The sequence below is a fragment of the Sorangium sp. So ce327 genome (assembly GCF_051530205.1).
GTDB classification, from domain to species: Bacteria; Myxococcota_A; Polyangia; order Polyangiales; family Polyangiaceae; genus Sorangium; species Sorangium cellulosum_B.
Genome location: NZ_CP150330.1, coordinates 8,830,369 through 9,753,114, shown reverse-complemented (window position 1 = coordinate 9,753,114; position 922,746 = coordinate 8,830,369). Strand labels below are relative to the sequence as shown.

The window sequence follows — 922,746 nt, the reverse complement described above, 5'->3', positions numbered from 1 at the left end:
ATTCGCGCGCCGTCAATCGAGCGACGGCTCGCTCGACGACCAGCGCATCGACCAGCTGACCTGCCGCCGAAATGTGCGTCAGGTACCGCCGCAGCTCCGCGACCTGCTCGCGGCAGGCCCGCAGCCGCGCGCCAACCAGGAACGAGCGCTGGGCGCGATCGTTCTTGGCGTAGGCGACGTGCTGCAGGTCGCCGAGCATGAGCCCGCTCTTCTCCCCTCGGTCGTAGACCGCGAACAGATCCCGGTAAGGCGCCTTCCAGTGCGCGAGGAAGCCCACGAACACGAAGCACACGCCCGACTCGACCGGGGTCGGCGAGAAGCGCTTCAAGAGCTCGAAGGCAGCCAGGCCGATGCGATAGGCGGCATCGTAGTCGCCCAGCATCGCGAGGAGGATGATGCCGCAGTCAGCGAAGTTCTTGCACGAGACCGCGTTGACGCCGCGGCATAGCGCCAGGTCGAACATGATGAGCTCCGCCAGGAAGAACAAGGGCGGATAGGTCTGAAACGCGGGAGGGATCACCTGGGCCAGCAGCTCGAGGACCAGGCGCGACTCTGCGTCCTCTGCCGTCGGAAGAGCCGGCAGGCCCTCGATCGTCACGCGCGCCAGGTGCGCTTGCAGCTTGCCGATACCCTCACCGATGCCCTGGTTGATCTCGTCGGGCGCCTCCGGCAAGCGCACGCCGAACTCGGCCAGCGCCGCGCGCACCTGGGCCACGGCGTCCAGCATTCGCCCGCCGTGCTCGAGGATCCGGGTCTTCAAGACATGAACTCGGCCGCGCGCCAGGCGGTCGGGGGCGACCCTGAACGCCTCCTCGCAGAGCGCTTCGACCTGCGGATCCGCCAGCACGAACGCCGTCTCGGCGCGCGCGAAGATCGCTCGAAAGGCCAGATCCGGCGAACACTCGCTCTCGCAGCTGGCCAGCAGCTCGACGGCGATCTCGGCGTGGGTCCCCGCGATGCTCCACGCGCCGCTCTGGAGCGCCTGGTGACTCGCGGTCAGGTTGAGCTCCACGAGGTCGAGGTGCTCTCCTCGGTCATGGATCACGCGGCGAGCGGCGTTCAGATGATGAAGGACCTCGAAGATTCGACTCGGCGCGCGATCGCCCCGCAGGCGCTCGCGCAGGATCCGTCCGATGCGACCATGAGCTGCCACACGCTCCGCGTCGCTGGCGCGTGAGAGCGCCGCCTGCTGCACGCGCGAGTGTTCGAAGGCGTACGATGCAGGCTCGTGGCTCGGGCCAGGCGCTGACGGATCCTCTCGCGCCTCGACGGAGACCTCGGACAGGAGATGATGGGCCAGCCCCTCCCGAACGAGCTCGAGACAGGCCGCGAGCGGTCTGTCCACGGCCTCCGACAGGGTCTGCAGATCGAAGCGCATGCCGAAGCACGCTGCGGTAGACAGCAGCCTCGCCGCATCGGGACCGAGGTCCTCGAGGCGATCCGCCATCAACGCGCCGACATTGTCGCAAGCGGGGTGCGCCTCCGCGCGCTGCACGTCGGCGGCCCATCGGCCGCGCTCGACCTCCAGGCGCAGGATGCCCTGTCGATGCAAGGAGACGAGCAGCTGACCGATGAAGAACGGGTTACCATCGGTCTTGCGCCTCACGAGCTCCGCGAGCCCACGGGCCTCGGCGACAGGCGCGCGCAGCGAGCGAGCCACGATCTCGGCGACCGCCTCGGCGGACAGCGGCCCGAGCGGCAATGTCAGCACGACCTTCTTCGCCCGGTGCAACGCCCCCTGCAGGCTCAGGAGCGTCGGTACGTCGCTGACGTCACCGCCGCGGAACGCGGCCAGCGCCATCACGTGACTCGAGTCGGGATTCGTCAGAATGGCAGACAGCACCTCGGCGGAGGCGGCGTCGAGCCACTGAGAGTCGTCGAGCACGAAGGCGAGCGGACGCTCCGGCGTGGCGAAGATACGGATGAAGGAGAGGAAGACATGCTGCAACCGGCGCTGCGCCTCGATGGGGTTCAACGCGACGATGGCCGTGGAGGGACCGGTGACGCAGGAGAGCGCCGGCACCAGCTCGGTCAGCATGCTTGCGTTGTGCCCCAGCGCCGCGGTCACGCGCTGCCGCAGCTCCGTCAGCTCGGCTTGGGAGAGCGACAGCAGGTCCCCTGCCAGGCGTCGTAGCACCTGCGCCAATCCAGACAGCGGCACTGCCTGAGATTGCTCCTCGAACGCCGTCGACAGCAGGCGCGCCGGCGCTCCGGCGTGCTGTCGCAAAAACTCCGCGAGCACGGCGGACTTGCCGATGCCCGCGGCTCCTGGCATGAGCACGAGCAGCCTCTTGCCGGCGCACACGTCGTGGAGGGCGCCTCCCAGCGCCGACAGCTCGGCGTCGCGTCCCTGGAGGTCTCGACTGACCATGAATTGACTCGAAACGTCGTTCACCCCCAGGACGACGGCAGGGAGGGTCTGCGTTCGCCGGAAGCTCTCACAGAGCGTGGTCAGGTCGCTCAGCAGCCCGTGATCGCTCTGGTAGCGCTCGTCAGGGTTCTTCGCGAGCAGCTTGGACACGAGCTGTGCGAGGACTGGCGGCATGTCGGGCGACAGCTCCGTGACGAGCGGAGCGCGCTTGGACACGTGCGCATGAGCCCAGCCGATGGCGTCGCTCGCCGCGAACGGCAGCTGGCCCGTCAGCATCTGGAAGAGCGTGACGCCCAGAGAATAGTAGTCTGCTCGGTGATCAGGGCGACGGTTGAGGCGGCCCGTCCGCTCCGGCGCGACGTGGGCGAGCGAGGGCGCGGATTCGAAAGCGGCGCCGCTCGCCGCGTCCCCGGAGACCGCCAGGAGATCAGCAAACTCGACACGTCGAGTCTCGAGATTGACCAGGAAGCTGCCATGGCTCACGTCTTCATGAAGCAGCCCCTGCTCGTGCAAGCGATGCAGCAAGCGAGACATGCCGAGCGCGAGCTCCAGGCACGTTCCGACCTCCAGACCCTTCGCGGGAATCTCGAGCGGCGCGCCTCCGAAGTCCTCCATGATGAGCGAGAGCTCGCCGTCCACCTCGCGCACGCCGCCGTCGATCGCGAGCGCGCCGATTCGACGCCACATCTGCAGCTCGAGCTCCAGGACCCGGCGCGGCTGGGCGACTTCGTCCCGGAGCGAGTGCAAAAGGACGCTCGCGCCGGACGTCGCGCGGCGCGCGCGCCGCCAGATGCTGCGCGGCAGTACGGCCACGGTCTCCGTGATCTGATAGGCGTCCTCACCGTGGTGCGCTTGACTGTTTCGGTTCATTGATCTGCGTCCCGCTCGCTTTCGTCGACCGACGCTGGTTCTGCCGTGTGCTCGAGAGCGGCGCTCCCCCTGATGGCTGAAGGACACAGTGCTTCGTGACCCCCCTGCCGGGAGCCGCTCCCCCGCTGCGCCCCCGTCGCTTCCCCGCTCTCCTCCTGGCGCCTCCCGAGGGAGAAGGGTCGGCGGCGCGCTCCGGCCTGACGACGAGAACTCGACGAACCAACGCAGGGAGAAGGAAATCCAAAGCCTTCCGAAACGTCAAGCGCCAACTGCGGGACCTTGCCCCGGCCGGCCGCCCGTTCGTCGCTGCGATCTGGCGCACTCTCGTGAGAAAAAGCGACGCTATATCAACGACTTGACCCATGCATCGAAGGACGCCGCCGTCACGCCGCAGCCTGCGGGAGCTCGTGCCTGCCGTGCGCTCGGGCGCGGCGCACCCTGCGCGCTGCTCGCCGCCCGCCGCACCCTCTACCCCGCGCGAGCTCGGCAGCCTCGGCGACGGGCTCAACGCCAGGAGATACGTGCCACGGTGATCGTGAAAGGGGGCCCTCGGGAGCCCCACGAGCTCGCTTTAGAAGTCCCGATAGTCGACCTTCATCTGATCGTAGGGAGCGATCATGCTCTCGATGACATCGCCGTTCGGCGAGAAGATGCGCTCGTGCCACTCGGTCGGCTCCCAGATGAAGGTGCCGAGCCCGCGCTTGTCCGGAATATTGAACATCAGGTCGTTGGCCGCGCGCTTCTCCCACGAGTACTCCGCCACCACGAACTTCAGGTCGGGATAGCGCTTCACGAGATCATCGAAGTTCGCCTTCCACCCCGAGGGCGGCCCCTGGTACTCGGTGTAACAGGACTGGCCGAGCACATCGAACTCGACGCCCTGCCCGAGCACCCCGTCGACCCACCAGCGCGTCGCCGCGTTGTCGTCGCAGCGGTCGAGGTGCAGCATGACGGTGATGGTGTCGTCGGCGTCCTTGACGCCCTGGATCCCGGCCTTCAGGAGCGAGCCCAGCCCCTGGAACGCCTGCCCGGTGACGAAGCCGTCAGGCCACAGCAGCCCCTGCGGGATCTCGTTGCCGATCTGGACCATGTCCGGGCGCGCGCCGGCGGCGCTCAGCTGCTCGATCGCGTCCCGCGTGAACTCGCGCATGGCGCTCGCCAGCGCGTCGCCCTCGAGATCGGTCCAGGCGACGGGCTTGTGTTGATCGTCGGGGTCGGCCCATACGTCGCTGTAGTGAAAGTCGAGCAGGAACCCCATGTTCGCTCGCTTCACGCGCCGCGCCATCTCGATCGTGTGCTCGAGATCGCAGAAGCCCTCGCGCGAGTAGGGGTCGTCGTCGACGGCCGCGTCGGCGTACACCGCGGTGGGGTCGTTGAACAGGCGCAGGCGGATCCAGTTGAACCCGTGCGCCTTCAAGATCTCGAGGATGTCCTTCTGGACGAGCTCACCCGTCCGCGGATCGATGTCGCGGAACACCTTGCCTCCGGCCTCGCGCTCCTGCACCCAGGAGATGTCCGCGCCGAGGATGAAGCCCTGGGGCGCGCCCGGCGTCCCGTCGCCTCCGCTCCCGCCCGTGCCCGCGCCGCCGGCGCTCGCGGAGGTTCCACCCGCGCCGCCGGTGCTCGCGGAGCTTCCACCGGCGCCGGCTCCGCTGCCGCTCGTGCTGCCGCTCGCGCCGCCCGCTCCGCTCCCCGTGGACGCCTCGGCGCCCGTCGATGCGGCCTGACCGGCGCCGCCCCCGCCGGCCGCCCCGGCCCCCGAGCTCTCACCGCACGCGGCGAGCGCCGGAAGCAGCGTCACCACACCCATCCATCCCAGCGCCTGTCGCAGCATCCCTGACCCCGGCGAGGATCCTACCATCGGCCATTCGCGCGATCACGGCGCACGAAGAGGGCGCGTCCACGATCGCGGCGCCGCCGGTAGAAAGATCCGCTGTCGATAGGCGCCAGGGCGCAGAAATGACGAGAGCCCGCCGCGCAGCACGTGCGCGGCGGGCCCTCGGACTGCTCACAGACGATGGTTTACTGCTGCTCCGGCCCCTTGCCCATCCAGTAGCTCTCGGGCGGGCCCAGGAGGCTTTCCTTCACGCCACCGGCGTCCACCACGATCTTCTGGACGATCACGCCCGGATGGACCATCCACACCTTCAGCGTGTGGTCACCCGCCGCGGCGATCGTGTGCTTGGTGCGCATGATGTTGGCGTTGTCCGAGGTGTGCCGCTCCCAGATCTTGTTGCCGTTGCCGTTGAGCTCGACGGCGTGGCTCGTGTTGACCCTCTGGACCTGGCCGTCGTCGAACGACACGGCGTACTGCAGGCCTTCTTTCCAGTTCTGGAAGTTGTTCCTGGGCGACACGTAGACATACACGTTCACCGGGCCGCTGCTCGTCAGGTGCATGTCGTACTCGAGGCGAGGCGACGCGCCGCCGGGCTCCTGGGCCTCGGCCGTCACAGGGAACGGCGTCACGCCCGACCCGGTGCGCCCGATGTCCGGGAGCAGCTTCCACTCGACGTCATCCGTGTTGACCGCGCGGCTGAAGTGATCGGCTTCCATCGAGACATAGCCGTTCGCCTCGATGAAGCGGTTCGGCTTCCACGCGACCTGCCGCGGGTCCTCGACGCGGGCCGTGACCACCACCGAGCTCCCGTCCGAGCCCGTGACCGTGATCGGGACATCGACCGGGAACGTCTGGTTCGTGGGGATCATGACCCAGTCGACCCTCACCGTCGCGCGCACCTCCTTGTCGACGACACCGTGGCTCGGATAGACGTTCAGCCACGGCGGGCACGGCGTGTTCGCGGCCCAGCCGGTGGGGCACTCGACCGGGAGAGCGACGTCGATCGCGTACTCGAGGGGCTCGCTGCCGCGGTTGAACACCTCGATGTACTGCTCGGGCTGCGTCTGATACCGGCTGAACGCGGGCAGCACGGGGGTCACCGTGGTCCCGTCGCCCGCGCCTTCGCCCGTCCAGAAGTTGCTCGATCCGTCGATCGCCACGCCGAGCTCCGCCGCCGCGGGGACATCGATCGAGACGAGCTCAGGCCAGATGAACTCCTGGATGTTGTTGTACTGGTGCTCCGGCTGCTGCCAGGACGGGTTCCCCGGCGCGCCGTAGCCGATGTGGGGCTGCGTCTGGAAGCCTTGCCACTTCCCGTCGGCGAGATCGTGATTGTAGTAGTAGGAGAGCGCCAGATCGTCCTGGAGCCGCGCCTCGGCGACGGCCGCCATGTCGTTCGTGGCCGCGCGCCCCTGCGCCGCGTAGAGCTTGTTCTTGAACCCAGCCAGGCGCAGCGCGTACAGGTTCGCCGTCGCCTTCACCTGGTAGAGCACGAGCTGGAAGTAGGCGTCGTGCGCCTCCTCCGGCAGGAGCTTCTCCACGAACTCCGCCTGCGAGGCCAGCGCCTCCCACTCCTCCGTGACGCTCTCGAGCTCGCGGTAGTTGGTGAGGCTGAACGGGCTCGCGCCGTCGTCGTACGTGATCGCGGCCGTGTCGGGATCCGGGACGTCGGTCGTGGGCGCGCTGACCATGAGGTCGTAATCGACGGTGATCTTCCGGTTGGTCAGCTCCGGCTTGCGATCCGACTGCAGCAGCGCGTAGCTGTGCAGGATGTCGGCGATGATGTCCGCGTGCTCGGAGCCGAACTGCTGCTCGGTCCACCGCCGCTCCCAGTCGCCGATGCGCTCGACCGGCCAGCGGTCCGGGTTCCACGCGTAGTCGAGGAAGAACTGGAGCGGGAGCTCCTCGTTCTTGAAGTCTCCGACGTTGACGACCCAGAGCCGATCCACGCCGTAGTTGTAGGCGAGGTGGAGCTGCTCCCAGACGTTGGGCAGGAGGATCGTGTCGACCCACTTGTAGTTACGGCCGCCGCCGACGTAGTCGAAGTGGTAGTAGAGGCCGAAGCCGCCGGCCCGCTCCTTGCCGAGCTCCGGCAGGCGCTTCATGTTGGACCAGTTGTCGTCGCAATAGACCACCGTGACGTCGTCCGGCACGTCGATGCCGGCGTCCCAGTAGCCCTGGATCTCCTTGTACAGCGTCCAGACCTGGGGGATGGTCGTCACGTCCTTCCCCGTCACGTCGGCGAGGATCTTCCGCTGGGACTCGACGATGTTCTTCATGAGCGGGATGCCGTCCGCCGGGGGCAGGCTGACGTCGCCGGGGCCGCGCATGCCGAGCGTGACGACGCCCTCGATCTTCTCGTCGACCATCCGCTGGATGCCCTTGGTCCAGTGCTTCTTCAGCGCCTCGGAGTTCACCGAGAAGCGCCACTCGCCGGTGCCGCCGTACGGATCGTTCCCTGGCTTGGTGATGGTGCCTGCCGCATCCCTCTGCGCCGCGACCACGTGGCGATTCCACTCCTCGATACCCTGCATCATCGGGGCTTCGTGCGAGGTCCCCATCACGACGCCGTACCGCGTGGCCGTCGCGTGGTTCTCCGGGTCGTCCTCGCCGAACGCGCGGCCCCAGACGGCCGGCCAGATGTAGTTCGCCTTCATGCGGAGCGCGACCTCGAAGATCTTCTCCCAGTAAAGGTGGTTGAGGCCTCCGGGGAAGCCCTCCGCCTTGCCCGGCCCGAACATCTTGGCCGCCCAGTTGCCCGTCGCGGGGTTCTCGTCGTTGATGAAGAACCCGCGGTACTTCACCTTCGGCTCGCCCTGGGTGTGCTGCCCGGGGAGCACGAAGAGCGCCTGCTTCTTCTGGGCCGGGACGTCGTCCCACCAGTACAGGGGCGACACGCCGATCTGCGAGGAGAGGTCGTACGCGCCGAAGATGGTGCCGCGCTGGTCGCTGCCGGCGATGACGAGCGCTCGGTCCACGCCCTCCACCGGCTGCTCGACGATCTGCGTGACGAACGTCTCCCACTTCCCCGTCAGGCCGGAGACGTCGAGCCGCTCGTCCGCCACCAGCTGATCGATGATCGGGCTATTGCCCACCGTCCCGACCAGGACCACTTCCTTCGCCGACGCCGGGATCTCGTTGTTGACGGCCGCGGCAGTGCCGGTCACCCGCTGGATGTCCGCCGCGAGGTCGTCCACGACGCGGTTCACGCCCGCATAATCGCCCTCGCTGACGACCAGCGGAGCGACCTTGCCGCCCACGGCGAGGGGGAAGCGACCCGCTCCACCTTCGGTCGAAACGTACTTCTCCAGGGAGCCCGTCACCGGGTCGACCGGCGACACGGGCGTCTCGCCGGGCGGGCCCTCGGGCCCCGGCTCGCCGGGCGCGCCGGGCGTGCCGGGCGCGCCCGGCTCTCCCGGATCGCCCTTCGCTCCATCCGACCCGCAGGCGGTCAACGAAGCGAGCGACATGGGGAGCAGCAAGCAGAGTAGCGAGGATCCGATTCGACCCTTCCTGATGACCATGCGTGCGTAACTCATAACGGTGTTTCCCTCGTTGATGCGGCTGACCGGCGTCGTCGACGCGCCCGCGCTGGACACGGGCCGTGACCTCCGGCGCTAAGGCCGGGCGCTCCTATGCAATCGTCCAAATCCCTGCGGCGAGCCGCGCGATCGTGATCGCGATCCCGGTGATCACGAGGCCCTTGACGCCCGGACACGGTCCGGCGCGGAAGGCCCCTCGCTGCACGCCGCGTCGCCTGCAGTCGGGCTGGGTTCCGTGGTCGATAGTTGTTGACAGATGAAGCTCGGAGGCAGAGTTCGCCTGCTCTGCACGAGTTGGCTGGGTGTCACCCAGGTTGCACCTCGCTGGTGTGGCCCGGGGGAATTCCCGCAGCACGCCGATCTGATCACGCAATCGCCTCGATTTTTCGGGTCGGCATCCGTTTTCGTGATCGTGGCGCACGGGGGACGCCGCCATGCGTCGAGGTGGCTGTGACCTGGTGCGCGCATTTCCTGGCTTACGGCAGCGGTGATGAGTGACGGTGTTTATGAAGCTCCGCTCGTCGATGGGGAAGAAGCCGTTGTTCTGGTAAACGATGTTTCCCTGAGCATCTGCGACCGTCGAGAGCGACGCCGTAACGACATTCAAAACGCCAAGATGCCGCGTCCGTCACGCTGCCTCGAAGTGGACAAGGATAAGTAAGACTCATTACAAATTAAACCAAGGGAGGGGCACAGGCAAGCTGGCCCGTTCCGCCGCGATACTGCTTCGAGAACAGCGCCATTGCAAGAGGAGGCTTTGGGGCTCCAACAGGGCTTCGAGGCACGGAGCTGCGTCATTATGTGCCGGGTGGTGGCTCTGATGGCCCGTTTGTGCCATCGTGGGTCAGAGGCAAGCGCTGAAGGCGGCGCGTCAATTTCATGGCGCTTCGGGCGACGTCGTCCCGCCGCTGTCCGCGTGCGGGTGAGAGCTGGAGCCGCGGAGCGCAGCGGCGCCGCCGCGATGCGAGGACGGTGTGGCGCGCCGCTTGCCTTGCGCCATGCCTGGCACAACCTCCACAGGCTCGTTGGGAAAGGGCAATACCATGAGAGCACATCGCGTCATTCAAGGAGCGCTCCTGCTGGCAGCGGCGCAGCTTCCATTCGTCAGCGCTTGCGCTCGCGTCGTCGAGGGCTCGGACGGCGCCGAGGCCGAGGCGGAGCCGGACAGGGGCGACGACGCGGATCCCGGGCCGGACTCGTCCGACACCACGTCGGGCGGCGGCGTGGATGCGCCTGATCCGGCTCTCGATCTGTTCGCTTGCGACTTCGAGCCGAGCTGTCAGCCGGTCACGATGCACGCCTATCCGATCCCGCCAGAGGCGCTCCCGTGCGCGGCCAAGCTGGTGACCGGAGGCGGCAAGGGCGTCCTCCGCTCGATGCTCGCGCCTGGCCCGTACGTCGACGAGACCGAATCGCTGATCTTCGTGCTGGGCGACGGCACCGCGCTGGTGCAGACGCGCGAGAGGCACTGCGGGCGCGAAGGGATGGAGTGCGGGCCGACGGTGGTGTGGGAGGGGCCGTCGCCGCATCAGATCTGCGACCTCGTCGTCTCTCCGGACCTCGAAGCGGCGTGCGAGGAGGACACCGAGGGGTGCGGCTGGTGGCCGTGGGCTGACGTGGCGAACTGCCGGGCCATCGAGGAGCACTCCTGCGAGGACGTCGCCGCCCTGCTCGCGGCCGGGTGAGCGCGGCGGGGCGCGCCGACTGCGGGCTGCCGCGCTCGCCGGCAGTGACCGGTAGATCGTGCTTCAGAACGGCCAGATCGTCTGTTCCAGCTCGGGCAGCGAGGAGACGCGGGACTCCCAGCCTTCGAGCCTGAGCTGGAACCTGAGGTTGCTGTACCGGTGCAGCAGCGCGAGGGCCATCAGCGTGCGGCTCAGCGCCGGGCCCAGGTCGGCAGGCGGGTATCCGCAGGCGCCCAGAAAGGCGCGCTGGAGGTCCGCGCTGCCGGCCGACAGGAAGAGGCACGGGCCCAGGAGATCGTACTCGGGGGCTCCGAGGCACGCGTCCGCGAAGTCGATCATGCCGGTGACGCTCCACCTCCCGCCCGCTCGGGTCACGAGGAGGTTCTCCGGCGTGTATTCGCCGGTCAGCAGGACCGGGACCACGGACGTCGGCAGGAGAGCGCGGGCAGACTCGAGGTAAGCCGGGATCTGCGAGACAAGGCGCTCGGGCAAGCCCATTCGCCGGTGCCGGCCCTCGCATCCGGCGATCTGGCGCTCCAGGAACGCATCCCAGCCGAGATCGATGCTCTCCAGTCCAGCGGTGGGCAGCGCGTGGGCGGCCCTCATGATCTCGCCGACGCGGGCGAGCGCCTCGGCGCGCTCCGCGCCGCTCATCGCGGGCCAGGCCTCTTCGAGCGTGCGCCCCGGGAGGCGCGAGATCACGAGATAGGGCCAGCCTTCGAGCTCCGCTTGCCAGAGGAGCTCCGGCGTGGCCACGGGGACGTTCCCGTGGAAGCGCCCCAGCGAGAGGCGCTCGGCCTCGAACTGGTGCCGGAGGAAGGGCGGGAACAGCTTGATGATCTGGCCTGCGTCGTTCGAGACGACCACGTTGGTCCCGTGCGCGAAGGCGGAGAGCCCGCCCGACGAGAGCGCGTGGCGCTCGCACACCGCGCGGATCGCCGGGAGAAAGGCCGGGAGGTCGGCGCGGATCCGGTCGAAGCCGCCGGGGCCGTCGAACGATGGGAACAGGGATCGATCGCCGGGGGGCGCGCTGGGGTCGGGCGGCATCGAGGCGGAGGGTACCGCAACCCGCGCGCGCCAGCGTGGCCATCGCGGAATCGGGCCGCGCGTCGCGTTCTCCTGCCTCCGAACGTTTACGTGGTCGTGGTCGTGGTCGTGGTCGTCGACGATAGGCCGTGAACGACCACGACGACGACCACGTAAACGTTCACGTAAACGTAAACGTTCAGGTTGGTGACCGATGGTGGGTGGAGGAGGGCGGGCGGCCCGCTGACCAATGCCACCCGAGAAGGGAACCGGCGCCGGACGTCGCGCGTAACCCACGCGGAGGCGCGCTGCGCCGCCAAGCCGTGCGCGCCACAGGCGCGGCGCGTTGCATTTCACCGCGAGAAAGGCGTTCTTATGAATCGTCATGCGATGGTTTTCGCTGCGGGTTTCGTCGCGTCCGTGAGCCTTCTCGGCGCCCTGAGCGGGTGCTCGAGCGCGAGCGGCGATCTCGACGACCTCGACCTGGAGCCTGCGGCCTACGCCATGACCAGCGACGTGGCGCTGTGTGATGACAGCTCGGGATCCGCGTGCGTTCCGCGCGACGAGGCCCCAGCTCCCACCGACCTCGGCGGGGTAGTGGCGGAGCCGACCGGGATTTCGCCGGACGACTCCGCACCGTCGGCCGTTCCGCCCGGCGCCGCGTGCCCACCGGCCCCCAACCTCGGTACGTGGGGCGGCACGCCGCTGGCGACCGCGATGGGCAACATCACGGTGCAGCAATGCACGTATACCCCTGGCTCGTACGTGTGCTCGAATTTCGCGAACGGCTTCTGGTGGCAAGCGCAGCAGAACGGGCTCAATGCAGCGATCTTCAGCTTCGGCTGCACGAACGTCGGACACGCGATCAACGCGATCCAGAGCGACTGCACGGGCTGCGCCTCCGACATGCAGCGCTATTGCCTCGTCGAGCCGCAGACCGGCGCGGCCGTCGCGTGCTGGGTGCAGCGGGGCGGCGCGCCGGCCGTGCCGTCGTTCGTCTACGACACGCTCCAGGCTTGCTACCCCTGGTACCGGGCGTGCATCACCGCGGGGAACTCCCGCAATCCTCCGGGCGTGCTCTACGCGACCTCGAACGACTACCGCTACAGCCGCTATTCGCCGCTCGCGAAGCCGGAGTGAGGGCGCGGCCGGGATCGCAAGCGGGCAGGCTCAGCACGTGGGCCGCGTTCGCGGCGCTGGCCGCTCGGCCGAGGTCAAGTATGCTCCCGGGCCGCCCGTGAGACCCTGGCCGCCGTCATGCCGCTGATCGTCGTCGAGGACCTGCGCAAGGCGTACCGGGTGGCCGAGCGCCGGCCAGGCGCCCTGGGCGCGCTCGCCGGGCTCGTGCGCCCGCGCTACCGCGCCGTCGACGCGCTCGCGGGCGTCTCGTTCTCGCTCGAGCGGGGCGAGCTCGTCGGATACATCGGGCCGAACGGCGCCGGCAAGTCGACGACGGTCAAGATCCTGGCGGGCATCCTCGTGCCGGACTCGGGCCGATGCGAGGTGGCCGGCCGCGTCCCGTGGCGCGAGCGCATCGCGCACGTGGGGCGCCTCGGCGTCGTGTTCGGCCAGCGCACCCAGCTCCTGTGGGATCTGCCGGTGATCGACTCGTTCGAGCTGCTCCGGGACATCTACCGCGTCGGCGCGGCCGAGCACGCCCGCGCGCGCGACGAGCTCGTCGCGATGCTCGATCTCGGGCCGCTGCTCGACACGCCGGTGCGGCAGCTCAGCCTCGGCCAGCGCATGCGGTGCGATCTCGCGGCCGCGCTGCTCCACGCGCCCGACCTGCTCTTCCTCGACGAGCCGACGATTGGCCTCGACGCCGTCTCGAAGCTCGCGGTGCGGCGCTTCGTGCAGCGGCTCAACCGCGAGCGCGGCGTCACGGTGATCCTGACGACGCACGACATGGATGACATCGAGGCCCTCTGCTCGCGGGTCATCCTCATCGCCGGGGGTCGGGTGCTCTCGGACGGCTCGCTCGAGGCGCTGCGCGCGCAGGTCACCGCGGAGCGCTGGCTCATCGTGGACCTGGCGGACCCCGCGGCGGAGATCGCCGAGCCGGGCGCCGAGGTGATCCGCCGCGAGGGCGCCCGCGTGACGCTGCGCTTCGACCCTGCCGCGATCTCGACGGCGGAGCTGGTCGGGCGCGTCACGGCCCGCACCCCGGTGCGCGACCTCCTGGTCCAGAACCCGCCCATCGACGAGATCGTGGCGCGGCTCTACGGCGAGGGCGGCGAGGCGGGGGCGCCGCCGTGAGCGCGCCGTTCGAGCGCTTTGCGGCCAACTTCGCCGCCTGTGCCGCCGTGTTTCGGGCGCGCAGCCGCGCGCTCCTGCAGTACCGGGCCGCCGCCGCGGCCGGGTTCGGCACGCAGCTGTTCTGGGGGTTCATCAAGGTCATGGTGCTCGAGGCGTTCTACGGGAACGCCGTCTCGGGCGCGCCGCCGCCGATGGCGCTCGGACAGGCGATCACGTACACGTGGCTCGGACAGGCGTTCTTCCAGCTGCTGCCGTTCTCGACCAACCCCGACCCCGAGGTGCGTGAGCTGATCCGCACCGGCGCGGTGGGCTACGAGCTGGCGCGCCCGCTCGATCTTCACGCGCTCTGGCTCGCCCGCGCGCTCGCCGCGCGCGTGGCGCCGACGCTGCTGCGCGCGGTCCCCATGTTCGCGGTCGCGGTGCCGCTCCTCGGGATGGGGCTGCCGCCGTCGCTGGCCGCCGCGGGCGCGTGGGCGGCGGCGATGGTCGGCGCGACGGCGCTCGTGGGCGCGTTCGCGACGGCGGTGACGTCGACGATGCTGTGGACGACGTCCGGCGACGGCATCGCGCGGATCGTGCCGTCGCTCGTCCTCGTCGCCTCCGGCATGATCGTGCCGCTGCCGCTGTTTCCGGCGTGGATGCTGCCGTGGTTCGACGCGCTGCCGTTCCGGGGCATGGTCGACGCGCCGTTCCGGCTCTACCTCGGGCACCTGCCCGCGGGGGCGCTCCCCGGCGTGTTGTTGCACCAGGCGCTGTGGACCGCCGCGTTCGTGGCGCTCGGCAGGGCGATGGTCGCGCGCGGCCTGCGCCGGCTCGTGGTGCAGGGCGGTTGAGGGGCGAGGCGAGGGCGAGGCGAGGGCGAGGAACAGACGAGATGTCGCTCGATGCAACGAGGCTTTACCTCCGGCTCGCCGCCGCGTCGCTGCGGGCGCAGATGCAGTATCGCGCGTCGTTCGTGATGTGGTCTGTCGGGCAGTTCATCACGGTGGGCATCGAGCTGCTCGGGGCGTGGGCGCTGTTCGACCGGTTCGGCGCGGTCCGAGGGTGGCGCTTCGCGGAGGTGGCGCTGCTGTTTGGACTCGTCAACGTCTCGTTCGCGCTCGCCGAGTCGTTCGGCCGCGGGTTCGACACCTTCTCCGGGATGGTGAGGTCGGGCGATTTCGATCGGCTCCTCCTGCGCCCGCGCTCCACGGCGTTCCAGGTCGCCACCGGGGAGTTCCAGTTCCTGCGCGCAGGGCGGCTCGCCGTCGGCCTCGTGATGCTCCTGTGGGCCGGTAGCGCGCTGAGCGTGGGGTGGACAGCGGCCAGGCTGGCGCTGCTCGCCGGCGCGATCGTCGGCGGGGCCTGCGTGTTCTACGGGCTCCTCGTGCTCCAGGCCACGCTGTGCTTCTGGACGGTCGAGTCGCTGGAGATCATGAACGCGTTGACCTATGGCGGCACGGAGGCGGCGCAGTACCCGCTGACCCTGTACCGCGACTGGTTCCGGCGCTTCTTCACGTTCGTCGTGCCGCTCGCGTTCGTGAGCTACATCCCCGCGGGCGCGCTGCTCGATCGCCCCACGGTCCCCGCGCTGCCCGAGGCCGCGCGCTGGGCGTCGCCGCTCGTGGGGGTGGCGTTCCTGCTCGTGTCGCTGCGCATCTGGCGGTTCGGGGAGCGGCGGTACCAGTCCACCGGGTCCTGAAGCAGCGGGCGGGAGGCCAGCGCAAAGGGCAAAGGCCGCCGCGCTGTCAGCAGGCGCTGTCAGGTGTCATCGATCGCTGACAGCTGTCGATGGTCGCTGACAGCCGGAGGCGGTGCGCGGCGGCGCGCTCCCCAGGAATGCGGGCGCGGCGGGCTCGGCACGCTGGCTGCAAAGCGTTGACGCGTTGACGTGTTGACGCGTTGACGCGTTGACGCGTTGAAACGCCAGAGCGCCAAAGCGCCCCGGCGTCCAGACGGCAGCGAAGAACGGGCTTCGCGCGCTGGATATCAACGGAAACCGGCGAGGCGGCACGCGCCGCCGCGTCGACAAGGAGGATGTTCCATGCTCTCTCTCAACAAGACCTTCGGTCACCTCGGAATGGCTCTCTGCAACTCCACCCTCGCGCTCTCGCTCCTCGGCGCCGCCGCGCTGATGCCGGGCTGCGTCGCCGGCACGGACGAGCCGGGCGACGGCGCGGACGCGCTGGGCGACGGCCTGGACGACAGCTCGGGCGAGGCCGAGGACGTCGGTGAGGCCGAGTCGGCGCTGGGGGTGAACGACGTGGGCGTCATCCCGGCAAGCGCGTGCCCCTCCAATTTCGATCAGATCTCGATCTTCATGGACGACGAGGACACGAGCAACGGCAACGATCACGCCGGCTGGATCGGCGCGACGCAGAGCGGCAGCAACACCAGGTTCGTCTTCTGCCGCGTGCCGGGGAGCTTCTTCAAGCCGCTCGACAGCGGGGAGCCGTACGCCGTGCTCAGGCTCGGCAGCGCCTGCCCCGCCGGCTCCGAGGCGTTCTCGCGCACCTTCGACAACGAGGACACGTCGAACAGCAACTCGTCCACGGGGAACATCTTTCCCAACACCTCCACGCAGAGCCCCTCGAAGACCACGCTCGGGTTCTGCCTGTTCCGCGGCAGCGCCGGCGCGATGATCGGCTTCCCGAACCTCGGCTTCAGCTACGGGATCCTGGCGCGTGCACACCTCTCCGACAGCCAGCTGGACGGCTGGATCATGACGGACGACGAGGACACCTCGAACGCGAACGGCATGTCGTTCTCGTGGATGCCGTTCGACTGGGCCAAGACCAGCGACGCCCTCGACATCGTGAGCAACGAGGCCGACTCCAAGACAAGGCTGCGCACGGCCCGCGTGAAGTGAGATCCGCGCCGCGCGGGGAGGGCCGCGCGCGATAGCTTTCGCCGGGCGATCCACGTACTGTCCGGTGCATGAAGCCAGCCAGGGACGAGCCCGAGCCCTGCACGCTCACGAGCGTGGATCGCGATCGCTCGCTCCGCATGCCCTCCCTCCGTGTCCGCGTCACCTCGCCGCAAGGTCACGTGACGGAGACGCCCCTCGATATCAGCCCTGTCATCGTCGGGACCGGCCAGGACTGCACCTTGGTCGTCCCCGACGCCCGGGTCTCGCGCAGGCACTGCGAGCTGCGCCTCACGCCCGAGGGGGTCTCCCTCCGCGATCTGGGCAGCAAGAACGGCACGCTGCTCGGCCAGACGGCCATCCTGGAGGCGCGCCTCGCCCCCCGGGTGGCCGTGCTCATCGGCGACTCGGAGCTCGTCGTCCACCCGGCCGGCGAGCCCAGGCTCGTGCCGTTGTCGCCGACTGGCATGTTCGGCGGCGCCATCGGCCGGAGCTTCGCCATGCGCGCGCTCTTCGCCAAGCTGGAGCGCGCCGCCGCCACCGATCAGACCCTCCTCCTGCTCGGCGAGTCCGGGACCGGCAAGGAGGTGCTGGCCAGGGCCATCCATGAGCACAGCCCGCGCAGGAGCGGGCCCTTCGTCGTCTTCGATTGCGGCGCGACGACGGCCAACCTGGTGGAGTCCGAGCTGTTCGGCCACACCCGCGGCGCCTTCACCGGCGCCCAGGCCGCGCACGCCGGCCTGCTCGAGGAGGCGAGCGGCGGCACGCTGTTCATCGACGAGATCGGCGAGCTGCCGCTCGAGCTCCAGCCCAAGCTGCTGCGGGCGCTGGAGGCGCGCCAGGTCCGGCGGCTCGGCGCCAGCGATTTCCGGCCGTTCGACGCGCGCGTCGTCGCCGCCACGCACAGGAACCTGCGCGCCCGGGCGGCGGAGGGGCAGTTCCGCGAGGACCTCTATTACCGGCTCGCCGTGGTCGAGGTCCAGGTCCCGGCGCTGCGCGAGCGCAAGGACGACCTGCCCGCCCTGGTGGAGCGCTTCCTCGCCGCGCACAACCCGCCTCGCTCCCTCGCCGATCTGCCGCCGAACGCCCTGTCGCTGCTCGCCGCCCACGACTGGCCGGGCAACGTGCGGGAGCTGCGCAACGTGGTGGCGCGCCTGCTCCTGTTCCCGGAGACGGTCGACGAGCTGCTCCGGCCTCTCAAGGAGGGCGCCGCGGCGGCGCCCCCGCCTGTCCCCGCGCCCGGGCCCGCGGCCGCGGCGGCGCGCCTGGACCCGCTGCTCGAGATGCCGCTGCTCGAGGCCCGCGAGATGGTGATGGAGCAGTTCGAGCGGAGCTACCTGACCGCCTGGCTGGGCCGCCACAAGGGCAACATCTCGCGCGCGGCCGGCGCCATGGGCGTGTCGAGGCAGCTCGTGCACAAGCTCCTCGACAAGCACGGAATACGGCCGAAAGGGGAGCCCTGATGCCGGCCTCGCGGGCCGCCGCCCGCCGCGCGCCGTGGCTCGCGGCGGGCGTGGCGCTGCTGCTCGCGCTGCCGCCCGGCATGGCGGCCGCCCAGGGCCCGGCGGGGCTCAACGCCACGTTGAACGAGGCGGATGTCGCGCACCTCAGGGCGGAGAGGCTCTTCGAGGAGGAGCGCCTGGCCGAGGCCGTCGGTCTTGCCGAGCGCGACGTCGCCCTGCACGAGAAGGTCGTCGCCTTCTACAAGGGCCGGCTGCCGAAGCAGCACACCCCGGCCACGCCGTCGCCCGAGCTGTTCCTCGGCGCGGCGCTCGATCAGCTCGGGTGGGTCCTGATCGAGCTGGGCCAGCACCGGCGCGCCGAGGAGGTCTTCGCGCGCGCCCACGCCATCTACCGGCGCATCCTCGTCGCCGGCGACGAGGAGCTCGCGGGCCTCTCGATCGCCGGGCGCGCGCGCCTGGCGGCCCTCCGCGGCGACAGCGCCGCCGCCGAGGGGCTGCGGCGCGAGATCGTCGGGTTCGACGCGCTGCTGGGCAGCCCGTTCCCCTGCCTCGCCTACAGCGAGGTCGGCCGCCTGTTCGCGATGAAGGCAGACCACGACGTGGCCGAGGCCATGCTCAGGCTCGCCGCGGAGAGCTATGGGAGCGAGCCCACGGTGCAGGCCGAGCTGCTCCGCAACCTGGCCGATCTGGCCCTGGAGAGGGGCGAGCCCGAGGTCGCCGAGCCGCTGCTCGTCAAGGCGCTCGAGGCGGCCAGCGCCAGCGCGCGCGCCGCTGGCACGCCGAGCCCGCGCCTCGCCCGCGTCCTCGACAGCCTGGGCCGCCTCCACCTGGCGATCGGCAGGCCCGACCGCGCCGTGCAGGCGTTCACGCGGGCGCTTGCGCTCCAGGAGGAGGCGCTCGGCCCCGGGCACCTGGCGGCCGCCGAGTCGCTCGACGGCCTCGCGCTCGGACACATGCAGCGCGGCGAGCCGGCGCGGGCCGCGCCGCTGCTCGATCGCGCGCTCGCCATCCGCGAAGAGGTGCTCGGGCCGGGGCACCCGGCCACCGCCGCGCTGCGCCTGCACCTCGGCGACCTGCGGCGCGCGACCGGCGACGACGGCGCCGCCGCCGCGCTCTACCAGCGGGCACAGGCCGATCTCGAGGAGGCGTCGGGGCCGGATCACCCCGCCGTGGCCGAGGCGCTGCTGCGGCGCGCCGCCCTGGCCCGCGGCGGCGGTCGGCCCGATCCGGGGCTCTCGGAGGCGCTCTCGCAGCGGGCCCTCGCGATCGTCGAGAAGGTCTTCGGCCCCCTGCACCCCAGGGTGGCCGACGCGCTCGACGCGCTCGCCGAGGGCCACCTGCGCGCAGGGAGCACCCCGAGCGCGGCGCAGGCCCTCGCGCGGAGCACGGAGATCCGCGACCGCCGCGCGGCGGCGCTGCTCGCGGACAGCTCCGAGGAGCAGAAGCTCGCCGCCGTGGAGGCGCTGCGCGGGCAGACCGACCTCGTCCTGGCGCTGCCCGCGGCGGCCTCGCCGCAGGGCGGCGCGGCGGTGGACCTGGCGCTCACCACGATCCTGCGGCGCAAAGGTCGCGCCCTCGACGCGCTGGCGGCGGGCCGCGCCGCCCTGCGCGATCGGCGGAGGCCGGAGGACGCGCGGCTGCTCCGCGAGCTCGTGGCGATCCAGGGCGCGATCGTCGACGCCATCGTGCGCGGCCCGGGCGCCGTGCCGGCCGCGGAGCACGACGCCGCGCTCGCCGAGCTGGAGCGCCAGAAGGCCCGGCTCGAGGCGGAGCTGGGCAAGCGCGGCGCGACCCTCCTGCGCGACGACCGGCTGGTGACGCTCGCCGAGGTGAAGGCGGCGATCCCGGAGGACGCGGCGCTCGTCGAGATGATCGTGCGCCGCCCCGTGGGCGAGGCCGCGGAGGCCCCGCGCCTCGCGGCGTACGTGCTGCGCCGGCGCGGCGCCGCTCGCTTCGTGGACCTCGGCGAGGCGCGCGCCGCCGCTGGCCTGGTGGACGAGCTGCGGCAGGCGCTGGCGAGCCCGCGCCGCGATCCGGCGCCGGCCGCCCGGGCCCTCGACGAGCGCGTGCTGCGGCCGCTCCGGCCGCTCCTTGGCGACGCGCGCCGGATCCTGATCAGCCCGGACGGCGAGCTCAACCTGGTCCCGTTCGGCGCCTTGCTCGACGAGGGCGGGCGCGCGCTGATCGAGCGCTTCACCTTCACCTACCTGTCGAGCGGGCGCGATCTCGTGCGCTTCCTCCACGATGAGACGCCGCCCGAGCCCGGGCCGGCCGCCGTGCTGATCGGCGCGCCGGACTTCGGCGATCCCGACCGGCAGCGCTCACGCTACCGCCCGGGGGCAGGCCCCGATTCGGTCGAGCTCGGCGACATCCGCTTCCGCCCGCTGCCCGGCACGGCCGAGGAGATCGCGGCGATCGGCGCGGTGATCCCGGGAGCGAAGGCGCTCACCGGCGCCGCGGCGACCGAGGAAGCCGTGCAGGCCGTGGCGCACCCGCGCATCCTCCACATCGCCACGCACGGCTTCTTCCTGCCGCCCGTCGTCGCGTCGGCCGGGCGGGCCCTCGAGAGCCCGCTGCTGCGCGGCGGCCTGGCGCTGGCGACGGCCAACCAGCCCGTCACGGGGCGAGAGGACGGGATCTTGACCGCGCACGAGCTCGCCGGCCTGGATCTCTATGGGACGCGGCTCGTGGTGCTCTCGGCCTGCGAGACCGGGGTCGGCGCGGCCCGCAGCGGCGATGGAGTGTACGGCCTCCGGCGCGCGGTGCTGATGGCGGGAGCGCAGACCCTGGTGATGAGCCTGTGGAAGATCAGCGATCAGGAGACGCGCGATCTGATGGTGCAGTACCACCGCCGGCTCCAAGGCGGCGGCGGGCGCAGCGAGGCGCTGCGCGAGGCCGCGCTCGCGGTGCGCGCCGCGCCCGGCAACCAGCACCCCTTCTACTGGGCCGGCTTCATCAGCGCCGGAGACTGGTCGAGCCTCGATGGCAAGGACGTCCCGCAGCGGCCGGCGCCGCCTCCGCCAGTCGCGCCCGGCCCGCGCGGCTGCGGCTGCGCCGTCGGCCCGGGATCGGGCGGAAGCGCCGCAGCCCTGGCGCTCGCGGCGCTCCTGCTGGGGTGCGTTCGCCGGCGCAGCCGGCCCGAGGACAGGCGCGCTTGAGCTCTTGCACATGAGGACAGAAAAGAAGGAAAACGGTGCGATGCGCAGCAACGTGAGTCGCTCAATTGTAATTTTGCTCACTGTCCTCCTCGCCGCGTGCGGGTCCACCCCGCCGCCCGACGCGCCGAAGTCGCCTGAGGGGGCTGCGGTGCCCGATGTCTCGGCCGCGCCCGACGGGGCGGCGGCGCCCGATGGCTCGGCGCCTGATCGCTCGGCCGCGCCTGCGGCGGGCGGCGTCGCCGAGGAGTGCGTGTGGCCGGCGGGCACCCCCGCCGAGCCGCCGCCGGCTTGCCCGCCCGGCTGCTTCTGGAGCGAGAAGGACAAGGCGTGCAAGCCGGATCGCGGGGTTATCGTGCCCCAGCGCCCGCCGCGCTGACCCGCTGCCCTCTCAGCCCGAGGCGGCAGGCGCCGGACGCTGCTCCAGCCACGCCCGCGCCTCTTCCATCAGCTTCAGCGTGAGCTCGCGCAGCGTCACGTCCGCGGCCTGCGCCTCGGCGAGCGCCCGCGCCACCTCCTCGGGCGGCGCGGCGCCGCGCCGGGCCAGGTGCAGCGCCTCCCAGAGATCGGCGCAGAGCACGCGGTCGCGCTCGCGGTGCTGCTCGGCCACGCGGCGCGCGGCCCGCGCGTCCGCCAGCGCCTCGGCGCTGCGGCCCATGCCGGCGAGCAGCTCGGCGCGCCGGAGCAAGGTCAGCGAGAGCATCGCGTCGCCGCGCTTCTCCTGCAGCCCGACCGCCTCGTCGGCGCAGCGCAGCGCCGCGCCCGCGTCGCCGCAGCGCCGCAGCGCCTCCGCCCTCAGTGACAGCGCCACGCCGCGCAGCGCCGGATCGCCGGCCTCGGTCGCCAGCGCCGCGGAGCGCCCCGCCACCTCCGCCGCCTCGGCCGCGCGGCCGGCGCGCAGCAGGAAGGCCGCCAGGTTCTGCAGGAGCAGCCGGCGCTGCGCCCGCATGCCGTAGCGCTCGGCCCGCGCCGCGAGCCCGTAGAGCCGCTCGATGGCCGCCGCGAGCCGCCCCAGCTCGGCCTCGACCACCGCGAGATCGCCGTCGATCTCGATCTGCCGCCACACCGAGGCGCTGGCCGCCGAGAGCTCGAGCGCGCGCTTCAGATCGGCGTCCGCCAGCTCGAGGTCGCAGCGATCCGCCTCGTAGTCGAGCTCGAACCGCAGCACGCGCGCCGGCAGCTCCAGGCCGGGGCCGCAGCGCACCGCCAGCTCGACCGCCTCCCCGGCGAGCGCCATGGCGCGAGGCCCGCGCGTCACCCCGGCGAGGGCCATCCGCGCCTCGCAGCGCAGCCGCTCGTCGCCGAGCGCGTCGGCGTCGGCCAGGAGCGAGCCGTCGCCGGCGCCCGCCTCGTGCAGCCCGCGGGCCACCTCCAGCCGGTAGATGCGCCGCCGCAGGCCCGCGGCGCTCGCCGGAGCGAGGGCGCTCGCGCTCGCCCCCGGCCGCTCCAGCCGCTGCCTCGCGTCCTCGAAGGCGCGCCCTCGCAAGAGGACGCGCACGATGTCGAGCTCGATCGCGGCGCGCTCGCCGGGATCGCCGGCCAGCGCCGCCAGCCGATCGCCGAGCCCGGCGGCTTCCTCGAAGAGCCCGGCCGCGAAGGCCGCATCCATGGCCCGCCGCAGCCAGGCCCGCGCCGGCTCGACGGCGCCGAGCTTCTCGTAGCCGGCGGCCAGGAACGCCGCGTCCGCGGCGGCGCCCGGCCCCGCGGCGATGGCGTCGAGCAGCGCCCGGTGCAGGCGCGGGAACCAGGGGCGCTTGCGCGCCACGCCGAGCACCGCCTGCCGCACCATCTCCTGCCCGAAGCCGATCTCCGGCGGCTCCCCCGACACGGTGAGCATTCCCGCCTCGACCCAGGCGTGCACGGCGCTCTCGAGCAGCTCGTCGCTGGCCACCACGCGGTAGAGGACCTCGAAGCCGAGGCCGCCGCCGTACAGGGCGATCGCGGCCAGGGCGCGCAGCCCCGCGCGCTCGGCGTCGCTGCCCGGCTCGAAGTAGCTCGCGAGGCGGTCCTCGACCAGCTCCGCGACGCCGGGCACCTGCTCGTGGAGCGCCCGCCCGGAGGCCGCCTGCAGCACGCCGTCCTGCCACGTGATGGCGCCCGTCTCGCGCCAGGCCAGGAGCGCGTGCACCGCGAAGAAGGGCACGCCGCCGGAGCCCCGCGCCACCGTCTGCGCGAGCTCCGGGGAGAGCGGCGCGATGGCGTGCGCCAGCCGCTCGGAGTCGGCCTCGTCCAGCCGCTCCAGCGCGAGGTGCTTGATCCCGGGCCGTATCCTGGAGCGCACGGCCCCGAGCAAGGCCCGCAGCTTCGGGGACGGGCTCGGCTCGTTGCGGGCCGCCGTGAGCACGAGCAGCGGCGCGGGATCGCCGCCCGCGGCCTGCTCGGCGAGCAGCGAGAGCAGGCGCAGCGTCGTCGGGTCGGCCCACTGGAGGTCGTCGAGCGCGAGCAGCAGCGGCTCGGCGGCGGCCCGGAGCAGCGCCGCCTCGACCCCCTCGAGCGCGCTGTCCGCGTCGCCGGCGCTGGGCAGCGCGGCCGGCGCGAGCGCGCGATCCACGGCGTCGGAGAGCTGGGCGAGGGCCGCGCGGCCGCCGGGCGGCAGCGTGTCGATGGCGCGGCGCAGCGGCCGCAGCGGGCTCCGCCGCTCGGGCGAGCAGCTCCCGCGCAGCACGCGCTCGGCCGGCAGCCCGGCCGCCTCGATCCCGGCCTGGAGCACGCGCGTGCGGCCGATACCGAGCGGGCCGGTGATCACCACGAAGCGCGCCCCGCCGGCGATCCGATCCGCGGCGCCCGCCAGCGCCGCCAGCGCCGCTTGCCGGGCGATGAGCGGCGGGTGCACCTTGATCTCGGGGGTCTCGGCGCGGGAGACGGTGCGCGCCGGAGGGGCGTTTGCCCGGGAGACCGTCGGCGCTGCGCCTGTGGCGGAGCCGGAGGTTGCGTCGAGCGAGCGATCGGCGAGCGGCGGCGCGGCCAGCGCGCTCGCCATCTCGGGAAGCGCCGCCGCAGGCTCCCCCGAGGGCTGACCGCGCGGCGCGGGCGGCGCCGCCAGCGCTGGGCCGCCGCCGCCCCGCAGCGTGCGGGCGGCGCGCTCGGCGGCCTGCCCCTCGTGCGGCGCGAACGGCGCCAGCGCGGCGGCGAGCGCGGCCACGTCGGCGGGGCGCTCCGCCGGGTCCTGCCGGAGGCAATGCAGCACGGCGGCCTCCAGCGCCGGCGGGGTGCCGGGGCGGGCCGCGGCGAGCGGCGCCGGACCGCGCTGGATGGCCGCGCAGACGTCGAGCAGCGACTCCCCGGGGAAGGGCGGCGCCCCGCTGAGCAGCCGGTAGAGCACGGCGCCCAGCGCCCAGATGTCCGAGCGGGCGTCGGCGGCGCGCGCCGAGCGCATCTGCTCGGGGGCCATGTAGAGGGCGGTGCCTAGCACCGCGAACGTGCTCGTGAGCTGCTCCCCGGCGTCCGCGAGCGTGTGCTTCGCGATCCCGAAATCGATCACCTTCACGAGCTGCGAGCCGTCGGCCCGCCGCGCCAGGAACAGGTTCCCGGGCTTCAGGTCGCGGTGCACGATCCCGCGCGCGTGCGCCTCCGCCAGCCCCTCGCAGGCCTGCAGCACGTACCCCACGGCGACCTCGATCGGAGGCGGCCCCTGCGCCCGCAGCAGCGCGCCGAGATCGCAGCCCTCGAGCAGCTCGAAGACCAGGAATGGATCCCCGGTGTCGAGGAAGCCGAGATCGAAGATGCGGGCGACATGCTCGCCGCGCAGCGCCGCCGCCGCCCGTCCTTCGCGCAGGAAGCGCTCCCGCGCCGCGGCGTCGACCACCGCGTCCCGGCGCAGCAGCTTGAGCGCGACCTGGTTGCCGAGGTGCAGGTGGCGGGCGGCCACCACCACGCCCATCCCGCCCTGGCCGAGCAGGCGCTCGACGCGGTATCTGCCGGCGACGACGTCTCCGAGGCTCACCGGGGCGCTCATGGGCTTCGCGGCGCCCGAGTATAGCGGTGTTCGCTGCGCCGCGGACGCGATATACGCGCCAGACCCTCTCAACCGAAGGATCCCCGCGTGTCGGTCAAGGACCACCTCTCCATCTCGCCCGAGGTCAGGAAAGCGCTCGCTCGCGGCCGGCCGGTGGTCGCGCTGGAGTCGACCATCATCACGCACGGCATGCCGTATCCGCAGAACCTCGAGATGGTGCAGCGCGTGGAGGCGGTAGTCCGCCGGAACGGCGCCGTGCCGGCGACGATCGCCATCATGGACGGCAAGCTCAGCGTGGGGGTGAAGGGGGAAGAGCTCGAGCGGCTGGCCAGGGGGGGCGGCAAGGCGGCCAAGGCCTCGCGGCGCGACGTGGCGGCGCTCCTGGTCCTTGGCGGGCTGGCCGGGACGACCGTGGCGACCACGATGATGGCGGCGGCCTGGGCCGGTATCCAGGTGTTCGCCACGGGAGGCATCGGCGGCGTGCATCGCGGGGCGGAGACGACCTTCGACATCTCCGCCGACCTCGAGGAGCTGAGTCGGACGCAGGTGGCGGTGGTCTGCGCGGGGGCCAAATCGATCCTCGATATCCCCAAGACGCTGGAGACGCTGGAGACCCATGGCGTGCCGGTCCTCGGCTACAAGACCGAGGATTTCCCGGCCTTCTGGGCGCGGCAGAGCGGGCAGAAGGTGGACCACAGGATCGACAGCGCCAAGGAAGCGGCCAGGGTCATCGCTCTGCAGTTCGAGCTCGGCATGGGCGGGGTCCTGGTCGCCAACCCGATCCCCGAGAGCCATGCGATGGACGCCACGGCGATCGAGGCGCGGATCGAGGAGGCGATCCGGTGCGCCGAGGCAGAGGGGGTGAGCCGGAAGGACCTGACGCCGTTCCTCTTGAAGCGCATCTTCGAGCTCACCGAGGGCAAGAGCCTCATCGCGAACATCGCGCTGGTCGAGAACAACGCGGCGGTGGCGGCGGAGATCGCTGTGGCGATGAGCGAGCTCGGGGCCAAGCGCAAGTCGAAGCCGAGGTCGAAGGCCAAGGCATGAGCGCGGCCGGCCGCGTGCTCGTGGTGGGCGACGTGATGACGGACGTGATCGTCCGCCCCGAGGGGCCGCTGGTGCGCGGCTCGGACCGGCGCGCCAAGATCGAGAGCCGCCCCGGAGGCTCGGGGGCCAACCAGGCGGTGTGGCTCGGCTCGATGGGAGCGAAGGTGTCGTTCGTCGCCCGGGTCGGAGCCAGGGACAAGCAGCATTTTGAAGCCTATTTCAAGGGCTTCCATGTCGACCCGATCCTCGCGGCCGACCCGCAGTGTCCGTCGGGCGTGCTGGTCATCCTCGTCGACACCGACGGGGAGCGGAGCTTCCTTACCGACCGTGGGGCGAACCTCGCGCTCGAGCCTTCGGACATGCCGGCGGGGCTCCTGGACGAGACGCGGCTGGTGCTCCTCTCGGGTTACTCGCTCTTTGCCGAAGGGCCTCGGGGGGCCGTGCTGCGGCTCGCCGAAGAGGCGCGGCGCCGCGGCGTCCCGATCGCCCTCGACGCCGCGTCCGTGGGCTTTCTGCGGGAGGTGGGGGTCGGGAGCTTCCTTGAGTGGACACGAGGGATGTCGACGCTGCTCGCCAACGCCGACGAGGCAGAGGCGCTCTCGGGCACGGGTGACCTCACAGCGCAGATGATCGCGCTGGGCGCCTATTTCGAGCGGGTGATCATCAAGCGTGGCGCGCGGGGCGCGGCGGTGGGCGGACGGCAGGGCGTGCGCCTCGACGAGCCGGCGCCTCGGGTCGAGGTGGTGGACACGACCGGGGCCGGCGATGCGTTCGCGGCCGGGTTCATCACCGCGGAGCTCCAGGGCGCGCGCGAGGCGGAGTGCCTGCGGCGCGGGATCGAGGCGGGATCGAGGGCGGTGAAGCAGCTGGGTGGGCAGCCGGAGTAGACGGCGTGCCGGGCGGCGATCAGCTCGCCCGCGCCTCCGCTGCGGCCGCGGCCTCGTGCGCCGCGGCGAGCTCTGCGTCCTTCGCCGCGATCCGCTCGAACGCCGGGCGGCTGCACACCCGCGCGACGTAGTCCTTCACCTCCGGCAGCTCGGGCACCAGCTTGAACTTCACCATCCAGTCCAGCGCCTTGCCCCAGAGGACGTCGGCCGCCGAGAATCGATCGCCGAGCAGGTACGGCCCCTTCCGGAGCGCCTCTGCCACCACGCCGAACATCGTATCGAAATCTCCGTACGGCGACATCGACGGCGGCGCCGGATCGCGCTTCATCGCCCGATCGACGACGGCCGGCTCGAAGCTCGACCCGTAGTACGCGATCCACCGGAGGTACGGCCCGCGCAGCGGATCCCTGATGGCCGGGGCCAGGCCGGCCTCCGGGAAGAGATCGGCGAGGTGGATGACGATCGCGACCTGCTCGGTGACGAGCGCGCCGTCGTGCAGGATCGCGGGCACCTTCGCGAGCGGGTTCACGGCGAGGTAAGGGGCCTTGCGCTGCTCCCCGGCCTTCATGTTCAGCACGCGGAGCTCGTGGGGCGCGCCCAGCTCCTCGAGCAGGATGCGCGTGGTCGTCGAGCGCGAGTTCGGTGAATGGAACAAGACGAGGTTGCCCCTCGGGGTCGTGGTCGAATCAGCCATGTTGCTGCCTCCGGGGCGGACGTTACTGCCCGGGCCAGGCCCGGTATTGTAAAAGAGCGCCAAGCGCGATCATGAGCCAGAGCATCACCCCCGAGGACCCCACCCGCGGCATCCTGAACCCGGCCGCCGGCCTCCAGCGCTTCGAGCTGCACCGGCACGCGCCCGCGCCGGACCTGGCCAGGCTCGTCGACTGGCACTGGATCGTCCGCTGGTCGCTCACCGCGCCGTTCGAGCAGGAGCTCTTGCCGCACCCCTGCGTCAACCTGGCCATCGAGGCGCCGGGCTCGGCGGTGCACGGCATCGGGACCCGGCGCGAGGTCGTCCGGCTCGAGGGCACGGGGCGCGTCGTCGCGACGAAGTTCAAGCCGGGGGGCTTCTTCCCGTTCGCGCCCCTCCCCATGCGCCGGCTGGTCGACAGCGTCGTCCCCCTCGCCGAGATCTTCGGCGGCGCGGCCGGGCCGCTCGAGCGCGCCGCGCTCGACCAGCCGGACGACGCCGTCGCGATCCGCGCGGTGGAGGAGCTCCTGCGCGCGCGCAAGGGCCCGGAGGACGCCGGGCTCGACGAGGCGATGGCGCTCGCCGTCCGCGCGCAGAAAGACCGCGACATCCACCGCGCCGAGGATCTCGCCCGGATCGCGGGCGTCTCGGTGCGCACGCTGCACCGCGCGTTCGAGCGGTACATCGGCGTCGGGCCCAAGTGGATCATCCGGCGGTCACGCGTGCAGGAGGCCGCGGAGCGCGTGGCCACGGGCGCGTCCGTCGCGTGGGCGGCGCTCGCGCAAGAGCTCGGGTATCATGATCAAGCGCACCTGATCCGGGAATTCAAGGCCCAGGTCGGCTTCACACCGGCCGTCTATGCAGAGCGGTGCGCGGCAGCGAGGTCGAAAGGCGGCCCGCCCGGCGTGAAGGGGTGAGCTCCGGGTTTACGGCCATTCACAGCGCGAGAAGGCGCCATGATGCGCGAGGTCTTGGTTCAATTTTCGCGGACTGGAAGAACCCAAAGCGGCTTGCGCCCAAGTTCCTGTGTCGATAGCATCCGCGCGCCATCGTCGGCGACGTCAGCTTTAGAGGTAATCGAATATGCGTCGATTTCAGAATCGCGTTTTCGTGGTCGCGTCGTTCTCTCTGGGGCTGTTCGCGGCCATGCCGGTGTACGCGGCGTCGGTGCAGGCGGTGAGCCGGACGACGTGGGGAGCGAACGGCGTCCCGAGCTACGTCAACATGAACATCTACGTGCCCGACAAGCTGGCCGAGAATCCGCCCATCGTGGTGGGCTGCCACTCGTGCAGCACGCCGGTGAGCTCGTTCTTCAACAGCATCTCGGGTGTCAAAGCGGGCGCCGACAAGAACGGCTTCATCATCATCCTTCCGGAGGCCACCGGCCGGAACTGCTGGGACGTGGGTACGACGAAATCGCTGACCCACGACGGCGGCGGCGACACGCAGGCCGTCGCTCAGATGGTGAAGTACACGCTCGAGAAGTACAAAGGCGACCCGAAGCGCGTCTACGTGATGGGCGGCTCGTCCGGAGCGATGATGACGCAGGCCATGCTGGCGGTGTACCCGGACATCTTCCGGGCCGGCGCGGCGAGGGCGGGGGTGGCAGCCGGGTGCTGGGCGGACGGCTTCGACGGGGGCCAGCAATGGAGCAACAACTGCGCGGGGGGCAGGACGAGCAAATCGGCGCAGCAATGGGGAGACCAGGTCCGCGGGATGTTTCCTGGGTACACGGGGCATCGCCCGCGCCTCCAGATCTTCCACGGCACGGCGGACGCGACGATCAACTACAAGAACCAGGCCGAGGCGATCAAGGAATGGACGAACGTCCTCGAGCTGAGCGAGACCCCGACCTCGACCGACATGATCACGTCGGGCGGGACCACCTATGATCGCCAGTTCTGGAAGAACGAGTGTGGCCAGACGGTGTTCGAGGCCTGGTCAGGGAGAAACGGCGCGCACTCCATGCCGTACGAGGCCGACGCCATCCTCGCGTTCTTCGGTCTCGACAAGGCCGGTGGCGCCGATCCTGAGACCGACTGTTCCGAGGCTGCCGGAAGCGGCGGCACGGGTGGCTCGGGCGACGGCTCCGGGGGTGATCAGAACGTCGGCGGCGCGGGGCCTGCCGCGGGGAGCGGCGGCGCCTCGGGGGACGGCGGAAGCGCGGGCGAGGGCGTGACCGTCGGCTCTGGCGGGCAGCCCGCTGGCGGCGGCGAGGTCACCACGACGGGCGGCAGCGACCCGAGCGGCACGAGCGGCGCGAGCGGCACGAGCGGCACGAGCGGCACGAGCGGCGCTGCGGACAGCGCCACCACCGGCGCGGGCTCAGATTCTGAAGATGAATCGGGTGAAACGGGCGGGTGCGCCGTCATCGCCGGCGATGCCAAGCCGAAGGGCTCGTACGCAGCGGTCGTCGCCATGGGCCTTGCGCTGTTGACGCTCCGTCGCCGGCAGCGAAACGCCCGGAGCTGACACGTGTGTTGTCGGTGAGCTGAAGCAACCCCTCGGTTTTTTCGAGAGGATTCACAGGGAGTCGGGGAGACGGGGAGCGAAATCCCATCACTCTCCCCGTCTCCCCGCCTCCCTGTTCAATTTTTCTTCTCCCTAAAAACGCCAACAAGGGGTCTCCGCGCTAGAAGGGCACCTCCGGAATGGGCGCGCGGTCGTGCCCCGGCGCGGTCGTCGGCGGGTTCGGCGGCCTCCTGGAAGGAGCGGGGACACCCGTGTGCGGTGTCCTGGGCGTGGCGCTCGACGGTGGCCGTGCTGCCGTGGCGGACGTCGAGGGCGCCGGTGGCGCCGCGGTCTCGCCGGCGGCGTCCGCAGCAGAGCCCGTCGCCTCTGCAAGGGGCGCCGCGGGCGTCACGCTCTCCAGCGGCTCCGAGGAGCGCTCGACCTCTGCCGACGCGCTGGCGGCGACCTCCTCCGACGCCGGCGCGCCGGCCGAGGCGACCTTCGCGCCCGCCTCGCCCCCGGCGCTCGATCCGCCCCGACGCAGCACGATGGTGACGCTGGCGCCGACGAGCATCGCCATCGCGATGCCGATCGCCAGCCTCGCGCGCTGAGGCCTCTGAAGTCGGGCCTCCTGCGCCGTCGATCCGGCGCCGGTCAGGGTGCCAGGCCTCGCCGAGCGGGGCGCGGCCGGCTCGTCGAGCTTGGCGACGTCGAGCGCTATCGTCCCGCTGAGCCTCGGCCGAGCCGTGCTCGGCACGCCGGAGCACGGGGATTGCAGATCCGGAATCGATGGCGACGCCATGCCCGCGACACGGCGGAGCTCGCCCATCATCTCTCCGACCGACTGAAAGCGCTCCGCCCGCTCGCGGGCCAGCGCCCGCGCGAAGAAGGCATCGATCTCCGGCGGCAGGTCGGGCGCGATCAGGGACGCGCTGGGCACCTGACCGACCAGGATGTTGGCGATCACCGCGCCGAGCTGGGCCCCCTGAAAGGGCAGCTCGCCGGTGACGCCATAGAAGAGGATGACCCCGAGCGACCAGAGATCGCTGCGCTGATCGATGTCCTTTTCGCCCCGGACCTGCTCCGGGCTCATGTAGTGGGGCGAGCCGAGCAGCTCCCCGGTGCGGGTCACCTCTTCCGTCAGCGCTGCGCCGGTGTCCTTGACGATGCCGAAGTCGAGGATCTTGACGACCTCGTCCTGCTCTCCCTCCACGCGCACGAGGAACAGGTTGGCAGGCTTGAGATCGCGATGGACGAGTCCGGCGTCATGCGCTCGACGGATGGCCTTGCCGGCCTGCACGAGGATCAGGGTGGCGTCCACGAGAGAGAGCCGGCCGACGCGCAAGAGGCGCGTGCCCAGGTCCTCGCCCTGAAGCAGCTCCATCACGAGGTACGGAGTGTCGTCGTCGACGCCAAAGTCCTGGACGTAGACGACGTGTGGGCTCTGGAGGCTCGCCGCGATCCTCGCTTCACGCTCGAAGCGAGCGAGGAACGTCGATGACGCAGCATAGGTCGGGTCCATGAACTTGACCGCGACGAGAGAGCCCAAGTTGACGTGTCGTGCCACCCACACCGAGCCCATCCCGCCGTGCGAGAGAGGTCGTTCGAGACGATACTTCCCACCTACGACGGAATCCGGAGCGAACTGCATGGTGATGGCTTCCTCCTGATAGCCGAGGGAGGCGAGGGGAGCGTACAGGATAGGAAAGGCGGCGGCCACGACGAGGCGGGAGATGTCAGATGGATTATCCTTCTGTGCGCCACGTTCCGGGCGCCTCGGGCTCGACACGGCCACGAGATGGCTCCCCGGATCGCCGTGGCATGTCCGGGTCCGACGCGGGCGTCGAGAGCGCCGCCGGTGCGTGACGTTCCTGACAACGGCGGTGTTCGGCGAGGGGGATGCGCTCGGGACGACGGTGAGCGCGGACGCTGCGCGCGCAACGTCGGCGCGCGTTCGTGAGCGGAGCGCCGGGGGCCTTGCTTGCGCAGCGCAGCACGCGGGCCTCCGCGGCGGTCCGCCGGAGCCGGCGCCGGCGCCGGCGCCGCGAGAGAAGACAACGACACCCCGACCTCCGAACCCCCGCGCGGCAGCACGAGACCGCCCGCGAGAGCTATTGCGATCCCCTTGCCTCCGTCTAGAATCCACACTGCAATGAACAAATTATTTCGCAATTCAACTATCATCGCAGCTGGTCTCTCCCTCGCTCTCGGCGCGCTGGCCTGTGGAGAAGACGACAGCCCGGCAGACCAGACTGGAACGGGCGGCGGGGCGACCAGCGGGTCGGGCGGCGGGGCGACCACGGCGGGGTCGGGCGGCGGGGCGACCAGCGGGTCGGGCGGCGGGGCGACCAGCGGGTCGGGCGGCGCGTCGACGTCGGCGTCGGCTTCGAGCGGCGGGGTGACGACGGCGTCCGGCGGCGATCCCAATCCCGATCCCGCGAACGCGCGGACCTTCGACCACCGCCACGCGAGCCTGGACGGTATCCCGGCGAGCTGCGCCGAGGCGCTCAAGTCGGGGGACTTCGTCTTCCACTACGCCCACCGCTCGCACGGCTTCCAGATCATCGCCGGCGCCGAGAGCATCGAGGCGAAGACCCCTACCTACGCCTTCGAGACGGAGTATTGCGACGTCCCGCAGCAGGAAGGCGCCTTCCTGATGTGGGACGGGATGATCGCCACCGACCTCATCCCGGGCGCGCAGTACTGGGCGACCGAGGCCGGGATCAACGACGTGCGCACCATCCTCGGAGGGCACCCGGAGATCCGGTACTCGATGTGGGCGTGGTCCTCGGAGATCTCCGAGCAGACCGAGGAGGACGTGCAGCGGTACCTCGACGTGCTCGACGCGCTCGGGCAGGAGTTCCCGGAGGTGACCTTCATCTACATGACGGGGCCCGGTGACGAGGAGCACAACGGCGTGAACCGCGTGGAGCGCAACCAGCAGATCCGCGATTTCTGCCGGGAGCATGGGAAGATCCTCTATGACTTCGAGGACCTCGACGTCCACGCGGACGGCGAGCGGCACACCATCATGGTGGGCGACGACGAGATCCCGATGCAGCACCCGCGTTACGACGTGGAGACGTCCGGCAACACGGAATACGAGTACACCCACACGACCCAGGGCGCCTGCGAGAACAAGGCCATGGCCTTCTGGCGCATGATGGCCGAGCTTGAGGGGTGCGCGCAGTAGCCCCCGAGGTCGGCGGGCGCGCGGGCCGGCGCTCGGCCGCGGCGACGCCGCGAGCCGCTGTCTTTCCTGTCGGTTAAGTCCCGGTTTCCGGCGGAGGACTCCGCCGGATCGCGTCGCTCACGTCGTGCGGGCCGCCTTGCGCCCATGCTACTCGGCTGTCGCACGGGCATGCTCCCCCGCGCGCCTCGCGCGCAGGGGCGCCGCCTGGCAGCCGATCGGAGGCGGGCCATGGAAAGCGCGATACCGCTCGGGAAGAAGCAGATCATCGACGGCCAGCTGCGGGTCTACTACTACGGTTACTGGATCAAGGCCTACGAGGCGCCGGCCGACACGCTGCTCGCGAAGGAGCGCCTCATCGAGGCGCTGACGCGGCGCCTGTTCAACCACGTCGAGCACGGCATCAACGTCCCAGGGAAACGGCTGGACGAGGCGCGGCTCGCCTTCGAGTCGGAGACCGATCCGCAGCGGAAGCGCGTCAAGGGCGCGATGCTCGCGGGCGCGATCTTCAATCGAGCGACGGATATCTTCACCAAGCTCGTCGAGATCCAGGAGCTCGGGGTCACGATCGAGCCCGACAATGCCCTGATGCGCGAGTGCGGTGAGCACCTCCTCGAGGCGCTGACGTTCGGGAAGATGGTGCTCCACCGCAGCGGCGAGGAGGGGCTCGACGAGCTCTGGGGCGAGCCCTTCAGGCGTTCTCGTTCCCGATCGAGGCGTTCTACAACAGCCGGTATGTCAAGATCGCCCAGAGCATGAGGGCGATCGACGGCATTCGCGACGCGACGATCGCCACCTTCGCGGGCTCGCCGATGTTCGCCGGGCTGGACCGCCTGGCCCGCGAGCTCGCGCACGCCGCCAAGATCAAGTGCGAGACGCTGCGCACCGACGACGACATCTTCGAGGTCTGGACGTCGTTCGTCGTGTCGGCGGAGAAGCTCGCCGCCTTCCAGCCGCTGCTCGGCGCGGACGCCTCGCCCCATGAGCGGGAGCAGGCCGCCCGGGGCGTCGAGCCGATCGAACTCTGAAGGTCAACACGGTCAAGAAGTGAACGCACTCGCTCTATCGCCAGGGGCTGTACTGGTACCACTGCATCCCCACGATGCGGGAGGAGTGGCTTCGCCGCCTGGTAGATGCCTTTGACCGCATCGTCCGCGAGCATGCGTTCTTCAGCCATTTCTTCGAGGTCAAATGAGGGGATGTCTCAGCCAGGGATCTGCTGCTCACGAACGCGATGTTCTACTGGGCGCCGAACAGCATCGCCAGCGCGGCGAACCTCTATTACGAGACCGCCCGCAACGAGGCCATCCCGCCGTATCTCTTCGAGAGGATCGCGGCGCCGACCGCCGTGGCCGATTTCCCGGCGGAGATCTACCGCTCGCCGCGCGCCTGGGTCGAGAGCAGGGCCAACCTGGTGCGGTGGACGGAGATGCCGCATGGCGGGCACTTCGAGGCGCCAGAGCTCCTCCTCAAGGACGTGCGCGCCTTCTTCCGGTCGCAGCGCGCCGGCTCGGGCGCCTGATCCGCGACCCCGGGCCCGCCGGCGGCCGGCGGTGAGCGGCGTCGCTCGCTCGCGCGGGTTTTGCTCGCTGAGCCCGCCCGGGCTCCAGCCGAGCGGCGACATCCGCGCCATCGCGTGTACAATCGGATTATGAAACGTGATCTTCGTTCTGCGTTGCTTGCCGTGTTGCCGGCGCTGACGGGCGCATCGTGCGGGGCGCTGCTCGGCCTCGATGACTTCACCGACGCTCAAGCGCCGGGCGGCGGGGGTAGCGGAGGGATTGACGCCTCCTCTGATGGAGCCGGGACTGCCACGTCGGGCGGCGCAGATGGATCGGGGGGCGCAACGTCGGGCGGAGGCTCAGGCGGCGCTCCTGGCGGTGTGTGCGCTCCGAACAGCGACACGCGGTGCTCGGGGAACACGCCGCAGCGGTGCGACGACCGCGGAGCGTGGCAAGACGAGGCGCCGTGCCCCGCCAGGGCGCCGGTGTGCCGCGGAGGGACCTGCGTGGCACCTCCGAGCTGCGCCGACCTGGCACCGACGTGCGGGCCGATGAGAAACGAGAGCTGCTGCGCGACGACGGCGGTATCGGGCGGGAGCTTCAACCGGAGCAATGTCAGCGAGCATCCGGCCAAGGTGAGCGACTTCCTGCTGGACCGGTTCGAGGTGACCGTGGGGCGATTCCGCGCGTTCGTCGATGCGTACCCGAGGAGCTTTCCCGAGCCGGGAGCCGGGAAACACCCGAAGATCGAGGGGAGCGGGTGGGATTCGAGGTGGAACGGGTATCTGGCTTCGAGCGCGGCGTTGCTCAAGGACGAGGTAAACTGCGACTCGATGTTCCGGACGTGGACGGATACGGCGGGCGACAACGAGAGTCTGCCAATGAACTGCCTGAGCTGGTATGCTGCGTTCGCGTTCTGCGCCTGGGATGGGGGCCGCTTGCCAACGGAGGCGGAGTGGAACTACGCAGCGGCGGGCGGAGACGAGCAGCGGCCGTACCCGTGGTCGACGTCGCCCACGGATGAGACGATCGACCAGAGTTTTGCGGGGTATGGCTGCACCTTCACGGATACTCCAGAGAAGTGTACGTTCACGGACATCTTGCCTGTCGGATCACGGAAGGCAGGAGATGGAAGATGGGGGCAGGCCAACCTGGCCGGGAACGTGCGAGAATGGGCCCTGGATATGAAGTCGGACTATTCCGAAGATTGCACGGACTGCGCTAACTTGGAGGGGGGAGCCGAGCGGGTATTGCGGGGCGGCTCCTTCTCGGATGACGCGCAATACCTGCTTTCATCCACCCGCGTGAGCCACGACGCGACGACGCGCCGCCCCTACATCGGGGTCCGCTGCGCGAAAAACCCGTAGTTGCGAGGCGAGTCCACCGAGCGGATCCGTTCTGCTGCGAGCTGGAACGGCGGCCGCGGGCTGCGCCGTCGGCCATCAGCAGCAACGCCTCGCCCCGCCGTACGATGCGTCTCCGTCTTGTCCGGACGCAGGGCCGCCTCCACCGCCGTGCGCTGGTCTTCCTCGGCTGGAAATTCTTTGGCGGAGTATTGCGACGTCCCCGCCGAGCGGGGCGTCTTCCGGGGGTGGGACGAGATGATCCACAACAACTACGTGCTGGGCGAGCAGTACTGGGGGAGCGAGGAGGGGCTCGCGGCGCTGCGCACCATCCTGAGCGAGCACCCGGAGATCCGGTGGTCGATGTGGTTGTGGTCCTCCGAGATCGTCGAGCAGACCGAGGAGGACGTGAAGCGTTACCTGGACACGCTGTACGCGCTCGGCCAGGAGCTCCCGAACGTCACGTTCATCTACATGACGGGGCCCGGTGACGAGGAGTACAACGGCGTGAACCGCGCGGAGCGCAACCAGCAGATCCGCGATTTCTGCCGGGATCATGGGAAGATCCTCTATGACTTCGAGGACCTCGACGTCCACGCGGACGGCGAGCGGCACACCATCACGGTGGGCGACGACGAGATCCCGATGCAGCACCCGCGTTACGACGTGGAGACGTCCGGCAACGCGGAATACGAGCACACCCACACGACCCAGGGCGCCTGCGAGAACAAGGCCATGGCCTTCTGGCGCATGATGGCCGAGCTCGAGGGGTGCGCGCAGTAGCCCCCGAGGTCGGCGGGCGCGCGGGCCGGCGCTCGGCCGCGGCGACGCCTCGAGCCGCTGTCTTTCCTGTCGGTTAAGTCCCGGTTTCCGGCGGAAAACTCCGCCGGATCGCGTCGCTCACGTCTTGCGGGCCGCCTTGCGCCCATGCTACTCGGCTTTCGCACGGGCATGCTCCCCCGCGCGCCTCGCGCGCAGGGGCGCCGCCTGGCAGCCGATCGGAGGCGGGCCATGGAAAGCGCGATACCGCTCGGGAAGAAGCAGATCATCGACGGCCAGCTGCGGGTCTACTACTACGGTTACTGGATCAAGGCCTACGAGGCGCCGGCCGACACGCTGCTCGCGAAGAAGCGCCTCATCGAGGCGCTGACGCGGCGCCTGTTCAACCACGTCGAGCACGGCATCAACGTCCCAGGGAAACGGCTGGACGAGGCGCGGCTCGCCTTCGAGTCGGAGACCGATCCGCAGCGGAAGCGCGTCAAGGGCGCCATGCTCGCGGGCGCGATCTTCAATCGAGCGACGGATATCTTCACCAAGCTCGTCGAGATCCAGGAGCTCGGGGTCACGATCGAGCCCGACAACGCCCTGATGCGCGAGTGCGGAGAGCACCTCCTCGAGGCGCTGACGCTCGGGAAGATGGTGCTCCACCGCAGCGGCGAGGAGGGGCTCGACGAGCTCTGGGGCGAGCCCTTCAAGGCGTTCTCGTTCCCGATCGAGGCGTTCTACAACAGCCGGTATGTCAAGATCGCCCAGAGCATGAGGGCGATCGACGGCATTCGCGACGCGATGATCGCCACCTTCGCGGGCTCGCCGATGTTCGCCGGGCTGGACCGCCTGGCCCGCGAGTTCGCGCACGCGGCCAAGATCAAGTGCGAGACGCTGCGCACCGACGACGACATCTTCGAGGTCTGGACGTCGTTCGTCGTGTCGGCGGAGAAGCTCGCCGGCTTCCAGCCGCTGCTCGGCGCGGACGCCTCGCCTCACGAGCGGGAGCAGGCGGCCCGGGGCGTCGAGCTGATCGTCCGTGGCAAGAACGTGATCTCGTACATCACGCGCGCGCGCGTGCCGATGCCCAAGACCACGGGCGAGCTCCTCGAGCGGTACGAGCGCTATCGCGCCACCTACGGCGCCGCGCCCGCGTCCGGGCCCGCGCGCAGCGTCGCCTGAGCGCCCGGGCCGGCCGGAGCGGTGTTGTAGGCGGGCGCCCGACATTTCGCCTGTCTGCTGTCACGGAATGTTTCCGTTGACGCTGGGGCGCGCGTCTCTGTATCACCAGGTGATGAAATACGCTTTGAGCCTTTCGGGAGCGCTCTTTATCGGCCTCTCGTCGCTCCCCGCGAGCGCGCTGGTCACGCAGCCGAACGGCAGCGTCATGCCGCAGGACTCGATGAACAACGAGGTCCAGCTCTACACCCTGTTCGCCAACCGGGAGGAGGCGCTCGATTACCAGGCCGATGGGAACACCGAGCCGTCCACGTTCTCGCCGCTCTGCGGCTTCACGGCGGAGCTGGTGCTCCGGCAGACAGGCTCTCGCCTCGGGGTCGGCTGGTACAACGTCGACCCCGCTGCCACGGCGCCGCCGGCGATCGACGACATCCACGAGATCGTCCCCGCCGGCTCCTCGGTCGGCACCGTCATCACCGCCACGGATATCCGGAGCAATCCAGCCTATGCGGGCGGGCAGATCGGCTTCGCCCTCATCGGCGCGCAGACCCACTACTCCGAGCAGCGCTGGAATCAGGTGTGCACGGGCTGCTCCACGCCCGGGCCCTGGGTCACCGCCGTCATCTATGCCTCGACGGTGACGCCGAACGCGTTTTACGTCGCGTTCGAGGATGGCGATGTCGGCCCGAAGCCTGGCGACTTCAACAACGATGGCGACTACAACGATTATGTCTACTTCTTCAGCGGCCTCACCTGCACCGGCGGCGGCGAGCCGTGCGACACCGGGCTGCCCGGCGTGTGCGCGCCAGGGGTGACCCAGTGCGCGGCGGATGGGCTCACCTGCCAGGGGCTCGTGCCGTCGTCGCAGGAGACCTGCGACGGGCTCGACAACGATTGCAACGGCACCGCCGACGAAGGCGACCTCTGCCCGCCGGAGCACGTGTGCGACCGGGGCGTGTGCGTGCAGGCGTGCGGCAGGGGCGAGTTCGTGTGCTCCTCGGACAAGGCATGTAATGCCGCGGGGTTCTGTGTCGAGCCGGCCTGCGCCGAGGTCGCCTGCGACGCGGGCCAGGTGTGCGTCGGCGGGCGGTGCCGCGCGCCTTGTGATGGAGTGGAGTGCCCCTCGCCGACGGTGTGCCGGGTCGGGGTGTGCGTCGACCCGTGCAGCACCGTGACGTGCGAGGAGGGCACGGTCTGCGACGGCGGCGTGTGCAAGCCGGAGTGCCCGTGCACGCCGTGCCCGAGCGGGCTCGCGTGCGAGGAGGCGAGCGGGCTTTGCAGAGAGTCGGCCTGCGTTGGCGTCGAGTGCCCGTCTGGCCAGCGCTGCGACGCGGGCACGTGCGTGGACGCGTGCGCTGGGGCGGTGTGCCCGAGCGGGCAGACCTGCGCCGGCGGCGCCTGCGTGGAGGACACGAGCACGACGGCGGCCAGCGGGACCGGCGGCTCGACGGGCGCGGGCCTGGACTCCGGCGCGGGCGGCGGCCTCACCGATCCGGTCGGCAGCGGCGCCACGGCTGGCAGCAGCAACGGTGTCGGCGGCGGCTCGGGCGGCGGCGGCTCGGGCGGGGCCGCCGCGGGCGGCTCCGGCGCGGACAGCGGGTGCGGCTGCACCGTGGCCGGCGCGCACGGCTCGCTCGGAGCGCCGCTCGCGGCGATCGCGCTGGCGCTGGCCGGCGCGCTCCGCCGGCGGCGGCGCGGGGGCGCCCCCGCGGAGGGCCAGGCGCCTCGGGGATAGGCGGGGCCATGACAGCGCCGTGGCCGCTCCTCTCCGGCGAGCGGTCATGGCATAGTCCGTTCATGAGACGTGAACTCCTTGGCTCCGTGCTGTGCGGACTGCTCCTCGCCGCCTGCGGCGATGATGAAAATGTGTCCCCGATCGGAGCGGGCGGCATGGGCGGCGCGGGCGGCAGCACGAGCAGCAGCGCTGGCGGCGGTGCGACCGGCGGAGGCGGAAGCGGAGGCGCTGCGCCGGTCGCCTGCGGAGGGAGCGCGGGAGCGACCTGCGGCGAGACGGAGCACTGCGCGACGCCCGACACGACGTGCTCGGCAGAGGCGCAGGGCGAATGCACGTCGAGGCCGAGGGTCGGGGAATGTCCGGACGAATGTCAGGGGGTCTGCGGGTGCGATCAGCGCACCTATTGCAATGAGTGCATGGCACACGCGGCCGGGGTGAACGCGTCGAGGGATACGGTTTGCGCAAGCGCAGATTACGTGATCGCCGATCACGACCGTGTCTACGTGCACCACGCCGACCTGCGAGAAGATCGATGTCTGGCGATCTCGATCGCGGCGTTCGCCGACAGCGATCCGCGCTATGCCGGGGTCGAGCTGGAGGACTTCTGGGGCGTGCTGGACGTGGCGCTCACCGATCAGATGGGCGATTGCACCGGGCCGGGCATGCCGCCCGCCGACGAGCGCACGTATGCCGTGACCGGGGCCACCGGGACGATGTCGTGGGAGGCTGAGCCGAACACAGGCATCCCGTGCATCATCGACATGGATATCACCGTCACGCTCGACGGGGAGCCGGGGACCCTGCGCTTCCAGGAGACCGGCGTGGTCGTCGATAACACGTGCCTGTAGCCAGCTGCTTGCCGGCGACCGGATCCGGTCGCGAGGCTGCGCGAGCTGCCTGCCCGTGATCGGGTCCGGTTTCGCGAGGCTGCTCTTTCTCTCGCTGCTTCACCATGCCCCCGGTCGCGCGTGAGCCCGGGGCTTCGTGGTGCGCTCCTCCTCCGCAGCGAGGCGCCTCGCGAGCGCTTCCTGCGCGCCCCGGAGCGCTCTCGTGCGCCGCTTGTACGCCGTGCTGAGGGGCATCGCTCTCGCCTCGGCGATGTCTCTCATGGGGATCTCGTGGAGGTCGCGCTGGACCAGCACCGAACGCAGCTCGAACGGCAGCTCCCGGAGGAGTGATCTCATCAGGCGCCGCCGCTCCGCTGCGAGCAGGAGCTCGATGGCAGTCGCGCTCCCGCCGCCCTCGCTCAGCTCCATGGGATCCATGATGACCTCGTTCCGCCGAGGAGCCTTCGCGTGGTAACGCGCAGCCAGGTTCACCGCGAGGCCATTCAGCCACCGCGCGATCGGGCCGCGCGAGGGGTCATAGCTGCCGAAGCTCATGACCGCCGCCAGGAAGACGTCCTGGCTCAGGTCGTGCCGATCGCGCTCGGGCACACGGAGCCGCGCGAGCCACCGGCGAACGCGCCGAATCGTCTCTGCTTGAAAGAGGCATTGGAACGCATGAGCCCGAGACGGGCTCGCGGCAGGCTTCACCTCGTTCTTCCGAGGTCCCGGCTGCGCCGTCGTCCGCTGCGCGGCGCGAGGCGCGCCGGATGCGCTCGAACGAGCCGTCCTGTCGTGTCGCGCCGGAGGAGCGGACTCCTCGGAGAAGACGTGTGTTCTGATGGAATGCGTCATCGCCCCTCGCGAGGGCGGCGCCAGAAGCTCCATGACTCGCCTCCAGGTGAAACGTGAATGCTCCGCGCGAACGCTCGTCGGCGCGAGGACACGATCGCTCCTCTGCCGGCGTCGCTCGGCGCGCGACGCCCTTTCAGGAGGCGCTCAATCCCCTGCGACGAAGGCCGCGAACCACGGTGGTCCAGCGCCGCCTCCGTGACGAAGGCGCACGTCGTGTGCGCAGCGATGCCTATGGCGCGGTCATCACCTGAGCCCGGCCAGCTGCGCCTCGCGTTCACCCGCCAGGCGACCGCGCGGGAATCGCCGCCCGTGCTCCTCCAGCAGGCGTCGCGCCTCGACGAGCGACACGGCATCACCGGCCGCCATGGCCGTCCGTGCGCGGGCGATCAGCTCCTGCTCGCGGGAGCTGGTCCTCGGGCGCTGCGCCGCTGGCCAGCCTGTCGGCATGGCGGGGACGGCAGGGGCCGTCACCGCCCCATCCAGCGCCGGAGGGGCCATCACCGCCGCGCCCAGCGCGCCGCTCGCGCGCGCCGGCTCGGCGGGGTTACGCGCGGTCTTTTCGGTCGCCGGCCCGGTCGTCCTCCTGGAGAGCAGGGGGGCCATGCAGGGGCGGAGAAGCGCGACGGGCTCCACCGGGCCCACGGCAAGCACACCGAGCGCCGCCGCGCAGGCGACGGCGAAGCCTCGCGCCATCCAGCGCGCGGGACGACCTCGCCGAAAGGAACACCGCTCCAGGAGCCAGGGCGGGAACAGCGCGGCGCGCAGCCGGCGAGCGCCGCGGCGTCGTTGCCTCGCTTCCCAGCGGGCCGCCGCCTCTTCGAACTCCTCCCAGGCCCGGCGCAGGCGACTTCGTGCCGTTTCCAGCGGGATCTCCTGCTCTCGGGCGACGTCGGCGATCGGCCGCTCCAGGAGCTCGCACGCGATGAACACCTCGCGGCGCCGCTCGCCGATCTCCTCGATGAACTGCCGCACCAGCTCCGCCTCCTGGCGAGCGATGGCGTGATCCTCGGGGCTCTCTCGCTCGTCGCAGAGCGCCGCCTCGTCGAGGCCCGTGAGCGCCTCCTCGCGCCTGCGCGACGCTCGCCGGTGATCGCGGGCCGTGTTCAGGACGACGCTGTCGCACCACGCGCCCGGGTTCGTGGCCGATCGGGCCTGCTCCCGCCGCTCCCAGAGCCGCACCATCGCGTCTTGCGCGACGTCGTCGCGGTCCCTCTCGGGCACGCCAACGTAGCTGATGAGCGATCTCACGCGCGCGGGTACAGGGCAGGTCGGCGTTGGTCGGTCCACGGTCCAGCAGACGATCCGAGCCTGGCTCGACGGTCAAAAAATCGAAGAAATCGACCGAGTCCTCGCAAGAGGCGCTGCGAGTGGCTCTACGGTGGGCGGGCCCGAAGCGAGGACCAGCGGCTCGGTGAGATTTCCGCCTCCGCCGCCACACCTCCGCCGGCTGCGGATCTCAGCGGGTGTCCAGCAGCCGTCGTGGGTGCGGTGCTCGTTCCGTCCCCGAGGCCCTCCGAACGGAGCCACGCATTGCATCATCATTGCTGAAATTCTCGTGCATCCCGTGGTTGAGGACGATTTCTGACCATCGTGAGCTCACTGGATCACGAGGCGGATATACGAGGCGGCTCGGCGGTCACGGGACCCTGCGCGTTGACATGGGCTTGCATGCAGGAGTATCCAGCGTGGCGTGCGCCATGCGCTCCTCTCCGTCCTGCCGTGCGTCTTTCTCGGCGTCGTCGTGGCGCTGGAGGGCGTGGCGAGCGCGCAGGATCCCCATGGGCTTGCGGGGTCGCATGAGAGGTCGACCGCGGAGGATCTGCTGCGCCGTGCTCGGCAGGCGCGCGATGCCAGGCGATGGGCCGAGGCCGAGGCGGCGTACGAGGCGGCGCTGAAGGCGGCCGACGCGGCGTGGACGACCGACGCGGAGCGCGCCGAGATCGCCGCGGAGCTCGGCCTGTGCGAGCTCGCGCTGGGCAGCTATCGAGACGCGGCAGACCACCTGGCGCAGAGCTTGAGACACCGCGGCGCGCTCCGCAGCCCGCTGGCGGAGCGCGCGGAAGAAGGATTGTTGAAGGCCGAGAGCCGGGTGGTGACGCTCTACCTGGGTGTGAGTCCACCGGACGCCGAGGTCTTCCTGGACGGCAAAGCGCTGGGTCGCCGGGCGCCGACGTACGAGCTGTTCCTGGAGCCGGGGCAGCACACCGTGCGGGCGCGGCTGGATGGCCACAGCGAGGCGGTGGGCGCGTTCGACGGGCAGGCGGGCAAGGCCAGCTCGCTGACCCTGAGGCTGCCTCGCGCGCCGGAGCGCGCCGCGGCGGTGGCGGCCGGTGCCGGCCCGGCGCGGCCGGCAGCGCCGCCGCCACCTCCGGCGGCGCGGCAGGCGCTTCCCCTGACGGAGCTGCGGATCGGGGGCGCGGTGCTGGCGACGGCCGCGCTGGCGGCCGGCACGGTGTTCCTGCTGCGGGCCCATGTGATTGATGACGATGCCGCCGAGCGCGAGGTGGTGCTCCGCCGGCAAGGCTGGACGCCGACGACATGCTGGTGGCCGAACGCGCCCTCGGCGTGCGTGGAGATCCGCGACGACGTTGCGGAGCGGGATCTGTTCGCCACGCTCGGCAACGTGGCGCTGGCGACTGGGGCGGTGTTCGGGATCGCGACGGCGGGCTCCTTCCTTGCAGAGAAGTGGATCCTCGACGAGACGCCGGTCCGCGGGCGCGTCCAGGTGGTGCCGAGCACGACGGGAACGCAGGCCGGGTTCGTCCTTCAGGGCATGTGGTGAGCTGCGGAGGGGCGATGGGGATGCGCGGGGGGCGAGGTCGAGGATGGCTGCGTTCGATCGCGATGATCGCGCTCGGCGGCGCGAGCGCCGCGGGGGGCGCCGGGTGTTATTATGCCGAGGACTGCGCGAGGACGTTCACGTGCCATCCGCTCCCCGGCGAGACGCCGCCCGTCTTGCCGGCGTCGCCGTGTGACGGCGATCCCGCGACGAGCCCGGCGAAGGACGGGTGCGGGGTGTTCGTCGCGCGGCGCGGGGACGACGCGAGCGACGGGACGAGGGAAGCGCCCGTCAGGACGCTGCGGCGCGCGGTGGAGAAGGCGTCGGAGCCCGGGGGGACGCGGCGGGTGTACGCGTGCGCGGAGGACTTCGAGGAGGCGATCACGCTGCCGTCGGGCGTCGCGATCTGGGGCGGCCGGGACTGCTCCGCGGCGGCGTGGTCCTGGGGCGGCAAGGACCGCTTGACCGAGATCGCGCCAGGGCCGGAGCGGGTGCCGCTCATCGTGGAGGCGCGCGAGGCGAGCACGACGTCGGCGGTGTTCGGCGTGCGGCTCGTGGCGGCGGACGCGACGCGGCCGAGCGGGTCGGCCATCGGGATGATCGTGCGGGAGGGCGCCGCGGTGGACGTGGTGTCGAGCGAGATCCTGGCGGGGAACGGCGCGGATGGGGCGGAGGGGGACGATGGCGCTCCCCCGGACGCACCGTGGCGGGCGCCGGACGGGGCGCCTGGCCATCCGGGCGCGCCCGGGTGCCTGGCGGACTGGACCGAGGGCGCTCCGCCGGCGAGGACCGTGTGCGAGGACGGGACGAGTTCGATCGGCGGCGCGGGCGGCGACGGCGACGTCGCCGCGGGCGGCGACGGTGAGCCAGGCGCACCGGCACCATGGGCTGGCGCGATGCACAACGGTAAGGGGGGAAAGGGCGGGCCAATGGGCTGTACACCCGGCGAGTGGGGCGACAATGGCGGGCCCGGCGCGAACGGGATCGGAGCCGGGAAGGGAGTGGAGGAGCCGCTCAAGTACGGAACCATCAGCGCGCGCGGCTGGCAGGGTTTCTCGGGACAAGACGGCCAGAACGGGAGGATCGGCCAGGGAGGTGGCGGCGGGGGCGGCGTCGGAACGAACGGACAGTGCCGCCCTGTGGATCCGCAAGGCGGACCGTCCGGTGGCTCGGGCGGGGGTGGAGGCTGCGGGGGGCGCGGTGGCCAAGGCGGCGGTTATGGAGGTGGTAGCTTCGGGATCATCGCCTTGCATGCTCACGTCATGGTGGACAAGACCGACATCATCACCGGCGATGGGGGTCGCGGCGGCAACGGAGGGAGGGGGCAAGACGGTGGCCGGGGCGGGGTAGAGGGCCCCCGTGGAGGTATCGTGTCCTCGGCCTACTATGCATGCGAGGGGGGGCCGGGTGGCACCGGAGGCAAAGGCGGCCATGGCGGCGGGGGGCTCGGAGGCGTTTCCGTCACCATCGCGCTCGTGGACAGCAGCGTTCACCTCACGGCGAGCGCCAACTGGACTTGGGGAGCCCCTGGTGCCGGGGGAGTTGGAGGCGATCCGAACGACGACAACGCCAAAGGGGAAAACGGCCAGACGGCCGTCCTCTGGAAGTTCCCCGAGCTGATTGTGCCGCCCCAATGAGGTCGTTTTCACGGGAATGATCAGGGAGAGAGGATCATGAAGATCACAGCCGCTGCATGGATCGTGCTGCTGTCCTCTCCAGCCGCCCTGGGGTGCGGGACGGAGCCGTTCACCCCACCGTGCGCGGAGCGGGGCGCCTGCGATCCGGAGCCTGCGGCCGCGCCCTCGGAGGAGGAGTGTATCGAGGGGCTCGCCGCGCTGCGCGTGCAGGCCGGGTGCGGGGTGTTCGCGAGCCGGTCGTTTGGAGACGACAGTAATCCCGGTACGATGGAGAAACCGGTGAAGACGCTCGCCCTTGCGGTCGCGCTCGCCCCGCGTGCTCGGGGGCGGGTGTTCGCATGCACCGACTCTTACGCTGAGGGCCTCACGTTGCACTCCGGCATCGATCTGTGGGGCGGGTTCGCTTGCTGGTCGAGATGGAGACACTACACGGAAGGGCCGGCCAACCAGCCGGCGATCCTCTATTCAGGAGACGAGGGGGGGGCCCCGATCACCGTGGTGGCAGCGCAGGACGACGGCGAGGGGGTCACCGACGGCGTATCGACGATCGTGGACATGCAAGTGGACCACCAGCGCAGATTGCAGCCGGATCGCTCCTCCATCGCGATGAGGCTTGAGCCGGGCGCGGTCGTGGAGGTGCTTCGGAGCGTCATCAAGGCGGACAGGGGCGGGGGAGGAAAGCACGGCGAGGATGCGGTCTACGTCGATCCGCAGCCAGCATACGGGGAGATCGGAGCGATCGGCAGGGACGCTTGCTCGGCAGCGACTGTGGCCGGTGCGCCCGCCGTGACGACCGTGTGCGGCGACATGGTGTCGACGGGCGGCAAAGGGGGCGACGGGACCCCGGACCGCGGTGGTGATGCCGAGGATGGCAAGCCGCTGACGGCCTCGAACTCTAGCGACGTAGGCCTGGGCGGCGCGGGCGCAAAGAACGGCGCCCGGTGTGAGGACGGCCGCCGTGGGGCAGACGGCGCGCCGGGCGAGCCCGGCGCAGCCGGCCACGGTGGACGCCTCACCGAGGCCGGATGGGAAGGCGTGCCCGGCCGCCAGGGCGGCACGGGAGTGCCTGGCCAGGGGGGCGGAGGGGGCGGCGGCGCGCCGGGGGGCCGGAGCGCCTGCGGCAACGCGGCGCTGGGCGGCGCCTCGGGAGGCTCGGGCGGCGGCGGCGGTTGCGGCGGCAAGGGCGGCTACGGCGGCGCTGCGGGCGGCGCGAGCATCGCGATCCTCGCCCACGCGGGCAGCAAGCTGACCCTGCGGGAAACGCGCGTCATCACGGGTCCGGGCGGCGGCGGAGGTCGAGGGGGCCGAGGCCAGTTCGGCGGGCAGGGCGTGCAAGGAGGCCCGCCGGGGCTGGATCCGCCCATGGGCGGCGAACACGCCTGCCGAGGAGGCTACGGCGGCTGGGGCGGCATGGGCGGCTACGGCGGCGGGGGCTCCGGCGGGCCCTCGATTGGCATCGCGTATGCCGATGACGAGCAGCTCACCCTGGATCGCGTCACGTTCGAGATCGGCCCGGAGGGTTTGGGCGGCATCGCGGATGTGCTCGACGAGACGCGCGACAAGGCGAACCGAGGCAGCGACGGCTTCGCCGCCGAGATGATGCGCTTCTCGCGGTAGGTTCGGCGCGGGAGCGCCGCGACCGGTTCCCCTGACCGGTCGGGAACAGGGTAGGACGATCGCCTCGCCCCAGGACCAGCCGCTGTGTTGACGGCCGCTCCCATGTCGCCGTCTGCGCCGGGAACTTCCATCGCGCCTCGTCTGCTCTCGTCACGTGCAGCGCCGCCGGCGAGCAGGCCTTATGCGTTGTCGTTGCTTGGTCCTTCCAGCGGCCCCTCGGGCGCGTCCCACCCGCCGGGAGGCTCTTCAATTCCCAGTGCGGTGAGGAACTCGCGGGCGGCCTTGGAGATGTCGGCGGGGATCTCGGGCCCCGGTTCCCAGGCCGAGAGCAGCCCGCGAAGTCTCCGAGCGGGCGCGGAGAATTTCTGTTGATCGAGCGCCGTTCCGAAGGCGGACAGCAGCTGGTCCGTATGCTCGACCAGATGCTCTCGCGATGGCCACGACGTCGCCTTGGCCCACAGCGAGGGCGAGGCGAGCAGCTCAGCGACGTTCACTGCGCCCGCGAGTGCCTGGGCCAGCTGGGCCGCCTTCTTCGACGCGTCGCCGTAACCCCGCGGCGCGCCCACGGCTTCCGCTTCGGGCGGCGGCGCCGCGTCGTCTGTGTCGCGATCCATCGCCCGGACCTGGTAGCCGTCGTCGTTCTCCCAGCCGCCGGCGGGCACCCTTATGCCGAGCGAGAGACAGAAACGCCGGGCCGCCTCGTACACTGCCTGCGGGACCTCCTCGCCCTCTCTCCAGGTAAGGACCGCCTCCCGGAGCTCTCGCGCTCGCTCGCGGGGCTCATCGAGCGGGAAATACGCGATGTAGTCGTCGGCCGCCAGGAGGACTTCCGCGCGCGTCGGTCGTCTCACGAGGGTCGACAGCCTGCGGGCCGAGGTCATCTCACGCAACAGGTCGAAGGCGTTGTTGAGGGCCTCGCCCTCCTTGTCGTCAGGGTCCGATCTTCGACGGATGGTGCGCGGCTCTCGCGGTTGGGTAGGCTTCACGGTATCGTCTCTCCTGCTCACGGATACGGCACACAGACGGGGCCGAAGTAGACGTTCCTGAGCGCCGAGATGGCGCCGGCACCGACGGCGACGACCTCGGGCGGCGAGGTCCCGGTCTTGACGCAAACAGAGGAGCACCACGCTCGTATCACGATGTTCTGCAGGAGCTCGTTCACGAAGTCCGGGCACGTGGGGCACTTCGCCTTCCCGCAGTCGTTGATGATGCAACGATGACTCACGGCAGGTATGTAGCCCTGCCGGCATCGTGGCAGAGATTCGCAGCCGTAGTCTCCCTCGCATTCGTACTTTGGTATCACCCTGTATGCGAGCATCGACGGGTCGGTGCCCGAGAGCCACACCCGCGAAAGGGGGACGGCGACGATTTGCTCGCACTGCCATTGGCGAAGACGGCGCGCCGGCGCCGACGGTCAGGGCGGACGCCTCACCGAGGCCGGGTGGGAAGGCGTGCCCGCCCGCCGCGTCACGGCGGAGGCTTTCGGCCGCCCGCCGATGGTGCAGGGGCCTCGGTCGCGGCAGCCACGCCGGCCGCGGCGGACACGCCGGCGACGATGCCGCCCCAGTGGCTGCCCTTCCACAGGACCTTGCCGCATCGATCGCACCGCCAGAACTCGTCGTGGCGATCCGCCACCACCGCCGGCACCGCATCCCTGACGCTGTCCTTCGGGGCGGCCGCGAGCGCGCCGCCGCACGCCATGCAGCGGGGGTCCCGCACGGGCAGCCCGAGCTCCCGCAGCACGAAGCCGGCCTGCTCCGTCGGCCGCAGCCCGCGCGGCACGTAGAGCCCGCGCACGGCCGCGGTGCGCAGGGAGCGCCGCTCGAACACGCCGGCGTCGGAGCTCAGCAGCACCCGGCCGGTCTGCTGCGCGAGGCGCACGAGATCGCCGTCGTCGATGCCATGCTCGAACATGGCGTCGTAGCCCGCGCCGCGCAGCCAGCGCGACAGGCCGCCCAGCATCGCGTCGCACAGGAAGCTCGGCACCGCCGCGCCGCCCTGCGCCGGGGCCGCGCTGTCCTGCGCCGCCGCGCTGTCCTGCGCCGGGGCCGCGCTGTCCTGCACCGAGGCCGCGCCGCCCTGCGCTGGATCGGCTCCGCCGCCCGCCTCACCCACGAGCATGCCCCATCACCTCAGGATGGCGGAAGGCCAGCGGGCGGCAAGGGCCCCGCCGGCGAAATCCCCACGCGCCCGCCGCGCGCTGCTACCGTCGGCGTAGGGTCAACCGATCGTGGAGGAGTCGATGTCGATGAAGCGTGCATGGTGCTCCTGCGTGGCGGCCGCCCTCGCCGTGCTGGCGAGCGCGCAGCAGGCGTCGGCCTACTGCCGCTCGAACACCTGCAAGAGGTCGGAGCTCTGCCTGCAGGACGACCAGCCGGTCGGCGAATGCAAGCCGCTCCGCTGGGCGGGCGATTGCATCGGCTTCAGCATCCAGGAGGACGCGTCCAGCGAGATCTCCTACCAGGAGATCTCCGACGTGCTCGAGGCCGCGTTCGACACGTGGATGCAGGCGCCCTGCGACGGGGGAACGCCGGGGCTCCGCGTCCAGAACCTCGGGCCCGTCGCCTGCGGAGAGGTGGAGCTCAACGCCAGAGACGGCAAGACAAGGATCGTCGATGGCCTCGTGCCGGGCAACGCCAACGTGGTCGTCTTCCGCGATCTGGAGTGGCTCGCGAGCTCGGGGCACAACAGCGAGATGCTCGCGCTCACGACGGTGCAGTTCGACAGGAAGACCGGTAATCTCTGGGGGGCCGACATGGAGATCAACACCGATCTCTACGATTTCACCGTCGGGGACGACTCCGCCGCGCCGAGGGAAGATCTGCTCGCCATCGTCACGCACGAGGCAGGGCATTTCCTGGGCCTCGACCACAGCATGGCCGGCCCCGAGGCGACCATGCACTCGAGGTACGACAGGGCGGATCCGATGAACTTCCGGACGCTGCACGACGACGACATCGCGGGCATCTGCCAGATCTACCCCCCTCGGGATCTCTCCACGTCGACCTGCAACCCCATCCCTCCGCACGGGTTCTCGCCCGAGTGCGCCGACGACCAGATGGTCCGCTGCAGCGCGGCGCCGCCCGCCGCCGGCGGTCCGGGGTGGAGCGCCCCGCTGGCCGCCGTCGCGATCGGCGCGGCGGCCTGGCTCCGCGCCGTCGGGCGCTCCCGCGCCGGCGAGCGCGGCTGGCCGAACCTCGGTCGGGATCGTCCCACGAGCGGGAAGGCGAGGCCGTAGGCCAGCTATCCGTCACGGTCGCTGGATGTGTCGTCGCGACAGGCCACCGTGCCGCGTCACGTTCACGTCTACTCGCTGGGGAGGAAGCGGTCAAAAAATCCTTCCTCGGCGAGGTGCTCTATCGCATTCTCCATGTTGGTGCGGGTCACCTCGTCGAGGACAATCATCCCGGGCTCGGCGATGAACGGGCGCCCTGCTTCTTTTTGCGACTCCAGATCCTGCGCTAAACGGACGGTGTCGTAAAAGAACACAGGGATCCTCCCGCCGCTCGGTAGCAACACGGATGCCGTGCTCAGATACCCCTTGGCGTGAGCCTCGAATTGTTCTTGCTCTCCGAAGTCGCCCAGGTCCAACCTGACAACAAGCGGTCCCCTCTCGTCTGTCATCACGCCCCTTCCTTCTTCACGTTGATCTGGTCGAGTAGCTCCTGAAGTTTATCCACGGGCATCGGTTTCGCCGGGACGATCTCGACGTGAGTCTGGCGCTTGCCACGCTGGATAATTCCAGCTCGGAGGGAGATGCTCGGCCTGGTACGCGCCCCCGGATCTCTCGACCTCCGCCCCCGCTCCAGCACGACATCGAGCGGGCGATCTGATAAGTTCGACGAATGAACCTGCGTCGCGCGATCCCCTACCTCTGTCCGTTGGCCCTGCTCGCCGCGTGCACGGATGAACGGCGCTTTGACGCGGGCACCGGCGGAGGCGCCGGGACCTCCGAGAGCAACGGGAGCACGAGCGGAGCGACCGGGACCAGCGCGGGCAGCGGCGTCACGGGCGGCGGTGGCGGTAGTGGCAGCACTGGCGGCGACGGCAGCGGCGGCAGCGGCGACGAGCCGTCCCGGGAGCCCGAGGAGGTCCCGGTGCTGGAGGACATCACGTTCTACGACGGCTACGCCGAGACCGTCGACGAGCCGATCCCGGACGGCGTGATCCGCCACAACAACTCGCTGGTTGCGACCAGGTTGACCGACGAGCTGCTCGCCAAGATCCAGACCACCCTGAAGGTCCGCGTGGTCGTGGGAGCGCTGTGCGACAACTACGACCGACTCGGCTCGGTCAACCTGGCGCTGGTCCCCAAGGGCGCTCAGACCTACGTCCCCGGCGAGGTCGACCGGATCGAGATCGCACGGTTCGTCACGCCGTTCATGGACATGAACAAGCAGCCGAAGACGGTCCCGTACGAATGGGAGGCCAGCAACCTCGTGCCGATCTTGAAGGACCCCGACCTCCTGGCCAAACACGATTTCTGGTTCGAACTGGGCATCTTCGGCGTGCCTTATGCCGCGAACGACGAGGTCCCCGGGTGCGCTGGTCGCAACGACACGCAGCTCGGATCGCTGCTGCTCTACACCGACAGCACGCGGGAGGCCCAGGACTTCAGCGTCCTGCTGCCTCTGGCGATCAGCGAAGAATTCAACAACTACGCCACGGGCGCGAGCGACAAGGTCGGCACGACCCGCAAGACCGTCAGCTTCGAGTTGCCGGCGGATACACAGAATGCACAGCTCGTGTTGATCACGTCGAATCACGGCGCCAACCAGGGCGGCGAGGAGTACATTCGCCGCGACCATTACGTGTACGTCGACGGCGAGCTGGCCTTGCAGTACAAGCCCGGGCGCACGTCGTGCGAGCCGTTTCGCAAGTACAACACCCAGGGCAACGGCATCTACGGGGCGTCCCCGCGGTCGGACAAAGAGTGGCAGTCGTTCAGCAACTGGTGCCCTGGCGACGTGATCGACACCCGGATCGTCCCGTGGGGCGCCGCGAGCGCCGGCACGCACGAGTTCGTGATCGACGTCCCCGACGCGACCTTCGCCGGCGGGGAGGGCAATATCCCGTTCTCGCTCTACGTGCAGGCGCGTTAGGAGCTCCAAACGCCAGCACCCGACGCGGGAACAGCCCGGGCCGTCACCGCGCTCCCGGCGCCTGAGCGCGGCGGCGACCGTGCCGCCGCGCGCGCAGGAGCGCGCCGCCGGCCGCGGCGAGGAAGCTCAGGAGCGCCCCGGCGCGCCCCCCGCCCGACGCCCCGCAGGAGCAGCCGCCGCCGGCGCTCGGCTCGGCTGCGCCCGCGCCGGCCTCGCCCCCGCCGGCGGTCGCCTCGCTCCCGCCCGCGCCCGCGGCGCCGCCCGGGCCGGCGCCGGCCTCGCACGAGGCCCCGGCGCCGACGAAGCGCGCTGTCGCCCGCCAGAGCCCGGGGCAGGTCCGGCCGGTCGAGCTGTCGCCCCCGCAGGCCTCCGGCGGGCCGCAGAGCCGGTCGAGCGTCATGAGCGGCGAGAACGTCCTGCCCCCGTCCGTGGAAATGCCGGCGGAGAAGCCGTCCACGGGCTCGTCGGCGCAGGCGAAGAGGCCCCGCGCCGTCCAGGTGAGGCAGCGGACGCCGAGCTGCCCAACCTGGGTGAACTCCAGGGTATCCGTCGGCGCGACCCACAGGCCGTCCAGATCGCTGCCGGCCGCGATCTCGGTCCCGTCGGGCGAGAGGGCGAGGCCGAGGAGGCTCGCCGCCTGGAACACCTCGCGCCACGTGACGCCCCCGTCCCGCGAGACCAGCAGGGCGTCCGCGCCGTCGCCGTCGCGGCGCACGTACACCACGTCAGGGTCTTTCGGGTCCACGGCGCCGAGGTACGGCAGGTTGCGATCGTCGCTGCCAGGGACGTCGAACTCCTCCCAGGTCGCGCCCCGGTCGTCCGAGCGCCGCACGATCCCCTCGAACGTGGGGCCATTGCGCCGCCCGCTCACGTAGATGTGCCGCGGATCGCTGGGCGCGCTGTCCAGGGTCACGCCGAGGAACGTGCTCGGGAAATCGACCCCGGCCTGCCTCCAGGTCCGTCCGTCGTCCTTCGATTCCCAGACCTGCGTCAAGATCGCGTCGCTGGCCATGACGCTGGAGCCGAGCAGGAGGACGCTCGCGGGATCCGCGCGATCGATCGACAGATCGACGATGTTGCGCCCGGCGAGCGCGCCCTCGGCGATGCGCCAGTCGCAGCCGCGGTCGTGCGTCGCGCTGAGCCCGTCGAAGAGCCCGGCGAGGATCGAGCCGTCGGCGGTGACGACGAGCATCGGGTCCTCGAAGCCGCTGTAGCCGATGGCCGCTTCACAGATCCATGACCAGCGCTCGCCGCCGTCGTGGGTGGTGAGGACGCCGTAGGTCGCGCGGACGACGATGTGCTGGGGATCGGCGGGATCGACGAGGATCTGGCCGGCGGTGGGGTATCGGCCGTTGGCGCGCGCGGGCGTGGCGGCGGAGAGGGCGAGGCCCGCGGCGGCGGCCGCGAGCCCGAGGGCGATACGGTTCATCGAAGCGAGGTGCGCTACTGCCGCCGGAACTGCTGGTTCGTCCCGTTGTTGCACGTGTACTGGGCGAGCCTGGCGCCGTCGGCGGTGCTGGCCCCGTAGACGTCCACGCACTTTCCGCTGTTGACCGAGCGCAGCGAGACGACGCCGTTGCCGCGATCGATGAGGTCCCACTTCTGGCTATTCCTGCTGCTGTTGCAGTCCGCCTGCGTGATGTTCGCCCCGTTGTTCCGGCTGGACCCTTGCACGTCGGCGCACTTTCCGCTGTTCACGTTCTTCACGGTCGCCGTGGTGCCGCTGATGATCTCGACTTGCCACTGCTGATCGCTCGCCCCGGTGCACGGCCGCTGGACGACGGTGGCGCCGCTGTTCAGGCTCGCCCCGTTGACGCTCATGCATTTGCCGGAATGGAGGGCCGCCAGGCTCTGGCCGGTGGTGCCGCCGGTGCCGCCGCCGGGGTCGGTCGTGCCGCCGCCGGGGTCGGTCGTGCCGCCCCCCAGGCCGGAGATCTGGACCTGCGCGCCCGTGGCCGACACGGAGAGGACCTTCAGCGTCGCGTTCGTCCCGAAGAGCTGATGAGAAGCGCCGACGAGGAGCGGCGCGTCCCTGAAGTTCCCGCCGGGGACCATGTCGAGCAGGTGCGCCCGGCCGCTCTCCCGCGACTGCGTGAAGAACGCATGGACGAGCACGCCCTTCGTGGAGAGGTTGCGCGAGTCGACGACGTTCGTCGCCGCCGGCTGGCGGAACTCGATCTGGTACATGATGTCGTTCGGGCCCTTGACGCGGAGGAGCTGGGTCCCGGAGCTCGCCTCGGTCAACGGGGCGAGCGTATACGTCCCGTCGGCGGTGACCGTCTGGGCCTGCGACGACGGGATCCACCCGAGGTTCACCTTGTAGTTGGCGTTATAGTGCTGCTTCATGCCGTCGCCCATCGGGTCGAAGATATCGCCGTACTCGTCGAAGGTGCAGTCGTTGCTCATCGTCACCGTCGCCCCGCCGTTGCGGCAGGTCCGCGAGGAGGCGTGCCACAGGCCGAAGTTGTGGCCGAGCTCGTGCACGACGACCTCGGGCCAGAGGCCGGCCATCCAGGTGGCGTTGCCGGGCTGCGCGCCCATGCCGGCGTACCCGCAATCCATGTTCCCCAGGACCATGTAGTGCTGGTACGCGCTCAGGTTGAAGCCGGCGTTCTTCGCCGCGGTCCTGGCCTCGTTCTGCCATCGGTCGTAGTCGTCGCACTTGCCGAAGGTGATGTTGAACGGGCCGGCGACGTCGTACTCGAGCTGCATCTTGCCGAACGACGAGCCCGCCAGGTGGGTCGCCGCTCCGGCCATCATGTTGCGCACGTCCTGCTCCGTGCCCATCGTCTGGCCGCCGTTGAACTGCACGCGCAGCACCAGGACGCGCTTGGTCCCCGTCGTGACGAGCGCGTTCGTCAGCTCGCCGATGCCCTCCGCCGGCCGCATCGTGTCGACAACGATCATGCCGTCGTCGGTCACGGTGCCGAACACGTCCACCGGGGAGCCGCTCGCCGTGCGCCAGTCGGTCGACGGCTCGGCGCCCGGCCCCGTCTCCGTCATCGAGCCCAGGTCGAGGCGCACGAACACCCCATCTTCTCGCTCCAGCATGTACCGCGCCTCGCCATTGGCGACGGCGACGGTCAGCGTCCCCGAGGCGGTCGGGGTCGGCCCCGCTTCGTCACCGGCGTCGAGGCTCAGACAGCCGGGCGCGAACGCGCACGCTGCGGTGAGGGCAGCCGCGGTGAGGTGTGACTTGAAGCGCTTCATTGGATCTTCCTTTCCTGGCTCGGTCCGATGCGCCCATCTCCCCCGATGTCGGAGAGCGCCGCACCACCCCCCTCAGGAGCCAGGGCGCGGCGAGACGGAGCGCTGTCAAGGAGAGGCCGCAAGCGCCGCCAGCCTCTCCGCTGCTGATGTAACTTGACGGCCAATTCGCTCGCGGATCCGGGCGATGATCGCTCGCGATCGCCGCGCCGTGCCGCCGTCCACGCACCCTCGCGAGTGTCTTTGCCTTCAGAGCAAATCCGCGGCCACAGTCGTGCTATCGGCTTGACACGGGCAGCGCGCCTCTCTGAGTGAAACAATCACGTGAGGACGGCCCGTGATCCAATCCGATATGATGTTTGCGCGACTGGCGTGGATCGCGAGGGATCCTGAATGGACATGAAAACACCACCCCAGTGAGACCACGTGAGTTGGTGGATGAGCTCTTGTGCTCGGCGGATCGAGCGAGCTCGGCCTGCATTCTGCGCGATTTGCTGCGAGGGTGGCGATCCGTGGTCGCGGGTGAGCGCGCGAGTTCTCCGGTGAGGACGCAGGCGGCGATGTGGGTAGATTGGCGCGCTGGGCGCGCCTTATCGGCCGTCGCTTCGTCCGGCGCTCCGTGGGGCGCGGCCTGGCCGCACGCGCGGAGCGCGGAGGGAGAGCGAGGGGACTCGCGGCAGGGCCGCTCAGCGGGGCGGGGACGGGGCCGCTCCGCCCAGCTGGACGGCGGCCCCGCGGCGGATCGCGCCCTCGCGGCGCACGGCCGCGTAGACCCCGGCGACCGCCGGGAACACGACGCCGGGGGCGACGGTCGCGCTCGCGACCGCGTTGTGCCGGGCGAGCGCGCGCAGGAGGCCAGGATCGCGCGGGAGGTCGCCCTGGGTCAGCGTGGGGACGACGCAGCGGGGGCAGGGATCGATGACCTCGAGGCGGACCTCCTGGGCGATCTCCAGCGAGCGGCCTATCCAGCCGTTCTCGACGAAGCGGCGCTCGCCGGCGGCCGTCGCGACGACGAGGTTCGGGCGGAACCTCGGGACCTCGATGCGCCCCGAGGGGTGGAGATCGCGCAGGTGGTCGAGCGTCGCCGTGGTCAGCACGTGCATGGCGGCCACATCGAAGAACGTGCCGGCCGGCGCGGCGAGCGCCATCGGCTCCTCGACGATCGTGGCCTGCGCCGCGGAGCCGTCCGCGGGCGACCGATCCGCCTCGCGCGTCGCCGCGTCGGGCGGCCGGCTCACGAGCGCCACGTCGCGGCCGAGGGCGCGCGAGAGCGCCCGATCCACGTCCGGCTGCGCGCTGCTGATCACGACGCCGTCCGGCAGCGTGATCCACACGGGCGGCAAGGGCGCCGAGGGGCGCGGCGGCGCCGCGAAGGCCGCGCGGCACGCGAGCAGCGCGCCCCACTTGCCGGGGTGCTTGGCGCTCGCGACGTGCCCCGTCTCCCGGTCCAGGACGGCGTAGGCCCGGTCGCCGATCGCGCCGCGGTCCGTGATCTCCGCCTCGTCGATCTCCTCGCCTTGCATCGATTTGACCGGATAGCGCCATATCGACACGACCGTTCCGGTGGGCTGTTCGTCCGGGGGCATGGCGTCTCTTTACCCGTTACCCGTTGCTCGATCTCCGGGCGAGCTCGGCGCCAGGAGAGATCGGCAAACACGCGCATCGGGCTTCACGCGGGGACGATCAGCTCGGCGAGCGGGAGCAATGCGTAATCGGCGGCCGCGGTAAACCGCATCTCCCCGTCGATCAGGTAGAGGTCGGTCGCTCCGGGTCGATCGTCCAGGATTCCGAGGTCGTACGTGACGACGTCGCCGTCGACGCGCAGCGTGCGGATCCCTCCGATCTCCTTCTGGTGCGCTGCGGCCGTGAGCCAGTCGTGACCGAGCTCCGCCTTGCACTTCCTGTGACCGGTGTGACCGGCGACCTGCCGCAGGCCGCGCGGGAGCGAACGCGGCTCGAAGCGCCGCGGCCGCGCCGGATCGAGCTCCCATGCCGGATCGCCCCCTGCGCGATCGACGTGCGCAGGTCGATGATAGAGGAGGCCGCCACCTTCGTTGCCCGCGGCGCCTGCCATGTGGAGAGGCTCGAGCGAAAGTGGCGTGCGCGCGCCGCTCTGCCATTCGGCGCGCCGCGCGTCGACCGCGGCGCGCAACTGTCGCTCGAGGGCCGCCGCCAGCCGATGCGGGTCGCGCTCGTCCGGCATGCCCAGTATCGCGAGCTCGCGCGTGGTCACGCCCGCGTGGGTCAGCAACACAGCGCGGCCGTCGGGCAGCACGCCCGAGAGCGCGAGATGAAAGCGCCCACAGAGCAGCAGCTCGATGACGAGCTCGCGCTGGGACTCGCTGAACGACGCGTAATCGCGCGCCGCGAGCCCCGGGGTCGCCACATCGGGGAACTGCGCTGCGAACTCGTCGCGTTGGCGCCGGGCGGCGGCCTCGGCGCCTTCACGCCGCCTGGTCTCCTTGATCGAGCGCCCGAGCGCGCGCGCCGCGGCGAACCGCACGTCGTCGAGGCCGGCGAGCTCCATGACCCGCGCCGCGTCATGGTTGCCGAACAGGAGCCGCACCTGCGCCGGATCGTGGCTGGCCAGCCAGCGCAGCGTGCGGAGCCCCTCCACGCCCGCGCCCACCGGATCATCGAGGTCATAGTCGAAGTGATCGCCGATCGACACGAGCACGACGTCGTCGACCAGCCGGCCGTCCGCGCCGAGCAACGCGTGCGACGCGAGCACGGCCATCACCTTGGCCATCGGCGCCTGCGGGTCGCCCATCACGAAGATGCGCCGGGGCGTCACCATTTGCTGAGGCGCGGCCATGGCGCATCTTTTAGCATGTCTTCAAGTTCGGGCAAACGCTCGTCGATTGTCACGCTGTACGGCCGCCTTCCGGCGCTGGTCTTGGGCATCCGGCGCTCAGCCGCCTCGGCCATGGCCCGAGTGGGGCGTCTTATGGCCCGCCGCAAACGTTACGCAGCCGCTCTGCAGACCGCGTGGTTCGCGGCGACGAAATCTATGACCTGAAGCGGGTCGGGAAAACAACTGCCGCACGGGAAGACGTTCCTGGCTTCGTTAGTCCACAAACCCATGGCGCGCCAGCGCCTGCTGGTCATCAGCGGATATGAGTGAACTCAAGACGATATTCTCGTCGAAGCCGTAGAGCACCCACCTCCCGTTCACCGCAGCGCGCCAAGCACCTTTCATTCCCTCTGCTCCGAGCCAGGTAAGTGCACGATCGCCATAGCTGGCCCTGTGCTCAACTAGAACCTGTCCCGGATCAACCGTGCGCTGGCGCCCCTTGTGTGGGAGCCGCTCGAAGATGCACTCCGCGTTCTGAAAATCTCCATGGATCAATGCATTGATGTATTGCTTCGCCTGCCAGTTTGCAGCCTCATGGGGCCAGCTTCCGAGGTTTTTTGCAGCCTCATGGGGCCACCCCAAACGCAGGAGGATGGGGCCACCCGCGCGGGGGCGTGACCCGGTTTTTTGCAGGGTCATGGGGCCAGCTTCCGAGGTTTTTTGCAGCCTCATGGGGCCAGCTCGGGACGCCGCGGTCGGGATCTGAGACGGGCTCCTTCCGAGGACGGCGCGGGTCGCCGTCGGAAGGAGACCGATGCCCTACCGAGAGCTGATCATGGTTGACATCAAGGAAATGCTCCGCCGTCGTGCGGCGGGGCAGAGCGCGCGTCACGTGGCGCGCGAGACGGGCGTCGATCGCAAGACGGTCGGCAGGTACTTCGAGGCCGCAGCGATGTTGCCACTGTCGCGCGATCGCGAGCCGACGGACGAGGAGATCCACGCGATCGCCCAGCGTGTGCAGGCGCGCCCGGTGCCCGACGCAAGCGAGGAGTGGAAAGAGATCGGCGCGTATCGCGCACGCATCGAGGCCTGGCTCGCCCAACCTCGGCCGTTGAAGCTGACGAAGATCCACCTGCTGCTCAAGCGCGACCACGGCGTCAGCGCGAGCTACGACACACTCCGGCGCTTTGCCATGGAGGAGCTCGCGTGGCGCAAGAAGACGCCGACGGTTCGCGTCGCGGACACCGAGCCTGGCGAGGTCGCGCAGATCGACTTCGGCCTGATGGGTAGGCTGTTCGACCCAGCGACGCAGCGAGCTCGCAATCTGTGGGCGCTCGTGGTGACGCTCGCATACAGCCGCTACCAGTTCGTGTGGCCGTCGTTCGAGCAGACCACTGCGGCGGTATGCGCGGGCCTGGATGCGGCGTGGTGGTTCTTCGGCGCGATGACGCGCGTGATCCTCCCGGACAACATGAAGGCCATCGTGCTGCGCGCCGACGAGCTCGCCCCCGTGCTCGTGCCGGCGTTCCTCGACTACACGCAGACACGCGGGCTGTTCGTGGATCCTGCGCGCGTCAGGTCGCCCAAGGACAAGGCGCGTGTCGAGAACCAGGTCGCGTACGTGCGCGAGAGCTGGTTCGACGGCGAGTCGTTCTCGAGCCTCGACGAGGCGCGCGCGTCCGCTGAGCGGTGGTGCCGTGACGTCGCTGGAGCGCGAGTCCACGGCACGACACGCGAGGTGCCGCGCGAGGTGTTCGAGTCACGCGAGAAGGGCACCATGAAGCCGGCGCCGGCAGCGCCGTTCGACGTGCCGCACTGGACTGACGCGAAGGTGCACCCCGACCATCACGTGCAAGTCCTGCGGTCGCTCTACAGCGTGCCCACGCGCTACGTTGGAAGCACGGTGCGCGTCCGCGCCGACCGCGCGTCGGTCAGGATCTACGCGGGCACGGAGCTCGTGAAGGTGCACGTGCGCGTCGCGCCGGGCAAGCGCTCCACCGATGCGAGCGACTACCCCGTGGGCAAGGACGTCGCCGCGGTGCGCGACGTGGCTTCGCTCATCACGAGCGCGAAGAAGTGCGGCGTGCACGTCGGCATCTACGCCGAGCGGCTGCTCGATGTGCCGCTCCCCTGGACGCGCATGCGGCTGGTCTATGCGCTGCTGCGGCTGTGCAACAAGTTCGGCAGCGGGCGCGTCGAGGCGATCTGCCAGAGCGCGCTCGCGTTCGATGTCGTCGACGTACAGCGCGTGACGCGCATGCTCGAGACGGCGAAGACGCCCGCGTCGCCGCTCGCGGATGAGCGCAAGGTCGTTGCGCTCCCCACGCCGCGGTTCGCGCGCAGCACGGAGCACTTCGCGACACGCACGCTGGCGGCTGCCGCGACGAAGGAGGAGGCGTGATGAGCTTCAGCGAAGTCGACCCCGCGCTCGTCACGGCGCTCAAGCGCCTGCGCCTCGGCCGCATCGCTGCGACGCTGCGTGAGCGGCTGCTGCTGGCCGAGAAGCAGTCGATGGGGCACGAGGAGATGTTGCTCATGCTGCTCACCGACGAGATCGGGCGCCGCGAGGCGAGCGCGACGGAGAGCCGCGTACGCGACGCCGGGCTCGATCCCGGCATGCGCCTGGAGCTCTGGGACAAGGCCGCGAAGGTCAGCTTCGACAAGCGTCTGCTCGGTGGGTTCACGAGCCTGCGCTTCCTCGAAGAGCACAAGCACATCGTCATCCTCGGCTCGGTCGGCGTGGGCAAGACCTTCCTCGCGAACGCACTCGGACACCTCGCGTGCCAGCACGGCTACAGCGTGCGCTTCCTGCGCGCCGACGCGATGCTGCGCAGACTGCGCCAGAGCAGGCTCGACAACTCACGCGACGCCGAGATGGTCGCGCTCACGACTGTCGACCTGCTCATCCTCGACGACTTCGCGCTCGAGGTGATGAGCAAGGAAGAGAGCCGCGACGTCTACCAGCTCTTCCTCGAACGCACGGGCCACGCGTCGATGATCGTCACGAGCAATCGCGACACGGCCGAGTGGCTCGCGATGTTCGACGACGTGCTGCTCGCGCAGAGCGCCGTCGATCGGTTCAAGAACGCGGCGTTCGACTTCATCATCGAGGGCGAGTCGTACAGGCCACGGCTCAAGCCGAAGCTCGACGAGAGCAACACGGCCGCGCCGGTGCCCGCGCGCAGCAAGCCGCCCACCCATCCACGCAACAAGCGGCGATGACCGCTGCGGCCCCGGTGAGGACGTCGATCCCGGGGCCGCGCCGCTGCCCCCCCTCGCTCCACGCGGCGCGCCTCGCCCACCGTCGTCAACGTGGCCGCGAGGGGCGCCGGGGGCGGGGTAAACGTTCCTGCTCCTGAGCGTCGCGGCCCCTACGCCGGACCTGCCAGAGGGCCCGGGTGGCCCCATCACCCTGCAAAAAAGAGGGACGTCGCCGGTCGCTTCGCGCCCGGCTCCGGGGACCTCGACACGCTTCGCGGTCTCGGGCATGGTCGAGGCCGATCACGTCGTCTCCCCCTGGCCCCATGACCCTGCAAAGGGGTGGCCCCATGACCCTGCGACGTGGCAGCTTCGCCATTCTCTGTTCGCTCATGGCTTGTGGCCTATCGTTTCACGCTCCGAGGTCTGTTTCATCAGTTGCTGTATACAATAACGAGTTCGATTTCGCTTCGCGATTCAGCTTTTTGATGTCTCGGAGGACGAAGGCGGAACGCAGACACCTGTGCCCGTTTCAGCTGTCCCATCGTCGAGATTCTGCTGTTGGCACGTCTGAGCCGCCGCACGCCCTTCCTCAACGAGGCGCTGGAACTCACCGTCCGCAGTGAGCCCCTCGAAGCGCTCGTCGAACGGCACGGCTTCGGCCCAACTCGGCGCAACAGCGAGGGCTTGCCTAAGATCGGCAATAGCCTCAGCGCGCTGGCCCAGCAGAGCGTGCACCGCGGCGCGGTTATACCATGGGCTCGCGAAATGGTGTGCCAATATCGAGTGCTCTGGAGGCGCCTGCGCGCTGCATCCGATGGCCGCGCTATAAGCGTTGATCGCGTCGTCGTGACGACTGAGGTAGATCAGCACAGTGCCCAGGATTTCCCATGATCGCGGTTCATCCGGGGCGGCGGCAACGAGGCGGTTAGCCGACGCCAGTGCTTCGTCGAGTCGACCCACATCGCGGAGCGCTACGGTGTGCTTGCAGAGAAGATCCACCAGCGTCCAGTCTGCCCTCAGATATCGGTGATCGAGGGCGCGGACGCAGTGATCCACCGTCAGCGTGTCCCTGACATCGAGGAGCGTGAGCGCGCGGTCGAAAGCCTCGACTATTTCACCCGCTGGATCGAGAAGGACGGTGGGAGTCTCCTCGAGCGTCGAGGCTTCGAGCAGAACTGTCCCGAGAAGGAACCACAAGGTGGGCGAGCGTGGCTCGATCGCGACCGAGCGTCGCAGCGCCTCGACGGTGCCCGCGTAATCACCCGCGTCCCTGGCAAGCGCGGCGCGCTGGAAGAGAAGCGCTGCTTGCTGGCCCGAGCCTGGAGCGAGCAAGCCCTCGAGCACTTCCGCTGCTTCAACCCGCCAATAGTGGCGATAGAGCGTGGTGAAATTCTCGGTGATCACGAACGGTGCCTCTTCCCCAGCGAGCCCTCCACCCGGTGAGAGCGCAGTACAAAGGTCTTCTACGAGAGAGCGGACCTCCACGGCCTTGTCCTCGTCATGCTTCAGGCGGGTCAGCGTGGTGAGCGCGTTGGCGTACGCCATCCAGGGACCACCTCCCCATCGCCGCGCGAGCTGGCGAAGCGGGCGGAGGCTCTCGATCTCCGTTGTGGTGGACTCGAGAAGTGCGTTCACCGTCCGGTCGAGATCGGCGAGCCTCCTCTCTTTCAGCGCCGATCGCGAGAGGCGCGCCAGTATCAATGGATCGATTATCCAGACGTGCTCGCCGGTGTCGGTTTCGATAGACTCGATGTTGTGGAAGTCCACCACCGCGCGGTATCCAGCTGGAAGCGTCAGGACCTTTCCCAGCCAGGGGCGCACGCGGAATATCTCTGAAACTGTCGTCGTGACGATGTCCTCTTCCGGTCCGGCGGGATCGCGCAACGCACCGATGGTCCAGCCGGAATCCTGGGGATCGCTCGGAACCATTCGACGTAGACAGACGCGGAGTGACCTCAGACTACTCTTCTCCATCCTTACCAGGGCACGGAGCGGCGCGCTTGACCGCTTGGCACCGACACGCTTCACGACCGCCTCTTGCTCGTAGAGAATTCGCAGGGCTTGGTCCGCCCCAGGAACGGCATCGCGTAGTGGGCTGCCCTTGAAATCTGGCTCGTGCACGACAACCTCGCCACCCACGTGGCGAAGCGTGAAGGAAATGTCCCCGAGTTCTACGGTTGCTCCATCGTTCAGTGCATTACCTCCCTCGTGGTACCGGGCCACGACATCGAGAAGCATCTCAGCTTGCAATTCGAGATCGGCGCCACAGCGGACAACCACCTGGGAAGCGCCGATCCTACGGCGGAACTCTCTGGATGCGTATTCTTGCTGGCTCATCTTTGGCTTTCCTCAGCTGTGCGCGCCGAAGTGTAGAAAACGAATTTAGCTTTGGCGCGCACAACGAACCTCGCGCGGGGTCGTCCCACGAGCGCGAGGGCTGGGGCCTAGGCCAGTTAATGGTATACCCTTCTCAATACATCAACTAAACCTTCGAGCAGTGCGGCGGCGTCGATTGCATTGACATTGCTTACGTGTCGCGATCGAATTCGCTTGGCCTCGTCCACCAATTCCATGATGCGGCGGAGTACATGCTTCCGCTCCTCCACGTCGCGGAGCATGTCATCCAGAGTTTTCTTCCACGTATCCAGACGCTCAGCGTCTGAACGACGGCGCGTCCTTGCGCTATCCGCGAGCACAATATTGCCGCTGGCCTCGTCAACCTCGGCATTCTGGTCCCACTCCGCAATCTCGTTGGTCAGAAGACCAATCGCGGCTTGCATCCGGTGCGCGCGTGCCAAGCGGATGGCAACATCCTCCTTGTAGTCTTCGGCGAACTTCTCGATAGCGGCAACACACCGAGCCAAGACTTCTGCGTCCAGATTTGCCTTGTCGCTCTGATCCATCAGGTCCTCGCGAATCCGCCAAGCAGAAGATCGCAATACAATACTTCTGCTTCATTCGTCATTCGATCCCCGCGAAGTGCGATGTAATGATACGCTAGATCGCGCGCAACCTGCCGCGGTGCTGCCTTCACGTCCTCGATCCGTGCGCCATCACGGAGTATATGAATACTCCGCTCAACGGAGCCTTGAAAATGGGTCAAATCCATGATTGTTGAACTGCCTCTTTGCCCTGATATTCCTATTTGATTCTTGCGAACGCGGGCTCGCCCTTCTCGCCGTAGTGCGTTCGTGTGTGCCACATTTCCTTGCCATTGTTGCTCGTATGGCCATCGCACGGGCGCGCGCCGGAGGACGCCTCGCGATGGCCATTCTCGTTCGTTGCCGCCGGAGCCGGCGCGGTGCTCCCTCGCCGGCGCCGAGGGGACGCCCGTGATGTCGGTCAGTGTCAGCTGCCGTCCGCCCCCAGGTCGCCTGGCGACGCGCGCCATTACGTCACGCTCGACGGGTTTCTTGTTCCGTCGCGCCGCCGCGCGCAGGCGACGGTTCGGCGCCGCGAGCTCGAACCCACGGATCGCGCCGCCTCGATCGCTAGGCCGCCCTGGAGCGATCCACGCGGAGCTCGATCCAGGGAGAGGTCTGCTCGGCCAGGGTGCGGTAGGTGAGCGCCGCGGCGCCGACGAAGAAGAGCGCGAGCGCGGCCGGGCCGATGTCGATGCTCCCGCCCGACTCGACGGGGCCGAGCATGCTCGCGTGGAACGCGCGGAACAGGCCGAGGTGAAGCGCCGCGAGCGCCCCGCCGAGCGCGAGCGCCCAGGAGCGGTGGAACCGCGCGCGCTGGGCGTGGTGGGCGACGACCGTCTCCGAAGCGACGCAGAGGCTGCCGTGCGCGGGCGCCCGGAGCACCCAGGCCCGCGCGGCGTCGCGGTACCCCTTGCCGGCGGCGCTCGCGTCGATCTCGCGGCGCACCGAGCCCGCGATGTAGATCGTGTCGCCGGGGCGAACCTCGGACACGTAGGCGGGCGCGCCGCCTCGTCTCGTCGGGACGAAGGTGGTGTCGAGGCTCAGCCTGCCGCTCGCCGGCTCGACCCGCACGGTGGCGCCCGAGGCGAGCCGGAGCGAGAACGCGCGCGCCCGCGTCTGCCACGCGCTCGGCGCGGCGCCGGCCTGGCCGCCGCACGGGATCTCGACCGCGATCACCGCGTCTCCCGGCGCGGCGTCCTCCGCGCTCACCTCGCCGCGCAGGAGCGCAAACCCCTCGCGTATCGCGCCGGGGGACGCCGAAGGGCTCCGCGCATACGCGGCGATCTGCGAGCGCCGACGGTGGTGGTGGCAGCGCCCGATCGCGATGGCGACCGCGACACCCAGCACCACCCCGGCGACCCCGTAGACGATGAAAAGGCTCGCGACAAAACCCATCGTGCCAGCGTAGACGTGCGCCGTCGGGGCGTCGAGACAGGGTGTTGGTCTCGGGAGCCCCGCGAGCGCAAGGCGCGCATCTCGCACCATCGCCGCGCTGTGACCCCGCGCCCCGCGCCCCGCGCCCCGCGTCGACACTGACAGCGGCGCACAGCGGCGCAGGCATCAATCCGAGCGCCGCCGCACGTCAGGGAGCGCACTGCCACGGGTGAGGCGCGGCGGGCACAGCCGCGCGGCGCATTGCGGTCTGGACGGGCGGATTGCCGCGGCGGGAGGCGATTTCGATATGGAGCAAGCGCCGCTCCAGGGCGGGCGCGAGGCCGCGTCCTGCGTGTCGGGCGCGGGTAGCGCCGCGCGTCAGAAATGGGCGATAGAACTTCAACGCGACGCCGGAAGCGTGTTAAGGAGACGCCGTGTCCGACCAGCTCAGCTCGGATCTCGCCTCGCTGCGGATCCAGCGGGACGTCGATCCCGATCGGCGGAGCCCGCTCCGCACCGCCCTCGTCGCCGCGGTCGTGCTCGCGGCGGTCGCCGGCGCCGCCGCGTTCGCCCTTCCCAGGGCGCAGAGCGCGCTCTTCAAGACCGAGGTCACCACCACGGAGGTCGCGCTGGTCTCGCCGGCGCAGGCGTCGATCTCCGTGACGTCGACCGGGTACGTGGTCCCGCAGGTCGTGTCCAAGGTCGGGGCCAAGTTCCCCGGCCGCATCGCGCGGGTGCACGTCAAGGAAGGCGACGTGGTGAAGCAGGGCGACCTGCTCGTGGAGCTCGACGACGCCGACCAGAAGAGCCTCGTGGCCGCGGCCCAGGCCAAGGTCGCGGCGGCGCGGGCGCGCGCCTCGGCCTCCCGGGCGAGCATCGGCGAGGTCGAGCAGCAGCTCTCGCGGGAGCGGCTGCTCGTCGAGCGCCAGGTGACCGGCCGCGCCTCGATGGATGACCTCACCGCGCGCATGCACTCGCTCACCCAGTCGGCGGCGGCGGCCGACGCCGAGGTCAAGGCCGCTGCGGCCGACGTCGAGAGCCTCCGGGTCACGCTGGCCGACCGGAAGATCGTCGCGCCGATCAGCGGCACGATCATGTCGAAGCCGCCGGAGGTGGGCGAGGTCGTCGGCCTCGAGCTGCCGCACCTCGTCGAGATCGCCGACTTCACGTCGCTCGTCGTCGAGACCGATGTCCCGGAGACGCGCCTCTACCTCGTCGAGCCCGGCAAGCCGTGCGAGGTGGTCCTCGACGCGTACCCCTCGAAGCGGCACCGCTGCACGACGCTCGAGATCGGCAAGCGGGTGAACCGCGCCAAGGCGACCATCCCGGTGAAGGTGAAGTTCGTCGGAGAGCCGAAGGAGGCGCTGCCGGAGATGAGCGCGCGGGTGAGCTTCCTCGCCGAGGCGCTGTCCGAGGAGGCGATGAAGGAGCCGCCGAAGCGGGTCGTCCCGGAGGCCGCGGTGGTCGAGCGGGGCGGCGCCAAGGTGGTGTTCGTGGTCAACGAGGGCCAGGTGAAGATGGTGCCCATCAAGGTGGGCGGCCCCGCGCCCGGCGGGCTGGAGCTGCTCGACGGCCCGGCCCCGGGGGCGCGCCTCGTGGCGAGGCCGTCCGCCGAGCTCGCGGACGGTCAGAAGATCAAAGAGAAGGAAAAGGGGAGCGAATGACCGAGGGGTATCGCGACGGGAAGCCGAAGCCCATTGTCGAGCTGCAGGGGGTCGGCAAGAGCTATTTCCGCGACAAGGAGCCGATCGTGGTGCTCGACAACATCACGCTCGACGTCCCGGAGGGGTCGTACGAGGCGCTGATGGGGCCCTCGGGCTCGGGCAAATCGACGCTGCTGAACCTGATCGCCGGGCTCGATCGCCCGACGCGCGGCACGGCGCGCGTGGCGGGGCAGGACCTCACGCGGATGAGCGACGGCGAGCTGGCGCGCTTCCGCTCCAGGACGATGGGCTTCATCTTCCAGGCCTACAACCTGATGCCGGTGCTCACCGCGGTCGAGAACGTCGAGCTGCCGCTCCTGCTCACGAACCTGTCGTCGTCCGAGCGGCGGAAGCGCGCGCAGACGGCCCTGCGCGTCGTCGGGCTCGAGGAGCGGATGGGCCACTATCCCCGGCAGCTCTCCGGCGGCCAGGAGCAGCGGGTCGCGATCGCGCGGGCGATCGTGAACGACCCGACGATCATCGTGGCGGACGAGCCGACCGGCGATCTCGATCGCAAGAGCGCCGACGAGATCCTGGCCCTCCTGGAGAAGCTCAACAAGGAGTTCAAGAAGACCATCCTGATGGTCACGCACGATCCGCAGGCCGCCGAGCGCGCGACGGTGACGCGCCGGCTCGACAAGGGGAACCTGTCATGAACCTCGTCTCCGTCGCCGCCAGGAACGTCCTTCGCAACAAGTTCAGGACGCTGCTGACCGTGATCGGCGCGGTGGTGGCGGTGCTCGCGTTCGTGCTCCTCCGGACGGTGCTCTCGGCGTGGAACGTCGCCGCCGACCACGCCGCGAAGGACCGGATCGCGACGCGGCACAAGATCTCGTTCATCCTCCCCTTGCCGAAGCGCTACATGGACACGGTCCGCGAGGTCCCCGGCGTGACGGAGGGGTCCTTCATGAGCTGGTTCGGCGCCAAGGACCCGCGCGACGCCAACAATTTCTTCGCCTCGATGGCCGTCGAGTCGAAGACCTTCTTCAAGGTCTACGACGAGATGGTCGTCTCGCCCGAGGACATGGAGCGGTGGCAGGGCGACAGGAAGGGCGCCATCCTCGGCGACGTCCTCGCGGGCCGGCTGAAGGTGAAGCCGGGCGACACGGTGACGCTGGAGGGGACGATCTACCCCGGAAACTGGCAGTTCAACGTCTCGGGGATCTACACGGCGACGCGCAAGTCGATCGACAGGTCGCAGTTCATCTTTCACTACGACTACCTGAACGAGTCGCTCCCCGAGCGGCAGCGCGACCAGATCGGCTGGATGACGGCCCGGATCGACGATCCGTCGCGGAGCGCGGACATCAGCGCGGCGATCGACAAGATCTTCGACGAGAAGGACGTCCAGACGGCGACGATGAGCGAGCGGGCGATGAACCTGTCGTTCATGGCGATGATGTCGGCCGTGCTGACGGCGCTCAACGTCGTGTCCATCATCATCCTTCTCATCATGATGATGATCCTCGGCAACACGATCGCCATGGGCGTCCGGGAGCGGACGCGGGAGTACGGCGTGCTGCGCGCGCTCGGGTTCGAGCCGAAGCACGTGAGGATCTTCATCATCGGGGAGGCGGCGACCATCGGGCTCCTGGCCGGGTTCCTCGGGCTCGTGGTCTCGTATCCGATCGTCGAGCTCGGGCTGGGCCGGTGGCTGGAGGAGGAAATGGGCGCCTGGTTCCCTTATTTCCGGATCGAGCCTTCGACGATGGTCATGGCGGTGCTGCTCTCGATGGGGCTGTCGCTCGTCGCGTCGCTCATCCCGGCGTACAACGCCTCGAAACTCTCGGTCACCGACGCGCTCCGGCGCGTGGCGTGAGCGACCCACGAAGCCTGTCTTCGACACCCTGAAAGCGGGAGAGAGCGCTCATGATCCCCGTCGCTTACAACGTTCGAAATCTGGTGGTGCGCAAGACGACGACCCTCGCGACGGCGTCCGGTCTCGGCCTCGTGGTGTTCGTGTTCGCGTCGGTGCTGATGCTCGCGAACAGCGTGGAGCGCACCCTCGGGCGCACCGCGCGGGACGACGTCGCGATCGTGATGCGGAAGGGCTCCGACGCCGAGATGGTGAGCAGCATCGAGGAGCAGCAGATCGGCGTGATCCTCGCGAGCGCCGAGGTCGCGAAGCGGCAGGACGGCAAGCCGGACGGGGTGGGGGAGGTGATCGCGGTCATCCTCCTCGAGAAGCTCGGCACGGACGGCATCTCCAACGTGCAGGTGCGCGGGGTGCCCGAGGACGTGCTCGCGTTCCGCTCGCAGGTGAAGATCATCGAGGGCCGGCCGGCGCAGCCGGGCACGGACGAGGTGATCGTGGGCAAGGCGATCAGCGGCCGCTTCAAGGGCCTGTCGATCGGCGAGTCGTTCGAGCTCCGAAAGAACCGGCCGGTGAAGGTCGTGGGGGTGTTCGAGGACGGCGGCTCCTCGTCGGAGTCCGAGGTCTGGGCCGACCTGCACACGACGCGCTCGGCGTTCGGCCGCGAGGGGGGCGTCTCCGCGGTGCGGGCGCGGCTCGCCTCGGCCAGCAAGTTCGACGCGTTCGAGGCGTCGATCGAGCAGAACCGGAACCTCGGGCTCGAGGTGATGCGCGAGAGCGTCTATTACGAGAAGCAGTCCGAGGGGACGAGCATGTTCATCAAGGTGATGGGCGTGCTCATCGCGGTGTTCTTCTCGATCGGCGCGATGATCGGCGCGATGATCACGATGCACTCGTCGATCGCCAACCGGCAGCGCGAGATAGGCACGCTGCGGGCGCTCGGCTTCTCGCGGTTCAGCATCCTCGTGTCGTTCCTCATCGAGTCGGTCCTCCTCGCGCTGGCGGGCGGGGCGCTCGGCGTGCTCGCCGCGCTCGGGATGCGGTTCGTGCGCTTCTCGACCGTCAATTTCGCGAGCTGGTCGGAGGTCGTGTTCACGTTCGAGCCGACGCCCGGGATCCTGCTGACGTCGGTGGCGATCGCGGCGGTGATGGGCCTGCTCGGCGGGTTTTTCCCGGCGCTCCGCGCTGCGCGGATCAGCCCGATCCAGGCGATGCGGGGGTGACCCGGGGCGCGGGGGGCTGCGCCTGAGGCATCCCCCGCAGACTCTTCGGAAAGTTCACAGGGAGGCGGGGAGACGGGGAGGTAATCTTCAAATACTCCCTGTCTCCCCGCCTCCCTGTTCAATTTCCCCAGCTGAAAAGGGCTGCGAAAGGTGCTCCGGCGCGCGCGGCGCTCCCTTGGCCAGGGACGTGCTCTCTCCTCGGCGGGGGGAACAGCATGCCCACGATCACCAAGGCGATTTACGTGAACTTCGCGGCGGGGAGGAACGTGGAGCGGTTGAATCGGCTCTCCTCCCTGGTCCAGCGGACAGAGCTGAACTCCCTGGTGATCGATATCCGGTCGGAGGGTGGCCCGCTCCTCTTCGAGCGGGACGAGGTGACAAGGGTCCAGCTGGGCGCCCTGCGTGAGGCCGGAATCTACCTCATCGCCCGGCTCGTCGCGTTCAAGGGCGGCCCGCGGGGCTGGTACGACCCGGCCTCGCAGCCGCGATGGCACGAGATCGCGGAGATCTCGCTCCGGGCGTACGACGCCGGCTTCGACGAGGTGAACTACGATTATGTGCGTTATGGCGCCGCGCGCGAGCCGCGGTCGCGGACGCCGATCGAGGAGAGGGCGCCGACGATCCGCGCTTTCTTCGAGTTCCTCCGCGCGGAGGTCGGCGATGCCGCGTCTCGCCCGATCTCCGCGGATGTCTTCGGGTTCACGCTGCTCGGGCCGCAGGACGGGATAGGCCAGCGGCTGGAGGACGCCGTGGAGCTCTTCGACTACGTGATGCCGATGCCGTACCCGTCGCACTGGGGCCCTGGCAGCTTCGGGTTCGCGAACCCTGCCCATCACCCCTACGAGACCCTGTACGCCTCGCTCTCGGCCGGCTGGCGCAGGGTGGCAGCGCTTCCCGGGCGCATCGGGCTGCTGCGCAGCTGGATCCAGGCGTTCGATCTGGACAGCTCGCGCCCCATGCAGCGGTACGAGTACACGCCGTGGCACATCCGGGAGCAGATCCGCGCGAACGACGACGCCGGCTGCGCGGGCTACGCGGCGTGGAACCCCCGCAGCCACTACGACGAGAGCGCGTTCGCCGGCGCGCCGCGGGACACGGCGTGAGAGCTCGGCCGCGACCGCGCGGGGCCCGTCGGATGCGGCGCTCCACCTCACCGTTGTCGATCTCGAACCGACCGTCAATGAAGCAGCGGTGGAAGACCTTTTCTTGGTTGAGCGCATACTCCACAAGAGCGCCACCGACAATCGTGCTCTCGAGCTGCTTTTCAAACGTGCTATATCGCTCCTCGATCTCGCGCGTAGTCGCAGCGCCGATGGGCGAATCACGCACCTTTGTCTTCGATGGCCGAGCGAGCGGAGCCGTGCCGCCTCCGCCGGTGCTCGTGCCTCAGCATGACGACCCTCGTTTCGGGCAGCGCCAGCGGGGCCTCGGGGACCAAATGTGAACGTTCACAAATCTGATGTCAATTCGAAACGGCCGCCGGCGACCGCCCCCCGTCCCCAGGGCAGACAGGTCTCCTCCCGGAGCGCCGCGCAAAGAGGGGCGGGCATCGGACCGCGGTCACACTGGCGCTGCAGCACCGCCGCCACCGGCGCGCGGCGGCGCGACCTCGGGCTGGCGATGCGGGCACCACGCGCCGCGTCGCGCGCCAGCCGCCGATGCGCTGATCGGCTTCGAGCTCGTCGACCGGGCTGGCGATGATCGCGGCACGGCGCCCGCACCTCTTGCCACGGCGCTGCGGAGGAGCCCGCCACCCTCGTGATCCCTCGGGACCCAAATGTTTACGGACCTGTCGATTGGAATTGACGGCGGTCATGTGAACGTTCACATTCGCGTCGAGGGGTGTCCCTGTTGCTGCGCATTGCTCGGGTCGCCAGGCCTACCGAGGCCTTCGTCGTCTGATCGATTCTTGCACCAGCTCTGCTCGCTCGGTCGTCGCGGAAGCGATCGCTGAACGGTGGGGATGAACATCGGGCCGCGGGGGCTCCACCAGAGAACACGGCATACCGCGCTCGTTCGGCGGCTATCGTGAAAAATCGAGTGCTGTCACCGGCGACGACCGTTTGGCGCGGCGTGGTCTCGCTTTGAATTTCCTGCATACGATGCATTCGAGATCTGAAAGGAGCATCATGAGCAAGAGGATCCTGCAGGTACGGCGCTCGCTCTCGGGGGCCACCGCGTTGGCCGTATCTCTTCTGTTTGGCGTCCTCACTCCAGGGATGGCGTCCGCCGCGGACTCCGTCGAGAAGCTGCAGGAGTTCGAGCTGGACGAGGTGAGCGTCACCGACGCGTACTACCAGAACATCTCTTCGAAAGAGCTCGCGTACATCATGAGCCTCGACCCCAACCGACTTCTGGCGGGCTTCAAGGCGGTGTCGCAAGGAAAGGACCCTGGGAGCTCGTCGGGCCTCAATCTCTACGGCGGGTGGGAGGGTGGCTGGAGCCTCTTGCGCGGGCACACCATAGGACACTACATGTCCGCCATGGCGCGAGCGTACAAACAGCTCAAGAGCTCCGACGCGGAGCAGAGCGCCGCCATCGCGCAGAAGCTCGACTACACGATCGGTCAATTGAAGTCATTTCAAAACGCGAGTCCCAGAGGATACCTGTTCGCGTCGCCGGAGACGCATTTCGACGTCGTCGAGGGGAAGGCCAGCGGCTCCAGCTGGGCTCCGTGGTACACGATGCACAAGATCATCGCAGGCCTCATCGACGTCTACGAGTTCGAAGGAAATGCGACGGCCCTCGAAATCGCGAGCAAGCTGGGGGACTGGGCCTACAACCGCAGCTCGACCTGGAACGCGGACCTTCGAAGGAAGGTCCTGGGCGTCGAGTACGGCGGCATGAACGACTGCCTGTACGATCTGTACAGGCTGACGAACAACCCCAATCACCTCGCGGCAGCCCACATCTTCGACGAGGACTCGCTCTTCACGCCGATTTCTCAAGGCAACAACATCCTGCCAGGCAAGCATGCCAACACGCAAATCCCCAAGTTCATCGGCGCCCTGAACCGCTATCGAACGCTGGGCGAAAAGGAGAACTTTTACTACACCGCGGCAGAGCAGTTCTGGTCCATCGTGTTGAGGGATCATACCTATGTCACTGGTGGGAATAGCCAGCTCGAGCATTTTCACGAGCCCAGGCAGTTGGACGCGCAAAGAGACAATGTGAACAACGAGACGTGTAACGCGTACAACATGCTGAAGCTCTCGAGAGGGCTCTTCAAGGCCACGGGGGACGTCAAGTATGCCGACTACTACGAGCAGACCCATATCAACGAGATCATGTCTGCCGTCAATCCGACGAACGGAATGACGGCGTACTTCAAGCCGATGGGAACAGGGTTCTTCAAGGTGTTCGGCAAGCCGCAGGACACTTTCTGGTGCTGCAACGGAACCGGCATGGAGAACTATACCAAGCTCAATGACAGCTTGTACTTCCATGACGATACGGATCTGTACGTCAACATGTTCCTCGGCTCGACGTTGACCTGGTCCGCGCGGGGGCTGTCGTTGAAACAGACCTCCAATTTTCCTCTCTCCGACAAGGCGGTTTTCGAGATCACCGCTGCCCCGGCCGATGCGGTCACGATCAGATTCAGAAAGCCCTCCTGGGTCGCTCGTTGTCAGCCCGTGACGATCACGGTCAACGGTCAGGCATGCGACGCAACGGAGGCGGACGGCTATCTCACGGTAGGTCGCACCTGGAAGCCCGGAGACAAGGTGGAGCTCACGCTGCCGATGGAGGTGAAGGTCTCGAGGCTCCCCGATAACCCCAATGCGGTGGCGTTCGTCTACGGACCGGTCGTCTTGAGCGCCGGTCTCGGGACGGAGAGGATGCTGTCGGAGCCCCAGTGGGCATCCGAGAAGGCTACCATTCCCGCTGGTGTCGTCATCAAAGACACCATCGGCATCAACAACGGCATCACGATCAACGAGTGGATCGCCGACATCGAGAACAACTTGGTTCAAACCCCGGGTAAGGTGGAATTCACGCTCCGGAACACGGACTCCAACAACACGTTGACGTTCACTCCGCACTACCAGCGATACGCGGATAGGTACGGCATCTACTTCCGTCTCACCGGGACGGCGGGTGGAAACATCCCAGACGCCGGCGAATGCTCGCCCCCTCCTGGGACTGGCACGCTGTGCGATAGCGTCTCGCCTTCGGAGAGCGACGGCTCGACTGGCAGCGGCTCGGCCGGCAGCGGCTCGGCCGGCAGCGGCTCGGCCGGCAGCGGCTCGGCCGGCAGCGGCTCGGCCGGCAGCGGCTCGACTGGCGGCGGCTCGGCCGGCGGCGCGTCCGAGGGCGGCTCCGGTGGCTCGGGGGGCGCGGATCATGGCACCACGGACCAGGGCAGCTCGGGTTGTTCCTGCAGTCTCGGCCGTGATTCGTCGGAACGCTGGCAACTCGCCGCGCTGTTCGGTCTGGGCCTGGTCGCGTGGCGCCGGGGGAGACGTCGTGAGGCGCCGCAGGGGTCGCGGATCGTTGGTGCGCGATAAGCCTCCACATCTGCCAGCGCCCGAGTGATCTTCGCGTTGAAACCTCTCTCCGGATCCCTCGCAGGACTCCCGGTGGGTCGAACTAGACCCCGTAGACTTGCTCCACGATCGACGCGATCAGCTCCACGGAGAGCGTCACGCCGCGCTGCTGGCGCCACGCGACATGCCCGTCCGGCCGGATCAGGAGCGCGCCGTCCTGCTCGATCTGCGAGAGCGCGTGCACCGCGGCCTGGTGACAGGCAGGAATGTCGGCCGCGCCGAGCCTGAACAGCCGGACGCCGTGGCGCGCCTCGACAGCCTCCAGCGCCTCGATGTCCGCGGGCAGCGCCTCGACGGCCGCGCCGAGCAGCAGGATCGAAGCGCCGTAGTCGATCATGGAGCGGCTGCCGCGCTGTCTCCTGTTGCCATCCAGCCAGAAATGCGGGAATCGCGCGCCCGGCCGCGTCGACGGGAGGTACGACGATACCCGATCGTCGACCTCCGGCGGCCTCGTGCCGTCGCCGAGGAGCGCGCCCTCTTCGTACGTGTAGCCGAGGTCGAGCCCTATCCTGTCGAAATGCGACCTTTGCTGCGCGATGGCCGCGAGGACGCGCTCTCGCACCGAGGGATCGCGATGGTACCGCGAGAGGATGCTCTCGCCGTAGTGCTGGACCTGCCGCTCGGTCCAGGCGCGGAGCGGGGCAGGCAGCGCGCGCATCGTGGAGCTCGCCAGCTTCTCGTTGACCCATTGAGCCTCCTCGACCTCGATCCCGAAGGCCTCTGCGACCTCGCTCATCCTCTCGAAGTTGAGCCGGCTCTCGTCGCAGTTCGTCTCGATGACCGGGCGGCGCTCGGCCTCGTAGCTGTCGAGCAGGCCGGGCGCGGCCCGCCGCTCGATCACCATGGCGAGCTTCCAGGCCAGGTTGTGCGCGTCGCCGATGCCGGAGTTCATGCCGAGCCCGCCCGTGGGCGGGAAGCGATGGGCAGCGTCGCCGACAAGGAAGACGCGCCCGCTGCGGAAGCGCTCCGCCACCTGCGCTGTCATGCGCCAGTGGCTCATCGAGGTGATCTCGATATCGACGTCGTCCCGCCCGAGCGCCGCCTTGATCTTCCTCTGCATCACCTCGGGCGTGTACTCCTCGATCTTCTCGTGCGGCGTCGCCACCGGGAGGTGAAAGACCCAGCGCTTCTCGACGTGGTGGGCGATGAACACGCTGCCCGGCGCCTTCGGGGAGAAGATGAAGTAGAGCTTGCCCCGGGTGCGGACCACGCGGCGCAGATCCGCCTGAAAATAGGCGTTGACGACGTCGAGCAGCTTGTCCGGGCCCTTCATCTCGATCCCGAGGGCCTTGCGGCTCCGGCTCCCGGCGCCGTCGGAGCAGATGACGTACTGGCTCCGGACCGAGAAGGTCTCGCCCGTCGTCCGGTCCGTGATCCGGCTCGTGACGCCCTCCGCGTCCTGCTCGAAGGACTCCCACTGATGGTGATGGAGCGCCTGGATCCGCGGCGACGCCGAGACGCGCTCGCGGAGGAGCTTCTCCAGCTCGACCTGCGAGAGGTTGAGGTAAGGCATGGGCGCCTCGAGGTGCTCTCGGTACTTGCGCCCGACGCCGTTGGCGCGCAGATCGATGCTGCCGAACTCCTCGCCGATCGTGCCGCAGAACAGGATCTTGGCTGCGTCCTCCTCCGGCGATGCCTCCGCGGACAGCTCGCCATGACCGAGCCCCAGCTCGTGGAGGATCTCGATCGAGCGCGCCGAGAGCTCGTGGGCCTTGGGGTGATTCTCCAGGCCCGGCCGGCGCTCGATGAGCACACAGTCGACGCCGCGCCTGGCGAGGCACAGCGCGCTCACCATCCCCGAGGGGCCAGCGCCGATGATGAGGACAGGAGCAGAGACGGCGCGATGGCTCATGTGGCAGCCCCTCTCTTGTGACACAGGGAGACGCCGGCGAAGAGCAGGGCTGCGGAGGTGCCCAGGTGCAGCATGTTCGGCGGGAGGAAGCCGAGCAGGACCCGGCCACCGGCGTCGAACTCGGCGCCGGCGGCGCTCGTGAAGACGGCCGCCAGGATGAATCCGCCCATATGGAGGGCGCCCAGGAAGGCGCCTGTCCGGACACGCTCCACGGTGCGCGGCGTTGCCGTCCAGAAGAGGTAGATGGAAGCGAGCGCGCCGAGGGCGCCGGCGCTGATCTGCCAGAGCAGGTGGAACCTCGCGTGTCCGGGCCAGTCAGGGTTCCGGAGGTGATGCGGATCGAGGATGTCGATCAGCCCGGTCAACAGGCCGTAAGCGACGGCCGACAGGATGCAGAGGGCCTTGCCCACGGCCCACGCCGTGGAGGATGGCGCGCGTTCGGAGCTCATGGCAGAGGGATAAAGCACGGGAATCACGTGCACAATGGCCATGAGTGGCCATGGGGTGGCCGGAAATGGTCACGCGTTGCTGCCGCCCGCGCCACTCCCGGTGCTCGCCGATGTTCCGCTTGTTTGAGCTGTGCTCGCGGTGCTGCTGGTGGTGGTGGTGGCGCCCGTGGCGGCCTCATCGTCCGGAGCCGACGTGGACGAGGTGCAGGACCAGAGCAGGCAGCTGAGCAACCCAATCGAAATCAAATTCTTGCGCATCGGTGCGATCCCTCGGACACGGACCATACCCGAGGTGCGCCGGTCAGGGCGTTCCAGCACCGTTTGTTTGGCAAGGTTGCTTGCAAAGTGGTTCGGTGTAGGTGTTCTTTCTCCTTCCGCACGCGGGTGAACCCGGACGGGATCCAGCTTTCTCGTGAATGTCCTGTCGAGCTGGCGCAACATAGCGAGCCGGATGGAGGATGCATGTGCGCGAAGGATGAGTCGCGAGGGCGGTGGCGATCGGTCCGCGGGGCGCGAGGGCTGACAAGGACAGCTGTCCTGCTGGCCATCACCGTGCCCGCGCTGGCCTGCGACGTCGGTGAGCAGGAGGGCTCCAGCAGCGGAGCGGGATCATCTCCGGCTACCAGCGAGGCGAGCGCAGGGGGAGTGGGCGGAGACGGCGGAGCCTGGGGCACGGGCGGCGGCGGAGCCGGGGGCACGGGCGGCACCGGAGGCACGGGCGGCGGCGGAGCCGGGGGTACGGGCGGCACCGGTGGAGTCGGGGGCACGGGCGGCGCCGGCGGTGCGGGCGGAACGGACGGTGTCGGGGGAACAGGCGGCACTGCCGGCACCGGAGGCGCTGGCGGAACGGACGGTGTCGGGGGCACCGGAGGCGCTGGCGGAACAGGCGGTGTCGGGGGCACCGGAGGCGCTGGCGGAACAGGCGGTGTCGGGGGAACAGGCGGCGCCGGCGGCACCGGAGGCGCTGACGGAACAGGAGGCCATGTCTGGAGCAAGCGCTTCGGCGGCGCCCACGCGCAGGTCGCCACGGACGTCGCCATCGATCCGGACGGCGGCATGATCGTCACCGGCCACTTCGCGGGAGCCATGGATCGCAACGGCTGGCGCTCGATGTACAGCGCCGGCGGCGATGATGCCTTCGTGATGAAGCTCGTGCGCGACAGCGAAGATCCCGACTGGGCGTACATCCCCCTCTGGTCCCGGCGGCTCGGCGGCCCCGGCGGACAGCGGGCGCGCGCCGTCACCGTGGACGCCGCCCGGAACGTCGTCGTGGTCGGCGTGTTCCAGGGAACCGTGGATGTCGGCGGCGCCCCGCTCACGAGCGCCGGCGGCGACGATATCTTCGTCGTCAAGCTCGACGCCGGCGGACAGCACGTCTGGAGCCGGCGCTTCGGCGACGCCGCAGATCAGCGCGGCGAGGCGGTCGCGGCGGACAGCGAAGGAAATATCCTCATTACGGGCCGGTTCCAGGGGACTGTGGACCTCGGCAGCGGCCCCCTCGTGAGCGCCGGAGGCGACGACGCGTTCGTCGCCAAGCTCGATCCTGACGGCGATGCCGTCTGGAGCCAGCGGTTCGGCGACGCCGCGGACCAGCGCGGCGAGGCGATCGCGGTGGACAGCGCGGATGACGTCATCGTGGCCGGCGATCTCCAGGGACAGGCGGACCTCGGGGGCGGCCCGCTCGTGAGCGCGGGCGGCGATGACGTGTTCGTGGCCAGGTTCGACGCCCATGGCGAGCACCTCTGGAGCAAGCGCTTTGGCGATGCCCAGGACCAGCATGTCGGGGACCTCGACGCGCGCGAGACGGGCGAGGTGCTGTTGACAGGCGACCTGGAGGGACAGGCGGATTTCGGCGGGGGGCCGCTGGTGAGCGCGGGAGGCCGCGACGTCTTCGTGGCCTGGCTGAGCGTGACCGGGGACCACCTCCACAGCGCGCGCTTCGGAGACGAGGCCGATCAGCGCGGCAAGGCCATCGCTGCTGCGGAGGGGGACGTGACCCTGCTCGCGGGCGAGTTCCAGGGCCAGATCGATCTCGGCGCGGGGCCGCTCGCGAGCGCCGGCGGCGACGACCTCTTCTACGCCGCGCTCGACGGGAGCGGCGCGCCTCTCTGGAACCGCCGCGCTGGCGACGCCCAGGACCAGCGCGCAGCGGGGCTCGCCTGGAAGGTCACCGGACAAGGTCCGCGGGGGATGCTCGCGGGCCGCTACGACGGCCAGTTCCAGCCAGGCGATCTCATCGAGTGCCGCGACTACAACTTCCCCGGCTGCGCCCCCGGCTGGGATGACGGCTTCGTGGTGGAGTTCGCGCCATCGACCGGCGGCGATGCGCGGCAGTGCCACCTCGGCGAAGGGAGGCAGGACGACGGCGTACAGCACTCCATCCTGGAGGTGGCAGCCGACGGCGACGGCAACGCGGTCTTCCTGGGCGCGCTCGGCGGCGCCGTGGATCTCGGCGGCGGAGAGCTCGCGCCGGGGGGGCCCGCGATCTTCCTGGGAAAGCTCTCTCCGGCCGGCGAGCATCTGTGGAGCAGGGCCTTCGACGTGGGCCCGCCGGTCTCGCCAAACCCGATCCGGCGCATGGTCGTGGACAGCGCTGGCAACATCGTCGTCCTCGTGGGCGCCGAGGGAACGCTCGACATCGACCTCGGCGGCGGGCCGGTCGGCCGCGGCATCCCGACGGTCGCCATGGCGAAATACGACCCGTCCGGCGCCCACCTCTGGAGCAAGCGCTTGAGCACCGGCGGCGTCAGGTCGCTCGATGCGCTGGCGGTCGACGGCGCGGGGAACATCTTCCTGTCCGGCAGCTCCGACTCGGGCATCGATTTCGGCGGCGGCCGCGTCCCTCCTACGAACACGGTCGGCTACTATGCGTTCCTCGTGAAGCTCTCTCCGAGCGGCGAGCACCTCTGGAGCAGAGGCTTCGTGGGGACGGACTACATGCGTCCGTGGAGCGCGGCCGCTGACGGGGCCGGCAACGTGATCGTGGTGGGCGCGCTGCGGGGGACCGCCGATTTCGGCGGTGGGCCGCTGTCGAAGGCCACGCGGCGCTCGGACGACGTCTTGATCGTGAAGTACGACGCGCTCGGCAATCACCTGTGGAGCAAGAACTTCGGCGACGACGCGTGGCAGTCCGGCCGGGCCGTCGCGGTGGACGCGGACGACAACCTCTTCGTGATGGGCAAGTTCGGGTCGACCCTGGATCTCGGCGGCGGGCCGCTGTCGAGCTTGCCAGGGGCCAACGAGTCCTTCCTGGCGAAGCTCGATCCGCTCGGCAACCACCTCTGGAGTCAAGGTCTCGGGCTGCACGTGTGGGTATCGAGCATCGCGAGCGACGGGGCGAATTTGCTGCTCGGCGGCAGCTTCTATGGGTCGGGCGACTTCGCCGGGAGCCCCTTCTCCACCGGGAGCGAGAGCGACTACGATGCCTTCACGGCCACGTTGAGCGGCGCGGGCGACCTGCTGTCGGTCGCTCAGCTCCCTGGTCCCGACGTCCAGCGGGGCTTGTCGGTCGCCGCGGACGGCGCGGGTCACGTGTTCGTCGCTGGCAGCACGGTGGGGGAGGTCGACCTCGGCGGGGGAGCGCTCGCCGCGGACGGCACGGAAGACGCTTTCCTCGTGAAGCTGGCGCCGTAGGTCGAACGCACCATTGGCTGCTTCACTCCTCACGTGCACGATGACGAAGCGATGGATGCCCTGCGGGCGGCAATGACGTGCATCCAGCGCGAGACCTCCGGAACTCCCTGTCTCCCCGCCTCACTGTTCAATTTCTCGCAAAATGCCAGTAACGTGAGGGATTCGTCAGCTGGCGACCTCATCTCCTGGCCTTCTCCCGCGCTGCAGGTGCCTTCGCGGCTCCACCGCTCTTCGCCTTCTCCCGAGCTGCAGGTGCCTTCGCGGCTGCGCCGCTCTTCGTCTTCGCCCGCGCCGCAGGTACCTTTGTAGCTCCACCGCTCTTCGCCTTCACCCGCGCCGCAGGCGCCTTTGCGGAGCCACCTCCCTTCGCCCGCGCCACAGGCGCCTTCGCGGATCCCGCCTTCCCGAAGCGCACCTCGAAGGTCGCGGCGTCCTCCTCCATGAATCGGAGGAGCGCCTCTCCTTCCTCGGCGAGCTGCTCGCGCGCCGCCTTTCCAAGCGCCTCGAACGGCTCGAGCTCGAGCGCGGCCGTGGCCTTCTTCCGCTCGATCGTCCATGTGCCGGCCACGAAGCCGTCCACGAGGAACGTCGGCAGGATGCGCAGGTTGGCGGACAGGACGATCCGCGGGCGATGCTCGTCCGCGATGACCCGCGTGCGGTCGTCGTGCGCGAGCAGGAGGTTGTCGTAATCGGGTAGAAACCGGGCCGGCGCGGCGGTGTCCGCGGGCGGCCGCGGCGCGTCGGGCAGGTCGAAGAGCTCCCGGCCCCGCTCGTCGCGGAACGCGCAGAGCTGCTCTCGCAAGGCGTGGAGCACCTCCTTGACGCGGGTCAGGCCGGACCACGTCTGCACGTCGGCCGCTGTCGCCGGGCCGAACGACGCGAGGTAACGGAGCACGAGCGCCTGCGGCGCGCCGCCGTCGCGGAGCGGCTTGCCGAGCCAGGACGCCGCCGGGGCGAAGTCCGCTGTTCCCGGGTATCCCCACGGGGTCTCGCCGGGCACCTGGACGACGGGCAGATGCATGCGAACCGCGAGGGCCATGGCCCGCACGTCGCCGTCGGCGTAGAGCTCGGCCAGGTGATCGCGCAGCTCGTCCATGGTCCGCGGCTCCGCGTCGAAGTACGCGCGCGCCTCGGCGACCAGCCGAGCGACGTCGAGGGTGTCCGCGCGCTCGCGGAGGACCGACCGCATCCCGGCGTGGAGCACCGGCGCGATGACCGGGTGCAGATCCAGGTAGTCCCTTGCGCTCACGAGGTGCAGCGTGCCGCGCAGGAACGGCGCCCGGACGACCTCGCGGCGCACGACGAGCTGGACGAGCTGCTCGCGCCGGAACGCCGCGAGCCGGGACCAGAGCCCGATGAACGGCGGCCGCGCCAGCTGGGCCTGGAGCGCGATCAGCCGCTCGATCCCGTGGACGGCCGAGGTCTGCTCCCGCGCGAGCAGCATCTGCCGCGCGAGCGTGGCCCGGTTGAGGTCTCTTCGTGTCAGCGTCGGGGCGGGCATGCAGCCCGCGAGCTTACTCGAAACGAGGCTCATCCTCCATGGATGGGCCGCCTGCTGCTCCTCGCCAGAGCCGCAGGCGGCGAGCCTCACGTCTGGATTCAGGCGGCGAGGACGAACGAGAGCAGCGCCGCCTCGTCGCCATTGGATCAGAATCGATAGAGCACGTTGTCCTTGTCGCCAGAGACATAGATCGTCCCTGACGGGCCCACTGCGACGCCGCTCAACGCATAGGTCGGCACCGTCCCTGTGACCGCCTCGAGACCCACCTTGAGGTGCTTTTTCACGACCCAGGTGTCCCCCGTCGACGGGTCGACGCGCAGCAGGCGGCGCTTCCCGACCTCCACGACGAGCAGGGTGCCGTCCAGATCGACGGCCATCCCTTCCGGCTGATCCAGGCTGTCGGCCACCACGAGCGGCGGAGAGAGCGTCACGCCCCCTGCCGCCACCTGGAGGATCTGGCCCGTCGCCCAGTCGGCGGCCCAGAGGTCGCCTCCCGACACCGCGAGGCCCGAGGGCACGGTCATCGGCGCGAGCGTCACGAGGCTGCCGCCGCCCGTCCGGCGGACGACGCGCGCCGCGCCCGGCCCCGCGCCGAGCTCGGCCACCACGATATCGCCCTGGAACCGGACCGCGTTGAGCGGCGAGACGAAGTTGCTGTACGTCTCGAGGACCGTCGCCGTCGCCGGGTCGTAGATCTGGACCACGCTGCTGAACCACGCGGTCAAGATCAAATTCGACCCGTCCGCCGACACCGTGGCAGGCCCATGAAAATCCGATTGGCCGAGGAACGCCCGCTCGACGCCCAGCGGAGCGCCCGTGTCCCCGTCGAACGTCCGCAGCGACGACAGATCGGCCACATAGACCGATTCGCCGCATCCTTCGGTCGTCACGGCCACACCGCCGGGCATGATCATGCCGCCCGGCATGATCGTGTGTGTCTGGCCGTTCGGCTTGATCCGGACGATGAAGCCGTCGCTGGCGCTCGACACGTAGAGATTGCCCTGCGGGTCGAAGGCAAGGTTGTCGAGCCCCGGCGTGAGCTCCGCGATGACCTCCTTCTCGCCCGTCTCGATGTCGATCCGCACCACCTCGCCGTTCTGATCGGCCACATGGAGCCGGCCGAGCGCGTCGAATTTTGCTGCCGCAGGGATGAAAAAGCCGTCCGCGACCGTCTGGAGATCGCACTCCACCTCCGGGTCGACCGCGCCGGTGCAGGAGTCCACATCGATGCTGATCACCCTGCCTTGCGTCCAGATCGGCCCGTACAACCTGCCGTCGGGCCCCCAGTCCATGCCGTTCAGGAAGCCGAGGTTGCTCGCGATGTGGCGCGGCGGAGCCGACAGCTCCGGATCGACCTCGTAGAGCCCGTCACCGAAGAAGTCGAGCGCCACGAAGAGCCGCCCCGTATCGGAGAACGTGATGGGGTTGACCCCCGGCGCGACGAACTGCTCGGTGATCTCGCCCGACGGCGCGTGCCTCACGACATTGCCAGGGATGAGCGAGGTCCAGTAGAGCGAGCCATCCGGGCCGAACGTGAGGTCGTCCGGGCCATCGATCCCGTCCGACGCGTCGAGCCGATCCACGATGGCTCCGCTCTTGCGGTTCACGATGGCGATCTCATTGCCAAGGAAGCTCGCGACGTACAACCGACCATCCGGCCCCACATTGATCCCGTTGGTGCCGTGCAGCGGTGACCCCTCGGCGAGGACCGGCCGCTTCGCATGCGCCGGCGACGAGGCTCCCAGAAGCACCGTGCCAGCGAGCACGAACGCAAAAAGCCTGTGCATAAGCTCTCCCCTTCAGCGCCGCACCTGGACCGGCACACCCAAGGATCACGATGACGTCAGGCGCGAAACCAGCGCGACGGCGCGAACCTCCGGCGGACTTTGTAGTCACGCGGGGTTGTTCTTACGCTAACATAGGCAGGAGCCTTACCCAAGCGTAAAATTCGTGCAATGGATGCGGGCGCGCCGGCATCGTTGACATCGCCGGCATCGCCGGCATCGTCGGCATCGTCGGCATCGTCGGCATCGTCCGTTCCTGGGTGGCCATCCCGCGCGGCGCGCGCCGCGTGACACCCGAGCCGGCGTGGTGGTATGCGTCGGAGTCGATGGCTGCCAGCATCTGCCTGCCGGCGTACAACGAAGTCCGCACCATCGAGGCGACCCTCACCGAGCTGTCGCGGCTCGGCCCCGAGGTGGACGAGATCCTCGTCTGTCTCAACGGGTGCACGGACGGCACCGAGCGTGTCGTCGAGGCGTTCCGGGGGCGGGAGCCGCGGCTCGCCGTCATCGAGAGCGAGCTCGGAAAGAACAACGCATGGAACGCCCTCGTGGCCCGGGCGCGCAACCGTCGCCTCGTGTTCACGGACGCGGACGTGCGCCCCGCCGAGGGATCCATCTCGGCCCTGCTGCGCGCCCTGGAGCGCTCTCCGCACGCCGCCGTCGCCGCGGCCTTCGAGCAGCCGCGCGGGACGCCGCCGCCGCCGCTCGGCACCGTCCTCCGCCTGCTGACGACCAGCCTCGGTCAGGACTACATCTCCGGTCGCCTCTATGCCATCGATCGCGATCGGCTGGGCGCGGTGATGGCCGATCGTGGGCTCCTGGCTGCCGGGGCGCTCCCTCGGCTGCCCGTCGACCTCGTGACCGAGGACTCGTGGCTCACGGCGCTCGTCGCCGGCGACGCGCTGGTCGTGGTCCCCGAGGCGCCCATCCACTTCGAGGTGGACAGCATGGCCGACGTGGTCCGCGCGCTGGCGCGCAATGCCGCCGCGAGAGAGCAGCTCCGCTCGAGCTACCCGGAGCTCTACCGGCGCGACGGCGCCCGCCTGCTCTCGGCGCAGTCGGCGCCAAGGATCCTCCTGGACCGGCTGAGATCGGCGCCGGGGCCTTTCGCGGTCACGCGCGGGCTCGGAGGGATGGCCCTCAGGGCTGCGATCCACCGCGTGCTCGGAGAGCGGATCCGGGCGCAGCGCGATCGCATCCTGGCGGACGTCAGCGCCGGCCGCGGCGGGCGCGTCATGGCCACCTCCGGCCGCCTCCCGTCGAAGGGCGGCTGAGCGCCCGTCCCGGCAGGGCGACTCTGCTCATCGCCGGCGGACAGATCCCCTCAATCCGTTGGCATTCAAGCGGAAAATTGAACAGGGAGACGGGGAGATTGATGGGATTTCAATCCCCTTCTCTTCTCCCCGCCTCCCCGCCTCCCTGTGAACTTTTCCCCCGGAAAATTCGAGGGGACGCGCCAGCACCGCCGGGCGTCAGACGCGCGGGCGGAACCAGTCGATCGTCCGATCGAGGCCCGAGTCGAGATCCACCAGAGGACGCCAGCCGAGCAGCTCGGTGGCCCGGGAGATGTCGGGCCTGCGCCGATGGGGATCGTCGATGAGGGCATCGGTCATCGTCAGCTTCGCGCGCCCGCCGGTCTTGCGGATGATGAGCTCGGCGAGGTCCTGCATCCTCGTCTCGGCCGGATTCCCGAGGTTGACCGGTCCGGTCAGGTCCTTGGCGTTCATCACGCGAACCAGCCCCTCGATGAGGTCGCTGACGAAGCAGAACGAGCGCGTGCGGTGGCCTCCGCCGTACAGCTCCAGCGCCTCGCCGCGCAGCGCCTTCACAACGAAGTTGGCGATGACCCGGCCGTCGTTCCGGTCCATGTTCGGGCCGTAGGTATTGAAAATGCGCACGATGACGGTATCGACGTTGCGGGTCTGGCGGTACTCCCAGAAGTACGTCTCCGCGACCCGCTTGCTCTCGTCGTAACAGGCCCGAGGCCCGATGGGGTTGACGTTCCCCCAGTAGTCCTCGTGCTGAGGGTGGACGAGCGCGTCGCCGTAGACCTCGGAGGTGGAGGCCTGCAGGACCCGGGCCCCCAGCTCCTGCGCCAGGCGGAGGACGTTGATCGCGCCGAACACGTTCGTGTTGAGCGTGTGCACCGGATCAGCCCGGTACTTCACGGGCGACGCCGCGCAGGCCATGTTGTAGATCTGGTCGACCTCGAAGCGGAGCGGCTCGCTCACGTCGCAGCGGTGCAGCTCGAACCGCGGGTTCTTCAGCAGCGGCCCGAGGTTCTCGTCACGCCCCGTCACCATGCTGTCGACGCAGATCACGTGGTGCCCGTCGGCCAGGAGCCGCGCGCAGAGGTGCGACCCGAGGAAACCAGCCCCACCCGTGACCAGGATTCGCTTGCTCGCACTCATCGGAAAAATACCTCCTTGACGCGCTGTTCGGTAAAGCTCTGGGCCGTGGCGCCGTGATTGGTCGAAATCTCCTTACCATAGGAAATAGATATTACAAAGACCGGATGACATCTGGAGGCGAGTTCTTTATCATGCAGCGCGTGCACCGCTCACCTCGTTACCTGGGCTCGCTCGTCCGCGCAAAGCTCGCCCGCGAAGCGCGTCCAATCTGGGTGGATGTGTGTGTTACCAATCGATGTCATCTGAGCTGCGAGTACTGCTACGGCGACTACCACCACCGGCACGACGACATCGGACAGCTCAAGGTCGAGCAGCTGTTCGCGATCGTGGACGAGGCGGCGGCGCTGGGGACGGCGGTCCTGACGCTCACGGGCGGCGAGCCGATGCTGCACAAATCCATCGGCCGCATCGTCGAGCGGGCGGTGAGCCGAGGGATCTCGGTGGGAATGGTCACCAGCGGATTCCGGGTCAAGGAGCGTGTGGACGAGCTCGCCAGCCTGAGCTCGATCGTCGTGAGCGTCGACGGTCCGGAGCCGATTAACGATCTGAACCGCGGTCAGGGGACCTTCGCCGTGGCCATGACGGCGCTCGAGGCGTGCCAGGCGCGCGGCATTCCGCGCATCGTGAAGGCGGTGCTGAACCGCCGGAACAAGGACCAGGTGCCCTGGCTCCTCGAGCTGGCGGGCCGCTTCGGCGCGCGGCTCGAGGTCGTCATGACCTACGCCCCGCAGTCCGATCGGCAGCTGCGCATGCACGGCGACAACTCCCTCGACGCGGGCGAGCGGCAGGCCCTGGCGGACGCGCTGCTCGATCACAAGCGCCGGGGGGCGCCGATGGTCTTCCGCGAGCGCGTCTGGGAGAACATGGCGCGCTGGTGGAAACACCACGAGGGGGATCGCGTCACCCGGGAGGAGCGGCGGGAGCATTTCGAGTACCTGCCGTGCAGCGCGGGCCGGTACTACGCCTTCATCGACGGCGACGGCCGCATGTACCCGTGCAACCAGCGGCTCGCGGACTTCCCCGCCAAGAGCGTGCTCGAGGTCGGCGTCCGGGCCGCGTGGGAGCACCTGCGCGATCACGGCTGCTTCGCCTGCGCGGCGCCGTGGCTCAACCAGCAGCACCTCGTGAGCAGCGAGCAGCTCCTCGCGCGCAGCCTGGGGCGCGAGCTGCTGGCGCGGGTCGCGCGTGCCTGAGCGGACGCTCGCCATCGTCGTGCTCGGCGGCTCGCGCGGGATCGGGCGGGCCATCGTCGCGCGCGCGCTCGCGGAGGGGCACCGGGTGTTCGCCGGCGCGCGGGACGAGCGCGCGCTCCTCGCGTTGCAGCAGGGCGCCGCGCCCGAAAACGCTGGCCGGCTCGGCACGGGCACGGTGGACGTCGGCGACGACGCCTCCCAGCGCGCCTTCTTCGGCGCGGCGCGTGCGTTCCTCGGCGGGCTCGACGTCGTCGTCAACAACGCCGCCCGGGAGGGCTACGGGCGCCTCGACGAGATGGCGCTCGAGGACGTCGAGGCGATCGTCCGCACCAACCTGCTCGGCGTCATCCTCGGATGCCGGCACGCGGCGCAGGCGATGGGGGACGGCGGCGGCCACATCATCAACGTCGGCTCCGAGGTCTCGTTCCGCGCCGTGCCCATGAAGAGCGTCTACTGCGCCACGAAGTTCGCCGTCCGTGGCCTCAGCGACGCGCTCGATCTCGAGCTCGCGCCCCGGGGGATCCGGGTCTCCCAGGTGCACCCCGGCTGGGTGGACACGGGCCTGCACGAGGACGAGCGGCGGCGCCGGGGCTCGGTGTCCCGGCCGCACGACGGCGGCGTCCCGGTGGAGCGGGTCGCCGAGAGCGTGGCCGCGCTCTGGCGCGCGCCGCGGGCGCAGGGCGGCGCTCCGCTGCGGCTCCGCCTCCGCAGCGTGGTGGGAGAGCTCTTTCCGGCGTGGGCGCGGTGGCGGACGCGCCGGGCGTTCGGGGAGCAGCTGAGAGAGGGCTGAGGCGAGACGGCAGGGCGGGGGAACCGCCGCGACGCCGGACCGGAGACCACCAGGAGGTTTTCTTGACCTGTGCAACGACGTCCTTCCCTCAAGGTGCAACAGCGCCGCCTCCTCCGCTGGATCTGGGCGCCCCCGTCGTCGTCGAGGGCCTCGACGCGGTCGGGGAGGTGCTGCGGCAGGCGCGCGAGCGGGCGCAGGCCGTCGCGATCGCCTCGCGGGACCTCGAGTGGCTCGCGGCGCGCCTCGGCCTGTCCGAGCGGACCGCGGAGGGGCTCCCGGTGGTCCGGTTCGGCTCGGGCGAGCGGGGTGGCCTCGACGCCGCGGCCACCCGGGCCGTCGAGACGCTCGTGGCCCTGTCGGTGCTGCTCGGGGGCGCGCCGCTGTGGCTGACGATCGCGCTCCTGATCCACCTCGAGTCCCCGGGCGGGCCGTTCCACATCGCCCCGCGCGCGGGGCTGCGCGGGAAGCCGTTCCGGTTCTTCAAGTACCGGACGATGCGGACGCAGCGCCGGGACGGCGAGGACAGGGGCGACGCCGCGCGGCTCTCGGTCATCCGCGGCGAGATCCCCGGCTTCGTGCGCGACGACGGGGTCGTCATCCCCAAGGACCCGAGGGATCCGCGCGTCACGCGGCTGGGCGGCGTCCTGCGCTGGCTGTGCCTCGACGAGATCCCCCAGCTCCTCCACGTCCTCACGGGCGACATGGCCCTGGTGGGGCCGAGGCCCTACCCGATGGCGGAGTTCGACGCGCTCAAGCCGTGGCACCGCCTCCGGACCGAAGGCCGGCCCGGGATCACCGGCCTGTGGCAGGTCGTGGCGCGCAACCAGGTGACCTTCGACCAGAGCGTCATCCTCGACATCTACTACCTGACCAACGCCAGCTTCTGGGGCGACCTGAAGATCATGGCGGTCACGCCGCTGCGCATGCTCTTCGGCGTGGGGAGCTACTGACGCCGTGCGCCGGGTGATCGACGACCCCGTGAAAGGACCGCTCCCCGGCCGCTCAGGAGGCCCCGAGGTGGTCCCTGACGCGAAAGAGGACGAGCACCTCGCCGGCCACCAGGCCGAGCGTGACGACGAGCTTCACCGCGGCGGCGCCGGCGGCGCCGTGCGCGGGCACCGCCCACAGGTCGCCGGCCGCGATGAGGAGCACGGTGGCCGTCCAGAGGGCCGCGTACGGGCGCTGCTGGCCCGCGGCGAAGAGCATCGGGCCGATGGCGAGCTCCGGCACCATCCACACGAGCGCCGTGGTCAGGAGCTGCAGCGGCAGCACGGCGCTCGCGTAGTCGGGGCCGAACACGAGCCGGACGAGCGGCCCGCCCATCCACCACACGACGGCGCTCATGAGCGCGCCCGCGGCCATGAGCCCGACGAAGGTGAGCGTGGCGAGGCGCCTGCGGGCGCTCGCGGAGCGGCTGGCGACGAAGGCGGGGAAGACGGCCGCGCGCACGACGCCCGGCAGCATCATGGCGCCGCCGATCATGCGCTGGACCGCGCTCATGTCGCCGACCGCGTGGGGGGTGCTCATCCAGCCCAGCATCAGGAGATCGAGCTGGAAGTAGAGGGGGCTGGCGACCATCACCACCGCGAGCGGCCCGGCCTCACGGAGGAAGCCCTGCGGCAGCGCCGCGCCCTGGCTGGACCACTGCCGGCGCTCGAGGAGCTGGGCGGCGAGGGCCAGGGCCAGCGCGAGGGCGACCAGGTGGCCCGCGACGAGGCCCCACGCCAGGCCGAGCGCGCCGAGCCCCGAGAGCAGCGCGCCCGTCCCCAGCCCGAAGGACGTGACCGCCATGGTGACCGCCACCAGCACCTCGCGCTCCATCCGCTGGTGCCCGCGGAACACCTGGTTGAGCATCTCGACGAACGAGGCCATCAGCCAGGCGGCCGTCAGCAGCCACACGAGCGTCCGGCGTGGCGAGGCCGCGCCCGCGAGGAGGCCGACCACGAGGCCGGCGGCGCCGGCGGCCAGGGTCACGGCGAGCTTGAGGCGCACGAGCGGGCCGATGGGAGCGCCGGGATCGCGGGCCACCTCGCGCGCGATGAACAGGTGCAGGCCGAGGTCCGCGAGCTCGCCGAGCAGGAAGCCCACGGCGAAGGCGTAGCTGTAGTCGCCGAAGCCCGCGGGCCCCAGGAGCCGCGCGGCGACGACGGCGAGGAGCATGCGGACGCCGCGCGAGACGAGATCGCTCGCGGTCTTCAGCGCCATGCTGCCCGAGACGCTTCGCCTCGCCGGCGGCGGGGCGTCCTCGCGGAGCGCCGACGACGTCATGGATGGAGGAGATCCTTCACCGGAGGTCGCCGCGCGCGCATGCCGCTCCCCTATCGCCCCGATCGCGGTGCGGTTCAACTTCCCGTCGGCGATCACGTGGAGCGGCGGGGCGCCGCGCCGCGCGTGAAGGATCCAAGTCAGGAGAGGACCACGTGAAGACCAGCACGGATGGCAACGTTTCGTTGGTGCAGCTCAGGCGAAAGGAGTCGCTGGTCTCGGCGGACATCGAGCCGCCGGAGATCCTGCTCGAGCGGGCCCTCGCCCTGGCGGTGCCGGCCGCGCGCCCGGCCGCCTCGCCGCGGCCCCACGGCCGGACCCGGGAGCTCACGCGCCGGGGCGTGCTGTGGCTCGGGCAGACGTGCAACCTGCGCTGCCACTTCTGCTACTTCCTCGATCGGATCGAGGACAAGGAGCACCCCGAGCACCCGTTCATGTCGCTGGAGAAGGCGCAGGAGATCTGCCGGACCCTCGTCGAGTTCTACGGGAACAACGCGATCGACATCCAGGGCGGCGAGCCGACCATCTGGCGCGACATCCATGCGCTGATCCGGTACTGCGCCGGGATCGGCCTCGCGCCGACGCTCATCACGAACGCGCTGGTGCTCGACAAGCGCGACAAGGCGCAGCAGTTCAAGGACTCCGGCGTCGCCGACTTCCTTGTCAGCGTCCAGGGGCTCGGGAAGGCGCACGACGTGGCCGTGGGCGTGAGCGGCGCGCACGTGCGCCAGATGCGCGCGCTGAACCACCTCATCGCGCTCGACGTGCCGTTCCGCGTGAACTGCGTGATGTCGAAGCTCGCGGTGCCGCAGCTCCCGGCGATCGCGAGGCTCTCGGTGGAGCTGGGGGCGCGCGCCGTCAATTTCCTCGCCTTCAACCCGTTCGCGGATCAGCGCAAGGAGGGCGCCCGCACCGCGGAGAACGTGCCTCGCTATGGCGACCTGCGGGGCCCGCTCGACGAGGCCCTGGACGTGCTCGCGCAGGCCGGCGTGGAGGCGAACGTCCGGTACCTGCCCCACTGCATCGTCCCCGAGCGCCACTGGCCGTCGGTGTACAACTACCAGCAGCTCTCGTACGACCCGCACGAGTGGGATTTCGCGAGCTGGACCTGGACCAACAAGGGCCCGCAGCGGATGCGGGCCGGCGCGGTGTCGCCGCCCGTCCCGCTCGGCGCGCGGCCGCGCCTCGGCCGGCTCCGGCAGCCGCTCCTCCGCCTGGCGGACGCGATCGACCTCCGGGGCCGGATGCTCCGCGCCGACACGGACCCGCGGCTCGGCCCTGTGATGAGGAAGCTGGAAGGGCTGTCCTACCGGCTCCTCCGCCGCCGCGGGGATCGCGACGCGGCCTACCGCCACGACGCGCTGAACCGCGTCGAGCACAACGGCTACCAGAAGGGCGCGGGGTGCCAGCGCTGCGCGCTCCGCGACATCTGCGACGGGTTCCACGGCGACTACGTCGCGATGTTCGGCACCGACGAGGCGCGGCCCGTCCTCGATCGCGCCCCGGTCAGCGATCCCCGCGCGTTCATCAGCGCGCAGGACAAGGTGGAGCCGGCGAGGGGAGAGGCATGATCGTGGCTCCGCCCTCGAGCGCGCCCCGGGTCGACGTCCTCGGCGTCCCCGTCACGCGGCTCTCCTTCGAGCAGCTGCTGCGCCGCCTGGACGAGGCCCTGCAGGCGGAGCGCGAAAGGCCCGACTACTACACCTACGTCAACGCGTACTGCGCCACGCTGGCGGCGCGCGAGTCGCCGTACCGCGCCTCCGTGTCCCGGGCCGACGTCGTGTACGCCGACGGCATCGGGGTGGTCTGGGCGGCGCGCCTGCTGGGCGGGCCGTGCCCGGAGCGCATCAACGTGGGCCCGGTCGAGCTGGGCCGGATCGTGGACCTCTGCGCCGAGCGCGGGGCCTCGGTCTTCCTGCTCGGCGGCGCGCCCGGGATCGCCGACGAGGTCGCGCGCCGCCTGGTCGCGGAGCGCCCGGGGCTCCGGATCGCCGGCGTTCACCACGGGTACTTCGCCCCCGAGGAGGAGGCGGCGGTGGTCCGGCAGATCAACGGGTCGGGCGCCGCGTTGCTCATCGTCGGCCTCGGCCCGCCCAAGCAGGAGCTCTGGGTGAGCCAGCACCTCGCGGCGCTCCAGGTGCGCGCCACCTGGTGTATGGGGGGGCTGCTGGATCAGGTGGCGGGCGCCGTCGCGTACCCGCCCGAGTGGGTGCGCCGGAGCCACGTCCAGTGGCTCTACCGCCTGGCGGTCGAGCCGCGGCGGCTCTGGCGGCGGTACCTGCTCGGCATCCCGGAGTTCATCGGCCGCGTCGTCCACCAGCGCCTTCGTCCGGAGAGACAAGCATGAGCGACCAGCGACCCTTCATCCCCATGGTCTCGCCGCAGGTGGACGAGCCGGACGCGATCGCGGCGCAGATCGCGGACGTCCTGCGCTCGGGGCGGCTCAGCAACGGCGGCCCGCTCACCGAGGGCTTCGAGCGGGCGATCGCGGCGTTCCTCGGCGTCGAGGAGGCCGTGGCCGTCTCGAACGGCGCCGTCGCGATCAGCCTCGCCATCGAGGCCGCGGCGGTGCGGCGGGGCAGGGCGATCCTCCCCGCCTTCACCTTCATCGCGACGCTCAACGCCGCGGTGCACGCGGGCTTCGAGCCGGTCTTCTGCGACATCGACCCGGAGACCTGGACGCTGGATCCGGGGCACCTGCGCCGCCTGCTCGCGGAGCGCGGCGCGACGCTGGTCCTGCCGGTCAACGTGTTCGGCGTCCCGCCCGATCTGGCCGCCATCGCGCGCGAGGCCCGCGGCGCGGGCGCGGCCGTGATCTACGACAACGCGCACGGCATGGGCACCGAGGCGGCGAGCCGCGAGGCCGAGGCGCTCCTCACCGCGACGACCTACTCGCTGCACGCCACCAAGGTCCTCGTGGCCGCGGAGGGCGGCGTGGTCGTCTCCCCGGACCGGGAGGTGAGCGCGGCGATGCGCCGGCTGCGCAACCACGGGCTCGCGCAGCCGCTCTCGGCGTCGGTCCCGGGGATGAACGCCAAGCTCGACGAGCTGCGCGCCGCCCTGGCGCTCTCGTCGCTCCGCCGGCTCCCGGAGGCGCTGGCCCGCAGGCGGACGTACCTCGACCGGCTGCGCGCGGCCCTGTCCCGGCACCCGCAGGTGTACCGCACCCAGCGCATCCCGCCGGGCGTGAACCCCAACGGGCAGAACCTCGGGGTCGGGCTGATCGACGCCCCGATCGACGACGTCATCGCGGCCTTCGCGCGGCGCGGCGTCGAGGCGCGCCGGTACTTCTACCCGCCCCTGCACGCGCTGGACTGCTTGCCCGCGGGCCTCGCCCTCCCGAACACGGACCGGCTCTGCGCGGGCCAGGTCTGCCTGCCCCTGCACGGCCGGATGAGCGAGGAGACGCTCGAGCGCGTCGAGGCCGCCATCCACGGCGTCGCGGAGGAGCTGGAGGCGCGGCGGCTGTCCGCGCGCTCCTCGAGGCCCGCGCTCCTGGGCGCCACGTAGGGGCGGCTCCAGGGATCCGACGCATGCGCATGGAAGGAGCGTGGGACCGCCTGAGCACCGCGGCCGGCGTGATCGGGCTCGTGGCCTTCGCCGTCGCCGCGTTCACCCCGGTCGCGGCGCCGCTCGATCGCTGGATGGCGTCGGCGCCCGACGCAGGGCAGGCCGACGCGGTGGTCGCCCTCGGCGCGGACGTCGATCCGGACGGGCGGCTCCCGGAGGATTCCCTCCGGCGCGCCGTCGAGGCCGTCGCGCTGCACCGTGAGGGGCGAGCGCCGCTCGTGCTGATGCTCGGCAGCCGCAACGGGCCGGCCAGCGAGGCCGAGTCGCGCGCTCGCCTCGCGCAGGGCCTCGGCGTCCCCGCGTCGGCCCTGCTCACGGAGCCGCGCGGGCTGACGACCGCGGTGGAAGCCGAGCGCAGCGCGGAGCTCCTGCTGCCCAGGGGCGCAAGGAGGATCCTGCTCGTCACCGGCGCGCACCGCATCGCCCGCGCGCGCCGGCTCTTCGAGCGCGCGGGCTTCGAGGTCCTCGCCGCGCCCGTCCAGGAGGGGTCGCCGGCGTCGAGCTTGCCGGGGGAGCGCCTCTCGGCGATCGGCCGGCTGCTCCAGGAGCTCGCGGCGCGCGCTCTCTCGCGGCTCCGCGGGGAGGTGTAGCGGTGCCGGACGCGCTCTACATCCTGGGCGTCGTCGCCGCCACGTCCTGCGTCGTCTACGCGGCGGGGCGCCGCCGGGGGATGCGCGCCGGGCTCCTCCCGCCCGCGCTCCGGCGCGCGATCCGCTACGTGGGCGTGTGCCTCCTGTTCTGGGGCGGCAACGTCGCCGTCGGGGCGGCGGTGGCCCTGCTCGTGCGCGGCCTCGGGCTCGGGTTCATCTGGCTCTACGTCAACACCGACGTCTCCGTCCTTGTCCTCTCCGCGCTCCAGGCCCTGGCCTTCGAGTCGTGGCGCATCGAGCACGAGCGGGAGCGCGCGGCCAGCGCCTCGCGCGCCGACGATCCCCCCGGATCCCCTGCCGCGCCGGGGCCGGCACATGAGTCCCCGCATCGGGTAAAAGGAGCGAAGCGATGAGCACTGCAGCCGTTGAGGAGCGTCCGGTCTCGAGCCGGTGGAGCGACAGGGCGCTGCGCCAGACGGCCGGTTACTACGGGCTCTTCATCTGCCTGGGCCTCATCACGGCGATCACCGGGCCGACCCTGCCCGACCTGGCGCGGCAGACGGGCTCCAGCGTCGGGGACATGGGCTCGCTGTTCCTCGGCGGGGGGGTTGGTTACACGCTCGGTACGCTCTGGGGAGGCAAGCTGTTCGATCGCGTGCACGGGCACAACCTGCTCGGAGGAGCGCACCTGATCGCCGCGGCGTGCCTCGCTGTCATCCCGGCCGTGCCGTGGTTATGGCTGCTCGTGATCGTGGCGTTCTGCCGGGGTCTCGCGGAGGGGCTCGTCAACACGGGCGCGAACGCGCTGCTCCTCTGGACGCACGGGGAGAAGGTCAGCCCTTACATGAACGGGCTTCACTTCTGCTTCGGGCTGGGCGCGTTCCTGTCGCCGCTCCTGGTCGCGCGCGTCCCGGGCGCCTGGGGCGGTTATCACGCGGCGTACTGGGCGGTGGCCGCCTTCTCGGCGCTCGTCGCCCTGGGCATGCTCTCGATGCGACACTGTCCCGAGCCCAAGGAAAAGGCCGGGAAGGACGCCGCGGCGAAGGGCGCGGATCGCGCGCTGCCCCTCCTTCCGGTGCTCGTCGCGGTGCTGTACCTGTTCGCCTACGTCGGCGGGGAGATCTCGTTCGGGAGCTGGATTTACACCTATGCCCTCACGCTGGGCGTCGTCTCGGCGACCGGGGCCGCGTACCTCACCTCGGGGTTCTGGCTCTCGTTCACGATCGGGAGGCTTCTCTCGATCCCGGTGGCGATCCGCTTCACGCCGCGCCAGGTCATCCCTGTGGGGCTGGGCGGCTGTCTCGTGCTGTCCGCGATGATGCTGGTCCTGCCGCCCACGAGCGCGCTCCTGTGGGGTGTCGCGCTCGGGCTCGGGCTCTTCATGGCGCCGCTCTGGCCCAGCGGCTTCACGCTCGCGGGGCAGATCGTGCCCATGACGGCGTTCGTGACCGGGCTCGTGCTGGTCGGCGACAGCCTCGGCGGCATGGTCCTCCCGGCCCTCACAGGCAAGCTGATCGAGGGGGTGGGCCTGGAGCGGCTGGCCTACTCGCTGCCGATGCTCGTGTTCGGCAGCCTCGTTGTCTGTGCCCTTTCTTATCTCGTGCTGCTCGCCCTCGACAACAAGCGAGGAGGGGAGGCGGCGAGCGCCGCGCGCGACGGCGCTTTGCCGTGAGGCGGGGATGGATGTGCGGCTGTGGGGCACACCTGACAAAGAGAAATTGAACAGGGAGACGGGGAGGCGGGGAGATTCAAGGGATTTTAACTCCCCGTCTCCCCGCCTCCCTGTGAATTTCTCCGAAAAAATTCGAGAGGATGCTTGAGGGCGCGCCTCTCCTCATGTCGCCGTCACGGCACCTACGGTGGGCTCAGGGTGTCCGATACCCCTGCGCCGGGTCGCGCAGGGCGCCGCAGATGCCTCCGAGCGCGTCGCCGACCTCCGGGGACCAGCCCAGGCCGCGCAGCCTCGTCGCGTCGAGGGCGGCGTCCATGGCCAGGAAGCCGGCGAGGGGGCCGTGCGCTGCGACGGCTTCCGCGAGGCTCCACGAGCCCACGGGGACCCCGGCGGCGTCGCCTATCGCCGCGAAGAGCGCCGCCATGGGCTCGGGTGACGCCTCGGCGGCATGGAACACGCCCCTTGCGTCCGACTCCAGCAGCATCGCGTAGGCCACCGCCAGATCCCGCACGTGGACGGTGGACCAGCGGTTCTCGCCATCGTCGATGGTACGCGCCACCCCGGCGGCGCGCGCGCCGTGCACCAGGCCCGCCACCGGACCTCCGCCGTCGCCATAGACGATCGGCGGCCGCACGACCAGGCCGCGGACGGCCTTCGCGCCGAGCACGCGCGACTCGGCCGCGACGAGCCACTCGAGCGCTCCGCCGGGGTTGACGCTCTCCTCCTCCGGCACCGGCACCCGCGAGGAGCGCGCGCGCGGCGCCCCGGTCGTCGTGATGAAGACGCCGCCGCTCATGGCCGACAGCATCGCCGTGACCGCCGCCTCGTCGGTCGCCGGGCGATCCTCTCCTGTCGTCGCCGCGGTGTGCACAACCCCGTCGCCGGCCGCCGCCGCGCGGGCGAGCACGTCGATCTGCGATAAACTGCCCCAGATCGGCTCCGCGCCGGCGGCCCGCACCTTCGCTGCCGACGCGTCGCTGCGCGCGAGCCCGCGCACCCGGTGGCCGCGCGCCACCAGGGCGCGGGCGACCGCAGATCCGATGAAGCCGCTCGCGCCGGTGATGAAAACGTCCATGGTTGCCTCCTCGTGACTCGGTGGCTGAACCATGGCGACGGACCGGGGGATCCTCCATGTGATAGCGTCCAGCGCTCTTTTGTGATCGTCCAATGCCCGATGTCCTGACAGCGCTTCTCCGCCACGTGCGCATCGAGACCAGCCTCTTCGGCCGCGTCGAGCTCGGCGCGCCGTGGGGGGCCCGTATCGGCCCCCGAGAGGTCGTCCTGCTCCACCACCTCCTCGAAGGCGAGATGTGGCTGGAGCTCGGCGGCCGAGAGATCCGCGCCGGCCAGGGCGATCTGCTGCTGTTGCCCCACGGCGTCCCCCACTGCCTGAGGCACCGGCCGGGGGCGGCCGTCGTCGACGAGGAGCGCTGGCTCTCGCCGCCTCGGCCGGGCGCGCAGACGGTGCGGCGCCGGCTGGGCGGCGAGGGCGCAAGGACGGTGGTGCTCTGCGCTGCCATGCACGTCGCGGGCGCCGGGCGGTCGCTGCTGCTCCGCGCGCTGCCCTCCGTTGTGCTCCTCGACGGCGGGGCCGGTGAGCCGGTGCCCGGTCTCGGCCGGCTCCTGGATGGCATTCGCGACGAGGTGAGCGGCCGGCGGCCGGGCGCGCCGGTCATGGCCGCGCGCTTCGCGGAGCTGCTCCTCCTGCAGGCCATCCGCGCGGAGCTCGAGCGCCCCGCGCCTCCTGGCTCCTTCCGCGCGGCGCTCGCCGACGAGCGCGTCGCCCGCGCCCTCGACGCGCTCTACAAGGCCCCGGCCCGCGCGTGGACCGTGGCCTCGCTCGCGCGGGAGGCCGGCATGAGCCGCTCGGGCTTCGCCCTGGCCTTTCGCGAGCACGTGGGAGAGGGCCCCCTCCGCCACCTGACGCGCTGGCGCATGGAGCTCGCGAAGGAGACGCTGCGAGAGCGTCCCGGGCTCGCCCTCGCCGAGGTGGCGTCGTCCGTGGGCTACCACGACGAGGCGGCCTTCAACGTCGCATTTCGCCGGGAGGTCGGGGTCCCGCCGGGGGCGTACCGATCTGGAGGCGGAGAGCCAAGATACTGAGCTTCAGCGAGCGCTTCCTCTCTCGTTCTTCGCTACGGCGAGGTGGATGGCTTCAGCGCGACTGGCTCAGCATCGCGCAACATGGGGACCGTGATGGATGCATCAAAACCATCGATATGGATATGGACCTGCCTCGTCCAGGGCTGTTTCCCTTCCGCCGTCGCCGTGAGCGTGTACGTCCCTACGGCTATTGGCAGCGACTTGTTCCACGCATCCCGTCCTAGCAGCTCTCCGCCACGTGTGATCTTTAGCCCCGGCAACGCTGCTACCGGATTCGGTATGACGACCCTGAGCGTCGCTTTGGCCTTTGGCTCCGCTACCTCTGCGCTGGCCGCAGCAGAGGACACTGCGTCCTTGTTCTGGGACGCATCCACCTTCGGCGCGTCCGGCTTCGCAGGATAGGTGGTTTCAGGTATGTCGCCCCGCTCAGTAGGTGCGGCACTGGGCACGGGCTTGTCAGAGGAGTGTGCCGCACGTGCCTGCGCCTCCGTTGGAGGCCGCGACGACGGCTTGGTGGTCGCAGATGACGGCGCTGTCGTCGCAGATGACGGCGGTGTCGTCGCAGTTGGCGGTGAGGCAGCGAGCGGCGCGCTCTGGTCCGCCGCGGCGATTGCCGGCGCGCTGAACACTTCAGCGGTGAGCGTCGTCGTAGCCGGCGGGCCGGATGCTCCGGACGAGCTCGTCGGAGCGGGATCGCGGAGCACGGCGATACCAAGCCATATAAGGCCACCGGTCAGCAACGCACCGAGCGCGCGCGGCAGCGCCTTCGATGCCCTGGATCGAGCGGCGTGCGTGGTACCGGGCGGGAGCAAGGCGCTTCTGTCCTGACGACGCTGGCGTGCCGCTTGGTGCAGCGTTGGGAGTGGCACCGTGCTGTTCTGCTCCGGCGTGCTCCGCGCGCCGTTGACCAGCGTTGGGAGCGGCACCGTGCCGTTCTGCTCCTGCGCACTTTGCGCCGCGTTGACCAGCGTGGGGAGCGGCACCGTGCCGTTCTGCTCCTGCGCGCTTTGCGCGGCGTTGACCAACGTTGGAAGCGGCCGCTTGCTGCTCTGCTCCGGCGGACGCTGGACGGCGTCTTCCACAGGGACGGTATCGTCGAGCGCATGCGAGGACGGCGATGAGCGCGGAGCCTCGTACACGCCAGGCGACGATGCCGGCCGCTTCGATGTCCTCACGCCGAGCACCGTCGCCAGCGCGGCGACCGCGGTGCTCGCTCGGTCAAAGCGGTGCTCGGCACGCGGCGCCGTGGCTTTTTGAAACCACGCATCGAATGCAGGCGGCAGCGCAGCGCCGCGCCGGCGCTGGGCGCGGTGGCTGGGCGATTCGACCACACCCCCGAGGACCGTCGACAGAAATGGAAAGATAGCCTCGTGAAGGTTTGCCTCCTCGGCCCAGTACGGCTCTCCGGTGAGGAGCGCGTAGGCGATGTGGCCCAGCGCGTAGAGATCGGCGCGGGGGTCGATCTCGCGGTCACCCCGGATCTGCTCGGGCGACATGTACAGCGGCGTGCCGAGCGCCTGGGTGGTCCGAGCCTTCTGGCTTTGCTCCACCACCTTGGCAATGCCAAAATCAAGGATCTTCACGCACGGTGAATCGTCGTCACGGCGGGTGACGAACATGTTCTCGGGCTTGAGATCGCGATGGATGATGCCCGCGGCGTGCGTCTTGTCGAGCGCGCGCGCCACCTGCTGCAGGTAAATCACGACCTCACCCGGCGGCAGCGCCTTCTGCTTCCGAACAAGCGCTCCGAGCTCCTCGCCTCGAAGCAGGTCCATCACCAGGAAAGGCGTCCCGGTGGCCTCGTCGATCCCCGCATCGGAGATGCGGACGATGTGCTCGCTCTCGATGTCACCCGTGACCTGCGCCTCGAGCTCGAAACGGCTCCGGAGATCAGGATGCTCGACCAGGTCCGGAAGCATGACCTTGAGAGCGCGGCGGCTCCGAGTCTTCTCGTCCGTGACCTCGTAGACTGCGCCCATGTTCCCGGCCTTGATGCGGCGGATGACGCGGTAGCGCCGGTGAAACAAGGCGCCCGGATGGAGGTCGACAAGGCTAGGGGGGTCCACGCGCTTCCTCTACCGGGCGTAGAGCGAACTGTAGGTGTCGCTACGTGTCAACCCCTTCCGAACTGAGCATCGTGCAGGGAGTACCCCGAGGTGTTCGGACCTCTCGTCACCAGGCCAGCCGGCGGCCACGGAGCTCGCCGCCGAGGGACGCGAGCGCGACCCGAGCCCCGAGGTTCTCGCCCTCGCTGCGCGCATCGCACCGTCCCGGGCGGAGACGGAGGCGTGCGCGTGGATCCAGACGCGCTTGCCCGCGTAGCTCGCCGGACGATCCCGCTGCGCCATTGTTCCGAATTTCGGTTCAATGATGTGCGGAAAATGCAGATTCTCTTCGCTGTGCTGCGCGCCTACACTGGCGCATATGGGCCGGCTGCTTGGCCCGCGCCGCGCCCTGCGGTAAACAACCTATTTTACTGGAGGAGAGCTTATGCGTGAGGAGACGAGACGGGCAGCATTGCGTGCAGCAGCGAGGGTCGCGCTGGGAGCGCTGGCCTGTGGCGCTTTGGCGGGCTGCAGCGGACGTTACGTCTCTGGCGGGCAGTCGTCTCCGCTGGATCCCGACGAGGAGATCCCGGCGGAGGAGCCGGACGGCCCGGCTTCGGCCGGAGTCGGCGCGACGAGCGGAGTCGGCGCGACGACCGGCGGCGGTGGGGAACCTTCGACGGGGAGTGGGGTCATTCCGACGCCCGATGAGGGCGGCGCGGGCGGCGCGGGCGGCGCGGGCGGCGCGCCGCCCATGCCGACCGGGCTCGCGTGCGCCGAGCAGGTGAGCCTCGACGACACGGAGGCTCGCCCCCGCGCGGAGCTCGACTGCTGCGTCGACTACGGCGTGCAGCGCCTGCCCGCCCCCGGGACGGGGATCTCCGAGGAGCAGCGGGCGGCCCTCGCCGGAGACGCCTCCTTCGTGAACTGCTGCACGGCGCTGATCGTGGGCGTGGACGCCGACGCGATCTCCTACAGAGAGGCCGAGCCCGTCCGGCACGCCTGCTGTTTCGGCGACGTCGTCGCTCCCGAGGGGGAGCTCTATACGCGGACGTTCTGCACGCCCTGGGGCCCGCCGGTCCCGCCGGCGCTCGACGCCTATGATGCCCGGTCGGAGGTCGCATGAACGCCGCGACGCTCGATCTCCGCGGCGAGGCGCGCGCGCGTGCCTTCGACGTGAGCGGGTATCCCGCGGCGCTGTTCCCGTCGGCGATCGGCACCTGGCACGCGCGGATGGTGAACGAGCACGGGTCGTCGGCCGTGTTCGAGGCGCTCGCAGGCCAGCTCGCCGAGGCGGGCTTCCCGCCGGAGCTCGCCGAGGCGTGCCGGGGCTTCGCCGACGAGGAGCGCCGTCACGGGATCCTCTGCGGCGCCGTGGTGGAGGCCCTCGGCGGGACGGCGACCGCGAGCGTCCCGGAACGCCCGGAGTTCCCCCTGCACCGCGACGCGCCCCCCCGCGCGGCCGCGCTCCGCAACGTGATCCACATCTGCTGCATGAGCGAGACGGTGGCCGTGGCCCTCATCGGCGCGGAGCGGCTGGAGATGCCGCCCGGGCCGCTGCTCGACCTGCTGACGCGCATCTACGCCGACGAGGTCGGGCACGCCCGCTTCGGCTGGCGCCTCCTCGAGCAGGTCGCGCCGGAGCTCTCCTCGGCGGAGCGGCAAGCGGTCGAGCGCTACCTGCCCGTCGCGTTCCGGCACCTCGTGGAGCACGAGCACGCGCACTTGCCGGCCCACGACGCCCCGCCGGACGGGGAGCAGCTCGGGCTGTGCAGCGGCCTGAAAGCCCGGGTGTTGCTCGATGAGACCATCGAGGAGGTCATCCGCCCCGGGCTTCGCCGCTTCTTCGATTGCTGAGCGCAGCCGCAAGCGCATCCGGGGCCAGGCCCATCCCCGGAGAGCGACGTGCGCCTACGCGGGCCGCCAGTCGTCCGCGTGGAGCTGAGGGAGGCGGGTGCCCGCGATCCCCGCGGATCACCCGCGCTTCGGCCGCTTGCCCTGGGGCGCGGGCGCCGCCGGCTCCGGGACCGCGACGGGCGCCAGCGTCTGCCGCGCCAGCTCTCGCGCGTAGGCGAGGCGGTCGGCCGGCGAGCCGAGCGCGCTCAGCCCCTCGTAAAGCCCCGCGAAGAACGTCGGGAAGAAGACCGCCGAGAGCGCCGCCACCACCCGGCGCGCCGCCGCCCGCTCCTCGAGCCCGGGCACCGCCGCCCGGACGAGATCGCGCAGGCGCTCCATCACCGGCGCGAAGAGCTTCGGGAAAGGACCGCTGTAGTCGTCCGCGTGAAACGCGTCGTGCAGGAGCGCCCTGCCCACGTTCGGGTACCGCATCCCGCCCTCGAGGTAGTAGCCGAGCAGCCCGCTCAGCGCCTCCAGGGGATCGCCCGGCATCCGGGTGAGGAAGTCCTCGGTGTCCGACAGCATGTTCCCGATCGACCCCTCGAGCGCCGCCGCGACGAGCGCCTCCTTCGACCGGAAATAGTAGTTCACCGCGGCGATGTTGACGCCGGCCGCCGCCGCGAGCTTCCGCACCGTCAGCTGCCCGATGCCGTGCTTCTCGATCTGATCGATCGCAGCGACCACGAGCCGCTGCCGTGGATCGAGATCGTCCGCAGGGGCGAGGGGGTCACGGTCGTTCATACGATTGTTTGAAACATACCTTGACGATGCGTCCGGCAGGCGTCAATTGTTAAAACATATGTTTGAATCACTTGTTTTGCAAGGCGCTGGAGGTGCACCGATGCTCGATCGGCGGAGGTTTCTCACCCACACGGCGGTCGCGGGGGGCGCGGCGGCGCTCGGGTTCGCGGCGGGCCGCCGCGGGGTCGATCAGGAGGTCGCGTCCGCCCGGTTCCACGGCGACGACACGCTCGGGCGGGGCCAGGCGGCGCCCGTCTGGCACCGGTTCAAGTTCACCGGCCAGCCCGTCATGGATGCGCAGATCGTGTTCTGGCTCGGCCTCGCGTCGATGGGGCTGACCGACGTCGGCGAGGTGCTCGACACCGCGACCCGCATCCTCCCTGGCGACGAGCGCTCGTGGTTCGAGCAGTGGCTGGCCACCGCGAAGCGGGTGCGGGGCTACGGCGAGGAGGCGGAGGCCCGCGGCCACGCGCGCAGCGCCGCGTCGCACTTCCTGCGGGCGGGCGCGTACTACCGGGCCGGGCTGATGCGCTACGCGGATCGCTCCGACCCGCGCCTTGTCGAGGCGACGATCGCGGGGCTCGACCTGCATGACCGGGCGCTCCGCATGCGGGGCTACGACTCCCGGCAGGTCGAACTCCCCTACGAGAACGGCGTGCTCCACGGCCGCGTCCACTACGCGCCCGGGGTGGCGCGCGCGCCCACGATCGTGCTGCAGCAGGGCCTCCACGCGTGGCCCGAGGACACCATGTGGGTCGTCGACGGCGCGCTCGAGCGGGGCTACCACGTCCTCTCGTTCCACGGCCCGGGCCAGGGCGCCTCGCTGCGCCTCCACGGGCACCCCTTCCGGCCCGACTGGGAGGTCCCCGTGGGGCGCGTGCTCGACTTCGCCGAGCGCGACGAGCGGCTCGACGCCGGCAAGTTCGTCCTGATGGGCCTCTCGTTCGGCGGCTACCTCGCGCCGCGGGCGGCCTCGCGCGAGCGCCGCCTGCGCGCCCTCGTCGCCAACCCCGGCGTCGTCAGCTGGCGCGACGCGATGCTGCGCCACTTCGCGTCGATGCCCGGCCTGCTCGAGCTGCACGCGCGCGGCCCCGCGGCCTTCGACCGCGCCATCGACGCCGCCTCGGTTGTGCTGCCCGACGCGCGCTGGTACTTCGATGACGTGACCTGGAAGCACGGCGTCTCGACGCCGCACGAGGTGATCGACGAGCTCCGCAAGTACGACAACGCCGACGGCGTCGCGGGCATCCGCTGCGAGACGCTGATCATGGAGGGCAGCGCCGAGGACGCGTCTCCAGGCGAGTCGGAGCGCCTCTACGGCGCGCTCACGTGCCCGAAGCACATGATGGTGTTCGACGCGGGCACGGCGTCGCAGGTCCACTGCCAGGGCGGCAACCAGCTCCTCGCCCAGGCGCGGCTGTTCGACTGGCTCGACGAGCGGGTGGCGCGATGAGGCCCGCCGATCGCGCCGCCGCGCGCTCCACGGGCGAGCGCCCCGGCGGGGGCCCCTCCCGCCGGAGCGCGCGCCCCCCGCGGCTCCTCGCCCTGGCGCCGCTGCTCGCGGTCCTCGCGCCGGGCGCGGCATGGGCCCAGCTCCCCGATCTCGTGGATCTGAGCGCGCAGTACATGCCGGGCGCGGCGATCGAGGACCCGCGCCCCGTGCGGGCGCAGGTCTCGTCGTACGAGGTCAACGCCAACGTGCCGATCCCCCTCGGGGAGAAGACGTTCCTGATCCCGGGGGCGACGTACCACGTCGAGGCGATCTCGTACGTCGGCGCCCCGCCCGGCTTCGACGAGCTCCGGGCCTTCCACGCCGTCGACGTCCCGGTGCTGTTCGTCCAGCTGCTCCCCGACGACTGGTCGCTCTCGCTGCGCGTCGCGCCGGGGCTCGCGGGCGACTTCGAGGCCCTCGACGCCGGGCTCGTCCGCGTCAGCGCGCTCGGGCTCGTGACCCGCACGCTCTCGGAGAAGCTCGTCCTCGGCGGCGGCGCGCTCGCGTCGTACAGCTTCGGCTCGTTCCTCCCGCTGCCGGCGGCGTACGTCGACTGGACGCCGAGCCCCCTCTTCCGCGTCGAGGCCTTCCTGCCGGGCTTCGCGGCCGTGAAGCTCCTGTTCTCGGATCGCGTCGAGGTCGGCCTGCGCGCGGACCTGGCGGGGAACGCCTACGCCGTGCGCGACCCGCGCGTCACCGGGGCGTGGCCGTGCGCGGCCCAGCCGGCCGACGACCCGGCGACCGAGCAGGACGAGCGGGCGGCGCGGCCCGAGGAGTGCCTCGATCATGTCGCCTACTCGGTCGCGACCGCGGGCGTGACCCTCGGCGTGCGCGCCTTCTCGTCGGTGTGGGTGACCGCCCAGGCGGGACACAGCCTGTTCCGTCGCTACGAGCCGATGAACGACGAGGACGAGGGTGTCCCCGGAGGCGGGCAGAGCATCCCGAACGTGCTCTTCTTCCGCGCCGGCGTGACATGGCGCATCCCGAAGAGCTGAAGCGCGACTCACCGCCTGGCGCGCCGCGCGAGCGTATAGCCGCACACCGACGGGCGGGTCCCCGCCGGACCGTTGAAGACGGCTCGACGCCGGTGCATCCTCCGCCTTATGCGCCCGGGAGAGGTCATCGACAGCCGCTTCCAGCTCGAGCGCGTCGCGGCCTCCGGTGGGATGGGGACGGTCTACCGCGCCGTCGACCGGGCCACGGGGGCGCAGGTCGCGCTCAAGCTCCTCGGCCAGCCCGACCGGAGCGCCGCGCACCGCTTCGAGCACGAGGCGCGGATCCTCGCCGAGCTCGATCACCCGCGGATCGTCCGGCACGTGGCCCACGGCATCACCCCCGACGGGGTGCCCTACCTGGCCATGGAATGGCTCGAAGGGGAGAGCCTGGCGCAGCGCCTCGCCCGGCAGAAGCTCGATCTCGAGGAGAGCCTCGCCCTGCTCCGCGCGGCCGCCGAGGCGCTCGGGGCGGCGCACGCGCGGGGCATCGTCCACCGCGACGTCAAGCCGAGCAACCTGCTGCTCGTCGGCGGCGAGGTCGTCGGCCTCAAGGTGCTCGATTTCGGCATCGCCCGGATGAAGCGCACCATCGGCGCGCTCACGCAGACCGGCTCGGTGATGGGGACCCCGGGCTACATGGCCCCGGAGCAGGCCACCGGCGAGCGCGACCGCCTCGACGCGCGGGCCGACATCTTCTCGCTCGGCGCCGTGCTCTTCGAGTGCCTCACGGGCAGGCCCGCGTTCCAGGGCCAGCACGTGATGGCCCTCCTCGCGAAGCTCCTCATGGAAGACCCGCCGCGCGTGCGGAACCTCCGGCCCGAGGTGCCGCAGGAGCTCGACGAGTTCGTCGCCCGCATGCTCGCGAAGGACCCGGAGCAGCGGCCGCGCGACGGCTCGGCCGTCATCGACGCGCTCGACGCCCTCGAGCGCGATCCGACGAGCGGCCTGGCCGCGCCCCCCGTCCTGTACGAGGCGATCACGGCGTGCGAGCTCCGGCTGCTCTCGCTGGTGGCCGCGCGGGAGCCGCGCTTCTCGCCCTGCGACAGCGCGGCCAGCACGCTCGTCGCCGCGGCGCCGAGCGACCTCACGAGGAAGCTCTACACGAGCGCGCAGCCGTTCGGGGCCCGCGTGGACGCGCTCGCCGACGGGACGATCGTGCTCTCGATCGCCGGCGTGGGCGACGCCGCCCTGCAGGCCGCGCGCGCGGCGCGGTGCGCCCTGAAGCTCGTCGAGGTCGTGCCGGAGGCCTCCGTCGTGCTCACGACCGGCCGCGCCGAGCACACCGGCAGCCTCCCGGTCGGCCCGGTCATGGACCGCGCGGCCGCGCTCCTCGCGCTCGCGGAGCGCGACGCGCGCCCGGAGCGGAGGCCCGCGCCCGTGTGGATCGACGACGTCACGCGGGCGCTGCTCGACGCGCGGTTCGAGATCGAGCCGGCGCGGCCCGGCACGTTCTTCCTGCTGCATGAGCGCGAGGTCGGCCGGTCGGCGCGGACGCTCCTCGGCAAGCCGAGCCCCTACGTCGGCCGCGACAGGGAGCTCCGCAACCTGCGCGAGCTCCTCGAAGACAGCTTCGGCGGGCCCGAGCCCCGCGCCATCCTGATCACCGGGCCGCCCGGGATCGGCAAATCCCGCCTGCGGTACGAGCTCATCGAGATCCTGCGGGAGCGGCACCCCGAGCTCACCGTCGCGGTCGGCCGAGGCGACTCGCTGAGCGCGGGCTCGCCGTTCTCGCTCCTCGGCTCCGCGCTCCGGGGCGCGGCCGGGATCACCGGCGGCGAGCCCGCCCCGGCGCAGCGGGAGCGGCTCCTCTCGCTGGTCGCCCGCGCCAAGGCGCTGACGCCGGGCGAGAGGACGCGGATCGCCGCGTTCCTCGGCGAGATCGTCGGCACGCCGTTCCCGGGCGAGGCGGATCCGAGGTTCCTCGAGGCGCGGCAGAGCCCGGCCCTGATGGCCGACCAGATCCCGCTCGCTTACCTCGACTTCATGGAGGCGGCGTGCGCGGCGGGGCCGTACCTGCTCGTGCTCGAGGACATCCAGTGGGGCGACGCGGCGTCGCTCAAGCTCATCGCGCGGGCCCTCCGGGAGCTCCACGACCGGCCCTTCGCGGTGCTCTACCTGGCGCGGGTCGAGGTGCGGAAGGTCTTCCCCGTCCTCTGGGAGGGCAGCGAGGTCCACGAGATCACGCTCGGCGCGCTGCCGCGCCGCGCGGCCGAGGAGCTCGTGCGGCAGATGCTCGGCGACGGGCTCCCGCCCTCCGAGGTCGCGCGCCTCGTCGAGCGCGCGAGCGGCAACGCCTTCTACCTGGAGGAGCTCATCCGGGCGGTCGCGGAGGGGCGCGCGGACAGGCTGCCGGAGACGATCCTGGGCATGGTCGAGGCGCGGCTCGAGGCCATCCCCGCGGAGGCGCGGCGGCTGCTGCGGGCGGCGAGCGTCTTCGGCGAGGCGTTCTGGAAGACCGGGGCGCTCGCCCTGCTCGGCGACGCCGGCGGGTCGACGCTCGCGGTGGACTGGCTGCCGTGGATGCTCCAGCGCGAGCTGCTCGAGCGCCGCGAGCAGAGCCGCTTCTCGGACGAGGAGGAGTACGCGTTCCGGCACGCGCTCATCCGCGACGGCTGCTACGCGATGCTGCCGGACCACGATCGCGCGCTCGGGCACCGGCTCGCCGCCGAGTGGCTGCTGCAGGCGGGAGAGCACGACGCCAAGGTGCTGGCCGAGCACTTCGAGCGGGGCGGCGAGCCGCGGCTCGCGGTGGAGTTCTACCTGCACGCGGCGGAGCAGGCGCTCGCCGGGAGCGACCCGGCCGCCGCGCGGGCGCTCGCGGACCGGGGGCTCGCCCTGGGCGCGGAGAGGGACGTCGAGGCGGTGCTCCGCGGGATCCGGGAGGGGGCGTCCAGCGCGCTGGGCGAGGCGGACGAGCGCCCCGCGCGCTCGTCGCGGCCGTGAGCGCTCGGGGAGGCCGCTGCCGAGGCCGCGGGAGGAAATGCGCACGTCGTCACGTCGGCGGCTCAGCCAAACGCTCCACGAGATTGCGGGCCAGGACGAGCTGCCCGGCTTCTCTTTACTGGGAGCACACGGTCGCGTTGTTGCCGGTGCTGCCGGCGCTGAGGATGCATCCGGACTCTCGCCTCTGGCCAGTCGCCTGGAAGCCCGGGGCGCAGGTGCCAAACTGGCCGCATTGAACATAGCTGCCGCTCGACGGCAGCGATGTGCAGAGCTTCGCGTTGTTACCGGAGCTGCCGGCGCTGAGGATGCATCCGGACTCGGTCCGGTAGCCGGACGTGTAAAACCCCGCGGCGCATGTGCTCGACGTGCTGCACTGAGTGTAGGTGCCTGTGGACGGCAGCGATCTGCATAGTTTCGCGTTGTTGCCGGAGCTGCCGGCGCTGAGGATGCATCCGGACTCGCGTCGGTAGCCGGACGTGTAAAAGCCCGCGGCGCACGTGCTCAACGTGCTGCACTGAGTGAAGGTGCCTGTCGACGGCAGGGCGTTGCACACGGTCGCGTTGGTTCCGCTTCCACTGCAGCTGGACTGGCGCTGGTAGCCAGTGACGTAGTTCCCTGCTGGGCAGGTGCCGAGACCACACGCCACGAGCTCCTGCTGGCCCTCTGCCACGAGCTCTTCGCTCTCGATCTCGCTGCCCTCGGCGTCGACGTCGACGCCGGCCTCACAGCCTCCGACCGCGAGTGACAGGAGACCAACCGACAGACCGCGAAGCACCTTGCGTTGAAAGATATTCATTTTGCCTCGAAATTCGATTATCAGCTATACGACCCAGGACACGAATGGATGGCGGTGCCGAGGCGAAATCTCCGCTGGCGCGGGCGCGACATCGGGGATTTTACCACGGGTGAGCTGCTGGTAGCCGCGCCGCGGCTGGGCGTCCACCGAGTTCGGCGCATTCGTCACTCCGATCGGGGTGCCACTGCGATCCATACAGGCGGAAGGCATCACGCCCGGAGCGCTGTCCCACGGCGCGGCCGGTTTGACCGTCGTCGTGACGGGCGGCGCCGGCGGGGAGCGCCGCCACAGCAGAGCTGCCGCCGCTCGCGGCGATCTGCCACACAGGGTGCGTTCTGCCGGCGGCGCGAGGCCTGGCGCCGCGCCGCGGTCTGTGATTTCACTCGATCACGATGAGAGTGCAGGCAGGTGATGTCCGGCTGTTCTTCGATGTGGAAGGGGCGAAGCTCGTCCCCGAGGGGCCCGCGATGCGGGAGCGACCTACCGTGATCCTGCTGCACGGCGGGCCGGGAGGCGATCATACCGAGTTCGTGCCGTTCGGCTCGGCGCTCGCCGAGGTGGCGCAGGTCGTCTATCTGGATCACCGCGGCTGCGGGCGCAGCGATCGCAGCGGGCCCGAGCGGTGGAACCTCGAGACGTGGGCGGACGACGTGCGGGCGTTCTGCGACGCGCTCGAGATCGAGCGGCCCGTCGTGCTCGGAAACTCGTTCGGAGGCATGGTGGCGCAGGCGTACGCGGCGCGATACCCCGATCACCCCGGGAAGCTGATCCTGACGAGCACGACCGCGAAGCTCCGCCTCGATCGCATGCTGGCCGTCTTCGAGCGGCTCGGGGGCGCGCAGGCGGCCGACATCGCGCGCCGGTTCTTCGCGGATCCGATGCCCAATTTCGACGACTACATCCGTGTCTGCCTCCCGCTCTACCGCCAGTCGCCGCCGGAGGAAGACGCGCTCCGCCGCGCGGTCCTCCACCTCGACGTGGGCGGCTATTTCGTGGCGGGTGAGATGCAGACGTACGACCTGCGCGGGGACCTCGCGCGCGTCCGGTGCCCCACCCTGATGCTTTCCGGCGATCTCGACCCGTTCGCGACGACCGCGGATGCGCGCGATCTCGTCGCCGCCTTGCCCCGGGAGCTCGTCCAGGCGCGGAGCTTCCCCCGCGCCGGGCACGCGGTGCTCGACGACGCGCGCGACGAGGCGCTCGCAACGATCCGGGAGTTCCTTGGCGCGCCCTGAGCGAGGGACGCCCGGGAGCCGAGCGCGCGAATCCTACCCGCACGGGACGGAGCCGCCTGCGCGCCCTGCAAGGGCACAAAAAAAAGCGCCCATTCGACGGCGGGGGGGGAAGCCGTCACGGGCGCTCTGGGTTACGTCCTTAGCAGGATGCGGGCCAGGGTGATCCTTCGGGCTTTCCCGGGGTTTTCCCTGAGGCAAACGCCCGACGCCTTTCATTCGTGAGATCGGGGCTTGCAGAGTTGGCAGCTCGGTCGCCCTGAAGGCAGGCGTTGACGGGCGCCGCCTCGCCCGGCGATGTGGCGAGGAAGGCCCGCGCCTCTGCGCTCGTCACCTTGAACAAGGTGTCACCGAGGGTGATGTACCAGTTCCCGTCGAACCAGCGCCCGTGTCCGAGGTCGCTGCTGATCTCCTCCGGGGCGGCGCCAGGCCGCCCGATGTAACGCTTCTTGTTGTCCGCCTGGCGTCCGGTCCAGCGCGCCGTCCTTCTGCCCTTGATCCCAGATTCCGTGCGTCACCGCGTTCGCCCACATCAGCGCTGGTCGGGGCCAATCCGGCTCGTGGAGACCGTCGGGCGTGGAGGGGGTGGAGCACTGGCCAGGCGGCAGCGATTTCGATAACCAGTTATCGAGCAGAGGCCGCTCCGCCGCACGGGCCAGCCGGACGACCTCGCGCCCGTCGCGAGGGAAATTGACACCCGTCGTGTGAGCGTTCACAGTGGGCCCGCGCTCGTCCTTTCGATCCGAAGACTGCACGGCCCGTCATGCGCACCCGTCAGCGATCCTTGTAGCCGGGATTGGCGGCCAGAACGACTCAGGACATGACGATGAGAAAACACAGCGCTTGCATCACGGCGATGATCCTGATCGGGTCCCTGCCCATGTCCTGCGGAGTGGACGATCGGGTAGCGCCCGTGGAATATCCCCTGACCATCGAGGCGAAGGGGGACGGGACGACTGATCCTCCGCCTGGAACCTACCTGCACAGGGCCGGCGCAGTGGTGACCGTGACCGCCAGACCCGCGCCGAGCGCCGACTTCACGGGATGGAGCGGGGCCGCGAGCGAGGCGGACGACGTCGTGGAGGTCACGGTGGACGGGAACAAGACGCTGACCGCCGCCTTCGAGACAGCGAGCTGGCCGGGCGAGCCCCAGTCCACCTACCTCAACCCGATCCTGCCCGGCGATCACCCGGACATGAACATCTACATCGAGGGGGACGATTTCTACATCACCGGCTCCAGCTTCAACATCTCACCCAACGTCGAGATCCTGCGCTCGCGGGACCTCATCCGCTGGGAGCGCGTGTCGCGCGTCGTCGATCCGGCGTGGTCCGGCCTGGAGGCCTCGACCTCGGCGGGGGGCGGGACGTGGGGCGGCTTCATCGTCAAGGTCGCTTCCGGATACAGGGTCTACTTCGCCGTCAACTTCAATCAGTACTTCGCGGAGGCCGAGAGCCTGGCAGGGCCCTGGGGAGAGCCCGTTCACGTGGAGCCCGTGGGCCCCTACACGCCGCCCGGAGAGGACCCGGAGCTCGTCTCGTTCGACCGCGGGACCGGCTATGACGACTCGGTGTTCGTCGACGACGACGGGACCACGTACCTGGTCGTGAAGGCGGGGCAGTGCAAATGGAATGGAGCGACGGGCGGCGAGGAGAACAACTTCGGCGTCAACCTGCTCCAGAAGATCGATCCCGAGACCGGGCAGCTCAGCGGCGAGTCGATCGATCTCAGCTTCGTCAACTGGGACGTGGAGAACGGGGGGTGCGGTGATCCCGCGGCCAACCCCGACAGCGCTGTCGAGGAAAACTGGGCCGAGGGGCCCACCATGACGAAGCGAAACGGCTTCTACTACTACTTCGACTCGACCCACACGGGGTGCGGCGGCGAGCAGTACGGGTGGCGCTCGGCCACGCTGAGCAGCAACCCCGAGGACTGGACGCCGCTGGGCAGCGTCCTCAAGGGAGAGGCCCCGTTCAGCGGCGCGCAGCACAGCACCGCGCCGTTCCAGATCTCCGACGGCACGTGGTGGGTCTTCTCCCACTCGTACGAGTGCGACAACAACCGGCGTGGCCTGGGCCGGCAGGGGTTGCTCAGCCAGGTGACCTGGATCGACGACGCGAGCGGCGCCGGGGTCCCGGTCGTGAACGGTCGCCTGGGCGAGCCGGCGCCGGCGCCGGCGCTGCCGCCGAGCGACATCCCGTTCCTGCTGCCCGTCAACGACGAGTTCACCGGGGACAAGCTCTCACCGGCCTGGACTTTCTACGGCAACATGCCGTCCGATCGCTATGCGGTCACCGACCGCGCCGGGTGGCTCCGGCTCAAGCCGGCGGAGGACGAGACGCGGTGGGTGATACAGAAGGACGCGCTGCACGCCAAGGCGATGGTCGTGAGGATGGACTTCGCCCCCGAAGCGGAGGGCGACGCGGCTGGCGTCCGCCTGGGGAACGCCGTCCCGGAGCCGGATCTCACGACGTTCCCGACGTGGATGCACCCGATCAGCCAGGAGGTGTCGGTGGCGCGCGTCCGGGCGGACGCAGAAGACCGGATCCGCTTCTCGTTCCGGTCGGTCGTCCCCGTCCTCAACGCCGATGAGAGCGCCTATGAAGCGGTGGACGCGACCGAGATCCGCTTCGATGCCCCGGCGCCGGCCGAGCGAACCCTCTGGCTGAAGCTGGTGCACGGCACGGACCACGAGGCCACCGGCTGGTTCAGCACGGACCGCCTGACCTGGACCCAGGTGGGCGAGCCGATCGACATCAGCGCGCTCGAGGACTACGATACGGTCAACAACGGCTGGGTCGGCAGCCAGGCCGGCGTCTTTGCCAGCAACGCGAGCGCTGACTTCGACCTGTTCACGTACCGCGACGGCTTCACCGCGATCGCGGCCGCGGAGCCGGACCAGGAGTCCGGCACCGAGGTTGTGTCGAGCCAGTCGGCAGGGCCGGTGCTGGGCGGCCTGGAGGACGGCGACTGGGCCATGTACGGCAGCGTCGATCTGGGCAGCGGCGGCGTGGCGTCGGTCGAGATCGAGCTGCAGGCCTCCAGCGCGAAGGGCGGCGCCGTCGAGGTATGGCTCGACCCGCTGGCGGGCGGCCGCCGCGTCGCGACCTGCGATGTCCCCGCCACCGGCGGCTGGGAGACCTGGACGACCGTGACATGCAAGGTGAGCGCCGTCGGCTCCCACGAGGTCTACCTGAGGGCAAAGGGCGGCTCTGGTGAGCTGCTGCGCCTCGCGTCGCTCCGCTTCGTGCCTGGGAAGAACGGATGAGCTCAGCGTAATGTAGACAAGCAAGCGGGCCAGTCGGCGGCGCCGTAGGGCCCTACCCGCGGCGCCGCCGGGCGCCACGTCCCTGGGCCTGCTGCGATGCGGCGCCCGCTCTCCGACAAATTGCACGATCTCCGTCACGTTTTCGCCGGGACCTCGTCGCGCTCGCGTACCGCATGCTCGGCGACATGGGGCGCGCCGAGGATACGGTGCAGGAGGCGTTCCTTCGCTGGGGGAGCCACGAGGTCGAGGCGAGCTCCCCGAAGGCGTATACGCAGGAAGGCCACTTTGAAGGTGATCAAGCGGCCAAGCCGAAGTCTTACCGCCTTGAGATACGACAGCAGCTGCGCAACGTGGATCGGGGCAATGCCCTCGGTGGCCTTGAGCTCGACGACGAGCTGACCATCCACCACGAGATCCAAACGAGCCTGGCCCACCAGATTCCCCTTGTAGTCCACGCCGAGGCGGAGAGTGGTGAAGGAGTCGGCGAAGTGGCGCTCAGGCCGGCCACTGGATCACGAGCCACAGGACCTCTCTGTCCTTGGGCTCGGACCCATCGTCATGGGTCGGCTTCACTCTGCGAAAGCAGAAGCGGCTGGCGGCGCGGTGAGCGTCGGCGCCGGCGTCACGCAGCGGGAACCGCACGGGCGCGCGCCCCCGCGTGCCTCCTCCCGGGTCTGTTTGTAAAGAATCTTTAAAAACGGAGCTCTGGGCCGCGCCGCCACGCCCCTCCCGCCCACCGAAGAGCCCGTCACCCGTCGGGAATGACAGCGGCGCCCTCGTTCTTGGGCCTCTTCGTGCCCCGCGCATCCCCGATCGCCAGCCCGCGTTGGTGGCCCGCGCGGTCCTGCTCCTCGTGATCCGGCCGGCTCGTCCGAGGCTCCAGGCGATGGCCGCGCTGCCCATCGCCTTTCGCCCGATCATCGCGTCAGAAGACGTAGACGCTCTTGGGAACGAACGGCAGCGGGCTCAGGCCGCTCTCCCCGTAGACGGGGTACGGGTAGCCGACGCAGTTCTCGTTCTGAAAGATCGCGGCGCCAGCGCCGTTGGTGTTGTAGGCAGAATGTGCCCTTCCCTCCCAGCCGTGCTCCGGAAGGTTGACGCACGTGCCCACCTGCGGGTTCAGCGCCCGGACGTTGAAGATTTCCCCGCCGTACCCCTCCTCCTCGAACAGGCAGAGGACGTTGTCGAACGGGCAGGGGATGGGGTCCTCCTGCGCCGAGGCCACCTCGGGGAGCAGCAGGCCTGCCCCCGCGAGGAGGCCGACGCCCACCAGGGCACGCAGGCCCAGGGAGCGGGACGGAGTGAAACGACGGAGCTTCTGAACGTGCTGGAGCAAGTGCATGTGGTCTCCTCCTCCTGCCCACCCATGGGCAGGTACTGCGGAGGGACGTAGCACCGGAGGCTATTCACGCATCCCCGTCTTCGACTGTTGTTAGCATGATTTAGCATAAGACCCACGCGGGCTCGCCTGTGCCTGGAATCTTTTATCCATCCCGGATGGCGGCTTCATCGACATGGAAGTTCTTGTGGCGCCTGCCTCGAGCTCGTTGCATGGGCGGCACGCGAGGCACACGTTCTCGTCGATCGAGGCCGCAGGGCGCGGAGAGTTCCGACTGCTCCGTCGCAAGCAGCGTGACATGTCACGGTCGCACCGTGACGAGCAAGCGTGACATGTCACGGCCGTCTGCGTGACGCGCGCGGCCCGCGGTGGCCTTCGCCGCTCGCGAAGGTCAGGGCTCCCGCGCCGTCGACGAGCGCCATTCTGCTGGAATCGCCACGTCCCCGCGGGGGACAGGGACTCGCTCCGGCGCGGAGACGGCGGCGGACAGCAGCGCGCTTCCTCCTGGTATGCGCGTTGCTCTACGGGGCTCCCGGACGGTGCGGGGCACCAGCGTCGCGCCGCCTCAGCCGGGATAACGGCGGGAGCGAACGCCTTTCCTTTCGCCGGTCCTGCGCGAGCTCGACGAGCTCATGGCCGCGCCGTGAGAAACCAACCTGAACAAGAGAGATCGGAGAGACCCATGAACACCACGGTTCGAACGTTGCTGCGCGGCGCGGTGGCCGCCTCCATGGCGCTCGGCGCGATGCTGTCGGCCAGCCCTGCCAGGGCGGCTTTGAGCTGCTTCGTCGGCTTCGACGATTTCGATGCGCTGAACGGCATGTGGGCCGACGCGAGGGCGACGTTCACGTATGAGACGGGGTACGCGGACGGCTACCTCGTTCCCTGCGAGGAAGCGGAGGGCTCGTGCTGGACGTATCGCCAGTATTGCGAGGGCATGCAGCAGGGCGCCAATTACATCAACGTGGAGGACGGATCGGGGTACGGTCACTACCACCTGTCCTTCACCAACCCGGGCTTCACGGGGTGTGGCTTCGTCGACCCCGGCGACGGCCAAGGGCCGGGGACCGCCAAGCTGATCGGCGGTGCTTGCGGAATACCGAACTGGCCGGCGGAGCCGCGCAAGCTCCAGTCCCACGTCGCGGACCAGTGGATCAAGGTCTGGAACGGGACCAACGAGAGATTTCCGCAGCCGTTCAGGATGTCGACCATCACCGTGGGGGACATGCCCATTCAGCTCTGGTACCGCAGGATCAGCGACGGGCAGTGGTTCGTCTATGAATCCCTGGCGGCAAACACGATCCACACGCTGTTCATGGATTACTCGAGCGCGGTGTTCTTCAAGGCTGCCAGCGAAGATGCCGTCGGTCCTTACACGATCTGGAACTTCGAGGTCAACGCCCCCTCTTGAGGCCAGCCGGGCCTCACGACCCCGGACGCTCGCGACGGTCCGCGGCGACACCCAGCAGCATTTTTCAGCCGCGCAGTCGATCTGCCAGGGCAACGACGGCGTGAACGACATCGCCGAGAAGGACGATGGCTTCGGTCAATGACCGCCTGATCCCCCGCCATCGTGGCGGCGCTGCTGCCGCTTCATCTGCGGGGCCTCGTCGCAGCCGCCGCCGCCAGCCGCACGCAGGGTCTCCACGATGACCTTCCGCAGACAGGCGGCCGCCGGGTCCTTGTGCGTCCGCTCATGCCACGCGAGCGAGATCTCGTGCCCGAGGTCCTTCACGGGCAGCTCGACGATCCGGACGGGGAGGTGCGACCCGAGTGCCACGGCGACGCGGCGAGGCATGAACGCCACCAGGTCGCTGGCCGCTGCCGCCATCGTCGCGGCCGCGAAACGACGCTCACCACGCGGAGCCGCGCGAGCGGCATCTCCCGCGCGAGCGCCGCCGCGACGGGCGGCACGTCCGCGATCTGCGAGTTGTCGGCGCAGGCGAGCGTGAGCTCCCGGGTCGACGAGCGCGGGTCGAACACCCGCCGGTGCTCGATCATCGACCGCAGCTGGCCCATCGCCGCCGCGAGCTCCGGCAGCAGCTCGTCCGCCGCCGGCGTCGGCGCCATGCCGCGGCCATCGCGGACGAGCAGCGGATCGCCGAGCAGCTCGCGGGCCCTGGCGAGCGCGTTCGAGACCGCCGACTGCGTGACGCCCAGCCGGCGCGCGGCGCGCGTCGCGCTGCGCTCCTCGAGCGTGACCGCGAGGACGTGGAGCAGGTTGAGGTCGATGGTCGATAGATTCACCACGGTGATGTTCTGTATCACGAACCATCACTGGAGATGGCACATGGCCTCTGTCTAGATACGGCCATGTCCACCCGCGAGAGGCGCCCGACCCGCGCTGGTTCCGCCCTGCTCTGGCTCGCCGCCGCCGGCCTCGCCGCCGCGGGCTGCGACGACTTCCACGAGTGCGATCCGCCCGATGCAGAGCGCCAGGCCGAGCTGCCCGCGGCGCTGTCGGAGACCGGCCTCTACGCTGACATCGCCGCGCGCGCGGTAGCGAGCGGCGTGGTGGCCTACGAGCCCGGGTTCGAGCTCTGGAGCGACGGCGCCGAGAAGCAGCGGTTCATCCGGCTGCCGCCCGGCGCGCAGATCGACACCGGCGATCAGGATGCATGGCAGTTCCCCGACGGGCCCCGCCTGTGGAAGGAGTTCCGGAGGGATGGGGCGCTCGTCGAGACCCGCCTGCTCGCCAAGGTGGGCCCCGCCCCGGAGGACTGGGCCTCGGTCGCCTACGTCTGGAACGCCGACGGGACCGACGCGCTCGCGACGCCCGGCGGCGCCGCGGACGCGCGCGGGACGCCGCACGACGTGCCCGCGGCGGCCGAGTGCATGGGCTGCCACGGCGGGACCAGGAGCCGCGTGCTCGGCTTCTCCGCGATCCAGCTCGCCACGAGCCGGGGCGAGGTCGACCTCGACGAGGTCATCGCCCGCGGGATGCTGTCGGATCCTCCGGGCCGGCCGATCCAGCTGCCCGGAGACGCCGTGACGCGCGATGCCCTCGGCTGGCTGCACGCGAACTGCAGCCACTGCCACAACCGGAGCCGCCCGAAGAGCGACGGCGCGCGCTGCTATGACCCGGAGCGCAGGTTCGATTTCACGCTCCGGGTCGGCGAGCTCGCGTCCGTCGAGTCGACGGCCACCTACCGCACCGCCGTCGGCCCGGTGATCGACCGGGGCGATCCCGACGGCAGCGATGTGGTGGAGCGCGCCCGGAGGCGCGATCCGGACTGGCCTTCGATGCCGCCCCTCGGGACCGAGATCGTGGACGAGGCCGGGCTGGACGTGCTCCGCACCTGGATCCGCAACCTCTAGAGCGGCGGGGGAGACCGGCGCTCTGCTCTGCTCACGGCGGGAGACCGGCGCTCTGCTCTGCGCGTAGCAGAGGTGGGCGGAAACCGCTGAGTGGCTCACGGACCGCGGGTCCTACCCGCATGGGGCGGAGCCGCCTGCGCCCCCTGCAAGGGCACAAAAAAAAAGCGCCCATTCGACGGCGGGGGGGGAAGCCGTCACGGGCGCTCTGGTCTACGTACTTAGCAGGATGCGGGCCAGGGTCATCCTTCAGGTTCTCCCTGGGTTTCCCCTGAGGCAAACGTCCGATGCCTTTCATTCGTGAGATCGGGGCTTGCAGAGTTGGCAGCTCGGTCGCCCTGAAGGCAGGTCAGGGGTCACCCCTCCGCGTCGTCGTCGCCGCCGCCGGCCTCGTCGGTCGCCGTGCGCCGCCCGAGCCAGCGGCGGAGCTGCGTCCGGTGCACGCCGAGCTCGCGGGCCGTGCGCGCCACGTTCCCCCCTTCGCGGCGCAGCACCGCCTCGATGACCTCGTCGGCGGGCAGCGACGCCGCCCGCCGCGTCTGCCGCTCGCCGGGCGGGGGCAGCGACGATGGCTGGCTCCTCCCCGCGGATTGCTCGGTCGCGCTCGCCTGTGGCGCGACGAAGGCTTGCCCCGCCGAGGGCGACAGGTGCCGCGCCTGGACCACGGGGCTCTCCTCGAGCTGCGCCGCATGCGCCGCTGCGCGGATCTCCGCCATCATCTCCCGCACGTTGCCGGGCCACGCCCGCACGAGGCACGCCTCGATGAGCGACGCGTGGGCCACCAGCGGCGCGCTCTCCTGGCCGCGCTCGACAGCAGCGACGGCGCTCCGCAGCGCCGCGTCCACGAGCCACGGCACCTCCTCGGGCCGCTCGTGGAGCCGCGGAATGCGGACCGCCGGCTGCGCGATGCGGAAGTAGAGATCCTCGCGGACCTTCCCTGCGGCCACCTGCGCGCGCAGGTCCTTGTGGCTCGCCGACACGAGCGCGAAGTCCACCTGCACGGGCCGCGCGGCCCCGAGCGGGATCACCTCCTTCGCCTCGAGCGCGCGGAGGAGCTTCGCCTGCACCCCGAGCTCGAGCTCGGCCACCTCGTCGAGGAAGAGGACCCCGGCGTGGGCGGCTTGCACGTACCCGTCGGCGTCGGCCACGGCGCCCGAATAGGCCCCCTTGCGCGCGCCGAAGAGCAGCCGCTCGGCGAGCCCGCTGGGGATGGCGGCGCAGTTCACGGCGACGAACGGCCCCCCGCGCCGCGGGCCGAGGGCGTGGAAGGCCCGCGCCGCGTGCTCCTTGCCGGTCCCGCTCTCGCCGGTGATGTGGAGCGTCGCTCCCAGGTGCGCCGCGCGATCGATCGCGTACCACGCACGGGCGAGGGTCGCCCCGAGGATCGTGGCCCCGGCCGTGGAGATCCCCGCCCGGAACGGCGCCACGTCGGCCCGGATCACGAACACCGATGAGCCCGTGCGCAGGATGCGCAGCTCACCGCCCGCGCGCGCGCCGGTCAACGGAACGCCGTCGAGCGACGTTCCGTTTCGGCTATTGAGGTCCTCGACCTCCCACTGGCCCTGGGTCCAGCGCACGCGCGCGTGTTTGCGCGACATCCGCAGGTCGTCCAGGGGGACGCCCCCGACCTCGCCGCGCCCGAGAGCGAGCTCGCCGTCCTCGAGCGGGAGGACATCGCAGCGAGGGCTGTCCACGGAGAAGACGAGCACCAGCCCCGGTGTAGGCTTCGTGGAACTCAAGGGGTCCGAGGCCGCTCCGAGCGCGTCATCCAGGGTCGTCGTGAAAGTCGTGGGCGCCACGTCGCCGACGAGTGTAACGTGGACCCGCAGCGGGAGCGACGCCGTTGCCTGTGCGCTCGCCGTCGACCCGCAGGCCCGCCGCGCTGCGAAGGCGAAGATCCACAGGCCCACGCCGCCGGGCGCGATCGAGCCGAGCGCCGTCAGTTCGGCAAGGGGAGCCAGAGCTGGCCGTCGTCGCCGTTTCCCCAGCAAGAGACGGTGCCGTCGGCCTTCACCCCGCAGTTATGGTTCCTGCCCACGCGGAGCTCCACGAAGGTCCCCGCGGGGTCGACCGCCTTGCCGCGGAAATCCGACCCCCAGCAGTGGATCGTGCCGTCCGTCTTCAACCCGCAGCTGTGGCCAGAGCCCGCGCCGACCTGGGTGTACGTCCCCTCGGGAGCGGTGGCCTGGCCGAAGTTGTTGTATCCCCAGCAGTGGAGGGTGCCATCGGTCCTCACCCCGCAGCTGTGCTTCAAGCCCGCGCTGACCTGCTGGTAAAGACCAGGAGGAGTGTCGGTCTGATGCTCATCGTTGTATCCCCAGCAGTGCACGATGCCGTTCTTTCTCACCGCACAGCTGTGACTTTCGCCCGCGCTGACGCTGAGGAAGTCGCCGGCCTGATCCTCGGCCCTGCCGTTGAGATTCCGGCCCCAGCAGTCCACATTGCCGAGCGTCGTCACCCCGCAGGTGTGGTAGGAGCCCGCATCGATCTGAACGAAGGGGACAGCGGGCTCGTCGGTCTGACCGTACGTGTTGTCCCCCCTGCAGTCCGCCGTGCCGTTCGCCTTCAGCCAGCAGGTGTGTTGGAAGCCCGCGCTCACCTGGGTGAAGGTGCCAGCGGGCGCCACGCCCCAGGAAGAAGTCGTGTTTCCCCAGCACTCCTCCGTGCCGTCCGCCCTGATGCCGCAGCTGTGATCGTCGCCCACGTCGACGTGGGAGAACGCCATCGTCGGCGGCGCGGTCCGCCCTGACCCCGGATATCCCCAGCAGCCCACACGGCCGGTCGCCGTCACGCCGCAGGTGTGGTCTTTCATCGCGTTGATCTGGATGAAGTCGACGTAGGGCGGCGAGGCCTGATGCTCGGTGTCCCTCCCCCAGCAGTAAACCTTGCCAGCCGTCAACAGGCCGCAGCTGAAGTCGCGGCCCAGGGTGACCTGGGTGAAGGTGCCGGCCGGATCCGTGGCCTCGCCGTAGGTGTTGCTCCCCCAGCAGTGGACGGCGCCGTTCGTCCGCACCCCACAGCTGTGGTGATCGCCCACGCTGACCTGGGTGTAAATGTTCGGGGAGTCCGTGCTCTGTCCCTGGGCGTTGAGACCCCAGCAGTGGACGCTGCCGTTCGTCCTCACCCCGCAGGTGTGGAAATCGCCCGCGGCGACCTGGGTGAAGGTACCCGACGGATCCGTCGCCTTGTCGTAGTCGTCGTTCCCCCAGCAGTGGACGGTGCCGTCCGTCCTGATCCCGCAGTTGTGGTCGTGGCCCGAGGCGACGTGGGTGTAGCTGCCCGGCGGATCCGCGCTCTGTCCATGGCTGTTGTCTCCCCAGCAGTTGACCGCGCCGGTCGCCGTCACCCCGCAGGAATGACGGGTGCCCGCGCTCAGCTGCCGGTAGGCGCCGGCCTGCGCCGTGGACTGGCCGTACGCGTTGTCCCCCCAGCAGGTCATCGTGCCGTTCGCCCGGAGCGCGCATGTGTGCAAGGTGCCCGCCGCGACCGTGACGTGCCCGAAGACGTCTCCGATCGGCGGATCCGCCTCGTCGGTGCCCCAGCAGTCGACCGTGCCGTCCAGCCTCAGCCCGCAGGTGAGCCCGCGTTGCGTGCTGATCTGGGAGAAGAAGCCCGGAGGATCGATCGCCCCGCCATGCGCGTTGTCTCCCCAGCAGTCGACGGTGCCGCCCGGCTTCAGCCCGCAGCTGTGATAGACGCCCACGCTGACCTGGACGAAGGTGTCCGGCGGGGCGTCGAGCTGACCTTCATTGCTGCGCCCCCAGCAGTAGACCGTCCCGTCGGTCCTCAGCGCGCAGCTATGAAACGAGCCCGCGCTGACCTGGGTGTACGCGCCCGTCTGGTCCGTGCCCTGACCATAGGTGTTGTTGCCCCAGCACCTGATCGTGCCGTTCCACCGCACCGCGCAGTTGTGAGAGTCGCCTGCGCTGACCTGCGTGTACTGCGACGGCATATCCAAGCCCTGGCCGTGGTTGTTGCGCCCCCAGCAGTCGATCGTGCCGTTCGTCCGCAGCGCGCAGGTGTGATCCCGGCCAGCGCTGACCTGGACGAAGGTGTAATTAGGATTCGGGGGCTCCAAGGGGTCCTCCGGGGGATCGGGATCCACGGGGGCAATGGCCTGACCATGGGTGTTGCGGCCCCAGCAGTGGACGCTGCCGTCTATGCCGACCGCGCAGCTATGGGCCTCGCCCGCGCTGACCTGGACGTATTGGCCCGCGGGATCGTCGGCCTGGTGCTCGTCGTTGAGGCCCCAGCAATGGATCGTGCTGTCCGGCCTCAGCGCGCAGGCGTGGCCGCGGCCGGCGCTCACGATCGACTCGTCGAATGCGCCGCGGAGCGGCGTGTCGTCGTCGCGGAGGGCTTGCGGGACCGCGGCGAGCTCGTCGCCGACGTCGGCGCCGGGCGCGCCCGGCATCTCGCCGGCGCACCCGAGCACGGCGAGCGCCGAGGCGCCCAGCGCGAGCGAGAAGCCGAGCCTCCGGCCCCGCCTCGCGCGCGAGCTCACGGCAGCCGGTTTTCTGGACGTAGGGTGCAACATGGTTCCTCGAGGATGATGGTTAAGGTCAGGAGAGAAGAGCGGCAGGAGCCCTCGCCGACCCTTGTCGTGGGGGAGGCAGGAGGTCGCCCTCGGCGCAGGCTCGTGCGAAAGGCCTCATGGCAATCGGTGTGCCCGGAACGATCGCCGGGCGCGCCCCCGGGCCCCGAGCGGCGCGGCAGGCGGCGTGCGCTGCTCGAAGGGCAGGGCTCACGGCGCGGCGGTCCCTGCCCGAGAGCGAGCCGGCGGCGCGGGACGAATGGCACGTGGCACGTGGCACGTGCCACGTGGGCGCGCGTGCCACGAGCTAGCGGAGCTGGCGGCTCACGACAGGACACATGGCTCTTGGCGATGAGATCGGGGCAGTCCACGGTCGCGGAGCCCTGCGGATCGGACAGCGCGCAGGGATCGCCGTCCAGAACGAGGAAGAGATCGTGCGCGCCGAGCAGCCTCGGCTCCAGCGTGGTGTGGACACTGCACCACAGCCGAGTGAACTCGTTGGACCTGTTGATTCTTGCAGGCGGATCGGTGGATCGTACGTTTGGACGTTATGTCGACTGCCGGTCGTTGGCGGGAAATTCTTGATGCTCGTCGCGAACCAGGGCTCGAGCGACATCGTCGTGTTCCACGTGGACGAGGCGACCGGCGCCCTCCGGCCCACGGGCCGCGTCACCGAGGTCCCCGAGCCCACCTGCGTCGGGATCGCGGCCTCGCCGGGCCCGTGACCGCGCGCCGCGCAGCGCGCCTCGGGCTCGTCGCTGCGGCGCTCGCCGCGTCGGCGCTCGTCGCTGCGTCGCGCCCCGCGCGCGCGTCGTCCGGCGAGCAGACCGCGTCGCTGAGCTGGGTGCGGCTCGCCGGCGCCGAGGCGTGCGTCGGGGCGCGCGCGCTCGCGCAGGCGGTGGAGGCGCGCCTCGGGCGCGCGGCGCTCGTCTCGGCCGCCCGCGCCGAGCTCACCGTCGAAGGGCGCATCGAGCCGGGGGGCGCGGGCGGGTGGCGCGCGGTGATCGCGGTCGCCGACGCGGGCGGCGCGGTGCTCGGGACGCGCGAGATCGCGACGGCGTCGCCGCGCTGCAGCGCCATCGACGACGAGCTCGCCCTGGCCATCGCGCTCATGATCGACCCCAGCGCGAAGCTGTCCCCCGGCGCGCCGCCCCCGCTGGCAGCGCCGGCGCCGTCGCCCGCGCCCTCGCCGCCGGCGCCGCAGGTCATCGTGCAGCGCGTCCTGGTCCCGGTCCCGCCGCCGGCACCTCCGCCGCCGGCGCCGTGGCGCGTCGAGGTCGGCGCCGGCCCGCTCTTCGGGCTCGGCCTCCTGCCCTCGCCCGGCATCGCCGCCGCGCTCCGCGCGCGCCTCACGCCCCCGCGGTCGTGGTCGTTCGAGGTCGGGGGGGCGATCTGGCTCCCGAACGAGGCGACAACCGGCGCCTCCTCGACGCGCTTCTCCTGGGGCGAGGGGTTCGTGTCCGCGTGCCCGGTCTCGCTCGGGGGCGAGACGCGGCTCTCCGCGTGCGCGGGCGTCCGCCTCGGCGCGCTCCAGGTCGGCGGCCTCGGGTTCCGCGTCGACCGCGCCGACGAGCGCCTGACAGCGGGCGGCGCGCTCGACGTCCGCCTCACCCGGCAGCTCGCCGGCCCGCTCACCGTGGGGGGAGGGCTCGGGCTGATCGTCCCGATCGTGCGTGACACCTTCTACTACATCGACGCGCAGGGCCGGGACCGCGAGGTGTTCCGGATGGCGCCGCTCGCCGGGGCGGCGGACGTCCTTCTCGGCGTCGATTTCCCGTGATGTTCCCGTGACTTCCGCTGATTTTGCTGATTCGAAGCCCGGCGTCGCTTTTCTTTCAGAAAACCGCGCGCTCGCGACCATCCAGGTCAGGGCCCGGCTTCCTTGCGCCCCGGCCTCTCGCGATGACCCTCGAGGAGATTTTCGAAGAGAACGCAGCGTACGTGTGGCGCGTGCTGCGGAGGCTCGGCGTCGGCGAGGCCGACGTCGAGGACGTCTGTCAGGAAGTCTTCCTCACGGTGCATCGGAAGCTCGACACCTTCGACGGCAGCTCGGCGCTGCGCACGTGGCTCTACGGCATCTGCCTGCGGCTCGCGTCGGAGTACCGGCGCCGGCCGCACCGGCGGCGCGAGGAGGTGGCCGCGGCCGTTCCCGAGCCGGTCATGGCGGCGCCGCAGGACGAGACGCTCGATCGCCGCCGCGCGCTCGACCGGCTCGACGCGGCGCTCGATCAGCTCGACGACGACAAGCGCGCGGTGTTCGTCCTGCACGAGATCGAGCAGGTGCCCATGGCGGAGATCGCGAAGGCGGCGGGGTGCCCGCTGCAGACGGCGTACTCGCGGCTGCGCGCGGCGCGGGCGCAGATCGAGGCGGCGATGCGCCGGTACGAGCTCGGCGCGCCGCGGGTCGGGGCCGCGCGGATCACCGAGGGGAGCAACGTATGAGCGGCGATCCTCGCAAGCAGATCGGCTCGGAGGGCGGCTCGGACGTGCTCCGCCTGGCCCTCGAAGCGGCCCGGCGCGACGCGCCGGACAAGGCGCAGCTCGCGCGCCTCGCGGCGCGGCTGCCGCTCCACCCTCCGGGCGGACCGGGCGGCGGCAAGGACCCCGGCGGCCCCGCGGACGGCGGTGGACCGGCGACCGGCGGCGGCGCGGGCGCCCCGGCGACCGGCGGCGGCGCGAGCGCCCCGACAACACACGCTCCGGCGGGGATCGCCGCGAAGGGGGCTGTCGCACCGCCGTCGGTGCTCTCCGGCCTGGCGGTCGGCGCGGCGCTCGGCGTCGTCCTCGTCGGGGCGGTGTGGCTCATGCCGTCGCGCTCGCAGCCGCCGCCCGGCGCGGCGGTGGTCGCGGCCGCAGCCACGGCGGACGCCCCCGCGGCGGCGTCCGCCGCGGGGGCGCCGGAGGTGCCCGCGGAGGCGCCCCCCGCTGCGGAACCGCCGCGCGGGCGTGCTCCGGAGCCGCCGAGCGCGCGCGCGTCCGCTGTGACGACCGGCGCGCCGCTGCCCGCGCGCGCGTCCGCCGTGACGACCGGCGCGCCGGCGGCGGACGGCTCGGCGCAGGCGGCGCTGCCCGACGCGGAGACGGAGCTCGGCCTGCTGCAGCGCGCGCAGGACGCGCTCGCGGCGCGCCCTGCGGAGGCGCTCGCGCTCGCCGACGCCCACCTCGCGCGCTTTCCGGGCGGCGCGCTCGCCCAGGAGCGCGAGGTGATCGCGGTCGGCGCCCTGAAGGCGCTCGGCCGCGGCGGCGAGGCGCTCGCGCGTGCGGACCGCTTCGTCGCGGCGCACCCGAGCTCCGCCTACCGCCGCAGGCTCGAGATCCTCGTTCCGGAGCTGAGAGGCGCGCAGCGATGACAGCAGGCCGCGGGCTGCCGTCGCCCCGGCGAGGCCAGGGCGCTGAGCGGTGGATCTCTCGAGGTCCCCGGCTCACGGCGTTGCCACACCGAACGCCGGTTGTAACGACTGCTCTGCTCGCGGCAAAGGCGGCTTCCTCCACCGCACGGGGATCCAGGGGGACCGCCTTGTTCAGGCCCACCGTCGTACCCGAACGAAGATCGATCAGGAGATCATAAAAACAGACGAACGGCGTCATTCATGGAGTGACAACGGGCCGCGCTGACAGGCCCGGGGAGATACGAATGCGACGCCTCGTGAATACATCCATTTCATTGTTCTTTGGGCTGATGATGCTCCAGACCTTCGGCGCCGGATGCACCGCCCTGGTGGAGGTCGGCGACGACAGCGACGACGGCGGCGGTCACGAGGACGGGCCCGATGATGACGCTCATGGAATCGGCAGCGGCTCGTCGGTCGGGAATGGCGGCAACTCCAGCACCGGGGGCGGCTCGTCGGTCGGGAATGGCGGCAACTCCAGCACCGGGGGCGGCTCGTCGGTCGGCGCCGGCGATTCCGCCTCGACCGGGAGCGGCTCCGGGCCCGCGACGGCCGGCGCGATCGCGCTCCTCAGGAGTGAGTTCCCCGAACCGTCGAACGAGTCCGGGAGCAGCTCCTCCGGCGGCGGGCCGGGGCCGGGCACTTCTCCGAACGATCTCTTCATCATCTTCGGCGTCCCGGTGAGCTCCTGCGCGGATCCAACCTCGTTCAACGGCTGCGACAACTGGGCGCTGGGCATCGCCATTCCCCCTGCGCTGCAGGTGCCCGGCATCCTTGATCTGAGCGCGCCGGAGGTGTTGTACTCGAACTACACTGTGAGCCGCAGTGACAGGGGCGACGACGGCTGCTGGTGGGGCGAAGGCTCCTTGAGGTCCGGCACGATGGAGATCGTGAGCATCGACGCCGCGGAGGTCGTGGTCCGGCTGAGCGGCACCGATACCCACGACATCGACGCCAACGGCGAATACACCGCAGCTCGATGCCCCTGACGTCCCTGGCTCCGTGACGGAGAAGAATCCTCTCGTCGAGGGTCTGGCGATCCCCGAGCGAACGAGACGTCCGCTTATTTCGATCTACATCACGAGCCGATCGACGTTCCTGTGCGGTGATTCAGCCGTGCGCGGCGCGCAGCTGCGCGCGGACAGCCGACGGCGTCGCCCCGGTCTCGCGCCGAAACGCGCGCTGAAACGCCTGCACCGTGGCGAACCCGACCGCGTGGGCGATCTGCTGGTTCGACAGCGTCGTCTCGCGGAGCAGGCGGCGCGCGTGCTCGGTGCGCAGCGTCGCCCGGTACGCCATGGGCGGCGCGCCCGTGGCCTCGAGGAACCGCCGGGCGAGCGTGGCGCGCGAGACGCCCACCGTTCGCGCCAGGGTGTCGACGTCCCACGCGCGCGCCGGGTCGTGCACGAGCTCGGCGATCGCGCGGGCGACGACGACGTCCTGCGTGGCGCCGAGCGCGGCGAGCTTCGCGGGCTCGCGGTCGGCGAGCAGCCGCACGAGCTCGATGAGGATGAGCTCGAGCCAGCGACGGCGAGCCAGCCCCGCCCCCGGGCGCGTCTCGTGCAGCTCGCTCCGCAGGCGCGCCAGCGCGTCGGCAAACGAGGGCCGCGCCTCGATGGCCCGCGCGCCGGCGTGGATCACCGTCGGCAGGACCTGTAGCAGGGGGGCAAGCGCGTCGTGCTCGAACCGGAACACGCCGCACAGCGCGCGCGCCGTGGCGGCGCCGCGGCCGAGCACGCGCTCGCCGTCCTCCTCTCGCGAGACCTCGAGCCACCGGTCGAGGAGCACGGGCTTCGCCCTCGCGTCGCCGTGGTCGACGCGGTGCCCCACGCTCGGTCGCACCAGCGCCACGTCGCCCTGATAGAGCGAGACCGTCTCTCGCCCGGCGCGCAGCACGCAGCTCCCCTCGGTCACGTGGTGGAGCACCAGGATCGGACGCGCCGGAAGCTCGAGCGCCCAGGCCCCTCGCGCAGCGGTCCGGCAGACGAGCTCGGACGAGAGTTTCGCCAGGAAAAATCGGCTCGATAGCGGGTCATCCTGGTACATGGCGTGAGCCTAGCGATGATCCAGAGCGCTCGCAACGTGAGCGTCTGGGGCCATTCGTTGCGCGCGCCGGCCATCGCGGGCGCGTCCGCCGAGGGCTACATCCAGCCCATGAACGACGCCACCATCGCTCCCTCCGCCCCGTCCCTCCCGTCGCGCCGCCTCGGCGGCGCGGGCATCGCCACGCTGCTCACCGGCCTCACGCTGTGCTTCATCGGCGCGCGTTTCCTGGTCGTCCCCGGCACCGCGGCCGCGGCCTTCGGCGTGCCGCTCGCTGGCATCGCCGCGTACGCTGTCGCCAAGGGAGCGCGCGACCTCTCCGTCGGCGCCTTGCTCATCGCCTTCACGCTCCTTGGCGAGCGGCGCGCCGCGGCGCTCGCGCTGCTCCTCGGCTCGGTGATCCCCGTCGTCGACGGAGCCATCGTGCTCGCGTGGCGCGGCGCTCACCCGGGCTACCTCGCGATGCACTGGGGCACCGCCGTGTTCTGCATCGCGCTCGGCGTGCTGCAGCTCCGCCGCCGTGCGTGACCCTTCCAAGTGCTTGAAGGAGTCCCATCGGAGCGATGGTTGATCACAGGGAGTGAGCGCCGAAACGCGGAAGTCGTACAACGCAGCACACGTCTGCATGATCCTCGGAGTGGTCTCCGGGCTGTTCCAGGGCCTGTTTGTAAAGAATCTTTAAAAATGGAGATCTGGGCCGCGCCGAACGTTGAACATCGTTTTTGTTCAGCTACATCATCGCTCGCCTGAGGTCGCTCCTAGCACCGCCTGACGTCCCCAGGGCGCGGCCTTACGCGCCGGGCGGCGAGGGCTGCCTCCCCGGCGGTTTCCCCGCCGGGGCGTGGCGCACGAGGCCCACGCCGCACCGCCGGGCGGCTCGAATGGCTCCGCGACCCCAGCTGAAGAGTGGATGAAACGCGCCGCTTTCCTGCTCGTGGCCGCTCGCCACGGCCGGGCGCTGCGCTTGCAACGGAGAAAGCTCGATGGAACGCTCGAAGATGGGGCTGCTGCTCGCGTGCGGCGTCGGAATGGCGCTGTTCGCCGGGGGGTGCTCGCAGGCAGAGGACGAGATTCCGGAGCCCCTCGATGAAGCTTCGCAATCGCTCGCCCTGGCGGATCGGCTCGCTGCGTGCGCGCAGGATCCGCGCGTGGTCGCCGGGCTCGTCTCGCAGGACATCTGCGCGGGCGCGGGTGTCTTCTTCCACGAGACGTTCGAGGGCAACGGCCGCACCTGCGGCACCTGCCACCCCGTGGCCAACAACACGACGCTCGACGTGCCGTTCATCCAGGCCCTCGACCAAACCAACCCCGATGACCCGCTCTTCGTGTTCCGGCAGGTGCCGGAGCTCGCCGAGCTCGAGACCTCGGATCTGCTGGACGACGCGGCCATCCTCGAGAACGTGGACGGCTTCGCCGATCCGACGCACCGGTTCGTCTCGCGCGGGGTGAACCACGTCCTCTCGCTCAGCACCAGCATCCGGGCGGATTCGGGGGACGGCACCACCAATCCCCCCACGGAGCGGACCGGCTGGGGCGGGGACGGCTCGAGCGACGGCACGCTGCGCGGCTTCCTCGAGGACGCGATCACCCAGCACTTTCCCAAGCGCCTCGCCCGCGAGCCGGGCGTCGATTTCCGGTTGCCGACACCGGAAGAAGAGGACGTGACCCTGGCCTTCCAGCTCAGCCTGGGCCGGCTGAACGAGCTCGATCTGGCGAGCGTTCGCCTGTTCGACGCGGAGGCGGAGGATGGCCGGCAAGCGTTCATGGACCCGAACCGCGGCCGCTGCAACTTGTGCCACCACAACGCCGGCGCGAACTTCCAGGACACTGGCAACAACCGCAACTTCGACACCGGCACGCGCACCAAGGGGTCGCCGCTCAACGGGGGCAGCTTCGGGGGCGAGTTCCTCGCGGACGGCGGCTTCGGCGGGCGAGACCTGCCGGCGCCCAACTTCGATGCCACGGGTATCGGCTTCCCCAACTCGTTCGGCAACGGCACCTTCAACCCGCCACCCCTCATCGAGGCCGCGGACACGCCGCCCTTCTTCCACAACAACCTGCAGATCAACGACAAGGCGGCTCCGGGCCTCACCGACGCCGTCACGTTCTACGCCTCGACGCCCTTCCTCTTCTCTCCCGCCGCCCAGGAGCTCGAGCAGCGCTTCGGGACGCCGCTCAACCTGGTGCCGCTCGACGCGCTCGCCATCGCTCGCTTCCTGCGCGCGCTGAACGCCGTCTTCAACGCCGACATCGCGAAGCAACGGCTGGACGCCGCGCGGGTGCTCGTCGACCAGTTCGCGAACACGCGCGCCGACGTGCAGCAGAAGCTGATGGAGCTCGCCCGCGTGGAGATCGACGACGCCATCGAGGTGATGGCCCCGATGACGCTGTATCCCGCTGCGGCGCAGCAGCTCGACCTCGCGCGCGCCGAGATCGCCCAGGGCCTCGCGGCGAGCTCGGCGGTCGAGCGCCGCAACCGCATCGTGAACGCCACCGCGCGCGTGACGACCGCCCGGGCCCAGTTCGGTCAGAACATCACCTTCGTGCTCGGCCAGGGCAACCTGATGTACTGAGCGCGGCCGTGGCGCCGCGCCCCCGCGCCGCCACGCCCCTCCCGCCCACCGAAGAGCCCGCCACCCGTCGGGAATGACCCGGGCGTGACGTGATCCCACCCACCCTCCAGTGCGCCGGGATCAACCGGCACGGAGACGGGTATGCGGAGACCTACGTCGAAGGGCCCCTCAGTCGATCGCGAACGTCGACAGGCGGGCGGCTCCACGGAAGACGAGGTAGACGTCGTGTCGCCCGTAAGCGCCGTCGAGCTCGGCGGCCGCGGTGGCATAGGCGTACACGTCGCCCGTGCTCGGCACGACGGCGGTCCCAACCACCTTGCCGCGGACCGGATCGTCGAGCCGGATCTCGACGAGCGCGTCGCCCGCCTCGGCGCGGGCGAACCCGCCGCTGAAGTGGCTGGCACCGCTGCCCAGCTCCACATCGGAGAAGCGGAGCCAGTCGCCCGCGGTGGCGCCCACGGCATCGCCCCACTCCTTGCTCTCGTCGACCAGCTCGATGCCGGCGTAGTCGTCGAAGTCGAGCGCTCGCGTCTCGCGGGCAAGGTCGCGCGCCGGGATGCGCTCGCCGCGCACGCGCACGACCGCGCTCCGGCGGATGTCGGCCGAGGAGGAGCCGACCATCAGCTCGACGCCAGCCGCCTCGAGGACCCAGCGGCTCCGGGTCACGTCCCAGTGGGCGAGGTCGGAGGCGGCGAAAGCGAGCTCGACCGTCCGCTTCTCGCCCGGCGCGAGACGGATCCGCCGAAACGCCCGCAGCTGCTTGGCGGGCTGCGGATCGCGCGACGATGGCTGGCGGCTGTAGAGCTGAACGACCTCGTCGCCGGCCCGCAGGCTCGTGTTCGTGACGTCGACGCGCACCGAGATCGGGTCGCCGGCCTGGACCGACCGGGCGCTCAGCTGGAGGTTGTCGTACCCAAAGGTCGAATACGACAGCCCGTACCCGAACGGATAGAGCGGATCACCGTCGAAGTAGAGATAGGTCCGCCGGGCCTTGATGATGTCGTAATCGAGGACGTCCGGCAGGTCGTCCGCCGAGCGGTACCAGGTCTGGGTCAGTCGCCCGGCAGGGTTGTGGTCGCCGAAGAGGACGTCGGAGATGGCATGGCCGGTCTCCTGGCCCGCATGGGTGGTCCACAGGATGGCGGGGACGTGGAGCTTCTCCCACGGGATGGTCATCGGATAGCTGGTCTCCATCACGAGGATGGTGCGCGGATTGGCGGCGAGCACCGCCCGTACCAGGGCGGACTGCCGGTCGGCCAGGGCCATCGACGTGCGGTCGTGATCCTCCCGCCCGTTGATGAACGGCATACTGCCAACGACGACCACGGCGGCGTCGGCGCCTGTCGCCGCGCGCACGGCCTCGTCGACGCCGCTCCGGACCACGTCGACCGCGAAGTGAGCCGCGTTGGCCGCCTCGGTCGCGGTCAGGGCGAGCGCGCCGTCCTCGGCGATCGTCAGGTAGACCTCGGAACCGGCCCAGTCGAATGCCTTCTCGTATCCGGCGTAGCGGATGACGTGCGTGCCGTCGCTCTGCGGCTCGAGGACGAACTGCTGCTGGACGAACCAGCCGTACGGCTGGGCGGCGCGGTTCGCGAAGTTGGGGCCGAAGTTGAAGCGGTCGACCACCTTGCCGTTGGCCGCGCTGCGCAACGTGACGATGCCCTGCCCCCAGTCGAACACGTCGAACTCCTCGGTGGGACCCGCGCTGGCCGCGCCGACGCGCAGGATGTCCCCGTCCTCGTCCGCGCCGGCGGTCACGTAGCGGCCGCTCGCGACGTCGCGCAGCACGATCCGGTCCACGCCCTCGCTGGAGAGGACAGTGGCGCCGCTGAGCCGCTCGCGGATGCCGTCCAGGGGCGTGACCCGGTACGGCAGCGCCCCGGAGTACCAGTCCGTGTAGAGCGTGTCCGAGAGAGGCCCGACGACCGCGATCCGCCGCGTGGCCGACGGGTCCAGCGGCAGGAGGCGACGCCTGTTCGCGAGCAGCACCATGGCCTCGTCGGCGGCCCGGCGGGCCAGCTGGCGGTGCTCCGGGCTGTCGATGACCTCGGGCCCGATGCCGGCGTAGGGACCCCCGTCCGGGTCGAAATCGCCGAGCCGGAGGCGGACGGAAAGGACGTGCTCGACGGAGGCGTCGATGTCCTCCTCGGTGAGAAGCCCTTGCGCGAGCGCCGAGTGGAGAATCTCGATGGTGCGCGCGCTGTTGGCGTCGTCGACGGTGAAGCTGTCCACTCCGGCCAGGAGCGTGGCCGCGAAGGCCTCCTCGCTCGTGGCGAAGTACTTCTGCGAGGCGCTCAGGTTGTTGGGGGCCCAGGCGTCGGACACGTTGTAGAGCGTCTTCTCCGTCCAGCTCCGCACGACCTCGCCGACATCCGGGTTGACGGTGCACGGCCTGCCGTTGACCAGGTTGTAAGATGTCATGACGCCGGTCACGGCGTCGGCGGCGATGGGTATCTTGAAGGCCAGCTCGTCATACTCGTGCTTCACGCGGGGGCGCAGATTCGACGACGTGGTGTCACGATGAATCTCGTTGTTGTTGGCGAGATAGTGCTTGATGACCGGCGCCGTCTTCAGGTAGAGCGGGTCGTCCCCTTCGAGGCCGCGCCCGTATGCGGTGGCGATCGCGCCGGAGAGGAGCGGGTCCTCGGAATAGCCCTCCTCGTTGCGCCCCCAGCGCGGGTCGCGCAGGAGGTTGACCACGGGCGCCCACACCTGCAAACCCCAGACGCGAGGGGCGAGCGCGTGATGGCCGCGAACTTCGGCTCCGACAGCCTCGCCGACCTGCCGGATGAGATCCGTGTTCCAGGTCGTCGCCAGGCCGATCGCCTGCGGGAACACCGTGCCGGTAGCCGTCACGACGGCGCCGCCGTTGTCGCGATCGGTGGACCAGGCCACTCCGTGCAGCCCCTCGGTGCCGGCCTTGAAGTCCGGAATGCCGAGCCGCGGAATGGCAGGCTGAAACTGATGCAGGAGCGAGATCTTCTCGTCGAGCGTGAGCCGGCCGAGGAGGTCGCGGACGCGGATCTCGATCCCCAGACCGGGATCCTGGAACGGCAGCATGTCACTCGCGCTCGAGTCCGAGGGGTGAAACGAAAGCGCGAGGACGAACGGAACGGAAGCAACGATTGAGCGAAATCTCTTCATCGGTCGTCTCCTTTGGGACCGGGCGCCGTGGTTGAGCCCTTCTCTTCCAGCGTGATGACCAGCTCGCCGCCGGTCGCCCTGACCAGCGCTCCCCGCGCGTGCTCCGCGCTCTCCCCGCCTTCAACGGCCGCGACGCGGCGGTTGACGAGGAGAACGTTCCAGGCACCTGGGGCTCCCGCGGCCTCCACCCGCACCACCGGGCCGTCCCGGGACGTGGTGAACGTCGTGACCGCGTCCCCGTCCGCGCCCGGGATCACGGTGGTGACGCGGGCGCCGTCCGCCGGCTCGACCACGCGCAGCGTTACACCATCCGCGTGGTCGTAATCGGGACGGTCCTCCACCGCGCCCTCGGGGATCACCGCCCCCGGCCGGACGAGCAGCGGCACGCTGTCGAACCCGTGGCGCTCGCGCACCCAGCGGCCGCCCTCGACGCGCTCCCCGGTGAGGTAGTGCGTCCAAACGCCGCGCGGCACATAGTAGGAGAGCTCCCCGTCGGCGGAGAAGACAGGCGCCACGAGCAGGTCGTCGCCCAGCATGTACTGCCGCTCGAGATGCGTGCAGGCCGGGTCGTCCGGGAACTCGACGACCATCGCGCGCATCATCGGCAGGCCCTCGCCGTACGCCTGCCGCGCGGCCCCGGCCAGGTAGGGCATCAGCCGCATCTTCAGCCGGCTGAAGCGCCGCAGGACCTCCACGGACTCCTCGTCGAACAGCCATGGCACCCGGTAGGAGCGGCTTCCGTGCAGCCGGCTGTGCGACGAGAGCAGCCCGAACGCGATCCATCGTTTGAACAGCGCCGGGTCGGGGGTGCCCTCGAATCCGCCGATGTCGTGGCTCCAGAAGCCGAATCCCGACATGCCCAGCGACAGGCCGCCCCGCAGGCTCTCCCCCATGCCCTCGAACGTCGACTCGCAGTCGCCGCCCCAGTGCACCGGGAACTGCTGCCCGCCCGCCGTGGCCGAGCGGGCGAACACGATCGCCTCGCCCTCGCCGCGCCGCTTGCGCAAGAGCTCGAACACCGTCTGGTTGTAGAGATAAGCGTAGTAGTTGTGCGCGCGGTCCGGGTCGGACCCGTCGTGGTAGACGACGTCGGTGGGGATGCGCTCGCCGAAGTCGGTCTTGAAGCAGTCCACGCCCATGTCGAGCAGCGCCTCGAGCTTGGCGGCGTACCACGCGCGGGCCTCGGGGTTGGTGAAGTCGACCACGGCCAGGCCCGGCTGCCACAGGTCCCACTGCCACACGTCGCCGCTCGGGCGCCGCAGCAGGTAGCCGCGCGCCCTGCCCTCCTCGAACAGCGGCGAGCGCTGCCCGATGTAGGGGTTGATCCAGACGCAGATGCGCAGGCCGCGCTCCCTGAGCCGGCGCAGCATCCCGGGCGGGTCGGGGAACACGCGCGGATCCCACTCGAAATCGCACCACCGGAACTCGCGCATCCAGAAGCAGTCGAAGTGGAACACGCTGAGCGGCAGGCCCCGCTCGGCCATCCCGTCGATGAACGAGGTGACGGTCGCCTCGTCGTAATCGGTGGTGAACGAGGTGGACAGCCACAGCCCGTACGACCAGCCCGGCACCCTCGCGGGCCGCCCGGTGAGCGCTGTGTACTTGCGCAGGATCTCCCTCGGCGTCGGCCCGTAGATGAGGAAGTAGCGCATCGACTGGCCCTCGACGCTGAACTGCGTCCGCGCCATCGCCTCGGAGGCCACCTCGAACGACACGCGCCCGGGATGGTCGACGAACACGCCGTAGCCCGCGTTGGTGAGGAAGAACGGCGCGTTCTTGTACGCCTGCTCGCTGGACGTGCCGCCGTCGGCGTTCCAGATGTCCACGACCTGGCCGTTCTTGACCAGCGGCCCGAACCGCTCGCCGAGCCCGTACACGAAGTGGTCCACGCCGAGGTCGAGCTGCTCCCGCACGTAGTGGCGGCCGTCGTCGGTGTCGATGATCGCCGTCGCCTTCTGCGCGCTGCCGGTGAGGCGGCGGCCCCGGGCCAGGAAGTCCAGCCTCCACCCCTCGCCGCGCCCGACCCGCACCGACAGCGCGCCGGAGGTCAGCGTGGCCGCCTCCTCGTCCAACGTCACCGCCCCGGTCGGGTCGGTGGCCAGCTCGAACGCCGGGCCGCGGGGCCGCTCGCCCGCGAAGTGCGTGATGGTGACACCGATGACGTCCGGCATCGGGGACGCGCAGGTGACGGTCACCACCGGTCCCTTGAGCAGGTCGCCGCGGTGCCGGATCCGCTGGACGGGCGCGTGCGCGACGAACGACGCCGGCCCGGCGTCGATGTCGAGGACCTCCATCGGGTAGACCGCGTGCACCCCCTTGCGCATCATCCAGTAACCGTCGCTGAACTTCATTCCTTGATCGCTCCTGCTGTGAGTCCGCGCGATAGCGTGCGCTGGAAGATGAGGAAGAAGACGATGGTCGGCAGCAGGCCGAGCAGCGCGGCGGCGCTGGACATGGTGGCGTCCATCAGCCGCTGCCCCTGCAGTACGCCGAGCGCGACCGAGACCGTCTGGTTGTCGTTGGAGATGAGGAAGACGAGGGGGATCAGGAACTCGTTCCAGGTCCAGATGAAGAAGAAGACGAGCATCACTGCCAGCGTGGGCCGCACGACCGGCACGATCACCCGCCACAGGATCTGCCACCGGCTGGCGCCGTCTATCCGCGCCGCGTCCAGCAGCGGCCGGGGGAACGCCGACATCACCGACGACAGCAGGTAGGTGCCGAACGCGCTCTGGACGACGGCGAACACGATGATCACGCTGATCCGGGTGTCGTAGAGCCCGACCTTGTTGGCCAGGTAGTACAGCGGGTAGACCAGCGACTCCTGCGGCAGCGTGTTGGCCATCAGCAGCAGGACCAGCACCCACATCCGTCCCTTGATCCGGCCGATGCCCAGCGCGTAGGCGTTCAGGACCGACAGCAGGACCGCCAGCACGGCCACCGAGCCGCTGATGAGCAGGCTGTTGAACAGGACGTGGCCGAAGCCGACGCGCTCCCAGAAGTCCTTGATCCCCTCGAGATAGAATCCCTCCGGCGGGGCGAGCGGGCCGTTGGCGGTGTACTCCTCCGGCGTCTTCAGCGCGTTGAAGACCACCACGGCGAAGGGGATCAGCATGATCCCGGCCAGCGCGGCCAGCGCCACCAGCACCGCGTAGGCCGACGGACCCCGGCGGCGCCGCCGCGGCCGGTTCCGCGCGGGTGCGCTCACCGGGCTCTCGGTCAGCGTCACGGTCACCGCTCCTCCCCCAGCTCACCGCCCTGCAGCCGCAGGAAGGCGATGGTGAGCGCGATGATGATCAGCGTCAGCACGGTGGCGATCGCGGAGCCGTAGCCGACGTCGGTCTTCTCGAAGAAATTGACGTAGGAGTAGTAGGACGGCACGCTGGTCGCGCCTCCCGGGCCGCCCCTGGTGAGCACGAAGATGTGCGGGAACGCCTTGAGCGCAGCGATCGTCGTCCACAGCAGCACCACGAAGATCTCGGGCCTGATCTGCGGGATGGTGACGTGCCAGAAGCGTTGCGCCCACGAGGCCCCGTCGATCTCGGCCGCCTCGTACAGCGAGGGGTCCACGCGCTGCAGCCCGGACATGAAGATCACGAGGGGGAATCCGATCTGGATCCAGACCATGACCCCCATGACGCTCCACAGCGCGGTGGCGGGATCGCCGAGCCAGTCATGCGCGAGCGAGCCGAGCCCGATCGCGTCCAGCAGGACGTTCACCGCGCCGTTCTCTGGGGCGAGCAGCCAACTCCACACGATGCCCGCGATGACGATTGGCAGGACCTGCGGCAGGTAGATGCAGGCGCGCAGGGCGCTGGCGGTGCGCGGGCCGAAGTGCCGGTCGATCAGGTCGGTCAAGACGGCGGCCAGCACGAGGCCGATCATCGTCGGGAGGATCGCCATCCCGACGATGACCAGCGCGTTGTGCCGGAACGACGCCCAGAACTCGCCGTCCGTCGCCAGCTCCCGGTAGTTGTCCAGCCCTACCCACGTCGGGGTGCCGACGCCGGCCCACTCGGTGAAGCTGGTCCCGATGTTCATCAGGAACGGCGCCCCGATGACCCCGGCGAACAGCAGCAGCCCGGGGATCAGGTAGGGCAGGTAGGCGAGCCGGTCACGCCCCGTCAAGCTGCGTGTCGTCACTTGGGCAGGCCGCTGTCGTAGGATCTCTGGATTCCGCTGAGCACCGACTGCGGCGAATCGCCGTTCATGAGCTTCTGGGTATGCGAGACCCACTGATCGTAGAAGCCCGCGACCGGCCAGTCCGGGTAGTACGCCAGGCCGCTCGACTGGGCGAGGGTGTTGAAGTCGTCGTTGAGCTTCTTGGCCCTGGGCTCGGTGATGGCCGAGCTGTCGGCCGCCACCGGCACCGCGCCCGCGTTGCCGAGGATGTTCTGGATCTTCTTCTTCAACGTGATGTCGATGAAGTCGTAGGCGAGCTGCTTGTTCTTCGATCCTGCCGGTACGACCCACAGATTTCCGCCCGATCCGAGGGTCATCTTGGCGCCGGGCCACACGGAGGTACCCCAGTCGAACTTGGCCTCCTTGGACACGCGGCCGAACCACCAGCTCCCGGAGAACATCATCGGGAACTTGCCGCTCATGAACGCTACCCCGGCATCCTCGGCCTTGGCGCTGACCGAGTTCTTGGCGATGTAGCCCTTCGTCACCCAGTCGGCGAACGTGGTCGCCCCGTACGTCCATGCCGGGTCGGTGAAGTCGGCCTTGCCGGTGTAGCGCTGGAACGCGTTCACCCACGGCGGGTCGGCCTTCTCCAGCGCGAGCTGGTAGACGTACTGCTGCGCCATGTACTCGGCGCCGGCGTTCGCCAGCGGCGTGACGCCCTTGGCGACGAACGCGTCCATCGCCTTGGTGAACTCGTCGAACGTGGTCGGGACCTTGACGTCGTATTTCTTGAACAGGTCCTTGTTGTAGTAGACCTGCGTGTACTCGGCGTAGTTGGGGACCCCGTACCACTTGCCGCCGCCCATGATCCCCTTTTCGTCGTACCTGGCGACGGCCTGCACGTTCGGGCTGATCAGCTTGTCCCAGCCGCGCTTGGTGACCTCGGGCGTGAGGTCCTCGAGCAGGCCCTGCTTGGACAGCAGCCCGGCGGTCGCGTTACCCTTGTTGTACTCCATGACGTCGGGGGCGCTCTTGGAGTTCATGATCATGGGCGCGGTCTTCTGGATCTGCTCGAAGCCCTTCTCCTCGAGCTTGACCTTCACGCCCGGATGAGTGGCCTCGAACTCCTTGATGGCCTCGTTCCAGGCCACGCCCATGGCGCTCTCGGGAGCCTCGTAGTGCCAGATGCGCAGTTCCTTGCCGCCGGACTCGCCGTCGTCGCTGCGACCGCACGCGGCCAGCGTCAGGGTCCCTGCGGCGAGCAGCGCTGCGCCCGTGACTCGTGTGATCATAAATTTCCTCCGAGGTGAGAAACGGGCATCGGCCCTCCTTTTCGAAGCGCTTCGAGTGCCGAGATGATAAACGACATGTGAACGTTCACACAACAAGGAAACCCAACAAAGTGCTGGTCACGCGTTCACCTGGGAGAGTGTGGGCGACGTCGCCGCCAGGCGCACCTGGAGGCAGCGGCCATGAAGCTCGCGTCCATCATGCTCGACAGCGCATAGGGCCCCGCGCCTGGCCGCTTCACTCGGATCCCGATCCTGCTCTTGCCCAGGTATTCGCGGCAGGTTTTTCCGATACGAGGTTCCTGATCAACACCAGCTACCCCAGGAGGTCACTCCGCTGGCTGCGGAGCCCTCCGTGCCAATGTGCCTGAAACACCGACCCTCAATGCGCGTACTGTCGGAGGGCGAGTCCGGAGCGTTTGATGAAAGAAGAGCAGCCCTCTCAGCAGACGAGCCAGGCGCATTGTGCGCTCCGCGCGCGATTCTCCGTGCGATGCGCAGCCACGCCCGGATCCGGCGGCCGCGCGCACTGGCGCGCGGCGGAGGCAGGCGGCCTTCATGAAAGGGGGTTTGCCAGGCGGATCGGTTGTGCCGAAGATGGCATCACGCTGCGCCGTGGGGTGAGGCCCACGTCGCGTCACGACAGCTCTCTCTTGCGTTGGAGCAGGTGGATGAACGTACGACTCGTTGCAGGTCTTTTCGTGCTGGCGCTGTCGGCTGCCGCGGGCTGCGGAGACGATGACGGCCAGGTCGGCGCCGGCGGCAATGGCGGCTCCGGCGGCGCTGGCGGTGGCGGCGGCGTCGACGCCACGAGCACCGGAACTGGCACCGGCGGTGGCGGCGGCGGCGGCGCCGAGCCCACCGGCGGTGGCGGTGCTGGCGGCGCCGAGCCCACCGGCGGTGGCGGTGCTGGCGGCGCCGAGCCCACCGGCGGTGGCGGTGCTGGCGGCGCCGAGCCAACCGGCACCGGTGGCGGCGGAGGCGGCGGTGCCGAGCCAACCGGCACCGGTGGCGGCGGAGGCGGCGGTGCCGAGCCAACCGGCACCGGTGGCGGCGGCGGCGCCGAGCCCACCGGCGGAGGCGGTGCTGGCGGCGCCGAGCCCACCGGCGGAGGCGGTGCTGGCGGCGCCGAGCCCACCGGCGGAGGCGGTGCTGGCGGCGCCGAGCCCACCGGTGGCGGCGGCGGCGGCGCCGAGCCAACCGGCACCGGTGGCGGCGGCGGCGCCGAGCCAACCGGCACCGGTGGCGGCGGCGGCGCCGAGCCAACCGGCACCGGTGGCGGCGGAGGCGGGCCGGCGGGCGCGCTGTACGAGGCCTGCGCGATGGACGATGAGTGCACCGGGGACATCTGCCTCTCCGAGGAGGAACTTGGATACCCGTCCGGGCTCTGCTCGGACCTGTGTGAGCCCGCGGCCGAGCCAACGCCGGGCGGAGAGTGCGACGGCGGGGTCTGTCTTGATATCTTCGATGGCGTGGGCGCGTGCCTGGCGCTCTGCAGCGCGTCGTCGGAGTGCCGCGACGGTTATGCCTGCGAGGACATCGGCGGTGGCATCCGGGCCTGCGTCCCGAGGTGCACCTCGAACGCGCAGTGCCCCTCGCTCGGCGTGTGCGACACCCTGAGCGGCGTCTGCACGCCAGGCGAGACGGACTGCGCGAACCACGAGGACGACGACGGGGACGGGTCCTACGACTGCGCGGACACCGACTGCGCCGCGACCTGCACCCCGATCGCCGAGTCCGCCTGCGCGAGCGCGACACCGATCGTCTCGACGACGATCCACGGCGACACGTCGGGGGGCACGAGCGGGCTGGGAGGGACCTGCTACCTCGGCAACACGGGGCACGGACCGGAGGAGATCCACCTGTTCACGCCGCCCGCCGGGCAGTCGGGCACGCTCGTGGTCGAGCTCGAGTCGCCGACCGAGCATAGCGTCTATGCCCGTAGCTCGTGCGCGGACATGCTCTCCGAGATCGACTGCTCCGACGAGAACTACCCCCACGATGGTTTGCCCGACGAAGAGCGGATCGAGATCCACGTGAGCGACGGCCAGACCGTGCCGATCGTCGTCGACTCCTATGAGCCGCGGGAGGCCGGTCCCTACACCCTGAACGTCAGCTTCACGCCGGTCGTCTGCGGCGACGGGGCCGTCGGCTCGGCCGAGCAATGCGACGACGGCAACACCACGAGCGGCGATGGCTGCTCCGCCACGTGCGCCTACGAGCCCGACGTGCTGTGCGAGAACGCGGTCGAGCTCGTGATCGGCGAGAACACGGGCAACACGGCGACCGGCCCCTCGGTGTTCGAGGGCAGCTGCCTCGGATGGGACGCGCCGGAGACGATCCACAGGTTCACGCCGCCGAGCGACGGCACGCTCACGCTGACGCTGTCCGCCGAGACCGACCTGGGCATCTACCTGCGCGAGAGTTGCGCGGACTTCGGCTCCGAGCTCGCGTGCGTCGACGACGAAGGCCGCGGCCATGACGAGACGCTCGTGATCGATGTCACCGGCGGCGAGCCCCTGTTCGTCATCGTCGACACCTACACGTCGATCAACAGCGGCCCCTACACGCTCACCGTCGCCTTCACCCCCGCTCCCTGAGGTCGACGCTGCCGTCGCGGGCGCTCACCGTGGGACCCGATTGGCAGGAGTTCAGGCTGCCTTTCGACACTTTCCCTCTTGACCACCTGTCGGTTGCCAGCGTCGAGTTGATAGTGACGCTGTATCAGCGTAGCAACGCCGATCCGGGAGGGGGCGTCCCGCGCGCTGGGCGCCCGGCGCGCGGCGCTCTCGTCGCGCTCGTGAGCGCTCAGGGCGACCGCTTCCGCGGCCGCGGGATGCCGTACTCGTCGATGCGGTTGATCAGCGTGCGCAGCGAGACGCCGAGGAGCTTGGCGGCGCGCGTCTGGTTGCCCGCGGACCGCTCGAGGGCCTCGACGACGCGCTGCCGGTCCGCGGCCTTCATCTCGAGCCGGAGCCTCGCCAGGGCGTCGCCGCTCGGAGGCGGCGCGTCGGCCGGCGGCAGCCCGGCGCCGCTGGGCGGCGGCAGCCCGGCGCCGCTGGGCGGCGGCGGCGGCAGCGCGGCGCGGTCCGACGAGGGGGCGTCGCCGCTCGACAGGGGCGTGGCGCGGCTCGACGGGGGCGCGGCGGTGCTCGGCAGGGGTGCGGCGCGGCTCGACAGGGGCGCGGCGCCGCCGGGCGGCAGCGCGGCGCCGCTCGGCGGCAATGGCGGCGGCGGGGGGATGGTGCCGCTCGGCCGCGACGCGGCGCGGCTCGACGGGGGCGTGGCGCCGTTCATCAGGTGCGGCGGCAGATCGGCGGCCAGGACCGATTCCCCCGCGCACAGGACCGCCGCGCGCTCGATCACGTTGCGCAGCTCGCGGACGTTCCCCGGCCAGGCGTACGCCTCGAGGGCGGCGAGCGCCTCCGGCGAGATGCGCGGCGCGCCCCGCTGGTCGAGCTGCCGGCACGCCTCCTCGAGGAACCTGCCGGCGAGCGGGCCGATCTCGGCGATCCGCTCGCGGAGCGGCGGGACGACGAGGGAGATGCCGTTCAGCCGGAAGTAGAGGTCCTGGCGGAAGGCGCCGCGCGCGATCTCCGCCTCGAGATCGCGGTTGGTCGCCGCCACGAAGCGGAGGTCGAGCCGGCGGGGGGTGCGGCCCCCGATGCGGAGCACCTTCCGGTCCTCGAGGACGCGGAGCAGCTTCGCCTGGAAGGCGAGGGGCAGCTCGCCGATCTCGTCGAGGAACAGCGTGCCGCCGTGGGCCGCCTCGAGCAGGCCGGGGCGCGCGTGGCTGGCGCCGGTGAAGGCGCTCTTCTCGTGGCCGAAGAGCTCGCCCTCGAGGAGCGACGGCGGCAGCGCGGCGCAGTTCAGCTCGACGTAAGGCCCGCTCGACCGCGGCGAGCGCGCGTGGAGGGTCCGGGCGAGCACCTCCTTGCCCACCCCCGTCTCGCCCAGGATGAGCACGCTGATGGGGCTCCGCGCGGCGCGGGCGGCCTGCTCGTAGAGCGCCAGCATCGACGGGGCCAGCAGCACGATGTCCGCGGGCGGCTTTCCGCGGTCGGGCTCCTCGGCCGCCCCGCCGGGCGTGCGGCCGACGACGACGGTGGTCGCGCCCAGGTTGAAGCGCTCGCCGACGCCGACCTCGGCGCTCTCCCGCGAGAGGCGCCTCAGGCGGTGGGTGCGCGCCGTCAGCGCGCGGGCCTGCGGCTCGCCGACGAAGGTGCCGTTGGCGCTCCCGAGGTCCTCGACCCGGAGCGGCGGGCCGACGTGGAGGGCCGCGTGCCGGCGCGACACCGAGCGATCGTCGATCCGCACGTCGCACCCCTCGTCGCGCCCGAGGACGACCCGGCCGTGGGGCGGCAGCGGGGCGAAGGTGATCGTGTTGCCGGCCACGATCGCGAGCCGGAGCACCGTCGCGCAGGAACCCCGCACATCGCTGCCGGGAAAGCCTTCGTCCACGAGCACATCCTACGCGGCGCCGCGCGCCGCCGTGCGCTGGTTTGGCGTTGATCTGCACGAAGATTTGCACGAATCATGCAAGACCGTGCAGAGCGTCGGGAGCGCGCGGGCGATCGCGCGGCCGATCGTGCAGGCGGATGCACGATCGGCGCACCGGTCCGCCGGCGCTGTCGCGCGGCGGCGCCGCGAATCGCTGGGTCCGCTGCCCGGCACGCCTCCTGCTGTCCAGGAATTCGGGCGCTCGCGAGCGTCGATGGCGACCTCGGCGACGGCGCGGGAAAGCGCGCCCGAGCGGGCTCTGCGGCGGCGCGACCCGGCCCCCCACGAATCACGGATCAGGAGCGAGCATGTGCACCGAGCATGGATTTTTCAATCGCAGGCGCCTTCTCCAGGGGCTGGGCCGTACGGCGGCGATGGCCGCGTTCGCGCCGGCGGTCCTGTCGGCCAAGGTGGCTGAGGCGCACATCCAGACGACGTACGAGCAGCTCGTCCCGGCGCTGCCCGAGCGCGTCGGCCTGTGCTCGGAGCGCATCGAGGACGTCTTTGCGCGCATCCAGCGCCGGGTGACCGACGGCCTGTTCCCGGGCGCGGTCGCCCTGGTGGCGCGGCGGGGCAAGATCGTCGGGCACCGGGCGTTCGGCTCCCGGGTCCGTGGTGCGGACGAGCCGATGACGCTCGACACGCTGTTCGATCTGCTCTCCATCACCAAGGTCCTCGCGACGTCGACGTCGGCGGTGATCCTCGTGGAGGACGGCGTGCTGCGGCTGAACGATCGGGCGGCCGACTTCATCCCGGAGTTCGCGGCCAACGGCAAGGAGGCCATCACCGTGCGCGACATGCTCCGGTACACGGCCGGCTTGCCGCTGGACAGCCAGTTCCTGGACGATCCGGACGCCGAGCGCGTCTGGCAGCGCATGGCGGAGGCGCCGCTCGAGTACGTCCCTGGCACGCAGGTGCTCTACAGCGATCTCACCTACCGCCTCCTCGGGCGGGTGATCGAGGTCGCCTCGGGCATGGATCTCGACGCCTTCGCGAAGGCGCGCATCTGGGGCCCGCTCGGCATGAGCGACACGACCTTCAACCCGTCGGCGGCGCTCATCTCGCGGACCGCGGCCACGGGCTACTCCGAGCTCCGGGGGAGGGTGCTGCGCGGCGAGGTCCAGGACGAGCAGGATCACGCGCTCGGCGGGATCGCCGGCTGTGACGGCGCCTTCTCGACGGCGCGGGACATCGCGGTGTTCTGCCAGATGATCCTGAACGGCGGCAGGTACGGCGGCGTCCGCGTCCTGAGCCGCCAGGCCGCCGCCGCGATGGTGAGCAACCAGACGCCCGAGGTGAGGGCGTCGGAGACCGACGTTTCGCCGATAACGAACCTCCTGCTGACGCCCAAGGGCTATGGCTGGGAGCTCGCGACCCGCCGATTCTCCAACGGCGGCTCGCGCCTATCGAGCGGCTCTTACGGCAAGGCGGGCGGCACCGGGTGCTTCCTGTGGATCGATCGCCGCCGCGAGCTGATCGGGGTCATCTTGACGAACCACGGCGTGCCGACGCCGTTCGATGAGATCGGCTGGAACCGGATGCTCGACGCGGTCGGGAACGGGGAGTTCTTCGACGGGATCGTCAACGCCGTCCTCGACGACTGAGCCCGGCGCCGGTCGGTACTACGGGGGGCGCCGTCACACGGTGATGACGATCTTCCCGCGCGCTCTGCCCTCGCCGAAGTAACGGAACGCGTCGGGGACCTCGCTGAGCGGAAAACAGCGATCGATGACGGGGCTCAGCTTGCCCGCCTGGAACAGCTCCCCCAGGGCAGCGAGGTCGTGGTTCGCCTTCGCTGGCATGAGGCGCATCTTCTTTTGCTCGCTCCTCGCTATCCAGGGCCCGACGAGCAAGACCTGCAAGATTCGACCGATGGAGCCCCCGAGCATCACGTAGGTCCCCCCTCGGTTCAGCGCGCGCGCGTAGTCGAACATCGAGCGGTGGGCCGCGACGTCGAGGATCAGATCGTAGGTCTTCCCGCCGGCCGTGAAGTCCTCTTGCGTGTAGTCGATGACCTCGGCCGCGCCGGCCCCGCGCATCGTCTCCAGCTTCTCCGTCCGGTCCACGCCGGTGACCTCGGCGCCGAGCGACGCGGCGATCTGGATGGCGAAGGTGCCGACGCCGCCGCCTGCGCCGTTGATCAAGACCTTCTGCGCGGGCCGGAGCCCTCCCTCGTCGCGGAGCCCCTGAAGGGCCATCGCGCCTGCCTGAGGGAGGGCCGCGGCTTGCTCGAACGTCATCCCGGCGGGCTTGGGCGTCAGCGCGCTCTCGCGGGCGCGCGCGTACTCGGCGAAGCCGCCCCAGCCACACTGGCAGAGATCCCCGAACACCTCGTCCCCGGGCCGGAACCGGGTCACGTTCTTGCCCACGGCCTCCACCCGACCCGCGATGTCCGCGCCCGGGACCCTGTGCTTGGGCCTGAGCAGCCCCCAGAAGCGAAACAGCACAGGCGTCCCGGTCACGAGATCCCAGTCCCACGAGTTCACGGAGGCCGCGTGGACCCTCACGAGGACGTCGTCGTCGCCGAGCTCGGGTTTCGGGATCTCCTCGAGCCGCAGGACGTCGGGTGAGCCGTATCGGTCGTAGACAATCGCCTTCATCTCGTCTCCGCGGCGTCCCCGCGGCCCCTCCGGCTCACCCGAGCGCCGCGCGGCGCGGCCTCACTTGCCGCAGCCGACGCGCTCGGAGTGGAGCGCGAGGTCGTCGTACCACATCGTCTTGGCCCCGCCGTGGTACTTCTCGAACCCGAACTTGAAGAGCTTGTAGTCGTACGGGCCCCAGTCCGTGACGTGCATCGCGTTGACCTCGGTGCCGTCCACGAACACGCTCACCGAGCGGCCCGGCCCGTCGTAGTGGAACTCGAGGCAGTACCAGGTGTTCGCGACGAGCTTCACGCCGCCGCTGCACATGTACATTCCGCCGTTCGAGAGCATCTCTTTGTCGTCGCTCTTGCGGTTCAGCTCGAGCTGACACTGGTGCTCGCCGATGCGGATCTGCTCCCCGTTGTTGGGATCCCCGTTGCCTTCTGCGGCCGCGACATACGTGTTGTGGCCCATCTGGATGTCGGTGGCGCTCTTGAGGTAGATCCTGCCCCAGAAGTTGCTCGGCACGGCCACGCCGAGCATCTGGCTGAAGTCCGTGCCCGTGACCTTGACCGAGCGGGTGCCGCTGTGACCGGTGCTGTCCAGCGTCACGAACTCGCCCATCCTCGCGCGCAGGTACTCGGGGAAGAACTGGACCTCGGAAGGCAGCGAGCCGCCCTCGAAGTCGGAGCAGAAGATGCTGCACCCGCCGGGATCCGTGCCGCCGGTCGCCGCCGTGCTGGTCGTTGTGTCGCCGGCTCCGGTGCTCGTGGCGGTCGTGGTGACGTCGCCTGAGCCGCTGCTCGTGGCGCTGCCGCTCGTGGCGCCGCCCGAGCCGTTGCTCGTCGTGGCGCTGCCGCTGCCGCTCGTGGCGCCGCCGCCGCTCGTGGCGCCGCCGCTGGTCGCGCCGGGGCCCGCGGAGGTGCTCCCGGGGCCCGGGCCCGCGGCGTCGTCGCCCGACCCGCCGGCGCCGCCGGCCCCGGAGCTGGATTCGCCGCCGCACGCGGCCACGGACGCGAGCGTGTACATGGCAAAGAAGGCAAAGGAGCGAGCCGAGAAGGACATACTGGGAGATCTCCTCAAGAAACGGGCGCAGAACGGCCCAAGCGATGCGCGCGATTCTATCAGTGAACCCTGCGCGTGTCAGGCAGAACCGGAGGAGTGCGCCGAGGCCAGCTCAGGCCTGCCGGAGCCCCATGGCGCGCGCGACTCCATCCCGGTACGCCAGCCAGGCCGCGTGCGCCGCGGCCACCGCCGACGCGACCGCGTCCGCCATCGGGCCCTCGTCCGGCGCGTGCCCCAGCACCATCTCCCACGCGTCCCGCCGGTGTCCCCCTTCGACCGCCCGGTGCGCCCTCGCCAGGCGCATGCGCTCGGGCGGACACCCGTAGTGCCGCACCATCGGGTGCGCGCGCAGCGCCTCGTCGATCGGCGGCGCCTCGCGCTGTCCGAGCAGCTCCGCGCGCTCGTGCACGCTGCCCTCCACGAAGATCGTCAGCACCGCCGCGCCCACGACCCACGGCGGCGCCGCGCTCACATGGTCGAGCAGCGCCCGGTAGGCGTGGGCCTCGGGCTCGAGCGGGAGCGACTCGTCCTCGATGGCCGCGCGCGGGATGCCCAGGCCGTCGATCATCTCCAGGAAGAGCGCCGGGTGCGACACGCCCAGCGAGAGCTTGCCCGTCTGCTCTTCGAAGAGGTTCTCGGCGAGGGCGCTGCGCACCGCAGCCGGCGGCGACTGGCCGAGCACGCGCGCGAGCAGCACCGGGAAGTCGCGCACGTAGACCCGGTATTCGTGCCGGAAGTGGGCAGCGAGCTGGTCTCGCGTGAGGCCGGGGCCGGTGAGGTGCGCCCAGGCCCAGTGGTTCTTGCGGTCCATGATCGCGAGCAGGCGTTCCTGAAGACGGCGCGTCATGCGGCAGCTCCTCGGCAAGGGGTGAGCCTTGGTTGTACAGCACCGACGGCGTCTGCCCAGCGCCGTCGTCGCAGGGTCGCAGGTCGCGCGGAAGGCGCCGCGGGGCCAGGGGAGGGCGGGGGAGGAGCTGGAGAGCGTGCGGCGCTCGCGGGCCGTCCTTGTCACAGATCGCCCGCTCCGGCCGATGACGCGCCATGAGCTCACGTTCCTGGGGATTGGTCGCCGCGGTTACCCTCGTGGCCTGTGGCTCGCAAGGGCCTGCTCCGCGCGAGAGTCGCCACGCGTCGGCCGCTGCGCCTGGACGCGCGGAGGCGCCCGCGCTGCTCCCCGTGCCTGCGCCTGAGCCTGCTTCGGCGCCTCCTGCCGAGCCTGCCATCGCGCTCGCGTCCGGCGATCCGATCGTCGCCCGCGCCCGCCTCGAGGTCGCCCGCGGCGTCACCTACGATCCAGCGTGGGTCGCGATCGGCTACCCCAACGGCGATCCGGCCCCCGATCGCGGCGTCTGCACCGATGTCGTCGTACGCGCCGTCCGCGCCGCGGGCGTCGATCTCCAGGAGAGGATTCACGAAGACATCCTCGCGCGCCGGGCGGTCTACACGACGGTCGAGCGTCCCGATCGCAACATCGATCATCGCCGCGTCGGGCCGATGCTTACCTACCTGCGCGCCCACGCCACGTCGCTCCCCAGGACGTTCGACAGGGCCGCAGTGAGCACCTGGGAGCCTGGCGATATCGTGGTCTGGGCGCTCAAGCCGTGCCCTTCGTGCACGCCGGATCACGTGGGCATCGTCAGCGATCGCAAGGGGCCGCGCGGCCTCCCGCTCGTCCTCCACAACATCGGGCCGACGCCGAGCGAGGACGATGTGCTCGACGCCTGGACCGTGCTGGGCCACTTCAGGCTCCGTCTGAGCCGCTCAGGGGCAGGCAGCAGAGCAAGAGAGAGTTCACAGGGAGACGGGGAGACGGGGAGGAGAGAGAGATAGACAGAGCAAGGTGGAGAGGCGAGAGGTGGGGATCATCCTTCGAGCCTGCTCGCCGCCCCGCATCGATGCCGTCCGAAGCCGCCGGCGCCGAGCCTGCGGGTTCGAACGACTGATCCCCATCTCTCGCCTCCCCGCCTCCCCGTCTCCCTGTGAATCTCTCCTTCTTCCTCTCCTCCCAACAATTTTTTTCGCCCCCCGTATCCTTCCGGCCGCGCCGTTCGTCGGTGGGCCATGACGACGACACCCCCGACCGAACGACGCCTCTACGTCTCCATGATCACCTCCCTCGACGGCTACATCGAGGGCCCGGGCCGCGAGCTCGACTGGTTCCAGGACGGCAACCCGCAGTTCGAGCGGTACTGCGACGAGATGATCGACTCCGTCGGCCTCGCGGTCTACGGGCGCACCTCCTACGAGCTCATGCTCCAGTACTGGCCCGACGCCGAGGCGCACGCACGCTCGCCGCAGGACCTCGCGTTTGCGCGCAAGATGAACGCCCTGCCCAAGGTCGTGCTGTCCCGGACCCTGACGCACGCCGCGTGGGCCAACACCCGCGTGGCCCACGACCCCGAGGAGATCGCCGCGCTCAAGCGGCAGCCCGGCAAGCCAATCGTCGCGTGGGCCGGCGCCGCGCTCGTGTCGACGCTGATCGAGCACCGCCTCGTCGACGAATTCCGCCTGATCGTTCACCCGGTGGTGCTCGGGGGCGGCACGCCGCTGTTCGCGCGCCGCGACCAGCGCCTCTCGCTGCGGCAGATCCGGACCCAGAACCTGGGCGGCGGGCTGTCGGTCCTGTGCTACGAGCCTGTCTGGTCATGAGCGACGAGCCGCGCGACCTCGGCGAGCTGAGCAATGACGTGAAGGCGTCATGGCAGCGGTTCCTCGACGTGTTCGAGCCGCTCCGGCCCGAGCTGTACCGTTACTGCCGCTACCTGACCCGGAGCCCGTGGGACGCCGAGGACCTGGTGCAGGACACGATGGCCCGCGGCTTCGTCACGCTCGGCACCCTGTTCCACGAGCTGCCCAACCCGCGCGCCTGGCTGTTCCGGGTGGCGTCGAACCTCTGGATCGACCGCGCCCGGCGGCAGCGGCTCGAGCGCGACGCGATCGGCGAGCCCGCGGCAGCGCCCCCGGCGCCAGGGCACGCGCCCGATGAGCGGGCGTCGCGCGAGGCCGCCGGCACCCTGGTCGCGCACCTGTCGCCCCAGGAGCGCGCGGCGGTCGTGCTCAAGGACGTGTTCGATTTCTCGCTCGAAGAGGTCGCCGCGTCGCTCTCGACCTCGGTCGGCGCGGTCAAGGCCGCGCTGCACCGCGGCCGCGGCAAGCTCGTGGCGCCCGAGGCCGACGAGCCCCGGGCGCCCGCGCCGGGCGTGCTCGACGCCTTCTGCGCCGCCTTCAACGCCCGCGACCTGCCGGCCCTGACCTCGCTGCTCCTCGACAGCTCGATCACCGAGATCGTGGGCGTGGTGACCGAGTACGGGCGCGAGCCCCCGGCCGATCCGCGCACCGGGTCGTTCGTCGGCAGCCTCTCGCCGATCACGACCACCGACGCCGGCGGGGTCGATGCCCGTCACCTGGTGGGCTACCTCGGCGGCCCGCCGCGCTGCGAGGTGCGCGAGCACCGCGGGGAGCTCTTGCTGCTCTTCTGGTTCGATCACGACACCGGACCGGCGGTGCGCACCGTCTGGACCGTCGAGACCGACGGCGAGCACATCGCCCGCATCCGCAACTACTTCTTCACCCCCGATGTGATCGCCGAGATCTGCCGCGAGCTCGACGTGCCCTTCCGCACCAACGGCTACCGCTACTGGATCCACGGGTAGCGCCCGGTCGCTCAAGGACGAAGGGCCACGGGGGGTGAGCGGCTGTCCACCAAGAGCACGTGGGGATACCCGGGAACGGCGATCTCGCCGCGGCGGCGTCCTGGCTGGGCAAACCACTTTACAAGGACCTCGGCCCTCCTTAGGCGGGTGAAGCCCGGGTCGGGTCGCCGGGGCCGCCGGGCGTCGCCCTATGAGCCGAGTCACGACATGTCGCCTGGAGGGGCTCACCTGTGACGTGGTTCACGTTCGCTGAGATGTCAGTCCGGGCTGATCTTGACAGGTTGGATGGAATGAGGTGTCCTGTCCCAGGGGCAGGCGTCGTCGAGGGCCGCCTGTCTGACCGGGGGTATCAGGGGGGATCCATGAGTGTCGTTATCAAGCAATCGACCGAGACACGAACCGGCATCTCCGTCGTGAAGACCGCGGGGGCCATCGATACGTTCAACATCCTCGGCCGCCGCATCCATACGATCGAGAGCACCCATCGCGATCAGCGCATCCTCATCCACCGGTGGTTCGGTGAGGTCTTCGATGAGGAGATCAAGGAGATTCTCGGAGGGCACTTCGTGGAAGCCTTCGTCGAGAGCAAGTGCACAAAGATCCTCGCTGACCTGAGCCAGTGGGCCGCGAGCTGGGACGGCGTCAACGATCACCTGCGAGACGACGTGATGCCGCGGCTCTTCGCAGCCGGCCTGCGGCACCTGGCCGTGTTCGTCAAGCGAGACGAGAGCGTGGAGGACGACGCCAATCGATTCGCGCTGGAGCGATTCGCGAACGAGATCGACAACGTGAACGCCTCGTTCTCCTCCGAGCAGGACGCCCTGCAATGGCTGAGGACGCGCGGTTGAGCCGCGCGATGAACGCTGAGCGAGGGGCGCCGGGATGCAGGAGCACCACGACATAGCACGCAGCGAGGCCGCTCCTGGGCACGGGCAGCCGGACCGCTCACCGGCGAGGCTGGGCGAGATATTCGATCAGCTTCGCGACGCCGTCATCGTCTATCGACTCGACGGCTCCGTCGCTGATTACAACGCCCGCCTGCTGGAGATGTTCGAGGTCGGGCACGAGGGCGTGCGCCTCTTCGATGTCGTCGAGGGCAGCGCCGGCGTTGCTCATCCGCTCGATCCGCTGCGCAAGCTCTGGCCCGAGCTGCTGGGCGACGTCCACAAGAGCTTCGAGTGCCGTCCCCGTACGCTCCAGGATGGCAGCCTGCTCCACGTGGAGTGCTACGCTCGCAAGGTGGATCTCGCGTCGGGCCAGGCGATCCTCGTCGATATCCACGACGCGGCGCGGAGGCGGCGAGCCGAGGAGGCTCTGCGGGAGAGCAAGCGACAGCTCGAGCAGCTGGTCCTGAGCCGCACGGCGGCGCTGCAGGAGAAGATCCGGCTGATCGAGGAGCAGCAGGAGGCGCTGTTCGCGCTGTCTACCCCGGTGATCCAGGTCTGGCAGGGCATCCTCGTCCTGCCGCTCGTCGGCACGGTCGACAGCAGGCGCTCGCAGCAGATCATGGAGAGTGTGCTGTCGAGCATCGTCAGGACCTCGGCGCGGGAGTTGATCATCGATATCACCGGCGTGCCCTCGGTGAGCGACGAGGTCTCCCGTTACCTGCTCCAGACCATCGGCGCAGCGAGGCTTCTCGGCGCGACCTGCTCGCTCACCGGGATATCGGCGGAGGTCGCGCGATCGCTCGTCGCTCTCGACGTCGACTGGTCGTCCCTGCGGATCAGCGGGACCCTCCAATCGGGTTTGCAGGCCGCGATCGCGCGGGTCTGAGCGGGATGCTGTGAGGCCCCCTCGCCCGCGTCCGATCGGGCTGCCCCCCCGGACGCAAGGGGAGCACGGCCCATGAGGCCAACGGACGAGGCGAGAAGTACGCGCTGGAGATCTCCCCGACAAAGGGCGCAGAATGGCCCGAGCGATGCGGGCGACCTCCGGACCTGCTTTCGAGCTCACGAGCTACCGGCTCGCGGCGCGCCACGAGGGCCTCGGCCGCATCTTCGCGGGCCTCGCGCTGCTCGCGATCGCGGGGCCTTTCCTTGCCAGCGTGCTCGCCATGATCCTCGCAACCGCGCTGGGCGAGCCGAGCCTCCGCGGGGTCGCGCTCAGCGCCCTCGCCCTGACCGTGCCCGGCGTGGTCGCCGCCCTGGGCCTCTCCCTCGCGAGCGCCCTGGCCATCACCACCGGCATTCGCCGGAAGGGGCCGGTCCGCGTGACCGCCGACGCGGCCGGGCTGCGCTTCGCCTTCGGCGCCGTGGAGCGCTCGATCCCGCGCGCCGACATCCTCTCTGGCATGGTGCTGTCGGATCTGCGCGTCCGCGTCGAGCTCCGCCTGAGCCGCGGGCGGGTGATCGAGGTGCAGATCGCGCGGGAAGAGGAGGGCGCGCGCCTGCTCGCGGCCCTCGGGATGGGCCCGACGGAGCGGCGCGTCGCGGTCTCGCTCGGCAGCGTCCACCGCGAGCTCGCGGCCGGCTGCATCGGTCTGCCGCTCTTCATGATCCTCTGGCTCATCGTGATCGCAGCGATCGCCCTGCCGCTGCCGGCCTCTCGCAGCGCCGGGCCGGTCGTGGCGTGGTTTGCCCTCGCCCTGGGGTCGACGTGGCTCCTCCGTCGCGCCGCGCGCCGCACCCAGGTCGTGGTGGGCACCGACGGTGTGCGCATCGATCGGCCCTTCTCGTCCGTCTGGGTCCCTTATGCCGAGCTCGACTCGGTCGGGAGGCGCGGTGATCGGCTCGTTCTCTCTCGCCGAGGCGGCGGCATCCCTGTCGTGCTCCGGACGGGGGAAGCGCTGACCGAGGCGCTCGCGCAGCGCATCCGCGATGCGCACGAGGGGGCCGCTGCCGGCGCAGCGCCGCGCGGCGCCGAGGCGCTGGAGCGGGGCGGCCGCGACCTCGCGGCCTGGCGCGAGGACCTCCGCAAGCTGCTCGCCGGCGGCGACTACCGCGCCGCCGGTCTGACCCCCGAGGACGCGCTCCTCGCCCTCGATGACGTGAGCGCCCCGCGGGATCGCCGGGTGGGTGCCGCCCTGCTCCTGCGCGTCGCCGGCTACCCCGAGGCGCAGGAGCGCATCCGCGTCGCCGCCGGGGCCACCGCGGACGATGCGCTGCGCGCGGCGCTCGAGCGCGCCGCCGAGGACGAGGTCGACGAGGCGGCGCTCGCGCGGGCCTTGCGGTGAGCCGCACGCCGCTGAGCCACTCTGGGCCACGCGCGACGGGGGCGTCGGGCGGCGCTGTAGAAGGCGAGATTTTCAGGGATACCCGGCAGTAGCGAGATGGCACATGTCCTGCAAGCTGTGTTGAGCGGAGGTGTTCATGTCACGTAACTTTCTTTCGGACGATGCAGCCTTGTTAGCGCCGCTGCCCACGCCGCCGCCTCGGACGGCGGCCCTGGTGCAGCGGGTGTCTCGAGCGGCCGCAGCGGCGGCTGCCGTGTTCGTGGTCGCCTGTGGTCCTCCGGGCGTCGACGAGGGACGGGACCCGGACGATCAAGGCGAGATCATCCCGCCGATGCCGCCGCCACCTCCGGACGAGGAGATCATCCCGCCGATGCCGCCTCCGGACTGCGAGGGCGGCGAGATTGTCCCGCCGATGCCGCCGCCGGACGGGGAAGAGGGGGGGATCATCCCGCCGATGCCGCCGCCGCCGCCGGACGGGGAAGAGGGGGAGATCATCCCGCCGATGCCGCCGCCGCCGCCGCCTCCGGACTGCGAGGGCGGCGAGATCATCCCGCCGATGCCGCCGCCGCCGGACGGGGAAGAGGGGGAGATCATCCCGCCGATGCCGCCGCCGCCGCCGGACGGGGAAGAGGGGGAGATCATCCCGCCGATGCCGCCGCCGCCGGACGGGGAAGAGGGGGAGATCATCCCGCCGATGCCGCCGCCTCCTCCCCCGTGCAAGTGAGGCGTTCGATCGTCGCACCGTTGCGCTCCCCAACATCGTGAGGTCGAAGATGGGCGAACAGGAACGTGAGCTGGAAGTTGCGCCCGAGTGGTGGCGCTGGGCCACGGAGAACCTGCTGCGCGGCGTGCCCGAGGGCCAGATCTCGGAGCAGCTCCAGGCGGCCGGCGTCAGCAGCGCGCAGGCCGGAGAGCTGCTCTCGGCCATCGTCCGTTCGCCCATCTTCGTCGCCGCTCGGCCTTTCGCGAGGTCGGCGCGGCGGCACGAGATGCTGGCGCGGCTCCAGCAGAGAATGGCGTCGGTCGCCTGCGATCCGACGGGGATCCCGCGGCGCTCCGGCGTGTCCGGCGAGGAGCTCCGCGACGTCTATGTCGCCGGCAACATCCCGGTCGTCCTGACCGACGTCGTGACCCGCTGGCCCGCCTTCGGCCGGTGGACCCCGGCGTACCTCTCCGAGCGCTTCGGCGATGTCGTTGTCGACGTCACGACAGGACGCCAGAGCGATCCCGACTACGACATGCACGCGGCGCGGCACACCGAGAGCACGCCGCTGCGCGACTTCGTCGCGCGCATCGCCGGCGCCGCGCGCGAGGAGACGAACGACTTTTACATGGTCGCCAACAACCGCGTCCTCGAGCGGACGAGGCTCGGCGCGCTGCTGGACGACGTGGTGCTCCCGGACGGGTACTGCGCCGCGCAGCGGCTGCTGGGCGCCTCGGCGCTCTGGCTCGGCCCTGCCGGGACCGTCACGCCGCTGCACTACGACACGTCCAACATCCTGTTCGGGCAGGTGTACGGCAGGAAGCGTTACCGCATGATCGCGCCGTTCGAGACGTCGCTGTTCGACGGCGCACGCGCGATGTACGCCGATCGGGACCCGGAGAAGGACCCGATGGCCCCGGCGCTCGTGAAGGACGTCGTGCTCGAGCCGGGCGATGCGCTCTTCATCCCGGTGGGCTGGTGGCACCATGTCCGCGCGCTCGACGCCAGCATCAGCCTGGGGATCAACAGCTTTCCGTTCCACAACAACTTCGACTGGTACCGGCCGAGCAACATCGGTTGACGAATCGAGGGCGGCTGCGTCTCGACCATCAGGAACCTCGTGGTTCAGGGCGGTGATCGGCCCCGATGACCTCCCCGGGGGGCGGGCCGCGGCGTCACATCGAAAGGCGCGCGGCCTCCTGGACCTCCGCGATGCGCGGGTCGTCCGCGCGGCCGACCACGGCGAACCCGTAGCCATTGCGAAACCAGTACTTCGTCGCGAGCCCGCCGTCGCGGCGCGTGCCGGTGAGCTCGCCCGGGCGCGAGCTCGGGCGGATATAGAAGCTCACGCGCTGACCGCCTCGGTCCTCGTACATGAGAAGGACCGCAGGGCCGCTGGACGTGGGGAGCAGTCGGCCGCCGAGGAGGTCGAACCCATACGGCGCCAGATCGGGCAGCGCCACCGGGCGCCCCAGCCGACCGGAGAGCCAGGCCTGAAGGTCGCCCCCGTCCCCCGCCGCCATCTCCACCGGCCGCACGCGATCCGTGGCGAAGGTGCGGTACGCCTCGACCGCGTCGTCCATCGGAGCTGGCGCTCCGGGGAGGCTCACGGAGCGCGCCGTCCAGCCGCCGAGCGCGCCGATCCCGAGCGCGACCGCGAGCGAGGCGCCGAGCATCGCGCGCCGCTGGGAGCGCTGGCGCAGATCGCGCCGGATCGCGAGCGGGTCGAGGCGCGGGTTCGGCGGCAGCAGGGCGGCCCCGGCGAGCAGGGCCCGTAGCTCCCCGGTGTTTCGCCGAAGGTCGTCGACGCGCGCGCGCTCGTCGGGGTGCGAGGCGAGGTACGCCTCGACGTCGCGCGCCCTGTCGCCGTCGAGCCGATCGTCGACGAAGGCCTGAAGCTCGTCCTCGGTCGGGGGCCCAGGGCTCATTTGACCCTCCGGATCCGGGCGGGGGCCGGCTCGGCTTCGGTCAGCGCCCGGTAGGCGTCGCGCGCGCGGGAGAGGCGCGACATCACCGTGCCGATCGGCACGTCGAGGGCCTGCGCCGCCTCCTGGTAGGAGAGCCCCTCGACCGAGACCAGCGAGAGAACCGCGCGATGATCCGCCGAGAGCTTGTCGAACGCGCCGAGCGAGGAGCGCGCGATGACGGCCTCCTCGCCGGGGCGCCCGTCCTCGGCGCGGACGCCGAACGCCTCCAGCAAGCGCCGGACGCGCCCCGCGCGCCTCCGTCCGTCGAGGAACTGGCGGACCATGATCGCGTACAGCCAGGCCTTCAGGCTCCCCTCCGGGCGCTTCGTGTGCCAGCGCGAGAGGGTCTTCTCGAGGCAGCTCTGTACCAGATCGTCGGCGGCGCTCGCGTCGCGCGTCAGCGAGGCCGCGAACCTCCGCATGCCCGGCAAGAGGGCGCGCAGCTCTTCGTCGTTCAGATCGCTCATCGCCGTTCCCGCCCGCTCCTCGGCTCCAATGCCTCCACGGCCGCGAGACGCCGCTCGCGCCACGGTTATTCCGTGGGGGGATCTTCTTTGTAGCCCGCGGAATAACGCGCCCCGGGCCGCGTCACGGCTGCGACCTACCACGCCGCCTCGATGGCGGAGGAGCTCGTGATGTTCGGAGTTGTGCGTTCCCACGGGGGCCTCCGGGGCCTCTTGCGCGCGAAGGCCGGCGAGATCGCCCGTGCCTCGCTGATCTTCGCGATCCTGGCCGCCCTGGCCGCGGCGTTCGCCTTCGTCGCGGGGGTCCTGGACCCCTCGCGGCTGACCCCGGCGAAGCTCGTCGACGCGCTCGAGGGGCGTGACGGCCTGCACCCGGGCTTTCGCCGCGCGCACGCGAAGGGCGTCTGCTTCACCGGGCGCTTCGAGGCGAGCGGCGCGGGCGCGCAGCTCTCCAGGGCGAGCGTGTTCGCGCAGGGCGAGGTCCCCGTGATCGGGCGCTTCTCGACGGGCGGCGGCGCGCCGTACGCGCCCGACGGGCGCGTCGCCCTGCGCAGCATGGCCCTCGGCTTCTCGCTGCCGGGCGGCGAGCAATGGCGCACCGCCATGAACCACATCCCTGTGTTTCCGGTCGCGACGCCCGCGGCGTTCCTCGATTTTCAGCGCGCCACCTCGCCCGTCGCGGCCACGGGGGAGCCGGACGCCGCGCGCGTGGAGGGCTTCCTCTCGGCCCACCCGGAGACGCGCGCCTTCATGGCCCGGCTGCGCGACAGCGATCTGCCGTCGAGCTTCGCGAACGGCACGTACCACAGCGTGAACGCGTTCCGCTTCACCGGCGGCGCCGGCCCGGCGCGCGACGTCCGCTGGTCGATGGTGCCCGAGGCTCCCCTGGAGGCGCTGGACAAGGGGACGCTCGCCTCGAGGCCCCAGAGCTTCCTCTTCGAGGAGGTCATCGCGCGCCTCGCGCGTGGCCCGCTGCGCTGGCGGATGCGGGTGACGCTCGCGGCCCCGGGCGATCCCACGGGCGACGCCACGCGCGAGTGGCCCCAGGATCGCGAGCAGGTCGAGGTCGGCACGCTCGTGGTGGAGCGCGCCGCGACGGAGGCGGCGGGGCCCTGCCGTGACATCACCTTCGATCCGCTGATCCTGCCGGCCGGGATCGAGCCCTCGGACGATCCGCTGCTGAGCGCGCGCTCATCGGCCTACGCGGTCTCGCTCACGCGTCGCGCGGGCGAGGGGCCGGCGCCGAGCGCGCTCTCCCGTGGCCCCGCCGAGGAGGGCGCGCGCCGATGAGCCCTCCGCACCAGTTCCACCCTGCTGCGCGCATCCTGCACTGGATCATGGCCGTCGCGATCGTCGCCATGCTGTTCATCGGGGTGGGCATGGCCTCGACCGTGAGCGGCGCCCGGACCTCGCTGCTGCCGGTGCACCGGTCGCTGGGCGTCGTGCTCCTCGCGCTCACGGCGGTCCGCCTCGGGGTGCGCCTCGCGCGCCGCGCGCCGCCGCTGCCGGCAGACATGCCGGCCTGGCAACGGCGCGCGGCGGGCGCATCGCAGGTCGTGCTCTACGTCTTGATGTTCGCGATTCCGATCGTCGGCTGGGCGATGCTCTCGGCGGGGGGCTATCCGGTGACGCTGCTCGGCGGGGTCAGCCTGCCCTCGATCGCGCCGCAGAGCCCGGCGCTCCACGCGGCGCTGCGCCGCGCTCACACCTACCTCGCCCTGCTGCTCTTCGGCGTCTTCCTCCAGCACCTCGCGGCGGCGCTCTTTCACCTCTTGATCCGAAACGACGACGTCTTCGCGAGCATGGCGCCGCGGTGGAGGCCGCGGCTGAGCCGGCGTGTCCACGCGGGAGATGGGAGGCCCCCGTCGGATGTAGGAGAACGCGGCGCGAAGCTTGGTTAACGCCTATGAGGCACCCGTCTCCCGGTGGAAAGGCTTCCAGCCAAGGACGGGTCGTACCTATCCCCACGTCGGAGATGCCGACTCCGATCTCGCCATCTCGCCATCCGGCCAGCATTGTCGACCCCGGCGTGAGCCGCCAGCCACACTTTCTGCATCCTTACCATGAAAGAATCCTCCAGGTTGAACGTAGCCAGGGCGTCGTGTTCGTCAGGAATGCGGCGCCCTCACGAGGATCAGATTACGCAGAGGGGCCAAGCGAACCGTGTGCTATGCTCGTCGCATCTGTTTGGCTGCGGGAAACATGGCTTAGGGGTGTGTCGACGGCTGCGTTGATGGGTGCCTCTTCGGGGCCGCGCCTGCCTCGCCGGGGCCGCAGGTGATGACGGGAGGCTGCGGCCGCGGCGCATCACCCCGCGCATCTTCTCCGGGGGATCGAGGCGGTTTCGCGCAACCCCAGGGTTGAAGCCTCTGCGGCGTGCTGCGCGCGCCCCTGATCGCTCTCTTCTTCGAGGCATACCCCTTCCGCGGCGACCTCTACGTGGACGGCGGCGTGTCGTGGAATTACCCCATCGACCTCTTCGACGGCACGCGCCGCCGGCCTATCCTGGGCCTGCTCGGCAAGGCGGTCGGCATCAACCCCGGCACGCTCGGCTTCAGCCTGGGGACGAAGGCGCAGATCGACTCCGCAAAGGACGGCTGGCGCCCTCTGCCAGCTCGCATCGACGGCCTGGAGGGCTATGTAAAGGCCCTTACCTCGTTCGTCCTCGATACCTCGACCCTCCTGTCCCTCGACAGCGCGACCATCCAGAGGACCGTCTTCATCGACAACGCGAACATACCCACCACCGATTTCGAGATCACCCCCGCCCAGATGGACGCGCTGATCGAGAACGGCGCCGAGGCCACCCGGCGCTGGTTCGAGGCGCACCCGCTGGCCAGCTGGGCGGCGGCCAGCCGCTGAGACCCCGCGCGCGGGACGCGGTGCGGCGCCCCGGCGCTGGAAATTCCGCGAAATGCGGACGCCCCGACGCGGCGAGCGTCGCCGTGGCGCCGTGCCTGCCGCGCAGTACAGTGCAGGGTGAAGGCAAAGGGGGTGGCCTCGAGGAGGCCCTCGGTGCCGCCCGATGGGTACACGTGCCGCCCAACCCGAAATTCGCTCTTGCGGCCGAGACGACCGGGCAGGCGCGAGCCGGACACGCGCACCTGAGGATCCTGGCAAAAGCCGCGAGTCGGCTCGTGCTCTGCGACGAGCCTTCGGCTCTCCTCGGATCCCTCTTCGAGGAGCTGGCAGACGACCTCGGCGTCGAGCTCTACTTCAATTACATGATCGGCGACGAGCCGAATACCCTCGTCCTCGAGTCGGCCGCGGGCATCTCGCCCGAGGACGAGCGGCGATATCGGACGATCAGGTTCGGCCAGTTCATGTGCGGGACCGTGGCGGCGACCCGGATGCCCCTCATCGCCCTCGATCTCCAGCGCTCGAGCCTGGAATGCGGGTCGGAGCTGAGAAAGGCGGGCGTGCAGGCCTATGCGGGATATCCGCTCATCTCGCACGACCGCCTGCTCGGGACCCTGGCCTTCGCCACCAGCAAGCGCTCGCACCTGAACGCCGACGAGCTCTCGCTCATGCAGACGCTGAGCGTGCAGGTGGCGGCCGTCCTCGAGCGCAATCGCCTCTGCCGGAGCTTGCCTCGATCGACGGCGCGGCGGCCTCGGCCTCGGGCTCTCGCTCGTGCACAGCCTGATCGCGATGCACGGCGGATCCGTCGAGGCCCACAGCGAGGGCCCAGGGCGCGGATCGACCTTCCGCGTCCGGTTGCCGCTCTCCTCCGCGCCAGCTCGTTCCATTGGACGACCGGAGCCCGTCCGGCCAGCGACCGCGTCGCGGGAGGGGTCGCTCCGGGTGCTCGTGGTCGAGGACAACCGCGACACGGCGGACATCCTCAAGCAGTTGCTGGCCCTCCTCGGGCATCAGGCCGAGGTCGCGTACACGGGCCCCGCGGGGCTCGCCATGGGGCGCACGCTCGCGCCCGACGTGGTGCTCTGCGACCTCGGGTTGCCGGGGATGGATGGGTATGCCCTCGCGCGCGCGCTGCGCGCCGATCCCGCCACGGCGCGGGCCTACCTCATCGCTCAGACCGGGTACGGCCACGCGGAAGATCGCCGCCGCTCCCGGGAGGCGAGGTTCGATCTGCACATGACGAAGCCGATCGATCCCATCGAGCTCGAGCGGGTCCTGTGCTCCGTCGGCGCCCGCGCTTAGACAAAACGTCCGCAAGCCAATCGTGACGCCGGTGGAGACTGGCCATCACAACCGAGCTAGCCGTCCATCATCGAGCACCACCCATGGAGATGACGTCGAATACGCCTCGGTCCCGGCGATCGACAGGCTTGGTGCATCCGCGAGCCGATCGAGTCCTTCTCGGAGCTTCATGCCACGATCGGTGAGCCGATAGACCAGCGATAGCATCGGGTAGCCATCAGCCGGCTTCGGTCCCGTCGCCCGCTCCACGACCGCACTCGAATCGTGATCTGCCCATTGCTCCAGCCGGCGTGGTAGGAACAGATCGCCCGTGCAGTCGAGCAGCTCCCACAGCTCGGCGCCCAGTCGCGATTTCTGGCCGCACATGGCCAACGGCGTCTGCCACTCCGTCGACAGAAGAGCCACTATGAGCTCGTCGAATCGACTGAGGCGTATGGCTCCTCTCGTGCTCCTTCTTGGAAAGAAGGAAGAGAGAAGCGCCCACAAGGGAGCGAGCTCTGGAAACCCTTTGACGCCACGCGTGCACCTTTCGACGAAAGGCAATGGATTCGTATCGACGTACCTCTCCCAGAGGCGGACGGCACGATCGTAGCGTTCCCGTGGCCAGGGGCGCGCCTTGTCGAGGCGCTCCAGAAGAACCTCGTCGGGATGATCAGACACCGATGCGGAGCAGTCGAACGGAGGCAGCGGTTCCTCAGGGATCCTTGAGCGGTGTACTGGATCAAGATCGACGATAAAGACATTGTGACGCGCGATCCCCAGGTGACGCAACCAGCTACAGGCCCTCCAGAGGTTGACTCGCTCGTGGAGACTCGATGACACCCACAGGACAACGGGCAGATCCCAGCGGACATCAGATGAATAGAGCCGGTCCCACACATCGGACGAACACCACCATGCCTCACGCGTCCGAGCATGCTCCATGGTGTCCATTCGACTCGGTCCGATAATAAGGCAGTCGGACGCGCGCACCGTATTGCCCGCGCCGAGTCGTGCCAGGCGCTCTGTCGTCGGCGTGTCGAAGGCAACATGCGTTGCGTCCCGCATGGACTTCTGGATCGTCGTGTTCATTCAAACCCACACCGGTAGCACTCGTCGTACGTGTATCGCTTTTTGAGCTGACAATCGCGCCGACAGATTGCGCAAAGAGATTTGCCGCCGTCGATGATGCGCGTGCATGGATGGCCTTTGTCCTCGCAGTCGACGTACATGTCTGTGCATGTCTTGTCGGGCGTGCACCCTGCCATCTGCTCAGTGGCGCCGCTTCCCACATCGTCACCGTTCCCGAACCGGTCCCCGTAGCTGCTGACCCCGGTGGGAATGGTTCTCCGGCCCCTGTGCCTTCCGTCCCCCTAAGATAGCACTCGCCCAGGTCGTAGTTGCACGCCCACACCGTGAGACCGAGAGGAATGAGAACAGGGATCGCCTTCAATTTCAGCCTGTGGCGCATGCTCCTCCTCCAAGTTATTTCCAGATGCGTGTGCGGAGGGGCGGCGTCAACTGTGATTCAGGGCATGGATTGCGTCCCTGCGGTTACGGCTTCTCAAGCTCGCCCCGGTCCGAAGCCGAGCTCGATCTGAGCGCAGCGGGTTGCACATCGTCGCGGCCGAGCTCGGTGCGGACCATCGGAGGTCGAGGCGCACGTCGGCGCGGCCTTGAGCCTGCTCGGCGTTGTCAACATGCTCAGTATCGTTGCAGGGGCAGGTGTTGAGAATCAGGCTGGTTGATGTTCTTTCGCTCCGGTGAGCTGATGGCCTTCGCACCGGTAAGCGGGCCCCGGTGCCGGGCGTGGAACCAGGGAAGAAGCCCAAGGACGAATGACGCCGGCCGCGGCGCTGCCGTGGCACCCAGGTCGAGCGCGCATCGGCCGTGGGGCGAGCGGCACCACGGAGAGCCCGTCCGCAGGAGGGGCTCCTCGCCTCAGTCGTCGCCCGTCAGGCCCTCTCACCGCGTGAGCGGCGGCCAGTGTGCGGGAAGTAGGCAGCTTCGCAGCACGAGCCTCGAGCTAAAACTCCCAGAGGTCCAGAGAGGCGAGCGCGGCGACGGTCGTGGCGGCGGCGAGCGCGAGCGACGCGATGACCGAGAAACAGCTCGCCGCCCAGACGCGCCCCGGGAGAGCTGGGTCCCATTCGCCCCGCGCGTCCGGCCGCGGGGCGGAGGCGAAGTCGCAGTTCGCCAGGCCGTCGCCCGTCTCGGGATCGGCGAGCACGACGCCGTGGAACGATGGCCCCGTACGCACCGTGACTTGCGCGATGCGCCCGCGCGGGGTCTGCACCGTGAGCGTCGTCACCGAGCCGAGGCCCGAGTACAGGCGCAGCGCGATGTCCCAGCCGTTCGTCCAGAGCATGGGCCAGTTCCTGAGCCGCACGCCCGAGTACGCCTGGCTCTTCTGGAGCACGGCGCCGACCTCGCCGCGCGCGAGGAGCCGCAAGCGCTTCCTCGCGCCCGCCAGCGACACGCCCCAGAGCACGACGAGGAACGCAGCCATCGCCGCGGCGCCCTCGAGCGGTCCAGCGAACCACGGGGCGAGCAGGGCCGGCGCGATCAGCATCGTGAAGGGAGGAAACAGGGCGATCCTGAAGAAGGACCATGCCCCGCGGGACAGCTCCGCGAAGACGTACGCGGCAGGCACGGCGCGCGGCCCCGGCCGGAGCGGCGCGACAGGGCGAGCGCGCTGGGCAAGCGCCGATTCCATCGCGCGGAGGGCCTCGCCGAGGCGAGCTGCTTCTCCGGCGTAGTACGCGCGCTGGCCCTGGAGGAGCTCCACGGAGGCCGGCACCCCCGCCGCGGCGGGCGGCGGCGTGTACGTGGCGAGCGGAATCGGGGCGACCCCGCCTTGCACGAGGCGCGCATTGAGGGCCGCGACACGCGCCACGACCTGCACGAGCGCGGCGTAGCTCTCGAGCACCTGCGCCTCGGCCGTTCGCACGAGGGCCGCATCGTCGGATGCACGATACATCGTCCAGCTTGCATATCGAGCGGGAGCGCCCGCCGCAAGAGCGCGGTGGCAGCATCGTCCCCGCCATCGGTGCTCGGCTCGCCGTGTCCGGTGCCGAGCGTGTCGCCGGGATTCCTGCGGTGACCAGCGGCTTGCGCCGATCGGGGCGCACGGCGCCCCTCGTGCCTTTCAGATCGCTGGCTACGTCCTTGAAGAGCTGGGTGACTGTCTCTTCTCGGGTGGCCGCCTCGGTCGGGGCGTCAGCGGCCAGCGGCGCGTCGGCCAGTGGGCCGAGCCCGCCCGCTTCAGGCTGCGGGGAAGCGAACGCGCAGCGAGCTCGGCCCGCGGTCCTGCAGGTTCGAGCCGGCGTAGCTCAATGTCGGTTCGGCGAGCTCCCAGCGCGGCAGCGAGAGCAGGGCGCGCACCGACTCCTCCACTTCCATCCGGATGAGCGGGGCTCCGGGGCAGTAATGAGCGCCGCTCCCGAAGGTCAGGTGCCGGCTCTGCTGCCGGGTGATATCGAAGCGGTCCGGCTCGGAGAACAGCCCGGGATCGCGGTTCGCCGCGGCGATCATCGCGAAGACGAACTGCCCCTCGGCGACCCTGGTGCCCCGGATCTCCGTGTCCCTCGCGCACATACGGCTGAGGGAGAGCACGGACGGCTCGAAGCGCAGGCTCTCCTCGACCGCGCCGCGGACGAGGCCTGGCGCCTCCCGGAGCTTCGCGAGCTCGGCGGGGTGGTTGAGGAGCGCGAGCACGGTGTTCGCGATCTGGTTCACGGAGGTGACGAACCCCGCGGCGACCATCTGGAAGCATTGCATGGCCGCCTCGCCCGCGAGCTCGGTGTCTCCGCCTTCTGCCTCGATGAACCTGCTCGCGACGTCTTCGCCCGGCGCCTTCCGGCGCTCCTCGACGAGCCGCATCATGTAGTCGACCATGTCACAGCAGCTCTGCTTCACCGCCCGCTTCTGCTCGTCCGAGGTGACCCCGCCGCCGGCGAGCTTCAGGAGGTCCGTCGACCATCTCATGAACTGCGGCCGATCGGCCTCGGGTATCACGAACATCTCGGCGAGCGTGTTGAGCGCGACCGCCTCGGAGAACGCCGAGACGACATCCATCTCGCCGTCGCGCCGCGCCTTCTCGGCGGCGCGCTGCACGAGCCCCGCGACCCGCGGGCGCATCCACTCGACGGCCGACGGCGAGAACCCTTTCATGATGAGCTGTCGAAGCTTCGTGTGGCGCGGCGGGTCCTGAAAGAAGGCGAGCCGCGACAAGGAGTCGAACGTCTTTCTCGAGAGCTCGTCCTCGCCGAGCATGCCCAGGCTGCCGAGGATCGCCGTCGCCCGCCGCGCGGTGAAGCTCGGGTCCTTCACGAGCCCCTCGATATCGGCAGGAGCGGTGATGAGGAAGCACTGGAGCGGCTCGAAGAAGTAGACCGGCGCCTCGGTGCGGAGCCGATCGAGCGTCGGGAAGGGATCGGCGAAGAAGCGTTCGCTCGTGAGGTCGAAGCCAGAGGTGACGGCCATGGTCCTTCTTTCCTTGTGGCGCCCGTGGCGCGGCGGAGATCCACGGCCAGGCTAGGGTATCGCCACGCCGCCGTGAAGCGGCCTGCCCGCGGGTCGATCGCCGCGCGGCGGCGGCCGAGGTGGGCGCGCGAGGCTCCGTGTAGGGCGGCCCGGCACCGCCTGACGCGTCAGCCAATGTGCGTGTGGAGGAACTCGACCGTGCGCTGCCACGCGAGCGCGGCGCTCTTCGGCTCGAACCTGGACGAATCGGTCGAGCGCATGAACGCGTGGCCGGCGTCGTAGACGTAGAGATCCATCGCGCCTCCACCGGAGCGCGCCGCCTTCTGGATCGCTTCGGCAACGGAAGGGTTCGCCCAGTCGTCCACCTTGGCGTAGTGCCCGCAGATGGGCGTCTTCACCTCGGCGAACTCCTCCGGTGCGATCCGCGGAAGACCGTAGAACGGGACCGCCGCCTCCAGCGCCGGCCGCACGTGACGTGCCGCAGCGAGGGTGAGCGCGCCACCCAAGCAGAAGCCCGCGACCGCGACCCTCCCGTTGCACCGCGGATGCGAGCGCAGGTAGCTGACCGCGTGGCCGAGCTCACCTACGGCCTTCTGGAAGTCGAAGGCGCCGATCAGCTTCGCCGCCTCCTCGTCGTTCTCGGCGAGCTTGCCGTGATAGAGGTCGGGGGCGAGCGCGAGGAAGCCCGCCTGCGCGAACTGCTGGCAGTGCGCTCGCATCACCTCGTTGAGGCCGTGCCACTCGTGGACCACGACGAGCCCTCCGACCTTGCCCGAGCCAGGCGGCTCGGAGAGGGCGCCCTTCATCTGCCCCGCGTTCCCCAACGAAAACGTCACCATCGTCGTCATTGTCCTGCTCCTTTCGTCACTCACTCTTCTTCACCAGGGCACGGGGCCGCGCGCGTCGAAGAACCCGCCGGTCGGGCCGGCGTCGTCGAGGAGCGCGAGCCTCACGGACGCGCGGGCGCCTTCCTCGACGGTCTGCGTGCCGCGGTGGCCATTCAGGTCGGTCGCGGTGTATCCGGGGTCCGCGGCGTTGACCTTGATGCCCGTCGGGGCGAGCTCCTTCGCATACTGCACGGTCACCATGTTGAGCGCCGCCTTGGAGGCGGGGTAAGCGATGGCGTTGAACGACGCGTACTCCCACGCTGGGTCGCCGTGGTTCGTGAGCCCGCCGAGCCCGCTCGACACCATGACGATGCGCGCCGCGGGCGACGCTCGTCGGAGCAGCGGGAGCATCGCATTCGTCACGGCGATGGCAGCGAAGACGTTGACCTCGAACACGTGGCGCACCTCGTCGAGCCGCGTCGCGCTCGGCGTGGAGCGGCCGAGGAGGATACCCGCGTTGTTCACGAGGACATCCAGCCGCCCGAGGTCGCGCTCGATCGCGCGAGCCGCTTCGGCGACGCTCGCGGTGTCCGTCACGTCGAGCGCGATGAAGCGCGCGTCGATGCCTTCTCGGCGCAGCGCCGCAGCGGCTCGCGCGCCGCGCTCCTCGTCGCGTGCTCCGACGAGCACCGTCATGCTCGCGCGGCCGAGCTGGCGGGCGGTCTCGAGGCCGATCCCCTTGTTCGCGCCCGTGACGAGCGCTGTTCGCTGGACGTTCATGCCCTCCATCTACGACCGAGCGCCCAGAGGAGATTGGGCGATCTTGGCTGACGCGCGTGCTTGGGGAGCAGGGAGCAGCCCGAGAACGCCGTAGCGCCGAGAAGGGCCGCGCTGTATCGTCCTCGGCATGGACCTCTCGGCGGCGCAGCGCGGGCGGAGCCGGATCACATTCTCACGCCCGGCTGCGCTCCCCGGCCTCACCGTCGGGCAGTTCCGGAGCGACGGGCCCCTGTTCACCTGCGTGACGGACCGCTACGCCACCGCGCTCCACTTCAGTGGCCGCTCCGAGTGGTCGCTTCGAGGCGCGCGCTGGTCGAGCGGCCCGGGCACGATCGACGTGAAGGTCCCCGGAGAGGTCTTCGCAGAGCACGCCCGCCAGGGCCAGCGGCGGTTTCAAGTCGTGATCTTCGACGCGCGCATGGTCGACGAGGCGCGCGCGACGCTGGACTCTCCCGCGTCGCCCCCGACGGAGAACGCGCTCTGCGCGCACGACCCGCGCGCTGCACCGCTGGCGGCGTTGCATCGCTCGCTGCTTCGCGGCGACGCGACGCCTCTCGAGCTCGCGGGTGTGTCGTCCGAGGCGCTCGCCGCCCTGTGCGATCTCACCACCATGCGCCGAGATCGGCCCCGTCCGCGCAGCGCATGGGCTCGCGCGGTGACGCGCGCGCGCGAGCTCCTCGATGCGCGGTTCACCGAATCGATCGCGCTCGACGAGCTCGCCGCCCACGCGCGACTCGACAAGTTCCGCCTCTGTCGTGCCTTCCGCGAGGAGGTCGGGCTTCCCCCGCACGCGTACGTGACCTACCGGCGCGTCGGCCTCGCAGGGGCGCTGCTCGCCCGGGGAGTCCCTCAGGCGGAGGTCGCTGCGCGCGTGGGGCTCTACGACCAGAGCCAGCTCCACCGGCATTTCAAGCGCATCGCCGGGGTGACGCCTGGGGCCTACGCCCGAGCCGCCCGCTGACTCTTTCTCCTCGCCTCGCCTACGCCTGCCGGATCAGCCTGTCGATCTCCGGCGGGATGCAGCCGTAGCCTTCGGCGGCGGCGAGCAAGGCGGCGTTGTGAGGCAGCCCGAGCAGGAAGCTCCGCGAATAAGGGGTGCCCTCGAGGCTCTTGAGGCGGCGGAGCAAGGGGGCGATCCCGCGGGCCATGGCGTCGCGGGCGCCGCGGAGATCGCCGATGTCGACGTACGCGCCGTGGAGGGCGAGGTAGATACTTGAATGTCGCCGGCTTAGCTGCAAGCTTGTCAGGTGAACGGCTTGGTGCCTAAGGAGATACTCTGTCTTTCGCGCGCGATGCCCAAGCACTCAGGTGGAAACAACATGCTCCAGCTACTATCTATTCGGACGCTCACATGGGGATCCGATATGTATCTGGAAGAACTGGCAGCATGTCGTGTCGCTCCTTCAGACCGTGGTCAGCCTAAGTTCGGGGGTTCCAACTATTCACGAGCTCGCGGAGCACGGGGAGCGCGCCATGGAGCTCGATGGCTCCATCGGTCGAGATGATCCAGCGTCGATGGCGGCGCGCTCGACCGGACGAGGTCGGCGCGGTCAATCGGAGTCGGATTCGACCCTGTAGCCGCGCAGCACGGCCGGTTCGTTGGAACAGCCATCCGAGTTCTTTCCACCCCCATTAACGAGCAAATAGCCGGCACCTGAAGGGTAAGTGGTGTGCCACGAATCGAGCCAGCCGCCCATAAGCTCAATAGCATTCGCGCCGGCGACAGTCCTGGTCCACAAGCTGGCGCCAATGGTGCACACCGAGCCGTACGTGGCGCCGGTGTGGCTGGCGTATATGACACAGACCTTCGCAAACGGCTCGCCGCCGCAGCTGTACTGCGACGGCGGATGAGGCAGCGACATCTGAACGTACACCTTGTCGACGTCGGCAAGCCCGCCAGGAAACCAATTCAAGACTGGGCAGTGGTAAAGTTGCTGGATAGCTGGCTCTGGCCCCCAGTCATAACCGTTGCACTCGAATCCCGAGTATCGATCAGCCTGGATGGCTGCGGCGCTGTTCGAGATGGCGGCGACGGCCACGAGGGCGACGCTGCTTGCGGCAAAATGATTCACACGCATTGACGCTGACCTTTCTTTTGACTTGAATGAATCAGAGCGATGACTACAGGCACTTGGAGAAGATGACCGACATGGAAGAACCCTTGTCCTCACCACCTCCCAGCCCACCCATGACTTCGACGGCACAGTTGACCGAGTACCACGCCTCGGCGATGCGCTGGTTGTTTCGCATGGCGTTTGCCGCGCTGTCCCAGCGGACGTTCGCAACGCACATCTTCGACTTGCAAGCGAGCGACTCGACCTCAAAACCTACTTTTTCGGACAGCGTGCCCAGCTCCGATTTCAGCGCGACCGTCGCACGTGGCGCCCAATCATGATCCTCGGGAGCCCCTTCGAACGCGCGGAGCTTGGCCTCGAATCGTGCCTCCGCGAGCGCGGTCGCCTCCTCGTCGTCCAGCGCCGAAGCCGTTCGCGCCAGCGACCTCGGCGAAGTGCGCTCAGGCCCCGGGGCCGACGCCGGCGAAGAGGGGGACGCGGCCGCTGTCTTGTGGAGGTCTCCGCCCCGCGGAGGTGACGTGTGTTCTCGGGATCCCGACGAGCCGCGTCTCGGCCCCTGCGCCGCGGTTTTTTGCTCGGCAGACGCAGCTCTGGCTCTGCCGAGGCCGAGCATCAAGGCGGCACCGAGGATTGCAGCGGCGAAGGCCAACAGGCTCGCTTTCAACATAGACATGAACGTGTACTCCTTGAGCAGCGCCAGCAAAATGGATGTCCCCGGGCGCCATCCTGAGCGCGTTCTTTGAGGGACGACCAACGAGGCCCCCCAGAAAACTTGGTCGAAGTCCTCCGAGGGGGCTCGCCTCCGAGTTGCCAGAAACGAAGGAGCCCATGTTCGACCAAGTCACGCTCAAGGGCGAGTTCTTCGCAACGTTGGAGGCCCTGGACCGATCGCGCGGCGGGTGGCGGCGAGCCGGTGCCCGGCGTGCGGGGGCCCGCTGCAGGCGGGCAACTACCACCGCAAGCCTCGGGGCGCGCTCATCGCGTGTTGTTGAGCAGCGCCTCGACCTCGGTGCCGCTGAGGACCGGCGGCAGCTTCTGGGGCACCTTCGGCCAGGGGATCGCGACGGCGACCTCCGGACGCCCGAGCGTGGTGGCGTAGAGGAACTTGATCGCCGCCACGTACTGGTGCTGCGTCGCCTCCGCGATCTTTCGCTGCTCGGCGAGGTAGAGCAAAAACGCGCGCACCTCGTCGAGACCCATCTGCTGCGGCGGCTTGCGGTGGTAGGCTACGAAGGCCCGTGCGCAGCGGAGGTAATTGTCGCATGTCGACGGCTTGTATCGCCGCAGCTTCAGGTCTTCGGCCATTCGATCGCGGAGCTGTCCCATCGCTGCCCTCCTGGTGGACGCGGCGCCCGGGCAGGGGTGTCGCGAACGGCAGGATGGGCAGGGAATGCGGTGGCGGGCGGCCAGACCTGCGCTGCGCCGGGCGTTTTTTTTTTTTTTTTCGCAATGAACACCGGCAAAATCCACGCTGCGGCAGCAATGAGTGCCGTCACAACCGCAGCGAAGACAAGGAGCCGAGCCGCAGCAGGAAATCGCGGCTCGGTATCCGCAATGCTTAAAGGAGCAGGGCCCGCAGCATCTTCTTGAGCCTCACGCCGAGCTCCTGCACCTCGTCCGCATCGCGCTAGCCCTACTTTCGCGGAGCCGACAGGGGTCGGCAGTGTAAACGCGCAGCGCGCACTGAGAATCGTGCACGCCCCATGGATGTGGCGGCCTGCTGTCGCTACATGAACGAAGATGCACATCTTCGAGCGTGAGGTGGACGGTCGCCGCTACCGGATCGCGGCGCAGTCGGTGTGGGACGCGGCAGCGGGCCGCTCGGTCGCGAGGCAGGTTGTGCTCGGGCCGGCGGACCCGCCGCCGACGGTCGACCTCGGGCGAACTCGGACGGTCGGGACGAGAGCGGTGGGAGATGTTGGCGCGCTCGTTTGGGTGGCCGAGCAGCTCGATCTGGTGGGGCTGATCAATCAGGCGTGCGGTGAGTACGGTTCCAAGAACGGACCGTCCGTGGGCGAGATGGCCGTCGCCGTCGCGCTCCAGCGCGCATGCGCGCCGGGCCCGAAGCGTGACCTGGGGGACTTCCTCGACGGTGCGTTGCCGCGGGTTTCGTGCCTGCCCGGGTCAGCGTTTACGGGGCAGGCGTTTCACCGCATCGCGCAGCAGGTCACCGACCAGGAGCTGGAGGCCGCCCAAGTGGCGATCGCCCGGGCGGCGATCGGTCGGTTTGCTCTGTCAGCCGATGTGCTGGCGTTCGACTCGACCAACTTCGACACGCACATCGCGACAACGACCCCCGGCGAGCTGGCGCGTCGCGGCCACGCCAAGAGCAAACGGAGCGACCTGCGGGTGGTAGGACTCGGCCTGCTCGTGAGTGAGACCGGGCACGTGCCGCTCTTGTACCGCGCCTTCAGCGGCAACAGCTCGGATCAAGCGCTGCTCGAGGAGTGCCTGCAAGGGCTGAGCGAGCTGCACAGCGCGCTCGACGCCGGGGAGCGACGAACCAGCCCCGGTCAGCGGACACTCGTACGCGACGGAGGCTTCTGGAGCCCGCAGCTGGAGCTTCATCTGGAAGTCACCGGCTACTACAGCCTCATCTCGTTGCCCCTGGGACACAGCGCGGCCGAATGGGCATTGGAGCAAGCTGCGCAAAAAGGCGCGATGCGGCACCTGACCGGACAGTACGAGGACGTACGCGCTGCCCGCGTGCGGACCCGAGTCGGCGATCTTGACCGCACGCTCGTCGTCATCGAGAGCCTCACGCTGCTCGAGGGACAGAAGCGCGGTATCGAAGTGCGGCTGACCAAGGCCAAGGAGGAACTGGGCCGGCTTGAGACGCTGGTGCAGGCCGGCCGTATTCGACGCGCATCGCTCGAGCAGCGCGTACGTAAGGCGCTCGCGCGCGAGCACTTGGCCAGCTTCGTCGTGGTCGAGCTCGGTGGCGAAGAGCAGGCCCCGACGCTGAGTTGGCGGGTTGACGCGACTCGCCGGCGAGAGCTCGAGGCAACACGCCTGGGCAAGCGTGTGCTCTACACCGACCACCACACCTGGAGCACCGAACGCATCGTCCATGCCTTTCGCGGCCAGTGGAACGTTGAAGAGCTCTTCCGTCGCTCGAAGAAGGGAGGCGTCGTGCCCTGGGGTCCTTCGCATCAGTGGGCTGACGGCTCGCTGCGGCTCCACACCTTCGCGACGGTGCTCGGGCTGATGCTCGTCAGCCTCGCGCGCATCGCCCTCGGTACCGACACCTCCGCCCGCGCCATGATGGACAGCCTCGGCGACATCCGCGCCACGCTGGTCCGGACCGCAACGGGCGCCCAGGGACGGCGCCCCACGATCCCGCTCGCGCCCGAACTGAATGCAGAACAGCGCCGCGCGGCGCGCATCTTCGAGCTCGACCGCTGGCTTCCAGGTCTTTCTTCATCTAGACGACGAGATAGTGCAGCGCCTGGAAAACAAGCGCCTTCCTAAGCGTCGGGGATGCGCCTTGCGAAGGTAGGGCTAGGTCGCGGTCGAGCAGCCGCCGACGGGTCGGTGCCGGCCAGGTCGGCCTGCGCGCCGTCGTCGACTCGGGCGTGCCCATGCGAGACCTGGCCGGGGCCATCGCCGACAGGGTGGGGCCGGGGCCGTCCGTGCCTCACGGGGGCGCCGCGGCGGCCGGGCGACGGAGCTCACGCAGGCTCTGCGCCGGGCGGCGCGCGGGCAGGGCGGCGCCTGGACAGGGGGAGGGGCGAGCCCGTGGTGTGGTAAGCTGGCCTCGATGTCGCGCCGACCCGTGTGGCAACAGCTCTACCAGCGCTTCGATCCGCTGCTGCCGGCGCAGGATCGCGCGTCGCGCGCCGACCGCGAGCGGAGTCCGGCCGGCGACATCGCGACGCTCCTCGGCATGCCGTTCGCCGAGGCGCGCGTGCTCCTCACCGGCACGGTCGGCACCGGCAAATCGACGGAGCTCCTGCGCATTGCGGAGGGCCGGATGGCCGACGACTTCGTCGTCGTGCTCGACCTGCACCGGCACTTCTCCCAGGTCATGGGCGATGAGCAGGCGCTCGAACGGGTGGAGTCCTGGGAGGTCGTCTTCCTCGCCGGCGTCGCCCTGGTGCGCGCCATCACCGACCTCCTGCCGTATCCCATTCCACAGCAGCACCTGGACGACCTGGCGCGGGCCTGGCGCAAGCTCGCCGAGATCACCAGGACGCCGGGCGAAGCGGAGGTCGACATTCCGGGGCTGGCCAAGGCGATGATCGTGCTGGGCTCGCAGGTCGCGGCGCCGCTCGGCGGCGGCGCCGCGGCGGACGCCGGGCTCAAGGTGCTCGACGCGCTCGCCGGCGCCATGCGGTGGAAGCTGCCCATCGGCCGGGGAAAGCGCCCTCCGCCCGACCAGGACGACCACATGCAGACGCTCCTCGTGGCGGTGAACACGATCATCGGACACGTCCAGAACAAGTTCCGCCGGGTCCTGTTCGTCATCGACGGGCTGGACCGGATCCGGGACTTCGAGCGCGCCAACGCCCTCTTCCTCCGGTCGGAGCTCATCGCGCAGCTCGCGTGTCGCGTCGTCGTCTGCGGTCCGTTCGCGCTCCGCTCCCACCCCGCCGCGAGCGCGATCCCGCGCTTCAGCAGGATCCACGTCCTCGTCAACGAGCCCGTGATGCGCAAGGACCGGCCGTCGGAGCACGGCCCAGGGGTGCCCTTCTTCTGCGAGCTCTACCAGCGGCGGACGGCCGATCTCGACGCCCCGGACCTGATCACGGGCGATCTGCTCGAGCGCCTCGCGTACTACTCGGGCGGTCGCGCGCGCGACTTCGTGAAGTCGATACGCATGCTCGCCGAGGTGGGCTGGACGTCGGACGCGGAGCGGGCCACACGGCCTCTCGTGGACAAGGTGCTCAACGAGGCGCGCCTGCTCCTGGAGATGGGGCTCGACGCAGGCCACATTGAGGTCCTCGAGACGATCGCCGACGACCCGCTGCGGCGCCTGCCGGCCGATCCGCGCGCCCGTGATCTCCTGAGTTATGGTCAGCTGCTGCCGTATCCCAACGACTCCGAATGGTATTATCCGCACCCGCTGCTGACGATGCACCTCGTCCGGACGAACCGGGCTGGCTCGACCGGCTGACCGCGATCCTGCGGCTGGCCGACCGGGGGGTCATCGTGCTCATCGACCAGGCCCACCCGGGCCGGCTGGGCGAGCTGGTGCGCGCGCTCCTTCCGCGCAACCCCGGCCTGGAGGTGCACCGGGACGCCCGGCGGCTGGCCACGGCGAAGAAGGGAGCGGTCGTTGTCCTCTGGCCGGACGCGGCCCAGGCGAGGTGGCTGAACATGGAGCGGCCTGTCGTCTCCCACCGCGAGATCCGGCTCGTGCTCTTCTGTGATGCGCGGACGTCGGCGGCGCTCGCGCACGGCGCGGTCGATTTCTTCCACTGGATCTCCCACCGGATCGTGTGCCCCGGAGGTCCCTGGATGCCTGCCGTGAGGACGATCCGCGGCGCGGCGCGGGCGCGGGCGCGCGGGGTGGCGTGGTGGGGCGAGGGCTTCGCGGAGGCGTTCGAGGCGGCCCTGCCAGGAAGGCCCGTATCGAGGATCTCCGCGGCGCTTCCTTATGAGCAGCTCGTCGATGCGGTCCGTCCTGCCGGACGCGCGTGGGTGGGGATCACGGACGCCGACAACCCCTTCCGGTTGCGGCGCGTGGAATGGGCGCTCGCCGAGGCGGGGCGGCGCGGGCGCGTGGCGCTCCTCGGCCCGTCGAGATCGCGCCCGGGGTTCTGGCCGGCCCACGCGAGGCCACGGTCCCCTGACGCGGCGCTCGCGAAGCTGGAGGCGGCCGGCGCGGCGCGCGCGGGGCGGCTCGCCGCGCTGCTCGATCTGGAGCCCGAGGCCCTCGATCTGGCGGCGGCGATGCTGCGCGGGGGCGTCGACGAGGGCGTCCTCGAGGAGACCGCGGCGCAGGCGGAGGACGGAGGTGCTGCCCTCGCCTGCCTCGCCGCGGCGCGTGGGATCGCGGCGGACAGCCGGTCGCCCGCGCTGCGCGCGGGCGTGACCCTCGTGGAGAGGGAGAGCCGGCCTGCGAGCGGCCAGGATTGGAAATCGCTCCATTCCCGGTTCCGTGAGGCTTCGGTCAATCCCGAGGTCTTTCGTGCATTGGTGGAGCGAGCGCTCCTGGTCAACGACGGAGAGGTCGCCGAGCGGTGGGCGAGGCGATGGCTGGAGAGGCGGCCAGAGGACGCCGAAGCCCTCTGTGCCCTCGGTAAGGCGCTGGGAGCGCGTCGCCAGCTCGCGGCGGCGATCGATGTCCTGCGGAGATCGGTGGCGCTCTACGAGCGCCAGCAGGCCCCGGATCCGCTTCGATACGGGGATGCGCTGAAGCAGCTCGGCGTCGCGCTGTACTACGATGGTGCCTACGCCGACGCGGCGAAGCCGATGCGGAGAGCGCTCCGCCTGCTGCGCGAGGCGCACGGCGCGGCGCACCCGTCCAGCGTCCAGGCCCTGGCCATGCTCAACGACATCCTGTTGTCGGACGGGAAATACGCTGAAGCCGAGCGCCTCCTCGAGCAGGCCATCGAACTCCGGAACACCGTGGCCGGCAGGGAACGCGAGGTGTCGCCGTGGCTGCTGCTCCGCCTGGCGCACATCCAGGTGGAGCATGGGCGCTTCGCGGAGGCGGAGGGGCTCCTTCGTGCCGCGCTGGAGTGCGCTCTCGGGCGCAAGGAGGGCGCGCAGATGACTCGGGATCGCCTTCAGCGGTCGCTGCGCTCCGAGTTCGGCCAGGCGCTCCTCGGGCAGGAACGATACGCCGAGGCGGAGTCGTTCTTTCGTCGCGCCGTCGTCGGGTTCGGGGAGCGTGGCGCGGAGATCCCGCTGCGACTTGCGTCGGGCTACGGACAGGCGCTGGCCATGCAAGGCAAGGCGGTACAGGCGGAGAGCGTTCTGCGCCGTGCGCTGGAGGGGGCGGGAGGAGGGAAGGGCCTGCCTTTTTACACGACGATCCTGGCCGAGCTGGGGCGGATCCGCATCGGACAAGGTCGGTATGTCGAGGCCGAGCCGTTGTTCCAGGAGGCACGGACCATCGAAGCGCAGGCTGGACGCACGCAGAGCTCTGCGTACGTCGAGTCGACCCAGGGACTGGCGCGCATCTGGCTGCACCACGACGGGCGGTCCAGGGAGGCGGAGGAGCTGCTTCGCGAGGCGCTCGCCATCGAGGAGCGGTCCATCGGGCGCGATCACCCCGCGCTGGGCGAGCTCCTCTCGGATCTCGCGGAAGCCCTCCTGGACCAGAGGCGCTTTCCCGAGGCCGAGCCGATCCTGAAGCGGGCGCTACGCATCGCCGAGAGCGCCGGAGATCGATCGGGCGTCGGCGCGCTGCTCGTGCGACTGGCGGAGGTCCAGGCATCGATGAAGCGCCGGGACGCCGCCGACACGGCGCGCAGAGCCATCGCCGAGCTGAGCAGGGAGCTCGGCGCGGATCACCCGACCACGGTGGACGCCACATTCAAGCTCCACGCCCTCTTCGAGCGGCCGAGCTGACGCAGAGCGGCCGAGCCTCGACGAGGACCAGCACACGCTGGAGGGCTTGCCGTTCGACGTCTGGCGCGCCGGGGCGGCATTCGTGTTGACCGGGATGGCACGACAGAATCATACGCGAGACACTTCAACCGCCCGTGCCCCACGAAGCTGTCGAAATGATGGCCTCTTTCATCGTCCGCTCCTCCGCACCAGCGACGAGGCCCAAGGACTTCCCTGGTTCCGCGCTCACGGCAGGCCCCCGGGCGGCTTGGCACCACCTCGCACGCAGCCACAGAAAAACCTGGGCGACGAGCCGCTACACATCCGGAGCTCCCGATGGGCTAGGGTAGCGATCCCTGGACGGAGGCGACGCCCCGCGCACCTCCGCCCAGCGCCGCGAAGGAGCCCCCGATGAGCCGTTACGCCGACCATGAACCCGCCTGCGTGGACTCGCCCGCGAACGCGATCGAGCTCGTCATCGACGCGCGCGCCCGCGATCTGGGCGGCTTCTCCGTGCGGCGCGTGCTGCCGTCGGTCCGCCGGCGGCTCGTCGGTCCGTTCGTCTTCTTCGACCACATGGGCCCTGCGCGCTTCGCCGTGGGACAGGGCATCTCGGTGCGCCCGCACCCGCACATCGGGCTCGCGACGCTGACGTACCTGTTCGAGGGGGAGATCCTCCACCGCGACAGCCTCGGCTCCACGCAGCCGATCCGGCCGGGCGACGTCAACTGGATGGTCGCCGGGCGCGGCATCGTCCACTCCGAGCGCGGCGACCTGGAGCACGAGACGCACCTCCACGGCGTCCAGTGCTGGCTCGCGCTGCCGATGGCGCACGAGGAGGACGCGCCCCGCTTCGAGCACCACCCGGCGGCGACGATCCCTGTCGTCACCCGGGACGGCGCCGTGCTGCGCGTGATCGCGGGGGAGGCTTACGGCGCGCGCTCGCCGGTCGGCGTCCTGTCGCCGACGCTCTACGTCCACGCGGAGCTCGACCCGGGCGCGACGCTCCCGCTGCCCGAGGAGCACGCGGCGCGCGCGGCCTACGTGATCGACGGGTCGGTCGGCTGCGAGGGCCAGCGCTTCGGCGAGGGGACGATGCTCGTGTTCCGCGCCGGAGCGCAGCCGGAGCTCCGCGCGCTGTCGCAGAGCCGCGTGATGCTCCTCGGCGGCGCCGCGCTCGAAGGCGACCGCCACATCCTGTGGAACTTCGTCTCGAGCTCGCCGGAGCGCATCGAGCGCGCGAAGCTGGACTGGAAGGCAGGGCTCTTTCCCAAGGTGCCGGGCGACGACATCGAGTTCATCCCGTTCCCCGACGGGTGAGGGGACGCGAGGGCCGGAGCGGCGCTCCCAGGCGCCGCGTTCGAGGGAGCCGGAGCGGCGCTCTCAGGCGCCGCGTTCAAGGGAGATGGACGGGCCATGTTGAACGGAGCTTGTTACTGCGGTGCCGTGCGCTTCGAGGTCGACGACGCGTTCGGCTACGCCTTCTACTGCCATTGCTCGAGGTGCCGGAGGCGCACCGGCGCCGCCTGCGCCGCCATCGGCGGGATCGAGATCGACAGGCTCCGCGTCGCCGCGGGGCGGGAGCACCTGCTCCGGGTCGGCGAGTCCGACGACGGGTACCGCTGCGTCTGTAAACAGTGCTTCTCGCCCGTGTACGACGTCGTCCGCGAGCGGCGGTTCGCGCACGTGCAGCTCGGCACGCTCGACGGCGCGCCGGCGAAGGGGCCCGATCACCACATCTACGTCGGCTCGAAGGCGCCCTGGCATCAGATCACCGACGCCTTCCCCCAGTTCGAGGAGCTGCCGACGTAGCCCGCGGCCCGGCCCGGGCCAGGGATCCCGCCGGCCGCCGCCCCGGAGCTCACGCGACTACATTTGTAGTTGACGGACGGCCGCCCATGAACGACACTTGTCGTCGTGGGAACCGAAGCGCTGACCGATCTGCAGCTCGCGGTGATGAAGGCCCTCTGGACCGTCGGGGAAGGCTCCGTCGGGGACGTCGTCTCGGCGATGGCGGAGGACGGGCGGGAGCTCGCTCCCACGACGGTGGCGACTTTGCTGCAGCGGCTCAGCCAGCAGGGGTGGGTGGAGCGCAAGAGGTCTGGCAGGCAGTTCGTGTACCGCGCGTCGGTCGACCAGAAGGAGGCGGCCAGGGGCGTGCTCCACCGCGTGCTGCGCTCGTTCTTCGGCGGCAGGGCCTCGGCCCTCACCGCGCAGCTCCTGGAGTCGGAGCAGCTCAGCCCTGAAGAGCTCGAGGAGATGCAGCGGCTGATCAAGGAGAAAGGCGCGTGATCCTGGCGCTCCACCTGCTCGCGGGGCCGGGCACGTGGCCCGGCATGGCGGCTCTCTGGCTGGCGCTGCTGCTCACCTGTTCGGTCCATGCCGCGGTGTGGACCGGGGTGGCGGTGCTCCTGGCTCGCCGGAGATCCCTCTCGTCCTCCACGCGGCACCTGCTCTGGAAGATGGCGCTGTTCGGTCCGCTCGCGACACTGCTGCTCGCGGCGGTGATGTCATGGGGCTTCGAGCGCGCGCCCGGGGACACGGCATCTCCTGGAGAGATCGCTGTCCTGTCGCTCGAGGACGCCCCCGCGCCGGCGGTCCTCGATGCCGAGCCGGCGGCCGGCGGCTCGACCAGGGAGAGCGCCGGCGCCGGATCACCGGCGTGGCGTGCGGGGGGAAGCCCGGGGTGGACCCTGCTCGCCGCGTGCACAGCCGGGGCGGCCGCGCTGGGGCTGCTGCGGTTCGCCTCGTCGGCGCTGCTGTTATGGCGTGGCCTCCGCGGGCGCAGGGAGGTGCGGGACGCGCGGCTGCTCCAGCGGCTTGAGCGGCTGCGCGCCCGGATCGGGCTGCGCCCGATCATGCTGACGGAGAGCGCCGGCATCGGCAGTCCGCTCGTCATCGGAGCCTCCGAGATCTGCGTCCCGCTGGCGAGGCTCGCTGCCCTCACCGACGCAGAGGTCGACGCCGTGTTCGCGCACGAGCTGGCGCACATCGAGCGCCGCGACGGGCTGTGGTTTCCGGCCGCTGGCCTCGTGCAGTCGGTCCTGTGGGTGCATCCTCTCATCCACTGGGCGTCGTCCCGCTTTCGCCAGACAGCGGAGCTCGCCTGCGACGATCGCGCCGTCGAGCTCACGGGGGATCCCCTCGGTCTGGCGCGCGCGCTGGTCCAGGTCGCGTCGGGCGCGTCGCTCGCCCCGCGGCGCGCGCTGGTCCCGGCCATGGCGCGCTCGGCGGGCGCGCTCCTTCCGCGCGTCAGGCGCCTTTTGGATGCGGGGAGCCGGGCGCGAGCCACGCCGAGCCCTCGGGGCCGGCGGCGGGCCATCGCCAGCCTCGCCGCGGCCGGCATCGCGGCTGCTGGCCTGAGCGTCCAGGTGGCGCGCGCGCGGCCGCCGCTGCTCGTGGCAGGCGCGGGCAGCGCGCTCCCGCTGGATCGCGGCGCTGCCCTCGACGTGACGGCATCGCCGCCCGACGCAGCCGCCGCGAGCGAGCAGATGGCCGAGCTCGCGCGCCGCGAGCAGGAGATCGAGGCGCGGCTCGAGGAAGCGCTGCTCCTCCCCGACGCGCAGCGCGAGGACACCCAGGCTGCCGTGCGGGTGCTCGAGCTGCGCCAGGAGCTGAGGCACGCGCGCGCCGCGAAGGCCTGGATCGAAGAGCGATTCGTCGACGAATCGACGACGTGGGAGAGGCGCCCGCGGGCGTCCGGCAGCGCGCCTCGATAGCGCGCTCCGCACATCGCACGGACCTGTCCAGAACAGGCCGAGCTATCCCCCTCATTTTGCCGCCGCTTTCAGCGGGGAAATTGAACAGGGAGGCGGGGAGACAGGGAGTATTTGAATATTTCCCTCTCGTCTCCCCGTCTCCCCGTCTCCCTGTGAATTTCCGAAGAAACTGAGGCGATGCCTCAGCAGAACAGGAGCTGACATGTCGATCATGAACAGGACGCCGAGCGCGCGGCGCACGGCTGCGCGCTCGGCGCGTGCGGGGTTGACCGCCGGGGCTCTGTGCGCGGTTGCGACGATCGGGCTGACGGCCGCCGGCTGCGCGCGCGCGGAGGTCGTCACCCTGGAGCGAACGGGACAGCCCATCACCGTTCACAGGCCAGCGCTGTATCCGGAGACGATCGAATACGACGGCAGCCGAGGCAAATTCCTTGTGAGCTCGTTCAGGGAGGGCGCGATCTACGCGGTGGACGGCGATGGCGGCGTCTCCCGTGTCGTCGATGACCCACGCCTCTGCTCGGTGCTCGGCATCGCCGTGGACGCCGAGCGGGGGAGGCTCTGGGCGGTGAGCTCCGATCTCGGCGCGAGCGTCAAGCCATCTGCCGCGGGGCCGAAGAACCTGGCCGCCGTGGGCGTCTACGACCTCTCCACGGGCAAGGCCATCCACTACGTGGATCTCGCGCCGCTGTCCCCAGGCGCTCACCTCGTGAACGGCATCGCCCTGGACTCGGCAGGCAACGCCTACGTGACCGACAGCTTCTCGCCGACCATCTACAAGGTCGATCCGCAGGGGAACGCGGCCGTCTTCCTGCAGGACGAGCAATTCACCGGCGAGGGGATCAACCTCAACGGGGTGGTCGTCCATCCCGACGGCTATTTGCTGGTCGTCAAGAAGAGCGATGGCACCTTGTTCAAGGTGCCCCTCGCGAACCCCTCGCGGTTCTCCAGGGTCGATGTCGCCGAGCGGTTCGTGGGCGGAGACGGGCTGACCCTGGTGGGGAGAAAAGATCTCGTGGTCGTCGCGAACCAGGCCGCCGGCGTCGCGTCGAACGCCGCGTTCTCGCTGTCGAGCGAGGACGGCTGGAGCACCGCGAGGTTGCGCGCGGTAGAGCGGCTCGGCGACGTCTATCCGACGACCGGCGTGCTCCGGGACGGAAAGCTCTATGTCATCCACAGCAAGCTGAACGAGCTCATCCAGTCGTCACCGGAGCAGCGAGAGCGGCTGCGGGTGGAGGCGACGATCCAGCAGATCGGGAGCGCGGCGCTGTAGCCGCGGCGCGCCTCGCGGCCGGCCGGAGGCAGACGGGGGCCTGCGGGGCGCGCCTTGCGGTGGCGTCAGGGCTGGTCTTCGCCCTGGCCCTGGCCTTCGCCGGTGTTGCCGAGATCGGGGCATTTCTGCGCGATGAGGTCACACGCCGCGACGGGGGCCTCGAGCGCGGTCGTCGCGGAATCGCAGCTGAGCGCCCGGACCTTCTCGGCGTTCGCCAGCATGCACGCCTCGTACTCGGCCACCGTCGCGGTGCAGCCGACGCGCGACTCGGCCGGCGGCAGACAGCTCGGCGTGGCCGTCTCGTCCGCTCGCGCCGGCGGCTGCTGGCCCTCGGCCAGGCACTTGTCCCTCACGGCGGTGCACACCTGCCCGACCGTGGACCACAGGAGCCCGACGAACTCGCAGCTATCCTGCCTGGTGAGCACGAGGTTCGGCATGAGCGATTGACACGTCGTGTCTTCGTCCGCGGTCGTCAGGTCCTTGAGCTGCTTGCTGCTCAGCGCGGCGGGGATCGGAGCGGCCGCCACATCCTTGCCGCCCCAGAGGACGAGCGACAGGAAGGCCGAGAGTGCTCCGAGTCGAATCAGTCGATTCATTCGTTCTCTCCCTTGTACGAGCGGCCGGCTCCGGCCGCGGACGGGCTCGGAGCAACCGACGTACCCGCACCCGCGTTGTGCACGACGGGGCCGCGCGGGGCTCCGTCGCCGCCCGCGGCGCGACGATTGAAAACCAAGCGCTCATGGGTCTTCCAGGCTTCCCTCCTTCACGACCGCGCGCTCTGGCGAGATCCCATCCAATCCACCCTGGCCGACTGTCCTTCTGTGTGTGTGCGCGCGCGCTCGCCGGCGCGGGCAGGATGGGTACAGGGCCGCTCGCCCTGCCATGGCGGCGGCGCGCTCACAGGGGACGGCGCTCTGGCGCTCGGACGAAGCGGATCGGACGACGTGAATAGGAGCCATCCGGCGCAAGGACGAAAGGGAGAGAAAATCCTGGCTCTCCTGGCGGCCTTGGCGTCCCGGTGAACCCCCGGCACGCCGCTGCCGCGCCGGCCGCGGCGAGCGCCGCGCCGCGCCGGAGCGAAGGGCGGCCGGGGGCGGGGCCGTCAGAAGAGGTCCCGCTCTCCGCCCGGATACACGAAGGAGCTGCGGGGCGAGTACCACGAGGCGCTCGTCACCACCTGGACCGGGCTCCCGGGCCGCAGCGCGTACACCGGGTGATCCTTCGCGAGGAACTCGACGGCGAGGAGCTCGTACGGGTCGGCCATGTCGGCGATATAGGGGTAGTTGCCGGCGACGAGCCGCCCGTCGACCTTCGTCACGTAGGCGAGGTGGCCGCGCGCGACCACGCCGATCTTGTTGCCTACGAGCGCCCTGGTCCGGATGATGGGCACGCCGTCGACCGAGGTGGTCGCCACGAGCTCTCTGCCGTGCAGCTCGAGCGTCGTCACCCCGGGCGACGCCGGCACGCCGCGCTCGCGCACGTACCGGCGCACCGTCTCGGAGGAGTTGACGTAGTGCGTGAAGAACCGGGCCGGGCTCGCGCCGTCGGGCGTCGTGTGATCCGCGAGATCCAGCCCCAGGTAGGTGAGCGAATAGGCGCCGAAGCCGGAGGTCTGCTCCGGTTTGTCGACCACGTACTGGTTCATGTAAATGGCCTTGTTCTCCGCCGGCCTGATCCCGTCCGGCAAGAGCGCCGCGGCGGCGGCCGGATCCGCTGGGACCCAGCTCGAATAGAGCATACGGCTGTCGATGACCATCTGCGGCGCGGCGAGCTTCGACTCCGACATGGTGCTTTCCTTCTCCCCCCGGGGAGACGAGCAGTATCACAACTCGACGCCCGGTGACGCACGAGCCGCTGGGCCGACCCCATGGCGAGCGCCGGAGCGCCCGGGCAGCTACTGGACGAGCGAGCAGACGTAGAAGCGCTTGTTGTCGCAGTAGTCGCCGCTGCACTCCACCGCCGTGATGAACCGGTTCGTGCCGAAGTGTACGTACCACTCCTCCTCCGACAGCCAGCCCGACCAGGAGCAGCTCGTGAGGCGCCCAACCGCAGGTTTTGTGCACTCGAGCGAGATCTCGTCGCAGTAGCTGTCCGCGCAATCGATGCCCGTCACGATGCCCTTGTTCCCGCGGCCGCCGAAGCAGTAGCGCACGTTGTCGCCGAGCTCGAACGCCTCGCAGCTGCCGCCGCTCGGGCCGTCCGAGCACACAATTTCGCCGAGATCGCTGTCCCCCTCCTCGGAGAAGTAGCTCGTCCAGTACCTGGTGGAGATGTCCAGAGAGCTCCAGGAGGGCAATCCGTTGCAATGCAGCGCGACCTCGTCGCAGTAATCCCCCCAGCACGCGAAGCCGGTGGCGGCCTCGGGGCCGGGACAGTAAGCGGGGGCGTCTTCTTCCGAGACGTAGCCTGTCCAGCCAGCCTGGGCGGGAGAGGCCGCCGCGATCGACGCGAGCGCAACACAGCCTCCGAACAGCAGGGCGATCTTGTTCATGACAGCAAGGCTCCTTTGTCTGTGGTGTCGGCAGGGCGCCGTCGGGCGGGCATCGGCCGGAGCATTCCGGCCAGGCGTGCGTGGGTCGGGGACCTCCACGCGGCCTCGCCGTCTGCGTTCGTGCGCCTGCTGGCGACGTGGAATAGCAACCGATGCGCCACGCGCCGCGAGCGCGCTGGGCGCCGGCGTTCACGGGGGTGCAGGAGGAGGTGCGTGCGGCGCGCGGCGAGCGGCTTGAGCCAGCTTCGCGCAACTCGAGCGTCGTCGGCCCGAGCTGGTTCGGTCGGATGGTGGAGGGGCAAGATTACAGTATAAATGTAAGATGAACAATCGACATCGACCTGTGCCCAAATCGGGACCCCTGCGGTCTTTTAGGTCGAAGGGGCCGGCAAAGGCGGGTCCCTCCGGGGCGCCGCGCTGCACCGAACGGCAGGCGCCCCGCCGTGCATCCAGGAGAGCTCCGTCGGCGGCGCGGCCGCAGCACGGCAGTGATGGCGCGCGCTGCGCGCGGCGTCCTCCTCTCGCGGATGGCTGGTTTGCTCGTTCGCCCTAACTCGTTGTCTTTTTTTCAAGGAGAGATGTCATGAAGCATCGTTCGATTGTCTCTTTTGCGCTCCCGCTCCTGCTCGCCGCGTGCGGCGACGCCCAGGTCGGCTCCGAGTACCCTGGCGAGTCCCTCCTGACGGTCGAGGGCACGATCGTCAATGAGCAAGGCGTCGCGCCGACCGGGCCGGTCGACGCCGTGCTGGTCTGGAACACCCAGGGCGATGTCGAAAGCTTCCCCGTCGAGACGCCGGTGACCGGAGGCTTTCCCGCGAGCTTCACGCTGTCGATCCATGCGCCCCCGCCGGAGAGCGCGCTCAACGATTTCAGCGAGTTCGGTGTCGTGGACACCCGGGTCGGCATCGCCACCGTCGAAGCGGCGCTCGACGAGGCCTCGGCCGGGGAGGGCACATCGCTCGGCGTCGACGAGGACCATGTGATCGTGTACGTCGAGAGCCAGATGGCGGAAGGCAGCTTCTGGTCGAATCTCTTCGGAGGACCGCTCTCTCCCGGATTCCATGTCATGGATGTGTTCAGCCGCGAAGGTGCCGTGGACGCAGAGCTGCAAGCGGCCTTCGACGCCTGCGACGCCGCGGCGACGACGGAGGCGGAGCACAACGCCTGCGCCGGCTTTGACGTGAAGATCAAGATCCGTCCCTCCGCCGGCGGGTCGAGCACGTCGCTCACCGTCCGGATCGCGCCCTCCGAGGATTTGACGTACCCCGACTGGCACTGATCGTGGTACACGCTCGGACGTGGAGGATCGCGAGGCGCTGGTGTCGCTGATCGAGGCGGCCTACCGGCAGCATGGGCACATCGTGCTGCGCCGGGCGAGGCGGCTCCTCGGGAACGAGCAGGAGGCGCGGGAGATCCTCCAGGATGTCTTCGCGTCCCTGCTCGGCGAGCCCGGGCAGCTCGAGGGCAAGGGCCCGATGGTGGGCTGGCTCTATGGCGCCACCACGCACGCGTGCCTGAACCGCATCCGCGATCACAAGAACCGGCTGCGGCTCCTCGACACCCATGTTGCACCCCTGCAGCAAGAGAGCGCGGCGGCGTCCGCCGAGCACGCCCTCCTCACGCGGGAGCTCCTCGCGCAGCTCCCGGGCGACCTCGCGCAGGTCGCCGTCCACTATTACTCCGATGAGATGACCCACGAGGAGATCGCGCGCGTGATGGGCTGTTCCCGTCGGCACGTCGGCAACCTGCTGGAGCGGCTGAAGGCCACGCTCTCCGAGCGGATGAGAGAAGGGAGTTCGAGTCCATGACGCCAGCGCGACCCGAAGGGTGCCTCTCGGAGCTGAAGCTCGACGAGCTCATGGCGGGCCAGCTCGACGCGGCCGCGGCGCAGGAGGCGAGCGCGCACGTGGCTGGCTGTTCGCGGTGCTCGGCGCGGCGCTCCGAGATGGAGGCGGCGCGCGCCTCGTTCGCGGCGTCGGCGCCGCCCCTGCGGCTCGCCCGCGGCGCCTCCATCTCGGAGCGCCGCGCCGTGGAGAAGGTCCGCCCGCCGCGCCGATGGCTGGCGCCCGCGGCGGCGAGCGCGCTCGCGGCGGCGGCGGCGGCGCTCTTCTTCTTCCGCTTCCAGGCCGGGCCAGCGGGACGAGACGCGGAGATCCCTGGAGAGCGCATCAAGGGCGCGGAGCACATCGGCTTCTACGTCAAGCGCGGCGGGAGCGTCCTGCCCGGCGGGGCAGGCGAGAGGCTCCATCCAGGCGACGCGATCCAGTTCACGTACTCCAGCGCCGAGGCGCGATATCTCGTGATCCTGAGCGTCGACGGGGCTTCCCAGGCGAGCGTCTATTACCCGAGCGGTCCTGTCGCGGCGCGGATCGAGCCGGGCCGGGAGGTCCTCCTCCCCCAGAGCACGGTGCTCGACGACACGCTCGGCACCGAGCGGATCTTCGGGCTGTTCTGCTCGGAGGCGATCGCGGTCGAGCCGCTCCGGGCCGCGCTCGCGGCGCACCCCGGCGCGCCGCCCGCCCCGCCGGGCTGCGACGTCGACGCGCTCACGGCGGAGAAGGTCGCGGCGTCGCCGTGATCCGCCGTCGCAGAGCGGCGCTCGCCGCCGCCGCGTGCGGCCTGGCCGCAGCCGCCGCGGCGGCCCCGGCCGAGGCGCGCATCGAGCGCTTCGCGGTGCTCATCGGCAACAACGCCGGAGAGAAGGGCGAGGTCGAGCTCCGGTACGCGGAGGACGACGCGTCGAAGATGTACGACGTGCTCAAGGACCTCGGCGGCTTTCCCCCGGCGAACCTCGTGCTCCTGCGGAGCGAGGGCGCGGACACGGTCCGGCGCACGCTCATCACGATGAACGACCGTGTCCGCGCGGCCATCTCGAGCCCGGACACCGATGTCCTCTACCTCGTCTATTACTCCGGCCACGCCGACGCGAACGCGCTTCACCTCGGGCCGACGCCGCTCTCGCTGACGGAGTTCGAGCAGCTCGTCCGCGGCTCGGCGGCCTCGGCGCGGCTCTTGATCGTCGACTCGTGCCGCTCCGGGGCGCTGACGCGCGTCAAGGGCGGCACGAGCGCGCCCCCCTTCGTCATCAAGCTCGATCAGCGGCTCGCCGGGCAAGGGATGGTGACGCTCACGTCGAGCTCCGGAAACGAGGACGCTCAGGAGTCCGATGAGCTCAAAGGGTCGTTCTTCACCCACGCGCTCGTCTCGGGGCTGCTCGGGACGGCCGACGCGGATCGAGACGGCGCTGTCTCCCTCGAGGAGGCGTACCGCCATGCCTACGAGAGCACCCTGCGCGCGACGAGCCGCACGTGGGCCGGGGCGCAACACCCCACCTTCCGTTACGACCTCCGCGGCCAGGGCAAGCTCGTCCTGACCGAGCTGCCGGTCCATGCGTCGCTCCGGGGCGTGCTCCGGTTTCCGGCCGGCAGGGCCTACCTCGTGATGCGAGACTCCAGCGAGGGCGCGGTGGTGGCCGAGGTGGGGGCGAGCGACGCGACGCGGACCGTCAGCCTGCGCCCCGGCCGTTACTTCGTGCGGGGGCGAGGCCCCGACTTTCTCCTGGAGGGGAGCGTCGACGCCGGGGCCGGGCAGACGATGGATATCGGCGACGAGCGTTTGAGCCGCGTCATGTTCGCCCGGCTCGTGCGCAAGGGCGGCGGCGTCCGCGAGGTCGCGCACGGGCCGGTGGCGGGTTATCAGCTCAGGACGCCCCTTGTCCCGGGGGATTCGCTCTGTCACGGCGGCTTCGTCGGGTACGGGATCGAGCTCCAGCACCTCGGCGTCGCGTCCCGGCTCAGCGCGTGTCGCAGCGCGTTCCAGAACGAGTACGTCACGGCGAGCGATGATGAGCTCGGCCTGGACGTGCGCCTGTCCCGCTCCTGGGATCTGCCCGTGATCAGCCTCGGCGTCGGGCTGGACGTCGGCCTCGCCGTCCTGACGCAGCGGTTCGAGACCGCCGGGCGCGCGCCCGACCGCCATGGCCTGGCAGGGGCGTTCGGCGTCGATGCAGGGGTGAACATCGATCTGCCGGAGGGCTTCTACCTCGGCGTCGAGGCGGCGGCGCAGACGTACGTCTTCAAGCAGCAACGCGCGGGCAGCGACGAGGGGGAGGTCGGCCCCGCGGTGGCCATGCGGCTCCGCGTGGGCATAGGCATGAGCCTTTGACGCGGGCTGCGCTCCTGCAAAATTGCCGCGTCGCGATTGCGCACTTTCGGCGTTGCCCCGGGGTCTTGACGCAGGATCGGAGTGAGCTCAACGTCGTGGGATGGGGAAGCCGTGGCGGATGGGCGTGCTTGCGCTGATGGCGCTCGCGCCGGCTTGTGATGGCCGGATTGTGCGTGACGTCGAAGAACCGCCGGCGGGCCGAGGCGAGGTCGGATCGACGGCAGGGGCTGGCGGTGCCGGCGCCGCGTCATCCGGCTCGGGCGACCCGGCGGTCGTCGCGAGCGCCAGTTCAGGCGGTCAATCCTCCGGAGGTGGGCCAAGCGAGCCGGACGCAGGCGCAGGCGGGGACGGGGGCGCAGGCGGGGACGGGGGCGCAGGCGCGGGTGGGGACGGGGGAGCGGGGGGCGCTGCGCAGGGGTGCGAGCCGGGCCGTTCACTCGGCGGCGTCGTGAATGCCAATCGCCAGGAGGATCTCGAGAAGCTGCGCGGTGTTTCCGTGCTCAATGGCAGGCTCACCATCGGCGGGGAAGTCTCCGATCTGTCCCCGCTCGCGTGCCTGACGACCATCACGGGCCGCCTCGATATCAACGACACATTTCAGCTGTCTACCCTGGACGGTCTCGACGCCCTTTCCACCATCGGGATGCGGCTGGAGGTGATGCGGAACCTATCGCTGCTCAGCCTCAGCGGACTTTCGAGCCTGCGACAGGTCACGGGAACCATCGACATCCGTGAAAACCCGCTCCTCGAGAGCCTCACCGGCGTCGGGGTGAACGTAGGGGAGCTGCGCGTGATCGACAACGATTCGCTCGAGTCCTTGGCAGGCCTCGAAACCATGGAGGAGGGGGAGCTCTGGATCGAGGGCAATGACCGGCTCGCGACGCTGGACGGGCTGGGGAACCTCCGCCGAGGGAGCCTCACCGTCTTCGACAGCGACGCGCTGACCAGCCTCGAGGGCCTCGGAGCCGTCGAGGCGCTCGATGAGCTCGCCATCTCCGAGAGCGACGGGCTCGTCAGCCTGGAAGGTATCGAGCGGCTCACGAGCGTCGAGCACCTCTTTTTGTGGGAGAATCGGCAGCTGAGCTCGCTGCGCGGCCTCGACGGCCTCGTCCAAGCGGGGTTCATCGAGATCGGGTTGAACGAGCGTCTCGTGGACCTGACCGGGCTCGCGGCGCTCGAGACCGTCAACTCTCTCGAGGTCAGCGGCAATCCCTCGATGGTCAGCCTCGACGGCATGCTATCGCTCCGCGGTATCCAGTATCTCGCTGTCAGTTGGAATCCCGAGCTCGTGAGCGCCGGCGCGCTCGCGCATGTTCCCTCGGGCGAGGACCTCATGCCGGGGCTTTACTTCTCGGGCAACCCCAAGCTCACGCGCATCGATCTCGGCGGTGTAACGCACCTGCAGATGTTCTCCGTCTCCGGCTGTGACTCCCTGTCGGATCTGTCCGATCTCGCCGGCGTCACCCAGCTGGCGGCTCTCGGCGTAAGCGATAACGCCGGACTCATGAGCCTCACGGGAGTCGAGCAGCTCTCGGAGCTCGATCAGCTGTCGATCAGCCACAATCCTCGGCTCACGGATCTCCGACCCCTGCGCGGCCTCCGCAACATATATGGGATCGGAATCACCGGTAATCCTGCGCTCACCACCCTCGACGGGCTCGGTTCGCTCAGCGAGGGCAACGGCGTGACCGACAGCGTGACGCTCGAGGACAACGATGCGCTCGTGGACATCGACGCTCTGCGTGGCCTGGTCCACGTGCGCCAGCTCACCATCCAGGACAATGACGCATTGCCTGCGCTGACCGGGCTCGAAGACCTGGCCGAGCTCTCCTGGCTCTTCGTCGAGGGGAACCGGTCGCTCGCGACGCTTCGCGGCCTGGGAGCTCGAACGATCGCTGCTTGGATGCGGATCGCGCACAACGACAGCTTGCCGAGCTGCGAAGTCGAGGCATTCATGGATGGCCTCTACTGGCTGCCCGAGAGCACGATCGAGGAGAACAACGGTACCGGGACCTGCTCGCCCTGAGCCGCGGGGAGGTCAACGCCGCTGTTGACGCTCGACACCGACGCGCACCCATCTCTGTGTCAGGATGTGCCCGCAAGGCGGCGGCATCGACGGTGGCCCCGTGTCGGCGAGCTCGGGTGGTGTCTACTACGACACCGTCGAAGGCACCCACTGCATCCCGCGGGAGGAGGTCAGCGGGCAGGGCGGTGCAGGGGGAGCTGGCGGCGTGGGGCGCAGCGGCGCGCCCGGACGTCGCGCAGCTGACGCCGGCAGACCGCGCCGCGCTGGCCGATGCGTGGCTCCGCGACGCCTTGCTCGAGCACGCATCCGTCGCCTCGTTCTCGCGCTTCGCCCTGGAGATGATGGCCGTCGGCGCCCCCGCCGCGATGCTCGCCGCCGCGCACGAGGCCGCCGGCGACGAGGTGCGCCATGCGGCGCTCTGCTTCGGGCTGGCGAGCGCGTACGCGGGCGCGGCGCTCGAGCCCGCGCCGTTCGAGTTCGGCGGCCTCGTCGAGGTCAGCTCGGATCTCCCCGAGATGGCGGCGCGCGCCGTCCGTGAAGGCTGCGTCGGCGAGACCCTCGCCGCCGTGCTGGCGAGCGAGCAGCTCGCGCACGCGAGCGACGCCGCGGTCCGGGGCGTCCTTGCCACGATCGCCGAGGACGAGGCCAGGCACGCCGAGCTCGCGTGGCGCTTCGTGGCGTGGGCGCTCCAGGCGGGCGGCGATGCGGTGCGCCGGGCGGTCGCGGCGGCGTTCGATGCCGCCCTCGCGGCGCACCTGCCGGCCCCCCCGGCACAGGCCGCTCCAGCCCTGGCCGCGCACGGGCGGCTCGAAGGCGCCGCCCTGGCCTCCACGTGGCGCCGCGCGATCGCGGACGTCATCACGCCGGCCATGCGCACGCTGCTGTCGGCCCAGCGCCGCGGGTGAGAAATCCTGCGAGAAAAGCCGATTGAGAATGAGCCGTCGCCGGAGATTCAGGCGCCACGGGCCGGGAGAGTCGCGCCGCTGGAGACGCTCAGCGTATTCCCGGCGGTCTGTCGAGCGGACGGCCCAGGGTCATTCGGCGGGCACGTGCAGGACGAATGGGTACGACGTGGTAAAGAACACGCCGGTGTACCCGGCGACGTACAGATCGCCGTCGGCGTCCACGGCCGCGGCGAGCGCCGTTTCGCTGCGCGCCGTCCCGATCTCCTTGGTCCATTGCGCTGCGCCGCTCGCGTCGAGCTTGCGCACGTAGACGTCCTCTTCGCCGCTGCTCGTGGATCCCACGAGGTAGACGTCGTTCTTGCCGTCGATGGCCAGGGCAAAGCCGTAGTCGTAGGACGCATTGCCGGCGTGGTGGGTCCATGACGTCGCGCCGTCTGCGTCGAACTTGCGCACGAAGGCCTCCGGGGATCCCTCGCTCGGGCCGCCGACCTCGCCGGCGGTGCTCCCCGCAACATAGAGGTTCCCGCTGCCGTCAACGCGCGCTGCGAAGACGAAATCGTTCTCCGTGGAGCCGAACTGTCGAGTCCATGACGTCGCGCCGCTCGAGTCGAGCTTGCGGACGAAGGCGTCCCGCTGTCCTCGGTCCGCGTCTGCGACGACGCCACCGGAGGTGTATCCGCCGACGTAGGCGTTGCCGCTGCCGTCGACCGCCACGGCGAGGGCTTCGTCCTCGTCCGGCCCACCAAACAGCTGAGTCCACGCTGGCTCGCCGTTCGCGTCGATCTTGGTCACGAACGCCTCACCCGTGCTCTGGTCGCCGCCGTAACTGGTTCCGGCAACATAAGCATTTCCTTGGCCATCGACAGCCAGCGCGTTCGCCGACTCCGAACGCCACGTGGCAAGCTGCCGTGTCCACAGCGTCGCGCCGCTCGCGTCGAGCTTCCGCACGAACGCGTCGCCAAAGCCTCCGTTGGCACCCCCGAGCGCGCCCCCCGTGATTCCAGCCACGTAGACGTTGCCGCTGCCGTCGACCGCCACGCCCTTGGCGGTTTCGTCGCTCGATGTCCCAAACTTCTGAGTCCACACGACGGATCCATGCGCATCGAGCTTGCGGACGAAGACGTTCGATTCACCGCCGTCCGCGAGCGCGCCGTAGGTGTTTCCCGCGACGTAAACGTTGCCGCCGCCGTCGACCGCCACGGCAAAGGCCACGTACAGGCCCTCCGAACCGAATCTGTAATAAGGGTCGGCGCATACGGCATCGGCGGTTGCTGTTCCGGGGGTCGCCACACCGCCCTGTGGCCATGAGCTCGAAGCCGGCGCGCAATCCGTGAGGGGCGTGCACTCGCGCGCGTCTTGCATCGTCGAAAAGGTGCCATCGCCGCAGATCACGCACTGGCGGTCGCTGGTGCCGGTGCCTTCCTTCGCGATGTACTGACCCGGGGGGCATCGCGACCACGCTTTGCAGGTGTTGCTGGGGTCGCCGTCATGATCGAACGAACCATCAGGACAGATCTTGGGTCTGTCGTCCGGCGCGCCACCTGCTCCTCCGTCGCCGGGCGTTCCGCCTTCGCCGGTTGCTCCGCCCGACCCCACTCCGCCTTCGCCGGTTGCTCCGCCTGAGGTCCCTCCGCCTTCGCCGGTTGCTCCGCCCGACGCCCCTCCGCTGCCGCCCGAGTTGCCCGCGGCGGCGGTCGTGTTCCCAGCGTCGCTCCCAAGGCCGCCGCTCGCGCCCGTTCCTCCGCTCGATGGTCCGCCGCCTGTCGCTCCGGCGCCTTCCGCGTGACCCGTGCCTGCGGAAGAAGGCCGGGTGTCCTCTTCGTGGACCGTGCTTCCGCAGCCGAGGAGGACGATTCCGCCGATGAGGAAGCCGCTGACCTGGCGGTGCCCTGGCCGCTGGCGATCGTGGTTTGAATGCATGCTGACCCCACTGCCCCCGCGCAGCGCGAGTGCTGGAGTATCGTACGCCACTCTGCTGAGGAAGTCGGTTGGTTCCTCGAGCTGGCCCGCGCTTTCAGTGGGAATGATAGGTTGTGGCACTGCTGCTCGCGGCGATCTGCGGGTGTCATGGGGCGAGCGCCCCTGCCTTCCGCGATCCAATGCGAGGGTGGGAGGTGGCTACCGCCGCCTGACGCCTTCGCGCGGAGCGCAGCGCTCGGGCTCTCGGGGCAACCCTCCCCCTCGAGTACACCTGCGACGGGAAGGACTTTCCTTTCAGCGGCATGCCACGACCTCCGACGCTCAGCCGGCGGCGTTCGCCGTGCCGCCCGCGGCGCCCTGAGCCGCCCCACGCTTCGCGGTGGGGCGCGGCGCCCTTCATGCCCCACCGCGAGCACCCGAAAGAGCGACCAGACACGCTCTGGTCGTCCGCGCGGGGGCATGCCGGCCCTCCTGGAACAACGGCGCTGGTTCAACAACCAATCCGCGTAGCCACCCGCGGCGGCGCCGCGCTGCTGGACGGCGCGCGCGGATACGGTTAGCTCCAGACCATGAACCTCACCGACGTCCTGCGGGAGCTCGCCGCGCTGAGCAACGAGAAGATGCGCGAGGTCAACGCCCGCGCCGGAGACGCCCACGGCGTGAACCTCACCCAGCTCCGGGCGCTCGCGAAGCAGCTGAAGACGGACCACGACCTGGCAGGCGAGCTGTGGCGCACCGGAGACCCCGACGCCCGCCTCCTGGCGACGCTCGTGTTCAAGCCAAAGGCCCTCTCGGCGGACGAGCTGGACGCGATGGTCCGGGAGATCGACTATCCCAAGCTCCTCGACTGGTTCATCGTCAACGTGGTGAAGGCGTCGCGGCACGTCGAGGAGCTGCGTGTCCGCTGGAAGGACTCCGCGAGCGCGCTGGTCGGGCGCGCCGGCTGGAGCCTGACGACGGATCGCGTGGTGAAGAGCCCAGCCGGCCTCGATCTCTCCGCGCTGCTCGACCAGATCGAGGCGGAGATGAAGGCGGCGCCGGGCCCGAAGCAGTGGTCGATGAACCACTGCCTCGCCGAGATCGGCATCCACAACCCCGGGTTGCGCGCCCGCGCGGTGGCCATCGGCGAGCGGCTCGAGGTGCTCAAGGACTACCCGGCGTCGCCGGGCTGCACGCCGCCGTTCGCGCCGGTCTGGATTGCGGAGATGGTGCGGCGGCAGAAGGCGGCGAAGGCGCGGGGCAAGTGAGGGGGCGCCTCGCCCTGCTCCCGATGGCGTGAAATCCGCGTGCCCGCGCGCTCGCGCTCGGCCCGCCTCGACGGGGGACAGTAGAACAATTCAATTGCAACAGGAGCAGACTGCGCCGGGGGTGAGGATGAACGTGCACTCCCGTGCTGGATGATTCCATGAAGTGCTGTCAGACCATCGCGCGCCGGCATCGGGTGCACCGAATTGGCGCGGACTGATCTTGCGCCTTGCGATGCAGCACACTAGACTCCAGCCAACGAGATGCAGTCACGGGGTAGGTGACTTGAAACGCCGTCTGTGACGGGCTGATCGCGTGCTCATCGTGACTGGTGTGACGCTCGTGCGGGCGTTCGCGGCCGGACTCGACGCCGGAAGGAGCGGACGAGGCAGGCGAATGGGCCAGCTCGACGTCTGAACACGGCATCTCGACATCTACACGAGGGAATCCAAGTTCACCACGCGAGGGACCGAGTGAGTGTTCGCGCTGCAGCGGCCCATGGCGCGATCCGGCCTGGTGTCGAGCGAGCGCGTTGCGGCGTGCCGTCGCAGGCGAGTCGACCTCTCCCGATCGGATTACCCTCCCTTCTCCCTCGAAACGGACAAGCCGTATCCCTCGAAGCGGACGAGCCGCTGGAAGGCATCACACCCACAACAGCAGAAGGACGGAGAACATGCGAACACGGTCATTGGTAACAGCGTTCCTCGCGTGCGTCGCCCTCGCCAATGCGGGCTGCGCGATGGACGCGTCGGACGGAGATGAGTGGGACAGCACCGAGGAGACCGGTGACGCGACGTTGGCCTCGACGGTGTCGGGCTGGACGGGGTGGTCGTCGGGGAGCTGCGGAATCGGTGGATGCACGCCCATCGTCTCGCCCACGTGCGCCAACGGGAGCTTCGCGAGCCGCTGGGAGAGCAATTCCTCTCGCTCCCAGTTCCGGATCTTCTGTACGCCCGGTCCATCGTCCACGACGAACCACGTCTGGACGAACGATTGCCCCAGCGGCAAGGTCGCGACGGGGGTCCAGTGCGTCACGACCAGCGCGGGGGGATTCTGCTCGACGGCGACGCTCCGGTGCAGCACGCCCGGGGGGGAGTGGGGTACCGGCTCCCAGTCCCAGAACCCGACCACGATAGGCACGAATCGATACCAGTGTCCCGACACAGATGTCACGGGGTATGGATACGTGGACCGCATCAACTACACGGGTGGGGTTTGCGGCACGCTGTGGGGGCCGCTCGACTTCCCGTGATGCCACCTGCGGCCGTTCCCGTCGAGCAGGTCCCGGCCGCGCTCACGGCTGACCGGCGCGCCCGCCGGTAGACGCTGCTGGGACGCAGCGCAACCAGCCCTCGACCTCTGGCAACGACGGCGGGCCTCTCCTGGCCGCGCCGAGCCGCCGCTCGACCCGGCTCATCCGGCTCGATACCGGCGCACGTTTCCGCCGCTCGGTGAGCGCCTCGCCGGCTGATAGGATCGCGGGCCTCACCGTGAACGATCGCCGCGAGAGCTTCCAGGCCATTCCCCACGACGACATCCAGCGCGCCGAGGACCGGTCGTGGACCGATCGGCTCCTCGGCTGGCTGGTGCTGCCCGAGCTCCCCGAGGCCGAGCGGGACGAGATCGCGACGACCCTGGCGCGCATCGAGGACCCCCGCGCGGCGGCACGGCTCATGCGCATCGTGGCGGCGCGCGAGCTGCCCGAGGCGGCGCGCGAGGCTGCGGGCGCGATCCTGAGGAGCGCCGGGAATCCGCCGGGCGGGGCCTGGCTCAGGGCCGCCTGGGCGGAAGGCGACATCGTGCTTCGCCGTCACGCGCTGCTCTTCATGGAGCGCGCCGAGGCGGACCTCGTCGAGCCGGTCGCCCGGGATTCGGCGCACCCGCTTCACAAGGAAGCGATAGAGGCCATCGCGCTCGGCTTCTCGGAGCCGCGCTTCCAGGCGCTGAAGATCGCCGCCCTCGGGCACCCCGACGCGGGTATCCGCAAGGTCGCCGCCGACGCGCTGGTATGGGACGAGCCTGTCGCGGCGGAGGCGCCGCTCCTGCGCGCCGCCGCGGATCCCGCGGTCGACGTCGCCGTCGCTGCGCTGGAGACGCTCCACTATTTCCCGAGCCGGCGCTGCCTCGATGCGGTCGCCGCCCTGTGCAGGCATCGTGAGGAGCGGGTGCGCGCCGCAGCGGCCGCCTGCGTTTTCGAGATCCGCGAGGGGAGGTTTCGGTGGGCGCTCGAGCGCGCCGAGCCGGCCGAGCGGCGGTTTCTCCTCGCGTGGATGGAGCCGGTCCGGCATCTCCTTGGCGTTCTGGGAGACGAGGACGCGTCGGAGGCGGACGATCCCGCCGCATGCGGCCGGATCTCCTCGCCCGGCGGCGATCTCGGGTCGGGGGCAGATCTCGAGATGGCCGAGCTCCTCGCGCTCTATGCCGATCTCGACGGCTGCTGGGCGGAGAGGAAGCATCGGTTCGCGGACCGCTTCCGAGCAGCGGGAGTTGCGGCGGATCGCGGCGCAGCGGCGGCGTTCCTGGCGGGGCATCCGGATCCCTGGATCCGCGATCGATCCGCGTCGCTCCTCGCCGCGTGGGACGAGCAGGAGGCCCTCCTCGGGCTCACCCGTGATGCTGCCTTTCACGTCAGGAAGAGCGCGATGTACTGGCTCGGCGAGCTCCCTGCGAACCGGGCCCTCGCGGGGCCCGCCTGGGAGCACCTCGGCGAGCTCGGGACGACTGGCACGCATGCGCTCGAGACCCTGAACACGTACGTGACCCATGCGCTCAAGGAGGAGGCCGTCCCCCGGCTGTTCGCGCTGGCGCGCAGCGACGAGCGCGAGCCGGTCCGGTACGGCGCCGTCGACGCGCTCGCGAAGCTGGGCGCGCACGCCGAGATCGTGGCGCTCCTCCCCTTGCTCGCCGAGCCGCCGCAGATTACCTGGGCGGTTCACGTCGCGCTCCTCTCCGCGTGCGAGCGTCTCGGTCTCCACCCGGGACGGTGCGACGCGCTCCGCGAGGTCGACAACATCGATGTTCAGCTCGCGCTCGCGCCCTGGGCTTCGGGGTCATCCGTCGCCGATTAGCTTCGAAGGAGAGTCCTGGATCGTCGAGCTTCTGGCTGTCCGAGGTGTTGACAAGGAGAGATTCCGCACACCCATGCCCGACGCAGAAACGTTGTTGTGGAAGATCAGCGGCTAGGACAAGCAAACGCGTTCCGCAAAGTCAAGATTCTCGGAGCCGTTCCTGACTCGTGCAGTCCGACGGTACGAGCTCATTGACAGAACGGGCCTTGCGATCAGGCAGGTCTTCCACGCCTGAAACGCCTGGGATTACCGCCCGTTCAGAGCAGTTGGTCCGTCCTCCGGGAACGGTGTACTGGTCGATCCTCCGGTTCAGACATCGACAGGGGCTCCCGGCGGTCTCCCTCCGCCGGCGTGGGCTCGAGGAGGGGCAGCGTGGCAGAGAGATCCCGGAACAACGAAGCAGCGACGGCGCGACGGGGGCTCGCGGCAGCATTGATCGCGTTTGCATCGGCCGCCTGCGGCGCCTCTCCGGCCCCGGAGCGCCCCGCACCGGCACCTTCCAGCGCCGCTCCGGCCACGCCCCCGCCGCCGGCCCCCCCGGCGGCGTGGCGGCAGGAGAGCTCGCTCGGCGTGCAGATCTCGGTCCCGGCCCACTGGGCCGTCAACGAAGATGTGCCTGCACCCGCCCGCTCCGCCTCCCGCCGACGCGCAGCTCATCGTGGAGGACGCCGCCGGCCGGGGCACGATCTACGTCGCGTTCTCGGGCTGCGTGGGGCGCGGCCTCGACAACGGCGAGAGGCGAGCCCAGGTGAGCGCCTCGCTCGTCAAGATGTTCATGGAACCATTGCACACCGGCTACGTCTTCCACGGCGATCTGAACGGGAGGTGATCTGGAATGAGTCGTGACATCAACCACCTGCACCACGTAGGCCATGTGGTGAGCGATATGGAGGAGGGGCTCGAGCTCTACCGGCGCCTGGGCTTTCATCTGTCGCCGCCCGCCTACCCCGCGCTGTCGCCCGTGGAGGGCGAGCCTCCCCGGCCGTTCGGCGCGGCGAACACCCACGCCGACTTCCCGCGCAGCTTTGTCGAGCTGATGACCTGCGTCAGGGACGACGGCTCCGCCCGGATCCCCGCAGGCGCGAGGATCATCCCCCTCCAGGCTCCCCCCGAGCACCTGCCGCGGATCATGCAGGCCATCCGCGCGACGGTCGCCAGGATCGCCGCGTGCCTCGCGCGCTTCCAGGGCCTGCACATCCTCGTGCTCGGCGCGCCCGACGCCGCCGCCCTCGCCGGCCGCCTCAGCGCGGAGGGCGTCCGTCACGGGGGCGTCAACACCGTGCAGCGGCCGGTGGAGACCGCGGAGGGGCTCCGGATGGCGCCGGTCCGCCTGCTCGAGCTCGACAGCGGCGATCTGGAGGAGGCCGGGTCAGGCCCCGTCCCCGAGGGGAGGATCGCGATGGTGGAGGACCTGCAGGCGGAGCTGCTGCAGACGCAGCTGCACATGGATCATCCGAACGGCGCGGTGGACCTCGTCGACGCCGTGCTCTGCGTGGCCGAAGCTGATCTGCCCGAGGTCGAGCGCCGCTACGAGAAGTACACTGGCCGCAGCGCCCGCGCCGACGGACCGACGCGCGTCTTGGATCTCGAAGGCTCCCGGATCACCCTCGTCGCCGACTCCGATCTGGAGGCGATCTTGCCGGGTGAGCGCGCCCCCGCGCTCCCGGCCTTCGTGGCCTACGCGGTCGCGGTGCGGGACGTCGGCGCCGCGCGGAAGCTGCTGGAGGAGAACGGTTTCCCGCTGAGGGAGTCGGCCTCCGGGGACATCTTCGTTCCAGCCAGCGCGGCGCTCGGGACCGCCGTCATCTTCCGGAGCGCGGGCTGAGCACGCCCGGCGAGCGAAGGTTGCCCGTCCGCGATCGCACAGCGCACGCCATCCAGCACCGGCAGGCTCCCCCGTGAGCGCCCGGGCGCCCATGCGGTCGCGACGTGCCAGCGCATCGTCCGAGGACCGAGGACCGAGGGTGAGCTGGTCCCTCACCGGCGGCCAGCCGGGCGCGGCACGTGCTAAAACAAACGTCCGCATGGAGGCGATGAGGATCGAGGGAAGCGAGCGCGATCTCGAGACGTTCGCCGCGGGGATCCTCCAGGGCGCCGCATCCATCGAGACGCCCACCCCGTTCGAGCGCCAGGTGCGCTGGGACCTGCAGGGCAACACGGGCCTCATCAGCGCCTCCACGCTGCGCTCCGGCATCTCCCTCTCCGCCAGCCGGTGCCGGTGGGCGTGGGCGTCGGGGATGGTCATCGACCACGCGCCGACGGGGCTGGAGTTCGTCCTGTCGCGGGGACCCGACATGCGGGTGAGGAGCAGCGAGGGAGACGGCTTTCTCCTCGGGGGCGGGACATTCCGCATCGGCCAGGTGAAGAGGCCGCTGAAGCTCGTGTGCGAATGGGACGAGTCGGCCCTCGGGCAGGATCAGGACAGCCTCTGCCTCACCATCGACGCATGGCGGCTCCGCGAGCTCCTGGGCTCGCAGGTCCTGCCTGCGCCCCTCGAGCGGATCGTGGCCGACACCGGGGGTTACCCGCGCGCGACGCACGCCATGTCGCCGACCCTGTACCGGCTGCTCGACGAGATCCTGGGCTGCGACGCCAGGGGTCTCTCCCGGCAGCTCTACCTGGAGGCCAAGGGGCTCGAGCTGATGGCGGCCATGCTCGATCAGCTGGAGGAGAGCGAGAGCTCCGCGTCTCCGCTCCTCTCGCAGCACGACATCGCGCGGCTCGAGCGGGCGCGGCACGCCCTGCTGGCGCGCATGGTGGACCCGCCGACGCTCCCGGAGCTCGCCCGGCACGCCGGGCTGAACGAGGTGAAGCTCAAGGCGGGGTTCCGCGCGCTCTTCGGCGCGCCGGTCTTCGCGTACCTCCGGAGCCACCGGCTGGAAGAGGCCCATCGCCTGTTGCGCCAGCGGGCGTGCAACGTGACCGAGGTGGCGCAGCGGGTGGGGTACGAGAACCCGAGCAAGTTCGCGGCCGCGTTCCGCAAGCGGTTCGGCGTGCCCCCGTCGACGGTGGGCTGAGCGCCCTGGGGGCGACGCTCGCTGCTGCGGACGGCGAGGGGGCGCGCGGGGAGCATCGCCACGAGGGGTAGGCGCTGCCAGGGGCCCGCTCGAGGCACGGTCCTCCCGCTGGGAGCTGAAAGGCTCCTGCGTGGAGCGGCGGCGTGCGGCGTCCGGAACCACCATCGCATCGGGCGGCGAAGGGGCTCGCCCCGGGAGAACGCGATGAAGGCGATTGTTCAGTACGAATACGGTTCGGCGGACAACCTGCGGCTCGAGGAGATCCCCATGCCCGCGCTCAGGGACGACGGTGTGCTCGTGCGGATCGAGGCCGCGTCGGTGAACGCGGCCGACTGGCACATGATGCGGGCGGATCCGTTCTTCCTTCGGTTTCTCGGCTTCGGGCTCTTCGCGCCGAAGCACCGGGTGCCCGGCGCCGACATCGCCGGTCGGGTGGAGGCGGTGGGGAAGAACGTGACCCGGTTCCGGGTGGGCGACGAGGTGTTCGGGGATCTGTCCGCTCACGGGTGGGGCGGCTTTGCGGAATACGTCTGCACGTCGGAGCAGGCGCTGGCCCCGAAGCCGTCGAACGTGAGCTTCGAGGAAGCTGCGGCCGTCCCCTTGGCGGCGTTGGCTGCGCTCCAGGCGCTCCGCGACTGCGGGCGGGCGCGGGCCGGGCAGCGGGTGCTCGTCAACGGCGCCTCCGGAGGGGTGGGGACGTTCGCTGTCCAGATCGCGAAGGCCCTGAACGCGGAGGTGACAGGGGTGTGCAGCACCAGGAACCTCGATCTGGTGCGGTCGCTGGGCGCCGATCACGTCGTCGACTACACGCGCTCGGACGTCACCCGGAGCGGGCACGAGTACGACCTGATCGTGGACACGGCGGCTTACCGACCCGTCTCGGACTACCGGCGCGTGCTCCGCGATGGCGGCACGTACGTGCTCGTCGGAGGAACCACCGGGGCGTTTCTGCGGGTCGCGCTCCTGGGGCGATGGTCCGGGTCGAAGGCGATGAAGGCGCACGCGTCGCGTCCGAGCGCCGCCGATCTCATCGCCCTGACGAAGCTGATCGAAGCGGGCACGGTCAGGCCGGTGCTCGATCGGCGTTATCCCTTGAGCGGGGTACCGGAGGCGGTCCGCTATCTGGAGAGCCGTCGCGCGCGGGGGAAGGTGGTGGTCACGCCCGCCACCGCCGTCGTCCCGCCGTCGTGACGCGGGGCCTCCCGCGTCACGTCTCCAGAACGCGCTTCAGCCGATCGAGGAGATCGACCGCGGCGGTGGCGTAGGGGCTGATCCACCGGTCCTGGATCCGCTCGATGGGGAGGCTGCGCGCTCATGCCGGCAGAAAGGCCTGCTTCGAGGAGAGGAGCGCGTCCATCAATGCCTCCCGCTCGGCCGGCGGCTGCGCCGCGACCCGCTCCCACGCGTCCCTGCGGAGGCTCGCCTTGGCGAGGCGGAACGCCGCGGCGGGGCGGCCGCACGCCGTGGCGAGGAAGCGGCGCGCGTCCTCGAGCGGCTCGGCGGAGAGCGCGTCGCCGACGCCCATGTCGAAGAGGCTCGCGGGGGAATGGAGCTCCGCGCCGAAGACGAGCCTCCGGAGCGCGCGGGCGGGAGAGGCGGTCCGGGCGATCTCGAAGGCGACGCGCGGGAAGGCGATGCCCACGGCGAGCTCCGGGAGACCGACCTTGTAGTCGCCGGCGCCCAGGGCGAGGAAGTCAGCGCACATCGCGAGCAGGAGGCCGCCCGCGATCGCATGGCCGTGGACGGCGGCCGCGAGCGGCTTCGGAAAACGGAAAGCGGCGCCGAAGGCGGCGTCGAAGTCGTCGAGGAAGCTCCCGAGCCCTTCTCGATCGAGCGACGCGACCTCGCGGAGATCGAGACCCGCAGACAGGCAGTTGCCGGCGCCGCGGACGAGCACGCCGCGCGCGGCGTCGTCCTCCGCGAGCCGCTGGAAGACGTCGGCCAGCTGGCGGAGCATCGCCTGGTTCATGGCATTGACCTTCGGTCGGCTCAGCGTGACCTCGGCGATGCCGTCTCTGGTGAGCACCTCGACGAATTGCATGGCGGGACGATCGCGCAGAGACGAGCGCGGCGCAAGCTCGCGCGCCCTGGCGCCCTGGCGCCAGCGCCGCGGTGATCAGGCTGCGTGTGCGAGATCGCAAGCGACCCCTCCTGCCAACGCGGCGCTCTATCAACAGATGATCCATGCACCGAAGAACCGCTTTCACGCCACAGCCACCCTGAGCGGACCTGTCAGAGGTCCCAGACGAGCGAGACGGGCACGACGCGCTCCGCATCTCCTGCAAAATTTCCGTGCTGTAACCGCACAGTTCCAGCACCCGGTCGTTCTTGACGCGGGATCGCGGTGAGCCCAACGTCGCGGCATGCGGAACCCGTGGTCGGTGGGCGTTTTTGCGGTGATTGCGCTCGCGTCGGCCTGTGGGGCCCGGGACGCGCTCGACATCGAGGGACCGTCGGCGGAGGAAGGCGAGGTCGGATCGACGGCAGGGGCTGGCGGTGCCGGCGCCACGTCATCGAGCTCGGGCGACCCAGCGATCGGCGCGAGTGCCAGTTCAGGCGGTCCATCCTCGGGCGCTGGGCCGGGCGTCGGGGGCGCGGGGGTCGGGGGTGCGGGAGCCGGCGGCGCGGGAGCCGGCGGCGCGGGGGCCGCCGAGCCGGGGTGCGACCCGACCCGCGTGGAGAGCGGCACCTGGAATGTCAATCGCCAGGAGGATCTCGAGAAGCTGCGCGGCGTCACCGTGCTCAATGGCAGGCTCACCATCGGCGGCGAGGTCTCCGACCTGTCCCCGCTCGCGTGTCTGACGACCATCTCGGGCCACCTCGTGATCAGCGACACCTGGCTGTTGTCGAGCCTCGACGGCCTCGACTCCCTCTCCGTCGTCGGGGCGCAGCTGGAGGTGGCGCGGAACGCGTCGCTGCTCCGCCTCGGCAAGCTTCCGAACCTGCAACAGGTCAACGGGCTCATCGAGATCCGTGAGAACCCGATCCTCGAGAGCGTCGCCGGCGTCGGGCTGAACGCCCATGAAGTGCACGTGATCGACAACAACGAACTCGATAGCTTGTCAGGCTTCGAAAGGTTCGAGGAAGGGGTGCTCTTGATCGAGGGCAATGACCACCTCGTGTCGCTCGACGGGCTGCAGGGCCTCCACCGGGGGACGCTCCGGCTGATCGACAACGATGCGCTCGTGTTCTTGCCAGGTATCGAGAATTTCGAGGAGGGGGAGCTCTGGATCGAGGGCAACAACGGGCTGCAGGCGCTGCACGGTGCGGTGAACCTGCGCCGCGGGCGGATCAGCGTGATCGACAACGACTCGCTGATCAGCCTCGACGGCCTCGAGACCGTCGAGGATCTCGAGGAGCTCGCCATCTCCGGGAACGACGGGCTCTACAAGCTGGGCGGCGTCGGGAACCTCACGACCGTCCAGAACCTCGTGCTGGCGGAGAACCCGCAGCTGACCTCGCTGTACGGCCTCGACCAGCTCCGTTATGCGGGATCCATCTCCATCGCGCGGAACGAGCGTCTCCGCGGCCTGGTCGGGCTCGGGGGGCTCGAGACCGTCGACGGCCTCAACATCAGCGGCAATCCGTCGATGACCACCCTCACGGGCTTGTTCTCGCTGCGTGGTGTCGTGTATGCCTATGTCGAATCGAATCCCGAGCTGGTGATCGCCGACGTCTTCGCGCACCTTCGCTCGGACTCGGGCGACGTGCAGTCGCTTTATTTTATTTCCAACCCCAAGCTCACCAGGATCGAGCTCGGCGGCCTGACGCGCCTGCAAGAGCTGTTCATCGTCGGTAGTGGCTCCCTGGCGGACCTGTCCGGCCTCGCCGGCGTGACCGAGCTGTCGGTGCTCTCCCTGGACCAGAACACCGGGCTCGTGAGCCTCACAGGCATGGAGCAGATCTCGGATCTCTCTCTGCTGTCGATCTCGAACCATCCCCGGCTCACGGATCTCCGGGCCCTGAGCGGCCTCCGCAACGTCCGAAACGGGATCGAGATCGTCGGCAACCGCGCGCTCACCAGCCTCGACGGGCTCGGTTCGCTCAGCGCGGGCGACGGCGTGACCGAGACCGTGTCGCTCCAGGGCAACGAATCGCTCGTCGATATCGACGCTCTGGGCGGCCTGGTCCGCGTGGGCCAGCTCGTCGTCCTGGACAACGACGCGCTGCTCGGGCTGGCGGGACTCGAGGGCCTGGCAGAGCTCGGTAGCCTCATCGTCGCGGCGAACCGCTCGCTCGCGACGCTCCGAGGCCTGGGCGCCCGGATGATCGGTTGGATGGAGATCATGGGCAACGAGAGCTTGCCGAGCTGCGAGGTCGACGCGTTCGTGGAGCGCCTCGACTGGCCGCCCGAGGCCGTGCTCGCGGAGAACAACGGTACCGGGACCTGCTCGCCCTGATCCCGCGGGGAGCCTCGCGCAGGGTGGCGTGCGTGCCGAGGGAGCGCAGATCGACGCCGAGAGAGGTCACGGTGCGCGCGACCGCTCCTCCTGCGCGCGCTCGCGCTCGCGCGCGGCGTAGAGCTCGCGGAGCTCGGCGTGCGCCGCGCGGAGCTCGGCCGTGCGGGCCTCCACCTTCTCCTCGAGCTGGGCGAAGAGGCGGGCGTTCGCCAGCGAGACGGCGACCTGCGAGGAGAGCAGGCCGAGGAGCTCGACGCGATCGTGCGTGAAGACAGCGCTGGCGAGCGCGTTCTCGAGGTAGACGATCCCCAGGACGCGCCCCTGGTGGAAGATGGGCGTGGCGAGGAGCGATCGCGGCTGGACGGCCTTGATATAAGGGTCGGAGCCGAAGGACGGATGGCCCGGAGCGTCATCCATGACGACGCTCTCCTCGGTCCGCGCGACATACTGGACCACGCTGGTGGCCAGATCGGAGCGGGAATCCAGAGGAGTCGAGGCGACCCGCTCGATGCGGCCGCCGGCGACGTCGCCGGTGGCCTCGATGGTGAGGCGCCCCTCGTCCTTCAGGATCAAGAAACCGCGGCGCGCGCCGGCGCTCTCGAGCATGATGCGCATCAGCGCCTCGAGCAGCCGGGGCAGGACGAGCTCCCCGGCGAGGGCCTGAGAGGCCTTGAGTACGCTGCGCACGTCGAGGTCTTCCTTGAGGGCGGTCCTTGCGCCGGTAGGGGCGGGCAGCAGCACGAGATCGGGATGGTCGCGCTCGAGGCGGGCCATGGCGCTCGCGGCGCCCCAGCGCGCATACTGGGCGTGGGCCTCGGTCATGTAGGCGCGCGCGCTCGTGGTCCTGCCGAGCGCCAGGTAGCAGCGCGCGCAGAGCTCGTTGCCGAGGGCGCTGTCGTGGAGATAGCCGCCCTCGACAGCGGCGCGGATGCCCTCGTCGTAGAGATCCAGCGCCTCTCGCCTGTCGCCGCTCACGCGCGCGAGCTCGGCCGCGAGCAGGAGGTGGCGGTGCCTCATGTTGTCGGGCGCATGGCTCGCCCAGAAGGCGACCTTCTCGCCGAGGGCACGGGCCTTGTCGAGATACCGCTCCCGGGTCTCCGGATCCGCGCTGTCGGCCGCCTGGACGAGGGCAATGCCGCCGTAGAAGTGGAACGGCGGGTTGCCCTGCCAGCCGGCGATCCCGATGATGGTGGGGTTCGCCTCCATCGCCAGCGCGGCCGCCCCCGCGTGGTCGCCCTGGAACACGCGCAGGAAGAGGCGGTAGAAGATGGTGAAGAAGAGCGAGGCCTGGTTGTTGACCTGCACCGCGCCGTCGACGAGCTCCTGGATCTGGACCCACTCGCCGGCAAGCTCCGTCGGCCCAGGATCCGGGCTCATGAGGTTCTCGCAGATCTGGCCGACGCAGGAGACCATCCAGGTGATGAAATTCCACCTGTCGAACTTCCTGATGGGCAGCAGCGACTGCGATTCGGCCTTGATCTCGGCGAGCGGGCGGCCGAGCAGGAGGGTCGCCGTGTTCGCGTTGGTCATGCAGTAGAAGGTCCAGACGTACTGCCCTGTCTCCAGGCCGGCATGGATGCCGGAGAACAGGACCTCTCGCCCCTTCTCGTAGCTCGTCCGCCAGTGCATGACGAACGCGCCCCACATGCAGGCGAGGATCGGGTCGTTCCGCTTGTCCGGATAGCGCCGGAGGATCTCGCCCGCGGCCTCGCCGAAGGCGTAGCCGAGCGGGATCCGGCCGCTGACGCACAGGATCTGGCCGAAGACGACGTAGGCGAAGACCGAGCTTTGCGAGACGCCGTATTGCACGGTGTCTCGCAGGATCTTCATCACGCAGAAGCCGAAGTTGTTGCTCGCGAGGAAGTAGCAGGACGAGATCATCTCCTCGAGCACGCTGTGCAGGACGGCGACCTCGGGGTCGGCGAGCCGCGGCAGATCGCAGAGCGACTCCATCGATCGGCCGTCGAGGAACCTGAGCGTCGCCTCGACGTCGCCGGCGACCGCCTCGTCCGACGGGAAGGGCGGGAGATCGATCCCGAAGGCGCGCAGGGCCACGAGCCCCTCCTCGAGGGCGGCGTGCAGATCGGCCTTGAGGATGTGGACCCGCACCTTGAGCCCGTGGGCCCGCGTCTTGTCGAGCCGGCTCCTCGCGTGGATCACGGCCCCTTCCAGCGTGGGGAGGGCGTCGTCCGGGCGGCCGGAGAGCCCCTGCATGAGGCCCATCTTCGTTGTGAGCGCGAAGCTGAGCTCGTACTCCGTCGCCCACGGATCGCCCGGGAGCCTGGCGATGCCCTCGGCCAGGTACTTGAGCGCGGCGTCGAACGCCGCGCTCTCCTCGGCCCGCTCGGCCGCGGCGAGGTTCATCCGCGCGAGATCGACGCGGGCCGCGCGGTCCTGGATCAGGTCGCCGGCGAGGTTCAGGTGGTTCACGACGTCGAAGAGAGAGCGCGCGTCGGACCCGAGCTGCTGCCGCAGGAGCACCCCGATGCGGTGGTGGAGCCCCGGCCGCTCCTCGACGGGGATCATCGCGTACGCGGCCTCCTGGATCTTGTCGTGGACGAAGCGATGGCACGCGCCGTCGCCCGCGATGAGCTCTTCCCTGAGCGCCGGCTCGACGCGCCCGTAAAACTCGTCGATGGAGCACTCGCTGACGGTCGAGAGCGTGCCCAGATCGAAGCGGTTGCCGAGGGCCGCGGCGAGCCTGAGCGCGTCCTGCGCGGCGGGGGGCAGGCGGCGGATGTTGCTCCCCATGAGGTCGAGGACGTTGTCCGTGTACTCGAGGGCGCGTATCGCCTCGAGATCCCAGGACCAGCGGCCGGCCTCATCGAAGGACAGCGCGCCGCTGTCGTGGATCGATTTGAGGAAGCGCTTGATGAAGAACGGGTTTCCGCCCGTCTTCTTCAGCACGAGGGCCGCGAGCGGCGCGCAGTCCGAGCGCCCGAGGCTGTCGCAGATGAGCGCCTTGACGTGCGGGAGCTCGAGCGGGGTGAGCACGATGGGCTCGAGCTCGACGCCGCTCTTCCGGAGCTCCTCGACGGCGCGGATGAAGGGGTGCGTGGGGCTCACCTCGTTGTCGCGGTAGGCGCCGCAGAAGAAGAATGCCCCGAGCCCCTCGGCCTCGAGCAGCGCGTGGACGAGGCTCAGGCTCGCGGCGTCGATCCACTGAAGGTCGTCGAGGAAGAGGACGATGGGGCGCCCCTGCCCCGTGAAGACGGAGACGAAGCGCTGGAAGGTGAGGTTGAGGCGGTTCTGCGCCTCGACGGGGCCGAGGGAGGGCACCGGCGGCTGCTCGCCGACGAGGAACTCCAGCGCCGGGAGGACCTCGCAGATGACCTGCGCGTTGCTCCCCAGCCCCTCGATCATCGCCGCTCGCCAGCGCGCGATGCGCGCCTCGCTCTCGGACAGGATCTGCCGGAGCAGCGCGTCGAACGCCTGGAGCACCGGGCCGAGGGGCCGGTCCCGATTGAACTGGTCGTACTTGCCGGTGATGTAATAGCCCTTCTCGCGCGCGAGGGGCTTCAGGATCTCCTGCACCAGGGAGGACTTCCCGATGCCGGAGTAGCCCGAGACGAGGACGATCTTGCGCGTGCCGCCCAGGACCCCGAAGAACGCCTCGGTGAGGCGCTCGATGCTCTCTTCGCGACCATAGAGCTTCTGGTGGATCTGGAGCATGTACGCGGCGTCGCGCTGGCCCAGGTCGAAGCGATGGAGCTGGCCATGGTCGAGGCGCCGCCGACACTCGTGAAGGTCGGCGAGGAGACCGCTCGCGGATTGATAACGGTTCTCCGCGTTCTTGGAGAGCAGCTTCATGACCACATCGCCGAGCGCGGCGGGCACGGCGGCGTTTCGCGCCGCGGGGTGCTCGGGGATGTGGGCGATGTGGGCGTGGATGAGCTCGAGCGGGTCGCTCGCCTGGAAGGGGACGGCCCCGGTGAGCATGCGATAGTAGAGCACGCCGAGCGAGTACAGATCGGTGCGGTGGTCGACGCTGCGGTTCATCCGGCCGGTCTGCTCGGGCGAGATGTAAGGGAGCACGTCGGAGACGACAGCATCGCTGTAGAGCGACTCGCGCTCCCGCGTGACCGCGGCGTCAACCCCGTAGTTCAGGATCCGGGCCTGACCGTCGCCGGAGACGAGGAAGCTCTTCGGCCTGACGGCGCCGTGCACGATCCCGTGTCCGTGGAGCACGCGCACCGCCTCGGCCATGGAGATGGCGAGCTCGAGGCACCTGCTCACGTCGAGACCGCCGCGCGCCGCGAGGTAGCTCTCGAGCTCGTCGCCGGCGGTGTCCTTGAGGACGAGGACGAGCTCCCCGTCGTGCTCCTCGAGGCCGTAGACCTTGACGACGCGCTCGGACTCGATTCGCGCGATGTGCTTGTACTCGTGCTTGACGCGGGCGCGGTCCACGGTGCGCGAGCCGCCCGCGCCGAGCACCTTGAGCACCACGGGGGCGCCGTCGTCCGCGCGGACGGCGCGGTATCGGGCGGAGTCGCCTCTCGGATCGAAACTGCTGACGGAGTGATAGCTGGGTAGAGTGAGCATCACCGAATCGCTCGACAGGGACCCTGAGCGTACTCGAGCGCAGGAGCTGCGCCGCTGAAAGAACGTCCTCTCCTGTCACGACCTCCGCGCCGGCGCGGCGTCTGTCCGGCTCGCCGGGCATGACGGGGCGTCGCGGGCGAGCCGACCCAGGATTGCGCCGCCGTTTCCCGTGGCAAAGCGCGGTCCTTTTGCCAACATCGCACATCGGCCGGCGCCTCGGGGCCGCTCCGGCGCTCGACCCTTCCATATATGTCCGATAGCCCACGTTACCGCGTGCTGGAGGTGCTGCACCGAGGTGCGGATACGATCCTCTATCGCGCGAGACGCGAGGAGGACGGCCTGCCGGTGGTGCTCAAGGCCCTGCGGCGCGACCACGCGAGCCCGCGCGCCCTGGGGCGCCTGCAGCACGAGCTCGAGATCGCCAGGGCGCTCGAGTCGCCGGTCGTCGTCAAGGCTTACGGGATCGAGACGTTCCGCGATCAGGTGACCCTGGTCCTGGAGGACTTCGGTGGTCGCTCGCTCGACCGGGGCCTCGGTGGCCCCATGCCGATCGAGCGCTTCCTGCCCCTGGCCATCGGCTTCGCCGGCGCGCTCGCCGAGCTGCACCGGCGGCACGTCATTCACAAGGACATCAAGCCCCAGAACCTGCTCCACAACCCCGACACCGGGGAGGTGAAGATCACCGATCTCGGCATTGCCTCCCTCTCGCCCCGCGAGGCCGAGGAGCTCGCATACGACGGGCTCATCGAGGGCACGCTCGCGTACATGGCGCCCGAGCAGACGGGCCGCATGAACCGCTGGATCGACGAGCGCACGGACCTTTATTCCCTCGGCGTCACCTTCTACGAGATGCTGACCGGCACCTTGCCTTTCCATGCGAGCGACCCCGTCGCGTGGGTCCACTGCCACATCGCCCAGGCGCCGCGGCCGCCGCACGCGCTCGTGCCGTTGATTCCCCTGCAGCTGTCCGCGATCGTGCTCAAGCTGCTCGCCAAGGCCGCCGAGGCGCGCTACCAGAGCGCGCTCGGCCTGCGGTACGACCTCGACCGGTGCGTCGGCCGGCTGCGCGCGAGCGGCACCATCGAGGCCTTTCCGCTCGGCCAGCGCGACGTCCCCGCTCGGTTCCAGGTCCCGCAGCGGCTCTACGGCCGCGAGCGCGAGCTAGCGGCCTTGCTCGCCGCGTTCGGGCGCGTGGTCGCGAGCGGCCGGCCCGAGCTCGTGCTCGTGTCAGGCTACTCGGGCATCGGAAAATCGTCGCTCGTCGCCGAGCTGCGCAGGCCCATCGTGCGCGAGCGGGGCTTCTTCCTCTCCGGCAAGTTCGATCAGCTGAAGCGCGACATCCCCTTGCACGCCTTCATCCAGGCCTTCCGGGCGCTTTCGCGGGAGATCCTGTGCGCGAGCGAGGAGCAGGCCGAGCGCTGGCGGCAGCGCCTCCGCGAGGCGCTCGGCCAGAACGGCGGGTTGCTCGCCGACCTGCTCCCCGAGCTCGCGCTGCTCCTCGGCCCCCAGCCGCCCGTGCCCGAGCTCCCGCCCGCCGAGGCGCAGAGCCGGCTGCACGCGACGCTCCAGCGGTTCGTCGCGGCGTGCGCCCAGAAGGAGCACCCCGTCGCGCTGTTCCTCGACGATCTCCAGTGGGCCGACGCGGCCAGCCTCCAGCTGCTCGAGCAGCTCGCCACCCGCGCCGACGCCGCGCACCTGCTGCTGATAGGCGCCTACCGCGACAACGAGGTCGGCCCCGCGCACCCGCTCCGGCTCGCGCTGGCCGAGGCGCAGAAGCACGGCGTCCCTGTCGACGACATCGCTCTCGCGCCGCTCTCCCTCGCCCACGTCGGCGCCCTCGTCGCCGAGGCGGTCCACGCCCCGGCCGCGCCGCTCTCCCGGCTCGTCTACGAGAAGACCGGAGGCAACCCGTTCTTCGTGCTCCAGTTCCTCATCACCCTGCACGAAGAGGGGCTCATCACCTTCGACGCCGACGAGGGCGCTTGGCAGTGGGACCTCGCCGCCATCCGCGACAAGGGCTTCACCGACAACATCGTCGAGCTGATGGTGGGCAAGCTGAAGCGGCTCCCCGTTCCCACGCGCGACGCGCTCAAGCTCGCCGCGTGCCTCGGCAGCAGCGCGGATCTCGACGCCCTCGCGATCGTCGCGAGCCGCCCGGCGGAAGAGCTCCGCGAGGCGCTCGAGGACGCCGTGCGGGAAGGGCTGCTCGTCTGCCGGAGAGGGTCCTCCTACCGCTTCCTCCACGACCGGGTTCAGCAGGCCGCTTATTCGCTCATCCCGGCGGGACAGCTCGCCGAGGTGCACCTCCGGATCGGCCAGCTGCTCCTGAGGGCAAGGCGCCCGGAGGAGCGCGAGGACGCGCTCTTCGACATCGTGGACCACCTCAACCGCGGCGCCGTCCTCCTGCGTTCCCAGGCGGAGCGCGACGAGCTCGCCGCCCTCAACCTCCGCGCCGGCAGGAAGGCCAAGGCCGCCGCCGCCTACCAGTTCGCCGCGGCCCTCTTCGCCGCCGGCGTGGCCCTCCTCGCGAAAGACCCCCGCGAGCGCTGGGAGACCCGGCACGATCTGACCTACGACCTGAGCCTCGAGCGCGCGCGCGCCGCGTACGTCACCGGCGGTTTCGAGGAGACCGAGCGGCTCCTCGAGGAGCTCCTGGAGCACGCGAAGGCCAAGATCGAGCGCGCCGCCGTCGTGGAGCTCGCGGTCGCCTTCTACCAGACCCGCGGGCGGAGCGACCACGCCGTGGAGATCGGGCTCTCGTGGCTCCGCACCTGGGACATCGATCTTCCGCCCCATCCCACCGAGGCCCAGGTCACAGAAGAGATCAAGAGCGTCTGGCAGGCCCTGCGCGACCGCGCGATCGAGGATCTGCTCCACCTGCCCCCCATGGAGCACCCGGCGAGCAAGCTCCTGATGGCCGTGCTGCACGGCGTGGCCGGCCCCGCGCTCTTCGTGGACCAGGACCTGCACTGCCTCGCCGTCGTTCGCATGGTGAAGCTCAGTTTGCGCCACGGCAACGCCGAGAGCTCCGCCCATGCGTATGCGGCCTTCGCGCGGATGCTCGGCCCGCGGCTCGGGCGATACCGGGAAGCGTACCTGCTCGGAAAGGTCGGCCACGACCTGGCGGACAGGAGCGGCCTCCTCACCATGAAAGCGCTGGTGTTCACCCTCTTCGGACAGCACGTCGTCTTCTGGACACGCCACTACCGAGAGACAGCTCCGTACACGCGCGCCGGTTTCAGCGCCGCGGTCGAGTCGGGCGACCTGAACATGGCGTGTTTCAACTGTCTCTGGGCCCCGCTGTTCCAGCTGCTCTCCGGCGGGCCGCTGGAGGACGTGCTCCACGAAGTCGAGGAGCGCCTCGCCTTCGTGCGCAGGACGCATTACGCGTTCGCGCACGGACCCCTCCTCAGCGGCCACGCCATGATCCAGACGCTGCGAGGGAGGCCGGTCGGCGACGCGACGGTGGACGGCTCCGATCTGGCCCCGTCGGCCTTCGATGCGCGGCTCGACGAGGGCCAGCTGCGGGGCGCTCGCGGCCTCCATGACAGCATGAAGGCCCAGGCGCTCTTCGTGCTCGGCCCTCCCGGCGAGGCGCTCGCCGCGGCGACGCGCGTGATCGTCGACCACCCCCTCTGGACCGAGCCCTCGGCGCTCATCGCCGAGAACTGCTATTATTACGCGCTGGCGCTCGCGGCCGTCTCGTGCGACGCGCGCGCGCCGCATGAGCAACACGGGGCGCGGCCATCCCCGGCAGAGGGGCTCCCCTCGGGTCTAGTCGACTGCGAAGGGCAGCTCGGCGAGTGGGCCGCGAGCTGCCCCGACAACTTCTTCCACAAGCACGCCCTGATCCGCGCCGAGATCGCCCGGCTCCGCGGGCAGGAATCGGACGCGATACGGCTTTACGAGCAGGCCATCGCGTCGGCGCGGGAGGGCGGCTTCGTCCAGCACGAGGCCATCGCCTGCGAGCTCGCCGCTGGGTTCTACCGCGCGCGCGGCCTGCCCACGCCCGCCGTCGCCTACCTGCGAGACGCCCGCGCCGCCTACTTTCGCTGGGGCGCCCACGCCAAGGTCGAGCAACTCGACCAGCGCTATCCGCACCTCGCCCCGCGCAGGCCGATCGCCCCCACCGTCACCTTCGCCGTCCGGGCCGAGCAGTTCGACGTCCTGTCCGTCGTCAAGGCCTCTCAGAGCATCTCCGGCGAGCTCAAGCTCCCGCGCCTGCTCGAGATGCTCCTGCGCACGCTGATCGAGCACGCAGGTGCCGAGGAAGGCTATGTGCTCCTGATCCGGGAGGATCGCATGTCGGCCGCGGCGGCGATCGCCGCGTCCGGGGGCGCGGCGCGCCTGTTCGACGCGGGCGAGGCGCCGGGGGCGCTGCCGCAATCCATCCTCAACTACGTCCTTCGCAGCCACGATCGCGTGCTGCTCGACGACGCCACGGCCAAGCACACGTTCTCCGAGGACGAGTATTTCACGGAGAAGAGGCCGAGGTCGGTGCTGTGCCTCCCGATCCTGCGGCAGGCCCGGCTGCTCGGCGTGCTCTACCTGGAGAACGGGCTCGTGGCCGGCGCGTTCACCCCAGGGCGGCTCAGCGTGCTCGAGCTGCTCACCTCGCAGTCGGCCATCTCGCTCGAGAACGCCATGCTCTATGCCACGGTCGAGCAGGAGAACGCCGAGCGGCGGCGGGCGGAGCAGGCGCTGAAGGCCAACCAGGCGACGCTGCAGGCCATCGTCGACAACTCCGCCGCGGCCATCTACCTCAAGGATCGCGAGGGCCGGTATCTGCTCGCCAACCGCCAGGCGGCCAACATCCTCGGCCTGCCGAGCGATGAGCTCCTCGGAAAGACCGACGCCGAGCTCTTTCGCAATGCGAGCGTCGAGGTGCTCCAGACCAACGACCGGCGGGTGCTCGACGCGGGCGAGCCGCTGGAATTCGAGGAGGAGACGCTGGTAGAAGACGAGCCGCGCACCTTCCTGTCGGTCAAGTTCCCTCTGGGCGAGGAGATCATGCCCGGCGTCGTTTGCGGCATTTCCACCGACATCACCGAGCGCAAGCGGGCCGAGATCGCCGAGCGCTTCCTCGCCGAGGCGAGCTGCAAGCTGATGGCCCTCGGCTACGGCGCGACCCTCGAGAGCGTGGCGCACCTCGCGGTCCCCGAGCTGGCCGACCGGTGCGTCATCGACGTGGACCTCGCCCAGGGCACCGCTGGATCCACGGTCACCGCGGTCACCGCGGGCGTGCCGGCCGAGCTCGCCGGCGCGGTGATCGAGGCGCTGCGGCCCCTGGCAGCGACCGCGCCGGACCGGCTCGAGGTGGGCGACGTCCGCGTGGTGCCCCTCCTCGAGCGGCTCGGCGTTCACTCCTTCCTCCGCGTCCCGCTCCTCGCGCGCGACCGGCGCTTCGGGGTCATGACCCTGCTGGCGACCGCGCCCCGGCGCCGCTATGGCCGCGCCGACCTGTGGCTTGCCGAGGAGCTGGGCAGCCGCGCCGCGCTCGCCCTCGACAACGCGCGCCTGTTCGCCGAGGCCCAACAGGCGATCGAGCGCCGGGACGAGTTCCTCCTCGTCGCCTCGCACGAGCTCAAGACCCCGCTCACCTCGCTGAAGATGCAGGCCCACCTCCTCGCGCGGCTCTTGCCTCGCTATGGGCGCGGGGAGATCGCCCCGGAGCGCATCGACGCCGCGATCAAGGTCCTCGATCGCCAGATCGCGCGCCTCGCCCACCTGGTCAACGAGCTGCTCGACGTCACGCGCCTGAACGCAGGCCGGCTGACCCTCGCGCGCGCGCTGGTCGACCTGGCGGCCCTGGCGCGCGAGGTCGTCGAGCGCATGCACCAGCAGCTCGACGACGCCCGCTGCCGCACCGAGCTCGAGCTGGACGAGCCCGTCATTGGAAGCTGGGATCCTTCTCGCATCGAGCAGGTCCTCATCAACCTCCTGTCCAACGCGATCAAGTACGGCGCGGGAGGCCCCATTCACGTCGCCGTGCGCCGCGAGGGCGATCGCGCGTTGCTCGTCGTCCGCGATCACGGCATGGGCATCGCCAAGGCCGATCAGGCCCGGATCTTCGAGCGCTTCGAGCGCGCCGTCTCTGTCCGCAACTTCGGCGGCCTCGGCCTCGGCCTCTACATCGTTCGCTTGATCATCGCGGCTCACGGCGGCACCATCCGCGTCGAGAGCGCGCCGAGCGCAGGCGCCACGTTCATCGTCGAGGTCCCTTTGCTCCCGGCCGAGGCCGAATCGGACACGGCGATCGACGACCAAGGCGCCCTGCTCCCACCGGCGTAGAGCGCACGCTTCCCTGCGCGGATGCCACGCATCTCCTGGTGTCCAGCGGAGCACCGGTCAAGTTGCCCATCGCCAGGGATCCCGGTTTTCCCGCCTCGCAAGCGCGGAACGGTTGTACGGTGCCGCTCGTGAAAATGCGCCTCGCTGCCGTCCTGCTCCCGTCCTGCGCCGCGGCTTCGCTCCTGGCCTGCGGTCCATCGGCTCCGCCGGCGGCCGCCCCGCCCGCGCAGGCGCCCCCTTGGGCGATCGGCGTGGCGCCTGCTCCGGTCGTGAGCCCGGCGCCCGCCGAGCCCGGGCCGACCGCGGCCCCCGCTCCGGCGAAGACGTGCAGCGAAGCGCAGGACATCGAGACCTGCGAGACCGAGTGCGCGGCGGGCAAGGCGGCCGCGTGCGAGACGCTGGGCGACCTCCACGCGAAGGCGGAAGACATGGCGACCCCGGGGTTCTCGCTCGGGTCCGCGCTGCGGGCGTTCGGCGAGGCGTGCAAGCTCGGCGCGAAGAGCGCGTGTGACAAGCGCGAGGTACAGCTGAAGGAGCTCCGCGCCGCGTGCCAGAAGAGCGCGAAGAGCTGCGCCGCGCTCGGCCGGGCGCTCTCGAGGCAGGACGGCCACGACAAGGAGGTCGACGAGAGCTTCGACCGCGCCTGCAATGCGGGAGACGTCGCCGCCTGCGAGGACCGCGGCGAGCTGCACATGGACCTCGAGCCGGCGAAGATTCACGCGGCGATCGCCGAGAAGGCGCTGGATCGAGCGTGCGCGAGCGGCTCGGTGAGCGCGTGCTGCTCGCTCGTGAAGGTCTACACGGACACCGACCGCGAGAAGAAGGCCGACGCGGCGAAGGCGCGGGTCGAGGCCGCGAACGACAGGTCGCAGCAGGGCCGGATCGCGTGCGACGTCTTCCGCCTGGGAGGCAAGCCCAAGGTGCGGGTGATCGCGAAGGCGAACGCGGAGAGCGCGAAGGCCTTGAGCAAGCAGGAGATCGCTTTGCTCGAGGAGGTGCTGTCGCGCCGGGTGCCGTATTGCTATGGCGAGCCGCCGAAGACCCCCGCCGAGCTCGACATCGAGCTCAGCCCGGATAGCGCTGCCAAGCTGGCCGGCTACACGGGGGTCGACAGCGAGCAGTGCGTGAGCCGCATCGTGGAGAGGATCCACCTCGCCGGCACGGCGCCGCGCCGCGCCCGCTTCGGGCTCAGCTTCGAAGCGGCGAAGTAACGCTCGTCGCTGGCGACGCGGAGCCCACGTGACGCGTAGGACGCCTGCGCATGCCCTCTAGGGAACGGCGTAGGACGGATCGCCCGCGAGCACCTTGGCGACCAGACCGCGCACCTCGAAGCGCTCGCGGCACAGGTCGAAGGGGAAGTTGAGGACGCCGGCGCGGCAGACCGGGATGCCGATCGCGGCGTCGGCTTCGGGGCCGAGGAGCTCGATCAGGGGGGCCAAGCCCGGTGTGTAAGCGTAGGAAGCGTCGCGGCGCGAGACGGCTCGGAGGAAGAGCAAAGGGGCGCCGGCAGCCCAGAAACGAATGAACCCGTCCTCCGAGGAGGAGGCGAGCACCTTGCCGTGCGGCGAGAACGCGACGGCCGTGACGGCGCCCGTGTGCCCCTCGAGTAGGCTCCTCTGCGCGCCTGTCGCGATGCTCCAGAGGCGCACTGTCTGGTCGGTCGAGCCCGAGGCGAGGGTGGTGCCATCCGGCGAGAACGCGATGGTCGTGACGTCGCCCGTGTGCCCTTTGAGCTTGCGCTCCTCGCGCCCTGTCGCGGTGCTCCAGAGCCGCACGGTCTCGTCCGCGGAGCCCGAGGCGAGCGTCTGGCCGTCCGGTGAGAACGCGACGGCCGCGACCGAGCGGGTGTGCCCTTCGAGCTTGCGGTTCTCGCGCCCTGTCGCGGTGCTCCAGACCCGCACGGCACGATCCTCGGCGCCCGAGGCGAGGGTCCGGCCGTCCGGCGAGAACGCGACGGACCGAACCTCGAGCAGCCCTGGCACACGGGCGCGCTGCTCGGCCGCCATCTCACAGGGGGACAGCTCCGGAGGTTCGGCCGGAGCGGAGACGGACGCAGGCGCAGGCGGCGGCGTGACGACGGCAAAGGCGGCCGGAGCCTGCGACCGGCTCGCGCTGCCATCACCGGAAGCGCAGGCGCAGAGCGCGGCGGCCGCGAGACACGCCAGGACGGGGGGCACCAGCGCGCGAGTCGGGCGAACCACGCTGGCCAGCGTAGACGCCCCGTGGCGCACGCCGTCGAGAAAGCCGCCAGCGCGGGAGCCCCATGCGAGGGCCGAGCACCCCGCTGTCGATGTGGCCACCCTCCGTCGTTGCGATCATCTAGCCGTGCAGCCGACCCCAGCAGTTCCCTGAGCCCGTCCCTCCCGCAATCGGCGCCGCAGCGCCGCCGTGCAGCCCGCCGCGGTTCGCCGCCCCGACGAACGCGCGTGCCACCGCTGTCGCATCTCCTCCTCTCTTCTGCTCCGCCAGTGCTCGACTCCACCCTCCCTCACGCTCACGCGCCGCGCGCGGCCGCCGCCCGCGACGATCGGGCCTCCCGCCCGAGCCACGGCCCCGTCCCCGAGCCCATTTACCCATTTGGGAAACGCTCCTGTTACCTTGGGCAGCGCTCCGCAGCGCACTGCGGGCGCAGGTTCGACGGCAGCGCCGGCACGCCGGCCCCTTGCACCACCGCCAGCCGAGGTCCGGATCCACATGCAGCAGGACACGAAGAGCGCGCGCGTCTCGTTCCGTATCGACAACCTCGAAGCCGCGCTCGAGCAGGGGATCGACAACGAGGCGGCCGCGCTCGACGTGCTCGTGGCCGCGGCGGCCAAGGGGAGCCTGCACCCGGAGCTGTGGGCGAAGCTCCACGAGGCCTCCGCCCGCCACGACCGGTTCTCCGAGCTCGCGTTCGCCTACGAGCGCCTCGTCGGCGAGCGGCGGTTCGGGATGCTCCCGCAGGCCGCCCAGGCCGAGGTCCTCGTGCGCGCCGCCGAGTTCCTCGCCGACTCCTTCGGCGACCCCGGCGGCGCTCGCCCCTACCTCGAGCGGGCGCTCGCCGTGCTGCCCTCGCACCAGGAGGCGTTCTTCCGGCTCGAGCGCGTCCTCCAGGAGGCGAACGAGCCGGCGAAGCTCGCGGACCTCTACGCCCTCGCGGCGGGCCACCGCGCGGACCGCGCCGAGCAGCTGTCGCTGCTCCGCCGCGCGTTCGAGCTCGTCGACGTCAACGCAAACGGCGCGAGCGACGAGGAGCGCGCGATCAAGCTGCTCCAGCAGATCCTCAAGGTCGACCCCGGCGACGCCTCGGCGCGCTGGGAGCTCGAGGCGCGCTACGCGCGCGCCGGGCGGAACCAGGAGATCGCGAGGATGCTCGAGCAGGCGCTCACCGCGGAGGCGCCGCCGCCCGACGCGCTCGAGATCCGCGCGCGGCTCATCGACCTCTACAGCGGCCCGCTCAAGGAGCTCGAGCGGGCGCTGCCCCATGTCGAGGAGGTGCTCGCGCAGAGCCCGGACCACGAGGCCGCCCTCCGCGCCGGTGAGGCCCTGCTCGCGCGCAAGACCGTGCTCGTGCGCGCGGCCGCGGCGCTCGAGGCGGCCCACGCGCGCCGCGGGGACGCGGAGGAGGCGGCGCGGATGATGGCCCTCCAGATCGAGAACCTGCGCGGGCCGCGCCGCGTCGAGGTGCAGAAGCGGCTCGTCGAGCTGCAGTTCCAGCGGCTCGGCGATCTCGCGTCGGCGTTCTCGCTGTCGGAGCAGATCCTCGCAGTCGACCCGTCCGACGAGGCGGTGCGCGAGCGCTTCGTCGCGCTCGCGTCGGCGCTCGACCGCCAGGCCGACGCGGCGCGCGTGCTCGTGCGCGCGTCGGCCGGCGCCAAGGACAAGCCGCTCAAGGCCCGCGTCGCCGCCGAGCTCGGCGAGCTGTACGAGGGCCTCGGGGACGGCAGGAAGGCGCGCGCGTCGTTCCAGCAGGCGCTCGACGGCGAGCCCGACGACGCGGCCGCGCGGCGCGCGGCCCGCGGGCTCGCGAAGCTCTGCGAGCGCGAGCGCGACGCGCGCGGGCTCGCGGGCGCGCTCGAGCGGCTCGCCGGGGCCGAGCCGGAGGCCGAGGCGCGCGAGGCCGCGGCGGAGCGGCTCGCGCGCCTCTACGAGGAGGAGCTCGGCGACGCCGCGGGCGCGATCGCGGCCTACCGCAGGCTCGCGGAGTCGGGCTCCTCGCGCGAGCCGGGCGCGCTCGCGGCGCTCGAGCGGCTGTACGAGGCCACCTCGGCGCACGAGGGCCTCGCGTGGGTCCTCGAGCGGCGCGCCGAGGCGGAGCCGGACCGCCGCGCGGCGCGGGAGCTCGCCTTCCGCGCGGCCGAGCTGCGCACCCGGCTCGCGGATCTGCCCGCCGCCGTCGCCGCCTGGCGCCGCTACCTCGCGGCGTTCGGGGCGTCGCGCGAGGCGCACGCGCGGCTCATCCCGCTGCTCGAGCAGGAGCGGCGCTGGGCCGAGCTCGAGGCGCTCCTCGAGGCCGAGGCCGAGCTCGCGGCCGGGCAGGACCGCGCCTCGGTGCTCGCCCGGATCGGCGCGGTCCGCATGGCGCGGCTCGACGATCCGGCCGGCGCGATCGCCGCGTACCGCGAGGCGCTCGCGCTCGATCCGACCGACCGATCGAGCCGGCTCGCGGTCGAGAAGATGCTGGGCGCGCCCCCGGGCAACGGCGCCGCCGCCGCGGAATCGTCGCGGCAGAGCTCCCACCTGCTGCTGACCGACGATCAGCGGCTCGCGGCCTGCGCGGTGCTGGAGCCGATCGCGCGGGCAGAGAAGGCGGCGCCGCTGCTCGTGCGCGTGCTCGAGACGAAGGCGGAGCTCGGGCCCGTCGTGTGGGCCCCCGGCGCGTCCGCGCCGGCGCCGGCCGACGTGTCGGGCAGGCTCGCGGCGCTCGAGGAGGCGGCCTCCGTGGCCGAGCGCGAGCTCAGGGACCCGAAGAAGGCGCTCGATCTTTCGGCGCGCGGGCTCTCGCTCGCGACCGCGCACGCGCCGGAGCGGCTCGCGCGGTGGGTCGCCGAGGTCGAGCGGCTGACGGAGCACGGCAGCGAGTCCGCGCGCCGCGCGCCGGCGCTCGCGGGGGCGCTCGGGGATCGCGCCGTGGACAGCCCGGCGCTGTCGCACCTCGCGCGGCGCGCGGGCGAGGCGCTGCTCGCGAGCGGCGACGTGACGCAGGCGCTCGCCCTCTACCGCCGCGCGCTCGCCTTCGAGCCCTCGTCGCTCGATCTCATCGCCCGCGTGGACGCGCTCCTGCGCGAGCAGGGCAGCCCCGAGGAGCGGCTCGCGCTCTACCGCGAGGCGCTCGCGCAGCCGTGCGCGCCCGCGCGGCGGCGCGAGCTCCTGCACGCGATCGGCACCATCCAGCGCCGCGACGTCGGCGACCTCGCCGGGGCGGCCGCGACGTACCGCGCGGCCATCGAGGACGACCCGGGCGACGACGCGGCGTACGAGGCGCTGCTCGAGACGTACGCGGCGGGCAACGCGTGGGGCGCGCTCTACGGCGCGCTGGCCGAGCGGCTCCCGGGCGTGGCGCCCGACGCGCGCGTCGCCCACGAGCTGCGCATGGCGGACGCGGCCGCGAGGGGCGGGGAGGTCCCGAGCGCGGTCGCGCACTACCGCGCGATCCTCTCGAGCGGCGCGGCGCTCGACGGCGCCGCCCTCTCCGCGATGGAGGCGCTCGCGCTGTCCGCGGGCGATCCGGCGCTGCTCCGCGAGGTGCTCGAGCGGCGCGTCGCCGCCGCGGGCGATCCCCAGGACGAGGCGCTCGGGCTGGAGCGCCTCGGCGAGCTCGCGGCGTTCGGCATCCGCGTCGCGGGCGCGCCCGACGCGCCCGACGCCGCGCGCGCGGCGGACGCCCCGGCGGCGCAGGCCGCTCCGGGCGATCTCGACGCCGCGGTGACGGCCTGGCAGCGCGCCGCCGGGCTCGCCGAGGGGCCGCTCGCGGATCCGGAGCGCGCGCAGAAGCTCTACGAGCGCGTGCTCTCCGTCGCGCCGAAGCACCGCGACGCCGCCGCCCGCCTCGCGGCGCTCTACCGCGGGCAGGGGGCCTGGGCCCGGCTCGCGGCCGTCTGCGAGGTCCTGATCGAGACGGCGACGTCCGACGACGAGGCGCTCGCCGCGCTCGCGGCGCTCGAGGACGCGGCGATCCGGGCGCGCGCGACGTCGCGCTTCGTCGACGCCGCGCTCGATCTGCGCGATCGCATGAGGGCCGAGGGGGAGGGGAGCGCGGCCGCCGGCAAGGCGGCGGCGCGCGCCCGGGCGATCGAGGCGGCGCTCGCGCGCGTGCTCGCCGCCGATCCCGAGCGGCAGGACGACGCCGCGTCCGTCTACCGGCGCCTGCTCTCGCCCCAGGACGACGGCGACGCCGCGCCGGGCGCGCTCGACGCGGCCGCGCTGGAGGCGTTCCGCGCGTTCCTGGCGCAGAGCCCCGACACGCTCGCGCGCCGCGTGGACCGGCGCTGGCTCTTCACGCTCCTCGTGGAGCGCGGGCACGAGGGAGAGCGCCCGAGGGCGCTCTCCGCGTGGGCCGCGTGGGAAGAGGAGATCGGCAACCGCGCGGCGGCCGCGGCGCTCTACGCCCGCCTGCTCGAGGCGGATCCCGAGAACGACGACGCGCTCGCGGCGCGGGGGCGCCTCCTCGCCGAGGTGGGCGATCACGAGGGCGCGGCGGAGGTGCTCGCGGCGCGCCGCGACCGGAGCCAGGGCAGCGCGCGCGTCGCGCTGGACGTCGAGCTCGCGACGCTCCTCTTCGATCGGCTGGATCGGCCGGCGGACGCGCTCGACGCGGTCGCGCCCGCGATCGAGGCCGGGACGATCGAGCCCGCGGTGATCGAGATCGTGCAGCGCGCGCTCGGGCGCCCCGAGACGCAGGCGCGCGCGGCGCTCCTCCTCGAGCGCGCGTGCGACGCGCTCGACGATCCCGAGGCGCGCGTCGCGCTGCTGGAGGCGCTCCTCGCGAGCTCGCCGGCGGACGCCGCGCCGGGCGCCCTGCTCGACGCGGGCAGCCTCGCGGCCGCGCAGCGCGCCGCCGTCCGCCGCGGCTGGTTCGAGCGCCTGCTCGATCACCACGACCACGACGCGCCGCGCGGCCTCGACGTCGCCCTGCGCGCGGTCTCCGAGCTGCCGGGCGAGCTCGCCCTCTGGGATCGGATCGAGGAGCTCGGCCGCCGGGCGAAGCAGCCCGAGCGCGTCGCGGCCGCGCACGCCGCGGCGCTCGACGCGGGCGCGGGGCTCCCGCCCGACATCGTCGAGGAGATCGGCCGGCGGGCCGTCGAGCACCACGAGGAGTGGTTCGACGCGCCGGAGGCCGCCCTCGCGCTGCTCCGCCGGCTCGTCGAGCTCGTGCCCGGCTCGCTCTGGGGCTTCGAGCGGCTGAAGCTCGCCTACAACGCGGCCGAGCGCTGGGAGGACCTCTTCGCGCTCTACGACGGGATGCTCGATCGCACCTCGGCGGCCGACGAGCGCGTCTTCCTGCTGGAGGACGCCGCGGCCGTCGCGCGCGACCTCGCCGGCGACGGCGAGCGCACGATGCGCTACCTCGAGCAGCTCCTGCCGCTCCAGGGCGACGCGCGCACCCGCGCCGCGCTCGAGCGGCTCTACGAGCGGCACGGCAGGCACCGCCCGCTCATCGATCTCCTGTCGGCCGAGCTGCCGAGGCTCTCCGGCGACGCCGCGGATCGGCTCCGCGAGCGCGTCGCGCTCCTCTGGATCGAGGGCGTCGGCGACGCCGCGTCGGCGCTCCCCGTGGTCGAGCGGCTCCTCGACGCGCCCCCGGCGCCGCGCGCCGCCCGCGCGGCGCCGCGCCCCGTCGACGCCTTCGCGCTGCTCGAGCGGATCCTCGGGGCGCTGCCGGCCGAGCAGGCGCCCGCCGGCGCGCTCGCCGCGCGGCAGCGGTCGGCCGCGCTGCTCGCGGAGCACTACCGCGAGGAGGCGCGGCCCACGGACCTCGTGCGCGTGCTCGAGATCCAGCTCGAGGGCGCCGACGCCGGCGACCGCCCGGCGCTGCTGCGCGAGATCGTGCGGCTCCGCCGCGACGCGCTCGGCGACGAGCCGGGCGCGTTCGCGCGGCTCGCCGAGCTCGTCGAGCTCAGGCCGTCGGAGGCCGGCGATCGCGCGGAGCTCGCCGAGCTCGCCGAGCGCCTCGGCCGGCACGACCGCCTCGCCGAGGTCCTCGCCGCGGCCGAGCCGCGCGCCGGCGACGCGCGGCAGGCGCTCTCGCTCGTGCGCGACGCCGCGCTCCTCCGCCGCGACCGGCTCGGCGACGCCGACGGGGCGATCGCGCTCTTCCGCCGGCTCTTCTCGCTCGCCGAGGCGAGCGGCGACGCGGAGGCCGCGCGGGACGCCGCCCGCGCGCTCGATCGGCTCTTCGCGGAGGCCGACCGCGTCGCCGAGCGGTGCGACGTGCTCGACACGCTCGCCGCGATCGAGACGGACCCGGCGGCGCGGCGCGAGGCCCTCGGCGAGCTCGCGCGGCTCGCCTCCTCGCGGCTCGGCGACGAGGCGCGGGCGATCGCGGCGTACTCGGCGCGCCTCGTCGACGACCGCCAGGATCTCGCGGCGCTCGACGGCCTCGCGGCGCTCCTCGAGGAGGGCGGGCGGTACCGCGAGCTCACGGTCGTGCTGGAGCGCCGCGCGGCCGTGCGCGGCGGCGCGGGCGGCCGGCGCGATCTCGGGCGCGTCGCGCGGCTCTTCGAGCGCGAGCTCGGCGACGCCGACGAGGCCATCGCCACCTGGCGCCGCATCCGCGAGGAGCTCGCGCCCGACCCGGAGAGCGGGGACGCGCTGGCCGCGCTCTACACGCGCGCGGAGCGCTGGGGCGACCTCGTCGCGCTGCTCGAGGTCGAGGCGTCCGCGGCCGGCGCGCTCCCCGGCGGGGCGGGCGCCGCGCGCAGCGTGGAGCTCTTCCTGCGCCTCGGCGACACGCACCGCGATCGCACGCTCGCGTGGGAGCTCGCCGTGAAGGGCTACCGCCGCGCGCACGAGGCCGAGCGGGACGCGCGCCGCGCGGGGCTCGAGGGCTCTGGCGGGGAGGGCGAGTGGGGGGCGGCCGAAGGGGGCGAGCGCGCCGCGCGCTCGCCTGCGCCGCGCGCGGGGCTCGAGGAGCTGCTCGGCCGCATCGACCCGGCGTCGGCCGAGCACCGCGGCGCGCTGGTCGCCGCCGTCGGCGCGTTGCTCGAGATCTGCGCCGACGCGGACGACTGGCGCGGCCAGATCGCGCTGCTCGAGCCGCGGCTCGCCGCGGCCGGGACGGACGCCGAGCGGGTCGCCATCCTGAAGGCCTCCGCGGCGCTGCTCGAGGAGCGGGGCGACGACCGGGAGGGCGCCTTCGAGCTCGCCTTCCGCGCGTTCCTCCTGTCGCCCGGCGCCGAGCCGCCCGAGGGCCTCCTGCGGCTCACGGACCTCGCGGGCCGCTGGCGCACGATCGCCGACGCGCTGCCCGAGCTCGAGCGCCGCGGCGACGTCCCTGCCGCCACGCTCCGCGACCTCACGGCCCGCGTGGGCCGCTGGCACCGCGACGCGCGCGCCGACGAGGACGCCGCCGAGCGCGCGTTCGAGCGCGCGCTCCTCCACGACCCGGGGAACCGCGCCATCCTGCTCGATCTCGCGGAGCTCCTGCGGCGGCGGCGCGGGCCCTCGCTCGTCCCGACGCTGCTCCGGCTCGCCGCGGCGACCGGGCACGACCTCGCCCTCTACCGCGAGGCGGTGGAGGCGGCGCGCGACGCGGGCGACGCGGCGCGGGCCCGCGAGATCGCGGCGGAGCTCCTCGAGATCGCCGTGCAGCGCCTCGCCGACGAGGAGGAGCAGCCCCCTGCGCCCGGCGCGTGGCCGGCCTCGCGCGCCGCCCTCTGGGCGATCGACGCGCTCGTCGGCATGCTCGAGGGCGCGGGTGACAGGCCGCAGATCGTCGCGCTGTGCCGGCGCGGCGCCGCGCTCCCGTTCGCGCCGAGCGAGCGGCGCCGGCTGCTGCGCGTCGCCGCCGAGGCGGCGGAGCCCGGCGAGGCGATCGCCCTCTACGGCGGGCTGTTCGCGGACGATCCGACGGACGAGCCGGTCGGCGAGAGCCTCGCCGCGCTGCTCCGGGCGGCCGGGCGGCGCGAGGAGCTCGTGCGCCTGCGCGAGCTGCAGATCGAGGTCTCTGGCGATCTCGATCGCCGCGTCGCGCTCCGCTACGACGCCGCGGAGCTCCTCGCGGACGCCACGCGCGCGTCCGAGGCGATCGCGCTGCTGCGCCGGAACCTCGCGGAGAGCCCGGGGCACGGCGCGTCGATCGACAGGCTCGCCTCGCTCCTCGAGGCGGGCGGGCTGCACCGGGAGCTCATGCTGCTCCGCGAGGAGCAGGCGGCCGCGCGCGGGTCGGCGGACGCCGGCGCGGCGGCCGCCGAGCTCTGGCTCCAGGCGGCGTCCCTCGCCGAGCACGAGCTCAACGAGCCCGAGCGCGCGATCGCCAGCTACCGCCGCGCCGCGGACATCGGGTCCGTCGAGGCGCTCGACGCCCTCGCCCGGCTGCTCGCGCGTCGCGGCGAGCACGCGGCCGCCGCCGAGGCGCTCGAGCGGCTCTGCGCCGGCGCGGCGCCCGACGAGCTTCACCAGGCGGCGCTCCGCCTCGCGGACGCCTACCTCGAGGCCGGTGAGGCCGATCGCGCCCGCGCCGCCCTCGAGCGAGCGCTGCCCCGCGCCGCGCAGCCCGCGCCGCTCCGCGAGCGGCTCGCGTACCTCTACCGCGCTTCGGGCGCCTGGAGCGCCCTGGCCGCGCTCATCGCGGGCGACGCCGCGCGCGCCGACGAGGCGCCCGCCCGGCTCTCGCTCCTCCGCGAGGCCGCGGACCTCTACCTCACGCGCGGCGGCTCGCCCGCCGCCGCGATCCCGCTGTTCGACGAGGCCATCGCGCTCGCGCCGGACGACCTCTCGCTGCGCCTCGCGCGGAGCCGCGCCCTCTCCGCCGCCGGCAGGACCGACGACGCGACCGCGGCCCTGCGCGGGATCATCGCCGACTTCGGCGCCCGCCGCCCCAAGGAGCGCGCGCTCGTCCACCACGAGCTCGCCCGCGTCGCGCTCGCGACGGGCGATCGCGCCCGCGCGATGGCGGAGTTCGACCTCGCGCTGCGCGTCGACCCCGCGCACCCCGACGCGCTCCACGGCCTCGCCGGCCTCGCCCTCGAGGACGGCCAGCTCGAGCGCGCGCACCGCGCCTACCGCGCGCTGCTGCTCGTCGCGCGCCGGCCCCGCGACGAGGGCGAGGGGCTCGTCGGCGTGCGCCGCAGCACGATGCCGCCGACGCGCTCCAGCGTGGGCCTCCCGTCTTCCACCTCGTTCAGCCGGGCCGAGGTCCTGCTCGCGCTCGGCGAGATCGCGCGCCGGCAGGGGGCGCCCGACCGCGAGGCGGAGTACGTCGAGTCCGCCTTCGAGGCGGCGCGCGAGAGCGACGCCGAGCACGAGAAGCTCCTCGCCGCGCTGCGCGCCCGCGGGCGCCACGACCTGCTCGCGCGCGCCCTCGAGGCGCGGCTCGCCGGCCCTGCCGAGGGGCCCGCCGAGGACGCCGCCGCGTCGCTCGGCGAGCTCGCGTCGCTCTACGAAGGCCCGCTCGATCGCCCGGAGCTCGCGCTCTCGGCCCGCCTGCGGGCCCTCGATCTCACGCCCGGCGCCGGCGCCGCGCACGACGCCGCCCTCGAGCTCGCGCGCCGCTCCGGCCAGACGCAGCGGTACCTCGACCTCGTCGAGCGGCTCGTCGCCCGGGCGGCCTCCGAGCCGTACGAGGTCGCGCTCCTGCTCCGCTTCGGCCGCGCCCTCGAGCTCTCGCCGGCCGACCAGGAGCGCGCCGCGGCCGTCTACCGCCGCGCCGAGGCGAAGATCGCGGCCGGCGCGCCCTCCCACGCCCGCGCGGGCCGCGACGCGGGCGCCGACATCGAGCAGCTGTGGAGCTCGCTCGAGGCCATCTACGCGCGCCTCGGCGATCGCGCCGCGCAGGCGGACGTCCTCCGCAAGCGCATCGACCTCGCCGACGCGCCGGCCGCCCCCGCGGGCGGCGCGGATCGCGCCGCGCCGCGGTACCGCCTGGCCGCGCTGCTCGCGGCGGACGCGGCGGAGGTCGATCCGGCGATCTCGCTCCTCGAAGAGGCGCTCGACCTCCACGCCGATCCGGACCGGGCCGAGGCGATCCTGCGCGACGCGCTCCGCGCCGATCCGAGGAACCCGCGCGCGATCCGCCTCTTCGAGCGCCTCGCACGGCAGAGCGGGCGGCCGCGCGCCCTCGTGGACGCGCTGCTGCTCCTCGCCGAGATCGAGGGCCCCGGGGTCCTCGAGGAGGCCGTCCGCACCGCCCGCGCGCTCGGCGATCGCGGGCTGGCCGAGTCGATCCTGCAACGCATCGTCGGCTCGGGCGCGCGATCTACGTCCGAATCGTCCGAATCGTCCGAAACGTCCGATCCGTCCGGCTCCGCGTGGGCGCTCGTCGCGCTCGCCGAGCTCCGCGAGGAGGCCGGCGATCTCGCGGCCGCCGCGTCGCTCTGCGAGCGCGCCGCGCGCGCCTCGGCGCCCGAGGAGGAGCGCGCGCTGCTCCTGCACGCCGCGGAGCTCGCCGCCGGCCCGCTCGCCGACCTCTCTCGCGCGGCGCGCCTCTACGAGGAGCTCCGCGCCCGCGAGCCCGCCGAGCGCGAGATCTGGACGCCCCTCGCCGGCGTGTACCGGCGGAGCGGCGACGCCGCGCGCCTCGCCGCGCTGCTCGAGGAGACGGCGCCCCTCGTCGACGATCTGTCCGAGCGCTGCGCGCTGCGCCTCGAGCGCGCGCGCCTCCTCGCGCGGGAGTCGCCGGAGGAGGCGGCGGCCCTGCTCCGCGACATCCTCGACGAGGATCCGACCCAGGTGGAGGCCGCCATCCTCCTCGCCACCATGCTCGAGGAGGCCGGCCGCACCGACGAGCTCGGCGAGCTCTTCGCGCTGCAGCTCGACGCCGCCAAGGATCGCGCGGACGTCGCGTCGATCGCGTCGATCTCGATGCGCCTCGGCGCCCTCCTCGAGCAGCGCGGCGACGATCGCGGCGCGCGCGACGTCTACCTCGGGGCCGCGGACTGGGACGGCGCGAACCGCGACGTGCTCCGCGCGCTCGTGCGCCTCAGCCGGAAGCGCGACAGCGCGGACGACCTCATCGACGCGCTCGAGAAGCTCCTGCGCACCGAGCAGGGCGGCGAGGCGGCCCAGCTCGCCCTGGAGCTCTCCGAGCTGCACGGCGCGCGCGGCGACGACGCCGCGGCGGAGGCCGCCCTCAAGGCCGGGTACGCCGTCTACCCCGCGAACGACCGGCTCCGCGAGGAGCTCGCGTCGCGCTACGCGGCCCGCGAGGCCTGGCACGCCCTCGCCGAGCTCCACGTGCTCACGGCGCACGGCGCCGACGGCGACGAGGCGCGCGTCGAGTCGCTCTGCCGCGCCGCCGAGATCCTCCGCGATCGCGCGGGCGACGCCGCGGCGGCCGCCGAGCTCCTCGAGCGCGCCCTCCGCGTCGCGCCCGGGGATCGCGACGTCTTGATCGCGCTCATCGACGCGTGCGGCGCGGTCTCCGACCACGCCCGCGCGGCCCGCGCGCTCACGGCGACGCTCGAGGCGAGCCCGGACGACCCGTGGCTCTACCGCGCGCGGGCCGAGGTCCACGGCGCGCTCGGCCAGGGCGACCGCGCCCTCGCCGATCTCGAGCGCGCCTACGCGCTCGGCGGCGCCGAGTACGGAAGCGAGCTCGTCGCCGAGCTCGAGCGGGCGCTCGCGCGCGCGGACCACGCGGGCGCGCGGTCCGCCGAGGCCGAGGCCGCGGGCGCGCCCAGCGAGGCCGCGGCGGAGGCGGCGGGCGCCGCCTCGCCGCGCGCGCTCCGGCTGCGCCTCGCCGAGATCCTCGCGCGCTCTGGCGACGTCGAGCGCGCGCGCGCCCACCTCGGCGATCTCCTGCACGCCGACTCCAAGGACCGCGCCGCGCTCAAGGCGCTCGCCGGCCTCGAGGAGTCCGCCGCGCGGTGGGACGCCGCGAGCGCCGTCTACCGCAGGCTCATCGCGCTCGAGGAGGGCGACGCCCTCGTCGCCACGGCGCTGCTCCTGGCCGGCGCGTGCGCGCGCGCGGGCCACCTGGGCGACGCCCGCGGCGGGCTCGAGCGCGCGCTCCGCGCCGCGCCGGGCAACACCGAGATCCGCGACCGCCTGCGCGCGCTCTACGCCGAGATCGGCGCGAACCGCGAGCTCGCCGCCATCACGCTCGAGGACGCCGCCGCGGCGTCCGACGTGGCCGGCCGCTTCACGCTCCTCGTCGCCGCCGGCCGCCTGCTGCTCGACGTCGGCGACGCCGCGCAAGCGGCCGCGGCGCTCCGGGAGGCGCGCTCCCTGCGCCCCGAAGATAACGATGTCGCCCTCCTGCTCGTGGACGCGCTGATCGCCGCGGGCGACTCTAGGGAGGCGCGCGCTGTCACCGCCGAGCTCATCGTGGCTGCCAAGGGGCGTCGCTCGCGGCACCTCGGCGCCGTCTACCACCGCGTCGCGCGGATCGAGGACGCCGAGGGCAATCTCCACGAGTCGCTCACGGCGCTCACGAGGGCGCTCGAGAACGATCCTCAGAACGGCGAGATCGCCATGGAGCTCGGCGAAAGCGCGCTCGGGCTGGGGGAGGAGGACATCGCCGCGCGCGCTTACCGCGCGGTCACCCTGATGAAGATTTCCCCCGAGCCCGGCGACGGAGGCACGACGCCCGCCGCGCGGGCGCTCGCCTATTACCATCTCGGGGCGATGGCGCTCGCGGCCGGCGACCGCCGGAAAGCGCGCCTGATGCTCGACAAGTCCGTCTCGGAGGACGGCTCGCTCGAGGCGGCCCGGGCGCTGCTCGACGAGCTGCGCGCCGGCTGAGGGCCTGTCCCGCGCCTCTCCGCGGGTATGCCCAGGTCGCGGCGGCCGCCTCCGCGGCCGCCCCAGGCGGCGCACGCAGGACCGTGGAGCGCGCAAAACCGCGCGATTCCAGGCGTTTTTTGACGCTCTCCGGCCCTCGACGGCGCCGCGCCGCCGCCCTTCCCGGCGGCGGGTTGCCCCTCTGGCGCACCGCTCCGGCGCGGTCTTTCAGGGGTCCGCGCGATGCCCCGTCTCAGAAATCGCTATTTCTCCCCGCAGTTTTGTCTTTTTTTGTCCTGTGTCGTGTGTAAGGTTCACTGAGGCTGTGCGCGGCGAGGTGTCGCGCGCGAGCTCATGTCCGAGGAGAGTGCCATGGCAAGTAAGAAGACGGCCGGGGGCGGCGCGAAGAAGACGTTGAGCAAGAGCGGCCTGATCCAGGCCATCACCGAAGCTGCCGGTGATGAGCTGAGCCGCAAGCAGGTGAAGAACGTTCTCGAGTCCCTCATCACGATCGGTCATCGCGAGCTGAAGAAGTCGGGCGTGTTCACGCTGCCCGGCTTCGCGAAGTTCCGGGTGGTCAAGCGCCCTGCGACGAAGGCGCGCCAGGGGATCAACCCGTTTACCAAGCAGCCGATGACCTTCGCCGCGAAGCCGGCGAGCAAGTCGGTCCGCGCTCGGCCGATCAAGGCCATCAAGGACGCGCTCCTGTAGTCTTACGGGATCTCCCAGCGGAGCGCAGGGCGGCCACGGCGACGTGGCCGTTCTTGCTCCATGGACCATGGACTCGGCGCGCCATCGCCGGGGCGGCGGAAGGGCCCAACGCGCGCGGCGGGGCGCCCTTCCGGCGCCCCGGCGACACGCCGCCGCCGGGGGGGCCGGGCGGCTCGATGCCGCCGCCGCCCCCGCGGCGAGGTCAGCTCACTTCTTGCGGCTGTAGGCCTGGGCCGCCACCGGTCCCGAGCCGGTGCGCGCCTTGACAACCAGCTTGGCCGTCGCCGCGATGGGGAACGGCCATTGGTAGCAGCTCTGCTTGGCTCCGATGGCGGCAGTCGGCCCGGTGTCCGAGTCGACGGCGAGCACCGGTTTCAGGTTGAACGCAGCGAGCCCGGGCTGTCCTCCGGCGTTCAGGTCGAGCTCCAGCTGGACGTCCACCTCGGTGACGGTGGGGAGCGCCTGCGCCAGGAACGTGTAGCAATTGCCGGGCTGAAGCATGAAGGTCTGCCCCGAGGCCGTCTGTCCCTCGGGCACCACGCTGCAGACGGGCGCCCCTTCCGGCTGCATCTTCGGCGCCTCGCCGGCGGAGCGGCCCTGGAACATGGTCGTCATCGCGAGCGACTGGACTCCATCGCAGGGCGCCACCGTGGGCACCGCGACCGGGGCCAAGCCGGCGTCCGGGGGCGGCACGGACGCTGTCGGCTGCGGGGGCGGCGGCGTCCCGGCGTCCGGAGCGTCGTCCGCGAACTCCGACTCCTTGCTGCTGCCGCCGCAGCCCAGCGCTGCCACCGACAGCGCCAGGAGCACTGCTGAACCCAACGACCTACCCGTCACCGTCATCTGCGGCCTCCTCGCGCACAGCCCTGCCGCACGCCGCGGCCCCTCGATGGGACAACTGTGCTCGCGGCGCTCATACACCCGCCAGGGGGCGGGGGCTATGTGCGAGGCGTCTTGCGCGGCTGCGCCGGCGGCGCAAGCCTGCCGGCAAGCCGGCGCGGGCGTTCGACCTCTCGCGCCGTCGCGCCGCTCAGCCGCCGGACTCGCCCACGAACTCGCGCAGGATGCACATGCGCGCAATGAGCAGCGCCTCGGGTCGGATCGCCTGATCGAGGTACGCTGCAGAGTTCGCCTCCACCAGCGATTCGCGCAGCATTCCTTGCTCCAGGAACGTGACCGCGCGTCCGAGGTGCAGCCGCGCCCTGTCGGCCGCGAGCCCCATGCCGGCGCTCGCCAGCATTTCTCGTTCCAGGAACCACTGAGCAAACTCTCCGGGACGATCGAGCTTCGCTCGGGAGCCGTGGTCGGTCATGCCGTAGGCTACCTCACTTTTTGACCCGGGCCAGCCGCGCCTGGCCGCAATAACCCGGGAAATCATGGCAGAAGCAGCATCAATCCGTCGGATGGGCGCGATGAAAGCGAGGGCGTGCAACGTCCAAAGCGACATCCGGCGGACGGACCTGGAGCTCGGTTGAGCGGGCTTCGGGGGCGCGTCGGGGAGCTCCCGCGAGCCACCCGTTGCGTCGCGAGCCCGTCAGTGAGATTGAACGCGGCGTTCTGCCGGAAATTCGAGGAGGTTCTTTTGCTCCGTAAGATTGGCGTCCTGCCCGCCCTGGTCCTCACCGCCGCCCTCGCTGCTGGTTGTCAACAGCGGGAGGCGTCCACGCCGCCGCCGAACTACGCGAACCAGCCCCCGCCCGGCTACTACCAGCAGCCTGGATATCAGCAGCCCGGGTACCAGCAGCCGGGGTATCAGCAGCCCGGGTACCAGCAGCCGGGGTATCAGCAGCCCGGGTACCAGCAGCCGGGGTACCAGCCCGCCCCGACGCAGCCTGCCCCGACGCAGCCCGCCCCCACGCAGCCTGCTCCGACGACGACGCAGCCTGCCCCGACGGCGCAGCCTGGCGGCTTTCCCTGGCCGTTCCCGCTCCCTGGCCAGCAGACCGGCGGGCAGCAGCCGGCCCCGAGCGGCGGGAGCGGGAGCAGCTCCGGCAGCGCGTCGGCGATCGATCCGAACCTCGCCTCCGCCGCGACGATCCCGCTGAACAACCTCGCTGCGACCGAGGCGCCCGGCATGACGAAGGAGGGAGGGCCGATCGCGGGGCAGTTCAGCGCCGGACAGACCCTCGAGCAGCAGATCCAGCTGATGCCCGGCAAGTGCTACACGATCGTCGGTGTAGGCGCGGGGATCACCGAGCTCGACATCAGCCTGGTCGCGCTGACCCCGATCCCGATGGGCTCATCGGTGCTGGCGCAGGACAACTCGACCGGCGCGAACGCCGCGCTCGGCGGTCGGGGCAACTGCTACCGCTGGTCGCTCCCCGTCGGCATCAACGCCAAGTACATCGTGAAGGCCACGTCCGGCTCGGGCGTCGCCGCCGCGCAGCTTTACGTGAAGTGAAGCCGCCAGGACGCCGGGGACGCCAGGAGATCGCTCTCCCCGGCGTCCTCGGGTCTCGGCCACAAAAGCGCCGAGGACGCCAGGAGATCGCTCTCCGTGGCGTCCTCGGTCGCAGCGCCGTGGCTCGCCGCAGCGGTGGCTAGAGCCGGATGCCGGGCGCCGGGAAGCCGCGGCAGAGCTCCGCGACCTCGGCGGCGATGCGCGTGATGCGCGCCTCGTCGTTCACGTTCTGCGCCACCTCATCCATCCACGCCGCGAGGCGCTCCATCTCGGCGACGCCCATCCCGCGCGACGTCACCGCCGGCGTGCCGATGCGGAGCCCCGACGGGTCGAACGGCTTGCGCGGATCGAACGGGATCGAGTTGTAGTTCGCCACGATGCCCGCGCGATCGAGCGCCTGCGCGTACGGCTTGCCCGCGATCCCCTTCGGCGTCATGTCGATCAGCAAGAGGTGGTTGTCGGTCCCGCCGGTGATGAGCCGGAAGCCGCGCGACTCCAGCGCGCGCCCGAGCGCCTGCGCGTTCACCACGATCTGCTTCGCGTAGGCCCGGAACCCTTCCTCCGAGGCCTCCTTCGCCGCGACCGCGATGGCCGCGGTCGTGTGGTTGTGCGGACCGCCCTGGAGGCCGGGGAACACCGCCTTGTCGATCGCGCCCGCGTGCTCCTTCTTGCAGAGGATCATCGCGCCGCGCGGGCCCCGGAAGGTCTTGTGCGTCGTCGACGTCACCACGTCGGCGATGCCCACCGGCGACGGGTGCACCCCCGCGGCCACGAGCCCCGCGATGTGCGCGATGTCCGCCGCCAGGATCGCCCCCACCTCGTCGGCGATCGCCCGGAACGCGGCGAAGTCGAGCGTGCGCGGGTACGCCGTCGTCCCGCACCAGATGAGCTTCGGCCGGTGGGCGCGCGCCAGGTCGCGGACCTGATCCAGGTCGATGCGGTGATCGCTCTCGCGAACCCCGTACGGCACGCTCTTGAAGTACTTCCCGGTGATGCTCACCGACCAGCCGTGGGTCAGGTGCCCGCCCGCGGGCAGGCCGAGGCCCATGATCGTGTCGTTCGCCTGCGCGAACGCGAGGTAGACGGCGAGGTTGGCCGGGCTGCCGGAGTAGGGCTGCACGTTCACGTGGTCGGCCCCGAACAGCTTGGCCACCCGCGTCCGCGCGAGCTCCTCCACCACGTCGATCTGCTGCTGACCCTCGTAATACCGCTTGTGCGGGTACCCCTCGGAGTACTTGTTCGTCAGCACCGAGCCCGTCGCCTCGAGCACCGCCCGAGACACGTAGTTCTCGCTCGCGATGAGCCGGAGCGTGTCCGCTTCCCGCCGCTCTTCCAGGCGGATCAGCTCGGCGATCTCCGGATCGACCTCGTTGAGTGCCCGCAGGCCCTGCACTTCGCTTGTCGCGCTCATACCTCGAACTCCCCGCGTGTGAGGATGTCGGTGACGCGCCACAGGAACGAGTTCGCCAGCACCCCGTCGATGATGCGGTGGTCGTACGACAGCGCGAGGAACATGACCGGATGGATCGCGATCGAGTCCTCCTTGTCCTTCGTGACCACCACGACGCGCTTCTTGATCTCCCCCATCCGGAGGATGCCCACGTTCGGCTGCGAGATGATCGCGCCGCCGAAGAGGTTCCCCTTGAGGCCGGGGTTCGAGACCGTGAAGGTCGTGTTCGCGAGATCGTCGGCCGTGATCTTGCCGGATTTCGCGCGCCCGGCCAGCTCGTCGATGCTCTTCGCGACGCCCCGCAGCGACAGCTCGTCCGCGTGCTTGATGCTCGGGACGATGAGGCCGCCGGGCGTGTCCACCGCCACGCCGAGGTTGACGTCGCGCAGCACCACGTACGAGTTCTCGAGCACTCGAGCGTTGAACTCCGGGTGCTCGCGCAGCGCGCGGACGGCCGCGGCGCAGATGAAGGACAGGAACGTCAGCGACACGCCCGCCCGCTTGAACTCGTCCTTGTGGAGGTCGCGCAGCTTCGACGTCTCGTGCAGGTCGACCTCGGCGACCGTCACCACGTGCGGCGACGTCACCTTGGAATAGACCATGTGGTCGGCGGTGATGCGGCGGCGCCGGCTGAAGGGCACCACCTTGTCGCCGGGCTTCGGCGAGTACGGCGGCACCTTGTACGCGCCGTACCCGACGCCGGGCACCGGCGGCACGAACCCGCCGCTCGCCTGGATGAGCTGCGAGAGCTCCGCCGCCGCGCTCGCCGGCTGGGCCGCCGCGCTCGGCTGAGGCGCCGGCTCGGCCGGCGCGCCGTGCGCCGCGCGCATCACGTCGTCGCGGGTGATCCGGCCGTGATCGCCTGTCCCGTGCACGTCGCGCAGGTCGACGCCCGACTCGCGCGCGAGCTTCTTCGTCGACGGGCTCGTCAGGGGGCGGGCGCTCTCGTCGTGTCCGTTGCTGCCGGGCGCCGGCGCGGCGGGCCGCGCTTCGGACGGCGCCGACGCCGGCGGCGCGCTCGCGCGCTGGGCCGTCGCCTGGGCCTCGCCCTGCGCCGTCTCGTCGATCCGACAGAGCAGACCTTCCTTGGCGACGACGGTGCCCTCGGCCACCGCGATCTGCGCGACACGACCCGCGACGGGCGCCGGGATCTCCGTGTCGGCCTTGTCGGTCGCGACCTCGAGCAGCGGCTGCTCGCGCTTGACGAAATCGCCCTCGCGCACGAGCCACCTCGAGACGGTTCCCTCGACCACGCTCTCACCGAGCTGTGGCATGCGGACTTCGACCATCGCTTCTCGCGCCTCCAACGCGCGCCGCCGTGAGCGCCCGTTTCACCTCTCCGGGCAAGGCGGCAGGGTCGTATACGCCGCCCGCCCTTCGAGGGCAACGACACAGTGTTCGTCCGGTGTGTATCCTTTTTGGGCCCCAGCCGGTACAAGGGCCCCGTGCGTGACGCCGCGCCGGATGCGACCGCAGCCCCCGCCCCCCTGGCCCCCTCGAGCCAGAGCGGGCGCGAGCCCCTCGCCGCCGGGCCGCCGCGCGTCGTGGGGGCGCGGGCGATCCGGGCGGCCTCGCTCGTCGTCATCGCGTTCCTGCTGCTGCAGGTGCTGACCTACGGCTACGGCCGCGATCAGGGCATCTACGCCATGGTCGCGCGTACGGTGCTCGACGGCGGCATGCCGTACCGCGACGCGTTCGACTTCAAGCCGCCCGGCATCTTCCTCATCTACGCGCTCGCCCGCGCCCTCTTCGGCCCCGCGCAGTGGGGCATCCGCGTCCTCGAGGTCCTCGGCCTCGCCGGCATGTGCCTCGCGATGGCGTCGCTCGCCGCCCGCCTCTTCGGCGACCGGCGGATCGGGGTCGTCGCCGCGGCGCTCGCCGTGCTGGTGCACGCCCAGCTCGATTTCTGGCACACGGCGCAGCCCGAGTCGTTCGGCGGCATGCTCACCATCGCCGCGCTGCTCGTGGCCACGCCGCGCGGCCGCGACGGCGCGCCCCGCCCGGCGCCGCGCGGCGCCGCGCTGGTCGTGTCGGGCGCGCTCTTCGGCGCCGCCGGCCTCCTCAAGCCGCCCCTCGCCGGGGGCGGCGTCGTGCTCGCCGTCGCGCTGGCCGCGCCCGCCCTCGCGGAGCTCGCGCGGCGGGGCGCGGAGCGGGCCGCCGTCCAGCGCCGGAGCGACGCCGGTCCGACCGCGCTCCACGGCGAGCCGGCGCGCCCTGCGCCGCCTGCGTCCGGGCCGGTCCGATCGACGGCGGCCGCGCTCCTCTGGGCGGCGCTCCGGCCCGCCTTGCTCATCGCGCTGGGCGGCGTGCTCCCCGTGCTCGCCTGCGCCGCCTGGTTCGCCCTGAGGGGCGCGCTCGGCGATCTGCGGGAGGTCCTCTTCGTCTTCACGCCGCACTACACCGCGCTCGGGTGGCGCGGCGCGAGCGTGCTCGGCATGGCGTGGTACGGCGCCTGCGAGTGGCTCGTCCACTACTCCGGCCCGCTCGCGTTCGGCCTCGCTTGCCTGGTCGCGCTGCACCCCGAACGCCACGAGCGGGCGGGCGTGGCGCTGCTCTCGGGCGTGATCGCCATGCACCTCGTCGGCGTCGTGATGCAGGCGAAGTTCTTCCCCTACCACTACGGCGCGACGTGGCCGCTCACCGCGATGCTCGCCGCGCTCGGCCTCTGGAAGGCGTGGCAGCGGTGCACGCGGTCCGGCGCGAAGGCGGCCGCGGCGGCGCTCCTCGCGGCGCTCGTCGCGACCGCCTTCGCCCGCTCCGCGACGAAGGACGTGGCCGACGACTACATCGAGCGCTGCGCCAAGCGGATCGCCGTGCTCGCCACCGGCGCGAGGGACCAGGCGCGCCTCGATCGCCTCGCGTCGGTCGCCGACGTCAACGCCGCGGCGAACCGGGAGGTCGCCGCGTGGCTGCGCGAGCGCGTCGCGCCGGGGCGCCCCGTGTTCGTGTGGGGCTTCGAGCCGGTGATCTACGATCTCGCCGATCGCCCGCCGGCGACGCGCTACCTCTACAACGTCCCGCAGCGCGCGGCGTGGGCCCGGCAGGAGGCGCGCGACGCGCTGATGCGCGACCTCGCCGCGAGCCCGCCGGCCGCGATCGTGGTCGAGCGCCACGACGTCTTCCCCTCGGTGACCGGCGACGTGATCGACTCGCGCGACACGCTGAACGGGTTCCCCGAGCTCGCGGGGCTCATCGAGCAGCGCTACGAGCTCGCCGTGAGCATCGAGGATTTCGACATCCACCTCGAGCGCTGAGCCCCGGAGCCCAGCGCCAGGCGGCGGCGGCGGCGCGGCGCGCTGCCAGCTGCGCCGCGCCTTCAGGGGCAGGGGAGGGTGTTGGGCCTGCGCGGGGTGGGCGCCGCCGCCCCGAAGCGGCGGCCGTCGCGGAGGCCATCGGCGCAGCGCTGGATCGACTGCGTCTGCGACAGCGCGGAGGTCGCGCCCTCGCTGACCTGGACGCGCCCAGGAGCGCTGGAGATCAGGGCGTTCAAGAGCTGCGCGTCCGGCTCGGCCGCCGGTCCGTAGACGAGCGCGTCGATGAGGCGCGCCGCCGTGGCCGGCGTGGACGTGGGGAACTCCGCGGGCAGCCCCTGGTACAAGGCGACAGCGTCCGGGCCGTTCTGCAGGATGTTGGTCGGGAAGACGAGGGCGGGCGTCGGTTCGACGCCGCTGTTGCCGACGAGCAGGAGCCCGCCCCCGTCCGTCGTGCCGTCGAGCGCGATCGCGCGGTAGGAGCCGTCGGTGGCCCCGTTGAAGAGCACGAGCGTGTAACCGGCGAGGCTCACGTACCGCCAGCCCGTGCTGATCTCGATGAACTCGAGCACGTCAGCGCTGTCCGCCGTGTCGGCGTCGACCTCGTTGATCTGGAGCTGGATCACCGTCACCGGGAACGACGTCCACCGCGCCCCCGGCCGGTTCACGACGATGTCCCCCGGGCCGATCGGCGTCGCGTCCGAGAGCGCGGGGATCGTGATCTGCGTGTCGGAGTCGATCGTGAAGGGCTGCGCCGCGAAGCCCACGGTCACCCCCGTCGCCCCGGTGAAGCCCGAGCCGGTAAGCACGAGCGCGCCGCCGACGGCGATGACCGGATAATCGACGGAGGTCACCCTGGCCGGCGCCCCGCACGCAGGGCAAGAGCTGCCGCCGCAGTCGATGCCGCCCTCGTCGCCGTTGTGCAGGCCGTCCTCGCACGAGGCGACCTGGCAGACGTAGTCGATGCAGACCTCGGTCGGGCAGTCCGAGTCGACGAGGCACTGCACGCAGACCCCGGCTGGGTTGCACAGCCCGCCGTCGGCCAGGGAGCACCAGGTGCCGGCCTCGACCGGGTCGTTGATCGGCGCGCCATCGCGGCAGGAGTCGACCGTGCACGAGCTGTGGTCGTCGCGCAGATCGTCGTCGTCGTCGACCTCCGTGACCGCGCCGTCACCGTCGCAGACGCGCTCGCGACAGTCGCCGGCCATCTGCTCCTTCACGGGCGTCCCCGAGGCCACGGGCACGGTCGTGCATCCACCGTCGATGCACCTCGCGATCGCGCACTCGCTGTCAGGCGCGGGGCAGTCGGCGTCGCCGGTGCACGGGACGCTGCCGCCGCCGCCGCCGCCGCCGGAGCCGTCGATGCCGCCCGCTCCGCCGTCCCCGCCGGCTCCAGCGTCGCCTCCGTTGCCGCCGTTGCCATCGACTCCGCCGGCGCCACCGTCGCTCCCGCCGTTGCCACCCCCGGAGCCACCATCGCCACCGCCGGAGCCACCATCGCCACCGCCGGAGCCACCGCCGCCGTCGCTGCTCCCGCCGCCGCCGTCATTGCCGCCGGAGCCACCGCCGCCGCCCGTTCCTCCCTGTCCGCCGCTCCCTCCCGTGTTCTCATTGATGAGGCCGCGATCGGGCATCGTGGCCATCTGGCAGCCCGCGGTGGCCACCAGCGAAATGCTCAACGCGAGCGCGGATCCGTAACGATTCGATCTCGAAGTCATTGACCACCTGTGTGCAGATTGGCAGGGGCGCTCGGGCTCTCGACGCTTCCCGCGCTGCCCCGCGCGCAGGAGCGAGCGGGAGGGCGCATCCTAGACGCACGGGAGGCCTGAAGAAAGCGCCGCACCGCCGCGCGCCGGTCCGGATCGCGCTGACTTGGCGGGCGCCGCGCTGCGTCTGCTGCGCAGCCGCTGTCCTCGCGCGCTCCCTCGGCCGGGCAGGTGGGGAGCAGCCCGCTGGCATGCTCGTTGATGGGTCTCGAGCGTGGGGTTGCGCTCCGCTGCGAGCGGGGGCGAGCATGGCGCCCCGGTCGCGGCGCGGCGACCGAGGAGCAAAGAGCATGCGGATCGCGATCGTTTCCACCCCGTTCATCCGGGTGCCTCCCTCCGGGTACGGCGGGACCGAGCTCTTCTGTCACGAGCTTGCCGAGGGGCTGTCGGCGCGTGGACACGAGGTCACGCTCTTCGCGACGGGAGATTCGGTGGTCACCTGCCGTCGCCGGTACCTCTACGGGAGCCCGAGCTGGCCTCCGGCGCCGGAGGACGAGGTCAACCACGTCGCCTGGGCCTTCTCGGAGATCGCGCGCGAGGACGGGTTCGACGTGATCCACGTGAACAGCCCGATCGCCGTCCCGTTCACCCGCTTCGTCTGCGTCCCGGTGGTGCACACCCTGCACCACGCGCCCTGCGGCGAGAGCTCGCGCATCTACGCGCGCCACCCGGAGGTCGCGTACGTGGCGATCAGCGCGCGGCAGCGCGCCCTGGAGATCCCGCTGCCGCGCTCGTGCGTCATCCATCACGGCGTCACGCCGGCGCGTTATCCGCCGAGCCTGAGCGACGAGGGCTACCTCGCCCACCTGGGTCGTTACGCCGAGGAGAAGGGGACCCACCTGGCGCTCGACATCGCGAGGGCCGCGGGCTTGCCGATCAAGCTCGCGGGCCGCGCGCACCCCAAGGACCAGATCTATTATCTCCAGGAGGTCGCCCCGCGCCTCCGGGAGAGCGGGATATCGGATCTCGGGGAGATGGGCCACGACCGCAAGGTCGCGCTCCTGCGCGGGGCCCGCGCCGTCCTCTGCCCGCTCCAGTGGGAGGAGCCGTTCGGGCTGATCGCCATCGAGGCCATGCTCTGCGGCACCCCGGTGCTCGGCTTTCGCCGCGGCTCCTTCCCCGAGATCGTCGACGAGGGCGTCACCGGCTACCTGGCGCCGCCGGGCGATCTGTCGCGCCTCGCCGCGCTCGCGGCGGGCCTGGCCCGCTTCGATCGCGCCGCCTGCGCGCGCCGCGCGCGCGAGCGCTTCAGCAGCGCCGTGATGTTGGGCAAATACGAGGAGCTCTACCGGACCGTGACCGGCCCGCGGCGCGCCGAGGGCTCCCGGGCGGCGTAATCGCCGCGCGGGAGGTCGAGGGGCTCAGTTGACCTGCGGTGGGATGGCCACCTGGCACTCGTTGGCTGGCGTCATCCATTTGATGGCGTTCAGCCAGAAGCGCTCGACCTGATACTCGGGATGATCGACCCACTCGCTGTTGTAGGTGATCCACTCGTCGCCCCAGACGAGGACCCGGCCCTCGCCGACCTCCAGCGCCTTCAGCACGTCGTAGCCGTCGCCGGTCGCCAGCGTGGCGCCCTCGCCGACCACCGGGTAGCCGGTGTCCACGCCGACAGCCTCGATCCCGTCGAGCACCGGATGCCCTCCGCTCCACTCCGTGATGGGGACCGTGGCGCCGCCTCGCCTCGGGAGGATCTGCTCTGCGTCGTAGCTGACGCCGAGCGGAGCGAGCAGCGTGTTGACGTTCTCGCGCTCCCGGGTCTGGCCGTACCCGATCAACGTCATGAGGCCGCCGCCCTTCGAGATCCAGTCGCGGAGCGCCTCGACCTCGGCGTCCGAGTACGTGCGCCCGATGTCGCTCACGTCCTGGATGACGATGACCTGGTGCTTCGCGAGCTCCTCCGCGGTGAGCTCGGCGCCGTTCAGGCCGAAGGCACCGTTGATGCTGCGCTCGTTCAACCAGGACTCGAAGACGTCGCCGTCGCCCCACTGGCCCGGCTCGCCCAGCGTGGCGATGCGGAGGCAGTCGCAGATGCCGTCGCCGGCGACGTCGACGTCGTCGACGATGCCATTCCCGTCGTTGTCCAGGCCATCGCAGGTGTCCTCGCTGCTGGGCGCGCCGCTCCCCGAGCTGCTGTTGCCGCTGCCGGCGCCCGTGGCCAGGCTGCCGAAGTCGTCGCCGCCGCTGCTCGCGGCCACGCCGCCGAGGTCGTCTCCGCCGCTGCCCGTGCTGCCCACGCTCCCCGAGCTCCCCGTCGTGCCATTGCTGTTCCCGGCGTTGCTGGGGTCGCCAACGCTGGAGCACGCGGCCGCTTGCAGCGCCGCAGCGATGCACGCGACCCGCAGCAGATGTCCGACCGGAACCCGACCGAAGGACGACAGGCGAGATCTCGAGTTCATGGCTCTCTCCAAGAAGTTAGGCGTTGATGGCGGCGGACCCTGGCGAGCCGCCGAAAGCACCGGAGCGAGGCGTCATGGTGTCTTCCGGGCGGGGTTTTGCGCAACGCGAAATAGCGGTTCTCATGACAAACAGTGGGGTCGACCGTGCGGGCCATGCCTCGTGGTGTGACGTCGCACCGTGAAGCGCTGTAAATTTCAAGCCCGACGCGGTCTTCCTCAGGGTTGCACGAGCTCGACGCCGCTGAACTCGATGGGAAAGGTGATGACGGTCGTCACCCCGCCTTGCGGCGAGGGGAACTGCATCTTCTCGAAGGTATCGGCCACGCAGCGATCGACCTGCTGATTCTTCGCCGTCGACCTCACCACGTCAGCCCTGTTCACCCTGCCGGTCGGACCGATGGTCGCCTTGACGGTCACCTTCCCCGTGAACTTCGGCGAGCTCTTGACGCCGATCTTGTAGCACTCGTCGAACAGCTCGCCGTGCTTCTCCACGACGTCGCGGACCTGCGATTCGGAGATGTTGCCCCCCAGCGTGCCGGTCGCGGTGGCCGCGCCGGGCCTCACGTTGCCGTCCGGTCTCGAGGTGGCCCGCGGCGGGGGCGCCTCGACCGGTGTCGCCGCCGCGGGGGCCTGCGCGTCCGGCGGGGGCGCCGCGGGCTTCGGCTCCGGGGGGGCCGAGGTCGTCGGCTCCGGGGACGCCGAGCCGGTCGGCCCCTCCGACGCGGGCTGCGCCGGCGACTGGGCGGCTGGCGGCGGGGCGCCGCAGCCCGCCGCGAGCGCGAGGATCAGAACCAACCCTGTTCGGCGAGAGCTCATGCCCGAAGGTAAAACCCGAACGCGGGGCCGTGTCCACGGGGATAGCGGCGCTCGCTCAGCGCAGCCGCAGGACCTCGACCTCCGACGCGCCGCCGCGATCCACGCGCTTCGGCGCGCGGCCGCGCTCGCGCGCCGTCATGGACGCCCAGAACACCTCCGTCCCTGGCCGCTTCCGGATCGGCACCGGATCGGCATAGAGGAAGCCCGTCCTCCAGCGCTGCGGCGAGATCGCGGTCGGCGGTCCGACCTCGCGGACGACCGGGTCCGCCATCGTCGTGGACAGCGGGGCGCGCTCGACGACCCGGGAGCGCACCGCGAGCACCACGTCGCTCGCCGCCGGGCCCCCCGCGCGCACGAAGATCGTGAGGAGCGGGCTGGCGCCCTCGTGGAACGTCGTCCCGAGCAGCTCCGTGCCGTCGTCGAACCGCGCCCCGATCGGCGCGAGCGCGGCGCGGATCTCCGCGAAGAGCGCCGCCGCGCGCGCGCCGTCGCCCGCGCCGAGCGCCATGTTGTGCGCGATCCGCTTCTGCTCCAGCGTCTCCGGCGGCGCGGCCGGCGGCTCCGCCGGCTGTCCGAAGTGCGCGCGGAGCTCCCACGTGAGGAACGGATCCGGCACGATCTCCCGCTCGGGCTCGGTGCCCGAGACGAGGTACCAGGCGAGGAGCCCCGGCTCTCGCTCGCGGAACGAGAACGCCTCGATGCCGCTCGCGCCGCTTGCCGAGAGCGTGCGCGCGCCGTCGCCCGCGCCGAGCGCCCAGAACGGGCCCACCGCCGTCACGTCGAAGCGCTGCGCGAGGCTCGCCTGATCCCGGTCGAGCATGAACCGCGTGTCCACGAGGTAGGCGCCGCGCGGCGGCGCTTCCTTCGGCGGGGGTCGGTTGGGCGTCACGACGCGCCCGCCGAGCGCCCAGACCTGGGCCCAGGTGGCCTTCATGCCCTCGTGCATCGCGACGGGCGCGTCGGCCGGCGTCCCTGGCAGCCTCGGCGCGAGCCATCGAAGGAACGCCGTCTTCGCCCCGTCGGAGTCGATGAGGTGCCCCCGCTCGTTGAAGCGCCCGCCCGTCTCGCGCGCATAACGCAGCGCCGGGAGCCCGTCGCGCAGGATGGCGGCGAGCGGCACGAGCCACAGCGCGAGCGCCGCGAGCGCCGGCCCGCCCGACGGCGCGTCGAGCGCCGGCCCGCCCGACGGCGTCGCGACCCGGGCGGCCTGCCGCGCGGCGGCGGCGCGCTCCAGGAGCGCCGCGCCGGTGTCGACGAGGGCGGCGGCGGCGAGGGCGAAGTAGGCCGCGAAGTAGTGAGGCCAGAAGATGTGGATGTCGGCGCCTTGCCGGAAGACGACGTACTGCACCGCCGCGGTCGCGAGGTAGAGCAGCGGCAGCGCGTCGTGCTCGCGCCGGAGCAGGGCGAGCCGCGCCGCGCAGACGATCGCGGCGAGCTTTCCGGCGGCGATGGCGATCGGCGTGAACGAGAGCTCGAGCCAGTACCGCCGGCTCTCGAGCACCTTGCCGAGCGGCTCGGCGTTCCCCGACGAGCGGAGCCCGTAGCTCGTCAGCAGGTCGCCGAGCTTGCCGGCATGCTGGAAGAGGGCCAGGTAGAGCGCGGCCGTCAGCGCGGTGATCGAGGCGGTGAGCACCCACCACGCGGCGTAGCGCCGCTCGGGGAGCGGGCCGAAGACGCGCCTCGGGAGCACGTAGGCCCGGATCGCGCCGAACGCGAGCAGCCCGCCCGTGAGCACGAACGCGGGCCAGTCGGCGTGCATCCCGAGCGCGAGCCCGAGCGCGCTCACCGCGAGGTAGCGGCGCCTGGACGTCTGTAACAGGCGGACGTAGCCGAAGAGCCCGAGCAGCGTCCAGGCCATGACCGGGACCTCGAGCGCGTTGAAGTTCGCGAACGACAGCGTGATCGGCAGGACGACGAACGACGCCGCCGCGGCGGCCCCTGCGGCGGGGCGGTAGACGCTCCGGCCGAGGGCGTAGAGCAGGGGCGGCGTCGCGGCGCTCAGCAGGATGGCGGGCAGGCGGCAGATGACGTCGTGCCGCCCGAAGACCTTCATGAACGCGGCTGTCGTCCAGAAGATCCCCCACGGGTGGTGGCAGTAGTACATCCCGGGCGGCGGCCGGCTCGCTGTGTACTCCCACACGGGCCCGGGGATCTTCCAGCGGAGCATGTTCTCCGCGATGATCCCGACGCTCGCCGACGACGCGTAATGTCCGGCGAGGACGGGTCCGAACATCTCCCACGCCGCCGCGAGCGCGAACCACGCCGTGGCGAGCGCGGTGACGGCGAGCGCCGCGCGGGCCTCGCGGCGGGACGCGGCGGGGAGGCCGCGCAGGTCGGTCGGATGGGGGGCGAGGCGCGGGGGCAGCAACGTGGGCGCAGCCTATCTCGTCGGCGGCGTCGCGCGGGCAGGAGGCGCGCCGAGGAGCGGGCGCCGCGCCGCTGCGGCGCGGGTCGATGCGCGCCCCCCGGTCGGGTAGGATGGGGCATGTCGACCGAGGCGCACAGGCAGGTCCATCGGCGGGCGCACCGTGACGGCAAGGAGCGTGATCCGACGTTCTATCCCGTGGAGAAGAAGATGGGGGAGGACTCCCTTCAGACGTGGATCGTGGAGCTCCTCCGTCCTCTCATCGAGCGCTGGTACGAGGCGCTCGGTCGGCCGAGGTTCGTGGGGGCGGACCAGTTCATCTATTATCGGCAGTTCGACCCTTCCAAGGTCGTGGCCCCGGACGTGTACGTGCTCCCTGGCGTGCCGCCGGGCCGGCGCGTTCGGAGCTGGAAGGTGTGGGAGACGGGCATCGCCCCGAGCTTCGCGCTCGAGGTCGTCTCGTCCGACGAGCCCTACAAGGACTACGTGGACGCGCCCGAGCGCTACCGGGAGCTCGGGGTGAAGGAGCTCGTGATCTTCGATCCCGACTGGGAGCGGGGCCGCGATCGGGTGCGATGGCAGCGCTACCGGAGGCTGAAGACGCGCGGCTTCGTCCGGGTGGAGACGACGAACGTCGACCGGATCCACGCGCGCGTGCTCGGCTGCTGGCTGCGGGTGATCGGCGCGGGCGAGGGGGCGCGCCTCCGGCTGGCCACAGGGCCCGAGGGCGAGGAGCTCTTCCCGACCGCCGCGGAGGCAGAGCGCGCGGCGAAGGAGGCAGAGCGCGCGGCGAAGGAGGCAGAGCGCGCGGCGAAGGAGGCTGCGCTGGAGCGCGTGGCGGCGCTCGAGGCCCAGATCGCGAGCGCCGCGGGGGTGAGGGGCAAGGGATCCGGGGCGCCGTGAGCCTCGCGCGGCCCGCGGCCGTTCAGGCCCGGAGCAGCGTCACCCGCCGGCCCGACGGCGTCCGGGCCTCCTCGATCCGCGTGCGCGCCTCGACGTCCCCCGCGGCGGCGCGGCGGTCGAACAGCACGAGCACGCCCTCGTCGAGGCCGAGCTGGGCGAGGTAGCCGTCGAGCTGCGCGAGCCCCTTCGGCGTGGGATCCTTCTCTCCCTCGCGCCAGACCTTGAGCTCCAGCGCCGCGCGCTGCACGGCGCGTGACCCGTCCGGCGCGCGGTAGGGCCACCGGATCAGGAGGTCGATCCTCCCCCGGCCGAGGCCGTACTCCCGCTCGATCAGCCCGCCGCCGTTCACCACCCGCTGCAGGAAGGCCATCAGCACGAGCTGCGGCGCGACCTCGTGGTAGCCGAGGTTGCCGGAGAGCGCCTCGCCGTGCTCCCTCCAGAAGGCGGCGAACTCCCGGAGCAGGCGCGCGACGTCGAGCAGGCCGTCGGGCAGCACGAAGCTCCTCGGCTCGGCCAGGATGACGGGCTCCACGTCGCCGGCGAGCACGCGGGCGATGACCTCACGGTAGATCGGGTTCGCGATGCGCGCGGGGTTGTCCGGCGCGATGAGCCCGAGATCGCGGGTGTACTGGAGATCGTCCTGGTAGGCGTCGCCGACGATCGCGAGGGTGCCCGAGAGGATCGGCTCGAGCACGCGCCGGACGCGCGGCTCGTGCAGGCGGGCGACGAGCGAGTCGAGGTGGGTGGCGCGCGCCAGGATGAGGCGCTCCTTGGCCGTCTCGACGTGCGCGATGGTGATCGGCTCGCTCGCGGGCACCGCGAGCTTTTCCACGATCTCGCGGGCGAGCGCGTTGACCAGCCACGGCTGCCCGGCCGTGAGCGCAATGGCCTGCCCGACCGCTTCTTCAGCAAAGACCTGGCCGGTGTCGGCCGTGTGTTGGGCGTAGAGCTCGCGCACCTCGTCAGGGTCGAAATCGCCGAGCTTGAGCGACTCGAGCTTGACGTTGAACGGGCTGGCCGTGCCGAGGCGGCTCGGGTCGCCGCCGCTCGCCGCCTTGTACTCGCGCACGTCGCGCAGCCCGCAGAGCACCACGGCGGCGGGAAAGTCGGCGGGGCGATCGGGAAAGCCGGCGCGCAGCTGGCGCAGCACGCTGAGGAGGCTCTGGCCTCGCAGGGCGTCGATCTCGTCGAAGAGCAGCGCCAGCGGCCGCGGGCAGGCGCGGGCCCAGGCGCGCAGCGCGATATCGATGCGGTTGCCCTCCGGGGCGTCGGGGAAGGCAGGCGGATGCAGCGCGGGGGGAAGGGTGAGCTCGGCGCGCGCCCGGAGCGAGCTGAGCAGGATCCGCTCGGCCGCGCCGTAGTCGTCGCCCGCCGCCTCGCCCGCCTCGCAGGAGAAGTGCAGCGCCGCCCAGCGACCGGAGGCGGTGAGCTGATCGGCGAGCGCGCGGAGCGCCGTGGTCTTCCCCGTTTGCCGTGGCGCGTGGACCACGAAATAGGCGCCTTGCTCCACGAGGCCAGGCGCCTCCGGCAGGCGCCGTTCCGCCGGGATCATGTAGTGCAAATCGGGGCGGCAGGGGCCGGCCGTGTTGAAGCGGCGTGCCATGCGCGCAGCTTGCGTCCCGGAGCCGGGTGGCCGCAAGGGCCGCGCGGCGGCGTTGGCCTCGCGGCGCTGGCGTCGTCGAGGTGGAGCCGGCACATCGCGACCTCTCCCAGCGGGCGTCCGAGGCCCCATTGTCGGTTCCAGATCGACCGAACCCCCCTCGGGAGGGGGAGCCGGCACATCGTGACCGCTCCCGGCGGGCATCCGAGGTCTCGGCTCGGTTCCGAGATGGTAGCTTCCCGCCACCTTGGGTACCCCGTCCCCTCCGGCGGAGCCTCTGGCGGCGCCCGCTCCCGCGCGCCGCGCGCTCGCCGGCCTGCTCCGCCGCGGCGCGGGCGCCGCGCGCCGCGCGCCGCTCAGCGCGGCGCTCGCCCTCGTCGTCGTCGCCGCGTCCGTCTATGTGATCGCCGTCCCGCTCGCGGTCGTCCGCTATCCGCCGATGACCGATCTCCCGTTCCACGCGGCCGAGACGGCGGCGTTCAGGCACTACCTCGACCCGGCGTGGCACTTCCGCGAGCAGTTCACGCTCCAGCCGCTCGCCGTCCCGTACATGTCCATGTACGCGCTCGGCGCCCTGCTGATGCTCGTCCTCCCTCCCGTGGCCGCGGTGAAGGTCGCGGCGGCGGCGATGCTCGCGCTCCTGCCCGCGGGCCTCGCCGTCCTCTTCCACGGCCTGAAGCGGAGCCCGCTCCTCGGCGTCCTCGGCCTGCTCCTCGTCTGGTGCAACCTCACCCACTGGGGCTTCCTCAACCACATGGGCGCGCTCGGCCTCTTCGCGATGGTCGTCGGCCTGACGCTCCTGCTCCTCGATCGCCCCTCGCGCGGCCGGCAGCTCGCGCTCGCGCTCGCGCTCGTCGCGCTGTTCTTCACGCACATCTTCCGCTTCCCGTTCGCGCTCGCCGCCGTCGTCGGCACGGCGATCGTCGTCTTCCCGGCGACGCGGCGGCTCCGCCCCATCGCGCTCCCGCTCGCGCCCTCGCTGGCCCTCTTCGCGACGTGGCTCGTGGTCCGGACCGACACGCTCCACGCGGCGCCCATCGCGCCCGCGCTCCACTGGGAGCGGCTCGGCGAGGTCCCGTCGCTCCTCTTCACGAGCTTCACCGACCCCGCCGAGGCGGCGGCGGCCGGCCGGGCAGCGCGCTTCGTGCTCGCCGCGCTGCTCGTCTGCGCCGCCGGCGCCGCCGCACGCCTCGCCGGCGCCGGCGGCGATGCGGCGCGCTCACCCGAAGGCGCCAGCGCCAGCGCCGATGCTGCGCGCTCACCCGAAGGCGCCGGCGCCAGCGCCGATGCTGCGTGCTCACCCGCAGGCGCCGGCGCGGCGCCCTCGCCCGCGGTGGACGCGCCGCGGTGGTCCTTCGCGCGCCTCGCCGCCCTCGTCCCGGTCGCCTGCGCGATCGTGTTCCTGGGCCTGTTCCTGAGCCTGCCGCTGCAGATCGGCCTCTGGTGGTACGTCTACCCGCGCGAGATCGTCGCCGCCCTGTTCCTCGGCCTCGGCGCCTTCCCGGACCTGCCGCGATCACCCTGGCTCAAGGTGCCGGCCGTGCTCGCGCTGTCGGCCGCCGCGCTCTCCCTCGGCGCCGTGGCCCGCGACAACTACCGCCGGTTCGACCAGAGCACGCGGGACTTCGACGCCATCATCGCCCGCATCCCGCAGGCGCCGAGGCTGCTCTACCTCGTCTTCGATCACGGCGGCTCGACCCGGACGACGACGCCGTTCATCCATCTCCCCGCCTGGGTGCAGGCCACGCGAGGCGGCTGGCTCAGCTTCCACTTCGCCGTCTGGGATGCCTCGCCCGTCGCCTACAGGCCCCGCGAGGAGCCGGGCGCCGTCGTCCCGCCGCCCACGCCGCTCCGGTGGGAGTGGACGCCTTCGATATTCGACGTGCGCCGCCACGGCGCCTTCTTCGACTGGTTCCTCGTCCGCCGGCGGGCGGGGGCGACTCACCTCTTCGCGAAGGACCCGAGCATCGTCGCCGTCGACCACGTCGGAGACTGGTGGCTCTACCGGCGCAGCGGCGCGCCCTAGCGGGCACGCCGGCTCCGACTTTGGGTTACCATGTCGCCCATGCGCACCTCGACTGCGTCTTCCCTCGCCGCCGGCCTCGCCCTCCTCGCCGTGGGCGCCTGCGGCTCCGAGGACCCCGTCGACCCTGGCGGCGCGGAGGGCGGCGGGCTCCCCGCCGGGCCCGTCTGCTCGGAGCCCACGCCGGTGCCCTGCGAGGACGAGGTCTTCCAGCAGATGAACCTCCAGGACACCGTGGCGCCCGGGGAGATCGTCAACGAGCAGGACGGCGCCGGCATCCGCTCCATCGTCGACGCCACCGCGGGCGGCCCCTTCGCTTCCGAGCCCGACGCCTACGTCTATGCCCGGTTCACGGACGCCGGCCTCGAGAAGGTCGAGATCTCCGACGAGGCATCGCTCCAGTCCATGGACTGGGACATCGCCTTCCGCCGCTACATCGTGCGCATCAACAGCGGCCACTCCGGGCCGTCCTGCGTCACGGCGGCGCGGCTCCCGGGCACCCCCGACTACGATGGGATCACCGAGGCGCCCGGCGAGCCGAGGCTCCGCAGCGACGAGTATTTCACCGAGAGCTGCGAGCTCATCCCCGACGGCTCCGGGCTGGACTCCCCGGCGACGGCGCTCTCCGGCTACTGGACCTACCCCGGCTGCGTGAAGATGACCGGCCTCGTTTACGTGCTCCAGCTCGCCGACGGCCGGAGCCTCAAGCTGACCGTCACGCACTTCTACAACGAGCAGACGCAGGCGCAGTGCCAGGAGACCGGGATGGTCCCGATGGAGGACACCGGCTCCGCCAACTTCCAGATCCGGTGGGCGTTCCTGCCGTGACGCGGACCGCCGGCGCGGCGCTCGCGCGGCGCGGCGGCCTGGCCCGCGCCGCGGCCCCGTGGCGCCGCCTGGGCCGCGCGGCGGCCTGGCTCGCGCCCACGCTCGCGGCCTCGCTCGCGCCGGCGCTCGCCGGCTGCGGCGCGGACGACACGGCCGCGGCGCCGCTCGACGGGCCCGCCGCGGCGCCGCTCGATCGGCCCGACTCGCGCGGCACGAGCCTCCAGTTCCGGTTCGATCCGGACGACGTCGTCGAGACCTTCGCGTCGGCGTCCGGGAGCTTCCTCGTCCATTTCGCGCGCGAGGGGCGCTGCGCGGTGCCCGCCGAGGACGGCGACGCGACGGGCGTCCCCGACTTCGTCGAGGAGGTCGCCGCCGTCTACGACGAGGTCATCACCCACTACCGAGACGTCCTCGGCTTCCGGCCGCCGAGGAGCGACGAGGACCTGCCCGACAACGGCGGCGACGGCCGCTTCGACGTCTACCTCGTCGACTTCGCCGGCGTCGGCGACGGGGTGTTCCGCGTCGACGCCTGCGCCGAGGACGCCGGGGACCGCTGCGCCGGCTTCATGACCCAGGAGAACGACTACAGCGGCTACGGTTATCCGTCGACGCTGACGGCGAACCGGATCCTCGGGAGCCACGAGCTCTTCCACGCGGTGCAGGCGGGCTACCACCACGGCCAGGACACGCTGATCACGGAGGGGACCGCGGTCTGGGCGACCGAGTCGTTCGACCCTTCGCTGAAGGACTTCGAGGGCTTCGTCGACGGCTACCTCGCGAACACGGATCGGTCGCTCGACGTGCCCTTCACCGGCCCTGTGGACCCCTTCAGCTACGGGAGCGCGCTCTTCTTCCAGTTCCTCGAGGAGCGCTTCGGAGACGGCACGGTCCGCGCGCTCTGGGAGCGCCTCGAGGACGGCGCGAACGGCGAGGCGGATCCGGTGTGGTTCGAGCAGCTCGACCCCTTGCTCTCGTCGCGGGCGCAGACGACGTTCGCCGAGGCGTTCGTGGAGTTCGCCGCCTGGAACCTGCTCACCGGATCGGCCGCGGATCCCGGGCGCTCCTACGCCGCCGGGTCCGGCTACCGCGGGCTCGCCCCGGAGGAGGTCGCCGCGCCCTACGCGGACGGGCTGCGCGTCTTCCACGCGTCGGCGCAGTACTTCAGCGTCTCCCCCGCCGGGCGCGCGACCATGACGGCCGCGCTCGCGGCGCCCGCGGACGATCCGGCAGAGCTCTCCGGCCTCGCGCTGCTGCTCGCGGCGCGGCGCGGCCGCGTGTACGGCGAGGTCGTGCGCGCCGGCGACGTCGCCTCCGGCGCGCCGCTCGTCGATACGGCGGGCGCCGATGACCTCGCCGTCATCGTGGTGAACGGCCTGCAAGAAGGCGAATCGCGCAAGCCCACGCTGTGCATCGGCACGCCGGACGAGGTCGTCGCGTGCCGGGCCGCCGCGGAGGGCACCGGCGGCGATGGCGGCGGCGGCGCCGGCGGCGAGGCGCCCGCCGAGGGCGCAGCGGGCGGCGTCGACGACGGCGGGTGCGGCTGCCGTCTCGTGGCGCCGGCCGCCGCGGCAGCGAGCTCCGCCGCGTCCTTCGGCTGCGCGCTGGGCGCCTCGCTGCTCGCGCTGGCCGCGCGCAGGCGCAGGCGCTGAGCGGGGGCTCACGCGCCGGGCGACGCGCTCGGCGGCGGCGGCGCTCGGTGAGGCGCGTCACCCGGCGAGCGCTCTCCCGCGCCGGCCCCGCGAGCGCTCGTCGTGCCGTGAGCCGGATGCGCTAGCCTGCGGGAGATGAGCGAGCCCCGTTCCGAGGACGCATGCCCTTTCCTCCGCGAGGACGCCGACGGCATTCTTTGTTTCGCCATCGAGGGCGATATCTCGGAAGAGATCGCGCGCTCTCTCTGCGCCGTGTTCCGGCGCGTGTCGGAGAGCGGTCGCGAGGTCTTCGTGCTCTCCGACGCCCGCCGCGTCGGGACCCTGACGGCGGCGGCGCGCAGCGCGCTGGCGGAAGAGCTGCGCGGCGTGCGCTTCAGCGGGGTCGCGGTCTTCGGGGCGAGCTTCTCCCTGCGCGTCGTGACCACGCTCGCCTCGAGGAGCGTGCAATTCTTCACGGGCGAGGTCTATCCGATGGCGTTCTTCGACACGGAGGGCGACGCGCGCGCGTGGCTGCTCGCCCAGCGAGACGCGCTCCGGGCCGCGCAGCGGCAGGGCGCATGACGCCCGTCGCGCTCCGAGGCGCGCGCCATCGGCGCGGCGCCGGCGCGCGGGACGCGTGTCGCGGGGATGGGCTACCATGCCTGGCATGAGCGATCCCCGTCCGGCGGGCGCGCGCTTCGAGCTCCGGGAGGAGCCCGATGGCCTCCTGGTCATCGCGACCGACGGCGATGTCCTGGAGGACAACGCGCGCGCGCTCGTGGACGCCTTCCAGCGCCTGACGGACGGCGGCCGCGAGGTCCTGGTGCTCGCCGACGCGCGTCGCTGCGGGGCGGTCGCGCCGGCGGCGCGGAAGGTGTACCTGGATGGGCTGCGCTCGGCGCGCCTCGACGGGATCGCGGTCTTCGGAGCGGGCTTCCATATCCGCGTCATGGCGACGCTCATCGTGAAGAGCATCAACCTCCTCACGAAGCGGTTCCCCTTGCTCGTGTTCTTCGAGACGGAAGCCGAAGCGCGCGCGTGGCTCCTCAAGCAGCGGGGAGCGCTCCGGGCCGGGCGGCGGATGTAGGCGTGACGTCACCCTCCGCGGCGCGCGGGCGACCCGGCGCATGCGGGGCCCCGAGCCGCGACCCACGCGCTCGATCGGCCGCTTCGCCCCTCGTCGCGCGGGTGGCGGCCGTGATCGAGCGAACGTCGTACCGCCGCGCAAACGAGCTACCGTGCAACGCCATGAGCGACCCCCGCATCGACGACGCAAGCCGGGCCCTCCGCGAGGACGCCGAGGGGATCCTGTGCACCGCCATCGTGGGCGACATCTCGGACGACACGGCGCGCGCGATCGCCGCCGCGTGCAGGCGCCTGTCGGAGAGCGGCCGCGCGGTCCTCGTGCTCTCCGATGCGCGCCGCACCGGGACCATCTCGGCGTCGGCGCGCAAGGTGATGGCGGACGAGCTCCGCGGCGTGCGCTTCGACGCGATCGCGCTGTTCGGCGCGAGCTTCGCCGTGCGTGTCGTCTCCACGCTCGCCGCGAAGAGCGTGCAGCTCCTGACGAGGCAATCCTACCCAATCGAGTTCTTCGAGACGGAGGGCGAGGCGCGCGCGTGGCTGCTCGCCCGGCGGGACGCGCTCCGGGCCGGGCGGCGGCCTGGAGCGTGACGTCCCCTTCAGCGGCGCGCGCGGGCCGCGCCGCGCCGGCGCGCCGCCGCGGCCAGGCCGAGGAGCGCCGCCGCCGCGAGGCCTCGCCGCTCGCCTGAGCCCGCGCCGGCCGAAGCGCACGCGCAGCCGGCGCGCTGGTCGCCGGCGCCCTCGCCGCCTCCCGAGAGCGGCGGCGGCTCGTCCCCGAGCACCTCCGTGAGCGCCGCGACAGGGTCGATGATCCCGTGCCCGAAGAGGGGATCGTGCCCGCTCTCGTCGGGGATCGCGTAGGGCGCCAGCCGCGCCGTCCGGATCATGACGTCGTAGAGCTCGCCCGCCGTCCGCTCGGGCGCGGCGCTCACCAGCAGCCCCGCGACGCCGGCGGCGACAGGGCACGCCGACGAGGTGCCGCCGAACCGCGAGGTGTAGTCGCTCGCGTCGTCCCCCTCGCTCCCGGCGATATCGGTGCTCAGCGTCCCCGTGGGCGCGACGAGATCGATGGATCTCCCGCGGTTCGTGTACGGCGTCGCGTCTTCCAGGTGGTTGACGGCGCCCACGGTAAGGACGCCCCGCACGGCCTGGAGCTCGTCGTCGAGGATCTCCCGGTCGTCGTTGCCGGCGGCGAACAGGACGAGCGCCCCCTTCCCGTTGCGCCCGGCGTCGAACAGGCGGTTGATCGCGGCCTCGACCACCCTGGGGACGGGCATCGGGTCGGCGTACCCCCAGCTGTTCGACACGACGGCGGCGTTCACCTGCAGGGCGAACTCGAAGGCGTCGACCGAGGCGGAGATCGGCCGCGGCTCGTCGTCGATCAGCCGCACGCACCGCAGCCTGCAGGCGGGGCAGCCGCCCGCGATGCCCACGCCGTTGTTGGTGTCGGCGGCGATCAGGCCCGCGCAGGCCGTCCCGTGGTTCACGCTCTGCTCGCCCGGCTGGTAGGTGGGGTCGTCGTCGTCGTCGATGACGTCCAGCCCTGGATCCATCTTCGCGGCGAGGTCGGGGTGATCGAGGTCGCAGCCGGTGTCGATGACGACGATGGACGTGGCCGCCTCTCCCTGCGTGCGCCCCCAGGCCTCCTGCATCCGGAGGTCGTCGAAGTACCACTGATCGGGCAGCCGCGGATCGTCCGGCGCGAACGGCGCGCCGTGCGCCTTGAGGCGCACGTGGAGGTCCGGGATCGCCTCGCGTACGAAGGCCGGCCGCGCCGCGCCCTGGAGGCGCTGGGCGAGGTCGAGGCCGTCGCCGCCGCCTGCGTCCCTGACGAGCCACAGCCCGATCGAGGGCATCAGCGGCCTCACCAGCTCCACGCCAGCGGCGCCGAGCGCGTCCAGCGCGCCGGGCTCGACCTCCACGATAGCGGTCGCGCCGACGCTCGCCTCGACCGTCCGGCCGCCTGGATAGCGGAGCCGCACCGGCGCGAGCGCGCGCGGCGTCGAGGACGCGCCCAGCGCGGCCGGACCGAGCCGCTCGACGGCGACGTGGCGCCCGCCGTCCATGAACCATGCGTCGCTCGCTTCCTCCGCCTCCTCGCGCTCCTCGTGCACGGCCGCGCGCGGGCTGGCGAGGCCGTCGCTCGCCATGGCGGCAAGGAGGAGCGCCGCCGAGGAGAGCACCGCGGTCGGCTTGCGTCTCATGGCTCTCCTGGATCTACCGGACCGCGCGGCGCTCGGTCTACCGGAGAGCGCGCCGCGCTGGGGCTAGCCCTTCCCCGGGCCCCTGATCACCATCGCCACGAGCAGGTCCCTCATCTTCGAGAGCTCGTCCCGCACCGCTCCGTCGTCGGGGAGCGACGTGAGACGCAGCGTGACGCGCTCCAGGAACTGCTGCCGCGCCCTCTCGAAGCCCGGCACCTGCTGGTCGTGCAGCGCGCAGGTCACCAGCTCGTGATCGAGCAGCCGCCAGAAGAACTTGCCGTCGACGGTCGTGGCGCCGAGCCTCCCCGTGAAGCCGACAACCGCCCGCGCTCCCGCGTCGAGGAGCCTGTCGAACAGCGGGCCGTTCGCGGTCTCGCCGCAGCAGAAATACAGCACGCGATTGCGCGCCCAGAGCTCGATCTCCTGCGCCGGGCTCTCGTGCGACAGCAGGATGCCGTCGGGCGACTCGTCGTCCACAACGCAGCTCGTCTTGCCGTGGGACGACACGACGATCGCCCGGAATGGATTGCCGGTGCTTTCGGCGCGCGCGATCTGGCGGAGTATCCGCCTCCGCTCCGCGCTGGCGCGTCCGAACGGTACGATGGAGAACTGCTCTCCCATACGCCCGTAGAGCTGCGTGCGTCCAGCCGCGAACCACGCGCTGTCCGGGTCGAAGGATGTGTCAATCGAGAGTACAGGTCGAGCTGTCATCCTACCTCCGTCGAAGATCCCCCGGTGAGCGTTGGACATCGCTCGCGCGCCGGACAGCGCCCGCTGCGCCGAGCCGCTGGCGTACGGCATCAGGCCCTGTCCATCGGCTCCTTCGCAGCATGCTCTCTTCCCGCGGCCATTCCGGACCCCTGCCACGAGACTCGCAGCAGTCTAGAATAACGACCGTAGGGGAACTCCGACTAGAAAAATCGCATTCGCTCCGACGAATTTCTCAGGTTTCGCTGAGTTGTATGGTGGCGGTGGCGGTGGCGCTGGCGCGCGGGTGCAGCTCAGGTTTTTACGTCCCGCTTCAGCACGCGCGTGTTGCGTGAGGGTATCGTTTCTAACAGTTCTAACAGTTCTAACAGTTCTAACAGTTCTAACAGTCGTCTCTGGACTGCGTGTCCGGGCGCTCACGGCCCCGGGGAGAGGGGGCTGGAGAGGCAGCTCATGGTTCAGGGGAGGGGCGCTGCGGCGTCGGTCTGGCCCAGGACGAGCCTGCGGGGCTCCCCCTGCTGCAGCGCGCGCATCCTCGCGTCCATCTGCTGCCCGAGCGCTTCGCGCGCGCCGTCGTCAAGGAGCTTCCTGACCTTGGGGAACAGGTGCTCTTCCTCCTCCTTGTGGTGGTGCTCGAGCTGCTCGGCGAGCACATGGAGCTTGGCCCCGAACGTCTCGTCCGCGGCGTCGAGGGCCACGAGATCGGCCAGCACGCGCTTGATGGACAGGTGCTCCTCCAGCGACTCGAGGAGGATATCCTCGGTGCGGCGAGCCCGGACCGCCGGGTAGAAGTCCTGCTCTTCGATCGTGATGTGGGTGGCGAGGAGGTCGGCGGCAGCGGAGAACTGCGCCGCGGTGACGGAAGAGGCCTCCTTCAGCTCGGAGAATCGCTGCTCGAGCTCGCGGTGGTGGCGTACGAGGAGATCGATGGCGTCCATGAGATCTCTATGGAGCGTATACCGCCGGCGAGCAAGCGGGAGAGACACGCAAAGCCCGCCAGATCGAGATTCACGGATTCAGCTGCCTCGTGGCGTCGGATCCGCAGCGCGGCGGCGACATGGCGCGTCTGCGGGGGACGAGCGAAGAGGGATGACGATCATGGCGGTATGTCGCGCCGCCGCCCGCAAGGTGCCTGTTTGCCCCAGGGAGCTCCCTTGCCGGCGGCAGGCGTCTCCTGACGCCGTGGATCATGCGCGCGATCTCCCGCTGTCTCCTCTGTCTCATCGCGCCTCCGGCGGGCGGAGCGCGCGAGAGCCGCCCCTCAGGCGAGGTCGAACAGCAGCACCTCGCCCGCGCCCTTCCCGACGAGGTGGAGCGACTGACCTGCTCCTCCCGCGCCGGGTGCTTCGATGGCCGCCGCGTCGCCGGCCTCGAGCAGCGTCCCGTTCAGCTCGACGCTCCCGCGCGCGACGTGGACCCAGGCGTTTCGGCCGGCCGGGAGCTCGTAGCGCGCCTCTTCGCCTTGCCCGAAGAGCCCCGCGAACAGGCTCACGTCCTGGTGGACCGTCACCGAGCCCTCGCGCCCGTCCTGCGAGGCGACGAGCCGCAGCTTCCCATGGCGCTCTTCCTTCGAGAACGCCTTCTGCTCGTAGCTCGGCGTAACCCCGCGCCGATCCGGCACGATCCAGATCTGCAGCAGGTGGGTCACGCCCGCCTTCGAGGTGTTGTGCTCGCTGTGGTACACGCCCGTCCCCGCCGACATGCGCTGGACCTCGCCAGGGCGGATGGTCGACCCGTTCCCCATGCTGTCCTTGTGCGCGAGCTCCCCCTCCAGGACATAGGTGACGATCTCCATGTTCTGGTGCGGGTGCATCCCGAACCCCCGCGACGGGGCGACGCGGTCGTCGTTGATGACCCGCAGCGCACGGAAGCCCATGTGCTCCGGATCCTGGTAGTCGGCGAACGAGAACGTGTGGAACGACTGCAGCCACCCGTGGTCGGCATAGCCCCGCTCGCCAGAGCGCCGGATCACCATCGAAGAAGTGTTGTTGGCCATGACCTCAGCATGCGCCCGCCGATCCATCTTGTGAATCGGCATTGTTCTCATGGGAACCATCTACAATGTAGATGGATGCCCCTGGGACACCGTCGCGTCAGACGACCTCGAGGTTGGTCGTCTCGGCGTCCAGCCAGGGCCCGCCCTTCGGCTGGATCACGAACGCGTCGAAGGTCGCGGCCGTCGCGCGCACGCCGGCCGGCCTGAGCTGGTCCTCGGGGACGATCGCCAGGTTCGGCGCGCTCACCGTCGGCGTGGTCGCCTTTCCGCCGAAGGCCTCCGACGCCCCGCGCATCACCGCCGCGAGCCGGTCGGCGGTCGGCTCCGGCAGGAAGAGCGCGCCGAGCGTCGCCACGCGGTCGATCCCCCGGGCGGTCGCGATCTCCGACAGGAACACCACCGCGGCGCCGACGGCCTGGCCCCCCTCCTCGACGAGCAACAGCCGGCGCGGCCGTGGATCGCGGAGGGCGTGCTCGAGGTGCGCCGCGTCGGGCGCCGACCACAGCACGCGCTCGCCGTTGCACGTCGCCATCACGGCGAGCACGTCCTGCACGGCCGATGCAGGCGCGGCCACGGCCCGCGGCGGCGCGGCGCTCGCCCGGGGGATATAGCCGTGGTTCCGGCACGCGGTGAGCTGCTTCAGCTCGAGGCCCACCGCCGCCACCGCCTTGAAGAGCACGCGCTGCGCGGGCGCGGACCGCGCCTCCACGAACACCGCGATGGGCAGGGGGGTCCCCCGGAGGCCGGCGAGGAGCTCCGTGTACAGCCGGCTCGCCAGCCCTTGCCCCTGGAACTTTGGCCGCACGCTCACGAACGAGAGGACATATCCCTCCGACGTGGCGCCCCGGAACCGGAAGCGGCGCGGCGCGACGCCGATGAAGCCGGCCGGCTCGCGGCCCTTTCGCGCGAGCACGGCCTGCGGCGACGGGCCGGGGAAGCCGAACTGCCATCGCAGGTAGCCGGCCGTGTAATGGAGGGTCGGCGGAGACCACGCCTCGCGCAGGACGAAGCTGGCCTCGTCCGCCGCCGCGACCGGATCGACGCGCTCGAACTTCATGGACGCGAAGCCTCTCTGAACCCCCAGGAAACGGAACTGCGAGCAAGCGGCGGAGCGGCGATGCGCCGCTCTACAGGGTTGCCATCTCGGGAGCGCGCCGCACGACATCGGGCCAGCCGGTCGGATCGTCGCCGTGCTGGGCCAGGAACGCGTAGACCCACCGCTCCAGGCCGAACGCGATGCACACGCTGTGCATCGGGCCCGCGCCCTCGACATCGCAGCTGAACGCGCGGCCGAAGAAGTCGGTATGGTAGTTCAGCGAGCCCGCCGCCACGCGCTCGCCCTCCGGGAGCATCAACGAGATCTCGTATTTCGTCTCGCTGCTGATCTGGAAGTACGTCTTGGCGGCCGCGTCCGGCGCGATGAAGAACGGGTCGCTCGCCGTCCGGATCTCGCCGGCGAGCCGGTGCTCGTCGAGGTAGCGCGCCACGATCTCGTTGCCCTCCTCGCGCAGCGCGAGGACGTTCTCCCGCGACCCGAGGAAGACGATCTCCCGCATCGTGAACTCCCAGAGCCGCCGCAGGTCGACCATCTTGCTCGACTCGTAGCGGAAGCAGCGGCCCGCGAGGGCGTAGCGCGCGCCGCCGGCCGGCAGCACCCGGCCCCGGTTCGCCGCGTACACGTGGTAACAGACCGCCGGCGAGAGGCACACCTCCGGCTGCGCCATGTCGCTCAGCGCGCGCTCGTCGAGCGAGTCCCGGTCCTGATGCCGCGCCCGGAAATCCTCGATGAGCGGCATGTCCTCCGGCAGGTGGCACGTGAACGTGACGATGTGCGGGAACGAGCGGAAGTAGTCGCACTTCGCCAGCGTCGCCGCCGGGATCAACGTCGGCACCAGGATCGGGCTCGGCGAGAACGGCGCGCCGAGCGCCTCCAGCGAGCGATCGAAGTAGCGGTAGAGCCGCAGCGGGATGCCCTCGAGGGCGACCTGGCCCTGGCCCATCTGCGTGATCCCGGCGGGGAGCGCGCCGCCCCGGAACTCCACCCGATCGCACGCCGGGCTGCGGTACACGAGCTTCCGCGTGAGCTGGCGCAGGCTGCGCTGCATGGTGCGCGCGATGCCCTCCGCCGCCTTCGCGAGGTCGGCCGCGCGCTCCTCGGGGGCCTCGAACTCCAGCGCGGCGCCCTCGCGGACGAAGCGGATGTTCGCGATCTCCTTCGAGAGGAAGGCGATCTGCTTGGGTATCTCCTCCTGCGCCATCTCGGTCGCAGGCGCCGCGAGCTCGACGGTGACGACCCTCCTCACGGGGCGAGCTCCTGGATGAGGGAGCTCAGCGCGCGCGGCGTGCGGGCCACGCTGAACCGGTCGTCGGGGAGCGCCACGTTGAACCGGTCCTCCAGCTCGGTGAGCAGCTGGAGCGCTCGAACCGAGGAGAACCCCGCGTCGTAGATGTCGTCATCGGGCTTGATCGCGGCGGGCAAGCGGCCGACCGTGACGATGACATCGATCACCTTCTCCACCTCGATCATCATGAAAGAACTCCAGGGTTAAGATGCGCTGTCGGAGCCCGAGCGACGCGCAGCGTCGTCCGCGCCGTGCCTCCTCGCATTCGCATCGGCGCGGTCCGCCGAGGGGGCGATGGGCGGCGGCGGCTCGGTCGCCCGGAGTGATGCCACCCGTCGGGCCGGATTGCCAGCGACGACGGTGTACGGAGGGACATCGGCCATCACGATGGAGCCCGCCGACACCACGCTGCCCTCGCCCACCGTGACCCCCGGGAAGATCGTGGACCGGGTCCCGAGCCAGACGTTGTCCTCGATGACGACCGGCCGCACCTCGGCGTCCGAGGGAGGCAGGCCCCGCCTCCGGGCCTCCGGATCGCTCGGGTGGCCGCTCGAGTCGAGGATGAAGACGCCCGCCGCGATCATGCAGTGCTTGCCGATGGTGACCGACTTGCCGACGACGATCCGGCAGCCGTGCCCGATCCCGGTATTGTCGCCGATCCGCAGCGTTGGGCGGTCGCAGAACCGCGCGGCGAAGATGAAGTCGGTCTTGCCGTCGAGCACCACGTTATCACCGAGGATGATGTCGCCCCGCCCAGTGATGAAGTGGATGAAGGTCCCCGTCCGGACACCCTTGCCGTACTGCGCGCAGTGCGACTTGAAATGCGGCTCGCAGACGAGCACACGCGCACCGAAATAGTACACCTCGCGCGCGGCCTCGAACGCCATGCGCATCGGGACCACGAGCGGCCGCGGCGCGGGCAGGGTGAAGCTGCGGACCTGCCGGCGCACGTGGCGCAGGGCGCGGGCGACGTCGTGATCCGAGGAGGCGAGGAAACGAGCCAGGTTCTTCATAGAGGGTCGCTCGGCGCGGACTGGTCCAGTCTGCGATGTTCAGCGGGTCGCACGCGGCCAGAAGGACGAAACGAACGCCAGGGGGCCGGAGACTATAACCCGAAACTCGCCACGCCGAACCTGCTCTTGGCCGACCTATCTCTCTTCGGTCTCTGCAGGGCCTCTTTGGTCTCTGCAGGGCCTCTTTGGCCTCTGCAGGGCCGCTCTCCGGCTCTATGCCGGCTCTATGCCGGCGCTATGCCGGCTCTATGCCGGCGCTATGCCGGCTCTATGGCAAACGATGCGCCAATCGAGGTTGGCGAGTAGCCTGGTTGAAAGATTACGAAATACCGTGACGGCGAGCCGCGTTACGCCGCGTCATGGCCGGACGGAGGAGCGTCGGCGGGGCGCTTTGCCTCCATATGGGGCAAAACGCCCCGGAGGAGGGCCAGGCCGAGCGCGGCCTCGACGAGGGTGAGCGCCACGGCCCACGTCGTCGTCGAGGCGGCGATGGCGGCCAGGCGTGCGTCGCGCGTCGCGCCGGCCGCGAAGCCCTCGAAGAGCGCGGCGGCGAGCACGTCGCGCGTGCCGAAGCCCTGCGGCGTGATGGGGAGCGTCACCGCCACCATCAGGATCGGGATGTACGTGAGGGCGGCTCCAAGGGGAATGCGCACGTCGAAGAACCAGAAGGGGAGCCAGGTGCCGGCGAACAGGACGAGGAGATGCGGGATGCGCGCGGCGAGGGCGACGAGGTGGCCGCGCACGCCCGCCTCGAAGAGCGGGGCGAGGAGCTTCGTGCGGGCGAGACGGGCGGGGCGCAGCGCGAGGATCGCGAGGTAGAGCGCGCCCGCCGCGAGGAGCAGGGCCGACCCGGCGAGCGGACCGCCGTTCGCGGGCACGGCGACGGCGCCGAGCAGGAGCAGGCAGCCGAGCCACGACGCGTACACGACGAGCGTCGCGCCGGCGACGCGCGCGAGCGGCACGGCGTGCACGCGCGCGAGGAAGACCGTGACGAAGGCTTGACCGACGTGGTGGTTGAGCAGCGACGGGAGGTAGGAGGCGCCGCGGAGCACGAGGAAATCGCGGAAGGCGACGGGCGCGATCAGGCGGCGGTAGACGAGGACGGTCGCGAACGTGTCGGCGCCGAGGAGCGCGAGGACGAAGAGGGCGGCGAAGGCGACGAAGAGCGGGGCGTCGACGCGCGACAGGGCGGCGCTGAAGGCGTCGAAGTCGAGCCGGCCGAGGACGAACGCGACGAGCGCGGCCGCCAGCGCGAAGGGCAGGGCGCGGCGCGCGCGTCCCGCGAGGCGCGGCGCGGGACGCTCCTGCAGGTCGCCGTCGCGCGGGCGCGGTGGCGGAGCGTCGGCGAAGGTTCCCGTGTGGGTCGAGGAGCGCAACGGCGGGACCGTAGCAGAATCCCCGCGCCGGTGGCCGAGCCGAAGCCGGAGGGAGCGGAGCCCGTCGCGCGCGACCGCATGGCGCGCGGCGACCGCGCCCCACATGGGGCATAGTCGTCCGCCATGTCCAAGTACGATTACGATCTGTTCGTCATCGGCGCCGGCTCCGGCGGCGTGCGCGCAGCCCGCATGGCCGCTTCCTACGGCGCCCGGGTCGCCGTCGCCGAGTCGCGCCACCTCGGCGGCACCTGCGTCAACCTGGGGTGCATCCCGAAGAAGCTCCTCGTCTACGCCTCGCACTACGCCGAGGACTTCGAGGACGCCGCCGGCTACGGCTGGACGGTGCCCGGCCACGGCGCCGGCGGGAACGGGCACGCCGGCCCGTCGTTCGACTGGCCGACGCTCCTCCGCAACAAGGACAAGGAGATCGAGCGCCTGAACGGCGTCTACGAGCGGCTCCTGAAGAACTCGGGCGCCGACATTCGGCGGGGGCACGCCCGGGTCGTCGATCCCAACGCCGTCGAGATCGACGGCGCCAGGATCACCGCCGAGCGGATCCTCGTCGCGACCGGCAGCTACCCCTGGATCCCCGATCTCCCCGGGCGCGAGCTCGCCGTCACCTCCGACGACCTGTTCCACTTCCAGGCGATGCCGCGGCGGGCGGTCATCGTCGGGGGCGGCTACATCGCGGTCGAGCTCGCCGGCATCCTGCACGGCCTCGGGGCCAAGGTGTCGCTGGTCCACCGCGGCCTGCACCTCCTGCGCGGCTTCGACGACGACATCCGGGCGTTCCTGGCCGCCGAGATCCAGAAGAAGGGGCTCGACCTCCGCCTGGGCGCGAGCGTCGAGAGCATCGCGCGGCAGGGCGACGCGCTCGTCGCGACGCTCGCCGACGGCGTCGAGCTCGCGGCCGACTGCGTGCTGTACGCGACGGGGCGCCTGCCGAAGACCAAGGGGCTCGGCCTCGAGGAGGTCGGGGTGAAGCTCGACGAGGAGGGCGCGGTCGTGGTGGACGACGCGTTCCAGACGTCGGTCCCGTCCATCTATGCGCTCGGCGACGTGATCTCGCGCGTGCAGCTCACGCCCGTGGCCATCGCCGAGGCGATGGCGCTGGTGAAGACGCTCTTCCGCGGCGAGCGCGCGCGCGTGGACTACGCCGGCATCCCGACCGCCGTCTTCAGCCAGCCGAACGTCGGCACCGTCGGCCTGTCCGAGGCGCAGGCGCGAGAGCACCACGACGTCGCCATCTACCTCTCGACCTTCCGCGCGCTCAAGCACACCCTCTCCGGGCGCGAGGAGAAGACGATGATGAAGCTCGTCGTCGACCGCGCGACCGACCGGGTGCTCGGCGTCCACATGGTCGGGCCCGACGCCGGCGAGATCGTCCAGGGGTTCGCCGTCGCGCTGAAGTGCGGCGCGACCAAGGCGCAGTTCGACGCGACGATCGGCATCCACCCGACCGCGGCCGAGGAGTTCGTGACCATGCGCGAGCCGCTGCGGAACCTCGAACGCAGCCCCCCGATGGGGATCGCGCCGAGCTCCGCGTAGCCCGGGGTCACACGGGGCGGCGCCGTCCGCGCCCGTCCGCTTCGGTCCGTCTGCGAGCGCTGGCGGTCGTCCCCGTCGGCTTCCGTCCGCTTCCGTTCGCTGATCCGAGCTTGCTCGCTCGCGTTCGCGCTCGGCGCGCTCCTCTGGTATGGACCGCGCGATGTCGTCCCACGCCTCGAGCCACTTGAAGCCGGTCGGCCTGCTCGCCCGCACCAGCGACCGCTCGTTCTACGCCTTCAATGCCGTGCTCTCCGCGGCCGCGCTGGCGTTCCTCGCCTACATCCTCATCATCCGGCGGGGCGCGGGCGGCGCGGATCTCCGCTTCATGCCGCCGCTGAACGCCGCCTTGAACGCGACGGCCGCCACGCTCCTCGTCGCGGGCTGGATCGCGATCAAGCGCCGCGCGATGGTCGTGCACAAGTACCTGATGGTCTCGGCGTTCGCCGCCTCGTCGCTGTTCCTCGTCGGCTACCTCGCCTATCACTTCGTCCACGGCGACACGAAGTACCAGGGCACCGGGCCGCTGCGCGCCGTCTACTTCGCCGTCCTCATCTCGCACATCGTGCTCTCGGCGGGCATCGTGCCGCTCGCGTTGACGTCGTTCTACTTCGCCTACAAGGCGAACTTTGCGAAGCACGCCAAGGTCGCGCGGGTGACGCTGCCCCTCTGGCTCTACGTCTCCGTCACCGGGGTGCTCATCTATTTCATGCTGCGCGGAAGCACCCCCGCGGTGCCGTGACCGCCGCTCTGCGACGCCTCGTACCAGGGGCGCTCTAGAAGTCTTTGATGCTGCCGCGGCGCCCCTGGAACCCTCCGAAGACGTACCGGTAGGCCGAGAGCACGGCGTACGAGAGCTCCTCGTACTGGTAGATCTCCTCCATCAGCGGGATCGGGTCCTGATAGAGCGTGTCGCTCGCCACGATCCTGGGCCACGGCAGGCGGTCCGGGTCGGCGCCAGGCACGCCGGCCTCCTTCATGACCTTGAGGAACTCGTGGGCGAGGAGGCCCTGGCCGATGACGCTCGGGTGAACGCCGTCGAGGCTGACGATGCCGCCGGCCCTGCGGCGCCCGGCGCGATCGACGTGGTAGAAGCGGGTGTCCATCGGCGGCGCGACGTTGGCCGCGAAGTACGCGGGGAACTCGTACGCCGGCTCGCCGCCGGTGCGCCGGTACGCGAGCCGGTCCAGGCCGCCGGAGACGTCGACGAGGTGATACCGGGGCGCGCGGTGACGGGCGTTCTTCTCCTCGATGAGCCGGACGAGCTGCGCGTTGCAGGCGTCGACCGTCTCGTCGATGCGCCGCGCGTCCGCCGCGGTGAGGTGCGGCGCGCCCGCCTCGATCAGGCGGGTGCCCCGAGCGAGCGGGGGATAGGTGTAATAGGGGTAGTAGCGCGGCAGGCCGGGCAGCGGGTCGCCGACGCCCGTGGCGATCGGCACGATCGTCACGTGAGGCACGTTGGCCACGAACACCCGCCAGCCCGGGCTCTCGTTGCGCCGCATCAGGGTGTCGACCCGGTCGAGCAGCTCGCCGTACTCGGCGACGAAGTCGTCGGGCATCCAGAGGTTCCACTGCGCCCGGGTCCGCTCGTCGAAGCTGAGCGAGGCCGGCCGCCGCTCGGGCCTGTCCTCGGTCGCCGCGACGCTGAGGAGGATCGCCGAGCCGACCGCGTTGTTGGGGCCGAGCCAGAGGAGGAGGTTCTCGACGCCCTCGCCGCGCGCGTGGTGGCCGAGCCAGTCGAGCTGGCTGTACCCGTCGAGGCGCTCGTCCCGCGACGGGTTGAGGACGCGGAGCGCGGTCCGGTAGAACGCCGCGTTGGGCCCCTGGAAGAAGCCGTCCCTGGCGCCGGGCGCGGCCGCGATCCGCTCCCTGCAGAGCCTCGGGGTCACGAGCCACGCGTCGGCCACGTCGAAGCCGTACACCGAGACGTTGTGGAACCAGGGGACGCTCCCGCCGCGGTAGCGGCCGGCCCCCTCGCCGCGCTCGTAGTACTCCTCGGCCACGTCGAGCACCCGGTTGATCTCCAGGAGGACGGCCGCCCACTCGAGCCTGTCGATCGTGGCGCCGAAGGCGAGCTGGAGGCGGCGGAGCACCACCTCGAGATCGAGCAGCAGCCCGTGGGCGGGGTAGTCGGGCACGCGGTACGCCGGGCTCGACAGCGCGTCGCCGACGTCGACGCCGAGCGCATGCGCGATCCACGTGGAGTACGCGAGCTGGGTGCGCGCCGCGCCGAGCGACATGAAGCCTTGAGAGATGCTGTCCCCGATGGTGAAGAGCCTCATGACGCCGTCCTCACGCGTTCCACGTCGAAGCCCCATGGTACCCGAACGCGCGTCGCCGCGCGGCACGTTCGCCGCGCGGCGACGGCGCGACGGCGCGACGCCGGAGCCTCAGCGTGGCGCCGCGCGCCTGTGCAGGACGGCGCTCGCGATGCGCACGGCGAAGAGGAGCGCGAGCAGCGCCGCGTAGATCATCGGCTCTGTCGCGTCCTTCTTCACGCGGAGGAAGAAGTGCACGATCCCGAGGACGGCGGCGGCGTAGGCGAGGCGGTGCAGGCGCTTCCAGCGCGCGGCGCCGAGGCGCTTCAGCATGCGCGCGGTCGACGTCGCCGCGAGCGGGACGAGCACGAGGAGCGCGACGAAGCCGGCGAGGAGGAAGGGGCGCTCCGTGAGGTCCTCGACGATCGCGCGCACGTCGAGGCCCTGATCGACGATCACATACGTCAGGAAGTGGGCGCACGCGTAGAAGAACGCGAGCAGCCCGAGCGCCTTGCGGATACGCAGCGGAAAGGTCCAGCCCGACACGAGCTTGAGCGGCGTCGCCGCCAGCGAGGCGATGAGCAGCACGAGCGCGAGCAGGCCGAGCTGGTTCAGCGCCGCGGCGACGGGGTCCGGGCCGAGCGCCCCGGCCCCGGCGCGCAGGCCGAGCACGGCGAGCGGGATCAGCCCGCCGGCGACGACCGCGGGCGGGAGCCAGCCGAGCTTCCGGCCAGCCGGCACGCCGGCGGCGACGGCGCGCGGCGGCGACATCGTCCTCGCTGGCGCGCGCATCATCAGAAGCTCTCCCGCAGGTCCATCCCGCTGTAGAGGCCGGCGACCTCCTCCGCATAGCCGTTGAATGGCAGCGTGGGGCGGCGGCGCAGCTCACCGATCCTCCGCTCCGTCGCCTGGCTCCAGCGCGGGTGATCCACCGCGGGGTTCACGTTCGCATAGAACCCATACTCGTCCGGCGCGGCGCGGCTCCAGCTCGTCGCCGGCTGCCGCTCCGTGAGCTTGATGCTGACGATCGATTTGCACCCCTTGAAGCCGTACTTCCACGGCACCACCAGGCGAATGGGCGCTCCGTTCTGGCCGAGCAGCGATTTGCCGTAGAGGCCCACGGCCAGCATCGTGAGAGGGTGCATGGCCTCGTCGATCCGGAGCCCCTCGACGTAAGGCCACTCGAGCACGTCGCTCCGCTGGCCGGGCAGCTGCTCTCGATCGAGCAGCGTGGTGAACTGGACGTACCGGGCGCGAGAGGTCGGCTCAAGGCGCCTGAGCAGCGCGCCCAGCGGGAACCCGAGCCAGGGGATCACCATCGACCACGCCTCGACGCAGCGCATTCGATAGACGCGCTCCTCCAGGGAAAACCATCGGAGGAGGGTGTCGAGGTCGATGACCTCGGGCTTCTTCACCTCTCCCTCGCACGCGACGGCCCAGGGGCGGAGCCTGAGCCGGCCGGCGTTCTGGGCCGGCTCCGACTTGCTCAGGCCGAGCTCGTAGAAATTGTTGTACGAAACGATGTCCTCGTAGGAGGTCCGCGCTTCGTCGGTGACGAACGGGTCTCTCGATCTCGTCCCGGAGGACGACGCGCCGGCGGCCAGCGGCCCCGGCGGCGCTGCCGCGCTGCCGAGCGGCGCGGCGGCGCTGCCGAGCGGCGTGGCCTCGCCGCCGGGGGCGCCGGCCGCCGAGAGGCGCGCCGCGCCGCCCGTGAGCCAGACGAGGCCGCCGCCCATGGCCGACGCGGTGCCGGCGAAGAGCGCCGCGTTCTTGAGGAGCTCGCGCCGTCGCAGGTAGAGCGCTGGAGGGGTGATCTCGCCGGCGGGCGGTTCCTTGGGCAGCTTGCTCATGCCCCCATTCTACGATCGGGCGGGGCTCCGGTTGCGGTCGGTCGCGATCACGCGGCCCTTGACAGGAGGCGGAGCGCCGAATGCGGCGCCTGGTGGAGCGAGGGCAGCGCGAGCATCTGGGCGATGCGCGTGGAGCGCCGCTCGATCCCGCGGGAGAGCGCCGCCCGCTCGCTCCCGCTGCGCGCGGCGAGGAGCGCCAGGACGTCGTCCCAGACCCGCTCGCGCCACCGCGAGAGCATCTCCATCGACACCCAGACCGCGAGCTCCGGCGCGGTGTCCAGGAAGAACGCGCTGAGGGGGCAGCCGTGCCGCGCGGTGAGGCGCGCGAGCGCCTCGATGACCGAGGCGCGGAGCAGCGTATTGATCTGATCGTGATCGTGCTTGAGCCGCGCGAGCATCGCCCGGTCGGCGCCGTGCCCGAACTCGACGATCGTCGCGTGGATCCCGAAGATCAGATCGTAGTTGATGTGGGCGCTGAAGCCGAGCAGCGCGTTCTGCACGGGGGGCGTGAACCGCGACGCCGTGCTCGCGTACGCGATGTGCCAGGCGCCGCAGTCCTGCGCCGCGCCCCGATCGGACCAGCCGAGCGTCTCGAGGTACCGCTCGCAGAACCGGCCCGCGAGGCGCGAGATCCAGGCCGGCTCGAGGAACATGCCATCGCGTCGCTCGACCTGCGCCGCGACCGCGCGCGTGACGATACCGTAGACGTCGGTGAAGGCCGCTCGCCGATCCCCCGCGGCGAGGAGCCGATCCGTCACGGTGTCGAGAACAACGGCAGCATCGTGGACGCTCGTCGGATGCAGATTAAGGCCGTCGATGCAGCACCTCATGAAGTTCCCCTCCTACTTCTTCGCTCGTGCAAGAGACCTGTCTGATGTTCGAACTCCCGCATCCGACCAGCCTCGCAGACCCCGGCGCGCGCCGAAGGCGCGCAGCACGAACGGTGCAGCAGGGCGCCGTCAGGCGATCTGCCCGGCCCCCGTGGGTCTGATTTGCGGTCCCGGTGCGCGTCGTTCCCATGTGGAAAGCGGATCTCCTGACCCGCCGGGAGAAAGGTCGCCGCGGCCTTTGCCTCTGGCTTCTCCTCCTGCCGGCCCTCCCCTCGAACCGGCTTCCGCAGAAGAGCGATACTCGATGCGATCCTCGACGCGCTCGCCGCGGGATGCCCCCCCTCGCTGCGGCGCTCTAAGTTCGACCTAGTCTACGACATGGTGTGGGGTGACCACAATTGTCTTATGACGCCTGATCCCGTTCAGGACAATTTCGAGGTTATTCCAACTCGTGGCCTCGAACAAGTGCCTGTTGACCCTGACACGTTTCATTGCGGCGCGGGAGAGCGCCACGGCATCTTCGCGGTTGCGCTGCTACTGGAGCGACGGCTCGTCACACTTGGAAAGCCCCCACTGGCATGGGCGCGAGTCGCGACGAGATGTTCTCGAAACATGCCGAGTGCTTATCCCACGTTGACTGTACGGTTGGAGCTCGGGATGTGAAGATTGTTTAGGAAGTACCTGAGTCGGTGATCAGGAAACTCCTGGCCTGTTTTCCACAGGTGGCCTGCAAAATCTTGTGCTTTTGGTGAAAAATTGTACGAAAACGGGAGATGACGGCGGTCTCGTGCCACACCTGCGGCGGCCGTCGGGATCGTGCTGGCGCACCCGCGGCACCAGGGCTCGCCTGTCATGCCGCGGGGCCCTGCTTCGGTGCGCCTCGCGCCGAGGCGCTGCAGCCTGCGCCTGCAGGCACCGGGGGCCGGCCGTACGGGCGGTGATGGGCCGAAGGGCCGGCCTGACCCCGCGGGCCACAGGCGCACCCTTGGCGCGGCGCGTCGGGCGGCGAGCCGGTGGTCAATCCAGGGCGCGCTCGCCCTGGCGGCGGGGTGACGGCGACGGAGCGCCGCCGTTCATGACGTGCGGGAGGAGGGCGTTCGCTGTCGAGGAGAGGGGAGGGAAGGGAGGCGCCGCCGGCTTCGGGCGAGGCCGGCGGTGCGGCGCTTCAGCCGGTGCCGCCCTTGGCCTGCACGTCGCGGTGGACCAGCGTCGCGCGCAGGTAGTCGCGGTTCATCTGCGCGATCATGTCGAGGGGGATCTCCTTCGGGCAGACCGCCTCGCACTCGCCGACGTTCGTGCAGTGGCCGAAGCCCTCGACGCGCATCTGGGCGACCATGTTGAGGCTCCGCTGATCGCGCTCCGGCTGGCCCTGCGGCAGGAGGTTCAGGTGCGTGAGCTTCGCCGCGGTGAAGAGAGAGGCGGACGCGTTCGGACAAGATGCGACACAGGCGCCGCAGCCGATGCACGCCGCCGCGTCCATGGCGCGCTCGGCGACCACCTTCGGCACCGGGATCGCGTTCGCGTCCGGCGCGCTGCCCGTCGACACCGAGACGAAGCCGCCCGACGCGATGATCCGGTCGAACGCGCTGCGGTCCACCGCGAGGTCGCTTACCACCGGGAACGCCTGGGCCCGCCACGGCTCGAGCCACAGCACGTCGCCGTCCTTGTAGTGACGCATGTGCAGCTGACACACGGTCGTCCCACGGAGGGGGCCGTGCGCCTGGCCGTTGATCATGAAGCCGCACATGCCGCAGATGCCCTCGCGACAGTCATGATCGAACGCGATTGGCTCCTCACCCTTGAGGATGAGCCGCTGATTGAGCACATCGAGCATCTCGAGGAAGGACATGTGCTCGCTGACGTCGGGCACCTCGTACGTGACGAACCGGCCCGCTTCGTACTTGCCCTTCTGCCGCCAGACATGGAGGGTGAGGCGCATTATTTGTAACTCCGCTGCGTGGGGTGAACCTCGTTGAACTGGAGCGGCTCCTTGTGGAGCTCCTGGGCCTGACCTTCGCCTCGCCATGCCCAGGCGGCGACATAGGAGAAGCGGTCGTCGTCGCGCTTCGCCTCGCCCTCGGGCGTCTGGTGCTCCTCGCGGAAGTGCCCGCCGCACGACTCCTCCCTGTCGAGCGCGTCACGACACATGAGCTCTGCCAGCTCGAAGAAGTCGGCGACGCGCGCCGCCTTCTCGAGCTCCTGGTTCAGGCCGGTGCCGGTCCCCGAGACGCGGACGTCGCGGTGGAACTGCTCTCGGAGCTCCGGGATCCGCGTGAGCGCGCCCTTGAGCCCGGCCGCGTTGCGCGCCATCCCGCACGCCTCCCACATGATCTTGCCGACCTCGCGGTGGAACGAGTCGGCCGTGCGCGAGCCGTTCGCGCCGAGCAGCTTGTTCAGCCGCGCGCTCGCGTCGCGCTCGGCGTCCCTCACGGCGGGGTGGAGATCGTCGACCCGCTCGAGCTTCGTCGACGCGAGGTAATCGCCGATGGTGTAGGGGATGATGAAGTACCCATCCGCCAGGCCCTGCATCAGCGCGCTCGCCCCGAGCCGGTTCGCGCCGTGGTCGGAGAAGTTCGCCTCGCCGAGCACGTACAGGCCGGGGATCGTGCTCATCAGGTTGTAGTCGACCCAGAGCCCGCCCATCGTGTAGTGGATGGCCGGATAGATGCGCATCGGGACGCTGTACGGGTCGTCGCCCGTGATGCGCTCGTACATGTCGAAGAGGTTGCCATAGCGCTCGGCGATGGCCGGCTTGCCGAGGCGCCGGATGGCGTCCGAGAAGTCGAGGTACACGCCGAGCCGCGTCGGCCCCACGCCGCGGCCCTCGTCGCATACCGCCTTCGCCGCGCGCGACGCGACGTCGCGCGGCACGAGGTTGCCGAAGCTCGGATAACGGCGCTCGAGGTAATAGTCACGCTCGCCGTCGGGGATGAGCTCCGGCGGGCGCGTGTCGCCCGGGTTCGCGGGCACCCAGATGCGGCCGTCGTTGCGGAGCGACTCGCTCATGAGCGTCAGCTTCGACTGGTAGTCGCCCGAGACCGGGATGCACGTCGGGTGGATCTGCGTGAAGCAGGGGTTGGCGAAGAGCGCGCCGCGCTTGTGCGCCCGCCAGATGGCCGTGGTGTTCGACCCCTTCGCGTTCGTCGAGAGGAAGAAGACGTTGCCGTAGCCGCCCGACGCGAGGACGACCGCGTCGCCGAGGTGCGTCTCGAGCGCGCCGGTGATCAGGTTGCGGGTGATGAGGCCGCGCGCCTTGCCGTCGATGACGATGAGATCGAGCATCTCGGTGCGCGGGTACATCTTCACCTTGCCGAGGCCGATCTGCCGCTCGAGGGCCTGGTAGGCGCCGAGGAGGAGCTGCTGCCCCGTCTGGCCTCGCGCGTAGAACGTGCGCGACACCTGCGCCCCGCCGAAGGAGCGGTTCGCGAGCACGCCGCCGTACTCGCGCGCGAACGGCACGCCTTGCGCGGCGCACTGGTCGATGATGTTCACGCTGATCTGCGCGAGCCGGTACACGTTGGCCTCGCGCGCGCGGTAGTCGCCGCCCTTCACGGTGTCGTAGAAGAGGCGGTAGATGCTGTCGCCGTCGTTCTGGTAGTTCTTCGCGGCGTTGATGCCGCCCTGCGCGGCGATGCTGTGGGCGCGGCGCGGAGAGTCCTGGAAACAGAAGCTCTTCACGTTGTAGCCGAGCTCGGCCAGCGTCGCGCTCGCCGCGCCCCCGGCGAGGCCGGTGCCGACGACGAGGACCGTGTACTTCCGCTTGTTCGCCGGGTTGACGAGCTTCAGGTTGAAGCGGTGCTGGTCCCACTTCTTCTCGATGGGACCTTCGGGGATCTTCGCATTGAGCTGCATGATGACGGAGGCTCCGGGCTCAGCGGACGATGCCGAACAGGACGGCCAGCGGGACGGATGAGAAGCCGGCGAAGAGCAGGATCGACGACGCGGCCGCGAGCTTCTTGAGCGCCGGCGTGTAGCGTGGATGGCTGAAGCCCACCGACTGGAACATGCTCCACGCGCCGTGGTAGAGGTGCAGCGCGAGCAGGCCCATCGCCACGACGTAGGCAATCGCCGCGGGCGCCGAGCTGAAGCCCTTCACGACGTTGTCGTAGGCGTCGAGCGGCACGAAGTCGGGGTGCACGGTGCCCGTCGTCAGGTGGAGCAGGTGATAGACGATGAAGGCGGCGAGCACGCCGCCGCTCAGCAGCATCGTCCGCGCGGCGACGTTCGGGCGCCGCTGCCCCTTCACCTGGTAGGGGACCGGCCGGGCAGCGCGGCTGTGCTGCGCGAGCGTCACGCCCGTGTAGACGTGGACGATGAGGGCGGCGAGGAGGACGATCCGCGTCCCCCAGAGCAGGGAGGGCGTCCCGTGGAGGAAGGCGGCATAGTCGTTGATCTTCTCCCGGCCGAGGAAGACCTGCAGGTTGCCGGTCATGTGGCCGATCACGAAGCCGAAGAAGATGACGCCGCTCAGCGCCATCGCGATCTTCTTGCCGACGAGGTCCCGGTAGAAGGTCGCGGCGCGCTGGGCCCTGGCGGGGAGAGTCGATGGTGCAGCGGTGGGGCTCATCGCTCCCCTCCTTTAGTGGGGTGCGAACGCGTTCGCCAGAGGGAATCTTGAGCTCGATCGCCGAAGAATTTGCGGGCGCTCGCCGCAGATCTCGGCGCGGACGAGCGCGCCGCCCGCGGAAGCGCGCCTCATCCATCCCGCATCCATCCCGCGCGCGGGTCAGGCGGCGCAGGGGCCGAGCGAGCGCCGTACCTTGTGGCCGTAAAAGGCGAGCGCGAGCTCAATCGCGAAGATGCCGATGGCCTGCTCCTCCTGGCTGGTGAACGCAGGCAGGCGCTCGTCACGGAGCACCACGAGGCCGCCAAACGAGCTCTCGCCCAGGCGGAGCGGCGCGACGATGGCGGCGCCGAAGCGATCGCCCTCTGCGGTACAGAGGAGATCGGGCGCGTCGTCCGCGGACAGGCGGACAGGCGCGAGCGCGCCCTCGATGCGCCCGGCGAGCCGCGCGATGAACGCCGCGGACACCTCGGCGCCGGAGGCCGCCTGGTACAGGGCGGCCCCTTGATCGAGCGCCAGTGAGAGCGCCGCGCTGGTCGTATAGACGACCTTCGCCGCGAGATCCACGGCGCGCTCGGGGAAGTCGTCCCGCGAGAGGGACGCGACAAGGGCGGCGCTCGCCTGGTGGACGGCCGCCACGGCGTCGAGGTGGGTGCGCAGCATCGCCGCCTCGAGCATCCGCTTCAGGTCGTCGATGTCGTAGGGCTTCTCCAGCATGTCGTACGCGCCGCGCTCGATGCACTCGACGGCGGCCTGCGCGCTGGAGCACGGGGCGCCGACGATGATCTCGAGGTCCGGGCTGAGCGCCTTGAGCGCGGCGATGGTCCCGGCGCTCTCCATGCCGAGCGCCCCCACATCGGCGACCGCGAGGTCGAAGCGGCGCGCCTTGACGAGCTCGATCGCCGCGGGCCCGCTCTCGGCGCAGGTGACGTCGAAGCCGCCCTGGTTCAGCTCGAGCGCGAGCCTGTCGAGGACCCTCTTCTCGGCGTCTACCACCAGCACATGGGGTCGGGCCTGGCTCACTGATGCCTCCTCCTCTGGTCTACGACGGGTGCGCCGCGCCGCCTCGCCATCCGGCGCTGCCGTGATCGCGTGGCGACCGCGGCGGTCGTGGTGGAAGCCGCTCCGCCCGGCGGAGCCCTCTCCGCCCTCTACCACCCGTCCGAAGTCCGCCTACGGTCCAATAGAACCGGTATTCCAGCGAAACGGAAGTCGAAGCGGCGTTGCCGCTGTCCTCCTTTAACAGGGGGCGGCGCCGCGCGCCCGGCGCAGATGTGCTCCGGTATGCCGACTCCTGTGGAGCGTGAGCGCTTCTCGCAGCGGGAGGCGCGCGATAGAGGCCTATTTCGCGGGAGGCGCCGTGGTGGTCGCGCGGCGCATGGCGGAGAGGATGTGGTCAATGATCTCCGGAACTCCTTGGCTCCGGTTGCACTGCGCGAACAGGAACGGCCCGTCGCCCCGCATCCTCCGGGCGTCCCGCTCCATGACGCCGAGGTCGGCGCCGACGTGCGGAGCGAGATCGGTCTTGTTGATGACGAGCAGATCCGACTGCGTGATGCCCGGTCCGCCCTTGCGCGGCACCTTGTCGCCGCCGGCGACGTCGATCACGTAGATCGTGTAGTCGACGAGCTCCCGGCTGTACTGGGCGGCGAGGTTGTCGCCGCCGCTCTCGACGATGAGGAGCGCGGGCGCGACGTGATCCATGAGGTCGTCGAGCGCGACGAGGTTGTGGCTGATGTCCTCGCGGATCGCCGCGTGCGGGCAGCCCCCGGTCTCCACCGCGCGGATGCGCTCCGGCGGCAGCGCCTTGTTGCGGTGCAGGAACTCGGCGTCCTCCTGGGTGAAGATGTCGTTCGTGACGACGCCGAGCGGCATCCTGTCGCGCAGCGCGCGGCAGAGCGCGAGCACGAGCGCCGTCTTGCCGCTGCCGACGGGCCCCCCGATCCCCACCGTGAACGCGCGCGCCGAGAAATCGCGGTCCTTCGGCGCATCCCGCTCGCTGAAGAGCCCCGGATGCGCCCAGTGCTCGTGCGTGTGCCCGTGCGTGTGCTCGTCTCCGTGCGCATGCGCGTGCCTGTGGCCACCCCCGCGAACGTGGTCGTGGTCGTGGTCGTGGTCGTGGTCGTGGTCGTGAACGTGGTCGTGGCCGTTGTGCCCATGCCCGTGCTCGCCGGGGTCGTGCATGCTGTCACCTCACGATTGAAAGAGACGCGAGTAGAGCCGATCCTGCGTGGCCCCGAAGAGATCGAGGAGCGGCGCCGGCTGCGCGAGCTCGTCGACGCCGTGATCTCCACACTCATGGAGCACCGCGTCGAGGAGCGGCGCGCTCTCGAGTTGCAGTCGCTGTGCTTCCAGCGGCCCGATGAGCCCGAGGCGCACCGCCGCCGAGACGACGCCGCGGAGCGAGGCGTGCAGGTAGACGGCCTGCGCGTCCTCGCGCGGGACGCCGAGCGCCGCGAGGGTCGCGCCGAACGCCGGCGCGTGGTGGCCCAGCGCCTCGCGCGCCCGCACGGCGGCGTCGAGGCGGCGGATCTCGGCGGAGGGGAAGACGCGCGCGCTCGTCGCGAGGAACGCGCGGCCCTGCGTCCGGCTCGCCCGGTTCGCGACGTGGTTCACGAGGAAGGCGTCGCAGGCGTCGTCGACGGCCGCGATGTCGAGCGGCCGCTCGTGCGCAGCCCGCACGAGCGGCAGCGCGCCGAGGCCCACCTGCCAGAGCGCGCTCGCGACGAACGACGAGAGCGCACTCCCGGGTCCGACCTCACCGAGCTGCACCGCCGCCTCCAGGCCCGCGGAGTGCGCGAACCCTCCGACCGGGAACGCGGAGTCGGAGAGCTGGAGGAGGAGCCACCTGTTCATGCGCGCGGATGGAATCAGAGAAGCAGACAGAACCAGACAGAAGCAGACAGAAACAGAGGGGAGCGGACGGGAGCGGACGGAGTCCAACGGAAGCAGACGGAGAGAACGGTGAACCCGCAGGCGCGGAGCGGCCGAGGGCGGGCTCTCCGCCTCAGAAGAGGCTGTACCTCTGCGCGAGGGGCAGGATCTTCGCGGGATCGCAGCGGAGGAGCTCGCCGCCGGCCCGCACCTCGTACGTCTCGGGATCGACCGTGATCGGCAGGAGCGTGCTGTTGAGGCGCATGTCGGCCTTGCCGATCTTGCGGCACCGGCGGACCGCCGACAGGCGCTTCTTCAGGTCGAGCCGGCGGATGCTCCCCTCGTCCATGGCGCGGCTCGACACGAACGCGATGCTCGTCTCGCCGACCGCCGCGCCGAGCGAGCCGAACATCGGGCGCATGTAGTACGGCTGAGGCGTCGGGATCGACGCGTTCGGATCGCCCATCTGCGCCCAGGCGATGAAGCCGCCCTTGATGACGAGCTCCGGGCGCACGCCGAACATCTGGGGCCGCCACAGCACGAGGTCCGCGAGCTTGCCCGGCTCGACCGACCCGATCTCGTGGGACATGCCGTGCGCGATGGCCGGGTTGATCGTGTACTTGGCCACGTAGCGGCGGATCCGGAAGTTGTCGTTGTCGCCCTGCTCCTCGGGCAGCCGGCCGCGCTGATCCCGCATCTTGTGCGCGGTCTGCCAGGTCCTCGTGATCACCTCGCCGACGCGGCCCATCGCCTGGCTGTCGCTCGAGATGATGCTGATCGCGCCGAGGTCGTGCAGGATGTCCTCGGCCGCGATGGTCTCGCCGCGGATGCGGCTCTCGGCGAACGCCACGTCCTCCGGGATGTTCCGGTCGAGGTGGTGGCAGACCATGAGCATGTCGAGGTGCTCGTCGAGCGTGTTGACCGTGTACGGGCGCGTCGGGTTCGTCGAGCTCGGGATGACGTTCGGCTCGCCGCAGATGCGCAGGATGTCGGGCGCGTGCCCGCCGCCCGCGCCCTCGGAGTGGTAGGAGTGGATCGTCCTGCCCTTGAACGCCGCGATGGAGTCGTCGACGTAGCCCGACTCGTTCAGCGTGTCGGTGTGGAGCGTGACCTGGATGTCCTCGTGCTCGGCGAAGCTGAGGCAGCAGTCGATGGCGGGCGGGGTCGTCCCCCAGTCCTCGTGCAGCTTCAGCCCGACGGCGCCGGCGCGCACCTGCTCGAGCAACCCCTCGGGCGACGAGGTGTTGCCCTTGCCCGTGAGGCCGATGTTGAGCGGCAGGACGTCCGTCGCCTGCAGCATCAGCGAGATGTGGCGGGCGCCCGGGGTGCACGTCGTCGCGTTCGTGCCCGTCGCCGGGCCCGTGCCGCCGCCGACGAACGTCGTGACGCCCGCTGCGAGCGCCTCGTACCCCTGCTGCGGGCAGATGAAATGGATGTGCGCGTCGACGCCACCGGCCGTGACGATGTGGCCCTCGCCGGCGATGACCTCCGTCGTCACGCCGACGACCATGCCCGGCGTGACGCCGGCCATCACCTTCGGGTTGCCGGCCTTGCCGATCGCCGCGATGCGGCCGCGCTTGATGCCGATGTCGGCCTTGTAGACGCCGGTCCAGTCGACGATGAGCGCGTTCGTGATGACGCAGTCGAGCGCCTCGTCGTTCGAGGCGCCGGGCATCTGCCCCATGCGATCGCGCAGCACCTTGCCGCCGCCGAACTTGCACTCGTCGCCGTAGGACGTGTGATCCCGCTCGACCTCGGCGATGAGGCCGGTGTCGCCGAGCCGCACCCGGTCGCCGACCGTCGGCCCGTAGATATCGACATAGTGCCGCCGCTGCATCTTGTGGCTCATGCCTGCTGCTCCTCCCGCGCGGCGTGCGCCGCCCCGTGCGGGCCGACCTGCACCAGCGTGATCGTCTTCTCGTCGCCCGGCTCGAAGCGGACGGCGGTGCCCGCGGGGATGTCGAGCCGCATCCCCGCCGCCGCCGCCCGGTCGAACTCGAGCGCGCGGTTCGTCTCCGAGAACGGGTAGTGGCTGCCCACCTGGATCGGCCGGTCGCCCAGGTTCTTCACGGGGAGAGAGAGCCGCCGCCGGCCGGGGGAGAGCTCGATCTCGCCGGGCTTCACGAGCACCTCGCCGGGCGTCGGCTCGGCCGTCACCTCTGCCTGGCCTGCGGGCTGGAAGAGCGACACGTCGGGCACGGGGAGGAAGCTGCCGTAGAGCGCGAGCGCGAGATCGCCGTGCTCGAGCGCGATCGGGTGGTGGACGGTGACGAGCTTCGTCCCGTCGGGGAAGGTCCCTTCCACCTGGACCTCGGCGACCATCTCGGGGACGCCGGCCATCACCTGCGCGCGCCCGAGCAGGCGGCGGCCGACGTCCATGAGCTCGGCGACGCTGCGGCCGTCGCGGATCAGCTCGAGGATCTGCGTCGCGATGAGCGCGACGGCCTCCGGGTAGTTGAGCCTGACCCCGCGCGCGAGGCGCTTCTGGGCGAGGAAGCCCGCGCCGTGCAGCACGAGCTTGTCGAGATCACGAGGCGCAAGGTGCATGTTCGCCCTCTCTCCGGCGCGGCGACGCCGCGGCTTTGCCGGCGCGGCGCGACGCTACCACTTTCGTGCGAACGGATCATCACCGAGCTCACCCGCGAGGAAGCCGAGCGCGCCGCGGAGGAAGCCGGCCACGCGCTCGACGCTCGTGCCCGCGACGCGCACGACGGCGCCGCCGCCCCGGAGCGGGCTGGCCGACGCGACGAGCTCGGCGCGCCGCTCGGGCGGCGGCCGCGCCGCGAGCAGCGCCTCCGCCGCGCTCGCGGCGCGCGGGCCGAGCGCGACGAGCGTCGCGAGCGCGTCGAAGCGCCCCATGCGCTCGGGCAGCGCGCCGTGCGCGGGATCGAGCCGCGTCGCGTCGAGCAGCACGGCCCGCCCGCCGCGGCTCACCCGGATGCGCGACGCGTACCGGTCGAACGCCCAGCGCTCGCCCCGCGCGCTCCGGCCCGAGGACAGCGCGTCGACGAGCACGAGCGACGCGTCGTCGGCGAGCGCGACGTCGACGTCCTGCTCGTACCGCGAGCCCGCGAAGCAGACGACCGGATCGGGGACCGAGACGAGGAGCCCGCCTGCTTGAACCTCGGCCTCGAGGCGCTGGCGGCTGCCGAGGGGCGAGCGGTAGACCTTGGTCGAGGCCTGGGTGCTGAGCAGCGCGGCGGCCCCGCGACCGACGCGCGCGTGGAGGTGGAGCTCGTCGCCGCCGACGAGGCCGCCGCCGAAGCTCGCGACGAACACCCACGCTGCCTGCCCGTGGTTCTTCGGAGCGAGCAGCTTGAGCGGGCTCCTGGCGAGCGCCCTCTCGAGCACGGTGCGCGCTCCGACGCGCGCGAACACGAGCTCACCGCTGCCGGCCTTGCCTGCGCGCCGCCCGGGCGGCGGAGGGTCTCGCGGGGCGGCGGGAGGATCGCTGGGCGTGGTCACGGGCCGGCGTGCGTACCACGGACCGCGCCCCGGCCGCGAGGGAGCACAGGCGCGTACCGGGCGCGAGGGGCGCAGCGCACACAGGGGATGGGTAGGTCACGCGACGAGGAACACGACCAGGAAGGTAGGGAGAAATTCGAGTCATCTTCCCGATTTCCCTCCTTCGCCTGGAACATGAAACATCCCGGACATGTGAGCATGCTGTCAGGACTCTCCCGAACACCACTACGGTGCTATGAGCGAGCCAGCCACTGCGTTCCTCCTGTCCCTGACGACAGCGCGTGTCCGGGATGTCAGCCGGCCGCTGTGGGCGTTCCGTGACTCGCTGTGATGTCGTTTGCATGGATGACATGTTGCTTGACGGGAAAGCCCAGCTCGGGTCAGCTCGTCGGGCGGCCGGGGGGCCGCGGAGGGGGTCCGATGTTCATCGTCAGGAAGGGCGAAATGGCGCCGTGGTCTCGTCGGTTCAAGGAAGCGGCGTCGCGCCTGCTGGAGCGCCACGGCGAGACCCCGTTCGAGCTGCGCTTCTGGGGCGGCGAACGGCTGCGCTTCGGCGCGGGCGCGCCCGAGTTCGCCGTGACGTTCAGGACGCGTCGGTCGCTCTGCGAGACGGCGCTCCGGGGCACGCTCGGCCTCGGTGAGGCGTATGTCCGGCGCGAGGTCACGTTCGAGGGAGATCTCGAGGACTCGCTCGCGGGCCTCTTCCAGCTCGCTCGGTCCGTGGAGGCGCGCCTGCCGCGCCTCGTGCCCGCGTCGTCGTCGTTCGACCGCGGCCTCTCGGGCGTGCTCGACGCGCTCCGGCTCGGGCTGCTCTCCGGGGCGGCGAAGCGCGAGAGGCTCGCCGTCGAGCGTCACTATGGGCTAGGCAACGACTTTTACCCTCTTTACCTGGACAGGCGCCTCCAGACGTCGTGCGGCTACTTCAGCTCTCCGGGCGAGACGCTCGACGACGCGCAGGCCCACAAGATCTCCCTCGTCGCGCGGAAGCTCGCGCTCCGGCGCGGGCAACGGCTCGTGGATCTCGGCTGCGGATGGGGGCACCTCATGTTCCACGCCGCGGAGGCGTACGGGGTGCAGTGCCTCGGTATCACCCTCTGCGAGAACCAGGCGAGGTACATCCGCGAGCAGGCGGCGGCGCGGCGGCTCCCGGTCGAGGTCCGCGTGATGAGCTGCGACGAGCTCGAGGACGAGCCGCGGTGGGATCGGCTCGTCTCTCTGGGCTCGATGTGCCATGCCGGCGAGCGCCGTATCGAGGTGTTCTATGACAGGGTGAAGGCGCTGCTCGCCCCGGGCGGCGTGTGCCTGCTCGAGAGCGTCACGAGAGAGCAGGAGTCGTCGCGGACTGACCCCTTCCTGCAAAAGCACATCTTCCCGGGGTACTGGCCTCCTTCGCTCCAGGGGATGGCGACGCGCGCCTCGGCGCGCGGCCTCGACGTGCTCGACGCGGAGAACCTGCGGCGCCACTCCGCGCTCACGGCGCGCTGCTGGCGCCGTAACTTCCTGGAGAACAGGGAGAAGATCGAGCGGGTCACCGGCTTCGACGGCGCCTTCATGAGGACGTGGGAGTTCTATCTCGCGTGCGCGGCCGCCGCGTTCCGCAGCGGGCACCTCGGCGCCATCCAGATGGTGCTGGCGAACGGGGCTCCACGCGACTACCCCCTCGCACGCGAGCCCCTCTATGCCACGGAGGAGCCCTCGTTGCGGGAACGCGCCCCCATCGTCCCGGCCGTGCAGCTCAGTTCGTGGGGGGCGGCGTTGCCGTCCTGATCTGTCGGGCGCGCTCCGCGCGTGCCGGTGGGGCGCGCGGCGCGCGCGTCGATTGCGCGGAAGAGCTTGTTAAGCCCGCGCGGCCAGCTATCAGCTAAGGATGAGCGAAAGGCTTGCGGCCAGCGCCCGTCGCGGCGCCGCGCGCTCGTGGTCCGTGTCGCGCCCTCGCTCCGCGGCGCGCCTGGTCTGCGCCGCCGCGGGGCTCGCCGCGCTCTGTCTCCTGCTCGTATCGTGTACCCAGGTCCGCTACATCGCGCAGGCGGGCGTCGGCCAGCTCTCGATGGCCTGGCGCGCCGAGTCGCTCGAGGACGCCGCCTTCGACGCCCGCAAGCCGTGGCGGACGCGCGCGCTGCTGCGCGAGGTCCCGCACATCAAGCGCTTCGGGGAGCGCCACGGGCTGACCCCGACCGGCAATTACAGGACGTATGTCGAGCTCGATCGCCCAGCCGCGGTCTGGGTGGTGAGCGCGTGTGAGCCGCTGCGGTTCCGCTCGAAGACATGGAGTTTTCCTATCGTGGGTACGGTCCCCTACATGGGGTGGTTCGATCTCAAGGATGCCAAGGCGTTCGCGGCGCCGCTCAAGGCGGCCGGCTGGGACGTCGACGTGCGTCCGGCGGGCGCCTACTCGACGCTCGGATGGCTCGAGGATCCGGTCCTGTCCACGATGATCTCGGACGGGGACGAGGCGCTCGGCGACCTCGCCAACGTGGTGCTCCACGAGTCGCTGCACGCGACGCTGTACGTGAAGGGGCAGACGAGGTTGAACGAGAGCCTCGCGAGCTTCGTCGGAGACGAGCTCACCAAGCATTACCTGGACGAGCGGGTGGGCCCCTTCTCCGCGGAGAAGACGGCCTACATGAGGGAGATGGAGAGGAGCGAGGTGCGGACGCGCGCGCTGCACGCGGCCTACGTCCACCTCAATCGGCTGTATGCGTCCCCGGCGCCCGACGCCGAGAAGCGGGCGGAGAAGGACGCGGTGCTCGCCCGGCTCAAGGCCGACATCGGGGCGCGGCGTCCGATCAACAACGCGTCGCTCGTGCAGTTCCGTGTCTACAACTCGGGGACTCCGGAGCTCCGGGCGCTGCTCGCGACCTGCGGTGGCAGCTGGCCGAGGTTCCTGGGCGCGTTGCGGAGGCTCGAACGCCACAGGTTCTCCGAGCCCCAAGAGAACATCGCCCGGGTGGTCGAGCCGCTGATCGAGGCCGGCTGCAGGTAGTCCAGCGAGCTGCGCTGTGCGCCGCGAGCTGCGCTGTCGGCCGCGAGCTGCGCCCTGTGCGCCGCGAGCTGCGCCATGTGCCGCGCGCTGCGCCCATGTGCGGTGAGCTGCGCGCCGCGCTGCGTACTGCGGGCTGCGCCGCGTAGCGCGCTGCGCCTTTGGCGGGGAGCACGCCGTCGAGATACGACGCAAAGCGTCGATGGCAGTCGTCCTGCCCTGGTGCACTTCTTCGCTTCCACGGTGCAATGCGGGGCGTCCAGCGGATCGAGGATGAACATATTCATGTCCAGGTAAGCTTTGCGTTCTGGATCTGAACCCATCCCTGGATCGGACCAGTCCCTGCGGAAATGTATGACCGGTGCTGGCCTCCGAGGTCGCGCGCGCGCCTTGGAGGGAGGGTTTCAGCGGCAAATTTGGCTGCTGGGCGCCAGGACCGCGGCCCCTTCGCCGTTGGCCCGCCGGTTGCTCTATGTATCCACCAGATGTCGCCCCTGCTCGTCGTCCTGTTTCATGTGGACTCGAAGGGGGGACCCCTGGCATGACCTTCGCAATGCAGCCCCGGTCTTCGGGGGGGACGCCAAGCGAGGTGATCGGCGGCGCTAGCCGAGCGATCGCGACCCCGCCGTCACCCGAATGCCATGGCTCTTGCGGTACCGGGCTCCTTGATTGACTTGTCGCCGGGCGCCGGCGGACAGCTTCGGTTCACGTGACGACAGACGCCTTACGAGGCGATTAAGGAGGGATGGCCGAGGCACGCGCGATGCGCGTCGCCAATTGAGTTGGCTTAGCATGACCAGCTTGTCAGACCTCGGTCTGAGCTTTTCTTATCTGTTGTGCCGCTCTCGATGTTGACCCCGCTTCCCGCTTCGCTTCAGCTTCTCCCCTGCTTTGCTTGAGCTTGCTCGTTCGGTTCCGCTTCGCGCTTTTCACTTCGCTTCAGCTTCATCTTTCAGTTTGACTGGCTTCTCGGATTGTCTTAGTCTTCCGCCCGTCTTCGCTTTATCTTCGCTCTTTACTTGATTACGCTTCGTATCGCTTTCCTGGCTTCTCTCTTCTGACTTCTGATCTCTTCTGATCGCGGGCCTCTCCAGGACTCCGGTGGACTCCCCTCCACCGGCGCCCCTGTGCGGTCCCGGTGGGTCCGCGAAAGCGGGCCTCAGGCCGGCGGGTTCTTCCCGACCGGCCTTTCTTTTTGGTGCGCATGAGCGCTTCCCTGGCGTGCCCTCGACGCCGCGAAGCTCGCTGTTGGCTGCGTCTCGGGCTTGAGCGCGGTTGTCAGCGGCCGTCGTCGCCGGGGGTGTGCCTGGGGTGGACGGTGGCAGAGACGATCTTCCACTCGCCGTCGATCTTCTCGAGCCGCAGCACCACGGGCAGCTCGTCGCGCCGGACCTCATGCCCATGCCGGGCGCCGGTGACCGTCGCGGTGGCGGTCACCTCCGCCGTCATGCCGGCCGGATCGATCTGGATCTCCGTGCCACCCAGGCTCACCTCCGCGGTCTGATAGACGACGGCTGCCTGGGTCGCCGCGTTCGCGAGCTCGTCGCGGCCGCGGAGGCTGTCGCCGATCTCGGCGATGCGGGCGCTCGCCTCCTTCGCGAAGATCTCGGCGAACTCACCGCGAATGCGGCCGTGGCGCACCAGCGGATTCCGCTCGCCGTCGTCGATGCGCACCGCGTTCTCGAGCTGGGTGAGCCGGTCGCGGATCCGTTCCTCCTCGGAGGGCGACAGCAGCAGCGCCGCCGCGCCGAGGACGGCGCCGGCGGCGATGAGCCCGAGCGGGATCCAGCGCTTCATGCTGCAAGTATAGGCGAAGGCGCCGCGCGCAGGGCGCGGAGCTCGACGTCGATGCCCTCGCCACGAGGTCGAGGCCGCTGCCGCTCCGGCCCGCCATCTCGACCGACGACGAGGTGAGCCCCGCGACGACGCCGCGCAGGAGCTGCGGCGTGCGCGGGTGCTCCGGCCGGCCGAAGCGGAGCGAGTCGAGGTTCGCGACGGGGCGGTCCCGCGCGGGTTCGCGCTAGGAATCCCGCTTCACGAGCAGCGCGGTGAGGTCGTCGATCTGCTTGGCCGAGCCGGCGAAGCGGCGCACCTCGGCGAGGAGCGCGCCGAGGATGTCGGACGTGGGGCGCGCGTGCAGGCGGTGGATGAGCTCGCCGACGCGCTCCTTGCCGAACACCTGCCCGGCGGCGTCCTGGTACTCGTAGAAGCCGTCGGTCAGCAGCACGAGGAGATCGCCCGGCGCCATCACGACGGGCGGCGTCGGGGGCAGGTCGAGATCCTTGAACATGCCGAGCGGGACGGTCGACGGATCGCGCCACACGACCTGGCCCTCGGCCGCCCGGTAGTGGAGCAGCGGCCCCTGCCCGGCCGCGTGGAAGCGGAGCTGGTGCGTCGTCGGGTCGAGGATGCCGAGGAACGCCGTGATGAAGCGGTCGTTCGGCAGGTCCTCGAGGAGCTGCTGGTTCACGTGGTGCATGAGCGCGTCCATGTCGGCCGAGAGGCGCAGGCCGATGCGGAGCATCGCGCGGAACTGGGTCACGCTGAGGGCGGGGCCGATGCCGTGGCCGGCCGCGTCGGCGAGCAGCAGGATCATCGGCGACATGTCCACGCGCTCGTCGAGGCGGATGACGTCGTAGATGTCGCCGCCCGTGTCGTCCGCCGGCTTGCTGAACGCCGACAGCGAATAGCCGGGGCAGCGCGGCAGCCGCCGCAGGAGGATGTTCTGCTGGATGTCGCGCGCGATGGTGAGATCGTGCTCGAGCTTCAGCTTGATCATGCGCTCCTCGAGCAGGAGCGTGCGCTGCACGGCGACGGCCGCCTGCGCCGCGAGCAGCTCCGCCACGTCGCGCTCGTCCGGGCCGAAGTGGTCCGCCTTCGAATTCAGCATCTGGAGCACGCCGACGAGCTTGTCGTCGAGCCCGATGAGCGGCACCGTGATGAGGGATTTGGTGTGATACCCCGTCCGGCGGTCGATCTCCTGATTGAACCGCGGGTCGGAATAGCAGTCGTCGACGAGGATGGTCTGGCGCTTGCGCGCGCACTCCCCGGCGATGCCCTTGTCGATGCTGACGCGGATCTGGGCCTCGCCCGTGGCGACACGGGAGTAAAGCTCCTTGGCCTCCTCGTCGTAGAGGAAGACGCTCCCGCGGTCGGCGCCTATCACCTCCCGCCCCGTCTTGATGATGAGCTCGAGCAGCTCGGTGAGATCGCACGGCGCCGCGAGCTTGCGCGAGACGTCGAGGATCAGGATGAGCGACGACGCATCGATCAGGGAGGGAGTGCCCACGCGCATGCGGCCGGAGAGTTTGGGCTACGTGGAAATAGGGGTCAAGACATGGTCTCGCCCGGGGTGCTCGTGACGATCTCGTCGCCCGCGCGTGCCCACGCCGCCGTTCCGCCGTTCCGGCAGGGTTCCGCCGCTCAGCCAGCCGTCGCGCCGTCGCGCCGTCGTTCCGCCGCCGTTCCGCCGCCGTGGGGACCTCCGGCGTCCCTTGGCGTGCTCCGGCGAGCGTCGGCGTCCCTGCCCTCGGCGCGGCCCCATTTTTCGAGCGACGGCGGCCGCGAGCGCCCCCGCGACGACGCGAGATCGCGGTCGATGCCGCCGGCGCAGGGACCGGGGCGGTGGAGGTCGGCGCTACCACCTCGGCCCTACCTGTCCTAGAACACGCGACGCACTCTCCTTGAAAGCGAGCTCTTCGATGAACCGCCTCCGCCTCGTCGCCCTCGTCCCGGCCGTCGCCCTGGTCGTGGCGGCCTGCGACGCGCCGCCCGCTCCCGCCGGCGCGGCGCCCGACGCCTCGCCCTCCGCCGCGCAGTCCCTGCCGGAGCCGGCCGCCGCGCCGCCGCAGCCGGCCGACGCGCCGCCGCAGGCAAGCGCCCCCGCGGCGGCCCCCGGCGCGGGCGCTCCGGCGGCGACGGACGCGGCGGTGCCGGCCGACGCGGGCGCGCCGGCGGAGGACGCGGGCCGGAAGCGCGAGGACGCGGGCGCCGCGACGGCGGCGCGCGACGCGGGGACGCCCGTCGGCGACGCGGCGGCGCGCGACGCGGGGACGCCCGTCGGCGACGCGGCGGCGCGCGACGCCGGCGGAGGGCGCGCCGAGGCGCCGGCGGCGACCTCCGCGCCCGCGCCCGGCACGGCGGCGCCGCCCGCGGTGCCGCCCGCCGCGGCGGGATCCGCGGACGCCGTCGCGGCCGAGGTCGACGCGATCTTCGTGGGCAAGAAGACGTACGTCGCCCGCTTCAAGCAGGAGCACACGCAGAAGGTCTCGGGGGCCGTCAAGAAGCAGAGCGGCGCGCTGTCGGTCCAGAAGCCGGACAGGATCTCGTTTCGCTACGATCCGCCGAACCAGAACCGCATCGTCTCCGACGGCGTGTCGCTCAAGGTCTACGTCGCCGAGGACCGGCAGATGTTCGTCACGCCGGTGCAGAACTCGGAGTATCCGGGCGCCCTCTCGTTCCTCATGGGCCACGGGCTCCGCCCGTCGTTCACGTTCACCTTCAACGAGAAGGCGAAGTTCGAGGGCGGCCCCGTGCTCGTCGGCAAGCCGCGCGCGCCGACTCCCCACTACGAAGTCGTGATGTTCTATATCGACAAGGCGCTCCTCGCGAAGAAGGACCCTGGCGTCGTGCGCCGCGTCCTCATCGTCGACGCGCAGGGCAACCGGAACCGGTTCGACTTCGAGAACGCGTCGCAGCCCGCGTCGATCGAGCCGGCGGAGTTCCAGTTCACGGCGCCGCCCGGCACCGACGTCAAGCAGAACTGATGACCCCGCGCCTCTCGCTCCCGGAGCTCTTTCCCGACATCCATCCGGCGTGGATCCTCGCCGAGGACGGCGATCTCATCGTCGTCGACAAGCCGGCTGGCCTGTCCACGCACGCGCCGGAGGCGGAGCGGATCGACGACATGGTGACGCGCCTCCGCGCCTTCCTCCGCGGCCGGGGCGACGCGGAGGCGTACCTCGGCATCCACCAGCGGCTCGATCGCGACACGTCGGGCGTCCTCCTGTTCACGCGGCGGCGCGAGGCGAACGCCGCCGTCGCGCGGCAGTTCGAGGGGCGCACGGTGCAGAAGACGTACGTCGCCGCGGTCTCCGGCTTCGGCGATCGCCCGCCGCGCGGCACCCTGCGGCACCGCCTCGTCCCGGCGCCGGGAGGTGCGATGCGCGCGCTCGCCGAGACCGGCGGGGCTCGAGAGGATCGGGCCGCGAAGCGGGAGGATCGGGCCGCGAAGCCGGAGGATCGGTCCGCGAGGCGGGAGGATCGGGCCGCGAGCGGCGTGCTGGCGATCACCCGCTACCGCCTCCTCGAGCGCCGCGGCGACCGCGCCCTGCTCGAGCTCCGGCCCGAGACAGGCCGCACGCATCAGCTCCGGGTGCAGCTCGCGGCGATCGGCCTCCCCATCGCCGGCGATCCGCTCTACGGCGGCCCCGAGGCCCCGCGCCTGCTCCTGCACGCCGCCGAGCTCCGCCTCGATCACCCGGCCACGGGCGCGGCCGCGACCTTCCGCTCGCAGCTGCCTGCAGTCTTCGAGGCGTGGCTCGCGGCCGCGCCGGCGGATCCGTACGCGGGCGGCGTCGCGGCCGTCGAGCGCGCCATGCGCGAGGCCGCCGAGCGGCGGTACGGGATCGCGCGCGCCGGCGACACGACGGCGCTCCGGCTCGTCCATGGCGCGGGTGACGGCCTCCCCTCCGTCTCCGTCGATCTGTACGGCGAGCACCTCGTCGTGTCGCTGTTCGGCGCGGGCGAGGGCGAGCCGGGCGCGCCGCCGCGGGACCTCGTGCTCGACGCGGCCCACCGGCTCGGGGCGAAGGGCGTCTACCTCAAGGCGCGCCCGAAGCACGCGAGCGTCATCGTCGACGCGCGGCGCGAGGAGTTCGCGCCGCGGCACGCCGTCCGGGGGGAGGACGCCCCGGAGGAGTTCACCGTCCTCGAGCACGGCTTGCCGTTCAAGGTGCGGCTCGGCGACGGGCTCTCGACCGGCATCTTCCTCGACCAGCGCGAGAACCGGCGGCGGGTGCGGGAGCTGGCCCGGGGGGCCCGGGTGCTGAACCTGTTCGCCTACACGGGGGCGTTCACCGTGGCGGCCGTGGCCGGCGGCGCGCGCGAGAGCGTGACGGTCGACGTGTCCCGGGGCGTCGTCGCCTGGGCGCGCGACAACCTCGCCGCGATCGGCGCGGACCCGGCGGCGCACGTCGTTGTCGAGGCCGACGTGTTCCCGTGGCTGAAGGCCGCCGCCCAGTCCGACCGGCGCTTCGACCTCGTCGTGCTCGATCCGCCGAGCTTCGCGACCACGAAGAAGAGCCGCTTCAGCGCTGCGAGCGATTTCGGCGCGCTCGCCGCGCTCGCCTTCCGCGTGCTCGCCCCGGGCGGCAGGCTGCTCGCCTGCACCAACCACCGCGGCATCGCGCGCGCCAGGTTCCGGCGTCATTTGCACGAGGCCGCGCGTGAAGCAGGATGCGACGTCGTGCAGATGAAAGATCTCCCCGATCCCGTCGATTTTCCCAGCGAACCAGGCGCGGAGCCCCACCTGAAGAGCGTCCTCGCCAGCGTGGGCGCGCCGTCCGCGAGGGCCCGAGAGGGCGCGCCGCCCGCGAGGGCAGGGAAGGCTGCGCCGCCAGCGAAGGCCGCGCCGTTCGCGAAGGCAGGGAAGGCCGCGCCGTTCGCGAAGGCCGCGCCGCCCGCGAGGGCAGCGAAGGCCCCGGCTGCCCGGGGCGCGCGCCGAGGGCCCGCCGCTCCGGCCCGGACGACCCGCCGAGGTGCGCGATGAGCCAGCGGCGCCTGCTCATCACGATCAGCTCGTACAGCTACCTCGAAGCTGCCTTCCTGGCCGCGGGCGACTTCGAGCGCGGCCTCGTCGAGCGCAAGAGCTTCCCCGACGGCGAGCGCTACCTGCGCGTCGCGGTCGACTGCTGGGGGCGCGACGTGGTCCTGCTCGGCGGCGCCCCCCGGGACCTCGACTGGCTGGAGATCTACGACCTCGGCTGCGCCATCTCGCGCGCAGGCGCGCGGTCGCTCTCCATCGTGATGCCTTATTTCGGCTACGCGACCATGGAGAGGGCCGTGAAGCCGGGCGAGGTGGTGACCGCGAAGACGCGGGCGCGGCTCATCTCGGCGATCCCCTCGTGCGACGCGGGCACGCGCATCTTCCTCTTCGATCTGCACACCGATGGCATCGAGTTCTACTTCAGCGACTCGCACGTGACGCGCCACCTCTACGGCGCTCCGCTCATCACGCAGGCGGTCCGCGATCTGATGGGCGATCGCCCGTACGTGCTGGCGGCGACGGACGCCGGTCGGGCCAAATGGGTGCAGAGCCTCGCCCGCGGCCTCGGCGTCGAGCCGGCGTTCGTGTACAAGGAGCGGAGAGGCGACGGCGTCGGCGTGACCGGCATCAACGCCGATGTCTCGGGCCGCGAGGTCGTCATCTACGATGACATGGTCCGCACCGGCTCATCGCTCGTCCAGGCGGGGCGCGCCTACCTCGCCGCCGGCGCGTCCAAGGTCCACGCCGTCGCGAGCCACCTCGTCTTGCCGGGCGACTCGCTCGAGAAGATCAGGAAGGCCTCCGTGTTCACGACGCTGCTCGGGACCGACTCGCACCCTGGCAGCCAGCAACTCGTCGACGCGCCCGGCGCCCTCCACTCGGTGGCGCCGCTGCTGGTGCGCGCGCTCGAGCGGGAGACCTAGAACACCTCCGGCGAGCTGCGATTCAGGCGGCGGACCTCGCCTTCAGCCAGGCATCGCGGCAAATGCCTACGTGAGGTTCGTGAGCGGCCCGGTGCAGTGCTCACGCGAGCCGAACGTGGTCCGGGTGTCGCCGAACAGGTTCAAGATCGAGACGAGCAGGTCGTTGTGCGGGAGGTTCGGGTACCGGACCCAGCGCCCGGTGCGCAGGCCCCCACCGCCGCCGGCCAGCAGGAACGGCATGTCCTTCTTGGCGTGGGTCGGCGGATCCGCGATCTCGGAGCCGAAGAAGACGACGCTCTCGTCGAGCAGCGAGTGCCCGCCCATGTCGACCTTGTCCATCTCCTGCAAGAGATAGAGGTGCTGCGCCGAGTACCAGGTGTAGATGAGCTCGCACTCGACCGGCCTGAAGCCGCCCATTTCCTGGTAGAAATGGTGGTGCTCGGTCAGGTTCAGCCACGGCAACGTGTACTTCGCCTCGGTGTCGCTCCACTGCAGGGTGCCGACCGCGGTGATGTCGCAGGCGAGCGCCATCACCAGCATGTCCGTCATCAGCTTGCCCACCTTGGGGATCGCCGCGTCGGTCGCGCTGTCCACGATGACGCCGGGGTCGTCCGCGTCCAGCCCCGCGCTCGGGTCGTAGTCGGACGTGTCGACCCTCATCGGGGCCCGGCAAGCGCTCGTCGTGGCCGGCGTGCTGCCGAGGCCCTGCTCGATCTCGCGGATCTTCGTCAGGTGCTCTTCGAGCTTCTGCTTGTCGGCCGCGCCGAGCCGCGCGGAGAGGGTGGTGTAGCGCCGGTCGAGGTAGTCGAGGATCGATCGCTTCCGCGCGAGGCGGAGGGCGGCGTCGTTGCTGGCGCCGGGGTCCAGCGTGCCGAAGAGCTCGGTGAAGATTTCCACCGGATCGAGGCGCGGCTGGATGGGGCTGTGCGGCGCGGTGTCCTCGAAGTTGGCGATGTTCATCGGCGACATCCGGCCGTGGGACTTGCCCGTCCCCCAGCGCACCGCGAGCTGTACGCTCGCCTTCGCCTTCTGACCGGCGGAGATCCGGGAGGCGATCACCTGATCGATGGACGGCCCCCTCGCGTAGCTGGTCGAGGTGGTCATCTGATCCGTGCCCGTGAGCCAGGCGATGATCCCGCACTGGTGCTGCTCCCCGCGCGCGCTCTTCATGTCGAGGCCGTCGACGACGAGCAGCCGGTCCTGCACCGGCGCGAGCGGCGCCAGGATGGGGCCCAGGGTGAAGCTCGTCTCGGTGCCGGTCGGACGCCAGCGGTCGATCAGGGTCCCGCCGGGCGTGTAGACGGCGAGGAAGCGCCGGGCGGGGGCGGGCTGCGCGTGCGCCGGGCGCTCGGGTCCCATGATCTCCAGCCACGGGAGCGCGACGGCGATGGCGCCGGCGCCTCGCAGCATGGCACGTCGGCTCAAGCGGAATTTCGACATACCCCTCGCCCCTTTCAAGCAACCATGTCGAGGAAACCGTCCGTCCGGGTGAGCTCGACGAGGAGCGCAGGTTCGTGACCGGAGGACCCGGACATCGTTCTCGCTCCTCGCCCGCACCGGGCACGCTGAAGCCCCATGATTCAACAACACCCTTTACGAAATGACCAGGGGGATTGTCGTGCGGGGCCCACCACGACGCGGCTCACCACGAGAGCACATGCCGCCGTGCGCTGGTGCGAGGGGCCACGTCGTCGAGCGCGGCGCGCGGCGCCGAATTCCCTTGCCGGCGCCGATCGGCGCGTGGATGCTCGCCCCGGATGCGCGGCTCGCGCAGAAAGGATGAGCGTCGAGGCCATGGACGAGCTGGTACGACAGGTCGCAGAGAAGGTTGGCATCTCGGAAGACAAGGCCCGCGTGGCCGTGGAGACGGTGGTCGGTTTCCTGAAAGAGAAGCTCCCCGCGCCGCTCGCCGCCCACGTCGAGACCGCGCTCGGCGCGGCGGCCCCCGCCATCGCCAACCTCGACGTCGGCGGCCTCGCAGGCTCGCTCGGCGGCCTTTTTGGCAAGAAGTAGCGGCATCTCCGCCGAGCGCGCCGCCGGAGCGCTCTCGACCGAAGTCCATCTCTCCTCTCCTGATCCTGACCTGGACGACGCCGCCTTTGCGCTTCGGGCGCTTCGGGTGGAGATGCGCTCATGTCCAGGACGTGCTCGCGCTTCGCTGCCTGGCGCGGCGTGAGCATGCGCCGATCGCGCCCCGGCACGTCACGGCTCCGTCCTGGTCCGGCGCGCGCTCGACCCAGCGCCGGGACCGCGGCCTCGATCTGGGTTGAGTCTTCGCATCCCCTCGGGCGCGGGTCCTGGAGCGGGCCGTCTCGGGCGCGGCGGCGGGCGACAAGCGTGGAGAACCGCAAGTTTCCTGGACGACGCGCGCGCAGCGATGGATAGCGGCTGCACAGGCGGGCTCCGGCACCGGGCTTGCGAGCATCGAAGGCCTGGAGAAGCACCCGCCCACCTCCCTCTTCACGCGGGCGGTCCGCTTCCGCGAGAGAGGAGCGATATTCCATGGCGTCCGTGATCGGCGGCGAAGCCGCGTTCATCGGGTCCTTGACCGAACTGATCGAGCTCAACTGGTCCACGGTGGACGCGCTCGCAGCAGCGCTCTCGCGGATGAGCCGACCAGGCGACAAGAGCCGGCTCGCGAGCTTCCTTCACGATCACGAGCGTCACCTCGAGGTGCTCGCCGCCTTGGCCCACGAGCTCGGCGAGCCGCCGGTGGAGAGCGCCGTCCGACCCAAGCTGAAGAGCAAGGCGCTGACGAACGGGATGGTCGGAGATCGCGCGATCCTCGAGGCGATGAGGCATTACGAGGAGGACAGCTGCGCTGCTTACGAGCGGATGATATCGTTCCGCGAAGGCCTCTCCGAGCGCGCGCGCGACGTCCTCCGGCACTCGCTCGCGGTGGAGCGGCGCCACCGGGACTGGTTCTCCGAGCAGCTCGACTCGCGACAAGGGCTTTTGCTGTTGCCGCTGTAGCGCGCCAGCGCCCTTTGGAAGACGCGGCTTTCTTCCATCGTCTCGTGTATCATCGCGGCGATGATTCGCCCTCTCGTGCTTGCATCCCTTGGCGTCGCCCTTCTCCTCCTCGGCTGCGACGAGCCCCAGAAGCCCGTTGCGGCAGCGGCCTCGGCCGCGCCTTCTGCTGCGAAGCCCGCCGACGCGCCTCCTGCCGCGAGCCCCGCGGCCACGGCGAGCGCGCCGCCGAAGAAGCAAGAAGTGGAGTGCACCAAGAGCGACCCGGTGACCTTCTCTCATCCGGCGCTCGAGGCCAAGGTGCGGCAGCAGCTCCAGAAGCCCGAGGGGCCGATCAAGCGCGCCGAGCTCAAGAACATCAAGACCATGAACCTGTCGGACGCCCAGGGGCTCGACGAGCTCGATCCGTGCCTCTTCCCCGAGCTCACGGGCGTCAAAGGGCTCTACCTGCCGCCGGGCAAGATCGACGACCTCCGCCCGATCAAGGGCCTGCTCCGGCTGGAGTCGCTGCGCGTCTCGGCGACCCTGGTCAAGGACCTCTCGCCGCTCTCCGGCCTGGTCAAGCTCGACCGGCTCGACATCGGCCGGACGCCGGTCGCCGACCTCTCGCCGCTCGCCGGCCTCGCCAGCCTCACCGAGCTCCAGCTCGACGAGACCGAGGTGACCGACGTGAGCCCGCTCGCCGGCCTGAAGAAGCTCGAGATGCTCCAGATGAAGCGGACGCGGGTGAGCGACGTGTCGCCGCTCCGCGAGCTCAAGAGCCTGAAGAACGTGTACCTCGAGGGCTCGCGGGTCGAGGACGCGAGCCCGCTCCGGTCGATCCCCGGGATCAAGATCCACGAAGGCTGAGGCGGCCGGCCTTCGCGCCGCCGCCTGCGCGTCGCGCCGAGCGCCGCCGCCTGCGGGCCGCGCCGAGCGCCGCCATCGCGAAGAGCCCGAGCTGCCAGCCCGCCCCAGCGGAGCCCGCGGCGCCCGCGCCGGCTGCGCCGCACTCGCAGCGCAGCTGCCCGTGAACGCCGATGTTCGCGCCGGGCGCGCCCTCCTCCACCTCTCCGGCGGCTGGAGCGCCCCCGGAGCCGGCCTCGCCGGCCCCGCCGGCCCCGCCGGCGCCCGCGCCGCCGCCTTCGCCCGGCAGCGGCGGCGCGTCGATGACGTGGAGCGCCGGCCCGGCGCCCTGCACCAGGAACGGGCGCGGCCGCAGCGCCGGCCCGAGCGGCAACGCGGCGAGCCTCGCTGCCGGCCACACGACGGCCTCGCCCGGATCGAGGTGCCACGCGGCAGCCGCCTCGGCATCCGGCACGGCCCGCCGCTCGGCGCCGTCGATCAGCCAGAGGGAGGCCACGCCGTCGTCGCCGCGCACGAGCAGCGGCGACGAGGGGAACGCGTCGCCCTCCGGCAGCGCCTGGAGCGCCGACTCCGGCACGACGGCGACGTCCCAGAACCGCGAGAACCCCCAGGCGTCCAGCGCGCCGTCGCCGCCGAGCGGTCGCCTCACGCCGGAGGGCAGATCGAGCGGGCACTCGAGGGACCTCGGGCTCCCCTCGAGCTCCACCTCCTCGCCGCTCAGCGCGTCGACGCCGTAGGCGTGGACCGCGTGGTCGCCCCCGAGCAGGCTGAGCGGCATCGGCGCCTCGAAGCCGTGCGCGCACGAGCCGAGCGGCTCGCAGAGGTCGTCGCGGCGCAGGTCCGCGGGGAAGCTGTAGCCCTCGGCGCCCGCCTCGGTCGCGGGGACGTCGAAGTAGAGCCGCGCGTCGCCCGGCGCGCTCTCCGCGTCCGGGTCGCGGGTCCATCCGGCGATACCGCTGCAGCCGGCGGCCTCGAGGGCGCCCTCGGGGGGCTCGTTGAGCAGCGCCTCGTACGAGGCGACGAGCGATGTGTAGGGCGGCACGTAGACCACGCCGACGCCGCTCACGGACTGCCGCACGTTGAAGTGCAGGTGAATGGTCGTCGGCGTGCTCCCGTAGACGTTGGACACCCGCCCGATGCGCTCTCCCCGCGAGACGTCCTGGCCGGGCGAGACCTGGACATCCGACATGTGCAGGTAGTCGTAGCGAGTCCCGTCCTCGCCGGTCAGGTAGACAGAGTAGCCGCCGACGCTCGTGATGGTGCCATCGACCACCGCGACGACCCAGTGTCTGCCCGCCTCGCACGTCCCCGGCCGGATGTCCTGCCCCTGGTGCCCTGTGCCGGAGGGGCAGAGAGGCATCTCCCACGAGCGCGACTCACAGTAGTTGTCGTGCCACGGATAGGCGTAGTTGTCCGTATCGCACTGTCCACCGGCCGGGCCCGCGCTCCCGCCTTTGCCGTAGACCTGGGAGTTGGCGAACGCCGGGCCCTCCTCGAGCGGAAAGCGCATGGAGGGCGCATACACGACGTCGTCGGCGCGCCCCTCTCCCGAGCCTGGAAGGAGCTCGCCGGCCGGACGGTACGAGAACGGATCGGCGGCGGCGGCGCGCGGCGGGAGCGCGAGCGTGGCTGTCGCGATCAGCGAGGCCAGCGCGGCGGGGCGGGGGCGCGGCGGGCGGAGCGGCGCGATCATCGCATGTCTCCCGCGGCCCTGGGCTCGTCGCCGCCCACATAGACGAGCTCCGAGGCGAGCTCGAGGACGAGCGCGTCCGAGGCGCAGGCCGGCGCCTCCGGGGAGGCGCACTCGACGTCGAGCGCGTACGAGACGCCGTTCTCGATCCACGACGCGCTCCAGATACCCTCGTTCGCCGTGACGAACGCCGGCGCGCCGCGCACGGCGCGGGGCCCCCGGAACGGTGGAATGCTTGGATATTTGTGCGCGAGGCGGGTCATCGTGAGCGAGACGGTGATCGCTTCCGTCTTTGCCCAGAACGAGGTCCAGTGCTCCCTCGCGACGAGGACCGGCGCCGCGAGGAGCTCGCGCCGCGACGGCACGAGCACCGGGACCCGCGAGGCCCTGGTGGCGTGGGCCGCGCTCTCCGGGAGCGCCGCGAGCGCGGTCCGGTCGACCGAGGCGGAAGGGGGCCAGGTGACGGCGGAGATCACCGGGGTCACCGCCGCGGACAGCGGCTGGGCGGCGGCCGGATCGGGCGGCGACTCGGCGGGAGGCGCGGCCTGGTCGCACGCGGCGACCGCGACAGAGAGGAGGATGGATACAGCAAGAGGCACGCCGCGCATGGCCCCTCCCGAGCGGGGGATCATCGATTCTAGTCGATAACCTGCATGCGTGGCCAGGGGATGGCGGCACGCGAACGCGACGTCGCTCGGGTGTGATCCGGACGACCAAACGCAGTGCGAGACGGTTTCATGCGCCAGCGTGTCAAGCGACGCCAGGGTCGATCTAGACTGCGGATGCCGCGCCGGGTGAGCCTTGGACGTACCCCCGGAACACGACCCGTTCTTCGGTGTCTGTGACGACCTCGTGCTGGCTCAGCGCTCGATGAGGCTGTATCGGTGAGCCCCCGCGATCCTGCTCAAACTTCGGATTCTTCCTGTGCTGGATGACGGGAGGATTCATGATACACGTAGGCACCCCTGCCCCGCCGGTCCTCGCGCCAGATGAACAACTGAGGCTTGAATGAGTCGCTCTGCCTCGATCGATATCCGCATTCCGGGACTCACGTCGAAATTCCAGGACGTCGTGGCCGCCTTGCTCGAAGCTGGTTGGTCCTACGATGATCATGGGCACATAAGCTACTTGCCGGCCGGAGATCGAGGGGATTTCGACTGGCAGTGGGCGCGGCTTGATCGCTGGTCGGATGTCCTTGCCGTGATCAAGCACAAGGAGGACGTGGGCGAGCTCGTGGGGGTCTCCTTGGTACACAAGGAGGCTGGTTCCGGCGGAGGACTCCTCCTGGATCCCAGCGACGACTGGCTGCTGCTCAGCCTCACCATCAACGTGCGCGACGTGCACGGGGTCCCTGGTATCGTCGATTTTACCTGGTATCTCGAGCGTCTCGTCCCTGCGATCTCGCGTGCGGGGCTCTTCATCGAGCAGGTGGAGTGCAGCCAGTTCTGACGCTGCAGCTCCAGCAGACTGCGCACGCCGGCGGGGGGGGTGATGCCGTGAGGCCCGGCAGAGAAGGACTCCGCCAGAGGAGGGGATGGCGGAGCACGGGATAGGGCCGCTTTCGGGCGGTCAGCGTGCGCAGGGCTGCGGCCCGGGCCGGCCACGCTCCTGACGAGCGCGGAGCCCGCCGTGGCTGCGTCAGAGCGTCGTCCCGCCCGCCGCCCGCGCGAGCGCCTGGTCGATGGCCCCCGGGCTGAACCCCACGAGGATCTGCCCCCGCACGTCGATGATCGGGATGCTGCCCCCGCGCTGGTGGCTCTTCGCGAGCTTGTCCTGCATCTCCGCGGCCGCGCCCGCGTCCTCCTCGATGTCCTTCACCACCGCGGCGATCCCCTTCGAGCGCAGGTAGTCCGCGGCCTGGTGGCACGGCTTGCACCACGAGGCGCCGTAGATGATCACCGTGACCCCCGCGAGGTGGCTCGGCGCGCCCGGCGCGCCGGCGCCCGCAGAGCCGCCGGGGCCCGGCACCGCGGGCGGCGGCGCCGTCTTCGCGATGTGCTCGGCGCGCCGCTTCTCCAGCAGCGACTCCCATTCCCTCCGCGGCATCGTCCGGACCGCATACGTGCCGTCCGGCCGCTTCTGCGTCAGATCCGCGACGTAGAAGGCGTCCCGCGTCCCCTCCGTCCGGTCCGAGAGCATGGCGCGCACGAGCGCGCGGCCCTCGGCCGGCACGTCGGCCGGGCGCAGCTCGACGTGCGTGTCGCCCTTCTCGTCGATCCACGTCAGCATCAGGTTCGCCGTGTCGTCGCGGAGCTCGAGCGGCGGCAGCTCGGCGACGGCCTGCGCGGGCGTGGTGCCGTCATCGCGCTTCTCCTTGCACGCCGGGCCGAGCGCCGCCGCCGTGGCGAGCGCGAGCAGCACCCCCGCGATCCGCGCCCCCCCGGCCCGCCGCTTCACGCCTCGCCTCCCGCCGTCGTCGCCGAGGCCCCGAGCTCCTCGCTGAGCGCCATCCACTCCGCCATCGCGGCGTCGACGCGCTTCGCGAGCGCCTGCTCCTCGCGCGCCGCCGCCGCGAGCTTCGCCCAGTCGCCGCCCGGGTCCTGCTTGAGCGCCTCGCGCATCTCCGCGAGCCGCGACTCGCCCGCCGCGATCTCCGCCTCCAGCTCCTTGACCCGCTTGCGCTTGCGCTCCGTCGCCCGCGCCGCCGCCTTGTCGCTCTCGAACGCCCGCCGCCGCGCCGCCGCGTCGCCCGCGCCCGCGTCGTCCGGCGGCGGCATCGTCGCGCCGCTCCGCCGCACCGCGCGCCCAGACGCCTTCGCGCCCCGGTCCGCCGCCTCCGCCTTCGGCTCCTCGCGCGGCGGCGGCGCGCTCGCCGCCTTCCGCGCTCCCCGCGCGCCCTTCGCCCTCTCGCCCTCCTCGCGCGCGCGCTCCGCCTCCTCCGCCTCGGCCGCGAGCTTCTCGAGGTTGTCGCGGTAGTCGCGGAAGCCGCCGGGGTAGATGTCCACGCGCCCCTCGCGCACCGCGACGATACGCGTCGTCACCGCCTCCAGGAACCTGCGGTCGTGCGAGACGAGCAGCACCGTGCCCTCGAAGCCCGCGAGCGCCTCCTCGAGGATCTCTGCGGCGGGGATGTCGAGGTGGTTCGTCGGCTCGTCGAGGAAGAGCAGGTTGCGCGGCTCGAGGAGCAGCTTGCCGAGCGCGAGCCGGCTCCGCTCGCCGCCGGAGAAGCCCTGCACCTTCCGGAGCGCGTCGTCCCCGTAGAAGCGGAAGCGCGACAGGTACTGGCGTGTCGCGTCGACGTTCATGTCGGCGCGCACGCTGCGGATCTCCTCGACCGCGGTCCTCGACGGGTCGAGCGAGCCGAGGTGCTGGTCGAAGTAGCCCTGGCAGAGGTTCGTCCCGCGCCGCACGTCGCCCGCGTCCTCGGGCGCTCCCGCGCCGGCGAGCAGCTTGAGCAGCGTCGACTTGCCCGTCCCGTTGGGCCCCACGATGCCGACGCGGTCGCCGCGCCGCAGGAGGAGGTCCACCCCGGAGAAGAGCGTGCGCCCGCCGCGCGAGGCGCCGAGCCCGCGCGCGTCGAGCACGATGTCCCCGCTGCGCGGCGCCGGCGCGAACCGGAACCGGACCTTCTCGGCGGTCGCCCACACGTCCTCGGGCCGGTCGATCGTCTCGAGCTTGTCGAGCATCTTGCGCCGGCTCTGCGCCTGCTTCGTCTTCTGGCCGGCGATGTTGCGCCGGATGAAGTCCTCGGTCTTGGCGACGAACGCCTCTTGCCGCTCGGCGAGCTCCCGCTCCCGGGCGAGGTCCTCCTCGCGGGCGACGGCGTAGTCGCTGTACCTGAGCGGGTAGGCGCGGAAGCTGCGCTGCCCGAGCTCGAACGTGTGCGGGCAGACGGCGTCGAGGAACGCGCGGTCGTGCGAGACGCAGAGGAGCGCGCCGCCGAGGCCCGCGAGGTGCTTCTCGAGCCAGGTGATGGTCTCGATGTCGAGGTGGTTCGTCGGCTCGTCGAGCAGCAAGAGATCGGGCTCGATGGCGAGCACCACGCCGAGCTGCAGGCGCCCGCGCTCGCCGCCGGACAGGCTCGAGACGGGACGATCCATGTCGGCGGGCGAGAACCCGAGGTGGGCCGCGATGATCTCCACGCGGCGCTCGAGATCGTCGCCGCCGGCGATGTGGTAGCGGTCGGTGAGATCGCTGAGGCGGGCGAGATCGGCCTCGCTGCCGCTGGCGGCCGCGTGCTGCGCCGCCGTGAGGGCGTGGCGCAGCTCGAGCACCTCCGAGAACCCGGAGAGGAAGGCCTCGAGCACCGTGCCCTGGGCCGCGAGCTCGTGCGACTGCCGGAAGTACGCGAACCGGATCCCCTTGCGGATCACGACCGAGCCCGTGTCGGGGGTGAGCTCGCGGGCGACGAGGCGGAGCAGCGTCGATTTGCCCGCGCCGTTCGGGGCGACGAGCGCGGCGCGCTGGCCTTGCTCCAGGGAGAAGGTGATGCCCTGGAAGAGCCTGTCCGCGCCGTAACCGAAGCTGAGGTCGGCGACCTGGAGGACCGTCATTGCGGCCGAGTTCTAGCATGTGTCCGGCGCGCGCAAGGGCGCTCGGGGCGCGGGGCCCACATCGCGCGGCCCACATCGCGTGGACAGCGTGGATGACCGTGAGCGCTCGCCGCGCGGTCGATGAAGAAGAGGCGGGGCGCGCCTCGCCCGCCCGGGCGAGCGAGGCGCTCGGGCTCAGCCCTCGGCCATGACCGCCTTCACGGCCGGGCGCTCCATGATGCGGCCGAGCCATCCCTTCAAGCTCTTCAGCTCGGAGATGTCGATCTTGCCCGCCTGAAGGCCCCAGCCGAGCACGGACGCGAGGTCGAGATCCACCAGGGTACAGCGCTCGCCGGTGAGGTACTGGCGGCCGTCGAGGCGGCCGTCGAGGATGCGGAGCAGGCTGCGCGTCTCGGTCAGCGCCGCCTCGGCCTGCTTCGCGTCTTGCTGCTCCTTGGGGAACCAGTCGCTCGTGTTCTTGATGTAGCGGAACAGGGCGCTGGTCAGGTTGACCTGGCCCCAGACGAGCCACGTCAGGGCCGTCAGCTGCTCGGGCGAGCCGGGGGCCGGCCACAGGCCCTTCTCGACGCCGTAGCGCTCGCCGAGGGCGATCTGGATCGCCACCGACTCGAACATCGGGGTGCCGTCGACCACGAGGGTCGGCACCTGGCCATTGGGGTTGAGGGCGAGGAACTCCGGCTTCCTCTGGTCGCCGGCGCGCAGATCGACCCGGACGGCCTCGTGGGGGACACCGAGCTCGGCGAGCGTCAGACGGATGCGCCCAGCGCTCGATTGGGGGGAGTAATAGAACGTGATGGTCATGGTTCGCCTCCGGCGCCCCTTGTAGTGGATCCGATTCGCCGCCGTCACGCTCATCGTGCATGGGACCGCCAAGTTTCCTCGGGGCCCCGTCGAAACAGCGATGTTCCCACTTTGTCATGGGGAGCAAGAAATCGACAGAATCGCGCGGGGGACGCCCAGGCGTCGATGGGCGTGAAGCGTGAAGCGTAAAGAGGACAGTCGTCGGGACGACACGACCGCTTCTCCTCTCCGGCGGTCGTCACGGTCTCACCACGCCCTCTCCGCGCAGCGCAAGCCTCGAATGATCCCACCTGATCCCGGCGCGGCGACATCGTGCCAGTCCTCCGCAGCAGCGCATCCTCGCGATGGTGCCGTATCCTGCTGTATCCGAGCAGATCTTTCCTGTTGTGGACGAAGAGGGGAGCGCGCCTCGCGCCCGCGGCACTGTCCTTGCCCGCAGCGGGGGCGCCGCGCTCCGCGCACCGGAGCCGCGCTCTGGAAGGGAAACACGATGCGCAAAATGCTTCTTCACTTTCACGTCGTTCCGATCCTCCTCGCCCTCGCCGGCGGCTGCTCCGGCGAGAGCAGCCAGCAGACCGACACCGGCGGCACGCAGACCGGCGGCACGCAGACCGGCGGTACGCAGTCGGAGCAGCCGCCGGGGCCGCTCGGGCCCGAGCAGCAGGCGGAGCTCAGCGCGCTGCTCGACGAGCAGGAGTCCTCGGCGAACATGACCGCCGAGGACTTCGCCTCGAGGTACGCCGTCCCCTTCGCCACGGGCCTGCCCTACGCGCCTGCGGACGCCGAGGGCCTCTCGCTCGTCCAGGGCACCTCCCTCGCCCTCGACGAGGACGAGCTCGCGAAGCTCTCCGAGAGCGGCTTCGTCATCTCGGAGAAAAAGGCCTTTCCGACCTTCGTTTACGGCTACGCGAGCATCTATGCGCTCGATCTGCCGCTCTACGTGTCCGCCGACTCCATCCTGTACGCGGTCCACCGCTCGTACGACGCGATCCTGAAGGGCGTGGAGCTCGCCGCGCTCGCGCCGGAGCTCGGGGCGATGCTCGAGGAGATGCGCGCGCGGCTCGCCGCGGGCGCCGGCGGCGAGCTCGGCGCCGAGGCGCGCGCCGACGCGGACCTCTTCACCGCCGTGGCGCTCTCGCTGCTGAGCGACGCGCCCGTCGCGCCCGTGGCGGGCGCCGACGCCGCGAAGATCGACGAGCTCGTCGCGGGCGCCAAGGCCCACCAGGGCGCGGGCAAGGTGCGCCTCTTCGGCTCCGATCGGATCATGGACTTCTCGCAGTTCGAGCCCCGCGGCCACTACACCGACTCGCCGGAGCTCCAGCGCTACTTCCGCAGCATGATGTGGCTCGGCCGCGTCGACTTCCGCTTCCTCGAGACCCAGCAGGACGGCACGCAGGTCCTGCAGCGGCGGCAGCTCGAGGGCGCCTATGTGCTGCGCGCCCTCGCCGACGAGGGCACCCTCGCCCGGTACACGCGCATCGACGACACGGTCCAGACCTTCGTCGGCGAGAGCGACTACATGACGCTCCCCGAGCTCGACGTCCTGCTCAAGGACCTCGGCCTCGCCGGCGCCGCCGGCCTCGCCGGGCTCCCGGACGAGCAGATCATCGACGTCGTGGTGAAGAAGGGCCACGGGACGCAGCGGATCTCGAGCCACATCATGATCAACGGCCTCGGCAAGGGCACGATGCCGCTCTCGTCGAGCTTCGCGCTGCTCGGCCAGCGGTACGTCGTCGACTCGCACGTCTTCTCGAACGTGGTCTACGACCGGGTGATGGGCGGCGCCGTCAAGCGCATGATGCCGAGCCCGCTCGACGTGGGCTTCGCCGCGCTCGGCAACGATCAGGCGGGTCAGCTGCTCGCGCCCGAGCTCGGGAAGTTCCCCTACGCGCCGGACCTGCACATGATGCGCGTGCTCGTCGACGCGCACCCCGGCGACTTCTGGAGCAAGAACCTCTACAACCACTGGCTCGGCGCGCTGCGGGAGCTGTCGCCGGCGAAGGCGCTCGCCGACATGACCGGGCTGCCCGGGGTGGCGAAGACCGAGGCGTGGGGCCGGCGCCTCCTGAACACCCAGCTCGCCTCGTGGGCCGAGCTCCGGCACGACACGCTGCTCTACGCCAAGCAGTCGTACACGAGCGGCGCCACGTGCGAGTTCCCGGACGCCTACGTCGACCCGTACCCGGCGTTCTTCGCGCGCATCGCCGAGCTGGCGGAGCAAGGCAGCCGCGCCGTCGAGGCGCTCGATCTGTCGGGCGCGCCGTTGCTGCTGGCGCAGCGGGTGCCGGCGTACTTCGCGAAGCTGCAGAGCGTCGCGCGGACGCTCGGCGAGATGGCCGAGAACGAGCGCGCCGGGGTGCCCCTCACCCAGGAGCACCTCGATTTCATCAACCAGGCCGTCCGGATCCAGACCGGCTGCGGCTCGGACGAGGGGGCGGTGGGCTGGTACGCCGAGCTCTTCTTCGACGTCTTCCAGACCGTGGCCGAGGATCCGACGATCGCCGACGTGCACACGCAGCCGACCGACGAGGGCGGGGCGCCGGTCGGGCGCGTGCTGCACGTGGGCACCGGCCGGCCGCGGCTCATGGTCGTCACCGCCGATCCGTGCGGCACGCCGCGCGCCTTCGTGGGGCTCGCCTCCTCGTACTTCGAGAAGATCACCGAGGACTTCGAGCGCATGACCGACGAGGAGTGGGCCGGCGAGCTCCACGAGGCGACGCCTGACGACGTCGCCTGGATGAAGGACCTCGTCTCCCGCTGAGCCAGCTCGGGGAAGCGCGCCGGAACGATTCCACTTCGGTGGAATTGTGTCGAGTTGTGCCGGCGCGTCAGGGTGATCATGGTTTGTCTGCCCGCTCGCTTCGTGGCGCGAACAGACCGTCGCGTACACATCTCCATTGCAATTTTGCACCAGGCCCTGCGATACCTGAACAAGGGGGATCGCTGCGTTGCCACCCGGTTCCAGGGGAGAGACCGGGCGAGCGAACGTTGCGGGAACGCGCATGATCAGTCTGTCCGAGTACGCGCTCACGGACGTGGTTCACGAAGGCAGGAGCGTCGTCGTTCACCGTGGTTACCGGAAGCAGGACGGCGCGAAGGTCATCGTCAAGCGGCTGAAGGCCGAGCTCCCCGACCCTACAGAGCTGGCGACGCTGCGGCACGAGCACGCGATCCTCAGGGAGCTCGCGATCGCCGGTGTCCCGAGGGTCCATGGGCTCGCGACGTCCGAGCGCGGCGTGGCGCTCGTCATGGAGGATACCGGCGGGCGGGTGCTCTGCGACATCCTGCGTGAAACAGGCCTCGATCTCCGGACCACGCTGGAGGTCGCCATCGCCCTCGCGGCCATCCTCGAGTCCCTCCATCAAAGGCGCATCGTCCACAGGGACGTCAAGCCGCACAATGTCCTCCTCGATCTGGAGTCAAAGGCGATCAGGCTCATCGATTTCGGCATCTCGGCGCGCCTCGCCCAGGAGGTCCAGGCGATCGGCAGCCCTGAATCGCTCGAAGGTACGCTCGCGTACATCTCGCCCGAGCAGACCGGCCGCACGAGCCGCCTCGTCGATCACCGCTCCGACCTCTACTCCCTCGGCGTCACGCTGTACGAGATGCTCACGAGGTCTCTGCCTTTTCGAGCGGTCGACTCCGTTGAGCTCGTGCACAGCCACATCGCGAGGACACCGACCTCGCCATGCAAGGTGTCGCCCGACGTCCCAAGGGCGGTGTCGGACATCGTCATGAAGCTCCTGTCCAAGGCCCCCGAGGACCGGTACCAGAGCGCTCACGGCCTCCGCGTCGATCTCGAGGCCTGCCTGTCTCAGCTCGTGCGGACGGGGCGGGTCGAGCCGTTCCGCCTCGGAGGGCACGATCTCTCCGCCGAGCTCTGCATCCCGCAGAAGCTCTATGGCCGGGAGGCGGAGACCGCCGCGCTCCTGTCCGCCTTCGAGCGCGCGGCGCAGGGGGCGACCGAGCTCGTGATGGTCAGGGGCCCTGCCGGCGTCGGCAAGTCCGTGCTGATCAAGGAGATACGGCACGCCGTCGCGCACCTGCGCGGAGGGTACTTCATCGCCGGCAAATCCGATCAGCTCGACCGGAATGTCCCGTATGCCCCTTTCCAGCAGGCGCTCCGGGAGCTGATCCGGCAGATCATGGTGGAGCCGGCGGAGGCGCTGAAGGGCTGGAGAGACCGGATCACGGCGGCGCTCGGGGAGAACGGGCAAGTCATGGTCGATCTCGTCCCCGAGCTCTCATGGCTGATCGGGCCGCAGCCGAGCGTACCGGAGCTCGGGCCGACCGAGGCGCAGGGCCGCTGCCACATGGTGTTTCAACGCTTCATGAGGGCGCTCGGGTCCTCCGAGCGCCCGTTCGCCTTGTTCCTCGACGACCTGCAGTGGGCCGATCCAGCTTCGCTGAACCTGCTCAAGATCATCCTGAGCAATACGGGCGGCGCTCATCTGCTGGTGATCGGCGCGGCCCGGGATCAGGAGGTCGACGAGGGACACCCGCTCTCGTTCGCCCTCAGCGAACTCCGGAGCGCCGGCGCGACCGTCTCCGAGCTGGCCCTCGGGCCTCTCGGCCTCGCCGACGTGAACCAGCTCCTGTCCGACACCCTGCACTGCGAGCCCGAGCGCGCGGCGCCGCTCGCCGCGCTCCTGTTCGAGAAGGTGCACGGCAACCCGTTCTACCTGAATCAGCTGCTCCGGCGGCTCCGCGAGCAGCAGCTCATCACGCTCGACCGGAGCGCGGAGGCATGGACCTGGGACCTCCGGCGTATCCAGGACACGCCCATCGCGGAGAATGTGGTCGAGTTCATGGTCGACAGCCTGCGAAGGCTCCCGGCGAGACCCAGGAAGCTTTGAAGCTCGCCGCGTGCTTCGGGCACCAGTTCGATCTGGAGACGCTCGCGCTCGCCCGCGAGAGGCCCCTGGCGGAGACGGCCGCGCACCTGTGGGGGGCGATAGACGAGGGGCTCGTCCTGCCCCTCGGCGCCGACTACCGGTTTTACCATGATGGCGTCGCGCGAGACGCGGACATCCCGGAGCAGCCGGCCTGCAACGTCTCCTATCAGTTCCTCCACGATCGCGTGCAGGAGGCCGCCTACGCCCTGATCGATCCGGCGCGGAGGCCCGAAGCGCACCTCAGGCTCGGACGGCTGTTGCTCGCCCGCCGCGCGGGAGCGAGCGGCGACGGTGAGACGTTCGCGATCGTCGACCACATGAACCTGGGCGCCAGCCTGCTTGGCTCCGAGGACGAGCGGATCGAGCTCGCCCGGATGAACCTCGCGGCCGGCCGGAGGGCCAGGTCCGCGGCGGCCTTCGAGGCGGCGTTCAGGTACCTGGACGCCGGGATCTCGCTCCTCGACGGGCCCATGGACGGCTGGGAGCGCGACGGCGAGCTGACGCTCGCGATGCAGATGGATTTGGCCGAGTGCGAGTTCCTGACCCGCCGCTTCGAGCGCGCGCTCTCGCGGTGCGACGCCCTGCTCGGCCGAGCGCGAGAGCGGATGGAGAAGGTGCGCATTCACGAGCTGCGCATGACGGTGTACATGGCGCAGGGGCGTTATGCGGACGCCATGGCCGCCGGGATCGCGGGCCTGGCGCACTTCGGGATCGAGCTGCCGGAGGGCGGCGAGCAGATCGCGGCGGTCGTGGGGGCGGAGCTCGCGGACGTGGAGGCCGGCCTCGGCGGGCGCCGGGTCGCGGAGCTCATCGACGCGCCCCTCATGACGGACCCCGACAAGCGGGCGCTCATGAAGTTCCTCCTCGTCATGGTCAACGCCGCGTTTGCCTCGAAGCACCCGCTCTTTGCTTTCCTCATCGGCAGGCAGGTCAACATCTCCCTCAGGCATGGTCACTCGGAGGGCTCCGCGAGCGGCTATGTCGTCTACGGGTTCCTCCTCTCGGTGGCCCAGGCGCGCTTCCGCGAGGGATACGAGTTCGGCAAGCTCGCCATCGATCTCAACGACAAGCTCAACCACCGCGAGATGGTCTGCAAGTTGAACGTCCAGTTCGCGGGGTTCATCCATCGCAGCAGGCATCTCCGCGAGGCGCTCCCTTACTTCGAGCGGGCCTACGACGCCGGCGTGCAGTCCGGCGACTTCTTCCTGCCCTATGCCTGCTTCCAGATCGCCGAGACGCGGCTCGCGCTCGGCGAGGAGCTCGGGAACGTGGGCGAGGTGGTCGAGAACCTCCTCGCGCTCTCGCAGCGGCTCAAGGACAGCCCGAGCGTGGCGGTGCTGCAGCTCATGCTGCAGATGATCGCGAACCTCACGGGACAGACCAGGAGCCGAGACAGCCTGAGCGATGACGGGTTCGACGAGGCCTCCTTCGTCGCGACGCTGCCGGAGCTGCCGCTCGCCGCGTTCTGGTACCACGTGATCAAGGCACGGCTCGCGTTCCTCTACGAGGACCCGCAGGGGGCCCTGGCGATGGCGGATCTCGCCGCGCCGATGGTGGCCATCGCCGGAGGCACGCCCACGGTGGACCAGCTTCCCTTCTACGCCGCGCTCTCGATCCTGGCGCTGCCAGACGCGGCCGAGCGGGAGCGGCGCGGCGCATCGCTCGCGCAGCATCAGACCCGGCTCTCGCTCCTCGCGGAGAGCTGCCCCGAGAACTACCGGCACCGCCATCAGCTCGTGCTCGCCGAGATGGCGCGCGTGGCCGGGAGGGAGGTCGAGGCGATGGCGCGCTACGACGAGGCGATCTCCGGCGCGCGGCAGAACGGGTTCGTCCACGAGGAGGCGCTGGCGAACGAGCTGTGCGCGAGGTTCCTCGCGGCCGCGGGGAAGGTGAAGGCGGCGCGCGTCCACATGACCGAGGCGTACGACGCCTATCGGCGCTGGGGGGCGATCGCGAAGGCGTCGCACCTCGCGGAGCATCATGCCCATCTCCTCCAGGACTCCGCGCCGCCGTCAGGCGAACGGTTGACGTCGGTGTCGCTGCCCACCACCACCACGTCGAAGAGCGCGGCGCTCCTCGACGCGACGACGATCCTCCGGGCAGCGCAGACCATCTCCGGCGAGCTCGTGCTGGATCGCGTGCTCGAGCGCCTGATGGGGCTCGTCCTCGAGAGCGCCGGCGCGCAGCGGGGCGCGCTGCTGCTCGCGCGCGAAGGCCAGCTGCTCGTCGAGGCGACCGCCACGGTCGAGCCGAGCAGCGTGCTCGTGGGCCTCTCGCTCCCCCTCGAGCAGAGCGGCGACGTCGCCCAGGCGGTGGTGCGCTACGTGGCCAGGACCAGGGAGCCCGTCATCCTGAACGCCGCCGCGCAGGACAGCCGCTTCGCCGCCGATCCGTACGTCATCGCGCGCCGCCCGCGCTCCGTCCTGTGCGTCGCGCTCTCGCACCGGGGCCGCCTCACGGGCGTGCTCTATCTGGAGAACAACGCGGCGTTCGGCGCGTTCACCGCGTCGCGGCTGGAGGTGTGCGAGATGCTGTCGTCGCAGGCGGCGATCGCGGTGGAGAACGCGCTGCTCTACGCGAGGGTCGAGGCGGCGAGCGCCGAGCTGCGGCGCGCCAACGAGGGGCTGGAGGGCGAGGTCGGGCGCCGGACCGCCGAGCTGCGGGAAGCCAACGACAGGCTCGCGCGCGAGCTCGTGGAGCGCGAGCGCACGGAGACGATGCGCACGGCGCTCCAGGAGGAGATCCTGCGGGTCAAGGACGAGCGGCTCGCGGAGATGTCGACGCCGCTCATCCCGATCTCCGATCGGGTCGTGGTCATGCCGCTCGTCGGGACGGTGGACCCGCCGCGGGCGCTCCAGCTGATGGCGACGGCGCTCGAGGGCGTCCAGGGGAGGGGCGCCAGCGTCGTGATCATCGACATCACCGGCGTGAAGCTCGTCGACACCGAGGTCGCGAGCCTGCTGATCCGCACCGCGGACGCGCTGAGGCTGCTGGGCGCCCGCGCGGTGCTCACCGGGATCAGCCCCAGGGTGGCGCAGACGCTCGTGGCGATGGGCGTCGATCTCGGGCGCATGGTGACGAAGCAGACGCTCCAGAGCGGCATCGCCTACGCGATGGGGAGACCCGCCGCGGCGTAGCGCGCGCTCGCGCGACGCCGCCGCGGCGATCTCGCCCTCGGTCGAACCACCGGTCTCCGGAGAGTGCGACGCGTCATGCCGCTGCGGCCGCCGCCAGGAACGCCTGCGAGAGCTCCGACGGCGCCGGCAGCGCCGCGCTCGCGAGCCCCCGCCGCGCCACCGCGAGCCAGCGCATCGGGTCGGCGACCGCGCCGCTCGCGATCGCCGCGAGCAGGCGGCGGCGCATCCAGTCCTTGCGGCGGTAGAAGCTCGTGCCGTGCTCGGCCGTCGGGCGCGGGACGTAGCTCGCCAGCGAGACGTGGGTCTTCTCGTGGAGCAGGAGATCCGCCAGCGCCGTGAAGGCGACCGCGTCGTCGCGCAGGAGCACCGCGGTGAGCAGCGCCCGCACCCGCGCCGACGCGAGGTTCACGCTGATCCCGCTTCCGTCGGTGTGCGCCATCTCGTCGGGGCCGTAGAGGTCCTGGTGCACCCAGATCGGCGACGCCGGGAGGTCCGCGGACTCGGAGATCGCCGCGTCGAGCCGCTCGATGATCGTCATGGCCGCGGCCACGGCGCGGACGCCGGGCACGTCGATCGCGGTCTTGAGGAGCGCCTCGCGCGAGGTGCGGGGCATCGGGCACGGCGCGGCGCCCGGCGCCCGCGGAGGCGCCCCGGCGGCGGCCTGGAGCGGCTGCGACGCCGCGCCCTCGCTCGCGAGGCGCCGCCAGAACGCCTGCGCGAGCGGCTCGTCGAGCGCGAGGTACACGAGGTCCCCGGACCGCACGCCGGCGGCCTCCGGCCCCGGACCGGAGGCGCCGAGCGGCCAGCGGACGGTGCTGCGGACCTGGCTCGACGACAGCGACGGCGCGGCCTCGAGGGGGCGGAGCGCGCCGGTCCGGTGCGCGTGGAGCAGCTCGCGCAGCGTCAGCGGCGCGCTCCGGTAGTGGACCTGGCCGAGCGGGGAGAGCGCCGCCCCCGAGGGCCGCTGGCCGGAGTCGACGACGATCGACCGGAAGAGGGGCGCGTCGAGCAGCCCGCTCGCGAAGCGGATGACCTGCTCGGGCGCCGCCACCGTGGGGGTGCGCGCGACCGGATCGAGCTCGTCCACCGCCTGCGCGGACGCGATCGTGATGCTCTCGCCGAGCAGCGCCGCGTGGAGGAGCCGGTCGAGGACCGAGGAGAGGCGGTGATCGACCGCGCGCAGGAGCTCGCGGTCGTACAGGGCGTCGCGCAGGACGAACCGCTCGAAGGCCGCGACGAGCGCCGCCTCGACCGCCGTGGACGCGGTCGCCGCGACCGCCGAGCGGCCCTTGTTGAGCGGCACGCCGAGCGGCAGCTCCGCGACCAGACCGAAGCCCGCCGCCGTGATCGCCCGCGCGAGCTCGCGGTGAAGCCCGAGCTCGGGGCCAGGGAAGGGATCGATCCGCGTCGTCACCGTGAGCCCCTTCTGGGTGATCGTGAGCTGCGGCTCGATGCCGTCGCCCCGGCCCACGAGCAGCTCGACCGCGCCGCAAAGCTCGCCCGACGGCGGGAGCCGGAGCGGCACCTCCGCGGCGCGGCGGAGGCGCCCGCGCGCCGTGTTGACGAGCGCGCCGTCCACGTAGATCCGCGCGACGGTCGCGTCGACGAGCCCCACCGCCGCGGTGACCTCCGCGGCGAGCGCGGGCCGCGAGATCGGCTGCGCGAGCGACAGCCTCACCGAGGTGCCCGTCGTCGGGCGGCGCGGCGGCTCGGAGGCGCGCTCGTCGACGCGGCGCGCAGGGGCGCCCGCGCGGCCGCCGTCCGCGTACGGCGCGGGCGGGGGGCGGGGGAGGGACAGGAGCGTCCACGAGAAGTCCTCGTAGGGCGGCCCCCCGCCGAGCGGCGCGACGAGCAGCCGGTGCCCGCCCGAGGGCGTCGCCGTGACCACCTCGATCCACGGCGCGATCTCGAGCACGGAGAAGAAGCCGATCCCGTGCTCGCCGATCGCGTCGGGCTCGCCCGCCTTGCCGCTCCGGAAGGGCACGAGCAGGTCGGCGAGGAGCTCGGTCCGGCTCATGCCGCGGCCCTGATCGGTGACCGAGATCTCGCGCCCGTCCTCGGACGAGCGGACGTCGATGCGGGCGCCCGGCGGCGACGCGTCGAGCGCGTTCTGGAGCAGCTCGCGGAGCGGGCCGATCCGCGACGACGCCTGCGCGTAGATGGTGCGGGAGAGGATGCGCTGCGCGAGGTCCGGCACCGTGGCCTCGCCGCGGCAGGCGGCGACGAGCGCGAGGCGCTCGGCGCTGCTCGCCTGCAGGTAGGCCTCGGCGCGCCCGTGGATCCGCACGAGCAAGAGCTCCGAGAAAAGCCCGTACGAGATCTGGGTCATGGCTCGCCTCCAGACGTCCTTTCGCCGGGCCGGGGCGCCGCGAAGGCCGTCCCGTCCACGGGTTCGCCGACGATGAGATCGCGCTCGAGATCGGCCTCGCGCACCCCGGAGGCCCGGTCGAAGGCGGCCCGCAGCGCGTACCAGTCGCTCCAGCCCGAGGGGCGCCGCACCGCCGCGCTGTCGTCGCGGATGAGCAGGAGCCGGCGCGTGCCGAGGCACGGCAGCGGCCCCGCCGGCCGCCGCCCCGGCGCGTCGGGGAGCGGCGGCGCGCCCGGCGCCCGGCGCGCCGCCGCGCCCGCGCCGCGGTCCGGCTGGAGCCGGCTCCGGCAGAGGGCGACCATCGTCGTGTGCGGGCTCGTCGCCCGCGCGACGAGCAGCGGCAGCCCAGAGAGGTCGCCGCGGCGCCGCGCCAGGGCCGAGAGCGTCTCCGGCGCGTCGATCTCGAGCTCGTCCTCGAGCAGCTCGCGCTCGCCGGGCAGGTGCGGCTGCCACTCGCGCTCCGCCCAGAAGCTCTCCGGCACGAACAGCCGCTCGGCCACGCTCGGCCCGAGGAAGCCGAGCAGCGCCTCGCGCCGCTCGGGGGTCACCATGCAGCGCCCGGGGCCGAGCAGGGCGCGCGCGAGATCGAGGGCGACCTCGTCCCAGCCCGCGGATTGCAGCATGAGCGCGCTGATCTGGGCGGCCATCTCGGCGAGCCTGTCGCGCGTGCGCCGGCCCTCGCCGCTCGCCGCGGCGAGCTCGATGAGGCGCCGGTAGAAGGCCGTCGCGACCGCGGTGAACTCGGGCCCGACCTTGAGCGCGTCCCGCCCCTCGGTCAGCTCCACGGCGGCCGGGAAATCGATGAGCGCGAGCTCGGCGAGGGCGAGGCAGGCGTCGACCTTGACCCCGGCATGGAAGGTGGCCGCCGAGATGCTCGGGAGCAGCCCTCGCCCGCCGACGTGGAAGCGCGCGAGGAGCGCGTCGCCGCGCTCCGCCTCGAAGTGGGTCCGCGCCTCCAGCGCGGCCGCGCCGGGGGGCTGCGGCGCGACCTCGACCCGCTCCTGGATGAGCTGCCCGCCGGAGATCAGCCGGCCGTCGTTCACGGCCGCGCCGTCGAGCAGCACGAGGGCGCGGCTCGCGGGGAAGAAGTGGAGCGCGTCGCGCAGGTACGCGCGGACCGTGGCCGTCTCGAGCAGCGCCGAGGTGACGCGCACGCGCGTCCCGAGCAGCGGCGCGATCCGGCGCACCGAGCACATCAGGGCGGCGGTGAGCTCGGACGACGCGCGGCCGCGGGCTTGCCCGGGCTCCTCCGAGGCGCTCGCAGGCGCGCTGCCCGCGTCGCCCGCGCTGGGCCAGGCCACGACGCGGATCGCCCATCCCTCGACGCCGTCGCCGGTGGTGACGTGCAGGCTGAAGCTCTCCGGATCCGAGAGCCCCAGCCCGAGCACGGAAAAGAACCCGACCCCGAACCGGCCGAGATCGATCCCTGGCCGCTTGTCCGTCGCGAACGGGATGAGCAGCCGTGAGAGGATTGCCCGGAGCCCCATGCCGGCGCCGGCGTCGCTGACCTCGACGCGCCCATCGGTGACGGCGACGTCGACGACGGGCTGCGGCGCGCGGGCCGCGTCGGCGGCGTTGAGCACGAGCTCGATGAGCGGCCGGAGCGGATGCCCGAACTGCCGGCAGATCTCCTCGTCGAGGATCTTGAGCAGGTAGGCGCGGTCGATGGGCGGCTCCGCGAGGTCGCGCTGCCCCGCGCACAGCGCCTCGAGCGCGGGGCGGTGCAGGCCGACGGCGACGAGCTCGTGCAGCGCCCCCAGAAAGTACAGCCCGGCGTCGCCCGGCAAATGCGCGGCGCGTCGGTCGCCGCCCCCGTCACCCCCCGCTCCGTAGTGCGCGTGCACGCTCGACTGCTCCCCCTCACGCCCGCCCTCGACATGCCCCTGCGCGAAGTGCGCGCACCCACCGTGCGAATGCGCGCCGAGTGAGCGCCGAGTGGCGGACGAGCGACGGCGCTTTCACCGCCCGTGCCGAGCCGAACCGTCGGGCGTCGACCGTCCGTCCTTCAGCGCGCGGCCGCCGGGGGCGTCGGCCTCCCGCCGCCTCGACCTACCCGGCGGCTTGGTGCTCGCGCGGCGAGCTCGGTGCGCCGCGCGCTTCGTCCTCGTCCGCGCTGCCCGCGCCCTGGGCGTCGCCGAGCCGCGCCGCGGCCGCGCGGGGGAGCGCTGCGCCCTGGGGGAGGGTGGTGCTCAGGGGCAGCGGCGTGACGCTCTGGGGCAGCGGCGTGACGCTCTGGGACGGCGGCGTGACGCTCTGGGGCAGATCGGAGAGCTCGGGCAGATCGGAGAGCGCGAGCGCGCTCCACTTGCCGGGGGGCGGGATCGACGTCACCCCGGCGCGCTCCCGCTCCAGGCGCGCGTTCAGCTCGCCCCCGATGAGCAGCGCGAGCGCCAGGAGCCACAGCCAGAACAGGAAGATCGCGACGGTCGCGAGGCTCCCGTAGAACGTGGCGTAGCGGCCGAGCGTGGCGACGTAGAGCGAGAAGAGGGTCGACACGGCGGCCCAGAGCACCACCGTGAGCACCGCGCCCGGGAAGATCCGGCGTCGCTCGATGTTCGGGCGCTGGATCGAGATCCTGAAGAAGGCGGCGACCATGCAGATGACGAGGCCCCCGGGGAGGGCGAAGGCGACGATGCGGGCGCCGGTCGATCCGGAGAGCGTGCCGATCAGCACGCCCACGCCGGCGACCACGGGCACCACGGCCAGGCTGGCCATCACGCACGCCGCCGCGATCGCCCTGCGCACGTACCAGGGGCGCTCGCGCGTGTTGTAGATCGTGTCGAACACGCCCATGGCGGTCGAGAGCCCTGAGGACGTGATCCAGAGGAAGCCGGTGATGCTGATCGGCGCGACCGCCGACGACTGCGAGAGCCGGATGAGCTCCTCCGAGACGAGCTTCGCGACGTCCGGGGGAGCCGCCTGCAGGATCGGCCGCACCACCACATCCGACCACTGGTGGATCCGGCTGAGCACATAGCCGGCGAAGGCGGCGAGCGGGATCAGGCTGAGGAACGCGTCGAAGGCCATCGCGCTCGCGGCCCGCGGCCCGTTGTGGCGATCCAGGCTGACGATGACGCTCCACACCGCCTTCGCTGCGCGGTGGTGCGCGATCTGTTGCCGGATCGGAGCAGGCACGGAGGGCAGCGTCGCTCTCCCTCGTGCGGGGCGCAATACCATCCGCCCCGCCGACGCGCGCGGCTCATCTCGGGACAGCGGCGATGTCCGTGCAGCGGCGCTCCGGCGTCACGGCGCGCGCGCCTAGGCGTCGGTGTTCCTGTCGGCGGCGAGGAGGCTCTGTACGGCGTAGGGCACCGACTCGACGCCGGCGAGCTCGGCGAGGGCGTAGGCGATGTGCTCGCGGCTCGCGTGCGGCGGGATGCCGACGATCGCCCAGGAGCCGCCCTCGCCGCGCTGCAGGTTGCTCCCGCGCTCGACGCGCATCGCGGCGATCGCGGGGTAGACGGCCACCGTCATCCGCTTTGGCCGGAGGCGGTCCAGCGTGCGCATGGCGAAGGCGATCCGGTCGAACTCGCTGGGGTCCCGGTACTCGACGTGCCGCGCCCGGTCGATCTCCACATGATGGGCATCACGCTCGCGCACGTCGTGAGCATAGCCCAAGCGGGCCGCCGCGCCGCTCCGGCCTGCGGCCCCGGACGGCGGCTCGAGCTGGCTCGAGCGAGCCGCGGGTGCCGGCGCCGGCCGGCCATGCTACGCGCCGAGGCGCCATGGACAGCCTCCCCCTGCTCGCCGATCACCCGTACGCCTCCTTCCTCGATCAGGTCGAGAAGCCCGCGCGCTACGCGGGCGGCGAGGTCGGCTCGGTCGTGAAGGACTGGGCGTCGGTCGAGGCGCGCGTCTGCCTGGCATTCCCGGATGTCTACGACATCGGGATGAGCCACCTCGGCTTCAAGATCCTCTACAAGCTGCTGAACGACGACCCGCGCACGCTGGCCGAGCGCTGTTATACGCCCTGGGTCGACATGGAGGCCCAGCTCGTGAAGCGCGGGCTGCCGCTCGTGTCCCTCGAGTCCGCGCGCCCGCTCAGGGACTTCGACGTCGTGGGCTTCTCCCTGCAGTTCGAGCTCACGTACTCCAACATCCTCACGATGCTGCACCTCGGCGGCGTCCCGCTGCGCGCGGCGGACCGCGGCGAGGACGACCCGATCGTGATCGCGGGCGGCCCGACGGCGACCCACCCCGAGCCGATCGCCCCCTTCCTCGACGCCATCGTCATCGGCGACGGCGAGGAGAAGGCGACCGAGGTCGCCCTCGCGTGGGCGCGGCTCAAGCGCGAGGGCGTGCCGCGGCGCGAGCGGCTCGTCGCGATCGCGCGCCTCGGCGCCGTCTACGTGCCCTCGCTCTACGCGACCCGGCTCGATCCCGACACCGGCTTCGAGGTCGTGGACCGCCCGCTCGCCTCCGGGATCCCGTTCCCGATCGAGCGCGCCCTCGTCGACCTGAACAAGTACCCGTTCCCCGACCAGAGCCCCACGGGCGGGCCCGAGGCCATCTTCGACCGCATGTCGATCGAGATCGCCCGCGGCTGCACCGAGGGGTGCCGCTTCTGCCAGGCCGGCATGATCTACCGGCCCGTCCGCGAGCGCGATCCCGAGCAGATCGTCGACACCGTGATGCGCGCGGTGCAGAGGTCCGGTCAGGACGAGGTCTCGCTCACGGCGCTGTCGACCGCCGACGTCTCGTGCATCTCGCCGCTCATCAAGAAGGTCACCGAGCGCCTCACCGCCGAGCGCATCTCGCTCGGCGTCTCGTCGCTGCGCGCCTACGGGCTCGAGCCCGACCTGCTCGACGAGCTCAAGCGCGTGCGCGCGACCGGCCTCACCTTCGCGCCGGAGGCGGGCTCCCAGCGGATGCGCGACGTCGTGAACAAGAACGTCACGGAGGAGCAGCTCCTCGAGACGGCCGAGCGCGTGTTCAGCCGGGGCTGGGGCAAGATGAAGCTCTACTTCATGATCGGCCTGCCGACCGAGACCGACGAGGACGTGCGCGGCATCGTCGAGACGGGCGCCCGCGCGGCCGGCGCCGGGAGGAAGGCGGCGGGCAAGGGCAAGCCGGTCGACGTGACGGTCAGCGTCTCGACCCACGTGCCGAAGCCTCACACGCCCTTCCAGTGGGCGGCGATGGACACGCTCGGCGAGGTCGGGCGCAAGCAACGGCTGCTCAAGGACACGGTGCGGCCGTACCGCGCCGTCACGCTGAAGACCCACGAGGCTCACGCCAGCGTCCTCGAGGGCATCTTCGCCCGCGGCGACCGCCCCCTCGCCGACGTCCTCGAGCGGGCCTGGCAGCGCGGCGCCCGCTTCGATTCGTGGGAGGACAAGCTCGATCTCGGCGTGTGGGAGGAGGCGTTCACGCACGTCGGCGTCGACCGCGAGAAGTACCTCGGCACCCTCCCGGTGACGGCGCGGCTGCCCTGGGATCACATCGACGTCGGCCTCGAGGAGGGCTTCCTCGCGAAGGAGTACAGGAAGGCGCTCCAGAGCCGCCTCAGCCCGCCGTGCGGCAAGGTCGCCGGCATGTTCGTCCACCACACGAACCTCGACGACGCCAAGGCCGACGCGCGGCGGCTCGTCTGTTACGACTGCGGCGTCGCCTGCGACATGACGCAGATGCGCGAGGAGCGGCTCACCTTCCTCGATCGGCTCGGCGCCCACCGGCGCTCGCTGCCGGTGCTGACCGACGCTGGCGCCGCGCCGCCCGCGGCCGCCCCGGGTCCCTCTGGCGCGGCGGCGAGCGATGGAGGAGCGGAGCCGGCGAGCGACGGCGGCGCGGAGCGGGAGAGCGTCGCTGCCACGGAGCCGGAGAGCGGCGACGGCAGGGAGCCCTCGCGCGCCGAAGCGGAGGCGCCCCACCGCGCGCGGCGGATCGCGCCTGCGCCGAAGGGGCGCGGCGGCTTCCGCTATCGCTTCCGCTTCGAGAAGGCCGGGCCGATGGCGCTGCTCGGCCACCTCGACGTCGTGCGCGAGCTGCCCCGCGTGCTCCGGCGCGTCGGCGCGCCGATGACCTACACCGCGGGCTTCCACCCGAAGCCCGACATGACCTTCTCGCCGGCGCTCTCGCTCGGCGTGATCAGCCTCGACGAGTACGTCGACCTCCGCCTCGAGCGCGACCTCGATCCCGCCGCGCTCGACGCGCTCGTCGCCGCGATGTCGGCCGCGAGCCCGCGCGGGCTCGTGTTCAGCGGCGCCGTCAAGCTCGGCCCGGAGGACCCGGCCCTGAGCAAGCTCATCGCCGGCGCGCGTTACGCGCTCGCCTTCGCGCGCTCCGCGATCGGCGGCGACGCGGAGGCGCTCCTCGCCGCCCGCTGCAGCGCCGCCCTCTCGGCGGAGTCGCTCCCGATCCGCCGCGAGATCGACCGGCTCGCCAAGATGGTCGACGTGCGCCAGTACCTCGTGCGGGCCGAGGTCGGCGGGCCCGAGGTCCACGCGGCGCTCGCGCGCGCCGGGCTCGTCGGTGATCTCGTCGCCCTCGAGGTCGAGGTCGATATCCGCGGCTCGGGTGCGGTGAAGTCGTCCGAGGTCGCGGCGGTGATCACGGGAGAGCCGGGGGAGGCGCCGGGCGCGATCACGCCGCCGCCGCACCGCGCCGTGCGGCTTCAGCTGTTCGGCCGTACCTCGCCGGCGGGCTCCGTAGCGGGCGAGCGCTTCTCGCTCTTCGATCTCGAGCGGGCGCGCCGCGTCAAGTCGGCTCCGGAGCGAACACCGGCTCTCCCGCTCGCCGCGGACGCCGAGTGAGCCAGCCCAGGACGGTCGCGTCGTAAAGATCCTCCCGGCGGCGGCGGCAACGACGCACGGAGCGCGGGGGCGCGGAGCGCGGAGCGCGCGCGGGCGATCGCTCGGGGATCGGCTACGCTGCGCTTTGCTTTATGGAAAAGGAGGGTCACGAGGCGGCGTGCTGCGCGGCGCGCCTGGCCGCGGCGGGGGCGGTCGGCGCGAGCGTCGCCCACGAGCTGCGCAACGCCCTCGCGGTCGCGGAGTCGTCGCTCTACCTGGCGCAGCGCGACCTCGACGATCGGCCTCGCCTGCTGCGCCACCTCGACCGCGTGACGTGCGAGATCCGCAAGGCGCACGAGGTCATCGGCAGCGTCCTCGGGCTGGCGCGCGGCGAGCCGCTGCGGCGCGAGCCGGCGCACCTCGGCCGGCTCATCGAGAGCGCGCGGCACGCGCTGGTGCTGCCCACGGCGGTCCGGTTCGAGGTCGCCGTCGCGCCGGCCGACCTCACGCTCCTGTGCGATCCGATCCTGCTCGAGCGCGTCTTCTCGAACCTCTACCTCAACGCGATCGAGGCGTTCGAGGGGCCCGGCGGCGAGATCGTCACGCGGGCGTGGAGGGGCGACGAGCGCACGCACCTCGAGATCGAGGACAACGGCCCCGGCGTTCCTCCGTGCGTGGCCGCCCACCTCTTCGAGCCGCTCGTGACCGCCAAGGTGAAGGGGACCGGCCTCGGCCTCGCGCTGAGCCGGGTCATCGTCGAGGCGCACGGCGGCGAGATCACAGCGACGGCGGGCCGATGCGGGGGCGCGGCGTTCCGCATGTGGTTGCCGAACGCGTGACGGGCGCGGAGCGTGGCGCGCTCCCCGGGGCGCATCCCCGGCGTGCTATCGTCCTCTCATGCAGGTGAAGCGCCGGACGGCGGAGCGCGGCCCTTTCCGCGCGGAGCACCTCCGCGCGGGGGATCCGTACGAGCTGTCGAACGGCCACCCCGTCTACTGCGCCCCCACGGGGGGGCGTGCCTCGGGGCCGAACCACCTGGGCAGCTCGGTCGTGGGGTGGGACCCGGCGGTCAAGGAGGTGGGCGTGGACACGGGGTACTCCCCGGAACCGGGCACCCTCCGCGCGCCGGACGTCGCGGTGGGGAACGTCCCCGACAGGCCGGGCTGGGTGAAGGGCGTGCCGGAGCTCGCGATCGAGTACGCCGACGTGGGGCAGGACGAGGAGGCGCTCAAGGAGAAGATCGCCGACCTGCTCGCGGCTGGTACGAAGCTCTTGTGGGTGGTGCGCCTCACCGGTCCACGGCGGGTCGAGGTGCACGAGCCGCGCCGGAAGGTGCGCGTCGCGCTCCCCGGGGAGCTGCTGAGCGCGCCGGGCATCCTGAAGAACGCGGTCCGGGTCGAGGCGCTCTACGACCGGAGCGAGGCGGAGAAGAGCACGCTGACCAACCTCCTCCAGCGGCGCGGATACGAGGATCTCGACGCCGTGCTCGATGCAGGGCGCGAGGAAGGACGCGAGCAGGGGCGCGAGGAAGGCCGCGAAGAGGGGCGTGAAGCGGGGCGCGAGGAAGGCCGCGAAGCGGGGCGCGAGGAAGGCCGCGAAGAGGGGATCCTCGAGGGCAAGCGCGACGCGCTGAGGCGTGTCCTCGCTCGGCGAGGATTGCGGCTCACGAAGGCGGCCGCCGCGAAGATCTCGTCGTGCAGGAGCGAGCGCGAGCTCGACCGCTGGCTCGACCGCGCCCTCGTCGCGTCGGCCACGGCGGAGGTGTTCGGCCGCGCGGGCCGTTGACCCGGGCCCGCGCGCCGCGCGGATCAGGCGCGGCCGCGGCCGCGGACGAGCTCGGCGATGGCCTCTCCCAGGCCCTCCAGCGTGAGCGCGAACATCGGGAAGATGCTCTTGATCGCGTCGACGGTCGGGTGGGGATAAGGGCCGATCCCGTCCGGGTTCAGCCACACGGCGCGGTCGAAATGGTCGCGGAGCATCATCAGCCAGGCGACGCCGGGCAGCCGCGCGTCGGGGTCGAACGAGGAGCCCGCGCCGCCGCCGGAGCCCGACGAGCCGAGCAGCTCGTAGGGCGCCATCGAGGCGTCTCCGACCATCACGAGCTTGTGGTGCTTGCCGCACTCGCGGAGGAGCTCGCGCACCGGGACGGGGTCGAGGAGCCCCTCGGTCCTGAAGACCCTCTCGTAGACGCAGTTGTGGAAGTAGTAGCTCCTCAGCTCCTTCCAGTGCGTCGCGCGCTTCGCCGCGCTGAAGAGCTGCGACACGAGCGCGGCGCTGGGATCCATCGAGCCGCCCACGTCCATCATCAGGATCACGCGCGTGTTCGGCCGGCGCGGGGGCCTCGTGACGATCTCGATCTCGCCCGCGTTCCTGGCCGTCGCGTCGATCGTCGCCTCGATGTCGAGCTCGCGATCGCCGCCCTCGCGCGCGAAGGCGCGCAGCTTGCGCAGCGCCACCTCGATCTGGCGCACGTCGAGCGTGAGATCGCTGCGGTAGGGGCGGTAGCGGCGGGCGTCGGCGTTCTGCACGGCGCCGCTGCGCCCGCCCGCGGGGCCGCCGACCTGGATGCCGCTCGGATGGAAGCCGCCGCGGCCGAACGGTGAGGTGCCGCCGGTCCCGATCCACCGGCTGCCCCCGTCGTGGCGCTCGCGCTGCTCGCGGAGGCGCTCCTCGAACCGCCGGAGCACCTCCTCCAGATCGAGCTCCTCGATCATCGCCCTCTCCTCGTCGGAGAGGGCGCGCATCTTGATGGGATCCCGGAGCCACGAGAGGAGCTCCTCCGTCACCGCCTTGGCCTCCACGTGCACGCCGCGGAAGTGCTGGGCGAACGCCAGATCGAAGTCGTCGAGGTGCGCCTCCGAGTGCACGAGCATCGCCCGCGCGACGTGGTAGAAGCCCTCGAGCGAGCTCTCGTGGAGGCCCGCGGCGAGCGCGCACGCGAGGCCGACCGCCTCCTGTGCGCCGACCGGGACCTTGCGGGCCCGGAGCTCGTAGAGGAACGCGACGAACATCGCTACGACCGGAACCGCCTGCCGCCCGCCAGCTGATCGGCCAGCGCGACAAGGTCCTGCTCCTTCTTGAGCAGCGCGCCGAGGAACGGCAGCGCCTTGTCGAGCTTCACCTCGCCCACGCCCGCCCTCCGCAGGACGGCGATCCAGTCGATGAGCTCGCTCGTCGAGGGGCGCTTCCGGATCCGGGTGTTCTTCCGGATCTCGTAGAACACCTGCATCGCCTGGTCGGCGAGCGTCCGATCGAGATCGGGGTGGTGGACGTGGAGGATCTCCCGCATGAGCTCGGGCTCCGGGAAATCGATGAAGTGGAAGACGCAGCGGCGCAGGAACGCGTCCGGCAGCTCCTTCTCGTTGTTGCTGGTGATGATGACGACGGGCCGCTCCCGCGCGACGATCTCGTCGCCGGTCTCGGCGACGCGGAAGCGCATCCGATCGAGCTCGTGGAGGAGATCGTTCGGGAACTCGAGGTCCGCCTTGTCGACCTCGTCGATGAGGAGCACGACGCGCGCCGAGGCGTTGAACGCGTTACCGAGCGGGCCGAGCTTGATGTACCGGCGGATGTCGCGGACGTCGCCGTCGCCGAAGCGCGCATCGTAGAGCCGCTGCACGGTGTCATAGACGTAGAGCCCGTCCTGGGCCCGCGTGGTGCTCTTGACGTGCCAGGTGATGAGCTCGGCCGACAGGCTCCGCGCGATGGCCTCGGCGAGCAACGTCTTGCCGGTGCCGGGCTCTCCCTTGACGAGGAGCGGCCGCTCCAGGACCAGCGCGCAGTTGACGGCGGCCTCGAGCGCCTCGCTCGTGAGGTAGCGTTCGGTGCCGCGGAAGCGGCGGAAGTCGGACATGCCGGAACGGTAGCATCCCCCGCCGATCGCGGCGGACCGCGCGGGGATCAGAGCCAGTCGCGCGCGAGGTAGGCCGTCCACGAGGCGGCCCGCTCCCAGAGGGGGCGCTGGGCCCAGCCCGCGGCGGTGATCTCGCGGCAGTAAGAGAGGTCGTCGGCGAACATCCGCTCCATCGCGCCCGCGAACCCGCGGTGCGAGACGACGGCGTTCACCTCGAGGTTCATGCGGAGCGACTGGCTGTCGAGGTTGGTGGAGCCGACGGTGGACCAGAGGCCGTCGATGACCGCGGTCTTGGCGTGAAGGACGCGGCCTCGCCACTCGAACATGCGGGCGCCGGCGTCGAGGAGGTGGCCGTAGATCGCGCGCGACGCGAGCAGGACCGCGGGCACGTCGGTGGTGCCGGCGACCATGATCCTGACGTCGACGCCGCGGCGGGCCGCGGCGGAGAGCACGTGGATGATCCGGAGCGGCGGCAGGAAGTAAGCGTTGGTGATGTAGATCCTGCGCCGGGCGCGCTCGATGGCGTGCCGGTAGGCGTCGCGGATGCCGTGGCGGTGCCTGCGGCGGGGGAGGTCGTTGCTGATGATCTGGACGGCGGGGTCGGGCCTGCGCTCGGCGTAGCCGTAGCGCTCGTCGTCGATGGGGGCGCCGCCCGTGCGCTGCCACGTGCGCAAGAAGAAGTACTGGAGCTCGGCGGCGGCGGGGCCCTCGATGCGGAGATGGGTATCGCGCCAGTCGGCGCCGCCGTCCTCCGGCGCCGCGTAGTCGTCGGAGAGGTTGAGGCCGCCCGTGAAGGCGATCGCACCGTCGACGATGAGCGCCTTGCGGTGGTCGCGGCGGGCGACCTTCCCGAGTGGGGCGGAGAGGTCGAGGGGGCGGAAGGCGAGGGACCGGACGCCGGCGCGGTGGAGCCCGTCGAGGAAGGACGACGAGACGGAGGAGCCCCAGGCGTCGAAGAGGACGTTCACCTCGACGCCGGCCGCCGCCCGCTCCATGAGCGCCTCGGCGAAGCGCTGGCCGGTGCGATCGACCCGGAGGATGTACGTCTCGAGGCAGATCGTGCGCCGGGCGCGGGCGATCGCCTCGAGCATGGCCGGGTAGGTCTGCGCGCCGTCCTTGAGGAGCGCGAGGCGGTGCGCGCCGACGGTCATCTCGGCGAACGCGGGCGCGGGAGGGGGCTGGGACATGCGGCGGGGGCCAGGCTGCCCGGGACGAGGCGGCGCGATGATAGCGCGGACGGGCCCGCGACGCCCCGGCGTGATGCTTGGCCGGCGTCGGTCAGCGGGGTGATCCTGGCTGTCGAGCGCCCCGATCAGCCCGTCTTCTCGACGTACGTCATCACCAGGTACAGGATGACCTGCTGATCGGTCGGGTTCCTGTACTGATGGGGCACGTCGGCGTCGAACAGGATCGCGTCGCCGGTCGCGAGCACATGGCGCTCGGCGCCGACGACCATCTCCAGCGTCCCGGCGGTCACCACGAGGTTCTCCACGGTGCCCGGCGGGTGAGGATCCGCGTGTTCGGTGGCGAGGGGCGCGAGCGTGATCTCGTAGAACTCGACTGTCCTCGGCACGTCGAACGGGAACAGCGCGCGGGACGTGAACGAGCCGTCATGCGACGTCAACACCTTGGCGCGCGCGGCCAGGATGAGCGATGTGCCGCCGAGCGACTGGTCGCTGATCAGCGCCGAGAAGGGCACGCCGAGCGCCCGCGCGATCTTCCAGAGCACGTTGATCGTCGGCGTGCTCTGGCCGAGCTCGATCTGGCTGAGCATCGCCCGGCTCACGCCAGACGCCTTCGCCAGCCGCTCGAGGGAGAGCCCTCGCTTGGTCCGGAGGCGACGCAGGTTGGCCCCGACGATGCCGGTGAGCGCCGAGGAGGCGTCCTGCGGGGCCATCTCATAGGCCCAGGCGTCTCCAGACGCCTCGTCCACGTCCCGCTGCGGCGCTTCTCCGTTGGTTCCGTTGGCGCGGCTGGAGTACGAGCTCGCGGGGCCAGCGAAGCTCTCCGGCCTGCGGTGCGAGCGCGGTCCAGCAGGCGACGGAGGGCGCCCCGTCGATACGGCGGACGCTTGCACGCCGTTCTGATAACCCTCCACGGGCAACGACGCGCCGAGCCCATCGCCGGAGACCAGCCCCGGCGAGCTCCGTGGCGTGTTCTGACGGACGGATTTCATCGCACCTGCCAGACGGGCATCCACGTCCAGATCGGGAACCACCAGAGGGCGACCGGCATGGTCAAAGAGCTTCCCGACGACATCGGCCTGTTGCTCTCGGGAACATGCTTGTTCCGAGCTGCCCGCCGCTGTTGCCGGTATTCCTCGAGGTCGATCACTTGAGCACTCTGGGGGCGCATCCGCTTCACCTCCAACCCGTAGGCACATCATCCGTTATAACGGATTGTCTGTCAAGAGACAGCTCGGCCATGACGCACGAGGGGCGGCACGCTGTGCTGACCCGAGGACGGCACGACGCCCTCCCGTCCGTGGCGCGAGGCTGCCGCATCTTCGCTTATGCCCAGGAAATCGAGCTTCTCATCCGCCCTTTCCATGTTCAGGGCGGCCGTTGAGGAGACTGCTCGAAAATGACGCGTTGCGTTTTTTTTGGGGGCTGGGCGGATCGAGGCGCCTCCGAAATAGTGGACGATGCGGAGCGTCGGCCGCCCGAGGGATCGCTCGTCGCGCTCTTCCTTGATCGGGATCGCCGGCGCGGCCCACGCGCGAGAGCGGTTCACCCGTGGCGGGGGGAGCGAACGTTGGTGCTTTCCAGGAACATCCGGCGCGCGCCGCGCTCTGTCCTCCTGTCGCAGCGCGGCCGCGGAGCTGGCGAGTGCGCGGCGGCAACAAGAACACACAAGGAGGCAGCCATGGCGGGCGTCGACGTGGGAGGTGGCGAGAGGCGGGCGCGAAACAGCGAGATCAACATGATTCCGTTCATCGATCTGCTGATGGTGACCATCGCCTTCCTGCTGATCACGGCGGTGTGGGTCACGAACTCGCGGCTCAAGACCAGCGCGGAGGTGCCTGCCGCCGCGGGGTGCGGGGAGGAGTGCCAGAAGGAGCCTCTCAGGACGATGCACGTCCATGTCGGCGAGGACCAGTTCAACCTCGTGTGGAAGCAGGGCGCGACCGTCCTGAGCGAGGTGAGCGTCCCCAAACGTCCTGTCGAGATCGGCGGGGCGGGAGCCACCGCGATCCGTTACAGAGAGCTCGGCGAGGCCATCCGGCGCGAGTGGGAGCGGAGCGGCGAGCACCGCGCCCCGAGCGACCGCCGGGCCGACCAGGCGGTGCTCCACAGCGACAACAAGACGCCGTTCCGTGAGCTCGTCGCCGTGCTCGACGCGATCAACGCCCCGCGCCGAACCGTCCTCCTGGACGACGGCCGCAGCGCCGAGATGCCAGCCTTCCTGGCCACCTTCTCCGCCCGCTGAGAGCGGTGGTTGAGCGACGGGGGAAACGCGTTACGCGGTGAACTCGGTTGTCAGCGCTACCCAGTTCGAGGGCGGGCGGACGGCGTAGCTCAGCGCCAGGACCTCGATCAGCACCACCCGGTAGATCGCGTGGACGTCGTCGACGTCGACCTCGTGCGCGTTCGCCTCGAGCGCCGCGTCGAGGTGCTCCTGCACGAAGGCGAGGACGTCGGGCTGCTCCATCGCGATGACGTCGTCCGAGTCGACCGCCTCGGCAGGATCGTGGAGGCGGATCTGCTCGTCCAGGTTCAGCGACTCCTCGACGCCCGTGAGCGCCGTCTCGGTGACCTCGTCGAGGTCCTGACCGAACAGCTCGTCGAAGGCGAGCCAGATCGCCAGCGTCAGGAAATAGCCGAGGGCGAGCGCCGTCTCGTCGAGCGGGCCGGACAGCACCGAGGAGATCCGGTCTGCGAGCGCTGGCTGCGTCTGCTCGAAGCGCGTGAACGCGTCGTCGAGCTGCTTGCGCGAGTCGTCGTCATCCTCGGCGAGCTGATCCTCGATCTCGGACAGGACGCGCGCCGGCACCTGAGCGTACGAGGGGACGGGGCGAATGGCTGCGCGGCGTACCCACACGCGGACAACCTAGCACACGATGGCGCGGCTCATGGAGCGAGCAACCGGATGCTCGACGCCGGAACCCAGCCCTCGGTGGCGCCCCAGCGGACCTCCGCGAGCGCGCCCGATCTCCTGCCGACCTCGACCGAGGCACCCTCGGGGATCGCGCTCTGCTCCGCGCGGGGCAGCGCGCGCCCGTCCTCGTCGAGGAGCCGGACCTCGGGGACCACCACGACGCCAGCCCGGGTCGTGAGGCGGAGGTGCCGCGCCGCATAGGTGAGCGGCACCAGCGCGAGCAGCGCGACGAGCGCCGTCGGCGCAAGGACGCTGCCCGCGACGTGCGCGGGGCCGGCAGGGCGGCGCCGCAGGACCACGCCCAAGGCGAGGAGCAGCGACGCGAGGAGCGCGGCCGCCGCCCAGGTGCGCTCCGAGGCGAGGCCGACGATGACCCGGCCGAGCGTCGGGCGCACGTCGACCGCATCCGTGGCGCGGCGCGAGCGCCGGCGGGTGATCTCGGCGCGCACGAGATCCAGCGCCCGATCCGCGTCGGCGTCGCCTGGACGGAGCCGCAGCGCCTCCTCGAACGCGGCCGCCGCCCGGCCGAGGTCTCCCGGGCGATCCGCGCCCTCGCGGACGCGCGTGACGTAGGCGAGCCCGCGGTTGTAGCTCGCGTCCGGGTGCACGAAGCCGCGGTCGGCGAGCAGCTCGAACGTGTCGATCGCCGCGCCGTACTCGCCGCGGCCGAGCGCGGCCGTGCCCTCCTGGAACAGCACCTCCGGGGGCTCCGCCGGCTGCGCGCGCGCCTCGCTCGACGGCAGCGCCGACGCGAGGCTCCCGGCGAGGAGGAGCGCGCCGGCGAGGAGGCGCCTGCCGCGGCCGTTCACGCGGGCTTCCATCGCGCGAGCTCGGTAACCACGGCGCGGCTCTGCTCGACGAGCGCCGCGGCGGCGGCGCCGCCGCCCTCCTGCGCGGTCGGCTCGAACCGGATCGCTTCGCACGCGGCCAGCGCCTCGCAAGCGCGCGACGAGAGCGGCCCGGGGACGCCGCGCCGGTCGAGCTCGCCCGGGAGCTCCGCGAGCAGGACGCCGCGCGAGCGGAGGCCCGTCGCGGACTCGATCGCCCGGTGCACCGCGCGCTCGATCGCCGCGGCCGTCGCCCCGAGATCCCCCTGCGCGGCCGCCTCCTCCGCTTCGCGCAGGGCGATCGCCGCGAGCCGGGCGGGCGAGGTCGCGCCCGCCGCGCGGCGATCGCGCGCACGGCGCACGAGCCGATCGCCCGCGCCGAACAGCGTCACGACGAGCGGCGGCGCGGCCAGGAGCAGCCAGAACGGCGCGCCGTCGAGGGGCAGCGTCGCGGGCGGGGCGTGCGGGCCGAGCGACGTGCGGAGCCCCGGCATGCCGGCGAACGGCTCGCCCCGGCCAGCGCCGTCGCCCTCGGCGCGAGGCGCCCTGGACGGCGGTCCGGACGACGCCGGAGGAGCCACCGGGCTGACCTGGACGACGCCGAGCTCGGCGCGCTCGACCACGTAGCGCTTCTGCGCCGGATCCCAGTAGGGGAGCTCGATCTTCCCGAGATCGACCGCGCCGCTCTCCTGGATCCGGACGACGTAGCCGAACGATCGGGTGCCGCCGATCGCGCCGCCGCGCGGCTCGATCGCGTCGCGCTTCTCCGGGTCGAGCCACTCGAGCCCGGTCCGCTCCGGCACCCGGAGCGACTGGGGGAAGTTGCCGGTGCCCGCGATCTGCACGGTCACGGCCACCGAGCCGCCCTGCTCGATCTGGCGCGGCTGCACCGTCGCCTTGAGCGTGAACTGACCGACGTCGCCGACGGCATAGCCGGACGGGCGGCCGGCGAGGGGCGGCTCCGTGACCTTGACGACGACGTCGTTCGATTCGCGCAGCACGCGCGCGCCGATCCGGCGCCCGGAGATGCGCGTCTGCATGCTGCCCGTGTGCAGCTCGCCCGTCTTCAGCGGGAACAGCGCCAGCTTGTCGACGAGGCGGGCCGCGTAGCGGTGCCCGCCGACCCGCGTGTACACGGGGCGCTCGTTGCGGGGGTCCTCGAGGAGCGGGTGGCGAAGGAAGTCCGCGGCGGGCGCGGCGCGGGGCTCGGTCATCTCGGCGTTCTCGCGGAAGTACAGGTAGAACGAGACCGTGACCTGCTCGCCGACCACCGCGGTCGTCTTGTCGGGGATGGCGCGCAGGAACACCACCGGGTCCGGCTCGCGCGGCATCGCCAGCTCTGTCGCCTCGGCCTCGGGCTCGTCCTGGGTCCTCTCGTCGTCGAAGAGGCCGCCCGAGCCGCCGAACGGCCACGGGAAGCCCTGCAGCGGGCCGCCGGGCAAGAGGAACGGGTTGTTCGGCCGGCGAGGCCGCCCGCTCGCCGGCGCGACCTTGATCATGATCGGAGCCGCCGGCAGGCGCCTGCCGTTCCACGAGATCGTCGGCCCGGGGATGGTGTAGCGGCCGGGCTTGTTCGCGACGATCTGCCACGTCGCGCTGATGCCCAGCTGCGTGATCATGACGCCGCCCCCGAGCTGGGTCTTCATCTGCGTCCCGATGCTCGGGCCGGAGACGATGGAGAGGTCGGGCGGGACACGCAGCTCCGGATCGGAGGGCATGCCGGCGCCGCGCTCGACGAGCGCCTTCACCTCGACCGTGAACGGCTCGCCGACCTCGACGTCGGTGGAGCTCGCGCGCGCCGAGAGCTCCGGCTGCTGCTGGGCGCGCGCGCGGAGCGGGGCGATCAACGCGAGCAACGCCACGAGCAGCGCGGTCGCGAGCGGCGCGAGACGCGGGAGGGCGAGCGCGAGCGGGGCAGGGGAGCGCGCGGCGAGCGCGAGCGGGCGCGTCACTTGTCCTCCATGCCGCGGCCGCGCCGCATACCGGCCTTGTTCTTCGCTTCCTGCTCCTGGTACGTCGGCGCCTCCTCGAGCTGGTCGAGGATGCGATCGTCCTGCCGACCGGTCTGCGGCGGCTCCTGGGGCTGCTCGCGCGGCGGCTCGGGTTGCTCGGGTGAACCGGCGTCGGGCGTCTGGTCCTGCGGGCCAGCGTCAGGGCTCTGATCCTGGTCGCCGCCGTCGTTGCCCGCGTCCTGGTCACCGCCGTCGTCGCCCGCGTCAGGCTCTCCGCCATCGTCGCCCGCGTCCTGGTCGCCGCCGTCATCGCCCGCGTCGGGCTCTGCGTCCGGCGGCGCATCGGGCTCTGCGTCCGGCGGCGCGTCGGGCTCTGCGTCCGGCGGCGCGGCGTCCTTCTGGTCCTCGATGCGCCGCAGGGCGATCGCCCGGTTCCAGGCCGCGTCCCGGCCGACGCCGTCGCCGCCGGCCTCCTCGAGGACCCCGGGGATGATGGCCAGCGCCTGATCGTAATACGTCACGGCGTCCTCGTACTTGCGCCGCAAGAACTCGAGGTTGCCCGAGAGGTAGCGGGCCCGTGCGCGCAGGTCGGCCGGCACGCTCGGATCGGCCCCGATCGCCTTCAGGAGGATCAGCGCGCAGTCGATCTCGATCCCGCGCAGCGCGTCGCTCTGCTCCTGCTCCGGCCCGCCGTCCGCGAGCTCCTCGTCGCCGAACCGATGACCGTAGCGCTCGGCCAGATGGAACAGCGTCAGCCCGAGATCGAACGAGCCGTTCGGCTTCTGGCGCACGGAGTCCGGCAGCCCGATGCCGGCGTCGCTGCACGGGCCCGTCCCCAGGTAGCTCGCGAGGGCCTGCTCGGCAGACTCGAGGTTGCCCGCGTCGAGATCGCGGATCGCCCGGTCGACCGCCGGCGCGTTCCGCTCGAACGGGGACGTCGGATCCCACCCGCTGCACCCGGTCGCCGCCGAGAACGCGGCCCCGGTGAGGCACGCGGCGGCGAGCCCGATCGCGATCCAGCGCCCGCGGCGCGCGAAGAAGCCGGCGAGATCCACGCGCTTGCGATCACGACGCGGCATGCGGCCCTCCCGCGTTGCGCTCAGGAGCCTGCCCCGCTCCCGCCGCGAGGTCCGCGCCGAGCGGGCGCCCCTTCAGCAACGCGGCGCGCTTCGGCGCGGCCTCGGGGCGCGTCGCCACGAAGCGACGGCGCGGAGCGTCCTTGAGGAACACCTCGGCGATGAGGAGCAGGATCGCGAGGCCGAGCGGGTAGAAGTAGACGTCCGCGTAGACCGTCTCGACCCGCTCCGAGAGCTCGCTCTTCATCTGCCGCCGGAGCTCTGCAGCGATCGTCTCGATGCCCGTGGTCCCCTTCTCCGCGCGGATGATCTGCCCGCCCGGGGTCGCCTGCGCGATCGACGCGAGCTGCTGCTCGCCCGACAGCGACAGCTCGGTCGTGAGCGGCTTGCCCTGGCGATCCGTCCGCCACCCGACGATGCGGCCGTCCTGGCCGATCTCGGGGATCGGCTCCGGCGTGCGCCCGCCGATCTGGACGACGTGGATCGTCGTGCCCTGGGCGCCGATCGCCTGGGCGACGCTCAGCGGGTAGCCCTCGAGGTCCTCGCCGTCCGTGACGAGCAGGATGATCCGCTTGTGCTCGGCGGACTTCGGATCGCGCCTCAGGAGCTCGTTCGCCTGGTCGAGCGCGCGCGCGATCGCCGTGCCGCCGATCGGCATGTCGTTCGGGTCGAGCTGGCGGAAGAACTGCGCGATCGCCGCGCCGTCGGCGGTCAGCGGGAAGCCCATCGGCTCGCCGGCGAACGCGACCGCGCCGAAGCGCGCGCCCTCGAGATCCTTAATGAGGCGGGCGACCTCGACCTTCGCCCGGAAGATGCGGGACGGCTCGACGTCGCGCGCGTACATGCTCTTCGAGTAGTCGAGCACGACCACCACGTCGACGTTGGTCGCCGGCACGAGCCGCGTGCCTTTGCCGTACTGGGGGCGCGCCGCGGCCACGAACGCGAGCGCCGTCGCGAGCACGAGCAGCACGCCCTTCCAGGCGCGGCGCTTCGCCGGATCGGCGGTCGTGAGCGCCTTCACGCGATCCTCGTCGCCGAAGCGCTTGATGGCGCGCGCCACGCCGAAGCCGCCCAGGATGAGCAGGAGGCCGATCAGCGCGGCGAACGCCGTCCCGAGCAGGAACCAGGGGGCCGCAAAGTTCACGGGAACCTCCGGAGCAGCCAGGCGCGCAGGAGCGCGTCGAGCCCGATCAGGAACACCCCGGGCAGCAGCAGGAACGGGAAGAGATCCTCGTACGCGGCGCTCGACGCCTCGAAGCGGGTCTTCTCCAGCCGGTCGAGCACGTCGTGCATGCTGTCCGCGAGCGCCTTCGCGTCGGTCGCCACGTACGACGCGCCGCCGGTCTTCTGGGCGATCTCCTGGAGCAGCGCGGGGTTCACCGGGAAGCGGTGGCGCACGTAGCGCGGCTGCCCGAAGAGATCGATGCCGTCCTCGACCTCGACCTCGTCGTCGGTGCCGATCTGGATCGTGTAGACCTTCGCGCCGAGCGAGGTCGCGAGGTGGGTCGCGTACTCGGGGGAGATGGCCCCGGCGTTCGAGTCGCCGTCGGTCAGGAGGATGACGACCTTCGACTGCGCGTCGCTCCTGCGCAGGCGGGCGACCGCGGTGCCGAGCGCGTCGCCGATCGCCGTCGCGCTGCCGTCGATCACGTTGAGCGTCATCTGCGAGACCATCTGCGTCAGCAGGTGGTAGTCGAGCGTCGGCGGCGACAGCACGTAGGCGGCCTTGCCGAAGACGACGACGCCGAGGCGATCCGTCCTCCTGCGGCTGATGAAGTCCTGGAGGACGAGCTTGGCCGTGTCGAGCCGGGTCAGCCGCTTGCCGCGCGGCAGCTTCGGCTGGCCGGGGAGGTCGCTCGCCCGCGCGTCGAGGATCGCGCGCATCGAGCCCGACAGGTCGAGCGCCACGACGATGTCGATGCCCTTATCGTCCGAGCGCTGCTCGCGGAGCACGCTGACCGGCCGCCCCATCGCGAGGACGAGCAGCGCGAGCGCCACGGCGCGCAGCACGCCCGGCAGGTCGCGCAGGTGGCTGCGCAGGCCGCGCGGCCCGCGCGCGAGCGGCGCGACCGTGCCCAGCCGGAGCCGCGGCCTGCGCGCGTCCTCGGCGAAGATGCCCCAGTACCAGACGACGGGCACCGCGATGAGCGCGAGCAAGAACCACGGGTTCTGCCAGCTCGCCGAGGACCAGGCGTCGCGGCGCGCGAGGTAGGGGTACACGCAGGCGAGCGCGGCGACGACGAGCGTCGCGATGACGGCGAGCGATGCGCGCTTCGTGCGGCTCAAGGCGCCTCCTCTGGCGCCCGGGACGGGCGAGCGGGCGGCTGCTGCCCGCCGGCGGGCGAGCTCCGGGGGCCGGCGCCGTCGCCGGGACGCGCCGCGGGCGGGGTCGTGCGGTGCACGATGTTCTCGCCGTCGTCGAGCGCCGTGAGGCAGTCGGCCTCGGTCGGCTGGAGGCGCGCGAACTTCACGAGGTCGCAGTCGGCGAGGAACCGCGCGATCTGCGGCAGCACCGGCACGGGCGGGCGCACCCGCGCGAGCAGGTCCCGCATCTCGTCGCTCGTCGTCTCGAGGCCGTCGAAGCCGTACCGCGCGCCGAGGTACTTGCGCACGCAGTCGCTCACGCGGTCGAAGTACTCACCGGTCCGCCCCTCGCCGAGCAGGTCGGAGCGCCGGAGCGCCTCGAGCTCCTCGAGCGCGGCGACCCACGGCAGCTTGGGCGGCGGCGCGGCCACCACGCGGGGCCGGCGCAGCCAGCGCCGGACCAGCCACGCAACGAGCAGCCCGAGCGCCGCGCCGATGAGGATGCCGACCGTGAGCTGCTTCGCGAGCACCCACTCCTCCCGCTGCGGCCTCGGCGGCGGGTTCGGCTTGACCTTGGGGTCCCGCTCGTTGGCGATCGGGTCCTGGATCACGATCTCGTGCGGCCGGGTGCAGACGGTGACGAGCTCCCCGCTCGCGCGGGACACGGCGATCGGCACCGGCGGCAGCAGGAGGGCGCTCCTCCCCGGCTCCTTGGGCAGCGGGACGAACGGGATGACGAGCCTGGTCGTGGCGCCGGCGTCGGTCGCCGTCGTCGTGCTGGTCGGCCCCGCGCCCGCGTCGGCCTCCGGCAGGACGAACCCCGCCTTCTGGATCGCGCGCGCGGCGTCGCTGTCGCCCTGGACCTTGAAGCCCTCCGGCAGCACCGTCTCGCCCTTGCCGTGCGTGACCGTGATCTCGAGGTGGGCCGCGTACCCGCTGAACCCGTTCTTCGGGAACGTCTCCTCGATCCGGGGGCGCGTCGCGCCGGGCGGCACGTGCTCCGCGCACGAGGCCCACACGCTCTCGCCGCGCTCCGTGGCTGCCGGGGCCGTGGCTGCCGGCGCCGGGGCCGGAGGCGGCGGCGGCGGGACGTCGTCCGCGGCGGGCCCTCCGGCGCCGCCGGCGTCCGGCTGCGATCGTGCCGGCGACGCGCACGCGAGCGCCGCCGCCAGCGCGGCCCACGCGAGCGGGCTCGCGCCGCGCGGGGCGTGGACCGCCGAGCGACGCGCCCTCATCGCCTGAGCCTCCGCGCCCGCTTGGCGAACAGGTCGCGCAGCGGGCTCACGAAGCTCTCGCCGGTCTTCACCACCACGGCGTCGAGCGCGAGCTTCTTGAACAGCTTGTCGCGGTCGCTCCTGAGCTTGCGCATGGCGGCGCGGTAGTGGTCGCGCACCGCCCGGTCGCCGGTGTCCACCACGACCTCTTCCCCGGTCTCCAGGTCCTCGAACGTCGCGAGCCCCACGTCGGGCAGCTCCTCGTCGCGCGGGTCGACGAGCATCACCGGGATCACGTCGTGCTTGGCGCTCGCGAGCGAGAGCGAGCGCTCGAAGCCGGAGGCGAAGAAATCGCTGATCACGAAGGCCACGCTCCTCCGCTTGGCCACCTTCACCAGCGTCTCGAGCGCGAGCTTCAGGTTCGTCCCCGTGTACTTCGGCTCGTGCCCGAGGATCTCGCGGATGACGCGCATCACGTGCTTGTCCCCCTTCTTCGGCGGGACGAGCTTCTCGATGGCCTCGGTCGCGAGCACGAGGCCCACGCGATCGTTGTTCTTGATGGCGCTGAAGGAGCAGAGCGCGGCGATCTCGGCGGCCACGCGCGCCTTCGACGCGCGCCGCGTGCCGAACTGCTCGCTCTGCGAGGCGTCGACGACCAGCATGACGGTCATCTCCCGCTCCTCGACGAACACCTTCACGAACGGCTCGCTCATGCGGGCCGAGACGTTCCAGTCGATCCAGCGCACGTCGTCGCCGGGCAGGTAGGCGCGGACCTCGCGGAACGAGAGCCCTTGCCCCTTGAAGACGGACGAGTACGTCCCGGAGAGCTGCTCGTTGGCGAGCCGTCGCGTCCGGATCTCGATGCGCCGGAGCTGCTTCAGGAGCTCCGGCGGCAGCGGGTTCTTCGAGCCGGAGGCCTTGATCACGGCACCTCGACCACCTCGAACACGCGCCGGACGATCTGCTCGGACGTGACCTCCTCGGCCTCCGCCTCGTAGGTCAGGACGACCCGGTGCCGGAGCACGTCGGGGCCGATCGCCTTCACGTCCTCCGGCGTGACGTAGCCCCGGTGGCGCAGGAAGGCGTGCGCGCGCGCCGCCAGCGCCAGCGCGATCGAGGCGCGCGGGCTCGCCCCGTACTCGATGAGGCTGCTCAGCTCCCGCATCCCCTTCTGCCCGGGCTCGCGCGTCGCGAAGACCACGTCCACGATGTAGTCCTTCACGCGATCATCCATGTACACGTCGCGCACGACCTTGCGCGCGGACACGAGCTCCTCGGGGGTCGTCACCTTCGCGGCCTTGCCCTCGACTACCCCTGTCGTGCGGTCGATGATCTGCCGCTCCTCGGCCCGCGCGGGGTACCCGACCTTGACCATGAGCATGAACCTGTCGACCTGCGCCTCCGGGAGGCGGTAGGTCCCCTCCTGCTCGATCGGGTTCTGGGTCGCCATGACCACGAACGGGCTCGGCAGCGGGTAGGTCGTGTCGCCGATCGTGACCTGCCGCTCCTGCATCGCCTCGAGGAGCGCGCTCTGCACCTTCGCCGGGGCGCGGTTGATCTCGTCGGCGAGCACGAGGTTCGCGAAGATCGGGCCCAGCTTCGAGGTGAAGTCGCCCTTCTGGTGGTTGTAGATGACGGTGCCGATGAGGTCGGCGGGCAGCAGATCCGGCGTGAACTGGATCCGCGAGAACTTCGCGTGGATGGCGTCGCAGAGCGTCCGCACCGTGAGCGTCTTGGCGAGGCCCGGGACGCCCTCGAGGAGCACGTGCCCCCCGGTGAGCAGCCCGATGAGGATGCGCTCGATCATGTACGTCTGGCCGACGATGACCTTGCCGACCTCGCTCAGCAGGGTGTCGATGAAGGCGCTCTCTTTGGCGACCAGCTCGTTCAGGGCGCGTACGTCGTGCATAACGGGTGGGAGCTCATAGCAAGCCCGGCCGCCCGAGGACAACCGGCGCCGATCGAATATTCCTCGGCGCGAGGCGGGGCCGCGGCGCGCGCTAGAAGCCGGGCTCGCGGAATTTGGCGCGCCCGGTCTCGGCAGGCGATCGGGAGCGAGGCGGGCTCGCGCTCGCGGCGGGGGTGGAGGACGGCGGCGCCGCGGGCGCGGTGGACGGGGCCGGCTCTGACACGCGCGCGGGCTCCGGGGCGCGCGGCTCGGCGGTGGCGACCCCCGGGCGCGGCTCCACCGTGACGGTCGGCGCCGCGGGCACCGCCACGGGCGGCGCGCCGGGGCCCTCCCCGAGGCCGATCCACAGGAGCGTCGCCGCCCCGAGCAGCGCGCCCGAGGCGACGAGCGCCGCCGCGGTGGCGATCGTCCGGGCGCGGCGGCGCGGGTCCAGGCGCGAGGGGGCGCGCCCCCGCGCCCTGCCGTCCGCGGCGCGCAACGCGTCCTTGATCAGCGCCGTGCGACGCGCGGTGCGCGCGGCGAGCGCGTTGCGGATGTACCCCGTGACCTCGCCAGGGCGGCTGCCGAGGGCGGCGTCCACCGCCTCGAGCGCGTCCGCGAGCTCGGCCATCGTCGCGAAGCGCTCGGCCGGATCCTTGGCGAGCGCGCGCATCACCGCCGCCTCGAGCGCGGGGGGGTACCCGGGGACGAGGGGGCCCGGCGGATCGACCGGCTCGGGCCGCGCGATGCGCGCCATCGTCGCGAGGTCGTGGCTGGCGGCGAACGGGTGCGTGCCCGTCGTCAGCTGATAGAGCACGATCCCGAGCGCGAAGATGTCGGACCGCCGGTCCAGCTGCTCGCTATAGACCTGCTCGGGCGCCATGAAGAGGATCTTGCCCTTCATGTGCCCGGTGTTGGTCGTCGGGTTGTCCACCTGCGCCATGGCCTTGGCCACGCCGAAATCGGCGATTTTGACCGAGCCGTCCCGCGTGATCAGGATGTTGTGCGGCGACACGTCCCGGTGAACGAGCCCGACCAGCGCGCCGCCGTCGTCCCGTAGCTCGTGGGCCGCATGCAGCCCACGCGCCGCCTCGATCGCGATCCTCACCGCGACGGGCAGGGGGAGCGGGCTGCCCTGCTTGCGGGTGCTGCCGCCGAGCAGCGCCACGAGCGCGTCGCCGTCGATCCACTCCATCACGAAGTAGAGCACCCCGCTCTGCTCACCTTGATCCAGGATCGCGCACACATTGGGGTGCTTGATCCGGGAGGCGATGCGCGACTCCGTGAGGAACATGCGCTTGCAGCGCGGATCGCTGGAGAGCGCCGGCAGCATCGTCTTGACTGCCACGATCTTGTCGCCCGCCGCCCCGCCGCGCTCTCGGGCCGCCCACACGGTCCCCATTCCGCCCTGCGCGATGGCGATCAGCAGCTCATAGCGGCCGAGAAGCTGGCCTGGCACAAGATCGACGGGCGCTATCACAGCTCGTACCTGCGACTCCTGTGTCGTCGTGAGTCCGACCATGCTGAAGCTCTCACCGACAGTGGGAGAGCGTTCCAGGAGGGTCGTGCAAGAGCGTTCCAGGATCGGACGCTAATCTCAAACAATTTTCCAGTTGTCGAGGATCGGTCGGCGTGAGTACGGTTAGACTGCCTCTATCGCTTGGTGATGGAAGGAGGCGTGGGTGAAGCATCGGATCACCATCGGCGGAGTGGTATTCTTCGCCCTGGTCGGCGTCGGTCCGGCTGCGTTCGCCGAGCCTTCCCCGGAGGACGCCGGCCGCGCGCCGCCGGCCGCGGTCGCGAGCGACACTGCGGCTGTCGCTGCGCCCCACAAGCCGAGCGCCGCGGACCTCGCGTCCGCGCGGCACCTCTTCGCGCTCGGCCTCGCCGCGGAGGACAGCGGCCGGTGGGCAGAGGCGCTGGAGACGTACGAACGCATCAGCAAGATCGTCGTGTCCCCGCCTCTCTGGTATCACCTCGGCGTCTGTCACGAGGCGCTCGGCCACGTCGTCGAGGCGCTCAACGCATTTGAGCTCGCTGCGTCCGGCGCGACCGCGCGGAACGAGATCGCGCTCGCCAGGGAGTCGCGGGCGCGACTAGAGAAGCTTCGCGTGAAGACGTCGCAGATCGTCCTGCAGCTGCCCGAGGACGCGACCGGCGTGCGCGTCGAGATCGATGGTGAGCCGATCCACGCCGCGCTCGTCGGCGCGGCCATCCTCGTGAGCCCCGGGGCGCGGCGGGTCGTCGTGGCGGCCGAGAACTATGCGGCGCGGTTCGAGGCGACGGTGCAGGCCGAGACGGGCGCGGTCGTCGAGCTGCGGGCCGAGCTCGGCCGCAAGCGCTCGCTCGCGGTCCTGCGGTCGAGCGCGCCCGCGCGCCCGGCGCTGCCCAGCGCGCCCGCGCCCGGCCCGCGCATCTCGCCGGTGATCGTCGTGGGGACGGCGGCCGCGCTCGCCGCCGGCGCCGTGGTCACGGGCGCCATGGCGTACGACGTGCGGCACAGCTTCCTGAAGAAGAACGAGAACCCTGCCCCGGGCTCGCTGGGCGAGCGGCAGGCGCTGCACGATCGCGGGCAAGCGCTCGCCGTCACGAGCACGGTGCTCACCGGGGCCGCCGTCATCGCGGGCGGCTTCGCCACCTACCTCTTCTGGCCCTCGTCCTCCTCGCCCGCGGCTCGTCCGGACGCCGCCGGGCGGCGGCCTGCGCCCGCGGCGCCGCGCGCCCCCCGCCCGACGGCGCTCTCGCCATGGGTCGGCGCGGACGGCGCCGGGGTCGCCGTGCGGGGAGTGCTGTGAGCGGCGCACCTCGCCCCGGAGCGGGCGCCGTCGCCGCGCTCGCCCTCGCCTGCGCCGGCCTCGGCGCGTGCGCCTTCATCGCGCCGTTCCCCGACGTCGCGGCGGATCCCGCGCCGGTGGGCGCGGGGGGAGGTGGCGGCGGCGGCGGGGCGGGCGGCGGCGGCGAGGTTCAGGAGATCTGCGTTCCCCTCACCGAGGCGGACTGCTACGCGGGGCCGCAGGGCACGCGGGGCGTCGGCCTCTGCGTCGCCGGCGTCGCCGCGTGCAATGACGACGGGACCGACGTCGGCGCCTGCGTCGGCCAGGTGCTGCCCGCGTTCGAGAGCTGCGCCACGCTCGAGGACGAGAACTGCGACGGGCGAGCGTGCACGGGCGACCCCGTGCACAGCGTCGCGCTCGGCGGGGCCGGCGCTCAGCAGGGCCTGGGCATCGCCGCCTCGGCCGACGCCGTCGTCGTGGTCGGCTCGGCGTCGGGCAGCACCGATCTCGGCGCGGGCCCGTCGGACGAGCTGGGCGCGCTCGGCGAGCCGGACGCTTTCCTCGTCTCGTTCTCCCGCGACGCCTCCAGGCGCGAGGGTCGGTTCCGGTTCGGCCGCCGCTTCGCGGACAGCGTCGCCCGGGCGGTCGCGCTCGCGCCGGGGGGCGACGTGGTGCTCGCGGGCAGCGCGGCCGGCGACGTCGATTTCGGCGGCGGCGTGCTCGAGGGCGCCGGCCGCCGCGCCGACGTCGTCGTGGCGCGGTTCGACGCGAACGGGGCGCACCAGTTCAGCCGGCGGTTCGGCGACGAGGCCACGCAACACGCGGCGGCGATCGCCGTGGACCAGGCGGGGAACGCCTTCATCACCGGCGAGTTCTCGGGCACGCTCGATTTCGGCGAGGGCCGCCGGGGCGAGCGGTTCACCCTGGAGAGCCACGGCAGGAGCGACGCCTTCCTGGTCAAGCTCGACGCCGCCGGCCACGTCGACTGGGCCAAGCGGCTCGGCGGCCAGGGAGATCAGGCCGGTACCGGCGTCGCCGTCGACGGCGACGGCGACATCGTCGTCGTCGGCTGGTTCAGCGGGGAGGTCGATCTCGGGGGCGAGAGGCCGCTCACCACCGACGCCAAGACCAACCTGTTCGTCGCGAAGCTCGACCCCTCGGGCGACCACGTCTGGAGCAAGGCGGCCGACGCGACCAACGCGGCCGAGGCGCTCGGCGTGGCCGTCGATGGAGCGGGCAACATCCTCGTGACCGGCTCGTTCCGGGGAGCGCTCTCCCTCGGCGAGTCGCTGCTCACGAGCAATGGAGACAAGGACGTCTTCCTCATCCGTCTGGACGACAACGGCGTCCTGCAGTGGTGCGAGGACTTCGGCGACGACGCCGACCAGGAGGGCGCCTCCGTCGCGGTCGATCTCGCGGGCAACATCCTCCTCACCGGCTCCTTCCTGGGGAACCTGGACATCGGCACGGAGGCGCACTCGGCCACGGGCGCCGCGGACGTGTTCGTGGCGAAGCTCGACCCTGCCAGCAACCCGATCTGGTTGCGCTCGTTCGGCGACTCGGGCGAGCAGCGCAGCGCGGCCGTCGCCGTCGATCTCCTCGGCGACGGCTGGGTGACCGGCCGCTTCGACGGCGCCCTCGATCGCGGGGCAGCCACGGCCGTGAGCCAGGGCGCCGGCGACGCGTTCCTCGTGCAGATCGGGCCGTGAGCGCCGCTCGCCGGCGGCTCACTCGCCGGCGAGCGGGTAGATCGGCCGGATGTCGATCGGGATCCCCGCGAGGCCGCCGAGCGCTTGCTGCATCGGCGCCGAGACCTCTCCGTACCTGGCGAGGAGCTCGCCGGCGGCCTGCCTGTCGCCGCGGTGCTGCACCATGCAGAGATCGCGGACGAGGCGGGTGATGGCGGCCTCGAGCTCCTCGGCGTCGACGGTGAAGCGCCGTGTCGCCGGGTCGAAGCGGGCGGCGCGCTCCTCGAGGAACCGGTTGATCTGGAGGGCGGCCCCCTTGCCGTGCGCCTCGGCCACGCCGAAGCGGGTGCTCCTGAAGAGCCCTGCGAAATAGGAGATGAGGAGCTTTTCCCTGAAATCCGCCGCGAAGTGGCCTCGCTGGATCATGAAGAGGACGTTGTAAGCGCCCATCACGTCGGCCTTGGCCTCCTCCAGCGCGGAGTACGTCGGGCCGAGCGCGATCCGCACCTCGACCCGCTCCCCGCTCGCGGTCGTGAACGCAGGGCCGAGGCTGTGCGAGAGCTCGTGGAAGAGCGTCTCGTTGAAGAACGCGTCGGAGGACAGGTGATCGAGCTGCGCCGGGTCGAGGATGCGCTCGGCGATAGGGCGCATGATCAGCTCGAACTTCGTCTCGATGACGTTGCGGAGCAGGACCTTCTTGGCCCCCTTCTCGGCGCGGACGCGCTCGTCGTTCGGCAGGTTGAACGCGATCGTCTGGACCGATTTGCGGGCGTCGCCGGCGCTGAACACGAGGTCGACGACCTGGATGGGGCTCTCCCCGCCGCGCGCCGTCTTCACGTCCTCGGGGACAGGCAGGTTGCGCTCCATCTCCGGGAGGAGCTCCTTGTACTTCGAGAGCTTGCGGGAAGCGTCGGGGTCGCTCACCGTGACGAACGACTCGAACGAGGCCTTGAGGCCGAGGAGCTCGTCCTCGTAGGTCTCGTAAGGGCCGATGGTCACCTCGACGCGGCTGTCGAGGTCCATCCAGTCCTTGTCGGATGCATAGTAGTCGTCGGAGCGGAACGCGGCGGCCCGGGACCTCAGGAACCGCCTTAGGCTCTCGCTCGCGGTGAGCGCCGCGGCCTCCTCGAGGAGCGCGCCGGCGGGGCCGAGCCACGCGGCGTAGGCCTGGCTGTACGGCACGGCGACGAGCCGGCCCTGGTCCCGGCGGATGAGCGTGAACAGGCTGTTGAAGGCCTCCTTGTCGCCCGGGTGCTGCTCGACCCACGCGTTGAGCTCGTCGGCCGAGAGATCTTCCGGGTAGAAGCCAGCGCCGGGAGGATGGGGCCTGTCGATGGCGAAGGGGCGGTGGTGATCCTGCCTGTCCCACGGGCCGCGCATGATGTCGAAATAGGCGAGCCTGTCCCGCCCCTCCGGGGTGCCGTCCGCCACCAGCTCCTCGCGGAGCTCCGGGTTCCCGGCGTAGGCCTGCCGATCGAACACGGGATCGAGCTGCCGCGAAGCCTCGATGAGCTTGCCGAGCGCTCTCCTCTCCGGCTCGGGCAGACCGTCGATGTCCGCGGTGAGCCTGGCCGGCGCGAACTGATTGACCTTCTCGGACAACATCGGGACCTCCTTATCTCATGAGATGAACTCCCCGGCTCAGGGGCGGCTCGCCGGGACCGGGTGGGCGTCGCGGTACTCGCGGATGGCCTCGGCTTCGTCGATGGCGTGCTTGAACCCGGTCGCGGCGCGGAACGCGGCCCCGTCCACGACGACGGGGTACTTGATGTGGGTCAGCGCCGCGCGAGGGAGCTTCGGCAGGCCGAAGCGGCCGAACGCGTTGCGCAGCACGAACTCGGGGAGGGGCAACGCCACCCGGCCCGCCGCCCGGATGATGAGCGACAGGGGCACAGGCTGCGGGCCAGAGACGTTGTAGACGCCGCGGATGCGCTTCTCGAGGGCGAGGCAGATGGCGGTCACGACGTCCTGCTCGTGCATGAACTGGAACAGCGGGTCGAACCCGAGCACGTACGGGACGCGGGGGCCGCGGAGGAAGCTCGCCAGCGTGCCGTGGCCTGTCGGGCCGAGCGTGTAGCACATGCGGAGAACGGTCGTGCAGAGCTCGGGAGCGCGCCAGAGCGCCGTGCAGGCGTAGAGATCGGCCGCGACGAGGTCGGCGAGCTCGGGGAAGGTGGACACCGCCATCGGAGGATCCTCCTCCGTGTGGTAGAGCGGCGACTCGGGGCCGGCGCCGTAGTAGGTGTGTCGGCCGACGAAGATCACGTGTTCGACCCCGCAGGCGCGGCTGTTGTCGAAGACGACGCGCGTGCCGCCGAGGTTGATCCGATACCGCTCCTCCGTCTGCTCCACGAGGTGCGTCACGGTCGCCATGTGGATGACGGCCTGGGGCCGGGCCTTGCGGAACACGTCCTCCGCGGCGCGCTTCTGCAGATCCACGTTGTGCATCTCGACGCCGGCCGGGGCGGTCGGCCACGGCCGCCGGTCGATGCCGATCACCTCGTGCCCCTCCTCGAGGAGGCGCGTCGCGACCATGCGGCCCAGCTGGCCGGTGATCCCTGGGATGAGGACCCTCATGCGTGCTCCTTCGATGAGGTGGGCCTGGGCGGCGTGGCGCCGCGCCAGTCCACCGAAAGCTTCCCGCGGCGCCGCTTTCGACCGTCCTCGATGAGCTCGGCGATCCTCGCCTTCACCTGCTCGACGTGGCCCAGGATCACCTCGTCTTCCTCGGCGCCGGTCCCGGCGAACGTCATCGGCTCGCCATACGTGATCTCCAGCTGGACCGGCAGCGGCGCCGGGATGAGGTACGGGGTGATCGGGATGTACGGCACGCCGAACAGCCGGCCGATCGTGTACGAGTTGGCGATGGTCGGCACCGCCTCGCCGCCGCCGACGAAGCCGAAGGGGATGACGGGCGTCCTCGTCTTCATCGCGAGCCGGACGAACCCCGACCCGAAGTGCACGAGCGAGTTGCGCTCGCTGTAGAGCTTGGCGGTGCCGCGCGCCCCCTCGGGGAACACCATGAGCAGCCGCTCGTCCTCGAGGAGGCGGCTCGCGTGCTCGGGGAGGCCGGTGAACTGCCCTGTGCGGCTCGACCAGAGCGAGGTGAAGGGGAGGCGATTGATGAACTTCTCCGCCATCCCCTCGGCCAGACGCGGAGGATCCATCGCGAAGAACATCGACGCGACCACCATCGCCCCGTCGATGGCGACTCCCCCGCAGTGATTGCCGACGAGCATCGCCCGCCCGCGCGCGGGGACGTTCTCCAGGCCCGTCACGCCCACCGAGAAGTAGTGATGATAGAAGAAATCCAGGAGGGAGAAGAAGAGACCCAGGTGCTTCTGGGAGATGCCGTAAGGATCGACCCCGAAGCTGTTGAAAGGGATCTCCAGCCGCTGGACGCGCTGGGCAATCGAGTCGCTGACGAGCAGTGTCAAGGGTCACCCTCCGGGAGGCTTCGGCGCCCGGAGGGTATGCGCGATCGGGCGAGGAGCACAACCTCCGCCAACCGCCGCAAGAGGCAGCCGGCGCGGCGGAGCCATGGACCGCGCGCCGCGCGCCGGGCGCGCTCGTCGAGGATCGCTCCTCGAAACATAACGCGCCGCGGCGACGTCGTACGCGTCGCGCGTGTCGTCATTGAGCAGCCGTGCTGCCCGCGGTATGGGGTCGGCCATGTCGATCCGATGCCGCGCTTCCGCGCTCTCCGGCCGTACGGCCGGAGAACGTCCCTGCGACGCCCGCCGGGAGGTCGCCTCGTGACAGCGCTCGTGATCCGCCGGGCGGCGCCCACCGACGCCGCGCTGATCGCGGCGAACAACCGGGCGATGGCGCTCGAGACGGAGGGCAAGGTGCTGGATGCCGCCACCACCCTCCGCGGCGCCGCCGCGCTGATCGCGGATGCCGCCAAAGGGTTCTATCTGGTGGCCGAGCACGCGTCCGAGATGGCCGGGCAGCTGATGGTCACCTACGAATGGAGTGACTGGAGAAACGGTACTTTCTGGTGGATCCAGTCCGTCTATGTGACCCCCGCGCAGCGGCGCAGCGGGGTCTTCCGGGCGCTGTATCAGCGAGTCCACGAGATGGCGGCGGACGCGGGGGACGTGTGCGGTATCCGCCTGTACGTGGAGACCGAGAACGCGCGAGCGCAGTCGACGTATGTCGCGCTCGGAATGCGGCGTTCGCACTACGAGCTCTATGAGCTCGATTTGGCCTTCGGCTCGTCCTGAGGGGTCCGGCTCTCCTGGTTCGAACCAGGGGGGACGACCGCGGCCATCGACGGCCAGGAGCCCTTGACGAGGGCTCGCATCGCGGCCGTCTTCAGCGCCACCTCCCCGGGATCGAGGAAGACGCCGAGGGCCTGGCGGATGTGAGGGAGCGTGCGGATGAGATCGGCTGGCGTCATCGCTTCGGGCGGTGACACATCGCTCCGCTCGCAGGCATCCTGGATGATCTTTCTGGCGAACGCGGGTGCGAGGCCACAGCACTCGACGACCTGCTCAAAAAGCGAGCGCATGAGCTGGTTCCCCCCGGGGTAACGTCCGACGCGCGGCGCGTCTTTCACTTGGGCGAGCACATACCGCCCCACGACAAGAATAGTCTACCTCCCCTATCGCGCTCGTGAGGCGACCACTGACGTTCTGCTGTCGTTTGTGAGCATGTAGGCGACGCCGCAGCGCGTTCAATGTGCGATAGCGCGACCCGACGTCGCGCTATCGGCGCCGAGGTCGCGGGTGCTCGCGGTCGTCGGGGTGTTGGACGTGCCTCCATGGTCGGAGTGTTGGACGAGGCGGCGAAAAGGATCATGGCTCGGCCCGGGGGGCGCGCTGGATCCATGCGCACGTACCGTCTTGGGCTATCTCCGCGGTGACGTCGTGCGTCACAGCCCTGTGTGCGTCACAGGCCGGATGGCTTGAAGGGCGTCCGGGAGGTCGTCCGCGGAGCGCTCCGCTTCGGCTCTGGCGCCTTTGGCGCGGTCTTCGGCGCCGCGCTCCGAACGGTCGATGAGCGGGTGGCCGGCTTCGCCGTCGGGGCCGTGGATCCGCTGGTCGTGCGCGTGTCGGGTCGGCTCGTCCTGGGCTTGACGGCCGCGGGCGGGGTCGCTCTGGCGCTCGGCCGCGGGGCGGGGCTCTGGGCGGCTCTGCCGGGAATCACGCCCTGAGCGGAGCTGTCGGGAGCGGCGCCCTGAGCGGAGCCGCCGGGGACCGCGGACCCGGCCAGCTCGCCGGAATGCCCGGGCGCGGCCGCCTGGACTGGCCCGCTGGCCGCCGCGGCCGCGGGGAAGAAGGACGAGATCCGGGAGACAGAGGCGCTCTCCCCCGTGAAGGGCGCGGCTGGCTCTTTCTGGCCGGCGGCGAGAAAGGCGCCCGCCCCGACCGCGATCGCGACCGCGCAGGCGCTGGCGAGCACGCGGCGGCGCGCGATGTGGTGCCGGCCGCGGGAGACGGCCTCGGAGACGACGGCGCCCAGCCCCGGCGCGCTGCCCTCGGCGCCCGAGCTGTCCTGCGCCGCCTCGACGCTCCGCTGGGTCAAAGGAGCGCGCTGGCTGAGGGGCAGACGATCGCTCAACGGAGAGCGCGGGCTCAGCGGATCGCTCAACGGAGAGCGCTGGCTCAGCGGCGATCGCCCCGACTTGGGCGCCGAGGCGGGAACGCCCCGCGCGCTGACCGGCGCCGTGAGGCTCTCCGGCGGCCCGCGCAAACCGACCTCCTTGATGAGCGCCTCCACCGCCCGGGGCGACGACACAGCGAGGCCCGGCGTCTGCGTGGCTGCGTCTTCCAGCGCCTCGGCGAACGCCGCGGCGGTCGGGAAGCGATCGTCGGGGTCGGTGCGCAGCGCGCGCAGGCAGATCTCGTCGATCGCGGCCGGCACCGACGGGACCACCCCGCGCGGCCCCGTGGGCGCGCCCTGGAGGATCTGCGCGAGCAGCGCGCCGTCGTTGTCGGCCTTGAACAGGCGCTCCTCCGTGAGCATCTCCCAGAGCACCACGCCGGCCGAGTACACGTCGCTGCGACGGTCGACGTTCGCGCCCCGGATCTGCTCGGGCGCCATGTAGGCGAGCTTGCCCTTGAGCGCGTTGCCCCGCGTCGACATGAGCCTCGTCTCGGCGCGGGCCACCCCGAAGTCGGTGATGCGCCCGATGCCGTCGACGCCGACGAGCACGTTCTGCGGCGAGACGTCGCGGTGCACGAGGTTGAGCGGCTCGCCCTCGCCCCCCGTGAGCTCGTGCGCGGCGTGGAGACCCGCGAGCACGTCGAGGAAGATGCGGAGCACGATCCCGAGCGGGACGGGCCGCTTCGCCCGCGCGCACGTGCGGAGCAAGGTGTGCAGCGACGGCCCCTCAATGTACTCCATGACGAGGAACAGCGGGTCCTCGACGAGATCGAACGTCGCGACGACATTGGGGTGGCGGACCCGCGCCGCGAGCCGCGCCTCGTCGAGGAACATCGCGACGAACTCGGGCTCCGCCGCGATGTGCGGGTGCATCATCTTCAGGGCGACGAGGCGCTCGAACCCGCCGGCGCCCACGGCCCGCCCGAGATACACCGTCGCCATGCCGCCTGACGCGATGGCGCGCAAGCTCTCATAGCGGCCCGCGTGCAAGGTCACGTGACCAGACTACACCATGCGTGGTGCGTTCTCCACGACTCCCGCGCCGCTCACGCGAGCCTCCTCCCACACGGCCGCGAGGAGAAGCGGATTCTGTGTCGATGTGAGGTGCCCTGCGACTGATCGCCGAGCCCAGGGGCGCCGAGCCCGGCGGCTCACGTGACCTGTCTCTCGGCGATCGGGGGCCGCGCTGCGCTGCGCTGTCCTGCGCTGCGCTTCCTTGCCGCGCGCGGTGCGAGCGCGATCAGCTCACGATCGGCAGCCGCCTGGCCGCCCGCCGTGAGCGCGCGCCGCCCTGCTCGCGCTCGCGCAACGCAAGGTCGTGCTCGATGATCGTTAGGGGCTTGTCGTAGGTCGGTAAAGGAAGATCCTGATTCTTCGCATAGACAGGGTGCCTGCCGTGCTTCTTGTACCACTCGGCCACCGTGGCGTTGGCCTTCATCTTCTCGAGGATATTCCGCCATCCAGCCCCGGTGTTGTACGCACAGAAGCTGATCTCGCCGAGCTGCGTTCCGTACGGAATGATGCACATCTCGGTGCGGCGGAAGTCGTAATTGAACAGATCCTGGAACCACATGCCCGCGACGAAAAGGACCCGCCACTCGTACTCGCGGGCGTCGCCCTCGCCGGCGTGCGCGGCGCCCGTCTGGCTCATGAACTGCTTCACGAGCGTCGCGAGGTGGAAGCCGGGCGGCGCCTTGTCCGGCTGGTAATGGCGCAGCAGCGCGGCGACGACCTGCGCCTTCGTGAGGGCGCGGCCGCGCCCCGCGTCGAAGATCGCGCGCAGGTCGGAGAGCAGCCCTTCGACGTCGATGAAGTCGAGCAGCGGGACCATCTGCTTCGTCTTCTTGTGGACGAACAGCGCGGTCCCGATCCCGCAGTTCGGGTGGCAGCCGCAGTTGATCTGCCCCCAGTCCTTGTCGGGGCCGTCGAGGAGGTCGGTCACGTTGCCGAAGGGGCTGAGCGCCGACAGGGGGAACCAGTCGCGCAGCGGGTCGGTCACGCCCGTCTGCCGGGCGATGTCGTGCGCGAGGTGGCTCAGCGTATAGCGCTGCTTCTCGCGCAGCTCGTCGGAGATGTCCTCGTCGCGGCCGGTGAAGCTGACCGGCTGGAAGCTGACGACGGTGATCTTGTCGGCGTTCTGGACCGCAAAGTCGATGATGGGCCCCACCTGATCGTTGTTGACCCCGTTGACGATCGTCACGACCAGGATGACGTCGATCCCGGCGGCCGAGAGCTCCTCGATCGCCCGCAGCTTCACGTCGTAGAGGTTCCCGATCTTCCGGTGGCCGTTCGCGGCGTTCGTGACCCCGTCGAACTGCAGGTACGCCATCCGGAGGCCCGCTTCCTTGGCCTTCCTGGCGAAGCCCGGCTCGTCCGCGAAGCGGATCCCGTTCGTCGCGCACTGCACCGCGAAGTAGCCCTTCTCGCGCGCGTACCGGATCGCGTCGAGGAAGTGCGGGCTCAGCGTCGGCTCGCCGCCGGAGAACTGGATCGACATCTGGCGGCGCGGGCGCACCGCCGCCGCGTCGTCCAGGATCCTCGTGATCTCCTCCCAGGAGAGCTCATGCACGTAGCCGACCTGATTGGCATCCATGAAGCACGGGTCGCACATCATGTTGCAGCGGTTCGTCAGGTCGACCGTGAGCACCGCGCCGCGACCGTAACGGATGGTGCTCGATCCGTGGTCGTGGATCCTGTCCTTCGTCATCTCGACGTCGCGGCCGCCGAAGAGGCGCTCGATCCGGGCCAGGAACGCCGGGTCGATCGAGATCGTGTCCGAGAAGAAGCCGTGCTTCGGGCACGTCTTCTCCATGACCACGCGCCCTTCGCGCGCGACGATGCTGGCGCGGATCTCGCCGGGCTTGTCCGTGATGAGCTTGGTCCAATCCGCCCTGCCACTCAGGATCTCGTCGCGCGCCTCCTTGACGCAGCGCGGGCACAGGCTGTCCGTCTCGCGAGGCCAGCCGAGCGGGGGCTTCGTGCGCTCGCCGCCCCTCGGGATCGGCTTGTCGCTCCACTTCGGGTGAAACGGCCTGGGCTCGCCGCCGAGGCGGCTCAGTCGCTGCAAGACGGGCCATGCCTTGCCGGCGGAGACCGTGATGGCCTTTTCCAGTGTCCGTACCAGGTCGATCAAGCGTCACCTCTCTCACAGCCGCATTTCGCGGCTGCACGGTAGGTCGACCTAGCGCGTGCTTCCATCAAATTCCAGGCTGTCACGCGGCGCTGACACGGCTCGGCCTGGGGCGTGACAGCGGGCCGTCGATCGCGGGATAGTGCGGCGCAGCGAATGCGATTCCTCCCTGGAACCCCCCGCGCCCTGGGCCTCGCCGCGGCGCTCGCGGCCACCGCGATGGCGGGCCCGGCAGCGCCTCAGCCGGTCGCGCGGACCGCCCGGGCGCCGCAGGCCGCGGAGGAAGGCGGCAAGGCGCCCGCGGGGGCCCAGGCCGGCGCGACGCCGCTGCGCGGCAGCCTCGGCGTGGCGGTCGGCGAGCGGCTGCTCTCGTCGAGCGACCCGGCGGCGCGGCTCCGCGGCATCGAGCGCCTCGGGGCGATCGGCACCGAGGAGGCGGTGAGCGCGCTGCTCGCCGCGCTCGATCAGCACGGCGCCCCGGGGGCGCGCGATCCCAGGACGCGCCTCGCGGCGGTGCGGGCGCTGGCGGCCCACGCGAAGCGCGACAGCGTGCGCCAGCTGCTCGCGCGCGAGCTCTCGGAGAGCGCGCCCGCGCGCGGCGCCGCGTCGCCGCTCGGCGAGGTGCTGCGCGGCACCGCCGCCCTCGCGCTCGCGCGCACGGGCGAGCGGCGCGCGCTCGGCGTGCTCGTGAACGCGATCGTGCAGGGCGGGGCCGCGGGCGAGGCCGCCGCGCGCGCGATCAAGGCGCACCCGCCCGCGTCGCTCCGGCTCCTGCTCGGCAGCCGCAAGCGGATCGAGCCGGCGCTCGCGAGCTTCCTCGGCGATCTCGGCGATCTCCGGGCGATCGCGGCGCTCCGGCCGATGCTCGAGGGCGGCGACAGGGCGGCGCAGGTGGCCGCGGCGCGCGCCCTCGCGCGCCTCGGCGACGAGGCGGCGCTGGCGAAGGCCCGCGCGTGGCTCCGCAAGCCAGAGCCGGGGCTCTTCGAGCCGACGGCGGAGATCCTCGTGTACCTCGGGGCGCCGGAGGCGGCGGACGCCGTCGCCGCGCTGCTCGGATCGGAGCTCGGGCGGATGGAGGGGCTCAGGCTGGCCGAGCTCGTGCCGGCGGAGCGGCTCGTGCCGGCGCTCGCGCGCGCCCTCCCGCTGCTCCCCGACGACGCGCGGCCCCGCGCGGTCGCGGCGATCGGCCGCGCGGGCGGCGCGGAGGCGGCGCGGCAGCTGCGCCGAGTCCTGAGCGAGCGCCCCGAGCTGGCGACGGCGGCCGCGTTCGCGCTGGCGACGATGCCGGGAGCCGAGGCGCGGGCCGCGGTCGCGGAGCTCTTCGAGGGCCCGCGCGCCGCGAAGGACGCGGACCTCCGCAGGCTCGGCCTGCGCGCCGGGGTGGTCCGCGGGCTCGTGCTGCGCGACGCGCCCGAGGCGCTCGAGAAGCGGCTGCTCGCCGCGCTCGCCGCGCCGAGCGGGTCGAGCGATCGCGCCGTCGGGGTGTTCGGCGCCGTGGCGCTCGGCCTCCGCGACGCGGTCGATGTCGTCGGGGCCTGCTCCCCGTCCTCCTGCGATCGCGCGGCGGTCCACGCGGCGGCGCGCGGCGCGCTCGCTCGGGGCGAGCGCGCCCTCGCCGCCCTCGCGCCGCTCTTCGCGGCGCTCGCGGCGTCGGGCGCCGGGTCGCCGCCCGGCGCCGCCAGCGCCGCGAAGAGCGACGACGCGGCGCCCGACGCGGCGGCGATCTCCGCAGGCGTCGCGCTGCTCGCGGAGCCCGGGGGCGGGGCGATCGCGACCTCGCGGCTCGCCGCCCTCGCGGAGGCGGGCGGACCGCTGTCGCCGCTCGCCGCCCGCGCGCTCGCGGCCCGCGACGACGAGGTGGTCCGCGGCAGGATCGAGCGGCTGCTCGAGGGGAGCGATCCCGTCGTGCGCGCGCACGTCGCGCTCGGCCTCGGGAGCGACCCGATGCCCGACAGCGTCTCCCTTCTCGCCCGCGCGTACCGCTTCGAGGACGACCCCGCGGTGCGCCGCGCGATCGTCCGCGGCCTGTCCCGGCGCACCGAGGTGCAGCGCAGGCGCGTCCTCGTCGCGGCGCGGGATCTCGATCCTGACGAAGGGGTGCGCGCGCTCGCGCGGGCCGCCCTCTCCGGCGCCGACGCGCGGGCCCTCGATCGGCCGCGCTCCGCGCTGGCGACGGGCGTCGTGTGGGTGGCCATCGTCCCGAACGACCGGAGCGCGTCCGGGAGCGCTTCCTCGCGTCCGGCACGGCTCGTTCGGCCGGATGGGCTCGCGGTCCCTGTCGTGGCCGATCCCGACGGCGTGCTCCTCGTGCCGGCGGTGCCGCCCGGCGCGAGCGCCGTCCTGCTTGCGCCGGCCGCACCCCCGGGGGACGCTGGCTCATGACGACGATGAGCAACGCGACGGACGAGGGCGGCGCGGGCGTGGAATCACGCGCCGAGTCACGCGCCGGATCGAGCGCGGAGCCCGGCGCCGCCGGGGCGCCGGCGAAGGCCGAGGCAGACCGCGCTCCGCGGAGCGGCGACGCGGGCGCCGGCGCGATGTCGTTCGAGGAGTCGACGCGCCGCCTCGCGAAGATCGTCGCGGAGCTCGAGGGCGGCGATCTGCCGCTCGAGCGCGCGCTCTCGCTCTTCGAGGAGGGCATCCGCCTCTCGCGGTCGGCGCAGGAGCGCCTCGATCGCGCGGAGAAGCGCGTCGAGGAGCTGCTCGGGATGGACGCCGACGGGCGCCCGGTGACGCGCGAGTTCGAGAGCTGAGCGGAAGAAGGGTGACATGAGGACCGCAGCGGCGCTGATCATCGGCAACGAGCTGCTCAGCGGGAAGATCGCTGACGAGAACCTGGTCGTGCTGGCGGGCACCCTGCGCGCGCTCGGCGTCAAGCTGGAGCGGGCGGTCATGGTGCTCGACGAGATCGAGGTGATCGCCGCCGAGGTGCGGGCGCTCGCGGCGTCGCACGACTGGGTCTTCACGAGCGGCGGCGTGGGCCCGACGCACGACGACCTGACGATCGCGGGCGTCGCGCGCGCGTTCGGCGTGCCGGTGGTCAGCGCGCCCAACATCGAGGGCCTCCTGCGCGACTACTACGGCGATCGGCTCACCGAGGGGCACCTGCTCATGGCCCGCATCCCGGAGGGCGCGCGGCTCGTGACCGGCGGCAGCGCCGCGTGGCCCGGCGTGGTGATGCGCAACGTGTGGATGCTGCCCGGCGTGCCGCAGATCTTCCGGGCGAAGCAGGCGCTCATCCAGGCGGAGCTCTCCGGCGGGGCGCCGTTCGTCTCGCTCGCGGTGTTCACGACCCTCGACGAGGGGCAGCTCAAGCCCATGCTCGACCGCGTGGTCGAGGCCCACCGCGACGTCGACATCGGCTCTTATCCGAGGTGGTCCGGCGTCGAGTACCGCACGAAGCTCACGTTCGACGGCCTCGTCGAGGCGAGGGTGCGCGCGGCGCGCGACGCCTTCGCCGAGAGCCTCCCCGCGGAGACGATCGTCCGCGTCGAGTGACGCGCGCGCGTCTCCGTTCGCGCTCCGGGCGAGGGCGCGGCGGCGCGGGGCCTGGCGGCCGCCACCCTCCGCCGCCGCTCCGCCGCCTCGCCGTCGCGCGCGTCCCCGCGGCGCCCCGGGCGGGCAGGCGGGCCCGCCGCGTGCTTGTCGCTCGCGCATGAGCCCGTGGAAGCGCGCCCCCCTGCTGTCCGATCACCTGCCCGAGACGTGCACCGACGACCCCTCGGCGCTGGCCGCCTTCATCGGCCCGCGCGAGCGAGCGCTCGAGGAGGGGATCTGGTCGCTGGGCGACGCCGACCTGCTCGCGATCGTGCTCGGCACAGGGCTGGTCGGCACCCCCGTGACGCTCGTCTCCGCCGCGCTCCTCTCGCGCTTCGCCGGGCTGGAGGGGCTCGCGCGGCTCGGCCCGCACGCGCTCGCCGAGCACCCCGGCCTCGGTCTCGCGAAGGCGCTCCGGATCGCCGCGTCGCTCGAGCTCGGGCGGCGCGCCTTCGAGCGCGCGGTGCGCCCGCGGCCTCCGGTGCGCACCTCGGCCTCGATCGCGGCGTGGTGCGCGGCGCAGCTCGGCCCGCTCGATCACGAGCAGATGTGGGTGATCTCGCTCGACGGCCGCAACGGGATGAGGGGAGCGCGCAGGGTCGCGCAGGGCGGGCTCCACGGCTGCTCCGTCACGGCCAGGGACATCCTTCGCGCCGCGCTCTCCGACGCGGCCTCGGCGCTCGTGCTCGTGCATAACCACCCGAGCGGCGACTCGGCGCCGTCGCCCGAGGACGTGGCCATGACCAACGCGGTCGCCGCCGCCGGCGAGGTGATCGGCGTGCCGCTCGTCGACCATGTCATCCTCGCGCCGGACGGGCACTACTCCTCGCTGCTCGATCTCGGGATGATCGCGCCGGGCGACGCGCCGCGCGGCGCCGCCCCGCCGAGCCGAGGCTAGGCGCGCTGGCCGACCAGGAGGCCGTGCCGCTCTCCGCCGGGCGCTCCTCCGGTGCCTGGCACGCTCGCGAACCGCAGCGTCGCGCCGCCCCAGTCGACCGAGGGGCTCCCCTTCAGCAGCGAGGTATAGAGCGCGCTCGCCTGCGTCATCGGGCAGCCGATCGCCTCGCGCACGAGCGTGAGCGACGCGCCCGTCGCGTAGCTGACCGGCGCCTGCCGGCCGTCCTCGCCGATCACCGTGACCTTGAAGACGTCGTCCTCGGCGCGCGCGGCGCGGTCCGGATCGGTCAGCGCGAGGTGCAGCGCCTCGATCGCGCCGCTCCCGGGGCCATTGTTCGGGGAGTCGAGGGTCACGTGGAGCTCGAGGAGCGGCGCCGTGTAGCGGACGATCTGCCGCGCCGCCGAGCCCTCCGCCGTCGCGGGCGCCGCGCGCGCCTCGCGGCGCCTGAGCTGCGCCTCGATGACGAGCGCCGACCGCGCGAGCTCCCGCTCCGTCTTGCCGAGCAGCCGGCGCGCGCGCATCTCGGCGAGCGCGCGCTGCAGCACCTCGCGGTTCCTCGCCGCCTGCTCGTGGCTCCGCTCGCGCGCGAGCAGCGCCTCGAGCTCGCCCAGCGCTCGCGCGTGCTCCCCGATCGACGCGAGCGCGTCCGCGAGCGTGAGCCGGGCGTCGGCGAACGAGGGCGCGCGCCTCACCGCCTCGCGGTAGGCCACGATGGCCGGCGCGATCTCCCGCCGCGCCTCGTGCGTGAGCCCGAGCGCGAAGGCCGCCCGCGCGTCCTCCGGCGCGGCCTCGCACGCGCGCGCGAGCCAGCGCGCCGCCTCGTCGTAGAGCCGCAGATCGTACAGCACGACCCCGAGCTCGCGCAGCGCCCGCGGATCGGGCGGCTCGATCGCCGCGCCCCGCCGGAGCTCCTCGGCCGCCTCGTCGAGCCGGCCGAGGCGGACCAGGGCGCGGGCGTAGGCGAGGCGCGCCTCGATCAGCTCCTCCCCGCCGTCCTCCCTTCCGCCGAGCTCCACCCCACGCGCGAGCGCCCTCGCCGCGTCCGCCCAGCGCTCCTCCGCCGCGTACGCGGCCCCGAGCGCGAGCCACGCCCCCGCGTCGTCCGGCGCGCCCGCGACGTGCCCCTCGAGCCCGGCGATCCCGCCGGCCATGTCTCCGCGGCTCAGCAGATCGAGCGCGCGCGCTCGCTGCGCTCCGGACGACGTCATGGCGGCAGCGTACGCCGGCGCGGCGGCGCGGGTCGAGCGCCCGAGCGGGCGGGGCCTCACCCTCGGCGGGGCCTCACCTGCGACGGGGCCTCACCTGCGCCTTCGGCGTCAGTAGCCCTGCGGGAGATCGCCCGCCAGGCACGAGACGGTGTTCGGCGCCCCGCGCGACGACCACTTGGCGCCGGTCGGCACCTCGCCGTCGAAGCGCACGCCCTCGTGTGGATCCCACGACGGCGTCTCGCCCGGGCGCAGCGAGTGCGTCCCGCTCTGGTAGAACGCGATGATGTACGTATGCCCCGCGACGCGGCAGCCGAGCCGCCTCGCGAGCGCCTGCGCGAAGGACCGGCCGGTGTGGCCGAAGGCGCTGCAGCAGCGGAGCCACACGAGGGCGTCCGGCCCCGCGAGCTCGGCCCTCAGGGCGTCGAGCGCGTCATCAAGCGGCGAGCCGGGCCGGAGCGCGGCCTCGTCGAGCCGCGTCGCGCCCATGCGCATGTACCCCCAGCCGCCGTGCCCCCAGGCCTGCAGCGACGCGATCTTCCGGCCGCGCTCCCGCGCCGCGCGCGCCGCCCAGCCGAGCGCCTCGGCCCAGCTCGCGGCGGACTGCCACGCGTCGGCCGCGCCCGTCATGCGGTGCAGCAGCGCGCCGGCGCGCCAGATCGGCGTGAGCCCGATCGTCGCGCCCACGGCCTCGCCCAGGACCTCGAGGTCCCCGGTCTCGGCGGAACCGGCGGCGTCCGCCGCAGCTGGGTGCGCGCGCGCCGCCGCGTCATCGCGACGTCTCGCGCCGTTTGCCCGCCGCGCATTACCCCACCCGACGTCGGTGTTATCGAAGAGGACGAGCCGCATACAACCCCCCATTCTACGCGCTCCGAATGTACCGCCGCTCGCAACCTCGGCCACGCGGTCGATTCCCCACCCGCCCCCCGAACGCCTCCCGACGCCGCTCCTCCTCGCGCCGCGCCGCGCCGCACGCGCCTACGTCAGCGAGCACGCCCCGGGCGCGGCGAGGGCGCGATGGACGGGAGGAGGTCGTCCGTCGACGTCCTTCACCGTCTAGTTCGCGGTGGGCGCAATCGGTAGTGATTTCCTCCCGCGCCCTCGGTTAGCCTGCCCGAACCGATGGGCCTGTCCGAAAACATCAGGTTTTATGCGGCGACCGACGTCGGCCGCATGCGGGACCACAACGAGGACAACTACCTCGTCGACAAGAAGCTCGCGCTCTTCGTGGTGGCCGACGGGATGGGCGGGCACGCCGCAGGCGAGGTCGCGAGCGCGCTCGCCGTCCGCATCATCCACGAGGAGCTGAAGAAGGAGCGGGACCTCATCGAGAACCAGGCGCGCAGCAACGTGCGGCGCGCCGCGATGAAGGAGGTCCTCAGCCTGCTCGAGCACGCCGTCCAGCGCGCGTGCGCCCGGATCCACGAGGAAGCGAAGGCCGACACGACGAAGCGCGGCATGGGTACGACGCTCTCCGCGCTCCTCATCGCCGGCTCGCACGGCTACATCGCGCACGTCGGCGACAGCCGCATCTACCTCCTCCGCGAGGGCCGCATCCAGCAGGTCACCGAGGACCACACCGTCTACAACGAGCTCATCAAGCGCGGGAAGCTCACGCGCGATCAGATCGAGAAGGTCGCGCAGAAGAACGCGATCACGCGCGCCGTCGGCGTGTACGAGCGCGTCGAGGTCGACACGCTCACGATCGAGGTGCTCCCGGGCGACCAGTTCCTCCTCGCGTCGGACGGGCTCCACGGGTACATCGCGCACACCGCGGAGCTCGAGCCGTTCTTCGAGGAGGAGAACGGCGAGGTCGCGGCGAACGGCCTCATCGATCTCGCGAACAGGAAGGGCGGCAAGGACAACATCACCGCGATCCTCGTCCGGCTCGGCCAGGGCGACCACCGCGACAGCGTCCGCGCCCGGCTGCTCGCGCTGAAGCGCGACGTGCTCGCGAAGATGCCGCTCTTCGCGCGCCTGCAGGAGCGCGAGATGCTCCGGGTCATGCAGGTCGCCGAGGTGCTCTCGTTCGAGCCCGGCCAGATCGTGGTGCGCGAGGGCGATCGCGGCGACGAGCTCTTCATCGTGCTCTCGGGCCTCGTCCGGATCATCCGCGGCGAATCGGTGCTGAGCGAGGTCGGCCCGGGCGAGCACTTCGGCGAGATGGCCCTCATCCGCAGCATGCCGCGGTCGGCCACCGTCTCGGCCGTGGAGCAGAGCGAGCTCATCGCCGTCCGGCGCGCCGATTTCTTCGAGATCCTCCGCAAGGAGCACGAGCTCGCCGTGAAGCTGCTCTGGCAGTTCCTGGGGGTGCTCGCCGACCGGCTCGATCAGACGTCGCGCGACCTGAGCACCGCCCGCGAGGAGCTCGCCGCGGAGGACATCACGAGCGAGATCTTCCCCGACAGCGAGGAGGGGAAGAGCCCGTTCGCCCCCGAGGAGCGCTCCTTGGCGCGCTGAGCGGCGCCCCCGCGGCCGCGCCCCCGCGGCCGCGGCCGCGCGGAACGGAGCGGAACGGAGCAGAACGGAGCAGATTGCTGCGGCGGGAGCGGCGGGGCGCGGCCGCGCGAGCCGGGCGAGCGATTCGCGGATTGACACCCTCCTGCCCCGGCCGGTAGCGTCCGTCCGACGGATAACCATGAGCATGCACGGCAGAAGGTACTGCGAAGGCCATCTCGCTCGCGTCGCCATCAACGTGGCTGGGGGCTCGGCGTTCGCGTCGCTCGCAGTCGCTGCGGCGGCTCTCCTCGCGGCGTCCCCCGCGGCCGCCGACGAGCCGCGGAGCGCCACCGAGCCGCGGCTCATGATGGAGACCGGCGAGATCACGAGCGTCGTCGACGCCTTCGACGACGGCGACACCTTTGATCTGAATTTCAGCTTCGGCTTCGAGTACGCGTCGAAGAGCGCGAAGATCCGGCGCGAGACGAGCATCGCCGGGCCGGGGCTGTCGTCGGGCGGCTACACGTCGAACCTGCTCAACGTGGCGACCTACAACGAGGCGACCTCGAAGCTCAACCTGCGCCTCGACGTCGGCCTCTACCGGGACCTGGCGCTCTACCTCAGGATGCCGCTCATCCTGAACCACGCGCGCGAGCTCACCGATCTCAACGGCAGCGCCGGGGCGGAGGCGCAGGCCGTCGCGCTCGCGGGGGCCCCCGGGGAGCAGCTGTTCCAGATGCCCTTCACGTCGCCGAACCGGAGCGGCATCGAGTACCTCGCCGTCGGCCTCGACGTGAACATCATGAACCAGGCGCGCGACCGGACGAAGCCGACCTGGCTGTTCGGGGTCGAGGGGCGCTTCCCCGTGAGCGAGCCGATGCACGCCTGCACCGAGTCGCCGAAGAGCGGCCAGGTGAAGTGCGCCGATCCGTCGGACGTCAACCGGAACAACAGCAGCGACAGCGAGTTCGAGGGGCAGAGGGTCGCCCAGCGCGACCCCGGCGTGTCGCGCGGCACCATCGGCCTCGAGGTCCACACGTACCTGTCGAAGCGGATCAAGTACGTCGAGCCGTACGGCGGGTTCAAGGCGCTGTTCGAGTTCCAGCAGGAGTCGAGCGACTACGGCCTCACCGACCTGAAGACGTCACTGGTGAACCACCCGCCGCTCGTCGGCAGCGTGATGCTCGGCGTGATGATCGTCCCCTGGGAGAACCGCGAGAAGTTCACCGGGCTCACGCTCGATCTGCGCTTCACCGGCGAGTACCACTCCGAGGGGCGCGACTACTCGGAGCTGTTCGACGCCCTGGGCTCGAGCGACGCGAGCTCGCTGCGCCAGCCCCAGTGGGCGGCGTTCCGCGACAACGACGCGTACGATCCGGACCTGTGCAGGACGGGCGACGCGAGGGCCTGCTCGCCGTCGATCGTCGACGAGGGCTCGCAGCGGACGTACTTCACGGGGCTCAACGACGTCCAGCCGTACGGCTCGTACCGCGCCTCGGCGAGCGTGACGTGGCGGGCGGCCGAGCTCGTGAAGTTCCAGCTCGGCGCGGGCTTCCGCCACGACGGGGGGCACGGCATCGGCGGCGACCAGCCGTGCAACTCCCAGTTCAAGGACAGCCTCGGGGCGGCAGGGCCTTGCCGCCGCCAGGACGCGGACGGGCGCCTCACCGTCACCGGCAGCCCGAACCCCAACTACCGCCCGACCATCAACGCGGTCGGCCGCCGCTTCTACGTCAACGACAGCAACACGTTCGACCTCTTCGCGAGCGGCACGTTCATGTTCTGATCGACGCCCCGAGCGGCGTGGCCACGCGGCGAGCGCCGCCGTTGGCCGAAGCAGCAACCCCATGATCGACCCCTGGCACCTCCGCGGTGGCGCGGGCGCCCTGGCGCTCGCCGCGGCGCTCGCCGCGGCGCTGCCAGCGTCGGCTCAGCCTGAAGGCGCGGCGTTGCCCGCGCCGACTCAGCCTGTAGACGCGGCGTCACCCGCGCGCTCCGGAGGAGACGAGCGACCGTCGCCGTCGCCGCGACCCGATCGGCCGTCGCGATCGGCCGTGGTGCTCGCGACCGCCGTCGCGCCCGAGGCCGAGGAGCGCGCCGCGCCGCTCGCCAGCGCGCTCGACGCGCTCCTGTCGGACACGGCGCAGGACCTCGGCCTGTCGGTGGATCTCGCGGGCCGCGTCGCCTCGCGATCGCGCCCCGACGAGGCCGAGCTCATCGAGCGCGCGCGCTCCGGCGACAAGCTCTTCATCGCGCCGAGCCTCGAGCTGCGCGGCGACGAGGTGGAGCTCAGGCTCGCCGTCGCGTCCGGCGGATCGAGGTCGCTGAGGGTGCGGGTCGAGCGCGTCGCGCGGGACGACCTCGCGGTGCGCGCCGCGGTGATGCTCCGCGATCTCCTGGCCGAGCTCGACGCCGGCGCCGCCGCGGGCCCTGCGTCGTCCCGCGAGGCGCCGTGCCCCGAGCGGTGCCGCGGGCGCCTCGCCACGCCGGCGCGCAGCATGGGGAAAGCGACGCTCGCGGCCAACGCGACGCTCTACGGAGGCCTCGTGGGCTTCTCGATCCAGCGATCGAGCGGCTCGGACGATCCGCGCCTGCTCTACCCGCTCCTGGCGGTCGGCGCCGGCATCGGGCTCGGCGGCGCGATCATCATCGCGGAGGAGTGGGACGTCGGCGTGGCCGACGCGTGGTACCTCGGGTCCGGCACGTGGTGGCCGACGATCGCGGGGCACCTGATCTACCAGGGCCGCTTCGCGCAGCACGCGGCGGATCCGGCCCAGGAGCGCTGGGCGTCCGGGCTGATCGGCGGGACCGCCGGGATCACGCTGGCGGCGCTCGGGCTCTCGCTGGGCCGGATGTCCGAGGGCGGCGCGCTGATGGCGCAGTCGGGCGGCGGGCTGGGGCTCATGCTGGGCGGGCTCGTCGAGTGGGCGGGGCGGGGTGACGTGCAGCGGACGCCGATCGCTGGGATGGGTTACGGCGCGGCGCTCGGCTGGCTGGCGGCGGCCGCGGCGGCCACGCAGCTCGACGTCACGCCGTCGGAGATCCTGGCGATCGACGTGGGCGCGATGCTCGGCGGGCTGGGCGCCGCCGCGCTCGCCAGCCCGCTCGTGTTCGAGTCCCCGACCGAGGCGCAGCAGCGGGCCTGGGTCGGCGCCACGGCGGCGGGCTTCCTGATCGGGGCGGGCGTCGCGTGGCGCGTGACCCGCCCTGTCGGCGCCGGAGCCCGCAGCGCGGGCCCCTCGTGGAACCGGTACGGCCTGCCCATGCTGGGAGTGATAGGAGAGAGCGTGGTCGGGAGCCGGCGAGCGCCCGCGCTCGGCCTCGGGTGGCAGGGGGCGATTCCGTAGGAGCTATGAAGATCACGATCACCGAGCTGGATGCAGGGACGCGCCTCGACAAGCTGCTCGTGCAGCTTCTCCCCGGGCTGGGGCGCGCGGGCGCGAAGCGGCTGTTCTCCGAGGGGCGCGTGCGCGTCCTCGGCGTGGGGAAGAGCGGCGCTGGCCGGCGCGCGTCGAAGGGCGACGTGGCGGCGGCCGGCGAGGTGCTGGAGGTCGACGTCGAGCCGACGGAGGCCTCCGGCGCGGCGACGCCGGATCCTTCCGCGCCGCTCGACGTGGTGCTCGAGCGCGACGACCTCGTGGTGGTGAACAAGCCCGCCGGGGTGCCGACGGCGCCGCTCCATCCGGGCGAGCGCGGGACGGTCGCGAACGCGCTCGTGGCGCGGTACCCCGAGATGGCGGGCATCGGCTTCTCTCCGCGGGAGCCCGGGCTGTGCCACCGGCTGGACACGGACACGAGCGGCCTCGTGCTCGCGGCGCGCACGGCCGCGGCGTTCGCGGCGCTCGGCGCCGGGCTGAAGGAGGGGCGGCTCGACAAGCGCTACCTGCTGATCTGCCAGATCGGCGATCTTCCCGAGATGGGCTCGATCGAGGTGCCGCTCGCGCCGCACCCGAAGGACAAGAAGCGGGTCTACCCGTGCATCCACCCGCGCGACGTGGCGCGATACGCCCCGAGGCCGGCCGCGACGATGTACAAGCGCGTGCGGCAGGTGGGGCTCTGGGAGCTCGTCGAGGCGCGGGCCCCGCGGGCGCTGCGGCACCAGATCCGGGCGCACTTCGCGTCGGTGGGGCACCCGCTGGCCGGCGACGTGCTCTACGGCGGGCCCGCGGTGGAGGGGCTGAGCCGCCACGCGCTGCACGCGCACTACATCGGGTGGGGCGGCAGCGACGCGGTGCCTGCGTTCGTGGTGACGTCGTCGCTGCCCGCGGACATGGCGGCGCTGGTCGGCGAGGCCTGAGCCGCGCGCCGCGCCGCGTCGCCTCAGCGCGCGCGCGCCTCGACGACATGGCCGTCGACGTCGCGCGCCCGCGCCGTGATCTGGAGATCGTCGGACGTCGCCGTCCCGCCGAGATCGCTGAAGCGGAACCCGATCACGTACGCCGCGGACTGCGCGTTGAACTTCGCCGGCTCGACCCGGATGCCTCCGAGGCTCTGTTCGTCGATGGTCGTGGCGTCTCCCTCCCCTGTATATTTGCGGTTCCACTCCTCGTAGTTGAACACGCGCTCCTCGATGACCTCCCCGGTCGACCGGCTGGACGTCGCGACCGCGAGCTCGACGAGGCCCGGGGAGATGCCTGGCAGGGTGGCCTCGACCTCGACCGAGACGCTCGACGTGGAGTCCTCGTCGGTGCGGCGCAGGGAGAGCGCCGGGGGCAGCCCGCCCGGCGTGGGGAGGAAGCGGAGCGGGTGCACGCAGTACGCCTTCTCGTGCCCTCCCTCGCGGATCTCGAAGTGCAGGTGGGGGAACAGGCTGCTGGCGGCGAGCCCGGTATAGCCGATGTGTTGACCGCGCCCGACCTGATCGCCGGTCTCGACGAGCGGCATCGTCAGGTGGATATAGTTGCTGTAGAGGCACGCGCCCGGCTGATCGCAGTGCTCGATCTGCACGACGACGTCCTCGAAATCCTCGTAGCGGCCTGCGCGTATCACCTTTCCGTCGGCGACCGCGTACACCGGGGTGCCCATCACGGTGGGGATATCGATGCCGCGGTGGAAGTCGTAGACGCCATCGCGCGAGGTCTGCAGGCGGGGACCGAAGCTCGACGACATCGGCTGGATCTCGTCCGTCCCCCCGATCGGCCACACGAGGTCTGGGCCTTCAGGCTCCGAGCCGCAGCCGGCAGCGAGCGCGGAGAGGGCCAGCACGGGCGCGAGAGACGATGGCTTCATGGTGGCAAATCCGTGGCGCGTGGGCTCCGCGCAGGTGGCGAGTCCACGGCGCAGCGCCCACACGCAGGCTATCGAAGCAGCGCGCGGAAGTCGAGGTCAGGGGTGCTGTGATGGATCCATGCGGCGCCGCCATCGACGCCGCTCGATTCCTCGCCTGCGGAGCAGCCTTTCGGCGCTGCACGCGTGTACGATGGTGCGATGTCGCCGCGCGCGCGCCGAGCGAGGTGTCCTCTCCAGGCCGCGCCGATCCTCGCGGCCTGCGCGGTCGCTCCGGCCGTGCTGGCGCCGCGCAGCGCTTCCGCGCAGCAGCTGGCGGAGGCGGCGCCCGGGCGCGTCCCGCCGCGGTCGGCCTGGCCGAGCGACCCGTCCGGCGCCGGCGGCGCGGGCGGGGAGCCGGCGCGCCGCGGCCCGGAGACGCCCTATTTCCCCGTCAACCTGTCGCTCATTTTCCCGCTGAGCACCAACGCTACGGCGCCTGATCTCGCCACCCACCTCGATCTCGCGCTCCTGCTCGGGCGCGTCGGGTTCGTGGACGGCGCCCAGGTCGGCCTGTTCTCGTGGACGTCGGGGGATCTGCGCGGGCTCCAGCTCGGGGTCGCGAGCGTCGTTTCGGGGCGCGCCGAGGGGCTGCAGCTCGCGGGCGGCTTCGCCTTCGCGGACGCCCCGCTCGCGGGGGTGCAGCTCGCGGGGCTCTTCGGCTGGGCGAGCACGACGGTCACCGGCGCGCAGATCGCCGGCGTCGCCAACCAGACGTACGCCGACGTCGACGGCCTGCAGGCGGCCGGCGCCGTCAACGTCGCTCGCGGGCAGGTGACGGGCGTGCAGGCGGCGGGCGTCAACATCGGCCGGGTCGACGGGCTCCAGATCGGCGCCATCAACGTCTCGCAGGAGCAGCGCGGGCTCCAGATCGGCATCATCAACGTGGCCCGCAAGATCGACGGTCTCCAGATCGGCGTCATCAACGTGACCGACAACCTGAAGGGGGAGTCGCTCGGCCTCATCCCGCTGCCGCGCGAGGGGGGGATCCGGCTCGCGCTCTGGGGGAGCACCGGCCTGCACGGCAACGTCGGCCTCAAGTTCTCGAGCCGGTATGCCTACACGATCCTGAGCTTCGGGCTCCACAGCGAGCCGCGCGCGCCGGACGTGCCGAACGTTGACGACGGGCGCGCGGCGGAGCGCGAGCCCCTGTACGCCGTGGGCCTCGCGATGGGCTCGCGCCTGCCGCTCGACGTCGAGGACCTCTCGCTGAGCGCCGACGTCGGCGCCTACCACCGCGGCCCGTTGCAGGGGTCTCTCCCCGGGCGAAACGAGGTGCTGAAGGCGCGCGTCTCGGCCTCGTACGCGCTTGCGGAGCGCCTCTCGCCGTTCGTCTGCGCAGGTGGCTACGTGACGTTGCGGGGCGAGGGCGCGCTCGAGGTCGCCGGCGGGCCCGAGCTCTGCCTCGGCGTCGAGCTCGGCCTGCTCGACGCCGCTCGGCGTGTTCGCGCCCCCGCCGCCCCCGCCGCGCCCGCTGCCCTCGCGGGCCGCGGCGGCGCGCTCAGGGCGTCGCCGGGGCCAGCGCGTACGACCGGTGCGTCATCGTCACGCCGAGGCTCGTGAGCGCCGGATCCGTGGCGGTGCAGCGCACGAAGCTCCAGTCGTTCGGCGTGGCGAACGCGAACCCGAGGGAGCTGTCGGCGACGGTGCCCTCCCACTCGATGAGCGACACGTCGTCGAGGAACGAGGTGGCCTCGCCGCTCGCCGGCACACCCGCCCTGAAATAGAACCGGACCGAGCCCGCGTTCGACGGCGGGGTCAGGTCGACGGTGAACGGCTGCCAGCCGTAGGTGCCAGCCGCGCGCGTGAACACGACGCTGTTCGACACGCTGGTCCCGCCGCTCGTGTACCAGTAGACCTGCACACGCATCTGGCCGGCGTTGTTTCCCTTCATGTAGCCGGTCAGCGTCAGCTTGCGGCCGGGCTCGAACTTGACGCGGTTGTTCATATAGGTCGAGACCTCGGATGTGCTGCTCGACTTGCGCAGGAACACCATCGCGCCGGTCCCGCCGTGGACGACGCTGTTCTCGATGTAGCGGTATTCGCTCATCGACCACATCGAGCCTTCGTGGGAGGTGTCGTCGACGTCGCCGTCCTCGAAGTCGCCGTAGAGCATGATCTCCCGGCCGTAATCGCAGCTCGCGGCGGCCGTCGTCCGGACGGCGGCGAGCGAGTCCGCCGGGGTCGAGCGCAGGTGCGCGAGGGGGCCTGTACGGCGGCTCGTGAGCGGCACGGTCCGCGTCTCGACGGCATCGCTCGTCGTGTACTGCGAAGCGCTGCTCGCCGCGGCGGCCCGCGGGCCGCTCGCGAACACGACCGCCCCGGTCAGGCCGTCCGCCGCCTCGCCGGGCGCGGGCGCCGCTGGCAGCGTCGTGGAGAGGTGGCCGATGTGGCGGATCGCCCGGCCGAGCCAGGCGCCGCCCACGAGCTTCGGGACGTAGTCCTCGTTCTGGAACGGGATGAGCTGCACGCGGTGCACCGCGCGGTTGCCGCTCGCGTCCTCGTCGATGTCGATGGCGGCGAGGTACGACTGGTACGTCTCGAAGATGTCCTGATCGAAGACCATGTTGCCGAGCGACATGAAGATATAGCGGGGGCCGGCGCCGGCGTTGTACAGCCCGATGCCGTGGATCGTGTGCGGGTGGTGCGCCACGACCATGCCGGCGCCCTTCTGGACGAGCTGCGTGAACCGCCGCCGCATGCCGGACGACGGATAGTCGCTGTACTCGATGCCTCCGTGCAGCACCGGGATGGCGAAGCGCCCGACCGCGTCCTCCGCCATGAAGTCGCTGATCTCGGTGAGGCTGAGCTCGAGCGCGCCGGCCTTGGGAGGGGGCCCGTCGGAGGCGGTGAGCGTGTACTCCGGGAGCGTCGTCCCGTCGTTGACGAGCTGGTTGAACCCCTGGAAGGCCACGTCGACGCCGCGGAGCGTCCGGTAGAGCACGGTGCCCTTCGCCATCGTCTCGTCGAGCCCTGCGCCGAACCAGTCGAGGCCGGCGTTCGGGACGGCGGTGAGCGTGTCGGCGACGCCTGCCCCCAGGTAATCGAACATGTGGTTGTTGCCGAGGCTCACGGCGTCGACGCCGGAGAGCGCGAGCGCCCTGACCGTCTCGGGGTAGGAGAAGAACGTGAACGACTTGTAAGGGTGGGGCGTCTGCGGGTTGGCAGTGACGGGGCACTCCAGGTTGACCTGGGTGTAGTCGGCCGACGAGAGGACGTCGCGCAGGAACGAGAGGAGCGCGCTCGCGTCGGCTTGCCGTGTCGCGGGGCGGATCAGATCGCCCACCTCTCCCTCGACGCCGTCCTCGTCGCTGTCGATGAAGCGCCGACCGAACATCGTGTCGCCTCCCACGAGGATCCGGGCGCGGCCCGCGCGCTGCTCCGTCAGCACGACGCGGCCGACCCCGGCGGCTGCCTCGGCGAGCGGCAGGTGCAGATCGGCAGGGACGATCTCGCTGTAGTACCCGTCGACCTCGACGCGCAGCAGGACCGAGCGCCGCGCGAGCGCCGCCAGCGTGAACGCGCCCGCGCCGTCGGTGAACGCGATCTCGCCGTGGTTGACCGCGCCGCTCCCCCAGCCGATGGCCGTCACCTCCGCCCCCGCGATCGGCGACCCCGCCTCGTCGACGACGACGCCGGTCACGTCGATGGGGGCCGCCGCGTAGGTCGCGTCGTACGCGGCTTCCGTGGCGTCGAACTGGTACGCCGCCAGCGCGTCGCCCGCGGCGAGCCAGGCGCAGGCCGCAGCACACACGGACAGCGGCCTGGAGGTGATGACGCGGACAACGGGTCTTTCTGCCATGTTCGCTCCCGATCGGTTGGGGCCTGTTCGAGGACAGATGATCTCGACAGGCGTGATGGGCGCCAGAGCTCCTTCAGGGCCGGCTCAACACGTGCATCCACACATGCAAATATGCCGTGTGACCAAACTCCGAGGTGACCAAGGCCGACGATGGGGTCGCGAGCGTCGACTGGCCGCTCAGCCCTCGCTGGAGAGGCCGCGAGAGCGCCGACCCATGCACGATTCGATCCGTTTCAGCGATGGCGCTGGAGACAAAGACGATTATCTCGAGACTATCATGCTTCGATCATCGCCCGCTATACGCTCGAGTGGAGCAGCCGGCGATTTGTCGTCTTGCCGTCTTGCCGTTCTGACGATGTGTTCCTGCACGTGAAGGCGTGTGCATGGATGGTGCGCTGTGGCGATGCGCGCCTGTGTCGCATAGGGGCGTACTGCCCTGCGTGCGCTACCCGACCAGCGCCGAGCCCTTGGCGAGCTGCGCGCGGCTGATCACGGCCAGGAGATCGGTTTGGGTCACGATGCCGCGCAGGCGCATCCTGGCGTCGACGATCAGCGCTTCGTGCACGCGCCCGCGGGAGAGGAGCTGGAAGAGCTCGTTGATCGGCGTGTCCTCGCCGGCGGTCTCGAAGTAGATGGACGGCAGGTCGCGCACGGCCGCCTCGGGCATGGCCGACGCGATCGAGACGTCGATCGCGCCGTGCACGACGCCTCGCTCGTCGACCACCGGCAAGACGCGCAGGGCGCGCTCGCGGAGGCGGCGGAGCGCGAGCTCGCTCGGATCGTCGGGGTGAATCGTGACCAGATCGCGCGACATGATCTCGCCGCAGGTGACGCCTCCGCGCAGGCGCCGGTGCGCCTCCTCTTCGACGTGCCGGACGAGGGCGATCAGATCGTCGCGCTCGACGTCGAGCGGCGTACCGAGGCGCTCGAGGGCGGCGTCGATGTCGCTCGGCGAAAAGCCGACGCGGAGCTCGGGCGGGGCATCGGCGGTGCCGTGGGGCGAGGCCGGCAAGGTCACGACGTGCGGGTAGCTGCGGCGCACCAGGTTGTTGAACACGAGCCCCGCTGCCACGAGCAGCAGGGAGTTGATGGCGACCGGCACGAGCGCGAAGTGATAGCCCAGGCTCGTCACGGCCGGCCCGCCGATGACCGCCGTGAGCGCCACCGCGCCGGCGGGCGGGTGCAAGCACCGGAGCAGGCTCGTGACGGCGATGGTGACCGCGACCGCGACGGCGCCGGCGCACAGCGGATCGGGGATGGCGCGAGCCGCCGTGACGCCGATGACGGCCGCCAGCACGTTGCCGCCGAGCACGGACCAGGGCTGGGCGAGCGGGCTGGCGGGGACCCCGAACACGAGCACGGTCGAAGCGCCGATCGGCGCTATCAGGAGCGGAGCGTGCGCGGTGGGGCCAAGGCAAGCGTGCATCACGAACCCGGTGGCCAGCAGCCCGAGCAAGCCCCCGGCAGCAGCGTAGATCCGCTCGCTGACGAGCAACGGCGTGCGCATGGGCTGGAACCGCGTAAGAAAGCTCGAGCCCGCAACTCCGAAGCTCATCGCGCGGCCATATATCGAGATGTTCGCGCGCTGTCTACGGAGGCTTACGGAGGCTTACGAACGCTGACGGGGGCTCGCGGATCGCGAAAGCGTGTCGGGACGGGGGCTGACCCGGCGCTACGCCGCAGCGGAGACCGCCTTCTTGCGGGGACGCGGCGCGCGGGTCGCCCCGGCCGCGCCGGCGCCGGACGGCTTCGTCGGCGTGGCGCTCGCGGGCGGGGTGGACACGGCGCGGACCAGCGCGGCGGCGATGGCCGCCGTCATCCTCGCGGTCGGCAGGCGCGGCGTGAACGCGAGCACGCGCTCGCCGGGGCGCCGGCCGCGCGAGGACCGGCCGCTCTTCGCGAGCCCCTCGACGGCGCGCTCGCACGGCGAGCCGGGGGCGACGCGCAGCAGGACCTCGGGCAGCCCGATGGCGCCGCCGGCGCCGGGCGCGTAGACGACGCCGACCTCGATCCCGACGAAGCCGGGGAGCGCCGCGCGCGGCGAGAGGCCGAGCCGGAGCTCGTCGGCGTCGGGGCTGCCGTCCGGGATGCGGAGGCGGCCGACGACGCGGAGCTCCTGCGCCGCGGGCGCGGCGCTGGCGGGCGCCTTCCGCAGGCGCCGCACGCGCCGCGCGACGTCGCGCAGGAACGCGACAGGCCGCGCCGCCGGATCGGCGGGGAGCTCGGCGAGCCGGCCGGTGCAGAAGATCGCGAGCAGCGCCGTCGCGTCGAGCGCGAGCAGGTGGGCGTGGTACGGCGAGGCGGCCGCCACGGCGTGGACGCCCGCGCCGAGCCCGGCGAGCAGCGCGACGAGCAGCGCCTTGCCGGCGCGCGTCGAGACGTCGAGGTAGACGCCGCGCGCCCGCGGCGGCTCGCGGAACGCCTCGGCCTCCGCGATGGGGAGCCACTTGCCAGGGCGCCGCAAGGTCGCGGCGGTGCGCTCCGGGCGGGGCGTGCGGTGCGCGGCGAGCGCGGTCGCCGCGGCCACGAGCGCGGCGCCCGGCGTGCCGTCCCTGAGCAGGAGCTCCAGGGCGACGCCGGCGACGAGCGCGAGCCCCGCGAGCGCGGCGCGCGGCGCGAGCGGGATCGGGACGAGGGGCCGCGGCAGCGCGCCCGCGGCGCGCGCGAGGCGCTCGTGCTCGCGCGCCTTGAGCGCGACGAGGGCGCTGTAGAGCGCGAAGAGGACCACGCCCGCGGCCACGTAGAGGGTGCGGCTGCGATCGGGGCTGCCGGCCGCGGCGTCCGAGATGCGGCCGAGCGTGTCGGCCCCGGGCTTCGCCGCGGCGGGCTCGGGCTGGAAGGCGCGCGCGTCGGCGCGGATCGCCCACCGGATCGGCTCGGCCTTGGGGGCGTACGGGCGGAGCAGCTCCAGCTCGTCCTTGTCGAGCGCGCGGCGGAGCGTCGAGAGCGTCGTCGGCGCCGGGAGCGCGTCGGGGGACGCCTCCTCGCCCGCCTCGCCGGCGCGCGCCTCGTCGACGCGCGGCTCGTCGGGCGCGGCCGGGAGCGCGACGGTGAGCCGCGCCGAGTCGTAGCCGTCGTCCCAGACGGGGCCGCTCCAGGAGACGCGGGAGCTCGGGCCGTCCTGCCGGATGAGCCCGCGCTTCATGAGGTCCGTGCGGTAGCGGAAGAAGAGCACGAACACCCCGCGGCTCAGCCCCTTGCCGTCGAAGCGGGCCCGCATCGCCGCCGGGCGGCGCGTGCCGTCTTCGCGCGGCCGGAGGTCGGGGGGCAGGAGCTCGATCGCGACCGGCGTCGCGGACGCGAGCGAGCCCGCCTCCGCGGCTTTCAAGGGCACGGCGTAGCTGCCCGGATCGAGCTGGGCGTCCGGGTCGACGCCCTGGATGTCGAGCCCGCGGAGCGGCCCGCCCGAGATCTTCAGCGTGACCTTGTGCTCGACCGTCGCGGCGCCGGCCCGGTCGATCGACAGGCGCACGTCGTCTCCGGCGATGTGCACCTCGACCCACGCGCGCGCGGGGAGGGCGAACGCGATCGACAGGAGCGCCGCCAGGAACGGGAGCAGCAGCGCCGGCCCGGGGCGGCGGGCGATGCGAGAGGGCATGGTGCAGGAGTCCCACGTCACCGCGCGCGGGGCCAAGTTCCCCGCGGTACTGGGGCCGGGCAAGCGAGGGCGTCGATCAGAAGACGACGCCGAGCGAGAGCGACCCCATGAGCTTGATCTTCCCCGCCTTCTCGTAGAAGGAATACTGGTAGGGGCCCGCGGTGATCGTCACGGGATCGGCGAGCGCCACGCCGATCCCGAAGCCTCCCGACATGGCGAATCCGCCGTCTCGGCTGAGCACGTTGGTGCTCCCCACCATGCCGCCGAGGACGACGCTGCTCACATCGCCGCGGCCCTCGAGCCGCCCGGGAGGGGTGATGACCGCCTCGAACGACTCGTAGCCGATGCGCCCTTTCACCCAGAAGCCCCGCAGCGCCTTGCCTTCGACGTAGACACCGACGTCCGCCGCGAGCGCGTAGCCGGTCGTGTCGAGCGACGCATCCTCGAGCGAGCCCCAGATCCACGACGGCGCGATCCCGATGGTGAGCGGCCCGATGATCGTGACCTCGCCTTCGAACGTCATCTTCCCGAACAGGAGGTCCAGCGCGTTGTAGCGGACCGACCAGCGGCAGCAGGTGGACTCGGGGGGCTTCGGGGGCGGCGGGGGCCCGGCCGGCAAGGCGTAGCCCTGACCATAGCCGGGCGGCTGCTGGGGATAGCCTTGCTGGGGATAACCTTGCTGCGGGTATCCCTGCTGAGGGTAACCTTGCTGGGGGTATCCCTGCTGCTGAGGATATCCCTGCTGCTGAGGATATCCCTGCTGCTGAGGATATCCTTGTTGCTGCGGATACCCCTGCTGCTGAGGGTAGCCTTGCTGAGGATATCCCTGCTGCTGAGGGTATCCCTGCTGCTGCGGGTAGCCTTGCTGAGGATACCCCTGTTGCTGCGGGTAACCTTGCTGCTGAGGATACCCCTGCTGCTGAGGATACCCCTGTTGCTGCGGGTAACCTTGCTGAGGATACCCCTGCTGCTGGGGATACCCGGACGGCGCCTGGGCAGCTCCGCCGGGCTGCGCCTGGCCCTGCGGGAGCGGCTGAGCGTTCTGTTGCGCTGTCGCCGCTGGCGCGAGGAGGAGCGCGCCGAGGCCGAGAAGGAGGCCGCAAGCTGCCGGGCGGAGAGCTGCCCTGGAGGAGGGCGCGCGCGCGGGGCCCAGACCCGTGGTGAAAGCGCAATCCATGGCGGTGGACTGTACCGAATCCCGAGCACGCCGGCTACACGCGCGCCGCGAACCGTCGCCGCGCTCGCGCGCGCGATCTCCAGCCTGTAATCTCCGTCCCGATGCCAGTCCCCGAAGTCGCCGCCGTCACAGAACTCGCGCCCGGAAGCGCCGCCTCGAGCGGCGCCGCGGCCGTGCCGACGGTCGATCCGCGCGCCGCGAGCGGCGCCGAGACAGCCCCGGCCGAGCTCGATCGTGCGCTGTCCGAGCTGGGCGACGCCGCGCTCGGGTTCGCTCGCATGCCGGCCCTCGAGAAGGCCTCCCTGCTCCGCGCGTCGCTCCCGGGCCTGCTCGCCGCCGCGCGCGCCGAGGTCGAGGCGTCGTGCGCCGACCGGGGGCTCGATCCTGGCTCGGCGGCGAGCGGCGAGGCGTGGCTCGCGGGGCCTTGCGTCACGCTCTCGCAGGTGCGCCGCCTGGCCGAGGCGCTCGAGGACATCGCCGCGCGCGGGCGCCCCCGGCTCGGCCGCGGGGCGGTGCGCGCCCGCGCGGACGGCCGGATCGAGGTGGAGGTGTTCCCGACGCGCCTGAAGGACACCGCCCTGCACGGGCCCCTCCGCGCGCGCGTGCTGATGCAGCCCGGGGCGACGCGCGAGAGCGTCCGCGAAGAGCAGGCGCGCTTCTACCAGCAACGCGACCCCGAAGGGGGCGTCGCGCTGGTGCTCGGCGCGGGCGACGTCGCCGGCGTCCCCCTCCGGGAAGCGCTGCACAAGCTCTTCGTCGAGGGGCGCGTCGTGGCGCTCGCGATGAGCCCGCGGAGCGCGCCCCTCGGCGCGCTGATGGAGCGCGCCCTCACGCCGCTCGTCGCGCGCGGGCTCCTCCGCTTCGTCTACGGCGGCGCCGAGTCGGGCGCCTACCTCGCGGCCCACCCCGCCGTCTCGGAGGTCCACTTCACCGGCCCGGCGGGCGCGCACGACGCGCTCGTCTGGGGGCCGCCGGGCCCGGCGCAGGCGCGCCGGCGGGCCTCGGGAGAGCGGCTGCTCGACAAGCCCATCTCCTCCACGCTCGGCGGCGCCAGCCCGGTCCTCGTGATGCCGTGGCTCTACGGCGGCGACGAGCTCTGGTTCCAGGCGAGGTGCCTCGCGAGCCAGATCGTGAGCGGCGCGTCGCACGGCGGCCACGCCGCGAGCGTCCTCGTCCTGCCCAGGGGCTTCACGCAGCGGCCGCTGCTCTTCCGGATGCTGCGCCGCGCGCTCGCCGCCGTGCCGCCGCGGCGCGCCGCCCACCCGGAGGCCGACGCGCGGCACGCCGCCCTCACGGCCGGGCGCGCGCCGATCGAGCCCGAGCGCCTCGAGGCCTCCGCCGACGTACCGCTGCCGTGCGGGGTCGCGCGCATCGGCGCGCCAGGGCCGGGCGAGCTCCCCTGGACGCTGATCGCCGGGCTCGACGCGTTGGACGCCGCCGAGCCGCTGTTCTCGAGCGAGCCGCTCGGCGGCGTGCTCTCCGTCGTCGAGGTCGGCTCGAGCGATCCGGTGGAGTTCCTGGAGGAGGCGACCCGCTTCTGCAACGACCGGCTCCAGGGCAGCCTTGGCGCGACGATCGTTGTGCACCCGATGAGCGAGGAGGACCCCGCCGTCGGGGCCGCGCTCGACCGCGCGCTGCTCGATCTTCGGTACGGCGTGATCGCGGTGAACCAGGCGCCCGCCGCCGCGCACGCGGCCGTCGTCCCGCCCTGGGGAGGCCACCCGGGCTCGACGCTCGCCGACATCCGGAGCGGGCTCGGCTTCGTGCACAACACAACGATGCTCGCGCAGGTCGAGAAGACCCTCCTGCGCGCGCCGCTCACCGCCTTCCCGCGGCCGCCCGGCTTCTACGATCACCGGCGCTCGCACGTCGTCGGGGAGCGGCTCGCGGCCTGCGCGGCGGATCCAGGGTGGGGGAGCGTCGCGCGCGTCGTGGCGGCCGCGCTGCGGGGCTGACCCGGCGTCGCGCCCCCACCTCGATCTCGTCTCGATTCCTTCTCGATTCCTTCTCGATTCCTTCTCGATTCCTTCTCGATTCCGCCGCGGTGGCGCGGCGATCAGGAGGGGAGCGACGAGCGGAACTCCTTCACCTTCTCCACGATCTCGCGCAGCGCGTGCCGCGACGCCTCGGAGACGTCGTCGGCCAGCTTCTCGGCGTCGAGGAGCTTGGGCTCCAGCTTGTCCCAGGCGTCCTTCGCGTCCATGCCGGCAAGGTGGAGCCTGACGCGGATCTCGTCGCGCAGGGTCTGGAGCGACTCCAGGCTCTTGTTCAGATCGCTCTTCAGTTCCGATGTGATGTTGCCCATTCTTGTCCTCCCGATTCTACGAGTGTTGATCGCTCCTTCCCTGCTCGTGATGCATTGGCCGCGCCAGTTGGCGCGCTTCGACGCGGCGCGCGACGTTCACGCGTCCTGACCGGATCCGAGCCCATCCATACCGGGCGCAGCCGCCGCGCGCCCTCCTCTCCAGGTGTGGCAAAAGCGCCCAGGGACGTGCGTTTTGCCGCACCTCGGACGCGAGCGCGCGCGCGGGCTCTCAGGCAAGTTGCGCGTGCGCGCAAACGATGCCGTCATGATCGGCATAGACGAGCTCGCCAGGAACCCACGTGACCCCGGCGAACGTCACGGCGATGTCGCGGTCCCCCGCGCCCTTCTTGGCGCTCTTCCTCGGGTGCGTCGTGAGGGCCTTCACGCCGATCGGGATCTGGCCGATCGCCTCCGCGTCGCGGATGCACCCATGAACGATCACCCCGGCCCAGCCGTTCTGGTGGGCCATGGCGGCGATGTTGTCTCCGAGGAGCGCGCAGCGGAGGGAGCCGCCTCCGTCCACGACGAGCACCCGCCCCTGGCCGGGCTCTTCGAGCGCCTTGCGGACGAGCACGTTGTCCTCGTGGACCTTCACCGTGGTGATGCGCCCGTGAAACAGCCGAGCTCCGCCGTAATCCCGGAAGATCGGATCGGCGACGAGGACGTCCGGGTGCTCGTCGCATAGATCCGTGGTTCTGATCTCTGAGCTCATGAAGACTCCCCCTCCGCCTTCCTAGGCTGTCGACCGCCGGATTCAACCGCTCATCCGCCCCCGGTCACGAGGGCTCGTGGCGCTCGCCGTCCTCGGCGGAGGGGAGGGAGGCGCCGCCCTTGCGCTTGCCCGCGACGGCGAAGGCCGACGAATCGACGCCATGCCGGGCGAGCCACCGGCGCAGCTGGTTCCGGTGCATCCCGAGCGAGCGCGCCGCGCGCGTGACGTTCCCCTGCTCGCGCCGCAGCGCCGTCTCGATGGCGAGCCGCCGCATCTCCGGCGGCGCCGGCGTGCGCCTCGCGACCTCCGTGATGTCGAGGCCCGCGGACGGCGCGAGATCCGCCACCTCCACGGCGGTGCGCCCGGCCGCGAGCGCCGCGAGGCCCGCCTGCCGCACCTCGCAGAGCAGCTCCCGCACGTTGCCCGGCCACGCGCGCAGCGCGCAGCACTCCAGGAAGCTGGCCCCCGGCGCGAGCCGCGCGCCGGTGCGCCTGAGCTCCGCCGCCACCAGCCAGGGGAGCTCCTCGATCCGCTCCGTCAGCGACGGGATCCGCACCTCGGGCCGGCCGATCCGGTAATAGAGGTCGTCCCGGAACCGGCGCGCCGCGACCTCGGCCTGGAGATCCTTCAACGTGGCCGCGCACAGGCGGAACTCCACCTTGCGCGGGCGCGTGTCGCCGAGCGCGACGACCTCCCGGGTCTCGAGGACGCGGAGCAGCTTCGGCTGAACCGCCGGATCGAGCTCCGCGATCTCGTCGAGGAACAACGTGCCGCCGTGAGCCGCCTGGACAAAGCCCTCGGCGTCGGCGGTCGCGTCCGAGTAGGCGCCGCGCCGCGCCCCGAAGAACAGCCGCTCCGCGAGGCCCTCCGGGATCGCGGCGCAGTTCACGGCGACGAAGGGGCCGCCCCGGCCCGTCGCCGCATGGTAGGCGCGCGCCCCGAGCTCCTTGCCCGAGCCGCTCGGCCCGGTGAGCAGCAAGGTATCCCCGCGCATCCCCGCGCGGTGGATCGCCTCGCGGACCTGCCTGAGCGTGGGGCCGACCAGCCCGTCCTCGTGCTCCAGGACCCCGCCGCGCTGGAACGGCTCGATGTCCGCGGTGAAGCGCAGCAGCGTGCTCCCGAGCCGGATCACGCGCGGTGGCGACGAGAAGACCTGATCCTCGATCTGCGCTCCATCGACGAAGGTGCCGTTCCTGCTGCCGAGATCGGTGATCCGGAGACCCCCGCCCGACAGCGCGATGCGGGCGTGCCGGCGCGACACCTGCTCGTCCTCGACCACCACCGTGTCGTCCGCCGCTGCGCGGCCCAGCACGACCGCGCCGCCCTCGAGCGGGATCGGCGCGCAGGCAGGCTGGCCGCGGGCGAAGATGACCACCAGGCCAGGCGTCGCCCCCTCCGGCGACGCCGACCGCGCGGTGTCGGACGCCCTGATCGTCGACTGATCGTCGGCACCCACACCTTACGCATACATGATCCCACGCCGGCCCTGAAGGCTCTCGGATGTCGGCCGCTGTGGTTAAAAAAATCTATCGAGACGAGATGCCCGCGCCTCTCCCATTGCGGGTGTGCGGTTGCTCGTCGCGGGCGTGCCTCTGGCCGAGGCGCTCAGTACCGCGGCACCGAGGGGTCGACATCTTGCGACCACGCGTCGATTCCGCCCTGGAGGTTGTAAAGGTTCCTGTAACCCTTCGCGAGGTAGTGCTCCGCGGCCGCCTGGCTGCGGCCGCCGTGGTGGCAGTGGAAGACGATCCGCGCGTCCTTCGCGAGCGTCTCCAGGTACCGCTGCCCTGCCTGATCGAGGTGGCGGGCCCCCTCGATCCTGGCGATCGTGCGCTCCTGCTCGGTCCGGACGTCGAACAGCTCGATCGCCTCGCCGCTGTTCAGGAGGGCCTTGAGCGCGGTCGACGAGATCTGCTTGACCTTCGGCGGCTCGTTCGGGCTCTCCAGCTTGAAGCCGCCGCCGGAGGGGCCCTCGACGAAGTCGATCGACAGCCCCTCGGCGCGCCGCGCGCTCGCGCGGTCGAGCAGGAACACCGCCCCGCCCGCCTGGGCCTCGACGTCGCCTGCCTGCCGCGGGCCGAAGTAAAGGCCGTAGTTGTAGGACGGGTCGATCTCGATGTGGACGAAGTCGGCCTCGGACTCCCTCGCGGCCGCGAACGCCGCGAGCGCCGCCGCGGTCACGCGGAGCGTGGGCGGCGCTTGCGCCTCGCCCTGCGCGAGCCCGAGCGCCTTCACGAGCTCCCCGGTCGCGTGCAGCTCCTTCACGATGTCGCAGCCGCCGACGAACTCGCCGCGGACGTAGAGCTGCGGGATCGTGGGCCAGCTCGAGAACTCCTTGATGCCGTCGCGCAGCGCGGGATCCGAGAGCACGTCCACCGTCTGGTACTCGGGGAGGTGCTCGTCGAGGATGTTCACCACCGTGGCGGAGAACCCGCACTGCGGCATGGTGCGCGTGCCCTTCATGAACAGGACGACATCGCTCTCGCGGATGATGGTGGCGATCCTGGCCCGCATGGGCTCGCTGAGGCTCATGTGCTTGCTCTCCCTGCGCGGCGGTGGCGGTGCGGTCGGCTCCCGCGCGTCCGCGGGCCTCTCGCTAGCATGAGCAAAGCACGGCAGCGAGGCCCTCCAGCCGGCCTCGCCCGCGTCGACCGAGGGCGGAGCGCTGCGCGCTCAGCGGCCGAGCAGGAGGCCCACGACCGCCGCGATCGCGGCGAGGGTCGCGATGACGGCCGGCGCGCCGAGCTCGGCGCCCAGCACACGGAAGCGCCCGCCGTTCGCCGTCGGAGAGCGCGCGAGCGCGTCCGACGGGGGCGGCGTGACGCGGTGCACGCCCGGCGACGCCGCGCTGTCTTCGCGGAGCTCGACGAGGAGCTGATCGAGCGGGGCGCGCTCGCCGAAGGGGCGTACGAGGCGGAGCGTCACGCCGCCGCTGAGATCGGGGGGGAGCCGGAGCCGCAGCGTCCTCGCGTCGACCTCCGCCGGGGCGCGGTGGGCGCCGCTCCGGGCGCAGCTGTCGCAGCCGCCGCCGTCGCAGCGGGCGCAGGTGACGCGGGCGGGCACGGCGATCTCGATGTCGGCGCCGTCGCGCGCCCACGCCGCCGGGACGGCGATCGCGAGGCGGCCTCGCGAACCGTCCGAGGCGTCGAGGCCATCGCGGTCGATCAGCTGCGCGAGCTCGGCTCTGCCCATGGACCTTGTGTGCCGCACCCGGGCCCCGGCGCCAAGCGCCGACGCGCCGCGGATCACGCCGCCCGACCGGCGCGCAGGATGCCCACCGCCGAGAGCAGGCACGCGATGGCGAGCAGCAGCCCGCCGAGCGACCCGGGCCGCGTGCTCTCCTTCAGCCCCACGACGAGCACACGCGCGATCTCGCCGTCCGGCACCTTCACCGGGTCGGACAGGTAGCTGAACACAGCGCCGAGGTCGATCCACGTCGCGTGGATCGTCGCGACCAGCGTCGTCAGCCCCATGGCCGCGATGAACCCGAGCTTCCCGGGCTCCGGCCGCCGGGCGAACTGCAGCCCCGCGCCGACCGTGACCATCCCGAAGACCAGGATAGGCCACATCCCCCAGCCGCCCTCGACGAAGAAATCGAACATCGGTGCCTTCCTCTCGTCTGCTCTTCTCTGCCTGCCGCGTGTCGCCGCCGCCGCCGTGTGCGCCGGCCTTCATGAGCCCCAACGCGGCGCCGCGGATCCCGTGACCGGAAAACTTCCTTGTCACGCCCGCGGCCCTCGCGCGTTATGCCGGCGTGGAGAGGGAGGGCGCAGCAGCTCCGTCCGACGCCGAGCTCGCGGCTCGCCTGAGGCGCCGCGATCCGCGCGCCTTCGACGCGCTCTACGCGCGCTATAACGCCCGGATCTTCGGCTTCCTCGTGCGCCTCTCCGGCCGGCGCGACGTCGCCGAGGACCTGTTCCAGGACACCTGGCTCGCCGTCGCGCGCCACGCCGGCCGGCTCGCCGAGGACACCGATCTCGCCGCGTGGCTGTTCACGATCGCCAGGAACCGCTACCGGAGCCACCGCCGCTCCGCCTTGCTCGACCTCGCCCGCGCCGCGCTGTTCTCCCGCGAGCCCGCGCCGGCAGCGCCCGAGCCCGAGGGCACGGCGGACGCCCGAGCCGACGTGGCGGCGCTGGAGGCGGCGCTCCGCGATCTCGCGGCGGTGCACCGCGAGGTGTTGCTCCTCGGGGCCGTCGAGGGGCTCGACACGGCGCAGGTCGCCCAGGTGCTCGGCATCCGCGAGGACGCCGCCCGCAAGCGCCTGTCGCGCGCCCGCGCCGAGCTTGCGGCCCGCCTCGAAAGGCGAAATGCTGAGCGGCCCCGGCGGGGATCGACGACCTCGATCTCCGCCGCGGACGCCGCGGACGCGCCGGATGGACAGACGCGGGGAGGTACTCGATGAAGCCGTTCTCAGGAGAGGATCCGCTGGCGAGGGGCCTCGCCGATCTGCCGCCGGTCGCCCCGCTCGACCTGGCCCGGGCCGACGCGGTCCGGCGCCTCGCCCGCGCCGCGCTGGCGGAGACGGAGCGCCCCGCGCCGAGCGCGCGGCTCTCGCTCGCCTGGTCGGCGGTGATCCTGCCGGGGCTCCTGCTGAGCTCGGGCTGCGTGTACGTGTGGGATTCGGTGCAGAAGATCGGGCAGATCTACGGGGGAGGCTAGCGGCCGCGCGGCGTCTTCGCCGCGCGGCCCGTGACGAGCCGCGCGGGGTGAAGCGGCGGCGCGCGGTTCAGTCGCCGAGGTCGACGACCTCGAGCCCGTGGTACCAGAGCGCGCAGAGCGCGTTGTCCCCGGAGATCGTCACCTGCGAGACGTACGACGAGAGCTCGCCCTTCATTTCGAGCGTCAGCTCGTCGAGGTCGGCCGCGTCGAGCACCGAGAGCCCGGGCGGGTTGTAGCCGGCGAGGAGGAGGCGCGTCCCGTCCACGGCGCGCGGCCAGCCGGCGTCGGGGCTCGAGAGCTCCTTCATCGCGACCTCGATGCTGCCTCCCTCGAGCCCGCTGGCCACGAGGATCCCGGACGTGTATGCGCCGCCGCCCACCGCGTCGCCCACGGCGTAGTACCCGGAGGTGTACATGAACACGCGGTCATCGCCCACGAACACCTGGTCCAGGCGGGTGTCGTCGTCGAGCGTGTGCTCGTCCCGGAGGCTCGCGCTCGCGCTGCCGATGTCGAGCAGCTTGAGGGTGTGGCGCGTCCCGCGGCAGACGCCGGGGCCATCGTAGTTCTGCTGGTTCGTCGGCACGAACTCGGCGTAGTAGCTGAACGCGCTGAAGCACTCCTGGTAGCCCGGGACCTGGAACTCGACCGCCTCGTAATCGACCGTGAGCGCGCGGTCCGACGCGCCATCGAAGGCCAGCAGCGAGCCGGGCACGTTGACCGGCGTCTGCACGACCGGCGATGAGGGATCGGCCACGTCGATGCGGTCGAGGTAGAAGCGCGCCCTGGAGGAGTCGCCCTGCAGCGGCACCCAGTGCGACGTCAGCACGGTGGTGCCGTCGAGCTGCAGGCCTGTGTAACCGGCGCCGTCGGGCAGGGGCAGCGAGCGGTGCGTCGGGCTCGACGGGTTCGAGAGGTCGATGATCTCGAGCGACGGATCGCGGGGCTGCGGCGGCGGCGCGCCGCCGCCGTCCTCGTAGTAGTAGTACGGGTCCTCGACATTGCGGAGCACGAGCGTGCTCCCTGCCTGGACCACGGCGGCGCCCGTGGAGACGATCCTGCCGTAGTACCCGTTATAGTAGAGCGCGTTGCTGGTGAACGGCAGATCGCGCTGGCTCGCGATCCGGGGGGCTTCGGGGTTCGTGAGATCGATGACGGCGAGGCTCGTCTTCGACGAGTCCGTGTACGAGGGCCAGAGCAGGTAGGCGTATTGCCCGTGCGCGAAGAGCTGCGCGCTGGAGAGGCCGGATCCATAGCAGTCGCTCTTCGATCCGGAGGCCAGCGTCGAGAGGTCGAGCTTGCCGATCGGCTCGGCGCGCCCCGGGTCCGCGGCGTACACGACCTCGAGCTCCGCGGCCTGTGTCCACCAGTCCGCGCCCATGCGGACCACGAGATCGCCGGTGGCCACCGTGTTGCTGACGACCGTCGCCAGGGCCAGGTCGGCGGCCTCGACCGGGGCGTCGCGATCATCGATGTTGAACGTCCCGACCTCCTGGTCGGAGACGGCGAAGAGCCGCGTGTCGTGGACGAAGGCGCGGCGCGCCTGGCCGCGCGCCGGCGCCGAGCCGCGCTTCGTGAGCGTGTCGGCCGTGAAGTCGACGAGCTGGACGCCGCTCTCGTACGAGCCGCAGCCCTCGGCCTCGTCGATGTCCCAGCCGCTGTACGGCACGAGGATGGTGCCGAGATCGTCGAGGATGGTGAAGGCCTTGTGGATCCGGTCCTGGCCCTCGGCGAAGCTCGCCCAGTCGCCGCCGAAATGGACGCGCTCCAGCATCGTGGGCTTCGCGAGGTCGGAGACGTCGAAGAGCGAGACGTGGAGCGCGCCGTCGGTGGCGGCGTTGTCGAAGCCGAGGGCGAGCAGCCGGTCGCCGCGCGGCTCCATGTGGTAGACCCAGCCGGGCATCTCGAGCTCGCCGAGCTGGGCGGGGTGCTCCGGATCGCTCAGATCGATGGTGAAGAGCGGGTCGGTCTGCTCCGCCGTGATCGCGTAGGCGCGGTCGCCGTCGAAGCGCACGGAGCGCAGCGTCTCGGGCCTGGGCAGGGTGAGCTCGGTGAAGCCGAGGGGCGTCAGCTCTTGCGAGGACGCGACGGCGAAGGTCTGGACGCCGGGCAGCGCGTCGGTCCGCCAGAGGCCGGGCTGGCTGACGACGCGGAGGACGCCCTCGTGCTCGTCCATCTGCCAGCGGCTCTGGATCTGGCCGACGGCCTCGACGCTCGCGCCCTCGACGAGCGCGCCGCCGGGATCGGAGATGTCGACGACCTGGATGGTGGAGTGCCCCTCGTCGGTGCCGTCCCACTCGATGCCCGCGATGTACATGCGGTCCTGGGTGACGCTCACGCTGCGCTGCCACCCGTAGTCGTTGGGGTCGTCGTCGTAGCTCAGCTGATCGACCACGGCGATCTCGGCGGGGTCGCTGACGGCCAGGGAGGTGACCGTGGTGTTCCGCGACTCCTTGCACCCCCAGCAACCGCCGTCCTCGAACGTGACGGTATAGAGCACGTCGCCGACGATGCGCGAGTCGGAGATGGCGCCCGGCAGGTCGAACGAGCCGATCTGCTGGATAGCCGCCGGGTTGGAGACGTCGAGCGCCTCGATGTGGCTCGATTGCTCATACGAGTACTCGCCGGTGGCCGCGTCGTAGATGTACTGGGTCCACGACGAGAACATCGCGTAGACGACCCCGTCGCGCAGGTACATCTCGAAGGGGATCCCGCTCGCCCGGTAGCGCCCGAGGAGGCTCAGCCGGTCGCGCCGGGAGATGTCGATGATGCTGAGCCCCGAGTACTGCGAGAGCGCGTAGAGCTTGCCGTCCTTGACCTGGATGATGTCGGCCTCGGTGATCGCGCGCTCGGCGTCGCCGTCGGCCGGGGGCGCGGTCGGGGCGCCGTCGCCTCCGGTGCCCGCTGAGCCCTCGCCGCCATCGGCGGCCGTATCTCTTCCACCGCCTGCCCTCGGATTGTCAGAGATGAAATCGGTCGAGCCGGGTTCGGAAGGCCCCGTCGAGCCTTTCCCGCAGCCGGTGAGTCCGGCCGAGGCCGCCGCCGTCGCGAGGACGAGCCAGCCGGCGTAAGTTCTAGACAGGAAGGTCATAGTTCACCTCGTTGAGGACGAGACACAGGGCGTCATGTCTGCGCCGGTGCGCGTGCACTGTTCAGGTCCCGTGCCCGGCGCACTCAGCAAATAACGGGCCATGCGGAACCCCACGGAAGATCCAAGGAATTTGCGGGTATTCCCGTGGCTTGTGCCAGAGTGTGCGGCCGGCGGGCTGCCGGCGGTCATGGGCCTGCCCGCAAGGCGTGCGCCGTGGCGATGTTCGATGCCCTGATCCCGGGGTGAGCTCTCATGACCTGGAGGCGGCTCACGCGGCTTGTGGGCAGCCGCTCGTCACCGCGGGAGCATCGCGTCTGCGCGCGGGGATGCGTGGGGATGCGCCGGTGCCGTGCTTGGCACGAGGTGTGAATCCTGGCGCCTGCGGCTGCCGAATGGCAGGTTCGTCACTATTTGATAGGAGGCTTGACGATGGATCTTTTCAGCAAACGTCACCGACTTGTCGTTGCGATGCTCGTGCTCTTCGTACCTTTGCTCACCGGCGCCAAGGGCAAAGGCTGTCAGGGCCCGATCGAGGGCGGGGGGGAAGGCCCTGGGGGAGGTGGGGTGGCGGGCGGCGAGCCGGTCTCGTGCCAGGTGACCGGCTGCAGCGGCCAGGTCTGCGCGGACGAGGACGTGGTCACGGACTGCGAGTACCGGGAGGAATATGCCTGTTACAAGGAGCACGGCGTGTGCGAGCGGGGCGCGTCGGGCGAGTGCGGCTGGCGGGCGACGCCGGAGCTCGAGGCGTGCCTTGGCGGCGGCGAGCCTGCGCCGTGCGTGGTGACCGGCTGCAGCGGTCAGGTCTGCGCCGATGCCGATGAGGACGTGGCCACGACCTGCGAGTGGCGCGATGAGTACGCGTGTTACAAGGAGCACGGCGTGTGCGAGCGGGGCGCGTCGGGCGAGTGCGGCTGGCGGGCGACGCCGGAGCTCGAGGCGTGCATCGGCGGCGACAAGCCTGCGCCGTGCGTGGTGACCGGCTGCAGCGGTCAGGTCTGCGCCGATGAGGAGGTGGCCACGACCTGCGAGTACCGTGAGGAGTATGCGTGCTACAAGGAGCACGGCGTGTGCGAGCGGGGCGCGTCGGGCGAGTGCGGCTGGCGGGCGACGCCGGAGCTCGAAGCGTGCATCGGCGGCGGCGAGGCTGCGCCGTGCGTGGCGACGGGCTGCAGCGGGCAGATCTGCGCGGACAAGGGTGCGGAGATCGTCACCACGTGCGAGTGGCTCGAGGAGTACGGGTGTTACAAGGAGCACAGCGTGTGCGAGCGGGGCGCGTCGGGCGAGTGCGGCTGGCGGGCGACGCCGGAGCTCGATGCATGCATCGAGGCGGCTTCCGGCGAGTAGAGCGGGGTGCAGTTCAGGGGCCGACTTCGCCGCTGACCGCTCCTACTCGCTCACAAGCCGCAACCCCACCGGCAGCCCCTCTCCAAAGAACGCCGCGCGCTCGGACTCCTCGACGGCCACCACCTCGCGCACCGCCTTGAGCCACGCCTCGGGTGCGCCCACCTTGACGAGCCGCCGCTCCACCTCGCCGCGGACCCGGTCCGAGACGTCGCGCGCCCGGTCCCCGGTCCTGCGCGCCAGCTGCACCGCGGCCGGCGCCGCGGACGGCAGCTCCTGCCACTTCTCGCGCAGCAGGTGGTCTATCCACCGCTCGGCCGCCGCCGGCGACACCACATGGTGGACGCTGGCGTAGGCCGGCACGCGCGCGCCGAGGCGGCCGATCGCCGCCCAGAGCCGCGCGTCGCGGTCGGTCCATGTGCGCTCCAGGATCCACGCGCCGAGCTCGCTCCTTCGGCCGGCGGGCACGCGCTCGAGCGACGCGCAGAGCTCGAGCAGATCGTCGAGCGCCTCCGGCTTCACCCCCTTCGGCTTCTTCAGCCGCTGCTCGGCCGGGGCCAGGAACGGATCCGCCAGATCCCGGATCGCGACCTGCAGCGGCTCGTCGAGGCCGCCCGCGATGCGGCGCCAGGCGATCCAGAACTGCTGCCAGGAGCGCGCCTCCTGCGGGAACGCCAGCCGCTCGGCGAAGAGCGGCGCGAGCGCGGCGACGCGCGCCGGGTCGCCCGCGTCGCCGAACCCGGGGCGGAGGCCGTAGCCGGCGAGCGACCAGAACACGCGCTCGTGATCGGCCGAGCGCCGCCGCGAGCGCGCGCTCGAAACGAGGGTGTCGAGCAGCGCCCGCGCGGTCTCCGTCGTCCAGGTGGCGCGCTCCCCGAGGACACGCTCGAGCTCGCGCACGAGGTTCTTCGCCTCCCGCGGCGCCACGTCGGGCCGCCCCTTGCCGAACACCCGCTCGATCGCCTCCCGGGCCTCGTCGAGGCGCTTGCCGCCCGGCGCCGCCGCGGCGTGAGGCCTCGCCTGCGCCCGCTCCGCCGGGGCGCCGCCCGGCGCGCCTCCCTCGGCCTCGGTCGCGCGCGCGCCGCGGCCATCCTCGCGCAGCTGGAACGCCAGCCGGAAGCGGCGCGGCGCCGCGGCGTCCACCTCGACGCAGGCGAGATCCAGGGTGCCGATCGCGGTGAGCTCTCCCTCGATCTGCACCCGCACCTCCGCCTGCTTGCCGGTCGCGGCGCGCGCCGCGTCCCCCGCGTCGAACGCCACCGCGATCGGCGGCAGCGCCTCGAACCGGTCGTCCTCGAGGGGGACGAGGTCGCCCGCGCGATCGGCGCGCGCGTCGTCCGACGCGAACAGGTCGAACCGCACCGGGCGCCCCACGACGAGCGCGAACGTCCGCCCGGCCGCCGCGTGGACGCTGCCCTCCTTCGCGCCGCGCGGCACGACACAGACGGCTGGCCGCGGCCCCCCGCCGGCGGGCGCCTCGAGGCCGACGTAGTAGCCGCGCGCCGCGCCTCCCTCGATGCGCACGCCGCGGCCCGCGAGGGCGAGGCCATACGCGACCGCGCCCCGCGCCACCGCGAGGTCGGGATCGGCGTGCGGGAGCAGATCGAGCGGCGGGCCGCCCCAGCGCTCGACGACCTGCGCGAGGCGCTCCGCGACGCGGCGGGCGCGGAAGACGCCGCCGTTCAGGAGCAGCGCGGTCGGCCCTCGCGCCTCCGGGGCGTGGCGCGCGAAGAACCAGGCCACGTGCCGGGTGATCGCGACGTCCCGCTCGTAGGGCAGGCCGAACGCGACGAGCCCGCTCCGCCCGCGCTGCGGCCGGGCGTCCCGCGGCGCCTCGGGGAAGAAGCCGTCCAGCACGACGCCCTCGACCTCGTCGCGGCCGAGGCGCGTCGTCAGCGCGCCGCCCACGAGCCGCGCGCCGTGCGAGAGCACCGTGACCGGCGCGTCGTCCGGCGGCGAAGGCGCGGCGCTGCCGGCGCCGCCGGACGAGGCCCCGCCGGCGAGCAGGCGCTCCTTGGCGGCGCGGCAGGCCAGCACGAGCTGGCCGAAGCGCGCCGGGTCGAGCTTCTCCCCTGCGCCCACGAGGCGCGGCTCGCAGAGGTGGGCGAGCGCCAGGTCCATGTTGTCGCCGCCGAGCAAGAGGTGGTGGCCGACCGCGACGCGGGAGACCTCGGGGTCGCCCTTGGCCGCGCCGGCGCCCCGAGCGACCCGGATGAGCGAGAGATCCGTCGTGCCGCCGCCGACGTCGCAGACGAGGACCATCGCCTGGCCGTCCGAGCGGGCGAGCAGGGCATCGAGGCCGTCCGCGCCGGCGAGGCGCATGAAGTCGTAGAACGCGGCCTGAGGCTCCTCGAGGAGCCGCGCCGAGAGGCCGGCGCGGCGGGCGGCCTCGACCGTGAGCTCGCGCGCGACCTCGTCGAACGAGGCCGGCACGGTGAGCACGACCTCCTGGGCCGCGAGCGGGCGCTCCGGGAACGCGTCGTCCCAGGTGCGCCGCACGTGGGCGAGGATCCGGGCGCTCGCGTCGAGCGGTGAGACGCGCGGCAGGGAGGCCGCCTCCTCGGCCGCGCCCCAGGGCAGGATGGGCGCCGTGCGGTCGACGGCGGGGTGGCAGAGCCAGCTCTTCGCCGAGGCGACGAGCCGCCCGGGGATCTCGCCGCCGCGCCGGCGCGCGTGCTCGCCGATCGCGAAGGGCGCGTCGCCGAAAGGATCGGCCTGCGCCTCGCCGGGGAGGGGCGCGTAGAGCAGGGACGGCAGCAGCGGGCGCGCCTCGATCTCGGTGGCGGTCACGAGCTGCGGGATCGAGAAGACGCGGATCGCACCGGGATCGGCGTCGCGATCGGCCCACGCCACGACGGTGTGCGTGGTGCCGAGGTCGATTCCGACGATCAGGCTCGGGCTCTTCGCGGGGGCGGACATGCGTGCGCGCAGCAACGATACTGGATCGCCGCGGCGCATTCCGCAGGTCCGGCGCGCCGCCGCGCCGGCTCGCGCGGGGGGCCGTCGCAGGGGGCACCGCCGCCGCACCCGTCCTCCGGTCGCGTGCGCCCGCGCGGGAGCTGTAGGCGGGGTCGGCGTACTTGTTCCGGTTCTTCCGGGCGATTCCCCGTGCTAGAGCCGCGAAATGCGAGCGAACCGAGCGATCTGGCTTGTGGTCCTGGGCGCCCTTGCGGCGGGGTGCGGGTCGGCGAAGACCGAGATGTCGGTGGCGGCGAGCGCGGCGCCGCCGCCGCCTCCTCCTCCCGTGGCCGTCCAGCCGGCGGCGCCAGCCGAGGCGGTCATCGAGGGGGATCGCATCAAGATCGCCCGGCCGATCTTCTACGACCTCGACAAGGACGAGATCCGGCCGGAGTCGTTCTCGGTCCTCGACGCGGTGGCGAACATCCTGCGGACGCACCCGGAGATCACCGCGCTCACGGTCGAGGGGCACACGGACAACCAGGGCAGCGTGGAGCACAACATCAAGCTGTCCGAGCGCCGCGCGAACGCCGTCGTCCGCTACCTCGTCCAGCGCGGCGTCGCGACGCCGATGACGGCGCCGGGGTATGGCGCCGGCGCGCCGCTCTGCTTCACGAACGACGAGGGCTGCCGCGCCATGAACCGGCGCGTGGAGTTCCGCATCAAGTCGAAGTGACCTGCTGGCGGCCGATCGAGGCCGCCCGCTCGTCGCTCCAGGTCCGACACGCTCCTCCCCACGCCTGCTCCCCCGGCCATCCGGGCATCGGAACAACAGGCCAGGTTAACACAGTCCCTCATTCGAAATCGACTGATTTCGTCGACGTCGGCGCGCGAGCGCGAGGACGCCTGTCCGTCTGTGCGCCTGTGGGACAAGCGACTCCCAAAGATGGTTGTGTTGCAAATTTGTATTGAACGGCGCCTCTCGATCGTACTTAATACATCACGGGAATCCGCGCGCTGAGTGCGACGCGCCAGTTCGAGCAACTCACTGCATTGCAAGGTGGATCATGGCGAGCGTTCGTCGTCGTATGCTGGAGATCGCTTGTCTCGTCCTTCCGGGGCTCGCGTGGCTTTCGCCGCGCACCGCCGATGCGCATCACGCCGACCATCTCAGGTGGGCGGAGAGCCTCGTGGACAACATCAGCCCTGAGAACAACGAATACAACTCGAGCCCCAGCTTCATCAGCTGGGCCGGTGTGGCAGGCGCGCGGCGCTACGCGAACCGGACGCAGTGCGCCACCTTCCTGACGGAGCTGCTCAAGCGGGGCTACGGCTTCACCGAAGCGTCGCTCAACGACTGGCTGGGCAGCCGGAGCCCGAGCGCGGCTGCCTACTACGACGCCATCGTCGAGGAGAACGGATTCGAGAGGATCCACGACCCCAAGGACGCGCGCGCCGCCGACATCATCGCCATCCGCTACCCCGCAGGCGCGTCGTCGACCGGGCACGTCGCGATCCTCCGCCGGGCGCCGAGGGCGAAGCTCCCCGTCACACCCCTCGTCGCGGGCACACTCCAGTTCGAGGTGAGCATCGTCGACTCGACGAGCACGCACCACGGCTCGTCCGACTCCAGGTACGCCTCGAGCGGCCGGGGCGCCTCCGGCGCCGGCTACGGGACGATGCGGCTCTACATGAACACCTCGGAAACCATCGTCGGGCACACGTGGAGCACGGCCGCCGTCACGGCCTATTACCCCACGACGGTTCGCCAGGTGGTGATTGGCAGGCTGGTGTTCGAGGACGACGATCGGTCGGACGGCGACGACCCCGACGACCGGTGGTAGCGAGCGACAGGCGGCCACTTCCGCGTGCCCAAGGCTCGTCCCTGAGGTCGTGGGCGGTCGAATCGGTGGCCCGCTGAGCTCGGCTCTGCCGAGGCCTGAAGCCGTGCCCGGCGCGAGGCCGGCCATCGCGCGTACAACCAGGTGCCGGACCCTCGCCGCGCGCGGCGTCGGCGCCGTTCTCGCCGAAGATCCAGGCCTCGGTTTACGTTCGACCTGTCGGTTGGTAGAGTCCTCTCCAAGGAGGGCCGTATGCGCGAGCCGAGCGAGACGGGAAGTGCCGACGGTGGCCGTCGTGGCGTGCTGGGAGCGGTCGCCACGACCGCAGCGGCCGTGGCGGTCGGGGCAGCCGGCTGCCCGTCGCCTGCGGCGCCTGCGGCCGGTGAAGCGCCGGCGCGCACGCTCGGGCGGACGGGCGCGCAGGTGGAGCCGGTGTCGCTCGGGGGCGAGGGGATCCTCCGGACGACCGGCCGTCACCGCGAGGCGGTGCCCGTGATCCTGGAGGCCCTGCGCCTCGGGGTCAGGTATTGCGACACCGCGCCTGCATACCAGCAGAGCCAGGACTACTACGGTGAAGCCTTCCGCGCCGCCGGCCCGAAGGCGCGCGAGCAGGTCTTCCTCGCCTCCAAGACCCACGCGCGCGATCGCGACGGCGCGCTGCGGCTGCTCGACGACAGCCTGCGTCGGCTCGGGACAGACCACCTCGATTCATGGCAGCTGCACGATCTGCGGGAGCTCGAGGAGCTCGACGCCATCTTCGGCAAGCGGGGCGCCATCGAGGCCGTGGAGCAGGCCAGGGCGGACGGCCGCGTGCGCCACGTCGGGATCACCGGCCACCACGACCCGCGGATCCTCCTGGAGGCGATGCGGCGTTATCCTGTGGATACCGTGCTCTGCGCGGTCAACCCCGCAGATCCGGCGCGGCTCCCGTTCCTGACGACCGTGGTCGAGGAGGCGCGGCGGCGCGGCGTCGGCGTCATCGGCATGAAGATCATGGCCGCGGGCCGCCTGCTCCAGGATCGCGCCGCGAGCGCGACCGAGCTCATCCGCTACGCGGCCAGCCACGCCGACACGGTGATCATCGGCTGCTCGTCGATCGCCGAGGTGCGGGAGAACCTGGGCGCGCGGTCCCTCTCCTTCCCGATGCCGCCCGCCGAGCGCGCCGCGCTGGAGGCGCGCGTCGCGCCGCGCACCGGCCGTTACGACACGTTCAAAGCAGGTTGAAGCGGCGGATACGCGGCTCTGCGAGCGAGGCGCGCCCCCAGGCCCCGTTGACAAGCGGAGGTGCCGTGGTCTAGAGTGGCGACCCTCTGAGCTCGCTCGGAGGCCCCAGGCCTGACAATCATCGGCTTATCCGACCCGGGGCAGCGCTGCCTCCGGGTTTTTTTCTGTCGCTATCCACGGAGACCGCGCGTCCATGAGCAATCAGTACGGCCACTTCGACGACGAGAGCCGCGAGTACGTCATCACCCGGCCCGACACGCCGCTGCCCTGGCTCAACTACCTGGGCTCGGACGAGATGTTCGGCCTCTGCACCAACACGGCGGGCGGCTACACGTTCTGGAAGGACGCCAAGCTGCGCCGGCTCACGCGCTACCGGTACAACAACGTGCCGATGGACCTCGGCGGGCGCTACCTGTACGTGAACGACGGCGGGGTCGTGTGGAACCCCATGTGGAAGCCCCTCAAGACGGCCCTCGATCGCTACGAGTGCCGCCACGGCCTGGGCTACACGAAGATCACGGGCGAGAAGAACGGCGTCGAGGTAGAGGTGCTCTACTTCATCGTTCCCGGCGAGAACGTGGAGATCTGGCGCACCCGGGTCACCAACAAGAGCGGCGCGAAGAAGGACATCCAGCTGTTCTCCTATCAGGAGTTCTGCTTCTTCGAGGCCCTCAACGACATGACGAACTACCAGCGCACCTACTCCATCGGTGAGGTGGAGATCGAGGGGAGCGCCATCTACCACAAGACCGAGTTCCGCGAGCGCCGCTCCCATTACACGCTCTTCGCCTGCACGCGCGCCATCGACGGCTTCGACACGAGCCGTGACGCCTTCTGCGGCAGCGTCCACCACGGCCTCCACGAGGCCCAGGTGCCGGCCAGGGGGAAGGCCACGAACTCCAAGGCGTTCGGCTGGAACCCGATCGGCAGCCACCAGGTGAGCCTCTCGCTCGAGCCCGGCGCGAGCGAGACGCTGAGCTTCGTGCTCTCGTACGTGGACCACGGGGACCTGCCCAAGTTCAAGGCGCCCTTCGTCCTGAACAAGCAGAAGGGCAAGGAGATCCTGGCCAAGTACTCGGCGCCCGGCGTCGTGGACGGCGCGTTCGCCCAGCTGAAGGCGGACTGGGCCGGGATCCTCTCGAACTTCCAGGCCGACTGCCCGGACGAGCACGCGACACGCATGCTCAACACCTGGAATCAGTACCAGTGCATGGCGACCTTCAACCTCTCTCGGTCGGCCAGCATGTACGAGACCGGCATCGGCCGAGGCATGGGCTTCCGCGACTCGAACCAGGATCTCCTGGGCTTCGTGCACCTCGTCCCCGAGCGCGCCCGCCAGCGCATCCTCGACATCGCAGCCACCCAGCTCAGCGACGGCACCTGCTACCACCAGTATCAGCCGCTGACGAAGAAGGGGAACGCCGACATCGGCGGCGACTTCTACGACGATCACCTGTGGCTGATCCTCTCCACGTGCGCGTACATCAAGGAGACCGGCGACAAGGGCATCCTCAAGGAGGCGGTGGGCTACGCCGACAAGCCGGGCTCCAAGGAGGACCTCCTTCACCACCTGGAGACGTCCATCGCCTACACGATGAAGAAGCGGGGCCCGCACGGCCTGCCGCTGATCGGCCACGCGGACTGGAACGACTGCCTCAACCTGAACTGTTTCAGCACCGAGCCCAACGAGAGCTTCCAGACCGCGGGCGACGTGAAGGACTCGAAGGCCGAGTCCGTGATGATCGCCGGCCTCTTCCTCTATGCCAGCCGCGAGATGGCCGCCCTGTACGACTGGATGGGCCAGAAGTCCGACGCGGCGCGCATGCGCGAGCAGTACGCCGAGATGCTGGCCGTTGTCGAGAAGGAGGCCTGGGACGGCGAGTGGTACCGCCGCGCCTACGACGCCGAGAGCCGGCCTGTCGGGAGCAAGGAGAACGAGGAGGGGAAGATCTTCATCGAGAGCCAGGGCTGGTGCGTCCTTGGCGGCGCCGGCGCGGACAACGGCCGCGCCAAGCAGGCGATGGAGAGCGTGCACAAGCACCTCTACACGAAGAACGGCATCGTCCTGCAGCAGCCCGCGTACTCGACCTATCACCTCGAGCTCGGCGAGGTCACCTCGTATCCGCCGGGCGTGAAGGAGAACGCGGGCATCTTCTGCCACAACAACACCTGGATCCACCTCGGCTGGTGTCTCCTGGGCGAAGGGGAGCGCGCGCTGGAGTACTATCTCTCCATCTGCCCCTCGGCCAAGGAGAGCCAGATCGAGACCTATCGCGCCGAGCCCTACGTCTATGCGCAGATGATCGCCGGCAAGGACGCCCCGGTCTTCGGTGAAGCCAAGAATGCCTGGCTCACCGGCACCGCGGCCTGGACGTTCGTGTCCGTCAGCCAGGGCATCCTCGGCGTGCAGCCCCAGTACGACGGCCTGAAGCTGGATCCCTGCGTGCCCAAGGCGTGGAAGAGCTTCTCCATCTCCCGCCGCTTCCGCGGCGCCACCTACGAGATCAGCGTCAAGAACTCGGGGGTGTGCAAGGGCGTGAAGAAGCTGACCGTGGACGGCAAGACCGTCGCGGGGAACGTGATTCCCCTGTCGCCGGCCGGCTCGACGGTGCGCGTCGAGATCGAGATGGGCTGAAGGCCCTCTGTCGGAGCGCGCCGCGCGATGGCGGCGGCGCGCTCCGCGTGCGCTCGCCCTGTCCGCGCAGCTCCACGTAACTCCACGTAGCGCGCGCGCCGAGCCCGCGGCGGCCGCGCGCGGCTCACTCGGCATGAGCTGGGCCGATCCACCTCCCGTTCAGCATCACCCGCTTCACGCGCCGCATCGCCCGGATGTCCGCGAGCGGGTCGCCTTCGATCAGGACGAGGTCGGCGAGCTTGCCCGGCTCGACGCTGCCGAGCCGGTCGTCGGCGCGGAAGTACCTGGCGTTCTCCAGCGTGCCAGCGACGAGGACCTCCATGGGCGAGAGGCCGCTCTCGACGAGCAGCTCCATCTCGTGCTGGTAGGCCCACCCTCGGTCGGCGCCCGGCGCCTTGCCGTGGGAGCCGACGACCACCCGCACCCCGGCGCGGCGCGCCGCGAGGGTGAGCTTCATCATGTTCTCGAAGCCGCGCACCTGGGTCTCCGTCGCGCCCGCGTCGCCGGCGCGGCGCTCGAAGATGGCGAGCGTCGGGGTGAGGAAGGTGCCCCGCGCCGCGAGCAGCCCGAGCAGCGCTCGGGTCCGCGGCGCGCCGAGGGAGATGCCGCGAAAGACCTCGAAGCGCCCCGGAAAGCGCGCGTCGTTGTCGGCGATCACCGACTGGCGGTAGCGCTCCGCCTCGCGCGGCGGCACGAGGGCCGTGCCGAGCGACGTGATGTGCTCGATGCCGTCGAGCCCGGCGCGGACCGCGGCCGCGGCGTCGACGGTCTCGAGGTGGGCGACGGCGATCACCCCGCGCGCGTGCGCGGCCTTGGCGACCTCCTCGACGAGCCCTAGGGGCAGGCGGAAATAGACCTTGATCGCCGACGCCCCGCGCTCGACCAGCTGATCGACGGCCCAGCGCGCCTCGGCCGCGTCGCGCACAAGCATCGCGCTCTCTGGATAGGCCGGATACGGCGCGTCGAGCAGCGGCCCCGCCAGGAAGAGCCGCGGCGTCGGGCCGAGCCTGCGCGCGGCGTCGTACGCCTCGATCCAGTTCCCCGGCTCGCGCAGCGAGGTGACGCCGCGCTGCAGGACGACGCCGGGCAACCCGTCATCGGCGTCGAGGTGGAAGTGCGCGTCGATGAGGCCGGGCAGCACCCAGAGCCCCGCGCCGGGGACGACCTCCGCGCCGGCCGGGACGTCGGTGGCGCCGCGCGCGCCCGCGGCGACGATGCGGTCGCCGCGGACCACGACGACAGCGTCGCGCACGGGCGGCCCTCCCCGGCCGTCGATGAGCGTGGCCCCGACGATCGCCGCGCAGCGCGCGGCGTCCGGCCGCGCGACGGCGTTGATCTCCCGTGGGGGCGGGAGCTTCGGCTGCCCTTCCGGCGAGGGCCATTGCACAGACGTGCTCGCGCAGGCGCACAGGCCCGCGAGCGTCACCGCCAGACACACGCGCAACACGCGCAACACGCGCAGACGAATGCTCATCGTGCCCTCCCCCCGTGACGCGCGACGAGCCCCGCGCGTCGCTGCGCGGCGCGCGTGGGGCCGTATCGCTGGCGCCCGTCGCGCGCGATCGCAGCGCGAGGCCGGGCTCTGCGATCGCGCGCGACGCAGGCGCCGCGCCTCTGATCATAGCAGATCCGAGCTCCAGGGCCGCTGTCACGAGCGCTTTCCAACTTCCACCTTCAAGTCGTCAAAGGCGCGCGCTCCCGGCGGCGTCCGCCGCCATCTCCAGATTCGCGCGAGGCATCGAGATCGCGCAGCGCTGCGGGCAGCGCGCGGCGCGGGCGACGGCGATCCCGGCGACGGCGCGGCGTTCCGTGGAGCACAAGGAGGCTCGGAACTCGCGACTTGCGGCATTCGCTGCGACGCTCGCCGCGAGCGTGAGCCGCGAGCCCCCGGCCACGGCGATGCGCGCGGTTCGTGACGCGCGATTTCGGTGTGGTTTCGTCCGGGCGTCGGAGTCAGGCGATCCCCGAGCCGCGGGCGCTGGTGGGCTCGTCCTCAACGCGCATGCCATGGTGTTTTGGGTCGCTCGACCGGGCGAGGCGCGGACAGCTGTTTTCGCGCGTCGCATGGAAGATAGTTGAGCGTCACAGCCTGGGTGGAGTAGTGTGCCGCCGCCGGCACGCGGGGGTTGTCGCGACCGGCGAGTCCCCTTGGGACTGACAGACGAAGCGACGATCGACGACGGGCGCTCGTTCGAGCGCGCCGGAGGACAACATGCGTAATATTAATCTTGTCAGCATTGGCTCGATGGCTCTCATCCTTGGCGCGACCGCCTTCTCCGCGGGTTGCGGGGACGACACCGAGACGGGCTCGGGCGGCGGGACCACCGCGAGCAGCTCGGCCGGCGAGGGCGGCGGCGGCGGCACGGGCGGCACGGGCGGCAGCGGCGAGGGCGGCAGCGGCGAGGGCGGTGGCGGTGGCACGGGCGGCAGCGAGGAGTGTGTGACTTGCTCAGCGCCTCTCGTGGCCAACGCCGACCCGGCGGACCTTTGCGAGTCCTCGATTCCGAAATACCAGGCGGTCACGGATTGTATCTGCGAGACGTGTGGCGCGGCGGAGGGCGACCCCTGCTTTGCCGCGTGCGACCCGAACTCGGACGAGGCACCGGACGCCGAGTGCGAGGCGTGCGGTACCGCGGCGGCCACCACCGCTGAGGGCGCGTGCATCGAGCAGGGCACCGCCTGTCTCCAGGACGGCCAGTGATCGCGACGCGCCGAGGTCTCGCGGATCCGTCCGAGCGACCTTCGGCGCTTCGCGCTGCGGCCGCAGGGAGGGGCGGGACGCCTGCCTCGCCCGCGGCCGCGGTTTCGCGCTCTCCGCTGTCGCTGTGTGCTCGGCGCGACAGGCGCCTGTCGGTGCGCGGGCGATCGTGCGGAGAGACCTAGTCGACCTCGCTCACCGTCACATCGACGTTCATTATCTCGGTGGCGGCCGTGTAGAGCGTCCCCGCTGTCGGCGTTACGTCCATGTAGTTGCGGCCGTAACCGACCCGCACGTGGTCGAGGCTGGCCAGCACGCCGTTCGTGGGGTCGAACCCCTTCCAGCCGATGTTCGGGATGTAGAGTTGCACCCACGCGTGGGTCGCGTCGGAGCCGGCGCGGCTCGCGCCGACGTTGCCGGTATAGAGATATCCGCACACGTAGCGCGCCGGAATGCCGAGCAGCCGCGCCATGCAGATGAACAGGTTCGCGAAATCCTGGCAGACCCCGCGCCGGTTCACGAAGACGTCATACGGGGTGGTCGCGAGGTTCGTCGAGCCCGGCACGTACTGGTATTCGCGGAAGAGGGTCAAGTTGATCGCGAAGAGCGTCTCCATCAGGTCCGCGTCGTTCTTCTCGACGAACGACATGGCGTAATCGAAGAGCGCCTGGAGCCGGGTGTCGGGGAGCTCCGCCGGGCGCACGTACGGCGCGATGATCGCCTGCTCCCACGGCATCCAGACGAGGGGGAACGCGGGCCGGATCTTCTTCTTCGCGAACGCGAACGGATCGGCGTCGCAGAGCTCCACGGTCGAGTCGGCCGAGATCGTCAGCGCGGTATACGGGGCGGTGATCTCGAAGCGTGTGGTCCGGTTCCCGAAGACGTCCTCGAACTCCATGGTGGTCACGCCGGGATCGATCGTGAGCGTGTGCGAGAGCACCCGTTGATCCCAGTCGTGCACCGGGCAGAGGTGCAGCTTGTGCACGCTGCGCTCCACCGGGCGATCGTAGGTGTATCTCGTCGAATGGACGACGCGGAGCCTGCGAATCGTCGGTGCCATGTCGGGCACCCCCGCGCTCACGCCTCGGCGCGCACCGACAGCTCGATCCGCCAGCGCTCGTTCGGCTTCTGCGCCTCCCGGGGGATCGCCTCCAGGAGCAGCGTCCCCACCTCGGTGACCGACGCGCGCAGCTGCACCGGCACCATGTCGCCCTCCCGGCGGCCCTCCGCGGGCAAGGTGACCTCGATCGGCGAGAGCTCCTCGAGCTCTCCGGGCTTCCAGCTCTCGAGCTCGGTCCCGGCCTGGTCATCCCGGCGCACCGACGAGCTGAAGAAGCGGAAGCGCACCGGCTCGCCGACCACGACGCCGAACTCCTGCGGCGGCAGCGTCGCCTCGGTGCCTTCCTCCATGCCGAACGGCGCGAGGCAGAGCGCCGTGATCGGCGGCTCCAGGCCGGGCACCGCGGGGACGGCCCCCTCGATGCCCACGTAGTAGGCCCGCGCTGTCCCGCCGCGGATCCGGAGCCCGCGGCCGCGCCGCGCGAGGCCGTAGGCGGCGGCGCCGCGCGCGACAGCGAGATCCAGGTCGTCGCTCGGGAGCACCCGCGGCCGGGGCGCGCCGTCCTGCTCGAGCCAGGCGCCGAGCGTCGCGACCAGCCGCTCGCGCAGCGCCGCGCTCTTCATGACGCCCCCGTTGAAGAGCACCGCCGTCGGGTGCAGGAGGAGCGGCGCTCGGCCGGGCTCGGCGTTCGCTCCTCCCTGCGGGGCGAAGCCCGGAAGCTTCGACGTCGCGCCGGCCTGGCGCCCCAGGAACGCGGCCAGGTGGCGGGTGATCGCCGGGTCCTGCGCGTACGGGAGGCCGAGCTGCGTCAGGCCGGCGCGCGCGCGGGTCGCGGGGCGCGCGGACGAGGGGACCTCGGGGAAGAACCCGTCGACGAGCGTCCGGGTGATCTCGTCGCGCGTGAGCTCGGTCCGGATCGCCGCCCCGAGCAGCTTCGAGCCGCGGCCGGCGATCGCGATCGGCGCCTCGCTGATCGACGGATCGCCGAGCAGCCGCTCCTTCGCGACGCGCGCGGCGTGGGTGAGCGACGTCATCTGCCAGCGATCGAGCTCCTTGCCCTCGGCGGCGAGCTTCGCCTTCACGACGTGCGCGAGCGCGAGGTCCATGTTGTCGCCGCCGAGCAGGATGTGGTCGCCGACCGCCACGCGGACGAGCTCGAGCGAGCCGTCGCGCGGGACCGCGGCGATCGCGGAGAAGTCGGTGGTCCCGCCGCCGACGTCGATCACGAGCAGCACGTCGCCCGGCTGGAGGTGCTTGCGCCACGCCTCGCCGGCCGCGTCGATCCAGGCGTACACGGCGGCCTGCGGCTCCTCGAGCAGGGTGAGGTCCTCGAACCCCGCGGCGCTCGCCGCCTCGACGGTGAGATCGCGCGCGGCGGCGTCGAACGACGCGGGCACCGTGATCACGATCTCCTGCTTCGCGAGGGCGAGCGCCGGATCGTCCTTCGCGAACAGGTGATCCCACGCCTCGGTGAGGTGCTCGAGGTACCGCCACGACGCCTCGACGGGCGAGATCTTCTCGATGTCCTCGGGCGCGCCGAGCGGGAGCGTCGAGCCGCGCCGGTCGATGCCAGCGTGGCTGAGCCAGCTCTTCGCGCTCGAGATGAGGCGCGCCGGCACGTCGACGCCGCGCGCGCGGGCGTGCTCGCCGACGGCGAAGCGCCGCTCGGCGTCCCAGGGCAGCGCCTGCGGGCCCTCGCTCTCGTGAGGGATGTACATGAAGGAGGGCAGGAGCGTGCGCGCCTCGAGCGTCCCCTGCGCCACGAGCTGCGGGGCCGCCATCACCTCGGGCGACGGCGTGAGCCGCGCGTCGGCTCCGTCCTCGGGCAGGGGCGCGTAGGCGAGCGCGCAGTGGGTGGTGCCGAGATCGATGCCGATGATGTAGCGCGCGCTCATAGCTCGACCTCCGCGGGGGCGATGATGCTGGCGTCGTGGCCGGCGACCGGCGTCGGCAGCGAGACGTCGTCGGCGCGCCAGCCCCGGTGGCGCAGCACCCCTCTGTAGGGCGCGGTCCCGGACACGTTGCCGATGAGCTTGATCTCGGAGGGGTTGTAGCCGGCCTCGAGCGTCACCTTCTCCCCCTCGTCCTCGCGCCGCACGGGCGCGAGCTTCGCGTGGCTGCGCAGCGCCTTGCGGCAGCCCTCGTGGACCATCCTCGCCGCCACGCCGACGTCCGCGTCGCCGAACGAGGCGATGTCCTGCTCGAGGAAGTCGACGAGCCGCCCCTCGCGCTGGAGCAGCGAGAGCAGCTGGAGCGCCGAGCTCACCGCGGGCGCGGCGTGCGGCGCGGGGGCGGCGACCGGCGCGGGGGCGGGCTCGCTCGCCGCAGCCGCGGCGGCCTCGGGGGCGGCGGGCGCGCCGCCTGCGCGATCTCGCTCGAGCCGTCGCGGCTCAGCGCGCTCGGCCGGCGGCAGGGCGGCGGCCGCCGCGCGCGCCTGCCAGGCCCGCGCGGCGAACTGGGAATCGAACAGCACGCGGAAGAAGCAGGCGAAGGCGAACCAGAGCCGCGTGGACCAGGGGAGCGGAGGATCGTGGAGGTCGGCCACGGCGAGAGCCTAACGCCGAGCGTAGGGATCGGCACAGAGACCGGCGCGCGGGGCAGGGGGGCGCCTGCCCCGCGCCGCCGCCCGGGGCGACCCCGGGCCCCTCAGAAGGTCGCCCGGAGGACGGGGACGCGGACCTCGTGCCCCTGCGCCACGCCGAACTTGAACATCTCGTCCTGCGAGTAGAGCGGCTTGAACGAGAGCGCGGGCACGCCGAGCGCGACCCGGCGCGGCGTGATGTCGACGAGGCCGAGCCGGGGCTCTTCCCGGCGGGCCCGCCGGAGGATCTGCGCGGCGTCCGTCGTGAGCTGGACGTTGATCCCCGGCTGCGGGGGCTCGGCGGCCGGCTCGTTGCGGATCGGCTCGCTCTGGTCGGAGTCGGGGGGCTTGTACGCGGTGGCGTTCAGGGTGACGACGAGGGTCGGGATGACCAGCGCCATGCCGCCGGCGAGCATGTAGAGCGGCACCTCCGCGGGCGGATCCGCCGCCTCGACGAAGTAGCCGGCGACGCCGCCGCCCACCGCGCCGAGCCCGCCGAACACGAGGTACGGCCAGGCGCGCTCGACCCCGATCGCCCCCATGGTCAGCATCACGACCTCGCCGCCGAGCAGCGCGCCTCCGACGATCCCCTTGCCGTCGACGCTCACCGTGTCGCCCTCGCTCGCCTCCTGAGCGCCCGCGCGCCCGGCGGCGCCGGCGAGCACCGCCGCGGCCACCGACGCTCCTGCCAGACAATGCGCTGCCTTTCGATTCAAGCGGTTCATCGGCATCGTGTTTTCCCCGTGTCGACTGTCGCGAAGCCTGCGAGGGCTCAAGCCATGGATCACCGCCGGCCTCATCCGAGGCTGGCGTCCGGGCCGTCCGGCCGGCGATCCCGTGTGGGTCGTCGAGCCGGTCTTGATTTGTGAACCGCTGGCGGAGTGAGCGGGTGCACACGCGCCTCGTCTCTCCTCCAGCGAAGCCGGTGCGCGAGCCTAGCACGGGTCTCAGCGCTTCGAACCGCTGCGTTGCCGGTGCGGAGGATGGGTGGTATGGGTCGACGCAAACCGGGCCGTGGCCCGCCGACCTGCCGCCGAGCGCGCGGCAGCCTTCAAGGGATCAACGCTATGGGCCGCATCGGACCGCTCGAAATCGCTCTGCTCATCGGCCTCGCCTTGCTCCTCTTCGGCGCGGGGAGGATCGCTGACATCGGGAAGGGGATCGGCGAGGGCATCCGGAATTTCAAGAAGGGGATCCGCGACGACGAGGAAGAGGATCCCGCCAAGCAGCTGCCGGCGAAGCCCGAAGAGAAGCAAGAAGACACGCAGAAGCCCGTGTAGCGCCCGCGCTGGAACGCGGCGTTCGGGGGCGATCGGGGCGATCGCGCGCCGACGTCGGTCGACGCTCGCTGGGGTGCGTCTATACTCGATCGCCGTATGCCTCACCGACCTCTGGAGCGCGTCGCCAAGGCGCTCGTCGTCTCCGCCGCGTTCCCGCTGGCAGCGTACTTCGTCCTTCAGTTCGGCCCTGGCGGGCTCTGGCGCGGGTTCGAGCCGGCGCTCGCGGTCACCGGGCAGGTGGCCAAGGCGCCGTACGACCTCACGCGCCTCGAGGCCGTCAACGAGACGCTGAAGATGATCCGGGACAAGTACGTCGAGCCGGATCGCGTCAAGCCGAAGGAGATGCTGCTGTCGGCGCTCAACGCCGTCCAGCGCGACGTCGCGCAGGTGATCGTCCTCAACGAGGATCCCAACGAGGTCACCGTCCGCGTCGAGACCAGCGAGAAGAAGTTCCGGATCGACAACATCCAGGGCCCCTGGGACGTCTCCGCGCGCCTCCGTGAGGTCTTCACCTTCCTCCAGAAGAACCTCCGCGGCACGGAGGTCGATCTGCGGGACGTCGAGTACGCCGCGTGCAACGGCATGCTGCACACGCTCGACCCGCACTCGTCGTTCCTGAGCCCCGAGGCGTACAAGGAGATGAACCTCTCCACGTCGGGCGCGTTCGGCGGGCTCGGCGTCGTGATCTCGATCCGCGACCAGATGCTCACCGTCCTGAACCCGATGCCCGACACGCCCGCGGGCAGGGCGGGCCTCAAGCGGCTCGATCGGATCGTGAAGATCAACAACGAGTCGACGCTCAACATGCCGCTCGACGACGCTGTGCGGAGGCTCCGCGGCGATCCCGGCACCCCGGTCACCGTGTGGGTGACCCGCGAGGGCGAGGGAGGGTGGCAGGGGCCGAAGGCCTTCGAGCTGACCCGCGAGGTGATCAAGGTGAGGTCCGTCGAGTCGCGCGCCCTCGAGGGCGGCGTCGGCTACGTCCGGCTCAAGACGTTCCAGGCGACCTCGACCGCGGAGCTCGACGCCGCGCTCGACGGGCTGCGCAGCAAGGGCCAGCTGAAGGGGCTCGTGCTCGATCTGCGCGGCAACCCGGGCGGCCTGCTCGATCAGGCGGCGCGCATCGCCGACAAGTTCCTCGCCGACGGCGTCATCGTGTCCACGGTCGGCGCCTCCGAGGGGCGCGAGGAGAAGCGCGCCAAGGGGCCGGGCACCGAGCCGCTGTACCCGATCGTGGTGCTCGTGAGCGGCAACAGCGCGAGCGCGAGCGAGATCGTGGCCGGCGCGCTGAAGAACAACGATCGCGCCGTCATCGTGGGCTCGCAGACGTTCGGCAAGGGCAGCGTGCAGCTCGTCTTCCCCGACGTCACGGCCGAGAAGGCGGCCCTCAAGCTCACGATCGCGCAGTACCTGACCCCGGGCGACATCTCCATCCAGGGCGTCGGCGTCACGCCGGACATCGAGCTCGATCCCATGACGGTCGACGAGCTCGAGATGGATCTCACGGTCCAGAAGGATGGGCTCCGGGAGCGCGATCTCTCGGCGCACCTCTCGAACGCGCGCGCGGCGGCCGCGGGCAAGCCGTCCGAGGTCGTCCGCTACCAGCTCACGAGCGCCGACCGCGAGCAGATGCGGGAGCGCGGGGGCGACATCGACGAGAACTTCTCCGTCGACTTCCCCATCCGCTTCGCGCGGGAGCTCGCCGCGCGGATGCCGCCCTCCACGCCGAGGCTCCAGCAGCTCCGGGCGATGCACGACTACATCGATCAGGTCGGCAGGGAGGAGCTCGGCAAGGTCGCGGCCGAGCTGACGAAGCTCGGCGTCGACTGGTCCGACGCGCCCGAGGGGGTCACGCCGGCGGCGAAGTCCGAGCTCGACGTGAAGGTCGAGACCGACCGTCCGAGCGCCGAGGTGACCGCGGGGCAGCCGATGGAGCTCCGGGTCACGGTCAAGAACAACGGAAAGCAGCCGGTCTACCGGCTCCGTGGGACGACGGAGAGCGACAACCCGTACTTCGACAGCAAGGAGCTCATCTTCGGCAAGATCGGCCCCGGCCAGACGAAGAGCGCGAAGGCGCCGCTCGGCTGGTGCGAGGTCGAGGGGCGGAAGGTCGGCTCGACGAAGCCGAGGAAGGCGAACGAGAAGCGCGTCTGCACGATCCCAATGGACGCCCTCTCGCGGAGCGACGGCCTCAAGGTGAAGTTCGAGGTCGCCGCCGCGCCGGAGCCGCCGGCGGTCGAGATCCGACCCACGGTGCGCGCGCTCGACCGGCCGCTCTTCCAGTACGCCTATCAGCTCGCGGACGACCGCGAGGGCAACGGCGACGGGCTCATCCAGAAGGGAGAGCGGGTCAGCATGTACCTGACCGTCAAGAACGTCGGCAAGGGGCCGTCGTACGAGACGCAAGCGAACATCGCGAACCTCTCGGGCGACGGGCTCATGCTGCACGCGGGGCGCTTCGACATCTCGAACATCAAGCCGGGCGACGTGCGCAAGGTCGTCTTCAGCTTCGACGTGGAGCAGCAGCTGTCGGAGCCCGAGGCGACCCTCACGCTCTCGGTCGGCGATCGCGATCTCCGCGAGTTCGCCAGCGAGAAGGTGAAGATCCCGATCTCGCCGCGCATCCAGCTGAGCGGCGGCGGCTCCACCATGAAGGCCGGGGCGGAGGGGGCGACCCTGCTCCCGTCGCCCGAGGCGAGCGCGCGCGGGTTCGGCCGGCTCCCGGCGGGCGCCGTGGTCAAGGTGCTCGGCGAGGCGCCAGGCGGGTTCCTCAAGATCGACCTCGGCGCGGGGCGCTTCGCGTTCGTCGCGGCGCGCGAGGTGACCCCTGGCGGCGGGCCGGCCCCGGCGGCGGTCGCGTTCGAGGACCTCTACTCGCACGCGCCGCCGACGCTGGACATCGCCGCGGCGGCGCTGGCGACGACCGCCGGCACCGTGAAGATCACGGGGACGGCGTCGGACAGCGAGCGGCTGCTCGACACCTTCATCTTCGTCGGGTCGCGGAAGCTCTACTACAAGTCGAACCGCGACGGCGCCGACCCGAAGAAGGCCGAGTTCGCGTTCGAGGCGCCGCTCCGGCCGGGGGTCAACGTGATCACCGTGGTCGCCCGCGAGACGCCCGACACCACGACGCGGCGCACGCTCGTGGTGCGCAAGGACGGGCCTGACGGCTCGATCCTGAAGACCCCGAAGTCCGACAACCCCGTGGACGATTGGATTGCGGACCGCGGCGGCGAGGAGTAGGGCGCTGGGAAATGGACGAAGACGGCAACATGGACGACCGCGGTGACGGGCGTAACGGGTACAGAGGGCGGGGCTCCGGCGGGCTGCCCTGCCCGGCGAGGATCTGGTAGCCTCATCACGTGGGACTCCTCGCCTGGCTCGGCCTGAAGCAGGGGGGCTCGTTCCCGAACCTCGACGCCCTCCTGACGGAGCTCCGCGCGGCGCTCCCGGACGACGAGGCGGTCGTCCTCCGCTACATCGCCACCGTCATCGTCCTGCTCGGCAAGGTCGCCTGCGTCGACGGCCGCTTCTCCGACAAGGAAGACGAGCTGCTCCGCGAGCTGCTCACGCACGTCGACGGGCTCGCGCCGAGCGGCGTCGAGGCGGTGTTCAACGCCCTCCAGGGCAAGCTGCCCGCGCTCCAGGAGGGCGAGGTCGACCGCTGTTACCGCGAGCTCAAGGCGCTCTGCAACGCGAGCGAGCGGGTGGAGGTCGTGCGCCTCTTGATCCGGCTCGCGGCGGCGGACGGCGCGCCCACGCCGGCCGAGCGGGCCGAGATCGAGCGCATCGCCGAGGAGCTCGGCGTCTCGCTCGCTGACATCGAGCCCGACCTCTCCATCGAGGCCGGCCATCCGGCGGGCTCCCCGGCGCCGCCGGACGACCGGAGCGATCCCGGCGGCGAGCCCCCGGCGTGAGCCGGGCGCGAGCGCCGCTCGGCTGATCCGTCGCGTAGGTCGCGCTGCTGCCGGGCACCAGTGGCGCTCGGCTGATCCATCGCGCGCGTCGCGCTGCTGCCGGGCGCCGGTGGCGCTCGGCTGATCCGTTGCGCGCGTCGCGCTGCTGCCGGGCGCCGGTGGCGCTCGGCCGATCAGTCGCGCGCGTCGCGCTGCTCGGCGCTGCCTTCGGGGCTCGGAGCGCGGCTCGCGAGGCCGAGCGCCCGTCGCTGCTTCAGCGCCGTGAGCGCCACGAACAGGACGAACAGGACGGCCCCGAGCACCGCCACGAGCACGCCGAAGTTGAAGAGGTAGTGCGCGCCCTGCGCGCCCCCCACCCCCATCAAGAAGATGCCGAGCAGCGCGATGCCCGCGCCGATGACGGGATCAGGGCCGACGTCGTTCTCCGACGCCGCACGCGAGAGCCCGCTCCCCTGGACCCCGGATGCCTCGTTGCTCATCGGATGGCTCACACGGAGGAGCTTAGCAAACTGGTCCACCGCCCGAAACCCGCCAGCGCCGGACCCGGGCTATGCTGCGCGGGTGAGCACGCCCACCCACCCACGAAACGACCGTCCTTCTCCGCCCGCGCCGTCCGACTTCGCCGGGCGCCGCGTCATCTGCTTCGAGAGCCGCCGCGCCTCCGAGATGGCCTCGCTGATCCAGCGGTATGGCGGCGTGCCCGTCACGGCGCCCACGCTCCGCGAGGTGCCCATCGAGAGAAACGAGCGCGCCCTCGATTTCGCGCGGCGCCTCGCGGGCGCCGAGTTCGACCTCGTGATCCTGATGACCGGCGTCGGGACCCGGGCGCTCGTGGCGGAGGCGGCGCCTGCGCTCGAGCCGAACCAGGGCGGCGGCGGGGCGTCCGATAGCGACGGTGGCGCGGACGCCCAGGGCGTATCTCTCCTGGCGGCGGCGCTCTCGTCCGTGCAGATCGTCGTGCGCGGCCCCAAGCCGGCCGCGGCGCTGCGCGAGCTGGGCCTGACCGGGTTCATCACCGTCCGCGAGCCGAACACCTGGCGAGAGATCGTCGAGGCCGTCAGCGCGCTCGGCGACCTGCGCGGAAAGCGCGTCGCCGTCCAGGAGCACGGCGCGCCGAGCCACGAGCTCTACGCGAGCCTCTCGGCGGCCGGCGCGCAGGTCACGCCGGTGCCGGTGTACCGCTGGGCGCTCCCGGAGGACACGGCGCCGCTGCGGCAGGCGCTCCGCCTCATGGCGGACGGCGGCGCGGCGATCACGCTCTTCACGAGCCGCGCGCAGGTCGAGCACGCGCTCCTCGTGGCGGCCGAGGAGGGGCTCGTCGAGCGGCTGCGCGCCGCGCTCGCGCGGGGCGTGGTGGCGTCCATCGGGCCGGTCTGCACGGAGGCGCTGCGCGCCGAGGGGATCGAGCCGGATTTCGAGCCCGAGCACCCGAAGATGGGCCACCTCGTCAAAGCGGCGGCCGCGCGCTCGATCGAGATCCTCGTCGCGAAGGGAAATCGGGGCGACGCGCCCCTGCCGGCTCAGTCTTCGTAGTCGTCGTACGCCTCGTCCTCGCCGGCGGAGCGCGCCACGGTCGCCGGCCGGGGCGCGGGGCCGGGCTCTGCGCCGGCGGCCGCGCGCTCGTCCGTGTCCGCGTGGCCCCTGTCGATCAGCTCGGCGCGGTAGAGCACGCGCCCGTCCTCCGCCGTGATCTCACCGCCCACGTCGCCCCAGGCGAAGTCGTCGCTCTGGAGCGTGCGCATCGTCGCCTTCGTCTTGCCGATGCGCACGCGGAAGCTCGTCCGCTGGCACGGGATGGAGGAGCCGCCGACCTCGACGTTCACCGCCTCGCTGCCGAGCACGTCCTCGTTCTCGTCGGCGGCGAGCGCGGTCTTGGCCATCATCGCGTCGTAGGCCGAGAGGGTCGCCGGTCGCTCCGCGCCATCGTCGATCCACGCCGCGCCGAGGATCTCACCGCGCCTGCTGGGCTCGTCGCTCATGCGGACCCGCAGCGCCTCGGTCTTCTTGCCGTCCGCGAGGGTCACGTCGACCACGAGGACGTCCCCCTCGCGCGCGACCACACGCTGCGTGAGGAGCAGCGGCGTCTTCCTGAAGCTGCCCGAGAACCGGTAGGCCACATAATCGCCGGGCTTGCGCGCGCCGGGCGCCTCCTCGGCGATCAGGCCGCGCTCGTCCGAGCCCTTCGCGCGTTGCGGGACCTCGCGCCGCGCTTGCGCCGCCACCTTGGCGGAGGCGTCCTGCGGGCGACCGGAGCGAGCGTTCGTCTCGATCCCGGCGCCGCAGCCAGCAGCCAGGACCGAGGTGAGGGCGGCGAGGAGGAGCGGTCGGTTCATGCTCGTCCGGTACCGGAGAGCGCCCGCCGTGGCCCAATTTCTGGCGGTTCCAGGGCGCGCCCGCGCGACCGCACGCGAGCGGCGTTCAGGGCAGCTTGCCGCTCGGGAGCATGTCGTCGAAGGCGGCGTCGAACTCGTCCGCGATCATCTCGGCGCCGACGGCGCGCGCGGCCGGCTTCGGGACGTCGATGCGGCGCAGCCGCTCCGCCACGCTGCCGCGCGGGTCGCCGTAGCTCGGGCTCATCCGGGCGACGCGCTGGAAGTAGTAGAGCGCCTGCTCGGGGACGCCGCGCATCTCGTAGGCGTTCGCGATCTCGTAGGTCAGCGCGAGCTCCTGCTCGACCGTCTTGTGCGAGGCGTGCAGCCCGCGGATGAGCGCGTCGATGCCCGCCTCGATGTTGCCCATCTGGAGGTGGGTGACGCCGATCATCGATTGGCAGACGCACTCTCGCCCGGGGTCGCGGGCGGCGAGCTCGAACTCGCCGATGGCGTCGGCGTAGAGGCCCATCTCCTTGTAGGCGACGCCGAGATCGTAGTGCGTCGACGCGTCGGACTCGGAGATCTGCGCCGCGACGCCCGCCTTGAACTGCTCGAAGACGCTCTCGACGCTGATCTGCCGAGGATCGTCCTGGACGCCCGTCACCGAGCCCGGCACGACCTCGAGCTCGTCGATCATCTTGAGCGACTCGGCGATGTCGAACGCGCGATCCTCGTCCGGCCGCTCGCTGCCGCGCGGGACGGCCCGGGTGCCGCTCTCGTTGTCGGTCGCCGCCCGCACCACCCCCCGCGCGTCCGAGGCCAGCTCCGTGACCTCGCGCAGCCGTTCCATCAGCAGCGGGTGGTTCGGCAGCCGCGCCAGCTGCTCCTCGAGGATGTTCCGCGCCTCGTCGAACATCCCGTGCTGCGCGAAGAACTCGACCTCCTCGAGCGCGTCCTCGTCGAGCGCGTCCGCGCGCCGCAAGGAGCCCGGCGGCACGGAGCGGCCCGACACCGGTCGGACCGACGCAGGTCGGCCCGACACCGGGCTGTACAGGGCCGGCGGCGGCGCGGCGAGCACGGGCGGGGGAGGTATCGAGGACGCCGGCGGCGGAGCCTGGGACGCAGCGACGGCGAGGGGGTGCTCAGGCACGCGGCTCGGGTTGACCGACGCCGTCTCCTCCTCCTCGTCGTCGATGGCCTCGAGCTCCTCGACGTCCTCGACCTCTTCGACGTCCTCGATCGGGAAGCTCGGCAGCGGCGGCTCGTTCGCGAACGGATCGTCGAGGTGCGTGACGAGCTCGGGCCGCCGGGGGAGCGCCTCGACGACGCCGTCTTCATCGAGGGTGTACGCGGGCAGCGGCGCGTCGGGGTCGTAGAGGTCCTGGCTCGGCACCTCGGACGCATACGCGTCGTTCTCGCCAGCCGTCGGCGAGGCTCCCGGCCCGGCGGCGTCTTCCTCCGCGAGCTCTTCCTCCTGCGGCACGGCGTAGCCGAGCAGGTTGAGCATCTCCGTGGCCTGGGCGTTGCCGGGATCGAGGAGCAGCACCTCGTCGAGGAGCCTCGCCGCGTCGTCGACGGCGTCCTCGCTGGCCAGCTGCTGCGCGAACGCGAGCATCTGCTCGACGGCGGCGTCCTGGTCGCCCGCCTCGATCAGGACATCGCAGAGCTTCTCGCGCAGCTCTCGAGCGGCCGGCAGCCGGGCGACGCCGCCCTTGAGGAGGGCGACCGCCTTGTCGTATTGCCGGTCGCGCCGGAGGCTCTCGGCGTGCGCGACGAGCTGCCTCGGGCTCGCGATCGGCGACGTCGAGGGCTGCGACGCGCGGAGCGGGATCGGCACCGCGGACGCGGGCTCGTCGTCCTCGACGTCGAGCTCCTCCGCCTCCTCGTCCTCCTCGTTCTCCTCCTCCTCGAGCTCGACGTCGATCGACGCGCGCGTGTTCCTCGACGAGGGAGCGATCTGGGAGGCGAGCTGGCGCACGCCCTCGTCGTTCGGGGCGCGCGTGATCAGGGCCGAGATGAGCGCGGTGAACTGGTCGACCCGCCCGGCCTCCTTGGCGATGCGCGCCGACTCCTTCTGCACCTCGATCGCCTTGGCCGGCTGCCCGAGCAGGTCGAAGGCGCGGGCGAGGAGCGCGAGCGTCTCCAGGTCCTTCGGGTTCTCCTTGAACGCGATCTGGAGCTTGGTCAGGGCCGACATCCCGTCGCTCGGGTCGCCGCGGTCGAGGTAGATCTCGGCGGCCATGCGGGCGAATCGGGCGTCGGGGCGGTGCTGCAGCAGGCGCTCGACCACCTTCAGCGCGTCGTCGCGCCGCCCGAGCTTGAGCAGGAGCTCGGCCGCCGTCCCGAAGCGCTGGATCGCGGCGTCGTAGTCGCGGACCCGGATCAGCGCCTCCGCGAGGCGGAGATAGGCGAGGGGGTTGTTCGGGTCGAGATCGACGACCCGCTTGAAGATGTCGATCGCGTCGCGGTCGCGCCCCGCGCGGAGCAGGCGCGTCGCGACCTCGTCGTAGGCGGCGAGCGCGTCGCTCGTGAGCCCGAGCTGCGTGTAGATCTCCGCGAGGCGCGGGACGATGTGGCCGAAGCGATCCTCGTACTGCGGGACGTGCTTGTGGATGATCTCGCGGATCTGCTTGTAAACAGCGATCGCTTTGAGCGCGAAGCCCTGGAGGGAGTAGAACTGGCCGACGCGCTCGTAGGTGGTGATCGCCTCGACGTACTCCTCCGTCTTCAGGTAGAGGTCGCCGATCTTGAGCAGCGTGCGGACGTCCTTCGGATCGTCTGCGACCAGCTTCTGGTACTCGGCGATCGCCTTGTCGAAGCGCTTCCGCTCGACAAGCTTCTGCGCGGTCTGGAGTACCTTGTCGCGATCGACCGCCACGGCGATGGAAATCTCCTGCTGAGGGCAGCAAGGCGTTGCTCGGGCGCCTCGTCGGCATCCCTCACCTCGCCTAAAAAACACCTAGCCAATCCCGCCACCACGTACAAGCGCGCGGCACCGGAAGTTCCGGAAGCTACCGCGAAGGTGCTTGTTTGCAGTGTGCGGCCCCCCGGGGGCCCTGTCTGGCGACGCGGCGACCACATGGCGCGGTGGCCGCGAGCCCCCGCCCCGGTCGGACGCTGGGCGGTCCGGTCGAGGCGCGTCGAAGAGCGCGCCCTACCTGTAGGAACGCGCTGAACGGCCGGGGATTCGCGAAGATCGCGGGGAAGGTGGCGAGCGCCGCCATTCCCGCGAAGACAGCGTTAAGCCTAGCAGTCGAGCGGCCTTGTTGCACATTTCGTGCGATCTTCCGCGACCCGCGGCCGCCCCGCAGGAGGTCGCGCGACCCCGCGATCCCCGGGTGCGCGGGCGCGCCCGGGGTACCCATCGCGCGCGGGCGATGGGTGCGCGCCGCGCCGGATGAAGGGCAGAGGGGGTAGGTCGCGAGCTCGGCCGCCGCCGGGGCCGAGCGCGGGCGTCGGCGGGAGGGCGCACCGGAGCGCCGCCGTTTCTCGACCGTCCCGGCGAATGGACCTAGAGTTGGGCACCATGTCGCGCAGCCAGGCCTACCGTGCCCCGTTCGCTCCTGGAGAGGAAAATGCCGTCGACGCCGCGCTTTGCGAGCGGCTCCTCTCGGTCGCCCTGTCCAAGGGTGGTGATTACGCTGACCTCTTCTTCGAGTACCGCGCCGGAGGCGGGTTCACCTTCGACGAAGGGATCCTCAAGGCGGCCTCGCGTGGGGTGTCGATGGGGGTCGGCGTCCGCGTCCAGCGAGGGGACGCGACCGGGTACGCGTACACGGAGGACCTCACCTGGGAGGCGATGCGGCGCGCGGCCGAGACGGCGGCGCAGATCGCGACGGGCTCGGGCGGCAAGGAGAAGATCGAGCTCAGGCGCCGCGAGCTGCCGACCCGCTACGAGCTGCCCAGCATCTCGCTCGACGCCCCCGGGCTCGCGAAGCGCGCGCTGCTCGAGCGCGCGAGCGCCGCGGCGCTCGCCTACGATCCCAGCATCGTCAAGGCGGAGGCGAGCTTCGTCGAGGAGGTGCGCGAGGTCCTCGTGGCCACGAGCGACGGGCGGATGGCGCACGACGTCCAGCCGCTCATCCGCTTCGGCGTGCGGGCGCTCGCCGAGCGCAGCGGAAAGCGCCAGGAAGGCTCGAGCGGCGGCGGCGGGCGCATGACGACGGCCTACTTCGAGGGCAAGTCGCCGGAGTGGCACGCCGAGGAGGCCGCGCGGCAGGCGGTCGCGATGCTCGACGCCCGCGACGCGCCCGCCGGCGAGATGAACGTCGTGCTCGCCCCGGGCGACAGCGGCATCCTGCTTCACGAGGCGGTGGGGCACGGGCTCGAGGCGGACTTCAACCGCAAGGGGACCAGCAACTACGCGGGACAGATCGGCAAGGACGTCGCGAGCCCGCTCTGCACGGTGGTGGACGACGCGACGCTCCTCCAGTCGCGCGGCACGATCAACGTGGACGACGAGGGGCACGAGCCCGAGCGCAGCACCCTCATCGAGAACGGCAAGCTCGTCGGGTACATGCACGACCGGCTGTCGGCCCGGCACTTCGGGCTCACGCCGACCGGCAACGGGCGGCGCGAGAGCTTCGCCGCCGCGCCGATGCCCAGGATGACGAACACCATCCTGCTCGCGGGCCCGCATGATCCCGAGGAGATCGTGAGGTCCGTGAAGCGAGGCGTCTTCGCGAAGAAGTTCGGCGGCGGCCAGGTCGACATCTCGAACGGCGATTTCGTGTTCTCTCTGACCGAGAGCTACCTCATCGAGGACGGCAAGCTGACCGCGCCCCTCAAGGGCGTGAACCTCATCGGCAACGGCCCCGAGGTGCTCCGGCGCGTCACCATGCTCGGCCACGACGTCGCCGTCTCCGACGGCATCTGGACGTGCGGCAAGGACGGACAGAGCGTCCCCGTGGGTGTTGGCTGCCCCACAATCAAGATCGATCTCATCACGGTCGGCGGAACGCGGATCGGCTGATTTTCAAGGCTGGAACGCCAGGCGGAAGGTAAGCCTCGCAGCGGTATTGGTGGGTTTAGCGCGGTGCGTCTTGCCGGCCCGTCGTGACACCCGTATACGGGGCGTTCATGGCGCGTCGCTCGTTCATAGCCATCGTTGGACACGGACCGGATCTGGAGCGCGACGAGGGTGCCGCATCGGTCTTGCGCTCGCTGGGCGCTGACGTGCGGACCCTGGATCTCTGGGATGATCCACCGCGGCTCTTCCACGACGACGAGAGCAAGGCGCGGGCGATCGTCGTCGAGGCGCTCGACAGGCCGGACCTGGCCGCCGCGGCGCTGCGCGCGCTGCGCCGCGAGCCGCGCCTCGAGGAGGTCGGCGCGCTCGTCGCCGTGAGCGTCGCGCAGATCGCGCGGATCGAGCCGTCCAGCGGCTTCGACGACTTCCTGCTCGTGCCGTATGTGCCCGCCGAGCTCTACGCGCGCGTGCGCCTCGTCGAGTGGCGCCGCAGCGAGTTCGCGACCGAGGAGCGGGTGAAGGTGGGCGCGATCGTCATCGATCGCGCGGCCCACGACGTCTCGGTCGGCGGCATGCACGTGCCGCTCACCGCGAAGGAGTTCGCGCTGCTCTCGTACGTGTGCGAGCGCCGTGGAAAAGTTGTGTCGCGGACGGAGCTCCTTCGCCGTGTCTGGGGCAGCCAGTACGAGGGCGGCGCGCGGACCGTCGACATCCACGTGAGGCGTCTCAGGGCGAAGCTCGGCGCGGCGCTGCCGCTCGTCACGCTGCGCGGCGCCGGGTACCGCCTCGAGTCGCCGATCCCCGGCGCCGGTGGTCCCGAGGGCGGCGATGCGAGCAGGGGGCTCCAGCGGAGCGGGGCCGGCGAGGAGGCCCAGGGCGACGAGCGCGGGGAGCTGCGCGACGAGGACGAGGACGAGGACAGCGACGGCGAGGGCGACGAGGACGAGGGCGACGAGGAGGAGGCCGCGCAGGGCAAGCGGCCAGCGGCGCCCTCGGCGAACGACGCCACGCCGTCCGGGCGCGAGCGGCGCATCACCCGATGACGTCGCCGGTTCGCCGCGGCGGGGCGCGAGCGACCGCCGCCGGTGCGGCGCGCGGCGGTGGTCGCTCGCGCCCCGCCGGGCCGCCGATCGTCGCGATCAGCGTCGGGTGCCCCAGCGGGGTGGGCCCCGAGGTGGCCGTGGCCGGCGCGGCGTCCGTCGAGGGCGCGCGCTGCGTGCTCGTCGGCGATGAGGCGATCATCCGGCGGGCAGCGAAGCTCGTCCGGGTCGCCGCCCGCCGGCTCGTCGTCGTCGATGGGCGCGCCGCCATCGAGGAGCTCGCGCCCGGCACGATCGGGCTCTGGGCGGGCAGCGCGCGGCTCTCGCGGCCGAGCGCGTTCGGTCGGCCCGAGGCCGAGGACGGCGCGGCGCAGCTCGCGTGGATCGACGCGGCGACGGATCTGGTCCGCGAAGGCGTCGCGGCGGCGCTGGTCACGGGGCCCGCGTCGAAGCACGCGATCGCCACGAGCGGCGCGCCGGGGTCCGCGGACTTCCTCGGGCACACCGAGCACCTGGGCCGGCGGCTCCGCGCGCGCGAGGTCACGATGGCCTTCGCCTCGGGCAAGCTCGTGACCGCCCTCGTGACGACCCACGTGCCGCTGCGCGAGGTGCCGGACGCGGTGAGCCCGCGCGAGGTGGCGCGCGCCGCGGTGTGGCTCGCGCGGCTGCTCGGCGATCTCGGCCGCGAGAGGCCGCGGGTGGCCGTCGCCGCGCTCAACCCGCACGCAGGCGAAGGCGGGCTCCTCGGCGACGAAGAGCAGGTGCGGATCACGCCGGGGATCCGCCTCGCGGCGCGGCGGCTTTCGCGCTCGGGCCCGGCGGCGGAGCTGACCGGGCCCGTCGGCGCGGAGACGGCGTTCCGGCTCGCGGCGCGCGGCGCGCTCGACGGGGTCGTCGCCATGTACCACGACCAGGCGACGATCCCGAGCAAGCTCCTGGGCTTCGGCGAGGCCGTGAACGTCACGCTCGGCCTGCCGATCGTGCGCACGAGCGTCGACCATGGCACCGCGTACGATCTCGCGGGAACGGGGCGCGCCGACCCGCGAGGCATGCGCGAGGCGATCGTGCTCGCGGCGCAGCTCGCGGCCGCGCGCGCGCGCTGACGCAGCGACACGCCGGCGCCGCGGCACGCCGGCGCGCGCAGGAGGCCGCGGCTCAGCGCGCCCGTGGACGGCCGCCGAGGTGCGCGAGCAGCCGCTCGAGCGCCGGCATGCTCACGCCGCGCTCCCGGCCCATCTCGAGGACGGTGGCGCCCATCGCGAGGTGCTGCGCGTGGAGCTTGGGGCCGAAATGCACGTCGAGGAACCGCAAGAACTCCGGGGCCAGCAGGCGCACGAGCGCGACGCCCGGCTTCAACGTGAGCGGCCCGATGAACCGGAGGAGGAGCTTCGTCCACGGGGCCACCTTGCCCAGCCGGTCCGCGAGCGCCACGGACTCCCTTGTGGCCTCGATCACGGTGCGGAGCACGCCGTCGTTCTCGAGCAGTGCGCTCACCCCGCCGCCCGCGTCGATGGCAACGATCAGCGGGAAGAACGCGGTCGTGGTGGCCACGTTCTGCGCGCCCACGTCGGGCTCGAGCCGCGCCGGGACACCGGCGCTCGTGAGGCGGCGCGCGAGCTCCTCGATCGGCGGTCGCTCCGCGGGGGCGCCTCCCTCTTCGTCGATGAGCGTGGGCGCGAGCTCGGTGATCCAGGCGCGGACCACGCCGCGCTCGTCGAGGTAGCCCGAGACGCCCGGCATCGCGGGGGTGATGCGGCGCTGGGCGGCCTCCTCGAGGTCGGCGCGCTGCCTGGGCAGGAGCGGCGTGAGCACCACGGCGGGCGCGGCCGGGCCGCCGCGGAGCAGATCCGCCACCGACCTGCCGCCCGCCGCGCGCTGCGCGGCGCCGCCGAGGTCAGCGCGGGGGACGAGCTGATCGAAGCGCACGGTGATCAGGACGACGTCCGCGTCGGCCGGGATCTCGGCCGCGAGGCGTGGGCGATCGAGCGTGTCGCGTCGATCGGCGCCGTTCACCTGCTCGACCACGAACGGCCGTACGTCGCCGGCGCGCTCGGGCCGGACCACGAACGTGACGTCGTCTCCCTGGGCGGCGAGGCGCACGCCGTAGATCCGCCCGAGCGCCCCCGCGCCCACGATGGTGACCCGCATGGCTCCCCCGTAGCCTGCGCGGCGCTCGGGGAAAAGGGGGTGGTCGTCGCCGCCGATCGCGGCAGATCCCTCAGAACGTCCGCTTCGAATCGATGAGGATGGTGACCGGGCCGTCGTTCTCGACGAACACGCGCATGTCGGCGCGGAAGCGGCCCGTGGCCACCGTGAGGCCGCGGGCCCGCAAGGCGGCGACGAAGCGATCGTACAGCGCCTCGGCGCGCACGGGCTCCATGGCGCCGTCGAAGCTCGGCCTCAGGCCGCGCCGGACGTCCCCGAAGAGCGTGAACTGGCTGATCGCGAGCACGCCGCCGCGGCGCACGTCCGCGAGCGCCCGCGACATCTTGCCGGCGTCGTCGCTGAACACGCGGAGGCCCGCGATCTTGCTCGCGACGTGGTCGGCGTCGGCGTCGTCATCGTCCTTCGCGGCGCCGACGAAGGCCACGAGGCCGCGCTCGATCGCGCCGACCACCTGGCCTCCGACCTCGACGCGCGCGCCGAGCGCGCGTTGAACGACCGCGCGCATCGCTAGCGCTGCGCGGCCGCGCTTCGACTCGGCGCGGCGGCGGGCTCCGCCCCGGTGCCCGCGCTCAGCCCGAGCTCGCGCATCAGCTTGGCCGTGAGCTTGAAGTAGGTGCCGCGATCGTACGGCTGGTTGAGGATGTGGAAGTCCTTCCGCACGAGGCCCACGCAGCCGAAGCAGTAGGTGCAGCCGGTGCAGTCGACCGAGCGCACGAGGTACGACGACTGCGTGCACCGCTCGGACGCGACGCAGTGGCTGCACGCGATGAGATCGCGGCAGCCGCGGCAGTGCGTGCTGTCCGAGGAGCGCTGGGTGTCGACGCAGTAGTGGCACCGCTGCAGCGCCTTCGAGTTGCGGCAGAACGTGCAGTCGACGCAGCGCTCGCACGAGACGCACGCGACGCACCGCTCGTTGCCGGTGCCCGTCTCGAACGCCTGGATCAGCTTGCGGAGCTCGGCCTCGAATTCCGCGCGCGTCATTCCGCCTCGCCGCTCGCTTCGGAGACGTCCCCTCCCGCGCTGCGCCGGGCCGCTCCGTCCGCGGCCGGGGCCTCGGGCCTGCCGCTCACCTGGCGGCGCAGCCGCTCGGCGGCCTCGCGCGTCGCGGGCTCCTCCGCGAACTCCTCGATGCGGCGGAGCCGCGACTCGAGCACGGCGCGCCGCTTCGGCAGCTCGCCGACGAGGATGCCCGCGAGCTCGTCGATCGCCTCCTGGATGCGCTGCTCGTCGCTGTGCTCGAGCAGCTGCAGGTACACGTCCTGCTCCGCGGGGAAGGCGTGGCCGGCGCGGAGGAACTCGTTCGCGGCCTTGGAGATGTTGGGCCGGCCCGACGCGCAGAGCAGCTTCGACAGGAGCCGCTGGCGCTCGACGGCCTTCGGGTCGCTCTGCGGAGGCGGCGCGAGGACGATGCGCCCCGGCGCCTTGGACGCGGCGTCGCGTCCGGACTTGACGCGCCCGCCCTTGCTGTCCTCTGCCTCCGGCTCCTTGCGCGGAGAGAACAGCGCCTCGAGCGCGGCGCGGTGTTGCTTGGCTGCCCGCCGGTCCTCGCCGGTCTGCGTCGGACGCGGCAGCCCCGCGCTGTTCGGCTGACCACGGCCATAGGCCGTGTGGAGCTCGGGATTGTGCCAGACCTTGGTTGCGTCTCTACGAATTCGGCGCATGTCGTGCCCCTGGTGACCTCGGAGCGATCATGGACGCGCCACCGGGTTCGGCTTCCGCATCCCGCGTGTGGCGCCCCGCTTGCATCGATGTTGTGGTGAATGAGGCTGGTGCGTGTTGGGCCGGGCGCTTCCCCCGCGATCCGCGATGGCCCGGACGATGTTGCGCAAGGGACGCGACGCCTATCTCCGCGCTGATCACGCTGGCTGCGTTGATCGTGAGGGTAGGGCCACGCCGCAGTGCGTGGTGCGCCGGGCGATACCCGGCCGCGGACCGCGTGACGAGGGGCTCTGCCCCCATGCACCCCGGAGCCGCGCTCACGACCCGACCGCAGTCGCGAGGCAGCTGGGTTCCTACCACAGCCTTTGGTCAGCGCCGCAGAAAATTGGGCTGCCCTCCGCACTTCATGCCATTCCTGCCCTCAGGTTCGGTCCCTTCCGAGGTTGCCTTCCGAGTCTCCCTTCCGAGTCTCCCTTCCGAGCTTGCGAGCTTCCGCGAGGGGCGTCTCGGAGACGCTGTTTCGAGGTTGCCGGTCTCGTCCCAGGTCGATTCAAGAAGCGGACCGCTGACTGCCCTTCCCAATCCCACATCCTGCGGACGGGCGGCGACGCCGTGTCTGGGAGATCCGCTCCTTGGCGGATGGCACTCGCACCCGAACCGACTGGAGCTTTCCATGATGAGCCTTCGATCCGTGAGCAGTGAAGGCGCGGCGCCGCGGGACGCAGGGGGAGCTGTGCGCAGGGGGGAGCCGCGTGCGCGCCTGAAGCGTGCTCGCGCGGCCGCGCTCTCGGTGCTGGTGAGCATCGCGGTGCCGGCGATCCTGGCGGGGCCCGTCTGCGCGGAGCCGCTGCCCGGGGCGCACGCCGCTGCCGAGAGGTCCGGGGAATCGAGGGAAGAGGAGAGCGAGCAGACCCGTCGGGGCCGTGCGCCGGCGAGCCCCGCAGGCGCGGAGCAAACTCCGCGAACGAAGACGCGGGAGAGCTCGCCCGATCGCCGCGTGAAGAGCGCCTCGGCGGCGAGCGGTGACGAGAAGACGAACGGGGCGGGGGACCGGAGGGGGAGGGCCCGTAGTACCCGCAGCAAGGCGCCGCACGCGGCTGCAGACGCGGAGGAAAACGCGGGCGGCTCGGCGAAGGCGGGCGGCGGGAAAAACGCGGTCGCCAAGAAGAAGGCGGGCGGCGAGAGGAAGAAGGAGAAGAGGCGGGCGGCGCGCACGGCCGAGAGCAAGCGGCGCGGGGCGAAGAAAGGGATGGAGCGGGAGGCGCCTCCGAAGCCGTGCCACGGACCGGTGCTCTCGATGGATCGCAGCGGGCTGGAGCCCGAGCGCCTCGAGCTGGTCGACTGCAAAGGGAAGCCGCGCGAGGAGGCCCGGCGCGCTCTCTCCTTGCTTGCGCGCCCCTGGGGCACGCCGCGGCCGATCCTGTCCGACGAGGGGGCGCCCGCGCGGAGGCCGGAAGCGGCGAGCCGCAAGGGGCGGCGCGCCGGCGATGCGCCGCGAGCCGCCGGGAGCAGGGCGAGCTGGGTGCAGGGAGGGGAGATCGCGCCCGGCGTACGGCTGCTCGATCCCGGGCTGCTCTCCCGCATCGACGCGCTGGCGCGGCGGTACCCGGGCCGGCTCGTGTCGCTCGTGAGCGGGTATCGGCCGCAGAGCCAGGGTAGCCTGCACCAGACGGGGCGGGCGCTCGACCTGCGCATCGCCGGGGTGCGGAACGACGAGCTCGCAGCCGCCTGCCGCGCGCTCGCCGACACGGGCTGCGGGTACTATCCGAACAGCTCGTTCGTGCACGTCGATGTGCGCGCGCCAGGGACGGGGAGCGTCTCGTGGATCGATGCGTCCGGACCCGGCGAGGCACCCCGCTATGTGACCGCGTGGCCGCCACCACAGGACGAAGGGCGAGGGGCGACCGAGCGGATGCCCGGCGAGGACGCGGAGGAGGTGCTCCGGCGGGAGCGCCGCGACAGGACTGCGAGCACGGCGCCGGAGAAGACGGCTGGCCCTGTGCCGAACAAGGCGAGCGCGGCGCCGGAGACGGCGAGCACGACGCAGGCGAAGGCGGGACCGCCGGAGACGGCGAGCACGACGCAGGAGAAGGCGGGACCGCCCGAGAAGGCGACCACCACGCTGGAGAAGGCGGGACCGCCCGAGAAGGCGACCACCACGCTGGAGAAGGTGGGAGCGGTGACGGAGAAGACAGGAGCGGTGCCGGAGAAGGCGGCGAGAGGCACGCCGTAGTAGTGAGGCGGGATGGGTATCACGATTCCTCGCCGGCACGCCTCGGCGCTCGCCGGTACGTTCGGTCCGCTCGCGATCCATCGCCATGAAGTCATGGCTGCGGGCGCGTCTTATCCTGCCTTCACGCTGGAGCTCGCCGACTGGATCTCGGTGGCCGCGATCACGGATGAAGGTCAGTTCGTCCTGGTGCGGCAGTACCGGCACGGGGTCGACGCGGTGACCATCGAGACGGCTGGCGGCCTCGTCGATCCAGGGGAAGAGCCGGCGGCCGCTGCGCCGCGCGAGCTGCTGGAGGAGACGGGGTATGCCGTGGAGTCGCTCGAGACGCTCGGGTGGGTGCACCCGAATCCTGCGCTCCAGGCGAACCGCTGCTTCCTCTACCTGGCGCGCGGCGCGCGGCGGGTAGGCGAGCCCGAGGGCGACGAGCACGAGAGCACGGAAGCGGTCGTGATGAGCGCAGATGACGTGAGGGCGGCGATGCAGGACGGCCGGATCAGCCACTCGATCGCCGTGATCACCTTGCTGCGGGCGCTCGCCGTTGCGTGATTCGTGGGAACGGCCTGTCTGCCGACTCACGCGATAAGCTGCGTTATCGACGTCCTGCGTGGGCGAGAGCACCCGCATCTTTGCGGGCCGGTTGACACGGTCGGACCCGTCGCGTCTTGATGCCTGTCGTTCGCGGGGCCGCCCCTGGAGCTCAGGAGCGGCGCGGCGGAGCGCAGCAATGGACCTCACGGGGAAGCCATGGAGACCCGATTGATGAGCCGTGTTCTTCGGCCGACCGCTTTCTTCTCTTCTTATATTGGCGTTGTCCTCCTCGCGGGGTGCACGAGCTCCTCGCCCGCTCCGCTCGACATGGTGGCCGCCACGGACGACGAGGGCCGTGAGAGCGTCGGAGTCGGGAGCGCCGCCGCTGGACCTGGCGGTCCAGACCCTGCGCCGGGCGCCGGCTGCGACGAGCTCTCGGTCGAGCTCCAGAGCGCGCTCGACGCGGCCGTGGATGCGCAGCGGCTCCCCGGAGCGGCCGCCGCCGTGCACCTCGGCGGGTGCAGCTGGCTCGGCGCGGCGGGGGTCGCGGACACCGAGGCCGACGTGGCCATCCAGCCCGGCGATCTCTTCCGCGCAGGGAGCATCACGAAGACCTTCGTCTCCACGCTGGCGCTGATGCTCCGCGCAGAAGGCCGGCTGTCGCTCGACGACGCCGTCTCTGCGTACGTCGGCGGTGTCCCCCGCGGAGAGCAGATCTCTGTGCGACAGATCCTGAACCACACGAGCGGCGTCTTCGATTACACGGCGCTCGACGAGTTCTGGACCGCGGCCTTCGACGATCCGACGCGCGCGTGGACACCCGCGGAGCTCATCGAGCTCGCGGCGTCGAAGCCGCCGTATTTCGAGCCAGGGCGCGGCTTCGCCTACTCCAACACGAACTACATCATCGCCGGCCTGATCGTCGAAGCAGCCTCGGGAGAGCCCATCGGCGAGCTGCTCCGCGCCCGCGTCCTCGAGCCGGCGGGGCTCGCGCACACCTACCTCGACGGCGCCGAGGAGGCCCTGCCCGGCCTCGTGCACGGTTACGGGCGGAGCCGGGGGGAGCTCGTCGAGATGACCTCCGCGATCGACGCGTCCGCGGCCGGCGCGGCGGGCGCGCTGGTCTCGACAACGGGCGACCTCACGCGCTTCTACCGCAAGGTGCTCGACGGCACGCTGCTCGGCCCCGCCGAGATCGAAGAGATGACCGCGTGGGTCGACGCGCCCCTCGGCGAGGTCACCGGGTACGGCCTCGGGCTGTCGCGCCGGGAGTCTCCGCTCGGCGTCCAGGTCGGTCACGACGGCGGTATCTGGGGCTTCACGTCGTCGTCTTATTACGCGGTCGACAAGGATGCTTCTATCACCGTGCTCGTCAATCTCGACGGCGGCGATGTCGGCAGGATCGTCGATGATCTGTCGAATGTCCTGATCACGCCCTGAGCCGGGAAGGGGCCGCCGCGTCGATATCGACGCGCACGCGCGCAGGCCGGTGCCGGTCGCTGTCCGGCGCGCGCACACGCGACGCCCCGCGGCGTGCGAGGCGCGCGCGGCGCCGAACCACGGTTATCAGGAGCCCGCGCCGCCGTGCGTGGCACAAGCGGTCCGCCTCGAACGGGCCTCACGCTTGCATCGCCATGGACGCAGCCCGCGCGGGATGACGCCCGGCAAGACGCTCGCATCGCGAAAGGATTCCGTGATGAAGCTGGTGAAAGCGCTCGGGGGCCTGGCGCTGTCCGGAATGGCGCTCGGCACCGCGCAGATGGCTGCTGCGGGGAGCACGACGCCCATTCAAGATCTCGTGCTCGTCGAGGAGACGACGAGCTCGGACTTCCCCGACGCCAGGATTCCCCCGGATGACGTCCCAACTCATGGGCATTTCCGGCCGTTCAGGCCCTTCGGGCCGCACAGGCCATATGGGCATTTCCGGCCGTTCAGACCCTTCAGGCCGTATGGGCACTTCCGGCCGTTCAGACCCTTCAGGCCGTACGGCGGCTTCCATCCCTACGGGCAGCCCCATGACCCCGGGCGATCAGAGGCAACGCCGGCAGAGGACCGCCCCGGGCCGATCCTGCGCCTCGGAGAGCCTCGCTGACCTCCAGGAGCGGCGCCGAGGGGCGGGTGGGTCCCCGTTCCTCGCGTCGCGCGGAGTGGAAACCGTAGGGCGGGGGCGTCGCCAGCGGCGCGCCCTCGCCTGCGCGCCTGACGAGCCGCTCGGGGGGGCCGGCGGAGCCCCGCTCCCCCTCGCCGCAGCCCGGGCTGCCACGCGCGGGAGGCGGCCCGAGCTCCGCGCGCGCGGCCTCCCGCGCCGCGACGGGGCGCGCGGCGCGCCCGGCCCGATGGCGTATGCTGCGCCCGATGCGCTCTCACGACGCGGGCCGCCCAGGCGCCCCGCCCGCCGCCCCCTCGCCCGCCGAGCTCTTCCGCCGCATCTTCGCGCTGCTCGCCGACATGGAGGGAGCGCAGAGGGCCAAGGTCATCGACCTCGCGAGGCGCCTCATCCCCACGCTCACGGCCGAGGACATCCGCAACCCGCACGACTTCCCCGGCCTCGACGACCCCGACTGGCACTTCGAGGACGGGCAGCTCGCCGGCATCGAAGCCGTCCGGTTTGCACTCCGCGGCCTCGCGAGCGATGTTCTGGGGGATGGCGAAGGGCGCGAAGCGCGAGAGAGACACGAGAACGACGGCCAGCCCGGAGCGAGCCGCGAAGGCGGCGGCGCGCAAGGTGAATGAGGCGTTCTATCAGCCGTTCTCCACGCTCCGGCAGCTGAACAAGGCCAAGCCGGCGCCCGAGGCGAAGCCCAAGGCGACGGCGGCCTCGCCCAAGGCGACGGCGGCCTCGACCGAGGTGAAGCCCAAGGCGACGGCGGCCTCGGCCGAGGCGAAGCCCAAGACGAGATCGCCCGCGCCGCCGGGCGCAGGCGCGGCGGCGCGGGCAAGCGCCGAGCAGGCGCCGCGGCCCGTCGACCCCGAGACCTTCGCCATCTACATGGCCGGCGTCCGCGTGCTCGAGGATCGCGCGACCCGGATCCCGGTCACCGCCAGCCGCGTCGAGCGGGCCGCGCTCCCGACGATCACGTTCGATCCGGACGAGGACGCGCGCTCGCGCATGCGCTCGCTCGTCATCGAGGGGATCAAGTTCGAGACCACGGACGACAGCGAGCGCATCGAGGGCCGGCGCCTCGACGTCGATCCGCGCGAGCTCAGGCGGCTCCGCCGCGCCCGCTACGCCGTCGACGGCACCCTCGATCTGCACGGCCTGAGGCTCGAGGCGGCGCGCGAGGCCGTCGAGGCGTTCGTCTGCAAGCGCCAGCGTGACGGCGACCGCGTCGTCGCCATCGTCCACGGCAAGGGCAACCACTCGCCCGGCGGCCACGCCGTGCTCCGCGGCGAGATCGCCGCCTGGCTGAGCAACGGCCGCGTCGCCCGCCACGTCGCCGCCTTCGCGACGGCCCCGGACGCGGAGGGCGGCGCAGGCGCATTGCTCGTCCTGCTCACGCGATGAGGCCGGAGCCGCGCGCCCAGCCCGCCGGAGCGCCGGGGCACGGGCCGCAGCCGAAGGCGCGCGCGCCGCGCCGCGCCCTCGCGCCGGCCGCCGCGCTGCTCGCCCTGGTACCCGCGTGCGCGCCGGCCCCGGCCGCGCCGCCCGGGCCGCCGAGGCCCGCGCCGCCCGCGCAGGCGGCGTCGACGCTCGGCGACGGCGAGCTCGGCGAATACCGCTCGGATCGCTTCGATCTCCGGCTCCCCCTGCCCGACGCGCGCGGCTTCCGCGTCGAGGACGGCGAGGGCCCCTGGCTCGTCGCGACCCACGCCGCGTCGTCGACGTCGCTGCTCGTGCGCACCTGGCGCGAGGACGGCCGCGCGAGCCGCGCGGCGTGCGAGGCGCGCGCGCGGCTCTGGCGCGACCTGCCGCGCCCCGGCGAGGGCCTCACCGCCGCCGAGCGCCGGATCGACGTGCCGGAGGGGTTCGACACGGTCGTGGCGATCGGCGTCGCCGACACGCACTCATCGCCGCGAGCGCCGATCGACGGCTTCGCGGTCGCCTTCGGCGGCTCCGGCCGGCGCTGCTTCGCCTTCGTCGCGGAGACGCGCGCCGCGGGGCCCTCGGCGGAGCAGCTCGTGGCGGAGCGGCTCGCCGCGGTGGTCGAGATCTCGCTCGGCGGCCTCCGCCTGCTGCGCGAGATCGCGCCCGCCGTGCCGCGCGAGCCGCCGCCGTGAGCCGCGCGAGCCGCCGCCGCGCGCCGCCGGCTCAGCGGTAGACGCCGCTCCGCGCGCGGGACTCGAGCGCCGCGGCGAGCTCCTCCTCGCCGATCGACCAGGCCTCGGCCGACAGCGCGCGCGCCTCGACGGGCTGGAGCGCCTCCAGCGCGTGCGGCGCGAAGCGCAGCCGCGACAGCGACAGGAGGCGCTCGAGCGCCTCGGAGGCCACGCCGCCCTGGAGCTCCTGCCGCCACGCGCGATCGATCGCCTCGAGCCGCGCGGGGCTCTTCCACGCGTCGGCGATCACCACGCGGCCGAGCCGCGCGTCGATGGCGTCGATCCCCGTGGGCAGCGCGACGATCGCCTGCTGCGCCGCGCGCGCCGGGTCGCCGAGGCCCAGCGAGAGCAGCGCGCGGGCCGCTTCGAGCAGCCGCGCCTCGTCGGGCCGGAGCGCGGCCCGATCGACCGACGGGAGCCGCTCCAGCGCGGCCGCGTAGCGCTCGCGGCGCGCAGCGTCGATCACGGCGGCCAGCGCGCGCAGGACCCTCGCCGTAGGGGGCGAGAACCACGGATCCGCGCCGGCGCGCGGGCGCTGCGCTGGGTCCTCGAGGTCGAGCGCGGCGGCGCGCCACAGCGACGCGCGCGCGTCGAGGACGGCGCGCGTCGCCTTCACCGCGAGCGCGAAGAACAGGGCGGCCGGGAGCAGGCCCTTCACGCCCCAGATCTCGCTGAGGAAGTAGCTCGCCGCGACGAGCGACGAGAGCGCGAGCAAGAGCAGCAGCCGCCGCCGGCGCCTCGCGTCGTCGCCCGCGGCGCCGGCAGCCCCGTCCGTCGCGCCGACGAGCTCGGCGCACCACTCGAGCAGCCACGTGAAGGCGGATCCCACGTCTGCGGGATCAGGATGCCCTCCGCTAGGCCTCCGCGCGAGGCCTTTCGATCTCCGCGCAGAGCGCCCGGGTGAAGTCGCTCGTGCTCGCGGCGCCGCCGAGGTCGCGCGTGCGCACCTGGCCAGCCCGGTAGAGCGTCGTCAGCGCCCGCTCGATCCGATCGCCCGCGTCGTGCTCGCCGAGGTGCCGCAGCATCATCACGGCGCTCTGCACGAGCGCCGTCGGGTTCGCGTAGCCCTTGCCCGCGATGTCCGGCGCCGACCCGTGCACCGCCTCGAAGACCGCCGCGTCGTCGCCGATGTTCGCGCCGGGCACGATCCCGAGCCCGCCGACCAGGCCGGCCCCGAGGTCGGAGAGGATGTCGCCGTAGAGGTTCTCCGTCACGATCACGCCGAGCCGGTTCGGATCGCGGACCATCGTCATGGCCGCCGCGTCGACGATCATCTCGCCGAGCTGGATCTCGGGGTGCCCCACGGCCACCCGCCGCGCGCAGTCGAGCGCGAGGCCGTCGGAGATCTTCATGATGTTCGCCTTGTGGACGATCGTCACCTTGCTCCGGCCGTGCTTCTTCGCGTACCGGAACGCGAACTCCGCGATGCGCGTCGAGCCCCGCTCGGTCGTGAGCTTGATGCTCTGGGCCACGCCGGGCAGGATCATGAGCTCGAGCCCGGCGTAGAGCCCCTCGGTGTTCTCGCGCACGATGACCATGTCGACGTCGAACCGCGGCTCGACGCCCGGCAGGCTGCGGATCGGCCGCACGTTCGCGTAGAGGTCGAGCGTCTGCCGGAGCGTGACGTTGACCGAGCGGAACCCGCCCCCGATCGGCGTCGTCACCGGGCCCTTCAGGGCGATCCGGTTCTTCCGCACGGCGTCGATCACGGGGAGGGGGAGCGGCGAGCCCGTCAGCTTCGCGACCTCGATGCCCGCGTGATGGATCTCCCAGTCGACGGCAACGCCGGCGGCGGAGACCACATCCTGAGTCGCCGTCACCACCTCCGGGCCGATGCCGTCGCCCGGGATCAGCGTGATGCGATAGGCCATGGGCCGTCCCATTAGCAGGTGCGCAGGCGGGAACAATGGACAAGCGCGCCTGTGTTGCGATGGCGCATACACGCGCCGCGTCAGCGCGCCGCGCCTGGCGGACGCGGTGACGGGGCGCGGCGACGGAGAGAGGCGCGCGAGGCGGGGGGTCGGGCGGCTCGATACGGCCTTTTACAATCGCGCGCGACCTCGGTAGGGTACGCGTCCGCACGGCCTGACAGGCCGCTGTCACCTGGAACCGGGCGCGGGCCGAGCCATCGGCCCCAGCCCATGTTCCCCAACTAGAGTGAAGGAGCGTGCTCATGCACCCTCGTGTCTTGAAAGGTCGCAGAACCGCCTTCGCGGCCTTCCTGCCTGCCGTGATCGCGTCGTCCTCGCTGGGGTGCGGCTACTCCGAGGAGGAGTGGAAGGCCCAGCTCGACAAGTACAACCGCCTTCAGAGCCAGCACCAGACCACGGAGGGCCGCCTCGCCGAGACGCAGAAGGAGCTCGAGGCGACCCAGGCGAAGGTCGCGGAGCTGACGAAGCAGCTCGAGGCGGCCGGGGTCGACATCGGCAAGCTGAACGAGAACCTCCAGGCGACGAGCACGCAGGTGTCGCAGCTGAGCTCGACGCTGGAGGAGCGCGAGAAGGCGCTCGCCGAGTTCAAAGCCCGCGCCCGCCAGCTGGAGGCGATCAAGGCGCGGTTCGAGACGCTCAAGAAGAAGCTGGACGAGCTCACGAAGCTCGGCCTGGCGGTGAACATCCGGAACAACCGGATGGTCATCTCGCTGCCGGGCGACGTCCTCTTCGACTCCGGGCGCGAGACGCTCAAGAAGGAGGGCAAGGAGATCCTCCTCAAGGTGGCGACGGTCGTGAAGAACGACAAGTCGCTGCTCCAGCGCGACTACCAGGTCGCCGGCCACACGGACAACAAGCCGCTCGCGGGCGGCCAGTTCCGCGACAACTGGGGCCTGTCGCTGATGCGCGCCCGCGAGGTGCTCGTGTTCCTCGTCAGCCCGGCCGACGTCAAGGGCGGCGGGGGCGCGCTCCCCGTCGCGAACTGGAGCGCGGCGGGCTTCGCGGACACCGATCCGGTCGCGACCAACGACACCGACGAGGGCCGGCAGAAGAACCGCCGCTGCGACCTCATCGTGGTCCCGAGCGTCGAAGAGATGCTCGACCTGCGGGCGATCACGCAGTAACCCGCGACCTCGCGGCGCGCGCCGCCGTCCGCGGCGCGCTCTTCGAGGGGCGCGTCCGCGCCGTCAGGTCGGCTCAGGTCAGCTCTTGTGTCCACCGCCCGGCGATGGCCGGGCGGTCCTGCGAAACTCGCTCGGCGTCTGGCCCGTGACGGCGCGGAACGCGGCGGCGAACGCGCCGAGGCTCTGAAAGCCGACGTCCAGCGCGACCTGCGTGACGCTGGCGCTCGGGCTGGAGAGCAGGTCGATCGCCCGGAGCACGCGCGCGCGCGTGACGAAGCCGCGCCACGTGACGCCGGTCTCCTCGCGGAACCGCCGCCGCAGCGTGCGCTCGGTCGCCCCGGCGAACGCCGCCGCCCGCGGGAGATCGGCGCTGGAGACGTCGCGCAGCGCGCACTCGATCGCGCGCTGCACCGGCCGCGTCTTGCCGCGGGGCAGCCGGTACGTGGCGCCGCGATCGAGGAGCGGGCCGATGATGTCCGCCATCGCCGCGAAGAACGTGTTGGCCGCGGCGTCGTCCGGGCGCCGCGCGACCGGCCAGCGGCGCGCGTAGATCACCATCTCGCGCAGGAGCGCGGGGATCTCGAAGATCCTCACCGCCGCGAGGGGGGAGGGGAACGCGGCGGGCTCGAAATAGATCGAGACGATGGACGCGTCGCCGCAGGTGGTGGCGTGCCGCTCGCCCGCGGGGATGAGCGCGGCGAGCTGCGGGGGGAGCAGGAAGGACGCGTCCTCGACCTCGAGGCGCGCCGTGCCGGCCAGCGGACAGAGCAGCTGGTGCCGCGCGTGGGTGTGCCAGCCGTACGCGGCTCCCCGCAGCTCGTCTTCGTAGGAGAACGCGCGCGCGCCGGCATGATCGAGCCCGAGGCGCGCGAGGTGCTCGGTGGTCTCCGTCGGGGTCAGGACGCGGGCTTGCAAGGCGTGGCCTCTCGGCGGTGATCTTTGTCCGTTCGCGGGCAGCCGTAAAGCCGGAGCGCGTCCACCCTCGAGCGCCATGAAGCAAGCCACTCCCGCGGCGCACGATGCGTTGATACAGGAACAGTTCACCCGCCAGGCCAGGCCGTTCGCCGAGGTCCGGGCCCACTCGGCGGAATCCGCCATGGGGCTGCTGCTCGACGCGCTCGCCCCGGCGCCGGGCGACGCGGCCCTCGACGTGGCCTGCGGGCCGGGGATCGTCGCCTGCGCGCTGGCCCAGCGCGTGGCGAGCGTGCGGGGGCTCGACATCGTCCCGGCGATGCTCGACGAGGCGCGGAAGAGGCAGGCGAGCCTCGGTCTTTCCAACGTCACCTGGGAGCTCGGCGACGCGAGCCGGCTGCCCTATCCGGACGAGAGCTATCGCCTGGTCACGACGCGCTACAGCTTCCATCACCTGCTGGAGCCGCTCGTGACGCTGCGCGAGATGGCCCGCGTGTGCCAGAGGAGCGGGCGAGTCGCCGTGATCGACGTGGCGCCGGCCGAGGACAAGCGGGCGGCGTACGACGCCGCGGAGAAGATCCGCGATCCGTCGCACGCGAGCGCGCTCACCGAGCGCGCTCACCGAGCGCGAGCTGGGCGCCCTGTTCGACGCGGCGGGGCTGGAGATCGAGACGACGACGCGGTACCGGCTCGAGGTGGAGCTCGAGGCCGCGCTCCGGGCCTCCTTCCCGGAGCCCGGCGGAGCGGACCGGCTCCGGGCCCTCTACCGCGCCGACGTCGGCGTCGACGCGCTCGGCGTGGGCGCAGAGCTCCGCGGGGACGAGGTCCACTTCGCCTATCCGATCGTCATCCTGGTGGGCCGGAAGCGCGGCTGAGCCGAGAGGCACCTTCTGCCCGGCGCCTCGAGGCGCCAGGACTCCGCAGCTCAGGGGAGCGCCGCGGCCGGGCAGGAGGGATCGGTCGTCGCCTCGACGTCATCCACGTGCAAGGCCTCGTCGTCGAGCGGCGCATCGCAGGTGCCGCTGGCTCTTATCTTGAAAGAGATCGGCTGGGGCATGCCCGCCGTGCGCGGATCCAGGCAGAGCGTCCGTTGCGTCCAGCGCTCGCTGGCAGCCAGGGCGCCTCCTGGCGTCGAGGAGGCGGTCGCCGCGAGGAGGTGGCTCGTGCGGTACCAGAACTTCAGCGCTGGACCGGCCGTCCCCTGGGGCTCGGGGACGGTGAACACGGTGGAGGCCGAGGGCTCGCGGCACGGCTTCCGCACGGACAGCGAGAGCGAGACGTCGCCGGCGTGCGCGGCCGCCGCGTCGACCGCGAGCCTGGCGCTGCCGCGCGCCGGGTCCTCCGCGTTGAGGACCCACGTCGGCGAGAGGCCCGCGTCGGCGCCGTCGTTCTCGAAGCCGGGGTCGAAGAGCGGCGCGTCCCCGGGGCAGCGGTCGTCCGAGACGATGGCGAGGTCATCCACCGTGAAATCCCGCTTGTTCTCGTCCATGCACGGCTGGCTGTGCCGGTTGCGGAAGCCGAACGCGAGGCGGTGCGCCATGCCGAGGGCCCACCGGGGCAAGCAAACATGCGAGACCTGCGCCTCGCCCGTGCCCGTCAGGGCCGTCAACCGGTGCGTGCTCAGCATCACGTCGACGATCGCCCCCGGGCTGCCACGGCTCCAGATGCGGAGCGCCGGGCTCGGCAGCGCGGCGGATGGCAAGGGCGCCGAGAGCGTGCCCTCGAGCGAGGGGACCTGGCAGAACAGCGTGGTGGCGAGGTGTCCGCCCTTGCCGCCGCCCTGGCCCAGGCCGCGCTCGATCTCGGAGACGCCGCCTTCGGCGGACGCCTTCCAGCCGGCGGCGCCTGCTTCGAAGTCGCCGTTCAGCACCTGGCCAGGCAGCGGGCACTCGTTCATTTCATCAGGCTGAAGGGCGACGTCATCGAACGTCAGCGTGAAGTCCTGTCCGGTGTCCTCATCGCACAGGGGAGAACGCCGGGCGGGCCCGAGGAGCAGGTCGATCGGCCTGCCGTAGGCGCGCTCGCCCAGGCACACGCGTTGCGGGGCAAAGGACGAAGAGGGCATGAGATCGAGGTCGGTGATCCCTCCGTCGATCCGGACCCCGACCCCCGGCGGGCCCAGGCAGTCCATCGCGAGCTCGCAGCCGATGCGCGCGGCGAACGTGAGGAGGAGCGGCCCGGCGCACGCGAGGTCCGGCATCGAGAGGCGCTGATAGAAGCCGGCCATCTGGCACACCGCGTCTCTCCCGATGATGCCGGCCCCGGGGTTGCCGTTGCCCTCGACCTCGGGGGAGACGAGCGCTGCCCCCGTGGTTCCCCACGTGTCCGAGCGCTGGAACGAGGGGTCCTCCGGGCCTCCCCGCCAGTCGCAGTCGCCGTCGACCATCGGGTCATCATCGGCGCTGGCACACTCCGAAGTACATGCGCTGTCCGCGCAGCAGAGCCCGTCGTCGCACTGGCTCAGAGGCCGACACGGACAGCCTTCCTCACCAGGAGGGCAGTCGGTGCCCCCGCCCGCGCTCTCAGCGCTGCCTGTGCTCTCGACGCTGCCGTCGCCTCCCGCCCCGCCTGTGTCCGCCGCGCCTGCCGCTGCGCCGGCAGAGCCCTGCTCCGTCCCGGAGCAAGCGCTCGCGAATGCGCCAAGCACGGCAGCGACATAGCAGGTCAGCGGGCGTGACCATCCCATCATCAATTCAAGCTAGCGGGGGAATCACGGGATCGCAAGGTAGACAGGATGTTTCCCTCTTCCTGGAGAGACATCGAAATAAGGAGAACTCTCAGGTCGTATCGGGCGAAGCCGGAGACGCGGACGTCCGCACGCTGAACTCGAGCTCATCGGCTCATCGGCTCATCGGTTCATCGGTTCATCGGTTCATCGGTTCATCGTAGCGCGGGCAAACATCGGTCGAGGAAGCGCAGCGAGCGCGAGCGTCCGAGCGGCGGGCGCGCGTCCGGCGGCTCGTCGTGGAGCGCAGGAGTGAGAGCTCCGCGGCGCCAGCCGGGCGACGACGCACCGCGTGCCTGGCCCCGCGCCGAGCGCGTCAGCCGCCGGAGGCGGCGCCGAGCGCCGCGGAGGGCACGAGGCTCGAGACGGGGCTCCCCCCGGCATCCGCGCCAAGGAAGGCCCGCAGCTCGGCGAGCAGCGGACCTGACTCGCCGACGAAGGGGAGGTGATCGTCGCCCGGCAGCTCGACGTGGCGCGCGCCGCGGATGCGGCCGGCGAGGTCGCGCCCGGCCGCCGCCGGGACGGCCCGATCGCCGGCCCGGTGCAGCACGAGCGTCGGGGCGCTCACCCGGCCAAGCGCGGACCGGACGTCGGCCGCCGCGTGTGCCCGGAGCATGCGCGCCGCCCCGCCAGGGCTCGCGCCGTGGCGCAGGTACGCGGCCCAGAAGCGCCGGAACGCGTGGTCATCCGCCGCGGACGGGGCCAGGCGATCGAGGAAGAGCGGCTCGCCCCAGCCGCTCCGCAGCGCGCGCTCGGCCTCCTCGGCGTCCTCGCCGGCGAGCCCGAAGAGGCACCCCGGCCAGGCAGACATCTGCGCCGCGCTCCCGAGCGCGATCAGGGCGCGCGCCCGCGCCGGGTGCGCCGCCGCGAGCAGCGCGCACGGCGCGAACCCGGCGCCGACGCCGAGGAGCGCGGCGCGCGCCACGCCGGCCGCGTCCAGCACCGCCAGCAGATCCTCCGCCTGCTGCTCGGCCGGAGCGCCCGCGCCCTCGCGCTCGCTCATCCCGGTGCCGCGCTGGTCGAGCACGATGAGCCGCGCCCACGCGGCGAGCTCGGCGAAGAACCGGGAGATGAGCGCGCCCTCCCACGCGGCCTCCACGTGCGTCACCCACCCCTGGACCAGCACCAGATCGATCGGCCCGGCGCCCGCGATCCTGTAGGCCAGGCTCGCGTCGGCGCTCGTGGCGAGGCGGGTCTCCGCGGCGTGCAGCCGCGCGGGCGCCCGCGTGGAGGAGACCACCCCCTCCCGCGCGGCCTCGAGCCCGCGCCGCATCGCCTCGGCGACCTGCGCGTACGCGCCCGCCCACGCCCGCGCGGTCACGGGCGACCACGCGTCCCCTTCGAGCTCCTCGAGCGCCTCGAGCAGCGCGCGGCCCACGGCGTCGAAATGCTCGGGCAACGCGGCGTACGCGGCGTGGCGGCGGCCGAGCGCCTCGAGCATCTCGACCAGCTTGTCCGGCGCGCGCAGGTTGTCGACGACGAGCTGCAGCGCCGCGGCGAGCTTGAGCCGCTGCTCGCGCATGTCCGGCGGGAACAGCGCCCGGAGCGCCGGCTCGCGGGCGAAGAGCCGCTCGTAGAAGCGCGTCACGAGCGCCTCGGCGCGCGGGGCGAGGCGCTCGAACGAGGCGCGCACGACGTCCGCGCCCGCGTCCTGCGCGCTGGCGGGGGGCGACGCGGGGCGGACGATCTGGAACGCCCGGCAGAGCGCCTCGGTCTCCTCGAGCGCGGCCTGCACCTCCTCGGCCGACGCGAAGCGCGCCTCCGGCTCGCGCAGCACGCAGCGATCGATGACGGCCGCGAGCATCTCCGGGACGTCGGGGCAGATCGAGCGCAGCGGCGGGAGCGCGCGCGCCGTCACCCAGCTGGCGATCGCGTGCACGTCGAGCCCCGCGTGAGGCAGCCGGCCCGCGCACAGCTCGTAGAGGACCAGCCCGAGCGCGTAGACGTCGGAGCGGGGCGTGCCGGCGGTGCCCGCCCAGAGCTCGGGCGCGAGGTAGAGCGGCGTGCCCATCATCATGCCGCCGTCGGTCAGGCTGGCGGTCCCGAGCGCGGAGGCCGCGTCGAGCGCCACCGGGATCGCGGTCGTCAAGGCGGACATGTCCGCGAGCGCCCACGGCGCGGGCGCGACGGCGGAGCTCGGCGCGGCGCGAGGGCCCGCGTCCAGGGCGGGGGCGCCGGGCCGGTCGGCGAGCTTGGCGAGGCCGAAGTCGAGCAGCTTCACCTCGCCGCTCGCGTCGAGCATCACGTTGGCCGGCTTGATGTCACGGTGGAGGACGCCCCGCCGGTGCGCCGCGGCGAGCCCGCGGGCGAGGCCGAGCGCGAGGCGCAGCGCGGCGGGCCACGGGATCGGCTTCGGGAGCAGCTCGAGCGGCTCGCCCTCGACGAACTCGTAGGCGATGTACGGCCGCCCGCGCACCTCGCCGATCCGGTAGACGGCGACGACGTTGGGGTGCTGGAGGCGCGCGATCGCGCGGGCCTCGACGCGCAGCCGCTCGATGGTCCTGGGATCCGGGCTGTCCGCCGCGACGAACTTGAGCGCGACGGGCCGGTCGAGGACCTCGTCGTGGGCGAGGTACACCTGCCCCATGCCCCCGCGGCCGAGCGGCCGCACCACGCGGTAGTCGTCGAAGGCCGAGGGCGGCGCCCAGGAGAGGGGCGGCGGCGGCCGCTCGCTCGCGCCGAAGCGCTGGTGCATCGTGTTGAGGAAGAGCGGCGCCCCGAGGTCGCTCTCGCTCGGGCGCGTCGAGAGCCGCGCGCGGCAGCCGTCGCAGCCGGCCACGTGCCCGCGGATGCTCGCCGCGTCGTCGTGCGGGAAGTTGCCCGCGAGCCAGGTGGCCAGGGCGTCGTCGGACGGGCACGGGATCATGCGCTGCTGTTCTCCGGAGCGGCATTCTCCGTGCGCGCTGTGGGCAGCGCAATGCCCGCGCGGTCCGTGCCGCGCTGCGCTGCTCCGCCGTCGTGAGAGGCAGCACCTGTGCGCCTGTCGTGGCCGTGCGGCGCTGGAGCGCGGCGCGAGCCCGGCGCGCGAGCGCGCTCGCGCGAGCCGCGAGCCGCGAGCGTGCTCGCGCGCTGGACCGGCGCCGCCGCGGTGTCACGCTCGCGGAGAGCGATGAGCGACCCGAAGCCACCGCCGAGCCCAGCGCCCCGGTCGGAGACGGTGCGGCAGGCGCTCCTGGAGGAGCTCCGCAGGGGAGCGGCGACCGCGTGGGAGCTCTCCACCCGCCTCGGGATGCGGGAGCGCGACGTGGCGCCGCACCTCGAGCACCTCGCGCGCTCGTTGCGGGCGCGCGGCGAGCGGCTCTCGGTCGCGCCGGCGCGCTGCCTGCGCTGTGGCTACGCGTTCGACGAGCGGCGGTCGCTCGCGAAGCCGAGCCGCTGCCCGGCGTGCCGGGGGGAGCGCATCGAGGCGCCGCGGTTCCGGATCGACGCGGGCGAAGGGTGAGGCTCCCGGGCGGCGGCGGCGCTCCTCACAGGGCCGGTCGATCGGGCGGCTCCGGGCGCCCGCGCCGCGCGGCGCGGGCCTCCACCTCGCCGAGCAGCCGCGGGCCCGCGCGCTCGCCCGCGCCCGCGAAGAAGGCGCGGGCCTGGGCGAGGTCGCCGTGCGCCGCGTAGAGCTCGACGAGCTCTCGCTCCGCGGCCTCGTCGATCGTCGCCTCCAGCGAGCCGGAGCGCGCGGGGCCGAGCTGCACGATGGCGCGCAGCGCCCTCATGGCCCCGTCGGTGGCGTCTCGGCCGCCGAGGCCCCGCAGGCTCCACGACTTCACGTAGAGCGCGCGCTTGCGGAGCGGCGCCCCCGCGGCGCCGCGGAGCGCGCCGTCGCAGGCGCTCACCGCCTCGTCGAGGCGCCCCGCGGCGAACGCCAGGTCGGCCAGCGCGAGGTAGGCCTCGGCCGCCTCGCCGGACGCGGGGTGCTCGAGGGCGAGCTGGCGCAGCCGCGCCTCGGCGCCGCGCGCGTCCCCGCCGTCCTGGAGCGCCCGCGCGAGCGCGAGGAGCGCTCGAGGCCGCTGCTCCGCTGCGCGCAGCGCCGGCGCGTCGACGAGCGCCGCGTAGGCCGCCGCGACGCCCGCCCGCAGCCGCGCGGCCTCTGCTTCGAGCGCCGCCCGCCGCGCCGCGCCGCGCGCGCCGGCCGCGCCCGCCTCCGCGGCCTGGTCGAGCACGAAGAGCTGCACGCCGATCACGCGGTAGCGCCCCGCGAGCGACTCCGCCTCACGGAAGATCGGCTCTGCCGCCGCGCTCGCGCCGGCGTCTGCGCCGTCCGCGCCGCCGCGCGCGGCGGGCGCCGGCCCTCCCGCGCTCGCGCCGGGGGCCGCGCCGCCGCGCGCGGCGAGCGCCGGCGCTCCCTGCGCGGCGCACCCCGCCGAGGCGAGGGTGAGCGCCATGAACGCGGCGACCCGCCGCGCCGCGGCTCTGCGCCGCTCCGTGAGACTGCTGGCGGTCTTCGCTGCGCGCTCCACAACCCGTGACACGTCTTCTCCTCGTGATTCGCCGCTGGCAGAGAGGCCGAAACGCGGCGCGCTTCGTGCCGAACGGCGCGGGAAGATAACCGCGCGCGCCCAAGGGACCAGGGCAATCCACCGCGGGCGCGCCGATTCTCTCCCTGAACCACGCGGAGAACAGCGCCTTTCGAGCGCCTTGCGCGGCGGCGCACACGCGGCGCGCGGGGCGGAGCGACGCGCCGCAGAGCTCGCACCTCCAGCGCGCTCCGCCTCGGCCCATGCATTGCGTCTCGGCCTTCATCGCTCCGCGCCCGGACCGGCGCTTCACACCGGGCGGGGGCGTATCCGGATGGAGAGTCACGACATGGCGACAAAAGTGAACTGCCTCCCGTTCACGATCCCCACGATGCCGCGCCTCGGGCTCGCCGACCTGGAGGCGCGCTTCCGACGCCTCTCGCTCCTCATGTACGACACGAAGGTTCCGATCGTGACGCTCGAGAAGGAGGTCTATCCTTACCTTGCCCGTGGCATCGAGTTCGTCAATCCATGGCGGCGTGTGCGCGGGATCGAGACGTACCAGGTCGGCCTCTCTGGATCTCGCGTCGGCGGCCGTTTCGACCTCGACGTCTCTCAGCTGAGCGTCCGGCTCTCCGAGCCGCGTGAGTCGGGCCGCGCCCTGGTCGACAGCACCTTGTACCTGCGGCTGTTCCCGCGCTGCGCGTATCCCGTGCGGGTGATCCTGACCTACGATTTCTGCATGATCGACGGCGGCGAGAGCTTCGAGATCACGCGCCACGAGGAGATGTGGCGCATCGGGGACATTCTTCGGAGCGCTCCGCTGCTGGGCCGCTCCTACGATGTCTTCCGTTCCTGGTCGGGTTACCTCTTCACCGGCGCGCTGCTCCTGTCCCGCGCGGTCGTTGTCCGTCCGCCTGCCGCCGAGGCCGCGCGGGGCGAGCCAGAGCCGTCGCGCTGACGCCGTGCGCGGCCGCGCAGCCGTGGGGTCGCCGCGAGGCCGAGCGCCGCTCGCCTGAGCGCGGGCCGGCGATCTCTCGGAATCGACGAAACCGACGGAACCGACGGGACCGAGGGAACCGAACGCCGGTCCGCGTGTCGGAATGTCCCCGGCGCCCTGGTCTTCTCCGGCCGGGGACATCCCGACAACCCTCGTTCACTCACGGAGCAGCTCGATGGGAAATGTGCCGCCCGGGCCGAAGTCGCTCAGCCTTGTGGATACCATTCGTGCAGGATTCATCTCCTCCGAGCCCGTCTTCAGGCGTTACGCCGCCGAGTACGGCCCCACGTTTCGCCTGAGGTCGCCGAACGGGATACTGACCATCACGGGCGATCCGGAGGCGATCCGCGCGGTCTACACGGCCGACCCCGACGAGTTCGATGTCTGGGGTGTCCAGCTGACGGAGCCGGTCTTCGGGACCTCGTCGGTGGTCGTGACGGCGGGCGCGCGCCACCGGCGCGATCGGCGGCTGATCGCCCCGCCGTTCAGCGCCGGCGCGATGCGGGGTTATGGCGGCGCGATCGCGGACATCAGCCTGGACGTGGCGTCGCGGTGGCGGCCGGGTCGCTCGTTCTCGATGCTCGCGGCGACCCAGGCGATCGCGCTCGACGTGATCGTCCGCGTGGTCTTCGGCGTGCGGGGCGAGTCGCGCGTCGGCAGGACCCGCGAGGCCGTGCTCGGGCTCATCGAGTCGCTGAGCCCGAGCTTCATGATCATCCCTGCGCTCCGCCGCGACTTCGCCGGCTTCGGCCCCTACGCGCGCCACAAGCGCGCGGCCAGGGCGCTCGACGCGCTGCTCTTCGAGGAGATCCGGGCGAGGCGCGCGGAGGGCGACGCGCCGCAGGACATCCTGGGCCTGATGATGAGCGCCCGCCACGACGACGGCGCGGGCATGAGCGACGTCGAGATCGCGGACCAGCTCCGGGCGCTCCTGTTCGCTGGCCACGAGACGACGGCCATGTCGCTCGGGTGGGCGATGTACTGGCTGCACCGCGAGCCGGCCGTGCTCGCGCGCCTCCTCGACGAGCTCGACGCGCTCGGTCCCGCGCCCGAGGCGGACGCGCTCGCGTCGCTGCCGTACCTGGAGGCGGTGTGCCTGGAGGCGCTCCGCCTCCACCCGCCGGTGGTGGACGTGGCCCGGGTCGTGAAAAGGCCGTTCCAGCTCAAGGGCTATACCATCCCGGCCGGCGAGGCGATCGCCGCCTCGCCGCTGCTCCTGCACGGCCGCGAGGATCTCTACCCGTCGCCGGAGCGATTCCGCCCTTCGCGGTTCCTCGATCGGAAATTCACACCCTTCGAGTTCATCGCGTTTGGCGGCGGCGCCCGCCGGTGCCTGGGCGCGGCGTTCGCGATGTACGAGATGAAGGTCGCCCTCGGCACGATCCTCGGGAGATACCGGCTCCGGCTCGAGAGCCAGGCGCCCATTCACCACGTGCGCCGCGGGCTCACCATGGGGCCGAGCGGGGATGTGGCGATGATCCTGGAAGGGAAGCGCGAGCGAGCGAGGGCGGAAGGCCGCCCGGCTGCGGTCCAGGGCAGCCCGGCGGCGGAGCCGGCGCTCCGGCCCGCCGCGCCGCAGCCGGCAGGGCGGTGCCCCATGGGCTTCTCCTGAGCGTTGCTCACCGGGTCTCCTTGCGCGCGGCCGGGCGGCGGCGCGCTCTGGCCTTCATCCCGTCAGCTCGTGCTCGCGGGGACGCCGATCCGGCCTCCGGCGGCGCTCCACGACGATCGGCAGCCCATCTCGCGGCACGAGCGCCCGCCGGCCGTCTGCGCCCGCTTCGTACCCTGCGGGCAGGTCGAACCGGAACTCCCGCACCAGCGCCGCCAGCATGAGCTTCATCTGCAGCACGGCGGTCCGCTCGCCGATGCACTTGCGCATGCCGAGCCCGAAGGGAAGGAACGCCGAAGGCGGGCGCTCCTCGTGCCATGGCGAGCCCGGCTCGAAACGCTCCGGGAGGAACGCCTCCGGGCGCTTCCAGTACCGCGGGAGCCGCTGCATGACATACGGGCTCACGAGGACCTCGTCTCCCGCGCTCACCGCGTGCGGCCCATGGCGGAACTCCCTCCGCGCCTCGCGCGCCAGCACCCATACGGGCGGGTGCAGCCGCAAGGTCTCCTGCACCACCGCCGACAGGACCGAGGCGCGCTCCACCTCCGCTCCCTGCGCGCCCATCCCCTGCGCGCCGATCGCGTCGAGCTCCTCCTCGAGGCGCCTTCGCACGTCCGGGCGCTGCGCGAGCTCGTAGAGCGCCCACGCCGACGCCGCGGCCGTCGGCACGTGCGTCACCAGCATCATCACGACCTCGTCGATCAACGCTTGTTCGTCGATCTGGCCGGCGTCCACCGCGCGCACGAGCGGATCCAGCAGGTCGGTCGTCCCGCGGTTCCCGGCCGCCCTGCGGTTCTCTGCCGCCGCCAGGATGGACGCCGCGAGCGCATCCCTCGCCTCGCCATAGGCCATCTCGTCGTCTGCGGCGTGCCCGAGCCACGCTTCCACCCGGGGCAGCTCGGTCGCGATGCGCTCCACGACCTGCTCTCCCGACTCCCCGAGCAGCAGCATCGACGCGCTCCGGAGGGCGACGTCCTCGAGCACCGGCAGCACCGCGCGCGCCTCGCCTGTGCGCAGCCGCGCGAGCGCCTCGCGCACCACGCGCGCGGCGCCCTCGGCGCGCGCGAGGAGCGCCTCCCGATGGAACGCCGGCGCGAGCGCCCTCCGGCGTTCCAGGTGCTCACCCCCCTCGAGGCGGGCGACGCTCCGCGGATAGGCGTCCTGCATCCGGTGCGGCGGCGTCTTGTCCGTGAAGCCCTCCCGATCCGAGAACACCCTCTGGATCGCGGCCGGATCCGAGACGGCAAAGCACCGCTTGAGCCCCAGCCGGAACCGGAAGAAATCGCCGTACGCCAGGGTGCCGTCGAGCAGGAAGGCGAGGGGATCCGCGCGGAACTCCGGCCAGGAGCCGTGCAGAGGGTGCGCTTTCGGACCGGGGGATCGGATCATGGCCAGTTCTCCGGAGAGCGTGGAGCCGCGGTTTGCATACGAGATAGCGTCGGGAGCGGCGCCGGCGCTCCGCCATCAGGGGCGCGCGGGCGTCGTTCAGGAAGACAGCTGGGCGCCGGGGCTCGAGGAAGCGCGAAGGCTCAGGTACACCGCCGCGTGGCTCAGGTCCGAAGGCGCGCGGAGGCTGAGATAGACCACCGGATACCCGAAGTCATAGGCCGACGCGCCGGGCTGCGCGCGCACGTGCTCCTCGTACGCCCTCGCGAGCTCCTGCGCGGTGCACGGGCAGCCCGCCTCGGCGGCGATCGTGAGGATGCGCGTCATATCCCCATCGGCCTCGGCCATCTTCTCCGCGAGGCGCTCGTCCGCCTCGACCTGCGCCAGAAACGCGCGCGCGTCGCTCCTCGGCGCGCGTCCTGCCGTCGTCCCCTGGTTCGTCGTCGAAACACCGATCGTGGTGAGTTGTCCAGTCATGTGCGTAGACCTCCTTCGGGCCCCTTGAGGCCGCGGAACCGCGGCGGCGGCGTGCCGCGCGCGGTCCGTCTCCCTCTCCCAGAGCAGGTCCCGCGCCAGCGCCGCGGGCAGGCGAAATGGCCGGCGATGGCGGCCCTCGAGAGGCCCGTTGTGCGCGCCCTCGCGCGAGTTGCGCGAGCGCTCGCGCAACTCGCGCAGCGGCGCCGCCCCCTCGCCGCACGCTTCGGCCCGGCGAAAGGGCTCTCGCCGGCCCTGCGATCCCACTTGATAATGTTAGTTAGTCTTACTAACTATTGGGGTGCCCGACACGCTGACCGTCTTCACCACGCTGCTGCTCACGCGGATCGCTCGCGTGGATCGCACCGCCTTGCAGCTGATTCAGGAGCGCCTCGCCGAGCGGGGGGTCACGCTCGCGGAGTTCCGCCTGATCGGCGCGCTGCTCGGAGAGCGCGTGGGGCTCACCCAGCGCGAGCTCGCCGAGCGGCTGCAGATCACTGCCGCGTCGCTCTCGGCCCTCGTCGGCCGCCTCGAAAAGAAGGGGCTCGTCGAGAGGACCCCCGACGAGAGCGACGCGCGCGCCTTCCGCGTGCGCTGCTCGCCTCAGATCGCGGAGTACGACTGGGTACAGGACGTGCTGGTCGAGGTGGAGCGCCGCGCGACGCGGGGCATTCCGGCCGTAGAGCTTGAGACCACGGGGCGTGTCCTCGCCGCCATGATCGGCAATCTCGAGATCGACGACACGCCCGTTCCATCAACAAGGAGGAGAGAGAAATGAAGCTCGCACGCGCCCTCGTGGTGTCCTTCTCGACGGCAGCAGCACGCGGCTGCGGGGGTCTGCCGCCGTCGCCCTGCCCCCGATGACCACGGCCGTGGCCGGCCGTCTCATGATCTGCCCCCTCTGCGCGCGATGTCTGCCTCGCGATCGTGCAGCGCGCCGAGCGCGTCGAGCTTGTCCTCCCGTTGCCGCCGAGCTCGCCCGCTCATGGACGGAACACGACCGTCCTTGGTGACGGGATCGCGCGCGGCGCCGCGAGCGCGCTCGATCCGTCCGACCCTCGCGGCGGCGGCGAAGCGCCGCGCGGAATCGCGGGCGCGCTGCACGGAATCGCGGGCGCGCTGCACGGAATCGCAGGCGCGGCGCGCGGGAGCGGGCGAGCGGTGCCGGGGAATTCGCGTGCGAGGAGGTCTGATCACCCTCTACGCTGAGCGCCTCCTCGAACCGCGAAGGTTGCCATGAGCGATGACATCGTCGAGCTGACCACGAAGCACACGTACGGCACCTGGCGCGCCCAGCGCGGCTGGAAGCCGATCCATGTCACCCGCGCGGAGGGCTGCGCGTTCTGGGACGCGTCCGGCAAGCGCTACCTGGACCTGTCCTCGCAGCTCATCTGCTCGAACCTCGGTCACCAGAACGAGGCCGTGATCGAGGCCATCTGCGCGCAGGCGAGGCAGCTCGCCTACATCAGCCCGGCGCACACGTGCGAGGTCCGGGCCAGGGTGGCGCAGAAGCTCCTGGAGGTGATGCCGAAGGGGCTCGACAAGTTCTTCTTCGCCACGTCGGGCACGGAGGCGAACGAGGCCGCGTTCAAGATGGCCCGGCTCTACACCGGCAAGCACAAGATCATCGCGCGCTACACGTCGTACCACGGGTCGACCGCGGGCTCGGTCGCGGCGACCGGGGACTTTCGCCGCTGGTTCATCGAGCCGGCCGGCAAGATCCCGGGCGTGGTGTTCGGCCCGGAGGTGAACTGCTACCGCTGCCCGCTCGGCCGGAGCCACCCCGAGTGCGGCGTCGCGTGCGCCGATTACCTGGCTTACATGATCGACCACGAGGAGAACGTCGCGGCGGTGATCGTCGAGCCGGTCGTGGGCACGAACGGCGTCCTCATCCCGCCGGCCGACTACCTGCCGAAGATCGCCGAGGTCGCGCGGAAGCGCGGCGTGCTCCTCATCGCGGACGAGGTGATGAGCGGCTGGGGCAGGACCGGAAAGTGGTTTGCGGTCGATCACTGGGGCGTGGTGCCGGATATCTTGACGACCGCGAAGGGCGTGACGAACGCGGCCGCGCCGCTCGGGGTCGTCGCGACCTCCCGCGCGATCGCGGACTACTTCGACGACAACATGTTCGCGCACGGCCACACCTACGAGGCCCACCCCCTCACGCTGGCCCCGGTGATCGCCGCGATCGACGAGTATCGCCGGCTGGACCTCCTCGACCGCGCGACGAAGATGGGAGACGTCGTGGGCGCGAAGCTCCGCGCCCTGAAGGAGAAGCACCCCTCGATCGGCGACGTGCGCGGGATCGGCCTGTTCTGGGCGGTCGAGCTCGTGAAGGACCGCGCGACCAAGGAGCCGTTCAACGTGCCGCAGGACAAGGCAGCTCGGCGGCCCCTGGTGGTCGACGCGGTGGTCGCCGAGGCGGCGAAGCGCGGGGTGTCCCTCATGGGGTGGGTGAGCCACCTGCTCGTGGCGCCGCCGCTCATCATCAGCGAGGCGGAGATCGACGAGGGGATCGCGGCGCTCGACGCGGCGCTAGACGTGGCGGATCAGCGGCTCTCGGGCTGAGGACCTCGAGCGCGAGGCGGCCCCCCACGGGCCGCCGGAAGAGCACGTCTGTGGTGCGGCGAGCGCGCCCGGAGAGGGGGGCGCGGCGACGTGCTAGGATCGTGGGCATGACTGCACGCACGAACGGCCTGCCGACCCGTCCGCCCCGGAACACGGGGCCGATCGAGCTGCGCGATTTCGGCCCGACCGGCCGCCGTCTGGGCACGCCCGACGACTGTTACGACGGCAGCCCGTGGGAGCTGCACCGCGGGGAGCTGATCGAGCAGATGGGGAGCAAGGATATCCATGGCATCGTGATGGCGCTCCTCGCCGCCCTCTTCCGCACGCACGCGCGCGAGGGCTCCACGGTGATGACCGACGTGTACTGCGATCTCAGCGACCCGGCAGGGCCGTCGCTCCGGGCGCCGGACGTGGTGGTGGTGGGCGATCTCTCGTCGCCGCGGAACGACGCCTACCGCGGCACACCGCTGCTGGCCGTGGAGATCCGGGGCACGCAGTCGAGGCGCTACCTCGAGGAGAAGGTGAAGCTCTACCTGGAGCACGAGTGGCCGTGGGTGTGGATCGCGCACGCGGAGCGGCGGGAGCTCGAGGTCGTGCGGCCGGGGACGGCGTCGATCACCTACCGTCCCGGCGCGGAGGTGCCCCTCCTGCCCGAGCTGGGCAAGCACGGCCTCGGCGCCGTGCCGGTCGCGGCGCTGTTCGAGGAGCGCGACGCGGCGCGGTTCACGGACGAGTGGGTCGAGGCGCGCACCCAGGCGCGCACCCAGGCGCGCGCGATCCTCGCGGTGCTCTCGGCGCGGGGGCTCGCGGTGCCGGAGGCGGTGCAGGCGCGGGTGCTCGCGTGCGGCGAGCCCGCAGCGCTGGAGCGATGGCTCGTCAGCGCGGCGACGGCGGCGAGCGGGGCGGCGTTCGCGGCGGCCGTGGATCGAGGGTGAGCCGGCGGCTGTCCGCCGCTCGGTAGGGACGGCGGCCGAGGGCCGCGCCCTTCGGGGAGCGCTCCTCGGCGCGGAGCCAGCGTCCCCGCGACGGTGGCCCCAGCGCCATCATCGCGACGGCGGCGCCGAGGAGCCGCCCGCGCACGCGGCGGCGCGCGCGAGGAGCAGGTCGCGCTCGCGCGTGTTGCGCGTGAGCGATGCCGCGCGCTCGAGCTCCGCGCGCGCCTCGTCGAGGCGGCCGAGCTTCGCGAGGAGGTCGCCGCGCACGCTCGGCAAGAGGTGGTAGCTCTCGAGGGAGCGCTCCGAGGTCAGCGCGTCGACGACGGCGAGGCCCGCCGCCGGGCCGAACGCCATCGAGAGCGCGACGGCGCGGTTCAGCTCGACGACGGGCGACGGCGTGACCTGGGCGAGCGCCGCATAGAGCGCCGCGATGCGCGCCCAGTCCGTCTCCTCCGCGGTGCGCGCGCGCGCGTGGCAGGCGGCGATCGCGGCCTGGAGCGCGTAGGGACCGCGCGCGCCGCCGAGCGCCTCGGCGCGCTCGAGCGCCGCGAGGCCGCGGCGGATCAGCAGGTGATCCCAGCGCGCGCGGTTCTGAGCCAGGAGCAGGATGGGCTCTCCCGACGGCCCGACCCGCGCCCTGGAGCGCGAGGCCTGGATCTCCATCAGCGCGACGAGGCCGTGGACCTCCGGCTCCTTCGGCGCGAGCTCGGCCAGGATGCGGCCGAGGCGGAGCGCGTCCTCGCAGAGGGCAGGCCGCATCCAGTCGCCGCCGGCCGTCGCCGAGTAGCCCTCGTTGAAGACCAGGTAGATGACCTGGAGCACCGACGAGAGGCGGGGCGCGAGCTCGGCCCCGCGGGGGACCTCGAAGGGGACGCGCGCCTCGGCGAGGGTCCGCTTGGCGCGGACGATCCGCTGGGCGACGGTCGGCTCCGGGACGAGGAACGCGCGCGCGATCTCCTCGGTCGTCAGCCCTCCGAGCAGGCGGAGCGTGAGCGCGACCTGCGCCTCGGTCGAGAGGACCGGATGGCAGGCCGTGAACACGAGGCGCAGGAGGTCGTCGCCGACGTCATCGTCGAGCGCGGCGTCCAGATCCGGCGCGGCCAGCGCGTGCTGGGCCTCGATCTCGTGGCCGAGCTCCTCGTGCTTGCGCTCGATCCGCTTGCTCCGGCGGAGCTCGTCGATCGCGCGGCGCTTCGCGGTGGCCATGAGCCAGGCGCCCGGCTTCTCCGGGACGCCCGACTCCGGCCACCGCTCGAGCGCGGTGACGAGCGCGTCCTGCGCGAGCTCCTCGGCGAGGCCGACGTCGCGCACCATCCGCGCGAGGCCGGCGATGAGCCTGGCCGACTCGATGCGGAAGACCGCGTGGATGGCGCGATGCACCTCGGGGGCCGTCACGGCGCCCGATCAGAACACCTTCCGCCGCCGGCGCAAGCCCCCCGCGCCGGCGCATGCCCCCGAGGCGCGCGAGACTACTTCTTCTCCGCCACCTGCGCGCGCAGGCGCTCCTCCTGCTCCTTGAGCTCGGGCGTGAGCGCAGGACCGAAGTCCTCCACCGTGAACACCTGGCGAATCTCGATCTCGGACTCCTCGTACATGGGGTTGGGACAGCGCTTCACCCACTCGATCGCCTCTTCCTTCGACTTCACGTCCCAGATCCAGAAGCCCGCGATCAGCTCCTTCGTCTCGGTGAAGGGCCCGTCGATGACGGTCCTCTTGTCGCCCGAGAACCGGATGCGCGCGCCCTTCGCGCTCGGGTGGAGCCCCTCACCCGCGACCATCACGCCGGCCTTGACGAGCTCTTCATTGAACTTCCCCATCTCGGTGAGGAGCTGCTCGCTCGGCATGACGCCCGCCTCGCTGTCCTTGGTGGCCTTGATCAGGATGATGAATCGCATGGTCGTGTCTCCTTGCTTCCTTGGTGGAGCTGGGCTCCGGAGGGTCTCTTGCCCGGGGCGAACCGTGGCTTCATCGTCACGACGACCGGCGGGGCGCGGGATCGACGCGCCGGGCGATCTTTTTTTACGATGTCGTCAAGTATAAGGAACTATTGAGGATTGGAGCGCCTGGCCGGACCGCCGGGCGCTCCGGGCCCTCAGAAGCGGCTGCGCAGCAGCGCGCCGCCGCCGCCGGGCAGGATCGCGGGCGCGAGGGAGACCGAGCTGCGCTGCTCCGGCGACGTCAGGAGGAGCACCAGGCCAGCGCCGATCCCGACGAGGCCGACGGCGCCGAGCACGGTGCTCGTGGTGGTGAGCGTCTGGCCCCGCGAGCTGAGGGACATGCCGTCGTCGCTGCACCGCGAGGGATCCGGGCATTCCTTCTCGAGATCGCCCTTCGTGCCGAGCGCGAGCCCGCCCGTGATGAGGCTCCCGCCCACGGCCGCGGCGCCGACGCCGCCGATGACGAAGCCGAGCGTGCGCTTGAAGCTCGAGGGAGCGGCGGGGGTGGGGGGCGGCCCCGAGGAGATCGCGGGGTCCTGCGGCGCGTCGGCTACGGGGACCGGAGGCGGCGCGGCGGCCGGCGGCGGCTCGAGGCGCACGACGTTGCGCGCGCCCTCCGCGAGGGTCACGGGCGCGTCGGTCTGCCGGCCGCCGGGCCATCGCGCGACGACGGCATGGTTCCCGGGGTCGAGCGGGAGCTCGCTGCCGATGCTGGCCTGCGGCAGCGGCGCTTGATCGAGGAGCAGCTCCGTCGGCGCCGGTGCGCCCGCCGGGAGCTCGATGACCAGCCTGGGCACGCGCGGCTCGAGCTCCCGGATGCGCTGCTGGGTGATGGCCAACCGGGGATCGCCGGGCGTCAGCTGGGTGAGCAGCTCCTTGAAGTGCTGCCACGCGCTCGCCACGCGCCCGAGATCCGCTTCACACTGGGCCAGGTTGAGCAGCGTGCCGCGCGACGGATAGGTCGCCTGGCTGCGGCGGAAGAGCGGAATCGCGTGCGCGCAGCCTCGCGCTTCGACCGCTGCGCGGCCCTGCTCGAAGAGCTCCTGTGCCTGGGCCTTCGGATCGTTGGGCTGCGCGGAAGCCGAGCGGCTCATCGCGCAGAGGGCGGCGCACAGGGCGGCGCAGCGCATCGCGCGAGTACCTCTTGTTCGTCTCAGTCCCATTTGTTCCAAGGATCCTCGGTCTTGATCTGCGTCTTGACCTGTGAGGACGACGGCGGTCTGGCCGTGCTCACGGCGTTCGCGCTCGGCTTCACCGGCGGTGTCGCCGCTGTCGACGATGCCGCTGCCTTCACGCTGGCGTCCGGGAGGGCGCTCGCGACCGGCGCTGCGGTGGCCTCGATCGCAGCGCTCGCGGTCTCCATCGCGGTAGCGGTGGGGGTCGCCGTCACCCCGCCGGCCGCGCCGGGGGCGCTGGCCGCGCCGGGGGACGCAGGCCCGAGCTCGGGCGCGGCGCTCGATGAGGCCACGGGCGAGTCGCTGTCCGGGGACCCGCTCGGCGTCAGCCGCCACGCAAGGAAGATCCCGGTCAGGACGAGCGCGCCGGCGGCGCCTGCCAGCAGCGCCACGCGGCTGCGCGGCGCCCGGGTCCGCGTCGTGTTGCCCCAGGAAGCGTGCGGCAGCGTCGCGTGCGCCGTGCCCGCAGGCTCGCCCCCGGACGACGACGGCGTGTCCGGGCGGTCCGGCATGGGCGCCGTCGCGGCCTCGGCCGCTCCGGGCGCTCCACGCCACGTGGGCGAGGACGCGCCGAGCGCGCCGGGCGCCGCGGGGGGAGCGCCCACCGGCGGGTACCCGCCGCGGGAAGCACGCTCCGGCAGGATCCGGTCGATGCTCTCGAACGAGAGCCGCCCGCGCTGCGTCCCGAAAGGCGCGAGCACGCGGCCGATCTCGGCGACGCTCTGGACGCGGGCGCCCGGATCCTTCGCAAGGCACCGACCCACGAGCTCCCCGACGGCGGGCGGCAGGTCCGGCCGCAGGGCCAGGACGGCGGTGGGCGCATCCATGATGATGGCCGCCGTGACCGCGGTGATGCTGTCGCCCTCGAACGGGTGCCGCCCGGTGAGCATGCGATACAGGATCACGCCGAGAGCCCAGATGTCCGTGCGCACATCCGCGTATTTCAGGCTGCGAATCTGCTCCGGCGACATGTAATGGATGGAGCCCATGATGAGGCCCGTCGCGGTCAGGCTGGCCTCTTTGACAGAGTCGCCCGTGGCGGTGAACTTCGACAGGCCGAAGTCGAGGACCTTGAGGAGGGGAGTCCCGTCGGGGCGGCGGGTGAGGAAGAGGTTCTTCGGCTTGAGATCGCGGTGGATGATGCCGCGCGCGTGGGCCTCCGCGATCGCCTCGCAGGCCTGGAGCACGTAGTCGGCGGCGTCGGCGAGCGGGAGGATGCCGCGGGTCTGGAGCACCTGGCCGAGATCGTCGCCGGTCAGGTACTCCAGCACCATGTAGGCGGCGCCGGTGCCCAGCGTGCCCATGTCGAGGACACGCGCGATGTGCTGCCCGTCGAGGGCCGCGGCGGCGCGGGCCTCGCGGAGGAAGCGGGCGCCGGCGTCGGGGAGCGCGGCGGCCTCGGGGAGGAGGAGCTTGACGGCGACGCGGCGCTCCAGGACGACGTCCCAGCCCGCGAAGACCACGCCCATGCCCCCCGCGCCGAGGACGCGCTCGATGCGGTACTTGCCCGCGAGGACGTCGCCGGGAACGGGGACGCCGGAGGGGGCGGCGGGCTGCTGCGCCATGGTGGGAGGAGAGCGTAGCGGGGAGGTGGTGCGGAGTACAAGAGGCGGGCGGCCTCGGTGGCCGCTCGCGAGCGCCCGACCCGGGAGGCCTGCGCGATGACGTACTCGACGCGATCCGCTCGCGACGTCCGCCGGAGAGCGCCTACGGCTCGGCCTCGATCCGCGCGGCGTCCTTCTTCTGCTGGAGCCTGTGCTTGATCGCCCCGAAGATTACCGGCGCCACGGAGACGAAGATGATCAGGTAGACGACCCGCTCGATCTGCTTGGCGTCGAAGACCTTGCCAAGGAAGTAGCCGAGGAAGGTCATCGAGAAGACCCAGAGCACGCCGCCCACCACGTTGAACATGGCGAAGCGCCGGTACTGCATCTGCCCCACGCCCGCCACGACCGGCGCGAACGTCCGGGCGAACGGCATGAAGCGCGCGAGGATGATCGTCTTGCCGCCGTGCTTCTCGTAGAACTTCTGCGTCGCGATCAGGTGATCCTTGCGGAACAGGAGCGACTGCTCGCGCGTGAAGATCTTCGGGCCGGCGCGCCGCCCGATCGAGAAGCCCACCGCGTCGCCGATGATCGCCATCGCCATCAACGTGACGTTCATCAGGAGCAGGTTCTGGAAGTTCGGTAACCCGAGCGGGTTGATGAGCCCCGCGTTGACCAGCACCCCGGCGGTGACGAGCAGCGAGTCCCCGGGCAGGAAGAACCCGATGAGCAGCCCCGTCTCGGCAAAGATGATGATCATCAGGACGGGGTAGCCGCCCCACTGGAGCAGCGACTCGAGCTCCCTCAGCCTGCTGAAAAATTCACGGAGGAGATCCACGGCCGCTCGATAGCTCACCTCGGCGGCCGCGTCGAACCCCGCGTGCGCCCCGGCCGCCAGCGCGCCGCCGGCGTCCACCGCCGCCGTTCACACGGGCGCCGCCGGCGGTGAGTCGCCCTGCCTCGCTGGCTGCCCCGTCGGTCTACCCCCGCGGGCGAGCCCCCGGGCCGCGCCTCCCGGAACCCCGAGGGCGAGCTCCCCCGGGCGCGCCGCCCGCGCCGCCGGTGGCCGCGCGCGCTACGGCGTATAGCGCGCCAGATACTCCTTGAGGTGCAGCTTCCGGGCCGTGTTGTCGGACGACATGTAACGTATCGTGCCGAAGATCTCCCGCTCTGGACCCCAGGCCCGATCGTAGCGGCCGAGCACCCAGAAGATGCCCGACGTCGAGTTCGGGTCACGGCCGTCGAGCGCATACCGGTCGTTGAGCTCGATCATGATCTCGAGCGCCTCGCGCGGCGTCCGCGACCACTCCAGGATCTTCTTTCCCCAGAGCATCCGGAGGTAATTGTGCATTCGCCCCTCGCGGAGGAGCTCGACCTGCGACGCGTTCCAGATCCGGTCGTAGGTCGCCCCCGCCGCGAGCGCCTCGATCGGGTAGACGCGCGGGCGCCTGTCGCGCGCGTGCTTCTCGAGCGTGGCGAGCGCCCAGTCCGGCAACGACTCGTACTCGGTCGGATCGCGCTTCCACGAGGGGCGCGGCCCGTCTCCCTCGCTCGCCCCGAGCGCGAAGGCGTTGAACCCGAGCTCCCGCCAGGTGACGAGCTGCTCGAGGAACGCCTCGGCCGAGGCGCTCATCCCCCAGAACCCCTCGCGGCTGCCGCTCGGCCGCTTCACGCCGTCACCGGGGCGGCCGAGCTGCTCGACGCGGAAGGCCTCGCGCCGCGCGACGGCGGTGAAGACCTCGTGCGCCGCGAGGTGGCCGAAGTGCAGGTACGGCGACAGGCCGCTCGTCGCGCCGGCGTCGGGGTGATCGCGCTCTTCCAGGTAGCGCGGCAGCCGGTCCGCGACGAAGCGCGCGAGCGCCTTGCCAGCCGCCTCCGGGCCGCCCCGGCAGGGCGCCGGCGGGACGGTGTGATCGATCGGGAGCGCGGAGAGCGCCGCAGGGTCGCCCCCGAGGAGCGCGGGCGAGGCCGCCGGCCACCTGCGCGCGATCGCGCGGGGGAGGGGAGCCGCAGGCCGGAGCTTCGCCCGCTTCAGCGGATCGGCCGCCGGCTGCGCGCCGAGGTGCTCGCCGATCACCCGCTGCCAGAAGATGCGGAACGAGCGCGCGGTCGTGAACACCCGATCGGCCGCGCGCATCGGCAAGAGGCCGTTCGAGTCCACCTGCTCGAGGCGGACCGGCGCCTGCCGCGCCGCCGAGGCGACCATGCGCGGGAGGAAAAAGCAGGGGTAGTCGTCCGTGACCACCACGCACGCCCGCGCCGCGAGCGCGCCGAGCAGGCCCTTGCCGGCCCCCTCGGCCGGCTCGACGTAGGGGTGATGCGCGACGCCGGCCGCCGCGAGCCGGCGCGCGTTGTCGGCCATGCCGTCGATCACGAAGCGATGGATCCTGTCGCTCGCCCAGCGGTAGCCGCACCGCAGCGCCTCGAGCACGACGAGCGGTCGATCGAGCGCCATGGACCAGGCGATCGCGCGCTCCAGACCGAAATTGTACCGTGTCCGGCGACTCGCGATCATCCAGTAAAGGACGTAGTCGCCGCCCTCGCGGACAGGCATCGCGTTGCGGGTGCGGAGCCGGAGCTCGGGGACGCTGCTGGAGATCACGACACCTCCTCCACGACCGGCCCGCCAGCGCGCCGCCGCGGCCCCGGTGCTCTGCTCTCTCCTCAGGACGAGCGGTGCTCTAGCACAGCTCGGACACGGGCGCGCACATGCGTCTGGCGGATTCATGTGGGAAAGGCCGGCGCGCGGCCCCGGCCTCTCGGGATAAACCCACGCTTGCGCCCTCGTGAAGGCGGCTTCAGGTACCGCCGCAGCGGTCGTTCATCGGCGCACCAGCACGGCGCACGAGCGCGACGCGCGAGGAGGGGCAACATGGCTCTTGATCTCCTGAGAGAGCGGGGGACACCGCTCGACCGCCAGTCGTTCAACTGGCGTGATCTCGTCCAGGTGCCGTTCAGCAAGCTCGACGACGACGCGTTCACCCGGGTGCGCGTCATCCTGATGAACGGCATCGAGCTCGAGAGCGTGCGGTTCCTGCACAGCTTCGCGCGCATGAACCGGGATCTGCGGCGCGTGCTCGCCCAGGTGCGCCGCGTCGAGCACCACCAGGCCACGGTGGTGAACTGGCTCAACCCGCCGGATCAGTCGCCGCTCGAGACCACCATCGGATACGAGCAGGTCGCGATCGAGATCACCGCGCACGTGGCGCTCGCCGAGCCGGACCCGTACCTCGCGCAGGTCTATCGCTTCGGCATGCTCGAGGACTACGATCACCTGTATCGGTACTCGGCGCTCCTGGACCGCCTGGAAGGCAAGGACGCGAACAACATCCTGCAATCGTACACCGACGTGACGGCGGGGCGCCCGACCGCGGTGGAGCACCGCGCGCCCGAGGACGACGTGCGCGCGCCGTACGACCGGCGGACCGCGCACGGGATCACGAAGCTCAACGCGCTCACCATCATGGCGGCCGAGCAGCAGACGCACAACTACTACGTCAACGTCGGGCCGTTCTTCACGGATCCGGTGGCGCGGCTGCTCTACGCCGAGATCGCCTCGATCGAGGAGCAGCACGTCACGCAGTACGAGGCGATCATCGACCCCGAGGAGACCTGGCTCGAGAAGTGGGTCCTCCACGAGGCCAACGAGGTCTACAACTACTGGAGCTGCCTCCAGCAGGAGCAGAACGCCCGCGTGAAGCGGATCTGGGAGCGGTTCCTCGACTACGAGCTCGGGCAGCTCCACGTGGCCATCGACCACCTTAACCGGATCGAGCGGCGCGACGCGGCCGAGATCCTCCCCGCGTCGCTCCCGGACCCGGTCTCCCACACGAGCCACCGCCAGTTCGTGCGCGACGTGCTGTCCACGGAGGTGCAGCTCCGCGCCGTCGGCGAGGACATCGTCGATCCGCGGGTCGTCCCGGAGAGCGCGGCGACGATCGCCTACCGGCAGCAGATGAACTCCGCCGGCTCCCCCTCCGAGATCGTGGCCGCGGGCTACCGGTACACGCCGGGCACCGAGCTCTCGCGGCGCGCCGAGAAGATCGACGGACAGAAGGAGGCGACGCCATGAAACAGATCAAGATGGGGACCAACACCACGGGCATCGCGACCTCTCCCATCGACAGCAAGGAGCTCATCGAGTTTGCGCAGGTGATCCCGCCGAGCTCCCCCGGGAGCGAGGCCGAGGCCGCGGCGGTCAGGAGCGCGTACGCGAGGGAGTCGGGCACGGTCGGGAGCGTGCCGCCGCCGGCGAGCCTCAAGGGGGTCGTCAAGGCGGCCGGGGAGCTCATCCAGGGCAGGCCCCCCGCGCTGCTCATCGACAAGCTCGGCGAGCGCCTCCAGTTCGAGCGCTCGGGCACGCGCCTCTACGAGGCGCTGATCGCCAAGCACGACGCGGAGGGGACCTTCGAGGGAGGCCCGACGCGCGCCGACCTCGAGGCGATCCGCGACGACGAGCTCCGGCACTTCGCGCTGCTGAAGCGCGCGATCGAGCGGCTCGGGGCCGATCCGACCGCGATGACGCCCGGCGCCGACGTCATCGGCCTGGCGTCGTCCGGCGTCCTCGCGGTCGCCGTCGAGCCGAGGATCAACCTCGGGCAGAGCCTGCAGGCATTGCTCGTCGCCGAGCTCACGGACAACGACAGCTGGCGGATGCTCATCGACCTGGCGATCGCCTACGGCCAGGACGAGATGGCCGCCGAGTTCCGCGTGGCCGAGCAGCACGAGGCGATCCATCTCGAGCGCGTGCGAGCGTGGCTGTCGAGCAAGCTCGCGCTCGACGCGCGCGGCGAGCCCACCAGCACGACACCGCAGCAAGCCGCCTGACGCCGAGCCGGCACACCCCCCGGATCGGGCGATCCGGGCTGGGCGGATCGGAGGCGCCTTCGGTGCGGCGCCGTAGACCGGCCTCCGGGATCTCGGTTATGACGCTCGGCGCGCGGGCCCGGCGCATGCGGGGTGCCGCCAGCGGCTCCGCGCCCCGGGTGAACCCATGGACTTGCCCCAGAAGCTCCGATCGCTGTTCCTGCTGCCCTTGCTCGCGCCGCTCGCCTGCGGCGGCGCTCCGGCGTCCGCGCCGCCGCCCCCCCGACAGGCCGCCGCGCCGGCCCCGGCAGCGCCGGCAGCGCCGGCGGCCGCGGCCCCGGCGGCCGCAGCCCCGGCCGCGCCGACGACGGCCGGGCCGCGCGCCGACGCGACGCTCATGCCGCGGCGCATGCTCTTCGGCAACCCGGATCGCATGTCCCCCCAGATCAGCCCGGACGGCAAGCGGCTCGGGTTCCTCGCCCCCTCCGACGGCGTGCTCAACGTGTGGGTCGGCCCGGCCCAGGCGCCGGCGTCGGCCAAGCCGGTCACGAAGGAGCAGAGCCGCGGGGTGCGCACCTTCCTGTTCCCCTACGCGAACGACTATGTCCTCTATCGCCAGGACAAGGCCGGCGACGAGAACTGGCACATCTACGCCGTCGAGCTCAAGACCGGGCAGATCAAGGACCTCACCCCCTTCGAGGGCATCGCCGCGATGTTCGAGGGGATGAGCCCCAAGATCCCGAACGAGATCCTGATCGGCATGAACGATCGGGACAAGAAGGTCCACGATCTCTACCGCGTCGACGTGCGCACCGGCGAGCGCAAGCTCGTGCGGCAGAACGACGGATTCGTCGGGTTCGTCACCGACCATGACTTCAAGGCGCGGCTCGCGTCGCGGATGACGCGCGACGGAGGCCAGGAGTTCCTCGATCTCACCGGCAAGGAGCCGAAGCCCTTCGTCGCGTTCGGGCCCGAGGACGCCGTGACGAGCGAGGCGATCGGCTTCGACGCGGCCGGCAAGACGCTCTATTTCCGGGACAGCCGCGGCCGCGACACCTCCGCGCTCGTCACCCTCGATCTGCGGAAGGCGAAGCCCGCCGTGCTCGCCGAGGACGCGAAGGCCGATGTCAGCGACGTGATCGTCCACCCGAAGACGGGCAAGGTCCAGGCGGCGGCCTCCGAGCGCGAGCGCAAGCGCTGGCAGGTGCTCGACAAGAGCATCCAGCCGGATCTCGACGCCCTCCGCGCGGTCGCCGACGGCGAGCTCGACGTGCTGAGCCGGTCGCTCGACGACAAGCGGTGGACCGTCGGATACACCGTGTCGGACGGCCCCGTCCGATACTACCTCTACGACCGTGACGCGAAGAAGGCGACGTTCCTCTTCACGAACCGCGCCGCGCTCGAGTCGCAGCCGCTCGTGAAGATGCGGCCCGTGGTCATCAAGGCGCGCGACGGCCTCGAGCTCGTGAGCTACCTGTCGCTGCCGCGCGCCGCCGACCCCGACGGCGACGGCAAGCCGGACAGGCCGCTCTCGATGGTGCTCCTCGTCCACGGCGGCCCCTGGGCGCGCAGCTCCTTCCGCCTCGATCCGATGCACCAGTGGCTCGCGAACCGCGGCTACGCCGTGCTGAGCGTCAACTTCCGGGGCTCGACGGGCTTCGGGAAGAGGTTCGTCAACGCGGGCGACCTCGAGTGGGCGGGCAAGATGCACAACGACCTGCTCGACGCCGTGGAGTGGTCCGTCGCGCAGGGCATCGCCGACAGGGCGCGCGTGGCGATCATGGGCGGCAGCTACGGCGGCTACGCGACGCTCGTCGGGCTGACCTTCACGCCGGAGACCTTCGCCTGCGGCGTCGACATCGTCGGCCCGTCGAACCTCGTGACCCTGCTCCAGTCCATCCCGCCCTACTGGGCGCCGATGCTCGAGCTCTTCGCGAAGCGGGTCGGCGACCCCCGCACCGAGGACGGCCGCGATCTCCTGCGTACGCGCTCGCCGCTCTACCGCGCGGACCAGATCAAGCGGCCCCTCCTCATCGGCCAGGGCGCCAACGACCCGCGCGTGAAGCAGGCCGAGAGCGATCAGATCGTCAAGGCGATGACGAGCAAGGGGATCCCGGTCACGTACGTGCTGTACCCCGACGAGGGCCACGGCTTCGCCCGCCCGGAGAACTCCATGTCGTTCAACGCGATCGCGGAGACGTTCCTCGCGCAGTGCCTCGGCGGCTCCTACGAGCCGGTCGGCGGCGACTTCAAGAGGTCGAGCGTCACCGTCCCCGTGGGCGCCGAGGCCGTCCACGGGCTCTCCGCGGCGCTCCCCCGGCCCTGAGCGCGCCGCTACGTCCGCTGGGTCGACGCGGTCCGCGTGCGCCGCCGCGCCTCTGGCTCGCTCACCGGGGGCGCGCTCGTGAGGTCGTCGAGCGTCTCCAGCAGCTGCTCCAGGTCGAACGGCTTGTTGATGATCCGCGTCGCGTCCGGGTGGTTCGGATCGATGCAGAAGCCGGGATCGCTGAGCGCGGTCACGAGCACGACCGGCGCCGCTCTCCCCTCGGCCGCGAGCGTCTCGATGAGGCGCGGCCCGTCCAGGAACGGCATCACGCAGTCGATGACGATGGCGTCGGGCGGCGCCTGGGAGCGCAGCCGCTCCAGGGCTTCGAGGGGGTCGGTGTACCCCTCGACCTCATACCCTTCCGCCAGCAGCACCTCCGCCAGCGTCTCGACGATCGCGTCGTCGTCGTCGACGACCACGATGCGCCGCTGCCTTCCTCGCTCTGAGTCTCCTTGGTCGTCTCGCTCGTCGCTCACGCTCACCTCGGTGGAGAACCCCGGTGTCACTTCTGGGACCGGCCGCTCTCGCCGTCGACCCTCGTAGACCACCTCTGTGCGAATTGTTTACAGGCTCTCCCGGTGCTCGCTCCGAGCGCCCCGGCCTCCGCCGCCTCTCCGGCTCTTCCGCGGAGATCCCGGCGTGGGGCTCAGCTCCGTGGCGGAGCCTGCTCGTGCGCCGGCGAGAGGTCCGGAGAGCTCCCCATCCTCGTGTGCAGCTGGACGGGCCGCTGGCGCACCCGGAGGCGCATGTTGATGAGCTCGACGCCGAGCGAGAAGGCCATCGCGAAGTAGATATACCCCTTGCTGATGTGCTGGCCCATGCCGTCGGCCATGAGCACCACGCCGATGAGGAGCAGGAAGCTCAGCGCGAGGATCTTCATGCTCGGGTGGCGCTGGATGAACGCGCCGATGCTCCCGGCGAAGACGAGCATCACGCCCACCGCGATGAACATGGCCACCATCATGATCGAGATGTGCTGCGCCATGCCGACGGCGGTGATGACCGAGTCGAGCGAAAAGACGATGTCGAGCAGCACGATCTGCGCGATGACGGAGGGGAAGGACGCCTTCGCCTTCGGCTGATCTTCCTTGGGATCGTCGACCTCGAGTTTATCGAACATCTCGTGGGTCGCCTTGCCAATCAAGAACACACCGCCAGCCAGCAGGATCAGATCACGCCCGCTGAAGTCGTGTCCGAGCAGGCTGAACAGGGTAGCCTTGAGTCCCATCACCCATGAGATCGCGAGCAGGAGGAGCAGCCGCATCCCGAGGGCGAGCACGAGTCCGATGCGGCGGGCGATGGGCTGCTGCTCCAGCGGCAGCTTCGCCGTCATGATGGAGAGGAAGACGATGTTGTCGATTCCAAGCACGATCTCCAGCGCGCTGAGGGTCGCCAGCGTGATCCAGCCGTCGGCGTGCAGGAAGGGGCTCATGTCAGGCATCGGGGTGGCGCTTTGTAGCATGGACAGCCGTGACCGCCCGCCACGTCCGGACCATCGCCCCGCTCTGCGGTGGATCCTGGGCGATCTTGCTCCCGTGTTCAGGGCGCGGGGCGACGGCGATTACGACGGATGCGTGAACGCAAAGTACGTCAACGGTGTTGACGGTGTTGATGGCGTCGACGGAGGCGACACGTCGGCGCGCACGGCACGGCGGCGCTTGACGCGGGATGTTGACATCCGGTACAGAGGATCTGGAAGTACGCGCAAGTGGATCTGCCTCCTTCCCGGCTTCCAGGTGAGCTCCTGCGGGGTGTTGTCGAGCTCGCCGAACAGCGCCGTGATTCCTCGCCATGCTGGCGGAGCAGCCTCGTTGCCTGTTCCTCACGTGGAACGCGTGGCCTCGCGACAGAGGGGGCGACCGCGTGACCGTGGTTCCGAAGATCGGCTTCGGGCAGGACGCGCGCTGGGCCGCCGGCGGCAGCGCTGACGGGGGGCCTCTGGATCGGGCGCTCCTCGGGGGAGATCCGGCGGTCCGGGTGCCGGAGGCGTGCTGGCTGGACGGCGGCGCTGCCTGGCTGCGCATCGAGGGGCGCGACCTGAGCTACCCGATCGTCCTGCTCGGCTCGATGGGCGCCTGGATCGAGCCCGACTATCGGACCTCGTTCCCTTTCGGCAGCGTCGTCCGGGTGCGCCTGTACGCCGGCGACGTCGAGATCGGTCCGCTCTCCGCCGTGCTGGTGCTCCAGTCGATGGGCCTGCGGGGGCCGCTCATCGGGCTGTCGTTCGAGGACGGAACCCCCTCCCGCGCGGCGGGGCAGATCCGCGACGTGCTGCGCGCCCTCGTCGACGCGGGCACGGCCAAGGCGGCCGCGGCGAGCCTGTTCAGGCCATCGGCCACGGACGCGGGGCACGTGCGCGAAGTCATCGACGACCCCAGGAGGGTGCGCAACATCCTCGGCTTCCTGCTGCGGAGGAAGGGTGTCGTCCGCCGCGCCGCCGAGAGCGCGCCGCCCCTCTGCGTGATGCTCAGCGAGGTGGGGGCCGGGACGGTCACGTGGTTCGGCATCAAGGGCTGGAGCGAGGACGCCGCGGTCGAGATCGCCGGGCAGAACTCCGTCTTTCGCTTCAACGTCCGCGCGGACGAGGTGCGCCCGGGCGAGCTCGTCTCCGCGCTGCCGGCGCGCGTGGAGCGCCTCCGCAAGAGCCTGCTGCAGCGGGGCGTCGAGGCCGATCTCACCGCGCGCTTCCTGCACCCCGAGTGGCTTCACATCCCGCCGATCGAGGCCGAGGTGGTCGACGTGTCCTTCTCGGGCCTGCGGATGGCGCTGACGAGGGGACACCCGCCGCTGCTCCCCAGGCACAAGCTCTCGCTGGAGCTCCCCGACGGCGACGACGGCGTCGTCCACCTGCGGGGCGAGGTGCGGTCGGTGTCGGTCGTGGACGGCGCGGACACCCAGCTCTGCAGCGTGCACGTGACCGCCGCGCGGCGCGAGGACGAGCGGCGCTGGCTCAGGCTCGTGTCCCGCATCCTGCACGCGACGACCTACGGGGGGACCGCGTGGCAGGCGGAGCTCTGGGATCTCTTCGACTCGTCCGGCTATTTCAACCTCTCCGGGCGGCGGCCGGAGCACTTCGAGGCCATCAAGCCGAGCTTCCTGACCATGGCGCAGAAGGCCGCGGCGGTGCCGCACCTCCTGTACAACGTGGCGTGTCTGTCCGAGCACGGGATCGAGGGCAATTTCTCGATCATGAAGCCATACCACAGCACGTGGATGATTCATCAGCTCGCGAAGCGGCCAAAGTCCGCGTCGAACCTGAGCTCCCGGCAGGTGCTCCGCGACATGTTCACTCGCTGCTTCGAGCACGCGATGGCCGACCCGGAGTGCCGCTGGATCATCGCCTACGCGGAGGCGCACGTCGCGTGGAACGAGCGATCGCTGTTCGAGTTCGCCCGCGCGCGCCACGAGACGGGCCACGTCCTGTCGCTGCCGTTCCGCCTGATGGGGGTGGACGCGCGCGCCGCGCCGCGCGCGCCGCGCGAAGCCGGCGGGCCGATCGAGATCGGCGAGCCGACCCCCGGGGAGCAGGCGGCGCTGCTCGGCCTCCTGTGCGCGACGTCGCCGCGCATGTACGCGGAGGCGCTCGATCTCGTGCCCGGCAGGCTCGGGATGGGGCCCTGCGTCGAGCGCTGGCGCAGCGCGGGCCTGGAGCGGGAGCGCGTGCTCCTCGTGGCGCGCCAGCACGGCGAGCCGCTGGCGGTCGCGGTCCTCGAGCTCGGCGAGCTCGGAACGAACCTCTTCCGCCTCCTCGACTCGATCCGCATCTTCCCGATGCGCCCCGGCGGAGACGCCGCGCTCGGCCCGCTGCTCGACGCGGCGTGCGGCTGGTTCCGCAGCCACGACAGGAAGTCGTTCATCTACTTCGGTGAGCGCGGCAAGCTGACGTTCGACGGTCCTGCCGGCGTGCACGACCTCGGCGAAGGACGGCTGTGGATCGTCGCCAGGGAGCTCGTCCCGGAGTTCGTGGAGCATGTCTACCGGCTCACCGAGCCGAAGCCGCGATAACGGCCTGGATCAGCGGCGGCGCGACGCTATGGTCTCTCGGTCTCAGTCTCGCTCTCGGTTCTCCAGGTGAGGCGGCATGTACCAGCTCAAGATCGACCTCATCAACGCGCTCATCGAGGTCACGTTGCAAGGCGTCGTGCGCACGGAGGAGGCGCAGGCGTACGCCGCGGAGTACAAGAAGGCCCTCGGCTCGCTCTATGGCCGGAGGATCCGCGTCCTCGTGGACTTCCGTGGCTTTTCCATCGCCTCCGAGGAGGCGACGGAGCTCCTCCGGGACATCGCGGCGACCTCGACCGCGATGGGGGTGATCAGGGCCGCCGAGCTCGTGCAAAGCGATCTCGCGGCGCTTCAGGCGAGCCGGATCGCCCGTGAGGCGGGGACCGCGCAGCTCGTGCGGGTCTTCAAGGACGAGGCAGCCGCGCGCAGCTGGCTCTTCGGCGATCGCCCGACGCCGTGAGGGCCGGCGCTGCGCGGGCCGCCGCGGCGCGCCGTGCAGGCTGCCCGCCCGCGGCGCCGGGTCAGCGCACGACGAGCACCTCGTCGACGGGGCGGCGGAGGGAGCGCGCCGAGACGGGGCCCGCGAGCGACAGGCGGAAGAGCAGGACCTCCGCCGTCGCGTCGGTGACGTCGAACAGCCGGAGATAGCGCTCCCGGAGCCCGGCCGCGGCCTCCGCGGTCTCCGCGTCGAGCCCCTCGCCGCGGCCCCGGATCAGCCGCGCGAACAGGTAGGGCAACGTCGTCATCGGGTAGACCGCGATGCCCAGCTGCGTCGCGGTGAGCCACGCGCGCTCGACCGCCCGGCCGCCCTGGAAATAGTCGGTGAGCCGGGCGCGCGGCAGGGTGATCAGCCCGACGGCCGCCGCGCAGCGGATCGCCTTCTGCGCCATCCTCTCGAGCCCCCGGCCGCCGCCCCAGCGTCGCACGAGCTCCAGGGCGCGGTAATCCCGGCAGATCTTGAACCCCGCGAGATCGGTCGGCGAGAGCTCGAGCGTGCCGACGAACAGCCCGTCCCGGCGCGCCTCGGCCTCCGCCTCGGTCCAGCGGACCTCCCGCATCATGTCGGCGTGGGTCTGCCTGGCGAGCATCCGGAGCCGATCGCCGGCGCCGATGAGGGCGCCGATCTCGTCGAGCTCCGCCGGCGCCTCGAGCAGCCCGAGGCGCGCCCCGGGGATGGACTCGACAGCGGCGCGGAGGGCGGCGCGGTGCTCCTCCGCGAGCGGCGCCCGCTGGCCAGGGCGCCGGTTCGTGTGCCGGAGCCCGATGGCGTCCGCGAGGCCATCCATGGCGTGGTCCTCGGCGCCGGGGGTCGGCGCGCCGAAGAACGCGAACGTGGCGGCCAGGTCCTCGTCGCCCTCGCGCGGGAACGGCGAGACGCGCACGCCGAGCCCCTCGCGGTGCGCGGCGAGGACGACGTTCTCGGCGGCCGCGCCGAGCGCGACCACGCCGCCCGCGCCCTGGAAGTCGGCGAGCGACTCGGAGCGCGCCCGGTCGTGGAACAGCCCGAGGCGACGGCCCTCGTGGACCCAGAGCCAGGGCTGGCAGTTGCCGCCCGAGGGCGCCGCGACGCCCGCCGCGACGAGCCGCCGCAGCCGCGCCGGGTCGAGCGCGACGGCGCCGGCCTCGGCGGCCGGGAGCGGGCCCGCCGCCGCGGCGAGGGCAGGGCCCGGCGCGCGCGGCGCGTCCGCGGCGGCGGGCTCCCCCTCGGGGCCGCTGATGAGCTCCTCGAGGTCGACATAATACCGGCCTGACCGCACCGGCTCCCCGAGGGCGATCCGGCGCGCCGTGTCCGCGGCCGCCGCCCCGCCGTGGACGACCGCCGACCCGAGCTGAGGCCATGTGCTCACCGACTGCTGCACCTCGACGAGCGACGCGCGGAGCCGGAGCGAGATCGCGTCTTGCCCGATGATCTGCATGACATAAGGCACCTTGTCCTCGGTCGACAGGCCGCGGACGCGCTCGGGCGTGAGATCGCCGACGAGCCCGTGGAGGATCGGCCGATCGCCCTCCCGATCGAAGCGCTCGACGTCGATGAGCCCCCGGTCGCTCGTCTCCATCACGACCGGTATGCGGTGGGCGCGCGCGGTCGTGCGGAGCAGGAGCTTGATATCGAGGCTGTCGCACTCGTCCACGAGGACATCGAGCTTGCCCCCGTCGAGCAGGAAGCGCTCGATATTGTCCGCCGTGACCCCCTCGGGGAAGCACGTCACGTGGAGGAACGGATCGAGCTCGGCGATCTCGCGCGCCGTGGCGACGACCTTCGGCAGGTCGAGGTTGTGCGCGCCGGTCCGGATCCGGTTCAGGTTCGAGAGATCGAGGTGGTCGAAGTCCGCGAGGCGCAGCTCGCCGGCGCCCCGCTCGAGCGCGATGGTCATCGCCACGGACTGCCCCACCGAGAGGCCGACGACGCCGATGCGCCGGCGGGCGAGCGCCGCCTGCTCCTCGCCGCTGATCTTGTGCTTGTTCCGGTCGGTCCGCAGCTCGACGAACTCGGCCTCATCGAGCAGGTGCACGAGGCGGTGCGACCACGGATAGTGGACCCAGACTCCATAGGCCTCGATGGGGGCGCCGTTCAGGTGCTCTCCCACGAGCCGCGCGACGTCCCGCTCACCGAGGCGCTCCCGGGGGTGGCGGGTCTTCACGAGATCGGCGAGCTGCCGGCCGATCGTGTCGAAGATCTCGATCCGGGCGTCGTCGTGGAGCAGGCGGCCGAGCTCCTCCGCGTCGTCCTCGCGCGCCGGGCGGAAGAAGCGGGGACGCCACGCGCCGTTCGGGGCCTCTCGCGCCGCTCGCGAGGAGATGAGCTGCTGCCAGCGGGTCGTGTTCATCGCGGTGGTCCGATCCCCCTCCTGCCACCCTCCTACCACCCCCGCGCCCCAGGCGTCGCCACGATCTCCCCGGCGGCCCCCGGGTCAGCGCGGCGCGCGGGACGGCCGGCCCTCGATCTCGAGTCTCATCTTCGTGACCTTGTGTTGCACCTCGGCGGCCTCAGGCCCGGTGATCTCCAGATAGCGCAGCGCGGCCACGACGTCGCTGCCCCGGAACGCCTTGACCCGCGGGTTGAACCAGCTGAGCGCAGTCCCGATCTGCCGGACGAGGAGCGCGTCCGTGCAGATCGCCACGGTGAGCGCGGTCTTGCTGACGTAGTCGTTGATGGATGCCCGCTGCTTCGCGTTGGGTCCCCCCCCGGCGGTCACCACGAGAGTCTTCGTGCAGGTGGGCGGGAGACTGCCCGCCGCCTGCATATACCCTTCCCATTCCTCGTCGGTCGGCGGTTCCCTGCCGTGGACGGCGATGAGCACGTGCTCCGTCGTGTCGAACAGCATGCTGGGTTTCGTCATCGTCTCACCGAGCGCGCACCGATCTTACGTCTGCGCACCGCCGAGCCGCCAGCGCGCACAGCCATCCCCTGGGATAGTCGTGCGCCTGGCCACCGGGCAAGGATCCGCGAGGTCCATGGGGTGCACCTAGGACGGTTCGATCGACGGAGCAACGACCGCGAGCGACTTTCGATGCGGTGCTCCGGTGGACGGGCCGCGCCGCGCTTCGGCGCGACTCCCATGCGGCGCGCGCGGCGGCGAGGGAGTCGCGCCGGGCCGGCTCGACGTGGGGCATCGCGGCGGATGGAGTCGCTCGAGCGGCAGGGTCCTCTCGTTCGCGTCGCTCGTGTCGTTCGCGTCGTTCGCGCGGCCCAGCCAGGGCATACCCGAGTTATTTCCAAAGTATTTCATGACGTGCTGCTGGGCAGTTGCACGGTGGGCCGCCAGCTGCTCTGTGGTCTATACTACGGGATGTGCGCTGGGGATCTTCCGTAGGCGGGTGCGGCGCGTGCCGCGTCGCACCGAGGCTTGACGGATGGCCCCCACCGCATGTAGCGCTCGATCGGTGGGCTGTGGTGCCCAGCAGCCAGGGGCGGCGCCCGGCCTGTTGGTCGGGGCTGCCGAGTGACGACCTCGCCGGGGGGAAAGGTTTTTCACGATGCGTGTGCTGGAAAACTTCGTCGGCGGCGCCTGGTCTCGAGCCTCGGGGGCGACGCGCCTCGAGGTGAAGAACCCGGCGACCGGGGAATCTCTTGCGGAGGTGCCCCTCTCGACGGCGGCCGACGTCGACGCGGCGGTGAAGGCCGCGCAGGCGGCGTTCCCCGGCTGGAGCGCGACGCCGCCGGTGCAGCGGGCGCGCTACCTCTTCAAGCTGCGCGAGATCTTCGACGCCCATCGCGACGAGATCGCGGCGATCTGCACCTCCGAGCACGGCAAGACGCTGGCCGAGGCCCGGAACGATTTCGGTCGTGGCATCGAGAACGTCGAGCACGCGGCCGGCATCCCGGCCCTCCTGATGGGGCAGGCCCTCGAGGACGTCGCGTCCCGGATCGACTGCCACACGATCCGCCAGCCGCTCGGCGTCTTCGCCGCGATCACGCCGTTCAATTTCCCCCCGATGGTGCCGCTCTGGTTCTTGCCGTACGCCATCGCGACGGGGAACACGTTCGTGCTCAAGCCGTCGGAGCAGGTCCCGCTCTCGCAGCAGCGCATCTTCGAGCTGATCGAGCAGGCCGGGCTGCCGCCCGGGGTGGTGAACCTGGTCCATGGCGGCCGTGACGTCGTGAACGCCTTCTGCGCGCACAGGGACATCGCGGGCGTGTCGTTCGTCGGCTCGTCGGCGATCGCGCGCCACGTGTACAAGAGCGCCGCGGAGGCGGGCAAGCGGGTCCAGGCGCTCGGCGGGGCGAAGAACTTCCTCGTCGTGATGCCGGACGCCGAGCGGCAGATGACGGTCGCCAACGTGGCCGAGTCCATCTACGGCTGCTCCGGCCAGCGATGCCTGGCCGGCAGCGTCGTCGTGTGCGTCGGCGACACCTACGAGGCCGTGCGCGACGGGCTCGTGCGCCACGCGAAGGGGATCGTGCTGGGCGACGGATCGAAGCCGGGCGTGACCATGGGCCCGGTGATCTCGGCGGCGCACAGGGACCGGGTGCTCTCGTACATCAACCAGGGTGTGGCCGAGGGGGCGACGCTCCTCCTCGACGGCCGGGACGCCAGGGTCGAGGGGTATCCGGACGGCAACTGGGTGGGGCCCACGGTCTTCGACGACGTGCGGCCAGGGATGGTGATCGCGACCGAGGAGATCTTCGGGCCGGTCGCGTGCCTGATGCGCGCGAACGACCTCGACGAGGCGATCGCGATCGCGAACCGGAGCGAGTACGGCAATGCGGCGTCGATCTACACGTCGAGCGGCCGCGCGGCGCGCGAGTTCCAGCACCGCGTCGGGGCCGGGATGGTCGGCGTGAACATCGGCGTCGCGGCGCCCATGGCCTTCTTCCCCTTCGGCGGCCAGAAGGGCAGCTTCTTCGGCGATCTGAAGGCGCACGGCCCGACGGCCATCGACTTCTACACGGAGCGCAAGATCGTCATCACGAGGTGGTTCTGATGGCACGAAATGTACTTGGCGGGCTCATCCAGTGCTCCACCCCGATCGCCGACGACGGCGCCTCCGTCATGGCCATCCGGGACGCGATGTTCGAGAAGCACCTGTCGTTCATCGACGAGGCGGGGAAGAGGGGTGTGCAGATCCTCTGTTTGCAGGAGGTCTTCAACACACCTTACTTCTGTCCTTCGCAGGACGCGAAATGGTGCGATGTCGCCGAGCCCGTCCCCGGCCCGACGGTCGAGCGGCTCGCGGCGTACGCCAAGAAGTACAAGATGGTGATGATCATCCCGATCTACGAGCGGGAGATGGCGGGCGTCTATTACAACACGGCCGCCGTGGTCGACGCCGACGGCACGTACCTCGGCAAGTACCGGAAGACGCACATCCCGCACACGAACGGGTTCTGGGAGAAGTTCTTCTTCAAGCCGGGGAACCTCGGCTATCCCACGTTCCAGACGCGGTATGCGCGGATCGGCGTCTACATCTGCTATGATCGCCACTTCCCGGAGGGGGCGCGGCTGCTCGGCCTGAACGGCGCCGAGATCGTGTGGAACCCCTCGGCGACGGTCGCCGGGCTCTCCCAGTACCTCTGGAAGCTCGAGCAGCCCGCGCACGCCGTGGCCAACGGCTACTTCATCGCCGCCTCGAACCGCGTCGGCACCGAGGCGCCGTGGAACATCGGCAAGTTCTACGGGACGAGCTACTTCTGCGACCCGCGGGGCAGCTTCCTCGCGACGGGGAGCGAGGACAAGGACGAGCTCGTCGTCGCCGAGATGAACCTCGACCTGATCGAGGAGGTGCGGAGGACGTGGCAGTTCTACCGCGATCGCCGGCCCGAGACGTACGGCGAGCTCACGGAACAGCTGCCCTGAGGGCCCGGGGCGGCGGGAGGGCGGCGCCGCCCCCGGAGGGGACCCGCCGCCCGGCGCTCACCCGCGGAGGAGCAACATGGGCATCCTGATCAAGAACGGCGAGATCATCACAGCGAGCGACCGGTTCGTCGGCGACGTCTACTGCGAGGACGGGAAGATCGCCGCGGTCGGCGCGGGGCTGTCGAAGGAGCGCGCGGGGGACACGGTGATCGACGCCTCGGGGCAGCTCATCTTCCCCGGCGGGGTCGACGCGCACGTGCACATGGAGCTGCCGTTCATGGGGACGGAGAGCTCCGATGATTTCGAGACCGGCACGGCGGCGGGCGTCGCCGGGGGCACGACCTCGATCATCGATTTCGTGATCCCGGCGCGGGGGCAGGCGCTGCTCGACGGGCTCGCGATGTGGAACGAGAAGGCGAAGAAGGCGGTCTCCGATTACGCCTTTCACATGGCCGTCACCTGGTTCGGCGACGATACCCTCAAGGAGATGGCCGTCTGCACGCGCGAGCACGGCATCCCGTCGTTCAAGACCTTCATGGCCTACCGCGGGGCCATCGGCGTCGACGATCCGGAGCTCATCCAGGTGATGGAGGCCGCCAAGGGCCTCGGCGCGCTCGTGACCGTGCACGCCGAGCACGGCGACGCGGTCGTCGCGCTCCAGAAGAAGCTCCTGAAGGAGGGCAAGACCCACCCGCGGTACCACGCGCAGAGCCGCCCCGCGCCGATCGAGGGCGAGGCGACGGGGCGCGCGATCATGCTCGCCCGGATGATCGGCGAGCCGATCTACATCGTCCACCTCACCTGCAAGGAGGCGCTCGCCGCGGTCACCGAGGCGCGGAGCCGGGGCCAGGTGGTCATGGCCGAGACGTGCCCGCAGTACCTCCTGCTCGACGACTCGGTGTACGAGAAGCCCGGCTTCGAGGGGGCGGCCTACGTGATGAGCCCGCCGATCCGGCCGAAGGGCCACCAGGACGCGCTGTGGGCCGCGCTCTCGTCGGGGCTCATCCAGACCGTGGCGACCGACCACTGTCCCTTCAACCAGGTCGGCCAGAAGGACATGGGCAAGGACGATTTCTCGCGGATCCCGAACGGCGCCGCCGGCATCGAGAACCGCCTCGCCCTGCTCTGGACCTACGGGGTGCTCGCGGGGCGGATCGACGTCCACCGCTTCGTCGATCTCTTCTCGACGCAGCCGGCCAAGATCTTCGGGCTGTACCCGCGCAAAGGCTCGATCGTGCCGGGCGGCGACGCGGATCTCGTGGTCTTCGACCCGAAGGGGACGAGCACGATCTCGGCGAAGACCCACCATCACCGGTGCGACCGGAGCATCTTCGAGGGCTTCGAGGTGAAGGGGAAGCCGACGCACGTCATCGTGAACGGCCGGGTCCAGTGCACGGACGGCAAGCTCGACGTGCAGCGCGGCGCAGGGCGCTATCTACCCCGCCGGCTCGGCCCGACCCAGGGAGCCCAGGCCTTCTAGTCACCACGCACCACCCACCATTCGAGAGGAGCCGCGCGAGCGCCAGCATGACCCGAGCCCCGATACGCCTCTCAGCCCTCCCGTCCGGCCGGATCGAAGAGCGATTCGAGGACAAGAGCCCGCGTTACACCGACGCCGAGGCGATCGCCGAGGCGAACCGGTGCCTCTATTGCGTCGACGCGCCCTGCGTCAAGGCGTGCCCGACGGCGATCGATATCCCGACCTTCATCCGGAAGATCGCGGCCGGCCAGGTGAAGGGCGCGGCCCGCACCATCCTGACGGCCAACCTGCTCGGCCAGTCGTGCGGGCAGGCCTGCCCCGTCGAGGTGCTCTGCGCGGGCGACTGCGTCTACAACGGGTGGGGTCGCGAGCCGATCGCGATCGGCCGCCTCCAGCGCTACGCTGTCGAGTCGGCCCTCGCGCGCGATCCGCGGATCTTCCGGGCGAAGCCGCCCACCGGCAAGAGCGTCGCGCTCGTGGGCGCGGGGCCCGCGTCGATCGCGGCGGCGGGCTACCTCGCCCTCGAGGGGCACCGCGCCGTGATCTTCGAGCGCAAGGCGATCCCCGGCGGCCTGAACACGCTCGGGATCGCGCCCTACAAGATGAAGGGGCACGAGGCGCTCCACGAGCTCGAGTGGGTCCTGTCGCTCGGGGACGTCGAGCTCCGCGCCGGCGTCTCGGTCGTGGCGCAGGCGGCCGGGCCGGGGGAGGTCTCCGCGCGCGACCTGCTCGCGGAGTACGACGCGGTCTTCCTGGGGCTCGGCCTGGGCGCCGACGCGCGCCTCGGCCTCCGCGGGGAGGACGGCGACGGCGTGGTGGGCGCGACAGCGTTCATCGAGCGGCTCAAGGCCGACCCGAGCCTCGACCTCGCGGGCGTGCGGCGCGCGGTCGTCATCGGCGGCGGCAACACGGCGCTCGACGTCGCCCACGAGCTTTCGCTGCTCGGGGTGGACGTGGCCGTCGTGTACCGCCGCTCCGAGGCCGAGATGTCGGGCTACGCGCACGAGCTCGAGGGCGCGCGGGTCGCCGGCGCGCGCCTCGTCGAGAACCGGGTGCCGGTCGAGGTGGTGCGCGAGGGCGGCAAGGTCGTCGCGCTGCGGATCGCGCCCGCCGACGCGCCCGCCGACACCCGCGCGCGGGGCCCCGCGCCGGGGCCGGCCGAAGAGGAGGTCCTGCCCGCCGACCTCGTCGCGGTCGCGATCGGGCAGAGCCGGGCGACGCAGGTGGCGCTCGCGTTCGAGGGGGTGGTGCTCGACCCGAGGGGGCGCGTGGTGGTCGACCCGGCGACGCACCGCACGGGCAACCCGAAGGTGTACAGCGGCGGCGACTGCGTGAACGGCGGCAAGGAGGTCGTCAACGCGGTCGCCGAGGCGAAGATCGCCGCGCGCGCGATGCACGAAGCGATGACGACGCGGGCGGGCGGCGCGGCGCCCGGGCCCTCACCGCAAGGGAGCTGAGCGATGGCCGACCTCTCTATCGACTTCGCCGGGATCAAGAGCCCGAACCCGTTCTGGCTCGCCTCGGCGCCGCCGACCAACACCGGAGATCAGGTCCGGCGCGCCTTCGACGCCGGCTGGGGCGGCGCCGTCTGGAAGACGCTCGGGAACCCGATCGTCAACGTGTCGAGCCGGTTCGGCGGCATCGACTACGGCAACACGCGGCTCATGGGGCTCAACAACGTCGAGCTCATCACCGATCGCCCGCTCGACGTGAACCTCAAGGAGATGCGCGAGATCAAGCGGCGTTACCCGGGCCACGCGCTCATCGCATCGCTGATGGTCGAGACGAAGGACGAGTGGCGCGAGATCATCCGCAAGGCCGAGGACACGGGCGCGGACGGGCTGGAGCTCAACTTCGGCTGTCCGCACGGGATGTGCGAGCGCGGCATGGGCTCGGCCGTCGGCAACGAGCCGGCGGTCCTCCAGGAGATCGCGCGCTGGGCCGTCGAGTTCGCGACGACGCCGGTCATCGTGAAGCTCACGCCCAACGTCGGCGACATCCTGGAGCCGGGCGAGGCCGTGCTCCGCTCCGGGGCGCACGGCGTCTCGCTGATCAACACGGTGAAGTCGCTCATGGGCGTCGATCTGGAGCGGATGGTCCCGCTCCCGCGGGTCGGCGGCGCGTCGACGAACGGCGGGTATTGCGGGCCCGCGGTCAAGCCGATCGCGCTCCACATGCTGAGCCAGCTGGCGCGCCACCCCGGCGTCGGGCGGCTGCCCATCTCCGGCATCGGCGGCATCTCGAACTCCCGCGACGCCGCCGAGTTCATCGCGCTCGGCGCGACGAGCGTCCAGGTCTGCACCGCGGTGATGCATTACGGCTACCGCATCGTCGAGGAGATGATCGAGGGGCTCAGCGACTGGCTCGACGATCACGGGATGCGCTCGGTGAACGAGCTGCGCGGCAGGGCGATCCCGCAGGTCCAGGAGTGGGGCGAGCTCGACCTCTCGTACCGCGTGGTCGCGGACATCAGCGCCGACAAGTGCATCGGGTGCCAGCTCTGTTACGTGGCCTGCATGGACGGGGCGCACCAGTGCATCCACCTGCCGGGGAGGACGGAGGCGGAGGCGCGCGCGGCGGGCCACACCCACCTCCCGAAGGTCCTCCCGGATCGCGCGGTGACGGCGGATCCGAGCGGGGACGCGGCGCCGTCGCGGGTCCCGTTCGTCGACGAGGAGGAGTGCATCGGCTGCAATCTGTGCGCGCTCGTGTGCCCGGTGCCGGGGTGCATCACGATGAGGGAGGCGCCTTCAGGCAAGCCCCCCGAGACGTGGAACGACCGTGTCCAGAAGGGGACGGACTTCGTGCCCGGCGGGCTGGAGTCGACGGCGCGCGCGCGGAGCTCGTGATCCCGGGCACCTGGCCACGCGGCCAGGTGCCCGTGACGACCGCGAGCGCGCCGGGGCGCTGGCCGGGCTACGGGGCGAGCTTCACGACGATCGCGTCCTCGTGGTCGTACGTGCCCACGCCGATCACGTTGCCGGCGCTGTCCACGGCCAGGTCGAAGATCTGGCCGCGGTCCGCGCTGCCCATCGGGTCGACCGACCACAGCACGGCGCCCGACGGCGAGAGCTTCGCGATCGCGCCGCGGGGGTTGACGAACACATTGCCGGCGCTGTCCACGGCGACAGAGCCGATGTTCCAGTAGCTGGAGAGCGTGCCGAGGCCGCTCGTATCGACGCTCCACAGCGGAGCGCCCGAGCCGGTGAACCTGGTCACTGTCGTTCCCAGGGCGACGACCAGGTCCCCGGACCAGGTCGCGGCGACCTCGCCGTCGCCCGGCGCCCCGGAGACGACCTGGCTGAAGACGTGATTCCCGGCCGCGTCGAACTTCGCCAGGTACGTGCCCTGAGCCGCGGGCGAGCTCGCCAGCGGTCCGCCGCCGAGGTCGAGGGAGCCGGAGAAGCTGCCGAGGACGATGACATTGCCCGCGCCGTCGAGGGCGACGCTCGTCGGGTCGCTGTCGTACGGGTCCGCCGCGAAGGTCCTGGTCCAGATCGGCGCGCCCGCCGCGCCGAGCTTCGCGACGAGGAGCTCGCTGCCCGGCGCGCCGCCGAGGGGGCCGGCGCCGAGATCGACCGTGTCCCAGAGGACGCTGGCGAGCGCGGCGTTCGAGCCGGCCTGGGCGACCTCGACCTGGGTGAGGCCCTCGACCTCCGCGAGGAGCTCGCCCCATGCGCTGTACCGCTGCAGGCCGGAGTCCGAGCCCACGAGCAGCTCGCCGGCCCCCGAGGCGGCGACGCTCAGGACGGTGTTGCCCTGGAGCGGGCGCGTGTTCCAGCTCCCGTACCCCGCGGGGTCGAGCTTCGCGAGGAACGCGGTATTCCACAGCTCCATGGGGGCCGGCGCGCCGCTGTCGGCGAAGTCGATCGGGCCATAGGCGTAGCCGCCGAAGATCACGTTGTCCGCGCCGTCGACCGAGACGGCGCGCGCGCGCATCGACTCGTACCAGCCGTTGATGAAGCGCCTGCTCCAGAGGACGCTGCCGGGGGCGCACGGCGCGCAGCTCGGGCCCCCGCAGTCCACGCCGGTCTCGGCGCCGTTCTGGATCCCGTCCTCGCAGGTGTCGTGGTAGCAGACCGTGAGCGCCGGCCGCTCCGTGGTGCTCGCGCTCTCGCTGCTCCGCAGCGAGCTCCGGGTCACCGCGTCCTCCTCGATCAGCACGCCGTGGTTGGCGAGCTCACCGCTCACCCAGGCCTGCGCGAGCGCTGTCACGTCGACGTTCCGGAAGCCGGTGGTGCCGGAAGGACCGCCGGTGACGAAGGAGGCCGCGATCGCAGGATCGAAATGGCCGCCGCTGCCGAAGTTGCCCCACGTGACGCCCGACTCCGTCCACGCGGCGGTGGCCCGGTGGACGCGCACGGTGCTGCTCTCGATCTTGTACGTCTGGTACAGCGACAGCGTCGCCGAGGCGATCTCCGCGCTCGACGGGACGCCGGCGAGGTTGAACCGGAGGAGGCTCCGCCGGACGCCGCCCGTGCCGGTGCCCGTCGAGAGCGTGGTGCTGGCGCCGTCGTTCCACGCGGGCGATACCTGCCAGAGCGTCGCGTCGGCCACGTCGCCGCCAAGGCCGCGCCGGAAGGTCACGCACCGCGGGTCGCACGCGTCGCCATGCCCGTCGGCGTCGCTGTCCACCTGCGACGGGTTCGCGGCGTCTGGGCAGTTGTCGTCGGGGTCGATCACGCCGTCGGCGTCGCCGTCCTGCGCGAGCTCGAACGCGTACGCGGGAGAGCCCACGATGACCGAGCTCCCCGACATCGCGACGGTCTTGCCGAACGCGCCGCCGGTCGGTCCGCTGCCGGCGAGCTTGGCCTGCGGGCCCTCGACCCACTCGCCGCCCGTCGGCACGAACACGTACGCAGCGCCCACGTCCGGTTGATCGAGGCGATCGGCCAAGAGCGCGCCGACGACCGCGGCGCTGCCGGAGACCGCGACGGCGCCTCCCAGGCCGTCCCCGGTCCTGCCGTCGCCCGTGATCAACCTGGCCTCCCGGATCCAGCCGCTCGCCCCGCGGTCGAACGCGTAGGCCATTCCCCGCCCGAGGCGGTACCACGGCATCGGCGGGCTGTCGGTGCCCGGCGCGCCCACGACGATGCGCCCGCCCGAGATCGCGACCGAGCTGCCGAAGCGATCGTACGTCTCCGGCGGGTGCGCCGCGAGCCTGTGCGCGTCGCCCCAGTCGCTCGCCTCGAACACGTACGCGGCGCCCACGCCGTCGTCCTCCTGCCACCACCTGTCCCCCGGTGAGCCCACGACCACCGTGCCGCCCTCGATCGCGACGGGCGGCGCGCTCCAGGCGTTGGCGCCGGCCGGGGCGACGAGCTCGACCTCCTCGCTCCAGGCGCCGCCGCTGCGGGAGAACACGTAGGCCGACGTCTCGGCGGAGAGGACGGCCCGGTCCCCGTCGACCGCCACCGCCCCGCCCGCCGGGTTCGACGACCCGCCGCTCGCGACGAGCTTGGCCTGCTCGGACCACACGCCCCCGCTCCGCACGAACACGTAGGCGGCGCCCGCGCCCCCGGCGCCCCAGGGCGCCCCGACCACGGCCGTGTCCGCCGAGATCGCGACCGAGGCGCCGAAGCCGTCGCCCGCGGCCCCGTCGCCCGGGACGAGCCTGGCCTGCTGCGTCCAGGCGCCGCCGCTCTTCACGAACACGTACGCCGCGCTCCCGGGCGCCCCGACGATCGCGGTGTCGCCCGACATGGCGATCGCGTCGCCGTTCAGGTGGATCGGGGTCGAGCCGTCGACCGCGATGAGCGCCGTCCGCTCCGAGGCGGCGAGCGGATCCACCGTCACCGGGTACGCGGCCCCGGCGGTGTCCACGCGCAGCGACAGCGTGCGCTCGTCGGCGCCGAGCTCCATCCACGCGGGCAGCGTCCGCCCCGCGGCGTCGGTGGCGTGGAGATCCGTGTACCGCATCGCCACCGCGCCGGACGCCTCGCGCAGCGCGACCCCCTCGCCGCCGGCGAGCGGCGTGGCGCGGAGATCGCCGCCCAGGGCGAGCTCGATGACGAGGTCCTGGTCCCCGGGGGCGAGGCAGGGCGGGGCCCCGGGCACCGTGAAGCCCTGCTCCAGCCCGAGCGGCCCGTTCACGTACCACTCCACGAGCCCCTCGCCCGGCGACGCGCCCTGCCGGCGGAGCTCCACGCGGTTCTTCGTGGCGGTCGGGGACGCGGGCGCGACCTCGCGCAGATCGCCCGCGCATCCGTACCGGGCGGCGGCCATCGAGAAGCTCCACCGCGCCTCGCCCTCCTCCGGCGCGATCCGCACGCCCGACGCGCTGAAATCGGCCGCGAGCCGGTGCGCCGGGTTCGGAGCGCGCAGGCTGGCCTCGTTCCCGCCCGGGGACGCCTCGATCACCCGGTAGCTCTCGGGCGCCGACGCCTGCACGGCCGCGATGTACGCCGCCCGCAGGCGCGCGGGGCGCAGCACCGCGTCGGGCGCCGCGGGCGCCGCCGCCGCGCCGTCCACCGGCGGCGCGGGGTCTCGCGGCGCCTCGGTGGAGGCGCAGCCCCCCACCATGGCGGCTGCGGCCATCACCTGTCCAATCCTCCCCATTCGACCTCGCATAGGCTGGATCTCCCTCTGGCTGGCGTTCCTCCGCGCAGGCGCACCGGGCGCCGGAGCGCTCCGCGCCGGAGGACAGCGAGCTTGCGGCGCCTCATCGCAAGGTCCGCGCCCTCGCCGCGGACGGGGGCCGCGCCCTCGCGATGGACGAGGGGCGCAGCCGTCGCCGCGCGGCCGGCGTTTGCGAGCGACGCGCGGCCGCGTCCGATTTCGTGACACGCGCGGCGCGGTGACCGGAACAAACAACACGGAGGGCAGGAGCCCTCGCTGGAGGAACATGGTCCCGAAAGACGCAGCGACGATCACCCCGCGGAATCGCGGTCTCACGCCGAACGCCCACGCGAAGCAGGGGCGGACGGGCATGTCCGATCACGATGAGCGGGCCGAGCTGCTCGCCGAACACCGCCCGGAGCTCGCGCGCCTGCTGCAGAGCCTTCCGGCCCGCGGCAGCGCCCCCGCGCCGCTGACGGGTTATCTCCTCTCCTTGCGAGAACCGACGGGCTACCTCATCGCGATCGGCCTGCAGCAGCGCGACCCGGCGCTCGAACCCGAGCGCATGCTCCGCGCCGCCCTGGCCGCGGGCGAGCGCGCGCCGATGCTGGTCGGCGTGATGGCGCGCTCGGCGATGGCCGAGAGCATCGCGCCGCTCGCGCCGGTCACGCGCGCGGTCGCCGCGCGCCTGAAGCGACCGGCCCCCTCCGGCACGCTGCGGGTCGTCGTCGCCGCGGCCGGCGGGGCGGAGCTCTTCACCGTGAAGCTCTCGGAGCTCACGTCCCCCCCGTCCGGCTCCGGCTGAGCGAGCCGCCCGCTCCGGCGCTCACTCGTTCGCGTAGACGCGCCGCTCGCTCGAGTCGAGCCCCAGGTACACCACCCGACCGTCGAGGCTCGCGCCCCCGCGCTCGGCGCCCTCGGGCGCCGGCCGGCGGTCGGCGGCCTCGTCGCCTTGGCGCAGCGCCTCGTACTCCGCGACGGAGGCGCGACGGCACCCGGCGAGCGGGGCGTCGATCTCGAGGGCGGCCACGAGCGCCCCGGCCTCCGGCCCGATCCTGCCCGCGAAGAACTCGGCGCAGCAGCCCGAGCCGTAGCTGAACAGCCCGACGCGCTGCCCCTCGAGCGCGCGGGCCTCCGTGGTGAGCAGGGACGCGAGCGCCAGGTAGAGCGAGCCCGTGTAGATGTTGCCGATGCGCGACGGCAGATCGAGCGACGGCTCCACCTCGACGGCGAAGCTCTCGTCGGCGGCCTGCTCGGTCAGGCCGTCCAGCGCCAGCCGGTGGCGGTGGGCCTTGCGGGCCATCTTGCCGTAGGGGACGTGATAGCAGGTGCGCGCGAGGGGATCGCCGTCGCCCGCCACGCGGCGCCAGTCGCCGTAGGCCCCGGCGAGGGCGTCGAGGTAGCACTGCACCGAGTAGTGGCCGTCGACGAGCGCCTCCTTGTGGTGGAGCGGACGCCAGAAATCGTAGACGTCGCGCGCGTACGTGCCGGTCTGGCCGACCTCGATCTCGACGAGGCGCGGCCGCTCGCGCACGAGCAGCGCCACGGCGCCGGCGCCCTGGGTGGGCTCGCCCGCGGAGCCGAGCGCGTAGCGCGCCACGTCCGAGCAGACGACGAGCGCGGCGCGGCCGCGGGCCGAGCCCGAGGCGATCCAGTCCACCGCGTTGAGGAGGCCCGCGGTGCCCCCGAAGCAGGCGTGCTTGGCCTCGAAGACCCGGCACGCGCTCGGCAGCCCGAGCAGGCCGTGGAGGAAGGAGGCCGCCGGCTTCGCGTGGTCCACGGCGGTCTCGGTGCCCACGACGCAGAGCCCGATGTCCGCGGGGCTCGCGCCCGACCGCTGGAACAGCCGGCGGGCCGCGTTGGCGCCGAGGGTGATCGGATCCTCGTCGGGCGCGGCGATCGCCATCCGGCGGGTCCCTAGGCCGGTCAGGTACTTGGAGGGCGCGATGCCCCGCGCCTCGGCGAGCTCGGCGAGCTCGACGAAGCGGCGGGGGACGGCGAGCGCGATCGCATCGATGCCGATGCGAGGAAAGTCATGACGTAGGCTCATACCTGCATCCTAGGGGCGCATTGTGCAGAGACCATCCAGCCCACGCGGAGCGTCCGAGGAGCCGAGGCGCCCGACGCGCCGCGGCGCCGCGTTCCAGCTGGCGCACGCGCTTCGCGCTTCGCGCTTCGCGCATCGCGCGGAGCGTGGGGCGTGGAGCGTGGGGCGTGGAGCGTGGCGCGTGGCCCCGGACCGTGCCCGCGCCTCCATCCACCGCGCCTCGCCGTGCGCACCACGTGGAATGACAAAGACGCTTCCATGACACATGTCATGGAACAGCCTCCGAGAAAAATCGCGGTCAGGTCAAAATCGTCACCACATCTCGTTGCAATTGTGCAATCTGAAATAGCGCGTTCATGCGCCCTAGCGGTCGAGGTTCATGTGAAGCTCTCCCGGTCTACCATGTTGGTTCCGCTTCTTGGGTTGGGTGTTCTGGTGATGACCGGCGCCGCAGGGTGCTCCTGCAGCTCCGGGGCGGAGGGCGAGGCGGGCGCGACGGCTGGAGCGAGCGTCGGTGGAGGCGACGGCCAGGGTGGCGGCGCGGGCGGGAGCGGGGGTGGGGGCGGCGAGGGCGGCGACGACGGGGGGATGATCGGCAACGGCACCAGCGGCTCCAACACGGGTGGCAGCGGCCCCGTGACGCCCGATACGGCCTGTGTCGCCACGGTCGCCGAGGCCACGCTCACGAAGCGGCCGGTCGACATCGTGTTCGTCATCGACAACTCGCCCAGCATGGCGAACGAGATCATCAGCGTACAGAACAACATCAATGAGAGCTTCGCCTCGATCATCGGCGAGAGCGGCATCGATTACCGCGTCATCATGATCTCCGCGCACGGCGCTGCGGAGGTCGACGATTCGATCTGCGTCGGCGCCCCGCTCAGCACCGCGAGCTGCGCCCCGGTGCCGGAGGCGCCGGGGAACAACCCGCCCGTCTTCTACCATTACAGCCACGAAATCAGGAGCAACGACGCGCTCTGCGTGCTCCTCGGGAGCTACAACGGCGGCCTGCCCGACCAGCACGGCGTGGCGCCGTCCGGGTGGTCGGAGTGGGTGCGCGAGGACTCGTTCAAGGTGATCACCGTGATCACCGACGATCACGTGGGCTGCCAGTCGACGCATCTCCCCCGCAACATCTATATCGACGACACGCGGCAGGAGTGGGAAGACGTCGCCACGGACTTCGAGGAGCTGCTGTTCGGCCTGGACCCGGCGGTCTTCGGCGACGCGACCGCGCCCAACTACGTCTTTCACAGCATCGTCGGGCTCCACGAGAACACGACCGCCACGGACGCCTACGCGCCCGACGCGGACGTTGTCGAGGAGACGTGCGGCACCGCCGTGGCGCCGGGCACGGGCTACCAGACGCTCAGCAAGCGGACGGGCGGCCTCAGGTTCCCGCTCTGCCAGACGGACTCTTATGACGTGGTGTTCCAGGCGATCGCGGAGGGCGTCATCACGGGCGCGGTGGTCGCGTGCGAGTTCGAGGTGCCGGACTCGCCGCCGGGGGAGATCATCGACCTCTCGACCGTGGTCGTCCAGTACACGCCCGGCGACGGGAGCGAGCCGCAATCGTTCGGCCAGGTGGCGAGCGCGGCGGCGTGCGCCCCGGGCTCCTTCTACATCGCGAACGACATGATCACGCTCTGCCCCGACGCGTGCCGGCTGGTCCAGGACGACGCCATGGCGGCGGTCGACGTCCTCTACGGCTGCGATCCCGAACCGGCGCAGTGAGCTCGTCGGCCGGGCGGCGGCGCCGGTGAGCGCTGCCGCCCGCTGGTGACCCGCGCGGGGCGCGTCGAGCGCCCTGCGCGCCCGCCCCAAGCGCGGCGGCCGGGCGGCCGCCTGGCGCGTATCCGGCGCGAACGCTCAGAGACAGCAGCGGAAGCCGATGTCCGCAGACGGGGTGAGGCGATCCTGGTCCAGGAGCGCATCGCACCTGGCCGCCTTGAGCGTGCCGCGCGCGACGTCATCCGCGTCCTGCTGCGAGGCCCGCGAGCCGCCGCGGACGAGGCAATTGCCCTGCGCGTCGCAGGAGTTCTCCCACTCCGCCGCGTTGCCGCTCATATGAAAGAGGCCCGTGATTCCGCCTTCGCAGGCCGAGATCTGCGGGATCGGGTTGGGGGGCACGGGCTTCTTGAGGAACTCGCCGCTCGGGTCCTCCACCTTGCAGGTCGCCTCACTGTAGAGATCGCTGTACGGGTATTCGTTCACGCCCTGGCCGGAGCACGCGTTGAACCACTCGCTCCGCGTCGGGCTCGCGAAGTCGGCAGGCGAGTTCGCGCCTCCGCCGATCCTGCCGCAGAGGTGTTTGCCCATGTAGGAGCAGTACGCGTAGGCATCGCACCAGTCGACGTGGGTGACGGGCACTCGCCCCTCCGTGTAGGGCCACCCGCTCGCGGGACGGTAGATGTTCCCCGCGCACTCCGCCGGCATGCCGGCGAGCACCGGGTTCGCCTGGAGGAAGACATCGTACTCCTGCTTCGTCACCTCGTATTGATCGATGCAGTAGCTCCCGCCGCCGCTCACGGGCGAGATCACCATCCACGCCGGGCACGCGCAGACGCGGTTCGTGGTGTTGCAGATCGAGGTCGCGCAATCGGTGTTGGTGTTGCAACGCTGCCCCGCCGGGCACCGGGTGCTGCACCCCTCCGTCCCGCCGCAGTCGATGTCGGTCTCCTTGCCGTTCTTCACGCCGTCGCTGCAGGTCGCGGCCTGGCAGACCTGCTCGTGGCAGACGAGCTCGATACAGTCGGTCGATTTGGAGCACGCGTCGCCAGGCGGGCAGCCGGGGCAGATCCCGCCGCAATCGACGTCGGTCTCCTGGCCGTTCTTCACGCCGTCGCTGCAGGCCGGCTCCAGACACTGGCCGTTCACGCAGCTCGACGACTCGCAATCCGAGCCCGCCGCGCAGCCCTTGCTGGCCTTGCACGGCGGGCACGCCGGGTTGCCGCCGCGCGGCGCGGCGCCGCCGCCGCAGTCGGTGTCCGTCTCGCCGCCGTCCTTCACGCCGTTGTCGCACCGCGCCGCGACGCACGCGCGCCCGGCGCCGCCGCTGCCCCCGCCGCCCTCCTCGCACCGCCCTGAGAAGCAGTCCGCGGCCTCCGCGCACGCTTGATCGACCCGGCACGGCGTCGCGCAGGCGCCGCCGCAGTCGACGTCCGCCTCGTTGCTGTCCTTCACGCCGTTGGAACAGCTCGGCATGTCGGCGCCGCCCTGTCCGCCGGCGCCGCCCTGCCCGCCGGCGCCGCCCTGTCCGCCGGCGCCGCCCTGCCCGCCGGCGCCGCCCTGCCCGCCGGTGCCGCCGCCCTGCCCGCCGGTGCCGCCGCCCTGCCCGCCGCTGGTCGTGACGCCGCCCGAGGGCAGGTCCCCCGTCGTGGGAGGCCGGTATTTGTCTTCGCTGCTGCACGAGACAGACACGGCGAGGGCCACGAGGGGAATCAGAACGACGGACGACCTGAGCATGGAGCTGCCTCCCTGTGTTCGAACACGAGGTCAGAGGTAGAGCCTCAGCTTACTTGCGACGTCTCCTGTCCCGGGCGACAAAAAACGAGGTCCCCGCGCGACGGCGGGAATCACCGCCCTGTGGGCTCCCCCGGACGCCGTGATGGCCTCTCGCTCTCGCCCCAGCGCGGCTGGCGCGTCAGGGCGCGTGTCCGTCGAGCCAGCCTTGCGCGAGCTCCAGGATCCGCGCGTTGTCGGGGACGTCGCGCAAGAAGCGCTCGCGCCAGACAGGATCGCCGATCCTCCCGGCCCGCACGAGCAGGCCGTTGCGGGCCAGGGCGATCGCGCCCTTGGCCTCGGCCATCTGGCCCGTCGCGGCCAGCGCCTCGGCGTGGACCAGGCGCACCAGCGGGCCCTCCTCGTCGCGGCGGCCCGACTCGAGCAGGGACAGGGCCTGCGTCGTCGCGGCGAGCGCCTCGCCGGCGCGCCCGAGATCGAGCAGCGCGCGCGCGCGCGCCGCGATGGCCGCGGGGAGCCGCTCCGGCACCCCCCGCGCGAGCGCCTCGGCCGCCTGCGCCTCCGCCTCGGCGAGCGCGGGCTCGCCCGCGAGGAGCAGGACGCGCGCGAGCTGGAGCCGGCTCTCGCACTCCCGCCGCCGGTCGCCGCGGCGCTCGAGCGCCTCGATCGAGCTCCGCAGGGCCGCCCTCGCCGCGTCGACCTCGCCCGCGTGGGCCAGCGCGAGGCCGAGGTTCTGCAGCGCGTTCGGGACCCGGTCGTCGAGCGCCATCCGCTCCGCCTCCTCGAGCCCGGCCCGCAGCACCCCCGCGGCCGCCTCGAAGTACCCGAACTGGACGTAGCAGAGGCCCATGTTGAGCCGCGCCCGGCACGCCTCGCGGCGATCGCCGATGTCCTCGAACGCGGCGAGCGCCGCGCTCATGCTCGCGATGCAGGCGCTCGGATCGCCGTTGTGCTGCCGCAGGAGCCCGTGCAGGTAGAGGAGCTTCGCCTCGATCATGAGATCCGCGGCCGACGCGTCCTCCGTCGCGCGCTCGACCGCGTCGATCAGCGCGTCGACGCACGCGTAGCGGCCGCCGAGCAGGAGCACGATCGCCCCCTCGAGCAGGCAGGCGTTCCTCGCGATGCGCGCGCCGTCGAGCGGCTCCGTGCCGAGGACGACCATCATCCAGCGCTCGACGCGCTCGTAGTGGCCCTGCTTGTGCCCCGCCCCCGCGAGCTGCGTGAACGCCGAGAACCACGCCACCGAGCCCGGCACGAGGTGCCGCGTCGCCTCGATCCCGCGCTGCTCCGCGAGGGCCGGCTCACCGCGCCAGAGCAGCGCCTCGGCCTCGACGAGGCGGAGCGCGCCCACCGCGGCCGGATCCGGCCTGCAGGCGATGCCGCGCTCGGCGCAGGCGATCGCCTCGGCGAGGTCGTTGCCGCGGAGCGCTTTGTCGGCGGCGCGCAGGTACCACTCGGCGGCCTTCTCGGGCTCCTCGCCGCGCTCGAAGTGCTCGGCGAGCGCCCTCGGATCGCCCTCGCCGGCCGCCTCGAGGAAGCTGCCCGCGAGCGCGTGGCCGATGCGGAGGTCGCGCGCCGTCAGCATGCCGTAGGCGGCCTCGCGGACGAGCGCGTGGCGGAAGCAGTACTCCGCGTCGTCCCGCGGCCGCCCCTCGCCCCGCCGCACGATCACCTCGCGCCGGAGCAGCTCCGCGAGCACCTGCGCGATGTCGGCGCTCCCGAGGAGCGCGGCGACCGCGCTCGACCTGAACGTCTCGCCGAAGATGCTCGCCGCCCTGAGGAGCCGCCGCGCCTCGGTGTCGAGCGTCTCCAGCCGCGCCTGCACCATGGCCACCACCGTCTCCGGCTGGCCCTCGCTGTTGCCCTCGGCGGCCGCGCGGATCTGCTCCTCGAGGAAGAACGCGTTGCCATCGGCGCGCTCGACGAGCCTCCCCACGAGGTCGTGCCGCGCGTGCGCGCCCAGCGCCTCGCGCACGAGTCGCTCGCTCGCGCGGCGCGGGAGCGGCGTGAGGTGGAGCTCGTGGGCCAGCCGGCCCTCCCAGAGCTTCGGGAAGAGCCTGCGCACGTCGGGCCGCCCCAGCGCCAGCACGAGCAGCGGCATGTCCTTGAGCTGGCGCAGCGCCTCGTCGACCATCGTGACGGTGGGGAGGTCGCCCCACTGGAGATCCTCGAGCACGAGGAGCACGGGCCCCGCGCGGCACGCCGCCCGGAGGAAGCCCTCCCAGGCGTGGCGGAGCTGGTCGCCCATCAGCACGGCGTCGCGTCGCGCGAGCCGGAGCTGCACGTCGTGCTCGTCGGGGAACGGCGCGCCGACGAGCTCGCCGAGGAAGGCCGCGACGCGGGGCGCGTCGGTGCCCCCGTACTGCTCCACGCGGCTCCGGACCTTGCGCTGCCGCGCCTCCAGGGGCTCGCCGTCGGCGACGCCGAGGGCGTCCCGGAGCGCGCTCGCGAGCAGGCCGAAGGCCGCGCCGGCGCCCATGGGGTCGCCCTGGCCGATCCAGACCTCGATCCTGTCTCCCCGCTCGCGGAGCTTGCGGATGAGCTCCTTTCGCAGGCGCGACTTGCCCATCCCGGCCTCGGCCGTCACGAGCACCGCGCCCGCGGCGCCCTCGTCGATGCAGCGATCGACCTCGGCCACGAGCATGGCGAGCTCGCGCTCGCGGCCCACATAGGTGGTGGGCTTGCCGAGCAGCTGCGCGGTCCGCTCGTCGCGCGCCCCGTGCAGGACGCGGCCCGCGGCGTCCTCGGTGACGTCGAACCGCATGCCGATGAGGCCCGCTGTCACCTCGTCGATGCGGACGCCGGCGGGGAGGGCGCGGTCGTCGTGGGCGGCGAGCATCTGGAAGGCGCGGTCGATGAGCTCGCCGACGGGCACGCGCGCCGAGAGCTCCGCCCGGCCGGTGGCGAGCGCGACGGGCGCGCCGCCGAGCAGCTCCTGCAGCGCGAGCGCGCACCGGGCGGCCCGCGCCGCGAGGTCGGTCGGCGCGCCCGCGCCGGACAGCACGATGAGCGGCGAGCGGCCCTCGAGGAGCTCGAGCTCGCCGCGGTACTGCTCGGCCACGTCGTGCAGCTGCCAGAGCTCTGCCTGGCGCGGCTCCGCCGCGGCGCTCCCGTTGCCCAGGCGCGGCTCCGCCGCGGCGCTCCCGTTGATAGCGCGCTCGCGGGTGACCACGAGGCAGGTCACGCGTCGCTCGCCGGTCGTGAGCTCCACAGCGCGCGGCGGGAACGATCGGGGCCCGCCGACGCTGCTCTCGGGCGCGCCGATCGTGGCGAGCTCGGCCGCCACGGCGCCGCCGTCGGCCGGCCGATCCAGCGGGGATTTCGCCAGCATGCGGGCGACGAGATCGTCGAGCGCGGCGGGGGTGCCGGGCCGGAGGTCGCGCGCGCGGGGCGGCTCCTCGAGGAGGACCTTCATCAGCACGGCGAGCCCGGCGTTGCCCTGGAAGGCGGCGCGGCCGGTGAGGCAGCGGTAGAGGATGCAGCCGAGGGCGAACACGTCGGCGCGGGTGTCGACGCTGATCTCGCCGCGCGCCTGCTCGGGGGCCATGTACCCGGGCGTGCCCAGGACGAGGCCGGCGGCCGTGAGCGGCTCGTCGGTCACGGCGCGGGCGAGGCCGAAATCGATGAGGTGCACGCGCTCGAGCGAGCCGCCCTCGAGCAGCAGGTTGCTCGGCTTCAGGTCGCGGTGGACGAGGCCGAGCCTGTGGATGGCGCCGAGCGCCCTCGCGACGTGGACGCCGAGCTCGAGGGTCTCCTCGAGGGTGAGGCCCTGGCGGGTGAGCCGGTCGGAGAGCGTCTCGCCGTCGAGCCACTGCATGGCGAGGAACGGCTGTCCCCACGAGGTGGCGCCGTGCGCGACGTAGCGCACGACGCCGGGCACCCGGGCGGCCGCGAGCATGTGGGCCTCGCGCTCGAAGCGGACGAGGTGCTGGGCGCTCTCGGTGGTCAGGAGCTTGATCGCGACCGCCTCGCCGGTCTCCTGATCGCGGGCCCGGTAGACGGCCCCCATCCCGCCCGAGGCCGCGAGGTGCTCGATGCAGAACCGGCCGTCGATGATGTCACCTGCCTGCATCGCTCACCGAGGACCCGGACGAGGCGCCTCGCCGGCGGGCAGCCTGCCAGCGGGGTGAGCGCTGCGTCCAGCGCTCATTGGAGCGGGCGCGTCACGGCAAGCGGGCGCACGCCGCTATCCCAGCAGCCGCTTCCACTGCTCCGTGAGCCGCTGCGGCGAGACCGGGACCGCCGCCTTCAGCTCGGGCGCGAAGAGCGACACCCTGAGCTCCTCGATCAGCCAGCGGAACGACTCCAGCTCTTCCGCGGGCACCCCCTTGTCGCGCAGCCCCTGCTGGTGCTTGAGGTAGTCCTGCCAGAACGGCAGCACCTGCGCGGCCTTGCTCTGGTCCTTCTGCGGCCCGTTGGGCAGCCGCTCGAGCCGGATCTGCGCGGCGCGCAGGTACCGGGGCAGGTGCGCGAGCCGGTCGACCGGGGCGCGCGAGAAGAGCCCGACCGGCAGCAGGAAGTCGACCTGCGTGCGCACGTCGTCGAGCGCCGGCCTCGACGCGCCCGGCTTGCCCGTCATCGACCGGAGCATCGCCTGCACGCGGTCGAGCTCGACGCCGATCTCTCGCGCCAGCCCCGCGAGCTTCCCGAGCACGCCCTGCAGCGACGCGCGGCCCTTGTCGAGGCGCGCCTGGAACGCGGCCTTCGTCCTCGGAAAGGCGCCGGGATCGCCGAGCTGGAACGCCTCGTCGAGCGCGCGCAGCGCGATCTGCCGGGCGAGGCCTGGCTCGCCCGGGGCCACCTTGGCGCCGAGGCCGCTCACGGCCACGGCGCTCCGCAGCGGCTGCTCGAGCTGGCTCATCTTGCCCCCGAGCTGCAGCAAGAGGAGCCGCCGCAGCCCGGCGCGCGTCGCCTCGGCCGCCGCGGCCCTCGAGGCGAGCACGCGCACCGACACGGACGTCTCGCCGTCGACGAGCGCCGGGTAGCCGAACACCTTGTGGCGCCCGGCGTCGACCTGGACGCGCTCGGGCAGCGCGTCGACGCTGAACGACGTGAGCCCGTCCCGCTCCAGGCCCGCCTTGCCGACCCTCGCCCAGGCCTCGCGCGCCCGGCCGGACAGCCGCTCCTTGAGCTCCCGGAGCTCGCGCCCCTCGCCGATCACCCGGCCGTCCTCGTCGAGCACGCGGAAATAGAAGCGCAGGTACGGCGGCAGATCCTGGGGCCGGAACGCGTCGGCGGGCACGCGCTCGGCGGTGCGGTCCTCGACCGCGCGCGCGAGGACGGCCCTCAGCGGGCCCTGGAACGGCCGTAGCTCCGCCGCGATCTCCCGGGCGACCTCGCGGAGGGGGGCGAGCGGGACGAGCGCCTTGCGGAGCGACTTCGGCAGCGACTCGAGCAGCTGCGCGATCTTCTCGGCGTGCCACCCGGGGATCATCCACTCGAGCTCGTCGGGATCGGCCTGCGGCAGGAGCACGAGCGGCAGCGAGAGGGAGATGCCGTCGTCGTCCTCGCCCGGATCGAATCGGTACGAGAGCGGCACCGCGGCGCCGTAGAGGTCGAGCGCATCGGGGAAGCGCTCGGGCGTGAGCTCCGCGGCCTCGTCGAGCAGGACGTCGGCGAGCGACAGGTGGAGCGCCCGCGGGTCCTCCGCCTCGGCCTCCTTCCGCCACGCCTCGAACGTCTTGCCGTTGTAGACGCCCTCGGGGACGCGCCGGTCGAAGAAGAGCTCGAGCGCGTGCTCGTCGGCCAGCATCTCGCTCCTCCTCGCCTTGTCGCGCAGCCGGCTGACCTCCTCGAAGAGCCGCCGGTTCGCCTCCATGAACGGCGCGCGCGTCGCGTACTCCTGCCGGACCAGCGCGTGGACGAGGAAGATCTGGCGCGCGGACTTCGGGTCGATCGCCCCGAAGTCGACCCGTCGATCCCGCGCGATCGGCAGCCCGTACAGCGTCACCTGCTCCCGGGCCATCACGGCCGCCGGCTTCGCGGCCCAGTGCGGGTCGCTGTGGCTGCGCTTGCAGAGCGGCCCGGCCGCGGCCTCGATCCACGCGGGATCGAGGGCCGCCGCCATCCGGGCGAAGAGCTGCGACGTCTCGACCAGCTCGGCGGCCATGATCCACGCGGGCGGCTTCTTCGCGAGGCCCGACGACGGGTGGAGCTGGAAGCGCGTCTGCCGGGCGCCCAGGTACACCTTGTTCTCCTGGTTCCACATGCCGATGCGGCTGAGCAGGCCGGGCAGGAGCGCGCGGTGGATGGCGTCGCCCTTCGCGGGCGCGTCGTTCGGCGAGAATCCCATCTCCTTCGTGATCCGGCTGATCTGCCGGTGCACGTCGGCCCACTCGCGCATGCGGAGGTACGAGACGAAATGGTCGCGGCAGGCCTTCCTGAGCTGGTTCTGGGTCAGCCGGCCCTGCGCGTCCTGGTAGAAGCTCCACAGCTTCAGGAGCCCCACGAAATCGGAGGCCTCGTCCTTGAATTTGCGGTGCGCGTCGTCGGCCTGCTTCTGGGCGGCGAGCGGCCGCTCCCGCGGATCCTGCACGCCGAGCGCCGCGGCGATGATCAGCACCTCGGCGAGCGCCCCCTCGCTCTCACCGCCCAGGACCATCCGGCCGAGCCGCGGGTCGAGCGGCAGCCGCGCGAGCTTCCTGCCGGTGTCCGTGAGCTCGCTCGCGTCGTCGAGCGCGCCGAGCTCCTCGAGGACCCGGTAGCCCTCGTCCACGGCGCGCTTCGACGGCGCGTCGAGGAAGGGGAAATCCTCGATGGCGCCGAGCCCGAGCGCCTTCATCTGGAGGATGACGCCCGAGAGGCCGACGCGCAGGATCTCCGGATCGGTGTACGCGGGCCGCCCCCTGTCGTCCTGCTCGTCGTAGAGCCGGAAGCACACGCCGCTCTGCACGCGGCCCGCGCGCCCCTTGCGCTGATCGGCGCTCGCGCGGGATATGGGCTCGATCTGGAGCTGGGTGACGCCCGTGCGCGGGCTGTATCGGTTGACGCGGGCGAGCCCGGAGTCGATGACGTACACGATGCCCGGGATGGTGAGCGACGTCTCCGCGACGTTGGTCGCGAGCACGATCCGCCGCCCCGGCAAGGACTGGAACACGCGCTGCTGGTCGCCCTGAGGGAGCCGCCCGTAGAGCGGCAGCAGCGTTGTGTGCGGCAGGCCGTGGCGCGTGAGCTCGGCCATGGTGTCGTGGATCTCCCGCTCTCCCGGGAGGAAGACGAGGATGTCCCCGCGCGGATCGATCGAGGTGATCTCCTCGACCGTGGCGGCGACGGCGTCGGCGACCTCGGCCTCTCCGCTCTCCGGGCGGCGGTGGATGACCTCCACGGGGTACGTGCGGCCGGAGACCTCGATGACCGGAGCGCCGTCGAAGTAGGCCGCGAACCGGTCGGTCTCGAGCGTCGCGGAGCTGACGATGACGCGGAGATCCGGGCGCCTCGGCAGCAGGCGCTTGAGGTAGCCGAGCAGGAAGTCGATGTTGAGGCTGCGCTCGTGGGCCTCGTCGATGATGAGCGTGTCGTAGCCCGAGAGCCGCGGATCGCCCTGGATCTCGGCGAGGACGATGCCGTCGGTCATGTACTTGACGTAGGTGGCCGGGCTCGTCCTGTCCGAGAAGCGGATCTTGTAGCCGACCTCCTTGCCGAGCTCGACGTTGAGCTCCTTGGCGACGCGGGCCGCGACGCTGGTGGCGGCGATGCGGCGCGGCTGCGTGACGCCGATCCGGGCGGAGAGGCCGCGGCCCATGGCCAGGCAGATCTTGGGGAGCTGCGTGGTCTTGCCCGAGCCGGTCTCGCCCGCGACGATCACGACCTGGTGCGCCTCGATGGCCCGGGCGATGTCGCGCACCCGCGCCGAGATGGGCAGCTCCTCGGGAAAGCGCACCGGGCTCCTCCCGGACGGGGGCGGGGACGAGGTCCGGCCGCCGGGGGCGGGCGGCGCGGGGGGCTGCTCTTGCGGGACGCGGGAGCTCACGGTGCGCGAGGGGGTAGCACCTCCCGCCGCGGGGCGCCGTCCGAAGCCGCTCGCTCGTCACTCCGCGCACCCGGGAAAGCCGCGGCCGAGCTCGCGCACCACCTCGCTCACCAGCTCGCGCAGCCAGCGGTGACGCGCGTCCTGGTTGAAGCGCCGGGCCCAGACCACGCACATGGGCAGCTCGGGCGTGCTCACGGGACAGGCCTGACGGTGCAGACTGGGAGCGAGCACCCGCACGATGTCGTCGGGCAGCGTGGCGACCAGATCCAGCTCGCGCACGAGCGTGATGGCTGCCTGAAAGCTCGGCACCGTCACCGCCACGCGCCGGCGCTTGCCCATGGCGCGCAGCGCGTCGTCCACGTAGCCGCCCTCTTCGCCGCCTGGCGACACCAGCGCGTGCTCGGCCGCGAGGAACGCTTCGAGCGTGAGCTTCTTGCGCTTGCGTGTGACCGTGACGAAGCGGCGCGTGTACTGCGCGCTCATCACCAGCTCGTCGAGCATGGGAATGCGAACCTGCCCCCGCAGGTCGGGCAGCACCGCCAGATCGACCACGCCGCGCACGGCCTCGTGCGCGCTCTCGAGCACCAGCGGACGCACGCGGATGTCGAGCCCGGGCGCCGCCGCGCGCATGCGTTCGAGCAGATGGCTCGCCAGGACGGCCTGCATGTCGTCGCCGAGCGCGAACGTGACCACGCCCTGGGCCGTGCGCGGAACGAACGCGCTGGGTGGACCGAGCACGCGCTGGGCGCCCGAAAGGAGCGAACGCACCTCGGGCAAGATCTCGCTGGCCCGCCGGGTGCGCACGAGCTTTCTGCCCGTGCGCACGAGCAGCTCGTCGCCCGTGGCCTGGCGCAGCTTTTCGAGCGTGCGACTCATGGCGGGCTGGCCCACGCGCATGCGGCGAGCGGCCAGCGTGACGCTCTCGGTCTCGAGCAGGGCGAGCAGGGCGGGCAAGAGGTCGACGGGGGCATCCATGCTTTGTAAGCATACATGATAGGCCGACAATCGATTGTCGGCATGGTCGAGCGCAGGGCATGTTGAGGACCGAGGAGAGGTTCCCATGTCGAAGCGCAGCGAAACGGAAAGCCCCAAGCACATCGTGGTCGTCGGCGCTGGCCAGATCGGCACGCCCCTGGTGGAGCAACTGGCCGCAGACGGCCACCGGGTCACGTGGTGCAGCCGCACGAAGCCCGCTTCCATGCCCATGGGCGTGGAGCACCGTTCGGTCGACGCTCGCGATGGCGAGGCGCTCGCGGAGATCGCGCGTGGTGCGCATGCCATGATCGCCGCGGTCAATCCCGCCACCTACGACGCCGACGTCTGGGCCGAGACCTTGCCTCCGCTCCATCGTGGCCTGATCGAGGGGGCAAGCCGCGCCGGTGTGCGCCTGGTGCTGCTCGACGCGCTCTACCTGTACACCTTGCGCGAGGGCCCGCTCTCGCCCGACACGCGCCATGCGGCCGAGACCGAGAAAGGTAAGATCCGCATGCAGATAGCCGACATGTACACGGCAGCGCAGCGCGCGGGCACCTTGCGCGCGGTGATCTTCCGCGCCAGCGACTTCTGGGGGCCCGATCTCACGAGCGCCCTGCTCACGCGCGATGGCCTGCGCGGGCTCAAGAACGGGAAGCGCCCGATGCTGATCGGCGACCCCGACGCGCCGCACGCCTTCACGCATCGCGACGACGTGGTGAACGGCCTTATCAAGCTGGCGTTTGCGGGCGACGACGTGGAGGGCAGGGTGTTTCATGCGCCGGTCATTCACGTGAGCCAGCGCGAGCTCGTGCAAGCGGTGGCCCATGCCATGCGCGTGGCGGTGCGCCCGATCGTGGCCAGACGCTGGCTCTTGCGCGTGGCAGGCCTGTTCTCCAGGTCGGCGGGCGGCATCGTGGAGATGCTGCCCCAATGGGAACAACCTTACCTCGTGGACGACTCGAGTTACACCGGACGCTTCGGCACGCGGGCGATCACCCTCCAGGAGGGCGTTGCACAGCTGGCCAAGCTCACCCCGGCCCTGAGCTGACCCACGCGATCCCAGCCGAGGTGGCTGGACTCAGCTAACGCTGATACGAAGGCGACGTCGCCCTCTGCAACTCGGCCTGACCGACCGCTCGGTGCTACGTCGCGGTAATCGCGAGCGTTTGACGAGTGGAAGGCCTGCCTGATCGCAGAAGGCCCGTTCTGTCGATGATCTCGTACCGTCGGACTGCACGAGTCAGGAACGGCTCCGAGAATCTTGCCTTTGCGGAACGCGTTTGCTTGTGCTATCCGCTAGAGAAATCGGCGTCGCGTTCTACTTGAATGCTCCTTGCAATGGTTCAATCTGCCTCGATGCCATCCGTTGGTGAGAAGAAGAGAAGGCGAGGGCAGGGGCGGTTAATTTCCGCCCCTTTCCTTTTCTTGGGGTTCACACTCCTGGGCTGTGACAACTCGTTGGAGGCGAGTTCACCGAAAACCTGCGGGGAGAATTGCAGTACCGATCAGGATCCGACCTCACCCGAGAGCCCTGACGGCACCGAGAGCGACGGCACCGAGAGCGACGGCACCGAGAGCGACGGCACCGAGAGCGACGGCACCGAGAACGACGGCACCGAGAACTGCTCCCCCTCCGATCCTGCTCTCTTCCAAATGGCGCGGTGGCCGATGCCCGGTTCGACCGGGGAAGACCACTCCGTTCAATATCGGGTGGACGAGGAGGTCACCCACGACGAGATCACCGGACTCGACTGGCAGCGGCAACTAGCGCCGGTTTCACTCACAGATGAGCATGCTGCGGAATATTGCGCTGAGCTCATCCTGGGCGGGCACTGTGATTGGCGACTGCCCACCCGTGTTGAAGGGGTCAGTTTGCTCGATCTACAGAGAAAGCCTCCTTCCTTCGACCCAGGGGCCTTTCCGGATATAGACGGTGAACTTGTACTTTGGTCGGGAAACCCTGAGCGGCTCTTTCGCCTTGGCAGCGATGGAAGCCTTCGTGTGCGATCGCCCACCATCGCGGGCCCGGACAGGGTGCGGTGCGTTCGCGGGGGAGGGGTCCCCGACAGCGACGGCAGTCGCTACGAGCTCACACCTGACTTGGCGAGGGACTTGGGCACCGGCCTCACTTGGACGCGAGCAACGAGCAAGCAAACTTACGCGGATGCCGCTTCGATGTGTGCAGGGTTGCAATTGGATGAGGGTGGTTTTCGAGTTCCCAGTTTGAAGGAGCTGCATACTCTCATCTTCGACTCAAAGCCAAATGGTCCATGGATCGACCAAAGCGCCTTTCCCAGCTTTCCAGCAGCGTTATCCGGGCATATCCTTTTCTGGACCTCGTCGCTCGAGGCCACCGACCCGAATTCGGCTTGGATGCTCGACTTTGCCACCGGTACCGCCGAGGCGACCGCGGCCACGGCAAATTTTACCCTGGAGAGCACGCTGCACGTCCTCTGCGTCCGCTCGCGGCCGTAGCGCATAACGCAGGCGGCGACCCCGTGGTTGGGGCAACCCGACCCTGGTTCGCCTGTGGAAGGTAGATGAAACGACGGACCCGCTCGCGCGTGAGCTAAAGCCCGTCTCAGATCCTGACCGCGGCGTCCCGAGCTGGCCCCATGAGGCTGCAAAAAACCTCGGAAGCTGGCCCCATGACCCTGCAAAAAACTGGGTCACGCCCCCGCGCGGGTCGCCCCATCCTCGTGCGTTTGGGGTGGTCCCATGACCCTGCAAAAAACGCCGTCAGGTGGCCCCATGAGGCTGCAAACTGGCACTCGGCGAGGCGGCCCGCCTGCACCAGCGCCTGCGCCAGACAACGGCAGCGTGGACGTAACATGGGGGCGACCGGGGGAGTTCCGGCCGGCTCCCCTCAGCGAGTCGGCTCGCGGCGCCTCCGGCCGCGGCGTGGGCGTGCCGTGGGGGCTCGGCAGTTCGCCCTCGGCCGCGCCATGTAGCGCGACACAGGCGTGCTCCCGAGCTCGTCGGCGGGCATGCCCATGTGCGCCCGGGACGGTCGAACGGCCTTCTGTCGACTAGCCAGAGATTCTCAACTTTTCTTTGACGCCCGAACCGCACCCAGAAAAAATGTTCGCGCCCCCCACACGGCGCCTGTCGGGGCTCGGCCAGGGGACCTCCACCATGTCGATGCGCTCACACGGCAATGTCTGCCTGCTCTGCGTATGTGCGCTCGTCCTTGTTCCGGCGTCGGCGCAGGCACTCGAATTCAGCGGTGGTGTGAGCGTGGGCGGGATCCAGGTCGGGACCGAACCCAAGCTGGCCGTGAGCCCCTTCGCCGGCTGGCTCTGGCGAAAAGCGAGGGACTTCCGGATCGAAGTTCACAACATGCTCAGCGTCATTCCGGGGACACGCGTAGGGGTCTATGATCGAGCGGCGGTTACCGTTGGGTACGTCACAAAAACGGGCAACGTCAGCCTTGGTCCATCCCTGTCGCTCTACTCGATGCCTGTATGCGGTGCCGTGATCTGTGACCGCGTGATGGGGCTTGCGCCAGGCGGGCGCGCACAGTCCGACTGGTACTTCGCTGGGCGTCTGGGGGCATCTACGAGCCTCAACGTGGACTGGGCTGGCGGGAGCAGTCGTGTTCTTCCTGGCAGCGTGGTCGTGATGGTAGCTGCTGGGCCTATCTGGAGATTCGGGGGGGATTCTAAATGAACAAGCTGTTGGCTGTTCTATGCTTCGGTCTAGCTGGGTGCAACTTTGATGTCGGTGATTGCTACCTCAGGAGTGAGGGAGAAAGCGGCGCCGGCGGCATCATCATCACCGCAACAGGGGTCGGCGGTTACGGGTTCGGCACGACAGGGTCGGGAGGCTTCGGGCCTGTATTGGAGCCGCAGGGCATCGAACCACCTCCTCCAGAGTGCAACATCGCGACCCAGAGCCCATGCAACGAGAAGTGCCAGGCGGACCACGATGCGGCTTCTGTTGCGTGTGGCAAATCTGAGAGCGAAGCCCAGCGAAGTGCATGCAGTGATAGCGCTTACGCGAATTATCGTAGCTGTCGGGAAAGCTGTCAGCGCGCGGAAAACAAGGATTGCGACGATAAGTACCAGGATTGTGTCGATAATGGGCCGACGTCGTGCCGAAGGAAGAGCGCCGGCAAGACGGTGTGTCAGCGTTGTTGGGAACGGTGTAACGCCGGAGATTCTCCATCGGATGTATGCCGCGGTTGCAAATTCTGAGGTTCCGAAGATGATTCATATTGCTACATCTGCGGAAATTGGGAAAGCGGTCCGGCGCGGGCTTCGCGTCCCTGTGGCGTTCGTGCCCGATAACTTGCTGGTAGGGCCATGCGCCTCGGATCCCGAGGTCCACTGTCAGCACCGCCATGATTTCTGGGGATTTCGTGGGCGGGAAGGAACGCGATTTCGTGCATCGTTTCGTGAGATGCTCGGGGCGGTCCAGTCGCGCGAGCGGGTAGTCGCTTGGACGTCGCGGTTGTGGAGCGACGCGGTGGCGCTGTGGGGGCTCTGCGCGTGGAGACTTCACCAACGGCCCGAGCAACCGGATATAGAGATCGTCATCCTGGGCGACGCGACGGAGGCCGGGTTTGGGTGTGGAAGCATCCGCGTGACGCCGGCCGACGCGCGCCGATGTCAGGACGACGCGCGCTCTCTCTCTCTGACGCGCGTCCAGGAGATGGCGCGCTGTTGGCGAAAGGTGTCCGGTCGATCTCCTGTTCTGTCGGCCGTGGGGGGGCGCGCCGATCGATGGAGTAAGGACCTCGTGGAGCTGAGCACCTATCAGGCGGGATTCTTTCCTCGGATGGACGGGCGCGCGCTGGCTCTATCTCGGTTCGATGAGCTGCTGTTCTCGTGTCTCGATAAGCAGTGGTCAACGCCGGTGAACGTGTTTGTTCGACGTTCATCGGCTGGAGACGAGTTGCGTAAGTGGTTGACCCACACCGGCGATGTCTTCCTTGCCATGCGGCTGCGCCAGTGGGCCGGGCACCATGGGGACAAGGCCGCCCTGGAGAGCGAACCCTGTCAGCCTGAAAACTTCATGAAAGAGGCCCGCTACAGATTGTCGGACGCCGGCGACGAAATCCAGCGAGCTGGTCTTTCAGAAATTGGCCAAGGAGCACCGCTGCCGGTTTGGGGTGTCACGGCGTACGATCCGCTGGCTCCCTGGGTCGCGGTGGACGACGACACAGATCACCAGCGCGTACAGCTACTTGAAGAGCGCGCTACGCAAGGCGTGGAGTGATGCGCTGAGGCGTACGTCGGCCCGGCGCTGGGTGAGCCCCAGGTTCTCGCGCAGCGTTCGCCCTTCGTACTCACGCCGGAACAGGCCCCGGCGCTGGAGCTCGGTGGCGACCCGACCCAGGTTGGCCGACCAGCGGCGGCCCGGCGGCCTGACCCAGGTTGCGGCCGGCGACCCGACCCAGGTTGGATTGCGCGCAGTCAGATGTTTATGACAGGGGTGGAAATCCACTGCCACCAGCCTTATTCGCTCGCGCTGAACTCCTACTCGCCCCGACGCCTCGCGAACCGACGGCTGTCCGAACGATGCGCAACCGTACGATCGCTGCGCAAGATCGCGTGATCGATCCAGCCATCGAATCGCGCCATCGAGGTGATCGCCTCGTCGTTCCCCCACGATGAGCGTCATGGCCGCCTGCTTGCAATGTCCTCGCGTCGAAGCGCCTGGTGCACGCGTCGTGTACGCGACTCCAGCGTCATGAGCCAAACAACGAGGACCACGACCCATGAACCGATCGCGCAAGAACCGGATGACTCCCACGATGCATCGGTACGCTCCGCCCGGCGCCCTGCTGCTCGCCGTCGGCCTCTTTCCCGCGTGCGCGACGCAAGGCGGACCCGATGAGTCCGACCCCGACACGCTCGGCGCCGGGCTCGCCTCGAGCGCGACGATGACCTGCTCGAAGCTGACCGTCCTCAAGGGGTCCACCGGAGGCCAGGGCGCTCAGGCCCTGGCGACGAAAGATCTGAGCGGCACGGCCGATACGTGGAGCAAGTATGTCGAGTTCAACCCCGGCAGCCAGGCTCAGTGCGAGTACGCATTGCCGGCCGGCGCCTCGGACGCCGACGTCTCGGCGCTCAGCCTGTCGGTGAACTACCGAGGACCCGCGAAGGCCGATATGCTCTGGACCTTCGACGCCTGGGACTACAGCACCAGCACCTGGGTCAAGATCGGCGACAACGCGTTCGCTTCGTCCTGGGCCTGGAGCGCCGCCACCATCGCGCTCCCGTCCCCGCACGCTCGGTTCGTGTCGGGCGGCAAGCTCAAGATCCGCTATGGAACCACGAGCACCGCGGACGCGTCCGACATCGATCTGCTGGTCCTCAACGCCACCCTCACCAGCGGGCCGCCGCCCGAGTGCGCCCCCGAGACCGACGCGCAGCTCTGCTCGCGGCTCGCCAGGAGCTGTGGCCCGCTCTCCACCAATGACAGCTGCGGCGACCCCCGCACCGTGGCGAGCTGTGGAACGTGCTCTGGCGCCCAGACGTGCGGCGGTGGCGGGTCGCCTTCCGTGTGCGGCGACGCCGGCTCCACCTCCGACCCCGACCCCACCCCCCGCCCGGTGGCCGGGGCGTGCGGCGATCGCTCGAGCGGCAGGACCATCACCGTCGCGCCATCGGGCGGCGACCACAGGACGATCCAGGCCGGCCTCAACGCGGCGGCCGCAGGCGACACCGTCGTCGTCAAGGCGGGCACCTACAACGAGAAGGTCTCCTTCACGAGGAGCGGCACCGCCGCAGCCGGCTGCATCACCCTCGAGGGCGAGGCCGGCGCGATCCTCGACGGGACCGGCAAGAGCGGCGTCGGCATCGACATCTCCAGCAAGAACTACATCAAGGTCACCGGCATGACGGTGCAGAACTTCAAGGGAAGCGGCGACACGCCGATGGGCATCAGCGTGAGCGGCAGCTCGAGCTTCCTCGAGATCCGCAACAACCTCGTGCACCACATCGAGAGCTCCCAGGACGCCCACGGCATCGCCTTCTACGGGACGTCCGCGACGCCGATGACCGACCTCCTCATCGACGGGAACGAGATCCGGGACTGCAAGCTCGGCTCGAGCGAGGCGATGGTCCTCAACGGCAACGTCACCAGGTTCGTCGTCTCGCGCAACACGGTCCACGACAACGACAACATCGGCATCGACTTCATCGGCTTCGAGGGCACCGGCCCCTCGGGCTCGGACCAGGCGAGAGACGGCGTGTGCGTGGACAACATCGTCTACAACATCTCCTCGGCCGGAAACCCCGCGTACGACGGCGAGCGGTCGGCTGACGGTATCTACGTCGACGGCGGCAAGGACATCGTCATCGAGCGAAACAAGGTGGACTCGAGCGACATCGGCATCGAGATCGCCAGCGAGCACGCGGGCAAGACCACCAGCAACATCACCGTGCGGAACAACTTCGTGTCGCGGAGCTACCAGGGCAACATCATGATCGGCGGCTACGACACGAGCAGGGGCAACGCGGCGGACATCGCGGTGCTCAACAACACGCTCTACCAGGGCGCCGGCGGCGAGATCATCCTCCAGAACAACGCGAACGGCGTGCTCATCCAGAACAACATCCTCCGCGCCACGCCGGGCAACGACTACGTGAGCAGCGGCAGCAACAACAGGAACGTGACCGTCGACAACAACCTCTTCTTCGGCGCGAGCCGCAGCTCGGCGGGCGCCTTCTCCGACCCGCACGCGAGGTTCGTCGACCCGCTCCTCGCCGGGCCCCCGTCGGACCTCCACCTGACCAGCGGCTCGCCGGCCGTCGACGCTGGCATCGATCTGGGCAGCCGGAGCGGCGCCACCGACATCGACGGCGGCGCGCGGACGAGCGGCACGCGCATCGACATCGGCGCCGACGAGCGCTGAAGCCGCGCCGACTCCGCGAGGCGCGGGGTCACGCAGGCCGGATCGGGCGCGCTCGCCAGCAGGGCACAGCGATATCCTGCCTTGCAGGCCGGGCACTCGAGGGCATCGAGCGCCCTACCGCATGTCCACTTGTGCACCCAAAAGCTTCTCCGTCGGGGCCGCTGCGGACATGGGGCCTCCCGGCGCTCGGCGAGGGTGTGAGCGTCCTGCCCTGAGCTACCCCCTTCCGTGCCCGCTTCAAGGCGCCGGCGCTGCGTCCGCGAGGCCGTCGGCGGCCCGCCCGATCCGCTCCAAGATCTCGCCCACTTCCTCGTCGGAGGTGTCGTGCTCGACCCCGGCGTACTCGCGCAGCTCCGCGGTGTACCCGGCGCCCCGCAGCTCGGCGATCGAGGCGCGCGCGCCTCGGGTCGGCACCGCCAGGTCGGAGGCGCCGTGGAAGGCCGTGACCGGCGGAAGCGTCGCCGGGCGCGGGCCCGAGCTCAGCGCCGCCGACGGGTAGAGCGACGGCGGGAGCAGACCGCTGATGGGGAAGGCGGCCGCCAGCGCCTCGGGGTGGGTGACCGCCAGGGCGAAGGTCATGATGCCGCCCTGCGAGAAGCCGGTGACGAGGGGATTGCCGACAGTGGGGCGGGCGGCTACCAGGGCGGCGAGCGCGGCGGCGATCCGATCGGCTTCCCGCGTGACCAGCGGGGCGGCGACGTCGTCGGCGACGGAGTCGTACCAGATGTACATCCCGCCGCTCGGGTGGCCGTACGGCAGGATGAGCCGGGCGCGGCGGCGGTAGCGCCGGAGCAGCTGCAGGAAGTCCGCGGGGTCCCCGCCCATGGGGTGCAGCGCGACGATCATCGGCACCCGCTCGTCGGGTCGCGCCCCGCCCGTCATGTGCTCGAGGTAGCGCACGCCCGCGATCTCGCCCCGGGTGGTGCTCCCCGGCGCTCCCGCCGGCGGCGGAGGCGCGACCGGCCCCGCTGACGGCGTCTCCGACGACGGACGCGCGGCCGAAGGCCCCGCTGGGGGCGCCGGCGCCGGCTCGCGGCTGCACCCAGGCCCCGCCAGGAGGACCACGCCGATGGAGAGGAGCAGGCGCAAGCGAAGGGGATCGGCCGGCGGGTGGCGCATCAGTACAACAGTACTCCGATCGCGGGAGCGACGCCGCGCGCGGATCGACGCGCGGCCTCTTGCGTTCGTCCGCAGTGCTGCAGTCCCGATCGCCGTGGTCGCACCCCATCACGGTGTCGCGGCGAGGGCAACGGCTTGCCAGCCGATGGACGCGAAGGAACGGCGGTTACGGCCCAGCCCGGGCGCATCGGCGTAATGGGCGTTGCTGCAGGCCGCATCCAGGTTCGTCACGCATTTCAGCAGGCCGACCTTGGGCACTTTCCGGACGAAAGCGCTGCGGGCCAGGTGGTAGGCCGGGGCCTCACCCCAGAGATTCCGGCGCATCTCCGCCAGCTCCTCTTCCCGGTAAGCCGCCAGCGGTTTCCGCCGCTCGTCGGCGGCCCGTTCGGCCCGCTTGCCCTCCAGCCAGGCGTGATGATGGCCGCTGCTGGCCAGCTGCTCGGCGATGCGGCCGATCTGCTCGCGGAACTGGGAGAAATGGCTGCCGCCCAGGTCGTCCTGCACGATGATGTCATCCACCAGGCCGATCGCCTTGGCCTCGCGGATGCCGAGCGGCAGGCAGCGCTCGGTGAGCTCCACGGCCCTGGCCAAGCCCACCCGCTTCGGCAGGGAATAGGTCCAGTATTCGGAGCCGTAGAGCCCCCCCATGCCCTTGTAATGCGGGTTGAGGACGATGCCGTCGCGGGCGAGCACCCGGTCGGCGGCCAGGGCCATCATCACCCCGCCGGCCCCGGCGCTGCCGTACATGGCGGCGATCACGATCTGGTCGGATGCGGTCAGGATGGCCTCGCAGAGGTCATCCATGGCATTGATGTTGTTCCAGGACTCCTGGGCCGGGTCGGCGGCGGCCTCGATCAGGTTGAGGTGGATGCCGTTGGACCAGAAATCCCGCCCGCCCTGCAGGACGATGACGCGGGTGGGGCGGCGGCGGGCGAACAGTACAGCCTGCTCCAGGCGCCGGCAGTGGTCGGTGCCCATGGCGCCGTTGTAGAAACGGAAATTCACGTAACCGACGCTGTTCTTCTCCTCGTACCAGATGTCGCGGAAAGTCTTGCCCCGGGTGAGGGCATCGATGAAGAGCGGCAGCTCCGGCACCTCCCGCATCGCATCGGGACCCAGCACCATGGCTGCAGGCAGCTTGAACCGCCGCTCCTCCGGACCGTCCTTCGGCCTCAGGTGGGAAATCCACACGGCCCCGTCCACCGCTGCCCGACAGATGGCGCCATGGCGCTGGGCGATGATGTCCCCCGGCTTGCCCACCAGCGCGCTCTCCTCGTGGGCACCGAAGAGATAGACCTCCTGGCCGGCGATCTCGTCCAGCACCCCCGGTGCGCCGTCCCCGGTCCGCACCTTGCGGAGGATGTCCGCCACCCGGTCCGACTCCCAGTCGACGCGGCGCTGGGCCTGCTTCAGCACAGGCCGGAAATGGCCCAGGGGCTCGGCCCGCGAATAGTCCAGGGGCGCCGGCACGAACATCCGGCTCTCGAAGCGCTGCACCGCCACCTCCATGGCCTTCACCGCGCAGCGGGTGATCTCGTCCCGATACAGGCTGCTCTTGCTGCCCTCGCGCATGGCGCAGCGGTAGGTGGCCCAGATGGGGCCGGAATCCATGTGCTCGACCGCCTCCACGACGGTCACGCCCCACGCGGTTTCCCCGTTGTAAATGGCCCAGTCCAGGGAACTGGGACCACGGTCGCCGACGATGCCCGGGTGGACGATCAGGCAGAGCGTTCGGCTCCAGATGTCACGCGGAATGACATGGGCCAGCATGGGGCAGAGGATCAGATCGGGCCTGAACTGCGCGACCACTTCGCGCATCGCTCCCGCGGTCGTCGCCGCGGCGACACCCACCTGATGGCGATCCTTGAAGAGCACGTACGCCTGCTGGGTCAGGCTGTTGAAGCTGCTGGATAGCAATAGTAGTCGCATGGCTGCTCCGGACGGTTGATGGGCTTCAACAGGATCTATTGCCATGGAAAGTACCGTCGGAATGGCGGGAGTCCAACCGTTGCCGCACGACCGGATGATCGGATCACAGAACACCCGCCCTTCTGAAACGCGACCGGTAGACCAGGGGGCTCACCTTGAAGTTCCTCTGAAAACAGCGACGCATCGCTTCTGCGCCACCAAATCCGCACTTCTCCGCGATCATCTCCACCGGCGACAGACTATTTTCAAGCCATGCCCTGGCCTTCTCCAGGCGGCTCTGCTCGACGAACCTGGCGGGGGTCAGCCTCACTTCGCGCTCGAACAGGCGAGCGAAATTGCGGGGGCTCATGTGCATGCGCCGCGCCAGGGCGTCGACGCTCAGGTTGGCCTCGGGATGGGCGTCGATCCATGTCTGCAGCTCCCGGAAATCGCGCCGGGCGCCGGAGCTGTTGTGCAGGGCCACGTTGAACTGGGACTGCCCACCGGGTCGGTTGGGGAAGACCAGCATCCAGCGCCCCACCATGGCGGTCGCCTCCGGCCCGAAATCCTCCTCGATCATGCAGAGGGCGAGGTCCATGCCCGCCGTGACGCCACCCGAGCTGTAGCGGGAGCCGTCACGGATGGCGAGACGATCAGGTTCCACCCGGATGTCCGGGTATTCCTCTGCCAGTTGCTGGCACCAGTGCCAGTGGGTGGTGGCGCGGCAGCCGTTCAGCAGCCCGGCCTCGGCCAGCAGAAAGGCGCCGGTGCAGACCGAGCCGATCCGCCGCACCCGCTGGTCCATGCTCCGGACCCAATCCACCAGGACCGGATTGTTGCGGGCCCGGTCGACCCCGAGGCCGCCCGTCACCAGCAAGGTGTCGATGTCGTCCCCCACATCGGCAAGGTCATGGTCCGCAATGATCTGGAGCCCTGACATGGTCCTGATGGGTCCCGCCCGCTCGGCGATCACCGAAAATCGGTACGCCGTCCAATCGGGATTGCAGGTGAGGTGGAGCCAGGAGTTGACGAAGGAGAACACTTCCAGTGGACCGCACACGTCCAGGATCTGGCAGTCGGGGAAAGCCAGCATGGCAATGTGGCGGGTTCTCGGTGAGGTCGTCGGGGTGATGTCGGTCACGGCCACCTCCTCGGACTGGGATTCCACGCCGATTAGGGCCTGGGCTGATGGTGCGGCGGCCTGCGCCTGTCGGCAATGTCAAAGATCCCACCTTATCTGCCAACGACCAGCCTCGGCGCCGGGATTCGTATCGCACGCTCTTGTCCTGCCTGACCGGCGCGGGCGGTAGCCGCACCTGAGAGAGGCCGTGCGCCGGGCGATCCCTGGGTGTCAGGCCAGTTGTCGCTCTCCTGGATCCAGCAAGGGTAGAAGGACCTGGATAGGGCGGAGTTGGAGCCCGCGTGCGACGACCGTATTCAGCAGCGCGCGTCCGGGATCTACGCCGCGGCGATGCCGGGTTCGCCGGCGACCCCGATCCTGCTGAGGCGGCGCGGGTCCGCGCCCCGCGCCGCCCAGGCGTCTCAGGATCGCGTCAGAGGGTCGTGATCGTCACGTCGTCGAAGCGCACGTCGCTCATCGCCCACGAGAACAGGGCGACCGAACCCCACGCGTACGTCGCCTCGCTCGCCACCGCCAGCACCACCTGATCATTGACCTTGATCCGGTGCGTCGTCCCCTCGCGCTCGACCCGCACCGTCATCCATGCGTTCTGCGGAGGCACGTAGCTCGTGTTGACCGCGAGCTCGGTGAAGACGCCGTTGTCCACCCGGACCAGGCGCGCGACGCTCAAGCTCGCGTCGAACATCACCCGGTAGTAGCTCGAGCCGGTGTCGTTGATGGCGTACATGAGGCCGAAGCCGTCGGGGTCGCCCGCGTAGATCTTCGCCGAGAGCGCTCCCTGCCCGAAGGCCGTGCGGGGCGCGACGAGGTAGGTCCCGCGCATGTCGACAGCTCCGTCGGCCGCGGTCTGGGGGTAATCGAACGCGCTGCCCGTCTCGGTCGCCGCGCCGCCTGCCCCCCGCCAGTTCGACGAGCTGTCGGTGATTCCCTCGTTGATCGCGGTCCAGACGCCCGACGCGACGCCTTGATCGAACGTCTCTCTGAAGGGGATGGTGCCCAGCTTGGCCACGTTGACCGAGCTCAGGTCCACGGTGACGACGGAGCCGGCCGCCTTCCCGCATGAGGTGGTCTTGATCTCCTCCCAGAGGACGTAATCGTGGGAGACCCAGGTGTGCCGCACCGACTGCAGGTTGACGTTCTCCACCGGGTAAAGCGACTGATCCTGGAGGCCCGCCACGTAGATGCCCTCGTATTCGTCCGTGAGCGTGCTCTTGGCGAGGTTGGGCAGGCCGTAGAGGCCGCCCCACGTGTCGTTGTGGAGGTCCTCCCATTTCTTGTAAGGATGCCCGCTCACCGAGGCCAGCTTGTATTGCCAGCCGAAGATCGAACCCGAGGAGAAATCGATCACGTCGAAGTCGTTCAAGGACCGAGAGGCCTGCTGGCTCGCATCCAAGCTGAAGCTCGTGGACGGCCCCTCGGCGCCCACGCCCGCGCCGACCGAGAACCCGTTCGACGTGGTGAACGTCGAGGACTCGTTGGCCGAGTGGGGCCTGTGGGCGTAGGGCGAGAGCCCCCCCGACAGGGGGCGAATCGAGTGCTGGAGGGTCTCCTGGAAGTAGCCGCGGTTGTTCCCCGAGTTCCACTTGAGCCCGCCGGGGTTGTACTGGGTGCCATTGCCCGCGAAGACGACGTATTTGCCCTCCGGCGCGTTGGAGGCGAGGAGCGTCACCGTGAAGTTGCGGTCGATGACGGAGCGCTGGCCGTCGCCGCCGCACTCCCAGGTGATGGAGGGGGACGTCACGTTGTACGAGCGGTAGGTGCCCTCGGGCAGAGGCTCGGTCACGAGCTGGGCGGGCGCGTGGGCCTTGTGGTCCGCGAGCAGGCCCTTGATCTCGGCGAGGAGCTCGCCGCGGGCAGGCAGCGCCGCCTGCGCGACCTCGGACATCGAGGCGATCCGGGGCTTTGCGTCGATGGTGATGGGCTCGGCCTCGGGCGCCGCGTCGAACAGCGCGTCGAGCTCGGCCTCGCTCCTTTCGAGCCTCATTCCGAGCTCGGCCCGCTCGCCCGCGGTCATCCGGGCGTACCTCGCCTTCGCGGAGGCCGGCAAGCGCACCGAGCTGTGCTCCTCGGTCTCCTCGCCGGTGACGTCGCCAAAGACGCGCACGTCGAAGTGCTGGCCGCCCGGGCTGGGCGCCGCGTAGACGACTTGCGCGGACATCCCGATGCCCAGCGCCAGCGCGACCTTCTCGGCGTCGCGCGCGTTCTCGAGGATCACAGGCACCCCCGCGAGGCGCGCTGCCCGGAGCAGGGACGCGTAGGAGCGGATGTCGTCGGCGCTCGCGGCCTCGGCGTCGATGAGCACGGCGGACGCCTCTGCAAGGCGGCTCGCGGGGCTCGGATCCGCGATGAGGTCCGCCCGGAACCTCGAAGGGGCGCCGTCCATGAGCTCCGCGAGCAGAGGGGCCTTTTCGCGTTGAATGGACGTGAGGGCGACGACAGGGCCCGTCGTGACATCGGCGGGCTTCGCGGCCGGGTCGCTGGGCTCCTCGGCGCCCGGCTCGTGGTCCATGAAAGGATCCGCCTGGGTCTCCGGGGCAATGCCCCCGCAGCCCGCGGCGGTCAAGAGGGTGAGGGCCAGGGGAGAGAGGCGAGCCAGAAAGGTGAATTGTCGCATGGGGGTCCTCCCAGAACATTCGTTGCAGGGTGAGGTCGGACGCGCGGGCGGTGGGGGCGCCGATGCCCCTCGCTCCACGCGCCTCAAACCCTTTTCCGTAAACGGAGAGGAAGACCCGACACGGGCTCGGTCGATTTCTGGATCGACCGAGCCCGGGCTCTCCGAGCCCCGCGGCGCGCCACGGAGGCTCGATCGCGATGGCATCCTGGGGATGACCTCCCGGACGCCGGCGTCCTGGTGGTGCCAGTTACAGGCTGTACACCCACCAGACGCGCATCACGCCGTCCCAGGGGTCGAGCGTGGTGAGGACGCGATACCGCCCGACGCGCAATCTCATGACACCGGTATGGTCAGCGGGGACGCGGCGGACGTCGCCCTCGCCGGTCGTGGCGAAGCGCTGCACGGCCGCGTCGATGCGTTCACCGTCACGCCAGTGGATCCGCTGAAGCGAGATGATGCCCGACGGCATCCACTCGACCTGCCAGCTCATCGACGCAGGCGCGCGCGCATCAGCTCGTCGAACTCCGCCCCAGCGCCTTCGGCTTCTGCCCGCCGCCGGAGCTCAGCCGTGACCACCTCGTGCGGGATCCCCTGGCCGTCCGCCCCAGCCTCCATCGCCGCGCGCTCCTCCTCCGTCAGCGGCTCGTCATCGATCGGCGCGCGCAGAACGGCCTGCCACACCGGGTCGTTCTCGGGGATGACCGGCTGCCGAGCAGGCGCGGCGCTGTCTCGTCGGGGGCTCATGCCTGAGATGCTACTACGGGCCCCTCGTCAGATCGACGGCGCAGGATGTGGACATTGTAGACCTCTGACGGCAACGCCCGGCGTCAGCGGAGCCGATCCCGCTCCCAGCGCTCCTGCTCGGCGATGGACGCGTCGGCCGCGCGGACGCCCATGTCCCATGACGAAGCGCTCCGCGTCCGCTGTGTCGTCGAGGTCCAGGCCGGCGCGGAGGGCATCACATCTCGGACGGCAGTTCGCGCGCGGCCTCCGCTCATCGCCGCCCAGGACGACCAGCTCCGCGCCCGGCGCCGGTCGCCAGCAGCTTCCGAGCCTCCCGCGCCGAAGTCGCAGTCGGGGCGCCCCCGGGGCACCGCCAGGCCGCCGCGACGGCTGAGGCGGGGCGGGCGGTCGACGCGGGGCCGTCGGCCCCGCCGGGGGCGACGGACGCGGGCCCCTGGGACGCGACCCGACCACGGCGGCGGTCACTGCTGCTCGCGAAAGAACTCGATGCTTTGCCTCATCGCCTCCGGGACGGAGGTGAAATGATCCCCTGCGACCGGCACCACCTTGACGTCGAGCCCGCTGCGCTGCGCCAGAAGGGCGAGCCGCTGGCTCGCGGGGCCGAAGAAGCGCTCCCCGCCGGACAGCCCGTGGTACAGCCGCACCGGGCACCGAAAGCTCGTCGCATAGGCAACCGGCGAGCGGATCTGGAACTCCCGTATGTCGTACGGGCTGAAAGGGATGAGCCTGGTTTGACCCGAGGACCAGTCGATCTGGTTGGGCGACCCGGAGAACGACGCGGCGGCGCGAAACCGGTCCGATCCCATCGCTGCGAGGAGGGTGAGTGTCCCTCCCACGCTATGGCCTGCGACATGGAGGCGATCGGGTTGCACATAGGGCAGCTTGGCCAGGGCGTCGGCGGCGGCGAGCACGTCGTCGACCTCGTGGAAGAACATCGAGAACCCGCCGGGGAGGCCGTTCTCTCCTCGGAGCATGGGCATGAGGACGACGAAGCCCGCGTCGCGGTAGGGCGCTGCCATCTCCCAGTCCTCGAGGGCGAAGGCGAACCCACCATGCAGGAACAGGACCGCGGGCAGGCGGCGTCCGTCGGCCGGGGGCTCACTGACCCATGCCTTCAGCTTGAGGCCGCCGGAGAGATACGATATCTCGCGCGCGCCCGGGGGCGGCGGGACGTTCTGGTACCTCTGAGGTGCCGGATCCGTGGAGATGAGCTTGGTCTTGAACTTCGCGCGCGCCTCTGCATAAGGCTCGTCCTGCAGCTCGAGCCCTGGGGAGACCGGGGGCAGCGGTGCGGGCTCCGGCGCCGGCTCGGCGGCCTCCGCCGCGATCGGCGCGGCCGGCGCCGGCTCGATGCCAGCTGGCGCGGTGGGCCCGCGAGCTCCTGAGGCAGCGCGCGGCACCTCCTGGCAGGCGAGCGCCGTGAGCGCCGTGAGCGGCGCGAGCGCGATGATGGGTCGAAGCCGAGGGCGCGTGATGAGGGGCATGTCCAAGCCATGATCTATATCAACCCTGGTAGTTCGTGAAAGCCCCTCGGATGAGGCGCCATGTGGACGCACCTGTGCCCACACGCGCGGCGCCGTCCCGGGCGAAGGCCTCGTGATGCCGAGTCGAAGACGAAAGAGGGAAAGTGAAAGTCGTCCCTTCCCGGTTTGAGCGAGGATAGCGCGTAGGTAAAAGGAGCCGGATCGCTGCGCGAAGAAGTGTGGCGCGGCGAACCGAAGTGGCGGGACCGCGCGCGTCGCGACACCTCGTTCATGGAACCACGAGGATAGCGTAACGGGAAGGAGCCAGGCGGACGAGCGGAGCGGGCTTTCATCAAAGCCTTTCCTTGTCATCCAGATGCTGGCGAGTCTGAACATCGGAGAGGGCTGGCCCCGAGGTGCGAGGCTTGCCCTCCGGTATCCGTCCTGTACGAGGACGGGCTGCATCCGCACCGGCCGAATGGCGTGGAGCGCTGGAGACGCCATTGCGTCGTCCCAGACCGAACGCATCGACGATGCGCCCGTCCCCGCCGGCCCTGGCCGGCCAGCGCGATCAAATTGCCGAGGAGGGAAGGAGAATCCAATCCTGTTTGTGGTAGGTTCATGCATTGCGCGCCTGCCCGATCGACGATGCAGCTCCGCTCGCATCCTTCGGCGGAGCCGTCCTCGATCGTCGCGTGGACACGCAGGTGAACATTCTCGTTGATGGGGGCCCGATGATACGCATGAAGCTTCTTGGATTGTTGATGGCCGGCCTCTCGCTCTCGCTCGTGGCATGCAGCGATGGCGAGGGGAGCCATGGCGGCAAAGCCGACGACAACACTGGCGGCGGGACCGATACCGGCGGCGGAAGCGACACAGGCGGCGGAAGCGACACCGGTGGCGGGACCGGCACCGGTGGCGGGACCGGCACCGGCGGCGGGACCGGCACCGGCGGCGGGACCGGCACAGGCGGCGAGACCGACACAGGCGGCGGGACCGGCACCGGCGGCGGGACCGACACTGGGGGCGGGACCGACACAGGCGGCGGGACCGACACCGGCGGCGGGACCGACACCGGCGCCGGAAGCGACACCGGCGGCGGGGATGCTCTCGACGGCGAGCAGCTCGGCGAGCTGACGGCCGCAGAGGCCCAGCAGGTGTGCGACGACGTCACCGGGGCACTCGAGCTCTCGAAGGAGGACCTGTGCGACCTCACCGGGGTGCTCGCCAACGTCGTGGATGGAACGGACTGCGAGACCGCCAGGGCGGATTGCATCCGCGCTCCGGAGGCGCCCGAGCAGGCCGGCTCGTGCGAGACGGCCGGCTTCGTGGGGTGCACCGCCACGGTCGCGGAGCTCAAGGCCTGCATGATCGCCACGGGCGACGCCTTCGAGGCGATCACGTGTGCGTCGTCCATCGATGACTTCTCGCCGCAACCCGCGGCGTGCGCGGCCGTCCAACTGAAATGCCCGGGGCTCCTCGCAGGCGCCTGAGCGCTCGTGAGCTCGCCCCTGCGGGGACGGCGGTCCTCACGCCGCACGTGCCGACTGCGAGCGGACGCCTCCATTGAAGAGGCAGGCGATGGGGAGGGCTCCGTCTCGGCACTGCGTTCCATGGAAGCCAGTGCGGGGTGGCGTGAAGGTACGAAGCGATCGTAGCTGATCGGCGTTGTAAGGGCAGGCCTTGGCGCAGGGTCTACGGAAACTCGCGCACCTTGACCGCGCGTGTCGTGCCCGGGTAGGCGTCGTTGTAGTGCTCCACCCCATAAAGCAGGATCTCGCCGTCGGGATCCACATAGATCCCGGCCCCTGCATCGAAGGCGCAGTAGCGCTTGTTGCCCGTAGCCGCGCTGCTGCAGGACATGTGTCGGCTAGCCACCTCCGTGAAGCCAGGCACGAAGGTCGCGCTGAGGTCCACACGCCACAGGTCGACCCAGTCCTCGTCAAACCATTTGTTCCTGTGCGTGCCAGCGACGAAGAGCTGCCCGTCGCACTGGGTCACGAGCTGCAGGCCCTGGTATTCCGCGCCGCCAAAGGGCGTTGAGACGCTCGCCTGAGATATCCAGGTGGAGCTCGAGCTGCCGAAATAGGGCATTGCCGCCTCCGAGGACACGAACACCTCGACGTCGTCCGAGTTGTGGCCAAAGACGAGCGCGAGGTAGCGGCCAGAGGAGAGCAGCGTGAGGCTCACCGCTCCCGCATTGACCGTCTGACCTCGCGTTCGCAAGACCAGCGGGCTCCACTGGGGGTTCAAGGGATTCGACAGCCTGGCGATGCGAAAGCCCGCCGTCGCCTGATCGTCGTTCTTTTCGAAAGGCACGATCACGTACTCGCCGTTCACCTCGAGGCCGCCCGAGTGATCGTACGGCATCCCTGAGTCGTCGGACTGGTAGTGCACGATCGCGTCGCTGCAGGACGGGAGCCGGGAGGGAGAGGCATTCCGACCCAGCAGCCAGACCGTCAGCGCGCCGTCATTCCGCCGTCGACGCGGTAGTTCCCGCCGGTCAGCCACCTCCCGCGATCCGACGCGAGGAGCGCGACGACCTCCACGACGTCGTCGGTGGTGCCGAGGCGTCCGAGCGGCACCTGCTGGACAAACGCGTCGGCCGGAATGCCCATCCCGTCGGTGAACGTCTTCCGCAGCTCGTCGGCGCTCGGTGTCGCCACCGGCCCCGGCGTCACGACGTTCACGCGGACGCCGCTCGACGCGAGCTCCACGGCGAGCGTGCGCGAGTAGGTGTCGAGCGCCGCCTTCGCGGCGCAGTAATGCGCGAACGGGCCGTACGGAATCGTCGCTGCCGTCGACGAGATGTTCACGACCGCGGCGGCCTTCGAGGCGCGGAGCGCCGGCAGGACCGCGTTCGTGAGGCGAACCGCGGCGAGGAGGTTGAGCGCGAGGGTGTCTTGCCACTCCTCGTCGGGGATCGTCGGGGAGCCTCCCAGAAAACCGCGCGACCCGCCCGCGTTGTTCACGAGGATGTCGAGGCCGCCGAGGGCCGCGAGCGCCTCTGCGGCGATCGCCTTCACCCCTTCGCCCGTGCGGACGTCGCCTGAGATGAACGTCGCCGCCGCGGGGGTGACGTCGCTGCGCGAGCGCGCGGCGACCACGACCTTGGCGCCGGCATCGAGGAGGCGCCGCGCGATCGCCGCGCCGATGCCGCGCGAGCCTCCGGTGACGAGGGCACGGCGACCGATGAACTCGTTCGAGAGATCGAGCTTGCTGGACATGATGTTCCTTTCGTCGAGAACGACGCGTCCTTCATATGGCTCGCGATCCGCACGAACCATGCGAAGTCGTCTGGGAAACTTTCGAGATCGTCCGCACGGCTTGGACACCGCGGCCCGCGCCCATTACGCTGTCGAGCGATGGATGCCTTGAGCGCGGTGCTTGCCCCGGTTCGACTGCGGCGGACACGCTGGGTCTCCACCGTCGGGCGCGCGCCTTGGGGCGTCGCCCTGCCGGCGGTCAAGAGCTGCATCCGGTTCCACTACGTGGTGCGCGGCAGCGCCTGGCTCAGCGTCGACAAGACGGACGAGCCGCGCGTCGCGCTCTCCGGCGGCGATCTCGCGGTACTTCCGCTCGGCCACGCCCATGCGCTGCGCGACCATCCGCGGAGTTCCCCCCGGAGCTTCGCCGAGCTCGTGCGATGCGCCCCCGACCCGACCCATGACGTCATCCACATCGACCTCGGCACGAAAGGCCCGGAGACGACCTTCATCACGGGCGGCTTCGTACTCGACGATCCGCTCGCGACACCGATCCTCGCGACCCTGCCACCGCTCATCCGGATGACTCCCGACACGGAGCAGGCGGTGCCGTCGTTCCTCGAGAACATCCAGTTCATCACGCGTGAGATCGAGACGAACCGGCCCGGGTCCGAGATCGTCCTCCTCCGGATGGCGGACGTCATGTTCATCCAGATCCTCCGCGCGTACCTCGCGCGTTTGCCCGAGGACGGCGGCGGCTTCCTCGGCGCGCTCCGCGATCCGAGCACCGCCGCGGCGCTCGGCGCGATGCACCGGCGCGCCGAGGAGCCGTGGACGGTGGCCTCGCTCGCGAAGGAAGTGGGCCTCTCGCGCTCGGTCTTCGCGGCGCGCTTCACCGCGCTCGTCGGCGAGCCGCCGCTCGGCTACCTCACGCGGCTCCGCATGCAGAAGGCTGCGGTTCTCCTCCGCGAGGGCGCGCCGCTCGCGAAGGTCTCGCGCCTCACCGGCTACTCGTCCGAGGCCTCGTTCAGTCACGCGTTCCGGCAGTGGGCCGGCATGGCCCCCGGCGCGTGGCGGCGGCGCCTCGAGCCAAGCGATCCGAGCGCGGCTTCGGACGGAGGGCGTCGAGCCCTCCGTGCTTGAAGGCGCAGTACCAGCGCTCGAGCGCGTAAGTGAAGGAAGCCCTTTTGCTGGGCAAGTGAAAGAAGCCCTATCGCTGGGCGGAGCGGTGTGCGCGCGTAAGGGGTTGTATGCCAGCCAGCGCGTGAGCATGGCTTGCGAATGAAGAGTCGCGGCTGGTTGAACGCTCGAAGCGCGCCCCCTTGACCTGGCGTGCGCCGCCGCGTAACCATCGCCTTCGGTGGCTCCAGCGTGGAGCGTGGGTTCTCCAGGAGAAGATGGTCATGCAGGTGTATTACTTGATCCCGCTCGTGTTCATGGCGGCCGCTTTCGCGTACTCGATGTACGTCCGCAAGAAGGCCATGGCCGAGGCCGCCAACATGAGCCCGGAGGAGATCGAGCAAAAATTCAGCGACTTCTACGCCCAGTATTACGAGCTCCAGCCCGACGAGCGCATCATCGGCAACTGGAGCGGAGTCGAGTACCAGGCGCCCGCCGGCACGGCCCGCCGCATCGCCGGCGGAGTCCTCAACGCCGCATCTGCCGCCGTGATCGGCGTCTCCACCTACGTTCCCAACGTTCACGTCGGCCTCACCAACCGCGGCCGCGTCCTCGTCTCTCGCGAGTACAGCGACTTCGGCAAACGCGGCAACTACAAGCACCTCGCCGCCCTCGATCAGGGCACCCGCGCCTTCAACCAAGACGCGGCGTATCCCGGCCAGGACATCGGCCCCCGCCCCGGCAACCCCTTCAACCCTCTCGTGAGCCTCGAGTTCATCCAGCTCCGTTCGCCGAGCGGCGACACCTACGAAGCGTGGCTGTCCCCGCAGGGCAGCCGCCACGGCCAGCACGGATTCAGCTCGATCCTGCAGTCGCTCGGTTGAGCGCGGCGAGCGGGGCGACGCCGACCAAACCGCTCATCCCTGCCAGTTTGCAGCCTCATGGGGCCACCCCCCCTCGGCGGATTGGTCTGCGCGTCCTTGGCCAAGCGCTGAGAGCGCCTCGCGCTCGAGTGCGCGCGTGCCGTCTTCGCCGAGGGAAGCGCGCAGCTCCGCCAGGGGGACGTCCTTTTCGCTCTCACCACGCGCAGGCCGGTTGTCGCAGTCGCCCGTGTCGAGGCACCCGGGAACGAGCGCTGCGATCAGGGCGACGAGGGAAAAGCGGGCGTGATTGGACATGGTTCACCTCAAGGAAGCTCGCAGGTCGCGGCCATGACGTCCGGATGGTCGAGGCAAGTGCCCTTGGCGCATTGCGTCTCCCTGTGGCGATCGCCGTAGTTGCAGCTGACGATCTTGTCGTGCGGAGAGGAAACCGCAGAACCTTCGCCCGTGTCAAGCCCCGCGGGGACGGCGCCTGGTGAGCCACCCGCAGAGCGCCAGACGGCACAGCTGGCTGCCTGCCGGAATGGCGGGTCGGCATACTCGCGCTGGAGGCGACCCGGAGCTGCAGCGTCAGCCCCCCCGGAGGCGTCAGCCCGAAGGCGAGCGGGGGAGAGTCGGGCTGCCCGAGAGCTCGCGCGCGATCCGGCGCGTCGTCTCACGAACGAAGGCGCTCGCGTCCTCTTGACCGACGGCGAGCCACTCCCGGCTTTCGTGTCGGGCGAGCGACTCGATGGCGACTGCCCGCGACACCTCCGTTCCGGAGCGCGCGGCGGCCGCGACCAGCGGCAAGCACCTGCCGCCGAGCACCGCCCCGAGCTTCAACAGCAGCTCCGATCCGTCGCTGTTGAGGCGCGCCTTGATGCGTTCGGCGCCGGCGTCGAACTGATATTGACGAGGCCTCGCGCCCCAAGCGGCCGTGTTCTGTAGGATATTGACGGAGATGCTGAAGGCCTCGGGAGGGAGCTGAATGTGGACGTCAGCGCTGCGACGGAACATCATCACCTTGCCCGGCGACAGCACCGTATCCTCGAGGAAGCGGAGCTCGACCGGCTCTTCGGGCAGACCGATGATCGCATCATGGTCGTACTCGTAGACGCGTGTCCGATAGCCTGGACCCAAGTAGCCCACGGTGAAGAAGCTGAAGTCGTGGTCGTGGGCGAACTCGTAGGCAAAGAGCTCCTCACCGACGCGGCCGCGCGCCGGCTCCCAGACCACCGCGCGCAAGGAGTAGTACGTAGAACGATGCAGCATGAATGCTTGAGAGCTGTACTGGTTCGACGCCCCGAACGACTCGTTCGCGTGCATCACCGCTCGTACGTGCTCGGCGAGGAACGACCGGTTGTTGCTGAGGCGGCGGAGCATCGCCGCGGTGGCGTCCAGGTCGACGGCGAACACGCCGGGTCCCTTTTCGTCGAGGTGCGCGATGAGGGCGGCGAGATCGATCGCCTCATTCGTGTCGATGTTCCACGTGATCGCCATCGCGATTACTCCATGCGCCCAGCGCGGGTCAGGTTTTCGAGAGTGCGCAGCGCGGCGCTCCGCACGTGCGGATGCGGATCGTCCGTCGTGGCTCGGAGCACCGGGAGCGCTTCGACCAGATCCACCTCGATGAGGTGCTTGAGCGCGGTCCAGCGGACGAAATGCGACGGCGAGCGCACAGCCAGCCATCGCAGATCGGGCGCCGCGCCGGCGCCGCACAGCCGGCGCAGGATCGCCGCACAGAACTGCTGCCGCGTCGCGTGCACATCGGACGACGAAACGTTGCAGGCGAGCATCGTCGTCCTGTCGAAATGCCATACCAACGGGTCCTGGGCGCGCAGCGCGAACTCCACGAGCACGACGCCGGTCGTTACCTCGCGCACGTCGAGCACGTCCTGCGTCGGTCGCTGCTCGAAGTAGCTTCCCGAGGCAAAGACGCGCGCGCCGCGCCGCTCGAGCCGCGCGGACCGGTCGAGGACATCCTTTCGCTCCAGTCGACGGACCTCGTAGAGGTCGATCAGCATTGCCCCCCCGAGCACGCCGACCAGGAGGTGCGTCGGCGTCGACATCAGATAGGGAAACTCGGGCTGTCCGGAGCTCTCGATCGCCGCTTGCGCGGGGAGATACCGGAAACCCATGTTGATCCAGTCATCCTTGTACAGGATGATCTGCGAACCGCTGGCGATGGTCCCCGGGTCGAAGTTCTCCGCTTCACCCGCCAGGGCGCGGGTCAGCCACCTCGCCACGAGCTGTTCGAGCTCATCCGACGCGAGCAGGCGCTCGAAAGGATGCCGGTAGTCGTCGATGTTGTGAGAGCGGATGGATTTCAGCTTGCCTAGGTGCATGGCCCACCGGACGTGCGCGGCTTCTATTCGCCGCGCGGCCGAGGCGCGAGGCGAAGGTTAGGTTGGCGTTCGTGCCTCGGCCCGTGGCGGGAATTTCTCAGCTATGCGCGTAGAGCCAAGCGAGGGCAAAGATGAGCCCGCAGGGCGGACCGCCCACGTGCGTCCCCTGGACGGGCAACCCCACCTCTTCCTCGAGGTCCTCGACGAGGAGCGCGATATCATCCCTAGCAGGCGTGTCGTTGTCGATCATGTTCACCTCCATCATGTGATCCTCGCGGTTCTGTATTGCAGCGCCCGTGCCAGGCGCGCAGCGCCGGTGCCGGGCGGCGGACCTCGCAGATCGCCGGCGCTGCCGTCCTCCTCGCGGCGGCGCTTTCCGCGCGGCGCGCGCCTGCCCCTGTAGGCGCGCGCCCACAGGTGTAGGCGCGCGCCTACGCCTCGCGCGCCGCCAGGCCGTGCCGGCGGAGCAGCTCGTGGAGGTGGGTCCGGTCCCTTCGCACCACGCGCATCAGCAGAAGAACTGGGTTAGTTATCTAGGCACCTGCCATTCATTGTTCAATCTCACGGAGGGTCCTGGGTTGTCGTCTCGAGCCGCCGGCCACGTGGTCGATCCGCTCTTCAAGAGCCCTTGAGATCGGGTCCTTGGGGTCCTGCCTGCGGGCATCCGCGATCACCCCACGCGCTCGCTGGACCTGCCCGTCGAGAAGCAGCGCCAGCGCGAGATTGGCCCGAAGGCCCGCGTCCTGCGGCGCGAGCTTGGGAGCTTCCGGGCGGAGCTCGGGGACGACTCGCGGGTGCCGAACATGAGCGGGAACTTCATGGATCGCTCCATATCACGGTGCGCCCCCGGGCGTCACTCGACGGATCCACCGCGCCCTGTGCATGGACGGGCAGAGCGTGGAGGAGGCCCAGTGTCGCAGTCGACACGAGCGCCGTTCGCGTGATGCGCGTCGATCGAGTCATTGGATGTTCCCTCGTTGCCTTGAAGGACCTATGCGCGCAGGTAAAAGAAGCCGGATGATGGCCGGATTTCCATCCGGCTGGATAATGGCTATCCCGACGTCCGGCGCCATGCCCGGACGCCGCCGTCCACACGGCTGTAGGGCTTCTCGGTACAAGGCCTGTCGTGCGTTGACATGGCCCATCATCGAATGAATTGTTGCGGCGCGCGGCCGAGCTGTAGGACGATGGTTCCGTGAATACGCTCGGCTCACGTCTCCACGGGTTCGCGCTGTTCTCCCTGATGCTCGCCCTCGCTGCCGGGTGCGGCAGCTCGTCCGACGACGGCGATGCCCCGGCGAGCGGCCAGGGCGACGACGAGCCGCCCCGGATGGTCGGGATGACGGCGGCCCACAACGCGGCGCGCGCCGCGGTCGACCCGCCCGCCGAGCAGCCGCTGCCCCCGCTCTCGTGGTCGTCCGAGCTCGCCGCGGTGGCTCAGGCCCATGCCGATAAGTGTGTGTTCCGCCACAGCGCGAACGGCTACGGAGAGAACCTCTTCGCGACGTCGAGCGGCGCCTCACCCACCCCCGAGGATGTCGTCGGCTCGTGGATCAACGAGGCGGTCAGCTACGACCTCGCGAGCAATGCCTGCAGCGCCGCCACGTGCGGCCATTACACCCAGGTGGTCTGGGCCGACTCCCTGCGGCTCGGCTGCGGGATCGCCAGCTGTGCGGACGGCTCACCGTTCGAAGGGGTCAGCGCCTGGCAGTTCTGGGTGTGCACTTACGATCCTCCCGGCAACTTCGTCGGCCAGCGCCCCTACTGAGCCGAGCGCGCAGCGCGCCCTGAGCCGCCCGGCTCGCGCCCGCGCGTAGGTAAAAGCAGCCGGAACGCTGCGTGAAGAAGTGTGGCGCGGCGAACCGAAGTGGCGGGACCGCGAGCGTCGCGCCGCTCTTGGCCGCGCCGAGCGCGCCTCGGCGCATGGCGCGCTGTTCGTACAACCGCTCCACGCTCTCGACGAAGAGGCGCGTCAGCGCGCCGAAGAGCGCGCCATCCTGGGCTAGCTTGCGCCGTCACGGGAGTCCGCGATTTCCATCGGTGAGACAGCCGGCGGGGTGGCGATGCGCTGACGTGGATGCTTTACCCGGTCGCGCGGCGTCACGTACGCTCGGAAGCGGTGCGCGATCGATGACTCGCGCGGCGGGCGGGCGCGACGATCGACGGGCCACGAGGCACAATCATGGCAGAACAGGGCGCGTACACGTTCACCGCGAAGCTGCACGAGGGCGCGGGCGTGGTGATCCATCGGGCCGTCCGCGCCCGCGACGGCGCCCGCGTGGTCGTCAAGATCGGCAAGAGCGGGCCGCTCGCGCCGGCGATCCACGGCGCGCTTCGGCGGGAGTTCGCGGTGCTGCGATCGCTCGACCTGCCGGGCGTGATCAAGGCGCACGCGCTCGAGACGATCGGCGACGAGCTCGCGCTGGTGCTCGAGGACTGCGGCGGTCGCTCGCTCGACGTGCTGTTCCACGCCGGCGCCCTCGACCTCGCGGCGGTGCTGGCGATCGGCGTCGAGGTGGCGGGCACGCTCGACCTGCTGCACCGCTATCCGCTGCTGCACCGCGACGTCAAGCCGCACAACATCGTCTACAACCCGGCGACCGGGCAGGTGAAGCTGATCGACTTCAGCCTGGCGATCGCCGGCGGCGAGGACGAGGCGTCGCGCGTCGATGCGGGCGCGGGGATGGCAGGCACCCTGGCGTACATGTCGCCCGAGCAGACCGGGCGGATGAACCGGCCGGTCGACGCGCGCTCGGACCTGTACTCGCTCGGCGTGACGCTCTACGAGCTCGTGACCGGGGTGCTGCCGTTCGAGGCCGGCGACGCGATGGCGCTGGTCCACAGCCAGCTCGCGCGCGTGCCGGTCGCCCCGGCGGTGCTGATGCCGAAGGTGCCGCCGGTGCTGTCGGACATCATCATGAAGCTGCTCGCCAAGGCGGCCGAGGATCGCTACCAGAGCGCGGCCGGGCTGCGGGCCGACCTGCAGCGCTGCGCGGCCGCGTGGGGGGCGACGGGGACGATCGAGCCGTTCGCGCTCGGCAGCGCCGACCGGCCGTCGACCCCGCGGATCCCGCCGCGCCTGTACGGACGGCAGCAGGAGATCGACGTCCTGCTCGCGACCTCCGCCGGCGTCGCCGACGGCGCGCGCGCGCTGCTGCTCGTGCGCGGGCCCGGCGGCACCGGCAAGTCGGCGCTGGTCCAGACGCTGGCGGCGCCGGTCGCCCGCGGCGGCGGGTTCTTCGTCGCCGCCAAGTGCGATCAATACGACCGCGGCGCGCCGTACGCCCCGATCGCCACGGCGCTGCGCGAGCTGTGCCGCGCCCTGCTGACGGCCGCGCCCGAGGTCCTCGAGGCGTGGCGGCGCGCCCTCGCGTCCGCCCTCGGCAGCAGCGGCAAGCTCCTCACCGATCTGATCCCCGAGCTCGAGCTCATCGTCGGCCCGCAGCCCGAGGTCCCGCGGCTCGGCCCGGCCGAGTCGCAGAACCGCTTCAACCTGATCTTCACCGCCCTGCTGCGGGTCTTCGCCGCCGCCGACCACCCGCTCGTGCTCGTGTTCGACGATCTGCAGTGGGTCGACCCGGCGTCGCTGCGCCTCTTGCAAGAGATGCTGCTCGACGCCGAATGCAGGTACCTGCTGGTGCTCGGCACCTACCGCGACGACGACGTCGGCCCCGGGCACCCGCTGCCGGCCGCGCTCGCCGAGCTGCGCGCGGCGGGGGTCGAGGTCGGCGACGTGCCGCTCGGTCCGCTGGCGCTCGTCGACGTCGAGGAGCTGCTGGCGGACACGCTGGTGATGGAGCGGTCGCAGGTCGCCGCGCTGGCGCGGATCGTCGGCCAGAAGACCCACTGCAACCCGTTCTTCATCGGCCAGTTTCTGCTGCTGCTCGTCGAGGACGGCCTCCTGCGCTGGGACCCCGCCGCGTGCCGGTGGGTGTGGGACGACGCGCAGGTGCAGGCGCGCGACGTCACCGACAACGTCGTCGCCCTCGTCACCAGCAAGATCCGCCGCCTGACCCCCGCGGCCCAGCGGCTGCTGCAGCGGGCCGCGTGCGTCGGCCATCGCTTCTCGTGGCGCGTGCTCGCGGCCGTCGGCAGCGAAGACGGCGACGACGCGACCGCGGCGCTCGGCGAGCTGGTCCGCGAGGGCCTGGTCGTGCCGCTCGCCGGCGGCGAGGGCGACGATCTCCACCGCTTCCTCCACGACCGCGTGCAGCAGGCCGCCGGCGCGCTGCTGGCGAGCGAGGCGCGGGAGGAGACGCACCTGCGCGTCGGCCGGCTGCTGCGCGACGCGTACCCGGCGGGCGTGCCCGACGAGGCGCTGTTCGAGGTCGTCGGCCACCTCGACGTGGCGCTGGCGCGGATCGACGGCGACGAGCGGCTCGATCTGGCGCGACTCAACCTCCGCGCGGGCCGGCGGGCGCGCGCGGCGACGGCCTACCACGCGGCGCGGCAGTACTTCCAGGCCGGCTGCGAGTGCCTCGGCGCCGACCCGTGGGCGCGCTGGTTCGATCTGGCGTTCGCGCTGCGCGTCGAGCTGGCCGAGTGCGCGTACCTGTGCGGGGCGTTCGCCGAGGCCGACGCGCTGTTCGAGGAGGCGCTCGCGCGGGCGCGCTCGCGCGAGGAGCGGGCGCAGGTCTACGACCTCCGCGTCCTCCTCCACGCGGCGATGGGCGACTTCGCGGCGGTGGTCGCGGCCGGGCGCGCGGCGCTGGCGTTGTACGGCTTCGGCCTGCCCGATGAGGGCCCGGCGCTGCAGGAGGCCGTCGCGGCCGCGTTCGCGGCAGCCCACGAGCACCTCGGCGAGCGGCGGATCGGCGCCTTGCTCGACGCCCCGCCGGCGCGCGACCCGGACGTCGAGGTCGTGATGCGGCTCCTGGCGTCGATGTCGGGGCCGGTGTTCGTCGGCAGGCCGGCGCTGTTCCCCCTGATCGTGCTGCACATGGTCAACCTGTCGCTGCGCCACGGCAACGCCGACGGGTCGGACTACAGCTACGCCGTGTACAGCATCCTGCTCGCCGGCGTCTCCGGCGAGCTCGGCAAGGCCTACGAGTTCGGCGAGCTCGGGGTCAAGCTCAACGAGCGCACCGGCAACCTGCGCACGCGCTGCATGGTGCACTTCTTGTTCGGCACGTCGGTCGTGTTCTACCGCCAGCCGTATTCGGCCGGCGAGGAGTACCGCGATTCGGCGCGGCGCGTCGCGCTCGAGGTCGGCAACTTCGCCTACGTGTCGTTCTACTGCCTGCAATCGGCCGCGCTGGCGCTGATCGCCGACGCCGACATCCGCGGCGCCGAGGCCCGCATCGACGACGTCACGGCGCTCCTGCGGAAGACCCGCGACGTCGCGTCGACGGCGGTGGTCGCGTTCATGCGCCGCGTGGTCGTCAACTTGACGGGCGAGTCGGCGACGAGCGCCCTCGACGGTGACGGCTTCGATGAGGGCGCGTTCGTCGCCCACATGCCGCCCGGGGGGCTCGTGCCGTGGCTCTACGCGGTCAGCAAGCTGCGCCTCGCCTACCTGTACGGCGAGTACGAGCGCGGGCTCGAGCTCGCCGTCCGCGCCCGCGAGCTGCACGAGGGCGGCGCCGGGGCCGGGCACATGTACTCGCCCGAGCAGTACGCCTATTCGGGCCTGGTCGCCGCGGCCCGCTGGGACGAGGCCAGCGAGGCGGAGCGCGAGGCGCTGGCGCAACGGCTCGAGCGCGAGCGCGCGGCCCTGCGGCCGTGGTCGACGAGCAACCCGTCGCAGTTCGTGGCGCTCCAGCACCTGCTCGACGCCGAGGCGGCGCGCCTGGCCGGCCGCGACGCCGAGGCGATCGCGGGCTACGAGCAGGCGATCGCCGAGGCGCAGGCGCGCGGGTTCGTGCTCCACGCGGCGCTGGCGAGCGAGTGCGCGGCGCGGCTGCACCTGCGCCGCAACCGCCGCGCGCTGGCCGGCGCCTACCTGCAGGACGCCCACGTCGGCTTCGCCCGCTGGGGCGCGGCCGCCAAGGCGAGCCAGCTGCTGCTCACCCGCGCCGACCTGCTCGCCCCGCCCGCGCCCGCCCGCGCCGGGCACAGCACGAGCCGCTCGACGACCACCACCCGCAGGCTCGGCGGCGGCTCGCTCGACCTCGAGGGCCTGATGCACGCCGCCCAGGCGGTCGCCGGCGAGCTGGTGCTCGACCGGCTGCTCGACCGCCTGATGCGGATCGTCATGCTCCGCGCCGGCGCCCAGCGCGGCTTCCTGCTCGTGCCGCAGGGCGAGGACCTGTCGATCGCCGCCGAGATGCGCACCGCGCCCGACGAGGTCCGCGTCGGCCTCGACCAGCCGATGCGCGACGCCGCCGCCCTGGCGACCTCGGTGGTCCGCTTCGTCGCCCGCAGCCGCGAGGGCGTGCTGCTCGGCGACGCCGGCGCCGAGCCCCGCTTCGCCCGCGACCCCTACGTCGCCAGCCAGCGCCCGCGCTCGGTGCTGTGCCTGCCGCTGCTCCACCAGGGCCGGCTGTCGGGGATCCTCTACGTCGAGAACAACGCGACCCGCGATGCCTTCGCGCCCGAGCGCGTCGAGCTGCTGCAGCTGCTGTCGGCGCAGGCGGCGGTGGCGATCGAGAACGCCCGGCTGTACGCCAGCGTGCAGCAGGCCCGCGAGCAGCTCGAGCAGCAGGTCGAGGCGCGCACACACGAGCTGCAGACCGCGCTCGAGCAGCTCCAGGCGGTCAACGCCGACCTGGTGCGCCAGGGCGAGGCGCTGCGCGAGGCCCACGCGCAGACGCGCCGCGAGGTCGGCGAGCGCGAGCGGGCCGAGCGCGAGCGGTCGGCGGCGCAGGCGGAGATCTTGCGCGTCCAGGAGGAGCGCCTGGCGGACATGGCGGCGCCGCTGCTGCCGATCACGGAGAGCATCGTGGTGATGCCGCTGATCGGGGTGCTCGACGACGCCCGCGCGTCGCAGGTGCTGGCGACGGCCCTCGAGGGCTCGGTCCGCACGCGCGCGCGGGTGGTGATCCTCGACATCACCGGCGTGCGCCAGCTCGATGCCGCCCCGGCGGCGATCCTCGTCCGGGCCGCGAGCGCGCTGCGCCTGGTCGGCGCCCAGGCGATCCTCACCGGGGTGCGGCCCGCGGCGGCCCAGCTGCTCGTCCGCGACGCCGCCGGGCTCGACGGCCTGCTGACGCTCGGCACGCTGCAGAGCGGCATGGCCTACGCGCTCGCCCATACCCGCGGCCGCGGCTGAGGCGCTGGCGCCAGGGGCCGTTCGCCGCCGGACGCACGGCCTGTCGTCCCGAGAAGATCCCGACTAGTCAGGGAACCGAAGCGTCTCGGCGGCAATGCCCTCCTCCCCTGTGACCTCGTCGCCGGACCAGATATCCCAGCTCACGCCGCCCTTGCCCGGCAGTCCGAGCTCATAGGAGACGCCCTCCAGCGTGAGCTGATCCTCGTCGAGGTAGGCGATGCCGATCGAGTCGCCGCCACGCCCGGGGCCGCCGTAGCCGCCGGGACCCCCGTCGCCCCCATTGGCACCCTGACAGGACCACAGGCCGCCCCCCAAGGCGCCTCCCGGAGCGCCGCGACCGCCTCGGCCGCCTTCCTCGGGGGGCCCGCCGTCGCCGCCCTGCCCGGCCTCGGATGTCTCGATCTCGCTATCGCGCACGGCCAGCTTGGCGTGAAGCGCGATGATGCCGATCGACGGATAGCCGTTCTCGCCACCTCGGCCGCCTCGACCGCCGCAGCCGCCGGCGCCGCCGGAGCCGCCGCCGGCTCCTCCCTTCGACCCCGCACCGCACACGGCGAGCCCTCCCCGATGGCCGCCACCCCCGCCGCCGCCCTGGCCTGGCATCCCCCTGCCTCCGTCGCCGGCTTTGTCGGATTCCCACCCTGCCTCGGTGATGCGCCCCATGCCCTTGCCGGAAGCACCGATGACACCTTGCGCGCCGCTGCGCCCGACAGATCCCTCGTCGCAATCGACGCCTGTCACCTCCCCGTCTCCCCCCCGCCCGGACGTCGGGCTGTACGCAACGAACGGCAGCCCGTCCCCGCCGTCGCCAGCGCCGTCGGGAAGCCCGTCCCCTCCCTTCCCGCCGACGCTCGGAATCCCTCCTTCGCACGGGTTCACCGCCGCAGCGCCACCAGGGACGACGGCGGCCGAGCACGCGTCGCCCCCGTACTGCCCATCGGGCCCCTCCGCTGCCTCGTTCGGATAGGGCCATTTCTCGGCATCGCGGCCCCCCCATGCGAACGAGGCGCGAACTTGGCTCCGGATGAGCTCGACGGCCGTGCCGGACTGGACGAGCATCGTGATCGAGCCGTGCGAGACGAGCCGCATGTCGACGATCGTCGATACGCCGTCCGCGGCTCCCGTGTCGCCGGGGCTCGCGGGCACGACGGTCAGGATGGGCTCGAACGTGTCGACGATCTGAAGTGTCGGGCGCCCGCCAGGCTCGTGCTCAAAGCTCAAGCAGTGGTATCCGCCGACGAGATCGACGCCGGATGGCAGCGCCAGGGCGCCGTAGAACCCGTCGTTGCACGCGAAGACTCGCCCTCGTCCGGTGCGCGCGAGCTCGACGCCGCGCTGCAGCGTACGCACCGGCTTGCCCCTCGTTGTGCCGGGGTTCGCGTCGTCCCCGTTCCCGAACATGCCCGCGACGAACACCCCGCAGCCATCCTCCAGCACGTTGGCGGCGAGGCGCTCGAGACAGACCGACTCCGGCGGCGCGTCGCCTGGACACGACGACGCGCCGTCGCACGCCGCTCCGCCAGCGTCGCTTGGGCCTGGCGCGGTGCCGCAGCCGGCCGCGACGAGCAGCACCGCGGGGAACAAGGTGATCGCTGCTGTGATTCGCATGGTTCTCCCTCGAGGTGACGCGGCGTGCTCCGGGCTCTTCAGCGGGGCGGCTCAGGGTCGGGCGCACCGAACTGAACGTAGGGCAACGAGTGGCCCGCCTCTCCCTCGCCCACAGGGTCATCGGGCGCCGCGTTGCCGCCGGACCCGCCCTTGCCGGCCGGCGCCTCCAGGCTGGAGATGGGCATCTAGGCCGATGCCCACGAAGGCGCCGAAGGATGCGACGCCGTAGGAGGGCCCCCCGAGGCCGCCGCCGGCATCTCCGCCGCGACCGCCGTTGCCTCCACGGCCGCCACGACATGCCTCCCACATACCCATCACGAAGGTCGTGCCCCCGTGCCCGCCCCATCGCCCGACACCGCCCGGCTGGCCCGTTCCGCCGACGCCGCCGTTGCCGCCGTTGCCCGCGGTCACGGTGGTTGCCTCGAGCGTCACCGAGCTCCCCTGCAGCGCGACCACGCCGATGCTCGCCCCGCCATAGCCGCCGCCGTGACCTCCCCGGCCTCCGCAGCCACCGCTCCCGCCCGAGCCACCGGCCGCGCCGCCCTGAGGCAAGCCCGCCCGACACGCGAGTTGCTCGCCTCGCCCCTTGCTGCCGCCCCCGCCACCCCCCCCGTGGCCGACGCCGCCCCGCTCCCCGTCCGGACCGCGAGTGCCGACCCAGCCGTCCTCGGTGAGGTATCCCATGCCCACCGCGCCGTCAGCGCGACCGGCGGCGGCGCCGTCGGGGCCAGGATCCCCTTCCTTACATCTCGTGAGGGCATCCGCGCCGCGACCCCCGAGACCCGTCTTCTCCGGGTCCTGGTTCCCCGCCGGCCTCGGCTCCCCCGGCGCGCCATCGCCCCCCGCGTCGAGTCCGCCGTCGCCCCCGTAGCCTCCGGTGGACTCGGCGCCGTCGTCGCACGCCGTCACGACCGGGAGAGCGCCCGTCGGGGAGTCCTCCGTGCAGGCGAGCGCGCCGTCGTTCCCCGGCACGCCGTCCGCTGCCCGCTCGCTGTCCGCGTCCTTCCCCGGCTCCCCGTTCTCGCCGTCGCCCGCGACGATCGTGCTCGATCGCACGATCGCCCCGGCCCCCGCGCTCAAGATCATGGCGATCGACGACCTGCCATCGCTCGCGGAGGCGTCCGCTGCCACGACGCGCACGCCGTAGATCACCGACGTCGCGCCCTCGTCCCCCACGACCCGCAGCGGGATCCCCGAAGGCGGGGCGATGATCGTCGGATGGTTGGCGCCATCGAACGACCACCCGCCGTCATCGCAGCCACGGCCGCCCCAGAGGTGGATCCCCGAGACCAGCGTGACCTCTTCCTCGAACGTCTCGCCGCACGCATAGACGTGGCGCAAGCCCCGCGCTTGCGCCTCCACGATGGCGGCTTGCAGCGAGCCGAGCGGCTCGACCCGCGTGCCCGCGCGCGCGCCCTCCGCTGGAGCGCTGGCGCTGGCGAACACCCCGCACTCGTCCATCACGGGCCCCATGCCCGGCTCGTTCACCTCGCACGGCGACGGCGGCGGGGCGAGGCACATCCGCTCCTCACCGCAGTCCTCTGCGTACGTGCAGCCGGAGAGCCCTCCCGCGCCGCTCGTCGAGAAGGCGGCGACGGCGCACAGCCGCCGCACGTGTCGTCCCTGCAGAAAGTGCATGTCCCTGGCTCCTCGGATCACCACACCCCGTGCGCCACGAGGCCGATCTGCCCTGGCGTTGCGGCCGGCGAGAACGCGACGCGGGCTCCCGTGGGCTCGGACTGCAGAAAGGAGAAATCCGTGAAGAACGAGGCGACCGTCATGGCGCCGACCACGCCGCTCGCCACCACCATCGCCGTGCCGAGGGCGGCGAACTGATCTCGCTCTCGCCGGAGGACCGCCAGCTCGTTGCACGCTGAAGGCGGCGACGGTTCGCGGCACGCCCACGGCGTGAACCCGAGCGCGTCCAGCTTGCTGTTGCGCTCCTCGAGATCGCCGTTGGATGCGCTCGCGCGGACCATGAACAGGGCGCCGAGGGAGGCCGTCGCCGTGGTCAGACCGATGCCGGCGATACGCGCCGGCCCGAGCCACGATGCCGCCGGCCCAGGGGCCTGCGGCTTGACCGGTTCGCTCTTCCTCGCGCCCGGATCCGGCGCGCGCGCGGGTGCGTCGGCCGCGCGCACGAGCTGCAGCGTCGCGCTGACCGTCTTCCCCGCATCGACCTCGACCCGCTGCGAGCCCTCCCCGTGTCCCGACAGCCGGGCCCGGAGCGTGTACGTGCCCGGCGCGACGAACAGCTCGTGGACCGTGGCGCCCGTGCCGACGGGCTCCCCGTCGAGGAGGATCTCGGCGTCGGGCGGGGAGGCCGCCACGTAGATCCTGCCAACGTGCTGGATCGCCGTGTCGAACGCACGCGTGAACCTGTCGAGGAGCGCGCGACTCAGCGCGACGTCCTGCTCGAGGCTCTTCCCCAGGTGCTCGGCGGCCTCCCGGTGCTTGCCCTGCTGCAGCTCGCAAAGCCCGAGATAGCCGAGCACCTCGGCCCGCTGCACCGCGGTCATTCCGGCGGCGTCGGGCGCCGCCAGGACGGCTTCGAAGCTCGCTTCCGCCTCGGTCCACTTCCGTGCGCCGAAGGCGATCCGGGCCTTCTGGCGCGCCTTCGTCGCTGCCGCGCTCTCGGTCGCCACCGCAGGTGCTGCGCGCGCGAGCCCGATGCCGCTGCCCAGCACGCCGAGAAGGCAAATCGCGGACAGCGCCGAGCGCAAGAGCGTCATGCGGCCCACTTTATCAACGAGGCTGTCGGCCCAGCAAGCGCGTGTGGATATCGAGCGCTGCGCTTTTGCATGATAAATCCGACGTCACCTGCGCAATGATTCCACGGAGCCGTGGCCCTCTCGTTATCCCCCTCCGGACGCACCTTCGCGCACCGTTCTTCGTCGCACCGGTCGATTGGGTCACCTCTTTTCGCGCCTGAAGCATCTGGACGTGCATGGATGTGAGCACCTCGGCGAGCCCGGCCATCGCAGCCCCTGGCCCGCTTGCTTCCGACCGCTTCCGCCGGCTCGCGCGCGCCATGCGCGTGCCGGCTCAGGACGTCGACGACGTACTCCAGGACGCGTGGCTTCGCATCCTGGAGAACCGCGCTCGCATCGGCCTGGCGAGGGACGCCGCGGCGTATGTGGACGAGCTCGTCAGAAACGTGGTGCGCAACAGCCGGCGGCGATCGCGCCGCCGGCAAGAGGTGATCGCACCCCTCCAGGACGAGGATCCTTCGGACGAGCGGCCGGGCCCGGAAGCCTCCTTGATCGCCCGCCAGCGGGCTTCCGTCCTCTGGCGCTTCATCGACAAGCTCGACGACGCACGTCGCATGGTCTTCATCGAGCACGAGCTCCTGGGCCGGACGCTCGCCGAGATCGCCGAGGCGCACGCGCTCCCCGAGAACACCGTCAAGTCACGGCTCGCCGCCGCCTGGGACAAGATCGAGCAGGAGACAGGGCGCTGGCAGGCGGCGCAGCGCCGGCGCAGGCAGCCCGCGGTGCCGTGCTTCGTGCCCTTCTTCTCCGGTGCGTGGCTTCACGACGCCTTGCGCGGGCTTCGCCGCTTCAGGCTGCATGGGACGGCGGCGGCGGGGCTCGTGCTCGGGGCGGGTGCTGCCTGGCCCGGCCCAGCGGCCGGCTTTGCCGAAGCGCCCCTGCTCGCGGCCTCGGGGCGCGCGCGGCCCGCGCTCGAGATGCCGGCGGCGCCTGCTGACCAGCGCGGCGTGGGGCCGGGCCGACCCGAGAGCGCGATCCGGCGAGAGGCCGTCACGGCCTCCGGCGTGGGCAGGCGCGCCACGGGGGCACGCCAGGCGGGCGCGGCGAGCAGCAGGAGCGCGTGCGCTCCGCAGGCGACGCCGATCAGCGTGCGCGGCTGGCGGAGCTCTGATTCTATTGAGGCCTCCGAGCTCGACGGGGCAGCCGATACCGCAGGAGCGCGGCGATGGGGTTCAATGCATCTCTCATCGACCAACTTGCATCATCATCATACGCTGTTGCGCACCGGCCCCGTGCCCAGGGAGAGTCTGCGCGAGCTCCGTCGGGCTCCGGCTGGCGAGCCCGGCCTCGCGAGGACCGCGGTCGCGATGATGGAGAGCCGTGCGCCGCACGAAAAGAGCGGGTTGTTCTTACGGCGATGAACAAACGCCGGGGGTATGGCACCTTAGCGGGTCATGCGAACGACTTCACGCATCGTCTCGTGTGTCCTCGTGATGGTCGGTTGCTCTGATCCCGGGCCGGGCGGCAGCTCCTCGGGAGAGGCAGGAGGCGGCGGCGCCCCTGGCGTGACGTCTGCCGGCGCGACCGGCGGCTCCGGCAGCGGCGGCGACCCCAGCGGCACCGGCGGCTCCGGCAGCGGCGGCGACCCCAGCGGCACCGGCGGCTCCGGCAGCGGCGGCGACCCCAGCGGCACCGGCGGCTCCGGCAGCGGTGGCGACCCCAGCGGCACCGGCGGCAGCGGCGGCAGCGGCGGCAGCGGCGGCACCGGCGGCACCGGCGGCACCGCATCCCTTTCCCCCTGCGGTACGCCCACGACCTGGCGCAGTTCGCCCGAGGCGTTCCTCGATCTGGGACACACCCAGATTCTCCGCCGGCTCTTCGTCTCCGGGGATCGCGTCCTCGGCTGGGACCACGACCGCTGGATCCTGTGGGATACGGCGACCCGCGCCGCGATCGCCGACGGTAATGCGCCCGGCGGCTTCCGGGAGCTTCCATTTCCCCTTCCGGACGGCTCGTTTCCAGAGCTTCCGGGAGGCGTCGAGCTCCGAGCCGATCTCCTGGTCATCCAGACGGACCCGCAGCACGCGTTCGAGCTGCGCAATGCCGCCGACGGCTCCCTGCTGGCGGCCATCTCGGCCGAGTACGACGACGTGGGGCTAGCGACCGACGGGAGCTACGTCTGGGCCGCCCGCTCCCGCAACATCACCGTCTGGAGCCGCACCGGGGACGAGGTGCTGTCGGCCACGCTGGAGGTCTACGGCGAGTTCCATGCGGCCCCGGACGCGGTGCGCGTCGCGTCGAAATACCATCCGGATACGTCGGTCCAGGTCGTGCCGATCGACGGCTCGCCGCCGCACCTCACGCCCGCGTTCGCGGGCACCTTCCACGCATGGTCCAGGGACGGCGCGCGCTTCCTCACGACGGCCGGCAACACGGTGCGGGTGTACTCGAGGACCGGCGTCCACGAGAGCATCGTCAACCTGCCGCACATCGACAACCTCGCGGCAACGGGAGGCTATCTCTGGACTTACAATCCCCATATCTTGGGCAACCCGCTCACGATCTACCGGATCGGCGGAGGGAACGTCCCCGTGGCACAGTACGAATACCGCAGCGGCATGACCGTGGTGCCCTCCGAGCGCGCGATCGGCGTCTTCGGTACGGCTCCGACGAAGCTCGAGGTCTTCGATCTCGGCGGCTCCGAGATCACGCGAGCGGAGCACGAGGTGACGGTCTACCCGCCCACCGTGGCGCACATCGACGGAGGGCTTCGCTGGGCCATCGGTAGCTCCGGAGGCGTCATCTTGCAGAAGGGCACGGTGGCCGACCCTGACGCGACGGGGAAGCTCGGCTGCGGAGCGTCGAAGCTGGGCGGAGCGGCCTCCGGGCAGGTCGCCATCGCCACGCCCGCGGGGGGGATCTTCCTCTACGACACCGCCGACCTCGGCGCCGGTCCCACGGCGTCCGTTCCGTTGCTCAGCGCTGGCGTGCGGCTCTCGGCCGACGGGCGCGTGCTCGCCGCGCGCGCCACCGAGCGCGACCCGCACATCGAGAGCAGAGACCTCCGCATCTTCTCGCTGCCCGACGGCGCCGAGGTCGCCTCGTTCGACTCGGATGTCGCCCTCCTCGATTTCTCGCTGTCCGCGAGCGGGACGACGCTGGGCCGCACGTATCACCGCTCCAACGTTCTCGATGGCGATCGCCGCATCGTCAGCGACGTGAGCGGAGCGACGGTGATCTACGAGGACACCGGATCTCAACCGGTTCCGGTCATCTCCCCCGACGGCCGTCATTACCTCGTGACGGACGAGGCGACGGGAGACGGCTGCGGGTTCACCCAGTTCTACGAGGACGGGGTGCTCGTCAACGCGGTGCCCGGCTGCGCGGTCGGATGGCTCGACGATACCCGCGCGCTCGTCCAGACGTATACCCGCAATTTCTTGACCAACCGGTGGGAGCTTCAGGCGTCCACCCTCTACGACGAGCTGGGCAACGTGATCGCCACGCCGCCGCTGCCGCGCATCACCCTGGCCCCCAAGGACTACACGGTCGACTATGGCAAGCCGGCGTACGGCATGGTCCCCGTCTCGCCGACGGCCATCCACGCGCGGTACGAGCGCGCCATCTACGATATCGAGACCGGGGCGACCCTGGCGACCCTCCCCGAGGCCAGCGTCATCGCCGGCAGCTCCGTCGTGTACCCCTGCGGCAACGCGATCTGCGCCGCGCCTTACTGACAGCCTCCCTGCTCCCGACGCCCGGCGACGGATCACTTCTTCCGGTACGCGCCGGGCGTCGTCCCCGTGCGGCGCTTGAACGCCGTCGTGAGGTGCCCCTGATTGGAGAGCCCGCACGCCAGCGCGATCTCCGCGATGGACAGCCGCTCGTCCCGGAGCATGGCCATCGCCTTCTCGATGCGGCGTGACAGCACGTACTGATAGGGGGTCTGGTGATAGGCGTGCTTGAACAGGCGCGAGAAATGGTCCGGCGAGTAGCCCACCAGCCGTGCCAGGTCCACGAGCCCGAAGTTCGACGAGAGCTCGGCGGGACGCTGGCCGCGAGCCGGCACAGGAGCGAGAGCGGGGCCATATCGATCGCGACGGTCCCGTCGGCAAAGGTGCGCTTGAGCGACAGCCGCACCATGCCGTCCTGTTGCAGCTCGACGCGCGGGATCGAGCTAGTCGCCGGCCGCGCACGCCGGGGGAGGGCAGCGGCCTTCCAGGATGTCGCGGCACACCTTCTCGCGCGCCTTCTTGTCGACCGCGCCGAGCGCGGCGTAGATCTGCTGCGTGCTGCACCCGAGCGAGCCCTCGGCCATGAGCGGGCCGCACGCGTTGAACACCTCCGGCGCTGGCAAGGCCGCGCAGCGGGCCTCGCAGGCCGCGATGTCCGCGAGCTCTAGCGGGCATGTGGCCGCGTAGAGCGTGCACATCGCCTCGCACCGCCCGACGCACTCGGCGTCGCCCTCCGGGCCGAGCGGCCCGGCCGCGGTGCAGCCGGCGGGATCGCCGGTCTCCGCCGCGCGGCACCCGGCATACCCCTCGGGCGACGGCATCGCCTCGCAGACGGTGCAGCACGCCTCGACCGACGGGTACTGCGGCGTGAGCTCGCAGAGATCCAGCGACCGGGCGCAGTGCGCCGAGCACGCGGCGATCTCGCACGGGCCGGCCTCCTGCGCGGGCGGAACCCAGCTCTCCGGGCTCCCGTCGCCGGCGTCGCCCGCGGCGGCGCCGCTGTCGATGCCGTCGCCCTCGGCCGAGGTGGCGCCGTCCTCGGCGTCGGGCAGCGGGGCGACGACCTGACACCCGGCGAGCCACGCGGCGAACGCGCAGGCGGCAGCGCGACGCGCCCTCACAGCGTCCCCCGCATGCTGATGTAGCCCGGACCGACCGCCCAGGTGACGCTCGAGGCCGGGGTCTTCGAGCGCTCCAGGCCGAGGCTGATGCCGCCCACGGCCGCGCCGGCGATGGCAAGGCCGAACCCCACGTTCGAGACCCAACCCAGGGCGTTCGCGTCGCCTCGCGCATCGGCGGAGCAACCCGAGGTGCCCTGCCGGCAGGCCTCGGCGAGGTCGCTCCTCGCGCTCAGGTAGGCCGCGCCCACGCCGAGCCCCACCGCCAGCCCGGCGCCCGAGGCCACGAACCCGCCGATGGCCCACGGCGAGACGCCGTCCGGGCGGGGCTCCGGGGTGAGGGCGACGTCGAGCGCCGTGATCTCCCGCTCCGGGACGTAGACCCGCTGCCGGGCGCCGACGTAGCCGTCGGCCTCGACCTCGACCCAGTGGTTGCCGGGATCGATCAGGGCCCCCTCCGAGGAGGCCTTCACCTCCTGGCCATCGATCCGGAGCTTGGCCCCGGCGGGGCTCGGCACGAGCCGCACCTTGAGCCGAGGGATGCGGTCGTCGAGCTCGTCGCGCAGGGCGTCGGCGCGGCGCCGAGCCTGCATGAACGGCCAGGGCTCCCCGGGGAGCGCGCGCGACGAGGCGATCGTGGACGCGAGCTCGCGCGCCTCGCTGAGCCGGCCGATCGCGGCGAGCGCCTTCGCCACCTCGATGGACGTCGAGGGCACGCGGACGAGCTGCTCGGCGCGCTGGTAGGCGCGGAGCGCCTCCGCGTACCTCCTCAGGATGAAGAGCTCGTCGCCCTGGTACACGAGCTCCCGGGCGTCACGCCGCGCCTTCTCGTCGGCGGCGCCGGCGGCGGTGTCCGCCGCGTCGCCGGCGAGCGCCGGCGGCGCCGCGAGGATCAGGCTGGTGATCACCATCAGCGTGCTGGGCCGGGGGCGCATGGGTCTCCTCTCCTGTCAGAAGCCGAGATCGCGGCGCCAGCGCGTGCGCGTCGCGACCGTCTTGACCGGCGTCGAGGACGGTGCGGCGAGCGCCGCCGGCAGGGCGCTCGGGGCGCCAGACACGGCCGTCACCCTGGCGTCGGCGGTCGCCCGGGTCGCAGGCTGCGCCGTGGCCGCAGGCTGCGTCGTGGCCGCAGCCCGTGCCTCGGCCTGGTGCGGCCTGGCGTCGTCCTGCGCCGTGGCCGCCGCTCGCGCCTCGACCTGCGGCGCCGTGGCCGCGGCCCGCGCCTCGGGCAGCGGGCCCCTCGTCTCGCACTGGGCCGCGGGCTCGACGGCGGCGGGGGCGGCGCGCCCGGGCGCTCCGCCGGCAACCATCGCGAGCGACGCGGTCTGCGCTGCCGGCGCGGTCCGGGTGACGCCGGAGGCGACACCGGATGCCCCCGCCCACGCCAGGGTGCTGAGGCCCATCACGGCACCCGCCGCCAGGGCCCAGGTGCGCGTCCGCGCCCGCTGCCGAGGCGAGCTTCCGCCCACGCCCAGCGTGCCGAACGGCAGGAGCGTGGTCACGAGAGACGAGAAGCCTTCGCCCGAGCCGAGGGCGTCGCGCGGGGGCATGAGCTGGGTCCGGACGGGCCGCGCGGCGCACGGGGTGGCGACGGCCGCGTCCAGCGCCTCGAGGACGGCGCGGGCGCTCCGGGCGCGGCGCGCCGGGTCGGGCTCGAGCAGCGAGAGGACCCAGGCGTCGATCGCGGGCGGCACATCCGGGGTGAGCCGGGACGGCGGCGGGGGCGGCCCGCGGTCGATCGCCACGGCCACCGCGGCGACGGTGGCGCCGCCGAAGGGGATCTGCCCGGTCAAGCAGAAGTAGGCCACGACGCCGAGGGCCCAGAGATCGCTGTGCGGTCCGACCCGCGCGCCGCCCGCCATCTGCTCGGGCGACATGAAGTGCGGCGTCCCCAGGATGGCGCCCGTGACGGTGAGCCGCTCGGCCTCGTCGAGGGTGTTCTTGGCGATGCCGAAGTCGAGCACCTTCACGAAGGGCTCCCCCTCGCCCTCCACGAGGAAGATGTTCTCGGGCTTGATGTCGCGGTGAACGATCCCCGCCTCGTGCGCCCTGGCCAGCGCGGCGCAGAGCTGGCGGAGGATGGAGACGGTCTCCTCGAGCGAGAGCCGCCGGCGGCGCTCCACCAGATCTTGCAGCGTCTGCCCCTCCAGGTGCTCCATCACGATGTAGGGCACGCCCTGGTCGGTGAAGCTCACATCGAACACGCGCACCACGTGCGGGCTCTGGATGCGGGCCGCGGCCTCGGCTTCCCGGTGGAGGCGCACGACGGCCAGCGGGTGGTCCATGTACATGTCGCGAAGGAACTTCACCGCGACATGGGTCCTGAGCGCGACGTGCTCGGCGAGCCAGACGCTCCCCATCCCCCCCTGGCCGAGCGCGCGGATGAGCCGGAGCTGGGAGCCCACGTGCATTCCGGGCATCGGCCCGCGCTCCGAGCTCGACGCGGTGTGGCAGCCTGCCTCAGCTGGGGCGATCAGGCAGGGCGATGGCTGGGTGGCCTCGCCTATTCCTAGCGTCTTGCTCATGCCGGAGCTGGCTTGCACGCCGCGAGCCATCGCTCCGGCGGAGGGGTTGCGAGGACATGCGCCGGCATCGGGGTGTCGCGTCGTGGCGTGGAGCCGCGCTGTGTGGCGCCCTCGTGACAGTTCGCTACAGGCGCGGCAGCGGCTGCGCTGCGCGCGCTGTCGACACCGGCTCACGGACGTTTCACGGCCGCCGTCATCGCGCGCTCCACGCGCCGCCCTGTCGCCGGAAACCGTGACGTAACGCGGGCTTCGCTGTCGGGGGACGCGACGGGGGACGCCCCGAGGGCGCAGGTCGAATCGGGGCTTGTCGTCCGTGCGCCGAGTCACCAGGGTAGGCCGGGCGATGCAGCCTCTCCTCCTCTGGTCCCTGCTGGCTGGCGTCGGCCTCCTCGCCGCGGCGTGCGACTCGCGTCCGGCGGAGGCGCCCAGGCCGGTCGTTCTTCCGCCCGTCGCTCCGGGCGAGCTCCGCAGTCCGGAGGCGTTCGTGGCGATCCGGGATGACGACGCGCGCGCGGCCTCGCTCTTCCTGGAGGCGAGCAAGGTGCTGCTCCACCCGCGCTGCGTGAACTGCCACCCTCACGATGGCGTCCCGCGCCAGGGCGACGCCGGCGAGCGCCACAGCCCGCCGGCCGAGCGCGGTCCGAGCGATCGCGGGGTGGCGGCGATGGAGTGCACGTCGTGCCATCAGGCGCAGAACCTCGAGCTCGCTCGTGTCCCCGGGGCGCCGGGCTGGCACCTCGCGCCGGCGGAGATGGCGTGGCTCGGGCGGTCGCCGGCGGCGATCTGCGCGCAGATCAAGGATCCGGCGCGCAACGGCAAGAAGACGCTCGCGCAGATCGTCGAGCACTCCAACCGCGACGAGCTCGTGGCGTGGGGGTGGGCGCCCGGCCACGGCCGCACGAAGGCGCCCGGCTCGCAGGCGGCCTTCGGCGCGCTGGTCGACGCGTGGGTGAAGGCGGGCGCGGCGTGCCCGCCCGAGGAGTCCCGACCATGATCATCCTGAAGGTGAACGGCGCGGAGCAGAAGCTCGACGTGGACCCGGACATGCCGCTCCTCTGGGTGCTGCGCGACGTGCTCGGCCTCACGGGGACGAAGTACGGCTGCGGCCAGGCGCTCTGCGGGGCGTGCGTCGTGCACCTCGACGGCGAGACGGTGCGCGCCTGCGTGACGCCTGTGAAGCGCGCCGCGGGCGGCTCGGTGACGACGATCGAGGGGCTCAGCCCCACCGGCGATCACCCGCTCCAGCGCGCGTGGGTGGAGCTCGGCGTCCCGCAGTGCGGCTTCTGCCAGGCGGGGCAGATCATGAGCGCGGCCGCGCTCCTGCGGAAGAACCCGCGGCCCTCGAACGACGATATCGACCGATCGCTCGCCGGCAACATCTGCCGGTGCGGCACGTACACGCGCATCCGCGCGGCGGTCCGCAAGGCTGCCGGCCTTCCCACGGAGTGAAGATGGAACAGCAACGCGTCGTCCTCCTCCGCCGCTCCTTCCTCGCGGGGCTCGGGCTCGCGGTGGGCGGGCTCGCGCTCGGGGTCGCCGAGGCCGCGCCGCCCGCGCAGCCTACGCCCAGCGTCCCCAAGGCGGAGCCCGGGCTCCGGACCGGGGTGTTCCTCCACATCGCGCCCGACGGGACGGTGTCGATCGTCTCCCACCGGTCCGAGATGGGGCAGGGGATCCGCAGCTCGCTGCCGGTCCTCGTCGCCGACGAGCTCGGCGCGGACATGGCGCGGGTCAAGATCGTGCAAGCCGACGGTGACAAGGTCTACGGCGATCAGAACACCGACGGCTCGCGCAGCGTGCGCGGCGGCTACGAGCCGATGCGGCGCGTCGGCGCGACAGCGCGCGCGATGCTCGTCGCGGCCGCGGCCAGGAAGTGGCGCGTCCCCGCCGCGGAGTGCGTCGCCCAGCAGCACGCGGTCCACCACGCGAAGTCGAAGCGCTCGCTGGACTTCCGCGAGCTCGTGGCCGACGCGGCGAAGCTCCCGGTGCCCGACGCGGAGACGGTCGCGCTCCGCCCCGCCTCGGAGCTCAAGCGCGTCGGCGGCCTGCTCCCGCTGCTCGAAGGCCCGGCCATCGTCACGGGCGCGGCCCAGTTCGGCGCGGACGTGCGCCTGCCCGGCATGCTCACCGCGGTCATCGCGCACCCGCCGGTCGTTGGGGGCAGGGTCGTGCGGTACGACGGGGCGCGCGCGCTGGCGGTCCCGGGCGTGAAGAAGCTCGTGGAGCTGCCGGCGCCGAAGGGCGTCGGGGTGGGGTTCCAGCCGCTCGGGGGCGTGGCGGTCGTGGCGGACACGACGTGGGCCGCGATGCGCGGCCGCGCGGCGCTGCAGATCACATGGGATCACGGCGAGAACGCGTCGTACGACTCGGCGAGCTACCGCGAGGCGCTCTCGCGCGCGGTGCGCGCGCCGGGCAAGGTCGTGCGGAAGGTCGGCGATGTCGACGGGGCGCTCAAGGCGGCGGCGCGCACGGTCGAGGCCGAGTACTACGTGCCTCACCTCGCGCATGTGGCCATGGAGCCGCCCTCGGCGGTGGCGAAGGTCGACGCGGGCGGCTGCGAGGTGTGGGCGCCGACGCAGAACCCGCAGGCGGCGCGGACCGAGGTGGCGCGGGCGCTCGGCGTCGACGAGGCCAAGGTCACCGTGCACGTGACGTTCCTCGGCGGCGGCTTCGGCCGGAAGTCCAAGCCCGACTACGTGGCCGAGGCGGCGCTGCTAGCGCGCGAGCTGGGCGCGCCGGTGCGCGTGCAGTGGACCCGCGAGGACGACGTGCAGAGCGGCTACTTCCACAGCGTCAGCGCGCAGCACCTCACGGCGGGGCTCGACGCGGGCGGCAAGGTGACGGCGTGGCTGCACCGGACGGCGTTCCCGCCGATCCCGTCGACGTTCGACGCGAAGGTGAAGACCCCGAGCGAGAACGAGCTCGGCCTCGGCGTGCTCGATCTCGCGCTCTCGGCCCCGAACGTCCGCGCCGAGGCGTGCGACGCGCCGGCGCACGTCCGGATCGGGTGGCTCCGGTCGGTCTGCAACATCTTCCACGCCTTCGCGGTGCAGAGCTTCATCGACGAGATCGCGCACGCGCGGCAGGCGGATCCGCGCGAGGTGCTGCTCGAGGTGCTCGGCCCTGCCCGGAAGGCGACGCCCGCCGAGCTGGGGGTCGACAAGGTCCCGAACTACGGGGCCTCGATAGAGCAGCACCCGGTCGACGTCGGCCGCCTCCGGCACGTCATCGAGCGGGTGACGGAGATCTCGGGGTGGGACGCCGCGCGCAAGGCGGGCCGCGCGCTGGGCCTCGCCGCGCACCGGAGCTTCCTCACGTACGTGGCGGTCGTCGCCGCGGTCTCGAAGGACGCGCTCGGCAAGGTGAAGGTCGACGAGGTGTGGCTCGTCGCGGACCCCGGCACGGTCATCAACCTGGACCGCGTGCGCGCGCAGATGGAAGGCGCGGTGGTCTTCGGGATGAGCATCGCGCTCCACGGCGCCATCACGATGAAGGGCGGCGCGGTCGAACAGACGAACTTCCGCGACTACCCGGTGGTGCGGAGCCCGGAGGTGCCGGCGCGGATCCACGTGGAGATCGTGAAGAGCGACGCCCCGCCCGGGGGGGTCGGGGAGCCCGGGGTGCCGCCGGTGGCGCCCGCGATCGCGAACGCGGTGTTCGCCTTGACGAAGACGCGCGCCCGGGAGCTCCCGCTGCGGCGCCTGGGGCTGTGATGACGGCAGGGCGCGCGGAGGGGTGAGCGAGAGGACGCCGCCGCGAGCGGCCCGGAGGGATTGAAAAGCTGAAATCGGCGACGGCGGCCGCCGGGGACCTCGGTCGCGCACGAGCGGCCGTGGACTGTGCCGTCGCCGGCTTGCGGCGTCGCCCGAGGACACGAGGGAAGAAGCATGCTCACGTTCCTCGGGGTCGTGGTCGTGGTCGTCGGCTTCGTGGCCCGGATCCATCCGCTCCTGGTCGTCGCGGCGGCCGCCATCGTGACCAGCCTCTCCGCTGGGATGGGCCTCGTCGAGGGGATCTCCGTCCTGGGCAAGGCGTTCAACGACAACCGTTATGTGAGCCTTGTCTGGCTCGTCCTGCCGGTCATCGGCCTCCTCGAGCGCTCGGGCCTCCAGGAGCGGGCGCGCGCGCTGATCTCGCGGGTGAAGACGGCCACGACCGGGCGCATCCTGCTCGTGTACTTCGCGGTGCGACAGCTCAGCGCGGCGCTCGGCCTGACCTCGCTCGGCGGCCACGCGCAGATGGTCCGCCCGCTGATCGCGCCCATGGCCGAGGCGGTGGCGGAGAACCGGTATGGACCGCTGCCGGACAGGACGCGCTGGCTGATCCGCGCCTCGGCGGCGGCGGCCGACAACGTGGCGCTGTTCTTCGGAGAGGACATATTCCTCGCCATCGCGTCCATCCTGCTGATCAAGGCGTTCCTCGAGCAGAACGGCATCTTCGTGGAGCCGCTCCAGCTGTCGGTCTGGGCCATCCCCACGGCGGTCCTGGCGCTCCTGATCCATGGGACTCGGCTCCTCCTGCTCGACCGGCGGCTGCACCGCGACCTCACCCGCGCGGACGCGGGGAAGGCGGCCGAATGATCACGCTCGATGTCGTCTACGTCGTGGGAGGGCTGTTCTTCGCGGCGTCGGCCGTCCTGAGCGCGGTCGACCGCGAGAACTCGAGGCGATGGAAGAACACCCTGTTCTGGGGTCTCCTCGCGATGAGCTTCCTCTTCGGCTCGCGCCTCGGGGATCTCGGCAACGGGGTGCTCGTGATATCGCTCGTGCTCCTCGCGGGCGTCAGGGGCCTGGGCCAGGGGCGCCCCGCCACCACGACACCCGAGGAGCGGCGCGCCAGCGCCGAGCGGCGCGGCGACCTCCTCTTCGTCCCGGCGCTGATCATCCCGGCGACCGCCCTCCTGGGCGCGCTGGTCCTCAAGCGGATCGAGATCCGCGGCGCGCACTTGCTCGACCCGAAGCAGGCGACGCTGATCTCGCTCGCTCTCGGCGTGGTGCTGGCGCTCGGGGTCTCCGTGGCGTGGTTGCGCCCGCCCCTGCTCGCGCCCTTGCAGGAAGGCCGGCGCCTGCTCGACATCGTGGGCTGGGCGGCGATCTTGCCCCAGCTGCTGGCCGCGCTCGGGGTCGTGTTCGCGGTCGCGGGCGTGGGGGACGTGGTCGGCGAGCTGGCCGGGAGCGCGCTCCCGAGCGGCGGCCGCCTCGCCGCGGTGGCCGCCTATACCGTGGGCATGGCGATGTTCACGGTGATCATGGGGAACGCCTTCGCGGCGTTTCCCGTCATGACGGCGGCCGTGGGGCTCCCCCTGATCGTGCGCCGGCTCGGCGGCGACCCGGCGATCATGAGCGCCATCGGCATGCTGTCCGGCTTTTGCGGGACGCTGATGACCCCCATGGCCGCGAACTTCAACATCGTCCCAGCGGCCCTGCTCGGCTTGCCCGATCGCGACGGCGTGATCAAGGTCCAGCTCCCCACCGCGCTGCTCTTGCTGGTAGGGAACACGCTCCTCATGTACCTGCTCGCCTTCCGGCGCTGAGGTCGCCATCGCATGACACACGCCCTGACACCGGACCTCGCCTCGCGTCTCGCCGCCATCGCGCTCGGGCACGTGACGCGGGAGTATCCGAACAAGCTCGATCACGTCATGGCCGGCCCCGAGGACGTGAAGGGCCCGCGCGACCTTCACCCCATCTTCCACGGCAGCTTCGACTGGCACTCGTGCGTTCATGGCCACTGGCTCCTCGCGCGGAGCCACCGCCTCTTCCCCGGCGTGCCCGGCGCCGCGCCGGTCCGCGGGCTGCTCGACGCGCAGCTCACGGGCGAGAAGGTCGCCGGCGAGCTGGCCTATCTGCAGCGGCCGTCGAGCCGCGGCTTCGAGAGGCCTTATGGGTGGGCGTGGCTGCTGATGCTGGCGGCCGAGCTCTCGCGGTACGAGACCGAGGAGGGGCGGCGCTGGTCGGCCGCGCTGGCCCCGCTCGGCGACGCGTTCGCCGGCCGGCTCCTCGAGTACCTGCCCAGGGCCACGTATCCGGTCCGCGCGGGCGCGCACACGAACAGCGCCTTCGCGCTGGCGCTCGCGCAGGAGTACGCCGCCGTGAAGCGCGACGAGCGGCTGTCGCTGCGCTGCGCCGAGGCCGCGCGCGCCTGGTACGGCCGCGACGCGGACTGCCAGGCGTGGGAGCCCTCGCAGGACGATTTCCTCTCGCCCACCCTCGTGGAGGCCGAGTGCATGCGCCGGGCCCTGCCCGGACCGGAGTTCCGCGGCTGGTTCGCGCGGTTCCTCCCGCGGGCGGCGCGCGGCGAGCCAGCGACCCTGTTCGAGCCCGCGACGGTCAGCGATCGCAGCGACGGCAAGATCGCCCACCTCGACGGGCTCAACCTGAGCCGCGCCTGGTGCTGGCGGTCGCTCGCCGCGGCGCTGCCCGAAGGGGACGCGGTCCGCGCCCGCGCCATCGACGCGGCGGAGCGGCACCTCGACGCCAGCCTGCCGCACGTCGCCGGCGATTACATGGGCGAGCACTGGCTGGCGAGCTTCGCCCTCCTCGCGCTGGGCGAGGACATTGAGTGACGCTCCACGAGCGCCGCGGAGCGGTGCTCAGCGGCGGCCGGTGTTGCAGCGTCTATGTCGTGGAGCGGGAGACGGGATTTGAACCCGCGACGTCAACCTTGGCAAGGTTGCACTCTACCACTGAGTTACTCCCGCAAACGGCGGTCCCCACGCTCAGGAAACCACTCTCGTGCGGCGTGGACAGCAACGAGGCTGAGCGCGCCGGGACCTCCGAGGAGGTCGTTTCCGTCGATGGGCGCGGAGGAGTACCAACCGACGTCGCCCTAGTCAAGCACCGATGTGCTGGTCGTGCAGCTTCTCAGGAACGGAGAGCTGGGCCCCATGGTTTTCCGGGTTCCGGCACCGGCGGGGCCCGGCCGTCGCCGACACATGGCACCTCTCTACCCTGCGCCGCGGGCGTACCTCCTGAGCTTCCGGTAGAGCGTCGACGCGCCGATCCCGAGCTCCGCGGCGGCGCGGGCCTGGTTGCCGCCGTGCCGCTCGAGCGCTGCGAGGATCGCTCGCCGCTCGACGCCCTCCAGCGTCCGCGCGGCCGGCTCCTCGCCCCCGCCGCCGGCTGGCGCGGCGCCGCGGACGTCGTCCGGCAGGTCGTCCAGAGCGGCCACGCCCCCCCGCGCCAGGGCGACCGCGTGCTCCACGGCGTTCTCCAGCTCGCGCACGTTGCCGGGCCACCCGTGGCGCTCCAGCGCGCCTTCGGCCTCCGGCGTGAAGCCCGCGACGGGGCGATCGAGCCGTCGCGACGCCGCCGCGAGCAGCGCCCGCGCGAGCGGCAGGACGTCCTCCCGGCGCTCGCGGAGCGGCGGAAGGCGTATCTCGATGACCCGCAGCCGGTAGTAGAGATCCCGCCGGAAGCGGCCCGCCGCGGCGTCGGCCGCGAGATCGCGGTTCGTCGCCGCGAGGATCCGGGCGTCGACGGGGCGGCTCGTGTTCTCGCCGACGCGGCGCACCTGCCGCTCCTGGAGCGCGCGGAGGAGCTTCGCCTGCACCCCGGGCGGGGCCTCGCCGACCTCGTCGAGCAGCAGCGTGCCCCCGCGCGCCGCCTCGAACAGCCCGGCGCGGTCGTGGGTCGCGCCGGTGAACGAGCCGCGCGCGTGCCCGAAGAGCTCGCTCTCCAGCAGCGTCTCGGTGATCGCCGCGCAGTTGACCGCGACGAACGGGCCCGCGGCGCGCGCCGACGCGCCGTGGATGAGCCGCGCCACCCGCTCTTTCCCGGCGCCGCTCTCGCCCGTGAGCAGGATCGTCGAGTCCACCGGCGCGACCCGCCGCGCGCGGTCGAGGGCCCGCTGCATCGCCGGGCTCTCCGCGACGAGCGGGGTCGCCGGCTCGCCCCATGGCGCGGCCAAGGGCAGGGCGCTCGACTTCGCGTGGAGCGCCCGCCCCATCGCCCTCCGGGGCGGCGCGGCCTCGCGGACCGACGGGTCGAGCACGCTCTCGCGGAAGAACGGCAGGTGCTCCTCGAGCGCGCCGCCCCACGCGGCGCGCGTCCGGCCCTGGAAGTGGCAGACGTCGTCGCCCCGGGCGATGCACCGATCCTCGATGACGTAGACCGCCTCGCCCGTCGCCCGGGTCATGTAGCCGCTCGCGATGCCGGCGAGCATCCAGCAGACCGGCTCGTCCGCGCGGCCGAGGTGCAGGAGGTGCTGTTCGGCCTCGTACGACGAGAGCAGCGTGGCGCCGCGCGAGGCGAGGGGCGTCGTGTCCCCGGGCGCGAGCCGGATGAAGCCCTGCAGCGTGTGGAGCAGGGCCCCCGCGCCGTGCAGCTCGGCCTCGCTGTCCCAGGGGAGCCGGGACACCATCGCCTCCGCCATCCGGGCGCCGTGCTCGACGCCGAAGCGCGTGAGCACGGCGCGCGCCCCCGCGTACCCCGCGAGCCGGACGAGCTCCTCGCGCAGCGTCCCGAGCGCCCCGGCGTCGAGGATGACCGCGCGCTCCCCGGCGAAGCGGACGACGCCGCCGCGCGGGTCGACGTCGAGCAGCTTCCGGATGTCGAGATCGGCTGCGCGCATGGGACGACCTTATCAAGGTGACAGGCGTGACCGGTCACCCTGACCGGCGGGCTCGCGAGGCGCCACGGACGCGCCGCGGATCTCCCGTGGAAACGGCCTCTCCCGCGCGGGCCCGGCGTGTGCTCGGGGCCATCGCGGGAGGTCTCTTCGCATGAGCGAGCGCGTGGACATCATGACACCCGCCTTCCGGGCGGATCCTTATACGCCGTACGCGGCGATGCGCCGCGAGGCGCCGGTCTGCCAGGTGGATCCTGGCGGCATGTGGGCGGTGAGCCGGTACGCCGATGTCGCGACGGTCCTCCGGAGCCCGGAGCGGTTCTCGTCCCAGGGGTTCCGGGCCGCATGGCAGCCGGCGTGGGTGGGGCACAACCCGCTCGCGAGCTCGATCCTGGCCATGGACGGCCCGGATCACGCGCGGCTCCGCGGCCTGGTGAGCCGGGCGTTCGGGGCGCCGGCGATCGCGCGCATCGAGCAGCGGGCCCGGGAGCTGTGCGAGCGGCTCGCGGGCCGCCTCGACGGCGAGGTCGACTTCATCGCCGCGGCCGCGGCGCCGCTGCCGGCGTTCGTGATCAGCGAGCTGCTCGGCCTGGATCACGCGCTCGAGCCGCACTTCAAGCGGTGGATGGACGATCTCCTGTCCGTGACGCCCGAGCCGGCGAGCGCCGAGCACGCCGCCCGCGTCCGCGCCACGATCGAGGAGCTCGACCGGTACATGGCCGACGTCATCGCGGCCCGCAGGCGATCGCCGTCCGACGACCTCGTGAGCGAGCTCGCCCGCGCCGGCGAGCTCCTCGGCGACCGCGAGATCATCGATCTGCTCGTCAGCATCCTTGGCGGCGGCCTCGAGACAACGACCCACCTCCTCGGCAGCTCGATGCTCCTGCTCGCGGAGCGCCCCGCGGAGCTCGAGCGGCTGCGCGCCTCGCCGCAGCTCATCCCGAGGTTCATCGAGGAGATGATGCGTTATGACGGCCCGACCCAGTCCGTCCCCCGGCTCACGACGTCGGACGTCGCGCTGGCCGGCGTGACGATCCCCGCGGGCTCGCTCGTGCTGGCCCTCGTCGGCTCGGCGAACCGCGACGAGCAGCGCTTCACGGATCCCGATCGGTTCGATCTGCACCGCGGCCAGCCGAGCCTGACCTTCGGGCACGGCGCGCACTTCTGCCTTGGCGCGGCGCTGGCCCGGATGGAGGCGAAGGTCGCGCTCGAGGTGCTGCTCCCGGGGATCGGCGAGGTGACCCGCGCGCCGGGCGAGATCCCCTACAACCGCACGCTCACCGTGCGTGGCCCCGTGTCGCTCCCGCTCCGCTTCAGGCCGGCCTGAGATCCGAACAAATTGAGGGGATTTGTCACGTCCTGTTCTGCACAATGGCTGTCCATGCGATATCGAGCGTTCCTGGCGCTGGTCTTCGCTCTGCCGGCGTGCGGCCCTGCGGCCGCGCCCTCGCCTGTCGCGGGCGCTGCGCCCGCCGTGGCCAAGGCGGCGGCCTCCGCGGCGCCGTCTCCGTCGGCGCGCGCCGTGGGCGTCGCGCCCGCGCCTGCCGCGAGCGCCGCGCCGGCGCCGCAGAGCGCCTGTGCGCTGGAGCGCGGCTTCCACGGCACGATCGGGCCGAAGCTCGAGGTCTTTGCGCGGCTCGAGCGCGACGGAGGGACCGTGCGGGGCCGTTACTTCTATGCCCATGTCGGCGTCGACATCCCGCTGGCCGGGTCTGTCACCGACGCCGGCGAGCTCGCGCTTGTCGAGGGCAACCCGGCGCGCCCGACGGGCCAGTTCGCGGGCACCTGCCGGGCCGACGGCCACCTCATCGGGACGTGGACGAGCCCGCGGGGCGCCTCGCTGCCGTTCGACCTCGCCTCGGTCGGCGCGCGCGATGTGCTGCTCGTGGCCACGAAGAAGAGGGCGCGCCGCTTCCCGCCGCGGCCGAACCCCGATGGCCCCTCCGACGGGATCGGGATCCCCTTCGAGCCTGGCGAGGCGTGCAGCGAGGAGCTCGCCTGGCCCGAGATCTTCGGCGCCGCGACGGCGACGAGCGAGGCGGCCCTCAACCGCGCGCTCGAGAGCGGCACGTGGGTGTTCGGGCAGGGAGACGAGGCGAGTTTGCGCGCGTGCAAGGCGGGCGAGCGAATGGCCGCATCGCGCACCTTCGAGATCTCCCTCAACGAGAAGGGGCTACTCGCGGTCCGCTCCCACGATGCGATGCGGTACGAGGGCGGCACGCACCCCTGGGATCCAGGGCCCGAGCGCTGGCAGGTGCTCGACGTGCGCACGGGCGCGCCCGTGACCCAGCTGCTCGACCGGTCCGCCGCGTCGAAGAAGGCGCTGCGGCCCTTGCTGGAGCGCTGCCTCGCGCCGTTCGCCGGCGGCGACGCGACCGTGCTCGAGCTGCTGCGGGAGCGCGTGAGCCTCGACAACCCGGATCTGCTCCTCCTGCCGACGCCCGCCGGGCTGAAGCTCGCCGCGACCGGGTATCCGCCGCCGCTGCGCGTGCTCGAGGGCGATGGCCCCATCCTGACGTGGGCGGCGCTCGCCGCCGCGGGCGCGGTCGGCCCGAGGAGCCCGCTCGCTCGCCTCTGGGAGGGCCGCAGCGCGGCCGCGGCGGCGGACCCGTGCGCCAAGCAGGGGTCGCCCTGAGCCGGACCCGATCGGGCCTGTGAACCCGACCCGGGTTGAGGCAAAAGCCGACAACCCGACCCGGGTTGAGGCAAAAGCCGACAACCCGACGCGGGTCGAGGCATCCTCGGCAATCCCATGGTGTGACGAACCCGGGAACCTGGCCGGATCTCGCCGAGCTCGACAGCTGGATTCGCCGCGCCCTCTTGATCAGCGATGCAAGTGAGCTCCTCATCCAGCAGACGTCCGCCGGGTTGAAGCTCGCCGCGACCGGAGATACAACGCTGCGGGCCTCCTGTCGGCGTGGGCCATCATGTCATCAACGCGCGCCCGCGCCGCGCTCGTCGGACGCGACCCAGCCCACACCGCGGCCGTCTTTTCCGGGGAGGATGCTCGTCACGGAGCGCGCGGACCGAAAGAACATGGAACAGAAGACAACTCCGACGATCACCGAGCTCGAGCGTGAGATCGATGCGCTGCGCCGGCGCGTTGCCGAGCTGGAGATCCCCGCGCGCCGCTACAAGGCCCTGCTCGACGGGGGCATCGTGAGCATGATGATCTACGATGGCGAGAGCCGCGTGCTCGAGGTGAACCGTCGGTGGGAGCAGCTCTGGAGCTTGAGCCTCCGGGATGTCGCCGGGTGGCGCTTGCTGAAGGACGAGCAGGTGTCCGCCAATGGGTCGATGCCCCTCGTCGAGCAGGCGTTCTGGCGGGGCGAGGCCACGGCGTTGCCCACCATTCGCTACGATCCGGTCCAGGCAGACACGCTCCAGAAGGGAGTGGCCCGCTGGGTCGCCTCCTCGCTCCATCCCATCAACGACGCTGCAGGCAACGTCGCCGAAGTGCTGCAGATTCACGTGGACGTCGGCGAGCTCAAGCAATCCGAGGACGAGCTGCGGATCCAGACGGAGCAGCTCGAGGCCGCGATCGCCGAGCGGACCCAGCGGCTCGAGGAGCAGCTCCGCGTGAGCGAGGAGCAGCAGCGCGCCATTGCCGCGCTGTCCACGCCCGTGCTCAGGCTCTGGGACGGCATCCTCGCGCTGCCGCTCATCGGCCAGATCGACGCCGAGCGCGCCGCCCGTATCCTCGACGTGCTGCTGCAGGCGATCGTGGACACGCAGGCGGAGCATGTGATCATCGACGTCACCGGCGTGCCTTTCATGGACGCGGAAGGGGCTCGCCACCTCCGCGACACGGTGCGCGCTTCCTCGTTGCTCGGGGCGCGGTGCGCCATCGCGGGCATCTCGCCGGTCATGGCGAGATTGCTGATCGACTGCGATCTGGGCTTCGATGGTGTCCCCATCGTCACGAGTCTCCAGGACGGGCTTCGGCGCTTGTTGTCCAGCCGCAACGGCGATCGAACGATAGGCGCCGCTGGCGCCCAGAGGCGGGATCCCGCGCGCCGCGACGAGCCGCGAGAGCGCTGAAAGCTCAGCCGGCCTGGAGGAGCCACAGCGGATTCAGCGGAGGTCGAGGCGGCATCCGCGTCCATCCGCGCGGTGGGGGAGATGGGGAGTCAAAGCCCCATGAATCTCCCTGTCTCCCCGCCTCCCTGTTCGATTCTTCTCTGAAGATGCCAATAAGAGTCACGCCATCTTGGCGAACCACTGATCGAGGATGGTTTGCGCCCGCGCGAGCTCCGAGAGCTCCGTCACCTCGTTCAGCGCGTGCATCGTCCGCTCCGCGCCCGGTCCGAAATTCGCCGCCGGGATCCCGAGCGTCGTGAAGCTTGCGACTTCCGACCAGGTTTGCCGGGCCTCGACGCCTTGAACGCCGCTTTGTTCGAGAGCCGCGATGAGCGCGTGGCTCCGGTTCGGCGGCGCCGGACGGGAGAGCTCCTCGAACCGGACGGCCCCCACGCGGTCCACGAGCGCCATCAGCCGCTCTTGCGAGGTATGGGAGCTGGTGCTCGGACCGTACGTGTGGTGCACGTTCACTTCCAGGTGGTCCGGCACGACGCTGCCGGAGCGGCCCCCGTGCGCCGAGGTGGCGTTCATCATCTCGTACCAGGTGAGGCCGTCGACGACGTCGGGTACGGGCTCGAACGCGGCCAGCTGAGAGAGCACGCGCGCGAACTTGTGAATCGCGTTCACGCCGGCGCCGGGCAGCCCGCTGTGCCCCGTGCGGCCTGCAAACGCCAGCGTCGCGTGCGTGGAGCCTCCCGAGCCGAGCTGAAGCTTGTTGTCCGTGGGCCTGAGCACCAGGGCGAAGTCGGCCCCCCGGAGCTCGGTATCCTGCTTCATGACCACCCTGAGCTCGCTCGCGTCGAAGCCGCACGCTCCGCGCGCGTGAAACACGAGGGTGATATCGGCGTGTACCTGCGGCCGGCGCTCGGCCAGATCGAGCATCAGACTGAGGCCGCTCTTCTCTGCGGCTCCAGCGCCGAGCACGCGCTTGTTCTCCGTCCGCGCTTCGCCTCGTTGCCCTGCGGTCGCCACGTCGAGCTGCCCGACGAGCAGAATCGTGGGGCCTCCCGACCCGCGCGTCAGCGGCGCCACGAGAGAGTCTCCGTAGCGGCGCGGCGGTGAAGCCGAGGGGAGCGCCGCGAGACGTCGAGCGAGCTCGTCGGCCAGGTTGCGCTCCTCACCGGTAGGCGAGGGGATCCTGCACAGCCACAGCAAATTCTCGAGTAGTTCCACGTCGACCTCCGATCAGACCCAACGATGCGCGCTGGCTCCCCCTCAGTCGTACCGGAATTTTCGGTACCAGGACACCAGCAGAAGGCGAGTATCGCTCCCGGCACGGTCATTAATCCGGTGGAGCTTCGCAGGCGAGCAAATCCACGCCATCGCCGCTCCGCCATGGCCATGCCGCCCACATAGGCACCCCGATGCCATCGTGCGGAGCCCGCGCGTGGATGGGTGGATGGGCGACGTCCTGCGAAGCAGGGGTAAATACTCTTGATGCGGATGCTTTGCTCGCCTCGCGGCCGGGGGCGCGTCGCGCGCCAGTCATGAGACGCCTGGCGCGCAATGCGGTCCGATCTTGTGTGACATGCCACGGGTCTCGGCGTGACATGCCATGGCTCTCGGCGTGACGTCTCACGGCGCTCGGCACATCCGTTGACCCCTCGCGCGCGCCGGGCCACCGTGGGCGCCATGGAGTCGACCTGGATCTCCGACGCTCGCGCCAAGCTCGCCGCGCTGCGCACGCTCACCCCCGAAGATCAGCGCGAGTCGTTCGAGCTCCGCCCACCGGCCTCACTCGAGGAGGTCGGCGCCTTCGAGGCGGCGCACCGGATCCGCTTGCCCGAAGAGTACCGCGACTTCGTCCTCCACATCGCCGACGGCGGCGCGGGCCCGGACTACGGCCTGGCCCCTCTCGACGCCTGGACGCCGGACGCCCTGCCGCGGGTGGAGGTCGTGATCACCTCGGTCGACGGCCATCGCGTCTCCGCCGGCACGGGCGGGCGCCCGCCGCTCAGCCGACCTGCGGAGATGGACAAGCCCTTCCGGCTTCGCGAGCGCTGGGCGGTGCTCGACGCCGAGGGGCGCCCGAACCCGCTGCCCATCCCCGCTGGCGACAACCCGTACGACGGCTGTCTCTACCTCTCCGACAAGGGCTGTGGCTACTTCGATTTCCTCGTCGTGACCGGGGATCTGGCCGGCCAGGTGTGGAGCGACTTCACGGCGGCCGAGGGCGATGCAGAGATGGGGCCGACCGGGCTCTCGTTCCGCGGCTGGTACATGGGCTGGCTGGACACGGCGCTCGCGTCCGCGATTGTCAATCACGCGCGCCGGGCGCTCGCGGGGCAGGCCCTCGCAGACGCCGAGCGGCAGGCGCTCGTCGCGCACGAGCGGGTCGTCGCGCCGGGCGCGAAGGCGCACACGCTCGCGGCGCGCGGGCTGGTCGATGTGTTCGTGGGGCGGGACGAGGAGGCCGCGCGGCGGCTCGCCGAGGCCGAGGCCGTGGAGCGCCACCATCCCCTGGTCGATGAGCTCCGGCGTGTCGTGCATCGCCAGGCCTTCGCGGACGCCGCGAGCGCCCGGCGCGAGGACCTGGAGCGCGCGGCGCGCTACCCGGTCGCCGAGGTCCGCGAGCACGTGGCGCAGAACCCCGCGACCGCAGGCGAGGTGCTGGCCGCGCTCGCCGACGATCCCGCCGATGCCGTGCGCCGCGCCGTGGCCCGACACCCGTCGTCGTCCATGGAGACGTTGAGCCGGCTGCTCGGCCGCGCCGCGCGCTCGCTGCACAGCGTGGAGGGGCTCGAGCGCGCTCTCTTCGAAGCGGAGGCCATCGCCCTTCATCCGCGTGCCGCTCCGGGGGCGCTCGCGTCCCTCGCCACCCTGGATCGCGAGATCGACGCGCCGCTCGCCCTCTGGCTGGTCCGCGCGGCGGCCCGTCACCCGGCGCTCGATCCCGATCTGCGCCGCTCTCTCGCCGCGCACCGATCGCCGGTGGTGCGTCACGCGGTGGCCCTCGCCCCCGCGCTCGATCCCGCGGACGTCGCTGCCCTCGCGCACGACGCCGACGCGGCGGTGCGGATGGCGGTGGCGGCGCGGCCCGATCTCCAGGCCTCGCTGCTGGAGCACCTCGCCGGCGATCCGAAGAAAGACGTGCGCGTGATGGTCGCGGAGCACCCGAACGCGCCGCCCGGCCTGCTCGCGCGGCTCACCGCCGATCCCTCGTCGTCGGTCATCTACGCCCTGTGCTACGCGGCGGCGCTACCCCCCGAGGATCGGGCCATTCTCGAGCTGCACCCTCATTACCAGGCGCCGGAGGGCAAGCACGAGGCGTTCGGGCGCTGGCGCTACACGGGCCGTGTCTCCGGGCCTCCGTTGCCGCTCGACGCCTCCATCGACGAAGCGCAACGATACGGGGTCTACTCCCACCCTTCGTTCCCGACGCCGCTCCTCGCCCCGCACATCGAGGAGCAGTATCGGCTCGGAGGGTACGAGATGGCGCTCCACCCCTGGCTCCCCGGCGATCTGCTCGAGGTCCTCAGCCGCGACGATTACGGCTACACGCGGAGCCGGATCGCCGGCCTCGCCGCCACGCCGCTCGACATCATCGAGCGGCTCTCGCGCGACGCGCTGGGGATGGTGCGCGCCGCGGCGGCCGAGCGCGCCGAGCTGTCGGCCGAGAGCTGGGAGCGCCTCTCCCGCGACGAGGACGACGACGTCCGCGCCGGCGCCGCGGCCAACCCGCGCTCGCCCGCGGAGGGCCTGCGACGGCTCGCGCGCGATCCCGAGCGCTGGGTCCGCCGCGCGGTGCTGTGGAACGCGGCCGCGCCGCCGGAGCTGCTCGACGAGCTGGCGCGCGATCCCGAGCCCGACGTGCGCCGCGCCGCCCCGCTCAACGCTGCGGTGCCCGCGGAGGCCATTGCCCGACTGGCGGCGGACCCGCTGCCGGAGGTGCGCGCCTGGGCCGAGTGGCGCATACGGCTCTCGGCGCGGTCCGCCGGATGAGAGCCATCACGTTCCCGGCCGGCGCTCTCGAGACGCCCGGCCCGAGGTCGATGATCCCGTCGGAGTGCGCCGTTCCGGGAGCTCGCGCCGACGCGCTGGCTAGCTCGCGGGGCGCACTGGCGCAGCGAGATCGAAGTCACCGTATACCCAGATCCCGGCGGCGTCGTAGAGCTTCGTCAATGCTGGTTTGGAAAATCCGTTCTTCCCCCACGGCTGGAGATCCCCGTCGAGCTCGCAGAAGGAAAGATCTGTTGCCCCAGCGGCCTTCAGCTTCTCGGCCCGCACCAGTACCGCAGCCAAGATCGCCTGGTCGAACGGCTTGACGAACTCGAGCTCGCCGCCGCTCAGCTCGATCGCGCGCTCCAGCATGGCGTCGTCGAGCGCGAAGACATCGAGCCCTGGGTGCTTGCGCAGCGACGTGAGCGTCGTGTCGAGCTGCTTGAGCTCCTCTTTCACTCTGCTCTCGAACATACTGAGCACCCGTAACGCCGTGGCATCCTCGTCGATCGAGACTTTCCCGTTCGCCTTGCCCCAGCGCAGAAACTGGCGAATGGCATCTGCTTCATGCCGAGGCTTGAGCTCCTGGATCGGACGGCGTGCCTCGTTCAGGCAAATGGACGGAAGATGAAGCTCGAGCTCTCCCGCGGCAGCACGGTCGAGAAGATCAACCGCTGCCTTTTTCTTGTGATGCGCAGGCGCAGCATAGTCTACGACCCAATTGGTCTCGACGAAGACGTGCCGCATCGTTCAGGTCCCGGTGCGCCTCATGCTCGCACGCGGCCCAGCCGCACGCACCTCTCCTTGCTCGAGAGCGGGCACCACGTGATCCTCGATGGCCTCACGCAAGTCTGGCGCCAAGGCGGCCAGATTGGATGGATTCGTGAGGCCTTCCAGCCAGCGCTGGACTTCGTCCTCGAAATGAACCCCGCGCAGTCCTGGCTCTTCAATCGCGCGAATCGTCGACGCCACGCCGGCTTCGAAGACGCCCGCCGTCGAGAAAGCCCCGACCAGCTCCACCGAGCCTTCCTCGTAGCTCGCAAACGTATCGCGGTAGATGCGCACTGCGTCCGGCGTGACGAGCATCCCGGTAGCGTAGCCATGGCGCACCATGTACGCCTTGAGCTGTTGTTCCGACGTCTGGAGATCGTGGATCGACAGCTTCACCTCGACGACGAGCGAGCGGCTCGTTCCGTCGCGGGAGGTGACCAGAATGTCCGGAGCGAACGACATGCACGCATTGTAGCACGTCAAGCTCCCACGGAAAACGCGGGTTTGCTCAGCGAGATTGGCGAGACGCGGTAGCCTTCGGCTGGTTTCCGACGAACGCCGCCAGGTGCTCGCCGGTCAGCGTCGACTTCGCGGCCACCAGGTCGGCCGGGGTGCCTTCGAACACGATCCGCCCGCCGTCGTGGCCCGCGCCTGGCCCGAGGTCGATGATCCAGTCGGCGTGCGCCATCACCGCCTGGTGGTGCTCGATCACGATGACCGACTTGCCGGAGTCGACGAGCCGGTCCAGCAGCCCGAGCAGCTGCTCGAGGTCGGCCAGGTGCAGCCCGGTTGTCGGCTCGTCGAGCACATAGACGCCGCCGTCGGCGCCCATATGCGTCGCGAGCTTGAGCCGCTGCCGCTCGCCGCCCGACAGCGTGGTGAGCGGCTGGCCGAGCCGCAGGTAGCCGAGCCCCACGTCGGCCATGCGCTGCAGGATCGCGTGCGCGGCCGGCGTATGCGCCTTGCCAGCGCCGAAGAAGCCGACCGCCTCTGCGACCGACAGATCGAGCACCTCGGCGATGTTGAGCTTGCCGAGGCGGTACTCCAGGACAGACGCCTGGAACCGCCGGCCCTCGCAGTCCTCGCACACCGTGGTGACGCCGGCCATCATCGCGAGATCGGTGTAGATCACCCCGGCGCCGTTGCAGGTCGGACAGGCCCCCTCGGAATTGGCGCTGAACAGCGCTGGCTTCACGCCGTTGGCCTTCGCGAACGCCTTGCGGATCGGCTCCAGCAGATCGGTGTACGTCGCCGGGTTGCTCCGCCGCGAGCCACGGATCGGGGTCTGGTCGACCGACACCACCCCCTCACGGCCGGACACCGAGCCGTGGATCAGCGAGCTCTTGCCCGACCCCGCCACGCCGGTCACCACAACCAGCACGCCGAGCGGGATGTCGACGTCGACGTTCTTCAGGTTGTGCGCGCGCGCGCCGCGCACCTTCATCACTCCCGACGGCTTCCGCACCGACCGCTTCAAAGAGACCCGGTCGCTCAGGTGACGCCCGGTGAGCGTGCCGCTCGCCCGCAGCCCGTCGACGGTGCCCGTGAAGACCACCTCGCCGCCGGCGGTGCCGGCGCCGGGGCCCAGGTCGACGACATGGTCGGCGATCGCGATCGTCTCCGGCTTGTGCTCGACCACGAGGACGGTATTGCCCTTGTCGCGCAGCCGCAGCAGCAGCTCGTTCATCCGCTGGATGTCGTGGGGGTGCAGCCCGACCGTCGGCTCGTCGAAGACGTAGGTGACGTCGGTGAGCGACGACCCGAGGTGGCCAATCATCTTGGTGCGCTGCGCCTCGCCGCCCGACAGCGTGCCCGACGGCCGGTCGAGGCTGAGGTAGCCCAGCCCGATCTCGACGAACGAGTCGAGCGTGTGCCGCAGCGTCGCCAGCAGCGGCTTGACGGACGGCTCGTTCAGATCGCGCACCCACTTGGCCAGGTCGTTGATCTGCATCGCGCAGGCGTCGGCGATGTTGATCCCCTTGATCTTCGAGGACCGGGCGGCCTCGCTGAGCCGCGTGCCGCCGCACTCGGGACAGGTCGAGAACTTGATCGCGCGCTCCACGAACGCCCGGATGTGGGGCTGCATCGCGTCGACGTCCTTGGACAGCATCGACTTCTGGATCTTCGGGATCAGCCCTTCGTAAGTCAGGTTGATGCCCTCGACCTTGATCTTGGTCGGCTCCTTGTGGAGCAGATCGTGGAGCTCCTTCTTCGTGAACTTGCGGATCGGCTTGTTCGCGTCGAAGAAGCCGCATCCGTTGAAGATGCGCCCGTACCATCCATCCATCGAGTAACCGGGGATGTTGAGCGCGCCCTCGTTGAGCGACTTGCTGTCATCGTAGAGCTGGGACAGGTCGAAGTCGGAGACGGATCCCATGCCCTCGCATTTCGGGCACATGCCTCCGTTGACCACGAACTCGCGCTTCTCGGTCTTCTTCCCGCCCGCCTTCTCGATCGAGATCGCCCCGACCCCGCGGACCGACGGGACGTTGAAGGAGAAGGCGTTGGACGAGCCGATGTGCGGCTTGCCGAGGCGGCTCCACAGCACCCGCAGCATCGCGTTGGCGTCCGTCGCCGTGCCGACCGTCGAGCGGGAGTTGGCGCCCATCCGCTCCTGGTCGACGATGATCGCGGTCGTCAGCCCTTCCAGCACGTCGACCTCGGGCCGGGCCAGCGTCGGCATGAACCCCTGCACGAACGCGCTGTAGGTCTCGTTGATCAGCCGCTGCGACTCCGCTGCGATGGTGCCGAACACCAGCGACGACTTGCCCGATCCCGAGACGCCGGTGAACACCGTGAGTCGCCGCTTGGGGATCTCGACGCTGACGTCCTTGAGGTTGTTCTCCCGGGCGCCCTGGACGCGGATCAGATCGTGGCTGTCGGCGGCGTGCTGTCTGTCTGCGGCGTGCTGCTTGGAGGAGGCCATGTTCGCGATCATGTCATCAACACCGACGGTCTGTGAAGGGGTTCCGGCATTTTGCGCGAGTCCGGTCGCAGCGCCCACGACGTCACCGCGAGCGCGAGGACCACGAGCGGCGCGATGATGTGGCCAGCGTTGCTCATGGAGTCGCTGGCGCCGACGGCGGCCCAGGCGAAGGCGGCGCCGGTGAGGTCGAAGACGAGGCCCGCGTACGCCCACTCCTTCAAGCGCGGGAATCTCGGCGCCAGCAGCGCGAGCGCGCCGAGGATCTTCCAGATACCGAGGAGCGTGACGAAGTGCAGCGGATAGCCGAGGCGCACGAAGCCGTCGACGCTCTCTGGTGCGTGGAGGACGTGGGCCACGCCGCCCGAGACCATGGACGACGCGACAAGGCCTGTGGTCACCCAGTAGGCCACGAGCCTCGCCCGGCTCATGAGATCCTCTCGAGCAGGTCGACGAGCTTCCCGCCCATCATCTTCCAGCCGTAGCGCGCGCCGCCGAAGTTCTGCTTCTGGTCCGGCTTGAAGCCCGATTGCACGAGGGACAGGCGCGTACCCGACGCCGTCGGCGTGAGCGTGAAGGTCACGACGGTCTCCAGAAAGGGGACGCTCCACGTGTAGCTGAGCTTCCGACGTGCTTCGATCTCGACGAACCGGCAGTTCACGGTGCCGTCCCAGCCGGGGTACGGCTGCGTCTTGAGCGTGAACGCCGCCCCCGGCTCGAGCTTAAGCCCGATGGTGGGCAGGAGCCACTCCGCGAGCAGCGCCGGTTCGGTGAGCGCGCGCCACACCTTCTCCGGCGAGTGCTTCAGATCGAACTCGAACGAAATGGATTCGGTCTGCGATTGGGCGGTGGTGTCGGTGGGGTTCATTCGTCCATTTTCTCCAGCAGTTGTTCGAGGCGATCGACGCGCTCCATCCAGAAGGCGCGGTAGTGCGTGATCCAGTCGACGAGCGGCTTCAGTCCGCGCGGCTCCACCCGGTAGTAGACACAGCGCCCCTCGCGCCGGCCGCTCACGAGGCCGGCGTCCTTCAACGTGGCGAGGTGCTGCGAGATCGCCGGCTGCGAGATGTCGAAGCGCGACGTGAGGTCCTTCACGGCCGCTTCGCCGCGCGTGAGCGACTCGAAGATCGCCCGGCGGCTGGGGTCTGCCAGCGCCTGGAAGATCTTGTCTTCGACCACGGCCGCGCTCTGCATCCACGACTTATAAGCCGCGGCTTATTGATTGTCAAGCGCGCGGATCGCGCTGCCTGGGCGCGTCGGAGCAGCGAGGCATGGTCCTGCGAAGCAGCCAGCTCTCCTGGTACGTGGAGGGGCGCACGAGCGCGGGGAGTGTCTTCTCCTCCGCCGAGATCCGTGCGGCTTACTGCCCGGCCTTCGGATCCATCCACACCACCTCCCAGTGGTGCCCGTCGAGGTCCTCGAAGCTCCGGCTGTACATGAACCCGTGGTCCTCCGGCGGCCCCGCCTCCTTGCCGCCGCCGGCGAGCGCCTTCGCCACCATCGCGTCCACCTCGGCACGGCTCTCGCACGAGAGCCCGAAGGCCCCCTCCACGTGCGTCGCGGTGTCGCAGATCTCCTTCTTGGTGAGCGTCTTGAAGAACGGCTCGACGAGCAGCATCGCGTAGGCGTGCTCCCCGATGAGCATGCAGGCGGCCTGCTCGCCCGTGACCTTCGGGTTGAACGTGAAGCCGAGGGCCTTGAAGAACGCCACGGTGCGATCGAGGTTCTTGATGGGCAGGCTGACGAAGAGCTTGTGGGACATGAAATTGTCCTCCTTCTGCTCATGGACCCCCCGCCCGCGGAGGAATCATCGGTCGCTCGAAAAAATCTTCGCGCCCTGCTCCGGCAGCTCCAGGGGCGCGGCCTTGCGCCGCTCGCCGAGCTGCGCCTCGTGCGAGCCCCTCGCGGCCGATGAGCTCGCCGAGCTCCCGCTCGGAGAGCGCGGCCGCCTCCGTCACCGCGCGTCCCGTCAGCCGCGACGGCTCGCTGGCCGGCTCCTGAGTGACAAGGTCGTCAGCGGTCGCCGGCCGATGCCAGGGCCTGGAACTCGGTGATGGCTTCGTAGACTCCCAGGCCGATGCCTCTGCTGAGCTGGTCCCGTTCGACCATGTTATGTGCCAGAAAGATCAGCACCGAGCTGTCGTTGGCGTCCGCGCGCCACCAGCCTCCGAAGCCGCCTGGCCAGCCGACCGCGCCCCTGCGGCCCCCACACACCGTGGGCTCGGCCTTCTCCGGATCGAGCACCACGGCGACGCCCATCCCGAACCCGTGACCGCCCCGGAAGAGCGGCATGCCTCCCACTTCGGCCGTGGCGCGCTGCTGCTCCGTGAGGCGGTTGGAGGTCATCAAGGCGAGCGTTTCGGGCCGCAAGATACGCACGCCATCCACGGCGCCTGCTCCCAGGAAGATGCGCGCGAACGCGAGATAGTCGTCCAGCGTCGACCACAGCCCCTGGCCGCCGGAGACATAGTCCATGTCATCAGGCCGTTCGGGAACCGTCGCGTCTCCTGGACAGGTGAGGCGCGCGGCGAGGCGGCCCGAACCATCGAACCCGCAGTTCTTGACTCGCCGGTCCCGCTTCTCACGTGGCACGATGAAGCTGGTGTCGACCATGCCAAGCGGATCGAAGATCCGGCGCTTGAGCACGTCGCCGAGCGGCGCGTCCTCGATGCGAGCGATGAGCAACCCGAGGAGATCGGTCGAGTGGCCATAGTGAAGGGTGGCCCCCGGCTGGTCGAGCAACGGCAAGGCAGCCAGCCGCGTGATCCAGTCGTCGGGCGTCACGTGGCTGTCGATGTCGCCTCCCAGCGCCTCCCCATAGGCCTCCGCGATGGGTCCACGATGAAAAGCCCCGTAGGTCAGTCCCGAGCGGTGCGTCAGCAGATCCTCGAAGGTGATCCGTCGTTCTGCCGGGTCGGTCTCGTCGAGCGGGCCCGTGGGAGAGCGCAGGACGCGCATGTCGCTGAACTCCGGTGCCCAGCGGGCGATCGGATCGGTCAGCGCGAAGCGCCCCTCCTCGAACAGCATGAGCGCCGCCGTCGAGGTGATCGGCTTCGTCATCGACGCGATGCGGAACAGACTGTCATGCTGGAGGGGCAGCTTGGCCTCCAGGTCTCGCCACCCGACAGACGCGCGCTGAACCACCTCGCCGTCGCGCCAGACCATCGTTGCTGCGTTGGCGAGCGCGCCAGCGTCTACGATCGCTCCGACGGCCCGCGCGATCTGGTCTCCTCCGTTCATTCGTCCCCTCGATTCAACCCATGTCCGGTCGACGTCGCGATCAGCTGCGTCGCAGGGCTCAGCGGTATAGCATGTGGACGGCGAGGCACCGTCCGCCAGCCTCCGTATTCACGCGACCACGGTCGCGACGCTCCGCGGCCTTCAGGGAGGAGCACCCGAAGCGTGTGCGTGGTACCTTGGCCCGCATGAAGGAGGCCGGCCCCTCGGGGCTCAGGGAACGCAAGAAGGAGCGCACGCGCGCGCAGATCATCGAGACCGCGATCGAGCTCTTCCTGAAGAACGGCTACGAGCAGACGACCCTCGATGACGTGCTCGGGGTGGTCGAGGTCTCGCGGAGGACGTTCTTCCGCTACTTCGAGTCGAAGGAAGACCTCGTGATCGCGTGGATGGACCAGTTCATCGAGGCGGCGCGCGAGGCGGTGCGGGCGCGCCCGCCGAGCGAGCCGCCCGTCGTGGCGCTGCGAAACGCCGTCAAGACGATCGTGAAGCTCCATGAGGCGGATCTGCCCCGCTTCGCCCTGATCCAGCAGTTCGTCGCGCGGACGCCGGCGATCCGCGCGAGGCAGCGCGAGCGGCTGGGACACTGCGGGGAGGAGATCTGCGAGCCGCTGGCCGAGCGCATGGGCCTGGACGCGCGGCATGATCTCGCGCCGCGCGTGCTGGCCAGCTGCGCGATGGCGGTCGTGCAATCCGCGATGGACGCGTGGATCGCGCGTGGGGCCACCGAGGACCTGCCAGAGCTCGTGGACGAGGCCTTCCGGACGCTCGCGCGCGAGTTCGGCCGCGGTGGGAGCGGCTCCCCGCCGCAATGAGCGCCGGCTCGGTCGTCTCCTCCTGAGGCGTGCCCCCGGTTCGTCTGCCGGCGAGGAGCGCTCGCGAGAAAAAGTGCGCCTTCTTGACAAATGCCACTCAGGGGCTATTGTCTCTGGGTAGCTGCTCCTGCCGGTTCCGGTGCTTGATCGCTCCACGATCGTGCGATCCGAGAGGTGCTCAGCGCGCCTCTACAGCTTCCGTTTGGATCGACCTTGCCGAACCGCTGGGCCAGGGCGGCCACGTCAGACCGTCGGCGGCTGGCCGGACAATGCCGGTCACGATGAGAAAGGAATCTTCATGGCAAGGGTATTGATTACCGGGTGCAGCAGCGGGTTCGGCTTCGAGGCCGCCAAGGCGTTCCGAGCTCGTGGCGACGAGGTGTTCGCCGGCGTGCGTGAGTTGAGCGGAAGAACCGTCGGCGTATTGAGGGAGCTCGGCGTGACGCCGGTCGTGATCGATGTCACCGACGACGTGGCTGTCGAGCGCGGTGTCACCCAGGTGCTGGCGGCAGGTCCGCTCGACGCGCTGGTCAACAACGCGGCGATCTTCCTGCACGCCACGGTCGAGGAGACGTCGGACGCCCAGGCATACCGCATGTTCGAGACGAACTTCTTCGGTCCGCTGCGGATGAGCAGGGCGGTGCTGCCCTCGATGCGCGCCCGAAGACAGGGGGTGATCGTCAATGTGTCTTCCGTCGCCGGTTTCCTCGCATTGCCGGGGGACGGCATCTACGCCGCGACCAAATTCGCGCTCGTGGGCATGTCCGAAGCCCTCTACCATGAAACCAAGCCGTTCGGCGTCCGCGTGCGGGTCGTGGAGCCCGGCGCCTTCCCAACGACGGAGATCTTGCGCAAGGCTCTGGGATCGGCGCGGCACTTCGGATCTCCTTACCAGGCCCACATGGACGCCTTCGCGTCGGCGATGAGCTCGTTCCAGAAGGCCGCACCGGCGCCGGACGGAAACCTCGTGATCGAGGCCATCTGGCGCGCGGTGCACGAGCCGGAGACGCCGTTCCAGCAGCCTGTTGGCGCCGACGCGCAGGCCGTGGCGGCCGCTCGCCGCGCGCAGCCATTCGAGGCCATCGAAGCGATGATCCAGCAGACGCTCGGGCTCGGGGCGCACGGCCCTTGACATCCTCGAATTGTGTTGCTTTTTCTCCCCCCTCAATGCGCCTGGTGAAGATCAACCCGCCCGACGTCCACCAGACTCCCGGTTATCACCACGTCACGATCGTCGAGGCCGGCCGGCTGGCCTTCCTCGCCGGCCAGTGCCCACTCGACCTCGACGGCAACGTGGTTGGCGCGGGCGACTACCTCGCGCAGGCCGACCAGGTGGCAGCGAACGCGCTGACCGTCCTGAAGGCGGCCGGGGCGCAACCCGCCGACGTGGTGCGCTCGGTGATTTACGTGGTCAGCGACGACGACCAGGTGCTGGGCGCGGTGTGGCGGCGACTGAACGACTCGGCGCTCGGCGCGGCCTTCGGTACGGCCAGCACCCTGCTCGGGGTCGCTTCGCTCGGCTTCCCCGGTCAGCTGGTCGAGCTGGACCTGACGGCCGCGCTCCCCGGTTGATCCAGCGGCGGCCGAGGCCGCGCGGTGCGCCCTCGACCGCATCCCGGTGCACGTGCACGCGCTTCGAGGTCACGCTCCCTGAGCGAGGACCCTCGCTCAGTGGAAGGCGAACCGGTCGACCGTGATCGTGTAGCTGAGCTGTTCGCCGCGCTCGATGCGGCCACCGATCGATAGGTTGTGCTCCTCGCCGCTCGTCGTCACGTACTTCGCGTCGGCCGCCACGAACGTGCACGCACCCTCGATCGGCAGCGGGCGCTCGGAGAGGCAGCCGTAGCCGTCCTCGGCGACGGGGCGACACATGCGGGTGTCGATCTTCAGCGCCTCGACCTCCTCGCGTGAAAACAGGCGCTCCTCGTAGGTGATCTTCATGGGCTTCTCGCAGCGAACGTAGATGGGCAGGTACTGGTGCTGCGCGTCCCGGTACACGACGCCGTCTTCGATCTCCTCGCGTGTGCCCTCGGCCACGTCCAGATAGCCCTTCAGGCGGACCGGCGTCTCGACCACGGCGGGGAGACCCTCGGCGGGCATCGCCTCGGCGTGCGCGTGATCGCCGGCGTAGACGAGGACGTTGAGGAAGCGTTGCCGCGCGCCGTCCCCGATGGGGCTGAAGATCTCGCTGGCCGCGTCGCATCGTGCGGCCTGCTCGGCGGAGTGGCTCTCCATGTTGTCCCCGCTCGACTCGAACCCGAGCTCGTAGACGCCCACGCTCGCTCCCCAGCCATTGTCGTCCTTGGACGCGGCCAGGCCTGCGGCATCGTTATCTGGGGCGATCCAGAGGTTGTTGGTGGTGAGCGCGGCGACGTGCGCCAGCGAGCGAACGAGGGAGCCGTCGTCGCCGCAGCCGCGTCCGATCTGTTCATAGGTGGTGTCCACCTCCGCCGGAGTCGACGGGGTTGCCGGCGCCTCGGTGGGCTCGGCGATGTCGCCGTCCGATCCGCCGCAGCCCGCGACGAAGATGAAAGGAGCCCCCACGAGAACCAGCGAACGCAAGTAATTACTCATGATGGCCGTGGAGAGCAAAGCTCGTACCTTCCCGAGCCATGCGGATTTTCCGTCCAAATCGCAGCGCGAGACGCGACGCGTGAACGGGGCGCCACACCTCGGCCCCTCACGACGCGGCCTGCGTCATCGACCTCGCCGCCGAGCGCACCCGGCGCGGCCGGTAGCCCCGGCTGGGCCCGCGCTCGCGGCGGGCGACTCGGCGCCGACGCGCAGGCCGCGGCGGCCGCTCGCCGCGCGCAGCCATCGTCCAAAGGCCCGATGCCGTGGCGTCAGCCATGGGGCGCGGTCCCCGCGTCGCCCTCGATCTCGCGCTTCAACGTCCGATCCAGCGCGAAGGTCCCGCCCGGTACGAGCGACGCGAGGAGCGCCATGAGCGAACGGCGACGCGGCCAGTCGCGCTCGGTGGCCGCGCGAAACAGCGCGGAGACGAAGAGGAGAAAGAAGAGCCCGTGGGCGCTGCCGGCGATCCGGACCGCGATCGGCAGGCCGAAGATGTATTTGAGCGGCATCGCGACGGTGAGGAGGACCAGGAACGACAGCCCTTCCAGGAAGCCGACGACGCGCAGGGTGCGAAGCGCGCTCATGATCGGACGTCAGCCCAGGTGGGCCGAAAGACCATCATCAGCAGCACCACGAAGAGAGGGGCAAAGGTCGAGACGAACGCGCCGAGCGTGCGCCGGTCGCGCGCGACGCTGTGAACGAGGGCGAGCTGCGAGACCAGCGACAGGACGAGCCCTGCGATGACCCAGAGCTCCATCAAAGGAATCTGCAGCTGCGTGGTCATCAGGTATCCCGCGATCCACGTGACGACCAGCCCTGGGGAGGCCACGGCGTGGACGGCGCGCTTGCGATCGGCGTGCGCCGTGGCGACGAAGCTGCCAATGAGGCCGCCCGCGTACAGGATGACGCCCAAGAACTTGATCAACCGTAGAATCTGGTAGGCGTGCATGAGGGGGCTCCATGGCGCGGCGCGACGCGCTCTTCACGGTTCGCCTTCTCGGGATGACCACGACGGCTCCGAGACGTGAGACGGTCGGAGGGGCTCGCAAACGAGGGGATGCCTCGGATGCCAGTGGCATCGAGCCGTCATCGCTCGGCAGTTGGCACGGCCGGGATATGGCACCGCCGGGACGGCCCCGCGAGGGGCGTTTGTGCCAATCTTCGACGACTTCTGGCCAGCCCGACGTCCCGGACCCGCGCCGGATCATGAAACCGTTGGCATGAAGTGGATGATCAAGCATCTTTCAGCCATGCATGTCGTGGCTGTGGTCGCGATGGAAGGGGTCGTCCCCTTCGACCTGTCGACGCCCTGCGAGGTGTTCGGGCGTGTTCGGCTGCCCGGGGGGCGGGCCGGGTATCAAGTCCGTGTTTGCGGGGTGACGCGCGAGGTGAGCGCCGGAGCGTTCGATCTCCGGGTGCGCTGCGGCCTCGAGGAGCTGACGCGAGCGGACACCATCATCCTTCCGGGCGTCGCCGAGGCGAGCGCCGTGGTCCCGGAGGCGCTCTTGCGCGCGGTCCGCGCCGCGGCGGCCACGGGCGCCCGCGTCGCCTCCATCTGCACCGGGGCGTTCCTCCTCGCCGCGACAGGGCTGCTCGACGGGCGCCGCGCCACGACCCACTGGCTCGCGACGGACGAGCTCGCGCGCCGCCACCCGGCCATTCGCGTCGACCCGAAGGTGCTCTACGTGGATGAGGGGCAGTTTCTGACGTCGGCGGGCGCCGCGGCGGCGCTCGACCTCTGCCTCCACATGGTTCGGCTCGACTACGGCTCGGCCGTGGCCGCGGACACGGCGCGGCTCTCGGTGATGCCGCTCGAGCGCGACGGGGGGCAGTCGCAGTTCATCCTCCACGAGCCGCCCGCGCCGGACGGCTCGTCGCTCGAGCCGCTGCTGCGGTGGATCGAGGAGAGCCTCGACAAGCCGCTCACGCTCGAGGACATCGCGCGGCGCGCGGCCCTCAGCGTGCGCACGCTGAGCCGCCGCTTCCGCGAGCAGACCGGCACAACGCCGCTCCAATGGCTGCTCCGGGCCCGCGTGCGCCGCGCGCAGCAGCTGCTCGAAACGACGGGGCACTCGGTGGAGTCGATCGCGGCGAGGGTCGGGTTCGGCTCGCCGACCGCCTTTCGCGGGCACTTCCAGCGGCTCGTGACCACGAGCCCGCAGGCGTACCGCCGCGCCTTCCGCGCCGCGCCGATCAAGGCGAACGGACGCCGGGGGGCGAGAGTGACGTCGAGCGCTTCTTGAGCGCTGGATCGGACGAGGCGCCCCGCGCCCTCCCGGTGAGGCGCCCTTCCACCCGAGCCGCTGCAGCCGCTCTCTCGCCGCCTTCACCCCGAAGATCGTCGCGTCTCCCGGCGGCACGATCGGCGGTACCCGCAGCGGCATCTGCCAGCTCGGTCTCCTCCCGGGATCGGGGGGCGCGTTATGTGATAACCATGGTGGACGTCGCTGTCACGCGGCGCAGGAGAGTCGCTTTATGTTCGGCATTTCTAATGTCACACGAGTAAGCGCATTGGTCGTGTGTACACATTTCCTGCTCGTCAGTTGCGCAGATGATTTCCAGCAAGAAGTACTTGCCGGGTCAGCGGCGTCCGGCTCGGAGGCCGTCGGCGCCACGAGTGGCACGGGAGGGAATGGCGGCACGGGCGGCACGGGCGGCATGGGGGGCACGGGCGGCATGGGGGGCACGGGCGGCATGGGGGGCACGGGCGGCACGGGCGGCGAAGACACGAACGGCGTGGGAGGAGCGGGCGGCGGAGCGGGAGGCAGCGGCGCAGGTGCAGATGCGCCGGGCGGAGGTGGCGGCTCCGATGGCACGGAGCTATTCCCGCTGCAGGGCCACATCTGGGTATCCGAACGGACAGGCGGAGACTTCACCATGACGGCGATGTTTCGGGAGCTGATCACTCCTCCTTCGGACCCCTCAACATGCCAGCAAAGGTTCGGCAGCTGCTACATCAACACGCCGTGCGCTTCGTTCGGCACTTACCGCAATCGGACGGCGGGTCCGTTGACCGTGACAATAGGCGGCACATCGGTCACGCTGCCTCCTCCTGAAGGCGAGTTCGCTAGTAGTTCCATGGTCCAAGGACAAGTGTTCTGGAGCGGTGGAGAAATTATATCGGTGGCAGCCGAAGGCAACGAAGTGCCACCCTTCGCAATAATGTTGCCGGCGGTCGCGCCGATCGACGTCAGTGAACCAGCTCTCAACCCATCCTCTTCGACCCGCCTGGATAGGTCCAGCGATTTGTCTGTCATCTGGAGCGGCGGCAGTTTCGGGCTTGTGTGGGTGAGCCTTGGAGAGTCTTCGAAGTCGGTCGACTGCATTTACCCAGCCGAACAGGGGCAGGCGATCGTGCCGGCTGCGATGCTGGCAAACCTCCAGGCGGGGAGCTCGCTCCGCATGAAGGTGTCGATCCACGCGTTCGCCGATCTCGACGTCGACGGCTGGCGCATACATCTTCAGTCCGACTCGTACGCGACTGGAAGTGGAGCGGGCGGGGAAATAATCCTGGAGTGAGCCCTGCGCCCGCTCTCGCATTGTACGGCAAGCCGATGTCCCTGGCCTGCTCGGCGCCAGGATGGGCTCTACCGAACGACATAACAAGTGAGACGTCGCCGGTCGCTTCGCGCCCGGCTCCGGGGACCTCGACACTCTTCGTGGCTCCAGCATGGTCCAGAACGAGCTCGTCGTCTCCCCTGGCCGGACGATCCTGCAACGGGGTGGATCCATGATCCTGAAACGTGGCAAGAGCCGCAAGGGGGGTCATGTCCATATGGCTGGGCGGTTACCCCGCTGCGGCGGCGCTCGCCGTGGGCGGCGGCGCTCGCCGTGGGCGACCTGGAGGCGGCGCGCATCGCCCACGAGACCATCGGGCGGCTGCTCGGCGCGCCCGGGGCCGACGCGGCCGCCGTCATCGACCTCGCCGCCGAGCGCAGCCGGCGCGGCGTATTCGTCCAGCCAAGGGCATCGTGACCGTCCGGACGGCGCCGGTCACCTCTCCCCATCGCGAAGGAGGAAGCGATGGCAACTGGTACACGCGTCTCTCGCGCTGCCGAAGCTCAACGCCGAGGTCCGGTGGGTAGCTGCCGGACCCGACAAACGGCGGGAATTCCCCATGCTTCAGGGAAGCGAACCGCGTTGCTGAAGTCGAGGTCGAGCGACACCCAGATCCGGTGCCCGCGAATGCAGGTCCGGCCGAAGCAGGCGTTCGGGTCGATTGAGATCCGGGCCAGCAGCTCGTCGCGGTTCATCGCGGCACAGCGTCCCGCTGCGCAACGACCTCGCCATGCGCCGGTCGTTCCTGATCTGCAAGGACGGAGGCGCTACGTGCTGATGCAACGCCTCGAGGGGCAGAGCCTGGCCGAGGCGTGGCCCGAGATCTCGCCGGAGGATCGCGGGCGCCTGGCCGAGTCACTGGGCGGGTGCCTCGCCGCGCGGCGTGTGGGGATCGCGCTCTCTTGCGCCGGCTGCTGCTCGCCTACGGCTACCGCGAGCGCGAGCTCGATCTCGGCCTGCAGCGGCGCTTCATGGCCTATGCGTTAATCCACCGCTACTCCAACCCTGCGTGGTACCTCGAGCGGGTGCCCCCGGGGGAAGGCGATCACACGCTGGACGACCTCGCCGCGCGGTGGTTCGCCGTTTGACGACGGCCGGGCGCGCCGCCGAGCGCGGCTCGCGCCGCCTGCCCTGCTCCCTCGGCCAACGCCTCGACGGCTGGCCCCCTCGGCGGGTGGCCCCCTGCCCTCACCCTCAGTCTTCGGCCCTGACGATGAGCCCGTCCGAAGACGATCCCGGTCGTTTGTTGATGGCCAGGTAGACGCCGCTCGTGTCGGCCGCGATGTGGGAGATGGAATCGTCGGTCTTGACGAGCTGGGTGGGATTCTTCCCGTCCACGCCGACGCGCCACAGCGCTCCGGACGAGGCCCAGTAGAGCGTCTGTGCGTGGGCGACGAAGAAGGTGCCCTCCACGTCGGGGGACGAGAGCACCTCGGTCGGATCGCCGCCGGACACGGGCATGCGCCAGATCGCGCCGGGGCTCATGTAATAAATGAACTCGCCGCCGATCGCGAAGCCCAGGAGGGTGCCACCGTCCACGGTCACGACCACCTGCGGCTCGCCGCCGGTCCGGGGGAGCGCAGGATGTCGTCCTTCTCGAAGGACTCGACGGATTTCCAGTAGACGAACCCGGAATCCAGGGCCAGCGTCGTGCTGAAGATGTCGCCGGCTGGACCATGCACGACCTCGTCCCCGGCGTCGAGCCCGACGCTCCTGACCTCGAGCGGCCCCGAGCGCACTTGCTGAGTGAAGAACACGCGCTCGCCATCGGTCACGACATCCTCGATGCCGCCAAAGTCGTCGACGAACGTCGCCAGATCGAACACGGCACCGCCCGATTTCGGCATCGCGCGGAGCCAGTGCGTGACCGAGTTTTCGGCCCAATACACGTTCTTCTCGTCCACCGCGACGGACAGGGGGACATAGGGTGAATCGTAGATCTCCTCGCGCCCTCCCCCCGCCTTCGCCACGCGCGCGACGGCGGTGCGTGTGAGCTGCTCGACCCAGTACACGTGCGACGCGTCGACCGCGATGCCGTGATCGATGGACACGTGCTTCCCGGCGTGCGCGAGCACCGTGCAGCCGCCGGCCGACACGCCCACGGGGAGGCACGCGCCATTGCAGGACACCTGCGCTTCTGGGCAGTCGGTGGGCCCCTGTCCGCCCCCGCCGGTCTCGCTGCCCGCGCTCCCGCCGGCCCCGCTGCCCGTGCTCCCGCCGGCCCCGCCCTCGCCCCCTTGCATCTGCCCCCCAGCCCCTTGCGCTTGCCCCCCAGCGCCCTTGTCGTCGCCTCCACAACCAACGATCGTCGACATCACCACGACGGTGCTCCCGAACCAATTCAGCCGCATACAACTCTCCTGTTCCGATCTGCCGACCTGTACGCGCCCGCCGGCGCACGTTTTCGTCGCCGGGGGTCGCGCTGGCGCGGCGTTCGACGGTCGCGCGATCGATCTATTCGACGCCGTGCGTCGCGCTCGCTCCCGGGCGATCGAGGCACCCGAGAAGGCCGCTTCCGACGCCGCCCCGCGGGGTGACCGCCGGCGATACCCGTGACGTGTGCCTATGCTCCGCCACGGCTTCCTTGCGTGTCATGGACCTGCTCGTTCTCCTGGCCCGGTGCAGGGCGGATTTCGGCCTGGCGTTGCTCAAGGACGCCGCCGTCTCCACCGCTGGCTATCTGTCGCCAGGGCCGCCGCCGATTCAGCGAAGTTGCAGCAGCAGCGCCTCGCGCTCCCGGGCCAGCTGACCCCGAGGGAACTCCATGGCATGCATGTCGAGCAGGCGCCGCGCCTCGACGTCAGCCCTGGCGTTGTAGGCCTCGATGGCCTTGCGCGCCTGAAGGATCAGGTCCATCTCGCGCTCGCTCGCCCCCCGCTCAATGCGCCTGGTTAAGATCAACCCGCCCGGTCAGCTGGTCGAGCTGGACCTGACCGCCGCACTCCCCGATTGATCCAGCGGCGGGTCGCGTCCGGAGCGGCCGAGCCAGGCGCGTGTCCTTTCCGCGCCGGCGCCGAGGCGCGTCGGTGAGCAGCGCCAAGAAGATGGTGGCCCCCGGGCGCCATCCTGAGCGCGTTCTTTGAGGGGCGGCAAAGAAGCCCAGCCGACGCCAGTAACGGGACGGAGAGCCGTCGAGCAATCCGCCTCAGACGTAGTGAACGAGCGGGTGAACGGGACGGTGCCGGACTCGCTGAGGCACACCTTGACCATCCACGTTGCCGATGGCGCTCTGACCCTCGTCAGCAAGGACCGTTTGGACGTAATCGCCGGGCCCTTGGGCGTGTCCACCAGCGTACATGTGGACTGGACGGGCGGCAGTAGCCGCGTTCTTCCTGGAAGTCTGGTTGTGATGGTGACCACTGGAGCAGTTTGGAGATTTAGGGAAGGGTCGAAATGAATAAGATGTTTGTTGTTCTGTGCTTCGGGCTCGCGGCGTGTAATTACGATGTGGGAGAGTGCTGGGTCCGCGGTGAGGGAAACGAAGGTGCCGGCGGTAGCATCATCACCCCGACAGGAGGGGATGGGGCCTTCCGGTATGTGCAAGGCCGCAAAACGCACCGGTGGGAAGCGGAGCCTCTGAGGCGATGGCAGGGTGCACCCCCGACTGTCTAGAGGCGTGCAAGGAAAAGTGTGACAAGATATGGGAACTCTGCCGTGACAACTGCCCAAGGGGCGACACGACCTGCCTAAGACAGTGCACTGATGAATATAGTCGATGCCTCAAAGACTGCGACAGGAGATGTAAGTGATGCTCGAGCTGACCTTTAAGCTGACCCCAGAAGAGGGCGAGCCGCGCGACATCGTGGTTCGCATCCACGAGCCGACGCGGAACCCTCCGGGAAAAAAGTGGCCTTGGGCTGTCACTGTTGACATCGATGGGCGCCCATCTACTACATACGGGGTAGACCCTCTCGATGCGGTTGAAAACGGAGCCCAGCACGCCGCGATCGTGTTGCGCGGGGTCCATGGTGATGCGCTCGATCCGCCTATCGAGCCGCGGATGAAGGAGGGCCAATAATCGTAACCGCCCGGCCATCGCCATGGGCATGGGCCCTTGCGGCTCTCGCAGGGGTCGACGATGCTGGGCGCGGGGCGGCGTCGTCCCACGACTCGGCGCGGGCGCGGGTGGTCCTGCGAGGAGGCCTGGCGAGGAGGCCTCCGCCTGCGTCGCCGACCGATGCCACGTTTCAGGGTCATGATGAAGGTTAGAATGCCCGAGGCCGTGAAAGGTGCCAGGGTTACAAGGCCATGAAGTGCTCGAATGAAGAGTTGGTCGAGGTGGTATATCGCTATTACCCACGTGGGGTCTCGCGCGAGGACCCGCGCTACAAACGGACAGAGGAATATGGACGGCTGGTGGACGCCCGTCGTCGAGCCGGAGACGAATGTGGCCGTTGGCAAGGTGTGCTAAATCGGATCCATGATAAGTTTCCGGAGAGTTCCTTGATTGACCGTTCTATTCATCTTCCCACGGGAAGCTACGACGCCTGCTACGCCGGTCACCTCTCTGTCGGAGCAAGCGCTCCAGGGGAGTACAGTCACGTGATAGGGTTCATGGTGAGTCTGTTGGTTTCCTGCTACGTCGTTTACAGCATGCGGACCGTTGACGATCTCGAAGAAATCGAGAGGATCAGGGTGATTAATGCGACGCCGTCTCGCCACGTAAGCGTCTTCGCTTATGACACGCATTACGTCCTACCTGCCTGGATGGGCAAGCTGGTCAGGCTGGTCAAGCCCAACTTTGTTGAGCCACCACTTCCGCTGGAAGCTAGACGGCAGGACCTCAGTTTCGATCTGTCGCCGGATGAGCAGCCGTACGCGACTTGGGTCGCGCAGGAAATTGAACACACCTGGGGATACGAGCGCATGCCGCCACTCGTCGGAAAGCTCATCATACCGGACGTAGCAACCGACAGCCGCCTCTTGGGGGAGGCCACGCTCTATGATTGTCTGTTCTCAGACAGCTGGTAGGAACGCCGTCGAAGCGGTCGGCGTGGCGCTCTCAGGATCTCATGTGGTGTCACTCTCCACATTGATGGTTGGCATGTTGTCCCTCCACGTGCAACTGCCCAACGCTCGGCTCACCCGCGAGCGACGGAGGGGCGCCGCAGGCGCCACGAAATCGCTCGTCGGTGTGCAGCCGTGAGTTGGGCAGCTTCGTGTACGCTTTCGGAGCCATTACTTCTGCCGGGACTGCGGATGGGTGCCCATGGCGAGTTCTCCCCATAGCCATTCTAGGAGATGGCCGGCCTCCAAGCTGGAGTTGCGAATCTCAGAGCCGCCACGGCTGCCGAGCTTAACTTCCCGGTACGCGTCGGATCTCTCCCACAGGTAGGCCTCGCAGCCGGCGCTGCCCGCATCACGCGACACGTGCTTCTTCTCGATTTGACCGCCTCGAGCGATCTCCGCCTTCTTCCGCATGTCGGCCAGCTGCGCAGGAGGAACGCGGCGCGACTGGAGGACGGGATTTCTGAATCGCTCTCTCAGCCCGGTCTCCAGATAGAGTCCGTCCCCGGCGGGTTGGGGAAACCAGGTCCTTCCCAGGTCGTAGAACCAAATTCGGCCCTGATCATCAAGGACGTTCCCGTAAGCCTTACTGCCCCAGGCAAAACTCACGTAGTAGCAGGAAAAAAGCGGCTTGCCCATTCTCACTCCCTTCGAATTCGGGTCCGCCTCGAGGATCGGAGGGGAGCGAGGCGTAGGTTGAGGTAAGTCGTTCGTGGCTCGTGGCTGAAGCGTGGGCTCCGGGCTTGGTTCCACCTCGCTGGTGGACCTCTCGGGATCCTTGTTTGCGGACTTCGCTACAGAAGGCGCGTGCGACGGAGCAGCTGGTTCGCCACTTCCGGACTCCGACTGTTCCCGTCGCGCGCAGGAAGCCGATACAAGACTCGATGCAAGAGCCGCTGCGATGTAACCGAGGAAAACCTTGGTGCGAGTCATGCGTCTCCCGAAGTAGATAGCTGTCCCGTTGCCTGCTTGACGTCGCAATCAGTTGCGTCGCAGGGCCTGGCGGCGGATCATAGCATGTAGGCGGCGAGGCGCCGCGGCCAATCTCCGTATTCCCGCGAATAGGTCGCGAAGCTCCGCGGTATATCGGTGTATTCCCGTGAATAGGCAGCGACTTCCGCGACCTATCTGCGCATCTCCGAAGATAGGCCGCCGCTCCGCGTCCAGCATCGCCGACCCCGGCGCGCGCCGCGAGGGGCCACGCCCATGGCGACCGATGGGCGGTTACCCCGGCGCGGCGGGTAGCCCACGCTGAGGCGGCGTTCGCGGCGACGTTGAGGCGGCGCGCATCGCCCACGAGACCATCGGCGCCTGCTCGGCACGCCCGGCGCCGACAGGAGCGGCGTCGTTGACCTCGGGGCTCGGCGCAGCCGCCCTGGCGGGTAGCGCCAGCCGGGGTGGCGCTCGCGGCGAGCGCTATCGAGGCAGCGCTCCTCACCCACGAGAGGACCGGGCCGCTGCTCGGCGCGCGCCTGGCGCGGAGCCGGGCAGGACGATCGATCTTGCGATGGAGCGCACACGGCAGGGTGGCTAGCCGAGGCCGTCAGCAGCTTCATGGGTCGCTTGAGCGGCCAGCGCTCTGCGCGCTCGTAAGACCGGGCGGCGCAACCCCACTCGCCGGCGGGTGCGGTCCGCGCCGAGAGAGCGTCTCTCTGGTCCTGATTACCGCTCGATCCACCCTTGGGATGTGCTCTGCCGAACGCCTACGGCCACCCCCATGGCCACGTCTCTTCTTGGTGGAGGCGCCGGGAATCGAAACGCCTGCCGAGGGTAGGGATCCGCAGGGATCGCGTAGGTTTCCGCATGCGACGGGAGCGGCAAGCGTGCCGACGACGGCGGCTAAGTGCGCGAAACCTCGTGAGCCGGACGAATCCCGGACGAAACCGGCGGACCCGCGGACGGTGCTCCTCGGCCAGCTGGCGGAAGGCATGAGAGCGGCGCTCGCGGCGGGCGACGTGGAGGCGGCGCGCATCGCCCACGAGACCATCGGGCGCCTGCTCGGCGCGCAGGGGGCCGACGCAGCCGGCGTCATTGACCTCGCCGCCGAGCGCGTTCGCCGCGGCGGGTAGTGCCGGCCGGAGCGGCGCTGGCCGCGGGCGGCGTCGAGGCGGTTCGCATCGCCCACGGGACCATCGGGCGGCTGCTCGGCGCGCTCTGCGTGGAGGCGGGCAGGGGGCTCGATCTCGCGACGGCGCGCACACGCGGGATGCATAAGCACAGGACGAAAGCGGTTGCGCTGGTCTTTTGAGGAATCAGAGCCCTGAGTCCCCATGCCAAGGATTTAGTCCCAATGTGCCGGCCGGCGGATCCTGCTATTTGTGATGAAGAACTCATAGTCGGCGAGCCGCTCTTCTACCCGGGGGCCCATCACCCCGAATTTCTCTATCGCTGCTCGGTAGCGCTCGGGGGGAGCAACGGTTAGCGACTCAGGGTCCATTAATGGATTGAGCGCCTGAACCAGCTGAGCGCGAGCCTCCATGCTCTTAGTGGCTTCCAGCTGAGTCGCGAAGGCTTCTTCGACGACTTTGCCCGCATGCCGGAGCAGGAGCAACGCGTTGAACCCCCGCGTTGACGTCTCGATCTCACGATCGGAAACACCTATTGTCCGGAGCGTTCCGACGAGGTCGTTCTTGATGGTGACTTTCTCTGCGTCCGGGATCTTTCCCAGTACTCCCTCTCGGCCAAGCAGTTCGAGCGAGATCCTTGCCATCGTGCTGGCCGCGAGTCGGAGTTCTGAAATTGTTGCTTTTGCTTCTCTTGTTACCTCCTCTGCCTGGCGAAGCTTCAGCTCAACACCGGCGCCTTTAATCTCCTGGAACAGGTCGATTCGTGCGAACGCCATGGCGAGTAGCAGTGTTGGCGCAGCGATGGCTACGACCGCGGTTCTGTCACTGAGGACGAATCCAGTAGCCAAGCTCGATAATAGCGCTATTCCAAATACGATACATGCCACGGTCGCCCACGGCCATGGTTCCCCTTTGGGGCGGTCTTTGGAGGGTTCGGACGGCGTCGTCATGCTTGGAGTCCAGAACGTTCGCGAGGATTGACAACGAGACGAGCGTCTCGTTGTCAGAAACCCGGACGGTGCGATCCACCCATCGCCGAGCGTGGGTATCGATTGCCATTCTCATGCTGACCACGTAAGCTCGCCGGACAAGCAAAGTGCCGCCCGCGGGTGCTGGTAACACCCCGGGCGGCGTGGCCGAACCCCGATCACGCGAGGTCCGACATGTCCGTTGTATACTTACGCCCCACGGCGGGCCAAGGAACCGATCCGCCCTCAGGACGGGCCGCTCGCCCGTCCGCTTCCTGTTCCGCAGGCGAGCCCGCCGGCCCGCGATTCCCCCACGAGGACCACAGGAGGCGCGCGTGAAGCGCCGGCGGAAGGGGGCCGGACGCCCGCCTGCCGCACGACATCCCCGGAAGCGCCCGTCGATGGCAGAGATCCTTGCCGAGCGCGGCATCGTCCTGGCGACGCTCGCCGGCATCCCGAAGCGCGACCGCGCGGACGTCGAGCAGCAGGTGCTCGTGAACGCCTGGAACGCCGTCCGCCGTGGGCTCTACCGCCCGGACCCGCGGGACAAGCCGCGCGACGCCTTGCGGAAGTGGCTCCACGGCATCGCCTGGCGCCTCGCCTCGCACTACGTGCACAGCGCGTGGGCGCGCCGCGCCGTGCTCCATCCCTCGCCCCTCGGGTTGCTCCGCGAGCCCGTCGGCGTCGACATGCACGCCCAGATCGAGGCGCGTGAGGTGCTGGACGCGATGGCCAGCTTGCCGCCCTGGCAGGTTGAGGCGTTGCTCTCGGTCGACAGCCCGGAGTCGCTCGTCGCGTACGCCAAGCGGCGCCGGATGAACCCGAGCACGGCAGCGTCCAGGCTTCGGATCGCGCGCGAAGCGCTGGCCGTGAAGCTGCGGAGGTGGCGCCGATGAAGCCCCGCGACCCGAAGCGGCGCGTGCGCGTGACCGTGCCCGGGAAGCCCGTCACGCGCTCGATCACGCCCGCGCAGATCGACCGCTACCTCGACGCGACGGGGTGGCGGGACGACGGCTTGCTGCCCGCCAGGACCGACCGCAGCGTCCCGCTCACCCGCATCATCGCCATGATCGCGATGCGCGAGCGTCGCTCCCCGGGCGAAGTTCTCGCTGACATCGCAGCCGGCAGGGGCCCGGAGCGCCGCACGCGGCGGGTCTGGCGGACCTGGGAGTAGGCCGGGCGCCGCCAGCAACGAGGACCGCACGCGCGCCGAACGTGAGGCCGTCGCCGAAGCGCGCGGCGCCTTGCAGATCCTCGACGCCATCGAGCGGCACTTCGTGCGGCACGACAGGTAGGCGCTCCACGGGCGGCGCATGCCGGGCGAGCTACGCGGAGCCTCGCCCCCACGCACGCCTGGCGAAGCGCGGCGCAGCCCGCCGGCCTCAGCATCGCCACCGCCGACGACGCCGGGGTTCGATCGCTCCCCGGTCGTGCGGCCCTGAGATCACTCCCACATGCTGTAGGCTCGAAAGGATGCGGCCGGCGAGGGTGGAGCCTCCCGGCCGCAGACAATCACGCACGAGGTGACTGTGGCTTCAAAAAGGGTAGGCGCGGGCGCAGGTAAAGACAAGGCGGCGAAGAGCAACGGCGGCAAGGCGAGCAGGGCCGCTCCCACACGCCAACGAAAGGCGGGAGCGGCTCCGCAGCCGCCCGAGGCCGAGCCGCCGTCGGCTCAGCTTTCGCCCGAAGATTTCGCGGATACGCTCCTGATGCTCATAGCATCGATCAACAGTCCCTATACAGTGCATCGCGCGCTCTGGGCCTACAACCTGGGACTTCATACTTTTATTCAGGGGACGAACCCGGGCTACCCCTATCCTGAGATGAGCCAGATCCTTGCCGCGCTGGAACGGGCGCACGGAGATATCGCGCGTCATGGCCAGGATGGTGGGGCGCGCCATGCAAACAAATTGCTTCAAGCCATGGTCAAATCGGTCTTGCGGTTCGAGAAACAGCGGAAACCTACGCGTCGGGAATTCGTGCTGAGCGCCATCCGAACGCCCGGTCATGCTCTGACCCGCGAAGGGCGTAGGATTCAAATCCCCTCCTATCACTTTCTTGCGAAGGCAATTCTTCATAGCCAGCGCTTACGGGCCGATTTTGAACAGCAGGTCTCGGCTCTTGTTGAACGGCTTGCCGAGCACTTCGGACCGGATGGCATCGATCCAGAGAGCGACGTCGAAGAGGTCGCGAGGCAGGCGTTCAAGGTCGCCGGGATCGACCCGCACAACGCGCTCGACGCGCCGGAACGCATGCGGGCGTCTCGGGCGCGCCGGCGACGTCCGGCCTAGCCGGCCGGGGGCGCAGGTCATAACGCACGAGGGGGTGCGTTATGTAGCGGCTTGCTCGTCGCCCGGCCGTGCGGCTCGATGCGCGTGCAGATGAAGAACAACGCGCACAAGAACTCTGGTCGGCAGGGGCGGCCCCGGCGCCGCCCCTCGAACCTGACGATCCCGGTCGATCTGCGCGAGCGGCTCCGCGCGCTGTCGGAGGCGACGGGCATCCCGCAGTCCAGGATCGCAGAGCAGGGCATCCGAATCCGGCTGGCGCAGATCGAGCACGCTCAGCGGGCACCGGAGCGTACGCCGTGAAAGTCGCCGTGGATGTCGCGACGCTGCTGCGCGTGCAGGCTGATGCACTCGACGTGCAGGCCCGCACGCTGCGCGCGCAGGCAGATGCTGTAGAGACAGGCGGCGCCGTGGCGCAGCCGACGCCGCACTACGCGACCGCGAAGTCGAACCCCCTCGGTTCCGCTCGGGCGTTTCTGAACGCCCATCGTCGCGGGCACTTCCACACGTTCAAACGCGGGCGCGAAGTCGCGGCGCTCTGGACCGACGTCGCTACCTGGATCGAGAGCCGGAAGATCGTGCCTCGCGAACGCAAGCCCGTAGACGAAGCAGACGACGATCGCGCGCTGCTCATCGACGCGGGTCTTCAGCTCCCACCGGCGAACCGCCGCGCTGGCCGAAGGTGACCGGACGGCAGCCTTATGAAGGGGTGTTCAAACACCACCGCCCCGCACGCCGGGAGCAGCCCCTACGTCGTCGGGGCACGGGTGGATGCGCTGGCGATCCGCTACCGGATGTGCGTCTGCCCCGCGGCGCTGCAAGAGCTGGCGCGCGCCACGTTGGAAGCGCGCAGCGGCGGGGCGTGCGTCGTGATCGCAGGCGAGCGCTTCGCGGTCGAGCGGCAGGGCAGGCGGGGGAAACCGTTCTCCGCGGTCGGTCCGAGCGGCCGGATCTTCGTCGGGGAGGGTGACATCGTCGTGGATCTGGCGGTTCCGTTCCTCGCGTCGCGTCCCTTGGCGGAAGCCGTGAACCACGCCGACACGATCGCCGCGCACTTCGCCGCCCCCGGCTCCAAGGCACCAGTGGGCCAGGTCCAAGAGCTCGATCTCTGCGTCGATGTCGCAGGCACGACGTTCAGCGAGGCCGATCGGGCGGCGTTCGTCGGCCGGCTGCGCCGCATGAGCAGCTTCTGCACCGAGATGCGGCGGACGCGCAACGGCCCCATAGTCACGGGCTTGCATATCGGCGACAGGCGAAACCTGATCTTTGCGCTCTACAACAAGACAGATGACCTGCGTAGGAAGCGCGATTCAGCACGCCCCGCCATGGAGCGCGCGGGGTGGATGGCGCACGGTTGGGACGGGGAAGGGCAAGTCTGGCGGACGGAGATTCGCCTGCGCGGCCGCCAGCTGACCGAGCTCGGCCTACGCTCGCCGTCGTCGTTGCCCGAACGTCTTGATCCCGTGTGGCAGAGGTTCACCCGCGAGACGCTGCGTCTTGTCCTCCCCGGAACAGCAACGCGCAGGGAGCGCTGCAAGACGGATCCACGCTGGGCGGTTCTACAACAAGCCGTGTTCACGCAGTCCGGAGCGCTCCCCGCGGTGCGCATGCATCGAGCTCGGGGCGGCGCCACGTGGCCTCAGGTCATCGGCACCATGGTCTCGCGCTTGGCCGGAACGGGGATCTCCCAAGACGAAGCCGAGCGCCACATCCGAGCGTTCCTTCACACCGTGAACGCTCCGGAGGCGGCAGTCGATGTCACGGCGCGCGTGAGTGCCGGATGGGCGCGGCTGGGCGGCGCCGCTTCGGAGACCGCAGAGGCGCTTGCGGCGGACAGATCCAGTGTGAAGCAGGCCGATCCGCGGATGATGATGGTCGAACACTTGATCCAAGGGATGATCGCGGCGCACGCGGCGGGCGACGTCGAGACGGCGCGCATCGCGTATGACGGGCTCGGATGGCTCATCGGCTCCGACGCGGCTCCGCGCGGGGCGGTGATCGAGATCGGCGTGGCACGGAAGGGCGTTCCTGCCCTGCCGAGCTCCGGCGCTCGTGGTCCTCGGCTGGCGACGCTGGCAGCGAGCCAGGGCCCCGCGTGCTCGTCGCCATCAACTTCCCGGCCCACGGCGGAGAGTCGGAGCGGAACGCGAACGGAGCGCGCCGTCGCTCCGATCCACGAGGCTACGATGGCGCCTGATTCTTCGTACACGAAATATCTTGACAGGGCGGTGATAGGACATTGTTCTTCCGACGTCCCCCGCACGCGGCATGCCGGCCCGCGCTGATTTACCCACGAGTAAATCAGCGCGGGCCGGCATGCCGCGTGCTGGGGGACGTGAGGCTTTCCCGATGGACACCATCGTGCTCGGGTTCGACCCTGGCGCCGCTCGCGTGGGATGGGCGGCGCTCGGCGCGGACGCGCGCGGGGCGCGGCACGTGGGCTCCGGCGTGCTCCCTGTCGACCTCGCGGGAGACTCCGGGCTCGATGCCCTGCGCGCGGCCGCGGGGGCGCTGCTCTCGCGCTACCGCCCCGCGCTGGTCGCCGTCGAGCGCGTCGTCCGGGTCTTCCCCCGCCCGCGGTTCGGTCCTGCCATGGCCAGCGAGCTCTGTGGCGCCTCGTGGGTCGGGGCCGAGCTCGCCGGCCTCGCGGCGGCGCGTGGGCTCATCGTGCGCACCGCGACGCTCCAGGCGGTGCGCTCGGCCCTGGGATGCGCCAGGGCAGGTGACGCCGCGCTCGCCGCCGCCATCCGCGCGCGGGTCGCCGGCTGGCCCGCCCGGTCCAGCGAGCATGCACGCGACGCCGCCGCGGTCGCGTGGAGCACGATCCGCGAGGAGGTGCCCGCGCCCGCGTCGCAGTCGTGGGTGATGTCGGCGGAGCTCGATCGCAATCCCCCTTGACCGAATACATGTTGAGATACATAATATACATATGGGCGAGCGGACGAGGGCGATCGGTTACGTGCGGGTCTCGACCGAACATCAGGCGGACGGTGGCGTGAGCCTCGCGGCGCAGCGGGCGAAGCTCGAAGCCTACGCGACGGCCATGGATCTCGACCTCGTGGACATCATCGAAGACCCCGGCGTCAGCGCCAAGACGCTCGACCGCCCCGGCCTGCAACGTGCCCTCGGCATGCTCGATGCTGGCCAGGCTTCCGCCCTGCTCGTGGCGAAGCTCGATCGCCTCACGCGCAGCGTGCGCGACCTCGACACGTTGATCGCCCGATACTTCGCCGATCGCTTCTCGCTCCTGTCGGTCGCCGATTCGATCGACACGCGCTCTGCCGCGGGGCGCCTCGTGCTGAACGTCCTCGCGTCGGTCTCGCAGTGGGAGCGCGAAGCGACCGCCGAGCGCACGCGCGACGCGCTGGCCCAGCTCCGCGCCGATGGCGTGCGGCTCGGCGGGGCGGCGCTCGGGTGGGTTCACACCGGGGAGGCCGATGCGGACGGCCGGCGCATCATCGCCCGCGTGCAGGATGAAGCTGCGACCGTGGATCGGATCCTCGCGCTCCGCGCCGATGGCCTCTCCCTGCGCGAGATCGCCGCGACCCTGACCGACGAGGGGTATCGGACGAAGCGGGGCGGTAGCTGGGCGGCTGAAACCGTGCGAAAGGTGCTCGCGAGGTCGAGAGAGTGAGCTTCTCTATCGCGTGCAAGATATGGGGTAGCGCAGCGGTCCGGCATGCCCTGGCCGAGCCGAACCCCGACCCAGCGACCCGCGAGCTCTGCCAGAAGATCCTGAAGCACGCGGACCCGCCCGGCGCTTTCCGCGCGTGGGCGCTCGCGCAGCCCTGGCCGCGGTTCTGCGCGATCGTTCGCATCGTCTCCGGAGAAGAGCGTCGAGAGGTCGACGAAGCCGTGAAGGAAAGGATCAAGAGCATGGCACGCATGGGCCGCCCCCCGAAGGAAGACCGCAGCACCGTTGCCGGTGTCATGGTCCACGTCCGGCTCACCCCGGGAGAGGTCGAGACCGTGGATGCAGAGGTCGAGCGCCAGCGCACCGTCGCGCCGCCCGGCCTCGCGGACAAGGTGTCGCGGTCGTCGGTCATCAAGGGCTTGATCTCGACGCTGCGCCAGCCTGCGGCAGACCCCGCGCCCGCGGCTCCGCCCGCGCGCTCTCCCGCTCGCGAGAGCAACGAGAGCGACGTCCGCGAGCTCATGGCCCGCTGTTTCGAGCGGGGCCTTACCCAAGCCCAGCTGGCGAAGCTCTCCGGTGTCGAGCGGTCCCAGGTCAGCCGCTTTCACACGCAGAACGCCACGAAGCCGCCGTTGCCCCCCGAGAAGGTGGCAGCGCTCGCCCACGCCCTGCGCGCGTGGGAGGCGAAGCAGAAGTAGACCGCGCCTGCCGCGCCCTGACGGAGACACCGACGCATGCCCCGACCTCGCACCGGAACGCTTCAACGCCACCGCGATCACTGGGACGCGCGCATCACCTTGGAGGATGGCTCGCGGCAGTGGTTCTGCTTTCCTGCCGGCTACTCCGAGGCTCGCGCCCGCGACCGCGCCAAGCGCCTCTCGGAGACCGCCCGCGCCACGGGCGCCACCAAGCCGCGGCGGGGCCGCACCGCAGCGGCTCCCGCGGGTGAGACCGTGGCCGCGTGGGTCGAGCGCTGGACCGCGGTGCGAGAAGAGCGGGGTCTGACGTCTGCGGCGGGCGACCGCGGACGTCTGCGGAAGTGGCTGTTTCCTCAGCTGGGCGACAAGCCGATAACCGCTGTGACCCGGCGTGATGTCGAGGCGTTCGTCGAACATCTCGATACCTCGGTGCGAGCCGGCGAGCAGTCGTGGAAAACCGCGGTGAACACATGGGGGCTCGTTTCCAAGCTGTTCGATGACGCCTGCAACGCCAAGACGCTCTCGCTGCGCGTCCTCTCCAGCAATCCGGCCGCGGACGTGCGCGGGCCGGACCGGGGCATCAAGAAGGCGAAGGCGTACCTCTACCCGTCGGAGTTCCTGCCGCTCGTGTCGAGCCCGAAGATCTCGATCGCGTGGCGCCGCGCCGTGGCGCTCGCGACCTACCTCTACGTGCGGGCGAGCGAGCTCCGCGCCCTGACGTGGGACGACATCGATCTCGAGCGCGGCATCGTCCACGTGCACCGCAGCCTGGACCGCGAGGGCGGCGCCAAATCGACCAAGACGGGCACCACCCGCCGCTTCACCATCGAGCCGGCCTTGATGCCCCTCCTGCGCGCCATGCACGCCGAGTCAGGCGGCCGGGGCCGCGTCATCCGGCTCCCCGACGATCGCCACCTGGCACGCGCCCTGCGCGGGTTCATGACCGCGGCGCGGCTGGACCGGTCCGAGCTCTTCGCGGCGGACGCGACGCGGAAGAACATGACCTGGCACGACCTCCGCGCCACCGGCATCACCTGGCTTGCCATCCGGGGGGACGACCCGCTCAAGATCATGCAGCGCGCCGGCCATGCCGGTTTCCAGACGACGCAGGGCTACATCCGCGAGGCCGAAGCCGTCCGCGCGGGGTTCGGCGACGTCTTTCCGCCGCTACCTCTCTCGTTGTGGGAGGGTGGTGTTTCGTCCGGGAATCGTCCAGAAAGCGCGCAAGTGCGCGGAATCATGGTGGAGGCGCCGGGAATCGAACCCGGGTCCGCAAGGCATCCAGTCTACCTTCGTTCACGTGCGTAGTCGCCATGCGCCGGCGACGGCGTTCGTAGATTCGGCTACGACCTATCCCTCACTGAATCTCGGCCGCGTTATCGAGGGCGTCCTCACGCGACCCAGCCCTGTGGTTGACACCCTTAGAGTACTAGGACGACCTTCTCCTCGGATGGCTTAGCGGTTATTAGGCCGCGACAGCGTATGCGTTGTCGTTCGCACTTGTAACGTCCCGCTTGATAGGCGGAGCAGGAGCCGCCAGCACGCAGACAGACCTTCAGTCCCCACGTCGAAGCCGATCGCCCCCTCGTGGTTCGTTCAGACGGACCGAATATTGCTAGAAACCGTGCCGCCGTCAACCCCTCGGCGCCAGATCGTTCCGTCGCTGACGCCGTCGCGGACGTCGCCGTGCGTCGCTCGGGGCCCGTTGGTCCGATCCTCCCGGCTTTCCTGCCTGCTGCTGCCTCCAGGCGCCTCCGTCGGCCTTGCCCTCCGCCCCCTGCCTCAACCTGCTGCCGCCGCTCGTCCGCCCGCTCCGGTCGGGCTCCGCTCTGGTCGGCCCCCGCTGACCTCGCCGGCACGCCTCCCGCTCTCGACGGCTCCTCGCGGCTCGGCTAAGAAGCCCGCGAAAAGGAAAAGGAGTCGGGCAACTTATGGCGAGGATGGTCCAGTGCGTGAAGCTCGGCCGTGAGGCGGAGGGGCTGGAGAAGCCGCCGCTGAAGGGCGAGCTGGGCAAGCGGATTTTCGACAACGTCTCGAAGGAGGCGTGGCGGATGTGGCTCGAGCACTCGAAGATGCTCATCAACGAGTACCGCCTCGACCTCATCTCCGAGGCCGGCCAGCGGATCTGGATGACCGAGCTCGACAAGTACTTCTTCACCGGCGGGAACGAGGCCGCGCAGCTCCCGCCCGACTACGTGGCGCCCAAGGACAAGCCGGAGTAGCCGACCGCGACCGCGGTCCCCCGTCCCTCATCGGCCCGGCGGCGCTCCCACCCACCCCATCCGGGAGCGCCCCGCCACCGCCCGCCGCCCCTCAGGGCAGCGGACCCGGCGCCGGCAACGCCCCGCCGTTCCGCACGTACTCGATCAGCGCCGCCGCCATCTGCTTGTCGACCTTCTCGCACTTCGCGGTGACCGCCCCCATCGTCGCGCCCTTGCACTCTCTCTTCCGCTCGATGATGAGCTTGCCCGTCTTCTCGTCGGCCAGGAACGCGTCGCGCGTCTTCTGATCGAGGCTCTTCCACGGGATCGCCGCGAACTTCGGCTTCGGCGGCACGTGCTGCCGGACCTCCTCCGCCATCAGCGTGGCGCACGTCCCGTCCCATCGCAGGACCTCGTAGCCGCCCCCGGCGCCGCTCACGACCATGCCCCCGGTCTCCGGCTCCCGGTGATAGAGGATCAGCACCTCCTCATCGAAGACCAGCTTGTCGTTCGAGGACGACCCGCCAGAGGCGTTCACCGCGTCGGTGTCCCGCGTCAGGTACCCGCGCGTGAACGGCGACCCCTTCGCGAACAGGGTGAGCGCCACGTCCGGATGGAACCCGCTGCAGAGCCGCTTCACGAACGCCACCGGCGGCAAACACTCGTTGCCCCGCTGCTCGCACGTCGTCGGGATCTGCCGTGACGCTTCCGCCGCGGCGTCCTCCTCCTTCTTCCCACCTTCACCCTCCGCCGCCTCACCCTCCTTCGCGGCCGGCGCCGCAGCAGCCACCTCGGCCTCCGCACGATCCGGCTCCGACGGAGGAGGCGCCGCGCCACCGCAAGCGGCCAGGGTACCCACCAGGACAAGTGCAAACGAGCTCTGGACAGATCGCATGGCCCACGAACCTACCGGAGCCAGCCCGCCCCTCCGCATGGAAAAACAACGTCGAGCCGCGACGCGACGCGCCAGCACGGCGTCAAAACCCGTGACCCATTGCAGGAAGCCGACCGCTGCTCGCAACGCCGCCCGCGACGCAATGCACTGCAGACCACGAATGGTTCAAATTTCCGACAGCGCTTGACATCAGCATCCCATCAGCAGAGTCTGAGCTGATTCCGGCAGGAGGTGGTCGTGCTGGATCTTTCTTCATAAGCATCCTCGTCATCGCCTGTTGGTGGTTCGCGTAAGTGCAAGTCTCACACGGGGGCTCGTCAATGCGACAGTGGGTGATCGCTGGTCTCGTAGAGTGTGCGATGGTCGTCTCCTGTGCGCTCCTCGCGGGCTGCAGCGCGGCCGGGGAGCAGTTCGATCCGCCGGCGAGCACCGGCGAGGTGCTGACGGGCGCGGGCGGCGGCTCCGCCTCGGGCGGCTGGGCGAGCTCTTCGGGCTTGTCGGACGACCCGGGCGAAGTCGGCGGCGGCTGGCCGTCAGGGAAGCTCGGGCCGCCGTATCCCATCGTGCTCGCTCACGGCTTCTTCGGATTCGAGGACTTCGCGGGCGCGGGATACGTCAGCTACTTCTACAACCTCAAAGAGACCCTCGCCGAGAGCGGCGAGACGATCTTCACGCCCGCCGTCGACCCGTTCAACAGCTCCGAGGTCCGCGGCGCGCAGCTGCTCGCGCGGATCGAGCAGATCCTGGACGCGACAGGCCACGAGAAGGTGAACATCATCGCCCACTCGCAGGGGGGGCTCGACGCACGCGTTGTCGCGCACGACAGGCCCGATCTCGTCGCTTCGATTGTCACCGTCGCCACACCCCACCTGGGCTCGAAGGTCGCCGACGTGGCGCTCGAGCTCGTCGCCCACGAGCGCCTGCAGGACATCCTGGACGATCTCATCAACGCGATCGGCGCGCCGCTCTACGATCAGATAGGCAACGAGACGAGCGTCTTCGCTGCGCTCGAGCAGTTCTCGACGCCAGGCATCGCGGAGTTCAACGCGAGGTTCACCGATGCTCCCGGGGTGTTCTATGCCTCCTTCGGCGGGCGGACGAACCGCGCGCGCGGCGGCAGGGACTGCACGACGCTCACCCCCGCGCCCTTCGTCGCGCAGTTCGACGACGGCCTCGACCCGGTCCACCCGCTGCTGTCGCTGACCGAGACCCTGCTCGACGGCGGCATCGGCGAGTCGTTCCCGAACGACGGCCTGGTGCGCGCGCGGGACGCGCGGTGGGGGGACTTCTGGGGCTGTATCCCGGCCGACCATTTCGACGAGATAGGCCAGCTCTTCGGACAGAGTCCGGGCGACGGGAACCCCTGGCTCTATATCGACTTCTACCGCTCCGTGATCGCGCGGCTCCGGCAAGAAGGCTTCTGACGAGCCCGCCATCGTTGGCGTTCGCCCGAGCTCGCCCGCGTTCGCCCGCGCGCACCCGCGTTCGCCCCGCCTGATTCGCCGAAAACCGCCCCGAGCGCCCGCCCTCTCCACTACCATCCCCCGCCGATGCTCAAGGCGCCGCTCACCCGCGCTCTCCCGCTGCTCGCCCTGCTCAGCGCGGCGTGCAGCGGCGACGTGCGCCGGTTCCCCCTGCGCGATCCGGTCTGGCGCGACGCCGACCTGAGCCCCGTCTCGCTGCCCTGCCGGCCCGATCCCGAGGCGCCCAGCGACGATCCGCAGCACCGCCTCTGCTCGCCCGCGTCCTATGAGTCCTCGTTCGCGTGGGACGCCGCCGACAACCTCGTCTTCCGCCCGGTGTCGCGGTTCTTCGCCGTGGATCCAGGGGGCGAGGCGGCCAACGTGAACAGCGTCGACGAGGTGCCTGACTCGAGCTGGTTCACGAACCGGCTCGGCAAGCGGCCGCTCTCCGCCGAGGAGCTGGTGCGCGGGCCGTGCGGCGACAAGACGCTGGATCCCGAGGCGCCGGACGGGTCCTGGGTCATCGACATGGGCAAGCCGAACGGCGCGAACCCCGGCTTCCGGGTCAAGGTCGAGGGCGTCGGCAAGTTCATGCTCAAGGCCGACCCCTCGGACCAGCCCGAGCGGGCCACCGGCGCAACCGCCATCGCGGCGCGCCTCTACCACGCCGCCGGCTTCTGGGCGCCGTGCGACAGCGTGGTCTACCTGAAGCCGTCGATCCTGAAGCTGTCGCCCGGGCTCACCGTGACCGACAACAGCGGTGTCGCCAGGCCCTTCGATCAGGCGGCGCTCGACGGCGTGCTCGCCAAGGCCTCGAAGCGCGGCGACCGGGTCCGCATGGTCGCCTCGCGCTGGCTCCCGGGCCGCGCGATCGGCCCGTTCAGGTACGAGGGGACCCGGGAGGACGATCCGAACGACGTCATCCCGCACGAGGACCGGCGCGACCTGCGCGGGGGGCGCCTGCTCGCCGCCTGGCTCAACCACTTCGACTCGCGCGAGCAGAACTCGATGGATGTCTGGCTCGCCGAGCACCCGAAGGACAAGGACGCGTCGCCGGGCCACGTGCGCCACTACTACATCGATCTCGGCGACTGCTTCGGCAGCGAGTGGGAGTGGGAGGAGATCTCGAAGCGCCTCGGCCACGCCTTCTACTTCGACGTCGAGTACGCGCTCCTCGACTTCGTGACGCTCGGCATCCCCGAGCGGCCGTGGGACCGGGCGAGCCACGATCCGCAGGGCGACATCTTCGGCTTCTTCAGCGATCGCGATTTCCGGCCGGAGGCCTGGCGCGGCGGCTACCCCAACCCGGCCTTCGGGCGGATGACCGAGCTCGACGGCGCCTGGGCCGCCCGGACGCTCGCGCGCTTCACGCCGGAGCTCATCGAGGCCGCCGTGAAGACAGGCGACTTCACGGCGCCGCGGCACACCGCGTTCCTGATCGGCAAGCTCCTCTCGCGACAGCGCGCGATCATGGCGCGGTACCTGACGCGCCTGTCGCCCCTCGCCGACGTCGCCCTGGCCTCATCGGAGGCGCTGTGCGGCGTCGATCTCGCGCGGCGCACCGGCGTCGCGCGCCCGCAAGACCTCCGCTACGAGGCCGCGATGTACGCCGGCGAGTCGCTCGCCCTGCGCGCCCGGCCTGTCGTGCGCCCCTCGCCGGACGGTCGCGTGTGCCTCTCGCTCCCCCACATCGCCGCGGACGGCGGCGCGCCCGACGACGCGCCCTCGCGCTACGCCATCATCGATGTCCTGAACGGGCAGGCGCCCGGTCCGCTGCGCGCCCACCTCTACGACCTCGGCCCGCGCCGCGGCTACAAGCTCGTCGGCATCGAGCGCCCCGACGACGCCGAGCCGCCCAACTGAGGTCCTCACCCTGACAATCGCCCTCATTTTTAAAGAGAAATTGAACAGGGAGGCGGGGAGACGGGGAGATTTTGGGGATTTTACTCCCCGTCTCCCCGCCTCCCTGTGAATTTTCCCGAAAGTTCGAGGGGATGCTTCAGGTCCCCGCCGGACATTCGCCGCCGCTCGATCAAAAGCCGTGGGTGGCGCCGACCATGAACCGCAGCTCCTGCAGGCCGGCCCCTTGCTCGAAGGTCTCTGTCGCCGAGCCGATCAGGACATCGATGGAGTGGTCTCGCTCGCCGCTCGTGCGCAGGCCGAGCACGAACGACATGCGGAGCAGGTCGAGATCGAAATCGCGGAGGTGCTCGCCGAACACGTTGCCCGCGGCGACCTGCGCCGTGCCGTCGACGAACGCCCAGACCGGATAACGGTACTCGAGCGTCGCCGCGGCGGCGCTCCGCCCGCGGAGGCGCCCTTCGCGGAAGCCCCGCATCGGCGCGTCGCCGCCGAGCTCGGCGAGCTCGGTGAAGGGGACCTCCGCGGCGCCGAGCGGGTCCGCGAACGCCGCCGAGAGGACGAGGCTCACGATGCGATCGTGCCCGGTGAGGTCGACGAACCCGCCCAGCGAGCCGCCGTAGCGGAGCCACCGGCTCTCCAGCGGCCGCTCCAGGTCGACGGCGTGCTCTCCGGACAGCTCCAGCCGGACGCCGTGGCCCCGCGCCGGGCGCGGCAGGCGCGAGTCGAGGCCGGCGCGGCCCCCGATCCGGTAGGCCGTATATCCGGTGTCGTACGACGGGGGCATCGGATAACGGCCGCGCGCGACCCGGAAGCCGACCGTCGGCTTGCAGCAGGCGTCGCGGAAGTCGACGGTCTTCGCGCCGGTTGTCGCCTCGACGAAGCTGAACGCACCGAAATCGGCGTGCAGCGTCGCGGTCCCCTCGACGCTGCGGGCTCTGTAGCGGGCCCAGCTGCGCTCCAGCGAGCTGGGACCGATCCCAGAAAACAGCCAGTCAGGCCGGATGTCCGCCTCGCCGCGGAGCTTCAGGTGAGCGCGCCCTCCGAGGGGGATCCGGTCGGCGACCGTGAGCCTCCACCAGTCGACCCCGCCGGTCGCGGCGTGGACGCGGAGCTCGTTGCCGGGGACGAACAGGTCGTCATAGAAGAAGTAAACGCCGACGCTGGCGCGAAAGCCGAAGTCGAAGAGCGCCGTCGGGACGACGCCGATGTTGTTGTTCGGCCCGAAGGTGAAGATGTCCTTGAGCTCCTTGATCCACTCGCCCTGCTCCGCCGCGACGGTGAGAACGCCGAGCGGCCGCCGGACCAGGTACTCGCTGGCGAGGTAGGCGGGGAAGAACACGACGCGCGGCACCCAGAGCAGCGCGTCGCCGGCGCTCGTCGCCTCGTCCGGGCGACCGTCGTAGTCCGGCACAGGGCGCTTCGCGCCGGGCGAAAGCCGCGCCGCGGCGGGAGGCCGTGGCGGTCTAGCAGGCTCTGCCGGCGCGCGAGGCGCCGCCGGCGTAGCAGGCTCTGCCGGCGCGCGAGGCGCCGCCGGCGTAGCAGGCTCTGCCGGCGCGCGAGGCGCCGCCGGCGTAGCAGGCTCTGCCGGCGCGGCCTGTGCCTCGGCGCACAGCGATAGCGCAGCGCAGCTCGCGAGCGCGGCCGCGCGCCGCCGAAAGGCCATGCCGAGCGCGCGCGTCGGTCCCTTCTCGTTGGTGCCCAATCCGCCTCGCCTCTCGCACGGAAACACGTCGCGGCGCGGGAGCATAGCGGAGTTCCCGACCCGAGAGACGCCTGTCTGCGCGGCGCGCGCCTGTCGAACGTCCACGCGACGGCGCGGCGGGTGCGGCGGTTCACACGCGAGAGGGAGGTTGCCGGCCGGGACCAGTCTCGATAGCCTCCCGCGCTCGGCATCGGTCCTGTGCCGGTGCCGCCAGAACGGCGGTCTTCCGGGCATGGAGCGGCGGGTGGCGAGCACAGGCGAGAACGAGACACGGGCCCGGGGCGTGCTTCAAAGGCTCCTTGCGATCTTCGCCGAGGTGAAGCCGCGCGAGGTCTTCAGCGTGCTCGTCCTCACGCTGAACGTGTTCCTCCTGCTCACGGGCTATTACCTCCTCAAGGTGGTCCGCGAGCCGCTGATCCTCGCGGGCGGCGGGCTCGAGATCGGCGGGCGGCGGCTCGACCTCGACGGCGCCGAGGTGAAGGCCTACGCGGCGGCGGGCCAGGCGCTCCTCCTCGTGGGCGTGGTCCGCGCCTATGGCGCCCTGGCCAGGCGCTTCGGGCGCATGCAGCTCACCACGGCGCTCACGCTCTTCTTCGCCGCGAACCTCGTCCTCTTCTTCCTCCTCGCGCGCCTCGGCGTCCCCCTCGGGGTGCCCTTCTATCTGTGGGTGGGCTGCTTCAACCTCACCGTGATCGCGCAGTTCTGGTCCTTCGCCAACGATGTTTACACGCCCGAGCAGGGCAAGCGGCTCTTCGCCATCGTCGGCATCGGGAGCTCGCTCGGCGCCATGTTCGGCGCGCAGATCGCGAAGCGCGTCTACGTGCCGATCGGCCCCTACAACATGATGCTCCTCGCGGCGGGCGTGCTGCTCGCCTGCCTGGGGCTCACCTACCTCGTCCACCGCGACGACCTCGCGGGCTCGAAGGGCGCCGCGGACAAGGCCGACGCGCCGCCCGGGGGCGCGGCGGGCGGCTTCAAGATCATCGCGGGCGACCGCTATCTGCTCCTCATCGCCGGCCTGACGCTCGTCCTCAACTGGGTGAACTCGACAGGCGAGTACATCCTCGATCGCACCCTGATCGAGTCCGCCACGAGCGCGCTCGACACGGGAAGCGAGCAGCGCGGCGCGCCGGACGCGGCCCACGCCGGCGCGGCCCCGGGCGCGCCGCTCGCGGCGGGCGCGCCTGTCTACCTCGTCGATCCGCAGGCGTCGCGCCTGCTCGAAGGGAAGATCGCCGCCGTCAAGGGCGGCGCGTTCGACGTCGAGGCAGGCGGCAAGATCGTCGAGGGCGCCGAGGCGGGGCTCGTCCACCCGCACACCGAGAAGGGGAAAAAGGCGGCGCTCGGCGCGATCATCGGGACCTTCAAGGGGGATTTCTTCTACTGGGTCAACACGTTCGGCGTCGTCCTGCAGCTCTTCTTCGTCTCCCGCATCTTCAAGTACCTCGGCGTGCGATTCGCCCTGTTCATCCTCCCGGCCATCGCCCTGCTCGGCTACGCGTCCCTCGCCGTCCTGCCGGCGCTCGCCGTCGTGCGCGTCGCGAAGATCGCGGAGAACAGCACCGATTACTCCATCCAGAACACAGCGCGGCAGGCGCTCTTCCTGCCGGTCGGCCGCGACGCCAAGTACAGCGCCAAGGCGGCCATCGACACCTTCGTCGTCCGCGCGGGCGACGTGCTCGCCGCCGGCGGGGTGATCGCCGGCCAGGTGCTCGCGCTCTCCACACGCCACTTCGCGATGGTCAATATCGCCCTCGCGCTCGTGTGGCTCGGCGTCGTGGCCGGCATCGCCCGGGAGCACAGGCGGCGCGCCGCGGACGAGCCGGCGGCGCCGAAGTCCGATGACCTCGAGGCCGCGTAGCCTCAGGGCCGCGCGGCGTTCGCCTTCCAGCCCTCGTAGGCGTCCATCAAGGCCAGGTACAGCCAGCGGCCGATGACCTCGGCCCCCGCGCCCGACGGGTGCGCGAGATCGGCGCCGCCGAGCCCGCGCTGGACCCAGATCCCCATCGAGCCCGAGCCGCCCATCGCGCCGAAGGTGTCGAAGTAGCCGCAGCCGACCTGCCCGGCCACCCTGCGCTGGATCGCCGCGAGCTTCGGGATCACCGGGCGGCTCCGGTAGACCTCGCCCTTCTTGTCGGCGCGGTCCATCGGGCCCACGAGCAGGCACGACGACCCGGGCAGCGCCGCGGTCACCTGCTCGAGCACCGCCTTCATCGTCGACTCGTATTGATCGAGCGGGAACAGCTCGCCGTCCTCGCTCTCGTTCATGCCGTAGTGGAACACCGTCAAGGACGGGCTCCGCGCGCGCAGCTGCTCGGCGAAATGGGCGTCGTCGCTCTTGTCGAGGAAGCGGATGCGGCAGCCCTGGATGCCGATGGCGTCGAGCACCACCCCGGGCGTGTCCCGCTCCATCCAGACGCCGAACGCCCGCACCCCCGGGCCGTGCGCCCGCACCTCGATGGAGTGCGGCCCGTCCGGGACCTCGTAGGTCGCGATCGCCGAGCTGGCCGCGTCGGCCCGCGTGTCGATCATCTCGCGGCTCTCACCGTCGATCTTGATCTCCATCCGCCCGCCCTCGGGGTGCTTCAGGTAATCGACGGCGAACCGCGAGACCGCGCGCCCGTAGGTCCCGGACTCCGCGGTGCCGAAGCGCGAGAACACCCCCGCGCCCTGCGACCGGAACGACACGCCGCCGAGCCCGTAGAGCCCGTCCTTGGCGAACGGGCCCACCACGCGGCTCACCTGCCAGCCAGGGCCGGCGAAGCGCACAACGTCATTGTGGAAATATCCCGGCCAGGCGTTCGCCATCAGCATGAACCCGTGGCCGGCGTCCCCGAACCGCTTCTGCAGCTTGCGCCGCAGCGTCGCCGTCACGAAGTCGCTCGCCACGATGGAGTCGCCGAAGTAGGTGATGCGCGCGATCGACTGCGGCGCCTTGCGCTCCACCGCCGCGAGCGCGCGGAAGAACGGCGTCATCGCCTTGCCGCTCGGGTCCTCGATCGGCCGCGGCGGCTTGCCCTCGGAGGCGACCGCCGCCGGCATGAGCTCGGCGGCCGCGGCCGGCAGCGCGACCTCCTCGGGCTGGCGCAGCTCGGCCTGCTCGGTGGTCTCGGTGACGAGCGTCGTCTCGCCCACCGACGCCACCGGCGCCGGCGCCGGGACCACGACGAGCCCCTCCCCCTCGGGCAGCGGCGTGAGCACCCGCAGCCGCGACAGGCTCGGGTGCGCGTAGGGGACGAGCACGAGCAGGGCGAGCGTCGCCATCGCCCGGGCAGCCGGCGAGGCGAGCCCGTTCCGCGCTGGCGAGCCCACGGGCACGGAGCCTCCATCGCGCCCGGCCGGACGCTCATCACGCCCGCCCGGCGGGGGCGCCTCGTGGACGTGGGCCTCGCGTGCATCCGGCGCGTGGACGGCCGGCTCGTGAGCCCTGGTGCTGCTCCTGGAGGTCATCGACGCACGTGGGAAAGAAGGATGGAAGCGGCGGCTACGGGCCCTTCTTCTCCAGCTTGTCCAGGGCCGCCGTCGCCTTGTCGCGGCAGACCGCGTCGCCCTGGTGGATGCAGATCGCGCGCAGCAGCTTGATCTCGCTGGCCGACGCCTTCCCGTTCCAGACCTTCGGCTCGAGCGCCCGCCGCTGTGCGGGGTACGAGCTCGAGTCGAGGCCAGAGCTCGCCGGCGCGGCGCCCGAGGCCGAGGGCGCCGGCGCCGAGGCCGAGGCCGAAGCGGAGGGCGTGGGCGCAGGCACGGGCGCGGGTTGCGGCAGCCAGGGCGCCGGCGAGCCGACGTGCTGCGGCACCGGCTCCGGCTCGGGCGGCGCCTCGGGGTCGACCTGCCGCCGCATCTCGGCCACCCGCGCGCGGAGCGCCGTCGGGACGCCCGTCGTCTTCGCGATCTCGTTGAGCAGCGCGAGCTTGTCCGCCTTGGTTCCGGCCTGCTCGACCTGCCGGAACATCCCCTCCGCCCAGCGCTCCTCGATCTCCTTGAAGCGCGGCGTCTCCCGGACCGGCGACGTCTCGGCGATCTCCTGCAGCTTCCGGTGCGCGGCGTCGATGTCCCCCGAGCGGAGGTGCTCCTGCGCCGCGTCGAGGATCTTCGCGTCGTCGCCCGCCTGCGCCGCCACCACGGGCCTCACGTCCGGCTCGGGCGTCGTGGACCCGTGCGACCGGGCGCGCGTGGCCACGATCACGGCGATGACGACGAGCAAGGCGACCGCGAGCAGGAGCCCCATCGCCTTGCTCGCCCCGCCGAGCGAGCGGGACGACTGCGCGGAGGGGGCCACGCTCCCGTAGGCGCCCGGCGCCACGCCAGGCCCGCCGTCCGGCCCCGCGCGAAAGATCTTGCCAGCAGCGACGAAGCGGAGGCGGACGTCGCCGAGCTCGAGCGCGTCGCCCGCCTCGAGCAGGCCCCGCTTGAGCTCGACGCCGTTGATGCGCACGCCGTTCGCGCTCTGCTTGTCGACGACCTCGTAGCGGCCGCTGCCGAGGCTGATGAGCTCGGCGTGCAGGCGGCTCACGGAGCTGTGGTTGATCGAGATGGTCGCGTCCTCGGAGCGCCCGATCGTGAAGCGCTCGCCGTCGAGCGGGAACTCCGCGCCAGGGGTCGGGCCGACGACCATGACGAGCCGGTTCGGGCGGGTGTGGAGCGGCAGGTGCGCCGTGCTGCGGCTGCCCGGCGGCGGCGTCGGGCTCGTCACGGCGGACGAGAGCGCCTCATCGACGATCTCGATGCGGTAGTCGCCGAGCTGCACGAGGTCGCCGTGGCGCAGGTGCTGCTCGCCGTTGACCCGCCCGCCGTTGACGTACGTGCCGTTGTAGCTGTCGAGATCCCGGATGACCCAGCCCTGGCCGTTCTTGGCCAGCGTGGCGTGGGTGCGCGAGACGTTGCGATCGGTCAGCCGGATCGAGTTCGACTCTCCGCGTCCGAGCGCGTACTCCTCATGGGCGAGGGGGAGCCCCGTCTGTTTCCCCTCGTCATCCTCGATCGTCAGCTTCCACATAGCGGGTTCGGGGTACTCAGGCGGGGCCAGGCTCGCCCCGCGAGCCCCTGTGGATCCGTGGCACCCACCGGTCGCCGTACGAGCCTCCTCAGCGAGGCGGGACTACTTTAGCGAGTCCGCCTCCGGGAAGGCAATGACGGCGCGCCGGCCCATGGCGGACGGCCGGGACCGCGCCGTCGCCAGCGCCGAAATCCACGAGCGCGTCTCGGATCGTCGCGCGCGCCGGGCAAGCACCGGGCGGGCCGGGCAGGCCGCCCGCCGGCGCGGCGATCCCGGAAGGCCAGGCCGGACCTCGGGCGGGCGGAGCTAGTGGCCGCCGCCCACGGGCCGGAACGGATGGAGGAACGCCGAGAGCGCTCCCGGGTTCCGGGTCTGTAGCCAGAGCCTCCCGTGCCCCTGGAACTCGCAGACGAGCCCCTCGCCGGACAGGAACAGGCCCTTCAGGCCCGACAGCTTGCGCACCTGGTACCTCAGGCCCTCGGTGAACGCGAGCAGATGGGTGTTGTCGCAGAGATAACCCTCGTGCTGGCGACCGACGTCGATCGCGTGGATACCGCCGTAGCTCGAGAACCAGATCAGCCCCTCGCCATACGCCCGGAGCAGCGACAGGCCGCCGGCGAAGAAGCCCTTGGCCCCCTGCCACGTCGTGTCGAGCGTGATGCCGGGCGTGGAGGCGAGATAGGCGCCCGACTGGAGGAACACCTCCATGCCCGAGCGCAGCACGAGGCGCTCGATCGAGCCCTCGGGGGCCGGCGCGAGCCGCATCGACTGCATGGGCGCCGTCGCCGTGAAGGTGCTCTGGAAGAGGCTCTCTCCGGCCGTCATCCTGCGCTTGAGCGCGCTGGCGAGCCCGCCCTGCAGGCTGGTCTTCATGTCGATGGCCGCGTCGCGCGCGACCATCGCGCCGCTCTCCGCGACGATCTGCTCGCCGGCGTGCTCGAAGGTCACGTGGAGCACGCCGAACTCGGGGTTGCCTCGGATCTCGTCGCGCACGCCGTCCCCCGATCTCTAGGGCTGCCGCGGGGCGAGCCGCGCGCCGATCGCCGCGCCGTACCTGCCGGCGTTGCGCGACTGGACCCACAGGCTGCCGTTCCCCTCGACGTGGCAGACGAGGCCCTCGCCCGAGAGCCACGTGCCGAGCCACGTCGACGTGCTCTTGCCGATCCGGCAGGCGAGCGTCGACTCCCACGCTGCGATGTGCCCCGTGTCGACGACGACGTGGCCTCTCACCTCGAGCTCCTCGAGCGCGCCGAACGCGCCGATGATCATCTGCCCCTGCCCCGCCGTCTCCAGCGCGAAGAGCCCCGCCCCCGAGAAGAAGCCGCGCAGGCCGGACGAGCGCGTCCTCACCTCGACATCGGGGCTGGACGCGACATAGGCGCTGCTCTGGACGCACCATTGCCGTTCACCCACCTCCAGCACGGCCATGTCCCCGGACAGCGGTGTCGCGAACAGCACCTCTCCGCGCCCGCCCTCCGCGGCGAACGCGTTCCTGTAGAAGGACTCTCCGGCCAGCATCCGCTTCAAGCCCGACATGATGCCGCCCGACTGCGTCTCCACGCGCACGTTCGTCGACATGCCCACGAGCGCGCCGCTCTCGGCGAACACGCGCTCGCCCGGGTCGAGCCAGCACTGCGCGAGGGCCTGGGAGGGACGGTAGAGGAGATTCACCTGCATCGGACGTCTCCGCCGCTCCCTCAGGGCGGGAGCAGCGGCGCGAGCCACCCCACGAGCGCGCCGGCGCTGCGCGACTGGATCAGCACGCGGCCGCGGCCCGAGAGCTCGCACACCACGCCTTCGCCAGAGACCATGAAGCCCATGAGCCCGCCGCCAGGGCTCCTGATCTTGAGCGCGAGCGACGCGTCGAACCCGACGAGGTGCCCGCTGTCCACGACGAGCGAGCCGTCGCAGGCGAGCTCCTCGATCGCCCCGTAGCTCGTGATCCAGAGATCCCCGACGCCGGAGGCCTCGATGAAGAAGACGCCCTCCCGCGCGAGGATGGCGCGCAGCCCACCCCAGCGCACCTTGACGTCGACGTCGCCCGCGCTCGCGAGGTACGAGCCCGCGCCGAAGAGCACCGTCTCTCCCTGGAGGCGGACGTGCTTGATGCCGCCGCTGAGCGGCGGGGCGAGCCACACCCACCCGCCCTCCGGCGCCTCGATCCGGTTCACGAAGAACGTCTCGCCCCCCGCGAGCTTGCGGAGCAGCGCGACGAAGAACGCCTTGAGCCGCCCGAGGAGCCCGGCCCCGCGGCCCGCGTTGAGCCGGACCTCCGTCCGCAGGCTCGGCGACCGCGCGACCATCGCGCCCGCCTCCGCGAGCAGCGCCTCGCCCGGATCGAGGCTCACCTCCAGCAGAGAGGACGACGGCTCATGCTTGGTGCGATGCTGCATTCGTCCACCCGCGGAGCGCGTACATATAACGGAGCGACGCCAGGAGCGGAAGCGGGAAGAAGGTATGTCGAGGTGAGCAGGACGCGGCGAATTTCATGTTTTCTGTCCGGTGGTTCGCTCGCGCTGACTTCTCCCCTTCAGCATGGGTAGACTGAACGCGTGAGCGACAGGCGACTGACGGCCTCCGAGCCGACGCCCCGCACCGAGCCGCGCAGCGAGCCGAGCCATGGGTCTGGCTTCGTCGCGGCGCCTCAGCGCATCGCCGGGCGCTACGAGATCCTCGGCCTGCTCGGCACCGGCGGCATGGGCAGCGTGTACCGCGTCCGCGACGTGGAGCTCGACGAGGTGGTCGCCCTCAAGATGCTCCGCCGTGATCTCGCTGACTCCGCCGGCATGCTCGAGCGCTTCCGGCAGGAGGTGAAGCTCGCGCGCCGCGTCACGCACAGGAACGTGGCGCGGACGTTCGACTTCGGCGACCACGACGGCGAGAAGTTCCTCACGATGGAGTGCGTCGAGGGCGAGTCGCTGCACAGCGTTCTCGCGCGGACGGGCCCGATGCCGTCGCAGCAGGCCATCGGCATCGGCTGCTCGCTCTGCGACGGGCTCGGCGCCGCGCACGCGGCGGGCATCGTGCACCGCGACCTCAAGCCCGAGAACGTCCTCGTCGACAGGAACGGGCGCGTCGTCATCACCGATTTCGGCATCGCGCGCACCTCGTCCGGGCCGAGCGCCGCGGAGTCGCAGGGCTTCGTGCTCGGCTCCCCCGCGTACATGTCGCCGGAGCAGCTGACCGGCGAGCCCGACCTCGACGCCCGCACCGACATCTACGCGCTCGGCATGATCCTCTTCGAGTGCCTCACCCACCGGCGCGCGTGGCCGGGCGCCGGCGCGATCGCGGCCGCCATGTCCAGGCTCAAGTCCCCGCCGCCCGACCCGCGCTCCGTCCGTCCGGACGTGCCGCTCGCCGTCGCGGACGTCGTCCTCAGGTGCATGGCGATCCGCCGTGAGGACCGCTACGCCAGCGCGGCCGAGGCCCACCGCGCGCTCCTGCTCGCGCGCTCGCGCCTGTCGATCGCCCCGCAGCCGGCGCAGTCGCTCGTGTCCGCCATCGCCGCGTCCTCCGCCACGGCCGCACCGACGGCGCCGCAGCCGATCGAGCAGAACCCGACCCGGGTCGCCGCGTCGCCGGTCGAGGCGGTGACGGCGCCGCAGCGGCGGCTCAACTCGCCCACGCTGGCGGCGCCCGCGCCCGTGCTCACGCCCGCGCCGACGCCGACGTCGTCGCTGAAGACGGTCGCCGTGCTCCCGTTCCGCAACGTCGGCGCGCCGGACGACGAGTACCTCGCCGACGGCTTCACCGAGGACCTCACCGACACCCTGTCGATGACCGCCGGCCTCAAGGTCCGGCCGCGCGCAGCGGTCTCCCGGGTGCGGCTCGACGGCCGCGATCCCAGGGATGTCGGTCGCGAGCTCGGCGTGCAGGTCGTCGTCGAGGGGTCGATCCGCCGCACCGGCGGCGGCTACGGGCCGGATGGGCCGCGCTCGCAGCCCCCCGCGCCGTACTCGCGGCCGGCGTCGCGCATGCCGCCTGGCGGCGTGCGCGTCACCGTGCGGGTCATCGGCGTCGAGGACGGGTTCCAGCTCTGGGCGAAGCGGTTCGACAGCTCGCCCGAGGCGCTGCTCACGGTGAGCGACGACGCGGCGGGCGCGATCGCCGCGGCGCTCACCGTCGACGCCGCCAGCCGCGAGCGCGAGTCGCCGAGCGACCCGCGCGCGATCGACCTGTACCTGCGCGCGCGCCACCAGATGCGGCGCCTCTGGTACGGGGACGCCGCGCCGGCCGTGGCGCTGTTCGAGGAGGCGCTGTCGTTCTCCCCGAACGATCCGAGCATCCTGTCCGGCTACGCGATCGCCTTCGCGCGGCTGATGGGCGCGCGCGGCGAAGGCGCGGCGCAGTTCGTGAAGGCGCAGCAGGCCGCCGAGCGGGCGATCGCGCTGGCCCCCGCGCTCGGCGAGCCCTGGGTGGCCCTCGCCACGGTGCGCTTCAGCGCGGGCGATCCGGTCGGCGCCGTCCCGGCGCTGCGCAAGGCGCTCCAGTGCGCGCCGAGCCTGGCCAAGGCGCACGAGCTGCTCGGCCGCATCCTCCTCGAGGCGGGGCTCGTCGACGAGGCGATGTTCCGGCTCGACACGGCGCTGGCGCTCGATCCGAGCGAGCCGTTCCCGCGCTGGGAGCTGGCGCGCGGCCGCGCGCTGCTCGGCGACTGGCCGGCGGCCGGCGTGCTGCTCGACCTGCCGGCGGAGGACCCGTCGAGCCGCTTTCACAAGGCGGTGATGCGCGCCCGCTTCGGGCTGTGGCGCGGCGCCGCGTTCCCCATCGACGATCTGCCGCTCGCGATGGAGACCATCCCGATCCAGTACGCGCGCATCTACCGCGACGTGCTCGCGACGTCGCGGCTCTCGGACGAGCAGCGGGCGTTCCTGAGCGCGAAGGCGGACAGCTCCGAGCCGGGCAGCCGGCTGCGCCCGCTCTTCTTCCAGATGTACGCCGAGATCCTCGCCTTCCTCGGCGACGACGACGCGCTCTTCCGCGTGCTCGCCGGCGCGGTGGACGCGGGGCTCTTCGACGCCTTCTGGATGCAGCGCTGCACGGTGCTCGACCGCGCGCGCTCGGACGCGCGCTTCGCCCCGCTCCTCGCGCGCGTCGAGGAGCGGGCCGCGGCGATCATCGCCGCGTTCCGGGGCTGAGCTCAGCTCCTGCGCGCGTTCTTGGCCGCCTTGGAGACGGCGGGCATCAGCAGATCGCCCTCCACGTGGCCGGAGACGTCCAGGATGGTGCGCCCCTCCGCGTCGCGCCCGGGGCGCTCACGCGTGTAGCGATCGGCGGGCGCGGCGAGCACCACGCCGAGGTCGCGCGCGGCGCCGGTGAGCTCGGCCGAGAGCGCCTCCTCGACGAGGCGGGCCCGCTCGCCGCTCGACGAGCCGGCGGGGATGACGACGGCCACCGAGCCCGCGACGACCCCGTCCTTCGCGAGCAGCCCGTGCGGCGAGCCGGTCGTCTGCGCGAGCTTCAGCGCGACGCGCGCCGCCTCGCAGCGGTCGCGCGCGGCGGCGAGCGACGCGGCGCCGCGGCGGAGGATCTCGCGCGCGTCCTCCGCGGGAACGCCGCGGTACTTTTCGGCGAGCTCCGCGTTCGCCTCCCTGATCCGCGTCACCTCGGCCTCGGCGGCCGCGACGTCGGCCTCGTACTGGGACAGATCGATCGAGCTCATGGCGTGTCGTCACCCTCGGTTCGTGAGCAGGAGGCTCCCTGCGAGCAGCGCGCCGGCCGCAGCGGCGCCGTAGAGGCAATAGCGCGCGAGCGCCGCCTGGCCAGCCAGGTGCAGCTGGAGCCCCGCGAAGCCGGCGGCGATCGCGAGCGCCGCGTAGATGAGCTGGCGCACCCCCGTATAGACGAGCGACGCGGCCTGCGCGAGGCCGCGGATCTTCACCTCGGCCTCGCCGCGGTTGGCGCGCGTGAGGTACTTGCGCAGGTCGTCCGGGATCGTCAGCGCCTTGATCCCCATGTCCTTCGCCGCCTCGAGGGCGATCTGGGCCCAGTCGCGGCTGCCGAGCACGAAGTCCTGCAGGTAGGGGCGCACGACGTCCATCGGGTTCAGGTCCGGATCGAGCTGCGTGCAGACGCCGGTCAAGAGGAGGAGGGTGCGCTCGAGCAGCACGAAGTCGCGCGGCACGTGGAACGCGCCGGAGAGCTCCTTCAGCCCGATGTTCATGCGCCGGAGGTCGATCAGGCTCTCGATGCCCTTCTGCGGGTCGAGCTTGATGTCCTTCAGGTTGAACGACTCGAGCTTCACCTCGTCCTGGAAGCGCTGGTGGAAGAACTCGACGACCTTCTCGCTGACGTCGACGGCGTCCCGCCGCGAGAAGAAGCGCATCTTGCGCAGCGCCTTGATGATCCCCTCGGTGTCGCGGCGGATCACGGCCTCGAGGAACTCGGGGATGCCCTCGCGCATCTCCTGGGACAGCTCGGCGACCGCGCCGAAGTCGAGCAGGACGAGCTCCCCGTCCGGCCCGACCAGCATGTTCCCCGGGTGCGGATCCGCGTGGTAGACGCCGTCGATGAAGATCTGCTGGCAGAACACCTGCACGATCTGCCGGGCGAGCGCCTTGCGATCGACGCCGTGCGCGTCGAGCGCCGCGACGTCGCCCACCTTGATGCCCTCGACGAACGTCGTCGTCATCACCCGGCGCGTGCAGTAGGCCTCGATGGGCCGGGGGAACCGGACCTGCGGCTGCTTCGCGAAGTTGTCGGCGATGCGCACGATGTTCCTGGCCTCGCGCACGAAGTCGAGCTCCTCCAGGATCATCGAGCGGATCTGGTGGTAGTAGGCGTCGAGCCCCTGCACGGGGACGAACTGCGCGACGATCGCCATGATGCGGCGGATGGTGCGCAGGTCGAGGCGGACGATCTCGTCGATGTCGCGGTGCTGCACCTTCACGGCCACGCGCGTGCCGTCCATGAGCCACGCCTCGTGCACCTGGCCGAGCGACGCGCTCGCGAGCGGCTCCCTGTGGAAGCGGGCGAAGACCTCGCCGATGGGGCGCCCGAGCTCCTCGGCGATGCGCGCCTCGATCTCCTCGTAGGGGCGCGGCGGCACCTGGTCCTGCAGCCCCTCGAGCCCCGCGCGCAGGGTCGCGGGGAGGAAGTTCGCCATGATGCTGAGCATCTGGCCGACCTTGATGAAGAGCCCCTGGAGCTCGACGATCGTGCGCTCGATGCGGCGGGCGTTCTTCGCGTGGACCTCGTCCACGCGGTTGTTCGCCCACGTCTCCCCGAAGAGGCGGCGGAGGAAGAAGAACCAGAGGTAGCTCGCGATGACCGTGAACGTCGTCAGGTACGCGCGGACGAAGCGGCCGCTCTGCGTGGCGTTCTGGCGGAGCGAGCTGGGCCTCGCGGCGGGGGTGTGCGCGCGCCGCGGCGCCCTGGCGGATCCAGGCGGCGGGGCGTGGCCCGCGTCGGGAGGTCTCGGCGCGCCGTCCGCGCGCGGCGGCTCTGCGGGCGGGCGAACCAGCCCGGGGGACGGGCCCAGCTCTTCGGGGACGGCGCCGTGTGACACCGCGGCAGCCTAGCATCGCTCCGCGCCGGCCCGCGAAAACGCGGGAGCGATGCGGCGCGCCATCCGCCTTCGCGTCATCGCGCCCGCGCCATGGCCTCCACGATCGCGTCATAGACGGCGGGTCGCGCGCGACGGATCGCGTCGGAGGCGCGCGTCGGGTGGACGCGGTTCGTGAGCAGCACGCCGACGAGCTCCGCTTCCGGATCGATCCAGAGGCTCGTCCCGGTGAAGCCGAGGTGGCCGAAGGTCTGCGGGCCGAAGCGCGCGCCGGAGCTCGGCCTCTCGCCGCTCCTGCCGTCGAACCCGGCGCGCAGCGACCCGCCCGGGCGCGGCGCGATCAGCCGCTCTACCTCGTCGCGCGAGAGCCACTCCTGGCGCTCGCCCGCGAGCGCCTCGAGCAGCGCGACCCCGAGCCGCGCCACGGACATGGCGTCGCCGAAGAGGCCCGCGTGCCCGGCCATCCCGTCGCGCGCGATCGTCCAGGCGTTGTCGTCGTGCACCGCGCCGCGGAGCACGCCCCCGCGGAACGCGACGTCCTCGGTGGGGACGACGCGCTCGTCGAACCGCGGATCACGCCGCCGGAGCGCGCGGACCGGCGCGACCGCGAGCCCGAGCGGGCCCGTCACCTCGCGCGCGACGACCTCGTCGAGCTCGGCCTCGCCGCGCCGCGCGACCGCGGCGCCGAGCAGCAGGTACCCGAGGTCGCTGTACACCGGCGTGAACCCGCCGGCGGGCGGATCTCCCTCGCACTCCGCGCGGCGCCCGTTCGCGCACTCGAGCAGCGCGCCGAGGGGATCGATCGGCGCGTCGTCGCCGGGCGGATGGAGCGGGCGGTGCGCCTCGAGCCCGGCGCGGTGGGCGGCGAGGAGCTCGAGCGGCACGCGCGCCGATCGCGTGCCGGCGAGCTCCGGCAGCACCTGCCCGAGCGGCTCGTCGAACCTCAGCTTGCCGGCGCGGGCGAGCCGGGCGAACGCGAGCGCGGTGAACGGCTTCGTCACCGACGCCAGATCGAAGATCGCGTCGCCCGTCGCCGCGGCCGGCGTCGCGTTGCGGGCGCCGGCCGGCGGGCTGTCTTCCTGCCACAGCCGTCCAGCGGCGCCCGCTCCGTACCGGACGTTGTCTCGCGTGCGCATGGCTGCGGCGACGCAAGCGCAGGGCGCGGCGCGGTGTGCTTCGATCGCGAGCGCTGCGATCGGCGTGAGATCGACGGGGGTCATGGCCGAGGATGAGGAGGGCGGGGCGCCCGTGTCAAACGAGCTCTGGCGGCCGGACGGATGAGCCGGGCGACGCGTGGACAATCGCGACGCGTTCCCTGAAAGATCGAGCCGCACCGGCGGTCCTGCTTCAGGATCTCCCCGTGGCTTCTCCCGTGGGCACCGAAATACGCGCCGCCGTCGCGCCGCTCGCCGCGCTCGCGGCGAGGTACGACGATCGCCGGCCCGATCGCTGGGAGCCGGTCTCCGAGCGGCTCGACGCGGCCATCGCGTCCGACGTCGAGCTCGCCGAGGCCGGCCGCGTCGCGCGGGCGCCGCTCGTGGCGGAGCTCGCGCGCCGCTTCGAGTTCCTCGCCCACTACCTGGACGCGATCCTGCTCGTGCCGCGCGAGCGCTTCGTCCTGCCGGAGGATCTCGCCGCGTCGGCGGACGACACGCCGCTGCCGCTCGACCGCGCGGGTCACGCGACGGTGAGCGCGCCGCACGCGTACCTGCTCACGTACAGCCTGCTCGATCTCGGTCCGGGTGATCGCCTGCTCGAGCTCGGCACGGGCACCGGTTACGGGGCGGCGCTCGCGCGGCGCATCGTCGGCCCGACCGGGCACGTCGCCTCGATCGAGATCGACCCCGTGCTGCACGCGCGCGCGGCGCGGTTGCTCGGCGCGCGGCCAGATCGCCAGGAGGGCGACGAGGCGCTGGCCAGCGCCGCCGCGCCGTTCGACGAGGGCGCGGGCGTCACGCTGCTGTGCGGCGACGGGCGCTCGCTCGCCGAGCGCGTGCTCGCGGGCGAGCGGACGTCGTCGTCGGAGCGGCCCTGGAAGGTCGCGGTGACGTACGCGCTGACCGAGCCTCCCACGGCGCTCGAGGCGCAGCTGAGCGACGGGGGCGTCCTCGTCGCGCCGGTCGGCGCGTGGGAGGGCCACCAGGAACTCGTGCGTGTCGAGCGCCGGCAGGGCGCGCTCCTCCGCGAGGTGCACGGCGCGGTCCGCTACGTGGCGGAGCGCGGGCGCGGGTAGCTCTCGCAGCGGCCACGCACCGACGCCTTCGCCGTCCGGTGTTGACCCCTCTGGACCAGACGCCCCGTCGGGCTGGGATCGCGGTGAGCGCCGGCGGGGGTCTCCGCGCGGCGGGGGCGGGTGGGCGCGGCGAGCACCGACCGAGGTACCATCCGGTGTCGGGGGGCGCGGCGTCTCAGGCGCGCCTTGTGTGGCGCGCGACGAAACGTTCCAGGTGGCATGGCCCGAAGGGAGACATGCCGGGCGGTGTTCTCAGCGCAAGCTCTCCCGCTCTTGGCGGATGGCCGAGCGCCCGCCCGCCCCCGCCGCGCGGAGACCCCCGCCGGCGCGTGCTGCTCGGCGTGGCGCCCTCTCCCTCCCTCTCTTCCTTCCTCCCCCGTCCCATCGCACCGCCCCCCACCGCCCCCCCTGCCGGATCAGAGAACGCGCCACCGTCTTTGACCCTGGACCGCCTGGAACTTTATCCTGGCCTCCCCCGAGGCGGGGCCGCCCCTGCGCGTCGGCTAGGCCCGTCGTGGATCAGGGAGAAGACCGGGAGCACTATGGCGGAGTTCGTTTGGGAGGCGCGCGGCCGCACCGGAGAGATCCGGAAGGGCACCATGGAGGCCGAGAACGAGGCGGCGGTGCAGAACCGCCTCCGCGCTCAGCAGCTCAACCCCACCCGCGTCAAGAAGAAGGGGGCGCAGCTCAGCCTCAGCCTGAGCTTCGGCTCGGGCGTCGAGCCGAAGGACCTCGTCAAGTTCATCCGCCAGTTCGCGACGATGATCGACGCGGGCCTCCCGCTGGTCCAGTGCCTCGAGATCCTGTCGAACCAGGAGCCGAACAAGGTCTTCCAGGCGGCGCTGAAGGACATCAAGAACACGGTCGAGCAGGGCGCCACGTTCAGCGACGCGCTCCGGCGCCACCCGAAGATCTTCGACGACCTGTTCGTCAACCTCGTCCAGGCCGGCGAGGTGGGCGGCATCCTCGACAGCATCCTGAACCGGCTCGCGATCTACATCGAGAAGCGCGTGAAGCTCGCGCGCCAGGTGCGGGGCGCGCTCGCGTACCCGATCGCCGTCATCGTGATCATGGTCGTCGTCATGGTCGTGCTGATGTCGTTCGTCATCCCGTCCTTCGAGACGATGTTCGCGGAGTTCGGCGCGAAGGACGCGCTCCCGCAGCTCACGAAGATCGTCATCGCCGTCTCGAAGACGTTCGTCACCTACCTCCCGCTCATCGTGGTCGTGGCGGTGGGCGCGGTCGTCGGCGCGACCTACTTCTACCGCTCGCCGTCCGGCAAGCGGATGGTGCACCGCCTCATCCTCAGGCTCCCCATCATCGGCCCGGTCATGCAGAAGATCGCCGTCGCGCGGTTCTCGCGCACGCTCGGCACGCTGCTCGGCTCCGGCGTGCCGATCCTCGACGCGCTCGACATCGTCGCGAAGACGGCCGGCAACGTCGTCGTGGAGGAGGGCCTCATGTACTCCCGCCAGAAGATCTCCGAAGGGAAGAACATGGCCGAGCCGCTCGGCGAGATGCAGGTCTTCCCTGGCATGGTCGTGCAGATGGTCGCGGTCGGCGAGCAGACCGGCGCCCTCGACACGATGCTCAACAAGATCGCCGACTTCTATGAAGAGGAGGTCGACGTCGCCGTCGCCGCGCTGACGTCGCTGCTCGAGCCGCTCCTCATGGTCATCGTCGGCGGCATGGTGGGCGTCGTGCTCATCTCGATGTACCTGCCGATCTTCGATCTCGCCGGCAAGATCAAGGCGGAGTGATGTCGCCCGCGGCCTCCCCGGCGAGCCCGGGCGGCGAGGCCGGGGCGCCGCGAGATCACGCCGAGGCCGCGCCGTCGCGCGACGCCCGCGCCTCGGCGCCGGCGATGCTGCTCCCGTCCGGCGCTCCCGGCGGCGCCGAGGCGCCGCTCGCGAGCCGGCTCACCTGGCTCATCGCGCTGCGCCTCGCGGTGCTCACCGTCTTCCTCGTCGTGACCGCGGCGGTGTACCTCGGCGGCTTCACCCCCGGGAGCTTCTCCAGCAACGTCGCGCTGGTCACGGTCGCCGCCGCGTACGGCGTCTCCGGCATCTACGCCGTGTTCCTGCGCATGAACCGCGCCCTCCGGGCGATCGCGCGGGCGCAGCTCGTGACCGATCAGATCACCTGGACCGCGCTCGTGTACATCACCGGCGGGGCCTCGAGCGGCGCGACGTCGCTCTACGGCCTCACCTGCCTCACGGGGGCGATCCTCCTCGGGCTCCCCGGCGCCATCGTCGCCGCGGCGTCGGGGGCGGCGGCGTACCTCGTCCTGTGTGCGGCGCTCTGGCTGCACCTCCTCGGGGTGCCGCCGGATCAGCCCGCCGGGGCGTACGCGACGCAGTGGGGCGAGCTGCGGTACCCCATGTTCGTCAACCTGCTCGCGATCCTGGTGGTCACGCTGCTCGCGAGCTACCTGGCGGAGCGGCTGCGCGCGACGGGCGGCCGGCTCGTGCAGGCCACCGCGCGGGCAGAGCAGGCCACCGCGCGGGCGGAGCAGGCCGAGCGGCTCGCGGCGCTGGGCCGCCTCGCCGCGGGGCTGGCCCACGAGATCAGGAACCCGCTCGGCTCGATCGCGGGGTCCATCGAGCTCCTCCGCACGGGCGGGACGCTCTCCGACGAGGACCGCAAGCTCTGCGAGATCATCGAGCGCGAGACCGCGCGCCTGAACGACCTCGTGGGCGACATGCTCGATCTGTCGCGCCCGCGGGTGCCCACGCTCGAGGGCGTGGACCTCTCGGCGACGGCCCGCGACGTCGTCGTGCTCGCGGGGCGCTCGGGCCGCGGCAGCGACGTCGAGGTGCGCTTCGATGGGCCGCCGTCCGCGCCGGTGACCGCCGACGCGGCCCAGATGCGCCAGGTCGTCTGGAACCTCGTGCGGAACGCGATCCAGGCGAGCTCCGCGGGCGCCGTCGTGACCGTGCGCCTCTGGCGCGACCCGAGCGCCTGGCTCCTGGAGATCCGCGACCAGGGGCGAGGCATCCCCGCGGGCGCCCGCGATCGCCTCTTCGACGCGTTCTTCACGACCCGCACGCACGGCATGGGCATCGGCCTGGCCGTGGTGAAGCGGATCCTCGACGATCACGGCTTCGCGATCGAGGTGGACAGCCGCGAGGGCGAGGGCACCGCGTTCCGGGTGAGGGTCCCGGACCGGCCGCCGGAGTCCGGCGGCGCGGAGCGCCTCGCCGTCGCCGCGGAGCTCTCCCCGCGATCGCGCCCGGCGGGCTGACGCGGAGCCCGCGCGGCCGCGGTCGATGCATCGTCACATCGGACGCGTGGCGCTCCGTTCACGCCCCGCTGCGCGGCGTACGAGCTTCTCCGGGCGCCCAGCCGAGAGATTGCGGCCGAGCCCGCCGCGGCGCGTGAATAGGCCGCCGAGGCCATCGTCTTCCCCTGGGGAGCGGGCCAGCGCAGTCGGATTGCTGTCTCCTTTCGCGGTGTTCATGGAGAGCAGGGGCGGGACGGCGCCGGGCCGCCGGGCCCTGCGTCCGACCTGGCAGGCCGTTTGCGTAGGACCAAGGTGAGCAGTAGAAGCCTCCCGAGGCGCGCTCGCTGCCCGCAGGCACAGAAGGAGAACCATACGTGACACGCAGGATGAACCCTCTCTTCGCGGCGACGTTCTCGCTGCTCGCGCTCACGCTCGGCCCGGTGGGCCTCGCCAGCGCCGGGCCGGCGACGGACGTCGTCAAGGCCAGGCAGACGGCCCTGTTCGACCTCCTGAAGAAGGGGGGAGGCGAGAACCAGAAGAAGGTGGGCGCGGTCTTCGACGAGATGCTCGATTACTCGGCGCTGGCCGAGGCCTCGCTGGGCAGCGAGTGGGCCGCACGGACCGACGCCGAGAAGAAGCAGTTCAGCGAGCTCCTCAAGCAGCTCGTGCGCAAGGCCTACGAGCGCAACTTGAAGAAGACGCTCAACTTCAACGTCGAGTACCTCAGCGAGACCGACAGCGGCGGCGTCATGACGGTCAGGACCAAGGCTTTCTCCAAGACGGACGCGCGCGAGGAGCCGGTCGAGATCGCCTTCAAGCTCTCCCAGAAGGGGGGCGCCTGGCTCGTGCAGGACATCGTCACCGAGGGCGTCAGCCTGGTGGGGAGCTACCGCTCGCAGTTCACGAAGATCATCAAGAAGGATGGGTTCCCGGTGCTCCTCCAGAAAATGAAGGACAAGCTCGCCAAGGGCGACGTCTGACCCGCCCCGCCGCGCCTCGTCCGGCGCGATCGCCGTGAACTCGCCTGAAATGCCGCCGGGTTGATACCCTTGGCGGGTATGGCTGCTGGACAGAGGCGCGGCCGGCCGGCGCGCGCGCTGGGCCTTGCGCCGTCGATCCGCGCGCTCGCGCCCGGCGGCGGCGCGGCCCCGCGCCCGCCCGACGACCGTCCTGTCCTCCGGCTCGCCGTCAGCAAGGGCGCGCTCGCCATCGAGCTCGGGGAGCCGTTCGCGCTCGGTCCGCTCCGCGTCACCGAGCTCGTGGTGCGGCTCGCCGGGATCCGGTTCCCCGTCGACCTCTCCGGCGGCGTGGCGCGCTTCCGGCACCGGCGTGGCCAGCTCGTCCGGCTCTCCGTCGAGGCGCAGGGGACCGAGCTCGCCGTCTGGGCCGCGCCGCGGCTCCGCGGCCTCCTCGGCGACGGCGCGCCGCAGCTCATCATCGCGCCCATCGAGGACGGCGCGCTGGTCGCGCTGCGATCCGGCGAGACGGCGCTCGCGTTCGACGTCGCCGTGGCCCCGGGGGAGCGCGCGCTCAGGCTCCTGCCGGAGCGCGCCCGCGGCATCGGCCTCGCCGCCCCGCCGCACGCGCTCGCGCTGCAGGCCCTCTCGATGATGGCGGGTACGCACGGGCGCCTCGTCGAGGGCGCGATCGTTCTGGACGCCGCGGTCGAGCGGATCGTCCGCCTGCTCCTGCCCGCGGCGGGCGCGAGGGCGCCCGCCGTGGACGGGGTGCAGTGGGCCGTGGTCACCGCGGAGGCGGGCCGCTTCCGCGCCGAGGGCGCGCTCGGCGCGGCGCCGCCCGCGCTGGGCGACCGCGCGCTCAGGGCGCTCGAGGCGGCCGAGCTCGCGGGCGCCGCCGACGAGCTCGCGTTCGCGGGCGGGCTCGACGAGGCGCGGCGCGCCTACCTCGCCGCGCTGGAGCGCGCCCCGCGGCACCCCGAGATCTCCTCGCGCCTCGCCTGGCTCGACCTCGTGATCGGCGAGCGCGCCGAGGGGGCGCTCTCGACCGTCGTCGACGCCATGCCCGCCGTGGACGCCGGCCTCCTCGGCGGCGCGCTCCTCGAGGCGGTCGGCGATCATGACGGCGCGTTCTCCGCGCTCGCGCGCGCCGCGCATGCGGAGCCTTACGGCCCGCTCGCCGCGCTCGCGTGGCTGCGCGCGGCGGCGCTCGCGGACGCCGTCGACGTGCGCCTCGACGCGCTGAACCTCGGCGTGGCGCGCGCGCCCGGGATCGAGGCGCTGCGGTGGGCGCGATTCCACGCGCGGCTCGACGTCGCCGACGTGCGCGGCGCGCTCGCCGACGCCGAGCACCTCGAGGCCTCCGCGCGCGGCGCCGAGGCGCGCCACGCCGTGTCTCGCCGGGCCGCGGAGGCGTTCCTCGCGCGGGGCGACGTCGCCGACGCGCGGGTGCTCTTCGAGCGGGCGCTCCGCTACGCGCCGGAGAGCCCCGACGTGGTCGCGGGCCTGGCGCGCTCGCTGCGGGCGGCGGGGGAGGGGAGGCGCGCGCTCGACCTCCTCGCCCGGGCGCGCGCCCTCGCCGCGCGCAGCGGCGCGCCCGCGTGCGCGCTCGATCTCGAGCTCGGCCGCGGCCTCGCGGAGATCGCGGGGGATCTCCCGGCGGCGATCGCGCGCGTGCGGAGCGTCCCGCCCGGCGTGCCGGAGGCGCTGGAGGCGCGGCTGCTCGAGGGCCGCTGGTGCGCCGGGCTCGGCGATCTCGGGGGAGCGTCGGTCGCGCTCGGGCGGCTGCGCGACGCGGTGGAGCTCGCCCTCCAGGGCCGCGCGGACGACGCGGGCCCCGCTCGCGCGAGGGGAGCGCCGTTCGGCGACGGCGCCGCCGCCGTCGCGGCCCTGCTCGCCGAGGCCGCCGAGATCGAGGAGCGAACCCGGGGGGATCTCCTCGCGGCGCAGCGACAGCTAGGCCTTGCGCTGCGCCTCCGGCCGCGCGATCCGGGCATCACCGCCGCGTTCCGCCGCGTCTCGGGCGAGATCGCGCCGCCGGTCGCGCCTGCCCCGGCGGCGCCGCCCGGCCCGGTCCAGCGGCCCCGCGCCGAGCAGCGGATCGAGGTCCACGTCGCCGCCCCGCGCCGGCGCACGATCCCGCCCGAGCCGGTGGTGATCGCTCCGGCGCCGATCAAGCCTCCCCCTGTCCCCCGCGCGCCGGCCTCCCCGCCCAAGCCCGCGCCGATCGACCCCGGGACCATCGACGAGATGCCCACGCTCGATGGGTCCGACACGTCGACCGACCTCACGGCGCCCATCCCCAGCAGCGTCACGCTGGCGGAGGGGCAGGTGCCGCTGGCCCGCGTGTTCGGCGTCGACGACGAGCTCCTGGCCGAGCGGCTGGCCGATCGGCTCCGCGCCGATCCCGCCGACCAGGGGGTGGCGATGGCGCTCGCCGATGTGCTCGAGCGGCTCGGTCGCGATCTCGATCTCCTCGCCCTGCTCTCGGCGCGGATGGAGGAGGGGGACGACGCCGTCCGCCTGGAGGTCGCGCCGCGGCGGCGCGACGTGCTCGCGCGGCTCGCTGCTCGGGCGCGGGCCGAGGGGCGCGACTCCGAGGCGGAGCTCTACGAGATGCTGCTCCAGAGTGAGCCCGCCTGAGCGCTTCCTCGCGGCCGCGCCCTCGCGGCGGAGGCGCGCGCTTGGCCCACGCGCCGCGCCCGTGATAGCCCGAGCTCTTGCGCAGCGCGCGCAGCGCTTGGAGGTGCAGCATGGCCGAGCAGCCGTCGAACCGCGCCCAGCAGGAGGGCTCGCCGTGCGAGCCGGGCGCCTCGCCCGCGAAGGCGGGCCGTCCGATCATCGTGCAGAAGTATGGCGGCTCATCGGTCGCCGACGTCGACAGGATCGGCAAGGTCGCCGAGCGCGTCGTCGCCGCGAGGCGCGCCGGCAACGACGTCGTCGTCGTGGTCAGCGCGATGGGCAAGACCACCGACGGCCTGCTCGCGCTCGCCCGGCAGGCGGCGAGCGCGGCCGCGGATCCCCCCCGGCGCGAGCTCGACATGCTGCTCTCGACCGGCGAGCGCGTGTCGATGGCGCTCCTCTCGATCGCCATCCAGGCCCGGGGCTTCGAGGCGATCTCGTTCACGGGCTCCCAGTCGGGCATCCTCACGAACGATCGCCATTTCGACGCGCGCATCATCGAGGTCCGCCCGTTCCGCATCGAGGACGAGCTCGCGCGCGGCCGCATCGTGATCGTCGCCGGCTACCAGGGGATGAGCTACCGCCGCGAGATCACGACGCTCGGCCGCGGGGGCTCCGACACCACGGCCGTGGCGCTCGCGGCGGCGCTGGGCGCCGAGCGCTGCGAGATCTACAGCGACGTCGACGGCGTGTACTCGGCCGACCCGCGGGTCGTCCCGGACGCCCGTCACCTGCCCGAGCTCGACTGCGCGGTCCTCCAGGAGATGGCCGAGTGCGGCGCGAAGGTCGTCTGCGCCCAGGCGGTCGAGTGGGCGCGGCGCTCCGGCGTGGCCCTGGTCGCGCGGTCCACCTTCGACGCCGGCCCCGGCGCGCGGGAGACGGTGGTGCGCCGGTTCGCGCCGGGCTCGGCGCCTCCGGCGCTCGCGGCCCGCGCGATCGTCGCCGAGGGCAACGTCGTCCTCGCGCGGGCTGACGGCGGGCTCCGGCTCGACGAGGTCCTCCGCGCGGCGGGCGAGCTCGGGCTGGGCTTCCGGGATCTCTCCTTCGGTCACGGCGGCGGCGCGTTCGTGATCCCCCTCCTCAACGTGCCCGAGTGGCAGGGGGCCAGGCGAAAGCTCGCCGCGCTGCTGCCGTCGCTCGAGCTCGTCGAGGGGCTCGCGGCGGTCAGCGTCGTCGGCGACGGGCTCTCCGCGACGGCGGAGCCGCTCGCGCGCTTCGTGGAGGTCCTCGCGCGCGCCGGCATCGCGCCTCGGTTCACGATCGCGGGCCCCCTGCGCCTCGGCGCCCTCGTCGACGCCGCGGACGTCGCGGCCGCGCAGCGCCTGCTGCACGCGTCGTTCGTCGGCGGCTGAGCGCGCCGCTCGCGAGGCGGGCGATGTGCGAGCGCGGCGAGCCGGCGCTCGCGCGCCGCCCGCGAGGCGGAGGACGACCGTCAGTGCTTTCTCTGTCGCGTGAGCGCGACGAGCCCCGCCCAGCACGCGACCCACACGACCTCGCGCGACGCGTCCCAGGCGATCGCCGCCGGTCCGATCGACGCGGCCTCCTCCTCGGGGGCGCCGGGGGGCGTCGCGCCGAGCTCGGCGACGAGCGTCGGGGCGGCGTTCGACGGCACGTGGACCAGCTGCGCCCGGCGCTCGCCGTCGCGCGCGACGAGCGCGAGCAGCGGCGACGCCTTGTGGTCGCCGGCGAAGGCGAGGGCGACGACCACCGCGAGCCCCTCCAGCACGCGGAAGGTCTCGCCGCCGTTGCGCGACACGCAGAGGAGCCCGGCGCCGGAGATCGCGATCGAGCGCCCGCCGGCCGCCGCTGCGAGCCTGCAGTCGTCGGCCTCGGCCGCGCGCCGCGCCGCCCCCGACAGCGGCACGACCGGCGAGCCTTCGTCGTCGCCGCGGAGCCGCTCGAGCTGCGGTCCTTCGGCCGCGCTCGTGAGCGCGACGATCACCCCCTCGCTCGCGCTCATCCGGAGCACGCCGTCCCGCAGCGCGGGCCCGGGCGACAGGGAGAGCGCGCCCTTCGACGGCGTCGGCGCGCCGTCGCGGCGCGGCGAGCCCGCGGCCACGGCGGAGGCGGTCTCCGGCGGCGAGACGACCGCGCCGGCCGCGGGCGACCACAGCGTCTTGCCGGCCAGCACCCACAGGCGCCCCGGCGTCGTCGCGAGCGTCACCGGCGCGCCGCCCGAGCCCCACGCGCCGAGCGTGCTCGCGCTCTTCCCCCGGTCGTCGCTCAGCAGCAGGTTGCCGCGGCGCGTGGCGATGAGGATCGCGCTGTCCGACAGCGCGATCGAGGACGCCGACGTGTCGATGCCGGCGCGGCGCGCGGAGAGCGCCCCCGCGTCGACGACGAGCACGGCCCCGCGCTCGCCGCCCGCACGCTCCGCGCGGCGCGGGCGACCTCCCGATCGCGCGGCGGGCTCGCTCGTCAGCCCGGGCTCTGCGCCGGCGCTGCCCGCGACGACGTAGCCGCCGGCCACCGCGAGCGTGCCGCACGGGACAGCGGCGCCCGCGTCCTCGACGACGACCCAGGGCAGCGCATCCCAGACGGGGGCCTGGTCGTCGGGGAGATCGGGCAGCTCTGCGAGCAGATCTTCGCCCTCGTACGCGCCGTCCTGATCCGCGTCGAGCGCCGGCAGCTCCCCCTCGTCCACGTCGTCCGCCGGGTCCTCTCCCGTCCCTTCCGCGCCGCCGTCGTCGCCGTGCGCCCCGCCGTGATCGTCGAGATCGTCCTGCTCGGCGTCGCTCTGCTCGACGGCCTCATCGACCAGCCACGTGCTCGCGTCGGCCTCCGCGATCCCCTCGTGGAGCGCCCCGACGTCGACGCCTTCTTCCGCGGGCTCGTCCTCCCCGGTCCCGCCGTCGTCCACGGCGAGCTCGACGCCGATCTCGAGGTCGCTCGCGTTCGCGTCGTCGAGCCCCTGCTCCGCGTCGTCGAGCGTCTGCAGGAGATCGTCGAAGCCCTCGTCGCCCCCTTCTTCCTCGTCGTGCCCGAGCGGCGGCAGGTCGATCAGCTTGCCGTCGTTCTCGTCGTGCTCGTCGTGCTCGCGCTCGTCGTCATCGACGGCGGTCTTCGGCTGCGGCGCCGGGCACGTCTCGCGGCGCTCCTCCATTCGCTCGCTGCAGGCTCGTGAGGCTGACATCGGCGGGAGTGTAGCGCCCCTCGCGGCGCTTTCGCCCCGCGCGGCGATCCCCGAGCGCTCCGTGGGCCCCAGAGCCCGCCTGCCCCGGCTCGCGGCGGTGGCTCTCGTCGGCTCCCGTCGGCTCTCGTCGGCTCTCGTCTGGCTCGGGCCCGCGGCCTGTCGCCTCCCGACGACGCCGCCGGCGAGCCGCCCGTGCGAATCAAGAGGGGTGAAGGTGAGCGGCCCGACGATCTCGCGCCGCTTTGGCGGGCGCGAGAACGCCGCGGGGCCCGCGGATCGAGGGAGGGACGCGGCCTCTTGACGCGGCGAGGGGGCTGGCCATCCCCGCCGGGTGTGCCCGCTGGATCCCTCCGGCGAGCGGTGCTTAGCTCCGCCGTCCATGGGCCGGAACGACAGCAATTCCAGGCGAGTCGCGTCCGCGTCTCCGGCCGGCGGACAGCCCTCGGGGGCCGCGGGGCAGCTCGGGCCTGCGCGCGGCCCCCTCTCGATCGCGGATGCGAGCGCCGGGATGCTGGTGCAACACGTCCTGGTCCATCCAGCGGACGTCGTGTTCGTGAAGAGCATCGTCGAGGCGAGCGACGGCGTCGCGCTGCTGTTCGCGGATCGCGGCGGAGAGATCACGCTCGCGGCGCCGCTCGGACGGGGCGACGAGTTCGCCGAGCTCGTGCGCGATCTGGAGCGCGACGTCGGGGCGCGTCGCCGCGACGCGCTGCGCTGAGGGTGGCATGACGGAGCGCCGCGACCCGAGCTCGGTCGATCTCACCCAGGAGCCCTCGCTGGACGCCGCCGCGCCCGACGGCGCGGCGCAGGGCCTGCCCGCGTCGTCGGGCGCGCTGCTCGACCCGCGCATCCTCGCCGCCTGGCGGGAGTGGCTCGCCGCGCTCGCGACCGACGCCGAGGCGGCCATCGCCGCGGCCCACGTGTACGGGGAGCTCGGCCCCGAGGCGCGCGAGGCGTGGCTCGACGTCCTCGCGGAAGACGCGCCCAAGCTGCAGGTGCCCGCGGTGGCGATCTATGCGCCGCTCCTGTCGGTCGAGAGCGACGCCGGGCGCCGCGAGCGGATCGAGGTCGCGATCGAGGGGGGGGAGCACGCACCGCGCCCGGCGGGCGGCTTCGCGCTGCGCGGCGTCGCCGCGGGGGGCGATCGCGTGGTGGCGCTGGTGACGCCGCTCTACCTGCGCTTCGTGCGGGTGCTCTGGTGTCGCTATCTCCCCGAGGATGGCATCGCCTGGGCGCGGCACGATCCCATCGTCCGCGCGGAGGACGCCCCGGGTCCGGGGATCCTGCTCGACGGCGCGCAGCTCGAGGCCACGCCGATCAAGCTGGTCATCGAGGAGCTGTGCCATGCCGTCCTGGCGCAGCGGCGCAAGGGCGCCGAGCTCCCACCCTCGCTGCAGCTCTGCGCTGATCTCTTCGACGCCCACCTGGAGGGTGATCCGCTGCCATGAAGCCGCTCGCGCCGGTCTGCACGCCGCTCTTGCTGCTCGCGATCGGCTGCGGTGGGGGCGGCGACGCCGTCCGGGAGCCGGCGGCGGGGCCGCCGGTCGCCGCGGCGGCGCCGGCGCCTGGCCCGGTGCGGAGCTTCTCGTACGAGACCCTCGACGGCCGCGAGCTCTCGACCGGGTCGCTCTCGGGCAGGTTCAGCGTGATCGGCTTCGTCGCGACCTACGATGTGGCGTCTCAGGCGGAGGCGCGGTTCCTCGCGGGGCTGTTCCGCGATCACACGCCGCGCGTCAACGCGGCGCTCCTGGTCCTCGAGGCGAGCGAGAACCGGCCGCTCGTCGAGGCCTTCGTCGCGGCGCTCAAGCTCCCGTACCCGGTGGCGCTCGCGGACGCCCCGACGATCGCCGGAGAGGGGCCCTTCGCCGGGCTGCACCACGTGCCGAGCGTCGTCGTCCTCGACGCAGGGGGCCGGGAGGTCTTCCGGCACGTGGGTCTCATCACCCAGGAAGCGCTCGAGGAGGTCCTCCGCGGCCTCGAGCGCGCGAGCGCGCGCCCCGCGCGGTAGGCAAGGCAGCGCCGACCGCCGAACACCGCGGCGCCGGCCAGAAGCCTGCGTGTGGACGGATGGTGCGTTTGGCGCGCGAGCGGCCCTGGTGCGCAGTGCCGAGTTCCTGCTGAAGATGGCAATTCCGTGTCGCCCATAGGAATGCTGTGCACAGCCGCGCCTGGTGCGCCTCGCTGCGAGGAGAGGCGCAGTCCTTTTCTTCAGCTGGCGCGCGTCTGTCTGGGCGATGATGGCGAGCATGATGATCGACCACATCGGTTTTCCAGTCTCGGATTATGAGCGGAGCAAGGCCTTCTATCTGGCGGCCCTGGCCCCCCTTGGCTACGGGCTCGTGATGGAGATCACGCCCGAGATGACCGGGGAGGCGGGCACCCACGCCGGCCTGGGGCCTGAGGGGAAGCCGGACTTCTGGATCGGCACGGGAACCCCGCTTCAGGGCGGCTTGCACGTCGCCTTCGTCGCGAAGACGCGGGCCGACGTCGATGCGTTTTACCGGGCCGCGCTCGCTGCTGGAGGCGTCGACAACGGTCCGCCGGGGCTACGGCCGCAGTACCACCCGGGCTACTACGGCGCGTTCGTGCGTGATCCTGATGGGCACAACATCGAAGCGGTCTGTCACGGCGGGTGACGGCTGACGGAGCATGGCGAGCGCTCCTCTCCGGCGCTCGCCGCCCGCTCCTCCTCGCCCTCGGCGACCGTCCTTGCCTCGTGCTCAGAGCCTGCCGAGGAGCTCTGCCTTCTTCGCAGCGAACTCCTGCTCGGTGATGAACCCTTTTTGCCGCAGATCGGCGAGTCGCTCGATGGCGGCGAAGATATCCCCTTCCTGCGCCGGAGCAGGGCGGGGGAGGGCGGCGTCCGCCTGCGCCGGAGCGGCCGCTTGCGCCGGAGCGGGCGGGGCGATCGGCGCCTGCTTCGCGGCAAGGTCGCCGGAGATGATTGGCAAGCTCAGCACGCTCACCACGCCGTACTGGCTGGTGAACGTCACGGACGACCCCGACCCCTGCTGCTGCGACACACCGCCGATCTGGTGATCGAGCGTGTCATAGACGCTGACGCGCCCGTTGACCTCGACGGCCAGGCGCCGCGCGCCGGGGAAGTAGGCATATCGGACGTTGTTCTGCGATCCGCTGGAGCTCGGCACGCCGAGCTCCCCGGGCCACCAGCTGCCCGAGCCCCCTCCCGACCCCGGGACGAACAGGCTGACCGGCGATCCCCCAAAACCTCCACTGCCACCTTGCTGCTGCTGCTGACCGCCCTGCGATGGATAGCTCGCGGGCGCTGGAACGAACGGCTGGCTGGCCAGCAGGCTGGACAGCTCGGAGCACAGGCCGTCCACCTTGGCCTTGAGACCGTTGTTGAACATGTCCCCGACCATGGTCATGCCGCCCTGCATCCACTGACCGCCGCCGCCCAGCTCGGGGTGGTAGAACTGCGCCATCGTTCCATGGCCGTTCACGAGCGCCTGCAACAGCGTCATCACCGCGTCGGTGCTGACGAAATAGCGCTGTGACAGGTCGGAAATTCTCTGCTGACCTTCGAGGGTGAGTTGCTGCATGGTGAGGCGCTCCGGGAGGAAGCGCCCACCCTTGCACTGCGGTGCGTCGATCGCAATGCGGGCGAGCGACGATGACGGCGATCAGCCAGCGAGCTTGCGGACGCTCGCGAGCTGGACACAGACCGCGACGACGTCCATCGCGACGCGGATCTGATCCAGCGGCGGCATCGAGGGCGCGACCCGGATGTTGCGGTCGCGAGGATCGCGGCCGTACGGGTACGTCGCGCCGGCGCCGGTCAGCTTCACGCCCGCCTTGTTGGCCAGGCGCACCACCTCCTTCGCACAGCCGTCGAGGGTGTCGAGGCTGACGAAGTAGCCGCCGCGCGGCGAGGTCCAGGTGGCGATGCCCTTGCCGCCGAGCTCGCGCTCGAACGTGGTCGTCACCGCCTCGAACTTGGGCCGCATGAGCTCGGCGTGCCGCTGCATGTGGCTCAGCAAGCCCTTGTAATCCTTGTAGAACCGCACGTGCCGCAGCTGGTTCACCTTGTCCGGACCGATGGTCTGGATGCCGAGGTGCTTCTTCGCGTCCGCCACGTTCGCGGGGCTCGACGCCATGGCGGCGACGCCGCTGCCGGCGAACGAGATCTTCGACGTGGAGGCGAAGACGATCGGCCGGTTCGGGTGGCCCGCGGACTGGCACGCCGGCACGATGTTCGCGAGCTTGTCGCCCTCGGCGTAGAGGTCGTGGACCGCGTAGGCGTTGTCCCAGAAGAGGCGGAAGTCCGGGGCCGCCGTCTTCATGGCCGCGAGCCGGCGCACGACCTCGGGGCTGTACGTGGTGCCCGTGGGGTTGGAGTACTTCGGCACGCTCCACATGCCCTTGATGGCCGCGTCCTCGGCGACGAGCTTCTCGACCTGATCCATGTCCGGCCCGTCGTCGCGCAGGTCGACCGTGATCATCTCGATGCCGTGGTGCTCGCAGATCGCGAAGTGACGATCGTAGCCAGGGCTCGGGCACAGGAACTTCACCTTGGGCTGCTTCAGCCAGGGGCCGCTGCCGTCGGGCACGCCGTGGACGAGCGCGCGGACCACCGCGTCGTGCATCATCGTCAGGCTGCTGTTCCCGCCGACAATGACCTGCTCCGAGGGGACCTCGAGCATCTCGGCGAAGATGGCCTTCATCTCGGGCAGGCCGTCGAGGCCGCCGTAGTTGCGGGTATCCGAGCCGTCCGAGGCGATGAGGTCGCCCGCGCCGGGCAGCGCGAGCATGCCGTTCGCGAGGTCGAGCTGCTCGGACGACGGCTTGCCGCGCGTCATGTCGAGCTTGAGGCCGCGGGCTTCAAAGGCAGCAAAACGCGCCTCGAGCTCACGGGTGAGCGAGGCAAGAGCATCGGGAGACAACGATCGCAGTTCGGTCATGGCGCGCGATATCTAGCAGAATTTCGCGCGTGCGTCGCGGTCGGACGGCGCGCGGCGGGCGGGGCGGCGCGGCGCAGCGCGCCGATCGCGGAAAGGCCGAAGGGGCCGCCGGGCGAGCTGCGCCCGGCGGCGTCCGCCTCTCCGCGTTACTCGGCGGCGATGGGCTCCACGCTGTTCGCCCCGTGGCTCACGTGGCGCACCTCGGGGTTGTTCTCGAAGTACGCCTTGCCGGCGAGGCGCTTGACCAGCGGGCTGAACCGCTCCGCGGCCTTGCCGCCGACGATGTCGCGGATCAGCGCGACGTCCTCGCGGGCCCGGGCGAGCGTCTCCGGATCCGTGAGGAAATCCTTGGCCGCCTTCGCCTTGGCCGGTGCGGCCATCACGGCGTCGCGGAGCGCGCCCGCCGCCGCCTTGGCCTTGCCCACGGCGCGCTCGGCGGCCGTCTGCTTGATGAGCGGCGCCACCTCGTAGACCAGGTTGGCGGCCGAGCCGGCGACGCGGTGCGGCGGGTGGTGGAGCGGGCTCGCGTACTTCGGGTTCCTCGCGAGGAACGCGCGCACCTCGGCCTCGGTGACGCCCGCCTCCTCGTAGGCGCGGGTGAGCTCCTGCTCGGCCAGGATGCGCGCCTTGAACATGTACATCTGGATGCGCGAGTAGAAGTTGGTCGCGCCGTCGCCGCTCGTCTCCACCGCGCAGAAGATCGTCCCGGGGTAGCGCGACGTGATCAGCGACTGGACGCCGTCGGAGACGCCCGAGGAGGGCATGCAGCCGAACGGCTTCACGCTCACCGTCACGTGCGCCTTCGACTTCACGGCGTTCACGATGAGCTTGCCGACCTCCATGTGCCCCTCGCCGCCGCGGAGGTCGTTCGAGTAGTAGTCCTTCGCCACCTCCGCCACGAGCTCCATGTCCGGAAGGTGGTAGTCGAGCAGGCCGAGCGGCAGCGCGAACGCCTGGAAGCCGACGCGCAGCGCGCCCTCGGCGAGGCGCATCGTCGCGAGGCGCTTCGCCACGCCGAACTCGTCCAGGCTGGCGAGGCCGTAATTGCCCTCGTCGGCGCCGCGCAGGTCGCGCCGCTCGCGGGTGTCTCGGGCGCACTCCCAGATGTTGTAGAGCAGCCACGCCGTCGTGAGCTGGATGTCGTTCTCGCCGCCCTCGCTCTCGAGGAACTTCTGCAGGGCGTAGTTGCCGTCGCCCTCGGTCGTCATCGCCCAGAACTCGCCGATGATCGACGTCTTCGCCTTGGGCCGGAGCTTGTCCACCTGGACGCCCTCGAACTCCTTGCGCGCCTCGTAGAGCGCCTTGAACACGTTCGTCTGCTCGAAAAGCGCCTTGTAGAGGATGCGCTTCGCGTTCTCCATCGCGCGGTTCGTCGCGCCCGGCTCGACCTCGTAAGGCCGGATCCGGTAGCCGAGCGCGTTCAGCGTGTCGCCGCAGACGATGGCCTTGATGATCGCGATGAAGAAGGCGGGGTTCATCTCGAGCCCGACGTCGTCGCCCGTCGCCTGCGAGAGCCCGCCCGTCTGCTGGAAGAGCATGACCCGGAAGCCGTCGAAGCCGGCGTCGCGGAGCGCCTTCCTGTACTCGGTCACGTACATGCCGAACCGACAGGGCCCGCACGCGCCCGCCGTCAGGAACACGTAGTTCTTGATGATGTCCTCGGTCGACATCCCCTGCTTGTCGCGCAGGTCGATGAGGTACTTCACGAGGCCGCCGACCGTGAAGTAGGTCGGGTTGCACTGGCCGCGGTTGCCGAACTCCTTGCCCGTCTGCAGGCCCGCGTTGTCGCTCATCCCGAAGTAGTGGACGTTGTAGCCGAGGCCCTTCAGCGCGCCCTCGCACAGGAAGTCCTGCGCGGCGGTGAGGCCGCTGATGAGGAGCGTCACGCTCTCGCGCTCCTTCTTGGTCATCTTCGGCTTGAGCATGTTGTCGACCCACTGGCGCCGCTCGGCCTTGAGCCCGAGCCGCTCCCGCTCGGCCTCCTCGAAGGCCCTGAGCTCCGCCTCGATGTCGACGTCGGTCTTGTTGGATCGCGCCTCGCCCACCAGAGGAAGGCGCGTCTTCTGCGTGGTCGTCGTGCTCGTATGTTGCATGGCGTAGCTTCCCTTCGCTTGGATGCTGGAAGGGGCGGCCCCGCCGTCCCCCCCTCGACCTTCGACGTGGTTCAGGCTTCCAGGGGGACGACGGTCCCGTCGGACTGCTTCTTCTTGAGCTGCACGAGGCCTGTCTTCGGCGCCTCGGGCGGCGAGACCGGCGCGACGTAGCTCCGGACCTTCTCGGCGAGCGCGGCGATCTCCCGCTCGAGCGCGGGATCCGTGATCTTGCGCGCCGCCTGCTGGTCGCGCTTCAGCTGGAGCAGCTCGAGCCGCTTCTCCTCGATGCGCTGGACCAGCTGCGCCTTCTTCTTCGCCGCGTCCTCGAGCGCCTCCTCGTGCAGCTTGAGGCTGTGCGCGTACGTCTTCACGCGGATCTTGATCGAGCCGCCCGGCTTGTTGGCGTCGATGTCGTGCAGCGCCGCGTACGGCGTCGCGCTCGAGCTCACGATGCTGTCGATGATCCCGTACGTCGGCGCGTCGTGGCCGCACTTGAAGCTCGAGAGATCGAGCAGGACGACGTTCGGGTGGCGGGCGGCGAACTTGGCCGCCCAGACCTTCTGCGCGCTGTTGGCCGAGTAGTTCTCCGGCCAGACGTCGTTGATGTCGAGCGGGTGCTGGCCCGTCGCGATCTCGTCCTTGAAGTACCGCGCGAGGTACTCCATGTCGCGCGGGATCGACCGCACCGAGAGGATCGGATAACCGAGCACCTGGAACTCCTCCGGGATGCCGTGGTTCAGGCCCGGGTCGGAGTGGTACGGCCGCCCGATCATCAGGATGGCCACCCGGTTCTCGGACTCGACCGTCTCGAGGATCGCCCGCCCCTTGTCCTGGAGGTCGCGCTCGAACTGCGAGAGCGCCCGCATCCCCTCGCGGTGCGCGTGATCGCTCTCGTCCTCGGTGATGCCGAGCCGCGGGCCCCAGGTCTCGAACATCCGGCGCGCCGTCAGCGTCATCTCGGAGAACGTGAGCGCGGGGTCGAGGTACTCGATCCCGCGCGTCTTGAAGAAGTCGACCTCCTTCGTGAAGGCCGCCTTCATGACGTCCGGCACGCCCGCGACGATGGGGCAGCTCGTCTTGTCCATCACCCCTTCGCCGAAGCTCGGCACATGGGTGAGGATCGGGAAGAAGATGTAATTGAGCTTCTTCTCGTCGCTGTGGTGGTGGAAGAGCAGGTTGTGGACGTGGGCCTGCGCGACCTTGGACGGGAAGCACGGATCGATGGATCCGTACTTGCCGCCCTCGACCCACATCTCCTCGCTCGTCGCGTCGCTGAAGACGACGTTCTGCTTGGGGATGCCGAGCGCCTCGAAGTAGGCGCGGTAATACGGGCCGGTCGAGTAGATGTTGAGGACGCGCGGGATGCCGATGCGGACGCGGCGGAGGCGCTCCCGCACCTCGATGCCGCTCCGCCGGAACGGGCGCGTCGTCTCCACCCGGCGGATGCCGAGGAAGCCCTTCTTGACGACCGTGTCCTTCACCGGCGCGCCTTCCTCCGGGAGCGGCGCCGTGCCGTAGAAGTGCCGGAAGGCGAGCTTCGACTCGTAGTCGACGAGGTTCGGGAACTGCTTCGCGATCTTCTTCCGCTCGGCGACGAGCGCGAGCATCGCCTGCTCGCTCTCGACGGTGCCCTTCTCGCACGAGAAGCCCGAGATGTAGCGGCTCGTCGTCCCGTCAGGCCGCTTCGTGTCGATGAAGGTCCGCTTGCACTCGTTCGGGCAGAAGTGGCAGACCGTCTCCTCGTCGTTCTTCGTCGTGTATTCGAGGGCGATCGCCGCGTCGATCCCGATGAACGTCGACCGGCCCTTGCGCTTCACCACCCGGAGCGTCTCGAACGCGGCGCCGAGCGCGCCGGCCTCGCCCGTGTGCGGGTGGACGAACACCTCGGCGCCGGGGACGCGCTCCTTGATGTAATCGACCTGCGCCTTGACCGCCGCGAGGTTGTACTGCGTGCCGCCCTGCAGCACGTAGCGCGTGCCGAGCGCCGCGAGCCGCGGGATCTGCACGACGTACTGCCACACGTTCTTCGGCAGCACCTGGGCGAGGCCCGCGAGCAGCTCCTCCTTCGAGAAGCCCTCCTTCTGGAAGTTCACGCGGTCCGTGTCGAGGAAGACGGCGCAGCCGTAGCTGAACTTCGGCGCGAGCTCGGCGCCGAACGCCGTGTCGGCGTACTCGGTCACCTTCAGGCCGAACTGGTCGGCCATCGCCTGGAGCAACATGCCGTTGCCCGCAGAGCACGAGTTGGAGAGGCGGAAGTTCGCGATATCGCCGTTCTTCATGAACAGGACCTTGATGTCCTGTCCGCCGATATCGCAGATGACGTCGACGTCGCCGAAGAACTTCACCGCGCTCATCATGTGGGCGACGGTCTCGACGATGTTGACGTCGGCGCGCATGCACTCCTGGAGCACGTCGGCCGCGTACCCGGTGCCGCCGAAGCCGAGCACCTCGAGCGTCGCGCCCTGATCGAGCACGTACTGCCGGAGCTGGGCGAGCAGCTCCTTCGCGTCCTGGATCGGGTTGCCCTTCGAGAGCTGGTAGGCCTTGCAGACGATGTTCCCGTCCTCGTCGATGAGCACCGCCTTCGACGAGGTGGAGCCGCCGTCGAGGCCGATGACCCCGCGCACCACCTGGCCGGGCGCGAGCTTCATCGGGGTGAACCTCGGGATGCTGTAGAGCTTCCGGAACTCGTCGACCTCGTCCCGGGTCTTCACGAGCGGCGGGCCCGCGCTCTCGCCGAGCCGGGCCTTCCTGCCGTTCGTCATGTACTCGACGAGCCCCGACTTGCCGGCGTAGCGGCCGACCTCCGGCGCCTCCTTGAGCCCGTAGACGCACGCGCCGAACGCCGCGTAGTACTGCGCGTTCTCCGGGACGAAGATCGTCTCCTCGACCGGCTGGTCCTTCGGCCAGTCGTAGCCGCGCTCGTCCCAGGTCTCGGGGATCCGCTTGCGCCAGCACTCCTGGAGGAAGGGGAGGTAGGTGTTGGGGCCGCCGAGCAGGATCACCTTGTGCTTCAGCGTCGAGCCGCGCGTCAGCACCGACAGGTTCTGGAGGACGATCGCGTCGGCGAGAGAGCAGAGGATCTCCGTCGAGGGGATGCCGCTCTTCACGAGGTTCACGATGTCCGTCTCGGCGAAGACGCCGCACTTCGCCGCGACGTGGTGGAGCTTCGAGTCGTCGAAGTGGATCTTCACCACCTCCGTCGGCGGGAGGCCCACCTTGATCATGCACTTGTCGATGGTGGCGCCCGTGCCGGAGGCGCACTTGTCGTTCATCGACGGCGCGGCGGTCTTGTCGCCCGTCTTCTCGTCCCGCTGGAAGATGATGATCTTCGCGTCCTGCCCGCCGAGCTCGATGACGCTGCCCACGTCCGGGTGCAGGTTCTCGACCGCGAGCGTGACCGCGTTGACCTCCTGGACGAACTTCGCGCCCAGGCCGGGGCAGAGGGGCGCCGCGCCGGAGCCCGTCATGAACACCCGCCAGCTGTCCCTCGGCGACGCCGGGAACGACGCCTCGATGGTCTCGAGGAGCTCGAGCACCTTCTCCGGCTGCTTCGTCTGATGCCGCTGGTAGTCGCTCCAGAGAATCTCGAGCGTCTGCGGATCGAGCACGACGGCCTTCACCGTCGTCGAGCCGACGTCGATGCCGACCACGACCGGTTCCTGGATCTGCCTTCCCATCGGGGCTCCTCCCACCGCCGTCGCCGGTCCCCAGCGTCCGACTGACTGGCTGGTCAGTCGTGATGGCTACAACGGGATGTACGGGAAATCAAGCAATCCGGTGCGTCTTGGTCGCCGCGCGACGCCGTTTTCCGGGCATCTCGGGCCATCGCTGCGTCCAGGGTGCAAGGTTCCGACGCCACGCTCGGTTGCGGCTGGTTGCGTCTGGCTGCGTTGGCTTCCCGTCGACGTCCGCGTGTCGTGCGCTGTGCCGCGAACTTTCCGGGACTTTTCGGGCGGCGGGCCTGCTCGACGCCGGAGGGGAGACATCGGTCCCCAGATGGCGGGCCGGTGATGGTAAAGCGACCGGCCCATGGACAAGGCCGAGCGCCGCCAGGCGCTCCTCCGCGCCGCGCGAACCGTGTTTTCCGAGAAGGGGTATCACGAGGCGAAGGTCGACGACATCGTCGCGCTCGCGAAGGTCGCGAAGGGGACGTTCTACCTCTACTTCCCCGACAAGCGCTCGGTGTTCGGCGAGCTCGTGCGCGGCCTCTTCTCGCGGCTCGGCGGCGCCATCCTGCGCGTGGACCCGTCGGCGGACGTCGAGGCGCAGGTCAAGCACAACATCCGCGCGATCGTGGCCGTCCTGCTCGACGATCCGGCGCTGACGAGCATCCTCCTGTCGCACGCGGCCGGGCTCGACCCGGCGTTCGTCAAGGAGCTGCGGGCGTTCCGCCAGGAGGTGAAGCTCCTGCTGCAGCAGAGCCTCGCCGAGGGGCAGCGGCTCGGCGTCATCGAGCCGGGGGACACCGAGCTCTACGCGACGTTCACGATCGGCGCGCTGAAGGAGGTGCTGTTCGAGAACGCCCTCGAGGAGCAGGCCCGCCCGCGCGAGCGGATCGTGACGGCGCTCCACGATTTCCTGCGGCGCGGCTACCTCCGGATGGACCCCGCGGCCGGGCTCGCGGCGCGGGGCCCGGAGGGCGAGCGCGCCGCGCCCGCGACAGGGGACGCCCCCGGCGAGGCGCCGGAGCGGGTGAGCCCGTCGCGCGGCCGGCGGGCCAGGTCGAGAGGCGACTGACCGGCGCGTCAGTCAGGGCGGGGACTACCCAGGTCAGGTCGGCGGCGTAGGGATCAGGCGCCGCGCACGACCACGTGCCGGATGAAATTGTGCAGCGTCCGTGTGCCGAGCTGATCCGGCGCGATGGGGGCGAGGAGCGCCGGGACGTCGCGGCCCTCGGCCTGCAAGATCTCGCTCCGCCACGCGATGTAGCCGGCGATGACGTCGTGGTCCATCTCGGGGTGGAACTGCACGCCGTAGCACGTGCTCGTGAAGCGGATGACCTGGTGGTCGTCGAGCTCGGTGAACGCGAGGCTCGTGGCGCCCTCGGGCAGCGTGCCGACCGTGTCGACGTGGGTCGCGTGCGTCTCGAAGCTCGACGGCAGGCCGTCGAAGAGGGGGTCGTCGGCGCGGCGCTGGACGCGGATCCTGCCGATCTCGCGGCCGCGCGGGTTCCGGACGACCTCGCCGCCGAGGGCCTGGGCGAGGATCTGGTGGCCGAAGCAGATGCCGAACGTGGGGGTGCCGGCGTGCACGACGCCGCGCAGCCACGCCTCGCAGCGGAGCATCCAGGGCTCGCGGTGGGGGACGTTGGCCGACGAGCCGGTGACGACGAAGGCGGCGGTCTCGGGGGCGCCGGGCGCGGGGAGCTCGTCCGTGCGGGCGTCGACGGTGGCGTATCCGCCGCTCCAGCTGGCGCCGATCGTCTGCTCGATCAGGTCGGCGAACTGGCCGCGTCGCTCGAGGACCGGGGGGACGGGCTCACCGGTCTTCACGATGACGATCTTCTTGCGATGTCGCACCCTTCCAACATAGCGCAGCGCCGCTGCCGGGCGAGGGCGGGGCTTGGCAGCGCGGGGCCGGGGCGCGAAGATGCGCCCCGATGTCCGCATACGTCGTGTCTCGCCCCGTCTGGCGTCGGTTTCGCCCGCGTTTCCTGAGCCGCGCAGCGGCGCACGTGAGGGCCGGCGGGCACGCGGCCATCGTGCTGCCGGACGAGCGGGTCGATCTCCTGCTCTCCATCGGCGAGGACGGGAAGCTCACGGAGCTCGGGCTGTGGTCGCTCCTGTCGATCGAGCAGCAGCGCTTTCGCCGCGTGGGCGAGGGGCCGGCCAAGGGGCTCGCGACGGCGCGGGTGAAGCGGCAGTACGAGGGCTCGGTCCTCGACTGGTGCGAGCGCGACAGCACGCACCCGGGGGCGATCCGCGAGGTGGCGCTGGACTGCCTTTCGTGCGGCGCCTGCTGCCACGACGCCAACGTGCTGCTCGACGAGGTGGACCTCGCGCGCTTTCGGGGCGCCGGGCGCGGCGACCTCACGGGGCGCGCCTACGTGCGGCGGGCGCGGGACGGCAAGATCACGCTGCGCTTCGCGGCGAGCGGGCGGTGCCAGCACCTCTGCGAGGACCTGCGCTGCGCCATCTACGAGATCAGGCCGGACAACTGCCGCGCGTTCGTCGTGGGGAGCGAGGCGTGCCTGTCGGCGCGCGAGGAGACGCTCGGGATACGGGACGGGGCGCCCGCGGAGCCGTGAGCGGCGGGCTCGCCGCGGGGCCCGCGGTCACGTGACGGCGGGGTGCGGCGGGGCGAGCGTCGCACGCCGTCAGAACAGGAGCCGGACGCTTCCGCCGAGCGGGCCGAGCTGCAGCTCGGCCTGGGTCCTGGCGCGACCGAGCTTCATCTGACCCGTGATCCAGAGCGGTACACCCGTGAGGGTCATCGCGCCTCCGACGCTCATGAGCACGGTGGGAAAGACCCATGCGCGAGACGCGCAACCGCAGGAATCGTCGCCGCTCGGTCGGGTGAGGAAGAACATGCCTGCTCCCACGGAGCCGAGGACCAGTCCGCCCACGGAGAGGCCGGTGCCCACGTCGCGCCGGGTGGTGTCGACCGCGGGCGCCGTCGACTCGGCGTGCGCGTCGCCCACGAGCAACAGGATCACCCCGAACGCGGCGAGACGCATGCCGGCGAGGATCCCTGGTCGCGGCGCGCCCGTCAAGACGACGAGAAGCTTCTCTATCGGTCGCGGAGGTGGCGCCGAGGACGCGCGGGAACGCGAGGCTCGAGGCCACGATGCCCTGGGCAGGGCGCTCACGTCCGAACGCTCGCGAGCTGGCCCGCCACCGCGGCCTCATGGAACGCCGAGAGGTCGTGATAGGCGGCTGCCCGGTCCGGCAGGCCGTGGGTGGCCAGCCAGGCGACGCCTTCTTCGATGCTGGCGAAGACACGATGTGGAAACTGCTGGCGTCCCAGGGCGTTGAGCCCCGTGACGATGCTGCGCACGAGCGACGCGCGAAAGCCCGACCCGATGTGAATCACCGCCGAGTGGGACACGATGCCATCCACCGAACCCAACATCCCGGCGAGGGCGCTGCGGCTGCGCGTGTCGGGTACGATGGCTTCAGGGGTCACGATCTGCAGCAGCCACACCTTGCGGGACGGTGAGCTCGCCTGCGCCCCCAGGATCGCCGCCTTCAGGGAGGCGGCGTGGTGCGGGTGGGTCGTCTTCATCCAGACCGCGGCGGCCAGGGAGCTCCAATAGCCTACCGCGACATCCGCTGTCGCCTCGACGACCTGACAGCTCGCGCGCAGCGGGTGCTGCTCACGTGCCTGGGTGAGCGACCGCTGCGGTGCGTCGATGAGAGGTCCCCGTGACGTCGACGATCTGCTCACTCCGCTCGATTCTACGCGAACCTGGCGAAGATCATGGCGAAGAACACGGCGAAGAGTGGCCACGAGGGAGCCGCTCGACCGATGGGAACACACGGGGGCACCTGAACGAAAGAACCTGTTGTGAGGTTCCGGAGGGTCGGTACGATGCCAGGTGATGCGGCTTGGGTACTGGCTCGTCGTTGGAATGGCGATGTTCGCGGCGTCCTCGGCCAGGGCAGATGCGCCGAAGACGGACGCCGCGATCCGGAAGGCCCTTATCGCCGAGTCACGAGCGGCGTACAGCGGGAGCTGCCCGTGTCCTTACGATACCGATCGAGCGGGCAGACAATGCGGCAAGCGCAGCGCTTACTCGCGGCCGGGAGGCGCGGCGCCTCTCTGTTATGATCGCGACGTGACGAAGGAGATGATCGCCGAGTACCGCGCGCGCGACGCGGGGCGCACCCGCCAGGACTCCGCTTGTTCCGGCACGAGGCGCGGGGTACCCGTGCTCGACGCGACCGGAATCAGGGGTCTCCGGTCCCTGCTTCATCACGGTCCTTCCCTTCCGTGATGGTCTTCGCCTGAATCGACGGCTTCGTCGCCGTCGCCCCGCAGAATCGTATACACTGCACGCATGAGCCACGTCGTGATGCAGGCAGCGGAGTTCTCGACGGTCGCCGCGGCGGAGCAGGCCGCGGCGGAGCTGCGGCGGCTCGTCGCGGACTACGTCACCTACGAGAAGACCGCCGACGCGCCGTGGAGCGAGGGCGCCGTGCCGGCGCCGCTCGTCGAGCTCGGCCGGCGGCACGGCGTGCCGTGGCCGGGCGACGCAACGTCGCGGTTCCTGCTCAAGGGCCTGTTCAACGACGAGGCGAACGTGCTCAGCGTCGATCGCCTTGTGTTCTTCTGGGGCGGCGGCTTCGATCTCGGCGGCGCGTGGCTGCGTGCGGTGCTGCTGCGCGGGCTCGGCGCGGTGCGCTGCACCGAGCTGCCGCAGCTGGTGGTGCGCGTGGACGATCCGCAGGCTCGCGCGGCGGCGTCGGGCGAGTTCCTCGTCGAGGAGGACTTCGAGGAGCAGTTCACGATGACGTCGGACGACGCCGTGCTCGACGGTGCGCTGTTCATCATCACGTTCGAGCGCGACGGCGACCGCGTTCACCTGACGTTCGACGACTCGGGCGTGCAGGAGTGGGCGTTCGTCGCGATGCTGCCCCAGCTCTCGGGCGACGATCCCGCGCTGCGCGCCCCCGCGCGGGGCCTGCACGCGAGCGTGGTCGATGGCGGAGGGGCGCTCGGCTGAGGGCGAGCGTCATCGCGTCAGGGTGCCTGTACGCCGACGTCGGCAGCACCGACCCGTGCTCGTGGGTCCAGAGCCGGGTCTCCAGGTCATCTGTGCGGCTTGAACGGCTTCTGAGCCGCTCAAAGCGCTAAGGTCCGCCGTCCTCCTCGCCTGGCCGCAGGAACACCCCCACGCTCCGGAGATCGCGGTGCGCATAATGCACCTTCACGGTCTCCGCGTGCGCGCGCCGCCCGAGCTTCTCGTATGCCATCATCAGCAGCTCGAGCGCGGCGTCGCGGTGCTCCTCCGTACCGAGCCAGTGCAGGTCGAGCCCGAACGTCAGCGCCGCCGCGGGCCGCCCCTCGGCGCAATCGCGCTTCGCCGACGCGATCCACGTCTGCACGCGCGGCGGCTGCGTCTTCCACGCCTTCACGCGCTCCTCGGGCGAGCCCACGCGGATGCTCCCGGCGCCGGGCGGCAGCGCGGGCCCGAACGTGCCTAGCGTCGGGATGCGGTCCGCATCGAGCCAGCGTTGCGCGGGCGGGTCCTCGGCGAGGGCCTCGCGGTCGGCCTCCTCGAACCATTCGATGGCGGCGAGCGCGGCGTACACCTGCAGCGGCGCCGGCTCCTCCTCGTAAGGGTCCGAGATGCGCTCGCGCGCGCGGGCAGCGAGCACCGCGAGCGGCGTGGGCTCGCTGTCTCTCCAGGTCTCCGCGGAGTCGCGGGCGTAATTGTGCGCGATGCACGTCGGCGGATCCGCGGGGTCGTCGTACCACAGGCCATGGTGCAGCCCGTCGGTGTCGCCCCACATCACGGTGACCAGCTCGGGCGGGTCGGCGCGGAACCGGCACTCGAGCCGCGGGTCGAGCCCGCCGCGCGTCTTCCGCTCGAGCCCGCCGTCCTCGAACCAGATCATGATCCCGCCCGGCGATCGCCCGAGGTGGCTCATCCCCTGCCGCTCCAGCTCGTCGAGGCTGCGCCAGAAGGCCGCGAAGGTCGCGAGGTAGCGCGGCAGCCGCAGGCCATAGACCTCGTTCATTCGTGCGGCCACGGCCTCGAAGCGGGCGTTCATCGACGCGAGCGCCTCGGCGCGGCGGCGCGCCCCGATCTCGTCGGTCGCGAACATGCCCTCGGTGAAGCGCGCCGGCGCGAGGCCCATCGTCGCCTCGAGCGGCGCGTCGAGCTGCGAGGCGAGGCCGCGAGACCTGAGCCCCTCGAGCGTCGCGGCGAGCTCGTCGAGCGCCGCCGCGGGCTCGCTCATCCGCGCGAGCGGCACGACGACCAGCTCTCCGGACGGCCCTCGGTTCGTGCGCGCTTCGAAGAGGCTGAACTCCGCGACGAGGCCGAGCCCCGGCGCGAAGTGCGGCGGGTCCCAGCTCGCGAGCTGGGCGCGCTCGTCCTTGACGGGGAACATCTTCTCCCAGCGCTCGCGCGCGAGCGCGAGCGCTGCCTCGATCTCCGGGTTGCTCATGGCGTTCGCCATCCTACGCGAAGTCGGCCCCGCCAGGAGCGGAGGCGGACCCGCTGGACGCCCGCCGCGGACCGCGCTCCCTCACCCGCCGAACCTCGGTCCAAAGCACGCGCGATTCGGCGGCGCCTCAGAAGTACTCGCAGGCGTCGGGGCAGTCCATATGGGGCGGGCAATCATCTAGAATGCTGCAGTACGAGTCCTCGGGGCACTCCGAGGAGAGTTCGCACACGAACAAGCAGCTCCCGCGATAGCAGGTGGCGCCCGTCGCACACTCCGTGTCGGAGATGCAGCCCGTGTTCTCCTGACACTCGCCGATCTTGCTGCTGCCCGAGGTGCCCTGGCAGAGCTGACCCGCGGGGCAATTGCTGTCGACGGTGCAACTACCGGGCGCTCTGCATTGACCCGTGCTGTACTGCCCATCCGGGAAGACGCAGATCAGGCCTTCATTGCACCAGTTGTCGTCTTCGCACTTGCCGTCCAGCGGGCTCGTCGGCGGCGGATCTTGCAAGAGCAGGCACCCTCCCGGCAGCAGAAAGAGCAGCGCAGCACACAGCGTGCGGAGCAACATCAGAACGTCCCCATGATTGAAAGTGAGGTGAGCCCGATGCCGGGCGCGCCGACTCCGGCGACGAAGGTGCGGCCCGGCGTCGAACGCCCCCCGGTCGCGGGCGGCTTCTTGTTCGGCGCAAAGACGTACGAGCTCAGCACCATGCCCGCGCCGAGCCCGGTGACGGCCCAACCTACGGTGTTCCAGGTGCGGAGCGTGCCGAAGTTGGAGGGCGTACTGCCGATGAGCGCGGTCGTACCGACCGTGACGCCGCCGGCGACGAACGCCACCCAGCCCCAGCCGTTCGTCTTCCCGACCCAACCCGGCGTCTTGCCGGGCGCGTCCTCGCCCACATAAAACCAGGGCGGATCGGGCTTGTCGGCCGCGACGCTGAGCGCGGGCCCGCCCGACGCCGTCGCCGTTTTACGCTCGACCTTGAGCGCCCCGGTCGTCTCGCCGAAGCTCAGCCCGAGCGACGAAAGCGCGATGGCCGAAGGCACGCCGAAGCCCAGGCCCTCGATGCCCTTCCCGGTCGCCTTGAACGTCATGATCGCGACCACCTGACCCTTGTCGTCGACAAGCGGCCCGCCGCTGTTACCGGGGCTGATGCTGGTGTCGGTCTGGATCAAGCTGCTGCCGTCGAACGAGCGCTGGCCGCTGACGATACCGCGCGTCACGGAGAACGACAGCCTTTCGCCGCCGGGCGCGCCGAGCGCGAACACGTCGTCGCCGGTGCTGGGGGACGGCATGCGCAGCGTCAAGCACGGCGTCTCGCGTGAGCGATCCTTCAGCTGCAAGAGCGCGACGTCCGACTGCTCGTTGACGCGCATCACGGTCGCCGGAAGCTCCTTGCCGTCGCGGAAGCGCACAACCACCTCGGGCGTCGTCGCCACGTGCGCCGCGGTGAGCAGCAAGCCATCCGGAGAGATCACGACAGCGCTGCCGACGCCGTCGTTGAGCTTGACCAGCGCCGTGGCGTTCAAGACGTCCTCGCTCATCTTCGGCATCACCAGGGTGCGGGCCGGGCAGCCGCGCATCTCCCCGGGCGGAAACTCGGGCGCGGCCGGCGCCTCCGCAGGGGTGTCCGAGCCCCGGAGGGCCTGCACGAACATCGGCCGGGCGAGCAGCGAGCGCAGGCTGCCGAGCAGCAGCGCGTTGCCGGCCGCCGCGCGGTCGAGCTCGCGCATCTCCATCTCCTCGTGGTTCGACGTCATCTGATAGACCACGGTGTTGGAGGAGCGATGGAGCAGCTCCCACTTGATGGTGATGCCGCAGGTGAGGCCTCGCTCGTCGGAGCAGTCCGCCGCCGTCAGCGTCCCGGCCAGGAGGAAGGCCGCCTCGCTCGAGCGATCCTGGTTCAGCGCCAGGTTCTCGCGGCCGAGCGCGCGGTAGCCGAGCTCGCGCATCTCCTCCAGAAACATCACGAGGAATTTTTCCTTGACGATCAGCACGTCATCCAGGTTCGGCGCCTTCACGACCACGTTCGAGATCGTGACCGTCCCGAGCTCGCTGCCGTTCACCTTGATCGGCTCCACCGGCCGCACCGACTTCGCCTCCGCGAAGCGCGGCGCCAGCAACAACGCCGAAACGCCGAATCCGGTCAGCAAACCGCGGCGCAACCAAACCCCGAGGGTCCGCAATTGGTTCATCCCGTGCTCACGAAATCCTGAAACCTAGCCTATGAGCTGCCTCTCTGCGTGCGCAGCTCCGGCTGGAAGCCATTTCCAGCGACCAAAGAACCCTATGCTCCTCGGTGGCGCCCACGATATCTACCTCAGGCGCTGTGTCGAGCCCCATTGCACAGTTACGTCGCCATAATCGACGCGGAAATTTCCACTGTTAGCCGATGGGAAATCCATCGATTGGACGCCCCCGTGTGTGCTCGCCGCGGCGCCTGAATGAAAACGTCGACACGGCGTAACACTCGATGCTCCAAACCCGCGCCGCGAGCCGCATCACCCGGCGGGTTACGCCGGGTGACGCTCTCGAAACAGCCCGGGAAGGCGGACCACGAGAACGCTCCCAGACGCAAGCTCGCCCCGAGGTCCCACGGGCAGGCCATGCTTGACAGGAGCGACCGCCCTGGCGTCTCCTGTCCTCCGCGGCGTTTTTCATGCCTTGCCCCATGGAGTCGCTGATCCCCGGCTCGCTCGACGATCTCCTCAGCGGCGCTCGTACCTCCGGGCGCTCGCCGAGCCGGCCCCTCGCCTCACCGCCGAAGGGCGGGGAGGGGCTCGCAGGCCTGCCCACCGTCGAGGCGGTGCTGGACGCGATAGCGGAAGGCCGGGTGCATCCCGAGGCGGTGTTCTTCATCGACGCGACGTCGGAGTACGTGGACGCCAAACGCTTCCTCCGGGCGGAGCCCGACGCTGCGCTCGACGGTGCGGCGGTGCGGCGCTTCTTCGAGGTGGAGGGGGGTAGCCTGCTCCTCGCGGGGGTGCAGGACTGCTTTCCGGCCGTCGGTGCGCTCACAAGCGCCCTGTCCGGAGCGCTCTTGGCCCAGGCCAACACGAACCTTTACCTCACGCCGGGCGGGGCGCAGACCTTCCCCCGCCACTGGGATACCCACGACGTTGTGGTGCTCCAGCTCGAGGGGCGCAAGCGGTGGATCATCTACGAGCCCCTCCTCGAGGCGCCGCTGCACCGCCACCACGCCTGCCGCACCGCGGAGCTCCGCGAGATGACCCCGCGCTGGGGCGAGATCGACATGCAGCCGGGTGGAGCGCTGTACATCCCCCGCGGCTATCTCCACGAGGCGACCGCTGTCGGGGGCCCCTCGCTCCACATCTCCTCCGGGATCCACCGGATCACGTGGCACCGCCTCGTCGAGGTGATGGTGGCTGACGCGCTGCGGGAGTGTGCCGAGGACCTGACCTTCCGGGGAGACTGCCCCGCAGGGGGGGCGCACCTCGCTGCAACCATCCAAGAGGGGATTGCGCCCCGCGTCGAGGCGCTCGTGAAGCGGCTCCGCGAGATCGATGCAGCGGAGGTGCTCCAGTCCCTCACCGAGCCGGCCGACGGGGAACAGAGCTAGGAGCCAGGAGCCAGCCCCGCGCCCGCTCGCGCGGGGCGCTTCTTCTTGCGGACAGGTGCGAATTCTCGGTAACTTGTGAGGGCAACCTCTCCTGCGGCCGCTACACCGCCGCGTACTGATCATCGGCCACTGCTCCAAGGAGATCACGGATGTCTACAACGCCCCGATCCAAAAAGGTGAACGTCCCGAAGCCCGCCGCCAGCGCCCACGTTTGCCGACATGATCCGACGCCCATCACGCGGAAGATCAGCATCCCCAAGCCAGCCGCCAGCGCCCACGTTTGCCGGCACGACCCGACGCCGAGCAAGAAGACCAAAATTTAACCCTAGCCTGGATTTTCACAGCAGAAGATCGGTTAACATAAAGGCCACTGACGGCGGTCAAGCGAACGCGACCTCGAGCGAAGCTCCTCCCCACCAGGGGACAGCGACGGGCGTCGCGAGCAAGCCGGATTCAAGCAGCATCGGGTTGTGAGCCCGACGAGGGAGGCGCACGTGAACGCGCTGCGGGCTGACCTCGACCCTCGCCGTCGTGTCGAGGAAGCGGCGGAAGATCTGCCGCGCCTTGGCGTGCTCGAAGCCGTGCAGGTGCTTGCCGAGCAGCCGGTAGAGACCGGTGGCGATGACGGTCAAGGTCACGTCGAAGTCGACCTTCATGGCCACCGCAGACGACAGCGCATCGACGTGGAAGAAGTGGACCTGGTCCTCGAGGTTGTTCTCGATCAGCATGCGCCGAGCGTAGCGCTCGAGGATCGTGCGCGGCGTCGAGCGGGTGTCGTTGGTCAGCAGGACCGTGGGCTCGTCGTGACCAAGATCGCGCGCGCAGATCTGGCGGATCGGCGCGGGATAGTCCCTGCCCATCCGGATCGTCTCGTCGAGGACCTTGGGGTTGCGAAACTTGCGGTGCGGTACATCAAGCTCCACCCGGCGCCAGGCTGCAGCCGGAGCGTTCAGCACGTGGCGCTTGAGGACATCCGTGCGGCGGCGCAGCGTGACGAAGGTGATCCCCTGGGCATCGAGGCGGCTCAGGTTCTTGTAGGTGGTGAGCTTCGAATCGAACACGAGGTGCGGGGGCATTTGGCCGTGCGCCTTCTTCCAGAAGTCGACGAACCGCAGGACCTCATCGCTCTCCTCTCCCTTGCGCAGGTCGGCGTTGGCGTAGCAGAGCACGTCGGTGTCGGCGTCCTGGGCGATGAAGGTGAGCACGGCCTTGTCGCGGCGACTGCGCTTGGAAAGGTAGTGGCGCTCGACGAACTCGTCCTGCCCGAAGAAGGGAACGGCGTGAAAGTCGAGGTTGAACGACGCGCCCGCGAGCGCGAGATGCGCGCGCAGGTGTTCGAGCCAGCCGCGCAGCAGTCGCACCGAACTGGAGCGGCCCAGGCGATCGGAGTACTGCGCGAGGAAGGTCGTCTTCGGGATGACGTTGAGCCCCGCGAACAGCGACAGGCCTTGGTCGAAGACCAGATCCATCACGTGGCTCTTGCGCTCGATGGACGTCAGCTTCAACGCGAGCGCTGCAAGCAGCGCGTGGGCTGCCGGGATCGCCTTCGAGCCAGGCAGGGCTGCTTCGTCGGCGAGCCGATCAAGGCCCACCTTGACGAGCAGCGGGAGGAGCACGAACAAACCGCCGACATGGGTCTCGAACGTCGCAGGGACGAGCTGAAAATCGCGGACATCGGCGCGGCTGGCGCGCTCGGGGCGCGTCCTGGCGGGGCGCTCGTCGTCCTTGCGACGCGGCAGCCTGGAGAAGCCCTCCTCGCGCAACACCTCGGTGATGGCCGTGGGGCTGAGCTCGATGTGCTGGCCCCGGAGCTCCTCGGCGATGTCGTAGATCGACAGGTTGCGCTTGCGCATCGCGATGATCAGGCGCCGGGCGCGGGACTTCTTCGGTTGCTCGTGCGGGCCGCGCATCGGCTCGGCGAAGAAGGCACGGTCAGGATCGTGCCGGAACTGATGGCAGAGCACGCGGAACGAGCCGGAAGTGTAGCCGAAGGCCTTCGCGACCTCGGCGCTCGAGCGACGCTCCACAAAGTAGGCGCGCAGCGCCTCGTACTGGCGGTGCCGCGCCTGGGTGGGCGCCAGGAAGAAGCGGGCGGGGTCAGTTAGGGCAGTTGGTGCGCTCATCGTAAAAAACGTGACCCACACATAAGGCATCACGTCAAGGTGAGAAGAGCGGTGCAGAGAAGCGATGAAGCCGATTTCTGCTGGATTTCAAGGTCGATCGGCGCTGCCGGCGCATCAGCTGCGTCCGCTGAGGGGGAGAGGCTGACGGACGAGAAATTCGCCCATAGCGCACCCTTTTCCCTCACGGCATCCTTGATGCCACCGCTTGTCTGTCTCACGCCGTTCGGCGTAAAACCGTGTCCCTCGATTACCGAACCGGAGGGCCGGCCTCATGCTGCGCCGTTAGGCGAACTATCTCGGTGAAAATCCAGGCTAGTGCTGGAGGTGCGTCGCCATTCCCTCCGGCCTCTGGGTGACACGACACGCCCCGGGGGGGACGACCGCCTGCAAGGACTCCCCCTGCATACCGCGCCGTTTCGCCCGTCCCGACCCATGCCGTCGCACGGCGACGGGCGAGCCGGGTTCACGGACTCTCGGGCAGACGTCGTAGACCCCAAGGACGTCTCCTCGCCCGCGGCAGCGGCCTCCTCACGGGAGTGATCCGATGGCTGTCCACATCGGCATGAGCTACCATCCGGAGCTCCACGACCTGCTGTGGCGAGCCAGGGATGAGGGGCTCGTCGACTTCCTGGAAATACAGCCGGAGCGATACATCTACAGTCACTTCGAGAGGGGCCAGATGAAGCGGCTGCTCTCCGACTTCGGCACGTCGTACTGCTTTCATTTCGCCTGCAACTCGCTGGGCAGCGCCGATTATCGCCTCGATCGCAACGCGCGGGCGCGTCGAGACGTCGTCAATCGGTTGGCCCCGCGCTGGTGCTCGGATCACATGACGTCCTGCCGCATCGGCGACCTCGACCTCGAGAAGAACCTGCCTCTGCTGCGGACCGACGAGACGCTGCAGATCCTCGTGGAGAACATCAAGCTCTTTCAGGAGGGCCTCGCCGCGCCGTTCCTGCTCGAGAACATCGCCACGATGTGGGAGCTGAAGCGATCGACGATCGCTCACGACGACTTCTTTGCCCGGGCCGTCGAGATGGCCGACTGCGGCATCCTGCTCGACCTCCACAACCTGTACGCCGACCAGCTCAACCACGGGCTGGACCCGAGAGCGTTCATCGATCACTTGCCGGCGCACCGTATAAGGCAGCTCCACCTCGCCGGAGGCTCCTCTCACGACGGTTACTATTATGATGGCCACGATCACGAGGTCCCCGAGGTCGTCTTCGAGCTGCTGGAGTACCTCCTGGAACGGGCGACCCCGGAGGCCGTGATCCTGGAGCGTGAGGCGCGCTTCAAGGACCTGCCCAGGGTGTGGGATGATCTCGTCCGGATTCGAGGGATGTGCCAGCGATGAGCCGCACGAGCGTCGCCCGCTGGCAGGAGCGCTACCTGAGGAGCCTCGTCCAGGGGGGGCCTGCCGAGGGAGCCGAGCTCGGCGACGAGCTATCCCAGTACAGCGAGTCGTGCCTGGCGAGCATCGCCACGTCGTTCAGGGCTTCGATACAGCGCTCGGTCAAGAGCCACTATCCGGTGTTCTGCGGCCTCACGGCGAGGAGGCGGCGGCTCTGGGACTGCCTCTATTCTCACGTCAGCATGGATACCGATCGAGGAGCCATGATCAAGAAGATCTTCGGCGTCCTGTATTCATGGGCGGAGCGCCTGGACGGCGCATGTCTCTACAGAGACCTCCTGAGGGTGGAGCGGGCGGTCGCCCTCGCGCAGTTTCATCAGGCGCGGCCCCGGATCACGGGGCCCCTCAACATGGACACCTCCCGCTTCGGGATCCACGACAGCGGCCACCTCTACTGCATGAAGCTCGCCTCGAACGTCATGGACCTGTATCCAGAGATCGATCGCATCAGCGTCCTTCAGGGCAGAGGAGAATCCATCTACGCGATCTACTACTCCCGCGACAGGCAGGGCGTGATGACGCATCGGCTCTCGAAGCAAGCCGCCGAGGATCCCTGCAACCTGCTGAGAGGTGAGCTGAGCTGAGGCGGACGCCGGGCCCGCCCGCGCCTGCAGCGAGGAGATCTGCGCGATGAAGATCTGCATCATCAGCAAGTTCCCACCCATTCAAGGGGGCGTCAGCACCAGGACCTACTGGATGGCGTATGCGCTCGCCAAGCGCGGCAATCAGGTCTGGGTCGTCACGAACGCCGATGAAGCAGAGGCAGATTGCCGGATGGCCATGACCCCATCCGACAGGCGGCGGCTACAGATCCGCTTCGCGAACGGTGGCTCCGTCCGCTACGTCTCGTCGGAGCGTCCTGGGTACGACCTCTACGTCCCCTGGGCGAACCCGTACGTGACCAAGCTGGCCTCCATGGCGACGGACATCGTCAGGGAACACTCCTGCGACCTGATCTACGCCTACTACCTGGAACCGTACGGGATGGCTGCGTCTCTCGCGGCGCAATGGACGGGGGTCCCCTGCGTCCTGGCGCACGCGGGGAGCGACATATCGGTCCTGATGACGAGGCCGTGGCTGAGGACCTCCTACGCCGAGATCCTGAAACGGGCGCACAGGGTCGTGACGGCGAAGCACTTCGATGACCTCTTCGTGGGGCTCGGCGTGAAGAAGAGGCGGCTCTACTACCTCGGCTCCGACTCCCTCCCCACGCACTGCTTCCGCCCCGGTGCGCCGAGGCTCGACGTGAACGAGCGCCTGGCGGAGGCGCTCGCCGGCAACGACTGGCTCCATGCGTGCTTCCGCGAATCCGCCCCGAAGACCTTCGATCCCCGTGTCCCCACGCTCGGGATGTACGGCAAGATCGATCAAGCGAAGGGCATGTTCGACTTCATCCGGGCGCTGGGAATGGTGAAGCGCCGGGGCGTCGACGTCCAGGCGATCATGATGTGCGGCGGCGCCGAGAGGAGCTGCCGCGAGCTCGCCGCGTTCATCCGTGAAAACCGGGTGGAGGAGAGCGTCTGGCTGCTCCCGTTCATGCCGAACTGGGTGATCCCGAGCTTCATCAACACCACCACAGCGACGTGCTTCCTGGAGCGAGACTTCTTCATCGACTACCACACGCCGGGCGTACCGAGAGAGGTGCTCGCGTGCGGCAGCTGCCTCGTCCTGTCGGGTGATATCCACAAGAAACGAGGTTACAAGGAGGGCCTCGTGGACGAAGAGAACTGCCTCCTCGTGCGGGATCCGAGGGACCACGAAGCGCTGGCCAGCAAGCTCGAATGGGTCGCGCGCAACCCCAGGGAGGCGGAGCAGCTCGGGCGTCGTGGCCTCCTCCTCTCGCGCATGTGGGAGGATTTCGACGAGTACATGGAGGATCTGCATACCATGTTCCATGGATTCGTCGGCGCATAGGGCTTCACGGCGCTCCCCCTCCCGGATGCTGGCCTCTGTTCCTTGAGACATCGCGGGCGATGAAGATACAAGAAACCACGGTCAACGGACGCAAGGTCATCCTCGTGGATCACCTCTTCCGCAAGAAGAAGATCGAGCAGGTCTACCGGACCCTCTCGGAGTCCTACGTCTACTACCGAGGGCAGCTCAGCTCGAGCGCGGATCATTTCCCGAAGATGGTGGCGCACTTCGTGGACCTCGAGGCGTTTCAGGCGCTCTTCTTCTACGAGGAAGTCTTCGGCCTCATGAAGCAGTGCTACGCGGACGTGCCCCACCACCTCTACAAGGCGTACGTCAATCAGACGTCCTACGGCGACGTCAACTACCCGCACGTCGACTGCAAGCCGCGTCGCCGAGACGTGACGGTGCTCTATTACGCCAACCCGCGCTGGGACCGCGAATGGGGGGGAGAGACGATGCTCTACGACGACTCGGGGGCCTTCAACCTGGCCGTCTTGCCGGCCCCTGGGCGCGTCTTGATCTTCCCGGGCGTGACATGGCACTGCGCGGGCATTCCGAGCAGGGTGTGCCCCGTGTCGCGGTTCACGCTGGCCATGAAGTACACGCTGTCCGCCAAGGACGCCCGGGAGGTTCGCTCGAGCAGGCCGCGAGATGCGTGATCGAGGCGCTATGTTCAGGGAGAGAGCGGCGATCCGCGGAACGGGAAACACGAATTCAATCGATGGGGGGTCGCCATGAGGATCAAGACGCACCTGGTGTCGATGCCGTGGGCCGATGTCTATGTCCCCTCGGTCCAGCTCGGCGCGCTGAAGGCGCATCTCGATGCCGCGTTCCCCGGCCGCTTCACGACCAATACGTACTCTGCATTCTGCTCGGTGTTCCTCGACGCCGGCGAGTCGGACCTGTACTCGGAGCTCTCGGAGTTCAGGGAGTTCCCGTACTTCCTCCTCGCTCTGGAGCGGTTCATGAGGCCGCGCGCGTCCGTCGAGGGAGCCCCCTCCCTCGACGAGCTGCTCTCGATCGTGAACGCTCCGAAGCGCGGTCGCGTCAAGCTCACGAAGCGCTCGCTGACCCGCCTGAGGAACGCGACGCACAGGTACATCGACGCAGCGCTGGGGCCGGAGCTCATCCGGAGCGGCGTGAACCTGATCGGCTTCACGCTCAATTACAACCAGGTCTATTCGTCCATTTACTGCGCCCTCTACCTGGGCCAGCGGTACCCGGATCACAGGTGCGTCTTCGTGTTCGGTGGGGCGAGCGCGGCGGCGCCCAGCGTCGCCGACGTGCTGAAGCGGCTAGGCATTCGCGGGTTTGGTGTGCTCGGAGAGGGGGAGAAGAAGCTGGAGCGGCTCGCGGCCGCCTACCTGCGTACCCCCCTGAGCGAGATGGATCGTCTCCACGACAGCATCCCCGGCGAGGTGCAGGGGATCTATGACATCCAGACCAACCAGATGGATCTCTTCAGGAGAGATCCGGCGAACTTCGCATCGCAGCTCGCATCCATCCGAGACCTCGGCGTCCCGGATCTGGAGGAGTACTTCCGGGCCGTCAGGAGGGTGTTCCGGGGCGCGGAGGCGATCCGACCGTTCAGCAAGAACGTGATGCTCCCCGTCGAGGGGAGCCGGGGATGCTTCGCCAAGTGCGATTTTTGCGGCATCAACGTCAACTGGGAGGGCTTCAGAAAGCGGCTCGCGGCGGACATCGTCAAGGATGTGCTGTCCATGACCAAGCGCTACGGGGTGCGGCGTGTCCTGTTCATGGACAACGTCTGCGACACATGGGCGGAGGGCTATGCCGATGAGCTGATACGGCTCAACATCCAGATTCCGGCGACGATGGAGCTCCGGGCGCACCACCCTGAGAGGTTCTGGACGAAGCTGGCCCTGGCCGGGGTCGACGCTGCTCAGGTTGGGATCGAGTCCCTGGCCTCGTCCCTGATCCGACGAATGAACAAGGGGACAAGGGCGCGGCAGAACATCCTCGTTCAAAAGTGGCTGAAGGAGCTGGGCATCCGCTCGCTCTCGAACCTGATCATCGGGCACCCCCGCTCGACGATGGATGACATCGCCGAAACACAGCGGATCATCAAGGAGACGCCCCACCTGGGGAACTACAGCCTGTCGGATTATACGTTGTCTTATGGAAGCCCTCTCTTCAACCAGCTCGGTCCTGATGAGATGGCGCGGCTCAGGCCCGATACCTATCTGGAAGGTCTGGAGGGCGTCGAGCGATTCCTCGTGCCCTACTACGGCTACTCGGCGCCCGAGGGGTGGTTTGAGCCCGGCGTGATCGAAGGCTGGCGCAGCTTTGCCGGATGGTACGAGGAGCACGTCCAGTGGGAGCGTGGGATACCAGCCATGGAAGTTCACAGGGTGGGCCCGGGCGAGCTGCTCATCAGGGACGAGCGCTCCGGGGATCTCGTCGAGACGGTTCTCGATGGAGAGCTCGCGTGCATCTATGATCTGTGCCACGCCGGCATGGATCCAGGGCGAGCGGCAGCGGCCGCCGGGCTCCAGCAGGAGAAGGTCTTGCGGCTGCTCGGTGAGCTCGTCGAGCGGCGCCTCGCGCTCGAGGTGGAAGGCCACTTCATCTCCCTGGCGCTGAGACCCAGGGATGAATTGCTCCGGAATCACTACGTAGCATCGGCAAGCCGGCAGACGGAGGCGACGAGGCCCGCGGAGGCGAAGCCGCAGGCGAGACGACTCTCGCTGATAGGATGACGGCGGAATCCTCGTGGCGGCGGCGCCGGCTTCCCGCGGCGCCGACCACGCATCACCCCCCACGCGGCGCCCTCGTTCGCCAGGCATGCTCGCCTCCTCCCGCCCCCCTTCGCTGTCGCGCGCGGGATGCGGCGCCTGGACGACGAGGGCTACGCGTCTTTGGCAAGAGACTTTCCTTCTGCTTCGAGGGCAGCCTTGATGACCCCGATCGCCTTGGGGCCCACGCCATGAAGCGCCATGAGCTGGGCTTCCGTGAGCCGAGCGACCTGGTCCAGGCGAGAGACGCCGGCCGAAGCGAGCGCCCGCAGCGCCGGCTTCCCGATGCCCTTCGGAAGTGGAGATTCCGGTCGTTCTCTCGTTCTGCTCGCCATGCGCCTCGTTCCATGTCGGTTGTCGCCTGGGTCGCTAGCGTTCAGCTTCGCCGGCGAGCCTCAGCGCCATGAACACGTACAGAATGTCAGGTACAGCGACCGTGGTACAACATCGTAGCACTCCCGTGCCGGGGTAGCAGCGGCCGGGCCGTGCCGCGGCCGGACCCAGGTCCCTGTTGCCGAGCATGGCAGTCCTCGCGGAGCCCGTCGCATGAACGCCGACGCCATCGTCCTGCAGACGCCGCCTGGCGCACCGTTCACCTTCGGAGTCACCGTCAACCACCGAGAGCCGCGCAGCTTCCTGGTGACCGAGCCGGGGCAGGACGCGCGGCGTTATGAGCTCGCCCGGGTGGAGCAGCCGGACTACCTCGACCTCTTCGAGGCGCTGGCGCGCGATCTCGGGACCCGCACGCCGCTCGCCCGCACCCCGCCGCCGCCGCGGAAGGGCGGGGCGCCGCTGCGGCCCCTGCTGACCGAGGCCATCGCGCCGGAGATCCTCTACGGCTATGGCGACCCGTGCGTGGTGCGGGTGGGCGAGCGAGCGTGGCGCTTGCTCGTGACCTCGAACGACGCGCCGAACGCCTTTCCCATCCTGGCCTCGAACGACCTGACGACCTGGCGGCTGACCGGCTTCGTCTTCCCGGAGGGGCGCGCGCCGGCCTGGACGCTGACCGGCCGCAACCAGGCGGACTTCTGGGCGCCGGAGATGCACCGGGTCGGGAACGAAATCTGGCTCTGCTTCACGGCCCGAATGCACGACCGCTCGCTGGCGATCGGCCTCGCCCGAGGCGCGAGCCCGGACGGCCCGTTCGAGGCGGAACACGCGCCGATCGTCACCGGGGATGTGATCGACGCCCACCTCCTCGTGGACGCCAACGGCGCGCCCTGGCTGGTCTGGAAAAAGGATGACAACGGCGTGTGGCCCCGCCAGCTGGCCGCCTTGCTTCACCGGGAGCCCGTCCTGGTGCGCGAGCTGTTCGTGGCCCGCAAAGACCAGCGCACCGCGGTCCTGGCGCTGACGCTGTGGCCGTGGGTGGCGACCCTCGAGCCCATGGAGCAGTTCTTCGTCCTGCAGCCGCTGATCGAGGCGGCGACCTCGGACTTCACGGGGTTCGCGGGGCGGCTGGAGGAGCTGCGGGCGCGGGCGTGCGGCGCGGAGGCGGAGGAGAGCGCCGGGATATCGCGGGCGCTCAGGACCCGCATCTACGCACAGCGGCTGTCGGCGGATGGCCGCAGGCTGGAGGGGGAGCCCGCCGTCATCCTCGAGAACGACCAGCCCTGGGAAGCGCACCTCATCGAGGGCGTCTGGATCACCCAGGAGGGCGGGCGCTATCATCTGCTTTACGCCGGCAACGACTTCTCGACCGCGTACTACGGTATCGGCGCGGCCGTGGCGGACGCCCCCACGGGCCCGTACCGCAAGTTGTCGGAGGTCTTCCTGAGCTCCAGTGAAGAATGGTGGGGGCCAGGGCACCCGTCCGTGGCCGTGGGCGCCGACGGGCGTCACCACGTGTTCCTGCACGCCTTCCGCCCCGGGGAGGCAGGGTACAAGGCGTTCCGGGCGCTGCTCGCCGCGCCGATCCGCTTCGAGGGCGGCGTCGTCTTGCTGGATACGTCGGTCTGGCCGGCGGCGCGACCCGACCCAGGTTGAGGTGACCGCCTGCTACGTGTGTGCGGCGCGTGAGATCACGCCGAGGTCTCGCGGCGCGTATTCGGCCCCTTCGCCGCACGTCTCCACTCGCCGGGCGACTGTCCGGTCCTCTGCCGGAAGAGCTTCGAGAAGTGCTGCGGGTGCTCGAATCCGAGCGCGTAGGCCACCGCGCTCGCGCTCGCGTCCGACGCGAGGAGCCGCGCCTTGGCGGCCTCGATGAGGGCTCGGTGGATGTGGTCGCGCGCGCTCGTTCCCGTCTCCGCGCGGAGGAGATCGCTCAGGTAGTCGGGCGAGTACCCGAGCGCGCGCGCGCAGGATCGAACCGTGGGGAGCCCGCCTTCGACCTGCGCGGCCGACGCGAAGCACGCGTCGAGGTGGCGGTCGAGCCGCTCCGCCACGCCGCCCGCCCGCGCTCGGACCTCGATCTGGCGCGCGTACGCGCGCTGGCAGTACGTGAAGAGGAGCTGGAGCTGCGCCGAGAGCACGTCCGGCGCGAAAGCGTCGGGAGGGACCGAGGACTCGCGCTCGATCTGCCGGACGAGGCCCGTGAACGTCTCTCGCTCCGGCCGTGTGAGGTGGAGCGCCTCGTGCGTCGCGTAGCCGAAGAACCGGTACTGGTGCATCGCGTCCGAGAGCGGCGTGTCGCGCAGCACGTCGGGGTGGAAGACGACGGTCCAGCCCTCCCCCTCGTGGGCGAGCTCGCTCTCGCCGCCGATCGGCGTGATCACCTGGCCCGGCGACGCGAAGACGATGATGCCCTCCTGCCCGTCGTGCACCTGTCGCCCGAACTCGGCGTGGCATTCGTCCCCGCGCTTCAGGCTGATCACGTAGAGCCCGGACTCGATGGGTCGTCCGATGATCGGGATCTCGATGCGCAGCGGCTCCTGCCACGACGCGGCGATCACGGAGACCAGCGGATGCGCGGGCGGCGGGCGCCCGATGAGCCTGTGGATCTGCTCTATCGACCCGAGCCTCAGCGCGTCGCGTGTGCCCACGCGATTCGGGGTATCACGCGCCTACCTCGATCACAACGTTGCCCCGCTTGCGCCCCGTCTCGACGTACCTGTGCGCATCCGCGATGGCCTCGAGCGTGTAGCGCCTGTCGATGACCGGGCGGAGCGCTCCGCGCGCGACGAGCTCCGAGACCTCGGGGAGCGCGGTCTTCTTGTCGACGGACATCCCGAAGACGAGCTTCCTGCTCCCGAAGAGCCGGCTCCATGCGTCGCGCAGGTAGAGCTCGGCGCCCCCGACCGTGATCAGGTATCGGCCTCCCCGCGCGAGGCAGCGCCGCGCGCGCGCGAACGAGCTCGCGCCGACCGTGTCGAACACGACGTCGAACGCGTCGGCGCGCGCCGCGTAGTCGTCTCGCGTGTAATCGACGACGTGGTGCGCGCCGAGCGAGCGCACGAGATCGGCGTTTCGCCCGCTGCAGACCGCCGTCACCTCCGCGCCGAGGTGCCGCGCGACCTGGACGGCCGCCGTGCCGATGCTCCCGGACGCGCCGACGATCGCGATCCGCTCGGCGGTCCGGAGCCGCGCCCGGTCGCGGAGGAAGTAGAGCGCGGTGGTCGGTCCGTCGACCAGCGAGCACGCTTCTTCGTGGCTCAGGCCGGCGGGGGCGTGCGCGATCGACGCGTCCTCGGACAGGCACACGTACTGCGCGTACCCGCCGGACCCGAACCCGGTGAAGCCGAACACGCGATCGCCGGGGCGGAACCGCGTGACGCGCCGGCCGACGCGCTCCACGGTGCCGGCGACCTCGATCCCGAGCACCCGGAAGCGCCGCCGCGGCCGTAAGAAGCCGAGCACGACCCGCGCCATGAGCGTGTCGCCTCGCCGCATCATCTGGCACGCGGCCGTCGCCGTGGTCGCGTGCACCCGGATGCGCACCTGATCGTCCCGCGGCTCCGGCGCGGGCATCTCGCGCAGCTCGAGGACCGAGGGAGAACCGTATCGCTCGTAGACGGCTGCCTTCATCTGCATAAGGAGCAGACTAAGGACGCGGCGGGTGTGCCCGAAAGCATCGGATCCGGGAAAGATGGATCTCTTTCCGGGATCTGCTCGGCGCGGGCGCGCCGGCGCCGGATCTCACGGGGCGATGCGCGACGCCCGAACCGCCCGGCGGGCCTGTCAGTCGGTCTCGGGGCGCACCGACGCGGAGATGATGCCGTCCGTCTCTGCGGGCGAGCCGTCGGCGTTCCTGGGATCGTGGATCTCGATGGTCGTGTAAACCGCCTTCAGCCGGGCGGACGAGCGGTCCTCTGCGGGCTTGCTCGGCTCCTCGGCCAGCAGCGGCTCGACCCGGGCCCTCGATGTGTCGAAGACGCGGAAGAGCGGGAGTCGATGATCCGGGATGAAGTAAAGCTCGCCGTCCGCGCCGCGAAAGAGCGTGCCCGGTACGTGCTCCTTGCCGTCGTGCGCCCGCGGGCGCGCGTCGGATACCGGCTCTGCGGCATCGGCATCCACGGAGAGCAACTCTGCTGCTTGTCGTTCCGCCATGACTCAGGTCCTCCTTGGGCAGCCCGTCGACGCCGCCGAGCGGAGGCGGTCAGGACGTCCGCCGCTCACGATCGACGGATCCTAGAGCGACAAACGGGTTGAAACCACGAGAAAAAACAAAAAATCACGGGGAGGCGGGGAGCGAGAGACGGCAAGAGGGAGAACTTCTTTTTTTTTCTTCCTCCCCGTCTCCCCGCCTCCCTGTGAAAATTCTCCGGGTTTCAACGTGATTGATCGGCGCTCTAGCGCTCGCGTAGCCGGACATAATGGTACTCGCGGAGCAGCGCGCGCAGGAACATCGGTTCGTCGCGGAACCCGGCCTGGAGCGCGGCCTCCGAGAGGTCCCGCGGCACGAGGCCCTCGCCGCGCCTCTCGACGTACCATCGGAGGAGCCCCTCTCGGGACAGCGGCGCCGTGGCCAGGTCGGGGTCGGCGAGCCCGGCCTCCTCCAGCGAACGCTGCTTGTCGCGGGCGCGCGTCCAGAGCCCCACATACAGGTCGTCGAGGCGGAGCTGGTCCACGAGGTGCGCGCTGATGTGCGGCGCCGCCCAGCGCTGCACCGCCACGACCTGGGTCTCGCTTTCCATGAGGCGCGCGAACTCCTCCGCGCGGAGGCCGTTCGCGCGGAGCCAGCCCTCCATCGCCTCGGCGTTCAGCAGCCCGCGCGCGCGACGGAAGCTCAGGATGGCCTCGTCGACCTCCTCGCCCGGCGGTCGCGGCGCCTGCTCGTCCGAGAGCGCCCGCGAGAGCAGCCGCGTCAGCGCGCCCTTGCGCGCCAGCGTATAGGCGACGGGATGGAGCCGCGCCTCGTCGAGCAGCGCGCTCTGCATCCATGAACCGTCCCCGGGGTCGGCGAGCGGATCGCCGAGCGGCGCGGCGGCCTGGCGCAGCGAATCCCAGAAGATCGTGGCCTCGAAATGGTAGCGCACCTGCTTCGGCGTGAGCCCGGCCGCGAGCCTTTCCTTGATCACACGGAGCATCGCGAGCGCGTCCGCGCGCTTCTGGTCGATCTGGCGCTCTCGCAGGAAGCTCCTTAGCGCCGACAGCTCGCCCGGATCGCTCCCCTGCGCCGAGGCCTCCGAGAGCAGCCGCGGGTAGTCGCGGTCGGGATAGAACAGCCGCTTCGCGATCTGCAGCAGCGCGGCGTGGGTCGTCGGCCGGATGACCCCGCGCTCCTCCGCCGCCGCCAGCGTGGCGCGGATATTGACCATCGCCACCGAGAGCGCGCGGTATCCATAGGCGGCCGGCGCGTGCGCGACGGCGACCTCGTCGTCGTCCTCCAGCTCGGCCCGCGCGTAGGCTTCGAACACCGCGCCGATGCCTTCCATGCCGAAGGGCGACAGCTCGACCGCGCGCAGCGCGCCCATGCTGGCGCTGCCGAACACGTGCACGCCTTCGCGCATCGCCCAGAGGATCTCCTTGTGCCAGACCGCCGGCGTGCCCTCGAAGTAGCCGTCGACGATGCCTATCACCGTCGCGCCCCGCTGTACGGCGCGGTAGATGTCGCCGTGCGCCGCCGGCGGCAGGATCACCGCGTCCAGCACCTCGGCGGCGTCGGCGGCGGCCAGGGTCGGGCCCAGGAAGAGGTGGACCGTCATCCGGCCTGCCCCCGCTGCGCCCGGGCACGCGCGCCGGGCACATAGCTGCGGTCGCCGGACAGCGGCTCGAGGCCGGGCACCACCAGGCGAACGACCGGAACGCCGAGCTCCGGCCGGGTCAGCTCGATCACGATCGCCCGCGTCATGCCCGCGGCGCGCAGGCGATCGAGCTCCCACGCGACATCGGCGTTGAAGGTGTCGGCAGCAAAGGTCGGGCCCTCGGCGAAGGGGCGTCGCGGGCCAGGCCGCCCGAGCTCCTCGCGTGCGGCAGCCGTGATGTTCGGGTCGCGCTGCCGCACGTACTGGCTGGGATAGCGATCATCACGCGAACCGGCGATCTGGGTGAGCCGGCTCTGGGCCGCCTCGGTCAACGCGCGCAGCAGCGCGATCTCGCGCGCGGGATGACAGCCCATACCCTCGTTGACGCCGAGCCTCCGCAGGGCGTTGTCGCGTCGGTCGCAGATCTTGCACAGGAACGCGGGGATGCCGATGTCCGACGTGATCTCCCACACGCCGACGGCGACGTCCGCGCGCTCGTACCTGTCCAGGACCTCGCGGCAGCCTCCCTCCTGGATGCTGTCGAGATCGATCCGGGTGGCCGCGCGCGACGCCGGGCTGCGCTGCCGCCACAGGGTCGTCGCGTCGCGCTCCACCGCCTCGCACAGACCGTGGCTGATCGCCTCGAGCGCGCCGTTGCCGGAGGCCAGGCCGTTCGAGCTCGCGACGAAGCCGACCATGGTCCGGTGCATCGCGACCGTGTAGTTGGTATGCACCACCTCGAACGGGACCCACACCGGCTCGCGCTGGAGCAGGTCGACCCCCTCGATCCAGAGGATCGGCAGATCGGCGTGGAACTGAGCGACGGAGATGCGCGGGAGCGCCTCGACGTCCACGACGCGGTGGGTGTAGCGGAGCTCCTCGTACGAGGCCAGCTTGAGCGGCAGGTCGATCCGCTCCGCGTGATAGGACTCGACCGACTCCATGAGGCCGGACGCCTGGGCCGACCGGAGATCCAGCCCCTTGCCCTGCGATACGGACAGCGAGCGGGAGTTCGGCCGACACACCATCACGACCGGGACACCGATGCTGTCGAGGCCAGTCACGTCGGCGATGCGGGTGATGCCCATGACGGGCATCAAGCGACGCACGCGGCGCAGCGTCTCGTCCGGATCTATCTGGCGGTGGGTGCCGGCGAAGTAGCCTTTCGGGACCGGGCTGTCCAGCGTGCTCGGCTCGAACCGGAGATGCATGTCGCCTCCGGAGGAGACCCGGAACGCCTCGGGGGTGTCAAGCGCCCAGGGATCGACCGACCCGGGCCCGGTGAGCGTCAGCGGCGTTGTCCTGCTTTGCGTCGGCGCGTGCTCCGGTGCGGACTCGCCATGACCGTCTGGCCGCATCAACCCCCGCGCAGCGCCCAGCCCATCAGCCCCGCCAGCACGATATAGACGACCATGGGCGCCGCAGTTCGCCGGATCACCTGCCCTTCGCGGCCGAGGATCTGCGCGACGGCGCACGCGGCGACCACGTTGTGAACGCAGACCATGTTGCCGGCGGCCGCGCCCATGCCCTGGAGCGCCAGGATCGCGACCGGATCGTGGCCGGCGTCGGCCGCCACGCCGTGCTGGAACAGGGCGAACAGCATATTGCTGAACGTGGCGCTGCCCGCGATGAACGCGCCAAGCGCCCCGACCCACGGGGCCACGATGGGCCACGCGGCGCCGACGCTGCGCCCGGCGACGTCCGCGAGCGCGAGCGGCATCGCCGGGAGGCCCTCCGCGTTGACCCCCGAGTGGATGAACAGGCGCACGGTGATCACGGCGGCGGCGAGCGGCACGACGGTCCTGGCCGCGACGCCGCCCGCCTCGACGACCGCCTGCCCGACCGCGCGGCGCGACAGCCCGAGGAGCGCCGCGGCCGCGAGCGTCGTGATGACGAACACCGCGCCCGGCGAGTGCAGCGGCTGGAGCGTGGCCGAGATGCCGGTGCCGAAGAGCTCTCCCGGGCCGACCGTGACACCCGCGAGCGCCTCGCCGAAGGGCAGCGCGCGCACGCGCGTCACGGAGAGCAGCGCCGCCAGGAGGACGTAGGGCGCGAGCGCGCGGACGAGGCTCGGCCCGGGCCGCGGCGGCGCCTCGCGCGCGGGCGCCGCCGCGTCGCGGCCCGCCGGTGCGCCGGTCGCCGCGGCATCGGCGGGCGCCGGCGCGGGCGGGAAATCCCAGCGTTGCCTCGGCACGAGCAGCCCGCGCGACGCCAGGAGCAGCGCGAAGAGCAGGCCCACGGCGGCGCCCACGAGGCTCGGGAACTCCGGGCCGAGGGTCCAGGCCACCGCGGCCGCGGCGGCGGCCTGGGCCAGCCCCGTCGCGAGCGCGAACGGCACCGCCTTCAGGCCGTCGCGCAGGCCGCGCCGATCGCCGAAACCGGCGGCGAGCGTCAGCACGAGCACCGCGGGCATGAGCATCCCGAGCGCGAGGTCGTAGAGCGCGATCTGGCGCCCGATGGCGGCCGCGTCGGGCGCGACCGCCCCCGCGGCGGCGCGCTCCGAGAGCCCGACGAGGCCCTGCCCCATGCCGACGATCATGGGCGTGCCCACGGCGCCGAACGAGACGGCCGTGCTGTCGCCGACGAGCGCGGCGGTCACCGCGGCGAGCGGCGGGAAGCCGAGCCCGATGAGCAGCGGCGCCGTGATGGCCGCCGGCGTGCCGAAGCCCGCGGCCCCCTCGATGAACGAGCCGAAGTGCCAGGCGATGAGCACGGCCTGCACCCGGCGGTCGCGGCTCACCGCGGCGAGCGACGCCTGGATGGCGCCCATCGCGCCGGACGCCTTCATCGCGGCGAGCAGGAAGAGCGCGCCGAAGACGATGTACAGGATGCTGATCGTGATGAAGCCCCCCTCGACGACGGCCGCGAGCGCCCGGACCGGCGGGATCCGCCACGCGAAGAGGGCGATCGCGCCGGCCGCGAGCGCGCACACCGGCATGGCGCGCGACGCCTGCCACCGCAGGCCGGCGAGGAGCACGAGGGCGGTCAGGATCGGGAGGGCGGCGAGCGCTGCGAACATGGGTCCTTGCGGAGCCCCGATCGACGACTGCCGAGCGGCCGTGCAGGCTCCTCGTAGAGCGAATACATGCAACCGCCCGACGGCGCCAGGCGTCGTCGCCGCTCGGCGGGCCCCGCGGAGATCACGCCGCTCCGCCGGGAGGAGGGCTGATCGGACAGGCCACGTCACGTCGGCTCAGACATGGTCCGCGTCCGCCGGGCTTGCGCGCCGAGGCTGGTGCGCTTGCCTCACCCATGGTATCGGTCTCTGCGCAGCGCTCCGTCATGGTGTGTCTCATCGCGTGGGCGCTGTGAGAAGGGTCGTAGATGCGAAGAATTCACATTGCTCTGGGCGTGCGTTCACTGACGGACTCCATTGCGGATTACACGCAGCGCCTGGCGGCCCAGCCGCACGTGATCGTACCGGATCAGTACGCGCTTTGGCGCACCGACACGGTGAACTTCTCCATCCGTCAGATCCCCGCCGGCGAAGCTCCGGCGTTGCGTCATCTGGGCTGGGAGGACGACGCCGCCAGCGCCTTCTCCGAGACGCGGGATTGCAATGGGATCGTCTGGGAGGAGTTCGGTCCCGAGCAGCAGTTGCAAGAGATCCTCGGGCTCTGGCCTGATGCCCAGATCAAGCGCTGACGCCGAGATGGCATGAATCTGCCGGAAGGACGTCGACGGCTGGCGTCCCGAAGGACCCGCCTCGGCGGCCTGCGCAGCGGATCGCTCACCCGACGGCGCGATCGTGAGCCCGGCGCCCGGCGATCGTCTGGAGATCCCCTGAGCGGCGCGCTCCTCGCTGGCCCCCTCGCGCTGACACGCGGAGATGACGCCTGTCATGGGAGCGTGACAGCGAGGGTGTCATGAGCGCGTGACGGCGACGCGCAGCAACTCGGTCGCCGGTCGCGGCCGGCGTGTCGCGATCACGGCCTGATAGCGCCCGATCCGGCGTCTCGCCCCCGGAACAGGAGGCAGCGCCATCGCTGCACGCGCCGGGTGGCCGCGCGCGGCATATGCGTTGCAATCGCCTTGTCATCGCCTTGTCGCGGTCGCGCCGGGGCAGCGATGGCCGTTATCCAACATCGAACTCGTGGAAAGGAAGCATGTCATGAAGAACAATGCACTGCTGCTGGGATCCCTTGTCGTCGGCATCATGGGCGCAGGTTGCGCCGTGGCGTACGAGGCCGAGGAGGGCGAGGTGGGCGACGCCCAGCAAGCGTTCGTGTCCCGTGCGTGGGCGTATGCGTGGGCGCACCAGGCGACGGGCTCGTTCACCGCGAGCTCGAGCTACTCGCGGAACTCCTCTGGAGACGTGTCCGGGCAGGGCGTGAACAACACCGTCACGCAGCTCGGTGCGGGCCAATATCGCGTGCGGTTTCCGGACGTGGGCGCGGCGCCGGGCGGTCATGTCCAGGTCACGGCCTACGGCGCGGGCGCCGAGCGCTGCAAGGTCAATTCCTGGGCCAGGAGCGGCGATGACGTGGATGTTCATGTCAACTGCTTCACCGCGGGCGGCGCGCCGGTCGACACCCTGTTCAGCGTCGCCTATGTCCACAAGTCGGGCACCGGATCCTCGGGCGAGGCGTACGTCTGGGCGAACAACCCGACGGCGTCGGCGTACACGCCCACGGCGACGTACCAGTTCAACTCGAGCGGCGTGAACAACACGATCGCGCGCGAGGGGGTGGGCTATTATGCGGTGACCCTGCCGGGGCAGACCGCGGGCGGCGCGACGGTCGAGGTGACGGCCTACGGCCCGGGCAGCGATCACTGCAAGGTCGGCAGCTGGGCGCAGTCCGGGGACGACGCGGTGGTCCGCGTGCGCTGCTTCGACAGCTCGGGCGCCCCGTCGGATAGCCAGTTCACCCTCAACTTCGCGCGTTCGAGGCCGGTGAACGGCGGGCTCTCCTACAGCTACGCCTGGGCCAACAACGCCACGGCGGCGGCGTACACGCCGAGCCTCTCCTATCAGGAAGGCTACATCGCGGGGGACCTGGGCGAGGTGGAGGCCGACATCACCGCAGGGCGCACGTCCGCAGGCCGCTACTCCGTCAGCCTGCCCGGCATGTCGGCGACGGGCTCGAACGTGCAGATCACGGCGTACGGCTCCGGACCGGAGTACTGCAAGGTCGTCGGCTGGTCCGGCACCGAGACGAACACGAACGTCAACGTCGCCTGCTTCGATGCCAGCGGCGCGCCGGCGGACACGCGCTTCGTCCTCGTGTACACGGACGACAAGTTCATCGTCCTGTGAGCTGCAGGGCGGGGGGCCTGCTCCGGCCCGCAGGCGATGGGGGCGGCGCCCAGCACGGGCGGTGAATTCTCTTCGGAGATCCGTCAGCAGCCTCGGTGAACTTGCAGGCTGTAGCTCGTTGCGCCGCGGGGTTGCCGTTCTGCGACGGTGCCTCAAGCCGGTGACGAGAACGAGAGCGTCTCGATCTCGTCGCCTGTCCTCGGCGAACGAGCGCGGAGGAGTAGTAGCTCCTCGGTTGCCTGGCGACGGGAGGTTCTGTTCGGCGCTCCTGGTAGCGGGTCTCGTCGTGGTCGCTCATCTGGGGCGGCGCCTCGGCGCTGGTGTAGCGGAAGCGCTGGGATCAGCGGCACATCGATGATCCGTGGACGCGCTGCACCGGACCCGGCCATGCCGCGCGGGAGGAGCGGGGCGCGGCGCTTCAGCTCAGGGCGCCGCCGCTCCCTGCTCGGCCGGCGCGGCCTGCGGCGCGGGGGCGGGCGGCTGCGCGGCGGCGCCCTCCTGCGCCGGCGCATCCATGGCGCAGCGGAAGCCGATCCACGCGTGCGCCGTCACGGGCGCCGCGGCGGTGCGGTACGTGGCAGAGAGCTTCTCGGGGCCGTCCAGGAAGCTGCCGCCGCGCACGACCTTGAGCGGGAAGGACGGGTCGCCCTGCGGGTTCTCGCCGCCGGGCGGCGGGAAGACGAGGCCGTCCGAGACCCACTCGGACACGTTGCCGGCGAGATCGTAGACGCCCTCCGGGGTGCGATCGCTCGGGTGGACGCCGGACGCGCAGGTCGAGACGTCGGCGCCGCGGGCGAGGCAGCCCTCGTTGCGATCGTAGCAGGCGCGCTCGCAGGCCGGCGCCTCGTCGCCCCAGACGAAGGCCCGGCCGGCCGCGCCGCGCGCGGCGACCTCCCACTCCGCCTCGGTGGGCAGCCGCCGGCCGCGGAAGCGGCAGTAGCTCTCCGCCTGGGAGTAGTCGACGCAGTTGATCGGGTGCCCGGTCGCGCCGCGGGGCTCGTTGCAGCGCCGCGTCCAGAGCTCGACCTCCCGCTGCTCCTCGGGCGTCGTCGGCGCCTTCGCGCCGGGCAGGAGCTCGGGCGTCAGCGAGACGTGATCCGCCGTGGAGCACATGCGCTGCTGCATGCAGGCCCGGTAGGCGCGGACGGTCACCTCGTTGCGATCGATGTAGAACCCGCGGGTGAGCGTCACCTGGCGCGCCTCGCCCGCGGCGCCGATCGTGGTCGAGATGGGGCCGATGAAGACCATGTCCGCCGGCGGCGCCGCGGGCGCGGCGGGCTCGGCGGAAGGCGCCGCGCCCGAGGCGCTCGCGGTCGGCGCGGCGCTGGCGGGCGCCGGCACGCCCGCCGCGGTCGTCGCGGCGCGCCCGGCGGACGACGTCCCGGTGGCGCGCGCGGCCGGCGCTTTCGCCGGCTTCTTGTCGGGCGCCCGCGTCAGGACGTACGCCGTCGCGCCGGCGCCGCCGAGCACGAGCGCCGCCACGAACCAGGGAAGCGCCGCGCGCGCGGCGCTGCGGCGCTGCGGCGGCGCTGCGACCGGCGGCGCTGCGACCGGCGGCGCTGCGACCGGCGGCGCGGCGTGCGGCGGTCCGCCCGCCGCGGCCTGGGGGTGCGGGGCCGCGCCGGGGTGCGGGGCCGCGCCGGCCGCAGGGGGGCCGGCGGGCGCGACCGTCTCGATCATGGAGTCCTCGACCTGCGCGGTCCTGGAGCCCCCCGTCGCCAGCGCGCCGCCCCCGTCTCTCGCCCGAGGCGCCGCGCCGCCCGTCACGCCGGCGGCCGGCAGCCCGCTCGCGCCAGCGGCCTGCGGCCCGCTCGCGCCAGCGGCCTGCGGCCCGCTCGCGCCGTGGCTCACCTTGACGATGGCAGGCCGCGCCGGGGCGGGCGCGTGCGCGTCGGCGAGCATCGTCGGCTCGCTCGGCCCGACGGCCACGCCGAGCCCCTGCGCGGCCGCGTACTCGGCGGTCGACTGCCCCGCCGCGTGCTCCGCGGAGGGGCCGCCGCGGCCCGCGAAGGACCCCGCGCGCTCGCCGTGCGCCGCGGCCGAGAGCGCGTCCCAGAACTCGCCTGCGCTCGTGAAGCGGTGCTTGGGCTCGATCGCGAGCGCCTTGTCGAGCACGCGCTCGATCGCCTCGGGCGCGTCCGGGAGCCCGCGCGCGCGCAGCGTCGGGCGCACCGCCGGATCGGCCGACGCGACGTAGAGCTGCGTGGGGTCGTCCCCCTCGAGCGCGCGCCTGCCGCTCACGAGCTCGACGAAGATGAGCCCGAGCGCGAACACGTCGGTCCACGGGCCCGTCGCGCCGCGGGCCTTGTTGAACTGCTCGGGCGCGCCGTAGCGCGGCGTGAACGCGCTCGGCCCCTGCCGGGTCGCGGCGAGCGCCTCGGTGAACGTCGGGTGATCGGACAGCACCTTGGCGATGCCGAAATCGAGCACCTTCAGCGTCCGCGCCCCGCCGACCTGGGTGAGGAACAGGTTCGCCGGCTTCACGTCCCGGTGCGCGACCTTGTGCGCGTGCGCGACGGCGAGCGCGCGCGCGGCCGGGGTGAGCAGCTGGATCGCCTCGGCGATCGACATGCCGGCCTCGCCCCGCTCGCGCCGCTCCCGGAGGTATTGCCCGAGCGTCTGGCCCTCCAGCCACTCCAGCACCAGGTAGGGCACCCACACGCCGGCCTGGGTGGTGAACGCGCCGACGTCGAGCGCCTGCACGATGCCCGAGGTGGCCCGCGACAGCCGGTGCAGGATCCGCCCCTCGCCCCGCAGCGTCTCGAGCAGCGCGTCGCGCTCCGCGGCGTCGAGCGAGGCCGGCAGCTTCAGGCACTTGATCGCGATGAGCTCGCCGAAGCCCTCGTGCATCCCCCGGTAGACGACGCCGAACCCGCCGTCGCCGATGACGGCGGCGACGCGGTACTTCCCCTCGATGGTCTGCCCCGAGAGGCCAAACGGATCGTCGGACGGCTCCGCCATGCCCCGCTCCTAGCGCGTCGCCGTGCCCAGGCAAAGGGGCTTCGGCGCCGCTCGTCCCCGCAAGCTCGCGCGGCTTGATCCTTGATCTGCTCGCATACGCTCGCTCAGCCTGCGTCCGGCTTGCGCCCGCCAGCGTCCTGTGTGCGTCCGGCTTGCATCCGGCGGCCCGCGGCCCCATGCCGGCGCTGATGAAGACGCCGCGAGCGCTCGTGATCCTTGCCGAGGGAGCCGAGGAGATGGAAACGACGATCATCGTCGATGTCCTGCGCCGCGCCGAGGTCGAGGTCGTCCTCGCCGGGCTCGATGGCCCGGGCCCGGTGCGCTGCAGCCGAGGCGTGCGCCTCGTGCCGGACGCGGATCTCTCGGCCGTGACGGGCGACTTCGACGTGGTGGTCCTCCCGGGCGGCAAGGGCGGGGCCGACCGGCTGGCCAGCTCGCCGGCCGTCGGGGAGCGCCTTCATGCGCAGGCGCAGGCGGGCCGGGTCGTCGCGGCGATCTGCGCCGCGCCGATCGCGCTCGCGGCGCACGGGCTCTTCCAGGGCCGCAGGATGGCGTGCCACCCGTCCGTGAACGACGTGGTGTCGGCGCACGGCGAGCTCCTCGCGAGCCCGGTCGTCGAGGACGGGCTGCTCGTCACGAGCCAGGGGCCGGGCACCGCGATGGCGTTCGCGCTCGCGCTCGTCGCGCGGCTCCGGGGCGAGGAGATCGCCGCGAAGGTGCGCGCGCCGATGATGCTGCCGGCCTGAGCGAGATCGGCGCTCGGCCGGCCGGAGTTCCTCTAGGCAATCAAGGCCGTTGGGTTTGCTTTCCGTATTCAGGGAGGTCGAGATGAAGCTTGTTTCCAAGAGCGCAATTGTCACCGGGGGTGGTCAGGGGATCGGTCTCGAGATCGCGAGAGACCTCATGAGTCGCGGCAGCAACGTGCTGCTCTTCGGCCGGACGGCGGCGAAGGTCGAGGCGGCGGCCGAGGAGCTGAACCGCGCGGCCGACGGGCCGGCGCGCGCGCTGCCCTTCCTGGGCGACGCGTCCCGCGCCGAAGACGTGTCGCGCGCCGTCGAGGCGGCGACGTCGGCGTTCGGATTGCCGGGGATCCTCGTGAACAACGCGGGGATCGCCACGCTCGCGCTCCTGACGGACCTGCCGGAGGAGGATTTCGACCGCGTCCTCGACATCAACCTGAAGGGCCCCTTCCTCTTCATGAAAGCGGTCGCCCGCGGCCTCATCGCCGCGAAACAGCCGGGCGCCGTCGTCAACATCAGCTCCATCAACCAGGTGCTGGCGACCGACGGCATGTCGCATTACTGCGCCTCCAAGGCGGCCCTCGCGCAGCTCACCAAGGTGGCCGCGTCCGAGCTCGGGCGCCACGGCATCCGGGTGAACGTGGTGGCGCCGGGGCTCATCCGGACGCCGCTCGTCGACGGCATCGGGTTCACGGCGGGGCTCAGCGCCCAGAGGTTCCTCGAGCGCACGCCGCTCGGGCGGATCGGGGAGACGACCGACGTGGCGCCCGTGGTCTCGTTCCTCTGCAGCGAGGAGGCGCGCTGGATCACCGGCGATACGGTGTTCGTCGACGGCGGGAACAACCTCCACGGCCTGCACAGCTACTGGGACACGATGAACGCCGGCCTCTGAGGGCCGCGCGTCTCCGAGGGGGCTCCTCCGGACCGGCACCCTCGGGCGCTGGCGCCGTGATGGGCGGGGGCCTGCGCCCGTCCGGCGACCCACCGCCGCCCTTCCCCTTCGTTTGCCGGACCACTGTCGCCCGCGGATGGCCTTATACTCCGCCGCGTGCTGCCGCTGCTCGCCCTGACCGTCATCGTCGTGCTGTGCCTTGGCTACCGCTTCTACGGGCGGATCGTCGCGCGCAACTACGCGCTCGACGACGGCGCCGTGACGCCCGCGGTGAAGGTGAACGACGGCGAGGACTACGTCCCCACGAAGCCGTTCTACCTCTTCGGGCAGCACTTCAGCGCCATCGCGGCCGCCGGGCCGATCGCGGGCCCCATCCTCGCCGGCCAGGCGTTCGGGTGGCTCCCGTGCATCCTCTGGATCGCGATCGGCGTCGTGTTCATCGGCGCGGTGCACGACTTCTCCGCGCTCATCGCGAGCGTCCGCCACGAGGCGGAGAGCGTCGCCGAGATCGCGAAGCGGCACATCGGCCGGCGCGCCTGGCTGTCGATGATGATCTTCATCTGGCTCGCGCTGTCCTACGTGATCGTCGCCTTCACGGACATCACGGCGAGCACCTTCGTCGGCAAGACCGAGGAGTTCGAGGGCGGCTCGTTCCAGTTCAACCCCGGCGGCGCCGTCGCCGCGGCGAGCGCCGCCTACCTCGGCCTCTCCATCGTCATGGGCGTCGTCGAGCGGTACCTCAAGCCGCCGCTCTGGCTCACCACGCTGATCTTCGTGCCCGCGACGCTCGGCGTCGTCTGGCTCGGCACGAAGATCTCGACAGCGTTCGTCCTGCCGCTCGACAACCCGCAGCGCGCGTTCGGCCTCATCATCCTCGTCTACTGCCTCATCGCCTCGCTCCTGCCGGTCTGGCTGCTCCTCCAGCCGCGCGGCTACCTGGGCGGGTTCGTCCTCTACATCGCGCTCGCGGTCGGCGTGATCGGCATCTTCTTTGGAAACCTCCGTTACCCCGGGGAGTTCGAGCTGCGGCAGCCCGCGTTCACCACGTTCAACGCCGGCGGCGCGACCGGCATGCTCTTCCCGTTCCTGTTCGTCACCATCGCCTGCGGCGCCTGCTCCGGCTTCCACGGGCTCGTCTGCTCGGGGACGACGTCGAAGCAGATCTCGAAGGAGACGCACACCCACCCGGTGGGCTACGGCGCGATGCTGGCCGAGGCGTTCGTCGCGCTGATCGCGCTCGCGACGCTCGTCATCGTGGCGCAGGGGACGAAGCTGGGCGGGCCGGGCAAGATCTACGGCGACGGGATCGGCAAGTTCCTCACCGTCATCATCGGCAAGGAGCACTTCCTGTTCGCCGCGACGTTCGGCGCCATGGCGTTCTCCACCTTCGTGTTCGACACGCTCGACGTCTCCACGCGCCTCAGCCGCTACATCCTCCAGGAGCTCTTCAACTGGAAGGGGCGCGTCGTGTCCGCGGCCGCGACCGCGATCTCGCTGGCGCCGCCCACGCTGTTCATCTTGACCGCGCGCCCGCCCGCACCCGGCGTGCGGCCCGCGTACCTCGACTTCTGGACGCTGTTCGGCACGAGCAACCAGCTGCTCGCGGCGCTGACGCTCCTCGCGGTCACCGTCTGGCTGCACCGCGAGAAGCGCCGCATCTGGTACACGGCGATCCCGATGGTGTTCGTCATGACGATCACCGTGTGGGCCCTCATCCTCCAGGTGCGGACCGCGTTCACCGCCGTGCGGACCGAGGGGCTCGCGCTCAACGCGACGACGATGAACGGCGTCGTGGGGCTCGCGCTGATCGGGCTCGCTGTGTCGATGATGGTCGAGTCGGTGAAGGCGCTCAAGAACGGCCCGGCCGCCGAGCCGGCGCCCGGGCCGGGTGCGCTGACGCGGTAGCGATCACCCCGCCGCGGCGCGCTCCCGCAGGCGCGCTTCGGCCAGCCGCTCGGCGGCGAGCTGCGGCGAAACGCCGTCGCTCGCCGCGATCTCGAGGACCCTGAGGACCGTGTCGTAGATCGCCTGGACGCGCCGGTGGACCTCGGCGCGGGACCAGCCGAAGAGATCCGCGCCGCCGCTCAGCACGCCGCCTGCGTTGGCCACGACATCCGGGATGTAGAGGACGCCGCGCGCGGCGAGCGCGTCGCCGTGGCGCGGCTCGAGGAGCTGGTTGTTGGCCGCGCCCGCGACGATCTCGGCCTTCAGCTCCTGCACGGCGCGGTCGTCGAGGACGCCGCCGAGCGCGCACGGGGCGAAGATGTCGGCCTGGGCCGAGGCGATCGCGTCCGGCGGCACGATCATGGCGCCGAGCTCGGCGGCGACGTGGCGGGCGCGATCCGGGTCGACGTCCGCGACGAGCAGCCGCGCGCCGAGCCGGTGGAGCTCCGCCGCGAGCCGGCCGCCGACGCTGCCGCAGCCCTGGAGCGCCACGGTCCGGCCCGCGAGCTCGTCGCTGCCCCACCGGTGGCGGGCCCCGGCCTGGATCGCGCGGAGCACGCCCCGCGCGGTCCACGGCGACGGGTCGCCGCCCTCGCCGGCGAGGCCCTTCACGTGGCGCGTCTCGCGCCGGATGAGCTCCATGTCCGCGGGGGTGGTGCCCACGTCCTCGCCGGTGATGAACCTGCCGCCGAGGCGCTCGATGAAGCGCCCGTGCGCGCGGAACAGCCGCTCCCGGTCGAGCGGCTCCGCGCCGCCGCGGAGGACGACCGCCTTGCCGCCGCCGACGTCCATCCCGGCGAGCGCGTTCTTGTAGGTCATCCCGCGCGACAGGCGCAGCGCGTCCACAAGCGCCGCCTCGTCGCTCGCGTACCCGAGGAGCCGCGTCCCGCCGAGCGCCGGGCCCAGCGCGGTGCTGTGGATCGCGATGATCGCGCGGTAACCCGCGGGCTCGTCCGCGCAGAACAGCACCTGCTCGTGCCCCATGGCGGCAAGGGTGTCGAACACGCTCTTCATGCCGCGCCGAGCGTACCATTCCGCGGCGAGACCACCCGGGCCGGCGCGCTCTGTGGACGGCCCGCGCGTCCCGCGCCGCAGCGTCCTGTCGAGCCGGGGCGGTCGGGGGCGGCCGGACCCGTCCGCCCTCACAGGTCCGAAAAGCGCCAGAGCCGCGGCGGCACCCGCGCTACGACGCCTGCATGCGGATCGACGAGGACGCGTGCTACCGCGCGCTCGAGACCCGCGACCGTCGCTTCGACGGTCGCTTCTTCACGGGGGTGCGCTCGACGGGCATCTACTGCCGCCCCATCTGCCCCGCGCGCACGCCGAAGCGGGAACGCTGCGTGTTCTTCCCCTCGGCGGCCGCCGCGCAGGAGGCCGGCTACCGCCCATGCCTGCGCTGCCGCCCCGAGGCCTCGCCCGGGACGCCCGCGTGGCTGGGCACGTCGGCCCTGGTCTCGCGGGCGCTCCGGCTCATCGCGGAGGGCGCGCTCGACGACGAGGACGCCCCGGCGCTCGCGGCGCGGCTCGGCGTGGGCGAGCGCCACCTGAGGCGGCTCTTCCTGCGGCACGTCGGCGCCTCCCCGCTCGCGGTGGCGCAGACGCGGCGCCTGCTCTTCGCGAAGAAGCTCCTCGACGAGACGGCGCTCTCCATGACCGAGGTGGCGCTCTCGTCGGGCTTCTCCAGCGTCCGCCGCTTCAACGACGCGATCCGCGCCGCCTACGAGCGCTCGCCGCGCGAGCTGCGAAGGGCCGTAGCGAAGCGGGGTGGGGGAGGGGAGGGTGGGGGTGGGGAGGCCAGGGGAAGGGAGGGCGGCGCGCCGGACATCGCGCTCCGCCTCCCGTTCCGGCCGCCGCTCGACTGGGGCGCGCTCGCGGGCTTCCTCGGCGCGCGCGCGATCCCCGGCGTGGAGTCGGCGGGCCCCGGCGCCTACCGCCGCACGGTGCGCGTCGCCGGCGGGCACGGCGTCGTCGAGGTGCGCGCGGCGCCCGGCGAGCCGTACCTCCTCGCGCGGCTGCGGCTGCCCGGCACGGAGGGGCTCATCCACTGCGCGGAGCGGCTGCGGCGGCTCTTCGACCTCGGCGCTGATCCCGACGCGATCGCCGCGCACCTCGGGGCCGATCCGCGGCTCGCCCCGCGGGTCCTGGCGATGCCGGGCGTGCGCGTGCCGGGCGCGTGGGACGGCTTCGAGCTCGCGGTGCGGGCGATCCTGGGCCAGCAGGTGAGCGTCCGCGCCGCGACGCAGCTCGCGGGCCGCCTTGTCGAGCGGCACGGCGAGCCGCTCGCGGTCCGCGGCGGCCTGCCCGAGGGCGCCGAGGGGCTCCGCTTCGTCTTCCCGGCGCCCGAGGCGCTCGCCGCGGCCGATCTGACGGACCTCGGCCTGCCGCGCGCCCGCGCCGCGACGATCACGGCGCTCGCGGCGCGCGTGGCCTCCGGCGAGGTCGCGCTCGACGCCTCGCGCGGCCTGGACGAGACGGTGCGCGCGCTCTGCGCGGTCCCGGGCGTCGGCGCGTGGACCGCGCACTACATCGCGATGCGCGCGCTGCGCGAGCCGGACGCGTTCCCGGCCACGGATCTCGGCCTGCGGCGCGCGCTCGGCGGCGTCTCCGGCGCGGATCTCGCGGCCATGGCGGAGGCGTGGCGCCCGTGGCGCGCCTACGCCGCGGTGCTGTTGTGGACAGCGGACGCGCAGGGCGCGCGGCCCGCGGAGAGGGAGGTGTCGAATGGATCTCTTGCTGGATGAGGTCGAGTCGCCGCTCGGGGTCATGCTCCTCGCGGCCGGCGGCGGCGCGGTCCACGGGCTCGATTTCTCGGACTGCGCGCCCCGCCTTCGCACCTTGCTGGAGGCGCGCTACGGCGCGGTCACGCTGCGCAGCGCCGCGGATCCTTACGGCCTGTCCGGCCGACTGAGGGCCTACTGGCGCGGCGATCTCGCCGCGCTCTCCGACATCCCCGTCGAGCCCGGCGGCACCGCCTTCCAGCGCCGCGTATGGGCGGAGGTCCGGCGCATCCCTCCCGGCGCGACGCGCGCTTACGGGGAGGTCGCGGCGTCGCTAGGTCAACCGTCGGCGTCCCGCGCCGTCGGCCTGGCGAACGGCCGGAATCCTGTCTGTCTGATCATCCCGTGTCACCGGGTCATCGGGGCCGGCGGAGAGCTCACGGGGTATGCCGGCGGCCTGGAGAGGAAGCGGTGGCTGCTCGCGCACGAGGGCGCCTCAGGGGAAGCAGGAGAGCGGCTGCTCCGCCTCTAGGATGTAAACGCAACCCATCAAGGCGAGGCAGCTGCTGTGCTCGTCGAACTCAAACGAGCAGCGGGACTCGCACCTGCTGTCGACGGTCCCGCCGCAGCGCTCCTCGATGCAGCAGTACATCGCCGCCTGGGTCTCCCGGCACATCGTCCGCGCCCCGCAGGCCTCGATCTGGTGGCTGATGCAGTCGAGGCAGTTGAAGGATTGGCCGGCGAACGAGCGGGGGGGTGTGGTGTCCGCTTCGAGGCAATCGAGAAGGCACCCGTCCCCCTCGCACGTCTCGACGCACGTCCGCGTCTCGGCCGTGCACCGCGGCAGGAGCGTGACCGGCAACGCTTCGAACGGCTCCGAGCACGCCGCCGGGACGCACGTGCCGCTTCGCCCGCACTCGGTGAACCGGTCCTCGCAGAGCACGCCATCGCAACAAGGCTCGTTGAGACTGCCGCACGACAGGCACTTGCCGTCGGTGCAGTTCTCCCCGTCGTCACAGGCGGTGCCGCAGGTGCCGCAATGGTTCCGGTCCGTGGAGAGGTCCGCGCAGGCGGACCCGCACAGCGTGAGGCCCCCCGGGCACGTGCACTGCCCGCCCTCGCAGGTCGTGCCCGCGGGGCACGACGCCCCGCAGGCGCCGCAGTTCTTCGGGTCGGACTGAACGTCGATGCAGTGAAACCCCGAGGAGCCATCCAGCGGGCAGTACCCCTGCCCGGCCGGGCACTCGCACCGCCCGCTCACGCAGCGCGCATCGTCGGCGCCGCAGAGGGCGCTGTCCTCGCCCTCGTCGGCCGTGCCGTTGCAGTTGTTGTCGGCGCCGTCGCACAGCTCGGCGAGCGTCGGGGCGTTGCGCGGATCGTCATCGTCGCAGTCCGTGCCGCCGCAGATCACGGGCAGCGCGTCGTCCCCGTCGCCGTCCAGCCCCTCGAAGACGCACTGCCGGAGCGACTCGTTGCAGCGCTCTTCCTGGGTGCACGGATCCGCGTCCACGCAGTCGGCCGGCGACGCGCACGCCTTGTCGTTGACGCAGGCGCCCCTCGCCCGATCACAGCGCCCGCTCGGACAGCGGGCGTCGTCCGCCTCCGACTCGCACCGACCGCCGACGCAGCGATCGACCGTACAGGGGACGCCGTCCGCGCAGTCCTGCGCGCTCTCGCAGGGATCGCCTGACCCTTGCTGTGGCGCGCTGCCCTTGCAGCTCGCGAAGAGGAGGGCCGCCGACGCAACCAGCGAGGACAGACGAAGGAGAAAGGCGGTACGGCGTGTCAGCAGAGAGGTTTTCACGAGGCGCTCTTACGACGATAGGTTCGGCCGCGACCTCCCCACAAGCCGAGCGCCGCTTTGCGACGGCGCGCCTCGAGGAGCGCCGCGTCGAGCCGCAGGCGATCGGGCGCGGTCATGGCCGCGCGCTCCTGGCGCACGCGCGCGACGAAGCGCGGCGACGCGGGTACCGCGTCCTCGTGATCCAGGGAGATCCGAGCGCCGCGCGGTTTTACGAGGCCTGCGGCGCGCGGCGCGTGGGCGAGAAGGGCTCTGCCAGCATCCCTGGCCGGCTGCTCCCGGCGCGCTCTCGAACAGCTCGGCAGGTGATCTGATGTAGCTGCCGCGCGGCGCTCCGGTCGACCCCACGGGTGGTCTTGTGTGGCTGCCGCGCTTTCAGCAGAACCAGTGTCGATAAACGACAAACGCGTTGAGCCCTGGTGACGGATTTGCCCGCCCGGGCTGTTGAGGAGGCCATCTGTCCACGATAGCGCCGTCGTGTGCGGGGGTTGGTTCGGGCGAGCTCGGGCGAGGTGGGATCCGCTGAAGGCGAACGGCGGCGTCGGCCGCGGTGCCTCGAGGAATGAATCGAGGAGGGGTCAGGATGAGAACCGTGCGTTCTTCGGCGGTGGTTGGGTTGTGGATCGGCGCGTTCGCCATGCCGGGTTGCACTCAAATTGGCTCGGACAGCGACGATGTTGGAGGGGGTTTCCCTTTCCCCCCCAGCACGTCGTCGGGCTGGGTCCAGCGTAGAGGTGATTCATATCGTGGGTCCGTACGAGTTCACGACCGGCGTGGAGCCGATGAAGATCAACGAGTTCATGCCCGTAGAAGGCTCGCGGCTGACCCACATCGCCGAGTGATCCCCCGGCCCCACGCGGCCCGGGAGAGCTGCCGCTGGCAGAAGGCTACTTCTTCCCGCCGAGCAGCGACGCGATCGTCGGATAGTCGCTGTCCTCGACGGCGCCCTGGATCACGCACGTCACCTGCCCGCTCGGCGCCGCGAGCGCGTGGATCGGCAGCTCGGTCGTCTCCTTCACGCCGAGCGCCCGCAGCCACGCCGCCCGCTGGGGCCCGTCGGGCAGCCAGTACGAGGCGCGCACCCCGGTGCCCGGCTGCGCCTCGAGGAACCGCGACAGCTGCCGCTCGTCGTCGTCGATCGAGATGAACGCCAGGTCGACGAGCACGCCGGCCGCCCGCAGCTTCTGCTGCCACCCGAGCAGCCGAGGCATCTCCTCCAGGCACGGCTTGCACCACGCCGCCCAGAAGTTCACCCACACCCACTTGCCGACGCCGAACCCGATGTTCGCCGGCAGCTTCTCCGCGCCGCCGGCGGCGACCGCCGTGAGCCCGCCCGCCGAGGGCGCAGGCCGCGGCGACTGCCCCGCGCACAGGAGCCGCGGCGCGGCCGGCGCCGCCCCCGCCGTGGCGCTCGCCGGCGCCGTGGCGCTCGCGGGCGCCGCGGCCCCCGGCGCCGTCACCGCGTTGCTCCGCCCCTGGCCGGGCGTCGGGGGCGGCGGCAGATCGGCCTTCTTGTCCGCGTCGCACCCGCCCGCGAGCCCCGCGGCCACGGCGAGGGCCACGAAGGCGCCCCGGAGGGCGCCGCTCCTCCTCGCGGGGCTCACAGCTGACAGTCCACCCACGAGACGAAGGCGCTCCGGTTGATGGCCTCGGCCGTACATGCCTTGTTCTTGCGCGAGACGTTCCATTGGCAGTATTCCGCGCCGAGCTGCGCGAACTCGTTCCCGAGCCACAGCATCCCGACCTTCTTGTCCAGGTCCTGCTCCTTGAACTTGTCGGAGATGTCGAAGAACGCGCTGTTCGCGCGCTTGTGCGACAGCGTCCGGTTGAACTCCGGCCCACCCGTCTTCGACGCGCGAGCGACGATGAAGAAATAGCGGGCGCCGCGCCGATCGAGCCACATCTCCTCGATCATCTTCTTGCCGTCGTCGTCGAGCTTCTCCGAGGCGTCGTCGAACATCACGACCCCGCCGCGCTGCCTCAGCGGCGTGAAGAGCGCGTTGAAGTCGTCGTCGCTGATCGACGCGAGCGTCTTCACGTCGGCCGGCTGGCACCCGCGCCGCGCCTCCGCCCCGACCAGGCCGCACGCGTTGAGCACCCGCTGCAGCACCGTCTTGAACGCGGGCGTGCAATACGGCGCCTCGGCGTCGTTGGCGATGGCCACGGCCGGCTTCACCGCCGCGGCCACACCCGTCTTCAGGCGCTGCGACGCGGCCTGCACCTCGCTGTGCACCGTCACCCCGGACGCGACAAGAAGCGCGCACCCGGCCACGATCCCGATGATCCCTGCGCCTCTCATGATCTCCTCACTTCGTCCGGAGCGCCGGCGCGAGCTGCCTTATCGCGTACGACATCCCGATGTCCGTATCTTCGTCGCAGAGCCGCGTCGTGCCCAGGAACATCTGCGGCGTCGAGACAGGGAGCTTGTTGTCCACGATGTAGCGGAGCATACGGTTCAGCCGCAGCGCCGTCTCCTTCGAGTCCATGCATGCGTCGAGCCCCGGCCAGCGCTGCCGGATCGCCGCCTGCACGTTGGCGATGCCCGCGCCCGCCTTCGCGCCCTCGAGCAGCGTCTCCTGGTTCTCGTAGGCCCACTCGAGCACATCCATCGCCCGGTGATCGCTGCACAGGATGGCCTTCGAGAGGAGGCACGCGCCCGGGTGCACCGGCCGGTCGAGCATCCAGTTGCACTCGCTGTCCAGCGGGAAGAGCACCACCGTCGCGTCGAGCTTCTCCCACACCCCCTCGGACACGAGCCGCTGGTGGAACGCCTTGCAGGTCGGGCAGAGCGGGTCGACGAAGAGGGTCGCCGGCTGCACCGCGCCCGGGCGCGTCACGTGGAGCAGCGCCCCGTTGGGCTCGGCCGGCTTCTCCAGCTTGCCGCAGCCGGTCATGTAGCTCGCGTAGCTCGGCAGCGCGCTCGCGTAGAGCAGCGCCGGCGTCACCGTGCACACGGCGAGCGCGACGAGCCACCCCGGCAGGAGCAGCAGCGAGCCCACGCGGCGCGGGGGGGAGGCGGGCGCTGCGGCGGCGCCGCCCGGCCCGTCGACCCCGAGGGGCGCCCCGGGCACGGTGGGCCCCACCCCGGTCGCGCCTGCCGACGAGGGCGCGCGGGGCGCCGCGCTGGACCAGGCCGCGGCGCGGGCCGCCCTGCGGTCCTCGAGGAACGCCCAGACGCCGCCGGCCGCGAGCAGCGCCGACGAGACGTACATGCCGACGCACGTCTTGCAGAACACCCCGAGGCGCACCGCCGAGATGGTCGCCATCAGGAGCGACACGGCGAGCGGCGTGAGGCCCGCGACGAACAGGAAGTGCGCCGCGCGCCGCGGCGCGTGCTGGGCCGAGAGCAGCACATAGAGCGCGAACGCCGCGAAGAACGCGAACGCCCCCAGGGCGAACAGCGAGATGGGGATACCGCCCCAGAAGCTCTCGCGGAACAGGGCGGAGTAGGGGCTGTACATGGCCACGCGGCACGCGGTGTCGGCGCCCGCCTGCGCGCCGAGGCCCGGGACGAAGCTGCAGTGCAGGTCGTGGACCTGCCGGTCGAGGTGCCGGATGTAATCGAACGTCGATGAGGCGCTGAACGCGAGTCCCAGGAGCGACCCGCTGAGCGCGAGCGCCGCAGGCCCGCGAGGTCCACGACTGCCTGACATGGCCGAGTGGATTACGCGACGTCGGGCAACGCGTCAAATAAGGACGTCTGTGCGCGCGGGCGTCGCCCGCCCGCGATGACGCACGCGCCTCGCGATGCGCGGTCCCGGGGAGCGGTCGCCCCGCGCCCCGCGCCCCGCGCCACGCGCGTCGCGACCGCGATGCGCTGAGCCCGCCGGCAGGCTTTGCCGAGCCCGCCGGCCCAGCGGCGCGCGCCGCCAGGCGCTGGTCGGCGTTGCCCACGCGATCGGCCGCTGCTAGGAGCCGGCCCGGGGGGATTCGGGATCCCAGAGCCAACCGATGACGACCTCTGCACCCGGCGCGGCGAGCGGCGCGCCCCTTCCTGTGAAGCTCGGCCCGTTCGATGCCGAGTTCCTCGCGGACCTCCCTTACGAACCCTCGGTGCTCTTCTTCGACGAGCTCCTCGAGGTGGACGCCGAGAAGGGCCTCGTGCGCTGTCGCATGCCGACCGACAGGCCGATGCCGCTCGTCGACGCGCAGCGGGCGCACCCGCTGCTGCACCCGCGCCACGTCGCCGGCGCCATCATGGTGCACGCGACGGGGATGCTCGGCTTCGTGCACGCCTACCACCTGCTCGGGTTGCGCCACCGCGAGGGCTGGATCGGTTATGGCACCAACATTCACCGGGTGGTCTTTCGCAAGCTGGTCCAGCCGGGCGCGCCCATCGAGGCGACGTGCGTGGCGACGCGCTCCCGGCTCGGCGTCAAGCGGCACATGATCCGCTATTCGTTCGAGTTCCGTCACGAAGGCAGCGTCTGTTACGAGGGCGATCAGACCGCCGTGTGGATGCGCGTGCACGACGTTCCAGCCACGGATTCCCGACCCGCGCTCGAGGACCCGGAGCGATCCCTCGCTTGACCCGCGCGTTCGTCTCGTCTACCCGCCCTCCCCATGCAGGATTTCGATGCAGGATCGATCGTCCCGTCCACACGCGATCTTCTCCAGGTGATCTCCACCCGCAGGAAGAACATGGCTCTTGTCGGGCTCGTCGGCTCGGAGGCGCCCGCGGAGGACGCGGCGCGGCTGCATGAGCTCAACATCTCCGCGCTCGCGTTCGCCGAGGCAGGGCCCGCCATGCAGGGGGCCGCGCGGGCGACGAGGACGGTGCCGTCGCTCTGCCTGTCGCGGGTGAGCGATCGCGACGGCGCCCTCGCGGCGCGCTACCACGGGGCGGACGGGGTCTGCATCGACGCGACGCTGCCGCTCGACGACTGGGACCGCCTCGCGAAGGGGGCGAGGACGATGCGCATGCTCCCGCTCGCGCTGGCGGAGAGCAAGGAGGGGGCCGAGGCCGCCGCGAAGGTCGGCGCGCGCGCGGTCCTGGTCCGGGGCGCGTCGGCGGAGGCGGTGATCGAGGCCGTCGCGTCGCTCCCGAGGGCGCTCACCGTCGTCGCCGAGGTGCTCTCGGCCGACGTCGACGCGCTCCGCCGCCTCGTCGGCCACGTCGACGCGGCGATCGTCCCGCCGGGCGTCCACAAGTCGGCTCAGTTCCCGGCGCTCGTCGCCGAGGTCGATCCCTGAGCGCTGAAAGTTCGGGCCGCCCCTCGACGGCGCGGGCTCCCTCCTCCACGATCCGGCCTCGATGAGCAACGCTCACGGACTGGAAGAGCGGCGGCGCGCGCTCCGCGAAGGGGCGCTCGTGCAGGCCATGCCCGAGCTCGGGACGCTGATCGTCACCGGCTCGGACCGGCAGACCTGGTTGAACGGCCTGGTCACCTGCGATCTCGCGCCGCAGAAGCCGCTGCCTGCCGGGGCGAAGGCCGCGCCCCCCGCGGGCGGCGCGTACGGGCTCAACGTGGGGAAGACGGGGAAGATCTTCGCCGAGGTGTGGATCGTGATCGCGGACGATCGCATCTACGTCGGCGCGCTGCGGGAGCGCGTCGAGCAGCTCCGCGAGCTCTTCGACCGCCACCTCATCATGGAGGACGCCGAGGTCCAGGACGCCTCCGGCGAGCACGCCTGGGTCTTCGTCCACGGCCCGCGGTCCGCCGATCTCGCGGCGGCCGGGCGCGCGGCCGGCGCCGAGGCCGCGATCGTCGACTGGACCGGCCTCGGGGGCGCGCTGCTCGTGGCGCCCCGGCAGGCCGAGGGCGCCGTCCTCGAGGCGCTCCTCGCCGAGGGCGAGGCCCGCGCGGTCCTGCCGGTCACGGCGGCGGCGTGGGAGGCGCTCCGGGTCGAGAACAACGTCCCGCGGTTCGGCGTCGACTTCGACGACCAGAACTTCCCGCAGGAGGCCTCGATCGAGGAGCGCGCCGTCTCGTTCAGCAAGGGGTGCTACCTGGGGCAGGAGACGGTGTTCATGCTCCAGGCGCGCGGCCACGCCAAGAAGCGGCTCGTGCAGCTCGCCGTCGAGGGGGAGGGCGGCGTGCCCGCGGGCGCGGAGATCGCGCTGCCCGACGGCGCGGCGGTCGGCGCCGTCACGAGCCAGGTCGAGGACCCGCGCGGGACAGGGCTGCTCGCGCTCGGCTACGTCAAATACAAACACGCCGTCCAGGGCACGGCGCTCCGGGTCGCCGGCCGGGCGGCCGAGATCACGCGGGCGCCGAAGGCGGGGGACGGGCCGGGTCGGGCCAAGGTCTAGCGCCCCGCCGTCGCGGACGGACGGCGGGCCGGAGGAGCGCGGATAAGCGATCTCAGGGGAAGATCTCGCGCTCTCCATACACCGCGGCGAGCCGCTGCAGCGCCACGGCATAGGCGGCGAGGCGCAGCGTGCACTTCTTCTGCCGCGCCATCTCGGTCACCTCGCGGTAGGCCCGCTTCATCGCCTTCTCGAGCCGGGAGTCGACCTCCTCGAGCGTCCATGTCTCCGAGCGCTTGTTCTGCACCCACTCGTAGTAGCTCACCGTGACGCCGCCCGAGTTGGCGAGGACGTCGGGAAGGATATGGATCCCGCGCTCCAGGAGGATCTTCTCCCCCTCAGGGGTGCACGGCCCGTTCGCGCCCTCGGCCACGAGGCGGACCTGCAGCCAGCTCGCCTCCTCCACGCCGACCTGGTTCTCCAGGGCCGCCGGGATGAAGATGTCCGCCTTGAGCCGGAAGAACTCCTCTCGGCTGATCGGCTTGCCGGCAGGGTAGCCCGCGATCGAGCGGTTCTTCTTCACGTAGTCCTGCAGCTTGTGCGGATTGAACCCCTCCGGATTGTAGAGATACCCGGTGTGATCGCCGACAGCGACGGTCGAGGCGCCGAGCTTCGACAGGAGCACGGCCGTGTGCGAGCCGACGTTGCCGAAGCCCTGCACGAGCAGCGTCGAGCCCCCGAGGTTCACGTCGTTGTCCTCGGCCCACTCGGTGATGCAGTGGACGACCCCCTGGCCCGTCGCCTTCTCGCGACCGTACGTGCCGCCGGACGCCACCGGCTTGCCCGTCACGACGCCCTTCACCGCCTGCTTGAAGAGCTGGCCGACGGTGTTCATGTACGTGTCCATGGCCCAGGCCATGGTCTTTGCGTCGGTGCCCATGTCGGGAGCCGGGATGTCCGTCTCCGGGCCGATGTTTCCGCCGAGCGCATGGAAGAAGCGGCGGGTGATCCTCTGGAGCTCGGCGCGCGACACCTCGTTCGGGTTGAACTTGATCCCCCCTTTCCCGCCGCCGAGCGGCAGGTTCATGAGCGCGCACTTCCACGTCATCATCGCGGCCAGCGCCTTGAGGTCATCGAGCGATACCGTCTCGTGGTATCGAATGCCCCCCTTGAACGGCCCGAGGAGGTTGTTGTGCTGGATCCTGTAACCCTTGAAGAGCCGGATGCTGCCGTCATCCATCCGTACAGGGAAATTGACGATGATCTCGTTCTTCGGCTGGCTCAGGATCGTGGTGATGTAACCCGGCAGCTCGATCAGCCGGGCAGCCTCGTCGAGATAACCCTGGACGACTTTGAAGAACTCGTATTTGTGCCTGTGGCTCGGAGCAGCAGGGACGCTCACAGGCGAAGTCGTGGTCTTGGTACTGAGCTGTTCTTCCATGGCTATGTAACTTTCTAGTGCGCTGAGCCCTTCCGTTCAACGTCGGGCGCAACCATGCGATGCGTCATCGCGGTTCCGGACGGGCGGGGCGATGCGTCAGGCTGCCAGTGTGCGAGGAGGCGCCGCGTTGACGGCAGGAGAGCCGCGTCGGGGGCGAGGCTGCGGCGCGTGCGTGCGATGTGGGTGTCGCGCATCGATGGATGCGCGGTCTTTGGACGAGGCACGGCGCACGGCGCACGGCGCGCGACGCCGTTCAGGGCCTCGCCCACAGGACATACAGATACGTGATGGTCCCGGTCACGAGCAGGGCATCGACGCGGTCGAGGATGCCGCCGTGGCCGGGCACGATCCCGCCAGAGTCCTTGATCCCGAAGGAGCGCTTGAACAGGGACTCCCCGAGGTCTCCCGCCTGACCGAGGCCGCCCGCGACGATCGCGAGCGCGAGCGCGTCCACGAGCGGCAGCGACCGGAGGAACCAGAAGTGAGCAAGGAGCGCGCCGATCACGGCGAAGAGCAGGCCGCCCAGGGCGCCCTCGACGGTCTTCTTCGGGCTCACGGCCTCGTAGAGCTTGTGCCGGCCGAGGAAGCGGCCGGCGAAATAGGCGCCGGTGTCGGAGAACCAGGAGAGAAGCATCGCCAGCACGACGAACGAGGGGCCGTCGGCGCCCCCGTCGCGGCGGAGGAGCGCCAGCGCGCCGAGCCCGCCGCCCACGTAGAGCGGGCCGAAGGTCATCGCCAGCACGCGCAGCGCCGCGGTGCGCATCTCGCCGAGGCGCACCAGCGTGATGAGCATCGCGACGAACGGGAGCAGGAAGATCAGCGCGAGGAGCGCGCCCGGCGAGCCGCTGAACCGCCAGATCACGCCGAGGACGGCGAGGGTGAGCGCGACGCCGATGGCCCGCGCGACGCGGTCGTCCGCGTGCGTCATCGCGAAGAGCTCGAGCGCGCCGATGGCGGCGGCGACCGCGACGAGCGCCGCCCAGCCCCAGCTCGGGCCGAGGTAGAGCAGCGAGAGGAGCAGGGGAGCGGCCACGAGCGCGGTCATGACCCGCATCGTGAGGTTGGAAGCAGCCAATCTCAGACCCCCGTCCGTGAGCCGTCGTGGGACCCGTGCGAGGCGGGCGCGGCGATCTCGCGCGCGCGCCACGGCCGCTCCGCGTCGAGCGCGCCCCGCGCGCTGGCCGGCTCCCCCCCGGCGCCGCCCTCCGCGTCGTGCGCGGGCGGCGCCGCGCCGTCGCGCCGCTGGTAGGCCGCGATGGCGGCGAACAGGTCGTCCTCGGTGAAGTCGGGCCACAGCCGCTCGGTGAACGACAGCTCGGCGTACGCGGCCCCGTAGAGCAGGAAGTTGGAGAGCCGCTGCTCGCCGCCGGTGCGGATGATGAGATCCGGCTCGCCGACGCTCAGGCTCGGCAGCCGCGCGGCGAGCAGCGCCCCGTCGATCGACTCCGGATCGAGCCTGCCGGCGACCGCCTCCATCGCGAGCTCGCGCGCCGCGGCGGCGATCTCCTCGCGCGCGCCGTAGGACAGCGCCAGCGCGAGCGTCATCTGGCGGTTCGTCGCGGACGCCTTCCGGAGCGGGTCGAGCACGTCGCGCACGGCCTCGGGGAGCCGGCTGATGTCGCCGATCGCGACCAGGCGGATGTCGTTCTCGAGGATCTCGCAGCGCTCGCTCATCAGGTACTCGCGAAGCAGCCCCATCAGCGCGTCGACCTCGTTCCGAGGCCGCGCCCAGTTCTGCTCGCTGAACGCGTACAGCGTCAGCGCCTCGACGCCGAGCCTCCGGCAGACGCGCACGATCCGCCGCACGGCGGCGCTGCCGGCCTTGTGCCCGGCCTCGCGCGGCTCGCCGCGCAGCTCCGCCCAGCGACCGTTGCCATCCATGATGATTCCGACGTGGCGCGGGAGATTTCTGGCTTCTACGAGGTTCATCGGCGGGGGCAGTTTCCTCTGTTGACTACCGACTGTCGACTGTTGAGTCTTCACGCCCATGAGCACAGGGGTTGGTCTCACGGTCACGCTGCGCGTCAGGATGGGCGCGCACGACGCACATTACGCGGGCGAGCTGTGCGATGGAGCGCGTATTCTCGCGCTCTTCGGCGACGTCGCAACCGAGCTCCTGATCCGTCTCGACGGCGACGAGGGGCTCTTCCGTGCGTACGAGGCGGTCGAGTTCCTCGCCCCGGTCCGAGCAGGCGATTTCATCGAGGCGACCGGGGTGGTCACCAAGGTCGGCGCCACGTCGCGCACGATGGCGTTCGAGGCGCGCAAGGTCGTCGCCAGCGTCCGCGAAGCCGGGGTGGCGCCCTCGGCGGCCGACGCGCTGGCCGAGCCGCTCATCGTCTGCCGGGCGCTCGGCACCTGTGTCGTCCCGAAGGAGCTCCAGCGTCGGCCGCGCCTCGTCCTGCCGGCGCTGTCGGCGCCGCCCCCGGACCACGCGCAGCTCCCGGAGCCGCGGCCCATCATCACGCCGCCCCCCCGGATCCTTGTCACGCCGCCGCAGAGCGCCCTCATCCTGACGGCCGCGATCGTCGGCGCGGAGACGACCCGGGCGCAGACGCCGCACCTCCCCATCACGGCGCGCGAGCTCGCCGACGAGGCCGCCCGCTGCCGCGACGCGGGCGCCTCGGTGGTCCACCTGCACGTCAGGAACCCGGACGGGTCGCCTAGCCAGTCGCGGGCGCTGTTCGCCGAGGCGATCGCCGCGATCAACGAGAAGACGGACGTCATCGTCCAGACATCGACCGGCGGCGCCGTCGGGATGGGCGTCGACGAGCGCGCCCAGCCGCTGCTCTGCAGCCCCGAGATGGCCACCCTGAACTGCGGCACGATCAACTTCGGCGACGGGATCTTCGACAACACCCGGCCCCTCATCCGGGACATGGCGGCCCGCATCCGCGCCGGGGGGAGCGTCGCCGAGCTCGAGTGCTATGAGGTCGGCCATATCCATGAGGCGCTCAGCCTTTTCGCCGAGGGGCTCCTCGCGGAGCCGCTCCACTTCCAGTTCGTCCTGGGGGTGCCCGGCGGCATCGCGGCGCGCGAGGACGTGCTCCGGTTCATGATCACCCAGATCCCCCAAGGCGCCACCTGGGGCGTCGCCGCCGTCGGCCGCCACCAGCGCCCGATGACCGAGCTCGCCATGCAGCTCGGCGGGCACGCGCGGGTCGGGCTGGAGGACAACATCTACCTGGACAAGGGGGTGCTCGCCGAGGGGAGCGCGCCGCTCGTCGCGCGCGCCGCCGCCTTCGCGCGGAGCGTCGGCCGCGAGGTGGTCGAGCCGGACCGCGCGCGCCAGCTCCTCGGGATCCGCCCGCGCGCCGCGGCGGCTCAGGCCGGCGCGGCCTCCGGAGGGAGCGCGCGCGCGCAGGGATGACGGACCGACCGCTCTCGCCGTGGATCGATCACCTGCGCGGTCGGCTCCCGATCGCGCTCGGCGTCGCTCTTCTCGGGGTCGTCGCGCGGCTCTCGACGCCGCCCCCGCCAGCGCGGACCGCCGACGCCATCGCCGGGATGCTCGGGGAGGCGATCGGCGGCGCCGTCGACCCGGACGACTTCGTCTGGGAGGAGCGCGGCGGGTTCTTCTCCGACGCGCTCCTCGGCCGCCGGGTGCTGTTCCTTGGCGTTCCGCGCGTCCCGGATCCGGGCGCCGCGGAGCGAGGGCCCGAGGCGGAGCGCGGGCCTGACGCGGAGCGCGCGCCCGACGGGCGCGGCGCCGCCGACCTGTACCGGGCGCGCGTGCGGCTCACCCGCTCCGGCCGGCCGGTGAGCCTGGACGGCGTGCGCAACCTGACCGGGACGCCCCTCGGCGACGATCGCGGCCTCGTCGCCCGCGGCAGCCGCGTCGCGGTGACCACCACCGCCTTCGGCGTCGTGCAGGGGATCACCCAGCTCGATCTGGGCGGCGATGGGCGCGCGGGAGCGCGGCCCGTCGGCGAGCGGCTCCGCGCGGCGATCGACGGCTGGCTCGAGACCGGGAGCGTGGACGGCGCGTCGCGCACCGAGATCTCGTTCGACAACCCGCCCGCGTCTGCGCGGCTCGATCTCGTGGACGAGGGCCTGGTGATGGCGCTCGGGCCGGAGGCGGTCCCGGCGGCGCTGAACGCCGGCACCGGCGAGGTCGACACGGGCGGGCGTGATCCGTTCGTCGCCCGCGCGCACCACCTCCCGCGCCGCGTGCCCTCGCTTGGCGAGCTCGCCGGGCCGTCCGCCGAGCGCCTGCTCGGTCCGACGGCGGCGGCCGCGGTCGAGCGGCTCGCGCTCGCCGCGGATCGCGCGGCGGCGGGGCTGCGCGCCGCGCCGGCCGCCGCGTACGTGACCCGCGGCCCCGCGTCTCCCGAGCCCGCGCCGGAGGGGTGGCCTTCGCTCTGGCCGCCGCCGCCGGTCGCGCCGGCGGTCGATCCCCCGCTCCCGGGGGAGGGCGCCTGGGAGCTGGTGGCTCCCTCGCTCCCGCGTGCGCTCCCCGGCATCGAGGAGGATCCGCAGCGCCCCTCCAGCCCGTTCGCCGCGACGACCCTCCGGCCCGATCCGCGGCGGTCAGAGCTGCGCGTCCACCTGCTCGCGATCGACACGCGGCACATCCGGTTCACCTTGCAGGCGGGGCACGAGGCTCCCAGGCCGACCGTCGGCCCGCGCGGCACGGGGCAGATCCCCAACCCGTCGACGCTCCGCGGCGCCATCGGCCTCGGCGCCTCCGCGCGCGCGCCGGGCGCGCCCCACGCGGGGACGGAGTCGCTCGGCATGGTCGTCGGCGGCCGCGCGCTCGTGCCCCCGCGCGACGGCGCGGCGACGCTCGGGGTCGACCTCTCGGGCCGGCCGTACTTCGGCGCGTGGCCGTCCGGCGGGGACGTCGAGCGCGTCCCCTGGGCGCTCTGGCAGCGCCCGGCGGCGGCGAGCCCCGGCGCGCCCCGCGCGGAGGGATCCGCGCGCTTCCCCTGGGCGCTCTGGCAGGGCCCTTCGCTCTTCGAGGCCGGGGGCGCCGCGGCCCCGCTCGCCCTCCTCGCCGGCCCTCCCGCGGAGCGCGCCCCGGCCAGCGCGACGCTCTCGTCCGGCGACGGCGACGACCTCGTTGTCGAGCGCGCGGCGCTGTGCATGACCGACCGCGGCTTCGTGGTCCACGCGTGGGGCAGCGCCCTCGACGCGGCCGCGCTCCGGGCGGCGCTCGAGCGCGCCGGGTGCCTCGCCGGCGTCTCGCTGGGCAGGGCGCCGGACCCCCTCGGCGTCGCCTTCCTGAGCCCCCAGCAGGACGGCATCCTGACCGCCGAGCGCCTCTCGCCCGCCATGTCGATCGCGCCGCCGGAGCACGCCGCGGCCGCGTCGCCGCGCCCCTTTCTCTTCTTCGAGTCGCGCTGGACGGACGCTCCCCCGGCGCCGGACCTGTCGCTGCCCGGCGAGAGCGTGGGCTGGGCCGCGGACGGCGGCGCGCAGCCGCCCCCGGCGTGGAGCCCGGCCGTGTACGCCGCCGACACCGTGCACCTCGGCGCGCAGGTCCGCGTCCACGCCTTCGCTCCGGACCGGTTCCTGTTCCGACTCCGCGCCGGCTCGCGCGAGATCTCGCCGCGGAGCGCGCCGAAGCTCGACGCCGAGGTGCCGGCCGACGAGCGGCGGCAGGTCCTCGCGGCGATCGGCGTCGGCACCGGCCGGCGGCGGGGCCCGCGCGGGCTCGCCGTGGGCGGCACCGTCGGCCTTCGCTTCCGCGGCGAGGGCGGCTTGCTGCTGGTCCAGAAGGGCCGCGTCGAGATCCGCCCGGCGGGCGGCGCCCCGCTCGCGCCGGGCGCGGACGCGACCGAGCTGCCGCTCACCGCCGACGACGGCAGGCTGCGGCCGGAGGCGCGCGAGATCGGGACCATGCGCCGGCGCAGCGCTGCCTGCGTGCTCGATGACGGCACGCTGCTCGTGGCCACGACCACCTTCGACAGCGACGAGGCGACGACCGAGGCGCTGCTCGACCTCGGCTGTGCCCGCGTGGCCGCGCTCGATCGCGGCGCGCACCGCAACGCGTTCGTCCACCGGGCGTCCGGGGACCCCGCCCTCCAGCAGGCCTACGAGGAGACAGCGCTCTTCGCGGTCGGCGTCGCGATGCCCGGCCGGGCGCGCCGGATCACCCCCTGAGCGCGGGCGGCGGTCAGGCGTGGGACAGCATGCCTCGCAGCATGCCGAGCGCGCGCGTGTGCAGCTGCGAGACGCGCGGCTCGCCGATCCCGAGCTCTGCGCCGATGTCCTTCAGCTTCGCCCCTTCGAAGTAGTACATGCCGATCACGCGCCGCTCCCGCTCCGGGAGCTGCGCGATCGCGAAGGACAGCGCCCGCCGGGTCGCCTGCGCCGAGATCGCCTCGATCGGGTCGTCCTCGCCGGACATGTGCACCGACTCCTCGGTCGGGGTCACCTCGCTCAGGCTCACGAAGACCGTCGCGCCGCTGGCCCTGCTGGCGGCTTCCGCCTCGACCGCCTCGCGCGCTCGCCGCGAGAGCCAGTCCTGCGCGCGGAGCTCATCGACGATCGCTCCGCGGATCCGGAGCTTCGCGTAGCCGGCGAACGTCTCGCCGTCGCTCCCGCCGTTCTTGCGGAGCGAGTCGACGAGCCCGAGCATCCCTGCGCTGAGCAAGTCGTCGCGCTGCACGTTGGGCGGCAGGTGGCGCGACACCTGCCGCACCAGCTTGCGGACGAGCGGGAAGTACCCCTGCAGCACCTCCGGGCGGAGCGGCGCGCACGTCGGCTCGTGGTCGCGCGAGCCGCCCGTGCAGGCCGCCTCGGTACAGCGCGGCGGGCTACACGGGCCGCCGTCCGGCTCGATGTCCGGCTCGCCGTCTGGCTCCAACAGCTGCCACGGACCCTCGTAGGTGCAGGCCGACGTGACCTCCACGGATTCCCAAATTTCGTGCGCGCACCTTGACGCGGCCTCCGCGGACTCCCAAACCTCGCGGGAGAGCGACGCCCCCGGCTCCTGCACCGCGACGCTCGGCGATCCATCGAGGCCGAGCGCAGAGGGCCCCTCGATCAGCGCGTGCTCACACGGAACGACCGGACACGTCGCGCCAAAGGCGACCGGCTGGACGAACCCGCCCCCGTCACAGCACGCGGAGAGCGACATGGGAGGAGCGAGCCCCTCCCGCTGCAGTCGGGTCGATTGCTGCACGTGAGGTGGATTGGTGCCACAACTCTCGCAGCGTGCAAGGCAGAGCCGTGCAATTGTGTCTGGTGCGGATGTTCAGTGTGTGGATTATAGCCAGCGAGCGGGACAGCTCACCTTTTCGCAGGCGAGGTTTCAGAAGCAGGGGTGGGTGAACCTGACCCCAGGACCTTACCCGTCTCGCTGCCGCTGCGCACGGCGTCTGAGTTTGTCCCTGTAGTATTCATGGGTTGCGGCTGAGGGGCACGGGGCTCGCCTGACCCATAGACCTCTTCTTCTGCGGACACGGGGACATCACGTGCCGCTTCATCGGCCGCGACAGAACCCTTCGCTCCCTCGTAGCGCGGCGCCTCTCCAGGCCCCGAGTAATCCACCCAGTACACTTTATCTGATCTGACGTCCAGGTGAACGAACGTAGAGTTGGGATAATATCCGACACCTGCGTTGCGGAAACCTCGGCAGAAATCGCGGACCACGGTGTTGGGCACACCCTCGACCATGAAATCGACGGCGCGACCGTGGTTGTGGTTGGAGTGCGGGGTGTACTGGGTGGGTGAGTAGGGGCGATAACCGCTGACGACGCGGAGGGGCCTGCCGCCGAAGTGGTCGCTCACCATGGCAATCAGCGTGGCGAGCCTCGGATCGATGGGAATCGAAGCGGTGGGGGACGCGCGCATCAGCCGGCTGAGCTTGGGGAGGGCCTTGGGCACGAGCCGCCCCTTCGGCGTGAGCAGCTGGACGTCCAGCCGCTCGGCGCCTCGCACCAGGCGGACCCATCCGGGGCGCTTGGGTCGCTGCACATAGCGCTTGTTGGGCGGCATCGCCGCGTCCCTCTTCGCCGACCCCTTCCCCGGGGGGCGGGCCTCGGCGTCGCGCTCCTTCGCGCTCGCGCCGCGGCTCCGCTCCCGGTCGTCGCGCAGCGCAGCGGCCCGACCGGGCGCGGCGCGCGTGGATCGCGAGCGCGCGCCGGGCTTACCCCGCTCCGGGATCACGAGGACGAGGCCCGGATGGATCCGCTGGCCAGGCTTGAGCCCGTTCGCCTCGCGGAGCGCGTCGACCGTGATGCGGTACCGCTTCGCGATCTTGCCGAGCGTCTGGCCGGCGTAGACCGTGTGCTGGCCGTCCTCGGCGACCGCCGTGCCGGGCGCGGCGCTCAGGAGAAAGGCCGCCGCGAGGGCGGCGAGCGCACATCGCAGCCGCGATGGCCGCGATGACGAAGAGGTGGGCTCCATCGCGGCCCCGGCGCGGGGGCCGATGCCGCAGAAACGGGAGAACTCCGGATGCATGAGGGGACTCTGACCTGACGTCATCCGTGCCCGACGACCGAGCCCCGGACGGTGCTACCCTGGGCTGGCGCGCGCTCGCCGGCACGACCGGCGGCGCCGCACCGCATATCGAACTTCGATAGGCGGGCGGGAGGCGAGCGTAAAGCGGTTTTTTGCCCAGCGATCGTCGGTGGTGCGAAGCTTCGCCAGAAGCGACCAGAGGCGATCACAGGGGATCGGGCGCCCGGGAGCCGGGCAACGCAGCCCGGGCTTCCCTTGCTTCACCACGGCGGGCGCGGAGCAGGACGGACGGGATGTCGGAAGGCAAGAACTTGATCGGGGTCGATATCGGATCGAGCGCGATCAAGATCGCTCAGATCAAGGAAGGCCGCAGGGGCTATGGCCTCGTGCGGCTCGGTTACGCGCCGCTCGCGCCGCAGGCCATCGTCGACGGCCACGTCATGAACGCGCAGGCCATCGTCGAGGCGCTCGGCAGGGCCTTCTCCGAGGCCAAGATCCGCCAGCGCGAGATCGCGCTCAGCATCAGCGGCCAGGCGGTCATCATCCGCAAGATCACGGTGCCGCTCATGACCGCCGCCGAGCTGGACGAGCAGATCCAGTGGGAGGCCGAGCAGCACATCCCCTTCGACATCAAGGACGTCCACGTCGACTACGAGGTGCTGCGCCGGCGCCCCGAGGCCGGGCAGATGGACCTCCTGCTCGTCGCCGCGAAGCGCGACGAGATCAACGACTACACCCAGATCGCCAGGACGGCGAAGCTCAAGCCCATGGTGGTCGACATCGACGCGTTCACCGTCCAGAACCTGTTCGAGGTGAACCGCGGCATCCCGCCGGACCAGACGTTCGCCATCATCAACGTCGGCGCGAGCCTCGCGTCGATCAACATCGTGTCGCGCGGCGCGAGCGCGTTCACCCGCGACATCGGCAACGGCGGCAACTACATCACCGAGCAGATCCAGCGGAAGCTCGGCATCAGCTTCGAGCAGGCCGAGGAGTTCAAGTGCGCCAGCGTGACCTCGGGGCCGGGCGGCGTGCCCGCGCAGGTCATCGAGACCATCGAGCAGGTGTGCGACTCGATCGCGGGGGAGATCCAGCGCTCGCTCGACTTCTTCCTGGCGACGAGCGGTGAGGGCGACATGCACCGCATCTACCTGACCGGCGGCTCGTCCAACCTGCCGGCGCTGCCCGCCGCGATCGGGCGGCGCGCCCGGGTGGCCGTCGAGCTGATCCAGCCGATGGAGCGCATCACCGTGGAAGCGAAGGAAGTCAACCAGGAGCTGCTCCGGCTCCGGGCGGCGCAGTTCTGCGTCTCGCTCGGGCTGGCGATGCGCAAGGACCGGGAGAAGCGCTCGTGATTCGCGTCAACCTTCTCCCGCAACGGCGCGGCACGCGCGGGGCCGCGCCCCAGGCGAGCCAGCGGTGGCTGCTCGTCACGCTCGGCGTCGTGATCCTCGAGATCGTCGCGCTCTTCCTCTTCCACCAGACGAAGGTCGAGGAGCTCGACGAGCAGAACCGGAAGAACTCGCTGCTGCAGAGCCAGATCCAGGACATCCGCACGCTCGTGGCGAACCACGAGGAGATCAAGAAGGCGCTCGAGGTGCTGCGCGCGCGCGAGGACGCGATCGCGAAGCTCCAGGCGGCGCGCAGCGGGCCGACCGCGGTGCTCCTCGAGCTCGCGCAGCTGCTCACGAACGGCAAGGGGCCGACCGCCGATCCGGACAAGCTCGCGCAGCTCCGCAAGGAGAACCCGCTCGCCGTCTACAACCCGTCCTGGGACAGCCGCCGGCTGTGGCTCACGAGCTACGTCGAGTCCGAGCGGACCGTGCGCGTCGAGGGGCTCGCGCGCGACGGCACCGACGTCTACGAGCTCGCCCAGCGGCTGAAGCTGTCCTCGTACTTCTACGACGTGCAGCTGCTCCCGGGGAAGAAGGAGAACGAGAAGGCGTCGCGGCTCGAGCTCGTCTCGTTCGCGCTGCAGCTGAAGGTGAGGTACTGATGGCCACGAAGCCCATGCCCGTGCAGGCCGGCTCGGCGCTCGACCGGCTGCCGCCGCTCGCCAAGCTCGGCGTCGGCGCGCTCTTCGCGGCGCTCGTCGGCATCCTGTACTTCGTCGGCTTCTACGCCGACGTCGACTCGCAGATCGAGGGCGCCGTGCAGAAGCAGGGCGTGCTCCAGGCGGAGCTCACCAAGGCGCAGGCGTCGAAGGCCGCCTACCAGAAGGACCTCGACGAGAAGACCCGCCGCGAGCAGATGAGCCGCGAGCAGAAGAAGATCCTCCCGGACGAGTCCGAGACGCCGGCCTTCCTCTCGGCCATCCAGGGCGTCGCGACCGTCTCCGGCGTCAACCTGACGTCATGGAGCCCCACCGAGGAGATCCCGCAGGAGTTCTTCTCCAAGGTGCCGATGCAGCTCACGCTCTCCGGCAAGTTCCACCAGGTGGCGAAGTTCTTCCACGGCGTGGGGCAGCTCGATCGCATCATCAACCTCGAGGAGGTCGAGATCAAGGAGCCGAAGGTCGTGGGGAGCGACGTGGAGGTCAAGGTGGAGTGCCTCGCGACCGCGTTCCGCGCCGTGCGCGCCGGGGAGACCGCGACGAGCGGCGTGAAGCGGCGCAGCGGCGGAGGTGTCCGGTGAAGGCCGGCCGGATGATGCTGCTCGCCCTCGGGGCGACCACCGCCGCGGCCCTCGCGCTCGCGGGGTGCGAGGAGGAAGAGCCGCTGACCTCCTCCACCCAGCCGCGCCCGCCCGGGGCGCAGGCCTCCGCCTCGCCGCCGCGCGCGCCCGCGGCCGGCGCCGCGTCCGCGGCCGCGGACGCCGGCGCGCCAGAGCTGCCGCCGCTGCCGCTCCGGGAGTTCCAGGAGGCCGACTTCTCCGAGAGCGACCGGAGCCGCGACCCGTTCCGGAGCTTCGAGTCGCTGTTCGCGACGCAGGCCCGGGGTCGGGTGACGATCCAGCGCCAGGTCCTCGTGGATCGCTTCGCGCTCGACGAGCTCAGGCTGGTCGGCGTCGTCTCGCGCGCGCCCGCCCGCGCGCTGATCACCGATCCCACGGGGCTCGGGTGGGTGGTGAAGGTGGGCGATTTCGTCGGCAAGGCCGAGATCGTCCACGCGGGCGGCCCCACGGGCGTCGACGTGGCCGTGAACTGGCGCATCGATCGGATCCGCGACTCGGACGTCGTCTTCATCCGCGAGGACCCGTCGCACCCGGAGATCCCGCCGACCACGCGCGTGATCGCGCTGAGGCCGCTCGGCGAGGAGGGCGAGGCGGCCCTCGGCGGCCCGTGACCGCCACGAATTGGGCCCGCGCCGGGCACCCGAAGTAGCCTCCCGGCAGCGTGACGCAGATCTCGCGTCACCGCGAAGCGGGAGTGCAATGAAGAGCAATCGAGACTATCGCCCGAGGCGGGGCGCGCTTCGCCGTGCTGCGGCACTCGGGGTGATGTTGATCCTCGGCGCTCCTGCGGGAGACGCAGACGCCGCCGCCCCGATCAAGGTCAGCGACGTCAGGCTCACGGCACCGGACGAGGGCAAGGCCGAGATCGTGGTCGCGACGACCGGCGAGCCGCGCTTCTCGGCGCGGGTCGCGGACGGCGGTAAGCGGCTCCTCATCGACCTCGAGGGCGCCGAGGCAGGCGGGGCTTCCGGCGCGATCACGAGCGGCAACGCGATCGTGGCCGGGGTGATGACGCAGGGGTTCGGCAAGGCGGCCCAGCGGACGACGCGGGTGCTCGTGCAGCTCGCGCGCCCGGCTGCCTACCGGATCCGCGCCGAGCAGGGCGCGCTCGTCATCGAGCTCGCCGCCGCCGACGCGACGGCGCCCATGGCGGCGCGGGCCCCGGCCGGCCCCGCGGCGGCGGCGCCGGAGCGCGAGCCGGCGGCGATCACCGACGTGCGCTTCGAGCACCAGGCGACGCTCGATCGGGTCGTCATCGAGCTCTCGTCGATCCCGGGCTACCGCGAGTCGACCGGCAAGGGGGGGCGCCGCGTCATCGAGCTCAGCGGCGTCCGGCTCCCCGACGCCCTCCAGCGCAAGCTCGACGTCGGCGCCTTCGGAGGCCCGGTGCGGGCCATCTCGACGTACCGGCGCAACAGCGACGGCTCCAGGGTCGTCGTCGAGGTCGAGCAGGCCGAGGGCGCCTCGGGCGTGGTCGCGCGCGAGGGCAACGCGCTCGTGCTGAGCGTCGCGAAGGGCGCGCTGCCCACGGCGCTCTCGGGGATCGCCGCCGACGGCGGCGCGGCGAGGCGGACCCGCACGGTGGCGCGCGAGGCGGTCCTCGACGACGGGGCGCCGAAGGTGGAGACCTCGTTCGAGGGCGCGGCGAGCAGCCAGGAGTCGCTCGTCGAGCCCGACCAAGCCGGCGCGTTCATGCCCGCGATCGCCGGGCAGCAGCGGCGGTTCACGGGGCGGCGCATCGACCTCGACCTGAAGGACGCCGACATCCACAACGTCCTCCGGCTGATCTCCGACGTGGGGCGGGTCAACATCGTGACCGCCGACAACGTGACCGGGACGGTCACCATCCGGATGCGCAACGTCCCGTGGGACCAGGCGCTCGAGACGGTGCTCCAGGCCAAGGGCCTCGGCGTGGTCCGGCAGGGCAACATGATCCGCGTCGCCCCGATCGCCGATCTCAACAAGGAGCGGGAGCTCGCGATCGCGCGGCGCAAGAGCGAGCTCCAGCTCGCGCCGCTCGAGACGCGGCTCATCCCGATCAACTACGCGGACGCGAAGGACCTCCAGGATCGCTCGAAGGACATGCTCTCGCCGCGCGGCTCGCTGGCGGTCGACGAGCGGACCAACGTGCTCATCGCGCGCGACGTCGCGGGGAACCTGAACCAGATCGAGGAGCTCGTCCGCTCGCTCGACACGCAGACGCCGCAGGTGCTGATCGAGGCGCGGGTGGTCGAGGCGACGAGCCGCTACGTGCGCGACATCGGCATCCAGTGGGGCGGCGACGGGACGTTCAGCGCGGCGACCGGCAACCCGACGGGGCTCGTCTTCCCCTCGGCGATCGGCATCGCCGGCGGCGCGACCGACTCGAACAGCCCGACCGGCGGCCTCTCGCCGTTCTCGAGCACGGTCTCGAACCCGAACTTCGCGGTGAACCTGCCGGCCATCGTCGGCGCCGGGCAGGGCGGCGCGCTCGGCTTCACGCTCGGCTCGATCAACAACACCGTCAACCTCGGCGTCCGCCTCTCCGCGGCCGAGGCGAGCGGCATGCTGCGGGTCGTCTCGAGCCCGCGCATCCTCACGCTCGACAACCGGGAGGCGCGGATCAGCCAGGGGACGCTGATCCCGTTCTCGCAGATCAGCGCCCAGGGCGTGCAGACGACCTTCCAGGAGGCCAAGCTCCAGCTGCTCGTCAAGCCGCACGTCACGTCGGACGGCAGCGTCGCGATGCACGTGAAGATCAACCGCGACGAGCCCGACTTCAACCAGACGTCGGCCCGCGGCGACCCGACCATCCTGAAGCGCGAGGCGGAGACCGACCTCCTGATCATGGACGGGCACACGGCGGTGATCGGCGGGATCTTCACCCGCAACACCGGCCGGAACCTCGATCAGGTGCCGTTCTTCGGGGACATCCCGGTCCTCGGCCTCCTCTTCCAGCGGCGCCGCGCGAGCGACGTCCGGAACGAGCTCGTCATCTTCCTCACGCCGCGCATCGTGAACCGCGCCGAGGCGCTCGGCCGGTAGCCCCCGGGCGCGGCGCGCCTCGCCGCGCCCCTGAACCCCCTCAGGCGCGCTTGCGCCGGGCCGCCTCCCGCGGGCTCGGGGCGGTGTCCGTCACGACGCCGCGCAGCCACGCCCGCGCGGGATCGCCCTCGGTCCGGCTGTTCCACGCCATCGCGATCTCGATGGGCGGCAGCTCGAACGGCAGGTCGAAGGTGCGGAGCGGCACCAGGCTGGAGAACGCCCTGCCCAGGCGCGTGGCCACGGTGGCCACGAGATCCGACGCGGTGATGGCGTGCGGCACGAGGAGCACGTGCGGCACCGTCATGGCCTCATGGCGCGCGATCCCGCGCGCCGCGATGAGATCGTCCGCGACCCCGTCGTGGGCGCCGCGCCTGGGGACGACGACGTGCGGGAGGGCCGCGTAGGTCTGGAGATCGACCTGCCCGCGCGCCGTGGGGTGGCTCATGCGCGCGAGCCCCGCGAAGCGATCGTCGAAGAGGGGCGCGCGGCGCAGGTCGGAGGGGAGGCTCTCCTGCGGGAAGACGCCGATCGCGAGATCGATCTCGCCGCTCCGGAGCGCGTCGACGGCGCGGCCGTCGAGCGGGAGCAGGTGGAGCGCGAGCCTCGGTCCGCCCTGCGCGAGCGCCGCGTTGAGCCGCGGCAGGAGGACGAGCTCCACGTACTCCGTGGCGGCGATCCGGAAGGTGCGATCGCTCGCCGCCGGGTCGAACGCCGGCGTCGTCTCGCCGAAGAGGCCCGCGAGATCGTGGACGATCGCGGCGACCTGCGGCGTCATCGCCTCCGCGCGCGAGGTGAGCGCCATCTGCCGGCCGACCCGGATGAGCAGCGGGTCGGAGAAGAGCTCACGCAGCCGCGTCAGCGCGTGGCTCATGGCGGGCTGGCTGAGGCCCACCCGGCGGGCCGCGAGCGTCACGCTGCGCTCGTGCAGCAAGGCGTCGAGCGCGATCACCAGGTTGACGTCGATCGCCGAAAGATTCACTCCGAGAATATACGATGGGCTATGTATCCATACCGTGGATACTTTCGTTTTCTTGCGCGGGCGCGCGGCGTGCGTGGCGAGGATGCGTGATCCCGCGCCTGCGAGCGCTGTCGTGCGGCCTGCGCGGCTGCTAGGGTCGCCCGCGGCTCCCCCCTGATCGGCGGTGCCTCGCGGAGACCATGACATCGCCCGTTCTGCTCGGGGGGATCGACTTCTTCCATCTCATGAACGATCGCGCCATGCGATCGCGCGGCCAGGCGGGCAACCACTGCCTGTTCGTGATCGAGCTCGACGGTCGCCTCGATCTGGCGCGGCTCGCGGTGCGGCTCGAGCGCGCGACCCGGGCGCTCCCCGAGCTCCGGTTCCGGCTGGACAACAGCGTGCTCGGGCGGGCGGGGCGGCCCCGCTGGGTCGTCGATCACCACCGGCGCGCGCCCGGGCTGCGCCTCCACGAGGTGGCGGGCGAGCGCGAGCGCGCGGCGCGCCTCGAGGCGCTGCTCGCGGACCGGACCTCTGCGGAGCGGCCGTGGGCGCTCGACGTCGTGCGCGACGTGGGCGACGGCGATACGGTCGTGCTCCGCCACCACCATGCGCTGACGGATGGCAGGGGCGCGGATCGGCTCGCTGCCTGGCTGGGCTCCGGGAGCGGCGACGCGCCCGACGACCCGCCGCCGCGGCAGGAGCGGCATGACGCGCCGGAGCGCCTGCTGGCTGCCATGGACCGTGACGAGCGGGTCGCGCTGGCGCGCGCTTACAAGGCCCACGTGCTGTCGCTCGGCCGGGCGCCCATCCTGTCGCTCGCGCGCGCCTGTCCTCAGGTGCGGCCTTCGGCTTCGCGCGTCCTCCGGCTCACGCTCTCGGCGGAGGAGACCCGCGCCTTCGATCTCCGGGTGCGCCAGCGCGCGCGGCTCGCCGAGACGAGCCTCATGCTGATCGCGGCGACGCGGCTCGCCGACCGGGCGCTCGCGGGCCGCGGCTTCGCCCCGCCGCACCATGTGATCCCGCTGCCCCTCTCGCTCGACCCCAAGGCGGGGGCGCGGCGGCTCTTCGGCAATCACCTCACGATGGCCCTGCTCTCGCTCGGCCGCGACGAGCTCCACGACGACGCGCGCGCGGTGGCCCGCCTCGCCGAGCAGCAGCGCGCCGTGGTGCGCGACAGGCTCGATCTCGCCATGATCGCCGCGCTCGATCTGGCCCGCTGGCTCCCCGGCCCGATCTACCGCTGGCTGGGGGATCAGCCCTTCCAGGGTGAGCTCGCCTCGCTGATCGTCTCGAACCCCGGCGCGGTGACGGTGGAGCGGTTCGCGGGGCTCCCGGTGCGCTCGGCGTACCCGCTGCCCGCGGTCGTCGCGCCGCCGGGCTTCCAGGTGATCTTCAGCCGCTTCGGCGGTCGCCTCTCGGCGTCGATCATCCACGGCGACGGGCTGCTCCGCCCGGACGAGGCGGAGGCGATGCCGGGCGCGCTCCGCGCCGAGCTGCTCGGAGAGCCCGCGCCGCCGGGCGGGGGCGCGGTATAAGGGCTCTCGTCATGCGCACGTTCGATATCGTCATCATCGGCAGCGGCATCGCCGGCGGCTTCCTCGCGCGGCAGCTCCGCCTCGCGTGCCCCGACCTCGGGGTCCTCGTGCTCGAGGCCGCCGAGGCGATGGAGGATTACAAGGTCGGCGAGAGCACGGTGGAGGTCGCGGCGAACTACATGGTTCGCCGGCTGAACCTCGGCACGTACCTCTACCAGCACCAGCTGCCCAAGAACGGGCTCCGCTTCTTCTTCGACTCTCCGGACAAGGATCTCCCGCTGCCCCGGATGAGCGAGATCGGCTCCGACCACATGCCGTTCCACCCGAGCTTCCAACTCGAGCGCGCGCGGCTGGAGCGCGATCTCGTGACCATGAACCGCGCCGCGGGCGCCGAGGTCGAGCTCGGCGCCAAGGTGGTCGACGTCGCGATCGACGGGCGCGGCCGGCACACGGTCGTCTACGAGCAGGGCGGCGAGCGGCGCGAGGTCGCCTGCCGCTGGGTGTGCGACGCCTCCGGGCGGCGGCACGTGCTCTTCCGCAAGCTCGGCGTGAAGGTGCACAAGGAGGCGCGGCTCAACACGGCGGCCGCGTGGGGGCGTTACCGCGGCGTCGCGGGGCTCGATGGGGTCACCGACGCGGCGTGGCGGTCGCGCGCGCGGTACACGTCGCGCCACCTGTCGACGAACCACTTCATGTACGACGGGTACTGGATCTGGTTCATCCCGCTCGCCGGCGATCTGATGAGCGTGGGCGTCGTGTTCGACAAGGACCGGATCGGCGCGGGCAACGTGCCGGCCGGGGCGCTGCCCGGGCCGCGCACGCGCGCGGAGTTCGAGCGCTTCCTGGGCGCCCACCGCGCCGCGCGCGAGCTGCTCGAGGGGGCGGAGCTCGAGGATTTCCAGAGCTATGCCCACCTGCCGTACCACGCGGAGCAGTACTTCTCGACCGACCGTTACGCCGTCACCGGGGAGGCCGGCGCGTTCACCGATCCCTTCTACAGCCCCGGCTCCGATTTCATCGCGACCGCGAACGAGTTCATCACGCAGATGATCCTCTCCGACGTCCGCGGCGACCGCGCCGGGTTCGAGGAGAAGGTGGCGGCCTACGACGCGTACTACCGGTTCAAGTACGACAGCACGCTCCGGCTCTATGAGCGCATGTATCCGGTGTTCGGCAGCTTCGAGCTCTATCGGCTGAAGTATCTTCTCGACTTCAACAACTACTACAACCTCGTCGTCTGGCCGTTCATGGCCGACCGGGTGACGGACGTGGGTTGGATCCGGGAGGAGCTCAAGTTCACCGATCTCGTGCTGCGCGCCCTCTCGACGATGGGCGAGCACTTCGCGTCGCTGGCGAGCGATCTGCGCGCGCGCGGGGAGTACTTCGCGCAGAACGAGGGGCGCTTCGCCAACGGGCTGAACGGCGTCGCGCAGCTGGAGACGCGGCTCGGACCGGCCATCGACGAGCGCTTCCGGCGGGAGCAGGTCGACCGCGCCTACGGGAGCGTGTTCGCGGCGCTCGTCGAGAGGCGGCTCGGAGAGCAGGGCCTCTCCGACCGCGCTCGCCTGGTCTCCGAGCTCACGCTCCCGCAGGTGCTCGTGTTCCGGGACATCACGCCTGAGCGGCTAGCGCGCCTCCTCCAGCGCATCGGCGAGCGGATGACGAAGGAGCTCCGCGAAGAGCTCCCGGACGCGGGCATCGAGCGGCTCGAGCTCGGCGCGAGCGGCGTGATCTCCGTGACAGGGCCTGCCGAGGGGACCAAGGCGCATGCGGACGCCCTGTCCCGGGCGCGGGCGCTCTGGGACGCCTCGGCGGGATCGCTCGCTCACATCGCCCTCTGAGCCTGCTTTCGCGGGCTCCGGGACCGCGGTCGTCGCCGCCATCGGCGAGCGCCTCGCGCCTGCCTTGTCCAGCGCCCCCGCGGTTTCTCCTGTACGCGCGCCCGTTCCGCAGTATCACAACGGCCGATGCGGTGGAGAGCAGCAGGTGGGCGTCTGGGTCAGTGGGCGATCTCTGTGGCGCTGTCGATGGGCGCTGTCGGCGCTTGTGTCGGCGCGGTCGCCGAGGGGGGGGCGCCGCCGCGGCAGGAGCCGCCGGAGCAGGGCTGGATCACGGCGTCGGCGCCCGACGCTGGCGGCGCTCCGCGCTGTCCGCACGGCGCGCTGGAGGATCCGCACCGTGGCTTCGTGCGTTGCCTAGAGCCCGGCGAGGCGGATGCCGGCTGGCTCCCGCCGTCGCCGCAGCCCGAGCCCCCCCCTCCCGATGGCGGTGTCTCCCCGCCGGACGGCGGTGTTCCCGGCGACGCCGGCCCCATCGACGGCGGCGTGCCCGACGCATCGATCGTATCGGCCCCGCTCCCTCTCATCGAGATCAAGGAGCCCGAGTTCATGAACGGCGACGTCCCGAACGTGGCCAAGCGGCTCGAAAAGGTCGCCCCCGACCTGGCGAAGTGTGTCGCCGACCACGGCGGCCTCTCTGGCGCGTCGGGCAGCATCAAGGTCCAGTTCCTTGTCCGGGTGCGTGGCCGTGCCGAGGGTGTCGAGATCCTCGACTCGCGTGGCGTCACCCCCGACGCGCAGCGCTGCATCCGTCAGCTCCTCAAGAACAAGCCCATCGGCACGCCCAGCGCCGACCCCGTAGGCGTCACCGTCTCCCTCTCCCTCCGCGCCCCGAAATAACGACCCCTTACAAACACCTGAGGGCGCATTCCGCGCGCGTCGCCGCTGGGACCACGACCCCCAGCCCCCGCCCCTTACAAAGAGCCAGGGCGAGCGGGGGTGGTGCGCGAGCGGGCGGCGGGGGTGGGCCCCACGAATCCGAGGGCCGGCCCGCCCCGCAGCGCCCCCCTCTCTGACCGAGTCCCCCGTCCAGCCCGGCACCAGCCCCCCAAAAGGCCCGAGTTCGTGGGGGGACCCCCGCCGCCCGCTCGCGCACCACCCCCGCCCGCCCTGGCTCCGTCGCCCCTTGGGTTGACGCAGCCCCCACGGACTCTATCCTGCCGCGCCGCTGTGCCCGACCCGATGCTCACCCGCGAGATCGCCCGTCGAAAGACGTTCGCGATCATCTCCCACCCCGACGCTGGCAAGACCACCCTAACCGAGAAGCTCCTGCTTTACGGAGGCGCCATCCAGCTCGCCGGCGCCGTGAAGGCCAAGAAGGCGCGCGCCCACGCCGTCAGCGACTGGATGGAGATGGAGCGCGAGCGCGGCATCTCCATCTCCACCAGCGTTCTCCAGTTCCCGTACAAGGGCCGGCTCCTGAGCCTGGTCGACACCCCGGGCCACGCGGACTTCAGCGAGGACACCTACCGCGCGCTGATGGCGACCGACGCCGCCATCATGATCCTCGACTGTGCGAAGGGCGTCGAGACGCAGACGAAGAAGCTCTTCCGTGTCTGCAAGCTCCGGCAGATGCCCATCTTCACCTTCGTCAACAAGCTCGACCGCCCCGGGCGCGACCCGTTCGAGCTGATCGGCGAGGTCGAGGAGGTCCTCGGCATCGGCGTCTACCCGGTCACCTGGCCCATCTCGGCGGGCGGCAAGTTCCGCGGCGTCTATCACCGCGAGCGCAAGCAGGTCTTCCTCTTCGAGCTCGTCGCGCACGGCGCCGAGATCGCCCCGATGGAGGTCGTGTCGCTCGACGCGCCCGAGCTCGTCGAGGCGCTCGACGAGGAGGGCGCCCGCCAGCTGCGCGAGGACATCGAGCTCATCGACGCCGCCGGCGACGCGCTCGATCGCGACAAGCTCGCCCGCGGCGAGGTCACGCCCATGTTCTTCGGCAGCGCCATCACCAACTTCGGCCTTCCGCAGTTCCTGGACGCGTTCATCGAGCTCATGCCCCCGCCCGCGCCGCGCGGCAGCGACAAGGGCCCCATCGCCCCGGACGACGACCGCTTCACCGCGTTCGTCTTCAAGATCCAGGCGAACATGGACCGGGCCCACCGCGACAGGATCGCGTTCCTCCGCGTCTGCTCGGGCCGCTACGAGCGCGGGATGAAGGTGCACCACGTGCGCCTCGGCCGCGACATCCGGCTCACCAACCCGGTGCAGTTCATGGCCCAGGAGCGCACGCTCGTGGAGGACGGCTTCGCGGGCGACATCATCGGCGTCTTCGACCCGGGGCTCTTCCTCATCGGCGACTCGCTCTGCAGCGGCTCGCCCGTGAAGTACGCCGCGCTGCCGCAGTTCCCGCCGGAGCAGTTCGCCCGCGTCGTCATGATCGATCCCATGAAGCGCAAGCAGCTCAAGAAGGGCCTCGAGCAGCTCGCGCAGGAGGGCTCGGTCCAGCTCTTCCGGCCGCCCGAGGGGCGGGAGGGCGAGGCGATCCTGGGCGTCGTGGGCGAGCTCCAGTTCGACGTCGTGAAGCACCGCCTCGCGGCCGAGTACGGCGTCGACGCCCGGATCGAGCGGCTCTCGTTCAGCCTGGCCCGCTGGGTCGAGGGCGAGCCGGTGCCCCTCGCCGAGCTCGAGTCGAACCTCTACGGCTACGGCGCCCTCGACGTGCACGGGAATGCGGTCGTGCTCTTCAAGGGCGACTGGCAGCTCGATGCCTGTCAGAAGGCCTTCCCCAAGACCCGCTTCGTCGAGCTCGGCGGCTCGATCTCTCCGGTGTGACCTCCCGCCGCGCGCGGCCCTCCCGCCGCGCGTGGCGTCGTCGCTATTCCGAAAGCAGCGCGGGGAGGTGCCGCACGGACGGCGAGCCGTGGCTGAGCAGGCGGTCGTGGTAGGCGCGCTCGGTGAAGCCCGGCTTGCGCTCGTGCTCGGCGCGCAGGCGCATCATCTCGGTGAAGCCGTGGAAGTACGTGGTGAGCTGCGCGCTCGTGAGCCGGGCGCGCCGCCACTTGCCGACGGCCTCGCCTTCCTCCTGGAAGGCGTCCTTCGTCATGAGCGAGAGCGCCTCCTCCTCGCCCATCGCGCCCGCGTGCACACCGTGGTCGAGGAGCGCGTTCACCGACATGCGCAGCACCATCTTCTGGCGCTGCATCCGCACCTTCGGGCCGCCGAAGCCGTGGTGCGCCATCAGCCACTCGGTGTAGACCGCCCACCCCTCGACGAACGGGCCGCTCGAGAAGACCGCGCGGAGCTTCGAGGGGAACTTGTTGTTGTGCATGAGCTGCAGGAAGTGGCCCGGCATCGCCTCGTGGACGGTCAGGTCGGCGAGCATGCTCGAGTTGTACTCGCGGTAGAACGAGTCCACGCGCGCCTTCGGCCAGTCCTTCGGCGTCGGCGCGATCGCGAAGAACGTCTCCTGCTTCGCCTCGAGCGGGCCGGACGCGTCGCAGTAGGCGATCGCGACGCCGCGGCGGTACTCGGGCATCTCGATCACCCGGCAGGGCTCCTCCGGGATGCGCACGAGGTCGCGCGCGCGGACGAAGTCGGTCGCCTCCGCGAGGAGCTTTTCGGACGCCTTCACGATGGTCGCATTCGTCGGGTGATCGGCCGCGAGCGCGTCGAGCACCTTCCTGATCGCGGCCATCTTCTCGTCCTGCGCCTCGACCCTCGGGAAGGGCTGCTTCCCGAAGAGCGCCGGCCAGAGCTCCCTCGAGGTCTCGAGCATCTCGGCGTGCGTCGCCGCGAGCAGGGCGCGGGCGCTCGCGACCACGCCGTCGACGTCGATGGTCGCGTCGTCCAGCGTGAACCGGAGCTTCTTCTCGAAGCGCGCGCGGCCCAGCCGGAAGTCGCCGTTGCTCCTCGGGAGCAGGTCCTTCTCGAGGAACGCCTGGAAGCCCTCGAGCGCCGCCGCCGCCGCCCTCGCGGCCGCGTCGAGCTCGGCCTGCTGCGCCGGGGCCGACGCGAACAGCGCCGGGAGCTCGGACTTGCAGAGCGCGATGAGCCCCTTGTTCTGCGCGATCGCCGTCTCGGTGTGGATGCGCGGCGGCGCCGCCGTGAGGCGCTGCTCCGCGGCGCGCACGAGCGCGGGGATGCCCGAGAGGCGACCCCCGAGGCTCCGCAGGCGCTCCTCGAGCGGCGCGAAGCTCCTCGTGATCAGGGGATCGAGCCCGTCGCCGACGAGGCCCGTGTACACCATCGGGTTCCACGTCGCCTCGCGGAGCTCGTCGATCGCGAACAGCCAGGAGCGCAGCTGGTTCTCGATCATCGCCGCGTCGACGCGGCTCTGGACGCCGAGGCGCGCCGCGGGCAGCGCCCCGAGCTCGGCCAGCGCCGCCTCGATCGTGCGCCGGCGCGCGGCCTCGCCCTGCTCGGTGACGTCCGGCCACACGGCGTCGTACCGGTGGTCCCCCGCCTCGGTGGCGCGGACCGGCTCGTCGCGCAGGTACTCCTCGAGCACGCGCGCCGACAAGGCCGCGAGCGCCTGCTCGGCGCCGGCCTCCGCGTCGTATCGAGCGTCGGCCGGGCTCACCACGGCCGCCTTCGCGAGGGGTTGCGGGGGCGGCGCGGCGCGCTCGGCCGGCCCGCACGCGCAGAGCAGCGCCACGAGCAGGGAAAGATGGCCGCGGAGCGATCTGCGGGAGAGCGATCTGCGGGAGAAAGAGAGCTCATGGGAGAGATCATGGTGTCGCACCTGCGCCTCCTAGCGCCAGCTCGCCGAGAAGGGAACGCGCCCAGCGGTGGCATCGGCCTCAGTGCGCGCTGCCGAGCGAGGCCTTCGCGAGGCGGGAGATGCCGTCCACGTCGCCGTGCACCGCGTCGAGCAGCGGGCCGAGCGCGAGGCGGAGCGGCTTCGAGTTCGGGTGCCGGAGGATGCGCGCCACGCTCTCGGCCGCCAGCTCGTTCAGATCCTGCTCCGCGTAGCGATCGATGTGGGCGCTCGACAGCGCGAGGCCCGGGAAGGCGGTGCGGCAGAGCGCGTCGATCAGCTCCCCCGCGACGCCCGCCGCGATGTTCGCGGCGCCCAGCGCGACCCGGGCCTTCTGCGCGCTGATCGCGCACGACTCCGTGCGCAGCTGGCTGATCACGGGCGAGCCGAGCACCGTGTGCCAGCGGGAGAGCTCGGCGGCCCGGCTCGCCTCGAACTCACCCGGCGGCGCGTCGGAGACGGGCAGCAGCGCGGCCAGCTGATCGGCGGCGCCAGGATCGATCGCGACGCGGCGCACGATGATCAGATCGTGCGCCCGCAAGCATCCGAGGAGCAGCCGCGTGGACGTGTCGCGCAGGAGCGGCGCGAGCGCGGCCGCGATCACGGTGGGGGGCGAGCCGATGAGCCCCGGGCTCGACGCCCGCGCGGCGCCCGCTCCGGCGGCGCGAGCGCGTGGCGCGCCGGAGCTCGGCGGCGAGCGCACGCTGATGGGCGGCGGGATGCTCGACGGCGTGCTGCGACCGACGGTCGGCGGCGCGCCGGGAGCCAGCGCCAAGGCGCGGCTGCTGGCCGGCGGCGCGCCGGTGGCCCGGCTCGCGCCGCCCGGCGAGGGCTTGTTCGATGGCGTGCGCGCGCCCGCGATCCGCGTGGGATCCTGGACGGGAGGCGCCGGTCCGCCGCGCCGCGACTGCGTGGTGCGCTCGGTCACGACGTGCAGCGACGCGAGCTCGATCGCGCGGAGCCCCGGGAGGCCGCGCGGCGCGCGGGCCGCGATGGCCGCGGCGAGCTCGGCCTCTTTGCCGAGGAGCGCCTCGTGCTCTGCGGTCTCGCGCAGCAGGTCTCCGGCGATCTGCGCGCACCGCTCCGCGGCCCTGTCCGCGGCGCTCCGCGTCTGCGGCTCCTTGAAATAGAGCGTTAACTTTCCCCGCAGGGTCTCCCGATGCGTGCCCGCCGTGACAACCTGCGACGCGCTCTCGACGTTGGCAGGTTCACGCCCCCCGAAAGGCCAGAATCCCATGAGCCCATTGTCGCGCGATCCTGGGCCCGGGCGCGAGCGCTTCGAGCGCTCGCGCCCTCACGCTCGCTCAATGGCGAGGCCGAACGGAGACATAGCGATTGCCGCGTTCGTAGAATCGCCACGGCTTCTTCGCCCACGCACCTGCATAGTCGACGTTGATGCGAGGCGACCTGCCGATGGGCCCAGCAGCGCCGGGCAGCAGCGAGAGCTGCGCTCCGCAGACATCCATCCCGTACGCGGAGCGGTCGAGCCCCAGCGCCTTGCACAGCTTCCCCGGCCCGTTGGTGAGCTCGATCCGCCCAGGCGCGACGCCGCGCCGGCGGCTCATGAGCGGTAGGCCGATCATCGGCTCGATGGCGCGGATGAGGACGGCGTGCGGCTCACCCTCCGAGGCCACGACGAGGTTGAACGCCCAGTGCATGCCGTAGAGCTGGAACACATAGGCATAGCCCGCCGGCCCAAACATGACCTCCGTCCGCACGGTCCTTCGCCCGCCCGCGCTGTGCGCGGCGAGGTCTTCCGGGCCGCGGTACGCCTCGGTCTCGACGATGCGTCCGGCGGCGGTGCCCTCGGGCGTCGTGTGGACGAGCACCTTGCCGATGCACGCCCGCGCGACGACGAGCGCGGGGCGAGCGTAGAAGTCACGCGGCAGCGGCGCCGCTCCTTCGAGGAGCGCGGCGCCTTCGCTGGGCGCGCGGGGCTCGGTTGCGGGACGCACGGCGGGCACCGCGCTCACTCACTCCGCGCGGGGGCGCGCCGCCCGGAAGCGCTTGTCGATGAACGAGAGCACGTCGTCGCGGTGCTTCCTGGCCTGGAACTCGTGGTGGAAGACCGCCGCGATCTCCAGGGCGGGCGTGACGACGTAGGTGATCCGCCGGGCGAGGCCGATGAGCGGCCAGAGGACGCCGTAGGCGCGGCACACGCTGCGATCGCGGTCGGCGATCATGGGGTAAGGGACCTTCTGCGCCTCGGCGAACCGGCACTGCGTCCTGTGGTCGTCGGTGCTCACGCCGACGATGCTGGCGCCCGCGAGCGCGATCTCGGCGTGGTTGTCGCGGAAGAGCTGGGCCTCGACGGTGCAGTGGGGCGTGAAGGCCTTCGGGAAGAAGTACACGACCGTGCAGAGCCCACCCTGCGCCGACAGCACGAAGCGCTGGCCGTCGATGGCCAGCGTGTCGATCTCCGGCGCGCGCTCGCCGACCTTCAGCATGCCGACGCAATCTGCCGCAAGTCGCCCCCGGCGTCGACCGTGGCTTCAACCTTCGATTCCGAGCCGCTTCAGCCTGTAATAGAGGGTCGTGCGCTGCATGCCGAACTGCCGCGCGACCTCCGCCTTGTTCCCTCCGCAGCGGTCCAGGGCGGCGAGGAGCTCCCGCCGCTCGATGTCGTCGAGCTGGGAGCTCAGGTCGAGCCTCGGGCGCGCGCACGCCGGCGCGGCGGGCTCTCTTCCGGCCGGGTCCGCCTCCGGCTCCGCCGGCGCGGCGGCCCTGGGCGCGCGCGCGGGCGGTTCGGCCGGCTGCGCGCGCGCCGTGAACGCGAGGTGCTCGGGCAAGATCACGTCGCCGCGCGACAGGATGGCGGCGCGCTCGACCACGTTCTCCAGCTCCCGCGTGTTCCCTGGCCACGTGTACGCCGCGAGCTTCGCGATCGCCTCCTCCGACAGCGCGGTGGCCGCGCGCGCGTTGCGCCGGGCGACCTTGCGCAGGAAGTGCTCGGCGAGCGCGCGGATGTCCTCGCGCCGCTCCCGGAGCGGGGGCAGCCTGAGCGGGAACACCGAGAGCCGGGAGACGAGCTCGGGCAGCACGCCCGCGCGCTCCCAGGCCTCGTCGATGCCGGGCGTGAGCGACAGCACGACGCGCACGTCGACGCGCGTGGTCTCCGTCGACCCGAGCCGCTCGACCTCGCCGTCGGTGAGCACGCGGAGCAGCCTCGCCTGGAGCGAGGGCGTGAGCGGCGCCGGCTCGTCGAGGTAGATCGTCCCCCGGTGGGCGAGCTCGAGCCGGCCTGCGCGCTCGGCGAACGCGCCGTCGAAGGCGCCTCGCCGCCAGCCGAACAGCTCGCGCTCGAGCGTGTCGCCCCGGAACGCGGCGCAGGTCACCTTGACGAACGGCTGCTCTTCCCGCGGGGAGCCCACGTGGATCGCCCGGGCGACGACCTCCTTCTCCGCCCCTTCCTCGCCCTCGATCAGCACGTGCGTCGCCGCCTTCGCCACCTCGCCGATCCGGGCGGCGACCTCGCGCATGGCCTCGCTCTCGCCGGCGATCTCGCCGAAATCGATCGGGTCCCGCTGCTCGCGCTCGAGGTAGCCCGCGTACTGCGCGAGCTGCTCGCGCAGCCGCCGGTTCTCCCGGAGGGTGGCGACCCCGGCGATCGCCTGCCGGAGGATGACGGCGAGCTCCTTCGAGTTCCAGGGCTTCTGGACGTACCGGTCGACCGCGCCCGAGTTGACCGCGTCGATGAGCACCGTCATGTCCGCGTAGGCGGTGAGCAGCACGCCCGCCGCGTCGGGCCGCCGCTCCTTCGCCTGCTTGAGGAACTCGATACCGCTCATCCCCGGCATTCGCTGGTCCGCCACGATCACCGCGGGATCGAGGCGATCGAGGAGCGAGAGGGCCTCGGCGCCGCCCAGCGCATAATGGATCTTGAACGACTTCCTGAAGGCGAACCGGAACGCGTCGAGGTTGTCCTGCTCGTCGTCGACGACGAGGACGTCGAAGCTGTTCCAGTCCAGATCGCGCATCGGGTCGCCCTGCCTCCCAGAGTTACTACAGCTCGGCACGATCGCGACAGTGGAGGTGGCGCGCTGGGCGGGGGGGACGGCGCGGCGGCGCTCGGGCGCGTGCGCGTCCGGATGCGCCCAGGCGGAGGCGAGCGCTCTTCCGACCGCGACGCCGGCGAGGTCGGGCGGATCGATTTCTCCGCCGGCCCGGAAATACGCGGTAAGCTCCGCCCCCGCCCGCGAAGAGGGCGGGCTGGGCGAGCCCCACACGGAGGAAGCCGGATCATGCTCGAGGACGTCATCAAGGAGCTGCGCGAAGGGATCGAGAAGGCCATCGAAGCTCTCCGGCGAGACCTGGCGAAGGTGCGCACCGGGCGCGCGAACGCGGCCATGCTCGACGGCATCCGCGTCGACTACTACGGCGTGCCGACGCCGATCGTGCAGATGGCCACGGTGTCCGTGCCGGAGCCGCGGCTCATCAGCGTCAAGCCCTGGGAGAAGAACCAGGTGAAAGCGATCGAGAAGGCGATCCGGGAGAGCGATCTCGGCCTGAATCCCCAGGTGGACGCGGATCTCATCCGACTCCCGATCCCGCCGCTGACGGAGGAGCGGCGCAGGGAGATGGTGAAGCTGACGAAGAAGAACGGAGAGGACGCCAAAGTCGCCATCCGGAAGCACCGCCGGGACGCGAACGAGATGATCGACTCGCTCGAGAAGGACGGCGACGTCAGCGGCGACGAGGCCGACCGGGCCAAGAAGAAGGTCGACGACGTGGTGGCCGAGGGGACGAAGCAGGTCGACACGGTGATCGCCGGCAAGGAAAAGGACATCCTGGACGTGTGAGCGGGCCGTCGGCCGGGCGGGCGTCGGCGACCGAGCTTGGCAGACCGGAGCGCCGTGCGGCCGCCCCTCTCCGCGGCCCGCGATGGGGCCGGCCCCTTCGAGGAGGGCGGCGCGGCGGCGTGTGATGCGCGACATCGCCTGCCGCGCAGCGCCCCAGCGTGTCGTGACGCCGCGCGCGCCGAGCCCGGCCCGGCCTGGCGACGCTTCGCAGCCTTGTTGTCCTCCTGTCCGCGCGCGACCCGCGGCTGCCGCCCGCTCCGGCGCTTGCGTCCGATCGCCACGGGGCGAGGCGTGCCCGGGACCAGCCCAGCTCACAATGAACCGTCCCGTGAAGCGAAGAAGTGAAAAAGAGGCTTGCGGTCCCCCCGGTCGGAGTCGGTAGGATCGGGAAGGTCGGCGGTTGGGCGTGCGCGGTTGGGCGTGCGAAGGCGTGCGAAGGCGTGCGAAGGCGTGACAAGACGTGAGAAGACGCGCGAAGACTCGGAAGACGCCCATTAGGGGGCGAGAGGCCCTGCTTGACAGGTTTTCGCTAGCGTGAAATGGTTGGTGTTCGAAGCCGAAGGCCCGGAGCCGTCTCAAGGATTCCCGAGGTTATGCGAGCGATCGCTTCAGGAATGACGGACGTTGGTCTCCAACGCGACCACAACGAGGACAGCTACGCCGTCCTGTCGGAGTACGACCTGTTCATCGTCGCGGACGGCATGGGGGGCCACCGCGCGGGGGACGTAGCCAGCAAGCTGGCGACCGAGTCGATCGCGGACTTCTTCCGGTCCACGTCGCGGGAGGACGCCACCTGGCCATTCCACTTCGACACCAGCCTGTCGGAGGAGGAGAACCGGCTCCAGGCGGGCATCCGGGTCGCGAACCGCCAGATCTTCGAGCGCAGCATCCGGTCGCGCGACTGCGCCGGGATGGGCACGACGGTCGTGGGGGCGCTCTTCTCGAAGAAGAAGAACCGGATCTACGTCGGCCACGTCGGCGACAGCCGCGCGTACCGCGTCCGCAAGGGCTCGATCAGCCAGCTGACGCGCGATCACTCGCTGTTCAACGACTACATCATGGCGATGCCCGAGCTCACCGAGGAGCAGCGGGCCGAGCTTCCGCGCAACGTCATCACCCGCGCGCTCGGGATGCACGACAGCGTCTCCGTGGATCTGCTCAGCGATGAGCCGCAGCCCGGCGATGTCTACCTGCTCTGCTCCGACGGCCTGAGCGGGATGCTCTCGGACGACCAGATCCTCCACATCGTGAGCTCGACCGAGGAGGTCCCGGAGATGTGCCGCCGCCTCATCGCCAAGGCGAACGAGAACGGCGGAGAGGACAACATCACGGCGCTCGTGATCCGGATCGACGAGCAGGACGAGGCCGAGCTCCCGCACAGCGCGACGATCGGCCCGCCCGCCGACTCGCAGCAGGTCAGCATCGGCGATCGGTCGACGGTCCCGGCGGTGTCGGCCTCGCGCTCCGAGAAGAGCTGACGCGCGGGGCGCCCCCCCGCGCGCCCGCCTGTCAGCTGCCAGCGCGGCTCAGCCTCCGCAGCTGTCGAAGGCCAGGACGCCCAGCCTGATCTGGCATATCTCGCCTTCGTTCAGCATCGCCGGGCACTCGAAGCCGACCCAGATCTTGCCCGCGTCGACCCCCTGCTTGCCCTCGAACCAGAACTTACACGGGGTCGCCTTATCGGAGTAGAAGGTCTGCTCTGCCGTCTTCGCGGAGGAGAAGCTGATGTCGCCGGTGGCCGGCGCGTCCTGGGTCGCCGCGGGGGAGATGGCGTCGATCTTGACCTGGATCTTCGACAAATCGGCGGGGTTCCTGGCCACCGCCGAGACGGAGAAGGTGCCCGAGCCGGACACGGAGCAGTCGACCGAGGCGCCGTCCTCGCCGTCGGTGACCAGCTGGACCTTCTGGACATCGGTCACCTCGCCAAGGGTCGCAATATGCCCCTGTTGGGAGCAGTCGATGCCCGGGTCGGCGAAGTTCATCTTGTATGCGCCGCGCGGGGTCGGCGGCTCCGCGCCGCTGCAGCCGAGGCCGAGGAGGGGGAGGAGGCCGAGCACGGGCACGAAGCTGAGGCGAGCGAGACGCATGGAAAGCTCCGGTGGTAGGTGGCGGCCCCGAGGCCGCTCCTCGCTTCTATCGTACTCGGGGGTCCGCGATCAAACGGCGGCAGCGCCGCGCGCGCGCCCGCGCGGTTACGTGCCCGTCGCGCGCGCGTGCGCGTCGTCCAGCGCCTGCGCGACGTCGTTCCAGAGGTCCTCGGTGGCCTCCAGGCCCACCGAGAGCCGGAGGAGGCCGTCGGCGATGCCGAGCGCCTCCCGCGCCGCGGCGGGCACCGAGGCGTGGGTCATGAGGGCGGGGTGCTCGGCGAGCGACTCGACGCCGCCGAGGCTCTCGGCGCAGGCGAAGATCGCGAGCCGCTCGAGGAACCTGGAGGCGACGGGGAGGCCGCCGCGCACCACGAACGAGATCATCGCCCCGGGCGCGCGCATCTGCCGCGCGGCGAGCGCGTGGCCGGCGTGCGTGGGGAGGCCGGGGTAGTGCACCGCCTGGACGGCGGGGTGCCCGGCGAGCCTCCCGGCGATGAGCGCGGCCGACGCGCACTGCTGGCGCACGCGCACGCCGAGCGTCTTGATCCCGCGGAGCACGAGGTAGCAATCGAACGGGCTCGGGACGGCGCCGATCGCGTTCTGCAGGAACCCGACCCGCTCGGCGAGCGCGTCCTCGGACGTGACGAGCGCGCCGCTGACGACGTCCGAGTGCCCGTTCAGGTACTTCGTGCTCGAGTGCGCCACGACGTGAGCGCCGAGGTCGAGCGGCCGCTGGAGCACCGGCGTGGCGAAGGTGTTGTCGACGACGAGCAGCGCCCCGTGCGCGCGCGCGATCTCGGCGAGCCCTGCGATGTCGAAGATCTTGAGCATCGGGTTCGTCGGGGTCTCGATCCAGATCATCCGCGTGGCCGGGGTGAGGGCCTTGCGGACGACGTCGAGGTCGCTCATGTCGACCGAGGTCGAGGCGAGGCCCATCGGCCGCATGACCTTGTCGAAGAGCCGGAAGGTGCCGCCGTAGACGTCATCGCCCGAGAGCACGTGATCTCCGGGACGGAGCGTGTGGAGCAGGGTGGCGGTCGCCGCGGATCCGCTGCCGAAGGCGAAGCCATGGCGCCCCCCCTCGAGCGCGGCGATGCACTCCTCGAGCGCCTTGCGGGTGGGGTTGCCGCTGCGGGAGTACTCGAACCCCTTGTGGTGGCCCGGCCGCTCCTGAGCGAAGGTGCTCGAGAGGACGATCGGCGTCATGACCGCGCCGCTCGTCGGATCCGGCGGCTGTCCGGCGTGGATCGCGAGCGTGTCGAGGCCGAGCTTGTCGTGACCTAGGTGGGGCTTCATGCGGGCGAGACTTATCTCATGGGCCGCGTGCGTCCACGGTTTTGGCGCGCAGGAGGGCCGAGTCAGCGCGCTGACTCGGCGCCGTCCTCGGCCCGCGGAGCGGCCGCGTCGAACGCGTCGAGCAGCGCCCGCGCCGTCCCGACGCGGCGCTCCGGATCGCGATCGAGCGCGCGAGCGAGCGCTCGGCGCTGCCCCGGCGAGAGCGCGTCCGCGACGGAGAGCGGGTCGAGGCAGAGGCCAGATTCGCTGATCTCGACGAGCGCCGCGGCCTGCTCGCGCGCGCGCGTGAGGCTCGCGCCGGTGGCGAAGGAGACGAGGGTCGCCGCCATGGAGTAGACGTCGCCGCGCTGGGTCGGCGGGGATTCGCCGCGGGCGATCTCGGGGGCGACGAAGGGAACCGTGCCCCGGTCGGCGGTCTCGAGGTCCGGATCCATGCCGCGGAACCGCGCGGCGCCGAGGTCGACGAGGCCGATGTCGCCGAGCGGACCCAGCAGCACGTGATCAGGGCCGAGATCGCCGTGAACGAAGCGGACCGGGCCTCCGGCGTCCTCGATCTCCTGGAGCTCGGCGAGCGTCTCGATCGCGGTCCTGACGACGTGGGTGATGAGCGACGCGGGCGGCGGCCGGCCGCGGCCGCGCCATCCGTCGAGCACGTCGCGGAGGGAGGTGCCCTCGCGCCGGCTCTCGAGGAGGAATGGGCCGTGGCGATCGGCGCCGACGCGCGCGAGCGCGGGCAGGGCGGGGTGGCGAACGAGGGAGAGGACCTTTGCCTCGCGGACCATGGCGGCCCGCCCCGCGTGCTCGTGGAGGACGCCGGGGACGAGGCGCTTGCACACAAGCGTGGGGCCGGGCGGCGGGCCTCCGAGCCGCACCAGCGCGACGTCGAACGTGGCGCCGGCGCCGAGGTGCTCGATCAGCTGGGTGCCGTCGGGAGCGGGGTAGGGCATGCCGGCCGCCTGTGGCCTCTCACGCGTCCGCGCGCTGCGCAGCGACGAGCTCGTCGCACGCGCGAAGCCACGCCTGCGCCTCCTCTGCGCCGGCGCCGCCGCGCAGGGCGAGCGGCCACCGCGCGTCGCGCCAGCGCGCCGCAAACTCGGCCCAGCGCGCCGGTGCCTCGCGGCGCCCGGCCAGGGCGGCGACCCTGTCATCGATGCTCTGGAACGGAAACACCGGCTTGCCGACCCCGAATCGCGCCTGCACCCAGTGGACAACGCCGATGAGGAGCCCGTACCGGCAGCGGCGGCGCTCCTCGTCGACGCCCACCACCGGCGATCTCCAGTCGAGGTGAATGTCGTCGAGCTCAGGCGGCCGCGGTTCATGCTTGCCGACGCAGAGGTGGACCGCCTCCTGATCCGGCCGGTGCACCTCGCGCCAGCTGTCCGCGTCGAGCGGCTCGCCGCCCCGGAAGAGCTCCGCCATGCTCGCCGGGAGCGAGCCGAGCAGCGCGCCCCGCTGGTGCTCGATCCCCCCGAGGATCGTGTCGCGCGCCACGCGGCGGCCGCCCGCTCCCGCGAAGTGGCGGTCGAGGCGCTCGCGCATGGCCGCCGGCTCCACGTAGACCACTTTGAATCCGGCGCTCCCGCCGCACCAGACGTTGCGCAGATACCTGATCTGCGTCCACAGGCCGAGCGTCGGGTCGATGCCGCGGAGACGCTCGAAGATGCGCACAACGACGTTGACGCACGTCGGCCCGAACCGGGTGAGCGCCTCGCCGAGGTCGCGCGGCTCGGGGGCGCCCCAGAACGCGTTGTCCAGGTTGAGCTCCGCCCCGGGGCAGCGCGCGAGCCGGTCGGCGAGGCTCCTCTCCAGCGCCTCGCGCAGCGGGCCCGCGAGACCATCCAGGTGCGGACCGGCCCCGGCGTCGAGTGAACCGGTCATGCGGACATCCTATCACGCCTGCCCGCGCGGCTCCGAGCGCGGCCACGGCCGCCTGTGGGATGACGGCGCACCTGCACGGGAGGAGGGCGGCGGCCAACTTTTCTCCGCAATCTGCGGCAACTCACTGCGTTCAGCGCGAACGTGATAGAAGTCGTGGGCACCGGCATGGATCCCAAGATCTTGGAGATGCTCTTCATCGCCGTCAGCAACGGCGTCGCCCTCTTCATCGGCGCTTACCTGGCGCGGAGATCGGCGGATCTCAGCGCGGAGCGGCGGGCCGAGCACGAGGAGAAGGCGGAGCTCCAGAGACAGCGGCGAGAAGCGCTCTTGGAGCGACTGGCGCTCCAGCGGCGCGCGCTCGACGACTACGCGCGGATGATCGTGCGGTGGTCGTCGGTGCCCCCGTCCGGAGCGCCGCGGACGAAGGAGGAGGACCTCGCGGCGGACCAGGAGTCCATCGCGATGTACGCGCAGATGGCCAACGCGTACGGGAGTCGCCAGTTCGCCGAGCAGGCCGCCGCGACGCTGCACGCCGTGCGCGCCGGCCGGGGCAACGTCCAGGTGTTCCCGTTCGCCGTGCAGATCGCCTCCGCCTGCTACCAGGAGATGATCCGGGCGATCTCCGAGCTCGAGAAGGAGATCGGCCTGCCGGCGCCGCGGTCGCCCGCGCGGCCGTTCCTCCCGGACGAGGAGCTCGCGAAGGAGGCGACTCGGCTGTTCTCCAGGAACGTCGTGGAGCAGCGTTCCGGGATCGATCTCGGTATGGTCGACCAGATCCTCGAGCGCGTCAGGGTGAACCCGTCGCCCGAGGAGACGGACAGCCCCAGGTAGCGCTCACGCCGCCGGCTTCACTGGCTCCATCCCGCCCGGATGAGCGCGTAGAAGAGGAGGAGCCGGGGCACCCGGAACAGCACCATGGTCAAGAAGTAGCGCAGCGGGATCCGGTACAGCCCGGACAGGTAGCAGAGCATCGAGAAGGGGATCGGCGAGATGCTCCCGATCGCGATCGCCCAGTATCCGTAACGCTCGAAGAGCCGGTCTATCCTGGGTCGCGTCCGCTCGATGCGCGCCGCGAAGAGGCGGATCCGCGCGAGGCGGCCGGCGAGGCGGTAACCCGTGCAGCCGCCGACGAGCGAGGCGGTCGAGATGGCGATCAGGGGCGCGACCTGCGAGCCACCCGAGGTGATCGCGGTCAGCATGTAGAACTGCGGCGGGATCGGGAACGAGAACGCGTCGGCGAGGAAGGTGCCGACGAACATCCCGGCGAGGCCGAAGCGGTCCACGAACCCGCGGCCGAGCGCGTCGAGCTGCTCGCGGGCGAGGTGCGCCGCGAGCGCGATCCCCGCGAAGAGCGCGGACAGGCTGAGCGCCAGCTGGACGAGCGTGCGCCACAGATCTCGCCGATCGCCGCGCGGGCGCGGCTCGCCCTGCGGAGGCGTCAGACCGCCTCCAGCCGGCGGCGCTGCAGCCGCTCGATGATCCGCCTGCTGCGGAGGGTGCTTTGAAATATCCGCGTCGCCTTCTCGAGGGCGTCGAGGAGCTTTTGCTCCGCGCCGTGCTTGTCGACATAGGCGAAGGGCCGGTGCGCGTTGATGACCTCGAACGAGTCCTTCTCGTCGTGATGAGCCGAATAGAAGATCACGGGCACTTCCGGCTGCACCTTGCGGATCTGGTCGCAGACCCAGAATCCCTCCAGCCCTGACATCCGCACATCGACGATCACCGCGCACGTGTCCTCGGTGAAGGCGGCGACCCCGTCCACGGCCGAGGAGCATACGACGAGGCGATATCGCTTCGAGAGGAGGGCGCCGAGCGGCTGCCAGATGCTCCTGTCCCCGTCGACCAGGAGCACGAGAGGGAGCCGCGTGGACTCGGGCTTCTCGTGATCCGGTCGCTCGGCTGGATCGGCTTCGAGCAGGGTGTCGGATTCCTTGGAGGGCATTCGTCGTCGATCGTGGAGGGCGCGTCAGGACGCGCGATGACGCAATGTACCACGCCCGGCGCGTCGAGCCAGCGCGGTGGGCGGCGGCCAGGGATTCGTCTATGCTGGGTCGCTCGCCGGGGAGAGTCTCCGTTCCACAACCGAGGTGAGCTGCCCATGAAGAACGCAGAACTCCGATCGATCCCGCTCGTCATCGCCGCCATTGTCGGCCTCTTCGCCGCGGGGGCCGCGGGGTGCAAAGACGAAGAGATCCTGAACGCATGCAGTGAGCTCTGCAAGCACCGCATCCTCTGCGCGGAGGAGAACGACGCTCCGCCGCCGAGCAAGACCAGCTGCGAGACCGCGTGCCTCGGCCTCGAGGGGAATGACCTCGTGGAGCGAACCGAGGAGTGCGTGAACGAGGCGTCCTGTGATTACGTCGCGTGCGCGGACCCTTGAGCAGCGTCCAAGCCCGCGCGCGGGGAGGCGGGGGCGCCTCGCCTCCCGGGCGCGATGAGGGGCGGCGCGATCAGGGCTCCGCGTCGCACTCGGGCGCGTCGCGGAGCGGGCCCGAGGCGCGCGGTCCGTCGAAGCGCAGGAGCTCGAGATCGACGAGCTCGAGGCGCTTGAGCGTCAGATCCAGCGGGCCGACCGACACGCCTGCCACCGCCTCGGCGTAAGCCCGCACGCCGCCGTCGACCCGCGCGTCGTACGAGCAGTAGGGCGGCGCGGCCTCCGCCGTGACGCGCGCGTACGCCTGGACTCCGACGTTCGGGCCGACGATGCCGTACAGGCGCGCCCGGAGCTCCGCGCCGGCGCTCACCTTGCCGGACGCCGTGATCGGGCCGGGCGCGCCGATGAAGGCCGAGCCCGAGGCCGAGCCGGAGGGCTCCCAGATCGTGCTCCACGTGCCGTTCCTGTAGTCGACCCCGGCCTCGATCTCGGCGGTCGCCTGCGCCACGGCCTCCACCTCGGCGGCCGTGAAGGACAGCCCCAGATCCGCCTTCGCCCTCGGCACGACGTCCGTCGTGACGACGACGGGGACGGGGCCCACCCAGAAGGTCAGCGTCGGCAGCGGCAGGCTCGGGACGCCCCCGGCGAGCTCCAGGAGATCGACCGAGCAGCTCCCCGTGACCGTGCCGGTGCCCTGGAGCCTGGCGCTCACGTCGAGCTGGCCCGACGCGACGAGGCGGAGCTGCTTCAGCTCCGGCACCGGGTTGAGCTTGCCCCTCGGGCCGATGTGGACCTCGAGATCGAGCGCCGGCGAGAGCTCGGCCGTGACGTCGAGCGCCGCCGTCCCGTGCGCGGTGACCCCGCACGACGCCGGGAGCGAGGCCGAGGAGAGATCGAGGAGCTTCATGGAGGCGCCGGACGAGATCTTCAGGGCCTCCGCCGCGCTCGCGATCTGCTCGCCGTCCTCGACGCCGAGCTCGCGGATGCGCGCGGCGTGATCGTCGATGGCGCGCGCGTACTCGCGCGCGTCGTAGTGGACGTGGAAATGGCCCTCGGTGATGAACTCCGTCAGAGGAGCGGGCGTCGTCGCGAGCGCCACCCGCGTCGCGTCGATCGCGCGTACGCTCACGACGCGGGCGAGGTAGCCGCCTCCCTGCGTGCCGCCGAGCACGTCGCCCGCGGCGAAGGGCGTCATGCTGCCGTCATGGGTGATGACGAGCTCGTGGTCCCCGAGCGCCGCGGAGACGAACCCCGGCTCCTTCTCGGGCACACGAGCGCGCTCCGAGAGCGTGAGCGGGCGGACGACATCGACGGCGCCGGGGGACGGCAACTCGGTAGGATCCGCGGCGTCGCTCGAATCCACGGCGCACGCCGCGAGCTGAGGTGCGCTGATCGCGATGAAAGCAGCGGAGATGAGGCGCGCCGTCGACGCGCGTCTCCCGGGGAGAGTGGTCTTCATGCGCGCGGACGCTACGCGGGGTTTGTGGCGAGTCGGTTACAAAAATGAGACTTGCTGTCTCCGGGAGAATGGGTAACGGCTCACTGCGATGGATGGATATCCATGAATCGATAGCTCCGAGGTGCGAAGGGCGCTTATCGAAGCGAGCGATTCGCGACGCAGTGCGAGCTCGTCCATGGCTTGGCGTGCGGGCGCGCTCGTCCCTGCTCCTCACCGCCTTGCCTCGCCGCGCGCCCCCGGGCAGGCTTCGCCCATGGGCTAGCCGACGCCATCCAGCGGACGCTGGAGGTGTACGTGCTCGGCGCGGATCGCCGCCGGGGGCCCGCGGTCGTCCACCGCGACGCCGCCCGCGTCCGGGTCGAGCCCTTCGACGCCATCGAAATCGAGCTCGCTGTGCGCCGGGCAAGGTAGCCGGCAGCCCTCGCCAGCGGACCCAAGCCCCCCGGCTTCGTCCACCTGTCGAGCCCTCGGGTCGCCGCTTTCGCCAACGATTTCGGGCTGTTCTACCTGGGGTGAGTAACGGGATTCGAACCCGCGACAACTGGAGCCACAATCCAGTGCTCTACCAACTGAGCTATACCCACCGTTCTTCGCGGCCCGTTGGGCTGCGAAGGCCTGGCAGAATACTCAGCTCCGCGCAGAGTGCAATCAGGGAAACGCACCGCGTGTCGCGTTTCGAGCCCCGCATCCCCGCCCCGGCTTCCCGCGCTTCCCGCGCTTCCCGCCCTGATCCCCCCTCTAAGGAGGCGCCGGCCTCCTCCAGGCAGAGGACCCGGCGGGCCCGTTCACGCCTCGGCCCCGGTTTCCCGGCGCGCGCCGCCGGTCGCCTCGCTCAGAGCGTCGTCCACCGGCGCAGCGCGGCCCGGCGCGCCCGGTCCAGGTCCGCGCGGTGGCGGGTCGAGATCGGCGCGCGCTGCGCGGGCGGCGGCACCGAGGCTCCAGCCGGGTCGTCTGCTGCCTCGCAGCCGGATGCCGCGAGCAGCGCGGCCGTGAGCGAGCTCTCGAGCGCGGTCAGGTCGTAGCCGCCCTCCAGGAAGATGGCGAGCCGCCCCCCCGCCTTCGCGGTCGCCATCGCCGCGAGCCGGCGGCCCATCGCCGCGTACGCCGCGCGCGACAGCTTCATCGCCGCCATCGGATCGCGCTCGTGCGCGTCGAACCCCGCCGAGACCAGGATCAGCTCGGGCGCATACTCGTCGAGCACCGGAAGGAGGAGCTCGTCGAACGCAGCCTCGTAGACCGCGTCCGTCGCGCCGTCGGACAGCGGCACGTTCACGGTGTAACCCGCGCCGTCGCCTCCGCCGAGCTCGCTGGCGGCGCCGGTGCCGGGATAGAATGGCCACTGGTGCAGCGAGCAGAACAGCACCCGCGGATCGTCCCAGAAGATGTCCTGCGTGCCGTTGCCGTGGTGCACGTCGAAGTCGACAACCGCGACCCGCGAGAGCCCGCTGCTCAGCGCCGCCCGCGCCGCCACGGCGACGTTGTTCAGGAGACAGAAGCCCATGCCGGCGTCGCGCGTGGCGTGGTGGCCGGGCGGACGGAGCAGCGCGACCCCGAGCCGGCCGGGGCCGGCGAGCACCGCGTCGACAAGCGCCACCGCGGCGCCCGCGCCGCGCCTCGCCGCCTCGACCGAGCGCGGGACCACGTACGTGTCGGGGTCGAGCGCCGCATAGTGGCCGCTGAGCCGGCCGAGCGACTCCAGGTACCGCGGGGCGTGCACCCGGGCGAGCTCTTCCTCGGTGGCGTCGCGCGACGCCACGTGCTCCAGCGAGAGGCCGGCCGCGGCGCAGCGCTCGATGGCGCGGCGGGCGGCTTCAAGGCGCTCGGGGCGCTCAGGGTGCGCGCCTCGCGAGCGATGTTGCTCGAACAGCGCGTCGTCGACGACGTAGAGGCGCGGGGCTTCGGAGTGCGGCTGATTCAAGTGCACCATGAGCTGGGTGGAGAGTTGTAGCAGCGCCGCAGCGGATGGTAGCTTGCCCTGAGCCCCGGAAAGAAGGAGTGGAGACGCAGGATGCGCGGAAAGATCATCGCAGTCTTCGCCGTGATTGTCCTCATGGTCGGAGGGCTTTTTTACGCCCTCACGCGCGCCTCCCTCGCGGAGATGGGGCGCCCCGGCGAGGCGCCGCGCGCGCTCGCGGCCGCCATGGCGCAGCTCCAGGTGGACGGCCTCGTGCTGGAGCGGTGGCTCGACTCCCACGCGAGCGACCCGAAGCTGCGCGAGCCGTTCAACGCCGGCACCGCCCCGGCCCGCGCCGAGGCGGCCACCAGCGCCGCCAACGCCATCCGGGAGGCGGTCGTCGCCTCGCCCGAGCTGGCCAGGACCCCGCCCTCCCTCGTGGTCCTGGTGGACACCAAGGGCGTGGTGCTCGGGCGGAACGCCTCCGCGCTCATGCGCGGAGACGACCTCGGCGCCGTCTACCCGTCGCTGAAGCTCGCCATCGAGCAGGGGGTGACCGGCTCGGACGTGTGGGTCAGCCGGGCGCGCAACGAGCAGCTGCTCGCGTCCTACGCGCCCATCCGCAGCGACGCCGGGCAGATCATCGGCGCCGTCGCGGTGGGCACCGCGCTGAACGACGAGCGGCTGACCAACGCGAGCGAGCGCACGAGCGGGCGCGTGCTCGTCGTCGCGATGCAGTCGGGCGACGGCCTCGACGTGGTGGCGAAATCGCGCGACGCTTCCCCGCAGCTGGTCGCGGCGCTCACGGCGTCGCCGGCGAAGGACGGCGCCCTGAAGGCGCTGCGCTCCGGCCAGACGGTCGACATCGGCGGGCTGTCCGGCGAGTACAGCGCCGTCGGGCACGCGCTCGACGGCTACGGCGACGGGCGGCGGGCGGTGCTGCTCAGCATCGCGCAGCTCCGGACGCCGGGGCTCGCGAGCGCGCTGCTCTGGCCGCTCCTCGGCGTCACCGCGCTCGGGCTCGTGCTCGTCGTGATCGCCGCGTACTTCCTGGACGCGTACATCTCGCAGCCGGTCTCCGAGATCGAGGACGGCCTGCTCGCGATCATGAACGGCCGGACCGACCTCCGGTTCCAGATCGAGCACGCCGAGCTCGGCGGGCTCGTGTTCCGCCTGAACTCGCTCCTGAACCAGCTGCTCGGGGTGCAGGAGGACGAGACCGACGCCGAGGGGCGCCCATCGCGCGCGCCGACGTCGGCGTCCTTCCGGGACGCCCTCGAGGTCGACGAGCGGATGGCCGCGCTGTCCGCGGGCGAGATCCCGGCCGACGCGAAGGCGCTCCTCGAGGAGCCGGAGGACGCCTACTACGCGCGCATCTTCGCCGAGTACATCGCCGCGAAGAAGTCGCTCGGGGATCCGGTGGACCACATCACCCGCGACGCGTTCGTCGCCCGCCTCAAGGCGAGCGAGCAGGAGCTCGGGCGGAAGCACGGAAAGCCCATGCGCTACAAGATCGAGGTCCGCGGCAAGGAGGTCGTGCTCCTCGCCGTGCCGCTCGCCTGACGCGCGCGGCGCAGGAGCCCGGGAGCGAGGGGAGGCGCCGCGCCGCCCGCCGCTCGGCGGCACGCCGCGCGCGCCGCGCCGCGTGTTTCAGTGCAGCACGGCGTCCGGGCCCTCGTGCAGCTCGACGCGCCCCGACGAGGGCTCGCGGCGGAGCGCGATCACGTCGGAGAGCTCGCAGCCGAGCGCGATCGCCGGCGATGAGGTCGTGACGATCCACTGCACGTTGGGCAGCGCGGCGCGCAGGCGCGCGGCGAGCGATCGCTGGCGGTGCACCGGCTGCTGCGCCTCGATGTCGTCGATCAGCACGACGCCCTCGGCGAGGCGAGGATCGCCGCTCGGGTGCGCGGACGCGAGCGCGCGGAGCGCGAGCGCGCCGAACGCGACGGTGTGCCGCGCGCTCCGCCCGAGATCGTCGAAGTCGATGCGCTGGCCGTCCGCGCGCTCGAAGATCGGCTCGAGCCGGAGCGGATCGACGCCGGCGTACGTCACGCCGTGGCCGTCGAGCAGCGCCTCGAGCACCTCCTTGAGCGCGCGATCGAGCGCGCCGAGCCGCTCTGCCTGGGCGCCCGGCCGGGCGTCCGTCTGCGCGTCGGAGAGCACCTCCGGCCGGCTCTTCCGGCCGTCGCGCGCGATCGCCGCCGCGATCGGGACGAACGAGAGCACCTGCTTCGTCTCGCGGGTGAGGTCGGTGCGCGTCGCGTCGTCGAAGCTCGCGGCCGCGCGCACGTCGTAGCGGAGGATGCTGCGCTCGGGCGTCGTCAGCACTATCGCGCTGCGGGAGAACCAGCGCGCCCCCGAGAGCGCGACCAGGACGAAGCCCCCCTCGGCCGCGCGCCGCTCGAACAGCGACTGCTCCCTCCGCCGCAAGATCGCCGCGTCCTCGGGCTCGTCGAGGCGCGCGTTCGGGCTCGTGACCCGCAGCGGGTGCGCGCGCGCCGGGTCGTCCGTGCCGAGCATCCAGTCGGCGACGACGAGCGGCTGCGAGCCGTCGTCTCCGCGCGGCCTCGGCTGCGCGATCGCGTACCCGGGCCGGGTGGACGCGATCGCCGACAGGATCGAGGTCTTGCCCACGCCGTCGCCGCCGAAGAGGACCACGAGCCGGCGCGGCGCGCCGGCGGCGTCCTCGAGCGAGAGCGAGAGGTCCTCGAACGGGCCGAGATGGACGAGGCGGACGCGGGAGAGCAGCACCGCCCGCGAAGCTACCACCGCGCAGCGCGCGTGGAACGCCGCCATTGGCGTGGTCGCGCGGGCGCCCCCGCGCACCCGGTGGCGCGTGGTGGCGCGGCGGCCTAGATTTGTCGTCCGGGGTCGTCACCGTGCTGCGCAAGCTGCCTCCGCCGGATTTCCGCTACGTGTGGCTCCACCCGGAGCCCGGCTCGACCGGCGCGCTCGCCGCGGCCGGGACCGCGGGGCTCGCGGGCGCCTCCGCGGCCGTCTGGAGCGCCGGGAGCCACGCGCTCTCGCTGGGGCTCATCGCGATGGGGAGCGCGCTCGGCCTGCTCGCGCTGGTCCGCGCCGATCACCGCCCCCCGATCCAGCGCGGCGCGCGCGAGGTGACGATGGCCGTCGTGCCCTGGGGGATCGTCGTCGACCCGGATACGGAGCCGCGGGTGCTGCGGTGGCCCGCCGTCAAGCAGGTGAGCGTGGACGTGTCGCACACGATGCGCGGCGGGACGCCGGCCATCGTATCGAGCCTCGTGACGGTGCACACCGAGCGCGAGGTGCTCGCGGGCCGCGCCGCGGGCGCGGTGGACCTGGAGCGGCTCCTCGCCAACCTCGACGGGTATGCGCAAGAGGCGTCGCGGCCCGTCGCCGCCGACATCGAGGGGCTGGCGGTGCTCGGCGACGGCGTGACCGAGCCGATCGCCGCGGCGCTGCTGCAAGCGGCGGACGGCATCTGCGCGACGAGCCGTGGCGACGCGCAGCTCGCGCTGCCGGTGGGCGGCTACCGCACGGCGGCGGCGCGCGCGGCGGCCCCCGAGACGATCGCGGCGCTGCGCTCGGCGCTGTCGTGGAGCTACGACTGCCCCGCCGATCCGCGGCCGCTGGCGGCGATCCTCGCGGGCGCGTTCGGGGCGGTGGAGCTCGTACCCGAGCTCCTGGGGCTCGCGAGCGCGCCGCACCCGGTGGTCGCCGCGTTCGGCAAGGCCGCCGCGCTCCGTCTGGGTGCGCCGCCGAACCGCGCTGGGTCGCTCGACGAGGTCGCGGCCTTCCTGTTCGAGGAGGACGTGGAGATCGGGAAGCGGTGGATCGCGTCGGGCCCGACACTTTGTTTGCGACCTCGGGCCCAGGCTTGCTAGCTAAAGGGGTCGGCAGCGCGTGCGCTGCGGTTCGAGCGGCCTGCGCGCGGAGGCCGTCGTTCCGCGGCGCTACGTCCTCATGGCGCGCTGCCGGCGGGTCGTCCAACGCGCCGGGTCGGCTATGAAACGGGCTCCGTCGCCACCGAAGCCGTCTTCAACGGGAGCGCGCAGCCGGCTGGCCGTCGCGGGGGTCCTCGGCCTCTCGCTCGCCGCGTGCGCGGAGCACCACGCGGCCGGGCCGCCCCCGTCGCAGAGCACCGCGCGCGCCGCGCCGTCCGCGGCGCCGCCCGCGGGTCTCGCCCTCGTGCCGCCCGCGGGTCTCGCCCTCGCGCTGCCCGCGCCGCCCATGGTGGACGGCGCCTGGGTCGAGTCGGTGCGGCTCGAGCGCTGGGCCGAGGCGGCGGAGCGGCTCGACGCCCTGCCCATGGAGCAGCGCGCGCTGCCGTCGATGAAGTACGCGCGGGCGCGCGTCGCGTTCGAGCTCGGGGATCATGGCAAGGCGGTGGAGCTGCTGCATGGCCTGGAGCAGGGGCTGCCGCTCCTCTCGCGCGAGGTGGCGCGCTACCGGGCGGAGGCGGCGTTCGTGGCGGGGCCGTTCCTCGAGGCGGCGGCGTACTTCGAGCGCTCGGGCAGCGCGACCGGCCTCGCGCGCGCCGCGCTCGCCACCATGAAGGGCGGCGATCTCAAGCAGGCTCGCGCGCTCGCCGATCGGGCCGTGGCCGCGGCGCAGCGCGCGCGCAGGTCGCGCGACGAGGCCGCGGCGCGGATGGCGCGGGCGCGCGTCCAGCTCGGCGTGCGCGACGCCTCCGAGCGCCCGGGGGAGAAGGCCGCCGCGGCGGCGCTCGCGCAGGCCGACCTCCGGTGGATCGTGAAGAGCGCGCCGTCGTCGCCCGACGGGCGCGAGGCCGCGGCGCTCCTCGCCGCCTTGCCGGGGCAGCTCTCGCAGGAGGAGCGGCTCCAGAAGGTCGACGCGATGGTCGCCGGGGGCAGCGCGGCGGAGGCGATCGCCGAGCTCGACAAGATGTCGGGCGTGCCGGCGTCGGAGCTCCACCACCGCAGGGCCACGGCGCTCTACCAGGCGCGCGACTACGAGGCCGCGGCCGCGGCGTTCCTCAAGGTCGCCGCCGCGCCTTCCGCGCGCCAGGCCGAGCAGCTGCACCTCGCGGCGCGCTCGCTCTCGCGGCTCCGGCGCGAGGCGGAGGCGATCGAGCGGCACCTCGCCGTCGCGCGCAGGTTCCGGAAGACCCGCTGGGGGGAGCTCTCGAGCCTGCTCGCCGCGCGGCTCCTCATGCAGGTCGGGCGCTACGCGGAGGCCGTCGCGCAGTACGGCCGGTTCATCGACGCCTATCCGCGGAGCGATCGGCGCGACGACGCTGTCTACGAGCGGGCGCTCGCGACGCTGTCGACGGGCGGCGCCGCGCGCGTGCGGCGGCCGCTGGAGCAGCTCGCGCGCGACGCGAAGCCGGCCGACGCGGCGCGGCTGCGCGAGCTCGCCGGGCTCGCGGCGCTGCGCGGCGGCGACCGTGACGGCGCGGTGCGGCTCTGGACGCAGGTGATGCGGGAGCAGCCGCTCTCGTGGGGCGCGCTGCTCTCGCGCTCGCGCCTCGCGGCGGTGGGCGCGCCCACGCCGCCGCTGCTCATCCCGGCGTCTCTCGGGGACGCCCGTGCGGTGGAGGTGAAGCTGCCGCCGGCCGCGGCGCTGCTCGCGTCGATGGGGCTCGACGGCGACGCGGAGAGCTACCTCGCCGAGAACGAGCGAGAGGCGACCGCGGCCTATGCGGGGCAGGAGAGCGAGGCGCTCTGCCGGATGTACGGCATGCTCTCGCCCGCGAAGCGCCGCTACCGCGTGGGCACGCAGGCGGTCTCCGCCGCGGCGCTCCAGCGCGCGCCCTCGCAGGCCGATCGCTGGACGTGGGAGTGCGTGTATCCGGAGCCGTACGCCGGCGAGGTGCGCGCGCTCGAGGCGCAGCACGGGCTGCCGAGGGGCCTCGTTCACGCGCTGATGCGCCAGGAGAGCGCGTTCGATCCTGTCGTGGTGAGCCCCGCGAGCGCGGTCGGGCTGATGCAGCTCATGCCGTCGACAGCCCAGAAGGCTGCGAGCGAGCTCTCGCTCGGCTTCGACCTCGGGCAGCTCAAGAGCGCGCCGCTCAACCTGCGCCTCGGCGGCTTCTACATCGGCAAGCTGCTCCGGACGTTCGAGGGCAGCCTGCCGCTCGCGACGGCGGCGTACAACGCCGGTCCGAAGGCCGTGTCGCACTGGCTCGGTGGGGGCATCGACCGGGACACCGATGTGTGGGTGGCGCGCATCCCGTACGACGAGACGCGCACCTATGTGGGTCGCGTCCTCTCGAACCTGGCGCGGTATCAGTGGCTGGCCGGCGGGGACGCGGCCGTGGAGATGCTCCCGCTCACGCTCCCCGCGGACGCGCGCGCGCCGGCGGACGCGTACTGAGCGCGGTCGCCGGGGACGGCAGCGCAGGGGTTCCTCCTGCGCTGAAATTGCGCTGTGCGCTTGAACTCGCAGGCGGGTGCCTTCACCGTGGTGGGGTGGCAGGGACCGCTGGAAGTGACGGCGTGTTCAAGCGGTGTGGGGTCCTCATCCAGCCCTACGCCGACGCTCGATCCATCGGCCGGCTGCTCTCGTCGGCGCTGGCGTGGCTCCTCGTCGTCTTCTCCATCGCGTCGCTCGTGGAGCCGATCGCGGGCCCGATCGTGGCGGCCGTCATGGTGCCTTTCGCGCTGCTCGGGTCGTTGCTCGCGCTGCTCTGCCTGGCGTGCTTGCTCTACACGCCGATCGCCTGGCTCTGGGCGGCGGTGGGCTCGTCCGGCGCGGCGGTCGTCCGGGTGAGCAACGCGCTGTGGATCGAGCGCCCTGGCGATCGGCGCGCGTTCCCGCTCCTCTCGCTCACGCGCGCGCGGCTCTCGAGCTCCGGCGGCGAGGTCGCCTTGAAGACCGACGACGGCGATGTCATCCGGGTGCGCGTCGACGATCCGGTCGACGCGGAGCGGCTGCTCGGGGTGATCGCCGCCGGGCGAGCGCAGGGCACGTGGAGCGCGCGGCTCTACGACGACGCGCCGTCGCTGCCGCGGCGCCGCCTGTTCGTCGGGGTCGCGGCGCTCATGTCGCTGCTCTGCTGGTCGGTGCTCGATTTCGACGTGGCGCTCTCGCTCGGCGTCGTCACGGGCGCCTCGGCGTGGGTGCTGGCGGCGCTGCTCAGGGAGGGCTCTGCGCGCCGCGTGCTGGTGGTGGGCAGCGACGGGCTCTCGCTCCGGGACGACGCCGGCGAGCGCTTCATCTCCTTCGCCAGCATCGAGCGGGTCGAGGAGACGGCGCTCGGGGTCGAGCTCGCGCTCGCCGGGGGCGAGGAGCTCTCGCTCACCCTCGTGCCGCCGCAGCTGCTGCGTGATCCCAGCGAGACGGGGCTCAGCATGGTGCTCGCCGAGCGGCGCCGCGAGCACCTGCTCGCGCTGCTGCGGGAGCGGAGCGGGCGAGGCGCCCACGAGGCGGGGCGCGCTGTGGCGCTCCTCGGGCGCCGCGGCCTGCCTGCGCCCGCCTGGCGGGCGGCGCTGCGCCGCCTCGTGGGCGAGGCCGGCGCCGACTACCGGACGGCGAAGCTCACGCGGGAGCAGGCGTTCACGGTGCTCGAGGACGGCGGGGCGCCGGCCGAGCTCCGCATCGGGGCCGCGCTGGCGCTCGGGGGCTCGCGCGACGGCCAGACCGAGGAGCGGCTGCGGATCGCGGCCGAGGGCTGCGCGAACCGAGACGTGCGGCTCGCCCTGGAGCATGCGGCCGAGGGCGACGTCGACGACTGGATGCTCGAGCAGGCGCTCTCGTCCTCGGGGGCGGAGCAGGCGGCGGCGGCGCCGCCGCAGCGGTCTGCGGCGCGCGCGGCGTGAGGCGGGTCGCGGCGTTATAGCCGCCGGCGCGCCGGGCGGGTGGGCGGGCTGGGTTCGGCTGGGCTGGGCTGGTCGATTCTTCTCGCCCTCGGGCCTTCCAGTTCTGGGTACTCTCTGTGGAGGACGCGCGGCTCCTCGGGTCGGTGTCCAGCCGAGCCTCCGCGGGCGCCTGCTGTGCGCCCGTGGTCCTCCAAGGTAGACCCCTCCGATGGAAGGCCCGCTCCAGGACCCCTACGCTTCGGCCGCAGTTCACGCGCCGCGCCCCCGCGCGCAGGCAGGCCGCGCCGCGCGGATCGCGCTGCTCGTCGTGGCGCTCTTCGCGTCGGTCGGGTTCGGCGCGCTCGTGGTGGCGCCGCGCCTCGGCGGTCCCGCGCCTGCGCCCTCGAGCGTCGTGGTCGCGCGGCCGTCTCCTGCGCTCGTCATCGCGATCCGCGACCTGTCGCGGCTCGAGACCACAGAGGTGCACGTCGAGAAGGTCGTGGATCTGGCCGACCGGCAGAACCGCCTGTTCGGTCTGGTGCAGGCCACCGACGCCCTCCTGCTCGTCGCGGTCGGCCACGTCACGATCGGCGTCGATCTCGCGCGGATCGGCGAGGGCGACATCGCGATGGATCCGGAGACCGGGGTCGCGCGGCTCACGCTGCCCGCGCCCGAGGTCTTCTCGACCCGGCTCGACGAGGACGAGACGTACGTCTACACGCGGTCGACCAGCCTGCTCGCGCGGCGCAACGAGCAGCTCGAGGCGCGGGCCCGGAAGGAGGCGACGGCGGCGATCGAGAAGGCCGCGCTCGAGGGGAACGTGATGGCGCGCGCGAAGGCGCAGGCCGAGCGGCAGATCACGGCGCTCGCGACGCAGCTCGGCGCGAAGCGGGTGGAGATCCGCTGGCGCGAGGTCGGCGGCGGCGGGGGCTGACGCGGCGCGGGCGTTCAGGGGGATCGGGGCTTCTGAGCTCCAGCATCTCCACGTCGAGCACGCCCCTCATCCTATCATTGGCTGGCCAACAGCGGGGCGCAGCGGCCTCTCCGACGCGTATCGATGAGGTCTCCAGCTACTGGCGGTCTCTCACCAAAGGCGCTTTGCGGTGTGACGAGAGCACCGGGCGATCAGAACGACGCGGACCCCTCCCGCGAGTCGCGATCCAATACGAACCATGTGATCGCCTCGCCACCGACGTACTTCGTCAGTGCGTAATTCGCTCCGGAGCCAATGACAACTCCGATGCCGAATGGGAGCGCCTTCTCGAGCGCCTTGCGGGTGAAAATGATGCCGAGCTTCTTGAACAGCTCTTTGATCGCCTGGAGCGTGGCGCCCTTCAAATACTGGCGCAGCATGTTCACCCCGGCCTTCGAGGCGATGCGCGCTGTGGCTTCGATGCCTGCCTTCTCGAGGGCGCCTCCTGCGGCGATCAAGAAGCAGAGGTGACGAGCGTCCTCTCTGTCGAGATCCCAGCCGAACGCAGCCGCCAGACACATGCACATGTCGACCTGCAGCTTCATGCAGATAGCCGCGTCGGCGAGCCCTCCGCCGAGCATCGTCACGGCCGTGCCAAGCCCGGGGATCACGCCAGTTAGCGCGGTGGCTCCTCCGCTCGTCGCCGCGAGGCGACAGTAACGTTTGACGACCATCCTCGCGACGGCCTCCTGATGGGCCTGCTTCGACGCGTCCGGGTTGTCCTTTCGACTCTGATCGAGGTACTTGTCAACCATCGATCGGGCATCGCTGTGGCTGATCGAGATGGCCTCGACCGCTTTCAGGAGGCGGCCTCCGGCTTCGTCATATTCTGCTGTCATGAGATCCTCTCTCTGTTCGCCGAGCGGCTGGAATTTTAGCCGCAGCGCGAAACACCATCTCCCGCGACGAAGGCGGGCGTCTGCGCGGCGAGCGCCAGAGCGCGATCGTGGGTCGCGCTCGCGGCCCACTCGACCACGCGTCGCGAGAACAGGTCCACGATCACGGCCAGGTACAGCCAGCCCTCGCCGGCGCGGATGTACGTCACGTCGGTCACCCAGACTCGGTCGGGGGCTTGGGCATCGAGCTGCCGCTCGATCACGTTCGGCGCGATCGGGCCGTTGTGCCGCGAGTCGGTGGTGCGGCGGGAGCGCCGCTTCCTGCGTGCCGCGAGCCTTTGAGCACGCATCAGCCATACGACCCGCTTTTTGCCGACACGCATGCCGCGAGCACGCAGCTCGGCTTGGACGCGCGGGCTGCCGTATCTGCCCCGACTCTTTTGGTGCACGGTCCCGATCTTCGCGCAAGTTGCGCATCGGCCTTGGCCCGCGCGGATTCCGAGCGTTTGGCCCATGTGTAGTAGCCGTTGCGCGCGACCTGCAGCACCGCGCACAGCACCAGCACCGGGTAGCGCACCTTCTCAGAGTCGATGAATGCGAACCTCACTCGCTCTCCTTCGCGAAGACGGCCGCCGTTCTTTCTCAGATGTCACGCTCCTTCTCCAGCCGCTTCACATCGCGGCGCAGTCGCTGCAGTTCCCCATCCCATCCCTGCCTCCTGGTGCCTCCGGGGGTGTCCACGGAAGCGGGGGGAGGACCACTCGTCATCGGCTACTCTTCGCTGCAGCCATCCACAGCACGGACGCGGGACGTCCACCGCCAGTCTCCTCAACGCGCAAGATTAGGTCACGGATGTCCGGAACCGAGCGTCCTACGGTGAGCTCGACCACGGCTTCGAGACCGCGAGCCTTCCTAGACTCGAATGGATACTGCGAGAGCGGAAGGAAGGTGTCGTGTCCGCGTGGGTGAGGATATGGCCTGGTGTTTCCGCTGTTCATAGGCGAGAGCCGCACGCGGTCCCCGTGACGTTCGAGGAGCCGCGCGGTATCGATCGTGAGCACTGTTTGTCGTCTATCACGATACTCCACGGCTTCGAGCAGGCGCTTGAGCCTCTTCTCGGTCAGCCAGAAAAAGACCATTGAATTCAGGATCCGGTACCACTCGGACGGTGACAGACTGCCCCCGAGGGCGCGACGGAGCGCCTTGTCGCTCATGGGCTTCTGGTCCCGTATGACCGCCGTCCCGTGGACCGCGTGCGTGATCGTAAGCGATCCAGGTCGGTGCGCGGACTCGATGGCGTCTCGCTTCGGTCCGTGGACCTCAAAGAGATCTAGGAGAGCGCTTGTGCTCAGCAGCCCGTGTCGCATGATTCCAGGCCAGCTTCCGGCCTCAGCCATGTGATAAAGGCGAGGGTAGCGCATCGCAAGGGTTTCGCGAGTCACTCCCATCACCACCGCCTCCGGTCGACGATGCTGCGCAAGTGGAACCTGGTTGTGATGGGCGATACGGGCGCTGATGTCACGCGCTCAACCTCGTCGATGAAGCGGATGGTTTCCGGTGTGAGTTGCTCGAAGCGGCGGGCGTCCTTGTTCGCGATGTGGATGTAATCGACGAAGGTCAGCGCGACGTCGGTCGGTCCATTGAGGCTCGCCGCGCTCCGCAGAAGGGCCCAGTCGAACTCGCCCACGCGCCGGTTGCGCTTCGTCGTCGAGGTCTTCTCTGCCTTTCGCAGTTCATCGGCGTCGATGCCTGAGCGCCTCGCGATCTCGTCCCAGTCAAGCTCGCCCGCCAGCGTTCCGGACGTCCCGCCGCTCGGGTTCTGTACCCGGATGGGATAGGTTCGGCAGACCATGATCGTCTTGCGTACCCGGCTCGGAGCGATGCCAGCCTCGGCGAGGCAGCCGCTCACCGTCGTATCACGTGAAGTGACGAATGGGTACTGGCCGTGGTGCAGGCTCAGGCCCGTGCCCTGGGTCCCTTCAAGCAGTATCCGACTGGCCGAAGAGAACGCGTCGTCCAGGACCTCCCGCGTCGGCCGGATATAAGGCGCAAGCTCCGGCACGTCGAGAGCGCGACGGACCGGCGGGGCCGCCGCCGTCCGCAGGATCTTGCGCGATGTTGCCGCCCCCACGCCTCGTCCGGTCGAGCCGATCGAGCCCGCGAGCTTCTCTGCCTCGAACGTGATGTCTGCTGCCTCGATGACCATGGCCTGCGGATCGATGAAGAGCCGGCCCTGTGGCACCCGGCAGTCCGCGACCTCCCTGCACAGCGTATCCACGTCGAGCGTGGCGCCGGGACCGAGCACAAGCTTCGCTTCGGAGCGCCGGGTGCCCGAGGGGAGGAGGTGGAAGGTATACGGCTCCGGCTCCTCGTATACGGTGTGCCCTGCGTTCGGGCCGCCGACCCGGACTAGAAGATCGTACTCGGGTGCGAGATACGACGCGATGTGCCCCTTGCCCTCGCTGCCGTACTGACCGCCCACGATCACGTCGACGACCTGCTCGACGCCCCGGCCGTAAAGCCCGAGGTGGCTCGCGACGCGGACGAAGACGTCCTCAGGAGAGCTGCGCGCGGTGTCGATCACGACATCGGCGATGTCTTTGAGCTTCTCGATCCCGCTCTCTGTGGCGTTGGAGCGCACCTCGTCGTAGGACGTGAACTCTTTCACCGCACGGTTTCGATCCCGGTACCGCTGCGCGAGAATGCCGCCGGAGGCCGTGAGGTGCACGTGCGTTGTACGGAGGCCGAACGCCCTCCGGATGGCGTCGACCTGAGCCTCGATGCGCACCGCGTCCACGACCACCGTCACGTTCTCCCCAAGCTTCGAAACCGACCTGGTCAGCGCCTCGGCGACCCACAGCCCTCCAGTCTCGCGATCCAGCCGCTCTCCGGCCTCCTGGAGCGCATCCCGCTCCGCCGCAGTCCCAGCCATCGCGTGGATGAGATCGCGGGTCTTAAGCCGCTTGAACGGGTATCGGTTCACCAGCGCATCGCCGAGCGTCGTCTTGCCGGACGCTATAGGCCCCGAGAGAAGGATGACTCGATTCACCATCGTGCACCTCCGAAAGACGAAACGCTTGCGAGATTCATTGAATATCACCCCTTGAGGGCGCCCTCTGGCCTCTACCGGCAGGTGATGAGCTCCGTGTCTCAACGGCACTTGCGGAGCACTTCCACCACCCGATCGACATGGATCCCTTCGTTGCGGAAGAAGCGGTCCTTGGTTCCTGGCTCGAGGAGCCATCCGCCGCTGTGATGCAGCGCGACGAGCTCCCAGTGCTTGTTGAACACGGGCGAGCCGGATGAGCCGGGCAGCGTGTCGGTCAGGTACTGCACGCGGCCCTCGCCCACGTAAACAACTAGGTTGTGGAAGAACGAGAGCTGCTTCTGATCGCCGCCGGGGTGCTGGATGATGTTGACCCGTTCGCCGAGTTCGACCCGGGATGGCTGGAGGGCGATCGTCCCCCAGCGCGCGGAGGGCCCGCCCGCGACCTTGACGATCGTGCAGTCGTCGTCGCTGGAGGTAACGAAGAAGGCGTCGGGGTCGAAGCGCAACTCCTCCGGTTCCGCGTCGCGGCCCTCGACCGTTTTCTGGTAGTTGAACTGGGCGGTCGCGGCGGCAGCGGCGTCTCGGTCACCGAGGACGTGGTGATTGGTGACCAGGACGTCACCGGCGATGAGAAAGCCCGTTCCGAGCGAGCCGTCGGAGACCTGAATTCGCGCGACCGCCTGAGCGCGGCGAATGCCGATCTCGAGGTAGCTCACGGGGACGAGCGAGCTCTGAGTAGCGAGGATCTTCTCGAGCGGCGGACCGCCGCTGCCCCGCCACGGGAGCGAGGTAATGCTCGGCCCTTCGGCGTAGCGTACCGCGGCACCCTCGCGCAAGCGCCTAAGGATCTCGTCCTCGGGGTACTCCTCGATGGCGCGGTCGAGCACCGCGTAGACCCACCGCGCGCCCCGCTTCTGCGCCTCGTCGAGGACGCTGTGCCAGGTGAGGTCCGCTCGGTTGTGGAAAGCGATGCGGGTTGCGTCGAGCTTGATGTCAAAGAGGAATCGGCGCACCTCGGCGTCGGACGGGTACTTCCAGGAAAGAGCCTCTCGTAAGGTGCGTATCCCTTCGCGGGAAAGAGCCTGGTTCATCATCTCCTCGTTCTCCGGTTGAGCACGCCGGCGTCGTCGCCGCGCGCAAGCCGCGCCGTGCGTCTCTCAGAGCTTCTGTGCAAGCTCTAAGAGATTGTCGTCGTCGCGGTATTCTCTCAGCGCGCAATGCACAATATCGGCGAGGCAATGCTGTTTTCTGGCCTCCTCGAGGATGGCGTCCCAGATGTCGATGATGCTCCCGGAGATGTTGACCAACAGCAGGCCGATCCCCGCTTCCCTGGCGATGCGCCGTGCGACCTGCTCAGTGTCGTAGAGCACAGCAAGAGTGTTTCGTAGGCGGACTGTGTCGCTGTCGGACAGCGTGGGTCTCCGCCTAGTGCTCCTCTTCGCGCGGGGGTCGGCAGCGGCCAAGCCTTCGATGATCATCCAGAGGTTGCCTTCCTCGTCCCCGGCGCAGAGCAACCCGGAGCACGCTGCGACGCATCGGAACCACGAGGTCCCGACCAGGGTTCCCAGAGGCCTCCCCGTCTCCAGGCTGAAGGCCCGCACCGTCTCGTCCTCGGATGCAGTGAACACGCGCGCGCCGTCGGGCGAGACGGCACAGCCGAACACGCGCCGGGTGTGACTGGGAATCTGGCGGACATAGCGAAAGCTCGGCAACTCGCGCACCTCGATCTGGCCATCGATGCGGGCGAGCACCACGCGCCCGCCGTCCGGCGTTATCGCTGCGGCGAGGAGTCCGCCCGTGAGGCGGATCGACGAGGGGGCACGTGAGGTGTCGGTGAGGTGCCAGAGCTTCACCGCGCCGTCTCGAGAGAACGACAACAGTCGCTTTCCGTCGGGGGTCAGCGCGATGCCGTTGATTTGCCCCTCGTGCACGCCGAGCTGCGAGGGCTCGTCGAGCGTCGCCTCGGAGCGCATCCAGAGCGTGCCGTCTCGGGAGGCTGTGATCATCCGTCCGTCGGGCAGGAACGCGCAGCCACTCACCAGCTTCTGATGCGCTTTGGCGGTCTCTACGCGCACCGCGGTGAGCTCGAGATCCAGGTGGAATAGCAGCACGCCGCCGTCCCGCGCCCCGGCGAGTACGCGGCGCCCATCGGGAGAGATCGCGCAGGCAGTCACCAAGTCGGCGTGCCCCGTCAGCGTGGCGCGGCACTCGCCGGTCGCCGTGTCCCAGAACTTGAGCAGCCGGTCCTCCGATGCTGAGACCGCGAACCGGCCATCGAGGGTCACCGCGGCCGCGGTGACCGGCGCAGCGTGCCCGTCCTGGGCCATGAGGCTCTCCGGACCTCCGAGCTCCCACAGCCTGGCCGAGCGGTCGTGCGACGCGGAGAGCATCCGGCGGCCGTCCGACGTCGCGGCGCACGCGGACACCGCGTTCGCGTGCGCCGCGAGGCGCAGGATGCGGCGCTCGGCGGCGAGATTCCAGACGGCGATCGCGCCGTCTGCCATCCCGCAGAGCAGGTGGCCACCCCACGGGAGGATCGCGAGCGCGTCCACGCGGCCCTGTCCCGCACCGACGCGCTGGAGGCATTGGCCAAGGGCGAGCTCCCAGCGCGAGAGCGTGCCGTCTCCGCTCGCGGCGAGCACCTGCTCGCCGCCCGGCATGAGGGCGAGCGCCGTAATCCAACCCTCCTCCGAGGCTACCGGCGAGGGCGAGCGCGCCTCACCCCTCGGCGAGAGCTCGTACAGGCACTCTCGGGACGCGAGGTCCCAGACGCGGACCGAGGCGTCCCGCGAGCCGGAGATGAGCTGACCCGCGGGGGTCGTGATGCACACCGTCACGTAGTCGCGGTGAGCCTCCAGCGTGCCGACGATCTGGAGCGAGCTTCTATCCCAGAGCGTGAGGGTCCCGTTGTCCGAGCCGACCACGAGAATCCGGCCGTCGTGGCTTATCGCGCAGGCGGTGGCCCAGCGACCACGGTTGTCGAGCACTCCGATGCAGCCGCCTGTCGCGAGGTCCCAGAGCCGCGCCGTCATGTCGACGGACGTCGACAGCGCGAGCTTGCCGTCCGGCGTGAGCGCGCAGCCCGTGAGCTCGTCGTTATGTCCTTGCATCGTCGCGAGCACCTCGCCGGAGACGAGCGCCCAGTAACGCAGCACGCGATCGGCCGAGGCCGACAGGGCGCAGCGCCCGTCGGGGCTCACGACGCACGCGACGATCGCCTTCGTCGGCTCGCAGAATGTGCGCAGCGGCGTCGGTCCGAGGCGCACGCCGTGTAGAAGGCGCAGCGGGGGCAGGTTCCCCTCGAAGTGGAGCATGCGCGCGATCTCCTCGGAGGGCCATCCGGCGCAACGCAGGCGGTTGTAGAGCAGCGAGGGGAGCAGCCCCTGATCGCGGTAGGCGGACAGCCGGGTCGCCTCCGCGCGCACGGCCGCGAGCACGGCGGTGAGATCGAAGGTCGCGCTGCCTTCCGAGGCGCCGATGACCGCCTCCAGATCCCGCTCGATGGAGGTGACGTCGAGCTCGCGGCACTTCGCGTCCAGATAGCCGACGTCGACGCACAGGCGCTGCGCGCCGTCCACGTCGCCCGCCTCAATTCGGTGCATCACCGCATGCCGGAGGGCATAGCGCCGTCCAGCCGGGTCTCCCTCGTCGGGCGGCCACGCCGCGATCCCTCCGAGCAGGTGCAGGTGATGATTACGGATCGCCCGCTCTCCGAGCTCGTTGACGAAGACCTCGCGCACGTGCTCGTGACGCAGCCGATAGCCGAACTGGCTGTCATCGTGCCAGTGCGCAGGCTCCTTGCGCAGCAGGTGGAACGTGGCGCGCAGGAACTCGTCAGCAGCGGCGGTCGTCGGATCGCTGCCGAGCAGCTCGCCGAAGACGTGCGGCGGGAGCGCCTCGCGCGCGGCGCAGGCGAGGCCGAGGCCCTTGAGGATCAGCCTGCGTCGCGCTTCGTCCAGGTCGCGGAGCTCGTCGAAGATCTGGTGGAGAAAGGGGGTGAGCCCCTGCGAGATGCGCGCCGATGTTCGTTGCGCCGGCGGCTGGCCGGCGAGCCAGTCGCAGATCCCGCTCGCATACAGCATGTTTCCTCGCGCGCTGCGCACGATCACGTCGATGAGCGAGGCGTCGAACGGCGCGGGGAGCGAGCGTGAGCGCTGCTCGCAGATGGCTCGGCACGCGGACTCGTTGGAGGGCGCCCACTCCTCGTCGTCGAGGTCGAGCGTGCGCGCCTGTTCGACGACGCCGGGCCAGTCGTGTCTTCGGTACATCGGCCGCGAGGCGCCGAGGAGGACGACGCCCTTCGGCGGCACGCGCGGCAAGAAGCGCGGCAAGAGGCTCTTGCCGTTTCGGTCCTTCGCCGCCTCGTCGAGCCCGTCGATGACAATGACGAGCTTGTCTGCGCGAGGCACGAGATGGCGCTTCGAGACGCGCCGCAAGAGCTCCCCGAACCGGGTCTCCACGGGTTGCTCGGCATCCGCCAGCTCCGGGAGGAGCCGCTCGATCTGCGCGCAGAGGTTGTGCACCACCGCTTCGGGGCGATCCCAGTCGTCGTGGTCACGCCGGATGAAATGGTGCGGTGTGTGGGGGGGAAATACGTCCAGGAGGCGATTGATGATGGCGCTCTTGCCGGCGCCGGCGCTCCCCAGGAAGAGCACCCACCCGCCACGGGGCGCGCTGTCCTCAATCAGCCAGAGGAGCCTCTCGACCACCTTGTCGCGCCCGAGCAGCTCGCCATGCCTGGATCGTTCTTCTTCGAAATCGTTGATCGCGCCGCTCACTTTGTCACTCCTCGTGCCGATGGACGTTGATTGATCCAACGATAGAAATGTGCGCCTCGTGGTCGCCCGTGCCGGCTCAGCGGGCAGCGTCGCGCGGGCGACGCCTCGCGAGCTTCAGGATCTCGTTCTCTGGCACCTGCTCGGCGCGGAGCAGCGGGACATCTCTCTTGAAGGCCGTCACCCGTCCATCCTGGAGCAGATGAAACTCGCCTGCTTCCTGGCCGGGGATGCGGGCGCTGACGTCCACCCGCGCGTCGCTCAGGAGCGGCTTCATCTTGTCGAGCGCCGTCTGCTGTGTCACCCGACCAACGAACCAGCTCCGGAGGTTGTCACGACACCTGTAATCGAGGTCTCCCGGGCTCTGGGTCGCGAGCAGGACGCCGAGGCCGCCGGAGCGCGCGCGGCGCAGGAGGTTCTCCATGGGCGCCTTGGTCGCTGGCTGCGACTGCGCCGGCAGGTACATGTCGGCCTCGTCGAGCAACACCACCGCGCGCAGGTGGGGCGACGGCGCGCGGCTCACCCAGCGGCTCAGCGCGAGCAGGAGCTGCGCGACCCAGAAGAGGACCCGCGCGCTGTCGCCCAGGAATTTCGTGCTGACGATGCTGAGCCGCGTCTTTCCAGGCTGCGAGTGGCGCCCGAGACCGAGGAGCAGCTCGACGTCGAGCGCCTCGCCGTCCATCGAGAGCAGATCCGAGGTGTTCAGCTTGAGCACCTCGAGGTCGTGCACGAGGTCCTTGAACAGCCGTGTATCGAGCCGCCCGAGGGTGGCGACGAGGGCCGGATCCTCGTTCGCGATGAGCTCGATCAACGACGCGACGTCGAGCTTTCGCGAGGCGCCGTGCGCCGCGAAGAGCTGGAATGCCTGCACGAGGATGGTACGGAGCCCCTTGTCCTTGCGCGTCTGCTTGTAGCCCAGCATGTCGCCGAGGGCGTGGGCCGCATAGCCGGCAGCCTGATCGCGCTCAAGGTCCGGGAGCCCCTCGATGCCGCTCGGCATCAGCGAGAGTCCGAGCTGGCGGCCACCGGGGTGGCCCGGCGTGAAGAGGGCGACGTCGAGTCGCTCCGCGAGCGCCCGCTGCCGGGCGTCGAGCGCCGCCTCCGGGTGTGCGCGGGTGAAGAGCGTCTGGCGCGCATAGCCGCAGAGATCCCCCTTGCGGTCGATGAGGATGGCGGGAACGCCGTGGAGCAGGAGCTGCTCGATCAGGTTCAGCGCCAGCGTGGTCTTGCACGCTCCCCGTGCTGCCGAGGAAGGCGGCGTGCGCCGTGAGCTGCTCGGCGTCGAGCATGAGCTTGTGGGAGACGAGCTCCCCTGTCGTGCCGAGCGCGAGAGAGAGGGCCTCTCGCTGCGCCGCTCCGTTCGCGCTGCCTGGCGTCGCACCGTCGGGCTCGGCGGCCCGGGGCGATGCGCCCGGGCTCGCAGGTGACGTCTCGAAGGGCGACGGCGCCGCTCCGCGCGACCGAGGCGCCGGGGCGGACGGTGGGAGCTCCTGCTCGAAGCGGTCGAGGCGGTCGAGATCCAGCACGTGGATGAGCGGCAAGAGACGCGAGATGTGGTTCTCTTCCCTGAGCCAATCGCTGAAATGCTCGCGTCGCACGTGGGTCTCGTGGAACCTGTGGAATGCGGCCAGCGTGCGCTGATCGCTCTCCTCGAAGACCGCCTTGCGGCCGCCGTTCTTGAGGATCTCGGCGAGCGTCGAGTGCACCTGCGTGTTTGGATTGCGCGGGAACTCGCCGCAGCGGAGCAGCGCAAGGGTCCGGCGCCCGGCGCGCTTGCGAGCATCCTCGAACTGCGCTCGGAGCCCGCCGCCCTGGGGTGCCCGGTTGCAGACCACGACGAGGATCTCCTCGACGACGCGAGTCGCTCCGCCCGGGATCGGGACCCGGACGTCGATCTCGATCGCCTCGTCGTGTGGCCGGGCATCGAAGTGAATGCCACTCTCGATCTCCTCGGCGCAATGGCTCACCGCCCACGCGAAGAGCGCGGCGATCTCGGTCTCGTCCTCGGATGGATCGTCCTCGAACTGCGCCAGGAAGTCGTTCCACTCCTGTTCGATCTTCTCCTTGGCCGCACGGACGTCTTGGTCGGCGGGGGCCCGGGGCCGTACGCTGGGAGGAGCACTCGTGCCCCATTGCGCCACGATCCGGCCGGCGTCGATGCACGCATCCCGGAAGATCTGGCACTCATTGAGCGCCGCGCGGACGCTCATCCCCGAGAGCTGCTCCACGAACCCTCGGGGGATGGGGTAGAGGGAATTGGCTGCGCCGTCCGCCGGCGCATGCCCTGCCGTCTCGTACAGGTAGGCGAGGCGCTTCTGGATGATCGGTATGATCTCCTCTTTGCGCCTCTCCGCGACCAGGTGGACCGGCGCAGGGTCGCGCTCGACGCGATCGAGCGTCGACCGGGTGAGCCGAGCGCGCATCGTCTCGTAGTAGTCCTTGAGGCAGGCGATCACGATGATGGACGAGGGAACCTGATCGGCGACCGCGCAGAGCGAGGACATCACCCGCCGGAACAGGGACTCGGCATCGTTGACACGGTACGCATCCTCGAACTGATCGACGCAGAGGACCAGCGCGCGGGAGTCGCACGCCCACATCAATCGGCCGAGCTCCTCGACGACGCGCTGGGCGTCCTCGTCCTCCCGCTTCGGCGACAGACCTCCGAGGAGCTTCTGCTCTCGCTCCGAGAGCACGTCACAGCGCAGGTACTTCACGACCCGCTTCTTCAGCGCCGGATCTTGCCGCTGCAGATAGAGCAGGGCGCGGATGAGATCCAGGTCGAGATCGGCGTAGCGGGGGTGTCTGATGAGCCTGTCGGCGGCGCGCTCCACGAGATCGACGACCTCGTCCTCGTCCAGGTCCTCGCGCTCGTTCAAGGAGCGGATGGAGTCCGGATCACCACACCTCGCCGCGACCGCGTTGGAGAGCCGGAGCAGCCCCGAGCCGGTCCCCAGCGCCTCATAGTAGGTCTGGTCGAGCGAGTCGACGAGGTTGCTCACCAGGTAACGGCTGTAGCTCGTGACCGAGGTGGTCATCTGCATATACCCGACGAAGCCGAGCCCGTTGAGGTGAACGTGGTTTCGGAAAGAGCGCACGAGGTGCGTCTTTCCGCTGCCGGACTCGCCGAGGAGCAGCAGGATCCGGCCCGCGTCGAGGCCCGGCGGGGTCGTCACCTGGGTGAGCAGCCGCTGGAAGGCCGTCCGGGCCTCGTCATGGACGGAATCGACGTCGAACGGATCCTCGCGCCAGATCTGCCCGCGATGCTCCACGGAGTGGAACACGTCTTTCTTCGCTGTCGACAGGAACACGTCGAGCAGGGCGTCCTGCTTCGTCATGGTGCACCCCTTCTCCCTCTTGCTCGTCGACGCCGGCGAGGTGCGTGCACCTCGCCGGCGCTCTCCACGTCAGATGCGCACGAAATGGAACGTCGTGCTGAGATACCGTGTCTCCGAGGCGTCGACGTCGGCCGGATCCATGGCCTCGACCAGGTCGGCGCGGTTGAGTGCCAGGAGCCCACCGCGATGCGCGGAGACCAGCCGAGCCTTGAACGCGTCCGTGTCGCCGATCGCGACGCCGTCCTCGGTGAGGCGCCGGAGCACGTGCGAGATGAAGACCTTGTTGTCTCCGAACCGCCCGCTTTTCGACGCCCGCGCCGCCTCGAGTACGCGCGTGGCGAAGGCCGACTCGTCCGCGGGCAGGGGGGCTGCCTGCGGAGCGAGCAGACCGCGCGCTCCCGTGCCGAGGGCCGACGCCTTTCTCACGAGCAGGTCGATCGCCTGCTTCAGTGTCCCCTGAGGAGGCGCGTCAGCTTGACGGCTCAGCAGCACCCGCATGACCGCCTCCACCGTGAAGGGATCTGCCGTCGTGACGCCGATGGCGCTCCAGGCGACCGCCCCAAGCACACGCGAGAGCGATGGGGCCTGGCCCAGGTTGAGGTGGAAGGCGCTGGCGAGGAGCGTCGCGATACGCGTGGCCTCTGCGGGTGGCACGTCGACGGCGATCTCCCTCCAGCCCTTCGCCGTTGAGGTCTCCTCGTCGATTACCCGGGCCGCCGCCAGTTCCTTGATTTTCCTCCAGCTCAGTTTTTTCTGGTGCGCCGGGTGGAGAGCCGCGCGAATGACTCGTTGGCCGTCGCTAGTGATTTGATAAGAAGATCTCCTCGCGCGCCTAGCGAAACCGGATTGCACGAGGTCGATGAGTTCGTTCTCGATGAGTCGAGTCGCGTCGTTTTGGCCTGGCCTACCTTTGAAAAGAAACATCAGCCTCTCCGCGATCTGGCGCGGGGTGAAGCCATCGAGATTGCAGAAGAGCCGGCCGAGGACGTAGGTGCCCAGACCGGAGAGGACGATCTGTTCGCTGGAGCTCATCGGCCTACCTCCATCGCCCTCGCGGTGGGCATCGCGGCGCGGCGGTCCACGCGCTCGCGGATCAGCTCCCATGCGTCGGTCGGTTCGAAGTGATAGCGCACCTGCTTTGGCTCGACGGCACCCGTGAAGCGACCGCGCAGGACCTCCAGGAGCGCCAGTGCGTCGGAGCGCTTCTGGTCCACCCGGCCATCCCGCAGGAACTCACGCAGCGCCGCGGTCTGCTCGCGCGGCACGCCCTCCTCCTCGGCGCGCCGCAGGAGGATCGGATAGCAGCGGTCCGGATAGAACAGCTGCTGGGCCAGTGCCTCCAGCCGCTCGCGCGTCTCGCCAGGGATCACGCTGGCTCGCTCGGCGGCGCGCAGGGTGGCGCGGATGTTCACCAGCGCCTCGCTCAGCGGGCGATAGCCGTCCTCGGCGGGCGCGTGGGCCACGGCGACCTCGTCGTCGGCGTCGAGATCGCCGCACGCGTACCCGTCGTAGATGGCGCCCACGCCCTCCATGCCGAAGAGCGAGAGCTCGGCTGCGCGGAGCGCCCCCATGCTCGATGCGCCGAGGACGTGGACCCCCTGAGCCATCGCCCAGAGGATCTCCTTGTGGGACACGGACGGGACGCGCTCGAAGTAACCATCGATGAGGCCGATGGCGACGGGTCTCTCCAGCGCCGCGCGGTAGATGTCGCCCTGGGCCGCGGGCGGCAGGAAGATGGCGTCGATCTGCTGCTCGCCCTCCGCTGCCGGGAGGGTGGGACCTGTGAAGATGCAAAGATTCATGATCTGCGCTCCGAAAGGCGCCGCTGCGCGCGCGCGCCGGGGATGTAACCGGGGACGTCGTCGAGTGGCTCGAGGCCCGGAATAACCACGCGCACCACCGGGATCTCGAGCTCAGGACGGGTGAGGTCGACAGCGACGATCTGGTTGAGCCCCGCTGTGCGCAAGCGCTCGATCTCCCAGGCGACGTCGTCGTCGAAGGTTTCGCCCGCGTAATCGGGCGCGTCGTCGAAGCTGCGCTGGGGCGGCTCACCCGCGTGCTCTTCCAGGAAGCGGTTCGCCGCGCGGAGATCGTCGTCGGGCCCGTTGCCGCGGGCCCGGACGTCGTCGCGCACGCCGGTGACGACGGTGAGCCGGCTCTGCGCTGCCTCGGTGATCGCACGCAAGAGCGCCACCTCGCGGGAGGGGTGGCAACCGAAGCCGAGCATCGGCGCGATGGGCCGGTGCAGGTTGGGCGCGCGATCGACGAGCGTGCAGCAGAAGGCCGGGACGCCGATATCGGATGTGATCTCCCAGAGAAACGGAACGACATCGGCGCGCTCCACCTGCTCCAGGAGCGTGCGGCACCCCGGATCGTCCACCGTGGACAGGTCGATCCGCGTCCGGCGCTGGTGTTCGGGGCCCGAGAGCCTCCAGAGCGTGGCGGCGTCCCTTTCGATAAGCTCGCAGATCGCGTGACTCACGGCCTCGATCGGGTGGTTGCCGGACGCGAGCCCGTTCGAGCTCATCACGAAGGCTCCGCTCGCGGCGAGCAACGGCAGCGCGTAGTCCGTGTGGACGACCTCGAACGGGACCCACGTGGGCGCGCCCGTCACGAGATCCAGGCCAGCCACCCAGAAGAGGCGGAGATGGTCATGGAAGTCGACGATGGACAGGCGCGGCAGGTTGTGAACGTCAAGGAGGCGATGGCGGTGGCGGAGCTCGCTGACGGTGCCGAGCTTGAGCGGGAGCTGGATGTGCTCCGCGTGCCATTGTTCGATCGACTCCATCACGCCCGAGGCGCGCGCGGCGGCGAGGGTCGAGCCCTTGCCTTGCGAGACCGCGATCGATCGCGCGTTGGGGCGGACGACCATGACCACCGGCACTCCGAGCGTGTCGAGGCCGGTCACGTCGGCGATCCGGGTGATGCCCATCGCCGGCAGGAGGGGCCGGACCCTCTCCACCGTCTCATCGGGAGATACGAGGCGGTGGGTGCCCGCGAGATAACGCTTGGGCGCTGCCGGCGGAGGACCCGATCGCTGCTCGGCACTGGCGCGGTTTGCGGAGGTGGTCATGGAAGCCCTGGCTCTCCGCTCAGCGCTTGAAGCGCGACAGGTTGAGGACGTAGCAGTTGATCCCGACGGGGACGGCTGTCGGCTGCGCGACGTCCGGGGGAAGCCGCTCGTCCGTAGGGTCGGGGCTCATGGAGAGGAAGTTCGTGCGGTGCAGTCCCTCGAGCAAGAGCAAGACCTCCTTTGTCGTCTCGACGAACCCGGGTCTCAGGGAGGGATTCAGGACGAAGCGTCCCCACGATTGGCAGTGGACGACGTAATAGTCGCCCTCGCGAGTCTCGAAGGTTTCGCCGCTCTCCGCGCGGATCGTGCCTTTCTTGGCGCAGATGACGAGATCATAGGCGGCGAGCCTTCGCCCGCTGCTCAGCGCCGCGTAGGCCTCCTGGACGACGAGATCATCGCCGGCCGTCTCGGGGAGGTTCTTGATGTTTTTTTCGCATATGACATAGACCCCGACGTCGCCCTGGAGAAAGTGCACGAATGCTCCGGGCTTGCCGGTCTCATGGAGAGAGGCGACCTTGTCGCGGATCTCGGGCGGGACGTCGCGCTCGGCCCAGCGGTTCTCTGCGCTCGCCCACGCGCTGGACTCCAGCTGGTAAACGGGGTTCGACTCGCGATCGATGGTGAAGACAATGCCTCTTCGATCGTTGCTGCACGGGATCTCGTTGGACATGGTTCGGCTCCGTTCTCGTTTTGTCGTCGCAACTCCACACGTGGCGCGCGCGGACCGGGCGCGGACGGGGGCCGCGCGGCGGGCCTCGGCGCGCCGTCAAGTAGATCGGTTGAGTCGAGGCTCAGCTCACGCGTAGCCGCCGTGGCGGGCGCCGCGGAGCGCCAGCGCGAGCGGCCGGCAAGCGCGGGCCTCGTGGCCTGACGCGAAGGCGCGCGCTGCCGCCTCGAGCAGCTTGGTGAGCCGACCCGGCAAGCGCTGCTGCCGCGGGTCGAGCACTGCACGTACCTGCGCGATGGCGCCCTCCAGGCGACCACGCGCGAGCTCCACCCGGCAGAGCGGCAGCCTGGCCAGCCACTGGAAGGGGTAGACGAGGGGGAGGGGCTCCCAGCAGACGAGCGCCTCCTGGCCTGCCTCCTCGGCCCGTGCGAGGTCGCCGCGCTGGAGCGCGCACCACGCGAGGGTGCCCAAGGCGGCTCCGGCGTACTCGCGCACGTTCTCTGCCCTTGCCAGCTTCAAGGTCCGCTTGGCCAGGTTCTCCGCACCCTCGACGAGGTTCCGCCTGCGCTGGATGAGCGTGAGATAGGTCAGGCAGCGCGTCATGACCTCGAGGTCGCCGCTCCGCTCCGCGATCGAGAGGGCGTCGCGCATCTCGGCCTCGGCTTGGTCGGGGTCGCCGTACAGCATGCGGACGATCGCGAGGCTGCAGCGGGCGGCCAGAGCCCAGTGACCTTCGGGCGGTGCGTCCGCGGCCTCGTACGCCGTGACGCACTCGTCGGCGAAGCTCAGCGTCTCGGCGGAAGCGACGAACCGATCGCGCTGGATGCCCCGCTGCGTCAGCGCGTGGAGGTAGTGGGCGCGGTGCAGCGATGTACCTCTCTGCTCCAGCACGGGGCGGACGGTCTCGATGAGGGCATCCAGCCGGGCAAGATCGGCGAGCCAGTAATGCACGGAGATGCGATCCAGATAGATCTGGATCCACTCGTTCCACCACGTCTGGGCCTCACCCGAGGCTCGCTCGGCCTGCTCACCGACGAGGGCGGTCTCCGCCTGCCCGTAACACTCGAGCGCCCTGGCGTGCTGGTGGTGCATCTCCCAGGTCTTGCCGATCTTGCGGTGGAGCCGGGCATGGTCGACGCGGGGAGTCGCCGCGCCGAGCGCCGCGCCGTAGGCATCGCGGGCCTCGGCCTGACGCCCGACGAGCCCGAGCACGTCGCCCAGCCCCTCGTGGAGTTCGGCGAGCGCTGCAGGCGCGGCGCCAGCGGTTGAGAGGGCGCTGATGGCCAGGCGATAGAAGCGGACGGCGTCGCGGTTCGCATAGACCTCGGCGGCGCGCTGCGCGGCTCGCGCGAAGTGCGCGCCGGCCTTGCCGTGGAGGCCTGCTCCCGCGAAGTGGTGCGCCAGCACTGGCGCCTGGGCGCCGCGCGCCTCGAGCGCCTCGCCGGCGCGCTGGTGTAGCGCGGCCCGCGCTTCCGGATCGAGCTGGCTGTAGGCCTTCTCGCGCAGCTTGTCGTGCACGAAGCGCAGCCGAGCTGTCTCCGTCTCCTCGAGGATTCGCCGCGCCCGGAGCTCAGCAACTGCCTCGGTGGTCGCGTCTTGTCCGAGTGGGCCCGCGAAGAGGAGCTCGTCGTCGAGCTCCTGCCCTAGCACCGCCGCCCACGCCGCGAGCACCCGCGCCTCCGCGTCGAGCAGGTCGAGCCGCCGTCCGAGCAGCTCGTCCAGCGTGCCCGGGATCTGGAGGGAGGCGAGCGCCGCGGCGCCGCGCCCCTTGAAAGAGAAGCCGCCGCCCTGCTCCCGCTGAAGTTCCCCTGCGTCGAGCGCCGCGCGCAGGTACTCGGCGACGAAGAACGGGTTGCCGTTCGCGTTGCGGATGAGCGCGTCGAGCACGGTCCTGGGCGGCATGCTTGGCGAGAGCATGCCCACGACCATGTCCTCGATGTCGCGAGCGGCCAGCTTGTCGAGCCGGATCGAGGTGGCCCCCGGGGCGTGCGCGATATCCTCGAGCTCCGGGCGAGTCTCCTCCATCCGGTAGGTGCCGATGATCAGTACGCCACCGCGCTCGTCGGGCTCGGCTCGGGCAAACGAATCGAGCAGGGCCAGGGTCAGATCATCGGCCCACTGGAGGTCGTCAAGGAGAAGGCAGAGCGGCCTCGCCTCGGCAAGCGCCCGAAGGGTCTCCCGCAGCGCGGAGACGACGCGCTTCCGCGCCTGCGAAGGCAGCAGGGGCGCCGGCTCCGATAGGCTCCCGAGCGCTCGCAGCTCTGGCATGTAGGCCGCGAGCACCTCGCGGCGACCGCCGAAGAGCCGGTCTGCTTCTGTCTCGGATGCGCGCGCTTGATCGACCGCTGCCAAGAGCGTCGTACGTAGCGGTTGCAGCGGGGCGGCCATCGCCGCCATCGCACCCGCCTCGCCGGCCCCAGGCGCAACACACACGCCCGAGAACACCTGGAGCGACAGCCCATTCGCCATGACGGCGCGGCTCACCTCTCGCACGAGCCGCGTCTTCCCGGAGCCGCTCTCCCCGTGCACCAGCGCGATCGCATCTCGCCTCTCGGAGGCGGCGCGCTGGGTCATCATCTGCAACTTGCAAACGGCATCGGTGCGACCTGCGAGCACGGGCCGGTACAGGTACACGCGTGGCGGCGGGCCCTCGTCGCGCTCGGCGGCCGCGCCCAGCGCGACGAGCTTTGTGGCGACGTCGGCGGCGTACTGGACCCGACGCTGTGGATTCTTCGCCAGGAGCGTGAGGATGAGGTCGTCGAGTGCTGCCGGGAGGCCCGTGACAAGAGCCGAGGGGCGCTGAGGTGAGGCCGTGCGGTGCTGCTCGCGAAGGGACGAGGCGTCGCCAAGGAAGGGAGGTCGTCCCGTCACGCACTCATAGAGGATGCAGCCGAGCGCGTAGAGATCGGCGCGCGCGTCGACCGGTTCCCCCTGGAGCTGCTCCGGGGCCGTGTAGGCCACACTGCCGGCGAGCGGGTACACGTCGAGCTCCTCGCGGCCAGCGCCGCCGAAGTGAACAGCGATCCCCAGGTCGACGAGGACAGGGCGTCCGTCGTCTTGGAGGACGATGTTCGCGGGCTTGAGATCGCGGTGCACCAGGCCCTCGCCATGCAGGTAGGCGAGCGGCGCGCAAAGGCGACGGATGAGCGTGAGCATCGTGCCGAGCGGGCGCGCGGCCGCGCTCGCTGCGGGCGCGCCGGTGCGCAGGCGGACGCTGGCCGCAACGGACCCCGAAGCCTGCACGGGAATAGTGATCGCCGCCCCCAGGCCGGCGTCCTTCGAAAAGGTAGCCGCGAGGTGATCCCGGAGCGTGTCGCGCCGGAGGAGCGGCATTGCGACCCAGGGCACGCCGCCGGTGACATCCTCGTCGAGGAAGCGAACGATGCCAGGGTGGTTCAAGCGGCGGAGCACCCGCGTCTCACGGCGTATCGCGGCGAGGTGGTCGGCGTTGTTCACGCCGAGCACCGTCTTGATGGCCACCTCCTCGCCTGTCAGGGAGTGTGCAGCGCGGAAGACGACGCCCATGCCGCCTTTGCCGAGGAGTTCGATGATCCGGTACGGGCCGAGCTGGCGAGGCTCGTCCGGTGCGTCGCTGGCTGCTCCCTGCTCGTCGATCATCCGAGAGCAGGAGGCTACCGCAGCTTCGACGCCGGCCTGGCGTCCTATCCTCCGGGGAGACCGAGCGGCAGACGCGGGCCCCTGGAGGCGCTCCCCCTCAGGTTTCCTTTGCGGCATCGTCGTGCTGCCTTCGCTCTTCCTGCTCACGTCACGGACACTCAGCACGTTGCATGCCGAGCCAGGCGCGTCGCGGATCCCCGCGAAAATCCGCATGATTGCTCATCGCCTGCGCGGAGCGCTGGCCAAGGTTCGCCACCGGCGGGCTAAGGTTCGCCACCGGCGGGCTAAGGTTCGCCACCGGAGGGTCGAGGTTCGCCACCCGGTCGCCAACGATGGCCTATCACTTCGGGAGTTTGATGCCGAAAACCTCCATCTTGTACCTCAGCGTCCCGCGCGGGATTCCGAGTAGCTCGGCCGCTCTCCTCACATTCCCCCCCGTCTTTCGGAGCGCATCCTTGATGAGCTGCGCTTCCGTACGAGCCCGCTCTGATCGGAGCTTGCCGCCGGTCGCTTGGGTCTCGGCAAGATCCGACGGCGGAACTGCCACAGGGGCACCTTCGGCTCCCACCGGCAGGGCGTTCGCGAGCAGACGCGGCGGCAGATCCTCCAGCTGGATTTGATCGCCCTCGGCCAACACGACAGCGTGATCGATGGCGTTGCGGAGCTCGCGCACGTTTCCCGGCCAGCTGTACGTGCGGAGCAGCGCCATCGCCTCGGGGTCGATGCCACGCACGCTGCGGCCGTTGTCATCGTTTGCGCGTTTCATGAAGCGTTCCACAAACGCCTCAATCTCATCAGACCGCTCGCGCAGGGGACGCAGCTCCAGCTCAATCGTGTTCAGCCGATAAACTAGATCCGTGCGAAACTGGCCGTCCTCGACCATCGCCTTAAGGTCGCGGTGCGTGGCCGAGATGACCCGCACGTCGATTTTCGTCTCTTGGGTCGCGCCGACCCGGCGGATGCGGTGCGTCTCGAGGGTTCGGAGCAGCGTCTTCTGTACTTCAGGGTCGAGCTCGCCGACCTCGTCGAGAAACAGTGTCCCTTTGTCAGCTGCCTCGAAATAGCCCGGCTTTGACTGATCGGCACCGGTAAAAGAGCCCTTTTCATGGCCAAAGAGCTCCCTCTCGACGATATTGCTAGGGATCGCGCCGCAGTTTACCGCGATGAACGGCTTGCCCGCGCGCGGACCGCGCTCATGGAGAAAGCGTGCGAGCACCTCTTTGCCCGTACCGGTCTCGCCCTTGATATGTACGGGAACGCGCGCCGAGGCCACGCGCTCGGCCTTACTGAACAGCTCTCGCTGAGACGCGCCGATGATCGGGGCGTCTGAGCTGTCTACGTCCCCTTTCGACCGCCGGCTGGTCGACTCATCAACGACGGGACATTCCAGGGTCGCGCGGCCCGCCGCCTCGCGTGCTCGGTCGACGAGCTTCGGCGCCGAGCTCCCGGCCTTCTTGTAGACGGCCAGGCCGACGCGGCGAACTCCGCCTTCACCGGCGCCGTAGGCGACCGCTGTCGCCATCCGAGCGGCGTTCTCCGCGCTCGCCTCGGGTAGCAGGATCAGCGCCGTATCCGGCCTGCACAGATGCACGCGATCAACAGCCCTCAGAGTCGCCGGAAGCTGCATGGCCCACGACCCGGATTTGGTGCTCGCTATTTCCGCTTCACCGGGGCGCACTGCAATGATCGCAAAACTTCGGTTCAAGCACTGCGCACGCGCGAGCTCAGCGTCGAGCTCCCGATAGAAGGCCGCCTCGCCCAGCACAATCGACGTGGCGACGGGACCGAGGGCGACCACATGAGCGCTGACGTTTCCCAGCATGGCCTCTCCACCCGGCGTGAGCATGACGGGCCCGTCGATCCGCTTGTGGTTCACCCAGGTTCCGTTGGTGGAGCCGAGGTCCTCTACGAGGACGTAGCCGTCGACGAACGTGAACCGCGCATGCGGCTGGGAAATGATGGTGTCGGGGATGCAGAGATCCGCGGGCGCGCGTCGGCCGACGACCATCGTCGGTTGGTCAGGATCGAGCCGCATCGCTTCGACACCGCCCCGATGGCAGAACAAGACGGAAACGCCGTGGGGCCGTGGTCGTGCGGGAGGCCCATCACCGCCGCCCGGGAGCTTCTCGGTGCTCGTGTCGTTCCGTCCGTCGTCGTGCCGCTGGTCGTCCATAGCTCTTCCCCTCGTGAAGATTAGAGGCGCAACCCGTCCGGCGTCGATGCTCAAGATGCCCGACGGGCTCCCCGCCGCGTTCGCCTCAGGCGGTGATGCTCTGTCCGCCCTATCCGCCGCTGCAACAGGATTCCGCTCTCCCCAGGGCGAGGCCGCGGCCGAACTGGTCGACCTTGCCCGCGAACGTGATCGGGGGGCACGATGATGTCCGGCGCTCTGCTTCCGCATCTCCTCGCTCCGCCCTCCTGGGTTCGACGGCCGCTCGATCGCGAGCGGCGTGTCCTCTGGGCCGAGCGCGAGCAGCACGCAGTGCGGAACGCGGCACTCCGGGGGTTCGCTCTTGATGTCACCGCGGCGCGCGACGACATGCAGCGCGCGTTCCGGCGCCAGGCGACTGAACGCGCGCACCCGGATCAGGGACGCGATCGCGTGTGGCTCGAGCGGCGGACCGCTGCGCGCTCCCAGCGCTCCTGCGCTGCGATGGCGTCGTCGGCGGCTCGGACGCCGTCGACGAAGAGCGCCGCGTCCGCTGGATGGTTCAGGTCGAGGCCGAGCCGGAGCAGCACCGCTCGGTCGCGTGGTGGCACCATGCGGAGGATCTCGGCGGCAGAGCGGCGCACGGAGGGCATGGGGGGAAAGTAGCAGCCCGGGGGCAGCGACGGAGCGCCCCGCGAACGAGGCGGCGCTGTTTCCCCCTGTTCGACCGCCTGGACGCTCGAAAGCGACGGCGACCGTGGCGCGTCGACGAGGATCCGGTCCCTGTTTCCAGCCCTCCCGGAGCATGGGCCCGCAGTTCAAGGAAGTGTCACCGCAGCTCCCGGTCAGAAGTGTTACCAGGGCTCCGCTCGTACATGCTGCGCGGCCTCGGCGACCTCCTGCGCAGCCCCGGCGGTCCTGCTGCGCGGTCCCGGCCGCCCTCCTGTGCGGCCTCGGCGCCCTCCTGCGCGGCCCCCGCGACCCTCCTGCGCACCCATTTTGGTGTCCTACCGTACGGTACCGTGGCTCCTGCGCGGCACCGGCAACCCTCCTGCGCACCCATTTTGGTGTCCTACCGTACGATCACGTGGCTCCTGCGCAACCCCGGCGCCCTCCTGCGCGCCCAGTTGGTTGCCCTGCGTTGCCATGGCTCGACGCCTGCGCGTGGCCGTCGCCGCTGCTGCGCAGCTCCGGCATCCGTTTGCGCGGCGCCTCTGTCTCCTTGCGACCTTGCGCTTGCGAGCTTGCGACGAAAACGTCGGTATCGTGCTCTCCTGTGACCCGAAGCCTCGGTGGCGCCGATTCCCTCATTGAGCGACCGCCCCTCTGCTCGGAGGGGCGCTGACCTCGACAAGGAGACATTTCATCGCCATGGCACCGAAGGCAACCACCGCAGCTTCATCCAGGACCAAGAATGCCCAGAACACGCGCGCTTCGAGCGACGCCGGAGGCGCGCACCGCTCGTCGGGCGGTGCGCCCGAGTTCACGCTGAGCGCCGAGCGAGAGGCCGAGCTGCTCCGAGAAGCCGAGTCGCTCGGCGATAACGCCTCACTCTTTCCAGGCAAGCTCGCTCGACGCGTCATCTGGGCGAGCCGCATCCAGCTCGCCGCCGAGCGCGACGCGGCGGATCTCGTGCGCACGCCGTTCCCCGACGACGAGCCCCCGCTCACGCGCGAGGAGATCCGCGGGCTTCGTGAAAAGATCGAGCTCCTGCGCGTCGTGCAATCGCGCTGGCAAGCGGCGCAGCAGCGCCAGGAGCGGGCCGTCGCGGCCTTCCAGAAGCCGGCCGCCGAGGCCGCCCAGATCAAGCAATCGCTCCTCCGCTTCTTCGATCTCCGCTTCAAGAAGAGCCCCGAAGGTCAAAAGCGGCTCATGGCGATCCGGGCGGGCAGCGGCGACGCGGATCTGGTCCAGGACGCCTCCGATCTCCTCTTGCTCTGCTCCGAGCACGCGGAGGCCGTTCAAAAGGCGCCTCGCGACGAGGCCGCCGCGGCGGATCGCCTCCGCGAGCTCTCGCCGGTGCTCGCGCGCATGCTCGCCGACAAGACGCTCTCTCTCGAGGCGGTGCGCTCGCGCAAGCTCCGCGACGCCGCGTACACCCTCGTCGTGAACGCCGAGCGGAAGCTGCGCGCCGCCGCGGAGTACTGGTACGCGGGCACCGACAAGATGAAGGACTATGCGCCGTTCCCCGTCTCCCGCGGCGCCTACGGCGGAGGAGAAGAGGAGGGAGAGGACGGCGGCGAGCCGGAGGAGGCCGAGCCGGACGGCGAGTCGGAGGCGGGCGAGTCGGGAGACGACGAGCCGGGCGATGAGGGGCAATCGCCCTGAGCTCGCGCATCATGATCGCCAGCGCCCTCAGCCGCGCCGTCGTCGTCGGGGATCTCGTTGCGGCTCGTGTCGTGCACGAGGCGAACGGCAGTCGCGCAGCGCACCGAGGGCCTTTGTGCGTCGCTTGTAGAGCGTAGAGAGAGGTAGCCCCGCGTCTTCTGCCACCTGGGCCATCGGGATCCCATCCAGATCGTGTGCCCTGAGAACAAAGCGCAGCTGCGGGTCAAGCTCGTTCACCGCGTCGATGGTGCCCGTTCTGACGCTGTGGGATTCCATCGCAGCAGAGGCATCCGGTGCCGGATCGGGCACATCGATCAAATCGACGAGCTCCTCCCTGCGGTGCTGCATACGTTCGCGATAGTGCGCGGCGACGTGCACGGTGATCGCGTTCAACCAGCGTTCAGGCCTGCCGCGCTTCGGATCGAACCTGGGCCAGCTCTCCCAGGCGTTGAGCCAGACTTGGCCTGCGACGTCGGTACGATGGCACACTGGGACCCCCAGCCTCCGCAGCCAGCGCAGCACGGCTCGTACGACCGCCGGGCAAAACAGGCGCGCGTACGCGGCGGCGCGCTCGTCTTCATTCATCACGTTTCGTCTCCTGGACGCGAACATCCTTGTCTGGACGCAAGGTAGATCTCGGCCTCGTGCTGTCCGACGACATCACCTGCGCCACCGCCCGCTGGCTGCCGGAGGGACGCCGAGGACTCAGCGAATTTGCGTCAGGAGCGCTTCACGCTCTGCGGCGAGCTGGCCTTGCGGAAACTCCCCTGCATGCGTCTCGAGCAATCGGCGCGCCTCTGCCTCTGCGACCGCGTTATGGTCCTCGATGGCCCTACGGGCCTCGTCGATGAGGCTCTGCTCGCGCTCGCTGACGGTTGGGACCACGGCGCGGACGGGGAACGAGGTACGACGAACCTGCGCGCCTGACGGAGCAGGCGCCCGTGCGTCTCGGTCCTGCGCCGGCTGCGCGATCTCCTGGGCGGTCGGCGCGGTCGGCGCGGCGGCCGCGCGCGTGGGAAGTTGGACTGGCGGCTGCGCGATCTCCTCCACCGCAAGTGCGGGCGCAGGAGTGCGCACCACCGCTGCCCGCAGCCACGACTCCGGGCTGAGCGAGTCCGGCAACGTCGCGATGACGGTGCCGGCCAGCACGACGACCGTCCCCTGCACCAGGATCTTGATGCTCAGGCGGCCCAGCTTGCTCAGCCACCCCTCGCGGCCCCGCAGATCGAAGGCGAACGGGACGCATGCAGCGTCGCCCCATCCGCGCGAGCGTTGCCGCGCCCTCCGGCGTTTCACCGCCGCGTCGAGGTCCTCGAGCGCTCGGAGGTAGTGTGTACTCACCGTCTTCGGGTTGAGCCCCAGCTCGGAGGCGATCTCGATGAGCGGCACCTCCTCGAGCCTGTGTTTGATCAAGACGTCGCGGTACTTGGGGTCGACCTGGTTGATCAGGTCGCGGAGGAGCGCCTCCCGCTGCTGCCTGCGGAGCATCTCTTCCGGGGTCGGGCACTCCGCCTGAGGCTCGTGATCGTCGAACGACGTCAGGACCTCCCCCCGACGGCGTGCGTTCCGGACGTGGTTCCGCGCCTGGTTCCGGACGATGGTGGCACCGTAGGCCGCCCGAGCCTCCCCGAGCTCGATCCGCTGATTCGCTTCCAGCTCCCGCAGCAAGGCGTCCTGCGCGAGGTCCTCCGCGTGTCGCGCAGGGACACCGAAACGCCGCGCGAGGCGCCTGAAGAACTCGAAGCCGGTAGGGGTGCTGCCTGGCTCGCCCATAACCGGTAAAACACCTGAGCCGTGTGGAGGGCTTCAAGAAAATGCAGGACGGCTCCAGTATCGGTCGGATAGAATGCGACATGTAGGCGCGGATCCTGCGACAGCAAGGCAGGGGCGGCCGCATTCCCCGATCGGGCGGGATTTTCTCATCGGAACGTTCAGTTCATGCGACTTTCAGCGCCGTTGACGCGCCACGGCTGGCGTAAGTACCGTCGTGCATGCGTTTTGTCGCGCAATCGCTCTGGATATCCTTGATGCTTGGCGTCGTGGTCGGCACTACGCATCCGGTCCATGCGGAGGACCGGAATTCGGCCCCCGCACGAAGCGACGATTCGATCGTAAAGGACCATCTTCGCCGCGCCCGGCGAGCTCGGGCATCGGGAAAGTGGACCGAGGCACACGCCGCGTACAAGGCGGCCTTCGAGGCGATCGACTCGACAGCTGTTACAGAGAGAGAATCCGCTGAGATCGCTGGAGAGCTGGGCCTTTGCGAGCTCAAGTTGCGCAAGTTTCGTGACGCAGCGGAGCACCTGGCTTGGAGCCTTGAGCGGCGCAAAGCGCTTTCTCCTGAGCAGCAAAGAGGATTCGCGGACGGACTGGCCAAGGCCGTTCCGTTCGTCGCGACGCTCTATCTGTCGGTGGATCCGCCGGATGCCGAGGTGTTCATTGACGGCAAGCCCATCGGCTTACCCAGGCGGACCTACAGACTGTTCTTCGAGCCTGGCAAGCACATGGTGCGGGCCCGAGCACCGGGCCGCGAGGAAGGCTCCCAGACGCTGGACGCGCAGGCGGCGACCGAGCCGACCATGACGATCCAGTTGCCACGCGCGGCCGAGAGCAGCGCCAAGGACAACGCGCCCGCGGTGCCCAAGCCCCCGAGCGCATCGCCCCCTGCGCGCCCGCAGGCTCCCGGGCAGCCTGCGTCGTGGCCGACGACACTGCGCATCGCGGGGTTCGCCGTCACAACGGCCACCCTGTCCGCGGGCAGCCTGCTCATGATCCGGGCCACGAATCTTGACGGCGATCTGAGCGAACGGCGCGACGGGCTCAACGGCGGTGCGACGGCGAGCGGGTCCAGGTGCTGGCAAGCGGCGGACCGCCCGGCGTGCGCTGACCTGCTCCGCCTCCGAGACGAGCGCAACCTGTCCGCGGGCGTGGGCACGGCCATGTTCATCGCCGGCGGTGTGATCGGGGCAGCGACCGCCGCGTCCTTCTTCACGGACTTCTCCTTCCTGGGGCTCACGCCGGTTCAGGATCGGATCCACGCCTCGCCCGTGGCGACCGGGCGAGAGATCGGCGTGATGATCGAGGGGCGGTGGTGAGGACATCGGGGGCCGAGAAGATGAGTTCGAGGGAAGGCCGGCGCGTGGCGACGTCGGTCGTCGCTGTCGCGATCTTCATGTGCGGCGCGAGCATGCTGACAGGGTGCCCGTACTCCGACCCTTGCTGGGAGGTGGAGGCGTGCGAGCCCGATCCGGTGCCTCCGCCCGGTCCGTGCGAGGGAGAGCCCGGCACGGCGCCGGCGCTGGATGAATGCGGGGTGTTCGTCAGCGAGCAGGGCGACGACAACAGCCCCGGAACGAAGGGCGCGCCGGTGAGGACGTTGCAACACGCGATCGGGCTCGCCGCGCACGGGCGAGGCCATGGCGAGGAAGCGACCCGGCGCGTGTACGCCTGCGGCGGGGAGTTCGCGGAGACGATCACGCTGCCCTCGGGGGTCGACCTCTGGGGCGGGCGCCTGTGTGACGGCGGGGGTTGGTCGTACGAGGGCTCATTCGGCGGGCCCGATCACCCGACGATCATCGCTCCGCCGGGGGGGATCCCGCTGAGGGTCCTAGGGGTGGAGGGTACGGCGCTCGCGGGGGACAACGCGACGTCGGTGATTGCCGGCGTGCGCGTCGTGGCGGCGGACGCCTCGGCGCCGGATGGAAAGTCGTCGATTGCCGTGATTTTGAGCACGGGGGCCACGGCGATCGTGCAGGATAGCGTGATCGTCGCGGGCAACGGCAAGGACGGGGAGCCGGGAGAGGACGCGGACACCGAGCGGGCGGCGGACGGCATGGTGGGGAACGACGGCGTGGACGCCTGCACCGCGGACTCCCCGACGGGCGCCCTTCCGGTGGTCACCGTGTGCGACGATGGCATCGAGTCCATCGGTGGATATGGTGGCGACGGCGGGCTGGAGTCGGGGAGCGACGGGGCCTCGGGAATGCCGACACCCGCGCAGATTTCTGAGCGCGATGGCCACGCGGGGCTCGGCGCGGACCTCATGCGATGCAGCGAAGGGGGCGATGGCGCAGATGGTCCCGACGCCGGTCGCGCGGACGGCGCGGTGGGCGTGGGCCACCTCGGCAAGGATGGATGGATCGGCGTCCGGGGCGAGGATGGGAAGCTGGGCGGCACCGGCCAGGGGGGCGGCGGCGGTGGCGGCAGCAAGTCGCGTGGGGACATGGTCGCGTGTCGGGCAGGCCTGCCCCAGGGGGGCGCCGCCGGCGGCTCGGGAGGGAGCGGCGGCTGTGGCGGTCGGGGCGGCTATGGCGGCGGCTATGGCGGGGCGGCCATCGGCATTGTCGTGCTGGACGGCGCGGAGCTGACGATTGGGGCCAGCGACGTGATCACGGGCAAAGGCGGCGAGGGCGGGGTGGGCGGGACGGGCCAACTGGGGGGGCTCGGTTGGTCTGGTGGTCATGGGGGCGGGACTTCTGACGCTCGCATGTGGACGGGGTGCCCTGGCGGTTGGGGAGGCAACGGCGGTCGCGGAGGTGATGCCGGCGGCGGGCTCGGAGGCGCATCCGTCGGCATCGCCTACGTCGTGCCCAACTTCGCCATTCGACCCGGAACCAACATTGTTGCCGGACCCGCCGGTAATGGGGGCCTCGCGGGGAACGCCGGCCCGGGGGACCAGGTGGGCAAAGGGGAGGACGGCCCGTGGGGGGAGCTCTATCATTTCGGTGCGGCAAGCGAGCCGCCCCATTGATTCGCGCTTCGCGAGACGCTGCCAGCGAGGGATGCCGATGCGCCTGAATTCCGCGATTCTCTTGGTCCCTCTTCTCCCGCTCGCCGCGGCCGGTTGCGGCACGGCGCCGGGGGTGAACGACCCTGACGGCGCGCCGCCGTGCGGCCGTACGTCGACGTGTGCCGGGGATCCGATCCCCGATTCGGTCTGCCTGGAGCATCTCGCGGCGGGGCGAGCGATCGACGGCTGCGGCGTGTTCGTCAACGATCCGGTTCTCGGCGGTGACGACGCGAATCCCGGCACGAAGGACAGGCCGGTGACTACCCTGCCGCGCGCCATCGAGCTAGCGCGCACCGGGCGCGGTCGGGTGTTCCTCACCCGCAATGCTTTCGTGGAGTCCATCACGCTGCCCTCCGGGATGGATCTCTACGGAGGCTTCGACTTCTTGGAATGGGAACGGCCGCCCGAGATTTCAGATCCGGTGTACGGCACGGCCAAGCTCGTTGGCCCCGTTGGGCACACCCCGCTGACCATCGAGCCGGCGCGGGCCGGCGATACGGGGGCAGCGGACGGGGTCTCGATCATCGATCACATGTTCATCCGCAGTCCAAGGCATATCGGGGTGATCGTTCGGTCGGGCGCCGTGGTGGAGATCATCGGAAGCACGATCGAAACCGAGCAGGGATTGAGGGGCAACGATGGGGAGAAATGGCCGGGACGGGCAGCGACGGGGCCGGACGGGCAGTATGGGGAAGACGCGTGCTCCGCAGCGACGGTTCCGGGTGGGGCCCCGCCGGTGAACTCCTGCGAGGGAGGGCTCCCGAGCGCCGGTGGCAAGGGAGGCGATGGGCTCGCAGACGGCGCTAGAGATGGGGCGGACGGCGAGCCCGTACCCCAGCCGAACCCCAACTACGATGGGGAAGGAGGACGTGGCAACCGGGCAGACGGTGGTTGTAGCAACGGCGTCGCCGGGAAGAGCGGTATGTGGGGTACCGCCGGTGCACCCGGCACGGGCCGCGGGCGGATCGATGAGACCGGATGGCACCCCGACAGGGCCGGCGACGGCGCCCGGGGGATGCCGGGCCAAGGCGGCGGCGGGGGCGGCGGCCGCAGGGGCGGGCTCGCGGTGTGCGACGCGGCGTCCAAGGGGGGCGCCGGCGGCGGCTCCGGAGGCGCGGGCGGCTGCGGGGGGCGGGGCGGCCGAGGGGGCGAGAACGGCCAACCGAGCATCGCGATGGTGGCGCTCCACGCCAAAGTGACGGTGCGCGATAGCATCATCACCGCCCGCGACGGGGGCAAAGGCGGCGACGGCGGGGAGCCGGAGGAAGGGGGCTATGGCGGCCGAGGCGCACCAGGAGGCGCCGTGGGGGACGGCACGTGGTCCTGCGAGGGTGGCAGCGGCGGCCTCGGAGGCGAGGGCGGCTACGGCGGCCCCGGGCGCGGCGGCGACTCGATCGGCATCGCCTACCTCGACGAGGACCAGCTCACCCTGGAGGGGGTCACCTTCGAGCTGGGACTGCCGGGCGTGGGCGGCACCAGCTGGAACCACGATGGCAGCACGACGATGGGGCCGAGCGGCGAGGCCCACGAGGCGCTTCGCTTCGCCGAAGCCGAATAGCCGCGGTCACGTCTGGGGGGGACGGCGCCGGCGAGGCCAGGTTCGAGGCGAAGCGGCGGGGACCGCTCGTGGCGGAGGTCGACGGGTTCAACCTGCAAACTGCGGTACGGATCGAGAGCTGGGACGATGAGGGGCGGGAGCGGCTCGTCTTCCTGGCTATGATTTCGAGCAGACCGTCGCGGTTGTCGTTGGCCGAGCCCTCGGGGGCTCCATCACCGCGCGCACACCTCGGCCGCCGCGCGCACGCTCGACACCGCAGGCGCACGCGTCAGCGCGAGGACCTCGTCGACCGACCACTGATCGCCCGCGTGCTCGCCGTACTTGCTCGCGAGCACTCGGCCGTCGGGCGCGACGAGCCAGCGGCGCTCAGGTTGTGGTTACGACGGTGATCTCGCCGGTCGTGTACAGCGCGGAAGTGTCCCAGGCGAGCCCTGGGGCGAGCGGCAAGGCGATGTTCACGGAGGCGAACGTCCCCGTGAGGTCACCGCTCCAGCCGAGCAGAACGATGGTGTCCCCGGCCTGGAACGACACGGACCCGGCGGCCGGCAGGACCTCCAGCGCCCCATCGAGGTGGACGTCCCCATCCACCTGGAGGAGCGGCGAGGAGCTCGAGCCTGCGACCGTGATGCGGAGGGCGGCGCCCGGCCCCTGGCTGTAGGTGCCGGCGATGCCGGTCGAAGGGTAGACCTCTCCGACGGAGAGCTCGCCGGCCTGCGTGTTGGCGAGATCGCCCAGGAAGCTGCCGGTCTCGAGGCGCCCGCCGGCGAAGTCGAGGTCGCCCGCATCGACGTCGATCGCGCCTGCGACGAGATCGCCCTTCGCGAGCCGCACGGAGGGCCCCAGATAGGGATAGCCGCCGAACAGCAGCCCTGTCCGGAGGAGGCCGCCGATCCTCACGGAGGCGCCCTTGTCGATCAGGAGCGACGGAGACTGCGACAGAGAGGCGAAGATTGAAACATCGCCGCTGTTCAGCCATGACGCATAGACGTCGTTCACCTCGACGAAGCCACCTCCGAGCTCCGAGCGGATCTCGGTATCTTCTGAGGTCAGGGTCCCATAAGCGCCGACGGTGAGCGTGCCATATCCGTGGTTCGATCCCACCTGAAGGAGCCCCTGGTTGGTCCAGGTGCCGCCCCAGCCTCTGACGCTCGCGCGGCTGTTCATGAAGCCATCGCCGCCGATGCGCGCGTTCACGGTGGAGAGCTGGCCGCTGCGAATGTCCAGCAAGCCGCGGCTCCTCATGCCCAGGACGAACGCCCCCGTGCTCACCCACCTCGTCGCGGTGCCCGTAATGATGGCTTCGCCGGTGCAGGTCCCGCAGCTGGGGCCGAGGATGCCGCCGAAGTAGACGTCGTGTGAGAAGAAGCTCGCTCCTTGTTTGAGCTCCAGGGTTCCATGCCCCTGCGTGCCGATGTAGGTCGTCGTCCTGCTCGTCAGGGTGGCGTCGTACCCCTCGACGAGCGCGCGGCCAGAGTTCGTGTCGCCTCCGATGCCCACCACGAGATCATCGGTGATCGCCTCGGCGCCGTGACGGATGACGATCCGACTCTCGAGATCGTCGCCGACCTCGATGGATCCGTTGTTGATCCAGGTCGAGCCATACCCGTCGACCAGGATGATGCCGGGATCGTAGCTCGCCCGCACGGTTGCGCCGGGGCTGATCAACGTCCCGCCATCGGTCACCTCGACCGCGCCGGTTCCCACGCGGAGCCGGTTCGGTCCGAGGTCCCATGGGTCCGTTGGGTTCTGAGGCGATACGTCTCCCCAGATGGTCACGTCGGCAGAGGCTGGGCCTCCGACGCTCATCGATGCAGCCGCGATCAGCGCCGAGAGGATATATCGAGCTCGGTGGTTCATGTTCCTTGTCCCTTCCCAAGAAGACTTGGTTCCTTGAGAGCCCACGGTCGCCTGGATACCGCCCGCGATCGCCCGATACCTCCGCAGCGACAGAGCGCTGGGCGCGCATGGTCTCCCATGGTGCACCGATATGCGAATCCGTTTGCAATTGCAACACATTTGTCGCATCACCCGTGGCCTGGGCTCGGACGAGCGTTCAGGCGGCGCTCCGCGAGCTGCCTCCGATCTCGCCGGCGTACCGCAGGACGATGGGCTCCTCGAGGCGCGGCTTCTCAAGCGAGGACACCACCTGGCCGAGCAGGCGGCGGGCATGTTGCGATATGGGCCGGTGCCCGCTGCGCAGCAGCCCGACCACGTTGCCTGGCTCGAGACGAAGCTCGACGCCGTCCCTGCGCTTGCAGCGCGCGTGACGAACGATGCCGAGCACGGTCTCGCCGGCATAGCGGCGGTGCTCCCTGAGGTCGGCCTCGCGCGGGCCCCCTACGCACGCGGGCCGCCCCAGGCGTGAGCGCGGCCGCGAATCGCGGTAGAACACGGGGCGCCATGCCCCGCAAGCTCACCGGATCGCTCTTCCGCAACGACGCCGGTCGGTAAGCGCTGCATGAAGCGCCGTCGGCCCCAACCTCGGTCAGCTGTTGCAGAATGGGGTTGTCAAGCGGAGGGCAGCGACGTGGCCGAGCTCGATCACGTGGCTCGCGGGCCGCTCTCCGTTGAACGGCCCTGTACCCGCGGCGTAACATCGACGGAGAACCATGCGAAGCCCGAGCCTTACGTGCCTGTCCTCTGCGCTTTTGCTCGTCGCGGCCGGCTGCAGCGCCCCACAGCCAGAGGGCGCGCCGTCGGAGTCCTCCTGTCTCGAGCGCCTCGCCGCCGGTATTCCGGAGGTTGGCTGCGGGGTGTTCGTCGCCGGCTACACCCTGGGGGCGGATGACGAACACCCCGGCACGAGGTCCAGGCCGGTGCAGAGCCTGGACCGCGGCATCGAGCTCGCGAGCACCGGGCGAGGACGCGTCTTCGTGTGCAACCAGTCGTTCCGTGCTCCCATCTGGCTGCCGTCCGGCGTGGATCTCGTCGGGGGATTCAACTGCACGACGTGGGAGCGTGAGAACGACGATCCCACGCGGATTACGTCGCTGAACTCGAGCTCCCGCTCCTTGACCGTCATGCCGCCGGGCCCCGGAGAGACGGGAGCCGCGGACGGGGTATCGATGATCATGGACGTGCAGCTCTGGGCGGAGGGCTCGACCGCGATGCTCGTCCAAGCCAATACGGACGTGGAGCTGATCCGGGGCCAGATTCACACCGGAGCCGGGAAGGCGGGCGACGACGGCTACCCGTGGCCCTCGCCGAACCGGGGAAGAGACGGACACGATGGGCAGGAGGGGGGAGACGCGTGCTCGGCGGCCACCGTTCCTGGCGGCGCAGCAGTGGAGAACCCGTGCTTCGAAGTCATCCCGAGCGCCGTCCCGAGCATCGGTGGCAAAGGAGGGGATGGGCTGCCCGACGCCGCTGGCGACGGCGAGTACGGGGAGCCGCGCGTGGCGGCCACCTCGACGGACGGACGGGGGGGAGCGGGGGAGGAGACGGACGCCCCTTGCGAAGCGGGTCGAGCCGGGCTCGATGGCGAGCCCGGTGCGCTGGGCACCGTCGATGGGGGCATCGGGGACATCACCCCGAGAGGGTGGGAAGGCGGCAGAGCCAGCTACGGAGGCGATGGCACGCCAGGCCAGGGCGGCGGCGGGGGCGGCGGTCGTCGGGGCGGGCTCGCCGTCTGCGATGCGGCGTCCAAGGGAGGCGCCAGCGGCGGCTCCGGGGGCGCTGGCGGCTGCGCTGGCCGAGGCGGCCGAGGGGGCGAGAACGGACACCCGACGATTGGCATCATCGCGCTTCACGCCAAGCTGACCGTGCGCGACACCTCGATCTGGACAGGCGAGGCCGGTCCGGGCGGCAATGCAGGCGCCCCCGAGAAAGCCGGCAGAGGCGGTCGAGGCGGGAAGGGAGGCGCCTTGGGTGACGGCACCCGGGCCTGTGCCGGTGGCGACGGGGGCGACGGAGGCCCCGGCGGCTACGGCGGCCCCGGACGCGGCGGCGACTCGATCGGCGTCGCCTACCTCGACGAGGATCGGCTCACGCTGGAGGGGCTCACGGTCGAGCTCGGGCCGCCGGGCAAGGGCGGTATCAGCTGGAACGTCGATGGCACGCTGGTGAGGGGACCGAGCGGCGAGGCCCACGAGACGCTTCGCTTCGCCGAAGCCGAATAGCCGCGGTCACGTCCGGGGGGGACGGCGCCGGCGAGGCCAGGTTCGAGGCGAAGCGGAGGGGGCCGCTCATGGCGGAGTTCGACGGGTTCAATGTGCAAGCTGCGGTAAGGATCGAGGGCTGGGACGATGAGGGCGAGAGCGGCTCGTCTTCCTGGCCATGACTTCGAGCAGACCGTCGAGGTTGTCGTTGGCCGAGCCCTCGGTGCTCCATCACGGCGCGCACACCTCGGCGGCCGCGCGCACGCTCGACACCGCAGGCGCACGCGTCAGCGCGAGGACCTCGTCGACCGACCACTGATCGCCCGCGTGCTCGCCGTACTTGCTCGCGAGCACGCAGCCGTCGGGCGCGACGAGGATGTCGGCCGGGAGCCCGAAGCGACCGCCGGTCGGGATCAGCGCGGGCGGCCGCTCGCGTCCGCGCAGGATCGCGATCGCGCTCCGCGCCACCGAGCGGACGATGGTGGGCCACACGCGCGGATCGAACACCGAGAGGAGCGACGGCTCGGCGCCGAGCTCCGCGTACAGCCGCTTCTCGGGATCGGGCACCACCGCAAAGGGGAGCCCGCCGGCGTGGAGCCGGAGCTCGTCGGCGCTCGAGTGGAACACGACCACCTCGCGGATCCCGGCCGCTGCGATCTCGTCGTGACGGACGGTGATCGAGCGGAGGTGGAGGTTGCACACCGGACAGCCCGCGAAGCGACGGAGCTGGAGGTGCACGATCCGCGTGGGATCGGGGATGCGGATCCGCTCGCCGTGGACACCCACGAGCTCGCGCGCGCCGAGCACGGCCCCGGGCGCGAGCCTCGTGACACGGCGGCGCAGGTCGCCGATCAGGCCGAGGGCCGCGATCGCGGTGATCGCCGCGGGGACGATCTGCCCGACGCCGGTGATCTCGAAGAAGGCATCGCTGGGGAGCTCGTAGGTGGGCGGCGGGAACATCCGGAGGAGCAGGTCGCGAGGCGCGCCCGCGAAGAAGAGGACGTTCTTGGCGAGGTGGTTGTATGCACCCTCGAAGAGCCCGATCGACGTCACCGGGAACGCGAGGGCGAGCGCTGCGAGCGAGCCCCCGGAGATGCGGCCGGCGCGCGTGCCCGGGCTCCGCCGGTACCCCGCGTACGCCAGCGCGATGGGGACGCAGAGCGCGAGCGCGACGGCGGCGCCGTGGAGGCGCCACGGCGTCGCGTACCGAACGCCGCCGTAGACGTGGTGGATCGCGGTCGCGACGAGCGTCGTGATCGCTCCGATGATGACCGCCCGGGCGCGCGGGCTGGGAGAGGTGGCGTCGACGTTCACGGTGCTCATGAAGAGCACCGTGGCTCGTGCGCGCGGCGCAAGCCATCGCCGAAGGCGAACAACTTTCGTGCATGATACGCATCAATCGAGGTGCGACATGGACCGGCTCGCAGCGATCGAAGCGTTCGTCGAGGCCGCGGAGCTCGGGAGCTTCACGCTCGCCGCGCGCCGGCTGCGCGTCACGCCGTCCGCGGTCAGCCGCCGCATCACGCAGCTCGAGGGCGAGGTCGGCGTGCGGCTCTTCCACCGCACCACGCGCGCGGTGACGCTCTCCGACGAAGGGCGCGCGTTCTTCGAGCGCGCCCGCGCCGCGCTGCGCGAGCTCGACGACGCGCAGCGCGCCACCTCGGGTCTGCGCGATCGACCGGCCGGGCTCCTCCGCGTGGAGGCGCCGACGGTGATCGGCCGTCACGTGATCGTGCCGGTGCTCGCGCGCTTCGCCGAGCGCTATCCCGACGTCGACGTCGAGCTCGTGCTGCGCGACGACCCCGCCGATCTCGCGTCGGAGCGGATCGACGTCGCGGTCCGGCTGGGCACGCTGCCGGACTCGGGTCTGATCGCGCGCCCGGTCGGCCGCTCTCGGATGCTCGTCTGCGGCGCGCCGGGCTACCTGCGCGAGCACGGCCGGCCTCGCACGGTCGACGACCTCGAGCGCCACGTGCGCCTCGGGTACGCGCTGCACGGCCGGCTCATCCCGTGGCGCCTCCGCGACGGCGTGAAGGTGCGCGAGATCGCGCCCACGCGGCGCCTCGTCGTCGACGACGGCGAGGCGCTGATCGAGCTGGCGATCGAGGGCGCCGGCCTCGCGTGGCTCTGCGACTTCATGCTGGCGCGCGCGGGCAAGGCGCGGAAGCTCGTCGAAGTGCTCCCGGACACCGCGTGCGATGCGGTCGCGATCTCGGTCGTATCGCTCCCGACCCGCCACGTCCTGCCGAAGGTACGCGCCTTCACCGATCACCTCCGCCGCGCCCTCGCGCCCGACGGCGCGGCGAAGCGGCGCTCTACGCGATGATTGAGAAGAGCCTCGCCTGCGCCCGGATCGGCGCCGTCTTCGTGCCGCAGAACCTCGGGGGCGGCTCGGGCCCGTACGAGGCGCGCTTTCGGTCCGAGGACTCCGACGAGCGCCAGCAAGTCCGCGCCCACGACACGCGCTCAACCTTCATCACTGTCGCTCTGGCGAACGGCCGCAGCGAGACCTGGGTGGCCGACAGAACCGGCCATCGATCGAGCGTGATGATCCAGAGATCCCGCCGAGCCGCCAGGACGTTTGCAGAGCTGGGCCTTGGCGAGCTAGCTTCCCTCGCCTAGGCGATCCCCGAGCTCGCCGGAAACGGCACAGGAAACGGCACAGACGAAGGCGAGCGTGGGCTCCCAAAAGTAAAAATCAAAGTAATATCAACAACTTGGCCCCGTGGCGAAATGGCAGACGCGGTGGATTTAAAATCCGCGGCCCTTACGGGCGTCCCGGTTCGAGTCCGGGCGGGGCTACCTCGTAGGTGCGGCGCGCCGAGCTGGCGGGCGGTTACGCGATCTGGAGCCGCGGTACCCCCATCGACCAGGAGCCTCCAGCTCGATTGAGCTTCAACCCGCACCGGCACCCCGGCACCCGGAGCCTCACACCCTCCGAAGTTGCCCGAGGTTGCGCAGCGCGCTTCGTGGTGTGGGGAACCGGGCGGGAGCGTCGGGTCGACCTCGCGCCCAGCGGCGGCTCACTGCTGGCCGCCTCGAACGGGACCAGGTCGCGCAGGTCGCGCACCACGCCTCGTGGCGCTGACGTGCCCGGAACGCCCCATGCCCGTCACGGTCTGATGGGAGCCTGCCATGGTCCGGCGGGAGCCCGATGGGAAACGGTGCGCGGCCACGCTCGTGTCCTCTGGGCTCGACAAGCCGAGTGGATTCGAGTAATGGGAGCGCCACTCCATGGATCTGGACATCGACTGTTTGCGTGAGGCGAAGGTAGAGAACGTAGAACGTCTCGCGCACGCTCTGGGCGTCAAGCTGCCCGAGCACAAGCGCCACGACAGGCGCGCCTACAACCGTGAGCTCATCCGCGTGGTGATGCAGGGCATCCGGCGCGACGCCGAGCGGTCGCGTGGCCGCAGGTTCTTCGGTCGCAGCTGACGATTCCAGCCCTACAGTAGGCCACCGAAGGACGCTGGCCGACACTGTCCCTCTCCCGCTCCTGGCAAGACGGCAGTTCTCCGCACCGATCGGAGAATCGCGCTCCGGGGGTTTGATCCTTCTCGAAAGCCGCCCCTAGCGGCCTATCACCCCCCAGCGGCCTCCCGTCGCCCCCCCACGCCCGGCGGCCACCGCCTCGCGGCCCACCGCCTCCCCAGCCGCCTACCGCCCCTGCGGCTTGCTCCGCAGGGTCAGCCGGCTCCCGGTGACCCGGCTCCGTGCCGCCATCAGGAGCGGCGCCGCGGGTGTGAGCGGATCCACCAGGTCGTTCACCTGGAGCATCGCCCTGTCCGCCACCTTCCAGGCCGCCGACAGCCCCGACGCCCCCTGTTGGGGCGACCCGGCGAGATCCAGCGCCCGGCTCAGCTCCTTGCCCACCTGCGCGATGCGAGCGAGCTCCTCCCGCGACGACCCCCCCTCCTTCGCCGCCGCGTAGATCGTCCGCACCACCCCGAGCAGATCCCGCACGGCATCGAAGGGAAACGGCGGGACGCTGACCGGAATCGGCACTGAGCCAATGTACAGCAACTCGCCCCGCAATGGACCGATCGCATTCCCTTATCTCGCGTAAGATTTCCTCTAAATCGTCTTAGATGTAACTTCAATAACAGAAATAATCAGTTGAGCGGCCCCACCGCCTCCTCCACCGCGGCGAGGAGCGCCCCGCTCTGGATGAGCTCCGCGGCCGCCGCGATGTCGCGGTAGAGGGGGCGGTCCTCGGTGAGCCCGGGGACCACGCGGCGGATGGCGGCGTGGGCGGCGGCGACGCCCGCGCTGGGGCGGAGCGGGAGCCGCTGGTCCACGCCCTGGGCCGCCGTGATGAGCTCGATCGCCAGCGAGCTCCGGACGTTCTCGATCACCTGCGCGAGCTTTCGGGCGCTGATGCTGCCCATGCTCACGTGGTCCTCGCGGCCGGCGCTCGACGGGATCGAGTCGACGCTCGCCGGGTGGCAGAGCACCTTGTTCTCGCTCACCAGCGAGGCGCTCGCCACCTGGGCGATCATGAACCCCGAGTGCAGCCCGCTGTGCGGCGCCAGGAACGGCGTGAGCCCTGTCGAGAGCGCGGGGTTGACCAGCTGCTCGACCCGCCGCTCGCTGATGTTCGCGAGCTCCGCCGCCGCCATCGCGGCGAGATCCAGGGCGAGCGCGACCGGCTGCCCGTGGAAGTTGCCGCCCGAGATCAGCTCGGCGCCGCCATCCGGCCCGTCCCCGAGGAACACCGTGGGGTTGTCCGTGACGCTGTTGACCTCGCGGGTCAGCACCTCGGCGGCCCAGGCGACCGCGTCGCGCGTCGCGCCGTGGACCTGGGGCATGCAGCGGAGCGAGTAGGCGTCCTGCACCCTGGGGCAGTCCGCGTGGCTCTGCATGATCTCGCTGCCCCCGAGCAGCGCGCGCAGGTTGCCGGCCGTGCCGGCCTGACCCGGGTGCGGGCGGACGCGCATCAGCCGCTCGTCGAACGGGCGCTTCGAGCCCATCAGCGCCTCGAGGCTCACCGCGCCGGCGATGTCCGCGACCGTGCAGAGCGCGGCCGCGTCCCGCAGCGCCAGCGCGCCGAGCGCGGTCATGTACTGGGTCCCGTTGATCAGCGCGAGCCCCTCCTTCGCCGCGAGCTCGATCGGCGCGAGGCCCGCCTTCGCGAGCGCCACCGCGCTCGGCATGAGCTGCCCCTCGAAGCGCGCCTCGCCCTCGCCGATGAGCGTCAGCGCGAGGTGCGCGAGCGGCGCCAGATCGCCCGATGCGCCGACCGACCCCTGCGCCGGGATGCGCGGGCTCACGCGGCGCTCGAGCAGGGCGGCGAGCAGATCGAGCACCTCCGTGCGCACCCCCGAGTGCCCCAGCGCGATCACCTGCGCGCGCAGGACGATCATGGCGCGCACCTCGGCCTCGCCGAGCTCCGGCCCGACCCCGCAGGCGTGGCTCCGCACGAGGTTGCGCTGGAGCGCCCGGATGTCGTGATCCGCGATGCGCGTCTCCGCGAGCGCGCCGAAGCCGGTGTTGATCCCGTACACCGCCGGCGCAGCGTCGCCCGCCGCCGCGATCGCGTCGATCGCCCGGCGCGAGGCCGCCGCCCGCTCGCGCGCCTCGGCGCAGATCGCCACCGGACGACCGCGCCGCGCGACCTCCTCGAGATCCGCGAGCGAGAGCGATCGGCCGAGGAGCAACGGACGTGACGGACGCGACGGATCTGACGGAGGCGGAGGAGGCGGCGAAGAAGGAGAACCAGCGGCGGCGCTCGGCGTGGAAAGGGTCACGAAGGCGCACGCTAGAGCGGCGGATGCCCCGCGAAAAGCCAGCTGCTCGCCGTTGGCGGAAGAATCCAGTGCCCCGCGGGGATCGATCCGCATATCCTTCGGGCGCGCGTTCCCGGCCGGGCGCTGGTGAGCGGCTGCTTGCTTCCGATGCGCTTCGCCTTCGTCACCCTCGCCCCCCTTGCGTTTGCTGTCGCGCTCGCCTCGCCGAGCGCTGCTCAGCCCGTCGAAGGAGCGAGCTCCGGGCACGGCTCGCCGAGCGCCGCTCAGCCCGTCGAAGGAGCGAGCTCCGGGCAAGGCTCTCCGCCAGCCCCGCCGGCCGCGCCGGCCGCGCCGGCCGCGCCAGCCGCTCCGGCCGCCGACGACTTCGAGGAGCGGCTCGTGCTCGACACCGGCCGCAAGCCGCCGCCCCCGCCGGATCCCACCCGGTCGACGTTCTCGCTGCAGGGCGAGTACCAGCTCCGCTACCGCGCCATGAGCGATCTGCCGCTCCGGGCGCCGCCCCTGTCGGCTCCGGGCGCGACGACGCTCGGGCAGAGCCAGTACATCGCCCACTGGCTGCGCCTCTCGCCGCGCTTCCACTTCAAGGACAAGGCCTCGATCGTGGCGCAGATCGACGTCGTCCGCGGGCTCATCGCCGGGGACACCACGCGTGACGTCGAGCAGGTGCGCGACGCGCGCGCCGCCCTCGCGTGGTACGAGGTGCACCCGCGCACCCTCTACCTGGAGCTGCCGTGGGCGCTCGGCGTCGTCCGGGTGGGCCAGCAGAGCGCGCACTGGGGGATGGGGCTGGTCGTCAACGACGGCGAGCACGCGAGCGTCTTCGGCGACCACGAGCGCGGATCGCTCATGGAACGCGTCCTCTTCGCGGCCACGCCGATGGGGAAGGGCGGGCCGCTCCACGTGACCGTCGCGGCCGACCTCGTGTTCGAGGACAACGCGGCCGACCTGCTCGGAAACGACGTCGAGGGGCAGGACGAAGGCGAGGGCGATCGCGCTTTCCAGGCGGTCGTGTCCGCGCTCTGGCGAGAGCGGCGCGGCGAGATCGGGATCTACGGCGCCATGCGGCGGCAGGCGCGCGAGCGCCGCGCGAAGACGAGCGCGGCCCGGTTCAACGAGGTGCTCACGGCCGGCATCCTCGACGTGGCAGGCAAATTCAACGCGCCGGTGCCGGGGGGCGGCGCCCACATCTACGGCGAGCTCGAGGCCGCGGTGATCCTCGGGTCGGCGTCGTTCGCCCCGAGCGGGCCCCCGCCTCCTTCCGGCCGCGGGTTCGGGCGCTCGCCCGTGGTGGTGCGCTCGGTCGGCGGCGCGGCGACGCTCGGCGCGGTGCACGTCGCGGGCCGCGGGGGGCGGCCAGCCGGGCGGTGGGGGCGCGTCGTCACGGAGATCGAGGCCGGCTACGCCTCGGGCGACGACGACCCGACGGACGGCGTGTCGCGGCGCTTCACCTTCGACCCGAGCCACAACGTCGGGCTCCTCCTGTTCGACGAGGTGCTCGCCTGGAAGACCGCGCGCGCCGCCACGATCGCCGAGCGGGAGCTCTTCGCCGCGTCCCCCGAGCCAGGCATCAGATCGCTGCCGTCCAAGGGCGGCGTGCCCGGCGCCGCCTACGTGAACCCGCGCATCCTCGTGCGGCCGGCGCGCTGGCTCGACCTCAAGGCGGGCGCGGTCATCGCCGAGGCGACCTCGGATCTGGTCGATCCTTACGGCGCCCCGCGGGCGGGCGGCAGCCTGGGCAACTACGACGGCGGCGACAGCCGCCGCCGCGATCTCGGCGTCGAGCTGGACCTCGGCGTCGACGCGCGCATCGCGATGGGCAGGCTCGTCACCCTCCAGTTCGGCACCGAGGCCGGGGTCCTGTTCCCGGGCGGCGCCTTCGACGACGCCGCGGGCGCCGAGCTCCCCGATCAGTACCTGCTCACGCTCAAGCTGGGCGTGATCCACTGAGCTGGCCAGGGCGCGCCGGGCCCTCGGCCGAGCTCGCGCGGGACACAGCAGACGAGGGCCGCCCAGGGTGCTAGAGGGCGGTTGCGAGGGCGGCCCGCCCGCGCACAGCAGCGGGCGCCCCTGGCAGACAGAGGGGAGAAACGATGCGCAAACGACTCGCGCTGAGCCACCTTCCGACACCGATCCAGCGCCCGCAGCGGCTCGCCGAGGCGCTCGGCGTCGACCTCTACGTGAAGCGCGACGACATGACGGCGGGCGCGGAGGCCGGCAACAAGATCCGCAAGCTCGAGTACCTGCTCGCCGCCGCGCGGGAGGAGGGCGCAGGCTGCGTGATCACCTGCGGCGGCCTCCAGTCGAACCACGCGCGCGCGACCGCGCTGGTGAGCGCCTCGCTCGGCCTGCGCTCGGTGCTGTTCCTGCGCACGAGCGATCCGTCGGCGGCCGCGCCGCTCGAGGGCAACGTGCTGCTCGACCGGCTCGCCGGCGCGGAGATCCGGCTGATCTCGCCCGAGGCGTACAGGGACCGCGGCGCCCTGATGGCCGAGGCCGCCGCCGAGATCCGCGCGGCGGGCGGACGGCCGTACGTGATCCCCGAGGGCGGCTCGAACGGCCTCGGCGCGCTCGGCTACGTGCGCGCGATGGAGGAGATCCGGAAGCAGCTCGATCTCGGCCTCGCGGGGGGCAAGCCGTTCGACGTCATCGTGCACGCGTGCGGCTCCGGCGGGACGGCGGCGGGCACGGCGCTCGGCGCGGCCCGCTACGAGGTCGCCGGCGAGGTGCGCTCGATGGCGGTCTGCGAGGACAGGGCGACGTTCGCGCGGATCGTGGTCGGGATCATGGACGACGCGCGCGCGCTCGATCCGCGCCTCGGCTCGCCCGCCCACCTCGTGATCGACGACTCGGCGAAGGGCCCTGCCTACGGGGTGTCCACGCCGGAGCAGCGAGCGCGGATCCTCCAGGTGGCGCGGCTGTCGGGCCTCGTCCTCGACCCCGTGTACACGGGCAAGGCGTTCTCCGGGCTCTGGGACCTGGCCGAGCGAGGCGAGCTCTCGGGCAAGCGGGTGCTGTTCCTGCACACCGGCGGTCTCCCCGGCCTCCTCGCCCAGGGCGCGACCTTCGCCGACGCCCTCTAGAACGGATCAGAGCCTCAGGGCGCGCCGCGCCACCACGCGTCGGCCATCGACGCGTCTTCCAGGGTGTCGATCTCCATGTAGCCGCCGTGGGTGTCGAGCTTGTGGAGGTCGGCGCCGGACTCGATCATGTGCTGGAGCAGATCGATGAGGTAGGCCCGCTGGAACGTGCGGCCCTCGCGGAACTCCGGCCGCTCCGAGAAGGCGTCGCGCGCGGCGTCGAAGGCGGCCAGGAACTGCCCGGCGCCCCGCGCCGAGAGCTTCATCACCCCGATGAACTCGCCGGTCGCGGACTCCGAAGGGATGCGGCGCGAGATCTGGAGGACGCGATCCCCCCCGGGGCCGCCGGCGCGGAGCTTCTCGGCGTCGGTCTCGGGGTGCTGCGAGCGGCCCACGTAGCGGCGCCGCCAGTCCGTGTCGCAGGCGAGCGCGATGTCGTGCGGAGAGCGGACCAGCCCCGCCACGATCTCGGGCCGGTAGACGATGTCGGCGTACGTCGAGACGAAGCCGCCCTCGAGGTGCTCGCGCGCGCAGAGGAGCGAGAGAAGGATGTTGTTCTGCTCCCAGTCGCGGTTCTCGACGTACGTCAGATCCGGGTAGGCGGCCCGGATGACGTCGGCCTTGTAGCCGCAGACGAACACGATGTCCGACCGCCGGAAGCCGCCCGCGGCGAGCGCCTCGAGGATGCCGTCGAGCATCGGGCGCCCGAGGATCGGGACCAGCGTCTTCGGCAGCTCTTCGGTCAGATGACGCAACCGGCTGCCCCGGCCCGCACCGATGATCACGGCCTTCACGACACCGCTGTTACCATGAACGGACTCGATCAATCACGGACAATCACGGGAATTTCCGCGGAATCCCTCGGAATCTCGCGAAGATAGAGGTGACCCGAGGCCGCGCGGATCCGGCGCCCGTTACGGAATCGTGACCGTGAGCTGACCCCCTGCCGCGCGTCACCGGGTTAGGACGCGAACATGGAGATCGCGATCGTTCTCATCGCCCACTCTACGCTCTCGGTCTTTTTCCAGACCTTCTTCCTGCACCGGTACGCCTCGCATCGGATGTTCACGATGTCGAAGCCATGGGAGCGGATTTTCCACTTCCTCACGTACCTCACGCAGGGCTCGTCGTACCTCGTGCCCTGGGTTTACGCGATCTTGCACCGCATGCACCACGCGTACAGCGACACGCCGAAGGATCCGCACTCGCCGCGGTACTACTCGAATGTCGTCCGGATGATGCTGGACACCGCGCACCGCTACGACGCGATCTACGACGGCACGGCCGACGTGGAGCCGCGCTTCCTCGGCGGCTACCCCGAGTGGCCCGCGCTCGACCGCATCGGCAACGCGTGGATCGGCCGGCTCGCGTGGGGCACCGGCTACGTGCTCTTCTACGTGGCCTTCGCCTCGCACTGGTGGCAGTTCCTGTTCCTCCCGCTCCACTGGACCATGGGCCCGCTGCACGGGGCGATCGTGAACTGGTGCGGCCACCGCTACGGCTACCGCAACTTCAACAGCGACGACGACTCCCGCAACACGCTGGTCCTCGACTTCGTGACGCTCGGCGAGCTCTTCCAGAACAACCACCACAAGTACGCGATGAGCCCGAACTTCGCGGTGCGGTGGTTCGAGATCGACCCGGCCTATCAGGTCATCCGCGTGCTTGCCTGGGTGGGGATCATCCGGATGTCCGACAAGGTCCAAGTCGCCCGGCTCGAGCCCGAGGTCGCGCGGGCTGAAGGCTAGAGCGGTCCGCCGGCCGCGCGAGCAGCGCGGCCGGCCGTGGAGCGCGGCGCGCGGAGCCGAGGCCCCGCGCGCAAAGGCTCACTCGAACAGCTGCCGGAACGCGCCGGGGACGTCCTTCGGACCGATCTGCTCCTTGCGCTTGTTGAACTCCGGCAGACACGCCTGGTAGGCCGCGTCCACCCGCAGATCGCTCCCGTCCCAGCTCGGACGCCAGATCTCCATCGTCTCGCCCGCGAGATCGATGACGTCCTTGAACTGCCCGCGCTCCTTCAAGATCTGCGTGCTGAGCCCGTACATCAGCAGCCCGCCGGGGATCGCCCCGAGCGCCGTCGTGGCCAGGGCCGGATAGCAGATGCGCGCCGTCTTCGCCCCGAACCGCTCCCGGATCTCCGCCATCGTCTTGCGCTGGAGGATCTTCGCGCCGGCGAGCGGGCCCATCGCGTAGACCGGATCGTCGCTCGGGTAGTCGTAGTCGCAGAAGGAGACCACGCTCTCGCCCTTCGCGATGAGCCCCGCCGCGGCGAGCGGCTCGACCCACAGGAGCGACGACGTGCCCATGAACTTGTTGGTCCGCTCGATGTCCGCGTCGTTCGCGACGTCCACCTCGACGAGCCCGAGCTTGCGGATGTTCTCGGGGCGCGAGAAATCAGGGATCTGGAGCACCGGATCGAACGCGACGTCGAGGTCCTTCACCTTCGTCGGCCCGTGCTCCGCGTACCGCTTCATCGCGCCGGCCGCGATGCCGTTCACGAGGTGCACCGCCCGATACCGCTCCTTCAGCGCGGCGACGACCTCGTCGATCACCTGCGGCCTCGTGGCGTCGTTGTTCCAGAAGCGCGCGGTGAGCCCCTCGGCCGCCGCCGCGTCCGAGATCGCCTTCACGTGGTGCGGGCCGATCTGCATCTTCTCGCTGTCGAAGTGCACGGCGAAGACGGCGGCCCGCTCCCCGAAGAGCAGCTGCAGGGCGAGCGCCCGGGTCATGCCGTTCGAGCCGCCCAGGATCAGCACCGCCGTGTCCGGGGCGATGCGCGCGCCCGCCGGGCTGATTCGGGCGCGGTGCGCCGCGAGCTGCTCGGTCGCCACGCGCGCGCCGTGCTCGGCCAGCGAGCCCACGAGCGAGCGGCGATCGAGGCCGCCGAGAGGAAGCTTCTTGAAGGTCTCTAGGTCATCCATCACGTCCCGCGTCTTACCGTCTCCAGCGCTCGGCGTCACGACTGGACAGCTGCAGGCCGTCCGAGCGCTCCCGGAGCGGCGCTCGAAGGGAAGCCCCGCCTCCGTCCGAGCCGTGATAGATAGATCGCGTGAAGACGGTTCTTGTCACTGGCGGCAGCGGGTTTATCGGGCGCGGTCTCGTGAAGGATCTGCTCGCGCGGGGTGATCGGGTGACGGTGCTGACGCGCGACGTGGCGCGGACGCAGGCGGCGCTGCCCGAGGCGCGCGTCGTGTCGTGGAGCTCGGACGCCCCGGGGCCGTGGTTCGAGGAGGTCGACGGCGTGGACGCGGTCATCCACCTCGCGGGCGAGACCATCGTCAAGCGGTGGACCGAGGAGGCGCGGCGCGAGATCCTGAGGAGCCGCGTCGACACGACCCGCCTCATGGGCGAGGCGATCGGCAAGGCCAAGCGCAAGCCGAGCGCGTTCCTCTGCGCGTCCGCCGTGGGCTACTACGGCCCGCAGCCGGGCGACAAGGTGCTCGACGAGGACGCGGCGCCCGGCGAGGGCTTCCTCGCCGACGTCGTCGTCCGCTGGGAAGAGGCGGCCCGCGCCGTCGAGGAGCAGCACGGCGTCCGTTCGGTGCAGCTGCGCATCGGCGTCGTGATCGGCGAGGGCGGCGGCGCGCTCGACAAGATGATCGCCCCCTTCCGGTTCTTCCTTGGCGGGCCCGTCGGCGACGGAAAACAGGTCATCTCGTGGATCCACCGCGACGACGTCGTGGGGATGACCCTGCTCGCCCTGGACAACGACGCGGTGCGCGGCCCCTTCAACATGACCGCGCCGAACGCGCAGACCGGCGACGAGGTCGCGCAGGCGATCGGCGCGGTGCTCCACCGGCCGTCGTGGCTCCGCGTGCCCGAGGCCGTGGTGAAGCTGGGGATGGGCGACGCGGCCGAGATCGTCACCACCGGGCAGCGCGTCTATCCCAGGCGGGCGGAAGAGCTCGGATACAAGTTCCGCTACGCCCGCATCGTGCCCGCGCTCGAGTCGATCCTCCGCAGCTGAGCGCCCGCCCGCGGGTCGAGGTCGATCCTCCGCAGCTGAGCGCCCGCGGGTCGAGCTCTCGCCGCCCTGCGCCGGGGCGCGGCCGCGCTCCAGCCGCCGCGTCGCCGCCGGAGCGGCGCGCTCGAGGCGGGCAGCTGGGCGCCGCGATACGGCGCCCAGCTGCTGCCCACACGAGACAAGAGCCGCCGGTGGCGCGCTGAGAAGTCGACCTGTGTCGAGCAGCGCACCATCGGGAGCCCGGACGGCGGTTTCCCAGCGCTCCCCCAAGCGCTCCGTCCGCTTCCATGCTTACGTCATCGCGCTCCGAGAATCTCTCGGGATGAGTTGGATTGGCGCGTGCAGGGTATCCCGACTGGATGTCGACGTGCACCCTCCAGAAGCGCTGCGAGAACCAAACTCGTTAGGGGAATCCCTTTGCCGCAGCGCACAATCGCGGGGTTACTCGTCGTCCTCGTCTGAGGCTCGTCCGAGGCGCGGTTTCTGGTGCGTGAGAGAGGGGAGGAGCCAGGCGCAGTCTGCGCTCGCTGCCCGGACAGCGGATCACCCCCGAGCTGCTCCGTTGTGGTTCGGTGTGGAGCCCCGCGCGGCCGGCGGGCGTGCGGTCGTGCAGGCGCGAGGTCGTGCAGGCGCGCTCAGGGGCTGAGGCCACGACTCTGGAGGATCTCTCGCACCACCGCCTGCGCGGAGCCTGTCAGCTCGGAGAGCGAGCCGCGGGCGAGCTCCACGAACTTCATGCCGCGCACGCGCTTGAGCGCCTCGACGGCCACGGCGCGCTCCTCGGCGCCCTCGTGCTGGAGGATGCCGAGGAGCATCTCGCCGGCCTCGAGGGTGTCGATCTTCGCGATCGCCCGCACGGCGCTGGCGCGCACGGCGGCGGCCTGCGACTCGCGGTAGATGCGGGCGAGCGGATCGAAGGCGTGGGCGAAGCGGAGCTCTTCCAGCGCGCGGGCGGCCTCGTGGACCACGGTGGGGTCGGGATCCACGAGCGCGTCGCGGATGGTGATGAACGTGCGCTTGTAGAGGAAGTGGGAGAGCGCGCGGACGACGGCCACCCGGATCTTCGGCTCGGCGCGGCGGAACAGGCGCTCGAGCGGCGAGAGGATCGTGTAGAGCTCGACCGTCGCGAGCAGCTCCGCGAGGCTGATGAGCTGCTGCGCGGGGGTGGCCTCAGGCGTCGCGCCCTCGACGGCGAGCGCGGTGAGCCGGGCGAGCATGGCGCGGCGGCGGGTGACCTCGGACCACTGCGCTGGGTCGAGCACGATGTCGCCGCACGCCTGGGCGGCGCTGCCGGCCTGCTCCCACTCGACCAGATCGATGTGCCAGACGTCGGGGAAGCCGAGCTCGTGGCGGAGGTGCGCGGGCAGCGGCGCGGCGTCGATCGGCAGGTCCTGCGCGTTCACGTAGCGGCGGCCGGCGCGGGCGTAGTGCTTCTTCCGGGTCTCCTCGAGCGGCAGCTGCGTGAGGGCGCGGTAGACGCTGCCCACCTTGCTGTACTGCCCCGCCTCGCCGAGCGCGATCACGGCGGCGAGCAGCGCGTTCTCGGCGATCTCGGGCGGGGCGGCGCGCTTCTGCGAGACGGCGGACACCTCTTGCCAGAGGCGGGCCTGCGCGAGCACGGCGAAGTTGGCGACGGCGACGAGCCCCTCTTTCCGGGCGTACGCGGCCATCTCGCGGGCGAGCGTGGCGGCGGCGGAGATCTCGCCCTGCTTCTCGGCCGCGGCGACGGCCTCCTCGTAGGACTGGAGCGCGTAGTAGCGCAGGTGGTCCTCGCGCAGGATGCGGATGACGTTCACGTAGCCCTCGAGGACGTGCTCGAAGGCGCGGCTCTCGCGCCCGACGGCGATGAGGACCTGGTAGCAGTCGAAGGCGCGCTCGCGCTGGCCGATGGTCTCGTACCTGTCGGCGGCCTCCTCGAGCAGGTGGACGGAGGCGAAGACGGCCTCGCGCGCCGCCGCGGCGTCGCCCGTGCGGAGCGAGGTGCGGGCGAGGTTGAAGCGGGCGAGGCCGGCGGCGTAGAGGTCGCTGCCCGACGAGGAGAGCAGCTGGGCGAGGCGCGACCAGAGGGCGCGGGCGCGGGCGAAGTCCTGGCCGCGCTCGCGGGCGATGGCGGCCTGCGCGACGAGGCCGGCGGCCTCGTACTCGTCGGCGGCGCGGCCGTAGAGCCGCTTCTGCCGCTCGGGGTCCTGCTCGCGCTCGGCCCAGGCGAGCACGGTGCGCGCGCGGTCGATGGGCGGGACCTTGGCGATGAGCGGGCGCTGGCTCTGCTCGTTGCCGCCGTACCAGGAGACGGTGAGCGCGCTCCGCGCGTCGCCGAGCCGGACCAGCACGTCGCGGAGCTCGTCCGTCATGGCGACGTACTCCTCCTCGCGGGCGATGGTGTGCTGGAGGGCGCTGAAGAGCGCGTCGCGCGCGCGCGTGAGATCGCTCCTGGCCAGCGCGGAGCGGGCCTCGTCGCGGAGCTCGTGCAGGGGGCGGACGCCTTGGGTCATGCCGGGAGCGAGCGTAGTACACCGGCCCTGGCCGAGGGAGCCGCGGGCGCGTGCGCGGGCGACGTCGCTGGCCCGGCCGCCGGCGCCGCGAGGCGCGTGGGCGCGGCGTGAGGGGCGAGGGATCGAGGCATCTCCTCGAATTCTTCGGAAAATTCACAGGGAGACGGGGAGGCGGGGAGGGAAATTTCAAAATACTCCCTGTCTCCCCGTCTCCCTGTTCAATTTTCCGCTGAAAAGGGCTGCCAAATAAGGGGGATTCCTTAGGGGCGCGGGGATGGAGTAGCCGTCAAACGGCGCATCGCCGGCTCGGCGTGAGGCAGCCCGCGGAAGCGTGAGAACCGGGCTGTCGATGCGGCGGCGGGCTGCTAGAGCGCGGCCGATATGAAGCTGTTTCACCAGACTCTGATGCTCGCCTGCTCTGCCGCGTTCTCCATCTCTTGCGGTGGCGCGGGGGGCGAGCGCGCGCCGTTGCTCGACGAGGTGGGGAGCGCCGAGCTCTCCGCGTCGGCCGCGCCCGGGGCGCAGCGCGCGAGCCAGGCGACGCGCGCGCCGGGCGATCACCGCTTCTGCGGGTGGCTGCATGAGTTCCTTGGAGATCCCGAGTCGACGGAGCTCGGATACGACACCTTCGCGGCCCACGCCGGGGCGTTCGACGCCGTGCACCCGAAGTGGTGGCGCGTCGCCTCGCCGACCCGCTTCGAGAACCACCCGCGCGGCCGGGAGGCCCCGTTCGCCGGCTTTCACGACCGGCGCGTCCTTGACCGCACGACGCCCGGCGGCGCGCGGACCCGGCTCATCCCCCTCATCGCCGCGATCGACCGGCCCGACGTCGTCGCCGTGCACGCCATGCTCCACGATCCTGCGCTCCGGGCGAGGCACGTGGAGGGCATCGTCGCGCTCGTGATGGAGAACGGTTACGACGGGATCGACATCGATTACGAGCACCTCTCGTCCGTCCTCGGGCCGGGCGAGACCGTCCGGGCCGAGCAGGCCGCGTTCTCGGCGTTCATCGACCAGCTCGCGGGCGCCCTCCACGCGCGTGGAAAGGAGCTCTCGCTCGCGGTGCCGGCGGTCGCGTCCGCGAAGGGCGTATTCGACTACGAGGCGCTGAGCGCCTCGGCGGATCACGTGCACGTGATGAGCTACGACTACCACTGGCACGGCGGAGCGCACGTGGGCCCGGTCGCGCCGCTCGGCTGGCTCGAGGAGACCGTCTCGTACATCGGGTCGCTCGACGGCGGCGCGCGCCGCGAGAAGTTCATCTTCGGGCTGCCGAACTATGGTCTCGTCGGGCCCGAGGCGCCGGAGAGCGGGGGCGCCGTGGTGGGGTGCGAGCCGCTCAGCAAGTGCCTGGAGCTCGCGGGCGACGGCTACGAGACGAGCACCGGCCACATGAGCTGGTGCCCGGACGACGAGGGCGGGCGGCTCGCGGCGGGGAGATCGCCGAACCGGCTCCTCGCGAGCGGGGAGCGCGTCTTCTTCGAGGACCTCGCGTCGCTCGAGGAGAAGGTCGCCGTCGCCGAGCGGGGCGGGCTCGGCGGGGTGACGTACTGGAGCATCGGCGGCGAGCCGGGCGGGGCGGCGTTCTTCTCGATGATCGAGCGCCACTTCCCGAGGTGATCGCCGCGCCCCGCGGGCGCCTCGTGGTCCTGCCGGGACAGGCGCTCAGACCTTCAGGGAGGCGCCTCGGCGCTGGAGAGGGCAGGGGAGCGCGCGCCAGAGGACGGCCGCCGCGGTCGCGAAGGCGGGGGAGGTGTTCAGCGGCGGGGGCCGCGGCGTGGTAGGGTGCGCGCCGTCACAGCGAGAGGAGAATCCTGTCATGGCACGCACCCCGTCCACGATGCTTGAGCTGGGCACCCCGGCGCCCGACTTCAGGCTGCCCGACTTCACAGGAAAGCAGGTCGCGCTGTCGGATTTTACCGGGCAGCGGGCGCTCCTCGTGATGTTCATCTGCAATCATTGTCCGTTCGTCAAGCACATCCGCCACGAGCTCGCCCGGTTGAGACGCGATTATGCTGCAGACGACGTGGCCATCGTGGCCATCAACTCGAACGATATCGTCGCGTATCCAGCCGACAACGCCGAGGCGATGGCCAGAGAGGCGCGCGAGGTCGGCTACACCTTCCCGTACCTCCTCGACGAGGCGCAGCAGGTCGCCAGGGCGTACCGGGCCGCGTGCACGCCGGACTTCTACCTCTTCGGCCCCGATCGCCGGCTGGTCTATCGCGGTCAGCTCGACGACAGCCGCCCTGGCAACGGCGTCCCCGTGACGGGCCGCGATCTCCGCGCCGCCATCGACGCGGTGCTCTCCTCGGCGCCCGTCCCCTCGGACCAGCGCCCGAGCATCGGTTGCAACATCAAGTGGAAGCCCGGCAATGAGCCGGCGTATCACGGCAGAACTCCGTAACGATCCCCAGACGTACGCGGCTGACCGGACCCGGCGGAAGCGCGCGCTTCACGCTGGAAACGTGGTGCCGGGTGCGCGTTCGGGCGACATGGGCGTGCTGGAGCCGGTCGGCGGCAGGCCCAGGAGCGGCGAGGCGCGGGCCACACCTTGTGCGGTGGTCACGCCGCTGCAGGCTGCTTTTGTCATGGAACATAGACAGTCAGGACACTGATACTATAGATTCACAGCGCGGGGGCGTGAGACCGCATCTCGGGGGCGCGTTCCTCGCGAAGCCACACATTCGCCTGCATGGTGAGTGGATTGCGGCAGGAGGCCGAGGTCCACTCCAGCCTGGAGCTCAGATCAACAAGCGCGATCCGAGGGCGGCCTGCTCTCCCACTTTGTGAGCACCCATACGACATAACACGGCCAAGGCCAAGGAAGGGGACCTCCTATGCAGAGCTGGATCGGCCCGGAGCGCCAAGCGCTGGCGAAGAGCGCGGCGAAGGTGCTCAAGGACAACGCCCTACACAACCGCAGCGGTCTCCCACCCTTTCGATTGCCGCAGGTCGCGCAGCAGATCCTCGACGAGCTGTTCCATTTTTCCTCTGCCGGCGACACGGCGCCCGTCCTGTCGCTCGGGCAAAAGCTCGGGCAGCAGGGGCTCGGGTTGCGGGCCCTCCTCGGACTGAGCCGCGTCCTCTTGCGCGAGGTGCTGGCGCGTCTGCCCGGCAGTACGCCAGAAGCGCGGGAGGCGGTGACGCTCGTGAACGACTACCTGACGCTGCTCGTGGACGCGGTGGCAGATCAGGAGAAGCGCGAGGTCGGCGTCCAGCGCGACGAGATGCAGCTCGCGCTCGAGCGCGCCATCCATAACCGCGAGCGCGAGCTGCGCCGGGTGATCATCGAGCTCTCGACGCCGATCATGCCCGTGTATGATCATATCTTGGTGCTGCCGCTCATTGGAAAGCTCGATACCGAGCGGGCGGGGAGGATCACCGAGTGCCTGTTGCGGGAGGTGGTGGACCGGCAAGCGCGCACCGCGATCATCGATGTGACCGGCGTGCCGGCGATGGACGCGGAGGCCGTCGACGCGCTCGTGCGCACCGCGCGTGCGCTCGACCTCCTCGGCACCCACCCGGTGCTGGTCGGCATTCGCCCCGAGGCAGCCCGCGCGCTGAGCGATCAGGACGCCCACCTCGCGGGCATCGTGGTCCTGGCCAATCTTCAGAGCGGTATCCTCTATGCGCTGCGGCGGGAAGGGCTCGATGTGTGTAGCAGTTCGCGCCCGCAGCGAGGGGCTGCTGGGTTGTACCGCGGCCGTTGACGAGCGCGCCGTGAGCTCACTCTAGGGAGGAAACCATGGAGATTGACACGACCAAGCCGCACGTCGGTCGGGTGTACGACTACGTTCTCGGAGGACACCACAACTACGAGGTGGATCGCGTCGCCGCCACGGCGATCATGAAGCTCGTACCCACGTATCCGAAGTATGCGAAGCTCAACCGCTGGTTCATCCAGCTCGTGGGGCAGCAATGGTCCGAGGCGGGTATCACGAACGTGCTTGATCTCGCCTCGGGGCTACCGACGCAGGGCCATCTCAACGACTACTTGCCTGATGCGCGCATCCTGTTTTCGGACGTCGACCCGGTGAGCGTGATCTACGGCGAGCAGATCTTGGCTGACAAGCCGAACATGCGCTACATCCAGGCCGACGTGCGAGACCCATCGCCGTTGCTCGCGGCGGCGGCGCAGTTCTTCGGCGCAGAGCGCCGCATCGCGGTGGGCGGCATCGGCATCCTCTACATGATGGACGATGAGAGCTCGCGCGACATCCTGCGGAAGCTGCACGCGTTCTGCGCTCCTGGCAGCGTGCTGGCGCTCAGCTTCATCATGTCGCGCGGCGCCGCGGCGGCCGGCCAGCTGAGCAGCGCCGGCTCCCTCGCCGGGGTCAAGGTCTACCCGCGCACGCCCGAGGAGATCGCGGCGCTCGTGGCCCCATGGAAGGCGGATGAATGCCGGCCTCTGGCGGAGTGGCTCGGCATCGACGACTTCATTACCGAGGAGGAGTACCAGGTGAACCCGTTCGAGATGCGGGGCTTGATAGCGCATCACTGAAGGAAAAGCCGCTTCCCATCTCCCCATCAATTTCGGTAGGCCCGAGGAGGGAGGTTCTGCCGCACGGCGCCTGGGGGATGGTCCGTTCCCCATCTCTCCCTCAATATCCGTAGGCCCGAGGAGGGAGGTTCTGCCGCACGGCGCCTGGGGGATGGGCCGATGTTTGAGCACGTGGCCTGAGCCTTGCCCAGCGGGCAAGGCTCAGGCCACGTGCGAGTTCGGCGGGGCCCCCAGGCGCCGTGCGGCAGAACCTCCCTCCTCGGGCCGGTCCTGCCGGTCTTTCTCCCCGAGGATCGCCTTCGCCGCGCTGGCCCGAGCCGCCCCACTCGCCACCGTCGCGTGGTCCACCACCCAGTGCGCATCCAGCAGATCCAGGTAGTCGAGGTCCAGCTCCCCCCCGGACGGCAGCATGAACACCGCCGAGATGTGCGCGTGGCTCTGCACCGCCTGCACCATCTCCCGCGGGATGTAGAGCGCCGCGTGCGTGAAGAGGTGCACCACCGGCGTGCGCGGGTCGTGGTGCCGCGTCAGATCCAGATCCGTAGCGAGCTCCGCGAACACGCGCGCCGGGTTCCGGCCCCGCTCCCCCTTGAACGACAGGAGGTGCGCCGTCGGCAGCTGCCCGTTCTTCGCCCGGTAGAGCTCGTACAGCCGCGCGTCGAAGAAGCGGAACGCCACGTCCTCGCCCTCCAGCAACAGCCGCTTGCCCGTCGCGATCGCCATCCCCCGGGCGAACGTCTGGCGATCGCCGCGCATCGACGCCGACGCGTCGATGAGCAGGTAGTGGATGCGCCGCTGCTCGTCCCGGCTCTGCTCGCGCGCGAAATACAGCACCTCGTTGTCCGCGATGCGGCGCGCCAGCTCCATGTCGTCCCACGCGAGCTCCGTCAGCACCATGCTGTCGATCGAGCCGCGCGTGCCCAGCCCCGAGTAGCCGTGCGCCGCCGTCGTGCCCGCGGCCGGGCGCGTCTTCGTCTCGAGCACGCTCGGCAGGATCTCCAGCGAGAAATTCACGATGTCGTTCGCCTCGGGCGACGAGAGCGCCGCGAGCAGATCGACCTGGGCGAGCGCCCCGGCCGACGCCTCCGAGCCCAGCATGCCGAACAGGCGCAGCGTCTCGATGTCGAGCGCGTCCGACATCGTGAGCACGTACAGCCGGGAGACGTCGAGCGCCTCCAGCGCCCGCTGCTCGAACTCGCGCCGCGCCGACAGGAACAGCCCGCGGAGCTGCGGCTCGATCCCCTCGAAGAGCGCCGCGTCCGCGGGGAGCATCGCGCGGTAGGCCGGCGGCGTGTGGGTCCGGGCCGCGACCGCGCCGAAGAGGCGCGACAGCACGACCGTGACCAGATCGTCGCTCATCCGGAGCTGCGCCGCGCACCGCGCGGCCTCGCTCTCGGCGAGCTCCCGGAGCACCGCCCGGTACCCCTCCACGATGCGCTCCGCGTCCCGGAGCCGGCCCGCGAGCTCCCTCGGGTCGCAGCGCGGGCCGAGCTCCAGCTGCTCGCGCGGCGTCGAGAAGAGCAGGCCCGCGTCGTGCACCAGCGCGAACGGCAGGACCACCCCGAGCCGCTCCAGGCTCTGGTGCCACCGGATCGCGCGCAGCGCGAGCGACGAGCTCAGCGGGCGTACCTGCGAGAACGCCAGCGTGCCGAGCGGGCCGGCGATGGAGGGGTTCGCGAGCTGGGACGTGGGGACCGGCACGGCTACAGGCGCGCGGCGCAGCGGAAGCCGATGCCCGGCGCGCTCGCCGTCGCGAGCTGGTGGTAGCGGAACGCCGGGTTGAGCCAGAGCGCGAAGCCGCCGTTGTAGGCGCCGCCCCGGATCGCCTTGCGATCGCCGGCCGGCGCCCCCTTCGGGTTCACCTGCTCCTCGTCCTTGTAGGTCTCGAACCAGTCCGCGGTCCACTCCCACACGTTGCCGACCACGTCGTCGGCCCCGAACCTCGTCTTGCCGTTCGGGAACGAGCCGACCGGCGCCGTGCCGGAGAAGCCGTCGTCGGCGTCGTACATGCGCTCGCTCAGCGTGAGCCCGCGCGCCTTCTCCCACGCCGTGCACTCGGTGCCGCACGCGTTCATGAAGGTCTGGTCGCCGGGCTTGTCGCCCCAGGGGAATTTGCGCCCGTCGGAGCCGCGCGCCGCGTACTCCCACTCCGCCTCGGTCGGCAGGCGCTTGCCGTGGACCTCGCAGTAGGCGTTCGCGAGGCTCCACGGCAAGCAGTTGATCGGGTGCTTCGCGAGCTCGGGCTTGCCGAAGGTGCACTGCTCGGCGAGGGCCGTCAGCGTCTTCTGGTGCGCGGCGGCGGGCGCGCCGCTCGTGTTCGGGAAGTCGGGCGCGGCCGGGGGCCGCTTGCACTCTCCCTTGTCCGAGCACGCCTTGTAGTCGCCCGCGGTCACCTCGTGGACGTCGATGCAGAACGTGTCGATCGTCACCTTGTGCGCGGGCTGCCACAGCTTGAACTCCGGCTCGTCGGAGCCCATGAAGAACTTGCCGCCCGGGACGAGCACCATCCCTGCAGGGCACTCGGTCCGCCGCTCGGGGAGCGCGGCCGCCGCGGCCGTGGCGGCCGCCGTCGGCGCCGCCGCGGTGGCGGACGCGGTGGCGACCGGCGCGCTCCGCGACGCCTCTTCCTCAGGCGGCGCGGAGCGCAGCAAGCTCCAGGTGATCGCGCCGCCGGCCGCGAGCGCGAGCGCGACGCCGCCGAAGAGCAGCGGGCCCTTCGACCTCGGCGCCGCCGCGTCGCTCGCGGCGCTCGAGCCGGCCACGGAGACCGGCTGCGACGTCAGCGCGGGCGGCGGCCCCGGGGCCGTGGAGGGCGCCGCCATCGTCGGCGCGGTCTGCGCCTGCAGCGAGATCCGCGGCGAGGACGGGAGCCGCGGCGCGGACGCGCGGGGCGACGGCGCCCCGGGCGGGGGCGCGAGCGAGCCGCCGCCCGTGGAGAGCGCCCAGGCCGGGTCCTCGGGGAAGACCGCCCGGTGCAGCGCCGACCAGAAGCGGCCCATGGTGGGGAAGCGGTCCGCCGGCGCGACGGCGAGCGCCTTCGCGAAGACCGCCTCGACCTCGTCGCTGACCGTGAGGCCGAGCGTCCGCGGGGTCGGCCGGCGCGACGGATCGCGGCTCGCGACCGCGAGCTGGAGGTAGTCGTCGCCTTGCAGCGCCGGCGCTCCGCCGAGCATCACCTCGATCATGATGAGCGCCATCGCGAAGACGTCGGTCCAGGGCCCGGTCGCGCCGTGGGTCCGGCTGAACTGCTCGGGGGCGCCGTAGCTCGGCGTGAACGCGGTGATGTCCTTGCCGGTCTGGGCGAGCGCCGTCGCCGCCGCCGCGTGATCGGCCATCACCTTGGCGATGCCGAAATCGAGCACCTTCACGAACGTCGAGGCGTCGCGCGGCTGGCCGACGACGAACAGGTTCGCCGGCTTGATGTCGCGGTGCGCGATGTTCCGCGAGTGCACGAGATCGAGCGCGATCGCGGCCGACTCGAGCAGCGCCATCGTCGCGCGCAGGTCGCGCGCCGGCGCGCCGTCGGTCGTCTCGTCGAAGAGGACCCGATCGAGCGGCCTGCCGTCGAGCCACTCGAGGACCATGTAGGGCAGCCACTGCCCGTCCGGCGCGTTGAACGTGCCGATGTCGCGGGCCTGGACGATCGCGGCCGAGCGGCTGGACAGCTCGGTCATGAGCTTGCCCTCCTGGATGAACGCCTGGAGCAGCTGCTCCCGCTGCTCGGCCGGCGCGCCCCCGAGGAGGGTGAAGCACTTGACGGCGACGGGCTGCTTCCAGATGACGTGCTCGGCCCTGTAGACGACGCTGAAGCCGCCCTCGCCCACGGCGTGATCGATCCTGTACTTGTCGGCGATCAGGCTGCCGGCGATGTTGAGCGGATCGCTGCGGTCCGGGTTCTGGCTCATGAGATCCCTACGCACCGCGGCGGGGCCCCGATCGGAGCGCCTCGTGCGTGCGTCGGGGCCATCTTAGTTGCCTCGCCGTCGGTTGGAACCCTTTCGCGCGATCCGGCGCCCTCCCTGATCCGGAGGCGCCGCCCGCTCCGGGTGTCCGGTATGGCGGATGTCCCAAGGCCCGTTGGATGGTGAGCGAGCCCGCATTCAGGGATCCTTGTGGGCGCGATCCATCTCTTGACAGAGATCTTCGTCCGTTATATTGGATGACACATTCGGTGGTTCCCTGCTGGCGTCGCTGCTGCCCAGCCGGGTGCTCCTGACCGCGGCCTCTCGTCTGCGCGTCGTGCGTGGGACGCGGAGCGCAGGCCGGGGAGTGAGGGGCCGCCGCCTGCGAGGGCGTGGTGCGCGTTCGCGCCGGCGGCTGGTGCCGGCCGTGCGCGCCGCGCGTCGAGGGTCGTGCGCCGTGCGTCGTCAGCAGCTGGTTTGATCCGAGGAACAACGCGCTTGAAATCGATCAACGGAAAGAAGTCGCACACGGTCCGCGCGGCAGCGGCGCTCTGGCTCGTCGCCGCCGCGCTCCCCTCCCAGGCGTCCGCTCAGCAGCCCGCGGCGCCGCCCCAGGCCCCGGCGCCGCTTCCGGCCCCGGCGCCGCAGGAGACCGGTGCGGCGGCCGGCGTCGAGCCGCTGAGCCGCCGGGTCGCGGAGCTCGAGCAGCAGCAGCGCGGGCTGATCGAGCGCCTCGAGGCCGAGCGCAAGGCGGCCGCCGAGGAGCGGGCCAGCGCGGAGAAGCAGCAGGCGGAGGCGGCGAAGGACAAGGGAAGCGGCGTCAAGGTGACGGCGGCTCCTGGAAAGGGCTTCACCGTCAAGACGGTGGACGACAAGTTCTCGTCCACGATCCGGGCCCGCGTGCAGCTCCGCGAGACCATCACGCACACGGGAGAGGACGACACGAACGAGATCAACGTGAAGACGGTGCGCCTCACGACGAGCGGCCATGTCCTCTCGCCCGATCTCAAGTACACCGTGCAGCTCGCCTTCGGCGGCAACGACTTCGAGAAGGACAGCCCCTCTCCCGTCTTCGACGCCTTCGTCGAGTACACCGGGATCCGCGATCTCAACGTGCGTGTCGGCCAGTTCTTCGTCCCGTTCGACCGGGCGCGGACCACGCGCGAGTTCACCCTCCAGCTGGTCGATCGCCAGATCGCCGTCCGCGAGTTCACGCTCGATCGCGACGTCGGCCTGATGCTCTCATCGCCCGATCTCTTCGGCCTGGGAGGCAAGCTGTCGTACAACCTCTTCGTGGGCGGCGGCGAGGGGCGCAATCGCTTCGGCGGCCAGAAGCACGGCCCGCTCGCGGTGGCGCGGCTCGCGGTCCGCCCGTTCGGCGCGTTCGACGACGACCAGGAGGGCGACCTCTCTCGCGAGGCGAAGCCCCGGCTCGCGGTGGGCGTCGCGGGCGCCTACAACCACCAGACCAACCGCCAGAACAGCACCTATGGCACGACGCTCGCGCACGGCGCGGCCGACTACCTGCACGGCGCGGCGGATCTCGTCTTCAAATACGCCGGCTTCTCGCTCTCGGCCGAGGCCGTGGTGCGCCACGCCGAGCGGGATTCCTTCGAGGGCGAGGTCGACGGCGCGCCCGTGCGGGAGTGGACCCGGTCGGGTTACGGCTACTTCGTCCAGTCGGGCTTCCTGCTGACCGAGCGGGTCGAGGTCGCCGCGCGCTGGGACCAGATCTTCGCGGAGCGCGGCACCGATCCGAAGCTCGTCGACCTCGTCGACACGCAGGGAAAGCAGGTCGGCGGCGGGCTCAATTACTATGTGAACGGGTATGCCCTGAAGATCCAGGGCGACTATTTCTACATCTTCGGCAAGGACACCGCCGAGGCCCGCCACGTCGGTCGCCTCCAGCTCGACGCCACGTTCTGAAGCGGGAGGGCCGCGCCCGGGGGCCCCGCATCGCCAGGCCGCCGCCTCAAAGTTCAATAATTGAAATTGCGAACGAGGATGAGCGCCTTCTCATTCCCGTCCATGTCGTCCTCCCAGGCCACCACGAAGCGGCCCTGATCATCCATGGCAGTCACAGGCAACCGTTGCTGGCCGCTCGAGTCGCTGTTGATGGTGAAATCCGCCCGATGCTGCGCGCCGCCGGCCGTGAAATCGCGACCCAGGATCTGATACGCGCCGTTGTCGTCCTGGTCGTCCTGCCAAGCCACCGCAAAAGCACCGTCGCCGCGCATCCCAACGCTAGGCGCAAGCTGTTGACCATCAGCCACGCTGTTCACGGCCATCACCCCGAACCGCTCCGCGCCGGTGATCGTGAACCCGCGTGCATAGATCTGGTAGTAGCCGTTGTCGTCCTGATCGTCCTCCCAGGCCACCACGAAGTTCCCGTTGTTCGCCATGCCGATCGACGGCATGGTGTGCTGCCCCGCCGTGTTCGTATTGACCGCTCTCTGCGCAAAGCGGTTGCCGCCCGTGGCGGTGAAACCTCGATGATAGATCTGGAAGTTGGCGTCGTCGTCCTGGTCGTCTTCCCAAGCGACGACGAAGTCACCATCCGCATCCATGGCGATGGCCGGATTGAACTGCTCACCCGCGGCGACGCTGTTGACGGTGAAGGTCGCGATGCGCTGAACGCCGGCCGCAGTGAAGCCGCGCGCCAAGATCTGATAGTACCCGTTCCCGTCCTGATCGTCTTCCCAGGCGACGACGAAATTGCCGTTGGCGTCGCAGGCCACCGCGGGCCTCGACTGCTGACCGCCCGACACCGTGTTCACCGTAACATCGTGGAAGCGCTCACTGCCATTGGCATTGAAGCCGCGCGCCAGGATCTGATATGCGCCGTTCCCGTCCTGATCGTCTTCCCACGCCACCACGAATCTCCCCGAGTCGTCGATGGCGACGCTCGGGTGCCTCTGCTCGCCTGAATCCACGCTGTTCACGGCGATCTGCGAGAACCGCGCGTTGCCGTCCGGGTCGAAGCCGCGCGCGTAGATCTGACCGACGCCGTTGTCATCGTGGTCATCTTCCCAGACCACCACGAAGTTGCCGTTCGGCGCCGTCGCGATCTTGGGATCGAAGTGCTCGCCCGTCAACTGCACGTTGGCCATGCGATCCTTGAACAAGATATCGCTGGCCGTGTAAGCGTACGTGGGCAGCGCAGCCTGCATGTCGTAGCTGATGGCGTAGTTCTGTTGGTTGTGTTTGGTCGCAGTCGGGCTCTGCGCCTTGTTGTAGTTCAGGTACAGCGTCGCCTGACAGTCGGCGAAGATCGCGCAGTTGCCGTCCTCGACGCTCAGCGTTTCCACCGTGATCTGATTCTGCGCCGGCTCGAACGTGAGGACGCGCAGCCAGCCGTTGCCCAGCGCATGGCCGTTGCCCAGGACCGGCTCACTCTGAAAGTCGTTCAGGATCTCGTGTACGTTGTTGCCGTTGTTGCCGGTGCGGCGGCGATACGACACCCCCTGGATGTGTCCGCTCACGGACATGAACACGTTGCTGTGGCGCTGGATCAGCTCTTCCCAGAGGTCCACGCCGTCGCGGCCCTCGAGGTTGTAGCTGTCGGCACAGCCGCTCGCGTGCTCAGCGTTGTTGTTCATGTGGCAGTGCGTGGCCACGATGACGCGGCGGTCCGGGTGGTTCGCGATGACCTGATTCGCCCACGTCACGACGTCCTTGCGCGGCGCGAACTCGAGGCTCACCACCATGAACTTGAGCCCGCCGGCCTCGAAGTACGTGTAGTTGTTGATGTTCGATGCGTCGTAAGCACCGCCGTAAAACGACTCGCCCTCGTAGCGCGGCTGGCCGAAGTAATCCGCGTACAGCGAGCTGCGCTTGTAGGCTTCGTTGCTCGGGTAGATGTCATGGTTGCCGATCGTCATGCTGTACGGCACGCCGGCGTTGTCCAGCAGCGTGTGCGCGGCGCTCGCCACGTCGTACTCGATTGCGGTGTCGTGATTGGTGATGTCGCCGAGGTGCACCGCGAACTTGATGTTGCGCGCGGCGCGGTTGTCGACGAGCCACTGCATTTGGTGTTCGTAGACTTCGTACGAGGAGAACTCGCTGTAGTTTTGGGTGTCGGGGATCAACACGACCGAAAACGCGGCTTGCGCGCTCGCGGAGCGTGTCGCTACACAACACAGCGCGAAAGCGGCTACAGCGAGCATCAAACGGTAGGTTTTTGTCATGTACGGGTGCTCCCCTGGCCAAGACGGACGAGCCTGGCTCTGTTCGCTGCCGCACTTGTATGCGGTGCAGGTTGCAACTCCGTGCGGCTCCAGTTACCTCTGGTTGCCGCTCGGCGTGCGCTGCGCCGCGAGGTCTCGTCGTCCACCGTCAAGTCGCGACGCCGTCGCGCTGCTGAAACAGAGGCGCCACGGAGCACGGGTAGCCTCCGCCGGGCTCGCCAGTCCGTGAGCCGGATACGCTGCACTCTCGAGAGCCATGACTCGAACCGCCGCCCCTAGAGCCGCCGACCCGACCGCGTTCGAGGGGGCATCGGGCCGCACGGCCAAAGATGCCAAGACCCTCGTCGCTTTGTCGCGGCGCATCGCTTCCGAGCCCTTCGTTCACTTCACGCTGCTCGGGGCGCTCGTGTTCGCCGGACATCTCCTGGTCACCCGCGCGTCCGACGTGCCCACGCTCGACGTGTCGGCGTCCAAACAGCGAGAACTCGTCAAGCTGTTCGAGCAACGCCAGGGCAGGGCCCCGAACGACACAGAGCGCGAGCAGCTGATCCGACGCTACGTCGAAGATGAAGCGCTGTTTCGCGAGGGCTTGCGCCTGTCCCTCGTGCACACGGACCCGATGCTGCGCGCGCAGGTCATCGCCCGCGTGCGCGGCATGCTGCAAGCCGAGCTCAGCCAAAAGCCGCCCACGGACATCGAGCTACAAACCTACCATGAAGCGCATCTCTCGGACTACGCCGTCCCTGAGACCATCAGCTATCGCGAGTACCTGATTCGCAGCGGGCCGGACGCCGACGGCGACGCACGGCGGCTCTTGTCGTCGTTGGAACGACAAGAGCCGGCCGACGGGCCGGGGCTGCCCATTCCAACCGACTATTCGCAACGCTCCGAAGCTCAGCTGGCCTCATTGTACGGCCCCGAGCTCGCACACGAACTCTGGACTCTGCCGAGCAGCAGCTGGCGAGAGCTGCGGTCCAGTCGCGGAGTTCACATCGTGCGCGTCGCTGAGCGCACCGCGGCGTCGGAGCCCTCGTTCGAGACCATCCGCGAGCAGGTGAGCGCGGACTATCGCAAGGATCGGACTGCGCGCGCGTTTCAAGCGGAGCTCAGCCGCATCACATCGCAGTGGCGCGTCCAGATCGCGGAGCGGCCATGACGAGCGGGAAGTGGCTGCGGGCGGCGGCGGCGCTGTGGATCACCCTGTGTTCCCTGTGCGCAGGGGCCGCGCACGCCCACACGCTCTCGCTGAGCGTGCTGGCGCTCGACGAGCGCTCACCTGGCGAGTTCATCGCCAGCTGGGAGCGCACGCAGGGCATCCAGGACGTCAGCGCGGCGTACGACTTGCTCAAGCCCGTGTTCCCTGAGCACTGCCGGTTCGAGGCGCCGCGCCTCGATTGCGGCGCGCGCGGGCTGTCAGGTCGCGTCGGGTTCGACGGCCTGGGCGATCTCTCGACCTCCGGCATGATCAAGATCCGGTGGGTTGACGGCAGTGACCAGATGCTGAGCCTGACCGCCGCGCAGCCCCACGTTCGAGTGTCAGAGGTGCGGACCGATACCAGGGCGTTGCGCGGGGTGTCCAATTTTGTCTGGATCGGGATCACGCACATCTGGCTCGGGCTGGATCACTTGCTGTTCGTGGTGGGGCTGCTCTGGCTGCTGGACTCGTGGCGCGTGCTGATCAAGACCGTCACGGCGTTCACGGTCGCGCATAGCTTGACGCTGGGAGCGGCGACCTTCGGGCTGCACGGCCTGCCTACCGCCCCCGTCGAAGCCGTCATCGCGCTCAGCATCGCGTTCGTCGCCGTGGAGATAGCTGGCGAGGCACGCACGAAGCGGCCGAGCTTGACTCGCCGATGGCCCTGGTTCGTGGCGTTCTCGTTCGGGCTCTTGCACGGCTTCGGTTTCGCCAACGCGCTCGCGGTGCTGGAGCTCTCCAACGCGGATCGCCCGATCGCGCTGCTCTGCTTCAACGTCGGCGTGGAGATCGGGCAGCTGGTGTTCATCGCAGGCTTGCTGGCGCTCCGCGCGGCGTTGCGTAGGCTCGGGCGCGCGTCGGGCGTTGGTCTCGCGACCGCCGGTTACTACGCGATGGGCACGCTGGCGATGTACTGGTTTTTTGAGCGGATCGCCGCTTTCGTACCCGACGTCTGACCGTCTAGCTATAGCGGCTGAGCGCGGCGCGCGCCGCAGCACGGTCCTCCTCGGAAGGCCACGCGGCGGCCAGCTTGCGTTCGACGTCCGGCTCCAGAACCAGAGCTTTCGGCGTTGTGGTAGATTCGCCGCCCGGAGGTCATTTCGTGGCACGATTCCGTGGCATTTTGACGTCCATCGCCGCTGCGGCCGCGATGGTTTCCTGCGGGGGGGAGACCCGGCCGCCCGCGCTGGCGCCGGCGGCCTCCGCTTCCGTCGCGCCCGTCGCGACGAACAGCGTTGAGCCCCCGCCTGCGGCTCCGGCTGCTCCCGCGGCGTCGACGGCGGCGCCCGAGCCGCCCAGGCTCGCCGCGCCGAGCCCAGTCGCCAGGTACACCGGCTTCGCCAAGCCGGAGAGCGTGCTCTACGACGCGGACAACGACCGGTACCTCGTGTCGAACATCAACGGCAATCCGGACGACAAGGACAACAACGGCTTCATCTCCGTCCTCTCGCCCGACGGTCAGGTGACGAACCTGAAGTGGATCGAGGGCGGCAAGGCCAAGGTCAAGCTCGACGCGCCGACGGGCTCGGCGATCGCGAAGGGCGTGCTCTACGTCGCCGACCTCACGACCGTCCGGATGTTCGACCTCAAGACCGGGGCGCCGAAGGGAGAGATCGCCATCCCCGGTACGACGTTGCTGAACGACGTCGTGGCGGCTCCGGACGGCAAGGTCTACGTGTCTGACTCCGGCTTCAAGATCACCGCGACCGGAACCCTGGAGGCGACGTCGAGCGATGCCATGTACGTCATCGAGAAGGGCAAGGCCAAGGCGCTGGTGAAGACCACCGACCTGCACATGCCGAACGGCCTCGCATGGTCCGACAAGGGGCTCGTGGTCTGCTCGAGCGGCGCTCCCGAGGTCTTCCGCCTGGATGAGAAGGGCGCCAAGCAGGACGCGACCACCACGGCGCCCGGCGGTCGCCTCGATGGCCTGATCTCCCTCGGGGACTCGCTCCTCGTGACCAGCCACGAAGCGTCGGCGGTGCTTCGCGGGAAGCTCGGCGGAACCTTCGTGGTCGCGATTCCCGAGCAGAAGACGCCCGCCGACATCGGTTACGACACGAAGCGTGGACGCGTCCTCGTCCCCCATGTGATGGTGGACACGGTCGACGTCTACGAGCTGAGGTGATCCGCGGACGAGCGATCCCTCGCGGCGAAGGAATGCCTCCTCGAGGCGGCGATGGAAGGTTGACACCCCACGGGCGTCAACCTTTCACACCGACAAGCCGCATGAAGCAGAGCGCTCCGGCCTCGCCGAGGTGTCGAGCGCAGCGCCATCCAACGACTTCGTGGGCCGGATATGAATCGGGGCTCTCGCTGGCGAGCTGCGTGAATTTCTGATAGTGCTCGATGAATGGCGTCGTCACGTCCACCTCCACGACGACGCGCAGGCCCGCGGAAACAAAGGCGTCGCGCCACTCCTGCGCGCTCACGAAGCTTGATCGCCAAACATCGGAGAGCGTATCCAGCCATTTCTCCTCCTGCAGGCTTCCGGGGTCTCGGCCGAGACAGGTGTCCTCGAATGCAACGCGTCCGCCAGCGATGAGCCAGCCGCTCGCCAGCTCGAGCAGGCGCACAGGATCGGCGGTGTGGATCCATGAGTTTTGGCCCCAGACGACCGAATAGGCGGGTTCTGGCGTGAGCGCCATGATGTCAGCGCATGTAAAGGTCACCGTCGTCTCGAGCCCTGTGATCCGGGTCAGCTCCATGGCGTCGCTGTGCCGCTGCGGGTTCAGGTCGACGCCATGGACCCGGCAGCCATAACGGCTAGCAAGGAGTCGTGCCGGACCCCCGATGCCGCTGCCGAGATCGAGGACATGATCTGAAGGGCGGACGCCACATGCCTCCGCCAGCTCAAGCACGAACGGTGCGCCTCCGATGTGATTCTGGTCCGTGATCTCGCGCTCCTCATCGAACGCGAGATCGTCCTCGGTGACCCGAGTTTTGTGCTCACCCGCGAGCCGTTGCTTCAGGGTCTCGAGGCGCAGCGGATGGCCTTCGTAGACTTCGAGTACCTCCTCGCGTGTGAAGTGACGGACGCGCTTTCTCGTCATAGGAGCGACCCTGTGGCAATGGTGAGTGGGCGAACCGTGGCTGAGCTTCTGGTGTGTGGCGCTCGTGTGGCTGGCGGCGATGTCGTACGTGCGCACGATGTCCGGGGCTGTGCAGCTTGCGATCGGTCTGCCATGTCTATCGGAGTTCTGCGCTGAAGGTGGGTCGGCAGGTGGTCAACGGCGACGATTCCAGGGCGCCCATTCTGGATGAAAGAATCATCGGAACACGTGGCGCTTACCGCTGATGACATGGACGGAATCGAGCTCGCCCCTGGTCCGGTTTCGCGCATCGCCAAGAGCCGAGTCGTCGCTGGTATCTGGCCGATTGGACGAGGGGCCGCCATGCAATCCGTGTTTTGGTCCGCGCACCTCTGCTTCTCCTCTGGTCCGCATGATGCGTGGATTTCATGAAAGAGGCCGTGTTGCGATTTTGTGGCCGATTGCAAAGGGCGTGCACGGCGCGCGGGCCCGCTGGGAGCTCTCGTGCTTCTCCCTTGTGCCTCCCACGCACCTCTCTCCCTCTCCAGCCAAAACTCTAGCTAAAAGCTTGCCAATCCCACTGCGCGGCGCCAGGCGCGCGTGCGCCTGGCGAGCTCGGCGCGGCCGCCATGGCGCTGGCCGAGCTCGGGCGCGTCGCCGGCAAGGGGCTCGAGGACGGGCGCGGCGGTGGCGGTCGGGGCGGACGGCAAGCGCGGCACGATCGCCATCGCGCCCGGATCAGCAGAGCTCGGCTCGGGAGAGCTCAGGAGCTCACAGCGGGAGCGCGTCAGCTCCTCAGCTCTCGGTGCGCCATCGCGCCACGAGGTCGCGCGCCGCCGCCGACCACTCGGTGAAGGCGAACGTGAACCCGGCCTCGCGCAGGCGTCCCGGGACGACGCGCCGGCTCTTCAGCACGAGCTCGGTGTCCGTGCGCATCACGAGCGCGCCGACCTCCAGCATCCATTTCATCGCGGGCAACCCGAAGCCGATACCCCAGGCCTCGCGCAGCGCGCGCATGAAATCGCGGTAGGGGAGCGGCCCCGGCGAGGCGAGGTTGACCGGCCCGGAGATGTCGTCCCGCTCGATCAAGAACCTCGTCGCTCGCACGAAGTCGCGATCGTGGATCCACGACACGAACTGCTGCCCTCCGCCGGCCGGACCGCCGAGGCCCCGCCGGGTGAGCCCGAGCAGCACGTCGAAGATGCCGCCGCGATCAGGGCTCATCACCATGGAAGCGCGGATCGCGATCTTGCGCGTGCGCGGCGTCTTGGCGTCGTCCAGCGCCTGCTCCCACGCTCGGGCGATCTCGACGCTGTTGCGCCAGTACGAGGGGACGTCCGGCTCGTCGCCGCCCAGGAGCCCGGTCGCCTCGTCGTTGGGCGCGTCGTGGCGGTGCGCGTAGATCGTGGCCGTGCTCATCTGCAGCCATACGCGCGGCGGCTGTGAGGCGGCGGCGATCGCCTCGCCGACGGCGCGCGTCGAGTCCACACGAGAGCTCCTCATCGCGCGGAGGTTCTCGTCCGTGTAACGGCAGTTCACGCTCCGGCCAGCGAGGTTGAACACCACGTCGGCGCCGTCGAGCTCTCGGACCCAGGGACCGAGCGTGCGTCCATCCCACGGCACGACCCGCCCTGCGGGCACGCTCGCGCTGCGGCACAGGACGATCACCTCGTGTCCGTCGGCCGCGAAGGCGCGCGCAAGGATCTGACCTACCTGTCCGCTCCCGCCCGGAAGGACGATCTTCATGCCGCGAGCCTACCTCGGGCCGCCACGAATGCACAGCCCAGCGCGACCACGAGAGCACGCCGCGCCGGCGCCTGGCGAGGGCGCGCCAATCACGGGCGCGCTGCCGGAGCGACCGCGCCCGGGAGCGCATGGTGGCGTGTTCGCCCAGCCCCTCAGGTGACGACGCGTGGGCGGGCGCTCGTCATGCTTCGGCCTGCTCCTTGAGGAATTGACGCACGAATTTCCCGTAAGCCTCTTTCATGGGCAGATCGTCGTCGACGCGAAGCCTGCGACGGGTGGCCGGGACGCTCTCTCCGGTCCTCGGGTTCTTTCCTACCTTGGCTATCGTCTCCCAATAAGCGCCCGACCCCCGGCGCTGCCACGCGGGCACGTCGTTGAAGTTGATCCCACGGGAGAAGAGCAGCTCGTTCTTTCCAGCGACGGAGAGGCCGAGCATCGCATGGGTGGCTTCCTTGACGCTCTTGCCCTCCTTTCGGAGGGTCCAATAGCACCAGTTGTTGAGAGCGGACCGCGTCGCGTCCGCCTGCCGCCAGCGAAAGTAGTCGACAACGTCTCCGCGCCGGGCGCCGAGCCACAGGCGCGCGTCAAACTCCACCGGCGCGCCGAGCGAGAGCGAGAGGCTGGCGGCGGCGGAGCTGGCGGCGATGGAGACCAGCTTCTCTACTCCGCGATCGAAGACGTTGCTCTCGTGGGGGAGCAGGATGGAGATCTCGTCGCTCTGCGTATGGGCGTAAGAACCGTGGAGAGAGGTGAGCACGGCCTTCGCGGCGTCCGTCATCTTGCGATGGAACCCCGCGTCGAACGGTTTCTCGCAGGTGCGCTCCGTCAGCCGCGAAAACGAACGGCCGTCCACCCGAATGACGATGTACGCGCCCTGCAGCGCGCGCAGCTCGTGAAAGCACTCGCCCAGTCGCATCTTCGCATCCATCTCGTCACTCTTCATTCGACTGCTCCTGCCAGACCTCCTGCGCGAAACCATCGTTCGTCATCGTCATGTAGTAGAGCTCGGTCACCAGGCGGGCCTGGCGCACGTCGCGCTTCTTCGCGTTGGGAAAATTGTCCTTGCTGACATGCACGTGCGTCCCGGAGAAGTGGGTCCGGAAGAACGTGGTCTTGCCCGATGCCGGCAGGCCAACGAAGAGGATCACTGCCGGCGAGCCCATCGACTGGCGACCTCAGCAGGGCGTGCGCGCGTCGCCCAGGTAATAGTCGCGCTGCGCCGGATAGTAGTCGGCGAAGCTGGGCAGCGGCTCGCCGAGCCTGGAGGCGACGAGCATGTCGAGGTAGTACTCCCAGCCCGGCCCGACATCGCCGGCGAGCGTTGGATCGGCGAGGCGCTGGATGAAGGTGAGCTCGGTGATCTCGCCCTTCGCCGCGAGCGACAGCTCGAGCCGCCACTCGCCGTGATCGTCCTTGGCCGAGAGCGCGAGGCGATGCGGCGGCTCGCACGTGTCGATCGAGAAGTCACACCACGGCGCCCCCTGCTCGAACGCCATCTGAAGGCGCACCGTCTTGCCGGGCCCCGCTTCGCCCTCCCACGGGCCGATCCAGCGCGCCGTGCTCTCGGAGGCGGTGACGCTCTGCCAGACATCCTCGATGGGGGCGCGAAAGCTGCGCGTGATGACGAGATCGGCGCCTGTCGCCGTGCTCCGGACGTGGCCTGTGGGTCGGGGGCTCATGCGGTCTCCTTCCTTCGTTTCGCTTGGTTGTGGGACGGGGGTGCGGTCGCCATGCGCCGCTGCCGGCCGACGCGGTGCACCTCGGTCTCGAGCGCGTCGAACCGGCGGTGCCACGGGCTCGCCGCGTGCAGCTCTCGCAGGAACGCCTCGATCTCGGCGAGCGCACCGAGCTCGAGGCGGTACTCGCGCTCGCGACCGCACTGGACGTCGCGCACCAGGCCCGCCTCGCGCAGCACGCGCAGGTGCCGGCTGACCGCCGGGCGGCTGACCGGAAACGCGCCGGCGATGGCGCCCGCCGTGGCGGTGCGATCGCGCAGCATCCGCAGGATCTCCCGCCGGATCGGATCCGCCAGCGCCTGGGCAACGGCGTCCATCGGCGTGATGTGTAACGGATGTGTTACGCGTTCGTCAAGCCGCACGGCCGAGCGCGCAGGTAAATTTCGTCCAATACGCGGTCGGCGCGATGCTCCAGGATGAGCGCCGACCCGGATCGCCGACGTGCGCAGGAGAGGCTCGCCTTCCTCCTGGCGCCCGGGCGCGCGCGGAGCGCCGCTCGACCGTCAAGGCAACTCCCGCCGTTCCCCCGGGAAAGGCCATGATCCGATACGAGCACGAAGGAGCGCGACGATGACGAAGAGCAAGGTCCACCCCGTCCCGGAAGGTCAGACGTGCTTCCCCTACCTGAGCGCGCGGAGCGCCGCGGAAGCCATCGAGTTCTACACGCGCGCGTTCGGCGCGCGCGAGGACTCGCGCATCCCGATGCCCGACGGGCGGATCGGCCACGCCGAGCTGTCCATCGGTCGAGCTCGGTTCTTCCTGTCGGACGAGTATCCCGAGCTCGGCGCCATCAGCCCCGAGACGCTGGGAGGCAGCAGCCCGGCCGTCGTCGTCTACGTGGAGGACGTGGACGCGCTCGTCGCTCAGGCCGCGGCGGCAGGCGCGACCATCGATCGCCCGCCGCAGGACAAGCCGTTCGGAGACCGGACGGCCTGGCTCCGCGATCCGTTCGGCCATCGCTGGTCCTTCGCGAGCCGGATCGAGGACGTCTCTCCCGAAGAGCTGCGGAGGCGCCTCTCGGCGGTGTAGCGACCCGCCACAAGGGCGGCCCCGGAGCGGGCGGGGAGGGCGAGCGCGAGAATTGCGGCGCTTCACGAGGGGGAGCTTGCTAGGGTGCGCGGACGTCCATGCCCCCTGACGAACGCGCTCCTCTCCCGCTGCCGGCTCCCGCTCCGCTCACGCCTCCGGAGGGCTTCGCGGAGCGCCTCGCGGCGATCGGCGTCACCCTCGACGCCGCGACGATCGCCATGCTCGGCGATTACCTCGCGCGCCTGCTCGCGATGAACGAGCTGATGAACCTCACCTCGGTCACGGATCCGGTCGAGGTCTGGGAGAAACACATCCTCGATTCGCTCACGCTCCTGCCCCTGCTGGAGGAGCTGAGCGCGGGGGCGCGCCTCGCCGACATCGGCTCGGGCGGGGGCCTCCCCGGCCTTCCGGTCGCCATCGCTCGGCCCGATCTGAGGGTGACGCTGGTGGAGGCGACGCAGAAGAAGGCCTCGTTCCTCACCGCGGTGGCCTCGGGCCTGGGGCTCACCAACGTGTCGGTGCGCGCCGAGCGCGCCGAGCAGCTCGGCAAGGGCGATCTCCAAGGCGCGTTCGACGCGGTGACGGCGCGCGCGGTGGGGCGCCTGGTCATGCTGATCCCCCTGACGGTGCCCTTCGTGCGGCCGAGCGGGATCGTGCTGCTGGTGAAGGGCCAGCGCGCCGAGGAGGAGCTCGCCGAGGCGAGCTGGGTCCTCGGGCGACAGCGAGCCGCCTTCGTGAAGACCGTGGCGACGCCGACGGGGAAGATCGTGATGCTGCGGAAGTCGGGGGAGGAGCCGAAGCGCCATCCCGGGCGGTGATCCACGGCGGTGTTCCCGGGGCTTCCCGCCGTTCTTGTCGGGTCGGCGGGCGAACACGCCTGCTCGGCTCAGTCGGAGACCATCGCGCGGGCCTCGCCTTCGAGCGGAGGCTCGCGGCTCCCCTCCCTGGAGAGGGTCGCCCAGAGGCGAACGGCGCGGCCCAGGTACAGAGAAGGGTCGCCGTCGTTCAAGAACGCGCTCAGGCCCACCTCCTGGCGAACGCCGTCCTCCACCTCCCGGAGCCGCACCCATCGCTGCAGGCCGTGGAACGTGAGCAGCTCGCCGGAGGAGGCGTCGTCCACGCCGTAGCTCAGGATGCCCTCGGGCGCGCACGCGTTGCAGCGGATGCTGAGCCAGAGATGGTATCCTCCCTGGTCGCCCTCGGCGAGCTCGACGGTGGCGCCGGGACCGAGCGCCGCGAAGGACGTCGAGCCGCTTCCCACCTCGAACCAGGTCGAGCCGCCGTCCCCCTCGGAGGCGGGGTCGCGGGCCGCTTCCGGGCTCGGCGCGTCGCCGCAGCCGGCAACGCCGAGCACCGCCGTGAGGCCCATGGCGATGGGGGCGCGGCGGAGCGCGCGGAGCATCGCCGTGCGCGTTCGGGCCGGTGCTGGGCGCCGCGGCCGCGACCAGGCGCGCCGCCCCATGGCCAGGCCCAGGAACAGAAGCGCCGTCCACACCGCTGGCGCCGGCGGCGCTCCGCCCTCGGCCTGGCACGAGCAGCCGCCCACCGCGACGAGCCCGCGCGGATCGGTCGTGTCGGATGCCGGTGGGCCGAGCCGCCGGGCGAACACCCGTCGACTCTTGTGCTCCACATCCGACTCGAACCGCGAATAGACCACGAGCGACACGCCCCCGCCCAGCGCCGCAATATCGGGCGACCGCTCGCTTCCGGGCTCAGCGGAGACCGCGAAAGGCGCGCTCACCGCGCCGTCCGGCGAGAGCGCGACGCCGTGGATGTCCAGCGAGTCTGCCGAGCCCACGGGCTCTTCCCAGACGGCGACGAACCGCTGGCCGTCGAAGACCAACTGCGCGCCTCGAAGCCTCGGCCCGGTCCATTGGCACCCCGCGTGCTTGGCGACACGTAGCGGCTCGGGATCCAGGGCGCCGCCGGCAGCGCTTACCCGGATCATGCCCACCCGCGTGAGGCCGCCGTCCTCCTCGCAGCCACGCCACGCTACCACGTACATCCCGGCGCCGTGGGCCACCGCGAGCTCGGTGACGCGGAACGTGCTCGCCAGATCGACCAGCGCTATCCCGCCGGGATCGAGGATCTCGTCCCCAGGACCAAGCCTCGTCGCACGGATTCCGGGGCTCAGCGCCCCGGGCGACCATACGAGCAGGCGCTGCGTGCCGTCGAATCCGACCGCGCGGAGTTCGTCGACCATGGGGCCAAGGCCATCCGAGAGCGCGGTGCGGCGCACCTCGCCCGCGTGGCTCACGCGCACCATCGACCCATCGCTCAGCAGGGCAAACCCAGCCGGGTCGGGGGTGACGGCGAGCCCTCGGTACAGCGCGGCGCTACCGAGATCCAGCGGCTCGGGGGACAGGATCTCCAGAGCTGGGGACAAGCGTGTCCCAAACACGTCTGCATGGTCATCTTCGCCGAAGCCGGAAATCCCCACCGAAAGCAGGCTCGAGCCGTGCGACACCAGATCCCAGTTCGCCGCCGCGTTCGCAATCCGGGTTCCGCCCTCGTCGACGACGCGGCCGTCCGCCGCGACGCGCGCGGCGAAGAGCGCGTCGCTCTCGCCCACGGCGCGGCCGCGGTCGTCGAGCCACGTGACGACGAATTGCCGGCCGTCGGATGAGACCTGAGGTTCCGATTGCGCGTTCGTGCCGCGGCCGAGGAGCAAGGGCGGTGCGTCGAGGAGGGTCCCATCGCTGCCCAGCCGCGCGCCGTGGAGGCCGTTGCGGAACCCGTCCGGGCGATCGTTCTGCCAGATGACCAGGGCGCCCCGCTCCGCGAGCGCGCCGTTCTGCGCCTGCGGTGATACCTGAGTCGGGCCTTCTCCGTGGACCGCACCTCCTGCAGCGCTCAGCCGGCTCACGTGGAGGTAGGCCGGCAGGCCTGCCAGAGCGGAGGAGAAATCGGGAATGCGCGACCAGAGCACCCTCACGTGCTCGCCGTCGAACGCCGCGTCGTCGAGCACGGGCTCGGAGAGATCATCCAGATCGGGCTGGATCAGCGCGCTCGCGGGATCTGCCAGCGTCCCCTGAGGCGTCACACGCCGGGTCCATAGTCCCTCCTGACCTGACCAGGCCACATGGTAGTTCGCGCCGTCGAATGCGACCCGCGGGCCCGACGGTGTCCAGGGAAACACCGGAACCGTGTCGACGAGGAAGCCGCCCGGATCGAGGACCTCGCCTGCCAGGCTGACGCGCGCCGCGCGGATCTCGCCGCCTTCACGGCCCTCGCCCTGCTGCCAGACCACGAGGTAGCCCGCGCCGCCGAATGCGACGTCGGCGGAGCCGCCCTGGGAGAAGCTGGCGACGACGGCGCTTCCGGACGGATTCGCCTCGCCGTTCGGGGCGAAGCGCGAAGCGCGGAGCTCGCGAGCGCTGCCGCCCGGCTCGTAGAATGTCTCCCCGACGATCAAGAGAGCGTCCCCGTCCGAGGCGAGCGCGATCTCGCGCAGGGGCTTCGGGCCCAGCGGGACGACGAGGCCTCCCGGATCGAGGACCTCGCCGGCGCTGGTCACCCGCACCGCGCGCACGGTGGGTGTCGCGTCGACGTCGCTGCGCGCGGAGAAGAGCACGAGGAAGCGCTCGCCATCGAAGGCGATCTGCGGCTGATGTCCTGTGCCCAGCGCGAAGCCGAGGGGGTCGGGCACGGTGCCGTCCGCAAGGACGCGTGTGGCATAGATGGGCTCATCGCGGTCGGGCTCGCCGGTGGTCCAGGCGGCGAGGTAGGCAGCTCCGTCGAAGGCGGCGGCCTTGTAGCGGCCGTACAACCCGCTCGGATGGGCCGGGATGACGGGAGCCGGCCCCTCCACCGGCGGACCGAAGGCGAGCGCCGGAGACACGGCCGGCGACTCCAGGGGCGCCGCCGCTGCAGGCGCCGCCGCCAGGAGGAGCGCGAGCACCGCGGCCCAGGCGCCGGAGAACCCTACCGTGCCGGCAGGCGCGAAGAGTCGAGATCCGCGCATACACCTTCCTTGCTCGACCGCTCGCTGCGACCGAGGCAGTCGGAGAAAAGATAGATTCGCGCAACTGCAGCTCGCCCGTGTGGCTTTTGTTCTCGGGCGCGACGGTCTCCCTCAGCTTTTGTCGGAGATGGTGAGCCTCGTGAGCGCCATGCGCACAGGCATCCGCGGCGCAGAGCCCGCCTGGCTGCAGTGGGCGTAAGCAAAAGAAGCCGGCTCGCTGCGCGATGAGGTGTGCGCGGTGAACGGATCGGGCTCGTCGCCCGCCATCGCGGGCTCTTCCGGCCTCCATTCTTGTGTTTCGCCGAGCTTGAGTTGGACGACCAGGCCATTCGTCAGAACAAGGGTCCGCGTCGGCCACGTCGGTCCGGTGTCTACAAGAGCATCACCGTCGCCATCAGATATCCCTGTAGGATGGCGATTTGGGTATGCGTCCAAACTCTGGAAGTACGACGCGCCCCGGCGGTCACTGGTCCGGCAAGGCCACGATCCCGACATAGGTGGGCTCGGGGACCTCGGTGACACGGCCTGTCGGCTCGAGGGCGCCTGTCGCCTCGTCCACGCGAAACGCGACGATGTTGCTCGAATCCTGGTTCGCGACGAGCATCAGCTTGCCTGTCGGCGCGATCTGGAAATGGCGCGGCGTCATGCCCTGCGTCGAGGCATGGCCGGCGGGCGTGAGCGTACCCCGCTCGGGATCGACCGCGAAGATGGCGATGCTGTCGTGGCCGCGGTTCGACCCGTACACGAACTTGCCGGACGGGGACACCTGGACCTCGGCGGAGAAGTTTCCCTCGGCGCTCGCGCCGTCGGGCAAGGTCGAGACGGTGGCCAGGGCGGTGAACGTCCCGCGCGACGCATCGTAGCTCAGGGTGGTGATCGAGCCGGCAGACTCGTTGATCACATAGGCGAACCGGCCGTTCGGGTGGAACTCGAGGTGTCGAGGCGTCGTGTCCTCGGGGAGCGAGAGGGCTTTCGGGTCGTTCGGCTCCATCTGGCCCGTGTCCGCGTCGAAGGTGAGCTGCGCTATCTCGTCGAGCCCGAGGTTGGTGACGAACGCGAACCGGTTCGCCGGGTCGGTCACGGCGTGGTGCGACCTCGTCCGGCGACCGAAGGACATGTCGTCGACCGCCTGGCCGAGCGCGCCGTCCTGGCCCACGGGGAGCACCGCCGCCGTCCCGCCGGCGTAGTTGGCGACGAGGACGAAGCGCCCGGAGCGATCCGTGGACAGGTGGGCGGGGCCCGCGCCCTTCGAGGACGCCCTGTTGATCAGCTCGAGCGTCCCGCCCTGGGGATCGATCCGGAACGCGCTGACGGCGCCGGACAGCTCCCCGTCCACCTCGTTCAGCTCGTTCGCCGCGAAGAGGCGCTGGTGCGCGGGGTCGACGGCGAGGAAGGTCGGGTTCATCTCGGCGTCGAGCGGGCCCTGCACGGCCGAGAGCGCGCCGTCGGCGCCGTCGAGGCGGAAGACGAAGAGCCCCTCGTGACCACCGACATAGACCATGAACGCGCGTTCGGCCTGCGAGCCGCCGCCGCCCGCGCCGTTGCCGCCCGCGCCGCCGCCGCCCGCGCCGCCGCTGCTCGTGCTGCTGGCGCTCGTGCTGCCGACGCTCGTGCTGCCGACGCCCTGGCTCGCGCCGTCACCGCCGCCGGCGGTCGCGCCCGTCGTGGCGCCGTTGTTCGCGGCTCCGGCGCAGGAGCTGCCGCATCCGAGCCACAGTCCCGCCGCCAGAAAGAGGAGCGCGCGCTGCATTGACCTGGTTTCTCCTGCTTCCTGCGTTAGACCTGGCCAGCGCCGCGGTGCAAGCGCCACGGCGCGTCCTCTTCGCGGCGCGCTGCGGCATGTCCGCGGCGGTCGCGCCGCCTCGCAGCGATCGATGGCCGGGGAGGACGCGCGACGCGGCGCGGCGCCTCAGGCTCGCCCGCGCAGCGCCCCGGCGGCGGCGCCGAGGAGCGCGCCGGCCGCGATGGGCACGCCGTGGGCGAAGGCGACGTGGAGGAGGTCGTCGATGTCGCAGTGCGTCCCGATGCCGACCACCACCCCGAGGCCGCACAGGGCCCCGATCGCGGCGCCACGCCACGCCGGCGCCGACAGAAACGAGCGGCGCAGCACGAGCGCCGCCAGCGCGAACGGCAGGACCGCCGTGCCGACGGCGCTGGCGACGCACCGGAGGTGCTGATCCAGCGGCACCGGCGGATCGGCCACGGGCGAAGTCGCGACGGCCGCGGCCAGGAACCCGGCCGGCACCGCGACGACGAGCGTTTGGATCGCCCTCACACCGGCCGGCAGGCCCCGGGCGCGCGGGCTCAGCGCGAGCAGCAGGCCGAGACCGCAGAGCACCGTCGTGACGGCGAGCGGGACGGCGACCCGGAGAGAGGGGAGGTCGTCGCGGAAGCCTTCCCACCAGCTCACGAGCAGGATCCAGCCGAGCCCGGCCAGGAGCGCGCTCCAGGAGCGGCGCTCACGCGTCGGGCGCGTCAGCGACGGCTCGGCCGGCGCCTCGGCCACGACGGGCGGCGGGCGGGCGGCGAGGTGGGCCGCGGGATCGGGGATGTCCTTCATCCCTTTCAGCAGGTCGCTCTCATTCACCATCGGCACCTCCACGGACGCCTGCCTGCCCCTTGCCGCGGCGGCCGCTCCGCTCTGGTCTCGCGGTCGCGGGCCGATCGTCGTTCCCCTCCTCCGCGCCCCTGCCCGCGCCGCGGTTCGCCTCGGGCCGCCGCTTGAGCTCCTCGAGCGCCGCCCGCAGCGCCTCGTAGGCGCGGAACGCGCGGAGCTTCACCGCGCTCGTGGTCGTCCCGAGGACCGCCGCGGCGTCCTGCACGCTGAGCCCCTCGTACCGGATGAGGATGAACGCCTCGCGCTGCGACGCCGGCAGGCCCGCCAGCGTCCGCTCCACCGCCCGCGCCGTCTCGGAGGCGATCGCGACCGCCTCGGCGTCCGCGCCCCGCGCGTCCGGCGGCTCCGCGCCCGGATCGCTCGGGAGGCGCTCGGTGCCGCGGTGCTTCTGGGCGCGGGCGTGATCCAGGTAGACGTTGCGCGCGATGGCGTAGGCCCACGGCGCGACGGCGCCGCCGCGGGCGAAGCTCGATCGGGCGCGGTGCATCCGCAGGAACGTCTCCTGCGTCAGGTCGCCCGCGAGCGTCTCCGAGCCGCTCATGCGGGTGAGGTACGCGAGGAGGCGCGCCGCGAGCGCGCGGTGCAGCTCCGGAAACGCGCGCGCGTCGCCGCACGCGTACCGGTCCATCGCTTCGTTCAGGGCGAGCTCATCCATGGCGGTCCTGACGGCATACACCGTCTGCGCGCCGGCGATCATCGCGACGCCCCGAGGAGCGCCCCGCGCTCGGCGAGATCGCTCAGCAGGGCCGCGGTGCTCTCCAGCACCGGCCCGTCGACGGGGTGTCCCAGCGCGGCGCAGCCCGCGACCACGGCCTCCCCGAGCGCGGCGCCCGCGAGGAGGCGGCCCAGGATCTCGGCCGCGAGCGGGGTGAGCTCGAGGAAGCGCACGTCGTGCGCGGCGTCGCGGTACACGAGCAGGCGGGTGGGCTCGCGGGCCGGCACGTCACGCGCCGACGCGTCGCCCTGCAGCCTGTGGACCGCGTGCTCGTAGCGCACGAGCGCCGCGGCCCGCTGGAAGCGCGCCCCCCGGTCGAGCGACAGCGCTTCGCCCAGGGGCCCCGGCGCCTCGTCGCCGAGCGGCCCTGACGCTCCGCCCGCGCCGGCCTCCTCGTCCTGCTCGGCGCACGCCGCCGCGAAGGCGGCCAGCTCGTGGCGCGCGAGATCCGCGAGGTACGCGGGGACCTCCGGATCCTCGGCCCAGCGCGGCGCGGCGAAGCCCACGAACTCGAACGCGACGTCGCGGAGGTAGCGCGACCGGGGCGGCTCCGCCTCGATGAAGCGCGCCACGTCCGCCTCGAACCGCGCGCCGAGCCGCGCCGCGGTCCGCGGGATCCCGGCGCGGATCGCGCCCGTCAGCCCGCGGCGGATGAGGCTCCGGTAGAGCAGCAGCCGCTTCGGCGGGAGCGCCGCCATCGCCTCGAGGTCCGGCCCCTCGAGCCCGGCGCGGACGAGCCACGCGCGGGGATCGGCCGCGATCGCCTCGCCGTCCGGCGCGGTCACGCTCCGCTGGAGCGCCCGCTCCAGCGCCGCGAGCTCCTGCGGTGGCGTGTTCGACGTCTCGCCCGCCCCGCCCGCCTCGCGCGCCGCGCTCACGCCAGCGCCTCCCGCGCGGCGAGCCCGCGCCGGTACGCCGCGTCGACCTCGGCGAGCTCGGCGAGCAGCGCGCCGAGCGGCGGCACGTCATTGTCCCGCTCGAGCACGACCGGCACCGGCCCGGTCCGCGCGACCGCGCGGGCGAGCAGGTCGAGCACGGGGGCGATGGCCGGCGCGCCGTGCGTGTCGACGAGGACCTCCGCGTCGTCGCGCCACTCGTGCCCCGCGACGTGCATCGCGGCCACGCGCTCGGGAGGGATCTTCTCCAGGAACGCGACCGGGTCGAAGCCGTGGTTCCGGGCGTTGACGTAGACGTTGTTCACGTCGAGCAGGAGCCGGCAGCCGGCGCGCTCGAGCACCTCGACGAGGAAGTCGGCCTCGTCGAGCGAGGCGCGGCCCGGGACCAGGTAGTAGGTGATGTTCTCGATCGCCATCGGGCGCTCGAGCCGCTCCTCCGCCTCGCGGATGCGGGCCGCGGCGTGGGCGGCGGCCGCGGACGTGTGCGGGAGCGGCAGCAGGTCGTGGAGGAACGCGCCGTCGACCCCGGAGAAGCAGAGGTGGTCGCTGTGGAAGGGGGGATCGAGCCGCTCCAGGAACCCCCCGAGCGCGCGCAGGTAGCCAGCGTCGAGCGGATCGAGCCCGCCGACGGACAGGGTGAGCCCGTGCGTCAGGATCGGGCGGTGCTCCCGGACGCGCTCGATCGCGGCGGGGAAGTAGCCGCCGCGCCGCATGTAGTTCTCGGGGGAGAGCTCGAAGAAGGGGACGGGCAGCGCCGCGTCGCGCGCGCCCTGATCGGGCGCGTCGAGCGCCGCGAGCACCTCGTCGAGGAACTCCCATCGGAGCCCGAGGCCGACACCGGTGAGCGCGCTGCCGGTCATGGGGGTACGGGGAGGGCGCGGGAGGCCGCGATCAGCCGCAGGTGCCCTGGCCGCAGCCCGCGTGGCCGGGCTTCTTCGCGGCAGCGCCCGTCTTCTTGGCGGCGGGCTTGGCCGGGGCGCCGGTGGCCGGGGCCGCGGTGGGCGGCGTGGGCGGCGCGGCTGTGGCCGCCGGGGTGGCCGTGGGGGCGACCTGCGGCGAGGTCGCGGCGGACTGCGCGTCGCTCGGCGCCGGCTCGGCCGGGGCGGCGGGGACGTTCGCGCCCGCGGCGGCGTCGCCGGAGGCGGCCTCGGTCGGCGCGGGCGCCGGCGCGGGCTCGGCCGGGGCGCTCTGCTCTGCGGGGACCTCGCTCGCGTTGACCGGCGCCTGCGCGCCGGCGCAGCCGCTCATCACCATGGCGCCGGCGCTCAGCGCGGCGAGGGTCTCGTAAATGCTCTTCTTCGACAGCATCGTGTGGCTCCTCTGGTTCTCGTCTCGATGGGCCTGCGCCCACCGTTGTCGTCTCGACGGGCTGCGCCCTCCGGCGGGCGAGGCGTCATCCGGCTTCCGGCGGCTTCCGGACCGCCGTGTCATCTCAGAGCCGCAGCGTCGCCGCAACGGCCCACGTTCGGGCGGCGCGCCGCGCTCACCGCGCGCCGCCGTCCGCTGCCGCCGCCGGCGCCGTGGGGGCCGCGCCGGCGGTCGCGGTCAGCTCGAGCGTCACCATCGCCTCCTTGGCGACCTTGGGCGAGAGCACCTCGAGCGTCTTCTGGGCGAGCTTGCCGAACGCCTCGCGCGGGCGGACGTCGTGCTCGGCGAGCCCCACCGGGAACGGCTTCGCCGTCTTCACGGTGACGCTCGCGGGCCTTTCGCCCTCGTACCTGAACGTGGCGATGAGCTCCACGGTCCTCGGGGACTGCCGCTGGTGCAGCAGCAGGTCGCCCGACGCCGTGACGGTCACCGTCCGCTCCGCGCCGGACAGCTTCGAGAGATCCTTCTCGCCGGAGGTCGAGATCGACCGGATCGCGAACTGGGCCTTCTCGTTCTTCGCGCGGACGTCGTCGGGCGTGTCCTTCGAGATCTCGAGCCAGGTGCGCGCGTGCTGGTTCTGCAGGTCGCTCTTCTTCTCCTCGCCGGGCTTGCCGTCGTCGCCCACGGCGGTCTGGAAGAGCTCGATCGTGGAGAGGTCGACCGTGATGAGGCCCGTCGTCCTCGTGATGTCGGCGGGGTCGACCTGGAGCGTCCCCGCGGCGGCGCCCGCGATCCGCCCCCGGATCTTCTCCTGGGGCGCCTCCATCACGAGCTCGACCTTGCTGCCCGCGCGGTCGATCGCGAAGGCCGCCGCGGCGGGCGCCTTCGGCTCCGGCGCCTTCAGCTCGGTCGCGGCGGGCGCGAGGCTCGGCTGCTCCCCCTGGCACGCGGCCGCGCCCAGGCCGGCGGCCGCGAGCGCGAGGAGGAGCAAGGTCCTTGTCCGGATCGTCTTCACGCTCGCCTCCAGGCTCTCTCGGGTTGTTGCGCGCCCGCGCGCGAGGGCGCGCCGCGGTCTCCACTTGAACAGGAAGGAAGGCGCCCGGGAAGGGAGATCGGGGTCATCGCCCTCGCTCGCCCGCCCGCTCGGCGTCGCGGTTCCATGAGTCCCATGGCCGAGATACGTGCGAGCGGGGCCGTGGTTTCGGTGGCGCCGCGGTTTCGGCGGCGGCCGGCCGCGCGGCGCAAGGCGGAGCGCGCGGGGCCTGGGCTGCACAGCCGCGTGTGGCCTGCGGTGTGCACGAGGCGGTCGTCGAAGACGGAACGAGCCAACCGGAGACAACTGCAATGAGCACGCGACGACTCGCGGCGGCCGCCATGACCGCCGCCGGAATGATGGCGCTCGCCGGCGCGGCGGAGGCGCAGGGCGCGGCGGGCCGGGATCAGCAGGTCCGGCCGACAGGCAACCTCCCTCCGGCGGATCAACCGCTCATCCGGCGAATCCCGGAGCCCACTGTCGCGGTGGAGGGCGGCCTTGGCGTCCTGGGCTTCCTGGGCGGCGCCGCGGGCGTCGGGCCGAGCTGGAACGTCCGGGTGACCGGGAGCATGTCGCCGCGCGTGGCCGTCGAGGCCAACTACACAGGCTCGGTGAACGAGCGCGCGATCGTGGGGAAGTCGCTCGTGATGACCTCGCTCGACGCGGGTCTGCGCTACAACATCCTGCGCGCCGACGAGGCGGTCGTGCAGCCGTTCGTGGTCGGGGGCGTGGGCTACGTGGGCTGGGCGGGCCGCGGCGGCGACGCGTTCGCGCTGTCGGTGCCGCTCACCGCGGGCGTGGAGCGGCTCGTCACGCGCAACGTCAAGCTGGGCGCTCGGTTCAACTTCCGTCCTGCGTTCTTCGACGACCTGAGCCTCGGCGGCGCGACGAGCCCGACGGGCGGCGACACGTGGGCGCTGCTCGCGCATGGCGGCGGCGCGTTTTGACCTGGCCATGGGGTCTTGACCTGCGCCGCGCCTGCGGGACGAGGCGAGCGTGGGCCGGGCCCCTGTCGTCCCGTGGACGTGGAGTGGAGTACGCTGCCGCCCGCTCGGGCGGCGACCCGCCTTCGGGGTTCCGCGACCGGGCTTCATCCACGGAGAACGACGGTATGAACACGCGCAGCGACTGGCCCCGTCGGGGCCTGAGCCTCTTCTTCACGGGGCTCTTCTTCACGGGGCTCGCGCTCGTCTCGAGCGCGGCTTGCTCCAGCAAGCAGCCGGCGACCCAGGGGACGTCGACGGCGGCGGCGGGCGAGCGGCGGGAGAACGACTGTTCGACCGGGCCGCTCCTCGAGTGCCCCGAGGGCCAGCTCGACGGCTGCGCCAACGGGACCACCACGGAGCACCGATGTGTGGACGCGGGGCGGGGGAGGTGCCTCGACATCCGGGCGGCGCTCGTGAAGTGCCTGGACAGCGAGATCCTGACGCACGACGGCTGCCCCGAGCCGGCCTACATGCAGCGGTGCGCGCCCAGGTCCGCGCAGCTGCCGTGAGGTGGCGGCCGGGGGGCGTCGCTCGAGCAGTGTTCGCAGGAGTGCGCCGGATCCCACTCGATGTCCTCGAGACCCAGCTTCCGCACCCACGCGAGCTCCCACATCTGCCTCGCGCTCACGTGGATCACGTTCCCCGAGCGGGGCATGTCGCTTGTGTTGATCCGTCGACGTCTGGACATGGGCTCTCCTCCTCGCGCGATCGAGGGCGCCCATTCTGCCGTTGACGAAGCGGCTCGCCAAGGGCCCTGTCACCGCGATCGCCAGTGACAAGATGCCTTGCGGTAGCCGTCAGAAATTATCACGGGTCGACTTGATTTCTCCTCGCTGTCCGGTCCGCAGCGCGCTCACCGGCCGTCCTGGCGTCGCGCCCGCCGGCCGGGCGGCTCAGCGATGCTTCCCCGCTGCACCGGGGCGCGGCGCACCCTCCGCGCCGGGAGCTGTCGTCGAGATGATCGGCCCCCCCGCGTAGGAGCCGGCGCCGCCTTCGCTGCCCCAGCTATCGACCTCGTCGCGCGGGGTGTCCTCGAGCTCGCCAGATGGTGTGATCGGCCCGCGGACGCCCGGGACGTCCGCCTGTGGGAGAGGCCGCTTCTCCTCGCTGACCTCGTGCGCGAGGCGCGGGTCGCCCGGCGGATCGTGCGTCGTATCGACTCCCATGTCTCCTCCTTCCCGAGGGCTCCTGGGACCGGCGTGCTCGATCGTCCACTCCTCCCCTGCGGCGGCTGTCCCGTCTGCCCGCCGCCCCGGCTCACCCCTCGTCGAGGACGGGGATCGTGAACCTGAACGTCGTCCCCACGCCCACGCGGCTCTCCACGTGGATCGTCCCCCCGTGCGCCGCCACGAGCTCCCGGGCGATGGCCAGACCGAGCCCGGTGCCCTTGTAGCCGTTCCGCTGGCCGCGCCAGAACCGCTCGAAGAGGTGGGGCAGCTCGTTCTCCGGGATCCCCGGCCCCGTGTCGGCCACCGAGAAGACGACGTGCTCCTCCCCGCGCTCGCACCGCAGCGTGATCGCCCCCTGGGCGCCCGTCACCTGGAGCGCGTTGCTCAGGAGGTTGGTGAGCACCTGGAGCACCCGATCGCGATCACACGTGACGAGCGGGACGTCGTCGGCCGCCACGACCCCCAGCAGGATCCCCTTCTCCTGGGCCTGCGACTCGAACGTCTCCACCGCCTCCCTGCCGATCTCCCGCGGATCCTGCGGCTGCCGGCGAAGCGCCAGCCGGCCGGCGCGCAGGCTCGCGAAGTCGAGCAGGTCGTGGAGCAGCCGATCCATCCGGTGCGCCGAGCGCTGGATCGCCTGGATCGCCTTCGTGTCGCCCTTCTCGCCCCGCGTCGCCGCGCGCTTCGTCATCACGGCGGCCGCCGTGAGGATCGCGCTCAGCGGGTTCCTGAGGTCGTGGGACACCGTGGCGAGCACGTTGTCCCGGAGCTCGATCGCGCGCTGCGCCGCCTCGTACAGGCGGGCGTTGTCCGCCGCGAGCGCCGCCCGCTGCGCCAGGTCGTGCGCCACCGCGAGGTCCGCCTCGTCGTAGACCCGGCCGGACCCCGCCGTCGCCAGCGTGATGCAGCCGAAGGTGCGGCCCCGCGCGACCATCGGGACCACCAGGGCCGACGTGATCCCGAGCGCCCGGACGAACCGGCGGAAGGCGCCGTTCTCGTCGAGCGAGGCGACCAGCGGGTGCGACAGATCCCCGATGAGCTCAGGGCGCTCGCTGCAGAGGGCCCGCTCCAGCAGCGCCGTCAGCGGCGGCGGGGGATCCATTTCGCGGAAGAGCGCCCGCGCCCTCTGGAGCTCCTCCGGGCGCGTGTGCGTCACCGTGATCCCGCGCGACTGCTCGAGGTCCGGGATCGTCTGGATGACGCACCAGTCTGCCAGCTCGGGGACCGTCAGGTGCCCCACCCGGTCGAGCGTTCCCTGGAAGTCGAGGGTGTCGCTGAGGGCGGCGCTCGCGGCGGCCAGGAAGCGCTCCCCCCGCTCGGCGCGTGTCCGCTCCGTGATGTCGAAGAAGGTCACGACGGCCGCCATCACGCGCCCGACCGGATCCCGGACCGGCGCCGAGCGCACGAGGATCCGCCCGCGCGCGCCGTCGTCGCGGACGATGTCGATCTCCTCGTCGATCACGACCTCGCCGGTCGTGATCGTCCGCGCGAGAGGCCAGTCCCGGGCCTCGTACGGCCTGCCCGACCGAGGGTCGAAGCCCCGGCAGACGGCGTATCCATCGATGTTGGGGATCTCCAGGAGCGGCAGCCCGAAGATCGTCCCGGCCTGGGGGTTCGAGAGGAGGACGCGCCCCGTTGGCGGCTCGGCGATGACGAGCCCCGCCGGCATCTGCTCGACAACGGTCGCGAGCAGGGCGCGGGCGTCGTCCGCCTGGCGCCGCGCCGCGCGCTCCTTCGCGACGAGCTGCGCCTGCACGATGATGCCGGTCGCCCGGCTGGTCATCGTGCGCAGCATCAGCGCGTCGTCCTCGGAGAACTCCTCGGCGTTGCGGGAGCCGAGGATCGCGACGCCGATGGAATGCCCCTCGTGGATCAGCGGCACGCCGTAGACGGCGCGCAGCCCTCTCGCCCGGATTTCCCGCGCGGTCACGGGCAAGCCGCCGGCCGCGGCGTCGAGCGACGTGGGCCCGCGCAGCGCGAGGACCGCGCGGGCGAACTCCCGCGCCGCCTCGAGCGGGGGCCCGGGCAGCGGCCCGTCGTCGATGCCCGCGGTCGCGTGGACCTCGAGGGCGTCCCCGTCCCCGAGCAGGACGATCGCCACGTCCACGGCGGCCGCCGCCTCCCGGGTGGCGCGGACGAGCGCCTTCAGGAAGGTGTCCAGATCGCTGCTGCCGAGCGCGGCCGTCGAGATGGCGTCGAGCGCCTGGAGCAGGCGCACGCGCGCCGCCTGGTAACGGGACACCGCGTCGGCGATCGCCTCGTCGATCGTCCCGTTCAGCTGGATGACCTCACGCCCCCCGTCCCCGCCGCCGTCCCGCTCCCACAGCTCCAGGATCACGGCGCGGAGCGCCGCGTACTCCATCACGACGTCGGCGAGATCGTACCCGTGGGCGAGCCGGCTCAACGCGTGGAGCCCAGGGAGCCCCCGGTGCTTCCGGTCGACCGCGGCCGCCGTGCCCGCGCTGCGCGTGCCCTCGGCGATGTAGGCGAGGATGTCCGGCAGGTGATCGGTCGGCCTCGGCGCCGGCAGCCGCCGCGCAGGGCTGAGCGCCTGGACTCGGTACTTCCAGGCATCCAGGAGCGCGTCGTGGTGGCGCTGGATGAAGTCGGAGAGCCGCTTTGGGTTCGGTCTACCGAGCAGATCCATCGGGGACCTCACGATAGCGCGAATCCTTGAGCGCGTGTTCACCTAGCGCAGACTCGAATCGACGAAATCGACGAGAGAGCGCCGCTCCCGGGCGGAGCTTGCTCGCCGCGCGCGCCGCGCACCACGCGCCACACGCCGCGAGCGCCACGTGGGCGCGGGTCAGCTCCGGATGCCTGGCGCCTCGTGTCCGCTCTGGGCGACATACTCCAGGTATCCCCCGCCATACACGCGCGGCCCGTCGGGCAGGAGCTCCAGGACGCGGTTGGACAGCGCGGCGAGGAAGCGGCGATCGTGCGAGACGAACAGCATGGTGCCCTCGAACGAGGAGAGCGCCTCGACGAGCATCTCCTTCGTCGCCATGTCGAGGTGGTTCGTCGGCTCGTCGAGCACGAGGAAGTTCGGCGGATCATAGAGCATGATCGCGAGCACGAGGCGCGCCTTCTCGCCGCCGGACAGGATGCGACAGGGCTTGTCGATGTCGTCGCCCGAGAAGCCGAACGCGCCGGCGAGCGTGCGGAGCGAGCCGATCGAGGCCTGGGGGAAGCTCGCCACGATGGACTCCCAGACGGAGCGGGTCGGGTCGAGGAGCTCCATCGCGTGCTGCGCGAAATACCCCAGCTTCACGCTCGCGCCCACGTTCACCCCACCTGCGTCCGGGGCGGATGCCCCCGCGACGAGCTTGAGGAGGGTGGATTTGCCGGCGCCGTTTACGCCCATCACACACCAGCGCTCGCGGCGGCGGATCAGGAGGTCGAATCCGTCGTAGATGGAGCGCCCGCCGTAGGACTTCTTCACCCCGCTGAGCCGCGCCACGTCGTCGCCCGAGCGCGGCGCGGGCTTGAACTCGAAGCGGATCGTCCTCCTGCGCTTCGGCGGCTCGACCTTGTCGATCTTCTCCAGCTTCTTCACGCGCGACTGGACCTGCGCCGCCTTGGCGGCCTGGGCCTTGAAACGCTCGATGAACCGCATCTCCTTCGCGAGCATCGCCTGCTGGCGCTCGTACTGCGCCTCGGCCTGCTGCTCGTTGATGGCGCGCTGCTGCTCATAGAACTCGTAGTTGCCGGAGTAGCTGGTGAGCTCGCCGCCGTCGATCTCGATGATCTTGGTGACGATGCGGTTCATGAACTCTCGGTCGTGGGAGGTCATGACGAGCGCCCCGGCGTACTGCTTCAGGTACCCTTCGAGCCAGATGATCGACTCGATGTCGAGGTGGTTGGTCGGCTCGTCGAGCAGGAGCGCGTCGGGCCTCATGAGCAGGATGCGGGCGAGCGCGACGCGCATCTTCCACCCGCCCGAGAGGGCGCCCACGTCGCCGTCCATCATGGCCTGGCTGAAGCCGAGCCCCGCGAGGATCTCGCGCGCCTTGGCGTCGAGCGCGTAGCCGCCGAGCTCTTCGTAGCGGGCCTGGGCCTGCCCGAAGCGCTCGATCAAGCTCTCCATCTCATCCATCCGCTCGGGGTCGGCGAGCGCGGCCTCGAGCTCGCGGAGCTCCGCGGCGACGTCGGAGACCGGGCCGGCGCCGTCCATGGTCTCGGCGACGGCGCTCCTGCCCTTCATCTCGCCCACGTCCTGGCTGAAGTAGCCGACGGTGACGCCGCGATCGATGGCGACCTGGCCGCCGTCGGGCGCCTCCTCCTTGGTGATCATCCGGAAGATGGTCGTCTTGCCCGAGCCGTTGGGCCCCACCAGGCCGACCTTCTCGCCGCGGTTCACCGCCGCGGAGGCCTCGAGGAAGAGGATCTGCTTGCCGTGCTGCTTGCTGATGGAATCGAGACGGATCACGAGGGGCGCTGCCGCTGGGGGCGGCTCCTTTCCGCGCCCCCTATACCAGACGGCCCGTCGCGCGATGCGGCATTTCGTCCGCCGCCGCCGTCGGCGGCGGCGCGCCGTGAACCGCGGTCAATCGGTGCATTGCCCGTCTTCGGGCGCATTCCGGGCGCATTGCACAGGAGCCCTTTTTTTTCTCTCCTGCTATGGGCGCGCTTTCCATCTCCTTTTTCGCGCTCATCCGCGCTTGATGTCGCGCGGCCGAGGGGGCAGAAGGCCCGGCATGAGCAAGGTCCAGATCCTCTCTTATGCCGGCTGCAGCACCTGCAAGCGAGCGCTGAAGTGGCTCGGCGAGCGCGGCGTCGACGTCGCCGTGCGCCCCATCGTCGATGAGCCGCCGACGGCCGCAGAGCTCGCCCGGTGGGTCCCGGCGAGCGGGCTCTCGGTGCGCCGGTGGCTCAACACGAGCGGGCAGAGCTACCGCGCGCTCGGCAAGGCGCGCGTGGACGCCGCGAGCGACGACGAGGTCACGCGGTGGCTCACCGAGGACGGGAAGCTCGTGAAGCGGCCTGTGCTGGTGAAGGGAAACCGGGTGCTCGTGGGCTTCCGCGAGGACGACTACGCCGCGCTGTTCGGCTGAGCCTCAGGGGGCCGAGGTGAAGCGGCCTCCCCGGACCTGGCTCAGCTCGAACGAGCTCTCCGGGTCGAGGTTGTTGTCCGTCGTGCCGTTGCGCGAGCGGCGGATCACGACGTCCACGTCGCAGCTCTCGGGCTCCTGCGAGCTGGTCTCCTCCAGCTCGCCCGCGCCGATGGTGTACGTCCCCGGGTCGCCCCCCACATCGAACGTCTTGGAGAAGATGCAGTCGCCCTTCACGTCGATCACCATGTCGTCTCCGGACGCGCTCGGCGCCCAGGCGATCGTGAGGTCCTCGCCGCGCGGGACTGGCTCTCTGGGCAGCGCCTCGAGGTCGAACGGATCGGGGAGCGTCCCCACGTTGTTCGTCGCGTCGTCGTCACCCTCGTCGTCGCGGTCCAGCAGCACCTTGATCTCGGTGCCTCCTGCGCCGACGTCGACGGCGGCCTCGTAGACCCCATCGCTCTCGGCGGACATCGCGACCGCCTCGCCGTCCACGGTCGCCGAGATCCGATCTCCCGCGCTCAGGATGACGTACGTGTTGCTCTCGTCGCCGCCGGCCTTGAGGGTGGCCCGCAGGGTCGTCGACGACGCGCTCTCGGCGATCGCCTCCAGGGTCGCCGAGATCCCTCCGGTCTTGATCTGCTGCGAGTCGAGCGTCTCCGTGCAGCCTGCGAGCAGACCGGAGGCTGCGACCCCCAACATGGCCATCGTGGTCTTCGTGATCATGAGTTGCCCTTTCCTCACCGCCTCACCCGCAAGGGCGCGTCGGCCTGTAGTTTTCCATGGGATACTACGCGCGGCCGCGCCCCACGACGAGGCGCAAGGTTCCGACGGTGCGCGGCGCGGCGATCGTGGATTTCCCTTGAACGTCGCATCGCAACGCGGCTTCGAGGCGGCGTGAGCGCGCGCCGCGCCGTCGTGGCGCGTGCGCCACATTGCCGCGCGCGCCGCGCCGTCGTGCGTGCGCGTGCGCCGCGCTACCGTGCGCGCGCGAAGGCGGCGACAGGCGTGGGCTGGTTCACCACTGGCTGCGCACCACGACGCCGCCGCCGGTCGGTCCCGCGAGCAGCGACCAGCTCACCGCGCCTGCTTGGCGGTAGGGCGCGGCGCTGGCCTGTGCGCCGGTGGTTGTGCTGGCCTGCGAGCCGGACGAGGAGGGCTCCGTCAGGAGGAGCACGAGCGCCGTCCCGGCCAGCGCCGCCCCGGCGCCGAAGCCGATCGTGCTCACCAGCCCCAGGTCCTTCGCGCGCTTTCCAGCGGCCTGCCCTTCGGCGGTCTTGCATACCGCCCTGCCGGAGCCGACGTCGTCGCAGTCCTCCTCCGCGTGGCGGCTCTCGCTGAGCGCCATCGCTCCCGTCACGCCCCCGGCGATCAGCCCGCCCAAGGCGAGCCCGCCCGTCACGTACGTCAGCACGCGCCGGCCGCTGGTCCCGGTCGGCGCCGGCGTCCGCGACGCGCCCTCGTCGCGCTGCGACGGCGACAAGGCGGGCTGATGGGGAAGCGGCTGATCCGCCGGTTGCGCGGGCGGCGGCGCCTCGGGGAGCTTCACCTCGAGCTCGATCGTCTTCTGCTCCGACTTCTCGATCGTGAACCGCACCTCGTGCGTGGGCCCGCCCGGCGCCTTCGTCGTCACGACGTGCTCGCCCGGGTTGACGGGGAGCGCGATCCCGAGCGAAGGCCCCTCCAGCGTGATGCCATCGCGCTGCACCAGCGTCCCAGCGGGCGCGTCGGCCGGCAGCGACAGCGTGAGCTGTGGTACGAGCGGCACGAGCGCGTCGCGCTGCTCGAGCACGAGCTTGTAGCGATCGTACTGCTTGAGCTGCTCGGACTCGGACAGGCGGGAGTAGAGCGAAAGGAAGTCGTTGTAGCGCGCGACCGCGGTCGCGGTGCGCCCCCACTTGGCCTCGCACTCGGCGAGCGTGAACAGCCGCCCTGCGCGAGGATCGAGCCGGTAGCTCTCGGTGAGGGCAGGGCAGCCGGTCTGGAACTTCCCCGCCAGCATGTCCGCGAGGCCGCGGTTGAAGAGCGACTCGGCCACGGCCACGGCGTCGGGCTGCGCGCTCGCCGGCGCGGCGATAGCAATGCACAGTAGTCCGCTCAAGACGGACCCGGGCCAGAAGGTTCGCATCGGAGGTAACAGGAGATACCTCCTTTGGGACCGCCCCAGGCAAAAAATCAGCGCGTTGTGGGGCCGCGCTCAGTCTGCCCCGTAGAGCGACTCCCGGGGCTTCGCCGCGTTCGCTGAGGGGGAGGCGGTCGGCGCGATCTTGCGCCAGGCGCCGGGTGGCGGCGCCGGGGTGCGCGCCGCCGGGGTGCGCGCCGCTGGCGAGGCCTTTGAGTTCGCCAGCACTTCGGGAGCGATGGCCAGGCCGCCGTCCGCGGGCGGCGCGGCGGCGGAGCTCGCTGGCGCCGCGAGATCGGTCGACCTGGGCGTGCCGGCCGCCTCGGGCGTGCCGGCCGCCTCAGGCGTGGTGCCGGCCGCCTCGGGGCGGGCGGCGCCCGGGGCGGCCTCGGGCGGCGTGGAGGGGGGCGCGACGGCCGCAGCCTGCGTCGCCTGTGCGTGCTCGGTGGGGCCGGGGGCCGGGGACCGGCCCTTGCTGAACGCGGCGAAGGCGATGGCGCTGCCGCCGACCAGGGCGATGGCCGCGACGGCGAGCGCGGATCGGCTTCGCGGCGCCGCCGCCGCGCCGGTTCCGGTGCCGACCCTGGTCTCCACGCCCGTGGACGACTGGGCGGCCACCGGCATCGACGACGCGGGCCCCTGGTTCAGCTGGCTCATCCGCGGGATCGGCGTCTCCAGCCCGAGGAGGCGCGACGATCTGATCGTCATGGGGGCGATGTCGAAGACCTCGGCGAGCGCCTCCACCGCGGACGAAGCGGTCGGGAAGCGCGCCTCGGGCTCGCGCGCCGTCGCCTTCGCGAACCACGCGTCGAAGCCGGGGGGCAGCTTCACCCCCTCCGTCTCCGCGCGCGCGGACGCGGGCTCCTGCGGGCCGTGCATCGCGATCACCGCGAACGCGAGCGAGTTGCTGTACTCGCGCATGTCGTTCAGCCAGTAGGCCTTGCCGACGAGGGTCGTGTACGCGATCATGCCGAGCGCGAAGAGGTCGACCGCCCGCGTGATCGTCTCGCCGCTGAACTGCTCGGGCGCCATGTAGAGCGGCGTCCCGAGGGCGGCGGTGTTCGCCCCTTCGACCGCCGTCTCGGCGACCAGCTTGGCGATGCCGAAGTCGAGCACCTTGATCCGGATCTCGTCGTCGTCGTCGCTCGCCGCGAGGAAGAGGTTCGCGGGCTTCAGATCGCGGTGGACCACGCCGGCCGCGTGCGTTTTGTCCAGGGCGTGCGCGGTCTGGCGCAGGTAGGCGATGGCGTTCTCCGGCGGCAGGCGCCCGCCGCGGCGGATGCGCTTGCTGAGCTCCTCGCCGCGGAGCAGCTCCATCACGAGGAACGGCATGCCGGTGTCCAGGTCGATCCCGGCGTCGAACACCTCGACGATGTGCTCGGTCGCTATGCGCGCGGCGATGCGCGCCTCGAGCTTGAACCGCGCGTGGAACTCGGGGTTCTCGGCGAGGTGCGGGTGCATGACCTTGAGCGCCCGCCGCCGATCCGTCTCGACGTGGACGACCTCGTAGACCGCCCCCATCGCACCCGTCGCGATGCTGCGCACGACGCGGTACCTACCAGCGAACAGCATCCCCTCGTTGAAGTTCAGCGACATAGTCTCACCCGCGTCGAACGAGGTTACACCACCTGGTCGGACGGCCGCACTCGTTAACTTGCAGACCTTACAAACTTGCAGGCCGTAAGACTCCCCACATGGAACTCCCGATGTAGGGCGCGTTCGTTACATCTGCGCGCACCAGGCAACAGGTAAGCGCCCTGCGCTGATTGGCGCCGCTCGCGCGGAGCGCCGACGGTCGTCGCTCGTGGCCGCTCGTCGCCGCTCGTCGCCGCGAGAAGATCCCGTGATTCCGTGGCTTACGGGGCTCTTCAGCGGTGATGTGGCGCCCGTCCGTTCTGATCGTTTTTCACGACAGACACATCGACATCGTCAGATGCACCGGCGGAGCGTGGGCGCCGCCTGTCCCCGTCAGAGCACGAGCACCGCCAGCAGCCGGGGCCCGTGGAACACGTCGAACCCGCCGATATCGAGCTTGCGACCGATCGTGTAGATCGTCTCGTCTCCGCGTCTGGTCGCGCGGATACTCGATAGGATACCCTGGCCGATCGCCTCCACGTTGTAGGACAGCTCGGTGAGCAGGCGGAGCCGGCTGAGGTACGAAGTCAAGCGGAGCCGGAGCCCCACCGACACGTTGCCGGAGAGCGCGATCATCGTCGCCTCGTCGACCTCGCGCGGGGCGCCGGGGACCGCGGGATCCGCGGAGAAGGCGTAGCGCACCGGGCCGGCGCCGCCGTAGAGGCCGAGATCGCCGAACGGCGCGAGCCGCGGCCACTCGCCGTTGCCCATCCGCACGCTGAAGCCGCCCTGGTAGAACCGCGACGTCACGCTCTGGGCGGGGCTTTGCCGCTCGAAGACGTAGACGTCGCCCTCGCCCGGGTCCCGCTCGCGGAGCGCATAGAAGATGCGCGGGAGCTTGTAGTCGATGTACCTGAAGCCCGCGAGCAGCTCCTCGAGGTAGAGGTCGTCCGCGGCCTCCGGGAAGAGCTTCGTCAGGTCGAAGCCGACGTCGATCTGGCGGAGCAAGAGCTGGAAGGGCGCGCTGGCGACGGCGCCGGCGTCGCGGTCGGTCGCCGGATCGACGGCGAGCTCGGTCACGTTCCCGGCGGTGAAGCGCGCGATCTTGAGGCTCGTGCTCACGCCGGCGAGGTCGGCGCCGATGTCGAAGACGTCGCTCGCGAAGCCGTTCAGGCCGAGGAGCCTGCCGAGCGAGCCGTCGTACTGGATGTCGCCGCCCGACGAGAACAGCCGGTCGGTCTTGAAGCCGGCGTTGAGGCGCGCGGCGTCGCGCGCGTGGTCGAAGTCGTACGTGAGCAGCGCCCGGCCGCCGACCATGAACACCGGATCGACGTCGTAGGCGAGCCGCCGCGTCCTGCCCCGGTAATCGTTGACGCCGCCGGAGGAGCCCGCGCTCGCGAGCTGGTGGAAGAACAGGAGCTCGACGTCGCCCTTCAGCTTCAGGTGGACGGCGTCGAGGCTGATCGTCCGGCCCTGCTCGAGAAAGCCCTCCTGGGCCTCGAAGCCCGCCGTGTCCTCGAGCGGCGTCCGCGCCGGCGCGGAGAGCGCCTCGGCGCAGGCGGAGAGCGCCGCGCGCTGCTCCTCGAGCACCCTGGAGATCGCCTCCGCGCGCGCCACGGCGGCCCTGTAGCCGGGCTCGTCCCGCGCCACCCGCCGGGCCTGCTTCACGACGTACGGCGCCACGGCGAGCGCCTCGATGTGCATTCGCAGGACGAACGACAGCGCCTGGAGGGCGTCGCGCGCGATCGTCCGGGCGGGCTCCTGCCCCGCGCTCGCCGCGCGGAGCGCGGCGGCGGCGAGAGCGACGTCCCGGTGCGCTCCGGCGAGCGCCCGCCGCCGCGCGGCGGCCCTCGCCTTCGCGGCGGCGACCTCGGGCGTGTCGGGGGCGCCGAGGGGCCTCCCGGCCGAGAGCCGCTCGACGCTCCGCTCCTCGGCGGCGAGCGCCCGCGCGTGCTCGGCGAGCGCCTGCCACGCGGCCGGCAGGCGGCTCGCGGCGCTCGCCTCGCCCGACGGCGCCGCGAGCGCCGCGAGCGCGTCGAAGAGGCGCGCGAACGCGGGCGGCGCGCCGCGCTCACCGCGCGCGCGTCGTCGAAGAGGCGCGCGGGCGAGCGCCTCGTCGAGCTTCGCGCGGTAGAGCTTGGCGAGCGGGACCTCGTGCTCTCCGTCGTAGGGGGGCGTCTCCTCGAGGCGCGCGCGGAGCCGCTCCGCCTCGACGTCGTCGAGGCGGAGCGCCGCGATCCACGCGTCTCCCGGGGAGTACGGGGTGCTCGAGAGGACCTCGTCGGCGAGCCAGGCCGCTCGCTCCAGATCCGCGGCGCGATCGTCGATGATGGCGCGGCGGGCGTCCTCGTTCGCGAAGGCGCGGGCGGCGCGGACGTTGTACGTGGTTGGCCCGCAGGCCGAGGCTGCTGCGGAGGCGAGGAGCAGGAGGCCTGCGAGCGCCGGGCCCGGTCGCATCGGCGAGAGTCTACCACGGCGTGCGAGCGCACTGGACGCCGCGCCGCCGGCCTGCTCAGAATGCGCGCCCGTGGCTCCCAGCCGACCCAGCGAGATCGACGGCGCGCGGGCCTGCGGCCTGCGATTCGCGGCTCGCGGCTTGCTGACCCGCCGTCCTGGCCGCGGAGCACAGCGGTCGCTGGCGGCGAAAGAGCCACGTGTGAAGGAGAAGAACCGGGATGAATGATGCCACATCCAGCTGCGACATCGGCATGATCGGGCTGGCCGTCATGGGCGAGAACGTCGCGCTCAACATGGCCGACCACGGGTTCAAGGTCGCCGTGTACAACCGCACGGTGCAGGTCGCGAAGGACTTCGTCGCGAGGAACCCGAGCACGCCCGGCGGCCTGGTCTGCTGCGAGACGCTGAAGGACTTCGTCCGCGCGCTGAAGAAGCCGCGCAAGGCGGTGATCCTGGTCAAGGCCGGTCCGCCGGTGGACATGGTGGTCAAGCAGCTCATCGAGGCGGGCGTCGAGCCGGACGATATCGTCGTCGATCTGGGCAACTCGCTCTGGACCGACACGATCCGCCGGGAGCAGGAGTACGCGAAGCAGTGCAAGTTCTTCGGCTCGGGCGTCTCCGGCGGCGAGGTGGGGGCGCGCTTCGGCCCCTCGCTGATGCCCGGCGGCGATCCCGCGTCCTGGCAGCACCTGGAGCCGATCTGGCGCGCGATCGCCGCCAAGGTCGATCCGGCGACGGGCAAGCCGATCGAGGGCGCGTCCCCCGGCAAGCCGGTGGAGGGCGGGGTCCCTTGCACGGCGTACATCGGGCCGAACGGCGCGGGCCATTACGTGAAGATGGTCCACAACGGCATCGAGTACATCGACATGCAGCTCATCTGCGAGGCGTACACGCTCCTCGACGGGCTGCTCGGGATGTCGAAGGACGAGATGTCCCGCGTCTTCTCCGAGTGGAACAGCGGAGATCTCGACTCGTACCTCATCCAGATCACCGCCGATATCCTCCAGCAGAAGGACCCTGTCCAGAAGGACAAGCCGTTCGTCGATTTCGTCCTCGACACGGCGGGGCAGAAGGGCACGGGCAAGTGGACGAGCAGCAACGCGCTCGACATGGGCATCCCCGCGAACGCGATTGCGGAGGCGGTGTTCGCCCGTTGCCTCTCCGCGCTGAAGGACGAGCGCGTCGAGGCCTCGAAGCAGCTCTCTGGCCCGACCCCGACCCCGGTCGCGGACCGGCAGGGGACGATCACGGCGATCCGCGACGCGCTGTATTGCTCGAAGATCTGCGCCTATGCGCAGGGCTTCCAGCTCATGGCGGCGGCGCAGGCGGAGTACAAGTGGACGCTTGATTTCGGCACGATCGCGAGCATCTGGCGCGGCGGCTGCATCATCCGCGCCCGCTTCCTCCAGAAGATCACGGAGGCGTACACGCGCAATCCCGGCCTGACGAACCTGCTGCTCGATCCGTACTTCAACGATCAGATCAAGCAGGGGCAGTCGAACTGGCGCAAGGTGGTGTCGATCGCAGCGCAGAACGGCGTCTGGGCGCCTGCGTTCATGTCGGCCCTGTCGTATTACGACGGGTACCGTGCGGCCCACCTGCCTGCGAACCTCTTGCAGGCGCAGCGAGACTACTTCGGGGCGCACACCTACGAGCGCACGGATCAGCCGCGCGGCAAGTTCTTCCACCTCGACTGGCCGCACCCCTCCCGTCCTCAGCTGGACATCAAGGGCACCGGCGGCGGGCACTGAAGCCCGGCGGCCGCCGAGGCCTCGTCTCAGGTGAGGCTGATCCGCGGCCGCAGGTTCTGCTCGCGCAGGAACGGCTCGATGTCGTCCACGATGTCGAGCTGCACCCCCGCCAGGCTCATCGCCGCCCCGATCGTCTGGATCCCCATGCGCCCGAGCTTGTTCATCTCCGGGGGCGGGCGGACGACGATGTGCTCGATCTTGTCGCGCACGTTGAGCCCCCACTGGGTCAGGATCACGCGCGCCTCGCTCTCGTACCGCACCATGAGCCCCATGTCGTAGATGAAGAAGGCCCGCTCTCCCGGGCGCATGACGCCAACGAGCTTCTGGTACGCGTCGACCGAGATGAAGCGCGCGGCCTCACCGGTCGCCACCGTCTCCCGCAAGAGCTGGACGACCATGCCCGCCGGCTGCGTGATCCACACGCCGACGCTCCCGGTGTCGTCGAGCAGGTGCGGCTGCCTGCGGAACGCGAGTCTGCGGTTCGACGGGAGCATCTCTCTAAAGACAATAGCCATTCCGGCCACCGGGGCCCGCCCGCGACGACCGGAAGCGCTCCACCCGCCCGACCGGTCCGGTCGAGCCGAAGCGCGCTGTTGTTTCACACATCACCGGACGAGCTCCTCCCATGGGGTCGACGCTGCGTCATGGTGGTCGCAAAAAACGGATTCGGCCAGAAATGTGTGATCCTGCCGCCTCGGACCGCCGACGGGGACGCCGAACAGCCAGGCGGACGCGGGCGTGGCCGCGCTCGACCGGTCCCGCGAAGGCAGGCGATGGCGAAGATCCCCGGGCATCCCTGTGCTCCCCCCTGGCCGAGCAGCTCGCGCGCCCAAAGGCCCGGCGCCTCCCCCGCGGCGCAGCGAGCGGCGACGGGAAGCGGCGCGCGGCCGTTCAGGCGAACAGCGCGGCGCAGGCCGACCCGATGAGGTTGACATGCTCGAGCCGGGCGATCCGGGGCTGGACCTGGGAGCCGACGAGGGCGCGCAGCGTCTCCTGCACCCGCGGCGCATAGCGGGGATCACCCCAGAAGAGGCTGCCCTCCGCCAGGATGCCGACCCCAGGAGGGCTGTCGAGCACGTCGGTGACGGCCGCGAGCCCCGCCGCCACGAGGTCGGCCGAGCGCTGGAGCAGGTCGCCAGCCACCCGCCGCTCCTCGTCGGCGCCCTCGTCGCGGAGCCGCACGAGATCCGCGGAGCTCGCCAGCGGGGCGTGGCCCGGGCACAGCCGCCCGAAGAGCCGGGGCAGGTAGGCGCCCGACACCGCCTTCTCGAACCGCTGCGCGCCGGGGTTCTCCGAGGTCGCGTCGAGCTCCGCGTCGAACGGCTGGAGGTGCGGAGGGTTGAAGTTTCCGTTCTCGAGGTTGACCGCCATCGGCGCGACGAAGTGACCCGTCTTGAGCTTCGGGATCCGGCCGGCGGGGAGGAACGTGGCCATGTTGGTCCCCGTCCCCACGATGAGCCCGATGAACGCCGCGGGCTGCGCCCCGCCGTGCGCGAAGGCACCCCCGAGCAGGCTCGCCACCGTGTCGTTCAGCACCCGGACCGGACCGGGCCGGAGCCTCCGCGCGCCGAGCGCCCGGCCGAGCCGCTCGCCCACGCTGGTGCCCTCGACCCCGGCGACCTGGACGCCCTTGGTCCAGCGGAGCAGCCGCGCGTCGAGCGACGGCAGCGTCTCCGACGGATACGAGAAGCAGTACCCCACCGGCAAGCCGTGCACGGCGCCCAGGCGCTCGACCAGCTCCGCCTGCACGTCGAAGAAGGCGTCGCCCGTGATCTCCGGCCCGCCCGGGAACTTCGCAGGCACGGGCCCCGCGACGATGCGCGACTCGCCGCCCGGCAAGAGCTCCACGATGGCGGCGCGCAGGTTCGTGCCGCCCGCGTCGACCACCACGGCGCGGCCCATCATCCCTCCCGGCGGCGGCGCGAGATAGGCAGGGAGCGCGGCGATCTCGGTGCCGGGCGTGGAGAGGCCGAAGACGATGCGCGCCGCGAGCGTGCGGCGGATGTCCTGGAGCTCGGTGAGCGAGAGCTTCATCGGCGGAATGCTTACCCTCAGGCCCCTGAGAAGGAAATAACTTTGCAAGTGGCGCAAGTGAGGCTGAGCGTGCTTGGCGTCGGCCTCGCCCGGACGGCAAGGGGCCAGCGCCTCGCTGCCGCGATTGCGCTGTGCGTCACCTGGAGGAGGTCGCTGGAGAGCGGTTGTCGTCCACACCGAAGACGACGGGATAGACCACCGTCGCAACGCTCTTGCGGTCTGCGGCGGAGGGGAATCGGAGGCCGCGGAAGACCTCGAGCACGCAGCCGACGACCTTGGCGTCGCGGAGCGGGGGAGCGGGCGACGACGGCGGCGTCGCGCCGGGCGAGGGCAGCGCAATGAGGAGCGGCGCGTCCTCGGGCGGGCGGTCGGCGTCACCCGCGTAGGTGACCTTCCCTTCGCCATCGACGACGAGGTGTACGGGCAGGCGCCCTTGGAGCTTGGGGTTGTGGCGAAGGCCCTTTTCAAAGCAAGCGCGCATCTCGCCGAAGCGCTCCTGGACGACGCTCCGCACGACGTGAGGCGGGATATGGGCTTTGCCCTTCATCGGGTCATAGGGGTTGCTCTTGCAACGGGCGGCAATGCCCCTCACGGCCTTGGCGTCCTGGTCGAGCTCCCTCTCCAGGCCGGCGCGGGCGACACCGGCCTTCTTGCGGTCGTGAGCGCCGAGCGACGCCTGGAGCTTGCGGGCCGCGGCGCCGGTCCGGGCGAAGCTCTCCCGGAGGTCCTTGGCGCCCTGGGCGAGCTCCGGATCGGAGGCCTGGACCGCGGCCGCGCGGGCCCAGAGGTCGAGCCGATCCGCGATCCTCCCGAGCACGTCGGGCGGCGTGTTCAGGTCGGATTGCCGGAGCACTTCGATCATCCTCGAGGCTTTCTGGACCTCCGGGCCGAGCGCCTTGCAGTCGGCCTCGATCGAGCGCGCGGCGCCGCCTTTCCCGGGGAGGGGGATGGGGGTGGGGCGGGAGATCGGGGTGGGGCGGGAGATCGGGGTGGGGCGGGAGATCGGGGTGGGGCGGGAGATCGGGGTGGGGCGGGAGATCGGGGCGGGCGAGCGGGCGGGCGGGCTGTTGTTCCCGGCGGAGCGGACAGGCGTGCTCGCCTTGTCGGACAGCGGGATCGGGGCGCGCGGCTTGGGGGCCTCGGGCGCGGTGTCGCGGGCGCGCGTGCTCCTGGGCGGGCGCAGGGCGGCGCGCTCCTTCTCCTCGGGAGAGCGCAGGGCGGCGCGCGCCTCGCGGGTCGAGCCCTCCGGGACGGCGCGCGGGGCGGCGACCCCGGCGTGCGTGGGGTCGGCGTCGGCGGCCGGCTCTCTCCGCGGCGCAGCTCCGCAGCCCAGCAGGGCATGAACTCCGACGAGGACGAGCCACGCGCTTCGCATTCGTTCCTCCGAGGTGCGTCCGACGTACGAGCCGCCGTTTTGATACAGTACACCGGTCCGAACATCGCCAGCAGGCGAAACGGCGGGGCCTCCCAGGAGGTGGGACAGGCAGCGCAGGGAGTGTGACGTGAACAAGCGCGAGAAGAACGGTCGCGGGGGCGGGAAGGACGATCACGGCAAGGGCGGGGGCGAGCTCGCGGAAGCGGCGCATGCGCTCGAGCGCGAGCTCGTCCGCTTCGAGGAGCTCGCGGAGTCGGCGCGGCGGCTTTCCCTCGACACCCGCAAGGGGATCGAGCGCGCGGCGAAGTCGACGACCGAGGCGGCCGAGGCGCAGCAGCGCGTGAGCATGGCGCTCGGGTCGCTCATCGCGGCGATCGCGGCGGCGCGGGATCGCCACGAGGCGACCGCCACGGCGCTCGCGGCGCGCGGCGAGGAGATCAAGCGGCGGGCGGAGCAGCTCGGGGAGCTGTTCCAGCGCTTCGCGGCGCTCGGGGAGGAGGGGCGGAGCATCAACCAGCTGGTGCAGGAGACCGCGGCGCGCCAGCGGGATGCGACGACGCCGGAGCAGATCCACGAGGTGGTGGCGGCGATGGACGAGGTGGAGGGGAGAATGGGGCGCCTCGCCGACGAGGCGCGCGCCCTCGCCCAGGCGGCGACGGCCGCGGGGATCGTCGACCTCGCGGAGCAGGCGGACGGCATGCGGCAACAGGTGACCGCGATGCGGAACAAGGTGGGGCTCCTGCGAAAGGGGATGCTGTCGCGGCTGGGAGGGGGGCCCCAGCCAAACTAGGGGGCAGGGCGTCCTCGGTGGGGAAAGGGGGCGAATACGATTGGAGAGGAACGGCTAGAGCGACAAACGGGTTGAAGCCGCACGCAAACAGCGAGAAGTTGGGACGCCAGAAGACGCCAAAACACGCCAGAAGACGCCAGAATTTATTGTTTTCTTGGCGTCTTCTGGCGTGTTTTGGCGTCCCATTTTATGGTCGCCAAGCTGATCGGCGTTCTACGCGGACGGCGAGCGGCAGAGCGTGAAGTAATGGTCGAGCGAGCGCTCGCCCTTGAACGCCGCGCCGATGGACACGTCCTTCGAGACCCGACGCATGAAATCACGGGTTCCGTTGTAGACGAAGAACTGGAGTCCTTTGCTGTTGGGGACGACCCGGGGCCAGCCGTCAGGTACGGGGCCGTCAGGGACCTGGAAGTAGTCGATCACGATGGCGCCACGCTCCTGCCACGCAGGATTGCCGGCCGTCGGGACCGCGACGAAGAAGCCCGGGCCAACCCAGGGACGCGTGAGCCCCTCGTTGTAACCGAAGAGCCGAGCGCTGCCGTCCTCGGGCAAGGCAAAACGCTTCTCGAAGAAGCGGAATGTGGGCGGGAGAGGAAGGCTGTTCCTGCCCTCGTGATGAACCGCCACGCGGGGCGGGGTGCCGTCCGGGACGAAGAAGTCGAGCGTGATCGGGGGGGCGTGGCTCGCGGCGGCATAGAGCGCCCGCTGATCCGCGCGCGTCGTGGTCGACAGGGCGCTGCGGCGCTCCTCGTGCGTCAGGCCATCGAGGTGCTCGGCGATACGAGCTATCGGGGCGTTCTGGCGAAGAAGTTGGACGAGCTCCGACATGGGCAGCGGAGCATAGCAGCGTTCGGCTGCGGCGCAGAGGGCCGGCCTCGCCCTGGAGCGAGGCCGGCGGCGGGAGATGCGAGATGGGATGTCGCGGCGAGCGCGCGTCAGAGGCAATTGACGGGAGAGCGCAGCAGCTCGGCCGTGGTGTCCGTCACGTCGGCGCCCTCGATCCCCGCGGCGAAGCGGCGGAAAGCCTGCTCGTCACCCCTCGTCAGCGCGAACGCCGCGCAGACGGCGGCGGGGTGGGCCGAGCGGGCCGCAGGCGAGCGGAGCACCCGGGCGAGGCCGTCCAGCGCTCCCTGGTTGCCGGCCGCCGTGGGCGCGGCGGAGGCCACCACGGCGCGGAGATCCGCGGCGAGGACATCCGAGACATCGGTCGCGCCGAGCACGCCGGCGAAGAAGGCGCGAAAGACCGAGAGGACAGCCGGGTCGAGCCCGTCCACGTACGTCGCGAGGTGCCGGATCGCGAGCACGCGCGCGCGCACCGAGCTCGCCATCTGCGCGACCCTGCCCCACGTGCGGAGCGCCGCCTCGGGCGGCAGCTTGAACTTGGACAGGTACTGGAGCCGCACGTCGGAGACGCCGCCCGAGGCGAGCCCTGTCTCGAGCGCGGACCAGTCCTCGGCGAACAGCGCTTCGGGGGACACGACGGCGCTGCACGACGCGTAGCTTCCCACGTAGTCGAGGCCGTAGCTGTGAGGCGCTCCAGCGAAGAGGCCGGTGAGCACGCTCGACCACGCGCCGCGGACGTCGGCGTCGAGGCCCGGCACGCACGCGACGTCGCACGCCGCGGCGAGCGATACCGCCCGGGCCGCCTCGCCGTCGAGGCCCTCGACGAACGCCTCGAACTCCTCGGGCGCGAGCCCCTCGGGCAGGCCGTCCTGAAGCGCGGCGAGCTGGTGCGCGCCGCCCACGTCGAGGAAGCGCGAGACGCCCTCGGGGTCCGCGGGGACGCGGCGCGGAGCGAGCGTCGCGGCGTAGGCCTCGAGATCGCGATCGGTGGTCAGGAAGGCCCACTCGGGGTGGCGGTCCTGGGGATCGACGACGAGGAGCTCGCCCGGGCGCGCGGGCGCGACCTCGACGCGCTCGCCGGGCGTGAGCGTCTGCACGCGGGTCGGGCCGTCGCCGGCCACCCACGCGAGCTCCAGGGGCGCGACGAGCGCGCCCTCCGGGTCGTGCACCGTCACGAACGCTCCGCCGGAGGGCGCGGGGTCGACCGTGAGCCACGGGAGCGCCTTGGCGACGACCGCGCGCCGCGCGCGCGCAGCCGCCTCCGGGCCGAGCGCCGGCGCGAAGGCGTCGAGGAACGCGTCCGTGCCGATGGTCCCGAACCGGCGCTCCTCGAGCACCCCGCGGAGCGCCGACCAGAACGCCTCCTCGCCGGCGAGGCTGCGGATCTGGGTGAGCAGCCAGGCGGCGCGGCCGTAGGGGCCGCTCGTGTACTTCTCGCCCGGCGCGAGCGACGGATCGCGGACGGCGTCGCCGTCCCGGGGGCCGAGCTCGTCGCCGTTCAGCGTCCCCGCGCCGCTCTCGTCCGTGTAGACGCGGACGCCCTCCTGCTCGAGCAGCGTCGCCATGCCCTCCTTGATCCAGAGGTCGTCCCAGCTCTCCACCGTCACGAGGTCGCCGAACCACTGGTGCGAGAGCTCGTGCGTCGTGAGCAGGAGATCCGAGGCGAGCGCGGGCTGCGTGCTCCGCTCCTCGCGCTGGAAGCTGATGCTCGCGTGCTCGATCCCGCCCACCGAGAAGTCCGGCAGGAGCACGAGCGCGTACTTCTCGAAGGGGTACGGCACGAGCAGCTCCTCGAAGCGGCCGATGGCGCGCGCGAGCTCGTCCACCATCCTGCCGTGATCGCCCGGCAGTCCGCGGCGGTGCCAGACCGCGATGGGGAGATCGCCCTTCGTCCCGCGCTCGACCTCGAAGTCGCCGATCGCGAACGCCATGAGGTAGGGCGGCAGCGAGTAGGCGGTCTCGTACCGGACGAGGTGGCCCGACGCCCCGAGATCCTCGTCGCCGACGAGATCGCCGTTGGCGATCAGCGCCTCGCCGCCGTCGACGCGCATGGCGATCGAGAAGATGGCCCGGTCCGAGGGCGCGTTGTGGCACGGCATCCACCGCGACGCGCCGAGCGGCTCCGACACCGTGTAGACGGCGCGCACGGCGACCGGATCGCCCATGCGCGCCGGCACCGCGCGGAGGGCGTCGCCGGAGAGCGCCTCGTAGTCGATCTCGAGCGCGATCGGCGCGCCGCTCATCGCCTCGGGCTCGCTCGAGAGGTCGATCGCGAGCCCCTGGCGCTCGCGATCGAGCGCGTGCGGGAGCGCCCCGCCGCCCTTCCGCCGGACCTCCTTCACCTCGGCGACGGCGCTGTCGAGGACCACCGCCCTCGGGCCGTCTCCGGTGAGCGACAGCGTGAGGCCCAGCGTCGCCACGAGGCGGCTCCGCTCCCAGTCGAACTCGCCCCGGAGGTCGTAACGCTCGACGTCGAACGCGCTCCCCGCGAGCGGCGCCGGGCCCTCGTCCGAGCACGCGGCGGCGAGCGACCCAAGCAGCAGGCAAGCCACGCGGAGCGCTCCGGGGCGGTGTTTCTGGAGTGTGCAGTGCATCGCGGTTCCTTCGATCGGAAGAGGGATTCATCTCGCGAGGCCAGGCGCCAGCGCTCGGACCCCCCGAGCCCACGGCGGCGCAGCGACGCGTAACTGACCGCGGGACAGTTACAGAACCCGGGCGCGTGGCCAAGCCATGTGATCGCGCCGGAGGCCACGGCGAGCCGCTCGGTGATGAAAAGAAGGGGCGCTCGGTCGCCCGCGTCACGGTCGCTCGACGCTCCGGGGCGCCGCGCGTGGAGGCCGCGCCTCGGGCGCGCGCGATCGCCCTCTGCCGTGCTCTACCGTGCTCTCCGCGCTCCGCTCATGCGCGCGGGGAGGGAGAAGGAGCGATGATCAGCTGCCCAGTCGGCAAGGAGGGTGAGCGCATCGACATCGCATCGACGGTGAGCGCCTCTCCCGCTCCCCGCTCGCGCGCGAACGGAGGTGTGGATGCATGGTATTGCAGGCGCGCACCCTTGCGCACTCTGGGCGCGAATCGCCTTTCATTTGTAAGGGTTGCGGCGACCTGTGCGAGGATGCTCCCCGCCATGGCACAACACAAAGATGGGTGCGCGCGGGGGCGCTCGTGGGTCGCGCCGCTGGCTGTCGGCGCGGCGCTCGGCGTCGCGCTCGTTCCGAGGAGCTCGTCCGCTCAGACGTGGACGGGCGGGCGGACGACGCCGCTGCTCGACGAGATCGTCGCGATCGACAGGACCGGGGAGCCGCGGTGGCCCTACGGCGACGAGGACGTCGCGGGCGACGGCGAGACCTTCGACACGCCGGAGCGATCGATCGACTTCCGCTCCGCGTACGCGGTCGCCGCCGATGGGCGGTTCTGGGTGCGCGGGTATGTGTCGGAGACGGCCGCGATCAGCGGGGAGACGACGCTCTTCGTGTTCATCGACACCGACAGGAACCGGCAGACCGGCGGCACCGCCGCGACGGCGGGGATCGACGACCGGTTCACGAACGACGAGTCGCCGGGCGGCTACGAGGTCGTGCTCGGCGTGAAGGGCGACGGCACGCTCGTGAGGGTCTGGTCCTTCGCTGGGGCGTCGGGGCGGTACGAGCCTGTCGACGTGACGGGAGCGCAGGTCGCGACCGAGGCAGGGACGGACCTCGACCCCCTGCTGATCAACGACCCGACGCGGGGGTACGCGCAGGCATCCATCGCGCTCGACCTCGTGGGCGTCGGCGTGGCGTGCGAGGCGAACCTGTACTTCCGGTCGGTGAACGACGCGGCGGCGCTCGGGCCGGGCGATCTCGACATCGGCCTCTCCGCGCCGTGCGTGGCCGGCGATGCGGACGGCGACCGCGTGCCCGACGTGATCGTCCCGCCCTCCGGCTGCACGCGCGACGCGGACTGCGCCGGCAGGGGCATCTGCGTGGACGGCGACTGCATCCTGCCGGTGTCGTGCGTCGACGATGTCGACTGCGACGCGGACGAGGACTGCTCCGCGGACAACCGGTGCGTCCCCACGCCCGGGGACACCTGCACGTCGAACGCCCAGTGCGGCGACCTCGTGTGTGTCAGCGGGCAGTGCGGCCCGTGCTCGCCAAGCGCGTCCGAGTGCGGCGCGGACCTGCGCTGCGCGCCGACCGGGCGCTGCGTCGACGGCGGGGCGTCGAGCGGCGCGGGCGGCCCGGAGCTCATGCCGGGCGATGCGGTCCAGGGCGGCGCCTGCGCCTGCGCGGCGGGGCCCGCGCCGTACGGAGGGGGAGCCCTGTCGCTGCTCGCCGCCGGCGGGCTCGCGCTCCGGTTGCGGAGGCGCCCGCGCCGCGGACCCGGAGCCGGCCGATGAAGCCGATGAAGAGGAGAACCATGCGCGCACCGATCCTCGCCGCCATCACCTGCGCTGTCTGCGCGGTCCTCGCCGCCGCGACCCCCGCGTCGGCGCAGAGCACGGACATCGACGTCGAGCGCTTCAAGCCGGCCGTCACCCACGACGCCTTCGTCGTCACGGAGGGCTCCGGCGTCCGCGAGCCCGGCGATCCATGGGCGTTCGGGCTGTTCCTGAACTACGCCCGCAACCCGCTGATCGTCGCGACGGGCGACGGCGAGGTGCGCAGCCAGATCGTGAGCGGCCGCCTGGGCGCCGATCTCATGGCGTCGGTCACGATCGCCGAGCCGTTCGCGCTCGGCCTCGACATCCCGTTCTTCCTCGCGCAGTCGGGCGAGGGCTCTCCGTCGTTCGCGGGCCTCGGCGACATCCGGCTCGTGCCGAAGCTGCGCCTGCTCGACGACCGCGACTCCATCGGCCTCGGCCTCGTGGCCGAGCTGCGCGTCCCGACGCACACAGGAGATTTCGCGGGCGGCGCGCGCAACGTCGTGTTCTGGCCGCGCATCGTGCTCGATCACCGGTTCGCGCCCGGCCTCAGGTTCGGCGTCAACGCGGGCGTCGCGATCCGCGAGGGGACGACGTACTCGAACGTCGAGGCGGCGAGCGAGCTGACGTACGCCGCGGCGCTCGGCTACCGCTTCGGCGGCATCGACGGGAAGGTCGAGATCGGCGCCGAGGCGAACGGCGGCATCGGCATCGCCGCGGACAACCTCGACGAGGAAGAGACGCCGCTCGAGGCGCTCGGCTACGTGAAGATCAACCCGAGCGAGGAGTGGGAGATCACAGCGGGCCCGGGGATCGGCGCGCTGGCCGGCTACGGCGTGCCGATCTTCCGCGTGTTCGCGGGCGTGAAGTACACGCCGACCTCGCACGACAGGGACCACGACGGCGTCGACGACGAGCGCGACCAGTGCCCCGACGTCCCGGAGGATCGCGACGCCGACTACGACAGCGACGGCTGCCCCGAGGAGGACGCCGACGACGATCACGACGGCGTGCCGAACGCGGACGACGAGTGCCCGGACGAGAAGGAGACGATCAACGGCGTCGAGGACGACGACGGCTGCCCCGACAAGGGCGAGCCGCGGGTCGCCTACGAGGAGGGGGAATTTGTGATCCGGGACACCATCCGCTTCCGGACCGGCTCGGCCGAGCTCGAGCCGGACTCGTACAGGACCCTGGATCAGGTGGCGCTCGTCATGAAAGCGAACCCCGAGATCGAGCGGCTGCGGGTGGAGGGGCACACCGACGAGACCGGCACGCCCGAGCTGAACCAGGAGCTGAGCGAGCAGCGCGCCGAGGCGGTCCGGAAGTACCTGATCCAGAAGGGCGTCAGCCCGGGCCGGCTCACGGCCGAGGGCTTCGGGTCGGACAGGCCGGTGGCCGAGGGCACCGACCCGGCGAGCCTGGCGAAGAACCGCCGCGTGGAGTTCGTGATCGACGAGTGAGGCGCGCTCGCCCGGGAGCGGCGCGTCGCGCCCTCCCGGGCACCGCGGCCGGCCCGCGGCAGGGCCGGCCGCCGCGGCGGCGCGCCGTGGCGCCGGGCGCTGCCGGGCGTCAGAAGCGGCCGTGGATCGCCAGCCCGCCGCCGGTCGTGCCGACGGCAGGCGCGACAACGATCCGCGCCGCCGCGGGCTCCGTGTCGCCGAGCGACGTCACGAACAGCGCGACGCCGGCCGCGAGCCCGACCCCGCCGACGATGAAGCCGGCGGTGGACAGCTTCGCGGCGCTCTTGGCGTCCTCGACAAGCGCCACGCCGCGGGCGTCGCAGAGCGTCTCGGTCCGGCAATGATCATCCTGCGCCTCGTTCCAGCGCGAGCCGGCGAGGAGCCCGAAGATCGAGCCGGTCACGACGCCGGCGACGCCGACGCCGCCTGCCACGAAGGCGAGGGTGCGGCGGGTGTCCGCGCCGCCGTCCCCGTCGCCGCCCGCGGCCGGCCGGAGCGGCGCGGCGAGCGGCCCGGGCTGCCCGCCGGGCGGCAGGGTCGCTGCGGTCGCCGCGGGGTCGTCCTCGAGCGGCGGGACCTCCACGGTGACGACCTGGCCGGGGCCGGCGGTCTGCGCCTCGACCGAGAACGGCCTCTTGCCGGGCGCGGTCGCCTCGACGCGGTGCTTGCCCGGATCGACCGGGAGCGGCGCGCCCCACGCGCCGGCGTCGAGGACCGCGCCGTTGCGCCTCACGACGAGGCCGTCCGCCGGCGTGGTCACCGTGATCGCGAGGCGCTCGAGCTTCTTCTCCAGATCGGCCGCGCGGCGGGTCGCCTTCGCCTCGCGGTCCGCCTGGCCGGACCGGCTCGCCATGTCCGCCGCCTCGCGGAACGCCGCCCAGGCGCTCGCGCTGCGGCCGAGCCGCTCGAGGCAGTCCGCCAGGTTCCACTGGGTGCCGTAGCCCGGGTCCAGCCGCTGGCTCGCCGCGAACTTGGGGCACGCCTCGGCGAGCTTGCCCTGCGCGACGAGATCGCGCCCCTCGCGGAAGAGCGCCTCGGCCGCGGCCGCCTGGTCCGCCGACGGCTCCGCGCGGGCGACACCCGCGGAGAGCGACAGGAGCGCGGCGACACACCACGCGACGCGGCGGCTATTTCCTCGATGTCTCGTCATCGTCATTCCTCGGGGGCCTCTGGGGCGGCCTGGGCGCGGACGGCCTCGGCGCGGGCTGTCGAGCGACGCCGCTCGCCGGCGCCGACGCGGCGGCGCGGGCGGTCGTCGTGGCGGAGGGCAGCGCCGCGGGCATCGACGAGGCCGCGGCCGGCGGATCCGCGGGCGTGTCGGCGCGCGGCGGCTCGGCGCTGGCGGACGGCGCCGGCCTGGCCTCGACGCCGGCGGACGGAGGCGGCTCGGCCTCGGCGCGCGCAGGCGGCGCCGGCTCGGCCGACGGCGCGGGCGCGGCCGGCGGCGCGCTGCGCACCGCCAGGTAGACGCCCGCCCCGCCCGCGAGCGCGGCGGCCAGCACGCCGCCGGCGATCAGGGCGACGGGCGGGCGCGACGCCGGACGCTCGGGGCGGTTCGACAGCCGTACGCTCGTGGCTGGCGCCGTCGCCGACAGCGCATACGGTCCGGATGGCCCGCCCGACGGGCGCCCCGCGGCCTCGAAGGGCGCGGACGACCCGCGCGGCGGGGTCAGCGCAGCGCCGAACGGCGCGCTCGCGGCGTGCTGGGGGGCCGAGACGGCGCCGAACGACGCGCGCGACGCGCGCGTGGCGGGGTCGAGCGGCACGAGCATCGCCTCGACGATCGCCTCGCCGCCCGGCAGGAACGCGCGCAGCGCCGCCGCGAGCTCGCCGGCGCTCGCGGTGCGGCCCGCCGGATCGATCACGAGCGCCCGGTGCACAACGCGGGCGACCTCCGGCGGCACCCAGGGCGCGATCTCCTGGAGCCAGCGCACCGGGGTCGTGCAGATGGCCAGGACGAGCTCTCCGAGGCCGGTCAGGTGCTCGTTGGGCCGATGGCCCGAGAGGGCGTGGTACAGGCTGACGCCGAGCGACCAGACGTCCGAGCGCGCGTCGATGGCGCCGTTGCCGCGCGCCTGCTCGGGCGACATGTAGAGGGGAGAGCCGAGGAGCGCGCCGCTCTTCGTCATCCCGCCGTTCCCGAGGCTGTTGTCCGTCACCTTGGCGACGCCGAAGTCGAGCACCTTGATCACGCGCTGGCCGCCCTGCTTCTTCGCGAGGAACAGGTTGGCCGGCTTGATGTCGCGGTGGACGATGCCGGCCTCGTGCGCGCGCTCGAGCCCCAGGCACGCCTGCAGCCCGATGCGGAGCGCGAGATCGACCGGGAGCGGGCCGAGCCGCTCGATGAGGGCCTGCACGTCCTCGCCCTCGAGGAACTCCATCGCGATGTACGGCGCGCCGGTCTCGCGGTCGCGCCCGGTGTCGAACACCTGCGCGATGTGCTCCGACTCGACCGCGCCGACCGCGCGCGCCTCGCGCTGGAAGCGGCGGACGAGCTCGTCGTCCGCGGCCTGGCCGAGGATGACCTTCACCGCGACGCGGCGGCCGGTGCCCGCGTGCCGGGCCTCGTAGACGGCGCCCATCCCGCCCTGGCCGAGCAGCCGGAGCATCGTGTAGCGGTCGTCGAGGGTTCGACCGATCATCGCGCGAGGCCCGGGCCATGAGCGCGCGGCGTCGAAAGCGCGCGCGAGGCGTCCATCCGGTCGAGGACCGCCCGGCGGTCCGGCTGCCGGGGGGCGCCGGCGGCGGGCGCGCCGGCGATGCGGGAGGCGGCTGGAAGGGGAGGCCTCTTCACGGCCGCAGGCTAGAGCACCTCCAGCCCCGCGTCATCCCTCGCCGCACACCTTGCACCAGGGCAACCTCACGAGCGTGTGGTGCGATGTCTCGAGCGTCGCGAGGTCCTGGATCAGGAACCTGCCCCCGAGCCTGGAGGGCGTGTACGCCGAGAGCACCTTGAGGGCCTCCATCGCAACGAGGTGGCCGAGCAGCTGGCCCATCGTGCCGGCGTGCGGCGCGGGCTCGGCCAGCGAGCGCGCCGCGGGCGAGGGGCTCAGCGCCTCGGTCGTCGCGCAGATCCGGCACGCCGTCTTCCCCGGGAAGACGAGCGGGCCCAGGACGGCCGTCGTCCCCGCGAGGTGCGAGAAGAGCGAGGCGATCCCTGCGCGATGGCCGAACCGCGCGACGCGCTCCAGGAGCTCCGCGTCGTCGCCGCGCACCGCCGCGACGAGGAGGTGAGGGCGCCCCTTCGGCGAGAGGAGGTCGTCCCCCTCCAGCGCTGCGGAGGAGCTCTCGTCCACCCGGCAGAGCCGCGCGTGCTCGCGGATCAGCGCGGCCACGGCGCCGCGGCGGGGCGCGCCGAGCGCCGCCTCCCCCCGCGCGCGGACGACCGCGACGTCGCGGGTGCCGACGGCGCCGCCGTCGATCAGGCGGAGCGCGGAGACGCCCGCCCCCGCGAGCGCCAGGGCGGCCGAGGCCCCCCAGGGCTCGAGGCCCACCACGAGCACGCGCGCGTTCGCGATCCGCTGCGCCGCCTGCTCCGGGGCCGACGACCACTTGCGGAGGAACTCGCGCTGCCCGTGCAGGCGCTCGCCGTCGCCGGACGGCGCCCCTCTGGGCACCGGCTCGACCAGCCCGCGCGCCTCGAGCAGGTCGAGGAACGCCGTCACGCTCTGCCGCGAGTAGTCCGCGAGCGCCTCGACGAGCGCCTCCCGGTCGCGCGACCCGTCGAGCAGCGGCACCATCCGCTCGACGAACGCGCTCACGTCCAGGCCGGTGAGCTGGAAGGTGCCGAGATCGGAGCGGAGGATGACGCCCACGTCGGTGGGCGTGATGCTGGCCGAGCGGCTGAGTCGAATGCTGGGCATGGTGCTCTCCGACGCTTCTGGTTCAGGCACGCTAAGGCCCGCTCCGGCCCCCGGCCGGCGCGGGCTGACCGACGCAGACGATGTACAGGGTGTCTTCCTCCGCCGGGAGCGCCAGGAAGGCCTTGAGCTCCTCATCGTAAAAACCGCCGATCGCCACCGGGCCGAGGCCCATGGCCGTCGCGACGAGATAGAGGTTCTGGCCCAGGTGCCCTGCGTCCAGCCACAGGAATCGATATCCGCGCTGGCCGTATTTCCACATCGTGCGGAACGGCACCGCCGTGATGATGACCACGACATTGGCGTTCAGGATCATGTCCTGACCCGCCGTGAGATCCACGAGCGTGGCGTGCGCGCGGCCTTCCCGGCGGAGCTCGAGCTCGTGCGCACGGGGGTCGTAGTGGTACAGGCCGTCCGGGACCCCATCGACGGCCTGCGTCGCGACATAGATCTCGAGCGGATACCGGCCGCCGGCCGAGGGCGCCGGGCGATCGCAGGTCCACGCCCCTTCGACGTTTCGCGTGCCACGGACGCCGTAGCTCGCGTGGAGGAGCCGCCCGAGCGCCTCGATGGACATCGGCCTGAGGGCGAATTCGCGCTGCGACCGCCGCTGCTCCATCACCGCGCCGAGCGGGGCGTCGATCGCGAAATCGCGCCCGGGCAGCGGCGTGCGCGCCGAGCCGGCGTAGGTGCGGAAGTTGAGCGGCTGGAGATCCCCGTCGAACGGCGGCTCCAGCGGTCGCGACCTCACGTGGGAGGACTGGAGATGATAGAGCCGCGCAATGTCCGCCTCTTTGCTCCTTGCCATGGTGTCCTCTCTCAGGCCATCGGGTGAGGGTCAGGGTTGATGCCGTGGGGGGTCATCGAACGGAGGCGCGGATTACCGAGCTGAGCGAGCTGGTGGCCGAAATGGATCTGCTGGAAAGCGGGCCCGAGCGCCCGGACGACACGGAACGGGGTCACCGCGAGGTCGGGCGACGTCACGTCCACGATCGCGATGCGCAGCCCCGCGGCCTGCACACGCCGGGTGAGCTCGGACAGCGAGACCTCCTCGGGCTCCTCGAGCTCGGCGGCGGTCACCATGCTCCCCCGGCGGAGGAAGGCGAAGGCCGCGGCGCGGCTCGGGGGGAGGTAGTAGACCGCGTGATCCTCGAGCGTGAGCACGTCCTCCGGCCGCTCGGGGATGGCGACGTGTTCGCCCGTCATCAGGCGGAAGGCGTAATTGCCTATCTGGCCCTGCTCGAGGATGGCTTTCCGGATCGCGGTGAGGGGGCTCAGGTGGGCGGAGATCGAGACCACCGCGCCGGGCCAGCGCTTGCCGTCGCCGTAACCGACGCACATCACCACGGGGACCGAGACGCCCGCGTCGAGCAGGTACAGCTCGATCCTCGCGCCGCGCTCCTCGAGCTGCCTCGCTATCTCGTGCAGCTCGGGGTCGAGCGAGTCGTCGGGCAAGATCCGCCGCCCGGGCCGGCGAGCGAGCCACGAGATCATGAACGCGTCGCGCTCGATGAGCTCGAGCGCGGCCCCCATCGACGCGCCCTCGAGCGTCGCGCCCGCGGCGAGCCCGTTCGAGGTCACCTGGCAGAAGTGGGCGTGGTGTCCTGAGCAGTAGCCGTAGTAGGTCGGGAGCGCCGGAACGTAGACGGGCGCGCCGGTGTCCATCCAGCGCCCGAGGGCCCAGTCGATGGGCGCGGCCGGATCGACCCGCGCGTAGGGGAATCCGGGCTTTGCATACTGCTCCTCGCTGTAGAGACAGAGCTGCTCCGGCGCGATGAAGTCGCCCTTCATTCCGGCGACCGAGGAGCGAAGGAGCTGCTTTCGGTCGACGAGCTCGGCAGAGTAGCGCTCGACCGCCTCGCCGGTCGCTCCGATCAGGGCCTCGACGGCCGTGACGCCCTTCCCGATGCCGGCCTGCGGCTCGCGCGAGCGGTGGGCGTGCGGCGAGCCGTCGGTGTACTCGCCGAGGAGCGCCGTGGCCGTGACGCACGCCTCAGGGGCGAGCGCCGGGCTCGCCGCGTCCAGCATGAGGCGGTGGACGATGCCCGCCCGCGCGTCGACGACGCCGGCGAGCATCCGCCGGAGCGCCGCGGGGTCGGGTGCGTCGCGCAGGTGTGCGCTCGAGCCCCGACGTGCGCTTCCGGTGCGGAGAGCTTCGGCGGCGCCGCCGCAGACCGCGCACCAGGGCATCTGCAGGACGGCGTGGAGCGACGCCTCCGGGTCGACGAGGCCCTGGACCATGAACCGTCCCGCGAGCCGCGAGGCGGCTCGGTTCACCAGCAGATCGACGGCCGCGAGCGCGACGGCGTGGCCCAGGAACGCCGGCATCGGGGCGAGGTAGGTGCGCCCGCGGCGCTCCGGGCGCGCGGCGAGGAGCGACGCGTGGAGCGCGTGATCCGCCTCTGGCTGATTGCTGAGAGCGAGCCTCCGCAGGCGGCAGCAGTCCCAGCACGCGGTCTCGCCCGGCACGACGGCCGGTCCGATCACCGCCTCGAGCCCCTCGAGGTGCGCGCTGAGCGACAGGACGGACGCCGCGTGAGCGAAGCGGGCGACGCCCTGAAGGACGAGGAGATCATCGCCGGAGACGCAGGCGAGGATCAGGTCCCAGCCGGTGTCCTCCTGGACGATCGGCCGCTTCGCGGCGGCGAGCAGCGTCCCGGGCGTGACCGCGCAGCCGGGGGCGAGCCGCGACAGCGCCGTGGAGAGCGAGCGCGCTCGATCCTCTCCGAGATCCGCCTCGGCGAAGGGGCCGAGATCGTCGGCCGTGACCTCCCTGTCGTCGAGGACGTGGAGCGCGCCGACGCCCAGACACGCGAGCTCGGTCGCCGCGATGACGCCCCACGGTTCGAGCCCGACGATGAGGACGCGTGATCGCGCGAGCTTCTCGCGCGCCTCGGCCGGCGCAGGCGGGGCGGTCCCCTCGAGCGCGGGAGCGGTGGTCGCTGAGCTGGGCAGTTGAGTGGCCACGCGAGATCTCCAGGAAAGCGCAGCGCGGCGGCGCTCCGGCGAGCGGCCGTCCTGCACCTTCGGTAAAGAGGTCCAATCCCGGTGCTCGGGGAGCTGTGCCCCGGCAAGCGAAGGAGAGAAGAGACTCGAGATCTCACCAGACCGCGCGCCGTCGCGCGATCGTGGTGAGCCGGGGGAGACGGGAAGGTGTCTTTCAGACCGCGCGCCGTCGCGCGATCGTGGTGAGCCGGGGGAGACGGGAAGGTGCCTTTTCGAACTCTCGCGCTCCTCGTCTCCCTCCAGGGCTCTATCGCTCGGCCTCGCCGGCCTCAGGGCTAGCTACAGCCGCCGCAACGACAGCCGCCGCAACGACAGCCGCCGCAACGACAGCCGCCGCAACCGCCGCAACGACAGCCGCCGCACCCGCCGCAACGACACCCGCCGCAACGACACCCGCCGCAGCCGCCGCACCCGCCGCAGCCGCCGCAGTTGTAGTTGGCCGGAGTCGCTGTTGCCATGTCGTCCAGCCTGGTCGACAAATCATCGATGGCGTTGCGCAGCTCCTTCACAGTAACGTCCAGATCTTTCGGAGAATTGTTTTCGATCTTCGGATCACTCATCGCAGAGCCTCCCACAGGTAGGTGAGGCACGCAAAGGGTCTTCGTCAATACGGTGGTTCGTCTCCGCGCGACGGAAGCTCGGTTGGACTCCCTATCATTCCAGGGCGCCCCGATCCGTGGACAGTGCGAGAGATGCCGCCGCCAAAGGAGGGCGCCCGCGGGCTCCTTTCTCGCGCTCGCCCCACACCGGTGGCTCTTCCGGGTAACCCGGATCGCCGCCGGAGCAGCAGAGAAGGCCGGAACAACATCGAGCGTGACTCCCTGCGTTCCCTCCGTGTGCCCGGGCGGCTGGACTTCCGGGATAGGCCCGTCTGTCAAGCTCGCCTGCGATCTGGAGCCGTCCTCCGCTCGGGCCGGAGATGCCCAGGGGCCGTCGGGGACAGAGCGCCTCGCTCGAGCCGCCCGCCTCGATACGAACAATCCTGGATAACGCGGCACGCTGCGGGCGCGCGTGCACCGCGCCGTGCGCGCCGCTTCATTCGATTGCTTTTGTGCGCTGTGTCCGGTACGCGGTCTGCCGCTTCTCGGGTGCTCCTGGCGCCCATCGATAACGGAGTGTCATGCGCCGTACTTCGCTCGGACTTGCGATGGGTCGTCTCGCTTTGTGGTTCGTCGCTGCGTCAACGTGGCTCGTGGGCTGCGGCGTCGCGGAGAGCCCCTCGACGCCCAGCGCGGCCGAGGTGGGGTGTGCGGGCTGCACCGTGCTGAAGGGAGGCATGGTGTTCGACGGCACGCGCGCCGCCAGGGCAACGGTGGTGATCGAGGGCGACAGGGTGAAGCAGGTCGTCTTCGGCGACGCCGAGCCCCGCGTCGAGGCCGGGGGCGGCGAGGTGGTGGACGTCGCCGGCAAGACGGTCCTCCCCGGGCTCATCGATCTCCACGTCCACTCGCTGAGCGTCGCCGGGCCCTATGCTTATTATGACGGCGACCTCCACCTCGAGGACCACACGAAGGCGATGCTCCGGGCGGGCGTGACCTCGTACCTCGACCTCGGCTCATCCCAGCACGTCATCTTCGAGCAGCGATCGCGCATCGACGCCGGCGACCTCCTCGCGCCGCAGCTCTTCGCCGCCGGGCCCCTGCTCACGCCGACCGGAGGGCACCCCTGCTATCAAGGCAGCCCGCCCGGCGACTACTGCGTCTTCATCGACTCGCCCGCCGACGTCGACAAGGCCGTCGAGGCGCTCCTCCCGAGGGCCCCCGATTTCATCAAGATCGTGCTCGAGGGGGGCGGATCGCTCCCGCTGCCGCGCCTGACGCGCGCGTCCGTGGCGGCGATCCAGGAGGCCGCCGCGGCCGCGGGCGTCCGGGTGATCGCCCACGCGACGGCGGCCTCGGACATCGAGGCCGCGCTCGACGGCGGCGTGACGCTCTTCGCGCACGTCCCGGACGAGGACCCGATCTCAGCAGACCTCGCGCGGAGGATGGCCGCCGCCGGGGCCGTCGTCGTCCCCACGCTCGCGGTGGCGGACGGCCTGTACCGCACGGCCCACGGGGCGCTGGCCGAGCTCGACGACCCCGCCCTCGTCGATGACGTGCCGGCCGGCGTGATCGCGGCCCTGCGTGACCCCTCGTTGCTCGCGGAGCTCAGGACAGCGCGTTTCCTGGAGCTCGTGAAGCGGCGGCGCGACCATGCGATCGCGAACCTCGTCACCTGCTACCAGGCGGGGGTCACCATCGCTGCCGGCACCGACGCCGGCAACCCGGGCGTCTTTCACGGGCTGAGCCTGCGCCGCGAGGTCGCGCTCCTCGTCGAGGCCGGGATGTCGCCCCTCGAGGCGCTCGCCGCCGCCACGCGCCGCGCCGCGGACGTGCTCGGGCGGCCCGATCTCGGGCGCCTCGAGCGAGGGGCGCTCGCGGACGTGCTCGTGGTCGACGGCGATCCGCTCGCCGACGTCCGCGCGCTCGAGCGCGTGTCGCGCGTCTACAAGTCGGGCGTCCTCCTCGATCGCGAGGCGCTCGCGTTGCCGCGCAAGACGGGCCTCGCGCGGGAGCCCAGGACGGGCGCCGGCCCCGGCGAGACGTGCCTCGCCGCGTCGGAGTGCGCGCCCGCGCAGTCGTGCAACCCGGCCCAGGTCTGCGCCGCGACCTGCAGAGCCGCCTCGGACTGCGCGCCGGGGAGCGCGTGTTTCCTCGATGGCGGCTCGTTCACGAGGGGGGCCTGCATCGACGGCGACGGCTGCGATCTCTTCGCGCAGGACTGCGACAACGGCGCTGCCTGCGTGTTCTGGGGCAACGGCTCGACGTCGTGCTGGAACGCGGGCGCGGGCTCGGACGGGCAGCCGTGCGACGCGTCGTTCGCGTGCGCGCCCGGCAGCATCTGCGACCCCTCGAACACCTGCAGAGCGCTCTGCGATCCGCGCGGCGAGCGCGCCGCGCCGTGCCCGAGCGGCGAGCGGTGCGCGGATCACAGCGCGCTCGCGGGGCTCCCCGTGGGGACCTGCGAGCCGGCCGGGCGCCGCTGAGCGCGCGACGACGCCGGGCGCGCGATGGCGCCGCGCGCGCTCAGCGCGACGCGAGCAGCCAGGCGATCACGCTCCCGATCGTGAAGAACACGACGCCTGCGCCGGCGATCACGGCCCGCGACGTCCGCCGCTCGATGAAGCTGGCCGCGGCCCGGAGGCTGGACGGGGCGGCGATGGCGATGCCGCTGTCGGGCGCGCTCATCTTCTGGACGGCGGCGTCGAGCGCCACGAGCACGGCGCGCGCGTGGGGGAAGCGGTCGTCCGGGTCCTTGGCGAGCAGGCGCATCACGACCGCCTCCAGCGCGGGCGGGACGACGACGCCGGGGGAGCGCTCGGCGATCGGCGGCGGCACGGCCGACCGGTGCTGCGCGAACAGCGCCGACGGCTCGACCGCCGTGAAGGGGTGCTTGCCCGCGAGCATCTCGTAGAGGATGACCCCGAGCGCGTAGAGGTCGGCCCGCCGGTCGACGGAGCGCATGCCGAGCGCCGCCTCGGGCGCCATGTACGCCACCGTGCCGAGCAGCACGCCGGCGTTCGTCAGCGAGCGGCGCGAGCCGTCGTCGGTGATGGAGAACTGCTCGATCGGCACCTTGGCGAGGCCGAAGTCGATGAGCAGGACGCGCTCCTCCGGCCCGTCGAGGACCATGACGTTGAGCGGCTTCACGTCCCTGTGCACGATCCCGAAGTCGTGCGCCGCGTTGAGCGCGCTCGCGAGCTGGCGCGCGATGTTCGCCGCGCGCAGCGGCGGGACGGGGCCCTGGTCGATGAGCTTCCGCAGCGTGATGCCGCGGATGAACTCCATCACCATGAACCACGCGCCGTCGTCGAGCTGGTTGATCTCGTAGACCGCCGCGACGTTGGGGTGGAAGATGTGGCGACCGGCGAGCGCCTCGCGCTCGAAGCGCTCGATGAGCTCCGGCAGCTCCTCGGCGTCCGGGTGGAGCACCTTGACGGCCACGTCCTCGCCGGTCGCGAGCTTCTTTGCCCTGAAGACGGCGGCGATGCCGCCCATCGCGACGAGCTCCTCGAGGCGATAGCGGTGGACGAGCGTGCGCCCGACGAACGTCATCGCGCGCTCTCGCGCCGCGGAGCTCGCCTGGCCTCCCGCGATGAACACGGACTCGCTCATGCTGCCGCGCCTCCAGGCCGAGCCCCGCGCGCGGCGTCGTCGACGAGGCCGCAGCGCAGGGCTCGCACAGCCGCGCCGCGCGCTCCCCCGTGACCGCGCGCCACGCGGCGGAACAGCGGATCCACCCTGGATGACATCGTACGTTCACACACGCGGCGTCCGGAGGGTAGCGCCCCTGCGCGCCCAGCGCCATCTTCCCGGTTGGGCGCGGGGGCGAGGCGCTCGTGAGGGAGCGGGCGGGCGGCGCCGAGGCTGGAGCTCACGAAGCGCGCGTGAGCCAGGCTTCCCGAGCGGCCTTCGGGAGATCGCGCCCGCCGCCGCCGCCGCGCGCGCTCTCTCGAGATTCCACCGCTCCGCCGTGATCGTGAGTCGCCGGGCTGCGCCGTCTCCTGCGCTGATGGCGCTGCCTCATCGTGTCTCCGGCCGGGGCGTGCGGAGACCCCTCATCGCCTGTGCCTCACGGCCGCGCGACGGGAGCGCCGGCCGCGCGAGGTGCGGAGTCGCGCCCGCGGCCCCGACGTGGCGAGAGCCCGTTGCGCGCTGGGCGGCGCTCGCCCGTCGCCGGCGGAGCGCGACCACTTGTCGGTAGATCCAGCGACATTGCCGGAGCTCCAGCCGCGCGCGCCCGCGCGGGGCGGCCGAGCCAGCGCGCCCGCACGCCCGCGCGCGCCGGGGTCGAGCCTGCTGTCCTGCCACGAGCGCCCTCGCCCGCTGCATCGGCGTCATCCGCCTCCGGATCCGCACGAGGCGTGCCCGGTCGTGCGCGGACGAACTAGGGTTGAAAACACATCAAGTTCACAGATGCGTTTCTTCGACAGGCTCGTGTAGCCTGTATGGGTGGAGGTTTCCATGCACAGCACAATGCGTCGCACCGTTCTCCTCGGGCTCGTTTCCGGACTCGCCGTGGCAGCTTGCTCCACGCCTGAGGCGTCGAACCTCTTCGTTGCCGGCGGGTCCGGTCCGGGGACCACGGCTTCCGCGGGAGGAGGCGAGGGCGGCGCGCCGGGCACGGGAGGCGCGGCGGGCGTGGGCGGCCAGGGCACCGGGGGCGAGCCGGGCGTGGGCGGAGCGACCGCGGGGAGCGGCGGGAGCGGGGGCGTGGGGCCCATCATCGACGAGCCGCCGGTCTGCGGGGACGTTTACGTCGATTGCGACGCGGATGCCGAGAACAGCTGTGAGGTCAACGTGACGAACGACGCCCTCCATTGCGGCACTTGCCCCGTCGACTGCGATGGCACCTGCCGGGACGGCACGTGCATCCGCACCTCGATCCACATCTCGGGCCAGCGGGATCCGCTGTACCTCGCCATCGCCAACGGCGTCGTGTTCTGGACCAACGGGGAGCAGGGCGTGGTCAGGCAATGGACGCAGGGCGAAGCCGTCGCGATCAACATCGCCACCGCGCAGGTCCAGCCGGCCGATATCAAGGCCGACGCCACCCACGTCTTCTGGGCCAACCAGGGCGTGGCCGGCGAGAGCGACGGTCAGGTGATGAGGGCGCGGGTCGGCGGCCAGGAGGCGCCGGTCGCGATCGCCGCAGGGCAGCCCGATCCGTTCGGCATCGCGATCGACGAGGAGTTCGTCTACTGGACCAACCGCGAGGAGGGCGGCTCCGTGGTCCGCGCGCGGAAGGACTCGGACGGCAACGGGCCGTTCACCGTCATCTCGGACGGGGGCGGGACGACCCACGCCCTCGCGGTCGACGAGACGCACGTCTACTGGACCGTGCGCGACGAGCGCGGCATGGTGATGTCCGCGCCCAAGGGCTCCACGGGCGAAGGCCCGTTCACCACGCTGGCGGCCGATCAAGGCCAGGTGCGCGAGATCGCCGTCGATGCGACGCACGTCTACTGGACGACCAGCAGGACCGGCAACGTGATGCGGGTGGCCAAGACCGGCGGAGAGCCCACGGTGATCGCGAGCGGCCAGGGGAACCCGAGGGGCATCGCCGCCGATGCGACGGGCGTTTACTGGGCGGACCCCACCTCACCGAACGTCATGAGGATGCTGCCGAACGGCATCATCGGGGCCGTGGCGGCCGGCGAGCCCTCGCCCTACGGCATCGCCCTCGACGCGACGCGCGTCTACTGGACCAACGGGCTCGGAACGAACGGCACCATCGTGAGCGCCCCGAAGTAGCGGTCGCGGGCGGCCAGCGCGCGCGGGATCGAGCACCCGAGGTCCGCGAGGAGCCGACGTCCCGCGCGTCCTTCAGCGCCGCGGCGCCGCGCGCTCCGGGCGGTGCTCGACCGGCGCTCGCGGCGCCGCCTCGCCGACGATGTCGCGCGTGGAGGTCGGGGCTCCGCGTGCTACAAGCTCGCCCTGTGCTGCTCGAGACGTTCTCCGTCGGTCCGCTGGGGTGCAACTGCTCGATCCTCGTCGACCCCGTGAGCAAGGGCGCCGTGGTCATCGACCCCGGGGGCGATTTCGACAAGATCCGCGCGCGCGTCGAGCAGGCCGGGGCGAAGGTCGCGGCCATCGTGCACACGCACACCCATATCGATCACGTGGGCGCCACGGCGCCGCTCCAGCGCTGGTCCGGCGCCGCGGCCCGCATTCACGAGGCCGACCGCTTCCTCTACGACATGCTCCCCGTCCAGGCGGCGATGCTCGGCATTGCGCTGCCGGAGCGGTGCGAGGTCGACGGCGACCTGAACGACGGCGCGGTCGTGAAGGCGGGCGGGCTCGATCTGCACGTGCTCCACACGCCGGGGCACACGCCGGGCAGCGTCTCGTTCCTGGTGCTCGCGGAGACGGGCGCCGTCGCGTTCACGGGGGACACCCTGTTCCGGCGCAGCATCGGCCGGACCGATCTGTGGGGTGGCGACTCGCAGGCGATCGTCTCCTCCATCCGGGGCAAGCTGCTCACGCTCGATCCGTCGACCCGGGTCGTTACCGGACACGGCCCCTCCACGACGATCGGCGAGGAGCGCGACAGGAATCCCTTTTTGCGGTCGTGACGCGCCGCTCGCTCGCGCGCTCGCTTGTACACGTCGCCGCGGTGCTTTCTCGCGAGAAAGTGCTTGCATCCCGTCAGGATTCTTTCGAAAAATGCCGCGCGACGATGACGCGCGTCGGCCCACTCGAGCCGGGTCGACCGCTGTCCGCCGCGGAAGTCGAGCACGATGAGCACCGAAAGCGCGCCTGCCACGAAGGTTGATCTCGAGATCCTAGCCACGCCGCATCCCCTCGGCGACGCGGAGCGCGCGCAGCGCATGCAGAACCCTGGCTTCGGGCGCGTGTTCACGGAGCACATGGTCGTGATCCCATACGCGGCGGACAGGGGCTGGCTCCGGGGGCAGATCCGGCCGTACGCGCCGATCACGCTCGATCCTGCGGCGATGGTGCTGCATTACGGTCAGGCGATCTTCGAGGGCTTCAAGGCCTATCGGCAGCCGGACGGGCGCATCAAGACGTTCCGGCCGGAGGCGAACGCGCGCCGCTTCAATAGCTCTGCCCGCCGGCTGGCGATGCCGGAGATGCCGGTTGATCTGTTCGTCGGCGCGGTCGACGCCCTGATCCGCCAGGATCGCGCATGGGTCCCCTCGCCCGTGGGCGAGAGCCTGTATATCCGACCGTTGATGTTCGCCACCGAGGTGGCGCTCGGGGTGAGGGCGTCGCGCGACTACGATTTCCTGGTGATCGCGTCGCCTGCGGCCGCGTATTTCCCTCAGGGCGTGAAGCCGGTGACGGTCTGGATCTCGGAGGATTTCGTCCGGGCGGCGCCGGGCGGCACGGGCGCGGCCAAGTTCGCGGGCAACTACGCCGCGAGCCTGCTCGCGCAGATGAACGCCGCGGCCGAGGGCTGCGCGCAGGTGGTCTGGCTCGATGCCGTCCAGCGCAGCGTCGTCGAGGAGATGGGGGGAATGAACATCTTCTTCGTCTACGAGGAGCGGGGGCGCCCCGTGATCGTGACCCCCGAGCTGACAGGCACGCTCCTGCCGGGCATCACCCGCGACAGCATCATCCAGCTCGCCCGGGATTTCGGCTATGCCGCGGAGGAGCGCAGGGTCACCTTCGACGAGTGGCGCGCGGCGGTGCGCGAGGGCCGCATGACCGAGGCGTTCGCGTGCGGGACGGCCGCGGTCATCACGCCCATCGGCGCCGTGAAGTCCCGCGAGGGGACCTTCTCCATCCACAACAACGAGACGGGCCCCGTGGCGGCGCGCTTCCGCGAGGCGCTGCTCGACATCCAGCACGGCCTCGCCCCCGATCGCCACAGCTGGATGCACGACGTGGTCTGAGCGGACGGTCACCCGCTTCGGATACGGGCCCACCTCGGCGTTTTCGGTGCTCAGCGCACCGGAGTGCGCTTCCGCGCCGAAAACGCCGATCTGGGCCCGTCTCCTGTGCGGGAGACCGCCGCTCTGCTCGGCATGGTGCAGAGGGAGACCGCCGCTCTGCTCGGCATGGTGCAGAGGGAGACCGCCGCTCTGCTCGGCATGGTGCAGAGGGGGGCGAAAACCGCTCTACTGGGCCGCTGGCGGGCGCTTGGACTTCGCCGTCAGCCCGTATTCGTGCAGGCGGTACTGGATGGTGCGTATGCTGATGTCCAGGAGCTCGGCCGCGCGCGTCGTCGAGCCGTTCGTCGCCTCGAGCGTCGACAGGATGGCATAGCGCTCTATCTCCGCCATGGTGGCGCCCGGGATCCGCAGGGCCCCCTTGGCGACCGGCGCGGCGTCGATGGGGAGGTGCTCCGCGTCGATGCGCGCGTCGTCGCACAGGACGACCGCCCGCTCGATCGCGTTCTCGAGCTCCCGCACGTTCCCCGGCCACCGGTGCGCGATGAGCTTCGCCCGGGCCTCGTCGGTGAACCCCTCGATCTTGCGGTGGTTCTCCGCCGCGAACCGGCGCAGGAAGTGATTCGCCAGGAGCAGCACGTCGGTGTCGCGGATGCGCAGCGGCGGCATGTCGATGTGGACGACGTTGAGCCGGTAGTAGAGGTCCTCCCGGAAGTGGCCCTCCTGCACCGCCGCCGCGAGATCGCGGTTCGTCGCCGCGATGAGCCGCACGTCGACGGTCACGGAGTCGTTCCCGCCGACGCGCTCGAACGTCCTCTCCTGGAGGACGCGGAGCAGCTTCACCTGCGTCGAGGGGGCGATCTCGCCGACCTCGTCGAGGAAGAGCGTCCCGCCGTGCGCCTGCTCGAACCGCCCGATGCGCCGCTTGTCGGCGCCGGTGAACGCGCCGCGCTCGTGGCCGAACAGCTCGCTCTCGAGCAGGGACTCCGCGAGCGCCGCGCAGTGCAGCGTCACGAAGGGCCCCTTGGCGCGCGAGCCCTTCGCGTGGATCGCGCGCGCGAGCTCGCCCTTGCCCGTGCCGCTCTCGCCGGTGATGAGCACCGTCGCCCGCGCGCCCGCCACCTGCCGGGCCATCCGGTAGACCCTCTGCATCGCCGGGCTCGTCCCGATGAGCCCCTCCACGCCCTCGCCCTGGCGCTCTCGCAGCTGCCGGCGGAGGTTCTCCGCCTCGACCCGGAGCGCGCTCCGCTCGAGGGCGCGCTCCAGCGTGAGGAGGAGCGCGTCGAAGTCGACCGGCTTCGTCAGGTAATCCTCGGCCCCCGCCCGCATCGCCAGCACCGCCGAGGTCACGTCCCCGAACGCGGTGACGACGATCACCGGCAGCGCCGGATCCTGCTCGCGCAGCTTCCCGAGCAGCGCCACCCCATCCATCCTGGGCATCTTCAGATCCGTGATGACGACGTCCGGCGGCCGCTCCGCCGCGACCTCGATCGCCTCGACGCCGTCCGCCGCCGCGTCGACGGTATAACCCTCCTGGCGCAGCAGCTTCTCCAGCCCCGAGCGCGCGCTCGCCTCGTCGTCCACGACGAGCACCCTCGAGCTCTGCCTCTTCTCAGCGTTCATATCGTTCCTTCCGAACATACCGTGTCCGCGAGGCGCTGCGACACTCGTTCGGCGGCGGCAGGGGGCCGGCGGGAGGGCCGCGCCGGGGCAGGCGGCGGGCGCCGCAGCCGTTGCACGCGGGCGCAAGCCGTTCGCCGGGCCTGCGCGCCCCCCGATCAGGCCGGGGGAGGGAAGGGGGAGCTCGGCCGCGTGGCGCGCGAGGCGTCGGCGAGCGCCGCGTCCGCGGTGGCGCGGAGCTCGTCGCTCAGGGCGATGTAGTCGATCGGCTTCGTGTGCACAACCGCCGCGGGCTCCAGCCCTCGCCCGAGGCGCGCCACGAGGTCGGGGTACCCGGTGAAGAAGAACAGCGGGAGATCCGGCCGGAGCGATCTCGCGTAGCGCGCGACCGCGATTCCATCGGCGTGGGGCATCCGGAAATCGGTCACCAGGATGTCCGGGATCGGGCGGCGGGACAGCCGCGCGATGGCGAGCGCGCCGTTCGTGGCCAGCTCCACCCGGAAGCCGTCCTCTTCGAGCAGGCGCTCGAGGAGGCGAGCGCTCTGCACGTCGTCGTCCACGAGCAGGATCAGCGGTTGTTCGGTGCTGCGCGGTTCCACGCCCGGATCTCTACCAAGTTGCGTGCCAGCCCTCGGGCCGCCGCCGCGCGCGGCCAGCCAGGAGAGCGGCGGAGGTCAGCCGGAGCGGCGCAGCGGGAGCGTCACGCGGAAGAGCGTCTTCCCCGGGCGGCTCTGGAATTCGATGGTCCCCTCGTGATCGGTGACGATGCGGTGAGCGATCGCCAGCCCGAGCCCGGTGCCGTTCGGCTTCGTCGAGAAGAACGGATCGAAGATCGGCGCGTCAGGGCTCGCGATCCCGGGGCCGTCGTCCTCCACCTCGACGACGGCGTGGCGCGGCTGCCGCCGCGCGCGGAGGGTGACCGTGCCGCCTCCGGACGCGTCCACCGCCTCGATCGCGTTGCGGAGCAGGTTCAAGAGGACCTGCTCGATCTTCGCCGGATCGAGGTCGAGCACGATGTCGGTCGAGGGCAGGTCGACCTTCACCGCGGCCTGCGCGCCGGCGCCGTCCGACGACGCCGCGACGCGCGCCGCCCGCTCGCAGAGCGGGACGACGGGCGTCGGCCGGAGGTACAGCGGCTGCGGCCGGGCGAAGTCCAGGAACTCGCTGACGAGCGCCGAGAGGCGGCGGATCTCGTCGCGGACGACCTGGATCGCCTCCAGCGTGTCCGGGTCCTTCAGGCCGGCGCGCGCGAGCCCCCGCTCGAGGAAGGTCACGTGGAGCTGCGCGCCGTTCAGCGGGTTCCTGATCTCGTGCGCGAGGCCCGCCGCGAGGGTCCCCACCGCGGCGAGCTTCTCGCTCTGGCGCACGCGCGCGGCGAGCGCGTTCTCGTCGGTCGTGTCCTGCCCGATCGCGAACAGCACCACCTCGTCGTCGGCCGCGGAAGGGGCGTACGCGAGCTGCCAGCGCAGATCGCGGATCTTGCCGGCGCGCGTGCGCACGATGCTCTCCAGCAGATCGACGCTGGGGCGGCGGCCAGCGGCGACGTCCTCCACCAGCGCGCCGTGATCCGCGCGGATCTCCTCGGGGAGGAGCGCCTCGACGAACGGCACCCCGAGCACGTCCTCGCGCGCGAGCCCCGTGATCCGCTCCGCTTCCCGGTTGAAGAGCCGCACGATCGCGTGCGCGTCGAGGCCCACGACGAGGACGCGGGCCAGCTCGACCGCGCTCTTGTACCGGTGCTCCGTGCGCGCGAGCGTGCGGCCGACCTCCTCGCGGTCCAGGCGCTCGGCGCGCTGCGCGCGCGCGAGGAAGTCGTCGCGGTACGTCTCGAGCATGATGGCGAGCTCGAGATCGAGCACCTTGCTCACCGCCGCCCTGACCGGGATCACCTCCGCGCCGAGCGCGCCCTGGGCGATCTCGTGGAACGCGAGCCGGATGAGCGTCATCGCCGTGAACATGTACCGCTGGGGGAGGCCCACCCGGACGTGGATCCGCCCGATCTTCGCGCTCTCCTCGAAGTACGCGCCGTCGTAGGGCCCCGTGCAGATGCGCGTCATCCAGCGGACGAGCGAGCGCTTGAGCCGCTCCACCTGCTCCTCGCCGGTGAAGACGTCGTGCGCGCCCTCGTGCTCGCGGATGCGATCGTAGAACTCGTCGGCGATGCGGGGGAAGTGCGGCTCCGCGTGCGCGCGGAGCACGGCGAGCCAGCGCTCGTCCTGCTCGCTGAAGCGGACGTACCGCTTGATCTCGTCGAAGAGCGTCTCCTGCGCGGGCACGGTGACCGTGTTTATCACGGCCCCGCCCCCGCCGAGGCGGACCAGGATCTCGCGCGCTCGATCAGCGCCGCGAGCGCCGCCTCGTCCTCGCCGCCGCGCGCGACGAGCTCCGGCGCGAGCGGCGCCTCGTAGTCGGCGCCCGCGCCCGGGAGCGCGCCGATCTCCCCGGCGCCGGCCGCGTGGTAGAGCCCCTTCGGGTCGCGCTCCCTGCAGGTCGCCGGCGCGACGTCCACGTAGACCTCGATGAGCCGCGGCGCGAGCGCGCGGGCGCGCTCCCGGTAGGCGCGGCGGTGCGCCGTCGCCGCGACGATCACGATCGGCCCCTGGCGCGCGAGCAGCGCCGCGAGGCGCGCGAGCGTCTCGTAGAAATCGTCGCGAGCGCGCGGGTCGTAGCCGGGCCGCGGGACCAGGGCGTCGCGCACCTCGTCCCCGTCGAGGAGGCAGCTCGCCCGCCCCTCGCCGAGCAGCGCCCGGTGCGCCCGCGCGGCCAGCGTCGATTTACCCGACGACGGGAGCCCCGTGATCCAGACGACCCCGCCGCTCACGCGAAGAGCCTCTCGGCGTCGTCCGGATCGAAGCGCGGCGCGTCGAGGGCGCGCTCCACGAAGGAGAGCAGCGCGTCCCTCGCCCGCGCCGTGACCGCGGGGTACCACCCGGGGTTGGCCAGCACGAGCGCGCGCCACGCGAGGAACGGCGCCGCCACGTCGAGCAGCCCCGCGGCGCCGCCCGAGCCGAGGTAGACCTCCCAGAGCCGCCGCCACAGCGCGCGGAAGCCGCCCTCCCACGCACCAGGCGCGTCCAGCGCGAAGAAGACGTAATTGATGGCGAGGCAGGTGACGTCGTCCGCGGGATCGCCCTGGGACCCGCGGCTCGTGTCGAGCAGCGTGAGCCGCGACGCCTCGTCGAACACGATGTTGAACGGGTGGAAATCGCCGTGCGTGCGGGCCAGCCGATGATCCCGGCCGCGGAGCTTCCATCGCCACGCCACGCAGCGCCGCTCGATGGCCTGGAGCCGCTCGGGCGGCGCGCCGGGCACGTCGTCCGGATAGCCGTCGATGATGCCGAAGATGCCTTCACCGTGGCCCACGAGATCGCGCGCCGCGCGGCGGTAGCTGCCCGGCTGCGCGCCCTTCGCGCCGTGGAGCGCGATGAGGTACCTGGCGAGCGCCTCGCAGCGGGCGAAATCCTCGGGGCCCGCGCGCCGCTCCCTCGCGATCCGGCGCAGATCCGCGGCGTAGACGTCTCCCTCCGCGTACGTGGTCAGGAGATAGAACTCGCCCGCGTCCCGCAGGGACAGGAAGTGACCGTCGCGCGTCAGCGAGCCGACGTCCACGACCTCGACGTGCGCCGGGATCGACCCGAAGGTGTCGAAGGCGAGCAGCGCCTCCGCCGCGCGATCCGCCCGCCTGTCGTGGCCGAACGCGTCCGCCGTCGACGTGTGCAGGACCAGCTTCTGCCTGGAGCCATCGGGCCTCACCACCGTGATCCGGCGGGGTACGCCGTAGCCGGCGGCCTTCTCGGTCTGGTCGTGGCCCGAGGGGTTGTCGGGTCCGAGGAGGGTGATCTCCTCGACGCGCGCCTCAGGAAACGCTGCATCGATGAGCTCGCGGACCGGGCGTGCGGGATCGGATTCAGGCAGGACCGACGGGGCGCTCATGGTCTCCTCGGATGTGGCGACGTGCTCGAGTGAGCATGTGCGCAGCAAGAAGCAGGCCGCATAGCTGACGAGCCTGCTCCAGAAGCACCTCGGGGAGCGGGTCGGATCCTGGAGCGCGCGGGGCCTTCGGCGGGCTGATGAGCGCGGGCACGCACCGGGACCGGGCCGGGCGCTCGCAGGACCTGCGCTGCCGCGCGAGGCGTGCGCGGGGCCGCGCGACGTCGCGCGGCGTCAGGCGGGGCGGGATCAGCGGGTCGGGATCCCGGGCGGCGTGGGACCGATCTGGTAAGGCCGCATCATCTCGTTGTCTTCGTGCTCGAGGATGTGGCAGTGCCACACGAACCGGCCGGGGCTCTCGAACACCATCTTGATGCGCGTGATCTCGAACGGCAGCGCGACGACGGTGTCCTTGCGGCCCTCCTCCCCGGCCTCCGGCGGGCGCGGGGCGCCGTCGAACGGCTGGCGATCGACGATCGCGAAGTGGACCTCGTGGACGTGGATCGGGTGCGCGTCCACGGTGAAGTTGTAGATCTCCCACACCTCGGTCGATCCCAGGGCCGGGTTCTCGGTGATGGGATCGTGCCAGAAGAGCGGCCTCGCCGCGCGGGAGCCCGGAGGAGGCTCCAGCGTGCCCAGCGCGGCCACGCTCAGGCCGGCGTCGGGCCGGAGCGCGGAGCTCAGGTCGTTCAGGGACACCTGGCGCACGAGCGCCGCATCTCCGAGGGGGGCGAGCCGCGGCAGCGCGAGCCGGTGCGGTGGCGTGCTCGAGTCCGCGCCGGTCGCCGGCACGACGCGGAACTGCATCACCTGCCCTGTCGTCGCCGGATCGGCGGCGGCCTGCGGGCCGCCGGTGAACGGCGCGTCCGGACCGAGGTTGAGGAGGACGGGCTCGGCGCCGGCGCGGACGCCGCTGAAATCCACGATCACGTCCGCGCGCTCGGCCGGAGCGAGCAGGAGGGTCCCGCGCTCCACGGGGGAAGGGAGGAATCCGCCGTCCGAGCCGATCTGCCAGAACGGGAGGCCGTTATCCATCTTCAGGATCAAGAACCGCGAGGCGCTGCCGTTCAGGATGCGGAAGCGGTACCGCCGCTGCTCGACCTCGAGATAGGGCCATGCCTGGCCGTTGACGACGATGACGTCGCCGAAGAACTCCGGGACCCAGATCGGCGAGATATCGCCCTTCGGGATGTAGATGTCCGCGAGCTCGGGGGCGAGCCCGCGCGACGCTGGATAGAAGAGCGACCCGTCGTCGTTGAAGGAGCGGTCCTGGATCAAGAGCGGGATCTCGTACACCCTCGCTCCTGGGCGGTCTCCCGGTCGCGGGGCTGGTCCGGGCAGGACGCCCTGCGGCAGATCGTCCGGCCCGCCGCGGATCAGGTAGAAGCCGGCCGGCCCCGCGTAGACGTTGAGCCGGGTGATGCCGAGCGTGTGGTCGTGGTACCAGAGCGTCGCGGCCCGCTGGTCGTTCGGGTACTGGAACACGGCCGCGCCCGGCTCCCACAGGCCCCCGAGCGGCGACGTGCGCTGGTAGTAGTCGTAGAAGGTGCCCGTCGCCGCGTACCCCTCGGGGATGTCGGTCGCCGCGGGGAGATACCAGGCCTCGGGATAACCGTCGTTCTCTTGCCCCATCCTGGCCATCCCGTGGAGGTGCGTGACGATCGGCACCGGGCCCCGGTACGGTCCTGGCGGGCAATCGCCAGGGAACGCGGGCCGGCTGTCGCGGCCCTGCGCCCCGCCGGGCGGGTTGGCCCAGTGCAGGGTCGGGTCGACAGGGAGCAAATGAGGGAGGAAGCGGCCGGTCTCAGGGTCCCTGAGATCGTTGATCCACTTCACCCGCACCGGCCTGCGGTACCTCGCCTCGACGGTGAACGCCGGATAGGCGAACGTCTCCGGGTGATGGACGGAGCCGTAGCTCCAGACGGTCGTCGGGGGCAAACCCAGCTCGGGTGGAAGGATGTGCTGCTCGATCTGCCGGACGGCGATCTCGTAGGCGTCGCTGCCCGCGCTGCCCGCGCCGAGCCCCGTGGCCAGGGGCATGACCTCCGGGATGAGCAACGGGCGCGTGTACCTGGGGATGGCGGCGCCGGAGAGGGTCGGGGCCGAGCCCGGGACGTCCGGACACATGGACACGGCCGCCCTCATCACGCCACCTCGCCGGAGCGCCGTGACCCCGTCGCGGTCGGACCGTGCTTCCGTGGCTCTCGTCGCTTCATGGAGGACATCGCGTCTCCTTGCCTCGCGCGGCGCTGCGAGGGCGCAGCATCATGACCAGCGCACGGCTCCGGTCCACGCAGGAAGCACCGGATTCGAGGAGCCCCTGGATCACGGACGATCGCCATGATCGCAAGGCCCCCGGCGACGCGCCGCGTTCCGCCGTTCGGAGCGGGGTTGCCTCGGACGATGCGCCGCCCACGGACCGCGGGTGAGAGGGGATGTTGCGTGCCGGTGGCTCTCCGGGCGAAGAGCCTCATCGAGGATCGCGGCCGTCGAGACGGGCGCAGAGGGGGAGGGGCGGACCTGACCCGGCGGCTGGTCGCCTCGCGGCGGCCGGGGCGCTCGCCGGGCCCTGGATGTCCAGCTAGGGGCCTACTTGGCCGGCCACTGGTCCTTGGGGAGGTCCTTGTAGACGTCCTCGACCTTGTGGAAGCCGTCCGCGATCACCGTCGCGGCGAGGTTGTCCTTGTCCACGGCGACCGGCGTGATGAGCACGCTCTGGACGTCCTTCTTGCCGTTGTTGACCGTCTGCGTCTTCTCGCCGACGGGCTCCTTCTTCGCCAGCTTGACGGCGAGCTCGGCGGCCTTCTCGGCGAGCAGCTTGAGCGGCTTGTAGACGGTCATGCTCTGGGTGCCGGCCGCGATCCGCTGGCAGGCGGCGAGCTCGGCGTCCTGGCCCGAGACGCCGACCTTGCCGGCGAGCTTCTGCTCGCCGAGGGCCTGGACGGCCGCGCCCGCGAGCCCGTCGTTCGACGCGACGACCGCCGTGACGTTGTTGTTGTTCTTGGTGAGGGCGTTCTCGGTGATCTTGAGCCCCTCGACCGGCTGCCAGTCCTTGGCCCACTGGTCCGCCACCGTCTTGATGTCGCCCTTGTCGATGAGCGGCTTCAGGATGTTCATCTGCCCTTCGCGGAAGAGCTTCGCGTTGTTGTCGGTCGGGGAGCCGCCGATGAGGATGTAGTTCCCCTTCGGGAACTTCTTCACGAGGGCCTCGGCCTGGAGCTCGCCCACCTTGACGTTGTCGAAGGACACGTAGAGGTCCACGTCGGAGTCGAGGATCAGCCGGTCGTACGCGATGACGGGCACGCCCTGCTTGTGCGCCGACTCGACGATGGTGGCCGTCGTCTTGGCGTTGTGGGGCACGACCACGAGCACGTCGACGCCCTGCGTGAGCAGGTTCTCCGCCTGCGAGTTCTGGAGGGCGTCGTCGCTGTTCGCGGACTGCACGAGCACCTGGGCGCCGAGCGTCTCGGCCTTCGCCTTGAACAGGTCGCGGTCGCGCTGCCACCGCTCCTCCTTGAGGGTGTCCATGGAGAAGCCGATCGTGATCTTGTCTTTCTTCTTCTCCGGGCCCTTGGCTTCCGCACCCTTGGCGGCTGCTGTTGCCTCGGGCTTGTTCGCGCTTGCGCCGCCTTCATCCGGCTTCGAGCAGCCGGCCGAGAACGCGAGCGAGAACAACGCCATGAGAAAGGTGGAGCGACGAATCAAGGTGACCTCCGCGTGAGATGAATGGGATAGGGGCTCTGTTATGGCCGCCGGCGCTACTGCGTCGAGTTGAGCTGGTCGGCGTAGCTCATGATAAGATTCAAGGTTTCCGTGTCGTCATCGTACACCGAGTACCACCCCTGGAGCTCATGGGGCGGATCGCCGATGTAGTCGTTGCCGAGGAGCCAGTAGTCGTTGCCGTCGTCCGACGGCCTCCCGATCCCGGCCCAGGCCCAGAAGTTGACGCCGGCGAGCTCCGGGTTCTCGACGACGGCGTCGAACATGGAAGCGTAATACTCGTTCCGCTTGGCGACGGGCGACGAGACCGGCTCGGACTTGTCGTCCCGGGCGAGCCCGAACTCCTCCACGACGATCGGCTTGTTCAGCTCCCTGGCGTGCGCGAGCTGCGCGTCGATGTACCCGTTGCTCTTGGTGATGGCGGCCAGGAGCCCCTTGTCGGCGGCGCTGTCCATCGGCAGCGACGGGTCGTACCACTCCCAGTTCTCGGGCCACACGTGGAAGGTGAGGTAATCGATGCCGGGCACGTCGTGGAACGCCCTGTAATCGCTGTTGGCGTAGTCGCCCCAGTTATAGGACAGGTCGCCCTCCGAGCCGATGGAGACGAGGTGGTTCGGGTCGATGTCCTTGATGAACTTCGCGTTCCTCTCGACCCAGAGCTTGAAGAGCGGGCCCCAGCCCTTGAACGATCGCGGCTCGTTCCCGAGCTGCCACGCCATGATCCCCGGATGGTCCTTGAGCTTCTCGATCAGGACCTTGGCCCGGCTGAAGTAGAACTCCTGGGCCTTCTCGTTGCAGAAGAACAGCGACGAGAGATCCATCTGGTCGGGCCACGGGTTCGTGTTCGGATCGAGCGTGCCCGAGTGAGGGATGGCCCACTCGCCGATGGCCACGGCCTGGCAGTCCTGGCCTGTGCCCTGCTGGAACCGGATCGAGCCGGTGAACGGCACGTGGTGGTCCGCCGCGAGCAGGGCAGCGCCCGTCGTGGGGTGCGTCAGGCCGACCTGGTACGCGCTGAAGTCCTCTCCGCAGGAGAGGGTCGGCTGCTCGTGAGCCCACTTCATGTACTGGGGCATACCGCCGGACCAGTGCCAGAAGTCGTTCAGGGTCATCACCGCCTTCATCCCGCGGCTGTGCATCTCGTCGAGCACCGTCACGAGGTTGTCGGCGAACGCCTCGAGCTGCGCATCGGCGCACGGCTTGTCGGATGATGCCGGAAAGATCCGTTGCGGGCCGTACTTCTGATCGTTCTGCTGCGCCGCGGGGATGTCGCCCTCGCTGAGCGCCATGATCCTGAGGTTCAGGGCGCCGTGGGCCTCGAGGATGTCGAGCTCGGTGCGCAGGCGCTCGCGGCTGATGTAGGGAGCCGACCAGAAGTTCGTGCCCATATACCTGTACGGTTTCCCGTCGAGCGTGAGCTTACTACCTTCGGCGCGGACGTAGCACTTTTCCGGTTGCTGGGCGCAGTCGAGCGCCTGGCCGCCGCCGGTTCCGTCCCCGCCGCCGCCGGTGGCGTCGCTTCCGCCGGTCGCGCCGCTTCCGCCGCCGCCGGTGGCGTCGCTTCCGCCGGTGGCGTCGCTTCCGCCGGTCGCGCCGCTCCCGCCGCCGCCGGTGTTGCCGGACCCGCCCGTGCCGCCGGAGGGCGCGGGGTCCGCCGGGTCGGAGGAGGAGCACGCGGCGAGGGAGAGCAAACCCAAAGCGAGCAAGACGGTCTTCTTCATGGTCGGTTCCTCATGGGGTTCGAGTGTCGTTCCTCACGGATCGCTGAGCCCTGCCGCCCGGAGCGCGCGTCCGGTTCGCAGGGATCTGCCGAGCTGCTGCGCCACCGTCGCGGGGTGGCATCGCCGGCGGCGGCGGCGAGCTCCCCCTGATCCGCGACGATACAAATCTCCGCTCCCGGTGGTCGCTCACGCGCCGGCGTGGCTCGTGGCAGACCACTTAAACGGTTCAGCGTCAACAGGGAAGAGGCCGGCTGGCGTGGCGCCTCTCGCGTGGTGCGTCTCCGGGCGCGCCGGCGGGGTTCCAGGCTAGACTGGGCGGACGCGAGCCGATCCGCCGCGCGGCGGCTCCATCTCCATGGAGGACGGCAGATGTCGCCGAGCTTGATCCTGTTCGCGGTGCCGGCCTTCTTCGCGCTCATCGGCGTCGAGCTCTGGCTCTGTCGCCGCCGCGGGCGCCGCGACTACCGCTTCTCCGACGCGCTCGCCAACCTCTCGTGCGGGGTCGGGCAGCAGGTCATCGTCTCCGTCGTGAGCGGCGGAGTCCTCGTCTATCTCTTCCTCTTCGAGCGCGCCGCGCTCGCGCGGCTGCCGGAGGGCGCGTTGTGGAGCTGGGCGGCCTGCTTCGTCGCTGTCGACTTCTGCTACTACTGGGCGCACCGCGCGAGCCATCGGGTGAACTTCATGTGGGCCGCGCACGCGGTCCACCACCAGAGCGAGGACTACAACCTCTCGGTCGCGCTGCGCCAGAGCTGGCTCCAGCGGGCCTTGTACTGGCCGTTCTTCTGGCCGCTCGCCGTGCTCGGCTTCCCCACGGGGATGGTCGTCACGACGTATACGCTGAACGTCCTCTATCAGTTCTGGATTCACACGCGGCTCGTCGGCCGCCTCGGTCCGCTGGAGTGGGTGCTGAACACGCCATCTCATCACCGCGTGCACCACGGCGTCGACGCCGCGTATCTCGACAGGAACCACGGCGGCGTGCTCATCGTCTGGGATCGGCTGTTCGGCACCTTCCGCGCCGAGGGGGCGCCCCCTCGGTATGGCGTCGTCCAGCCGCTGGCCAGCTTCAGCGCGCTGCGCGCCAACGTCGACCCGTGGCGGAGGCTCGCGCGCATGGCGGCGGCGGAGCCGCGCCTCTCCGGCAAGCTGCTTGTCTGGTTCCGGCCGCCGGAGTGGCGGTCCACCGCGACTTCGCCCGACGAGGGCCCGCTGCGCACCGACCCGGATTACGTCCTTCACGACGTGGCGCGCCCCCGCCGGGCGCGCGTGCTCGCCGCGGCGCTCTTCCTCGCGGCGCTGCTCGGCGCGATCGCGTTCCTCTACGCGTCGCCGAACATGGCCGCGGGCCCGCTGTGGGCGGGGGCGGCCGTCCTCCTCGCGGCGCTCGCGGCGGTCGGAGCGCTGCTCGACGGGCCGACCCTGCCGGCGCCGGCGCAGGGCGCGGCGGCCGCGAGCTCTCCGAAGGAACTGCCGATCTCGCCGGCGTGAGCCGCCCGTGTATCTCCGTCGTGAAGAGCGATAGACGCTAGACCCCTCGTCGTTCCGTGGAGCCCCCCTCGTCGATCCACGCGCGCGCCAGCTCGAGCGTGCGTGCGTTCTCCTCGACGCGCTGGAGGAACTGCTCGCGCCGCGCAGCATCGTCGAGCTGGGCGGCGGCATCGAGGAGCCTCGTCCGGGCGTGCGCGATGGCGGTCCGGGCCGCCGGGAGGTCGCCCGCCGCGAACAGCGCCTCGGCGTAGACCAGGCGGGCGAACGCCTCGCCCTCCTCGACCATGCCCAGCCGGTCGAGCAACGCGACCGCCGCGCGCGCCTCGGCGAGCGCCTCGGGGGTCTCGCCGCGCGCGAGCAGGACGGCCGAGAGCGTCGCCCGCGCCAGCACGACGAGCGGACCTATCCTCTCCAGCTGCGCCACGGCGCGCCGGGCCTCGGCCTCGGCGCCGGCGAGATCGCCCGCGCGCATCAGGCACCCGGCGAGGTAGGTGCGCGACGCGCCCGCGAGCCGGCGATCCCCCTGCGCCTCCAGGAACGCGATGGCCTTCATCAGGGCCTCGCGCGCCTCGTCCAGCGCGCCCAGGCGGCAGAGGGGCGCGCCGAGGGTGCTCCACGCGACCGCCATGCAGCCGTCGAGGCCCATGCGCTCGGCGTCCGCGAGCGCGCCGCGCAGGATGGTCTCCGCCTCGGCGTACGCGCCGAGCTGGTGCTCCTGGAAGCCGAGATCGAGCCGGCAGAAGCACGCCAGGCGCAGGTTCCCCGCGCGCTCGTGGGAGGCGACCGAGCGCGCGAGCAGCGCCCGGCCCGAGCCGTGCCGGCCCGCGTACAGCTCGCGCCAGGCGCGCTCGCGGAGGACGACCCCGCTCACGGCCGGGTCGTCGCAGAAGCGCTCGGCCGCGGTGTCGATGAGCGCCTGGAGTGGCGTGGCGTGCGCGTAGAGGCCGCTGATCGTCAGGTAGAGCGCCGTCCCCGCGGACGCCGCCAGGAGCGGGCCCGTCGCGCCCTCTCCCGTCCAGGCGTCCGCGAGATCGCCGCTGAGGCTGGCGAGGCGGTCGTGCTGCCCCAGCCGGGCCAGCACGACCGCGGCCTCGCGCACGGCGGCGAACCAGGGCGCGCTGCGCCGGGGCAGCTCCTCCACCGCCATGGTCGCCCAGCGCGCGGCCTCGACGAGCTCGCCGCGCCAGTGGTGCGCCTCGGCCCGGTGCAGGAGGACCTCGCCGCGCGCCTCGCCGCTGATGCCGAGCTCGATGGCGCGCCCGGTCCACGAGAGCACCACGACGAGGTCGTTCGCGGCGAGCGCCTGCGCCGCGGCCTGATGATAGAACGCGGCGGCGCGCAGCGGCTCGCCGCCCCGATCGAAGTGCTCCGCGATCACCGCGGCCGAGGGCTCGGCCGCGCGCTGGAGCCACTCGCCGGCGAGCCGGTGGCCGAGCGCGCGATCCTGGTCGGTGAGCATCCCGTACGCCGCCTCGCGCACGAGCGCGTGGCGGAAGACGAGCTCCCGCTCTCCCTCGAACCTCGCCTCGTCGCGCGCGCCGATCCATTCCAGCCGCTCGAGGCGATCGAGGTGATCCGCGAGCCCGGAGAGGCCGCCGGGACCGCCGAGCAGCGCCTCCACCGCGCCCCGCCAGAACACCCGCCCGAAGATGCTCGCCGCGCGCAGCACCTGCCGCGCCGCGCTGTCGAGGCGCTCCAGCCGGGATTGCACCATCGCCAGCACGGTCTCCGGGAGCGCGCCCTGGCTCCCCTCGGACGTCGCCCGGATGAGCTCCTCCAGGTAAAACGCGTTGCCGTCGGCCTGCGCCACGAGCTGCGCCACGGTCTCGGCGCTCACCCCGTCGCCGAGGACGTGCCGCACGAGCCGCGCGCCCGCCCTGGAGCTCAGCTCCTTGAGCCGGAGCTCCTGGAGATCCCTGTGGGCCCAGAGCCCTGGGAACAGCGTGTACACCTCGGGGCGCGCCAGGGCGAGCACCAGGAGGGGCTGGTCCACGAGCCGGCGCAGGGCGTCGTTGATGAACTGGACGGTGGGCAGGTCGCCCCAGTGCAGGTCCTCCAGCACGAGGAGGAGCGGCTGCGCGGCGCACGCGGCCGAGGCGAAATCGAGCCAGGCCCTGCGCATCTGATCGCCCATCAGCGGGGCGTCCTTGCGGGCGGCGCGGAGGGGCGCGCTGTCCTCGTCGGGGAACGGCGCGCCCAGGAGCTCGCCGAGGAACTCCGCCACGCGCCGCGCGTCGGCCGCGCGGACGCGCTCGGTCACCCGCGCGAGCAGCTTCTCCCGGCGCGCCTCGATCGGCTCTCGGTCGCGGATCCCGCACGCGCCCTGGAGGGCCTGCCGCAGCATCCCGAACGGGGCGCCCTTGCGGAGCGGGTCGCCGCGGCCGATCCAGACCGCGACAGGCTCGTCGCGCTGCCGGACGCGGCGGATGATCTCGTAGGCGAGGCGCGACTTGCCGAGCCCCGCCGGCGCGGTGACGAGCACGGCGCGCGCCCGCGACTCCTCGATGCACCCGGCGAGGAGGGCCTCGAGGGTGGCCACCTCCCAGTCGCGCCCGACGCAGGCCGTGGGCTTGCCGAGGAGCAGGCGCGCGCCGCGGGCGAGCGGCTCCTCTCCCCGGAGCCACAGGCCCGCCTCGGTCTCGACGACCTCGAAGCGGGCGTCGAGCAGCGCGGCGGTCACCTCGTCGATGGCGATGGGCGTCCCCCGTCCTGCCGCCGGCGCGCCCGGGAGCGCCGCCGTGGGCTGCGCCAGCATCCGGACGGCGCGGTCGATCACGTCGCCGACGGGCCGGCCGCCCGTGACCTCCACGCGGCCGGTCGTGAGGACCACCGGCCGGTCCCCGCCGGCGGCGCGGAGCAGGAGCGCGCAGCGGGCCGCCTGCGCGGCCTGATCCGTCGCCACGCCCGCTCCCAGGAGGATCACCAGGATCGACCCGTCCGCCAGGAGCTCCAGGCACGCGCCGAGCGCCTCGATCTCCCGGCGCAGCTCCGGCGACACGACGGCGACCACCGTCTCGGAGTCGGCCCGCCCCGGGGAAGCGGCGAGCCGCGGCCCGGGTCCCATCAGCGCCACCGAGAGCACCCGCCGCTCCTTGTGGGTCAGCGAGGACTGGCGGCGCAGGTTCGAAGGCGGCGGCTCCGACGGCGCGCGCGACAGCGGGGAGACGCCCATGGCCTCGAGCGCCGCGGCGATCTCCGCGCCGTCGCGGGGGCGGTCGTCCGGGTTCTTGGCGAGCATCCGGGCGCAGAGCGCGTCGAGGGCGGGGGGGACGCCGGGGCAGAGGGAGCTTACCCGCGGCACCTCGTCGAGGAGGATCTTCGCGAGGACGGCCATCAGGTGAGCCCCGCAGAAGGCCGGCTGGCCGGTGAGGCACTCGAACAGCACGCAGCCGAGCGCGAAGACGTCGGCGCGCGTGTCGACGTCCTGCCCGCTCCGGGCCTGCTCTGGCGCCATGTACGCCGGGGTCCCGACGAAGGCGCCCGTCCGCGTGAGCCGCGTGGCGTCGGGGATCCCGGCGATGCCGAAGTCGAGCAGCTTCACGCGCGCGGCGTCGCCGTTCACCAGGAACAGGTTGCTCGGCTTGAGATCGCGGTGAACGACGCCGCGCGCGTGGACCGCCGCGAGCGCGGCGGCGGCGCCCACCATGAGCGCGATCGCCTCGTCCACGGTGAGCACCCGGCGCTGGAGCCGCTGCTCGAGATCCTCGCCATCGAGCCACTCCATGGCGAGCCACGGCGCGCCCGAGGCGCCGAGCCCGTGCGCGACGTAGCGTACGATACCTGGGCAGGAGAGCTCTGCGAGCACCCTGGACTCGCGAGAGAGGCGCGATTCGTCGCCGGATTTCTGGTCGTCGAGGCACACCTTGACGGCAACGACCTCGCCCGAGCGCCGATCGACCGCCTGGAAGACCGCCCCCATGCCGCCGGCGCACGCCCGGCCCACGATCTCGAAGCGGCCTCCGAGCACTTCCCCTGGTTGCATCCCCTCGAGTATCGGCGTCTTGGGCCGTGAAAGTCCACGGCGAGCGCCGGGGCTGGCCGTCGAGGTCGACGTGCGGGGAGGCGCGGAGCGTCGCCCCCGTGTCCGTGGCCAGCCGCACCGCCGTCCGTCCAGCAGGGGCGAGGAGCCATTGGGCGATTTCTTGTGACGGATTCTGAGTCCTGTCTCCCCTCGAGGCCTGTCTCTGTTCCTCGAGACCGGTGTTCTGATCCTCCGCAAGCGGCTCAGATCAAGTGACGACTTCTCTGACATGGGAGGACGACGTGTGACGTGTGCCGGCGCGCCGCGCGGCGCTTGGCTCTGCAGCATCGCCCGCCGGGGGCGAAGCCGGGCCGACGTGGACGAGCGTCCGCAGGCTTTGGAGTATGTATAAGGAGGCCCCCTTCGATGGGTGCGTGAGCTGTTGATTGGGTGGTGTTTTCCAGGGGGAGCGGAACCCATGGTTCCAAAGAATGCTCTCCCACCCCGGGGCAGGCCTCCGCTGACCGTCGGCTGGCCGCCATGACGACGATGACAGCCGGTCACAAGGCTGCTCCGTCGCTGCCGGCGATGCGCCGCCCCGTCGGGGGCACGGTGCACGGTGCGTGCCAGCAAGCCGCGCTTCAGGGGCCAGCGCGGCCAGCGCGGCCAGCGCCAGACATGGAGCACGAGGGAGGCAGCGACAATCCCAAGCTATTCAAAAAATTCGAACATCAACTTGCCACCGAACCCCGACTTGCTATATCTTACATGAAGTATGATGCGCCTAGCTCTCGCATATTCTTCATCTTTGTAGGAGAGCAACCGCGTTCAAGGCGCGCATCTTCTGTCTCTGTGTCACCTGCTTGGCTGGTAAAAAGCCACGAAGAATCTTCTGCTCAAGGCCGCTGTACATCCTAGCTAAATTGGCTCTCGACGAACCGTCGAGATGGTGCGAGCCAGTTGGTTCGCTGGACGGGTTGGTGTTGTCATTGTCACGGGTTGGCGATTCGTCCTCGGCGACGGGCGCCATCACATGGCCTTGATCGAACGGAGCGCGACGATTCCATGCCTCGTCGAGCTCTGGTCCGCTGTGCTCGTGTGATTCGAGCTCGAGGTTCCGAATCGGCACCCGACGGCGGAGGTCCATCCGGCATAGGGTCGATGTCCTGAAGTGAGAGGGAGCAGTCCATCGTGAACAAGAACATTCTGTCTGGCGCTGCCTTGGCAGCAGCCATGTTCGTTGGTATTGCCGCAGGGGCTCCCAGCACCACCTATGGTGCGACCGCCTCCGTTGGCGCCCCCGCTATCGACGTATCTGAGCTCACGATCTCGAAGGTGCAGTGGGCGTACCTGATGCGCCGTTACACGGCGGAGGCGCTGACGAACGCCTATCTCTCGAGGATCGCGCAGTACGAGTCGTCTTACAACGCGTTCACCTCGTTCAACCCGGACGCCGTCGCGCAGGCGCGCGAGATCGACAGGAAGCGCAGGAACGGCGTGGCCCTCGGCCCCCTGGCCGGGATCCCCGTTGTCATCAAGGAGTCGATGGATCACGTCGGCTTGCCGTCGACGGCGGGCTGGGCTCCGCTCAGCTCGCAGGTCGCCGGCGGTGTCGATCTGCTCCCCATCAAGAACTCCGTCGTCGTCGATCGGTTGATCGCCGCCGGGGCCATCATCCTCGGGAAGACGAACATCCCGGCCTTCAGCGACGACGGCACCCGAGCGAACAGCAGCTGGGCGGGGCCCACCTACAACGCCGTGGACCCGACCCTGGTGCCCGGGGCGAGCAGCAGCGGCACCGCCACGGCGGTGGCCGGCAACTTCGCCGTGCTTGGCCTCGCGGAGGAGACGGGGGGATCCATCCAGAACCCTGCGGCCGCGCAGAGCCTCGTCGGCATCAAGCCGACGTTCGCCCTCGTCCCCACGGCCGGCGTCGTGCCCCTGGCCGGCAGCACGAGGGACGTGGTGGGCCCCATCGCGCGGACCGTCCGCGACGCCGCCATGGTGATGGATATCCTCGCGGGCTACTCCCCGGAGGACCCCAAGACGAGCCTGTCCAATGGACACCTCCCCGTGGGGGGCTACACGAGCCAGCTGAGCAAGACCGCCCTCTGCGGAAAGCGAATCGGCCTGTACGGCTCAGGGTGGCGCAACGGCGGCCTGTCTCCCGAGACGCAAGCGCTGTACGAGCAAACGATCGAGGAGCTGGAGGACGAAGGCGCGATCGTCGTCGAAGATCCCTTCGCCGGGAGCGGCTTCGCCGCTCTGGCCTTGCCCAATGAGCCCTATGACATGCGAGGGACGGAGTCTGTGGCCTACGACTTCCAGCGCTACCTCAAGGGGGTCAAGATCGGCGGGACCGTCGTCGGCTCGATCGACGGACTGGCGGCCTTCACGGGGATATCTCCGTTCGATCCCGTCGGAGGGCCGCTGTCCTGGTACGTCGACGAGCTCCCCGTGCTGGCCGCCTCGCTGCTCTTCCCCGAGGACGCGCCCGATCTGTCGGGCTTCTGGGCGCTGCGGGACCAGTACGTGAACGTCTTCAATTCCGTGATGGCGACGCACGATCTGGACGGCCTCGCGTTTCCGCAGACCTATGACACGGTGCCGGAGCTGGCTGGCTCGGACACCTATCCCGCGACGACGGAGTCCGCGATCAACATCGCGGGCTTGCCCGGGGTGGTCGTGCCCGCTGGTCAATACAGCGACGGAGCTCCCTTCAGCCTGATCTTCGTCGGCCCTCACTGGAGCGAGGCTGAGCTGCTGGGGTTCGCCTACGATTACGAGCAGGCGACTCAGCACAGGATCGAAGCTCAGCTGACCTCGTGGTGAGCTCGCGCCTCGCACCCCCGGCGCTGCCGGGGGTGCGACGGACGAGCGCGCGCGCGGTCGCTCATCCCTCATCGTGGTGACGATGCCCCCCAGGGACGCCAGGGGTCTGGCGGCACAACCGGAGGACGGTGCCAGGGCGTCCAGGCGCACGCTGGCACACCCGCGGCACAGGTTGCGTGTTGCACCGTCGTTTGGCCGTGGTTTTCGTCTGCCATGAGGTTGGCGCTGGTCGTGCAATGGTGGACGCCATGACGACGAAGAACGCTTCCATGCTGTGGATCCTGGCGCCCCTGCTGCTGGCCGCCTGTGACGTGAGCTTCATCGAGGGCGCGATGGACGACGGCGGGGCGAACGACCCCGTCGATCCGTCGGGCGAGAGCGGTTCGAACGACCCCGCCAATCCGCCGGTCGAGAGCGGCCCGATCGACACTGCGGGCAGCGGCAGCTCCGGGGGCGACGGTGAGCCAGGTGATGCGTTGCCGGCTGTCGCCTTGACGCGGGCTCAGATGGCGGTGCTCTGGGACCGGTACTGGGAGAGCCAGGGTGACGTCGGAGGCAGCAGCGGGTCGGGCGGCGGCGGCCCGGCGCTCGATCCCAATGACCTCTTCCTTCGTGCATCGGATCTCGGTGTCTCGTGCGGCTCCCCGACCACGCATCTCACCTGCGGCGGGCACTGGGCGCTGAGCATCGTGCTGCCCAGCGCCTACCAGCAGGTCGGCGTCTACGATCTCGAGGATCCAGCGCTCGTCAGCTATAGCCACATGAGCGAGACGGGCGAGCCCTACTCTCCGCAGCCGGACGACTGCCCGTGGGGTGGTGGGTCGTTTGGACCGGGCACGCTCGAGATCCTCTCCATCGACGAGGCCGAGGTGCGCTTCCGTCTCAGGGTGGGCTCGCTCTGGGAAACCGATCCCAGCGGCGAGTACACAGCTCCGCGCTGCCCCTGAGGCGCAGGCGTCCTGGGGGGCGGGCTCGGCGGTGGCCGCTTCGCTGAGCTCGTCGTCGGTGCTCGGAGCACATGGGAGCTGGCAGGCTCGAGCGCTCGAGTGACCGGGGTGCGCTGGCCCAGGAGCACGTCGCGGCCACCGGTGACATCTATTACGCCGCGGCGGCGCCGGCGGGCGTAGCCAGCCACGCGCGCGGAGGGCCGAAGACGCCGAGAAGGGCCTGGTTCCGGAGCGGATTACCGCGGCTCTCGCGACACGGTGTCGATCCGCCTGTCGAGGGACTGCCATCCTGGCAAGCCGCCGCCCTGGCGAGGGGGGTGAAAGCTCGGATCTCCGCTGCTCTCTCCGGGCACGGAACGTGAAGCGCGCGGTCGCATGGCCATCGAGACGACTCCCATCGATCGCGAGGACCGCCTCGCTGGCGTCCTCCTGGGGACGGCGGTCGGCGACGCGCTCGGCCTGCCCAGAGAGGGCCTGTCGCGCCGCCGCGCCGCGCGCCTCTTCGGCGCGTCGCCGATCGAGCACCGCTTCGTGCTCGGCCGCGGGATGATCAGCGACGACGCCGAGCACGCGTGCATGACGGCCCAGGCGCTCCTGGCCGCGCCGGGGGACGCGGCGCGGTTCGCGCGCGCGCTCGCGTGGCAGCTCCGCGGCTGGCTCGCCTCGCTGCCGGCGGGCGTCGGTTACGCCACCTTGCGGGCGATCCTCAAGCTGTGGCTCGGGTTCTCTCCGGAGCGGAGCGGCGTCTTCTCCGCGGGCAACGGCGCCGCGATGCGCGCGCCGATCCTGGGCGCGGCCCTCGCGCTCACGCCTTCGCGCATCGATTCCATGGTGCGCGCGTCCACGCGCCTCACGCACACCGATCCACGCGCCGAGGAGGGCGCGCGGATCGTCGCGCTCGCGGCAGCGTATGCCGCGGTGCGCACGCCCGAGCAGGTGAGTCCGGCCGAGCTGCTCGCGCTGCTCCGCGAGCGTGTCGCGGACGAGGAGTTTCGCCGCAGGCTCGACCGCGCGGCGGAGCTGCTCGGCCGGCGCGCCTCGGCGGAGGACTTCGCTGCGGCGATAGGCCTCCATCAGGGCGTGAGCGGCTTCATCGTGGACACCGTTCCAGCGGCCCTGTTCTGCTGGCTCGCGCACCCGGGCGATTTCCGGCGCGCGGTGGAGGACGTGATCCTGCTCGGCGGCGACGCCGACAGCACGGGCGCGATCGTCGGCGGCCTCGCGGGCGCGACGCTGGGGGCGCGCGGGATCCCTGGCGCGTGGCTCGACGGGATCGCCGATTTCCCGCGGTCGGTCGCGTGGATGCGGCGGCTCGGCGCGCGGCTCGCGCGGCGTTTCCGGGGCGAGCACGACGAGGGCGCCGCGGCGGGGGAGGAGCGAACCGCTCGAGTGGAAGGGCCTCTCGGCCTCTTCTGGCCGGTATTGCCGTTGCGCAACCTGGTCTTCCTGGTGCTGGCGCTGGGGCACGGATTCCGGAGGATGCTGCCGCCTTATTGAAGCGGGAGGAAGGTCGTGCCGGTATTGCACGCTCGACGAGCCTTCGCCGAGATGCGCCGCTGAGCTGGTGCTCTGGCGTACCGAAGCTGCGCCGGGAAGCGCGCTCTCTGCGATGCGTCTGGCTATAGTCGGCGGGTGACGACGCGTCGCAAGCAGGCCAAGTCGCCGCCCGTGCCCCCGGATGGGGCGGGCACCGCCGGTGGAGCACGGCTCGTCCTCGAGAACGTCCGCTGCTTCGTGCGCAGCGAGGTGCCGCTCGGGGCGCGGGTCACGGTCATCATCGGGCAGAACGGCTCTGGCAAGACGAGCATCGTCGAGGCGCTCGCCTCGCTCGCGCCCGGCGACGGCGAGGGGCTCGACAAGTTTCCGCTGCGCCACGGCGGGTCGGCCGGGTCGATCGCGCTCTACGGTGCTGGCCCCGAGCCGATCGCGCGCTGGACCGATGGTGCAGGGCGCTCCGTGCGTGCGCGGCTCCCGCGTGGGCACCACATCTTCGCCTATGGTCAGTACCGCGCTCTGCGTCCTCCGGCCAGGCCGCGTTCGGCGATCGGTCCCACGCTTCTCGGTTCGGGGTGGAAGCAGGCGCTGGACCGGGCACCTCCCATTCACTTGGAGGACGCGCTGCGCCGGCCGGCCACGCGCACGCTGCTCGACTTCGACGAGTACCTCTTCCGTGATCTCGCGGCTTACGTTGTACTCCTGGAAGAGCGGGGTGACTACGATCCTGCTGCGCGGGTGGTCTGGAAGCGGCTCCACGAGTGGCTCGTGGGGCTCGACAGACGCATCGAAGATGTAGAGATCGTCGAACAGGAAGGGCGCCGGGTGGCGGCATTCCGTCGCTCGGGCGTCTCGCTCTCGATCATCGAGCTCTCCGACGGATACCGCGCCATGCTCTCCGTCGTGCTGGATCTCGCGATCCGCTATGCGCAGACGTTCTCTGCGCTCGACGATCCGCTCGCTGGCGAGGCCTTGGTGGCCATCGACGAGGTCGATCTCAACCTCCACCCTCGCTGGCAGCGGCGGATCATCGACCGGCTCACGAGCTTGTTTCCGGGCACGCGCTTTGTGCTGACCACGCACTCGCCCGCGGTGGTGCAGGCCGCCATCGACGACAAGGAGCGCGCGACCGCGGTCCTCGTGCTGGATGAGAAGCCGGGCCAGGGCACGACGGTGCGGCAGTTGACCGAGGGGGACCTGGAGAGGCTCGAGGGCGCCGAGGTCGACTCGGTGATGGTCGACGGCGCCGTCTTCGATGTGCCCTCGCGCCTCTCACCGACGTACGAGTCGCTGGAAGTGGAGGCTGCCGAGCTCCGGCAGAAGATCGAAGACGGCACGGCGACGGCTCGCGACCGGCAAAGATTGCTGAAGGTGCTGGACGAGCTACAAGGCGTGCTCGCGCGCGAGGAGGAGCGGGAAGGCAAGGGCCCGCTGCTGTCCGAGATCGCGCGGACGCAGATCGCGCTGCTCAGGGTGCTGGATTCACAGCTCACCGGGAAGGGAGGGGGACGGCGTGATCCGGCTCCGGCGAAAGGGCGTCGCAGCGCCCGCTGACTGGCAAGAGACCGTGGACGCGGCGTTCCCGGATGCGGCGGCGTTCTGGAGCAAGGCGAGGGCCTTCGAGAAGCTCGCCGAGCACGGTGCGAAGCGGAGGGAGGGGTTCGCCCGCTACGCGCCGGAGGTGTTGCCGGCCGACGAGGACGGGAAGCCGGATTTCCCGCCGGTCTGGCGCATCGATGCGCGGGTCCGACAGGCGATCGCCGGGATGTCGCACGGCTTCTGCGCGTACTGCCAGTCTCCCGTCAGCTCGACGCATCCTGGGAAGGGAGGAGAGGACAGGCCGCCAGGGCAGATCGAGCACTTCCGGCCTAAAGCGCGCTTTCCTGCGCAGGCTTACGCGTGGGACAACTACTTCCTGGGGTGCATGGGCTGCAACGGCGCAAAGCACGATAAGTGGCCGGCTGGAGGGTATATTCGGCCGGACGAGGGCAAGCCAAGCCGCCGCTTCGTCTTCGCGGAGAACGGCGAGATCAAGGCTCGTGAAGGCGATGAACAGGCGAGGTTCACGGTCGAGGACTTCGGTCTGGATCGCCACTGGCTCACGCAGCACCGGGGCCACGCGATCCTGAGCCATCTCGACTTTGTGCGGAAGCTGGTGGGACGTCCTGGCATTCGGCTCCAGGACATGTTGATCACGCGGCCGGTTGCGTTTTCCGAGGCGATCAACCAGAACGTGCGGCGCGCTTGGGCGAACGTGCGGCAGAAGAAGAAGCCCTCGCGTGCGCGGCCTCGGCGCGCGTGATGAGTGTCTCGATTCTGTTTTCTTCCCGGGGATCTTTCTCGATTTCATTCCATATCTTTAGCATCCGAATGGCGCTTGGATCAGCCGAGGCGATAGCGTCGAGAAAGATGGAGTACGCCGTCTCTGAGGCATTGATTAGATGTACCACGAAAACAGCGGCACACTCGGCGAGGGTGTAGGGCCGATTTTCCATTTTAGCGAAGCTGGCAAACGGATGCTTCGTCTGACTTGGGTCTTTTAGGAATTTGAGGATTGCCCTTGTCGCGGGCTCATAGCGGATGAATGCAAGCACCCTGATGATCGAGGCCTTTTCTTCCGTGCTCGCCTTGTCGAGCGAGCGGAGGAGCACAGGTCCAGCCACTTCGCCGAGAAGGTAAAGCGTCCGGAACTCCTTTGGGCTTGCCGGCGGAACCAGCCGTGCGACGCGTTTCTCGATCTCCTTCCGGAGCGCCTGCCTGACTTCGATGGCGGTCTCTGCACATTGGGCCGCGAGCATCGTCCCTTCAGCCACGCCCTCGCCGTCTTTGTCGAGCAGCCCGCGGATGATCCGGTCCGCGTGCGCCCCCGGGAACCCGGCGGAAAGGACGATGACCTCGTGCCACCACTTGTTCTTGTAATTGCGCAGCAGCTGGTCGTAGGCGTGCGCATTCACCAGCTCCATCGCGGCGAGGTACTCCTGGAACGTCAGGTGCGAGAATGCGAACGACCCCGGCGCCCGCTCCACGAGCACGCCGTTTCGGTCGCGGATCTCGGCCACGATCGCCTCCGCCTCCTCCTCTGGGCGGCCGAGATCCGGCAGGTGCGCCGCGAGCCTCTTGACGACCTCCTCCGCGGGCAGCTCCGCCACGCGCGCTCTGTGCATCGAGAGCGCGAGCCGGGCGAGCAGGGCACGCTTCGCGTGGGCGTCGAGCTTGCCGATGGCGGCGCCGTCCGCGAACTTGGCCCGGTCCCACTCGTAGAGCAGCACGTTGGTGATCGCCTCGTACAGGGCGACCCGTCGCTCCGGGATCCGCTGACCCAGGAAGCGGTGGACGACGCAGATGACGGAGCAGAGGAGGGGAGTCTGCGCGAGCTTCTCGATCGCCCGGCTCGCTCGCACCCGCTCTTTCAGATCGTCTGCGGCGGTGCGCGCGTCGATCTCGGCCTGTCCGCGCGGCTTGTTGAGGCTCAGCTCGGCGGCCAGACACCAGCGATCGATGAAGACGGCGACCTCGACGCGCGTCATCGGCACGAGCCGCGCGCGCGCAAAGCCCCTGGGCGCGGCCTCGTCCTTCCCGGGCGTGGCGGCGGGCCTCGTCGTGACGACGACCGGGATCCCCGGATACGCATCCAGCATCGCCGTGAGGGCCGGGAGCACCTTCCCCGCCACGTGCGTCCGGGCTTCATCCAGGCCGTCGACGAGGAGCAGCGCACGGCCGCGCTGGAGCGCTCCTTCCACGAACCAGGCCTCGGCGCCGGCGGCGCGAGCGATCTCCTCCGAGGTCGCCGCGGCTTCTTGAAGTGCCCGCACTGGCACGACGAACGGAATCGATGCCCGATCGCGTCCTTGGGTCGAGGTGGTCAGCTCGTCCCGAGCGGCGCGCGTGGCCAGGTAGGCGAGGAGCGTCGACTTGCCGCTCCCCGGCTCACCGATGATCAGGAGCCGTGGGTGGCTCACGAGCGCATCCGTGGCGAGCACCCGCGGCCGATCGAGGGCGTGTAGCATGGCGCTCGCTGCCTTCCCTTCGACCGCCGTCGCTCCGCCCTTGGGTTTCTTGCCCGGCCCTTTCCTGGGTTTCGTCGCGCGCGGCTCCTCGGACGGCTCCTCGACGTGCAGCGGCACATAGGCGATCTCGAGATCCTGCCGGACGCGCGCGCTGAGCTGGAGTCCGCGGATCTCGATCTGCCCGTACCTCGCCTCGATCTCCCGCCGGTAGGCCCGCTCCGCGGCAGCGAAGCGCGCCTCTTCGTCGCCCCTGGCTGCCGCCTCGAGCACCGCGCGCTCTTCAGCGCACCGGATCTCGAACACGTCTGCATCCGGAAAGGCATCCTCGAAGCCCTTTTGCCCCCACCGCTCCACCAGCGCGCGCAGCTCGCCGCGCAGCCCCTCCGGAACGGGATAAGGCCCCCGCGCCTCGAGCGCATCGAGCAGCCGCCGCCTTGCCCGCTCACGCCGGTTCTTGCGGACCATCTCGGGCAGGTCGCCGCTCGCCCGAGGGGCCTCCGGCGCATCGGCGAAGACCGTGTCGAGCACCGCTTCCCTGGACTCCGTCGACGTGGGTCCCACCTTGGAGCGGCGCTTCGCCCCGACGGTCTTGCCTCGCCCCGCCCGGGTCTTCGCCTCTCGTACGGCCGCGGTCACGAGCCGGCATCCTAGAGATCGCCCACCTCACCGTCCAGCCGCCGAGCGCCGCGCTCCTTCCGGCCCGCGCCTCCCAGGCTACGCCACGCGTCTGGAACGGCTTCCTCACGCCTCTGCCCATGGCATGCTGCCTCTCCCGGGCCGTCCCATGCGCTTCGTTACCTACACCCCGCCTCCCCCGCTCGGCCGCTTCGTCCGCCTGCTCTGGTACTACGCCGCCCCCGAGCTCCCCGACCTGCTCGAGCGCGTGCTCCCCAGCGGCTCCATGAGCCTCCTCATCAACCTCGCCGAGGACGAGCTGCGCTGGTACGACGGCGCTGCGGAGGGCGGCGCCGCCCGCTGCCACCGCCTCTCCGGCATCGCCGTCTGCGGCGCCCACGCCGAGCACTTCGCGATCGACACCGCGGAGCAGCGCGCGATCGTGGGCGCGGAGCTCTCCCCGGGCGGCGCGGCCCCGTTCTTCGGCCCGGACGCCGGGGAGCTCGGCGGCGCCCACGTCTCGCTCGACGCGCTGTGGGGGCGCGAGGCCGCCCTCGTCCGCGAGCGCGTGCTCGAGGCGAAGACCCCCGAGGAGAGGCTCCGCGCGCTCGAGTCCGCCCTCGCGTCGCGGCTCCTCCGCCCGCGCGCGTCGCTCGAGCGCGATCCCTCGGTCGACTTCGCGCTCGCCGCGTTCGCGGACCCGTCCCGCGCGTGGACCGTGGCTGACGTGACAGGGCAGCTCGGGATGAGCTCGAAGCGGTTCATCCGGAGCTTCACCGAGCGGGTCGGCCTCACCCCGAAGCGTTATTGCCGTGTGCAGCGCTTCCAGCAGGCGGTCTCCGCGATCGAGCGCGGCGAGCGCGTCTCCTGGGCGGGCGTCGCGGCCGCGTGTGGCTATTACGACCAGGCGCACTTCATCCACGACTTCCGCGCGTTCGCCGGCCTCACGCCCACCGAGTACGTGACCAGGCGCCGCGAGCGGAACCATGTCCCGCTCGACGGCTGACCACCGGCGATGGCTGAGCCGGCGCTGTCGGCTCGAACGGATCGGCAGGCCGGCATGTTTTTACAATACCCGCTCCGGCCGCGTGGGCATCCTTCGCTCATGACCCAGCGACCCCACCCGATCGCCCCGCCCCCGTACCACGCCGTCGTGCCGCACCTCGTCGTCGCCGGCGCGCCCGACGCCATCGCGTTCTACAAGAAGGTGTTCGGCGCGACCGAGAAGCTGCGCCTCGCCGACCCGAAGCTCGGCGGCGCCATCGTCTGCGCCGAGCTCGTGATCGGCGACTCCATCGTCAGCATCGCCGACGAGGCCCCCCAGTGGCACGCGCGCGGCCCGAAGGCGCTCGGCGGCTCACCGATCGTCCTCACGCTGAACGTGGAGGACCCCGACGCGGTCGCCGCGCGCGCCGTGGAGGCGGGGGCCAAGATCATCTACCCGATCGCGGACCAGTTCTACGGCCGGCGAGAGGGCAGGATCGAGGACCCGTTCGGGCACCAGTGGATCCTGTCGGCCGTCATCGAGGACGTCTCGGTCGAGGAGATGCAGGTGCGCATGGCGAGGTGGTGGGAGGAGCAGGGCCCGAGCGGCGCCTGACCCGCGCCGCGACGGCCGCGCCGCCGCGCCGCCGCGCCGCCGCCCGCGACGCGGCGGCGCGGCCGCAGGCTCACCGGGCCCATCGCTTCCGGGCGCGGAGCGCGGACGCGGCGGCCCTCGCCGGCTCCGGCTCGTGCGGCAGATCGTGCGGGGTGGCGCCGCACGTCACGCAGGCCTCCAGCCTCGTGGATCTCGGCGCGTGCGACGACTCCGGCGCCATCCCGGCGTCGGGCCAGCCGCACGACACGAGCTCGCTCCCGGCGTCCGTCGGCGTGAGCGAGTCCGCCATCGAGTGGACCGAGCGCTTCATCTCGGTGAGGCGCGCCAGCTGAAGGACGAGCGCCGTGAGCCGGGCCGGATTGAACGGCTTGAGCAGGACGTGGTGATACACGGCCTCCTTCGAGCGCGTGTACTCCTCGGCGCCGGTGATGAGGAGACAGCTCGTGTACACGGGCATGTTCGCCACCCTCCGGAGCAGCTCGTCCCCTTTCATCCCAGGCATCACCACGTCGGAGCAGACCAGGTGAAACTCCCTGATTTCGAGCAATGCGAGCGCCTGCTCAGCCGACGTACATTCCACGACGTCGACGTCCCCGGAGAGGACTGCAGAAATGGACCTCAGGGCCCTTTCGTCGTCGTCGACGACGAGGACGCAATACTTTCGTCGGGAAGACGAGATCGTGGCGTCCCTGTGCTGACCCTGCGAAGAGGTGCGATGGGCTCTTACGATCGATGACACAGTGCTGCCTCCCTGCGACGATCGCGGGCCCGCATCTCCTGCCGCTGTGCCGCGGAAGTGCGCGAGCGCGCTTGCGTGGTGTCGATGGCCTGCACGGCGGCACCCCCCGGCGCCGACGGCCTCTTCCATCGAGGTGTACACGACGATGTTTCTTCGAGTCAACCGCGCAACATGCTCTCTCGACAGGCCAGCACGAAGATCCCGAGTTCCGTTCGACCTGCTTGGATGGTGTCGTGCAGGCACTTGGGACGTCGAGGTGCAACGCGAACGGCCCAGTTCAGTGCGGCTGCGGGCGCGCGCCTCGGTCCACGGTCGCGATACACGGCGGAAACAACTGCAACTTGTTCGAACCTTCACATGGCTGTTGTGTGAGCTTCGGTACTTGCGATGCCCTTCTTCTCTTCTGCGCACGGCCGGCACTTACGAGCTGATCGGGGCTTCCCTGTTCCTGTCGGGACTTCCCCTGTCCCAGCTGCCATGTTCGTGTGGATCTGGCGATTTCGTGCTTTGCAGCTTGCGTCGGTCCGTGCGAGCGCCCGCGTCGGGCCGCCTGGCGAACTGCGGCAGCGACGGGCAGGTGCCTCCAACGCTACTGTTGAGCCCGCCGAGCGCTGGCTCGTGAGACGGCTCCTGCGCGAGGAGGGTGAGGGCCGCGGCGATTAACGCTGTGCTGGCGCCTTCCCGCTCCTTGGCCCAGGGGAGCGCCGACTACGACCCTTTCTCCCGCGCCCTCCACGCGCGGCCGCGAACACCGCGGCGGCGCGTGGCTCCGGGACGCGCGGGTCTTCGCGCTTTGCGCGGCCATCGCCGGCGAGATCGTCTCCGCGCGGGCGACGCGCGCCTCGCGGTCGAGCGTGCCCCCGCAGTCGGTCGAGCGTGCCCCCGCAGTCGGTCGAGCGTGCCCCCGCGGACAGCGCCCTGGCGCCGGCGCCGAGCGCCCGCGTGGCTGGCGGCGCGGCGCTCGGAGGGCCCAGCCTCCACGGGATCTCGCGCCGCCGGCCGTCGCGCTCCGTCGCGCCGCCGCGGCCGCGCCGCGATCCCGCCACGCAGCCCGATCCCGTGCGCGCTCTCGCGCACCTCTGGCCCGCGTGAGGGTAGACTCGGCGCAATGTTCTGGTTCGATGCCGTCCTGCTCGGGGTCCTCGAGGGTCTGACCGAGTTCCTTCCCGTCTCGTCCACCGGTCATCTCATCCTGCTCGGCGCGTGGCTCGGTCACCAGAGCGAGGCGGCGAAGACCCTCGATATCGTGATCCAGCTCGGCGCGGTGCTCGCCGTCGTCGTCTATTTCCGCGAGCGCCTCTCGACCACCGTGCGCGGCATGGTCCGGCGGGATCCCGACAGCCTCCGCCTCGCGCTCGCCCTCGCGTTCGCGTTTCTCCCGGCCGCCGTGGTCGGCCTGCTCTTCCACAAGGCCATCAAGGCGCACCTGTTCGGCCCGGGGCCCGTCGCGGCCGCGCTCATCGTCGGCGGCTTCCTCATGATCGGCGTCGAGTCGGTCCGCCGCCGCCGGCCGGATCAGGGCGCTCCGCGCGTCGAGGACGTCACGCTCCAGCGCGCGCTCGCGATCGGCTTCGCGCAGTGCTTCTCGCTCTGGCCCGGCGCGTCGCGCTCGATGACCACCATCGTCGGCGGCCAGCTCTCCGGCCTCAGCACCGCCGCGGCCGCCGAGTTCTCGTTCCTCCTCGCCATCCCCACGCTCGGCGCCGCGACCGTCTTCGATCTCGTCAAGAACGGCCGCGCCTTGCTCGACGCCCCCGGCGGGATCGTGGCGCTCGTGGTCGGGCTCGCCGTCTCGTTCGCCGTCGCCCTGCTCGTGATCGCGGTCTTCCTGCGTTACCTGAAGCGTTATGGCCTCGCGCCGTTCGGCTGGTACCGCGTCGCGCTCGGCGCCGTCGTCCTCTGGCTCTGGATCGCGAGCCGCTCCGCCCCCGCCGAGGCCGGCGCCGCTTCGGCCTCACCCGCGCCGCGGGGGGACGTCGCGGCCGCAGTAGACGGCCTCGCCCGTACCGGCGATCACCCGAGCCGCCCGTGAGCGCACAGCCAGCTGGCGCGGCGAGGCGAGCAGGAGGCCGCGTGGAGCTGGCGCGCCCGCGCGAGGCGCGCGGTGGCGACGCGCGGTGGCCTCGACCACGGACGGTCCGCTTGCGAACGACGGCGCATCGGGCTAGGATGCTTCTCCTCACGAACGTCCCTGGCCCTCGATACGACGCTTTCCTGTTTCCCTCTCGTGAGGGAGCCTGCAGCTCGCTCGGACGACTGGACGACGCACCGTGTGACCGCGCGGGAGTTCCGCGCGGCACGTCTCCGTTCGATCCGTACGGCTTCGTCGGATGGCAGGCCGAGAGCGCCGCAGTGGCGCACCAGAAAGCCGTAAAAAAAGCAGGATGGCATGGGAAATCGTCTCTACGTAGGAAACCTTTCGTTCAGCACCACCCGCGAGACCCTCGAGTCCGCGTTCGCAGCAGCCGGCGAGGTCCGTGAGATCGCGATGCCGACCGACCGCGAGACGGGGCAGCCGCGCGGCTTCGCGTTCGTGACCATGGGCTCGGCCCAGGCCGCGAACAGCGCGATCTCGCAGCTGAACGGCGCGGTCCTCGATGGCCGCGCGCTCAAGGTCAACGAAGCGCAGGAGCGCCCGGCGCGCGGCTTCGGTGGCGGCGGCGGTGGCGGCTTCGGCGGCGGCGGTGGTGGTGGCGGCGGTGGCGGCTTCGGTGGCGGCGGCTACGGCGGCGGTGGCGGTGGCGGTGGCCGCGGCGGTCGCGGCGGCTCCGGCGGCCGCGGCGGTCGCGGCGACCGGTACTGATCACGGGCGCGGCGCGGCGCCGCTCGTGCGCCGCGCCTGCGCCTTCAGGACGCACCGCGAGGTGCTGAAGAACGCGCCGCCCGGAGGCGCTGAAAGGCCTGGCTCCCTATGCAGCAGAAACAGGCAGCAATGAAGCGGCAAAAAGAACGCGCTCGGCAGGAGAAGCAGCGCGAGAAAGACGCGAACCGTCTCGCGCGCCGCAAGGAAAAGGGCCCCGGTGACGGCGGGGCACCGGGGGAGGATCCGGACATCGCAGGGATCGTCCCGGGGCCACAGCCTCCCATCACCGAGTGAGCGCGAGCCGAGGCGCGGACAGCGCCCCGGCCGCCGCTCGCGGCGTACGCCGTCCCGGGCGATAAGCGCCCGCCCTACGCCTCGGGGCCACGGTACGTGGCCGTGGCGACGTAGCGGAGGACCCGGGAGCAGCACTCGGCACCACAGCTCCCTCGACAGGCGCATTCCCCCTCGAACCGCGCCGTGCGCGAAGCGAGGCCGCTCAGGATCTCCTGCGTCACGTCGTAGCCGCCGTTGTCGCAGGAAGAGTACGAGCACGGCATTTCGAACAGCGCATGCGCATGCTCGACAACGACGCGACGGATGTACTGCGTGTCATTCGTGGACGAATTGGGCCGGCTCTCTCGAATTTCCAGGTTCAGGCTCGTGAGCTGCGGCACCTTTTGAAGGAGCTTGCCGGCCGCATGCTCCCGCTTCTCGCGGAGCAGCATGCGCTCCTCCCGCTCGATATTCCGGCGACGATTCGCTGAGTACATCGATCACCTCTGTCCTGCCGGGCAGGAATATATCAATCCCCCTGGCCCCTATTGAGTATAGCGCAGGCGACCGGTCGGCGCATGCACAATCTGGGCTCTCCACGCTGTCGGCGCTCTGCATTCGCGGCTTCAACCACGGAGAAAGAGCGTGACGGAAGACCGCCTGGATCAGGATCTGGCAATCCGGGAGCTCGTCGAGCGAGCGGGAGCGTACGCGCACGACCAGCGTATGCGCACGACTGGAGAGAGGACCTTCGTGAGATGCAATGAGCACCTGCCGCCGTATCTCCGGGCGCGCGGTTCCATCGCCGGAAAGAGGCCTTAGGTTGCTCCCGATATGCACGAAGAAGCCCTGCGCGACCCGCCGCGGTCGCCTTCAGAGGAGGCTCCACTCCAGCAGGAGCAGCGGCTCGCGCGCGCCGCGGCGCTCGCGGCGTGCGCGCCTGTGCCCGCCCGCATCGGCAACGCCCTCGCCGGGACCGCCGGGTGGACGGACCCGACCCTGGTGAAGAGCCATCGATTCTACCCGAAGGGCGTGTCGAGCCCGGCACAACGGCTGAAGTTCTACGCCTCCCAGTTCCCCGTGGTCGAGGTCAACTCGAGCTATTACGCCCTCCCGGGTCCGGGGATGGTGGCGCAGTGGGTCGAGCGGACTCCGCCTGATTTCGTGTTCAACATGAAGGCGTTCGCGCCGCTCACCCAGCACCCCGTGGAGCCCGCCCGCCTCCCCCCGGACGTCCAGGGCGCGCTGCCAGCCTCGCTCTTCGACCGGCGGCGCCTCTACCCGGCAGACCTGCCGGCCGAGGTCAGAGACGCGCTCTGGGAGCGCTTCCGGCTGGCGCTCGATCCGCTGCGCCAGGCGGGCAAGCTGGGGTATGTGCTCTTCCAGTTCCCTCCGTGGTTCACGGCGACGCGCGGCAACGTGCGTGTGATCGAGGATTGCCGGAGGCGCATGGACGGGCTCCCGTTCGCCGTCGAGCTCCGGCACGGGTCATGGGGCATGCCCGGACGCATCGAGCGCGTCGCGGACCTCCTCCGAGACCTCGGCGCATTCTACGTCATCGTCGATGAGCCGCAGGGCAAGGACAACAGCATGCCTCCCACCGCCCTCGTCGCCGATCCTCGCCTCGCCGTGGTGCGCTTCCACGGCCGGCGCGAGGAGACCTGGGACGCGCCCGTCGGCGTGAACGAGAAGTTCAGGTACGTCTACGACCCTGTGGAGCTCGCTCCCTGGGCGGAGATCGTCGCGCGGCTCGCCCAGGAGGCAGAGCAGGTCCATGCGATCTTCAACAACTGCGTGTCCGACCATGCCGTGGTCGGCGCCAGGGGGCTCATGGCCCTGCTCGCCCGCAGGGCAGCCGCGCTGGCAGACGAGACCGTCCCGGCCCCGGCAGGCCCGGCCGTCCACTGAGCCTCGCTGTCGCGGTCGCTGCGTCCCTGTCGCGGGCGCTGCCTCCGTGTGCCGCTGCGGCCTCCGTGTACCGCCATGGACACCGCACCTCTGGCGGGCGCACGCCGGCCGCACGGCGTTGCCTGCGGCCCGTCACGGCGCCGCTGCGGCCTGCGAATCACGGTAGTCTCGGCCCTGATGATGCAGTCCAGAGCGGCGGGCGCTCCCCGCCTCGCAGCGCCACCGCGCAGGTCGCGGCGCGCGGCCGCGCTCCTCGCTGCGCTCGCGCTCGCCCGCTGCGGCGGCGCGCCGCCCCGACCCGCGCCGCAAGAGCGCGGCGCGCCCGCGGCGGCGCGCCCCCCGCCGCCCGCGCCCGTGCCCGCCCGCTGGGTCGACGCGAGCGGGGCGACCGCGATCGGGCCCCGGGTCGCCGGCGGCACGCTCGCGCTCGTCGGCGGCCAGCGCGTCCTCGTCGGGGCCGACGGCGCGGCACGGCCGGAGAGCGCGGCGTGCCCCGAGCCCCTGATCGAGCTCGTGCTGGTTCCGTCCGCGACCGGCCCGCGGCTCGTCGGGCGCGGAGTCCACGGTGTCTACCGGTTCGATGACCCGCTCGGCGCGCCCGCGGTCCTCGCCCGGTCCGAGGCGGACCTCCAGCGCATCGGCGGCGGGCCCGCCGTCGTCGCCGTCTGGGACGCCATCGCCGACTCCCCGATCTTCCTCGACATCGAGACGGGACAGCCGCGCACGCTGCCGGGCTTGCCCGCCCTTCCGCTGCGCGCCCTCGCGTTCCGCGACGCGCGGCACGGCGCCGGGCTCTTCGAGGCGGCAGGGCTCGCGGTCACGGCCGACGGCGGCGCGTCGTGGCGCCCCGTCGCGCCGGCGCCGGGCGGCGACGGAGAGGGCGCCGACCCGGCCGCGCTGCTCCGCGTCGCCGACGTCCGTCTGCGCGACGGCGAGCTGATCGCCGTGACGCAGGGCGGGGCCTCGTCGTCCGGGCAGCGCGAGGCGCGGATCCTGGTCGCCGAGGCGCGGCTCGGGCCCGCGCCCGCGCGCGCGCCCGCCGACGACGCGCCCGAGCCCGGCCCAGGCGCGCCCCTGCTCCGGTGGATCCGCGCGACGGGGCGCCACCCGCTCGAGGCGGCGATCTCGAGCGGCGCGGTGTGGACGTCCGCCGCGATCACGGCGAGCCACGGCGTCCTCGCCCGCGTGGATCTCACCACCGGCGCGCTCCACGAGGTCGCCCCCTTCGGACGCGGCGACTGGCTGAACGTCTGCGGCGTCGGCCGCGCGGGGCGAGCGGCGTGGGTGGCCTGCGCGCTCGGCGAGGGCGGGACGGACGGCCGCCATGATCCGTTCGGCGTGCTCCAGGTCAAGCCCGACCGCCCTCTCCGCAGCGAGCCCCCCGTCCTCGTGCGGAGCGGCGAGGCCGAGCTCCGCGTGTCCCCGAGCGGCGGCGCCCTGCTGCTCGCGCCGTGCGACGCGGAGGACGAGGGCAGCGTGTGCGTGCGGCAGCCGAGCGGCCGGTGGAGCACGGTCCGCCCGGGCACGGACGTCCGCTGGCGCGGCGCCGGCGCGCTCGCCGACGGCCGGATCGCGATCCTGCGCGGGCTCTGGGACAGCGACGTCGCGCCCCGCGACGAGCCCGCGCCGCGCGGCGACGGCCGCGAGGGGGCCTCGCCCGGCGCCCATGTCGCGGTGATCGACGCCGGCGGCAGGGAGGCTCCGCTGCTCCCGCTCGGCTGGCTGCGGGGCGACGACGTCAACGTGATCAGCCCGATCGAGGAGGGGCAGGACGGCGCGCTGTCGTTCGTTGTGGCCGACGAGGCCGGAGAGCTCACCGCCGTCGTCCTTTCCCCCGGCGGCGAGGCCTCGCGGGCTCGCCTCGCCGGGGCCGCGCACGCCGTGGTCCACGCCGGCCGCGGGATCGCCGTCGGGGAAGGGAAGGTGCTCGCGTCGGATGACGCCGGCCGCACGTGGTCGCCCATCGAGGTCCCACCCCAGGCAGCGGCGGAGATCGCCCAGAGTGGCGACCTGCTCGCCGAGCCCGGGATGCTGGCCGTGAACGAGGCCGGCCTGAGGATCTCGACCCACCTCCGCGTCGGCTGGGGGCCGCCGCTGCCCGCGCAGGGAGCGCCGTCCGGCGGTCCCGCGCTCGGGGCCGCGCCGCTCCTGCCGCTCCGCCCGCCGCCGGCCCCTGCGCTGCCGGAGCGCGCGCTCGCCTGCACGACACAGCCGGGGCCGCCGCTCTCGCCGGCGGGCGTGCCGCCGCCGCGCAGCACCCAGGAGGCGCTCGCGCTGCTCGCCCGCGACGTGAAGCCCGGACCGGACGGCCAGCGGCGCGTCTCGTCGGTGAGCGACAGGCGCTGGGGCCAGCTCTCCACCGTCGCCGCGCTCGAGGTGCGCTCGCCCGACGGCGCCGCTGCCAGAGGCGCCGGCGCCGATCCCCAGGCGCGCGGCGCCTCCGCTGCGCCGCGGGCGACGTGGACGCTGCGCTGGCTCGACCCGACCGAGCTCCAGGCCAGGGTCCGCTCGTGGACGGGCCCGGCGCCCGAGGGCGTCGGCCGCGACGCGATCCTCGCGCGTTTCGCGGCGTCCGGCGGCCGGATCCTGTTCGGCGTGCGCGCCTCGGGCCGCGACGTGCTGATCCAGGTGAGGCCGGGCCGCGGCGCCGAGGTCGCCGAGGTGCCGCTGGAGCTGATGCCCGAGGCGCAGGTCGCCTTCAGCGAGGCGCCGGATGGCCCCGTCGCGTGGCTCCGCGGGGCGTCGCTCGTCGCGTGGTCCTCCGGCGAGGCCCCGCGGCCGATCGCCTCGCTCGCGAACCTCGGCGAGCCCGCGCTGGGGCAGCCGACGAGCGCCGGCGTGCCGCTCGTGCTCAGCTTCCACGGCCTGACGCTCGGCCGGACGGTGCCGATCCCGCCTGCCGCGACGACGGCGCAAGGTGCGACAGCGAAGGCCCCGCCGCTCTTGCCGCTCGACGGCTGGGAGATCGTCCCGAATGTCCGCACCGAGCTCACCCGCATGCCGGCGTGCGCCGCGCGCCCGCCCGGCGCGCGCTTCCTGCTCGATCGCTCGAGCGCGTTCGCGACGATCGATGGCCGCCGCGCGCCCGCGAGCACGGCTGTCTATGACGTCCGTGTGTCAGGTCGTGACGTTTGCGTGGCGAAGATCGCCGCGCTGATGGATCTGGAGCGGCGGACCGACGGCCAGCCCAGCGCTGGCCCGCTCGCGTTCGTTCGCGCCGATCTCGCGGCCCGGCGCGCCGAAGGCGGCGATCGCGGGATCGGCCAAGGCGCCGCGAAGCTCGGCGGAATCGGCGGAACGGAGGGCACGGCAGCGGGCAGAGCAGCGGGCGGACCCGCGGACAGACCCGCGCGCCGCCTCGCGTGCTCGCTGCCCGTCCGGCCCTGAGCTTGCCCCTCTCGCGGGGAGCTTCGCGCTCGACGGCCCACCCCCCGCGCGGGTATATGTTCGCGCCCTATGTCCTCTCCGAAGCACCCTCGTTCCTCGCACCGCCAGCTCGGCGACGGCGTCGAAGATCAGCTCGTCCCGCTCGCCGCGCTCGACCCGCTGAAGATTGACTCGTTCGACGATCTGCTCCGCGCGATGAGCAGGACCGCGTTCAGCGGCCGCGCGCTCGGCGAGGCGTGCGACGTGCTCGAGGCGATGGTGCGCGACGAGGACTGCCTCGTCGTGGCGACGTTCTCCGGCGCGATGACGGTCGCCAAGATGGGCGTCGTCATCGTCAGGATGATCGAGGCCGGCATGATCGACTGCATCATCAGCACGGGGGCGCTCATGGCGCACGGGCTGAGCGAGGCGGTCGGCCTGACCCATTACAAGGCGAACCCGGGCATCTCCGACGAGACGTACTTCGAGAAGGGGTACAACCGCGTCTACGACACGCTCGAGATGGAGAAGAACCTCAACGCGATCGAGGTCTTCGTCCGGAAGGAGCTCGACAAGCTGGACCCCGGCTCTCCCTGGTCGAGCGAGATCATCTGCCGCCAGCTCGGCAAGGCGCTGGCGGACATGGGCGACTCGCCGGGCGTGCTCCGGAGCGCGTACCTCCGCGACGTGCCCGTCTATGTGCCGGCCTTCACCGACAGCGAGATGGGCCTCGACGTGGCGACGTGGATGCTGCGCAAGGTGAAGGCGCAGCACGGCGACAAGCCGGGCTTCGACGTGTGGCGCGAGGCCGTGCCGCCGCCGTACAACCCGTTCCTCGATCTGCTGAGCTACGCCCGCCTCGTCCGCAAGAAGAAGCGCCTCGGCATCTTCACCATCGGCGGCGGCGTACCGCGCAACTGGGCCCAGCAGGTCGCGCCGTTCTACGACATCGTCGGCGATCGCCTGGACATCGAGGTCGATCACCCGCGGTTCCAGTACGGCGTCCGCATCTGCCCCGAGCCCGTCCACTGGGGCGGCCTGTCCGGCTGCACGTACTCCGAGGGCGTGAGCTGGGGGAAGTTCACCCCGCCGCAGGAGGGCGGGCGCTTCGCCGAGGTGTACGCGGACGCCACGGTCGCGTGGCCGCTCCTCGTGCGCGCGCTGCTCGAGCGGCTCGGCAAGATGCCGAAATGAAATAAAGTAGGGCGAGGAGGTCACTGTGCTCGCCCCCAAGCGCCGCTCGCCGCGCACCCACTGGGTGCTCCTCTCCCTGGCCGCCGCCGGCGGCGCGCTCGTGTCCGCTGGCTGCCCCTCGCCCGAGGAGCGCGCTTGCGACCTCATCTGCGACTGCTCCGGCTGCAGCGAGGCGAGGTACCTCGAGTGCGTCGACAAGGCGGAGACCGCGCGGGCGGCCGCGGTGAAGGCGAGCTGCACCGGCTCCTTCGACGCCTACGTGACGTGCGTCGAGGAGGAGCTCGAATGCAAGGACGAGAAGTACCTGTTCGACAGCTGCGACGGCCAGCGAGATAGCCTCCGTGGCTGCGGCATCTCCATCTTCCGCACCGTCTGCGAGGACGCCAACGACGTCTTCATGGCGTGCGGGCTGGGATTCCCGTTCTCGACCAACCCCGACGACTGCGTCGGGTCGATCGTGTGCAACGCCCGCTGCATCCTCGGCATGTCCTGCAATGGGCTGAACGGGATCGATTTCGAGGAGTCGCAGCGCTTCAACGAGTGCACGACCGCCTGCTTCAACACGCCCCAGGGCACTGAGCCCCCTCGCGGAGGGCCCTGAAGGAAGTCCTCCCGTCGCCCGATCCAGCTAGGGGCCCGCGATGAAGCTGTCCTGGTAGCCCGGGTCCTCCACCGCGAGCGCGGCGGTGGTGGTCGAGAGCGGGCGGATCGTGTCGAGCATGACCGCGAGCTCGCTCGTCTCGCGGGCCCCGAGGCTCGCCTCGTACGCGCCGGGGTGCGGCCCGTGCGGGACGCCGGCCGGATGGTGCGAGATGCTGCCGGGGCCGACGCCGCGGCGCGAGGTGAAGTTGCCGCGGCAGTAGAACAGGAACTCGTCGCAATCGACCGACGCGTGGGGGTACGGGCAGGGGATCGCCTCCGGGTGGAAGTCGGTCGGGCGCGGTACGAAGCTGCAGACGAGGGCGCCGCGCGCGGCGAACGTCCCGTGCCAGTCCGGAGGCAGGTGGACGAGCCCGACGCGCGCCTGGAAGCGCAGGATCGGGAACGCGAACGGGTACACCGCCCCGTCCCAGCCGACGACGTCGAGCGGCGACCGCTCGAGGGTGAAGCCGTGGAAGGCGCCGCCGCGCTTCACGACGAGCGCGCGGATGCCCTCGTCGAGGGGGCCGACGAACGTGGGCCGCCGGAAATCACGGTGCGAGTACGGCGCGTCCATGCGCAGCTGGCCGACCTCGTTGCGCCACTTGCGCGGGAGGTGGATGTCCGCGGCCTCGATCGAGAGCCACCGCTGGGGCGCGGCGTCCGGGAGGAAGCGGTAGAAGAGCCCCTTCGGGATGACGACGTAGTCGTCCTGCTCGAAGCGGAGATCGCCGAGCATCGTGCGCAGGACGCCGCCCCCGTGGAAGATGAAGAACAGCTCGTCGGCGTCCGCGTTCGCGAAGTACACAGGATCGGCCGTGTCCGGCTGGACGAGCCCGATCACCACGTCGTCGTTGAAGAGCAGCGGCACGCGGCAGTCGACGGCGGGCCCGCCCCGCCGCGGCAGATCCTGCGACCGGTAGTGCCGCTTCGCCAGCGGGCGCGCCGGCGCGGCGACCGGCAGCGCGAAGCCGTGCGCGGCCTCCGCGAGCCGGTGCTCGTGCGGCCGGCGCTCGTGGTAGGCGATCGTGTAGGGGCCGTCGAAGCCCGCCCGCGTCAGGCACTCCTCGTAGCGGAGATCCCCCGCCTCGCTCCGGAGGGCGATGTGGTGCTTGGGCGGGACGATCCCGGCGACGACGCGATCGAGCATCAGCCGTGCCCCGCCTTCTGCTGCCGCTCGATGCTCTCGAACAGCGCCCGGAAGTTGCCGGCGCCGAAGCCGCGATCCCCCTTGCGCTGGATGAGCTCGAAGAAGAACGGCCCGGCGTCGGGATCGCGGTGCGTGCCCGACGACTCCTTAAGGAAGATCTGGAGGAGATACGATCTCGCGCCGTCGCCGTCGACGAGCACCTCGAGCTCGCGCAGCGCCGCCACGTCCTCGTCGATCTGCCCGATGCCGAGCCGCTGCAGGCGCTCGGGCAGCATGTCGTAGTAGGCGGCCGGGGTCGGCATGAACTCCACGCCCCGACCGCGCATCGCGCGCACGGCGGCGAGGATATCCTCCACGGCGAGCGCCACGTGCTGCACGCCGTCGCCGCGGTGCTCCTCGTTGAAGACGTTGATCTGCGAGCTCTTGAAGTGCGGCCGGTAGGGCTCGTTGTTCGCGAACTTCACGCCCGAGGCCGGGTCCCACATCACGGCCGAGCGCAGGCCCGAGCCGTGGCCCGTGTCCTTCGCGACGTCGTTCGTGTGGAACGCGATCTGCCAGAACGGCTCGAGCCCGAGCACGTGCTCCATCCAGAGCAGGGCGGGCGCCATCGTCTGGAAGTTCGAGGTGACGTGATCGAACCGGGTGATCCCGAAGCGGTTCTCGCCGCCGCGCGGCGCGTCGTAGGCCACGCAGCCGGGGAACAGCGCGGGGTAGCCGCGCCGCTCCACGAAGCGGAAGGTGGTGTCGCCGAACGGCGTCGTGATCGAGAACGAGGCGAAGGTGCCGCCTGCCTCCGTCACCCGGTGGATCTCGTCGATCGGCGTGCCCCCACGGCCGTCGAGCAGCCGGAAGGCGCGGTCGATGTCCTCCACCTCGAAGATGACCGTGCCCACCCCGTCGGGGTGCTTGCGCAGGTAGCGCCACGCCCGCCCGCCCTCGCCGATCGGCTGCGAGCAGACGACGACGCACTCGCCGGCCTGGAAGACGACCGAGCGCTGCGCCGCCGCCGCGGTGAGCTCCGGCGAGCTCGCGGCGATCTCCTGGAAATCGAGCTTCTCCGTGTAGAACCTGCGGCTCCGCTCCAGGTCGCGCACGTAGTAGTGCAGCGCCTCCACGCGCTTGATGCCGATCGACTCCACCTTGGCCATCCGGGTCCTCCGTCGTGAGGGGGCAACGCAGGGGCGAGCTAGGCGACCGCGTCGACCTGGCGGTCGGCGTGAGCGGCCTGGAACGCGGGCAGATCCATGCACGCGGCCTCGATGCGCGTGAGGGTCGAGAGCGGCGCGAGGTCGACCTCGTAGCGCCGCGCGTTGTAGAGCTGGGGCACGAGGAACACGTCCGCCACGGTGACCTCGTCGCCGACGCAGAACCGCCCGGAGAGCTCGCTCGCCGCCGCCTGGAACGCGGCGAGGCCCGAGGCGATGAAGCGCCGGCCGAAGGCCTTCTCGTCGCCGCCGAGCTCGTCCTTCACGTACTTCAGCGTGGCGGTGTTCTGCATCGGCTGCGTGCCGGAGTTGATCATCTCCACGAGCTGCCGCGCCTTGGCCCGCAGGTACGGATCCGCGGGCAGGAGCGGCGGCGCGGGGAAGAGGTCCTCGAGCAGCTCGACGATGGCCACCGACTGGGACACACGCCGGACGGCGCCGCCCTGCTCGAACTCGAGCAGGGGCACCTGCGCCATCGGGTTCTTGGCCCGGTACTCGTCGCGGAGCTGCTCGCCGCCGTCCCGGACGAGGCTCACCGGCCGGTACGCGTGCTCGATGCCCTTGTGGGCCAGCGCGATGCGCACGCGCCAGCTGCACGAGCTGCGCCAGTAGCCGTAGAGCGCGAGCCCCTTCACGGCGGCGCTCATCTGGCCACCACCCGCTGCGCGATGCGCCCGAACAGGCTCTCTCCCGCGCGATTCAGCATCTCGATCATGATCGTGTCTCCTGGCTTCATGAACGGCGTCCTGGCCGCCCCGTCCGAGAGGATCTCGAGCATGCGCCGCTCGGCGAGGCAAGACACGCCGCGCGCCGGGTCCTCGTTGGAGACCGTGCCGCTGCCGAGGAGGGTCCCCGCCGTGAAGCTGCGGGTCCTGGCGATGTGCTCGATGAGCTCGAAGAACGAGAAGTGCATCTCCGGGCCGGCCTCGGGATCGCCGATGAGCGCGCCGTTGTAGGTCGAGCGGAGCCGCAGGTGGACGCGCCCGTCGCGGAGCGCGTCGCCGAGCTCGTCGGGCGTGATCGCGAACGGCGAGAACGCTGTGGCGGGCTTGGAGCAGAAGAACCCGAACCCCTTCGCGAGCTCGGCGGGCACGAGGTTGCGCAGCGTCACGTCGTTGGCCAGCAGGAAGAGGCGGATGTGCCGGTGGGCCTCTTCGCGGCGCGTGCCCTGCGGGGTGTCGCCGAGGACGGCGCAGACCTCGGCCTCGAAATCGAGGCCCCAGGCCTCGTCGCGCAGAACGATGTCGTCGGTCGGGCCGAGGAGGACGCCGGAGCCGCCCTGGTACACGAGCGGATCGGTCGTCAGCGTCTCGGGAGGCTCGGCGCCGCGCGCCTTGCGCACGAGCACGATGTGGTGGATGTACGCCGAGCCGTCGATCCACTCGTAGGCGCGCGGAAGCGGCGCAGCGAGCTCTTCCGCGACCAGCGGCGTCACGGCCGCCTCGCCGAACTCGACGTCGGCCGCGATGCGCCGGAGCGCCGGCTCGGCGCGCTCCCAGTCGTCGAGCGCGGCCTGGAGCGTGGGGAAGGCCTCGCCTGCAGGCGCGTAGGCGAGGCCGTCGCGGCGGACGACGACGAGCGTGCCGTCGCGGCCGGGGCCGCGGAGAGAGGCGAGCTTCATGCGGGTGCGAGCTCCTCGTGGTCCTACGGTGGTCCCATCGTCTCTGCTTGACAAGCACGAGCCCGCTCACGCCTGCTACGGGATGCGCCCGCACGCGCGCTGCGCAGCGAGCGAGCGAGCGGCTGAACGGAGCTGCATGACCACCGGACTGGACGTTTTCTCGACTCTCCACGACCTTGTGCGGCGAGCCATGGAGGGCCTCCCGGGCGCGCGGCGCGGGAGCCTGCTGATACGCACCGGCCGGCGCCTCTCGTACAGGGCGCTCGTCGGGCTCGACGGCCTCCTGCCGGGCCGGGTGAACATGCCGTCCGACGGCGGGGCGCTCAGCGCGTCGGCTCCGTTCGGCCCCGCCGCGGCGCCCGAGGCGGCGCACGGCCCGTGCCTCGTCCCCGCGACCGCGTGGTACCGGGCGCACCTGCCCGAGCTCGCGGAAGCGCCTGGCTGGCTGTCCGACGGCGTCCACGTCCACGTCATCGCGGTGCCCATGTTCGGCGCGCCGGGCGCCTACCTCGCCCTGGAGCAGCCGGACGCGGCGCCGCTCTCGGGCCCGCGCCGCGCGCTCGTGGAGTCGGTCGCGGCGAGCGTGGGCGCCGCGCTCGAGCGGCGCGGCCTCTTCGAGGAGAAGGCGCAGAGCGCCCAGGAGCTGCGCCTGCTCGAGGACGTGCTGAGCTCCGTCGCCGAGTCGGTCGATCCCCTCGAGCTCATCGAGACGCTCGCGGACGGGATCCGGAGCGTTCAGACCGGCCCGCGCTGGAGCGCGATCGACCTCGCCGTCCTGGAGGATGCCGGGGGCGAGGGGCGCGTCGCCGACGGGTGGCGCGGATCGTACGACGCGAGCCGCGCGCCAGGCCAGCCGATGATCCGCGTCTACAAGGCTCCCCGCCGGCCGCTGACCGCGTACTGGAACAACCTGCGGGACGGCGCGCTGGCGGCGGGGCGCGATCTCCGGGTCGGGGTCGAGTTCAGGAGCGTCATGTCCGCCGGCGCCGCGGCTCAGGAGGCGCTCCTCGAGGAAGGGATCCGCCGGCGGGTGGGCGGGATCGCGATCGCGCCCATCGACCCCGTGGCGCTCGAGCCGGCCATCGGCCGCGCGATGGCGGCGGGCATCCCGGTCATCACGATCGACACGCCGGCCGCCCCGGGCAGCCGGTCGTTGCTCTACGTCGGGACCGACAACCGGGCCGCCGGGAGGATCGCAGGCGAGGCGATGCTGCGGTTCTTGCCGCAGGGAGGCGAGATCACCATCCAGGCGGAGTCCTTCGCCGTGCCGAACGCCCACGGGCGCATCGAGGGGTTCCGCGAGGCGATCGCCGGCTCGGCGATCCGCGTGGGCTCGCTCTCGGAGAACCAGTTCGACGTGGAGCGCGCGATCGCGCTCGCCGTCGACGTGGTGCGTTCGAACCCCGGCCTCGCCGGCGCCTTCGGGGTGTGCAGCGAGAACGGCCCCAGCCTGGGGCAGGCGTCGATGAAGCTCGGGCGGTCCGGCGATCTCAAGGTGGTCGCCTTCGATCTCGTCACCGCCACGGTCGCGATGCTCCAGGACGGCGTGATCCACGCGGCGGTGGTGCAGCGCGAGTACGACATGGGGTACCGCGGCGTGCAGGCGCTCTACGAGATGGCCACGCGGGGCGTCGCGGAGGCCCTCGCGGACCTGCCGGCGTCGCGCTCCATCGACACGGGGGTCGACCTCGTGACCCTCGAGCGGACGCCCTTCTCGAGCGCCCTCTCGGATCACCTCGCGTCGAGCTCCGCCCGCAGGATCGTGAACCGCAGGCTGGGCGCGGGGCGTCACGAGCGCCCGCTGAATTTCCTGGTGATCGGCATGGCCCAGCGCGAGAGCCTCGTCGACGACGAGCGCGCGCCCGTCGCGGACGACTCGCTGGTGGGCCAGGTGATGCGCTCGTGCAGCTCGCTCGTCATCGACACCGCGTCGGGCGAGCACCAGCGCTTCGGCGACGTCGCCGAGGCGCGCCGGCGCGGCGCGCGCACGCTGGTCGGCGTGCCGTTGCTCTCGCGGGAGGCGGTCCTCGGGGTCCTCGTCCTGGCCAGCCCGCAGCCCGACGCGTGCTCGGCGACCGACCTGGCGCTCATCGAGCGCGTGGCCGCGGTGGCCGCCGTCGTGATCGAGAACGCGCGGCTCCTGTCGCGGATCAAGGAGCGGACGAGGGCGCTCGAGTCGCTGAGCAGCCGCCAGGAGGCGCTCCTCGAGACGATCGCCGCGATGTCGAGCCCGGTGGTGCCGATCGCGCGCGGCGTCCTCGTCATGCCGATCGTGGGCGCGCTGGACACGCACCGCTCCGGCCGCTTCATCGAGGCGATGCTGAAGGAGATCTCCGAGCACCAGGCGCGCGTCGTGATCATCGACGTCACCGGCATGGCGGTGGTCGACGCGAGCGCGGCGAACCACCTCGCGCAGGCGGCGCGCGCCGCCGGGCTGCTCGGGGCCGAGGTGGTGCTCGTCGGGATCGCGCCCGAGGCCGCGCGGCTCATGGTGGAGCAGGGGCTCGATCTCGGGGCGATCGTCACCCGCTCCACGCTGGAGCTCGGGTTCTCGTACGCGCTCGGCAAGACGGGCGGGCGGGTCGTCCACGGGCGCCGCTGAGCCGCGGGCGCGGCCGTCGCGCAGCGGCGCGCCGCGCGATCCTCACCGGTCCCGGTGGAGCGCGACGGCGGCCGCGACCAGCGTGGCGATCGCGGCGACGTCCACGTCCTTGGCAGAGCGGATATGGAGGTTCCTGGCCTGCTTGGCTTCGCCGGTGAGCAGGCCGCTCGGATCCGGCAGCTCGGCGCCGCGCTCGAAGCCGAGGGTCACGCCGAAGCGCTGCGGGGCGAGCCAGCAGATCTTGTGTTGGTCGCCGCCGCCGATCCGGAAGCTGACGAGCCGCCAGCCTGGATAGACGTGCTCGTGGACGTCGGGAATGATGCGCAGGAGCAGCTTGCGCACGCGCAAGGTCAGCTGTTGCGCTGCAGGGGGGTACTCGCTCAGCAGAGCGGCCACGGCCGGATCGTCCGACACAATCAATGACAGTAAGTCGACGTTCACGGAGACGCAACCGGCTGTGCCTCGTCGCGTGACGTCACGCGACGTCACGCGATGTTCCGGCTCGGGCGCGGCTTTCGTCGCGGGCGGTCAGGGGTGGAGTCGCTCGCGGAAGAAGGCGAGGACGCGCGAGAGCGCCTCGCGCGTCGGGTGGCCCTCGCGGTCGACCAGATCGCGCGTCAGGACCGAATGGGCGGTGCGCGGGATCCCATGGGGGTTGCCTGGGGACGAGTCGATCTCGATCTTCTCGAAGCCGTCGCCGAGCTCGGCCCGGAGGTGGTCGAACCGCTCCTTCGGGCACATCGGATCGTGGGTGAAGCGGAGCCCGAGCACCGGGGTACCGGCGGCGACGCGCTCCTTGACGGCGCGGAGGCCGTCGTCGGAGAGGTGGAGCCCGGCGCGGCGCTCGCGCGAGAGCGGGAAGGGCAGCGACGGCTGGCTCAGCACGGGCGCCGCGATGGCGGGGTCGACCATCAGCGCGAGCGCGAAGTTGCCCGTCAGGCACATGCCGATCGCGCCGACGCCCTTGCCCCCGAGCTCCGCGTGGACGTCGCGGCAGAGCGCGCGCAGCCAGTCGGTGATCGGGCTCGCCTGCCTGGACGCGAGCACGTGGAACTCGCGGCTGATGCAGGCGCGGCCCAGCTGCTCGACGATGTAGAGGGGCGTGTCCAGCTTGCCGGGCGTCCCGAAGAGGTGGGGCACGAAGACGGTGAAGCCGGCGTCCGCCACGCGCTCGGCGAACGCCGCGACCGACGGGGTGATGCCCGGGATCTCGTGCATGACGACGACGCCCGGGCCCGCGCCGCGGCGGTAGACCACCCGCGCCACGCCGCCGTGTGAGAACTGCGTCTCGGTGAAGCCGGGGAGCGACATGACCGCCATCATCGCCCGTCGCACGACGCCGGGGAAGCGGCGGCCGGACGGCTGGCGAGCGGCTCACCCGGCGAGCGCCCGGCCGCTCGATCTCGCCGTCCTTCGGTCGCTCCGCTCCTCGGATCACTCGGATGCAGGCAGGCCCCTCGGCCGTTCGTCCTTGGCGATCCAGACGGTCTTGACGTTCACGAACTCGCGCAGGCCGTACGAGGAGAGCTCGCGGCCGTAGCCGGACATCTTGATGCCGCCGAACGGCAGCCGGGGGTCGGACACGACCATCCCGTTGATGAACACCTGGCCGGCATCGAGCTCGTTGATGAGCCGCTCGCGCTCGTCGGCGTCGCGGGTCCATGCGCTCGCCCCGAGGCCGAACCGGGTGGAGTTCGCCATGTGGATGGCCTCGTCGAGGTCGGTGACGCGGAAGACCGCCGCGACCGGGCCGAAGAGCTCGTCGTCGGCGGCGGGGGAGGGGCGCTGGACGTCGGTGAGCACGGTCGGCGGGAAGTAGTTGCCCGGCCCCCTCAGCCGCTTGCCTCCGGTGAGGAGGAGCGCGCCCGCGGCCACCGACGCCCGCACCTGCTCCTCGAGCTCGGCGGCGATCTGCGGGGTGGCGAGCGGCCCGACGTCGACCGACGGATCCATCGGATCACCGACCCGCAGGCGCCGCATGGTCGCGACGAAGCGCTGCTCGAACTCGGGCGCGATCGACTCGTGCACGATGAAGCGCTTCGCCGCGATGCAGGACTGGCCGTTGTTGATGATGCGCGCCCGGATCGCGGTCCCCACGGCGGCGTTGAGGTCGGCGCTCGGCAGGACGATGAACGGATCGCTGCCGCCGAGCTCGAGCACCACCTTCTTGAGGTGCTTGCCGGCGTGGGCGCCGACGCTGCGCCCCGCGTTCTCGCTGCCGGTGAGCGTCGCGGCCGCGATGCGCGGGTCGGCGAGGAGGCGCGGCACGACGTCGGTCCCGGCGAGCAGCGCCTGGAAGACCCCTTCCGGGAAGCCGGCCCGGCGGAGGATGTCCTCGATCGCGAGCGCGCAGCGGGGGACGTTCGAGGCGTGCTTGAGGAGGCCGACGTTGCCGGCGACGAGCGCCGGCGCGGCGAAGCGGAAGACCTGCCAGAACGGGAAGTTCCACGGCATGATGGCGAGCACCACGCCGAGCGGGTGGAAGGCCACGTAGCTCTTGCCCGCGTCGGTGGCGACCTCTTCGGGGGCGAGCAGGCGCTCGGCGTTGTCGGCGTAGTAGCGGCACGCGGTCGCGCACTTCTGGGCCTCGGCCATGGCGGAGCCGATGGTCTTCCCCATCTCGAGCGTCATGAGCTGCCCGAGCTGCTCCTTCTCGCCGTCCAGGATGTCGGCTGCCCGGCGCAGCTTCTGGGCCCGCTCGGCGACCTGGGTCTGCCGGAAGCTGCGGAACGCGGCGTGCGCGCGCGCCACCTTCTGCTCCAGCGCCGCTGAGGAGAGAGGTTCGAACGTCTCGATCGTCTCTCCGGTCGCTGGATTGATCGTCGCGATGGCGGTGTTCACGGATGTGCCTCCTCTTCGAGCGTCGGGGGCCGCGGCTCGTCGCCAGTCAGCTCGGAGCGCGCCGAGCGGTCCCGGCAGGCGAGCTTGAGCCAGACCCGCCACGTCGTGCAATGGTCAGCGAGGACGAGCCCGCTTCTCTTCCTTCGTTCGCGTCGTTCCGGCGTCTTCCGACGTGGTCCACGCGGTCCACGCGGTCGACGCATGTTCCGGGCGCGTGAGGGGGGAGGGGGGTCGCCATCGCACGTCCTGTTCATTACGCAGAGGGGGATGGTCCGCAGCGGATCCCCTGTCGCAGGCGACGCGGAGCACGCGCTTTCAGCCCGGGCGACGCGCGCCGGCGAGCGCGCGGCGCTCGCTCCTCCGGCCTTCGACGACCCCGCCGGCCAGCTCTCCCGCGCGGGCGAGCTGGAGGTGAGGGTGAGGGCGATGGACGCCCTCCTCTGCGCCGGCGTCCCGTTCATGGTGGCGGGGGCGTATGCCTTCTTCGCGTACACGGGCATTTTCCGGGACACGAAGGATCTCGACGTGATGCTGGACGAGCGGGAGGTACCGGCGGCGTTCAGGGCGCTGGAGCGGGCCGGCTTCGAGACGGAGCTCATCGATCCGCGGTGGATCGGGAAGGCCTACGCGGGCGACCGCTTCATCGATCTCATCTTCTCGTCGAGCAACGGCCTGGCCGTGGTGGATGGCGGCTGGTTCGAGCACGCGCGTCCGGCCACGATCCTGGGGCACTCCTGCCTGATCGCGCCGGTCGAGGAGATCATCTTCACGAAGGCGTTCGTGGACGAGCGGGAGCGGTACGACGGCGCCGACGTGAACCACCTGATCTACGCGTGTGGGGACGAGATGGACTGGGAGAGGCTCCTCGCCCGGTTCGGTCCCTACTGGGAGGTCCTGTTCGCGCACCTGACGCTGTACCGCTTCGTCTATCCGGGCGCGCGGAGCCGGGTGCCCGGGTGGATCATCGACGAGCTCTGCCGGCGTACGCTGGCGCAGACGCGGGCCGGCGACGCGCCGCTCCGGGTATGCCGGGGCAACCTGATCAGCAGGCAGCAGTACGTGCACGACTACGAGAAGCTCGGGCTCGTCGTGGGATCCGCTGCGTCCGCGCCCGAGGCGGCGCGGGGGGCGCTGTGCAGGAAGCGCCAGCGGTCTGCGGCGGGGCGGCCTCGCCTCGGCAAGGGGAAGCCGGGCCGTGACGGGGCTCCGGGCGGCGCGGAGGGGCCGGGGGTGGAGGTCGAGGCGGCGCGGGTCCGCAAGCCGGGATCATGAGCGCCGCCGTCGCCGGAGGGAACGGGGAGCCGGGCAAGCGCCGCATCGCGGCGTCCTCGGATCTGCACTGCCGGCCGGAGCACGGCGCCAGGATGCGCGAGCTCGTGAAGGCGGTGAACGCGGAGGCGGAGCTGCTCGTGCTGTGCGGCGATCTCACCGATCGCGGCCATCCCGAGGAGGCGAAGGTGCTGGCCGACGCGCTCGCCGGGCTCTCGATGCCGTGCGCCGCCGTGCTCGGCAACCACGATCTCGACCGGGGGGCGGGCGCCGAGATCGCGAAGCTCCTGGGCGACGCGGGCGTCGAGGTGCTCGACGGCGATCACCTGATCTTGCGCGACGACATCGGGGTTGCCGGCGTGAAGGGCTTCATGGGCGGGTTCGGGAGCGCGACGCTCCAGGCGTTCGGCGAGGGCCCGCTCAAGGCGTTCGTGCAGGAGGCCGTGACCGAGGCGCTGAAGCTGGAGGCGGCGCTGTCCCAGCTCGACAGCGAGAAGAAGATCGTGATCATGCATTACACGCCGATCCTCGAGACGACCGTCGGCGAGAACGTGGAGATAAGGCCCTTCCTTGGGACGAGCCGCCTCGCGGCGCCGATCGATCTGTACGGCGCCGACGTGGTCTTCCACGGCCACGCGCACCACGGGGCGCTCGAGGGGCACACGTCGAACGGGACTCCTGTCTACAACGTGGCGATGCCGCTGCTCAGGAAGCTCACCGGCAAGCCGTTCCTGCTGTTCGAGGTGTAAAGCGAGCTCCGCTCGGCGGTCCTGCGCGGCGCTTCTGTCAGTGGTTCTGCAGGAAGGCCCGTATCACTCCGAAATAGGCGGACGCGAAGAGGAGGATATCGTTGTGCCCGGCGCCGTCGATGAGGTGCAGGGCTTTCCTCTCGTGGGGGACGGCCGCGTGGTTCTCGCGGGCGTGGTCCGGGGGGAGCAGCCTGTCGCGCGCGCCGTGCAGGACGAGGACCGGGATCACGACGTTCCTCAGGAGCTCCGGGTTCGAGAAATTGCGGTGCGCCTCGTCGCGCAGATCGCCGAGGTCGATCTCGAAGAGGGCGAGCAGTTGCCGCACGTCGCTGAACCCGCTCTCGAGGAGGAGCGCGCGGTACGCGTCGCCGCGGTGCGCGGCGATCCGCGACGCCGGGGAGCTGCCGAGCGAGCGGCCGAAGAGGAGCGGCTTCGGCGGCTGATCGAGGCCTGCCGTGCGGCTCTTGTCGGCGAGCTCGCGCAGGAAGAAGTCGGAGACCTTCACGGGATCTTCTCGGAGCGAGCGCAGCGTCGGCTGCCCGCCGCTCCAGCCATAGCCGCGGTAATCGACCATGAAGAGGTTGAGCCCGACGTCATGCCAGCCCTCGGCGATGTCGTCGTAGTCGGGGACGGTCTCGCCATTGCCGTGGAACGCGAGCACGGTCGGATTGCGTGGGTCGGACAGGTGCCAGCGCGCGCCGAGCGTCACCCCGGGGGCGACGGGGATGTCGTAGTCCGTCGCGCCGGCGGGTGGGCTCGTGTTCACCTGCCTGGGATAGAAGACGTCGGCGGCGCGAGGGTTTGCGTCGAGCGCGCGGAGGAGCTCGTCGAGCTGGCTGTCGGGGTCGTTCGTCGGCATGGCTCACCGTTCTGCCGAGGTCGGCGGAGGTCGTGGACGCGCAGGATACGTTGTGCCGGAGTAGGTGGGTACCTGGGATGGATGCCCGCGAGGGCAGTGGCCCGGTGGGAAGCCGGGGTGCGCGGCGCGATGGTGGCCTACGCGGTCGTGATGACGCCTTGCACCGCGGGCTCGTAGTATTCGGCGCCGCCGGTGCGCACAACGAGGTTCGGGAGGATCTCCGCCACGCCGGCGCCGTGCGTATGGCCGCAGAGCACCTCGATCCGCCGCTCCGGGTACCGCAGGGCGACCTCGCGGATCACCTCGCCTGTGGCCTTGCAGGTGAAATGGGGGAGCCAGTCGTCGTTGGAGATCTGACCTTCGTGCCAGCAGGCCTCCTTGAACGGGGGGACGTGCGTGGCGACGATGACGCGCCGGTACCGCTCGAGGGCCACGGGCAGGACGCGGCGCAGGTACGCCGCGGCCTCGTCGCCGAGGCGGTGCAAGGCCTCTCTCCGGCGGCGCCGGTCGAGGGAGGTGAGCTCCTGGATGAGCACGTAATCGTTGAGCGTGACGGGCGATCTCTCGTAATCGCCGAGGCGGGCGTCGGCCCAGCCGTCGTGGCCGACGAGGGCGGTGTCCGGGCCGAGCTCGACGTGGGGGATCGACGGGAGCCACCTGAGCCACGGGGAGGTGGCCGAGAACTCGGCGGCCATCGTGCGCACGGCGGCGATGCTCCCGCGGTAGAAATCGTGGTTGCCGAGGACGAAGTAGAGCGGGCGCTCGATGGCCTGGGCGACGGTCTCGAGGAGGGGGCGGAGGCTCGTGGCTTCCGCGATGTCGCCGGTGAAGAGGACGGCATCGGAGGCGGTGGCGGCGAGGGTGGAGCAGAAGGCGACGAGGTCCTCGCGGGAGAGGAAGTTGAGGTGGACGTCGGTCGCCCAGGCGAGGCGGAGCGGGGTCGGCGCGGCCATGAGATCAGGATAGGCGGGGAGGGGAGGGCGAGCCAGCGAGGTGGCGCGATCTCCCATCCCGGTTCCACGTTCCGGCCAGCTGCGCCCCGCCGGGAGGGCTGTGCGTCGCTACCGATCCTGTGCATTCATGGCGTCATGGCGATAGCCCGCCTGTCCCGTCCGCCTCCAGCGAGTCCGCGAGCGCGCAGCGCGCGAGTCCTGCTTTCTTGGCCTCTTCGCGCAGCATCGCGCCCTGCTCTGCGGCCCCTTTCACGCTGAGCATCGTGCGGAGCTCGATTCCATCGGGGCTCTCCACGTGCTCTCCGATCCACGCCGACCGCATCTGCCCGACGCTGATCGGATCCGCCTCCGGGTCGAGCCCGGCTCTCCTGTCGACGTCGCACATCATCGCGACCGCCTCGGGGAACGTCTGCCCGCCGGGGGCCGGGGCCTTCGCCTCGGGAGCTGAGCCGCAAGCGGAGAGGAAGGCCGGAAAGAGCAGGGGAATGAGGGGATCGGGGCGCATGCTGCCTTCGACAGGAGAGCGCGCCTGGGCTTGGCAGCGATCACATCGCCCCGGTGCGCCGCCCTCCGGCTACTCGCCCGTGCCCCCGTCCACCGCCGGGACGAGCTCGATATCGACGTTCTGGGGCAGGAAGCTCTCGCACTCGTCGTTCATGACGGGCGCGAGCGTCTGCTCGAAGTCGTCGTAGCCTGTCCCCGAGATCTTCACCCACGTCACCCCGGCCGTCCACAGCTCGCAGACGAGCGTCTCCAGCGCTTCGGGAGGAGGCTGCGCGCGATCGACGGCGCACACCAGGTTGGCCTCGTCGAGCGTCTTCCAGGTGGTCGGATCGCTCAGCACGAAGATCGGCTCGTCCGCGGCGCTCCACGCGATGTGAACGGTGGTGTCCGGCGGGACGGTGGCGCCTCTCGCGCGCACGGTGATCGTGAACAGCGCCTGTCTTGGCCCCATCGGACAGCCGCTGGCGTCGCCCGTACTCGAGCCGACGGACCCGCCGCCCCCGGCGCCTTTACAGGCGCCCACCACGGAAGCGCTCGCGATCGCCGCCGCGGCGATCGCCGCGAGGATCGTGAGCGATACGATTCGATCGGGAGCGAAAGGAGGGCGTGGTGCCACAAGGGCGACAGGGTAGGGGCGACATGCCAGCAAATCCAGCGTGAGCAGGTTTTTGCGCAGGCGGAGCGCCCTCCGCCGTGCGCCCTGCCCTCGCAGGCGGTCGCGGCGTTCAGGCCTGGGCCTTGAGCTCCGCGATGTCCTTGAGGAGGGCCTGCTCGTGCCCGTCGGGCTTCACCTTCAGGTAGGTCCTTCGCAGCACGCCCGACGGATCGATGACGAATGTCGTCCGGTCCCAGTACAGGGTGCCTTTCCACTCGCTCTGCCCGACGCCCGCGGCCTTGAGCAGCTCGTGGCGCGTGTCGGCGAGCAGATCGATGGTGAAGGAGAACTTGTCGCAGAAGCTCTTGTGCGACGTGACGTCGTCCTCGCTGACGCCGACCACGGTGATGTTGGCGTCGTCGAAATCGGCCTTGGAGGCCGTGAACGACTTGCCCTGGATCGTGCATCCCGGCGTGTCGTCCTTCGGATAGACGTAGAGGACGAGCCATTTGCCCGCGAAATCCTCGAGCTTCACGGTCTTGCCGTCCTGGTTCGGCAGGGCGAAGCGCGGAAACGGCTTTCCAATCTCGACGCTCATCTTCTCTTTGCCTTTGCTGTGGGCTGGAGGAGGGCTCCTCCTGGCCGGTGACGGGTCATGGGATGGGACGGATGGGACAGCGCGGCGGCGCGGACGTCACATCGCTGTCCGCGCAGAGATCTAGCGCGGAATGAGCCCCCGGAACCAGGCCGTCACCGAGGACGAGGACTCGTCCTGGTGGAGCGAGTCCGGGCCTTCCAGCTCGTCGGCGAGCCCCCCGAGCGGCCCCTCGCTGCGCGGGGGCGGCGAGCTCGGGTGCTCGGCCCCGTGCGTCAGGATCGCGGCGCCCTCCAGGGTGGGCAGCAGGCTCAGCCCGCTGCCGCCGGCGGTCGGCTCCTTCGTGAGCGACTTGAACTCGAGGAGCATCATGTCGATGAGCTCGGCGATCTTCTGCGTCCCGTCGACCGCCCGCGCCGGCCCGCCCTTGGCGCGCTCCACGAGCGAGGCGACGTCGTCCTCGCTCACCGGGCGGCCGTAGCGGTAGAGGAAGCGGGTCAGGTCGCGGCCGAGCTCGCGCGCCGACATGTAACGCGCCGCCGGGTCGCGGGCGAGCGCGCGGCGGATGATCTGCTCCAGCTCGCGCGGCACATCGCTGTTGATCTGCTGGAGCGAGGGGATCACCGCGTCGCGCACCAGCCGCACCGTGATGTAGTCGGAGTCGCCCAGGAACAGCCGGCGCCCGGCGAGCATCTCCCAGAGGATGATCCCGAGCGCGAAGATGTCGACGCGCTGGTCGACGCCTTGCTCGAGCACCGTCTCGGGCGCCAGGTAGCCGAACTTTCCCTTGATGATGCCCGCGTCGCTCTCTGCGAGCTGGCTCGACGCCTTCGCGAGCCCGAAGTCCACGATCTTCACCTCGCCGTAGCGGGTGATGAGCACGTTGGCCGGGGTGATGTCCCGGTGCACGATCTGGAGCGGCTTTCCGTCCCCGGTCGCGAGGTCGTGTGCGTAGGCGAGGCCCTGGCACATCTTCGCGGCCATGAAGGCGGCCACCTCGACGGTCATCGGCCGGCCGACCTTCTTCTGGTGATCGAGGAGGGCCCTCAGGTCGGCGCCGTCCACGTACTCCATGACGATGAAGTAGGTGCCGTCGCCGACGCCGATGTCGAACACCGACACGACGTTCGAGTGCGAGAGGTGCGCCGAGAGGCGCGCCTCGTCGAGGAACATCGCGATGAACTGCTCCTTCTTGCTGAGCTGCGGCAGGACGCGCTTGATCGCGACCTGCTTCTTGAACCCTTCGATCCCCGCGCTCTCGGCGACGAAGACCTCCGCCATGCCTCCGGAGGCGAGGCGCTTGATGACCCGGTACCGCTGCTGCTCGGACATGCCCTGTCTGTCGTCCTCCCGCCCCGTGCCGCCTGGCCCTCCAGTCTAGCGGCTCGGGGCCCGCCGCGGATCAAATCCCAAAGGCGGCACGCGCCCTCGAGTCATCGGAAGGTGGCGAGCGCCGCGACCGCCGCGAAGGAGAGCCCGACGAGCGCGGCGAGGGCGAACGCCGACAGCAGCGGCTCCGCCCGCACGGCGGCGAGCAGCCGGTCGCGATCCTCCCTGGACAGCGGCGCGCCATGGGTGCCGTCCTTGCCTTCGTCGCCCGAGGCGGCGGCGACGTGCGCCTCCAGGCGGCGCCGCGCGGTCCTGGATCGCAGCGCGAGCAGCAGCACCTGCGCCACCGCGGAGGCGGCGAGGACCCCGAGGCCAGCGCGCCGCGCATGCGAGGCGCGGGCCCGCTCGCGCGCCTCGGCCGCCGGCATCCCGTCCGCGAGCAGCTCCACGCGCCGCGGCGAGGCGGACGCCGCCGCGGCCGTGATCGGCCAGGCCACCGTGCCTGCGCCCTGCTCGTAGGGGTCGCTCGCGACCACGGCCCAGCCCGCCTCCCCGGGCGCGGCGCTGTCCGGGAGCGTCACCCTCCCCGAGAAGAAGCCCGCCCCGTCCGCCGCGAGCGGGACGATCGTCCCGAGCGCACGGCCGCGCGCACCTCCGATCGAGACGTAGGCGCGTGGCCTCGGCGTCGGGGAGATCAACCGGAGCTCGGGCCGTTCGCGATCGAGACCGCCCGGATCGAGCCAGATGGCTCCTGGGATCACGGGCAGCTTCCCTTCCCAGGTGCCGCTCGCGATCCGTGTCCCTGGCGGTGCGCTCCCCAGGTGGGTCGCGCGGAGCGTGAGCTCGACCGTGTGCGCCAGCGGCTTGAGCGTGAGCTCCGCGGCGCCGCGCGCATCGGCCGTGATCTGCGCCGGATCGCCGCCGTGCCCCTCGATCTCTGCCCCGACGGTGCTCGCCTCGAGGCGAGCCCCTGCCGCGGGCGTTCCGTCTCGCGTCTCGATCGCGACCCGCACCCGCTCCGGGAACGGAGCTGCCAGGGCTCCCCGCGCCGCCGTGACCTGCAGGCGGAGCTCCCCGTGCGCCGCGCCTGGCAGCGCGGTTGCGTGCGCCGCGCCTGGCACCGCGCTCGTGTCCGCCGCTGCGAGCGGCGGCAGCAGCGGGAGCTGCCGTTCCAGGAGCGTGCCGCCGCCCAGCGCGATCCGCACGGTCACCGGCTCCCGCAGCCCCGCTGGCGCGCGCAGCAGCGCCTCGCCGATGCCGTCCTTGTCGAGCGAGCCGGTCCATCGTCCGAGCGGCGACCCTGCGGACGTGGCGCTCACCTCGATCTGCGGGATGGCCGCCGGGTCGTCGGCGCCGTGGAGGCGGCGCACCCCTTCGACGCGGAGCGCCAGCGCCTCGCTTCCGGCGACGGGCGCCCCCCACACCCGCACGCCGGTGGCCATGCGTGGCGAGCCTGGCCCCAGGATCGCGAGGGCTGCGAGCCCGATGCCCAGCGCGGGCAGGACGTACGTCGCCGCGTTGGGCATCGAGAGCATCACTGTCCCAGCATACCTCTCCGTCCTTGCCGCGCGGGCGGGGGGCGGCTCCGGTCTGGCTGCTCGCGCGGAGCGCTGGCCTGGGCTGAGCCCCTTTGCGTCCGGGCGTCTCCTCCGATAGGAAGCCGCCGATGGCAGCCGACAGACCGGTGAAGCGCAAGCGCAAGGGTTCGGGGACCACGGGGCAGGGCGGTGAGGTCGTGTTGCGGCAGCGGACCGATCCGCGCAGCGAGCGACGCTTCGAGCCGAAGGCGTCGCTCGAGCTCGGCCTCACGATGCTCGGCATGTCCGTCGCGGCGCTGCTGGCCGGGGCGGGGGTTTATGGCCAGTGGTTCCGGGGCGAGGACGCGGGCGTGCACCCGGCAGCCACGTACCTGCTCCTCGGCGCCTTGCTCCTCGGGGCTGCGGTCGGGCTCTTCGGTCAGTGGTCGATGAAGGCGCTTCGTGTGGGTGATGCCGGGGTGGGGCTGGAGAGCGGACCTGGCGAGATCGAGCGCATCGGCTGGCACGATGTCACGGGCCTGTTGCTCACGGAGACCGCGCTCACGGTCCAGGGCAGCGGCACGGCGATCGCCATCCCGCTGCGAGCGCACCTCCCGGCGGCCGCGCGCGTGCTGGCCGAGGCGAGGGCGCGTATCCCCGCGCGTGCGGCGGACATCAAGGAAGGCGCGCTGCCTCCGCCCGACGATGCCGCCGGCGAGGTGCGCCCGCTGGAGCCGCCGCAGGTCGCCGGCCTCCGCTGCAAGGCGACCGACAAGCTGATCGCCTTCGAGGCCGACGCTCGTCTCTGCGGCCGTTGCGGCGAGCACTACCACAAGGAAGGCGTTCCCCCTCGCTGCACCACCTGCGAAGCGCCCCTTCGCTGAGCGGGCGACCGCTCAGCGCCTGCACTTCGGCGCGAGCGGTCGCCTCCCTGAGAGGGCCCCTGGGCTCTCTGCGCTACGCCCTCAGATCCCGAACCGCGCCGCGTGCTCCCGGAGGAACGCGATGTAGACGTCCGCCTCCTGGTGCGACGCCACCTCGCCCGCCTCGACCGCCTCCTCCAGCGCGCGCTTGATCTCGCCGATCCGCCGCGACGGCGGCAGCCCGAACGCATGCATGATGACGTCGCCGATGCCGCTCGGCAGCGGCGGCACCACCGCGTCCTCGGCCTGGACCTGGAGCACCCGCTCGGCGAGCTCGCTGATCTGCTTCAGCCCCTTCCGCTTCTTCTCGGGCCGCTTCGTGGTGATGTCCGCCCGCGACAGGTCGAGCACGTCCTTCAGGCAGCCGCCCATCTCCTTGGCGAACCGGCGCACCGCGCTGTCGGTCCACGACGCCTCGTACTGGCTCGCCCGGAGGTGGTGCAGGATCAGGAAGCGGATGCTGTTCTTCAGCGCCTCCTCCTTCGTGAAGAGCGGCAGCCGCCGGTCGATCTTGTCGAACATGCGCGCGCCGACCTCGGCGTGACCGAAGAAATGGACCTCGCCCGTCGGCGAGATGGAGCGCGTCCTCGTCTTGCCGATGTCGTGGAGCAGGGCCGCCCAGCGGACCTCGAGCCTCGGGACGGCCTGACGCACCACCTGCTTCGTGTGCTTCCAGACGTCCTTGTGGCGCCACTCCCCGTCGCCGAAGCCCACCATCGCCTCGACCTCGGGCAGCATCGCGGCGAGGGCGCCCGACTCGAGCAGGGCGTCGAGCCCGGCCTCGGCGTCGTCGCTCATCATGACCCGGTCGAGCAGCTTGCGGACATCGGGCAGGTAGGCGGCGGCCGCGGCCTTGAAGTCGGCGGGCCGCCCCGAGATCACCCTGGACGAGGCGCGTGGCTCGGTGCCCGCTTCGGGCTGCTCGGCCTCCGCCTTCTCTGCTCGCTGGACGGCCCACTCGAGGGCCTCCATCGCCCGCTTGGGGCTCGCTTCCTGGGTGAGAATCTCCTGCACGCTGGCCTTCCACACTTTCGAGGTTACGGGGGCACCCACGGGGCGCCGGCTGGCGCGGCCCGAACGGGGGTTCGCCGGTTTAGAGCCAGCCGCACCTTCGCGCAATGGTTCGTCGCGTTCGTCGCGTTCGTCGCGTTCGTTGCGTTCGTCGCTCGACACGCCGCCGGATGACGTGCGTCCGCAGGCGATGGATGCGTCAGGTGCGGAGGAGCCGCCCCACGTGGTCCTGCTCCCAGGCGAGGGAGCGCTCGTAGTCGCGGAAGAGCCGCTCGCGGGCGAGGAACTGGGGCGGATGGAGCATCCGGCGCCCGTTGCCGTGGCTCGCCGGCATCACGTGGTGGAGCATCTCGTGGTAGATGACGTAACAGATGAAGTAGCGGGGGACCCAGGGCCGGTCGAGCACCGGGTGGATGCGGATCAGCCGCTCGACCGCCGAGTAGCTCCCGAGCTTGATGGTGCGCCGCGGCTTCCGCGCCTTGGTCCGCTTGCCCCAGGTGATCAGCGCGTCGACGCCGCCGCCGAAGTACCCGTGGTTCAGCTTCTGGAACAGGATCAGCAGGTCGTGCGTCCGCCCCTGCGTCGAGAGCGGCGTGCTCACCGGCCGGCTCGCCCGGATGCGGTGGCCGTTCTCGTCGATGTACTGGCCGACCACGAGCGAGGCGGCCCGGTCCTGCGTCACGACGTACCGGACGAGCGCCTCCTGGACGACCGCCGGCGCATCCAGGAACATGTGGTGGACGCGCGCCTGCAGGATGCCCTCCCGGAGCGAGGAGGAGATCATCTGCCGGTAGTTGTCGGTCACCGAGAGGAGGACCGGCCGCTTCTGGGCCAGCTCCAGCCGCCGGATGAGCGCCTGGCGCGCCCCCTCGTGCACGTAGATGTGCGGCTGGCCCGGCGGCAGATCGATGTCGATCGGATGATGACGGGGGTCCGGCACCCGGACGACCGCCCGGGCGACACGCGGCAGCAGGGAAGTACGCGCCGCGCCCTTCCCACCGCTGCGCGACAGACGGCCTGGAGGGGGTTGAGCGAAGGGGAAGGCCATCTGTCCCGCCATCTCAATCCTCCTTATTTGGGCGTATTCTCGGGTGGGATCCTTGTCAAGCGAGCGGCCGAGAACATCGAAATCATTCGGATTTGTGACTACGTAAGCGGGTGGCCGGACCCTCCGGAGGGAGAGAGAGGGCGCCCCGGCCGCCGCTCGCCGGTAATCTGGATTTCCTCTGCAAATTCATGTGCTTGTAGTGAAAGCCACGCGCGTCTGCGCCGGTCGGGCCGCCTTCCGCCTCGGACGCGCGTCTTCTGCTCCTGCTCTCTCTCGCCATGACACGGCGCGTGCGCAGCGTCCGCTCATCGCGGGGCGAGCGCCCGGGGATCGAGGATCTGCGTCATGCGCCAGCGGCCCTGCGCGCGCTGGGAAGGCTCCGGCTCGAGGGCGACGACCAGGGCAGTGCAGAAGCCGGCGGGGAGCAGCGCTGTCGCGCCCCGGCCGGGCGTGTCGACGAGCGTACGGACGAGGTGCTCCACGTTCGGCTGGTGCCCGACGAGCAGCGCGTCGGCGCCGCCTCGGGCGAGCGCGGCGACCAGCGAACCCGGGAGCCCGGCGTCGAGCGCGAGCTCGTCCCGGAGCTCGACCTCCGGCGCGCCGCAGATCGGCGCCGCGATCTCGGCGGTCTCTCTCGCGCGCGCGAGGGGGCTCGCGAGCACCAGCGGCAACGGGGCGCCGCCCCGGAGGCGGTGGAGCTCGAGCGAGACCCGCGCCACGCGCTCGCGGCCCTCGGGGGTGAGCCTCCGGTCCGCGTCGCGCCCGCTGGTCGCCCGCTCCTCCGCCGGGCCGTGCCGCATCACGTAGAGGTGCATGGCGTCGGTGGCGGCCGGCGTCAGTTCGTCTTGCCCGGGGGACGGCGGGCGTCCTGGCCGGACGAGGCTGCCTCGCCGCGACCCTTCGCCTGCGCGGGCGCCTCGGCCGCCGCCGCTCCGCCCTTCGGGCCGGGGCTCGCGGCGCCGTTCGTCGGGGCGGCCCCGCCGACGCGCGAGATCCCGTGCTTCGCGAGGACCATCGACTCGATCTTGTCGAGCACCGCCGGGTGCTGCTCGAGGTAGGTGCGGGCGTTCTCCCGGCCCTGACCGATGCGCTCGCCCTGGAACGAGAACCAGGAGCCGCTCTTCTCGATGATGCTCGCCTCGGTCGCGAGGTCGATGACGTCGCCGCTGTGGCTGATGCCCTGGCCGTAGAGGATGTCGAACTCCACCTCGCGGAACGGGGGAGCCATCTTGTTCTTCACGACCTTGACGCGGGTCCGGTTGCCGACGACCGCCGGCTCCTTGCCGCCCGCGGCGGCCTCCTTGATGGCGCCGATGCGGCGGATGTCGAGCCGGACCGAGGCGTAGAACTTGAGGGCGTTGCCGCCGCTCGTCGTCTCGGGGCTGCCGAACATGACGCCGATCTTCATCCGGATCTGGTTGATGAACATCAGCAGGCACTGCGAGCGCGAGGTCGTGCCGGTCAGCTTGCGGAGCGCCTGGCTCATCAGCCGGGCCTGGAGGCCGACGTGGCTGTCGCCCATGTCGCCCTCGATCTCGGCCTTGGGGACGAGCGCGGCGACCGAGTCGACGACGATGATGTCGACGGCGTTCGAGCGGACCAGCATGTCGGCGATCTCGAGCGCCTGCTCGCCGTAGTCGGGCTGGGAGATGAGCAGCTCGTCGGTCTTCACGCCGAGCTTCTTGGCGTAGTTCACGTCGAGGGCGTGCTCGGCGTCGATGAACGCCGCCGTCCCGCCCGCCCGCTGGACGGCCGCGATGGCGTGGAGGGTGAGGGTCGTCTTGCCGCTCGACTCCGGCCCGTAGACCTCGACGATGCGGCCGCGCGGGTAGCCGCCGATGCCGAGGGCGATGTCCAGGCCGAGCGAGCCGGTCGCCACGGCCGCGACCTCGTCGTGCAGCGTCTGCCCGTCCTTGAGGCGCATGATCGCCCCCTTGCCGTACTCCTTCTCGACGCTGGCGATCGCGAGCTCGAGGGCGGCAGACTTCTGCTTGGTGTTCTTCTCGTCACTCATGCGTACCTCGGGAGGGAGCGATGGGAGGGGGGCGACGGCGGGGGGACCGCGGAGGTGGACCCACGACGCGCGGGGCAACAGTTTCCGGCAGCTTTACTGTCCGGTTGTTCAGGAAGCAAGACCCCCGCATCCCGGATAGGACCGAAAACGTCCGAGCAGCGGGCTGGCCCGGCAGGCGCTCCGGAGGGTCGGAGGGCGGTGATGTCGCGGTCGGAAGCGGTTCCTTGTTGAGGTCGAGTCTCACAACCAGGGCAACAATCGTGATCGTCGCACACCGGGAGCACTGGCGGGCTCTTCAACTGTGGGCCACATCTTCCGCGTGGGGGGCGGGGGGCGCTATTTCCCGGGGTTTTCCCTGGGCCGGTACGAGCTCGTCCTGCGGGTGGCCGCAGGCGACGTGGGCGAGGTCTGGGCGGCGCGTCTGAGGCGGGAGCACGGGTTTCAGCGGCTCTTCGCGATCAAGGTGCTTCGCCCGGAGCTCTCGCCCGATCCCGACGTCGTCCGGACATTCCTCGACGAAGCCGCGCTGGCCGCGCGCATCAGGCACCCGAACGTGGTGCCCGTCGTGGATCTGGGCGAGACGGACGGCACGTTCTTCTATGTCATGGAGTGGGTGAGCGGGGAGCCGCTCTCGTCGGTGCTGCGCGCCGCGCGCGGGCGACCGGCGCCGGTGCTGGTCGCGGCGAGGCTCGCCTACCAGATCTGCGCGGCCCTCGACGCCGCGCACGAGCTGCGGGACGAGGGCGGTAACCCACGGGAGCTCCTGCACTACGACGTCTCGCCGGACAACGTCCTCATCACGTCCGAGGGGCTCGTCCGCATGGTCGATTTCGGCATCGCGAAGCTCGAGGAAGGGCGGATGTCCGAGCGACGGCCGCAGGCGCTGCGCGGCGACGGCGGGCGCGGTTCAACGGTGGGCACGGCGGGCGCGGCGGGCGGCGAGGGGGGCGCGTTCCTGTTCCGGAGCAGCGCGCCGTACATGGCGCCGGAGCACATCCGGGGGCAGCCGTGCGATCGGCGGTCCGATCTCTTCGGGGTCGGGGTGCTCCTCTACGAGCTCCTGTCGGGCGCTCATCCCTTCCAGGCCGACGACAGCGAGAGCACGATGACCCACATCGCGAGCGAGCGGCCTGCCGCGCCGCTGTCGTCGCGGGCGGTCCCGTCCCGGCGCGGGTTCGCGGAGCGCCTGAGCGCGCCGCCGCCGCCCGAGCCGATCCCCCCTGCGCTCGATCGCCTCGTCTCCGAGGCGCTCGCCAAGTCGCCCACCGCGCGCACGGCGACGGCCGCGAAGCTCATGCGCGCGCTCGAGGAGGCGATCCCGGGCGCCGCGAACCCGGGCAACGACGCGCTCGTCGCCGGCTGGCTCGGACAGATCCTGGGCGACGCGTCCCACCTCCGCACGCAGCAGCTGCGCGCCGCGCTCGAGTCGCTCGATCCCGGGGATCGCTCGGCCGACGACGAGGTGGAGCCTCCGCCTGCCCCGCGGCGCTGGCTGCAGGCGCTGCTGGTGTTCGGGGCCGCCGTCCTCGGGGTCGCGCTCGCCGGGACCGCGGCGGTGAGGGACAGCCCGCTCCCTCCCGCCGCCGTCTCCGCGCCGGCCGGGCCGCGCCCCTAGGGCGCCGCGGCGACCGTCAGATCACTCCCACGTTGCCGAGGAGCGGCGACCACGCCGCTCCGGAGATGAGCCAGAGCTGGTGCGACGTCCGCGTCACCGCGACGTGGAGCCGCCGGCGGGCCTCGTGGTTCATCGGGTACGCCGCCGCGGTCGCGTCGGGCACGACGACGTAGTCGAACTCGAGCCCCTTCGCGCTGTCCACGTCGGTGACGTCGATGCCCGGCTCGAACGAGAACGCTCCCTCCAGCACGAGCCTCGCCTCCGGCAGCTCCGCGATCAGCGCGTGGAGCTCCCGCGCGGCGCCTGCGTCCCGCGCGATGACCGCCACCGAGGCGCGGGGCTCCCGCCCGACGAGGTCGCGGAGCGCGCCGGCGAGGAACAGGTGCGCCTGCGCCTCGCTCGGGAAGCGGAAGAGCCCGACCGGCGCGCCGTCCCGGGCCGCGCGCGCGGGCGCCTCGGGCGCGAGCTCGCCGAGGAGCCGCCGCGCGAGCTCCGTCACCGGCTGCGGGCACCGGTACGACACCGCGAGGCGGCAGGTCGCCGCGTCGCCCACGCCGAGCGCGGCTCGCGCCGCCTCCCACCCGGCGAAGCTCGAGGAGGTCTGCTGGGCCTCGTCGCCGGCGAGCGTGACGCTGCGCGTCTCGCCAAGGAGCTTCCCCAGGACGAACAGCTCGAACAGCGAGAAGTCCTCGGCCTCGTCGAGCACGAGGTGCGACCACCCCGCCCCGTCCAGGCCGCGGCGAGCGGCGCGAAGGAAGAGCAGGATCGGCAGATCGTCGATGTCGAGCGTCCCCGCGAGCTCGTCCGGCGTCCCTTCCGCGATGGCGCGGCCGTCGAGCGCCCGCTTCATCGAGGCCACGGTGATCGAGGCGAGCTGCCGGTCGAGCGGCTCGGCGATCTGCAGCAGGGTGTGCCGGACGGTCTCCTCGACCGCGCTCCTGGGGAGGTCCCCGCCCGAGGCGGCGACGACGCCCTCGAGGAACCCTCGATCCGTGAAGACGTCGGCGAGGCGGCGGCGCAGCCGCGGGAGCGTCGTGTTCGCCGGGGCGAGCCTGGCGAATCGCTCGCGCAGCGCACCGTAGAGCGCCGGGTGGCGCTTGAGGCTGGAGACGAGCGCCGGGGGATCGTCGCACAGGGCGATCGGCTTGCCGAAGACCTCACGCGCGGTCGCCGACGACCAGGCGTCGAGCGTCTTCACCTGGGCTTCCCCCGCGCCGAGCGGCGAGAGCAGGCGGCGCGACAGGCGCGCGAGGCCCTCCTCGGGGACGACGACGTTCATGGCCGAGAGCGGGCACCGCGCCGGATCGAGCGCGGCGATCCGGGCGAGGCGGTGCAGCGCCACGGTCGTCTTTCCGCTCCCGGCGCTGCCGAGCACGAGGAGCGGCTGCTCGGGGGGCGCGCACACGGCGGCGTACTGGTCGGCGTCGAGCAGGGCGGTGACCTCCGCGGCCTTTGCGTGGTCCGTGGCGCCGGCGCCGACGCCGAGGCTCCCGGGTCGGGCGGCCGTGCCCGCGCCGCCCGGCTGCATGGCGAGCGCCGCGCGCTCCGCGAGGGTCCATCGCCCGTCGCCTCGCCGCGTCAGGACGAGGCCGTCGCCCACGATCCGGGTGAGGGCGCCGCGCTCCACGACGACGATGCGGCGCGCCTTCACCACGCCCTCGGCCACGCGCCCCGGGAAGGCCTCCTCGTACTCGTCGCCCTCGCGGTACCGGTAGAAGATCTGCGCCACCGGCGCGACGCGCCAGTCGAGGATGCGCACGTCGGCCGACGGATCCAGGAACGTCGCGTGGCCGAGCAGGTAGTCCTTCGCCCCTTTGCCCTCGTCGACCCGGAGGTGGGCGAGGTACGGGCAGAGCGGGTCGGGCAGCGCCTCCCTGGGCTCCTGCTCGATAAGGCGCTGCCGCACGCTCATCTCGAGGAGCACCGCCGGCAGATCGTCGGCCGAGGCCGCGGCGGCCTCGTCGCGGAGCTCCCGGAGCGCCGCGACGGACCTGAGCTCGCGCGGCGCGCGCCCGAAGGCGCGCGCGGCGCGCTCCTGCGCCCTGTCCAGCGCGGCGCGCACGCGCTCGAGGAGCGTGGCCTCTTCCTCGAGGACGGCGCGCGCCTCGACGGGCAGATCAAGCGTGCTCTCCAGCATGATGGGCCTCCTTGCGCCCCTCGCCTCCGCGAGGGGTCGAGCTCGATGGGTGAATGATGAATGATTCGTTCACTTTTGAGGCGAGGCGAAGCGAAGCGAAGGTTACGCGAAGAAGCTCCTGAGTCCGGCAAGGTGGTATTTCGAGTAACTGTGGACCGCGTCTCGGATGGCGTCCTCGTCCTCGAAGCGGGCGAGGGCGTTCACCATCGTCCTGACGAAGCCCTGGTAGATCTGGTCCAGGTTGAAGCGCATCACCTCGGTCACCGAGAGGCATGGGTCGAGGGCGCGGAAGTGCTCGATCGCCAGCGCGATGAGGCGTTCGACGGTCTCCTCGGAGAACCGCTCGTACCTGGAGCCGCCGGCGCGCCCCAGGAGGATCACGACGCGCAGCCTGTTCTCGATGCAGAAGCGGAGGAGCTCCTCGGAGATCAGGTGGTAGGCGGCCGTCGGCGGGAGCGCCCGGACGTCCTCCACGCCGTCGAGCGCCTTCACGCGGCGGCGCAGCAGGATCGTGAAGGCGCGGGCGAAGCCGTCGTCGACGATCCCGTAGAAGAGCGCGTCCTTGTTCGCGAAGTACCGGTAGATGTTGCCCGTCGAGACGCCGGCCGCCCGGGCGATCTCGGCCATGGTCGCGCTCTCGTACCCCTTCCGCGCGAAGATCGTCAGCGCGGCGGAGGTGATGCTCTCCTGGACGTCGTCTTTGAGGTACTGCGCCATGATGAATAGTGAACGTGTCGTTCGCTTATAGCGATGGGCGCCGGCCCGTCAAGCGAGCGGGCGGTTCACGGCCTCAGGGGTCGACGGTGCCTTCGAGGATCGCGCGCGGGCCGTCGATGAGCATGAAGCTCGCCTCCTCCTCGCCGACCCTGGCGAAGAGCGCCTTGATGCCGTCGCGCACGTCGGGGACGTCTTTTGCGGCGTGGGCGTCGCTGCACGCGGCGTAGTAGTAGCCGGCCTCGAGCATCTGCTCGGCGGCCCGGCGGGGGGTGCGCCCGTACTTGCCGGTGAGCGCCGCGACGTCGAGGAGGAGCACCGCGCCTGCGTCGAGCAGCGGATCGAGCGAGGCGATGTCGTCGAAGACGGGCTCGTAGCGCTCCGGGTGGGCGATGACGGGGCGGAGCTTGCGGCGGCTGAGATCGAAGATCCGCTCCGCGGCCCGGGCGGGGAAGCTCCGGGTCGGGAACTCGACGAGCGCGGCGCGGCCTCCCGGGAAGGGGAGGGCGCTGCCGTCGAGGAGGCGCTGGAAGACGATGTCGTCGAAGAAGTGCTCCGACGAGAGATCGAGGGCGGGCAGGTCGCGCGCGCCGGCCGCGGCCCGCAGCGCGGCGCAGGTCGCGTCGTAGGCGGCCTGGAGGCCCTGCCGGGTGTTGTCGAACATCCCGGGGCGCATGTGCGGCGTCGCCACGACGGTGTCGAACCCGGCGCCGCGGAGCGCGGTGAGGAGGGCGAGGCTCTCCTCGACGGTGCGGGCGCCGTCGTCGACGCCGGCGACCCAGTGGGAGTGCAGATCGATGAAGCCGCGCATCGTCGCCTCGAACTTAGCAAAGTTGGCCGCCCTCGTGCGCTGCGACCATCCTTCGCGTCGAGGAGGTGTTCGTGTCGCTCTCGTTATCGAACCAGCAGCTTGTGCCTCAGCTCGCGTCGGACGGCTGCGCCGGCGGCCAGCGCGGCGGCAGGCCGGGAGGCCGCGCAGAGCGCCCGGTCGATCCCGGCGCGCCCTCGGTCGATCAGGGCACATCGGCCCTGGATGAGGGGATCCCCACCTCCGAGCGGCGGCGCCGCCGCAGCGACGATCCGGTCACCGCGCTGCACTACCAGCTCTCGACGACCCGCGCCGAGGCGAACCTGGACGTCGTGGTCCTCGTGGACGACAGCGGCTGCCTCGTCGCCGGGGCGGGCGCGTGGCCGGCGTGTGAGGAGCTCGCCGCCTACGCCCCGCTCCTCGCCAACCCGGACGCCGTGCAGAGCGCGGCGGTCGGCTCGCGCATCGCCACGCTCACCGCCGACGTCGAGGTCCAGAGCCTCTCGGTGTCAGGCGGCGAGGTGCTGCTCTGCGGCCGTGGCGGCACGGCGGAGCGTGGCGCCTCCATTGCCCGGGCCGCTGCGGGGTGCTTGCGCATCCTCCGCGCCGCCTGAGCGGCCGCGCCGCCGCAGGCTGAGCGGTCGCTGCGCCGCAGGCTGAGCGGTCGCTGCGCCGCAGGCTGAGCGGTCGCTGCGCCGCAGGCTGAGCGGTCGCTGCGCCGCAGGCTGAGCGGTCGCTGCGGTGCAGCTGGCCGCTCGCGACACCGCAGGCTGGGCGCTCGCGCCCCCCCGGTTCGTGCTACAAGGGGCCGCGGCCTCAGGTCGCGCGCAATGCCCGGCTCGCTCGCACCCCCTAGGAACAGCCCGCCCGCCGTCGACGCGTCCCTTCAGGCAGACCACGCCGGTCTGGCCCCGCTGCTCGCCTCCCGCAGGGTGATCCTCTGCGTCGGCTGCGGCGGCGTCGGCAAGACGACCACGACTGCAGCGCTCGGCCTGGCCGCTGCCCGCCGCGGCAAGCGCGTCCTGTGCCTGACGATCGATCCGGCGCGCCGGCTGTCCCAGAGCCTCGGGCTCGAGGAGATGACGACGGAGGCGCAGACGATCGAGCCCGCCCGCTTCGCCAGGGCGGGGGTCGACGTGCCCGGCTCGATGACGGTCATGATGCTCGACACGAAGTCGACCTTCGACGGCCTCGTCTCGTCGCTCGCCCCCACGCCCGAGCAGCGCGACCGGATCCTCGGCAACGTCCTCTACAAGTACATCTCCACGTCGCTCGCGGGCACGCAGGAGTACATGGCGATGGAGAAGCTCTACGCCGTCAGGAGCGACCCGAGCTACGACCTCGTCCTGCTCGACACGCCGCCCACGGCGAACGCGCTGGATTTCCTCGACGCGCCGGAGCGCCTCGTCGGCGCCATCGACGGCGCGGCGACGCGGTGGTTCGTGCAGGCCTTCCAGAGCTCCGGCAAGCTCTCGCTCAACCTGCTGGCGCGCTCGACCGCCGCGGTGCTGCGGGGCATCGGCAAGCTGACCGGCAGCGGCTTCCTCGAGCAGATCGCGGGGTTCATCAGCGAGATGAACGCGGTCTTCGGCGGCTGGAAGCAGCGGGCGGACGCGGTGGCGTCGGCGCTCCGCGGCCCCGACGTGGCCTACGTGCTCGTCACGACGCCCGATCCGCTCTGCGTGCGCGAGGTGCTGTACTTCGCCGATCGCCTGCGCGAGCAGCAGATGCATCGCGACGCGTTCGTCGTGAACCGCGTTCACCCGGTGTACGGCGCGCTCCCCGGCGTCGGCGAGATCGCCGCCGCGCTCGACGGGAGCAGCCTTGCGCTCGCCTCCGGCGCCGCGGCGCGCCTGCTTCAGGCCGCCAAGGACGAGAGCCGCATGGGCAAGCTCGATCAGCTGAACCTGATCGCCCTCGAGGCGGCGCTCGAAGACGAGCAGAGCGCCGGCAGCGTCCGCGTCGACGTCCCGGCGTTCCCGTACGACATCCACGACGTGGCCGGGCTCGCGAGGATCGCCGACGTGCTGGCGCCGCTGCCCGGGGCGGCGGGGTAGCCAGGGGCAGCTCGTCGGTTCTTCTGGCTGCCCTGGGGTGACTCGGAGCGGTCTGCGTCAGGAGGCAGCTGGGCTGCCCCCCGGCCTTACCCCCGCCGCCTGCGCTCCTTGTACTTCACGCGGACCGGCACGCCCTCCAGCCCGAACGCCTGCCGGAGCTGGTTCGCCACGTAGCGCCGGTAGCTGAAGTGGAGCTTGTCGGGATCGCTCGCGACGACGACGAACAGCGGCGGCGACGTCTCGGCCTGCGTGACGAAGAACAGGCGGGGCGCGCGCCCGCCGTGCGTCGGCGGCGGGTGCGTGAGCAGGATCTGCTCGAAGAAGCGGTTGAGCTCCCCGGTGGGCACGCGCTTCCGGTAGGCGTCGGCCACCTGGGCCACGCTCTCGATGAGCTTCGCCACGCCGCGCCCGCTGCGCGCGCTCACGTGCGCGATCGGCGCCCACGGCACGAACGAGAGCTTGTCGCGGGCGTCCTGCTCCGCCTTGGCGAGCGCCTTGCGATCGAGGAGATCGATCTTGTTGAGGCCGATCACGACGCCGCACCCGCGATCGACCGCGAGGCCGAGGATCTTCGCGTCCTGCTCGGCCACGCCCTCGGCCGCGTCGCAGAGCAGGAGCACGACCTCCGCCCGCTCCATGGCGCGGATCGCGTGGATCACGCTGACCGCCTCGACGGCGCTGTCCTCCTTCGTCACCTTCGCCTTGCGCCGGATGCCGGCCGTGTCGATCAGCAAGAACCGCTTCCCGTCGCGCTCGGCCAGCGTGTCGATCGGATCGCGCGTCGTGCCGGGCGTCGCGTCGACCAGCATGCGCTCCTCGCCCGCGATGCGGTTGACGAGCGACGACTTCCCCGCGTTGGGCCGCCCGATGATGGCGATGCGGAGCGCCCCCGCGGCCGACTCCTCGGGCGCCGCGGGCTCCTTGGGGAGCGCCGCCTCGATGGCCATCTCCAGATCCGAGATGCCGCGGCCATGGAGGGCGCTGATCGGGATGAGCCGCTCCATCCCGAGGCGGTACAGCTCCGCCGCCTCCACCTCGGCCTTCGGCGAGTCCGCCTTGTTGGCGACGTAGATCACGGGCTTGCCCGCGCGGCGCAGCAGGCCGAGCTCGGCGTGCTCCGACGGCGTGACCGGCGTCACGGCGTCGAGCACGCACACGATGACGTCGGCCTCGGCGATGGCGAGGTCGATCTGGCGCTTGATCCCCTGCCGCATGGGATCATCGCTCTCGGGGTCGAACCCGCCCGTGTCGACGAGCGTGAAGCGCCGTCCCCGCGAGGTGACGTCGCCGTAGTGGCGATCGCGGGTCACCCCGGGCTCGTCGTGCACGATCGCGACGCGCTTGCCGATCAGCCGGTTGAACAGCGTGCTCTTGCCGGTGTTGGGCCGCCCGACCAGCGCCACGATGCCGGCCGACGGGGGCGGCGCAGGCGCATCGGCCGCGGCGTCCTCGGCGGCCGCGATGACCTCCTCGGCCAGGTCCGCCGCGAGCTCCTCCCTGTCCTGCGCCGCCTCGTGGCCGATCGGCTCGGCGAGAGCACGGCCCTTGCTCGGGCCTGATCTGCTGCCCTTCTTCGATCCGGCGGCGCTGTTGCCGGGGGCCGCCGCGCTCTTTCCGCGAGCAGCAGCGCCCTTGCCGGGGGCCGCTGCGCTCTTTCCGGGAGCGGCAGCGCCCTTGCCGGAGGCGGCAGCGCCCTTCCTGGGAGCGACGCCGCCCCTCTTCTTCTCGGGGGCGTCGCCCTTCTTCACCGTCCGCCCGCCTCCGGCGGCTCCCTGGCTGCGTTTGTTCGATCTGGAAAGGGCTGGCTTTGCCGCGCTCACGAGGTCTCTCCCTTGTTGTAACCGAGCTCGTCCAGCCGCTCTCGCGACTCACGCCACTCTGGCGTTACCCGGACCCAGAGCTTGAGGTTCACCTGCCGGCCGACGAGCTCCTCTATCCGGAGCCGAGCCTCCGTGCCGATGCGCTTCAGCTGCTCCGCGCCGGCGCCGATCAGGATCTTCTTCTGCCCGGGCCGCTCCACGTGGATGGTCGCGTCGATGTGCAGCGCGCCCTCGCCTGTCGGCTCGACGTAGCGCTCGATCTGGACGGCGCTCGCGTGGGGCACCTCGGCCTTCGTCGCGCGCAGGATCTGCTCGCGCACGTACTCGGCGGCGAAGAAGCGCGTCGGCCTGTCGGTGAGCTCATCGGGCGCGAAGCCCCAGTCCCCCTCGGGACAGAGCTTCGCCACCTCGTCGAGCACGCGCTGGACGCCGTCCTCGCGCAGCGCCGAGATGGGGACGATCGCCGCGAACTCCCGGAGCTTGGCGAACGCGTCGAGGAGCGGCAAGAGCAGCGCCTTGTCCCGCATCCGGTCGACCTTGTTGAGCACGAACACCACCGGCGCCTCGCTCCCCAGGTCCGCGAGCAACGTCAGATCGCTCGGGTGCGGCGCGAGCGGCGGGCCGTCCTCCCCCTCCTTCACGCGCCGCGGCAGGCGCGCGGGATCCGGCGCTTCGGTCACGAACACGATCACGTCGGCGCCCCGCGCCGCCTCGCGCGCCGCCTGGTTCATCACGCGCCCGAGCTCCGTGCGCGGCCGGTGCAGGCCGGGCGTGTCGAGCAGCGCGATCTCCGCCGGGCCATGGTGCACGACCCCGAGGATCGCGTCGCGCGTCGTCTGAGGCGTCGGCGAGACGATCGCGAGCGGATGGCCGAGCGCCGCGTTCAGCAGCGTCGATTTGCCCACGTTGGGGCGCCCGACCAGGGCCACGCGCCCGGATCGTTTCGGCAGCGCGGCGTCGGTCTCCTCCGTCCGCCTCGGCTCGGCCGCCTTCCTGCGCTGCTGCTGCGCGGCGCCTCGGCCGGCCGGCCTCCCGTCCGGGAGCCGTCGCCCCTCCTCGCCGCCTCCCGCGCGGGGCCCACGCCCTGCCCGGCTGCGGGCCGCGCCGGAGGAGCGCGCCGCGGAGCCCCTCTGCTTGGCCGTCTTCTCACCCTCGCCCCGCTCTGCAGCGCGCGCCGCGCCGGCCCGCCGCTCCTTCTCCTTGCCCGGCTCTGCAGCGCGCGCCGCGCCGGCCCGCCGCTCCTTCTCCTTGCCCGGCTCTGCAGCGCGCGCCGCGCCGGCCCGCCGCTCCTTCTCCTTGCCCGGCTCTGCAGCGCGCGTCGCGCCGCCCTGCTCGCTCGCGCGTCGCGATCTGTCGTCGGCGTGCGCCTGATTTTCGCGCCGGGGAGGGCGACCTCGCGGGATCGCCGCGTCGCTCGCCCGGGGGGCTTCGCTGGATTGCGCTCCCCGGCGGCTGCCTGGGCTGTCTTTCTTGGCAGGAGGACGGGGGCCGCGGGAAGCCGAGGCGGGCTTCGGCGCCTGCGGGCGCGCTTTCGCGCCCTGGGGCGCGCTCTGAGGACGGGCTTTCACCACGCCGCGCGCGATAGCAGACGCCCAGGGGGGCTACAAACGCTTCCCCACGATCCGTGGTCACGCGCGCGCGAAGGCGGTAAGGGGATGCCCTGCATGTCGAGCGTCCACCGAGGGGACCCACAGCGCGGAGCCCCGCCCGCCGCCCCCGACCCGCACGCGAGCGGAGCCCCACCCCGCGCCGAGGTGCCCCCTCTCGAGGCGCGCTCGGCTGAGATCGGTGACGCGCCGGCCATGGACCGCGACCGCGCGGCCGCCGGGAGCGGGCGCGCCGGCCTCGCGAGGCTCGCGGCCCTCGCGCTCGCGGCCCTCACGCTGCTTCCGCTCATCGGCAAGAGCGGCATCTGGGACCCCTACGAGCTCGACCGTGCCGACCTGGCCCGCCGCATCGCCATCCACGTCTTCGGCGCGCGCGGCGTGGATCTCCCGGACGCTCCCGGGCAGCTGCCGACCCTGACCGACCTCGGCATGGGCGAGCTCGGGTTCACCTCGATGGCGCTCGGCTTCCGCGTGTTCGGTCTGCACGACTGGGCCGGGCGCCTCCCGCTCGCGCTGTGGGGGCTCGCCGGCGCGCTCGTGCTCTACGAGTTCCTCGCCCGCCTCGTCGATCGAAGGGCCGGCCTGTACGGCGTCGCGGTGCTCGTGACGATGCCGCTCTACGTGATGCAGGCGCGCACCCTGCTCGGCGACATCGTCACGATGGCCGCGCTCACGATGGCGTTCTGCGGGCTGACCGGCGCGCTGCTCGAGGGCGGGCGAGGGGCGCAGCGCGGCGCCCTGCTCGCGTCGGCCGCGTGGCTCGCCGTGGGCATCCTCGGCGTCGTGGCCGGATACCTCAGCCGCGGCCTGCTGATCGGGGTCGCCGTCCCTGCGCTCGGCGCCGGCCTGACCTGGCTCCTGCTCCGGACGTCCGGCGCCTGGCCCGCGCCGGAAGGCGGGGGGCCCACGCTGGGCGACCTCGTGGGCGCCGCCGCGCTGGTGCTCGGCGTCGCGGCGGCGGCCCAGGGCGCCCTCGTGCTCGCGAGCTCGAGCGCCGGCGAGCCGCTCCCCCGCGCCCTCGGCGTGGCGCTCCTCAAGAAGCCGCCTGTCGAGTCCACGTTCGATCTCACGCTGCGCCAGCTCGGCCACGCCCTCTTTCCGTGGAGCGCCTTCCTGCCGTTCGCCGTCGGCCGGCTCTTCCGAGCCCCCGCCGCGGACCGAGCGGGCGAGGTCATCGCCCCTCTCCTCGATCGCGAGGCCGGCGTCCGGATCGCCCTGATCGTCACGTCCGCGCTCGCCTACGGCGCCTTTGCGGTCCTCGCTCCGCACGCCGGGGCGCTCCCGTTCAGCGGCCCCGCGCTCCTCGCCGCCATCGCGGCGCTCGCCATCCGCGATCTCGAGCGCGGCGCCCCCTCCTCGCGGGCGCTCGCCGTCGGCTGCGCCGTGCTCGCCTTCGTGCTCTACCGCGATCTCGTCACCTCACCGGACAGGGCGCTCAGCGTCTTCTCGGTCGACAAGCCCGTCTTCCCGAAGAGCTTCGAGGGCGAAGCGGCCTCGGCGATGCGCTTCGTCCTGCTCGCGTTCTCCGGCCTCGTCGCGCTCACCTGGTTCGAAGAGCAGCCCCGCGAGCTCGATCGCAGCTTCCGCGCGTGGGCGCGGCGCGTCCTCGACGAGGTGCACGCCGGCGCCGCGGAGCTCGCTCGCATCTGGAACGGCAACCTGCTCTTTCTGCTGATCGTCATCGAGGCGGCGCTCGTCGGCGTCGGCGCGATGCTCTTCGTCGGCAAGCGCATCGGGTGGGGCACCGTGGCGAGGATGCCGAACCACCTCGCCGCATACGGGTTGAGCGCCTGGTGGGCGCTGCCCATGCTGATGGCGGTGAGCCCCGTGCTGCTCCTCGTGGCGCGCGACGCGTTCCGCCACGCCGTCGCGCGCGCCTCCCTCCCGCGCGCCGTCGGCACGCCGCTCGCCGGCCTCGTCGCCGGCTTCGCGCTGAGCTTCTGGTACTATCCGGCGCTCGCGGCCCAGCTCTCGCCGAAGGAGGTCTTCGCGTCCTACGAGTCCCTTCGCAAGCCCGGCGAGCCGCTCGCGACGCTCGGCGTCCGGAGCCGCACGGCGGCCTATTACCAGGGCGGCGAGGTCACCTCGTTCACCGATGTCCTGCAGGCGTTCGACTGGCTCACCGCCGCGGGGAGCTCGGTGGACGGCGTCGCCGCTCCGGTCGTTCCCGCCGCTCGCCGCTGGCTCGTCGTGAAGTCCGACGATCTGCCCCGGTTGAACAGCCTCTTTCGCAAGCGCTACCAGCGCAACCTGCCCGTCCTCGACGGCCGCTCCAGCCAGATCCTCCTTGCGTCGAACGAGCTCGGGGGCAGGCCGAACGAGAGCTGGCTCGGCCGTATCGTCCTCGACGAGCCCGCCGCTCCCGAGAACCCGCTCGACGCGATGCTCGAGGATCAGCTGGAGGTGCTCGGCTGGGAGCTCACCGACGACGACGGCCGGAAGGTCTCGAGCGTCGTCCCTCAGAAGAGCTACCACCTGCGGACGTACTTCCGGGTCCACCGGCCGATCACCGGCAACTGGAAGATGTTCGTTCACATCGACGGGTTCCAGCGTCGATACAACGGCGACCATCCCGTGATCGAGGGGCGCTACCCGCTGAGCCTGTGGCAGCCGGGCGACGTCATCGTGGACGACCACGAGCTCCAGCTCGAGCCCAACTTCACCCCGGGCGACTACACGCTCTACTTCGGCCTCTTCGCCGGTGAGACGCGCCTTCAGGTGACGCGCGGGCCGGAGCACGAGGACCGCATCCGCGGCGGCGTCATCCGCGTGCGGTGAGCTGCCCTCGTGGGGTTCCCGACGCATGCCGCGCTGCGCGGCTCGTCTTGCGCGGCCCGGCGACGCACGCGTGCTTCTCCTCGTCGAGCGCCCTCGACGCGCGTGCGGAAAGCGGCTAGTCGCAGACTCATGACCGGGGGCCGTGGGGACTCGAACCATCCGCCCGACCCGCCGGGCGGTACGCCGCCGTCCTGCGCGCAAGCCGGCGCCTACGGCGACGCGCATCGCCCCGGCGAGGACGCCGAGCACGAGGCCCCCGCCCCGGATTCGCTCGACCGGCGCTCGTCCGAGCGCCTCGACGTCACCTGGCTCGTGGACTGCGAGACCGATGACACGTTCCTCTATGCGTCCATCACCAACATCTCGGAGATGGGCATCTTCGTCCGCACGACGCAGCCTCTCTCGATCGGCACGCGGCTCACGCTCCGCTTCTCGCCGCCGGGGGTCGACGGCTCGTACGTGCTCGAGGGGACGGTGCAGTGGATCAACGAGGTGCGCCCCCTCCACGACAACCCGAACCCGGGCATGGGGGTCCGCTTCGTGGATCTCACGCCGGACGATCGCGAGCGCATCGTCGGCACGATCAGGACGATCGCCTACATCCGCGACGCGCCGGTGAAATCGAATTGACGCTGGCGCCGCCGCGGCGCGCGCGGTGAGGTCGAGGCGCGGCGCCGGGGATGGCGGAGGCGCGGCCGCGCCGGCGCCCGCAATCCGTCAGCGGGACGTCGCGGCGTCGGCGGGCGCCGCCTGCGAGGGGCCCGCGGCACCTTGCTCCTCGGCGTTGCGCGGCGGCGCCGCGGGCATCGCCGCCTTGGCCGCGGCGCGCCGCGCCGCAGCGGCGGGGGCGGCGGCCGCCGGCGCCGAGTTCTGCGCCTGCGCGCCGGCGGCGTTCGCCTCGAGGTCCGCGAGCTGCTGCTCGGCGCGGTCGCCGTAGCCCTTCGCGGAGCGCAGCGCGAGCAGCAGCTCGCGCGCCTTCGCTGTGTCGCCGGAGGCCTGGTAGCACCGGGCCGCCTCCCACATCGCGGCGTGCGCGGACGGCGTGCCCGGGTACTGCGCGCCGACCTCGTCGAGCTTGCCGACGGCGGCCGCGCAGCCCGACTTGCGTTGCAGCGCTTGCGCCTCGTGGAGCGCGGCGCTCGCGCCGTCGTCCGGGGACGCGGACGCACGCGCGCTCTTCTCCTTCGCCGCCTCCGCCCTGGGCGCCTCGTTCGCCTTGGCTTCGGCCGAGCGCCGGCCGTCGCCTTCCTCCATCGCGACGGCCGTGGGGGTAGGCGCGGCGGCGCGGGGCGCCTCGTGCTGATCCGACGACGCGGGCTGGCCCCACTCGGTGACCCGCACCGGCGCCACGCCCGTCTTCGGCCGCAGCAGCAGCAGGCTCGATCCGATGACGAGCACGAACAGCGCCGCCATCGCCAGCTGCGGCCGCATTGCGTGGCTGCCGGCCCAGGCCAGCGCGCGGAGCGCCTTGCGCCGGAACGGCGTCTTCTTCTGCGCGACCTCGACGGCGTCGAGGATCCGCGCCTCGAGCTCCTCGCTCGGCTCCTCGAAGGGCAAGGCGCCGACGTCGCGGGCCGCGCGCAGCCCCGCGAACGCCGACGCGCACCGGGCGCAGCCGTCCATGTGCCGCTTCATGGCCGCATACGTCAGCTCGTCGAGCTCGTCGTAGAGCGCGTCCATCACGTGCTGGTCGAACTTCTCGCAGTCCATAGACAGCTCTTCCGGAGCGCTAGCGCAGCGCCCTCGCGTAATCCTCGTACTCCGAGAGGGCCTCCTGGAGCCGCTCCAGGGCGTAGCGCATCCGGCTCTTCACCGTGTTCTCGGGCACCCCCACGATGTGGGCGATGTCCTTGAAGGGCACGTGCCCGATCTCCCGGAGCAGGAAGACCTCCCGCTGCTCGTGCGGGAGACCCTCGACGGCGCGGACGATGCGCTGCCCCATCTCGGTCCCGATCGCGACCCGGTCCACCGCGGCCTGGGGCGCCGGGTCCGCGGTCCGCTCGCCGAGCGTCGGGCCGTCGCCGCCCTCCCCGGAGCCCTGGTCGAGCGACGGGTGGCGCCGGAGCGACATCTTGCGCAGGTGATCGATGCAGACGTTGCGCGCGATGGCGAACGCCCAGGTGGTGAACCTGGCCTCGTGCTTGAAGTCGGAGGCGCTCTGCACGATCTTCACGAACACATCCTGCACCAGATCCTCGGCGATCGCAGGCCCGCGGACCTGTCGCAGGATGAAGTTGTAGATGGACGTTTTGTGCCGCCGGACGAGCCCGGCGAACGCCGCGCGGTCGCCGCCCTGGAAGCGCATCATCAGGGCTTCGTCCGTGACCTCCTCTCGAGAAATCGGGACCATCCTAGCTCCCGGAGCGGCCGAGCCTCAGCGGCGCTCCTTCGGCGGCCCGGGCAGCGGGGTGTTCGCGGCGGCGGCCGCGGCGTCGGATCGGACGCGCGGCGCGGCTCGAAGATCTGAGGAGCACTCCTTCCCCTGACACAAGCGCACCTTAGCGGATCCGCCCCCGAGCGAGCGAGCCCCCTTCGCCCGCAGCGCCGGCGGCCGCCGGAGGAGGAGGCAGGTGTCCAGGTCGTTGCGCTCGGAAGCCTGCCGCCACTAGACTCCCCGGCACCGGGCGTGAGGTCGCCCCCCTCTGCTGACGAGGGTTCAACCACGAGGTTACCTTTCGATGCGACTTATCAGGATGCTGGCAGTGGGGGTGGGAGCCTCGTTCTTGATGTCGATGCCCGCCTTCGCGCAGGCCCCGGGCGGCGCGGCGGGCAAGGCCGCTGCTCCCGCTCCCGCCGCCTCTGTGGCGCCGGCGGCCTCCACAGCGCCGGCTGTCCCCGCTGCGCCTGTCAGCGGAGCGAAAGCCGCTCCCGCGCCTGCTTCCGCGACGGGCGCGCCGGCTGCGGGGGCGGCGGCGCCTGCCGCGACGGTCGCCCCCGCTGCGGGCGCGACGGCCGCCCCGGCGGCGCCTGCTGCCCCGACGAGCGCCCCGGCCGCGGGCGCGGCCGCCGCTCCGGCGATGGATGGTCCGACCTATGCGGTGCGGCTGCGCGATCTGGAGCAGCGCATCGACGAGCTCAAGGAGCAGATCCGCCGCAGCCACACGCGGCTCTCGCTCCTCAGCGACACGATCCTCTCCGGCGGCGGCGCCGGCTCGCGCGCCGCGATCCGGTTCAACAACGAGCTGTCGTCCGCGTTCCGCGTCACGCGCGTGCTGATCGTCCTGGATGGCGCCGTCCAGTACAACAAGACCGATCAGTCGGGCGCCCTTGCCGAGCAGACCGAGATCCCGATCTTCAACGGCTCCGTTCCGCCGGGGGATCACACGCTCCAGGTGCTCGTGAACCTGCAGGGCAACGGCTACGGGGTGTTCTCCTACCTCCGGGGCTACCGCTTCGAGGTGCGCTCCAGCCATTCCTTCACGGCGGTCGAGGGCAAGACCATCAACCTTCAGGCGGTCGCGTTCGAGAAGGGCGGCGTCACGACCCCGCTCGAAGAGCGGCCAGCCGTCCGATTCGTCGAGAAGATCGTGAGCGGCCTCTCGGATGCTCCCGGGCAGCCGTCCGCCGCCGCGGGTGGGAAGTAGGTTCGAGCTCGTTAGGACAAGCCACCATGACCTGGGACACCGGATCGCGGGTACTCCCTGCCTTGCTTGGCGTGCTCGCGCTCGGCGCGGCGACGACCGCGGCCCCCGCCGAAGCGTGGGCCCTGGACGCTGAGCGCGCCTACACGAGCGCCTCTCAGCAGATCGGCAGCGTCACCTCCGGGCTGGGCGCCATCCAGGCGGCGATCCACAAGTCCCGCGGCGAGCAGCGCACGCCGGCCCAGCGCATCGCGGATGCCCAGCTCCTCATGGGCTCCAGGGATTACGAGCGGGCGGCGAACGTGCTGAACCAGGTGGTCGAGAAGTACCCCGACCATCCGACGGCGTTCCCGGACGCGCTCACGCTGCTCGGGGAGACGTACTTCCGCTCGAAGCAGTACCTCTCGGCCCGCCGGGTCTTCCAGCGGATCGTCGCGAGCGGCGCCGAGCCGCGCTTCGCCGCCTACCAGGCGAAGGCGCTCGGCCGGCTCGTGGACATCTGCCTCCGGATCAAGGACTACGACGCGCTCGACGCCGTCTTCGCGTCGATGAACAGCGCCCCGGCCTCCACGGCGGGGAGCGCCCTCGCGTACGCGCGCGGCAAGGGCCTCTACGTGAAGAAGGACTTCGGCGGCGCGAAGGCTTCGCTCGGCGCGGTCGATCCGCAGAGCGAGTACTTCCACCAGGCGAGGTACCTGCTCGGGCTGATCGCGGTGAAGGAGGCGACGCCCCCGCCCGAGCCGCTCAAGGAGGGCGAGGCGCCGCCGGCGGTGCCCAAGACCCGCTACGTCGCCGCGATCGATCTGTTCCAGAAGGTGACGCAGCTGCCGGCCGACACCCCGGAGCACCGGCGCGTCATCGACCTCGCGTGGCTCGCGATCGGGCGGCTCTTCTACGAGGCCGACCAGTGGTCCCAGGCCGTGCAGGCCTACGGCCACATCGACCGCGTCTCGCCCGAGTTCGGGACGATGCTCTACGAACTCGCGTGGGTGTATGTCCGCCTCGGCGACGTGGATCGCGCCCAGCGGTCGCTCGAGATCCTCGCGATCGCCGAGCCGGACAGCCAGAACATCGCGGACGGCTCGCTGCTCCGCGGCGACCTGATGCTGCGCGCGGGCCGCTTCGAGAAGGCGCTGAAGGTGTACGAGGGGGTGCGTGCCACGTACGACCCGATGCGCGCGCGCGTGGACGCGTTCCTCGGCTCGACGAGCGATCCCGCGGTCTACTACGACAAGCTGAGCCAGGAGCAGCTCGAGGCGCTCGACACGACCACCTCGCTCCCGCCGCTGGCGGTGCAATGGGCGCGCGAGGCCGAGGACGGCCCGGCCGCGTTCGCGGTGATCGACGACATCAACCACTGCCGCGAGCTGATCAAGCAGTCGAACGAGCTCATCGAGAAGCTGAACGCCGTTCTCAGCTCGCCCAACCGGGTGCGCGCGTTCCCGGAGCTCAAGGCCGGCGAGGAGAAGGCGCTCGCGCTGCTCAACCGGGTCGCGCTGGCGCGCCTCGCGCTCGGCCAGGGCATGGACGACGTGGAGGACGACTCGCTCTCGGGCGAGATCGGCGGCGCGCGCGCGAGGCGCAGGGCGCTGGAGAAGCGCCTCGCGCGGGTTCCCGTCACGGACGCCGACTTCCAGGATCGCGAGGCGCAGGCGCTCAAGCAGTGGAACACCCAGTCGCAGCGCCTGCAGCAGCTCACGCTGCAGATGGACTCGCTGCAGGCGACGGTCAACGGCCTCAGGCGGCTCCTTCGCGATGGCCCGCACGCCGGAGTCGTCCGGGATCCCGCGAGCATCGCCCGGTTCGAGATCGAGCTCGCCCAGAACGAGCGCGACCTCGCGCTCTACCGCCAGCAGGCCGACGTGCTCCGCAAGCAGGTCAGCGCGGGCCGGGTCCAGGTCGGCTTCGGCGATCAGCGCTTCATCGAGGACGCGCAGGTGCGCAAGGCCCACCGCGACGCGTTGACGCGCGAGGTGGAGCTGGCCGCGGCGGGCGCCGGCGGTGCGGAGCTCGCGGCGTACGCGCAGCGCATCACGCCGGTGCTCCGGGCCGGCGACGCGGCGGACGCGAGGGTCGAGGCGGCGCTCCGCGACATCGAGGGGGAGGTCGCCCAGAAGTCCTCGGGGCTCCGGCAGATCGTCGGCCGGGAGACGGCGAACGTCGTTCACTACTCGGTGCAGCTCGATGGGCTCGACCGGGAGGCGCGCCTCGTCGTCGGCGAGGTCGCGATGCGAAACTTCGGCCTCGTCCGCGACCGGCTGAAGAACATCATCCTGCGCGCCGACGTCGGCATCACCGAGGAGGCGTGGGAGGTCCGCGAGGAGCAGATGACGCGCGTTCGCAGCCTGCAGGTCGAGCGCGCCCGTGAGGATCGGGTCCTCAAGGAGGAGCTCAACGAGGTCCTCGACGACAGCGGCGATCCGGAGGACGAGAAGTGAGCAAGGAGCGTGGTGGCGCGAGCGCGCCGCAGATCTCTGGCGCGCCGCGAAGAGGGGCAGGGGCGCAGATCCTCGGACCGGCGGTCGCGCGCGCGCCGCTCGGCGCTGTGCGAGCGGGGCGCCGTCGCCCGCGCGGCGCGCTCGGGTTTGCCAGCCTTGCCCTGGTGCTTGCGGTCGCGCCGCTCGCGCTCTCTCAGCCGGGTGGCCAGCCAGCGCCGGCGGCGTCTGCCGTCCCCGCGGCCGCGCCGACCACGTCTGCGCCGACCCCGCCTGCGCCTGGCGCCGCGGCTGCGCCGACCCCGCCTGCGCCTGGCGCCGCGGCTGCGCCGACTGCACCTGGCGCCACGGCGCCGGCCGCGCCAGCGGTGCAACCCTTCGCGCCGCCGATGTCGGTCGGGCGCAAGCAGGCGCCGCCGCCTCCTCCTCCGACGCCGGCCCAGCTGGCGGCGCTCGCCGCGCTCGAGAAGGAGGCGGCCGCCTACGAGAAGGCGGCGCGCGACTACCGGAGCGCCATCACCCGCATCGTGCAGCACCACTACGAGGACAGGCGCCGCCGCATCCTCTCGTCGCTCGACCGCGAGATCGAGATCGAGAGGAAGGGGCTCCGCGACGCCCGGGAAGAGGCGATCCGCAGGCTCGAGGTGTTCGTCGAGCGCTACAGCGGCCCCAACGCCCACCCCGAGAACACGCCCGACGCGATGTTCCGCCTGGCCGCGCTCTACGAGGAGCGCGCCCGCACCGACACTGACGCGAGCGAGGATCTCAGCGTCGCGCTGCTCCCGGCCATCGCGCTCTACAAGCGCGTCATCCGCGAGTTCCCTCAGTACCGCGAGCTCGCCGGGATCTATTACTACCTCGGCCATGCGCTGAACGATTCGGTCCGGTTCCCCGAGGCGCAGCAGGTGTGGCGCTCGCTCGTGTGCCACACCAAGTATCCCTACCCGGTCGAAGTCGACCCGAAGGATCCGACGCGTGACACCGTCGGCAAGCTCCCGCAGGACCACGACAACGATTACTGGACCGGCTGGGAGGCGCGCCACCCGACGCCCATCGGGTCCACGCCAGGCGGCCGGGCGCTCCAGGGCACGCGCAAGGGCGCGCGGGGGCGGGCGCCCGTCACCGAGGACGAGACGGCGTACGTCGATCCGTATCCGGACGACTGCCAGCCGATCCCGCAGAAGACGGCGCTCGGCGCGGAGCCCCGCTACATCGCCGAGGTCTGGTGGCAGATCGGCGACTACCATTTCAACGAGATCGACCGCGCCGGCGGCCCGTTCAACTACAACAGGGCGGAGTCGGCGTACCGGCAGTCCATCAAGTACAAGAAGCCCCCTGTCCACGGCGTCGCGATGTACAAGCTCGCCTGGACGTACTTCAAGCAGCAGCGTTACGAGACCTCGGTACGCCAGTTCATCGAGCTGCTCCGCTACACCGACGAACAGGAGAAGCTGACGGGCGATCCTGGCGCGGATTTCCGCGCCGAGGCGTACACCTACATCGCCGGCTCGCTCACGTACCTCGACTTCGTCGGCCCCGGACCGGACGAGCCCTACGTCCCGCGGAACGACGTCCTCGACGTCGAGACCGACCCGCGCATGGCCGAGCAGAAGATGCGGATCGCCATCGAGCGCGTCCAGGATCCCAAGCTGATCCCGCAGGATCAGAAGTGGACGGTCGAGATCTACAAGGCGCTCGCGCTGGAGTTCAAGGAGCTCAATCAGTACCGGAACACGATCGAGGTGAGCGAGATCCTCCTCAAGAAGTGGCCGATGCACCGCGACGCGCCCGTCGTCCAGAACCAGATCGCGGACATATACGACACGCTCACCTCGCAGTCGCGCGAGGGGACGGCCGAGCGGGCGATGAACTCGGCGAAGGCGCTCGAGGCGCGCACGAAGCTCGCCCAGTACGTCGGGACGACCCCGTGGGTCGAGGCGAACAAGGACGATCCCGAGGCGATCCAGACCGCCGAGCGGCTCGTGCGCGGCGGGCTGCGCCGTGCTGCCGCCGATCACACCAACGCCGGAAGCGCGCTCGTGCAGCAGGCGCTGACGGTCGACGACAAGGAGACGCGCGACCCGATCTTCGAGCGGGCGCTCGGCGAGTACCGCCTCGCCGCGCAGGGCTGGGCCGGCTACCTGGCTCAGGACGAGAACGCCCCGGACGCGTACGAGAGCCGGTACTGGCTCGCCGACGCGCACCACATGGTCGTGGTCATCACGGTGGCGATGGATCGCTCGCCCGCGACGCACGAGATCGAGCAGGCGAGGAGCTCGGCGGTCGGCGTGCGGGACTCCAACGAGGACGACAAGTACCTGCAGCCCGCGGCGTACATGGTCGTCGACACCGCGCACCAGGCGCTCCTGGATCGACACAAGCTCTTCCAGCGAACGAGCGGCGCCGAGGGCATCGAGCCGCGCGAGAAGGTCAAGATCGTCGGCGAGGGCGACCAGCAGCGCGTCGTCGCCGAGCCG

Annotated in this window: 711 protein-coding genes, 3 tRNA genes, 1 other RNA gene and 9 pseudogenes (2 of these 724 cut by a window edge); 347 read left to right on the top strand and 377 right to left on the bottom strand. The window is 71.3% G+C overall.

The annotated features are described in order from the left end of the window. The 3 genes from WME95_RS36555 to WME95_RS36545 form a co-directional block, all read right to left on the bottom strand. On the bottom strand, window positions 1-3,241 hold the 5' portion of the coding sequence (locus tag WME95_RS36555; protein ID WP_437903952.1) for an AAA family ATPase. 2,756 nt of this gene lie to the left of the window's left edge; only the first 3,241 of its 5,997 coding nucleotides appear in the window; the start codon lies at window positions 3,239-3,241; the stop codon falls past the left edge of the window. A 571-nt stretch (window positions 3,242-3,812) separates the two neighbouring features. Beyond that, complete coding sequence (locus WME95_RS36550; RefSeq protein WP_437903951.1) at window positions 3,813-5,042, bottom strand: glycosyl hydrolase 53 family protein; 1,230 nt, start codon at window positions 5,040-5,042, stop codon at window positions 3,813-3,815. A 221-nt stretch (window positions 5,043-5,263) separates the two neighbouring features. Further along, window positions 5,264-8,548: a glycosyl hydrolase 115 family protein gene (locus WME95_RS36545; RefSeq protein ID WP_437903950.1), complete on the bottom strand. Its 3,285-nt coding sequence runs from the start codon at window positions 8,546-8,548 to the stop codon at window positions 5,264-5,266. 1,115 nt (window positions 8,549-9,663) lie between these two features. Between WME95_RS36545 and WME95_RS36540 the strand changes: the two genes are divergently transcribed. Further along, complete coding sequence (locus WME95_RS36540; RefSeq protein ID WP_437903949.1) at window positions 9,664-10,305, top strand: hypothetical protein; 642 nt, start codon at window positions 9,664-9,666, stop codon at window positions 10,303-10,305. Window positions 10,306-10,368: 63 nt separating this feature from the next. On the opposite strand, the gene WME95_RS36535 is transcribed toward WME95_RS36540, so the two are convergent. Both WME95_RS36535 and WME95_RS36530 read right to left on the bottom strand, forming a co-directional pair. Further along, the gene (locus WME95_RS36535; RefSeq protein ID WP_437903948.1) at window positions 10,369-11,352 is read right to left on the bottom strand and encodes a phosphotransferase family protein; all 984 of its coding nucleotides are present in this window, start codon (window positions 11,350-11,352) and stop codon (window positions 10,369-10,371) included. Between the two features lie 86 nt (window positions 11,353-11,438). After that, window positions 11,439-11,588, bottom strand: a complete 150-nt coding sequence (locus WME95_RS36530) for a hypothetical protein (protein WP_437903947.1) — start codon at window positions 11,586-11,588, stop codon at window positions 11,439-11,441. A gap of 133 nt (window positions 11,589-11,721) precedes the next feature. Here WME95_RS36530 and WME95_RS36525 point away from each other — a divergent pair, with 133 nt between their 5' ends. From WME95_RS36525 to WME95_RS36490, 8 genes are all read left to right on the top strand, one after another. Continuing rightward, window positions 11,722-12,471, top strand: a complete 750-nt coding sequence (locus WME95_RS36525; protein ID WP_437903946.1) for a hypothetical protein — start codon at window positions 11,722-11,724, stop codon at window positions 12,469-12,471. Window positions 12,472-12,588: 117 nt separating this feature from the next. Continuing rightward, entirely contained in the window at window positions 12,589-13,587 is a 999-nt protein-coding gene (locus WME95_RS36520; RefSeq protein ID WP_437903945.1) for an ABC transporter ATP-binding protein, read from the top strand. Continuing rightward, the gene (locus WME95_RS36515) at window positions 13,584-14,420 is read left to right on the top strand and encodes an ABC transporter permease (RefSeq protein WP_437903944.1); all 837 of its coding nucleotides are present in this window, start codon (window positions 13,584-13,586) and stop codon (window positions 14,418-14,420) included. Before WME95_RS36520 ends, WME95_RS36515 begins: the two co-directional genes overlap by 4 nt. Before the next feature lie 41 nt (window positions 14,421-14,461). Continuing rightward, on the top strand, window positions 14,462-15,268 hold the full coding sequence (locus WME95_RS36510) for an ABC transporter permease (RefSeq protein WP_437544348.1): 807 nt from the start codon (window positions 14,462-14,464) through the stop codon (window positions 15,266-15,268). A gap of 342 nt (window positions 15,269-15,610) precedes the next feature. Continuing rightward, a complete protein-coding gene (locus tag WME95_RS36505; protein ID WP_437903943.1) occupies window positions 15,611-16,435 on the top strand; it encodes a hypothetical protein in 825 nt (274 codons plus the stop codon). Between the two features lie 68 nt (window positions 16,436-16,503). After that, complete coding sequence (locus WME95_RS36500) at window positions 16,504-17,895, top strand: sigma 54-interacting transcriptional regulator (protein ID WP_437903942.1); 1,392 nt, start codon at window positions 16,504-16,506, stop codon at window positions 17,893-17,895. Then, a complete protein-coding gene (locus WME95_RS36495; RefSeq protein WP_437903941.1) occupies window positions 17,895-21,053 on the top strand; it encodes a CHAT domain-containing protein in 3,159 nt (1,052 codons plus the stop codon). Before WME95_RS36500 ends, WME95_RS36495 begins: the two co-directional genes overlap by 1 nt. Before the next feature lie 52 nt (window positions 21,054-21,105). Beyond that, complete coding sequence (locus WME95_RS36490; protein WP_437903940.1) at window positions 21,106-21,429, top strand: hypothetical protein; 324 nt, start codon at window positions 21,106-21,108, stop codon at window positions 21,427-21,429. A gap of 12 nt (window positions 21,430-21,441) precedes the next feature. Here WME95_RS36490 and WME95_RS36485 read toward each other — a convergent pair whose 3' ends face one another. Continuing rightward, window positions 21,442-24,993, bottom strand: a complete 3,552-nt coding sequence (locus WME95_RS36485) for a protein kinase domain-containing protein (protein WP_437903939.1) — start codon at window positions 24,991-24,993, stop codon at window positions 21,442-21,444. A 99-nt stretch (window positions 24,994-25,092) separates the two neighbouring features. On the opposite strand from WME95_RS36485, the gene WME95_RS36480 reads away from it, so the two are divergent. Then, window positions 25,093-26,052 (top strand): pseudouridine-5'-phosphate glycosidase, encoded by a 960-nt coding sequence (locus WME95_RS36480; RefSeq protein WP_437903938.1) that lies wholly within the window; start codon window positions 25,093-25,095, stop codon window positions 26,050-26,052. Beyond that, on the top strand, window positions 26,049-26,939 hold the full coding sequence (locus WME95_RS36475) for a carbohydrate kinase family protein (RefSeq protein WP_437903937.1): 891 nt from the start codon (window positions 26,049-26,051) through the stop codon (window positions 26,937-26,939). The genes WME95_RS36480 and WME95_RS36475 overlap by 4 nt, the downstream gene beginning before the upstream one ends. Window positions 26,940-26,958: 19 nt before the next feature. On the opposite strand, the gene WME95_RS36470 is transcribed toward WME95_RS36475, so the two are convergent. Continuing rightward, window positions 26,959-27,633 carry a glutathione S-transferase family protein gene (locus WME95_RS36470; protein WP_437903936.1) on the bottom strand — a complete coding sequence of 225 codons (675 nt, stop codon included), beginning with the start codon at window positions 27,631-27,633 and terminating at the stop codon, window positions 26,959-26,961. A gap of 71 nt (window positions 27,634-27,704) precedes the next feature. On the opposite strand from WME95_RS36470, the gene WME95_RS36465 reads away from it, so the two are divergent. Both WME95_RS36465 and WME95_RS36460 read left to right on the top strand, forming a co-directional pair. Continuing rightward, window positions 27,705-28,547 (top strand): DUF6597 domain-containing transcriptional factor, encoded by an 843-nt coding sequence (locus WME95_RS36465; RefSeq protein ID WP_437903935.1) that lies wholly within the window; start codon window positions 27,705-27,707, stop codon window positions 28,545-28,547. A gap of 193 nt (window positions 28,548-28,740) precedes the next feature. Then, window positions 28,741-30,102: an extracellular catalytic domain type 1 short-chain-length polyhydroxyalkanoate depolymerase gene (locus WME95_RS36460; RefSeq protein WP_437903934.1), complete on the top strand. Its 1,362-nt coding sequence runs from the start codon at window positions 28,741-28,743 to the stop codon at window positions 30,100-30,102. A 160-nt stretch (window positions 30,103-30,262) separates the two neighbouring features. On the opposite strand, the gene WME95_RS36455 is transcribed toward WME95_RS36460, so the two are convergent. After that, complete coding sequence (locus WME95_RS36455) at window positions 30,263-31,732, bottom strand: protein kinase domain-containing protein (RefSeq protein WP_437903932.1); 1,470 nt, start codon at window positions 31,730-31,732, stop codon at window positions 30,263-30,265. Between the two features lie 747 nt (window positions 31,733-32,479). On the opposite strand from WME95_RS36455, the gene WME95_RS36450 reads away from it, so the two are divergent. From WME95_RS36450 to WME95_RS36415, 8 genes and pseudogenes are all read left to right on the top strand, one after another. Next, window positions 32,480-33,274 (top strand): hypothetical protein, encoded by a 795-nt coding sequence (locus tag WME95_RS36450; RefSeq protein ID WP_437903930.1) that lies wholly within the window; start codon window positions 32,480-32,482, stop codon window positions 33,272-33,274. A gap of 228 nt (window positions 33,275-33,502) precedes the next feature. Next, a pseudogene (locus WME95_RS36445) lies at window positions 33,503-34,290 on the top strand (hypothetical protein); the annotation flags it as partial. Between the two features lie 215 nt (window positions 34,291-34,505). Continuing rightward, window positions 34,506-34,793 carry a hypothetical protein gene (locus tag WME95_RS36440; RefSeq protein ID WP_437903928.1) on the top strand — a complete coding sequence of 96 codons (288 nt, stop codon included), beginning with the start codon at window positions 34,506-34,508 and terminating at the stop codon, window positions 34,791-34,793. A 531-nt stretch (window positions 34,794-35,324) separates the two neighbouring features. Beyond that, the gene (locus WME95_RS36435) at window positions 35,325-36,140 is read left to right on the top strand and encodes a formylglycine-generating enzyme family protein (protein WP_437903927.1); all 816 of its coding nucleotides are present in this window, start codon (window positions 35,325-35,327) and stop codon (window positions 36,138-36,140) included. Window positions 36,141-36,317: 177 nt separating this feature from the next. Further along, the gene (locus tag WME95_RS36430; protein WP_437903926.1) at window positions 36,318-36,899 is read left to right on the top strand and encodes a hypothetical protein; all 582 of its coding nucleotides are present in this window, start codon (window positions 36,318-36,320) and stop codon (window positions 36,897-36,899) included. Window positions 36,900-37,127: 228 nt separating this feature from the next. Then, window positions 37,128-38,063 carry a hypothetical protein gene (locus tag WME95_RS36425; protein ID WP_437903925.1) on the top strand — a complete coding sequence of 312 codons (936 nt, stop codon included), beginning with the start codon at window positions 37,128-37,130 and terminating at the stop codon, window positions 38,061-38,063. A 124-nt stretch (window positions 38,064-38,187) separates the two neighbouring features. Then, window positions 38,188-39,795 (top strand): MYXO-CTERM sorting domain-containing protein, encoded by a 1,608-nt coding sequence (locus WME95_RS36420; protein WP_437903924.1) that lies wholly within the window; start codon window positions 38,188-38,190, stop codon window positions 39,793-39,795. Between the two features lie 131 nt (window positions 39,796-39,926). After that, window positions 39,927-40,643, top strand: a complete 717-nt coding sequence (locus tag WME95_RS36415; protein ID WP_437903923.1) for a hypothetical protein — start codon at window positions 39,927-39,929, stop codon at window positions 40,641-40,643. A gap of 99 nt (window positions 40,644-40,742) precedes the next feature. Here WME95_RS36415 and WME95_RS36410 read toward each other — a convergent pair whose 3' ends face one another. Both WME95_RS36410 and WME95_RS36405 read right to left on the bottom strand, forming a co-directional pair. After that, window positions 40,743-41,474, bottom strand: coding sequence for an RNA polymerase sigma factor (locus WME95_RS36410; RefSeq protein ID WP_437903922.1), 732 nt, complete (start codon window positions 41,472-41,474; stop codon window positions 40,743-40,745). A gap of 243 nt (window positions 41,475-41,717) precedes the next feature. Further along, window positions 41,718-42,722 carry an RNA polymerase sigma factor gene (locus tag WME95_RS36405; protein WP_437903921.1) on the bottom strand — a complete coding sequence of 335 codons (1,005 nt, stop codon included), beginning with the start codon at window positions 42,720-42,722 and terminating at the stop codon, window positions 41,718-41,720. 442 nt (window positions 42,723-43,164) lie between these two features. On the opposite strand from WME95_RS36405, the gene WME95_RS36400 reads away from it, so the two are divergent. The 3 genes from WME95_RS36400 (at window position 43,165) to WME95_RS36390 (ending at window position 47,507) form a co-directional block, all read left to right on the top strand. Further along, entirely contained in the window at window positions 43,165-44,256 is a 1,092-nt protein-coding gene (locus WME95_RS36400) for a PEGA domain-containing protein (protein WP_437903920.1), read from the top strand. 62 nt (window positions 44,257-44,318) lie between these two features. Next, complete coding sequence (locus WME95_RS36395) at window positions 44,319-45,890, top strand: hypothetical protein (RefSeq protein ID WP_437903919.1); 1,572 nt, start codon at window positions 44,319-44,321, stop codon at window positions 45,888-45,890. 36 nt (window positions 45,891-45,926) lie between these two features. Then, window positions 45,927-47,507: a hypothetical protein gene (locus tag WME95_RS36390; RefSeq protein ID WP_437544319.1), complete on the top strand. Its 1,581-nt coding sequence runs from the start codon at window positions 45,927-45,929 to the stop codon at window positions 47,505-47,507. A gap of 179 nt (window positions 47,508-47,686) precedes the next feature. On the opposite strand, the gene WME95_RS36385 is transcribed toward WME95_RS36390, so the two are convergent. The 3 genes from WME95_RS36385 to WME95_RS36375 all read right to left on the bottom strand — a co-directional run bounded on the left by WME95_RS36385 (window position 47,687) and on the right by WME95_RS36375 (window position 49,628). Beyond that, on the bottom strand, window positions 47,687-48,493 hold the full coding sequence (locus tag WME95_RS36385) for a hypothetical protein (RefSeq protein WP_437903918.1): 807 nt from the start codon (window positions 48,491-48,493) through the stop codon (window positions 47,687-47,689). A 17-nt stretch (window positions 48,494-48,510) separates the two neighbouring features. After that, window positions 48,511-48,732 (bottom strand): hypothetical protein, encoded by a 222-nt coding sequence (locus WME95_RS36380; protein ID WP_437903917.1) that lies wholly within the window; start codon window positions 48,730-48,732, stop codon window positions 48,511-48,513. A 242-nt stretch (window positions 48,733-48,974) separates the two neighbouring features. Further along, window positions 48,975-49,628: a Mut7-C RNAse domain-containing protein gene (locus WME95_RS36375; RefSeq protein ID WP_437903916.1), complete on the bottom strand. Its 654-nt coding sequence runs from the start codon at window positions 49,626-49,628 to the stop codon at window positions 48,975-48,977. A gap of 127 nt (window positions 49,629-49,755) precedes the next feature. Here WME95_RS36375 and WME95_RS36370 point away from each other — a divergent pair, with 127 nt between their 5' ends. After that, window positions 49,756-50,745, top strand: a complete 990-nt coding sequence (locus WME95_RS36370) for a matrixin family metalloprotease (protein WP_437903915.1) — start codon at window positions 49,756-49,758, stop codon at window positions 50,743-50,745. A 68-nt stretch (window positions 50,746-50,813) separates the two neighbouring features. Here WME95_RS36370 and WME95_RS36365 read toward each other — a convergent pair whose 3' ends face one another. After that, a complete protein-coding gene (locus tag WME95_RS36365; protein ID WP_437903914.1) occupies window positions 50,814-51,131 on the bottom strand; it encodes a hypothetical protein in 318 nt (105 codons plus the stop codon). 221 nt (window positions 51,132-51,352) lie between these two features. Between WME95_RS36365 and WME95_RS36360 the strand changes: the two genes are divergently transcribed. Beyond that, window positions 51,353-52,609 (top strand): peptide-N-glycosidase F-related protein, encoded by a 1,257-nt coding sequence (locus WME95_RS36360; RefSeq protein WP_437903913.1) that lies wholly within the window; start codon window positions 51,353-51,355, stop codon window positions 52,607-52,609. A 43-nt stretch (window positions 52,610-52,652) separates the two neighbouring features. On the opposite strand, the gene WME95_RS36355 is transcribed toward WME95_RS36360, so the two are convergent. The 5 genes from WME95_RS36355 to WME95_RS36335 form a co-directional block, all read right to left on the bottom strand. Further along, window positions 52,653-54,038 (bottom strand): WD40/YVTN/BNR-like repeat-containing protein, encoded by a 1,386-nt coding sequence (locus WME95_RS36355; protein WP_437903912.1) that lies wholly within the window; start codon window positions 54,036-54,038, stop codon window positions 52,653-52,655. 14 nt (window positions 54,039-54,052) lie between these two features. After that, entirely contained in the window at window positions 54,053-55,819 is a 1,767-nt protein-coding gene (locus WME95_RS36350; protein WP_437903911.1) for an RICIN domain-containing protein, read from the bottom strand. Window positions 55,820-56,502: 683 nt separating this feature from the next. Beyond that, window positions 56,503-57,402: an MOSC domain-containing protein gene (locus tag WME95_RS36345; RefSeq protein WP_437903910.1), complete on the bottom strand. Its 900-nt coding sequence runs from the start codon at window positions 57,400-57,402 to the stop codon at window positions 56,503-56,505. An 83-nt stretch (window positions 57,403-57,485) separates the two neighbouring features. Beyond that, window positions 57,486-58,631: a metallophosphoesterase gene (locus WME95_RS36340; RefSeq protein ID WP_437903909.1), complete on the bottom strand. Its 1,146-nt coding sequence runs from the start codon at window positions 58,629-58,631 to the stop codon at window positions 57,486-57,488. Window positions 58,632-58,883: 252 nt separating this feature from the next. Continuing rightward, window positions 58,884-59,309 carry a hypothetical protein gene (locus WME95_RS36335; protein ID WP_437903907.1) on the bottom strand — a complete coding sequence of 142 codons (426 nt, stop codon included), beginning with the start codon at window positions 59,307-59,309 and terminating at the stop codon, window positions 58,884-58,886. A gap of 115 nt (window positions 59,310-59,424) precedes the next feature. On the opposite strand from WME95_RS36335, the gene istA reads away from it, so the two are divergent. Together istA and WME95_RS36325 are read left to right on the top strand one after the other, a co-directional pair. Beyond that, window positions 59,425-61,011 (top strand): IS21 family transposase, encoded by a 1,587-nt coding sequence (gene istA / locus WME95_RS36330; RefSeq protein WP_437902024.1) that lies wholly within the window; start codon window positions 59,425-59,427, stop codon window positions 61,009-61,011. Continuing rightward, window positions 61,011-61,832, top strand: coding sequence for an ATP-binding protein (locus WME95_RS36325; RefSeq protein ID WP_437902022.1), 822 nt, complete (start codon window positions 61,011-61,013; stop codon window positions 61,830-61,832). Before istA ends, WME95_RS36325 begins: the two co-directional genes overlap by 1 nt. A 453-nt stretch (window positions 61,833-62,285) precedes the next feature. Here the strand turns inward: WME95_RS36325 and WME95_RS36320 are convergent, their stop codons facing one another. The 3 genes from WME95_RS36320 to WME95_RS36310 form a co-directional block, all read right to left on the bottom strand. Further along, window positions 62,286-64,148: a tetratricopeptide repeat protein gene (locus WME95_RS36320; RefSeq protein ID WP_437903906.1), complete on the bottom strand. Its 1,863-nt coding sequence runs from the start codon at window positions 64,146-64,148 to the stop codon at window positions 62,286-62,288. Window positions 64,149-64,264: 116 nt separating this feature from the next. Further along, window positions 64,265-64,714, bottom strand: coding sequence for a hypothetical protein (locus WME95_RS36315; protein ID WP_437903905.1), 450 nt, complete (start codon window positions 64,712-64,714; stop codon window positions 64,265-64,267). 588 nt (window positions 64,715-65,302) lie between these two features. Then, complete coding sequence (locus WME95_RS36310; RefSeq protein ID WP_437903904.1) at window positions 65,303-66,130, bottom strand: hypothetical protein; 828 nt, start codon at window positions 66,128-66,130, stop codon at window positions 65,303-65,305. Window positions 66,131-66,543: 413 nt separating this feature from the next. Between WME95_RS36310 and WME95_RS36305 the strand changes: the two genes are divergently transcribed. The 5 genes from WME95_RS36305 (at window position 66,544) to WME95_RS36285 (ending at window position 71,951) form a co-directional block, all read left to right on the top strand. Beyond that, entirely contained in the window at window positions 66,544-67,773 is a 1,230-nt protein-coding gene (locus WME95_RS36305; RefSeq protein ID WP_437903903.1) for an efflux RND transporter periplasmic adaptor subunit, read from the top strand. Next, complete coding sequence (locus WME95_RS36300; RefSeq protein ID WP_437903902.1) at window positions 67,770-68,468, top strand: ABC transporter ATP-binding protein; 699 nt, start codon at window positions 67,770-67,772, stop codon at window positions 68,466-68,468. Before WME95_RS36305 ends, WME95_RS36300 begins: the two co-directional genes overlap by 4 nt. Continuing rightward, complete coding sequence (locus WME95_RS36295; protein WP_437903901.1) at window positions 68,465-69,631, top strand: ABC transporter permease; 1,167 nt, start codon at window positions 68,465-68,467, stop codon at window positions 69,629-69,631. The genes WME95_RS36300 and WME95_RS36295 overlap by 4 nt, the downstream gene beginning before the upstream one ends. A 50-nt stretch (window positions 69,632-69,681) precedes the next feature. Further along, a complete protein-coding gene (locus tag WME95_RS36290) occupies window positions 69,682-70,848 on the top strand; it encodes an ABC transporter permease (protein ID WP_437903900.1) in 1,167 nt (388 codons plus the stop codon). A 215-nt stretch (window positions 70,849-71,063) separates the two neighbouring features. Continuing rightward, window positions 71,064-71,951, top strand: a complete 888-nt coding sequence (locus WME95_RS36285) for a putative glycoside hydrolase (protein WP_437903899.1) — start codon at window positions 71,064-71,066, stop codon at window positions 71,949-71,951. Between the two features lie 10 nt (window positions 71,952-71,961). Here the strand turns inward: WME95_RS36285 and WME95_RS36280 are convergent. Then, window positions 71,962-72,177, bottom strand: a pseudogene (locus WME95_RS36280) (IS66 family transposase); the annotation flags it as partial. A gap of 800 nt (window positions 72,178-72,977) precedes the next feature. On the opposite strand from WME95_RS36280, the gene WME95_RS36275 reads away from it, so the two are divergent. Beyond that, a complete protein-coding gene (locus WME95_RS36275) occupies window positions 72,978-75,356 on the top strand; it encodes a beta-L-arabinofuranosidase domain-containing protein (protein ID WP_437903898.1) in 2,379 nt (792 codons plus the stop codon). An 82-nt stretch (window positions 75,357-75,438) separates the two neighbouring features. Here the strand turns inward: WME95_RS36275 and WME95_RS36270 are convergent, their stop codons facing one another. Together WME95_RS36270 and WME95_RS36265 are read right to left on the bottom strand one after the other, a co-directional pair. Further along, window positions 75,439-77,247, bottom strand: a complete 1,809-nt coding sequence (locus WME95_RS36270; RefSeq protein WP_437903897.1) for an FAD-dependent monooxygenase — start codon at window positions 77,245-77,247, stop codon at window positions 75,439-75,441. Further along, on the bottom strand, window positions 77,244-77,696 hold the full coding sequence (locus WME95_RS36265) for a hypothetical protein (protein WP_437544278.1): 453 nt from the start codon (window positions 77,694-77,696) through the stop codon (window positions 77,244-77,246). Before WME95_RS36265 ends, WME95_RS36270 begins: the two co-directional genes overlap by 4 nt. Window positions 77,697-78,158: 462 nt before the next feature. Between WME95_RS36265 and WME95_RS36260 the strand changes: the two genes are divergently transcribed. Further along, a complete protein-coding gene (locus WME95_RS36260; protein WP_437903896.1) occupies window positions 78,159-81,329 on the top strand; it encodes a hypothetical protein in 3,171 nt (1,056 codons plus the stop codon). Between the two features lie 178 nt (window positions 81,330-81,507). Here the strand turns inward: WME95_RS36260 and WME95_RS36255 are convergent, their stop codons facing one another. Together WME95_RS36255 and WME95_RS36250 are read right to left on the bottom strand one after the other, a co-directional pair. Beyond that, on the bottom strand, window positions 81,508-82,830 hold the full coding sequence (locus WME95_RS36255) for a winged helix DNA-binding domain-containing protein (RefSeq protein WP_437903895.1): 1,323 nt from the start codon (window positions 82,828-82,830) through the stop codon (window positions 81,508-81,510). A gap of 146 nt (window positions 82,831-82,976) precedes the next feature. Then, window positions 82,977-84,617, bottom strand: coding sequence for a hypothetical protein (locus WME95_RS36250; RefSeq protein ID WP_437903894.1), 1,641 nt, complete (start codon window positions 84,615-84,617; stop codon window positions 82,977-82,979). 323 nt (window positions 84,618-84,940) lie between these two features. Between WME95_RS36250 and WME95_RS36245 the strand changes: the two genes are divergently transcribed. After that, window positions 84,941-85,888, top strand: coding sequence for a glycosyltransferase family 2 protein (locus WME95_RS36245; RefSeq protein WP_437903893.1), 948 nt, complete (start codon window positions 84,941-84,943; stop codon window positions 85,886-85,888). 198 nt (window positions 85,889-86,086) lie between these two features. Here WME95_RS36245 and WME95_RS36240 read toward each other — a convergent pair whose 3' ends face one another. Then, a complete protein-coding gene (locus WME95_RS36240) occupies window positions 86,087-87,025 on the bottom strand; it encodes a UDP-glucuronic acid decarboxylase family protein (RefSeq protein WP_437544270.1) in 939 nt (312 codons plus the stop codon). 140 nt (window positions 87,026-87,165) lie between these two features. Here WME95_RS36240 and WME95_RS36235 point away from each other — a divergent pair, with 140 nt between their 5' ends. The 3 genes from WME95_RS36235 to WME95_RS36225 all read left to right on the top strand — a co-directional run bounded on the left by WME95_RS36235 (window position 87,166) and on the right by WME95_RS36225 (window position 89,958). Continuing rightward, window positions 87,166-88,218 carry a radical SAM protein gene (locus tag WME95_RS36235; RefSeq protein WP_437903892.1) on the top strand — a complete coding sequence of 351 codons (1,053 nt, stop codon included), beginning with the start codon at window positions 87,166-87,168 and terminating at the stop codon, window positions 88,216-88,218. Continuing rightward, window positions 88,211-89,008: an SDR family NAD(P)-dependent oxidoreductase gene (locus WME95_RS36230; RefSeq protein WP_437903891.1), complete on the top strand. Its 798-nt coding sequence runs from the start codon at window positions 88,211-88,213 to the stop codon at window positions 89,006-89,008. The genes WME95_RS36235 and WME95_RS36230 overlap by 8 nt, the downstream gene beginning before the upstream one ends. A gap of 62 nt (window positions 89,009-89,070) precedes the next feature. Beyond that, complete coding sequence (locus WME95_RS36225) at window positions 89,071-89,958, top strand: sugar transferase (protein ID WP_437903890.1); 888 nt, start codon at window positions 89,071-89,073, stop codon at window positions 89,956-89,958. A 52-nt stretch (window positions 89,959-90,010) separates the two neighbouring features. Here WME95_RS36225 and WME95_RS36220 read toward each other — a convergent pair whose 3' ends face one another. Continuing rightward, window positions 90,011-91,276 (bottom strand): oligosaccharide flippase family protein, encoded by a 1,266-nt coding sequence (locus WME95_RS36220; protein ID WP_437903889.1) that lies wholly within the window; start codon window positions 91,274-91,276, stop codon window positions 90,011-90,013. Between the two features lie 152 nt (window positions 91,277-91,428). On the opposite strand from WME95_RS36220, the gene WME95_RS36215 reads away from it, so the two are divergent. From WME95_RS36215 to WME95_RS36190, 6 genes are read left to right on the top strand one after another with little or no spacing between them, the layout of a single operon-like run. Next, window positions 91,429-92,844 carry a radical SAM protein gene (locus tag WME95_RS36215; RefSeq protein ID WP_437903887.1) on the top strand — a complete coding sequence of 472 codons (1,416 nt, stop codon included), beginning with the start codon at window positions 91,429-91,431 and terminating at the stop codon, window positions 92,842-92,844. Next, window positions 92,841-93,620 (top strand): WecB/TagA/CpsF family glycosyltransferase, encoded by a 780-nt coding sequence (locus WME95_RS36210; protein ID WP_437903886.1) that lies wholly within the window; start codon window positions 92,841-92,843, stop codon window positions 93,618-93,620. The genes WME95_RS36215 and WME95_RS36210 overlap by 4 nt, the downstream gene beginning before the upstream one ends. Next, complete coding sequence (locus WME95_RS36205; RefSeq protein WP_437903885.1) at window positions 93,617-94,783, top strand: DegT/DnrJ/EryC1/StrS family aminotransferase; 1,167 nt, start codon at window positions 93,617-93,619, stop codon at window positions 94,781-94,783. The genes WME95_RS36210 and WME95_RS36205 overlap by 4 nt, the downstream gene beginning before the upstream one ends. A gap of 23 nt (window positions 94,784-94,806) precedes the next feature. After that, on the top strand, window positions 94,807-95,433 hold the full coding sequence (locus WME95_RS36200) for a YdcF family protein (RefSeq protein ID WP_437903884.1): 627 nt from the start codon (window positions 94,807-94,809) through the stop codon (window positions 95,431-95,433). A gap of 2 nt (window positions 95,434-95,435) precedes the next feature. Next, window positions 95,436-95,846, top strand: coding sequence for a hypothetical protein (locus WME95_RS36195; RefSeq protein ID WP_437903882.1), 411 nt, complete (start codon window positions 95,436-95,438; stop codon window positions 95,844-95,846). Continuing rightward, on the top strand, window positions 95,843-97,105 hold the full coding sequence (locus tag WME95_RS36190; RefSeq protein ID WP_437903881.1) for an MFS transporter: 1,263 nt from the start codon (window positions 95,843-95,845) through the stop codon (window positions 97,103-97,105). The genes WME95_RS36195 and WME95_RS36190 overlap by 4 nt, the downstream gene beginning before the upstream one ends. Before the next feature lie 193 nt (window positions 97,106-97,298). Here WME95_RS36190 and WME95_RS36185 read toward each other — a convergent pair whose 3' ends face one another. Further along, window positions 97,299-98,180 (bottom strand): NAD-dependent epimerase/dehydratase family protein, encoded by an 882-nt coding sequence (locus tag WME95_RS36185; protein ID WP_437903880.1) that lies wholly within the window; start codon window positions 98,178-98,180, stop codon window positions 97,299-97,301. 92 nt (window positions 98,181-98,272) lie between these two features. On the opposite strand from WME95_RS36185, the gene WME95_RS36180 reads away from it, so the two are divergent. Beyond that, the gene (locus tag WME95_RS36180; RefSeq protein WP_437903879.1) at window positions 98,273-99,208 is read left to right on the top strand and encodes an AraC family transcriptional regulator; all 936 of its coding nucleotides are present in this window, start codon (window positions 98,273-98,275) and stop codon (window positions 99,206-99,208) included. Between the two features lie 32 nt (window positions 99,209-99,240). Here the strand turns inward: WME95_RS36180 and WME95_RS36175 are convergent, their stop codons facing one another. Further along, complete coding sequence (locus WME95_RS36175) at window positions 99,241-101,274, bottom strand: protein kinase domain-containing protein (protein ID WP_437903878.1); 2,034 nt, start codon at window positions 101,272-101,274, stop codon at window positions 99,241-99,243. A gap of 499 nt (window positions 101,275-101,773) precedes the next feature. On the opposite strand from WME95_RS36175, the gene WME95_RS36170 reads away from it, so the two are divergent. Together WME95_RS36170 and WME95_RS36165 are read left to right on the top strand one after the other, a co-directional pair. Next, window positions 101,774-102,379, top strand: coding sequence for a hypothetical protein (locus tag WME95_RS36170; protein ID WP_437903877.1), 606 nt, complete (start codon window positions 101,774-101,776; stop codon window positions 102,377-102,379). After that, window positions 102,376-103,110 carry a ferritin-like domain-containing protein gene (locus WME95_RS36165; RefSeq protein WP_437544241.1) on the top strand — a complete coding sequence of 245 codons (735 nt, stop codon included), beginning with the start codon at window positions 102,376-102,378 and terminating at the stop codon, window positions 103,108-103,110. The genes WME95_RS36170 and WME95_RS36165 overlap by 4 nt, the downstream gene beginning before the upstream one ends. A gap of 117 nt (window positions 103,111-103,227) precedes the next feature. Here WME95_RS36165 and WME95_RS36160 read toward each other — a convergent pair whose 3' ends face one another. Next, complete coding sequence (locus WME95_RS36160; RefSeq protein WP_437903876.1) at window positions 103,228-103,890, bottom strand: TetR/AcrR family transcriptional regulator; 663 nt, start codon at window positions 103,888-103,890, stop codon at window positions 103,228-103,230. Between the two features lie 100 nt (window positions 103,891-103,990). On the opposite strand from WME95_RS36160, the gene WME95_RS36155 reads away from it, so the two are divergent. The 3 genes from WME95_RS36155 to WME95_RS36145 all read left to right on the top strand — a co-directional run bounded on the left by WME95_RS36155 (window position 103,991) and on the right by WME95_RS36145 (window position 109,320). After that, complete coding sequence (locus WME95_RS36155; RefSeq protein WP_437903875.1) at window positions 103,991-105,343, top strand: alpha/beta hydrolase family protein; 1,353 nt, start codon at window positions 103,991-103,993, stop codon at window positions 105,341-105,343. Next, window positions 105,340-106,377 carry a DUF6268 family outer membrane beta-barrel protein gene (locus tag WME95_RS36150; protein ID WP_437903874.1) on the top strand — a complete coding sequence of 346 codons (1,038 nt, stop codon included), beginning with the start codon at window positions 105,340-105,342 and terminating at the stop codon, window positions 106,375-106,377. The genes WME95_RS36155 and WME95_RS36150 overlap by 4 nt, the downstream gene beginning before the upstream one ends. Window positions 106,378-106,485: 108 nt before the next feature. Beyond that, window positions 106,486-109,320, top strand: coding sequence for a serine/threonine-protein kinase (locus tag WME95_RS36145; RefSeq protein ID WP_437903873.1), 2,835 nt, complete (start codon window positions 106,486-106,488; stop codon window positions 109,318-109,320). Between the two features lie 115 nt (window positions 109,321-109,435). Here the strand turns inward: WME95_RS36145 and WME95_RS36140 are convergent, their stop codons facing one another. Further along, window positions 109,436-110,116: a hypothetical protein gene (locus WME95_RS36140; protein ID WP_437903872.1), complete on the bottom strand. Its 681-nt coding sequence runs from the start codon at window positions 110,114-110,116 to the stop codon at window positions 109,436-109,438. Between the two features lie 392 nt (window positions 110,117-110,508). Here WME95_RS36140 and WME95_RS36135 point away from each other — a divergent pair, with 392 nt between their 5' ends. Next, window positions 110,509-111,351, top strand: coding sequence for an alpha/beta fold hydrolase (locus WME95_RS36135; RefSeq protein ID WP_437903871.1), 843 nt, complete (start codon window positions 110,509-110,511; stop codon window positions 111,349-111,351). A gap of 817 nt (window positions 111,352-112,168) precedes the next feature. After that, window positions 112,169-114,616: a family 43 glycosylhydrolase gene (locus tag WME95_RS36130; protein ID WP_437903870.1), complete on the top strand. Its 2,448-nt coding sequence runs from the start codon at window positions 112,169-112,171 to the stop codon at window positions 114,614-114,616. Window positions 114,617-114,894: 278 nt separating this feature from the next. Here the strand turns inward: WME95_RS36130 and WME95_RS36125 are convergent. Together WME95_RS36125 and WME95_RS36120 are read right to left on the bottom strand one after the other, a co-directional pair. After that, window positions 114,895-115,071, bottom strand: a pseudogene (locus WME95_RS36125) (GxxExxY protein); the annotation flags it as partial. Between the two features lie 470 nt (window positions 115,072-115,541). Next, window positions 115,542-115,958 (bottom strand): peptidase inhibitor family I36 protein, encoded by a 417-nt coding sequence (locus WME95_RS36120; protein WP_437903868.1) that lies wholly within the window; start codon window positions 115,956-115,958, stop codon window positions 115,542-115,544. Window positions 115,959-116,637: 679 nt separating this feature from the next. Between WME95_RS36120 and WME95_RS36115 the strand changes: the two genes are divergently transcribed. After that, window positions 116,638-117,366, top strand: coding sequence for a hypothetical protein (locus WME95_RS36115; RefSeq protein WP_437903867.1), 729 nt, complete (start codon window positions 116,638-116,640; stop codon window positions 117,364-117,366). Between the two features lie 135 nt (window positions 117,367-117,501). On the opposite strand, the gene WME95_RS36110 is transcribed toward WME95_RS36115, so the two are convergent. Next, window positions 117,502-117,690 carry a hypothetical protein gene (locus WME95_RS36110; protein ID WP_437903866.1) on the bottom strand — a complete coding sequence of 63 codons (189 nt, stop codon included), beginning with the start codon at window positions 117,688-117,690 and terminating at the stop codon, window positions 117,502-117,504. After that, on the bottom strand, window positions 117,687-118,223 hold the full coding sequence (locus WME95_RS36105; protein ID WP_437903865.1) for a LysR family transcriptional regulator: 537 nt from the start codon (window positions 118,221-118,223) through the stop codon (window positions 117,687-117,689). The genes WME95_RS36110 and WME95_RS36105 overlap by 4 nt, the downstream gene beginning before the upstream one ends. 45 nt (window positions 118,224-118,268) lie before the next feature. Between WME95_RS36105 and WME95_RS36100 the strand changes: the two genes are divergently transcribed. After that, window positions 118,269-119,273, top strand: a complete 1,005-nt coding sequence (locus tag WME95_RS36100; RefSeq protein ID WP_437903864.1) for a hypothetical protein — start codon at window positions 118,269-118,271, stop codon at window positions 119,271-119,273. A 353-nt stretch (window positions 119,274-119,626) separates the two neighbouring features. Here WME95_RS36100 and WME95_RS36095 read toward each other — a convergent pair whose 3' ends face one another. Continuing rightward, window positions 119,627-121,009 (bottom strand): sigma 54-interacting transcriptional regulator, encoded by a 1,383-nt coding sequence (locus WME95_RS36095; RefSeq protein ID WP_437903863.1) that lies wholly within the window; start codon window positions 121,007-121,009, stop codon window positions 119,627-119,629. Window positions 121,010-121,209: 200 nt separating this feature from the next. Beyond that, window positions 121,210-123,774 carry an RTX toxin gene (locus tag WME95_RS36090; RefSeq protein WP_437903861.1) on the bottom strand — a complete coding sequence of 855 codons (2,565 nt, stop codon included), beginning with the start codon at window positions 123,772-123,774 and terminating at the stop codon, window positions 121,210-121,212. A gap of 614 nt (window positions 123,775-124,388) precedes the next feature. Between WME95_RS36090 and WME95_RS36085 the strand changes: the two genes are divergently transcribed. From WME95_RS36085 to WME95_RS36065, 5 genes are all read left to right on the top strand, one after another. Beyond that, window positions 124,389-124,529 (top strand): beta-propeller fold lactonase family protein, encoded by a 141-nt coding sequence (locus WME95_RS36085; protein WP_437903860.1) that lies wholly within the window; start codon window positions 124,389-124,391, stop codon window positions 124,527-124,529. After that, the gene (locus tag WME95_RS36080; protein WP_437903859.1) at window positions 124,526-125,584 is read left to right on the top strand and encodes a hypothetical protein; all 1,059 of its coding nucleotides are present in this window, start codon (window positions 124,526-124,528) and stop codon (window positions 125,582-125,584) included. The genes WME95_RS36085 and WME95_RS36080 overlap by 4 nt, the downstream gene beginning before the upstream one ends. 122 nt (window positions 125,585-125,706) lie before the next feature. Beyond that, window positions 125,707-126,246 (top strand): RNA polymerase sigma factor, encoded by a 540-nt coding sequence (locus tag WME95_RS36075; RefSeq protein WP_437903858.1) that lies wholly within the window; start codon window positions 125,707-125,709, stop codon window positions 126,244-126,246. Next, window positions 126,243-127,154 carry a hypothetical protein gene (locus WME95_RS36070; RefSeq protein WP_437903857.1) on the top strand — a complete coding sequence of 304 codons (912 nt, stop codon included), beginning with the start codon at window positions 126,243-126,245 and terminating at the stop codon, window positions 127,152-127,154. Before WME95_RS36075 ends, WME95_RS36070 begins: the two co-directional genes overlap by 4 nt. 329 nt (window positions 127,155-127,483) lie before the next feature. Continuing rightward, window positions 127,484-128,182: a hypothetical protein gene (locus WME95_RS36065; protein WP_437903856.1), complete on the top strand. Its 699-nt coding sequence runs from the start codon at window positions 127,484-127,486 to the stop codon at window positions 128,180-128,182. A gap of 121 nt (window positions 128,183-128,303) precedes the next feature. On the opposite strand, the gene WME95_RS36060 is transcribed toward WME95_RS36065, so the two are convergent. Then, window positions 128,304-129,239, bottom strand: a complete 936-nt coding sequence (locus tag WME95_RS36060; protein WP_437903854.1) for a cupin domain-containing protein — start codon at window positions 129,237-129,239, stop codon at window positions 128,304-128,306. A gap of 15 nt (window positions 129,240-129,254) precedes the next feature. Here WME95_RS36060 and WME95_RS36055 point away from each other — a divergent pair, with 15 nt between their 5' ends. Beyond that, entirely contained in the window at window positions 129,255-129,764 is a 510-nt protein-coding gene (locus tag WME95_RS36055) for a DUF4267 domain-containing protein (RefSeq protein ID WP_437903853.1), read from the top strand. 455 nt (window positions 129,765-130,219) lie between these two features. Beyond that, window positions 130,220-131,809, top strand: coding sequence for a hypothetical protein (locus tag WME95_RS36050; RefSeq protein WP_437903852.1), 1,590 nt, complete (start codon window positions 130,220-130,222; stop codon window positions 131,807-131,809). Window positions 131,810-131,977: 168 nt separating this feature from the next. Here the strand turns inward: WME95_RS36050 and WME95_RS36045 are convergent, their stop codons facing one another. From WME95_RS36045 to WME95_RS36025, 5 genes are all read right to left on the bottom strand, one after another. Then, entirely contained in the window at window positions 131,978-134,953 is a 2,976-nt protein-coding gene (locus WME95_RS36045; protein ID WP_437903851.1) for a glycoside hydrolase family 3 C-terminal domain-containing protein, read from the bottom strand. Next, the gene (yicI, locus tag WME95_RS36040; RefSeq protein WP_437903850.1) at window positions 134,950-137,304 is read right to left on the bottom strand and encodes an alpha-xylosidase; all 2,355 of its coding nucleotides are present in this window, start codon (window positions 137,302-137,304) and stop codon (window positions 134,950-134,952) included. The genes WME95_RS36045 and yicI overlap by 4 nt, the downstream gene beginning before the upstream one ends. Continuing rightward, window positions 137,301-138,068 (bottom strand): carbohydrate ABC transporter permease, encoded by a 768-nt coding sequence (locus WME95_RS36035; protein ID WP_437555552.1) that lies wholly within the window; start codon window positions 138,066-138,068, stop codon window positions 137,301-137,303. The genes yicI and WME95_RS36035 overlap by 4 nt, the downstream gene beginning before the upstream one ends. 116 nt (window positions 138,069-138,184) lie before the next feature. Beyond that, window positions 138,185-139,081 carry a carbohydrate ABC transporter permease gene (locus tag WME95_RS36030; RefSeq protein WP_437903849.1) on the bottom strand — a complete coding sequence of 299 codons (897 nt, stop codon included), beginning with the start codon at window positions 139,079-139,081 and terminating at the stop codon, window positions 138,185-138,187. A gap of 11 nt (window positions 139,082-139,092) precedes the next feature. After that, on the bottom strand, window positions 139,093-140,370 hold the full coding sequence (locus tag WME95_RS36025) for an ABC transporter substrate-binding protein (protein WP_437544175.1): 1,278 nt from the start codon (window positions 140,368-140,370) through the stop codon (window positions 139,093-139,095). A gap of 668 nt (window positions 140,371-141,038) precedes the next feature. Here WME95_RS36025 and WME95_RS36020 point away from each other — a divergent pair. After that, window positions 141,039-142,967 carry a DUF4215 domain-containing protein gene (locus WME95_RS36020; RefSeq protein ID WP_437903848.1) on the top strand — a complete coding sequence of 643 codons (1,929 nt, stop codon included), beginning with the start codon at window positions 141,039-141,041 and terminating at the stop codon, window positions 142,965-142,967. Between the two features lie 208 nt (window positions 142,968-143,175). Here WME95_RS36020 and WME95_RS36015 read toward each other — a convergent pair whose 3' ends face one another. Next, window positions 143,176-144,828 (bottom strand): sigma 54-interacting transcriptional regulator, encoded by a 1,653-nt coding sequence (locus WME95_RS36015; protein WP_437903847.1) that lies wholly within the window; start codon window positions 144,826-144,828, stop codon window positions 143,176-143,178. Window positions 144,829-145,175: 347 nt separating this feature from the next. Between WME95_RS36015 and WME95_RS36010 the strand changes: the two genes are divergently transcribed. Then, window positions 145,176-146,471 carry a serine hydrolase domain-containing protein gene (locus WME95_RS36010; protein ID WP_437903846.1) on the top strand — a complete coding sequence of 432 codons (1,296 nt, stop codon included), beginning with the start codon at window positions 145,176-145,178 and terminating at the stop codon, window positions 146,469-146,471. A 33-nt stretch (window positions 146,472-146,504) separates the two neighbouring features. Here WME95_RS36010 and WME95_RS36005 read toward each other — a convergent pair whose 3' ends face one another. The 3 genes from WME95_RS36005 to WME95_RS35995 all read right to left on the bottom strand — a co-directional run bounded on the left by WME95_RS36005 (window position 146,505) and on the right by WME95_RS35995 (window position 149,361). Further along, a complete protein-coding gene (locus WME95_RS36005) occupies window positions 146,505-147,467 on the bottom strand; it encodes an NAD(P)-dependent alcohol dehydrogenase (RefSeq protein WP_437903845.1) in 963 nt (320 codons plus the stop codon). A 60-nt stretch (window positions 147,468-147,527) separates the two neighbouring features. After that, window positions 147,528-148,514: a hypothetical protein gene (locus tag WME95_RS36000; protein ID WP_437903844.1), complete on the bottom strand. Its 987-nt coding sequence runs from the start codon at window positions 148,512-148,514 to the stop codon at window positions 147,528-147,530. A 112-nt stretch (window positions 148,515-148,626) separates the two neighbouring features. Further along, window positions 148,627-149,361, bottom strand: a complete 735-nt coding sequence (locus WME95_RS35995; RefSeq protein ID WP_437903843.1) for an iron-containing redox enzyme family protein — start codon at window positions 149,359-149,361, stop codon at window positions 148,627-148,629. A gap of 329 nt (window positions 149,362-149,690) precedes the next feature. Here WME95_RS35995 and WME95_RS35990 point away from each other — a divergent pair, with 329 nt between their 5' ends. The 8 genes from WME95_RS35990 (at window position 149,691) to WME95_RS35955 (ending at window position 157,123) form a co-directional block, all read left to right on the top strand. After that, window positions 149,691-150,344 (top strand): DUF1287 domain-containing protein, encoded by a 654-nt coding sequence (locus tag WME95_RS35990; protein ID WP_437903842.1) that lies wholly within the window; start codon window positions 149,691-149,693, stop codon window positions 150,342-150,344. A gap of 231 nt (window positions 150,345-150,575) precedes the next feature. After that, window positions 150,576-151,163, top strand: a complete 588-nt coding sequence (locus WME95_RS35985) for a dihydrofolate reductase family protein (RefSeq protein ID WP_437903841.1) — start codon at window positions 150,576-150,578, stop codon at window positions 151,161-151,163. Next, window positions 151,160-152,167, top strand: coding sequence for an RNA polymerase sigma factor (locus WME95_RS35980; protein WP_437903840.1), 1,008 nt, complete (start codon window positions 151,160-151,162; stop codon window positions 152,165-152,167). The genes WME95_RS35985 and WME95_RS35980 overlap by 4 nt, the downstream gene beginning before the upstream one ends. A 362-nt stretch (window positions 152,168-152,529) precedes the next feature. Next, window positions 152,530-153,015, top strand: a complete 486-nt coding sequence (locus WME95_RS35975; RefSeq protein WP_437903839.1) for a hypothetical protein — start codon at window positions 152,530-152,532, stop codon at window positions 153,013-153,015. 34 nt (window positions 153,016-153,049) lie between these two features. Further along, entirely contained in the window at window positions 153,050-153,940 is an 891-nt protein-coding gene (locus tag WME95_RS35970) for an STAS domain-containing protein (RefSeq protein WP_437903838.1), read from the top strand. 133 nt (window positions 153,941-154,073) lie between these two features. Then, window positions 154,074-155,339 carry a hypothetical protein gene (locus WME95_RS35965; RefSeq protein WP_437903837.1) on the top strand — a complete coding sequence of 422 codons (1,266 nt, stop codon included), beginning with the start codon at window positions 154,074-154,076 and terminating at the stop codon, window positions 155,337-155,339. A 169-nt stretch (window positions 155,340-155,508) separates the two neighbouring features. After that, window positions 155,509-156,063, top strand: a complete 555-nt coding sequence (locus WME95_RS35960) for a hypothetical protein (RefSeq protein ID WP_437903836.1) — start codon at window positions 155,509-155,511, stop codon at window positions 156,061-156,063. Between the two features lie 49 nt (window positions 156,064-156,112). Then, a complete protein-coding gene (locus WME95_RS35955; protein WP_437903835.1) occupies window positions 156,113-157,123 on the top strand; it encodes a cupin-like domain-containing protein in 1,011 nt (336 codons plus the stop codon). A 94-nt stretch (window positions 157,124-157,217) separates the two neighbouring features. Here the strand turns inward: WME95_RS35955 and WME95_RS35950 are convergent, their stop codons facing one another. Together WME95_RS35950 and WME95_RS35945 are read right to left on the bottom strand one after the other, a co-directional pair. Beyond that, window positions 157,218-157,970, bottom strand: a complete 753-nt coding sequence (locus WME95_RS35950) for an anti-sigma factor family protein (protein ID WP_437903834.1) — start codon at window positions 157,968-157,970, stop codon at window positions 157,218-157,220. Then, on the bottom strand, window positions 157,967-158,476 hold the full coding sequence (locus tag WME95_RS35945) for a sigma-70 family RNA polymerase sigma factor (protein ID WP_437903833.1): 510 nt from the start codon (window positions 158,474-158,476) through the stop codon (window positions 157,967-157,969). Before WME95_RS35945 ends, WME95_RS35950 begins: the two co-directional genes overlap by 4 nt. Window positions 158,477-158,644: 168 nt before the next feature. Here WME95_RS35945 and WME95_RS35940 point away from each other — a divergent pair, with 168 nt between their 5' ends. The 5 genes and pseudogenes from WME95_RS35940 (at window position 158,645) to WME95_RS35920 (ending at window position 162,637) form a co-directional block, all read left to right on the top strand. Beyond that, entirely contained in the window at window positions 158,645-159,763 is a 1,119-nt protein-coding gene (locus WME95_RS35940; protein ID WP_437903832.1) for a catalase family peroxidase, read from the top strand. Then, window positions 159,760-160,374, top strand: a complete 615-nt coding sequence (locus WME95_RS35935; protein WP_437903831.1) for a cytochrome b — start codon at window positions 159,760-159,762, stop codon at window positions 160,372-160,374. Before WME95_RS35940 ends, WME95_RS35935 begins: the two co-directional genes overlap by 4 nt. A 475-nt stretch (window positions 160,375-160,849) precedes the next feature. Continuing rightward, on the top strand, window positions 160,850-161,335 hold the full coding sequence (locus WME95_RS35930) for a hypothetical protein (RefSeq protein ID WP_437903830.1): 486 nt from the start codon (window positions 160,850-160,852) through the stop codon (window positions 161,333-161,335). A 20-nt stretch (window positions 161,336-161,355) separates the two neighbouring features. Next, a pseudogene (locus tag WME95_RS35925) lies at window positions 161,356-162,027 on the top strand (GAF domain-containing protein); the annotation flags it as partial. 16 nt (window positions 162,028-162,043) lie between these two features. Next, window positions 162,044-162,637 carry a response regulator gene (locus WME95_RS35920; RefSeq protein WP_437911060.1) on the top strand — a complete coding sequence of 198 codons (594 nt, stop codon included), beginning with the start codon at window positions 162,044-162,046 and terminating at the stop codon, window positions 162,635-162,637. Between the two features lie 45 nt (window positions 162,638-162,682). Here WME95_RS35920 and WME95_RS35915 read toward each other — a convergent pair whose 3' ends face one another. The 5 genes from WME95_RS35915 to WME95_RS35895 all read right to left on the bottom strand — a co-directional run bounded on the left by WME95_RS35915 (window position 162,683) and on the right by WME95_RS35895 (window position 168,708). Continuing rightward, on the bottom strand, window positions 162,683-163,708 hold the full coding sequence (locus WME95_RS35915; RefSeq protein ID WP_437903829.1) for a hypothetical protein: 1,026 nt from the start codon (window positions 163,706-163,708) through the stop codon (window positions 162,683-162,685). A gap of 934 nt (window positions 163,709-164,642) precedes the next feature. After that, entirely contained in the window at window positions 164,643-165,566 is a 924-nt protein-coding gene (locus WME95_RS35910; protein ID WP_437903828.1) for a hypothetical protein, read from the bottom strand. 314 nt (window positions 165,567-165,880) lie between these two features. Beyond that, window positions 165,881-167,101, bottom strand: a complete 1,221-nt coding sequence (locus WME95_RS35905) for a cytochrome P450 (RefSeq protein WP_437903827.1) — start codon at window positions 167,099-167,101, stop codon at window positions 165,881-165,883. 167 nt (window positions 167,102-167,268) lie between these two features. Then, window positions 167,269-167,949, bottom strand: coding sequence for a dienelactone hydrolase family protein (locus WME95_RS35900; RefSeq protein WP_437903826.1), 681 nt, complete (start codon window positions 167,947-167,949; stop codon window positions 167,269-167,271). Window positions 167,950-167,979: 30 nt separating this feature from the next. Beyond that, window positions 167,980-168,708, bottom strand: coding sequence for an SDR family oxidoreductase (locus WME95_RS35895; protein ID WP_437903825.1), 729 nt, complete (start codon window positions 168,706-168,708; stop codon window positions 167,980-167,982). Window positions 168,709-168,835: 127 nt separating this feature from the next. On the opposite strand from WME95_RS35895, the gene WME95_RS35890 reads away from it, so the two are divergent. Then, window positions 168,836-169,669 carry a helix-turn-helix domain-containing protein gene (locus tag WME95_RS35890; RefSeq protein WP_437903824.1) on the top strand — a complete coding sequence of 278 codons (834 nt, stop codon included), beginning with the start codon at window positions 168,836-168,838 and terminating at the stop codon, window positions 169,667-169,669. A 19-nt stretch (window positions 169,670-169,688) separates the two neighbouring features. On the opposite strand, the gene WME95_RS35885 is transcribed toward WME95_RS35890, so the two are convergent. From WME95_RS35885 to WME95_RS35870, 4 genes are all read right to left on the bottom strand, one after another. Then, window positions 169,689-169,946 carry a hypothetical protein gene (locus WME95_RS35885; protein WP_437903823.1) on the bottom strand — a complete coding sequence of 86 codons (258 nt, stop codon included), beginning with the start codon at window positions 169,944-169,946 and terminating at the stop codon, window positions 169,689-169,691. 312 nt (window positions 169,947-170,258) lie between these two features. Next, window positions 170,259-170,786 carry a hypothetical protein gene (locus WME95_RS35880; RefSeq protein WP_437903822.1) on the bottom strand — a complete coding sequence of 176 codons (528 nt, stop codon included), beginning with the start codon at window positions 170,784-170,786 and terminating at the stop codon, window positions 170,259-170,261. A gap of 43 nt (window positions 170,787-170,829) precedes the next feature. Then, window positions 170,830-171,456, bottom strand: a complete 627-nt coding sequence (locus WME95_RS35875; RefSeq protein ID WP_437903821.1) for a hypothetical protein — start codon at window positions 171,454-171,456, stop codon at window positions 170,830-170,832. 302 nt (window positions 171,457-171,758) lie between these two features. Then, entirely contained in the window at window positions 171,759-172,109 is a 351-nt protein-coding gene (locus WME95_RS35870; RefSeq protein WP_437903820.1) for a site-specific integrase, read from the bottom strand. A 414-nt stretch (window positions 172,110-172,523) separates the two neighbouring features. Between WME95_RS35870 and WME95_RS35865 the strand changes: the two genes are divergently transcribed. The 8 genes from WME95_RS35865 to WME95_RS35830 all read left to right on the top strand — a co-directional run bounded on the left by WME95_RS35865 (window position 172,524) and on the right by WME95_RS35830 (window position 183,272). Then, entirely contained in the window at window positions 172,524-174,254 is a 1,731-nt protein-coding gene (locus WME95_RS35865; protein WP_437903819.1) for an IS1634 family transposase, read from the top strand. 289 nt (window positions 174,255-174,543) lie between these two features. Next, window positions 174,544-175,899, top strand: a complete 1,356-nt coding sequence (locus tag WME95_RS35860; protein ID WP_437903818.1) for a hypothetical protein — start codon at window positions 174,544-174,546, stop codon at window positions 175,897-175,899. Beyond that, window positions 175,830-178,304, top strand: coding sequence for a tetratricopeptide repeat protein (locus WME95_RS35855; protein ID WP_437903817.1), 2,475 nt, complete (start codon window positions 175,830-175,832; stop codon window positions 178,302-178,304). The genes WME95_RS35860 and WME95_RS35855 overlap by 70 nt, the downstream gene beginning before the upstream one ends. A gap of 390 nt (window positions 178,305-178,694) precedes the next feature. Then, complete coding sequence (locus tag WME95_RS35850; RefSeq protein WP_437903816.1) at window positions 178,695-179,603, top strand: pirin family protein; 909 nt, start codon at window positions 178,695-178,697, stop codon at window positions 179,601-179,603. Window positions 179,604-179,699: 96 nt separating this feature from the next. Then, on the top strand, window positions 179,700-180,095 hold the full coding sequence (locus WME95_RS35845) for a GFA family protein (protein WP_437903815.1): 396 nt from the start codon (window positions 179,700-179,702) through the stop codon (window positions 180,093-180,095). Window positions 180,096-180,200: 105 nt separating this feature from the next. Beyond that, a complete protein-coding gene (locus WME95_RS35840) occupies window positions 180,201-180,575 on the top strand; it encodes a BlaI/MecI/CopY family transcriptional regulator (RefSeq protein WP_437544121.1) in 375 nt (124 codons plus the stop codon). Then, complete coding sequence (locus tag WME95_RS35835) at window positions 180,572-182,002, top strand: M56 family metallopeptidase (RefSeq protein ID WP_437903814.1); 1,431 nt, start codon at window positions 180,572-180,574, stop codon at window positions 182,000-182,002. Before WME95_RS35840 ends, WME95_RS35835 begins: the two co-directional genes overlap by 4 nt. Window positions 182,003-182,204: 202 nt before the next feature. Further along, entirely contained in the window at window positions 182,205-183,272 is a 1,068-nt protein-coding gene (locus WME95_RS35830) for a hypothetical protein (RefSeq protein ID WP_437903813.1), read from the top strand. A 65-nt stretch (window positions 183,273-183,337) separates the two neighbouring features. On the opposite strand, the gene WME95_RS35825 is transcribed toward WME95_RS35830, so the two are convergent. The 3 genes from WME95_RS35825 to WME95_RS35815 all read right to left on the bottom strand — a co-directional run bounded on the left by WME95_RS35825 (window position 183,338) and on the right by WME95_RS35815 (window position 185,763). After that, window positions 183,338-183,868: a hypothetical protein gene (locus tag WME95_RS35825; protein ID WP_437903812.1), complete on the bottom strand. Its 531-nt coding sequence runs from the start codon at window positions 183,866-183,868 to the stop codon at window positions 183,338-183,340. 506 nt (window positions 183,869-184,374) lie between these two features. Then, window positions 184,375-185,058, bottom strand: a complete 684-nt coding sequence (locus WME95_RS35820; RefSeq protein ID WP_437903811.1) for a hypothetical protein — start codon at window positions 185,056-185,058, stop codon at window positions 184,375-184,377. Between the two features lie 108 nt (window positions 185,059-185,166). Continuing rightward, window positions 185,167-185,763, bottom strand: coding sequence for a hypothetical protein (locus tag WME95_RS35815; protein WP_437903810.1), 597 nt, complete (start codon window positions 185,761-185,763; stop codon window positions 185,167-185,169). A 583-nt stretch (window positions 185,764-186,346) separates the two neighbouring features. On the opposite strand from WME95_RS35815, the gene WME95_RS35810 reads away from it, so the two are divergent. The 6 genes from WME95_RS35810 to WME95_RS35785 all read left to right on the top strand — a co-directional run bounded on the left by WME95_RS35810 (window position 186,347) and on the right by WME95_RS35785 (window position 192,858). Then, window positions 186,347-187,042, top strand: a complete 696-nt coding sequence (locus tag WME95_RS35810; protein WP_437903809.1) for a hypothetical protein — start codon at window positions 186,347-186,349, stop codon at window positions 187,040-187,042. Between the two features lie 19 nt (window positions 187,043-187,061). Further along, complete coding sequence (locus WME95_RS35805) at window positions 187,062-187,571, top strand: RNA polymerase sigma factor (protein WP_437903808.1); 510 nt, start codon at window positions 187,062-187,064, stop codon at window positions 187,569-187,571. Beyond that, entirely contained in the window at window positions 187,568-188,341 is a 774-nt protein-coding gene (locus WME95_RS35800) for a DUF4384 domain-containing protein (protein WP_437903807.1), read from the top strand. The genes WME95_RS35805 and WME95_RS35800 overlap by 4 nt, the downstream gene beginning before the upstream one ends. Then, complete coding sequence (locus tag WME95_RS35795) at window positions 188,338-189,927, top strand: caspase family protein (RefSeq protein ID WP_437903806.1); 1,590 nt, start codon at window positions 188,338-188,340, stop codon at window positions 189,925-189,927. Before WME95_RS35800 ends, WME95_RS35795 begins: the two co-directional genes overlap by 4 nt. A gap of 448 nt (window positions 189,928-190,375) precedes the next feature. Then, a complete protein-coding gene (locus WME95_RS35790) occupies window positions 190,376-191,953 on the top strand; it encodes a leucine-rich repeat domain-containing protein (RefSeq protein WP_437903805.1) in 1,578 nt (525 codons plus the stop codon). A gap of 185 nt (window positions 191,954-192,138) precedes the next feature. Then, window positions 192,139-192,858 carry a hypothetical protein gene (locus WME95_RS35785; RefSeq protein ID WP_437903804.1) on the top strand — a complete coding sequence of 240 codons (720 nt, stop codon included), beginning with the start codon at window positions 192,139-192,141 and terminating at the stop codon, window positions 192,856-192,858. A 129-nt stretch (window positions 192,859-192,987) separates the two neighbouring features. Here WME95_RS35785 and WME95_RS35780 read toward each other — a convergent pair whose 3' ends face one another. Continuing rightward, the gene (locus WME95_RS35780) at window positions 192,988-194,070 is read right to left on the bottom strand and encodes an SBBP repeat-containing protein (protein WP_437903803.1); all 1,083 of its coding nucleotides are present in this window, start codon (window positions 194,068-194,070) and stop codon (window positions 192,988-192,990) included. A 1,277-nt stretch (window positions 194,071-195,347) separates the two neighbouring features. On the opposite strand from WME95_RS35780, the gene WME95_RS35775 reads away from it, so the two are divergent. The 7 genes from WME95_RS35775 (at window position 195,348) to WME95_RS35745 (ending at window position 203,299) form a co-directional block, all read left to right on the top strand. Then, window positions 195,348-196,025 carry a DNA alkylation repair protein gene (locus WME95_RS35775; RefSeq protein ID WP_437903802.1) on the top strand — a complete coding sequence of 226 codons (678 nt, stop codon included), beginning with the start codon at window positions 195,348-195,350 and terminating at the stop codon, window positions 196,023-196,025. Window positions 196,026-196,696: 671 nt separating this feature from the next. After that, complete coding sequence (locus WME95_RS35770) at window positions 196,697-197,275, top strand: hypothetical protein (RefSeq protein ID WP_437903801.1); 579 nt, start codon at window positions 196,697-196,699, stop codon at window positions 197,273-197,275. Between the two features lie 238 nt (window positions 197,276-197,513). Then, window positions 197,514-199,091 (top strand): hypothetical protein, encoded by a 1,578-nt coding sequence (locus tag WME95_RS35765; RefSeq protein ID WP_437903800.1) that lies wholly within the window; start codon window positions 197,514-197,516, stop codon window positions 199,089-199,091. Window positions 199,092-199,701: 610 nt separating this feature from the next. Next, on the top strand, window positions 199,702-199,920 hold the full coding sequence (locus tag WME95_RS35760) for a hypothetical protein (protein WP_437903799.1): 219 nt from the start codon (window positions 199,702-199,704) through the stop codon (window positions 199,918-199,920). A 6-nt stretch (window positions 199,921-199,926) separates the two neighbouring features. Then, complete coding sequence (locus tag WME95_RS35755; protein WP_437903798.1) at window positions 199,927-200,916, top strand: VOC family protein; 990 nt, start codon at window positions 199,927-199,929, stop codon at window positions 200,914-200,916. A gap of 199 nt (window positions 200,917-201,115) precedes the next feature. After that, the gene (locus WME95_RS35750) at window positions 201,116-202,108 is read left to right on the top strand and encodes a helix-turn-helix transcriptional regulator (protein ID WP_437903797.1); all 993 of its coding nucleotides are present in this window, start codon (window positions 201,116-201,118) and stop codon (window positions 202,106-202,108) included. A gap of 204 nt (window positions 202,109-202,312) precedes the next feature. After that, the gene (locus tag WME95_RS35745) at window positions 202,313-203,299 is read left to right on the top strand and encodes an NAD(P)-dependent alcohol dehydrogenase (RefSeq protein WP_437903796.1); all 987 of its coding nucleotides are present in this window, start codon (window positions 202,313-202,315) and stop codon (window positions 203,297-203,299) included. Window positions 203,300-203,420: 121 nt separating this feature from the next. Here the strand turns inward: WME95_RS35745 and WME95_RS35740 are convergent, their stop codons facing one another. Then, the gene (locus WME95_RS35740) at window positions 203,421-204,149 is read right to left on the bottom strand and encodes an enoyl-CoA hydratase/isomerase family protein (protein ID WP_437903795.1); all 729 of its coding nucleotides are present in this window, start codon (window positions 204,147-204,149) and stop codon (window positions 203,421-203,423) included. 634 nt (window positions 204,150-204,783) lie between these two features. Between WME95_RS35740 and WME95_RS35735 the strand changes: the two genes are divergently transcribed. After that, entirely contained in the window at window positions 204,784-206,508 is a 1,725-nt protein-coding gene (locus WME95_RS35735; protein ID WP_437903794.1) for a leucine-rich repeat domain-containing protein, read from the top strand. 66 nt (window positions 206,509-206,574) lie between these two features. On the opposite strand, the gene WME95_RS35730 is transcribed toward WME95_RS35735, so the two are convergent. Further along, window positions 206,575-211,050: an ATP-binding protein gene (locus WME95_RS35730; protein WP_437903793.1), complete on the bottom strand. Its 4,476-nt coding sequence runs from the start codon at window positions 211,048-211,050 to the stop codon at window positions 206,575-206,577. 249 nt (window positions 211,051-211,299) lie between these two features. Here WME95_RS35730 and WME95_RS35725 point away from each other — a divergent pair, with 249 nt between their 5' ends. Beyond that, window positions 211,300-217,341: an AAA family ATPase gene (locus WME95_RS35725; protein WP_437903792.1), complete on the top strand. Its 6,042-nt coding sequence runs from the start codon at window positions 211,300-211,302 to the stop codon at window positions 217,339-217,341. Window positions 217,342-217,460: 119 nt separating this feature from the next. Beyond that, window positions 217,461-218,552 carry a hypothetical protein gene (locus WME95_RS35720; RefSeq protein ID WP_437903791.1) on the top strand — a complete coding sequence of 364 codons (1,092 nt, stop codon included), beginning with the start codon at window positions 217,461-217,463 and terminating at the stop codon, window positions 218,550-218,552. 57 nt (window positions 218,553-218,609) lie between these two features. Here the strand turns inward: WME95_RS35720 and WME95_RS35715 are convergent, their stop codons facing one another. Beyond that, complete coding sequence (locus tag WME95_RS35715) at window positions 218,610-219,542, bottom strand: WD40 repeat domain-containing protein (RefSeq protein ID WP_437903790.1); 933 nt, start codon at window positions 219,540-219,542, stop codon at window positions 218,610-218,612. A 493-nt stretch (window positions 219,543-220,035) separates the two neighbouring features. Between WME95_RS35715 and WME95_RS35710 the strand changes: the two genes are divergently transcribed. Continuing rightward, a complete protein-coding gene (locus WME95_RS35710) occupies window positions 220,036-232,221 on the top strand; it encodes a tetratricopeptide repeat protein (protein ID WP_437903789.1) in 12,186 nt (4,061 codons plus the stop codon). Between the two features lie 351 nt (window positions 232,222-232,572). After that, window positions 232,573-232,911, top strand: a complete 339-nt coding sequence (locus WME95_RS35705) for an HU family DNA-binding protein (RefSeq protein ID WP_012239209.1) — start codon at window positions 232,573-232,575, stop codon at window positions 232,909-232,911. A gap of 207 nt (window positions 232,912-233,118) precedes the next feature. Here the strand turns inward: WME95_RS35705 and WME95_RS35700 are convergent, their stop codons facing one another. Both WME95_RS35700 and WME95_RS35695 read right to left on the bottom strand, forming a co-directional pair. After that, window positions 233,119-233,754 (bottom strand): hypothetical protein, encoded by a 636-nt coding sequence (locus tag WME95_RS35700; RefSeq protein ID WP_437903788.1) that lies wholly within the window; start codon window positions 233,752-233,754, stop codon window positions 233,119-233,121. Window positions 233,755-233,941: 187 nt separating this feature from the next. Further along, window positions 233,942-234,223: a hypothetical protein gene (locus WME95_RS35695; protein ID WP_012239207.1), complete on the bottom strand. Its 282-nt coding sequence runs from the start codon at window positions 234,221-234,223 to the stop codon at window positions 233,942-233,944. Window positions 234,224-234,493: 270 nt separating this feature from the next. Between WME95_RS35695 and WME95_RS35690 the strand changes: the two genes are divergently transcribed. Next, complete coding sequence (locus tag WME95_RS35690) at window positions 234,494-235,312, top strand: hypothetical protein (protein WP_437544069.1); 819 nt, start codon at window positions 234,494-234,496, stop codon at window positions 235,310-235,312. 139 nt (window positions 235,313-235,451) lie between these two features. Here the strand turns inward: WME95_RS35690 and glyA are convergent, their stop codons facing one another. Next, a complete protein-coding gene (gene glyA, locus WME95_RS35685; RefSeq protein WP_437903787.1) occupies window positions 235,452-236,723 on the bottom strand; it encodes a serine hydroxymethyltransferase in 1,272 nt (423 codons plus the stop codon). After that, the gene (locus tag WME95_RS35680; protein WP_437903786.1) at window positions 236,720-238,036 is read right to left on the bottom strand and encodes a dihydrolipoamide acetyltransferase family protein; all 1,317 of its coding nucleotides are present in this window, start codon (window positions 238,034-238,036) and stop codon (window positions 236,720-236,722) included. The genes glyA and WME95_RS35680 overlap by 4 nt, the downstream gene beginning before the upstream one ends. Before the next feature lie 171 nt (window positions 238,037-238,207). Here WME95_RS35680 and WME95_RS35675 point away from each other — a divergent pair, with 171 nt between their 5' ends. Then, entirely contained in the window at window positions 238,208-240,016 is a 1,809-nt protein-coding gene (locus tag WME95_RS35675) for a glycosyltransferase family 39 protein (protein WP_437903785.1), read from the top strand. Between the two features lie 62 nt (window positions 240,017-240,078). On the opposite strand, the gene WME95_RS35670 is transcribed toward WME95_RS35675, so the two are convergent. Next, window positions 240,079-241,692, bottom strand: a complete 1,614-nt coding sequence (locus WME95_RS35670; RefSeq protein ID WP_437903784.1) for a hypothetical protein — start codon at window positions 241,690-241,692, stop codon at window positions 240,079-240,081. 377 nt (window positions 241,693-242,069) lie between these two features. Here WME95_RS35670 and WME95_RS35665 point away from each other — a divergent pair, with 377 nt between their 5' ends. Beyond that, window positions 242,070-243,116, top strand: coding sequence for a glycosyltransferase family 4 protein (locus tag WME95_RS35665; protein WP_437903783.1), 1,047 nt, complete (start codon window positions 242,070-242,072; stop codon window positions 243,114-243,116). Window positions 243,117-243,140: 24 nt separating this feature from the next. On the opposite strand, the gene WME95_RS35660 is transcribed toward WME95_RS35665, so the two are convergent. The 3 genes from WME95_RS35660 to WME95_RS35650 all read right to left on the bottom strand — a co-directional run bounded on the left by WME95_RS35660 (window position 243,141) and on the right by WME95_RS35650 (window position 247,362). Further along, window positions 243,141-244,178 (bottom strand): hypothetical protein, encoded by a 1,038-nt coding sequence (locus WME95_RS35660; RefSeq protein WP_437903782.1) that lies wholly within the window; start codon window positions 244,176-244,178, stop codon window positions 243,141-243,143. A gap of 216 nt (window positions 244,179-244,394) precedes the next feature. Then, window positions 244,395-244,994 (bottom strand): TonB family protein, encoded by a 600-nt coding sequence (locus WME95_RS35655; protein ID WP_437544055.1) that lies wholly within the window; start codon window positions 244,992-244,994, stop codon window positions 244,395-244,397. A gap of 55 nt (window positions 244,995-245,049) precedes the next feature. Next, window positions 245,050-247,362, bottom strand: a complete 2,313-nt coding sequence (locus tag WME95_RS35650) for an ArnT family glycosyltransferase (RefSeq protein WP_437903781.1) — start codon at window positions 247,360-247,362, stop codon at window positions 245,050-245,052. Between the two features lie 117 nt (window positions 247,363-247,479). Between WME95_RS35650 and WME95_RS35645 the strand changes: the two genes are divergently transcribed. Continuing rightward, window positions 247,480-248,262, top strand: a complete 783-nt coding sequence (locus WME95_RS35645; RefSeq protein ID WP_437903780.1) for a Uma2 family endonuclease — start codon at window positions 247,480-247,482, stop codon at window positions 248,260-248,262. A 22-nt stretch (window positions 248,263-248,284) separates the two neighbouring features. Here the strand turns inward: WME95_RS35645 and WME95_RS35640 are convergent, their stop codons facing one another. Continuing rightward, complete coding sequence (locus WME95_RS35640) at window positions 248,285-249,865, bottom strand: ATP-binding protein (RefSeq protein WP_437903779.1); 1,581 nt, start codon at window positions 249,863-249,865, stop codon at window positions 248,285-248,287. Window positions 249,866-250,109: 244 nt separating this feature from the next. Between WME95_RS35640 and WME95_RS35635 the strand changes: the two genes are divergently transcribed. The 6 genes from WME95_RS35635 to WME95_RS35610 all read left to right on the top strand — a co-directional run bounded on the left by WME95_RS35635 (window position 250,110) and on the right by WME95_RS35610 (window position 256,015). Beyond that, on the top strand, window positions 250,110-251,888 hold the full coding sequence (locus WME95_RS35635) for a hypothetical protein (RefSeq protein WP_437903778.1): 1,779 nt from the start codon (window positions 250,110-250,112) through the stop codon (window positions 251,886-251,888). Between the two features lie 39 nt (window positions 251,889-251,927). Next, on the top strand, window positions 251,928-252,713 hold the full coding sequence (locus WME95_RS35630) for an HmuY family protein (protein ID WP_437903777.1): 786 nt from the start codon (window positions 251,928-251,930) through the stop codon (window positions 252,711-252,713). Beyond that, window positions 252,710-254,362: an MXAN_6640 family putative metalloprotease gene (locus WME95_RS35625; protein WP_437903776.1), complete on the top strand. Its 1,653-nt coding sequence runs from the start codon at window positions 252,710-252,712 to the stop codon at window positions 254,360-254,362. The genes WME95_RS35630 and WME95_RS35625 overlap by 4 nt, the downstream gene beginning before the upstream one ends. 135 nt (window positions 254,363-254,497) lie before the next feature. Next, a complete protein-coding gene (locus WME95_RS35620) occupies window positions 254,498-254,923 on the top strand; it encodes an STAS/SEC14 domain-containing protein (RefSeq protein ID WP_437903775.1) in 426 nt (141 codons plus the stop codon). Between the two features lie 85 nt (window positions 254,924-255,008). After that, window positions 255,009-255,428 carry an STAS/SEC14 domain-containing protein gene (locus tag WME95_RS35615; RefSeq protein ID WP_437903774.1) on the top strand — a complete coding sequence of 140 codons (420 nt, stop codon included), beginning with the start codon at window positions 255,009-255,011 and terminating at the stop codon, window positions 255,426-255,428. Between the two features lie 161 nt (window positions 255,429-255,589). Then, the gene (locus tag WME95_RS35610; RefSeq protein WP_437903773.1) at window positions 255,590-256,015 is read left to right on the top strand and encodes an STAS/SEC14 domain-containing protein; all 426 of its coding nucleotides are present in this window, start codon (window positions 255,590-255,592) and stop codon (window positions 256,013-256,015) included. Window positions 256,016-256,023: 8 nt separating this feature from the next. Here the strand turns inward: WME95_RS35610 and WME95_RS35605 are convergent, their stop codons facing one another. The 9 genes from WME95_RS35605 to WME95_RS35565 all read right to left on the bottom strand — a co-directional run bounded on the left by WME95_RS35605 (window position 256,024) and on the right by WME95_RS35565 (window position 265,063). Beyond that, window positions 256,024-257,628, bottom strand: a complete 1,605-nt coding sequence (locus tag WME95_RS35605; RefSeq protein WP_437903772.1) for a S8 family peptidase — start codon at window positions 257,626-257,628, stop codon at window positions 256,024-256,026. A 63-nt stretch (window positions 257,629-257,691) separates the two neighbouring features. Beyond that, the gene (locus WME95_RS35600; RefSeq protein ID WP_437903771.1) at window positions 257,692-258,339 is read right to left on the bottom strand and encodes a hypothetical protein; all 648 of its coding nucleotides are present in this window, start codon (window positions 258,337-258,339) and stop codon (window positions 257,692-257,694) included. A 455-nt stretch (window positions 258,340-258,794) separates the two neighbouring features. Next, window positions 258,795-259,274, bottom strand: a complete 480-nt coding sequence (locus WME95_RS35595; RefSeq protein WP_437740826.1) for a hemerythrin domain-containing protein — start codon at window positions 259,272-259,274, stop codon at window positions 258,795-258,797. A gap of 323 nt (window positions 259,275-259,597) precedes the next feature. Further along, on the bottom strand, window positions 259,598-260,311 hold the full coding sequence (locus tag WME95_RS35590; RefSeq protein ID WP_437911059.1) for a pirin family protein: 714 nt from the start codon (window positions 260,309-260,311) through the stop codon (window positions 259,598-259,600). Window positions 260,312-260,429: 118 nt separating this feature from the next. After that, window positions 260,430-261,389 carry a GNAT family N-acetyltransferase gene (locus tag WME95_RS35585; RefSeq protein WP_437903770.1) on the bottom strand — a complete coding sequence of 320 codons (960 nt, stop codon included), beginning with the start codon at window positions 261,387-261,389 and terminating at the stop codon, window positions 260,430-260,432. A 70-nt stretch (window positions 261,390-261,459) separates the two neighbouring features. Beyond that, complete coding sequence (locus tag WME95_RS35580) at window positions 261,460-262,635, bottom strand: hypothetical protein (RefSeq protein WP_437903769.1); 1,176 nt, start codon at window positions 262,633-262,635, stop codon at window positions 261,460-261,462. Then, entirely contained in the window at window positions 262,632-262,862 is a 231-nt protein-coding gene (locus tag WME95_RS35575) for an acyl carrier protein (RefSeq protein WP_012239182.1), read from the bottom strand. Before WME95_RS35575 ends, WME95_RS35580 begins: the two co-directional genes overlap by 4 nt. Window positions 262,863-262,877: 15 nt before the next feature. Beyond that, window positions 262,878-263,687, bottom strand: coding sequence for an acyltransferase (locus tag WME95_RS35570; protein ID WP_437903768.1), 810 nt, complete (start codon window positions 263,685-263,687; stop codon window positions 262,878-262,880). Window positions 263,688-264,034: 347 nt separating this feature from the next. Beyond that, window positions 264,035-265,063, bottom strand: a complete 1,029-nt coding sequence (locus WME95_RS35565) for a lysylphosphatidylglycerol synthase domain-containing protein (RefSeq protein ID WP_437903767.1) — start codon at window positions 265,061-265,063, stop codon at window positions 264,035-264,037. Between the two features lie 123 nt (window positions 265,064-265,186). Here WME95_RS35565 and gor point away from each other — a divergent pair, with 123 nt between their 5' ends. After that, window positions 265,187-266,611: a glutathione-disulfide reductase gene (gene gor / locus WME95_RS35560; RefSeq protein ID WP_437903766.1), complete on the top strand. Its 1,425-nt coding sequence runs from the start codon at window positions 265,187-265,189 to the stop codon at window positions 266,609-266,611. Window positions 266,612-266,759: 148 nt separating this feature from the next. After that, window positions 266,760-267,350 carry a DUF420 domain-containing protein gene (locus WME95_RS35555; RefSeq protein ID WP_437544022.1) on the top strand — a complete coding sequence of 197 codons (591 nt, stop codon included), beginning with the start codon at window positions 266,760-266,762 and terminating at the stop codon, window positions 267,348-267,350. A 34-nt stretch (window positions 267,351-267,384) separates the two neighbouring features. On the opposite strand, the gene WME95_RS35550 is transcribed toward WME95_RS35555, so the two are convergent. The 13 genes from WME95_RS35550 to WME95_RS35490 form a co-directional block, all read right to left on the bottom strand. Beyond that, entirely contained in the window at window positions 267,385-268,890 is a 1,506-nt protein-coding gene (locus WME95_RS35550) for a hypothetical protein (protein WP_437903765.1), read from the bottom strand. Between the two features lie 108 nt (window positions 268,891-268,998). Further along, entirely contained in the window at window positions 268,999-269,658 is a 660-nt protein-coding gene (locus WME95_RS35545) for a sulfite oxidase heme-binding subunit YedZ (RefSeq protein ID WP_437911058.1), read from the bottom strand. A gap of 2 nt (window positions 269,659-269,660) precedes the next feature. Further along, complete coding sequence (gene msrP, locus WME95_RS35540; protein WP_437903764.1) at window positions 269,661-270,716, bottom strand: protein-methionine-sulfoxide reductase catalytic subunit MsrP; 1,056 nt, start codon at window positions 270,714-270,716, stop codon at window positions 269,661-269,663. A gap of 47 nt (window positions 270,717-270,763) precedes the next feature. Continuing rightward, a complete protein-coding gene (locus WME95_RS35535; protein WP_437903763.1) occupies window positions 270,764-271,546 on the bottom strand; it encodes a DUF5995 family protein in 783 nt (260 codons plus the stop codon). Between the two features lie 1,165 nt (window positions 271,547-272,711). Beyond that, entirely contained in the window at window positions 272,712-273,485 is a 774-nt protein-coding gene (locus tag WME95_RS35530) for a succinate dehydrogenase/fumarate reductase iron-sulfur subunit (RefSeq protein ID WP_437294365.1), read from the bottom strand. Further along, entirely contained in the window at window positions 273,485-275,398 is a 1,914-nt protein-coding gene (locus WME95_RS35525) for a fumarate reductase/succinate dehydrogenase flavoprotein subunit (RefSeq protein WP_437903762.1), read from the bottom strand. The genes WME95_RS35530 and WME95_RS35525 overlap by 1 nt, the downstream gene beginning before the upstream one ends. Window positions 275,399-275,417: 19 nt before the next feature. Further along, on the bottom strand, window positions 275,418-276,113 hold the full coding sequence (locus WME95_RS35520; protein WP_437544010.1) for a succinate dehydrogenase cytochrome b subunit: 696 nt from the start codon (window positions 276,111-276,113) through the stop codon (window positions 275,418-275,420). A 159-nt stretch (window positions 276,114-276,272) separates the two neighbouring features. Then, a complete protein-coding gene (locus WME95_RS35515; RefSeq protein ID WP_437903761.1) occupies window positions 276,273-277,133 on the bottom strand; it encodes a response regulator in 861 nt (286 codons plus the stop codon). Window positions 277,134-277,451: 318 nt separating this feature from the next. Further along, window positions 277,452-278,294 (bottom strand): urease accessory protein UreG, encoded by an 843-nt coding sequence (gene ureG, locus WME95_RS35510; RefSeq protein ID WP_437903760.1) that lies wholly within the window; start codon window positions 278,292-278,294, stop codon window positions 277,452-277,454. Between the two features lie 9 nt (window positions 278,295-278,303). After that, window positions 278,304-278,966, bottom strand: coding sequence for an urease accessory protein UreF (locus WME95_RS35505; RefSeq protein WP_437740810.1), 663 nt, complete (start codon window positions 278,964-278,966; stop codon window positions 278,304-278,306). Window positions 278,967-279,117: 151 nt separating this feature from the next. Further along, complete coding sequence (ureC, locus tag WME95_RS35500) at window positions 279,118-280,833, bottom strand: urease subunit alpha (RefSeq protein ID WP_437903759.1); 1,716 nt, start codon at window positions 280,831-280,833, stop codon at window positions 279,118-279,120. Then, window positions 280,830-281,531, bottom strand: a complete 702-nt coding sequence (ureA, locus tag WME95_RS35495; RefSeq protein WP_437903758.1) for an urease subunit gamma — start codon at window positions 281,529-281,531, stop codon at window positions 280,830-280,832. Before ureA ends, ureC begins: the two co-directional genes overlap by 4 nt. Before the next feature lie 54 nt (window positions 281,532-281,585). Next, on the bottom strand, window positions 281,586-282,449 hold the full coding sequence (locus tag WME95_RS35490) for an urease accessory protein UreD (protein ID WP_437903757.1): 864 nt from the start codon (window positions 282,447-282,449) through the stop codon (window positions 281,586-281,588). Window positions 282,450-282,869: 420 nt separating this feature from the next. On the opposite strand from WME95_RS35490, the gene WME95_RS35485 reads away from it, so the two are divergent. Both WME95_RS35485 and WME95_RS35480 read left to right on the top strand, forming a co-directional pair. Further along, window positions 282,870-284,216 (top strand): class I SAM-dependent methyltransferase, encoded by a 1,347-nt coding sequence (locus WME95_RS35485; protein ID WP_437903756.1) that lies wholly within the window; start codon window positions 282,870-282,872, stop codon window positions 284,214-284,216. Between the two features lie 100 nt (window positions 284,217-284,316). Beyond that, window positions 284,317-285,432, top strand: a complete 1,116-nt coding sequence (locus WME95_RS35480) for an aminopeptidase (protein WP_437903755.1) — start codon at window positions 284,317-284,319, stop codon at window positions 285,430-285,432. A 1,275-nt stretch (window positions 285,433-286,707) separates the two neighbouring features. On the opposite strand, the gene WME95_RS35475 is transcribed toward WME95_RS35480, so the two are convergent. Continuing rightward, window positions 286,708-287,226, bottom strand: coding sequence for a nuclear transport factor 2 family protein (locus tag WME95_RS35475; protein WP_437543993.1), 519 nt, complete (start codon window positions 287,224-287,226; stop codon window positions 286,708-286,710). A 223-nt stretch (window positions 287,227-287,449) separates the two neighbouring features. Continuing rightward, a complete protein-coding gene (locus WME95_RS35470; protein WP_437903754.1) occupies window positions 287,450-288,724 on the bottom strand; it encodes a SpoIIE family protein phosphatase in 1,275 nt (424 codons plus the stop codon). 406 nt (window positions 288,725-289,130) lie between these two features. Here WME95_RS35470 and WME95_RS35465 point away from each other — a divergent pair, with 406 nt between their 5' ends. The 3 genes from WME95_RS35465 to prs are packed head-to-tail and all read left to right on the top strand — an operon-like array spanning window position 289,131 to window position 293,118. Beyond that, the gene (locus WME95_RS35465) at window positions 289,131-290,195 is read left to right on the top strand and encodes a LolA family protein (protein ID WP_437903753.1); all 1,065 of its coding nucleotides are present in this window, start codon (window positions 289,131-289,133) and stop codon (window positions 290,193-290,195) included. Beyond that, window positions 290,195-292,198 (top strand): class I SAM-dependent methyltransferase, encoded by a 2,004-nt coding sequence (locus WME95_RS35460; protein ID WP_437903752.1) that lies wholly within the window; start codon window positions 290,195-290,197, stop codon window positions 292,196-292,198. Before WME95_RS35465 ends, WME95_RS35460 begins: the two co-directional genes overlap by 1 nt. After that, the gene (prs, locus tag WME95_RS35455; RefSeq protein ID WP_437543986.1) at window positions 292,195-293,118 is read left to right on the top strand and encodes a ribose-phosphate diphosphokinase; all 924 of its coding nucleotides are present in this window, start codon (window positions 292,195-292,197) and stop codon (window positions 293,116-293,118) included. Before WME95_RS35460 ends, prs begins: the two co-directional genes overlap by 4 nt. Window positions 293,119-293,184: 66 nt before the next feature. Here the strand turns inward: prs and WME95_RS35450 are convergent, their stop codons facing one another. Beyond that, window positions 293,185-294,528, bottom strand: a complete 1,344-nt coding sequence (locus WME95_RS35450) for a DUF1552 domain-containing protein (protein WP_437903751.1) — start codon at window positions 294,526-294,528, stop codon at window positions 293,185-293,187. A gap of 384 nt (window positions 294,529-294,912) precedes the next feature. On the opposite strand from WME95_RS35450, the gene WME95_RS35445 reads away from it, so the two are divergent. The 3 genes from WME95_RS35445 (at window position 294,913) to WME95_RS35435 (ending at window position 296,937) form a co-directional block, all read left to right on the top strand. Continuing rightward, window positions 294,913-295,131, top strand: coding sequence for a hypothetical protein (locus tag WME95_RS35445; RefSeq protein WP_437543984.1), 219 nt, complete (start codon window positions 294,913-294,915; stop codon window positions 295,129-295,131). Window positions 295,132-295,620: 489 nt separating this feature from the next. Further along, window positions 295,621-296,091 (top strand): ferritin-like domain-containing protein, encoded by a 471-nt coding sequence (locus WME95_RS35440; protein ID WP_437324392.1) that lies wholly within the window; start codon window positions 295,621-295,623, stop codon window positions 296,089-296,091. Between the two features lie 75 nt (window positions 296,092-296,166). After that, window positions 296,167-296,937, top strand: coding sequence for a leucine-rich repeat domain-containing protein (locus tag WME95_RS35435; RefSeq protein ID WP_437903750.1), 771 nt, complete (start codon window positions 296,167-296,169; stop codon window positions 296,935-296,937). Here the strand turns inward: WME95_RS35435 and WME95_RS35430 are convergent. Next, the gene (locus tag WME95_RS35430; RefSeq protein WP_437903749.1) at window positions 296,918-298,627 is read right to left on the bottom strand and encodes a M23 family metallopeptidase; all 1,710 of its coding nucleotides are present in this window, start codon (window positions 298,625-298,627) and stop codon (window positions 296,918-296,920) included. The genes WME95_RS35435 and WME95_RS35430 overlap by 20 nt on opposite strands. Next, window positions 298,624-299,256, bottom strand: a complete 633-nt coding sequence (locus WME95_RS35425) for a hypothetical protein (RefSeq protein ID WP_437903748.1) — start codon at window positions 299,254-299,256, stop codon at window positions 298,624-298,626. Before WME95_RS35425 ends, WME95_RS35430 begins: the two co-directional genes overlap by 4 nt. Window positions 299,257-299,632: 376 nt before the next feature. Here WME95_RS35425 and WME95_RS35420 point away from each other — a divergent pair, with 376 nt between their 5' ends. Then, entirely contained in the window at window positions 299,633-300,073 is a 441-nt protein-coding gene (locus WME95_RS35420; RefSeq protein ID WP_437903747.1) for a hypothetical protein, read from the top strand. Between the two features lie 189 nt (window positions 300,074-300,262). Here WME95_RS35420 and WME95_RS35415 read toward each other — a convergent pair whose 3' ends face one another. The 3 genes from WME95_RS35415 to WME95_RS35405 form a co-directional block, all read right to left on the bottom strand. Then, window positions 300,263-301,021, bottom strand: a complete 759-nt coding sequence (locus tag WME95_RS35415; RefSeq protein WP_437903746.1) for a glutaredoxin domain-containing protein — start codon at window positions 301,019-301,021, stop codon at window positions 300,263-300,265. After that, complete coding sequence (locus tag WME95_RS35410; protein ID WP_437903745.1) at window positions 301,018-303,117, bottom strand: ABC-F family ATP-binding cassette domain-containing protein; 2,100 nt, start codon at window positions 303,115-303,117, stop codon at window positions 301,018-301,020. Before WME95_RS35410 ends, WME95_RS35415 begins: the two co-directional genes overlap by 4 nt. 174 nt (window positions 303,118-303,291) lie before the next feature. After that, window positions 303,292-303,918, bottom strand: a complete 627-nt coding sequence (locus tag WME95_RS35405; RefSeq protein WP_437903744.1) for a glutathione S-transferase family protein — start codon at window positions 303,916-303,918, stop codon at window positions 303,292-303,294. A 490-nt stretch (window positions 303,919-304,408) separates the two neighbouring features. On the opposite strand from WME95_RS35405, the gene WME95_RS35400 reads away from it, so the two are divergent. From WME95_RS35400 to WME95_RS35390, 3 genes are all read left to right on the top strand, one after another. Next, a complete protein-coding gene (locus tag WME95_RS35400) occupies window positions 304,409-306,679 on the top strand; it encodes a DUF3160 domain-containing protein (protein ID WP_437903743.1) in 2,271 nt (756 codons plus the stop codon). 241 nt (window positions 306,680-306,920) lie between these two features. Beyond that, a complete protein-coding gene (locus WME95_RS35395; RefSeq protein ID WP_437903742.1) occupies window positions 306,921-308,774 on the top strand; it encodes an ATP-binding protein in 1,854 nt (617 codons plus the stop codon). Beyond that, on the top strand, window positions 308,771-311,950 hold the full coding sequence (locus WME95_RS35390) for a GAF domain-containing protein (protein WP_437903741.1): 3,180 nt from the start codon (window positions 308,771-308,773) through the stop codon (window positions 311,948-311,950). The genes WME95_RS35395 and WME95_RS35390 overlap by 4 nt, the downstream gene beginning before the upstream one ends. A gap of 73 nt (window positions 311,951-312,023) precedes the next feature. Here WME95_RS35390 and WME95_RS35385 read toward each other — a convergent pair whose 3' ends face one another. From WME95_RS35385 to WME95_RS35370, 4 genes are all read right to left on the bottom strand, one after another. Beyond that, window positions 312,024-314,279 carry an ATP-binding protein gene (locus tag WME95_RS35385; protein WP_437543966.1) on the bottom strand — a complete coding sequence of 752 codons (2,256 nt, stop codon included), beginning with the start codon at window positions 314,277-314,279 and terminating at the stop codon, window positions 312,024-312,026. After that, complete coding sequence (locus WME95_RS35380; protein ID WP_437543964.1) at window positions 314,276-316,162, bottom strand: ATP-binding protein; 1,887 nt, start codon at window positions 316,160-316,162, stop codon at window positions 314,276-314,278. The genes WME95_RS35385 and WME95_RS35380 overlap by 4 nt, the downstream gene beginning before the upstream one ends. Window positions 316,163-316,367: 205 nt before the next feature. Next, the gene (locus tag WME95_RS35375; RefSeq protein WP_437903740.1) at window positions 316,368-317,453 is read right to left on the bottom strand and encodes a YihY/virulence factor BrkB family protein; all 1,086 of its coding nucleotides are present in this window, start codon (window positions 317,451-317,453) and stop codon (window positions 316,368-316,370) included. A gap of 123 nt (window positions 317,454-317,576) precedes the next feature. Continuing rightward, complete coding sequence (locus WME95_RS35370) at window positions 317,577-317,918, bottom strand: hypothetical protein (RefSeq protein WP_157907079.1); 342 nt, start codon at window positions 317,916-317,918, stop codon at window positions 317,577-317,579. Between the two features lie 125 nt (window positions 317,919-318,043). Here WME95_RS35370 and WME95_RS35365 point away from each other — a divergent pair, with 125 nt between their 5' ends. From WME95_RS35365 to WME95_RS35355, 3 genes are all read left to right on the top strand, one after another. Then, complete coding sequence (locus WME95_RS35365) at window positions 318,044-321,070, top strand: TIGR03960 family B12-binding radical SAM protein (RefSeq protein ID WP_437903739.1); 3,027 nt, start codon at window positions 318,044-318,046, stop codon at window positions 321,068-321,070. A 131-nt stretch (window positions 321,071-321,201) separates the two neighbouring features. Then, a complete protein-coding gene (locus WME95_RS35360) occupies window positions 321,202-321,888 on the top strand; it encodes a sensor histidine kinase (protein WP_437543956.1) in 687 nt (228 codons plus the stop codon). A gap of 58 nt (window positions 321,889-321,946) precedes the next feature. Further along, a complete protein-coding gene (locus WME95_RS35355; RefSeq protein ID WP_437903738.1) occupies window positions 321,947-322,834 on the top strand; it encodes a Uma2 family endonuclease in 888 nt (295 codons plus the stop codon). A gap of 23 nt (window positions 322,835-322,857) precedes the next feature. On the opposite strand, the gene WME95_RS35350 is transcribed toward WME95_RS35355, so the two are convergent. From WME95_RS35350 to WME95_RS35335, 4 genes are all read right to left on the bottom strand, one after another. Next, a complete protein-coding gene (locus WME95_RS35350) occupies window positions 322,858-324,060 on the bottom strand; it encodes a vWA domain-containing protein (protein ID WP_437903737.1) in 1,203 nt (400 codons plus the stop codon). Between the two features lie 2 nt (window positions 324,061-324,062). Continuing rightward, window positions 324,063-324,902 carry an AAA family ATPase gene (locus WME95_RS35345; protein WP_437903736.1) on the bottom strand — a complete coding sequence of 280 codons (840 nt, stop codon included), beginning with the start codon at window positions 324,900-324,902 and terminating at the stop codon, window positions 324,063-324,065. 47 nt (window positions 324,903-324,949) lie between these two features. Next, window positions 324,950-326,089: a phospholipase D-like domain-containing protein gene (locus tag WME95_RS35340; RefSeq protein WP_437543948.1), complete on the bottom strand. Its 1,140-nt coding sequence runs from the start codon at window positions 326,087-326,089 to the stop codon at window positions 324,950-324,952. A gap of 125 nt (window positions 326,090-326,214) precedes the next feature. Then, on the bottom strand, window positions 326,215-327,078 hold the full coding sequence (locus WME95_RS35335; protein WP_437543946.1) for a helix-turn-helix domain-containing protein: 864 nt from the start codon (window positions 327,076-327,078) through the stop codon (window positions 326,215-326,217). A gap of 689 nt (window positions 327,079-327,767) precedes the next feature. Here WME95_RS35335 and WME95_RS35330 point away from each other — a divergent pair. Further along, window positions 327,768-328,331 (top strand): ExbD/TolR family protein, encoded by a 564-nt coding sequence (locus WME95_RS35330; RefSeq protein ID WP_437543942.1) that lies wholly within the window; start codon window positions 327,768-327,770, stop codon window positions 328,329-328,331. 30 nt (window positions 328,332-328,361) lie between these two features. On the opposite strand, the gene WME95_RS35325 is transcribed toward WME95_RS35330, so the two are convergent. The 10 genes from WME95_RS35325 to WME95_RS35280 form a co-directional block, all read right to left on the bottom strand. Further along, complete coding sequence (locus tag WME95_RS35325) at window positions 328,362-328,943, bottom strand: hypothetical protein (RefSeq protein WP_012239127.1); 582 nt, start codon at window positions 328,941-328,943, stop codon at window positions 328,362-328,364. A gap of 29 nt (window positions 328,944-328,972) precedes the next feature. Next, the gene (locus tag WME95_RS35320) at window positions 328,973-329,821 is read right to left on the bottom strand and encodes a hypothetical protein (protein ID WP_437903735.1); all 849 of its coding nucleotides are present in this window, start codon (window positions 329,819-329,821) and stop codon (window positions 328,973-328,975) included. Then, window positions 329,806-331,779 carry a BatD family protein gene (locus WME95_RS35315; RefSeq protein ID WP_437903734.1) on the bottom strand — a complete coding sequence of 658 codons (1,974 nt, stop codon included), beginning with the start codon at window positions 331,777-331,779 and terminating at the stop codon, window positions 329,806-329,808. Before WME95_RS35315 ends, WME95_RS35320 begins: the two co-directional genes overlap by 16 nt. After that, window positions 331,776-332,858, bottom strand: a complete 1,083-nt coding sequence (locus WME95_RS35310) for a tetratricopeptide repeat protein (RefSeq protein ID WP_437903733.1) — start codon at window positions 332,856-332,858, stop codon at window positions 331,776-331,778. Before WME95_RS35310 ends, WME95_RS35315 begins: the two co-directional genes overlap by 4 nt. Continuing rightward, window positions 332,845-333,999, bottom strand: coding sequence for a vWA domain-containing protein (locus WME95_RS35305; protein WP_437903732.1), 1,155 nt, complete (start codon window positions 333,997-333,999; stop codon window positions 332,845-332,847). The genes WME95_RS35310 and WME95_RS35305 overlap by 14 nt, the downstream gene beginning before the upstream one ends. Further along, window positions 333,996-335,141, bottom strand: coding sequence for a VWA domain-containing protein (locus WME95_RS35300; RefSeq protein WP_437903731.1), 1,146 nt, complete (start codon window positions 335,139-335,141; stop codon window positions 333,996-333,998). The genes WME95_RS35305 and WME95_RS35300 overlap by 4 nt, the downstream gene beginning before the upstream one ends. Next, a complete protein-coding gene (locus WME95_RS35295; RefSeq protein WP_437903730.1) occupies window positions 335,138-336,394 on the bottom strand; it encodes a hypothetical protein in 1,257 nt (418 codons plus the stop codon). The genes WME95_RS35300 and WME95_RS35295 overlap by 4 nt, the downstream gene beginning before the upstream one ends. After that, window positions 336,391-337,299: a DUF58 domain-containing protein gene (locus WME95_RS35290; RefSeq protein ID WP_437740753.1), complete on the bottom strand. Its 909-nt coding sequence runs from the start codon at window positions 337,297-337,299 to the stop codon at window positions 336,391-336,393. Before WME95_RS35290 ends, WME95_RS35295 begins: the two co-directional genes overlap by 4 nt. Then, on the bottom strand, window positions 337,296-338,282 hold the full coding sequence (locus WME95_RS35285) for an AAA family ATPase (RefSeq protein WP_437524192.1): 987 nt from the start codon (window positions 338,280-338,282) through the stop codon (window positions 337,296-337,298). The genes WME95_RS35290 and WME95_RS35285 overlap by 4 nt, the downstream gene beginning before the upstream one ends. Before the next feature lie 91 nt (window positions 338,283-338,373). Further along, window positions 338,374-339,720: a serine/threonine-protein kinase gene (locus WME95_RS35280; protein ID WP_437903729.1), complete on the bottom strand. Its 1,347-nt coding sequence runs from the start codon at window positions 339,718-339,720 to the stop codon at window positions 338,374-338,376. A 223-nt stretch (window positions 339,721-339,943) separates the two neighbouring features. Between WME95_RS35280 and WME95_RS35275 the strand changes: the two genes are divergently transcribed. After that, window positions 339,944-341,056, top strand: a complete 1,113-nt coding sequence (locus WME95_RS35275; protein WP_437903728.1) for a hypothetical protein — start codon at window positions 339,944-339,946, stop codon at window positions 341,054-341,056. Beyond that, window positions 341,053-342,744 carry a hypothetical protein gene (locus WME95_RS35270; protein WP_437903727.1) on the top strand — a complete coding sequence of 564 codons (1,692 nt, stop codon included), beginning with the start codon at window positions 341,053-341,055 and terminating at the stop codon, window positions 342,742-342,744. The genes WME95_RS35275 and WME95_RS35270 overlap by 4 nt, the downstream gene beginning before the upstream one ends. An 18-nt stretch (window positions 342,745-342,762) precedes the next feature. Here the strand turns inward: WME95_RS35270 and WME95_RS35265 are convergent, their stop codons facing one another. The 3 genes from WME95_RS35265 to WME95_RS35255 are packed head-to-tail and all read right to left on the bottom strand — an operon-like array spanning window position 342,763 to window position 346,160. After that, window positions 342,763-344,328 carry a dipeptidyl-peptidase 3 family protein gene (locus WME95_RS35265; protein ID WP_437903726.1) on the bottom strand — a complete coding sequence of 522 codons (1,566 nt, stop codon included), beginning with the start codon at window positions 344,326-344,328 and terminating at the stop codon, window positions 342,763-342,765. Between the two features lie 36 nt (window positions 344,329-344,364). Beyond that, the gene (locus WME95_RS35260) at window positions 344,365-345,300 is read right to left on the bottom strand and encodes an SDR family oxidoreductase (RefSeq protein ID WP_437543918.1); all 936 of its coding nucleotides are present in this window, start codon (window positions 345,298-345,300) and stop codon (window positions 344,365-344,367) included. Then, complete coding sequence (locus WME95_RS35255; protein ID WP_437903725.1) at window positions 345,297-346,160, bottom strand: lysophospholipid acyltransferase family protein; 864 nt, start codon at window positions 346,158-346,160, stop codon at window positions 345,297-345,299. Before WME95_RS35255 ends, WME95_RS35260 begins: the two co-directional genes overlap by 4 nt. Window positions 346,161-346,478: 318 nt before the next feature. On the opposite strand from WME95_RS35255, the gene WME95_RS35250 reads away from it, so the two are divergent. Continuing rightward, complete coding sequence (locus WME95_RS35250; protein ID WP_437903724.1) at window positions 346,479-346,949, top strand: GNAT family N-acetyltransferase; 471 nt, start codon at window positions 346,479-346,481, stop codon at window positions 346,947-346,949. Here the strand turns inward: WME95_RS35250 and WME95_RS35245 are convergent. The 3 genes from WME95_RS35245 to WME95_RS35235 all read right to left on the bottom strand — a co-directional run bounded on the left by WME95_RS35245 (window position 346,916) and on the right by WME95_RS35235 (window position 351,466). Beyond that, entirely contained in the window at window positions 346,916-347,236 is a 321-nt protein-coding gene (locus WME95_RS35245) for a hypothetical protein (protein WP_437543914.1), read from the bottom strand. The genes WME95_RS35250 and WME95_RS35245 overlap by 34 nt on opposite strands. A gap of 380 nt (window positions 347,237-347,616) precedes the next feature. Further along, entirely contained in the window at window positions 347,617-349,329 is a 1,713-nt protein-coding gene (locus tag WME95_RS35240; protein WP_437903723.1) for a protein kinase domain-containing protein, read from the bottom strand. Window positions 349,330-349,573: 244 nt separating this feature from the next. Then, window positions 349,574-351,466 (bottom strand): radical SAM protein, encoded by a 1,893-nt coding sequence (locus WME95_RS35235; RefSeq protein WP_437903722.1) that lies wholly within the window; start codon window positions 351,464-351,466, stop codon window positions 349,574-349,576. A gap of 153 nt (window positions 351,467-351,619) precedes the next feature. On the opposite strand from WME95_RS35235, the gene WME95_RS35230 reads away from it, so the two are divergent. The 4 genes from WME95_RS35230 (at window position 351,620) to radC (ending at window position 355,898) form a co-directional block, all read left to right on the top strand. After that, a complete protein-coding gene (locus tag WME95_RS35230) occupies window positions 351,620-353,845 on the top strand; it encodes a HEAT repeat domain-containing protein (RefSeq protein WP_437903721.1) in 2,226 nt (741 codons plus the stop codon). Further along, on the top strand, window positions 353,842-354,216 hold the full coding sequence (xseB, locus tag WME95_RS35225; RefSeq protein ID WP_437903720.1) for an exodeoxyribonuclease VII small subunit: 375 nt from the start codon (window positions 353,842-353,844) through the stop codon (window positions 354,214-354,216). Before WME95_RS35230 ends, xseB begins: the two co-directional genes overlap by 4 nt. 16 nt (window positions 354,217-354,232) lie before the next feature. Next, window positions 354,233-354,961, top strand: a complete 729-nt coding sequence (locus WME95_RS35220; protein ID WP_437903719.1) for a competence/damage-inducible protein A — start codon at window positions 354,233-354,235, stop codon at window positions 354,959-354,961. A gap of 157 nt (window positions 354,962-355,118) precedes the next feature. Next, window positions 355,119-355,898, top strand: a complete 780-nt coding sequence (radC, locus tag WME95_RS35215; protein ID WP_437543903.1) for a RadC family protein — start codon at window positions 355,119-355,121, stop codon at window positions 355,896-355,898. Here radC and WME95_RS35210 read toward each other — a convergent pair. Both WME95_RS35210 and WME95_RS35205 read right to left on the bottom strand, forming a co-directional pair. Next, entirely contained in the window at window positions 355,895-357,106 is a 1,212-nt protein-coding gene (locus tag WME95_RS35210; protein ID WP_437903718.1) for a tetratricopeptide repeat protein, read from the bottom strand. The two genes, radC and WME95_RS35210, sit on opposite strands and share 4 nt — an antisense overlap. 108 nt (window positions 357,107-357,214) lie before the next feature. Beyond that, a complete protein-coding gene (locus tag WME95_RS35205; RefSeq protein WP_437903717.1) occupies window positions 357,215-357,952 on the bottom strand; it encodes a hypothetical protein in 738 nt (245 codons plus the stop codon). A 273-nt stretch (window positions 357,953-358,225) separates the two neighbouring features. Between WME95_RS35205 and WME95_RS35200 the strand changes: the two genes are divergently transcribed. The 4 genes from WME95_RS35200 to WME95_RS35185 all read left to right on the top strand — a co-directional run bounded on the left by WME95_RS35200 (window position 358,226) and on the right by WME95_RS35185 (window position 363,839). After that, on the top strand, window positions 358,226-359,563 hold the full coding sequence (locus WME95_RS35200; protein WP_437903716.1) for a Stp1/IreP family PP2C-type Ser/Thr phosphatase: 1,338 nt from the start codon (window positions 358,226-358,228) through the stop codon (window positions 359,561-359,563). Window positions 359,564-359,747: 184 nt separating this feature from the next. Further along, the gene (locus WME95_RS35195; protein ID WP_437903715.1) at window positions 359,748-361,328 is read left to right on the top strand and encodes a hypothetical protein; all 1,581 of its coding nucleotides are present in this window, start codon (window positions 359,748-359,750) and stop codon (window positions 361,326-361,328) included. A gap of 61 nt (window positions 361,329-361,389) precedes the next feature. Continuing rightward, window positions 361,390-362,889: a hypothetical protein gene (locus WME95_RS35190; RefSeq protein WP_437903714.1), complete on the top strand. Its 1,500-nt coding sequence runs from the start codon at window positions 361,390-361,392 to the stop codon at window positions 362,887-362,889. A 5-nt stretch (window positions 362,890-362,894) separates the two neighbouring features. Next, window positions 362,895-363,839, top strand: a complete 945-nt coding sequence (locus tag WME95_RS35185) for an RluA family pseudouridine synthase (protein ID WP_044966392.1) — start codon at window positions 362,895-362,897, stop codon at window positions 363,837-363,839. A gap of 23 nt (window positions 363,840-363,862) precedes the next feature. Here the strand turns inward: WME95_RS35185 and WME95_RS35180 are convergent, their stop codons facing one another. Continuing rightward, complete coding sequence (locus WME95_RS35180) at window positions 363,863-364,771, bottom strand: M23 family metallopeptidase (RefSeq protein WP_437903713.1); 909 nt, start codon at window positions 364,769-364,771, stop codon at window positions 363,863-363,865. Between the two features lie 198 nt (window positions 364,772-364,969). Between WME95_RS35180 and WME95_RS35175 the strand changes: the two genes are divergently transcribed. Beyond that, window positions 364,970-366,370: an LA_2272 family surface repeat-containing protein gene (locus WME95_RS35175; protein ID WP_437903712.1), complete on the top strand. Its 1,401-nt coding sequence runs from the start codon at window positions 364,970-364,972 to the stop codon at window positions 366,368-366,370. Here the strand turns inward: WME95_RS35175 and WME95_RS35170 are convergent. The 4 genes from WME95_RS35170 to WME95_RS35155 form a co-directional block, all read right to left on the bottom strand. Further along, entirely contained in the window at window positions 366,309-368,609 is a 2,301-nt protein-coding gene (locus tag WME95_RS35170; protein ID WP_437903711.1) for a CapA family protein, read from the bottom strand. The two genes, WME95_RS35175 and WME95_RS35170, sit on opposite strands and share 62 nt — an antisense overlap. 445 nt (window positions 368,610-369,054) lie before the next feature. Further along, window positions 369,055-370,116, bottom strand: coding sequence for an HPP family protein (locus WME95_RS35165; RefSeq protein WP_437903710.1), 1,062 nt, complete (start codon window positions 370,114-370,116; stop codon window positions 369,055-369,057). A 165-nt stretch (window positions 370,117-370,281) separates the two neighbouring features. Next, window positions 370,282-372,207: a hypothetical protein gene (locus tag WME95_RS35160; protein WP_437903709.1), complete on the bottom strand. Its 1,926-nt coding sequence runs from the start codon at window positions 372,205-372,207 to the stop codon at window positions 370,282-370,284. Window positions 372,208-372,283: 76 nt separating this feature from the next. Then, entirely contained in the window at window positions 372,284-372,826 is a 543-nt protein-coding gene (locus WME95_RS35155; RefSeq protein WP_437543883.1) for a hypothetical protein, read from the bottom strand. A 57-nt stretch (window positions 372,827-372,883) separates the two neighbouring features. Here WME95_RS35155 and WME95_RS35150 point away from each other — a divergent pair, with 57 nt between their 5' ends. Together WME95_RS35150 and WME95_RS35145 are read left to right on the top strand one after the other, a co-directional pair. Continuing rightward, entirely contained in the window at window positions 372,884-373,474 is a 591-nt protein-coding gene (locus WME95_RS35150) for a hypothetical protein (protein ID WP_437903708.1), read from the top strand. Window positions 373,475-373,485: 11 nt separating this feature from the next. Continuing rightward, window positions 373,486-375,339: a hypothetical protein gene (locus WME95_RS35145; RefSeq protein ID WP_437903707.1), complete on the top strand. Its 1,854-nt coding sequence runs from the start codon at window positions 373,486-373,488 to the stop codon at window positions 375,337-375,339. 101 nt (window positions 375,340-375,440) lie between these two features. On the opposite strand, the gene WME95_RS35140 is transcribed toward WME95_RS35145, so the two are convergent. The 6 genes from WME95_RS35140 to WME95_RS35115 form a co-directional block, all read right to left on the bottom strand. Then, window positions 375,441-375,689 carry a hypothetical protein gene (locus WME95_RS35140; RefSeq protein ID WP_437543878.1) on the bottom strand — a complete coding sequence of 83 codons (249 nt, stop codon included), beginning with the start codon at window positions 375,687-375,689 and terminating at the stop codon, window positions 375,441-375,443. A 229-nt stretch (window positions 375,690-375,918) separates the two neighbouring features. After that, on the bottom strand, window positions 375,919-376,401 hold the full coding sequence (rraA, locus tag WME95_RS35135) for a ribonuclease E activity regulator RraA (RefSeq protein ID WP_437903706.1): 483 nt from the start codon (window positions 376,399-376,401) through the stop codon (window positions 375,919-375,921). A 64-nt stretch (window positions 376,402-376,465) separates the two neighbouring features. Beyond that, on the bottom strand, window positions 376,466-377,857 hold the full coding sequence (locus WME95_RS35130) for a sigma 54-interacting transcriptional regulator (RefSeq protein ID WP_437903705.1): 1,392 nt from the start codon (window positions 377,855-377,857) through the stop codon (window positions 376,466-376,468). A gap of 149 nt (window positions 377,858-378,006) precedes the next feature. Then, on the bottom strand, window positions 378,007-378,933 hold the full coding sequence (gene grxD, locus WME95_RS35125) for a Grx4 family monothiol glutaredoxin (RefSeq protein ID WP_437543872.1): 927 nt from the start codon (window positions 378,931-378,933) through the stop codon (window positions 378,007-378,009). 141 nt (window positions 378,934-379,074) lie between these two features. After that, window positions 379,075-379,593: a hypothetical protein gene (locus WME95_RS35120; RefSeq protein WP_437903704.1), complete on the bottom strand. Its 519-nt coding sequence runs from the start codon at window positions 379,591-379,593 to the stop codon at window positions 379,075-379,077. Window positions 379,594-379,646: 53 nt separating this feature from the next. Next, window positions 379,647-380,003, bottom strand: coding sequence for a hypothetical protein (locus WME95_RS35115; RefSeq protein WP_437903703.1), 357 nt, complete (start codon window positions 380,001-380,003; stop codon window positions 379,647-379,649). Between the two features lie 152 nt (window positions 380,004-380,155). On the opposite strand from WME95_RS35115, the gene WME95_RS35110 reads away from it, so the two are divergent. Both WME95_RS35110 and WME95_RS35105 read left to right on the top strand, forming a co-directional pair. Continuing rightward, on the top strand, window positions 380,156-380,806 hold the full coding sequence (locus WME95_RS35110) for an RNA polymerase sigma factor (RefSeq protein ID WP_437543866.1): 651 nt from the start codon (window positions 380,156-380,158) through the stop codon (window positions 380,804-380,806). Next, a complete protein-coding gene (locus WME95_RS35105; RefSeq protein WP_437903702.1) occupies window positions 380,803-381,063 on the top strand; it encodes a hypothetical protein in 261 nt (86 codons plus the stop codon). The genes WME95_RS35110 and WME95_RS35105 overlap by 4 nt, the downstream gene beginning before the upstream one ends. 67 nt (window positions 381,064-381,130) lie before the next feature. Here the strand turns inward: WME95_RS35105 and WME95_RS35100 are convergent, their stop codons facing one another. Next, a complete protein-coding gene (locus WME95_RS35100; protein ID WP_437903701.1) occupies window positions 381,131-384,151 on the bottom strand; it encodes a beta-propeller domain-containing protein in 3,021 nt (1,006 codons plus the stop codon). A 429-nt stretch (window positions 384,152-384,580) separates the two neighbouring features. On the opposite strand from WME95_RS35100, the gene WME95_RS35095 reads away from it, so the two are divergent. Continuing rightward, on the top strand, window positions 384,581-385,495 hold the full coding sequence (locus WME95_RS35095) for a hypothetical protein (protein WP_437903700.1): 915 nt from the start codon (window positions 384,581-384,583) through the stop codon (window positions 385,493-385,495). A 42-nt stretch (window positions 385,496-385,537) separates the two neighbouring features. Here the strand turns inward: WME95_RS35095 and WME95_RS35090 are convergent, their stop codons facing one another. Continuing rightward, the gene (locus tag WME95_RS35090) at window positions 385,538-388,411 is read right to left on the bottom strand and encodes an Hsp70 family protein (RefSeq protein WP_437903699.1); all 2,874 of its coding nucleotides are present in this window, start codon (window positions 388,409-388,411) and stop codon (window positions 385,538-385,540) included. 205 nt (window positions 388,412-388,616) lie between these two features. Between WME95_RS35090 and WME95_RS35085 the strand changes: the two genes are divergently transcribed. The 4 genes from WME95_RS35085 (at window position 388,617) to WME95_RS35070 (ending at window position 394,090) form a co-directional block, all read left to right on the top strand. After that, window positions 388,617-389,126, top strand: a complete 510-nt coding sequence (locus WME95_RS35085; RefSeq protein ID WP_080599074.1) for an OmpA family protein — start codon at window positions 388,617-388,619, stop codon at window positions 389,124-389,126. Window positions 389,127-389,580: 454 nt separating this feature from the next. Further along, complete coding sequence (locus WME95_RS35080) at window positions 389,581-390,234, top strand: hypothetical protein (protein WP_437903698.1); 654 nt, start codon at window positions 389,581-389,583, stop codon at window positions 390,232-390,234. Window positions 390,235-390,483: 249 nt separating this feature from the next. Beyond that, on the top strand, window positions 390,484-391,455 hold the full coding sequence (locus tag WME95_RS35075; protein WP_437903697.1) for an aldo/keto reductase: 972 nt from the start codon (window positions 390,484-390,486) through the stop codon (window positions 391,453-391,455). A gap of 193 nt (window positions 391,456-391,648) precedes the next feature. Further along, window positions 391,649-394,090, top strand: a complete 2,442-nt coding sequence (locus WME95_RS35070) for a GH36-type glycosyl hydrolase domain-containing protein (RefSeq protein WP_437903696.1) — start codon at window positions 391,649-391,651, stop codon at window positions 394,088-394,090. A 124-nt stretch (window positions 394,091-394,214) separates the two neighbouring features. Here the strand turns inward: WME95_RS35070 and WME95_RS35065 are convergent, their stop codons facing one another. Next, window positions 394,215-395,564, bottom strand: coding sequence for an amidohydrolase family protein (locus WME95_RS35065; RefSeq protein ID WP_437903695.1), 1,350 nt, complete (start codon window positions 395,562-395,564; stop codon window positions 394,215-394,217). A 771-nt stretch (window positions 395,565-396,335) separates the two neighbouring features. On the opposite strand from WME95_RS35065, the gene WME95_RS35060 reads away from it, so the two are divergent. Then, complete coding sequence (locus WME95_RS35060; RefSeq protein WP_437543847.1) at window positions 396,336-396,791, top strand: hypothetical protein; 456 nt, start codon at window positions 396,336-396,338, stop codon at window positions 396,789-396,791. Between the two features lie 178 nt (window positions 396,792-396,969). Here the strand turns inward: WME95_RS35060 and WME95_RS35055 are convergent, their stop codons facing one another. From WME95_RS35055 to WME95_RS35040, 4 genes are all read right to left on the bottom strand, one after another. Further along, the gene (locus WME95_RS35055; RefSeq protein WP_437903694.1) at window positions 396,970-397,848 is read right to left on the bottom strand and encodes a transglutaminase family protein; all 879 of its coding nucleotides are present in this window, start codon (window positions 397,846-397,848) and stop codon (window positions 396,970-396,972) included. A gap of 17 nt (window positions 397,849-397,865) precedes the next feature. After that, complete coding sequence (locus WME95_RS35050) at window positions 397,866-399,743, bottom strand: Hsp70 family protein (RefSeq protein WP_437903693.1); 1,878 nt, start codon at window positions 399,741-399,743, stop codon at window positions 397,866-397,868. Then, a complete protein-coding gene (locus WME95_RS35045; RefSeq protein ID WP_437543842.1) occupies window positions 399,740-400,393 on the bottom strand; it encodes a DUF2760 domain-containing protein in 654 nt (217 codons plus the stop codon). The genes WME95_RS35050 and WME95_RS35045 overlap by 4 nt, the downstream gene beginning before the upstream one ends. A gap of 101 nt (window positions 400,394-400,494) precedes the next feature. Next, window positions 400,495-401,154: a hypothetical protein gene (locus tag WME95_RS35040; RefSeq protein WP_437903692.1), complete on the bottom strand. Its 660-nt coding sequence runs from the start codon at window positions 401,152-401,154 to the stop codon at window positions 400,495-400,497. A gap of 342 nt (window positions 401,155-401,496) precedes the next feature. Here WME95_RS35040 and WME95_RS35035 point away from each other — a divergent pair, with 342 nt between their 5' ends. From WME95_RS35035 to WME95_RS35025, 3 genes are all read left to right on the top strand, one after another. Continuing rightward, window positions 401,497-401,709, top strand: a complete 213-nt coding sequence (locus WME95_RS35035) for a twin-arginine translocase TatA/TatE family subunit (protein WP_044966375.1) — start codon at window positions 401,497-401,499, stop codon at window positions 401,707-401,709. 96 nt (window positions 401,710-401,805) lie between these two features. Then, on the top strand, window positions 401,806-404,952 hold the full coding sequence (locus WME95_RS35030) for an MXAN_5808 family serine peptidase (RefSeq protein ID WP_437903691.1): 3,147 nt from the start codon (window positions 401,806-401,808) through the stop codon (window positions 404,950-404,952). 119 nt (window positions 404,953-405,071) lie between these two features. Continuing rightward, window positions 405,072-405,626 carry a TerB family tellurite resistance protein gene (locus WME95_RS35025; protein ID WP_437903690.1) on the top strand — a complete coding sequence of 185 codons (555 nt, stop codon included), beginning with the start codon at window positions 405,072-405,074 and terminating at the stop codon, window positions 405,624-405,626. A 173-nt stretch (window positions 405,627-405,799) separates the two neighbouring features. Here the strand turns inward: WME95_RS35025 and WME95_RS35020 are convergent, their stop codons facing one another. After that, window positions 405,800-406,105 carry a hypothetical protein gene (locus WME95_RS35020; RefSeq protein WP_437294277.1) on the bottom strand — a complete coding sequence of 102 codons (306 nt, stop codon included), beginning with the start codon at window positions 406,103-406,105 and terminating at the stop codon, window positions 405,800-405,802. A gap of 82 nt (window positions 406,106-406,187) precedes the next feature. Here WME95_RS35020 and WME95_RS35015 point away from each other — a divergent pair, with 82 nt between their 5' ends. Then, window positions 406,188-407,159: a uroporphyrinogen-III synthase gene (locus tag WME95_RS35015; protein ID WP_437543830.1), complete on the top strand. Its 972-nt coding sequence runs from the start codon at window positions 406,188-406,190 to the stop codon at window positions 407,157-407,159. On the opposite strand, the gene WME95_RS35010 is transcribed toward WME95_RS35015, so the two are convergent. Continuing rightward, entirely contained in the window at window positions 407,147-407,959 is an 813-nt protein-coding gene (locus tag WME95_RS35010) for a hypothetical protein (protein WP_437903689.1), read from the bottom strand. The genes WME95_RS35015 and WME95_RS35010 overlap by 13 nt on opposite strands. 85 nt (window positions 407,960-408,044) lie before the next feature. Beyond that, window positions 408,045-410,816: a tetratricopeptide repeat protein gene (locus tag WME95_RS35005; protein ID WP_437903688.1), complete on the bottom strand. Its 2,772-nt coding sequence runs from the start codon at window positions 410,814-410,816 to the stop codon at window positions 408,045-408,047. Window positions 410,817-411,464: 648 nt separating this feature from the next. Here WME95_RS35005 and WME95_RS35000 point away from each other — a divergent pair. The 3 genes from WME95_RS35000 to pdxA all read left to right on the top strand — a co-directional run bounded on the left by WME95_RS35000 (window position 411,465) and on the right by pdxA (window position 415,050). Continuing rightward, a complete protein-coding gene (locus tag WME95_RS35000) occupies window positions 411,465-412,910 on the top strand; it encodes a TldD/PmbA family protein (protein WP_437294273.1) in 1,446 nt (481 codons plus the stop codon). A 203-nt stretch (window positions 412,911-413,113) separates the two neighbouring features. Next, window positions 413,114-413,950: a winged helix-turn-helix domain-containing protein gene (locus WME95_RS34995; protein ID WP_437903687.1), complete on the top strand. Its 837-nt coding sequence runs from the start codon at window positions 413,114-413,116 to the stop codon at window positions 413,948-413,950. Then, window positions 413,947-415,050 (top strand): 4-hydroxythreonine-4-phosphate dehydrogenase PdxA, encoded by a 1,104-nt coding sequence (gene pdxA, locus WME95_RS34990; protein WP_437903686.1) that lies wholly within the window; start codon window positions 413,947-413,949, stop codon window positions 415,048-415,050. Before WME95_RS34995 ends, pdxA begins: the two co-directional genes overlap by 4 nt. Before the next feature lie 52 nt (window positions 415,051-415,102). Here pdxA and WME95_RS34985 read toward each other — a convergent pair whose 3' ends face one another. The 4 genes from WME95_RS34985 to WME95_RS34970 form a co-directional block, all read right to left on the bottom strand. Further along, a complete protein-coding gene (locus tag WME95_RS34985; RefSeq protein WP_437903685.1) occupies window positions 415,103-416,095 on the bottom strand; it encodes a ketopantoate reductase family protein in 993 nt (330 codons plus the stop codon). A 70-nt stretch (window positions 416,096-416,165) separates the two neighbouring features. Then, the gene (dtd, locus tag WME95_RS34980) at window positions 416,166-416,618 is read right to left on the bottom strand and encodes a D-aminoacyl-tRNA deacylase (protein WP_437903684.1); all 453 of its coding nucleotides are present in this window, start codon (window positions 416,616-416,618) and stop codon (window positions 416,166-416,168) included. Window positions 416,619-416,620: 2 nt separating this feature from the next. Next, window positions 416,621-417,094 (bottom strand): hypothetical protein, encoded by a 474-nt coding sequence (locus tag WME95_RS34975; protein ID WP_437903683.1) that lies wholly within the window; start codon window positions 417,092-417,094, stop codon window positions 416,621-416,623. Further along, complete coding sequence (locus WME95_RS34970; RefSeq protein WP_437543816.1) at window positions 417,091-417,774, bottom strand: hypothetical protein; 684 nt, start codon at window positions 417,772-417,774, stop codon at window positions 417,091-417,093. Before WME95_RS34970 ends, WME95_RS34975 begins: the two co-directional genes overlap by 4 nt. A 1,247-nt stretch (window positions 417,775-419,021) precedes the next feature. Between WME95_RS34970 and WME95_RS34965 the strand changes: the two genes are divergently transcribed. The 6 genes from WME95_RS34965 to WME95_RS34940 all read left to right on the top strand — a co-directional run bounded on the left by WME95_RS34965 (window position 419,022) and on the right by WME95_RS34940 (window position 424,751). Continuing rightward, on the top strand, window positions 419,022-420,005 hold the full coding sequence (locus WME95_RS34965; protein WP_437903682.1) for a YcbK family protein: 984 nt from the start codon (window positions 419,022-419,024) through the stop codon (window positions 420,003-420,005). Between the two features lie 12 nt (window positions 420,006-420,017). After that, on the top strand, window positions 420,018-420,551 hold the full coding sequence (locus WME95_RS34960; protein WP_437903681.1) for an NUDIX hydrolase: 534 nt from the start codon (window positions 420,018-420,020) through the stop codon (window positions 420,549-420,551). Window positions 420,552-420,764: 213 nt separating this feature from the next. Then, window positions 420,765-421,973: a serine hydrolase domain-containing protein gene (locus tag WME95_RS34955; protein WP_437903680.1), complete on the top strand. Its 1,209-nt coding sequence runs from the start codon at window positions 420,765-420,767 to the stop codon at window positions 421,971-421,973. Window positions 421,974-422,888: 915 nt separating this feature from the next. Then, window positions 422,889-423,266 (top strand): hypothetical protein, encoded by a 378-nt coding sequence (locus WME95_RS34950; protein WP_437903679.1) that lies wholly within the window; start codon window positions 422,889-422,891, stop codon window positions 423,264-423,266. Further along, window positions 423,259-424,038 carry a Smr/MutS family protein gene (locus WME95_RS34945; protein ID WP_437903678.1) on the top strand — a complete coding sequence of 260 codons (780 nt, stop codon included), beginning with the start codon at window positions 423,259-423,261 and terminating at the stop codon, window positions 424,036-424,038. The genes WME95_RS34950 and WME95_RS34945 overlap by 8 nt, the downstream gene beginning before the upstream one ends. Continuing rightward, on the top strand, window positions 424,035-424,751 hold the full coding sequence (locus tag WME95_RS34940; RefSeq protein WP_437903677.1) for a hypothetical protein: 717 nt from the start codon (window positions 424,035-424,037) through the stop codon (window positions 424,749-424,751). Before WME95_RS34945 ends, WME95_RS34940 begins: the two co-directional genes overlap by 4 nt. Before the next feature lie 31 nt (window positions 424,752-424,782). Here the strand turns inward: WME95_RS34940 and WME95_RS34935 are convergent, their stop codons facing one another. Continuing rightward, complete coding sequence (locus tag WME95_RS34935) at window positions 424,783-425,619, bottom strand: hypothetical protein (RefSeq protein WP_437903676.1); 837 nt, start codon at window positions 425,617-425,619, stop codon at window positions 424,783-424,785. 25 nt (window positions 425,620-425,644) lie between these two features. After that, window positions 425,645-426,661 carry an isocitrate/isopropylmalate dehydrogenase family protein gene (locus WME95_RS34930; RefSeq protein WP_437543801.1) on the bottom strand — a complete coding sequence of 339 codons (1,017 nt, stop codon included), beginning with the start codon at window positions 426,659-426,661 and terminating at the stop codon, window positions 425,645-425,647. Between the two features lie 302 nt (window positions 426,662-426,963). On the opposite strand from WME95_RS34930, the gene WME95_RS34925 reads away from it, so the two are divergent. Continuing rightward, the gene (locus WME95_RS34925) at window positions 426,964-427,845 is read left to right on the top strand and encodes an OmpA family protein (RefSeq protein WP_437543799.1); all 882 of its coding nucleotides are present in this window, start codon (window positions 426,964-426,966) and stop codon (window positions 427,843-427,845) included. A 78-nt stretch (window positions 427,846-427,923) separates the two neighbouring features. Here the strand turns inward: WME95_RS34925 and WME95_RS34920 are convergent, their stop codons facing one another. After that, the gene (locus WME95_RS34920; protein ID WP_437903675.1) at window positions 427,924-428,760 is read right to left on the bottom strand and encodes an AraC family transcriptional regulator; all 837 of its coding nucleotides are present in this window, start codon (window positions 428,758-428,760) and stop codon (window positions 427,924-427,926) included. A 76-nt stretch (window positions 428,761-428,836) separates the two neighbouring features. On the opposite strand from WME95_RS34920, the pseudogene WME95_RS34915 reads away from it, so the two are divergent. Further along, window positions 428,837-429,253: pseudogene (locus WME95_RS34915) on the top strand (class I SAM-dependent methyltransferase); the annotation flags it as partial. A gap of 199 nt (window positions 429,254-429,452) precedes the next feature. After that, on the top strand, window positions 429,453-429,632 hold the full coding sequence (locus WME95_RS34910; RefSeq protein ID WP_437903674.1) for a hypothetical protein: 180 nt from the start codon (window positions 429,453-429,455) through the stop codon (window positions 429,630-429,632). Window positions 429,633-429,682: 50 nt separating this feature from the next. On the opposite strand, the gene WME95_RS34905 is transcribed toward WME95_RS34910, so the two are convergent. Both WME95_RS34905 and WME95_RS34900 read right to left on the bottom strand, forming a co-directional pair. After that, window positions 429,683-431,143: a hypothetical protein gene (locus tag WME95_RS34905; RefSeq protein WP_437903673.1), complete on the bottom strand. Its 1,461-nt coding sequence runs from the start codon at window positions 431,141-431,143 to the stop codon at window positions 429,683-429,685. A gap of 655 nt (window positions 431,144-431,798) precedes the next feature. Further along, window positions 431,799-434,348 (bottom strand): alpha/beta fold hydrolase, encoded by a 2,550-nt coding sequence (locus WME95_RS34900; RefSeq protein WP_437903672.1) that lies wholly within the window; start codon window positions 434,346-434,348, stop codon window positions 431,799-431,801. 243 nt (window positions 434,349-434,591) lie between these two features. Between WME95_RS34900 and WME95_RS34895 the strand changes: the two genes are divergently transcribed. Then, window positions 434,592-434,924 carry a transcriptional regulator gene (locus tag WME95_RS34895; RefSeq protein ID WP_437324296.1) on the top strand — a complete coding sequence of 111 codons (333 nt, stop codon included), beginning with the start codon at window positions 434,592-434,594 and terminating at the stop codon, window positions 434,922-434,924. Between the two features lie 25 nt (window positions 434,925-434,949). Here WME95_RS34895 and WME95_RS34890 read toward each other — a convergent pair whose 3' ends face one another. Then, a complete protein-coding gene (locus WME95_RS34890; protein WP_437903671.1) occupies window positions 434,950-435,948 on the bottom strand; it encodes a hypothetical protein in 999 nt (332 codons plus the stop codon). Between the two features lie 334 nt (window positions 435,949-436,282). Here WME95_RS34890 and WME95_RS34885 point away from each other — a divergent pair, with 334 nt between their 5' ends. Beyond that, window positions 436,283-436,894, top strand: coding sequence for a hypothetical protein (locus WME95_RS34885; protein ID WP_437903670.1), 612 nt, complete (start codon window positions 436,283-436,285; stop codon window positions 436,892-436,894). A 214-nt stretch (window positions 436,895-437,108) separates the two neighbouring features. Then, window positions 437,109-438,545 (top strand): cytochrome P450, encoded by a 1,437-nt coding sequence (locus WME95_RS34880; protein WP_437903669.1) that lies wholly within the window; start codon window positions 437,109-437,111, stop codon window positions 438,543-438,545. A 54-nt stretch (window positions 438,546-438,599) separates the two neighbouring features. Here WME95_RS34880 and WME95_RS34875 read toward each other — a convergent pair whose 3' ends face one another. Then, window positions 438,600-439,931, bottom strand: a complete 1,332-nt coding sequence (locus WME95_RS34875) for a cytochrome P450 (protein ID WP_437903668.1) — start codon at window positions 439,929-439,931, stop codon at window positions 438,600-438,602. Between the two features lie 96 nt (window positions 439,932-440,027). Continuing rightward, complete coding sequence (locus WME95_RS34870; protein ID WP_437903667.1) at window positions 440,028-440,405, bottom strand: Nif11-like leader peptide family RiPP precursor; 378 nt, start codon at window positions 440,403-440,405, stop codon at window positions 440,028-440,030. A 298-nt stretch (window positions 440,406-440,703) separates the two neighbouring features. Here WME95_RS34870 and WME95_RS34865 point away from each other — a divergent pair, with 298 nt between their 5' ends. From WME95_RS34865 to WME95_RS34855, 3 genes are all read left to right on the top strand, one after another. Further along, window positions 440,704-441,180, top strand: coding sequence for a MarR family winged helix-turn-helix transcriptional regulator (locus WME95_RS34865; protein WP_437903666.1), 477 nt, complete (start codon window positions 440,704-440,706; stop codon window positions 441,178-441,180). Between the two features lie 458 nt (window positions 441,181-441,638). Next, the gene (locus tag WME95_RS34860) at window positions 441,639-442,970 is read left to right on the top strand and encodes an aminotransferase family protein (protein WP_012239035.1); all 1,332 of its coding nucleotides are present in this window, start codon (window positions 441,639-441,641) and stop codon (window positions 442,968-442,970) included. Window positions 442,971-443,077: 107 nt separating this feature from the next. Beyond that, on the top strand, window positions 443,078-443,905 hold the full coding sequence (locus WME95_RS34855) for a Uma2 family endonuclease (protein ID WP_437903665.1): 828 nt from the start codon (window positions 443,078-443,080) through the stop codon (window positions 443,903-443,905). Between the two features lie 108 nt (window positions 443,906-444,013). Here the strand turns inward: WME95_RS34855 and WME95_RS34850 are convergent, their stop codons facing one another. The 6 genes from WME95_RS34850 to WME95_RS34825 all read right to left on the bottom strand — a co-directional run bounded on the left by WME95_RS34850 (window position 444,014) and on the right by WME95_RS34825 (window position 451,163). After that, entirely contained in the window at window positions 444,014-445,300 is a 1,287-nt protein-coding gene (locus tag WME95_RS34850) for an RNA polymerase sigma factor (RefSeq protein ID WP_437903664.1), read from the bottom strand. A gap of 74 nt (window positions 445,301-445,374) precedes the next feature. Continuing rightward, window positions 445,375-445,800, bottom strand: coding sequence for a YciI family protein (locus tag WME95_RS34845; RefSeq protein WP_437903663.1), 426 nt, complete (start codon window positions 445,798-445,800; stop codon window positions 445,375-445,377). A 197-nt stretch (window positions 445,801-445,997) separates the two neighbouring features. Continuing rightward, window positions 445,998-446,972 (bottom strand): tetratricopeptide repeat protein, encoded by a 975-nt coding sequence (locus tag WME95_RS34840; protein ID WP_437903662.1) that lies wholly within the window; start codon window positions 446,970-446,972, stop codon window positions 445,998-446,000. Window positions 446,973-446,995: 23 nt separating this feature from the next. Beyond that, window positions 446,996-448,582 carry a serine/threonine-protein kinase gene (locus WME95_RS34835; protein ID WP_437903661.1) on the bottom strand — a complete coding sequence of 529 codons (1,587 nt, stop codon included), beginning with the start codon at window positions 448,580-448,582 and terminating at the stop codon, window positions 446,996-446,998. A 142-nt stretch (window positions 448,583-448,724) separates the two neighbouring features. Then, window positions 448,725-449,417, bottom strand: coding sequence for a VTT domain-containing protein (locus tag WME95_RS34830; protein ID WP_437911057.1), 693 nt, complete (start codon window positions 449,415-449,417; stop codon window positions 448,725-448,727). Window positions 449,418-449,636: 219 nt separating this feature from the next. Continuing rightward, window positions 449,637-451,163, bottom strand: a complete 1,527-nt coding sequence (locus WME95_RS34825; protein ID WP_437903660.1) for a deoxyribodipyrimidine photolyase — start codon at window positions 451,161-451,163, stop codon at window positions 449,637-449,639. 270 nt (window positions 451,164-451,433) lie between these two features. On the opposite strand from WME95_RS34825, the gene WME95_RS34820 reads away from it, so the two are divergent. The 3 genes from WME95_RS34820 to WME95_RS34810 all read left to right on the top strand — a co-directional run bounded on the left by WME95_RS34820 (window position 451,434) and on the right by WME95_RS34810 (window position 455,693). Further along, on the top strand, window positions 451,434-452,633 hold the full coding sequence (locus WME95_RS34820; protein WP_437903659.1) for a hypothetical protein: 1,200 nt from the start codon (window positions 451,434-451,436) through the stop codon (window positions 452,631-452,633). After that, window positions 452,630-453,388, top strand: coding sequence for a ferritin-like domain-containing protein (locus WME95_RS34815; RefSeq protein WP_437903658.1), 759 nt, complete (start codon window positions 452,630-452,632; stop codon window positions 453,386-453,388). The genes WME95_RS34820 and WME95_RS34815 overlap by 4 nt, the downstream gene beginning before the upstream one ends. A gap of 166 nt (window positions 453,389-453,554) precedes the next feature. Beyond that, window positions 453,555-455,693, top strand: coding sequence for a S9 family peptidase (locus WME95_RS34810; protein WP_437903657.1), 2,139 nt, complete (start codon window positions 453,555-453,557; stop codon window positions 455,691-455,693). 8 nt (window positions 455,694-455,701) lie between these two features. Here the strand turns inward: WME95_RS34810 and WME95_RS34805 are convergent, their stop codons facing one another. Both WME95_RS34805 and WME95_RS34800 read right to left on the bottom strand, forming a co-directional pair. After that, the gene (locus WME95_RS34805; RefSeq protein ID WP_231864366.1) at window positions 455,702-456,169 is read right to left on the bottom strand and encodes a response regulator; all 468 of its coding nucleotides are present in this window, start codon (window positions 456,167-456,169) and stop codon (window positions 455,702-455,704) included. A gap of 170 nt (window positions 456,170-456,339) precedes the next feature. Next, window positions 456,340-457,134, bottom strand: a complete 795-nt coding sequence (locus WME95_RS34800) for a TerC family protein (RefSeq protein ID WP_437903656.1) — start codon at window positions 457,132-457,134, stop codon at window positions 456,340-456,342. 422 nt (window positions 457,135-457,556) lie between these two features. On the opposite strand from WME95_RS34800, the gene WME95_RS34795 reads away from it, so the two are divergent. Both WME95_RS34795 and WME95_RS34790 read left to right on the top strand, forming a co-directional pair. Then, entirely contained in the window at window positions 457,557-459,698 is a 2,142-nt protein-coding gene (locus tag WME95_RS34795) for a hypothetical protein (RefSeq protein ID WP_437903655.1), read from the top strand. A gap of 76 nt (window positions 459,699-459,774) precedes the next feature. Then, window positions 459,775-460,155, top strand: coding sequence for an STAS/SEC14 domain-containing protein (locus WME95_RS34790; protein WP_437903654.1), 381 nt, complete (start codon window positions 459,775-459,777; stop codon window positions 460,153-460,155). 61 nt (window positions 460,156-460,216) lie between these two features. Here WME95_RS34790 and WME95_RS34785 read toward each other — a convergent pair whose 3' ends face one another. Beyond that, a complete protein-coding gene (locus tag WME95_RS34785) occupies window positions 460,217-462,523 on the bottom strand; it encodes an Rv1355c family protein (RefSeq protein WP_437903653.1) in 2,307 nt (768 codons plus the stop codon). Between the two features lie 84 nt (window positions 462,524-462,607). Then, window positions 462,608-463,036: a hypothetical protein gene (locus WME95_RS34780; RefSeq protein ID WP_437543745.1), complete on the bottom strand. Its 429-nt coding sequence runs from the start codon at window positions 463,034-463,036 to the stop codon at window positions 462,608-462,610. A 637-nt stretch (window positions 463,037-463,673) separates the two neighbouring features. Here WME95_RS34780 and WME95_RS34775 point away from each other — a divergent pair. The 5 genes from WME95_RS34775 to preA all read left to right on the top strand — a co-directional run bounded on the left by WME95_RS34775 (window position 463,674) and on the right by preA (window position 470,323). Continuing rightward, complete coding sequence (locus WME95_RS34775) at window positions 463,674-465,122, top strand: CoA-acylating methylmalonate-semialdehyde dehydrogenase (RefSeq protein WP_437903652.1); 1,449 nt, start codon at window positions 463,674-463,676, stop codon at window positions 465,120-465,122. Continuing rightward, entirely contained in the window at window positions 465,122-465,994 is an 873-nt protein-coding gene (locus tag WME95_RS34770; protein WP_437709781.1) for a nitrilase-related carbon-nitrogen hydrolase, read from the top strand. The genes WME95_RS34775 and WME95_RS34770 overlap by 1 nt, the downstream gene beginning before the upstream one ends. A 76-nt stretch (window positions 465,995-466,070) precedes the next feature. After that, complete coding sequence (hydA, locus tag WME95_RS34765; RefSeq protein ID WP_437903651.1) at window positions 466,071-467,474, top strand: dihydropyrimidinase; 1,404 nt, start codon at window positions 466,071-466,073, stop codon at window positions 467,472-467,474. A gap of 47 nt (window positions 467,475-467,521) precedes the next feature. Then, window positions 467,522-468,931, top strand: coding sequence for an FAD-dependent oxidoreductase (locus WME95_RS34760; protein ID WP_437903650.1), 1,410 nt, complete (start codon window positions 467,522-467,524; stop codon window positions 468,929-468,931). A gap of 3 nt (window positions 468,932-468,934) precedes the next feature. Then, window positions 468,935-470,323 (top strand): NAD-dependent dihydropyrimidine dehydrogenase subunit PreA, encoded by a 1,389-nt coding sequence (gene preA, locus WME95_RS34755; protein ID WP_437543736.1) that lies wholly within the window; start codon window positions 468,935-468,937, stop codon window positions 470,321-470,323. A 67-nt stretch (window positions 470,324-470,390) separates the two neighbouring features. Here preA and WME95_RS34750 read toward each other — a convergent pair whose 3' ends face one another. Continuing rightward, window positions 470,391-474,011, bottom strand: a complete 3,621-nt coding sequence (locus WME95_RS34750; protein WP_437911056.1) for a DNRLRE domain-containing protein — start codon at window positions 474,009-474,011, stop codon at window positions 470,391-470,393. Window positions 474,012-474,402: 391 nt separating this feature from the next. Here WME95_RS34750 and WME95_RS34745 point away from each other — a divergent pair, with 391 nt between their 5' ends. Beyond that, the gene (locus WME95_RS34745; protein ID WP_437903649.1) at window positions 474,403-474,837 is read left to right on the top strand and encodes a hypothetical protein; all 435 of its coding nucleotides are present in this window, start codon (window positions 474,403-474,405) and stop codon (window positions 474,835-474,837) included. A 21-nt stretch (window positions 474,838-474,858) separates the two neighbouring features. Here WME95_RS34745 and WME95_RS34740 read toward each other — a convergent pair whose 3' ends face one another. Beyond that, the gene (locus WME95_RS34740) at window positions 474,859-476,082 is read right to left on the bottom strand and encodes a hydroxymethylglutaryl-CoA synthase family protein (protein ID WP_437903648.1); all 1,224 of its coding nucleotides are present in this window, start codon (window positions 476,080-476,082) and stop codon (window positions 474,859-474,861) included. A 435-nt stretch (window positions 476,083-476,517) separates the two neighbouring features. On the opposite strand from WME95_RS34740, the gene WME95_RS34735 reads away from it, so the two are divergent. Beyond that, complete coding sequence (locus tag WME95_RS34735) at window positions 476,518-477,813, top strand: hypothetical protein (protein ID WP_437903647.1); 1,296 nt, start codon at window positions 476,518-476,520, stop codon at window positions 477,811-477,813. Between the two features lie 135 nt (window positions 477,814-477,948). Here the strand turns inward: WME95_RS34735 and WME95_RS34730 are convergent, their stop codons facing one another. From WME95_RS34730 to WME95_RS34715, 4 genes are all read right to left on the bottom strand, one after another. Further along, window positions 477,949-479,544: a formylglycine-generating enzyme family protein gene (locus WME95_RS34730; protein ID WP_437903646.1), complete on the bottom strand. Its 1,596-nt coding sequence runs from the start codon at window positions 479,542-479,544 to the stop codon at window positions 477,949-477,951. Window positions 479,545-479,722: 178 nt separating this feature from the next. Beyond that, complete coding sequence (locus WME95_RS34725; protein ID WP_437903645.1) at window positions 479,723-483,613, bottom strand: serine/threonine-protein kinase; 3,891 nt, start codon at window positions 483,611-483,613, stop codon at window positions 479,723-479,725. Window positions 483,614-483,727: 114 nt separating this feature from the next. Next, window positions 483,728-487,420, bottom strand: a complete 3,693-nt coding sequence (gene hrpA, locus WME95_RS34720; RefSeq protein WP_437903644.1) for an ATP-dependent RNA helicase HrpA — start codon at window positions 487,418-487,420, stop codon at window positions 483,728-483,730. A gap of 147 nt (window positions 487,421-487,567) precedes the next feature. Next, window positions 487,568-488,638, bottom strand: coding sequence for a LysR family transcriptional regulator (locus WME95_RS34715; RefSeq protein ID WP_437903643.1), 1,071 nt, complete (start codon window positions 488,636-488,638; stop codon window positions 487,568-487,570). On the opposite strand from WME95_RS34715, the gene WME95_RS34710 reads away from it, so the two are divergent. The 4 genes from WME95_RS34710 to WME95_RS34695 all read left to right on the top strand — a co-directional run bounded on the left by WME95_RS34710 (window position 488,571) and on the right by WME95_RS34695 (window position 496,349). Further along, window positions 488,571-489,533 carry an NAD(P)H-binding protein gene (locus WME95_RS34710; protein ID WP_437903642.1) on the top strand — a complete coding sequence of 321 codons (963 nt, stop codon included), beginning with the start codon at window positions 488,571-488,573 and terminating at the stop codon, window positions 489,531-489,533. The two genes, WME95_RS34715 and WME95_RS34710, sit on opposite strands and share 68 nt — an antisense overlap. Window positions 489,534-489,943: 410 nt before the next feature. Beyond that, window positions 489,944-490,960, top strand: a complete 1,017-nt coding sequence (locus WME95_RS34705; protein ID WP_437903641.1) for a DUF1566 domain-containing protein — start codon at window positions 489,944-489,946, stop codon at window positions 490,958-490,960. A gap of 2,265 nt (window positions 490,961-493,225) precedes the next feature. Next, window positions 493,226-493,705: a hypothetical protein gene (locus tag WME95_RS34700; protein WP_437903640.1), complete on the top strand. Its 480-nt coding sequence runs from the start codon at window positions 493,226-493,228 to the stop codon at window positions 493,703-493,705. Between the two features lie 502 nt (window positions 493,706-494,207). Further along, window positions 494,208-496,349, top strand: a complete 2,142-nt coding sequence (locus WME95_RS34695; protein ID WP_437903639.1) for a choice-of-anchor Q domain-containing protein — start codon at window positions 494,208-494,210, stop codon at window positions 496,347-496,349. 237 nt (window positions 496,350-496,586) lie between these two features. On the opposite strand, the gene WME95_RS34690 is transcribed toward WME95_RS34695, so the two are convergent. The 7 genes from WME95_RS34690 to WME95_RS34660 form a co-directional block, all read right to left on the bottom strand. Beyond that, window positions 496,587-497,468, bottom strand: a complete 882-nt coding sequence (locus WME95_RS34690; RefSeq protein ID WP_437903638.1) for an alpha/beta hydrolase — start codon at window positions 497,466-497,468, stop codon at window positions 496,587-496,589. Window positions 497,469-497,576: 108 nt separating this feature from the next. After that, window positions 497,577-499,397 (bottom strand): enoyl-CoA hydratase-related protein, encoded by a 1,821-nt coding sequence (locus WME95_RS34685; RefSeq protein ID WP_437903637.1) that lies wholly within the window; start codon window positions 499,395-499,397, stop codon window positions 497,577-497,579. 103 nt (window positions 499,398-499,500) lie between these two features. Next, on the bottom strand, window positions 499,501-500,517 hold the full coding sequence (locus WME95_RS34680) for a GlxA family transcriptional regulator (protein ID WP_437903636.1): 1,017 nt from the start codon (window positions 500,515-500,517) through the stop codon (window positions 499,501-499,503). Between the two features lie 412 nt (window positions 500,518-500,929). Beyond that, window positions 500,930-503,131: a hypothetical protein gene (locus tag WME95_RS34675; RefSeq protein ID WP_437903635.1), complete on the bottom strand. Its 2,202-nt coding sequence runs from the start codon at window positions 503,129-503,131 to the stop codon at window positions 500,930-500,932. 247 nt (window positions 503,132-503,378) lie between these two features. Then, window positions 503,379-503,621: a type II toxin-antitoxin system RelE family toxin gene (locus tag WME95_RS34670; protein ID WP_437903634.1), complete on the bottom strand. Its 243-nt coding sequence runs from the start codon at window positions 503,619-503,621 to the stop codon at window positions 503,379-503,381. Then, complete coding sequence (locus WME95_RS34665; protein ID WP_437903633.1) at window positions 503,618-503,875, bottom strand: hypothetical protein; 258 nt, start codon at window positions 503,873-503,875, stop codon at window positions 503,618-503,620. The genes WME95_RS34670 and WME95_RS34665 overlap by 4 nt, the downstream gene beginning before the upstream one ends. A gap of 461 nt (window positions 503,876-504,336) precedes the next feature. After that, a complete protein-coding gene (locus WME95_RS34660) occupies window positions 504,337-505,359 on the bottom strand; it encodes an alpha/beta hydrolase family protein (RefSeq protein ID WP_437903632.1) in 1,023 nt (340 codons plus the stop codon). 722 nt (window positions 505,360-506,081) lie between these two features. Between WME95_RS34660 and WME95_RS34655 the strand changes: the two genes are divergently transcribed. Beyond that, window positions 506,082-506,831, top strand: coding sequence for a hypothetical protein (locus tag WME95_RS34655; protein WP_437903631.1), 750 nt, complete (start codon window positions 506,082-506,084; stop codon window positions 506,829-506,831). Between the two features lie 202 nt (window positions 506,832-507,033). Here WME95_RS34655 and WME95_RS34650 read toward each other — a convergent pair whose 3' ends face one another. Both WME95_RS34650 and WME95_RS34645 read right to left on the bottom strand, forming a co-directional pair. Further along, the gene (locus tag WME95_RS34650) at window positions 507,034-507,708 is read right to left on the bottom strand and encodes a hypothetical protein (RefSeq protein ID WP_437903630.1); all 675 of its coding nucleotides are present in this window, start codon (window positions 507,706-507,708) and stop codon (window positions 507,034-507,036) included. 89 nt (window positions 507,709-507,797) lie between these two features. Beyond that, a complete protein-coding gene (locus tag WME95_RS34645; protein WP_437903629.1) occupies window positions 507,798-508,565 on the bottom strand; it encodes an SDR family oxidoreductase in 768 nt (255 codons plus the stop codon). Between the two features lie 138 nt (window positions 508,566-508,703). Here WME95_RS34645 and WME95_RS34640 point away from each other — a divergent pair, with 138 nt between their 5' ends. Together WME95_RS34640 and WME95_RS34635 are read left to right on the top strand one after the other, a co-directional pair. Beyond that, window positions 508,704-509,687 carry an AraC family transcriptional regulator gene (locus tag WME95_RS34640; protein WP_437903628.1) on the top strand — a complete coding sequence of 328 codons (984 nt, stop codon included), beginning with the start codon at window positions 508,704-508,706 and terminating at the stop codon, window positions 509,685-509,687. 260 nt (window positions 509,688-509,947) lie between these two features. Further along, a complete protein-coding gene (locus WME95_RS34635) occupies window positions 509,948-510,547 on the top strand; it encodes a hypothetical protein (RefSeq protein WP_437903627.1) in 600 nt (199 codons plus the stop codon). 585 nt (window positions 510,548-511,132) lie between these two features. On the opposite strand, the gene WME95_RS34630 is transcribed toward WME95_RS34635, so the two are convergent. The 3 genes from WME95_RS34630 to WME95_RS34620 all read right to left on the bottom strand — a co-directional run bounded on the left by WME95_RS34630 (window position 511,133) and on the right by WME95_RS34620 (window position 513,133). After that, window positions 511,133-512,023 (bottom strand): transposase, encoded by an 891-nt coding sequence (locus WME95_RS34630; RefSeq protein WP_437903626.1) that lies wholly within the window; start codon window positions 512,021-512,023, stop codon window positions 511,133-511,135. Window positions 512,024-512,028: 5 nt separating this feature from the next. Continuing rightward, window positions 512,029-512,868, bottom strand: coding sequence for a HEAT repeat domain-containing protein (locus WME95_RS34625; protein WP_437903625.1), 840 nt, complete (start codon window positions 512,866-512,868; stop codon window positions 512,029-512,031). Between the two features lie 97 nt (window positions 512,869-512,965). Next, window positions 512,966-513,133 (bottom strand): hypothetical protein, encoded by a 168-nt coding sequence (locus tag WME95_RS34620; protein WP_437903624.1) that lies wholly within the window; start codon window positions 513,131-513,133, stop codon window positions 512,966-512,968. A gap of 930 nt (window positions 513,134-514,063) precedes the next feature. Between WME95_RS34620 and WME95_RS34615 the strand changes: the two genes are divergently transcribed. Beyond that, window positions 514,064-514,636 carry a CAP domain-containing protein gene (locus WME95_RS34615; RefSeq protein ID WP_437903623.1) on the top strand — a complete coding sequence of 191 codons (573 nt, stop codon included), beginning with the start codon at window positions 514,064-514,066 and terminating at the stop codon, window positions 514,634-514,636. A gap of 414 nt (window positions 514,637-515,050) precedes the next feature. Then, complete coding sequence (locus WME95_RS34610; RefSeq protein WP_437903622.1) at window positions 515,051-520,078, top strand: AAA family ATPase; 5,028 nt, start codon at window positions 515,051-515,053, stop codon at window positions 520,076-520,078. Between the two features lie 63 nt (window positions 520,079-520,141). On the opposite strand, the gene WME95_RS34605 is transcribed toward WME95_RS34610, so the two are convergent. The 3 genes from WME95_RS34605 to WME95_RS34595 form a co-directional block, all read right to left on the bottom strand. Beyond that, a complete protein-coding gene (locus WME95_RS34605) occupies window positions 520,142-521,686 on the bottom strand; it encodes a hypothetical protein (RefSeq protein WP_437903621.1) in 1,545 nt (514 codons plus the stop codon). 117 nt (window positions 521,687-521,803) lie between these two features. Beyond that, complete coding sequence (locus WME95_RS34600) at window positions 521,804-523,324, bottom strand: hypothetical protein (protein ID WP_437903620.1); 1,521 nt, start codon at window positions 523,322-523,324, stop codon at window positions 521,804-521,806. Window positions 523,325-523,341: 17 nt separating this feature from the next. Then, a complete protein-coding gene (locus WME95_RS34595) occupies window positions 523,342-524,418 on the bottom strand; it encodes a PEGA domain-containing protein (RefSeq protein WP_437903619.1) in 1,077 nt (358 codons plus the stop codon). Window positions 524,419-524,633: 215 nt separating this feature from the next. Between WME95_RS34595 and WME95_RS34590 the strand changes: the two genes are divergently transcribed. After that, a complete protein-coding gene (locus WME95_RS34590) occupies window positions 524,634-525,818 on the top strand; it encodes an RNA polymerase sigma factor (RefSeq protein WP_437903618.1) in 1,185 nt (394 codons plus the stop codon). 33 nt (window positions 525,819-525,851) lie between these two features. Next, window positions 525,852-528,134 carry a hypothetical protein gene (locus tag WME95_RS34585; protein ID WP_437903617.1) on the top strand — a complete coding sequence of 761 codons (2,283 nt, stop codon included), beginning with the start codon at window positions 525,852-525,854 and terminating at the stop codon, window positions 528,132-528,134. A gap of 32 nt (window positions 528,135-528,166) precedes the next feature. Here WME95_RS34585 and WME95_RS34580 read toward each other — a convergent pair whose 3' ends face one another. The 4 genes from WME95_RS34580 to WME95_RS34565 all read right to left on the bottom strand — a co-directional run bounded on the left by WME95_RS34580 (window position 528,167) and on the right by WME95_RS34565 (window position 531,669). Beyond that, window positions 528,167-528,466 (bottom strand): helix-turn-helix transcriptional regulator, encoded by a 300-nt coding sequence (locus WME95_RS34580; RefSeq protein ID WP_437903616.1) that lies wholly within the window; start codon window positions 528,464-528,466, stop codon window positions 528,167-528,169. A 108-nt stretch (window positions 528,467-528,574) separates the two neighbouring features. Beyond that, entirely contained in the window at window positions 528,575-529,252 is a 678-nt protein-coding gene (locus WME95_RS34575) for a hypothetical protein (protein WP_437903615.1), read from the bottom strand. After that, a complete protein-coding gene (locus WME95_RS34570) occupies window positions 529,249-530,184 on the bottom strand; it encodes a PEGA domain-containing protein (RefSeq protein WP_437903614.1) in 936 nt (311 codons plus the stop codon). The genes WME95_RS34575 and WME95_RS34570 overlap by 4 nt, the downstream gene beginning before the upstream one ends. Window positions 530,185-530,199: 15 nt before the next feature. Further along, window positions 530,200-531,669, bottom strand: a complete 1,470-nt coding sequence (locus tag WME95_RS34565; protein WP_437903613.1) for a serine/threonine-protein kinase — start codon at window positions 531,667-531,669, stop codon at window positions 530,200-530,202. A 448-nt stretch (window positions 531,670-532,117) separates the two neighbouring features. Between WME95_RS34565 and WME95_RS34560 the strand changes: the two genes are divergently transcribed. The 6 genes from WME95_RS34560 (at window position 532,118) to WME95_RS34535 (ending at window position 538,339) form a co-directional block, all read left to right on the top strand. After that, entirely contained in the window at window positions 532,118-532,768 is a 651-nt protein-coding gene (locus WME95_RS34560) for an Isoquinoline 1-oxidoreductase subunit (RefSeq protein WP_437903612.1), read from the top strand. Further along, complete coding sequence (locus WME95_RS34555) at window positions 532,765-533,223, top strand: (2Fe-2S)-binding protein (RefSeq protein ID WP_437294175.1); 459 nt, start codon at window positions 532,765-532,767, stop codon at window positions 533,221-533,223. The genes WME95_RS34560 and WME95_RS34555 overlap by 4 nt, the downstream gene beginning before the upstream one ends. 2 nt (window positions 533,224-533,225) lie before the next feature. Further along, complete coding sequence (locus tag WME95_RS34550; protein WP_437903611.1) at window positions 533,226-535,487, top strand: molybdopterin cofactor-binding domain-containing protein; 2,262 nt, start codon at window positions 533,226-533,228, stop codon at window positions 535,485-535,487. A gap of 174 nt (window positions 535,488-535,661) precedes the next feature. Continuing rightward, entirely contained in the window at window positions 535,662-536,354 is a 693-nt protein-coding gene (locus WME95_RS34545; protein WP_437903610.1) for a DUF969 domain-containing protein, read from the top strand. Continuing rightward, entirely contained in the window at window positions 536,351-537,307 is a 957-nt protein-coding gene (locus tag WME95_RS34540; protein ID WP_437903609.1) for a DUF979 domain-containing protein, read from the top strand. Before WME95_RS34545 ends, WME95_RS34540 begins: the two co-directional genes overlap by 4 nt. 12 nt (window positions 537,308-537,319) lie before the next feature. Continuing rightward, window positions 537,320-538,339 (top strand): DUF2891 domain-containing protein, encoded by a 1,020-nt coding sequence (locus WME95_RS34535; RefSeq protein ID WP_437903608.1) that lies wholly within the window; start codon window positions 537,320-537,322, stop codon window positions 538,337-538,339. A gap of 60 nt (window positions 538,340-538,399) precedes the next feature. Here the strand turns inward: WME95_RS34535 and WME95_RS34530 are convergent. Beyond that, a tRNA-Gly gene (locus WME95_RS34530) sits at window positions 538,400-538,474 on the bottom strand. Between the two features lie 245 nt (window positions 538,475-538,719). Next, entirely contained in the window at window positions 538,720-540,345 is a 1,626-nt protein-coding gene (locus tag WME95_RS34525; protein ID WP_437903607.1) for a sigma 54-interacting transcriptional regulator, read from the bottom strand. 151 nt (window positions 540,346-540,496) lie between these two features. On the opposite strand from WME95_RS34525, the gene WME95_RS34520 reads away from it, so the two are divergent. The 3 genes from WME95_RS34520 (at window position 540,497) to WME95_RS34510 (ending at window position 544,383) form a co-directional block, all read left to right on the top strand. After that, complete coding sequence (locus WME95_RS34520; RefSeq protein WP_437903606.1) at window positions 540,497-541,669, top strand: cytochrome P450; 1,173 nt, start codon at window positions 540,497-540,499, stop codon at window positions 541,667-541,669. Between the two features lie 54 nt (window positions 541,670-541,723). Then, window positions 541,724-542,977, top strand: a complete 1,254-nt coding sequence (locus WME95_RS34515; RefSeq protein WP_437903605.1) for a hypothetical protein — start codon at window positions 541,724-541,726, stop codon at window positions 542,975-542,977. Window positions 542,978-543,378: 401 nt separating this feature from the next. Beyond that, complete coding sequence (locus WME95_RS34510) at window positions 543,379-544,383, top strand: STAS domain-containing protein (RefSeq protein WP_437903604.1); 1,005 nt, start codon at window positions 543,379-543,381, stop codon at window positions 544,381-544,383. A gap of 159 nt (window positions 544,384-544,542) precedes the next feature. Here WME95_RS34510 and WME95_RS34505 read toward each other — a convergent pair whose 3' ends face one another. Beyond that, window positions 544,543-545,595, bottom strand: a complete 1,053-nt coding sequence (locus WME95_RS34505; RefSeq protein WP_437903603.1) for a peptidase dimerization domain-containing protein — start codon at window positions 545,593-545,595, stop codon at window positions 544,543-544,545. Between the two features lie 459 nt (window positions 545,596-546,054). On the opposite strand from WME95_RS34505, the gene WME95_RS34500 reads away from it, so the two are divergent. After that, window positions 546,055-548,364 (top strand): SMI1/KNR4 family protein, encoded by a 2,310-nt coding sequence (locus WME95_RS34500; protein ID WP_437903602.1) that lies wholly within the window; start codon window positions 546,055-546,057, stop codon window positions 548,362-548,364. A 99-nt stretch (window positions 548,365-548,463) separates the two neighbouring features. Here WME95_RS34500 and WME95_RS34495 read toward each other — a convergent pair whose 3' ends face one another. The 8 genes from WME95_RS34495 to WME95_RS34460 all read right to left on the bottom strand — a co-directional run bounded on the left by WME95_RS34495 (window position 548,464) and on the right by WME95_RS34460 (window position 555,295). After that, entirely contained in the window at window positions 548,464-549,108 is a 645-nt protein-coding gene (locus WME95_RS34495; protein WP_437903601.1) for a hypothetical protein, read from the bottom strand. A gap of 3 nt (window positions 549,109-549,111) precedes the next feature. Beyond that, entirely contained in the window at window positions 549,112-549,594 is a 483-nt protein-coding gene (locus tag WME95_RS34490) for a hypothetical protein (protein WP_437903600.1), read from the bottom strand. Window positions 549,595-549,640: 46 nt separating this feature from the next. Next, entirely contained in the window at window positions 549,641-552,058 is a 2,418-nt protein-coding gene (locus WME95_RS34485; protein WP_437903599.1) for an ATP-binding cassette domain-containing protein, read from the bottom strand. A gap of 8 nt (window positions 552,059-552,066) precedes the next feature. Beyond that, on the bottom strand, window positions 552,067-552,486 hold the full coding sequence (locus WME95_RS34480; protein WP_437903598.1) for a DoxX family protein: 420 nt from the start codon (window positions 552,484-552,486) through the stop codon (window positions 552,067-552,069). Beyond that, window positions 552,483-552,923, bottom strand: a complete 441-nt coding sequence (locus WME95_RS34475; protein WP_437903597.1) for an SRPBCC family protein — start codon at window positions 552,921-552,923, stop codon at window positions 552,483-552,485. Before WME95_RS34475 ends, WME95_RS34480 begins: the two co-directional genes overlap by 4 nt. Then, window positions 552,920-553,249: an ArsR/SmtB family transcription factor gene (locus WME95_RS34470; protein ID WP_437903596.1), complete on the bottom strand. Its 330-nt coding sequence runs from the start codon at window positions 553,247-553,249 to the stop codon at window positions 552,920-552,922. Before WME95_RS34470 ends, WME95_RS34475 begins: the two co-directional genes overlap by 4 nt. A gap of 166 nt (window positions 553,250-553,415) precedes the next feature. Continuing rightward, window positions 553,416-553,817 carry a VOC family protein gene (locus WME95_RS34465; protein WP_437903595.1) on the bottom strand — a complete coding sequence of 134 codons (402 nt, stop codon included), beginning with the start codon at window positions 553,815-553,817 and terminating at the stop codon, window positions 553,416-553,418. A gap of 251 nt (window positions 553,818-554,068) precedes the next feature. After that, window positions 554,069-555,295 (bottom strand): serine hydrolase domain-containing protein, encoded by a 1,227-nt coding sequence (locus WME95_RS34460; protein WP_437903594.1) that lies wholly within the window; start codon window positions 555,293-555,295, stop codon window positions 554,069-554,071. Window positions 555,296-555,480: 185 nt separating this feature from the next. Between WME95_RS34460 and WME95_RS34455 the strand changes: the two genes are divergently transcribed. The 3 genes from WME95_RS34455 (at window position 555,481) to WME95_RS34445 (ending at window position 557,679) form a co-directional block, all read left to right on the top strand. Then, window positions 555,481-556,107: an acyl-CoA-like ligand-binding transcription factor gene (locus WME95_RS34455; RefSeq protein ID WP_437903593.1), complete on the top strand. Its 627-nt coding sequence runs from the start codon at window positions 555,481-555,483 to the stop codon at window positions 556,105-556,107. Between the two features lie 202 nt (window positions 556,108-556,309). Beyond that, window positions 556,310-557,239, top strand: coding sequence for an SDR family oxidoreductase (locus WME95_RS34450; protein ID WP_437903592.1), 930 nt, complete (start codon window positions 556,310-556,312; stop codon window positions 557,237-557,239). 35 nt (window positions 557,240-557,274) lie between these two features. After that, a complete protein-coding gene (locus WME95_RS34445; RefSeq protein ID WP_437903591.1) occupies window positions 557,275-557,679 on the top strand; it encodes a RidA family protein in 405 nt (134 codons plus the stop codon). A gap of 96 nt (window positions 557,680-557,775) precedes the next feature. Here WME95_RS34445 and WME95_RS34440 read toward each other — a convergent pair whose 3' ends face one another. The 3 genes from WME95_RS34440 to WME95_RS34430 all read right to left on the bottom strand — a co-directional run bounded on the left by WME95_RS34440 (window position 557,776) and on the right by WME95_RS34430 (window position 559,630). Beyond that, complete coding sequence (locus WME95_RS34440; RefSeq protein WP_437903590.1) at window positions 557,776-558,669, bottom strand: hypothetical protein; 894 nt, start codon at window positions 558,667-558,669, stop codon at window positions 557,776-557,778. 281 nt (window positions 558,670-558,950) lie between these two features. Next, window positions 558,951-559,265: a DUF3817 domain-containing protein gene (locus tag WME95_RS34435; protein ID WP_437543555.1), complete on the bottom strand. Its 315-nt coding sequence runs from the start codon at window positions 559,263-559,265 to the stop codon at window positions 558,951-558,953. Continuing rightward, the gene (locus tag WME95_RS34430) at window positions 559,262-559,630 is read right to left on the bottom strand and encodes a hypothetical protein (RefSeq protein WP_437903589.1); all 369 of its coding nucleotides are present in this window, start codon (window positions 559,628-559,630) and stop codon (window positions 559,262-559,264) included. The genes WME95_RS34435 and WME95_RS34430 overlap by 4 nt, the downstream gene beginning before the upstream one ends. A 301-nt stretch (window positions 559,631-559,931) precedes the next feature. Here WME95_RS34430 and WME95_RS34425 point away from each other — a divergent pair, with 301 nt between their 5' ends. The 3 genes from WME95_RS34425 to WME95_RS34415 all read left to right on the top strand — a co-directional run bounded on the left by WME95_RS34425 (window position 559,932) and on the right by WME95_RS34415 (window position 562,656). Further along, the gene (locus WME95_RS34425) at window positions 559,932-560,924 is read left to right on the top strand and encodes a GlxA family transcriptional regulator (RefSeq protein ID WP_437903588.1); all 993 of its coding nucleotides are present in this window, start codon (window positions 559,932-559,934) and stop codon (window positions 560,922-560,924) included. A gap of 232 nt (window positions 560,925-561,156) precedes the next feature. Next, entirely contained in the window at window positions 561,157-562,200 is a 1,044-nt protein-coding gene (locus WME95_RS34420) for a hypothetical protein (protein WP_437903587.1), read from the top strand. Between the two features lie 312 nt (window positions 562,201-562,512). Continuing rightward, window positions 562,513-562,656: a hypothetical protein gene (locus WME95_RS34415; protein ID WP_437903586.1), complete on the top strand. Its 144-nt coding sequence runs from the start codon at window positions 562,513-562,515 to the stop codon at window positions 562,654-562,656. A gap of 170 nt (window positions 562,657-562,826) precedes the next feature. Here WME95_RS34415 and WME95_RS34410 read toward each other — a convergent pair. Then, window positions 562,827-562,934, bottom strand: a pseudogene (locus tag WME95_RS34410) (DUF433 domain-containing protein); the annotation flags it as partial. Window positions 562,935-563,141: 207 nt separating this feature from the next. Here WME95_RS34410 and WME95_RS34405 point away from each other — a divergent pair. Continuing rightward, window positions 563,142-563,327 carry a hypothetical protein gene (locus WME95_RS34405; protein ID WP_437903585.1) on the top strand — a complete coding sequence of 62 codons (186 nt, stop codon included), beginning with the start codon at window positions 563,142-563,144 and terminating at the stop codon, window positions 563,325-563,327. 106 nt (window positions 563,328-563,433) lie between these two features. Here WME95_RS34405 and WME95_RS34400 read toward each other — a convergent pair whose 3' ends face one another. The 3 genes from WME95_RS34400 to WME95_RS34390 all read right to left on the bottom strand — a co-directional run bounded on the left by WME95_RS34400 (window position 563,434) and on the right by WME95_RS34390 (window position 565,095). Beyond that, the gene (locus WME95_RS34400) at window positions 563,434-563,784 is read right to left on the bottom strand and encodes a hypothetical protein (protein WP_437903584.1); all 351 of its coding nucleotides are present in this window, start codon (window positions 563,782-563,784) and stop codon (window positions 563,434-563,436) included. Continuing rightward, the gene (locus WME95_RS34395; RefSeq protein WP_437903583.1) at window positions 563,781-564,590 is read right to left on the bottom strand and encodes a hypothetical protein; all 810 of its coding nucleotides are present in this window, start codon (window positions 564,588-564,590) and stop codon (window positions 563,781-563,783) included. The genes WME95_RS34400 and WME95_RS34395 overlap by 4 nt, the downstream gene beginning before the upstream one ends. A gap of 352 nt (window positions 564,591-564,942) precedes the next feature. Then, window positions 564,943-565,095 carry a hypothetical protein gene (locus tag WME95_RS34390; RefSeq protein WP_437740593.1) on the bottom strand — a complete coding sequence of 51 codons (153 nt, stop codon included), beginning with the start codon at window positions 565,093-565,095 and terminating at the stop codon, window positions 564,943-564,945. A gap of 1,392 nt (window positions 565,096-566,487) precedes the next feature. On the opposite strand from WME95_RS34390, the gene WME95_RS34385 reads away from it, so the two are divergent. Further along, complete coding sequence (locus WME95_RS34385) at window positions 566,488-567,210, top strand: hypothetical protein (protein ID WP_437903582.1); 723 nt, start codon at window positions 566,488-566,490, stop codon at window positions 567,208-567,210. Window positions 567,211-567,417: 207 nt separating this feature from the next. Here WME95_RS34385 and WME95_RS34380 read toward each other — a convergent pair whose 3' ends face one another. Continuing rightward, a complete protein-coding gene (locus WME95_RS34380; RefSeq protein ID WP_437903581.1) occupies window positions 567,418-567,885 on the bottom strand; it encodes a hypothetical protein in 468 nt (155 codons plus the stop codon). A gap of 1,289 nt (window positions 567,886-569,174) precedes the next feature. On the opposite strand from WME95_RS34380, the gene WME95_RS34375 reads away from it, so the two are divergent. Then, window positions 569,175-569,315 (top strand): hypothetical protein, encoded by a 141-nt coding sequence (locus WME95_RS34375; RefSeq protein WP_437903580.1) that lies wholly within the window; start codon window positions 569,175-569,177, stop codon window positions 569,313-569,315. A 212-nt stretch (window positions 569,316-569,527) separates the two neighbouring features. Here WME95_RS34375 and WME95_RS34370 read toward each other — a convergent pair whose 3' ends face one another. Continuing rightward, entirely contained in the window at window positions 569,528-570,262 is a 735-nt protein-coding gene (locus tag WME95_RS34370) for a hypothetical protein (protein ID WP_437903579.1), read from the bottom strand. Between the two features lie 353 nt (window positions 570,263-570,615). Here WME95_RS34370 and WME95_RS34365 point away from each other — a divergent pair, with 353 nt between their 5' ends. The 10 genes and pseudogenes from WME95_RS34365 to WME95_RS34320 form a co-directional block, all read left to right on the top strand. Then, entirely contained in the window at window positions 570,616-571,176 is a 561-nt protein-coding gene (locus WME95_RS34365) for an RNA polymerase sigma factor (RefSeq protein WP_437903578.1), read from the top strand. Further along, the gene (locus WME95_RS34360) at window positions 571,173-571,454 is read left to right on the top strand and encodes a hypothetical protein (RefSeq protein WP_437903577.1); all 282 of its coding nucleotides are present in this window, start codon (window positions 571,173-571,175) and stop codon (window positions 571,452-571,454) included. Before WME95_RS34365 ends, WME95_RS34360 begins: the two co-directional genes overlap by 4 nt. 349 nt (window positions 571,455-571,803) lie before the next feature. Continuing rightward, on the top strand, window positions 571,804-572,571 hold the full coding sequence (locus WME95_RS34355; RefSeq protein WP_437903576.1) for a hypothetical protein: 768 nt from the start codon (window positions 571,804-571,806) through the stop codon (window positions 572,569-572,571). A gap of 51 nt (window positions 572,572-572,622) precedes the next feature. Further along, window positions 572,623-572,871 carry a ribbon-helix-helix domain-containing protein gene (locus WME95_RS34350; protein ID WP_437903575.1) on the top strand — a complete coding sequence of 83 codons (249 nt, stop codon included), beginning with the start codon at window positions 572,623-572,625 and terminating at the stop codon, window positions 572,869-572,871. Beyond that, window positions 572,868-573,254, top strand: coding sequence for a hypothetical protein (locus WME95_RS34345; protein ID WP_437903574.1), 387 nt, complete (start codon window positions 572,868-572,870; stop codon window positions 573,252-573,254). The genes WME95_RS34350 and WME95_RS34345 overlap by 4 nt, the downstream gene beginning before the upstream one ends. An 81-nt stretch (window positions 573,255-573,335) precedes the next feature. After that, window positions 573,336-574,853, top strand: a complete 1,518-nt coding sequence (locus WME95_RS34340; RefSeq protein ID WP_437903573.1) for a hypothetical protein — start codon at window positions 573,336-573,338, stop codon at window positions 574,851-574,853. Window positions 574,854-574,917: 64 nt separating this feature from the next. Then, window positions 574,918-575,466 carry a crossover junction endodeoxyribonuclease RuvC gene (locus WME95_RS34335; RefSeq protein ID WP_437903572.1) on the top strand — a complete coding sequence of 183 codons (549 nt, stop codon included), beginning with the start codon at window positions 574,918-574,920 and terminating at the stop codon, window positions 575,464-575,466. A gap of 31 nt (window positions 575,467-575,497) precedes the next feature. Continuing rightward, complete coding sequence (locus tag WME95_RS34330; protein ID WP_437903571.1) at window positions 575,498-576,202, top strand: recombinase family protein; 705 nt, start codon at window positions 575,498-575,500, stop codon at window positions 576,200-576,202. After that, on the top strand, window positions 576,199-576,900 hold the full coding sequence (locus WME95_RS34325) for a hypothetical protein (RefSeq protein WP_437903570.1): 702 nt from the start codon (window positions 576,199-576,201) through the stop codon (window positions 576,898-576,900). Before WME95_RS34330 ends, WME95_RS34325 begins: the two co-directional genes overlap by 4 nt. Window positions 576,901-576,936: 36 nt before the next feature. Further along, window positions 576,937-578,016: pseudogene (locus tag WME95_RS34320) on the top strand (tyrosine-type recombinase/integrase); the annotation flags it as partial. Between the two features lie 124 nt (window positions 578,017-578,140). Here the strand turns inward: WME95_RS34320 and ssrA are convergent. Continuing rightward, window positions 578,141-578,485, bottom strand: a transfer-messenger RNA (tmRNA) gene (gene ssrA, locus WME95_RS34315). 346 nt (window positions 578,486-578,831) lie between these two features. Between ssrA and WME95_RS34310 the strand changes: the two genes are divergently transcribed. Continuing rightward, window positions 578,832-579,122 carry an oxidative damage protection protein gene (locus WME95_RS34310; RefSeq protein ID WP_272095228.1) on the top strand — a complete coding sequence of 97 codons (291 nt, stop codon included), beginning with the start codon at window positions 578,832-578,834 and terminating at the stop codon, window positions 579,120-579,122. 91 nt (window positions 579,123-579,213) lie between these two features. Here WME95_RS34310 and WME95_RS34305 read toward each other — a convergent pair whose 3' ends face one another. Next, window positions 579,214-579,996 carry a hypothetical protein gene (locus tag WME95_RS34305; RefSeq protein WP_437903569.1) on the bottom strand — a complete coding sequence of 261 codons (783 nt, stop codon included), beginning with the start codon at window positions 579,994-579,996 and terminating at the stop codon, window positions 579,214-579,216. Window positions 579,997-580,355: 359 nt separating this feature from the next. On the opposite strand from WME95_RS34305, the gene WME95_RS34300 reads away from it, so the two are divergent. Together WME95_RS34300 and WME95_RS34295 are read left to right on the top strand one after the other, a co-directional pair. Beyond that, window positions 580,356-581,420, top strand: coding sequence for an esterase/lipase family protein (locus tag WME95_RS34300; RefSeq protein ID WP_437903568.1), 1,065 nt, complete (start codon window positions 580,356-580,358; stop codon window positions 581,418-581,420). A gap of 126 nt (window positions 581,421-581,546) precedes the next feature. Next, window positions 581,547-583,322 carry a hypothetical protein gene (locus tag WME95_RS34295; RefSeq protein WP_437903567.1) on the top strand — a complete coding sequence of 592 codons (1,776 nt, stop codon included), beginning with the start codon at window positions 581,547-581,549 and terminating at the stop codon, window positions 583,320-583,322. Between the two features lie 169 nt (window positions 583,323-583,491). Here WME95_RS34295 and WME95_RS34290 read toward each other — a convergent pair whose 3' ends face one another. Beyond that, window positions 583,492-584,733, bottom strand: coding sequence for a BamA/TamA family outer membrane protein (locus WME95_RS34290; RefSeq protein ID WP_437903566.1), 1,242 nt, complete (start codon window positions 584,731-584,733; stop codon window positions 583,492-583,494). A 535-nt stretch (window positions 584,734-585,268) separates the two neighbouring features. Between WME95_RS34290 and WME95_RS34285 the strand changes: the two genes are divergently transcribed. Beyond that, window positions 585,269-586,885: an NTP/NDP exchange transporter gene (locus WME95_RS34285; RefSeq protein WP_437903565.1), complete on the top strand. Its 1,617-nt coding sequence runs from the start codon at window positions 585,269-585,271 to the stop codon at window positions 586,883-586,885. Between the two features lie 2 nt (window positions 586,886-586,887). On the opposite strand, the gene WME95_RS34280 is transcribed toward WME95_RS34285, so the two are convergent. The 5 genes from WME95_RS34280 to WME95_RS34260 all read right to left on the bottom strand — a co-directional run bounded on the left by WME95_RS34280 (window position 586,888) and on the right by WME95_RS34260 (window position 592,413). Then, window positions 586,888-588,336 (bottom strand): GDSL-type esterase/lipase family protein, encoded by a 1,449-nt coding sequence (locus WME95_RS34280; RefSeq protein ID WP_437903564.1) that lies wholly within the window; start codon window positions 588,334-588,336, stop codon window positions 586,888-586,890. 172 nt (window positions 588,337-588,508) lie between these two features. Next, the gene (locus tag WME95_RS34275; protein WP_437903563.1) at window positions 588,509-590,020 is read right to left on the bottom strand and encodes an FHA domain-containing protein; all 1,512 of its coding nucleotides are present in this window, start codon (window positions 590,018-590,020) and stop codon (window positions 588,509-588,511) included. 306 nt (window positions 590,021-590,326) lie between these two features. Further along, window positions 590,327-591,013, bottom strand: coding sequence for a TIGR00266 family protein (locus tag WME95_RS34270; protein ID WP_437903562.1), 687 nt, complete (start codon window positions 591,011-591,013; stop codon window positions 590,327-590,329). A 15-nt stretch (window positions 591,014-591,028) separates the two neighbouring features. After that, a complete protein-coding gene (locus tag WME95_RS34265) occupies window positions 591,029-591,697 on the bottom strand; it encodes a TIGR00266 family protein (RefSeq protein WP_437903561.1) in 669 nt (222 codons plus the stop codon). 20 nt (window positions 591,698-591,717) lie between these two features. Next, entirely contained in the window at window positions 591,718-592,413 is a 696-nt protein-coding gene (locus tag WME95_RS34260) for a TIGR00266 family protein (RefSeq protein ID WP_437903560.1), read from the bottom strand. 159 nt (window positions 592,414-592,572) lie between these two features. Here WME95_RS34260 and WME95_RS34255 point away from each other — a divergent pair, with 159 nt between their 5' ends. Continuing rightward, window positions 592,573-595,158: a protein kinase domain-containing protein gene (locus WME95_RS34255; RefSeq protein WP_437903559.1), complete on the top strand. Its 2,586-nt coding sequence runs from the start codon at window positions 592,573-592,575 to the stop codon at window positions 595,156-595,158. A gap of 2 nt (window positions 595,159-595,160) precedes the next feature. Here the strand turns inward: WME95_RS34255 and WME95_RS34250 are convergent, their stop codons facing one another. From WME95_RS34250 to WME95_RS34240, 3 genes are all read right to left on the bottom strand, one after another. After that, entirely contained in the window at window positions 595,161-595,682 is a 522-nt protein-coding gene (locus tag WME95_RS34250) for a hypothetical protein (protein WP_437543507.1), read from the bottom strand. A gap of 9 nt (window positions 595,683-595,691) precedes the next feature. After that, window positions 595,692-597,527 (bottom strand): AarF/UbiB family protein, encoded by a 1,836-nt coding sequence (locus WME95_RS34245; RefSeq protein ID WP_437903558.1) that lies wholly within the window; start codon window positions 597,525-597,527, stop codon window positions 595,692-595,694. 74 nt (window positions 597,528-597,601) lie between these two features. Further along, window positions 597,602-598,744 (bottom strand): serine hydrolase domain-containing protein, encoded by a 1,143-nt coding sequence (locus WME95_RS34240; protein WP_437903557.1) that lies wholly within the window; start codon window positions 598,742-598,744, stop codon window positions 597,602-597,604. A 140-nt stretch (window positions 598,745-598,884) separates the two neighbouring features. On the opposite strand from WME95_RS34240, the gene WME95_RS34235 reads away from it, so the two are divergent. From WME95_RS34235 to WME95_RS34210, 6 genes are all read left to right on the top strand, one after another. Then, window positions 598,885-599,757 (top strand): protein-L-isoaspartate O-methyltransferase family protein, encoded by an 873-nt coding sequence (locus WME95_RS34235; protein ID WP_437903556.1) that lies wholly within the window; start codon window positions 598,885-598,887, stop codon window positions 599,755-599,757. 542 nt (window positions 599,758-600,299) lie between these two features. Beyond that, entirely contained in the window at window positions 600,300-601,517 is a 1,218-nt protein-coding gene (locus tag WME95_RS34230; RefSeq protein ID WP_437903555.1) for a type II secretion system F family protein, read from the top strand. Further along, window positions 601,517-603,001, top strand: coding sequence for a sensor histidine kinase (locus tag WME95_RS34225; protein ID WP_437903554.1), 1,485 nt, complete (start codon window positions 601,517-601,519; stop codon window positions 602,999-603,001). Before WME95_RS34230 ends, WME95_RS34225 begins: the two co-directional genes overlap by 1 nt. Window positions 603,002-603,366: 365 nt before the next feature. After that, on the top strand, window positions 603,367-603,960 hold the full coding sequence (locus WME95_RS34220) for an MlaC/ttg2D family ABC transporter substrate-binding protein (protein ID WP_437903553.1): 594 nt from the start codon (window positions 603,367-603,369) through the stop codon (window positions 603,958-603,960). Window positions 603,961-604,038: 78 nt separating this feature from the next. Further along, window positions 604,039-606,579: a tetratricopeptide repeat protein gene (locus WME95_RS34215; RefSeq protein ID WP_437903552.1), complete on the top strand. Its 2,541-nt coding sequence runs from the start codon at window positions 604,039-604,041 to the stop codon at window positions 606,577-606,579. 110 nt (window positions 606,580-606,689) lie between these two features. Further along, entirely contained in the window at window positions 606,690-607,970 is a 1,281-nt protein-coding gene (locus WME95_RS34210; RefSeq protein WP_437903551.1) for an aspartate kinase, read from the top strand. An 80-nt stretch (window positions 607,971-608,050) separates the two neighbouring features. Here WME95_RS34210 and WME95_RS34205 read toward each other — a convergent pair whose 3' ends face one another. Next, window positions 608,051-609,751, bottom strand: coding sequence for a hypothetical protein (locus WME95_RS34205; protein WP_437903550.1), 1,701 nt, complete (start codon window positions 609,749-609,751; stop codon window positions 608,051-608,053). A gap of 508 nt (window positions 609,752-610,259) precedes the next feature. Here WME95_RS34205 and WME95_RS34200 point away from each other — a divergent pair. The 4 genes from WME95_RS34200 to WME95_RS34185 all read left to right on the top strand — a co-directional run bounded on the left by WME95_RS34200 (window position 610,260) and on the right by WME95_RS34185 (window position 612,387). Then, complete coding sequence (locus tag WME95_RS34200; protein WP_044969590.1) at window positions 610,260-610,469, top strand: DUF4911 domain-containing protein; 210 nt, start codon at window positions 610,260-610,262, stop codon at window positions 610,467-610,469. A 7-nt stretch (window positions 610,470-610,476) separates the two neighbouring features. Further along, window positions 610,477-611,199: a hypothetical protein gene (locus WME95_RS34195; RefSeq protein WP_437543483.1), complete on the top strand. Its 723-nt coding sequence runs from the start codon at window positions 610,477-610,479 to the stop codon at window positions 611,197-611,199. Then, entirely contained in the window at window positions 611,196-611,759 is a 564-nt protein-coding gene (locus WME95_RS34190) for a TlpA family protein disulfide reductase (protein ID WP_437903549.1), read from the top strand. Before WME95_RS34195 ends, WME95_RS34190 begins: the two co-directional genes overlap by 4 nt. A gap of 241 nt (window positions 611,760-612,000) precedes the next feature. Then, entirely contained in the window at window positions 612,001-612,387 is a 387-nt protein-coding gene (locus tag WME95_RS34185) for a VOC family protein (RefSeq protein WP_437301647.1), read from the top strand. An 84-nt stretch (window positions 612,388-612,471) separates the two neighbouring features. Here WME95_RS34185 and WME95_RS34180 read toward each other — a convergent pair whose 3' ends face one another. The 4 genes from WME95_RS34180 to WME95_RS34165 form a co-directional block, all read right to left on the bottom strand. Beyond that, window positions 612,472-613,314 carry an SHOCT domain-containing protein gene (locus WME95_RS34180; RefSeq protein ID WP_437903548.1) on the bottom strand — a complete coding sequence of 281 codons (843 nt, stop codon included), beginning with the start codon at window positions 613,312-613,314 and terminating at the stop codon, window positions 612,472-612,474. Between the two features lie 81 nt (window positions 613,315-613,395). Continuing rightward, a complete protein-coding gene (locus WME95_RS34175; protein WP_437903547.1) occupies window positions 613,396-614,673 on the bottom strand; it encodes an aminotransferase class I/II-fold pyridoxal phosphate-dependent enzyme in 1,278 nt (425 codons plus the stop codon). 146 nt (window positions 614,674-614,819) lie between these two features. Next, window positions 614,820-616,766 carry a 2-hydroxyglutaryl-CoA dehydratase gene (locus tag WME95_RS34170; RefSeq protein ID WP_437903546.1) on the bottom strand — a complete coding sequence of 649 codons (1,947 nt, stop codon included), beginning with the start codon at window positions 616,764-616,766 and terminating at the stop codon, window positions 614,820-614,822. Window positions 616,767-616,837: 71 nt separating this feature from the next. Then, a complete protein-coding gene (locus WME95_RS34165; protein ID WP_437903545.1) occupies window positions 616,838-620,446 on the bottom strand; it encodes a BadF/BadG/BcrA/BcrD ATPase family protein in 3,609 nt (1,202 codons plus the stop codon). A gap of 352 nt (window positions 620,447-620,798) precedes the next feature. Between WME95_RS34165 and WME95_RS34160 the strand changes: the two genes are divergently transcribed. Continuing rightward, entirely contained in the window at window positions 620,799-621,506 is a 708-nt protein-coding gene (locus WME95_RS34160) for a TetR/AcrR family transcriptional regulator (protein ID WP_012238857.1), read from the top strand. 53 nt (window positions 621,507-621,559) lie between these two features. On the opposite strand, the gene WME95_RS34155 is transcribed toward WME95_RS34160, so the two are convergent. After that, window positions 621,560-622,288, bottom strand: coding sequence for a glutamine amidotransferase (locus tag WME95_RS34155; protein WP_437903544.1), 729 nt, complete (start codon window positions 622,286-622,288; stop codon window positions 621,560-621,562). 80 nt (window positions 622,289-622,368) lie between these two features. Here WME95_RS34155 and WME95_RS34150 point away from each other — a divergent pair, with 80 nt between their 5' ends. Further along, on the top strand, window positions 622,369-623,016 hold the full coding sequence (locus WME95_RS34150; RefSeq protein ID WP_437765253.1) for a YkgJ family cysteine cluster protein: 648 nt from the start codon (window positions 622,369-622,371) through the stop codon (window positions 623,014-623,016). 69 nt (window positions 623,017-623,085) lie between these two features. Here WME95_RS34150 and WME95_RS34145 read toward each other — a convergent pair whose 3' ends face one another. Both WME95_RS34145 and WME95_RS34140 read right to left on the bottom strand, forming a co-directional pair. After that, the gene (locus tag WME95_RS34145; RefSeq protein ID WP_437903543.1) at window positions 623,086-623,445 is read right to left on the bottom strand and encodes a hypothetical protein; all 360 of its coding nucleotides are present in this window, start codon (window positions 623,443-623,445) and stop codon (window positions 623,086-623,088) included. A gap of 128 nt (window positions 623,446-623,573) precedes the next feature. Next, complete coding sequence (locus WME95_RS34140) at window positions 623,574-624,155, bottom strand: hypothetical protein (RefSeq protein ID WP_437903542.1); 582 nt, start codon at window positions 624,153-624,155, stop codon at window positions 623,574-623,576. Window positions 624,156-624,339: 184 nt separating this feature from the next. Between WME95_RS34140 and WME95_RS34135 the strand changes: the two are divergent. Together WME95_RS34135 and WME95_RS34130 are read left to right on the top strand one after the other, a co-directional pair. Further along, window positions 624,340-624,582: pseudogene (locus WME95_RS34135) on the top strand (hypothetical protein); the annotation flags it as partial. Between the two features lie 186 nt (window positions 624,583-624,768). Next, entirely contained in the window at window positions 624,769-625,434 is a 666-nt protein-coding gene (locus WME95_RS34130; protein ID WP_437903541.1) for a hypothetical protein, read from the top strand. A gap of 127 nt (window positions 625,435-625,561) precedes the next feature. On the opposite strand, the gene WME95_RS34125 is transcribed toward WME95_RS34130, so the two are convergent. The 3 genes from WME95_RS34125 to WME95_RS34115 form a co-directional block, all read right to left on the bottom strand. Continuing rightward, complete coding sequence (locus tag WME95_RS34125; protein WP_437903540.1) at window positions 625,562-626,884, bottom strand: ADP-ribosylation family protein; 1,323 nt, start codon at window positions 626,882-626,884, stop codon at window positions 625,562-625,564. A gap of 127 nt (window positions 626,885-627,011) precedes the next feature. Further along, window positions 627,012-627,452 (bottom strand): hypothetical protein, encoded by a 441-nt coding sequence (locus WME95_RS34120; RefSeq protein ID WP_437903539.1) that lies wholly within the window; start codon window positions 627,450-627,452, stop codon window positions 627,012-627,014. Then, window positions 627,452-629,038, bottom strand: coding sequence for a S1C family serine protease (locus WME95_RS34115; RefSeq protein ID WP_437903538.1), 1,587 nt, complete (start codon window positions 629,036-629,038; stop codon window positions 627,452-627,454). The genes WME95_RS34120 and WME95_RS34115 overlap by 1 nt, the downstream gene beginning before the upstream one ends. A gap of 506 nt (window positions 629,039-629,544) precedes the next feature. Between WME95_RS34115 and WME95_RS34110 the strand changes: the two genes are divergently transcribed. Then, window positions 629,545-630,465: a JmjC domain-containing protein gene (locus tag WME95_RS34110; RefSeq protein WP_437903537.1), complete on the top strand. Its 921-nt coding sequence runs from the start codon at window positions 629,545-629,547 to the stop codon at window positions 630,463-630,465. 380 nt (window positions 630,466-630,845) lie between these two features. Here WME95_RS34110 and WME95_RS34105 read toward each other — a convergent pair whose 3' ends face one another. Continuing rightward, entirely contained in the window at window positions 630,846-632,588 is a 1,743-nt protein-coding gene (locus WME95_RS34105) for a transposase (protein WP_437902938.1), read from the bottom strand. Between the two features lie 544 nt (window positions 632,589-633,132). On the opposite strand from WME95_RS34105, the gene WME95_RS34100 reads away from it, so the two are divergent. The 6 genes from WME95_RS34100 to WME95_RS34075 all read left to right on the top strand — a co-directional run bounded on the left by WME95_RS34100 (window position 633,133) and on the right by WME95_RS34075 (window position 640,658). Further along, window positions 633,133-633,945, top strand: a complete 813-nt coding sequence (locus WME95_RS34100; protein ID WP_437903536.1) for a multinuclear nonheme iron-dependent oxidase — start codon at window positions 633,133-633,135, stop codon at window positions 633,943-633,945. Continuing rightward, complete coding sequence (locus WME95_RS34095) at window positions 633,942-634,586, top strand: hypothetical protein (RefSeq protein ID WP_437903535.1); 645 nt, start codon at window positions 633,942-633,944, stop codon at window positions 634,584-634,586. Before WME95_RS34100 ends, WME95_RS34095 begins: the two co-directional genes overlap by 4 nt. A 46-nt stretch (window positions 634,587-634,632) precedes the next feature. Continuing rightward, a complete protein-coding gene (locus WME95_RS34090; protein ID WP_437903534.1) occupies window positions 634,633-635,916 on the top strand; it encodes a glycosyltransferase in 1,284 nt (427 codons plus the stop codon). 59 nt (window positions 635,917-635,975) lie between these two features. After that, on the top strand, window positions 635,976-636,575 hold the full coding sequence (locus WME95_RS34085; protein WP_437903533.1) for a 2OG-Fe(II) oxygenase: 600 nt from the start codon (window positions 635,976-635,978) through the stop codon (window positions 636,573-636,575). Between the two features lie 75 nt (window positions 636,576-636,650). Continuing rightward, window positions 636,651-638,636, top strand: coding sequence for a radical SAM protein (locus tag WME95_RS34080; RefSeq protein ID WP_437903532.1), 1,986 nt, complete (start codon window positions 636,651-636,653; stop codon window positions 638,634-638,636). Between the two features lie 582 nt (window positions 638,637-639,218). After that, window positions 639,219-640,658, top strand: a complete 1,440-nt coding sequence (locus WME95_RS34075) for a family 43 glycosylhydrolase (RefSeq protein WP_437903531.1) — start codon at window positions 639,219-639,221, stop codon at window positions 640,656-640,658. A gap of 35 nt (window positions 640,659-640,693) precedes the next feature. On the opposite strand, the gene WME95_RS34070 is transcribed toward WME95_RS34075, so the two are convergent. The 6 genes from WME95_RS34070 to WME95_RS34045 form a co-directional block, all read right to left on the bottom strand. Further along, complete coding sequence (locus WME95_RS34070) at window positions 640,694-641,653, bottom strand: helix-turn-helix domain-containing protein (RefSeq protein WP_437903530.1); 960 nt, start codon at window positions 641,651-641,653, stop codon at window positions 640,694-640,696. Between the two features lie 13 nt (window positions 641,654-641,666). Further along, window positions 641,667-642,635, bottom strand: coding sequence for an NAD(P)-dependent alcohol dehydrogenase (locus WME95_RS34065; protein WP_437911055.1), 969 nt, complete (start codon window positions 642,633-642,635; stop codon window positions 641,667-641,669). Window positions 642,636-642,788: 153 nt separating this feature from the next. After that, window positions 642,789-643,157, bottom strand: a complete 369-nt coding sequence (locus tag WME95_RS34060) for a hypothetical protein (RefSeq protein WP_437903529.1) — start codon at window positions 643,155-643,157, stop codon at window positions 642,789-642,791. A 242-nt stretch (window positions 643,158-643,399) separates the two neighbouring features. Then, entirely contained in the window at window positions 643,400-644,755 is a 1,356-nt protein-coding gene (locus tag WME95_RS34055) for a TfuA-like protein (protein ID WP_437903528.1), read from the bottom strand. Beyond that, window positions 644,752-646,005: a YcaO-like family protein gene (locus WME95_RS34050; RefSeq protein WP_437903527.1), complete on the bottom strand. Its 1,254-nt coding sequence runs from the start codon at window positions 646,003-646,005 to the stop codon at window positions 644,752-644,754. The genes WME95_RS34055 and WME95_RS34050 overlap by 4 nt, the downstream gene beginning before the upstream one ends. A 146-nt stretch (window positions 646,006-646,151) precedes the next feature. Further along, window positions 646,152-647,813: an L-lactate permease gene (locus WME95_RS34045; protein WP_437903526.1), complete on the bottom strand. Its 1,662-nt coding sequence runs from the start codon at window positions 647,811-647,813 to the stop codon at window positions 646,152-646,154. A gap of 305 nt (window positions 647,814-648,118) precedes the next feature. On the opposite strand from WME95_RS34045, the gene WME95_RS34040 reads away from it, so the two are divergent. Both WME95_RS34040 and WME95_RS34035 read left to right on the top strand, forming a co-directional pair. Continuing rightward, window positions 648,119-648,439, top strand: a complete 321-nt coding sequence (locus WME95_RS34040) for a hypothetical protein (RefSeq protein ID WP_437709522.1) — start codon at window positions 648,119-648,121, stop codon at window positions 648,437-648,439. A gap of 466 nt (window positions 648,440-648,905) precedes the next feature. Next, window positions 648,906-650,051 carry a hypothetical protein gene (locus tag WME95_RS34035; RefSeq protein ID WP_437903525.1) on the top strand — a complete coding sequence of 382 codons (1,146 nt, stop codon included), beginning with the start codon at window positions 648,906-648,908 and terminating at the stop codon, window positions 650,049-650,051. Between the two features lie 423 nt (window positions 650,052-650,474). Here the strand turns inward: WME95_RS34035 and WME95_RS34030 are convergent, their stop codons facing one another. Next, on the bottom strand, window positions 650,475-653,012 hold the full coding sequence (locus WME95_RS34030) for an SUMF1/EgtB/PvdO family nonheme iron enzyme (RefSeq protein WP_437903524.1): 2,538 nt from the start codon (window positions 653,010-653,012) through the stop codon (window positions 650,475-650,477). 188 nt (window positions 653,013-653,200) lie between these two features. Here WME95_RS34030 and WME95_RS34025 point away from each other — a divergent pair, with 188 nt between their 5' ends. The 3 genes from WME95_RS34025 to WME95_RS34015 all read left to right on the top strand — a co-directional run bounded on the left by WME95_RS34025 (window position 653,201) and on the right by WME95_RS34015 (window position 656,549). After that, the gene (locus tag WME95_RS34025) at window positions 653,201-653,758 is read left to right on the top strand and encodes a DJ-1 family glyoxalase III (RefSeq protein ID WP_437709516.1); all 558 of its coding nucleotides are present in this window, start codon (window positions 653,201-653,203) and stop codon (window positions 653,756-653,758) included. Window positions 653,759-653,840: 82 nt separating this feature from the next. Beyond that, complete coding sequence (locus tag WME95_RS34020; RefSeq protein ID WP_437903523.1) at window positions 653,841-654,644, top strand: SDR family NAD(P)-dependent oxidoreductase; 804 nt, start codon at window positions 653,841-653,843, stop codon at window positions 654,642-654,644. Window positions 654,645-654,800: 156 nt separating this feature from the next. Continuing rightward, entirely contained in the window at window positions 654,801-656,549 is a 1,749-nt protein-coding gene (locus WME95_RS34015; RefSeq protein ID WP_437903522.1) for a carbon starvation CstA family protein, read from the top strand. A 3-nt stretch (window positions 656,550-656,552) separates the two neighbouring features. Here the strand turns inward: WME95_RS34015 and WME95_RS34010 are convergent, their stop codons facing one another. Continuing rightward, window positions 656,553-657,602, bottom strand: a complete 1,050-nt coding sequence (locus WME95_RS34010; protein ID WP_437903521.1) for a Glu/Leu/Phe/Val dehydrogenase dimerization domain-containing protein — start codon at window positions 657,600-657,602, stop codon at window positions 656,553-656,555. A gap of 182 nt (window positions 657,603-657,784) precedes the next feature. Between WME95_RS34010 and WME95_RS34005 the strand changes: the two genes are divergently transcribed. Further along, on the top strand, window positions 657,785-659,329 hold the full coding sequence (locus tag WME95_RS34005; protein WP_437903520.1) for an AlkA N-terminal domain-containing protein: 1,545 nt from the start codon (window positions 657,785-657,787) through the stop codon (window positions 659,327-659,329). Then, entirely contained in the window at window positions 659,310-659,837 is a 528-nt protein-coding gene (locus WME95_RS34000; RefSeq protein ID WP_437903519.1) for a methylated-DNA--[protein]-cysteine S-methyltransferase, read from the top strand. The genes WME95_RS34005 and WME95_RS34000 overlap by 20 nt, the downstream gene beginning before the upstream one ends. On the opposite strand, the gene WME95_RS33995 is transcribed toward WME95_RS34000, so the two are convergent. Beyond that, entirely contained in the window at window positions 659,802-661,109 is a 1,308-nt protein-coding gene (locus tag WME95_RS33995) for a MopE-related protein (protein WP_437903518.1), read from the bottom strand. The two genes, WME95_RS34000 and WME95_RS33995, sit on opposite strands and share 36 nt — an antisense overlap. Here WME95_RS33995 and WME95_RS33990 point away from each other — a divergent pair. Beyond that, window positions 661,004-661,420: a GNAT family N-acetyltransferase gene (locus WME95_RS33990; protein WP_437903517.1), complete on the top strand. Its 417-nt coding sequence runs from the start codon at window positions 661,004-661,006 to the stop codon at window positions 661,418-661,420. The two genes, WME95_RS33995 and WME95_RS33990, sit on opposite strands and share 106 nt — an antisense overlap. A gap of 573 nt (window positions 661,421-661,993) precedes the next feature. Here WME95_RS33990 and WME95_RS33985 read toward each other — a convergent pair. The 3 genes from WME95_RS33985 to WME95_RS33975 are packed head-to-tail and all read right to left on the bottom strand — an operon-like array spanning window position 661,994 to window position 664,759. Further along, the gene (locus WME95_RS33985; protein WP_437903516.1) at window positions 661,994-662,710 is read right to left on the bottom strand and encodes a thioredoxin-like domain-containing protein; all 717 of its coding nucleotides are present in this window, start codon (window positions 662,708-662,710) and stop codon (window positions 661,994-661,996) included. After that, entirely contained in the window at window positions 662,707-663,405 is a 699-nt protein-coding gene (locus WME95_RS33980) for a hypothetical protein (protein ID WP_437543395.1), read from the bottom strand. The genes WME95_RS33985 and WME95_RS33980 overlap by 4 nt, the downstream gene beginning before the upstream one ends. A 7-nt stretch (window positions 663,406-663,412) precedes the next feature. Continuing rightward, a complete protein-coding gene (locus WME95_RS33975; RefSeq protein ID WP_437903515.1) occupies window positions 663,413-664,759 on the bottom strand; it encodes a vitamin K epoxide reductase family protein in 1,347 nt (448 codons plus the stop codon). Window positions 664,760-665,057: 298 nt separating this feature from the next. Between WME95_RS33975 and WME95_RS33970 the strand changes: the two genes are divergently transcribed. From WME95_RS33970 to ygfZ, 3 genes are all read left to right on the top strand, one after another. Next, a complete protein-coding gene (locus WME95_RS33970; RefSeq protein ID WP_437903514.1) occupies window positions 665,058-665,636 on the top strand; it encodes a hypothetical protein in 579 nt (192 codons plus the stop codon). A gap of 33 nt (window positions 665,637-665,669) precedes the next feature. After that, entirely contained in the window at window positions 665,670-666,299 is a 630-nt protein-coding gene (locus WME95_RS33965; RefSeq protein ID WP_437903513.1) for a hypothetical protein, read from the top strand. Between the two features lie 61 nt (window positions 666,300-666,360). After that, a complete protein-coding gene (ygfZ, locus tag WME95_RS33960) occupies window positions 666,361-667,359 on the top strand; it encodes a CAF17-like 4Fe-4S cluster assembly/insertion protein YgfZ (protein WP_437903512.1) in 999 nt (332 codons plus the stop codon). Between the two features lie 52 nt (window positions 667,360-667,411). Here the strand turns inward: ygfZ and WME95_RS33955 are convergent, their stop codons facing one another. From WME95_RS33955 to uppS, 3 genes are all read right to left on the bottom strand, one after another. Next, window positions 667,412-668,737, bottom strand: coding sequence for a Glu/Leu/Phe/Val family dehydrogenase (locus WME95_RS33955; protein WP_437903511.1), 1,326 nt, complete (start codon window positions 668,735-668,737; stop codon window positions 667,412-667,414). Between the two features lie 253 nt (window positions 668,738-668,990). Continuing rightward, window positions 668,991-669,782: a phosphatidate cytidylyltransferase gene (locus tag WME95_RS33950; protein WP_437543385.1), complete on the bottom strand. Its 792-nt coding sequence runs from the start codon at window positions 669,780-669,782 to the stop codon at window positions 668,991-668,993. A gap of 32 nt (window positions 669,783-669,814) precedes the next feature. After that, entirely contained in the window at window positions 669,815-670,666 is an 852-nt protein-coding gene (gene uppS, locus WME95_RS33945) for a polyprenyl diphosphate synthase (protein ID WP_437903510.1), read from the bottom strand. A 58-nt stretch (window positions 670,667-670,724) separates the two neighbouring features. On the opposite strand from uppS, the gene WME95_RS33940 reads away from it, so the two are divergent. After that, window positions 670,725-672,107, top strand: coding sequence for a 3-keto-5-aminohexanoate cleavage protein (locus WME95_RS33940; protein ID WP_437903509.1), 1,383 nt, complete (start codon window positions 670,725-670,727; stop codon window positions 672,105-672,107). Then, on the top strand, window positions 672,104-674,842 hold the full coding sequence (locus WME95_RS33935; protein WP_437903508.1) for a hypothetical protein: 2,739 nt from the start codon (window positions 672,104-672,106) through the stop codon (window positions 674,840-674,842). The genes WME95_RS33940 and WME95_RS33935 overlap by 4 nt, the downstream gene beginning before the upstream one ends. 13 nt (window positions 674,843-674,855) lie before the next feature. On the opposite strand, the gene WME95_RS33930 is transcribed toward WME95_RS33935, so the two are convergent. Next, window positions 674,856-675,821: a sigma-70 family RNA polymerase sigma factor gene (locus WME95_RS33930; protein WP_437903507.1), complete on the bottom strand. Its 966-nt coding sequence runs from the start codon at window positions 675,819-675,821 to the stop codon at window positions 674,856-674,858. Between the two features lie 152 nt (window positions 675,822-675,973). Then, window positions 675,974-677,146 carry a DUF882 domain-containing protein gene (locus tag WME95_RS33925; RefSeq protein WP_437903506.1) on the bottom strand — a complete coding sequence of 391 codons (1,173 nt, stop codon included), beginning with the start codon at window positions 677,144-677,146 and terminating at the stop codon, window positions 675,974-675,976. Window positions 677,147-677,439: 293 nt separating this feature from the next. Here WME95_RS33925 and pilM point away from each other — a divergent pair, with 293 nt between their 5' ends. From pilM to WME95_RS33900, 5 genes are all read left to right on the top strand, one after another. Further along, window positions 677,440-678,501: a type IV pilus assembly protein PilM gene (gene pilM / locus WME95_RS33920; protein WP_012238809.1), complete on the top strand. Its 1,062-nt coding sequence runs from the start codon at window positions 677,440-677,442 to the stop codon at window positions 678,499-678,501. Next, window positions 678,498-679,142 carry a PilN domain-containing protein gene (locus tag WME95_RS33915; RefSeq protein WP_012238808.1) on the top strand — a complete coding sequence of 215 codons (645 nt, stop codon included), beginning with the start codon at window positions 678,498-678,500 and terminating at the stop codon, window positions 679,140-679,142. Before pilM ends, WME95_RS33915 begins: the two co-directional genes overlap by 4 nt. Then, window positions 679,142-679,780: a type 4a pilus biogenesis protein PilO gene (locus WME95_RS33910; RefSeq protein ID WP_437543374.1), complete on the top strand. Its 639-nt coding sequence runs from the start codon at window positions 679,142-679,144 to the stop codon at window positions 679,778-679,780. The genes WME95_RS33915 and WME95_RS33910 overlap by 1 nt, the downstream gene beginning before the upstream one ends. Further along, window positions 679,777-680,430: a pilus assembly protein PilP gene (locus tag WME95_RS33905; protein ID WP_437903505.1), complete on the top strand. Its 654-nt coding sequence runs from the start codon at window positions 679,777-679,779 to the stop codon at window positions 680,428-680,430. Before WME95_RS33910 ends, WME95_RS33905 begins: the two co-directional genes overlap by 4 nt. A gap of 88 nt (window positions 680,431-680,518) precedes the next feature. Next, window positions 680,519-682,843: a type IV pilus secretin PilQ gene (locus tag WME95_RS33900; protein ID WP_437903504.1), complete on the top strand. Its 2,325-nt coding sequence runs from the start codon at window positions 680,519-680,521 to the stop codon at window positions 682,841-682,843. Window positions 682,844-682,883: 40 nt separating this feature from the next. Here the strand turns inward: WME95_RS33900 and WME95_RS33895 are convergent, their stop codons facing one another. After that, complete coding sequence (locus WME95_RS33895; RefSeq protein ID WP_437903503.1) at window positions 682,884-683,822, bottom strand: LysR family transcriptional regulator; 939 nt, start codon at window positions 683,820-683,822, stop codon at window positions 682,884-682,886. Between the two features lie 179 nt (window positions 683,823-684,001). Here WME95_RS33895 and WME95_RS33890 point away from each other — a divergent pair, with 179 nt between their 5' ends. From WME95_RS33890 to WME95_RS33875, 4 genes are all read left to right on the top strand, one after another. Continuing rightward, window positions 684,002-685,339: a wax ester/triacylglycerol synthase domain-containing protein gene (locus tag WME95_RS33890; protein WP_437903502.1), complete on the top strand. Its 1,338-nt coding sequence runs from the start codon at window positions 684,002-684,004 to the stop codon at window positions 685,337-685,339. 11 nt (window positions 685,340-685,350) lie between these two features. Then, window positions 685,351-687,180, top strand: a complete 1,830-nt coding sequence (locus WME95_RS33885; protein WP_437903501.1) for an NAD(P)/FAD-dependent oxidoreductase — start codon at window positions 685,351-685,353, stop codon at window positions 687,178-687,180. Between the two features lie 186 nt (window positions 687,181-687,366). Next, window positions 687,367-688,017: a hypothetical protein gene (locus tag WME95_RS33880; protein ID WP_437543364.1), complete on the top strand. Its 651-nt coding sequence runs from the start codon at window positions 687,367-687,369 to the stop codon at window positions 688,015-688,017. Window positions 688,018-688,359: 342 nt separating this feature from the next. Beyond that, the gene (locus tag WME95_RS33875) at window positions 688,360-689,952 is read left to right on the top strand and encodes a peptide chain release factor 3 (RefSeq protein ID WP_437903500.1); all 1,593 of its coding nucleotides are present in this window, start codon (window positions 688,360-688,362) and stop codon (window positions 689,950-689,952) included. 43 nt (window positions 689,953-689,995) lie between these two features. Here the strand turns inward: WME95_RS33875 and WME95_RS33870 are convergent, their stop codons facing one another. From WME95_RS33870 to WME95_RS33850, 5 genes are all read right to left on the bottom strand, one after another. Then, entirely contained in the window at window positions 689,996-691,861 is a 1,866-nt protein-coding gene (locus tag WME95_RS33870) for a DUF885 domain-containing protein (protein WP_437903499.1), read from the bottom strand. Window positions 691,862-691,919: 58 nt separating this feature from the next. Further along, window positions 691,920-693,113 (bottom strand): hypothetical protein, encoded by a 1,194-nt coding sequence (locus WME95_RS33865; protein ID WP_437903498.1) that lies wholly within the window; start codon window positions 693,111-693,113, stop codon window positions 691,920-691,922. A 67-nt stretch (window positions 693,114-693,180) separates the two neighbouring features. Beyond that, entirely contained in the window at window positions 693,181-693,840 is a 660-nt protein-coding gene (locus WME95_RS33860) for a DNA-3-methyladenine glycosylase (protein ID WP_437911054.1), read from the bottom strand. Window positions 693,841-693,849: 9 nt separating this feature from the next. Next, window positions 693,850-694,323 (bottom strand): peroxiredoxin, encoded by a 474-nt coding sequence (locus tag WME95_RS33855; protein ID WP_437903497.1) that lies wholly within the window; start codon window positions 694,321-694,323, stop codon window positions 693,850-693,852. A gap of 45 nt (window positions 694,324-694,368) precedes the next feature. Beyond that, window positions 694,369-695,853 carry a sigma-54-dependent transcriptional regulator gene (locus tag WME95_RS33850; RefSeq protein ID WP_437903496.1) on the bottom strand — a complete coding sequence of 495 codons (1,485 nt, stop codon included), beginning with the start codon at window positions 695,851-695,853 and terminating at the stop codon, window positions 694,369-694,371. 264 nt (window positions 695,854-696,117) lie between these two features. Here WME95_RS33850 and frr point away from each other — a divergent pair, with 264 nt between their 5' ends. Together frr and WME95_RS33840 are read left to right on the top strand one after the other, a co-directional pair. Then, window positions 696,118-696,675, top strand: a complete 558-nt coding sequence (frr, locus tag WME95_RS33845; RefSeq protein ID WP_437543352.1) for a ribosome recycling factor — start codon at window positions 696,118-696,120, stop codon at window positions 696,673-696,675. A gap of 614 nt (window positions 696,676-697,289) precedes the next feature. Then, complete coding sequence (locus tag WME95_RS33840; RefSeq protein ID WP_437903495.1) at window positions 697,290-698,153, top strand: Stp1/IreP family PP2C-type Ser/Thr phosphatase; 864 nt, start codon at window positions 697,290-697,292, stop codon at window positions 698,151-698,153. A 48-nt stretch (window positions 698,154-698,201) separates the two neighbouring features. On the opposite strand, the gene WME95_RS33835 is transcribed toward WME95_RS33840, so the two are convergent. The 4 genes from WME95_RS33835 to WME95_RS33820 form a co-directional block, all read right to left on the bottom strand. Next, complete coding sequence (locus WME95_RS33835) at window positions 698,202-698,762, bottom strand: hypothetical protein (RefSeq protein ID WP_437709453.1); 561 nt, start codon at window positions 698,760-698,762, stop codon at window positions 698,202-698,204. A gap of 105 nt (window positions 698,763-698,867) precedes the next feature. Next, window positions 698,868-700,058 (bottom strand): cystathionine gamma-synthase, encoded by a 1,191-nt coding sequence (locus tag WME95_RS33830; protein WP_437543346.1) that lies wholly within the window; start codon window positions 700,056-700,058, stop codon window positions 698,868-698,870. A gap of 62 nt (window positions 700,059-700,120) precedes the next feature. Beyond that, complete coding sequence (locus WME95_RS33825) at window positions 700,121-701,005, bottom strand: protein kinase domain-containing protein (protein WP_437903494.1); 885 nt, start codon at window positions 701,003-701,005, stop codon at window positions 700,121-700,123. A gap of 19 nt (window positions 701,006-701,024) precedes the next feature. Beyond that, a complete protein-coding gene (locus tag WME95_RS33820) occupies window positions 701,025-701,936 on the bottom strand; it encodes a hypothetical protein (RefSeq protein WP_437903493.1) in 912 nt (303 codons plus the stop codon). Between the two features lie 165 nt (window positions 701,937-702,101). On the opposite strand from WME95_RS33820, the gene WME95_RS33815 reads away from it, so the two are divergent. Further along, window positions 702,102-702,767 carry a hypothetical protein gene (locus WME95_RS33815; protein WP_437543340.1) on the top strand — a complete coding sequence of 222 codons (666 nt, stop codon included), beginning with the start codon at window positions 702,102-702,104 and terminating at the stop codon, window positions 702,765-702,767. Window positions 702,768-702,784: 17 nt separating this feature from the next. Here WME95_RS33815 and WME95_RS33810 read toward each other — a convergent pair whose 3' ends face one another. Together WME95_RS33810 and WME95_RS33805 are read right to left on the bottom strand one after the other, a co-directional pair. Continuing rightward, window positions 702,785-703,219: a YqaA family protein gene (locus WME95_RS33810; protein ID WP_437294033.1), complete on the bottom strand. Its 435-nt coding sequence runs from the start codon at window positions 703,217-703,219 to the stop codon at window positions 702,785-702,787. Window positions 703,220-703,374: 155 nt separating this feature from the next. Next, complete coding sequence (locus WME95_RS33805; RefSeq protein ID WP_437543336.1) at window positions 703,375-703,878, bottom strand: response regulator; 504 nt, start codon at window positions 703,876-703,878, stop codon at window positions 703,375-703,377. Window positions 703,879-704,034: 156 nt separating this feature from the next. On the opposite strand from WME95_RS33805, the gene WME95_RS33800 reads away from it, so the two are divergent. Next, a complete protein-coding gene (locus tag WME95_RS33800; RefSeq protein WP_437903492.1) occupies window positions 704,035-704,316 on the top strand; it encodes a hypothetical protein in 282 nt (93 codons plus the stop codon). A gap of 70 nt (window positions 704,317-704,386) precedes the next feature. Here WME95_RS33800 and WME95_RS33795 read toward each other — a convergent pair whose 3' ends face one another. The 4 genes from WME95_RS33795 to WME95_RS33780 all read right to left on the bottom strand — a co-directional run bounded on the left by WME95_RS33795 (window position 704,387) and on the right by WME95_RS33780 (window position 707,696). Beyond that, entirely contained in the window at window positions 704,387-705,769 is a 1,383-nt protein-coding gene (locus WME95_RS33795; RefSeq protein WP_437903491.1) for a hypothetical protein, read from the bottom strand. Window positions 705,770-706,027: 258 nt separating this feature from the next. Further along, the gene (locus WME95_RS33790) at window positions 706,028-706,225 is read right to left on the bottom strand and encodes a hypothetical protein (protein WP_437903490.1); all 198 of its coding nucleotides are present in this window, start codon (window positions 706,223-706,225) and stop codon (window positions 706,028-706,030) included. 52 nt (window positions 706,226-706,277) lie between these two features. Continuing rightward, window positions 706,278-706,353 (bottom strand) — tRNA-His (locus tag WME95_RS33785). A 248-nt stretch (window positions 706,354-706,601) separates the two neighbouring features. Further along, window positions 706,602-707,696: a histone deacetylase family protein gene (locus WME95_RS33780; protein ID WP_437903489.1), complete on the bottom strand. Its 1,095-nt coding sequence runs from the start codon at window positions 707,694-707,696 to the stop codon at window positions 706,602-706,604. 81 nt (window positions 707,697-707,777) lie between these two features. On the opposite strand from WME95_RS33780, the gene WME95_RS33775 reads away from it, so the two are divergent. Continuing rightward, complete coding sequence (locus WME95_RS33775) at window positions 707,778-709,226, top strand: MXAN_5187 C-terminal domain-containing protein (RefSeq protein WP_437903488.1); 1,449 nt, start codon at window positions 707,778-707,780, stop codon at window positions 709,224-709,226. A gap of 87 nt (window positions 709,227-709,313) precedes the next feature. Here the strand turns inward: WME95_RS33775 and WME95_RS33770 are convergent, their stop codons facing one another. Next, window positions 709,314-710,414 (bottom strand): hypothetical protein, encoded by a 1,101-nt coding sequence (locus WME95_RS33770; protein WP_437903487.1) that lies wholly within the window; start codon window positions 710,412-710,414, stop codon window positions 709,314-709,316. A 107-nt stretch (window positions 710,415-710,521) separates the two neighbouring features. Here WME95_RS33770 and WME95_RS33765 point away from each other — a divergent pair, with 107 nt between their 5' ends. The 4 genes from WME95_RS33765 (at window position 710,522) to WME95_RS33750 (ending at window position 716,336) form a co-directional block, all read left to right on the top strand. Continuing rightward, complete coding sequence (locus tag WME95_RS33765; RefSeq protein WP_437903486.1) at window positions 710,522-711,526, top strand: hypothetical protein; 1,005 nt, start codon at window positions 710,522-710,524, stop codon at window positions 711,524-711,526. A 121-nt stretch (window positions 711,527-711,647) separates the two neighbouring features. After that, window positions 711,648-713,978, top strand: coding sequence for a transglycosylase SLT domain-containing protein (locus WME95_RS33760; protein WP_437903485.1), 2,331 nt, complete (start codon window positions 711,648-711,650; stop codon window positions 713,976-713,978). A gap of 122 nt (window positions 713,979-714,100) precedes the next feature. Next, entirely contained in the window at window positions 714,101-715,423 is a 1,323-nt protein-coding gene (locus WME95_RS33755) for a hypothetical protein (protein WP_437903484.1), read from the top strand. 208 nt (window positions 715,424-715,631) lie between these two features. Beyond that, window positions 715,632-716,336, top strand: coding sequence for a DUF4230 domain-containing protein (locus WME95_RS33750; protein WP_437543316.1), 705 nt, complete (start codon window positions 715,632-715,634; stop codon window positions 716,334-716,336). A 191-nt stretch (window positions 716,337-716,527) separates the two neighbouring features. On the opposite strand, the gene WME95_RS33745 is transcribed toward WME95_RS33750, so the two are convergent. The 16 genes from WME95_RS33745 to WME95_RS33670 all read right to left on the bottom strand — a co-directional run bounded on the left by WME95_RS33745 (window position 716,528) and on the right by WME95_RS33670 (window position 738,494). Next, on the bottom strand, window positions 716,528-717,214 hold the full coding sequence (locus WME95_RS33745; protein ID WP_437903483.1) for an EcsC family protein: 687 nt from the start codon (window positions 717,212-717,214) through the stop codon (window positions 716,528-716,530). A 35-nt stretch (window positions 717,215-717,249) separates the two neighbouring features. Continuing rightward, the gene (locus WME95_RS33740; RefSeq protein ID WP_437911053.1) at window positions 717,250-717,660 is read right to left on the bottom strand and encodes a DDE-type integrase/transposase/recombinase; all 411 of its coding nucleotides are present in this window, start codon (window positions 717,658-717,660) and stop codon (window positions 717,250-717,252) included. Next, entirely contained in the window at window positions 717,561-717,818 is a 258-nt protein-coding gene (locus WME95_RS33735; protein ID WP_437911131.1) for a hypothetical protein, read from the bottom strand. Before WME95_RS33735 ends, WME95_RS33740 begins: the two co-directional genes overlap by 100 nt. Window positions 717,819-717,975: 157 nt before the next feature. Further along, a complete protein-coding gene (locus WME95_RS33730) occupies window positions 717,976-718,632 on the bottom strand; it encodes a DUF7002 family protein (protein ID WP_437911052.1) in 657 nt (218 codons plus the stop codon). Between the two features lie 26 nt (window positions 718,633-718,658). Beyond that, window positions 718,659-720,263, bottom strand: coding sequence for an adenylosuccinate synthetase (locus tag WME95_RS33725; RefSeq protein WP_437903482.1), 1,605 nt, complete (start codon window positions 720,261-720,263; stop codon window positions 718,659-718,661). A gap of 98 nt (window positions 720,264-720,361) precedes the next feature. Beyond that, complete coding sequence (locus tag WME95_RS33720) at window positions 720,362-721,351, bottom strand: trypsin-like peptidase domain-containing protein (RefSeq protein WP_437911051.1); 990 nt, start codon at window positions 721,349-721,351, stop codon at window positions 720,362-720,364. A gap of 66 nt (window positions 721,352-721,417) precedes the next feature. Further along, window positions 721,418-725,038 carry an AAA family ATPase gene (locus WME95_RS33715; RefSeq protein WP_437903481.1) on the bottom strand — a complete coding sequence of 1,207 codons (3,621 nt, stop codon included), beginning with the start codon at window positions 725,036-725,038 and terminating at the stop codon, window positions 721,418-721,420. Between the two features lie 76 nt (window positions 725,039-725,114). Next, window positions 725,115-726,035 (bottom strand): ATP-binding protein, encoded by a 921-nt coding sequence (locus WME95_RS33710; protein ID WP_437903480.1) that lies wholly within the window; start codon window positions 726,033-726,035, stop codon window positions 725,115-725,117. Continuing rightward, complete coding sequence (locus tag WME95_RS33705; RefSeq protein WP_437903479.1) at window positions 726,001-728,373, bottom strand: AAA family ATPase; 2,373 nt, start codon at window positions 728,371-728,373, stop codon at window positions 726,001-726,003. Before WME95_RS33705 ends, WME95_RS33710 begins: the two co-directional genes overlap by 35 nt. A gap of 69 nt (window positions 728,374-728,442) precedes the next feature. Continuing rightward, the gene (locus tag WME95_RS33700; RefSeq protein WP_437903478.1) at window positions 728,443-729,405 is read right to left on the bottom strand and encodes a hypothetical protein; all 963 of its coding nucleotides are present in this window, start codon (window positions 729,403-729,405) and stop codon (window positions 728,443-728,445) included. Then, a complete protein-coding gene (locus WME95_RS33695; RefSeq protein WP_437903477.1) occupies window positions 729,402-730,175 on the bottom strand; it encodes a TfuA-like protein in 774 nt (257 codons plus the stop codon). The genes WME95_RS33700 and WME95_RS33695 overlap by 4 nt, the downstream gene beginning before the upstream one ends. Continuing rightward, the gene (locus tag WME95_RS33690; RefSeq protein WP_437903476.1) at window positions 730,172-731,446 is read right to left on the bottom strand and encodes a YcaO-like family protein; all 1,275 of its coding nucleotides are present in this window, start codon (window positions 731,444-731,446) and stop codon (window positions 730,172-730,174) included. The genes WME95_RS33695 and WME95_RS33690 overlap by 4 nt, the downstream gene beginning before the upstream one ends. Window positions 731,447-731,465: 19 nt before the next feature. Next, window positions 731,466-732,116 (bottom strand): hypothetical protein, encoded by a 651-nt coding sequence (locus WME95_RS33685; protein WP_437903475.1) that lies wholly within the window; start codon window positions 732,114-732,116, stop codon window positions 731,466-731,468. A gap of 126 nt (window positions 732,117-732,242) precedes the next feature. Then, window positions 732,243-735,731, bottom strand: a complete 3,489-nt coding sequence (locus tag WME95_RS33680) for a serine/threonine-protein kinase (protein WP_437903474.1) — start codon at window positions 735,729-735,731, stop codon at window positions 732,243-732,245. Between the two features lie 340 nt (window positions 735,732-736,071). Next, entirely contained in the window at window positions 736,072-737,904 is a 1,833-nt protein-coding gene (locus tag WME95_RS33675) for a sigma 54-interacting transcriptional regulator (protein WP_437903472.1), read from the bottom strand. A 413-nt stretch (window positions 737,905-738,317) separates the two neighbouring features. Beyond that, on the bottom strand, window positions 738,318-738,494 hold the full coding sequence (locus tag WME95_RS33670) for a hypothetical protein (protein WP_437903470.1): 177 nt from the start codon (window positions 738,492-738,494) through the stop codon (window positions 738,318-738,320). A gap of 757 nt (window positions 738,495-739,251) precedes the next feature. Between WME95_RS33670 and WME95_RS33665 the strand changes: the two genes are divergently transcribed. Continuing rightward, window positions 739,252-740,208 (top strand): ATPase, encoded by a 957-nt coding sequence (locus WME95_RS33665; protein WP_437903468.1) that lies wholly within the window; start codon window positions 739,252-739,254, stop codon window positions 740,206-740,208. Between the two features lie 27 nt (window positions 740,209-740,235). On the opposite strand, the gene WME95_RS33660 is transcribed toward WME95_RS33665, so the two are convergent. Further along, window positions 740,236-740,793, bottom strand: a complete 558-nt coding sequence (locus tag WME95_RS33660; RefSeq protein ID WP_437903466.1) for a sigma-70 family RNA polymerase sigma factor — start codon at window positions 740,791-740,793, stop codon at window positions 740,236-740,238. A gap of 120 nt (window positions 740,794-740,913) precedes the next feature. Beyond that, on the bottom strand, window positions 740,914-741,981 hold the full coding sequence (locus tag WME95_RS33655) for an RNA polymerase sigma factor (RefSeq protein ID WP_437903464.1): 1,068 nt from the start codon (window positions 741,979-741,981) through the stop codon (window positions 740,914-740,916). A gap of 218 nt (window positions 741,982-742,199) precedes the next feature. On the opposite strand from WME95_RS33655, the gene WME95_RS33650 reads away from it, so the two are divergent. From WME95_RS33650 to WME95_RS33640, 3 genes are read left to right on the top strand one after another with little or no spacing between them, the layout of a single operon-like run. Beyond that, window positions 742,200-743,303 carry a hypothetical protein gene (locus WME95_RS33650; RefSeq protein WP_437903462.1) on the top strand — a complete coding sequence of 368 codons (1,104 nt, stop codon included), beginning with the start codon at window positions 742,200-742,202 and terminating at the stop codon, window positions 743,301-743,303. A 20-nt stretch (window positions 743,304-743,323) separates the two neighbouring features. Continuing rightward, window positions 743,324-744,958, top strand: coding sequence for a hypothetical protein (locus tag WME95_RS33645; protein WP_437903460.1), 1,635 nt, complete (start codon window positions 743,324-743,326; stop codon window positions 744,956-744,958). Between the two features lie 37 nt (window positions 744,959-744,995). Beyond that, window positions 744,996-746,555 carry a hypothetical protein gene (locus WME95_RS33640; RefSeq protein WP_437903458.1) on the top strand — a complete coding sequence of 520 codons (1,560 nt, stop codon included), beginning with the start codon at window positions 744,996-744,998 and terminating at the stop codon, window positions 746,553-746,555. Between the two features lie 212 nt (window positions 746,556-746,767). Here WME95_RS33640 and WME95_RS33635 read toward each other — a convergent pair. Together WME95_RS33635 and WME95_RS33630 are read right to left on the bottom strand one after the other, a co-directional pair. Next, window positions 746,768-746,914: pseudogene (locus WME95_RS33635) on the bottom strand (AhpC/TSA family protein); the annotation flags it as partial. Between the two features lie 7 nt (window positions 746,915-746,921). Beyond that, window positions 746,922-748,259 (bottom strand): hypothetical protein, encoded by a 1,338-nt coding sequence (locus WME95_RS33630; protein WP_437903456.1) that lies wholly within the window; start codon window positions 748,257-748,259, stop codon window positions 746,922-746,924. A 283-nt stretch (window positions 748,260-748,542) separates the two neighbouring features. On the opposite strand from WME95_RS33630, the gene WME95_RS33625 reads away from it, so the two are divergent. Both WME95_RS33625 and WME95_RS33620 read left to right on the top strand, forming a co-directional pair. After that, a complete protein-coding gene (locus WME95_RS33625; RefSeq protein WP_437903454.1) occupies window positions 748,543-748,920 on the top strand; it encodes a hypothetical protein in 378 nt (125 codons plus the stop codon). A gap of 244 nt (window positions 748,921-749,164) precedes the next feature. Further along, entirely contained in the window at window positions 749,165-750,673 is a 1,509-nt protein-coding gene (locus WME95_RS33620) for a hypothetical protein (RefSeq protein WP_437903452.1), read from the top strand. Between the two features lie 210 nt (window positions 750,674-750,883). On the opposite strand, the gene WME95_RS33615 is transcribed toward WME95_RS33620, so the two are convergent. After that, window positions 750,884-751,975 (bottom strand): peroxiredoxin-like family protein, encoded by a 1,092-nt coding sequence (locus WME95_RS33615; RefSeq protein WP_437903450.1) that lies wholly within the window; start codon window positions 751,973-751,975, stop codon window positions 750,884-750,886. Between the two features lie 88 nt (window positions 751,976-752,063). On the opposite strand from WME95_RS33615, the gene WME95_RS33610 reads away from it, so the two are divergent. The 4 genes from WME95_RS33610 to WME95_RS33595 all read left to right on the top strand — a co-directional run bounded on the left by WME95_RS33610 (window position 752,064) and on the right by WME95_RS33595 (window position 754,087). Further along, window positions 752,064-752,978: a LysR substrate-binding domain-containing protein gene (locus tag WME95_RS33610; protein WP_437903448.1), complete on the top strand. Its 915-nt coding sequence runs from the start codon at window positions 752,064-752,066 to the stop codon at window positions 752,976-752,978. Beyond that, on the top strand, window positions 752,975-753,274 hold the full coding sequence (locus WME95_RS33605) for a hypothetical protein (RefSeq protein WP_437903446.1): 300 nt from the start codon (window positions 752,975-752,977) through the stop codon (window positions 753,272-753,274). Before WME95_RS33610 ends, WME95_RS33605 begins: the two co-directional genes overlap by 4 nt. Before the next feature lie 97 nt (window positions 753,275-753,371). Continuing rightward, window positions 753,372-753,454, top strand: a tRNA-Leu gene (locus tag WME95_RS33600). Window positions 753,455-753,886: 432 nt separating this feature from the next. Then, complete coding sequence (locus WME95_RS33595; protein ID WP_272095040.1) at window positions 753,887-754,087, top strand: hypothetical protein; 201 nt, start codon at window positions 753,887-753,889, stop codon at window positions 754,085-754,087. A gap of 222 nt (window positions 754,088-754,309) precedes the next feature. On the opposite strand, the gene WME95_RS33590 is transcribed toward WME95_RS33595, so the two are convergent. Both WME95_RS33590 and hutH read right to left on the bottom strand, forming a co-directional pair. Continuing rightward, on the bottom strand, window positions 754,310-754,657 hold the full coding sequence (locus tag WME95_RS33590; RefSeq protein WP_231864341.1) for a hypothetical protein: 348 nt from the start codon (window positions 754,655-754,657) through the stop codon (window positions 754,310-754,312). Window positions 754,658-754,764: 107 nt separating this feature from the next. Continuing rightward, complete coding sequence (gene hutH, locus WME95_RS33585; RefSeq protein WP_437903444.1) at window positions 754,765-756,309, bottom strand: histidine ammonia-lyase; 1,545 nt, start codon at window positions 756,307-756,309, stop codon at window positions 754,765-754,767. Window positions 756,310-756,546: 237 nt separating this feature from the next. Here hutH and WME95_RS33580 point away from each other — a divergent pair, with 237 nt between their 5' ends. Continuing rightward, window positions 756,547-758,346 (top strand): hypothetical protein, encoded by a 1,800-nt coding sequence (locus WME95_RS33580; RefSeq protein ID WP_437903443.1) that lies wholly within the window; start codon window positions 756,547-756,549, stop codon window positions 758,344-758,346. 143 nt (window positions 758,347-758,489) lie between these two features. Next, the gene (locus WME95_RS33575; RefSeq protein ID WP_437903442.1) at window positions 758,490-759,479 is read left to right on the top strand and encodes a D-cysteine desulfhydrase family protein; all 990 of its coding nucleotides are present in this window, start codon (window positions 758,490-758,492) and stop codon (window positions 759,477-759,479) included. 14 nt (window positions 759,480-759,493) lie between these two features. On the opposite strand, the gene WME95_RS33570 is transcribed toward WME95_RS33575, so the two are convergent. Next, the gene (locus WME95_RS33570) at window positions 759,494-760,270 is read right to left on the bottom strand and encodes an NTP transferase domain-containing protein (protein ID WP_437903440.1); all 777 of its coding nucleotides are present in this window, start codon (window positions 760,268-760,270) and stop codon (window positions 759,494-759,496) included. Between the two features lie 180 nt (window positions 760,271-760,450). Here WME95_RS33570 and WME95_RS33565 point away from each other — a divergent pair, with 180 nt between their 5' ends. Then, window positions 760,451-761,224 carry an acyl-CoA desaturase gene (locus tag WME95_RS33565; protein ID WP_437903439.1) on the top strand — a complete coding sequence of 258 codons (774 nt, stop codon included), beginning with the start codon at window positions 760,451-760,453 and terminating at the stop codon, window positions 761,222-761,224. A 78-nt stretch (window positions 761,225-761,302) separates the two neighbouring features. Here the strand turns inward: WME95_RS33565 and WME95_RS33560 are convergent, their stop codons facing one another. After that, window positions 761,303-762,397, bottom strand: a complete 1,095-nt coding sequence (locus WME95_RS33560; protein WP_437903437.1) for a hypothetical protein — start codon at window positions 762,395-762,397, stop codon at window positions 761,303-761,305. 128 nt (window positions 762,398-762,525) lie between these two features. Between WME95_RS33560 and WME95_RS33555 the strand changes: the two genes are divergently transcribed. Further along, window positions 762,526-763,443, top strand: coding sequence for a TIGR01777 family oxidoreductase (locus WME95_RS33555; protein WP_437903436.1), 918 nt, complete (start codon window positions 762,526-762,528; stop codon window positions 763,441-763,443). A 632-nt stretch (window positions 763,444-764,075) separates the two neighbouring features. Here the strand turns inward: WME95_RS33555 and WME95_RS33550 are convergent. Further along, complete coding sequence (locus tag WME95_RS33550; RefSeq protein WP_437903434.1) at window positions 764,076-765,932, bottom strand: HEAT repeat domain-containing protein; 1,857 nt, start codon at window positions 765,930-765,932, stop codon at window positions 764,076-764,078. Window positions 765,933-766,313: 381 nt separating this feature from the next. Between WME95_RS33550 and WME95_RS33545 the strand changes: the two genes are divergently transcribed. The 4 genes from WME95_RS33545 (at window position 766,314) to WME95_RS33530 (ending at window position 770,436) form a co-directional block, all read left to right on the top strand. Next, complete coding sequence (locus WME95_RS33545) at window positions 766,314-767,552, top strand: glycosyl hydrolase family 18 protein (RefSeq protein WP_437903432.1); 1,239 nt, start codon at window positions 766,314-766,316, stop codon at window positions 767,550-767,552. A gap of 199 nt (window positions 767,553-767,751) precedes the next feature. Continuing rightward, the gene (locus tag WME95_RS33540; protein WP_437903431.1) at window positions 767,752-768,339 is read left to right on the top strand and encodes a thioredoxin family protein; all 588 of its coding nucleotides are present in this window, start codon (window positions 767,752-767,754) and stop codon (window positions 768,337-768,339) included. 433 nt (window positions 768,340-768,772) lie between these two features. Then, entirely contained in the window at window positions 768,773-769,645 is an 873-nt protein-coding gene (locus WME95_RS33535; RefSeq protein WP_437903430.1) for an STAS domain-containing protein, read from the top strand. Window positions 769,646-769,680: 35 nt separating this feature from the next. After that, a complete protein-coding gene (locus WME95_RS33530; RefSeq protein ID WP_437903429.1) occupies window positions 769,681-770,436 on the top strand; it encodes an SAM-dependent methyltransferase in 756 nt (251 codons plus the stop codon). A gap of 201 nt (window positions 770,437-770,637) precedes the next feature. Here the strand turns inward: WME95_RS33530 and WME95_RS33525 are convergent, their stop codons facing one another. Further along, a complete protein-coding gene (locus WME95_RS33525; RefSeq protein WP_437903428.1) occupies window positions 770,638-772,137 on the bottom strand; it encodes a hypothetical protein in 1,500 nt (499 codons plus the stop codon). A gap of 2 nt (window positions 772,138-772,139) precedes the next feature. Next, a complete protein-coding gene (locus WME95_RS33520; RefSeq protein ID WP_437903427.1) occupies window positions 772,140-774,341 on the bottom strand; it encodes an SUMF1/EgtB/PvdO family nonheme iron enzyme in 2,202 nt (733 codons plus the stop codon). A 495-nt stretch (window positions 774,342-774,836) separates the two neighbouring features. Here WME95_RS33520 and WME95_RS33515 point away from each other — a divergent pair, with 495 nt between their 5' ends. Beyond that, on the top strand, window positions 774,837-776,264 hold the full coding sequence (locus tag WME95_RS33515) for a porin (protein WP_437903426.1): 1,428 nt from the start codon (window positions 774,837-774,839) through the stop codon (window positions 776,262-776,264). Window positions 776,265-776,317: 53 nt separating this feature from the next. On the opposite strand, the gene WME95_RS33510 is transcribed toward WME95_RS33515, so the two are convergent. Further along, entirely contained in the window at window positions 776,318-778,525 is a 2,208-nt protein-coding gene (locus WME95_RS33510) for a metallophosphoesterase (RefSeq protein ID WP_437903425.1), read from the bottom strand. A 256-nt stretch (window positions 778,526-778,781) separates the two neighbouring features. Here WME95_RS33510 and WME95_RS33505 point away from each other — a divergent pair, with 256 nt between their 5' ends. From WME95_RS33505 to WME95_RS33495, 3 genes are all read left to right on the top strand, one after another. After that, a complete protein-coding gene (locus WME95_RS33505; RefSeq protein ID WP_437903424.1) occupies window positions 778,782-779,681 on the top strand; it encodes a peptidyl-prolyl cis-trans isomerase in 900 nt (299 codons plus the stop codon). Between the two features lie 95 nt (window positions 779,682-779,776). Continuing rightward, a complete protein-coding gene (locus WME95_RS33500; protein WP_437903423.1) occupies window positions 779,777-780,676 on the top strand; it encodes a HupE/UreJ family protein in 900 nt (299 codons plus the stop codon). 194 nt (window positions 780,677-780,870) lie between these two features. Beyond that, window positions 780,871-781,848, top strand: coding sequence for an SMP-30/gluconolactonase/LRE family protein (locus tag WME95_RS33495; RefSeq protein WP_437903421.1), 978 nt, complete (start codon window positions 780,871-780,873; stop codon window positions 781,846-781,848). Window positions 781,849-781,924: 76 nt separating this feature from the next. Here WME95_RS33495 and WME95_RS33490 read toward each other — a convergent pair whose 3' ends face one another. From WME95_RS33490 to WME95_RS33465, 6 genes are all read right to left on the bottom strand, one after another. Further along, the gene (locus tag WME95_RS33490) at window positions 781,925-782,773 is read right to left on the bottom strand and encodes an SAM-dependent methyltransferase (protein WP_437903420.1); all 849 of its coding nucleotides are present in this window, start codon (window positions 782,771-782,773) and stop codon (window positions 781,925-781,927) included. 774 nt (window positions 782,774-783,547) lie between these two features. Then, window positions 783,548-784,498: a DUF1731 domain-containing protein gene (locus WME95_RS33485; protein WP_437903419.1), complete on the bottom strand. Its 951-nt coding sequence runs from the start codon at window positions 784,496-784,498 to the stop codon at window positions 783,548-783,550. 181 nt (window positions 784,499-784,679) lie between these two features. Beyond that, on the bottom strand, window positions 784,680-785,441 hold the full coding sequence (locus WME95_RS33480; RefSeq protein ID WP_437903418.1) for a tRNA(His) guanylyltransferase Thg1 family protein: 762 nt from the start codon (window positions 785,439-785,441) through the stop codon (window positions 784,680-784,682). Then, window positions 785,431-785,661, bottom strand: a complete 231-nt coding sequence (locus tag WME95_RS33475) for an AAA family ATPase (protein WP_437903417.1) — start codon at window positions 785,659-785,661, stop codon at window positions 785,431-785,433. The genes WME95_RS33480 and WME95_RS33475 overlap by 11 nt, the downstream gene beginning before the upstream one ends. Before the next feature lie 12 nt (window positions 785,662-785,673). Further along, window positions 785,674-786,177, bottom strand: coding sequence for an SRPBCC family protein (locus WME95_RS33470; protein WP_437903416.1), 504 nt, complete (start codon window positions 786,175-786,177; stop codon window positions 785,674-785,676). Next, a complete protein-coding gene (locus tag WME95_RS33465) occupies window positions 786,174-786,551 on the bottom strand; it encodes an ArsR/SmtB family transcription factor (protein ID WP_437903415.1) in 378 nt (125 codons plus the stop codon). Before WME95_RS33465 ends, WME95_RS33470 begins: the two co-directional genes overlap by 4 nt. Window positions 786,552-786,804: 253 nt before the next feature. Between WME95_RS33465 and WME95_RS33460 the strand changes: the two genes are divergently transcribed. After that, window positions 786,805-787,263: a VOC family protein gene (locus tag WME95_RS33460; RefSeq protein ID WP_437903414.1), complete on the top strand. Its 459-nt coding sequence runs from the start codon at window positions 786,805-786,807 to the stop codon at window positions 787,261-787,263. A gap of 98 nt (window positions 787,264-787,361) precedes the next feature. Next, on the top strand, window positions 787,362-788,081 hold the full coding sequence (gene rsmG, locus WME95_RS33455; RefSeq protein ID WP_437903412.1) for a 16S rRNA (guanine(527)-N(7))-methyltransferase RsmG: 720 nt from the start codon (window positions 787,362-787,364) through the stop codon (window positions 788,079-788,081). 68 nt (window positions 788,082-788,149) lie between these two features. On the opposite strand, the gene WME95_RS33450 is transcribed toward rsmG, so the two are convergent. The 8 genes from WME95_RS33450 to WME95_RS33415 all read right to left on the bottom strand — a co-directional run bounded on the left by WME95_RS33450 (window position 788,150) and on the right by WME95_RS33415 (window position 797,778). Further along, complete coding sequence (locus WME95_RS33450; protein WP_437903410.1) at window positions 788,150-791,227, bottom strand: MYXO-CTERM sorting domain-containing protein; 3,078 nt, start codon at window positions 791,225-791,227, stop codon at window positions 788,150-788,152. 463 nt (window positions 791,228-791,690) lie between these two features. Beyond that, on the bottom strand, window positions 791,691-792,977 hold the full coding sequence (locus WME95_RS33445) for a lactonase family protein (RefSeq protein WP_437903409.1): 1,287 nt from the start codon (window positions 792,975-792,977) through the stop codon (window positions 791,691-791,693). Between the two features lie 159 nt (window positions 792,978-793,136). Next, window positions 793,137-793,817 (bottom strand): NrsF family protein, encoded by a 681-nt coding sequence (locus tag WME95_RS33440; RefSeq protein ID WP_437903408.1) that lies wholly within the window; start codon window positions 793,815-793,817, stop codon window positions 793,137-793,139. Continuing rightward, window positions 793,807-794,541 carry an RNA polymerase sigma factor gene (locus WME95_RS33435; protein ID WP_437903406.1) on the bottom strand — a complete coding sequence of 245 codons (735 nt, stop codon included), beginning with the start codon at window positions 794,539-794,541 and terminating at the stop codon, window positions 793,807-793,809. Before WME95_RS33435 ends, WME95_RS33440 begins: the two co-directional genes overlap by 11 nt. Beyond that, complete coding sequence (locus WME95_RS33430; protein ID WP_437903404.1) at window positions 794,538-795,437, bottom strand: HvfC/BufC N-terminal domain-containing protein; 900 nt, start codon at window positions 795,435-795,437, stop codon at window positions 794,538-794,540. Before WME95_RS33430 ends, WME95_RS33435 begins: the two co-directional genes overlap by 4 nt. Beyond that, complete coding sequence (locus WME95_RS33425) at window positions 795,434-796,315, bottom strand: DUF692 domain-containing protein (protein ID WP_437903402.1); 882 nt, start codon at window positions 796,313-796,315, stop codon at window positions 795,434-795,436. The genes WME95_RS33430 and WME95_RS33425 overlap by 4 nt, the downstream gene beginning before the upstream one ends. A gap of 31 nt (window positions 796,316-796,346) precedes the next feature. Next, window positions 796,347-796,763 carry a hypothetical protein gene (locus tag WME95_RS33420; RefSeq protein ID WP_437903401.1) on the bottom strand — a complete coding sequence of 139 codons (417 nt, stop codon included), beginning with the start codon at window positions 796,761-796,763 and terminating at the stop codon, window positions 796,347-796,349. Between the two features lie 175 nt (window positions 796,764-796,938). Then, on the bottom strand, window positions 796,939-797,778 hold the full coding sequence (locus tag WME95_RS33415) for a hypothetical protein (RefSeq protein WP_437903400.1): 840 nt from the start codon (window positions 797,776-797,778) through the stop codon (window positions 796,939-796,941). Between the two features lie 329 nt (window positions 797,779-798,107). Between WME95_RS33415 and WME95_RS33410 the strand changes: the two genes are divergently transcribed. Beyond that, on the top strand, window positions 798,108-798,743 hold the full coding sequence (locus tag WME95_RS33410) for a hypothetical protein (protein WP_437903398.1): 636 nt from the start codon (window positions 798,108-798,110) through the stop codon (window positions 798,741-798,743). 164 nt (window positions 798,744-798,907) lie between these two features. Next, window positions 798,908-799,291: a hypothetical protein gene (locus WME95_RS33405; RefSeq protein ID WP_437903397.1), complete on the top strand. Its 384-nt coding sequence runs from the start codon at window positions 798,908-798,910 to the stop codon at window positions 799,289-799,291. Here the strand turns inward: WME95_RS33405 and WME95_RS33400 are convergent. From WME95_RS33400 to abc-f, 4 genes are all read right to left on the bottom strand, one after another. Beyond that, window positions 799,249-799,470, bottom strand: a complete 222-nt coding sequence (locus WME95_RS33400) for a hypothetical protein (protein ID WP_437903396.1) — start codon at window positions 799,468-799,470, stop codon at window positions 799,249-799,251. The two genes, WME95_RS33405 and WME95_RS33400, sit on opposite strands and share 43 nt — an antisense overlap. Before the next feature lie 205 nt (window positions 799,471-799,675). Continuing rightward, window positions 799,676-799,948: a hypothetical protein gene (locus WME95_RS33395; RefSeq protein ID WP_437903395.1), complete on the bottom strand. Its 273-nt coding sequence runs from the start codon at window positions 799,946-799,948 to the stop codon at window positions 799,676-799,678. A 91-nt stretch (window positions 799,949-800,039) separates the two neighbouring features. Next, entirely contained in the window at window positions 800,040-802,610 is a 2,571-nt protein-coding gene (locus tag WME95_RS33390; protein ID WP_437903394.1) for an ATP-binding protein, read from the bottom strand. Window positions 802,611-802,757: 147 nt separating this feature from the next. Further along, window positions 802,758-804,380 carry a ribosomal protection-like ABC-F family protein gene (abc-f, locus tag WME95_RS33385; protein WP_012238670.1) on the bottom strand — a complete coding sequence of 541 codons (1,623 nt, stop codon included), beginning with the start codon at window positions 804,378-804,380 and terminating at the stop codon, window positions 802,758-802,760. Between the two features lie 268 nt (window positions 804,381-804,648). On the opposite strand from abc-f, the gene WME95_RS33380 reads away from it, so the two are divergent. Continuing rightward, a complete protein-coding gene (locus WME95_RS33380) occupies window positions 804,649-805,005 on the top strand; it encodes a Spx/MgsR family RNA polymerase-binding regulatory protein (RefSeq protein WP_437543223.1) in 357 nt (118 codons plus the stop codon). Window positions 805,006-805,008: 3 nt separating this feature from the next. On the opposite strand, the gene WME95_RS33375 is transcribed toward WME95_RS33380, so the two are convergent. The 4 genes from WME95_RS33375 to WME95_RS33360 all read right to left on the bottom strand — a co-directional run bounded on the left by WME95_RS33375 (window position 805,009) and on the right by WME95_RS33360 (window position 811,156). Next, the gene (locus WME95_RS33375; RefSeq protein WP_437903392.1) at window positions 805,009-805,728 is read right to left on the bottom strand and encodes a hypothetical protein; all 720 of its coding nucleotides are present in this window, start codon (window positions 805,726-805,728) and stop codon (window positions 805,009-805,011) included. Window positions 805,729-806,020: 292 nt separating this feature from the next. Beyond that, on the bottom strand, window positions 806,021-807,103 hold the full coding sequence (locus tag WME95_RS33370; protein ID WP_437903391.1) for a hypothetical protein: 1,083 nt from the start codon (window positions 807,101-807,103) through the stop codon (window positions 806,021-806,023). 96 nt (window positions 807,104-807,199) lie between these two features. Continuing rightward, window positions 807,200-808,720: a serine/threonine protein kinase gene (locus tag WME95_RS33365; protein ID WP_437903390.1), complete on the bottom strand. Its 1,521-nt coding sequence runs from the start codon at window positions 808,718-808,720 to the stop codon at window positions 807,200-807,202. A gap of 372 nt (window positions 808,721-809,092) precedes the next feature. Then, a complete protein-coding gene (locus WME95_RS33360; RefSeq protein WP_437903389.1) occupies window positions 809,093-811,156 on the bottom strand; it encodes a hypothetical protein in 2,064 nt (687 codons plus the stop codon). Between the two features lie 218 nt (window positions 811,157-811,374). Between WME95_RS33360 and gndA the strand changes: the two genes are divergently transcribed. Beyond that, entirely contained in the window at window positions 811,375-812,907 is a 1,533-nt protein-coding gene (gene gndA, locus WME95_RS33355) for an NADP-dependent phosphogluconate dehydrogenase (protein ID WP_437543211.1), read from the top strand. Between the two features lie 26 nt (window positions 812,908-812,933). On the opposite strand, the gene WME95_RS33350 is transcribed toward gndA, so the two are convergent. The 3 genes from WME95_RS33350 to WME95_RS33340 form a co-directional block, all read right to left on the bottom strand. Further along, window positions 812,934-813,422, bottom strand: a complete 489-nt coding sequence (locus WME95_RS33350) for a hypothetical protein (RefSeq protein WP_437709286.1) — start codon at window positions 813,420-813,422, stop codon at window positions 812,934-812,936. Between the two features lie 376 nt (window positions 813,423-813,798). Then, window positions 813,799-814,941, bottom strand: coding sequence for a hypothetical protein (locus WME95_RS33345; RefSeq protein ID WP_437903387.1), 1,143 nt, complete (start codon window positions 814,939-814,941; stop codon window positions 813,799-813,801). A gap of 136 nt (window positions 814,942-815,077) precedes the next feature. Next, on the bottom strand, window positions 815,078-816,316 hold the full coding sequence (locus tag WME95_RS33340) for a hypothetical protein (protein ID WP_437903386.1): 1,239 nt from the start codon (window positions 816,314-816,316) through the stop codon (window positions 815,078-815,080). A gap of 127 nt (window positions 816,317-816,443) precedes the next feature. On the opposite strand from WME95_RS33340, the gene WME95_RS33335 reads away from it, so the two are divergent. Further along, the gene (locus WME95_RS33335) at window positions 816,444-817,106 is read left to right on the top strand and encodes a hypothetical protein (RefSeq protein WP_437903385.1); all 663 of its coding nucleotides are present in this window, start codon (window positions 816,444-816,446) and stop codon (window positions 817,104-817,106) included. Between the two features lie 213 nt (window positions 817,107-817,319). Here WME95_RS33335 and WME95_RS33330 read toward each other — a convergent pair whose 3' ends face one another. Together WME95_RS33330 and WME95_RS33325 are read right to left on the bottom strand one after the other, a co-directional pair. Further along, entirely contained in the window at window positions 817,320-817,934 is a 615-nt protein-coding gene (locus WME95_RS33330) for a hypothetical protein (protein ID WP_437903384.1), read from the bottom strand. A gap of 107 nt (window positions 817,935-818,041) precedes the next feature. After that, on the bottom strand, window positions 818,042-820,543 hold the full coding sequence (locus tag WME95_RS33325; protein WP_437903382.1) for a M1 family aminopeptidase: 2,502 nt from the start codon (window positions 820,541-820,543) through the stop codon (window positions 818,042-818,044). Window positions 820,544-821,073: 530 nt separating this feature from the next. Here WME95_RS33325 and WME95_RS33320 point away from each other — a divergent pair. Together WME95_RS33320 and WME95_RS33315 are read left to right on the top strand one after the other, a co-directional pair. Next, entirely contained in the window at window positions 821,074-822,327 is a 1,254-nt protein-coding gene (locus tag WME95_RS33320; protein ID WP_437903380.1) for a hypothetical protein, read from the top strand. A 20-nt stretch (window positions 822,328-822,347) separates the two neighbouring features. Beyond that, entirely contained in the window at window positions 822,348-823,814 is a 1,467-nt protein-coding gene (locus WME95_RS33315) for an OmpA family protein (protein ID WP_437903379.1), read from the top strand. Window positions 823,815-823,923: 109 nt separating this feature from the next. Here WME95_RS33315 and WME95_RS33310 read toward each other — a convergent pair whose 3' ends face one another. The 5 genes from WME95_RS33310 to WME95_RS33290 form a co-directional block, all read right to left on the bottom strand. Further along, window positions 823,924-824,964, bottom strand: a complete 1,041-nt coding sequence (locus WME95_RS33310) for a hypothetical protein (protein ID WP_437903378.1) — start codon at window positions 824,962-824,964, stop codon at window positions 823,924-823,926. Beyond that, window positions 824,942-826,456 carry a protein kinase domain-containing protein gene (locus tag WME95_RS33305; protein ID WP_437903376.1) on the bottom strand — a complete coding sequence of 505 codons (1,515 nt, stop codon included), beginning with the start codon at window positions 826,454-826,456 and terminating at the stop codon, window positions 824,942-824,944. The genes WME95_RS33310 and WME95_RS33305 overlap by 23 nt, the downstream gene beginning before the upstream one ends. Window positions 826,457-826,639: 183 nt before the next feature. Continuing rightward, window positions 826,640-827,677, bottom strand: coding sequence for a TOMM precursor leader peptide-binding protein (locus WME95_RS33300; RefSeq protein ID WP_437903375.1), 1,038 nt, complete (start codon window positions 827,675-827,677; stop codon window positions 826,640-826,642). A gap of 31 nt (window positions 827,678-827,708) precedes the next feature. After that, on the bottom strand, window positions 827,709-828,482 hold the full coding sequence (locus tag WME95_RS33295; protein ID WP_437903373.1) for a SagB/ThcOx family dehydrogenase: 774 nt from the start codon (window positions 828,480-828,482) through the stop codon (window positions 827,709-827,711). 11 nt (window positions 828,483-828,493) lie between these two features. Beyond that, window positions 828,494-830,641, bottom strand: a complete 2,148-nt coding sequence (locus tag WME95_RS33290; RefSeq protein WP_437903372.1) for a TOMM precursor leader peptide-binding protein — start codon at window positions 830,639-830,641, stop codon at window positions 828,494-828,496. 1,186 nt (window positions 830,642-831,827) lie between these two features. On the opposite strand from WME95_RS33290, the gene WME95_RS33285 reads away from it, so the two are divergent. Further along, window positions 831,828-833,705, top strand: coding sequence for an amidohydrolase family protein (locus WME95_RS33285; protein WP_437903371.1), 1,878 nt, complete (start codon window positions 831,828-831,830; stop codon window positions 833,703-833,705). Window positions 833,706-833,745: 40 nt separating this feature from the next. Here WME95_RS33285 and WME95_RS33280 read toward each other — a convergent pair whose 3' ends face one another. Continuing rightward, window positions 833,746-834,834 (bottom strand): serine/threonine-protein kinase, encoded by a 1,089-nt coding sequence (locus WME95_RS33280; protein ID WP_437543176.1) that lies wholly within the window; start codon window positions 834,832-834,834, stop codon window positions 833,746-833,748. Window positions 834,835-835,683: 849 nt separating this feature from the next. Here WME95_RS33280 and WME95_RS33275 point away from each other — a divergent pair. From WME95_RS33275 to WME95_RS33265, 3 genes are all read left to right on the top strand, one after another. Further along, complete coding sequence (locus WME95_RS33275; protein ID WP_437903370.1) at window positions 835,684-836,973, top strand: hypothetical protein; 1,290 nt, start codon at window positions 835,684-835,686, stop codon at window positions 836,971-836,973. Between the two features lie 167 nt (window positions 836,974-837,140). Continuing rightward, complete coding sequence (locus tag WME95_RS33270) at window positions 837,141-837,794, top strand: MBL fold metallo-hydrolase (protein ID WP_437903369.1); 654 nt, start codon at window positions 837,141-837,143, stop codon at window positions 837,792-837,794. A 165-nt stretch (window positions 837,795-837,959) separates the two neighbouring features. Beyond that, complete coding sequence (locus WME95_RS33265; RefSeq protein ID WP_437903367.1) at window positions 837,960-839,078, top strand: branched-chain amino acid aminotransferase; 1,119 nt, start codon at window positions 837,960-837,962, stop codon at window positions 839,076-839,078. A gap of 225 nt (window positions 839,079-839,303) precedes the next feature. Here the strand turns inward: WME95_RS33265 and WME95_RS33260 are convergent, their stop codons facing one another. The 8 genes from WME95_RS33260 to WME95_RS33225 all read right to left on the bottom strand — a co-directional run bounded on the left by WME95_RS33260 (window position 839,304) and on the right by WME95_RS33225 (window position 849,733). Beyond that, window positions 839,304-840,698: a sigma-54-dependent transcriptional regulator gene (locus tag WME95_RS33260; RefSeq protein WP_437903365.1), complete on the bottom strand. Its 1,395-nt coding sequence runs from the start codon at window positions 840,696-840,698 to the stop codon at window positions 839,304-839,306. Between the two features lie 155 nt (window positions 840,699-840,853). Continuing rightward, window positions 840,854-841,294, bottom strand: a complete 441-nt coding sequence (locus WME95_RS33255; RefSeq protein ID WP_437903364.1) for a response regulator — start codon at window positions 841,292-841,294, stop codon at window positions 840,854-840,856. A gap of 75 nt (window positions 841,295-841,369) precedes the next feature. Continuing rightward, the gene (locus WME95_RS33250; protein ID WP_437903362.1) at window positions 841,370-842,971 is read right to left on the bottom strand and encodes a protoglobin domain-containing protein; all 1,602 of its coding nucleotides are present in this window, start codon (window positions 842,969-842,971) and stop codon (window positions 841,370-841,372) included. 14 nt (window positions 842,972-842,985) lie between these two features. After that, a complete protein-coding gene (locus tag WME95_RS33245; protein ID WP_437543161.1) occupies window positions 842,986-843,516 on the bottom strand; it encodes an adenylyl-sulfate kinase in 531 nt (176 codons plus the stop codon). Further along, window positions 843,513-844,628, bottom strand: coding sequence for an aminoglycoside phosphotransferase family protein (locus tag WME95_RS33240; protein WP_437903361.1), 1,116 nt, complete (start codon window positions 844,626-844,628; stop codon window positions 843,513-843,515). Before WME95_RS33240 ends, WME95_RS33245 begins: the two co-directional genes overlap by 4 nt. Window positions 844,629-844,874: 246 nt before the next feature. Continuing rightward, on the bottom strand, window positions 844,875-846,752 hold the full coding sequence (locus WME95_RS33235; protein WP_437911050.1) for a multicopper oxidase family protein: 1,878 nt from the start codon (window positions 846,750-846,752) through the stop codon (window positions 844,875-844,877). 462 nt (window positions 846,753-847,214) lie between these two features. Continuing rightward, complete coding sequence (gene xylF / locus WME95_RS33230) at window positions 847,215-848,306, bottom strand: D-xylose ABC transporter substrate-binding protein (RefSeq protein ID WP_437911049.1); 1,092 nt, start codon at window positions 848,304-848,306, stop codon at window positions 847,215-847,217. 77 nt (window positions 848,307-848,383) lie between these two features. Continuing rightward, complete coding sequence (locus WME95_RS33225) at window positions 848,384-849,733, bottom strand: glycoside hydrolase 5 family protein (RefSeq protein ID WP_437903360.1); 1,350 nt, start codon at window positions 849,731-849,733, stop codon at window positions 848,384-848,386. 702 nt (window positions 849,734-850,435) lie between these two features. Between WME95_RS33225 and WME95_RS33220 the strand changes: the two genes are divergently transcribed. Next, window positions 850,436-851,554 (top strand): sterol desaturase family protein, encoded by a 1,119-nt coding sequence (locus WME95_RS33220; protein ID WP_437903359.1) that lies wholly within the window; start codon window positions 850,436-850,438, stop codon window positions 851,552-851,554. A gap of 37 nt (window positions 851,555-851,591) precedes the next feature. Here WME95_RS33220 and WME95_RS33215 read toward each other — a convergent pair whose 3' ends face one another. Further along, window positions 851,592-855,536, bottom strand: a complete 3,945-nt coding sequence (locus WME95_RS33215) for a serine/threonine-protein kinase (RefSeq protein WP_437903358.1) — start codon at window positions 855,534-855,536, stop codon at window positions 851,592-851,594. A 781-nt stretch (window positions 855,537-856,317) separates the two neighbouring features. After that, entirely contained in the window at window positions 856,318-856,662 is a 345-nt protein-coding gene (locus WME95_RS33210) for a hypothetical protein (RefSeq protein WP_437543150.1), read from the bottom strand. 86 nt (window positions 856,663-856,748) lie between these two features. Here WME95_RS33210 and WME95_RS33205 point away from each other — a divergent pair, with 86 nt between their 5' ends. The 5 genes from WME95_RS33205 (at window position 856,749) to WME95_RS33185 (ending at window position 863,090) form a co-directional block, all read left to right on the top strand. Beyond that, window positions 856,749-858,347, top strand: coding sequence for an amidase (locus WME95_RS33205; RefSeq protein ID WP_437911048.1), 1,599 nt, complete (start codon window positions 856,749-856,751; stop codon window positions 858,345-858,347). A gap of 248 nt (window positions 858,348-858,595) precedes the next feature. Then, window positions 858,596-859,294: a hypothetical protein gene (locus WME95_RS33200; protein ID WP_437903356.1), complete on the top strand. Its 699-nt coding sequence runs from the start codon at window positions 858,596-858,598 to the stop codon at window positions 859,292-859,294. A 375-nt stretch (window positions 859,295-859,669) separates the two neighbouring features. Continuing rightward, window positions 859,670-860,791 (top strand): ADP-ribosylglycohydrolase family protein, encoded by a 1,122-nt coding sequence (locus tag WME95_RS33195; protein WP_437903355.1) that lies wholly within the window; start codon window positions 859,670-859,672, stop codon window positions 860,789-860,791. Window positions 860,792-860,926: 135 nt separating this feature from the next. Then, on the top strand, window positions 860,927-862,342 hold the full coding sequence (locus WME95_RS33190; RefSeq protein WP_437903354.1) for an AAA family ATPase: 1,416 nt from the start codon (window positions 860,927-860,929) through the stop codon (window positions 862,340-862,342). After that, window positions 862,302-863,090 carry a hypothetical protein gene (locus tag WME95_RS33185; protein ID WP_437911130.1) on the top strand — a complete coding sequence of 263 codons (789 nt, stop codon included), beginning with the start codon at window positions 862,302-862,304 and terminating at the stop codon, window positions 863,088-863,090. Before WME95_RS33190 ends, WME95_RS33185 begins: the two co-directional genes overlap by 41 nt. Here WME95_RS33185 and WME95_RS33180 read toward each other — a convergent pair. Continuing rightward, entirely contained in the window at window positions 863,011-865,431 is a 2,421-nt protein-coding gene (locus WME95_RS33180; RefSeq protein WP_437903353.1) for an NACHT domain-containing protein, read from the bottom strand. The genes WME95_RS33185 and WME95_RS33180 overlap by 80 nt on opposite strands. A 148-nt stretch (window positions 865,432-865,579) precedes the next feature. Between WME95_RS33180 and WME95_RS33175 the strand changes: the two genes are divergently transcribed. Together WME95_RS33175 and WME95_RS33170 are read left to right on the top strand one after the other, a co-directional pair. Next, window positions 865,580-866,416, top strand: a complete 837-nt coding sequence (locus WME95_RS33175; RefSeq protein WP_437903351.1) for a helix-turn-helix domain-containing protein — start codon at window positions 865,580-865,582, stop codon at window positions 866,414-866,416. Between the two features lie 99 nt (window positions 866,417-866,515). Continuing rightward, window positions 866,516-867,010 carry a VOC family protein gene (locus tag WME95_RS33170; protein ID WP_437903350.1) on the top strand — a complete coding sequence of 165 codons (495 nt, stop codon included), beginning with the start codon at window positions 866,516-866,518 and terminating at the stop codon, window positions 867,008-867,010. 70 nt (window positions 867,011-867,080) lie between these two features. Here WME95_RS33170 and WME95_RS33165 read toward each other — a convergent pair whose 3' ends face one another. Then, window positions 867,081-867,623, bottom strand: a complete 543-nt coding sequence (locus tag WME95_RS33165; RefSeq protein ID WP_437911047.1) for a response regulator — start codon at window positions 867,621-867,623, stop codon at window positions 867,081-867,083. Window positions 867,624-868,857: 1,234 nt separating this feature from the next. On the opposite strand from WME95_RS33165, the gene WME95_RS33160 reads away from it, so the two are divergent. The 3 genes from WME95_RS33160 to WME95_RS33150 all read left to right on the top strand — a co-directional run bounded on the left by WME95_RS33160 (window position 868,858) and on the right by WME95_RS33150 (window position 870,846). Further along, window positions 868,858-869,781 carry an undecaprenyl-diphosphate phosphatase gene (locus WME95_RS33160; protein ID WP_437543128.1) on the top strand — a complete coding sequence of 308 codons (924 nt, stop codon included), beginning with the start codon at window positions 868,858-868,860 and terminating at the stop codon, window positions 869,779-869,781. Between the two features lie 357 nt (window positions 869,782-870,138). Continuing rightward, the gene (locus WME95_RS33155; protein WP_437903348.1) at window positions 870,139-870,552 is read left to right on the top strand and encodes an RNA recognition motif domain-containing protein; all 414 of its coding nucleotides are present in this window, start codon (window positions 870,139-870,141) and stop codon (window positions 870,550-870,552) included. 108 nt (window positions 870,553-870,660) lie between these two features. Beyond that, window positions 870,661-870,846, top strand: a complete 186-nt coding sequence (locus tag WME95_RS33150) for a hypothetical protein (protein ID WP_437293905.1) — start codon at window positions 870,661-870,663, stop codon at window positions 870,844-870,846. Window positions 870,847-870,920: 74 nt separating this feature from the next. Here WME95_RS33150 and WME95_RS33145 read toward each other — a convergent pair whose 3' ends face one another. Further along, window positions 870,921-871,322, bottom strand: a complete 402-nt coding sequence (locus WME95_RS33145; protein ID WP_437543124.1) for a hypothetical protein — start codon at window positions 871,320-871,322, stop codon at window positions 870,921-870,923. Window positions 871,323-871,659: 337 nt separating this feature from the next. Between WME95_RS33145 and WME95_RS33140 the strand changes: the two genes are divergently transcribed. The 4 genes from WME95_RS33140 (at window position 871,660) to WME95_RS33125 (ending at window position 877,894) form a co-directional block, all read left to right on the top strand. Beyond that, entirely contained in the window at window positions 871,660-872,733 is a 1,074-nt protein-coding gene (locus WME95_RS33140) for a DUF72 domain-containing protein (RefSeq protein WP_437903347.1), read from the top strand. A 177-nt stretch (window positions 872,734-872,910) separates the two neighbouring features. Then, entirely contained in the window at window positions 872,911-876,120 is a 3,210-nt protein-coding gene (locus tag WME95_RS33135; protein WP_437903346.1) for a hypothetical protein, read from the top strand. Between the two features lie 69 nt (window positions 876,121-876,189). Beyond that, window positions 876,190-877,293: a deoxyhypusine synthase family protein gene (locus tag WME95_RS33130; RefSeq protein ID WP_437523066.1), complete on the top strand. Its 1,104-nt coding sequence runs from the start codon at window positions 876,190-876,192 to the stop codon at window positions 877,291-877,293. A 25-nt stretch (window positions 877,294-877,318) separates the two neighbouring features. Beyond that, window positions 877,319-877,894, top strand: a complete 576-nt coding sequence (locus tag WME95_RS33125) for a hypothetical protein (protein ID WP_437903345.1) — start codon at window positions 877,319-877,321, stop codon at window positions 877,892-877,894. A gap of 27 nt (window positions 877,895-877,921) precedes the next feature. Here the strand turns inward: WME95_RS33125 and WME95_RS33120 are convergent, their stop codons facing one another. The 4 genes from WME95_RS33120 to WME95_RS33105 are packed head-to-tail and all read right to left on the bottom strand — an operon-like array spanning window position 877,922 to window position 881,908. Continuing rightward, window positions 877,922-879,082: a homogentisate 1,2-dioxygenase gene (locus tag WME95_RS33120; protein ID WP_437903344.1), complete on the bottom strand. Its 1,161-nt coding sequence runs from the start codon at window positions 879,080-879,082 to the stop codon at window positions 877,922-877,924. Then, window positions 879,082-880,230, bottom strand: coding sequence for a 4-hydroxyphenylpyruvate dioxygenase family protein (locus tag WME95_RS33115; RefSeq protein ID WP_437903343.1), 1,149 nt, complete (start codon window positions 880,228-880,230; stop codon window positions 879,082-879,084). The genes WME95_RS33120 and WME95_RS33115 overlap by 1 nt, the downstream gene beginning before the upstream one ends. Before the next feature lie 38 nt (window positions 880,231-880,268). Next, entirely contained in the window at window positions 880,269-880,934 is a 666-nt protein-coding gene (maiA, locus tag WME95_RS33110; protein ID WP_437903342.1) for a maleylacetoacetate isomerase, read from the bottom strand. Beyond that, window positions 880,931-881,908: a fumarylacetoacetate hydrolase family protein gene (locus tag WME95_RS33105; RefSeq protein ID WP_437903341.1), complete on the bottom strand. Its 978-nt coding sequence runs from the start codon at window positions 881,906-881,908 to the stop codon at window positions 880,931-880,933. The genes maiA and WME95_RS33105 overlap by 4 nt, the downstream gene beginning before the upstream one ends. A gap of 136 nt (window positions 881,909-882,044) precedes the next feature. Here WME95_RS33105 and WME95_RS33100 point away from each other — a divergent pair, with 136 nt between their 5' ends. Beyond that, entirely contained in the window at window positions 882,045-884,510 is a 2,466-nt protein-coding gene (locus tag WME95_RS33100) for a substrate-binding domain-containing protein (RefSeq protein ID WP_437903340.1), read from the top strand. Window positions 884,511-884,552: 42 nt separating this feature from the next. On the opposite strand, the gene WME95_RS33095 is transcribed toward WME95_RS33100, so the two are convergent. From WME95_RS33095 to WME95_RS33085, 3 genes are all read right to left on the bottom strand, one after another. Then, window positions 884,553-884,906: a DUF1801 domain-containing protein gene (locus WME95_RS33095; RefSeq protein ID WP_437903339.1), complete on the bottom strand. Its 354-nt coding sequence runs from the start codon at window positions 884,904-884,906 to the stop codon at window positions 884,553-884,555. Between the two features lie 132 nt (window positions 884,907-885,038). Beyond that, entirely contained in the window at window positions 885,039-885,821 is a 783-nt protein-coding gene (locus tag WME95_RS33090; protein ID WP_437903338.1) for a dienelactone hydrolase family protein, read from the bottom strand. A gap of 123 nt (window positions 885,822-885,944) precedes the next feature. Continuing rightward, on the bottom strand, window positions 885,945-887,351 hold the full coding sequence (locus WME95_RS33085; protein WP_437903337.1) for an NAD-dependent succinate-semialdehyde dehydrogenase: 1,407 nt from the start codon (window positions 887,349-887,351) through the stop codon (window positions 885,945-885,947). A gap of 267 nt (window positions 887,352-887,618) precedes the next feature. Between WME95_RS33085 and WME95_RS33080 the strand changes: the two genes are divergently transcribed. Then, a complete protein-coding gene (locus tag WME95_RS33080) occupies window positions 887,619-888,623 on the top strand; it encodes a hypothetical protein (RefSeq protein ID WP_437903336.1) in 1,005 nt (334 codons plus the stop codon). Next, window positions 888,620-889,369, top strand: coding sequence for a metallophosphoesterase family protein (locus WME95_RS33075; protein ID WP_437903334.1), 750 nt, complete (start codon window positions 888,620-888,622; stop codon window positions 889,367-889,369). The genes WME95_RS33080 and WME95_RS33075 overlap by 4 nt, the downstream gene beginning before the upstream one ends. A gap of 37 nt (window positions 889,370-889,406) precedes the next feature. Here WME95_RS33075 and WME95_RS33070 read toward each other — a convergent pair whose 3' ends face one another. The 7 genes from WME95_RS33070 to WME95_RS33040 form a co-directional block, all read right to left on the bottom strand. Further along, window positions 889,407-890,228 carry an alpha/beta hydrolase gene (locus tag WME95_RS33070; RefSeq protein ID WP_437903333.1) on the bottom strand — a complete coding sequence of 274 codons (822 nt, stop codon included), beginning with the start codon at window positions 890,226-890,228 and terminating at the stop codon, window positions 889,407-889,409. A gap of 137 nt (window positions 890,229-890,365) precedes the next feature. Next, window positions 890,366-891,181 (bottom strand): metallophosphoesterase family protein, encoded by an 816-nt coding sequence (locus WME95_RS33065; protein WP_437903332.1) that lies wholly within the window; start codon window positions 891,179-891,181, stop codon window positions 890,366-890,368. A 133-nt stretch (window positions 891,182-891,314) separates the two neighbouring features. Then, window positions 891,315-891,686 (bottom strand): hypothetical protein, encoded by a 372-nt coding sequence (locus WME95_RS33060; RefSeq protein WP_437543061.1) that lies wholly within the window; start codon window positions 891,684-891,686, stop codon window positions 891,315-891,317. A gap of 69 nt (window positions 891,687-891,755) precedes the next feature. Further along, a complete protein-coding gene (locus WME95_RS33055; protein ID WP_437740348.1) occupies window positions 891,756-892,136 on the bottom strand; it encodes a hypothetical protein in 381 nt (126 codons plus the stop codon). A 274-nt stretch (window positions 892,137-892,410) separates the two neighbouring features. Next, window positions 892,411-892,878, bottom strand: a complete 468-nt coding sequence (locus WME95_RS33050) for a peroxiredoxin (protein ID WP_437740347.1) — start codon at window positions 892,876-892,878, stop codon at window positions 892,411-892,413. Window positions 892,879-892,998: 120 nt separating this feature from the next. After that, window positions 892,999-894,207 (bottom strand): serine/threonine protein kinase, encoded by a 1,209-nt coding sequence (locus tag WME95_RS33045; protein ID WP_437543056.1) that lies wholly within the window; start codon window positions 894,205-894,207, stop codon window positions 892,999-893,001. 101 nt (window positions 894,208-894,308) lie between these two features. Then, window positions 894,309-895,739, bottom strand: a complete 1,431-nt coding sequence (locus WME95_RS33040) for a hypothetical protein (protein WP_437903331.1) — start codon at window positions 895,737-895,739, stop codon at window positions 894,309-894,311. Between the two features lie 131 nt (window positions 895,740-895,870). Here WME95_RS33040 and WME95_RS33035 point away from each other — a divergent pair, with 131 nt between their 5' ends. After that, window positions 895,871-896,605 carry a hypothetical protein gene (locus tag WME95_RS33035; protein ID WP_437543051.1) on the top strand — a complete coding sequence of 245 codons (735 nt, stop codon included), beginning with the start codon at window positions 895,871-895,873 and terminating at the stop codon, window positions 896,603-896,605. A gap of 81 nt (window positions 896,606-896,686) precedes the next feature. On the opposite strand, the gene WME95_RS33030 is transcribed toward WME95_RS33035, so the two are convergent. The 4 genes from WME95_RS33030 to recA form a co-directional block, all read right to left on the bottom strand. Further along, a complete protein-coding gene (locus WME95_RS33030) occupies window positions 896,687-897,658 on the bottom strand; it encodes an HDIG domain-containing metalloprotein (RefSeq protein ID WP_437903330.1) in 972 nt (323 codons plus the stop codon). A gap of 196 nt (window positions 897,659-897,854) precedes the next feature. Then, complete coding sequence (locus WME95_RS33025) at window positions 897,855-898,595, bottom strand: hypothetical protein (protein ID WP_437543046.1); 741 nt, start codon at window positions 898,593-898,595, stop codon at window positions 897,855-897,857. Window positions 898,596-899,008: 413 nt separating this feature from the next. Next, window positions 899,009-899,518, bottom strand: a complete 510-nt coding sequence (locus tag WME95_RS33020; RefSeq protein WP_437903328.1) for a SixA phosphatase family protein — start codon at window positions 899,516-899,518, stop codon at window positions 899,009-899,011. Window positions 899,519-899,538: 20 nt separating this feature from the next. After that, window positions 899,539-900,717 (bottom strand): recombinase RecA, encoded by a 1,179-nt coding sequence (gene recA, locus WME95_RS33015; protein WP_437709164.1) that lies wholly within the window; start codon window positions 900,715-900,717, stop codon window positions 899,539-899,541. A gap of 301 nt (window positions 900,718-901,018) precedes the next feature. Here recA and WME95_RS33010 point away from each other — a divergent pair, with 301 nt between their 5' ends. Next, on the top strand, window positions 901,019-902,332 hold the full coding sequence (locus tag WME95_RS33010) for a serine/threonine-protein kinase (RefSeq protein WP_437903326.1): 1,314 nt from the start codon (window positions 901,019-901,021) through the stop codon (window positions 902,330-902,332). Between the two features lie 16 nt (window positions 902,333-902,348). Here the strand turns inward: WME95_RS33010 and WME95_RS33005 are convergent, their stop codons facing one another. From WME95_RS33005 to WME95_RS32995, 3 genes are all read right to left on the bottom strand, one after another. Then, on the bottom strand, window positions 902,349-904,469 hold the full coding sequence (locus tag WME95_RS33005) for an ATP-binding domain-containing protein (protein WP_437903324.1): 2,121 nt from the start codon (window positions 904,467-904,469) through the stop codon (window positions 902,349-902,351). 102 nt (window positions 904,470-904,571) lie between these two features. After that, entirely contained in the window at window positions 904,572-905,186 is a 615-nt protein-coding gene (locus tag WME95_RS33000; protein WP_437903323.1) for a TetR/AcrR family transcriptional regulator, read from the bottom strand. Window positions 905,187-905,259: 73 nt separating this feature from the next. Beyond that, window positions 905,260-905,994, bottom strand: coding sequence for a tyrosine-protein phosphatase (locus WME95_RS32995; protein ID WP_437903322.1), 735 nt, complete (start codon window positions 905,992-905,994; stop codon window positions 905,260-905,262). Between the two features lie 71 nt (window positions 905,995-906,065). Between WME95_RS32995 and WME95_RS32990 the strand changes: the two genes are divergently transcribed. Then, a complete protein-coding gene (locus WME95_RS32990; RefSeq protein ID WP_437851285.1) occupies window positions 906,066-906,605 on the top strand; it encodes a hypothetical protein in 540 nt (179 codons plus the stop codon). Between the two features lie 216 nt (window positions 906,606-906,821). Then, a complete protein-coding gene (locus tag WME95_RS32985) occupies window positions 906,822-908,048 on the top strand; it encodes an ArsA family ATPase (protein ID WP_437903321.1) in 1,227 nt (408 codons plus the stop codon). 86 nt (window positions 908,049-908,134) lie between these two features. Here the strand turns inward: WME95_RS32985 and der are convergent, their stop codons facing one another. Further along, the gene (gene der / locus WME95_RS32980; protein WP_437903320.1) at window positions 908,135-909,796 is read right to left on the bottom strand and encodes a ribosome biogenesis GTPase Der; all 1,662 of its coding nucleotides are present in this window, start codon (window positions 909,794-909,796) and stop codon (window positions 908,135-908,137) included. A gap of 68 nt (window positions 909,797-909,864) precedes the next feature. Beyond that, window positions 909,865-911,436, bottom strand: coding sequence for a GTPase Era (gene era / locus WME95_RS32975; RefSeq protein ID WP_437903319.1), 1,572 nt, complete (start codon window positions 911,434-911,436; stop codon window positions 909,865-909,867). Window positions 911,437-911,670: 234 nt separating this feature from the next. Between era and WME95_RS32970 the strand changes: the two genes are divergently transcribed. Together WME95_RS32970 and WME95_RS32965 are read left to right on the top strand one after the other, a co-directional pair. Further along, window positions 911,671-914,253 carry a glycosyltransferase family 39 protein gene (locus tag WME95_RS32970; RefSeq protein WP_437903318.1) on the top strand — a complete coding sequence of 861 codons (2,583 nt, stop codon included), beginning with the start codon at window positions 911,671-911,673 and terminating at the stop codon, window positions 914,251-914,253. 129 nt (window positions 914,254-914,382) lie between these two features. Beyond that, the gene (locus tag WME95_RS32965; RefSeq protein ID WP_437903317.1) at window positions 914,383-914,883 is read left to right on the top strand and encodes a TIGR02266 family protein; all 501 of its coding nucleotides are present in this window, start codon (window positions 914,383-914,385) and stop codon (window positions 914,881-914,883) included. 87 nt (window positions 914,884-914,970) lie between these two features. On the opposite strand, the gene WME95_RS32960 is transcribed toward WME95_RS32965, so the two are convergent. Then, a complete protein-coding gene (locus WME95_RS32960; RefSeq protein ID WP_437903316.1) occupies window positions 914,971-915,963 on the bottom strand; it encodes a zf-HC2 domain-containing protein in 993 nt (330 codons plus the stop codon). Window positions 915,964-915,982: 19 nt separating this feature from the next. After that, entirely contained in the window at window positions 915,983-916,603 is a 621-nt protein-coding gene (locus WME95_RS32955; protein ID WP_012238576.1) for an RNA polymerase sigma factor, read from the bottom strand. 328 nt (window positions 916,604-916,931) lie between these two features. Here WME95_RS32955 and WME95_RS32950 point away from each other — a divergent pair, with 328 nt between their 5' ends. The 3 genes from WME95_RS32950 to WME95_RS32940 form a co-directional block, all read left to right on the top strand. Next, window positions 916,932-917,837: a hypothetical protein gene (locus tag WME95_RS32950; RefSeq protein ID WP_437903315.1), complete on the top strand. Its 906-nt coding sequence runs from the start codon at window positions 916,932-916,934 to the stop codon at window positions 917,835-917,837. Between the two features lie 26 nt (window positions 917,838-917,863). Beyond that, window positions 917,864-920,272 (top strand): tetratricopeptide repeat protein, encoded by a 2,409-nt coding sequence (locus WME95_RS32945; RefSeq protein WP_437903314.1) that lies wholly within the window; start codon window positions 917,864-917,866, stop codon window positions 920,270-920,272. 386 nt (window positions 920,273-920,658) lie between these two features. Then, window positions 920,659-922,746, top strand: the 5' portion of a protein-coding gene (locus WME95_RS32940) for a tetratricopeptide repeat protein (protein WP_437903313.1). 1,923 nt of this gene lie beyond the right edge of the window; the window shows 2,088 of its 4,011 coding nt (coding positions 1-2,088); its start codon is at window positions 920,659-920,661; its stop codon lies off the right edge, out of view.

Coding starts and splice junctions, on each gene's coding strand:
- WME95_RS36545 (WP_437903950.1), bottom strand. CDS start 8,548: ATGTCGCTCGCTTCGTTGACCGCCTGCGGGTCGGATGGAGCGAAGGGC.
- WME95_RS36540 (WP_437903949.1), top strand. CDS start 9,664: ATGAGAGCACATCGCGTCATTCAAGGAGCGCTCCTGCTGGCAGCGGCG.
- WME95_RS36535 (WP_437903948.1), bottom strand. CDS start 11,352: ATGCCGCCCGACCCCAGCGCGCCCCCCGGCGATCGATCCCTGTTCCCA.
- WME95_RS36525 (WP_437903946.1), top strand. CDS start 11,722: ATGGTTTTCGCTGCGGGTTTCGTCGCGTCCGTGAGCCTTCTCGGCGCC.
- WME95_RS36520 (WP_437903945.1), top strand. CDS start 12,589: ATGCCGCTGATCGTCGTCGAGGACCTGCGCAAGGCGTACCGGGTGGCC.
- WME95_RS36510 (WP_437544348.1), top strand. CDS start 14,462: ATGTCGCTCGATGCAACGAGGCTTTACCTCCGGCTCGCCGCCGCGTCG.
- WME95_RS36505 (WP_437903943.1), top strand. CDS start 15,611: ATGCTCTCTCTCAACAAGACCTTCGGTCACCTCGGAATGGCTCTCTGC.
- WME95_RS36500 (WP_437903942.1), top strand. CDS start 16,504: ATGAAGCCAGCCAGGGACGAGCCCGAGCCCTGCACGCTCACGAGCGTG.
- WME95_RS36495 (WP_437903941.1), top strand. CDS start 17,895: ATGCCGGCCTCGCGGGCCGCCGCCCGCCGCGCGCCGTGGCTCGCGGCG.
- WME95_RS36475 (WP_437903937.1), top strand. CDS start 26,049: ATGAGCGCGGCCGGCCGCGTGCTCGTGGTGGGCGACGTGATGACGGAC.
- WME95_RS36470 (WP_437903936.1), bottom strand. CDS start 27,633: ATGGCTGATTCGACCACGACCCCGAGGGGCAACCTCGTCTTGTTCCAT.
- WME95_RS36465 (WP_437903935.1), top strand. CDS start 27,705: ATGAGCCAGAGCATCACCCCCGAGGACCCCACCCGCGGCATCCTGAAC.
- WME95_RS36455 (WP_437903932.1), bottom strand. CDS start 31,732: ATGCAGTTCGCTCCGGATTCCGTCGTAGGTGGGAAGTATCGTCTCGAA.
- WME95_RS36440 (WP_437903928.1), top strand. CDS start 34,506: ATGTTCTACTGGGCGCCGAACAGCATCGCCAGCGCGGCGAACCTCTAT.
- WME95_RS36435 (WP_437903927.1), top strand. CDS start 35,325: ATGAGAAACGAGAGCTGCTGCGCGACGACGGCGGTATCGGGCGGGAGC.
- WME95_RS36425 (WP_437903925.1), top strand. CDS start 37,128: ATGGAAAGCGCGATACCGCTCGGGAAGAAGCAGATCATCGACGGCCAG.
- WME95_RS36410 (WP_437903922.1), bottom strand. CDS start 41,474: ATGACGCATTCCATCAGAACACACGTCTTCTCCGAGGAGTCCGCTCCT.
- WME95_RS36395 (WP_437903919.1), top strand. CDS start 44,319: ATGATCGCGCTCGGCGGCGCGAGCGCCGCGGGGGGCGCCGGGTGTTAT.
- WME95_RS36390 (WP_437544319.1), top strand. CDS start 45,927: ATGAAGATCACAGCCGCTGCATGGATCGTGCTGCTGTCCTCTCCAGCC.
- WME95_RS36375 (WP_437903916.1), bottom strand. CDS start 49,628: ATGCTCGTGGGTGAGGCGGGCGGCGGAGCCGATCCAGCGCAGGGCGGC.
- WME95_RS36370 (WP_437903915.1), top strand. CDS start 49,756: ATGAAGCGTGCATGGTGCTCCTGCGTGGCGGCCGCCCTCGCCGTGCTG.
- WME95_RS36365 (WP_437903914.1), bottom strand. CDS start 51,131: ATGACAGACGAGAGGGGACCGCTTGTTGTCAGGTTGGACCTGGGCGAC.
- WME95_RS36360 (WP_437903913.1), top strand. CDS start 51,353: ATGAACCTGCGTCGCGCGATCCCCTACCTCTGTCCGTTGGCCCTGCTC.
- WME95_RS36355 (WP_437903912.1), bottom strand. CDS start 54,038: ATGAACCGTATCGCCCTCGGGCTCGCGGCCGCCGCCGCGGGCCTCGCC.
- WME95_RS36350 (WP_437903911.1), bottom strand. CDS start 55,819: ATGAAGCGCTTCAAGTCACACCTCACCGCGGCTGCCCTCACCGCAGCG.
- WME95_RS36345 (WP_437903910.1), bottom strand. CDS start 57,402: ATGCCCCCGGACGAACAGCCCACCGGAACGGTCGTGTCGATATGGCGC.
- WME95_RS36340 (WP_437903909.1), bottom strand. CDS start 58,631: ATGGCCGCGCCTCAGCAAATGGTGACGCCCCGGCGCATCTTCGTGATG.
- WME95_RS36335 (WP_437903907.1), bottom strand. CDS start 59,309: ATGACCCTGCAAAAAACCGGGTCACGCCCCCGCGCGGGTGGCCCCATC.
- istA (WP_437902024.1), top strand. CDS start 59,425: ATGCCCTACCGAGAGCTGATCATGGTTGACATCAAGGAAATGCTCCGC.
- WME95_RS36325 (WP_437902022.1), top strand. CDS start 61,011: ATGAGCTTCAGCGAAGTCGACCCCGCGCTCGTCACGGCGCTCAAGCGC.
- WME95_RS36320 (WP_437903906.1), bottom strand. CDS start 64,148: ATGAGCCAGCAAGAATACGCATCCAGAGAGTTCCGCCGTAGGATCGGC.
- WME95_RS36315 (WP_437903905.1), bottom strand. CDS start 64,714: ATGGATCAGAGCGACAAGGCAAATCTGGACGCAGAAGTCTTGGCTCGG.
- WME95_RS36310 (WP_437903904.1), bottom strand. CDS start 66,130: ATGGGTTTTGTCGCGAGCCTTTTCATCGTCTACGGGGTCGCCGGGGTG.
- WME95_RS36300 (WP_437903902.1), top strand. CDS start 67,770: ATGACCGAGGGGTATCGCGACGGGAAGCCGAAGCCCATTGTCGAGCTG.
- WME95_RS36295 (WP_437903901.1), top strand. CDS start 68,465: ATGAACCTCGTCTCCGTCGCCGCCAGGAACGTCCTTCGCAACAAGTTC.
- WME95_RS36290 (WP_437903900.1), top strand. CDS start 69,682: ATGATCCCCGTCGCTTACAACGTTCGAAATCTGGTGGTGCGCAAGACG.
- WME95_RS36285 (WP_437903899.1), top strand. CDS start 71,064: ATGCCCACGATCACCAAGGCGATTTACGTGAACTTCGCGGCGGGGAGG.
- WME95_RS36275 (WP_437903898.1), top strand. CDS start 72,978: ATGAGCAAGAGGATCCTGCAGGTACGGCGCTCGCTCTCGGGGGCCACC.
- WME95_RS36270 (WP_437903897.1), bottom strand. CDS start 77,247: ATGAGCCATCGCGCCGTCTCTGCTCCTGTCCTCATCATCGGCGCTGGC.
- WME95_RS36265 (WP_437544278.1), bottom strand. CDS start 77,696: ATGAGCTCCGAACGCGCGCCATCCTCCACGGCGTGGGCCGTGGGCAAG.
- WME95_RS36260 (WP_437903896.1), top strand. CDS start 78,159: ATGTGCGCGAAGGATGAGTCGCGAGGGCGGTGGCGATCGGTCCGCGGG.
- WME95_RS36255 (WP_437903895.1), bottom strand. CDS start 82,830: ATGCCCGCCCCGACGCTGACACGAAGAGACCTCAACCGGGCCACGCTC.
- WME95_RS36250 (WP_437903894.1), bottom strand. CDS start 84,617: ATGCACAGGCTTTTTGCGTTCGTGCTCGCTGGCACGGTGCTTCTGGGA.
- WME95_RS36245 (WP_437903893.1), top strand. CDS start 84,941: ATGGCTGCCAGCATCTGCCTGCCGGCGTACAACGAAGTCCGCACCATC.
- WME95_RS36240 (WP_437544270.1), bottom strand. CDS start 87,025: ATGAGTGCGAGCAAGCGAATCCTGGTCACGGGTGGGGCTGGTTTCCTC.
- WME95_RS36220 (WP_437903889.1), bottom strand. CDS start 91,276: ATGACGTCGTCGGCGCTCCGCGAGGACGCCCCGCCGCCGGCGAGGCGA.
- WME95_RS36210 (WP_437903886.1), top strand. CDS start 92,841: ATGATCGTGGCTCCGCCCTCGAGCGCGCCCCGGGTCGACGTCCTCGGC.
- WME95_RS36205 (WP_437903885.1), top strand. CDS start 93,617: ATGAGCGACCAGCGACCCTTCATCCCCATGGTCTCGCCGCAGGTGGAC.
- WME95_RS36200 (WP_437903884.1), top strand. CDS start 94,807: ATGCGCATGGAAGGAGCGTGGGACCGCCTGAGCACCGCGGCCGGCGTG.
- WME95_RS36190 (WP_437903881.1), top strand. CDS start 95,843: ATGAGCACTGCAGCCGTTGAGGAGCGTCCGGTCTCGAGCCGGTGGAGC.
- WME95_RS36185 (WP_437903880.1), bottom strand. CDS start 98,180: ATGGACGTTTTCATCACCGGCGCGAGCGGCTTCATCGGATCTGCGGTC.
- WME95_RS36180 (WP_437903879.1), top strand. CDS start 98,273: ATGCCCGATGTCCTGACAGCGCTTCTCCGCCACGTGCGCATCGAGACC.
- WME95_RS36165 (WP_437544241.1), top strand. CDS start 102,376: ATGAACGCCGCGACGCTCGATCTCCGCGGCGAGGCGCGCGCGCGTGCC.
- WME95_RS36160 (WP_437903876.1), bottom strand. CDS start 103,890: ATGAACGACCGTGACCCCCTCGCCCCTGCGGACGATCTCGATCCACGG.
- WME95_RS36155 (WP_437903875.1), top strand. CDS start 103,991: ATGCTCGATCGGCGGAGGTTTCTCACCCACACGGCGGTCGCGGGGGGC.
- WME95_RS36150 (WP_437903874.1), top strand. CDS start 105,340: ATGAGGCCCGCCGATCGCGCCGCCGCGCGCTCCACGGGCGAGCGCCCC.
- WME95_RS36145 (WP_437903873.1), top strand. CDS start 106,486: ATGCGCCCGGGAGAGGTCATCGACAGCCGCTTCCAGCTCGAGCGCGTC.
- WME95_RS36140 (WP_437903872.1), bottom strand. CDS start 110,116: ATGAATATCTTTCAACGCAAGGTGCTTCGCGGTCTGTCGGTTGGTCTC.
- WME95_RS36135 (WP_437903871.1), top strand. CDS start 110,509: ATGAGAGTGCAGGCAGGTGATGTCCGGCTGTTCTTCGATGTGGAAGGG.
- WME95_RS36130 (WP_437903870.1), top strand. CDS start 112,169: ATGACGATGAGAAAACACAGCGCTTGCATCACGGCGATGATCCTGATC.
- WME95_RS36120 (WP_437903868.1), bottom strand. CDS start 115,958: ATGCACTTGCTCCAGCACGTTCAGAAGCTCCGTCGTTTCACTCCGTCC.
- WME95_RS36115 (WP_437903867.1), top strand. CDS start 116,638: ATGAACACCACGGTTCGAACGTTGCTGCGCGGCGCGGTGGCCGCCTCC.
- WME95_RS36100 (WP_437903864.1), top strand. CDS start 118,269: ATGTCCACCCGCGAGAGGCGCCCGACCCGCGCTGGTTCCGCCCTGCTC.
- WME95_RS36085 (WP_437903860.1), top strand. CDS start 124,389: ATGCTCGTCGCGAACCAGGGCTCGAGCGACATCGTCGTGTTCCACGTG.
- WME95_RS36075 (WP_437903858.1), top strand. CDS start 125,707: ATGACCCTCGAGGAGATTTTCGAAGAGAACGCAGCGTACGTGTGGCGC.
- WME95_RS36070 (WP_437903857.1), top strand. CDS start 126,243: ATGAGCGGCGATCCTCGCAAGCAGATCGGCTCGGAGGGCGGCTCGGAC.
- WME95_RS36065 (WP_437903856.1), top strand. CDS start 127,484: ATGATGCTCCAGACCTTCGGCGCCGGATGCACCGCCCTGGTGGAGGTC.
- WME95_RS36060 (WP_437903854.1), bottom strand. CDS start 129,239: ATGTACCAGGATGACCCGCTATCGAGCCGATTTTTCCTGGCGAAACTC.
- WME95_RS36055 (WP_437903853.1), top strand. CDS start 129,255: ATGATCCAGAGCGCTCGCAACGTGAGCGTCTGGGGCCATTCGTTGCGC.
- WME95_RS36050 (WP_437903852.1), top strand. CDS start 130,220: ATGGAACGCTCGAAGATGGGGCTGCTGCTCGCGTGCGGCGTCGGAATG.
- WME95_RS36045 (WP_437903851.1), bottom strand. CDS start 134,953: ATGAAGAGATTTCGCTCAATCGTTGCTTCCGTTCCGTTCGTCCTCGCG.
- yicI (WP_437903850.1), bottom strand. CDS start 137,304: ATGAAGTTCAGCGACGGTTACTGGATGATGCGCAAGGGGGTGCACGCG.
- WME95_RS36035 (WP_437555552.1), bottom strand. CDS start 138,068: ATGCTGATCCCCTTCGCCGTGGTGGTCTTCAACGCGCTGAAGACGCCG.
- WME95_RS36025 (WP_437544175.1), bottom strand. CDS start 140,370: ATGATCACACGAGTCACGGGCGCAGCGCTGCTCGCCGCAGGGACCCTG.
- WME95_RS36020 (WP_437903848.1), top strand. CDS start 141,039: ATGAACGTACGACTCGTTGCAGGTCTTTTCGTGCTGGCGCTGTCGGCT.
- WME95_RS36010 (WP_437903846.1), top strand. CDS start 145,176: ATGTGCACCGAGCATGGATTTTTCAATCGCAGGCGCCTTCTCCAGGGG.
- WME95_RS36005 (WP_437903845.1), bottom strand. CDS start 147,467: ATGAAGGCGATTGTCTACGACCGATACGGCTCACCCGACGTCCTGCGG.
- WME95_RS36000 (WP_437903844.1), bottom strand. CDS start 148,514: ATGTCCTTCTCGGCTCGCTCCTTTGCCTTCTTTGCCATGTACACGCTC.
- WME95_RS35995 (WP_437903843.1), bottom strand. CDS start 149,361: ATGACGCGCCGTCTTCAGGAACGCCTGCTCGCGATCATGGACCGCAAG.
- WME95_RS35985 (WP_437903841.1), top strand. CDS start 150,576: ATGACGACGACACCCCCGACCGAACGACGCCTCTACGTCTCCATGATC.
- WME95_RS35980 (WP_437903840.1), top strand. CDS start 151,160: ATGAGCGACGAGCCGCGCGACCTCGGCGAGCTGAGCAATGACGTGAAG.
- WME95_RS35975 (WP_437903839.1), top strand. CDS start 152,530: ATGAGTGTCGTTATCAAGCAATCGACCGAGACACGAACCGGCATCTCC.
- WME95_RS35970 (WP_437903838.1), top strand. CDS start 153,050: ATGCAGGAGCACCACGACATAGCACGCAGCGAGGCCGCTCCTGGGCAC.
- WME95_RS35965 (WP_437903837.1), top strand. CDS start 154,074: ATGGCCCGAGCGATGCGGGCGACCTCCGGACCTGCTTTCGAGCTCACG.
- WME95_RS35955 (WP_437903835.1), top strand. CDS start 156,113: ATGGGCGAACAGGAACGTGAGCTGGAAGTTGCGCCCGAGTGGTGGCGC.
- WME95_RS35950 (WP_437903834.1), bottom strand. CDS start 157,970: ATGAGCCCTGGGCCCCCGACCGAGGACGAGCTTCAGGCCTTCGTCGAC.
- WME95_RS35945 (WP_437903833.1), bottom strand. CDS start 158,476: ATGAGCGATCTGAACGACGAAGAGCTGCGCGCCCTCTTGCCGGGCATG.
- WME95_RS35940 (WP_437903832.1), top strand. CDS start 158,645: ATGTTCGGAGTTGTGCGTTCCCACGGGGGCCTCCGGGGCCTCTTGCGC.
- WME95_RS35935 (WP_437903831.1), top strand. CDS start 159,760: ATGAGCCCTCCGCACCAGTTCCACCCTGCTGCGCGCATCCTGCACTGG.
- WME95_RS35915 (WP_437903829.1), bottom strand. CDS start 163,708: ATGAACACGACGATCCAGAAGTCCATGCGGGACGCAACGCATGTTGCC.
- WME95_RS35905 (WP_437903827.1), bottom strand. CDS start 167,101: ATGGCCGTCACCTCTGGCTTCGACCTCACGAGCGAACGCTTCTTCGCC.
- WME95_RS35900 (WP_437903826.1), bottom strand. CDS start 167,949: ATGACGACGATGGTGACGTTTTCGTTGGGGAACGCGGGGCAGATGAAG.
- WME95_RS35895 (WP_437903825.1), bottom strand. CDS start 168,708: ATGAACGTCCAGCGAACAGCGCTCGTCACGGGCGCGAACAAGGGGATC.
- WME95_RS35890 (WP_437903824.1), top strand. CDS start 168,836: ATGGACCTCTCGGCGGCGCAGCGCGGGCGGAGCCGGATCACATTCTCA.
- WME95_RS35880 (WP_437903822.1), bottom strand. CDS start 170,786: ATGCGTGTGAATCATTTTGCCGCAAGCAGCGTCGCCCTCGTGGCCGTC.
- WME95_RS35875 (WP_437903821.1), bottom strand. CDS start 171,456: ATGTCTATGTTGAAAGCGAGCCTGTTGGCCTTCGCCGCTGCAATCCTC.
- WME95_RS35870 (WP_437903820.1), bottom strand. CDS start 172,109: ATGGGACAGCTCCGCGATCGAATGGCCGAAGACCTGAAGCTGCGGCGA.
- WME95_RS35865 (WP_437903819.1), top strand. CDS start 172,524: ATGCACATCTTCGAGCGTGAGGTGGACGGTCGCCGCTACCGGATCGCG.
- WME95_RS35860 (WP_437903818.1), top strand. CDS start 174,544: ATGTCGCGCCGACCCGTGTGGCAACAGCTCTACCAGCGCTTCGATCCG.
- WME95_RS35855 (WP_437903817.1), top strand. CDS start 175,830: ATGGTATTATCCGCACCCGCTGCTGACGATGCACCTCGTCCGGACGAA.
- WME95_RS35850 (WP_437903816.1), top strand. CDS start 178,695: ATGAGCCGTTACGCCGACCATGAACCCGCCTGCGTGGACTCGCCCGCG.
- WME95_RS35845 (WP_437903815.1), top strand. CDS start 179,700: ATGTTGAACGGAGCTTGTTACTGCGGTGCCGTGCGCTTCGAGGTCGAC.
- WME95_RS35830 (WP_437903813.1), top strand. CDS start 182,205: ATGTCGATCATGAACAGGACGCCGAGCGCGCGGCGCACGGCTGCGCGC.
- WME95_RS35825 (WP_437903812.1), bottom strand. CDS start 183,868: ATGAATCGACTGATTCGACTCGGAGCACTCTCGGCCTTCCTGTCGCTC.
- WME95_RS35820 (WP_437903811.1), bottom strand. CDS start 185,058: ATGTCGGAGTCGAAGCTCGCCGCGCCGCAGATGGTCATCGACAGCCGT.
- WME95_RS35815 (WP_437903810.1), bottom strand. CDS start 185,763: ATGAACAAGATCGCCCTGCTGTTCGGAGGCTGTGTTGCGCTCGCGTCG.
- WME95_RS35810 (WP_437903809.1), top strand. CDS start 186,347: ATGAAGCATCGTTCGATTGTCTCTTTTGCGCTCCCGCTCCTGCTCGCC.
- WME95_RS35800 (WP_437903807.1), top strand. CDS start 187,568: ATGACGCCAGCGCGACCCGAAGGGTGCCTCTCGGAGCTGAAGCTCGAC.
- WME95_RS35775 (WP_437903802.1), top strand. CDS start 195,348: ATGAACCTCACCGACGTCCTGCGGGAGCTCGCCGCGCTGAGCAACGAG.
- WME95_RS35770 (WP_437903801.1), top strand. CDS start 196,697: ATGCGAACACGGTCATTGGTAACAGCGTTCCTCGCGTGCGTCGCCCTC.
- WME95_RS35760 (WP_437903799.1), top strand. CDS start 199,702: ATGTGCCTGCACCCGCCCGCTCCGCCTCCCGCCGACGCGCAGCTCATC.
- WME95_RS35755 (WP_437903798.1), top strand. CDS start 199,927: ATGAGTCGTGACATCAACCACCTGCACCACGTAGGCCATGTGGTGAGC.
- WME95_RS35750 (WP_437903797.1), top strand. CDS start 201,116: ATGGAGGCGATGAGGATCGAGGGAAGCGAGCGCGATCTCGAGACGTTC.
- WME95_RS35745 (WP_437903796.1), top strand. CDS start 202,313: ATGAAGGCGATTGTTCAGTACGAATACGGTTCGGCGGACAACCTGCGG.
- WME95_RS35740 (WP_437903795.1), bottom strand. CDS start 204,149: ATGCAATTCGTCGAGGTGCTCACCAGAGACGGCATCGCCGAGGTCACG.
- WME95_RS35730 (WP_437903793.1), bottom strand. CDS start 211,050: ATGCTCACTCTACCCAGCTATCACTCCGTCAGCAGTTTCGATCCGAGA.
- WME95_RS35725 (WP_437903792.1), top strand. CDS start 211,300: ATGTCCGATAGCCCACGTTACCGCGTGCTGGAGGTGCTGCACCGAGGT.
- WME95_RS35710 (WP_437903789.1), top strand. CDS start 220,036: ATGCAGCAGGACACGAAGAGCGCGCGCGTCTCGTTCCGTATCGACAAC.
- WME95_RS35705 (WP_012239209.1), top strand. CDS start 232,573: ATGGCAAGTAAGAAGACGGCCGGGGGCGGCGCGAAGAAGACGTTGAGC.
- WME95_RS35700 (WP_437903788.1), bottom strand. CDS start 233,754: ATGACGGTGACGGGTAGGTCGTTGGGTTCAGCAGTGCTCCTGGCGCTG.
- WME95_RS35695 (WP_012239207.1), bottom strand. CDS start 234,223: ATGACCGACCACGGCTCCCGAGCGAAGCTCGATCGTCCCGGAGAGTTT.
- glyA (WP_437903787.1), bottom strand. CDS start 236,723: ATGAGCGCGACAAGCGAAGTGCAGGGCCTGCGGGCACTCAACGAGGTC.
- WME95_RS35680 (WP_437903786.1), bottom strand. CDS start 238,036: ATGCCACAGCTCGGTGAGAGCGTGGTCGAGGGAACCGTCTCGAGGTGG.
- WME95_RS35665 (WP_437903783.1), top strand. CDS start 242,070: ATGCGGATCGCGATCGTTTCCACCCCGTTCATCCGGGTGCCTCCCTCC.
- WME95_RS35660 (WP_437903782.1), bottom strand. CDS start 244,178: ATGAACTCGAGATCTCGCCTGTCGTCCTTCGGTCGGGTTCCGGTCGGA.
- WME95_RS35655 (WP_437544055.1), bottom strand. CDS start 244,994: ATGAGCTCTCGCCGAACAGGGTTGGTTCTGATCCTCGCGCTCGCGGCG.
- WME95_RS35645 (WP_437903780.1), top strand. CDS start 247,480: ATGTCGACCGAGGCGCACAGGCAGGTCCATCGGCGGGCGCACCGTGAC.
- WME95_RS35640 (WP_437903779.1), bottom strand. CDS start 249,865: ATGGCACGCCGCTTCAACACGGCCGGCCCCTGCCGCCCCGATTTGCAC.
- WME95_RS35630 (WP_437903777.1), top strand. CDS start 251,928: ATGCGCACCTCGACTGCGTCTTCCCTCGCCGCCGGCCTCGCCCTCCTC.
- WME95_RS35620 (WP_437903775.1), top strand. CDS start 254,498: ATGAGCGAGCCCCGTTCCGAGGACGCATGCCCTTTCCTCCGCGAGGAC.
- WME95_RS35615 (WP_437903774.1), top strand. CDS start 255,009: ATGAGCGATCCCCGTCCGGCGGGCGCGCGCTTCGAGCTCCGGGAGGAG.
- WME95_RS35610 (WP_437903773.1), top strand. CDS start 255,590: ATGAGCGACCCCCGCATCGACGACGCAAGCCGGGCCCTCCGCGAGGAC.
- WME95_RS35605 (WP_437903772.1), bottom strand. CDS start 257,628: ATGAGACGCAAGCCGACCGCGGTGCTCTCCTCGGCGGCGCTCCTCCTT.
- WME95_RS35600 (WP_437903771.1), bottom strand. CDS start 258,339: ATGACAGCTCGACCTGTACTCTCGATTGACACATCCTTCGACCCGGAC.
- WME95_RS35595 (WP_437740826.1), bottom strand. CDS start 259,274: ATGGACGCCATCGATCTCCTCGTACGCCACCACCGCGAGCTCGAGCAG.
- WME95_RS35590 (WP_437911059.1), bottom strand. CDS start 260,311: ATGGTGATCCGGCGCTCTGGCGAGCGGGGCTATGCCGACCACGGGTGG.
- WME95_RS35585 (WP_437903770.1), bottom strand. CDS start 261,389: ATGAAGTTCGAGCGCGTCGATCCGGTCGCGGCGGCGGACGAGGCCAGC.
- WME95_RS35575 (WP_012239182.1), bottom strand. CDS start 262,862: ATGATGATCGAGGTGGAGAAGGTGATCGATGTCATCGTCACGGTCGGC.
- WME95_RS35570 (WP_437903768.1), bottom strand. CDS start 263,687: ATGAAGAACCTGGCTCGTTTCCTCGCCTCCTCGGATCACGACGTCGCC.
- gor (WP_437903766.1), top strand. CDS start 265,187: ATGTCCAAGTACGATTACGATCTGTTCGTCATCGGCGCCGGCTCCGGC.
- WME95_RS35555 (WP_437544022.1), top strand. CDS start 266,760: ATGGACCGCGCGATGTCGTCCCACGCCTCGAGCCACTTGAAGCCGGTC.
- WME95_RS35550 (WP_437903765.1), bottom strand. CDS start 268,890: ATGAGGCTCTTCACCATCGGGGACAGCATCTCTCAAGGCTTCATGTCG.
- WME95_RS35545 (WP_437911058.1), bottom strand. CDS start 269,658: ATGCGCGCGCCAGCGAGGACGATGTCGCCGCCGCGCGCCGTCGCCGCC.
- msrP (WP_437903764.1), bottom strand. CDS start 270,716: ATGAGCAAGCTGCCCAAGGAACCGCCCGCCGGCGAGATCACCCCTCCA.
- WME95_RS35535 (WP_437903763.1), bottom strand. CDS start 271,546: ATGAGGTGCTGCATCGACGGCCTTAATCTGCATCCGACGAGCGTCCAC.
- WME95_RS35530 (WP_437294365.1), bottom strand. CDS start 273,485: ATGCGCCTCACCCTCCATGTCTGGCGGCAGAAGGGCAAGTACGAAGCG.
- WME95_RS35525 (WP_437903762.1), bottom strand. CDS start 275,398: ATGCAGCTCAATGCGAAGATCCCCGAAGGTCCCATCGAGAAGAAGTGG.
- WME95_RS35520 (WP_437544010.1), bottom strand. CDS start 276,113: ATGAGCCCCACCGCTGCACCATCGACTCTCCCCGCCAGGGCCCAGCGC.
- ureG (WP_437903760.1), bottom strand. CDS start 278,294: ATGCACGACCCCGGCGAGCACGGGCATGGGCACAACGGCCACGACCAC.
- WME95_RS35505 (WP_437740810.1), bottom strand. CDS start 278,966: ATGAACAGGTGGCTCCTCCTCCAGCTCTCCGACTCCGCGTTCCCGGTC.
- ureC (WP_437903759.1), bottom strand. CDS start 280,833: ATGAGCCACAAGATGCAGCGGCGGCACTATGTCGATATCTACGGGCCG.
- ureA (WP_437903758.1), bottom strand. CDS start 281,531: ATGCACCTTGCGCCTCGTGATCTCGACAAGCTCGTGCTGCACGGCGCG.
- WME95_RS35485 (WP_437903756.1), top strand. CDS start 282,870: ATGTTCATCGTCAGGAAGGGCGAAATGGCGCCGTGGTCTCGTCGGTTC.
- WME95_RS35480 (WP_437903755.1), top strand. CDS start 284,317: ATGAGCGAAAGGCTTGCGGCCAGCGCCCGTCGCGGCGCCGCGCGCTCG.
- WME95_RS35475 (WP_437543993.1), bottom strand. CDS start 287,226: ATGAAGCGCTGGATCCCGCTCGGGCTCATCGCCGCCGGCGCCGTCCTC.
- WME95_RS35470 (WP_437903754.1), bottom strand. CDS start 288,724: ATGCGCGTGGGCACTCCCTCCCTGATCGATGCGTCGTCGCTCATCCTG.
- WME95_RS35465 (WP_437903753.1), top strand. CDS start 289,131: ATGAACCGCCTCCGCCTCGTCGCCCTCGTCCCGGCCGTCGCCCTGGTC.
- WME95_RS35460 (WP_437903752.1), top strand. CDS start 290,195: ATGACCCCGCGCCTCTCGCTCCCGGAGCTCTTTCCCGACATCCATCCG.
- prs (WP_437543986.1), top strand. CDS start 292,195: ATGAGCCAGCGGCGCCTGCTCATCACGATCAGCTCGTACAGCTACCTC.
- WME95_RS35450 (WP_437903751.1), bottom strand. CDS start 294,528: ATGCTGCGAGGCGCCGGCGCCATCGCCGTCGCGCTCCCGTGGCTGGAG.
- WME95_RS35445 (WP_437543984.1), top strand. CDS start 294,913: ATGGACGAGCTGGTACGACAGGTCGCAGAGAAGGTTGGCATCTCGGAA.
- WME95_RS35440 (WP_437324392.1), top strand. CDS start 295,621: ATGGCGTCCGTGATCGGCGGCGAAGCCGCGTTCATCGGGTCCTTGACC.
- WME95_RS35430 (WP_437903749.1), bottom strand. CDS start 298,627: ATGATCGCGCCGCTCCGCCCGCCGCGCCCCCGCCCCGCCGCGCTGGCC.
- WME95_RS35425 (WP_437903748.1), bottom strand. CDS start 299,256: ATGATCCCCCGCTCGGGAGGGGCCATGCGCGGCGTGCCTCTTGCTGTA.
- WME95_RS35420 (WP_437903747.1), top strand. CDS start 299,633: ATGAGTCGCTCTGCCTCGATCGATATCCGCATTCCGGGACTCACGTCG.
- WME95_RS35410 (WP_437903745.1), bottom strand. CDS start 303,117: ATGACGGTCCTCCAGGTCGCCGACCTCAGCTTCGGTTACGGCGCGGAC.
- WME95_RS35405 (WP_437903744.1), bottom strand. CDS start 303,918: ATGACCATCACGTTCTATTACTCCCCCCAATCGAGCGCTGGGCGCATC.
- WME95_RS35400 (WP_437903743.1), top strand. CDS start 304,409: ATGCGCAAAATGCTTCTTCACTTTCACGTCGTTCCGATCCTCCTCGCC.
- WME95_RS35395 (WP_437903742.1), top strand. CDS start 306,921: ATGATCAGTCTGTCCGAGTACGCGCTCACGGACGTGGTTCACGAAGGC.
- WME95_RS35385 (WP_437543966.1), bottom strand. CDS start 314,279: ATGACCCAGATCTCGTACGGGCTTTTCTCGGAGCTCTTGCTCGTGCGG.
- WME95_RS35365 (WP_437903739.1), top strand. CDS start 318,044: ATGGACAGCCTCCCCCTGCTCGCCGATCACCCGTACGCCTCCTTCCTC.
- WME95_RS35360 (WP_437543956.1), top strand. CDS start 321,202: ATGGAAAAGGAGGGTCACGAGGCGGCGTGCTGCGCGGCGCGCCTGGCC.
- WME95_RS35355 (WP_437903738.1), top strand. CDS start 321,947: ATGCAGGTGAAGCGCCGGACGGCGGAGCGCGGCCCTTTCCGCGCGGAG.
- WME95_RS35350 (WP_437903737.1), bottom strand. CDS start 324,060: ATGTTCGTCGCGTTCCTCTACGAGCTCCGGGCCCGCAAGGTCCCGGTC.
- WME95_RS35345 (WP_437903736.1), bottom strand. CDS start 324,902: ATGTCCGACTTCCGCCGCTTCCGCGGCACCGAACGCTACCTCACGAGC.
- WME95_RS35340 (WP_437543948.1), bottom strand. CDS start 326,089: ATGTCCCAGCCCCCTCCCGCGCCCGCGTTCGCCGAGATGACCGTCGGC.
- WME95_RS35335 (WP_437543946.1), bottom strand. CDS start 327,078: ATGAAATCCGTCCGTCAGAACACGCCACGGAGCTCGCCGGGGCTGGTC.
- WME95_RS35330 (WP_437543942.1), top strand. CDS start 327,768: ATGGCGGGCGTCGACGTGGGAGGTGGCGAGAGGCGGGCGCGAAACAGC.
- WME95_RS35320 (WP_437903735.1), bottom strand. CDS start 329,821: ATGGAAGCCCGCGTGAACGGCCGCGGCAGGCGCCTCCTCGCCGGCGCG.
- WME95_RS35310 (WP_437903733.1), bottom strand. CDS start 332,858: ATGCCGCGTCGTGATCGCAAGCGCGTGGATCTCGCCGGCTTCTTCGCG.
- WME95_RS35295 (WP_437903730.1), bottom strand. CDS start 336,394: ATGAGGGCGCGTCGCTCGGCGGTCCACGCCCCGCGCGGCGCGAGCCCG.
- WME95_RS35285 (WP_437524192.1), bottom strand. CDS start 338,282: ATGCACGACGTACGCGCCCTGAACGAGCTGGTCGCCAAAGAGAGCGCC.
- WME95_RS35265 (WP_437903726.1), bottom strand. CDS start 344,328: ATGTTGTCCGAGAAGGTCAATCAGTTCGCGCCGGCCAGGCTCACCGCG.
- WME95_RS35260 (WP_437543918.1), bottom strand. CDS start 345,300: ATGAGGGTCCTCATCCCAGGGATCACCGGCCAGCTGGGCCGCATGGTC.
- WME95_RS35245 (WP_437543914.1), bottom strand. CDS start 347,236: ATGCGCTCGCTTTTTGAGCAGGTCGTCGAGTGCTGTGGCCTCGCACCC.
- WME95_RS35230 (WP_437903721.1), top strand. CDS start 351,620: ATGCGATTCCTCCCTGGAACCCCCCGCGCCCTGGGCCTCGCCGCGGCG.
- xseB (WP_437903720.1), top strand. CDS start 353,842: ATGACGACGATGAGCAACGCGACGGACGAGGGCGGCGCGGGCGTGGAA.
- WME95_RS35220 (WP_437903719.1), top strand. CDS start 354,233: ATGAGGACCGCAGCGGCGCTGATCATCGGCAACGAGCTGCTCAGCGGG.
- radC (WP_437543903.1), top strand. CDS start 355,119: ATGAGCCCGTGGAAGCGCGCCCCCCTGCTGTCCGATCACCTGCCCGAG.
- WME95_RS35210 (WP_437903718.1), bottom strand. CDS start 357,106: ATGACGTCGTCCGGAGCGCAGCGAGCGCGCGCGCTCGATCTGCTGAGC.
- WME95_RS35205 (WP_437903717.1), bottom strand. CDS start 357,952: ATGCGGCTCGTCCTCTTCGATAACACCGACGTCGGGTGGGGTAATGCG.
- WME95_RS35200 (WP_437903716.1), top strand. CDS start 358,226: ATGGGCCTGTCCGAAAACATCAGGTTTTATGCGGCGACCGACGTCGGC.
- WME95_RS35195 (WP_437903715.1), top strand. CDS start 359,748: ATGCACGGCAGAAGGTACTGCGAAGGCCATCTCGCTCGCGTCGCCATC.
- WME95_RS35190 (WP_437903714.1), top strand. CDS start 361,390: ATGATCGACCCCTGGCACCTCCGCGGTGGCGCGGGCGCCCTGGCGCTC.
- WME95_RS35185 (WP_044966392.1), top strand. CDS start 362,895: ATGAAGATCACGATCACCGAGCTGGATGCAGGGACGCGCCTCGACAAG.
- WME95_RS35180 (WP_437903713.1), bottom strand. CDS start 364,771: ATGAAGCCATCGTCTCTCGCGCCCGTGCTGGCCCTCTCCGCGCTCGCT.
- WME95_RS35175 (WP_437903712.1), top strand. CDS start 364,970: ATGTCGCCGCGCGCGCGCCGAGCGAGGTGTCCTCTCCAGGCCGCGCCG.
- WME95_RS35170 (WP_437903711.1), bottom strand. CDS start 368,609: ATGGCAGAAAGACCCGTTGTCCGCGTCATCACCTCCAGGCCGCTGTCC.
- WME95_RS35165 (WP_437903710.1), bottom strand. CDS start 370,116: ATGCGCACGCCGTTGCTCGTCAGCGAGCGGATCTACGCTGCTGCCGGG.
- WME95_RS35160 (WP_437903709.1), bottom strand. CDS start 372,207: ATGCCCTCTCGCATCGCCCGCCGCCCCGGGCCGGCGCTGCTGCTCCCG.
- WME95_RS35145 (WP_437903707.1), top strand. CDS start 373,486: ATGCCAGTCCCCGAAGTCGCCGCCGTCACAGAACTCGCGCCCGGAAGC.
- WME95_RS35140 (WP_437543878.1), bottom strand. CDS start 375,689: ATGGGCAACATCACATCGGAACTGAAGAGCGATCTGAACAAGAGCCTG.
- rraA (WP_437903706.1), bottom strand. CDS start 376,401: ATGAGCTCAGAGATCAGAACCACGGATCTATGCGACGAGCACCCGGAC.
- grxD (WP_437543872.1), bottom strand. CDS start 378,933: ATGAGCCTCAGCGAGCCCATGCGGGCCAGGATCGCCACCATCATCCGC.
- WME95_RS35120 (WP_437903704.1), bottom strand. CDS start 379,593: ATGGGCAGAGCCGAGCTCGCGCAGCTGATCGACCGCGATGGCCTCGAC.
- WME95_RS35115 (WP_437903703.1), bottom strand. CDS start 380,003: ATGTTCGATTTCTTCGTCGAGGGCGGCTGGGGGATGTGGCCTATCCTG.
- WME95_RS35105 (WP_437903702.1), top strand. CDS start 380,803: ATGAAGCCGTTCTCAGGAGAGGATCCGCTGGCGAGGGGCCTCGCCGAT.
- WME95_RS35100 (WP_437903701.1), bottom strand. CDS start 384,151: ATGACCTTCCTGTCTAGAACTTACGCCGGCTGGCTCGTCCTCGCGACG.
- WME95_RS35095 (WP_437903700.1), top strand. CDS start 384,581: ATGGATCTTTTCAGCAAACGTCACCGACTTGTCGTTGCGATGCTCGTG.
- WME95_RS35090 (WP_437903699.1), bottom strand. CDS start 388,411: ATGTCCGCCCCCGCGAAGAGCCCGAGCCTGATCGTCGGAATCGACCTC.
- WME95_RS35085 (WP_080599074.1), top strand. CDS start 388,617: ATGCGAGCGAACCGAGCGATCTGGCTTGTGGTCCTGGGCGCCCTTGCG.
- WME95_RS35075 (WP_437903697.1), top strand. CDS start 390,484: ATGCGCGAGCCGAGCGAGACGGGAAGTGCCGACGGTGGCCGTCGTGGC.
- WME95_RS35070 (WP_437903696.1), top strand. CDS start 391,649: ATGAGCAATCAGTACGGCCACTTCGACGACGAGAGCCGCGAGTACGTC.
- WME95_RS35065 (WP_437903695.1), bottom strand. CDS start 395,564: ATGAGCATTCGTCTGCGCGTGTTGCGCGTGTTGCGCGTGTGTCTGGCG.
- WME95_RS35060 (WP_437543847.1), top strand. CDS start 396,336: ATGGCTCTCATCCTTGGCGCGACCGCCTTCTCCGCGGGTTGCGGGGAC.
- WME95_RS35055 (WP_437903694.1), bottom strand. CDS start 397,848: ATGGCACCGACGATTCGCAGGCTCCGCGTCGTCCATTCGACGAGATAC.
- WME95_RS35050 (WP_437903693.1), bottom strand. CDS start 399,743: ATGAGCGCGCGCTACATCATCGGCATCGATCTCGGCACCACCCACTGC.
- WME95_RS35040 (WP_437903692.1), bottom strand. CDS start 401,154: ATGAACCGCTTGAATCGAAAGGCAGCGCATTGTCTGGCAGGAGCGTCG.
- WME95_RS35035 (WP_044966375.1), top strand. CDS start 401,497: ATGGGCCGCATCGGACCGCTCGAAATCGCTCTGCTCATCGGCCTCGCC.
- WME95_RS35030 (WP_437903691.1), top strand. CDS start 401,806: ATGCCTCACCGACCTCTGGAGCGCGTCGCCAAGGCGCTCGTCGTCTCC.
- WME95_RS35020 (WP_437294277.1), bottom strand. CDS start 406,105: ATGAGCAACGAGGCATCCGGGGTCCAGGGGAGCGGGCTCTCGCGTGCG.
- WME95_RS35010 (WP_437903689.1), bottom strand. CDS start 407,959: ATGAACCGACCGCTCCTCCTCGCCGCCCTCACCTCGGTCCTGGCTGCT.
- WME95_RS35000 (WP_437294273.1), top strand. CDS start 411,465: ATGTCGCGCAGCCAGGCCTACCGTGCCCCGTTCGCTCCTGGAGAGGAA.
- pdxA (WP_437903686.1), top strand. CDS start 413,947: ATGACGTCGCCGGTTCGCCGCGGCGGGGCGCGAGCGACCGCCGCCGGT.
- WME95_RS34985 (WP_437903685.1), bottom strand. CDS start 416,095: ATGCGGGTCACCATCGTGGGCGCGGGGGCGCTCGGGCGGATCTACGGC.
- dtd (WP_437903684.1), bottom strand. CDS start 416,618: ATGCGCGCGGTCGTTCAACGCGCGCTCGGCGCGCGCGTCGAGGTCGGA.
- WME95_RS34975 (WP_437903683.1), bottom strand. CDS start 417,094: ATGACGCGCGCGGAATTCGAGGCCGAGCTCCGCAAGCTGATCCAGGCG.
- WME95_RS34970 (WP_437543816.1), bottom strand. CDS start 417,774: ATGCGCCGAATTCGTAGAGACGCAACCAAGGTCTGGCACAATCCCGAG.
- WME95_RS34965 (WP_437903682.1), top strand. CDS start 419,022: ATGGAGCGGGAGGCGCCTCCGAAGCCGTGCCACGGACCGGTGCTCTCG.
- WME95_RS34960 (WP_437903681.1), top strand. CDS start 420,018: ATGGGTATCACGATTCCTCGCCGGCACGCCTCGGCGCTCGCCGGTACG.
- WME95_RS34955 (WP_437903680.1), top strand. CDS start 420,765: ATGAGCCGTGTTCTTCGGCCGACCGCTTTCTTCTCTTCTTATATTGGC.
- WME95_RS34950 (WP_437903679.1), top strand. CDS start 422,889: ATGCGCTCTCACGACGCGGGCCGCCCAGGCGCCCCGCCCGCCGCCCCC.
- WME95_RS34940 (WP_437903677.1), top strand. CDS start 424,035: ATGAGGCCGGAGCCGCGCGCCCAGCCCGCCGGAGCGCCGGGGCACGGG.
- WME95_RS34930 (WP_437543801.1), bottom strand. CDS start 426,661: ATGGCCTATCGCATCACGCTGATCCCGGGCGACGGCATCGGCCCGGAG.
- WME95_RS34925 (WP_437543799.1), top strand. CDS start 426,964: ATGCACCCTCGTGTCTTGAAAGGTCGCAGAACCGCCTTCGCGGCCTTC.
- WME95_RS34905 (WP_437903673.1), bottom strand. CDS start 431,143: ATGGTCGACGGCGACTGCGACTGGCGGGGAGGCCCGGAGGACCCCTCG.
- WME95_RS34900 (WP_437903672.1), bottom strand. CDS start 434,348: ATGATCCCGTGCCCGTCCGACGACGCCCTGGCCACCTGGCTCGCGGGC.
- WME95_RS34895 (WP_437324296.1), top strand. CDS start 434,592: ATGAGCGACCCGAAGCCACCGCCGAGCCCAGCGCCCCGGTCGGAGACG.
- WME95_RS34885 (WP_437903670.1), top strand. CDS start 436,283: ATGGCGACAAAAGTGAACTGCCTCCCGTTCACGATCCCCACGATGCCG.
- WME95_RS34880 (WP_437903669.1), top strand. CDS start 437,109: ATGGGAAATGTGCCGCCCGGGCCGAAGTCGCTCAGCCTTGTGGATACC.
- WME95_RS34875 (WP_437903668.1), bottom strand. CDS start 439,931: ATGATCCGATCCCCCGGTCCGAAAGCGCACCCTCTGCACGGCTCCTGG.
- WME95_RS34870 (WP_437903667.1), bottom strand. CDS start 440,405: ATGACTGGACAACTCACCACGATCGGTGTTTCGACGACGAACCAGGGG.
- WME95_RS34860 (WP_012239035.1), top strand. CDS start 441,639: ATGAGCGATGACATCGTCGAGCTGACCACGAAGCACACGTACGGCACC.
- WME95_RS34855 (WP_437903665.1), top strand. CDS start 443,078: ATGACTGCACGCACGAACGGCCTGCCGACCCGTCCGCCCCGGAACACG.
- WME95_RS34845 (WP_437903663.1), bottom strand. CDS start 445,800: ATGCGATTCATCATCCTGATCAAGGCCACCAAGGACAGCGAGGCGGGC.
- WME95_RS34840 (WP_437903662.1), bottom strand. CDS start 446,972: ATGCGCTGCGCCGCCCTGTGCGCCGCCCTCTGCGCGATGAGCCGCTCG.
- WME95_RS34835 (WP_437903661.1), bottom strand. CDS start 448,582: ATGGCGCAGCAGCCCGCCGCCCCCTCCGGCGTCCCCGTTCCCGGCGAC.
- WME95_RS34820 (WP_437903659.1), top strand. CDS start 451,434: ATGGCTCTTGATCTCCTGAGAGAGCGGGGGACACCGCTCGACCGCCAG.
- WME95_RS34815 (WP_437903658.1), top strand. CDS start 452,630: ATGAAACAGATCAAGATGGGGACCAACACCACGGGCATCGCGACCTCT.
- WME95_RS34810 (WP_437903657.1), top strand. CDS start 453,555: ATGGACTTGCCCCAGAAGCTCCGATCGCTGTTCCTGCTGCCCTTGCTC.
- WME95_RS34800 (WP_437903656.1), bottom strand. CDS start 457,134: ATGCCTGACATGAGCCCCTTCCTGCACGCCGACGGCTGGATCACGCTG.
- WME95_RS34790 (WP_437903654.1), top strand. CDS start 459,775: ATGTACCAGCTCAAGATCGACCTCATCAACGCGCTCATCGAGGTCACG.
- WME95_RS34785 (WP_437903653.1), bottom strand. CDS start 462,523: ATGAACACGACCCGCTGGCAGCAGCTCATCTCCTCGCGAGCGGCGCGA.
- WME95_RS34780 (WP_437543745.1), bottom strand. CDS start 463,036: ATGACGAAACCCAGCATGCTGTTCGACACGACGGAGCACGTGCTCATC.
- WME95_RS34775 (WP_437903652.1), top strand. CDS start 463,674: ATGCGTGTGCTGGAAAACTTCGTCGGCGGCGCCTGGTCTCGAGCCTCG.
- WME95_RS34770 (WP_437709781.1), top strand. CDS start 465,122: ATGGCACGAAATGTACTTGGCGGGCTCATCCAGTGCTCCACCCCGATC.
- hydA (WP_437903651.1), top strand. CDS start 466,071: ATGGGCATCCTGATCAAGAACGGCGAGATCATCACAGCGAGCGACCGG.
- WME95_RS34760 (WP_437903650.1), top strand. CDS start 467,522: ATGACCCGAGCCCCGATACGCCTCTCAGCCCTCCCGTCCGGCCGGATC.
- preA (WP_437543736.1), top strand. CDS start 468,935: ATGGCCGACCTCTCTATCGACTTCGCCGGGATCAAGAGCCCGAACCCG.
- WME95_RS34750 (WP_437911056.1), bottom strand. CDS start 474,011: ATGGCCGCAGCCGCCATGGTGGGGGGCTGCGCCTCCACCGAGGCGCCG.
- WME95_RS34745 (WP_437903649.1), top strand. CDS start 474,403: ATGTCCGATCACGATGAGCGGGCCGAGCTGCTCGCCGAACACCGCCCG.
- WME95_RS34740 (WP_437903648.1), bottom strand. CDS start 476,082: ATGAGCCTACGTCATGACTTTCCTCGCATCGGCATCGATGCGATCGCG.
- WME95_RS34735 (WP_437903647.1), top strand. CDS start 476,518: ATGACCGGCGCCGCAGGGTGCTCCTGCAGCTCCGGGGCGGAGGGCGAG.
- WME95_RS34730 (WP_437903646.1), bottom strand. CDS start 479,544: ATGCTCAGGTCGTCCGTCGTTCTGATTCCCCTCGTGGCCCTCGCCGTG.
- WME95_RS34725 (WP_437903645.1), bottom strand. CDS start 483,613: ATGCAGGCAGGTGACATCATCGACGGCCGGTTCTGCATCGAGCACCTC.
- WME95_RS34710 (WP_437903642.1), top strand. CDS start 488,571: ATGTCGAAGCGCAGCGAAACGGAAAGCCCCAAGCACATCGTGGTCGTC.
- WME95_RS34695 (WP_437903639.1), top strand. CDS start 494,208: ATGAACCGATCGCGCAAGAACCGGATGACTCCCACGATGCATCGGTAC.
- WME95_RS34690 (WP_437903638.1), bottom strand. CDS start 497,468: ATGCGCCACCCGCCGGCCGATCCCCTTCGCTTGCGCCTGCTCCTCTCC.
- WME95_RS34685 (WP_437903637.1), bottom strand. CDS start 499,397: ATGCGACTACTATTGCTATCCAGCAGCTTCAACAGCCTGACCCAGCAG.
- WME95_RS34675 (WP_437903635.1), bottom strand. CDS start 503,131: ATGCGACAATTCACCTTTCTGGCTCGCCTCTCTCCCCTGGCCCTCACC.
- WME95_RS34670 (WP_437903634.1), bottom strand. CDS start 503,621: ATGAGCTGGCAGGTCGAGTGGATGCCGTCGGGCATCATCTCGCTTCAG.
- WME95_RS34665 (WP_437903633.1), bottom strand. CDS start 503,875: ATGAGCCCCCGACGAGACAGCGCCGCGCCTGCTCGGCAGCCGGTCATC.
- WME95_RS34660 (WP_437903632.1), bottom strand. CDS start 505,359: ATGCCCCTCATCACGCGCCCTCGGCTTCGACCCATCATCGCGCTCGCG.
- WME95_RS34655 (WP_437903631.1), top strand. CDS start 506,082: ATGAAGCTTCTTGGATTGTTGATGGCCGGCCTCTCGCTCTCGCTCGTG.
- WME95_RS34650 (WP_437903630.1), bottom strand. CDS start 507,708: ATGCCGTACGATCACTCGGGCGGCCTCGAGGTGAACGGCGAGTACGTG.
- WME95_RS34645 (WP_437903629.1), bottom strand. CDS start 508,565: ATGTCCAGCAAGCTCGATCTCTCGAACGAGTTCATCGGTCGCCGTGCC.
- WME95_RS34640 (WP_437903628.1), top strand. CDS start 508,704: ATGGATGCCTTGAGCGCGGTGCTTGCCCCGGTTCGACTGCGGCGGACA.
- WME95_RS34635 (WP_437903627.1), top strand. CDS start 509,948: ATGCAGGTGTATTACTTGATCCCGCTCGTGTTCATGGCGGCCGCTTTC.
- WME95_RS34630 (WP_437903626.1), bottom strand. CDS start 512,023: ATGGCGATCACGTGGAACATCGACACGAATGAGGCGATCGATCTCGCC.
- WME95_RS34625 (WP_437903625.1), bottom strand. CDS start 512,868: ATGCACCTAGGCAAGCTGAAATCCATCCGCTCTCACAACATCGACGAC.
- WME95_RS34620 (WP_437903624.1), bottom strand. CDS start 513,133: ATGATGGAGGTGAACATGATCGACAACGACACGCCTGCTAGGGATGAT.
- WME95_RS34610 (WP_437903622.1), top strand. CDS start 515,051: ATGGCAGAACAGGGCGCGTACACGTTCACCGCGAAGCTGCACGAGGGC.
- WME95_RS34605 (WP_437903621.1), bottom strand. CDS start 521,686: ATGCGAATCACAGCAGCGATCACCTTGTTCCCCGCGGTGCTGCTCGTC.
- WME95_RS34600 (WP_437903620.1), bottom strand. CDS start 523,324: ATGCACTTTCTGCAGGGACGACACGTGCGGCGGCTGTGCGCCGTCGCC.
- WME95_RS34595 (WP_437903619.1), bottom strand. CDS start 524,418: ATGACGCTCTTGCGCTCGGCGCTGTCCGCGATTTGCCTTCTCGGCGTG.
- WME95_RS34590 (WP_437903618.1), top strand. CDS start 524,634: ATGGATGTGAGCACCTCGGCGAGCCCGGCCATCGCAGCCCCTGGCCCG.
- WME95_RS34585 (WP_437903617.1), top strand. CDS start 525,852: ATGCGAACGACTTCACGCATCGTCTCGTGTGTCCTCGTGATGGTCGGT.
- WME95_RS34570 (WP_437903614.1), bottom strand. CDS start 530,184: ATGCGCCCCCGGCCCAGCACGCTGATGGTGATCACCAGCCTGATCCTC.
- WME95_RS34565 (WP_437903613.1), bottom strand. CDS start 531,669: ATGCCCGGAATGCACGTGGGCTCCCAGCTCCGGCTCATCCGCGCGCTC.
- WME95_RS34560 (WP_437903612.1), top strand. CDS start 532,118: ATGCAGCCTCTCCTCCTCTGGTCCCTGCTGGCTGGCGTCGGCCTCCTC.
- WME95_RS34555 (WP_437294175.1), top strand. CDS start 532,765: ATGATCATCCTGAAGGTGAACGGCGCGGAGCAGAAGCTCGACGTGGAC.
- WME95_RS34550 (WP_437903611.1), top strand. CDS start 533,226: ATGGAACAGCAACGCGTCGTCCTCCTCCGCCGCTCCTTCCTCGCGGGG.
- WME95_RS34545 (WP_437903610.1), top strand. CDS start 535,662: ATGCTCACGTTCCTCGGGGTCGTGGTCGTGGTCGTCGGCTTCGTGGCC.
- WME95_RS34540 (WP_437903609.1), top strand. CDS start 536,351: ATGATCACGCTCGATGTCGTCTACGTCGTGGGAGGGCTGTTCTTCGCG.
- WME95_RS34535 (WP_437903608.1), top strand. CDS start 537,320: ATGACACACGCCCTGACACCGGACCTCGCCTCGCGTCTCGCCGCCATC.
- WME95_RS34525 (WP_437903607.1), bottom strand. CDS start 540,345: ATGCGCGCAGCCGATCTCGACATCCGGAAGCTGCTCGACGTCGACCCG.
- WME95_RS34520 (WP_437903606.1), top strand. CDS start 540,497: ATGAGCGAGCGCGTGGACATCATGACACCCGCCTTCCGGGCGGATCCT.
- WME95_RS34515 (WP_437903605.1), top strand. CDS start 541,724: ATGCGATATCGAGCGTTCCTGGCGCTGGTCTTCGCTCTGCCGGCGTGC.
- WME95_RS34510 (WP_437903604.1), top strand. CDS start 543,379: ATGGAACAGAAGACAACTCCGACGATCACCGAGCTCGAGCGTGAGATC.
- WME95_RS34500 (WP_437903602.1), top strand. CDS start 546,055: ATGGAGTCGACCTGGATCTCCGACGCTCGCGCCAAGCTCGCCGCGCTG.
- WME95_RS34495 (WP_437903601.1), bottom strand. CDS start 549,108: ATGCGGCACGTCTTCGTCGAGACCAATTGGGTCGTAGACTATGCTGCG.
- WME95_RS34490 (WP_437903600.1), bottom strand. CDS start 549,594: ATGTCGTTCGCTCCGGACATTCTGGTCACCTCCCGCGACGGAACGAGC.
- WME95_RS34485 (WP_437903599.1), bottom strand. CDS start 552,058: ATGGCCTCCTCCAAGCAGCACGCCGCAGACAGACAGCACGCCGCCGAC.
- WME95_RS34480 (WP_437903598.1), bottom strand. CDS start 552,486: ATGAGCCGGGCGAGGCTCGTGGCCTACTGGGTGACCACAGGCCTTGTC.
- WME95_RS34475 (WP_437903597.1), bottom strand. CDS start 552,923: ATGAACCCCACCGACACCACCGCCCAATCGCAGACCGAATCCATTTCG.
- WME95_RS34470 (WP_437903596.1), bottom strand. CDS start 553,249: ATGCAGAGCGCGGCCGTGGTCGAAGACAAGATCTTCCAGGCGCTGGCA.
- WME95_RS34465 (WP_437903595.1), bottom strand. CDS start 553,817: ATGTCCCACAAGCTCTTCGTCAGCCTGCCCATCAAGAACCTCGATCGC.
- WME95_RS34460 (WP_437903594.1), bottom strand. CDS start 555,295: ATGAACGGAGGAGACCAGATCGCGCGGGCCGTCGGAGCGATCGTAGAC.
- WME95_RS34455 (WP_437903593.1), top strand. CDS start 555,481: ATGAAGGAGGCCGGCCCCTCGGGGCTCAGGGAACGCAAGAAGGAGCGC.
- WME95_RS34445 (WP_437903591.1), top strand. CDS start 557,275: ATGCGCCTGGTGAAGATCAACCCGCCCGACGTCCACCAGACTCCCGGT.
- WME95_RS34435 (WP_437543555.1), bottom strand. CDS start 559,265: ATGAGCGCGCTTCGCACCCTGCGCGTCGTCGGCTTCCTGGAAGGGCTG.
- WME95_RS34430 (WP_437903589.1), bottom strand. CDS start 559,630: ATGCACGCCTACCAGATTCTACGGTTGATCAAGTTCTTGGGCGTCATC.
- WME95_RS34425 (WP_437903588.1), top strand. CDS start 559,932: ATGCATGTCGTGGCTGTGGTCGCGATGGAAGGGGTCGTCCCCTTCGAC.
- WME95_RS34420 (WP_437903587.1), top strand. CDS start 561,157: ATGTTCGGCATTTCTAATGTCACACGAGTAAGCGCATTGGTCGTGTGT.
- WME95_RS34395 (WP_437903583.1), bottom strand. CDS start 564,590: ATGCGGCTGAATTGGTTCGGGAGCACCGTCGTGGTGATGTCGACGATC.
- WME95_RS34390 (WP_437740593.1), bottom strand. CDS start 565,095: ATGGACCTGATCCTTCAGGCGCGCAAGGCCATCGAGGCCTACAACGCC.
- WME95_RS34385 (WP_437903582.1), top strand. CDS start 566,488: ATGAAGTGCTCGAATGAAGAGTTGGTCGAGGTGGTATATCGCTATTAC.
- WME95_RS34380 (WP_437903581.1), bottom strand. CDS start 567,885: ATGGGCAAGCCGCTTTTTTCCTGCTACTACGTGAGTTTTGCCTGGGGC.
- WME95_RS34375 (WP_437903580.1), top strand. CDS start 569,175: ATGAGAGCGGCGCTCGCGGCGGGCGACGTGGAGGCGGCGCGCATCGCC.
- WME95_RS34370 (WP_437903579.1), bottom strand. CDS start 570,262: ATGACGACGCCGTCCGAACCCTCCAAAGACCGCCCCAAAGGGGAACCA.
- WME95_RS34360 (WP_437903577.1), top strand. CDS start 571,173: ATGAAGCCCCGCGACCCGAAGCGGCGCGTGCGCGTGACCGTGCCCGGG.
- WME95_RS34335 (WP_437903572.1), top strand. CDS start 574,918: ATGGACACCATCGTGCTCGGGTTCGACCCTGGCGCCGCTCGCGTGGGA.
- WME95_RS34330 (WP_437903571.1), top strand. CDS start 575,498: ATGGGCGAGCGGACGAGGGCGATCGGTTACGTGCGGGTCTCGACCGAA.
- WME95_RS34310 (WP_272095228.1), top strand. CDS start 578,832: ATGGCGAGGATGGTCCAGTGCGTGAAGCTCGGCCGTGAGGCGGAGGGG.
- WME95_RS34305 (WP_437903569.1), bottom strand. CDS start 579,996: ATGCGATCTGTCCAGAGCTCGTTTGCACTTGTCCTGGTGGGTACCCTG.
- WME95_RS34300 (WP_437903568.1), top strand. CDS start 580,356: ATGGTCGTCTCCTGTGCGCTCCTCGCGGGCTGCAGCGCGGCCGGGGAG.
- WME95_RS34295 (WP_437903567.1), top strand. CDS start 581,547: ATGCTCAAGGCGCCGCTCACCCGCGCTCTCCCGCTGCTCGCCCTGCTC.
- WME95_RS34275 (WP_437903563.1), bottom strand. CDS start 590,020: ATGTGGAAGCTGACGATCGAGGATGACGAGGGGAAACAGACGGGGCTC.
- WME95_RS34265 (WP_437903561.1), bottom strand. CDS start 591,697: ATGCAGGTGAATCTCCTCTACCGTCCCTCCCAGGCCCTCGCGCAGTGC.
- WME95_RS34260 (WP_437903560.1), bottom strand. CDS start 592,413: ATGCAGCATCGCACCAAGCATGAGCCGTCGTCCTCTCTGCTGGAGGTG.
- WME95_RS34250 (WP_437543507.1), bottom strand. CDS start 595,682: ATGAGCTCGATCGATCTGTCCCAGTACGAGGCCGACGTCGCGGCCGCC.
- WME95_RS34240 (WP_437903557.1), bottom strand. CDS start 598,744: ATGACCCCCGTCGATCTCACGCCGATCGCAGCGCTCGCGATCGAAGCA.
- WME95_RS34230 (WP_437903555.1), top strand. CDS start 600,300: ATGGCGGAGTTCGTTTGGGAGGCGCGCGGCCGCACCGGAGAGATCCGG.
- WME95_RS34225 (WP_437903554.1), top strand. CDS start 601,517: ATGTCGCCCGCGGCCTCCCCGGCGAGCCCGGGCGGCGAGGCCGGGGCG.
- WME95_RS34220 (WP_437903553.1), top strand. CDS start 603,367: ATGAACCCTCTCTTCGCGGCGACGTTCTCGCTGCTCGCGCTCACGCTC.
- WME95_RS34215 (WP_437903552.1), top strand. CDS start 604,039: ATGGCTGCTGGACAGAGGCGCGGCCGGCCGGCGCGCGCGCTGGGCCTT.
- WME95_RS34210 (WP_437903551.1), top strand. CDS start 606,690: ATGGCCGAGCAGCCGTCGAACCGCGCCCAGCAGGAGGGCTCGCCGTGC.
- WME95_RS34205 (WP_437903550.1), bottom strand. CDS start 609,751: ATGTCAGCCTCACGAGCCTGCAGCGAGCGAATGGAGGAGCGCCGCGAG.
- WME95_RS34200 (WP_044969590.1), top strand. CDS start 610,260: ATGCTGGTGCAACACGTCCTGGTCCATCCAGCGGACGTCGTGTTCGTG.
- WME95_RS34195 (WP_437543483.1), top strand. CDS start 610,477: ATGACGGAGCGCCGCGACCCGAGCTCGGTCGATCTCACCCAGGAGCCC.
- WME95_RS34190 (WP_437903549.1), top strand. CDS start 611,196: ATGAAGCCGCTCGCGCCGGTCTGCACGCCGCTCTTGCTGCTCGCGATC.
- WME95_RS34185 (WP_437301647.1), top strand. CDS start 612,001: ATGATCGACCACATCGGTTTTCCAGTCTCGGATTATGAGCGGAGCAAG.
- WME95_RS34180 (WP_437903548.1), bottom strand. CDS start 613,314: ATGCAGCAACTCACCCTCGAAGGTCAGCAGAGAATTTCCGACCTGTCA.
- WME95_RS34175 (WP_437903547.1), bottom strand. CDS start 614,673: ATGACCGAACTGCGATCGTTGTCTCCCGATGCTCTTGCCTCGCTCACC.
- WME95_RS34170 (WP_437903546.1), bottom strand. CDS start 616,766: ATGCAACATACGAGCACGACGACCACGCAGAAGACGCGCCTTCCTCTG.
- WME95_RS34165 (WP_437903545.1), bottom strand. CDS start 620,446: ATGGGAAGGCAGATCCAGGAACCGGTCGTGGTCGGCATCGACGTCGGC.
- WME95_RS34160 (WP_012238857.1), top strand. CDS start 620,799: ATGGACAAGGCCGAGCGCCGCCAGGCGCTCCTCCGCGCCGCGCGAACC.
- WME95_RS34150 (WP_437765253.1), top strand. CDS start 622,369: ATGTCCGCATACGTCGTGTCTCGCCCCGTCTGGCGTCGGTTTCGCCCG.
- WME95_RS34145 (WP_437903543.1), bottom strand. CDS start 623,445: ATGCGTCTCGCCGCGTTCGGGGTGATCCTGTTGCTCGTGGGCGACGCG.
- WME95_RS34130 (WP_437903541.1), top strand. CDS start 624,769: ATGAGCCACGTCGTGATGCAGGCAGCGGAGTTCTCGACGGTCGCCGCG.
- WME95_RS34125 (WP_437903540.1), bottom strand. CDS start 626,884: ATGAGCAACCCGGAGATCGAGGCAGCGCTCGCGCTCGCGCGCGAGCGC.
- WME95_RS34120 (WP_437903539.1), bottom strand. CDS start 627,452: ATGTTGCTCCGCACGCTGTGTGCTGCGCTGCTCTTTCTGCTGCCGGGA.
- WME95_RS34110 (WP_437903537.1), top strand. CDS start 629,545: ATGCCTTGCCCCATGGAGTCGCTGATCCCCGGCTCGCTCGACGATCTC.
- WME95_RS34105 (WP_437902938.1), bottom strand. CDS start 632,588: ATGAGCGCACCAACTGCCCTAACTGACCCCGCCCGCTTCTTCCTGGCG.
- WME95_RS34100 (WP_437903536.1), top strand. CDS start 633,133: ATGGCTGTCCACATCGGCATGAGCTACCATCCGGAGCTCCACGACCTG.
- WME95_RS34095 (WP_437903535.1), top strand. CDS start 633,942: ATGAGCCGCACGAGCGTCGCCCGCTGGCAGGAGCGCTACCTGAGGAGC.
- WME95_RS34090 (WP_437903534.1), top strand. CDS start 634,633: ATGAAGATCTGCATCATCAGCAAGTTCCCACCCATTCAAGGGGGCGTC.
- WME95_RS34085 (WP_437903533.1), top strand. CDS start 635,976: ATGAAGATACAAGAAACCACGGTCAACGGACGCAAGGTCATCCTCGTG.
- WME95_RS34080 (WP_437903532.1), top strand. CDS start 636,651: ATGAGGATCAAGACGCACCTGGTGTCGATGCCGTGGGCCGATGTCTAT.
- WME95_RS34075 (WP_437903531.1), top strand. CDS start 639,219: ATGAACGCCGACGCCATCGTCCTGCAGACGCCGCCTGGCGCACCGTTC.
- WME95_RS34065 (WP_437911055.1), bottom strand. CDS start 642,635: ATGAAGGCAGCCGTCTACGAGCGATACGGTTCTCCCTCGGTCCTCGAG.
- WME95_RS34060 (WP_437903529.1), bottom strand. CDS start 643,157: ATGGCGGAACGACAAGCAGCAGAGTTGCTCTCCGTGGATGCCGATGCC.
- WME95_RS34055 (WP_437903528.1), bottom strand. CDS start 644,755: ATGACGGTCCACCTCTTCCTGGGCCCGACCCTGGCCGCCGCCGACGCC.
- WME95_RS34050 (WP_437903527.1), bottom strand. CDS start 646,005: ATGCATCTCCGGTTCGAGCCGAGCACGCTGGACAGCCCGGTCCCGAAA.
- WME95_RS34045 (WP_437903526.1), bottom strand. CDS start 647,813: ATGTTCGCAGCGCTCGCCGCCCTCCCGATCCTGACCGCCCTCGTGCTC.
- WME95_RS34040 (WP_437709522.1), top strand. CDS start 648,119: ATGCGAAGAATTCACATTGCTCTGGGCGTGCGTTCACTGACGGACTCC.
- WME95_RS34035 (WP_437903525.1), top strand. CDS start 648,906: ATGAAGAACAATGCACTGCTGCTGGGATCCCTTGTCGTCGGCATCATG.
- WME95_RS34030 (WP_437903524.1), bottom strand. CDS start 653,012: ATGGCGGAGCCGTCCGACGATCCGTTTGGCCTCTCGGGGCAGACCATC.
- WME95_RS34025 (WP_437709516.1), top strand. CDS start 653,201: ATGAAGACGCCGCGAGCGCTCGTGATCCTTGCCGAGGGAGCCGAGGAG.
- WME95_RS34020 (WP_437903523.1), top strand. CDS start 653,841: ATGAAGCTTGTTTCCAAGAGCGCAATTGTCACCGGGGGTGGTCAGGGG.
- WME95_RS34010 (WP_437903521.1), bottom strand. CDS start 657,602: ATGAAGAGCGTGTTCGACACCCTTGCCGCCATGGGGCACGAGCAGGTG.
- WME95_RS34005 (WP_437903520.1), top strand. CDS start 657,785: ATGCGGATCGACGAGGACGCGTGCTACCGCGCGCTCGAGACCCGCGAC.
- WME95_RS34000 (WP_437903519.1), top strand. CDS start 659,310: ATGGATCTCTTGCTGGATGAGGTCGAGTCGCCGCTCGGGGTCATGCTC.
- WME95_RS33980 (WP_437543395.1), bottom strand. CDS start 663,405: ATGAGAGGCGCAGGGATCATCGGGATCGTGGCCGGGTGCGCGCTTCTT.
- WME95_RS33975 (WP_437903515.1), bottom strand. CDS start 664,759: ATGTCAGGCAGTCGTGGACCTCGCGGGCCTGCGGCGCTCGCGCTCAGC.
- WME95_RS33970 (WP_437903514.1), top strand. CDS start 665,058: ATGACGACCTCTGCACCCGGCGCGGCGAGCGGCGCGCCCCTTCCTGTG.
- WME95_RS33965 (WP_437903513.1), top strand. CDS start 665,670: ATGCAGGATTTCGATGCAGGATCGATCGTCCCGTCCACACGCGATCTT.
- ygfZ (WP_437903512.1), top strand. CDS start 666,361: ATGAGCAACGCTCACGGACTGGAAGAGCGGCGGCGCGCGCTCCGCGAA.
- WME95_RS33955 (WP_437903511.1), bottom strand. CDS start 668,737: ATGGAAGAACAGCTCAGTACCAAGACCACGACTTCGCCTGTGAGCGTC.
- WME95_RS33950 (WP_437543385.1), bottom strand. CDS start 669,782: ATGACCGCGCTCGTGGCCGCTCCCCTGCTCCTCTCGCTGCTCTACCTC.
- uppS (WP_437903510.1), bottom strand. CDS start 670,666: ATGAACCTCGTAGAAGCCAGAAATCTCCCGCGCCACGTCGGAATCATC.
- WME95_RS33940 (WP_437903509.1), top strand. CDS start 670,725: ATGAGCACAGGGGTTGGTCTCACGGTCACGCTGCGCGTCAGGATGGGC.
- WME95_RS33935 (WP_437903508.1), top strand. CDS start 672,104: ATGACGGACCGACCGCTCTCGCCGTGGATCGATCACCTGCGCGGTCGG.
- WME95_RS33930 (WP_437903507.1), bottom strand. CDS start 675,821: ATGTCGCTCTCCGCGTGCTGTGACGGGGGCGGGTTCGTCCAGCCGGTC.
- WME95_RS33925 (WP_437903506.1), bottom strand. CDS start 677,146: ATGCATCCGGAGTTCTCCCGTTTCTGCGGCATCGGCCCCCGCGCCGGG.
- pilM (WP_012238809.1), top strand. CDS start 677,440: ATGTCGGAAGGCAAGAACTTGATCGGGGTCGATATCGGATCGAGCGCG.
- WME95_RS33910 (WP_437543374.1), top strand. CDS start 679,142: ATGGCCACGAAGCCCATGCCCGTGCAGGCCGGCTCGGCGCTCGACCGG.
- WME95_RS33900 (WP_437903504.1), top strand. CDS start 680,519: ATGAAGAGCAATCGAGACTATCGCCCGAGGCGGGGCGCGCTTCGCCGT.
- WME95_RS33890 (WP_437903502.1), top strand. CDS start 684,002: ATGACATCGCCCGTTCTGCTCGGGGGGATCGACTTCTTCCATCTCATG.
- WME95_RS33885 (WP_437903501.1), top strand. CDS start 685,351: ATGCGCACGTTCGATATCGTCATCATCGGCAGCGGCATCGCCGGCGGC.
- WME95_RS33880 (WP_437543364.1), top strand. CDS start 687,367: ATGGGCGCTGTCGGCGCTTGTGTCGGCGCGGTCGCCGAGGGGGGGGCG.
- WME95_RS33875 (WP_437903500.1), top strand. CDS start 688,360: ATGCTCACCCGCGAGATCGCCCGTCGAAAGACGTTCGCGATCATCTCC.
- WME95_RS33865 (WP_437903498.1), bottom strand. CDS start 693,113: ATGGGATTCTGGCCTTTCGGGGGGCGTGAACCTGCCAACGTCGAGAGC.
- WME95_RS33855 (WP_437903497.1), bottom strand. CDS start 694,323: ATGCTGAAGGTCGGCGAGCGCGCGCCGGAGATCGACACGCTGGCCATC.
- WME95_RS33850 (WP_437903496.1), bottom strand. CDS start 695,853: ATGCGCGATCTGGACTGGAACAGCTTCGACGTCCTCGTCGTCGACGAC.
- frr (WP_437543352.1), top strand. CDS start 696,118: ATGCTCGAGGACGTCATCAAGGAGCTGCGCGAAGGGATCGAGAAGGCC.
- WME95_RS33840 (WP_437903495.1), top strand. CDS start 697,290: ATGACGGACGTTGGTCTCCAACGCGACCACAACGAGGACAGCTACGCC.
- WME95_RS33835 (WP_437709453.1), bottom strand. CDS start 698,762: ATGCGTCTCGCTCGCCTCAGCTTCGTGCCCGTGCTCGGCCTCCTCCCC.
- WME95_RS33830 (WP_437543346.1), bottom strand. CDS start 700,058: ATGAAGCCCCACCTAGGTCACGACAAGCTCGGCCTCGACACGCTCGCG.
- WME95_RS33825 (WP_437903494.1), bottom strand. CDS start 701,005: ATGCCCTACCCCGCTCCCGACGGCACCCAGCTGATCGAGCACCTCGGC.
- WME95_RS33820 (WP_437903493.1), bottom strand. CDS start 701,936: ATGACCGGTTCACTCGACGCCGGGGCCGGTCCGCACCTGGATGGTCTC.
- WME95_RS33815 (WP_437543340.1), top strand. CDS start 702,102: ATGGATCCCAAGATCTTGGAGATGCTCTTCATCGCCGTCAGCAACGGC.
- WME95_RS33805 (WP_437543336.1), bottom strand. CDS start 703,878: ATGCCCTCCAAGGAATCCGACACCCTGCTCGAAGCCGATCCAGCCGAG.
- WME95_RS33800 (WP_437903492.1), top strand. CDS start 704,035: ATGAAGAACGCAGAACTCCGATCGATCCCGCTCGTCATCGCCGCCATT.
- WME95_RS33795 (WP_437903491.1), bottom strand. CDS start 705,769: ATGAAGACCACTCTCCCCGGGAGACGCGCGTCGACGGCGCGCCTCATC.
- WME95_RS33780 (WP_437903489.1), bottom strand. CDS start 707,696: ATGGTGCACTTGAATCAGCCGCACTCCGAAGCCCCGCGCCTCTACGTC.
- WME95_RS33775 (WP_437903488.1), top strand. CDS start 707,778: ATGCGCGGAAAGATCATCGCAGTCTTCGCCGTGATTGTCCTCATGGTC.
- WME95_RS33760 (WP_437903485.1), top strand. CDS start 711,648: ATGAAACGGGCTCCGTCGCCACCGAAGCCGTCTTCAACGGGAGCGCGC.
- WME95_RS33750 (WP_437543316.1), top strand. CDS start 715,632: ATGGAAGGCCCGCTCCAGGACCCCTACGCTTCGGCCGCAGTTCACGCG.
- WME95_RS33745 (WP_437903483.1), bottom strand. CDS start 717,214: ATGACAGCAGAATATGACGAAGCCGGAGGCCGCCTCCTGAAAGCGGTC.
- WME95_RS33730 (WP_437911052.1), bottom strand. CDS start 718,632: ATGCGCTACCCTCGCCTTTATCACATGGCTGAGGCCGGAAGCTGGCCT.
- WME95_RS33725 (WP_437903482.1), bottom strand. CDS start 720,263: ATGGTGAATCGAGTCATCCTTCTCTCGGGGCCTATAGCGTCCGGCAAG.
- WME95_RS33720 (WP_437911051.1), bottom strand. CDS start 721,351: ATGAACCAGGCTCTTTCCCGCGAAGGGATACGCACCTTACGAGAGGCT.
- WME95_RS33710 (WP_437903480.1), bottom strand. CDS start 726,035: ATGCCGAGCGGCATCGAGGGGCTCCCGGACCTTGAGCGCGATCAGGCT.
- WME95_RS33705 (WP_437903479.1), bottom strand. CDS start 728,373: ATGACGAAGCAGGACGCCCTGCTCGACGTGTTCCTGTCGACAGCGAAG.
- WME95_RS33700 (WP_437903478.1), bottom strand. CDS start 729,405: ATGAGCTCCAGCGAACAGATCGTCCTCTCCGGTCTGGGCACCTACGTC.
- WME95_RS33695 (WP_437903477.1), bottom strand. CDS start 730,175: ATGAATCTTTGCATCTTCACAGGTCCCACCCTCCCGGCAGCGGAGGGC.
- WME95_RS33690 (WP_437903476.1), bottom strand. CDS start 731,446: ATGACCACCTCCGCAAACCGCGCCAGTGCCGAGCAGCGATCGGGTCCT.
- WME95_RS33685 (WP_437903475.1), bottom strand. CDS start 732,116: ATGTCCAACGAGATCCCGTGCAGCAACGATCGAAGAGGCATTGTCTTC.
- WME95_RS33680 (WP_437903474.1), bottom strand. CDS start 735,731: ATGATCGACGAGCAGGGAGCAGCCAGCGACGCACCGGACGAGCCTCGC.
- WME95_RS33675 (WP_437903472.1), bottom strand. CDS start 737,904: ATGGACGACCAGCGGCACGACGACGGACGGAACGACACGAGCACCGAG.
- WME95_RS33670 (WP_437903470.1), bottom strand. CDS start 738,494: ATGGTGCCACCACGCGACCGAGCGGTGCTGCTCCGGCTCGGCCTCGAC.
- WME95_RS33665 (WP_437903468.1), top strand. CDS start 739,252: ATGGCACCGAAGGCAACCACCGCAGCTTCATCCAGGACCAAGAATGCC.
- WME95_RS33660 (WP_437903466.1), bottom strand. CDS start 740,793: ATGAATGAAGACGAGCGCGCCGCCGCGTACGCGCGCCTGTTTTGCCCG.
- WME95_RS33655 (WP_437903464.1), bottom strand. CDS start 741,981: ATGGGCGAGCCAGGCAGCACCCCTACCGGCTTCGAGTTCTTCAGGCGC.
- WME95_RS33650 (WP_437903462.1), top strand. CDS start 742,200: ATGCGTTTTGTCGCGCAATCGCTCTGGATATCCTTGATGCTTGGCGTC.
- WME95_RS33645 (WP_437903460.1), top strand. CDS start 743,324: ATGAGTTCGAGGGAAGGCCGGCGCGTGGCGACGTCGGTCGTCGCTGTC.
- WME95_RS33640 (WP_437903458.1), top strand. CDS start 744,996: ATGCGCCTGAATTCCGCGATTCTCTTGGTCCCTCTTCTCCCGCTCGCC.
- WME95_RS33625 (WP_437903454.1), top strand. CDS start 748,543: ATGCGAATCCGTTTGCAATTGCAACACATTTGTCGCATCACCCGTGGC.
- WME95_RS33620 (WP_437903452.1), top strand. CDS start 749,165: ATGCGAAGCCCGAGCCTTACGTGCCTGTCCTCTGCGCTTTTGCTCGTC.
- WME95_RS33615 (WP_437903450.1), bottom strand. CDS start 751,975: ATGAGCACCGTGAACGTCGACGCCACCTCTCCCAGCCCGCGCGCCCGG.
- WME95_RS33610 (WP_437903448.1), top strand. CDS start 752,064: ATGGACCGGCTCGCAGCGATCGAAGCGTTCGTCGAGGCCGCGGAGCTC.
- WME95_RS33605 (WP_437903446.1), top strand. CDS start 752,975: ATGATTGAGAAGAGCCTCGCCTGCGCCCGGATCGGCGCCGTCTTCGTG.
- WME95_RS33595 (WP_272095040.1), top strand. CDS start 753,887: ATGGATCTGGACATCGACTGTTTGCGTGAGGCGAAGGTAGAGAACGTA.
- WME95_RS33580 (WP_437903443.1), top strand. CDS start 756,547: ATGCGCTTCGCCTTCGTCACCCTCGCCCCCCTTGCGTTTGCTGTCGCG.
- WME95_RS33575 (WP_437903442.1), top strand. CDS start 758,490: ATGCGCAAACGACTCGCGCTGAGCCACCTTCCGACACCGATCCAGCGC.
- WME95_RS33565 (WP_437903439.1), top strand. CDS start 760,451: ATGGAGATCGCGATCGTTCTCATCGCCCACTCTACGCTCTCGGTCTTT.
- WME95_RS33560 (WP_437903437.1), bottom strand. CDS start 762,397: ATGGATGACCTAGAGACCTTCAAGAAGCTTCCTCTCGGCGGCCTCGAT.
- WME95_RS33550 (WP_437903434.1), bottom strand. CDS start 765,932: ATGACCCAAGGCGTCCGCCCCCTGCACGAGCTCCGCGACGAGGCCCGC.
- WME95_RS33545 (WP_437903432.1), top strand. CDS start 766,314: ATGAAGCTGTTTCACCAGACTCTGATGCTCGCCTGCTCTGCCGCGTTC.
- WME95_RS33540 (WP_437903431.1), top strand. CDS start 767,752: ATGGCACGCACCCCGTCCACGATGCTTGAGCTGGGCACCCCGGCGCCC.
- WME95_RS33535 (WP_437903430.1), top strand. CDS start 768,773: ATGCAGAGCTGGATCGGCCCGGAGCGCCAAGCGCTGGCGAAGAGCGCG.
- WME95_RS33530 (WP_437903429.1), top strand. CDS start 769,681: ATGGAGATTGACACGACCAAGCCGCACGTCGGTCGGGTGTACGACTAC.
- WME95_RS33520 (WP_437903427.1), bottom strand. CDS start 774,341: ATGAGCCAGAACCCGGACCGCAGCGATCCGCTCAACATCGCCGGCAGC.
- WME95_RS33510 (WP_437903425.1), bottom strand. CDS start 778,525: ATGACAAAAACCTACCGTTTGATGCTCGCTGTAGCCGCTTTCGCGCTG.
- WME95_RS33505 (WP_437903424.1), top strand. CDS start 778,782: ATGACTCGAACCGCCGCCCCTAGAGCCGCCGACCCGACCGCGTTCGAG.
- WME95_RS33495 (WP_437903421.1), top strand. CDS start 780,871: ATGGTTTCCTGCGGGGGGGAGACCCGGCCGCCCGCGCTGGCGCCGGCG.
- WME95_RS33490 (WP_437903420.1), bottom strand. CDS start 782,773: ATGACGAGAAAGCGCGTCCGTCACTTCACACGCGAGGAGGTACTCGAA.
- WME95_RS33485 (WP_437903419.1), bottom strand. CDS start 784,498: ATGAAGATCGTCCTTCCGGGCGGGAGCGGACAGGTAGGTCAGATCCTT.
- WME95_RS33480 (WP_437903418.1), bottom strand. CDS start 785,441: ATGAAGAGTGACGAGATGGATGCGAAGATGCGACTGGGCGAGTGCTTT.
- WME95_RS33475 (WP_437903417.1), bottom strand. CDS start 785,661: ATGGGCTCGCCGGCAGTGATCCTCTTCGTTGGCCTGCCGGCATCGGGC.
- WME95_RS33470 (WP_437903416.1), bottom strand. CDS start 786,177: ATGAGCCCCCGACCCACAGGCCACGTCCGGAGCACGGCGACAGGCGCC.
- WME95_RS33465 (WP_437903415.1), bottom strand. CDS start 786,551: ATGGACGCCGTTGCCCAGGCGCTGGCGGATCCGATCCGGCGGGAGATC.
- WME95_RS33460 (WP_437903414.1), top strand. CDS start 786,805: ATGACGAAGAGCAAGGTCCACCCCGTCCCGGAAGGTCAGACGTGCTTC.
- rsmG (WP_437903412.1), top strand. CDS start 787,362: ATGCCCCCTGACGAACGCGCTCCTCTCCCGCTGCCGGCTCCCGCTCCG.
- WME95_RS33450 (WP_437903410.1), bottom strand. CDS start 791,227: ATGCGCGGATCTCGACTCTTCGCGCCTGCCGGCACGGTAGGGTTCTCC.
- WME95_RS33445 (WP_437903409.1), bottom strand. CDS start 792,977: ATGCAGCGCGCGCTCCTCTTTCTGGCGGCGGGACTGTGGCTCGGATGC.
- WME95_RS33440 (WP_437903408.1), bottom strand. CDS start 793,817: ATGGTGAATGAGAGCGACCTGCTGAAAGGGATGAAGGACATCCCCGAT.
- WME95_RS33435 (WP_437903406.1), bottom strand. CDS start 794,541: ATGATCGCCGGCGCGCAGACGGTGTATGCCGTCAGGACCGCCATGGAT.
- WME95_RS33425 (WP_437903402.1), bottom strand. CDS start 796,315: ATGACCGGCAGCGCGCTCACCGGTGTCGGCCTCGGGCTCCGATGGGAG.
- WME95_RS33420 (WP_437903401.1), bottom strand. CDS start 796,763: ATGCTGTCGAAGAAGAGCATTTACGAGACCCTCGCCGCGCTGAGCGCC.
- WME95_RS33410 (WP_437903398.1), top strand. CDS start 798,108: ATGAGCACGCGACGACTCGCGGCGGCCGCCATGACCGCCGCCGGAATG.
- WME95_RS33405 (WP_437903397.1), top strand. CDS start 798,908: ATGAACACGCGCAGCGACTGGCCCCGTCGGGGCCTGAGCCTCTTCTTC.
- WME95_RS33400 (WP_437903396.1), bottom strand. CDS start 799,470: ATGTCCAGACGTCGACGGATCAACACAAGCGACATGCCCCGCTCGGGG.
- WME95_RS33395 (WP_437903395.1), bottom strand. CDS start 799,948: ATGGGAGTCGATACGACGCACGATCCGCCGGGCGACCCGCGCCTCGCG.
- WME95_RS33380 (WP_437543223.1), top strand. CDS start 804,649: ATGAGCAAGGTCCAGATCCTCTCTTATGCCGGCTGCAGCACCTGCAAG.
- WME95_RS33375 (WP_437903392.1), bottom strand. CDS start 805,728: ATGATCACGAAGACCACGATGGCCATGTTGGGGGTCGCAGCCTCCGGT.
- WME95_RS33365 (WP_437903390.1), bottom strand. CDS start 808,720: ATGTCGCTGAACTTCAACGAGGGGATGCTGTTCGCTGGTAGGTACCGC.
- WME95_RS33360 (WP_437903389.1), bottom strand. CDS start 811,156: ATGCGACCGGGCCCGGCGCTCGCAGGCCTCCTGCTCCTCGCCTCCGCA.
- gndA (WP_437543211.1), top strand. CDS start 811,375: ATGAATGATGCCACATCCAGCTGCGACATCGGCATGATCGGGCTGGCC.
- WME95_RS33350 (WP_437709286.1), bottom strand. CDS start 813,422: ATGGCTATTGTCTTTAGAGAGATGCTCCCGTCGAACCGCAGACTCGCG.
- WME95_RS33345 (WP_437903387.1), bottom strand. CDS start 814,941: ATGAAGCTCTCGCTCACCGAGCTCCAGGACATCCGCCGCACGCTCGCG.
- WME95_RS33340 (WP_437903386.1), bottom strand. CDS start 816,316: ATGCGAAGCGCGTGGCTCGTCCTCGTCGGAGTTCATGCCCTGCTGGGC.
- WME95_RS33330 (WP_437903384.1), bottom strand. CDS start 817,934: ATGTCGGAGCTCGTCCAACTTCTTCGCCAGAACGCCCCGATAGCTCGT.
- WME95_RS33325 (WP_437903382.1), bottom strand. CDS start 820,543: ATGCACTGCACACTCCAGAAACACCGCCCCGGAGCGCTCCGCGTGGCT.
- WME95_RS33320 (WP_437903380.1), top strand. CDS start 821,074: ATGGCACAACACAAAGATGGGTGCGCGCGGGGGCGCTCGTGGGTCGCG.
- WME95_RS33315 (WP_437903379.1), top strand. CDS start 822,348: ATGCGCGCACCGATCCTCGCCGCCATCACCTGCGCTGTCTGCGCGGTC.
- WME95_RS33310 (WP_437903378.1), bottom strand. CDS start 824,964: ATGACGAGACATCGAGGAAATAGCCGCCGCGTCGCGTGGTGTGTCGCC.
- WME95_RS33305 (WP_437903376.1), bottom strand. CDS start 826,456: ATGATCGGTCGAACCCTCGACGACCGCTACACGATGCTCCGGCTGCTC.
- WME95_RS33300 (WP_437903375.1), bottom strand. CDS start 827,677: ATGCCCAGCATTCGACTCAGCCGCTCGGCCAGCATCACGCCCACCGAC.
- WME95_RS33295 (WP_437903373.1), bottom strand. CDS start 828,482: ATGGCAAGGAGCAAAGAGGCGGACATTGCGCGGCTCTATCATCTCCAG.
- WME95_RS33285 (WP_437903371.1), top strand. CDS start 831,828: ATGGGTCGTCTCGCTTTGTGGTTCGTCGCTGCGTCAACGTGGCTCGTG.
- WME95_RS33280 (WP_437543176.1), bottom strand. CDS start 834,834: ATGAGCGAGTCCGTGTTCATCGCGGGAGGCCAGGCGAGCTCCGCGGCG.
- WME95_RS33275 (WP_437903370.1), top strand. CDS start 835,684: ATGCACAGCACAATGCGTCGCACCGTTCTCCTCGGGCTCGTTTCCGGA.
- WME95_RS33265 (WP_437903367.1), top strand. CDS start 837,960: ATGAGCACCGAAAGCGCGCCTGCCACGAAGGTTGATCTCGAGATCCTA.
- WME95_RS33260 (WP_437903365.1), bottom strand. CDS start 840,698: ATGAACGCTGAGAAGAGGCAGAGCTCGAGGGTGCTCGTCGTGGACGAC.
- WME95_RS33240 (WP_437903361.1), bottom strand. CDS start 844,628: ATGAGCGCCCCGTCGGTCCTGCCTGAATCCGATCCCGCACGCCCGGTC.
- WME95_RS33235 (WP_437911050.1), bottom strand. CDS start 846,752: ATGTGTCCGGACGTCCCGGGCTCGGCCCCGACCCTCTCCGGCGCCGCC.
- xylF (WP_437911049.1), bottom strand. CDS start 848,306: ATGGCGTTGTTCTCGCTCGCGTTCTCGGCCGGCTGCTCGAAGCCGGAT.
- WME95_RS33225 (WP_437903360.1), bottom strand. CDS start 849,733: ATGGGCACGAACTTCTGGTCGGCTCCCTACATCAGCCGCGAGCGCCTG.
- WME95_RS33220 (WP_437903359.1), top strand. CDS start 850,436: ATGTCGCCGAGCTTGATCCTGTTCGCGGTGCCGGCCTTCTTCGCGCTC.
- WME95_RS33215 (WP_437903358.1), bottom strand. CDS start 855,536: ATGCAACCAGGGGAAGTGCTCGGAGGCCGCTTCGAGATCGTGGGCCGG.
- WME95_RS33210 (WP_437543150.1), bottom strand. CDS start 856,662: ATGGACCTCCGCCGTCGGGTGCCGATTCGGAACCTCGAGCTCGAATCA.
- WME95_RS33205 (WP_437911048.1), top strand. CDS start 856,749: ATGTTCGTTGGTATTGCCGCAGGGGCTCCCAGCACCACCTATGGTGCG.
- WME95_RS33200 (WP_437903356.1), top strand. CDS start 858,596: ATGACGACGAAGAACGCTTCCATGCTGTGGATCCTGGCGCCCCTGCTG.
- WME95_RS33195 (WP_437903355.1), top strand. CDS start 859,670: ATGGCCATCGAGACGACTCCCATCGATCGCGAGGACCGCCTCGCTGGC.
- WME95_RS33175 (WP_437903351.1), top strand. CDS start 865,580: ATGCGCTTCGTTACCTACACCCCGCCTCCCCCGCTCGGCCGCTTCGTC.
- WME95_RS33170 (WP_437903350.1), top strand. CDS start 866,516: ATGACCCAGCGACCCCACCCGATCGCCCCGCCCCCGTACCACGCCGTC.
- WME95_RS33160 (WP_437543128.1), top strand. CDS start 868,858: ATGTTCTGGTTCGATGCCGTCCTGCTCGGGGTCCTCGAGGGTCTGACC.
- WME95_RS33155 (WP_437903348.1), top strand. CDS start 870,139: ATGGGAAATCGTCTCTACGTAGGAAACCTTTCGTTCAGCACCACCCGC.
- WME95_RS33150 (WP_437293905.1), top strand. CDS start 870,661: ATGCAGCAGAAACAGGCAGCAATGAAGCGGCAAAAAGAACGCGCTCGG.
- WME95_RS33145 (WP_437543124.1), bottom strand. CDS start 871,322: ATGTACTCAGCGAATCGTCGCCGGAATATCGAGCGGGAGGAGCGCATG.
- WME95_RS33140 (WP_437903347.1), top strand. CDS start 871,660: ATGCACGAAGAAGCCCTGCGCGACCCGCCGCGGTCGCCTTCAGAGGAG.
- WME95_RS33135 (WP_437903346.1), top strand. CDS start 872,911: ATGATGCAGTCCAGAGCGGCGGGCGCTCCCCGCCTCGCAGCGCCACCG.
- WME95_RS33130 (WP_437523066.1), top strand. CDS start 876,190: ATGTCCTCTCCGAAGCACCCTCGTTCCTCGCACCGCCAGCTCGGCGAC.
- WME95_RS33120 (WP_437903344.1), bottom strand. CDS start 879,082: ATGCTCGATCGCGTCGTCGCCGGGATCGTCCCGCCCAAGCACCACATC.
- WME95_RS33115 (WP_437903343.1), bottom strand. CDS start 880,230: ATGGCCAAGGTGGAGTCGATCGGCATCAAGCGCGTGGAGGCGCTGCAC.
- maiA (WP_437903342.1), bottom strand. CDS start 880,934: ATGAGCGCCGCCGTGAAGGGGCTCGCGCTCTACGGCTACTGGCGCAGC.
- WME95_RS33105 (WP_437903341.1), bottom strand. CDS start 881,908: ATGAAGCTCGCCTCTCTCCGCGGCCCCGGCCGCGACGGCACGCTCGTC.
- WME95_RS33100 (WP_437903340.1), top strand. CDS start 882,045: ATGACCACCGGACTGGACGTTTTCTCGACTCTCCACGACCTTGTGCGG.
- WME95_RS33090 (WP_437903338.1), bottom strand. CDS start 885,821: ATGTCGCTCCCCGGCTTCACCGAGACGCAGTTCTCACACGGCGGCGTG.
- WME95_RS33080 (WP_437903336.1), top strand. CDS start 887,619: ATGGTCCGCAGCGGATCCCCTGTCGCAGGCGACGCGGAGCACGCGCTT.
- WME95_RS33075 (WP_437903334.1), top strand. CDS start 888,620: ATGAGCGCCGCCGTCGCCGGAGGGAACGGGGAGCCGGGCAAGCGCCGC.
- WME95_RS33070 (WP_437903333.1), bottom strand. CDS start 890,228: ATGCCGACGAACGACCCCGACAGCCAGCTCGACGAGCTCCTCCGCGCG.
- WME95_RS33065 (WP_437903332.1), bottom strand. CDS start 891,181: ATGGCCGCGCCGACCCCGCTCCGCCTCGCCTGGGCGACCGACGTCCAC.
- WME95_RS33060 (WP_437543061.1), bottom strand. CDS start 891,686: ATGCGCCCCGATCCCCTCATTCCCCTGCTCTTTCCGGCCTTCCTCTCC.
- WME95_RS33055 (WP_437740348.1), bottom strand. CDS start 892,136: ATGGGGCCAAGACAGGCGCTGTTCACGATCACCGTGCGCGCGAGAGGC.
- WME95_RS33050 (WP_437740347.1), bottom strand. CDS start 892,878: ATGAGCGTCGAGATTGGAAAGCCGTTTCCGCGCTTCGCCCTGCCGAAC.
- WME95_RS33045 (WP_437543056.1), bottom strand. CDS start 894,207: ATGTCCGAGCAGCAGCGGTACCGGGTCATCAAGCGCCTCGCCTCCGGA.
- WME95_RS33040 (WP_437903331.1), bottom strand. CDS start 895,739: ATGCTCTCGATGCCCAACGCGGCGACGTACGTCCTGCCCGCGCTGGGC.
- WME95_RS33035 (WP_437543051.1), top strand. CDS start 895,871: ATGGCAGCCGACAGACCGGTGAAGCGCAAGCGCAAGGGTTCGGGGACC.
- WME95_RS33020 (WP_437903328.1), bottom strand. CDS start 899,518: ATGCACCTCTACGTGATGCGGCACGGCCCGGCGGAGGAGCGGGCGACC.
- recA (WP_437709164.1), bottom strand. CDS start 900,717: ATGAGTGACGAGAAGAACACCAAGCAGAAGTCTGCCGCCCTCGAGCTC.
- WME95_RS33005 (WP_437903324.1), bottom strand. CDS start 904,469: ATGCTGGAGAGCACGCTTGATCTGCCCGTCGAGGCGCGCGCCGTCCTC.
- WME95_RS33000 (WP_437903323.1), bottom strand. CDS start 905,186: ATGGCGCAGTACCTCAAAGACGACGTCCAGGAGAGCATCACCTCCGCC.
- WME95_RS32995 (WP_437903322.1), bottom strand. CDS start 905,994: ATGCGCGGCTTCATCGATCTGCACTCCCACTGGGTCGCCGGCGTCGAC.
- WME95_RS32985 (WP_437903321.1), top strand. CDS start 906,822: ATGCCCGGCTCGCTCGCACCCCCTAGGAACAGCCCGCCCGCCGTCGAC.
- WME95_RS32970 (WP_437903318.1), top strand. CDS start 911,671: ATGGACCGCGACCGCGCGGCCGCCGGGAGCGGGCGCGCCGGCCTCGCG.
- WME95_RS32965 (WP_437903317.1), top strand. CDS start 914,383: ATGACCGGGGGCCGTGGGGACTCGAACCATCCGCCCGACCCGCCGGGC.
- WME95_RS32960 (WP_437903316.1), bottom strand. CDS start 915,963: ATGGACTGCGAGAAGTTCGACCAGCACGTGATGGACGCGCTCTACGAC.
- WME95_RS32955 (WP_012238576.1), bottom strand. CDS start 916,603: ATGGTCCCGATTTCTCGAGAGGAGGTCACGGACGAAGCCCTGATGATG.
- WME95_RS32950 (WP_437903315.1), top strand. CDS start 916,932: ATGCGACTTATCAGGATGCTGGCAGTGGGGGTGGGAGCCTCGTTCTTG.
- WME95_RS32945 (WP_437903314.1), top strand. CDS start 917,864: ATGACCTGGGACACCGGATCGCGGGTACTCCCTGCCTTGCTTGGCGTG.